This is a genomic window from Phyllobacterium zundukense (genome assembly GCF_002764115.1).
GTDB classification, from domain to species: Bacteria; Pseudomonadota; Alphaproteobacteria; order Rhizobiales; family Rhizobiaceae; genus Phyllobacterium; species Phyllobacterium zundukense.
The window spans coordinates 2,012,444-2,924,825 of record NZ_CP017940.1 but is presented as its reverse complement, the minus strand read 5'-3'; the positions used below and the strand labels follow the sequence as shown (position 1 = coordinate 2,924,825).

At 57.4% G+C, this 912,382-nt stretch carries 883 protein-coding genes, 9 tRNA genes, 13 pseudogenes and 1 riboswitch (2 of these 906 cut by a window edge); of the genes and pseudogenes, 528 read left to right on the top strand and 377 right to left on the bottom strand.

What is annotated here, in order from left to right:
• The 3 genes in view from BLM14_RS14610 to BLM14_RS14600 are tightly spaced (each overlapping or abutting the next) and all read left to right on the top strand, a layout consistent with a single transcriptional unit that may run on beyond the window.
• Window positions 1–938: the 3' portion of a glycosyltransferase gene (locus tag BLM14_RS14610; protein ID WP_100000063.1), read on the top strand. It extends 253 nt beyond the left edge of the window; 938 of the gene's 1,191 nt are visible here — the last part of the coding sequence; its start codon lies beyond the left edge, outside the window; its stop codon occupies window positions 936–938.
• Complete coding sequence (locus BLM14_RS14605) at window positions 935–1,705, top strand: WecB/TagA/CpsF family glycosyltransferase (protein ID WP_100000062.1); 771 nt, start codon at window positions 935–937, stop codon at window positions 1,703–1,705. The genes BLM14_RS14610 and BLM14_RS14605 overlap by 4 nt, the downstream gene beginning before the upstream one ends.
• On the top strand, window positions 1,702–2,562 hold the full coding sequence (locus BLM14_RS14600; RefSeq protein WP_100000061.1) for a DUF6492 family protein: 861 nt from the start codon (window positions 1,702–1,704) through the stop codon (window positions 2,560–2,562). Before BLM14_RS14605 ends, BLM14_RS14600 begins: the two co-directional genes overlap by 4 nt.
• 38 nt (window positions 2,563–2,600) lie before the next feature.
• Here BLM14_RS14600 and BLM14_RS14595 read toward each other — a convergent pair whose 3' ends face one another.
• On the bottom strand, window positions 2,601–3,854 hold the full coding sequence (locus BLM14_RS14595) for a lipopolysaccharide biosynthesis protein (RefSeq protein ID WP_100000060.1): 1,254 nt from the start codon (window positions 3,852–3,854) through the stop codon (window positions 2,601–2,603).
• A gap of 268 nt (window positions 3,855–4,122) precedes the next feature.
• Between BLM14_RS14595 and BLM14_RS14590 the strand changes: the two genes are divergently transcribed.
• On the top strand, window positions 4,123–6,369 hold the full coding sequence (locus tag BLM14_RS14590) for a GumC family protein (RefSeq protein WP_100000059.1): 2,247 nt from the start codon (window positions 4,123–4,125) through the stop codon (window positions 6,367–6,369).
• Between the two features lie 65 nt (window positions 6,370–6,434).
• Here BLM14_RS14590 and BLM14_RS14585 read toward each other — a convergent pair whose 3' ends face one another.
• Window positions 6,435–7,688 (bottom strand): sarcosine oxidase subunit beta family protein, encoded by a 1,254-nt coding sequence (locus tag BLM14_RS14585; protein WP_100000058.1) that lies wholly within the window; start codon window positions 7,686–7,688, stop codon window positions 6,435–6,437.
• A gap of 213 nt (window positions 7,689–7,901) precedes the next feature.
• On the opposite strand from BLM14_RS14585, the gene folD reads away from it, so the two are divergent.
• From folD to BLM14_RS14570, 4 genes are all read left to right on the top strand, one after another.
• On the top strand, window positions 7,902–8,801 hold the full coding sequence (gene folD / locus BLM14_RS14580) for a bifunctional methylenetetrahydrofolate dehydrogenase/methenyltetrahydrofolate cyclohydrolase FolD (RefSeq protein ID WP_100001343.1): 900 nt from the start codon (window positions 7,902–7,904) through the stop codon (window positions 8,799–8,801).
• Window positions 8,802–8,839: 38 nt separating this feature from the next.
• Window positions 8,840–9,802 carry a GlxA family transcriptional regulator gene (locus tag BLM14_RS14575; RefSeq protein WP_100000057.1) on the top strand — a complete coding sequence of 321 codons (963 nt, stop codon included), beginning with the start codon at window positions 8,840–8,842 and terminating at the stop codon, window positions 9,800–9,802.
• Window positions 9,803–10,151: 349 nt separating this feature from the next.
• Window positions 10,152–10,883 carry a hypothetical protein gene (locus BLM14_RS31835; RefSeq protein WP_133123967.1) on the top strand — a complete coding sequence of 244 codons (732 nt, stop codon included), beginning with the start codon at window positions 10,152–10,154 and terminating at the stop codon, window positions 10,881–10,883.
• Complete coding sequence (locus BLM14_RS14570) at window positions 10,771–11,844, top strand: calcium-binding protein (RefSeq protein WP_100000056.1); 1,074 nt, start codon at window positions 10,771–10,773, stop codon at window positions 11,842–11,844. The genes BLM14_RS31835 and BLM14_RS14570 overlap by 113 nt, the downstream gene beginning before the upstream one ends.
• Window positions 11,845–11,950: 106 nt before the next feature.
• Here the strand turns inward: BLM14_RS14570 and edd are convergent, their stop codons facing one another.
• From edd to zwf, 3 genes are all read right to left on the bottom strand, one after another.
• On the bottom strand, window positions 11,951–13,774 hold the full coding sequence (edd, locus tag BLM14_RS14565) for a phosphogluconate dehydratase (protein ID WP_100000055.1): 1,824 nt from the start codon (window positions 13,772–13,774) through the stop codon (window positions 11,951–11,953).
• Window positions 13,775–13,842: 68 nt separating this feature from the next.
• A complete protein-coding gene (gene pgl / locus BLM14_RS14560) occupies window positions 13,843–14,541 on the bottom strand; it encodes a 6-phosphogluconolactonase (protein WP_100000054.1) in 699 nt (232 codons plus the stop codon).
• Between the two features lie 27 nt (window positions 14,542–14,568).
• Window positions 14,569–16,044, bottom strand: a complete 1,476-nt coding sequence (zwf, locus tag BLM14_RS14555) for a glucose-6-phosphate dehydrogenase (protein WP_100000053.1) — start codon at window positions 16,042–16,044, stop codon at window positions 14,569–14,571.
• 156 nt (window positions 16,045–16,200) lie between these two features.
• Between zwf and BLM14_RS14550 the strand changes: the two genes are divergently transcribed.
• The 5 genes from BLM14_RS14550 (at window position 16,201) to BLM14_RS14530 (ending at window position 20,150) form a co-directional block, all read left to right on the top strand.
• Complete coding sequence (locus BLM14_RS14550) at window positions 16,201–17,676, top strand: aldehyde dehydrogenase family protein (RefSeq protein ID WP_100000052.1); 1,476 nt, start codon at window positions 16,201–16,203, stop codon at window positions 17,674–17,676.
• 43 nt (window positions 17,677–17,719) lie between these two features.
• The gene (locus BLM14_RS14545; RefSeq protein WP_100000051.1) at window positions 17,720–18,469 is read left to right on the top strand and encodes an SDR family oxidoreductase; all 750 of its coding nucleotides are present in this window, start codon (window positions 17,720–17,722) and stop codon (window positions 18,467–18,469) included.
• A gap of 125 nt (window positions 18,470–18,594) precedes the next feature.
• Window positions 18,595–19,437: an oxidoreductase gene (locus tag BLM14_RS14540; RefSeq protein ID WP_100000050.1), complete on the top strand. Its 843-nt coding sequence runs from the start codon at window positions 18,595–18,597 to the stop codon at window positions 19,435–19,437.
• A gap of 81 nt (window positions 19,438–19,518) precedes the next feature.
• Window positions 19,519–19,752 carry a type II toxin-antitoxin system Phd/YefM family antitoxin gene (locus BLM14_RS14535; RefSeq protein WP_100000049.1) on the top strand — a complete coding sequence of 78 codons (234 nt, stop codon included), beginning with the start codon at window positions 19,519–19,521 and terminating at the stop codon, window positions 19,750–19,752.
• Between the two features lie 56 nt (window positions 19,753–19,808).
• A complete protein-coding gene (locus tag BLM14_RS14530) occupies window positions 19,809–20,150 on the top strand; it encodes a type II toxin-antitoxin system VapC family toxin (RefSeq protein WP_237143377.1) in 342 nt (113 codons plus the stop codon).
• A 48-nt stretch (window positions 20,151–20,198) separates the two neighbouring features.
• Here the strand turns inward: BLM14_RS14530 and BLM14_RS14525 are convergent.
• Window positions 20,199–20,486 (bottom strand): annotated as a pseudogene (locus BLM14_RS14525) (inorganic phosphate transporter); the annotation flags it as partial.
• A gap of 240 nt (window positions 20,487–20,726) precedes the next feature.
• On the opposite strand from BLM14_RS14525, the gene BLM14_RS14520 reads away from it, so the two are divergent.
• The gene (locus BLM14_RS14520; protein ID WP_100000047.1) at window positions 20,727–21,851 is read left to right on the top strand and encodes a beta-ketoacyl-ACP synthase III; all 1,125 of its coding nucleotides are present in this window, start codon (window positions 20,727–20,729) and stop codon (window positions 21,849–21,851) included.
• Here the strand turns inward: BLM14_RS14520 and BLM14_RS14515 are convergent.
• Complete coding sequence (locus BLM14_RS14515) at window positions 21,838–22,437, bottom strand: TetR/AcrR family transcriptional regulator (RefSeq protein WP_100000046.1); 600 nt, start codon at window positions 22,435–22,437, stop codon at window positions 21,838–21,840. The genes BLM14_RS14520 and BLM14_RS14515 overlap by 14 nt on opposite strands.
• A gap of 89 nt (window positions 22,438–22,526) precedes the next feature.
• On the opposite strand from BLM14_RS14515, the gene BLM14_RS14510 reads away from it, so the two are divergent.
• The gene (locus BLM14_RS14510) at window positions 22,527–23,318 is read left to right on the top strand and encodes a crotonase/enoyl-CoA hydratase family protein (protein WP_100000045.1); all 792 of its coding nucleotides are present in this window, start codon (window positions 22,527–22,529) and stop codon (window positions 23,316–23,318) included.
• Here BLM14_RS14510 and BLM14_RS14505 read toward each other — a convergent pair.
• From BLM14_RS14505 to aceA, 5 genes are all read right to left on the bottom strand, one after another.
• Window positions 23,315–24,601 carry an NAD(P)/FAD-dependent oxidoreductase gene (locus BLM14_RS14505; protein ID WP_100001341.1) on the bottom strand — a complete coding sequence of 429 codons (1,287 nt, stop codon included), beginning with the start codon at window positions 24,599–24,601 and terminating at the stop codon, window positions 23,315–23,317. The genes BLM14_RS14510 and BLM14_RS14505 overlap by 4 nt on opposite strands.
• A gap of 234 nt (window positions 24,602–24,835) precedes the next feature.
• A complete protein-coding gene (locus BLM14_RS14500; RefSeq protein ID WP_100000044.1) occupies window positions 24,836–26,269 on the bottom strand; it encodes a glutamine synthetase family protein in 1,434 nt (477 codons plus the stop codon).
• A 143-nt stretch (window positions 26,270–26,412) separates the two neighbouring features.
• Window positions 26,413–27,135 (bottom strand): Crp/Fnr family transcriptional regulator, encoded by a 723-nt coding sequence (locus BLM14_RS14495; RefSeq protein WP_237143376.1) that lies wholly within the window; start codon window positions 27,133–27,135, stop codon window positions 26,413–26,415.
• A 584-nt stretch (window positions 27,136–27,719) separates the two neighbouring features.
• Window positions 27,720–27,953, bottom strand: a complete 234-nt coding sequence (locus BLM14_RS14490) for an SMc00767 family acetate metabolism repressor (RefSeq protein WP_100000043.1) — start codon at window positions 27,951–27,953, stop codon at window positions 27,720–27,722.
• A 97-nt stretch (window positions 27,954–28,050) separates the two neighbouring features.
• Window positions 28,051–29,340 (bottom strand): isocitrate lyase, encoded by a 1,290-nt coding sequence (gene aceA / locus BLM14_RS14485; protein ID WP_100000042.1) that lies wholly within the window; start codon window positions 29,338–29,340, stop codon window positions 28,051–28,053.
• A gap of 394 nt (window positions 29,341–29,734) precedes the next feature.
• On the opposite strand from aceA, the gene BLM14_RS14480 reads away from it, so the two are divergent.
• Complete coding sequence (locus tag BLM14_RS14480; protein WP_100000041.1) at window positions 29,735–31,177, top strand: helix-turn-helix domain-containing protein; 1,443 nt, start codon at window positions 29,735–29,737, stop codon at window positions 31,175–31,177.
• A 24-nt stretch (window positions 31,178–31,201) separates the two neighbouring features.
• Here BLM14_RS14480 and BLM14_RS14475 read toward each other — a convergent pair whose 3' ends face one another.
• Window positions 31,202–32,071 carry a LysR family transcriptional regulator gene (locus tag BLM14_RS14475; protein ID WP_100000040.1) on the bottom strand — a complete coding sequence of 290 codons (870 nt, stop codon included), beginning with the start codon at window positions 32,069–32,071 and terminating at the stop codon, window positions 31,202–31,204.
• A gap of 96 nt (window positions 32,072–32,167) precedes the next feature.
• Here BLM14_RS14475 and BLM14_RS31080 point away from each other — a divergent pair, with 96 nt between their 5' ends.
• From BLM14_RS31080 to BLM14_RS14445, 7 genes are all read left to right on the top strand, one after another.
• Entirely contained in the window at window positions 32,168–32,323 is a 156-nt protein-coding gene (locus BLM14_RS31080) for a hypothetical protein (protein WP_157929537.1), read from the top strand.
• 81 nt (window positions 32,324–32,404) lie between these two features.
• Window positions 32,405–33,343 (top strand): DMT family transporter, encoded by a 939-nt coding sequence (locus tag BLM14_RS14470; RefSeq protein WP_100000039.1) that lies wholly within the window; start codon window positions 32,405–32,407, stop codon window positions 33,341–33,343.
• A 169-nt stretch (window positions 33,344–33,512) separates the two neighbouring features.
• On the top strand, window positions 33,513–34,604 hold the full coding sequence (locus BLM14_RS14465; RefSeq protein ID WP_100000038.1) for a polyamine ABC transporter substrate-binding protein: 1,092 nt from the start codon (window positions 33,513–33,515) through the stop codon (window positions 34,602–34,604).
• A gap of 68 nt (window positions 34,605–34,672) precedes the next feature.
• On the top strand, window positions 34,673–35,818 hold the full coding sequence (locus BLM14_RS14460; protein WP_100000037.1) for an ABC transporter ATP-binding protein: 1,146 nt from the start codon (window positions 34,673–34,675) through the stop codon (window positions 35,816–35,818).
• 13 nt (window positions 35,819–35,831) lie between these two features.
• Window positions 35,832–36,743 carry an ABC transporter permease subunit gene (locus BLM14_RS14455; RefSeq protein ID WP_100000036.1) on the top strand — a complete coding sequence of 304 codons (912 nt, stop codon included), beginning with the start codon at window positions 35,832–35,834 and terminating at the stop codon, window positions 36,741–36,743.
• 10 nt (window positions 36,744–36,753) lie between these two features.
• Window positions 36,754–37,572, top strand: a complete 819-nt coding sequence (locus tag BLM14_RS14450) for an ABC transporter permease (protein WP_100000035.1) — start codon at window positions 36,754–36,756, stop codon at window positions 37,570–37,572.
• Window positions 37,573–37,812: 240 nt separating this feature from the next.
• Window positions 37,813–38,133: an endonuclease domain-containing protein gene (locus tag BLM14_RS14445; RefSeq protein WP_335672059.1), complete on the top strand. Its 321-nt coding sequence runs from the start codon at window positions 37,813–37,815 to the stop codon at window positions 38,131–38,133.
• A 238-nt stretch (window positions 38,134–38,371) separates the two neighbouring features.
• On the opposite strand, the gene BLM14_RS14440 is transcribed toward BLM14_RS14445, so the two are convergent.
• From BLM14_RS14440 to BLM14_RS14430, 3 genes are all read right to left on the bottom strand, one after another.
• Window positions 38,372–40,249, bottom strand: a complete 1,878-nt coding sequence (locus tag BLM14_RS14440) for an AsmA family protein (RefSeq protein ID WP_100000034.1) — start codon at window positions 40,247–40,249, stop codon at window positions 38,372–38,374.
• Window positions 40,250–40,365: 116 nt separating this feature from the next.
• Window positions 40,366–40,926 (bottom strand): NAD(P)H-dependent oxidoreductase, encoded by a 561-nt coding sequence (locus BLM14_RS14435; protein ID WP_100000033.1) that lies wholly within the window; start codon window positions 40,924–40,926, stop codon window positions 40,366–40,368.
• A gap of 96 nt (window positions 40,927–41,022) precedes the next feature.
• Window positions 41,023–44,313 carry a PAS domain S-box protein gene (locus BLM14_RS14430; protein WP_100000032.1) on the bottom strand — a complete coding sequence of 1,097 codons (3,291 nt, stop codon included), beginning with the start codon at window positions 44,311–44,313 and terminating at the stop codon, window positions 41,023–41,025.
• A gap of 301 nt (window positions 44,314–44,614) precedes the next feature.
• Between BLM14_RS14430 and BLM14_RS14425 the strand changes: the two genes are divergently transcribed.
• The 3 genes from BLM14_RS14425 (at window position 44,615) to BLM14_RS14415 (ending at window position 45,974) form a co-directional block, all read left to right on the top strand.
• Entirely contained in the window at window positions 44,615–45,070 is a 456-nt protein-coding gene (locus BLM14_RS14425) for a phasin (protein ID WP_100000031.1), read from the top strand.
• 226 nt (window positions 45,071–45,296) lie between these two features.
• Window positions 45,297–45,373, top strand: a tRNA-His gene (locus BLM14_RS14420).
• Window positions 45,374–45,512: 139 nt separating this feature from the next.
• On the top strand, window positions 45,513–45,974 hold the full coding sequence (locus BLM14_RS14415; RefSeq protein ID WP_100000030.1) for a GFA family protein: 462 nt from the start codon (window positions 45,513–45,515) through the stop codon (window positions 45,972–45,974).
• 187 nt (window positions 45,975–46,161) lie between these two features.
• On the opposite strand, the gene pepT is transcribed toward BLM14_RS14415, so the two are convergent.
• A complete protein-coding gene (pepT, locus tag BLM14_RS14410) occupies window positions 46,162–47,388 on the bottom strand; it encodes a peptidase T (RefSeq protein WP_100000029.1) in 1,227 nt (408 codons plus the stop codon).
• 316 nt (window positions 47,389–47,704) lie between these two features.
• Between pepT and BLM14_RS14400 the strand changes: the two genes are divergently transcribed.
• From BLM14_RS14400 to BLM14_RS14390, 3 genes are read left to right on the top strand one after another with little or no spacing between them, the layout of a single operon-like run.
• Window positions 47,705–48,382: a response regulator transcription factor gene (locus tag BLM14_RS14400; RefSeq protein ID WP_100000027.1), complete on the top strand. Its 678-nt coding sequence runs from the start codon at window positions 47,705–47,707 to the stop codon at window positions 48,380–48,382.
• Window positions 48,372–49,772, top strand: a complete 1,401-nt coding sequence (locus BLM14_RS14395; RefSeq protein ID WP_100000026.1) for a sensor histidine kinase — start codon at window positions 48,372–48,374, stop codon at window positions 49,770–49,772. The genes BLM14_RS14400 and BLM14_RS14395 overlap by 11 nt, the downstream gene beginning before the upstream one ends.
• Window positions 49,769–50,866: an ABC transporter substrate-binding protein gene (locus BLM14_RS14390; RefSeq protein ID WP_100000025.1), complete on the top strand. Its 1,098-nt coding sequence runs from the start codon at window positions 49,769–49,771 to the stop codon at window positions 50,864–50,866. Before BLM14_RS14395 ends, BLM14_RS14390 begins: the two co-directional genes overlap by 4 nt.
• Window positions 50,867–51,028: 162 nt before the next feature.
• Here the strand turns inward: BLM14_RS14390 and xseA are convergent, their stop codons facing one another.
• Entirely contained in the window at window positions 51,029–52,612 is a 1,584-nt protein-coding gene (gene xseA, locus BLM14_RS14385; RefSeq protein WP_100000024.1) for an exodeoxyribonuclease VII large subunit, read from the bottom strand.
• Window positions 52,613–52,719: 107 nt separating this feature from the next.
• Between xseA and BLM14_RS14380 the strand changes: the two genes are divergently transcribed.
• A complete protein-coding gene (locus tag BLM14_RS14380; protein WP_100000023.1) occupies window positions 52,720–53,310 on the top strand; it encodes a DUF2585 domain-containing protein in 591 nt (196 codons plus the stop codon).
• A 6-nt stretch (window positions 53,311–53,316) separates the two neighbouring features.
• Here the strand turns inward: BLM14_RS14380 and BLM14_RS14375 are convergent, their stop codons facing one another.
• A complete protein-coding gene (locus BLM14_RS14375; protein WP_100000022.1) occupies window positions 53,317–54,273 on the bottom strand; it encodes a LysR substrate-binding domain-containing protein in 957 nt (318 codons plus the stop codon).
• A gap of 215 nt (window positions 54,274–54,488) precedes the next feature.
• Here BLM14_RS14375 and BLM14_RS14370 point away from each other — a divergent pair, with 215 nt between their 5' ends.
• On the top strand, window positions 54,489–54,776 hold the full coding sequence (locus tag BLM14_RS14370; protein ID WP_157929536.1) for a DUF1127 domain-containing protein: 288 nt from the start codon (window positions 54,489–54,491) through the stop codon (window positions 54,774–54,776).
• Between the two features lie 122 nt (window positions 54,777–54,898).
• Here BLM14_RS14370 and BLM14_RS14365 read toward each other — a convergent pair whose 3' ends face one another.
• The 6 genes from BLM14_RS14365 to BLM14_RS14340 all read right to left on the bottom strand — a co-directional run bounded on the left by BLM14_RS14365 (window position 54,899) and on the right by BLM14_RS14340 (window position 60,593).
• A complete protein-coding gene (locus BLM14_RS14365) occupies window positions 54,899–56,053 on the bottom strand; it encodes a DUF937 domain-containing protein (protein WP_100000020.1) in 1,155 nt (384 codons plus the stop codon).
• Between the two features lie 77 nt (window positions 56,054–56,130).
• A complete protein-coding gene (locus tag BLM14_RS14360) occupies window positions 56,131–57,069 on the bottom strand; it encodes a phosphoribosylaminoimidazolesuccinocarboxamide synthase (protein ID WP_100000019.1) in 939 nt (312 codons plus the stop codon).
• A gap of 86 nt (window positions 57,070–57,155) precedes the next feature.
• Entirely contained in the window at window positions 57,156–57,899 is a 744-nt protein-coding gene (locus BLM14_RS14355) for an SDR family oxidoreductase (RefSeq protein WP_100000018.1), read from the bottom strand.
• 20 nt (window positions 57,900–57,919) lie between these two features.
• A complete protein-coding gene (locus BLM14_RS14350; RefSeq protein WP_100000017.1) occupies window positions 57,920–59,293 on the bottom strand; it encodes a glutamate--cysteine ligase in 1,374 nt (457 codons plus the stop codon).
• Window positions 59,294–59,397: 104 nt separating this feature from the next.
• Window positions 59,398–60,132, bottom strand: coding sequence for a 16S rRNA (uracil(1498)-N(3))-methyltransferase (locus BLM14_RS14345; protein WP_100000016.1), 735 nt, complete (start codon window positions 60,130–60,132; stop codon window positions 59,398–59,400).
• Between the two features lie 23 nt (window positions 60,133–60,155).
• The gene (locus BLM14_RS14340) at window positions 60,156–60,593 is read right to left on the bottom strand and encodes an Lrp/AsnC family transcriptional regulator (protein ID WP_100000015.1); all 438 of its coding nucleotides are present in this window, start codon (window positions 60,591–60,593) and stop codon (window positions 60,156–60,158) included.
• A 133-nt stretch (window positions 60,594–60,726) separates the two neighbouring features.
• Here BLM14_RS14340 and BLM14_RS14335 point away from each other — a divergent pair, with 133 nt between their 5' ends.
• On the top strand, window positions 60,727–61,626 hold the full coding sequence (locus BLM14_RS14335) for a DMT family transporter (protein WP_100000014.1): 900 nt from the start codon (window positions 60,727–60,729) through the stop codon (window positions 61,624–61,626).
• Here BLM14_RS14335 and BLM14_RS14330 read toward each other — a convergent pair whose 3' ends face one another.
• Complete coding sequence (locus BLM14_RS14330; protein WP_100000013.1) at window positions 61,627–62,235, bottom strand: hypothetical protein; 609 nt, start codon at window positions 62,233–62,235, stop codon at window positions 61,627–61,629. It lies immediately after the preceding gene.
• Window positions 62,236–62,308: 73 nt separating this feature from the next.
• On the opposite strand from BLM14_RS14330, the gene BLM14_RS14325 reads away from it, so the two are divergent.
• Both BLM14_RS14325 and BLM14_RS31560 read left to right on the top strand, forming a co-directional pair.
• Window positions 62,309–63,007 (top strand): type 1 glutamine amidotransferase, encoded by a 699-nt coding sequence (locus tag BLM14_RS14325; RefSeq protein ID WP_100000012.1) that lies wholly within the window; start codon window positions 62,309–62,311, stop codon window positions 63,005–63,007.
• A 177-nt stretch (window positions 63,008–63,184) separates the two neighbouring features.
• Window positions 63,185–63,325 carry a hypothetical protein gene (locus tag BLM14_RS31560; protein WP_165788435.1) on the top strand — a complete coding sequence of 47 codons (141 nt, stop codon included), beginning with the start codon at window positions 63,185–63,187 and terminating at the stop codon, window positions 63,323–63,325.
• A gap of 9 nt (window positions 63,326–63,334) precedes the next feature.
• On the opposite strand, the gene BLM14_RS14320 is transcribed toward BLM14_RS31560, so the two are convergent.
• Together BLM14_RS14320 and BLM14_RS14315 are read right to left on the bottom strand one after the other, a co-directional pair.
• On the bottom strand, window positions 63,335–64,072 hold the full coding sequence (locus BLM14_RS14320) for a metallophosphoesterase (protein ID WP_100000011.1): 738 nt from the start codon (window positions 64,070–64,072) through the stop codon (window positions 63,335–63,337).
• Window positions 64,069–64,854: an FCD domain-containing protein gene (locus tag BLM14_RS14315; RefSeq protein WP_100000010.1), complete on the bottom strand. Its 786-nt coding sequence runs from the start codon at window positions 64,852–64,854 to the stop codon at window positions 64,069–64,071. The genes BLM14_RS14320 and BLM14_RS14315 overlap by 4 nt, the downstream gene beginning before the upstream one ends.
• A gap of 265 nt (window positions 64,855–65,119) precedes the next feature.
• On the opposite strand from BLM14_RS14315, the gene BLM14_RS14310 reads away from it, so the two are divergent.
• Entirely contained in the window at window positions 65,120–66,364 is a 1,245-nt protein-coding gene (locus tag BLM14_RS14310) for a DUF3422 family protein (protein ID WP_100000009.1), read from the top strand.
• Here the strand turns inward: BLM14_RS14310 and BLM14_RS14305 are convergent, their stop codons facing one another.
• Window positions 66,365–67,264 carry a LysR family transcriptional regulator gene (locus BLM14_RS14305; protein WP_100000008.1) on the bottom strand — a complete coding sequence of 300 codons (900 nt, stop codon included), beginning with the start codon at window positions 67,262–67,264 and terminating at the stop codon, window positions 66,365–66,367.
• Window positions 67,265–67,403: 139 nt separating this feature from the next.
• Between BLM14_RS14305 and BLM14_RS14300 the strand changes: the two genes are divergently transcribed.
• The 3 genes from BLM14_RS14300 to glcF all read left to right on the top strand — a co-directional run bounded on the left by BLM14_RS14300 (window position 67,404) and on the right by glcF (window position 71,720).
• Window positions 67,404–68,900, top strand: a complete 1,497-nt coding sequence (locus tag BLM14_RS14300) for an FAD-linked oxidase C-terminal domain-containing protein (protein ID WP_100000007.1) — start codon at window positions 67,404–67,406, stop codon at window positions 68,898–68,900.
• Between the two features lie 274 nt (window positions 68,901–69,174).
• Complete coding sequence (gene glcE / locus BLM14_RS14295; protein WP_100000006.1) at window positions 69,175–70,386, top strand: glycolate oxidase subunit GlcE; 1,212 nt, start codon at window positions 69,175–69,177, stop codon at window positions 70,384–70,386.
• A 2-nt stretch (window positions 70,387–70,388) separates the two neighbouring features.
• Window positions 70,389–71,720 (top strand): glycolate oxidase subunit GlcF, encoded by a 1,332-nt coding sequence (glcF, locus tag BLM14_RS14290; RefSeq protein ID WP_100000005.1) that lies wholly within the window; start codon window positions 70,389–70,391, stop codon window positions 71,718–71,720.
• 76 nt (window positions 71,721–71,796) lie between these two features.
• On the opposite strand, the gene BLM14_RS14285 is transcribed toward glcF, so the two are convergent.
• Window positions 71,797–72,588: a L,D-transpeptidase gene (locus BLM14_RS14285; RefSeq protein ID WP_100000004.1), complete on the bottom strand. Its 792-nt coding sequence runs from the start codon at window positions 72,586–72,588 to the stop codon at window positions 71,797–71,799.
• 185 nt (window positions 72,589–72,773) lie between these two features.
• Here BLM14_RS14285 and BLM14_RS14280 point away from each other — a divergent pair, with 185 nt between their 5' ends.
• From BLM14_RS14280 to msrA, 6 genes are all read left to right on the top strand, one after another.
• Window positions 72,774–73,421 carry a DNA-3-methyladenine glycosylase I gene (locus BLM14_RS14280; protein ID WP_100000003.1) on the top strand — a complete coding sequence of 216 codons (648 nt, stop codon included), beginning with the start codon at window positions 72,774–72,776 and terminating at the stop codon, window positions 73,419–73,421.
• An 87-nt stretch (window positions 73,422–73,508) separates the two neighbouring features.
• Window positions 73,509–75,110 (top strand): histidine--tRNA ligase, encoded by a 1,602-nt coding sequence (gene hisS, locus BLM14_RS14275; RefSeq protein WP_100000002.1) that lies wholly within the window; start codon window positions 73,509–73,511, stop codon window positions 75,108–75,110.
• Between the two features lie 6 nt (window positions 75,111–75,116).
• The gene (locus BLM14_RS14270) at window positions 75,117–76,259 is read left to right on the top strand and encodes an ATP phosphoribosyltransferase regulatory subunit (protein WP_100000001.1); all 1,143 of its coding nucleotides are present in this window, start codon (window positions 75,117–75,119) and stop codon (window positions 76,257–76,259) included.
• Entirely contained in the window at window positions 76,256–76,954 is a 699-nt protein-coding gene (gene hisG / locus BLM14_RS14265; RefSeq protein ID WP_100000000.1) for an ATP phosphoribosyltransferase, read from the top strand. The genes BLM14_RS14270 and hisG overlap by 4 nt, the downstream gene beginning before the upstream one ends.
• A gap of 114 nt (window positions 76,955–77,068) precedes the next feature.
• Window positions 77,069–77,563 carry a peptide-methionine (R)-S-oxide reductase MsrB gene (msrB, locus tag BLM14_RS14260; RefSeq protein ID WP_099999999.1) on the top strand — a complete coding sequence of 165 codons (495 nt, stop codon included), beginning with the start codon at window positions 77,069–77,071 and terminating at the stop codon, window positions 77,561–77,563.
• 20 nt (window positions 77,564–77,583) lie between these two features.
• Window positions 77,584–78,273, top strand: coding sequence for a peptide-methionine (S)-S-oxide reductase MsrA (gene msrA, locus BLM14_RS14255; protein WP_099999998.1), 690 nt, complete (start codon window positions 77,584–77,586; stop codon window positions 78,271–78,273).
• Window positions 78,274–78,336: 63 nt separating this feature from the next.
• Here msrA and BLM14_RS14250 read toward each other — a convergent pair whose 3' ends face one another.
• On the bottom strand, window positions 78,337–78,723 hold the full coding sequence (locus BLM14_RS14250; protein WP_099999997.1) for a DoxX family protein: 387 nt from the start codon (window positions 78,721–78,723) through the stop codon (window positions 78,337–78,339).
• 110 nt (window positions 78,724–78,833) lie between these two features.
• Window positions 78,834–80,225 (bottom strand): class II fumarate hydratase, encoded by a 1,392-nt coding sequence (fumC, locus tag BLM14_RS14245; RefSeq protein WP_099999996.1) that lies wholly within the window; start codon window positions 80,223–80,225, stop codon window positions 78,834–78,836.
• Window positions 80,226–80,383: 158 nt separating this feature from the next.
• Between fumC and BLM14_RS32525 the strand changes: the two genes are divergently transcribed.
• The 3 genes from BLM14_RS32525 (at window position 80,384) to BLM14_RS14230 (ending at window position 81,994) form a co-directional block, all read left to right on the top strand.
• The gene (locus BLM14_RS32525; protein WP_099999995.1) at window positions 80,384–81,022 is read left to right on the top strand and encodes a DUF6597 domain-containing transcriptional factor; all 639 of its coding nucleotides are present in this window, start codon (window positions 80,384–80,386) and stop codon (window positions 81,020–81,022) included.
• 202 nt (window positions 81,023–81,224) lie between these two features.
• Complete coding sequence (locus BLM14_RS14235) at window positions 81,225–81,635, top strand: SRPBCC family protein (RefSeq protein WP_099999994.1); 411 nt, start codon at window positions 81,225–81,227, stop codon at window positions 81,633–81,635.
• A gap of 5 nt (window positions 81,636–81,640) precedes the next feature.
• A complete protein-coding gene (locus BLM14_RS14230; protein WP_099999993.1) occupies window positions 81,641–81,994 on the top strand; it encodes a VOC family protein in 354 nt (117 codons plus the stop codon).
• A gap of 9 nt (window positions 81,995–82,003) precedes the next feature.
• Here the strand turns inward: BLM14_RS14230 and BLM14_RS14225 are convergent, their stop codons facing one another.
• Together BLM14_RS14225 and BLM14_RS14220 are read right to left on the bottom strand one after the other, a co-directional pair.
• The gene (locus BLM14_RS14225) at window positions 82,004–82,681 is read right to left on the bottom strand and encodes a glutathione S-transferase family protein (RefSeq protein WP_099999992.1); all 678 of its coding nucleotides are present in this window, start codon (window positions 82,679–82,681) and stop codon (window positions 82,004–82,006) included.
• 62 nt (window positions 82,682–82,743) lie between these two features.
• Window positions 82,744–83,304 (bottom strand): NADPH-dependent FMN reductase, encoded by a 561-nt coding sequence (locus BLM14_RS14220; protein ID WP_099999991.1) that lies wholly within the window; start codon window positions 83,302–83,304, stop codon window positions 82,744–82,746.
• A gap of 90 nt (window positions 83,305–83,394) precedes the next feature.
• Between BLM14_RS14220 and BLM14_RS14215 the strand changes: the two genes are divergently transcribed.
• Window positions 83,395–83,802, top strand: a complete 408-nt coding sequence (locus tag BLM14_RS14215; RefSeq protein WP_237143374.1) for a winged helix-turn-helix transcriptional regulator — start codon at window positions 83,395–83,397, stop codon at window positions 83,800–83,802.
• Between the two features lie 97 nt (window positions 83,803–83,899).
• On the opposite strand, the gene groL is transcribed toward BLM14_RS14215, so the two are convergent.
• The 3 genes from groL to BLM14_RS14200 form a co-directional block, all read right to left on the bottom strand.
• Entirely contained in the window at window positions 83,900–85,546 is a 1,647-nt protein-coding gene (gene groL / locus BLM14_RS14210; RefSeq protein WP_099999988.1) for a chaperonin GroEL, read from the bottom strand.
• 63 nt (window positions 85,547–85,609) lie between these two features.
• Window positions 85,610–85,906, bottom strand: a complete 297-nt coding sequence (gene groES / locus BLM14_RS14205) for a co-chaperone GroES (RefSeq protein ID WP_027230208.1) — start codon at window positions 85,904–85,906, stop codon at window positions 85,610–85,612.
• A gap of 244 nt (window positions 85,907–86,150) precedes the next feature.
• Complete coding sequence (locus tag BLM14_RS14200; RefSeq protein WP_099999987.1) at window positions 86,151–86,510, bottom strand: winged helix-turn-helix transcriptional regulator; 360 nt, start codon at window positions 86,508–86,510, stop codon at window positions 86,151–86,153.
• A 103-nt stretch (window positions 86,511–86,613) separates the two neighbouring features.
• On the opposite strand from BLM14_RS14200, the gene BLM14_RS14195 reads away from it, so the two are divergent.
• Window positions 86,614–87,636 (top strand): zinc-binding alcohol dehydrogenase family protein, encoded by a 1,023-nt coding sequence (locus tag BLM14_RS14195; protein ID WP_099999985.1) that lies wholly within the window; start codon window positions 86,614–86,616, stop codon window positions 87,634–87,636.
• Between the two features lie 64 nt (window positions 87,637–87,700).
• Here the strand turns inward: BLM14_RS14195 and BLM14_RS14190 are convergent, their stop codons facing one another.
• The 6 genes from BLM14_RS14190 to BLM14_RS14160 all read right to left on the bottom strand — a co-directional run bounded on the left by BLM14_RS14190 (window position 87,701) and on the right by BLM14_RS14160 (window position 92,303).
• A complete protein-coding gene (locus tag BLM14_RS14190) occupies window positions 87,701–88,228 on the bottom strand; it encodes a hypothetical protein (protein WP_133123964.1) in 528 nt (175 codons plus the stop codon).
• A 122-nt stretch (window positions 88,229–88,350) separates the two neighbouring features.
• Window positions 88,351–88,950 (bottom strand): hypothetical protein, encoded by a 600-nt coding sequence (locus tag BLM14_RS14185; protein ID WP_099999982.1) that lies wholly within the window; start codon window positions 88,948–88,950, stop codon window positions 88,351–88,353.
• Window positions 88,951–89,387: 437 nt separating this feature from the next.
• On the bottom strand, window positions 89,388–89,798 hold the full coding sequence (locus BLM14_RS14175) for a hypothetical protein (protein WP_133123963.1): 411 nt from the start codon (window positions 89,796–89,798) through the stop codon (window positions 89,388–89,390).
• Between the two features lie 356 nt (window positions 89,799–90,154).
• Entirely contained in the window at window positions 90,155–90,460 is a 306-nt protein-coding gene (locus BLM14_RS14170) for an ArsR/SmtB family transcription factor (protein ID WP_472459581.1), read from the bottom strand.
• A 5-nt stretch (window positions 90,461–90,465) separates the two neighbouring features.
• Window positions 90,466–91,482 (bottom strand): cation diffusion facilitator family transporter, encoded by a 1,017-nt coding sequence (locus BLM14_RS14165; RefSeq protein ID WP_099999974.1) that lies wholly within the window; start codon window positions 91,480–91,482, stop codon window positions 90,466–90,468.
• Between the two features lie 116 nt (window positions 91,483–91,598).
• Window positions 91,599–92,303: a glutathione S-transferase family protein gene (locus BLM14_RS14160; RefSeq protein WP_100001336.1), complete on the bottom strand. Its 705-nt coding sequence runs from the start codon at window positions 92,301–92,303 to the stop codon at window positions 91,599–91,601.
• A gap of 136 nt (window positions 92,304–92,439) precedes the next feature.
• Between BLM14_RS14160 and BLM14_RS14155 the strand changes: the two genes are divergently transcribed.
• The 4 genes from BLM14_RS14155 to BLM14_RS14140 all read left to right on the top strand — a co-directional run bounded on the left by BLM14_RS14155 (window position 92,440) and on the right by BLM14_RS14140 (window position 95,670).
• Window positions 92,440–92,769 (top strand): winged helix-turn-helix transcriptional regulator, encoded by a 330-nt coding sequence (locus BLM14_RS14155; protein WP_099999973.1) that lies wholly within the window; start codon window positions 92,440–92,442, stop codon window positions 92,767–92,769.
• A 113-nt stretch (window positions 92,770–92,882) separates the two neighbouring features.
• The gene (locus BLM14_RS14150) at window positions 92,883–93,731 is read left to right on the top strand and encodes a TIGR01459 family HAD-type hydrolase (RefSeq protein ID WP_100001334.1); all 849 of its coding nucleotides are present in this window, start codon (window positions 92,883–92,885) and stop codon (window positions 93,729–93,731) included.
• A gap of 12 nt (window positions 93,732–93,743) precedes the next feature.
• On the top strand, window positions 93,744–94,724 hold the full coding sequence (locus BLM14_RS14145) for a bifunctional riboflavin kinase/FAD synthetase (RefSeq protein ID WP_099999971.1): 981 nt from the start codon (window positions 93,744–93,746) through the stop codon (window positions 94,722–94,724).
• Between the two features lie 103 nt (window positions 94,725–94,827).
• Window positions 94,828–95,670 (top strand): MipA/OmpV family protein, encoded by an 843-nt coding sequence (locus BLM14_RS14140; protein ID WP_099999969.1) that lies wholly within the window; start codon window positions 94,828–94,830, stop codon window positions 95,668–95,670.
• A 3-nt stretch (window positions 95,671–95,673) separates the two neighbouring features.
• Here the strand turns inward: BLM14_RS14140 and BLM14_RS14135 are convergent, their stop codons facing one another.
• On the bottom strand, window positions 95,674–96,066 hold the full coding sequence (locus tag BLM14_RS14135) for a type II toxin-antitoxin system HicB family antitoxin (RefSeq protein WP_099999967.1): 393 nt from the start codon (window positions 96,064–96,066) through the stop codon (window positions 95,674–95,676).
• Between the two features lie 14 nt (window positions 96,067–96,080).
• Window positions 96,081–96,263, bottom strand: coding sequence for a type II toxin-antitoxin system HicA family toxin (locus BLM14_RS14130; protein WP_099999965.1), 183 nt, complete (start codon window positions 96,261–96,263; stop codon window positions 96,081–96,083).
• A gap of 177 nt (window positions 96,264–96,440) precedes the next feature.
• Here BLM14_RS14130 and BLM14_RS14125 point away from each other — a divergent pair, with 177 nt between their 5' ends.
• From BLM14_RS14125 to BLM14_RS14095, 8 genes and pseudogenes are all read left to right on the top strand, one after another.
• Entirely contained in the window at window positions 96,441–96,629 is a 189-nt protein-coding gene (locus BLM14_RS14125) for a hypothetical protein (RefSeq protein ID WP_099999963.1), read from the top strand.
• Window positions 96,626–99,544, top strand: coding sequence for an isoleucine--tRNA ligase (gene ileS / locus BLM14_RS14120; RefSeq protein WP_099999962.1), 2,919 nt, complete (start codon window positions 96,626–96,628; stop codon window positions 99,542–99,544). Before BLM14_RS14125 ends, ileS begins: the two co-directional genes overlap by 4 nt.
• 194 nt (window positions 99,545–99,738) lie before the next feature.
• Complete coding sequence (locus BLM14_RS14115) at window positions 99,739–100,410, top strand: hypothetical protein (RefSeq protein ID WP_099999960.1); 672 nt, start codon at window positions 99,739–99,741, stop codon at window positions 100,408–100,410.
• Window positions 100,411–101,076: 666 nt separating this feature from the next.
• The gene (locus BLM14_RS14110; RefSeq protein WP_133123962.1) at window positions 101,077–102,321 is read left to right on the top strand and encodes a hypothetical protein; all 1,245 of its coding nucleotides are present in this window, start codon (window positions 101,077–101,079) and stop codon (window positions 102,319–102,321) included.
• A pseudogene (locus BLM14_RS32675) lies at window positions 102,290–102,418 on the top strand (hypothetical protein); the annotation flags it as partial. The gene BLM14_RS14110 and the pseudogene BLM14_RS32675, both read left to right, overlap by 32 nt.
• Before the next feature lie 111 nt (window positions 102,419–102,529).
• Complete coding sequence (locus tag BLM14_RS14105; protein WP_237143373.1) at window positions 102,530–104,773, top strand: autotransporter family protein; 2,244 nt, start codon at window positions 102,530–102,532, stop codon at window positions 104,771–104,773.
• Between the two features lie 625 nt (window positions 104,774–105,398).
• A complete protein-coding gene (locus BLM14_RS14100; RefSeq protein ID WP_162293159.1) occupies window positions 105,399–108,161 on the top strand; it encodes an autotransporter outer membrane beta-barrel domain-containing protein in 2,763 nt (920 codons plus the stop codon).
• Between the two features lie 105 nt (window positions 108,162–108,266).
• A complete protein-coding gene (locus tag BLM14_RS14095) occupies window positions 108,267–109,253 on the top strand; it encodes an Lnb N-terminal periplasmic domain-containing protein (protein ID WP_099999953.1) in 987 nt (328 codons plus the stop codon).
• Here the strand turns inward: BLM14_RS14095 and BLM14_RS14090 are convergent.
• Complete coding sequence (locus BLM14_RS14090; protein WP_099999952.1) at window positions 109,250–109,681, bottom strand: nucleoside deaminase; 432 nt, start codon at window positions 109,679–109,681, stop codon at window positions 109,250–109,252. The genes BLM14_RS14095 and BLM14_RS14090 overlap by 4 nt on opposite strands.
• 98 nt (window positions 109,682–109,779) lie before the next feature.
• On the opposite strand from BLM14_RS14090, the gene BLM14_RS14085 reads away from it, so the two are divergent.
• From BLM14_RS14085 to BLM14_RS14065, 5 genes are read left to right on the top strand one after another with little or no spacing between them, the layout of a single operon-like run.
• Complete coding sequence (locus BLM14_RS14085) at window positions 109,780–111,702, top strand: pseudouridine synthase (protein ID WP_099999950.1); 1,923 nt, start codon at window positions 109,780–109,782, stop codon at window positions 111,700–111,702.
• A 12-nt stretch (window positions 111,703–111,714) separates the two neighbouring features.
• A complete protein-coding gene (gene rsmD / locus BLM14_RS14080) occupies window positions 111,715–112,272 on the top strand; it encodes a 16S rRNA (guanine(966)-N(2))-methyltransferase RsmD (protein WP_099999949.1) in 558 nt (185 codons plus the stop codon).
• Between the two features lie 47 nt (window positions 112,273–112,319).
• Window positions 112,320–113,798: a M16 family metallopeptidase gene (locus tag BLM14_RS14075; RefSeq protein WP_099999947.1), complete on the top strand. Its 1,479-nt coding sequence runs from the start codon at window positions 112,320–112,322 to the stop codon at window positions 113,796–113,798.
• A gap of 8 nt (window positions 113,799–113,806) precedes the next feature.
• A complete protein-coding gene (locus BLM14_RS14070) occupies window positions 113,807–115,105 on the top strand; it encodes a M16 family metallopeptidase (protein ID WP_237143552.1) in 1,299 nt (432 codons plus the stop codon).
• A gap of 14 nt (window positions 115,106–115,119) precedes the next feature.
• Window positions 115,120–116,022: a patatin-like phospholipase family protein gene (locus BLM14_RS14065; protein ID WP_099999944.1), complete on the top strand. Its 903-nt coding sequence runs from the start codon at window positions 115,120–115,122 to the stop codon at window positions 116,020–116,022.
• Between the two features lies 1 nt (window position 116,023).
• On the opposite strand, the gene BLM14_RS14060 is transcribed toward BLM14_RS14065, so the two are convergent.
• Entirely contained in the window at window positions 116,024–117,862 is a 1,839-nt protein-coding gene (locus BLM14_RS14060; RefSeq protein WP_100001333.1) for a monovalent cation:proton antiporter-2 (CPA2) family protein, read from the bottom strand.
• A 140-nt stretch (window positions 117,863–118,002) separates the two neighbouring features.
• Here BLM14_RS14060 and BLM14_RS14055 point away from each other — a divergent pair, with 140 nt between their 5' ends.
• From BLM14_RS14055 to lpxK, 6 genes are read left to right on the top strand one after another with little or no spacing between them, the layout of a single operon-like run.
• Window positions 118,003–119,346, top strand: a complete 1,344-nt coding sequence (locus BLM14_RS14055; RefSeq protein WP_100001331.1) for a TldD/PmbA family protein — start codon at window positions 118,003–118,005, stop codon at window positions 119,344–119,346.
• Window positions 119,333–120,142, top strand: a complete 810-nt coding sequence (locus tag BLM14_RS14050) for a 3'(2'),5'-bisphosphate nucleotidase CysQ (RefSeq protein WP_099999942.1) — start codon at window positions 119,333–119,335, stop codon at window positions 120,140–120,142. Before BLM14_RS14055 ends, BLM14_RS14050 begins: the two co-directional genes overlap by 14 nt.
• Window positions 120,143–120,183: 41 nt before the next feature.
• Window positions 120,184–120,432 (top strand): DUF4170 domain-containing protein, encoded by a 249-nt coding sequence (locus BLM14_RS14045; protein ID WP_099999940.1) that lies wholly within the window; start codon window positions 120,184–120,186, stop codon window positions 120,430–120,432.
• Window positions 120,433–120,463: 31 nt separating this feature from the next.
• Window positions 120,464–121,237, top strand: a complete 774-nt coding sequence (locus BLM14_RS14040) for a lysophospholipid acyltransferase family protein (protein ID WP_099999938.1) — start codon at window positions 120,464–120,466, stop codon at window positions 121,235–121,237.
• On the top strand, window positions 121,234–122,556 hold the full coding sequence (gene waaA, locus BLM14_RS14035) for a lipid IV(A) 3-deoxy-D-manno-octulosonic acid transferase (RefSeq protein WP_099999936.1): 1,323 nt from the start codon (window positions 121,234–121,236) through the stop codon (window positions 122,554–122,556). Before BLM14_RS14040 ends, waaA begins: the two co-directional genes overlap by 4 nt.
• Window positions 122,557–122,575: 19 nt before the next feature.
• Window positions 122,576–123,607, top strand: coding sequence for a tetraacyldisaccharide 4'-kinase (lpxK, locus tag BLM14_RS14030; RefSeq protein WP_099999933.1), 1,032 nt, complete (start codon window positions 122,576–122,578; stop codon window positions 123,605–123,607).
• On the opposite strand, the gene BLM14_RS14025 is transcribed toward lpxK, so the two are convergent.
• From BLM14_RS14025 to mutL, 3 genes are all read right to left on the bottom strand, one after another.
• Window positions 123,602–123,991 carry a hypothetical protein gene (locus BLM14_RS14025; RefSeq protein WP_099999931.1) on the bottom strand — a complete coding sequence of 130 codons (390 nt, stop codon included), beginning with the start codon at window positions 123,989–123,991 and terminating at the stop codon, window positions 123,602–123,604. The two genes, lpxK and BLM14_RS14025, sit on opposite strands and share 6 nt — an antisense overlap.
• Before the next feature lie 67 nt (window positions 123,992–124,058).
• Window positions 124,059–124,295, bottom strand: a complete 237-nt coding sequence (locus BLM14_RS14020; RefSeq protein WP_099999930.1) for a DUF2093 domain-containing protein — start codon at window positions 124,293–124,295, stop codon at window positions 124,059–124,061.
• Window positions 124,296–124,359: 64 nt separating this feature from the next.
• Window positions 124,360–126,222 (bottom strand): DNA mismatch repair endonuclease MutL, encoded by a 1,863-nt coding sequence (gene mutL / locus BLM14_RS14015; protein WP_100001329.1) that lies wholly within the window; start codon window positions 126,220–126,222, stop codon window positions 124,360–124,362.
• A gap of 148 nt (window positions 126,223–126,370) precedes the next feature.
• Between mutL and BLM14_RS14010 the strand changes: the two genes are divergently transcribed.
• Window positions 126,371–127,561, top strand: coding sequence for an acyl-CoA dehydrogenase (locus BLM14_RS14010; protein ID WP_099999928.1), 1,191 nt, complete (start codon window positions 126,371–126,373; stop codon window positions 127,559–127,561).
• 55 nt (window positions 127,562–127,616) lie between these two features.
• Here the strand turns inward: BLM14_RS14010 and BLM14_RS14005 are convergent, their stop codons facing one another.
• From BLM14_RS14005 to BLM14_RS13990, 4 genes are all read right to left on the bottom strand, one after another.
• Window positions 127,617–128,915 carry an aspartate aminotransferase type Ic gene (locus BLM14_RS14005; protein WP_099999926.1) on the bottom strand — a complete coding sequence of 433 codons (1,299 nt, stop codon included), beginning with the start codon at window positions 128,913–128,915 and terminating at the stop codon, window positions 127,617–127,619.
• Window positions 128,916–128,921: 6 nt separating this feature from the next.
• Window positions 128,922–129,260: a protein tyrosine phosphatase family protein gene (locus BLM14_RS14000; RefSeq protein ID WP_099999924.1), complete on the bottom strand. Its 339-nt coding sequence runs from the start codon at window positions 129,258–129,260 to the stop codon at window positions 128,922–128,924.
• Between the two features lie 140 nt (window positions 129,261–129,400).
• Complete coding sequence (locus BLM14_RS13995) at window positions 129,401–130,324, bottom strand: response regulator transcription factor (protein ID WP_099999922.1); 924 nt, start codon at window positions 130,322–130,324, stop codon at window positions 129,401–129,403.
• Window positions 130,317–133,709 carry a hybrid sensor histidine kinase/response regulator gene (locus BLM14_RS13990; RefSeq protein ID WP_099999921.1) on the bottom strand — a complete coding sequence of 1,131 codons (3,393 nt, stop codon included), beginning with the start codon at window positions 133,707–133,709 and terminating at the stop codon, window positions 130,317–130,319. The genes BLM14_RS13995 and BLM14_RS13990 overlap by 8 nt, the downstream gene beginning before the upstream one ends.
• 211 nt (window positions 133,710–133,920) lie before the next feature.
• Between BLM14_RS13990 and urtA the strand changes: the two genes are divergently transcribed.
• From urtA to BLM14_RS13925, 13 genes are all read left to right on the top strand, one after another.
• Window positions 133,921–135,213, top strand: coding sequence for an urea ABC transporter substrate-binding protein (gene urtA / locus BLM14_RS13985; protein ID WP_099999919.1), 1,293 nt, complete (start codon window positions 133,921–133,923; stop codon window positions 135,211–135,213).
• A 117-nt stretch (window positions 135,214–135,330) separates the two neighbouring features.
• Window positions 135,331–136,956, top strand: a complete 1,626-nt coding sequence (urtB, locus tag BLM14_RS13980; protein ID WP_099999918.1) for an urea ABC transporter permease subunit UrtB — start codon at window positions 135,331–135,333, stop codon at window positions 136,954–136,956.
• Window positions 136,953–138,140 carry an urea ABC transporter permease subunit UrtC gene (gene urtC, locus BLM14_RS13975; protein ID WP_099999917.1) on the top strand — a complete coding sequence of 396 codons (1,188 nt, stop codon included), beginning with the start codon at window positions 136,953–136,955 and terminating at the stop codon, window positions 138,138–138,140. The genes urtB and urtC overlap by 4 nt, the downstream gene beginning before the upstream one ends.
• Before the next feature lie 3 nt (window positions 138,141–138,143).
• Entirely contained in the window at window positions 138,144–138,890 is a 747-nt protein-coding gene (gene urtD, locus BLM14_RS13970; protein ID WP_099999916.1) for an urea ABC transporter ATP-binding protein UrtD, read from the top strand.
• 15 nt (window positions 138,891–138,905) lie between these two features.
• Window positions 138,906–139,601, top strand: a complete 696-nt coding sequence (gene urtE / locus BLM14_RS13965) for an urea ABC transporter ATP-binding subunit UrtE (RefSeq protein WP_099999915.1) — start codon at window positions 138,906–138,908, stop codon at window positions 139,599–139,601.
• A gap of 60 nt (window positions 139,602–139,661) precedes the next feature.
• On the top strand, window positions 139,662–140,558 hold the full coding sequence (locus BLM14_RS13960) for a LysR family transcriptional regulator (protein ID WP_099999913.1): 897 nt from the start codon (window positions 139,662–139,664) through the stop codon (window positions 140,556–140,558).
• A 103-nt stretch (window positions 140,559–140,661) separates the two neighbouring features.
• Window positions 140,662–141,135 carry a formate dehydrogenase subunit gamma gene (locus BLM14_RS13955; protein WP_099999912.1) on the top strand — a complete coding sequence of 158 codons (474 nt, stop codon included), beginning with the start codon at window positions 140,662–140,664 and terminating at the stop codon, window positions 141,133–141,135.
• Window positions 141,132–142,688: a formate dehydrogenase beta subunit gene (locus tag BLM14_RS13950; RefSeq protein ID WP_099999910.1), complete on the top strand. Its 1,557-nt coding sequence runs from the start codon at window positions 141,132–141,134 to the stop codon at window positions 142,686–142,688. Before BLM14_RS13955 ends, BLM14_RS13950 begins: the two co-directional genes overlap by 4 nt.
• Window positions 142,689–142,700: 12 nt before the next feature.
• Window positions 142,701–145,583: a formate dehydrogenase subunit alpha gene (gene fdhF, locus BLM14_RS13945; RefSeq protein WP_099999909.1), complete on the top strand. Its 2,883-nt coding sequence runs from the start codon at window positions 142,701–142,703 to the stop codon at window positions 145,581–145,583.
• Window positions 145,584–145,585: 2 nt separating this feature from the next.
• Complete coding sequence (gene fdhD / locus BLM14_RS13940) at window positions 145,586–146,530, top strand: formate dehydrogenase accessory sulfurtransferase FdhD (protein ID WP_099999907.1); 945 nt, start codon at window positions 145,586–145,588, stop codon at window positions 146,528–146,530.
• Window positions 146,523–146,771 carry a formate dehydrogenase subunit delta gene (locus BLM14_RS13935; protein ID WP_099999906.1) on the top strand — a complete coding sequence of 83 codons (249 nt, stop codon included), beginning with the start codon at window positions 146,523–146,525 and terminating at the stop codon, window positions 146,769–146,771. Before fdhD ends, BLM14_RS13935 begins: the two co-directional genes overlap by 8 nt.
• 310 nt (window positions 146,772–147,081) lie before the next feature.
• Complete coding sequence (locus BLM14_RS13930; protein WP_157929535.1) at window positions 147,082–148,233, top strand: family 20 glycosylhydrolase; 1,152 nt, start codon at window positions 147,082–147,084, stop codon at window positions 148,231–148,233.
• Complete coding sequence (locus BLM14_RS13925) at window positions 148,178–149,116, top strand: hypothetical protein (RefSeq protein WP_133123960.1); 939 nt, start codon at window positions 148,178–148,180, stop codon at window positions 149,114–149,116. Before BLM14_RS13930 ends, BLM14_RS13925 begins: the two co-directional genes overlap by 56 nt.
• A 76-nt stretch (window positions 149,117–149,192) precedes the next feature.
• Here BLM14_RS13925 and BLM14_RS13920 read toward each other — a convergent pair whose 3' ends face one another.
• On the bottom strand, window positions 149,193–149,375 hold the full coding sequence (locus BLM14_RS13920; protein WP_099999901.1) for a hypothetical protein: 183 nt from the start codon (window positions 149,373–149,375) through the stop codon (window positions 149,193–149,195).
• Between the two features lie 96 nt (window positions 149,376–149,471).
• Between BLM14_RS13920 and BLM14_RS13915 the strand changes: the two genes are divergently transcribed.
• The 3 genes from BLM14_RS13915 (at window position 149,472) to pbpC (ending at window position 158,156) form a co-directional block, all read left to right on the top strand.
• The gene (locus BLM14_RS13915) at window positions 149,472–150,359 is read left to right on the top strand and encodes a LysR substrate-binding domain-containing protein (RefSeq protein ID WP_100001328.1); all 888 of its coding nucleotides are present in this window, start codon (window positions 149,472–149,474) and stop codon (window positions 150,357–150,359) included.
• Window positions 150,360–150,463: 104 nt separating this feature from the next.
• Window positions 150,464–155,911, top strand: coding sequence for an alpha-2-macroglobulin family protein (locus tag BLM14_RS13910; protein WP_099999900.1), 5,448 nt, complete (start codon window positions 150,464–150,466; stop codon window positions 155,909–155,911).
• A gap of 208 nt (window positions 155,912–156,119) precedes the next feature.
• Window positions 156,120–158,156 carry a penicillin-binding protein 1C gene (gene pbpC, locus BLM14_RS13905; protein WP_418314185.1) on the top strand — a complete coding sequence of 679 codons (2,037 nt, stop codon included), beginning with the start codon at window positions 156,120–156,122 and terminating at the stop codon, window positions 158,154–158,156.
• A gap of 52 nt (window positions 158,157–158,208) precedes the next feature.
• Here the strand turns inward: pbpC and BLM14_RS13900 are convergent, their stop codons facing one another.
• The 5 genes from BLM14_RS13900 to BLM14_RS13880 form a co-directional block, all read right to left on the bottom strand.
• Window positions 158,209–158,532, bottom strand: a complete 324-nt coding sequence (locus BLM14_RS13900; RefSeq protein ID WP_099999899.1) for an RcnB family protein — start codon at window positions 158,530–158,532, stop codon at window positions 158,209–158,211.
• A gap of 163 nt (window positions 158,533–158,695) precedes the next feature.
• Entirely contained in the window at window positions 158,696–159,952 is a 1,257-nt protein-coding gene (locus BLM14_RS13895) for a D-amino acid dehydrogenase (RefSeq protein WP_099999898.1), read from the bottom strand.
• 259 nt (window positions 159,953–160,211) lie between these two features.
• A complete protein-coding gene (locus BLM14_RS13890) occupies window positions 160,212–160,421 on the bottom strand; it encodes a cold-shock protein (RefSeq protein ID WP_091881096.1) in 210 nt (69 codons plus the stop codon).
• 349 nt (window positions 160,422–160,770) lie between these two features.
• Complete coding sequence (locus BLM14_RS13885) at window positions 160,771–161,034, bottom strand: hypothetical protein (protein WP_237143372.1); 264 nt, start codon at window positions 161,032–161,034, stop codon at window positions 160,771–160,773.
• Between the two features lie 51 nt (window positions 161,035–161,085).
• Window positions 161,086–161,283 (bottom strand): hypothetical protein, encoded by a 198-nt coding sequence (locus tag BLM14_RS13880; protein ID WP_100001324.1) that lies wholly within the window; start codon window positions 161,281–161,283, stop codon window positions 161,086–161,088.
• A gap of 176 nt (window positions 161,284–161,459) precedes the next feature.
• On the opposite strand from BLM14_RS13880, the gene BLM14_RS13875 reads away from it, so the two are divergent.
• A complete protein-coding gene (locus tag BLM14_RS13875) occupies window positions 161,460–162,029 on the top strand; it encodes a dihydrofolate reductase family protein (protein WP_099999895.1) in 570 nt (189 codons plus the stop codon).
• 49 nt (window positions 162,030–162,078) lie between these two features.
• Here BLM14_RS13875 and BLM14_RS31555 read toward each other — a convergent pair whose 3' ends face one another.
• The 3 genes from BLM14_RS31555 to BLM14_RS13865 all read right to left on the bottom strand — a co-directional run bounded on the left by BLM14_RS31555 (window position 162,079) and on the right by BLM14_RS13865 (window position 163,695).
• On the bottom strand, window positions 162,079–162,219 hold the full coding sequence (locus BLM14_RS31555; RefSeq protein ID WP_165788433.1) for a hypothetical protein: 141 nt from the start codon (window positions 162,217–162,219) through the stop codon (window positions 162,079–162,081).
• Window positions 162,220–162,409: 190 nt separating this feature from the next.
• Window positions 162,410–162,757 (bottom strand): hypothetical protein, encoded by a 348-nt coding sequence (locus BLM14_RS31070; protein WP_133123959.1) that lies wholly within the window; start codon window positions 162,755–162,757, stop codon window positions 162,410–162,412.
• 8 nt (window positions 162,758–162,765) lie between these two features.
• The gene (locus BLM14_RS13865) at window positions 162,766–163,695 is read right to left on the bottom strand and encodes a LysR family transcriptional regulator (protein WP_099999892.1); all 930 of its coding nucleotides are present in this window, start codon (window positions 163,693–163,695) and stop codon (window positions 162,766–162,768) included.
• Window positions 163,696–163,867: 172 nt separating this feature from the next.
• On the opposite strand from BLM14_RS13865, the gene BLM14_RS13860 reads away from it, so the two are divergent.
• A complete protein-coding gene (locus BLM14_RS13860; RefSeq protein WP_165788432.1) occupies window positions 163,868–164,467 on the top strand; it encodes an NADPH-dependent F420 reductase in 600 nt (199 codons plus the stop codon).
• A 155-nt stretch (window positions 164,468–164,622) separates the two neighbouring features.
• Here BLM14_RS13860 and BLM14_RS31065 read toward each other — a convergent pair whose 3' ends face one another.
• Entirely contained in the window at window positions 164,623–164,790 is a 168-nt protein-coding gene (locus BLM14_RS31065; protein ID WP_157929534.1) for a hypothetical protein, read from the bottom strand.
• 482 nt (window positions 164,791–165,272) lie between these two features.
• Here BLM14_RS31065 and BLM14_RS13855 point away from each other — a divergent pair, with 482 nt between their 5' ends.
• The 3 genes from BLM14_RS13855 to BLM14_RS13845 all read left to right on the top strand — a co-directional run bounded on the left by BLM14_RS13855 (window position 165,273) and on the right by BLM14_RS13845 (window position 168,509).
• Window positions 165,273–166,196 carry an NAD-dependent epimerase/dehydratase family protein gene (locus tag BLM14_RS13855; RefSeq protein WP_099999891.1) on the top strand — a complete coding sequence of 308 codons (924 nt, stop codon included), beginning with the start codon at window positions 165,273–165,275 and terminating at the stop codon, window positions 166,194–166,196.
• A 146-nt stretch (window positions 166,197–166,342) separates the two neighbouring features.
• Window positions 166,343–167,794, top strand: coding sequence for a Ppx/GppA phosphatase family protein (locus tag BLM14_RS13850; RefSeq protein WP_099999889.1), 1,452 nt, complete (start codon window positions 166,343–166,345; stop codon window positions 167,792–167,794).
• A 13-nt stretch (window positions 167,795–167,807) separates the two neighbouring features.
• Window positions 167,808–168,509, top strand: coding sequence for an RlmE family RNA methyltransferase (locus tag BLM14_RS13845; RefSeq protein WP_099999887.1), 702 nt, complete (start codon window positions 167,808–167,810; stop codon window positions 168,507–168,509).
• Window positions 168,510–168,851: 342 nt separating this feature from the next.
• Here BLM14_RS13845 and BLM14_RS13840 read toward each other — a convergent pair whose 3' ends face one another.
• On the bottom strand, window positions 168,852–170,255 hold the full coding sequence (locus BLM14_RS13840; RefSeq protein WP_099999886.1) for an MFS transporter: 1,404 nt from the start codon (window positions 170,253–170,255) through the stop codon (window positions 168,852–168,854).
• Between the two features lie 236 nt (window positions 170,256–170,491).
• On the opposite strand from BLM14_RS13840, the gene BLM14_RS13835 reads away from it, so the two are divergent.
• The 3 genes from BLM14_RS13835 (at window position 170,492) to BLM14_RS13825 (ending at window position 173,735) form a co-directional block, all read left to right on the top strand.
• Window positions 170,492–171,475 (top strand): MBL fold metallo-hydrolase, encoded by a 984-nt coding sequence (locus BLM14_RS13835; protein WP_099999885.1) that lies wholly within the window; start codon window positions 170,492–170,494, stop codon window positions 171,473–171,475.
• Window positions 171,476–171,669: 194 nt separating this feature from the next.
• The gene (guaB, locus tag BLM14_RS13830; protein WP_099999884.1) at window positions 171,670–173,175 is read left to right on the top strand and encodes an IMP dehydrogenase; all 1,506 of its coding nucleotides are present in this window, start codon (window positions 171,670–171,672) and stop codon (window positions 173,173–173,175) included.
• A gap of 20 nt (window positions 173,176–173,195) precedes the next feature.
• Window positions 173,196–173,735, top strand: coding sequence for a DinB family protein (locus BLM14_RS13825; protein WP_099999883.1), 540 nt, complete (start codon window positions 173,196–173,198; stop codon window positions 173,733–173,735).
• A gap of 3 nt (window positions 173,736–173,738) precedes the next feature.
• Here BLM14_RS13825 and BLM14_RS13820 read toward each other — a convergent pair.
• Together BLM14_RS13820 and BLM14_RS13815 are read right to left on the bottom strand one after the other, a co-directional pair.
• Window positions 173,739–174,028, bottom strand: a pseudogene (locus tag BLM14_RS13820) (DUF4260 domain-containing protein).
• A 283-nt stretch (window positions 174,029–174,311) separates the two neighbouring features.
• Window positions 174,312–175,361, bottom strand: a complete 1,050-nt coding sequence (locus BLM14_RS13815) for an SDR family oxidoreductase (RefSeq protein ID WP_099999882.1) — start codon at window positions 175,359–175,361, stop codon at window positions 174,312–174,314.
• A gap of 105 nt (window positions 175,362–175,466) precedes the next feature.
• Between BLM14_RS13815 and BLM14_RS13810 the strand changes: the two genes are divergently transcribed.
• Both BLM14_RS13810 and BLM14_RS13805 read left to right on the top strand, forming a co-directional pair.
• Entirely contained in the window at window positions 175,467–176,393 is a 927-nt protein-coding gene (locus BLM14_RS13810; RefSeq protein WP_099999881.1) for a LysR family transcriptional regulator, read from the top strand.
• Window positions 176,394–176,413: 20 nt separating this feature from the next.
• Window positions 176,414–176,839, top strand: a complete 426-nt coding sequence (locus BLM14_RS13805) for an MAPEG family protein (RefSeq protein WP_099999880.1) — start codon at window positions 176,414–176,416, stop codon at window positions 176,837–176,839.
• On the opposite strand, the gene BLM14_RS13800 is transcribed toward BLM14_RS13805, so the two are convergent.
• A complete protein-coding gene (locus BLM14_RS13800) occupies window positions 176,836–177,765 on the bottom strand; it encodes a hydrogen peroxide-inducible genes activator (protein WP_099999879.1) in 930 nt (309 codons plus the stop codon). The two genes, BLM14_RS13805 and BLM14_RS13800, sit on opposite strands and share 4 nt — an antisense overlap.
• 143 nt (window positions 177,766–177,908) lie before the next feature.
• Here BLM14_RS13800 and katA point away from each other — a divergent pair, with 143 nt between their 5' ends.
• The 6 genes from katA to guaA all read left to right on the top strand — a co-directional run bounded on the left by katA (window position 177,909) and on the right by guaA (window position 184,014).
• Window positions 177,909–179,405 (top strand): catalase KatA, encoded by a 1,497-nt coding sequence (katA, locus tag BLM14_RS13795; RefSeq protein ID WP_099999878.1) that lies wholly within the window; start codon window positions 177,909–177,911, stop codon window positions 179,403–179,405.
• Window positions 179,406–179,518: 113 nt separating this feature from the next.
• A complete protein-coding gene (locus BLM14_RS13790) occupies window positions 179,519–180,808 on the top strand; it encodes an RsmB/NOP family class I SAM-dependent RNA methyltransferase (RefSeq protein ID WP_099999877.1) in 1,290 nt (429 codons plus the stop codon).
• A 39-nt stretch (window positions 180,809–180,847) separates the two neighbouring features.
• A complete protein-coding gene (locus BLM14_RS13785; protein ID WP_099999876.1) occupies window positions 180,848–181,303 on the top strand; it encodes a TspO/MBR family protein in 456 nt (151 codons plus the stop codon).
• A gap of 1 nt (window position 181,304) precedes the next feature.
• Window positions 181,305–181,943: a 5'-methylthioadenosine/S-adenosylhomocysteine nucleosidase gene (locus BLM14_RS13780; protein ID WP_099999875.1), complete on the top strand. Its 639-nt coding sequence runs from the start codon at window positions 181,305–181,307 to the stop codon at window positions 181,941–181,943.
• A 30-nt stretch (window positions 181,944–181,973) separates the two neighbouring features.
• Window positions 181,974–182,321 (top strand): type II toxin-antitoxin system HicB family antitoxin, encoded by a 348-nt coding sequence (locus BLM14_RS13775; RefSeq protein ID WP_237143371.1) that lies wholly within the window; start codon window positions 181,974–181,976, stop codon window positions 182,319–182,321.
• Window positions 182,322–182,451: 130 nt separating this feature from the next.
• Window positions 182,452–184,014, top strand: a complete 1,563-nt coding sequence (gene guaA, locus BLM14_RS13770) for a glutamine-hydrolyzing GMP synthase (RefSeq protein ID WP_099999874.1) — start codon at window positions 182,452–182,454, stop codon at window positions 184,012–184,014.
• Window positions 184,015–184,314: 300 nt separating this feature from the next.
• Here guaA and BLM14_RS13765 read toward each other — a convergent pair whose 3' ends face one another.
• Entirely contained in the window at window positions 184,315–184,803 is a 489-nt protein-coding gene (locus tag BLM14_RS13765; protein ID WP_099999873.1) for a RidA family protein, read from the bottom strand.
• A 196-nt stretch (window positions 184,804–184,999) separates the two neighbouring features.
• On the opposite strand from BLM14_RS13765, the gene BLM14_RS13760 reads away from it, so the two are divergent.
• Both BLM14_RS13760 and BLM14_RS13755 read left to right on the top strand, forming a co-directional pair.
• Complete coding sequence (locus BLM14_RS13760) at window positions 185,000–185,698, top strand: TetR/AcrR family transcriptional regulator (protein WP_099999872.1); 699 nt, start codon at window positions 185,000–185,002, stop codon at window positions 185,696–185,698.
• A gap of 254 nt (window positions 185,699–185,952) precedes the next feature.
• Window positions 185,953–186,321, top strand: a complete 369-nt coding sequence (locus BLM14_RS13755; protein WP_099999871.1) for a YciI family protein — start codon at window positions 185,953–185,955, stop codon at window positions 186,319–186,321.
• 102 nt (window positions 186,322–186,423) lie between these two features.
• Here BLM14_RS13755 and BLM14_RS13750 read toward each other — a convergent pair whose 3' ends face one another.
• The 3 genes from BLM14_RS13750 to BLM14_RS13745 are packed head-to-tail and all read right to left on the bottom strand — an operon-like array spanning window position 186,424 to window position 187,815.
• The gene (locus BLM14_RS13750) at window positions 186,424–186,996 is read right to left on the bottom strand and encodes a pirin family protein (RefSeq protein WP_237143370.1); all 573 of its coding nucleotides are present in this window, start codon (window positions 186,994–186,996) and stop codon (window positions 186,424–186,426) included.
• 2 nt (window positions 186,997–186,998) lie between these two features.
• Window positions 186,999–187,184 carry a hypothetical protein gene (locus tag BLM14_RS31830; RefSeq protein WP_237143369.1) on the bottom strand — a complete coding sequence of 62 codons (186 nt, stop codon included), beginning with the start codon at window positions 187,182–187,184 and terminating at the stop codon, window positions 186,999–187,001.
• Between the two features lie 37 nt (window positions 187,185–187,221).
• Window positions 187,222–187,815, bottom strand: coding sequence for an isochorismatase family protein (locus BLM14_RS13745; protein WP_099999870.1), 594 nt, complete (start codon window positions 187,813–187,815; stop codon window positions 187,222–187,224).
• 112 nt (window positions 187,816–187,927) lie between these two features.
• Here BLM14_RS13745 and BLM14_RS13740 point away from each other — a divergent pair, with 112 nt between their 5' ends.
• Entirely contained in the window at window positions 187,928–188,833 is a 906-nt protein-coding gene (locus BLM14_RS13740) for a LysR family transcriptional regulator (protein WP_100001319.1), read from the top strand.
• Window positions 188,834–188,874: 41 nt separating this feature from the next.
• Here BLM14_RS13740 and BLM14_RS13735 read toward each other — a convergent pair whose 3' ends face one another.
• The 5 genes from BLM14_RS13735 to BLM14_RS13715 are packed head-to-tail and all read right to left on the bottom strand — an operon-like array spanning window position 188,875 to window position 190,834.
• Window positions 188,875–189,303, bottom strand: coding sequence for a DUF1801 domain-containing protein (locus tag BLM14_RS13735; protein WP_237143368.1), 429 nt, complete (start codon window positions 189,301–189,303; stop codon window positions 188,875–188,877).
• Between the two features lie 35 nt (window positions 189,304–189,338).
• Window positions 189,339–189,794: a DUF1801 domain-containing protein gene (locus BLM14_RS13730; protein ID WP_099999869.1), complete on the bottom strand. Its 456-nt coding sequence runs from the start codon at window positions 189,792–189,794 to the stop codon at window positions 189,339–189,341.
• 11 nt (window positions 189,795–189,805) lie between these two features.
• Window positions 189,806–190,027 (bottom strand): hypothetical protein, encoded by a 222-nt coding sequence (locus BLM14_RS13725; RefSeq protein WP_099999868.1) that lies wholly within the window; start codon window positions 190,025–190,027, stop codon window positions 189,806–189,808.
• Between the two features lie 55 nt (window positions 190,028–190,082).
• Window positions 190,083–190,514 (bottom strand): SRPBCC family protein, encoded by a 432-nt coding sequence (locus tag BLM14_RS13720; protein ID WP_099999867.1) that lies wholly within the window; start codon window positions 190,512–190,514, stop codon window positions 190,083–190,085.
• Window positions 190,511–190,834 carry an ArsR/SmtB family transcription factor gene (locus BLM14_RS13715; protein WP_100001316.1) on the bottom strand — a complete coding sequence of 108 codons (324 nt, stop codon included), beginning with the start codon at window positions 190,832–190,834 and terminating at the stop codon, window positions 190,511–190,513. The genes BLM14_RS13720 and BLM14_RS13715 overlap by 4 nt, the downstream gene beginning before the upstream one ends.
• Window positions 190,835–190,968: 134 nt before the next feature.
• Here BLM14_RS13715 and BLM14_RS13710 point away from each other — a divergent pair, with 134 nt between their 5' ends.
• The 4 genes from BLM14_RS13710 to BLM14_RS13695 all read left to right on the top strand — a co-directional run bounded on the left by BLM14_RS13710 (window position 190,969) and on the right by BLM14_RS13695 (window position 193,062).
• Window positions 190,969–191,298 carry an ArsR/SmtB family transcription factor gene (locus tag BLM14_RS13710; protein WP_099999866.1) on the top strand — a complete coding sequence of 110 codons (330 nt, stop codon included), beginning with the start codon at window positions 190,969–190,971 and terminating at the stop codon, window positions 191,296–191,298.
• Window positions 191,295–191,777 carry an SRPBCC family protein gene (locus BLM14_RS13705; RefSeq protein ID WP_099999865.1) on the top strand — a complete coding sequence of 161 codons (483 nt, stop codon included), beginning with the start codon at window positions 191,295–191,297 and terminating at the stop codon, window positions 191,775–191,777. Before BLM14_RS13710 ends, BLM14_RS13705 begins: the two co-directional genes overlap by 4 nt.
• 84 nt (window positions 191,778–191,861) lie before the next feature.
• Window positions 191,862–192,611 carry a DUF899 domain-containing protein gene (locus tag BLM14_RS13700; RefSeq protein WP_099999864.1) on the top strand — a complete coding sequence of 250 codons (750 nt, stop codon included), beginning with the start codon at window positions 191,862–191,864 and terminating at the stop codon, window positions 192,609–192,611.
• A 34-nt stretch (window positions 192,612–192,645) separates the two neighbouring features.
• Window positions 192,646–193,062, top strand: a complete 417-nt coding sequence (locus BLM14_RS13695; protein WP_099999863.1) for a GFA family protein — start codon at window positions 192,646–192,648, stop codon at window positions 193,060–193,062.
• Window positions 193,063–193,124: 62 nt separating this feature from the next.
• Here BLM14_RS13695 and BLM14_RS13690 read toward each other — a convergent pair whose 3' ends face one another.
• Window positions 193,125–194,024, bottom strand: coding sequence for a LysR family transcriptional regulator (locus BLM14_RS13690; RefSeq protein ID WP_099999862.1), 900 nt, complete (start codon window positions 194,022–194,024; stop codon window positions 193,125–193,127).
• A 101-nt stretch (window positions 194,025–194,125) separates the two neighbouring features.
• On the opposite strand from BLM14_RS13690, the gene BLM14_RS13685 reads away from it, so the two are divergent.
• A complete protein-coding gene (locus BLM14_RS13685; RefSeq protein WP_099999861.1) occupies window positions 194,126–195,115 on the top strand; it encodes a zinc-dependent alcohol dehydrogenase family protein in 990 nt (329 codons plus the stop codon).
• Between the two features lie 29 nt (window positions 195,116–195,144).
• Here BLM14_RS13685 and BLM14_RS13680 read toward each other — a convergent pair whose 3' ends face one another.
• The 3 genes from BLM14_RS13680 to BLM14_RS13670 all read right to left on the bottom strand — a co-directional run bounded on the left by BLM14_RS13680 (window position 195,145) and on the right by BLM14_RS13670 (window position 197,213).
• Complete coding sequence (locus tag BLM14_RS13680) at window positions 195,145–195,792, bottom strand: hydrolase (RefSeq protein WP_099999860.1); 648 nt, start codon at window positions 195,790–195,792, stop codon at window positions 195,145–195,147.
• Window positions 195,793–195,822: 30 nt separating this feature from the next.
• Window positions 195,823–196,200: a nuclear transport factor 2 family protein gene (locus tag BLM14_RS13675; RefSeq protein WP_099999859.1), complete on the bottom strand. Its 378-nt coding sequence runs from the start codon at window positions 196,198–196,200 to the stop codon at window positions 195,823–195,825.
• Window positions 196,201–196,361: 161 nt separating this feature from the next.
• A complete protein-coding gene (locus tag BLM14_RS13670; RefSeq protein WP_237143367.1) occupies window positions 196,362–197,213 on the bottom strand; it encodes a helix-turn-helix domain-containing protein in 852 nt (283 codons plus the stop codon).
• Between the two features lie 309 nt (window positions 197,214–197,522).
• On the opposite strand from BLM14_RS13670, the gene BLM14_RS13665 reads away from it, so the two are divergent.
• Window positions 197,523–198,530, top strand: coding sequence for a phosphoglycerate dehydrogenase (locus BLM14_RS13665; protein WP_099999858.1), 1,008 nt, complete (start codon window positions 197,523–197,525; stop codon window positions 198,528–198,530).
• Window positions 198,531–198,555: 25 nt separating this feature from the next.
• Here BLM14_RS13665 and BLM14_RS13660 read toward each other — a convergent pair whose 3' ends face one another.
• Complete coding sequence (locus BLM14_RS13660) at window positions 198,556–199,041, bottom strand: SRPBCC family protein (protein WP_099999857.1); 486 nt, start codon at window positions 199,039–199,041, stop codon at window positions 198,556–198,558.
• Entirely contained in the window at window positions 199,038–199,397 is a 360-nt protein-coding gene (locus BLM14_RS13655) for an ArsR/SmtB family transcription factor (protein ID WP_099999856.1), read from the bottom strand. The genes BLM14_RS13660 and BLM14_RS13655 overlap by 4 nt, the downstream gene beginning before the upstream one ends.
• Before the next feature lie 160 nt (window positions 199,398–199,557).
• Here BLM14_RS13655 and BLM14_RS13650 point away from each other — a divergent pair, with 160 nt between their 5' ends.
• The 5 genes from BLM14_RS13650 (at window position 199,558) to sbmA (ending at window position 205,175) form a co-directional block, all read left to right on the top strand.
• The gene (locus BLM14_RS13650) at window positions 199,558–200,232 is read left to right on the top strand and encodes a response regulator transcription factor (protein WP_099999855.1); all 675 of its coding nucleotides are present in this window, start codon (window positions 199,558–199,560) and stop codon (window positions 200,230–200,232) included.
• Window positions 200,229–201,593, top strand: coding sequence for a sensor histidine kinase (locus tag BLM14_RS13645; protein WP_099999854.1), 1,365 nt, complete (start codon window positions 200,229–200,231; stop codon window positions 201,591–201,593). Before BLM14_RS13650 ends, BLM14_RS13645 begins: the two co-directional genes overlap by 4 nt.
• A 103-nt stretch (window positions 201,594–201,696) precedes the next feature.
• Window positions 201,697–202,299, top strand: a complete 603-nt coding sequence (locus BLM14_RS13640; protein WP_099999853.1) for a class I SAM-dependent methyltransferase — start codon at window positions 201,697–201,699, stop codon at window positions 202,297–202,299.
• A gap of 116 nt (window positions 202,300–202,415) precedes the next feature.
• Window positions 202,416–203,570 (top strand): YbfB/YjiJ family MFS transporter, encoded by a 1,155-nt coding sequence (locus BLM14_RS13635; protein ID WP_099999852.1) that lies wholly within the window; start codon window positions 202,416–202,418, stop codon window positions 203,568–203,570.
• 351 nt (window positions 203,571–203,921) lie between these two features.
• Window positions 203,922–205,175 (top strand): peptide antibiotic transporter SbmA, encoded by a 1,254-nt coding sequence (gene sbmA / locus BLM14_RS13630; protein ID WP_099999851.1) that lies wholly within the window; start codon window positions 203,922–203,924, stop codon window positions 205,173–205,175.
• A 24-nt stretch (window positions 205,176–205,199) separates the two neighbouring features.
• On the opposite strand, the gene BLM14_RS13625 is transcribed toward sbmA, so the two are convergent.
• Window positions 205,200–206,237 carry a polysaccharide deacetylase family protein gene (locus BLM14_RS13625; RefSeq protein WP_099999850.1) on the bottom strand — a complete coding sequence of 346 codons (1,038 nt, stop codon included), beginning with the start codon at window positions 206,235–206,237 and terminating at the stop codon, window positions 205,200–205,202.
• 147 nt (window positions 206,238–206,384) lie between these two features.
• On the opposite strand from BLM14_RS13625, the gene BLM14_RS13620 reads away from it, so the two are divergent.
• The 4 genes from BLM14_RS13620 (at window position 206,385) to BLM14_RS13605 (ending at window position 210,804) form a co-directional block, all read left to right on the top strand.
• Window positions 206,385–206,966 (top strand): NnrU family protein, encoded by a 582-nt coding sequence (locus BLM14_RS13620; protein WP_099999849.1) that lies wholly within the window; start codon window positions 206,385–206,387, stop codon window positions 206,964–206,966.
• Window positions 206,967–207,124: 158 nt separating this feature from the next.
• Complete coding sequence (locus tag BLM14_RS13615) at window positions 207,125–207,805, top strand: tetratricopeptide repeat protein (protein ID WP_099999848.1); 681 nt, start codon at window positions 207,125–207,127, stop codon at window positions 207,803–207,805.
• Between the two features lie 21 nt (window positions 207,806–207,826).
• Window positions 207,827–209,296 (top strand): ribosome biogenesis GTPase Der, encoded by a 1,470-nt coding sequence (der, locus tag BLM14_RS13610; RefSeq protein ID WP_099999847.1) that lies wholly within the window; start codon window positions 207,827–207,829, stop codon window positions 209,294–209,296.
• 383 nt (window positions 209,297–209,679) lie between these two features.
• A complete protein-coding gene (locus BLM14_RS13605; RefSeq protein ID WP_237143366.1) occupies window positions 209,680–210,804 on the top strand; it encodes a cell wall hydrolase in 1,125 nt (374 codons plus the stop codon).
• A gap of 349 nt (window positions 210,805–211,153) precedes the next feature.
• Here the strand turns inward: BLM14_RS13605 and BLM14_RS13600 are convergent, their stop codons facing one another.
• A complete protein-coding gene (locus BLM14_RS13600; protein ID WP_099999845.1) occupies window positions 211,154–212,902 on the bottom strand; it encodes a cation:proton antiporter domain-containing protein in 1,749 nt (582 codons plus the stop codon).
• Between the two features lie 143 nt (window positions 212,903–213,045).
• Between BLM14_RS13600 and BLM14_RS13595 the strand changes: the two genes are divergently transcribed.
• The 6 genes from BLM14_RS13595 to BLM14_RS13570 all read left to right on the top strand — a co-directional run bounded on the left by BLM14_RS13595 (window position 213,046) and on the right by BLM14_RS13570 (window position 217,078).
• A complete protein-coding gene (locus BLM14_RS13595) occupies window positions 213,046–213,702 on the top strand; it encodes a carboxymuconolactone decarboxylase family protein (RefSeq protein ID WP_237143365.1) in 657 nt (218 codons plus the stop codon).
• Window positions 213,703–214,348: 646 nt separating this feature from the next.
• Complete coding sequence (locus tag BLM14_RS13590) at window positions 214,349–214,759, top strand: AtpZ/AtpI family protein (RefSeq protein ID WP_418314233.1); 411 nt, start codon at window positions 214,349–214,351, stop codon at window positions 214,757–214,759.
• 50 nt (window positions 214,760–214,809) lie between these two features.
• A complete protein-coding gene (locus tag BLM14_RS13585; RefSeq protein WP_099999843.1) occupies window positions 214,810–215,562 on the top strand; it encodes a F0F1 ATP synthase subunit A in 753 nt (250 codons plus the stop codon).
• Window positions 215,563–215,633: 71 nt separating this feature from the next.
• On the top strand, window positions 215,634–215,861 hold the full coding sequence (locus BLM14_RS13580; protein WP_008125314.1) for a F0F1 ATP synthase subunit C: 228 nt from the start codon (window positions 215,634–215,636) through the stop codon (window positions 215,859–215,861).
• A 75-nt stretch (window positions 215,862–215,936) separates the two neighbouring features.
• Window positions 215,937–216,581 carry a F0F1 ATP synthase subunit B gene (locus tag BLM14_RS13575; RefSeq protein ID WP_099999842.1) on the top strand — a complete coding sequence of 215 codons (645 nt, stop codon included), beginning with the start codon at window positions 215,937–215,939 and terminating at the stop codon, window positions 216,579–216,581.
• A 17-nt stretch (window positions 216,582–216,598) separates the two neighbouring features.
• On the top strand, window positions 216,599–217,078 hold the full coding sequence (locus BLM14_RS13570; RefSeq protein ID WP_162293200.1) for a F0F1 ATP synthase subunit B: 480 nt from the start codon (window positions 216,599–216,601) through the stop codon (window positions 217,076–217,078).
• A gap of 205 nt (window positions 217,079–217,283) precedes the next feature.
• On the opposite strand, the gene BLM14_RS13565 is transcribed toward BLM14_RS13570, so the two are convergent.
• Both BLM14_RS13565 and BLM14_RS13560 read right to left on the bottom strand, forming a co-directional pair.
• Window positions 217,284–217,943 (bottom strand): ribonuclease HII, encoded by a 660-nt coding sequence (locus tag BLM14_RS13565; protein ID WP_099999840.1) that lies wholly within the window; start codon window positions 217,941–217,943, stop codon window positions 217,284–217,286.
• Window positions 217,944–218,061: 118 nt separating this feature from the next.
• Entirely contained in the window at window positions 218,062–219,219 is a 1,158-nt protein-coding gene (locus tag BLM14_RS13560) for a PA0069 family radical SAM protein (RefSeq protein WP_099999839.1), read from the bottom strand.
• 107 nt (window positions 219,220–219,326) lie between these two features.
• Here BLM14_RS13560 and BLM14_RS13555 point away from each other — a divergent pair, with 107 nt between their 5' ends.
• On the top strand, window positions 219,327–219,869 hold the full coding sequence (locus BLM14_RS13555; RefSeq protein WP_099999838.1) for a glycosyltransferase: 543 nt from the start codon (window positions 219,327–219,329) through the stop codon (window positions 219,867–219,869).
• A 4-nt stretch (window positions 219,870–219,873) separates the two neighbouring features.
• On the opposite strand, the gene moaB is transcribed toward BLM14_RS13555, so the two are convergent.
• From moaB to BLM14_RS13525, 6 genes are all read right to left on the bottom strand, one after another.
• Window positions 219,874–220,425, bottom strand: coding sequence for a molybdenum cofactor biosynthesis protein B (moaB, locus tag BLM14_RS13550; RefSeq protein ID WP_099999837.1), 552 nt, complete (start codon window positions 220,423–220,425; stop codon window positions 219,874–219,876).
• A 2-nt stretch (window positions 220,426–220,427) separates the two neighbouring features.
• Complete coding sequence (locus tag BLM14_RS13545; RefSeq protein ID WP_099999836.1) at window positions 220,428–221,315, bottom strand: 4-(cytidine 5'-diphospho)-2-C-methyl-D-erythritol kinase; 888 nt, start codon at window positions 221,313–221,315, stop codon at window positions 220,428–220,430.
• A gap of 5 nt (window positions 221,316–221,320) precedes the next feature.
• Window positions 221,321–221,506 (bottom strand): hypothetical protein, encoded by a 186-nt coding sequence (locus BLM14_RS13540; RefSeq protein ID WP_099999835.1) that lies wholly within the window; start codon window positions 221,504–221,506, stop codon window positions 221,321–221,323.
• 85 nt (window positions 221,507–221,591) lie between these two features.
• On the bottom strand, window positions 221,592–222,449 hold the full coding sequence (locus BLM14_RS13535) for a S49 family peptidase (protein ID WP_099999834.1): 858 nt from the start codon (window positions 222,447–222,449) through the stop codon (window positions 221,592–221,594).
• 72 nt (window positions 222,450–222,521) lie between these two features.
• A complete protein-coding gene (locus tag BLM14_RS13530; RefSeq protein WP_099999833.1) occupies window positions 222,522–223,289 on the bottom strand; it encodes a tRNA1(Val) (adenine(37)-N6)-methyltransferase in 768 nt (255 codons plus the stop codon).
• Window positions 223,290–223,292: 3 nt separating this feature from the next.
• Window positions 223,293–223,514 (bottom strand): putative signal transducing protein, encoded by a 222-nt coding sequence (locus BLM14_RS13525; protein ID WP_100001311.1) that lies wholly within the window; start codon window positions 223,512–223,514, stop codon window positions 223,293–223,295.
• Between the two features lie 163 nt (window positions 223,515–223,677).
• On the opposite strand from BLM14_RS13525, the gene BLM14_RS13520 reads away from it, so the two are divergent.
• From BLM14_RS13520 to glyS, 4 genes are all read left to right on the top strand, one after another.
• Window positions 223,678–224,694, top strand: coding sequence for a polyprenyl synthetase family protein (locus tag BLM14_RS13520; protein WP_099999832.1), 1,017 nt, complete (start codon window positions 223,678–223,680; stop codon window positions 224,692–224,694).
• Window positions 224,695–224,843: 149 nt separating this feature from the next.
• Window positions 224,844–226,646, top strand: coding sequence for a tetratricopeptide repeat protein (locus tag BLM14_RS13515; protein WP_099999831.1), 1,803 nt, complete (start codon window positions 224,844–224,846; stop codon window positions 226,644–226,646).
• 103 nt (window positions 226,647–226,749) lie between these two features.
• Window positions 226,750–227,685 (top strand): glycine--tRNA ligase subunit alpha, encoded by a 936-nt coding sequence (locus tag BLM14_RS13510; protein ID WP_418314232.1) that lies wholly within the window; start codon window positions 226,750–226,752, stop codon window positions 227,683–227,685.
• Entirely contained in the window at window positions 227,685–229,979 is a 2,295-nt protein-coding gene (gene glyS / locus BLM14_RS13505) for a glycine--tRNA ligase subunit beta (protein WP_099999829.1), read from the top strand. The genes BLM14_RS13510 and glyS overlap by 1 nt, the downstream gene beginning before the upstream one ends.
• Window positions 229,980–230,010: 31 nt before the next feature.
• Here the strand turns inward: glyS and BLM14_RS13500 are convergent, their stop codons facing one another.
• Window positions 230,011–230,394, bottom strand: coding sequence for a hypothetical protein (locus BLM14_RS13500; RefSeq protein ID WP_099999828.1), 384 nt, complete (start codon window positions 230,392–230,394; stop codon window positions 230,011–230,013).
• A gap of 170 nt (window positions 230,395–230,564) precedes the next feature.
• On the opposite strand from BLM14_RS13500, the gene BLM14_RS13495 reads away from it, so the two are divergent.
• From BLM14_RS13495 to BLM14_RS13485, 3 genes are all read left to right on the top strand, one after another.
• Window positions 230,565–231,554, top strand: a complete 990-nt coding sequence (locus tag BLM14_RS13495; protein ID WP_099999827.1) for an L-threonylcarbamoyladenylate synthase — start codon at window positions 230,565–230,567, stop codon at window positions 231,552–231,554.
• The gene (locus BLM14_RS13490) at window positions 231,551–232,966 is read left to right on the top strand and encodes an FAD-binding oxidoreductase (protein WP_099999826.1); all 1,416 of its coding nucleotides are present in this window, start codon (window positions 231,551–231,553) and stop codon (window positions 232,964–232,966) included. Before BLM14_RS13495 ends, BLM14_RS13490 begins: the two co-directional genes overlap by 4 nt.
• A gap of 223 nt (window positions 232,967–233,189) precedes the next feature.
• The gene (locus tag BLM14_RS13485) at window positions 233,190–233,762 is read left to right on the top strand and encodes a DUF6101 family protein (RefSeq protein WP_099999825.1); all 573 of its coding nucleotides are present in this window, start codon (window positions 233,190–233,192) and stop codon (window positions 233,760–233,762) included.
• Window positions 233,763–234,556: 794 nt separating this feature from the next.
• Here the strand turns inward: BLM14_RS13485 and ubiA are convergent.
• Window positions 234,557–235,552 carry a 4-hydroxybenzoate octaprenyltransferase gene (gene ubiA, locus BLM14_RS13480; RefSeq protein WP_099999824.1) on the bottom strand — a complete coding sequence of 332 codons (996 nt, stop codon included), beginning with the start codon at window positions 235,550–235,552 and terminating at the stop codon, window positions 234,557–234,559.
• A gap of 142 nt (window positions 235,553–235,694) precedes the next feature.
• On the opposite strand from ubiA, the gene purD reads away from it, so the two are divergent.
• A complete protein-coding gene (gene purD / locus BLM14_RS13475; protein WP_099999823.1) occupies window positions 235,695–236,981 on the top strand; it encodes a phosphoribosylamine--glycine ligase in 1,287 nt (428 codons plus the stop codon).
• Here the strand turns inward: purD and BLM14_RS13470 are convergent.
• Window positions 236,976–238,127, bottom strand: coding sequence for a glycoside hydrolase family 25 protein (locus BLM14_RS13470; protein ID WP_099999822.1), 1,152 nt, complete (start codon window positions 238,125–238,127; stop codon window positions 236,976–236,978). The genes purD and BLM14_RS13470 overlap by 6 nt on opposite strands.
• Window positions 238,128–238,372: 245 nt before the next feature.
• On the opposite strand from BLM14_RS13470, the gene BLM14_RS13465 reads away from it, so the two are divergent.
• Window positions 238,373–240,148, top strand: a complete 1,776-nt coding sequence (locus BLM14_RS13465; protein WP_099999821.1) for an acyl-CoA dehydrogenase family protein — start codon at window positions 238,373–238,375, stop codon at window positions 240,146–240,148.
• 10 nt (window positions 240,149–240,158) lie between these two features.
• A complete protein-coding gene (locus tag BLM14_RS13460; protein WP_099999820.1) occupies window positions 240,159–240,911 on the top strand; it encodes a crotonase/enoyl-CoA hydratase family protein in 753 nt (250 codons plus the stop codon).
• A 6-nt stretch (window positions 240,912–240,917) separates the two neighbouring features.
• On the opposite strand, the gene pdxH is transcribed toward BLM14_RS13460, so the two are convergent.
• The gene (gene pdxH / locus BLM14_RS13455; protein ID WP_099999819.1) at window positions 240,918–241,529 is read right to left on the bottom strand and encodes a pyridoxamine 5'-phosphate oxidase; all 612 of its coding nucleotides are present in this window, start codon (window positions 241,527–241,529) and stop codon (window positions 240,918–240,920) included.
• A gap of 170 nt (window positions 241,530–241,699) precedes the next feature.
• On the opposite strand from pdxH, the gene BLM14_RS13450 reads away from it, so the two are divergent.
• From BLM14_RS13450 to BLM14_RS13435, 4 genes are all read left to right on the top strand, one after another.
• Window positions 241,700–242,050: an RT0821/Lpp0805 family surface protein gene (locus BLM14_RS13450; protein WP_099999818.1), complete on the top strand. Its 351-nt coding sequence runs from the start codon at window positions 241,700–241,702 to the stop codon at window positions 242,048–242,050.
• A 124-nt stretch (window positions 242,051–242,174) separates the two neighbouring features.
• Entirely contained in the window at window positions 242,175–243,101 is a 927-nt protein-coding gene (locus BLM14_RS13445; protein WP_099999817.1) for a DnaJ C-terminal domain-containing protein, read from the top strand.
• Between the two features lie 91 nt (window positions 243,102–243,192).
• Window positions 243,193–244,011 (top strand): enoyl-ACP reductase FabI, encoded by an 819-nt coding sequence (gene fabI / locus BLM14_RS13440; protein WP_099999816.1) that lies wholly within the window; start codon window positions 243,193–243,195, stop codon window positions 244,009–244,011.
• A gap of 14 nt (window positions 244,012–244,025) precedes the next feature.
• Entirely contained in the window at window positions 244,026–244,616 is a 591-nt protein-coding gene (locus BLM14_RS13435; protein ID WP_100001310.1) for a histidine phosphatase family protein, read from the top strand.
• A gap of 15 nt (window positions 244,617–244,631) precedes the next feature.
• Here the strand turns inward: BLM14_RS13435 and BLM14_RS13430 are convergent, their stop codons facing one another.
• The gene (locus BLM14_RS13430; RefSeq protein WP_099999815.1) at window positions 244,632–244,886 is read right to left on the bottom strand and encodes a DUF1344 domain-containing protein; all 255 of its coding nucleotides are present in this window, start codon (window positions 244,884–244,886) and stop codon (window positions 244,632–244,634) included.
• Window positions 244,887–245,054: 168 nt separating this feature from the next.
• On the opposite strand from BLM14_RS13430, the gene aroC reads away from it, so the two are divergent.
• The 10 genes and pseudogenes from aroC to BLM14_RS13385 all read left to right on the top strand — a co-directional run bounded on the left by aroC (window position 245,055) and on the right by BLM14_RS13385 (window position 255,064).
• A complete protein-coding gene (gene aroC / locus BLM14_RS13425) occupies window positions 245,055–246,149 on the top strand; it encodes a chorismate synthase (protein WP_099999814.1) in 1,095 nt (364 codons plus the stop codon).
• A 16-nt stretch (window positions 246,150–246,165) separates the two neighbouring features.
• The gene (gene ribB / locus BLM14_RS13420; protein WP_099999813.1) at window positions 246,166–247,269 is read left to right on the top strand and encodes a 3,4-dihydroxy-2-butanone-4-phosphate synthase; all 1,104 of its coding nucleotides are present in this window, start codon (window positions 246,166–246,168) and stop codon (window positions 247,267–247,269) included.
• 135 nt (window positions 247,270–247,404) lie between these two features.
• A complete protein-coding gene (locus tag BLM14_RS13415) occupies window positions 247,405–248,688 on the top strand; it encodes a cystathionine gamma-synthase family protein (RefSeq protein WP_099999812.1) in 1,284 nt (427 codons plus the stop codon).
• Between the two features lie 128 nt (window positions 248,689–248,816).
• Window positions 248,817–249,743: a histone deacetylase family protein gene (locus BLM14_RS13410; RefSeq protein ID WP_099999811.1), complete on the top strand. Its 927-nt coding sequence runs from the start codon at window positions 248,817–248,819 to the stop codon at window positions 249,741–249,743.
• 2 nt (window positions 249,744–249,745) lie between these two features.
• Complete coding sequence (locus BLM14_RS13405; protein WP_099999810.1) at window positions 249,746–250,000, top strand: exodeoxyribonuclease VII small subunit; 255 nt, start codon at window positions 249,746–249,748, stop codon at window positions 249,998–250,000.
• Between the two features lie 70 nt (window positions 250,001–250,070).
• Window positions 250,071–250,533: pseudogene (locus BLM14_RS32670) on the top strand (pirin family protein); the annotation flags it as partial.
• 68 nt (window positions 250,534–250,601) lie between these two features.
• A pseudogene (locus tag BLM14_RS32665) lies at window positions 250,602–250,994 on the top strand (pirin family protein); the annotation flags it as partial.
• A 105-nt stretch (window positions 250,995–251,099) separates the two neighbouring features.
• Window positions 251,100–253,019, top strand: a complete 1,920-nt coding sequence (gene dxs / locus BLM14_RS13395; RefSeq protein WP_099999808.1) for a 1-deoxy-D-xylulose-5-phosphate synthase — start codon at window positions 251,100–251,102, stop codon at window positions 253,017–253,019.
• Window positions 253,020–253,028: 9 nt separating this feature from the next.
• The gene (locus tag BLM14_RS13390; protein ID WP_099999807.1) at window positions 253,029–253,766 is read left to right on the top strand and encodes a TlyA family RNA methyltransferase; all 738 of its coding nucleotides are present in this window, start codon (window positions 253,029–253,031) and stop codon (window positions 253,764–253,766) included.
• A gap of 68 nt (window positions 253,767–253,834) precedes the next feature.
• On the top strand, window positions 253,835–255,064 hold the full coding sequence (locus tag BLM14_RS13385; protein ID WP_099999806.1) for a class I SAM-dependent RNA methyltransferase: 1,230 nt from the start codon (window positions 253,835–253,837) through the stop codon (window positions 255,062–255,064).
• A gap of 10 nt (window positions 255,065–255,074) precedes the next feature.
• Here the strand turns inward: BLM14_RS13385 and tldD are convergent, their stop codons facing one another.
• Together tldD and BLM14_RS13375 are read right to left on the bottom strand one after the other, a co-directional pair.
• Complete coding sequence (gene tldD / locus BLM14_RS13380) at window positions 255,075–256,487, bottom strand: metalloprotease TldD (RefSeq protein WP_099999805.1); 1,413 nt, start codon at window positions 256,485–256,487, stop codon at window positions 255,075–255,077.
• Window positions 256,488–256,579: 92 nt separating this feature from the next.
• Window positions 256,580–257,047, bottom strand: coding sequence for an invasion associated locus B family protein (locus BLM14_RS13375; RefSeq protein ID WP_237143550.1), 468 nt, complete (start codon window positions 257,045–257,047; stop codon window positions 256,580–256,582).
• Window positions 257,048–257,481: 434 nt separating this feature from the next.
• On the opposite strand from BLM14_RS13375, the gene coxB reads away from it, so the two are divergent.
• The 12 genes from coxB to rnhA all read left to right on the top strand — a co-directional run bounded on the left by coxB (window position 257,482) and on the right by rnhA (window position 267,049).
• Window positions 257,482–258,327, top strand: a complete 846-nt coding sequence (coxB, locus tag BLM14_RS13370) for a cytochrome c oxidase subunit II (RefSeq protein WP_100001308.1) — start codon at window positions 257,482–257,484, stop codon at window positions 258,325–258,327.
• 40 nt (window positions 258,328–258,367) lie between these two features.
• A complete protein-coding gene (gene ctaD, locus BLM14_RS13365; protein WP_099999803.1) occupies window positions 258,368–260,020 on the top strand; it encodes a cytochrome c oxidase subunit I in 1,653 nt (550 codons plus the stop codon).
• An 86-nt stretch (window positions 260,021–260,106) separates the two neighbouring features.
• A complete protein-coding gene (gene cyoE, locus BLM14_RS13360) occupies window positions 260,107–261,051 on the top strand; it encodes a heme o synthase (RefSeq protein ID WP_100001307.1) in 945 nt (314 codons plus the stop codon).
• Between the two features lies 1 nt (window position 261,052).
• Window positions 261,053–261,208, top strand: a complete 156-nt coding sequence (locus BLM14_RS31550; RefSeq protein WP_165788431.1) for a hypothetical protein — start codon at window positions 261,053–261,055, stop codon at window positions 261,206–261,208.
• An 8-nt stretch (window positions 261,209–261,216) separates the two neighbouring features.
• Window positions 261,217–261,843: a cytochrome c oxidase assembly protein gene (locus BLM14_RS13355; protein ID WP_099999802.1), complete on the top strand. Its 627-nt coding sequence runs from the start codon at window positions 261,217–261,219 to the stop codon at window positions 261,841–261,843.
• A 57-nt stretch (window positions 261,844–261,900) separates the two neighbouring features.
• Window positions 261,901–262,779 (top strand): cytochrome c oxidase subunit 3, encoded by an 879-nt coding sequence (locus BLM14_RS13350; RefSeq protein WP_099999801.1) that lies wholly within the window; start codon window positions 261,901–261,903, stop codon window positions 262,777–262,779.
• A 148-nt stretch (window positions 262,780–262,927) separates the two neighbouring features.
• Window positions 262,928–263,371, top strand: coding sequence for a L,D-transpeptidase family protein (locus BLM14_RS13345; RefSeq protein ID WP_237143549.1), 444 nt, complete (start codon window positions 262,928–262,930; stop codon window positions 263,369–263,371).
• 12 nt (window positions 263,372–263,383) lie between these two features.
• Window positions 263,384–263,773 carry a DUF983 domain-containing protein gene (locus BLM14_RS13340; protein WP_099999799.1) on the top strand — a complete coding sequence of 130 codons (390 nt, stop codon included), beginning with the start codon at window positions 263,384–263,386 and terminating at the stop codon, window positions 263,771–263,773.
• On the top strand, window positions 263,766–264,566 hold the full coding sequence (locus BLM14_RS13335; protein WP_099999798.1) for an SURF1 family protein: 801 nt from the start codon (window positions 263,766–263,768) through the stop codon (window positions 264,564–264,566). The genes BLM14_RS13340 and BLM14_RS13335 overlap by 8 nt, the downstream gene beginning before the upstream one ends.
• A gap of 46 nt (window positions 264,567–264,612) precedes the next feature.
• Window positions 264,613–265,614, top strand: coding sequence for a 4-hydroxy-3-methylbut-2-enyl diphosphate reductase (ispH, locus tag BLM14_RS13330; RefSeq protein WP_099999797.1), 1,002 nt, complete (start codon window positions 264,613–264,615; stop codon window positions 265,612–265,614).
• A 2-nt stretch (window positions 265,615–265,616) separates the two neighbouring features.
• Window positions 265,617–266,597: a homoserine kinase gene (locus tag BLM14_RS13325; protein ID WP_099999796.1), complete on the top strand. Its 981-nt coding sequence runs from the start codon at window positions 265,617–265,619 to the stop codon at window positions 266,595–266,597.
• Complete coding sequence (gene rnhA, locus BLM14_RS13320; RefSeq protein WP_099999795.1) at window positions 266,594–267,049, top strand: ribonuclease HI; 456 nt, start codon at window positions 266,594–266,596, stop codon at window positions 267,047–267,049. The genes BLM14_RS13325 and rnhA overlap by 4 nt, the downstream gene beginning before the upstream one ends.
• Before the next feature lie 43 nt (window positions 267,050–267,092).
• Here the strand turns inward: rnhA and BLM14_RS13315 are convergent, their stop codons facing one another.
• On the bottom strand, window positions 267,093–267,578 hold the full coding sequence (locus tag BLM14_RS13315) for a peroxiredoxin (protein ID WP_099999794.1): 486 nt from the start codon (window positions 267,576–267,578) through the stop codon (window positions 267,093–267,095).
• A 269-nt stretch (window positions 267,579–267,847) separates the two neighbouring features.
• Window positions 267,848–268,645: a protein-disulfide reductase DsbD domain-containing protein gene (locus tag BLM14_RS13310; RefSeq protein WP_157929533.1), complete on the bottom strand. Its 798-nt coding sequence runs from the start codon at window positions 268,643–268,645 to the stop codon at window positions 267,848–267,850.
• 173 nt (window positions 268,646–268,818) lie between these two features.
• On the opposite strand from BLM14_RS13310, the gene BLM14_RS13305 reads away from it, so the two are divergent.
• Entirely contained in the window at window positions 268,819–269,421 is a 603-nt protein-coding gene (locus BLM14_RS13305) for a YqgE/AlgH family protein (RefSeq protein ID WP_100001305.1), read from the top strand.
• Between the two features lie 10 nt (window positions 269,422–269,431).
• On the opposite strand, the gene BLM14_RS13300 is transcribed toward BLM14_RS13305, so the two are convergent.
• The 4 genes from BLM14_RS13300 to thrC are packed head-to-tail and all read right to left on the bottom strand — an operon-like array spanning window position 269,432 to window position 275,649.
• Entirely contained in the window at window positions 269,432–272,311 is a 2,880-nt protein-coding gene (locus tag BLM14_RS13300; protein WP_099999792.1) for an EAL domain-containing protein, read from the bottom strand.
• 41 nt (window positions 272,312–272,352) lie between these two features.
• Window positions 272,353–272,934: a GNAT family N-acetyltransferase gene (locus BLM14_RS13295; RefSeq protein WP_099999791.1), complete on the bottom strand. Its 582-nt coding sequence runs from the start codon at window positions 272,932–272,934 to the stop codon at window positions 272,353–272,355.
• Window positions 272,935–272,945: 11 nt separating this feature from the next.
• Window positions 272,946–274,241 carry a M16 family metallopeptidase gene (locus BLM14_RS13290; RefSeq protein WP_099999790.1) on the bottom strand — a complete coding sequence of 432 codons (1,296 nt, stop codon included), beginning with the start codon at window positions 274,239–274,241 and terminating at the stop codon, window positions 272,946–272,948.
• A 10-nt stretch (window positions 274,242–274,251) separates the two neighbouring features.
• Window positions 274,252–275,649 (bottom strand): threonine synthase, encoded by a 1,398-nt coding sequence (gene thrC / locus BLM14_RS13285; protein WP_099999789.1) that lies wholly within the window; start codon window positions 275,647–275,649, stop codon window positions 274,252–274,254.
• A 140-nt stretch (window positions 275,650–275,789) separates the two neighbouring features.
• Here thrC and BLM14_RS13280 point away from each other — a divergent pair, with 140 nt between their 5' ends.
• Window positions 275,790–276,404 (top strand): hypothetical protein, encoded by a 615-nt coding sequence (locus BLM14_RS13280; RefSeq protein WP_099999788.1) that lies wholly within the window; start codon window positions 275,790–275,792, stop codon window positions 276,402–276,404.
• A 44-nt stretch (window positions 276,405–276,448) separates the two neighbouring features.
• On the opposite strand, the gene BLM14_RS13275 is transcribed toward BLM14_RS13280, so the two are convergent.
• Window positions 276,449–277,135, bottom strand: a complete 687-nt coding sequence (locus tag BLM14_RS13275) for an HAD family hydrolase (protein ID WP_099999787.1) — start codon at window positions 277,133–277,135, stop codon at window positions 276,449–276,451.
• Window positions 277,136–277,344: 209 nt separating this feature from the next.
• On the opposite strand from BLM14_RS13275, the gene BLM14_RS13270 reads away from it, so the two are divergent.
• Window positions 277,345–278,481 carry a site-specific DNA-methyltransferase gene (locus tag BLM14_RS13270; RefSeq protein ID WP_099999786.1) on the top strand — a complete coding sequence of 379 codons (1,137 nt, stop codon included), beginning with the start codon at window positions 277,345–277,347 and terminating at the stop codon, window positions 278,479–278,481.
• 96 nt (window positions 278,482–278,577) lie between these two features.
• Here the strand turns inward: BLM14_RS13270 and BLM14_RS13265 are convergent, their stop codons facing one another.
• On the bottom strand, window positions 278,578–279,189 hold the full coding sequence (locus tag BLM14_RS13265; protein WP_099999785.1) for an HAD family hydrolase: 612 nt from the start codon (window positions 279,187–279,189) through the stop codon (window positions 278,578–278,580).
• Entirely contained in the window at window positions 279,186–280,265 is a 1,080-nt protein-coding gene (gene mutY, locus BLM14_RS13260; RefSeq protein ID WP_099999784.1) for an A/G-specific adenine glycosylase, read from the bottom strand. The genes BLM14_RS13265 and mutY overlap by 4 nt, the downstream gene beginning before the upstream one ends.
• A gap of 88 nt (window positions 280,266–280,353) precedes the next feature.
• On the opposite strand from mutY, the gene BLM14_RS13255 reads away from it, so the two are divergent.
• From BLM14_RS13255 to BLM14_RS13205, 11 genes are all read left to right on the top strand, one after another.
• Window positions 280,354–281,664, top strand: a complete 1,311-nt coding sequence (locus tag BLM14_RS13255; protein WP_099999783.1) for an O-antigen ligase family protein — start codon at window positions 280,354–280,356, stop codon at window positions 281,662–281,664.
• A gap of 51 nt (window positions 281,665–281,715) precedes the next feature.
• A complete protein-coding gene (locus BLM14_RS13250) occupies window positions 281,716–282,690 on the top strand; it encodes an SDR family NAD(P)-dependent oxidoreductase (RefSeq protein WP_099999782.1) in 975 nt (324 codons plus the stop codon).
• 30 nt (window positions 282,691–282,720) lie between these two features.
• Complete coding sequence (locus BLM14_RS13245; RefSeq protein WP_099999781.1) at window positions 282,721–283,221, top strand: DUF721 domain-containing protein; 501 nt, start codon at window positions 282,721–282,723, stop codon at window positions 283,219–283,221.
• A gap of 133 nt (window positions 283,222–283,354) precedes the next feature.
• Window positions 283,355–284,068 (top strand): DsbA family protein, encoded by a 714-nt coding sequence (locus BLM14_RS13240; protein ID WP_099999780.1) that lies wholly within the window; start codon window positions 283,355–283,357, stop codon window positions 284,066–284,068.
• Between the two features lie 87 nt (window positions 284,069–284,155).
• Entirely contained in the window at window positions 284,156–287,614 is a 3,459-nt protein-coding gene (gene smc, locus BLM14_RS13235; RefSeq protein WP_099999779.1) for a chromosome segregation protein SMC, read from the top strand.
• A 159-nt stretch (window positions 287,615–287,773) separates the two neighbouring features.
• On the top strand, window positions 287,774–290,437 hold the full coding sequence (gene ppdK / locus BLM14_RS13230) for a pyruvate, phosphate dikinase (protein ID WP_099999778.1): 2,664 nt from the start codon (window positions 287,774–287,776) through the stop codon (window positions 290,435–290,437).
• A 69-nt stretch (window positions 290,438–290,506) separates the two neighbouring features.
• A complete protein-coding gene (locus tag BLM14_RS13225; RefSeq protein ID WP_099999777.1) occupies window positions 290,507–291,268 on the top strand; it encodes a polysaccharide deacetylase family protein in 762 nt (253 codons plus the stop codon).
• 357 nt (window positions 291,269–291,625) lie between these two features.
• Entirely contained in the window at window positions 291,626–292,021 is a 396-nt protein-coding gene (locus BLM14_RS13220; RefSeq protein ID WP_099999776.1) for a hypothetical protein, read from the top strand.
• A complete protein-coding gene (locus BLM14_RS32365) occupies window positions 292,018–293,232 on the top strand; it encodes a TIM-barrel domain-containing protein (protein WP_099999775.1) in 1,215 nt (404 codons plus the stop codon). Before BLM14_RS13220 ends, BLM14_RS32365 begins: the two co-directional genes overlap by 4 nt.
• 91 nt (window positions 293,233–293,323) lie before the next feature.
• Window positions 293,324–294,331, top strand: coding sequence for a TIM-barrel domain-containing protein (locus tag BLM14_RS32360; protein WP_099999774.1), 1,008 nt, complete (start codon window positions 293,324–293,326; stop codon window positions 294,329–294,331).
• Window positions 294,332–294,480: 149 nt separating this feature from the next.
• Window positions 294,481–295,839 (top strand): esterase-like activity of phytase family protein, encoded by a 1,359-nt coding sequence (locus tag BLM14_RS13205; RefSeq protein ID WP_099999773.1) that lies wholly within the window; start codon window positions 294,481–294,483, stop codon window positions 295,837–295,839.
• A gap of 45 nt (window positions 295,840–295,884) precedes the next feature.
• Here BLM14_RS13205 and BLM14_RS13200 read toward each other — a convergent pair whose 3' ends face one another.
• Window positions 295,885–297,282, bottom strand: a complete 1,398-nt coding sequence (locus tag BLM14_RS13200; RefSeq protein WP_099999772.1) for an aminotransferase — start codon at window positions 297,280–297,282, stop codon at window positions 295,885–295,887.
• A gap of 244 nt (window positions 297,283–297,526) precedes the next feature.
• The gene (locus tag BLM14_RS13195; protein WP_237143362.1) at window positions 297,527–297,868 is read right to left on the bottom strand and encodes a hypothetical protein; all 342 of its coding nucleotides are present in this window, start codon (window positions 297,866–297,868) and stop codon (window positions 297,527–297,529) included.
• 404 nt (window positions 297,869–298,272) lie between these two features.
• On the opposite strand from BLM14_RS13195, the gene BLM14_RS13190 reads away from it, so the two are divergent.
• The 5 genes from BLM14_RS13190 (at window position 298,273) to BLM14_RS13170 (ending at window position 302,449) form a co-directional block, all read left to right on the top strand.
• Window positions 298,273–298,557, top strand: coding sequence for a hypothetical protein (locus BLM14_RS13190; protein ID WP_133123956.1), 285 nt, complete (start codon window positions 298,273–298,275; stop codon window positions 298,555–298,557).
• A gap of 149 nt (window positions 298,558–298,706) precedes the next feature.
• A complete protein-coding gene (locus BLM14_RS13185; RefSeq protein WP_162293158.1) occupies window positions 298,707–300,965 on the top strand; it encodes an alkaline phosphatase family protein in 2,259 nt (752 codons plus the stop codon).
• 81 nt (window positions 300,966–301,046) lie between these two features.
• Complete coding sequence (locus BLM14_RS13180) at window positions 301,047–301,259, top strand: AbrB/MazE/SpoVT family DNA-binding domain-containing protein (protein ID WP_099999768.1); 213 nt, start codon at window positions 301,047–301,049, stop codon at window positions 301,257–301,259.
• Window positions 301,259–301,639, top strand: a complete 381-nt coding sequence (locus BLM14_RS13175; protein ID WP_099999767.1) for a type II toxin-antitoxin system VapC family toxin — start codon at window positions 301,259–301,261, stop codon at window positions 301,637–301,639. Before BLM14_RS13180 ends, BLM14_RS13175 begins: the two co-directional genes overlap by 1 nt.
• A gap of 9 nt (window positions 301,640–301,648) precedes the next feature.
• Complete coding sequence (locus tag BLM14_RS13170; protein WP_099999766.1) at window positions 301,649–302,449, top strand: DUF1499 domain-containing protein; 801 nt, start codon at window positions 301,649–301,651, stop codon at window positions 302,447–302,449.
• Between the two features lie 190 nt (window positions 302,450–302,639).
• On the opposite strand, the gene BLM14_RS13165 is transcribed toward BLM14_RS13170, so the two are convergent.
• Window positions 302,640–303,542 carry an MBL fold metallo-hydrolase gene (locus tag BLM14_RS13165; protein ID WP_099999765.1) on the bottom strand — a complete coding sequence of 301 codons (903 nt, stop codon included), beginning with the start codon at window positions 303,540–303,542 and terminating at the stop codon, window positions 302,640–302,642.
• A gap of 137 nt (window positions 303,543–303,679) precedes the next feature.
• Here BLM14_RS13165 and BLM14_RS13160 point away from each other — a divergent pair, with 137 nt between their 5' ends.
• The 5 genes from BLM14_RS13160 (at window position 303,680) to BLM14_RS13145 (ending at window position 306,252) form a co-directional block, all read left to right on the top strand.
• Window positions 303,680–304,267 (top strand): biotin transporter BioY, encoded by a 588-nt coding sequence (locus tag BLM14_RS13160; protein WP_099999764.1) that lies wholly within the window; start codon window positions 303,680–303,682, stop codon window positions 304,265–304,267.
• 75 nt (window positions 304,268–304,342) lie between these two features.
• Window positions 304,343–304,573: an amino acid transporter gene (locus tag BLM14_RS13155; protein WP_204251960.1), complete on the top strand. Its 231-nt coding sequence runs from the start codon at window positions 304,343–304,345 to the stop codon at window positions 304,571–304,573.
• Complete coding sequence (locus tag BLM14_RS32450; RefSeq protein WP_257791398.1) at window positions 304,570–304,692, top strand: hypothetical protein; 123 nt, start codon at window positions 304,570–304,572, stop codon at window positions 304,690–304,692. The genes BLM14_RS13155 and BLM14_RS32450 overlap by 4 nt, the downstream gene beginning before the upstream one ends.
• A gap of 12 nt (window positions 304,693–304,704) precedes the next feature.
• Window positions 304,705–305,631 carry an allantoinase PuuE gene (puuE, locus tag BLM14_RS13150; RefSeq protein ID WP_100001302.1) on the top strand — a complete coding sequence of 309 codons (927 nt, stop codon included), beginning with the start codon at window positions 304,705–304,707 and terminating at the stop codon, window positions 305,629–305,631.
• Window positions 305,632–305,751: 120 nt separating this feature from the next.
• Window positions 305,752–306,252 (top strand): ureidoglycolate lyase, encoded by a 501-nt coding sequence (locus BLM14_RS13145; protein ID WP_099999763.1) that lies wholly within the window; start codon window positions 305,752–305,754, stop codon window positions 306,250–306,252.
• 101 nt (window positions 306,253–306,353) lie between these two features.
• Here the strand turns inward: BLM14_RS13145 and BLM14_RS13140 are convergent, their stop codons facing one another.
• On the bottom strand, window positions 306,354–306,887 hold the full coding sequence (locus BLM14_RS13140; protein ID WP_099999762.1) for an anthrone oxygenase family protein: 534 nt from the start codon (window positions 306,885–306,887) through the stop codon (window positions 306,354–306,356).
• A 213-nt stretch (window positions 306,888–307,100) separates the two neighbouring features.
• On the opposite strand from BLM14_RS13140, the gene xdhA reads away from it, so the two are divergent.
• The 4 genes from xdhA (at window position 307,101) to uraH (ending at window position 311,926) form a co-directional block, all read left to right on the top strand.
• Window positions 307,101–308,549 (top strand): xanthine dehydrogenase small subunit, encoded by a 1,449-nt coding sequence (gene xdhA / locus BLM14_RS13135; protein ID WP_099999761.1) that lies wholly within the window; start codon window positions 307,101–307,103, stop codon window positions 308,547–308,549.
• Between the two features lie 184 nt (window positions 308,550–308,733).
• A complete protein-coding gene (gene xdhB / locus BLM14_RS13125) occupies window positions 308,734–311,046 on the top strand; it encodes a xanthine dehydrogenase molybdopterin binding subunit (RefSeq protein ID WP_099999759.1) in 2,313 nt (770 codons plus the stop codon).
• A 12-nt stretch (window positions 311,047–311,058) separates the two neighbouring features.
• Window positions 311,059–311,562, top strand: a complete 504-nt coding sequence (gene uraD, locus BLM14_RS13120; RefSeq protein ID WP_099999758.1) for a 2-oxo-4-hydroxy-4-carboxy-5-ureidoimidazoline decarboxylase — start codon at window positions 311,059–311,061, stop codon at window positions 311,560–311,562.
• Between the two features lie 10 nt (window positions 311,563–311,572).
• Complete coding sequence (gene uraH, locus BLM14_RS13115) at window positions 311,573–311,926, top strand: hydroxyisourate hydrolase (protein ID WP_099999757.1); 354 nt, start codon at window positions 311,573–311,575, stop codon at window positions 311,924–311,926.
• 228 nt (window positions 311,927–312,154) lie between these two features.
• On the opposite strand, the gene BLM14_RS13110 is transcribed toward uraH, so the two are convergent.
• Window positions 312,155–313,345: a DUF2793 domain-containing protein gene (locus BLM14_RS13110; RefSeq protein ID WP_099999756.1), complete on the bottom strand. Its 1,191-nt coding sequence runs from the start codon at window positions 313,343–313,345 to the stop codon at window positions 312,155–312,157.
• Window positions 313,346–313,964: 619 nt separating this feature from the next.
• On the opposite strand from BLM14_RS13110, the gene BLM14_RS13100 reads away from it, so the two are divergent.
• Both BLM14_RS13100 and BLM14_RS13095 read left to right on the top strand, forming a co-directional pair.
• On the top strand, window positions 313,965–315,833 hold the full coding sequence (locus tag BLM14_RS13100) for a polysaccharide biosynthesis protein (RefSeq protein WP_099999754.1): 1,869 nt from the start codon (window positions 313,965–313,967) through the stop codon (window positions 315,831–315,833).
• A gap of 84 nt (window positions 315,834–315,917) precedes the next feature.
• Complete coding sequence (locus BLM14_RS13095) at window positions 315,918–316,844, top strand: glycosyltransferase (RefSeq protein ID WP_237143361.1); 927 nt, start codon at window positions 315,918–315,920, stop codon at window positions 316,842–316,844.
• 1 nt (window position 316,845) lies between these two features.
• Here the strand turns inward: BLM14_RS13095 and BLM14_RS13090 are convergent, their stop codons facing one another.
• Window positions 316,846–317,838: an MraY family glycosyltransferase gene (locus BLM14_RS13090; RefSeq protein WP_237143360.1), complete on the bottom strand. Its 993-nt coding sequence runs from the start codon at window positions 317,836–317,838 to the stop codon at window positions 316,846–316,848.
• Window positions 317,839–318,371: 533 nt separating this feature from the next.
• On the opposite strand from BLM14_RS13090, the gene BLM14_RS13085 reads away from it, so the two are divergent.
• A tRNA-Gln gene (locus tag BLM14_RS13085) sits at window positions 318,372–318,446 on the top strand.
• A 186-nt stretch (window positions 318,447–318,632) separates the two neighbouring features.
• Window positions 318,633–319,562, top strand: coding sequence for a ribokinase (rbsK, locus tag BLM14_RS13080; RefSeq protein WP_099999753.1), 930 nt, complete (start codon window positions 318,633–318,635; stop codon window positions 319,560–319,562).
• Window positions 319,563–319,580: 18 nt separating this feature from the next.
• Here the strand turns inward: rbsK and BLM14_RS13075 are convergent, their stop codons facing one another.
• Complete coding sequence (locus BLM14_RS13075) at window positions 319,581–321,509, bottom strand: adenylate/guanylate cyclase domain-containing protein (protein ID WP_099999752.1); 1,929 nt, start codon at window positions 321,507–321,509, stop codon at window positions 319,581–319,583.
• 423 nt (window positions 321,510–321,932) lie between these two features.
• Between BLM14_RS13075 and cysD the strand changes: the two genes are divergently transcribed.
• The 3 genes from cysD to cysQ all read left to right on the top strand — a co-directional run bounded on the left by cysD (window position 321,933) and on the right by cysQ (window position 325,840).
• Window positions 321,933–322,838 carry a sulfate adenylyltransferase subunit CysD gene (gene cysD, locus BLM14_RS13070; RefSeq protein ID WP_100001297.1) on the top strand — a complete coding sequence of 302 codons (906 nt, stop codon included), beginning with the start codon at window positions 321,933–321,935 and terminating at the stop codon, window positions 322,836–322,838.
• Window positions 322,838–324,787 carry a bifunctional sulfate adenylyltransferase/adenylyl-sulfate kinase NodQ gene (gene nodQ, locus BLM14_RS13065; RefSeq protein WP_099999751.1) on the top strand — a complete coding sequence of 650 codons (1,950 nt, stop codon included), beginning with the start codon at window positions 322,838–322,840 and terminating at the stop codon, window positions 324,785–324,787. The genes cysD and nodQ overlap by 1 nt, the downstream gene beginning before the upstream one ends.
• Before the next feature lie 243 nt (window positions 324,788–325,030).
• On the top strand, window positions 325,031–325,840 hold the full coding sequence (cysQ, locus tag BLM14_RS13060; protein WP_099999750.1) for a 3'(2'),5'-bisphosphate nucleotidase CysQ: 810 nt from the start codon (window positions 325,031–325,033) through the stop codon (window positions 325,838–325,840).
• Between the two features lie 3 nt (window positions 325,841–325,843).
• On the opposite strand, the gene BLM14_RS13055 is transcribed toward cysQ, so the two are convergent.
• The 4 genes from BLM14_RS13055 to BLM14_RS31425 form a co-directional block, all read right to left on the bottom strand.
• Window positions 325,844–326,866 carry a FecCD family ABC transporter permease gene (locus BLM14_RS13055; RefSeq protein WP_099999749.1) on the bottom strand — a complete coding sequence of 341 codons (1,023 nt, stop codon included), beginning with the start codon at window positions 326,864–326,866 and terminating at the stop codon, window positions 325,844–325,846.
• 280 nt (window positions 326,867–327,146) lie between these two features.
• Window positions 327,147–328,094, bottom strand: coding sequence for an ABC transporter substrate-binding protein (locus BLM14_RS13050; RefSeq protein WP_099999748.1), 948 nt, complete (start codon window positions 328,092–328,094; stop codon window positions 327,147–327,149).
• Complete coding sequence (locus BLM14_RS13045) at window positions 328,094–328,894, bottom strand: ABC transporter ATP-binding protein (protein ID WP_099999747.1); 801 nt, start codon at window positions 328,892–328,894, stop codon at window positions 328,094–328,096. Before BLM14_RS13045 ends, BLM14_RS13050 begins: the two co-directional genes overlap by 1 nt.
• A 283-nt stretch (window positions 328,895–329,177) precedes the next feature.
• A riboswitch (cobalamin riboswitch) is annotated at window positions 329,178–329,390 on the bottom strand.
• A 142-nt stretch (window positions 329,391–329,532) separates the two neighbouring features.
• On the bottom strand, window positions 329,533–329,673 hold the full coding sequence (locus BLM14_RS31425) for a hypothetical protein (RefSeq protein ID WP_162293157.1): 141 nt from the start codon (window positions 329,671–329,673) through the stop codon (window positions 329,533–329,535).
• 282 nt (window positions 329,674–329,955) lie between these two features.
• On the opposite strand from BLM14_RS31425, the gene BLM14_RS13040 reads away from it, so the two are divergent.
• From BLM14_RS13040 to BLM14_RS13020, 5 genes are all read left to right on the top strand, one after another.
• Window positions 329,956–333,297 carry a transglutaminase family protein gene (locus BLM14_RS13040; protein WP_099999746.1) on the top strand — a complete coding sequence of 1,114 codons (3,342 nt, stop codon included), beginning with the start codon at window positions 329,956–329,958 and terminating at the stop codon, window positions 333,295–333,297.
• A 14-nt stretch (window positions 333,298–333,311) separates the two neighbouring features.
• Window positions 333,312–335,732, top strand: coding sequence for a circularly permuted type 2 ATP-grasp protein (locus BLM14_RS13035; protein ID WP_099999745.1), 2,421 nt, complete (start codon window positions 333,312–333,314; stop codon window positions 335,730–335,732).
• A 12-nt stretch (window positions 335,733–335,744) separates the two neighbouring features.
• Window positions 335,745–336,623 carry a transglutaminase family protein gene (locus tag BLM14_RS13030; protein ID WP_099999744.1) on the top strand — a complete coding sequence of 293 codons (879 nt, stop codon included), beginning with the start codon at window positions 335,745–335,747 and terminating at the stop codon, window positions 336,621–336,623.
• A gap of 287 nt (window positions 336,624–336,910) precedes the next feature.
• Window positions 336,911–338,023, top strand: coding sequence for a pyridoxamine--pyruvate transaminase (ppaT, locus tag BLM14_RS13025; RefSeq protein ID WP_237143359.1), 1,113 nt, complete (start codon window positions 336,911–336,913; stop codon window positions 338,021–338,023).
• Window positions 338,024–338,041: 18 nt separating this feature from the next.
• Window positions 338,042–339,658, top strand: coding sequence for an ABC transporter substrate-binding protein (locus BLM14_RS13020; RefSeq protein ID WP_099999743.1), 1,617 nt, complete (start codon window positions 338,042–338,044; stop codon window positions 339,656–339,658).
• A gap of 18 nt (window positions 339,659–339,676) precedes the next feature.
• On the opposite strand, the gene BLM14_RS13015 is transcribed toward BLM14_RS13020, so the two are convergent.
• Entirely contained in the window at window positions 339,677–340,084 is a 408-nt protein-coding gene (locus tag BLM14_RS13015; RefSeq protein ID WP_099999742.1) for a type II toxin-antitoxin system VapC family toxin, read from the bottom strand.
• Window positions 340,081–340,341 (bottom strand): antitoxin, encoded by a 261-nt coding sequence (locus BLM14_RS13010; protein WP_099999741.1) that lies wholly within the window; start codon window positions 340,339–340,341, stop codon window positions 340,081–340,083. Before BLM14_RS13010 ends, BLM14_RS13015 begins: the two co-directional genes overlap by 4 nt.
• A gap of 132 nt (window positions 340,342–340,473) precedes the next feature.
• Here BLM14_RS13010 and BLM14_RS13005 point away from each other — a divergent pair, with 132 nt between their 5' ends.
• From BLM14_RS13005 to BLM14_RS12990, 4 genes are all read left to right on the top strand, one after another.
• Window positions 340,474–341,454 carry an ABC transporter permease gene (locus BLM14_RS13005; protein ID WP_099999740.1) on the top strand — a complete coding sequence of 327 codons (981 nt, stop codon included), beginning with the start codon at window positions 340,474–340,476 and terminating at the stop codon, window positions 341,452–341,454.
• Window positions 341,451–342,278: an ABC transporter permease gene (locus tag BLM14_RS13000; RefSeq protein ID WP_099999739.1), complete on the top strand. Its 828-nt coding sequence runs from the start codon at window positions 341,451–341,453 to the stop codon at window positions 342,276–342,278. Before BLM14_RS13005 ends, BLM14_RS13000 begins: the two co-directional genes overlap by 4 nt.
• Window positions 342,275–343,075 carry an ABC transporter ATP-binding protein gene (locus tag BLM14_RS12995; RefSeq protein WP_099999738.1) on the top strand — a complete coding sequence of 267 codons (801 nt, stop codon included), beginning with the start codon at window positions 342,275–342,277 and terminating at the stop codon, window positions 343,073–343,075. Before BLM14_RS13000 ends, BLM14_RS12995 begins: the two co-directional genes overlap by 4 nt.
• 207 nt (window positions 343,076–343,282) lie before the next feature.
• Window positions 343,283–344,053, top strand: coding sequence for an ABC transporter ATP-binding protein (locus BLM14_RS12990; protein ID WP_099999737.1), 771 nt, complete (start codon window positions 343,283–343,285; stop codon window positions 344,051–344,053).
• Window positions 344,054–344,299: 246 nt separating this feature from the next.
• On the opposite strand, the gene BLM14_RS32445 is transcribed toward BLM14_RS12990, so the two are convergent.
• The 5 genes from BLM14_RS32445 to BLM14_RS12970 form a co-directional block, all read right to left on the bottom strand.
• Window positions 344,300–344,428, bottom strand: coding sequence for a hypothetical protein (locus BLM14_RS32445; protein WP_257791397.1), 129 nt, complete (start codon window positions 344,426–344,428; stop codon window positions 344,300–344,302).
• Window positions 344,429–344,723: 295 nt separating this feature from the next.
• On the bottom strand, window positions 344,724–344,975 hold the full coding sequence (locus BLM14_RS12985; protein ID WP_099999736.1) for a hypothetical protein: 252 nt from the start codon (window positions 344,973–344,975) through the stop codon (window positions 344,724–344,726).
• A gap of 156 nt (window positions 344,976–345,131) precedes the next feature.
• Window positions 345,132–346,793 (bottom strand): hypothetical protein, encoded by a 1,662-nt coding sequence (locus tag BLM14_RS12980; RefSeq protein WP_133123955.1) that lies wholly within the window; start codon window positions 346,791–346,793, stop codon window positions 345,132–345,134.
• A gap of 264 nt (window positions 346,794–347,057) precedes the next feature.
• Window positions 347,058–347,567: a hypothetical protein gene (locus BLM14_RS12975; protein ID WP_162293156.1), complete on the bottom strand. Its 510-nt coding sequence runs from the start codon at window positions 347,565–347,567 to the stop codon at window positions 347,058–347,060.
• Between the two features lie 531 nt (window positions 347,568–348,098).
• A tRNA-Pro gene (locus BLM14_RS12970) sits at window positions 348,099–348,175 on the bottom strand.
• Between the two features lie 197 nt (window positions 348,176–348,372).
• Here BLM14_RS12970 and BLM14_RS12965 point away from each other — a divergent pair.
• The 3 genes from BLM14_RS12965 (at window position 348,373) to BLM14_RS12955 (ending at window position 351,378) form a co-directional block, all read left to right on the top strand.
• Entirely contained in the window at window positions 348,373–350,616 is a 2,244-nt protein-coding gene (locus BLM14_RS12965; RefSeq protein WP_100001293.1) for an AGE family epimerase/isomerase, read from the top strand.
• A gap of 79 nt (window positions 350,617–350,695) precedes the next feature.
• Window positions 350,696–350,941, top strand: a complete 246-nt coding sequence (locus BLM14_RS12960; RefSeq protein WP_099999733.1) for a type II toxin-antitoxin system VapB family antitoxin — start codon at window positions 350,696–350,698, stop codon at window positions 350,939–350,941.
• The gene (locus BLM14_RS12955; RefSeq protein WP_099999732.1) at window positions 350,941–351,378 is read left to right on the top strand and encodes a type II toxin-antitoxin system VapC family toxin; all 438 of its coding nucleotides are present in this window, start codon (window positions 350,941–350,943) and stop codon (window positions 351,376–351,378) included. Before BLM14_RS12960 ends, BLM14_RS12955 begins: the two co-directional genes overlap by 1 nt.
• 12 nt (window positions 351,379–351,390) lie before the next feature.
• On the opposite strand, the gene betB is transcribed toward BLM14_RS12955, so the two are convergent.
• From betB to betI, 4 genes are read right to left on the bottom strand one after another with little or no spacing between them, the layout of a single operon-like run.
• Window positions 351,391–352,854 (bottom strand): betaine-aldehyde dehydrogenase, encoded by a 1,464-nt coding sequence (gene betB, locus BLM14_RS12950; RefSeq protein WP_100001291.1) that lies wholly within the window; start codon window positions 352,852–352,854, stop codon window positions 351,391–351,393.
• Between the two features lie 46 nt (window positions 352,855–352,900).
• The gene (gene betA / locus BLM14_RS12945; protein ID WP_099999731.1) at window positions 352,901–354,550 is read right to left on the bottom strand and encodes a choline dehydrogenase; all 1,650 of its coding nucleotides are present in this window, start codon (window positions 354,548–354,550) and stop codon (window positions 352,901–352,903) included.
• 14 nt (window positions 354,551–354,564) lie between these two features.
• The gene (gene betC, locus BLM14_RS12940; RefSeq protein WP_099999730.1) at window positions 354,565–356,088 is read right to left on the bottom strand and encodes a choline-sulfatase; all 1,524 of its coding nucleotides are present in this window, start codon (window positions 356,086–356,088) and stop codon (window positions 354,565–354,567) included.
• Window positions 356,085–356,678, bottom strand: coding sequence for a transcriptional regulator BetI (gene betI / locus BLM14_RS12935; RefSeq protein ID WP_099999729.1), 594 nt, complete (start codon window positions 356,676–356,678; stop codon window positions 356,085–356,087). The genes betC and betI overlap by 4 nt, the downstream gene beginning before the upstream one ends.
• Window positions 356,679–356,820: 142 nt before the next feature.
• On the opposite strand from betI, the gene BLM14_RS12930 reads away from it, so the two are divergent.
• Window positions 356,821–357,987, top strand: a complete 1,167-nt coding sequence (locus BLM14_RS12930; protein ID WP_099999728.1) for an acetyl-CoA acetyltransferase — start codon at window positions 356,821–356,823, stop codon at window positions 357,985–357,987.
• Window positions 357,988–357,996: 9 nt separating this feature from the next.
• On the opposite strand, the gene BLM14_RS12925 is transcribed toward BLM14_RS12930, so the two are convergent.
• Window positions 357,997–358,734, bottom strand: a complete 738-nt coding sequence (locus tag BLM14_RS12925) for a DUF3750 domain-containing protein (RefSeq protein ID WP_237143546.1) — start codon at window positions 358,732–358,734, stop codon at window positions 357,997–357,999.
• A gap of 95 nt (window positions 358,735–358,829) precedes the next feature.
• Between BLM14_RS12925 and BLM14_RS12920 the strand changes: the two genes are divergently transcribed.
• A complete protein-coding gene (locus BLM14_RS12920) occupies window positions 358,830–359,849 on the top strand; it encodes an asparaginase (protein ID WP_099999726.1) in 1,020 nt (339 codons plus the stop codon).
• Here BLM14_RS12920 and BLM14_RS12915 read toward each other — a convergent pair.
• The gene (locus BLM14_RS12915; RefSeq protein WP_099999725.1) at window positions 359,842–361,185 is read right to left on the bottom strand and encodes a TIGR03808 family TAT-translocated repetitive protein; all 1,344 of its coding nucleotides are present in this window, start codon (window positions 361,183–361,185) and stop codon (window positions 359,842–359,844) included. The genes BLM14_RS12920 and BLM14_RS12915 overlap by 8 nt on opposite strands.
• A 78-nt stretch (window positions 361,186–361,263) precedes the next feature.
• On the opposite strand from BLM14_RS12915, the gene greA reads away from it, so the two are divergent.
• The gene (gene greA / locus BLM14_RS12910) at window positions 361,264–361,737 is read left to right on the top strand and encodes a transcription elongation factor GreA (RefSeq protein ID WP_100001289.1); all 474 of its coding nucleotides are present in this window, start codon (window positions 361,264–361,266) and stop codon (window positions 361,735–361,737) included.
• A gap of 54 nt (window positions 361,738–361,791) precedes the next feature.
• On the opposite strand, the gene BLM14_RS12905 is transcribed toward greA, so the two are convergent.
• From BLM14_RS12905 to BLM14_RS12890, 4 genes are all read right to left on the bottom strand, one after another.
• Window positions 361,792–361,977, bottom strand: coding sequence for an AbrB/MazE/SpoVT family DNA-binding domain-containing protein (locus BLM14_RS12905; protein WP_099999724.1), 186 nt, complete (start codon window positions 361,975–361,977; stop codon window positions 361,792–361,794).
• 74 nt (window positions 361,978–362,051) lie between these two features.
• Window positions 362,052–363,041, bottom strand: coding sequence for a magnesium transporter CorA family protein (locus BLM14_RS12900; RefSeq protein ID WP_099999723.1), 990 nt, complete (start codon window positions 363,039–363,041; stop codon window positions 362,052–362,054).
• Window position 363,042: 1 nt separating this feature from the next.
• Window positions 363,043–365,175 (bottom strand): methylmalonyl-CoA mutase, encoded by a 2,133-nt coding sequence (gene scpA / locus BLM14_RS12895; protein WP_099999722.1) that lies wholly within the window; start codon window positions 365,173–365,175, stop codon window positions 363,043–363,045.
• Window position 365,176: 1 nt separating this feature from the next.
• On the bottom strand, window positions 365,177–366,619 hold the full coding sequence (locus BLM14_RS12890; protein ID WP_099999721.1) for a methylmalonyl-CoA mutase subunit beta: 1,443 nt from the start codon (window positions 366,617–366,619) through the stop codon (window positions 365,177–365,179).
• A gap of 214 nt (window positions 366,620–366,833) precedes the next feature.
• Here BLM14_RS12890 and BLM14_RS12885 point away from each other — a divergent pair, with 214 nt between their 5' ends.
• Window positions 366,834–367,598 (top strand): SDR family oxidoreductase, encoded by a 765-nt coding sequence (locus BLM14_RS12885; protein ID WP_099999720.1) that lies wholly within the window; start codon window positions 366,834–366,836, stop codon window positions 367,596–367,598.
• A 26-nt stretch (window positions 367,599–367,624) separates the two neighbouring features.
• Here the strand turns inward: BLM14_RS12885 and BLM14_RS12880 are convergent, their stop codons facing one another.
• Window positions 367,625–367,891, bottom strand: coding sequence for a hypothetical protein (locus BLM14_RS12880; protein WP_204252033.1), 267 nt, complete (start codon window positions 367,889–367,891; stop codon window positions 367,625–367,627).
• Window positions 367,892–368,014: 123 nt separating this feature from the next.
• Entirely contained in the window at window positions 368,015–368,380 is a 366-nt protein-coding gene (locus tag BLM14_RS12875) for a DUF2267 domain-containing protein (RefSeq protein ID WP_099999718.1), read from the bottom strand.
• A gap of 327 nt (window positions 368,381–368,707) precedes the next feature.
• Between BLM14_RS12875 and BLM14_RS12870 the strand changes: the two genes are divergently transcribed.
• Window positions 368,708–370,234, top strand: coding sequence for a helicase HerA-like C-terminal domain-containing protein (locus BLM14_RS12870; protein WP_099999717.1), 1,527 nt, complete (start codon window positions 368,708–368,710; stop codon window positions 370,232–370,234).
• A 39-nt stretch (window positions 370,235–370,273) separates the two neighbouring features.
• Here the strand turns inward: BLM14_RS12870 and BLM14_RS12865 are convergent, their stop codons facing one another.
• A complete protein-coding gene (locus tag BLM14_RS12865) occupies window positions 370,274–371,278 on the bottom strand; it encodes an HAD family hydrolase (protein WP_099999716.1) in 1,005 nt (334 codons plus the stop codon).
• Between the two features lie 410 nt (window positions 371,279–371,688).
• Between BLM14_RS12865 and BLM14_RS12860 the strand changes: the two genes are divergently transcribed.
• Window positions 371,689–374,172: a family 20 glycosylhydrolase gene (locus tag BLM14_RS12860; RefSeq protein ID WP_099999715.1), complete on the top strand. Its 2,484-nt coding sequence runs from the start codon at window positions 371,689–371,691 to the stop codon at window positions 374,170–374,172.
• A 57-nt stretch (window positions 374,173–374,229) separates the two neighbouring features.
• Here the strand turns inward: BLM14_RS12860 and BLM14_RS12855 are convergent, their stop codons facing one another.
• Entirely contained in the window at window positions 374,230–374,943 is a 714-nt protein-coding gene (locus BLM14_RS12855) for a L,D-transpeptidase (RefSeq protein WP_100001287.1), read from the bottom strand.
• 323 nt (window positions 374,944–375,266) lie between these two features.
• Between BLM14_RS12855 and BLM14_RS12850 the strand changes: the two genes are divergently transcribed.
• From BLM14_RS12850 to BLM14_RS12840, 3 genes are all read left to right on the top strand, one after another.
• Complete coding sequence (locus BLM14_RS12850) at window positions 375,267–376,145, top strand: branched-chain amino acid aminotransferase (RefSeq protein ID WP_162293155.1); 879 nt, start codon at window positions 375,267–375,269, stop codon at window positions 376,143–376,145.
• A gap of 253 nt (window positions 376,146–376,398) precedes the next feature.
• The gene (locus tag BLM14_RS12845; protein WP_099999714.1) at window positions 376,399–376,998 is read left to right on the top strand and encodes a superoxide dismutase; all 600 of its coding nucleotides are present in this window, start codon (window positions 376,399–376,401) and stop codon (window positions 376,996–376,998) included.
• A gap of 78 nt (window positions 376,999–377,076) precedes the next feature.
• The gene (locus tag BLM14_RS12840) at window positions 377,077–377,655 is read left to right on the top strand and encodes a histidine phosphatase family protein (protein WP_099999713.1); all 579 of its coding nucleotides are present in this window, start codon (window positions 377,077–377,079) and stop codon (window positions 377,653–377,655) included.
• Window positions 377,656–377,681: 26 nt separating this feature from the next.
• On the opposite strand, the gene BLM14_RS12835 is transcribed toward BLM14_RS12840, so the two are convergent.
• From BLM14_RS12835 to BLM14_RS12820, 4 genes are all read right to left on the bottom strand, one after another.
• Window positions 377,682–378,923 (bottom strand): ATP-binding protein, encoded by a 1,242-nt coding sequence (locus tag BLM14_RS12835; RefSeq protein WP_157929532.1) that lies wholly within the window; start codon window positions 378,921–378,923, stop codon window positions 377,682–377,684.
• Entirely contained in the window at window positions 378,920–379,462 is a 543-nt protein-coding gene (locus BLM14_RS12830; protein ID WP_099999711.1) for a putative pterin-binding protein, read from the bottom strand. Before BLM14_RS12830 ends, BLM14_RS12835 begins: the two co-directional genes overlap by 4 nt.
• Before the next feature lie 4 nt (window positions 379,463–379,466).
• A complete protein-coding gene (locus tag BLM14_RS12825; RefSeq protein WP_099999710.1) occupies window positions 379,467–380,177 on the bottom strand; it encodes an FkbM family methyltransferase in 711 nt (236 codons plus the stop codon).
• A 172-nt stretch (window positions 380,178–380,349) separates the two neighbouring features.
• Window positions 380,350–380,994, bottom strand: coding sequence for a response regulator (locus tag BLM14_RS12820; protein WP_099999709.1), 645 nt, complete (start codon window positions 380,992–380,994; stop codon window positions 380,350–380,352).
• Between the two features lie 186 nt (window positions 380,995–381,180).
• On the opposite strand from BLM14_RS12820, the gene BLM14_RS12815 reads away from it, so the two are divergent.
• Window positions 381,181–381,465 carry a hypothetical protein gene (locus BLM14_RS12815; RefSeq protein ID WP_133123954.1) on the top strand — a complete coding sequence of 95 codons (285 nt, stop codon included), beginning with the start codon at window positions 381,181–381,183 and terminating at the stop codon, window positions 381,463–381,465.
• A gap of 127 nt (window positions 381,466–381,592) precedes the next feature.
• Here the strand turns inward: BLM14_RS12815 and BLM14_RS12810 are convergent, their stop codons facing one another.
• Window positions 381,593–381,952, bottom strand: a complete 360-nt coding sequence (locus BLM14_RS12810; protein ID WP_335672057.1) for a GNAT family N-acetyltransferase — start codon at window positions 381,950–381,952, stop codon at window positions 381,593–381,595.
• Between the two features lie 318 nt (window positions 381,953–382,270).
• On the opposite strand from BLM14_RS12810, the gene BLM14_RS12805 reads away from it, so the two are divergent.
• The 5 genes from BLM14_RS12805 (at window position 382,271) to BLM14_RS12785 (ending at window position 386,135) form a co-directional block, all read left to right on the top strand.
• Entirely contained in the window at window positions 382,271–382,738 is a 468-nt protein-coding gene (locus tag BLM14_RS12805; RefSeq protein ID WP_099999707.1) for an SRPBCC family protein, read from the top strand.
• Between the two features lie 198 nt (window positions 382,739–382,936).
• A complete protein-coding gene (locus tag BLM14_RS12800; RefSeq protein ID WP_099999706.1) occupies window positions 382,937–383,326 on the top strand; it encodes a hypothetical protein in 390 nt (129 codons plus the stop codon).
• 172 nt (window positions 383,327–383,498) lie between these two features.
• The gene (locus BLM14_RS12795) at window positions 383,499–383,951 is read left to right on the top strand and encodes a c-type cytochrome (protein ID WP_099999705.1); all 453 of its coding nucleotides are present in this window, start codon (window positions 383,499–383,501) and stop codon (window positions 383,949–383,951) included.
• A gap of 135 nt (window positions 383,952–384,086) precedes the next feature.
• On the top strand, window positions 384,087–385,016 hold the full coding sequence (locus BLM14_RS12790; protein WP_099999704.1) for a c-type cytochrome: 930 nt from the start codon (window positions 384,087–384,089) through the stop codon (window positions 385,014–385,016).
• Between the two features lie 150 nt (window positions 385,017–385,166).
• Entirely contained in the window at window positions 385,167–386,135 is a 969-nt protein-coding gene (locus BLM14_RS12785) for an aliphatic sulfonate ABC transporter substrate-binding protein (RefSeq protein ID WP_100001283.1), read from the top strand.
• Between the two features lie 142 nt (window positions 386,136–386,277).
• On the opposite strand, the gene BLM14_RS12780 is transcribed toward BLM14_RS12785, so the two are convergent.
• The 3 genes and pseudogenes from BLM14_RS12780 to BLM14_RS32440 all read right to left on the bottom strand — a co-directional run.
• The gene (locus tag BLM14_RS12780) at window positions 386,278–386,616 is read right to left on the bottom strand and encodes a metallophosphoesterase (RefSeq protein WP_100001282.1); all 339 of its coding nucleotides are present in this window, start codon (window positions 386,614–386,616) and stop codon (window positions 386,278–386,280) included.
• Window positions 386,617–386,735: 119 nt separating this feature from the next.
• Window positions 386,736–388,841: a S9 family peptidase gene (locus BLM14_RS12775; protein ID WP_099999703.1), complete on the bottom strand. Its 2,106-nt coding sequence runs from the start codon at window positions 388,839–388,841 to the stop codon at window positions 386,736–386,738.
• Between the two features lie 100 nt (window positions 388,842–388,941).
• Window positions 388,942–389,044, bottom strand: a pseudogene (locus BLM14_RS32440) (peptide-methionine (R)-S-oxide reductase); the annotation flags it as partial.
• 430 nt (window positions 389,045–389,474) lie between these two features.
• Here BLM14_RS32440 and BLM14_RS12765 point away from each other — a divergent pair.
• Window positions 389,475–389,912, top strand: a complete 438-nt coding sequence (locus BLM14_RS12765; protein WP_099999702.1) for a Ros/MucR family transcriptional regulator — start codon at window positions 389,475–389,477, stop codon at window positions 389,910–389,912.
• 75 nt (window positions 389,913–389,987) lie between these two features.
• Here the strand turns inward: BLM14_RS12765 and BLM14_RS12760 are convergent, their stop codons facing one another.
• Both BLM14_RS12760 and BLM14_RS12755 read right to left on the bottom strand, forming a co-directional pair.
• Complete coding sequence (locus BLM14_RS12760; protein WP_099999701.1) at window positions 389,988–390,794, bottom strand: alpha/beta fold hydrolase; 807 nt, start codon at window positions 390,792–390,794, stop codon at window positions 389,988–389,990.
• Between the two features lie 154 nt (window positions 390,795–390,948).
• Window positions 390,949–391,215, bottom strand: a pseudogene (locus tag BLM14_RS12755) (cytoplasmic protein); the annotation flags it as partial.
• Between the two features lie 198 nt (window positions 391,216–391,413).
• Between BLM14_RS12755 and BLM14_RS12750 the strand changes: the two are divergent.
• The 5 genes and pseudogenes from BLM14_RS12750 (at window position 391,414) to BLM14_RS12730 (ending at window position 393,298) form a co-directional block, all read left to right on the top strand.
• Window positions 391,414–391,872, top strand: coding sequence for a helix-turn-helix domain-containing protein (locus BLM14_RS12750; RefSeq protein ID WP_237143358.1), 459 nt, complete (start codon window positions 391,414–391,416; stop codon window positions 391,870–391,872).
• Between the two features lie 47 nt (window positions 391,873–391,919).
• Complete coding sequence (locus tag BLM14_RS12745) at window positions 391,920–392,228, top strand: hypothetical protein (RefSeq protein ID WP_133123953.1); 309 nt, start codon at window positions 391,920–391,922, stop codon at window positions 392,226–392,228.
• Window positions 392,174–392,574: pseudogene (locus BLM14_RS12740) on the top strand (DUF6456 domain-containing protein); the annotation flags it as partial. The gene BLM14_RS12745 and the pseudogene BLM14_RS12740, both read left to right, overlap by 55 nt.
• A gap of 62 nt (window positions 392,575–392,636) precedes the next feature.
• Window positions 392,637–392,879, top strand: coding sequence for a type II toxin-antitoxin system VapB family antitoxin (locus BLM14_RS12735; protein ID WP_099999698.1), 243 nt, complete (start codon window positions 392,637–392,639; stop codon window positions 392,877–392,879).
• Complete coding sequence (locus BLM14_RS12730; protein WP_237143357.1) at window positions 392,876–393,298, top strand: type II toxin-antitoxin system VapC family toxin; 423 nt, start codon at window positions 392,876–392,878, stop codon at window positions 393,296–393,298. Before BLM14_RS12735 ends, BLM14_RS12730 begins: the two co-directional genes overlap by 4 nt.
• Here the strand turns inward: BLM14_RS12730 and BLM14_RS12725 are convergent.
• Complete coding sequence (locus BLM14_RS12725; protein WP_099999696.1) at window positions 393,295–393,735, bottom strand: SufE family protein; 441 nt, start codon at window positions 393,733–393,735, stop codon at window positions 393,295–393,297. The two genes, BLM14_RS12730 and BLM14_RS12725, sit on opposite strands and share 4 nt — an antisense overlap.
• A gap of 72 nt (window positions 393,736–393,807) precedes the next feature.
• Window positions 393,808–394,305 (bottom strand): DUF5330 domain-containing protein, encoded by a 498-nt coding sequence (locus BLM14_RS12720; protein ID WP_099999695.1) that lies wholly within the window; start codon window positions 394,303–394,305, stop codon window positions 393,808–393,810.
• A gap of 376 nt (window positions 394,306–394,681) precedes the next feature.
• Here BLM14_RS12720 and BLM14_RS12715 point away from each other — a divergent pair, with 376 nt between their 5' ends.
• The 3 genes from BLM14_RS12715 (at window position 394,682) to BLM14_RS12705 (ending at window position 397,757) form a co-directional block, all read left to right on the top strand.
• Entirely contained in the window at window positions 394,682–396,496 is a 1,815-nt protein-coding gene (locus tag BLM14_RS12715; RefSeq protein WP_099999694.1) for a sensor histidine kinase, read from the top strand.
• On the top strand, window positions 396,471–397,337 hold the full coding sequence (locus BLM14_RS12710; protein ID WP_099999693.1) for a peptidoglycan-binding domain-containing protein: 867 nt from the start codon (window positions 396,471–396,473) through the stop codon (window positions 397,335–397,337). The genes BLM14_RS12715 and BLM14_RS12710 overlap by 26 nt, the downstream gene beginning before the upstream one ends.
• A 69-nt stretch (window positions 397,338–397,406) precedes the next feature.
• Window positions 397,407–397,757: a DUF1491 family protein gene (locus tag BLM14_RS12705; protein ID WP_099999692.1), complete on the top strand. Its 351-nt coding sequence runs from the start codon at window positions 397,407–397,409 to the stop codon at window positions 397,755–397,757.
• A gap of 140 nt (window positions 397,758–397,897) precedes the next feature.
• Here the strand turns inward: BLM14_RS12705 and BLM14_RS12700 are convergent, their stop codons facing one another.
• Window positions 397,898–398,857, bottom strand: a complete 960-nt coding sequence (locus BLM14_RS12700; protein WP_099999691.1) for a DUF2336 domain-containing protein — start codon at window positions 398,855–398,857, stop codon at window positions 397,898–397,900.
• 169 nt (window positions 398,858–399,026) lie between these two features.
• On the opposite strand from BLM14_RS12700, the gene BLM14_RS12695 reads away from it, so the two are divergent.
• Both BLM14_RS12695 and BLM14_RS12690 read left to right on the top strand, forming a co-directional pair.
• Complete coding sequence (locus BLM14_RS12695) at window positions 399,027–399,218, top strand: hypothetical protein (RefSeq protein ID WP_133123952.1); 192 nt, start codon at window positions 399,027–399,029, stop codon at window positions 399,216–399,218.
• A 58-nt stretch (window positions 399,219–399,276) separates the two neighbouring features.
• Window positions 399,277–399,564, top strand: a complete 288-nt coding sequence (locus tag BLM14_RS12690) for a YciI family protein (protein WP_099999689.1) — start codon at window positions 399,277–399,279, stop codon at window positions 399,562–399,564.
• Window positions 399,565–399,575: 11 nt separating this feature from the next.
• On the opposite strand, the gene BLM14_RS12685 is transcribed toward BLM14_RS12690, so the two are convergent.
• From BLM14_RS12685 to BLM14_RS12675, 3 genes are read right to left on the bottom strand one after another with little or no spacing between them, the layout of a single operon-like run.
• Entirely contained in the window at window positions 399,576–400,121 is a 546-nt protein-coding gene (locus BLM14_RS12685) for a DUF1254 domain-containing protein (protein ID WP_099999688.1), read from the bottom strand.
• A complete protein-coding gene (locus BLM14_RS12680; protein WP_099999687.1) occupies window positions 400,114–400,698 on the bottom strand; it encodes a DUF1214 domain-containing protein in 585 nt (194 codons plus the stop codon). The genes BLM14_RS12685 and BLM14_RS12680 overlap by 8 nt, the downstream gene beginning before the upstream one ends.
• 36 nt (window positions 400,699–400,734) lie before the next feature.
• Window positions 400,735–402,888 carry a transglycosylase domain-containing protein gene (locus tag BLM14_RS12675; protein ID WP_099999686.1) on the bottom strand — a complete coding sequence of 718 codons (2,154 nt, stop codon included), beginning with the start codon at window positions 402,886–402,888 and terminating at the stop codon, window positions 400,735–400,737.
• Window positions 402,889–403,157: 269 nt separating this feature from the next.
• Here BLM14_RS12675 and BLM14_RS12670 point away from each other — a divergent pair, with 269 nt between their 5' ends.
• The 12 genes and pseudogenes from BLM14_RS12670 to BLM14_RS12610 all read left to right on the top strand — a co-directional run bounded on the left by BLM14_RS12670 (window position 403,158) and on the right by BLM14_RS12610 (window position 416,175).
• Entirely contained in the window at window positions 403,158–403,784 is a 627-nt protein-coding gene (locus tag BLM14_RS12670; protein WP_100001278.1) for a LysE family translocator, read from the top strand.
• A gap of 361 nt (window positions 403,785–404,145) precedes the next feature.
• Entirely contained in the window at window positions 404,146–404,721 is a 576-nt protein-coding gene (locus tag BLM14_RS12660) for a hypothetical protein (RefSeq protein ID WP_133123951.1), read from the top strand.
• A 110-nt stretch (window positions 404,722–404,831) separates the two neighbouring features.
• A pseudogene (locus tag BLM14_RS32660) lies at window positions 404,832–408,677 on the top strand (baseplate multidomain protein megatron).
• A gap of 32 nt (window positions 408,678–408,709) precedes the next feature.
• The gene (locus BLM14_RS12650) at window positions 408,710–408,931 is read left to right on the top strand and encodes a hypothetical protein (RefSeq protein ID WP_237143353.1); all 222 of its coding nucleotides are present in this window, start codon (window positions 408,710–408,712) and stop codon (window positions 408,929–408,931) included.
• 88 nt (window positions 408,932–409,019) lie between these two features.
• On the top strand, window positions 409,020–409,274 hold the full coding sequence (locus BLM14_RS12645) for a hypothetical protein (protein WP_418314184.1): 255 nt from the start codon (window positions 409,020–409,022) through the stop codon (window positions 409,272–409,274).
• A gap of 29 nt (window positions 409,275–409,303) precedes the next feature.
• The gene (locus tag BLM14_RS12640) at window positions 409,304–409,975 is read left to right on the top strand and encodes a response regulator transcription factor (RefSeq protein ID WP_099999683.1); all 672 of its coding nucleotides are present in this window, start codon (window positions 409,304–409,306) and stop codon (window positions 409,973–409,975) included.
• A 177-nt stretch (window positions 409,976–410,152) separates the two neighbouring features.
• A complete protein-coding gene (locus BLM14_RS12635) occupies window positions 410,153–411,454 on the top strand; it encodes a sensor histidine kinase (protein WP_100001272.1) in 1,302 nt (433 codons plus the stop codon).
• A gap of 106 nt (window positions 411,455–411,560) precedes the next feature.
• On the top strand, window positions 411,561–411,992 hold the full coding sequence (locus BLM14_RS12630; protein WP_100001270.1) for an RT0821/Lpp0805 family surface protein: 432 nt from the start codon (window positions 411,561–411,563) through the stop codon (window positions 411,990–411,992).
• Between the two features lie 127 nt (window positions 411,993–412,119).
• Entirely contained in the window at window positions 412,120–413,280 is a 1,161-nt protein-coding gene (ccmI, locus tag BLM14_RS12625) for a c-type cytochrome biogenesis protein CcmI (protein ID WP_099999682.1), read from the top strand.
• A complete protein-coding gene (ccmE, locus tag BLM14_RS12620) occupies window positions 413,280–413,726 on the top strand; it encodes a cytochrome c maturation protein CcmE (protein ID WP_099999681.1) in 447 nt (148 codons plus the stop codon). The genes ccmI and ccmE overlap by 1 nt, the downstream gene beginning before the upstream one ends.
• Complete coding sequence (locus tag BLM14_RS12615; RefSeq protein ID WP_099999680.1) at window positions 413,723–415,702, top strand: heme lyase CcmF/NrfE family subunit; 1,980 nt, start codon at window positions 413,723–413,725, stop codon at window positions 415,700–415,702. Before ccmE ends, BLM14_RS12615 begins: the two co-directional genes overlap by 4 nt.
• Window positions 415,699–416,175 (top strand): cytochrome c-type biogenesis protein, encoded by a 477-nt coding sequence (locus tag BLM14_RS12610; RefSeq protein ID WP_099999679.1) that lies wholly within the window; start codon window positions 415,699–415,701, stop codon window positions 416,173–416,175. The genes BLM14_RS12615 and BLM14_RS12610 overlap by 4 nt, the downstream gene beginning before the upstream one ends.
• Window positions 416,176–416,178: 3 nt before the next feature.
• Here the strand turns inward: BLM14_RS12610 and BLM14_RS12605 are convergent, their stop codons facing one another.
• Window positions 416,179–417,069 carry an MBL fold metallo-hydrolase gene (locus BLM14_RS12605; protein ID WP_099999678.1) on the bottom strand — a complete coding sequence of 297 codons (891 nt, stop codon included), beginning with the start codon at window positions 417,067–417,069 and terminating at the stop codon, window positions 416,179–416,181.
• A 359-nt stretch (window positions 417,070–417,428) separates the two neighbouring features.
• On the opposite strand from BLM14_RS12605, the gene BLM14_RS12600 reads away from it, so the two are divergent.
• From BLM14_RS12600 to BLM14_RS12575, 6 genes are all read left to right on the top strand, one after another.
• Window positions 417,429–419,690, top strand: a complete 2,262-nt coding sequence (locus tag BLM14_RS12600) for a YadA-like family protein (RefSeq protein ID WP_099999677.1) — start codon at window positions 417,429–417,431, stop codon at window positions 419,688–419,690.
• 8 nt (window positions 419,691–419,698) lie between these two features.
• Window positions 419,699–420,274, top strand: a complete 576-nt coding sequence (locus BLM14_RS12595; protein WP_099999676.1) for an invasion associated locus B family protein — start codon at window positions 419,699–419,701, stop codon at window positions 420,272–420,274.
• 140 nt (window positions 420,275–420,414) lie between these two features.
• Entirely contained in the window at window positions 420,415–421,953 is a 1,539-nt protein-coding gene (locus tag BLM14_RS12590; RefSeq protein ID WP_099999675.1) for a Do family serine endopeptidase, read from the top strand.
• Between the two features lie 146 nt (window positions 421,954–422,099).
• Complete coding sequence (locus BLM14_RS12585) at window positions 422,100–422,792, top strand: response regulator transcription factor (RefSeq protein ID WP_099999674.1); 693 nt, start codon at window positions 422,100–422,102, stop codon at window positions 422,790–422,792.
• The gene (locus tag BLM14_RS12580) at window positions 422,789–424,189 is read left to right on the top strand and encodes a sensor histidine kinase (RefSeq protein ID WP_099999673.1); all 1,401 of its coding nucleotides are present in this window, start codon (window positions 422,789–422,791) and stop codon (window positions 424,187–424,189) included. Before BLM14_RS12585 ends, BLM14_RS12580 begins: the two co-directional genes overlap by 4 nt.
• Window positions 424,186–427,167: a bifunctional [glutamine synthetase] adenylyltransferase/[glutamine synthetase]-adenylyl-L-tyrosine phosphorylase gene (locus BLM14_RS12575; protein ID WP_099999672.1), complete on the top strand. Its 2,982-nt coding sequence runs from the start codon at window positions 424,186–424,188 to the stop codon at window positions 427,165–427,167. The genes BLM14_RS12580 and BLM14_RS12575 overlap by 4 nt, the downstream gene beginning before the upstream one ends.
• A gap of 19 nt (window positions 427,168–427,186) precedes the next feature.
• Here the strand turns inward: BLM14_RS12575 and BLM14_RS12570 are convergent, their stop codons facing one another.
• The gene (locus BLM14_RS12570) at window positions 427,187–429,514 is read right to left on the bottom strand and encodes a PAS domain-containing sensor histidine kinase (protein WP_099999671.1); all 2,328 of its coding nucleotides are present in this window, start codon (window positions 429,512–429,514) and stop codon (window positions 427,187–427,189) included.
• Between the two features lie 283 nt (window positions 429,515–429,797).
• On the opposite strand from BLM14_RS12570, the gene BLM14_RS12565 reads away from it, so the two are divergent.
• The 5 genes from BLM14_RS12565 (at window position 429,798) to BLM14_RS12545 (ending at window position 435,269) form a co-directional block, all read left to right on the top strand.
• On the top strand, window positions 429,798–430,577 hold the full coding sequence (locus tag BLM14_RS12565; protein WP_237143352.1) for a GntR family transcriptional regulator: 780 nt from the start codon (window positions 429,798–429,800) through the stop codon (window positions 430,575–430,577).
• A 66-nt stretch (window positions 430,578–430,643) separates the two neighbouring features.
• A complete protein-coding gene (locus BLM14_RS12560; RefSeq protein ID WP_099999669.1) occupies window positions 430,644–432,212 on the top strand; it encodes a putative N-acetylmannosamine-6-phosphate 2-epimerase in 1,569 nt (522 codons plus the stop codon).
• 11 nt (window positions 432,213–432,223) lie between these two features.
• Window positions 432,224–433,546 carry an ABC transporter substrate-binding protein gene (locus BLM14_RS12555; RefSeq protein ID WP_162293154.1) on the top strand — a complete coding sequence of 441 codons (1,323 nt, stop codon included), beginning with the start codon at window positions 432,224–432,226 and terminating at the stop codon, window positions 433,544–433,546.
• A gap of 26 nt (window positions 433,547–433,572) precedes the next feature.
• Window positions 433,573–434,451 carry a carbohydrate ABC transporter permease gene (locus BLM14_RS12550; protein ID WP_099999668.1) on the top strand — a complete coding sequence of 293 codons (879 nt, stop codon included), beginning with the start codon at window positions 433,573–433,575 and terminating at the stop codon, window positions 434,449–434,451.
• Complete coding sequence (locus BLM14_RS12545; RefSeq protein WP_099999667.1) at window positions 434,448–435,269, top strand: carbohydrate ABC transporter permease; 822 nt, start codon at window positions 434,448–434,450, stop codon at window positions 435,267–435,269. Before BLM14_RS12550 ends, BLM14_RS12545 begins: the two co-directional genes overlap by 4 nt.
• 52 nt (window positions 435,270–435,321) lie before the next feature.
• Here the strand turns inward: BLM14_RS12545 and pepN are convergent, their stop codons facing one another.
• Window positions 435,322–437,967, bottom strand: a complete 2,646-nt coding sequence (gene pepN / locus BLM14_RS12540) for an aminopeptidase N (RefSeq protein ID WP_099999666.1) — start codon at window positions 437,965–437,967, stop codon at window positions 435,322–435,324.
• Window positions 437,968–438,238: 271 nt separating this feature from the next.
• On the opposite strand from pepN, the gene BLM14_RS12535 reads away from it, so the two are divergent.
• Complete coding sequence (locus tag BLM14_RS12535) at window positions 438,239–439,153, top strand: DMT family transporter (protein ID WP_100001266.1); 915 nt, start codon at window positions 438,239–438,241, stop codon at window positions 439,151–439,153.
• A 12-nt stretch (window positions 439,154–439,165) separates the two neighbouring features.
• On the opposite strand, the gene BLM14_RS12530 is transcribed toward BLM14_RS12535, so the two are convergent.
• The 3 genes from BLM14_RS12530 to BLM14_RS12520 all read right to left on the bottom strand — a co-directional run bounded on the left by BLM14_RS12530 (window position 439,166) and on the right by BLM14_RS12520 (window position 442,032).
• Window positions 439,166–440,416 carry an MFS transporter gene (locus tag BLM14_RS12530; protein ID WP_099999665.1) on the bottom strand — a complete coding sequence of 417 codons (1,251 nt, stop codon included), beginning with the start codon at window positions 440,414–440,416 and terminating at the stop codon, window positions 439,166–439,168.
• A 114-nt stretch (window positions 440,417–440,530) separates the two neighbouring features.
• Complete coding sequence (locus BLM14_RS12525; RefSeq protein ID WP_099999664.1) at window positions 440,531–441,364, bottom strand: uracil-DNA glycosylase; 834 nt, start codon at window positions 441,362–441,364, stop codon at window positions 440,531–440,533.
• A gap of 56 nt (window positions 441,365–441,420) precedes the next feature.
• Window positions 441,421–442,032: a hypothetical protein gene (locus BLM14_RS12520; RefSeq protein ID WP_237143351.1), complete on the bottom strand. Its 612-nt coding sequence runs from the start codon at window positions 442,030–442,032 to the stop codon at window positions 441,421–441,423.
• A 291-nt stretch (window positions 442,033–442,323) separates the two neighbouring features.
• On the opposite strand from BLM14_RS12520, the gene BLM14_RS12515 reads away from it, so the two are divergent.
• A complete protein-coding gene (locus BLM14_RS12515) occupies window positions 442,324–443,991 on the top strand; it encodes an electron transfer flavoprotein-ubiquinone oxidoreductase (protein ID WP_099999663.1) in 1,668 nt (555 codons plus the stop codon).
• 75 nt (window positions 443,992–444,066) lie between these two features.
• On the top strand, window positions 444,067–444,372 hold the full coding sequence (locus BLM14_RS12510; RefSeq protein ID WP_099999662.1) for an NIPSNAP family protein: 306 nt from the start codon (window positions 444,067–444,069) through the stop codon (window positions 444,370–444,372).
• Window positions 444,373–444,392: 20 nt separating this feature from the next.
• Here the strand turns inward: BLM14_RS12510 and BLM14_RS12505 are convergent, their stop codons facing one another.
• Together BLM14_RS12505 and BLM14_RS12500 are read right to left on the bottom strand one after the other, a co-directional pair.
• Window positions 444,393–445,400: an endonuclease/exonuclease/phosphatase family protein gene (locus BLM14_RS12505; protein ID WP_099999661.1), complete on the bottom strand. Its 1,008-nt coding sequence runs from the start codon at window positions 445,398–445,400 to the stop codon at window positions 444,393–444,395.
• A 463-nt stretch (window positions 445,401–445,863) separates the two neighbouring features.
• Window positions 445,864–446,310: a MarR family winged helix-turn-helix transcriptional regulator gene (locus BLM14_RS12500; RefSeq protein ID WP_099999660.1), complete on the bottom strand. Its 447-nt coding sequence runs from the start codon at window positions 446,308–446,310 to the stop codon at window positions 445,864–445,866.
• Between the two features lie 90 nt (window positions 446,311–446,400).
• On the opposite strand from BLM14_RS12500, the gene BLM14_RS12495 reads away from it, so the two are divergent.
• Window positions 446,401–447,168 (top strand): VOC family protein, encoded by a 768-nt coding sequence (locus BLM14_RS12495; protein ID WP_099999659.1) that lies wholly within the window; start codon window positions 446,401–446,403, stop codon window positions 447,166–447,168.
• A gap of 42 nt (window positions 447,169–447,210) precedes the next feature.
• Here BLM14_RS12495 and BLM14_RS12490 read toward each other — a convergent pair whose 3' ends face one another.
• Complete coding sequence (locus tag BLM14_RS12490) at window positions 447,211–448,719, bottom strand: AMP nucleosidase (protein WP_099999658.1); 1,509 nt, start codon at window positions 448,717–448,719, stop codon at window positions 447,211–447,213.
• 44 nt (window positions 448,720–448,763) lie between these two features.
• Entirely contained in the window at window positions 448,764–448,928 is a 165-nt protein-coding gene (locus BLM14_RS31060; protein ID WP_157929531.1) for a hypothetical protein, read from the bottom strand.
• A 199-nt stretch (window positions 448,929–449,127) separates the two neighbouring features.
• Here BLM14_RS31060 and BLM14_RS12485 point away from each other — a divergent pair, with 199 nt between their 5' ends.
• Window positions 449,128–449,829 carry a glutathione S-transferase N-terminal domain-containing protein gene (locus BLM14_RS12485; RefSeq protein WP_100001263.1) on the top strand — a complete coding sequence of 234 codons (702 nt, stop codon included), beginning with the start codon at window positions 449,128–449,130 and terminating at the stop codon, window positions 449,827–449,829.
• Between the two features lie 50 nt (window positions 449,830–449,879).
• Here BLM14_RS12485 and chrA read toward each other — a convergent pair whose 3' ends face one another.
• From chrA to BLM14_RS12465, 4 genes are all read right to left on the bottom strand, one after another.
• Entirely contained in the window at window positions 449,880–451,280 is a 1,401-nt protein-coding gene (gene chrA / locus BLM14_RS12480) for a chromate efflux transporter (protein WP_418314231.1), read from the bottom strand.
• A gap of 10 nt (window positions 451,281–451,290) precedes the next feature.
• A complete protein-coding gene (locus BLM14_RS12475) occupies window positions 451,291–452,109 on the bottom strand; it encodes a chromate resistance protein ChrB domain-containing protein (RefSeq protein WP_099999656.1) in 819 nt (272 codons plus the stop codon).
• A 732-nt stretch (window positions 452,110–452,841) separates the two neighbouring features.
• The gene (locus tag BLM14_RS12470; RefSeq protein WP_100001261.1) at window positions 452,842–453,243 is read right to left on the bottom strand and encodes a GFA family protein; all 402 of its coding nucleotides are present in this window, start codon (window positions 453,241–453,243) and stop codon (window positions 452,842–452,844) included.
• Between the two features lie 12 nt (window positions 453,244–453,255).
• Window positions 453,256–453,732, bottom strand: coding sequence for an SRPBCC family protein (locus BLM14_RS12465; protein ID WP_099999655.1), 477 nt, complete (start codon window positions 453,730–453,732; stop codon window positions 453,256–453,258).
• A gap of 218 nt (window positions 453,733–453,950) precedes the next feature.
• Here BLM14_RS12465 and bla point away from each other — a divergent pair, with 218 nt between their 5' ends.
• Entirely contained in the window at window positions 453,951–454,841 is an 891-nt protein-coding gene (gene bla / locus BLM14_RS12460) for a class A beta-lactamase (protein WP_099999654.1), read from the top strand.
• A gap of 408 nt (window positions 454,842–455,249) precedes the next feature.
• Here the strand turns inward: bla and BLM14_RS12455 are convergent, their stop codons facing one another.
• Entirely contained in the window at window positions 455,250–455,597 is a 348-nt protein-coding gene (locus BLM14_RS12455; protein WP_099999653.1) for a DUF2147 domain-containing protein, read from the bottom strand.
• Between the two features lie 85 nt (window positions 455,598–455,682).
• Between BLM14_RS12455 and BLM14_RS31055 the strand changes: the two genes are divergently transcribed.
• Window positions 455,683–455,859: a hypothetical protein gene (locus BLM14_RS31055; RefSeq protein WP_157929530.1), complete on the top strand. Its 177-nt coding sequence runs from the start codon at window positions 455,683–455,685 to the stop codon at window positions 455,857–455,859.
• A 197-nt stretch (window positions 455,860–456,056) separates the two neighbouring features.
• Complete coding sequence (locus tag BLM14_RS12450) at window positions 456,057–456,323, top strand: SEL1-like repeat protein (RefSeq protein ID WP_099999652.1); 267 nt, start codon at window positions 456,057–456,059, stop codon at window positions 456,321–456,323.
• A gap of 1 nt (window position 456,324) precedes the next feature.
• On the opposite strand, the gene BLM14_RS12445 is transcribed toward BLM14_RS12450, so the two are convergent.
• Window positions 456,325–457,197: a LysR family transcriptional regulator gene (locus BLM14_RS12445; protein WP_099999651.1), complete on the bottom strand. Its 873-nt coding sequence runs from the start codon at window positions 457,195–457,197 to the stop codon at window positions 456,325–456,327.
• Between the two features lie 107 nt (window positions 457,198–457,304).
• Between BLM14_RS12445 and BLM14_RS12440 the strand changes: the two genes are divergently transcribed.
• Together BLM14_RS12440 and BLM14_RS12435 are read left to right on the top strand one after the other, a co-directional pair.
• Window positions 457,305–457,634, top strand: a complete 330-nt coding sequence (locus BLM14_RS12440; RefSeq protein WP_099999650.1) for a DUF1127 domain-containing protein — start codon at window positions 457,305–457,307, stop codon at window positions 457,632–457,634.
• Between the two features lie 210 nt (window positions 457,635–457,844).
• Complete coding sequence (locus BLM14_RS12435; RefSeq protein WP_099999649.1) at window positions 457,845–458,081, top strand: hypothetical protein; 237 nt, start codon at window positions 457,845–457,847, stop codon at window positions 458,079–458,081.
• 63 nt (window positions 458,082–458,144) lie between these two features.
• Here BLM14_RS12435 and BLM14_RS12430 read toward each other — a convergent pair whose 3' ends face one another.
• The 7 genes from BLM14_RS12430 to BLM14_RS12400 all read right to left on the bottom strand — a co-directional run bounded on the left by BLM14_RS12430 (window position 458,145) and on the right by BLM14_RS12400 (window position 465,363).
• The gene (locus BLM14_RS12430; protein WP_099999648.1) at window positions 458,145–458,672 is read right to left on the bottom strand and encodes a Dps family protein; all 528 of its coding nucleotides are present in this window, start codon (window positions 458,670–458,672) and stop codon (window positions 458,145–458,147) included.
• A gap of 100 nt (window positions 458,673–458,772) precedes the next feature.
• Window positions 458,773–460,791, bottom strand: a complete 2,019-nt coding sequence (locus tag BLM14_RS12425; RefSeq protein ID WP_099999647.1) for an acetyl/propionyl/methylcrotonyl-CoA carboxylase subunit alpha — start codon at window positions 460,789–460,791, stop codon at window positions 458,773–458,775.
• Between the two features lie 301 nt (window positions 460,792–461,092).
• Window positions 461,093–462,700: a carboxyl transferase domain-containing protein gene (locus BLM14_RS12420; protein WP_099999646.1), complete on the bottom strand. Its 1,608-nt coding sequence runs from the start codon at window positions 462,698–462,700 to the stop codon at window positions 461,093–461,095.
• A gap of 8 nt (window positions 462,701–462,708) precedes the next feature.
• Window positions 462,709–463,092, bottom strand: coding sequence for a PIN domain-containing protein (locus tag BLM14_RS12415; RefSeq protein ID WP_099999645.1), 384 nt, complete (start codon window positions 463,090–463,092; stop codon window positions 462,709–462,711).
• Window positions 463,089–463,484 carry an AbrB/MazE/SpoVT family DNA-binding domain-containing protein gene (locus BLM14_RS12410; protein WP_204251959.1) on the bottom strand — a complete coding sequence of 132 codons (396 nt, stop codon included), beginning with the start codon at window positions 463,482–463,484 and terminating at the stop codon, window positions 463,089–463,091. The genes BLM14_RS12415 and BLM14_RS12410 overlap by 4 nt, the downstream gene beginning before the upstream one ends.
• Window positions 463,485–463,577: 93 nt before the next feature.
• Complete coding sequence (locus BLM14_RS12405; protein WP_099999644.1) at window positions 463,578–464,741, bottom strand: isovaleryl-CoA dehydrogenase; 1,164 nt, start codon at window positions 464,739–464,741, stop codon at window positions 463,578–463,580.
• Window positions 464,707–465,363, bottom strand: a complete 657-nt coding sequence (locus tag BLM14_RS12400; protein WP_099999643.1) for a TetR/AcrR family transcriptional regulator — start codon at window positions 465,361–465,363, stop codon at window positions 464,707–464,709. The genes BLM14_RS12405 and BLM14_RS12400 overlap by 35 nt, the downstream gene beginning before the upstream one ends.
• A 140-nt stretch (window positions 465,364–465,503) precedes the next feature.
• Here BLM14_RS12400 and BLM14_RS12395 point away from each other — a divergent pair, with 140 nt between their 5' ends.
• Window positions 465,504–466,007, top strand: coding sequence for a hypothetical protein (locus BLM14_RS12395; protein ID WP_237143349.1), 504 nt, complete (start codon window positions 465,504–465,506; stop codon window positions 466,005–466,007).
• A gap of 14 nt (window positions 466,008–466,021) precedes the next feature.
• Window positions 466,022–466,639, top strand: coding sequence for a CCDC90 family protein (locus tag BLM14_RS12390; RefSeq protein ID WP_099999642.1), 618 nt, complete (start codon window positions 466,022–466,024; stop codon window positions 466,637–466,639).
• Between the two features lie 6 nt (window positions 466,640–466,645).
• Here BLM14_RS12390 and BLM14_RS12385 read toward each other — a convergent pair whose 3' ends face one another.
• The 3 genes from BLM14_RS12385 to BLM14_RS12375 are packed head-to-tail and all read right to left on the bottom strand — an operon-like array spanning window position 466,646 to window position 469,055.
• Window positions 466,646–467,011, bottom strand: coding sequence for a DUF423 domain-containing protein (locus tag BLM14_RS12385; RefSeq protein ID WP_418314183.1), 366 nt, complete (start codon window positions 467,009–467,011; stop codon window positions 466,646–466,648).
• A gap of 39 nt (window positions 467,012–467,050) precedes the next feature.
• Complete coding sequence (locus BLM14_RS12380) at window positions 467,051–468,151, bottom strand: pyridoxal phosphate-dependent aminotransferase (RefSeq protein WP_100001256.1); 1,101 nt, start codon at window positions 468,149–468,151, stop codon at window positions 467,051–467,053.
• A gap of 43 nt (window positions 468,152–468,194) precedes the next feature.
• Window positions 468,195–469,055: a protein-methionine-sulfoxide reductase heme-binding subunit MsrQ gene (locus BLM14_RS12375; protein ID WP_133123950.1), complete on the bottom strand. Its 861-nt coding sequence runs from the start codon at window positions 469,053–469,055 to the stop codon at window positions 468,195–468,197.
• Between the two features lie 195 nt (window positions 469,056–469,250).
• Here BLM14_RS12375 and BLM14_RS12370 point away from each other — a divergent pair, with 195 nt between their 5' ends.
• Window positions 469,251–469,754 carry a DUF1236 domain-containing protein gene (locus tag BLM14_RS12370; protein WP_099999639.1) on the top strand — a complete coding sequence of 168 codons (504 nt, stop codon included), beginning with the start codon at window positions 469,251–469,253 and terminating at the stop codon, window positions 469,752–469,754.
• 53 nt (window positions 469,755–469,807) lie between these two features.
• Here the strand turns inward: BLM14_RS12370 and BLM14_RS12365 are convergent, their stop codons facing one another.
• The 5 genes from BLM14_RS12365 to BLM14_RS12350 all read right to left on the bottom strand — a co-directional run bounded on the left by BLM14_RS12365 (window position 469,808) and on the right by BLM14_RS12350 (window position 475,561).
• Window positions 469,808–470,062: a hypothetical protein gene (locus tag BLM14_RS12365; RefSeq protein ID WP_099999638.1), complete on the bottom strand. Its 255-nt coding sequence runs from the start codon at window positions 470,060–470,062 to the stop codon at window positions 469,808–469,810.
• A gap of 180 nt (window positions 470,063–470,242) precedes the next feature.
• Window positions 470,243–470,503, bottom strand: coding sequence for a hypothetical protein (locus BLM14_RS12360; RefSeq protein WP_099999637.1), 261 nt, complete (start codon window positions 470,501–470,503; stop codon window positions 470,243–470,245).
• Window positions 470,504–470,709: 206 nt separating this feature from the next.
• Window positions 470,710–470,832 (bottom strand): hypothetical protein, encoded by a 123-nt coding sequence (locus tag BLM14_RS32435; protein ID WP_257791394.1) that lies wholly within the window; start codon window positions 470,830–470,832, stop codon window positions 470,710–470,712.
• Window positions 470,833–471,082: 250 nt separating this feature from the next.
• Window positions 471,083–474,304: an efflux RND transporter permease subunit gene (locus BLM14_RS12355; protein WP_099999636.1), complete on the bottom strand. Its 3,222-nt coding sequence runs from the start codon at window positions 474,302–474,304 to the stop codon at window positions 471,083–471,085.
• A gap of 36 nt (window positions 474,305–474,340) precedes the next feature.
• Window positions 474,341–475,561: an efflux RND transporter periplasmic adaptor subunit gene (locus tag BLM14_RS12350; protein WP_099999635.1), complete on the bottom strand. Its 1,221-nt coding sequence runs from the start codon at window positions 475,559–475,561 to the stop codon at window positions 474,341–474,343.
• A 169-nt stretch (window positions 475,562–475,730) separates the two neighbouring features.
• Here BLM14_RS12350 and BLM14_RS12345 point away from each other — a divergent pair, with 169 nt between their 5' ends.
• Window positions 475,731–476,315 (top strand): TetR/AcrR family transcriptional regulator, encoded by a 585-nt coding sequence (locus BLM14_RS12345; RefSeq protein ID WP_099999634.1) that lies wholly within the window; start codon window positions 475,731–475,733, stop codon window positions 476,313–476,315.
• Between the two features lie 141 nt (window positions 476,316–476,456).
• Window positions 476,457–478,190: a SulP family inorganic anion transporter gene (locus BLM14_RS12340; protein WP_237143348.1), complete on the top strand. Its 1,734-nt coding sequence runs from the start codon at window positions 476,457–476,459 to the stop codon at window positions 478,188–478,190.
• Between the two features lie 5 nt (window positions 478,191–478,195).
• On the opposite strand, the gene BLM14_RS12335 is transcribed toward BLM14_RS12340, so the two are convergent.
• The 4 genes from BLM14_RS12335 to BLM14_RS12315 all read right to left on the bottom strand — a co-directional run bounded on the left by BLM14_RS12335 (window position 478,196) and on the right by BLM14_RS12315 (window position 483,464).
• Window positions 478,196–479,317 carry an ABC transporter permease gene (locus BLM14_RS12335; RefSeq protein WP_099999633.1) on the bottom strand — a complete coding sequence of 374 codons (1,122 nt, stop codon included), beginning with the start codon at window positions 479,315–479,317 and terminating at the stop codon, window positions 478,196–478,198.
• A 7-nt stretch (window positions 479,318–479,324) separates the two neighbouring features.
• Window positions 479,325–480,467, bottom strand: coding sequence for an ABC transporter permease (locus BLM14_RS12330; RefSeq protein ID WP_099999632.1), 1,143 nt, complete (start codon window positions 480,465–480,467; stop codon window positions 479,325–479,327).
• Window positions 480,468–480,669: 202 nt separating this feature from the next.
• Window positions 480,670–482,424, bottom strand: coding sequence for an ATP-binding cassette domain-containing protein (locus BLM14_RS12320; protein WP_099999630.1), 1,755 nt, complete (start codon window positions 482,422–482,424; stop codon window positions 480,670–480,672).
• Entirely contained in the window at window positions 482,421–483,464 is a 1,044-nt protein-coding gene (locus BLM14_RS12315) for an HlyD family secretion protein (RefSeq protein WP_165788427.1), read from the bottom strand. Before BLM14_RS12315 ends, BLM14_RS12320 begins: the two co-directional genes overlap by 4 nt.
• A 92-nt stretch (window positions 483,465–483,556) precedes the next feature.
• On the opposite strand from BLM14_RS12315, the gene BLM14_RS12310 reads away from it, so the two are divergent.
• On the top strand, window positions 483,557–484,243 hold the full coding sequence (locus BLM14_RS12310) for a CerR family C-terminal domain-containing protein (RefSeq protein WP_099999628.1): 687 nt from the start codon (window positions 483,557–483,559) through the stop codon (window positions 484,241–484,243).
• On the opposite strand, the gene BLM14_RS31050 is transcribed toward BLM14_RS12310, so the two are convergent.
• Window positions 484,237–484,401 (bottom strand): hypothetical protein, encoded by a 165-nt coding sequence (locus tag BLM14_RS31050; protein ID WP_157929529.1) that lies wholly within the window; start codon window positions 484,399–484,401, stop codon window positions 484,237–484,239. The two genes, BLM14_RS12310 and BLM14_RS31050, sit on opposite strands and share 7 nt — an antisense overlap.
• A gap of 110 nt (window positions 484,402–484,511) precedes the next feature.
• The gene (locus tag BLM14_RS12305) at window positions 484,512–484,877 is read right to left on the bottom strand and encodes a hypothetical protein (RefSeq protein ID WP_133123949.1); all 366 of its coding nucleotides are present in this window, start codon (window positions 484,875–484,877) and stop codon (window positions 484,512–484,514) included.
• 194 nt (window positions 484,878–485,071) lie between these two features.
• Here BLM14_RS12305 and BLM14_RS12300 point away from each other — a divergent pair.
• The 3 genes from BLM14_RS12300 (at window position 485,072) to BLM14_RS12290 (ending at window position 486,707) form a co-directional block, all read left to right on the top strand.
• Window positions 485,072–485,162 (top strand) — tRNA-Ser (locus tag BLM14_RS12300).
• Window positions 485,163–485,424: 262 nt separating this feature from the next.
• Window positions 485,425–485,949, top strand: a complete 525-nt coding sequence (locus BLM14_RS12295; protein ID WP_099999626.1) for a helix-turn-helix domain-containing protein — start codon at window positions 485,425–485,427, stop codon at window positions 485,947–485,949.
• A 125-nt stretch (window positions 485,950–486,074) separates the two neighbouring features.
• Complete coding sequence (locus BLM14_RS12290; protein ID WP_099999625.1) at window positions 486,075–486,707, top strand: sulfotransferase family 2 domain-containing protein; 633 nt, start codon at window positions 486,075–486,077, stop codon at window positions 486,705–486,707.
• An 83-nt stretch (window positions 486,708–486,790) separates the two neighbouring features.
• Here BLM14_RS12290 and BLM14_RS12285 read toward each other — a convergent pair whose 3' ends face one another.
• Entirely contained in the window at window positions 486,791–486,985 is a 195-nt protein-coding gene (locus BLM14_RS12285; RefSeq protein WP_099999624.1) for a hypothetical protein, read from the bottom strand.
• Window positions 486,986–487,192: 207 nt separating this feature from the next.
• Here BLM14_RS12285 and BLM14_RS31045 point away from each other — a divergent pair, with 207 nt between their 5' ends.
• Window positions 487,193–487,351 (top strand): hypothetical protein, encoded by a 159-nt coding sequence (locus BLM14_RS31045; RefSeq protein ID WP_157929528.1) that lies wholly within the window; start codon window positions 487,193–487,195, stop codon window positions 487,349–487,351.
• A 372-nt stretch (window positions 487,352–487,723) separates the two neighbouring features.
• The gene (locus BLM14_RS12270; protein WP_099999621.1) at window positions 487,724–488,017 is read left to right on the top strand and encodes a tyrosine-type recombinase/integrase; all 294 of its coding nucleotides are present in this window, start codon (window positions 487,724–487,726) and stop codon (window positions 488,015–488,017) included.
• Window positions 488,018–488,530: 513 nt separating this feature from the next.
• Here the strand turns inward: BLM14_RS12270 and BLM14_RS12260 are convergent.
• Both BLM14_RS12260 and BLM14_RS12255 read right to left on the bottom strand, forming a co-directional pair.
• A complete protein-coding gene (locus BLM14_RS12260) occupies window positions 488,531–488,755 on the bottom strand; it encodes a hypothetical protein (protein ID WP_133123948.1) in 225 nt (74 codons plus the stop codon).
• Window positions 488,756–488,853: 98 nt separating this feature from the next.
• A complete protein-coding gene (locus tag BLM14_RS12255) occupies window positions 488,854–489,114 on the bottom strand; it encodes a hypothetical protein (protein WP_099999619.1) in 261 nt (86 codons plus the stop codon).
• Between the two features lie 355 nt (window positions 489,115–489,469).
• On the opposite strand from BLM14_RS12255, the gene BLM14_RS12250 reads away from it, so the two are divergent.
• The 6 genes from BLM14_RS12250 (at window position 489,470) to BLM14_RS12225 (ending at window position 496,172) form a co-directional block, all read left to right on the top strand.
• Window positions 489,470–490,561 (top strand): NAD-dependent epimerase/dehydratase family protein, encoded by a 1,092-nt coding sequence (locus BLM14_RS12250; protein WP_099999618.1) that lies wholly within the window; start codon window positions 489,470–489,472, stop codon window positions 490,559–490,561.
• A gap of 153 nt (window positions 490,562–490,714) precedes the next feature.
• Window positions 490,715–491,317, top strand: a complete 603-nt coding sequence (gene rfbC / locus BLM14_RS12245) for a dTDP-4-dehydrorhamnose 3,5-epimerase (RefSeq protein ID WP_099999617.1) — start codon at window positions 490,715–490,717, stop codon at window positions 491,315–491,317.
• Window positions 491,314–492,687, top strand: coding sequence for an NAD(P)H-dependent oxidoreductase (locus tag BLM14_RS12240; RefSeq protein ID WP_099999616.1), 1,374 nt, complete (start codon window positions 491,314–491,316; stop codon window positions 492,685–492,687). Before rfbC ends, BLM14_RS12240 begins: the two co-directional genes overlap by 4 nt.
• A 13-nt stretch (window positions 492,688–492,700) precedes the next feature.
• Complete coding sequence (gene rfbF / locus BLM14_RS12235) at window positions 492,701–493,477, top strand: glucose-1-phosphate cytidylyltransferase (protein WP_099999615.1); 777 nt, start codon at window positions 492,701–492,703, stop codon at window positions 493,475–493,477.
• Between the two features lie 147 nt (window positions 493,478–493,624).
• On the top strand, window positions 493,625–494,608 hold the full coding sequence (locus BLM14_RS12230; RefSeq protein WP_157929527.1) for a glycosyltransferase family 2 protein: 984 nt from the start codon (window positions 493,625–493,627) through the stop codon (window positions 494,606–494,608).
• A 115-nt stretch (window positions 494,609–494,723) separates the two neighbouring features.
• Entirely contained in the window at window positions 494,724–496,172 is a 1,449-nt protein-coding gene (locus BLM14_RS12225) for an oligosaccharide flippase family protein (RefSeq protein WP_099999613.1), read from the top strand.
• A 42-nt stretch (window positions 496,173–496,214) separates the two neighbouring features.
• Here BLM14_RS12225 and BLM14_RS12220 read toward each other — a convergent pair whose 3' ends face one another.
• From BLM14_RS12220 to BLM14_RS12205, 4 genes are all read right to left on the bottom strand, one after another.
• Window positions 496,215–497,087 (bottom strand): glycosyltransferase family 25 protein, encoded by an 873-nt coding sequence (locus BLM14_RS12220; protein ID WP_157929526.1) that lies wholly within the window; start codon window positions 497,085–497,087, stop codon window positions 496,215–496,217.
• A 133-nt stretch (window positions 497,088–497,220) separates the two neighbouring features.
• Window positions 497,221–498,474: an O-antigen ligase family protein gene (locus BLM14_RS12215; RefSeq protein ID WP_099999611.1), complete on the bottom strand. Its 1,254-nt coding sequence runs from the start codon at window positions 498,472–498,474 to the stop codon at window positions 497,221–497,223.
• Window positions 498,475–498,523: 49 nt separating this feature from the next.
• On the bottom strand, window positions 498,524–499,819 hold the full coding sequence (locus tag BLM14_RS12210; RefSeq protein ID WP_099999610.1) for a polysaccharide biosynthesis/export family protein: 1,296 nt from the start codon (window positions 499,817–499,819) through the stop codon (window positions 498,524–498,526).
• 174 nt (window positions 499,820–499,993) lie between these two features.
• Window positions 499,994–500,674 (bottom strand): sugar transferase, encoded by a 681-nt coding sequence (locus BLM14_RS12205; RefSeq protein ID WP_099999609.1) that lies wholly within the window; start codon window positions 500,672–500,674, stop codon window positions 499,994–499,996.
• A 648-nt stretch (window positions 500,675–501,322) separates the two neighbouring features.
• Here BLM14_RS12205 and BLM14_RS12200 point away from each other — a divergent pair.
• The 7 genes from BLM14_RS12200 to BLM14_RS12160 all read left to right on the top strand — a co-directional run bounded on the left by BLM14_RS12200 (window position 501,323) and on the right by BLM14_RS12160 (window position 510,070).
• Window positions 501,323–501,589 carry an exopolysaccharide production repressor protein gene (locus tag BLM14_RS12200; RefSeq protein ID WP_157929525.1) on the top strand — a complete coding sequence of 89 codons (267 nt, stop codon included), beginning with the start codon at window positions 501,323–501,325 and terminating at the stop codon, window positions 501,587–501,589.
• Window positions 501,590–501,654: 65 nt separating this feature from the next.
• Complete coding sequence (locus tag BLM14_RS12195; RefSeq protein WP_237143346.1) at window positions 501,655–502,656, top strand: glycosyltransferase family 2 protein; 1,002 nt, start codon at window positions 501,655–501,657, stop codon at window positions 502,654–502,656.
• A gap of 730 nt (window positions 502,657–503,386) precedes the next feature.
• Window positions 503,387–504,556, top strand: coding sequence for a glycosyltransferase family protein (locus BLM14_RS12180; RefSeq protein WP_099999604.1), 1,170 nt, complete (start codon window positions 503,387–503,389; stop codon window positions 504,554–504,556).
• Between the two features lie 50 nt (window positions 504,557–504,606).
• On the top strand, window positions 504,607–505,608 hold the full coding sequence (locus BLM14_RS12175) for a glycosyltransferase family 2 protein (RefSeq protein WP_162293198.1): 1,002 nt from the start codon (window positions 504,607–504,609) through the stop codon (window positions 505,606–505,608).
• Window positions 505,605–506,585, top strand: a complete 981-nt coding sequence (locus tag BLM14_RS12170; protein WP_099999602.1) for a glycosyltransferase family 2 protein — start codon at window positions 505,605–505,607, stop codon at window positions 506,583–506,585. The genes BLM14_RS12175 and BLM14_RS12170 overlap by 4 nt, the downstream gene beginning before the upstream one ends.
• Window positions 506,551–507,561, top strand: a complete 1,011-nt coding sequence (locus BLM14_RS12165) for a glycosyltransferase family 2 protein (RefSeq protein WP_237143345.1) — start codon at window positions 506,551–506,553, stop codon at window positions 507,559–507,561. Before BLM14_RS12170 ends, BLM14_RS12165 begins: the two co-directional genes overlap by 35 nt.
• A gap of 112 nt (window positions 507,562–507,673) precedes the next feature.
• The gene (locus BLM14_RS12160; protein ID WP_099999600.1) at window positions 507,674–510,070 is read left to right on the top strand and encodes a polysaccharide biosynthesis tyrosine autokinase; all 2,397 of its coding nucleotides are present in this window, start codon (window positions 507,674–507,676) and stop codon (window positions 510,068–510,070) included.
• Here the strand turns inward: BLM14_RS12160 and BLM14_RS12155 are convergent.
• Together BLM14_RS12155 and BLM14_RS12150 are read right to left on the bottom strand one after the other, a co-directional pair.
• Window positions 510,029–510,820, bottom strand: coding sequence for a metallophosphoesterase (locus tag BLM14_RS12155; RefSeq protein ID WP_237143344.1), 792 nt, complete (start codon window positions 510,818–510,820; stop codon window positions 510,029–510,031). The genes BLM14_RS12160 and BLM14_RS12155 overlap by 42 nt on opposite strands.
• A gap of 103 nt (window positions 510,821–510,923) precedes the next feature.
• Window positions 510,924–512,150 (bottom strand): alpha-hydroxy acid oxidase, encoded by a 1,227-nt coding sequence (locus BLM14_RS12150; protein ID WP_099999598.1) that lies wholly within the window; start codon window positions 512,148–512,150, stop codon window positions 510,924–510,926.
• A gap of 541 nt (window positions 512,151–512,691) precedes the next feature.
• Between BLM14_RS12150 and BLM14_RS12140 the strand changes: the two genes are divergently transcribed.
• Window positions 512,692–512,907 carry a hypothetical protein gene (locus tag BLM14_RS12140; protein WP_099999596.1) on the top strand — a complete coding sequence of 72 codons (216 nt, stop codon included), beginning with the start codon at window positions 512,692–512,694 and terminating at the stop codon, window positions 512,905–512,907.
• A gap of 370 nt (window positions 512,908–513,277) precedes the next feature.
• Window positions 513,278–514,906, top strand: coding sequence for an AMP-binding protein (locus tag BLM14_RS12135; RefSeq protein ID WP_133123947.1), 1,629 nt, complete (start codon window positions 513,278–513,280; stop codon window positions 514,904–514,906).
• Between the two features lie 88 nt (window positions 514,907–514,994).
• Here BLM14_RS12135 and BLM14_RS12130 read toward each other — a convergent pair whose 3' ends face one another.
• Window positions 514,995–515,252, bottom strand: coding sequence for an acyl carrier protein (locus tag BLM14_RS12130; RefSeq protein ID WP_099999594.1), 258 nt, complete (start codon window positions 515,250–515,252; stop codon window positions 514,995–514,997).
• A gap of 36 nt (window positions 515,253–515,288) precedes the next feature.
• Complete coding sequence (locus BLM14_RS12125) at window positions 515,289–515,885, bottom strand: serine O-acetyltransferase (protein WP_099999593.1); 597 nt, start codon at window positions 515,883–515,885, stop codon at window positions 515,289–515,291.
• Between the two features lie 418 nt (window positions 515,886–516,303).
• On the opposite strand from BLM14_RS12125, the gene BLM14_RS12120 reads away from it, so the two are divergent.
• Together BLM14_RS12120 and BLM14_RS12115 are read left to right on the top strand one after the other, a co-directional pair.
• Window positions 516,304–517,419 (top strand): glycosyltransferase family 4 protein, encoded by a 1,116-nt coding sequence (locus tag BLM14_RS12120; RefSeq protein ID WP_099999592.1) that lies wholly within the window; start codon window positions 516,304–516,306, stop codon window positions 517,417–517,419.
• 85 nt (window positions 517,420–517,504) lie between these two features.
• A complete protein-coding gene (locus BLM14_RS12115) occupies window positions 517,505–518,296 on the top strand; it encodes a family 16 glycosylhydrolase (protein ID WP_099999591.1) in 792 nt (263 codons plus the stop codon).
• Between the two features lie 86 nt (window positions 518,297–518,382).
• On the opposite strand, the gene BLM14_RS12110 is transcribed toward BLM14_RS12115, so the two are convergent.
• The gene (locus tag BLM14_RS12110) at window positions 518,383–519,999 is read right to left on the bottom strand and encodes a GMC oxidoreductase (RefSeq protein ID WP_099999590.1); all 1,617 of its coding nucleotides are present in this window, start codon (window positions 519,997–519,999) and stop codon (window positions 518,383–518,385) included.
• Window positions 520,000–520,276: 277 nt separating this feature from the next.
• Window positions 520,277–520,987, bottom strand: coding sequence for a 3'-5' exonuclease (locus BLM14_RS12105; protein WP_237143343.1), 711 nt, complete (start codon window positions 520,985–520,987; stop codon window positions 520,277–520,279).
• A gap of 600 nt (window positions 520,988–521,587) precedes the next feature.
• Between BLM14_RS12105 and BLM14_RS31800 the strand changes: the two are divergent.
• Both BLM14_RS31800 and BLM14_RS31795 read left to right on the top strand, forming a co-directional pair.
• A pseudogene (locus BLM14_RS31800) lies at window positions 521,588–521,773 on the top strand (IS256 family transposase); the annotation flags it as partial.
• Window positions 521,774–521,866: 93 nt separating this feature from the next.
• A complete protein-coding gene (locus BLM14_RS31795; protein WP_237143544.1) occupies window positions 521,867–522,547 on the top strand; it encodes a class I SAM-dependent methyltransferase in 681 nt (226 codons plus the stop codon).
• A gap of 229 nt (window positions 522,548–522,776) precedes the next feature.
• On the opposite strand, the gene BLM14_RS12095 is transcribed toward BLM14_RS31795, so the two are convergent.
• A complete protein-coding gene (locus BLM14_RS12095; RefSeq protein ID WP_099999587.1) occupies window positions 522,777–524,003 on the bottom strand; it encodes an MFS transporter in 1,227 nt (408 codons plus the stop codon).
• Window positions 524,004–524,121: 118 nt separating this feature from the next.
• On the opposite strand from BLM14_RS12095, the gene BLM14_RS12090 reads away from it, so the two are divergent.
• On the top strand, window positions 524,122–524,718 hold the full coding sequence (locus BLM14_RS12090; RefSeq protein WP_162293153.1) for a TetR/AcrR family transcriptional regulator: 597 nt from the start codon (window positions 524,122–524,124) through the stop codon (window positions 524,716–524,718).
• Between the two features lie 141 nt (window positions 524,719–524,859).
• Here BLM14_RS12090 and BLM14_RS12085 read toward each other — a convergent pair whose 3' ends face one another.
• The 6 genes from BLM14_RS12085 to BLM14_RS12060 all read right to left on the bottom strand — a co-directional run bounded on the left by BLM14_RS12085 (window position 524,860) and on the right by BLM14_RS12060 (window position 532,547).
• Window positions 524,860–525,297, bottom strand: coding sequence for a hypothetical protein (locus BLM14_RS12085; protein ID WP_099999586.1), 438 nt, complete (start codon window positions 525,295–525,297; stop codon window positions 524,860–524,862).
• A gap of 332 nt (window positions 525,298–525,629) precedes the next feature.
• Window positions 525,630–527,237, bottom strand: a complete 1,608-nt coding sequence (locus BLM14_RS12080) for a S10 family peptidase (protein WP_237143342.1) — start codon at window positions 527,235–527,237, stop codon at window positions 525,630–525,632.
• A gap of 162 nt (window positions 527,238–527,399) precedes the next feature.
• On the bottom strand, window positions 527,400–528,563 hold the full coding sequence (locus tag BLM14_RS12075; RefSeq protein ID WP_204251958.1) for an LCP family protein: 1,164 nt from the start codon (window positions 528,561–528,563) through the stop codon (window positions 527,400–527,402).
• A gap of 279 nt (window positions 528,564–528,842) precedes the next feature.
• On the bottom strand, window positions 528,843–530,045 hold the full coding sequence (locus BLM14_RS12070; protein ID WP_099999584.1) for an NAD-dependent formate dehydrogenase: 1,203 nt from the start codon (window positions 530,043–530,045) through the stop codon (window positions 528,843–528,845).
• Between the two features lie 316 nt (window positions 530,046–530,361).
• The gene (locus BLM14_RS12065; RefSeq protein WP_100001248.1) at window positions 530,362–531,120 is read right to left on the bottom strand and encodes a slipin family protein; all 759 of its coding nucleotides are present in this window, start codon (window positions 531,118–531,120) and stop codon (window positions 530,362–530,364) included.
• A gap of 14 nt (window positions 531,121–531,134) precedes the next feature.
• Window positions 531,135–532,547: an NfeD family protein gene (locus BLM14_RS12060; RefSeq protein WP_100001246.1), complete on the bottom strand. Its 1,413-nt coding sequence runs from the start codon at window positions 532,545–532,547 to the stop codon at window positions 531,135–531,137.
• 301 nt (window positions 532,548–532,848) lie between these two features.
• Here BLM14_RS12060 and BLM14_RS12055 point away from each other — a divergent pair, with 301 nt between their 5' ends.
• On the top strand, window positions 532,849–536,196 hold the full coding sequence (locus BLM14_RS12055; protein WP_099999583.1) for a PAS domain-containing protein: 3,348 nt from the start codon (window positions 532,849–532,851) through the stop codon (window positions 536,194–536,196).
• Window positions 536,197–536,354: 158 nt separating this feature from the next.
• Here BLM14_RS12055 and BLM14_RS12050 read toward each other — a convergent pair.
• A pseudogene (locus BLM14_RS12050) lies at window positions 536,355–537,166 on the bottom strand (SDR family NAD(P)-dependent oxidoreductase).
• Between the two features lie 78 nt (window positions 537,167–537,244).
• The gene (locus BLM14_RS12045) at window positions 537,245–537,748 is read right to left on the bottom strand and encodes a DUF2380 domain-containing protein (protein WP_099999582.1); all 504 of its coding nucleotides are present in this window, start codon (window positions 537,746–537,748) and stop codon (window positions 537,245–537,247) included.
• A gap of 275 nt (window positions 537,749–538,023) precedes the next feature.
• On the opposite strand from BLM14_RS12045, the gene BLM14_RS12040 reads away from it, so the two are divergent.
• Window positions 538,024–538,293 carry a hypothetical protein gene (locus BLM14_RS12040; protein WP_099999581.1) on the top strand — a complete coding sequence of 90 codons (270 nt, stop codon included), beginning with the start codon at window positions 538,024–538,026 and terminating at the stop codon, window positions 538,291–538,293.
• A gap of 82 nt (window positions 538,294–538,375) precedes the next feature.
• Here BLM14_RS12040 and BLM14_RS12035 read toward each other — a convergent pair whose 3' ends face one another.
• Window positions 538,376–539,035, bottom strand: coding sequence for a WD40/YVTN/BNR-like repeat-containing protein (locus BLM14_RS12035; protein WP_157929524.1), 660 nt, complete (start codon window positions 539,033–539,035; stop codon window positions 538,376–538,378).
• A gap of 449 nt (window positions 539,036–539,484) precedes the next feature.
• Here BLM14_RS12035 and BLM14_RS12025 point away from each other — a divergent pair, with 449 nt between their 5' ends.
• On the top strand, window positions 539,485–539,913 hold the full coding sequence (locus BLM14_RS12025) for a hypothetical protein (RefSeq protein ID WP_099999578.1): 429 nt from the start codon (window positions 539,485–539,487) through the stop codon (window positions 539,911–539,913).
• A 299-nt stretch (window positions 539,914–540,212) separates the two neighbouring features.
• Here the strand turns inward: BLM14_RS12025 and rsgA are convergent, their stop codons facing one another.
• From rsgA to BLM14_RS12005, 4 genes are all read right to left on the bottom strand, one after another.
• Window positions 540,213–541,238, bottom strand: a complete 1,026-nt coding sequence (gene rsgA, locus BLM14_RS12020) for a ribosome small subunit-dependent GTPase A (protein WP_237143341.1) — start codon at window positions 541,236–541,238, stop codon at window positions 540,213–540,215.
• A 336-nt stretch (window positions 541,239–541,574) separates the two neighbouring features.
• Entirely contained in the window at window positions 541,575–541,760 is a 186-nt protein-coding gene (locus BLM14_RS12015; RefSeq protein ID WP_099999576.1) for a DUF3606 domain-containing protein, read from the bottom strand.
• Window positions 541,761–542,368: 608 nt separating this feature from the next.
• Window positions 542,369–542,491, bottom strand: a complete 123-nt coding sequence (locus BLM14_RS32430) for a hypothetical protein (protein WP_108724294.1) — start codon at window positions 542,489–542,491, stop codon at window positions 542,369–542,371.
• Window positions 542,492–542,968: 477 nt separating this feature from the next.
• Window positions 542,969–544,048: a helix-turn-helix domain-containing protein gene (locus tag BLM14_RS12005; RefSeq protein ID WP_237143340.1), complete on the bottom strand. Its 1,080-nt coding sequence runs from the start codon at window positions 544,046–544,048 to the stop codon at window positions 542,969–542,971.
• A 733-nt stretch (window positions 544,049–544,781) separates the two neighbouring features.
• Between BLM14_RS12005 and BLM14_RS12000 the strand changes: the two genes are divergently transcribed.
• The gene (locus tag BLM14_RS12000) at window positions 544,782–545,792 is read left to right on the top strand and encodes an efflux RND transporter periplasmic adaptor subunit (protein WP_157929523.1); all 1,011 of its coding nucleotides are present in this window, start codon (window positions 544,782–544,784) and stop codon (window positions 545,790–545,792) included.
• Window positions 545,789–548,935 carry an efflux RND transporter permease subunit gene (locus BLM14_RS11995; protein ID WP_099999572.1) on the top strand — a complete coding sequence of 1,049 codons (3,147 nt, stop codon included), beginning with the start codon at window positions 545,789–545,791 and terminating at the stop codon, window positions 548,933–548,935. The genes BLM14_RS12000 and BLM14_RS11995 overlap by 4 nt, the downstream gene beginning before the upstream one ends.
• A gap of 3 nt (window positions 548,936–548,938) precedes the next feature.
• Here the strand turns inward: BLM14_RS11995 and BLM14_RS11990 are convergent, their stop codons facing one another.
• The 7 genes from BLM14_RS11990 to BLM14_RS11960 form a co-directional block, all read right to left on the bottom strand.
• Complete coding sequence (locus BLM14_RS11990; RefSeq protein WP_237143339.1) at window positions 548,939–549,961, bottom strand: AI-2E family transporter; 1,023 nt, start codon at window positions 549,959–549,961, stop codon at window positions 548,939–548,941.
• Window positions 549,962–550,055: 94 nt separating this feature from the next.
• Window positions 550,056–550,397, bottom strand: coding sequence for a hypothetical protein (locus BLM14_RS11985; RefSeq protein WP_099999570.1), 342 nt, complete (start codon window positions 550,395–550,397; stop codon window positions 550,056–550,058).
• A 55-nt stretch (window positions 550,398–550,452) separates the two neighbouring features.
• The gene (locus tag BLM14_RS11980) at window positions 550,453–550,947 is read right to left on the bottom strand and encodes a DUF1269 domain-containing protein (RefSeq protein WP_099999569.1); all 495 of its coding nucleotides are present in this window, start codon (window positions 550,945–550,947) and stop codon (window positions 550,453–550,455) included.
• A gap of 202 nt (window positions 550,948–551,149) precedes the next feature.
• Window positions 551,150–552,823, bottom strand: a complete 1,674-nt coding sequence (locus BLM14_RS11975) for an alpha/beta hydrolase (protein ID WP_099999568.1) — start codon at window positions 552,821–552,823, stop codon at window positions 551,150–551,152.
• Between the two features lie 171 nt (window positions 552,824–552,994).
• Entirely contained in the window at window positions 552,995–554,251 is a 1,257-nt protein-coding gene (arcA, locus tag BLM14_RS11970; RefSeq protein ID WP_099999567.1) for an arginine deiminase, read from the bottom strand.
• 15 nt (window positions 554,252–554,266) lie between these two features.
• Window positions 554,267–555,700 carry a basic amino acid/polyamine antiporter gene (locus tag BLM14_RS11965; RefSeq protein ID WP_099999566.1) on the bottom strand — a complete coding sequence of 478 codons (1,434 nt, stop codon included), beginning with the start codon at window positions 555,698–555,700 and terminating at the stop codon, window positions 554,267–554,269.
• Between the two features lie 239 nt (window positions 555,701–555,939).
• Window positions 555,940–557,370 carry a basic amino acid/polyamine antiporter gene (locus tag BLM14_RS11960; protein ID WP_099999565.1) on the bottom strand — a complete coding sequence of 477 codons (1,431 nt, stop codon included), beginning with the start codon at window positions 557,368–557,370 and terminating at the stop codon, window positions 555,940–555,942.
• Window positions 557,371–557,705: 335 nt separating this feature from the next.
• Here BLM14_RS11960 and BLM14_RS11955 point away from each other — a divergent pair, with 335 nt between their 5' ends.
• On the top strand, window positions 557,706–559,004 hold the full coding sequence (locus BLM14_RS11955) for an MFS transporter (protein WP_099999564.1): 1,299 nt from the start codon (window positions 557,706–557,708) through the stop codon (window positions 559,002–559,004).
• A gap of 71 nt (window positions 559,005–559,075) precedes the next feature.
• Here BLM14_RS11955 and BLM14_RS11950 read toward each other — a convergent pair whose 3' ends face one another.
• From BLM14_RS11950 to BLM14_RS11925, 5 genes are all read right to left on the bottom strand, one after another.
• Window positions 559,076–559,291, bottom strand: coding sequence for a (2Fe-2S)-binding protein (locus BLM14_RS11950; RefSeq protein WP_099999563.1), 216 nt, complete (start codon window positions 559,289–559,291; stop codon window positions 559,076–559,078).
• Window positions 559,292–559,338: 47 nt separating this feature from the next.
• A complete protein-coding gene (locus tag BLM14_RS11945; RefSeq protein WP_099999562.1) occupies window positions 559,339–560,256 on the bottom strand; it encodes an MBL fold metallo-hydrolase in 918 nt (305 codons plus the stop codon).
• Between the two features lie 289 nt (window positions 560,257–560,545).
• Window positions 560,546–560,953: a cupin domain-containing protein gene (locus BLM14_RS11935; RefSeq protein WP_204251957.1), complete on the bottom strand. Its 408-nt coding sequence runs from the start codon at window positions 560,951–560,953 to the stop codon at window positions 560,546–560,548.
• A 75-nt stretch (window positions 560,954–561,028) separates the two neighbouring features.
• A complete protein-coding gene (locus BLM14_RS11930) occupies window positions 561,029–561,784 on the bottom strand; it encodes an SDR family oxidoreductase (RefSeq protein WP_099999560.1) in 756 nt (251 codons plus the stop codon).
• Window positions 561,781–561,987, bottom strand: a complete 207-nt coding sequence (locus BLM14_RS11925; RefSeq protein ID WP_133123838.1) for a hypothetical protein — start codon at window positions 561,985–561,987, stop codon at window positions 561,781–561,783. The genes BLM14_RS11930 and BLM14_RS11925 overlap by 4 nt, the downstream gene beginning before the upstream one ends.
• A gap of 269 nt (window positions 561,988–562,256) precedes the next feature.
• Between BLM14_RS11925 and BLM14_RS11920 the strand changes: the two genes are divergently transcribed.
• The 4 genes from BLM14_RS11920 to BLM14_RS11905 all read left to right on the top strand — a co-directional run bounded on the left by BLM14_RS11920 (window position 562,257) and on the right by BLM14_RS11905 (window position 565,503).
• A complete protein-coding gene (locus BLM14_RS11920) occupies window positions 562,257–563,045 on the top strand; it encodes a hypothetical protein (RefSeq protein WP_099999558.1) in 789 nt (262 codons plus the stop codon).
• A 317-nt stretch (window positions 563,046–563,362) separates the two neighbouring features.
• The gene (locus BLM14_RS11915) at window positions 563,363–563,881 is read left to right on the top strand and encodes a DUF992 domain-containing protein (protein ID WP_100001243.1); all 519 of its coding nucleotides are present in this window, start codon (window positions 563,363–563,365) and stop codon (window positions 563,879–563,881) included.
• A gap of 136 nt (window positions 563,882–564,017) precedes the next feature.
• On the top strand, window positions 564,018–564,617 hold the full coding sequence (locus BLM14_RS11910; protein WP_100001241.1) for a DUF922 domain-containing Zn-dependent protease: 600 nt from the start codon (window positions 564,018–564,020) through the stop codon (window positions 564,615–564,617).
• Between the two features lie 373 nt (window positions 564,618–564,990).
• The gene (locus tag BLM14_RS11905; RefSeq protein ID WP_099999557.1) at window positions 564,991–565,503 is read left to right on the top strand and encodes a DUF2380 domain-containing protein; all 513 of its coding nucleotides are present in this window, start codon (window positions 564,991–564,993) and stop codon (window positions 565,501–565,503) included.
• 77 nt (window positions 565,504–565,580) lie between these two features.
• Here the strand turns inward: BLM14_RS11905 and BLM14_RS11900 are convergent, their stop codons facing one another.
• The 3 genes from BLM14_RS11900 to BLM14_RS11890 form a co-directional block, all read right to left on the bottom strand.
• Entirely contained in the window at window positions 565,581–566,507 is a 927-nt protein-coding gene (locus tag BLM14_RS11900) for a tyrosine-type recombinase/integrase (protein ID WP_099999556.1), read from the bottom strand.
• Window positions 566,508–566,845: 338 nt separating this feature from the next.
• Complete coding sequence (locus BLM14_RS11895) at window positions 566,846–567,856, bottom strand: porin (protein WP_099999555.1); 1,011 nt, start codon at window positions 567,854–567,856, stop codon at window positions 566,846–566,848.
• A 60-nt stretch (window positions 567,857–567,916) separates the two neighbouring features.
• Complete coding sequence (locus tag BLM14_RS11890; protein ID WP_099999554.1) at window positions 567,917–568,246, bottom strand: DMT family transporter; 330 nt, start codon at window positions 568,244–568,246, stop codon at window positions 567,917–567,919.
• Between the two features lie 400 nt (window positions 568,247–568,646).
• Here BLM14_RS11890 and BLM14_RS11885 point away from each other — a divergent pair, with 400 nt between their 5' ends.
• The 5 genes from BLM14_RS11885 to BLM14_RS11865 all read left to right on the top strand — a co-directional run bounded on the left by BLM14_RS11885 (window position 568,647) and on the right by BLM14_RS11865 (window position 573,262).
• Window positions 568,647–569,717: a porin gene (locus tag BLM14_RS11885; RefSeq protein ID WP_099999553.1), complete on the top strand. Its 1,071-nt coding sequence runs from the start codon at window positions 568,647–568,649 to the stop codon at window positions 569,715–569,717.
• Between the two features lie 144 nt (window positions 569,718–569,861).
• Window positions 569,862–570,527 carry a BON domain-containing protein gene (locus BLM14_RS11880; protein WP_099999552.1) on the top strand — a complete coding sequence of 222 codons (666 nt, stop codon included), beginning with the start codon at window positions 569,862–569,864 and terminating at the stop codon, window positions 570,525–570,527.
• A gap of 146 nt (window positions 570,528–570,673) precedes the next feature.
• Complete coding sequence (locus BLM14_RS11875; protein ID WP_099999551.1) at window positions 570,674–571,408, top strand: endonuclease; 735 nt, start codon at window positions 570,674–570,676, stop codon at window positions 571,406–571,408.
• Window positions 571,409–572,168: 760 nt separating this feature from the next.
• Complete coding sequence (locus BLM14_RS11870; RefSeq protein WP_099999550.1) at window positions 572,169–572,564, top strand: hypothetical protein; 396 nt, start codon at window positions 572,169–572,171, stop codon at window positions 572,562–572,564.
• Window positions 572,516–573,262: a calcium-binding protein gene (locus tag BLM14_RS11865; RefSeq protein ID WP_099999549.1), complete on the top strand. Its 747-nt coding sequence runs from the start codon at window positions 572,516–572,518 to the stop codon at window positions 573,260–573,262. Before BLM14_RS11870 ends, BLM14_RS11865 begins: the two co-directional genes overlap by 49 nt.
• Before the next feature lie 471 nt (window positions 573,263–573,733).
• Here BLM14_RS11865 and BLM14_RS11860 read toward each other — a convergent pair whose 3' ends face one another.
• The gene (locus tag BLM14_RS11860; protein WP_100001239.1) at window positions 573,734–574,639 is read right to left on the bottom strand and encodes an alpha/beta fold hydrolase; all 906 of its coding nucleotides are present in this window, start codon (window positions 574,637–574,639) and stop codon (window positions 573,734–573,736) included.
• Window positions 574,640–574,914: 275 nt separating this feature from the next.
• Window positions 574,915–577,023 carry a lytic transglycosylase domain-containing protein gene (locus tag BLM14_RS11855; protein ID WP_099999548.1) on the bottom strand — a complete coding sequence of 703 codons (2,109 nt, stop codon included), beginning with the start codon at window positions 577,021–577,023 and terminating at the stop codon, window positions 574,915–574,917.
• Window positions 577,024–577,686: 663 nt separating this feature from the next.
• Here BLM14_RS11855 and BLM14_RS11850 point away from each other — a divergent pair.
• The 5 genes from BLM14_RS11850 (at window position 577,687) to smpB (ending at window position 584,423) form a co-directional block, all read left to right on the top strand.
• Window positions 577,687–578,895 carry a calcium-binding protein gene (locus BLM14_RS11850; protein WP_099999547.1) on the top strand — a complete coding sequence of 403 codons (1,209 nt, stop codon included), beginning with the start codon at window positions 577,687–577,689 and terminating at the stop codon, window positions 578,893–578,895.
• A 203-nt stretch (window positions 578,896–579,098) separates the two neighbouring features.
• The gene (locus BLM14_RS31780; RefSeq protein WP_162293152.1) at window positions 579,099–580,985 is read left to right on the top strand and encodes a calcium-binding protein; all 1,887 of its coding nucleotides are present in this window, start codon (window positions 579,099–579,101) and stop codon (window positions 580,983–580,985) included.
• Window positions 580,986–581,604: 619 nt separating this feature from the next.
• A complete protein-coding gene (locus BLM14_RS11840) occupies window positions 581,605–582,414 on the top strand; it encodes a calcium-binding protein (protein ID WP_162293151.1) in 810 nt (269 codons plus the stop codon).
• A gap of 592 nt (window positions 582,415–583,006) precedes the next feature.
• A complete protein-coding gene (gene dapA / locus BLM14_RS11830; RefSeq protein WP_099999543.1) occupies window positions 583,007–583,888 on the top strand; it encodes a 4-hydroxy-tetrahydrodipicolinate synthase in 882 nt (293 codons plus the stop codon).
• A 46-nt stretch (window positions 583,889–583,934) separates the two neighbouring features.
• The gene (gene smpB / locus BLM14_RS11825) at window positions 583,935–584,423 is read left to right on the top strand and encodes an SsrA-binding protein SmpB (RefSeq protein WP_099999542.1); all 489 of its coding nucleotides are present in this window, start codon (window positions 583,935–583,937) and stop codon (window positions 584,421–584,423) included.
• A gap of 93 nt (window positions 584,424–584,516) precedes the next feature.
• On the opposite strand, the gene BLM14_RS11820 is transcribed toward smpB, so the two are convergent.
• Entirely contained in the window at window positions 584,517–585,185 is a 669-nt protein-coding gene (locus tag BLM14_RS11820; RefSeq protein ID WP_418314182.1) for a uracil-DNA glycosylase, read from the bottom strand.
• Complete coding sequence (locus BLM14_RS11815) at window positions 585,182–585,757, bottom strand: LabA-like NYN domain-containing protein (protein WP_099999541.1); 576 nt, start codon at window positions 585,755–585,757, stop codon at window positions 585,182–585,184. The genes BLM14_RS11820 and BLM14_RS11815 overlap by 4 nt, the downstream gene beginning before the upstream one ends.
• A gap of 299 nt (window positions 585,758–586,056) precedes the next feature.
• Here BLM14_RS11815 and rpoZ point away from each other — a divergent pair, with 299 nt between their 5' ends.
• The 11 genes from rpoZ to BLM14_RS11760 all read left to right on the top strand — a co-directional run bounded on the left by rpoZ (window position 586,057) and on the right by BLM14_RS11760 (window position 595,589).
• Window positions 586,057–586,458: a DNA-directed RNA polymerase subunit omega gene (gene rpoZ, locus BLM14_RS11810; RefSeq protein WP_099999540.1), complete on the top strand. Its 402-nt coding sequence runs from the start codon at window positions 586,057–586,059 to the stop codon at window positions 586,456–586,458.
• A 156-nt stretch (window positions 586,459–586,614) separates the two neighbouring features.
• Window positions 586,615–588,834 (top strand): RelA/SpoT family protein, encoded by a 2,220-nt coding sequence (locus BLM14_RS11805; RefSeq protein WP_099999539.1) that lies wholly within the window; start codon window positions 586,615–586,617, stop codon window positions 588,832–588,834.
• A gap of 10 nt (window positions 588,835–588,844) precedes the next feature.
• Window positions 588,845–589,423, top strand: coding sequence for an orotate phosphoribosyltransferase (pyrE, locus tag BLM14_RS11800; protein ID WP_099999538.1), 579 nt, complete (start codon window positions 588,845–588,847; stop codon window positions 589,421–589,423).
• Between the two features lie 80 nt (window positions 589,424–589,503).
• Window positions 589,504–590,064 carry a DUF2062 domain-containing protein gene (locus tag BLM14_RS11795; protein WP_099999537.1) on the top strand — a complete coding sequence of 187 codons (561 nt, stop codon included), beginning with the start codon at window positions 589,504–589,506 and terminating at the stop codon, window positions 590,062–590,064.
• Window positions 590,061–590,465, top strand: a complete 405-nt coding sequence (gene acpS, locus BLM14_RS11790; RefSeq protein ID WP_099999536.1) for a holo-ACP synthase — start codon at window positions 590,061–590,063, stop codon at window positions 590,463–590,465. Before BLM14_RS11795 ends, acpS begins: the two co-directional genes overlap by 4 nt.
• 80 nt (window positions 590,466–590,545) lie before the next feature.
• Window positions 590,546–591,328 carry a signal peptidase I gene (lepB, locus tag BLM14_RS11785; protein WP_099999535.1) on the top strand — a complete coding sequence of 261 codons (783 nt, stop codon included), beginning with the start codon at window positions 590,546–590,548 and terminating at the stop codon, window positions 591,326–591,328.
• A 7-nt stretch (window positions 591,329–591,335) separates the two neighbouring features.
• Entirely contained in the window at window positions 591,336–592,049 is a 714-nt protein-coding gene (gene rnc / locus BLM14_RS11780; RefSeq protein ID WP_099999534.1) for a ribonuclease III, read from the top strand.
• Window positions 592,046–592,984: a GTPase Era gene (gene era / locus BLM14_RS11775; RefSeq protein WP_099999533.1), complete on the top strand. Its 939-nt coding sequence runs from the start codon at window positions 592,046–592,048 to the stop codon at window positions 592,982–592,984. Before rnc ends, era begins: the two co-directional genes overlap by 4 nt.
• Window positions 592,985–593,002: 18 nt before the next feature.
• Window positions 593,003–593,779: a DNA repair protein RecO gene (recO, locus tag BLM14_RS11770; RefSeq protein WP_099999532.1), complete on the top strand. Its 777-nt coding sequence runs from the start codon at window positions 593,003–593,005 to the stop codon at window positions 593,777–593,779.
• On the top strand, window positions 593,776–594,297 hold the full coding sequence (locus BLM14_RS11765; protein WP_099999531.1) for a PaaI family thioesterase: 522 nt from the start codon (window positions 593,776–593,778) through the stop codon (window positions 594,295–594,297). The genes recO and BLM14_RS11765 overlap by 4 nt, the downstream gene beginning before the upstream one ends.
• A gap of 113 nt (window positions 594,298–594,410) precedes the next feature.
• On the top strand, window positions 594,411–595,589 hold the full coding sequence (locus BLM14_RS11760; protein WP_099999530.1) for a glycoside hydrolase family 5 protein: 1,179 nt from the start codon (window positions 594,411–594,413) through the stop codon (window positions 595,587–595,589).
• 5 nt (window positions 595,590–595,594) lie between these two features.
• Here the strand turns inward: BLM14_RS11760 and BLM14_RS11755 are convergent, their stop codons facing one another.
• The gene (locus tag BLM14_RS11755; RefSeq protein WP_099999529.1) at window positions 595,595–596,833 is read right to left on the bottom strand and encodes an MFS transporter; all 1,239 of its coding nucleotides are present in this window, start codon (window positions 596,831–596,833) and stop codon (window positions 595,595–595,597) included.
• A gap of 150 nt (window positions 596,834–596,983) precedes the next feature.
• On the opposite strand from BLM14_RS11755, the gene BLM14_RS11750 reads away from it, so the two are divergent.
• The 6 genes from BLM14_RS11750 to panB all read left to right on the top strand — a co-directional run bounded on the left by BLM14_RS11750 (window position 596,984) and on the right by panB (window position 602,673).
• Entirely contained in the window at window positions 596,984–597,217 is a 234-nt protein-coding gene (locus tag BLM14_RS11750) for a hypothetical protein (protein ID WP_133123839.1), read from the top strand.
• A 228-nt stretch (window positions 597,218–597,445) separates the two neighbouring features.
• Window positions 597,446–598,531: a quinolinate synthase NadA gene (gene nadA, locus BLM14_RS11745; protein ID WP_099999527.1), complete on the top strand. Its 1,086-nt coding sequence runs from the start codon at window positions 597,446–597,448 to the stop codon at window positions 598,529–598,531.
• Between the two features lie 17 nt (window positions 598,532–598,548).
• Window positions 598,549–600,108 carry an L-aspartate oxidase gene (locus BLM14_RS11740; RefSeq protein ID WP_099999526.1) on the top strand — a complete coding sequence of 520 codons (1,560 nt, stop codon included), beginning with the start codon at window positions 598,549–598,551 and terminating at the stop codon, window positions 600,106–600,108.
• Entirely contained in the window at window positions 600,108–600,992 is an 885-nt protein-coding gene (gene nadC / locus BLM14_RS11735) for a carboxylating nicotinate-nucleotide diphosphorylase (RefSeq protein WP_099999525.1), read from the top strand. Before BLM14_RS11740 ends, nadC begins: the two co-directional genes overlap by 1 nt.
• A complete protein-coding gene (panC, locus tag BLM14_RS11730; protein WP_099999524.1) occupies window positions 600,989–601,834 on the top strand; it encodes a pantoate--beta-alanine ligase in 846 nt (281 codons plus the stop codon). Before nadC ends, panC begins: the two co-directional genes overlap by 4 nt.
• Window positions 601,835–601,857: 23 nt before the next feature.
• Window positions 601,858–602,673, top strand: coding sequence for a 3-methyl-2-oxobutanoate hydroxymethyltransferase (gene panB, locus BLM14_RS11725; protein ID WP_099999523.1), 816 nt, complete (start codon window positions 601,858–601,860; stop codon window positions 602,671–602,673).
• Window positions 602,674–602,676: 3 nt separating this feature from the next.
• Here the strand turns inward: panB and BLM14_RS11720 are convergent, their stop codons facing one another.
• Genes BLM14_RS11720 through ygfZ form a run of 7 tightly spaced genes read right to left on the bottom strand, consistent with a single transcriptional unit; the run spans window position 602,677 to window position 606,835 of the window.
• The gene (locus BLM14_RS11720) at window positions 602,677–602,979 is read right to left on the bottom strand and encodes a HigA family addiction module antitoxin (RefSeq protein ID WP_099999522.1); all 303 of its coding nucleotides are present in this window, start codon (window positions 602,977–602,979) and stop codon (window positions 602,677–602,679) included.
• Window positions 602,980–602,987: 8 nt separating this feature from the next.
• On the bottom strand, window positions 602,988–603,260 hold the full coding sequence (locus BLM14_RS11715) for a type II toxin-antitoxin system RelE/ParE family toxin (RefSeq protein ID WP_099999521.1): 273 nt from the start codon (window positions 603,258–603,260) through the stop codon (window positions 602,988–602,990).
• A gap of 60 nt (window positions 603,261–603,320) precedes the next feature.
• Window positions 603,321–603,833 (bottom strand): cupin domain-containing protein, encoded by a 513-nt coding sequence (locus tag BLM14_RS11710; protein ID WP_099999520.1) that lies wholly within the window; start codon window positions 603,831–603,833, stop codon window positions 603,321–603,323.
• Window positions 603,834–603,843: 10 nt separating this feature from the next.
• Complete coding sequence (locus BLM14_RS11705; RefSeq protein ID WP_099999519.1) at window positions 603,844–604,803, bottom strand: NUDIX hydrolase; 960 nt, start codon at window positions 604,801–604,803, stop codon at window positions 603,844–603,846.
• A 2-nt stretch (window positions 604,804–604,805) separates the two neighbouring features.
• The gene (locus tag BLM14_RS11700; RefSeq protein WP_099999518.1) at window positions 604,806–605,321 is read right to left on the bottom strand and encodes a tyrosine phosphatase family protein; all 516 of its coding nucleotides are present in this window, start codon (window positions 605,319–605,321) and stop codon (window positions 604,806–604,808) included.
• A 4-nt stretch (window positions 605,322–605,325) separates the two neighbouring features.
• Window positions 605,326–605,970 carry a YfbR-like 5'-deoxynucleotidase gene (locus tag BLM14_RS11695; RefSeq protein WP_099999517.1) on the bottom strand — a complete coding sequence of 215 codons (645 nt, stop codon included), beginning with the start codon at window positions 605,968–605,970 and terminating at the stop codon, window positions 605,326–605,328.
• A gap of 13 nt (window positions 605,971–605,983) precedes the next feature.
• The gene (gene ygfZ, locus BLM14_RS11690) at window positions 605,984–606,835 is read right to left on the bottom strand and encodes a CAF17-like 4Fe-4S cluster assembly/insertion protein YgfZ (RefSeq protein ID WP_099999516.1); all 852 of its coding nucleotides are present in this window, start codon (window positions 606,833–606,835) and stop codon (window positions 605,984–605,986) included.
• 75 nt (window positions 606,836–606,910) lie between these two features.
• Between ygfZ and BLM14_RS11685 the strand changes: the two genes are divergently transcribed.
• Entirely contained in the window at window positions 606,911–608,248 is a 1,338-nt protein-coding gene (locus BLM14_RS11685; protein ID WP_099999515.1) for a dihydroorotase, read from the top strand.
• Here the strand turns inward: BLM14_RS11685 and BLM14_RS11680 are convergent.
• The 8 genes from BLM14_RS11680 to BLM14_RS11645 form a co-directional block, all read right to left on the bottom strand.
• A complete protein-coding gene (locus BLM14_RS11680; protein WP_237143337.1) occupies window positions 608,236–609,021 on the bottom strand; it encodes a PhzF family phenazine biosynthesis protein in 786 nt (261 codons plus the stop codon). The genes BLM14_RS11685 and BLM14_RS11680 overlap by 13 nt on opposite strands.
• A gap of 26 nt (window positions 609,022–609,047) precedes the next feature.
• On the bottom strand, window positions 609,048–609,938 hold the full coding sequence (locus BLM14_RS11675) for a sigma-70 family RNA polymerase sigma factor (protein ID WP_099999514.1): 891 nt from the start codon (window positions 609,936–609,938) through the stop codon (window positions 609,048–609,050).
• Entirely contained in the window at window positions 609,925–610,383 is a 459-nt protein-coding gene (locus tag BLM14_RS11670) for a carboxymuconolactone decarboxylase family protein (protein ID WP_099999513.1), read from the bottom strand. The genes BLM14_RS11675 and BLM14_RS11670 overlap by 14 nt, the downstream gene beginning before the upstream one ends.
• Before the next feature lie 95 nt (window positions 610,384–610,478).
• Window positions 610,479–611,531: a D-alanine--D-alanine ligase family protein gene (locus tag BLM14_RS11665; protein WP_099999512.1), complete on the bottom strand. Its 1,053-nt coding sequence runs from the start codon at window positions 611,529–611,531 to the stop codon at window positions 610,479–610,481.
• A 70-nt stretch (window positions 611,532–611,601) separates the two neighbouring features.
• Window positions 611,602–612,402 carry a hypothetical protein gene (locus tag BLM14_RS11660; protein ID WP_099999511.1) on the bottom strand — a complete coding sequence of 267 codons (801 nt, stop codon included), beginning with the start codon at window positions 612,400–612,402 and terminating at the stop codon, window positions 611,602–611,604.
• Window positions 612,403–612,424: 22 nt separating this feature from the next.
• Complete coding sequence (locus BLM14_RS11655) at window positions 612,425–612,682, bottom strand: hypothetical protein (RefSeq protein WP_099999510.1); 258 nt, start codon at window positions 612,680–612,682, stop codon at window positions 612,425–612,427.
• Window positions 612,683–612,784: 102 nt separating this feature from the next.
• Window positions 612,785–613,153 (bottom strand): TIGR02301 family protein, encoded by a 369-nt coding sequence (locus BLM14_RS11650; protein WP_100001233.1) that lies wholly within the window; start codon window positions 613,151–613,153, stop codon window positions 612,785–612,787.
• A 358-nt stretch (window positions 613,154–613,511) separates the two neighbouring features.
• Entirely contained in the window at window positions 613,512–613,943 is a 432-nt protein-coding gene (locus BLM14_RS11645; protein WP_099999509.1) for an NUDIX hydrolase, read from the bottom strand.
• Window positions 613,944–614,051: 108 nt separating this feature from the next.
• Between BLM14_RS11645 and BLM14_RS11640 the strand changes: the two genes are divergently transcribed.
• Window positions 614,052–614,816 carry an SOS response-associated peptidase gene (locus tag BLM14_RS11640; protein WP_099999508.1) on the top strand — a complete coding sequence of 255 codons (765 nt, stop codon included), beginning with the start codon at window positions 614,052–614,054 and terminating at the stop codon, window positions 614,814–614,816.
• A gap of 37 nt (window positions 614,817–614,853) precedes the next feature.
• Window positions 614,854–615,468, top strand: coding sequence for a LysE/ArgO family amino acid transporter (locus BLM14_RS11635; RefSeq protein WP_099999507.1), 615 nt, complete (start codon window positions 614,854–614,856; stop codon window positions 615,466–615,468).
• Here the strand turns inward: BLM14_RS11635 and BLM14_RS31525 are convergent.
• Window positions 615,445–615,612, bottom strand: a complete 168-nt coding sequence (locus tag BLM14_RS31525; RefSeq protein ID WP_099999506.1) for a hypothetical protein — start codon at window positions 615,610–615,612, stop codon at window positions 615,445–615,447. The two genes, BLM14_RS11635 and BLM14_RS31525, sit on opposite strands and share 24 nt — an antisense overlap.
• Window positions 615,613–615,996: 384 nt before the next feature.
• On the opposite strand from BLM14_RS31525, the gene cysS reads away from it, so the two are divergent.
• The 5 genes from cysS to rarD all read left to right on the top strand — a co-directional run bounded on the left by cysS (window position 615,997) and on the right by rarD (window position 621,212).
• Window positions 615,997–617,445: a cysteine--tRNA ligase gene (cysS, locus tag BLM14_RS11625; RefSeq protein WP_099999505.1), complete on the top strand. Its 1,449-nt coding sequence runs from the start codon at window positions 615,997–615,999 to the stop codon at window positions 617,443–617,445.
• Window positions 617,446–617,618: 173 nt separating this feature from the next.
• Window positions 617,619–618,008: an endonuclease domain-containing protein gene (locus tag BLM14_RS11615; protein ID WP_418314181.1), complete on the top strand. Its 390-nt coding sequence runs from the start codon at window positions 617,619–617,621 to the stop codon at window positions 618,006–618,008.
• A complete protein-coding gene (locus BLM14_RS11610; RefSeq protein ID WP_099999503.1) occupies window positions 618,005–618,511 on the top strand; it encodes a GFA family protein in 507 nt (168 codons plus the stop codon). Before BLM14_RS11615 ends, BLM14_RS11610 begins: the two co-directional genes overlap by 4 nt.
• The gene (gene cimA, locus BLM14_RS11605; RefSeq protein WP_099999502.1) at window positions 618,508–620,121 is read left to right on the top strand and encodes a citramalate synthase; all 1,614 of its coding nucleotides are present in this window, start codon (window positions 618,508–618,510) and stop codon (window positions 620,119–620,121) included. The genes BLM14_RS11610 and cimA overlap by 4 nt, the downstream gene beginning before the upstream one ends.
• Window positions 620,122–620,246: 125 nt before the next feature.
• Entirely contained in the window at window positions 620,247–621,212 is a 966-nt protein-coding gene (gene rarD / locus BLM14_RS11600) for an EamA family transporter RarD (RefSeq protein ID WP_418314180.1), read from the top strand.
• Here the strand turns inward: rarD and BLM14_RS11595 are convergent.
• Window positions 621,209–622,216 carry a CorA family divalent cation transporter gene (locus BLM14_RS11595; protein WP_157929522.1) on the bottom strand — a complete coding sequence of 336 codons (1,008 nt, stop codon included), beginning with the start codon at window positions 622,214–622,216 and terminating at the stop codon, window positions 621,209–621,211. The genes rarD and BLM14_RS11595 overlap by 4 nt on opposite strands.
• A 20-nt stretch (window positions 622,217–622,236) precedes the next feature.
• Window positions 622,237–622,842: an LOG family protein gene (locus BLM14_RS11590; RefSeq protein ID WP_099999500.1), complete on the bottom strand. Its 606-nt coding sequence runs from the start codon at window positions 622,840–622,842 to the stop codon at window positions 622,237–622,239.
• A gap of 175 nt (window positions 622,843–623,017) precedes the next feature.
• On the opposite strand from BLM14_RS11590, the gene BLM14_RS11585 reads away from it, so the two are divergent.
• The 5 genes from BLM14_RS11585 (at window position 623,018) to pssA (ending at window position 628,374) form a co-directional block, all read left to right on the top strand.
• Entirely contained in the window at window positions 623,018–624,310 is a 1,293-nt protein-coding gene (locus BLM14_RS11585) for a LysM peptidoglycan-binding domain-containing protein (protein ID WP_099999499.1), read from the top strand.
• A 136-nt stretch (window positions 624,311–624,446) separates the two neighbouring features.
• Window positions 624,447–624,773, top strand: a complete 327-nt coding sequence (locus tag BLM14_RS11580; RefSeq protein ID WP_099999498.1) for an ArsR/SmtB family transcription factor — start codon at window positions 624,447–624,449, stop codon at window positions 624,771–624,773.
• 2 nt (window positions 624,774–624,775) lie between these two features.
• Window positions 624,776–626,662, top strand: a complete 1,887-nt coding sequence (locus tag BLM14_RS11575; protein WP_099999497.1) for an ABCB family ABC transporter ATP-binding protein/permease — start codon at window positions 624,776–624,778, stop codon at window positions 626,660–626,662.
• Between the two features lie 157 nt (window positions 626,663–626,819).
• Window positions 626,820–627,518 carry a phosphatidylserine decarboxylase gene (locus BLM14_RS11570; RefSeq protein WP_099999496.1) on the top strand — a complete coding sequence of 233 codons (699 nt, stop codon included), beginning with the start codon at window positions 626,820–626,822 and terminating at the stop codon, window positions 627,516–627,518.
• A gap of 10 nt (window positions 627,519–627,528) precedes the next feature.
• Entirely contained in the window at window positions 627,529–628,374 is an 846-nt protein-coding gene (pssA, locus tag BLM14_RS11565) for a CDP-diacylglycerol--serine O-phosphatidyltransferase (RefSeq protein WP_418314179.1), read from the top strand.
• 17 nt (window positions 628,375–628,391) lie between these two features.
• On the opposite strand, the gene BLM14_RS11560 is transcribed toward pssA, so the two are convergent.
• Window positions 628,392–629,384: an alpha/beta hydrolase family protein gene (locus BLM14_RS11560; protein ID WP_099999495.1), complete on the bottom strand. Its 993-nt coding sequence runs from the start codon at window positions 629,382–629,384 to the stop codon at window positions 628,392–628,394.
• Between the two features lie 49 nt (window positions 629,385–629,433).
• Window positions 629,434–630,144: a hypothetical protein gene (locus BLM14_RS11555; protein WP_099999494.1), complete on the bottom strand. Its 711-nt coding sequence runs from the start codon at window positions 630,142–630,144 to the stop codon at window positions 629,434–629,436.
• Between the two features lie 147 nt (window positions 630,145–630,291).
• Here BLM14_RS11555 and BLM14_RS11550 point away from each other — a divergent pair, with 147 nt between their 5' ends.
• Window positions 630,292–631,395 carry a helix-turn-helix domain-containing protein gene (locus tag BLM14_RS11550; RefSeq protein WP_099999493.1) on the top strand — a complete coding sequence of 368 codons (1,104 nt, stop codon included), beginning with the start codon at window positions 630,292–630,294 and terminating at the stop codon, window positions 631,393–631,395.
• A gap of 25 nt (window positions 631,396–631,420) precedes the next feature.
• On the opposite strand, the gene BLM14_RS11545 is transcribed toward BLM14_RS11550, so the two are convergent.
• The 13 genes from BLM14_RS11545 to BLM14_RS11485 all read right to left on the bottom strand — a co-directional run bounded on the left by BLM14_RS11545 (window position 631,421) and on the right by BLM14_RS11485 (window position 643,373).
• Window positions 631,421–632,173, bottom strand: coding sequence for an SDR family NAD(P)-dependent oxidoreductase (locus tag BLM14_RS11545; RefSeq protein WP_099999492.1), 753 nt, complete (start codon window positions 632,171–632,173; stop codon window positions 631,421–631,423).
• A gap of 12 nt (window positions 632,174–632,185) precedes the next feature.
• A complete protein-coding gene (purF, locus tag BLM14_RS11540; protein ID WP_204252020.1) occupies window positions 632,186–633,646 on the bottom strand; it encodes an amidophosphoribosyltransferase in 1,461 nt (486 codons plus the stop codon).
• A 118-nt stretch (window positions 633,647–633,764) separates the two neighbouring features.
• Window positions 633,765–634,364, bottom strand: a complete 600-nt coding sequence (locus BLM14_RS11535) for a CvpA family protein (protein ID WP_099999490.1) — start codon at window positions 634,362–634,364, stop codon at window positions 633,765–633,767.
• Between the two features lie 40 nt (window positions 634,365–634,404).
• Window positions 634,405–635,805 (bottom strand): DNA repair protein RadA, encoded by a 1,401-nt coding sequence (radA, locus tag BLM14_RS11530; protein ID WP_099999489.1) that lies wholly within the window; start codon window positions 635,803–635,805, stop codon window positions 634,405–634,407.
• Window positions 635,805–636,974 carry an alanine racemase gene (gene alr / locus BLM14_RS11525; protein WP_099999488.1) on the bottom strand — a complete coding sequence of 390 codons (1,170 nt, stop codon included), beginning with the start codon at window positions 636,972–636,974 and terminating at the stop codon, window positions 635,805–635,807. The genes radA and alr overlap by 1 nt, the downstream gene beginning before the upstream one ends.
• Before the next feature lie 4 nt (window positions 636,975–636,978).
• Entirely contained in the window at window positions 636,979–638,472 is a 1,494-nt protein-coding gene (locus BLM14_RS11520) for a replicative DNA helicase (RefSeq protein ID WP_099999487.1), read from the bottom strand.
• Between the two features lie 310 nt (window positions 638,473–638,782).
• Entirely contained in the window at window positions 638,783–640,063 is a 1,281-nt protein-coding gene (locus tag BLM14_RS11515) for an SAM-dependent methyltransferase (protein ID WP_099999486.1), read from the bottom strand.
• A gap of 191 nt (window positions 640,064–640,254) precedes the next feature.
• A complete protein-coding gene (gene rplI, locus BLM14_RS11510) occupies window positions 640,255–640,824 on the bottom strand; it encodes a 50S ribosomal protein L9 (protein ID WP_099999485.1) in 570 nt (189 codons plus the stop codon).
• A 27-nt stretch (window positions 640,825–640,851) separates the two neighbouring features.
• Window positions 640,852–641,823 (bottom strand): DUF2232 domain-containing protein, encoded by a 972-nt coding sequence (locus BLM14_RS11505; RefSeq protein WP_099999484.1) that lies wholly within the window; start codon window positions 641,821–641,823, stop codon window positions 640,852–640,854.
• Window positions 641,824–641,971: 148 nt separating this feature from the next.
• The gene (gene rpsR, locus BLM14_RS11500) at window positions 641,972–642,220 is read right to left on the bottom strand and encodes a 30S ribosomal protein S18 (RefSeq protein WP_027229803.1); all 249 of its coding nucleotides are present in this window, start codon (window positions 642,218–642,220) and stop codon (window positions 641,972–641,974) included.
• Entirely contained in the window at window positions 642,220–642,648 is a 429-nt protein-coding gene (rpsF, locus tag BLM14_RS11495) for a 30S ribosomal protein S6 (protein WP_099999483.1), read from the bottom strand. Before rpsF ends, rpsR begins: the two co-directional genes overlap by 1 nt.
• 265 nt (window positions 642,649–642,913) lie before the next feature.
• The gene (locus tag BLM14_RS11490) at window positions 642,914–643,135 is read right to left on the bottom strand and encodes a type II toxin-antitoxin system HicB family antitoxin (RefSeq protein WP_237143336.1); all 222 of its coding nucleotides are present in this window, start codon (window positions 643,133–643,135) and stop codon (window positions 642,914–642,916) included.
• On the bottom strand, window positions 643,122–643,373 hold the full coding sequence (locus tag BLM14_RS11485) for a hypothetical protein (protein ID WP_099999481.1): 252 nt from the start codon (window positions 643,371–643,373) through the stop codon (window positions 643,122–643,124). Before BLM14_RS11485 ends, BLM14_RS11490 begins: the two co-directional genes overlap by 14 nt.
• A 186-nt stretch (window positions 643,374–643,559) precedes the next feature.
• Between BLM14_RS11485 and fabD the strand changes: the two genes are divergently transcribed.
• From fabD to gmk, 7 genes are all read left to right on the top strand, one after another.
• Window positions 643,560–644,504 (top strand): ACP S-malonyltransferase, encoded by a 945-nt coding sequence (gene fabD / locus BLM14_RS11480; protein ID WP_099999480.1) that lies wholly within the window; start codon window positions 643,560–643,562, stop codon window positions 644,502–644,504.
• 13 nt (window positions 644,505–644,517) lie between these two features.
• Complete coding sequence (gene fabG, locus BLM14_RS11475) at window positions 644,518–645,255, top strand: 3-oxoacyl-[acyl-carrier-protein] reductase (RefSeq protein WP_099999479.1); 738 nt, start codon at window positions 644,518–644,520, stop codon at window positions 645,253–645,255.
• Between the two features lie 282 nt (window positions 645,256–645,537).
• Window positions 645,538–645,774, top strand: a complete 237-nt coding sequence (locus BLM14_RS11470) for an acyl carrier protein (protein WP_091880344.1) — start codon at window positions 645,538–645,540, stop codon at window positions 645,772–645,774.
• A gap of 110 nt (window positions 645,775–645,884) precedes the next feature.
• Window positions 645,885–647,147, top strand: a complete 1,263-nt coding sequence (gene fabF, locus BLM14_RS11465; RefSeq protein WP_100001228.1) for a beta-ketoacyl-ACP synthase II — start codon at window positions 645,885–645,887, stop codon at window positions 647,145–647,147.
• A 79-nt stretch (window positions 647,148–647,226) separates the two neighbouring features.
• Window positions 647,227–648,441 (top strand): endolytic transglycosylase MltG, encoded by a 1,215-nt coding sequence (gene mltG / locus BLM14_RS11460; protein WP_099999478.1) that lies wholly within the window; start codon window positions 647,227–647,229, stop codon window positions 648,439–648,441.
• Between the two features lie 47 nt (window positions 648,442–648,488).
• Entirely contained in the window at window positions 648,489–649,376 is an 888-nt protein-coding gene (locus BLM14_RS11455) for a YicC/YloC family endoribonuclease (RefSeq protein WP_099999477.1), read from the top strand.
• A 32-nt stretch (window positions 649,377–649,408) separates the two neighbouring features.
• Window positions 649,409–650,026 (top strand): guanylate kinase, encoded by a 618-nt coding sequence (gene gmk, locus BLM14_RS11450; protein ID WP_204252019.1) that lies wholly within the window; start codon window positions 649,409–649,411, stop codon window positions 650,024–650,026.
• On the opposite strand, the gene rsmA is transcribed toward gmk, so the two are convergent.
• The 6 genes from rsmA to BLM14_RS11420 form a co-directional block, all read right to left on the bottom strand.
• Complete coding sequence (gene rsmA, locus BLM14_RS11445) at window positions 650,023–650,844, bottom strand: 16S rRNA (adenine(1518)-N(6)/adenine(1519)-N(6))-dimethyltransferase RsmA (protein ID WP_099999475.1); 822 nt, start codon at window positions 650,842–650,844, stop codon at window positions 650,023–650,025. The two genes, gmk and rsmA, sit on opposite strands and share 4 nt — an antisense overlap.
• A complete protein-coding gene (gene pdxA, locus BLM14_RS11440; protein WP_099999474.1) occupies window positions 650,841–651,866 on the bottom strand; it encodes a 4-hydroxythreonine-4-phosphate dehydrogenase PdxA in 1,026 nt (341 codons plus the stop codon). Before pdxA ends, rsmA begins: the two co-directional genes overlap by 4 nt.
• Window positions 651,867–651,890: 24 nt before the next feature.
• On the bottom strand, window positions 651,891–652,844 hold the full coding sequence (locus BLM14_RS11435) for a peptidylprolyl isomerase (protein WP_099999473.1): 954 nt from the start codon (window positions 652,842–652,844) through the stop codon (window positions 651,891–651,893).
• A gap of 138 nt (window positions 652,845–652,982) precedes the next feature.
• Window positions 652,983–655,322, bottom strand: coding sequence for an LPS-assembly protein LptD (locus BLM14_RS11430; RefSeq protein WP_204251955.1), 2,340 nt, complete (start codon window positions 655,320–655,322; stop codon window positions 652,983–652,985).
• A 1-nt stretch (window position 655,323) separates the two neighbouring features.
• On the bottom strand, window positions 655,324–656,412 hold the full coding sequence (gene lptG, locus BLM14_RS11425; RefSeq protein WP_099999471.1) for an LPS export ABC transporter permease LptG: 1,089 nt from the start codon (window positions 656,410–656,412) through the stop codon (window positions 655,324–655,326).
• A complete protein-coding gene (locus BLM14_RS11420; protein WP_099999470.1) occupies window positions 656,409–657,611 on the bottom strand; it encodes an LptF/LptG family permease in 1,203 nt (400 codons plus the stop codon). Before BLM14_RS11420 ends, lptG begins: the two co-directional genes overlap by 4 nt.
• 287 nt (window positions 657,612–657,898) lie before the next feature.
• Between BLM14_RS11420 and BLM14_RS11415 the strand changes: the two genes are divergently transcribed.
• Genes BLM14_RS11415 through BLM14_RS11395 form a run of 5 tightly spaced genes read left to right on the top strand, consistent with a single transcriptional unit; the run spans window position 657,899 to window position 661,640 of the window.
• The gene (locus BLM14_RS11415; protein ID WP_099999469.1) at window positions 657,899–659,395 is read left to right on the top strand and encodes a leucyl aminopeptidase; all 1,497 of its coding nucleotides are present in this window, start codon (window positions 657,899–657,901) and stop codon (window positions 659,393–659,395) included.
• A gap of 4 nt (window positions 659,396–659,399) precedes the next feature.
• A complete protein-coding gene (locus BLM14_RS11410; RefSeq protein WP_157929521.1) occupies window positions 659,400–660,026 on the top strand; it encodes a glutathione S-transferase family protein in 627 nt (208 codons plus the stop codon).
• Between the two features lie 12 nt (window positions 660,027–660,038).
• Window positions 660,039–660,488, top strand: a complete 450-nt coding sequence (locus BLM14_RS11405) for a DNA polymerase III subunit chi (protein WP_099999467.1) — start codon at window positions 660,039–660,041, stop codon at window positions 660,486–660,488.
• A gap of 10 nt (window positions 660,489–660,498) precedes the next feature.
• The gene (locus tag BLM14_RS11400) at window positions 660,499–661,092 is read left to right on the top strand and encodes a hypothetical protein (protein WP_099999466.1); all 594 of its coding nucleotides are present in this window, start codon (window positions 660,499–660,501) and stop codon (window positions 661,090–661,092) included.
• Window positions 661,092–661,640 (top strand): GNAT family N-acetyltransferase, encoded by a 549-nt coding sequence (locus tag BLM14_RS11395; RefSeq protein ID WP_157929520.1) that lies wholly within the window; start codon window positions 661,092–661,094, stop codon window positions 661,638–661,640. Before BLM14_RS11400 ends, BLM14_RS11395 begins: the two co-directional genes overlap by 1 nt.
• Here BLM14_RS11395 and BLM14_RS11390 read toward each other — a convergent pair.
• Complete coding sequence (locus tag BLM14_RS11390) at window positions 661,619–662,254, bottom strand: helix-turn-helix transcriptional regulator (protein ID WP_237143335.1); 636 nt, start codon at window positions 662,252–662,254, stop codon at window positions 661,619–661,621. The genes BLM14_RS11395 and BLM14_RS11390 overlap by 22 nt on opposite strands.
• Before the next feature lie 116 nt (window positions 662,255–662,370).
• Here BLM14_RS11390 and BLM14_RS11385 point away from each other — a divergent pair, with 116 nt between their 5' ends.
• Entirely contained in the window at window positions 662,371–663,804 is a 1,434-nt protein-coding gene (locus tag BLM14_RS11385) for an MFS transporter (RefSeq protein ID WP_099999463.1), read from the top strand.
• Between the two features lie 7 nt (window positions 663,805–663,811).
• Window positions 663,812–664,480, top strand: a complete 669-nt coding sequence (locus BLM14_RS11380; protein WP_099999462.1) for a GNAT family N-acetyltransferase — start codon at window positions 663,812–663,814, stop codon at window positions 664,478–664,480.
• Between the two features lie 6 nt (window positions 664,481–664,486).
• Here BLM14_RS11380 and BLM14_RS11375 read toward each other — a convergent pair whose 3' ends face one another.
• The gene (locus tag BLM14_RS11375) at window positions 664,487–666,391 is read right to left on the bottom strand and encodes an ABC-F family ATP-binding cassette domain-containing protein (protein WP_099999461.1); all 1,905 of its coding nucleotides are present in this window, start codon (window positions 666,389–666,391) and stop codon (window positions 664,487–664,489) included.
• Between the two features lie 202 nt (window positions 666,392–666,593).
• A complete protein-coding gene (locus BLM14_RS11370) occupies window positions 666,594–667,106 on the bottom strand; it encodes a DinB family protein (RefSeq protein WP_099999460.1) in 513 nt (170 codons plus the stop codon).
• A gap of 66 nt (window positions 667,107–667,172) precedes the next feature.
• Here BLM14_RS11370 and BLM14_RS11365 point away from each other — a divergent pair, with 66 nt between their 5' ends.
• Entirely contained in the window at window positions 667,173–667,862 is a 690-nt protein-coding gene (locus tag BLM14_RS11365) for a glutathione S-transferase family protein (protein WP_099999459.1), read from the top strand.
• 169 nt (window positions 667,863–668,031) lie between these two features.
• Window positions 668,032–668,454: a nucleoside-diphosphate kinase gene (ndk, locus tag BLM14_RS11360; RefSeq protein ID WP_099999458.1), complete on the top strand. Its 423-nt coding sequence runs from the start codon at window positions 668,032–668,034 to the stop codon at window positions 668,452–668,454.
• Window positions 668,455–668,522: 68 nt separating this feature from the next.
• Here ndk and BLM14_RS11355 read toward each other — a convergent pair whose 3' ends face one another.
• The 6 genes from BLM14_RS11355 to BLM14_RS11330 form a co-directional block, all read right to left on the bottom strand.
• Window positions 668,523–668,948, bottom strand: a complete 426-nt coding sequence (locus tag BLM14_RS11355; protein ID WP_099999457.1) for an META domain-containing protein — start codon at window positions 668,946–668,948, stop codon at window positions 668,523–668,525.
• Window positions 668,945–669,418: a molybdenum cofactor biosynthesis protein MoaE gene (locus tag BLM14_RS11350; protein WP_099999456.1), complete on the bottom strand. Its 474-nt coding sequence runs from the start codon at window positions 669,416–669,418 to the stop codon at window positions 668,945–668,947. The genes BLM14_RS11355 and BLM14_RS11350 overlap by 4 nt, the downstream gene beginning before the upstream one ends.
• 3 nt (window positions 669,419–669,421) lie before the next feature.
• A complete protein-coding gene (moaD, locus tag BLM14_RS11345) occupies window positions 669,422–669,676 on the bottom strand; it encodes a molybdopterin converting factor subunit 1 (RefSeq protein WP_099999455.1) in 255 nt (84 codons plus the stop codon).
• A gap of 3 nt (window positions 669,677–669,679) precedes the next feature.
• The gene (gene pgsA / locus BLM14_RS11340; protein WP_099999454.1) at window positions 669,680–670,264 is read right to left on the bottom strand and encodes a CDP-diacylglycerol--glycerol-3-phosphate 3-phosphatidyltransferase; all 585 of its coding nucleotides are present in this window, start codon (window positions 670,262–670,264) and stop codon (window positions 669,680–669,682) included.
• A 109-nt stretch (window positions 670,265–670,373) separates the two neighbouring features.
• On the bottom strand, window positions 670,374–672,476 hold the full coding sequence (gene uvrC / locus BLM14_RS11335; RefSeq protein WP_204251954.1) for an excinuclease ABC subunit UvrC: 2,103 nt from the start codon (window positions 672,474–672,476) through the stop codon (window positions 670,374–670,376).
• Complete coding sequence (locus BLM14_RS11330) at window positions 672,473–673,240, bottom strand: SDR family oxidoreductase (protein WP_099999453.1); 768 nt, start codon at window positions 673,238–673,240, stop codon at window positions 672,473–672,475. Before BLM14_RS11330 ends, uvrC begins: the two co-directional genes overlap by 4 nt.
• Before the next feature lie 492 nt (window positions 673,241–673,732).
• Here BLM14_RS11330 and BLM14_RS11325 point away from each other — a divergent pair, with 492 nt between their 5' ends.
• Window positions 673,733–674,374: an outer membrane protein gene (locus tag BLM14_RS11325; protein ID WP_099999452.1), complete on the top strand. Its 642-nt coding sequence runs from the start codon at window positions 673,733–673,735 to the stop codon at window positions 674,372–674,374.
• Between the two features lie 62 nt (window positions 674,375–674,436).
• On the opposite strand, the gene BLM14_RS11320 is transcribed toward BLM14_RS11325, so the two are convergent.
• From BLM14_RS11320 to BLM14_RS11305, 4 genes are all read right to left on the bottom strand, one after another.
• Window positions 674,437–675,033, bottom strand: coding sequence for a glutathione S-transferase (locus tag BLM14_RS11320; RefSeq protein ID WP_100001225.1), 597 nt, complete (start codon window positions 675,031–675,033; stop codon window positions 674,437–674,439).
• 74 nt (window positions 675,034–675,107) lie between these two features.
• Window positions 675,108–675,845: a ribonuclease T2 family protein gene (locus BLM14_RS11315; protein ID WP_099999451.1), complete on the bottom strand. Its 738-nt coding sequence runs from the start codon at window positions 675,843–675,845 to the stop codon at window positions 675,108–675,110.
• A gap of 13 nt (window positions 675,846–675,858) precedes the next feature.
• Window positions 675,859–676,305, bottom strand: coding sequence for a hypothetical protein (locus tag BLM14_RS11310; RefSeq protein ID WP_099999450.1), 447 nt, complete (start codon window positions 676,303–676,305; stop codon window positions 675,859–675,861).
• A gap of 58 nt (window positions 676,306–676,363) precedes the next feature.
• Complete coding sequence (locus tag BLM14_RS11305) at window positions 676,364–677,224, bottom strand: 23S rRNA (adenine(2030)-N(6))-methyltransferase RlmJ (protein WP_099999449.1); 861 nt, start codon at window positions 677,222–677,224, stop codon at window positions 676,364–676,366.
• A 161-nt stretch (window positions 677,225–677,385) separates the two neighbouring features.
• Between BLM14_RS11305 and BLM14_RS11300 the strand changes: the two genes are divergently transcribed.
• Window positions 677,386–678,228, top strand: coding sequence for an EamA family transporter (locus BLM14_RS11300; protein WP_099999448.1), 843 nt, complete (start codon window positions 677,386–677,388; stop codon window positions 678,226–678,228).
• Between the two features lies 1 nt (window position 678,229).
• On the opposite strand, the gene BLM14_RS11295 is transcribed toward BLM14_RS11300, so the two are convergent.
• A complete protein-coding gene (locus tag BLM14_RS11295; protein WP_099999447.1) occupies window positions 678,230–678,877 on the bottom strand; it encodes a glutathione S-transferase family protein in 648 nt (215 codons plus the stop codon).
• A 161-nt stretch (window positions 678,878–679,038) separates the two neighbouring features.
• Between BLM14_RS11295 and BLM14_RS11290 the strand changes: the two genes are divergently transcribed.
• Window positions 679,039–681,198 (top strand): molybdopterin oxidoreductase family protein, encoded by a 2,160-nt coding sequence (locus BLM14_RS11290; RefSeq protein ID WP_099999446.1) that lies wholly within the window; start codon window positions 679,039–679,041, stop codon window positions 681,196–681,198.
• 99 nt (window positions 681,199–681,297) lie between these two features.
• Here the strand turns inward: BLM14_RS11290 and purN are convergent, their stop codons facing one another.
• Together purN and purM are read right to left on the bottom strand one after the other, a co-directional pair.
• Window positions 681,298–681,861, bottom strand: coding sequence for a phosphoribosylglycinamide formyltransferase (purN, locus tag BLM14_RS11285; protein WP_100001223.1), 564 nt, complete (start codon window positions 681,859–681,861; stop codon window positions 681,298–681,300).
• A gap of 56 nt (window positions 681,862–681,917) precedes the next feature.
• Entirely contained in the window at window positions 681,918–683,003 is a 1,086-nt protein-coding gene (gene purM, locus BLM14_RS11280; RefSeq protein WP_099999445.1) for a phosphoribosylformylglycinamidine cyclo-ligase, read from the bottom strand.
• A 179-nt stretch (window positions 683,004–683,182) separates the two neighbouring features.
• Between purM and BLM14_RS11275 the strand changes: the two genes are divergently transcribed.
• From BLM14_RS11275 to BLM14_RS11250, 6 genes are all read left to right on the top strand, one after another.
• Complete coding sequence (locus BLM14_RS11275) at window positions 683,183–683,731, top strand: CDP-alcohol phosphatidyltransferase family protein (protein ID WP_099999444.1); 549 nt, start codon at window positions 683,183–683,185, stop codon at window positions 683,729–683,731.
• Window positions 683,712–684,914: an AI-2E family transporter gene (locus tag BLM14_RS11270; protein WP_162293150.1), complete on the top strand. Its 1,203-nt coding sequence runs from the start codon at window positions 683,712–683,714 to the stop codon at window positions 684,912–684,914. Before BLM14_RS11275 ends, BLM14_RS11270 begins: the two co-directional genes overlap by 20 nt.
• Before the next feature lie 21 nt (window positions 684,915–684,935).
• Window positions 684,936–685,640: a DnaA regulatory inactivator HdaA gene (gene hdaA / locus BLM14_RS11265; protein ID WP_204252018.1), complete on the top strand. Its 705-nt coding sequence runs from the start codon at window positions 684,936–684,938 to the stop codon at window positions 685,638–685,640.
• A gap of 125 nt (window positions 685,641–685,765) precedes the next feature.
• Window positions 685,766–685,842 (top strand) — tRNA-Pro (locus BLM14_RS11260).
• Window positions 685,843–685,916: 74 nt separating this feature from the next.
• Window positions 685,917–686,222 (top strand): ETC complex I subunit, encoded by a 306-nt coding sequence (locus BLM14_RS11255; protein WP_099999442.1) that lies wholly within the window; start codon window positions 685,917–685,919, stop codon window positions 686,220–686,222.
• A 56-nt stretch (window positions 686,223–686,278) separates the two neighbouring features.
• Window positions 686,279–686,355, top strand: a tRNA-Arg gene (locus BLM14_RS11250).
• A 209-nt stretch (window positions 686,356–686,564) separates the two neighbouring features.
• Here BLM14_RS11250 and BLM14_RS11245 read toward each other — a convergent pair.
• A pseudogene (locus BLM14_RS11245) lies at window positions 686,565–688,697 on the bottom strand (adenylate/guanylate cyclase domain-containing protein).
• A 306-nt stretch (window positions 688,698–689,003) separates the two neighbouring features.
• Between BLM14_RS11245 and BLM14_RS11240 the strand changes: the two are divergent.
• Entirely contained in the window at window positions 689,004–689,786 is a 783-nt protein-coding gene (locus BLM14_RS11240; protein ID WP_237143334.1) for an alpha/beta fold hydrolase, read from the top strand.
• A 555-nt stretch (window positions 689,787–690,341) separates the two neighbouring features.
• On the opposite strand, the gene BLM14_RS31775 is transcribed toward BLM14_RS11240, so the two are convergent.
• On the bottom strand, window positions 690,342–690,545 hold the full coding sequence (locus tag BLM14_RS31775) for a hypothetical protein (protein ID WP_099999441.1): 204 nt from the start codon (window positions 690,543–690,545) through the stop codon (window positions 690,342–690,344).
• Window positions 690,546–690,604: 59 nt separating this feature from the next.
• Here BLM14_RS31775 and BLM14_RS11230 point away from each other — a divergent pair, with 59 nt between their 5' ends.
• A complete protein-coding gene (locus BLM14_RS11230; RefSeq protein WP_099999440.1) occupies window positions 690,605–690,793 on the top strand; it encodes a hypothetical protein in 189 nt (62 codons plus the stop codon).
• A 228-nt stretch (window positions 690,794–691,021) separates the two neighbouring features.
• Window positions 691,022–691,306: a hypothetical protein gene (locus tag BLM14_RS11225; protein WP_133123840.1), complete on the top strand. Its 285-nt coding sequence runs from the start codon at window positions 691,022–691,024 to the stop codon at window positions 691,304–691,306.
• A 110-nt stretch (window positions 691,307–691,416) separates the two neighbouring features.
• Here the strand turns inward: BLM14_RS11225 and BLM14_RS31035 are convergent, their stop codons facing one another.
• Complete coding sequence (locus tag BLM14_RS31035; protein ID WP_133123841.1) at window positions 691,417–691,620, bottom strand: hypothetical protein; 204 nt, start codon at window positions 691,618–691,620, stop codon at window positions 691,417–691,419.
• Between the two features lie 315 nt (window positions 691,621–691,935).
• Between BLM14_RS31035 and BLM14_RS11220 the strand changes: the two genes are divergently transcribed.
• Entirely contained in the window at window positions 691,936–692,253 is a 318-nt protein-coding gene (locus BLM14_RS11220) for a PepSY domain-containing protein (RefSeq protein WP_099999438.1), read from the top strand.
• A 66-nt stretch (window positions 692,254–692,319) separates the two neighbouring features.
• On the opposite strand, the gene BLM14_RS11215 is transcribed toward BLM14_RS11220, so the two are convergent.
• Window positions 692,320–692,955: a LysE family translocator gene (locus tag BLM14_RS11215; protein ID WP_099999437.1), complete on the bottom strand. Its 636-nt coding sequence runs from the start codon at window positions 692,953–692,955 to the stop codon at window positions 692,320–692,322.
• A 133-nt stretch (window positions 692,956–693,088) separates the two neighbouring features.
• Window positions 693,089–693,988, bottom strand: coding sequence for a LysR family transcriptional regulator (locus tag BLM14_RS11210; protein ID WP_099999436.1), 900 nt, complete (start codon window positions 693,986–693,988; stop codon window positions 693,089–693,091).
• A 184-nt stretch (window positions 693,989–694,172) separates the two neighbouring features.
• Here BLM14_RS11210 and BLM14_RS11205 point away from each other — a divergent pair, with 184 nt between their 5' ends.
• The gene (locus BLM14_RS11205; RefSeq protein ID WP_099999435.1) at window positions 694,173–695,159 is read left to right on the top strand and encodes an MlaD family protein; all 987 of its coding nucleotides are present in this window, start codon (window positions 694,173–694,175) and stop codon (window positions 695,157–695,159) included.
• 1,195 nt (window positions 695,160–696,354) lie between these two features.
• Here BLM14_RS11205 and BLM14_RS11200 read toward each other — a convergent pair.
• Window positions 696,355–696,840: a hypothetical protein gene (locus tag BLM14_RS11200; RefSeq protein ID WP_204251953.1), complete on the bottom strand. Its 486-nt coding sequence runs from the start codon at window positions 696,838–696,840 to the stop codon at window positions 696,355–696,357.
• A 152-nt stretch (window positions 696,841–696,992) separates the two neighbouring features.
• The gene (locus tag BLM14_RS11195) at window positions 696,993–697,316 is read right to left on the bottom strand and encodes a hypothetical protein (protein ID WP_099999433.1); all 324 of its coding nucleotides are present in this window, start codon (window positions 697,314–697,316) and stop codon (window positions 696,993–696,995) included.
• A 578-nt stretch (window positions 697,317–697,894) separates the two neighbouring features.
• Here BLM14_RS11195 and BLM14_RS11185 point away from each other — a divergent pair.
• On the top strand, window positions 697,895–698,233 hold the full coding sequence (locus tag BLM14_RS11185; RefSeq protein ID WP_099999431.1) for a BRA0787 family protein: 339 nt from the start codon (window positions 697,895–697,897) through the stop codon (window positions 698,231–698,233).
• Window positions 698,234–698,300: 67 nt separating this feature from the next.
• Here the strand turns inward: BLM14_RS11185 and copM are convergent, their stop codons facing one another.
• The 3 genes from copM to BLM14_RS11170 all read right to left on the bottom strand — a co-directional run bounded on the left by copM (window position 698,301) and on the right by BLM14_RS11170 (window position 700,344).
• The gene (gene copM / locus BLM14_RS11180) at window positions 698,301–698,684 is read right to left on the bottom strand and encodes a CopM family metallochaperone (protein ID WP_099999430.1); all 384 of its coding nucleotides are present in this window, start codon (window positions 698,682–698,684) and stop codon (window positions 698,301–698,303) included.
• A gap of 83 nt (window positions 698,685–698,767) precedes the next feature.
• Window positions 698,768–699,121: a hypothetical protein gene (locus BLM14_RS11175; RefSeq protein WP_099999429.1), complete on the bottom strand. Its 354-nt coding sequence runs from the start codon at window positions 699,119–699,121 to the stop codon at window positions 698,768–698,770.
• 47 nt (window positions 699,122–699,168) lie between these two features.
• Window positions 699,169–700,344: a cystathionine beta-lyase gene (locus BLM14_RS11170; RefSeq protein WP_099999428.1), complete on the bottom strand. Its 1,176-nt coding sequence runs from the start codon at window positions 700,342–700,344 to the stop codon at window positions 699,169–699,171.
• A gap of 104 nt (window positions 700,345–700,448) precedes the next feature.
• On the opposite strand from BLM14_RS11170, the gene BLM14_RS11165 reads away from it, so the two are divergent.
• The 5 genes from BLM14_RS11165 to BLM14_RS11145 all read left to right on the top strand — a co-directional run bounded on the left by BLM14_RS11165 (window position 700,449) and on the right by BLM14_RS11145 (window position 705,782).
• A complete protein-coding gene (locus tag BLM14_RS11165) occupies window positions 700,449–701,264 on the top strand; it encodes a phosphatase PAP2 family protein (RefSeq protein WP_157929519.1) in 816 nt (271 codons plus the stop codon).
• A 207-nt stretch (window positions 701,265–701,471) separates the two neighbouring features.
• Window positions 701,472–702,500 carry an amino acid ABC transporter substrate-binding protein gene (locus BLM14_RS11160; RefSeq protein ID WP_099999426.1) on the top strand — a complete coding sequence of 343 codons (1,029 nt, stop codon included), beginning with the start codon at window positions 701,472–701,474 and terminating at the stop codon, window positions 702,498–702,500.
• A gap of 110 nt (window positions 702,501–702,610) precedes the next feature.
• Window positions 702,611–703,807 carry an amino acid ABC transporter permease gene (locus tag BLM14_RS11155; protein WP_099999425.1) on the top strand — a complete coding sequence of 399 codons (1,197 nt, stop codon included), beginning with the start codon at window positions 702,611–702,613 and terminating at the stop codon, window positions 703,805–703,807.
• Between the two features lie 2 nt (window positions 703,808–703,809).
• The gene (locus tag BLM14_RS11150; protein ID WP_099999424.1) at window positions 703,810–704,964 is read left to right on the top strand and encodes an amino acid ABC transporter permease; all 1,155 of its coding nucleotides are present in this window, start codon (window positions 703,810–703,812) and stop codon (window positions 704,962–704,964) included.
• 14 nt (window positions 704,965–704,978) lie between these two features.
• Window positions 704,979–705,782 carry an amino acid ABC transporter ATP-binding protein gene (locus tag BLM14_RS11145; RefSeq protein WP_099999423.1) on the top strand — a complete coding sequence of 268 codons (804 nt, stop codon included), beginning with the start codon at window positions 704,979–704,981 and terminating at the stop codon, window positions 705,780–705,782.
• Between the two features lie 57 nt (window positions 705,783–705,839).
• Here BLM14_RS11145 and BLM14_RS11140 read toward each other — a convergent pair whose 3' ends face one another.
• Together BLM14_RS11140 and BLM14_RS11135 are read right to left on the bottom strand one after the other, a co-directional pair.
• Window positions 705,840–707,117, bottom strand: coding sequence for an FAD-dependent monooxygenase (locus BLM14_RS11140; protein WP_157929518.1), 1,278 nt, complete (start codon window positions 707,115–707,117; stop codon window positions 705,840–705,842).
• Entirely contained in the window at window positions 707,114–707,359 is a 246-nt protein-coding gene (locus tag BLM14_RS11135) for a zinc-finger domain-containing protein (RefSeq protein WP_099999421.1), read from the bottom strand. The genes BLM14_RS11140 and BLM14_RS11135 overlap by 4 nt, the downstream gene beginning before the upstream one ends.
• A gap of 493 nt (window positions 707,360–707,852) precedes the next feature.
• Here BLM14_RS11135 and BLM14_RS11130 point away from each other — a divergent pair.
• Together BLM14_RS11130 and ppx are read left to right on the top strand one after the other, a co-directional pair.
• Window positions 707,853–709,982, top strand: a pseudogene (locus tag BLM14_RS11130) (RNA degradosome polyphosphate kinase); the annotation flags it as partial.
• Entirely contained in the window at window positions 709,979–711,490 is a 1,512-nt protein-coding gene (ppx, locus tag BLM14_RS11125; protein WP_099999420.1) for an exopolyphosphatase, read from the top strand. The pseudogene BLM14_RS11130 and the gene ppx, both read left to right, overlap by 4 nt.
• A 43-nt stretch (window positions 711,491–711,533) precedes the next feature.
• On the opposite strand, the gene BLM14_RS11120 is transcribed toward ppx, so the two are convergent.
• Both BLM14_RS11120 and BLM14_RS31030 read right to left on the bottom strand, forming a co-directional pair.
• Window positions 711,534–712,409 carry an autotransporter-associated beta strand repeat-containing protein gene (locus BLM14_RS11120; RefSeq protein ID WP_157929517.1) on the bottom strand — a complete coding sequence of 292 codons (876 nt, stop codon included), beginning with the start codon at window positions 712,407–712,409 and terminating at the stop codon, window positions 711,534–711,536.
• On the bottom strand, window positions 712,352–713,599 hold the full coding sequence (locus BLM14_RS31030; protein ID WP_133123842.1) for an SGNH/GDSL hydrolase family protein: 1,248 nt from the start codon (window positions 713,597–713,599) through the stop codon (window positions 712,352–712,354). The genes BLM14_RS11120 and BLM14_RS31030 overlap by 58 nt, the downstream gene beginning before the upstream one ends.
• Before the next feature lie 124 nt (window positions 713,600–713,723).
• On the opposite strand from BLM14_RS31030, the gene BLM14_RS11115 reads away from it, so the two are divergent.
• Window positions 713,724–714,740 (top strand): serine hydrolase domain-containing protein, encoded by a 1,017-nt coding sequence (locus tag BLM14_RS11115; RefSeq protein ID WP_237143333.1) that lies wholly within the window; start codon window positions 713,724–713,726, stop codon window positions 714,738–714,740.
• A gap of 53 nt (window positions 714,741–714,793) precedes the next feature.
• Here the strand turns inward: BLM14_RS11115 and BLM14_RS11110 are convergent, their stop codons facing one another.
• Entirely contained in the window at window positions 714,794–715,711 is a 918-nt protein-coding gene (locus tag BLM14_RS11110) for a DMT family transporter (RefSeq protein WP_099999418.1), read from the bottom strand.
• Between the two features lie 236 nt (window positions 715,712–715,947).
• Window positions 715,948–717,108 carry a ribonuclease D gene (gene rnd, locus BLM14_RS11105; protein WP_099999417.1) on the bottom strand — a complete coding sequence of 387 codons (1,161 nt, stop codon included), beginning with the start codon at window positions 717,106–717,108 and terminating at the stop codon, window positions 715,948–715,950.
• 160 nt (window positions 717,109–717,268) lie between these two features.
• On the opposite strand from rnd, the gene aspS reads away from it, so the two are divergent.
• On the top strand, window positions 717,269–719,059 hold the full coding sequence (gene aspS, locus BLM14_RS11100; RefSeq protein WP_099999416.1) for an aspartate--tRNA ligase: 1,791 nt from the start codon (window positions 717,269–717,271) through the stop codon (window positions 719,057–719,059).
• Window positions 719,060–719,135: 76 nt separating this feature from the next.
• Here the strand turns inward: aspS and BLM14_RS11095 are convergent, their stop codons facing one another.
• Complete coding sequence (locus BLM14_RS11095) at window positions 719,136–720,335, bottom strand: hypothetical protein (protein ID WP_133123843.1); 1,200 nt, start codon at window positions 720,333–720,335, stop codon at window positions 719,136–719,138.
• A gap of 226 nt (window positions 720,336–720,561) precedes the next feature.
• On the opposite strand from BLM14_RS11095, the gene parC reads away from it, so the two are divergent.
• The 6 genes from parC to BLM14_RS11065 all read left to right on the top strand — a co-directional run bounded on the left by parC (window position 720,562) and on the right by BLM14_RS11065 (window position 728,732).
• Window positions 720,562–722,841: a DNA topoisomerase IV subunit A gene (gene parC, locus BLM14_RS11090; protein WP_099999414.1), complete on the top strand. Its 2,280-nt coding sequence runs from the start codon at window positions 720,562–720,564 to the stop codon at window positions 722,839–722,841.
• Window positions 722,842–722,936: 95 nt separating this feature from the next.
• Complete coding sequence (locus tag BLM14_RS11085) at window positions 722,937–723,215, top strand: type II toxin-antitoxin system RelE/ParE family toxin (protein WP_099999413.1); 279 nt, start codon at window positions 722,937–722,939, stop codon at window positions 723,213–723,215.
• Between the two features lie 11 nt (window positions 723,216–723,226).
• Entirely contained in the window at window positions 723,227–723,520 is a 294-nt protein-coding gene (locus tag BLM14_RS11080; protein ID WP_099999412.1) for a HigA family addiction module antitoxin, read from the top strand.
• 107 nt (window positions 723,521–723,627) lie between these two features.
• Window positions 723,628–724,347 (top strand): TetR/AcrR family transcriptional regulator, encoded by a 720-nt coding sequence (locus BLM14_RS11075; RefSeq protein ID WP_099999411.1) that lies wholly within the window; start codon window positions 723,628–723,630, stop codon window positions 724,345–724,347.
• Between the two features lie 30 nt (window positions 724,348–724,377).
• The gene (locus BLM14_RS11070) at window positions 724,378–725,586 is read left to right on the top strand and encodes an efflux RND transporter periplasmic adaptor subunit (protein ID WP_099999410.1); all 1,209 of its coding nucleotides are present in this window, start codon (window positions 724,378–724,380) and stop codon (window positions 725,584–725,586) included.
• Window positions 725,583–728,732, top strand: a complete 3,150-nt coding sequence (locus BLM14_RS11065) for an efflux RND transporter permease subunit (RefSeq protein ID WP_099999409.1) — start codon at window positions 725,583–725,585, stop codon at window positions 728,730–728,732. The genes BLM14_RS11070 and BLM14_RS11065 overlap by 4 nt, the downstream gene beginning before the upstream one ends.
• Window positions 728,733–728,738: 6 nt before the next feature.
• On the opposite strand, the gene BLM14_RS11060 is transcribed toward BLM14_RS11065, so the two are convergent.
• From BLM14_RS11060 to hemB, 5 genes are all read right to left on the bottom strand, one after another.
• Entirely contained in the window at window positions 728,739–729,623 is an 885-nt protein-coding gene (locus BLM14_RS11060; protein WP_099999408.1) for a DMT family transporter, read from the bottom strand.
• Between the two features lie 83 nt (window positions 729,624–729,706).
• The gene (locus BLM14_RS11055) at window positions 729,707–730,453 is read right to left on the bottom strand and encodes an arginyltransferase (RefSeq protein ID WP_099999407.1); all 747 of its coding nucleotides are present in this window, start codon (window positions 730,451–730,453) and stop codon (window positions 729,707–729,709) included.
• Between the two features lie 102 nt (window positions 730,454–730,555).
• Window positions 730,556–730,975, bottom strand: coding sequence for a hypothetical protein (locus BLM14_RS11050; protein ID WP_099999406.1), 420 nt, complete (start codon window positions 730,973–730,975; stop codon window positions 730,556–730,558).
• A 46-nt stretch (window positions 730,976–731,021) separates the two neighbouring features.
• On the bottom strand, window positions 731,022–731,438 hold the full coding sequence (locus BLM14_RS11045; protein ID WP_418314230.1) for an RDD family protein: 417 nt from the start codon (window positions 731,436–731,438) through the stop codon (window positions 731,022–731,024).
• 170 nt (window positions 731,439–731,608) lie between these two features.
• Complete coding sequence (gene hemB, locus BLM14_RS11040; protein WP_099999404.1) at window positions 731,609–732,646, bottom strand: porphobilinogen synthase; 1,038 nt, start codon at window positions 732,644–732,646, stop codon at window positions 731,609–731,611.
• 159 nt (window positions 732,647–732,805) lie between these two features.
• On the opposite strand from hemB, the gene BLM14_RS11035 reads away from it, so the two are divergent.
• The 3 genes from BLM14_RS11035 (at window position 732,806) to ldtR (ending at window position 735,009) form a co-directional block, all read left to right on the top strand.
• Window positions 732,806–733,861: an enoyl-CoA hydratase/isomerase family protein gene (locus tag BLM14_RS11035; protein WP_099999403.1), complete on the top strand. Its 1,056-nt coding sequence runs from the start codon at window positions 732,806–732,808 to the stop codon at window positions 733,859–733,861.
• A 10-nt stretch (window positions 733,862–733,871) separates the two neighbouring features.
• The gene (locus BLM14_RS11030) at window positions 733,872–734,300 is read left to right on the top strand and encodes a DUF6163 family protein (RefSeq protein WP_099999402.1); all 429 of its coding nucleotides are present in this window, start codon (window positions 733,872–733,874) and stop codon (window positions 734,298–734,300) included.
• 193 nt (window positions 734,301–734,493) lie between these two features.
• A complete protein-coding gene (gene ldtR, locus BLM14_RS11025; protein WP_099999401.1) occupies window positions 734,494–735,009 on the top strand; it encodes a transcriptional regulator LdtR in 516 nt (171 codons plus the stop codon).
• Window positions 735,010–735,082: 73 nt separating this feature from the next.
• On the opposite strand, the gene BLM14_RS11020 is transcribed toward ldtR, so the two are convergent.
• Both BLM14_RS11020 and BLM14_RS31025 read right to left on the bottom strand, forming a co-directional pair.
• Complete coding sequence (locus tag BLM14_RS11020) at window positions 735,083–735,922, bottom strand: hypothetical protein (RefSeq protein WP_099999400.1); 840 nt, start codon at window positions 735,920–735,922, stop codon at window positions 735,083–735,085.
• Window positions 735,919–736,269 (bottom strand): hypothetical protein, encoded by a 351-nt coding sequence (locus BLM14_RS31025; protein WP_133123844.1) that lies wholly within the window; start codon window positions 736,267–736,269, stop codon window positions 735,919–735,921. The genes BLM14_RS11020 and BLM14_RS31025 overlap by 4 nt, the downstream gene beginning before the upstream one ends.
• Window positions 736,270–736,595: 326 nt before the next feature.
• Here BLM14_RS31025 and BLM14_RS11015 point away from each other — a divergent pair, with 326 nt between their 5' ends.
• From BLM14_RS11015 to BLM14_RS10975, 8 genes are all read left to right on the top strand, one after another.
• Window positions 736,596–737,876: a L,D-transpeptidase family protein gene (locus BLM14_RS11015; protein ID WP_099999399.1), complete on the top strand. Its 1,281-nt coding sequence runs from the start codon at window positions 736,596–736,598 to the stop codon at window positions 737,874–737,876.
• 184 nt (window positions 737,877–738,060) lie between these two features.
• On the top strand, window positions 738,061–739,368 hold the full coding sequence (gene glyA, locus BLM14_RS11010; RefSeq protein WP_099999398.1) for a serine hydroxymethyltransferase: 1,308 nt from the start codon (window positions 738,061–738,063) through the stop codon (window positions 739,366–739,368).
• Window positions 739,369–739,526: 158 nt separating this feature from the next.
• Window positions 739,527–740,009: a transcriptional regulator NrdR gene (gene nrdR, locus BLM14_RS11005; protein ID WP_099999397.1), complete on the top strand. Its 483-nt coding sequence runs from the start codon at window positions 739,527–739,529 to the stop codon at window positions 740,007–740,009.
• Entirely contained in the window at window positions 740,006–741,121 is a 1,116-nt protein-coding gene (gene ribD / locus BLM14_RS11000) for a bifunctional diaminohydroxyphosphoribosylaminopyrimidine deaminase/5-amino-6-(5-phosphoribosylamino)uracil reductase RibD (RefSeq protein WP_418314178.1), read from the top strand. Before nrdR ends, ribD begins: the two co-directional genes overlap by 4 nt.
• 10 nt (window positions 741,122–741,131) lie before the next feature.
• A complete protein-coding gene (locus tag BLM14_RS10995) occupies window positions 741,132–741,746 on the top strand; it encodes a riboflavin synthase (protein ID WP_099999396.1) in 615 nt (204 codons plus the stop codon).
• A 48-nt stretch (window positions 741,747–741,794) separates the two neighbouring features.
• Complete coding sequence (locus tag BLM14_RS10990) at window positions 741,795–742,256, top strand: 6,7-dimethyl-8-ribityllumazine synthase (RefSeq protein WP_099999395.1); 462 nt, start codon at window positions 741,795–741,797, stop codon at window positions 742,254–742,256.
• Between the two features lie 4 nt (window positions 742,257–742,260).
• Window positions 742,261–742,767: a transcription antitermination factor NusB gene (nusB, locus tag BLM14_RS10985; protein ID WP_099999394.1), complete on the top strand. Its 507-nt coding sequence runs from the start codon at window positions 742,261–742,263 to the stop codon at window positions 742,765–742,767.
• A gap of 586 nt (window positions 742,768–743,353) precedes the next feature.
• Window positions 743,354–745,507 carry a sodium-translocating pyrophosphatase gene (locus BLM14_RS10975; protein WP_099999392.1) on the top strand — a complete coding sequence of 718 codons (2,154 nt, stop codon included), beginning with the start codon at window positions 743,354–743,356 and terminating at the stop codon, window positions 745,505–745,507.
• 66 nt (window positions 745,508–745,573) lie between these two features.
• Here BLM14_RS10975 and BLM14_RS10970 read toward each other — a convergent pair whose 3' ends face one another.
• Window positions 745,574–746,080, bottom strand: a complete 507-nt coding sequence (locus BLM14_RS10970; protein WP_100001213.1) for an outer membrane protein assembly factor BamE — start codon at window positions 746,078–746,080, stop codon at window positions 745,574–745,576.
• Window positions 746,081–746,205: 125 nt separating this feature from the next.
• Here BLM14_RS10970 and BLM14_RS10965 point away from each other — a divergent pair, with 125 nt between their 5' ends.
• The 8 genes from BLM14_RS10965 to BLM14_RS10930 all read left to right on the top strand — a co-directional run bounded on the left by BLM14_RS10965 (window position 746,206) and on the right by BLM14_RS10930 (window position 752,059).
• Window positions 746,206–746,766, top strand: coding sequence for a ubiquinol-cytochrome C chaperone family protein (locus BLM14_RS10965; RefSeq protein ID WP_099999391.1), 561 nt, complete (start codon window positions 746,206–746,208; stop codon window positions 746,764–746,766).
• Window positions 746,766–747,335: a YceD family protein gene (locus BLM14_RS10960; RefSeq protein ID WP_099999390.1), complete on the top strand. Its 570-nt coding sequence runs from the start codon at window positions 746,766–746,768 to the stop codon at window positions 747,333–747,335. Before BLM14_RS10965 ends, BLM14_RS10960 begins: the two co-directional genes overlap by 1 nt.
• 219 nt (window positions 747,336–747,554) lie before the next feature.
• Complete coding sequence (gene plsX / locus BLM14_RS10955; protein WP_099999389.1) at window positions 747,555–748,643, top strand: phosphate acyltransferase PlsX; 1,089 nt, start codon at window positions 747,555–747,557, stop codon at window positions 748,641–748,643.
• The gene (locus BLM14_RS10950; protein WP_099999388.1) at window positions 748,640–749,611 is read left to right on the top strand and encodes a beta-ketoacyl-ACP synthase III; all 972 of its coding nucleotides are present in this window, start codon (window positions 748,640–748,642) and stop codon (window positions 749,609–749,611) included. Before plsX ends, BLM14_RS10950 begins: the two co-directional genes overlap by 4 nt.
• A gap of 123 nt (window positions 749,612–749,734) precedes the next feature.
• A complete protein-coding gene (locus tag BLM14_RS10945; RefSeq protein WP_008128366.1) occupies window positions 749,735–750,055 on the top strand; it encodes an integration host factor subunit alpha in 321 nt (106 codons plus the stop codon).
• 136 nt (window positions 750,056–750,191) lie between these two features.
• Entirely contained in the window at window positions 750,192–750,749 is a 558-nt protein-coding gene (locus BLM14_RS10940; protein WP_099999387.1) for a MerR family transcriptional regulator, read from the top strand.
• 252 nt (window positions 750,750–751,001) lie between these two features.
• A complete protein-coding gene (locus tag BLM14_RS10935) occupies window positions 751,002–751,802 on the top strand; it encodes a potassium channel family protein (RefSeq protein WP_099999386.1) in 801 nt (266 codons plus the stop codon).
• Window positions 751,803–751,982: 180 nt separating this feature from the next.
• A tRNA-Pro gene (locus BLM14_RS10930) sits at window positions 751,983–752,059 on the top strand.
• 46 nt (window positions 752,060–752,105) lie between these two features.
• Here the strand turns inward: BLM14_RS10930 and BLM14_RS10925 are convergent.
• The 5 genes from BLM14_RS10925 to BLM14_RS10905 form a co-directional block, all read right to left on the bottom strand.
• On the bottom strand, window positions 752,106–752,357 hold the full coding sequence (locus BLM14_RS10925; protein ID WP_099999385.1) for a hypothetical protein: 252 nt from the start codon (window positions 752,355–752,357) through the stop codon (window positions 752,106–752,108).
• A 265-nt stretch (window positions 752,358–752,622) separates the two neighbouring features.
• Window positions 752,623–753,867, bottom strand: coding sequence for an O-antigen ligase family protein (locus tag BLM14_RS10920; RefSeq protein WP_099999384.1), 1,245 nt, complete (start codon window positions 753,865–753,867; stop codon window positions 752,623–752,625).
• Entirely contained in the window at window positions 753,864–755,405 is a 1,542-nt protein-coding gene (locus BLM14_RS10915; RefSeq protein ID WP_099999383.1) for an undecaprenyl-phosphate glucose phosphotransferase, read from the bottom strand. Before BLM14_RS10915 ends, BLM14_RS10920 begins: the two co-directional genes overlap by 4 nt.
• A 66-nt stretch (window positions 755,406–755,471) precedes the next feature.
• Complete coding sequence (locus BLM14_RS10910) at window positions 755,472–756,608, bottom strand: glycosyltransferase family 4 protein (RefSeq protein WP_099999382.1); 1,137 nt, start codon at window positions 756,606–756,608, stop codon at window positions 755,472–755,474.
• A gap of 9 nt (window positions 756,609–756,617) precedes the next feature.
• The gene (locus tag BLM14_RS10905; protein WP_162293197.1) at window positions 756,618–757,139 is read right to left on the bottom strand and encodes a polysaccharide biosynthesis/export family protein; all 522 of its coding nucleotides are present in this window, start codon (window positions 757,137–757,139) and stop codon (window positions 756,618–756,620) included.
• 230 nt (window positions 757,140–757,369) lie between these two features.
• On the opposite strand from BLM14_RS10905, the gene BLM14_RS10900 reads away from it, so the two are divergent.
• Window positions 757,370–759,583 (top strand): GumC family protein, encoded by a 2,214-nt coding sequence (locus tag BLM14_RS10900; protein WP_099999380.1) that lies wholly within the window; start codon window positions 757,370–757,372, stop codon window positions 759,581–759,583.
• A 9-nt stretch (window positions 759,584–759,592) separates the two neighbouring features.
• Here BLM14_RS10900 and BLM14_RS10895 read toward each other — a convergent pair whose 3' ends face one another.
• Window positions 759,593–760,717 carry a GNAT family N-acetyltransferase gene (locus tag BLM14_RS10895; RefSeq protein WP_099999379.1) on the bottom strand — a complete coding sequence of 375 codons (1,125 nt, stop codon included), beginning with the start codon at window positions 760,715–760,717 and terminating at the stop codon, window positions 759,593–759,595.
• A 127-nt stretch (window positions 760,718–760,844) separates the two neighbouring features.
• Here BLM14_RS10895 and BLM14_RS10890 point away from each other — a divergent pair, with 127 nt between their 5' ends.
• On the top strand, window positions 760,845–761,897 hold the full coding sequence (locus BLM14_RS10890) for a polysaccharide deacetylase family protein (RefSeq protein WP_099999378.1): 1,053 nt from the start codon (window positions 760,845–760,847) through the stop codon (window positions 761,895–761,897).
• A 7-nt stretch (window positions 761,898–761,904) separates the two neighbouring features.
• On the opposite strand, the gene BLM14_RS10885 is transcribed toward BLM14_RS10890, so the two are convergent.
• Entirely contained in the window at window positions 761,905–762,123 is a 219-nt protein-coding gene (locus BLM14_RS10885) for a DUF2842 domain-containing protein (RefSeq protein WP_100001212.1), read from the bottom strand.
• Between the two features lie 170 nt (window positions 762,124–762,293).
• On the opposite strand from BLM14_RS10885, the gene BLM14_RS10880 reads away from it, so the two are divergent.
• Together BLM14_RS10880 and arsK are read left to right on the top strand one after the other, a co-directional pair.
• Entirely contained in the window at window positions 762,294–763,391 is a 1,098-nt protein-coding gene (locus tag BLM14_RS10880; protein WP_099999377.1) for a COX15/CtaA family protein, read from the top strand.
• Between the two features lie 102 nt (window positions 763,392–763,493).
• Entirely contained in the window at window positions 763,494–764,690 is a 1,197-nt protein-coding gene (gene arsK, locus BLM14_RS10875; protein ID WP_237143332.1) for an arsenite efflux MFS transporter ArsK, read from the top strand.
• Here arsK and BLM14_RS10870 read toward each other — a convergent pair.
• The 6 genes from BLM14_RS10870 to BLM14_RS10845 all read right to left on the bottom strand — a co-directional run bounded on the left by BLM14_RS10870 (window position 764,673) and on the right by BLM14_RS10845 (window position 769,733).
• Window positions 764,673–765,527, bottom strand: coding sequence for an aminoglycoside phosphotransferase family protein (locus BLM14_RS10870; RefSeq protein WP_099999375.1), 855 nt, complete (start codon window positions 765,525–765,527; stop codon window positions 764,673–764,675). The two genes, arsK and BLM14_RS10870, sit on opposite strands and share 18 nt — an antisense overlap.
• Window positions 765,520–766,455, bottom strand: coding sequence for an N-acetyl-gamma-glutamyl-phosphate reductase (gene argC, locus BLM14_RS10865; protein WP_099999374.1), 936 nt, complete (start codon window positions 766,453–766,455; stop codon window positions 765,520–765,522). Before argC ends, BLM14_RS10870 begins: the two co-directional genes overlap by 8 nt.
• An 80-nt stretch (window positions 766,456–766,535) precedes the next feature.
• Window positions 766,536–767,492 carry an agmatinase gene (gene speB, locus BLM14_RS10860; RefSeq protein ID WP_099999373.1) on the bottom strand — a complete coding sequence of 319 codons (957 nt, stop codon included), beginning with the start codon at window positions 767,490–767,492 and terminating at the stop codon, window positions 766,536–766,538.
• A gap of 126 nt (window positions 767,493–767,618) precedes the next feature.
• Window positions 767,619–768,095, bottom strand: a complete 477-nt coding sequence (gene rpsI / locus BLM14_RS10855; RefSeq protein WP_099999372.1) for a 30S ribosomal protein S9 — start codon at window positions 768,093–768,095, stop codon at window positions 767,619–767,621.
• Window positions 768,096–768,097: 2 nt separating this feature from the next.
• Window positions 768,098–768,562, bottom strand: coding sequence for a 50S ribosomal protein L13 (gene rplM / locus BLM14_RS10850; RefSeq protein ID WP_099999371.1), 465 nt, complete (start codon window positions 768,560–768,562; stop codon window positions 768,098–768,100).
• A gap of 301 nt (window positions 768,563–768,863) precedes the next feature.
• Entirely contained in the window at window positions 768,864–769,733 is an 870-nt protein-coding gene (locus BLM14_RS10845; protein ID WP_099999370.1) for a sigma-70 family RNA polymerase sigma factor, read from the bottom strand.
• Window positions 769,734–769,895: 162 nt separating this feature from the next.
• On the opposite strand from BLM14_RS10845, the gene BLM14_RS10840 reads away from it, so the two are divergent.
• Together BLM14_RS10840 and BLM14_RS10835 are read left to right on the top strand one after the other, a co-directional pair.
• Window positions 769,896–770,351 (top strand): carboxymuconolactone decarboxylase family protein, encoded by a 456-nt coding sequence (locus tag BLM14_RS10840; RefSeq protein WP_099999369.1) that lies wholly within the window; start codon window positions 769,896–769,898, stop codon window positions 770,349–770,351.
• A gap of 101 nt (window positions 770,352–770,452) precedes the next feature.
• The gene (locus BLM14_RS10835; protein ID WP_099999368.1) at window positions 770,453–772,663 is read left to right on the top strand and encodes an adenylate/guanylate cyclase domain-containing protein; all 2,211 of its coding nucleotides are present in this window, start codon (window positions 770,453–770,455) and stop codon (window positions 772,661–772,663) included.
• 9 nt (window positions 772,664–772,672) lie between these two features.
• On the opposite strand, the gene BLM14_RS10830 is transcribed toward BLM14_RS10835, so the two are convergent.
• The 3 genes from BLM14_RS10830 to BLM14_RS10820 form a co-directional block, all read right to left on the bottom strand.
• Entirely contained in the window at window positions 772,673–773,194 is a 522-nt protein-coding gene (locus BLM14_RS10830; protein ID WP_099999367.1) for a YHS domain-containing (seleno)protein, read from the bottom strand.
• Window positions 773,195–773,229: 35 nt separating this feature from the next.
• Window positions 773,230–773,787 (bottom strand): ankyrin repeat domain-containing protein, encoded by a 558-nt coding sequence (locus BLM14_RS10825; protein WP_100001210.1) that lies wholly within the window; start codon window positions 773,785–773,787, stop codon window positions 773,230–773,232.
• A gap of 163 nt (window positions 773,788–773,950) precedes the next feature.
• Window positions 773,951–774,526: an HdeD family acid-resistance protein gene (locus BLM14_RS10820; protein WP_099999366.1), complete on the bottom strand. Its 576-nt coding sequence runs from the start codon at window positions 774,524–774,526 to the stop codon at window positions 773,951–773,953.
• Between the two features lie 260 nt (window positions 774,527–774,786).
• Here BLM14_RS10820 and BLM14_RS10815 point away from each other — a divergent pair, with 260 nt between their 5' ends.
• Window positions 774,787–775,200: a cupin domain-containing protein gene (locus BLM14_RS10815; protein ID WP_099999365.1), complete on the top strand. Its 414-nt coding sequence runs from the start codon at window positions 774,787–774,789 to the stop codon at window positions 775,198–775,200.
• A gap of 139 nt (window positions 775,201–775,339) precedes the next feature.
• Window positions 775,340–776,143 (top strand): pentapeptide repeat-containing protein, encoded by an 804-nt coding sequence (locus BLM14_RS10810; protein ID WP_099999364.1) that lies wholly within the window; start codon window positions 775,340–775,342, stop codon window positions 776,141–776,143.
• A gap of 13 nt (window positions 776,144–776,156) precedes the next feature.
• Here BLM14_RS10810 and BLM14_RS10805 read toward each other — a convergent pair whose 3' ends face one another.
• The 5 genes from BLM14_RS10805 to BLM14_RS10785 form a co-directional block, all read right to left on the bottom strand.
• A complete protein-coding gene (locus BLM14_RS10805; RefSeq protein WP_099999363.1) occupies window positions 776,157–777,191 on the bottom strand; it encodes a DUF2955 domain-containing protein in 1,035 nt (344 codons plus the stop codon).
• Entirely contained in the window at window positions 777,181–778,284 is a 1,104-nt protein-coding gene (locus BLM14_RS10800; protein ID WP_237143331.1) for an HlyD family secretion protein, read from the bottom strand. The genes BLM14_RS10805 and BLM14_RS10800 overlap by 11 nt, the downstream gene beginning before the upstream one ends.
• Before the next feature lie 284 nt (window positions 778,285–778,568).
• Window positions 778,569–779,438, bottom strand: coding sequence for a hypothetical protein (locus BLM14_RS10795; protein ID WP_157929516.1), 870 nt, complete (start codon window positions 779,436–779,438; stop codon window positions 778,569–778,571).
• A 140-nt stretch (window positions 779,439–779,578) separates the two neighbouring features.
• Window positions 779,579–780,196: a hypothetical protein gene (locus tag BLM14_RS10790; RefSeq protein WP_162293149.1), complete on the bottom strand. Its 618-nt coding sequence runs from the start codon at window positions 780,194–780,196 to the stop codon at window positions 779,579–779,581.
• A 45-nt stretch (window positions 780,197–780,241) separates the two neighbouring features.
• Entirely contained in the window at window positions 780,242–781,636 is a 1,395-nt protein-coding gene (locus tag BLM14_RS10785; protein ID WP_099999360.1) for a selenium-binding family protein, read from the bottom strand.
• 590 nt (window positions 781,637–782,226) lie between these two features.
• Between BLM14_RS10785 and BLM14_RS10775 the strand changes: the two genes are divergently transcribed.
• From BLM14_RS10775 to BLM14_RS10750, 6 genes are all read left to right on the top strand, one after another.
• Complete coding sequence (locus tag BLM14_RS10775) at window positions 782,227–782,823, top strand: L,D-transpeptidase (protein WP_099999358.1); 597 nt, start codon at window positions 782,227–782,229, stop codon at window positions 782,821–782,823.
• A gap of 196 nt (window positions 782,824–783,019) precedes the next feature.
• On the top strand, window positions 783,020–783,157 hold the full coding sequence (locus tag BLM14_RS31770; protein WP_099999357.1) for an ABC transporter: 138 nt from the start codon (window positions 783,020–783,022) through the stop codon (window positions 783,155–783,157).
• Between the two features lie 158 nt (window positions 783,158–783,315).
• Window positions 783,316–783,951 carry a hypothetical protein gene (locus tag BLM14_RS10765; protein WP_099999356.1) on the top strand — a complete coding sequence of 212 codons (636 nt, stop codon included), beginning with the start codon at window positions 783,316–783,318 and terminating at the stop codon, window positions 783,949–783,951.
• Between the two features lie 118 nt (window positions 783,952–784,069).
• Window positions 784,070–784,657: a protein-S-isoprenylcysteine O-methyltransferase gene (locus BLM14_RS10760; RefSeq protein ID WP_100001206.1), complete on the top strand. Its 588-nt coding sequence runs from the start codon at window positions 784,070–784,072 to the stop codon at window positions 784,655–784,657.
• 10 nt (window positions 784,658–784,667) lie between these two features.
• Window positions 784,668–785,450, top strand: a complete 783-nt coding sequence (locus tag BLM14_RS10755) for a hypothetical protein (RefSeq protein ID WP_099999355.1) — start codon at window positions 784,668–784,670, stop codon at window positions 785,448–785,450.
• Between the two features lie 96 nt (window positions 785,451–785,546).
• On the top strand, window positions 785,547–786,410 hold the full coding sequence (locus tag BLM14_RS10750; RefSeq protein WP_100001204.1) for an SDR family NAD(P)-dependent oxidoreductase: 864 nt from the start codon (window positions 785,547–785,549) through the stop codon (window positions 786,408–786,410).
• A gap of 42 nt (window positions 786,411–786,452) precedes the next feature.
• Here the strand turns inward: BLM14_RS10750 and BLM14_RS10745 are convergent, their stop codons facing one another.
• On the bottom strand, window positions 786,453–787,379 hold the full coding sequence (locus BLM14_RS10745; protein ID WP_099999354.1) for a Gfo/Idh/MocA family protein: 927 nt from the start codon (window positions 787,377–787,379) through the stop codon (window positions 786,453–786,455).
• Between the two features lie 199 nt (window positions 787,380–787,578).
• Between BLM14_RS10745 and BLM14_RS10740 the strand changes: the two genes are divergently transcribed.
• A complete protein-coding gene (locus tag BLM14_RS10740) occupies window positions 787,579–788,205 on the top strand; it encodes a hypothetical protein (protein WP_099999353.1) in 627 nt (208 codons plus the stop codon).
• Between the two features lie 127 nt (window positions 788,206–788,332).
• On the opposite strand, the gene BLM14_RS10735 is transcribed toward BLM14_RS10740, so the two are convergent.
• The 4 genes from BLM14_RS10735 to BLM14_RS10720 all read right to left on the bottom strand — a co-directional run bounded on the left by BLM14_RS10735 (window position 788,333) and on the right by BLM14_RS10720 (window position 793,037).
• A complete protein-coding gene (locus tag BLM14_RS10735; RefSeq protein WP_099999352.1) occupies window positions 788,333–788,602 on the bottom strand; it encodes a cyclase in 270 nt (89 codons plus the stop codon).
• Between the two features lie 74 nt (window positions 788,603–788,676).
• On the bottom strand, window positions 788,677–790,419 hold the full coding sequence (locus BLM14_RS10730) for an adenylate/guanylate cyclase domain-containing protein (RefSeq protein ID WP_099999351.1): 1,743 nt from the start codon (window positions 790,417–790,419) through the stop codon (window positions 788,677–788,679).
• Window positions 790,420–790,531: 112 nt separating this feature from the next.
• Entirely contained in the window at window positions 790,532–791,941 is a 1,410-nt protein-coding gene (locus tag BLM14_RS10725) for a DUF1254 domain-containing protein (RefSeq protein WP_100001202.1), read from the bottom strand.
• Between the two features lie 199 nt (window positions 791,942–792,140).
• Window positions 792,141–793,037 (bottom strand): LysR family transcriptional regulator, encoded by an 897-nt coding sequence (locus BLM14_RS10720; protein WP_099999350.1) that lies wholly within the window; start codon window positions 793,035–793,037, stop codon window positions 792,141–792,143.
• 101 nt (window positions 793,038–793,138) lie between these two features.
• Here BLM14_RS10720 and BLM14_RS10715 point away from each other — a divergent pair, with 101 nt between their 5' ends.
• Complete coding sequence (locus BLM14_RS10715; protein ID WP_100001201.1) at window positions 793,139–793,993, top strand: oxidoreductase; 855 nt, start codon at window positions 793,139–793,141, stop codon at window positions 793,991–793,993.
• Between the two features lie 143 nt (window positions 793,994–794,136).
• Here the strand turns inward: BLM14_RS10715 and BLM14_RS10710 are convergent, their stop codons facing one another.
• Window positions 794,137–794,559 (bottom strand): PaaI family thioesterase, encoded by a 423-nt coding sequence (locus tag BLM14_RS10710; RefSeq protein ID WP_099999349.1) that lies wholly within the window; start codon window positions 794,557–794,559, stop codon window positions 794,137–794,139.
• 90 nt (window positions 794,560–794,649) lie between these two features.
• Here BLM14_RS10710 and BLM14_RS10705 point away from each other — a divergent pair, with 90 nt between their 5' ends.
• From BLM14_RS10705 to BLM14_RS10685, 5 genes are all read left to right on the top strand, one after another.
• Complete coding sequence (locus BLM14_RS10705) at window positions 794,650–795,198, top strand: hypothetical protein (RefSeq protein ID WP_099999348.1); 549 nt, start codon at window positions 794,650–794,652, stop codon at window positions 795,196–795,198.
• Between the two features lie 18 nt (window positions 795,199–795,216).
• A complete protein-coding gene (locus tag BLM14_RS10700) occupies window positions 795,217–796,032 on the top strand; it encodes an enoyl-CoA hydratase (RefSeq protein ID WP_099999347.1) in 816 nt (271 codons plus the stop codon).
• A 7-nt stretch (window positions 796,033–796,039) separates the two neighbouring features.
• Window positions 796,040–796,471 carry a CoA-binding protein gene (locus tag BLM14_RS10695; protein ID WP_099999346.1) on the top strand — a complete coding sequence of 144 codons (432 nt, stop codon included), beginning with the start codon at window positions 796,040–796,042 and terminating at the stop codon, window positions 796,469–796,471.
• 250 nt (window positions 796,472–796,721) lie between these two features.
• On the top strand, window positions 796,722–798,008 hold the full coding sequence (locus tag BLM14_RS10690) for an O-acetylhomoserine aminocarboxypropyltransferase (RefSeq protein ID WP_099999345.1): 1,287 nt from the start codon (window positions 796,722–796,724) through the stop codon (window positions 798,006–798,008).
• 4 nt (window positions 798,009–798,012) lie between these two features.
• Entirely contained in the window at window positions 798,013–798,357 is a 345-nt protein-coding gene (locus BLM14_RS10685) for a cupin domain-containing protein (protein ID WP_099999344.1), read from the top strand.
• Here BLM14_RS10685 and BLM14_RS10680 read toward each other — a convergent pair whose 3' ends face one another.
• The gene (locus BLM14_RS10680) at window positions 798,358–799,608 is read right to left on the bottom strand and encodes a cytochrome P450 (RefSeq protein WP_100001199.1); all 1,251 of its coding nucleotides are present in this window, start codon (window positions 799,606–799,608) and stop codon (window positions 798,358–798,360) included.
• A gap of 111 nt (window positions 799,609–799,719) precedes the next feature.
• On the opposite strand from BLM14_RS10680, the gene BLM14_RS10675 reads away from it, so the two are divergent.
• The 4 genes from BLM14_RS10675 to lon all read left to right on the top strand — a co-directional run bounded on the left by BLM14_RS10675 (window position 799,720) and on the right by lon (window position 805,987).
• Window positions 799,720–800,823 carry an NAD(P)/FAD-dependent oxidoreductase gene (locus tag BLM14_RS10675; protein WP_099999343.1) on the top strand — a complete coding sequence of 368 codons (1,104 nt, stop codon included), beginning with the start codon at window positions 799,720–799,722 and terminating at the stop codon, window positions 800,821–800,823.
• 147 nt (window positions 800,824–800,970) lie between these two features.
• Window positions 800,971–801,600: an ATP-dependent Clp protease proteolytic subunit gene (locus BLM14_RS10670; RefSeq protein WP_099999342.1), complete on the top strand. Its 630-nt coding sequence runs from the start codon at window positions 800,971–800,973 to the stop codon at window positions 801,598–801,600.
• A gap of 209 nt (window positions 801,601–801,809) precedes the next feature.
• Window positions 801,810–803,084, top strand: a complete 1,275-nt coding sequence (clpX, locus tag BLM14_RS10665) for an ATP-dependent Clp protease ATP-binding subunit ClpX (protein WP_099999341.1) — start codon at window positions 801,810–801,812, stop codon at window positions 803,082–803,084.
• Window positions 803,085–803,566: 482 nt separating this feature from the next.
• Window positions 803,567–805,987: an endopeptidase La gene (lon, locus tag BLM14_RS10660; RefSeq protein WP_099999340.1), complete on the top strand. Its 2,421-nt coding sequence runs from the start codon at window positions 803,567–803,569 to the stop codon at window positions 805,985–805,987.
• 67 nt (window positions 805,988–806,054) lie between these two features.
• On the opposite strand, the gene BLM14_RS10655 is transcribed toward lon, so the two are convergent.
• Window positions 806,055–806,657 carry a HupE/UreJ family protein gene (locus BLM14_RS10655; RefSeq protein WP_099999339.1) on the bottom strand — a complete coding sequence of 201 codons (603 nt, stop codon included), beginning with the start codon at window positions 806,655–806,657 and terminating at the stop codon, window positions 806,055–806,057.
• Window positions 806,658–807,051: 394 nt separating this feature from the next.
• Here BLM14_RS10655 and BLM14_RS10650 point away from each other — a divergent pair, with 394 nt between their 5' ends.
• From BLM14_RS10650 to BLM14_RS10545, 22 genes are all read left to right on the top strand, one after another.
• Entirely contained in the window at window positions 807,052–808,656 is a 1,605-nt protein-coding gene (locus BLM14_RS10650; RefSeq protein WP_099999338.1) for a DUF6538 domain-containing protein, read from the top strand.
• Window positions 808,657–808,754: 98 nt separating this feature from the next.
• Window positions 808,755–810,002: a phage portal protein gene (locus tag BLM14_RS10645; protein ID WP_237143330.1), complete on the top strand. Its 1,248-nt coding sequence runs from the start codon at window positions 808,755–808,757 to the stop codon at window positions 810,000–810,002.
• Window positions 809,995–810,171, top strand: a complete 177-nt coding sequence (locus BLM14_RS31020; RefSeq protein WP_157929515.1) for a hypothetical protein — start codon at window positions 809,995–809,997, stop codon at window positions 810,169–810,171. Before BLM14_RS10645 ends, BLM14_RS31020 begins: the two co-directional genes overlap by 8 nt.
• Window positions 810,168–810,563 (top strand): gene transfer agent family protein, encoded by a 396-nt coding sequence (locus BLM14_RS10640; protein ID WP_099999337.1) that lies wholly within the window; start codon window positions 810,168–810,170, stop codon window positions 810,561–810,563. The genes BLM14_RS31020 and BLM14_RS10640 overlap by 4 nt, the downstream gene beginning before the upstream one ends.
• Window positions 810,563–812,131 (top strand): phage major capsid protein, encoded by a 1,569-nt coding sequence (locus BLM14_RS10635; protein ID WP_237143329.1) that lies wholly within the window; start codon window positions 810,563–810,565, stop codon window positions 812,129–812,131. The genes BLM14_RS10640 and BLM14_RS10635 overlap by 1 nt, the downstream gene beginning before the upstream one ends.
• A gap of 36 nt (window positions 812,132–812,167) precedes the next feature.
• Entirely contained in the window at window positions 812,168–812,764 is a 597-nt protein-coding gene (locus tag BLM14_RS10630; RefSeq protein ID WP_157929514.1) for a phage tail assembly chaperone, read from the top strand.
• Window positions 812,764–813,102 (top strand): HNH endonuclease, encoded by a 339-nt coding sequence (locus BLM14_RS10625; protein WP_099999334.1) that lies wholly within the window; start codon window positions 812,764–812,766, stop codon window positions 813,100–813,102. Before BLM14_RS10630 ends, BLM14_RS10625 begins: the two co-directional genes overlap by 1 nt.
• Window positions 813,099–813,722, top strand: a complete 624-nt coding sequence (locus tag BLM14_RS10620; RefSeq protein WP_099999333.1) for a hypothetical protein — start codon at window positions 813,099–813,101, stop codon at window positions 813,720–813,722. The genes BLM14_RS10625 and BLM14_RS10620 overlap by 4 nt, the downstream gene beginning before the upstream one ends.
• Entirely contained in the window at window positions 813,719–814,012 is a 294-nt protein-coding gene (locus tag BLM14_RS10615) for a head-tail connector protein (RefSeq protein WP_099999332.1), read from the top strand. Before BLM14_RS10620 ends, BLM14_RS10615 begins: the two co-directional genes overlap by 4 nt.
• 1 nt (window position 814,013) lies before the next feature.
• Complete coding sequence (locus tag BLM14_RS10610; RefSeq protein WP_099999331.1) at window positions 814,014–814,433, top strand: HK97 gp10 family phage protein; 420 nt, start codon at window positions 814,014–814,016, stop codon at window positions 814,431–814,433.
• A complete protein-coding gene (locus BLM14_RS10605; RefSeq protein ID WP_099999330.1) occupies window positions 814,430–814,849 on the top strand; it encodes a DUF3168 domain-containing protein in 420 nt (139 codons plus the stop codon). The genes BLM14_RS10610 and BLM14_RS10605 overlap by 4 nt, the downstream gene beginning before the upstream one ends.
• A 2-nt stretch (window positions 814,850–814,851) precedes the next feature.
• On the top strand, window positions 814,852–815,169 hold the full coding sequence (locus BLM14_RS10600; RefSeq protein WP_099999329.1) for a head-tail adaptor protein: 318 nt from the start codon (window positions 814,852–814,854) through the stop codon (window positions 815,167–815,169).
• The gene (locus BLM14_RS10595; RefSeq protein ID WP_099999328.1) at window positions 815,166–815,555 is read left to right on the top strand and encodes a phage terminase small subunit P27 family; all 390 of its coding nucleotides are present in this window, start codon (window positions 815,166–815,168) and stop codon (window positions 815,553–815,555) included. The genes BLM14_RS10600 and BLM14_RS10595 overlap by 4 nt, the downstream gene beginning before the upstream one ends.
• On the top strand, window positions 815,555–817,186 hold the full coding sequence (locus tag BLM14_RS10590; protein WP_099999327.1) for a terminase large subunit: 1,632 nt from the start codon (window positions 815,555–815,557) through the stop codon (window positions 817,184–817,186). Before BLM14_RS10595 ends, BLM14_RS10590 begins: the two co-directional genes overlap by 1 nt.
• A 10-nt stretch (window positions 817,187–817,196) precedes the next feature.
• Entirely contained in the window at window positions 817,197–819,854 is a 2,658-nt protein-coding gene (locus BLM14_RS10585) for a hypothetical protein (protein ID WP_099999326.1), read from the top strand.
• A 58-nt stretch (window positions 819,855–819,912) separates the two neighbouring features.
• Window positions 819,913–820,890 (top strand): hypothetical protein, encoded by a 978-nt coding sequence (locus tag BLM14_RS31415; protein ID WP_162293148.1) that lies wholly within the window; start codon window positions 819,913–819,915, stop codon window positions 820,888–820,890.
• Between the two features lie 137 nt (window positions 820,891–821,027).
• A complete protein-coding gene (locus tag BLM14_RS10575; protein ID WP_099999324.1) occupies window positions 821,028–821,234 on the top strand; it encodes a hypothetical protein in 207 nt (68 codons plus the stop codon).
• Between the two features lie 101 nt (window positions 821,235–821,335).
• Window positions 821,336–821,512: a hypothetical protein gene (locus BLM14_RS31015; RefSeq protein ID WP_157929513.1), complete on the top strand. Its 177-nt coding sequence runs from the start codon at window positions 821,336–821,338 to the stop codon at window positions 821,510–821,512.
• 586 nt (window positions 821,513–822,098) lie between these two features.
• On the top strand, window positions 822,099–822,854 hold the full coding sequence (locus tag BLM14_RS10565; protein WP_099999322.1) for a reverse transcriptase domain-containing protein: 756 nt from the start codon (window positions 822,099–822,101) through the stop codon (window positions 822,852–822,854).
• 388 nt (window positions 822,855–823,242) lie between these two features.
• Complete coding sequence (locus BLM14_RS10555; RefSeq protein ID WP_099999320.1) at window positions 823,243–823,449, top strand: hypothetical protein; 207 nt, start codon at window positions 823,243–823,245, stop codon at window positions 823,447–823,449.
• Window positions 823,450–823,519: 70 nt separating this feature from the next.
• Complete coding sequence (locus BLM14_RS10550) at window positions 823,520–824,038, top strand: hypothetical protein (RefSeq protein ID WP_099999319.1); 519 nt, start codon at window positions 823,520–823,522, stop codon at window positions 824,036–824,038.
• Window positions 824,039–824,045: 7 nt separating this feature from the next.
• Complete coding sequence (locus BLM14_RS10545) at window positions 824,046–824,771, top strand: AbiU2 domain-containing protein (RefSeq protein ID WP_133123845.1); 726 nt, start codon at window positions 824,046–824,048, stop codon at window positions 824,769–824,771.
• 99 nt (window positions 824,772–824,870) lie between these two features.
• Here BLM14_RS10545 and BLM14_RS10540 read toward each other — a convergent pair.
• Window positions 824,871–824,946 (bottom strand) — tRNA-Val (locus tag BLM14_RS10540).
• Between the two features lie 188 nt (window positions 824,947–825,134).
• Between BLM14_RS10540 and BLM14_RS10535 the strand changes: the two genes are divergently transcribed.
• The 27 genes from BLM14_RS10535 (at window position 825,135) to dnaE (ending at window position 855,267) form a co-directional block, all read left to right on the top strand.
• Window positions 825,135–825,211 (top strand) — tRNA-Asp (locus BLM14_RS10535).
• 364 nt (window positions 825,212–825,575) lie between these two features.
• The gene (locus BLM14_RS10530) at window positions 825,576–826,151 is read left to right on the top strand and encodes a helix-turn-helix domain-containing protein (RefSeq protein ID WP_099999317.1); all 576 of its coding nucleotides are present in this window, start codon (window positions 825,576–825,578) and stop codon (window positions 826,149–826,151) included.
• Between the two features lie 6 nt (window positions 826,152–826,157).
• A complete protein-coding gene (locus BLM14_RS10525; protein WP_099999316.1) occupies window positions 826,158–826,694 on the top strand; it encodes a GNAT family N-acetyltransferase in 537 nt (178 codons plus the stop codon).
• 139 nt (window positions 826,695–826,833) lie between these two features.
• The gene (locus BLM14_RS10520; protein WP_099999315.1) at window positions 826,834–828,045 is read left to right on the top strand and encodes an MFS transporter; all 1,212 of its coding nucleotides are present in this window, start codon (window positions 826,834–826,836) and stop codon (window positions 828,043–828,045) included.
• Window positions 828,046–828,486: 441 nt separating this feature from the next.
• On the top strand, window positions 828,487–828,852 hold the full coding sequence (locus BLM14_RS10515) for an NADH-quinone oxidoreductase subunit A (RefSeq protein ID WP_099999314.1): 366 nt from the start codon (window positions 828,487–828,489) through the stop codon (window positions 828,850–828,852).
• On the top strand, window positions 828,843–829,424 hold the full coding sequence (locus BLM14_RS10510) for a NuoB/complex I 20 kDa subunit family protein (protein WP_099999313.1): 582 nt from the start codon (window positions 828,843–828,845) through the stop codon (window positions 829,422–829,424). Before BLM14_RS10515 ends, BLM14_RS10510 begins: the two co-directional genes overlap by 10 nt.
• A gap of 9 nt (window positions 829,425–829,433) precedes the next feature.
• Window positions 829,434–830,042: an NADH-quinone oxidoreductase subunit C gene (locus BLM14_RS10505; protein ID WP_099999312.1), complete on the top strand. Its 609-nt coding sequence runs from the start codon at window positions 829,434–829,436 to the stop codon at window positions 830,040–830,042.
• Window positions 830,043–830,084: 42 nt separating this feature from the next.
• Window positions 830,085–831,275 (top strand): NADH-quinone oxidoreductase subunit D, encoded by a 1,191-nt coding sequence (locus tag BLM14_RS10500; protein WP_099999311.1) that lies wholly within the window; start codon window positions 830,085–830,087, stop codon window positions 831,273–831,275.
• The gene (locus tag BLM14_RS10495; protein WP_099999310.1) at window positions 831,275–832,456 is read left to right on the top strand and encodes an NADH-quinone oxidoreductase subunit E; all 1,182 of its coding nucleotides are present in this window, start codon (window positions 831,275–831,277) and stop codon (window positions 832,454–832,456) included. Before BLM14_RS10500 ends, BLM14_RS10495 begins: the two co-directional genes overlap by 1 nt.
• 68 nt (window positions 832,457–832,524) lie before the next feature.
• The gene (gene nuoF / locus BLM14_RS10490) at window positions 832,525–833,826 is read left to right on the top strand and encodes an NADH-quinone oxidoreductase subunit NuoF (protein ID WP_099999309.1); all 1,302 of its coding nucleotides are present in this window, start codon (window positions 832,525–832,527) and stop codon (window positions 833,824–833,826) included.
• A gap of 62 nt (window positions 833,827–833,888) precedes the next feature.
• Window positions 833,889–834,440 carry an NADH-ubiquinone dehydrogenase gene (locus BLM14_RS10485; RefSeq protein ID WP_133123846.1) on the top strand — a complete coding sequence of 184 codons (552 nt, stop codon included), beginning with the start codon at window positions 833,889–833,891 and terminating at the stop codon, window positions 834,438–834,440.
• A gap of 103 nt (window positions 834,441–834,543) precedes the next feature.
• Window positions 834,544–836,625 carry an NADH-quinone oxidoreductase subunit NuoG gene (nuoG, locus tag BLM14_RS10480; protein WP_100001195.1) on the top strand — a complete coding sequence of 694 codons (2,082 nt, stop codon included), beginning with the start codon at window positions 834,544–834,546 and terminating at the stop codon, window positions 836,623–836,625.
• Window positions 836,626–836,642: 17 nt separating this feature from the next.
• Window positions 836,643–837,689 (top strand): NADH-quinone oxidoreductase subunit NuoH, encoded by a 1,047-nt coding sequence (gene nuoH / locus BLM14_RS10475; RefSeq protein ID WP_099999307.1) that lies wholly within the window; start codon window positions 836,643–836,645, stop codon window positions 837,687–837,689.
• Window positions 837,690–837,700: 11 nt separating this feature from the next.
• Window positions 837,701–838,192 carry an NADH-quinone oxidoreductase subunit NuoI gene (nuoI, locus tag BLM14_RS10470; protein WP_099999306.1) on the top strand — a complete coding sequence of 164 codons (492 nt, stop codon included), beginning with the start codon at window positions 837,701–837,703 and terminating at the stop codon, window positions 838,190–838,192.
• Window positions 838,193–838,333: 141 nt separating this feature from the next.
• Complete coding sequence (locus BLM14_RS10465; RefSeq protein WP_099999305.1) at window positions 838,334–838,966, top strand: NADH-quinone oxidoreductase subunit J; 633 nt, start codon at window positions 838,334–838,336, stop codon at window positions 838,964–838,966.
• On the top strand, window positions 838,966–839,274 hold the full coding sequence (nuoK, locus tag BLM14_RS10460) for an NADH-quinone oxidoreductase subunit NuoK (RefSeq protein WP_099999304.1): 309 nt from the start codon (window positions 838,966–838,968) through the stop codon (window positions 839,272–839,274). Before BLM14_RS10465 ends, nuoK begins: the two co-directional genes overlap by 1 nt.
• Before the next feature lie 7 nt (window positions 839,275–839,281).
• The gene (nuoL, locus tag BLM14_RS10455) at window positions 839,282–841,273 is read left to right on the top strand and encodes an NADH-quinone oxidoreductase subunit L (RefSeq protein ID WP_162293147.1); all 1,992 of its coding nucleotides are present in this window, start codon (window positions 839,282–839,284) and stop codon (window positions 841,271–841,273) included.
• Window positions 841,273–842,778 (top strand): NADH-quinone oxidoreductase subunit M, encoded by a 1,506-nt coding sequence (locus tag BLM14_RS10450; RefSeq protein ID WP_099999303.1) that lies wholly within the window; start codon window positions 841,273–841,275, stop codon window positions 842,776–842,778. The genes nuoL and BLM14_RS10450 overlap by 1 nt, the downstream gene beginning before the upstream one ends.
• Before the next feature lie 20 nt (window positions 842,779–842,798).
• Window positions 842,799–844,223 (top strand): NADH-quinone oxidoreductase subunit NuoN, encoded by a 1,425-nt coding sequence (gene nuoN / locus BLM14_RS10445; protein ID WP_099999302.1) that lies wholly within the window; start codon window positions 842,799–842,801, stop codon window positions 844,221–844,223.
• Window positions 844,224–844,236: 13 nt separating this feature from the next.
• Window positions 844,237–845,076 carry a biotin--[acetyl-CoA-carboxylase] ligase gene (locus BLM14_RS10440; protein ID WP_099999301.1) on the top strand — a complete coding sequence of 280 codons (840 nt, stop codon included), beginning with the start codon at window positions 844,237–844,239 and terminating at the stop codon, window positions 845,074–845,076.
• Between the two features lie 22 nt (window positions 845,077–845,098).
• The gene (locus tag BLM14_RS10435; RefSeq protein WP_099999300.1) at window positions 845,099–846,772 is read left to right on the top strand and encodes a ribonuclease J; all 1,674 of its coding nucleotides are present in this window, start codon (window positions 845,099–845,101) and stop codon (window positions 846,770–846,772) included.
• A 7-nt stretch (window positions 846,773–846,779) separates the two neighbouring features.
• Window positions 846,780–847,184, top strand: a complete 405-nt coding sequence (gene mce, locus BLM14_RS10430; protein ID WP_099999299.1) for a methylmalonyl-CoA epimerase — start codon at window positions 846,780–846,782, stop codon at window positions 847,182–847,184.
• 1 nt (window position 847,185) lies between these two features.
• Window positions 847,186–847,455, top strand: coding sequence for a DUF1467 family protein (locus BLM14_RS10425; RefSeq protein ID WP_099999298.1), 270 nt, complete (start codon window positions 847,186–847,188; stop codon window positions 847,453–847,455).
• A 601-nt stretch (window positions 847,456–848,056) separates the two neighbouring features.
• Window positions 848,057–849,406, top strand: a complete 1,350-nt coding sequence (proS, locus tag BLM14_RS10420; protein WP_099999297.1) for a proline--tRNA ligase — start codon at window positions 848,057–848,059, stop codon at window positions 849,404–849,406.
• Window positions 849,403–850,689, top strand: a complete 1,287-nt coding sequence (locus BLM14_RS10415; RefSeq protein ID WP_099999296.1) for a lipoprotein-releasing ABC transporter permease subunit — start codon at window positions 849,403–849,405, stop codon at window positions 850,687–850,689. Before proS ends, BLM14_RS10415 begins: the two co-directional genes overlap by 4 nt.
• A gap of 1 nt (window position 850,690) precedes the next feature.
• Entirely contained in the window at window positions 850,691–851,374 is a 684-nt protein-coding gene (locus BLM14_RS10410) for an ABC transporter ATP-binding protein (RefSeq protein ID WP_099999295.1), read from the top strand.
• Window positions 851,375–851,766: 392 nt separating this feature from the next.
• Window positions 851,767–855,267, top strand: coding sequence for a DNA polymerase III subunit alpha (gene dnaE, locus BLM14_RS10405; RefSeq protein ID WP_099999294.1), 3,501 nt, complete (start codon window positions 851,767–851,769; stop codon window positions 855,265–855,267).
• Between the two features lie 123 nt (window positions 855,268–855,390).
• Here dnaE and BLM14_RS10400 read toward each other — a convergent pair whose 3' ends face one another.
• Both BLM14_RS10400 and BLM14_RS10395 read right to left on the bottom strand, forming a co-directional pair.
• Window positions 855,391–856,707, bottom strand: coding sequence for a DNA polymerase IV (locus tag BLM14_RS10400; protein WP_100001191.1), 1,317 nt, complete (start codon window positions 856,705–856,707; stop codon window positions 855,391–855,393).
• An 83-nt stretch (window positions 856,708–856,790) separates the two neighbouring features.
• Window positions 856,791–857,078 carry a DUF3572 domain-containing protein gene (locus BLM14_RS10395; protein ID WP_099999293.1) on the bottom strand — a complete coding sequence of 96 codons (288 nt, stop codon included), beginning with the start codon at window positions 857,076–857,078 and terminating at the stop codon, window positions 856,791–856,793.
• A gap of 310 nt (window positions 857,079–857,388) precedes the next feature.
• Here BLM14_RS10395 and BLM14_RS10390 point away from each other — a divergent pair, with 310 nt between their 5' ends.
• Both BLM14_RS10390 and BLM14_RS10385 read left to right on the top strand, forming a co-directional pair.
• A complete protein-coding gene (locus BLM14_RS10390) occupies window positions 857,389–857,760 on the top strand; it encodes a response regulator (protein ID WP_008122893.1) in 372 nt (123 codons plus the stop codon).
• Window positions 857,761–857,762: 2 nt separating this feature from the next.
• Entirely contained in the window at window positions 857,763–859,142 is a 1,380-nt protein-coding gene (locus BLM14_RS10385) for a PleD family two-component system response regulator (RefSeq protein WP_099999292.1), read from the top strand.
• Window positions 859,143–859,214: 72 nt separating this feature from the next.
• Here BLM14_RS10385 and rpmG read toward each other — a convergent pair whose 3' ends face one another.
• From rpmG to topA, 6 genes are all read right to left on the bottom strand, one after another.
• Window positions 859,215–859,382, bottom strand: a complete 168-nt coding sequence (rpmG, locus tag BLM14_RS10380; protein ID WP_008122896.1) for a 50S ribosomal protein L33 — start codon at window positions 859,380–859,382, stop codon at window positions 859,215–859,217.
• A 391-nt stretch (window positions 859,383–859,773) separates the two neighbouring features.
• Window positions 859,774–860,949 carry an MFS transporter gene (locus tag BLM14_RS10375; RefSeq protein WP_099999291.1) on the bottom strand — a complete coding sequence of 392 codons (1,176 nt, stop codon included), beginning with the start codon at window positions 860,947–860,949 and terminating at the stop codon, window positions 859,774–859,776.
• A 3-nt stretch (window positions 860,950–860,952) separates the two neighbouring features.
• Complete coding sequence (locus BLM14_RS10370) at window positions 860,953–861,696, bottom strand: NUDIX hydrolase (protein WP_099999290.1); 744 nt, start codon at window positions 861,694–861,696, stop codon at window positions 860,953–860,955.
• A gap of 4 nt (window positions 861,697–861,700) precedes the next feature.
• Entirely contained in the window at window positions 861,701–862,132 is a 432-nt protein-coding gene (locus BLM14_RS10365) for a DUF983 domain-containing protein (protein ID WP_099999289.1), read from the bottom strand.
• On the bottom strand, window positions 862,129–864,453 hold the full coding sequence (gene rnr / locus BLM14_RS10360) for a ribonuclease R (RefSeq protein ID WP_099999288.1): 2,325 nt from the start codon (window positions 864,451–864,453) through the stop codon (window positions 862,129–862,131). Before rnr ends, BLM14_RS10365 begins: the two co-directional genes overlap by 4 nt.
• Before the next feature lie 12 nt (window positions 864,454–864,465).
• On the bottom strand, window positions 864,466–867,078 hold the full coding sequence (topA, locus tag BLM14_RS10355) for a type I DNA topoisomerase (RefSeq protein WP_099999287.1): 2,613 nt from the start codon (window positions 867,076–867,078) through the stop codon (window positions 864,466–864,468).
• Window positions 867,079–867,405: 327 nt separating this feature from the next.
• Between topA and BLM14_RS10345 the strand changes: the two genes are divergently transcribed.
• Window positions 867,406–867,606: a hypothetical protein gene (locus BLM14_RS10345; RefSeq protein WP_099999285.1), complete on the top strand. Its 201-nt coding sequence runs from the start codon at window positions 867,406–867,408 to the stop codon at window positions 867,604–867,606.
• On the opposite strand, the gene dprA is transcribed toward BLM14_RS10345, so the two are convergent.
• From dprA to BLM14_RS10325, 4 genes are read right to left on the bottom strand one after another with little or no spacing between them, the layout of a single operon-like run.
• Window positions 867,574–868,707, bottom strand: a complete 1,134-nt coding sequence (gene dprA, locus BLM14_RS10340) for a DNA-processing protein DprA (protein ID WP_099999284.1) — start codon at window positions 868,705–868,707, stop codon at window positions 867,574–867,576. The genes BLM14_RS10345 and dprA overlap by 33 nt on opposite strands.
• Window positions 868,704–869,318: a glycerol-3-phosphate 1-O-acyltransferase PlsY gene (gene plsY / locus BLM14_RS10335; RefSeq protein WP_099999283.1), complete on the bottom strand. Its 615-nt coding sequence runs from the start codon at window positions 869,316–869,318 to the stop codon at window positions 868,704–868,706. Before plsY ends, dprA begins: the two co-directional genes overlap by 4 nt.
• 20 nt (window positions 869,319–869,338) lie before the next feature.
• Window positions 869,339–870,625 (bottom strand): dihydroorotase, encoded by a 1,287-nt coding sequence (locus BLM14_RS10330; protein ID WP_099999282.1) that lies wholly within the window; start codon window positions 870,623–870,625, stop codon window positions 869,339–869,341.
• Window positions 870,622–871,599 (bottom strand): aspartate carbamoyltransferase catalytic subunit, encoded by a 978-nt coding sequence (locus BLM14_RS10325; RefSeq protein ID WP_099999281.1) that lies wholly within the window; start codon window positions 871,597–871,599, stop codon window positions 870,622–870,624. The genes BLM14_RS10330 and BLM14_RS10325 overlap by 4 nt, the downstream gene beginning before the upstream one ends.
• A gap of 257 nt (window positions 871,600–871,856) precedes the next feature.
• On the opposite strand from BLM14_RS10325, the gene BLM14_RS10320 reads away from it, so the two are divergent.
• Both BLM14_RS10320 and BLM14_RS10315 read left to right on the top strand, forming a co-directional pair.
• Complete coding sequence (locus BLM14_RS10320; RefSeq protein ID WP_162293146.1) at window positions 871,857–873,488, top strand: acyl-CoA dehydrogenase family protein; 1,632 nt, start codon at window positions 871,857–871,859, stop codon at window positions 873,486–873,488.
• Between the two features lie 290 nt (window positions 873,489–873,778).
• Window positions 873,779–874,102, top strand: coding sequence for a DUF6105 family protein (locus BLM14_RS10315; protein ID WP_099999279.1), 324 nt, complete (start codon window positions 873,779–873,781; stop codon window positions 874,100–874,102).
• Here BLM14_RS10315 and ruvX read toward each other — a convergent pair.
• Entirely contained in the window at window positions 874,066–874,566 is a 501-nt protein-coding gene (gene ruvX / locus BLM14_RS10310; protein WP_100001189.1) for a Holliday junction resolvase RuvX, read from the bottom strand. The two genes, BLM14_RS10315 and ruvX, sit on opposite strands and share 37 nt — an antisense overlap.
• 120 nt (window positions 874,567–874,686) lie before the next feature.
• Between ruvX and BLM14_RS10305 the strand changes: the two genes are divergently transcribed.
• The 11 genes from BLM14_RS10305 (at window position 874,687) to BLM14_RS31010 (ending at window position 883,354) form a co-directional block, all read left to right on the top strand.
• Window positions 874,687–875,391: a metal-dependent hydrolase gene (locus BLM14_RS10305; RefSeq protein ID WP_099999278.1), complete on the top strand. Its 705-nt coding sequence runs from the start codon at window positions 874,687–874,689 to the stop codon at window positions 875,389–875,391.
• Window positions 875,392–875,452: 61 nt separating this feature from the next.
• On the top strand, window positions 875,453–877,054 hold the full coding sequence (locus BLM14_RS10300; protein WP_099999277.1) for a hypothetical protein: 1,602 nt from the start codon (window positions 875,453–875,455) through the stop codon (window positions 877,052–877,054).
• 88 nt (window positions 877,055–877,142) lie between these two features.
• Window positions 877,143–877,430 (top strand): Asp-tRNA(Asn)/Glu-tRNA(Gln) amidotransferase subunit GatC, encoded by a 288-nt coding sequence (gatC, locus tag BLM14_RS10295; protein WP_099999276.1) that lies wholly within the window; start codon window positions 877,143–877,145, stop codon window positions 877,428–877,430.
• 8 nt (window positions 877,431–877,438) lie between these two features.
• Window positions 877,439–877,921 carry a GNAT family N-acetyltransferase gene (locus BLM14_RS10290; RefSeq protein ID WP_099999275.1) on the top strand — a complete coding sequence of 161 codons (483 nt, stop codon included), beginning with the start codon at window positions 877,439–877,441 and terminating at the stop codon, window positions 877,919–877,921.
• A gap of 9 nt (window positions 877,922–877,930) precedes the next feature.
• Window positions 877,931–879,412, top strand: coding sequence for an Asp-tRNA(Asn)/Glu-tRNA(Gln) amidotransferase subunit GatA (gatA, locus tag BLM14_RS10285; RefSeq protein WP_099999274.1), 1,482 nt, complete (start codon window positions 877,931–877,933; stop codon window positions 879,410–879,412).
• Window positions 879,403–879,882 (top strand): GNAT family N-acetyltransferase, encoded by a 480-nt coding sequence (locus BLM14_RS10280; RefSeq protein ID WP_099999273.1) that lies wholly within the window; start codon window positions 879,403–879,405, stop codon window positions 879,880–879,882. Before gatA ends, BLM14_RS10280 begins: the two co-directional genes overlap by 10 nt.
• Window positions 879,883–879,884: 2 nt before the next feature.
• Entirely contained in the window at window positions 879,885–880,679 is a 795-nt protein-coding gene (locus BLM14_RS10275; protein WP_099999272.1) for a YdcF family protein, read from the top strand.
• On the top strand, window positions 880,679–881,857 hold the full coding sequence (locus tag BLM14_RS10270) for a BaiN/RdsA family NAD(P)/FAD-dependent oxidoreductase (RefSeq protein WP_100001187.1): 1,179 nt from the start codon (window positions 880,679–880,681) through the stop codon (window positions 881,855–881,857). Before BLM14_RS10275 ends, BLM14_RS10270 begins: the two co-directional genes overlap by 1 nt.
• 89 nt (window positions 881,858–881,946) lie before the next feature.
• Window positions 881,947–882,312: a GFA family protein gene (locus BLM14_RS10265; RefSeq protein ID WP_099999271.1), complete on the top strand. Its 366-nt coding sequence runs from the start codon at window positions 881,947–881,949 to the stop codon at window positions 882,310–882,312.
• 70 nt (window positions 882,313–882,382) lie between these two features.
• Window positions 882,383–882,562 carry a hypothetical protein gene (locus BLM14_RS10260; RefSeq protein WP_099999270.1) on the top strand — a complete coding sequence of 60 codons (180 nt, stop codon included), beginning with the start codon at window positions 882,383–882,385 and terminating at the stop codon, window positions 882,560–882,562.
• Window positions 882,563–883,171: 609 nt separating this feature from the next.
• Entirely contained in the window at window positions 883,172–883,354 is a 183-nt protein-coding gene (locus tag BLM14_RS31010) for a hypothetical protein (protein ID WP_133123847.1), read from the top strand.
• Window positions 883,355–883,388: 34 nt separating this feature from the next.
• Here the strand turns inward: BLM14_RS31010 and BLM14_RS10250 are convergent, their stop codons facing one another.
• On the bottom strand, window positions 883,389–884,921 hold the full coding sequence (locus tag BLM14_RS10250) for an acyl-CoA carboxylase subunit beta (RefSeq protein WP_099999268.1): 1,533 nt from the start codon (window positions 884,919–884,921) through the stop codon (window positions 883,389–883,391).
• Window positions 884,922–885,091: 170 nt separating this feature from the next.
• Here BLM14_RS10250 and BLM14_RS10245 point away from each other — a divergent pair, with 170 nt between their 5' ends.
• Together BLM14_RS10245 and BLM14_RS10240 are read left to right on the top strand one after the other, a co-directional pair.
• Window positions 885,092–886,183 (top strand): YjgN family protein, encoded by a 1,092-nt coding sequence (locus tag BLM14_RS10245; protein WP_099999267.1) that lies wholly within the window; start codon window positions 885,092–885,094, stop codon window positions 886,181–886,183.
• A complete protein-coding gene (locus BLM14_RS10240) occupies window positions 886,173–887,228 on the top strand; it encodes a M48 family metallopeptidase (RefSeq protein ID WP_099999266.1) in 1,056 nt (351 codons plus the stop codon). Before BLM14_RS10245 ends, BLM14_RS10240 begins: the two co-directional genes overlap by 11 nt.
• A gap of 5 nt (window positions 887,229–887,233) precedes the next feature.
• On the opposite strand, the gene BLM14_RS10235 is transcribed toward BLM14_RS10240, so the two are convergent.
• Window positions 887,234–887,674 (bottom strand): VOC family protein, encoded by a 441-nt coding sequence (locus tag BLM14_RS10235; RefSeq protein ID WP_099999265.1) that lies wholly within the window; start codon window positions 887,672–887,674, stop codon window positions 887,234–887,236.
• A 270-nt stretch (window positions 887,675–887,944) separates the two neighbouring features.
• On the opposite strand from BLM14_RS10235, the gene BLM14_RS10230 reads away from it, so the two are divergent.
• The 5 genes from BLM14_RS10230 (at window position 887,945) to BLM14_RS10210 (ending at window position 891,175) form a co-directional block, all read left to right on the top strand.
• Window positions 887,945–888,526, top strand: a complete 582-nt coding sequence (locus tag BLM14_RS10230) for a cold-shock protein (RefSeq protein ID WP_099999264.1) — start codon at window positions 887,945–887,947, stop codon at window positions 888,524–888,526.
• A gap of 10 nt (window positions 888,527–888,536) precedes the next feature.
• The gene (locus BLM14_RS10225) at window positions 888,537–889,022 is read left to right on the top strand and encodes a DUF192 domain-containing protein (protein ID WP_237143328.1); all 486 of its coding nucleotides are present in this window, start codon (window positions 888,537–888,539) and stop codon (window positions 889,020–889,022) included.
• Window positions 889,023–889,034: 12 nt separating this feature from the next.
• Window positions 889,035–889,790 carry an alpha/beta fold hydrolase gene (locus BLM14_RS10220; protein WP_099999263.1) on the top strand — a complete coding sequence of 252 codons (756 nt, stop codon included), beginning with the start codon at window positions 889,035–889,037 and terminating at the stop codon, window positions 889,788–889,790.
• A gap of 246 nt (window positions 889,791–890,036) precedes the next feature.
• Complete coding sequence (gene cysE / locus BLM14_RS10215) at window positions 890,037–890,861, top strand: serine O-acetyltransferase (RefSeq protein WP_099999262.1); 825 nt, start codon at window positions 890,037–890,039, stop codon at window positions 890,859–890,861.
• A 107-nt stretch (window positions 890,862–890,968) separates the two neighbouring features.
• A complete protein-coding gene (locus tag BLM14_RS10210; protein WP_099999261.1) occupies window positions 890,969–891,175 on the top strand; it encodes a DUF3126 family protein in 207 nt (68 codons plus the stop codon).
• A gap of 35 nt (window positions 891,176–891,210) precedes the next feature.
• Here the strand turns inward: BLM14_RS10210 and BLM14_RS10205 are convergent, their stop codons facing one another.
• On the bottom strand, window positions 891,211–891,936 hold the full coding sequence (locus BLM14_RS10205; RefSeq protein ID WP_099999260.1) for a hypothetical protein: 726 nt from the start codon (window positions 891,934–891,936) through the stop codon (window positions 891,211–891,213).
• Window positions 891,937–892,091: 155 nt separating this feature from the next.
• Here BLM14_RS10205 and BLM14_RS10200 point away from each other — a divergent pair, with 155 nt between their 5' ends.
• Entirely contained in the window at window positions 892,092–892,619 is a 528-nt protein-coding gene (locus tag BLM14_RS10200; protein ID WP_099999259.1) for a gamma carbonic anhydrase family protein, read from the top strand.
• A 56-nt stretch (window positions 892,620–892,675) separates the two neighbouring features.
• Here the strand turns inward: BLM14_RS10200 and BLM14_RS10195 are convergent, their stop codons facing one another.
• From BLM14_RS10195 to BLM14_RS10180, 4 genes are all read right to left on the bottom strand, one after another.
• Window positions 892,676–893,287, bottom strand: coding sequence for a transglutaminase-like cysteine peptidase (locus BLM14_RS10195; RefSeq protein WP_099999258.1), 612 nt, complete (start codon window positions 893,285–893,287; stop codon window positions 892,676–892,678).
• A 352-nt stretch (window positions 893,288–893,639) separates the two neighbouring features.
• On the bottom strand, window positions 893,640–894,602 hold the full coding sequence (gene pip, locus BLM14_RS10190) for a prolyl aminopeptidase (protein ID WP_099999257.1): 963 nt from the start codon (window positions 894,600–894,602) through the stop codon (window positions 893,640–893,642).
• A gap of 97 nt (window positions 894,603–894,699) precedes the next feature.
• Complete coding sequence (locus tag BLM14_RS10185) at window positions 894,700–895,308, bottom strand: PilZ domain-containing protein (RefSeq protein WP_099999256.1); 609 nt, start codon at window positions 895,306–895,308, stop codon at window positions 894,700–894,702.
• A 107-nt stretch (window positions 895,309–895,415) separates the two neighbouring features.
• Window positions 895,416–896,048 carry a PAS domain-containing protein gene (locus BLM14_RS10180; RefSeq protein ID WP_157929512.1) on the bottom strand — a complete coding sequence of 211 codons (633 nt, stop codon included), beginning with the start codon at window positions 896,046–896,048 and terminating at the stop codon, window positions 895,416–895,418.
• Window positions 896,049–896,395: 347 nt separating this feature from the next.
• Between BLM14_RS10180 and BLM14_RS10175 the strand changes: the two genes are divergently transcribed.
• Window positions 896,396–897,130 (top strand): rhomboid family intramembrane serine protease, encoded by a 735-nt coding sequence (locus BLM14_RS10175; protein ID WP_099999254.1) that lies wholly within the window; start codon window positions 896,396–896,398, stop codon window positions 897,128–897,130.
• A gap of 108 nt (window positions 897,131–897,238) precedes the next feature.
• Window positions 897,239–897,670, top strand: a complete 432-nt coding sequence (locus tag BLM14_RS10170) for a CBS domain-containing protein (protein WP_099999253.1) — start codon at window positions 897,239–897,241, stop codon at window positions 897,668–897,670.
• A 24-nt stretch (window positions 897,671–897,694) separates the two neighbouring features.
• Here the strand turns inward: BLM14_RS10170 and BLM14_RS10165 are convergent, their stop codons facing one another.
• The 3 genes from BLM14_RS10165 to folE all read right to left on the bottom strand — a co-directional run bounded on the left by BLM14_RS10165 (window position 897,695) and on the right by folE (window position 899,872).
• Window positions 897,695–898,669, bottom strand: coding sequence for a patatin family protein (locus BLM14_RS10165; protein WP_099999252.1), 975 nt, complete (start codon window positions 898,667–898,669; stop codon window positions 897,695–897,697).
• Window positions 898,670–898,802: 133 nt separating this feature from the next.
• Window positions 898,803–899,228: a phosphoribosyl-AMP cyclohydrolase gene (gene hisI, locus BLM14_RS10160; protein WP_099999251.1), complete on the bottom strand. Its 426-nt coding sequence runs from the start codon at window positions 899,226–899,228 to the stop codon at window positions 898,803–898,805.
• Between the two features lie 17 nt (window positions 899,229–899,245).
• Entirely contained in the window at window positions 899,246–899,872 is a 627-nt protein-coding gene (folE, locus tag BLM14_RS10155) for a GTP cyclohydrolase I FolE (protein ID WP_099999250.1), read from the bottom strand.
• A 272-nt stretch (window positions 899,873–900,144) separates the two neighbouring features.
• On the opposite strand from folE, the gene BLM14_RS10150 reads away from it, so the two are divergent.
• The 8 genes from BLM14_RS10150 to BLM14_RS10115 all read left to right on the top strand — a co-directional run bounded on the left by BLM14_RS10150 (window position 900,145) and on the right by BLM14_RS10115 (window position 908,839).
• Window positions 900,145–900,591, top strand: coding sequence for an iron-sulfur cluster assembly scaffold protein (locus BLM14_RS10150; protein WP_099999249.1), 447 nt, complete (start codon window positions 900,145–900,147; stop codon window positions 900,589–900,591).
• Between the two features lie 8 nt (window positions 900,592–900,599).
• The gene (gene yidD / locus BLM14_RS10145) at window positions 900,600–900,962 is read left to right on the top strand and encodes a membrane protein insertion efficiency factor YidD (RefSeq protein ID WP_099999248.1); all 363 of its coding nucleotides are present in this window, start codon (window positions 900,600–900,602) and stop codon (window positions 900,960–900,962) included.
• A 114-nt stretch (window positions 900,963–901,076) separates the two neighbouring features.
• Window positions 901,077–902,294, top strand: coding sequence for an LL-diaminopimelate aminotransferase (locus BLM14_RS10140; protein ID WP_099999247.1), 1,218 nt, complete (start codon window positions 901,077–901,079; stop codon window positions 902,292–902,294).
• Between the two features lie 72 nt (window positions 902,295–902,366).
• Complete coding sequence (locus tag BLM14_RS10135; RefSeq protein WP_099999246.1) at window positions 902,367–903,683, top strand: homoserine dehydrogenase; 1,317 nt, start codon at window positions 902,367–902,369, stop codon at window positions 903,681–903,683.
• 178 nt (window positions 903,684–903,861) lie between these two features.
• Entirely contained in the window at window positions 903,862–904,851 is a 990-nt protein-coding gene (gene glpX / locus BLM14_RS10130) for a class II fructose-bisphosphatase (RefSeq protein WP_099999245.1), read from the top strand.
• A 155-nt stretch (window positions 904,852–905,006) separates the two neighbouring features.
• Window positions 905,007–905,615, top strand: coding sequence for a hypothetical protein (locus BLM14_RS10125; protein ID WP_133123848.1), 609 nt, complete (start codon window positions 905,007–905,009; stop codon window positions 905,613–905,615).
• A gap of 76 nt (window positions 905,616–905,691) precedes the next feature.
• On the top strand, window positions 905,692–907,482 hold the full coding sequence (gene recJ, locus BLM14_RS10120) for a single-stranded-DNA-specific exonuclease RecJ (protein WP_099999243.1): 1,791 nt from the start codon (window positions 905,692–905,694) through the stop codon (window positions 907,480–907,482).
• A gap of 112 nt (window positions 907,483–907,594) precedes the next feature.
• Entirely contained in the window at window positions 907,595–908,839 is a 1,245-nt protein-coding gene (locus BLM14_RS10115) for a Y-family DNA polymerase (RefSeq protein WP_099999242.1), read from the top strand.
• 244 nt (window positions 908,840–909,083) lie between these two features.
• On the opposite strand, the gene BLM14_RS10110 is transcribed toward BLM14_RS10115, so the two are convergent.
• Window positions 909,084–909,341, bottom strand: a complete 258-nt coding sequence (locus tag BLM14_RS10110) for a YjhX family toxin (protein ID WP_099999241.1) — start codon at window positions 909,339–909,341, stop codon at window positions 909,084–909,086.
• 255 nt (window positions 909,342–909,596) lie between these two features.
• On the opposite strand from BLM14_RS10110, the gene BLM14_RS10105 reads away from it, so the two are divergent.
• Window positions 909,597–909,968, top strand: a complete 372-nt coding sequence (locus BLM14_RS10105) for a nuclear transport factor 2 family protein (RefSeq protein ID WP_099999240.1) — start codon at window positions 909,597–909,599, stop codon at window positions 909,966–909,968.
• A gap of 20 nt (window positions 909,969–909,988) precedes the next feature.
• Here the strand turns inward: BLM14_RS10105 and BLM14_RS10100 are convergent, their stop codons facing one another.
• Window positions 909,989–910,768: a bestrophin-like domain gene (locus BLM14_RS10100; protein WP_099999239.1), complete on the bottom strand. Its 780-nt coding sequence runs from the start codon at window positions 910,766–910,768 to the stop codon at window positions 909,989–909,991.
• Window positions 910,769–910,950: 182 nt separating this feature from the next.
• Window positions 910,951–912,382 carry the 3' portion of an ATP-binding protein gene (locus BLM14_RS10095; protein WP_099999238.1) on the bottom strand. The gene runs 272 nt beyond the window's last position, so only the last 1,432 of its 1,704 coding nucleotides appear in the window; its start codon lies beyond the right edge, outside the window — the gene reads right to left on this strand; it ends in the stop codon at window positions 910,951–910,953.

Below are 912,382 nucleotides of genomic sequence, written 5' to 3'. Positions count from 1 at the left end.
TCACCGTCTCATCGGTCAAGCTGCGCATCATCTCCAAGGAGAGGTTGCGCGCCGCCATCGCTTCGGTAGGGCCCTTCGATGCCTATGTGCTGAACGGCGTGCCGCTGGCAGGCGCCTTCGAGGATTGTTTCAGCGACAAGCCGCAAATGTTCGTCGCGCATAATGTCGAGCACCGCTCGGCACGCGAGAACGCCGAAGCAGCAACGAGTGCCGTTCAGAAATATCTGTTCAGCCGGGAGTCGAACCTGCTGTCCAGGCTGGAGAAGCGGCTGTGCAGCAAGGCGTCTTTCGTTTTCACGCTGGCTGACGAGGACATCGATGCGCTGGGGCTCGCGGGAACCGGCCGCGCCGCCGCACTTCCCCTTGTGACAAGTGCCGACACGGCGAAAATGACCGGACGCAAGATCGAACGCGATCTCGGCTTGATCGGTACATGGACATGGCAGCCGAACCGCATCGGCCTCGAATGGTTTCTGCGCGAGGTCGCACCGCATCTGGACAAGACCATTGGCATAACCGTTGCCGGTGGCACGCCCGCCGATCTCAAGGCTGCATGGCCGAATGTCACCTTTGCGGGACGGGTGCCCGATGCTGCTGATTTCGTCCGCAGCTGTGCCGTCATTCCGCTGATCAGCCGCGCCGGTACCGGCGTACAGCTCAAGACGATCGAAACCTTCGAAATGGGCTTGCCAAGTGTAGCCACCGCGCTTTCCGTGCGCGGCATTGCCGATGTACCGGAGAATTGTGTCGTTGCGGATGACCCGGTTCGCTTTGCCCATGCGCTCAACGCGATGGTGGCACGCGTGCGTGCCGGGGAGGACCTGACCCGTTCCGGTGAGGTGTTCCGCGCTGCGCAATTGGCTCGCCTCGACCAGCAAATTCTTGTCGGTCTGGGCCGGCTTGAAAACCAGCTTGCAAAGGGGCGCGTTGCGGCATGAGTGCAAAGGAGCTCTTTGCCGAACCGGATTTGCCACGTCGTACCATTCTCGGCGTTCCGGTTGTCGCACTGCCCTGGATTGAGGCTATCGAAACCATGCGCGCCATGATCGCGGGGCAGCGCTTCGCCCTCATAACCTGGCTGAATGCCCATAACGCCAATCTGGCCCATGAGAACACCGATTTCCGCCAGGCGCTTGGACAATTTCTGATCCTGCCCGACGGGCTTGGCGTCGATATCGCTTCGAGACTGCTGCATGGCGAGCCGTTCCCGGCCAATCTCAACGGCACGGATTTTATCCCGGGGCTCTTGGTTATGGAAACCAGTCCCTTGCGCGTCGGCCTGATTGGCGCGCGCCCCGAGGTGGTTGCAAAGGCGACGGCAAGTTTCCGCCAGCTCGCGCCACAGCATGAATTCCGCGTCATCAGTGACGGGTTCTTCAGGGCTGGCGACGAGCCGCGCATCCTCGAGATCCTCAAGAACTATCATCCGCATATTCTGCTGGTGGCCATGGGCGTCCCGCGTCAGGAAATGTTCATGGCTCGTAATCTTACGGCCGAGCATTGCACGCTCGCCTTCGGCGTTGGCGCGCTGTTCGATTTCAGGGCCGGCGTCGTGCCGCGCGCGCCGCTGATCCTGCAAAGGCTCCGGTTCGAATGGCTCTATCGGCTCGCGCAGGAGCCAGCACGCTTGTGGCGCCGCTATATTGTCGGCAATCCGCTTTTTCTGCTACGCGTCATGCGGGAAAAATTCAGAGGGACAAAATGACGACGGCAATTGTTACCGCGAGCTACGCGCCGGATTTCGAGCGTTGCACGCTGCTCTGCGAGACGATCGACCGTTTTGTCACCGGCTTCACCAAGCACTATCTTCTGGTCGAACACCGCGACGTCGCGCTGTTCCGGCAACTCGAAGGCCCACGCCGCGTCGTCATCGATGAAAACGATCTGTTGCCTGGCTGGATCAGGCCATTTCCCGATCCCAGCAATTTTGGCCGCCGGCGTATCTGGCTTTCGCCGCGCACCATGCCTTTACGCGGCTGGCACGTGCAGCAGTTCCGCCGTATCGCCATCGCGGCGCATGCCGGCGAGGATGCATTCTTTTATGTCGATTCCGACGTCGCTTTCCTGAAACCGTTCGATTGCGCCGCCGCCTGGCGAGGGGATGATCTGCGGCTGTTCCGCCGCGCCGGCGATCTTTTGCGGTCCGGACCGAACGATCAGCGCATCTGGTCGGAGCATGCCGGACAGGTGCTCGGCATCGTTCCCGTCAGCCCGAAAGGGCACGATTATATCGGGACCTTGATCGCCTGGCGGCGTGATGCCCTGCTGACCATGTGCGAGCATATCGAAAAGGTGACCGGCCGGCACTGGATCGCGGCCATAGGCCGTTCACGGCGTTTTTCCGAATGCATGATCTATGGCCGTTATGCCGATGAAGTCCTGATGACAAAGGGCCATTACCACGACGGGGATGACTTCTGCCGGGTTTACTGGCTTGCTCCCGCGCCGACGGACGATCAGTTTCACGCCTTCGTTGCGGCCATGACGCCCGAACAGGTGGCAATCGGCATGCAGTCTTTCATTGGCGATGACACCGCCCGTATTCGCAAATTGCTGGCGTAGCACGGAAGATCGCATCAGATGGCCATCAGGCCGAATTTTCAGACGCGGCGTGCGGGCTTCCTGATGGCCCGATAGGTTAGATAAGTCGACAGCAGATAAAGCGCAGCGAACATCGCATTCAGCCAGATCATCCAGTCGTGGGTGTCGAGAAATACCACAAGTATCCACGAGAGAAGCCCCGCTTTGGCCAAGCCGAGAAGCGCAAGGTTCATGGCACGCAGGCCTGACTGGCCCCGGGCATAAAGAATTTCCGCCTGATACTCGATAAGATTGCGCAGTCCCGGAACGAGCAGGACCAGTGGCAACAGCGAAACAACAGAAGCGACGTTCCCGCCGAGGGCTCGCGGGAAAATATGCAGGAACACGGCGAGAGCCGCCAAGCCGAGCGTAGAGACCAGAAATACGCCGACCTCAAGTCCGCCGCGTATCTTCAGCGATTTCAGCATGTCGGGTGTCCGCATCAGCTTCTGCACCAGCATCATGTTGAATGAGCGCACGGGGAGGGCAGTCAGATCGACCAGACGCATGATGATTGCATAGACACCGGCCGTCTGCGGGCCGCCAACAGCCAGCACCAGCAGCTTGTCGAGCTCCGACTGAACATAGAACAGCATTTCTGCGCCGGTGACGGCAAAGGAATCCGCCAGCCTTCTGCGATAGAGCTGCGGGACAAGGCGGAGCCGGACCTTCGGATAGAAGAACACTATGGCAATCACCATAGCGACTCCATTTGCGCCGGCGTACCACCAGCTCCATGCGGCGAGTGTAGTGACGGTCGAGAAGGCAAAGAGCACGGCCGCCGCGGCGCGCAATGCGGTACCGATGATGACGAGCAAGGCCGCGCGGCCAAAGCGGTTGAGGCCGTTATTGACGATGACCACCACTTCCAGCGACCGCCACAAGAGCGCCTCCGCAGCGACGATGATGGCGAAAGTGCCGAGAGCAAGATCGGTGCCGAAGAAAACCAGATGGGCAAGATAGGCCGCGAGCATGAAGATCGGCAGGGACACGACGACAGCCGCCAGAAAGCCGCCCGTATAGGCGCCGATCAATTGTGGCTTGACGGTCGAAATCCGGTAGAGCGGTGACACGAAGCCGAAGGATACGAGACGCGACAGCACGACGCCCGTCGCCGAGGCCGTGGCGAACAGTCCGAATTCGGCGATTGAAAGTGTATTGGCCAGCGCGACGAAATAGGCGAGTGAAATCACGAGCCGGCCAGCTGATCCGCTGATCACGGAGAAATAATCGCGGATGAGCCCTGCATTGGCTTTCAGATGTCGTGCAACCAATTTCATTTCCTGTCGGGACCGGTCTGAAACGGGAAGCGCAAGCGTTTGCTCCAGACGTCAATCCGGCGGATTTCTACATCAAAAGGCTTAACGGCTCGTGTTACCGGTTCCAAGCTGTGCTATGGAGCATATTCAACGAATAGGACGCTTTGGTCGCTGCTGATGCCGACAATTAACCATTTATTTTCCATAGAACTTTAGGTTGAATTAACTGTGGACCTTTCGGTCCGCTATTGAATCGCGTTGATCGGCGGTTTTGGAGTTTAGGATGAGTAATCGTGAAAACGAGATGGCAAAGCGGCCGCGGCGCTCGCTTCTCTCGTTTGCCAGCCAGCCGGACGCGGCGGGAGAGACGCATGTCGATCCCGAGCCCGTTACATCGCCTGTGCGCAACGAAGACAATCTCGATCACTATCATCGCATGCGCGCCCTGCGTCTGGCAGCTGGCAGTGAAATCTCCCAGCCGCCGTTGAGCGACGCTCCCGTGGAGTTGACGCCCGAAGAGGCTGAGCAGGAAGCGATTGACCGTATGCGCGCCGACATGGCTGCGATCAAGGCGGAACTCAATCGCCGCGTCGATGCTGCCGGGCACGTCATGCCGTTGCACGATACGCCCGAGCCGCTGCCTGAGGAGGCTGCTTCGGAACAGGCCGAAGCGCCGCTTCTTCCGGAACCCGCAGAGCCTGAGCCGGTCGTCATGCCAGCCCCCGTTCGCCGCCCCGTGCCGCGCCGGACGGAAGTGCGGCAGACGGACGTTCAAAGCGACGAGTGGAAGCCGCTTGTCGATCCGCGCGTTGTCCTCAATCGCATCGGCCGTTCAAAATCGCTGATCATCGCAACGACGATCCTCGGTACTCTGGTCGGCGCCGGCTATGCCATGACGCTGCCGAAGCTTTATTCATCCACCGTCGAGGTGCTGGTCGATCCGCGTGATCTCAAGATTGTCGACAAGGAAATCTCGTCCAGCCAATTGCCCGTTGATGCTTCGCTCGCCATCGCCGAAAGCCAGTTGCGTGTCATCCAGTCGAGCAGCGTCCTGACCAAGGTTATCGACCGCGCCGGCCTGGCCAAGGATCCGGAATTCAACGGCGATCTGAAGGAGCGTGGTCTGCTCGCCTCCGTGCGGGATCTGTTCTCGACCGACAGCACGCCGGACGCGACGACCCGCGAGACACTTCTTCTGCACAATCTCTACGATCACCTTGACGTCGAGCGCAGCACGAAAAACTTCATCTTCAACATTACGGTCAAATCGCGCGATCCGGAAAAAGCAGCCTTCATCGCCAATACGGTATCGGATGTGTTCCGCGAGGAGCAGGGCAATATCCAGTCCGACACTGCCCGGCAGGCGACGGAATCGCTGACGGCACGCCTCAACGATCTGCGCACGGGCGTCGAGCAGGCCGAAAATGCCGTGCAGAAATACAAGGCCGACAACGATCTTGTCGACGTGCAGGGCCGGCTGATCAGCGATGATGAAATCTCTCGCACGAATGATGAACTCACCACGGCGCGCAACCAGACGATTCGCCTCAACGCCCAGGCCGATTCCATCCGCAGTGCCTCGGTAGAGGGCGTACTCGGCGGTAACACGCTGCCGGAGGAATTCCGCTCCGGCGTCATCGTGGCGCTGCGCTCGCAATACGGCGCGCTAAAGCAGCAGGCCGACGGCCTCGCCACCAAGCTCGGGCCGCGCCATCCGCAGCTTATCCAGGCGCAGTCGCAGGTTGACGGCATCCGCAATGAAATCCGTAACGAGCTGAGCCGTATCGCCTCGTCGGTGCAGGTCGAACTCAAGCGCTCGGTGCAACAGGAACAGGATCTGGCGGCGCGGCTGGCACAGTTGAAGGCGCGTACGGCCAACACCAACGAAGACATGGTCAAGTTGCGAGAGCTCGAACGTGAGGCCACCGCCAAGCGCGAAGTCTACGAAGCCTTCCTGCTGCGTGCCAAGGAGACGGGCGAGCTCGAAGGCATGAACACCACAAATATCCGCGTCATCTCGCCGGCGCGCCCGGCACTTGAAAGCACCGGCGGCTCACGCAAGCTCGTTGCCATTGGCGGCTTGCTGGGCGGGCTTTTGACCGGTCTGGGTATCGCGGTGCTGCTTGGGATGATCGAAAGCTTCCGTGTAGGCAATCGCCCTGCGGCCGTTTATGCCGAAGACGACGCGCCCGTCGATCCGACACCGCCCTCCGGCGGCAAGCCCACCAGGCCCGCCGAAGACAGGGAGCTTGCACCCGCCGCACCGTCGGAATCTCGCCTTGGCGCTGCCATCAGGCGCGCGCAAACCCGGACGATGGCATTGGATGATGCAGAGCTGGAAGCGATCGATGGAGAGAATGCCGTACATTCCGTTGACGACCAGGTCGCGATTGCAGAGTTTCTGTATGAGCATGCCGATCTGATGCTCGCACCGCGTCATCACGACAATTCCAATATCGAGGAAATGCTCGCCGATATCGCCGAAATTCGCGAAGTGCTGCGTCTGCGCGCTGGGCGGCAAGCCAGTTAATCGCCCAAGCTTTCTCTCCCGCAAGGCGAGAGATAGCGCTGCATCGCCTGCGCGCTAATTTTGCCCTAATGCAGCCTCGGCGTTGGGCCTTGACCTTTGTCATCAATGACATAGCCCCGGTAGAACCGGTCGAGCGTAAATGGCGCGGAGAGCGGGTGCGGTTCGTCCTTGGCGATGGTCCAGGCGAAGCATTTGCCTGAAATCGGCGTCGCCTTGAACCCGCCATAGCACCAGCCGGTGTTCAGATACATGCCGGGCAGCGGTCCCGTCGTGATGATGGGGGAGCCGTCCATGGTCATGTCCATGATCCCGCCCCAGGAACGGAGCAGCTTGACACGAGCCAGCGCCGGGATGAGCGCCACGAATTCACTCATTACATCCTCGACGACCGGCAGGTTGCCGCGCTGCGCATAGGAATTATAGCCGTCGATATCGCCGCCAAAGACCAGGCCGCCCTTGTCGGACTGCGCGAAATAGAGGTGTCCGCCGCCAAAGGTCGCGACCGTATCGACGACCGGCTTCAGCGCTTCCGAAACGAAGGCCTGCAGCACATGCGATTCGAGTGGCAGGCGATCGATGCCCGCCCGCCGCATGAGTTCGCTGGTGTGCCCCGCGACCGCACATGCGACCTTCCTTGCGTTGATCGGCCCGCGCGTCGTCATGACGCCGGTGACCGCATCGCCGTCCTTCAGGAAGCTGGTCACTTCGCAATTCTCGATGATATCGACGCCAAGCTGGTCGGCGGCACGGGCATAACCCCACACGACCGCATCATGCCGCGCAGTACCGGCGCTACGCTGCATCAGACCGCCAAGGATGGGAAAGCGCACCGAATTGCTGATATCCAGCCCGGGGATCAGCTTGTTGATCTGCTGCGGGGCCATCAGTTCGCAATCGATGCCATTCAGCCGCATCTGGTTGCCGCGCCGCGCATAGACATCCAGCTGTGGCAGGGTATGGGCAAGATTGACCACGCCGCGCTGTGAGAACATCACATTGTAGTTGAGATCCTGGGACAGGGTCTCCCACATCTTCATCGATGCTTCGTAGAAGTGCTGGTTCTCGGTCAGGAGATAATTCGAGCGGATGGCCGTAGTGTTGCGGCCGATATTGCCGGAGCCGAGCCAGCCCTTTTCGACCACTGCGATATTGCGGATGCCATGTTCCTTGGCGAGGTAGTAGGCGGTGGCGAGACCGTGGCCGCCACCGATGATCACCACATCGTAGGATGGTTTTGGATCGGGTTTGCGCCAGGCTGGCTTCCAGTCCTTGTTGCCGTTGAGGGCGTTTTTGAAAAGGCTGAAGGCTGAATAGCGCATAAGGATTCCGGATTCGAATGAGATTTCATTATCATGCTTGGCTTTTTTGCCGTCGCCAAGCCCTTAAGATCGATCATTGAGGCACATCATCGCATTGCCCTTGAGGACCGCTTTCGCTATTGCGTCAGGGAACGCCGTTTTGACGGTATTATTCGGCCGCAAAATCAACAGTATGTTGACCAATCCACCAAGGTTGATGTCCAGGAGCAGCACATGGCAGTGACGATCAATGGCAAGGAGATTGCCGAGGACGTGGTTTCGAAGGTCAAGGCGTCCGCCGCTGATCTGATCGAGACCAATGGAGTCACTCCCGGCATTGCCGTTGTGATCGTCGGCGAAGATCCCGCGAGCCAGGTCTATGTCGCCTCCAAGGGCAGGAAGGCCCGCGAATGCGGTTTTCACTCGGTTCAGCACACCTTGCCGGAGGAGACTTCCGAGGACGAACTGGTCGCACTCGTTGAAAAGCTTAACGCCGATCCGCTGATCCACGGCATTTTGGTGCAGCTGCCCTTGCCGAAACATATCGATTCCGGCCGCATCATCCAGACAATCTCACCGGACAAGGATGTCGACGGCTTCCATTTCATCAATGTCGGCAAGCTCGGCACCGGCGAAATCGAAACCGCCTTCGTGCCCTGTACACCTGCCGGGTCGATGCTGCTGATCGAACGCATCCTGGGGCGCGATCTTTCCGGCCTCAATGCCGTCGTCATCGGCCGCTCAAACATTGTCGGCAAGCCGATGTTCAACCTGCTGCTTGCACACAATGCAACGGCCACCATCGCGCACAGCAAGACCAAGGACCTCGCCAGCATTTGCCGTAATGCCGATATTCTCGTCGCTGCCGTCGGCAGGCCGCAAATGGTCAAGGCCGATTGGGTCAAGCCCGGCGCGACTGTCATCGATGTCGGCATCAACCGCATTCCGGCGCCCGAAAAAGGCGAAGGCAAGACGCGGCTTGTCGGCGATGTGGATTTTGCCGATGCATCGACCGTCGCGGCAGCCGTGACGCCGGTTCCAGGCGGTGTCGGGCCGATGACGATTGCCATGCTCATGGCCAATACGCTTGTGGCTGCCTATCGTTCGGCAGGAAAGATACCGCCCCGCTTCTGATTCATTTGCTCTCATAGGGAATCCGGTTAGAACAGCGCATGCCCGACGCCCTCAAGGTTGGCAGAACCTTCGCCTTTCTGCTCGTTGACAGATTCCCGATGTTCAGCCTTGCGGCGGCCATCGACACCATGCGCACGGCCAATCGCATGTCGGAGCAGCCGTTCTATTCCTGGGTCATCGTTTCCGCCAATGGTGCAGCGGTGACCGCGTCCAACGGCCTCCAGATCAACGTGCAATATGCGCTGGCGGATCTTCCGCCGTCTGACATCTTCTTTATCTGCGCGGGTCTGACGACAGAATTCGAAGACAAGCCGAAAGTTATCGCGACCCTGCGCAGTCTCGGACGCCGGGGCGCATCGCTGGGCGGTCTCAACATCGGCAGCTATATTTTGGCGGAAGCCGGCCAGCTGGAGGGCCATCGTTGCACGATCCACTGGGAAAACCGGGCCGGATTTCAGGAACGGTTTCCGCAGATCGACTGCACCGGCAATGTCTTCGAGATCGACCGCAAGCGCTATACCTGTGCCGGCGGCACGACATCGATCGACCTGATGCTCGAAATCATCAAGCAGGATTTCAGTCCCGCCCTTGCCAATGAAGTGGCGAACCAGTTCCATCACGAGCGCATCCGCTCGCAGACCGACCGCCAGCGCATCGGGCCGGAGCGGGACCTCACCGGCAAGTCGGAAAAGCTGCGCAAGATCGTCGAGCTCATGGCGGACAATCTCGAACAGCCGAAATCGGCGGTGCGGCTGGCCAAGGCGGTTGGCCTGTCGGTCCGCCAGGTGGAGCGCTTGTTCCTGCGCCATCTCAACATGACGCCGGGCCGCTACTATATGAGCCTGCGTTTGGAGCGTGCGCGTGAACTGCTGCGGCAGACCCATTCGCCCATCCTCGATGTGGCGCTGGCGACGGGCTTCACGTCGCATTCCTATTTCGCCCAGAGCTACCGGGCGCAGTTCGGCCGCTCACCCTCGGATGAGCGCCGCACAACCTACTAAAGACTGAAAGCCGGCCGGCGTTTTCGTCAGTGTTTTTGCTCAGGATTTACGCGAAACACAACTCAATACAATTTTTTTCAACTAAAACGGGTAAAAAATACTAATCGATTCAATGACTTGCCAACATATTAGGCAATGTGCATTGTTCGCTGGCTTTCGGACTCACGACTGGCCTGGAGGGGCTGTGAGGGAAGCAGTAGGAGTGGGGAACGTCCATTTAAGCCTGAACGCTTTTTCTGTTCGCGCAATTTCTGTTGGCAGATGAACGATCCGGTTTGCGTTTTGCAAACCGGAAAAGGCCGGTCGTTGCCCTGATTTTAACAAATGTTATTTTCGAGGAGGAATTTGCATGTCGTTTTTCGCAAGTGACGCGCAGTATGAGAACGTTAATCTAGCATTGAAATTGAATCTCCTTGATTTCCCGGGCTGGCTACGGAGCGTGGCAAATTTGCTATTTCCCGGCGTCACCCCGGATACGCCCAGTAGCTGGTCGCAGCCCGGTTCGCCCGGCGCGTATTACGAGTTTGGTGGGCTATCTCATGGGATCTTTGGCATATTTGACACGATAAGTCCAAAAAAATCGGAAATTCTTCGTGCTTTGGGTCTCGATACTGAAGCGGGCCTAAATGCAGCAGGAATTACCAGAGCGTACATCGACAACGACGCATGTTATGACGCGCTCATCGCCGATCCGACGATATTGATTGACGACTTAGGATGTTTGCGTGGTTTTGATGAAGTCAAAGATGCCTGCGGTAATGTGATCGGCCATCAATTGTCGCCGCTGGGTGGGGCGCAAACCCGGATATTCTTTCAGTATGATGCACAAAACAGGCCCGTCCGCATTGCGATGGTCACGAGCGGATCGAACAGTACTACCGATAACTTGAAGGATGAAGAAGCTGATCTGACTTACTGCAAAAAGTACAATTATTTACTGAAGGCTCTTGAAAAAACTGCTGAAATTAATGGGCTCACCGGTCACGAATTGGGTTGGCTGGATAACCCATGCTCTTGGCCTGCTCAGCAACGCACCGCGACGAATCTTCGAGTCCGTATTTCACAACGATATGAAGCGTGACAGTGTCATCATCTTGTCTAACCTCTCCAATCTGACCCGGGCCTCCACCTGGGTATACGATAAACAGTCCTCGACGAGCGACCATTACGGCGACCCCGCCTTTATTCTGGGCACGGATTACGATGATCGGCTGAAAGACGGCACGAGCGATGACAAACTGGAAGGTCGTGCTGGCAATGATTGGTTCTGGCTGAGCACGGGCAATGATGTTGTTGCTGGTGGTGCTGGTGCGGACAAGGTCACGCTCGAAGGCTACTTTACAGATTATACGATCGAGAAGACCGGCGACCATGAAATCACCCTTACCAATGCAATATATGGCAAGAAGGTGCTTCGTGACGTCGAGGCGCTCAATTTTATGGGAGATATGGGAAACGATCTGTACGCCTTTGACGGCGGCGGTCAATTCTTACTATTTGATGGCGGCGGTGAGATACAGGGATATGGCAACAGAGCCCTGCTTGTTGGCGGCGATGGCATCGACAAACTGAATGGCGCCTCGGGCAATGATATAATTTATGGCGGCAATGATACAGACATAATCAAGGGTCAGTGGGGTGATGACACTATCTACGGTCAGGATGGTGCTGACGCGCTTTGGGGTGATGACGGCAATGACTGGATTAATGGCGGCGACGGTGATGACTCAATTACCGGCGGCCGCGGCAATGACAGGCTGACAGGTGGTGCCGGCAGCGACCGTTTCAAATTCATGGAAAGTTTCCTGTTTTTCGGAACGAACGGTATCGATACCATCACCGATTTCGGGCGTGATGATATTCTGCAATTCACCAACCAGCTCTACGGCGCCGACGTCAGCAATCTATTAAACTACGTCAAGGATACGCGAAACGGTGCTCTGATTTGTGGTATTAGCAGCAGCGTTACATTGACAGGTTGGACCGCTGCCGATTTCAAAGCATTGGTTCTAAGCAACCCGAGTATCATCGAGTTCGTGTGATCCGGGATAAGTTCTTGGTTTCACTTCTCCTATCCAATAACAATACACCGCGCCGGTTTCCCGGCGCGGCGTTTGTTTGAGCCGTCCCAGCAGGCGCTTAAACTGCTCACCCGAAAACCGAGGCGCCATTCTCCGCGCGGCCAACCACATTGCGGAACGCCGCGAAAAGTTCGCGCCCCATGCCATAGCTGTTGTGACTGATATCCACTTCCGGCGTCGGGCGGGCAGCCAGCACGTCCGGATCTTCCAGCACATCGAGCGTGCCGATCTCCGCATCGAGCCTGACAACATCGCCGTCACGGATCTTGCCGATGATGCCGCCATCGAGCGCTTCCGGTGTCACATGGATTGCCGCCGGAACCTTGCCGGAGGCGCCGGACATGCGCCCGTCCGTGACCAGTGCCACCATGTGGCCGCGATCCTGCAGCACGCCGAGCGCAGGCGTCAGCTTGTGCAGTTCGGGCATGCCATTGGCGCGCGGGCCCTGGAACCGTACGATTGCGACGAAGTCACGGTCGAGCTTGCCGGCCTTGAACGCATCCTGCAGCGCCGCCTGGCTGTCGAAGACGATGGCCGGAGCTTCGATAATGTGCCGGTCGGCCTTGACCGCCGACGTCTTGATCACTGCCGTGCCGAGATTGCCTTTTAGCATCTTCAGGCCGCCGGTAACCTGGAACGGCTGCTTGCAGGTCGATAGAACCTTCTTGTCAGCGCTTTCCGCAGCGACCGGTTCGCGCACCACCGTACCGTTCTCGCCAAGCTTCGGCTCGATCGTATAGGCGCGCAGGCCCTCGGATCCGCCCCAGACTGTCTTGACGTCCTCATGCAACAGGCCGCCATCCAGGAGTTCGCGGATGATATAGCCCATGCCGCCAGCGGCGTGGAAATGGTTCACGTCGGCAAGACCGTTCGGATAGACGCGGGCAAGCAGCGGAACCACGTCCGAGAGATCCGAAATGTCCTGCCAGGTCAATTTGATGCCCGCCGCCGCCGCCATGGCGACCAGATGCATGGTGTGGTTGGTCGAGCCGCCCGTCGCGTGCAGGCCGACGACGCCGTTGACGATGCTGCGTTCGTCGATCATTTCGCCGATAGGCGTGTATTCATTGCCGAGCGCCGTAATGGCGAGCGCGCGCTTCGCTGCCTCGCGGGTCAGCGCGTCGCGCAAGGGTGTGCCTGGATTGATGAAGGAGGAGCCCGGCATATGCAGGCCCATGATTTCCATCAGCATCTGGTTGGAATTGGCGGTGCCGTAGAAGGTGCAGGTGCCAGGTCCATGATAGGATTTGGACTCGGATTCGAGCAGTTCGTCGCGGCCGACCTTGCCTTCCGCGTAGAGCTGGCGCGTCTTCGCCTTCTCGTCATTGGGAAGGCCCGTGGTCATCGGACCGGCTGGAATGAAGACCGCCGGCAGGTGACCGAAGGTCAAGGCGCCAATGGTGAGGCCCGGCACGATCTTGTCGCAGACACCGAGATAGACTGCCGCGTCAAACATGTCATGCGACAGGCCGATGGCCGTCGCCATGGCGATCACGTCGCGCGAAAACAGGGAAAGCTCCATGCCCGGCTGACCTTGCGTCACGCCATCGCACATGGCAGGCACGCCGCCCGCAACCTGCGCCACGCCGCCCGCTTCCTTGGCTGCGGCCTTGATCAGTTGGGGATAGGTCTCAAACGGCTGATGCGCCGACAGCATGTCATTATAGGAGGTGATGATGCCGAGATTGGGCACGACGTCGCCGGCCAGCGCCGCCTTGTCGGAAGGGCTGCAGGCGGCAAATCCATGGGCGAGGTTGGCGCAGGCCAGTGCCGAGCGCTTCGGCTTGCGCGACGCCGCCTCGCGCAGATGATCGAGATAGACATCGCGCGTCGGCTTCGACTGTTCGCAGATGCGATGGGTAATGCTTTTCACCCGTTGCAGGACGGTCATCTTGTATCTCCTCTAGGCGTCTATCCGGACGTTGGGAGCCTGTCCGGATGGATCACACGCTCTGGGCTTCAGGGCGCCCAGAAAATTTCAAGCTCGATCGGTTCGTGTCGCAGCACCGCACGGATCGGCATATCTGTCGTCGCACCATCGCCGAGCGCTTTCTCGAGAACAGCTTTCTTGCCGGCGCCTTCAATATGCAGCGCCACGAAGCGCGCCGCGACAATCACCGGCAGCGTCAGCGTCAGTCTTGGCTCGCCAGCGCCATCGGCCTGCATCGGCAGGACAAGCGCCTTCTGTTCCGGCAAAATCGCATCAGCCAGGCGGTCGCCGCCCGGAAAGAACGATGCCGTGTGCCCGTCGCCGCCCATGCCGAGAATGACGGCATCGAATGGCTGACCAAGCTTTGCGATTGCCCCGGCCGCTATTTTAGCACCTTCCTCGGCATCCGGCGCGTCATTGTAGAGACCGACGAAATTCGCCTTGGCAGCTTTGTTCTGCAGAAGCGTCTCGGTGACCAGCTTCTGGTTGGAGCGATCGCTGGAAGGCGGCACGAACCGCTCGTCCACCAGCGTCACCGTGATCCTGTCCCAGGGCAGATCCTTGAGCGACAGGGCCTTGAAGAAGCGGGTAGGGGTCGTGCCACCCGAAACGGCAAGGACAGCCCGGCCGCGCGCTTCGCATGCAGCGGCGAGCCGTTCACCAACTTCCGAGGCAAGGGCCTCCGCCAATAGGTTGCCATCGTCGAAACTATGCAATCTATGAACCATTGTTATGCCAGCTCGCTTCAACGCTTGTTATGCTTCTGCTTCATGCCAGGTGCGGCCGTCGCGCTCGATCAACGCGATCGATGCCGACGGACCCCAGGTGCCTGCCGTATAACCGTAAGGCGGCTGCCCGTCTTCGGCCCAGGCTTTCAGGATAGGATCGATCCAGCGCCAGGCCGCAACAACCTCGTCGCGCCGCATGAACAATGTCTGGTTGCCGCGCACCACATCCATGATCAGACGCTCATAAGCATCGGGGCTGCGGGCCTGGAAGGATTCCGCAAAACTCATGTCGAGCGGAACATGGCGCAGGCGCATGCCGCCCGGACCCGGGTCCTTGATCATCATCCACTGCTTGACGCCTTCATCGGGCTGCAAGCGAATGACAAGCTGATTGGCGACAACGCGGCCGGCGCTTTCGCCAAAAATGGAGTGCGGGATCGGTTTGAACGAGACAACGATTTCGGATGCGCGCGTTGCCAGCCGCTTGCCGGTGCGCAGATAGAACGGTACCCCGGCCCAGCGCCAATTGGCGATTTCGGCCTTGATGGCGACGAAGGTCTCCGTATTGCTCTTGCTCTCAAGTTCGTCGAGGTAGCCCTTGACTGCGCCGCCTGCGGAGGCTCCGGCACGATACTGACCGCGCACAGTCAGTTCCTCGTAGTTTTTCGAGTCGATCGGGCTCAGCGAGCGCAGCACCTTCAACTTCTCGTCACGCACGGCGTCGGCGTCCATCGAGGATGGTGGTTCCATGGCAACGAGGCACAGGAGCTGCAGCATGTGGTTCTGCACCATGTCCCGCAGTGCGCCGGCCTTGTCATAATAACCCGCACGGTTTTCAAGTCCGACAGCCTCGGCCACGGTGATCTGCACATGGTCGATATGGGCCGAGTTCCACAGCGGCTCGTACAGGGCATTGGCAAAGCGCAGTGCCATCAGGTTCTGCACCGTCTCTTTGCCGAGATAGTGATCGATGCGGAAGATCTGCTGTTCGTGGAACACATGGCCAATTGTGTCGTTGAGGGCAATCGCCGATTCAAGATCACGTCCGATCGGCTTCTCCACGATGATGCGCGTATGATCATGAACGAGTTTGTAACTCTTCAGGCGGCTGGTGATGTCGCCGAACAATGAAGGGCTGACGGCCAGATAGAAGGCGCGGATGCGCTTGGTGTCATTGCCGACCTCGGCCTTGAGCTCTTCCCATCCGTTGTCGGAGGTCGCATCGACCGCGACATACGAAAGACGCTCCAGAAACTTGTCGAGCTGCTTTCCATCGATTTCGGTAGCCTTGACGTGTTCCTTGATCGCCGCTTCCGCGAACTTGCGATAATCCTCGGAGGACATGGGCGAGCGGGATGCGCCGATGATGCGGGTCGGCTCGGAAAGCTGGCCATCGCGTTGGCGCTGATAGAGCGCCGGGATCAGCTTTCGCTCGGCGAGGTCGCCGGTGCCACCGAATACGATGCAATCAAAAGGTTCAACCGGGATAATCTGACTGGTCATGGGGAGAGTCTCGCTATGCCTGAACTGCGCGTCCGTAGACGCAAGGTTGTATAATCTAATCGATTTAAAATGACCAGTCCCGAAGCGCGAACTGCGTCAAAATGCATTTCCAATTCGCTCCACTTCTAATACGATTACAACGAACAGGAAGCAGTCATGGTACAGAATCTATCCAAAGTTGTCGCACAGGATAAGAATTTCCTGAACATCATCAATGGCCGGCGAGTTCCAGCACTCTCGCAAGAAACGATCACTGTTTTGTGTCCATCGGATGGTCTGGCTTTTGCCACCATCCCTGCTGGCAATGCCGATGATGTCGATCGTGCCGTCGGCGCAGCGCGGGAGGCCTTTGATCATGGCCCATGGTCGCGCATGCCCGCAGTCGACCGCGGGCGGCTCCTGACGCGTCTTGGCCAACTGATCGAACAGCACGGCGATGAGCTCGCCGCGCTCGAATCGCGCGATACCGGCAAACCGATCCGCCAGGGCCGGGCCGATGTGGTGGCCGCCATGCGCTACTATGAATTCTACGGCGGCGCGGGCGACAAGATCCATGGCGACACCATCCCGTTTCTCGATGGTTATACGGCGCTGACCCTGCGCGAACCGCATGGCGTCGTCGCCGGCATCATTCCCTGGAATTACCCGATGCAGATCATGGCGCGGGTGGTCGGTGCGGCGTTGGCCATGGGCAATACGCTGGTCATCAAGCCCGCCGAAGATGCATCGCTCTCGACGATCCGCATCGGCGAACTCGCCATGGAGGCTGGTTTCCCGGATGGCGTGCTCAACGTCATAACCGGCTACGGCCGCGAGGCGGGCGCCGCGTTGTCGTCGCACCCGGATATCGATTATGTGACCTTCACCGGCTCACCCGCGACGGGCACCGCGATCCAGCAGGCAGCGGCCACCAACAATCGCGGCGTCACCATGGAACTCGGCGGCAAGTCGCCGCAAATCGTCTTTGCCGATGCCGATATCGAAAAGGCACTGCCCGTTCTCGTCAATGCGATCATTCAGAATGGCGGCCAGACCTGCTCGGCCGGCAGCCGCATTCTCATTGAACGCCCCATCTATGAAGAAGTAGCCGCGGCGCTCGGCGAGCGTTTCGACAAACTCGTTGCCGGGCCGCATGATGCCGATCTCGATCTCGGTGCGATGATCAATCCAGCGCAAAAGCGCCGCGTGGAGAATTACGTCGCTGCGGCAGCGGAGACAGGTATCGATGTGGTCGGGCGCGGTTCCATCGATATCAATGCGCCCGTCGCCGGCTTCTACGTCGCACCGGTACTCTTTGGCGCCGTCGACCCCTCGGCAATCATCGCGCAGGAAGAGGTTTTTGGCCCCGTGCTCTCGCTGTTTGCGTTCGACAGCGAGCTGGACGCCATCCGCCTCGCCAACAGCACGGAGTATGGCCTCGTCGCGGGTCTCTGGACCAAGGATGGCGCGCGCCAGCACCGCGTCGCCAAGCGCGTTCGTGCCGGACAGGTCTTCGTCAATGCCTATGGCGCGGGTGGCGGTATCGAATTGCCATTTGGCGGCTTCAAGAAATCCGGACATGGGCGCGAAAAGGGCTTCGAGGCCCTATACGACATGTCCGCGACCAAGACGATTATCTTCCGCCACGACTGATCGCAGAGAATCAAAATCACATGAGCATGTATGAGGAGACGACATGACCCGTTTGGCAGGCAAGACAGCAATCATCACCGGTGCGGCATCGGGCTTCGGGGAGGGGATGGCCAAGCGATTTGCCGAAGAGGGCGCCAGGATTGTCGTCGCCGATCTCAACCTGAAGGGTGCGCAGAAAGTCGCAGCCGACATCGGCAAGGCCGCCATTGCCGTTCATGCCGACGTCTCGCGCAAGGAAGAAGTGGATGCCATGGTAAAGGCTGCCATGGATGCATTTGGCCGCATCGACATCATGGTCAACAATGCCGGTTTCACCCACCGCAATGGTTCGATGCTCGAAGTCGATGAAAGCACTTTCGATCTGATCTCCGGCGTCAACATGAAGGCGATCTACTATTCGGCGCTGGCCGTCGTGCCGATCATGGAAAGGCAGGGCGGCGGTTCGATCATCACCACGGCCTCGACAGCCGGGTTGCGCCCGCGTCCAGGGCTCGCCTGGTACAATGCATCCAAAGGCTGGGCGATCAGCGCGACCAAATCCATGGCGATCGAGCTCGCGCCGAAGAACATCCGGGTCAATTGCCTCTGCCCGGTTGCCGGAGAAACCCCGATGCTCGGCCTGTTCATGGGCGAGGATACGCCGGAAAAACGTGCGCAGTTCAAGGCGACGGTCCCGCTGGGCCGGCTGTCCACGCCGCTCGACGTCGCCAACGCCGCGCTCTGGCTTGCCTCCAGCGAAGCTGACTTCATTACTGGCGTTGCGCTTGAAGTCGATGGCGGCCGCTGCATCTGAGGAAATGCGCTTGGCAAACCTTGAAACATGATCGAGGTGGGCTACATTGTTTGTGTAGCCCAATCCCATAGCGCTGTCCTGGCCCATGCGACCCCGTGGCGCTCCCACCTTTCAAGGACATAATCATGACATCGAAACCTGTCTGGTTCATCACTGGCTGTTCAACCGGTTTTGGCCGCGAACTCGCGCGCCATACGCTGGAACTTGGTTATCCGACCGTCGTTACCGCCCGTAATACGGCGCAGATCGAGGACCTCGCCAAGGAACATGAAGACAACGCCCTTATCCTGAAGCTCGACGTGACGAAGGCCGAAGACATTGAAAGCGCCGTCAAGGCCGCGGTGGAACGCTTCGGGCGTATCGACGTGCTCGTCAACAATGCCGGCATTGGATATTTCGGATCGTTCGAAGAGAGCGAGATGGATGAAGTGCGCAAGATGTTCGAGATCAATGTATGGGGTCTCGCCAACATGTCCCGCGCAGTTCTGCCAACCCTGCGCAAGCAACGCTCGGGCACCGTCGTCAACATTTCCTCGCAAGGCGGGCTCGTGGCGAACCCGGCCGTCAGCTTTTACACGGCTACCAAGTTCGCTGTCGAAGCACTATCGGAAGCCCTGTCAAAGGAGATCGCACCTCTCGGCCTCAAGGTGCTTATTGTCGAGCCGGGTCCCTTTCGTACGGATTGGGCCGGCCGGTCCGCCAACGAAGTTCCGTCCACGATTGAGGATTACCGTTCGACCTCAGGTCAGCGCGCCCAGATGATCCGCGAGATCAGCGGCAATCAGCCGGGGGATCCGGTCCGTGCGGCCAAGGCTATCGTCCAGGCGGTCGAGGCGAAGGATCCGCCGCTGCGTTTGCTGCTTGGCAAGCAGGCACTCCAGAACGCCCGCAACAAAATCGGCGAGCTGCAGCGCGATTTCGACGCCTGGGAGAAAGTTACCGTAGGCGCGGATTTTCCGGAGGCTTAAGGTTCCCATGGCTGCGTGAATTTTTGATGGAAGATATCGAAAATCAATGGTATTAGCTAAGTTAGCTAATGGAGAAGGATAATGCAGGTCACAGTTCACGCAGCCAAGACCAACCTTTCGAAACTGATCGACGCTGCCTTGGCGGGTGAAGAGGTCATCATCGCCAAAGGCAAGAATCCGGTCGTCAAGATCGTTCCCATTCCCAAGAGCCGTTTCAAGATCGGAATACTGGAAGGGCAGCTGCTCGGTGATGGTCCTGATTTCTTTGAGCCCATGTCCGAGGAGGAACTTAAACTTTGGGAAGGCGGCGAGTGAACTCGGTTCTTCTCGATACCCATACGTGGGCATGGACCCTCAATAGAAACCCAAGATTGTCCACAAAATCTGCTTCCATCATCGAACAGGCCGACGTGGTTTTTGTTTCTCCAGTCAGTTTTTTCGAAATCGGTCAGAAAGTCCACCTTGGCAAATGGCCGGAGATGGAACCTTTCTTAGACCGGCTGATAAATTTGCTGGACGAAGTAGGAGCGCAAGTTGCAGCGCTCACGCCGGAAATCAGTCTGGCCGCTGCGATGATGGACTGGGAACATCGCGATCCGTTCGACCGTATGCTTGCTGCAACAGCCATACATCATGATCTGCCATTGGTTTCTGCGGACACGACCTTCGACGCGCTTGCCAATTACAAAGGCTGGGTTGCGCGAATTTGGTAAACAAAAAAAGGCCGGCGAAAGCCGGCCAGTTTATTTCTGCGCATGCTTCTAGATCAGATTCCGCAAGATCACGAACAGCGTGAAGGATAGCGCGATCGAGATGGGCAATGTCAGCACCCACGCCATCAGCAGATTGCGCACCGTCGACATCTGCAGTCCGGAGCCATTGGCGACCATCGAGCCTGCAACGCCGGATGACAATATGTGCGTGGTACTGACCGGCAGCCCGAGTGTATCTGCGGTGAAGATCGTGCCCATGGCCACCAGTTCGGCGGAAGCGCCCTGACCATAGGTGAGGTGGGTCTTGCCGATCTTCTCGCCGACGGCAATCAGGATTGCGATTACGGCATAATTGGGCAGGTTGCCCAGGCTGCTTGGCTTGTTGAGTGGATGATCGCTTTTGATCAGGCTGGCATCAGTTGCGTTGCTTACCGTCATAACCAGATCCCCAGTGGTTAACGAAGTCTGAAGAAAGGCTATGACCGTCCGTGAACCCTTGATGACAGCGCGGGATACCTTGCGTGACACGCAGGGAATCTTTATCGCTTTTCTTGAGTAAGAAATTCTGGAAGCGCCATGCATAAAGTTGTCATCAGCGGTACGGGCGTCTTCACGCCGGAACAGTCCATCAGCAATGCCGAACTCGTCGAGGCATTCAATACCTATGCCACAAGACAGAACGAAATTCATGCTGACGAGATCGCTGCGGGAACCCGCCAGCCGATGACCATGTCTGCGGAGGATTTCATCGTCCGCGCTTCCGGCATCGAAAACCGCTACGTCCTCAACAAGTCGGGCATACTCGACCCGGACATCATGCATCCGGTCCTGCCGGAACGCAGCGATGAGGATTTGTCGGTCATGGCGCAAATGGCGGTCCATGCCGCCACTCTGGCGCTCACCAAGGCCGGCCGCGACGCGTCGGAAATCGACGCCGTGATCTGCGCTGCCTCCAATCACGAGCGCGCCTATCCGGCCATCGCCATCGAAGTACAGGAAGCCATGGGAATTCAAGGTTTCGGTTTCGACATGAATGTCGCCTGTTCCTCGGCTACCTTCGGCATCCAGGCGGCGGCCGATATGATACGCTCGGGTTCGGCCCGTGCCATACTGATGGTCAATCCGGAGATCTGCTCGGCGCATCTCGAATGGCGCGATCGCGACTGCCATTTCATCTTTGGCGATGTCTGCACCGCCGTGCTGCTCGAACGCGATGATCTGGCTTCGGCAAAAGACCGCTTCGAGATCGTTTCGACGCGCTGCCTTACGCAGTTCTCCAACAATATCCGCAACAATAACGGCTTCCTGCGCCGCACGCGGGAGGGGCATATGGCGGACCGGCGCGACATGCTGTTCCGACAGGAAGGCCGCAAGGTGTTCAAGCAGGTGGTGCCGATCGTCTCCGACCTCATCCTCACCCACCTTGCCGATGAAAATATCGCGCCCGCGCACCTGTCACGGCTCTGGCTGCACCAGGCCAACAAGGGCATGAACGACCTGATCGGCGTCAAGGTACTTGGCCGCGAGCCGGAACCCGGCGAACAGCCGAACATCCTGCAGGACTATGCCAATACCTCGTCGGCAGGCTCGATCATCGCTTTCTCCAAATATTCCGACGACCTCGCGCCTGGCAGCCTCGGTGTCATCTGCTCCTTCGGCGCGGGATATTCTGTGGGCAGCGTGATCGTCAGGAAAGTTTAGTTTGTTCGGCAATGCCATTGGCGCTGACAAGCGCCGATGCCGCCTTGCCTGCCGCTTCGATGTAGGTCGGATCACGATGGACCAGCATTACTGAAAATGCCCCGTCCATGAGAAGCACGATCTGCCGCGCGAGCAGATGCGGTTCAGGCAGCAAGGCGTGCTCGAATCTTTCGGCCAACCACGCTTCAAATTTCTTCTTGTGGGCAGAGCCGATCTTCATGGCGGGATGTCCCGGCATATTTGCCAGTTCCGCAGCGGTTCTCAAGAAGCCGCATCCCTTCCACTTCTTGTGCCGCGCTGCCTTCGCCAGGTTGACAAAGATCGCCTCGACCCTGTCGGCAATCAGACCCTCGCCCTCTTCGCCAAACCATTTGGCGAAGAGGGCGAGGTTCGGTTGATCGCGGGATTCGAGATAGGCCGCGATGAGTTCGTCCTTGCTTCTGAAGTGATAGTAAAGTGTCTTCTTCGTCAGCTTGGCCCTTTCCGCCACCGCATCGACGCTGACACTGCGAATGCCTTCCGCATAGAACAGGTGGTTTGCAGCATCGAGAATGCGATCGCGGGTGGGGTCTGAGGTTCTTGCCATCACATCAAAGTATACTAACCAGTGAGTGTACACAATCCAACCCGACCGCTAGCCTTTGATGCATTGAAGACTGTGGAGAGGTAGAACCGATGTCAGATCCAGTTCTTATGGAAGTAAGAGGAGGGATCGCCCTTCTCACCCTGAACCGGCCAGAAAAGCTCAATGCGCTCGACTATGCGGTCAATGATCGTCTGCTGCATTTGCTTGACTATATCGAGGATAACGGCTCGGTCCGCGCGGTCGTCCTCACGGGAGCGGGGGACCGGGCCTTCTCCGCTGGTGGAGACATTCATGAGTTCTCGCAAAGCGTGCGCAAGGGCACCGATCTTGCGGTCAAGGAGTTCGTACGGCGCGGTCAGGCCATGACCGCGCGCATGGAGGCATTCCGCAAACCCATCATCGCCGCGGTCAACGGTATTGCCTTCGGTGGCGGCTGTGAAATCACCGAAGCCGTGCATCTTGCCATAGCTAGCGAACACGCGATCTTTGCCAAGCCCGAAATCAATCTCGGCATGCCGCCTACATTTGGTGGAACACAGCGGTTGCCGCGCCTTGCCGGCCGCAAGCGCGCGCTGGAACTGCTGTTGACCGGCGACACGTTCTCACCGGAACGGGCCTACGAACTGGGCCTGATCAACCGGATCGTCCCGCATGACGATCTCTTGCCGGCGGCGTTTGATATGGCCGGCCGCATCGTGCGCCATTCGTCCGTTGCCGCCGCCAGCATCATTACTGCGGTCACGCGCGGGCTGAACATGACGATCGGCGAAGGTTTAGCCGTTGAGAGCGAACAGTTCGCGCGGGTTGTGCCGACCCATGACCTTCGAGAAGGGCTCGATGCCTGGATCGAAAGACGCGCGCCCGCCTATACTGGCCGCTAAATCCGGTCCACCAGCGCATACCAGCTGAGTGCGAGGAACAGCAGCGGCGCCCGGAAGGTGCGCCCGCCCGGGAAGGCCGGGATTTTCAGGTCCTCCAGCAGCTTCAGCCGGTCGCGATTGCCCGCTACCGTCTCGGCGTAGAGCTTGCCGACGAAGTTCGACAGCATCACGCCATGCCCGGAATAGCCGCCGGCCGAGATCACATTGGGCATGACCTCGCGCACGAAGGGCTGGCGCGGCAGGGTGATGCCCACCGAGCCGCCCCAGGCCTGCGTGATCTCAACATCGGCGAGCGCCGGGTAGATCTCGGCGATCTGGCGGCGGATATGCGTGCTGATGTCGAGCGGATTGTCCGCCGTATAGGCCTCGCGCCCGCCGAACAGCAGCCGCCCATCCTTCGAGCGGCGGAAATACCGCACGACGAAGCGGGAATCGTCGACGCTCTCGCCGCCGGGCAGCACGGGACTGTCTGGTCCCAGCGGCACCGTTGCGCCAATGAACGAGCGGATCGGCATGACATGCGATGCACTGATGGGCTCGAGATTGCCGCCATAGGCATTGACCGCGATCAGGCCTTTCGCCGCCGTCACACTGCCGGTCGGTGTGGTGACAGTAACCCGGCCATTTTCGGATTTTATCCCTGTGACCTTGGTGTTCTCATAAAGATGCGCACCAGCCTGCGCCGCCGCCTTGGCGGTGCCGACCACCAGTTTCATCGGCTGGATATGGCCGGTGCCCTTGTCATAGGTGCCGCCCAGATAGCGCGTGGAGCCAAGCCGCTCAGCGGTCTCCTTCGCATCCATGTAGTGGATATGCGGATAGCCGAAGCGCGTCGCCATCAGTTCCGCGTGAGCCTGATAGTCTTTCAGGTAACGCTTCTTGTGCACCACGGACATCTGTCCCGGAACGAACTCGATGTCGATCCTGTGGGTCTCGGCGAATTCGAGGAGATGTGCCTTGGCTTCCTCGGCAAGGTCGAACAGCGCCTTTGCACGCGTGAAGCCATATTGCCCTTCGAGGTCTTCCGCCCAGGCGCGCTGTCCGGTACCGAGCTGCCCGCCATTGCGCCCCGACGCGCCATCGCCAAAGCGATAAGCTTCGAGCAGCACCACATCGACACCCGCCGATGCGAGGTGCACGGCGGCGGAGAGGCCGGTAAAGCCACCACCGACAATAACGACATCGGCAGAACGCGATCCATCCAGCGCCGGGTATTCGGTGCGGTCGGCAATCGTGGACTCATACCAGGAAATGCCGGGGGAGATGGGGGATTGATAGGGCATATTTTGATGCAATCCGATTTGGTATTCCTCGGGCTCCACTTATCTCTCCCCTTGCGGGAGAGAAAGGATTTTCTTGGATTTAGCCCTGGCTAAATCCTTAGAAAATCCAAGTGAGGGGATATGCCTATATGTGCTGAGAGCACCATCCCCTCTCTTGCGATTTCTAGCACTTAGCCAGAGCTAAGATGCTGAAATCGCGTTCTCCCCCGCAAGGGGGGAGATAAGGCTGCATCATCACACATTCAGCAACAGAAATTCACGCTCCCACGGGCTGATAACCTCCATGAAGGTCTCGAACTCGGCGCGTTTGATGGCGGCGTAGGTGATGGCGAAGGATTCGCCGAGCATGGCAATCAGGTCCTTGTCCTGCTCGAACAGCAGCGTCGCTTCGATCAGGCCGCGCGGCAGTTCGATGAGGTTGTCGTTGACCGTCGTCGAGGCGGGCGCATCGGGCTCGGTCCGGTTGTTCATGCCGAGGAGACCGCAGGCGAGCGAGGCCGCCAGCGCCAGATAGGGATTGGCATCGGAGGAGGGGATGCGGTTTTCCACGCGTCGCGCCGCCGGGTCCGAGCGCGGTACACGGAAGGCCGTGGTGCGGTTATCATAGCCCCATTTGACATTCACAGGCGCGGAGGCGGCCGGCGTCAGCCGCCGGTAGGAATTCACGTATGGCGCAAACATCACCAGCGAAGCCGGGACATGCTTCTGCATGCCGCCGATGAAATGGCGGAAGGCCTCGCTCTCCGTTCCATCCGGATTGGAGAAGATATTGCGCCCGGTCTTCTTGTCGACGATCGACTGATGGATATGCATGGCCGATCCCGGCTGACCCTGGATGGGCTTGGCCATGAAGGTTGCATACATGTCGTGCTTCAGCGCTGCCTCGCGGATGGTGCGCTTGAACAGGAACACCTGATCGGCAAGCTCGATCGGATCGCCGTGACGCAGGTTGATTTCGAGCTGCGCAGCACCTTCCTCGTGGATAAGCGTGTCGATCTCGAGACCCTGGCTTTCGGAGAAATGATAGATGTCGTCGATCAGCTCGTCGAACTCGTTGACGCCGGCGATGGAATAACCCTGGCCGCCGCCAATGGCGCGGCCCGAACGGCCTACGGGCGGGGTAAGGGGGTAGTCCGGGTCCGGGTTCTTTTTCACCAGATAGAATTCGATTTCCGGCGCAACGACCGGCCTCAGGCCTTTCTTGTTATAGGCCGCTACGACGCGCTTCAACACATTGCGCGGGGTAAATTCCACCGCCTGCCCGTCCTTGTTGACGAGGTCGCAGATGACCTGCGCGGTCGGGTCGCTTTCCCACGGCACTTCCGAGAGCGTGGAAAGATCCGGCATCAGCTTCAGGTCGCCGTCATCTTCCGGATAGGAGAAGCCGTGACCGTCTTCTGGGTAGGAGCCGGAGATCGTCGCCATGAACACGGCGGAGGGCAGCGCCAGCGACGTGTTGGAGGTGAATTTCTTCGATGGCATCATCTTGCCGCGCGCCACGCCGGCCTGGTCCGGCGTAATGCACTCGATGTCCTCGATATCCCGCCAGGCCAGCCACTCGGAAGCTTCGCGCCAGTTTTTCACGCCGCGGGTTGCCTTGACATAAGCGGGCGTACGCCGCCGTGTTGTGGTTCGTGCGGGCTTTTTTTCAGGAGTTTCGGAAGGCATCAATCACCAGAATGAGTTGCGGTGACAGGATGATAGAGCAAAAAAACGCCGGATGGGAGGCGGGCTTGAGAAAATTGTCGTCTGGCTCCGCTTGATGCGGGCCGCAGACACCCGGATATCAATCCAGGAATCACAACCGTAGCTCAGCGCGACAGATTTATCCCCAAAAGTCTCTTGTACTCGGCTTCTGCAACCCCGTAAAACCCGTTGGCCTCGCTCACAAGACCTTTCCGGTCGACGATTGTTATCTGCCCTCGCTTCGCCCGGATCAGCCGTTTGTCTTCCAGCAGGTGCAGGATTTCCGTTACCCATGGCCTTCTTACGCCAAGCATGACCGCCAGGAACTCGTGCGTCAGCAGGATGTTTGCGCCATCGATACGGTCATGCACCATCAACAGCCAGCGTGCCATCCGCGCCGGAACATCTGCCTGACCATTGGCCAACGCTGTCGATGCAGTCTGGATGACCATTGTCTGGACATAGAGCAACAGATAGTCGCGAAGGGTCTTGCTCGCCTCCATAACTTCATGCAGGCGAGCGACCGTGATCTTGAACCCATGCCCGGCGATCTGCACATAGGTATCGTGCGGCGATTGCTTTCCGCCAAGGATGACCGCAGGACCGGTCATCCCGTCATTGCCGGATATTCCGACCTCGATATCGCGGCCATCGGGCATTTTGACAACGATGGACGCAAGGCCCGTTTCGAGAAAGAAGACAGCGCTCACAGGTGTCTGTGAAACCTCAATCGAATATCGCAATGGCAAGGTTTGGGGTTCGAGATAAGGAGCCAGCAAATCAAAATCGCCGGCAGGCATGTGCCTGAGAAGCTTGTTCTCAAAGGCGGATTGTGATGATGGCATCATGTTCCCTTTCCGCCGGGAACGGAGAAATCCAGCGTGCCAAAATGGCATCAATAGCGAAATTAAAAATCGACACAATACAATGTCCACCAATGGACAATTGGTCCTCAGCTCTATTCTCCTATAGAAAAGCAAATGTCTTGCTCAGGGATTATTATAACACACAATGAATATTTTATCAGGAATACTTTAAAATATTTTGAATTTATTTATGCATGTAACTAATTGTATACAAAAATAGCGCAAAAACAACTTTTAATATTATAAATGGCAACAGTGTATGTTTTTACTGGCGATACTGTCTACCCATGGTCAATTATTTTTTTCAGTCGTGCAGAGATGCCGCCAGCTTTCAATAGATAAGTACGATGATGTATTTGAGGTAACTTGCGATTTCAAAATATCTGATCAAAGTATAACTTGGCTTATGCACTGATAAGCAAGTAAAATTCCGTTCGTTGCAGGGATTCTATACCAGTCCCGGTTGCCGCCTCCCTAATGCAAGAAACCGCCCGCAATCGCTTGCGGGCGGCTCTCTGCTCTCCGTGCTGGCCCCAGACCGAAGCCAGAGAAGGCCACGGATGAGCTTATTGCCTGGTAACGACGACGGGGATCAGAAGATCGCCCCAGTTGCCGTCTCCGCCATGATGGCGGGCGGAGCGGACCAGTTCCACGGACACGCCGGCGTCAACCGCCTTCATCACGGATTGGTTGAGGCGATGCAGGTCATTGGCGACCATGCGAATGACAGCCTGCTGGTCTGTATTCATGGCCGATGATTGCTCCTCGGCCCGTTCCTTAACGCGTGTCTGCGGTGCCATGATCTTCTCCTTTTTTTGGCGTTGCAGCGAACGATCCTTTGATCGTCCGGGTTGACCGGCGGCAGATATGGGCCGTGCCGCCAGTCCTGATTGGTGGTTACTCTGCAGCCGGGCGGAACTGGTCCGTCTCGGTCGATTCCTTCATCGCCGTCGTCGATGACTGGCCGCCGGTGATTGCCAGCGAAACCGCGTCGAAATAGCCGGTACCGACTTCGCGCTGATGCTTGGTCGCGGTGTAGCCATTGACCTCGGCGGCGAATTCCGCCTCCTGCAGTTCCGAATAGGCCGACATCTGCCGTTCCTTGTAGCCGCGTGCCAGCTCGAACATGCCGAAGTTGAGCTGATGGAACCCGGCCAGCGTGATAAACTGGAACTTGTAGCCCATCGCACCGAGCTCCCGCTGGAACTTGGCGATCGTCGCCTCATCCAGATGCTTCTTCCAGTTGAAGGAAGGCGAGCAATTATAGGCGAGCAGCTTGTCCGGATGCTCTTTACGCACGCCTTCGGCAAAGCGCCTGGCCTGTTCGAGATCCGGCTTCGATGTCTCGCACCAGATCAGATCCGCATGCGGTGCATAGGCGATAGCCCGGGCAATACAGGACTCAAGGCCGTTCTTGACCTGGTAGAAGCCTTCCGTCGTCCGGCCCGCATCGTAATCGACGAAGGGCTGGTCCCGCTCGTCGATATCCGATGTCAGAAGCTTGGCGGCCTCCGCGTCGGTGCGGGCGATGACCAGTGTCGGCGTTCCCATGACGTCGGCGGCAAGCCGCGCGGCATTCAGGTTGCGGATATGCGCCGCCGTCGGGATCAGCACCTTGCCGCCCAGATGGCCGCACTTCTTTTCCGAAGCGAGCTGGTCTTCATAGTGAACGCCGGCAGCGCCTGCTTCGATGAAGGCCTTCATGATCTCGAAGGCGTTGAGCGGTCCGCCAAATCCTGCTTCAGCATCGGCAACGATGGGCGCGAACCAGGTGTCGACCGAAAGGCCCTTGCCCTCCGCCGTCTCGATCTGGTCGGCGCGCTGCAGCGTCTTGTTTATGCGCTTGGCCAGTTCCGGCGCGGCATTGGCCGGGTAGAGCGACTGGTCAGGATACATGGCTGAAGCTGTGTTTGCGTCTGCAGCAACCTGCCATCCGGAAAGATAGATTGCCTTGAGGCCTGCGCGAACCATCTGCATAGCCTGGTTGCCCGAGAGAGCGCCCAGCGCATTGACGAAACCATCTTCGTGGATGAGCTTCCAGAGCCGGTTGGCACCGTTCTCAGCGAGAGTATATTTGATCTGAACCGAGCCTCGCAGTCGCTTGACATCGTCAGGTGTATAGGGGCGTTCGATACCATCATAGCGGCCCTCCGGTGCGTTTGGTACGAGGTTGTAAAAATCAGTCATTGTTGTCTCCACAAAGAGTTTTGTCCCGCAGCAGCCTGCCTGATAGGGAGTTTGACGGCTGCGTTGATATGACGAAATTTACATTGCAGCGCGATATATTCCAGAAATATCGCGGTTTTGTGCGATTTTATCGAGTTATGCTGTCAGGCGTTTGACAAATCGCGATTGTAAAGTTGTAAAGATTGTAATATTAAGATTTTGAGAATTTTGTGTAAATCTTGTCACAGCTGCAATACCGCTGTACGTGGTTCGACAGGCTCACCATGAGGGATGTGGATGGACAGCAATGCCAATAGGGAACATTGCAGAGCGTGGCTCCCTGCAACTCTCGACCACCCTAATGGTGAGCCTGTCGAACCACGCACAGCAGCGACGCCGGCAATAGTGGGGTGCCATGGCTGAAGGAAAGATTTTCGCAGGTCCGCGCATCAGGCGCATCCGCAACGAACGCGGCCTGACCCAGACCGCGATGGCCGAGGCGCTCGGCATTTCGCCATCCTATCTCAACCTGATCGAGCGCAACCAGCGGCCGCTGACCGTACAGCTGCTGCTGAAACTGTCCTCCACCTACAAGATCGAGCTCGACACGCTGCAGATGGAGACCGGCTCTTCCATGGCGGCGCTCAAGGAAGTGTTTTCCGATCCGCTGCTCAATGGCGAATTGCCGGGGGATCAGGAACTCATCGAGATCAGCGATGCCGCACCCAATGCCGCCACCGGCATCATCAAGCTCTATCGCGCCTATCGCGAATCGCTCGAACGGCTTTCCGACCTGTCAGAACTCCTGGCCAAGGATGGAAGGGCGCCATCCCTATCCGCCACGCGCCTGCCGCTGAACGAGGTGCGCGAGGTGCTGGAGCGCCGTGCCAACCATTTCCCCCGCATCGAAGGCGAGGTCGACAGTTTCACCAGCCTGATCAAGCCCGGCGACGATCTGATGGGCGCGCTCAAAGCTTGGCTTAAAGCTGAGCACGGCATATCGGTGCGCATCCTGCCGGTTGCGACCATGCCGAACTGGCGGCGGCGCTATGATCGCCATTCGCAGCGCCTGTTCATCTCCGAGCGGCTGTCGCCCTTCGACCAGCTGCGCGAAGTGGCGATGGAAGCCGCGCTCATGCGCATGCAGGTGGTCATCGCCGCAGAAATCCAGGACCTGAAACTCTCCTCCGACGAGGCGCGGCGCATCGCCCGCTTCGAGCTTGGGCGCTACGCCGCCCACGCGCTGATGATGCCCTGGCAGGCGTTCCAGACGGCCGCGGGGCGCGCGCGCTACGATATCGATGTGTTGCGCTCCCGCTTCAACGTATCCTTCGAACAAGCGGCCAATCGCCTGACCACCCTTACCGGCAAGAATGACATTCCGTTCTTCATGCTGGAGGTCGACCATGCGGGCAATCGTTTCCGCCGGGCAGGGGCGCAGGGCTATCCGCAGTCGCGCTTTGGTGGCGATTGCCCGAAGCTTCCCATTCACGCCGCCTTCGCCCAGCCCGGCCAGATCCTCGTCGAGGCTGTCGAGATGCCGGATGGCGCCGAATTCCTCACCATCGCCCGCACGCTGGAAGGACCGCAGGGCGCCTTCAACGAGCGCCCGCGCCGCACGGCGATCCTTCTTGGCTGCGACATCGAATATGCCGACCAGACGGTCTATGGCAGCGCGCTCGGCAACCGGAGCATCAGCGCCCCGCCGCTCGGCAAGTTCGTCGGCGTAACGCCGGTCGGCCCGGCCTGCCGCCTGTGCGAGCGCTCGGCCTGCCTCTCCCGCGCCGAACCGCCGGTAACGCGTCCGCTGGGGCTGGATGAAATGGTGACGGGGCTGAGCGCGTTCGATTTTCAGTAGTATGCCTGGAACGGCGCAAACTGATCACACCCGCGGCCTCTGTCCGCGAAACAGCGGCTGCTGCTTTTCGATGAGCTGCGCCAGCCGCTCGACCAGCGTCCGGATTTCCGGACGATGCCGGTCGTCATTGTGCATGACCAGCCATTGCCGGTGGTAGAGATCCTTGATCTCGTCCCCGGCGCGCAGCAGTGCCGGATCGGCATCGCCGACAAAGCAGGGCAGCACGCCGCGTCCCGCCCCACTGCGCAAAAGGTCGTGCAGCATGCGCGGCGTGTTGGCCCAGATCGTCACCCACAGATCCTTTTGCGCCAGTAGCCAGCGTGCGGACGGAGTGATGGCGTCATCGGCCCCGATGCCCACCCAGTTGCAATCGCGTACCATGTTGAAGTGGCTGGCGCAGTAGGGTGCGTAGGCGACATCGCCGACGGACCGTGCGGCCAGATTTTCGCTCTCCGGAAAACGGTTGCGAATGCCGATATCGGCTTCGCGATGCACGAGGTCGAGCCGGATTTCCGCCGTCTTGAAGCAGATGCGGAAGCGATCGTCCGGTGTCCACAGCTGGTCCAGATTGGTCGCCATGAAATGCGACATCCAGCTTCCCGCTGAAATCCGCACTGCCGGCAACTCATAAACGTCCTCATTCCAGGCGTCGATCGACTGGGCCACCTCGTTCATCTCGACGACATGCGACAGCAATGACTGGCCATCCTTGGTCAGCGAATAGCCCGTCTGCCGCCGCACGAAGAGATTGCGCCCGATCTGCCGTTCCAGCGCCAGCACGCGCCGGCCGATTGTCGCCGGGCTGATGCCGGTTTTCTCCGACGCGCCAGTCAAGCCGCCTTCGCGCGCGACATGCAGGAAGAATTTCAGATCATCCCAATTATCATTTTTCATTTTTGAAAAACATGTTTCAGCCAAGTCTGTAGAAACTCGTGAAAATTCTGCTCAATTTAACGATCTCCTGCAAGTTGTTTTTCGGTGGAGATAAATATGGATACCTATCTCGTCTGGGCGCTCGCGCATCAGCAGATCGCGGGTCGTCACCCGCGCAAGTTGACCGAGGATGAATTTTACACGCAGTTTGGCTTCGGATCCGGCTCGTTTCGAAAATGGATTGCGCGTATTAAAGGACTGATGCTGTGGTGATCGCCATTCGTGGCGTGAAACCGACAATGTCTGGTCGCGTTCCGGTCTTGACCTTGTATGCAGGCTTGGCATTGTGCGCGCATGAGTGTCTCAGCCGTTCCCCTGCCGCCCGTTACCGGGCCCGATCCCGTCAAAAGTTCTTCGGAGGCCGCGATCGGCTGCCTGCTGGTGGCAGGCGCGGCGATCGCCTGGAGCACCGGCGGCGCCCTGACGCGCTTCCTCGAGGTCAGCGACAACTGGACCGTCGTCTTCTGGCGCTCATTCTTTGCCGCGCTGTTTCTCCTGTGCTTCATGCTGGCGCGTGACGGGCCGCGCGGCACATGGCGTCTCTTCCAGCATATGGGACTGGCTGGTCTCGGCGTCGCCATCTGCTTCGCCACTGCCTCATCATCTTTCATCATCGCGCTGTCCTATACGACCGTCGCCAATGTACTGCTGCTGCAGGCGGGCGTGCCGCTACTCGCGGCTCTGATCTCGTGGGTGCTGTTTCGCGAAAGGGTGAGCGCGGCGACATGGATCGCCATCGCCGTGGTCATCGCCGGTGTGGCCATCATGGTCTCGGATTCGCTCGATGGCGAGGTCTCGCCCATCGGTGACATGCTGGCGCTGCTCATCGCCATCTCCTTCGCCTCGGCGACAGTCATTACCCGCCGCAAGGCGCATCTGCGCATGACGCCGGCGGTCTTCCTTGGCGTGGTCATTGCCGCCTGCGTTGCCTCGCTCATGGCCGGGCAGTTTTCCGCAAGCACGCGCGATTTCGCCCTGCTCTTTGCCCTCGGTGCGATCAATCTCGGCCTTGGTCTCGCGCTCTTCGTCAGCGGCGCCCGGCTCATTCCTTCCGCGCTTGCCGCGTTGATCAGCACGCTCGAGCCGGTGCTTGGACCGGTCTGGGTCTGGCTGCTGCACAACGAGGTTCCGGCGCCGCGCACCATCATCGGCGGCGCCATCATCCTGTGTGCCTTGCTCATCCATCTCGGCTGGGAATACCGCCGCCAGCGCCGGGTTCAGGTCGCGCGATAGTTGCGGCATTGCTGCCGCGTTGCACCCAAAAAATTTTCGCACTTGCGCAATTTTAGACGAAGGTGTTGCTTCAAGCCAGTTGACGAAGTCATCGCAATCTAAAAAGGTAGGCCCACCACGGGAACACGGCATCATCGAGCAACGACGTGCCGGCAGCATGGAGACATAAATGGGTATAAAGTCTGTTCTATTGACGGCCACTCTGGCGCTTGGTCTTGCCACCTCGGCATGGGCTCAGGAGCGTGTCGTCAACGTGTACAACTGGTCGGATTATATCGATCCTTCCATTCTCGCAGATTTCACCAAGGAAACCGGCATCAAGGTCGTCTACGACACCTTTGACTCCAACGAAATCCTTGAAACGAAGCTGCTTGCCGGCGGTACGGGGTATGACGTGGTGGTCCCCACCGCATCCTTCCTGCAACGCCAGATCGCGGCCGGTGTGTTCCAGAAGCTCGACAAGTCGAAGCTGCCGAATCTTTCCAATACATGGGACGTCATCAATGAGCGGATCAGCACATACGATCCCGGCAATCAATATGCTGTCGACTATATGTGGGGAACGACCGGTCTTGGCTACAATGTCGACAAGATGAAGCAAATCACCGGCTCGGATGAAAAGCCGACATGGGATGTGCTGTTCAAGCCGGAAATGGCGGCAAAGTTCAAGGATTGCGGTATTCACATTCTCGATTCCGCTTCCGACGTCATGCCTTCGGCGCTGGCCTATCTCGGCCTCAATCCGGACAGCAAGGATCCGGATGAACTGGCCAAGGCTGGTGCTTTGCTCGAGTCGATCCGTCCCTATGTGCGCAAGTTCCACTCTTCCGAATACATTAATGGCCTGGCCAACGGCGATATCTGTCTCGCTCTGGGCTATTCCGGCGATATCCTCCAGGCGAAGGGACGCGCCGAGGAGGCCAAGGCGGGTGTAAGTGTTGATTACGCGATCCCCGCGCAGGGCGCTCAGATGTGGTTCGATGTGATGGCGATCCCGGCTGACGCACCGCACGTTGCCGAAGCTCATGAATTCATCAACTATTTGTTGAAGCCGGAGGTCGCTGCAAAGGCAACGGACTTTGTTTCCTATGCCAATGGTAACAAGGCATCTCAGGCTTCGATTGACAAGGCGATCCTCGATAATCCCGCAGTCTATCCAACACCGGAGGTGCTGGGCAAGCTTTTCACCGTTACGCCCTATGACACGAAAACGCAGCGCGTGGTCACGCGGCTATGGACGAAAGTGGTCACAGGCCAGTAAAACTTCAAAAGACCCCGGCAGCCAATGCCGGGGTCTTTTAAAATGTACAGAAAAGACCGGGGCAAATCATGAAGTCATTGGGAAGCTTTCGCCGTAAATTCGCACCTTGGAACGATCCTGAAGCAAAGCCCTTCATAGCGATCGAGAACGTCACCAAGAAGTTCGCCGATTTTACCGCCGTCGATGACCTGTCCCTGAATATTTACAACCGCGAATTCTTTGCGCTCTTGGGCGCCTCCGGCTGCGGCAAGTCCACCTTGCTGCGCATGCTCGCCGGGTTCGAGGAGCCGACCGCCGGCCGCATCCTCATCGATGGCCAGGATATGCGGGGCATCCCGCCCTACAAGCGCCCTGTCAACATGATGTTCCAGTCCTATGCGCTGTTCCCGCACATGACCGTCGAGGGCAACATCGCCTTCGGCCTCAAGCAGGATGGCATGGCAAAGGGTGATATCGAGGCGCGCGTTGCCGAAATGCTCAAGCTGGTGAAGCTGGAACGCTTTGCCAAGCGCAAGCCGCACCAGCTCTCCGGCGGCCAGCGCCAGCGCGTGGCACTTGCCCGCGCCGTGGCAAAGCGCCCGAAGGTCCTGCTGCTGGACGAGCCGCTCGGCGCGCTCGACAAGAAGCTGCGCGAGGAAACCCAGTTCGAACTGATGGACTTGCAGATGAAGCTCGGCCTGACATTCGTGGTGGTGACCCACGATCAGGAAGAAGCGATGACCATGGCCGATCGCATTGCCGTCATGGACAAGGGCAAGGTCATGCAGGTGGCAACGCCTGCCGAAGTCTATGAAGCACCCAACTCGAAATTCGTTGCCGACTTCATCGGCAATGTGAACATGTTCGAGGGGACGGCCGCCGCCGTGGCCAATGGCAAGATCGACATCGCCATCGCACCGGAAAACTTCACCATCCGCACCGACGCTTCGAAAAGCTGTGCCGTCGGCCAACCGGTCGGCTTTGCTATCCGTCCGGAGAAAATCCGGGTCAGCCGCAAGCAGCCGGCCGACCCGTCGATCAATTCCGCCCATGGCGAATTGTGGGATATCGCCTATTTCGGCGACATGACGGTTTTCCATGTGAAGCTTGAAAGCGGCCGGATCATCAAGGCGGCGAGCCTGAATGCGGTTCGCACCGTCGAGGACCCGCTCGGCTATGACGACATGGTCTGGGTCAATTTCGATACCGACGCCGGCATCGTTCTGACCGCGTGAGGGGGATTGGCCGATGCAAAAATTGATCTCGTCAATTGCCAGCCGCCTGGTAATCGCTGTTCCCTACCTCTGGCTGCTGATCTTCTTTCTCATTCCCTTCTTTATCGTCTTCAAGATTTCGTTGTCGCAAGTGGAGATGGCGATCCCGCCCTATTCCCCGGCGTTTGATCTGTCGGCTGGCTGGCAGGCCTTCAAGAACAGCTTCTCCCAGTTCGCATGGGACAATTACATTTGGCTCGTCGAAGATCCGCTCTATTATAAGGCCTACCTTTCGAGCCTGCTCATCGCGGGCGTCTCGACCGTCCTGACACTCATCGTCGGCTACCCGATCGCCTATGGCATGGCGCGCGCGCCTGCGACGATCAGGCCAACGCTGCTGATGCTGGTGATCCTGCCGTTCTGGACCAGCTTTCTGATCCGGGTCTATGCCTGGATCGGCATCTTGAAGCCCGAAGGCCTGCTCAACCAGTTCCTGATGTGGGCGCATGTGATCGGCACGCCACTCAACATCCTCAACACCAATACAGCCGTGTTTATCGGCATCGTCTATTCCTACCTCCCATTCTTGGTCCTGCCGATCTATTCGGCGCTGGAAAAGATGGACTATTCGCTGGTCGAGGCCGCCGAGGACCTGGGTTGCCCGCCCATAGCCGCATTCTGGAAGATCACATTTCCGCTATCGCTTCCAGGCGTCATTGCAGGCTGTTTCCTTGTGTTCATCCCGGCGGTGGGCGAGTTCGTCATTCCGGATCTGCTCGGCGGGTCGCAGACGTTGATGATCGGCAAGACGCTGTGGAACGAATTCTTCTCCAACCGCGACTGGCCGGTTTCATCCGCCGTTGCGGTAATCCTGCTGCTGTTGCTGGTCGTTCCCATCGTGCTGTTCCAGCGGGCGGAAGCACGGGCACAGGAAGCCGAGAAGTGAGGAAAAACACATGAACACCACCTGGTCCCGCTTCAACATTGCCTCGCTGGTTTTCGGCTTCGCATTTCTCTATCTGCCGATCGTGCTCCTGATCGTCTATTCGTTCAACGAATCTCGCCTTGTTACAGTCTGGGCCGGCTTCTCCACCAAATGGTATGTGTCGCTGTTCAACAATCAGAGCTTCATCGACGCGGCCTGGGTGACCATCCGCGTCGGCCTCGTGTCGGCGACCGTGGCGACGGTTCTCGGAACGCTTGGGGCGCTGGCAATGACGCGGTATACGCGTTTTCGCGGACGGCTGCTGTTCTCCGCGATGATCTACGCGCCGCTGGTCATGCCGGAAGTCATCACCGGACTTTCGATGCTGCTGCTCTTCGTGGCAATTGGCTTTGACCGCGGCATCTGGACGATGACCCTGGCGCACATCACTTTTTCCATGTGCTTCGTGGCGGTGGTCGTGCAGTCGCGGTTGGTAACGTTTGACCGCTCGCTGGAAGAAGCGGCAATGGATTTGGGTGCAACACCGGTCACCACCTTTTTCAAGGTCACATTACCGGTCATCCTCCCTGCCGTTGTCTCCGGCTGGATGCTGGCCTTCACCCTGTCACTCGACGATCTGGTGATTTCGAGCTTCACCTCGGGGCCTGGTGCAACCACCCTGCCGATGCGCATCTACTCGCAGGTCCGCCTCGGCGTCACGCCGGAGATCAACGCCGCCTGTACCATGCTGATCGCAATTGTCGCGGTTGGGGTGATTATTGCGTCGATCGCCAACAAGCGCCGGGAAGTTCAAAAGGCCCGCGACGAACAGGCTGCGGCGCGGAACTAACGTTTAAAACAACCCACGACGCGCCGGTTGCACGGATTTGCAACTGGGCGTTCGTTGCCGCCCGCATCAAACCCGACAATAATGCATCAAGACCGAGCGCTTATCTCCCCCCTTTGTGGGGGAGAAAGGATTTTCCTGGATTTAGCCTCTTTGCTAAATCCTTGGAAAATCCAAGATATCCGTCAAAACACACCTCCAATCATTCGAACATACGCACGGAAAATGCGCAGGGACGCAACTTTGGCGGAGAACATCCTGTGGCAAGCAATCCGAAACAATCAATTGGGTGGTTTGAAATTCAAACGGCAAGCGCCGCTTCTCGGCTACATAGTGGATTTCGTCTGCTTTAGGTCAAAGCTGATTATAGAACTGGATGGGAGTCATTCAGGATGCAACTCAGATCTGGAACGCGATAAATGTTTGAATGCATCAAGTTTCAAAACGCTGCGCTTCTGGAACGATGAGATCATTCGCAATCTGGACGGGGTATGTTCACAGATCCTACACGAAGCGAACAAGCGACAAAGCTGGGTTCACATTCCCCTCTCTGGCGATTTCTAGCACTTAGCAAGGGCTAAGATGCTGAAATCGCTTTCTCCCCACAAGGGGGGAGATAAGCGGAGCCCGCTGAATATCACCCTGGAATTGAAAAAGACCCGGACGAGCTGGACACTCACCATCCGGGTCCTTTTTCAGTAAACCAGGAAACGGGAGGTGGGCGAAAGCTCATCCTCCTGCTCCAAGCGCAGAATAGCATTTTCGCAAAAGGTTCCAATAGCTATGCAGACTGACTTTTGTTCTATGGGGAAATGATCGGTGAGATAAAGGGGTTGTCCCAGGACCCGCCGATGAAGAAGCGCGTGTGGTTGAATGTCGGTTCGGGCTTCGGCGCATCTGCCGCGGCGCCCGCTGGTGCTGGCACGGCGACAGGCGCAGCGAAATCGCCGGTGAGCGCCAGGCTCTTGCCGATCAGGGTCACGATGCCGGCAAAACTCAGCGTACCGGATTTAGTCTGGATTTGCGCCGTATCGATCGCCGCAACACCATCCATGATGTTGGCCTTGATCTCCAGCCTGTCGAAAGCAAGCCAGGCCTCGGTCTTTTCGTTGAGGCTGAAGAAACGGTCTGTCTTGGCCTTGCTCAGCAGGCTATTGAAATCCAGGCTCCGGATCTGGCCCGAGCCAAAGCGCATGCTTAGCGTTCCCTTGGCGCTGGCCAATGCCGAGGACCAGCGCGATATCGGCCCCTTCAGTACAAGCGACATCGTGCCCTTTCCGAGTTCGAAGCGGTTGCCAAGGCCAAGCAATGAAGCGATCGACGCGCTGTTGACGTCGGTTCCGTTGAGACGAAGTTCTCCCAGCGCTGCACCGTCGCCTTCATCCGCAAGCTGGAAGCTGGCGGCAACGGAACCGTCGAAGGCCGACGCTTCGCCAATATCGAAGATGGCCCGGCCATTGCGGATTTGTGCCGTCGCCGCAACCTTCGAAAGATTGACCGGGCCAATCGTTGCCTTTTGGGCGGAAACGCGCAGGTCCAGTGTGAGCTGGTTCAGGAAATCAGTGCTGATCACGGCGTCCGAACTCGCCGAACTGTCCGGCAAGGGCATGAAGCCCGCGAAAGTGGAATGAAGATCGAGAGTTTCGAAGGCCAGGGTGCCCGTGATGCTGGGCGCTCCCCCGTTGAGCACGACCTCGATGACCCCCTTGGCCGGATTGTCGTTCAGCGTGGCCGTCAGTCCGTCCAGCTTCATCCGGTTGGCGGAACCGTAGACGGATGCGTCCAGCGCGAAACTGCCGATCGGGGCGCTGGGCACGGAGGCCATCCTCGACCATTCGAGCGTCCTGCGCAGCGAGGGGGAGGTCAATGACAGGGTGCCTTCGAAGAACTGGTCCCGGGAAATATTTGCCGATCCGTTGAAAGAGAACGTCAGGGGCGTCGAACTCAAGTTGACCTGGAGCGGACTGGTACCACCGGCCAGAAGCAGCAATGCCCTGGTTGCAGAACTGTCGATTTCCGTTTCTTCCCCATGCCATATTGCCGTACCGCGGAAACTGGCGACACCGGACGTTTGTGGCCAGTCGAAAACGCCGCTGATGCTCGATATCTGTTCTTCCGCGCCGTTGATCGGCCGTTTGAATGTAACCATCGCATCTTCGAGCCTCACACGCCCGAACGGCTGCGACGAGACCGCGCTCATGTCGGGCTTCGCCGGGTTAGCTTCCACCGCAGCGCGCGCCTCCCGTACGACATCACCGATCCGCCCGTCGCTCCTGGCCAGCGCCTCGCCGATCTGCGACAGGCTCTTTATCGGCTCATCAATGACAAATCGCGGCCGGACGATTTTGGTTTCGGTGAATTCGATGTTGCCCATCAGTGCCGAGAATAGCGACAGGTCAACCTCGATCCGCTCCGCCTGCATGAACGGCGCGCCTTCGCTTTGCCACGGATTGCGGATGGTCACGTCACCAAGCGATGCGCCGAAAACGGGAAAAAACGATATCTGCGGTGACTGGTTCGATTCGACCGTATAGCCGGTCCAATTGCTGATCTCCTGGATCAGCCGTGCCCGGATCAGATCCGTGCTGACGAGATAGGGCAGGGCAACAAGGATTCCCCCGGCAACGAGAGCCATCATCAAGATCGTGGCGAGAAGGTTCCTCGGCCTGTACCAGGACATGAGCGTTTCCGATATTTCGTATCCCGCCGGTTAGCCGAACCGGCAGGATCTATGCTTCACCTTCCACCGTTTAGCGATCATCTGCAGCAATTCAAGTCGGTTAGACTCTTTGAGCGTCAAATTGTTGCATATTGTAACAATTGCGTGCTCTCGTGACTAAGCCATTGCGCATAGGCTTGGCCGGCTTGGCGCAGCGTTGCGTCCGGGGCCTTCATCGCCTCGTAGACGATGAAGGGTTCGGTCCATAAAAGGCCACAACGATGGGCCGTAACGCGCAATGGAGTGAGGATTTCCCGCAAGGGAAGCAGGTTGGTACCGCGTGCGGTATAGGCCGATGGCGTGTTGCCGGCGGTGACGGCAACTTGCAGCGGCTTGCCTTCCAGCAAACGGCCTTCGCTCTCGTAGTTCAGATAATACATCCGGGTCAGCACGGCGTTCTGCCAGGCCTGAAGAATTGGCGGCGCCGCATACCACTGGATCGGGAACTGGAAGACGATGCGATCCGCGCCGAGTAGCCGCTGAACCTCCGCATCCACATCGATCCTGTTGTCGGGATAAGCAGATTGCACGTCGAAAATTTCCGTGTTGGCCAGCTGTGAGGCCGCATCGGCCAAAGCGCGGTTGGCGCGCGAGTGCGTGAAGTCCGGGTGGAAAATGAGGATCAGTGTCTTGGGCATGTGTTTCTCCTTTGATGGCAGGAGAATGCCGAAGTCGGATAGATCACTCCAATGGATGATCAATATACTGTATTATTGATTTGGTGGATTTGAGGATTATTCCGCCAGAACCCGTGTCGAAGGGAATGTTATCTCGACCATCGTTCCGCGTCCCGGTGTGGAATCGATGGTGAAATTCGCCCGGTTAGCTTCGGCCATTGCCTTGGTCAGCGGCAGTCCAAGCCCGGTGCCATCGCTGCGTGCATGCTTAGGCGTGGTGATCTGCTTGTAGGGCCGCAGCGCCTGTTCGACTTCCTGCCGCGTCATGCCGATGCCCGTATCGCGTACGCGCAGCAACACCTCGCCGCTCGCCTCATAGCTCGTTGAAACGATCACCTGTCCGCCGGGGCCGGTGAACCGGATCGCATTGGACAAAAGGTTCAGCGCGATCTGGGTGATCGAACGATGGTCGGCCACGATATCCGGCAGACGAGACGTAAGGCTCGAGCGGATGATGACGCGCTCGCGATTGGCCTGCGGCTGCATGATGGCAACGGCTTCCGTCAGCGCGTCATTAAGCGACACGGCTTCGAAATCCATCTCCACCGCCCCAGCTTCGATCTTCGAAATATCGAGAAGATCGTTGACCAGCGACAGCACATGATTGCCGGACCGGCTTATGTCATTGAGATAGTCGCGGTAGCGGTCATTGCCAACCGGGCCGAATTTCTCGTCCGCCATCAGTTCGGAGAAGCCGATGATGGCGTTGAGCGGCGTACGGATCTCGTGGCTGATGCGTGCGAGAAATTCGCTCTTCTGGCTCGACGTGCGTTCCGCCTCGCGTTTGGCGCTGACCAGCTCTTCTTCCGCCCGCTTCCAATGGGTTATGTCGCGCAACACCGCACAATAACCTTTGGACGCATCGAGTTTGCCGATCGTCATGAACAGTGGAATGAAGCGCCCCTGGCTCTCGCGACCGATGACCTCGCGCCCATCATTGAGCAGGCTGGCCACGCCGTTCTCCGACAGGCTGTTGAGATAATCCATCGCGGCGCGCTGGCTCTCGACGGCAAACAGCAGCGAAAATGCTTTGCCTGTCACTTCTTCCGGTTCATAACCGAAGAGCGCGGCGGCGGAATGATTGACCGAACGGATCGTGCCGGCAGAATCGAGCAGGATGACGCCGTCGGTCGCCGTATCGAGAATGGCATTGAGCTCGTCGATGCGCGTCTGCAGCAGCTGTCGTTCGCTCTCGTCGAAATGGTTGCCGGCCGGAACTTTTGGCGACAGCGCCAGCAGCAGCGCCCGCTCGCCATTCTCGCTGCTTTCATCCCAGCGGACTGCCTGAAGGTGCGCCTGGACCCGCGTCGTGGAGCCATCGCGGCGGCGCAGGTTCATACCGCCTTCGTCCTCCTCATCGTCACTATCGTCGGATCCATCGGCAAAGAGCGTGCTCAGGCCGCCTGCCGCGTTGATGGCGTCGGAGGTGTCGTACAATATCGCGTCCAGCAGCGCCGGATTTGCATAGAGGATCTGGCCGTGGCGGTGGATCAGGACCGGTAGCGGCAGGGCTGCGAGAATGGACGTGTCGACGCCCTGACGCGCCTGCACACGAATATTGTCGGCGAAATCCTTGGCAGCCGCAGCTTCAGCCGCGTTCTCGCTGCCGTCCTTGATAGCCGCAGCGGCAAATCCCGGGCCCACGACTTCCGCGTCCGGAACCCTTGCCCCGGAAGCGGATGGCGATGATGCCGCAACAGGCGGCTGCCTTGTCTCATGCGCGGGCTCGGCCGGTGCCGGCGTTGCGTCGACGGAGCTCTTTGGCGTGTCGCTCAGTACTTCCCGGCGCAGGCGTTCGGCAATTTCGCGGAATGCATTGCGCTCGGCATCGTTCAGCCGGCCGTCATCGCGCAGCGGCCGCTGCGCCTTGAGCGGTATGACATTGCCTTCGATGCCCTCGCCGTGAGTTCTGCCAGCGACGCTTTGGTCGGGCGCGCGCGGTGTGATGGCGATCGCTGGCGTTTCGCCGTTGAAAGAGTCGGCCGTATCTGTATCTCCGGCGATGCCCGGCACATCGACCTCGCTTGCATCCGGCGCCAGCTCTTCCTGCAGATCCGGCTTTTCAGCCAATGTCATGCCGATCGCTTGGGGATCGACGGCAACATCGCCCATGCGCGCGACGCCAAATCCGCGGAAGCCCAGGAAAGCGCGATCACGCGAATAGATTGGCAGCGCAGCAAGCTCGATCGGCACGCGCAATTCCGTGCCTTCGATCGGCCACAGCACAGTCCGGCCGGACCACGTATCGCGCCGCTCCAGCAATTCGGCAATGGACTCGTCGGTGTCGAGGCCGTAGCTCGCAGCAATGTCGCGGAAAGGCCTGCCAATGATCGAAGCGGATGCTGGTCCTACTGCAGCCGCGAACTCGGGCGAAATCTCGCTGAAAATCGCCTGCGCATCGACCTTCCAGGCAAAGCGAACCGGTGTTTGCGACGGTGCGTATTGAAATGTTTCCGATGACTTTTCGCCGGAATTCGCGTTTGGCTCTTCGGCGCGGGATGAAGGTGAATTCGAAATCTCGGCGGGGCGTTCGAAGGCGAGCGACGCTTGCGCCTTGTCTCCGTTCGTTGCGGACATCTCTTCGGCATTCGGCGCATTGTTGTCCGCCTGCACTTCTGGCTCAGGCAAAACAACACCGACAGCTGGCGCTTCCTCAGCAATAACAGTCGCAGCCTGTTCGCTCGCAGTCTCCGGCTCGATGGCAAACAGCAGGTGCAGGGCAGGGCTGTCGGTCAGCCTTGCGATGCCGGTCGGTATCGCGCCCTTCGGCGTCTGCACCGGCCGCTTTACCAGCCGGTTCCGCTCAAGCCGCACCTCGCGTACCAGGTCGCCGAGGATCTTGTCCGTAAAGCCGAGCTTGTGGAACTGTTGCGATGCGGCAATGACCGTACCGACGGAGTCGATCATGGCCGCGTGGGATGACTGGTCGCCAAAACCCTGGATCGCCAGCGCGGCGGTCGTCACTTCCGAGCCTGTCCGGTCGGCATTGGCAATGGAAAGAAGGATGGCCTGTTCGCCGCGCGGCAGTGCGAGGTCACTTGCCTGAAACGTCAGGATGCGGCTCGAAAGGCCGAAGGCGACACGCAGCGAAACCGTGCGTCCATGGCCGATGGCCGGAAAGCCATCAAGCGCCATGAGCTGCCGCCGCGCCTGGATACCGAGTACATCGTCGCTGTTCAGAATATCGTCGATGGCGCCGTAGCCAAGCATCGACGCACCGTGGCCATTGGCCCAGATGACCCGCGCGAGATCCGGCGAAATAACCACAAGCGCGTCGCCATTGGCGAAATGCTCGCGGATTTCGTCCAGGACGGCGATGTCGATGAATGGGTAGGTTCCAGACGCCATATGTTGACCAGTACACTCCGCAGGAAAGATCCGCATTCACGCGGCCGTCTTAATACTTTGTTAATAATGATCCAGCCGCCGCTCGTCCACTCGCAGCCCCTTATCTTACATGTCTTTCTCTTGGTTTAGTTAACTTCCGGCACAAGGGGACAACCGTCCACATAATAATTTCGATGTAGAAAGAAGCACTTGATTGTGCAGTGCAAGATAAATGTTGCAACGCACAAAAAAATGCATTATATACGGTTCATCAAATCAGCGCAGAGGCAAACGACCGTCTGCACCAAGGAAGGACACCATCATGAGCAAGACCACCAAACAGACTGCCGATGCTTTCTCGATCCCAGCTTTCGATGCCACCGCTGTAACCGATCAGGTTCGCGAATTCACCGAAAAGGGCGTTGCCCAGTCCAAGGAAGCTTATGCCAAGATCAAGGATCAGGCTGAAGCTGCTCAGAAGACCCTCGAAACCACTTTCGAAACTGCACAGTCCAACACTGCTGCTCTTTCGTTGAAGGCATTGGCCGCGCTGCGCGCCAACACCGAAGCCAGCTTCGCTCACATCGAAGCGCTGATCGGCGTGAAGTCCTTCGGCGAAGTGATCGAACTGCAGAGCGCATTCGTTCGCAAGCAGGCAGAAGCCATCTCCGGCCAGGCCAAGGAATTCCAGGCTGTTGCTACCAAGGCAGTTGAAGAAATCTCCGCACCGGTCAAGTCGGCTGTCGAGAAGGCAATCAAGGACGTCAAGGTCGCCTGATCAAGGCGCCTGACAACAAGGATACTCCAACGGCATTCCTCCTCCCAGCCGTTGGAGACGCGAGACCCGGTACCTCCTCCCTCCGGCTCTCGCACAAATGGAAAAAGGCCGGATCCTCCCCCGGCCTTTTTCTTTTTTTCTGTAAGTTTTTTGTCTTTGTTGCATCAAGCGCTTGCAAAAAGCGTCAATCCTTCGTATGTGACGCCTGTCAAAAATATGACGGTATGCGGTCGTAGCTCAGTTGGTTAGAGCGCAGGATTGTGGCTCCTGAGGTCGGTGGTTCGAGCCCACCCGTCCGTACCATCCAGCTAAATCGGCAAATCACAAAAATCGGATATCTTTATCGGACTGGCACGCAAGCCGTGTCAGTTTGGAAGCCCTGTCCTTTGACAGTCAAAGCCGCTCCCGTTTATCGTTGGCCGAAGCAACTGGGAGAGCGGTCATGAGTGGATTGAAGTTACCTCAGGAAGGCGGATGCCGCTGCGGACGGGTGCGCTTCAAGATCACCGCCGAGCCACTCCTGACCATGGCTTGCCACTGTACCGGCTGCCAGCGGATGACCGCCAGCGCCTACTCGTTGAGCGCGGCCGTCCCGTCTGCCGGTTTTGCCGTCATAGAGGGCGAACCCGTCATTGGTGGTCTTCATGGCGAGCCGCGTCATTACTTCTGCCCGCATTGCATGAGCTGGCTCTTCACCCGGCTCGAGGGCTTCGACTGGTTCGTCAATGTTCGTGCCACCATGCTCGATGACCCGAGCGGCTTCACACCCTATGTTGAAACCTGGACGAGCGAGAAGCTGCCTTGGGCGACCACGCCTGCAGTGCACAGCTTTGAAGCACTGCCGCCGCTCGAACAATACGAAGATTTGACCAGGCAGTATGCGCAATGGTCGAAAGCGCGGTGATCGTGCTGGAGCGATTCTGGGTTTACGGAAGCGGCCCCTCACCCCACCCCGGACCTATGGTCCGACCCTCCCCATCGAGGGGAGGGTAAGACTGTGCTGGCATCCTCACCTCCCCCTCGATGGGGGAGGTCGCAGCGAAGCTGCGGGTGGGGGTGAGGAATCTGCTTCAGTCAAAATCTGAAGCGCCCTAGGCGTGCTCCTCCCAGATTTTCGCAAGTTCAACGATGGTCTGCACAGCTTTCTCCATGTCCTGCCGGCTGACCCATTCGAGTGGCGAGTGAAAGGCGTGACCGCCTGCGAAGAGGTTGGCGCAAGGCAGACCCATGAAAGACAGCCGTGAACCGTCCGTGCCGCCGCGGATGCTGCCACGTACGGGCGCCATCCCGGCACGCCGGATTGCCTCGACGGCGTGATCGACAATCTGCGGATGACGGTCGAGGATAGCCTTCATGTTGCGATATTGCTCCTTGACCTCGAAGGTGTTGGAGGAACCGGGATAGTCAGCCATGACATCCTTTACCAGCTTCTCGAGAAAGGCTTCCTTGGCGGCAAGGCCGTCGTCGTTGAAGTCGCGGACAATAAAGCTGAGGGCGGCCTTCTCCATCGAACCGGTAACGCCCGTTGGGTGAATGAAGCCGTCCCTGCCTGCAGTTGTCTCCGGCGCGACGTCCTTCGGCAATCGGTTGATAATCGCGCCAGCAATCTTGATGGCGTTCTCCATCCTTCCTTTGGCGAAGCCGGGATGGATAGCGACGCCTGCAATGGTGATCTCGACGCCGTCGGCTGAAAAAGTCTCGTCTTCGATATGGCCGGCCGTTTCGCCATCGACGGTGTAGGCAAATTGCGCACCCAGCTTTTTCAGGTCTGCCTTATCCACCCCGCGCCCTATTTCCTCATCCGGCGTGAACAGGATCTTGATTGTGCCGTGCCTGATGCCGGGATTGCCGACCAGGAGTTGCGCCGCCGTCATGATCTCTGCAAGGCCGGCCTTGTCATCGGCCCCGAGCAGCGTCATGCCATCGGTCGTGATGATGTCGTTGCCGATCTGGTCACGCAGTGCCGGATGGTCGCTGACGCGAATGACCTGCTGCGGGGAAAGCTGGATGTCACCGCCGCGGTAGTTATTCACCCTTTGCGGCTTGACGTTTGTCCCGGTGAAATCGGGCGCTGTATCCATGTGCGAACAAAAGCAAATCACGGGAACCGGCTTGTCCACATTTGACGGAATTGTTGCGTAGACGTAGCCGTGCTCGTCAATATGAGCATCGGCGAGACCGATCGCCAGCAACTCCTCAACGAGCAAATGGCCGAGGTTTTTTTGCTTCTCCGTGGAGGGCTGTGTCGATGATTTGGGGTCCGATTGGGTGTCGATGACGACGTAGCGAAGGAAACGATCGATAACGGTGTCGGTCATGGTCATGTTCCAGTATTTGCTTCAGCGATGGATTGCTGTAACGCCTGCCGGCGCCGCCGTGAATAGGCTTTCGCTCTGGCGGCGATTTTTGCGGCGTGGTTCCGGCGGACCGCAATGAGGCTGCATGTCTTGGAGACGATTTGGAAAGTCGCTGCGGTGGGGCATATGGCGCGGTTTTCGAGTACCGGAGCGCAGCGTACTTGAAGGTACGTGAGCACCGGAAGCGCAGAAAATCGCGTCAGATGTCCACCGCAGTAGAGTTTACAACCGTCTCTTACCATTTGCGAGCTTTGCGGTTTCATGCCAATGAAACGCCATGCGTATATTGCTCGTAGAAGACACGCACGATGTGGGGGAAGCCATCTGCAAACGTTTCGAAGCGACAGGCCATGCCGTCGACTGGGAAACCAATGGCCGTGACGCAGCAGAGATCATCGATTTCACCGAATACGCCCTGATCATCCTCGATGTCATGCTGCCGGGCATGGATGGCTTCGAAATTCTCAAACATATCCGCAAGTCCGGCAATGCGGTTCCGGTCCTCATCCTGACGGCGCGCTCCGAGATAGATGACCGCGTCGGTGCGCTCGATCTCGGGGCTGACGACTATCTGGTCAAGCCGTTCGACTTCCGCGAACTCGAAGCGCGGGCTCGCGTCCTGATGCGCCGGCACACCGGCGGCGAGGCCACCAACCTTATCAAATGCGGTGACATCGCTGTCGATCGCGCGGCGCGCTCCGTTCATGTCGGCAAGCGCGAGGTGCAATTGAAGCGCCGTGAACTGACCTTGCTTGAGGTTCTCGTGGCCCGTCCTGGCCGCGTCTTCAGCAAGGACGAACTGCTCGACCAGATTTTCGGCTTCGATGAGGCGGCGAACGCCAATGCCATCGAGCTCTATGTCGGCCGCTTGCGCAAGAAGCTCGAAGGCGCGAAGGCGCGCATCGTGACCGTGCGCGGTCTCGGTTATCAGCTGGTGTCCGACGATGCGCCCTGAGACCAGGAAAAACGAACCTTCACTCTTCGCCCGCCTTGCCCGGCGCATTTCACTGGTGCTCGGCATCGGCGCCGCACTCCTGGTGACCGCCGCGTGGTATTATGCCGAGACCGCTGCCAACAAGGCCTATGACCGCCTGCTCGTCGGCGCGGCGTTGCAGATGGCCGAAAGCCTGTCGGTCGAGGATGGCACGCTCACCGTCCGCCTGCCGACATCGGCCTTCGAATTGCTCGGCCTCGCCGAGCGCGACAGGATTTTCTATCGCGTCATCGATACGCATGGTCAGACCCTGACCGGCTATGACGATCTGCAAAGCCCGACGCCGCTCGATGCGGACAATGATGTTTCGAGCGTGGAAGAGGGCATCTACAAGGGCGAACCGGTGCGTATAGCCCGGGCGACGCGCGTTCTTGCCGATCCGGCTGTCTCGGGTCAGGCCTACGTCATCGTGGCGCAGACCAACGAGGCGCGGTCAGCACTGACCCGCGAACTGACGCTGCGGGCAACGATCCTTGTCTTCATCATGAGCCTGCTCGCTTTCGTCGGCGCCATGTTCGCAATTCGCTACGCATTGCAGCCGGTGGAACGGCTGGGAGCAGCGGTTCGCCGCCGCGATCCGCACGATTTGACGCCGGTTTCCGTCGATGTGCCACGCGAACTCGATCCCTTCGTCGGCTCGATCAACCATTTCATGGGACGGCTCAATGAACGGGTCGATCTGCTGCAACGCTTCATCGCCGATGCTGCTCACCAGATTCGAACCCCATTGACTGCCCTGTCCGCACAGATCGATCTGCTCGGTGCTGACAAGCTCGACAAGGCGGGACGTCAGCATTACGAGCGTGTGCGGGAACGGACCGGTGAACTTGCCCGCCTGACCAATCAGCTCCTGAGCCACGCCATGGTCATCCACCGCGCCGATTCCGTGCAACTGGAGCCGATCAGCCTCGTCGATGTGGCCCGGCGTGCCTATCGCGCCGCCATTCCGGTCACCGTCGATCCGGATATCGTCATCTCATTCGAGGCACCTGGCGATCGCCCCTTCGTGCTCGGCGATGCGGTCAGTCTGCGCGAGGCCATCGTCAACGTGATCGACAATGCCCTGCGCCATGGCGCGGATCAGCGGCTTGAGGTGCGCGTTCGTGCTAACGACACGCATGCGTTCGTCGAGGTCGAGGATGACGGCCCGGGCATCCCGCCCGAAGGCTGGGAGAAGGCGACGCAGCGTTTTGCCACGTCGAAGTCGCACGAGGGAAGCTCAGGTCTCGGCTTCGCCATAGCCCAGGAAGTGGCCAGTGCCCATGGCGGCACCCTGGGCTTCCGGGCCCGCGACGAGAGAGGCTTTACCGTCGTTTTGACCCTGCCGCTTTTCAGGGAGGAGGCGAAATGATCAGGGCGTTTCTTGCGATCACTATTGCTGTTTTGATTGGCTCGCCCGCTCTCGCCGCCGAGGACAACAAAACGCTGTTCCCGGCGCTTCAGGTCGAAGCCGGCAAGCTGACGATCTATTCGACGACGGACCTCGCGGCCATGAAGCCGCTGATCGAGGATTTCCAGAAATCGTCCCCGGACGTCTCGATCGACTATATCGAATATCTGACCAACGAGCTGAATGCCCTTGCCAGCGAGGCCTGCCGCAAGGAGGAGCCGCTCGGCGATCTGCTGTTGTCGTCATCGGTCGATCAATTGCTCAAGCTTGCCAATGATGGCTGTGCCGAGGCGCATACGTCGCCCGAGACGGCCCGCGTCGCCGAATGGGCGAACTGGCGCGATGAGGTCTTCGGCTTCACCTATGAGCCCGCCGTCTTCGTCTACAACACCCGCCTTGTGCCGCCGGCCGAAGTGCCGCGCACCCATGTCGAACTCGCCGACCTCTTGCGCGAACGGCTGGATTATTATCGCGGCCGCGTCGGCACCTATGATATCCGCCTGTCGGGCATTGGCTACCTGCTCGCCTTCAACGATGCGCGGCAGACCACCACCGTGTTCGGCCGTCTGCTGGAAAGCATGGCGCGTGCCTCGGCCGTGGCGCGGTGCTGCACCGGCGAGATTCTGGAGGAGGTCGCCAAGGGCAATCTCTACATCGGCTACAATATGCTCGGCTCCTATGCCTATGAGGCGGCGCTGCGTCATCCGGAACTCCGCGTGGTCGTGCCGCGCGACTATACGCTCGTGCTCAGCCGTGGAGCGCTCATTCCCAAGGGCGCGAAAGAGGCCGATCTCGGAGCGCGGTTCCTCGACTATCTCCTGTCCGAACGCGGTCAGTCGATCGCCCGCACCAATGCCTTCTATTTCTCCGAGACGGGCGGCCTGCCGCCCGATGTCGACGGTCCGCAGAATTTGAAGGAGTCGGGCATCGCCCAGCCGATCCGCATCGGTCCGGCTCTGCTTGCCGTGCAGGATCGGGCACAACGCCAGCGCTTCATCGAGGACTGGTCACAATCCCTGATTGAATTGAACAGCCCGGCCTGGACCCGGGAGTAACGCGTGGCGTTTTTTGAACGCCCCCGCCGCAGTTCTCACACGGTTTTAGGCAGGAACTGTCGAAAATCCTAAAAAATCGGCGATTCTCACACAAGAGTCGGCGATTCTGGCACGAGTTTCTCTACCACTGCGCGAAAAATGGTTGTGCCGACGCGAATGACCCTAAAACAGCGAGCCCTGCGATCCACTCGGAAGCGGAGGTTTCTTGGCTGGCGCAGGGCGTTCGATCTTTGCCCGGGACGGGCGTTCGTCACCCTCTTTCGCCACGGCTTGCACCTCGCCATCCTGGAACTTGAGGGTCAGGTCATCGCCGCTGGCGATAGCCGCCGAACGCTTGATGGGAGTGCCGGAGGGGTCAAGAACAACCGCAAAACCCCGTTCCAGAACCCCCTGATATGACAGGGTTTTCATCAGCCGTTCGAGTTCGCTGCCTCGCCGGTTTGCCCGGTCGAGAATGAGGTCGACAGCCTGGATCTGACGGCGGTCCAGCTGTTGCAGATGCTGGCGTCCGCGCTGGGCCAGCCGGGCAATCGGTTCGATCGACAGACGTTCGGCGCGCCGGACAAAAACCCCGCGCCGCTCTCGCAGGAATACCCTGAGACCGTGCGGCAGACGGTTGGTCAAGACATTGATTTCACGTCGTTTTTCGCGAAAACGCTGTTCGAGGAGGCGCGGTGATAATTGCCTGGCGCAACCGTCGAATTCGCCGCGCTTCTTCTGCGTATTTGCCTGTAACGCCCGGCCAAGGCGTGCCGCCGTTTCGTCGAAATGCCGTCTTGGCAGGGCGAGCAATTGATCAGCCGAAGGCAGGGCTCGGGCCAGCGCCCGTTGCGCCTGGCGGCGGCGGTCGAGGTAACGCGACATGCCGGCTGCGAGCCGGGCGCCAAGCGTCGCGACGGTTGCCTGCAGGTCGGCCTTGACCGGTACAGCCATTTCCGCCGCGCCCGTCGGTGTCGGGGCGCGAACGTCTGCGGCAAGGTCGATCAGCGTCCAGTCGGTCTCGTGGCCGACGGCGGAAATGAGCGGGATTTGCGAGGCGGCAACGGCGCGCACCACCGCCTCGTCGTTGAAGCCCCAGAGGTCCTCGAGGCTGCCGCCACCGCGCGCAACGATCAGCACGTCGGGTCTCGGAAGAGCTCCGCCCCGCTGTAACCCATTGAAACCATTGATGGCGTTGGCGACTTCCGCGCCGGATGTCTCACCTTGCACCCGCACCGGCCAGACGAGAACATGCAGCGGGAAGCGGTCGGTGATGCGGTGAATGATGTCGCGAATAACCGCGCCGGTCGGGGATGTCACCACGCCGATGATGCGCGGCATGAAGGGTAGCAACTGCTTGGCCGCCGGGTCGAACAGGCCCTCGGCGCCGAGCTTGCGCTTGCGTTCTTCCAGCAGCGCCATCAGCGCGCCGGCACCGGCTGGCTCCATCTGCTCGATGACGATCTGGTATTTCGACGAGCCCGGATAGGTCGTCAGCTTGCCGGTCGCGATGACCTCCATGCCTTCTTCAGGCTGGAAACGCAGCTTGCTCATCGAGCCGCGCCAGATCACCGCTTCGATACGTGCCTTGTCGTCCTTCAGCGAGAAATAGGCATGACCGGAGGAATGCGGACCGCGATAGCCGGAAATCTCGCCGCGGATCCGAACATGCCCGAATGTGTCCTCGACGGTGCGCTTCAGCGCCCCGGAAATCTCGGAAACTGTATATTCGGCAACATTGGATGCCGATTCGGGCTTTTCACTCATGTGCTATTCCTAGTCGCGTGGGGGGCAAGGTCAAGTGTGGGCAATCCTCGATTGCAGCATTGCCAGCGCGATGAATATCGCCTTTAACTGGGGAAAAGGGGGCCAACATGTCAGCAACAACTTCTGTCACCGCCAAGCGTCTGAAATTGCGTCACTATCTGCTGATCGGAGCGGTGATGATTGCTGGTGCGGCAGTGATTCTTCTCCTGATGGGGCGCAACCCGATATGCACCTGCGGGACGATAAAGTTGTGGGTAGGCGAGACGAACTCGTCCGACAATTCCCAGCATATCGCCGACTGGTACACGCTTTCGCATATCATCCATGGCTTTCTGTTCTACGGCATTCTCTGGCTGGTCGCCCGCAAGTGGTCCGTCGGTCCCCGCCTGTTGATCGCCATTCTGATCGAAGCGGCCTGGGAGATCTTCGAGAACACCGACATGGTCATCAACCGCTACCGCGAGGCGACCATCGCGCTCGGCTATGTCGGCGACAGCGTACTGAACTCCGTCAGCGATATATTGTTCATGGTCGTCGGCTTTTTCTTCGCCGCTCGTGCTCCGGTCTGGCTGACGGTCATTCTCGCGATATTCTTCGAACTGTTGGCAGGCTGGGTCATTCGCGACAATCTCACCCTCAACATCGTGATGCTTCTCTGTCCACTGGATGCGATCAAGGCGTGGCAAGGCGGGATGTAGTCCGCGTTACCAGCCTGGAACGAGTTCTGTCGCGCGTACCTGCCGGAGCCGCTGGTTCGCTAGAATTGGCGCGGAAGCCTGCGATATGGTGACAGGAGTGGGCATCGACAGATTGTCGAGGCTTTCAACGATGTGCTGTGCCAGCGCATCGACAATGGCCGAAGGCTTCGTATGACCGCGCATGATACCGATGCCGAATTCCGGCAGGCGGCCAAATCCGTCCGCTTCCGTCAGGACCCGCATTCCGGGACGCAAGGCGCATTCCGGTAATATGGAAACGGCAAGGCCAGCCAGCACGGCGGCAGCAAGCACCGTCGCCGACCAACTGGTGAAGAGAATGCGGTAGTCATGATGCTTGGAGTTCAGCGCCTCGATGGCCGCTGCCCGCCAGATGCAAGTCGGGCGGCCGACGGCGAGGGGAAGGACGAGTTCTTCATGCACATTATGATGCGCTGAGGTGACCCAGAGCAGCTGTTCGCTACGCACCACCTCGGAACGCCGATGCTCGTCGCACTGGGTTACCAACGCAAGGTCGAGCTGACCCTTGCGGATCATCTCATCGAGATTGACGGTCGGTTCGCAGACAACGGAGAGTTCCACGCGCGGATTGGAGCGCGAAAACCGCGCCATGATTTCGGGCAGGAACCTGTCGGCATAATCATCGGGCGTGCCGATGCGGATGTGACCCTGCAACTGCGTATCATCAAAAGCTGCGATGGTTTCATTGTTGAGCTGCAGCATTCGTCGCGCATAGGCCAACAGGCGCTCGCCGTCTTCGGTCAGCCGGTTCGTACGGCCGTCCCGTTCGAAAAGTGCCTTTGAAACGCGATCTTCGAGCCTGCGCATCTGCATGGAGACGGCTGACTGCGTCTTGTTCACCTTGTCGGCAGCCTTGGTGAAACTGCCCAGATCGGCGATGGCCGTGAAAGTCTGCAATTGGTCGAGATCAAGCGGTGCGTTCATAGCGGTACTCCCCTATGGTTGATCCATCATTATTATTGAACGTTTACATTAAAAACATTCGTTTGAATAATCAATTTTTATGGATCATTCTGCAGATGTTCAGGAAGCGCCAGTGTCTGACGACCTTGTCAGGAGACGCTAAGCGTGGTGCGTGAGAAATGGTTTTCGCGCGGTTTAACTTTCTTGATCAGCGCCATTCAAAAGGAGTAACGGCGATGACGACGACAACGAAAATGACTGAAGTAACTGGTTTCACTGGCTCGATCGCAGCTTTTGCGTCGCAGGCTGCCAACTTTGTCACCCGAATGATCGTCGCTCGCCGCAATCGCAAAACGATTTTGAGCCTTGGCGAATGGAGTGATGAAATGCTGCATGACATTGGTGTCACGCGCGCTGATCTGCATTCGGCTATTGGCACTTCACTGCTCGATGATCCGAGCGAGAGGCTGGGCGCATTGGCTGATTTTCGCAACCGCGTTCGCGCCGCTCGTTCCATCGTCTAGGCTGACGAGTTGACTGTTTAGCAGGCGCCCATTCACGCCGGAATCCCCTCCCGGCGCCCCGCCTGCCTCCTGCCCGGCCCACATTGCATATGCAAGGTGGCCGGGCTTTTTCTTTTCGCCGTTCAGCGGTTGCGGTCCATGCCCCGCAAATATTGATCGAAGATGGATTCCAAGCCCTTCTGATACTGATCGTTGGCTTGCTTGCCGGTATCAAACATCTGCCCGAGGATATCCTTCAGCGGATTGTCCGAAGGAGCAGGAGGAGGCGCGGTTCTTTGCTGGGCCTTCGGCTGGGGTGCCTGCGGAGCCGGAGCCTGCTGCGCGCCACCACCAAATATCTCCCCGAAAATCTGACCGAGAGGGTTATCCCCAAACGGATTTTGCCCTTGTGCGGTGTCTTGAGGTGTATCGTCCTGTGGAGCTCTGCTGCGTGGCGTTGGCGCTTGCGGTGTAGCGGCGCCGGGAATACCACCGCGCATCATTTCCTCGAAAATCTTGCCAAGCGGATTGTCGCCAAAGGGATTTTGCCCTTGTGCGGTGTCTTGAGGTGCATCGTCCTGAGGCACCCTGCTGCGCGGTGTCGGAGCTTGTGATGTCGCGCCACCGGGAGTGGCGCCCTTCATCATTTCTTCAAATATCTTGCCAAGCGGATTGTTACCTAGTGGATTGGTTTGACCTTGCGGCTGCTGGCCGGCGGCACCTCCGCCAAACATTCCTTCGAGAATTTGACCCCACGGATTGGCACCCGCTCCGGGTGCACTTTGCTGGGGCGCGGATGGCTGCCCACCACCTTGCCGCATCATTTGCTCGATGAGGTCGCCAATGACATTGCCACCACCAAGACCGGCGGCCGCAAACTGGCCGGTCGATTTCTTGTACAATCCTCCCATCATCATCGAGGCGACCACTGGCAGCATCTGCTTCAACGTGGCGGCGCCGACACCTGCTGTCGTTGCGGCATGATCCGCTACGGCGCGCGACAGGTCCTTCGAACCGAAGAGCTGGCCAAGGATATAATTGCCATCGGCAATACCCGATGGATTGAAGGCGGCTTGCGGATTATCAAAATAATTGACGTTCTGGCCGGACGACAGAGCCTGGACGAACGCGCCAAAGCCCATCGGATCGGCGGCATTGCGCTGCAGGCCCTGCGAAAAGGCCGGCATCAGCGCTTCGAGGGCGGCAACTGTCTGCTGCTGGGAGAGATTGAATTGGCGGGAGAGGGCGTCGATGTTCTGGCCCCCTTGTCCCTTCAGAAACATATCTACGAGATTCATGGCACCGATCCTCCATCGCGCTGAGCACGATGGAAGATTAGCGCCGCAGTGGCGCAGACTTCAATCTTTTTATGGGCTTAGAAATACTCGGCCAGATTCTTGCGGATTCGCTGCAAGGGGTCGATTGCCGCATCGCCCGGTTCGAATTTCCGGTTCGTGATCGTCTCATAGGCGTGGATATAGACCTTGGTCGTGGCATCGATCACGTCTTCCGGGATCTCCGGGATATCATCCTTGTAGGGATCGCAGCGTTCGACGACCCAGTTGCGGACGAAATCCTTGTCGAAACTGACCGGGCGCTTGCCGGGCGCATAGCTGTCGGCAAACCAGTATCGGCTCGAATCCGGCGTGTGGATCTCGTCCGCCAAGACGATGTTGCCGTCGCTGTCCGTACCGAATTCATATTTCGTATCGGCGAGGATCAGACCACGGCTAGCAGCAATTTCCTGGCCGCGGGCAAAGAGTTTCAATGCATGGCTCGAGACTGTTTCCCACTGCTCCTTGGTCAGCAGATTCTGAGCCAAAATGGCATCCGCCGTGAGGGGTTCGTCATGGCCGCCGTCGAATGCCTTGGAGGTCGGGGTGATGATCGGCTCGGGCAGCTTTTCATTGTCCTGCATGCCATCAGGCAGGGTGAAGCCATACATCTCGCGCTTTCCGGCCCTGTAGAGCGTCAGGATCGACGTTCCGGTGGTACCGGCAAGATAGCCGCGCACGACGATCTCGACGGGCAAAATGGTCAGCTTGCGGCACACAAGGACATTGGGGTCGGGATATTCGATCACGTGGTTGGGGCAGATATCCTGCGTCTGCTCGAACTGGAAACGCGCAGTCTGGGTCAGGACCTGCCCCTTCAGCGGAATTGACGCGAGAATCCGGTCGAAAGCGCTGATGCGGTCCGTGGCGATAATGATGCGCCGGCCATCCGGCAGATCGTAGTTCTCGCGCACCTTGCCTTTATAGTAGTTGGGCAACTCGGGAATATAGGCTTCGGACAGTGCTTTGTGTTTCGGCATGGCTCAGGAATCCGCGTGAAATGATGTGGACCCCGCATAACACATATGGCGGACAACGGGAGTCAAAATTGTCGAGGAATGGGGGGTCAGCGCCCGCCTGTCACGTCAAGGATCGCACCGGTCACATAGGATGAAGCATCGCTAAGCAGCCAGATGATGGATTCGCCAACTTCATCAGCAGTGCCTGGCCTGCCGAGCGGTGCGGTAACGCCGAGACGCTGCGCCCGGTCGGGCTGACCGCCACTGGCATGGATGTCAGTCTCGATCAGCCCCGGTCGAATGGCATTGACGCGGATGCCTTCCCGGCCGACTTCCTTGGAAAGACCTATTGTCAATGTGTCCATGGCACCCTTCGATCCGGCATAGTCGACATATTCGTTGGGGCCGCCAAGCCGTGCAGCTGCGGAGGACAAAAGGACGATCGAGCCGCCGTTGCCGCCACGCGAACGGGCAAGTTGGCGCACGCCTTCACGCGCGCAGAGGTAGGCGCCGAGAATGTTTACATCGAACATGCGGCGCATGCGCTCGATATCCATGTCCATCAGCTTCGATGCGGGAGCGACGATACCGGCGTTGACCACCACGCCGTCCAATTTGCCAAGCTCCGCAGTCTGTTCGAAAACCGAAATGACATCAGCCTCAACCGCTACATCGCCTTGAATGGCTTTCGCCTTGCCACCCGCGGCAATAACGGCGCTGACAACTTCATCGGCCGCGGCTTTATTGCCAACATAATTGACGCCAACCGACCAGCCCCTTTTACCGGCAAGGATCGCCGCTGAGCGGCCAATACCGCGGCTGGCACCGGTAATCAGAACCGTCTTGCTCATCGAGTGTCCTCCCGGATCGGTCAGTAGGCGTATTCGAGAAAGGCGGGTTCGACCGAACTGCCCCAGGCCGTATTATACTGCGACAGCATCTGCTCGGCCGATGTCGTGCCGCGCGCGACAACTTCCTCCAGCGAGGAAAGATAATGCGTCTCGTCAAAGCCTTCGCTGTTGAGCCGTGCGCGGTTCTTCAGGCCAAGACGCGAAATAGCCAGCACATCGCGAGCAATCTCGTGTACAGAGCGATTGCGCAACGTCGCCTGCAAGCCCTTTGCCGGCACCTCGTCGCGCAAGGCCTGGACTTCGGGATAGGTCCAGTCACGGGTCATTGCTTCCGCCGCATTCAAAGCCTCGGCATCATAGAGCAGCCCGACCCAGAAGGCGGGGAGGGCGCAAATACGCCGCCATGGGCCGCCATCGGCGCCGCGCATTTCGAGGAAGCGCTTCAGGCGCACTTCCGGAAACAGCGTCGACAGGTGATTTGCCCAGTCACCCATATTGGGCGTGCCCTCGGGAATCTCGTCCTTGAGCGCTCCGTCCATGAACTGCCGGAATGTCACATGCGTGCAGTCGTGATAACGGCCATGGCGCATGACGAAATACATCGGCACGTCGAGTGCCCATTCGACATAGTCGGCAAAGCCGAAATTTTCGTTGAAAATGAAGGGCAGAACGCCGGAGCGGTTGTTGTCCGTATCGCGCCAGATATTCGACCGCCAGGACAGGAGACCATTCGGCTTGCCTTCGGTGAAGGGCGACATGGCAAAGAGCGCCGTTGCGATGGACTGCAGCTTGACCGAGACCTGCATCTTGCGGCGCATGTCGGTTTCAGAGGAGAAATCGAGATTCACCTGGATCGTGCAGGTGCGATACATCATGTTCAGCCCATCCTTGCCGACCTTGGGCATGTAGTTGGACATGATGTTGTAACGCGATTTCGGCATCCGCGGCGTTTCCGCAAGCGTCCATTTCGGACTGCCGCCGAGGCCGAGAAAGCGAATGCCGAGCGGTTCGGCGATTTCCCGCACTTGCGCCAGGTGCGCATTGGATTCGCGGCAGGTTTGGTGAATCGACAGAAGGGGTGCGCCGGAAAGCTCGAACTGGCCGCCGGGTTCGAGCGAGATGGCGCCCTGACCGGTTGGCTCGACAAGGCCGATGATATTGCCCTCATCGATGATCGGCTCCCAGCCGAGCTTCGACTGCATGCCTTCGAGAATGGCGCGAATTCCGCGCGGGCCGTCATAGGGAACCGGGCTGTTGTCTTCCGTGTAGAACGGGAATTTTTCATGCTCGGTGCCAATGCGCCAGGCCGATTCCGGCTTGGATCCCTGCGCAAGATAGGCAGCCAGTTCTTCGGTACCGGAGATGGGTGTTTCGTCTGTCGTGTCGCGCGCCATGGATGGTGCTTTCCGATAAGATGAGATTGTTGCGCGTGATTGGCGGTTTTCGGTCAGGAGCGCAAGCAAATTTCGCTTATGCTCTTATCAAGAGAATTTGTAACTCACCAATCGCCGATTGTCGCCTGAATCAAAGCGAGCGCTGCAACCGCTGCCGTGTCTGCGCGCAGAATCCGCTGGCCGAGCGGGATTGCAGTGACAAAGGGCAGTTTGTGCAGGGTCTGGCGCTCCTGCTCGGAAAAGCCGCCTTCCGGTCCGATGAGGACGCCAAGCGGCCCGCGCGACAGTGATTGCAACATTGGCAGGGGATTGTGCGTCTCGTGCCCCTCATCGCAAAAGATGAGGCGGCGATCGTGGTCCCAGCCTTCGAGCAATTTTTCCAGCTTCACTGGCTCACGCGTCTGCGGGATCGCCAGCACCCCGCATTGTTCTGCTGCCTCGATTGCATTGGCTTCGATGCGCTCGATCCCGATACGTGCAACCTGTGTGTGCTGGGTAATGACCGGCTGCAGGATACCGGCGCCCATTTCCACCGCCTTCTGCACCAGATAGTCGAGCCGGCCCTGTTTCAGCGGGGCAAAACAATAGATGAGATCTGGAACAACAGGCTGTTCGCGCGTCAGTTCCAGTGGCTCCAGAAACAGTTTCTTCTTGCTTTCAAAGCGCAGCGCAGCGCGCCATTCGCCGTCGCGTCCGTTGAAGGCAAGGATTTCATCGCCATCCTTCATCCGCAGCACGTTGGCGAGATAGTTGATGGCTTCAGGACCGGTTTCGGCGCGTTTTCCCGCTGCGAGATCCGCGCTGATGTAGAGCCTCTGCATTTTGTAATTTGCACGCATTATGTATCCGGAGAAGGAGCGGTTCAGGAAAGTGGCGGCAGGCGGCGTTTGACCGGCGAGGACTTGACGATCGACGTGTTGGTCTCGGCCTTTTCCGCCAGGCGGTCAAGAATCGTATCGAGCTGTTCCATCGTTCGAAACTGCAGTTTTCCGATAAAGCAGTCATCACCGGTGACCTTGTCGCATTCGGTGATTTCCGGCGTCTCCTTGATCAGCCGTTCGACGATATGCAGCATGCCGGGCAAGGGACGAACGCGCACGATTGCCGTCAGGCTGTAGCCGAGAGCCACCGGATCGATGTCGACGGTGAACGAGCGGATCACCTTCTTTTCTTCCAGCCGTCGCAAGCGCTCCGATACGCTCGGCGAAGACAACCCCACCTTCTGGCTGAGCTCCTTTAGCGATATGCGTGCGTCGTCGATGAGAATCTCGAGGATCGTTCGGTCAAGTTCGTCGAGCATGGCTTCCTCGTAAGGTGGTTCGCCCCGTTTACCTGCAATATAAAGGTGAAGTGCGAATTTCGCCTTTCACAACATATATCAAATCCGGTGTCCGCCGCATAGTCTTCAGTCATTGTTGAAAGGGAGCGGTGACATGGAAAAGGATCTGTTCAGAGGCAGCGTCGAAATGACCGCCGCCATGATCATTTCAGGGACAATCGGGTGGTTCGTGCTGATGTCCGGTCAGCCAGTTCTGTCCGTCGTCTTCTGGCGCTGCGCCATTGGCGCGGTGACGCTGCTCGCCGTCTGTGCGGCATTGGGCCTGCTGCGCCCAGATGTGATTTCGCTAAAGCTGTTCGGCCTTGCCGTCATTGGCGGCGTCGCAATCGTGCTGAATTGGGTCTTGCTCTTCGCTGCCTATCCCCGCGCATCCATCGCCATTGCCACGACAGTCTACAATGTCCAGCCGTTCATGCTCGTCGGTTTGGGCGCCCTGATCTTCAAGGAGAAGCTCACGGTCACCAAGCTGTTCTGGCTGGGTTTTGCCTTTGCCGGCATGCTGCTGATCGTGCAGGCCAAGCCTGGCGGGACCTATAGCGGCTCGGACTATATGACCGGCATCGCTTTGTCCCTGGGCGCAGCCTTTCTCTACGCGATCGCTTCCATTGTGGCGAAGCAGCTCAAGGGTACGCCACCGCACCTCATCGCGCTCATCCAGGTGTCCGTTGGCATTGTCATGCTTGCGCCGCTTGCCGACTTCACCACCCTGCCGCAAGGCGCCGGAGAATGGATGAGTATCGTAACGATTGGCGTGGTCCATACCGGTCTGATGTATATCCTGCTCTACAGCGCGATCCAGAGGCTGCCGACGCACATTACCGGCTCGCTGTCCTTCATCTATCCAATCGCTGCCATTCTGGTGGACTACATTGCCTTCGGACATGCGTTGCAGCCGAGCCAGTTGATCGGATCCGCTGTCATCCTGATCGCCGCTGCCGGCACCAGCCTCGGCTGGACATTTCGCCGATCAGTTCCCGCGAGCATCAAGGCCTGACTACAAGCGGATGAGCGGGCCATAGCCCGCTCGCAGCGCCCGCACGGTCGCAGGCGGAGTAAGCAGCGAGACATTATTGGCGGGTGTCGGCGATGGCGCATAGCCTTCCCATGACCAGAGATGCATCTCGCCAGCCTTGACCAAGTAGGCGTTGTCGCCGCTGGCAATCATGGTGCCATCCGGTAAATCAGCGATCGAACCTTCGATACGATGACGCCGTTTGCCGCCTTTGGCGTCGAGCCTTTCGCCATGCAGGATCATATCCATTGCAGGGGCGCTCGGGAGGATGGTTTCATTGCCGGTCGCCCAAGCCGCCTGAAAGGTCTTTGCCCGTTGCCGCTGGCAATAGAAGCAGGGCCGGTGCCCCGCCGCCAGCGCCGCCGCCTCGTCAAAGAAGAACAGCTCGGTCCAGCTGCGGCGCGCCATCACCTCCCGCCGCACACCTTTGAATTCACAGACGCAGATGATCCAGGCTCTGGTCGTCCAGCGCCTTTTCAGCAAAGTCCGGGTTGTCGGGTCATGGATGATGCCGCGATTTCCCATCAACATGCCGCGGTGGGGGGATGCAACAATCTCGCCAAAGGGTGTGACACGGTTTTGCAGGGGCATTTGACGGCTTCCGACTCTCGAAGCCCCATGCTATCCGAGATTCCCAGTCATTGCGATCAGTCAGGCAGGCTTCATGCGCGTTCTCGTCGTTCAGAATTATCAGGATACCGGGTTAGGACAGGTCGGCCGGGCACTGGATGAAGCGGGTGCTACAATTGATCTGCGTCAAGCCTATCGTGGCGAAGTTCTGCCCGCCGATGATTCGGATCATGATGCGCTGGTCGTGCTCGGTGGCGATCAGAACGCTCTTGCTGATGACGATTATCCCTACCTTCCCGCCTTGGCGCGGCTCATCAAGCGCTTCGGCGACTCCGACAAGGCTGTTCTCGGCATTTGTCTCGGCAGCCAGCTGGTCGCGCGCGGCTACGGTGCAGAGAACCTTCTCGGACGTCCGACCGAATTCGGTTGGCATGAAGTGACTCGCACAGCCGAGGCGGCGTCTGATCCAGTTATGTCTGCGGTTTCCCACCGATTCCCGATTTTCCACTGGCACAGCGATACGTTTTGGTTGCCAGAGGGCGCCCTACATCTTGCTTCAAGCGCAATGACGGCAAACCAGGCCTTTCGTATCGGCCGCGCCGTCTACGGCATCCAGTTTCACTTTGAGGCCGACACTGGACTTGTCGAGGAGTGGACGGAGGTTTTCCACGATCAGATTGCGCGAAATCAAGCCGAATGGCTGAGCAACTACAAAGCTCATGTTGAACGCGATGGGGCGGCAGCGGATAGCGCCGGTCTCGCGCTTGCACGCGCCTGGGTTGCGCTGATCTAGGGCGCCGTCGACGATTCAGTTGCAACTCTGCAACAGCCCAGTTCTGAATCGGATTCCCGATCCGGATTCATGGGGAGCGTGTCTTTGATTCACTAGTTGGTAAGCATTGTGTCCTGTAGTGGCCCCACTGGTTAACTGGCAAGAAGCCAGACCAATATGAACAATGGAAACGCCCAAATGACCACCAAGAGTGCCGCTCTTTTGACCGCCGTAATGCTCTCCGCCATCCTCTTCATGGGCGCAGGGCTGTTTTCGGTCGATGCCGGTGGACATACGGTTTCCAGCGATGGCTACGGCATCAGCACAGCCTCGCGCTGAGATCAGTTTCTATACGCTTGCTTCCAGGAAAAATTTGTTTTCCGCGTCGATTGCAATCGCGCTGAGCCTGCCGCTGGCATAGGCGCCGGTGTCGAGATTGACCCGGTTTGCCCTGACTTCCACGTCGCTGACAGGCGTATGGCCATGGACGATGATTTTGGGGTGCGGATGCGTATTCTCCAGGAATTCCCACCTGATCCAGATCAGATCGTCGGGATCCTGCCGGTCGAGGTCGACGCCCGGCCGGATGCCGGCGTGACAAAAGAAGAAATCACCAAAGACCATTGAACGTCGCAGGCCGCGCAGAAATTGGATGTGAGACGGAGGAATGGCGTCGGCGAGCGCTTTCCGTCCGGCATAGACAGAGCCCGGATCGTTAAAATTGATATTAATGCCGTATGAGAGCGCAGTCTGTCGTCCGCCATTGCGTGCGAAAAGCCCATAAGCGTCGCCTGTGTCGAGAAATTCCAGCAGACCGATATCGTGATTTCCGGCCAGTGCCAGCATTCGGTGCGTCTTCTTCTGCAAATTCACCAATAGATCGAGCACACCTTTGGATTGGAGTCCTCGATCGATATAGTCGCCAAGATGCACGACAACCCAGTCAAATGGCGGTGATTTCTCATTCTCCGCCTGGATACGCCGGTGCATCTCCTGCAACAGATCCAGCCGGCCATGCACATCGCCGATGGCGTAGACACGCAATTTGTCCGGACCGCGCGCGTGCTTGAAATCAACGGTCTTCATTTTATATCCGACTCCCGCTGATTGCGCCGCAGGCGGGAGACATCTTGCCAGGCGTTGCTGCGCGCCGCTTCCCGTTGCGCTTGCTCGATGAAATCGATGTGCTGGCGGACGGCCGTGCGTGCTCCTGCCGGGTCCGACGCCATGATCGCGTCGAATATCGCCCGGTGTTGTGCAAGCAGCTTCGCCCGTGCACCGGGAAATCCATAAATCACCGTACGGTTGTAGAACACGTCATCGGCCAGTAGCCGATAGCAGGAGCGCAGCGTATGCAGGAGGATGATGTTGTGCGCGCACTCGCCAATGGCATTGTGCAACTCGACATCGAGTTCGGCTTCCCTCTTGAAGTCGTCTGTCTCGTAGGCTTCTTCCATGGCCGTCATGATGCGGCGGAGCAAAAGCCGGTCATCCTCGGTGGCACGCTGGGCCGCATAATCGGCGGCGATGCTTTCGATTTCGCGGCGATATTCGAGATAGTCCGCGGCCGCCTTGCGGTGGCTGGAGATGAGTTCCATCATGGGCTTGGAAAACACCTCGCCAATGACATCGGCGACAAACGTTCCGCCGCCATGCCGCGTCGTGAGCAGGCCCTTGGCTTCCAGTGTTTTAAGCGCGCTGCGCAGGATAGGCCGCGATACATCGAACTGTACTGAAAGGTCGCGTTCACCCGGGAGCCGGTCACCGACCCGCAAGACTCCTTCCAAAATCAGCGTCTCGATCTGGCGGACAATGTCACTGGCCGTGCGTGTAGACTGGATGCGGGCGAAGATGGGGGTGCTGCTCATGGATGAATCGATCCGCAGAAAACACTTGCAGCCATATCGTACCGGGAAAGAACGAAACTGGTCAATTAAATGATCCAATTTCTGAAGGGATCGTGGTCCTATTTGCCGCAGCCTTTGGTATGAGAAACGGTTGAAAGCGCAGCTCAATCCGTTCACGATCCTGTGACAGCCGATCAGCGAAGAAAAGACCGGTCAGGGGACGATGGGGAAGAGATTGAAGCCAGTAACAGCGCTTGCGAGCGCTGCACCGAGTCCAGGCGGTGTCATGGGATTTCCGGCACATGCGGAGCGCGCCATTGCGCTTGGCGAAGTGCATGCGCGGCCTTATCCTCTCGTCGACACACCCCGCCTGCTGATCCAGCTTGCCTTCATGACGGAAGGCGGCTCAACCGTCGATCACGCTGTCCTGGCCGAACTCAGCCGCAGTATCGGTATCGCGCCGCCGGCCCGCGATGCGCGTCACCACATCATGCCGTGGGGCAATGGCACGCTGCGCTGGGAGCGCCATACGGAGTTCTCCACCTATCTGTGGGAAGGTCCTGTGCCACGCAACGGCAGTATCGCCCAGCATCCTTTCGGCCATGGTTTCAACCCGCCCGGTACGGTGATTGACGGCGTGCGACTGGAAATCATCAAGAAGGACCGCAACGCTTCTGCTTTGATTTCGGAATTCGACCCGGCAAGCCTTTGCTACAGCGATGTCGAAAACGGCCTTGCCTCGATCGTCACCGATTTCCGGCAGGACGGCGATGGCATGACGCGGATACTCATTCTCGACAATGGCCTGTCGCCTGCCCGCGCGGGAGCGCTGTCACAGCGGGTCATCGAGATCGAGACCTATCGCACGCTGGCGATGCTGGGCCTGCCATTGGCGCATTCGCTTTCGCCGCGCATTCGGCGCATCGAGGACCGGCTCGCCGGTTTGACCAATGAAATGCGCGATTCGACGTCTGACAGCCACAAACTGCTCGATGAATTGACGTCGCTTGCGGCGGAACTGGAAGCCGACGCGGCGTCCAGTCTTTATCGTTTTGCCGCAAGTCGCGCCTATAACGGTATCGTGCTGGAGCGGCTGGCGGCGCTGCAGGAAGAGCCGGTTACCGGATATGAGACCTGGGGCGCCTTTATCCAGCGGCGCATGGCGCCGGCCATGCGTACCTGCCGATCGGTCAGCGGACGGCAGGAAAGCCTGTCCGAAAAGCTTTCCCGCGCAGCGACCTTGCTGCGCACATCGGTGGACGTTGAGCTTGAGCGCCAGAACCGTGACTTGCTCAGTTCAATGGACAAGCGTGCGCAATTGCAATTGCGCCTGCAGCGGACCGTCGAAGGGCTCTCGGTTGCAGCGATCTCCTATTACGTCGTCGGCCTTTTCTATTATCTCGCCAAGGGCGCGGAAACGTATATCCCCGAGCTACATGCCTCTGTGCTGACGGCGATCTTTGTTCCCATCGCGATTCTGGCCATGTGGTACGTCGTCAAGGCCATCCGCAAATCCCATGCAGAGGATTGATCAGTTTCGATCCCAGGGCGCGACCGGTCCGTATAGGGCGGCGAGGTAATCGATGAACAGCCGCACCTTGGCTGGCAGAAACTGCCGCGAGGGATAAACGGCATAGATAGCGATGTTGCGCGAGGCCGCATAATCTTCGAGGACGCGCACGAGAAGGCCAGCCGCAAGTTCCGGCCCGATATCCCAGGTCGAACGCAGCGCAATTCCAAGGCCACCGAGCACAGCCTCACGCACCACCTCGCTTGAGTTCGTGAGCAGCGGACCCGATGGGCGCCAGCTCACCGCGCCATAGGGCCCGACGAGGCGCCAAGGATCGCCATTGTGGGCAGCAAGGCAAATGTGGTTCTCGAGATCGGAAAAGGACTTTGGCGTCCCATGCTCTGCGACATAGCGTGGTGCAGCAACCAGAAAGCGCTCCACCGGAGCCAGCTTGCGCGCGACAAGGCTTGAGTCGGAGAGTTCGGCGATGCGGACGGCAAGGTCATAACCCTCGCCAACGATGTCGACGAATTCGTCGGCGAGGACGAGATTGACCGAAAGGTCCGGGTTGGCTCGCATGAATGGTTCCATATGCGGCGCGATATGCATACGTCCGAAAGTGGTCGGCACAGCGACCTTGAGCATCCCGTGCGCCTGTTCAGAACGGCGCGACACGAAGGCTTCCGCTTCTTCGACGCCTGACAGGATCGCCAGCACCCGTTCATAATAGCCTTGGCCGGTTTCCGTCAGGGCAATCTGCCTCGTCGTTCGCTGCAGAAGCCGCGTACCTAGCCGCTCCTCCAGACGGCGCAGCCGTTTGGAAACGACAGCGGGAGACAGGCCAAGCTCGCGTCCTGCCGCCGACATGCTTCCGGCAGAAACCACGCGCGCAAAAATTTCCATATCATTGAACTCGCTCATGCGCGCACTCTTTCCGGCGTGAGATGCCAAGGTCAAGTGCAAATGCTACGGTGTGAACTGCCGCATCTTTACAAGGCGGAAGCACAAGAGGTAAAGATAGTTTACCAGTGATGCAGGATCGCGCTGGCAGGGAGATTTCATGTCCGGATTGCTGATGCCAAAGGCCGATGACGCAACCATGTCGCGCCGTACAAGCATCGTTGCCGCTCTGCAGGCGATTGTCCCGGGCGAAGGCGTTGTCGATGCAACCAATGAAATGCGCGTCTTTGAATCCGATGCCTTGACCGCTTATCGCCAGCTGCCTCTGGTCGTCGTCCTGCCGCAAACGGTGCGCCAAGTCTCACTTGTCCTCAAATATTGCCATGAAAACAATGTGAAGGTGGTTCCTCGCGGCTCGGGAACGTCGCTTTCGGGCGGGGCCTTGCCACTTGAAGACGCGGTCCTGCTGGTTATGTCGCGCTTCAACCGTATTCTGGAGATCGATTATCCGAACCGGGTTGCCGTGGTGCAGCCGGGCGTGACCAATCTCGGCATCACCAAGGCCGTCGAGCATGAAGGCTTTTACTATGCGCCCGATCCGTCGTCGCAGATCGCCTGCTCGATCGGCGGCAATGTCGCAGAAAATTCCGGCGGCGTGCATTGCCTGAAATATGGCCTCACCGCCAACAATGTACTGGGGCTCGAAATGGTGCTGATCACCGGTGAAGTGGTGCGGCTCGGCGGCAAGCATCTGGATTCGGAGGGCTATGATCTTCTCGGATTGATGACAGGTTCGGAAGGGCTGCTCGGCGTCGTCACCGAAGTCACCGTACGTATCCTGCAGAAGCCGGCGACGGCGCGCGCGCTGATGGTAGGTTTTCCGACGAGCGAGGAGGCAGGCCAGTGCGTCGCAGATATCATCGCGGCAGGTATCATTCCGGGTGGCATGGAAATGATGGACCGCCCTGCGATTCACGCGGCCGAGGATTTCGTTCATGCCGGTTATCCGCTTGATGTCGAAGCACTGCTGATCATCGAACTCGACGGCCCGGTGGTTGAAGTTGATCATTTGATCAGCATGGTCGAGGCTATAGCCCGGAACAATGGTGCGACGACCTGCGTGGTCTCGCAAAGCGAGGAGGAACGCATGGCGTTCTGGGCGGGCCGCAAGGCGGCCTTTCCCGCCGTCGGGCGTATCTCGCCGGATTATCTGTGCATGGACGGCACTATTCCGCGCAAGGAACTGCCGAAAGTGCTGGCAGGCATGCGCGAACTGTCGGAGAAATATGGTCTTCGCGTTGCCAATGTCTTTCATGCGGGCGACGGCAATCTGCATCCGCTCATACTCTACGACGCAAACATTCCGGAAGAGTTGCATAAGGCCGAGGATTTTGGCGCCGACATATTGCGCCTTTGCGTCAAGGTCGGCGGCGTATTGACGGGAGAACACGGCGTAGGCGTGGAAAAGCGCGACCTGATGCCGGAAATGTTCAACGAAATCGATCTCAACCAGCAGATCCGGGTCAAATGCGCTTTCGATGACAAGCATTTGCTCAATCCTGGCAAGGTCTTTCCGCAGTTGCACCGCTGTGCCGAGCTTGGCCGCATGCATGTGCATCACGGTCAGGTGCCGTTTCCTGACATACCGAGATTCTAGAGCCCTTTGCGACCATATTGACCTATTCTGACGGAGGTATGTTGTGACAAGATCAAGCAAAGACGCGAAGACCCGCACTTTGCGTGCGGGCGAGTGGCTTTGCGCCGGAATTGGCGCAACAGGCCCCGTCCCTTCGGGTTTCCGGCTGGCGGCCACCCACTTTGTCAGGTGGCTTCGTCCGATGAACCACATCGACCTCGCCACCTTCCGCGTGGATTGTCTCGCCAGCCGAGAAACAGAATACGGCCAATCTGGCCGCAAAGGGCTCTAGGCCGTGACCATTTTTACTCCGCAGACCGAAGATGAAATCGTGGATGCCGTACAGTGGGCGCTCGCCGAGCAGGCGCCTGTCGAAGTTGTTGGTCATGGTTCCAAGCGCGATCTCGGCCGGCCGCTGCAGACCGAGCATACCATCGCCTTGTCTAACTACTCGGGCGTGACACTCTATGAACCTGAAGAATTGGTCCTCAGCGCCAAGGCGGGTACGCCCATAGCCGAACTGGAAGCATTGCTCGCCGCCAATGACCAGGCATTCCAGTTCGAGCCGATGGATTATGGCCCACTCCTCGGACAGCCTGCAGGGCAGGGCAGTTTCGGCGGGCTGCTTGCCACCAACCTTTGCGGACCTCGCCGCCTGAAATCTGGCTCCGCCCGCGATCATGTGCTGGGTGTACGCGTCGTTTCGGGTCGGGGCGAACTGTTCAAATCCGGTGGCAGAGTCGTCAAGAACGTCACCGGCTATGATCTGTCGAAAGGCATGGCAAATTCCTGGGGTACGCTCGGCATCGCCACGGAAATAACCTTCAAGGTCCTGCCTGCTCCGGAAACCGAAACCACGCTTGTCATTCGTGGTCTTGCCGACGACGAAGCTGCCCGCGCCATGGCGATTGCCATGGGCTCAAGCGGCGAGGTGGCTTCTGCCGCGCATTTACCGGGCAATGTTGCCGGGCGTGTCATCGACGGTGCGCTGAGTGGCGAGGCCTCGACGCTGTTGCGTCTTGAAGGTTTCGCACCGTCCGTCGCTGATCGCGCGACAATGTTGAAAGGTCTTCTGGCATCCGCCGGGACGATTGACGATATTTCCGGCGAGAGCTCCCGCAAGCTCTGGCGGGAAATCCGCGATGTCATACCGTTTGCCGATGGCACGGAGCGTCCGGTCTGGCGGGTGTCGATGGCGCCGATGGAGGCCTACAAGCTTGTCGCTTCCTTGCGCATGGGTGCAGCAGTCGATGCCTTTTATGACTGGCAAGGCGGTCTTGTCTGGCTGCGCATGGAAGGCGAGCCGGAAGCGGAAGCAGTGCGAGCGCTGATCCAAAAATATGGCGGAGGTCATGCGACCCTGGTTCGAGCGCCGATAACCGTGCGTGCCGCGCTGCCTGTGTTCGAACCGCAGCCGGCGCCGCTTGCTGCCTTGTCGAAGCGCCTCAAACAGCAGTTCGATCCGAGCGGAATATTGAACCCGGGCCGCATGGTCGCAGGAGTATAGACGTGCAGACAAATTTCACCCCCGAGCAGTTGCTGGATCCCGGTGTCGCCGAGTCGGAAAAGATCCTGCGCAAATGCGTCCATTGCGGTTTCTGCACCGCCACTTGCCCGACCTATGTCACGCTTGGCAATGAACTCGACAGTCCGCGCGGGCGCATCTACCTGATCAAGGACATGCTGGAAAATGGTCGAGCGGCGGATGAGCAGATCGTCAGGCATGTTGATCGCTGCCTGTCCTGCCTCGCCTGCATGACGACCTGCCCCTCGGGCGTCAATTACATGCATCTGGTGGACAATGCCCGTGCTCACATTGAGAAGACCTACAAGCGCCCGGTGATGAACCGCCTCACGCGCGCTTTGCTGGCTCTTGTCCTGCCCTATCCCGGCCGTTTTCGCTTTGCACTCAACGCTGCAAGGCTTGGCCGTCCTTTCGTACCGCTGTTCAGATCCGTGTCGGCGTTGAAGCCGGTGGCTGCAATGCTCGAGCTTGCACCCAAGTCCGTTCCCGCGAAATCGCGCTTTGCCGAGCCCGGCTCGCATGCACCTCAGATAACGAAAAAGGCCAGGGTTGCAATTCTTACCGGCTGCGCCCAGCCGGTGCTGAAGCCTGGCATCAATGAAGCGACGATCCGGCTGTTGACACGGCTTGGCATCGAAGTGGTCGTGCCAAAGGGCGAGGGGTGCTGCGGCTCACTGGTGCATCATATGGGCCGTGAGGACGAAGCGCTCGGCGACGCCCGCCGCAATGTGGATGTCTGGACGCGCGAGCTTGATGCGGGCGGTCTCGACGCGATCGTGGTAACGGCGTCGGGTTGCGGCACGACGATCAAGGATTACGGCTACATGCTGCGGCTCGACCCGAACTACAAGGACAAGGCGGCGCGTGTTTCTGCGCTGGCCAAGGATATCACCGAATATCTGACGACACTCGACCTGCCTGCACCAAAGCAACCGGCAGGCTTGACTGTTGCCTATCACTCGGCCTGTTCGATGCAGCACGGACAGAAGATCACGCGCCAGCCCAAGGATTTGCTTAAAGCGGCAGGTTTCATCGTCAAGGAGCCAGCTGAAGGGCATCTGTGCTGCGGCTCGGCCGGCACCTACAATATCATGCAGGCAGAGATTGCCCGTACCCTGCGCGATCGGACGGTGAAGAACATCGAGGCAACGGGCGCGAGCCTCATCGCCACCGGCAATATTGGCTGCATCACCCAGATCGCCAGCGGTTCCAAACTGCCGATCGTGCACACGGTGGAACTGCTGGATTGGGTCTATGGCGGCCCGAAGCCGGAAGGCGTTCCTTCACCCAAACCATTCCTGCACGCGGCCGAATAAATAAAAAGGGCAGCGATTCCGGTGAACCGCTGCCCAGTTTCCCGGCACCGCCCCCGGTGCCGGCCCCCATTAACTCTCACATCACGACGACTCTCGTGCCGACATTGACCCGCTCATAAAGGTCGGTAACGTCTTCATTGCGCATGCGGATACAGCCGCTGGATACGGCATGTCCAATTGTCCATGGGGCATTGGTGCCGTGAATGCGATACAGCGTCGAACCGAGATAGAGCGCGCGCGCACCAAGAGGATTGGCGACACCGCCTTCCATATGTGCCGGGATGTAGTGGCCCTTGCGTCTCTCGCGCTCGATCATAGATGCAGGTGGATTCCAGTCAGGCCACTCGGCCTTGCGGCTGATCGTATTGGTCCCGGACCAGCCGAAGCCTTCCTTGCCGACGCCGACGCCATAGCGCTGTGCCGTACCGCCCGCTTCGACGAGGTACAGGAAACGTTGCGATGTATCGATGACGATGGTTCCGGGCTTCTCCGGACCATCATAAGCCACGGACTGCGGCAGGAATCTCGGATCCATGCCCCGCTTTTTCGGCGGCTGATCGCCCGCCGGTGTATCGGGGTGTTGGAACGACACCTCCCGGACAGCCGGATTTGCGACGGACTCCCTGCGCACGATGCGGCGGTCGCGCTGCTTGATCGTGCCGCGCGCAGGCGGCTCGCTCAGGACCAGGCGGTCGCGAATATTCGCGGACGTTCCGACTGGCCTTTGGCGCAATTGCATCACCCAGGGTGCCGACAGATCCGGGCTCATGACCACCGGCGGTCTTGTTGCGTAGCGCTCGCTGGCCATCGCGCTGCTGGTAAAGGTAACGGCCAGGCATGATACCAGAAGCAGATATGCAGATTTCATCGGGTCTATTCTCAAGGCAACAAACACTGCTGACAGGATTTGTCAGTTTTCGGATTGAGTTTGCCTGCGCTGAGGTAGAAAAAAGTGAATCGAGATCAATAAAATGCGATTCTTTGTCGAAACCATTTGGTGTGGTTACCGGCGGGTTTGCAAATCTGGTTAATGTTTGGAAAAAGGCAGGCGATATGCAAGACGATACTCCGGTCAAGACTGGCCTGATTACCGGCGAGGACGGCGATACCCGCTGTTTCTGGCCGGGCACACTGCCGGAATACGTGCATTACCACGACCATGAGTGGGGCAGGCCGGTGACGGACGATACGCGGCTGTTCGAAAAGATCTGCCTCGAAGGCTTTCAATCGGGCCTGTCCTGGCTGACCATTCTGCGCAAGCGCCAGAATTTCCGCGAAGCCTTTGATCGCTTCGATTATCACCGTATCGCCCGTTATGGCGAGAAGGATGTGGAGCGGCTGCTCGGCAATGCAGGCATTATCCGCCACCGTGGCAAGATCAATTCCGCGATCAACAACGCCAAGCGCGCCATTGAACTCGTCAAGGAAACAGGCTCGCTCGCTGCTTATTTCTGGCAGTTTGAGCCACCGTCAGATGAGCGTCCCAAGATTGTCGACTATCCCACACTCATTGCAAACCCGACATCCCCAACTTCGATCCGCCTGTCCAATGACCTGAAGAAGCGCGGCTGGAGTTTTGTTGGTCCAACGACGATGTATGCGCATATGCAGGCGATGGGCCTCGTCAATGACCATATCGAAGGCTGCAAGTGCCGCCAGGAAATCGAAAAGCTGCGCGCGAGCTTCAAACGTCCCAAATGACGTTCAATCCTTGCCCTTGAAGCCTTGATAGTCTAGAGCAAACCCGCTCCGGCAATCGCTAGAATTTCAAAGGTTTGGATCATCATCATGGCAACAAAGGCAGACAGGGTAAAAGCGCGACTGCCGCGCGGTTTCGTGGACCGTGTGCCGGATGATCTGCGCGCTGCCGAAAAGATGATGGCGGAAATCCGCAAGGTCTATGAGCTTTATGGCTTCGAGCCCGTCGAAACGCCGCTGATCGAATATACCGATGCGCTCGGCAAATTCCTCCCCGATCAGGACCGCCCCAATGAAGGCGTGTTCTCGTTTCAGGACGATGACGAGCAATGGCTGTCGTTGCGCTACGATCTGACAGCGCCCTTGGCGCGCTATGTCGCCGAAAATTACGAGAGCATTCCAAAACCCTATCGCAGCTATCGCTCCGGCTGGGTGTTCCGCAATGAGAAGCCGGGCCCGGGCCGGTTCCGCCAGTTCATGCAGTTCGACGCCGATACGGTCGGCGCGCCCTCCGTCTCGGCGGATGCGGAAATGTGCATGATGATGGCCGATGTCATGGAAGCACTGGGCATCAAGCGCGGTGACTATGTCATCCGTGTCAACAACCGCAAGGTTCTGGACGGCGTGCTGGATGCGATCGGCCTTGCCGGCGATGAAAATGCAGGAAAGCGCCTCACCGTGCTGCGGGCGATCGATAAGCTTGACAAGTTCGGCGTGGATGGCGTGCGCCTGCTGCTTGGCGCCGGCCGGTGGGACGGCGGCAAGGAAGGTGAGGGCGATTTCACAAAGGGCGCCGGGTTGGATGAGGATGGCATATCCAAGGTTCTAGCCTACCTTGGAACCGCCTTTCGAGAGGGTAGGCCCGATCTTATACAAAGTGGAGCAAAATCGCCCGTAGACCCATTTGGAGAGGGTACTTTTAGATCAAGTTCAATGTCGTTTGATGCTTGGCGGCAGGTGGTCGGTGAATCGACAACAGGCCAACAAGGAGTATCCGAGCTAGAGGAGCTTTCAGCTCTTTGTGTATCAGCAGGCTATGATGCCGACCGAGTGATGGTCGATTCTTCGGTCGTTCGAGGCCTTGAATACTACACTGGACCGGTTTTTGAAGCAGAACTTCTGGCGGAAATCCCCAATGAAGATGGCCAGATCGTTCGTTTCGGCTCGGTCGGTGGCGGCGGGCGTTATGACGGCCTGGTCTCGCGTTTCCGCGGCGAACCGGTGCCAGCGACGGGCTTTTCCATCGGCGTCTCGCGCCTGATGACCGCCTTGAAGAATCTGGGCAAGCTGGACACTTCCGATAATATCGGTCCCGTCGTCGTTCTGGTGATGGACAGGGATACAGTCAGCCTTGGCCGCTATCAGAAGATGGTTTCGGAGCTGCGGCAGGCCGGGATCCGCGCCGAAATGTATCTCGGCGGTTCCGGCATGAAGCCGCAGATGAAATATGCCGATCGCCGCGGCGCGCCTTGCGTCATCATCCAGGGCTCGCAGGAACGCGACAATGGCGAAGTGCAGATCAAGGACCTGATCGAAGGTGCGCGCCTCTCGGCGGAAATCGAGGACAATGTCACGTGGCGTGAAAGCCGCCCCGCGCAGATCACTGCCAAGGAAAGCGACCTCGTTGCCGAGGTTCGCAAGATACGCGAAGCGCAGGCCGAGGATCGCGCCAACGCATCGAAGGCGCAATAACCCCGGATGACCGCCTCCCGCGCCCCAGCCTTTTCCGGTGAGCTTGCCGCGCTGATCTCGGGGCGCGATGCCGAGCTCGTCGATATTCCGGTCATCCAGCCGGCCGACCAGTTTCTGGACATGGCCGGCGAGGACCTGCGCCGCCGGATTTTCCTGACCGAGAACGAAAACGGCCAGAGCCTTTGCCTGCGACCCGAATTCACCATTCCCGTTTGCCGCAATCATATCGAACGCAACGCGGCAACACCAAAACGCTATGCCTATCTTGGCGAAGTGTTTCGCCAGCGCCGCGAGGGCGGCAATGAATTCTTCCAGGCTGGCATCGAGGATCTTGGCGATGCCAACCGGGCCCGCGCCGATGCGCGTTCCCTCGCTGATGCATTGGCTGCGATCCGGCTGGTTGCTCCGCACGCGGAACTGGAAACCTTGCTCGGCGATCAGGCAATCTTCGAGGCGGTGCTGGCGGCGCTCGGTCTGCCCCGCGGCTGGCAGAAGAAGCTCGCGCGCGCCTTCGGCAATCCGGGGCAATTGAAAGGCTTGCTCGAAGACCTTTCCTCCGACCGGCAAAATGACACGCTGCCGGATCGTCTCGCCGCGCTTGTGGCAAAGGGCGACGAGGCTGGACTTGCTGCCGAACTGGAACAGGACATGCAGGCAGCCGGTATTTCGCCTGGCGCCGGGCGTGCGCCAATCGAGATTGCGCGCCGCATGATCGAGAAAACGACCCTCGCTTCGGTCAAGCTGCCTGCCAAGACAATTTCTGCCCTGGAAAGCTTCCTTGCGATCCGCGTTCCGCTGCAGTCTGCGGCCGGCCAATTGCTCACCTTCGCCCGCTCCAACGAGTTCGACCTCGGCCCTGCGCTGGAACAGTTCGAGGCGCGCGCCGCGTCGGTTGTAGAGGCAGGAATCGGACACGAGAATATCATCTATGATGCCGCTTTTGGCCGCCCGCTCGATTACTATACCGGGCTGGTCTACGAAACCCGCGCGTTGAAAAATACCGAACTTGGCGCGATTGTTGGCGGCGGACGCTACGACCGGCTATTGACCATGCTGGGCGCTGTCGGCTCCATTCCGGGTGTCGGCTTTTCGATCTGGCTCGACCGGCTCGAGCATATTGCCGAGAGTGCTCCAGGAGATGCGCAATGACCGTCACCTTGGCGCTTCCCTCCAAAGGCCGTCTGAAGGAACAGGCGCTCGAAGTGCTCGAGAGTGCTGGACTGAGCGTGATCCTGCCGAAGGACCAGCGCAATTACCGGGCGCAGGTCAAGGGCGAGAGCCAGATCGACATCCTGTTTCTCTCCGCATCGGAAATCGCTCGTGAACTTGGCTATGGCAGCGTCGATCTGGGTGTAACGGGGGAAGATCTGATCCGCGAAACCTTGTCCTCAACGGATGAACGGGTTCAGATCGAGGCGCGGCTTGGCTTCGGCCATGCGGATGTCGTCGTTGCGGTGCCGGAGGTCTGGTACGATGTATCGACCATGGCGGACCTCGATGACGTTGCTGCCGATTTCCGCCAGCGCCATGGCCGCCGGCTGCGTATCGCCACGAAGTACTGGCGGTTGACCCAGCAGTTCTTCTCACAGATGCATGGCATCCAGGTCTATCGTATCGTCGAAAGCCTCGGCGCTACCGAGGGCGCTCCTGCTTCGGGTTCCGCTGATATCATCGTCGATATCACCTCGACCGGATCGACTTTGCACGCCAATCATCTCAAGGTTCTCGAAGATGGCGTGATCCTGAAGTCGCAGGCCTGTCTGATTTCATCGCTTGATACTGCCGAAACCAAGGCGGTTGCAGAATTGTCGCAACGCATCAAGGCCGCACTGGCCAAGCGCTGATCGCTATCAACTCTCCGTGATTCGGCGCCTGTTATGTAACCTTTCCGGCGATCCAGACGTATTTCCCTGCAGAAGACCGAATATGATCGGTATAATGACCCTGGGAGTTTAGTCATGATGACACGTCGAACGCTTTTTGGCGGTGCGATAGCGGGGCTTGGCGCATTCGTGGCGACACGATTTGCGAGCACGCCGACAGCCCATGCGGCTGGTACTTTCGAAGTCGAGCATACGGATGCGGAATGGAGGAAGCTACTGACGCCCGAGCAGTATGATGTCTTGCGCCAGGAAGGAACCGAAGCGCCCTTCACCAGCCCGCTCAACCATGAAAAACGCAAGGGTATTTTTGCCTGCGCCGGCTGCGATCTGCCGCTCTTTGATTCAGATACCAAATTTGACAGTGGCACTGGCTGGCCGAGTTTCTGGTTGCCGATGAAGGGTGCCGTCAACGAGATATCCGACAGCTCTTTCGGCATGACGCGCACGGCGGTCGAATGCCATCGCTGCGGTGGCCACCTCGGCCATGTCTTCGATGACGGGCCAAAGCCGACCGGCCTGCGCTACTGCATGAACGGTGTCGCCTTGACATTCAAACCGGCCGCTGCCTGAGAACTCAAAGGATCAGATCCATGAAATTCCATCATTTCTTGCTCGCTGCAACGATCTTGCTTTCTCCCGGATGCGCCCTTGCCGGCGAGACCGTCACCATGGTTCCACCACCCGCGATCGATCAAACCGCCTCGGCAAAACCTGAGACGATCGTCCTTGCCGGCGGGTGCTTTTGGGGCGTGCAGGGTGTCTACCAGCACATGAAGGGCGTGACCAATGCCGTGTCCGGCTATTCGGGCGGCAAGAAGGAAACCGCGAGCTACGAGATCGTCAGCGGCGGCGATACCGGCCATGCGGAGTCGGTTGAAGTGACATTCGATCCGAAAGTCGTCAGCCTCGGAAAGATCCTGCAGGTCTATTTCTCGGTCGTTCACAATCCAACCGAACTGAACCGCCAGGGTCCGGATTCCGGGACGCAATATCGCTCGGCCATCTTCACAACCAGCGCCGACCAGGAAAAGATCGCAAAGGCCTATATCACTCAGCTCGACAAGGCGAAGGTCTATTCCCGTCCGATAGTCACGAAGGTTTCATCGCTGGATAAATTCTACCCGGCCGAAGCCTATCACCAGGACTATGCGACGATCCATCCATCGCAGCCCTACATCGCCTATTACGATCTGCCCAAGATCGAAAACCTGAGCAAATTGTTCCCGCAGGATTACCGCGACAAGCCTGTGCTTGTCAGCGAGGCCAAAGCGTCTAACTGAGATTGAGGCATCATCAAAAAAGGCCGCTCGAAGCGGCCTTTTTCTTGGTCGATATTGGATCGATCAGCCGCGCTTGGCGTCGACCGAAAGCGCACCCGCGCCATACTGGGCGAGTACGAAGAAACCACCGGCAATTGCGAGGTTCTTGAAGAAGTTTATCTGGTTCGCCTGATCCCAGGGAACCAGATGACCGACGAACGCAGCGGCAATGGTGAATAAACCGAGCAGGATTGCGGCGTAACGGGTCTGGAAGCCGATGAGGACGGCAAGACCGCCAAGAAATTCAACCAGGCCTACAATAACCGCCGTGACCGTTGGCAGCGGCAGGCCTTTGGAAGCAAAATATCCCGCAGTGCCTGCAATGGCAGTCAGCTTGCCGAAGCCGGCGGGAATGAACAATATCGAAAGCAGGATGCGGCTTATCAGCGTAACAATTGCATTGTTGGACATAAGGAAACTTCTCCGGGTTTTTGTCGTGACAGCCAAATAGCTAAATTTGATTGTCAAACAAAGCCACTATTTTCTCGACAGATTGTTCACATTAAAATGATTTTCTAATCTTACTCCGGGGCAATCATGCGCTCTGCACGAACAAGGCGATCATAGTCTTCGGCCGACACATGACCGCTGGCGAGTGCTTCTTCGCGCAAGGTCGTGCCGTTCTTATGGGCCGTCTTGGCGATCTTCGCCGCATTGTCATAGCCAATCGCCGGAGCAAGGGCCGTGACGAGCATCAGCGACCGCTCGAGCAGATCCTTGATGCGGACTTCGTCAGCCTCGATGCCTTCAACGCAATTGTCTGCGAAGGAGACCATGGAATCCGAGAGCAGACGGATCGACTGCAGAACATTCAGTGCAATCACAGGCTTGAACACATTGAGTTCGAAGTGGCCCTGGCTGGCAGCGACTGTCACTGTCGTTTGATTGCCAAACACCTGCGTGGCGACCATGGTCAGCGCCTCGGCCTGCGTTGGGTTGACCTTGCCCGGCATGATCGATGAGCCCGGCTCGTTTTCCGGCAGTTTCAACTCTCCAAGGCCGGAACGCGGGCCAGAACCGAGGAAGCGGATGTCATTGGCGATCTTGAACAGATCAGTGGCAAGCGCGTTGAGGCTGCCATGGAAGTTGGCGAGCGCGCCGTGGCTTGCCAGTGCCTCGAACTTGTTCGGGGCGGTCTTGAAGGGCAGGCCGGTGATGTCAGAGACCGCCTCGGCAAAACCTGTTTCAAAGCCGATCGGCGCATTGAGGCCGGTACCCACGGCGGTACCGCCCTGGGCCAGCAGGAACACGTCGGCAAGGCTCTGCTCGATGCGCTTGCGGCCGTATTCCAGCGCCGCGCGATAGCCCGAGAATTCCTGGCCCAGCGTTACCGGCGTTGCATCCTGCGTGTGAGTGCGGCCGATCTTGATGATATCGGCAAATGCCTTTTCCTTCTTCGCCAAGGCGGCTGTCAAATGGCCGAGCGCGGGATAGAGGCGTTCGGTTGCTTCGACTGCCGTGGCGATGTGGATCGCGGTCGGGAACGTGTCGTTCGACGACTGACTCATATTGACATGGTCGTTTGGATGAACCGGCTTCTTTGAGCCCTTGGTGCCGCCCAGCATTTCGATGGCGCGGTTGGAAATGACCTCATTCGCATTCATGTTCGACTGGGTGCCGGAGCCTGTCTGCCAGACGACCAGCGGGAAGTGATCGTCGAGCTTGCCCTCGATAACTTCTTCCGCAGCCACCGTGATGGCGCGGCCGATCACTTCGTCGAGCTTGCCCAGTGCCATGTTGGTTTCGGCCGCAGCACGTTTGACAATACCAAGAGCACGTACCAGCGGGATCGGCATTCTCTCGCTGCCGATCTTGAAATTGTGCAGTGAGCGTTCGGTCTGCGCGCCCCAATATTTGTCCGCGGCGACTTCGATGGGACCAAAAGTATCTGTTTCGGTACGGGTAGAGCTCATCGTGTAATTTTCCTGGTGGGAGTTGCGAGATCACTACTGCGAAGCTCTGCGAGAGGCAAGGTTTGAGCAGTGCATGTTAATCTGGAATTCGCCCGGCTTTGGGATAAAATCGATTATAAGCTGTTCCGATCAATCGATTTTTTACGACGGTGCACATCATGCGGCCTGACAACAAACCCGTCCTTGCGAATTGCTCCGGACATTACTGCGAATCCTTGCCCATTGTTGATCTGCGGTCGCATTTTCTGTGCGCATGGAGCCGCAATGGTCTTGGATCGAGGCCGGTAACCGTCGTTCCCGACGGATGTGTCGATCTCTTATGGGCGCAAGGCAGAGTGACCGTCGCAGGCCCGGACATCGGACCGCAGCTGGTGGATCCTGCCATGACAAGTATCATTGGCATGCGTTTCGCGCCCGGCGCCGCTGCCCATTGGCTCGGCCTTCCAATGTCTGAACTTGTCAATCGCCGGATCGATCTACGCGAACTCTGGGGCACGCGTGCAGATGCACTCGCTGACAGCCTGAGCGCCACGCGATCGGATGAGGAGGCCGCCTCAAGCTTTGAAGCATGCCTTGCCCGCATTGCACGCACAGTTGCAAGTCCGGACACCGCGATGGCCCTGGCTTTTCGCAGGCTTGCAAATGTGAACCAGGATTCTGGCGTCGCGAGCCTCTCGGATGAACTCAACATTAGCGAACGCACATTGCGCCGGAGGTGCCATTATTACTACGGATATGGGCCGAAGGTGCTGGAGCGAATTCTCCGCTTCCAGAAATTCCTGACGCTGGTCCGGTAAGTCCCCCAGATAGGTCTTGGCGTCTTGGCGTTTGAAGCGGAGTATGCCGATCAGGCGCATCTAAGCCGCGAGGTCAAAGCGCTTTCCGGCATATCGCCAAGCATGCTGATGCACCAATTGGCGGCCTGACTGGCCGTTTTGTTCAAGACAGGAACTGTTTAGGCGCATAAACTTGTAGCGAGTAGCGTGAGGAGGACAGGCTGTGGCAACACATGAAGCGCGAACCCTTCAAATTTCCATCGGGCGCAACTGGCGCGACGTTTATGATTTTGTCAGCGTTCCGGAAAACTTGCCGCAATGGGCCTCCGGTCTGACGTCCGGCTTGCAAAAGTCCGGCGGCGAATGGCTTGCGGACGGTCCCGCCGGCAAACTGCGATTGCGGTTCGCACCCGAGAACAAATTGGGCGTCCTCGATCACTGGGTGGTCTTGGAAACAGGCGAAGAGGTCTACATCCCGCTGCGGGTGGTGGCCAATGGCGAAAACTGCGAGGTGATATTCACCCTGTTCCGTTTGCCTGGCATGGATGACGAGAAATTCACTGCCGATGCTGCATGGGTGATGCGTGACCTGCAGGCGCTCAAGGACCTCCTCGAAGCACAACTGATAGGATGAAAACGATGGCCAGTTCAGGCAAAGACAAGCGTATCGACTACATCGAATTCAACGTGAGCGATATCGGGCGCGCACGTAAATTCTATGGCAATGCCTTCGGCTGGACCTTCACTGACTACGGCTCCGGCTATTGCGAGTTTTCCGACGGCAATCTCAAGGGCGGCTTTACGACCGAAGGCGAAGTTCGATCAGGCGGTGCGCTGATCATCCTCTTCGCCGAAGATCTCGCGGATACGTTGAAGCAGGTCGAAAAGGCGGGTGGAAAGATTGTCAAACCTGTCTTCAGTTTCCCCGGTGGCCGGCGCTTCCACTTCGCCGACCCGGATGGATACGAACTTGCAGTCTGGTCGGATAAATAGAATCTCCGATCAGGCCATGCGCGTCAGCATATAAGCGTCGTACTTCTTCAGAAACTCGCGCAGCAGTTGCGAATATTCGGGTGTGACGGCATCTTGTACACTCGGCCGCGCGGCGAGCGCTTTGCGCCATGCGCGAACCTTGGGATAGTTGGCGAATACGCCGAGATCCGCAATTTCATCGAAAGTGTCGAAGTAGCGGAACACAGGTGCGAAGACAGCGTCAACGAGACTGAACTTCGAGCCAGCAAAAAACGGGCCATCGTTGAGTACCTCTTCAAGTCGGCCGAACTTCTCAGTAAGCGCATTCCGCTTCTCTTCGAAAACGCCCGCATCCTTGGTCGTTTCCAGCCCCCAGATATCAGAGAGGATAGAGGAACCATATTCCATCCAGCCGCGATGCCTGGCGCGGGTGAGGGCATCTTCCGGATGCAAACGTGGCCCGGCCTGGCTCTCGTCGACATATTCGGCGATGACGGAGCTTTCGAACAGGATTGCCTCGCTGCCGTCCGCTTGTGGCACCTTCAACAGTGGCACCTTTCCAAGCGGCGAGATTTTCAGGAACCAGTCGGGTTTCGCCGCCAGGTCTATATAGATTTTCTCGAACGCTACCCCCTTTTCGGCAAGCGCAATGGCTGCGCGTTGCACATAGGGGCAAAGCAGATGACTGATCAGGGTAAGTGACGACATGGAATGGTTCTCCTCAACGATAGTCGCTGAGCGGCTGCCGAAACAGCCGCTCGATCGATGAATCAGGCTGCGCGGGCAGTCTTCAAGGCGTTCGCCCACCAGACCAGCTGATCAAGCTGATTGTTGGCTGCTTCATTGAGATGCTCGTAATCGCCGAGCTTCTTCTCGCCTTTGACCACGGTCAGATATTCCGGGAAGGAGATGTGAACTCCGGTCTTTACGGAGGCGGCGCTCATTTCCACGAAGACCAGACGCAGATTTTCGATCGCACGTGCGCCACCGACACCGCCATAACCGACAAAACCGATAGGCTTCTGTATGAATTCACCAAGGTCGATCGCGTTCTTCAGAACGGCTGTCGGACCGTGATTGTATTCGGCTACAGTGACGACATAGCCATCAAATTCACGCAGCTTTTTTTTCCAGCGCTCTGCCGTCTCGGTCTGGGTTGTCGTGGTGCGCTCTTCGCCGAAGAAATGCATCGGATAGTCAAGCAGATCGAGGATTTCCACCTCGACATCGTCACGCTTGCCGGCAACCTCAGCGATCCATTTGGCAGGAAATTCGGCAAAGCGACCGATGCGCGTACTGCCAACAATGATGCCGATTTTAGCTTTAGCCATTTCAGGAATCCTTCATCTTGGGGGATGGTAACTATTTGTGACCGGCGCTATATAAGTGACTGTTCGAAACGGCCGCAAGGAGGCACTTTTTTGAAACCAGATCACTTTCAGGTAACCTCTGCCTGCACGGCGGTTAATCACATTCTGGCGCGTGTCGGCGACAAATGGACGGTGCTGGTCGTCAACTACCTTGGCAACCGATCCATGCGGTTCAATGAGCTGAAACGGACGATCAATGGCATTTCGCAAAAGATGCTGACGAGCACGTTGCGTGGTCTTGAGCGCGACGGTTTTGTCACACGAACGGTCTACCCGACCATTCCGCCGCGCGTGGATTATGAGCTGACCGATCTTGGGCGCGACCTGCTGGTGCCCGTACGGGCGCTCGGCGATTGGGCGATCAAGAACGAGCAACGCGTCGGCGAGGCCCGTGCCCGCTTCGATGCGGCTCACGGCGGCAAGGAGGCGCAACCCCCATTTGCGCATGCTGCGGAATAGGCGCGTTGACGCGAGGAATAGTGAGCCGTGAATATCAACGGCAATAAAAAAGGCGGGTCGAAACCCGCCTTTTCGTATTCGTCTGGATGAGGACTTCTTAGAAGTCCATACCGCCCATGCCGCCCATTCCGCCGCCTGGCATCTGGGGAGCGCCGCCGTTGTCCTTCTTCGGAGCTTCGGCGATCATGGCTTCAGTGGTGACGAGCAGGCCAGCAACCGATGCAGCGTCCTGCAGAGCAGTACGAACAACCTTGACCGGATCGACGATGCCGAGTGCGATCAGATCGCCGTACTCGCCATTGGCCGCATTGTAGCCGTAGGTGTCCTTCTTGTTCTCAAGGATCTTGCCGATAACGATAGAGGCTTCATCGCCTGCATTCGTTGCGATCTGGCGAGCCGGAGCCTGCAGAGCGCGGCGAACGATGTTGATACCAGCATCCTGATCGGCATTGGCACCCTTGACAGTAAGAGCAGCCGAAGCGCGCAGAAGAGCAACACCACCGCCAGGAACGATACCTTCTTCGACAGCCGCGCGGGTTGCGTTGAGGGCGTCGTCGACGCGGTCCTTCTTTTCCTTCACTTCAACTTCCGTTGCACCGCCAACGCGGATAACGGCAACGCCGCCAGCGAGCTTGGCAAGACGTTCCTGCAGCTTCTCGCGGTCGTAGTCGGAAGTGGTTTCTTCGATCTGCTGCTTGATCTGGCCAACGCGGGCGTTGATTTCGGCCTTTTTGCCATTACCATCAACGATCGTGGTGTTTTCCTTGGTGATCGACACCTTCTTGGCGCGGCCGAGCATGTCGAGCGTAACGCTTTCGAGCTTGATGCCGAGATCTTCGGAAATAACCTGACCACCAGTGAGGATGGCGATGTCTTCCAGCATGGCCTTGCGGCGATCGCCGAAGCCAGGAGCCTTGACAGCAGCAATCTTCAGGCCGCCGCGCAGCTTGTTGACAACGAGCGTGGCAAGAGCTTCGCCTTCTACGTCTTCAGAGATGATGACGAGCGGCTTGGAGGTCTGAACGACAGCTTCGAGAACCGGCAGAAGGGCCTGGAGGTTCGAAAGCTTCTTCTCGTGGAGAAGGATATAGGCGTCTTCGAGGTCAGCAACCATCTTTTCAGGGTTGGTGACGAAGTATGGCGACAGGTAGCCGCGGTCGAACTGCATGCCTTCGACGACTTCGAGTTCGGTGTCAGCGGTCTTGGCTTCTTCAACGGTGATAACACCTTCGTTGCCGACCTTCTGCATCGCCTTGGCGATCATTTCACCGATTTCGGTCTCGCCATTGGCAGAGATCGTGCCAACCTGGGCAACTTCTTCCGAAGTCTTGATCTTCTTGGCCTTCTTGACGAGGTCCTTGACGACTTCAGCAACAGCCAGATCGATGCCGCGCTTCAGATCCATTGGGTTCATGCCAGCAGCAACAGCCTTGCCGCCTTCCTGAACGATAGCCTGGGCCAGAACGGTGGCAGTCGTGGTGCCGTCGCCGGCAATGTCGTTCGTCTTCGAAGCGACTTCACGCACCATCTGTGCGCCCATGTTTTCGAACTTGTCTTCAAGTTCGATTTCCTTGGCAACGGTCACGCCGTCCTTGGTGATGCGCGGGGCGCCGAAGGACTTGTCGATGACAACGTTACGGCCTTTCGGGCCGAGCGTTACCTTGACAGCGTCTGCAAGGATATTGACACCGCGCAGCATGCGCTCACGCGCGTCGCGGCCGAACTTTACTTCTTTGGAAGCCATTGTATCTCTCCTGGGGTTGAACCCGGTTTGATCTATATGCGTTGATTAAGGGACAGTTGGCGATTAGCCGAGAATGCCCAGAATGTCGGATTCCTTCATGATCAGCAGGTCTTCGCCGCCGATCTTGACTTCCGTACCGGACCACTTGCCGAACAGGATCAGATCGCCTGCCTTGACATCGAGCGGTACGAGCTTGCCGGCTTCGTCACGAGCGCCGGTGCCTACAGCGATTACTTCGCCTTCCTGTGGCTTTTCCTTGGCAGTATCCGGAATGATGATGCCGCCTGCAGTCTTTGCTTCGGATTCGACGCGGCGTACAACGACGCGGTCATGAAGCGGGCGGAACTTGGTCTTGGCCATGGTTAGAACCCTTGATGTTGGTGTCAAAACGATGTCGCGAACAGCTGCGCCATCCGCGTTATTAGCACTCGGTAGTGGTGAGTGCTAACTGCGGCCGGAGATAGTGGGATGACACCGAAGAGTCAAGGGAAAGCTATCAGGAATTTTTCTGCAATGGGCCTGAAGTCCGCACTTGCAAAGCGTGCTTCCGCTAACCATCAAGTAACATATTCGATGAATGTGATAGCTTGATGAAACGAGCAATCTACGCAGCCTCTACGTCGATTTTGTCGATAGTGAGATTGGCGTCACCCCATGCCTTCAAGGCGTTGATAACGGGCTCCAGGCTACGGCCGCGCTCCGAAAGTGAGTACTCGACCTTCGGTGGCACTTCGGCATAGACCTTCCGTATAATGAGCCCATCGGCCTCCAATTCGCGCAACTGGTTGGTCAACATGCGCTGCGTAACGTGTATTAACTTGCGGCGGATTTCGTTAAAGCGCAGCGTTCCTGACATGAGATGGTAGAGGATCACGCCTTTCCACTTGCCATCGATCAGGTTGAGAACGCCTTCCACAGGGCAGCCGGCAGAACAATCAAACGTCTTGTGGCGCACGCGTGGCATGACGGTATCCTTTTTGACACTATATGCAATATATGTGCATTCTTGCACTTGTGTAGCATAGGGCGCATCTGAGCCGGGTTCAACTTATCCTGGAGTAACGATCATGCGCGCCGTCGCCTATTTCGAACCACAGCCCATCACCGCTGAAACGTCGCTGGTCGATATCGACCTGCCAAAGCCTGAGGCAAGGGGCAGGGACCTGTTGGTCGACGTGAAGGCCATATCCGTCAATCCGGTTGATACCAAGATCCGCGCAGGGGTGAAGCCCGAACCAGGAACTTCCAAGGTGCTCGGCTGGGATGCGGCGGGTATCGTGGCTGCAGTGGGTCCAGAGGCAAAATTCTTCAAGCCGGGCGATGAAGTGTTCTATGCCGGTGCAGTCGATCGTCCTGGCACCAACTCGGAATTCCATCTCGTCGATGAGCGGATCGTCGGGAAGAAACCATCATCGCTGGATTTCGGCGCTGCAGCCGCCTTGCCGTTGACATCGATAACGGCGTGGGAAGCATTGTTCGACCGGCTTCACGTCGAAACGCCGGTAGTCGGCGCCGCCAATGCCATTGTCATCATTGGCGGCGCTGGTGGCGTTGGCTCGATCGCTATCCAGCTCGCGCGAAAATTGACAAACCTGACTGTTATCGCCACGGCGTCGCGTCCGGAAACACAGGCTTGGGCTCGCGATCTCGGTGCTCACTACGTCATGGATCATTCGCATCCCATCGCAGCACAGGTCGAAGCGCTCGGCATAGGCGCTCCGGGCCTTGTATTCTCAACCACCAACTCCGACGCGCATCTGGCGGAGATCGCTGCACTGCTGGCGCCACAGGGCCGCTTTGCGCTCATCGACGATCCGAAGGCGCTTGATGTCATGTTGCTGAAGCGCAAAAGCATTTCACTGCATTGGGAATTGATGTTTACGCGGGCGCTGTTCAAGACCGCTGACATGGAAGCTCAACATCGGATTTTGAACAAAGTGTCGGAACTCGTAGACGAAGGCACAATCAAAACGACGCTCGCCGATGATTTCGGCCCGATCAACGCCGCCAATCTCAAGAGGGCACATGCGCTCATCGAAAGTGGCCGGGCCAAGGGGAAGATTGTTCTTTCCGGGTTTTGCGGTGGATAGGACTTGCCGGCAGGCGTCTCGTTTGCCGGCGGTAGTGGACTAGGAGGCTACGGAGCAATCCCATTTATTTCCGCACCTCCAGTGGAAAAGGTTCCTGTTGCCAATAGTCTGTCAGGCCAAGGGTTTCGATCGAGCCCGCCTGCTGTTTGCGCAGAAAATTGACCAGGGCTACCCGGTCCCGTTTCTTCAAGGGTTCGTAATATTTCGGCAAATGTTCCACCCAGCCCTTGGCGATGGCAGCGTCCACCAAGCCAATGGCCTCGTCGAGATTTCCCGTGGCGATGGCAATTTGGGCCATGAGTTTAAAATCGAAGGAAAAGGAATGCGGCGGTGGCTCGTTCGACCGATAGGCCACAAAGTCGTCGATCGTGTTGACACGGCGCAGTTCAGGTAATGTCTCTTCAATTGTATGGCGTAAGCGCTCAACCTCTTCGGGATCAAAAATGTTCCAAGGCCCCCACCCATTATTGTACAGCGAACGTTTGCCATTGGTCGCCCAACTAGAATAACGCAGGAATGTCAGATCGACGACTGCCGCGACGTTGAAGAGATCATCAAATATCGAGTGGCCAAGGCGGATGAAGCGCAGCACGTGCCGTACCGGCCTGACGACCAGGTGGCGACCAATGAGCGTCAGGTCCTTATGACGATCGAGGATTGGCTTAACCAATCGTTCGACATCATCCTGAGTAACAACAGGCAGCAGACTTGCCCTCATCCCTTCTCCACTCCAAAAGGTTCGGGTTCGAAATGTTTGGCCAGTTTGAGCGCCCCGATGGTGCGCGCCTGCTGTTCGCGCAGCAGATAGAGAAAAGCAGTACAATCCCGTTGCTTCAAGGCGTTGTAATATTTGCGTGTCCAGTCCATCTCGCGGCTGGCGATAGCTGGCTCGACGATCGAAAGGGCTTTCTCAAGATCGCCATTGGCAATTGCGATGAGGGCAAGACCGTTTGGACGAAGAGACGAACGATACAGCGATTTCATGCTATTGTTTTGGTAGGTCACGAATTCGTCGATTGTGTTGACACGACGCATTTCCGGAAGTGCTTCTTCAATCATTTGGCGCAGCACCTCAAGCGACGTGGGGTAACGGATATCCCAACTTCCTCGATCTGCAGCAAGCCGCCAGCCACCACTTAGTGGCCAGTGGCCAATATCGAAGAAGGTGAGATTCATGCAGGTGCGAACATCAAAGGCGTATACGTCCGACTCGCGATCAATGCAGATGAAGCGCAGGACATTGCGCACCGGGGTTAACACCAGCATACGTCCGACGAGCGCCAGATCATCATGGCGCTCAAGCAAGGGCATCATTGCCCGTTTCACATCTGGGATTGTTGTCAATAGCCTAACCATGGTTGGATCGGAATGATAAGAATACGATTCACTATTCCGAAATTTTTATGAACAGACTGGCCGATTTCCCTTATCCTGGCTGGGGAAAGCCCGCTTTTTCCGGTTTTCAAATCGTAAACGCAGATGACCCCGTTTCCTACTTTTTCAAGGACGTCCAAGCGGAGTGAATCCTTCAAGCCATATCTTACTCCACCCTCGCGATACCGCTCGTCACCCTCCAATTCCTCAAAATACTTCAAATAAGATCGCTCTGGTATTAGACGTCCGGAGTAATTGTGAAGAATATTCTCCTTCATGATCGTGTGCGCGCGGGTGCCAAAATCGGTGGACGACCGATAATCGGATACTTTCCCTGCCACTCTAACAGCCAGGTTTGCTTCTGTTTGGACTGCTCCTTATAACGGACAGGCAGCCTCCACCTGCTCGCGCAGCAGAGGCACCACGACCACCTTCAGCCTCGGACCCTGTCCGGGCTCTGAACGCAACTGGAATTCATGAGGTGTGAAGTGCAGCGCCGGAACGACATTGCGTGGCTTCTTCTCCAGCAACCAATTGTAGCGATCACTGGCTTCGTCCGCGGTTCCACTGAACGAAGAATTGAGCGGATCGCTTTGAAGCAGTTGGCGGAGCGTTTCGGCTCCGGCGAGGAGACCGGATTGTGCCCTGCCCATACCGGAATTAGGTGCGGAGGAGATCGCCGGTCCCGTTGCAGCGGCAACCGATCTGGTGGCATTGGCAACTCGTTGCCTGGTGTGGATGTGGCTGGTGTGGCGAGTGCGTATGAGCGCCCACCCGTATTCGTCCATTGCCCGCCGTCGTCATTTCCGGCTGGCACGCGTGGCTGGTTAGGATCGAAATTGTACTTGCGGGTGAAGGCCTGCTCCATCAGCCGCAACCGGGAACGGTCACAATCGAGCCCAAGTTCGGCCTTGCGGATTTCTATCCGGGGATGCGTGTTGGCGGGTGCTGCACGCATGCGATCCAGGCGCAGTTTCTGTGCGGCGATCCTTGCTTTGAGGCTGAGAACTTCGGCGAGATGTTCGAAAAAAAGGTCCATGAAATAATTCCTTTAAAAAAGGAAATTATTCCTATTAAATCTCGCGCCGGTCAATTAGCAATTGGTCGTATAAAGGCTCTGATCGTCACCGCTTCCTACCTGGGGTTAGGCCTCGTCAGCTTCCTCGCAGACATGGTGTGCCATATCGACAAGCATGTCGCTGACGTGTTTGTCGGCAAGCTCATAGAAAATCTGCTTGGCCAGCCGGTTGCCGCGCACCAGGCGTGCGCCGCGCAACAACCGCAGGTGATGGCTGACCAGCGATTGCGACAGGTCAAGGCTTGCTGCGATGTCGCCCACGGATCTTGGCGCCTCCAGGCAAAAGAACAGGATGCGCAAACGGGTCGAATCGCCAAGCAGCCGGAATGTCTCGGCGAGGATCGTCGTCTCCGGCTGCGAGGGAAGGGCCACCTTGCTCAATGCTTGTGGCCCTCGTGATTGTGGGCGTGAACACCGTGATCGTGGTCGCTGTGATCATGGTCCCCGTGGTCGTGGCTGTGCTCATGCTCGCCGTTGGAGTTCGTACCAAGACAGCAGTCGTCAGTGGCCATATCGGGCCAATCGATGGCGATCGTCGAATGCTCGATGTCGAATTTTTTCGCAAGTTCGGCCTGGACCGCCTTAACCAGAAGACGGGGGTCGGCATCGGCCTGTGGCAGCACATGCAATGTGGCGAGCGCCCTGCCTGACGTGATCATCCAGACGTGTACATGCCGCACATTGGCGATGCCAGGAATGGTCGTCTGCAAATGCTGTTCAATTTCTTCCGGCGAAGCATTTGCCGGTGCGCCTTCGAGAAGGATGTGCATCGAATTTCGCAGAAGAGCCCAGGCACTGCGCAGGATCAGCAGGCAAACGAACACCGACAGGATCGGATCGATGGGCGTCCAGCCGGTGTAGTAGATGACGATCGCGGCTATGATCGTGCCAACCGAACCGAGCAGGTCGCCCAGAACATGCAGCACGGCGCCCTTGATGTTGACATGCTCGCTATCGCCTCGCGTCAGGATCCAGAACACCGCTACGTTGACGATCAATCCGATGGTCGCCACGATGAGCATGGGACCGGCCAGAACTTCGCCCGGATTGCGGAAACGATCGATGGCTTCGATGGTGATCCAGACAAGTATGGCAAAGAGCGCGATCGCATTCATCAGTCCGGCGATGACTTCAAACCGCAAATAACCGAAGGTGCGCCGCTCGTCGGCCGCCCGCTTGCCAAAATGGAAGGCAGCGTAGGCAAGGGCCAGGGCAGCCGCATCGGTTACCATGTGCCCGGCATCGGCAATCAGCGCGAGCGAACCTGACAGAAGTCCGCCGATGACCTCGACGATCATGAAGGCAAAGGTAATGAAGAAGGCGATCAACACCTTGCGCTGGTTGTCCGACGTGATCTTCGGCGCGTGATCGTGACCTTCATGCGAATGCGACATGGCTTGCCCCTATTGCTAACAAACATATCAATACTTGTTCATATGTTGTGTGTCAACGGAGGGCAGGGCATTTGATCCACCGGCGCCGGAACCGGTGGATCATGATCGGGATGTGTCTATGCGGCGAGACGTGGCTCGATCTCGGCGAGATCCACATGGCCGAGGAACTGGCCGCTTGTGGCGGCTGGCTGACCATCCTCGATGGCGTGGGCAAACATCACAGCCCTGTCTGCCTCGAGCTTCTGCAGGTAGCGATAAAACTCTGGATATTCGCGCTTCAGATCGAAAAGCTGCAGGTCTTCGCCCCAGCGTGCAATGCCGATGAGATAGGCATCGGCGATTGTCTTGCTGTCGCCGACAAGCCACTCGCGACCCTTCATATGCCTTTGCAGGTAGGCGTACCCTTCGGCGGCCTTTTCTCGCGCCAATTCACGCAATATTTCGATCGCCGGATCACCATCCTTCAACTTGAACGCTGTCCAGGCAGACGCAAAGGCCGAGTGAAAACTCGTATGCAGATAGGCAAGCATCTGGTTGAGCCTGTCGTGGGCTTCCGTTCCCTGGGCAAACCCAAGTTTGCGGCTCAGGTCGCGTGCCGCGATGTTTTGCAGGATGGCGAAGCTTTCGCTGAGCGGCTGGCCGTCCTCCAGAAGCAGGGTCGGCGTCTGCTGCTGGCTGTTGACGCGCCCATAAATATTGCTCTTCGTCTTTGCCAGCATGTCGATCCGGCTCAGGCGATAGGGCTGTCCCAGCCATTCCAGTGCAACGATCGATCCGAAAGAGCAGCCATGCGGCACGCCATAAAACAGTACAGGTTCCATTTCCAATTCCTTGATTTTGAGTTCACGAACCGCGGTGAAATGGAACATGGCGACAGCGGTCACTATTGTAAAGAAGGCACAAAAATGTCATGATAGTACAAATTTTATACCAACATTCCAAATGGTTGGACAAAAAATGAAAGACACGGTTTCACACTGCCCCGTTGAAAACGCCATGCTCGTCCTTGCCGGGCGCTGGCGCATTCTGTTGATCTATTATCTCCTGGAGGGGACGAAACGGTTCAGTGACCTTCGCCGCGACATGCCAAAGATATCCCAGCGCATGCTGACGCTGGATTTGCGCGCGCTGGAGGCTGCCGGCTACGTCCGCCGTACCGTCTACCCTGAGGTTCCGGTGCGTGTTGAATACAGCCTCACCGAAGAAGGGCAGCATTTGCGCTCGCTGGTCGATGTGCTCGGTGAATGCGGCGAGCGTCTGACCAGGCATCGCGACGCAAAAGCTTGATCGTCCTTTTAGAACACAATCCTGCGTGACACGATTGGCCTGATCGGCTAAGCGATGGCATCTTCCGGATGGCCAGACGCCACCCGTCTTCTGAAAGGTTCGGCATGAGCGACATGGTACATTTGCAGCGTCTCGACGCATTGATGGATCGTTATGACGTGCTTCTGTGCGATGTCTGGGGCGTCCTGCATAACGGCGTGGATTCGTTCGCTTCAGCCTCCAATGCCTTGTCGCGTGCGCGGCAGGCCGGTCTGACGGTGGTTCTCATCACCAATGCGCCACGTCCCTTTGCAGGGGTTGCGCAGCAGATACACTCGCTCGGCGTGCCGGAAACGTCCTACGATCGCATCGTCACATCGGGTGACGTGACGCGTGAACTGATCCGCAACGCGCCGCGCCATATCTTCCACCTTGGACCGGAGCGCGACGAAACGCTGTATGATGGTCTTGATATCGAACTCGTCGAAGAACGCGAGGCGGACGTCGTTGTCTGCACCGGCTTTTTCGACGATGAGACGGAGACGCCCGAAGACTATGCCGAAATGCTGACGCGCTTGCGTTCACGCAACCTGCCTTTCATCTGCGCCAACCCCGATATCGTCGTCGAGCGTGGCGATCGACTTATCTGGTGTGCCGGCGCACTTGCCCGCGACTACGGTCAGCTCGGCGGCCGCACGCTGATTGCCGGCAAACCGCACCGCCCGATCTACGAGGAGGCCATTGCCGCCGCCGAAGCGGTGCGCGGCAAGCCCGTCGATCACTCCCGCGTTCTCGCTATCGGCGATGGCATGCTGACTGATATCAAAGGTGCCGACCTTTTCGGCATCGATGCGCTCTATATTTCCGGTGGTATTCATGCGGGCGACTATGTGATGGGCGGCGTCCAGGATCTTGAGAAACTGTTGGCCTTTCTTGCAAAACATGGCAGCAATCCAGTGGCCACCATGCCCGCCTTGGCCTGAGGTTAAGAGTCCATGTCTATCCTGCGTCTGAATGATCCGTCCCATTTGCCAGAGCACCTCAAGGGCGCAGTTGTGGCAATCGGCAATTTTGACGGTGTGCATCGTGGTCATCAGGCCGTGCTCGAGCGCGCGCTGGAAGCTGCTCATGCGGCAGGAAAACCCTCGCTCGTACTGACATTCGAGCCGCATCCGCGAAGTGTGTTCGTGCCTGACCAACCCGTTGACCGGCTGACACCTGCCGCCGAAAAGGCCTCAATTCTGGAAGCTCTCGGCTTCGATGCGGTGGTTGAGTGTCATTTCACCCGGGAATTTTCGCAGCTGACCGCCGATGTCTTCGTTGACCGGATTCTGGTTGATGGCTTGGCAGCCAGCCGGATCGTCACCGGCTTTGACTTTCATTTCGGCAAGGGCCGTCAGGGAGGGCCCGCCTTCCTGATGGATGCCGGCGAGAAACGCGGCTTTCACGTTACCCTGGTTGACGCCTTTCGCGACGAAGGCGGGCAGGCGATATCGTCGAGCCGTATCCGTGAGCTGTTCGGCGAAGGGGAAGTGGTCGAAGCTGCCGGCCTCCTCGGTTACCGCCATCGGATCAGGGCTGAAGTCATTGCCGGCAAGCAGCTTGGCCGGACCATCGGTTTTCCGACGGCCAATATGGTACTACCGCCCGAGACCCATTTGAAGCATGGCATATACGCTGTACGTTTCCGCCGTGCGGACGGCACGCTCTATGATGGGGTGGCAAGCTTTGGCCGCAGACCGACTGTCGATACGGATGGCGAGCCGCTGCTCGAAACCTATGTCTTCGACTTTACCGGCGATCTCTACGGCGAGATATGCGCAGTTTCATTCTTTGGTTATCTGCGCGGCGAAGAAAAATTCGACGGTCTTGAGCCAATGATGCAGCAGATCAAGCGTGACGAGGAAGAAGCGCGAGCACTGCTGCAGGGCGTGAAGCCGCTTTCCGCTCTCGACCAGACGATCAACTTCGACTGAATTGGTAAATCGTTTACCAAAAGAATAAATCTAATTTTATCTATCTTTCAGTAGCTTCGCGCCAAAGCTTGCCACCTCCCAGGCAGGATTCCGGAGTAATTTCATGTCCATTCGTTTTATTGCCGCTCTTTCGAGCGCATTGATCTTTGCGGGTTCAACAGTAGTTTTTGCCGATGAGTATTACACTGACAATCAGACGACCAGCAGCCCGCGCGGCGAGCATTGGTGGTCAGGTGACTGGTATCTGACGCTGGGCGCAAAAGGCTTCGTCGCGCCGCGTTATGAGGGCGCCAAGGATTTTCTTTTGAGAGCGGCCCCGGTCATTTCCCTCGGTCGTGCCGGCAGCTCGGTCCGTTTCTCGTCACTCAATGATAACGCGTCATTGGGCTTCGTCGATACCGGCGTTTTCCGTGCCGGTCTGACCGGCAAATTGATCACCGGCCGTGATGATGGTGATTCCGATGATCTCAAGGGCCTGAACGATGTCGACTGGGGTGTCGAGCTGGGTGGTTTTGCCGAGTTCTACCCGACGGACAATATTCGCGGTCGCGTGGAGGTGCGCCGCGGCATTGGTGCACATGACGGTGTCGTTGCCGACGTGGCGATCGACGCCTTCCAGGATTTGACGCAGACCGTCCGTGTGTCTGCCGGGCCCCGTGCAACCTTCGCCACAAAGGACTATTTCAAGGAATATTACGGCGTGAATGCCAGCGAGTCCGCAGCCTCCGGCCTTGCGCAATATTCGCCAGGTGGCGGTCTTAAATCGCTCGGCGTCGGCGGCCAGATCACATGGCAGACGACCGAAAAGATCACTACAAGCGCCTATGCCGAATACAGCCGCTTGATGGGTTCGGCAGCGGACTCCAGCCTGGTGAAAGAACGCGGCTCCGCCAATCAGGCCACTTTCGGCGTCCAGGCGACCTATCGTTTCGATTTCTCTCTTTAAGGGTTACGCTTCGATAGCCTGCTTGGCAGCACTGGCAAGGAACGCAGCGCGGGTAAGCCCGCGTTTTCCTGCTGTGTCGTCGATTGCGCGCAGGACGCCGCGCTCGAAACTGACATTGACCCGGACAGTCGCCGTATCATTGTCGATCAGTGGCACTGAGACCAGATAAGCGCCCGCGGCCAATTGCTCGCGCACACCGTTCTGCTCAAGCACGGTCTCCAGCTCCAAGGGCGCGCTCAATTCGCTGTCTTCGGCATAAAGGCGTAGCGCTTCAATGGCGTTGAATATGATCTCATCCTGACTATCGGCCGCTGAATAAACGCCGGGAAAATCAGGAAACTGCATGCCATAGGCGCTGTCGTCGTCCTTGTGCACCAAGGCAAAGTAGTGCCGCATCTAATTCTCCCTTATCATAGCCAACCGGCGTCTTTCGCAATAGCTCGCGCCGTCCCTAGCGGAAGGTCCCTTTTCGGGTGAGGGAGGATCAATGTCTTTTCACCCTTGCGGAATTTGTGGTGAGAACCGCGTACCGAAATAAGTTCATATCCTTCATCCTTTAGCCGCTTTATTATCTTCCGGCTGTCGCGTTCCATCTACGGCTCCGCTCCGTGTGTATATATATACACACTCAACAGAGTTGTTAAGGGAAGATGGAAATTGGTCTAATACCGAACCCGCAAAATCCGCAAAAAAGGCGCACACGAAGTTTATTGCGGCTGCCCCTTTATTCTCGCAAGCGTCATTGCTAAAAGCGCGGTCATGAAAACCGTTTGCTGGACTTGCGTGCAGTCCATACCTATTCAGGCGATACGAATTACTGGCCCGGCCTTGCCGCGTTCCTGAAGCTTCGGCTTTGCGGTGCGGAAGGTCCGGGGCGGCGCTTTGGCGTCTATTGTGATTTCTCTAAATCCTTGCCTGCTGCGATCACGCGCGGGCCTTTATACAAGCTGGAAAAATGACCGATACGTCCACGACACTCGATTATTCGAAGACACTTTATCTGCCACAGACGGATTTCCCGATGCGCGCCGGTCTGCCCGCCAAGGAGCCGGAATTCGTTGCGCGCTGGCAGGAGATGAACCTCTACAAGAAGCTGCGCGAGGATGCCAGGGAGCGCCCGCTCTACGTCCTGCATGACGGCCCGCCCTATGCCAACGGCAACATCCATATCGGCCACGCGCTGAACAAAATCCTCAAGGATGTCATCACCCGCTCGTTCCAGATGCGCGGCTACAACTCCAACTACGTGCCGGGCTGGGATTGCCATGGCCTGCCGATCGAATGGAAGATCGAGGAACAGTACCGTGCCAAGGGCAAGGACAAGGACGACGTTCCGATCAACGAGTTCCGCAAGGAATGCCGCGAGTTCGCCACCAACTGGATCAAGATCCAGTCAGGTGAGTTCAAGCGGCTCGGCATCGAGGGTGATTTCGAAAATCCCTATACGACCATGGCCTTCCATGCGGAAAGCCGCATCGCCGGCGAACTCTTGAAATTCGCTATGTCCGGCCAGCTCTATCGCGGCTCCAAGCCGGTGATGTGGTCGGTGGTCGAGCGCACTGCCTTGGCCGAGGCCGAGGTCGAGTATCAGGATGTCGAGAGCGACACGATCTGGGTGAAGTTCCCGGTGGTGAAAGGGCCGTCTGATTTATCATCGGCGCAGGTCGTCATCTGGACGACGACGCCTTGGACCATCCCAGGCAACCGCGCTGTTAGCTACTCGCCGCGAGTCGCTTATGGTCTTTACGAAGTGGAGTCGGTCGAGAATGATTTCGGGCCGCGTCCAGGCGAGAAACTGATCTTTGCTGATGCGCTTGCCGAGGAATCGGCGATAAAGGCCAAGCTGACATTCAAGCGTATCCGGACTGTCTCGGCTGACGAGCTTGCGGCGATCGCTCTCGCCCATCCGTTTGAAGGCTTTGGCGGGGGGTACGAATTCGTCGTGCCCATGCTGGACGGCGATCACGTCACCGACGACGCGGGTACAGGTTTCGTCCATACTGCACCTGGCCATGGCCGCGAGGACTTTGAAGCCTGGATGAACGCAGCGCGCGACCTCGAAGCACGTGGCATCTCTCCTGCAATCCCTTTCGCGGTTGACGATGCAGGCTACTACACCAAGGACGCGCCGGGCTTTGGACCGGACCGCGAAGGTGGAGCTGCACGTGTCATCGATGATAATGGCAAGAAGGGCGATGCCAACAAGGCTGTCATCGACGAACTCATCGCCCGCAATGCGCTCTTCGCGCGCGGCCGCCTGAAGCACAGCTACCCGCATTCCTGGCGCTCGAAGAAGCCGGTCATCTTCCGCAACACGCCGCAATGGTTCGTCTATATGGACAAGGATCTCGGCGATCAGACCACGCTGCGTTCCCGCGCGCTTGCTGCCATCGACGAAACTCGTTTCGTACCAGCTGGCGGCCAAAACCGCCTGCGCGCCATGATCGAAGACCGGCCGGATTGGGTGCTTTCGCGTCAAAGGGCATGGGGCGTGCCGATCTGTGTCTTTGCCGATGAGAACGGTAATATCCTCAAGGATGACGCCGTCAACGGGCGCATTCTCGAAGCCTTCGAACGGGAAGGTGCCGATGCCTGGTTTGCCGAAGGTGCCCGCGAGCGGTTCCTTGGCGAAAAGGCCAACGAGCCGTGGACGCAGGTTCGCGACATTCTCGATGTCTGGTTCGACTCAGGCTCGACCCATGTCTTCACATTGGAAGACCGCCCGGACCTGAAGTGGCCCGCCGACGTCTATCTTGAAGGTTCGGACCAGCATCGCGGCTGGTTCCATTCCTCACTGCTGGAAAGCTGCGGCACGCGCGGCCGTGCGCCCTACAACACCCTCGTTACCCATGGCTTCACCATGGACGAGGAAGGGCGCAAGATGTCGAAGTCGCTCGGCAATACGGTCACACCGCAGGACGTGATCAAGGATTCCGGCGCGGATATTCTCCGCCTCTGGGTCATGACGACGGATTACTGGGAAGACCAGCGCCTCGGCAAGAACATCATCCAGACCAATATCGATGCCTATCGCAAGCTGCGCAACACGATCCGCTGGATGCTCGGCACGCTAGCCCATGATGAGGGCGACGAGATTGCCTATGCGGACATGCCAGAACTTGAAAAGCTGATGCTGCATCGTCTGGCCGAGCTCGATGAACTCGTGCGGTCAGGTTACGATACGTTCGAGTTCAAGCGCATCACCCGCGCACTGATCGACTTCATGAATGTCGAACTCTCGGCTTTCTATTTCGACATTCGCAAGGACGCGCTCTATTGCGACGCGCCCTCGAGCATCAAGCGCAAGGCAGCGCTGCAGGTCGTGCGCCATCTCTTCGATCGCATCGTCACATGGCTGGCGCCGATGCTGCCATTCACCACAGAGGAAGCATGGCTCGACCTGCACAAGAGTGCCGTATCGGTGCATCTTGAGCAGTTTCGGGATACGCCGAAGGAGTGGAAGAACGATGAGCTCGCCGCCAAATGGCGCAAGGTGCGCGACGTGCGGCGTGTTGTTACGGGAGCGCTTGAACTCGAACGCGCAAAGAAGACCATAGGCTCGTCGCTGGAAGCGGCCCCAGTCGTCTTCATCACCGATCCGGAACTGCTTGGCGCCGTGAAGGATCTCGACATGGCCGAGATCTGCATCACCAGCGCCATCACGATCAAGGGTGAGGCGGCCCCTGCGGAAGCATTCGTGGCGGATGACGTCAAAGGCGTTGCGATTCTATCGGAACGAGCCTCAGGTACGAAATGCGCCCGTTCATGGCGTTATACCCATGATGTCGGCTTGGACTCGGTCTACCCGGACGTCTCGGCCCGTGACGCTGCCGCCCTGCACGAGCTTGCAAAACTCGGAAAGCTCGCCGTTTAAACTCGGAAAGGCGGGTCGCGATTTTTCGTGATCCGCTCTAATTCTTAACAATAACTGCCATCGGCTTGCTTAATATGGTTTGCCTCATGTAAAAGGCTTGCCATTGAACTGCCTGATTTTGGAGGCAGGGCATAGATCAAGCAAATTTGATCAGCAGCGTAATCTGCTCAAGGCTCTCGTTGGAAGTGGCAAGTATGGATTTGAACGGACGTATTACGGTTCTGGGTGCATTGGTCGCCTCGCTGGCGCTTGGTGGCTGCGTTTCCTCGCCGACCTATGGCACGGACAAGACCTCCGGTAGTCAATTGCTGGACGATATGTCGAACCTCGCGTCGTTCGGACCGAAGAAGCGAAACGAGATTGCCTACAATCCCCGCCCGGAACTTGTCCGCCCTGCCCAGGGCAAGGCAGCGCAATTGCCGGCGCCGCAAAACAATGTTGTAGCGGAAAACAGTTCTGCCTGGCCGGAATCGCCTGAGGCGCGGCGCAAGCGTATTCGCGATACCGCAACAGCCAATCAGAACAATCCGAACTTCACGCCTGAGGTCGAGAACGATATGCCTCTTGCCAAGCAGGACACGAACGCGTCCGATTACGGCTTCTTCGGCGACAAGACCCCAAAGGTTGTGCCGCACGGGCAGACCGATCAGAGCGCTGACTTTCGTGCGCGTAAGCTCGCGGCAACAGCGGGATCACCGACGACACGCCGCTATCTGAGCGAGCCGCCGCTGGAGTACCGTGCTCCAGCGTCAACAGCTGCCACCAATGAACTCGGCGAGGACGAAGCCAAGAAAGAGCGCGAGCGCAAGGCCGCAGCCCGCAAGGACAAGGGCTTCAGCTGGCGCAACCTCATTCCCTGGGAATAAGGCGCTAATTTTCCATTAAATCCGTTTCTGGCACATCACTGGACCGCGCGGGGCGCCGGTGCGACCAAGCATTTATGCCCGCAATCTTGTTGAAGCGGAGCCGGATGTCGGCCGACTCGCCGTACTTGATTGTTCACTAGGGCATTCGGCGTCTTTCAAGCGTTCAAATATAAATTTACATGCGTAAAGTATAAAATGGCTACACGTGTATAATTGTATTTGAAACTAAATCCCCAAGTCTCGAATCGTACTTCGATCAGTAAATACAGGTGCTCCATTCAACCTGACACGACCTGACAAACCAGCTATCCAGATGCGGTTTGTTTGCCACGGTGATGTCCATTTCATCTTTTCTGGTGTAGTGGCCGAACAAAGTTCGGTGGCTTTTTTAGCACTCAATCAGGTCGTTTGGCGCCTGCCGCCGAAACTGGTCTCGATCCCATCAAACCATTTGATTTCAAACCGGTTTTAGACGGTTAATGCCGGTTGATTTCGGCCTGGTTTCGCAATAATAATACAACCTATGATAGTTAATTGATGTTTCTGCAACGCTACCAAGGTCTAATTGACTAAGCTTTTTTGATCGGCCTACACGGATCATACTCGACAAATTGGTCCCTATTTTTCAGTCCCAATAAGTTGGATATATTTTCCCAATAAAGTAATTTGGGCATTTTTTCTGGCGATTTTTCACCACGACGACGCGGGTGTCCTGGACAACCTGACGTTGCCGGGGCCCAGGGTTCGCACGTTCAAAATGCCGATTTTGATAAGGTGATTTTGAAAATGAAAAGCCATAATTCGCTCATCCGGCGCTCCAGCATCAATACAAAGCGCAAACTCCTCCTGATCACAGTTTCCGGCCTTGCGCTCGCCGCCATGGGGAATGCGGCCTTTGCGGCGGATGAGATCATCGACGGTGGGGCGACAGTGATCATTTCCACGCAGCCGACAAGCGATCATCCGAGCCCATGGCATATCAACGAAGATTTAGTGGTTGGCGATAACGGGTCTGGAACCCTGGTGATCAAGGACGGTGGTGTTGTCGATAATGTTCAAACTGCAACGATCAGTTCAAGTGGAGGGGGCATCGGAACAGTACACGTTATAGGTCCGGATTCGGCTTGGTCTGTCGACAGCTGGATGATGATCGGCAATACCAAAAATGGTGGAGTGTTAACGGTTGAAAATGGCGCACGAGTAAGCACAAAAAATTGGATAACGATAGGCCATTCATCGGGAACTCAAGGTGAGGTGAATGTAGCCGGCAAGAATTCTGTCTTGGAAACTCCTGAGTTCATCGTAGCGAACGAGGGGAAAGGAACGTTGACTATCAGCGACGAGGGCCTTGTTAATATCGGCTCTCTTTTCATTGTTGGTGATACGGGCAGCGGCACGCTGATAGTCAAGGATGGCGGTGCGGTGACCAGTCAATCGATGATAATCGGACTCGATAATATTGGCTCGTCGATTGGCAATGGCACCGCGACGATTACTGCGGATGGCACTTTGAACAGCAACGTTCTCACTGTGGGGCTATTCGGCAATGGCACGCTGAATATCAGTGATGGTGGGTCGGTAACCAGCGAATCGACAGTGATCGCGGAGCGGGAAGGCTCGACCGGTACGGTTATTGTCGGCGCGGGCGGCTCGTTGAAGACGGATGGAGCTCTCACAGTCGGAGGCGCTGGCAACGGCACGCTGACGATCCAGGGTGGTGGCTCTCTTACTCACGCGCAAGAGGCGATTATCGGCCAAGAGGCCGGTGGCAGTGGTACGGTGCGCGTGACCGGTCCGGGCTCACAATGGTCTGAGGTCGAGGCGGGCATTACTGGTCTGATAATTGGCGGCGGGGGCAGGGGAAATCTGTTCATTGAAAATGGCGGTGTGGGGCCGCGCGACAATCGGTGATGCGGTGAGCAGCATAGGAACAGTTGTAGTCACGGGCACAAATTCATCCTGGATTTCGGGCGGCGCACCACACGAAGGGTCAAATAATGTCGGGTTGACTATTGGAAACTTTGGCATCGGAGATTTGACTGTTGAAAACGGTGGCACGGTCCGGAATGCAGGAACAGGACAAATAGCCGCCAGGCCGGGAAGTATCGGAACTGTGCGCGTGACAGGTCCGGGTTCATCCTGGACCTCAGACTACGGGATCGCAATCGGCGATTTCGGGTTTGGTACTTTGATCATTGAAAAGGGTGGAAAGGTCAACGCACCAACGGGAACTTTCCTTGCCGTACGGGATGGAAGTTCAGGCGTTGCAGAGGTGACGGGCATGAATTCTGTATTGGAGACAAGCGACATCCTGCTTGTCGGCCAGTACGGGACTGCCAGTTTGGCCATTACCCACGGCGGCGCCGTCAACAATACCGGGATGACAAAAGTGAGCGCACTAGGTACCGTCCAGGTAGATGGGGTAGGGTCAAAATTATCTACCGGCACGGATATGACCCTTGACGGCTCACTCGACATCACGAATGGCGGTGTTGTCAGCGTCGGCGCATCATCTTCCATTGGAAATAGCACCAACTTTGCTGGTGGTGTCAACGTCAGCGGAGCAGGTTCGCAATGGACTACAACAGGCGTTCTGACTGTCGGTGACGCGGGCAGCGGGACGCTCAATATCAGCAATGGTGGCGTGGTAAATAGCCAAGCAACGATACTTGCGGTCACAGACGATGTCGCCAGCACCATCAATATCAACGAGGGCGGTACATTCAACACTGACCTTCTGACCTTCAGCGATGGCGATGGCACGCTCAATTTTGATTCGAAAGCCGATTATGCCTTCGCAACGGCCATGGAAGGCTATGGCAATCTGAATGTCCTTTCCGGCCATGTCATTCTGAGCGGCGACAGCGGCGCTTTTAACGGCAAGACGCAGGTCTTCGATAAAAGCATTCTTTCCGTCAATGGCGTCCTTGGCGGTACGCTCGATGTGCTGGGCGGCGGCGTGCTTGGCGGTATTGGCACTGTGGGTTCAACGACGATCGAGGATCTGGCGATATTGGCGCCCGGCAATTCCATGGGGACGATCCATGTCAATGGCGATCTCACCTTCAGCCCCGGATCGACCTATCTGGTCGAAACCAGTGCCGATGGCACCAGTGACAAGAGTGAGGTTTCGGGTACCGCATCGCTGAATGGTGCACGTGTGCAGGTTGAGGCGGATAGCGGCAATGGGCAGCCGACGACCACCTATACGATCCTGACCTCAACCGGCGGCGTTTCGGGGCTTTTCAGCGGCGTCACCGCGAATTTGGCCTTTCTCAAACCGGTCATCGGTTATCCGGATGCCAATACCGTCATCCTCTCCCTCGAAGTGCCGGTGGACGAGAAGAACCCGGACCGCACCATCGCCCAGCTTCAAGGCAAGATCTACCCCTCGCTGGCGGGTGTGCTGCTCGAGGACAGCCGCTTCATCAACGAGGCCGTCAACAACAGGATGCGTTCGGCCTTTGGCGTATCGTCCGTGCCCGTGCCGGTGCTGGCCTTCGGCCCGGAAGGCGCCGAACTGCAGGCCGCCACGACCGATCGGTTCGCGCTATGGGCTCAGGGCTTTGGCTCGTGGGAAGACAAGAAGAGCGATGAGGCCTTCGCCGGTCTTGACCGCTCCATCGGCGGTGTCTTTGCCGGCGGCGATGCGGCGATTGGCGATCATGTCCGCCTCGGCCTCGTTGGCGGCTACGGCCACACGAAGCTTGATGAACCGGACCTTGCCGCATCAGCCTCGGTGGACAGTTACTATCTTGATGTCTATGGCGGCGCAGAACTCGGCGCGGTGAAGCTGCGCTCCGGTGCCAGCTATACCAGGCACGATATCGGCATCGAGCGCCAGGTGCAGTTCACCGACACGCGGGAATATCTCGGCGCCGACTATCATGCGGGAACCGCACAAGCCTTTGGTGAGATCGGCTACAATATCAGAGCCGCAAGTGTCGACCTCGAACCCTTTGCAAATCTCGCTTATGCCAATCTGCGCTCCGCCAGTTTCGCCGAGACTGGCGGAACGGCGGCGCTCTCCGGTGGCGCATCGACCAATGACGTCACCTACAGCACGCTCGGCCTGCGCGCATCGACCGAGCTGTCATTGGGTTTTGCCGATGCGACGCTGCGGGGAACAGCTGCATGGCGTCATGCCTATGGAGATATCACCCCGGTTTCAAGCAATGCCTTCGCGGGAGCGGGCACCTTCGATGTTTCGGGTCTGCCAATCGCGCGCGATACGGCATTGCTGGAAGCAGGATTTGACATGGATGTAGCGAAAAACACGACAATCGGCCTTGTCTACCAGGGGCAGATCGCCAGCAAGGTTCAGGATCACGGCTTCAAGGCCAACCTCAATGTGAGGTTCTGACCGAATGAAATTCCATAGTTTTGGTCGGTAGCAGGCGGGTGCCTCACATTTCGCAGGCAATAATAAATACAGTCAATGCTACTAAGGTAGTATTGACTGTCACCAGATCCGTTAACTATAAGGCGGCGCAATACAACAAATTGGGTACAATATATTTGGAAATTGTTGGATTGGTGACAACGAAACAACACTCAAAGCGCCGGCTTGGCGCACACCACGTGTAGCATTCATCTACCACAGATCACAGGTTGAGCGCTCTCCTGCTCGCGGGAGAGTGTACGTTTTGGGGACGATGTGCAACCGCCGCGACCTGATCTGCGCGTCCAGGTTGAGCTCTTACTATGCTAATTGTTCTACTACTATAGTATGGTATACTGCAATTTCCTGATTTAAGTAACGGCAAGTCTACTGCGGTAGGCTCCTTTTGAACGCTCGTTTCGGGTGTTGGTTTGGCTTTTTATACTTTGCCATGATGCAAGGCCGCCTGAGGCAGCCGCACGATCAGCATGAATGCTGTACGCCAATCCCGCGATGCCATTTTGACAAGGTTATTATGATGATGCGGTGCTTGGCCGTCAGGCTTGATAAAGCTGCTCGAAGAAAGCTCCTCGCGGGGAGCTTGACCATGCTGGTCATCGTGGGTCTGGCGGACAGCAGCTGGGCTCAGGAGATTGTGGTGAGCGGCGACGTGCTTACCGACCCTGATACGGGCGTGGGTACCAAGCCAAACCCCTGGAATGCAGGATATGTGATTTATGTTGGCGCCTCCGGACAAGGCGCGTTGTCTATCAGCGGTGGTGCGATTGTCACTCTAGGGACCGATAATCCTACCGGGTCCTTCAAGCATTCCCGTATTGGATTATTCCCCGGAAGCGTCGGCGATGTCATCGTGACCGGACCAGGTTCTACATTCAATTTTGGCAATCTCCTCACAATCGGCGAGGAGGGAACAGGTTCGTTGACCATTGAGGACGGTGCCAGGGTCATCAACGATGGCATTGCGCTTGATGGCTCCGCTCCCCGGTCAGCAATCGGATTCGGCACAGACGCCATAGGCGTCGTTCGTGTTTCCGATCCAGGATCTCTCTGGGACACCGGCCAGCGATTGAGCGTCGGGCAGAACGGAACGGCCACATTGGAGATCTCCGATGGCGGTACGGTCCAAAGCTCCGTGGCAATTGCGATCGGAAGGCTGCCGGACGGTGATGGGACAGTCACGGTCCACGGAACCAATGCCGTATTGGATGCAGGCCAGAACCTTTTCGTCGGGCTGGGCGGCACCGGTTCTCTGACCATCGCGGATGGCGGTTCTGTGTTCAGTTCCGGACTCACGGAAATCGGTGGGGGAGAGGGTGTTGCCTCACAGGGCATCCTTCCGGGTGCGGGAACCGGCACGGTCAACGTAACCGGATCGACCCTGGCGGCCGGCAATGTGCTTAATGTGGGGTCGCGGGGCAATGGGACGTTGGCAGTCGGCGACGGCGCTGTGGTGAGCAGCGGATCAATCGGTATCGCCGTACAACCGGCAGCAATCGGCACCATCAATCTTGAAGTCGGCGGCGCCCTGCAGACCAATAGCATCGCATTCGGGCAGGGCACCGGCACGATCAATCTCAATGGCGGCACCTTGCAGGGCGATAGCATCGCTTTCGGGCAGGGCACAGGTACGATCAATTTCGATCACATACAGAACGCTTACGTATTCTCGCCAAGTATGAGCGGTGCGGGAAGTTTGAATATGGTATCCGGCACGACAATCCTGACGGGCGACAGCAGCGCCTTTACCGGTAACACCCATGCCATCGGGGGCGATCTTATCGTTAACGGTACGCTCGGCGGGGTGATCGATGTTGGCTCTGGCAGATTGCTCGGCGGCATCGGTACTGTGGGGTCCACTACTGTTAGCAATGGCGGCGTGCTTTCACCGGGTAACTCCATCGGCACAATCACCGTGGATGGCGATCTTACCTTCAATCCGGGATCCATCTATCTCCTAGAGGTTGATCCGGCGGGCAACAATGACAAGACACTCGTCTCCGGTGTTGCCACGCTGGACGGACGTGTTGAAGTAATCGCGTCAGCAGGCACGTGGCGGGTGCAGACTGACTACACCATTCTTTCCGCTGCAGGCGGATTGAATGGCACTCAATTCCTGGATGTCGCGTCCAATCTGCAGTTCCTTGATGAGTTCCTCACTTATGACCCGAACAATGTCATATTGACCTTGCGCCGCAATGATATTGTCATTTCGGATCTGGCAAAAACGCCCAATCAGCTGAGCGCTGCGTGGTCCATTGACGATTTCATGGCGAAGGATCCAGACGGTGATCATCCTCTGGTCGGAAATCTGCTAGGGCTCGACACTGCAACCGCGCCTGTGACCATTGCCCAACTTCCGGGGGAAATCCATGTCTCCGTGGCTAGTGTGCTGCTCGATGACAGCAGGTTCATTAGGGATGCCGAGAATAACCGGCTGCGCGCCGCTTTCGGCAATGTTGCCGCGGTGCCAATGCCCGTTCTGGCCTACGGCCCAGACGGCGCCGAACCTGGAACTGCAGCGACCGATCGCTTTGCGTTATGGGGACAGGGCTTCGGTTCATGGGCAGACTGGAACAGCAATGATAGCGTACCCGGCGTGGACCGCTCCCTGGGTGGCTTCCTTATCGGCGGTGATGCTCCGATCGGGGATCATACCCGTTTTGGCATTCTTGCAGGCTATAGTCACACCAGCATCGATGAATCCGGCCTTGGGGCCTCGGCCTCCGTCGATAACATCCATCTTGGCATTTACGGTGGAGCACAGTTCGGAGCTCTCAGTCTGCGGTCCGGCGCAAGCTATACGTGGCACGATATCAGCACCGACCGCTTGGTCCAGTTCACGGGATCGCAGGAACGTCTGACCGCAGATTACGATGGCGGGACGGCCCAGGTCTTCGGCGAGCTCGGCTACCGGATCAAGGCCGGAAGTGTCGAACTGGAACCCTTCGCCAATCTCGCCTATGCCAATCTGCATCTCGACGGGTTCAGCGAAACAGGCGGCACGGCGGCGCTTTCGGGCAGTTCGTCGAACACAGACATGACATTCTCCACCCTTGGGCTCCGCGCTTCGACGCCGTTGTCATTTGGCTCCGCCGAAGCGACCCTCCACGGAATGTTGGGCTGGCGACATGCCTTCGGCGATGTCACGCCAATGTCGCGCCTGTCATTTACGGGAATGGATGTTTTCGAGATTTCGGGACTTCCGATAGCGCGTGATGCGGCGCTGCTGGAGGTGGGGTTCGATGTCGATCTCGCTCCGGCCACAACTTTCAGCCTGTCTTACCAGGGGCAGATTGCCAGCGAGGTTCAGGATCACGGCTTCCGGGCGGATTTGACCGTGCGGTTCTAATCCACCTCGTGCAAAAATTTGGAACGGATGGATGCCTCGGCCCATTGTTTTCCTCTATAAGGAAAACGCGTCGCTTCCATCCTTCCAATCGAGGACCGCAAACAATTGTTCATCCTGCGCTTTCTTGGACTGATCCTGCTTGTCCTGTTCACGTTGCTTGCCTTTGTCTGGGGCGGATTTGCGCTCTGGTATCAGCTGCCATTTGGCGTTGCAGGAAACATTGGCTGTCTTATCCTTTGGGCAGGTGCCGCCTTCGCAGTTCTGTGGCTTGAGTTCAGGGGCCGCCCCCGCCGTGCCTTGATCGTGCTTGTGCCGGTCATGATCGGTCTTGGATACTGGTGGAACACGATCACGCCATCCCTGAACCGGATCTGGGCTGAAGATGTGGCGCAAACCGTCACAGGCACGCTCAATGGCAGCCACGTGACGCTGGCCAATGTGCGCAATTTCGAATGGCGTACGCCAACGGATTTCTCCCCGCGTTGGGAAGTCCGTTCCTATGATCTTCAGGATCTGGCGTCCGTCGATATATTTCTGTCCTATTGGTCTAATCCTGCCATCGCCCATACATTGGTCAGCTTCGGCTTCAACAACGGCGACCACGTTGTCTTTTCGGCCGAAATCCGCAAGGAACGTCACGAACAGTTCTCGGAAATTGGCGGCTTCTTCAAGGAGTTCGAATTGGCCATGATCGCCGCCGACGAGCGCGATATCATTCGCCTGCGCACCAATATCCGCAAGGAAGACGTCTATCGCTACCGCATCAACCTCAAGCCGGAGATGCGCCAGGCGCTGTTCTTGTCCTATCTTAACAATGCCAACCAACTGGCAACGACTGCAAAGTTCTACAATACGATAACGGCCAACTGCACGACCGTAATTTTCGACATGGTGCGTGCGATAACGCCGGATATTCCCCTCGATTATCGTATTGTCCTCTCGGGCTATCTGCCGGGCTATCTTTACGACCTTGGCGCAATCGACCGGCAAAAGCCGCTGGATGAGGTGGTGAAATCAGCCCTGATCAACCAGCGCGCCCTGGATGCCGATAATGATCCGGATTTCTCCACGAAAATCCGTGTTGAAAACTAGAACCTTTTGGTGCGGAAGAATTCCTTGAGTATGACTTCCGCCTCCTGTTCCTTGAACCCGGAGTAGACTTCCGGCACATGGAGGCAGGTGGGCTGCGCATAAAACCGGGCTCCGTTTTCCACTCCGCCGCCTTTGATGTCCTGAGCACCGTAATAGAGCCGCCTGATGCGGGCGAACGAGATCGCGGCGGCGCACATGGTGCACGGCTCGAGCGTTACATAGAGATCGCAACCCGAGAGGCGTTCATTGTCGAGAACGCGGCAGGCTTCGCGAATAACGAGAATTTCCGCGTGGGCGGTGGGATCGTTCAACTCACGCGTGCGGTTCCCCGCGCTGGCGAGTATGGTTCCATCCTTGACCAGAACGGCACCGATGGGCACCTCGCCGCGCGCCGCCGCGCGATGCGCCTCAGTCAAAGCCACACTCATTGGGTCAGTTTTTTGTTTCACGCCGTCTCATCGTCCAGAATTTACTCGCAAGAGCACCTCATAGCTGGTAGTGAGCCCTGCTGAAAGGCAAACATTCCATGACAAGTTCAAATGACGACAAAAAGGGCGGCAAACGCCCCTTTGAAAAGCGCAGCTTCGACAAGAAGGACGGCGGTGGTGGCCGCTTTGGTTCCAAGGGGCCCCACAAGTTCGATGATGCCGCTCCCGCAAAGCGCGGTTTTGAAGCACGCAAATCATCGCATGACGAAGCTCCCGTAGAAGACGGCGAGCGTATCGCCAAGCGTCTGGCCCGTGCTGGCATAGCCTCGCGCCGCGAAGCCGAAACCATGATTGCCGCCGGCCGCGTTTCCGTCAATGGCAAGCGGCTGGAAAGCCCGGCCATCAACGTTCTGCGCACCGATCGTATCGAAGTGGACGGCAAGCCGCTGCCGGAAAAGGAGCGCACGCGCCTGTGGCTCTATCACAAGCCCGCCGGCCTGGTGACGACCAATCGCGACCCGGAAGGGCGCCAGACGGTCTTTGAATCGCTGCCGAAGGATATGCCGCGTGTTCTTTCCGTTGGCCGGCTCGATATCAATACCGAGGGCCTTTTGCTTCTGACCAATGATGGCGGACTTTCCCGCGCGCTGGAATTGCCTTCCACCGGCTGGTTGCGCCGTTACCGCGTTCGCGCCCATGGCAGCGTCACCCAGGAAAAGCTCGATACACTGAAAGACGGCATCGCTGTCGATGGCGTTTTCTATGGTGCAATCGAAGCGACGCTGGAGCGCGAACAGGGCTCGAATGTCTGGATCATGGTTGGGCTGCGCGAAGGCAAGAACCGCGAGGTCAAGAATGTGCTCGGCGCGCTCGGACTTTCGGTCAATCGCCTGATCCGCATTTCCTATGGGCCGTTCCAGCTGGGCGACCTGCCGGAAGGATCGGTACGGGAAATGAACGGCCGCACCTTGCGCGACCAGCTCGGCGAACGGCTGATCGAAGAGTCGGGTGCGGATTTTGATGCACCGATCATAAATGTGTTTTCAAATGACGCTGTGAAGGGCGAAGCCGTGCAGCAGCCATCTGCCGAGGCACGCGAACGTCCTGTGCGCCGCTCATCCGAATGGATTTCGAGCGCTCCGGTGGCCAAGAAACGCCCGCCGCGTAAATCCAAAGATGAACAGCGGGAAGAGAATCTTTCCCGCTGGACGACGGCCCCTACGGATCGACCGGCTGCGCCGCGCGCGAGCCGCGATGAGCGGCCAGCACGAGGACCTCGCGATGAGCGGCCAGCCCGGCCGCCCCGCGACGGTGAGCAAAAGCCACGCGGCGGCGTCGCATCGAAAGCGGATCGCGAGCGCAAGGAAGACGAGGCACTTGCTCCACGAAAATCCCGCTCGGCCAATGTTTGGATGGCGCCGGGTGCCCGTCCCATGGGTGCGGCGCGAGCCAAAGCCGTGGAATCGCGCAACCAGCGCAACCGTGCCGAAGGCGCGAGCACCGACAAGCCAAAGCGTTTCGGTGAAGGTGCGGCTCGCCCGGCCCGTTCTCCCAGTGAACGCTCCGCCGGGGATCGGGAAGATCGCGACAGGTCCAGAACGGACCGTCCTGCCGGTGGGTTTGCCGGCGGCGACAAGCCGCGCAGCTATTCTCCGCGCCCGCCGCGCGGTGATGATGACAGGGCAGAGCGTCCGAAGCGGGCTTTCGGATCGGATCGCCCGCAAGGTGCACGCGAAGACGCGCGTCCCGCTCGCCCGCCACGCGTAGGCAAGCGCGAACGTGCCGAATTGAAAGAGCGCGAAGCTCGGGGCGACAAACCAGTCCAGTCGGAGCGGCCAACCCGTTCCGAACGTCCCTACGGCGCCAGCGGCAAGCCGACACGTGCGCCTGGCCGTCAGGACGGTAAGAGCGGCGACCGGCCTTATGGCGGCCCGAAAGGTGCACCTCGTGGGGGCGCGCCACGTGGTGGCCCCGGTGGTGGTGCAGGTCGCCCGCCGCGTGGCAACAAGCCTAAATCTTAAGGGCATGCTCTGATGCGGATTGTCGGCGGGAAATTTCGCGGGCGCGCTCTGGCGACGCCCGGCTCCAATGCGATCCGGCCGACGACCGACCGGACACGCGAGAGCCTTTTCAACATTCTGGTGCACAATTATCCGGAAAAGTTTCAATCGACACGCGTTCTCGATCTCTTCGCCGGGACGGGTGCGCTGGGCCTCGAAGCCCTGTCACGCGGTGCACGCTATGGCGTTTTCATCGAGGAGTCGACAGAAGGGCGCGGGCTGATCCGCACCAATGTCGAGGCATTCGGTCTTCTCGGCAATACCAAGATTTTCCGCCGCGATGCGACCAAGCTCGGGGATGCGGGAACCATCGAACCGTTCGATCTGGTTTTCGCCGATCCGCCCTATGGCAAGGGCCTTGGCGAAATGGCATTCAAGTCCGCGCTTGACGGCGGCTGGCTCAATCCCGACACACTTCTGGTGCTTGAAGAAGAAGCCGAGGCGATGATCGATCTCGATCCACGTTTCTCGGTTGTTGAAGAACGCCCCTACGGCGGAACGATCATAAGGCTTGTCACATTACGGACGTAAAAGCCGGATCGTATCGCCACTCGTGAAACAGAACTGGATCGATCTGAATGTCCTTCGCCCTGAGCCGCAACGTTGCGGCATTTCTCTTGATCGGCACGCTTGTCGCGCCGGGTTCGGTTTTACCGGCAAGGGCCGAAACTTCACTACAAGCACCCGTGGTAGCTGAGAAGGCCGACAAGGACGACGTTTCGTCATTTCATCTGGAAAATGGTCTCGAAGTTGTGGTTATCCCCGACCATCGCGCCCCCGTGGTCACGCACATGCTCTGGTATCACGTCGGGTCCGCCGATGAGGAACCGGGTAAATCCGGCATAGCGCATTTTTTTGAACATCTGATGTTCAAGGCGACGAAGACTTATCCGGCCGGTGAGTTCTCTCGCAAGGTTGCCGAGATCGGCGGCCAGGAAAATGCCTTCACTTCCTATGACTACACTGCCTTCTACCAGCAGGTTGCGCCGCAAGCGCTTGAAATGGTGATGACCTACGAGGCGGACCGCATGGAAAACCTCATCCTCAATGAGGACGTGGTCAAGACCGAGCGCGATGTTGTCCTGGAAGAGCGGCGCTCACGTACCGACAGCGATCCTGCGGCCTTGCTCGCGGAAGAGGTCAATGCGACGCTCTATCAGAACCACCCTTACAGGATGCCCGTGATTGGCTGGTTGCATGAGATGCAACAGCTCAATCTCAAGGATGCTCTCGCCTTTTACCAAAAATACTATACGCCCAATAATGCCACGCTTGTCGTTTCGGGCGATGTCGATCTTGCAACGGTCAAGGCGCTGACCGAAAAGACCTATGGCAAGGTGCCGCGCCGGGCTGAACCGGGAAACCGTCAGCGCCCGCAGGAGCCTGAGCAGAATACGAAGCGGACGGTCTCCATGGCCGACCCGCGTGTCTCGCAACCGAGTTTCCAGAAGATGTGGCTCGTGCCGTCCTATACGAGTGCAAAGCCAGGCGAAGCGGAAGCACTCGATCTTTTGAGTGAAATTCTTGGTGGCTCAAGCCGCAGCCGTATCTATCAGGCGCTGGTCGTGCAGGATGGATCCGCCGCCAATGCCGGTGCCTATTATCAGGGCGGATCGCTCGATGCCGGTAGCTTCGGTATCTATGGTTCCCCGCGCGGCTCCGCCACGCTAACCGACGTCGAGGCCGGCATCGACGCGCAGATCGCCAGGATCATCAAGGACGGAGTGACGGCCGATGAACTTGAAAAAGCGCGCAACCGCTTCCTCAAAAGCATGATCTTCGCCCGTGACAGTCAGTCGAGCATGGCCCGCATCTATGGTTCCACGCTTTCCACCGGCCAGACTATAAAGGACATCCAGGAATGGCCGGATCGCATCCGCGCGGTGAAGGTTCAGGACATTCAGGATGTGGCGAAACGCTACCTTGTCGATAGTCGCTCGGTGACGAGTTACCTGATGCCGGAAGACGGCAAGCCGGATCAGAAGATCGAGGGAGAAACGCCTGCTTCCGGGGAAACACAACAGCCGGAACCGCCGGCGCAGGGAGTCATTCAATGACCGGACCAATGTCTAAGCGAATTGCTGCCACGCTGTTATTGATGCTTTTTGCAGTCGCCCCTGGCTATGCGGTCGAGATCAAGGAAGTCGTCTCGCCAAAGGGCATACGTGCCTGGCTGGTGCAGGATGATTTCGTGCCCCTGATTTCCATGCGCTTTTCGTTCAAGGGTGGTTCGACCCAGGATCCGAAAGGCAAGGAAGGTCTCGCCAACCTGATGACCGGGCTCTTCGATGAAGGTGCAGGGGACATCGACTCCGACGCATTTCAGGAAAAGCTCGATGATGTCGGGGCCGAAATGGGTTTTAACGCCGATGATGACCGCATCACCGGTTCCATGCGCATGCTGGCGGACAAGCGGGATACTGCGATCGACCTGCTGGCCCTTGCTGTCAACAAGCCTCGTTTCGATCAAGCGCCCATCGACCGTATTCGCCAGCAGGTTGTTGCCGGGATAAAGGCGTCCGAACGTGATCCGAATACGATTGCTGGCCGCAAATTCTCCGAAGCCCTCTATGGCGATCATCCCTATGCGCGCCAATCCGACGGCACGGAGCAGAGCCTGACCGCAATAACCCATGACGATCTGGTTACCTTCCACAAACGCAATTTCGCCCGGGACAATCTGATTGTTGGCGTGGTCGGTTCGATCAGTCCAGAGGATTTGGCGCCGCTTCTCGACAAGGTTTTTGGCGATCTGCCTGCGAAAGCCGAGCTCGAGCCGATCTCTGACGCCAAACTCGGTTTTGGCCAGACGACGCGCGTCGACTATGCCCTGCCGCAGACATCAATTTCCATGGTCTATCCCGGTGTACGCCGCCAGGCTCCGGATTTCTTCCCTGCCTACATCATGAATCATATTCTGGGTGGCGGCACATTCTCCTCGCGCATCTACAATGAGGTGCGGGAAAAGCGTGGCCTTGCCTATTCGGCAGGTTCGAACCTGGTCAATCGCGACCACATGGCAGCCCTGATGGTATCGACTGCAACACGGGCAGACCGTGCCAATGAGACCCTGCAGATACTTAAGACCGAAATCGCCAAGATGGCCAAGGATGGTCCGACGGAAGAGGAACTGGTCGAGGCCAAGAAATATCTGGTTGGTTCTTACGCCGTGAACAACCTGGACTCATCGTCGGCCGTCGCCAGCACGCTGCTCGGCCTGCAGGATGAAAACCTGGGGCGCGACTACATAGACAAGCGCGCGGACCTGATCAATGCTGTAACACTGGATCAGGTAAAGGCAGTGGCTGGGAAACTGCTCGAAACCGATCCCGCGGTTCTGATTGTCGGACCACCGCAATCCTGATTGAGGGAAACGTCATGGTCGCACGCGATCTGGCAGAGGGAAATGGATCGGCCGGCGCAGCGAGTGCAGCCGGCGGTCCGACCTTTGCCATCGCGTTCGGCGGTGGCGGGGCGAGGGGCCTCGCCCATATCAATGTCATCGAGGCACTGGATGAGCTCGGCATCACCCCGACAGCAATTTCCGGTTCCTCCATTGGCGCGATCATGGGTGCGGGCATGGCGGCGGGCATGTCCGGGCGCGATATCCGCGAGTATGCTGTTGCCACCCTGTCGCGGCGCGCGGAAATTGCCGCACGCCTGTGGCGCTTGCGCCCGGCAAGCTTCGGCGAAATGTTTGGTGGAGGCATTCGCCTCAGCCAGTTCAATATCGAAAGGGTCTTGAGAAACTTCCTTCCTGACAGGATACCCGACTCTTTCGAGGAATTGCGCATCCCCTTGAGTGTTACCGCCACCGACTTCTACGGGCAGCAGGAGGTGCCGATCGCCGACGGCGACCTTTTCAGTGCCATCGCTGCCTCCGCAGCCATACCCGCACTATTCCGCCCGGTCCGCCGTGACGACCGTATCCTGATCGATGGCGGCATCTATAACCCCGTTCCCTTTGACCATCTGAAGAACAAGGCGCAGTTCGTCATCGCCATCGACGTGGTTGGTGGCCCGGAAGGTGATATTGGCAAGTTTCCGTCGTCGATCGATGCCATGTTCGGTGCCAGTCAGTTGATGATGCAGTCGATTATTGCGACGCGGTTGCGCACGGACCCGCCGGCGATCTTCCTGCGCCCGAGCGTTGCCCGGTTTGGTGTGCTCGATTTTCTCCGGGTCGAACAGGTTCTGCGCGAGTCGGCTGGCATCAAGGACGAACTAAAGCGCGCTGTTGACGCAGCCATCACCTATGTCGAGCACCGCGAACTGGAGTGATCTACTCTGCTGGCGTTGCATCGGGTTCGACAGCGACATCCATCTCCCCGTCCGCGATTGTATCGATTCGCTTGGCTTCGCGTGTTGGCTTGATCAATGGCTCAGGCGTGACAGGTCGCGTCAGCAGCAGATCATTGCCGGCGGTCAGCCCTTCCGATGCCTGAATGTGCAGGCGGTCCTCGTCGCGACGCCTTATGTCCTGCATGATTTCGTAAGCAAGTTCTTCGCTGACACCCAGCTCTTCCAGCGTCCGGCGGCCAAAGACCAGACCGGATTCGAACGTCTCACGCAACTCATAGTGAACGCCGCGTGCCCGCAACTTCAGCGTGTGCACGCGGTCATAGGAACGCACGAACAGCTTGATGTCCGGATATTCGGCCTGGATCATTTCAACGATCTGATCCGTGGTTTCCTTCTTGTGCGTACAGACAGCGACGATCTTCGCCTGCCTGATGCCCGCCGCTTCCAGCACTTCCTTGCGCGTACCGTCGCCGAAATAGATGCGGAACCCGAACCGGCCTGCAGCCCGGATACGATCTGCGGAAGCATCGATCACGGTTACGTCGCTGCCGCCTGCCAGAAGGATTTGCGCGGCGATCTGCCCGTAACGCGAGAAACCGATCATCATCACATCGGCACCGGCACCTTCGAAATCCTCGTCGATCTCATCATGTGCATCGTGGCTGACCAGGAACTTGTTTCCAAGCGCAACGGATAGCGGCATGACGGCCATCGAAAGCGTGACAACCGCAATCAATTCTGAGGCAACCGAACCGGTCATCAATCCCGCCGCCGCAGCTGTCGAAAACAGCACGAAGCCGAACTCACCGCCTTGTGGCAGGAAGAAAGCAATCCGTATCGCATCATTGTGATTGGAGCGGAACAGCCGCGCCAGAACATAGACAACGAGCGCCTTGATGGCCATGAATACCGGCACGGCGAGAAGAATGGCCATCCAGTTGTTGAGGATAACTTCCAGATCAAGCGAAAGGCCGACCGCCATGAAGAACAGGCCAAGAAAAACGCCGCGGAATGGCTCGATATCCGCTTCGAGTTCGTGCCGGTATGACGATTCCGCCAGCAGTACGCCGGCAATGAAAGCGCCCATGGCCATCGACAATCCGGCAAATTGCATCAGCACTGCAGCACCGATCACGACGAACAGCGCTGCCGCGATCATCACCTCTCGGGCACCGGTATTGGCGATGAATCGGAACAGCGGGTTGAGCAGATATCGGCCGACAGCGACAATCGCGCCAATGCAGATCACTGCAATGAGAAATTGACCGAGCGGATCGGCCTGATGCTGCGCCGAGCCAGGTGCAAGGACCGGAATCATTGCCAGCAAGGGCACGATGGCGAGGTCCTGGAACAGCAGGATCGCGAACGAAGTCTGGCCGTGCTGCGTAGCCGTTTCGCCGCGCTCTTCCAAAATCTGCATGGCGAAGGCCGTCGAGGAAAGAGCGAGACCAAAGCCAGTCACGACAGCCGCTTGCCACATCATGAGATCGAATGCCAGGATCAGGCCCGTCAAGGCAGCGCCTGTCACGATGACTTGTGCAGCGCCCAGGCCGAAAATCGCATGGCGTAACGTCCACAGGCGGGAGGGCTTCAACTCCAGGCCAATCACGAAAAGCAGGAAGACAACGCCAAGCTCGGAGAAATGCAGGACTTGTTCGCCATCAGTGATGAGGTTGGCCAGAGGCCCGATCAACAGACCCGCGGCGAGATAGCCGAGAACCGTGCCGAGCCCGAGGCGCTTGAAAAGCGGAGCGGCGATGATCGCCCCAGCCAGCAGCGCCAATGCCTGAAAGTAGAGGTTTCCGCTTTGTGAGAGCATATATTTGTGACCCGAGCCTTGCGATTGTTGCGTCCGGTTGCCTTGATAGGCCCCAATTTGCACCATATAGGAGTAAGTGCGTCTGACCCTCGTCAGATATGTCCTTGCATCGTATCATGCAATCAACCTTAGAGACGAATATGACAGAGCCGGTAAATTCGCGCGAATTCGTAGACAATGCCATTGCGCTTGTCGAAGCAGCAAGACGCGCGGGGGCGGATGCAGCTGATGCGGTCGTCGTGCGATCGCGTTCTACCGGCGTCAGTGTCAGGCTGGGCAAGGTCGAGTCGACCGAATCGTCGGAGAGCGACGAATTTTCTCTGCGCGTTTTCGTCGGCCGCAAGGTGGCAAGCATATCGGCGAATGCCGGTGCCGACCCGAACGTTCTCGCAGAACGCGCCGTCGCCATGGCGAAAGTCTCACCCGACGACGCCTATGAGGGGCTGGCAGCGCCGGAAAATCTGGTGCGTAATATACGTGATCTCGACCTCTATGACCCGACGGTCGTCGATGCCGCGCAATTGACCGAGGCAGCCCTGGCCGCCGAAGCAGCGGCGCTCGCCGTTGAAGGTGTCACCAATTCCGGTGGCGGATCCGCATCGGCGGGAATGGGAGGCCTCGTTCTTGTCACGTCAGGCGGTTTCGCCGGGCAATATATGGGCTCGCGCTTCTCTCGTTCTGTCAGCGCCATTGCCGGAAGCGGTACCGCGATGGAACGCGATTATGATTTTTCATCGCGCATTTATTTCGATGCGCTGGAAGATGCCGCTACCATTGGCCGTTCGGCCGGGGAACGTGCGGTGAAGCGCCTCGGCGCACGCCAGGCCAAGACGGGCCGCGTGAACGTTGTCTACGATCCGCGTGTTGCGCGTGGCATAGCCGGGCATCTCGCCAGCGCCATTAATGGCGCATCGGTGGCACGCAAGACCAGCTTCCTGAAAGATCGGATGGGCGAAAAGATATTGAGCGACGCGATCAATGTTACGGATGATCCATTGCGTGTTCAGGGCTCGTCGTCGCGTCCATTCGACGGTGAGGGTCTGGAAGGCATACCGCTGAAGATGATTGAGGATGGTGTTCTCAAGCACTGGTTTCTCTCAACCTCGACAGCGAAGGAGCTGGGCCTCATCACCAATGGCCGCGGCGTCCGTTCAGGTTCCACCGTGGTGCCGTCATCGACGAATTTTGCGATTGAGCCAGGTGAAGAAAGCCCTGAGGAACTTATACGCTCTGTTGGTACGGGTTTTTACGTGACCGAGCTTTTTGGCCATGGTGTCGATATGATCACCGGGGAATATAGCCGCGGCGCGTCGGGGTTCTGGATCGAGAATGGCGAATTGGCTTATCCGGTGAGCGAAGTGACTATCGCCTCCAACCTGAAAGAGATGTTCCTCAATCTCACAGCGGCAAATGATATAGACCGCAATTTCGGCGTGGCCAGCCCGACGCTCGTAATCGAAGGCATGACACTTGCCGGCAAATAGACAAAATCGCGAAGATCTCGAACTGATACGTGAGGCTGCGGAAGGGGCAGGGCGGATAGCGCTGTCCTATTTCAAACAAGCGCCACAGATCTGGATGAAGACAGGCAACTCACCGGTCACGGAAGCCGACCTTGCCGCCGACAAGTATCTGAAGGATATGCTGCTGACAGCCCGGCCTGACTATGGCTGGATATCGGAAGAAACCCTCGATGAACGTGTAGCTTCACCACGGCAACGTTTCTTCGTCGTTGATCCGATCGATGGCACACGGGCCTTTATAGAGGGTGCGGATGTCTGGTGTGTCAGCGTCGCCGTCATTGAAAATGGCAGACCCGTTGCGGGCGTCCTGGAATGTCCGGCGCGCAACGAAATCATTAGTGCACTGCCCGGTGGCGGTGCCGAACAGAACGGCAATGTCCTTCGTGTCCAGGCGGAGACCACGCCATACAAGGTTGCAGGGCCCAGCGCCTTTCTGAAGCGCCTTCCCGAGCATTTCCTTGCGTCGATGGAACATGTTCCCTATGTCGCCTCGCTCGCCTACCGCATCGCCATGGTTGCACGCGGCGATATTGCCGGGACTTTCGTGCGCCCCAACTCGCATGACTGGGATTTGGCTGCGGCCGACCTGATCCTGTCGGAAGCGGGTGGCCATGTCTTGACAGCCGAAGGCAAGGCGCTCACTTACGGTTTGCGCAACACCACCACCGGCGATTACAGGCATACGGCGCTTGTCGCAGCCAGTGGGCTACTATTGGATAATATGTTGGACGTTGTCGCCGAAACCGCCTTCGGATAAACAAGCTACAATCTTCATCGATCATTTCTGGACGGGCAAACATGAGCGAAAACACATCAGAGCCAAAACAGCTGCTTCATCTGGTTTTTGGCGGCGAACTGAAGAAACTGGGCGGCGTTGAGTTCCGCGATCTCGACAAGCTCGATATCGTGGGTATCTATCCGAATTTCGAAACCGCACAGCGTGCCTGGAAGTCCAAGGCCCAGGCGACCGTCGACAATGCCCATATGCGGTATTTTATCGTCCACATGCACAAATTGCTGGACCCCAACACGGGCAAGGCAGGTTGATCGCGTACCGCAGTCATGAATTGACAATGGCATGATTGAAAACAGCTCAGTATCGGCCAAGGCGCCCCAGCGAAAACTCGGAGTGCTGAAACGTTTTTGGCGTTCGGTACGCGGACCTCTCGCGAATTCTCCGATGGTCCGGTCCCTGATCGTCTGGCTGATCACCCAGTTTTTCCGGCTCGTTCATGTTACCAATCCCCGGCTTCCCGGTTCCTCGGATCTTGAAGATATGAAGCGGGGCGGCGAACCCTTCATCGCCGTTGCCTGGCATGGCCAGCATCTCATGGCGCCGTTTCTCATGCCGCGCGGCGTCCGTTTCGTCGCCATGTTTTCCAAGAGCAAGGATGCCGAACTCAACGCGCGTGTAGCCGAGCGTTTTGGCGTTGAGATCGTGCGAGGCTCCGGGGGAAGGGAACGTGCGAGGGGAACGGAGAAGGGTGGTGCGAGAGCGCTGCTTGTGCTGAAAAAGGCCTTGAAGGAGGGCAAAACTGCCGCAATGATTGCTGATATTCCCCATGGGACGCCGCGTGACTCCGGATTTGGTGTCATCCTTCTGGCAAAGTTGTCAGGCCGTCCGATTGTTCCGATCTGCTACCTGACATCGCGTAGAAAAGTACTGGAGAAGAGCTGGGACAAGACCACCATTCCCTTGCCATTCGGCAAATCGGGGTTGATTGTCGGCGACCCTATTTTCGTCCCCGAGGATGCGGACGATGCAATGCTGGAAGCCAAGCGTGTCGAATTGACCAATAGCTTGAATGAGAACACCAAGCGGGTGCATCAGCTCGTGGATGGCGCGGCATGAGCGAGAGGTGGGCGCGTCTGGTCCTCAGCACCTATAGATGGGTGGGTGCTGCAGCCTTCCCGATCGTCGGCGCCTATGTGGCGTTTCGCGCCAGCAAGGGCAAGGAAGAGCGCGGCAGGCATGGGGAGCGTTACGGCGCCGCCAGTGTGGCACGGCCTTCGGGTCCGCTGGTCTGGGTCCATGCAGCCAGCGTCGGTGAGACTTCCGCGGTCACGCCGCTGGTTGAATCGATCGTCGACACCGGCATTCACGTGGTCCTGACAACGGGGACTGTTACTTCGGCAAAAATGGTTCAGGAGCGGCTGGGTGACCGCGTCATCCATCAATATGTACCGCTTGACCTGAAGCCTGCCGTTGATCGTTTCCTTACCCATTGGCAGCCGGACCTTGCTGTCATCTGCGAATCCGAAATCTGGCCGATGACGATCCTCGAACTGGGGACGCGGCGCGTCCCGCAAGTCTTGGTCAATGGCCGCCTGTCGGACCGCTCCTTTGCCAACTGGCACAAGCGACCGTCCATCGCCGAGGCCTTGTTTGAAAATCTCGCGCATGTTGTTGCGCAATCCGAAGTCGACGGTGAGCGATTCCGCACACTGGGCGCTAGACCCGTAACGGTTTCGGGCAATCTCAAGGTCGATACAGCGGTTCCGCCGGTGAACAACGCAGACCTTGCTGCCTTGCAGCACATGATTGGGTCACGCAAGACCTGGGCCGCGATCTCCACCCATCAGGGCGAGGAAGAGATCGTTGCGCAGGTCCATCATATGCTCAAAGCCAGGCACCGCGATCTCCTGACAATCATCGTGCCGCGCCATCCGGATCGCGCGGCCGAAATTGCCGTTGAAATCGAGAAGATGGGCATGAAGGTCGCGCTGCGCAGCCGCGGTGATCAGATTGCACCGGATACGGATATCTATCTCGGTGATACGATCGGCGACATGGGACTCTATCTGCGGCTGACGGAAATCGCCTTTGTCGGCCGTTCCCTGACGGCGCAAGGCGGACAAAACCCGCTGGAACCAGCCATGCTCAAATCGGCCATTCTTTCCGGGCGCAACGTGCAGAATTTCCGCGACTCTTACCAGCGTCTCATCAAGAATGGCGGTGCCAAACTTGTCCGCGACAAGGACATGCTGGCGGGCGCGGTCAACTACCTCTTCAACAATCCCGCCGAGCGCCAGATCATGATCGATGCCGGGCTGAAGACGGTTGAAGACATGCGGGGCTCCCTGACCCGCACCATGACGGCGCTGGAGCCTTTCATCCAGCCGCTGGTGTTGAAAGCACGTTTGAGCAGTCGTGAGGGCGGTTGGAAATGAGCTGCAGGCTCGGTGGGGAATGACCAGCGAAGCGCCTCCATTCTGGTGGGAGAAGCCGGATTGGCGCGCACGAGCCTTGAGTCCACTGTCGAAGATTTACGGTGCCGTAGCCGGCCGACGCATTCGCCGTGCCAAGCCTCCAGCAGTGCAGCTGCCGGTTCTCTGCATCGGTAATTTCACCCTCGGCGGTGCGGGGAAAACCCCGACGTCGATCGCATTTGCCCAAGCCGCGGTTGCGGCCGGTCTTAAGCCGGGCATCGTTTCTCGCGGGTATGGCGGGGCATTTTCCGGGCTGCACCGTGTCGACCCCGATCATGACAGTGCCCGTCATGTCGGTGATGAGCCGATGCTGCTGGCTCGGCATGCCCCGGTGGTGGTGTCGGCAAATCGTCTGGCCGGCGCAGTGGCCTTGCAGGAAGCGGGTTGTGATTTCATCATCATGGATGATGGTTTTCAGAGCGCGCGTCTTCACTTCGATTATGCATTGTTGGTCGTCGATGCAGGGCGTGGCATCGGCAATGGTCACGTCTTTCCGGGGGGGCCGCTGCGAGCGCCCTTGACCGACCAGCTTGTACGCACCGACGCGCTGTTGAAGATCGGCACAGCTGCCGGAGCTGACCACGTCGTCAGACGCGCGGCGCGTGCCGCAAAGCCCATCTATGAGGCCGTGCTGAAACCCAAGGCCGTTGGAGAATTGGCCGGCAAGCGGCTGCTTGCCTTTGCTGGAATTGGCGACCCGGCCAAATTCTTCAGGACACTGGAGGAAGCGGGCGGCAATGTTGTGCAAACGAGGCCCTTTCCCGATCATCACCCCTATACGGACGACGACCTGGGTGATCTTGCCAAGACCGCTGATGAGCAAGGTCTCACGCTGATTACTACGGCGAAGGATCAGGTACGATTGCTGGACGGCAGTTCAAGCGCGAAGGAATTTGCCGCGCGCGCATTGGTTCTCGAGATAGAGCTTGTCTTCAGCCATCAGCAAACGGCTTCACGCATCATTCGGGAAACGCGCGAGCGTGCCCGAGCGCGCGCGATCAAACGCTCATAATCTTCCGCGCAGCTTCAATTTCGGTGGGGCCTCACGCATCGGAATGTCGAGATTGCGCTCCGTCGTCTGGCTATACCGGCGATCATTGGAGAAGATGACGGCACCTGCCCGGCGAATCTCGACGGCAAGCGCAACGCGCGGTGCCGATCCATTCGCGGGAATCTCGATTTCATAGGCTACCGGAAAATAGCCGTTACGGTTGAGGGTGAAGCTGGTCGTCCCGATCTTCGGCATGGGGGCAGAATTGCCGCCCGTGGCGTCATATGCCGTCACGAACACGACAGAGCTGGCGGTCAATTGGGCGTAGGGCGGCCCCCGCAGATAGCCGCGAATGGTTTTTGTCGGCCCGCTATAGGCAGGCGCATGGCTCGCACTATCTGTCATACACCCGCTGGCAAGCACTCCGGCGACAAGAAGTGAAAGCAAGGTTATGCGCCGGGTGATCAATGATTCAAGCCTTGTTGCGCTGGCGCAGGTCCGGGTTCAGTTGAAGCTCGCGCTCCAGGGATATGCGGGCGTCGGCATAGGCTTCCTGCCGCGCGACGCTCCAGTATTTGAGCTCGTCGAGCGGGATCTTTTCCGAGGTCACGGCGCAGAGCACGTATGAACCCGGCGACAGGACCTGAAAGTCGCCGTCAAGATAGCGAATTTTGGCTTCGCGTGAGCCCGGGCCCTCAAATCTGTTCATTAAGTTTGTTCCAGTTCAATCAATTCAGGTCATTTACGCGCCAGCTGCCGCGCCGGTCAAGACGTCACCTTCTGCCGAAGAGACGCTCGATATCGCTGAGCTTGAGCTCGATATAGGTTGGACGGCCATGGTTGCATGTGCCGGAGCCGGGCGTTTCTTCCATCTGGCGCAGCAGCGCGTTCATCTCATCCGGCTTCAACCGCCTGCCGGAGCGGACCGACCCATGGCAGGCCATGGTTGCAGCGACATGGTCGAGAATGGCTTTCAGGCCATCCGACGTGTCATGTTCGGCAATCTCGTCCGCAAGATCGCGAATGAGCTGCTGTGTGTCGATTTCGCCCAGCATGGACGGCGTCTCGCGCACGGCGACAGCACCGGGCCCGAAGGATTCGATGCCGAGACCGAAGCGCGCCAGCGTCTCGGCATGGGCAACGAGTCGCTCCACATCTTCTTCGGGAAGATCGACGATCTCCGGAATGAGCAGCATCTGCGCGGGCAGGGGCCTGGAATGCAGGGCGTTCTTCAGCGCTTCATAGACGAGACGCTCATGCGCGGCGTGCTGATCAACAATGACGAGGCTGTCTTCGGTCTGCGAGACGATGTAGTTGGCGTGAATTTGCGCCCGCGCCGCGCCGAGCGGGTTCGACAGCAGCTCCGGCGAAACCTCTATTGTACCCGCGCGCGTATCCGCAGCAAGCGCTTCGGCGCCATCGTAGAGGAACGCTTGAACCGTTTCCGTAAAGCCATTGCCGCCATGCGTGGAGGCCGGTTCTGTCTCGAATGGACGGTAGGGCGACTGCTGGACATTGTAGTTCTGATTGACAGCGCTTGCACCCTGCCAGCGCTGCTGGGCTGCTGCGGGCCGGATCGGTTCGACACCACCAGGACGGAATGAATTCAGCATCGCCTCGGCACCGCTGGTTGCCGCGCGGATACCGGATTGGCCAAGGGCCTCGCGGATGGCGCCGACGATCAAGCCGCGTACCAGGCCCGGATCGCGGAAGCGCACATCGGCTTTTGCCGGATGTACATTGACGTCGACCAATGAGGGATCGAGGTTGAGGAAAAGCACGACGACGGGATGCCGGTCACGCGAGATCACGTCGGCGTAGGCGCCGCGGATCGCACCCCAGATCTGCTTGTCCCGAACGGGACGGCCATTCACATAGGCGAACTGGTACAGGCTGTTGGCACGGTTATATGCAGGAATACCGGCAAAACCGGTCAGGCGTACACCATCGCGCATTGCGTCTATGGCAATGGCGTTCTCCGGAAAAACCTTGCCGAGCACCTGCGAAATGCGCTCCAGCATGCCAGCCGAGCCGACGCCCGTCGCCGCAAGCTCCAGCGGCGTGCGATCACTGCCTGCGATGGAAAAACGGATATGCGGGAAGGCGATGGCGACACGTTTCACCACATCGCTGATGGCGGAAGCTTCCGCCCGATCCGTCTTCATGAATTTCAATCGTGCGGGCGTGGCAAAGAACAGATCGCGCACTTCGGCAATTGTTCCGCCATTCATCGGCGTGGGGCGTGGACCGTCCGTCCGCCCGCCATGGACGCTGATCTCGAAACCGGAATCGGCATCTGTCGTGCGGGATTTGAGCGAAAGGCGCGATATCGAGCCTATCGACGGCAGCGCTTCGCCGCGAAACCCCAGCGCCCTGATGTCATGCACATCGTCGGTGAGCTTGGATGTGCAATGGCGAGAAACCGCGAGGGGCAATTCGTCCGAGGGAATGCCTGATCCGTTGTCGGTAATACGGATCAGGTTCTTGCCGCCACCCGCCGTGACAATCTCGATGCGTGTCGCACCTGCATCGATGGCGTTCTCGACAAGTTCCTTCACCACGCTGGCAGGTCGTTCGATGACTTCACCAGCGGCGATCTGGTTTATGATTGTTTCGGTGAGCTGCCTGATTGCCATGATAAACATATAGTGGATTCGTGATTGACCCGAAATCCGCAAATCATGTCTATCCCGCATCATCCCAGCAAATATTAGCAATGCCGATCATCTGGTCACCGGCACGGCTTTGATGATAGGTCTTGGCCATACACCGAGGAGAATCCACATGGCAAATTCCAAGCCGTCCTTTGTCTGGACCGACCCTTTTCTGCTGGAAGATCAATTGACAGAAGATGAAAGGATGATTCGCGACAGCGCCCGGGCTTTTGCGCAAGGTGAACTCCTGCCGCGCATTGAAGAGGCCTATCTCGAAGAAAAGACCGATCCCAAACTCTTCAGGTTGATGGGTGAATCCGGGCTTCTCGGTGTCACGCTGCCTGAAGAATATGGAACAGCAGGCGCATCCTATGTCGCCTACGGCCTTGTCGCGCGTGAGGTAGAACGCGTGGACAGCGGCTATCGCTCGATGATGAGCGTGCAGTCGTCGCTGGTAATGTATCCGATCTACGCCTATGGCTCCGAGGAACAGCGCAAGAAGTATCTGCCGAAACTCGCATCCGGTGAATGGATCGGCTGCTTTGGCCTGACCGAACCCGATGCCGGTTCTGATCCCGCTGGTATGAAGACCCGCGCCGAAAAGGTGTCGGATGGCTATCGCCTCTCCGGTTCGAAAATGTGGATTTCCAATTCCCCGATCGCCGATGTTTTCGTCGTCTGGGCGAAATCCGATGCGCATGATGGCCAGATCAGGGGCTTCGTTTTGGAGAAAGGCATGAAAGGCCTCTCCGCTCCGAAAATCGGCGGCAAGCTTTCGCTGCGAGCCTCGATAACCGGCGAAATCGTCATGGACGGCGTTGTCGTTGGCGAAGAGCATCTGTTGCCGAACGTCTCTGGATTGAAGGGGCCGTTCGGTTGTCTCAATCGTGCCCGCTACGGTATTTCCTGGGGTGTCATGGGTGCTGCCGAGGATTGTTGGCAGCGTACCGTTCAATACGGACTCGACCGCAAGCAGTTTGGCAGACCGCTGGCTGCCACGCAGCTGTTCCAGAAGAAGTTTGCCGATATGCAAACAGAGATCGCGCTCGGCCTGCAGGCATCATTGCGTGTCGGCCGCCTCATGGATGAAGGCAAGGAAGCTCCGGAGATGATCAGCCTGATCAAGCGCAACAATTGCGGCAAGGCGCTTGATATTGCCCGGGTCGCCCGTGACATGCACGGCGGCAACGGCATCCAGATCGGCTATCACGTGATGCGCCACGCGCAGAACCTCGAGACGGTCAATACCTATGAGGGCACGCATGACGTGCACGCCCTGATCCTCGGCCGCGCACAGACCGGCATTCAGGCCTTCTTCTGAGCATGGGCGGATGACAGACCATCGGTCTCGACGGTTTTGTCATCCCACTAGACTGTCAGGCATTGTGAGCAAGGCGCGCTGCATGCTGCTTCTCGATCGCCGCCAGAAGAATGCACAGGGCAATGCCTTCTGACGCGAGCCGGACTTCCTGAAGCGACGGATATGTCGGAGCAAGGCGCAGCGTGCGATCATGCTGGTCGCGGCCGTAGGGCGAGGTTGCCCCAGCTGGCGTAAGAACCACACCACCCTGCCGTGCGAGATCAACGACATGTCGGGCTGTGCCTTCCATTGCGTCTACGCAAATGAAGTAACCGCCCTCCGGCTTCGTCCAGTTGGCGATCCCGGTCCCTGATAGCCGCTTTTCCAGCGCTTCAATAACCGTATCGAATTTCGGGGCGATCAAGGCGCGATGCGCCTCCATATGCCGGTGCAGGCCGTCGATGTTCTTCAGGAAACGCACGTGCCGGAGTTGGTTCAGCTTGTCCGGCCCGATCGTTCGCTTGCCAGCGCGGGCGAGATACCACTTCACGTTGGCGGCGGATGATGCGAACAGCGCAAGTCCGGCACCGGCGAGCGTCACTTTCGATGTCGAAGCGAAGACGAAGGCGCGGTCGGGGTTGCCGGCCTGCTCGCACAATTCAAGAATGTTGGCGATCTCATGCCGCTGTGACGTCAAATGATGCACGGCATAGGCATTGTCCCAGAACAGCCGGAAATCAAGCGCCCCGGTTCGCATGGATGCAAGCCGTTCGAGCGTTTCTGTCGAATAGACTTCGCCCGAAGGATTCGAATATTTGGGAACACACCACATGCCTTTTACATCAGGATCGGCGGCGAGCTCCTCGACCATATCCATGTCGGGGCCGTGACCAGTCAGTGGAACAGGCAGCATGCGAATGTCATATTCTTCACAAATGGCGAAATGCCGGTCATAGCCAGGCACGGGGCAGATAAAGGCCGGCGTGCCCGATTGCTCAGACCAAGGTTCCATCTCGTTTGAAACGCCCTTGAACAGCGACCAGACGAGGCAATCATGCATGAGTGCGAGACTGGAATTGTCGCCAACGACGATCCTGTCGGCCGGTGCCCCCATCATCGGCGAAAACAGGGCTCGAACCTCAGACAGGCCTTGCAATCCGCCATAATTGCGCGCGTCTTCGCCGGCTTCGCTGAAATGATCGCCGTTTCCTGGCAGCACCAGCATGCCATTGGCGAGATCGAGCTGCTCAGGGCTCGGTTTGCCCCTGGTCATGTCGATTTGCAGCCCGCGAGCGCGAAAGGCTTCATACTCACCAAGGACCCGATTGCGCAATGCCTGGAGGTCTTCGGTGCTCAAGTCAGCGATTGAAGTCATGTCCGGTCAGCCCTTTTGCTGCTGAACAATGCCATAAATATTGGTCGAGCGTGCGCCCGAGCGGCAATAGGCGAGAACCGGCCCCTCGGCTGCTTCAAGCGCTTGAGCCATGGCGTCGACATCGTCCTGGGTCAACTGACCGGAGACAACGGGAACGTAATAGATCGGAATGCCTGCTTTTTCGGCAACCTGGGCGATCTCGGCAAATTCAGGCTGATCTGGCGACTCGCCGTCCGGCCGGTTGCAGATCAGCGCCTGATAACCTGCAGCAACAATATCACGCACATCATCTGGTGAAATCTGACCGGTCACGGCAAAGCCTTCGTCAATCTGACGGATATCCATTTTTATGTCCTTGGAGAGTGTGAATTCTCCCAACACCATACATCATACGGCAGCTAATGCCACATTTTCGTAAGGTGAGAATGCCTGACTTTCAAAATGAGAAAGGATTTTATCGGGAAATTTCGGCACTCAACGGCCGCTTATATCTCATGCAGAACATGGGCTGCCTTGACCGCAGCCGAGGCGCGATTCTCGACGCCCAGTTTGACATATATCTGTTCGAGATGCTTGTTCACGGTGCGGGATGACAGTCCCAAAATCTCGCCGATGTCGCGGTTGGATTTGCCCTTCGCAATCCACAGCAGGACCTCGGACTCGCGGTGTGTGAGTGAGAAATGCTGTCGCAAAACTCCGTCATCGCTGCGCTGATTGGCAGCAGTCAGCCGAAAAAGGTATTCGTCCGCTCCGATCGCGCCGAGCAATGAAAGTTGCAACGCCGGTTGACCGCCGTGGCTGATCGAGAGGACGTTGTCGCGACCAGGGTTCGCTTTGTCACCGTCTGCCATCCAGGCTGCGATGTGCTTCACGACAATATCGAGGCCATCATCGTTACCCGTCGCCGCATTCACCAGACGCGTCGCCTGCGGGGTTGACCAATGGATTGTGCCGTCCTTCTTGACCGCTAGAAGATGGCGTCCTGCGGCATCGAGTGCCACGCGCGCACTTTGCGCGGAGCGCGCATTGCGTAGATGAACACGGATGCGGGCACGCAGTTCATCGATGTTGATCGGCTTGGACAAATAATCAACACCACCGGATTCCAGTGCGTGAACGACATGCTCCGTCTCGGTGAGGCCGGTCATGAAGATCACTGGCACCTGGCTGACCGCTACGTTCGCCTTCATGCGGCGACAGGTCTCGAAGCCGTCCATGCTGGGCATGACTGCATCGAGAAGGATGAGGTCCGGTGTGATACGATCGGCGATATTCAACGCTGCCTGTCCGGATGTGGCGATCAGGACCGAGAATCCAGATTGTTCGAGCGCGTCTGTCAAAAATCCCAGCGCTTCGGGTGAATCGTCCACGAGCAGAACGATATCGCGTGGAAGAGGTGCTTCACCCAATGGAATCAACCTTCTCGTTATCGAAGTTGCGCAGGAAATTCAGGAAACCGGCGAGGTCGAAGGCCTTGACGTAGACACCAAGTGCATCGGTGAACGGTCGGTTTTCATCGATCTTCGCAAGATCGGCCAGCTTGGCCTCTATGCCGCGAACATAGCCGATTTCTCCGAGTTGCAGCAACTCCTCGACATGCACGGTGCCTGGACTTTTCAGCGGTTGTATCTGCTTTGGTGATGCATGAACCGGGCCTTCGCCATATACCCATTCCAGCCCGAGATGCAGGGCAAGCTTGTCGCGCAGCTGCCGGATATCAACGGGTTTGGCGATGGCGTCGTTGTGGCTTCCATCGCTGCTGCCAGTTATTGAGCCGTCGCCGATATTGGCAGAGAGCATGAGAATTGGCGCGGTCTGGCCGCTTTCCCGCAGGCGTGAAACGAGCTGCCAGCCGTTCATGCCCGGCATGAAGATGTCGACAAGGAAGAGATCCGGCTGGATTCCTTCGATCAGGTTCAGGCATTCCGGACCGCTCACCGCCGTCAAAATCACAAAATCCAGCGGTGCCAGTACTTCACGCATCAATTCGCGGTGGTCCTCGTTATCGTCGACCACGACGAGCGTCCGTCGCGGGCCGGCATATGTGACGACCTTTTGCTCCGGCAGTTGCGGAGGTGTCGTCGGGCGAACGACTGCGAAAAGCATGAGGCGGACTTTGAATGTGGATCCTTTGTCCTTCTCGCTTGTAACGGATATTTCTCCACCGAGAGTATTTGTCAGCAGCCGGGTAATGGTCAATCCTAGCCCGAGGCCTGGCATTGGCCTGACATTTTCCGCTTCGCCGCGCTGGAAAGGTTCGTAAATGCGCCCGATGTCCTTTTCCGCAATGCCCCGCCCCGTGTCGGAGATGGTAAAAGTCGCGACCTGGCTGCGATAGGCAACATCGAAGGCAATGTGGCCTTCATCGGTAAACTTGATGGCATTGGACAAGAGATTAACCAGAATTTGCCGCAGCCGCTTTTCATCGGTCCGCACATATTGCGGCAGTATCGGAGCGCGATCATGGATGAAGACCAGTCCCTTTGCCTGCGCTTGTGGACGGAATATGTCGATAATTTGATCCAGAAAGTCATGGATATTGATCTCGTTGGAATAAACCTGCAGCCGGCCCGCCTCGATCTTCGATATGTCCAGCAAGCCGTCGATGAGGCCGGATAGATGTTCGGCGCTGCGGCGGATCACCTTGATCGAGAGTTGGCGTGGTGCCGGGATCGTCTCGTCGCGTTCCAGGATCTGTGCATAGCCGAGCACGGCGTTGAGCGGTGTGCGCAATTCATGGCTGAGGCCCACGACATAGCGGCTTTTGGCCCGGTTGGCGGCTTCGGCCGTTTCCTTGGCATTTTGCAGGGCGGTATCAGTCTTCTTGTGGGCGGCGATTTCCTTGAGCAGCAACGTGTTCTGGCGGGAAGATTCCTCTTCGGCGACGACGCGACTGTCATGGGCGAGGACGTAGAACCAGCAGACGACGCCAGCGATGATGGAGAAAACAAAGAAGACGATCAGGATCGTGCGGTTGACGACTTCTGCCGTTTCCGGCGAGGCGGAGGCAACCTGATGCGCGATCATGGCAAGGATCACGCTGATGGCACCAAGCGCCAGCACAACGGCGATTGCGTAGCGGCCGAGGCGTGTCTTCAGTCTTGTAATGACCGTTCCGGGGAGAATGGATCGTGCGACCGTCCCGATCTGTGCATTGAACCGGGCTTTCGGCTTGCACATGTCATGGCAGCGGCTGTCGAGCGAACAGCAGAGCGAGCAGATCGGCGCCGCATAGGCAGGGCACCAGGCCATGTCTTCCGGCTCGAAGGGGTGCTCGCAGATCGAACATGTGATCGTGGCGCTTTCTTGCCATTGCTGCCGTGGCTTGCGGGCAAGATAGTACTTGCCTTTCGTCGCCCAGGCGATCGCAGGCGTTGCAGTCAGGGCCACCACGAGCGTTATATAGGGGGCAAGGGAGGCTGCAACCTCGCCGAATGTGCCGAAGTGCGCGATCAGGGCAATGGTGGCCGAAAGTGTCATAGCGCCGAGACCGACCGGGTTGATGTCGTAGAGGTGCGCGCGCTTGAACTCGATGCCGGGCGGGGCAAGGCCAAGTGGCTTGTTGATGAAGAGATCGGCAGAAATCGTACAAAGCCAGGCCATGGCGATAATGGAGAATATGCCGAGCGTTTCCTCGAGCAGCCGGTAGATACCGAGCTCCATCAGCAAAAGGGCGATGGCGACGTTGAAAATAAGCCAGATAACGCGTCCCGGATGGCTATGGGTGAGGCGAGAGAAGAAATTCGACCAGGCCAGTGAACCGGCATAGGCGTTCATTACGTTGATTTTCAACTGGGAGATAACAACGAAGGCAGCCATGAGAAGCAGCGCGGCATTGTGCGACGGAATCATGTAGCCGAAGGCGGTCAGATACATCTGCGCCGGGTCGGACGCACGGTCGACCGGTATACCTGCGTTCAACGTCAGGACGACAAGGAAAGAGCCTGCCAACAATTTCGGGGCGCCGAGGACTACCCAACCCGGTCCCGCAAGGAAGATTGCGAGGCGATGGCGCAGCTTGCGATTGTTCTCAGGCGGCAGGAAGCGCAGAAAATCCACCTGTTCGCCGATCTGTGACATCAGGGCCAAAACGACTGCGGAAGCTGCACCAAACTCAACGAGGTTGAACGGCGCCGTGGTTCCGGGCAAACCCGAAACATGCTGGATGCCGGAAAAGGCGAGCCAGAGATCAAATTTCTGCCAATCGGAGAATGCAATGAAAATGAACGGCAGGATGTTGAGAACGATCCAGAATGGCTGGGTGATGAGCTGGAATTTGCTGATCAGCCGCACGCCATGCGTTACCAGCGGGATTACCATCACGGCGCTGATGATGTAGCCGATCCAGAGCGGGATGCCGAGTGTCAGCTCCAGCGCGCCGGACATTATCGAGGCCTCGATGGCAAAGAGCATGAAGGTGAAGCTGGCATAGATCAACGATGTGACCGTCGATCCGATATAGCCGAAACCCGCACCGCGCGTCAGAAGGTCGATGTCGACGCCATGGCGAATGGCATAGCGGCTTATGGGCAGTCCGATTGCCAGCATGGCGATGCTGGCGATGATGATCGCGAAGATGGCGTTGGTGGTTCCGTAGGAGAGGGTGATCGCGCCACCGATTGCCTCCAGAGCCAGGAACGAGATAGCGCCGATCGCCGTCTGCGCGATGCTCTGCGAAGAAAACTGCCGCGCACTCTTCGCGGTGAAGCGCAGGGCGTAGTCTTCCAGCGTCTGGTTTGCCACCCAGCGATTATACTCGCGCCTGACTGGGATGATGCGTTGCCGCGCTGCCATTGTCCCCGACTATCGTTCTTTGCTGTTTCTGGTTGGTAACACAGATTGGAAAGGTCCTTAAGTCAAGGAAAGCATATTCTGCACATTTCGCCCCCGTATCTACGTCATTCTACGTATGTGGAATCCTTCGCCCCTGTCCGATAGTCGATTAAGCAATGGTTAAACTTTGTATACGGCCGATTGCCTAGAACAAGAAGAGGGGTTCAACCAGATGAAACTGAAGGCCTACATCACCGGCGCGCTACTCGCCGCCACTTTGTCAATAACTTCGGTCCAGGGTGTTTTCGCGGCAGATGACACGATCAAGGTCGGCATTCTGCATTCGCTGTCCGGGACGATGGCGATTTCCGAAACCACGCTCAAGGACACGATGCTGTTCCTGATTGATGAACAGAACAAGAAGGGCGGCGTTCTCGGCAAGAAACTGGAAGCCGTGGTAGTCGATCCGGCATCCGACTGGCCGCTCTTTGCCGAAAAGGCGCGTCAGCTGATTGAACAGGACAAGGTCGCGGCCGTCTTCGGCTGCTGGACATCTTCCTCGCGCAAATCCGTTCTGCCAGTTTTCGAAGAGCTGAATTCGCTGCTGTTCTACCCCGTCCAGTATGAGGGCGAAGAAAGCTCGCGCAACGTCTTCTATACCGGCGCGGCTCCGAACCAGCAGGCCATTCCTGCCGTCGATTACCTCGCCAAGGAAGAGGGCGTCGAGCGCTGGGTTCTCGCGGGTACGGACTATGTCTATCCGCAGACCACCAACAAGATCCTGAAAGCCTATCTCAACGCCAAGGGCGTCAAGGATGAGGACATCATGATCAACTACACGCCGTTTGGTCATTCCGACTGGCAGACGATCGTCTCCGACATCAAGAAATTTGGCTCTGCCGGCAAGAAGACCGCCGTCGTCTCGACCATCAATGGCGACGCCAACGTGCCCTTCTACAAGGAACTCGCCAATCAGGGCATCAAGGCCGAAGACATCCCGGTCGTCGCCTTCTCTGTCGGTGAAGAAGAGCTTGCCGGTCTCGATACCAAGCCTCTGGTCGGCCATCTCGCCGCCTGGAACTACTTCCAGTCGGTCGACGCCGATGCCAATGCCGAGTTCATCAAGGAATGGCATGCCTACACCAAGAACGACAAGCGCGTGACCAACGATCCTATGGAAGCGACCTATATCGGTTTCAACATGTGGGTGAAAGCCGTCGAAGCTGCTGGCAGCACGGACTCCAATGCCGTCATCGACTCCATCGTCGGCGTTTCGGTTCCGAACCTTTCCGGTGGTTCTTCCACCATGATGCCGAACCATCATATCACCAAGCCGGTGCTCATCGGCGAGGTGCAGGATGATGGCCAGTTCGACATCGTCTATCAGACGCCGGGTCTCGTCGTTGGTGACGAATGGTCTGATTACCTTCCGGGCTCCAAGGACCTGATCTCCGATTGGCGCAAGCCGATGTCGTGCGGCAACTTCAACGTTGCCAGCGGCAAGTGCGGCGGGGTGACAAACTAAGGTTCGAACTCTGGCTCCCAGGCTTTGGGTCAGGGGCACCATCCGAAGCCGACTCCATCCCCGCCATCTGTGCGGGGATGGGGTTTCCCGCAGAGAATTTCAACGCAGGATTGATCGATGCAATTCACCAAGCTGTTGTCCGCACTTGTTTTGATGTTCGGCGTCTGCTTTCACGCAATCGAAGCAAATGCGCAGACCGTCGATGACGCAACTTTGCGGCCGCTCGTTCAGGCCCTTGCGGGAGACAATTTTGACGATACGACCAAGGCTATTTCAGACCTGGTCAAGACTGGTGATCCGCGCGTATCTTCTATCCTGAATGCGCTCAGTGCCGGCGATCTCTATATCGCCAAGGCCGACAAGACCGTGTTTTTCGGCAAACGTGACGGTTCGGATTATGCCGCGACCGATCCTCTGACGGGTGCGAAACTCGACCCGGTATCACGCTCGGCTGCCGAAAAGATCAAGGTGAACAACCGGTTGCGCCGCGATATCGCCGCTGCGATTGGCGGTCTGACGCTGATGAGCGACAAGGCCGATGAACGCCGCTCGGCCGCAGAAGCCATATTGAAGACCAGAGATCCGGAATCGATCCCGCTGCTGGATCAGGCTATTGCCGCGGAAAAGGATGCGAGCATCAAGTTACTGATGAGGCAGGCCAAGGCGGCCGCCATACTCAATTCAGGTGCTGCGGATGAAGCAAAGATTGCTGCTATTGCCGAAGTCAGTGCCGGCAACAGCCGCGGCGCGCTGGGCCTGCTCACACCGCTTGAAGGGACGGAAGGTCCTGTTGGAGATGCTGCCCGGTCGGCGATGAGCAGTATCAATTCGGAACTTGCGCTATGGAACGGTGTCCAGAACATCATCTATGGCCTGTCGCTGGGTTCTGTTCTGTTGCTTGCCGCCATCGGCCTCGCCATCACCTTCGGCGTCATGGGCGTCATCAACATGGCTCATGGCGAGATGGTGATGATCGGCGCCTATACGACATTCGTTGTGCAGCAGATCATCCGTACATCGGCGCCAGGGCTCTTCGATTATTCACTCCTCATTGCGCTGCCCGCTGCCTTTTTGGTCTCCGGCGCTGTTGGGGTTGTTATCGAGCGCAGCGTCATCCGCTTTCTCTACGGCCGTCCGCTTGAAACATTGCTTGCCACATGGGGCATATCGCTGGTTCTCCAACAGGCGATCCGCTCCTGGTTCGGCGCATCCAACGTGCAGGTCGGTAATCCATCCTGGATGGCCGGGTCGTTTGACCTCGGCATGCTGACGCTGACCTGGTCGCGTCTGTGGATCATCGTCTTTGCCCTCTCGGTGTTTGCGATCCTGCAACTGGTCCTGAAGAAAACCATGCTCGGCTTGCGCATGCGCGCCGTCACGCAGAACCGTCGCATGGCCTCGTCCATGGGCATCAGAACGCCATGGGTCGATGCGCTGACCTTCGGCCTCGGATCCGGCATTGCCGGCATTGCCGGCGTGGCACTCAGCCAGATCGACAATGTCAGTCCCAATCTCGGCCAGGGCTATATCATCGACAGTTTCATGGTCGTGGTCTTTGGTGGCGTCGGCAATCTCTGGGGTACGCTGGTCGGTGCCATGTCGCTCGGCATCGCCAACAAGTTCCTCGAGCCCTTTGCCGGGGCGGTACTCGGCAAGATCCTTGTGCTCGTACTTATCATCCTGTTCATCCAGAAGCGCCCGCGCGGTCTCTTCGCACTCAAGGGAAGGGCCATAGAGGCATGATAACCCAGTGGTTTTTCACGCATACGGACCGGCGCGGCGCGATCGTCATCGTTCTGCTCATCGCGATTGCCTTACTGGTGCCACTGTCCAACCTGCTGCTGCCGGTCACCTCGCCCTTTCACATTCCGACCTATCTCGTTTCGCTGATCGGCAAATACCTGACCTATGCCATGCTGGCGGTCGCGCTCGATCTGGTCTGGGGTTTTTGCGGCATTCTCTCACTCGGCCACGGCGCCTTCTTCGCACTCGGCGGCTATGCAATGGGCATGTACCTGATGCGCCAGATCGGCCCGCGCGGCGTCTACGCCGATCCGGTTCTTCCGGATTTCATGGTCTTCCTGAACTGGAAGGAACTGCCGTGGTTCTGGCACGGCTTCGATAATTTCTGGTTTGCCGCCTTGATGGTCGTTCTGGTTCCGGGCGTCCTGGCTTTTGGTTTTGGCTGGCTGGCGTTCCGCTCGCGCGTCACCGGCGTTTATCTTTCCATCATCACTCAGGCGCTCACCTATGCGCTGCTGCTTGCCTTCTTCCGCAACGATATGGGCTTTGGCGGCAATAACGGGCTGACGGATTTCAAGGATATTCTTGGCTTCAATATTCAGGCAGACAGCACGCGCTCGATGCTCTTTGCCGCAACGGCCCTGTTTCTCGCGCTGGCGGTTTTCGTGACCAGCTTCATCGTCCGCTCCAAGCTTGGCAAGGTGCTTGTCGGCGTGCGGGATGCCGAAAGCCGCATGCGCTTCCTCGGTTATCGCGTCGATCGTTACAAGCTGTTCGTCTGGACGATCTCGGCGATGATGGCGGGGATTGCCGGGGCGCTCTACGTGCCACAGGTCGGCATCATCAATCCATCGGAATTCGAACCTGCCAATTCCATCGAGGCAGTCATCTGGGTGGCCGTAGGGGGGCGTGGCACGATTGTCGGGCCGATCATCGGCGCAGTACTGGTCAATTTCGGCAAGACCTATTTTACCGCGGCCTTCCCGGAAATCTGGCTGTTTGCCCTCGGCGCTCTCTTCATCGTGGTCACGCTGTTCCTCCCGAAGGGCATCCTCGGGCTTTATGGTACGTGGAAGGGCAAGTGGGCCGATCGCGCGGCCAGGAAACGGGATGGTGTTCCGCCACCGATTGCCAGTGCGAACCCGGTTCACACACCAACTCCCGAACCTCAAGCGGCGGAATAGATCATGAAAGCCCAGGATACACTGCTCTATCTCGATGGCGTTTCGGTCTCCTTCGACGGGTTCCGAGCCATCAACAATCTCTCGCTCGTGCTGCAGGCAGGGGAAATGCGCGCGATCATCGGCCCAAACGGCGCAGGCAAGACGACGATGATGGACATCATCACCGGCAAGACCCGGCCGGACGCAGGTGAAGTCTATTTCAATGGCGATGTGGACCTCACGAAACATGACGAGGCGGAAATCGCGCTGCTCGGTATCGGCCGCAAGTTTCAGAAGCCGACTGTGTTCGAGAGCCACACGGTCGAGGACAATCTGGTACTGGCGCTTTCCGGGCCAAGATCTGCCTTTTCGACGCTGTTCCATCGTCAAAGCCGGGATGAAGCCGACCGGATTGCCGAGATTCTCTATACGATCCGCCTCTACGAAAAACGTGGCTGGCTTGCCGCAAATCTTTCGCACGGGCAGAAGCAGTGGCTGGAGATCGGCATGCTTCTCGCACAGGACCCGAAATTGCTGCTGGTCGATGAACCGGTCGCCGGAATGACCGATGCTGAAACCGCTGAGACTGCCAGGCTTCTGCGCGATATCGCCAAGACACGCTCGGTGCTCGTCGTCGAGCACGATATGCATTTCGTGCGTGAACTCGACGTGAAGGTAACGTGCCTGCATGAAGGTACGGTGCTGGCCGAAGGCTCGCTCGATTTTGTCAGCAGCGACCAGCGCGTGATCGAGGTCTATCTTGGCCGATGAAAAAGGAAGTCTCCCATGCTGACCGTTGAAAATGCCTCCCTTCATTATGGCGCCGCACAGGCCCTGCGCGGTGTGTCGATGCAAGTGAAGTCGAAGTCGATCACCTGCGTTCTCGGGCGCAATGGCGTCGGCAAAACCAGCATGCTCAGGGCGATCGTCGGCCAGCACCCGTTGTCGTCCGGCTCGATCAGTTTCGAGGGATCATCACTCGGCAAGAAACCGCCCTATGATCGTGCACGCGCCGGTATCGCCTTCGTGCCGCAGGGGCGCGAGATTTTCCCCTTACTCACCGTCCGCGAAAACCTGGCGACCGGATTTGCTGCCGCCAGGCGCGGCAATCGCAATGTGCCGCCGGAAGTCTTCGAACTGTTCCCGGTGTTGAAAACCATGCTCGGACGGCGCGGCGGTGATCTTTCCGGCGGACAGCAGCAGCAGCTCGCCATTGGCCGCGCGCTGGTGACACGGCCGAAACTGCTCGTTCTTGACGAGCCGACCGAAGGCATCCAGCCATCGATTATCAAGGATATCGGCAGGGCGATCCAGTTCCTGCGCGATCAGGCCGGTCTTGCGATCCTTCTGGTCGAGCAATATCTCGATTTCTGCCGTGAACTCGCCGATCATGTCTACATCATGGACCGCGGCGAGATCGTCCATTCCGGCGACGCCGCCAGTCTTGACAAGCCGGAAGTGCGCAAGTTCCTGACTGTTTGAAAACTTGCCTTGCTGACACGATATAATCATCGTTAGGGTCGCTCCGGAGGATGGACCCCTATGATAGACAAGCTGGAATTTTTCATCGCCTTGGCGCGCCATCGGCATTTTGGCAGGGCTGCGGAAGAATGCGGTGTCACCCAGCCCACGCTCTCCGCCGCGATCCGCCAGCTTGAAGACACACTTGGGGTCGTCCTGGTTCAGCGCGGCTCGCGCTTCAAGGGGCTGACATCCGAAGGTCAGCGCGTGCTTGAATGGTCGCGGCGCATCGTCGGCGACACGCGGACCATGCGTGAGGAAATCCGCGCCGCCCGCTTCGGCCTTGCCGGACACGTGAAGATTGCCGCAATACCGACGGCGCTTGCCATGGTCTCGCGGTTGACCACGCCGTTCCGGGAAAAACACCCGGATGTTACATTTTCAGTGACGTCGCGCACCTCGCTGGAGGTGCTGACGCTGCTCAGCAATTTCGAGATCGATGTCGGTATCAGCTATCTCGACAATGAGCCGCTTGGCCGGGTGACATCGGTACCGCTGTATTCTGAGCGCTATCAGTTGATTACTTCGGCGGGAAATACCTATTCCGACCGGGAGTCTGTGACCTGGACCGAAGTCGGGCAATTGCCGCTCTGTCTCTTGACCATGGATATGCAGAACCGCCGCCTCATCAATAAACATCTGCAGGAAGCGGGTATCGAAGTTAACCCGACACTCGAATCAAATTCCATGATCGTGCTGTTCTCGCATATTCGCACGGGGAAATGGGCGAGTATCATGCCGCTCAATCTCGCTGAAACACTGGGATTTGCCGAGCCGATCCGCTCCATTCCGATCGTCGAACCCGATGCACGCCACCTTGTCGGGCTTGTCGCGGCGGATCGTGAACCCCATACGCCGCTGGTTTCGGCACTATTGCATGAGGCGCGCGCCTTGGCCCTCAGCTTGAATATGGTTTGATAGGAATCTTCTATCGTTCAACGAGTCTGCTATATTGATATTGGGTGGTAATTTTGATCTGTTCTAAGGAACGGGGAGAAAACAAGGGAGGGCCCTGCACGATATGCAGAGCGCAAGTACCGATATCGCTGCAAGAGCGATAGGCATTATCGATCAACTGAAGGGCAAAGAAGGCCCTCTGCTTCCTATCCTGCATGAGTTGCAGGAGGAGTTCGGCTATGTGCCGCACGAAACGCTGCCGTTAATTGCCCAAGCCCTCAATATCTCCCGCGCCGAGGTGTACGGGGTTGTCACGTTCTATCATGACTATCGCGATCATCCTGCCGGGCGGCATGTGCTGAAGCTTTGCCGCGCTGAAGCCTGCCAGTCCATGGGCGGTGATGCTCTTGCCGACAAGGCACGCCAGCTGCTCGGGATTGATTGGCATGGCACGACCGCTGATGGCGCCGTGACGCTAGAACCAGTCTATTGCCTCGGCCTTTGTGCTTGTGCACCTTCGGCCATGCTCGATGGCGAGGTCATTGGTCGTCTCAATGCCGAAACGCTTGAGGAAATCGCAGCGGAGGTGCGGCTATGACAGTCACCTTCTTCGTGCCGCGCGACTCTGGTGCTCTCGCACTTGGCGCCGAAAAAGTCGCCAGGAAACTCCAGGCTGAAATTGAAACCCGCAAACTCGATGCGCGGATCGTGCGCAATGGTTCGCGTGGGCTTTACTGGCTCGAACCCATGGTCGAGGTCGAAACCCCGAACGGTCGTGTTGCCTATGGCCCGGTCAAGGCTTCCGACGTCGTTGCGTTGCTCGATAATGGCATGGGTGAGGGCAGGGTGCACCCGCTCTGGCTGGGCCTGACCGACCAATTGCCCTTCCTTGCGAAGCAGACGCGCCTGACCTTTGCCCGCTGCGGCATTACCGACCCCGTCTCCCTTGAAGACTACCGCGCCTATGATGGTCTGAAGGGCTTGGAGAACGCACTTAAACTGACACCTGCCGAGATCGTGGCGCAGGTCACGGAATCCGGACTGCGCGGTCGCGGCGGCGCGGGTTTCCCCACCGGGATCAAATGGAAGACCGTCCGCGATACGGCGGGCGAGCAGAAATATATCGTTTGCAACGCCGATGAGGGCGACAGCGGCACCTTCGCCGATCGCATGATCATGGAAGGCGATCCCTTTGTCCTGATCGAGGGCATGGCTATTGCCGGCATCGCCGTTGGCGCAACGAGGGGCTACATCTACACGCGCTCCGAATATCCCCACGCCATTGCTGTCATGAATGAAGCGCTCGAAGTCGCCCGCAAGGCGGGTGTTCTTGGCCGGTCAGTCCTTGGCTCCTCTTATGCCTTCGATATCGAAGTGCGCGTAGGAGCAGGCGCCTATGTTTGCGGCGAGGAAACCGCCCTGCTCGAAAGCCTCGAGGGACGTCGTGGCATCGTCCGCGCCAAGCCGCCGCTCCCGGCACATAAGGGGCTCTTCGGCAAGCCGACGGTCATCAACAATGTGATCTCACTGGCTTCCGTTCCGGTGATCCTCGACAAGGGCTCAGCTTTCTACAAGGATTTCGGCATGGGCCGCTCGCGCGGCACGATCCCGCTGCAGATTGCCGGCAACGTCAAACATGCCGGTCTGTACGAAACGGCTTTCGGCCTGACGCTCGGCGAAATCGTCGACGATATTGGCGGCGGCACGGCCACGGGCCGTCCTGTCAAGGCCGTGCAGGTCGGCGGCCCGCTTGGTGCCTATTTCCCGCGCGAGCTGTTTGATACGCCTTTCGACTATGAGGCCTTCGCCGCAAAGGATGGGCTGATCGGCCATGCCGGCCTCGTGGTGTTCGACGATACGGTTGATATGTTGAAGCAGGCGCGTTTCGCCATGGAATTCTGCGCAGTTGAGTCCTGCGGCAAGTGCACGCCCTGCCGTATAGGCTCGACCCGCGGCGTCGAGGTTGTCGATCGCATCTCGGCCAATATCGAGCCCGAGAAGCAAATCGAAGTTCTGACCGATTTGTGCAATACAATGAAGTTCGGCTCGCTCTGTGCCCTGGGCGGCTTCACGCCCTATCCCGTCATGAGTGCGCTGACGCATTTTCCCGAAGATTTCCGCCCGGCCCCCATCGCCCACGCTGCGGAATAGTAGGAGCTTGAAATGTCTCTGATCCAAGAAATCGACTACGGTACCCCCGCCAGTACCTCCGAGAAGATGATTACGCTGACCATCGACGGAAATGAGGTTACCGTGCCTGAAGGCACGTCGATCATGCGCGCCTCGATGGAAGCGGGCATCCAGGTACCAAAGCTCTGCGCCTCCGACATGGTCGATGCATTTGGCTCCTGCCGGCTTTGCCTTGTCGAGATTGAAGGCCGCAACGGCACACCTGCCTCCTGCACGACCCCAGCAATGGAAGGGCTCGTCGTCCGCACCCAGACCCAGCGGCTGAAGGATATCCGCAAGGGCGTTATGGAGCTTTACATCTCCGACCATCCGCTCGATTGCCTGACCTGCGCGGCCAATGGCGATTGCGAATTGCAGGACATGGCTGGCGCGGTCGGCCTTCGCGATGTTCGCTATGGTTATGAGGGTGAGAATCATGTTTTCGCCAAGGCCGGCATGGTTGCCAATGACCGCTGGTTGCCGAAGGATGAATCCAATCCTTATTTCACCTATGATCCATCGAAATGCATCGTCTGCTCGCTATGCGTGCGTGCCTGCGAGGAAGTGCAGGGCACGTTCGCGCTGACCATCGAAGGCCGCGGCTTCAACAGTCGCGTCTCTTCCGGTGCCGCCCATGACAATTTCATCGACAGTGAGTGCGTGTCCTGCGGCGCCTGTGTCCAGGCTTGCCCGACGGCGACGCTGACGGAAAAATCGGTCATTGCGATCGGTCAGCCAGAACATTCCAAGGTCACGACCTGCGCCTATTGCGGCGTCGGCTGCTCGTTCAAGGCCGAGATGCGCGGCGAAGAACTGGTGCGCATGGTGCCCTGGAAGGATGGGAAGGCCAATCGGGGCCATTCCTGCGTCAAGGGCCGCTTCGCCTATGGCTACTCGACCCACAAGGATCGCATTCTCAATCCTATGATCCGCGAGAAGATCTCCGATCCCTGGCGCGAAGTCACCTGGGATGAGGCATACAAGCACGTTGCGAACGAGTTCCGCCGCATCCAGTACCAGTATGGACGCAATTCCATTGGTGGCATCACATCCTCCCGCTGCACCAACGAAGAGACATTTCTCGTCCAGAAGCTGGTTCGCGCCGGCTTCGGCAACAACAATGTCGACACATGCGCCCGTGTCTGCCATTCGCCCACGGGCTATGGCCTGAAGCAGACCTTTGGCACCTCGGCAGGCACACAGGATTTCGACAGCGTCGAGCATACCGATGTGGTTATGATCATCGGTGCCAATCCGACCGATGGCCACCCGGTCTTCGCCTCGCGTCTCAAGAAGCGCCTGCGCAAGGGTGCAAAGCTGATCATCGTCGATCCGCGCCGCATCGACCTCGTGCGCTCGCCGCATGTGGAAGCCTCATATCATCTGCCGCTGCGTCCCGGCACCAACGTCGCTGTCGTCACGTCCATGGCACATGTGATCGTCACCGAAGGTCTCTTCGACGAGAAGTTTATTCGCGAGCGTTGCGATTGGGCCGAATTCCAGGACTGGGCAGCTTTTGTTTCCTCTCCGGAACACAGCCCTGAAGCCATCGAACAGATTTCCGGCGTTTCCCCGCAGTTGTTGCGCGAGGCCGCCCGCCTGTTCGCGACCGGCGGCAATGGCTCCATCTACTACGGCCTCGGCGTCACCGAACACAGCCAGGGCTCGACGACGGTCATGGCCATCGCCAATCTCGCCATGGCGACCGGCAATATCGGGCGCAAGGGCGTCGGCGTGAACCCGCTGCGCGGCCAGAACAATGTACAGGGTTCCTGCGACATGGGTTCGTTCCCGCATGAACTGCCGGGCTATCGCCATATCTCTGATGAATCGACGCGCGATATTTTCGACAAGCTCTGGGGCGTCAAGTTGCAGGATGAACCGGGGCTGCGCATTCCCAACATGCTCGATGCCGCCGTCGACGGCACGTTCAAGGGCATCTACATCCAGGGCGAAGACATTCTCCAGTCCGATCCGGACACGAAGCATGTCGCCGCCGGTCTCGCCGCAATGGAATGTGTCGTCGTTCACGACCTCTTCCTCAACGAGACTGCCAATTATGCGCATGTCTTCCTCCCCGGCTCGACCTTCCTCGAAAAGGACGGCACCTTCACCAATGCCGAACGGCGTATCAATCGCGTGCGCAAGGTAATGAGCCCGCTCAACGGCTATGCCGATTGGGAAGTGACGCAGAATCTTGCCAAGGCCATGGGTCTCAGCTGGAACTACCAGCATCCCTCCGAGATCATGGATGAAGTCGCGCTGACGACACCGAGCTTTGCCGGTGTGTCTTTCGATCTTCTCGACCGGGAGGGTTCGGTGCAGTGGCCATGCAATGAAAAGGCGCCGTTGGGCACACCGATCATGCATATCGAGAGCTTTGCGCGTGGCAGGGGCAAGTTCATCCGCACCGAATATGTTGCAACGGACGAGCGTACCGGACCGAGGTTCCCGCTGCTGCTTACAACCGGGCGTATTCTCTCGCAGTATAATGTCGGCGCGCAGACACGCCGCACGGACAATGTCATCTGGCATGAAGAGGACCGGCTTGAGATTCACCCGCACGATGCCGAGCAGCGCGGTATTCGCAACGGCGACTGGGTAAAGGTAACGAGCCGTTCGGGTGAAACCACCCTCCGGGCGCTTATCACCGACCGGGTATCGACGGGCGTGGTCTATACGACCTTCCACCATCCGACGACGCAGGCCAACGTCATCACTACCGACTTCTCCGACTGGGCCACCAACTGTCCCGAATACAAGGTCACGGCAGTCCAGGTCGGCGCCTCGAACGGCCCGAGCGACTGGCAGGTCAAGTACGACGAACAGGCCCGCCAGAGCAGGCGGATCGCGCCCGTCCTGGATGCGGCCGAGTAGCCATGGCCGAGCGCTTCACACGACTATCCGTTCCGCGCATCACCCGCCGCCGCAAGGGCGGCGGTGACGTTTATGCGACAGACAGTCGAATGGTGCCTGAAGAAACGCCGATCGCCTTCAGCTACAACGGTACGACCCACGCGGTCATGATGGCAACTCCAGCCGATATGGAGGATTTCGCCGTCGGCTTCAGCCTGTCGGAAGGCATCATCTCGCGGATCGACGAGATCAGCGAGATTGCTGTCGAGGAACATGACGAGGGCGTTGATATCCAGATACGCCTCGCCAGCGATGCGGGTCAGGAACTTAACGACCGCCGCCGCCGCATGGCTGGACCAGTGGGCTGCGGCCTGTGCGGTATCGAGTCGATCGAGCAGGCGCTGAAGCCGGTCGCTTCAGTCGACAAAGCAGGGCTCAAATTGACGCCGCACGATATCGCTCACGCGGTCAAGCTCCTGTCAGCGGTCCAGCCGCTGCACAGCGAGACCGGTGCCGTCCATGCCGCCGGGTTCTATATTCCGGGAAAAGGCATCGTTGCAGCGCGTGAGGATGTCGGTCGCCACAATGCGCTGGACAAGCTTGCCGGGGCGCTCTGCCGTGCCGGCGTCAAAGGTGAAACCGGTGCAGTCGTCATCACCAGCCGCGTCTCCATCGAGATGGTGCAGAAGACAGCCATTATCGGCGCGCCCATCCTGGTAGCCGTTTCCGCGCCAACTGCCTTGGCAATCCGGACGGCGCATGCCGCCGGAATGACCCTCGTCGCGCTGGTACGCGGGGATGAGTTCGATGTGTTCACGCGTCATGAACGCATCCCGGTCGTCACAGCCCAAGCCGGGACAAAGCCGGATGAGCTCGTTGCAGGCAATGCGACTGTGAAGCCGAATCCTGACCCTGCCACATCGACCCTTGTTCAATCTCCATCCGTTCGAATGGTGCAATATGGATAGCAAGAGCCACAAGACAACCGCCGACAAGCTGGTCTATATGGCCAACCAGATCGCCACGTTCTTCCACACGCAGCCGAAGGACGAAGCCGTGGCAGGCGTCGCCGACCACATCAATCACTTCTGGGAGCCGCGCATGCGCACCCAGCTGTTCGATATTCTCGAACAGGAGGACAATGGTCTCGATGCACTGGTCATCGAAGCCGCAAAACATATCCGCAAGCCAGGGCCGGTTCCGGCCTGATCTTCAGCATATCTCCAGGTTTCAACTGTCCGTTATGCCCTGAACGGCTGCGCGAAATTGGTATGATGTTGGTAGATCTTGCCATTTGCCGGCTGTTCAAATTATTTCAATATGCAACTTGATAATTTACTTCGGTTGCGTCTACCATGAATGAGATTGGATTATTTTAGAACCAATCTAATACCATACTGACGAACCAATTGAATACTGCGCTGTTTTTAATCAAATCAATTTGGAGAATGATTTCATGGGGAATAACCCATTCAGATTTATATCCCGGACATGTCTCAGTCTGTGTCTTGCAACGGCCATGCTGGCCGCTGCGCCGTCATCGTCGTTGGCTGCGCAGGCGAATAACCAAGAGTTCTTTTTGCAGACAGGTAATACGCTCGATACGGATTTCGTGCTGACCAACGGGAGCAAGGTCGTCTTGGTAGATAAGAATGACGAGCTCTTCAAGATGTTGAATGCACCGCGTGGCTGGGCGCAGAAGCTGCGTTATGCCACCGGCTTTCCGTTAGAAATAGTCAACGGTGGAACCGCAACGAAAAACGATATCGCTCTTTCGAAGGTCGTTGTTAGTGAATCTGATCTGGCATACCAAACACTCAATAAGCAGTTTTTGGAAGCCAAGGTGAAAACTGGCTTCGCCTCGTACAAACCGGTCCAAACTAATATCCAACGCGAAGGCTATTGGTTTTCGGCCAGCCATGATGGTCTCAAGATTGTCTATATCCAGGCAATGGGTGGGTTACGCGGCTTTCAGACAGCGACGCTGATGGCCATGAGTGATGGAAAAGCTGTTGGAGCCCACACGACAATCAAAGGCGTGCAAGGTACTGACTATCCGCAATATGAAAACCGCCGCATCATGCTGGATGTTGCGCGGAAATTCATTCCAGTCGATCAGCTCATCGGTTATATGGACAAGATGAGTATGCACAAGCTCAACGAGCTGCATCTGCATCTGAATGACAGTACCAGTACAACTGTTGGTGGCGCACCAAGCGAGGGCTATTTTCGGCTGTACAACGAGGCCAAGCCGCGTAGACTTTTGATACCGTCTGAACAGATGTTTAATACGATAGCCGACGGAATAATAGAACTAACTGGCGATAAAAAAGTCTACGATTCCAAAGACTGGGCCCGGCTCGAAGACGCAGCCTACCGCTATGGCATCAAGCTCATTCCTGAATTCGATGCCCCTGGTCATGCTGGGGCTTTCATGAAAGACGGTAAAAATATTCTAATATATTCTTTGCCGCCATATCCAACTGACGATACATACTCTGATAATATCTTGGCTAATGATATGTATAATATTTGGGGTGGGAATCTTACTAGCGCCGATCCCGCAAATTTTCCTAATAATAAGACTAATACGGTCAGATACTTTGCCGAGTTGATTGGGGAATTCAGAGACTGGTTCAAATCCGATACGATCCATATTTGGCGGCGATGAAACTTTTCCGAATCGTCCTGTCGATGTGGTTGCCTATCTCAACGCACTAAATCAAAAGCTGATCAGACCTGACAATGCCAGTATGAAACCGTTCTCGAGTGTCTGGATGTGGTATGATGGGCCTGATGAGGCTATTAAGAACGTCGATACTAATATTGGAATCGCTGTTTGGCAGGGCGCGGACAAAAATACGTGGACATTGCCTTACATTCAAAGCCGCGCGCAATCCAAATGGGTCGATGCCGAAGGTACTGCGTTTTATTTCGTCCCAAGAGTAACAATTTCATCGCTTGCTTACGATAGCGTTAGTAAAAATTCGGAACAAATATACAACGCATATCAGGAAAGGCTTAGTCTCTATCAAAGGTTTCAAACTATTCCAGATGGCATTCAATATTCTGAGTGGAGCCATTACGCTAAAATCGATCCTTTCCGCATCGACGTAGATTATATCAACGCCGGTCTGTCGAAGACATTCCCTGGCATGGGATATGTCACCTGGCATGGAGCCGACGATATCCCACACCCAGGACCGCAAATTATTGGACTAACACCGCCACGCGTGTACAGATCCTATGCGGATATCAACCTTGAGCGACTGATACCTGCTTCACAGGAAATGTCGGCCTTCTGGGTCCGGGATCGCTTCCCCTCGTTCACTACGGCAAAGGCAGTGGAGGAACTGGAAAAGGTATCCCGGCATCGCAAACTTGTTCAAAACCCATGGGGCCCAGGAGGGAACTTACTGATAAATTGGGATTATATCGCAAATGGTTCTCTGGCAGAAGATTGGATGGGTTGGGATATGACCGATATGACCAAAGCATTGGGTGGCCCGGTCATATATCCTGACGCTACGACAAGCCAGGCCCAATCAAATTGATAGGGTGGTCCTGCAATACCGGATCACCCTCCTCAACCAACAGCAGGCCCCTTCGGGGCCTGTTCTCTTATCTGCCTTATTGTCTGCAGACCGCACGGGGATCGAAAGGCAGGTCGGCCAGTTCATCGAGCCCCATGGCCTCCAGAGCCGGATGTGAAAGCGGATCCCTGTACCAGTCATGCGCAGGGTCGCGGTCAGACTGGGTTAGATCATTGCAAAGCCACATCGCCAGGGCCCGTATCAACAAGAAAATCTTCATCTGACATATCCATGATCACTGAAACATGTGCTATTTTGTTCGCAATCGGTGTCAGGAACAATCAAGATTGCCGAAACAAGCATAAAGAAAATCTTCATGAAGAACTTGAACAGATTCCATCTCAACGGTTTGAAGGCAGTGGAGGCGATCGGTCGTCTCGGGTCACTGCCAAGAGCCGCGGAGGAACTCGGTGTCTCGGTGAGTGCGGTCAGCCAGCAGCTGATACGCACCGAGGGGCAGATTGGCCAGGCGATCTTCGAGCGGACGCGAGCCGGCCTGGTTCCAACCTCCTTTGGCAAGGTTCTCCTCGCCAGGCTGGAAGAGGGCTTCCAGCAGCTTTCGAAGGCGGTGGCGCTTGCGGACGGCGTTGACCAGACATTGCTGCTTTCCGTTGCCCCGACATTCGCATCGAAATGGCTCGTGCCGCGCCTCGGGCGATTGCGCGCTGCGCACCCGGATCTGAAAATCCGCATCGATCCTTCTCCCGGCGTGCTCGACCTGAAAAGTTCGGATATCGATCTGGCGATTAGACTCGGTAGCGGCGATTGGCAGGATGGCACTCCGGAATGTCTTCTGCCGCAGAAAATGTTCCCCGTTTGCACCCGCGCCTTTGCCGAACGTTTGCGCGGACCCGCCGATATCTTCAGCCAGCCGATCATTTGCTACGAGAACCCTATGTTCAGCTGGGACGATTGGCAGGCGGCGACCGGGCTTGCAGGTCCTTTGCCATTCGATGGGCCAACATTCTCCGACCCATGGCTCGGTCTCGAAGCGACCATCAGCGGTCAGGGCATTATGCTGGCCTGGGATCTCTTTGTCGAAGACGCGCTGGCCGATGGTAGGCTGGTCGCACCATTTCCAACACGCGTGCCGTCCTCGATCGCCTATTGGCTGGTCTCGCCGAAAAATCGCAAACCAACGCCGCAAATGCTTCACTTCCAGAATTGGATACGGAGCGAAATTGCGCAGGGCAACGCGACCTAGAGCGTCGTCGGATGCTCTAAACTGTTTGATCTGTTGACAAATTATACTGAAGTTTGAAGAGTGCCGCTCATCTGGATTAGCAGCGGTGGGAGGACTCTATGTCTATGCGCGCGGTTATCGGGCTTTCGGCGTTTCTTCTCTCCGTTTTCGTTGCCTCCGTTCCGGCTGGCGCGGCAGAAACCAATCGCGATGTCGTCACGGCAAAGGATGGCGATTACTTCGGCTTTGACCTGCGCACGGAACAGGATGTCACCCTCGATCAGTGCGAACTGGTCTGTCTTGCCGACCGCTCCTGCAAGGCCTTCACCTACAACCCAAAGGTGAAATGGTGTTTCCTGAAGTCTGATTTCAATCAGCTGAAAAGTTCTCCGGGAGCAATCGCCGGCAAGGTCGTTGAGACGGCCGTTGAACCGGATATCGGCGCTCCGCCGAAGCTTCAGTTTGTCTCCGACCAGTTGGTTCAAGACGCGCGACAGGTTAAGGCAAGCCTGGCTCTGACCGACGAGCAGAAGGCGCAGGGTGTTGATGGGCTCGTTGCCACAGCGCGGCGGGAGCTTGGCGCTGGCAATGTGGCCAATGCACTCAACGCCTTCAAGGGCGCACTGGCCATCACGCCGGACGATGGCGCGTTGTGGATCGAGACGGCTCGCGCTGCCAATCACGACAGCAAGAACACCTATGTCGCCGGGCAGGCATCGCTTGCGGCCTTGAATGGCTATCAATTGACGCGCACCACCCAGAGCCGGGCCGATGCCCTCGCAGCACTGGCGGCAGCGCTGCAGAACGTCGAAAGCTATCGGGCTTCGCTCAGCGCATACAAGGCCAGCCTCGCGCTGGTCAATGACCCGACCGTCGAGGCCGCCTATCTGGACCTGAAAGCCCGGCAGGGTTTCCGCGTTGTCAATCACACGATCGATGCGGACAGCGCAACGCCGCGTGCCTGTGTGCAGTTTTCTGATCCGCTGGTGAAAATGGGCACCGACTATGCTCCCTTCGTGACGCTGAATGGCGCGGCGCCAAAGGCCGTCGAAGCCAAGGACAGCGAGATTTGCGTCGAAGGTCTCGAGCATGGCCAGCGCTACAAGCTGGCCTTCCGGCCGGGCCTGCCATCCTCCGTTGGCGAATCGCTGGAAGCGCCAGTCGATCTCGACATTTACATCAAGGATCGCTCGGCTATGGTGCGCTTTACCGGCGACAGTTTTGTCCTGCCCAGCACCGCACGCCGCGGAATTCCGATTGTTTCCGTCAATACGACGAGTGCCAATCTCAAGCTGTATCGCATTGGCGATCGCGGCCTTGCACCGCTCCTGACCAGTTCGCAATTCCTGACGCAGATCGATGGTTTCAATGCCCAGCGCCTTCAGGACGAAGCAGGCGAGCTGGTGTGGCAAGGTGCTATCGATATCCAGTCCGAGCTCAACAAGGATGTCGTCACCAGTTTCCCCGTCGATGAAGCCTTGCCGCAGCGTAAGCCCGGCGTCTATGTCCTCACCGCAGTCTCTCCCGACGCGAAGACCGAGGAATGGGACGCGCAGGCGACACAATGGTTCGTGGTGTCGGATATCGGTCTTTCCACCTATGCTGGTACCGACGGCCTCAACGTCTTTGCCCGCTCGCTCGCTACAGCGCAGCCGCTCATCGGCGTCGAACTGCAATTACTCGCCAAGAACAATGAAATTCTCGGCACAGCGGTTACCGACACCGAAGGCAGGGCGACCTTTACTGCCGGCCTGATGCGCGGTACGGCGGCAATGGGACCGGCGGTCATCACCGCCAAGAATGGTGATGCGGATTATGTCTTCCTTGACATGACCCGTGCTGGTTTCGACCTTTCGGATCGCGGCGTCACCGGCCGTGCGGCGCCCGGCGCCATAGACATCCTCGCCTGGACGGAACGCGGCATCTATCGCGCCGGTGAGACCGTGCATGCCTCGGCTCTGGCGCGTGACAACGCGGCCAACGCTATCGAGAAATTGCCGCTGACCTTCGTGTTCAAGCGGCCGGACGGCGTCGAAGACCGCCGCATGGTCAGCGACGGCGCCAATCTCGGCGGTCATACGCTTGATCTGGAGCTGCAGGCCAGTTCGATGCGCGGCACCTGGACCATGCAGATATTTACCGATCCAAAGGGGGCGCCGATTGCCGAGAAGCAATTTTTGGTTGAAGATTTTGTGCCGGATCGCGTTGAATTCGATTTGACCAGCGATGCCAAGGCGCTGGAAATCGGCAAACCCACACCGGTGAAGGTGGACGGGCGCTATCTCTATGGCGCGCCTGCCGCCGGGCTCAATCTCGAAGGTGAGATCGCCCTCAAGCCAACCCGCGAAAGCGCCGATTCTAAAGGCTATTTCTTCGGTCTTGCCGATGAACAGGCCAGCGAGGACACCCGCATTCCCCTGGAAGATTTGCAACCACTGGACGAGGACGGCAAGGCGACTTTCGATGTGTCGCTGAGCGATGTTCCCTCGACGACGCAATTACTCAATGCCGATGTGGTGGTGCGCATGCAGGAGGCCGGTGGCCGTGCCGTCGAGCGCATCCTGACGCTACCGGTCAAATCGCAGGGCTCGATGATCGGCATCAAGCCGGAATTCTCTGGCGATCTTCCGGAAAATTCCGTCGCAAAGTTCCACGTTATCGCCGTCGACCAGAATGGCCAGAAGCAGGCCATGCAGCGGCTCGATTGGAAGCTGCTTGGCGTCGAGCGCAATTACCAGTGGTACCGCGATGGCAATTCCTGGAAATACGAACCGATCCTGTCGACCAAGCAGATCGCCAATGGCGAGGTGAATGCAACACCTGATGGCGTAGATATCTCGGTACCGGTTACCTGGGGCCGTTTCCGCCTTGAGGTCGAGAGCGCCGAAGCAGACGGTCCAGCGTCGAGTGTCGAGTTTGACGCCGGCTACTATGTGGCTGCCACGTCGACTGAGACACCGGATGGCCTCGAAATTGCACTCGACAAGGACAGTTATGTTGCTGGAGATACGGCAAAGCTGAAAGTCTCGCCGCGCTTTGCCGGTGAACTTCTCGTTACAGTCGGTGCCGAGAATCTCCTTGCCACCAAGCGGGCAAGCATTCCCGCCGAAGGTGGCGAAGTCGATATTCCCGTTACCGCCGATTGGGGCGCCGGTGCCTATGTCACTGCTACGCTGTTCCGTCCGGGCGATGCGCAGGAGACCCACATGCCGATGCGCGCCATCGGCATCAAATGGCTGAACGTCAGCCCGGGCGACCGCAACCTCGCGGTAAAGCTGGACATGCCGCAAAAGACCGAGCCGCGCAAGCCGCTGAACATTGCGCTGCAGGTGACTGGCGCCGGTGCCAATGAACACGCTTTTGTCACGGTTGCCGCGGTCGATGTCGGCATTCTCAATCTGACCCGCTACGAAGCACCCAATCCCGATGGCTGGTATTTCGGCCAGCGGCAATTGGGTCTTGAGATTCGCGATCTCTATGGCCGTCTGATCGACGGTTCTTTGGGAGCTATGGGAAAGCTGCGAACCGGCGGCGATGGTGCGCAAATGCCGATGCAGGGCAGTCCGCCGACCGAAAAGCTCATCGCCTTTTTCTCGGGGCCTGTAAAACTCGACCCGCAGGGCAAGGCCAATGTCAGCTTCGACATTCCGCAGTTCAATGGAACGGCTCGCGTCATGGCTGTCGCCTGGTCGAAATCGGGTGTCGGTCATGCCACGTCCGACGTGGTCATTCGCGATCCTGTGGTGGTGACTGCGAGCATGCCGAAATTCCTGGCGCCAGGCGACAAGTCTTCGTTGCGGCTCGATGTGGCCAATACCGATGCACCGGCCGGCGATTACCAGCTGCAGGTGACCAGCAATCCGGTCGTGAGCGTCGATCAGCCCGGAGCCTCGCAGACGATCAGTCTCGCGGCTGGCGGCAAGTTTGATCTCACCCTGCCGCTGACCGGTGACCATCCGGGCGATGGTGTTGTCTCGGTCAAAATATCCAATGCCTCCGGTCTTTCGCTTGAGCAGACCCTGAATGTCCCCGTCCGTCCGGCAACGCTGCCGGTCACGGTGCGCAGGCCAATCAAGATCGCGCCAAACAGCAGCCTCAAGGTGGACGGCGAATTGTTGGCGGGCAGTATCCTGCAAGGTGCTTCAGTCAGCCTGAATGTCACCCGTTCGGCGGCCTTCGACATTCCGGCCTTACTGATGACGCTTGACCGCTACCCCTATGGTTGCGCCGAGCAGACCACCAGCCGCGCCTTGCCCTTGCTCTACATGAGCGAACTCGCCAAGCAATCCGGCATCGCCGAAGACGGCGAGGTGCAGAAGCGTGTGCAGGAAGCGATCTATCGCGTTCTGTCGTACCAGTCTTCGTCCGGCAGCTTCGGCCTCTGGAGCCCTGGCTCGGGCGATCTGTGGCTCGATGCCTATGTGACGGATTTTCTTACTCGTGCCCGCGAGCAGAAATATGAAGTGCCGGAACAGGCGCTGGTGCAGGCATTGGAAAACCTGCAAAACTCGCTGAGCTACGACGTCAACGTCAAGGATCAGGGCAACGAGATTGCCTATGCCCTCTACGTGCTGGCGCGCAACCGCAAAGCGGCGATCAGTGACTTGCGCTATTACGCCGACACCAAGCTTGCCGAATTCCCGACGCCGCTGGCGCGGGCTCACTTGGCGGCTGCTTTGTCACTCTATGGTGATGCGCAGCGCTCGCAGAGCATCTTCACGGATGCCCTGCAGCAGTCGACGCTGGTGACCAATGTCAGCCTGGTCCGCTCCGATTACGGCTCGTCGCTGCGCGATGATGCAGCGGTTCTGGCGCTTGCCGCCGAGAGTCGCCCGGTCCCGCCGATCATTCCGCAACTGTCCAGGATCGTCGCCAACGCATGGGAGCGCAAGACGTATACGAGCACGCAGGAACAGACCTGGATGCTCCTGGCAGCGCGCGCCATCCAGGGCGGTGACCAGGACCTCAAGCTTGACATCAATGGGACTGCCCGCACGGGTGGTTACGTCGCGCGAATGACGGGCGATGAACTGCTTGCCCAGCCCGTGTCCATCACCAATGCTTCGACTGAACCCGTGTCCGCAGTCGTCACCACCGTTGCGTCCCCAACGCAGCCTCTGCCGGCTGGCGGCGATGGCTTCAGCATCGAACGCACCTACTACACGCTCGACGGCCAGGAAGCCAATGTCAGCGAGGCAAAACAGAACGAACGCTATGTGGTTGTTTTGAAGGTGACAGAGACCAACAACTGGCCGTCGCGGGTATTGATAAGTGATCTTCTGCCTGCCGGGTTCGAAATCGATAATCCCGGCCTCGTCAACAGCGCGAGCCTGTCGAATTTCGACTGGATCGGCGAAGTGGAAGCCGCCCATACAGAGTTCCGCAGTGATCGGTTCGTCGCCGCCTTCGATCGCACATCCGGCGACAATGGCGAAATCGCGCTGGCCTATGTGGTCCGTGCGGTAACGCCCGGCACCTATGATCATCCGGCCGCCAGCGTCGAGGACATGTACCGTCCCCAGTTCTCGGCACGCACGGCGACCGGCCGTATGGAGGTCGTCGCAGCACAGTGATGTGGAAAGATATGCACCCAGGGTCCCGCTGTTACCCTCCCCCTTGTGGGGAGGGAGGCTGCGCAGCAGCAGGGAGGGGTCTTTGACCCGCTCATCTTGGATTAGATGCACTATCACTGGAACTCGGGAGGAAACCCCTCCCCGTCGCTTCGCTCCGTCCCTCCCCACAAGGGGGAGGGTAATAGCAGCGCTTCTCGTCAATCTTCTCGTGGCCGCGACGCTTTCCTTTGGCCTTGAAGCAGCCGATCGTGCCTTCCCACCGCCATTGGAAAAGGCGCGGGAGGTCTCGACGGAAGTGCTCGATGCCGAGGGCCAGCTGCTGCGCGCCTTTGCAACGTCCGAGGGGCGCTGGCGCCTTGGCACCACTGCCAAGGATGTCGATCCGCAATTCGTCCGCATGCTCATCGCCTACGAGGATCAGCGTTTCTGGCAGCATCGGGGCGTCGATCCCATTGCCTTGGCCCGTGCGGCTGTCCAGCTCGTCAGTAATGGCCGCATCGTTTCGGGTGCATCGACCCTGTCCATGCAGGTTGCCAGGCTGATCGAACCGCGTGAGGGCCGCTCGCTCACCGCAAAATTCCAGCAACTCGTGCGGGCCCTGCAGATCGAGCGGCGTCTGAGCAAGGCGGAAATCCTTGATCTTTATCTGACGCTAGCGCCCTATGGCGGTAATCTCGAAGGCATTCGCGCTGCAAGCCTCGCTTATTTCGGCAAGGAACCCCGCCGTCTCACCGTTTCCCAATCGGCGCTGCTCGTGGCTTTGCCGCAGCTCCCAGAGCGGCGCAGGCCCGATCGCAATCTCGCTCTTGCCGAAGCGGCAAGGGGCCGCGTGCTGCATCGGATGGCGGTCGAGAAGGTCGTAGGTGAGGGGGAGGCGGAGCGGGCAGGCCGCGCACCGATCCCGTCGCTCCGATTGCAGTTGCCGGCCTATGCCGCGCATTTGGCAGAAGCAGCACAGCGCAGGGAACCGAACGTCAGGCGCCACCGGACCACATTGCACCGGCCTATCCAGCAGGGACTTGAAACGGTCGCGAAAGATGCAGCAGGCAAGCTGGGACCGAAAGTCTCCGTTGCCATGGTCATGGCCGATGTGCGCACCGGCGAGATCGTCGGCGAGGTGGGATCAGCCGATTATTTCGACGCCAGCCGATCGGGCTGGATCGACATGACCCGGATCACCCGCTCGCCTGGCTCGACGCTGAAGCCCTTCATATATGGTCTGGCCTTCGAGGATGGGCTGGTCAGCCAGGAAACCATCATCGAGGACCGGCCGTCCGATTTCTTCGGCTATCGGCCGCGCAATTTCGACATGAGCTATCAGGGCGACGTGAGTATCAGGCAGGCGTTGCAATTGTCGCTCAATGTGCCCACTGTGCGCCTGCTCGATGCTGTCGGCCCGACGCGGCTGATGGTGCGGTTTCGCCGCGCGGAGGTCCGGCCGATCCTGCCGCCTAACGAGCCACCGGGTCTTGCCATCGGCCTTGGTGGTGTCGGCATTACGCTAAAGGATCTGGTGCAGCTCTATGCCGGCCTCGCCAACCGGGGCCGTCCATTGCAGCTGGGCGATGGCATTCAGGACAAGCCCGAGACCATCGAGGGTGAGCCGCTGCTCGAGCCTGTGGCCGCATGGCACGTTGCCGATATTCTTTCCGGCGTTCTGCCACCAATGGGCGCCGGGCAGCGCGGCATCGCCTACAAGACCGGTACCAGCTATGGTTACCGGGACGCCTGGTCGGTCGGATTTGACGGCAACTATGTCCTCGGTGTCTGGGTCGGCAGGCCGGATAATGGCGCTGTACCCGGCCTGACCGGCTATGGGGCCGCGGCGCCGATCCTGTTCGAAGGCTTTGCCAAGTCCGGTATCGCGATCACGCCGCTGTGGTCGGCACCTCCCGGCGCAGTGCGTATCGCACAGGCACAATTGCCAATCAGTCAGCGGCGTTTCTCCATGAACTCGAGCGGCTTGCTGGCCTCGTCGACGCGGGAACCCGCGCCGCAGATCGTCTATCCGCCGGAAGGCGCACGTATTGAACTTGGAGCAGCGGCCGGCGGCGAGATCATGCCGCTTGCACTCAAACTGCAGGGCGGGCGTGCGCCATTCCGATGGCTGGCCAATGGCAAGCCCTTGCCGGAAATCTCGCGTCGGCGTGTCAATCAATGGGTGCCGGACGGTGGTGGTTATTCGACCCTGACCGTGATCGATTCAGTCGGCCGTGCAGCCAGTGTCCGGGTGTTCGTCGATTGAAATGGAAAGGCGGCGCGCCCAACGGGCACCGCCTTGTTGATGTGTTCTGTTGTCAGCGTGCCTGAACCAGCGCCGAGATAACACCAGAGGCTATGCTGATCATCACGTAGTTATTGTCAGCTCTTACCCACTGGTAACCGCGTGGGGGCGTGCGCAAGTGGTAACGGTGATAGTCGCGCACGACATTGTGGCGGTAGCTCGAAGGAAGCGCGTGACCGCGTGACCAGCGGCCATGCTTTACCACGACCTTCTTCTTGACGATGACCTGCTTCTGCTGGTGGCCATATTGATGACCCTTGTAGTTCTGCTGCTGCGCGAAAGCAGCAGGTGTTGCGATCAGGGAGATGGCAAGTGCTACCAGAGTGATCTTTTTCATTTTCGTTTCCTCGTCAGTTGCGTGGGGATTAAAACCACGAGTTGTCTTGGGGGCACGCTCTGGTTTTAGGCCTGACGAGATGAATGAAAACTGAACACTAATCTAAACAATTTGTAATGTTTCAAAGGGGTTAGCATTAATTTCTGAGCTAATTTCCTCAATATCAGCCATACCGGCTGATATTGAGGGGAGAAGCATCGACATCCGGCGATTTTCCGGACACCAGATCGGCCAAAACCCGGCCGGACCCACAGGACATCGTCCAGCCGAGCGTGCCGTGACCGGTATTGAGGTAGAGATTGGAATATTTGGTACCGCCCCCAATGATCGGAGGACCGTCTGGCGTCATCGGTCGCAATCCCGTCCAGAACGTTGCCTTGCTGAGGTCGCCGCCCCCAGGGAACAGATCGCCAACCGAGTGGTGCAGCGTCGCCCGCCGCGCATCGCGGAGGTTGAGATCATAGCCCGAAATTTCTGCCGTGCCGCCCGCCCGGATGCGGTCTCCGAGGCGGGTGATTGCAACCTTGTAGGTTTCATCCATCACGGTTGAAACAGGCGCGGCATCCTTGTCGGCAATTGGAGCGGTGATGGAGTAACCCTTTACCGGGTAGACCGGAATATGCACGCCGATGCGCCGCAGCAAGAAGGGTGAATAGCTGCCGAACGCGATGACATAGGCATCGGCCGTCAGCTCTTCCGTCTCGGTTGAAACGCTGGCGATGCGATTGGCGCTGGTATTTATGGATGTAATCGTCGTGTTGAACCGGAACGTAACACCGGCGTCTGTGCATAGCGCGGCGAGCTTTTCGGTGAACATCTGGCAGTCGCCCGTCTCATCGCCGGGAAGCCGCAGACCGCCGACGAACTTGCCTTTGACATTGGCCAAGGCCGGCTCCGCCCCGGTGCATCCGGCGGCATCGAGAAGTTCGTAAGGAACGCCGAATTGCTTCAATACTTCAATGTCACCCGCCGTGCCATCATACTGGCTCTGCGTGCGAAAGAGTTGCAGTGTTCCTTGCGTGCGTTCGTCATAGGCAATGCCCACTTCGGAACGAAGCGCCTTCAGGCAATCGCGGCTATATTCGGCAATCGGCACCATGCGTGCCTTGTTGCGGGCGTAGCGTGCCGACGTGCAGTTGCGCAGCATGCGCAGGAGCCAGAGCGCCATGTATGGATCGAATTTCGGTCGTACGACCAGCGGGCCAAAATGCATCAGCATCCATTTGATGGCCTTGATCGGCACACCGGGTCCGGCCCATGGCGAAGAATAGCCAGGCGATATTTCTCCGGCATTGGCAAAGCTTGTTTCCAATGCTGGTCCAGGCTGCCGATCGACCACCACAACTTCATGCCCCGCCTGCGCCAGATACCAGGCTGATGTGACGCCAACAACGCCACTGCCAAGGACAAGAACTTTCATGGCCGCAACACTCCTTCAAACAATGCGGATTTGCCGATCAACTCACTCGAGATATGGCATCAAAGATGACTCGCACTGTGTGATGGCGAAATATTTCTTTCCAGACTTTTCTTGGCTATGCGGTGAAATGTCTTGGTTTTTTGCCATTCATCCAGAATTTGGACAAAATAAAAGGCCGGGAAAACCCGACCTTCTCAAATTCATCTCTGCAATCAGTGCCAGTACATCCGTGGTCAAAAACCGCGAAGACGAATTATTTTTAGCCAGCCTGAAGCTGATCAGCAGTCATCTTGCCGGACTTGTTGTCACGAACCAGCTCGAAGCTGATTTTCTGACCGTCATTGAGGCTGCGCATACCAGCGCGCTCAACGGCAGAGATGTGTACGAACACATCTGCTGAACCATCATCTGGTTGAATGAAGCCGAAGCCTTTTGTGGAATTGAACCACTTAACTGTTCCAGTGCTCATGATGAACCCTTTCAATGGAAATATTGTAATACAGGGCACGACGCGCCATGCAGTTTTTAGCTCGATTTTTGAAGAAGGATCTTTCAGAGCGCCTGAAGCGCAATAAAGTAAGTAACAAACTACCAAATACCGATAGTTGTTACATAGGGCTAAGCGGTTGTTTCGTCAATGCCAAGGACCAAGAAATAATTTGGAAAACAGGAATAACGCCTGTCCGTCGGCATTTTTTATTTTGAATTATTTTCCTGCCGTCCCGTTCCGGCGCTGTGAAACGCTTCAAATTTACTCACGGGCAATCGCTTCGACGAAAGGCTCGAACAGTAAAACGTTTGGTATGTAGTCCGGAACTCTATTTGGCTTTGACGGTACGGGTCATCTTTGCCTTCGTCTTGGGTGCTGAGGGCGGCCGGGAGGCAAGCTCTGCCTGCTCTTCAGCTTCCTTAGCAAGACGCAGTGCCTTCAGGCGTGCTGTCTTGTTCTCCCACTTCGCAGTTTCATCATTGATGATGGCGGCTGCGGCGGTAGTGGTTGCCAGGCTCTTCTGTTCCGAAGGACTGAGAACCCGTTTCGGGCGGATACCAACTTCAGGCATCTGTTTTGGACTATGTTTCATTGCATCTCGCATTGCTGGATACGCAACCATCGCACGTGGAGCCCTCCAAGTCTATCGTGCAAACTTTTGCTGACCTGGCTTCCAGCCCCGAGCGAAACCATAGGACATGGCAAGCGAGGCGTACTCAATCTCGCGCAGCAGGAACTCCCGTTCGGCCAGAAGGGCGGCAATCGTCGCCCGCACATCACCCTGATGATAGGCCAGCGCCTGATCGATTTCGTCTTCCGGTTGTATGGATATGGCGTTCATCAGAATCTCCTTTTCAGAAAGATTGCCACAACCCGGCATATATGAAAAGGAATTTGTTCCTGTTTTGTTCACATTTATGCAGGCGCGAGGTGAGCGCAAATTCCAGCGATTATTGTCCAACCTGGAACCAAACCAGCATAGTTAGCCTCGGCTTAGGATATCGGAAGGAGAGGCTCATGGGGAAAGTGGTTGTATCGTTTACAATGTCACTCGATGGTTTCATCGCAGCCCCGAATGTCAGCCACGAGCACGCAATCGGCGAGGGCGGTGAGCGCTTGCACCAATGGCTGTTCGAGAGCAAATCCGAAGTTGACGGTGAGATGGTACGGGAGGTCTTCGAACGCGTCGGCGCGGTGGTCCTTGGCAAGCGAACCTTTGCCGTGGGGTTGCACCATTGGCAGGACACACCGTTCCCCGCCCCGGCTTTCGTGCTCACGCACGAGAAACGCGACCCGCTGCAAATGAAGAGCGCTGCGTTTACATTCGTCAATGACGGGATTGAAAGCGCCGTGAGACAGGCGAAAGTGGCAGCAGGTGGCAAGGATGTCATCGTCATGGGGGCAGATGTTGCCCAGCAAGTGCTGAACGCGCGCCTCGTAGACGAGATCGTTCTTCAGCTCGCGCCCGTTCTGCTCGGGCAGGGCAGCCGGCTGTTCGACAATATTGGCAATGAACAGATCGAATTGAAAAGTACGAGAGTAGTCGAGTCGCCGCTCGTCACCCATCTTCGCTTCGAGGTTGTATAGAACAAGAGCCCCGGATGTTGCCGGGGCCATTGACTATCGAAAAGGACGATTAGCCTTTCGGCTTTGCCTTTGGCGTGGTGCTCTCTGCCTTCTTCAGCATCGAGCTGAAAGGAACCTCGGCCTTGGGGGCGGCCTTCTCCTTCTTCGGTTTTCGTACTTCACGATTGCTGCGCTGTTGACCTTTGGCCATGGTGTCCTCCTGCGGCTTGAAACAGATTTTAGTGCGGACGGGGAATCGGCAATTTGGAATGAGATTGGCGGGTCGAGAACCTCTGACGCCGCGAAGAGCCAAGCCTGGCCAAAAGACGATCCGGTATTGTTCGCCGTCATTTGCGGTTTAATTGCGGCCCGATCATAGAGTCTAGGGCACATGCTTACCCCTATCGCACCAGATTGAACGGTGGTAAAATGATCCCACTTGCCAGAAAACCGAAGACTATCCGCTGGGTCACCGATCCAACGCGGTTTGATGGCATTTGGAGGACCCCCGCCATGATTTTGAACCGCGCATTGAACTTCCTGAGAAATATCAAGAAACCAGCAGCCACATCACATGAAACACCCGTCAAAGTCGTGATGCCCCCGGTCAAGAAACCTGCCCGGCGCGATGTCGCCGACAGCGATGGAAAACAACGGCGCCTGCGCCAGCTCGTCGAGCATAACCGGCTGATCTGATCGGCCTGTACATCAAAACCGGTGCTGTTTTCAAACTGCGTCGGTTTTTTCATGCCTCCGCCTAACCAAGACTTCCCGCGAAACGCTCTGCCAACCTGTCGCGCTTGACGGCCTCCACGACAAAATCAACGAAGACGCGCGTTTTGGCAGGCAGCAGTGTTCGGCTGGCGTAGTAGATGGAAATTGGTCCGGCATCCCCGTACCATTGCGGTACCAGGCGCACCAAAGCACCGCTTTCCAGATGGGGCAGGGCGTCTGGTACGGCGATCAGTGCCACACCAAGACCGAGCAGCGCTGCCTTGCACATCGCTGCGGGATCGTTGAGCACGATCGTCTCCGTCGGCATCGCCAGCATCTCTGCGCCTTGCACGTTACGCATTGTCCAACGCCTCACCCGGCCAGTGCGTGAAGCACGCATGACAATCCCGTCCAGTGCGGCAAGACCTTCCGGGTCGGCAGGCGGCGTTCGCGCTTGCATATACGTAGGTGACGCGACGGCGATGATGTGCGCCGGTGCCAGCGCACGCGCGACTATCCCCTGCGCCAGTTCGAAACCGCCGCCAATTGCCGCGTCAAACCCCTCCGCGATCAGATCGACTGGACGATTGTCGAATTGCCAGTCGGGGCGGATCTGCGGATAGCGCTCAAGGAAGGCTGGCAGAAGCGGCAGTATGTAATTGGTCCCGAAGGTAATGCTTGCGCTTATCTTGAGCACACCGGCCGGTTCGCCGCGATCGGTGGAGATGTTGGCTATGGCTGACTGCAATCCCTCAAGATTTCCCTCTACAGCAAGCAGAAAACGCTCTCCTTCCTCGGTCAACGTCAGCTTTCGCGTGCTGCGATGAAACAACCGCACCCCGAGGTTGCGTTCCAGCATGGCAACGTTGCGGCTGACCGCTGCCGGAGTGAGCGCAAGACGCCGCGCTGCCGCCGAGAACCCACCGGTTTCGGCGCTGCGTACAAACGATTCCAGGTTGGCCAGCGTTTCCATGATCAGATCTTCAATGAACAGTTGAAAGTAATAAAAGCCATTACTCGCTTATCGTCAATGAATGAATGGGCCATTTTCACCAGGACATCAAATCCCTGGCCGGGAAGCCGGTCCTCGTCACAGGCGGGTTCACGGCCCGATCGTTCTCGTAGAAACTGAAAGGAATATGATCATGACTATTGGTATTATCGGATCCGGAGCAATCGGGTCATCGTTCGCGCGGGCGCTCGCTGGCGCCGGGATCGAAGCGACCATCGCCAACAGCCGCGGCCCTCAATCACTGCAGGACCTGGTCGATGAACTTGGCCCGTCGATCAAGGCGGGTACGCGTGAAGAGGCGGCAAGCGCCGATATTGTGCTTGTCGCTGTCAACTGGACCAAACTGCCGAAGGCGCTCGCCGGTCTGCCCGCCTGGAACGGCCGCATTGTCATCGATGCAAACAATCCTATCGAGGCCCCGCTTTTCAAGCCGGTCGATCTTGGTGGCCGCGCGTCCAGCGAGGTTTTTGCGGAGCTGGTGCCGGGAGCACGCATCGTGAAGGCATTCAACCATTTGCAGGCACATTTGCTCTCATCGGATCCCAAGGCCGAGGGCGGACGCCGCGTCCTCTTCTATTCCGGTGACGACAGTGCCGCCAAAGCTGAGGTCGCGGCGCTTATCGATCGTCTTGGCTTCTTCGGCCTGGATCTTGGTGCTCTTTCCGTCGGCGCTCGCCTCGTTCAATTCCCCGGGGGCCCGTTGCCGGTACACAATCTCGTCAAGTTTGGTTGAGCTGACTACTCAAAAAAACACCCGCTTCCAAATTTGGAGGCGGGTTTTCCTTATCCTCTTCGATGCCTGTTCGGTTGCCTTGGTGAGGCTTGGCACCGCCCGGGGAGGGCATAAATAAGCAAAGTCGATGCCAAGCCCCCGCTGACGGCAACGTGTCAGCTCATAACAACGCTGAAATCCGCAAATTGTTCCGTGTTGTATGCAATTCCTGTCCGGGCGAATGCGGCTCCAATCAGCCATATGATGGCGAGAAATATCAGCGCAACTACGGTCAGGGATAAAATCCCGGCAAGAGTGACCGGCTTGCGATCAGGCTCAGACATTTTTTGCATCTCAAAATTGTGTTGGCGCCTTAATACAACTTGTGCGTGAATTATCAACGAGAACATGTGTCAATGTGTAAGACCAAAAGAAAAGGGCAGGCGCGGGTGGATGAGCTCGATCAGACGTCCGAGCTCGATGAAAGAGTAAGTGACTCATGGCTGCTGTGATCGGGTCTTGCCAGCATTGATCCAGCAAGCCAGCAGCACCAGAGCAAGGCACCCATGATCGTAGCGAGTATGAGGAAGTCTCTTGTTCCGAGAGGTTGAAAACCGGACTGACGCATACGCAAATTACCCCATGATATTCGTGCTTTGCGGTACTTCTCCCGAGTCACTTCGATTGGCTCGGCTTTGCAAGCTAACATGACGGCGGCGTATGCCCTACCGCACGAAACTAATCCTTTCGATTTATGCCGCAACGTTGCATTGATACCAAAACATTGATTTTGCTATGAGTGGCAATTGAAAAAGGGGCAAATCACATGGCAGCGGGCGTCGTTCTCGTAACAGGAGCTTCGGGCTTCGTCGGGCGGGAACTCGTCTCACAGTTGCATGCCGCTGGCTATCGCGTCGTTGCCACCACGCGAAACCCTGACAGCCTTGATGGCGTCGAAGCAGTTCGCCTGCCGTCGCCGGCAGAGTCGGTCGAGGCCTTCCAGCGCATTCTGGAGAACGTCGATCATGTGGTGCATCTGGCCGCCATCGCCCATACGCAGCTTGCTGGTGCTACCGACGTCTACCATGCCGTCAACTGTGTCCTTGCAGCGAAGCTCGCCGAGGCAGCGCACAGGACCATCACCGGCAAGTTCGTCTTTGTGTCATCGATACGGGCACAGTCGGGCAGCGTCCACGACGGCGTTGCGGTTGAAACGGATCCGCCGCAACCGACGGATGATTACGGACGGGCAAAGCTTGCTGCCGAAATCGAAATTGCGGGGATCATGACCGGGGGCAACTATACGATCTTGCGCCCGGTGCTCGTCTACGGCCCCGGCGTCAAAGGCAATATGGCGGCCCTTGTCAAACTCGCTGCGCTTCCTGTTCCATTGCCCATGGAATCACTGGACGGGCAGCGGTCCCTGCTCGACCGTGCAGCCCTCTGCACGGCGATCATGCATAGTCTTCACGAGGCCAGCACGGACCGGGGCACGTTTATTGTCGCCGATAAAACCCCCATGACAGTGCCGCAGATACTTGCCGCGATTCGCCGCGGGCTTGCGCGCGAACCGGGATTGTTTTCTTGCCCAGCCTGGCTCCTGGGCCTGGCGGCGCGGATGACCGGCCAGGGCGACCGCTGGCGAACACTGAACGGTGATCTCATTGCGAGCTCGGCATTATTGCAGTCGACGGGCTGGAGTGCGGTGGAAAATTCGGCGCTCCGAATTGAAGAATTGTCGCGGCGCTGACGCTGGTGAGTGCCTCTGCCGGAAGCGTCTAATTTGCGCCGAGCACTTGGATATTCGGCAAAGCATGTTACATTGTACCCAACGTTAATTACAAAGCGTCCTGCTTGCGTCCTTGATGGTTCGCGCGGCGCTCGAAGGATAAGATTTTGAAAGACCCCGAATCGGGCGCGTCAAACGCGTCGAATGGAGGGGCGTCTGACGGTGGCAAGGTGCTGAATGGCACCGCAGATACTGTCAAGAACGGACCCGGGCCGCATGGGGTTCCTGCACACCATAGGCAGGAAAGCCAGCCCGATTCCCAAGAAGGACGCTTCGACAAGAACCCGAAGAAACGTGCGCGCCGCCGCAGGCGTGGCAAGTCCAAGCAGACGCCTGTTTCGACGGAGCAGACGCTCGCCGCAACTTCTCCTGTCGCTACACCAGCGGATGCCAGCAACACGCCCGCCAAGAGCGGCAAGAAGCGCCGGCCCAACCGGTTTCGCCGTCGTGGCCGCTCGGGCGTCAAGCCAGCGGATGCCGTTGCACCTGCCGCCTTCGCGCTGCCTGCACCACCTCTGCGGGAAACGCCACGGCAGGAACCCAGGTACCCAGCCGGACCGCTTTATGCAGCCCTCGATCTTGGCACCAACAATTGCCGTCTTCTGGTTGCCTCGCCCACGCGTCCGGGACAGTTTCGCGTTGTCGATGCTTTCTCGCGTATCGTTCGCCTTGGAGAAGGTCTGGGCGCTACCGGGCGTCTGAGTGCCAACGCCATGAACCGCGCGATCGAAGCACTGAAGATTTGCCGCGACAAGCTCGATAATCATGACGTGCGCAGGGCGCGTCTTATCGCCACCGAGGCCTGCCGCCAGGCGGAAAATGGCGAGGAATTTCTGGGCCGGGTGAAAGAAGAGACCGGGCTGGAGCTAGAGATCATCAATCGCCAGACCGAAGCGCGCCTTGCAGTCTCGGGCTGCGGCACGCTGGTCGAACGCGAGACCGACGCCGTTGTTTTGTTCGACATTGGCGGCGGATCGTCCGAAATCGCCCTGATCGATGTTTCCGAACGCCGGTCGCCGCGCCTCGCCGAGCATATCATTGCCTGGACGTCGCTGCCGGTTGGCGTGGTCACGCTGGCCGAACGCTTCGGCGGTCGCGATGTAACCACGGACAATTTCGCCGTCATGGTCAATCATGTCGCCGATCTGCTCAATGACTTTTCCGAGCGTCACAAGCTCGGCGATCTCGTCAAGAGCCAGAACTTCCATCTGCTCGGCACGTCAGGCACGGTGACGACGCTTGCCGGCATTCACCTCGGGCTTGAGCGCTATGACCGCCGCCGCATCGATGGCATCTGGATGCAGAATGACGACGTCACGGAAATGACCAGCAGGCTGCTGTCCTGGAGCTTCGACGAGCGTGTGGCAAATCCATGCATCGGCGCCGACCGTGCCGATCTTGTCCTCGCCGGTTGCGCTATTCTCGATGCCATACGCAACGTCTGGCCGAGCCAGAAACTGCGAGTGGCCGATCGTGGTCTGCGCGAAGGCATTTTAACTGAACTCATGTCGCGCGATGGTGCGTGGCGTAATCGCTGGCACCGCGCCCAAGGGGCGTAAAATCGGAGTGCACATGGCTAAGACAACAACAGGCGGTCGCGGGGGCACCGGTACACGCGGCTTGCACACCAAGATCAAGAAGAAGGCTGGTACGATCAAGGAATCGTCACGCCGCTGGCTGGAGCGCCACATCAACGATCCCTATGTCCAGCGCTCCAAGCAGGATGGCTATCGCTCGCGCGCAGCCTACAAGCTTATCGAGATCAATGATCGCTACAAGATCCTGAAAAAGGGTCAGCGCATTATCGATCTTGGAGCAGCTCCGGGCGGCTGGAGCCAGATTGCGGCCTCGATCGTCGGTTCTCCGGATGATCTTCCGACGGTGGTCGGCATCGACTATCTGCATGTCGATCCGTTGCCGGGCGTCACCTTGCTTGAAATGGATTTTCTCGACGATGCGGCGCCTGACAGGTTGATGGAAGCGCTTGGCGGCGCGCCCGATATTGTACTTTCGGATATGGCAGCGCCGACAACCGGCCATCGCCGCACCGATCACATCCGCACGACGCATCTGTGCGAAGTCGCCGCGGATTTCGCCGTTTCCGTCCTCAGTCCCGGTGGACATTTCCTCACCAAGACGTTTCAGGGGGGAACCGAAAACGAGGTGCTTACCCTGTTGAAGAAGCACTTCAAGTCCGTGCATCACGTCAAACCGCCCGCATCCCGGACGGAATCAGTCGAGCTCTATTTGTTGGCGCGCGACTTCAAAGGTTGAATTCTAGGCACCTCCACCTTGGATATGTCGCTAGAGCTGCTATATTGAATTTGGAGTGGGAACGAGCTTTCGCCCGTTCCCTTCCTTATTTTGCGAATTGAACCCGGAACGTGACCTGCCAGCCCGTCCGGGTTCTTTTCATAATAAGGGTGATGCTAAACGGAAATTTCCGCATAGTTCACCTCCAATTTGAAGGCAAGGCTGATGCCGCAGTTGGAGGAGCCAATCCCCTCCAATGCACTGGCTGGCTCAGTGCTCGCTGCTTCTGCCCTCAAACTTAGAGTGAACTTAGTATTTGCGCCGTTGCGCCCGTACACAAGAAACGCAAGGTTGTATTGCGTCTTACTCGGCTGGCGCTGCAACCTTGATCAGTGGCCGGTGCCCCGAGACCTCTGCACCTGCGTCCGGATTTAAGCCTCTGAACGACAGGCAGGCTAGACTAGACAGTGCCGCCACGATGAAGAAGGCGATGTGGAAATCCGAGAGCTGCAGCGGTCCGCCGTGGATCTTGGTGGAAACCTCGAGAATGCCGCCCGCCACTGCAACCCCAAGCGCGATGGAAATCTGCTGAGCCACAGAACTGATGGGGGTTGCCTGGCTGGTCTGCTCGTTCGGAATATCCGCATAGGCGAGGGCATTCGTGCCGGTGAAGAACAGCGAACGGAAGAATCCTCCAGCCAGAAGCAGCAGGATCATCAGCAAATAGGGCGTCTCCGGTGTGAAGAACCCGTTGACGGCGATGAAGCCGGCGGCCACCAGCGATCCGTACATCAGCGAATTGCGGAAACCGGTCTTGCGATAGAACCATTTGGTCACAAGCTTCATGCTCATGGCGCCGAGCGCCGACACAAAGGTGATCATGCCCGACTGGAAAGGCGTCATGCCGAAGCCGATTTGAAACATCAGGGGCAGCAGGAATGGCACGGCGCCCACGCCGATGCGGAACAGGCTGCCACCGACGATCGACGCCCTGAACACCTGATTGTTGAACAGATCGAGAGCCAGCAGCGGCTCCGCCGTCTTGCGAGCGTGCAGGAGGTAGAGGATTGCCGATACGATGCCGACGGCGAGCGTCGAGAAACCCACCCATGAGGGCAAGGCCGGAAGGCTGACGACGGACAACCCGAAGACGACACCAGAGGCCGCGATGCCGCTGAGGAAAAAGCCGGCCACATCGAGCGGTCGCTGGATCAGAGTTTCGACCGCGGGGAGATAGCGCGTAGCAAACCAGATTCCGATGATGCCGATCGGCACATTGATCAGGAAGATCCAGTGCCAGCTGAAATAGGTAGTCAAGAAGCCGCCAACGGGTGGCCCCAACAGCGGTCCGATAAGGGCAGGCATGGTTAGCCAGGCCATCGCTCCGACCAATTCGCTGCGCGGCGTTGATCGCACCAGAACGAGGCGGCCCACCGGTGTCATCATCGCCCCGCCAACGCCCTGAAAGAACCGCGACACCACGAAAGCCAACAATGAGTCGGAAACGGCACAGGCGATGGATCCAAGGACGAACACGACGATCGCCGCCCGGAACACGTTTTTCGCGCCGAACCTGTCGGCCATCCAGCCGCTGACCGGAATAAAGACCGCGAGAGAAACGAGATAGGCAGTCAGCGCCAGTTTCAAAGCGATCGGGCTCGTACCGATATCCGCAGCGATCGCCGGCAGCGATGTCGAGATAACAGTTGAGTCCATTTGCTCCATGAACAGAGCTACGGCAAGCACGAGGGGAACGATGCGATTCACAATGGATTCCAGTTCTCACAGATCGAGAAAACAGGAGGCAGGTCCAGAAGGAGGGACTTGAGTCTGTTGGTGCGAGTTCCGATAGCACCGCGGGTGCCTGTGCTCAAGCGTCGATCAAACAGAAGTGATCCAGCCACTGGTTCTTGTGATCGATTTGGAAGGGGGAGACGGGCGACGCCCACGCCGCGCGGTGTAGACTGCCGCAACATCAATGGCTGCCCCAAGGAGATAAATTCATGTCGACATTCGAGATTTCCCGCCGCGACCTTTTCCTTGCTTCCAGTGCCATGGCAGGAGGATTGGCAATGCCGCAATTAATGACCACGACTGCCGATGCAGCCGTGCCGCAATCAGATGCCAAGACTCCGGGCTTCAAGCGCTTCAAGCTCGGAGATTTTGAGATCACCACATTGCTTGACGGATTGCGGCCAGGCGATGGTCCGCATCCGACCTTCGGCGCAAACCAGACGCCCGAGACGGTCGCCCAACTGATGAAGGCAAACTTTCTGCCAGAAACAAAAACCGTCAACGGTTTTGCGCCAGTTCTGGTCAATACAGGATCCGAACTGGTCCTTTTTGATACCGGGTTTGGCGCCGGTGGCCGGGAAAATGGTCTGGGACAACTGGAAGCCAATATGAAGGCCGCCGGATATACGCCAGACCAGGTCAGCATTGTCGTAATCACCCACATGCATGGCGATCACATCGGCGGTCTCATGAATGGCGAAACGCCAGGCTTTGCCAATGCGCGCTATGTCGCCGGCCAAGTCGAATATGATTACTGGACCGATCCTGCCCGCACGGGCACACCGGCGGAAAATGGCGCGAAAAGTGTCAGCGCCAAGGTCAAGCCGCTCGGAGAAAAAACCACCTTCATCAAGGCAGGTGATTCTGTCGTTTCCGGCATTACCAGCGAGGCTGCTTATGGTCATACGCCGGGACACATGATTTTCCATATTGAATCGGCTGGGAAACATCTTGTGCTGACGGCTGACACTGCCAACCACTATGTCGCTTCGTTGCAGCGTCCCGATTGGGAGGTCGCTTTCGACACCGACAAGGCAATGGGTGCGGCTACACGCAAAAAAGTCTTTGACATGATCGCGACCGACAAGGTGCCTTTCATCGGCTATCACATGCCGTTCCCGGCAGTTGGCTATGCCGAAAAGCAGGAGATGGGTTATCGTTTTGTGCCGGTCACTTACCAGTTCGACGTTTGACAGATAGACCGGATGATGCGGCTCGGCGTGTTCCCGTCGAACCGCTCGGTTTGGACAAATCTTGTCTGGGGTCTTTCCAAACCGACATATCCATGTTACCAGCCCGTGCCAATTCACTTGAACACAACTGACTCGGCGCTCCACCACCGTGGTGCGCCCTTTAGTCGTATCAGCCGTATTGTAAGGAATTGGTCATGGCAAAAATCGTTGAATCCGCAACAGGCGCACTGGCACTGACATTTGACGATGTCCTGCTGCAACCTGGTCATTCCGAGGTCATGCCCGGCCAGACCGATATTCGCACCCGCATTGCACCCGATATCGAACTCAACCTTCCATTGCTTTCAGCCGCCATGGACACGGTCACCGAATCGCGTCTCGCCATCGCCATGGCGCAGGCCGGCGGCATGGGCGTCATCCACCGCAACCTCACGCCCGAGCTACAGGCCGAAGAGGTCCGCCAGGTCAAGAAGTTCGAATCGGGCATGGTCGTCAATCCCGTCACCATTGGGCCGGATGCGACACTGGCCGATGCACAGGCGCTGATGCGCGCCCATGGCATTTCCGGCATTCCCGTCGTTGAGAACGCGGGCGAGGGCAGCCGCAAGCCGGGGCGCCTCGTCGGCATCCTCACCAATCGCGACGTGCGTTTCGCTTCCGATCCTGCCCAGAAGATCTACGAGCTGATGACGCGCGAAAACCTGATCACGGTGCGCGAAAATAATGTTGAACATGAAGAAGCCAAGCGCCTCTTGCATCAGCATCGCATCGAAAAGCTGCTGGTTGTCGACGACAAAGGCTATTGCGTCGGCCTGATCACCGTCAAGGACATGGAGAAGTCGCAGCTCAACCCGAATGCCGCCAAGGATTCGCAGGGCCGGCTTCGCGTTGCCGCTGCATCCAGCGTCGGCGAGGATGGTTTCGAACGCGCAGAGCGGCTCATCGCCGCTGGCGTCGACGTGCTTGTCATTGACACGGCCCACGGTCATTCACAGCGCGTGCTGGACGCGGTTACCCGCGCCAAGAAGATGTCCAATGCTGTTCGCATCATTGCCGGCAATGTTGCGACGGCTGCCGGGACGCAGGCGCTCATCGATGCGGGCGCCGATGCGGTCAAGGTCGGCATTGGACCCGGCTCGATCTGCACCACACGTATCGTCGCCGGTGTCGGCGTCCCGCAGCTCTCCGCCATCATGTCTGCTGTCGAAGCCGCACATAAATCCAATGTTCCGGTGATCGCCGATGGCGGCATCAAATATTCCGGCGATTTCGCCAAGGCTCTGGCCGCTGGCGCTTCCGCTGCCATGGCCGGTTCCGCATTGGCTGGCACCGAAGAAAGCCCAGGCGAGGTCTATCTGTACCAGGGCCGCTCCTTCAAGGCCTATCGAGGCATGGGCTCGGTCGGCGCCATGGCACGCGGTTCGGCAGACCGTTATTTCCAGGCCGAAGTGCGCGATGAACTGAAACTGGTACCCGAAGGCATTGAAGGTCAGGTTGCCTACAAGGGCCCGGTTTCCGGCGTTCTGCATCAGCTGGCAGGCGGCCTGCGCGCTTCCATGGGTTATGTGGGTGCAAAAAATCTGCAAGAATTCCGCGAAAAGGCTACATTCGTCCGTATCACCAATGCGGGGCTGCGCGAAAGCCATACCCATGACGTCACGATCACTCGCGAAAGCCCGAACTACCCGGGCGGCAACTAACATCCAAAGCGGAGAGGGCGATGTCTGACACCGCCCTCCGCGATCATTTCTCGGCCATGGCGCGCAACAGCGCCTGGTCGAACCACCGGCTCCTCAGTGCCTGTGAACAATTGACGGATGAAGAGTTTGCGCAGGAGCGTACCAGCTTCTTTCCGTCGATCCAGATGACGCTCAACCACAATCTCATTGTCGATCACATTTACATGGCCGATATGATCGGCAAGGGGCGCAAGAACATCAGCCTCGTCGGCGATATACCGTTTCCGAAAGCTGCGGAACTCAAGCTTGCCCAGATCAAGTTCGACAACAGCCTCATCGGCTTTTGCGATGATCTGGTACCGGAAGACCTCGACAGGATCATCTCGATCACATGGGGCACCGGCGAGACTTCGCAGGAACCTATCTACCTGGTGCTGTCGCATCTCTTCGTTCACCAGATCCATCATCGCGGCCAGGCACATGCCATGCTGGCGGGGACCAATGTTCCGCCGCCACAACTCGACGAGTTCTTTCTGAACTATGACAGGCCGCGGCGGCAGGGTGAGCCATTCACGGCATAGGGATCAGTTCCGGCCTATGCGCCCGAGATGCGTATCCTGGAACGAGGTCGGATATTTCAGGCCGTAGCCGAGCGTTCTATCCATGGCGATGTGGAAAACCCAGATGATGCCGTCGAGAGGACAAGCTGTGATCCAGACCACCAGCCCAGAATGGTGATCGCCAGGGCGACGAAATAAACGTGGAACGCGTTGTAACACGCGGCGCCGATCCGGGGACCTCTCAGATAACCAAGCATCGAGATATCCGGCGCAAGCACCAGCACTGCAAACAGCCACCAGCTTAGGTCCCACATGCTGTAGCTGACCAATGCGAGCAATGCGATCAGGGTGGCCTCAAGCCGAAGTAGAATAGTTGTACTCACGGCAAGGCACTCCCCGGATGGCTCGAATCGAGACATCCTAGAGCAAATTTTGTCTATTTAGAGCCAGTTCTGTTTCTCGGATGGCGAGACAATCCACGAGGAAGGTGGCGAGGCCGATGTTTACCCATCGGACGAAGCCAAATCCCTTGACCTTGAAACCAAATTCCCTCCGGCAGAACGGCTCTAAATAGACAAAACTTGCTCTAGCATCCATTCAGGGAATGATCTTCCGTACCCGCAGATCGCTGAACACGCGCATGAACATCTCTTGCGTATCGACATATTCATGGAATCCGGCACGCCGCAGCTTTGTGCCATCGGCGAAGAAATCATAGTTCCAGCTGAAGACGGCATCGCCAAATCCCCAGGATGACACATCGCTATAAGGCGTATGCGCAAGACCGTGCTTCTCGATCATCCTCTTCCACAGGACCTCCTTATCGGACATGACGACGTTGAGTGACATGGGCAGAGGGGGCGCGACTTCCAGATCGAAGAACTTTGCGATCTTCGGCCACATCTCGCTCCAGCGGAAGAGGTCGCCATTATTGATGTTGAATGCCTGGTTGCCGCATTGCGGGTTCGTCGCGATGAAGACCGTCGCCCGTGCCAGCAGCCCGGCATCGGTCATTTCAAGCAGGCTGTCATAGGCGCCGGGTTTCCCGGGAAAGCGCAGCGGAATGCCGAGTTCCTTCGACATGGAGGCATAGACGGCGATGACCGAGGCCAGATTCATCGGATTGCCGAGCGAAAAGCCGACAACGACGGACGGGCGCAGGGCCGACCACGTCCAGGTCTTGCCCTTCTGCAAAGCCTCCAGAAAGTCCTGCTGATCGATGTTGAACTCCGGCGGCATGTGGTTGGCATCTGATTCGAGCGCCGGTGTCTTGAACGGACCGAGATGCGCGCCATAGACCTTGTAGCCCTGCATCAGGCTGATGTGCTCCAGCCCTGGCGCAATCGGTTCGATCGCATTGACCACATTGACCAGCATGGCGAGGTTCGGCGGTACCAGCTCAGCCCAGTTCGGCCGGTCCTGATAGGCTGCGTAGAAGATGTGCGTCACGTCCGTGAGATGCACGAGTTTTGCCTTTGCATCCGCCGCATCCAGCAGATCGACAGCAATATGGCTGACCTTGCCTGCTGTTTCGCCGCCGCGACGCGACAGGCCGATGATTTCCCAGTCACCCAGCTCCACGAGATGTGTGATGAGATTTCCGCCGATGATGCCGTTGGCGCCTACAACAACTGCTTTTTTGGTCATTTCAAAATCTCCAGTTCAATTCCTGAACCAGATATGATCCATTTGTGTATCTTTGCGTAGCGGTAAAGAATTGATATCATTCATAAGAAATTCTTTGGAGTGATCATGGACCGATTCGCTGCGATGAAGACCTTCGTCCGCGTCGCGGAACTTGGCACCTTGTCAGCTGCGGCCCGCGAGTTCGGCTTGACCCAGCCCGCCGTCAGCCAGCAGATCGCGGCGCTGGAGCGGCATCTCGACACGCGCCTGTTCCACCGCTCGACCCGCCAGCTTGCACTGACAGAGGGCGGCGAGACCTATTACCAGCATGCACGGCAGATCCTGCAGGCGGTGGACGAGGCGGAAGAAAGCACCGGTGAATTGTCCGCCGGCCTGCGCGGCAATCTGCGGTTGCATGGGCCGGTCGGTTTTGGCCAGATGCACCTTTCGCCTATTGTCATTGAATTCCAGCATCTGCATCCGGAACTGACAATCGAACTTGTCCTCGATGACCGTTTCGCCGACTTGATCGCCGAAGGTGTCGACGTCGCGATCCGCTTCGGCGACCTGAAATCCTCCGATCTCGTCGCTAGGAAACTGGCTACATTCGAGCGCATTCTCGTTGCTTCGCCGAACTATCTTGTCGCGCATGGCAATCCCGAAAAGCCGCAAGATCTCTTGCAGCACCGGCACATCCGGTTTGCCTGGTCGCCGCAGGGCGAGGCGATTCCGCTTGTCGGACCGGACGGACCCGTCACTGTCCCGGTTCGCTCGACCTTCCTCGCCAACAATGCCTTCGTTCTCAATGAAGCACTTTGCGCTGGCCTTGGCATTGGCGGAGCGCAGGTGCCATTGATTCAATCCCTGCTCGACGAGGGCAAGCTGGTGCGGGTGTTGCCAGACTATTCCTATGCACCCATGGATATTCACGTGGTCTATGCGACCGCTCGCTTCATGCCGCGCAAGGTGCGCGCCTTCATCGATCATCTGGCGTCAAGCCTCAAACGGGTCCCGGGCTTGCGCACGATCCGTATCCCTGAAAAGAACGTATAGACAGACAACAGGAGGGCACCATGTCGCAAACTGCTATTTTCTGGCCGATGATCGCGCTGACACTACTGATCTACGTGGTTTATGCCCTTCTTATGCTGCGGCGCAGAGAGGCAGTGACAAGCGGGCAAGCAAGCTCACGCGACTTCAAACTGCCTCTGAAGGAACCTGAAGCCAGTGCCGCGACGATCCGCAATTTGATCAATCTTTATGAATTGCCGATGCTGTTTTATGTCGTCTGTCTCGCGCTCTATGCGGTCAACGGCAGCTCATTCCTGGCAGTCCTCCTCGCCTGGCTCTTTGTCGCAGCGCGCATCGCTCACACGTTCGTTCATGTGACGTCAAACCGCCTCAGTCTGCGCCAGCCGCTTTTTGTCATTGGTTTCATATTGAACGGCGCGCTCTGGGTCATATTGGCTCTCCATCTCGCCGTGCCGCCAATTGCCTAAGCAGCGAGCCCGCCCAGCTCATCCGGGGTAATCATCAGCCTGCGGCTGCAGTTGATGATCGTGGCCGCCAGCGCTTCGAAATCGTCGCGCCGCTCGCTCTGCTTGCGCCAGATCAGGCCGATCTCGCGTGACGGTTCCGGATCGGCGAAGGCGATGATCCGCACATTGTTGCGGCCGGCTTCTGTCCGCACGGCAATCTCGGGGATCAAGGTCAGCCCCATGCCATGGCTGACCATCTGCAACAGCGTCGCCATGCTAGTCGCACCGTAATTGACCAATTGGCGCTGCTTGACGCTGGTGCACACCGCAAGTGCCTGGTCGCGCAGACAATGGCCTTCCTCCAGCAACAAGAGACGTTCAAGCGCGACGTCTTCCTGCGACATCGGTGAGGTAAGAATGTCGATATCATTGCTCGATGTGGCAATCAGGAAGCGGTCGCGAAACAGCGGCTTGGCAATGGTGCCGTCGCCATCGATCGGCAGGGCGGCGATCAGCGCGTCGAGATCGCCGAGGCGTAAATCCTCGACGAGTTTCGATGTGACCGCCTCGCGCAGTTCGATCGTCAGGTCCGGATAGGCATCGCGCAGTTCCGGAATAAGCAGCGGCAGCAGATAGGGCGCGATCGTCGGAATGATACCAAGCCGCAGCCGTCCCCTCAGGATGCCGCGTTTTTGCGCTGCCAGTTCTTCCAGCGAGCGAATTTCATCCAGAATACTGCGTATGCGCGGAAGCAAGCGCTTGCCCATATCCGTTAGCACCACCGTCCTGCGTGTCCGTTCAAACAGCGTGGCACCAAGCCGCAGTTCCATTTCGGATATCTGAGCGGAGAGCGCAGGTTGCGAAATGCGCGCCAGCTCGGCCGCTTTGCGGAAATGCAGCGTGGTGGCGAGAACATCGAAATAGCGCATTTGGCGAACGGAAAACATGATAAGTAAATCCTATCAATAATTATTCTAAATTCAATTGGAAACTATGATTAGAAAGGTTCTATGGTGGCGGCGAGGATGCAGCTGCCCATGTGTGCCTGCAATTCCGACTGTCAAAACGAGAGATTCAAGGGGAGAAGCCAATGGCTGACCGTCCGACATTGACGACCACTGCCGGTGCACCGGTATCAGACAACCAGAACAGCATCACCGCCGGCGAGCGCGGCCCTGTCTTGATGCAGGACTATCAGCTCCTTGAAAAGCTTGCCCATCAGAACCGGGAGCGCATTCCGGAGCGTGTTGTCCATGCCAAGGGCTGGGGCGCATTCGGTACGCTGAAGATCACCGGCGATATTTCCCGTTACACCAAGGCGAAAGCCCTGCAGCCTGGCGCCGAAACGCCGCTGCTTCTGCGTTTTTCCACCGTTGCCGGTGAACTCGGCGCCGCCGATGCCGAGCGCGACGTGCGCGGTTTCGCCCTCAAGTTCTACACCAGCGAAGGCAACTGGGATCTCGTCGGCAACAATACGCCGGTCTTCTTCGTCCGCGACCCGCTGAAGTTCCCCGACTTCATTCACACGCAGAAGCGCCATCCGCGCACCAACATGCGCTCCGCAACTGCCATGTGGGATTTCTGGTCATTGTCGCCGGAAAGCCTGCATCAGGTAACGATCCTCATGTCGGATCGCGGCCTGCCGGTCGCGCCGATGTACATGAACGGCTACGGCTCCCACACCTATTCCTTCTGGAACGACGCCGGCGAGCGCGTCTGGGTGAAGTTCCACTTCAAGACCCAGCAGGGCCATAAGTTCTACACCAACGCCGAAGCCGAAAGCCTCATCGGCAAGACACGCGAATCTTATCAGGAAGAGCTGTTCGGCGGCATTGAGCGCGGCGCTTTCCCGAAATGGACCGTCCAGGTCCAGATCATGACCGAAGCCCAGGCCGACCAGACTTCGTTCAATCCGTTCGACCTGACCAAGGTCTGGCCGCATGGTGAATTCCCGCCGATCGAAATCGGTGTCATGGAGCTTAACCGCAACGCCGACAACTACTTTGCCGAGATCGAGCAGGCTGCTTTCTCGCCGTCCAACGTCGTGCCGGGCATCGGCCATTCGCCGGACAAGATGCTGCAGGCCCGCGTCTTCTCCTATGCGGATGCCCATCGCTATCGCCTTGGCACCCACTACGAGGCGCTGCCGGTTAACCAGCCAAAGTGCCCGGTTCATCATTACCACAAGGATGGCCAGATGAATTTCTTCGGCCAGAAGACCGGTAATGTCGATGCCTATTACGAGCCGAACAGCTTCGCTGGCGCTGTCGAGCAGCCGTCTGCAAAAGAGCCGCCGCTGCCGCTTTCCGGCGCCGCGGACCGCTACAACCACCGTGTCGGCAATGATGACTATGGTCAGGTGACGGCGCTGTTCAACCTGTTCGACGCCGGTCAGCGGTCGCGCCTCTTCTCCAACATCGCTGCGGCGATGGACGGCGTGCCAGGCGTAATCATCGAGCGTCAGCTCGCACACTTCAATCGCGTTCACCCTGCCTATGAGGCTGGTGTGCGTGCAGCCTTGAAGGAAGCGCATGGCTACGAGGCGAGCGCTATTTCGCAGGAAGAAAAGAACGCAGCGGCCGAGTAATCATCGCTCGAACCATCTGTGACGGAAATCAGAAAGCCGGGGCATCACGCTCCGGCTTTCTTTTATGCCTAAGGCCATGTATGCGACACTCTTGATAAAAAGAAGGAACGCACATGCGACTTGGTGGACGCCTGCAGGCGGCAATCGAAGTTCTCGACGATATTGAAAACCGCAAGCGGCCGGCTTCCGACGCCCTGAAGGATTGGGGCCTGTCGCACCGTTTTGCCGGTGCCGGGGACCGCGCGGTCATTGGCAATATTGTCTATGACGCCCTCAGGCGGAAACTGTCGCTTGGCTGGCGCATGGACAGCGACGCCGCGCGACATATCGCTTTTGGCGTCCTGCTTTCCGATGCGGAACTTAACATCGAGGATATCAACACTGCACTCGATGGCGACAAGTTCGCACCCGAACCGCTGGAAGCCGAGCGCATGGCCGTGTGGGAATCCCGCAACCTCGCTGATGCGCCCGATTTCATCCGTGCTGACGTGCCGGAATGGTGCGTCCCGCATTTCCGGGCTATTTTCGGCGACAAATGGGTGGAAGAAGCCGCTGGCCTCAGTGACCGCCCGCCCGTCGACCTTCGCGTCAACACGCTGAAAGCTGATCGGGAGAAAGTGCTGAAGGAACTCGCCCGTGCGGGCGCCAATCCCGCGCCATTGCTCGAAACGGCGGTGCGCGTGCCGCCTCTGCGCGCCATGGGCCGCCATCCCAACGTGCAGGCAGAGCCCGCTTTTCAGCGTGGTCTGTTCGAAGTGCAGGATCTGGGCTCGCAGCTTGCGGCAAAGCTGAGCAATGCCAAGGCTGGCGAACAGGTGCTGGACTATTGCGCCGGGGCTGGCGGCAAGACCCTGGCCCTCGCGGCCGAGATGGGCAACAAAGGCCAGATCCACGCCTACGATGCCGAGCGTGCCCGCCTGGCGCCGATCTTCGATCGCCTGAAGCGGGCAGGGGTGCGCAATGCCCAGGCTCACGCCAATATCGGCGATCTTGCTCCGCTCGAGGGCCAGATGGATCTCGTTCTCGTCGATGCACCCTGCACCGGTTCCGGCACATGGCGGCGCAGGCCCGATGCCAAGTGGCGTCTCAGCGACCAGCAGCTCGAGCGCCGCGAACTGGAGCAGCGCGAAGTCCTGGATGCGGCCAAGGTCTACGTAAAGCCCGGCGGCCGGCTGGTCTATATCACCTGTTCGTTGTTCGCGCCGGAAAACGGCAACCAGGTTGCTGCCTTCCTGCAGGCAAACGACGAGTACAGCGCTGTTGACACACAGCCATTGTGGGATCAGGCCGTTTCGTCGAAGACGGAATTGAAGCCGCTCTTCAAGGACGGAACAGCCATCCTGTCGCCGCTGGCCACATCCACAGACGGCTTCTTCATTTCAGTTCTCAGACGGGAAAAATAACGCTACAAACGTGACTGTATCCTTCGCGTGAGAGGTCAAATGTCCCGTTCCCAGGCGCTTCTATTGTTTCTCGTATTGGTTGTGGGCGGCGGTCTCGCCATAGGTTACATCACTCTTCCGGGCGAATGGTATGCCGGCCTCGTCAAACCCTCGTTCAACCCGCCCAACTGGATCTTTGCACCGGTCTGGACAGTGCTCTATATCCTTATCGCCATCGCCGGATGGCGGGTCTGGGATTATGGTCTGACCAGGCCCCAGCAATTCTGGTGGGCACAGCTGGCGCTGAATTTTCTCTGGTCGCCGACCTTCTTCGGCTTCCAGCAGATGGGCCTTGCGCTCATCGTCATCGTTCTCCTGCTCATCGCTATTATCGGTTTTATCAAGACGACCTGGGATTCCGAGCGGATCTCGGCGCTGCTTTTCATGCCCTACCTTCTATGGGTGGCTTTCGCCACGCTTCTCAACGCATCGCTCTGGATGCTTAATGCAGGATAATATGTACGCTTATCTGACACCGGTTGCCGGTAAAAAAGTCCTTTTTGCCATGGCCGTCGACGCGGAATATGGCCCGCATCTGCAGCGCCTGTTCACGCCGCTGATCACGGGCGTTGGCCCCGTGGAGGCTGCCGTCAGTTTGTCGGCCACGCTGGCCAGTCTGGCGGCGAACCATTCCCTTCCGGATCTCGTCGTGTCGCTCGGCTCGGCTGGGTCGCGCACGCTGGAACAGGCGGAAATCTATCAGGCAACGAGCGTCTCCTACCGCGACATGGATGCCTCGCCGCTTGGCTTCAGGAAAGGGGCAACTCCTTTCCTCGATCTGCCGGTTATCGTACCGCTGCGTTTGCGTGTACCGGGTGTGAAGGAAGCGTCGCTGTCGACCGGCGCCAATATCGTCTCCGGCAGCGCCTATGACGCGATCGATGCCGACATGGTGGAGATGGAGACCTTTGCCGTACTGCGTGCCTGCCAGCGCTTCGCGCTGCCGCTCATTGGTCTGCGCGGCATTTCCGACGGATCGGCCGAACTGCGTCACATCGGCGACTGGACCGAATATCTCCACGTCATCGATGAAAAGCTGGCGCTGGCGGTGGAAACAATGGCCTCGGCGATGCAAACCGGCACCATCGTTCTGTGATCCTTTTGGGCTATTTCTCGATACCGAAAAATGATGCATGATTTCACCATGACCACGATGCACTATAAAGGCTATGAAGCCGTCATAGAGTTCGATGAACACGCCAATATTTTCAATGGCGAGGTGGTCAATTTGCGCGACGTCATTACCTTTCAGGGATCATCGGCGGCGCAACTGAAGCAGGCATTTGCCGAGTCCATCAAGGACTACCAGGCATTTTGCGCCGAGCGGGGCGAACAACCGGAAAAGCCATACTCCGGACAGTTCGTCGTGCGCACTGAACCCATCCTGCACAAGGCCATTTCCAGCGCAGCACGTCGCGCCGGGGTCAGCCTCAACAAATGGGTCGTCACAACTCTCGAACGTTCGATCCGCTGAGGGCCTTTAGCGCCATTGCCTGAATCAGAATTGCAACGGCTTCACCCATGCTGTGAACAAACGGAATCAGTTTTTCAGTCACCTGCGGTAACCCATTGCGCCGACTCGACATTTGCTTTAAAGGCCCGCCATGAACACACCCACTCATCCCGATACAGTCCTCATCGTCGATTTCGGCAGCCAGGTAACGCAGCTGATTGCGCGCCGTGTGCGCGAAGCCGGTGTCTATTCCGAGATCGTTCCGTTTCAATCCGCTGATGAAGCTTTCCGCCGCATCAACCCCAAGGCGGTTATCCTTTCCGGCAGCCCGCATTCCACGGTCGATATCGGCAGCCCGCGCGCACCGCAGCAAATCTTCGAAGCCAACATTCCGGTTCTCGGCATCTGCTACGGCGAACAGACCATGTGCGCGCAGCTCGGCGGCAAGGTCGAGGGCGGGCATCACCGCGAATTTGGCCGCGCCTTCCTCGACATTCAGGAGGAATGCGCGCTGTTCGAGGGTGTCTGGGCCAAGGGCACACGCCATCAGGTCTGGATGAGCCACGGCGACCGCGTTGTGGAAATACCCGATGGCTTCAAGGTTGTCGGCACATCGACAGGCGCGCCCTTTGCGGCGATCGCCAACGAAGCCAGAAAATACTACGCCGTCCAATTCCACCCGGAAGTGGTGCACACGCCAGACGGCGCGAAACTCCTTGAAAATTTTGTCCACCGCATCACCGGCATCAAGGGCGACTGGACCATGCATGCGTACCGCGAACATGCGGTCGACGCCATCCGTAAGCAGGTCGGCGACAAGAAGGTGATCTGCGCGCTGTCCGGCGGCGTCGATTCCTCCGTCGCAGCCCTGCTCATCCACGAGGCGGTTGGCGACCAGCTGACCTGCATCCTCGTTGACCATGGCCTGATGCGCAAGAACGAGGCGGCGGACGTCGTCGCCATGTTCCGCGAACATTACAACCTGCCACTCATTCTTGTGGATGCGTCCGAGCGCTTCATCAGCGCGCTCGAAGGCGAATCCGACCCGGAAAAGAAGCGCAAGACAATTGGCAGGCTCTTCATCGAAGTCTTTGAAGAAGAAGCCAAAAAGCTTGGCGGCGCCGACTTCCTCGCGCAAGGGACCCTTTATCCCGACGTCATCGAAAGCGTGTCCTTCACGGGCGGCCCGTCGGTGACGATCAAGTCGCATCACAATGTCGGCGGCCTGCCGGACCGCATGAACATGAAGCTGGTCGAACCGCTGCGCGAACTCTTCAAGGATGAGGTTCGTGTGCTCGGCAAGGAGCTTGGCCTGCCGGATCATTTCATCGGCCGCCATCCTTTCCCGGGACCAGGTCTCGCCATTCGCTGCCCCGGCGGCATCACCCGCGAGAAGCTGGAAATCCTGCGCGAAGCCGATGCGGTCTATCTCGACGAGATCCGCAAGGCCGGCCTCTACGATGTCATCTGGCAGGCTTTTGCCGTGCTCTTGCCGGTACAGACCGTTGGCGTCATGGGCGACGGCCGCACCTATGAATTCGTCTGCGCCCTGCGCGCTGTAACTTCTGTAGACGGCATGACCGCCGATTTCTACCATTACGACATGAGCTTCCTCGGCCAGGCGGCAACGCGTATCATCAACGAGGTCAAGGGCATCAACCGCGTCGTCTACGACGTGACGTCAAAGCCGCCAGGCACAATCGAGTGGGAGTGACGGACACAAACGGCGGCAATAGCATAGTTTCGGCGGCGATTTCGCCGCCGTTCCTGCTTGTCCCTAACTCCGCTGAGTGGCATTGGTCTCTCGAAATTGGCAGATTCGATCTGCGCCCAATCCCCGGGCGGCGTAAAGCGACTACCGGACGAGAGCGCTCTAGCGTATGACAGCGCACCAATAGGCGGGTCAGCTTTTGCGCCACGAGCGGACATTGCTTGCTGGCCCGACGACATTCCCCATATGTACGCATCGGTACCGCCATCACCGTTGGCAACCGCGCCCGATCCGTCGCCGCCACTATTCCAGAATGACGACGGCCTCTACCTCGAAAAGCATCGGGTCAATTGCAAGCTTGGGAACGGGAATCAGAGTCTGCGCCGGCAGCGCCTCGCCGAACATTTCCTTCACGTTCCTGGTCAACACCTCAAGCTTGGACATATCGTGATCGACCACGAAGACCGTGAGCTTGGCTACCTGATCCGGTTTCGCACCGATCCCCTCAAGCGCGGTGCGTAAATTTGCGTAGGCCTGCTTAACCTGCACAGCGAAGTCGGGCGATAAGGCTCCGGTGCTGTCCTGGCCGCCCTGTCCGGAGATGTAGGCCACTCGGGCTTCGCGGGGCACAATCACTGCCGTGCTGTAGCCATTCGGCGTCGGGTCGTAGAGGTTTCGTGGATTGACGATGGTCAGCTTGAGATCATTCTCATTCGCTGTCGTCGCAGTGGGAACTCCCATGGTCATGATGATTAGCCCTCCGATAAGCAGATGCTTGATTGCGCGTGACATGATTTTCCCTTGGCTCTGAGGACTGCGAGCAACAATACCTCGCGGCCTGCAGGATCGAACGTTAACCCGTCGCGCATATGATTAACTCGTACGTTGTACGATTCGATTGCATCGTACGCCGTACGAGTCAAGCGTTCCGGATCGACATTTGTCGCATGTCGGCTTAAATCGACGTTCTGATCAGCAAGGAAGACGGATGGCAGCCAAACGTAGCGGCGCTCAGGGCAAACGGTCTCAACGGATAGGTGTGTCACTCCAGTCCGGGCAGGAGCCGCGCAGTGAACCGCCTCTCTCTCTGGAACGTATCGTGGCAACAGCGATAGAACTGCTGGACACCGAAGGGGTCGACGGATTGAAGATGCGTCGGCTTGCCGATCGCCTCGGCTCGGGCGCGATGAGCCTATATTGGCACGTCGACAACAAAGAGGAGGTCTTTGATCTGGCACTCGATTCGGTGCTCGAATATCGCGGGCCGCCGCAAATAGTTGAGTCTCAAGACTGGCGCGGGGAAGTCGTTCATATGCTCGAAGACTGGCGCGCCAGCATGCTGCGCCATCCTTGGTCGGCATCGCTGTTACCGCGCCGGGCGCTCGGCCCGAACATCCTCAGTCGCCTGGAACTGCTGAGCAAGGCCTTGTCCACAGCCGGTGTCGCGGACGCAGATTTGAACGTCGCGATATGGTCGCTCTGGAACTTTGTGATAGGCGCTACCATCACCCGGGCGAACTTCGACCTCTCGGACGACGACAGGGCCGCCGCGCAGCAACGCCTTACACGTCTCAGCGAACACTACCCGACAATCGAACGCTCTCGTCTGCTGTTGGACAGCGATTGGGACGGTGCTTTCAGGAAAGGCCTCGACTTCCTGCTTGATGGCCTCGCTCCGAGACAATGAATGCTCGTCGTTCCTGACCAGACGGTGCCGCATTACCTCGACATTCTGCGCTAGTGCCGTGGGTATCGGGGGTACTGCCGGGTGTGCGCCCAATCTCGGTCATCGCGCCATCGCGATCCCTGACCTGGAAGCGGCCATTCGCGTCCTGTGCGTCAATCGTCGAAAAAAATTGCAGCACGCTGTCGATTTCCGGCAACCCCGTTCGTCGTTCCGATGCCAGGTCAGTGAGGCCGGCTTAAACAAGGAGACAGATGATGCGTGTAATGGTGTTGGTGAAGGCGACCGAAGACAGCGAAAAGGGCTTTTTCCCCACGCCCGAGACGAACGAGATGATGGAAGCGATGGGCAGATTTAATGACGAGCTTCGCAGTGCCGGCATCTTGCTCGACGCCGACGGCCTCAAACCCTCCTCGCTGGGCAAGCGTGTTGCCTTCGATGGGCCCGGCCGTACGGTCATCGACGGGCCTTTCGCCGAAACCCGCGAGCTGGTCGCCGGCTTCTGGCTTTGGGACGTCAAGGACATGGACGAGGCGGTCGCTTGGGTGAAGCGCTGCCCCAATCCCATGCCGGGACCGAGCGAGATCGAAATCCGTCCGCTGTACGAGATGGCTGATTTGCAATGAGAATCTGACGCCGGAAGTCACGGAAATCCATGACCGGACGCGCCAGAAGCTGAGCGGCAACTGAATCTCCGGCAGATCGGCGCGGCGGCCGTTGGCCGACGATCACCCGCTCATCGTGCCTGCGCGGGAAAAAGGGGCCTGCCGGTCGACCAAAAAGAGGACCAAGTCCGCCTCCTGGCTCGCCGTCACTTCAAACGTGATTTGGTCGGCGCTGATCGTTAATGCAGTATGCGTTTCGGCTTGTTTGTCTCCGACCGATACCGCGCCTCGGAAAACATACAGCCAGCGATCGAACCCCGGGATCGTCGGCAGGTCGATGCTTCCACCCGCCGACAGGTGGGTATCGTAGAGATAAATGGCCTGGCGGACGAAGCTCGGTGCCGCCGAGCCCGCCGGACCCGCCAGAAGCCGCCAGTGATCGATGCTCTCGGTTTTGTCGAGAGTGACGAACTGGACGCCTGGCTCAAGATTGGCGGCTTCAGGCCGCACGAAGATCTGAAGCATCTCGATTGGATCGTCCCCGAGCACCGCTTCTTCATGTGAGAAACCTGCCCCGGCGTTCATCACCATCAAACGATCGGGCGAGATGACCTCGCTCCGACCGGCTGAGTCCGTGTGCTGCATGCGGCCCGAGCGCAGATAACTGATGATCTCATCGTTACGATGCTCGTGCATCTTTACGACGAGGCCGGGCTGCAGCCGGGCATGATCAATGAGGCCGAGCCCGCCGAAACCAGCATCGTCCGTCCCAATGTGGCACCGGGGCGGATGCGACGGAGTTGGAATGGGCCATGATCCCTTACCAGATGGGTGTCGGGCGAGACGAATTTCACCGTTTCTTTGGTCATTGCTTCCATGGTCATGGTCTGTACTCCTGGCTTCGTGCGGACTGGATATCGGTTACGACTGGATGGGCGGAAGAACCTCGGTGAACAGCAGCTGGATAAGCTGTTGGCCCTGAGGCGTGCCCCAGTTCTGGGCGAGTTCCGCGATCATGGTGTTGGTTGCGGTCAGAATGACGCCGGCGTCCTGCATGCGGCGGCGCGACATGTCCTCGGAAAGCTCGAACGGCGATCCCGAAGCGTCCATGACGGCCTGCACGTTATAGCCTTCGCCAACCGCGTCGATCGCCGGGAAGACGAGGCAGACGTCGGTCGTCACGCCGGCCATGATCAGGTTCTTCCGCCCCGTCGCCTCGACGGCCGCCTTGAAATTAGCGTCAGTCCAGGCGTTCACGATACCTTCGCGCTTGACGCGCTTTTCGAAAGCCTCCGGCAGAATGTCCTTCAACTCCGGCAGCAGCGGGCCTTGCAGACGATCTTCCTGGCTGGAGGTCAGCACGGTCGGGATGCCAAGGATGCTGGCGGTCTTTGCCAGCGCAAGCGACATGCGCTTGGCCTGCTCGACGTCGATGTTCTTGATGAGCTGCATCGTACCGATCTGATGGTCGATCAGCAGAAGCGCCGAGTTCTCTGGGGTGAATGTGGTGGTCATGGCTAATCTCCTGTGCTCGCTGTGAGCGTCATTGCTCGTTCTGGAAGGTACAGTTGGAACTAATGCTTGAGGAGACTTGATATTTGTTGTCATGATGTTCCATAAATGGAACATGAAAACGTTTGGCGACTTTGACGGCCTCGCGCTGTTTATCCGCATCGTTCAGGCTGGCGGGCTGGCTTCGGCCGAGCGTGCGACGGGCATCCCCAAAGCCACGCTCTCGCGCCGGCTATCAGCGCTGGAAGAGACCCTGAACGTCCGGCTTGCGCGCCGGACAAAGAAGGGAGTGGTGCTGACCGAACAGGGGCAACAACTCTTCGAGCGCGGCCAGACCGCTTTCATGCTGGCCGAGCAGGCTGTTGCCGAGGTTCAGGATGACCGCGTCGCACTGTCGGGCACAGTTCGCTTGTCGCTTCCCCCAGACATGGCGACCGCGGTTCTTGCCCCCGCTCTTATCGGCTTCAAGACCAGATATCCCGACGTCACAATAGAGATGACGCTTGCGGATCGCGGGGTCTCACTCATCGAAGAAGGATACGATCTCGTCGTTCGCATGGGACCGGTTGCGAACTCCGAACTGATGTTCAGGAAAATCGCCAATTTGCCGCGCGCGCTGGTCGCGAGCCCCGCGTTTCTCTCTCAACATTCCGATCTGAGCACTCCACAGGACCTGGAAATGCTGCCGGCTCTCGCGATCCGCCGCGATCTGATCGAATGGGATCTGAAAAGTGTTCATGGGACACGCGCAATCGTCCGTCCGAGGATTGGCTTCGCCGCAAACCGCCAGACCATTCTTGTCGACGCTGTCCGTGCCGGTCTTGGCATCGCCAATCTGCCCAAGTTCCTGATCGAGGACGCCATAGCAACCGGCGCACTCGTTCCCGTCCTGCCTGATTGGCAGCCGTCTCCCGTCGAGATGACCGCATTGTGGCAAAGGGACAGGATCACGGAACGCCTGATCAAGGCCATCGTCAGTGCATTTGAGGAAGCGTTGCGTGCCAAACCTACCGAGGTCTAGCTTCCAGGGGGAGGGCTCCTGAACGAGCCCTGACCGGCTCCTCAAGCGCTCTTTGGTTTCTTCCGGGTGCGGGCCGTTTGCACCGAAATATTCAGTGCCACGGCGGCCCGAATGAGCGCCTTCAACGCCTTTTCATCAATCTTGTCACCCTCGTGGAAATCGATGGCGCGCCTGGTATTGCCTTCGAGGCTGGAGTTGAAGAGGCCCGAAGGGTCCTCCAATGAGGCGCCCTTGGCGAAGGTCAGTTTCACGGCACTCTTGTACGTCTCGCCGGTGCAGATTATTCCGGCATGCGACCACACCGGAACCCCTCGCCATTTCCATTCCTCGACCACGTCAGGCTCGGCCTGCTTCATGAGGCTCCGGACCCGCGCGAGCATCTCGCCCCGCCAATCGCTCAGCTCCTGGATTCTCGCATCTATCAACTGAGAGGGAGAGGCTCCTCCGTCTCCTTGCTTCGGGTCGCTCATGCTCTTCTCCATGGTGGTTGTCGCCCGTCCGCCGCTCACATTCGTTCGCCGGGCAATTGGCTGGCCTGCTTCACCCAGTCGGCGAGCTGAGCTTCGTCGAACGGGTCGTCCTCATGGATGTTGAGATAGCGCACTTCTTTCTGCTTTGACTCGCCGGGTGGAACGGGACGCAGCGACATGCCGCGGAAGAAGGCCACTTTGACATAGTTCGTGAAGACATGGACGCCGAGGAACCAGCCCTGACCCTCGATTCCATACAGCGGCGAGTTCCATTTGACTGCCTTGCTCACGCCGGGGACGGTGCGCACGATGAGCGCGTCGAGTCGGCGCCCGACATCGCTTTTCCAGCCCGGCATGGCCGCGATGTAAGCCTGCACGGGGGCGTCGCCGTAGCCCTTCGCGATCTGGGGGTTGCCGCCCGAGAGGAGGGGCGGTTTCGCGGTGGCGTTCTTTGCGGCCTCCGCCGAGATCTTGGGCGTCTTGCCAGCCATTGCGTTCACTCCTATCCGCCGGTGTTTTGCGCGCTGCGCCACTTGGCAGCATACGGCAATACGAACATGTAAAGGCCGGTAAACAGCAGCAGGAAGAGCGGGACCAGTGGCGAGTAGACCACCCAGGCGGGAGGCGCGCCCAGCCCCATGGCGACGAAGTTGGCGATGACGGTCACTGTAAAGGCAATGGACAGCCAGCGGTGGATCTGCCGAATATACTTGTTCCAATTCATTGGGACCTCCTTTGAAGATGTGTCGAAGCGGATGGGACAAACCCGCCTGGCGGCCTTATTCCATCCGCGCCAAGACCTGCTCCAGGTTTGCAACGAACTGCTGCCATCCGACCTTGGCGCCTCCGTAAGCCTGCTTCTGATCCGGGCGGAACCCCGACTGCTCCATGCGCAGGTGAGTGCCCGTGCTCGTCGGGGTGAGAGTAAAGGTCACCACACTTCTCAGATTGTAGGCCGCATCGTCGTGCGTAAAATTCCAGGTATAGGACAACGTTTTGTTAGGCTCGACGGCGAGGACCTCGCAGTCCAATACGCCGCCCCAGTCTCCGGTAAGATTGAAACTGTGGCCCACGACCGGTTTGAAGTCGTTCTTCATAAGCCACTCCGCGATCAGGTGTGGTTGCGTGAGCGCGCGCCAGAGCTTTTCCGGCGGGAAAGGCACCTCCCGTTCGACCACGACGGAGCGCATTTCGGTCGCAATACTGGTCATTGGTCCATCCTTTTGAGCAGGTCTTCGAGGTCGTCGAACCGGGTTTCCCAGAACCCGGCCATCTGGCTTGTCCAGTCGATCAGCGGGGCTAGGGCGCCGAGCTGCGCGCTATAGTGCGTCTGGCGGCCTTCGTGGCGGTCGCGCACCAGCCCGGCCTGCTTGAGGACCCCAAGATGCTTTGAGACGGCGGGTTGCGAAACCCCGGCCCGAGCCGTCAGAGCCCCGACCGTCTGTTCTCCTTCGCGGCACAGTCGTTCGAAGAGAGCCCGCCGGGTCGGATCGGCGAGCGTTCTGAAAAGCACGTCGTGACCATTCGGCATCATGACACATAACTCGTTGGCTATTGATCTGATCTATAACTGACGGGATATGTGTTAGTCAAGCGGGAGCGTGGCTGGCTCGCGAAAACAAATTAGCATTGACTAATTAATTAGCATAAACTAATGTATCTGACATGATTGAAGCCGCCACCATCAACGCTGTCATGCGCACGCTTGCCGATCCCACCCGGCGAGCCATATTCGAGCGTGTCGTCATCTCTGATGAGATTACCGTGGTCGAGCTGACGCGGGGGAGTGGAGTGACGCAGGGCGCCATCTCCCAGCACCTCAAGTCGTTGAAGCAGGCCGGCTTGGTCGCCGAGCGACCCGAGGGCCGGAACGTCTATTACCGCGCAAAGCCTGAAGGCCTCGAACCGCTCGTCGATTGGATGAACCACTACGGCGTCTTCTGGCGCGAGCGGTTCGCCGACCTCCGAACCCTCCTGAAGGAGATTGATCCATGAATGACGTCGCATTGAAGTCTGGCACGCAAGATATTGTTGTCGACGAGATCTTCGCCCATGCGCCGGAGACGATCTGGAAAGCGCTGACGACCGGCGACTTGATCGCACGCTGGATGATGGCGCCGACCGGGTTCGAGCCCGTGGAGGGCAAGCAGTTCACGTTCCAGACGACGCCGGCTGGCGAATGGGACGGCGTAATTCGCTGCCAGGTACTGGAGGTGAAGCCGAACGAGCGCCTTGTCTATGCGTGGAAAGGCGGCCACGAGGGAAACGTCGGGTACGGTTCAAAGCTGGACACTGTCGTCACCTGGATCCTCTCCAGGGCTGAAAACGGAACACGCGTTCGCCTTGTTCATTCCGGTTTCGTGCTCCCGAAGAACGATACTGCTTTCAACAGTATGAGCGAAGGCTGGAAGAAAGTTGTCCCGCGCCTCGGCGCTATCGTCGACGAGCAGATGTCTTCGAAAAAACTGCACTAAGCCCGTTGAAGCGCTGATCGCGTCGAATGTTGGCGCGAGCCAGCACTCGAAAGAGGCAGGCATCTCAGCAAAGAGGAGGTAGTTATGCAGAATCAAGTCGTTTCGCGGGATGAGTGGCTACGAGCTCGGCTTACGCTGCTCAAGGAGGAAAAGGAGCTAACGCGCCGCAGCGACGCGCTGGCGCGTCGCCGGCAGGAGTTGCCGTGGGTCAGGATCGACAAGGAATATCGCTTCGAGACCGACGCAGGGAGTGCCTCGCTGGCGGACCTCTTCAAGGGGCGCTCGCAGCTCCTTGTCTACCATTTCATGTTCGGCCCCGACTACGCGGCGGGATGTCCTTCCTGCTCGGCGATCGCAGATGGGTTTAACGGCATCGTCGACCATCTGGAGAACCACGATGTCGCGTTTTCGGCGGTGTCGCGTGCGCCGCTGGCCAAGCTGCAGGCTTACAAGCAGCGATTGGACTGGACCTTCCCCTGGGCGTCGTCATACGGCGGTGACTTCAATTTCGACTTCAATGTCTCGTTTACGCCCGAGCAGCAGCGCGAGGGCATAGAATACAACTATGTGCGCGAAGCGAAACTGGAAGCCGCCTCCGGGGGAGATGACCCCTTCGCGGCCATGTCCGGGACCGATGCGGCGACCTACACGCGTGAGAGGCCGGGGATGAGCGCCTTTGTGCTCGAGGACGGCGTTATCTACCATACCTATTCCGCCTATTCGCGCGGAGTGGACGGGCTCTGGGGGATGTACCAGTGGCTCGACCGCGCACCTAGGGGGCGTAATGAGACGGACGTCTGGTGGCGCCGCCACGACGAATACGGCAAGAGCTAAATAACTCACAACACTTCATAAGTAGGAAAACACAATGAGCGAGCTTTATACCGGCGGATGCGCCTGCGGCGCGATCCGTTATGAAATTTCTGCTGAACCGATCTTTATGAACGACTGCCAGTGCCGCGATTGTCAGCGGAAAAGTGGCACCGGGCACGGATCTTATCTGACCTTCCCGGGCAAGGAGGACGTGAAACTCGAAGGCGATGCGAAGCATTGGGACATCGTTGGCGATAGCGGCAACGTGAAAACTCACTCCTTCTGCCCCGCCTGCGGATCGCCGGTCTATTTGACGTTTGCCGCCATGCCTGATCTGTTTACAGTGCATGCCGCAAGCCTTGACGATCCAAGCCAATACAAGCCGCAAGTGGTGACGTATGGTGTGCGCGGTTATGCTTGGGACCATGTCGATCCAACCCTGCCTAAATTCGAGAAGATGCCGCCGATGTGAGGATTCAGCCCGGCTAAGCTTCACATGAAGCGTTGCCCACGTCCCCCAACGCTCAAGCGCATTCACATCATGAACTTGGGCAATCCAGCTATCAGGGCATCGACAGCAAGCCGGACCTTCCGCGGCAGATGAGGTGTTTGCAGCCATAGCGCGTAACAGTCGTAAAGAAATTCCGGCTGATCCGGCAATAACGGGACAAGTCCCCCCGCCTCGATGCGCTCCTTGATGAGCCAGCGTGGAAGCCAGGCGAGCCCCATGCCGGCTGTCGCGGCATCGGCGATCGTATCCATGTCGTCGAGTCGTAGGCGGCTGACCGGTACGACCTCCACCGGAGGCTGATCATTGCGCGGAAACAGCCATGGGCCGGTCCGGCCGGACCGGCTGTAGATGATGGCACGGTGCTTGCTGAGGTCCTCTATCTGCAGCGGGCGGCCATGCATCTCGACATAGGATGGCGACGCGCAGACGACCATGCGCTGGCGCGCGACGCGGCGCGCCATCAACCCGGGCTTGGCCTCCAGATTGCCGGTCCGGATGGCAAGATCGTAGCCAATCTCCGCAAGGTCAACGATGCGGTCGCTGAACGACAGATCAAGTTCCAGCATGGGATATTGCTGTGCAAGCTCCAGCAGGATGGGGGCAACGCAGCGCCGGCCGAATAATGCCGGCATGGTGACACGCAGCCTTCCGCAGGGTTCGGAAAGATGATCGGCCGCGAGCGCATCCGCGGCTTCAGCTTCAGCTAGCACAACCTGGCACCGTTCATAGTAGGCACGCCCGAACTCTGTCAGGCTCTGACGGCGCGTGGTCCGGTTGATGAGGCGCACGCCGAGACGCTGTTCAAGAAACTGGACATGCTTGCCCACCATTGGTCCGGATAGATCGAGTGCGGCCGCGGCGGCCGCAAAGGAGCCCAGGTCCACGGCTTTGACGAACACGGCCATGCTCATAAGACGATCCATTTAAAACTCTCCGTTTCGACTGTTGTTCATACGGAGCTATTTATTGGCTCTGTGTCCACTGTCATAGCTTATTATGTTCAAATATTTTGGAGTAACGGCATATGGCACGAGTTGTGCGCTTTCATGAGCATGGTGGTCCCGAGGTTCTGCGCATTGAGGACGTCGATGTTGCGATGCCCGGTCGCGGCGAGATTCAAATCCGTGTCAAGGCACTGGGCCTTAACCGGGCCGAGGCCTTGATACGTTCGGGCTCTTATATCGAGACGCCGCCATTGCCCTCCGGTCTTGGCCTCGAGGCAGCGGGCGTTGTCGAAACGGTTGGCGAAGGCGTGGACGGTTTTGCGCCAGGCGACGCCGTTAGCGTCGTCCCGCCATTGTCGATGGTTCGCTGGCCGGCCTATGGGGAGCTCGCCACATATCCTGCTGAACTCGTCGTCAAGCACCCGTCATCGCTAAGCTGGGACCGGGCGGCAGCCGTTTGGATGCAATATATCACCGCCTACGGCGCACTGATCGACATTGCCAAACTCCGCAGTGAAGACTTTGTTGTCATTACCGCCGCCTCAAGCAGTGTCGGACTTGCCGCGATCCAGATCGCCAACATGGTTGGTGCGACTACGATCGCCGTCACACGGACGTTTGGCAAGAAGCAGGACCTGCTCGCGTACGGCGCAGGGCATGTCATTGCTTCAGCGGAGGAAGATCTGGGAGCGCGGCTGAAGGAAATCGCCGGCCCGGAGGGCGTAAGGGTTGTGTTCGACGCGGTTGGCGGCCCATCATTCGAGCCGCTGACGGCCGCAATGTCACGAGGTGGCATTCTCATCGAATATGGCGGCCTGAGCCCCGAGCCGACACCCTTCCCCCTATTCGCCGTGCTGAGCAAGAGCCTCACCCTGCGCGGTTACCTCATCCACGAAATCGTCAGGGATCCTGCACGGCTGGAAGCCGCCAAGACGTTCATCCTTGACGGGCTGACGTCGGGTTCGCTCCAGCCGGTAATCGCCAGAACATTTCCGTTCGACCAGATCGTCGAGGCGCATCGCTTTCTGGAGTCGAACGAACAATTCGGCAAGATTGTCGTGACGGTCTGACCGATCATCCGATCGGAGCGCGGGACCTGCTATACGCCCGCGCCGGCGCGCCCGGCGAGAAGCTGCAGTTCCCACGCCAGAGCTACGGCGCTGGCTCCGCCATGTTCGAGAACGACGCCTGCAACGCCCGCAGCGGTCTCCTCGCGCGCCCAATCACGCTGCCATTCGCCCAGCACTGCAAGCCAGGTGATCGGCACCGCACCGGCGGCGACCATGCGGCGCACGGCCATGTCGTGGGCTTCCGCCGTGACGCCGCCGGAGGCGTCGGTCACGATAAAGACGTCATATCCCTCATCGAGTGCCTGGATCGCCGGCATGGCGAGGCAGATCTCGGTGTAGAGTGCGGCCAGCACGAGCTGCTTGCGCCCGCTCTTCTTGACGATGTCGGTGACTTTCGGATCTTCCCAGGTGTTGATGAAGGTGCGGTCGATCGGCTTCTGCTCCGGAAAGACGTCCTGAAGACCCTTGATCAGGTAACCGCCGCGTTCCTCGATCACCGTGGTCAGGATCGTCGGCACGTTGAAGACTTTCGCCGTCTTGGCGAGGCCGATGACGTTGTTGATGATCAGCGTCGGCTCGTGGCTGTTCAGATTGGTGAACTGATAGGGCTGATGGTCAATCAGTACGAGGATGCTGTCTTCAGGACGAAGCAGTGCGTCGAGGCCGGTCTTAGGCATGGGAACTCCTTGGGATATGCAGGTGGCGACTCAGGCGCCGGTGGGGTCGAGAAACACGTGGAGGGTTTGGATGAGGCCGCCTTCAATCCGGGCGACATCGGTTCCGGTCACGGCTGCGGGACCGTTGGGCGGACCGGACTGCCAGCGCAGTCGCCCGACGCCATGGTGGCCGACGGCGGGGCCAATCGCAGTAAAGACGAAGTTTGGCGGCAGGCTAGACAATAGCGCATCCACCGCCCGACTGATGGCGGCATGGCCGGCCGCCGAGGCATGGGGTTCATGCAGCACCGCGTCGTCGGCGTAGATCTCTGCGATGGCGTTCGTCCGGCGGGAGGCGTCGCGCTCGCCGAACACCTGCGCAAGGTTCGCCTGCATCGGGCTGTCATAGTCGATAAATTCTGGGATCATCTTCCGCCTTCTGGATCAGGGTTTCCGAAGGACGAATGTCATCAAACGCTGAATACGGTTTTTCGCTCGCCTGTCCGGTCGAGCGAATATTGCCCTGCCGCTTTGCGGAAGACACTGTTCGATTCTGCGATTGCCAGTCCGAATCGGCTACGGAATCGTGATCAGTTTTTCCGGTCGCGCCGCCACGCCGCTGGCGTTGCTCCGGTAAGTTTCCGGAACGTCCGGCCGAAATGTACCGCGTCGGCAAACCCGGTGGCCTCGGCCACTTGATCGAGCGAGGCATGGCTATCGATCAGCAGGGCCTGTGCGCGCCGGACGCGCGCGTCGAGTTGCCAGCGATAGGGTGCCATCCCCGTCGAGGCTTTGAATGCCCGGCTGAAATGTGACTGCGACAGGTCCGCCAGTGCCGCGAGATGGGCGAGGTCGACGCGCTCAGGCAGGTGTGCGTCCAGATACTCGACGATACGCCGAAGCTGCCAGGGAGCCAGGCCCGAACCATCCTCTCCAGGCTCCGGACGATCGGCGAAGAGCCGCGCCACGATCGCGGCGGTCAGCCCGTCGCCATAGAGTTGCGTCGACGGATCTCGGTCGTTCACCGCATCGGAGAGCAGCTTGACCAGCGTCCAGATGCGATCGTCGCAAAAGCGCAGCCGCGGCGCGGCGGTCGTATCGGCGTTGAATTTGGTGGCCAGCCGGTCGCCCAGCACCGCAAGATCGAAGGTCAACGTGGCGTCCTTGACGAAGCGGGCGTCGGCGCTGTAGCCCCACATCTCCATGCCGGCCGGCGCGAAGTGCATGTGCCTCGGCATATAGCCGATCGGGCAGGGTTGGTCTTCGCGCAGGCGCGGCTCACAGTGGCTTCCAACCTCTTCCAGCAGAACGCTGAGGCGGGTTTCGTTCTCGTAGCACAGGTGATGAGCCACCCGGCCCCCGCAATGAAATTCGGCGATGTCGACGCTCACGCCATTCCATGCGCGCCGCGACACCGACAGGCTCAGCACGTTTTCAGGCAACGGGGTCAGGCGGTTGATCCGGGTAGGCAGGACGGGTTGCTCCTAGGCTTGAGGGCAGATTACGTGTTGTGATTTGTAGTCCAGCAAGCCAAAATCTTAAACGCTGTTTCCGGCGACAGACCGTTTGCAAAAAGGGGTGAATTTCTCCAATGAAGACGACAGCTGAAATTTTGCGATGGTACAGGTGACGGCAGCTCTTGTGGCAAAGATTTACCTTCCGTTAGAATCAATCGCTTGCCGGTGGCGGGAACTATCGAGTGAGAAAAAGCCTGTAACGTCCATAGCATCACCTGGATAGGTCCTGACCCTATGAATAGAACGCCAAGACGGGTTGTCGTCACCGCGCCGTTTTTCGATGAAGCAGCGATCGGCTACCTGAGGCACCATGGGTGCGAGGTTGAAATTGCAAAGGGACCACCCGACAGCAGTTTGACAGGGGAGCAACTGATCAATCTGTTACAGGGAGCCGCTGGCTGGATCGTTGGCCAGGCATATGCCACGCGCGACCTGTTGACGGCTCTGCCCGATCTCCAGGTCCTGGCGCGGCGCGGCGTAGGTTACGAGCGTATCGACGTCGATGCCGTGAGAGACCTTGGCCGCGTCCTTACCATCGGTGCGGGCGGCAATGATGCGTCGGTTGCCGACCACACGATTGGCTTGATGCTGGCCGTTGCAAGGCGCCTGCGCGAATCGCAAAACCGGATGCTCGCCGGCAACTGGTCGATCCTGATGAGCTCCGATCTATTCGGAAAGACAGTGGGCATTGTTGGCCTTGGGCGCATCGGGAAAAGTCTGGTGCAGCGGCTGAAGGGTTTCGAGGTGCGTATTCTAGTCTGCCATCCACGCCCGGATGACGACTATGGCAAGGCAAATGACATCGCCTATGTCGAGATGGAAACGCTGCTTCGGCAGAGCGATTATGTAACAGTGCACGCGCCTTTAACGCCGCAAACGCGTTTCCTGATAGGTCGCGATGCACTTGCGCTCATGAAGCCCACGGGCATTCTGGTCAACACCGCGCGTGGCGGCCTCGTCGACGACGAGGCCCTCCTGCACGCATTGAAGGCAGGCCGGCTCGCCGGCGCTGGGCTTGATGTTTATCTCAGCGAAAGCGATCCGGCGTACAAGCCTGTTTCGGAAGAACTCATAGCGCTCCCAAATGTGATCGCAACGCCGCATTCCGCCGCCTCCTCCGTCGAAGGGCTCGCCCGGACCAACATGGTCGTCGCAGAATCCGTTGTCGCTGTCCTCGACGGCCAATCACCGCCCGAGGCTTGTATCATCACTGACGGACGGCGCATCACAGCCGGCCGCTGAGGCATGATTTCGATCAGATCCCAGCTCACATCGTCGTCGTGATATAATCCTTGAGCTGGTCGAGAACCGTTCCCCAGCCGTCGTGGAAGCCCATCTCCTCGTGCTTCTGTCTGATCGCTTCATCGCGGTGCATCGCCATCGCGGTGTATTTTGTCCCGCTTCCATGCGGCTCAAGCGTGATGACTGCAGTCAGGAATGGTTCCTTTGAGGGGCGGTATCCGGGCAAGAGGGCGTCGGTCCACACCAGCCGCTCATTCGGGACGATCTCCAGATAGCAGAAGTGGTTGATCGATTGTTCGCCATCGGGCCCGTGCATAACCGTCCGGAATATGCCGCCGGGACACAGGTCGATCTCGCAGTCCGAAATATACCAGGGCTTCGGCGTGAACCATTTGGCGACATGCTCGGGCGTCGTCCAGGCTTTCCACACGAGCTCGCACGGCACATCGACAACGCGCTCGAGAACGAGGTCGAGCTTCGGATCCGGTTTCACGATTGAAGGACGGGTCATGTGTTCTGCTCCTTGAGTTCAATGAGATAATCGTCGAGTTGATCGAGGCGGCGCTCCCATAGTGTGCGCTGCGTTGCCAGCCAGTCCTCCGCCAGCCGCATGGACTCGGGAGCAAGCCGGTAGGTTCTCACGCGCCCTGCCTTTCTGGAGCTCACCAGTCCGCAGACTTCGAGGACCTTCAAATGCTCGACGAAGGAGGGCAGCGCCATGTCGAAGGGTTCGGCGAGCTCACTGACGGATGCCGGGCTACGGGTGAGGCGCTCCAGCACTTGGCGGCGTGTCGGGTCGGACAGCGCGCGGAAGATACCATCGATGGGGGGAACGCGGGGCGCTGTGCCCACAGAAAGCCCGTTCATGCTGGATCCTCCATTTGGTCTCTTAATACTTAGGATATTTCCTAAGTATATGCAACCCACCAAAAATCCTGCAATTGGCAACCGCCGCAGTTGCGCAACCTTTCCACAATGTGCATGACCTAGCGTTAGCCGGTTACAAGTTCACATCGGGGTTGAAGCATTGCGGATCTTGCTGGTCGAAGACGAGCCTGAAATGGCGGCTGCGCTGGCAGACGCGTTGAAGCACTATGACATGGTGGTCGACCATGTCGCGACGCTTGCCGATGCCGAAGAGGCGGTGGCCGTCAACGTCTATGATGCCATTCTGCTCGATCGGCAATTGCCCGACGGCGATGGACTCACCATGGTTCCGGGATTGCGCGCCAAGGGTGCCGGCGTGCCGGTAATTGTATTGACGGCGCGCGGCGATCTGGCGGACCGCATTGCAGGGCTGGACCATGGCGCCGACGACTATCTTGGCAAGCCGTTTGCCATTGATGAACTGCTCGCGCGGCTGCGTGCGGTGCTTCGCCGCCCGCCAAACATGCCCGCGGAAGTCCTGAAGCTCGGCCAGCTCTCCCTTGATCTCATGCATCGCGAAGCCAGCGTCAGTGGCAAAAGGTTTGAACTGCCGCGCCGTGAACTGCTCGTGCTGGAGGCATTGTTGCGGCGCATGGGGCGCACAGTGCTGCGCTCGACCCTGGAAGAAATGGTCTACAGCATGGATGACGAAATCCAGTCGAATGCCCTCGACACCCATGTATCACGGCTGCGCCGCAAGCTCACCGACGCGGATGCAGGCGTTGAAATTCATGCGGTTCGCGGTGTGGGCTACCTGTTGAAGCGTTCGGCATGATGGACCTCTCCAAGCCCCATTCGCTGAAATGGAAGCTGGTTAAGAGCATCGTCATTCTTCAGGCGGCCTTGCTGGCACTCGTCGTCATTCTGATCATCACGATCATGTGGTGGAATGGGTACCTCATTTCGCTCGACGCCGAAGACGAGACCATCGAAGCGTTGCAATCGGCAATAGTACGCGACGCCGGCGGCGGGTTGGCAGTGACCGACACCCCCTCGATCCAGCGACAGCGCGCTGAGGTTCCCGACTTCTGGTTTGTCGTCAGAGACGCAGAAGGTCATGCCATCTCGGAAGGTGCTGTCCCGCCCGAATATCAGAAAATCGGAGCTACGCACTTCGACGTCGGGCAGGCACGCTTCGGCTGGAATTTGGGCCAGCCGGTACGCCAGACAGCCCGGTTGAAATGGCTGGATACAGCAGCGGGACGCGTGCAGGTTCTCGCCGGATCGGGCGGCGCCGTCCATATTGGCCGGGTGTTCATTGCGCTCGGCACGATTTTCCTCGGCTTTGTCCTGCCCCTGACCGTCCTGATGGGTTTGGTGACGTTTTTCGTGACACCGCTCGTGGTTCGCAAGGCGCATAGCGGTCTGGGCGAAGTCGCTGCCCAAGCCGAGAAGATCAATATTGATGAACGGGGCGCCCGCCTGCCGCTGGCAGGCGTGCCGATGGAAGTGACGCCGCTGGTTACTGCCGTCAACAATGCGCTGGGGCGGCTTGACGAGGGATACGAACGGCACAAACGCTTTCTCCTTGACGCTGCCCATGAACTTCGCACGCCGATAGCCATCCTGCAGACCCGGCTCGAAACCTTGCCTGCCAGCCCTGATACCGTGCGTCTTCTCGAAGATGTTGCCCGTCTCTCCATCCTCGCGGAACAGCTTCTGGATCTGCAGCGGATGAATCGCTACGCCAGCGATTTTGTGCCGGTCGATCTGGTGACGATCGGCCAGCGGGTTGCTGCTGATATTGCGCCACTCGCCATCGCTGCCGGCTATAGCCTGTCTTTCGAAGCGGTGACCGATCAGGCGATGGTTATTGGCGACCAGGCCTCGCTCGAACGTGCATTGAGCAACCTCGTCCAGAACGCTATCCAGCATGGCGGGCGGAAGGGCAGCATCACCATCAACGTGGAAAAACCGGCGACGATCTCGGTCACGGATGAGGGTCCGGGTGTACCATTGGAACAGCGTGAACGGGTGTTTGAGCCTTTTCACCGGCTTCAAGCCCGCGACAGAGGCGTTGGGCTCGGGCTCAATCTCGTTCGCGAGATTGTTCGCCTGCACCGGGGGCAGGTTATGATCGTCGACGCGGCAACAGGCGGTGCCTGCTTCAGCATAAAACTTCCCGCCGCATCTTGAGAACCGCAACTGAAATTTTCCCGCTCTCCGTGAAAACCGCAATGTTCCCTCAATCCAGGCGCTTCATACGAATGCTCTCCGGAACAGGACGGGATCGAAGTTAATGACGACAGGCGGAATTTGGACATTCATTCGGGCATTGCTGAAAGACCCGTCTCGGGTAAGCGCGATCGCGCCATCCGGTGCGGCGTTGGCAAGATTGATCACGAGCGAGATAAGCGCCACCACCGGCGGCGTTCTGGAACTCGGGCCTGGCACCGGTGTCTTCACCAATGCCTTGCTTCAACGCGGCGTCAATCCAAACAATCTGACGCTGGTCGAATATGGCGCAGAGTTCGCAAGGTTGCTTCAGGCGCGGTTTCCCGGGCTGCGCATCCTGCAGATGGATGCATGCCAATTGGGAATGCACGATCTGTTCGAAGCTGAACCGGCCGGTGCCGTCGTCAGCGGGCTGCCTTTCCTGAGCATGCCGCCGGAAAACGTTGCAGCAATCGTCGGCGGTGCCTTTGACAATCTGCGCTCCGACGGTGCTTTCTACCAGTTCACGTACGGCCTCCGCTGCCCGGTGCCGAAAGCCCTCCTTGAGCAGCTTGATCTCGACGCGACTTGCATTGGCCGCGCCTTTTGCAATCTGCCGCCGGCAGCAGTCTACCGCATCACACGTCGGGGGAGTGAGGCTGATCGGATGGTTGAATTTTCCTTGTGAGTTGGGAATATTTCGAAGAGAGCTGGCACCGCAACGCCACAACCGATCACTCAAAATAATCAGACGATCAAATTAATTGGTTTGTCACGGCATGGCGCGGCGATAATGTCCCGCGCATGAATCCACCCGCATCCTCTCCGGTCCGCTTAGCCCTTGGCGGTCTCGTGGCAATGGCTATAGGCATGGGCATCGGCCGCTTTATCTTCACCCCGATTCTGCCTGGCATGATGAGCGATCTGGGTCTCACGCCGGGCGATGCGGGCATCATCGCCTCGGCCAATTATGTCGGTTATCTCCTGGGCGCGGTCATCGCAGGTTTTGGCTGGGCCTCCGGAATCGAGCGTCCACTGGTGTATCTGTCGCTGGCGCTGAGCGCCGCGCTGTGCTTTGCCATGAGTGTCAGCGACGGCGTCATAATGTTCTCGGTGGTCAGGTTTTTCGCCGGCATGGCCAGTGCCTTCATGCTCGTGTTCACCGCGACGATTGTCTTCAGCCATCTTGCCGCGACCAATCGTCAGGACCTGCAAGCTCTGCATTTCGGCGGCGTTGGCACCGGCATTGCGTTTTCCTCGTTGCTGGTCGCATTCTGTTCGGCCTATGGCCTTGGCTGGCGCGAAGACTGGATTGGCGCTGCGATCCTTTCCACACTCGGGCTTCTCGCAGTCCTGGCGCTGATCCGGCAGGGCCCGGTACGCAATGGTTCGGCGGTGGAGGAGGAGCCCATCACCTGGACGCCGGCATTCATCAAGATCAACATCGCCTATGGCATTTTTGGCTTTGGTTACATCATCACCGCAACATTCATCATCGCCATTGTCCGGACCAGCCATGGCGGCGCCTGGATGGAAGCGCTGGTGTGGCTACTGACGGGCGCCACCGGCGCCGTCTCCGTATGGTTGTGGACGCCGCTCTTGCGGCGGGTCGGTCCCTTTGTCGCTCTGGCACTGGGCTGCGCGGTTCAGGCTATCGGCGTTGCTGCCAGCGTTGTGCTTCCTTCACCCGTTGGTCCCTTGCTGGGCGGCGTTCTGCTGGGCCTCACCTTCATCGTCATCACGGCCTTCGGGTTTCAGGCTGGACGTGTCCTCCTGCCAAACGCACCGCGCCGGGTCATGGCGGTGATGACGGCAGCTTTTGGCATCGGCCAGATCATTGGGCCGCTGATCGCCGGCTACCTCGCCAACATTACCGGCAACTTCACTTCCGCCACGCTGGTTGCTGCGGCGGGCCTCGTCGTGGCGGCACTTTTCGCGTTTTCGGCAAGAACTCAATAGGCGGATTACTTCTTACCCTCCCCCTTGGGAGGGACGGAGCGAAGCGACGGGGAGGGGTCTTCTAAAGACTAAAATCCCAATACCCCTCCCTGCTGCTACGCAGCCTCCCTCCCCACGAGGGGGAGGGTAAGGGATGGCGCAGGCTTATCGGTCTTCGACCACTTGACGCGCTCGTTCTCGGCCTCCTCCAAAGATTGCTGCAATCACATGTCCGTCCGGATGGATTGGCAAAGGGTCTCTGATCATTACAGCAATTTAATTGCTGCCGTTCATGGTTTGCCCTATTCGTGCTGTTAAGTGCAGCTCAGAGCAATTCTGAATCGCGACTTTTCACTCGAGGAACCTGCCACCGTGTTTGTCTCATTCTTTCCAAAACCAAAGCTTTTCTTCATTTCGGCCGCACTTTGGTCGATAGCGGCTGTGCTGTTCTGGTTTTATGCAGGGCGAAATTTGGGAGCTTCATTCGGAATGCCGCCTGCTGCGCCGGATGCACCGCCAATCATTGGCATCTCCAGCTTCTGGTCCAGACCGTTCATCTGGTTCTATATCTATTTTGCGCTCGTATCGGTGATTTTCGCAGGATTTTGGTTCGTCTACTCGCCGCATCGCTGGCAGGTATGGTCGATCTTGGGATCGGCTCTTATTCTGTTCATCACCTATTTTCAGGTTCAGGTGAGCGTGGCCATCAATGACTGGTACGGTCCATTCTGGGATTTGATTCAAGGCATTCTATCCAAACAGAATGTATCGAGCACTGGTGCGCTATATGCTGAAATTGCCACTTTTCTTGGTATTGCCCTGGTGGCGGTGACAGTGAGTGCTTTGACGGTTTTCCTGGTCAGTCACTATGTCTTCCGATGGCGAACGGCCATGAACGAATACTACATGGCGAACTGGCCCAAGCTGCGACATATCGAGGGTGCTTCGCAGCGTGTTCAAGAAGACACAATGCGGTTCTCGACGATCGTTGAGGGGCTCGGAACCGCATTCATCGATTCGATCATGACATTGATCGCCTTCATGCCGCTTTTGATCCGTCTCTCAACGCATATTACTGAGTTGCCGGTCCTCGGCCCTGTTTCACAACCGCTTGTCATAGCTGCTATCTGCTGGGCGGTGTTCGGTACTGTTGTTCTTGCCATTGTGGGTATGAAGCTGCCGGGTCTTCAGTTCCGCAACCAGCGCGTTGAAGCAGCCTATCGTAAGGAACTTGTGTATGGCGAAGATCACGAGGACCGTGCACAGCCACCGACGGTAAAAGAGCTTTTCAATAATGTTCGCCGCAACTATTTCCGGCTCTATTTCCACTATGTCTATTTCAATGTGGTCCGCTATCTCTACCTGCAGACGAATAATATTTTTGCTCTGGTGTTGATGGTTCCCTCGATCATTGCGGGGACAATCACATTGGGTCTGCTTAACCAGATTTCCAATGCATTCTCGCAGGTGACATCGTCATTCCAGTTTCTTGTGAACTCGTGGCCGACCATCGTCGAGCTGATGTCTATCTACAAGCGTCTCCGGGCGTTCGAGGCGGTGATCTACGACGAACCGCTGCCGGAGATCGACCAGCGCTATCTGCAGACGCAATCCGAAGAGGTTTGATATTGGCGATGTGACGGGCGGCGGTCACATGCCGCCGCTCGTTACCGGCAACTTCAGGTCGGTGCCTGCAACAGGCGTCACGGCGCCCGTTTCCTTCAGATACTCGCTATAGGTCGTGCAGCGCACGTCCGGCTTGGTGCAGACCTCGCTGGTGAATCGCTCCAGTGCCCGCCAATAGGCATCGCCATTCATCAGGGTGAAATGCAGGCCGATCTGGAACGGAATGCGTGAGCCCCGATATTGCCGGTCAAAAGCGCCCTTGAATGCATCATAGGCGCGGTTCTCGAATTCATTGAGATGATCGGTGCGCTCGAAGCCGCCGGAATGGCGAACGAAGAGATTGTAGTCCATGGCGATGACCGGCCGGTTTTGCGGACCTTCATTGATGGTCGGCAATCCGAATTGATAGACGCCGTTGGCGTAGACGGGCAGGGCAGGGCCTCTGGAAACGCCGCTCCCGTCAAAGACATAGCCCATGTCCCTGAGAGCGGAGATCAGCGCCGGGCTCTCTGAAAGGTATGGCGCCCGGAAGCCGCGTATTTCCCTGTCCACGAAGGTTTTCCAGCCTTCAGGCTCGGGATCGCTGCCATATTTGCTCCAGGCGTCCCGCAATACCTGTTTGTAGGTGGCCAGTTCGCGTTTCCATTCTGCCTTGGACCAGGTCTTGCCGTCGAAATGGCCGCAGGCATGGCTGGCGATCTCATTGCCTTCGTTGCGGGCGCGCCAGATATTGTCCAGGCGCTTGGCGATATCCTCTTTCGACAGGGCAAAGCCGATATTCGAGCGGCCCGGCGCCTCGCCCGGCGCCTGATAGGATTTGCGATCGCCATGGTCGATCAGGAACACGCATGACAGAAAATAGGTGAACTTCGCATTGGAGCGCTCGGCCAGCGCCCGGCTGCGATCCCACAGCGCGTTGCTGCCGGAATTGTCGAACGAGATCAGCACATATTGCGGCTTGGCGCCGATCGAGCCGCGCAGCTCAGCGCCGCTATTGGCCAGGGCGGGCATGGATAGCGAGAACGCCAGGGACGTAGCGAGAACGGTGCAAATCGAACGCATGATAATTGAGACAGGGCTCCGAGAGGGAAGCGAAGTCGCTACAGCTCAATTGTGGCGATGATCGGACGCGGCGATCCACCGCAAGGGATCAGCTTGGAACTATTCCAGTCTCGCTATAGTCTGCGCCATCATTCGGGGAGAGCGGTCATGCTGGTACTGGTAGTTGGGATCATCGTTTTTCTTGGAATACACTCGGTGCGCATCGTCGCACCGGAGTGGCGCCTCGCCAAGATTGCCGAGTGGGGCGAGATGAAGTGGAAGGGCCTCTACTCGGTGATTTCGCTCATCGGTTTCGTGCTCCTCGTCTGGGGCTACGGCATGGCCCGGCCCGAAGCACCCATCATCTACGAACCACCGGCGTGGATGAAACACATCACCGAACTGCTGATGCTCTTCGCCTTCATCTTCCTTGGCGTCTTCATTGCAAGGCCCGGAAAGATGAAACCGGCGCTGAAGCATCCGATGCTCATCGCCATCAAGACCTGGGCGCTGGCGCATCTGCTCGCCAATGGCGATCTTGCCTCGCTCATCCTGTTTCTTTCGTTCCTGGCGTGGGCCGTCTTCGACCGCATCGCCATCAAGCGGCAGGAGCGGGCAGGTCTCGCAGCGCCCTATATCGTTGCCGGCCCTGTCTCCAATGACATCATCGCGATTGTCGTCGGCCTTGTGCTCTACGCACTCTTCGTGTGGAAATTGCACGTACTTTTGATCGGCGTCCCACCGATGTAAGCGAGAAATCGAGTGGTCTGCGGGTGCTAATTTTCACTTAGGGCTACCATCCTGCAAGTTTTCCGACTAAAAGCGCCTGAACTCCATGCGCGGGGCGGCTCCGGCTGCGCCGCGTTTTATCAATTGATCCGACGGCGCGAGCCGATCCAAGAGGCACCATGACTGACGACGGCTTTTTCCGCGAGGTAAATGAGGAACTGCGTTCCGACAAGGTGAAGGCGATCTGGACCCGTTATGGCTCGCTGCTCATCGGTGCTGTGGTCGCCATCGTCGTCGGCACCGGCGTCTTTGCCTTCTACGAATACTGGACGGAAAAGCAGGCTTCGCAGTCGGGCGATCAGTTTCTTGCCGCGCTCAACTTTGTCCGCGACGGCAAGAATGATGAAGCGCTGAAGGCACTCGACCAGCTGGAAAAGGATGGCTACGGTGCCTATCCGGTGCTGGCTCGCATGCGGGCAGCGGGTGTCATCGCCCAGAAGGGTGATTTCGCCGGTGCTGTCGCAGCCTTCGACAAGGTTTCCGCCGACACCTCGATTCCGCAGGCCATTCGCGATCTTGCCAAGCTCCGTGCTGCGTTTATCCTTGTCGATACCGGCTCCTATGACGACGTGGCGAGCCGCGTCGAGGCACTGTCCTCCGACAGCAACCCGATGCGCCATTCTGCCCGCGAAGCGCTCGGCCTCGCCGCCTGGAAAGCTGGCCGAGGTGCCGATGCATCCAAGCTGTTCCAGCAGATCTCCGATGATCAGACTGCGCCTGCCAATGTGCGCCAGTTTGCCGACACCATGCTCGATATGCTGAAGAGCACCGGCGCCGCAACCGCTGCTGCTGCCGGCTAAGTTAGATAGGAATTTGAGCCGATGAGCTTCACTCTCGCTATTGTCGGCCGTCCGAATGTCGGTAAGTCCACGCTGTTCAACCGGCTCGTTGGCCGCAAGATCGCCCTTGTGGACGACCTTCCGGGCGTGACCCGCGACCGCCGCGTCCACGCCGCCAAGCTTTACGACCTCAAGTTCGATGTCATCGACACCGCGGGTCTCGAAGAAGTCGACAGCGAATCGCTTGAGGGCCGCATGCGTGCCCAGACGGAACTCGCTATCGGCGAAGCCGATCTCATCGTCTTCCTTGTCGACGCCAAGGCAGGCATTACCCCGACCGACGTGACCTTCGCGGATCTCGTCCGCCGCTCCGGCAAGCCGGTCATCCTGGTGGCGAACAAGGCCGAGGCGCGCGGCGCCGAATCCGGCATGTATGATTCCTATGCGCTTGGTCTTGGTGAACCCACTCCGATCTCGGCGGAACACGGTCAGGGCTTTCCCGATCTGCGCGACGCGATCGTCGAGATCATGGGCGAGGAACGCGTCTTCCCCGATGAACACGTCAAACCTGACGCGGACGATACCGTCGCCGTCACCATTCCGGCAACGCCACGTTCAATGGACGATCTGATCGGCGACGATATCGACGATCCGGACGCCGACGAAGTTCCGGCCTATGATTCGTCGAAGCCCCTGCGCATCGCCATCGTTGGCCGGCCGAACGCCGGCAAGTCGACGCTGGTCAACACGATGCTCGGCGAGGACCGCCTGCTGACCGGTCCGGAAGCCGGCATCACCCGCGATTCCATTTCCGTCGATTGGGAATGGAACGGCCGCAAGATCAAGCTCTTCGACACGGCCGGCCTGCGGCGCAAATCCCGCGTGCAGGGTAAGCTGGAAAAGCTTTCCGTTGGCGACGCACTGCGCGCCATCCGCTTCGCCGAGGTGGTCATCATCGTGCTCGACGCCACAATCCCCTTTGAGAAGCAGGATCTGCAGATCGCCGATCTGATCATCCGCGAAGGCCGTGCGCCGATCATCGCCTTCAATAAATGGGACCTCGTCGAGAACCGCCAGATGGTGCTCGCAGACCTGCGTGAAAAGACCGAGCGGCTTCTGCCGCAGATCCGCGGCATCAGAGCCGTGCCGATTTCCGGCGAAAGAAACCAGGGCATCGACAAGCTGATGGCCGCCGTTGCCAGTACCGATGAGATCTGGAACCGCCGCATTTCCACCGGCCGCCTCAACCGCTGGATGGAAGGCGTGACGACGCATCATCCACCGCCCGCTGTTGCCGGCCGCCGCCTCAAGATCAAGTACATCACGCAGGTCAAGACCCGTCCGCCGGGCTTTGTCATCTCCTGCTCGCGTCCCGAAGCCTTCCCGACATCCTATGTGCGCTATCTTTCCAACGGCCTGCGCGAGACATTCGACATGCCGGGCGTGCCGATCCGTCTGGTGCTGCGCACCTCCGACAACCCGTTTGCCGGACGCGCCAAGAAGAAACGTTAGCGCGTCCCCCTTATCTCCCCTTGTGGGGGAGAAAGCGATTTCAGCATCTTAGCTCTTGCTAAGTGCTAGAAATCGCCAGAGAGGGGATTTGCCCCGCGGAATTATCCCCTCACTTGGATTTTCTAAAGATTTAGCAACGAGGCTAAATCCAAGAAAATCCTTTCTCTCCCGCGAGGGGAGAGATAATCGGCATGACCGTTGAGCCTTCAAGCTGAACTGTTGCGTCGATCGAATTCTCCCGACCTCGTTAACTCTCCATCAAGGTTAATGCTTCATTTTTACGACCAGAATTGTTCGGTTGTGAGTGGGGTATCGGCGTGCGTTTCTCTGGGTTTTTACGGGCATCGAGCTCCCGGCTGAAGAATCGGACAAATCGGCATTACATGGGTCCGTTGATCATTGGTGCGGCGATCTATCTGTTTTCGCCCACGGTCACCGCCTACCAGGATATGGCCAGTCTTTTGTCGGGCTCCGAATCCGGCCAGGGCCGCTGGACCTCCTATCTCGAAAAATCACCGGCCGGATCGATCCAGAAAGCCAATATGTCTTTCGTCGACGAGAAGGCCATCACGTCGGGCGTGCCGGCCAGTGGCGTCGACGCCCCCGGCATAGGCTCCATCGCCATCAACGGTTCACAAAAGTCGCCGGACGCAACGCCCGATGAAGACCGTATCAACCGTAGCGAAAAGCAGGGCCGCATCGTTTCAGTCAGCAGGAAAGCACCGCCGAAAGCCTTCAGCGCCGGCTCGATCCTGCAGCGCTCCAGCTTGCTCATCCGCCCGACCCATGGCGTCGAGGTCGAGATGGCGTTTGCCAAGCCGAAGATCGCCGGCCAGGAAATTCAGATCGCGCTCGCCTTCCACAACCGTGCCCCGGATAAGCCAGCTGACGACGTCCCGCCAATGCTGGCGAGCCTGATCAACAACGATCAGCCTGACATTCTGGCACTCGGCTATGCGCCCGCTGCGCCGGATTATTCCAAGACATCGCCCTTCGACACGATCCTGAACGAACCCAAACAACCGGGCCGGTTCATCCCTCAGCTCGGCAAGGGCGATCACGACTGGCTGGCTACACCGCTGCCACCGGTTGTCTTTACCAAGGAAGAACAGAAATGCCTGGCGACAGGCATTTATTTTGAGGCGAGAAGCGAGAGCGTCAAAGGCCAGGCCGCGGTCGCACAGGTCATTCTCAATCGTGTCCGCAACCCCGCCTATCCGAAGACCATTTGCAAGGTTGTCTATCAGAACAATGACTGGATCAACCGCTGCCAGTTCTCCTTTGCCTGCGAAGGGCGCAAGCTGAACGTAACCGAGCCAAAGCAATGGAAAGTCGCGCAAGAGGTCGCCATGGCCGTCACGTCGGGACGAATTTTCCTGCCCGAGATCGGCTCGGCCACGCATTACCATGCAGTCTATGTGCGGGCGAACTGGGCGCATACCATGAAGCGCATCGACAAGATCGGCCAGCACATCTTCTACCGCACCTATGGCGGCGGCTGGATTTGATATCCGGCAACTTGGAAACCGCCTGAAAGCTGCTATATTATTCCTGGAGTGGGGAACGAGCTTTCGCCCGTCCCCCGTTCCTCATAAATGGAATTGAACCCGGATAGACATTGTCCAGCCCGTCCGGGTTCTTTTCATTATGAGGGTGATGCTCAGTGGCTTGTACCACATTCGCTTCACCTCCAGGTTTGAGGGCAAGGCCTTTGCCCCAAGGTCGAACTGGCCATCCCTTCGATGCACCCGGCTGGCTCGGTACTTTCTGCTTGCACCCTCAAACCGCTATCGCGCTCATTTATTGTTTGGTTTGAAGGAACCCGCAAGAAACGCTGGGTTGAGTGAGCTCATTCGATCAGGTGGCATCCAACGACTGGTCGCGTTTTCGGCGCGACACATTCATTTCTGTTCGCTCCCTTGCCATGTTACTGACGGCAGCGCGCAATGCCGGATGCCGTGACATGAATACATGGAAGTCCCGGCGTTCAAGGACCAGGAATTCGCAAAAGTCGACTGCGACAACATCAGCGGTGCGGCGCCCGCCGCTCAAGAGCGCCATCTCTCCGAAAAAGGCACCTGCTTCGAGAGGAATGTTTTCGTCATCCAGTTGAACCTCCACAGCACCGGACGAAATGAAATACATGCCGTCACCCCGGTCCCCGACCCGAACGACACGTTGACCCGGTAGTGCCGACTTTGGCCTGAACAGCAAGAGCAGCTCTTCCTGGGAATCCTCCCCGACCTGCGAAAACATCGGAAATGTCTCGATCAGCTGCTGCATTTCCAGTTGATGTTGTCGGTTTCGTTCGTCGGTTCGCGTCTTGATGATCGCCAGTTCACGGCAAAGGGTTTCATGTTTTCGTTTGCCATAGCTTTCAAAAAATGCTGGCCAAGCGGAGCGGATGCTTTTTTGCAGCCCTTCACCCGCCAGCAGAACGAGCGGATTCACCGTGATCGACAGGATGGCGCCGGCAAGGATCAGGTCTTGTCCTTCACGCGGCAAAAGACCGAGCGAAACGCCAAGGCCGGCCAGTATGAAGGAGAATTCACCGATCTGAGCGAGACCTGCCGCTACGGAAAGGCCCATTCCGACGGGATAGCGCAGCAGAAGAACGATGCCGAATGCTATCGCCGACCGAGCGAAGACGATGAGAGCCAGTACGGCGATCACCGCAATCGGATCGCGGATGAGGATTGATGGATCGAAGAGCATTCCCACGGAAACGAAGAACAAAACCGAGAACGCGTTCTGCAACGGTAGCGAATCGGCGGCCGCCCGGTGGCTGAGGTGCGATTCGCTCATCACCACGCCGGCAAAAAATGCGCCAAGCGCAAAAGACACCCCGAATATCTCGGCCGACCCGAAGGCAATACCGAGGGCGATCGCGAGAACGGAAAGTGTGAACAGCTCGCGTGAGCCGGTGCGCGCAACCAAAGTGAGTATCCATGGTACGACTTTGGGCCCGAAGAATACCGCCATGCCGGCAAATGCCGCGACCTGGAGCAATGTCAAGGCTATCGTTAGCGCGATGTCGCCCCCAGCTGCGGTTTGTCCGGCAGTCGCGTCCGCGTGACCGCCGAGAGGCCCGGCGAAGGCAGGAAGTAGCACGAGTGCGAGCACCATTGCCAGGTCCTCTACGATCAGCCAGCCAACGGCCACCCGGCCATTCACCGAGTCCACCATATTCTGCTCTTCGAGCGCCTTGAGGAGCACCACGGTGCTGGCGACGGAAAGGCTGAGGCCGAACACCAATCCGGCTCCAAGGCTCCACCCCCACCACGAGCTCAAACCGACACCGAGCAGTGTCGCGAACAGTATCCGGCCGAGTGCTCCGGGGATGGCGATTCCGCGCACAGCCAACAGATCGGAAGTCGAAAAATGCAGGCCGACGCCAAACATGAGAAGGATCACGCCCATCTCGGCGAGTTGGGCAGCAAGCTGGCTGTCAGCGACAAAACCCGGTGTGTAGGATCCTATCAGGATGCCTGCGACGAGATATCCGACGAGCGGAGGCAAACGCAGGCGATCTGCGATATAGCCTAATACGGCTGCAAACACGAAGCCGATGGCAACGGTCGCTATTAATCCGACTTCCTGATGCACGTCCGTCCTTCGCCGTTCTAACGCTCGTTCCCCTGTTGACGACCATCACTTTAAAGCGAACGTCCGCTCCGGGCTTGAATTATTGAACAGCACTATGAACGTTTCATCATTGGAGTAAATACGCGAAGATATAGACCGATAGATTGATTGCGCCGCGGGCCATGCCTGCGATTTATTGGACAGTTGATGGCGAACGCTTTGTTGGAGGGTGGGAAATGTTCTTGCGGACGATTGGTGAAGAAGAAGCGACCGGCAGGGTTGCTGAAATATACGATGCACAGAAATCGCAACTCGGTTTCATCATGGCGGCAACAAGGTGTTTTACCTCACGCGCTGATCTTCTCCCGGTTTACACCGATTTCTCCAGCAAGATCCGCTCGGGTTTCTCGCTGGGTCTGAGAGAGTGGCGTTTGATTACATTAGTCGCTGCCAAGCACGTACCGTCCACCTACTGCTCGCACGTCTATAGCCAACAACTGATCGGTGACCTCGGGTCGAAAGTGGCGGTACTGGCTGTCCAGCGGGACTTTCGCACTGCTGGCCTGTCGGACAGGGACGTCGAGATGCTGGCTTATGCCGAGCAGATCACAAAAGACGCCACGCAGATTTCCCAGCATGACATCGATCGATTGCGCTCCGTCGGTTTCAGCGATCCTGAAATCTGCGATATCGCCCTTTGCGCCGCATTTCGGAGCTTTGTCAGCCGGTTCTTCGATGCGGTCGGCGCCAGTGCCGAGACCACCTTCCTCGACCCCGACGAAGACTTCCGGGCAGCCATGACCGTGGGTAAACAGAATTGAACAGGCGGTTGTGACAGATCGGCCGTGAGCAAGCCCAAGCTTAGCTCGAAGACACTTGGAAGCTGGGCGGAAACTGCTAAATTGTTCATGGAGTGGGGAACGAGCTTTCAGCCGTCCCCCGTTCCTGACTATATGAATTGGACCCGGAACACGACTTGCCAGCCTGTTCGGGTCCTTTTCATTGTCAGGGGGATGCTCAGTGGCTTATACCACATTGCTCCACCTCCAGGTTTGAGGGCAGGGCCTTTGCCCAAGGTCGAAGCGGCCATCTCTTCGATGCACTGGCTGGCTCGGTGCTTTCTGCTTTAACCCTCAAACTCCGATCGCGACCATTTATCGATTGGATTGGTAGGCTCCGCAAGAAACGCAGGGTTGAGTTAGATAGTGTGGGCAGCTTCGAAATTGTCCCCGTACAGCGGTAGATCAAACGTCCATTGCTCACCTGAACAGCAAGGATTTCGACACGAATCTTGCTTCGAGAGGTGAGACATATAGTCATATTTGGCTAACATATTGAATTTCAGCGCGAAAATTACCTTGGAGAGTCTAAGGTCAGCGCCTTGACTAGCGCGGATCGTAACAATATGTTGCGCGCGACTTCGAAGCGGGGGTGAAGCCTCGCATTCAGCGTGAAAAGGACATGCCATTGGCCACGGGGAAAGATCCCGATAAGTCAGGTTCTGTCGGTCACACGCCGGATGCCGGGAAGATACTGACTTCGGATGAGCTGGATAGACGCCGCCGTTCTCTGGAAGCAAAACTTGTTTCCAAGGGCGCTGGAGCGAAAACCGGTTCGCAAGGCATGGGGACGGAAACCGCCTCCGGTGTCGCGCAGGCCATGAAACTGTCGAGCGAGTTTATCGCGGGCGTTCTGGTAGGTGCGGGGTTGGGCTGGTTAGCTGACCGATTTTTGGGTACTTCACCTTGGGGGCTGATCATTCTGCTCCTCCTGGGTTTTTGTGCTGGAACGCTGAATATCCTGCGCTCTGCAGGACGTGTGGCGGAAAACCGTGGTGTGACATCTATTAAAGATGTCGATCACGACAAACCGGAATAAGTCTTGGCGGTAGATGCCGTCAGGAATGGTACGAGATAGACGAGGTTAGAGTGTCCAACGATCCGATTCATCAATTCCACATCACGCAATGGATACCCTTGCATGTGGGCGGTGTTGATCTGTCCTTCACCAATTCGTCGGCCTTTATGGTCGCCACGGTTGGTGTGGCCTCGGCATTTCTTTATCTGACTTCTTCCAATCGCGGCCTTATCCCGACCCGTCTGCAGTCGGTTTCCGAGATGGCCTATGAATTCGTGGCGTCGACATTGCGCGAATCAGCGGGCAGCGCGGGGATGAAGTTCTTCCCGTTCGTCTTCTCGCTGTTCATGTTCGTTCTCGTCGCCAACATGCTCGGCATGTTCCCCTATTTCTTCACCGTAACCAGCCAGATCATCGTCACCTTCGCGCTTGCCGTTCTCGTGATCGGCACGGTTCTCGCCTACGGCTTCGCCAAGCATGGCTTCAAGTTCCTCGGCGTCTTCGTGCCATCCGGCGTACCCGTGCCGCTGCTGCTGCTTGTGGTGCCGATTGAAATCATCTCGTTCCTTTCCCGTCCGATCAGCCTTTCAGTTCGTCTTTTCGCCAACATGCTTGCTGGCCATATCACGCTGAAAGTCTTCGCAGGTTTCGTTGCTTCGCTGAGCGCTCTTGGAGCTCTCGGTATTGGCGGCTCGATCCTGCCGCTCGCCATGACGGTCGCGCTGACCGGTCTCGAATTCCTGGTGGCTTTCCTTCAGGCCTACGTCTTCACGGTACTCACTTGCATGTACCTGAACGATGCAGTGCATCCTGGCGGTCACTAAGAAAAACTTCACCGGCGGGTTTCCGCCAAACGTAAATCTATCAATGAGCATTCTATCCAAAGGAGTTTAATATGGATCCGGTAGCAGCAAAGTACATCGGTGCAGGTCTCGCCTGTTTTGGTATGGCCGGAACGGCCCTCGGCCTCGGCAATATTTTCGGCAGCTATCTCTCCGGTGCATTGCGCAACCCTTCAGCAGCTGATGGCCAGTTCGGCCGCCTGGTATTCGGCTTCGCCGTTACCGAAGCTTTGGGCATCTTCTCGCTGCTCATCGCTCTTCTGCTTCTCTTCGCTGTTTAATTCAAAGAACAGCTAATACTGGCTGCGCCTGGCGCGGCCAGTATATCGTTTGAAGACTACTCAAGGGGACAACGCATGTTTGTGTCATCGGCCTATGCCGCCGCATCCACAACGGAAACAATCGTCGCTCAGGGCGAAACGCCGGCGCATACCGAAACGGTAGCACCGGGAACGACGCCTGACGCCCATGCCACTGAGACACATTCGGAAACCGGTGTGGCTCATGAAAAAGCTGTTTTCCCGCCCTTTGATTCCAGCCATTTTGCATCGCAGATCCTTTGGCTGGCTCTGACATTCGCAGTCTTTTACCTGTTCCTGTCGCGCGTGGTTCTGCCGCGCATCGGCGGTATCATCGAGACACGCCGCGATCGCATCGCCACCGATCTCGATCAGGCTGCCCGCATGAAACAGGACTCGGACGACGCACTTGCTGCCTACGAGCAGGAACTCGCCGACGCCAAGAAGAAGGCCGGCGGCATCGCCCAGACAGCCCACGACGAGGCCAAGGCCAAGTCCGATGCCGAGCAGTCAAAGATTTCGGCTGAGCTGGAAAAGAAACTGAGCGACGCCGAGGCCAGCATTGCCGCCATCAAGGACAAGGCGATGAAGGAAGTCGGTACGATCGCCGAAGACACGGCCGCAGAGATCGTCAAGAAGATCGTTGGCGGAACTGTCGACAAGGCAAGCATTTCCGCCGCGGTCAAAGCCGTGCGGGGCTGAGGAGAACTACTATGGAATTGGACGCAACATTCTACGCCCTGGTCGGTCTCGTTATCTTTCTCGCACTGATCGTCTATCTCAAGGTTCCCGGCGTTGTCGGCAAATCGCTTGATGCCCGTGCGGATCGCATCCGCGACGAGCTGGAAGAAGCCCGCCGCCTGCGTGAGGAAGCACAGTCGCTGCTCGCCGAATATCAGCGCAAGCGCAAGGAAGCCGAGAAAGAGGCAGTCGAGATCGTTGCCATCGCGCAGCGTGAAGCCCACGGCCTTTTTGAGGAAGCCAAGAAGAAGACCGAGGATTATGTTACCCGCCGCAAGAAGCTCGCCGAGCAGAAGATCGCCCAGGCCGAGGTCGAGGCCGTCAACGAAGTTCGCGCCTCGGCAGTCGATATCGCAGTTGCCGCCGCTAGCCGCATCCTGGCCGACAAGGTCGATGCCAAGACATCGGCTGACTTCTTCAAGTCGTCATTGACTGAAGTGAAATCCCGCCTCAACTAAGAACGGGCAGAATCGAACTTGAACGAAGCCGCCGCAAGGCGGCTTTCCTTTTGGATGTTTGTAAGCCGGGCTGAATTTCGTGGAGGTTTGGTACGGAAACTGCCGAAACTCGTACAAGGATCGGCGATTCCTGCACGACAAATCCCGATTCTCATACAGGAAATTCAACCATCGATTGATTTTTGATGGTGGAGAGTTGCGTCGGCTAGAACTGGCGGTCTTTCAGCGGTGAAAAGCTGAAGCGATGCAAGCCAGTGACAGGTCCATGCGTCTCCATGGCATTGCGATGAAACTCGGTACCATAGCCGGCATGCGACTCAAGGCCGTAAAGCGGAAAATATTTTCCGGTCTGAGCCATCATCCGGTCGCGTGTCACCTTGGCGAGAATCGAAGCAGCGGCAATCGATACGGAGCGCTGGTCGCCCTTGACAAGGGCCGTTGCCGGGCAGGGCAGGCCAGGCGCCACATCGCGCCCATCAATCAAGGCGTGACCCGGCAAGATGGAGAGTCCGCATACAGCCCGGCGCATCGCCTCGAGGGCAGCTTTCAAAATATCGGTTGCATCGATGGCGGGCGCCGAAATGCTCGCCACAGCACAGGCTAGCGCTGTATCTGTAATAATATCAAAGAGTTCTTCGCGGCGTTGTGCGGTCAACCGCTTCGAATCGTCGAGCCCGTCCGGGATTTTCTTCGGGTTCAGAATGACCGCTGCAGCCACCACCGGACCCGCCAGCGGCCCGCGCCCGGCCTCATCGATGCCGACGATAAATTCTATTCCACTGCGCATGAGTTTGCGCTCGCTGGCAAAATCCGGTTTGCCAGGTTCGAGGGGAAGAAGCAGAGAATCAGAACGCGATCGAGCCATGTTGCGACGAGACTCGCATTCGTTCTGATTCTCTGCAAGTCCTTAGGTAGCTGATGGGGCGGGGCTACCCAAGGTCACGTCAGGCCGGATGGGGATCTGCCTGACGGATTTCAGAAGGTTAGAACAGCGACAGCTGCTCGTTTCCCGGCGTTGATGAAAACAGATCCGTCCGCAGCCGCCGCTTCGAAAGGTTGATGCCGAGGCGCCTTGCGGCTATCTCGAAACGCCTACCGATCTGCCAGGCATAGGGACCTTCGCCGCGCATGCGTTTGCCCCATTCCGCATCGTAATCCTTGCCGCCACGCATCGACCGCACCAGCGACAGAACATGGCGATAGCGGTCCGGGTAGTTGCGAAGCAGCCACTCCTTGAAGATCGGACTGACTTCGAGCGGCAGGCGGAGAAGCACGTAGCCGGCCTCCAGGGCGCCCATGGCGCGGGCGCTGTCGAGTACGCGTTCGATCTCGTGATCGTTGAGACCGGGAATGACCGGCGCCACCATGACGCTGACCGGAATACCGGCGTTGGAAAGGCTGCGGAGCGCCTGCAGTCGCCGCGTCGGAGTTGACGCGCGTGGCTCCATGGTGCGCGCCAGCTTGCCGTCAAGCGTCGTCACGGACAGAGCAACCTTGGCGAGACCCTTCTCGGCCATGCGCGCAAGAATGTCTTGATCGCGCATCACAAGCGCAGATTTCGTAACGATCCCAACGGGATGCTGGTGTGCTTCCAGCACCTGCAAGATATCGCGCATGATGCGCCATTTCTTCTCGATCGGCTGATAGGGGTCGGTATTGGTGCCGATTGCGATCGTCTTTGCCGTATAACCGGGCCTCGACAATTCCTTGTCCAGCATCTTTGCCGCGTCGGGCTTGGCAAAAAGCTTGGACTCGAAATCCAGTCCGGCAGACAAGCCCATATAGCTATGGGACGGCCGTGCAAAACAATAGATGCACCCATGTTCACAACCGCGATAAGGATTGATCGAACGGTCAAAGCTGATATCGGGTGAGTCATTGCGGGTGATGATCGTGCGTGGTTTCTCGATCTGAACTTCGGTCTTGAACGGCGGCAGATTCTCGATGGTTTCCCAGCCATCGTCGTAGACATGGCGGCTTTCCGCTTCGAAGCGCCCGGTCGGATTCATGCCGGCTCCACGCCCGCGGCGGCGTTCCTGGTCGACCCGAAGTCCGGCTTCCTCGATCAGTGCATTGGCATGTTGTGCGCGGCCTTGCCCGAAGGCGGCCTTGTCCGCTTGCACCACGATGTTCATTTGCATTCTCCTTGCCACCCGAGCGAATCTGGTCGCTCATCACAGCCGCAACATGAATACATTCCTAACAAATCTTGAGAACAAAGCAAGAACAATCTGCGCCAAAAGGAGTGATGGAAATTCGTTTAATAATACTATATTGGCTCCTGATGATCTCCGTCCTGATTGAAACCCAAAATTCGGATGAACTCCTGGCCAGAACGCTCAGCGGTCTGGTGGGCGGCGCCGTCGAGGGCCTGCTGAGCGATGTGATCATCATCGATCATGGCTCCGTTGACCAAACGCACCGGGTCGCGGATCAGGCAGGTTGTATTTTTTTGCAGGACCAGCCTTTGATTGACGGGTTCAGGCGGGCGCGCAGTGACTGGTTCCTGTTTCTCGAACCTGGGGCACGATTGCTTGATGGATGGATCGAACCGGTGGCCGTACATGTGGAGCGCATGCAGGGTCCGGCATGCTTTACGCGGTCGCATACGCATCGCCGGCCGTTTCTCAGCCGCGTTTTCTCACCCGGCAATCCTCTGGCGGATGGACTGCTGATTTCCAAGCGCCAGTCGATGGCGCTGTTCAATCCTGGGAAGAAGGCGGTTGATCTGGCGCGCGGACTTGCAATGAAGCGGCTCAGGGCGGAAATTATCCCCGCAGCACTGAAGTAAGGCCTCAGCTCTTTCCGCTGCGCTTCAGATGCTCGTCGAGGCGCGGCATGATCTCTACGAAATTGCACGGCATGTGCCGGTAATCCAGCTGGTATTGCAGAATATTATCCCAGGCATCCTTGCAGGCGCCGGGCGAGCCCGGAATCACAAAAACGAAAGTCGCATTGACCACGCCGCCCGTCGCCCGTGACTGAATCGTCGATGTACCGATCTTGTCATAGGAAACGCGATGAAAGACCTCGGAAAAGCCGTCCATGCGCTTCTCGAAGATCGGTTCCAGCGCTTCGGGCGTGACATCGCGTCCGGTAAAGCCAGTGCCGCCGGTGGTGATGATCACGTCGATCTGCGGATCCTTCGACCACGAGAGAACGCGATTGCGAATTTTCTCCTGATCATCGGTAACGATGGAGCGTTCTGCCAAGGTGTGGCCAGCGGCAAGAATCCGGTCGGCCAGCGTGCTGCCCGACTTGTCGTCTTCCAGCGTCCTGGTATCGGAAACCGTCAGGACGGCGATCTTGACCGGTACAAACGGGCGTGTCTCATCGAAGCGAGCCAAGATCAGTTTCCTTCCGTGATGCTGTGAGTGGCAACGACGAACCAGTCCGGCTTGCTCTGTTTAAGCGTCGCTGCCGCGGTCTCCGCCTCGCTGTCGCTGTCATAAATCGCAAAGCAGGTGCCGCCCGAGCCGGACATGCGAACCAGCCGCGGAGCCGTGTTTTGCAGCGCTTTCATAGTATCGCCGATTGCTGGTGTCAGCTTTTCAGTTGCCGAAAACAGGTGATTGTCGGTCTCGGCCAGATAGACACAGACATCGTCAACCGAGGATAGGGCAGGCATTGCGGGCAGGGGAGGATTGTCACGTCTTTCCAGCGCTGCGAACACCTGCGGTGTCGAGATTGATACGCCGTTATTGGCGAGAACCATCGGCAAATGTGGAAAGGAGCCCAGGCGCTCGATATCTTCGCCGATGCCCCGTGCGACGAGCGGCTGGCCGTGAAGGCACATGGGGACGTCAGCGCCGAGGAGCAGGCCGATTTCGGCCAACTGCGCCGGTTCTGCTTCAATGCCCCAAAGTGCTGTCAAGGCGCGCAGCGTTGCAGCAGCATCGCTCGACCCGCCGCCGATGCCGGAGGCGATCGGAAGATACTTTTCAAGATGTATGGCCACCGGAGTGGCTTGCTCGGGAAAATATTGGCGCAGCGCATCCCTTGCCTTGAGGACAAGGTTGCTGCCGTCGTCCGGCAGATGGCGCCCGAACGGACCAGACATCTCGAAGGAATCGGCGGATGCACGCTTCACGCTGAGCTTGTCGCCAAAGTGAGCGAACACCACCAGGCTATCCAGCAGATGATAGCCGTCGCTGCGCCGTCCGGTCACATGCAGTGCCAGATTGATCTTCGCCGGTGCGATCAGGCTGAATGTATTCCGCTCTAGGCTGTCAAGCATTGCGGTCAGTCTTTGCGCAGATGGTATTCACCGGTCTCCGGATCTTTCACCAGCGTACCCTGTGCACGGTTCTGCACTTCCTTCTCCGCCTCGCGCACGCGCTGCGAAACCCGCTGTGCCTCTCTCTTGAAGGAGCGATAACCGTAGTAGGCCGCGGCACCGACAAGAGCAAAAAAGATCAATTGTGCCATCGTCTGAAAACCCCGATTACCGATGTCATTCCAATAGTGACCATATCACGGACCGGGCTTGGGGCCCAAATACTCTATAGCCGAATTACAATCCGAAGCGCGACCAAAGCGCGCGTTCCTCGGCGGCATCAATCAGCCCGTTGGCAAAACCAGAGCCGATCCCATCAAATTTGATGTCGACTGACGGGACCTTGCGCCCAAACAGACCACGCGGCGCAGAAATCAGCCTTAGCTGGGTTTTCGGGCCATATTGCGACCGAAGATAGGAGCGCATGTCGCCAAGGCCATCGACAAGTCCAAGTTCCACACCCCGCGTTCCTGTCCAGAACAGGCCGGTGAAGAGATCGGGATTGTCGCTGAGCTTTTCGCCGCGCCTTTCCTTGACGAGATCAATAAAGGTTCCGTGGATTTCGAGCTGCAGCGCCTTCAGGTGTTCTACGTCTTCCTTGTTTTCGGGCCGGAAGGGATCGAGCGTCGCCTTGTTTTTGCCGGCCGTATGCACCCGGCGTTCGACGCCGATTTTCTTGATAAGATCGGTGAAACCGAAACTGGCCGAAACCACGCCGATGGAACCGACGATGGAAGAGGGATCTGCGATGATTTCATCGCCGGCAACGGCAATCATGTAACCGCCGGATGCCGCGACATCCTCGACGAACACATAGACCTTCTTGTTCTTCTCTTCCGCCAGATCGCGAATGCGCCGGTAGATCAGCCGCGATTGCACGGGCGAGCCACCTGGAGAATTGACGGAAATAGCCACAGCCGGTGCATCCTTTTCGGCGAATGCCTTCTCCAGGACGGCAGCTGTCGATGCGAGCGAGAGGTTTTGCCGGAATGGACCGCCACCGCTCATGATCACGCCCTGGAGGCGGACAACCGGTATTTCCAGATAGTCGGGACGCCAGCGGCGGGGCAGTAATTTCCGGATGAATCGGGCCAAACGTGTCTCCTCTCGAGATGTTCCGTCACGAGCATGTAGGCTGCGCGCAGGAATTCGCAATGGTACCAAGGACTAAAACAGCGATGCCAGCCCATTGTTGATTGAAGTTGCCCGTGCAGTGAAGCCATTTCCGGTCTCGTGATGCATGACGAGGGCTGGATACAAAGACAGGCCCGCACGGCTGCCCCTGATGCCTTTTATGACAATGCGGATGGCGGCGTCCTGTGGCCTTGGTTGTACGGGAACGATGATCAAGCCGCCGAACCGCCCCTGCAACGCGTCAAGCAGGTCGATGATCGATGTGGGCCGGGCGATGATGCCGATCGCCCCGCCGGGCTTGACGATAGCCGCTGCCGTCCTGATCCAGCGCTCCATCATGTCTTGTGTCATGACATGGGCCTCCGCCTTGACCGGGTCGGGTGTTGCCCGGTCGGTCGGGAGGTTGAAGGGTGGATTCATGATGGCGAAATCGAAGCTGTTGTCGCTGAGGCCCGCCGCAACGCGTGCCTTGCCTGTCAATGTTACATCCGCCTCGATCACGTCCGCACGCTCGGCAAATGCTTTGTTTTGCTCCAATGCCAGCGAACGTCGGGCGAAATCGGCCATGAAGTCCGAGCGTTCGATCAGCGATGCCCGTGCACCGGGGCACCGGGAGAGAACCGCGAGGCCCGCAGCTCCGGCACCGGCGCCGAGGTCGGCGATACGGCCGGAGAATTCATTCGGCACGACACTTGCGAGGATCATTGCATCGACGCCCGAGCGATGTCCTTTGGCGGCGGGCTGCAGCAGATGAAACCGGCCGCGATGAAATGCATCGATCGTATGCGGAGCATCGAGCATAGGTCAGTCGCGAAGCTCCTGTTCGATTCCGGCATCCTTGAGAAGCTGTCGAACTTCGTTTTCGCAGTCCTCGTCGACCATGACGCGCCGCGCGAGAACGCCGAGTGACCCTTCCAGGATGCTCATGTTCGAATCTGCAACGAAGTAATTGATCCTGGCTTCCTTCAGTAAGGATTCGACAAATGAAATCAGGACAAGGTCATTGGTACGCATTATTTCGATCATGTCATTACCGATATGGGATAGAGCAAAACGCCTTGGCTTGGTCATGGGCCTTATCACGAATTTGTAAGCCTTGCTATTTTTGCGCGCCAATTCGCCGCTTGCGGGTTATAGGCTGTCAAAATAAGGTGTCGCCGCATCATGCCAGAACCGTAGGAGTTTCGTTTTGGGCGTCGTTGTCAGTCTTGACGATAAGAAAAACAATACCGGATCGGTTCAACCACTGATCGATCTGACGAAGGCGGATATGGGCCGTGTCAACGAGCTGATCCTGTCGAAAGCCGGATCTGACGTCGAGATGATTCCGGAAGTTGCCAACCATCTGATCTCGTCAGGTGGCAAGCGGTTGCGCCCGATGATTACCCTCGCAGCGGCTCGCATGTTCGGTTACCGGGGCGATGGGCACGTCAAGCTCGCAACCAGCGTCGAGTTCATGCACACGGCTACATTGCTGCACGATGATGTGGTCGACGAGAGCGATCTGCGCCGCGGAAAGAGCACTGCACGCATGATCTGGGGCAATCAGGCCAGCGTTCTTGTCGGGGACTTCCTCCTCGGTCAGGCCTTCAAGATGATGGTGGATGTCGGTTCTCTCGAAGCTCTCGATGTGCTTGCGACATCGGCGTCGGTCATTGCCGAAGGCGAGGTCATGCAGCTTGCTGCCGCGAAGAATCTCGAAACCACCGAGGATGAATATCTTGCCGTGATCAAGGCCAAGACGGCGGCGCTTTTCTCTGCAGCAGCCGAAGTCGGCCCCATTATCGCATCCGCGTCGCGGACGGACCGCCAGGCACTGCGCTCCTATGGACTCAATCTCGGTCTCGCCTTCCAGCTTGTTGACGATGCCCTGGATTATGGCGGCAATGCCAAGGATCTGGGCAAGAACACCGGCGATGATTTCCGCGAGGGAAAAATCACCCTCCCGGTCGTATTGACCTACCGGCGCGGCACGTCGGAAGAGCGGCTTTTCTGGCGCGATGCGCTGGAAAACGGCGCGAACGACGACAAGGGATTGGAAAAAGCCAAAGGATTGATGACGCGTTATGGCGCACTTGGTGATACAATACAGCGCGCGCGGCATTTTGGCGGTATCGCCAGGGACGCATTGGCACCGCTCGATAAATCACCGCAAAAGGACGCACTTCTCGAAGTGATCGATTTTTGCATCAGCCGCGTCAATTGATGCGCACTCGCGTGAGCGCGCTTGCAGGCGTAGCGTAGCCGGCATCCGAATCTTTCAATGATCTTGAGAGAAAACCGTAAAAAGGCCATGGTTTCCCTGAGGATTCGGACGATCATTTCAAATTGGGACAGTGAAGAAGGGTTTTTGACATGCAGCGCAGTAAATTGCTTGGCTCCGTTATGGGCGCAACACTCGCTGCCTTTGTCGTCGGCGCAGGTCCGGTATCCGCCGCAACCGGCAATACGCCTGCCTTGAATGCCGGTACCTTATCCGGAGCCTTTTTATCCGCGCGCACCGCTGAGCGCAGCAATGATTTTGCCAGCGCCATCTCCTTTTACCGGCAAGCGCTGGCTTATGATCCGAAAAACACCGAGCTGCGTCAAAGCCTGCTTCTGGTTCTCTTGACCGACGGTCAGTTCAAGCAGGCACTGCCGATCGCGGAAGAACTCAAGGCTGTTCCGGAAATCGAACGGTTTTCGCGCCTGGCGCTCGGTATCGATGCGCTCAACAGGAAGCAATATCAGAAGGTCAACACCCTGATGATGCTGTCGCTCCAGTCCGACCTGGATCGCATGATCACTGGATTGATTTCCGCCTGGGCCAAGGCCGGAGCTGGCAAGCCGAATGAAGCCTTGTCCATGATTGACAAGTTGCAGGGGCCTGAAGGCTTTACGCTGTTCAAGGTCTATAATTCCGCATTGATCGCGGATATGGCAGGGCAGAGGGACAAGGCTGCGGCTTTCTACCAAAGTGCGCTCGATGACAAGGCCAATGTGGCTGCCGCTCCCGATACCTATGAACGCCTCGTTGAAGCCTATGCGTCGTTCAAGGTCCGGTCAGGCGACCGCGAAGGGGCGCAGGCACTGGTCAAGGAGGCAACCGACGTGCTTTCGGGCCGCATGGTCCTTGTCGAGTTCGGCAAGCAGATCGCGAATGCCAAGACCGTCAAGCCCTTGATACAGACGTCGCAACAGGGCGCTGCCGAAGTACTCTACACGCTTGCCACGGCCATCAATCGCAATGGCGGTGAGGCATTCTCCAAACTCTATCTGCAGATGTCCTTGCCGCTTCGTCCCGATCACGATGCGACTCTCTATCAGCTCGGCGATATCAGCGCGAAACTGGAGCAGCCGGACAAGGCCATCGACTTTTTCGGCCGTATCTCCGACGATTCCGCCTATCGCCGCGACGCCGAAACGCAGCTCGCAATCAATTTGGCGATCCTGAAGCGCAATGATGAGGCAATCCAGCACCTCGACGGCCTGCTCGCGAGTGATCCTGAGGATATGCGTACCTATCTGGCGATTGGCAGCATCTACTCTCAGGATAAGGACTACAGGAAAGCGGCCGATACCTATGACAAGGCTGTCGCTTCCCTCGAGGCACCGACCCGCAACGACTGGACGATCTTCTATCAGCGCGGGATTTCCTATGAACGTCTGAAGGAATGGGACAAGGCCGAGCCGAATTTCCTCAAGGCGCTCGAGCTCTACCCGAACCAGCCTCAGGTGTTGAACTATCTCGGCTATTCCTGGATCGACATGAACATCAAGCTCGAACAGGGTCTTGATCTGATCAAGAAGGCCGTCGAAGCGCGACCGCAGGACGGTTATATCGTCGATTCCCTCGGCTGGGCCTATTATCGCCTCGGCCGCTATGACGAGGCTGTCACCCAGCTTGAGCAGGCCGTGAAGCTGCGGGCGGAGGATGCCACGATCAACGATCATCTTGGCGATGCGTACTGGCGGGCTGGCCGCAAGCTGGAAGCAACGTTCCAGTGGGCGCATGCGCGCGATTCGAAGCCCGAGCCGGAAGACCTGATCAAGATCGAAGCCAAGTTGAAAAACGGGCTTCCCGATGAAAAGGAGCCGGGTGTCGCCAAGAATGGCGTCGATGCGCCGAAGCCGCCCGTCGAACCTGCACCTGTACCAGCTCCTGACAAGAAGGGCTGATTTCCTCCTTTTGCTTGACCGGCCAGATTGCACGTCTTAGGACGTGCACTCCATTCCTTCTCGTCAAAAAGGCCGTCCGGTGTCCGTTCCACTCCCCGATCATATGCAGCCGACCCGCTCGTTTCAGGGTCTCATTCTGACGCTTCATAATTATTGGGCCCAGCATGGCTGCGTGATCCTGCAGCCCTACGACATGGAAGTTGGCGCCGGTACGTTCCATCCAGCAACCACATTGCGCTCGCTCGGACCAAAGCCCTGGAAGGCGGCCTATGTGCAGCCATCACGCCGCCCGAAGGACGGGCGCTACGGCGAGAACCCGAACCGGCTGCAGCATTACTACCAGTACCAGGTGATCATGAAGCCATCGCCAGCCAATCTGCAGGAGCTCTATCTTGGCTCGCTGCGCGCGATCGGTCTCGACCCGCTGATGCACGATATCCGCTTTGTCGAGGATGACTGGGAAAGCCCGACGCTGGGTGCCTGGGGCCTCGGCTGGGAGTGCTGGTGCGACGGCATGGAAGTCTCGCAGTTCACCTATTTCCAGCAGGTCTGCGGCATCGAATGTGCCCCGGTTTCCGGCGAGCTTACCTATGGCCTGGAACGCCTCGCCATGTATGTGCAGGGCGTCGACAATGTCTATGATCTGAACTTCAACGGTCTCGAAGGCGACGAAAAAGTCACTTATGGCGACGTGTTCCTGCAGGCTGAGCAGGAATATTCGCGCCATAATTTCGAACACGCCAATACCGCCACCTTGCTGCGGCATTTCGAGGACGCAGAGGCCGAATGCGAGGCACTCTTGCGCGCCGGCGCACCGAAGGAAGGTGACAACAGCCCGCTGCACAAGATGGTGCTGCCTGCCTACGACCAATGCATCAAGGCTTCGCACGCTTTCAATCTTCTCGATGCGCGCGGCGTTATCTCGGTGACCGAACGGCAGAGCTATATCCTGCGGGTTCGCAATCTTGCCCGGCAATGCGGTGAGGCCTTCCTGTTGACGGAAGCCGGTGGTGCAAACTTCAGAAGCGAGTCCGTATAATGCCTGATCTTTTGCTCGAACTCCGCTCGGAGGAAATTCCCGCACGCATGCAGCGCAAGGCTGCGGGCGACTTGAAGAAGCTCGTGACCGATGGTCTTGTTGAGGCCGGCCTGACCTATGAGGCCGCAGGCGATTACTGGACGCCGCGCCGCCTTACTCTCGATATTCGTGGACTGACGGCCCGCTCCAAGGACGTGCACGAGGATCGCAAGGGCCCAAGCGTGAACGCGCCCGAACAGGCCATTGCAGGCTTTCTACGTTCCGCGGGCCTCGCTGATATCTCCGAGGCGCATGTTCATACTGATCCGAAGAAGGGTGATTTCTATGTCGCCCACCTGACCAAGCCCGGCCGCGGCGCCGAGGAAATCATCGCCGAACTGATGCCGAAGATTATCCGCGAATTTCCCTGGCCGAAATCCATGCGCTGGGGCGCTGCGTCCTCGAAGCCCGGCAGCCTGCGCTGGGTGCGGCCGCTGCAATCGATTGTCTGCACGTTCGGTCCCGAAACCGAAGAGCCGGTTGTCATCGATTTCGAGATCGACGGTTTGCGCGCAGGCAATGTCACCTATGGCCATCGCTTCTTGAGCGACGGTCAGCCGATCACGGTTCGCCGCTTTGACGACTATGTGGCGAAGCTTGAAAAGGCCAAGGTTGTTCTCGACGCGGATCGCCGCAAGGAAATGATCCTCTCCGACGCCCAGAATATTGCCTTCGCATCCGGTCTTGAGCTGGTCGAAGACGAAGGGCTCCTGGAAGAGGTATCAGGACTGGTCGAGTGGCCTGTGGTGCTGATGGGTGAGTTCGAGGAGGAATTCCTCGCGATCCCGCCGGAAGTCGTTCGCCTTACCATCAAGACCAACCAGAAATGCTTCGTCACGCGCAATGCGGGCGAGAGCGACAGGCTGTCGAACAAGTTTATTCTCGTATCCAATATCCAGGCGACCGATGGCGGCCGCGAGATCGCCTATGGCAATGGCAAGGTGGTTCGCGCACGCTTGTCCGATGCGCTCTACTTCTGGAACACTGACCAGCACGACCTGCCGGATATGCACACGCTTGCGCCGGCCGCGATCAAGTTTGACCTCGACCTGAAAAAGCCGCTGGACCAGCGCATGGCACGGCTCGATGCGTTGAATGTCACCTTCCATGCCAAGCTTGGGACACAGGGCGAACGCGTGACCCGTATCAGGGCGCTCGCTCGTGACATTGCCCCATTTGTGGGCGCCGATCCTGCATTGGCTATGCGGGCTGCTGTATTGGCCAAGGCGGATCTCACGACGGAAATCGTCGGCGAGTTTCCGGAATTGCAAGGCGGCATGGGGCGCAAATATGCACTGCTGCAGAAGGAAAATCCTTCCGTAGCTGCTGCCATAGAGGAACATTACAAGCCGCAGGGTCCGTCCGACTTCGTGCCAAGCGATCCGGTTTCCGTTGCCGTTGCGCTTGCAGACAAGCTCGATACGCTTGTCGGCTTCTGGTCCATCGATGAAAAGCCGACAGGCTCGAAGGATCCCTTTGCCCTGCGGCGCGCCGCCCTTGGCGTCATTCGCCTGCTGCTGTCCAGTGATTGGAAAATCGAACTGCTGCCATTGTTTCAATCAGCGTTCATTCAGATGCGCGAAGAAAAGATCGAGCAACGCATCGAACATTTCGAGGAAGACCAGAAGGCACAGGATTCTGGCGATGTGGATGGCGAGGAGGACGTCACTAACGCTATCGCGGGCTTCGAGAAACGCATTCGTGGCCAGCTCTCCGAACGGTCCCAGCCCATTCTCCTCGACCTGCTCGGCTTCTTCCATGAGCGTATGAAAGTGCACCTGCGCGAACTCGGTGCGCGCCATGATCTCATCGACGCGGTCCTCACGGAAGGCGCCGACAATCTGCTGCTGATCGCGCGCCGCGTGGAAGCGCTGGTCGTGTTCCTCAATACGGAAGACGGCAAGAACCTTCTGGCCGGCACCAAGCGTGCCGCCAATATCCTGAGCGCTGAAGAGAAGAAGGGCACGGTTGTCACTGAGACGGTCGATGCCGGGCTTTTCAGTCTGGATGAGGAAAAGCAGTTGCACGCTGCGATGAATCAAGCTGAGAGCCAGGCCGCGCAAGCGATTCAAAAGGAAGACTTTTCCGGCGCCATGGTCGCACTTAGCGTGTTGCGTGAACCAGTTGATTCATTCTTTGAGAAAGTGCTGGTTAACGACGAGAACACGGACATCCGCGCCAATCGGCTGGCACTGCTTTCGCGCATTCGCACGGCGACAAGCACTGTTGCGGACTTTTCGAAAATCGTTGGATAATAAGCGGATAGGCGCGTCTCTTCGCGCCTGTCTATTGCACGCCTGCTCGAAGCGGCGTTGCGGCTACATCGGCAATGGCCTTTTCGGGCGTGGGTTCGACAGCAGGGACCAGTGGTGCGGCGTTGGCGGCGATCAGCGAGTTGGAACCCGGGGTCTCATTGCCCTGCAGACGCGCCATATATTGGCGTGAACGTTCGCGCCGCGCCGCATAGGCCGCAAGACGTGCGGCCTCTTCGGCGCGTTGAACGAGACAGGGTGTGCAGATCGGATTGCCGTTCGCATCGAAACTGTCATAGCCGACATAGGAGACCGAATTCGGCTTTGCCGATGATCCCATCATCACGATGGAATCCCCCGCATAAGCGGATGCTGTGAGCAGCGCTATGGCAGTCGCGGCAATGATCTGGCGAAGCATGACAATCAATCCCCGTTCGTTTCTTGCCTCACTCCTAACAGCGATTCATTGCCAAGCCTTATTCCGGAACGATTCAATTTTAATCATGACCTCATTCGGTGTGTTCATCAGCCGATGCTTGCAGCAGACCGTTCCCATCGTGTAGGCAGTGCGCATTACTGGAGATTTCCTTGGCCCGGATCATAGGAACAGATGAGCAGGCAATTCGGACGGCAGCCACTGCGCTCGCCGGGGGAAAGCTTGTCGCCATCCCCACCGAGACAGTCTATGGACTTGCCGCCGACGCCACCAATGGAGATGCCGTCGCCGGCATTTTCGAGGCGAAGGGCCGGCCGCATTTCAATCCACTGATCTGCCATGTCTGCGACATCGCCATGGCGGAACGCTATGCCGTCATCGATCTTCTCTCGCGGAGGCTGATGGATGCCTTCTGGCCGGGGCCTCTCACACTCGTACTGCCTTTGAAACCGGACACGGCTATTCATCCTCTGGTCGCGGCGGGTCTTGATACGATAGCGCTGCGCATGCCGCGCGGCGTTGCGGGAAAGATCATCGCCGCGCTGGACCGGCCGCTGGCCGCCCCCAGCGCCAACACATCCGGCAAGATCAGTGGAACGAGCGCCGAAGCGGTTGCCGATGATCTTGGCTCGAAGATTGCGCTGATCCTCGACGCGGGTCCATCCGAGGTCGGGCTGGAATCAACAATCGTCAAAGTCGATAGTGCTGAAGTGCTGCTGCTCCGGCCCGGCGGGCTCGCCGCGGAAGAAATAGAAGCCCTCATCGGTGACAAGCTCAAACGCATCGACCAGCGCTCTGCCATCGAAGCGCCTGGCATGATGGCTTCGCACTATGCGCCGGCGGCGGGCGTGCGGCTCAATGTGCATGAGGTGCGGGAAGGGGAGGCACTGCTTGCCTTCGGCCCTGTGCGCGCCAGTGGTGCCCATCTGGCCGCGGCAAGTCTCAATCTCAGCGAGGCCGGTAATCTGCGCGAAGCCGCCGCCAACCTCTTCGATTATATGAAACGCCTCGACCGCCTCGGCAGTGCGGTGATCGCGGTAGAGCCGATCCCCTTCAACGGACTTGGCGAAGCCATCAATGACCGGCTTGTCCGTGCTGCCGCGCCGCGGATACCCTCGATGACTGTGGAACAGATAAAATGACCCTGACGCCAGAACTTGTAGAGCGTTTTGTTGCGATTGTCGGTGACAGACACGCGCTGCGCGATCCGAACGACATCGAACCCTATCTGATCGAGCCGCGTGAGAAATTCGGCGGCAGGACATCACTGGTCCTGCGGCCTGCAGAAGTCGAAGAAGTATCGGCCATACTCAAATTGGCGACGCAAACCGGCACGGCAATCGTCCCGCAAGGTGGAAATACAGGTCTTGTTGGTGGTCAGATGCCGGATGAAAGCGGTCAGCAGGTCATTCTGTCCCTGTCGCGCCTGAACAGGATCCGCTCCATCGACCCGGCTGGCAATCTCGCCATCGTCGAGGCAGGCGTTGTGTTGAAGACGCTGCAGGAAGCCGCCGAGAAAGAAGGCAGGTTGTTTCCGCTGTCCCTCGGCTCGGAAGGCTCCTGCCAGATTGGCGGCAATCTCTCCTCCAACGCGGGTGGAACGGCGGTTCTTGCCTATGGCAACACCCGTGAGCTCTGTCTTGGTGTCGAGGTCGTCCTGCCCACGGGTGAAGTGCTCAACGATCTGCGTTATGTCAAGAAAGACAATACCGGTTACGACCTGAAGGATCTGTTCGTCGGCGCGGAAGGCACGCTGGGGGTCATCACCGCCGCGGTGATGAAGCTTTTCCCTCTGCCGAAGGGCAAAGGCGTTGCCTATGCCGGGCTCGCCAGTCCGGAAGATGCACTGAAACTCCTCGGCCTTGCCCAGAGCCATGCCGGCCCGTCGCTCACCGGTTTCGAGCTCATGCCGCGCATCGGCGTGGAATTTTCCGTCGCCCATACCGACGGCGTGCGCGATCCGCTGCAGGAACGGCACAATTGGTATGTCCTCATCGATATTTCCTCGTCGCGGTCCGCCGAAGATGCCCGGGAAACCATCGAGGCAATCCTGACCGAGGCCTTCGAGGCAGGTCTCGTTGAAGATGCGACCATTGCGGAAAGCACGGCCCAGGAGCAATCCTTCTGGCATATGCGCGAGGCCATGTCGCATGCGCAACGGCCGGAAGGCGGTTCGATCAAGCACGATATTTCCGTGCCGGTCGCGCGAATACCGGAATTCATCGCGGAGGCCGACGCGGCCGTGTTGGACCTCATCCCCGGCGCACGCATCGTTTCCTTCGGCCACATGGGCGACGGCAATTTGCACTACAACATTTCCCAGCCTGTCGGTGCCGACAAGGAGGCTTTTCTTGCCCGCTGGGTCGAGGTCAACAAGCGGGTTCATGACATTGTCCGCTCTTATAAGGGCTCGATCTCGGCCGAGCACGGTATAGGCCAGTTGAAGCGCAAGGAGCTTTCGGAAACGAAATCGCCCGTGGCACTGGATCTGATGCGCCGGATCAAGACATCGTTCGATCCCGCAGGCATCATGAATCCGGGAAAAGTGATCTGAAATTCTCAATCCTTTGTTCATGCCTCTTACCAAAAGCTTGGGGCCGGTGGGGTTTCGATAACCATTCCATCTAATCAGAAAGAGTTAACCCAGTTCGTTAAGCGGGATTGGGAAAGTTGGCGCCTATTGTTTCCCCATACGAGACCAGAAAATGGTCCGCTCTACAGGGAAATACAAAGAGAAGACCGGAAAACCGGCTCTCAGGATCGACAGAAGGCGTCACATGAAGAAAACCGGAGCCAAGCCGGTTTGGGCAGGTCGGGAATTCCGGCTTGACCCATTCCATCTACCCCAGACGGTCACCTATGCCACGCGCGACGACCGTGCCGACATCACCTTCACGCTGCACGAACGGGGTGCAGTGGTGAAGCGGTTGCTGCCGGCAAGCCATTTGCCTGTCTCGCTCGCATTGCCTGCCTGCGCCTTCCTCGGCGTAACAGCACGTGCGACGGAAGACGAGATCGGTGACATTACGGTAACGCTGGAACTCATGCATACGGATCCGCATCTGTCGGTGCCGTTGCTGGTCGCACACGACCTTAATGATATTGCTGCCGATTGGCGCGCCTGGTCATCGCTGTTCAAACTGCCGATGATGCTCGTCGAGGAAGACGGTGTCGCGCGGCAGCTCGATCAGAGCGTGGGGCCGGTTGCTGTTTCAACACCAAAGGAGCGCCGTCAGGGCCACGAACCGCGTCGCCGCCGTCCGCGCTTCCTTGCCCGCCGCAAGATGGGCGATCTTGGCCTGCGGCTGGTGATCGGCGGCGAGGAGATTATTGCGCAGGGCGCGAAGTAGGGTCGCTCTTATCTCGGGGTCACGCCCGTCCCGCGGACCCAGACTGGCGCGATTTTCCCGACCCTCCCCCTTGTGGGGAGGGAGGCTGCGTAGCAGCAGGGAGGGGTATTCCTTAGAAGTTTGGCGCGCGCCTAAGTTGCAAGACCCCGCCCCGGACCTGCGGGTCCGACCCTCCCCACAAGGGGGAGGGTAAAGACCTCGGCGCGTGTCTTCGCTGGTATGTCTGGCTGGAAATGTCCCAGGCTGGTTGCGACGTTGCCACCTCCCACCTCCCCCTTTGATGGGGGAGGTTGCAGCGGAGCTGCGGGTGGGGGTGGGACAGTCATTCCGAAAAAAATCCCGCCAACTTATCCACCCCCTTCAAACCTCGTTTATCCTATTCCCGTCCTTTCCATGGGGAGCTGCTTCCGGAGCCGTTCGAAAGTGGGGGAGGACGGCGTGTCGATGTGCGGGCAACGGACCCGGGCATTGGCCGACCTGTTCGTCTTCGGAGGTCAATCTGCCTGACACACAGATATTGCCTGCGTTGTTGATGCCGACGCCAATTGTGCGGACACTGCACCGACGGCGACGATGGGCCCGGACTCCAGGCGCTCATCCACTCGCCCCGCGGAACAGGCAGAAGCCGGCCGGCAGGGGGAAAACGTCAGCGGGCGGTCTTCGGATCGCATTATACTTCTACAAAGACGCGCTTCGATGACCGCCCGTCTTTCCCACCACCATTCAATGGCCAGACGCAAAAGCGGGCGTGGCAAGGGCAAGCCACACCCTGTTCTTTGACATGGGTTATGGGTCTAGAAGAGTGGCTTGACGACGGTCCACAGCCCGCCAAACACCAGGCCAAGGAAGATCAGCCAGCCGACGATGGTATTCGACTTGAACAGGCGCAGGCATTCGGTCGGGTTGTCAATGTCGAGCGTCATGATCTGGCGGTACATATGCGCGCCTGCAGCCAGCAGCCCCGCCACGGCTGGCATCGGCACTTCGGCAACGGCAAATGCCCCGAGGAACAGGCCCAGCGCGCCGCCGTAGAGAACCATCAGCGCTTCGCGTGTGCGGCTGCCAAACAGCCTGGCTGTGGAATGTACGCCAACCAGCGCGTCATCCTCCTTGTCCTGATGGGCATAGATCGTGTCATAGCCGATCACCCACAGGATCGATCCCGCATAAAGCAGGACAGCTGGCCAGTCGAGCGAGCCGAAATGTGCCGACCAACCGACAAGCGCACCCCAGGAAAAGGCAAGGCCAAGAACGAGTTGCGGCCAATTGGTGATTCGCTTCATGAAGGGATAAATGGCAACAATGACCAGCGATCCGATGGCAAGGACGATGGTGAAGAGGTTGAACTGGACGACAACCGCCAGCCCTACCAGTGCTTGCAGGACCAGAAAGATCTTCGCTTGTTTGCGGGTCACCTGACCGGAGGGAAGCGGACGCGAGCGGGTACGGGCAACCTTGTTGTCGATGTCCTCATCGGCAAGATCATTATAGGTGCAGCCCGCGCCGCGCATGGCGATGGCGCCAATCAGAAACAGGATCAGGTGATAGGGTGAGGGCAGCACCGACCAAAGTGGTGTGCCGACCTTTGCACCTGCACTCGCCGCAAGCGCAGTCGCCCACCAGCACGGCCACAGCAGGAGCCACCAGCCGATGGGCCGGTCCCAGCGTGCCAGCTGTGCATAAGGCCAGAGCCAGTTCGGCAAGGTGCGATAGACCCAATGGCCCGACGGCGCATCGAAAACGCGGCCACGGGCTTCCGTTGACTGGATGATGTCTTTTTCTGATGTCATGGTTTGACCTTGGTCAGCGGTCTACGCCGCAGTCAAGGACTATACGCCGTTTTTCAGGGCAAATTTGCGATTGCGTGCTTGACCCTTGCGCGTCAAGGCCATACCGACACGGCAAATCTTCTAGAATAGCGGAGCAATCTCGATGAATGTCTTGCTGATAGGTTCCGGTGGCCGTGAACACGCGCTGGCATGGAAGATCGCAGCTTCGCCGGTGCTGGCCAAACTCTATTGCGCGCCCGGTAATCCGGGTATCGCCAGCGTTGCCGAATGTGTCGCACTCGATCCCGCCAAGCATGGGGAGATCGTTGCGTTCTGCAAGGAGAATGCCATCGACTTCGTGGTCGTTGGCCCGGAGGCGCCGCTGGTTGCCGGGATCGCCGATGATCTGCGGGCCGCGGGCATCTCGGTATTTGGACCATCCAAGGCGGCAGCACGGCTGGAGGGTTCCAAGGGCTTCACCAAGGATCTGTGCGCCCGCTTCAACATTCCGACCGGTGCTTACCAGCGCTTCACCCAGGCCGAAGCGGCCAAGGCCTATATCCGGCAACAGGGTGCGCCGATCGTGGTCAAGGCCGATGGACTTGCGGCCGGCAAGGGTGTCGTCGTTGCGTTTAAGGTTCAGGAAGCGCTCGACGCTGTGGACGCTTGTTTCGACGGAGCATTCGGTGGTGCCGGCGCCGAGGTTGTGGTGGAAGAATATCTGGATGGTGAAGAGGCCAGCTTCTTCTGCCTGTGCGATGGCAAGACGGCACTGCCATTCGGTACTGCGCAGGATCACAAGCGCGTCGGCGATGGCGATACGGGAGCGAACACCGGCGGCATGGGCGCCTATTCGCCCGCTCCTGTGATGACGCAGGACATCATCGACTGCACCATGCGGGAACTGATCGAGCCGACCATGCGCGGCATGGCGGAAATCGGTGCGCCCTTCAGTGGCGTGCTGTTTGCAGGTCTGATGATCACCAAGGATGGTCCCAAGCTCATCGAGTACAACACGCGATTTGGCGATCCGGAGACGCAAGTGCTGATGCTGCGCTTGAAGGACGACGTCCTGTTGTTGCTGAAGGCCGCTGCCGATGGGGCGCTGGACCAGATGTCCGTCAGGTGGAATGACGATCCTGCGCTCACGGTGGTCATGGCCGCCAGAGGTTATCCGGCGGCGCCGGAAAAAGGCAGCGTGATCAGAGGCGTCGACGCGGCCGCTGAAAATGAAGCAGTCGAGATATTTCACGCCGGGACAGCAACAAAGAATGGCGAGCTTGTCGCCAATGGCGGCCGGGTGTTGAATGTGACGGCGAGCGGCAAGACCGTTCAGGAAGCGCAAGATGCCGCCTATGCCGCAATAGCCAGGATCGATTGGCCGGAAGGCTTTTACCGGCACGATATTGGCTGGCGGGCGATTGCCCGTGAAAAGGGCGATGCCCTATAGGAACGGCGTCAGGGCCGGGTAGCGGATGTGGTCTGTTGCATCCGCAGCAAGACCAACCTTGTCCAAACATGCCGTAGACATGCCAAGAAACAGATGGTCATTGAAATGATCGGTCTGGCGAGCAATGGATTCGCTCAACGCAGCCGACAGCGCATCAATAGTCAGTGTCCTGACGCGGAATCGGCCCATCGGCTGTAGCAACACGGAAGCCGTCATCGTCCCGTCGACCGCTGGCTTGCCTGAGGGACTGCCAGCGCGCAAAGGCTCAGCCGACGCTACCAGTACATTGGGCTGGTTGACTGGTTTTGTGTCGGGTTTTGGCAGATCATCGGGCGGTATGGCTTTGACAAGCTCACCGAAAGGCCAAGCTCTCCTCAGTTCTGGTACCGTCATGTCGGCGATATTGACGTCGATGTCGCGGTTCGTCCCGGGCGGGCGATAGGGACAGCGCTGCCTGCTGCAATTGCTCTGGGATGTGAATTGCCAGAGCGCATAGTCCTGCCAGTTGCCCTTGGGGAAATGCGGCGCAATGTCCGATTCATAACGCGCATACCAGAGCGGCAAGCGCGAGAGGATCGGAAACTCCAGCCGGTGATCGGCAATGTATTTGGCTGTGATGCCATTCGTATAGAGCACCGGATAACGCCCGGCGCGGAATTTGACGTGTTCGGCAAAAATCTCCGCGTCACGGAGCGACATGAATTTATCGGGGTCGTTGTTCTCGATGTCGATCGCGATCAGTTCATCAGCGGTCGGCTCGGTATAGTCGATGAAGTGATTGGCCTGCTCGATCGGATTGCCCGGGCGTCCGAGGTGATAGGCGCCCCATTTCAGGCCGAGTGCTTTGGCGAGGGCTCGGCGCGTCTGGTATAGCTCGCGGGAGACGGAATAGTTGCGCCATATGCGCTTGCACAATTCCTGCTGCATCGCATCCCTGATGCGCGTGCAGTGATAATTGGCGGGCATTCCATCCGAGCCTTTGTGGATAAAGCCGGCGACCCGCCCGTCCTTGACGATTTCCGCGAGATTGAAGGAGTTGTGCTCATATCCATCCAGAACGATTGCGCGTTCCTTGTTTGACCAGGGTGTCTGGAACTCCGAGTCCGCATACGTCGGCCCGCCAGAAAGCAGGGCGGCAATGATCATAGCAAAAGCACGTACTCGGCTCGTCAAATAGGATGTCCCCTCGCGATCAAGTCTCCAAACCCCACATTACGGGAAGATGGTCGCTGCATCGCGGTTAATATACCGTTAGTCACCGTTAAATGCGCTTGTTTTTGTCGGAAGGGTGAATATCTTACGTTTACGTAAAAATCCACTTGCCTTGAACGCCCTCGCGGTTGCAATGTGCCGCCCGCAACAAGCATCACCGGATGAGGAGACCGTGATCCATGTACCGCGCGCCCGTAGAAGAAATCGCCCACACTCTGAAGAAAGTCGCCGGACTGGATAATGCCATTGCGCAAGGCCGTTTTGGAGATCTATCGGACGATCTCGTGGACGCAATTCTTGAAGAAGCCGGAAAGTTTGCTTCGACACATGTCGCACCACTGCTGGAAATTGGCGACAAACATGGCACGCCTCTCAAGGACGCCGAGGTTACGATGCCGCCCGGCTGGAAAGACGTTTACCAGGAATGGATTTCCAGCGGCTGGAATGCCTTGACCGGGAAAGAGGAATTTGGCGGGCAGGGCCTGCCGATGATGCTGGCCATTGCAACCTTCGAGATGTGGAACTCGGGTTCGATGGCGTTCGGCATTGGTCCGACACTGACACTCGGCGCCATCGAGGCGCTCGAAGCCCACGCAACCGATGACCTGAAGCAAACCTATCTGCCAAAGCTTGTTTCAGGCGAGTGGATGGGAACGATGAACCTGACCGAACCGCAGGCGGGCTCCGATGTCGGTGCCTTGCGGACCAGGGCAGAGCGGGCCGAGGACGGTACGTACCGGATTTTCGGCAGCAAGATATTCATCACTTACGGCGAGCATGACCTGACGGAGAATATCATTCACATGGTCCTGGCGAGGTTGCCCGACGCTCCGGCCGGTACCAAGGGCATCTCGCTGTTTTTGGTGCCGAAGTTCCTCGTTAATGCAGATGGCTCTCTCGGCGCGCGCAATGACGTCTTCTGCAGCGGCGTCGAGCACAAGATGGGCATCCATGGCTCGCCCACCTGCACGATGATCTATGGCGATGGTTTCGCCAAGGGCCGGGACCCCGGCGCCCTCGGTTGGTTGATTGGTGAGGAAAATCGGGGTCTCGCCTGCATGTTTACGATGATGAACAATGCACGTCTTGCGGTCGGTATTCAGGGCGTGGCCGTGGCCGAAGCTGCCTATCAGAAGTCCCTTGCCTATGCGAAGGAGCGCCGTCAGATGCGCGCGCCAGGCTGGACGGGTGAGGGGATGAGCCCGATCGTCGAGCATCCGGATGTGCAGCGCAATCTGCTGACGATGAAGGGGCTGACCGGAGCTGCCCGTTCCATCGCCTACGCCTGCGCCCATGCGCTTGACATGGCAAAGACCGGCACAGGCGATGATGCCCGTCATTGGGCCGATCGCGCCAATCTGCTGACGCCCGTCGCCAAGGCGTTCTCGACCGATATTGGCGTCGATGTCGCCTCGATCGGCATCCAGGTCCATGGCGGTATGGGATTCATAGAGGAAACGGGCGCAGCGCAGTTTCTCCGCGATGCACGCATTGCGCCGATCTATGAGGGCACCAACGGCATCCAGGCAATTGATCTCGTCCAGCGCAAATTGCCACTGGACGGTGGTGAGCATATCAAGGCGTATATCGCTGAACTGCGCGCCGTGGCGGAGGCCGTCACTGCCTCGAACAGCGCCGACTTCGGAGATACGGGCGAACGCCTTCAGGCCGGGCTGGATGATCTGGAGTCAACCAGCGTGTGGCTGCAGCAGGCACTTGCCAAGGGTGAAATCAGCGAGGCCTATGCGGGCGCCACGCCCTATCTGCGCCTCTTTGGTCTTGCCTCCGGCGCAACGTATCTCGCGAAGGGCGCGCTGGGCGGAGAAAACGCCGGGCGCACGGCTCTGGCTCGGTTCTTTGCCGAAAACCTCCTGTCGGAAACCAGTGCCTTGAAAGATCGTGTCATTCATGGCGCGGCCAGCTTGCTTGGCGCTCGTTCGGCCCTCGCTTCATAAAGGGAAACCCATGTCAGACCATATTCAAATCGAGCGCCAAGGTGCTGTTCAGACCATTCGCATAAACCGGCCGGACAAGAAGAACGCTCTTACCCGCGCCATGTATGCGGCGATGACCAAGGCGATTGTCGATGGTGATTCCGACGCGTCTGTTCGCGCTCATGTTTTCTTCGGCGTGCCGGGAGCGTTTTCATCCGGCAATGATCTGCAGGATTTCATGGCTTTCGCCACAACCGGCACTATGGGCAGCGAAGTCATTGATTTCCTGATCGCTCTGGTCAACGCGAAAAAGCCGCTTCTCGCTGGCGTGGACGGCCTTGCGATCGGCGTCGGCACAACGATCCATTTCCACTGCGATCTGACGTTTGCAACGCCGCAATCGTTCTTCAAGACACCTTTCGTCGATCTTGGCTTGGTGCCAGAAGCTGGATCGAGCCTGCTCGGGCCAGCTCTGATGGGCCATCAAAGGGCCTTTGCATTCCTGGCGATGGGCGATGGCTTGAACGCAGTCGAGGCCAAGGAAGCCGGTCTCGTTTACAAGCTGGTCGAAACCGAAGAGCTCGAAAGCACCGTGTTGAGAGTGGCTAGCGAAATCGCTGCAAAGCCGCCCGAAGCCATGCGAATATCGCGCGATCTTCTGCGCATGCCGCGAGAAGAGGTCGTCGAGCGTATCAAACTGGAAGCGAAGCATTTTGCCGAACGCCTCCAGTCGGAAGAGGCGCGCAACGCCTTGATGGCTTTTCTCACGCGCAAGAAAGGCTGATTGGGTTCAAGGATAGAGCCGCGTCTTGTCCCAATCGCCTTCGGGCGTGTCGCGACTGAAAACCATCCGGTCATGCAGGCGGAATGGCCGGTCGTGCCAGAATTCAATCGAGGTCGGACGAATACGAAATCCTGACCAATACGCCGGACGCGGGATTTCGCCAATCGCATAGCGAGCGGTATATTCGGCCACGGCCTTCTCCAGGGCAAAGCGGCTTTCAAGAGGACGCGATTGTTTAGAAGCCCAGGCACCGATGCGGCTTCCACGAGGACGCGTTGCATAGTAGGCATCGGCTTCTTCGTTGCTGACGACCTCTACGGGTCCACGGATGCGCACTTGACGGCGAAGTGTTTTCCAGTGAAAGCACATGGCAGCCTTCATCGAACCAAGAATTTCGCGGCCCTTTTGGCTTTCGAAATTTGTATAGAAAACAAAGCCTTGGCTATCAAATCCCTTGAGAAGAACCATGCGAACATCCGGCAAGCCATCTTCATCGACCGTTGCCAGCGCGACAGCGTTGGGATCATTTGGCTCGGTTTTCGTTGCGTCAGCCAGCCATTCATCGAAGAGCGCAAACGGTTCGGATTTTTCCGTGAAGTCATCTGTTGTTAACTTCATTTAATCCATAGTCCCATAGTCATTTCGGATTGACCTTGTTAAAGAGAGATATGTGTTTGGCGTTTCCACAATCTGATAGCAAGAAATTTGGTGCAAAAAAACAGGATAGGTGCGGGCCTTGTCTGGGCTTCGCCGCCGCCGTTTCCCTATGCTTGTTGTCCGGCTGCGCCATGAAGGGTTTCAGCATTGAGAGAGCGGTTCCCGATCAAGCAACTGTTACGGGATCGGTCGCCCCGGCACAACCTGTTGACAGCAAGGGTTCGTCGGATCAAACGACGGTGCGCAACATCGTTTCAGCGCTGAATTTCACGCAATGGGGCAACAAGCCGGTTCCGTGGTCAAATCCTGAAACTGGCAGCCAGGGAACGATCACGACCATTGCCGAGAAGAAAGATGACGCTGGTCTTTGCCGTGAATTCCAGACTTCGCGCGAATCATTCGATGGCGTCATGCTCTACAAGGGCGAGACCTGCATGCAGAATGGCGGGCAATGGACATTGAAATCCTTCGCGCCAATGTAAGCGAGCAAAATCTGTGCCATTCTTCTGTTTTTTGCTTCAAATCTCTGGAATTTCTTCCTATTCATAAACATATAGCTGCGGAACAATCCCAAGTTGTCTCGCTCTTGCGAGGAAAGGCAGACACATGCGCGATCCCTATACCGTGCTGGGCGTCGCCAAGACGGCGAAGCCTGAAGAAATAAAATCGGCGTTTCGCAAGCTCGCCAAAAAATATCATCCGGATCAGAATCAGGATGACCCGAAGGCGCAGGCAAATTTTTCCGAGATCAATCAGGCCTACGAAATCGTCGGTGACAAGGAACGCCGTGGCCAGTTTGACCGCGGCGAGATCGACGCTGAAGGCAAGCAGCGCGCGCCGCACGGCTTTGAAGGTTTTTCGGGAGCAGGGGGCGATCCTTTTGCCGGGTTTGGCGGCGGGCGCCAACGTGCCGGTGGTTTTGAGTTCCGTACTGCCGGTAACCAGGGCTTCGGTGCCGACGACATATTGAGCAGCCTGTTTGGAGAGACTGCCGGAATGGGGGGCGGCTTTGGCGGCGCGCGCCGTGCCGGACCTCGGAAAGGCACTGATCTGCAGGCAACGATAGACATTACTCTCGAACAGGCAGCTGGGGCTGAAAAGGTCGAAGCTGTCTTCCCGAATGGCAAGAGGCTGGCAATCAAATTGCCGACGCATGTCGAAAATGGTCAAACGATTCGGTTGAAGGGGCAGGGAGAAGCGATTCCCGGCGGCACTCCGGGCGACGCATTGGTCACGATCCGCTTCAAACCGCATCCCAAATTTCGCGTCGAGGGAAGGGATCTTCATATCGAACTTCCGGTTTCGCTGCATGATGCCGCTCTCGGATCACGCCAGGAAGTCGAGACGCTCCGCGGCCGTGTTGCGGTTAAAGTACCGCCCTGGACCAGCTCTGACCGCGTTTTAAGGCTGAAAGGCAAAGGTTTACCCAAGAAACCGGATGGCCACGGCGATCTGTTCGCGCACGTTCGCATCATGTTGCCGGAAAACGGCGATCCTGCGCTGGAAGCATTCTTACGCGACACCAGCCACTGAAAATCCAAAACGACATTGACAGTGTGCTTGAAGCCCGGCGCGGGCTGTGCGATACCGCACATCAATCATAAGTCTCATGAAGGGTTGGTATATGACCGCCAAAACTGGTTTGATGCAAGGTAAACGCGGCCTCATTATGGGCGTTGCCAATAATCGGTCGATCGCCTGGGGTATTGCCAAGGCAGCGCACGATGCCGGTGCCGAACTTGCATTCACCTATCAGGGCGATGCATTGAAAAAGCGTGTCGAGCCGCTTGCGCAGGAACTCGGCGCATTTTTGTGCGGCCACTGCGATGTTTCGGATGCGTCGACCATCGACGCTTGCTTTGCCGCACTCGAAAAGGAATGGGGCAAGCTCGATTTTCTCGTACATGCCATCGGTTTTTCCGACAAGGATGAACTGACCGGTCGCTATGTCGATACGTCGGAAGCCAATTTCAGCAAGACCATGCTGATCTCGGTGTTCTCCCTCACCGCCGTGGCCAAGCGAGCCGAAAAACTCATGACGAACGGCGGTTCTATTCTGACACTGACCTATTATGGCGCGGAAAAGGTCATGCCGAATTACAACGTCATGGGTGTTGCCAAGGCCGCGCTTGAGGCAAGCGTGAAATATCTTGCTGTGGATCTTGGCCCGGATAATATCCGTGTCAACGCAATATCGGCCGGACCGATCAAAACCCTTGCGGCTTCCGGTATCGGTGATTTCCGCTACATTCTCAAATGGAATGAGTACAATGCGCCGTTGCGCCGTACCGTCACCATCGAGGAAGTCGGCGATGCGGGTCTCTATTTCCTCTCTGACCTGTCGCGTTCTGTCACCGGCGAGATACATCACGCTGATAGTGGTTATCATGTCGTTGGCATGAAGGCCGTGGACGCACCGGACATTTCTGTCGTCAAGGATTGAACTCCAAAGTGACCGTGCCTGACTCGTTGATCTACTTCTCGCGTCACGGCGAGACGGACTGGAACGTGACGGAACGGATCCAGGGCCAGGAAGATATTGATATCAATGCACGCGGCCGTGCCCAAGCCGACCGCAACGGCGATCTGATGAAATCATTGATCGGCGATGGCGCCGGCTTCGACTTCGTAGCCAGTCCTTTGCGCCGCACACGCGATACCATGGAGCGGATCAGGACGCGCATGGGTGTCGACCCAAAGGCCTATCACACCGATCCGCGGCTGATGGAGGTGAATTTCGGCGATTGGCAGGGATTCATGATTGAGGACATTGCCGCCAAGACGCCGGAACTGGTCGACGAACGGGCGAGGGACAAGTGGAACTTCGTACCTCCCGGGCCTACGGGCGAAAGCTATGCAATGCTGGGAGTGCGGGTGGCGAGCTGGCTGTCCGAGGTCAAGGGCCCTACCGTGTGTGTGACCCATGGCGGTTGTCTGCGAACGATATTCCAGCTCGTGAACGGGCTGGATGGCCATGACGCAGCGAACCTCGCTATAACCCAGGATCACATACTGCGCCTTGAAAACGGTCAGCTTACCTGGCTGTAGCGAGACTGAACGAGATCATTCCTGCGTTTCTTCAATATCAGTGATGAAACGCTCTTTGTTGACGACATCGAACATCAGCGTCACCTTCATACCCTCTTCGATAACGCTCAGATCAAATTCGCCCGGCAATTTGTAGACCTTGCCATCATCGAGCGTGATCGTCGAATTATCCGCATCGATGTTGGTAATCTTTCCCTGCGCATCGTCCGCAAGTGCTCCAACCGGGAAAAGGGAAGCGACGAACATGAATGTTGCTACGATAAAGCGCATTTGATTTCCTCTTTATATCAAATCTGTGTTCCGGTTAGCGCTGCAGTTAGAACGTTCATTTGTGGCAAAACAATTGCTTTTTTCGTCAGGGATGAAGGAATTTCAGCGGCGGGTTTGACCACAGGAGTAAACGCTCATAAAACCCCCTGACAAAAGTCGGATAGGTACATGTCGCACAATACTTTCGGTCATCTTTTTCGCGTCACCACCTGGGGTGAAAGCCACGGAATTGCGCTTGGATGCGTGGTGGACGGTTGCCCCCCGGGCATCTCCTTTACGGAAGCTGAAATCCAGGCCTATCTCGACAAGCGCAAGCCCGGCCAATCCAAATATACGACGCAGCGGCGCGAGCCCGATCAGGTGCGGGTCCTCTCCGGTGTGATGTTGCAAGATGATGGAGTCACGATGATCTCCACCGGAACGCCGATCTCTATGATGATAGAGAACACCGACCAGCGTTCGAAGGATTACGGCGACATAGCTCGCCAGTACCGTCCGGGTCACGCCGACTACACCTATGACGTCAAATATGGCATCCGCGACTATCGCGGTGGCGGCCGTTCGTCGGCACGCGAAACGGCTGCTCGCGTTGCCGCCGGTGCCATCGCCCGCAAGGTTGTACCCGGCCTTATCGTGCGAGGTGCTTTGGTCGGAATGGGAATTCACTCGATTGATCGCAGCCGATGGGATTGGGACGAGGTCAACAACAACCCGTTCTTTACCCCTGACGCGGGCTCGGTCGATACATTCGCCGCTTATTTGGATGGCATCCGCAAGGCGGGCTCGTCTATCGGCGCCATCATCGAAGTCGTTGCGGAAAACGTCCCCGCAGGCCTCGGTGCTCCAGTCTACGGAAAGCTCGACCAGGACATAGCCAGCTATCTCATGTCGATCAACGCCGTGAAGGGCGTGGAGATCGGGGACGGGTTTGAGACGGCCAAGCTTACCGGCGAGGAAAACGCCGATGAAATGCGCATGGGCAATGATGGCAAGCCGATCTTCCTGTCCAACCATGCTGGCGGTATACTGGGCGGCATTTCCAGCGGCGCGCCGGTGGTAGCACGCTTTGCCGTCAAACCGACATCGTCGATCCTGACGCCGCGCCGCAGCATCGATGCCGATGGCAACCAGGTGGATGTGATGACCAAGGGCAGACATGATCCCTGTGTCGGCATTCGCGCCGTACCGATCGGCGAAGCCATGGTTGCTTGTGCCATTGCGGACCATTATCTCAGACATCGCGGCCAGACAGGCCGTATTTAAACAAGGGGCGGCTTCCATGGCTTATAATCAAAAACGGGTCGTCGATGCGCTGCGCGCCTTCGAACGTGGCGAGATCGTTGTCGTTATGGACGATGACGGCCGCGAGAATGAAGGCGACCTGATCGTCGCCGCGGTTCATTGCACGCCGGAAAAGATGGCGTTCATCGTGCGCCACACCTCAGGTATCGTCTGCACACCGATGCCGCGCGATCACGCGCGCCGGCTCAATCTTGCGCCGATGGTAGCGGACAATGACGCCCCGCATTCGACGGCCTTCACCGTGACTGTCGATTACAAGCACGGAACAACCACTGGCATTTCCGCCGATGACCGCACGCTGACGGTTCGTAATCTCGCCAACCCCAATTCGGGCGCCGCGGATTTCGTTCGGCCCGGTCATATTTTCCCGCTGGTTGCCCGAGAGGGCGGCGTTTTGATGCGTTCCGGCCATACGGAAGCGGCGGTTGACCTTTGCAAACTTGCAGGGCTGCCGCCCGTTGGTGTCATCTGCGAACTGGTCAACGACGATGGCTCGGTCATGCGTGGCCCGCAGGTAGCGAGCTTCGCAGAAACCCACAATCTGCAGCAGGTAACGGTGGCCGATCTTATCGCTTATCGTCAGCGCAAGGAGACGCTTATCGAACGTACCGGCGAGTATGAAATTGACACCTGTGCCGGTAAGGCCAAGGCGATTACCTACGCTCTCCCCTGGGAGCCAATGCATCACGCCGCTATTGTCTATGGCGATATTCGCGACGGCGAGGATGTGCCGGTACGTCTGCAGCGCGAGGACATCTTGAGCGACGTCTTCGGTGCCCGTAACACGCTCGACAGCATCATGAAACGCATCGCCGAAGAAAAGCGCGGCGTGATCGTTTACCTGCGCGAAGGCTCAGTGGGTGTTGGCCGTGACGATGACCGCAACCGCACAAACTTGCAGGATCGTGAAGCCCATGCGGAAGCCCGGGTGCGGGAAGAAGAGTGGCGGCAGATTGGTCTCGGCGCGCAAATACTGAAGGACCTCGGCATCACGTCGATCCGGCTGCTGTCGTCACGCGAGCGGCACTATGTCGGCCTGGAGGGCTTCGGCATCCAGATCACCAAGACCGATATTATCTGAGCACAGTGGCGCAGGCGCAATTTGCTGGCGCTGGTTGTCACATTCCGTCCATTTGCTCATCGAAATAGCAAGGAATGGTCGTTGTATTTGCTATAATCTCGCTGGTTGAAGCTTCATACCAGCGAGGAGACTGCCATGACCGCTCCCCATCCCTCCAAGACTCATATCGGCAATCACGAACTGCATCCTGAAACATTGATGCTCAATTACGGGTATGATCCGGAATTGTCGGAGGGCGCGGTTAAGCCGCCGGTGTTCCTGACTTCGACGTTTGTGTTCAAATCGGCGGAAGAAGGGCGGGATTTCTTCGACTTCGTTTCCGGCCGCCGCGAACCGCCGGCCGGCACAGGAGCGGGGCTGGTTTACTCACGTTTCAACCACCCCAACAGCGAGATCGTCGAGGATCGGCTTGCGGTCTATGAACGAACGGAAAGCTGTGCGGTATTTTCCTCGGGTATGTCCGCAATCGCCACGACCTTGTTCGCTTTCGTGCGTCCGGGCGATTCGATCCTGCATTCGCAGCCGCTCTATGGCGGTACGGAGACGCTTCTCGCCCGAACGTTCCTCAATATGGGCGTCGCTGCGGTGGGATTTGCCGATGGAGTGAACGAAGAGTCCGTGCAGGCTGCAGCCGAAGAGGCGATGCAAAAGGGCCGTGTCTCGGTGATTCTCATCGAAACGCCGGCCAATCCGACAAACAGCCTCGTCGATGTTGCCATGATCCGGCGGATTGCCGAAGCAATCGGCGAGAAACAGGGGCATCGCCCGGTGATTGCCTGCGACAACACTTTGCTCGGACCGGTCTTCCAGAGGCCAATTGAGCACGGCGCAGATATATCGCTCTATTCGCTGACCAAATATGTCGGTGGCCATTCCGATCTCATCGCCGGTGCCGCGCTCGGGTCAAAGGCAGTGATGAAACAAGTCAAGGCGCTGCGCGGCGCGATTGGCACGCAGCTTGATCCGCACTCCTGCTGGATGCTCGGACGATCGCTCGAAACCCTCAGCATCCGCATGGAGAAGGCCAACAATAATGCCCTGGTGATTGCCAACTTCCTGCGCGAACACCCGAAGTGCGACAAAATCCATTATCTGCCGTATCACGACGCGTCATCACCGCTCGGGCGCACCTTTGCGGCCCAATGCACCGGAGCCGGTTCGACCTTCTCCTTCGACATTCACGGTGGCCAGCCGGCAGCATTCAAATTCCTCAACGCTCTGCAGATATTGAAACTGGCGGTGAGCCTTGGCGGTACGGAATCGCTCGCCAGCCATCCTGCGACGATGACCCATTCCGGCGTGCCGGTGGATGTGCGCCAGCGCATCGGCGTGCTTGATTCGACGATCCGGCTGTCGATCGGCATCGAGCATCCTGACGATCTGATCGCCGATCTGACGCAGGCCTTGAGCGTGGCCTGAGCGGGTGATTCTGCAGCGTTGATATACGCTTCTCACTTCGCTCTTGTATAACCGCAAGGCGCTGGTGCAAATTTGGGCGTGGCCGTGTAGGCCATGTTGATGCCAATTTGCCGCTGCAGAAAGCTCCCATGGTTACTCGCCTCTATTCGCATCCGATATACCTCGAACATTTGACGCCTGTTGGCCATCCGGAGCGGCCTGACCGGCTGCGGGCGCTAAACAAGGTGCTGGAAGACAGCGCTTTCGATGCGCTGGATCGTGTCCAGTCGCCGATGGGTGACGAGGCAACGATCCTTTATGTGCATCCCGAGACGTTTCTTGAGCGGGTGCGTAATACGATCCCGGAGGAGGGACTGACCCGCGTTGATGCCGACACAACCGTCAGCCCCAAGAGCTGGGAGGCAGCATTGGCCGCTATCGGTGCGGCTAATGCCGCCGTCGATGATGTTTTCGCGGGCAGGGCCGACAATGTCTTTGTCGCCTCGCGGCCACCTGGTCACCATGCGGAGCGTGACAAGGCAATGGGCTTCTGCCTGTTTAACAATGCCGCTATTGCGGCCCGCCATGCGCAGAAGGCTCATGGCATAGAGCGCGTTGCGATCGTTGACTGGGATGTGCATCACGGCAATGGCACGCAGGATATCTTCTGGGATGACCCGTCCGTTCTCTATTGCTCGACTCACCAGATGCCGCTTTATCCTGGAACCGGCGCCAAAAGTGAAACCGGCGTCGGCAATATCGTCAATGCACCGCTTAGCCCACAGACCGGCAGCGATCATTTTCGCGAGGCTTTCAACACGCGCATTCTCCCGGCCATCGATGAATTTCAGCCGGAATTGATCATCATTTCGGCCGGATTCGATGCGCACCACCGCGATCCGCTGGCAGAAATCAATCTGAACGAGGACGATTTCGACTGGGCAACCGGTGCTCTTATGGAAAGAGCTGGGAGCTATGCGTCAAACCGCCTTGTCAGCCTTCTGGAAGGCGGGTACGACCTCAAGGGGATGTCGCTCTCAGCGGGCGCACATATCAGACGCCTGATGGGAGGATGAACATGGCCGACGTACAGAACAATTCCGATATCGCCGCCATGAGCTTCGAACAGGCGCTCGAGCAGCTGGAAAAGATCGTCGACGATCTGGAACGTGGCGATGTGCCACTGGAACAGTCGATTCGTATTTACGAGCGTGGTGAAGCGCTGAAGAAGCATTGCGATACGCTGCTGCGCGCCGCCGAAGACAAGGTCGAGAAAATTCGTCTCGGCCGCAATGGCGAACCCGTCGGTACCGAACCACTCGACCCGGAGTGACACCAAACCACGCTGTTCAGCCGTGTTCTGAAACGCTATGGTGGGGCTCCGACAATCCGGAGTAGCGTCCATGAGTTTTTTCCCCTGCCCAGACCCAAAGCCAGGCGACGCAACAGCCGTCGACGCCATCGAGACGCTGATCATTCCACGCACGAGCGACATTGGCGGATTGGAAGTGCGCCGCGCCTTGCCGAGTGCCAAGCGCCGTCTCGTCGGACCTTTCATTTTCTTCGACCGCATGGGCCCGGCTATCCTTCGCCCAACCGATGCGTTGGATGTGCGCCCACATCCACATATCGGCCTTTCGACCGTAACCTATCTTTTTGACGGAAACATACGTCATCGCGACAGCCTCGGGACCGAAATGGTCATCAGGCCCGGCGACGTCAATCTGATGACGGCAGGGCGTGGCATCGTGCACTCGGAGCGTTCACCGGAAGAACTCCGGACGGAGCCATTGCCGATTTCGGGATTGCAGACCTGGCTGGCGCTGCCGGATCATCTGGAAGAGATCGACCCCGCTTTTGCCAATACCGCAGCGGGTGAACTGCCCATGTTGCGCGAAAACGGCATGGAAGCGCGCATCGTCATGGGCAAGTTCCATAGCGCCAGTTCCGCAGTGAAGCAGCACGCGGAAACGCTTTATGTTGATATTCGGCTGCAGCCCGGAAGTCACATTCAAATACCGGGCGATGCAGCTGAAGAACGCGCCATCTATACGCTGGATGGATCGGTGCAAGTTGCTGGCGAAACGTTTCCCGCAGACCGCCTTTTGGCGTTCCGCACCGGCGATGAAATCGTCATCCACGCACCGGAGGGGGCGCATTTCATGCTGTTTGGCGGTGCTGCTCTGCCCTCGAAGCGTTATATCTGGTGGAATTTCGTTTCCTCGTCCAAAGAGCGGATCGAACAGGCGAAAGAGGAATGGCGTTCCGGCCGATTTGATATCGTGCCTGGCGACGCGGAAGAATTCATACCCTTGCCCGAAAATTGACTTGGGAGCGAACGAACTTCCGCTTCTTGCTGGTTTGCTGGATTTCCTTTAGGGAACGGCGCCAGCCCTCTGCCAAGAGTTGAGCTTGAAACTGGAACCTGCGCTTTGGCCAAGAATTTTGAAACACCACTGCTTGATCGCGTCAAAATCCCGTCGGATCTGCGCCAATTGCCGGAATCCGACCTGCCGCAGCTGGCGCAGGACTTGCGAACGGAATTGATCGACGCGGTGTCGACGACTGGCGGTCATCTCGGCGCCGGACTTGGTGTTGTCGAACTGACCGTTGCACTTCATCACGTCTTCGACACGCCGCATGACCGCATCATCTGGGATGTCGGCCACCAGGCCTATCCCCACAAGATACTGACCGGACGGCGTGATCGCATCCGCACATTGCGGCAGGAAGGCGGGCTCTCCGGTTTCACCAAGCGCAGCGAGAGCGAATACGATCCCTTCGGCGCCGCCCATTCATCCACATCGATCTCCGCTGGTCTGGGCATGGCCGTCGCCAGCGACCTTTCCGGCACGAAGCGCAATGTCATCTCGGTGATCGGCGACGGCGCGATGTCGGCGGGCATGGCCTATGAGGCGATGAACAATGCCGGAGCACTTGATGCACGCTTGATTGTCATTCTCAACGACAACGACATGTCGATTGCACCACCAACCGGAGCGATGAGTGCCTATCTGGCCCGCCTTGTTTCCGGACGCGCCTATCGCTCCTTCCGCGAGACCGCCAAGCAGCTTGCAAAGAAATTGCCGAAATTCCTGCAGGAGAAGGCGCGGCTCTCGGAAGAATATGCGCGCGGCTTCTGGACCGGCGGCACGATGTTCGAGGAGCTTGGCTTCTATTACGTCGGACCGATTGACGGGCATAATCTCGATCACCTGCTGCCCGTGCTGAAGAACGTCCGGGATACCTTGGACGGTCCGGTTTTGATCCATGTCGTGACGCAGAAGGGCAAGGGTTACGCACCTGCCGAAGCGGCGGCGGACAAATATCACGGCGTCAACAAATTCGATGTGATTACAGGCGCGCAGGCGAAGCCGCCCGCCAATGCGCCGAGCTATACGAAGGTCTTCGCCACCAGCCTGATTGAGGAAGCACGTCACGACGACAGGATCGTTGCGGTCACCGCGGCGATGCCGGGCGGCACTGGCCTTGATCTTTTTGGCGAGGTTTTCCCCGAACGTACTTTCGATGTCGGCATCGCCGAGCAGCATGCAGTGACGTTTGCGGCGGGCTTGGCGAGCGAAGGCTTCAAGCCGTTCGCCGCTATCTATTCGACATTCCTGCAACGCGGCTATGACCAAGTGGTGCACGACGTGTCGCTGCAGAATCTGCCCGTACGCTTTCCGATTGACAGGGCAGGGCTGGTGGGCGCCGATGGCGCGACCCATGCGGGATCGTTCGATACGGGTTTCCTAGCTGCATTGCCAGGGTTCGTGGTCATGGCAGCATCCGACGAGGCAGAGTTGCGCCATATGGTGCGCACGGCGGCGGAATATGATGAAGGCCCGATCTCCTTCCGTTACCCCCGCGGCGATGGGGTTGGCATTGACCTGCCGGAACGTGGGGAGATTCTGCAGATCGGCAAGGGCCGGATCATCCGCGAGGGGTCGAAAGTGGCGTTGTTGTCGTTCGGCACGCGCCTGCAGGAATGCCTTGCAGCCGCGGATGAACTCGATGCTGCGGGCCTCTCCACGACGGTTGCCGATGCGCGGTTTGCCAAGCCTCTGGATGAAGATCTGATCCGCGGTTTGGCGCGAGAGCATGAAGTGCTTGTCACTGTTGAGGAGGGTGCGATCGGTGGGTTCGCCTCGCATGTCCTGCATTTCCTCAGCCGGGATGGGCTTCTGGACAACGGTCTTCGTGTTCGCGTGCTGACATTGCCCGATCTTTATCTGGACCATGCCAAGCCGGAAACCATGTATGCGCGTTCTGGACTCGACAGTGCAGGTATCGTGCAGGCGGTGTTTGGTGCGCTCGGCCGCGACCACATGGTTGCACCCGCCCGTGCGTAAGACGGTTTGATGCGGCTCGATCAGCTTCTGGTTGAACGAGGCATGTTTGCCAGCCGGTCACGGGCACGCGACGCCATTGTGCGCGGGACGGTGCAAATAGATGGAGCTGTCGTCACCAAACCGGGTGCAACGATCCCGGAGACCGCGGGCATCAGCGTCGATGACCCGGCAAGCCCCTACGTCTCCCGCGCTGCGCTAAAGCTCATTGCAGGCCTCGACCATTTCGCAATCGAAGTCAAAGGACACACCGCTCTCGATATTGGCGCATCAACCGGTGGCTTCACACAAGTTCTGCTCGAACGCGGCGTGGACCATGTCATCGCTGTCGACGTCGGGCATGGTCAGTTGCACGACAGCCTGCGAACTGATTCTCGCGTCAGCAATCTTGAAACACTGAACGCCCGAGAGCTGAAGCGCGACCATCTGGACGGGAAGAGAGTCGGCTTGGTCGTCTCCGATGTCAGCTTCATTTCGCTCAGACTTGCCCTGCCGCCGGCGCTGGATCTGGCAGAACCGGGGAGCCATTGCGTACTTCTGGTCAAGCCGCAATTCGAGGCTGGCCGTGAGGCAATCGGCAAGGGCGGCATTTTGCGCGATCCCAAGGATGGTGAACGCGTCGCAAATGATCTAAGGAACTGGCTGGATGGATTGCCGGGCTGGAAAGCCCTCGGGCTTTGCCCTTCGCCCATTGAGGGTGGCGATGGCAATCGCGAATTTCTTCTGGCCGGCCTGAAAAGCAAAGCCTGAAAGCGAAGCTTGAAAAAGCAAAGCCTGAAAGCGAAGCTTGAAAAGAAAAGATTGAAAAGAAAAGATTGATGAGTACGCGCGTAACGATTGAACGAATGGGCGCCGGTGGCGATGGCATTGCCGCGACCTCGGCCGGCAGCGCCTATGTGCCGTTTTCGTTGCCGGGTGAAGTTGCCAATGTCGCGCTCGAACATGGCCGCGCCACGCTCATGGCCTTGCTCGAGCCTTCGCCCGAGCGCATCGCGCCCGCTTGCCGGCATTTTGAGGAATGCGGCGGCTGCGCACTGCAACATTGGCAGAACAGCGCCTACCAGAATTGGAAACGGTCACTTGTTCAGGATGCGCTGGCGGGCAGGGGACTTGCGTTCACGCTCGATCCTCTCGTGCCGTGCGTGCCACATACACGGCGGCGTGCGGTGTTTGCGGTACGCACCAGCGAGCATGGGGCGGTTCTCGGTTTCAACCGGCATTTGAGCCACGAACTCATCGACATCTCGGAATGTCCTGTGACCGTTCCGGAAATCGTTTCGCGCCTTGATGACCTCCGCGATCTCGTCGCTGTGCTCGGCGGCGGCATGAAGCCATTCAAACTGACTGTAACGTCGACAGCCTCTGGTCTCGACATTACTGCATCCGGATGCGCTGCGCCGGACGCCGCCAAGCGCCAGGCACTGACCGGGCTGGTTCTCAAGAAGGATTTTGCCCGCCTGAGTTTCGAAGGTGAAATCATTGTCGAGCCGAGAAAACCCATCATTCACTTCGGCAAAGTGCCGGTGTTTCTGCCAGCGGGCGGATTTCTTCAGGCAACTGTTGATGCTGAAGAAGCCATGTCTGCACTGGTTACAGGCCATCTTGCCAAGGCCAAGAAGACGATCGACCTCTTTTGCGGTTCAGGTACATTCGCCTTGAGGATCGCGGAAAAATCTGCTGTTCACGCGGTCGAAGGTGATCAGGCTGCAGTCGCAGCACTTGATCGCAGCGTGCGTTACGTGCAGGGCCTGAAGCCCGTCACCGTCGAGCGGCGCGATCTGTTCCGCCGGCCGTTTCTGGCGAGGGAACTGGCCCCGTTCGCTGGTCTGGTGTTCGATCCGCCGCGTGCGGGTGCGGAAGCACAGGCAATCGAAATCGCCAAATCATCCGTATCGAAGGTCGTGGCAGTCTCGTGCAACCCGGTCACGCTGGGGCGCGATCTGAGCATTCTCGTCAAGGGTGGCTACAAGATCGACCGCGTCGTGCCGATCGACCAGTTTCTCTGGTCGTCGCATGTCGAAGCGGTGGCTTTGTTGTCGAAGAAATAGGCCGAGGCGGTTATACCGCCGTCCCGCCAACGGTCATTTGATCCATGCGCAGATGCGGCTGGCCAACGCCCACAGGCACCCACTGGCCTCCCTTGCCGCAATTGCCAATACCCGTATCGAGCTGCAGATCATTGCCGACCATGGAAATGCGTTGCATCGCATCAGGTCCATTGCCGATCAGCATCGCACCCTTCACCGGCGCACCGAGCTTGCCGTTCTCGATCATATAGGCTTCGGTGCATCCGAAGACGAACTTGCCGGACGTGATATCCACCTGACCGCCGCCGAAGGAAACAGCATAGATGCCGTTCTTGACGGATGCGATGATTTCCTCGGGCGTCTTGTCACCACCCAGCATATAGGTGTTGGTCATGCGCGGCATCGGAGCATGCGCGTAGGATTCGCGCCGTCCGTTGCCGGTAGGCTCCATTCCCATCAGGCGGGCATTCTGACGGTCCTGCATGTATCCGACCAGGATGCCGTCGTCGATCAGCACCGTCTTGTTGGTTGGCATGCCCTCATCATCGACAGTGAGCGAACCGCGCCGTTCCGAGATCGTGCCATCATCAACGACGGTAACGCCTTTTGATGCTACCTTCTGGCCGAGCAGCCCGGCAAAGGCGGATGTCTTTTTGCGATTGAAATCGCCTTCGAGCCCGTGGCCGACGGCTTCGTGCAACATGACTCCAGGCCAGCCGCTGGAGAGCACGATGTCGAATGTTCCGGCTGGTGCTGGAATCGCTTCCAGATTGACCAAAGCCTGGCGCAGTGCTTCGTCGGCAGCATATTGCCATTTATCGGCGGCGATGAATTCGCCAAATCCCTTGCGACCACCAGCACCGTACGTGCCGCTTTCCTGCCTATCGCCGTCACCAACTACGACAGATACGTTGAGTCGAACCATCGGGCGAACATCGCGAACGAAATGACCATCGGCACGCAGGATTTCCACCTGCTGCCAGGATGCAGCAAGGGAAACGGATACTTGCCGAACTTTCGGATCCTTGCCGCGCAGGTAGGCATCGATCTCCTGCAAGAGCTTCACCTTCGCCTCGAAACTTGGCGAGCCAAGCGGATTCTCGTCGCTGTAAAGGCTGCGATTTGTTCCGGGTGGTGCTGCAGTGTAGGTTCCGGCATATCCGGTCCGGACAGCTGAAGCAGCATCTGAAGCGCGCTTGAGTGCGCCAAGTGACAATTCACCGGCGTGGGCATAGCCAACCGCTTCGCCAGCGACGGCGCGCAGACCGAAACCCTGATCCTGATTGAAAGAGCCGTTCTTCAGCCGGCCATTGTCAAAGGCCAAACCTTCCGATTCCCGGTACTCGATGAAAAGCTCGCCATCATCGGCTCCATCGAGACTCTGCTTGACGGTTTCGAGGATTTTTTCGCGTGGCGCGTCAAAACTGTCGATCAGGCTTTTCATGATAAATGATCCGGTTCAATTTGCATGAACCGGATGTAAGCCTTCGATGGGCTCACGACAACCGCAATCTTGAAGGCAAATTTGAAAGATGTTCAGGGGAGAGCGTCGAAACCTTCGCCAAATCCGTTGAGCTCGACAGGAATGCCGATACCTTCTTCCGGGGTCTGGAAGACGATGAAGGTTGCGGCCTTGCCGGTCTTGAAGGTCTGGACGAGCTGATCTTCCAGGATGACTTCCGCATAGCAGCCATCCTCGAAGCAACGAACGAAATAGGCCCGGCCGATATCCTTGCCATCCACATTCAAACCAAGGCCGTTCGGCAAGAGCACCCCGAGTGGTGCGAGCACGCGCAGGATTTTGGCTTTGTTGTCGGCGGTTTTCAGGACAACGACCGACAGGCCCATTTCGGGTCGGTCTGCTGCAACCACGTTCTGGATCAATGCGCATTGTTCCGACTTGGCGCCTGCAGGCGTGTCGCAAAGGATAGACCATGCGCCATGGGTGGATTTGACCGTACCGCTTTGTTGAGCCGCCATTGCGGTACCCGCAAGGGCAGTCATTGACAGAGCGAGCAGACCAGCGGCGATGCTACGTAGCGCGAAAGAGAACATGTAGGCTCCAAAACGAATCATCCAGACGTTAAACCTCCACGTCGCAGATGAAAAGAATGCCGCTCAAACACTCCCCAGCATATGGCGGCACAGTAGTGTGTGGTGTGATGCAAAAATGGCCGGATTGTGGGCCAACCCACGCCTCACGCTGCAAAATCACCGCGAATGCGAAAAAACGTGCACCATGTGTATACCTATCGTCGACGCGAGAGAAGCTGCGCGCAAAAATGCCGCATGAGATCACGTTCGCCTTCCTTGCGATGTAAGCTAATGTGTGGTTTGAACGCGGCATATATCCGGGCCTTGTCTAGGTCGGGCCTTAACGTATGGAATCAAAGCTTCATTCGGGAGATTTCTAGGTGAAGAAGAATATTGTCACGCTGATGGGTGTCCTGAGTGGCCTGTTGAGTGCCGGATCTGCCTATGCTGCACAGCCGGAACCTTGGCAGATGACGTTCCAGCCCGCTGCCTCCGCTATCATGGAGCAGATCATCTGGTTTGAACGCTACACATTGTGGTTCATCATCCCGATTACGCTTTTCGTCATGGTCCTCCTGGCCTGGGTCATGATTCGCTATCGCGCCAGTGCCAACCCGGTCCCTTCAAAGACCAGCCATAATACGGCAGTGGAAATCGTCTGGACCGTTGGTCCGGTTGTCATTCTTCTTTTCCTGGCAATTCCGTCCTTTCAGCTTCTGACGGCGCAGTATTCGCCCGAAGAGCCCAAGATGACCATCAAGGCCACCGGCTTTCAGTGGTATTGGGGATATGAATATCAGGCAGGAGACGCGCCTGTTTCATTCGATTCCGTTCTGCTGAAAGATGCGGACCGCGCTGCGGCTGGCAAAGAGGATCGCAAAGCCTTTCCTCGGCTGTTGGCGGTTGACAACGAAATGGTTGTACCGGTGAACACGACGGTACGTCTCCTGGTTACCGGAGCCGACGTCATTCATTCCTTCTCGATGCCAGCATTCGGTGTGAAGATGGATGCCATCACCGGGCGCAGCAATGAGACCTGGTTCAAGGCAAACAAGGAAGGCATGTACTATGGTCAGTGTTCGCAGATTTGCGGCAAGGATCATGCCTACATGCCAATCGCGATCCACGTTGTTTCGCAAGAGCAGTACGATACGTGGTTCGCCGCGGCCGGAAAGGATCTTCCGGGCGCATACAAGGCGTTGACCGCAAAAATCGACACAGACAAGAACGTAAACGTAGCCGGCAACTAAGCTGGTTGACGCGCATTATTTGAGGAACGGGAGCACTTTGATGGCAGGTTCTGCAGCTCACGAAGCCCATGACGCTCATAAGCCGACAGGCTGGACGCGCTGGGTGTATTCGACCAACCACAAGGATATCGGCACGCTTTATCTGATCTTCGCGATCACGGCTGGTATCATTGGTGGTTGTCTTTCGATCGCCATGCGTGCCGAGCTGCAGCAGCCCGGCATCCAGATTTTCCATGGTCTCGCATCCATGGTCTACGGCTTCGAAGGGGATTCGGCGATTGACGCCGCCAAACACATGTACAATGTGTTCTCGACAGCCCACGGCCTCATCATGATCTTCTTCATGGTCATGCCCGCGCTCATCGGCGGCTTTGCCAACTGGATGGTGCCGATCATGATCGGTGCGCCGGATATGGCCTTCCCGCGCATGAACAACATTTCGTTCTGGTTGCTCCCCCCAGCACTTCTCCTGCTGATCCTGTCCATGTTCGTCCCCGGCCCAGCCGGCGGTTTCGGTACAGGTGGCGGCTGGACGATTTATCCGCCGCTCGCAACGTCCGGTCAGCCCGGTCCGGCGATGGATTTTGCCATCCTGTCGCTGCACATTGCGGGCGCATCATCCATTCTCGGTGCAATCAACTTCATTACGACGATCTTCAACATGCGCGCTCCCGGTATGACGCTGCACAAGATGCCGTTGTTCGCCTGGTCGGTTCTGATCACCGCGTTCCTGCTGCTGCTGGCTCTGCCGGTGCTGGCTGGCGGTATCACGATGCTTCTGACGGATCGTAACTTCGGAACGACCTTCTTTGCGCCGGAAGGTGGCGGCGACCCGCTGCTGTTCCAGCATCTGTTCTGGTTCTTCGGTCACCCTGAAGTGTACATCATGATCCTGCCGGCGTTCGGCATCATCAGCCACATTGTCTCGACCTTCTCCAGAAAGCCGATTTTCGGTTACCTCGGAATGGCCTACGCCATGGTTGCTATCGGTGTTGTCGGGTTCATCGTCTGGGCTCACCACATGTACACTGTTGGTCTCTCGCTCGACACGCAGCGCTACTTCGTCTTCGCGACGATGGTCATTGCTGTTCCGACAGGCGTGAAGATTTTCTCCTGGATCGCCACGATGTGGGGCGGATCCATTGAGTTCAAGCCGCCAATGGTCTGGGCGATCGGGTTCATCTTCCTGTTTACTGTTGGTGGCGTGACCGGTGTTCAGCTCGCCAATGCCGGTCTCGACCGCGCAATGCACGACACCTACTACGTTATCGCGCACTTCCACTACGTGCTGTCGCTTGGCGCCGTATTCGGTATTTTCGCGGGCTGGTATTACTGGTTCCCGAAAATGACCGGCTACATGTACAACCACACGATCGCGCACACGCATTTTTGGGTCATGTTCATCGGCGTAAACCTGGTGTTCTTCCCGCAGCACTTCCTTGGTCTTGCCGGCATGCCGCGCCGTTACATCGACTATCCGGATGCTTTCGCAGGCTGGAACGAAGTATCGTCCATCGGTTCCTATATTTCCGGTGTTGCGGTCCTGATCTTCCTCTTCGGCGTCTTCGAAGCATTTGCCAAGAAGCGTGAAGCTGGCGCCAATCCGTGGGGTGCAGGTGCAACAACCCTCGAATGGCAGCTGTCATCACCGCCGCCCTTCCATCAGTGGGAACAGCTCCCACGTATCAAGTAGGAAACGTGATGTCCGGGCCATTGAAACCAGCGGCCCGGACATCTTCTGGAACAAAGTTGCTGCCTGAAAACGACAAGATTGAACGAATGCCACTGGTTGAGAAAAACGCGAGCCTGGATACGAGCATTGGCCTCTCTGAAGCCAATGCGTCGGATTATATCGCGCTGCTCAAGCCTCGTGTGATGTCGCTGGTCGTGTTTACCGGTTTTGTCGGCTTGATGGCTGCACCAGGCCAGATCAATCCAGTGCTGGCCGCCATTGCCATCCTCTGCATCGCGGTTGGGGCAGGCGCGTCGGGCGCGCTTAACATGTGGTACGATGCAGACATCGACGCCATCATGAAGCGCACCGCCAAACGCCCTATCCCTGCAGGACGTATTTCGCGTGAAGAGGTTTTGACGTTCGGCCTTTTGCTCTCTGTCTTTTCGGTCGTGACGCTTGGCCTCTTCGTCAACCTCCTGTCAGCTTTCCTGCTGGCCTTTACCATTTTCTTCTATGCTGTCGTCTACACGATGTGGCTGAAGCGTTCGACACCGCAGAACATCGTGATCGGTGGTGCCGCTGGTGCGTTTCCCCCGATGATCGGCTGGGCTGCTGTGACCAATTCGATCAGCATGGAAAGCATTGTTCTTTTTCTGATTATCTTTCTGTGGACGCCGCCGCACTTCTGGGCTCTGTCGCTCTTCATGTCGGATGATTACGAGAAGGCCAAGATCCCGATGATGCCCAATGTCATGGGCGAGGCATCGACGAAATTCCAGATTTTTCTGTATACACTCCTGGTTGCTCCCGTTGCTGTTCTGCCGTGGATCATGGGATTTGCCGGACCCGTATATGGCGTGTTCTCGGTAGCAATGGGTGCTGCGTTTCTTGCATCGGCCTGGACTGTGTGGCGCTCTCCCGTTGGCGAAGCGATGATGAGGCCGGCGAAGAAGATGTTCGCCTTCTCGATCTTCTACCTTTTCAGCCTCTATGCCGTGCTTCTCGGCGAAATTCTCGTGCGTAAAGCACTTTTGTTAGCAGGTGCTTGATATGAGCAATGACCGCGTGACTCTCACGGACAAGCAAAGGAAAGCGCAGCGCAGCCGTTCGATCGCGCTTGCGCTAGCCTTGGCTGCCTTCGTTATCATCGTTTATGTGGGCACCTGGGCGAAGCTCGGTGCCAATATTCTCAGCCGGTCGATGTGAGCAGCGAAATGACCGAGGAAAGCAATCAGAGCCCAGGAACTTCTGCCACGCCGAAGCGTAAAGTCTCGGATCGTACAATCGCGGTTTCTTGCCTGGCGTTCTTTTTCGGTATGGTCGGAATGGCGTTTGCAGCGGTTCCGCTCTATGCGATGTTCTGTCAGGTTACTGGCTATGGCGGAACGACCCAGCGGGTCGAACAGATGTCTGATACAATTCTCGACAAGAAGATCACGGTTCGCTTCGACGCCAATACATCCGGTGGCTTGCCTTGGCATTTCGAGCCTGTTCAGCGCGACGTGACCATGAATATTGGCGAGACCAAGCTGATCAAATACGAAGCCAGGAACATTACGGATAAACCCACTGCGGGCCGTGCTGCATTCAACGTGACGCCGATGGCAGCGGGTGCCTATTTCAACAAGGTCGAGTGCTTCTGCTTCACGGATACAGTCCTGAAGCCGGGCGAAGACCTTGAGATGCCCGTCGTATTCTTCGTTGATCCGGATATCGTCAACGCGCCCGAGTTGAAGGGCGTCAACACAATCACCCTGTCCTACACTTTCTTCCCAATCCCGATGCCGGCACCTGTTGCTGCCAATGCGGATGTGAAGAAGAACGCGTCAGGACAGCTTTGAACTGCACTGGCCAATGGCCAGTGCCCAAACAGATGAATAGAACTTGCGGGGGTTAGAATGGCCGAAGCGCACCAGAAGCACCACGACTACCACATTATTGATCCAAGCCCATGGCCGTTTCTCGGCTCGGTCGGAGCATTCGTTCTAGCCATCGGGGCAATCGCCTTTATGCGCTATAACAGCGGCGGCGAGCTTGTGCTTTTTAGAGCCAACCTCACCAATCCATGGATTCTCTACATCGGCTTGGCGATCATTCTTTACACCATGTATGGCTGGTGGTCGGATACGATCAAGGAAAGCAAGGAAGGCCACCACACGCGGGTAGTTTCCCTGCATCTGCGCTATGGCATGATCATGTTCATCGCCTCCGAGGTGATGTTCTTCGTTGCCTGGTTCTGGGCCTTCTTCGATGCCAGCCTGTTTCCAGGTGAAGCCGAGCAAGTCGCACGTACCGCGTTTACAGGCGGCGTATGGCCTCCCAAGGGCATTGAGGTTCTCGATCCCCTGCACCTGCCGCTGTACAACACGATCATCCTGCTGCTTTCCGGCACGACGGTGACCTGGGCGCATCACGCGTTGATTCACAATGATCGCAAGGGCCTCATCACAGGTCTGACGCTGACCGTCCTGCTTGGCATATTGTTCTCGTTCGTGCAGGGCTACGAGTACGTTCACGCGCCATTCGCATTCAAGGACTCGATTTACGGCGCAACCTTCTTCATGGCGACCGGCTTCCACGGTTTCCATGTCATCATCGGCACCATCTTTCTGGCGGTTTGCCTGCTTCGCTCATTGCGTGGTGATTTTACGCCCCAGAAGCATTTTGGTTTCGAAGCCGCCGCATGGTACTGGCACTTCGTTGACGTTGTCTGGCTGTTCCTGTTCTTCTCGATCTACGTATGGGCGTCTTGGGGCGCCGCGATTGCTGTCGAGTAATTGAAGCCAATCGAAATCGGTGGGGCGGCCGCGGAAACGTGGCCGCCCTCTTTTTTTGAGCACAATCCTGCGTATGCATTACGCCATGCCCAAGCTGAAGCTCGCCAGCTCACTCCTTCCTGTCCTGTTCACATCGCTATTTGCGACGATGACTCACGCTGCCGATGGCAAGGTTGATCTTGTTCGTGTGGAGAAGTCGGGACGCCGCATGCAGCTTCTGTCCGGCGAAGCGGTGGTCAAGGAATACAAGATCGCGCTGGGCGCACGACCCGTTGGCCATAAGCGATGGGAAGGTGATGAACGTACGCCAGAGGGCCGCTACGTTCTCGATTGGCGAAACCCCAAGAGCATGGCCTATAAATCCATTCACATTTCCTACCCGAACATGCAGGACATGGCGGCAGCGAAGTCCGTGGGTGTCTCACCCGGCGGTGCAATCATGATTCATGGTGCCGCCAACGGCTACGGCTGGTGGGGATGGGTGCTTCAACTTATCGACTGGACAGACGGTTGCATTGCCGTCACTAATCAGGAGATGGATGAAATCTGGACGCTGGTCCAGGATGGAACGCCAATCGTAATCAATCCTTGAGTATGCAGACCTATGACTGAAGACAGTGCCCTATATCCGCCAGTTGACCCATTCACTGCGGGCGTCAAGGCACGTTGCCCCCGTTGCGGGCAGGGGAAGTTGTTCGACGGCTTCCTGGCACCTGCAAGGCAATGCTCGAGCTGCGGGCTCGATTATTCCTTTATCGATACAGGTGAAGGTCCCGCTGTGTTGGTCATGCTCTTGATTGGCTTCATCGTCGTCGGCCTCGCGCTCTGGATGGAGGTCACGCTCGATCCACCATTATGGCTGCATTTCATCCTGTGGATTCCGTTGGCGCTTGTGCTCTGCCTGTTGGCACTGCGCTGGATGAAGGGCGTGCTTATCGCCCTCCAGTACAAACACAAAGCTTCCGAAGGACAGCTTGATCTTCCAAATGAATGATATAGCCATGCCAGCAAGGCGCCAGAGATTTCCATGGATCACGCTCATCCTTGGCACGATTGTCTTTACCATCCTGATCGCACTCGGGACATGGCAGGTCGAGCGCTTGTATTGGAAAGAAGGTCTGCTGGCGGAGATTGAAGCCCGAACCCATGCGGCACCGGCTTCCCTCGCTGAGACGGAAGAGATCTGGGCCAATCAGAAGGATGTCGATTACCGAACCGTGACGGCCACCGGCCGTCTGCTCAATGACAGGGAGCGGCATTTCTTTGCGACCTATGACGGTTTTTCGGGATATTACATCTATACGCCGCTGCTGCTGGACGATGGCCGTGCAGTCTTCGTCAATCGTGGCTTCGTTCCCTACGACAAGAAAAATTCAGTAACGCGTCCCGAAGGTCAGGTTGAGGGGCAAGTGACCATTGCGGGGCTTGCCCGTAATCCGCTCACCGCCAAACCATCATCGATCGTGCCCAACAATGATCTCGTAACGAATACCTACTACTGGAAGGATCTGCCGACGATGGCGGGTCAATCCGGTATCGAAGAAGACAAACTGGTGCCCTTCTTCATCGATGCGGACAAGACGCCCAATCCCGGCGGCCTGCCGATCGGTGGCGTGACGATCATCGATCTGCCGAACAGCCATCTTCAATACGCCGTCACCTGGTATGGTCTGGCTGCAACCTTGGTCGCAATTATGGGAGTGTCGCTATGGCGGCGATATAAGCTGCCCACGTCAAATGAACCGGAAGTCGGTGAATACGGGCGTTCGGACTTGACTTCCCGCTGATTGCCGCCCAATTCCAAGAAGCACATTTACTGCGAGACACGACACGATGGCTGAAAAGAAACCACTGACAATCCGCTTGTGCGGACCGCGCGGATTTTGCGCCGGTGTGGATCGCGCCATCCAGATCGTCGTTCTGGCGCTCAAGAAATACGGTGCGCCGGTCTATGTCCGCCATGAGATCGTGCATAATCGCTATGTGGTCGAGGGGCTGCAGGCACGGGGCGCCGTTTTTGTCGAAGAGTTGGAAGAAATCCCGGCGGAGCATCGCGACCAGCCCGTCGTTTTTTCTGCCCATGGCGTACCGAAATCCGTTCCCGCCGATGCCGAGAACAAGAACCTGTTCTATCTCGACGCGACATGCCCTCTGGTGTCCAAAGTGCACAAGCAGGCGATGCGCCACCAACGGCTTGGCCGTCATGTCATCCTCGTCGGCCATTCAGGCCACCCGGAGGTGATCGGCACCATGGGCCAACTTCCGGAAGGCGCGGTCACACTTGTTGAAACCATCGAGGACGCCGAGGCTTATGCGCCGCAGGATCCGGATAATCTCGGCTTCGTAACGCAGACGACGCTATCGGTGGATGACACGGCGGGGATCATTGCGACCCTTCAACGGCGCTTTCCCGCACTCACGGCTCCTGCTGCCGAATCCATCTGCTATGCAACAACAAACCGCCAGGACGCAGTGAAAGCGGCAGCGCCGGGCTGCGATCTTTTCCTCGTGGTGGGAGCGCCGAATTCATCCAACTCCAAGCGATTGGTGGAAGTCGCGGAACGGTCCGGTGCAGCGCAATCGCTGTTGGTACAGCGCGCTTCGGATATCGACTGGGATTTGATTGGCGACATCTCGGTTGTGGGGCTGTCGGCGGGTGCCTCTGCCCCGGAAATCATTGTCGACGAAATTATCCAGTTCTTTTCGGAGCGCTATTCCGTGGCCATCGAACTTGCTGAAACGACCATCGAAACCGAGAACTTCCACGTGATGCGTGACCTTCGTGATGTCGAACTGACAACTGGCGACATGGCCTTTGTCAATGGAAGCCGATAATCATGGCTGTTTACACGGACATCAATGAGATCGATCTCGCACACTTCCTCAAGGACTATGATATCGGCGAATTGCTTTCCTACAAGGGCATCGCCGAAGGCGTCGAGAATTCCAATTATTTGCTTCACACGAGCACCGGATCGTACATCCTGACTCTCTATGAGAAGCGGGTGAACAGCAATGATCTGCCGTTCTTTCTTGGTCTTATGCGTCATCTTGCGGGGAAGGGGATAAGTTGCCCTCTGCCGGTCAACCAGAAATCTGGTTCCAGTATTGGTGAGCTTGCCGGGCGCCCCGCAGCAATCGTGACGTTCCTTGAAGGCATGTGGATGCGGCGCCCGACGGTCCAGCATTGCTATGCCTTGGGCGAGGCCCTGGCGGGGATGCACGTCGCGGGCGGGGATTTCCCCATGCGCCGTCGCAATGCGCTCTCAGTCGAAGGCTGGCGACCGCTGTGGGATAATTCCAAGGCTGGTGCGGATCGGGTCGAACCGGGCCTGGGCAAGGAGACCGAAGAGGATCTGGCTTTCTTTGAAGCCAATTGGCCGTCGCATCTGCCACACGGCGTCATCCATGCCGATCTGTTTCCCGACAATGTCTTCTTTCTCGGGAGCAAGCTTTCAGGGTTGATCGATTTCTACTTCGCCTGCACCGATCTGCTTGCCTATGATGTGGCTGTTTGCCTGAACGCCTGGTGCTTTGAGAAAGACCACTCCTTCAACCTTACCAAAGGCACGGCTTTGCTTCGTGGCTATAACTCAATCCGTCCGTTGTCGGCAGACGAAGCAGCGAGCTTGCCGATCCTCTCGCGCGGTTCTGCCCTGCGATTCATGCTGACGCGTCTCTATGACTGGCTGAACACCCCGGAAGGCAGTCTTGTCGTCAAAAAGGACCCCATGGAATATGTCCGCCGCATGCGGTTTCATCGTCAGATCAAATCAGCAGAAGAATACGGTCTCGCCTTGGAAGGGCAGAAAGCGTGAAGGAACTTCAGGCTTTCACCGATGGCGCGTGCTCAGGCAATCCGGGTCCCGGAGGCTGGGGCGCTGTGTTACGCTGGAATGGCAATGAAAAAGAGCTCTCGGGTGGCGAGGCGGACACGACCAACAATCGCATGGAGCTGATGGCGGCAATCTCGGCCCTGAATGCCCTCAAGGAACCTTGCAAGGTCGATCTCTATACGGACTCTGTCTATGTCCGCGATGGCATTTCGAGCTGGATCGACGGCTGGAAGCGTAATGGCTGGAAGACAGCTGCGAAGCAACCGGTGAAGAATGCCGAGCTCTGGCAAGCCCTGGACGAAGCCCGCAAACGCCACAAGGTAGAATGGCACTGGGTCAAGGGTCACGCCGGTCACCCGGAGAATGAGCGTGCCGATGAACTGGCGCGTGCAGGGATGGCGCCGTTCAAGCGAAAATCGCTGCCACAGGATTGAAAAAGGGCCGGTTACCGGCCCTTTTGTTTTGCGGTTTGGGTGCTTAGAGCTGTTCAAGAATAGTGGCAGCGCTCGATGTCACCGCCTGACCAGGCGACTCTTCAATATTGAGCTGCTTCACGACGCCGTCCTCAACCAGCATTGAATAACGTTTCGAGCGCACACCCATCGTTCCGGCCGAAAGGTCGATGTCGAGACCGACAGCTTTGGTAAATGTAGCATTGCCGTCCGAAAGATACTGGATCTTGCCTTCGCCGTTGGTGGCCTTGGCCCATGCGCCCATCACATGCGGGTCATTGACCGCAACAACAACAATGGAGTCGACACCCTTTGCCAGGATGGCATCACGGTTTTCCAGGTAACCGGGCAGGTGGTTCATGCTGCATGTCGGAGTAAATGCGCCTGGAACAGCGAAGAGGACGATCTTCTTGCCCTTGAACAAAGCGTCGGAGCGCACTTCGCTGACGCCGTCATCGGATTTGGTCTTGAAAGTAGCATCCGGCAAACGCTCGCCTACCTTGATTGTCATGAATTGGCTCCTTGAGGGAAATGAAGATTTTCGACCTATCGCAGATAGGATGGGCTCTCCGAAAAGTCGAGCATTTTGATACCTAGAGCGGTTTTAACAGCTTGTTGGTTTGCTTTGCCAACGCAAACCAAAGGCTGGGTTTCCGGCAGGCGGCCACCCACTTTGTCAGGCGGCTTCGTCCGATGGGTAAACATGGGCCTCGCCACCATCCGCGTGGTTTGTCTCGCCATCCGAGAAACAGAACTGGTTCAATATGGTCGAAAACCGCTCTAATCCTGCATGTCAACTACACCGGATACCGCCTTGTCTCCTTGGACAAGGGTGTAGTTCAGCGGGATATTCTTCTTGTCCTTTCCAGCAACGATGGGGACCGAAAAGACTGCGCTGTTTGCTTCGCGATATTTCAGCTTGGACATGCCGAGTACAATGACTCCATCTCCGGCGACGAAAATATCGGGCTCAGGTTCATTGGCAGGAAGATCCACGGTCACCCTGACGCGATCATCCTTGCGCACGGCTGTGCGTGCTCTGAACGTGGCAGATGCTTCGCCAGGCAATTGCTCGAATGCCGTCGCGACCTGCGTCTTGGTGAGCGCATCGGACGGCGTGTTGTCTATGGAAATGTCGAATTCCACCGTAACGGGAATGCAGATCGTCTCGCAGATGCCGAGGAAAGCATGACCTTTCAGATGCGCGGGTTTTGCAGGGTCGGTGAGGGTCAGGGTAACAGGCAATGCCACTGGCTTCTTGTACCCGGCCCAATGGGTGTTGCCGTCGTCGAAACGATGCGGTGTCGGAAATGAAAGCGCATAGCCTTTGATATTGCTGCTTTTGGCAAGGTCCAGTTCCGGCGGTACACCTGCATCGCCAGGTTCCCTCCAATAGGTTTTCCAACCCGGATCGAGATTGATTTGAATGGCGCCCCGAACTTCAGCCGTTGGCTGTGTTGGGTTGTCGATGATCAATCGTACGCTACCACCGGGGGTTTTCGTCCAATCGGAATTAGCTGCATTGGCCGGAGTGGCAAATGCAATCACGGCAACGAGGAGAAGTAGTTTTGTTTTCATTTTTTGACCATTGCAAGCCTTTTGGGCTCTAGCAAGGATGACCCTTGCCTGGCTCATCATTTCTGTGTGAGACCGCCCAATTGATGGGTTATCTCGCCCAAGATTCGACCATTATTTACAATTCGTTACCAGAAGACGTTGTCATTTTCGCAATCCTTGATACCTTTATTCTCATGGAAATTTTCAGAGACGCCAACAAAGAGACTGGTTTTCTGAATGGACAGTTCCTTCTCGCCATGCCGGGAATGGAAGACAGCCGGTTTGCGCGTTCGGTTATTTATGTCTGTGCGCACTCTGAGAAGGGTGCCATGGGTTTGATCATAAACCGCGTCCAGGATATGGAATTTGCGGACATTCTCGTGCAGCTCGGCGTTCTTGATGAGCAGCAGGCGATCATGATGCCGGAGCGAACCCGTGATTTTCTGGTGCGCAATGGCGGGCCAGTTGAAGTACGGCGCGGTTTCGTTCTGCATTCCGATGACTATCTCACCGATTCAACCATGCCGGTCGCCGAGGAAATTTGTCTGACGGGCACGGTCGATATTTTGCGCGCCATTTCGGGAGGTCGCGGACCGCGCAAGGCTTTGATGACCTTGGGCTATTCGGGCTGGGCCTCCGGCCAGCTTGAAAACGAGATCGCCAATAATGGCTGGCTCACCTGCCAGGCGCCGCATGAAATGCTTTTCGATACGGATATCGACAGCAAGTACGATCGTATCCTCGCCTACATGGGTGTCGACCCATCGCGGCTGGCGAGTGTCGCCGGCCACGCCTGATCTTAAATACCTACGACGCTTTTGATTGCTGGAATTGTTCCCGCAGCAGTTTTGTTGCGACGTCCAGACTGAGTGGCGGGCTGAACATGAAGCTCTGCGCATATTCGCAGCCCATCTGCCGAAGCTGCAGTGCATCGCTCTCATTCTCGATGCCTTCCGTCACGACTGAAAGCCCAAGGTCGTGTGCCATGCTGATCATGGATCGAAGCAGCGTAACCTTTTGCGGTTGATCGGCCCTGAGGAACGATCTGTCGATCTTGATCATGTCAAACGGGAAGCTGGTCAGATACGACAGCGAAGAATAGCCCGTGCCAAAATCATCCAGAGAAACACCGACACCCATCGCCTTGATGCTCGACAGCACATAGGCCGAGCGTTCTGGATTCTCCATCATCAGCGACTCTGTCAACTCGAGCTTCAGGCTGGCCGGTTCGATCTGTGTCTGCAGCAGAACAGACCGTACATCATCAATCAGATCCTGGCGGATGAGCTGGCTTGAGGAAATATTGACCGAGACGAAGAGGGGGGTGGCACCAAGATTGCGTTGCCAATTTACCAGATCTTCCGCGGCCCTTTGCATGGCGAACAGTCCGAGCTGGACAATGAGGCCCGAACTTTCCGCGATAGGTATGAATTCCGATGGTGGAATTGAGCCGCGGCGCGGGTGATCCCAGCGCATCAAAGCTTCAAAGCCCGCTATGCTGTTATCTTCAAGCCGCACGATCGGCTGATAGGCGATATGAATTTCTCGCCGCTCAAGCGCACGGCGCAAATCGGATTCGAGTTGCAGCCTGTCGCTGCCCACCGCGCGGAAGGCCGGGCGGAACGGCTCGATGCGATCACCGCCAAACCGCTTGGCCTGGAACATGGCAAGCTCTGCATCCTTCATCAGGTCTTCCGGCGAAGCTGCACTGCCGCTCGTCCAGGTGATAAGGCCGAGCGAGGCGGTCAGGACGATTTCGCGCTTGGCGAAGGCAATAGGCGCACGGATCGCCTGTTTAACGGCTTCGGCAAAGGCCGCGATCTTGGCCGGTTCGCTTTCTGACACAAGGATAAGCCCAAACTGGTCGGCGGCAAGCCGGCTGAGCGTATCCTGTGGCCGCAACAGGCGGTGCAGGCGCCGCGAAATCGTGAGAAGGAATGTATCACCAGCGGAAATACCAAGACCGTCATTGACCTGCTTGAACCGGTCGATGTCGATGATGAACACGGTCGGGCGTATCTTGCTTTCGGTCTGGGCCATGGTGATGACGGAGCCCAGCCGGTCGAGGAACAGTTCCCGATTGGGCAAGCCTGTCAGATTGTCATGGACAGCGTCATGCAGCAGGCGCTCTTCCGCTTTTTTCTGCTCGGTCACATCGATGAGGGTACCGACGCAGCGCACAATCTCACCATCCGAACCGATGACGGGGCGGGCTTTCAAAGAATACCAATAGTAGTGGCCGTCATTGGCGCGCAGACGGAAGGTCTGCGAAATTCGGCCGCGGCGGTTTTCAAGAATGACGTCGAGCGTCGTGCGGAAACGATCGCGGTCGTCTGCATGCAGCGTCGGCAGCCAATTGCGTACGGCGCCGTGCAGGGAGCTCGCGGATGCGCCAAGAAAATTGGTGAGATCCGGCGTCGTAACGACGCTGTCGCGCGGCACATCCCAGTCCCAGACGATGTCACCGGACCCTATGATGGCAAGGGCTTGCCGTTCCACGTCGGAGAACAGTCCCTGTTGCAGCGCGCCGCCGGAGAATGCGTGCTGCATGACTGTGAAGCCGATCAACAGAACGATGAGGACCAGGCCGCCGGCCAGGGCAGGCTGAATGATGTCATTGGCTAGAATTCCGGAGACTGTGAGCCAGCTGCCCATCAGCCAGACGAGCAACAGAATCCAGGTCGGTATGAGCATGATTGCGCGGTCATAGCTGCGGAACGAGAAGAAGCCGATCAGCACGGTGCCGGAAATAATGGTAAGCGCAAAGGAAAAGCGAGCGATACCGGCGGCGATCGGGGGGTCAAAAATGGCGACGCCCGAGACGATGCCAAGGCCGAGAATCCATGTCAGCGCGCCATAGCTGAAGTTGTCATGCCATCGGTTGAGATTGAGATAGGTGAAGAGAAAGATCACCAGCGTTGCAGCAAGGGCGACCTCGGTACCCGCTCGCCACATCTGCTCATTGCCCGGTGTTATTTCTATGAGCTTGTTCCAGAAGCCGAAATCAACGCAGATATAAGCGAGCACAGCCCATGCCAGAGCCGCTGTCGCCGGGAAAAGCGACGTTCCCTTGACGACGAAAAGGATAGTCAGGAACAGGGCAAGCAGACCGGCAATACCCAGGAGAATACCGCGATAGAGCGTATAGGAGTTGACCGTGTCCTTGTAGGCGTTCGGCTCCCACACATAGACCTGCGGCAGGTTGGGCGAGGCGAGTTCCGCAACGAGTGTGATCACCGACCCGGGATTGAGCGTGATCAGAAAAATATCCGCGTCTTCGCTTGCCTGCCGATCGAGCGCAAAACCCTCACTGGGCGTAATGGAGGTGATACGGGTCGAACCCAGATCCGGCCAGATAAAACCCGAGCCGACAAGACGGAAATGCGGCGCAACGATCAGCCGGTCGATTTGTTCATCTGTGGGATTTGCAAGTGAAAAAGCTGCCCAATCTCCGGTCGAGCGCTTGTCGTTGGCCTGCACTTCGATACGCCGGACGATACCGTCGGTGCCTGGCGCAGTTGAAATCTGGAAGGTTTCACCCTGATTCTTGTAGACTTCTACAGCCTTTGACAGATCGAGCGCGGTGCTTTCCTTTGTGATCTTGATCGTTTCGAAGGCGTTTGCCGCCGATTGCGCGGATAACACCATAATGACGAGGACAAAAATCCACGATAAGCCTTTCAGCATATGTCCAGTCAATGATGCCACGGATAGAACCTTTATTTTATTTAGCGCCGCACATCGTCTTCAATCAGAGCGAAGAGCAGATGGTCTTGCCACATACCGTTTATTTTGAGGTAGGAGCGTAGCAGTCCTTCCCTCTGAAATCCGGCTTTTTCGAGAAGGCGGATCGATCTTTCATTGCTTGGAATACAGGCCGCTTCCAATCGGTGCAACCGTACCTTGGTGAAAGCGTAGGGTATAAGCAGGCCGAGCGCCTCGTGCATATAACCCTGTCCCGCAAAAGGCTCACCGATCCAGTAGCCGATCATGCCATTCTGGCCGACACCTCGGCGAATGTTGCCGAGCGTGATTCCACCGAGAAGGCGCGAATCCGCATTGCGAAACAGAAAGAACGGGTGCGCCGTGCCGGCTGCCGCTTCTTCGTCATAGTGTCGAACCCGGTGCCGGAATGCACCGCGTTCCAGATCATCCACTGCCCAAAGTGGCTCCCAGGGCGCCAGAAATTCACGGCTTTGAGCGCGAAGTGTCGCCCACGCCCGGTAGTCGGAAAGTTGAGGCGGACGCATGTAGAGCCGCTCGCCCTGCAGGGGCGGCGACGCGCTTCTCAGGAAGGGCAGGGCGATCATTGTGTTCGCCGTCAGACAGCGATTTTTCGCGGACTGGACGTTGGAGCTATCAACCCATGACGGACATCGGCGAATTTCATCAACGAACCGATCGGACCAACGGCAGCAATGGTCGGTGTCGTGTCGAGGAAAAGGCGCCCGGCAAGATCGGTTAAACGCTCAGTCGTGATTTTTGACAGTCGTTCGACAAGCTCTTCAGTGGATACAGAATGACCGTAGAGGAGCATCTGGCGAGCGATTTGTCCCGCTCTGCTGGCCGCGCTTTCATGCGACATCAACAGGCTCGCGCGATATTGCGCCCGCGCCCGGTTCAATTCTTCCTGGCTGATTTTCCGAGCAGCTTCATGCAGCTCGTGGATGATAACGGGAACAAGCTTTTTCAGATGGTTGCGTCCGGTTGCGGCATGGATGCCGAAAATGCCGGTGTCAGAAAAACCCCAATGGAACGCATAGACGGAATAGCAAAGCCCGCGCTTTTCACGCACCTCCTGGAAAAGCCGGGATGACATGCCGCCGCCAAGGATCATGGCCAGCAATTGCGAAGCGTAGAAGTCACGAACATGGTAGGCGCGCCCTTCAAAGCCGATGACGACCTGGGCATCCATCAATTCGCGTTGTTCTCGGAAATCACCGCCGACATAATGCGATACATCCGGCTCGGGTGCCGTTGATTTCGAACGGAACGAGCCGAGACGCTTTTCGACCTCCCGCACGAATTCATCGTGCTTCACACCGCCTGCCGCAACGACGACCATCCGCTCAGCGCTGTATTGCTCGTCCATATACCGGCGAAGGTCCGCGGATGAGAACGACTGGACAGTTTCGGGCGTTCCGAGAATGGTCCGGCCGATCGTCTGTTGCTGGAAGGCTGCTTCGGTGAACCGGTCGAAAACCACGTCGTCGGGCGTGTCGTGTGCGGCACCGATTTCCTGCATGACAACGTTTTTTTCACGTTCCAGCTCTTCGGCATCAAATTTTGAGCTTGTCATGATATCGGCGAGAATATCGATCGCCAAGGGCATGTCATCGCGCAAGACGCGGGCATAGTAGGACGTGGTTTCGACACTGGTGGCCGCATTGATTTCGCCGCCTACGTCTTCGATATCAGCCGCGATTTGCCAAGCAGAACGATTCTCGGTCCCTTTGAAAGCCATATGTTCAAGAAGATGGGCTATACCGTGCTGGTTACTCGCCTCATTCCGTGACCCCGCCTTGACCCAGATGCCAAGGGCTACACTCTCCACATGCGGCATTGTCTCTGTCGCAATCGTCAGACCGTTGGAGAGGCGACTGATTTCAACGCCCATTCAATGCTCCTTACCTTGCCGCTCTTGAATGTCGGCTGACATACTCTTCCACATTTTTAAGGTCGTTGGGAAGTACCGTGTATTGTTCTTTTCTTTCCATGAGGTCGCCAAGCCAAAGCGGAAGGTCCGGATGAATGCCACTTGCCGTCCTGACGGCATCCGGGAATTTGGCCGGATGAGCCGTCGCAAGCACGACGCTTGCCGCTCCGGCGGAAATCTTTTCCCGGGCAACCTTCAGCCCGATGGCCGAATGCGGATCAAGCAAATAGCCCGATTGTTTCAGGACATCTTTAATTGCCTCGGCCGTTTCCACCCTCGTTGAGCGCCCGGCGTCAAATTCAGCGCGAATTTTGGCGAGTGGCGCGTCAGAGATGGTAAAACTTCCAGATTGTTTCAGGCCGTCCATAAGACGTCGCACCGATGCGGCGTCTCGTCCGTGCGCCTCAAACAACAAGCGCTCGAAATTCGATGACACCTGAATATCCATGGACGGCGATGTCGTGTGCAATACACCGCGGGTCTCGTAATTCCCCGTCTCGATGGTGCGGGTCAAAATATCGTTATCATTGGTTGCAATGACCAGACGATCGATTGGAAGGCCCATGCGCTTTGCAACGTAACCCGCAAAAATATCACCGAAATTGCCCGTGGGAACGGTGAAGGATACAGGTCGATCAGGACTGCCGAGAGCCACAGCGGCAGTGAAATAATAAACGATCTGCGGCATGATCCGTGCCCAATTGATCGAATTGACCCCGGAAAGTGAAAGTGAATCGCGGAAATTCAAATCGTTGAACATGCCTTTGACCAGCGACTGGCAGTCGTCGAAATTGCCTTCAATGGCCAGCGCATGGACATTCGGGGCTGCCGAGGTGGTCATCTGCCGCTGTTGCACGGGCGATACGCGATTGTGCGGAAACAGGATGAAAATGTCGGTGCGGTCGCGATTTGCGAATGCTTCGATGGCAGCGCCGCCCGTATCGCCGGATGTTGCCCCAACAATTGTCGCGCGCTCGTTTCGCTTTGTCAGGATGTAATCCATCAGTCGCGCCAGAAGCTGCATCGCCACGTCTTTGAAGGCGAGTGTCGGGCCATGGAAGAGCTCGAGAATGAACTCATTGTGCTTTGTCTGAACGAGCGGGCAGACAGCTTCGTGGCGGAATGTGCCGTACGCCTCATGCACCATGCGCTCGAAATCGGCCTGATCAATGTCGCCCGCAACAAAAGGCGTCAGAACATGAATGGCAACTTCCGCGTAGGTCTTGCCGCGCAAGGAGCGGATCTCGCTGGCGGAAAACTGTGGAAATTCCTGTGGCAGATAAAGGCCGCCGTCACGGGCCAGGCCGGCCAGAAGCGCATCGGAAAATCCCAAAACAGGGGCTTCACCCCGGGTACTCACATATTTCATCTCGTTCGCCTTTGTACCTTACCCAAGAATGCAATCGCGACCCTGGCAAAAAGCTGCAAAGCCCCGTCGCATTATTTCCCTACCGTTGGTATAGATCACGTTCGTTCGTCAAGGTTAGTTCTTCGAGGAAAGTTCAGTTCATGAAGTCAGAAACACAAAAAACTCTGCCCTTCTATCAACTTTGCGCCCCGTTTTGTGCAATGGTTTTTGCCGTGGGACTTAGTGGATGCTCCACCAGTGGCAATACAACGGAGGATCCGAACAGTCCAAAAGCCCAAGCGACCGCAGAAGCACAAAAGCGTATCACGGAATCCGAATTGCGTGCTTTCTGTCCGCCAGTCACGATCCGCGAAGGCACTGCAGTCTTGACGAATTACGGAAAGTCAGCCGACAAGACGCCAGATAATCTGATTTATCAGGCGTCTATCGCCAATGAAACGCGATCTTGCCAGCCCGGCGACGGCACATTGACAATGAATGTGGCGATCGCCGGTAAGATTGTGCCTGGTGCCAAGTTTTCACCCGGTACGGTCACGGTACCAATCCGTGTGGCAGTCGTTCAGGGAACGGATGTTCTCTACTCAAAATTGCACAAACAGGCAGTTTCGGCGACCGATAGTTCTGCAGCGACGCAGTTCGTTTTCAACGATCCGAATGTGACGTTTCCCAAACCGACCTCGCAGAACGTGCAGGTGTTCATTGGGTTTGACGAAGGTCCAGACACCACCGCGAAGACAAAACAGAAGAAGCAGTAAGAGAGAGCTGGCGCCATGCCAGCCTTTCCTCATTGCAAGCTCCGTTAAACAGCTTCCGACCACACCGCCATAGCTTCAAGAACGGCCGGCAGATCGCGATGCCGGCTGATCACGGTTTCCGCGCCGGCATCGGTCAGCTTGTCGGCGTGGCCGGGATAGGTATGGGCACCACCGGTAAAACCGATGACCCGCATGCCGGCAGTCCTTGCCGCATGAACCCCATGGCTTGAATCTTCGATGACGATGGCGCGCGCCGGATCGACATTGAACTGCTTCGCCGCAAACAGGAAAACATTCGGATCCGGCTTCGGCTTCTGTGTCCCGACTTCGCGGGCGGAGAAAATATGCGGTGCGAAGAGGTCGTAGAGGGTGCTCTGCTCGAGCATCATCTTGAGCGAAGAGCTGATCGAGTTGGACGCGATGCATTTGGGATACTTCAACGCTGCGATGACCTGTTCCGCGCCCTCGATGACGTTGAGTTCATTGCGCAACTTGTGATCCATCTGCCGCGCCGATTCTTCAATCAGCGAGGCCGAAATCGGAACTCCCGATTCCTTTTCGACCTGAAGGAGAATATCGGTCCAGGTCAGTCCGGCAAAGCGCTCGGCAATGGCCTCTGGCTCAATCGGATAGCCGGACTGCGTCAACAGCTGTGACTCAACTTCGGCCGCCAGAATTTCTGAATCGACGAGCACGCCATCGCAGTCGAAGATAATGAGCTGTGGTTCCATTACACATACCTGTTCGTGAAAAATTGCTGCAATCGCCGCAGCTTTGGGTCAATTGGGGGGATTACCGGCATCGACTACACTCTTATTGCCATTGCGTCAAAGAAAAGCGGACCACGCATGACGATCGATTTCATTCGCTCTTAACGCGATATTTACCCTGCGCAGTAACCATAAGGATCAGTAAAGCGTCTCCAGTAATCGAGTATCACATGTCTGTTGTCCGTCTCGTGAATGAACTGCCCCAGGCAGCGCCGCAAGCCTCCTGGCTCGACACCATTCTCAAAGGCGACTGCGTCGCCGCCCTCAACCGTCTGCCCGATCATTCGATCGATATTATTTTCGCTGACCCTCCCTACAATCTTCAGCTCGACGGTGACTTGCACCGTCCGGATCAGTCGAAAGTAGATGCAGTCGACGATCATTGGGATCAGTTCGAAAGCTTCTCTGCTTATGATGCCTTTACGCGGGCATGGCTTCTGGCTTGCCGCCGTGTGCTTAAGCCGAATGGCACGATCTGGGTCATCGGCTCCTATCACAACATTTTCCGCGTTGGTGCCACCATGCAGGATCTGGGATTCTGGATGCTCAACGACATCATCTGGCGCAAGAACAATCCGATGCCGAATTTTCGGGGCCGACGCTTCCAGAATGCCCATGAGACAATGATATGGGCATCACGTGATCAAAAATCAAAAGGCTACACATTCAACTATGAGGCGATGAAGGCCGCCAATGACGACCTGCAGATGCGGTCGGACTGGCTCTTTCCTATTTGCACCGGTGCGGAGCGTCTTAAAGATGAGAATGGCGACAAGATACACCCAACCCAAAAGCCGGAAGCCCTGCTGGCCCGCATTCTTATGGCTTCATCGAAACCAGGCGATATCATTCTCGATCCCTTCTTCGGATCAGGAACCACGGGTGCGGTCGCAAAACGGCTCGGGCGCCACTTTGTCGGCATCGAGCGGGAGCAAAAATACATCGATGCTGCGACGGCTCGCATCGCTTCGGTGGAACCACTAGCCGGAGCCGAACTCACAGTCATGACCGGCAAGCGTGCGGAACCGCGTGTTGCCTTCGGCAGCATCGTTGAATCCGGCATGTTGAAGCCCGGAGCAATCCTGAGCGATGCGCGGCAACGTCATGCAGCGATTGTCCGGGCCGACGGGACCGTGACAACGGGTGGCGATGCTGGATCGATCCATCGCATGGGCGCAAAAGTCCAGGGGCTGGACGCCTGCAACGGCTGGACATTCTGGCATTTCGAAGATGACGCGGGTGTGCTTAAGCCGATCGACGAACTGCGCCAGCAAGTCCGCAGCGGCATGGTTTCCGCCGGCGGCTGAGAGATCCGATCGGACGAGGACCTCCAGTGCCGTTCTGATCCCGAAACGCCCAGGGCATGCCTTGGGCGTTTCGCCGTTATATGGCTTTCAAAACAGTCAGACGCGAATTCCGAGGCCATTCAGGTCTGCCCTGAGCGTCTCGGGATCGATGAATTGCACCGACTGCCAGCCTGCCGTCTTGGCTCCCGCAACATTCTTTGCGCTGTCATCTATGAACAGCGTCGCCGAGGGCTCCAGTTCGAATGCCGCGACATGGTGGTCGTAGATGGCTTTGTCCGGTTTGATCAGGCCAATATCCCCTGAAACCGTAACGCCGCGGCTCTCCGTCAAAAAGGGAAAGCGTTCCCAGGCTTCGCGCAATGTATCCGACGCGAAATTGGTGAGCATCGTCACATCATGGCCATCGGCGATCAGTTTGCGCATGATATCAACGCTGCCGTCGATCGAATGCGTGATCATTTGATGCCAATTCTCACGGAAGGCGCGAATATGGTGTTCGCGGTCGGGAAAGTCCGCAATCAAGAGCGCTTCGGCTTCATGCCACTTCCGCCCGCGATCCTGCTCGATATTCCAGGCGCTCGTGCAGACATTGTCGAAGAACCATTTGCGCTCCTCCGCGTCGGGAATGACGTCCCGGAATGCTGCATCCGGGTCGTAGTGAATAAGCACCTGCCCAATGTCGAAAACGATATGCTTGACGGATGTCATTCCTCTTTCCTTCTCTTTGCGAACGCGTCCGGGATGGCCGCAGCAATGGCCTTTTTCATGACGGTGGGCAACGCCTCACCCGTTAATTTTTCGACTTTGACCCACCAGCCATCGGCAGCGATATCCTTTTGGACTTCACCTGCCCTGTAGATCGCAAGGCGCAGTTCAAAATGAGTGAAAACATGGGTAATGCTGCCAGCGGAAATCCAGTTTGCTGGAAAGGGTGCTGCATCCACGTCCGTGTCTCCGTCCAGACGAGCGGTCCAGCCGGTCGTCGGGACTTCGGCCATCCCACCGAGCAGGCCAGTTTCGATGCGGCTGCGCAGAAACACCTCGCCGTCTGTTGAGGCGGCAACAAAGGCGGCGCCGACACGCACAGGTTTTTCCTTTTTCGGAGCCTTTACCGGAAAGAACTCTGGATCCGTTGTTCGCAACGCCTCGCAGTTGTCGTTAAGGGGGCAAATGACACAAGCCGGTCGCCTCGGCGTGCAGATGGTTGCCCCCAGATCCATCATGGCTTGCGCGAAATCCCCGGGGCGCTCATCGGGTGTGATCGCCTGCATCCGTAACCGAATTTCCGGTTTGGCGAAGGGCATGGGTGTTGCCAGCGCATAGAGCCGGGTGATCACACGCTCGACATTGCCATCAACCACGGCGGTGGGCAGATCGAACGCGATCGACGCAATTGCCGCTGCTGTGTAGTCGCCAATGCCTGGCAACGACTTTAAGCCAGCCACATCAATGGGGAAACGTCCGCCAAATTCCGCGCAGACGATGTCGGCGCATTTCTTGAGGTTGCGAGCGCGTGAATAATAGCCGAGTCCCGCCCAGGCGCGCAGCACATCATCCTGACTGGCGGAGGCTAGATGGGTAACCGTCGGCCACTTTTCGGTGAATGCGCGGAAATATGGCTTCACTGCTTCGACGGTCGTCTGTTGCAGCATGATTTCTGAAAGCCAGACTCGGTAAGGATCCGCAACCACTCCCGCGAGGCGGTCGCGCGGCGAAATGCGCCATGGTAGAATCCGATGATGAGAATCATACCAGTGGAGTAGTTTGACGGTTATCGGTTGCATCAATTCTAAACTGCGCTACACGGAAGTGAAGCGACTTGTTTGACAAAACGGCTGCCAAAGTGAAATTCAGAAATATTCGGAATCATAGATGTTTCCAGATCAGTTGACCAAGGCATTTATGCTCCCGACCAGGGGGCATTTTGTTGGAATCGATCGCAATAATCGCCTCTTTACACTTTTGTTTGCGCTGTTTCCTGGTTTATTGGCAAGCGGAACTTCGGTGACGCTGGTGTTCGCCTTTCTCTGGGCGTTGATTTCGCTGGTTACAAAGCGATTTGCGTTCAATTTGACCCGATCGGACAAAATTGTCGCCTGGTGTGTAACCTTCTATGTTTTGGTGACGATTCTCTCTGTCGTGATTCATCCCAATCCGGAAAAGGGCTGGGCATACCTTCTCAAGATGATCCCCTTTCTTGCAATCTGGGCGATCCTGCCGCGCCTTCGCGCCGGCATCTCGGGCCGACTGGTACCGTTTTTGATCACAGGCGCCGGCATCGGCATGATCGGTTCACTCGTTTTCAGCATCGTGCAAATCGCGTTCTTGTCCTCTAGAGCCGAAGGAGGCGCCGGCAATGCCGCCGTTTTCGGGCTGTTCGCTGTGCTATTCGGCAGCATCTCGTTGCTGAACGCACACTCCGACAGCAGGACTGAACGCGCCATTGCAATTGCCGGTTTCGCGTGCGGGATGGTCTGCGCTTTCCTGTCGGGTACGCGGTCGGCCTGGCTGGTGATGCCGTTCCACTTCATCATTCTGTACTGGTATTTGCGCGGACAATCGCTGCCGACACTTACAAATGCGGCGAAAGTGGTCGGAACGGTTTTGATTGTTGCTGTCCTTGCCGTGGGGGCAATGAAAGTAGCCGAACGCTACCATGCGTTGGAGAACGATATTGTTCAACTGGATCAGCAACCTGACAATATCAGCTCGCTGAAAGCACGATTGCTGCTCTGGTCGGCAGCCAGACAAGCATTTCTGGAATCCCCATTGATCGGCCAGGGTCCGCAGAACCGTATGTCCCTTGTCTATGAGACGTTGCATCTGCCGGTCGACAAGCAAATGACGTTCACCCATGTCCACAATGGGTTCTTGAATGCTGCCGTTGACGCCGGAATTCTCGGAATTCTTGGGGTGCTTTCACTCCTGGCAGCCCCGATAATCGCTGCTCGCAGCAAAGCACCGGGCCCGGGACGCGATCTGGCAACGGCTCTTTCGCTTCTGCTTGTCACCAGCTATGTAATCACCGGCATGTTCGGGATCATGTTCGGCCACGATGCGACCGACGCTGTTTTCACCTATCTCACGATCATGATCTGCTGGATCGAGGGAAATTCGCCCTATCTGTCGGTGCAAAAAGTGGCTCATCTGGCAGATGCCGACGCGATTGCCTTGAGAGCTTGAAGATAGAAGACTGCAGCCACCAAAATAAACTCGAATGAAATCAGGTATTACATGAAGGCCATCGTTACAGGAGCAGCAGGCTTTATCGGGTTTCATGTCGCAAAGAGGCTCGCCAGCGAAGGGTTTGACATTGTCGCAATCGACAATCTCAACGATTATTATCCAGTTGCGCTGAAGGAAACTCGCCTCTCAGCGCTGGACGGTCAGTCCAATATTCGTTTTGTTCGCGCCAACATTGCAAACCCCAGAGAATTTGCCGAGGCAATAGCCGGCGACACGGATGCCGATATTATCGTCCACCTGGCCGCTCAAGCTGGAGTGCGCTATTCGGTCGAGAACCCGGCCGCCTATGTCGATGCCAATGTCCACGGTCAGGTAACGGTTTTCGAACAGGCGCGCCAAATGCCGAAGCGCCCGCCAGTGGTCTATGCCAGTTCGTCGTCCGTTTATGGTGCCAATACGAAGGTGCCGTTTTCGGAAGGCGATCCTGTCGATCATCCGGTGTCGGTTTACGCCGCGACCAAGCGTTCAGGGGAGCTTCTTGCCCACTCCTATCGACATGTTCACAAGGTTGCTTCGACCGGTTTGCGGTTCTTCACCGTGTACGGCCCTTATGGTCGACCGGACATGGCTCCCTGGCTCTTCACAGACGCCATCCTGAAAGGCGAGCCGATCAAGGTTTACAATCATGGCCGTATGGAGCGAGACTTCACGTTCATCGATGATATCGTCAATGGTGTATTTGGCGCGGTAAGTCGCATATTGGCGAATCCGGATGAAACCGCGCCGATATATAATCTTGGCAACAACAAGCCGGTTGCTTTGATGCGTTTCATTGAAATTATCGAGAAGGCCTGCGGTCGCGAAGCCATCAAACAATTCGCGCCGATGCCGCCTGCTGATGTAGAACGCACTTACGCGGACATCGATTTGGCCGCCCGCGATCTTGGTTTTTCGCCTACCACGTCGCTGGAAGAAGGCATACCTTTGTTCGTTGAGTGGTTTCGCGGCTATAATGGCCGCTGATGTTTCCTCTGGAACGGGCGGACTGGTCCAATGAATGACGACCGCAGCAAAAAGGGCTTCCGGCCGCTTGCCGATCCTGCCGCCGGCATTCTGGATCCCGTACTGCGCAAGCGGGCAGGGATCACCATCGAACTTGTTCAAGCCTGGGAAGAGGTTGTCGGATCCGCCTTGGGAGAACAGTCCCGGCCACTTAAGCTTCTCTGGCCGCGCCGGGCGCATGAGGACGACCCGTTTCAGCCGGCCACGCTGGTGATCGCCTGCCAGGGCTTCACGGCGATGCGCATTCAGCACGAAACGGGTGAAATCATCAGCCGCGTCAATTCCTTTCTTGGATTTGCCGCAGTCGGGCGCATCAGGATCGAGCAGAAGCCTGTATCCCAACCTGTCGCAAAGCGTCGTACCCTGCCGCCCGTCGATGCCGCCACGGCTGCCAAGATCAGCCGATCGGTCGAGCCAATCGAGGATGAAAGTCTTCGCGAAGCGCTGCAGCGGCTCGGCCAAAGCATCCACGCTGAGAAGATCAAACGCTGATCCTTCTATGAATTCGCGGACATTGGATCACGAAAAATTCAAAGACAGAATGCATGGTCTGCCTTAAAGAGACTGGCATGAGGCTCTAACGAGTCACTCGAAACATAATCAACACCGGAGACAGGTGATCCTTATGACTGAATTGCTGACCCGCAGAAAAATTCTGACACTTGCCGCCGTTTCTACGGCTGCCATCGCCATGGCCGGCAGTCAGGCTTGGTCAGAAGATGCCGCAAAGCCGGCGGAAAATGCGACCCAGGTCCCGAATGCATCAGGGGTACAAGCACCGCCACCCGCCGGTAAAGTCGATGAAGCGAAACTCATGGCTGCCGGCTCACTGAAAGATATGGTGATGGGCAAGCCCGAGGCCCCGGTGACGATCGTCGAATATGCTTCGATGACCTGCCCGCACTGCGCGCATTTCGCTACAACGACGCTGCCAGCCATCAAGGAAAAATACATCGATACCGGCAAGGCGAAGCTGATCCTGCGTGAGTTCCCATTCGACCCGCGCGCTGCCGCCGCCTTCATGCTGGCGCGCTGCGCACCCGAAGAGCGCTATTATCCGTTGGTTGAAGTTCTGTTCAAACAGCAGGAACAGTGGGCCGGAGCGGCAAATGCCGAGGAACCTTTGCTGCAAATCTCCAAATTGGCAGGTTTTACACAGGAGTCCTTCAAGGCTTGCTTGACGAACCAAAAACTTCTGGATGATGTGAATGCAGTGCGTGAGCGCGGTGCCAGCGAATTCGGAGTAAACGCAACCCCGACATTCTTCATCAACGGCACCAAATACTCGGGAGCCTTATCGGTTGACGAAATGTCAGCAGTTATCGACGGTCTGCTCTAGTACCTGCTGCTCAAGTTTCGGCGGGCGCCTCGCTGCGCCCGTCATCGGACTATTTGCTTCTGCGATGTTTGGGCGAAAGGGCACCTGATGCGCTTCACCAAACTCCGCCTTCTCGGCTTCAAATCCTTCGTAGAACCGGCTGAATTTGTCATCGAAAGCGGTCTGACCGGTGTCGTAGGCCCCAACGGCTGCGGCAAGTCCAATCTTGTCGAGGCGTTGCGCTGGGTCATGGGCGAGAACTCCTACAAGAATATGCGCGCGTCCGGCATGGACGACGTGATCTTCTCGGGCTCCGGCACGCGCCCATCGCGCAATACGGCAGAAGTAACGCTTTTCCTCGACAACCAGGACCGCAGCGCTCCTTCCGCCTTCAACAATGCGGACGAACTTCAGGTTTCGCGCCGTATCGAACGCGAGGCAGGCTCAGTCTACCGCATCAACGGCAAGGATGCCCGCGCCAAGGACGTGCAACTGCTTTTCGCCGATCAGTCGACTGGTGCGCGTTCGCCGTCGATGGTTGGACAAGGGCGCATCGGCGAATTGATCCAGGCCAAACCGCAAGCGCGCCGCGCATTGCTGGAAGAGGCCGCAGGAATTTCCGGGCTGCACACCCGCCGCCACGAAGCTGAACTGCGACTGCGGGCTGCTGAACAAAATCTTGAACGTCTTGAGGATGTCGTTGGCGAGCTTGAAACGCAGATCGAGAGCCTGAAGCGCCAGTCGCGTCAGGCAAACCGTTTCAAGAGCCTGTCCGCCGATATCCGCCGGTCTGAGGCGATTCTGCTGCATTTGAAATGGTCGGTCGCCAAGGCGCATGAAGGCGAAGCGCAGTCGGCACTGTCGGTCGCGACTTCCGGCGTCGGCGATCAGGCCCAATTCCAGATGAATGCTGCCAAGGAGCAGGCTATCGGCGCACACAAGCTGCCGGATTTGCGTGACGCGGAAGCCAGGGCCGCCGCCGTTTTGCAGCGCCTGACTATCGCCCGTTCGCAGCTCAATGAGGAAGCGGAACGCATACGTGCTAGGCAAACCGAGCTGGAAAAGCGCCTGATACAGTTTACGGCCGATATTGCGCGCGAAGAACAGATGGTACGCGACAATGCCGATGTGCTTGCGCGTCTCGGCGCTGAGGAGCGGTCGCTTAACGAAGAAAACGCCAATGCTGGCGAGCGCGAGATCGAGACCCGCGCTGAATTTGAACGTGCTGACGCCAAGCTGAAGGAAAGCGAAGCCGCGCTTGCCAAGGTTACCGCCGAGCGTGCGGAAGGCTCGGCCGAACGGGCGCAGATTGAACGGAATTTGCGCGAAAGCGCTGAGCGGCGTGATCGGCTCGTCCGTCAGATGAGCGATGTCGAGCGTGATCTGTCGGCTGTCGCGGCGCAGATCGCCTCTTTGGCAGATCCCGTGGAAAAGCAGGGGCTTGTGGAAGCAGCGGAAGCTGCTCTCGAACATGCCGAAGAATCTGCCCTTGCGGCTGAGGTGGCCGTTGAGACAGCCCGCCGGCGGGAGACGGAACTTCGGCAGCCTGTGCAGGATGCACGCAGCAATCTCGGTCGAGCCGAGACGGAAGCGCGTACGCTCGCCAAGATGATCAATGTGGGCGGCTCAGACCTTTTCCCGGCAGTGGTGGAATCCGTCAAGGTCGAGAAGGGTTATGAAATCGCCCTTGGAGCAGCCCTGGGTGAGGATCTCGATGCGCCGATCGACAGAAGCGCTCCGGTTTTCTGGGGTGAAGTCGATGACTCAAGTCAAGATCCCGCATTGCCCGCAGGTCTTCAATCCCTGGCCGAGGTTGTCCGCGCCCCGCGTCAACTGGCGCGCCGCCTTGCCCAGATCGGCATTGTCGATGAAGCGGATGGATCGCGCCTGCAATCTGCGTTGAAGCCAGGCCAGCGCCTTGTGAGCCGTTCAGGCGCGCTCTGGCGCTGGGATGGTTATACCGCGAGCGCCGATGCGCCTACTCCCGCCGCGCAGCGCCTTGCCCAGAAAAACCGCCTGGCGGAACTTGATCTCGAAGTGGTCGAGGCAACAAAACGCTTGCGCGAGGCGGAGGCCGGGATTGCCGCAGCGGAAACGGAAGTGCGTCAGGCCGTCGAAACGGAGCGGACCGCGCGGGATCACTGGCGCGGCATGCAGCGGGCCGTCAGCGATGCTCGCGAGGCGCTGGCTGCTGCGGAACGAGCATCCGGGCAACTATCCAGCCGCCGTGCTGCTCTCGACGAGGGCAAGGCCCGGCTCGCCGAAAGCCTCGAGGAAACGCAGGAACAGTTCGTTGAAGCAGAAACACGGCTTTCAAACGCTGTTGATCTGCAGGAAGTCAATATCAGGCTTGCAAACCTGACGAGCGAAGTCACGCTGGATCGCGCAGCACTGGCAGAAGCGCGGGCGATCCATGACGGACTGCGCCGCGACGCCGATAATCGCATGCGCCGGCTCGAATCGATCGGCTACGAGCGCAGAAGCTGGATCGACCGCGCCGACAATGCCGACCGGCAGATCAAATCGCTTGCCGAACGTCGCCTGGAGGCCGAGCGCGAGGCGGAAAACCTTGCGGATGCGCCAGACGAACTCGCCGAGCGTAACCGCACGCTGCTTTCGCAATTGTCGGAGGCGGAGACTTTGCGCAAGGACGCCGCCGACAGGCTTGCCGTCGCCGAAGCCCGGCAACAGGAACTGGACAAAGCCGCCACTGACGCCATTCAGGCTCTCGCGACAGCGCGCGAGGGCAGGGCACGCGCCGAAGAACGCCTGGCTGCGGCGCAGGAGCGGCGCAAGGACGCTGAAACCCGTATTGTCGAAGCATTGAACTGTGCGCCGCATGAGGCGATGAAACTGACCGGGCTTGGCGCCGATGATCCTGTGCCCGATGTCGATGCCACCGAACGCAACCTTGAGCGTCTCCGGATCGAGCGTGAGCGTCTCGGCGCCGTGAACCTGCGGGCTGAAGAAGAGCAGGAAGAATTGTCAGCGCGGCTTGAAGCCATTGTCAGCGAGCGTGAAGACATTATCGAGGCTGTCAAGAAACTGCGTCAGGCAATCCAGAGTCTGAACCGTGAGGGCCGCGAACGTCTGCTGGCCGCATTCGAAGTGGTCAATGTCCAGTTCCAGCGCCTGTTCACTCACCTTTTTGGCGGCGGTACTGCAGAACTGCAGCTGATCGAATCGGACGATCCGCTGGAAGCCGGCCTTGAAATTCTGGCTCGCCCGCCCGGCAAGAAACCGCAGACAATGACGCTTTTGTCCGGCGGCGAGCAGGCCTTGACGGCAATGGCTTTGATATTTGCGGTGTTCCTGACCAATCCTGCGCCGATCTGTGTGCTCGATGAGGTGGATGCACCGCTTGATGACCATAATGTCGAGCGTTTCTGCAATCTCATGGACGAAATGGCCTCATCAACCGATACGCGATTTGTGGTGATCACCCACAATCCGATCACCATGGCGCGTATGAACCGCCTCTTCGGCGTAACCATGGCCGAGCAGGGCGTCAGCCAGCTGGTTTCCGTCGATCTTCAGACCGCCGAGCAGCTGCGCGAAGCGAGCTGATGCGATGTCCTGGGCCTTTCAAATGACGAAGGATTTCAAAGCTTAACGCGGATTTACTCTGCTAATCGATTTGAATGGTGCAATGCAGCATTTTTTGATGGTGCTTGACGGATTGATCGCGTAGACCTCTCTTGTGCTCTGGCGGCATGGGAGGCTGCGATGGTGAAATGGGTCTACACGTTCGGCGATGGCAAGGCAGAAGGTTCTGCTGGTGATCGCAATCTTTTGGGTGGAAAAGGCGCAAATCTTGCCGAAATGTGCGCCCTCGGGCTGCCTGTTCCACCAGGGTTCACCATCACGTCCGAAGTTTGCAACCGGTTCTACGACGACGGCCGCCAATACCCCGAGACGCTTGAAACGGACGTAACAAAGGCCCTGGTACATATAGCCAGGATCACGGGCCGCACCTTCGGCGACAGGGAAAGGCCTCTGCTCGTCTCCGTGCGCTCGGGTTCTCGTGCGTCCATGCCTGGCATGATGGATACAGTTCTCAATCTTGGTCTTAATGATGAGACAGTGGAAGCGATTGCACGCGAAACCGGCGATGCTCGCTTTGCCTATGACAGTTACCGTCGCTTTATCCAGATGTATTCCGACGTCGTGATGGGCCTGGACCATTCGGTATTCGAGGAGATCCTCGAGGATACCAAGGCCAATCTCGGCCATGAAGTCGATACGGCCCTCACGGCCGAAGACTGGAAGAACGTCATTTCCCTTTACAAGGCGAAGATCGAGGAAGAACTCGAAGAGTCCTTCCCGCAGGATCCGGAAAAGCAGCTGTGGGGCGCCATTGGCGCAGTGTTCTCCAGCTGGATGAATACGCGCGCGATCACCTATCGCCGCCTGCACAATATTCCCGAAAGCTGGGGGACTGCCGTCAATATCCAGGCGATGGTCTTTGGCAATATGGGGGATCGGTCGGCGACCGGCGTCGCCTTCACCCGCAACCCTTCCACGGGCGAGAAGAAGCTCTATGGCGAGTTTCTGGTCAACGCTCAGGGCGAGGACGTGGTGGCTGGCATTCGCACGCCGCAAAATATTACGGAAGAAGCGCGCATAGCAGCAGGATCGGACAAGCCATCGCTCGAGAAGGTCATGCCGGATGCGTTTGCCGAGTTCTGCGCCGTGTCAGAACGGCTTGAGCAACATTATACCGACATGCAGGACCTCGAGTTCACCATCGAGAACGGCAAGCTCTGGATGTTGCAGACACGCTCTGGCAAGCGGACAGCGAAAGCTGCGTTGAAGATTGCCGTGGAAATGGCCGAGGAAGGCCTGATTTCACGCGAGGAAGCCGTCTTGCGCATCGACCCCGCTTCGCTGGACCAGCTACTCCACCCGACCATTGACCCAAAGGCGAAGCGTGATGTCATCGGCAGCGGCCTTCCGGCATCGCCGGGCGCCGCTACCGGCGAAATTGTTTTCTCTTCGGAAGATGCCGAACAGCTGAAATCGGAAGGGCGCAAGGCCATTCTCGTCCGCATCGAGACGAGCCCCGAAGACATTCACGGCATGCACGCTGCTGAAGCCATCCTGACCACCCGGGGCGGTATGACCAGTCATGCCGCCGTGGTGGCGCGCGGCATGGGCAAGCCCTGTGTTTCAGGCGCAGGTGCGCTGCGTGTTGACTATCGCAACGAAACCCTGCTCGCCATGGGCGTCGTGCTCAAGAAGGGCGACATCATCACGATCGATGGCGGTATCGGTCAGGTATTGAAGGGCGCTGTGCCCATGTTGCAGCCAGAGCTTTCTGGAGATTTCGGTAAGATCATGGAATGGGCCGACGGGGCACGGCGCATGAGGGTGCGCGCCAATGCAGAGACACCTGCCGATGCTCGAATGGCTCGCTCATTCGGTGCCGAAGGTATCGGCCTTTGCCGTACAGAACATATGTTCTTCGAGGGCGAGCGCATTATCGCCATGCGCGAGATGATCTTGGCTGACAACGAGAATGGCCGCCGCGCTGCACTCGACAAGCTGTTGCCGATGCAGAGGTCCGATTTTGTCGAATTGTTCGAAATCATGAACGGTTTGCCGGTCACGATTCGCCTGCTTGACCCGCCTTTGCATGAATTCCTGCCGAAGACGGAAGAGGAAATCGCCGAAGTTGCCGCTGCCATGAATGTCAGTGTGGACAAGCTGCGTGAGCGAACTGAAAGCCTGCACGAATTCAATCCCATGCTGGGTCATCGCGGTTGTCGGCTTGCCATTTCCTATCCGGAAATTGCCGAGATGCAGGCGCGGGCGATTTTCGAAGCGGCGGTCGAAGCGGCCAAATCGACCGGCGCACCAGTCGAACCGGAAATCATGGTGCCGCTCGTCGGACTTCGTGCCGAACTGGATTTCGTCAAGGCGCGCATCGACGCTGTTGCTGCCGATGTGATGAAGGAAGCGGACATCAAGATCAACTATCTGGTCGGTACAATGATCGAACTGCCGCGCGCTGCGGTGCGTGCGCACTCGATTGCCGAAGTTGCCGAATTTTTCTCCTTTGGCACCAACGATTTGACCCAAACGACATTTGGTATCTCGCGTGATGACGCTTCGTCCTTTTTGATGACCTATCAGATGAAAGGCATTATCGAGGAGGATCCGTTCGTGTCGATCGATGTGGATGGCGTGGGCGAACTGGTGCGACTCGCCGTGGAAAAAGGCAGGGCAACGCGTCCCGGCATCAAGCTGGGCATCTGCGGCGAACACGGCGGAGACCCGGCCTCGATCCATTTTTGCGAGGAAACCGGGCTGGACTACGTCTCCTGCTCGCCGTTCCGGGTCCCGATTGCTCGCCTGGCTGCTGCTCAGGCATCGGCCAAATCAAAGTAAACCCAAAGGCGATCCTGCCACAAATCCGCTTGTTTCCGCGCGTCTATCTCTGCGCGGATTCCCTCGGACATGGCTCGCATCGTGCATAAAACTTCCGCTCTTTTTCCAGTTCTCTTTCTCATCCTATCGGTCAGTGGTGTGTCGGCCAGCGAACATCCGCACTTTGTCGAACCCAAGCTCTATATAGACAAGGGTGGCAAAGCCGCGCCGCAGGTTGCCTTGACGCTCGATGCGTGCGCCGGCCAGACCGATCTGCGCATCGTGAACATGCTGGTGGAGAACCATATCCCGGCAACCATCTTTGTCACGGGCCGCTGGCTGAAGCGCAACGCCGCTGCGCTTGGCATATTGAAAGCGCATCCAGACCTGTTCGAGCTCGAAAATCATGGCCTGAACCATGTTCCGGCTATCGACGACCAGCCGACAATGTTCGGCTTGAAGACCGCCGGCTCTCAGGCTGCCATCCGTGCCGAGATTCAGGGTGGCGTCGATGCCATGCAAACTGCGACGGTAACAAAACCGGCCTGGTATCGCGATGCGACGGCCCGCTATAGCGACGATGCGATTACGCTGATCCACCAGATGGGATATCGCGTGGCAGGCTATTCGCTCAATGCGGATATGGGGGCATCGCTGCTGGCCGGCCAGGTGGAAAAGCGCATCGCAGCCGCCAAGGACGGTGACGTCATCATCGCCCATGTCAACCAGCCGTCCCGTGTCGCAGGGGAAGGGGTGGTCAAGGGCATTCTGGCGCTGAAGCAGAAAGGCTTCCGTTTCGTTCGTCTGGAGGACGTTCAGGAGACGGAACGTTCGGCACAACCTGGGGTTTGAATTCCTCCAAGAGCAGCTTCCAAGGTTTTTTATGCGACTATCGAATAATTGACGGAATTTCGTATTCGTGTTTTTTCCTTGCTGCGCTCGTCTGCGCGGCACCTTGGGAGGGGGCTACCTGTATGAAAATTCGATAGTTTAAACGATGGTGCGGGCTACAACCTCGCACAATTTGATTTTTTGACGAACAATTCTTTTTTGAGCAAGAACCAGGTCCCGATAATGCAGGATTGGTGAACGTACAGTGATGGCAACCCGCCAACTGTGCGACGATCTCGCATGCCCGATGGCACGCAGATCCTTCCGGCTGCTTTGTCGATTTGTTTTTACTGATCCGATTTTGAGGGAGGAATTATTTTGAACCGCGTTCAATTTTCCATTTTAAGTTTGATGTTATTGCCTGGATTGGGAGGCTGCAATGACAGCAATTCTTCGCAGGACACAGGCGGCGGAACCTTTATTGCAGGGTCACCCGGGGAGAAGGGCCCGACCGGAGACAAGGGATTCTCAGGCGGAGGCGTTGCCGACGTCATATCGTTGGCCAGTGGCACGATCACGCCAAGGTCCGGCGGCTTCGATATCCAGCTGGGAGAAGATGTTCTTGAGGTCCGTGCAGCCGCCCCGAATGCTTTGCGGCTTCATTACATGCTAGAGGGTGAGTCGGACCAGCCGACCCAGGTCGTCGATCCCGATCTCAAGTTTGACGTTGCATTTCAATTGATTCCGGACCCGGCTGGCAAGGGAGTGGCTTGAAGACGGAAGCTTTCACCGCGGCGTGGGACGGTACGTTGCGGCGGCTCATCGTTACAAACGTCGACGGACAACAACTCATGGCGGTTCGGGCCAGTGATTTGCGCAGGGGGAGGGTCATCGTGCAGCACAATCCAGCCGATACGTTGTACGGCATCAATGGAAGCGGCAGGCTGCTGAGGGACTATAACACCGATCAATATGACGAGGAATCTGCAGCAGGACTTGTCCGCGACCAACAGGAAGGGCTGGAAGCCGGCGCGCACGGGCATGCTGGAGCGCCACTTGTCTGGAGTACGGCTGGCTATGGCGTTCTCGTCGATACGATGGGATCCATCACGCGGGCAGTCGATCTGCGCACCAAGGGTAGCATAGCGTTTGCCACTGTATCGAAGGATGATCCTGACGCTTATCTGATCGTTGGCAACCCGAAGGAAGTATTTGGCGCCGTGGCAAAAATCAGTGGGAGGACCCCGCTCTTTCCACGATGGGCCATGGGCTTCATGAACAGCGCATGGGGCGCCGACACTCAATGGAGCGGAACCAACAACGGCGACGGCATGACCGAAGCGAAGCTGAAAAACATCATCGAGGGCTATCGCGGGGTTTACCCTACCGGAAGTCCCGTTCCCCCTGAAGTGCGCGCTCCGGCCGGAACTCCACCAACCAGGATTCCGCTTGACGCCTTTATCTTCGACCTCGACTGGATGAACTGGGCGCGACAAGACATTTCCTACAGCCAGTTCACTTGGAACACGGCAAAATTTCCAAGTGCAACGATCGTTTCACCCCCAGATCAGCCCAATCTGAAGAAGTGGATGAATGATCGCGGCGTCAAGATGGCTGGTATTCTCAAGCCGAGATTGCCAACATCTTCACCGGAAGCAGCCGAGATAAGCCGTCTTGGTTTCTGGATGCCCAATGCCCCTTCTGTACCCGATTATTTCAGATCGGAAACGGAGATGCGGCATTTTGATTTCTCCAATCCCGATGCCCGCAAGTGGTACTTCGACCACCTCGAGGATGCGTTCGACGCAGGCATTGCCGGCTGGTGGAACGATGAGGCGGATTCGAGCAGGGGCCCCAACGGGGACAATGAAACCGAAGGAACGGACATGCAGCGCGCGGTCTATGAAGGGCAGCGCGCCTATTGGAACCAGCGTGTATTTTCCATCAACCGCAATTTCTACTTGGGTGCCCAGCGTTATGCCTAGGCCTTTGGTCGGGCGATATCAACAATGGTTTTGACAGCATGGCAATCCAGCGCCAGAGAATGCTGAGTTCGATCAATGCCGGTGCCATGCAATGACCATGGATACGGGCGGATTCTTCAATGGCAACGGTCTCGGTCCGGATGGAGGCACTGGAAATGAGGACTATGCGCGCTGGATGCAATTTGCCGCTTTCACGCCCATCATGCGGGTCCATGCGACGAACGGCAATCAACGCCAGCCATGGTTTTATGTGCCGCAAGGGCAGCGGGTTGGCGAAACGGCTGCCGTGGAGGCGATCAGGCTGCGTTATCGGCTCGTTCCCTATATCTACAGCTATGAGCACCAGCGCAGGAAAACCGGCGTCGGTATTGTCCGGCCGCTGATCTTCGACTGGCCGCAAGACCAGAACGTAAGAAACACCATCGATTCCTGGCTCTTCGGTGAATGGCTTCTCGCTTCGCCTGTCGTTGAGGAGGGTCAGCAAAACAAGAATGTCTATCTGCCAGATGGCAACTGGACTCGCTGGAGCTCGGGCGCGACCGATCAGGGCAGACAAACGGTCAGCTTCAATACCCGGACATGGGAAAGAAATTTTCCGTTGTTCATCCGCGCGGGGGCGATCATCCCCATGATGAGCGATGCGGATGCAAATCCTGCGTCGGAGACGTATGTTACGTCGGTCGGCGGGTGGCATCCAACTGAACTCAACGTCGAAGTGTTCCCAGATGCGAAGCTGACTTCATTCGACTATTACGATGATGACGGCGATAGCTATGATTACGAGAAAGGGGAGTATTTCCTGCAGACGCTATCGGTGCAGAGGTCTGGCACTCAGGTGACATTCGAAACCGCTTCTCCCGATCCCGTCGGCAGCTTCAAGCCGCAGTTGCAGTACTACACCGTGAAGATTCACGGCAACGTTGCCAGCAGCGTCAGCATCAACGGTACCGCAATAAACCCTGTGGCAAACCTCACCTCGCTGACCGGTGCAACCGAAGGCTGGGTCGCCGGCGCCGACCCGGATCGTGGCAATATTCCAGTCACATATGTCCGCATAAAAGCTGGTGAGAAACAATCCGTCGTGCTCACGACGCGGTAATAAAACCAGCACAACAACGGTAGCGGGGATTTTCCCCGCTACCGCACCCAGGCGGTGCGTCATCAAATCTTCACGGAACGGTCAAACCGCAGAAACCAGGTCGACCTATTGGTGGAATGTTTCAGCACTCCAGCCAATTGGTGATCCCTATGCGTTTTACACTCGCTGTCTTACTTTGCGCCTCTGCACTGATCCCCGCGTCGGCTTTTGCCGCGGAACAGGAATTCAAGGCAAAGCTCGTCTCCCAGGCAATTCTCCCCGCCAACACACTGGTCAAGGCGCCGGATAACGCCCCCGAACATTTGAAAACATCGGGCAAATTCACAACAGCCGATCGCAAGCGTGCCGATGGGCTTGGCACCGTGCCGGGCAAGGATGGCGCGCGCCTGACAAATCTGTCAGTCCCGTTTGACGGCCAGCCGGTTCAGGGCTTCTCCGGCATCAAGGCAGCCGGTGACGGTACCTATTGGTCGCTTTCGGATAATGGATTCGGCTCGAAGCTCAATTCTCCCGACGCCATGCTGATGTTGCATCACCTGGCTTTCGATTGGGAAAAGGGCACCGTAACACGCAAGGAAACGATATTTCTGACCGATCCCGACAAGAAGGTGCCATTCCCGATTGTCATGGAAGGCAGCGATTCCCGCTATCTGACAGGGAGCGATCTTGACGTTGAATCGATCCAGCCCGTCGCTGACGGTTTCTGGATCGGCGATGAATTCGGCCCCTATCTCGTCAAGGTCACACGTGACGGCAAGGTGACGGATGTCGTTGCGACCAAGGTCGGCGACAAGCCGGTGCGCTCGCCGGACAATCCCGCGATCACCTTGCCGGCAAACCCGACATTGAAGAATCCTGTGTTCAATCTCAAGCGCTCCGGTGGATTTGAAGGCCTCGCCCAGTCGAAGGACGGCAGCAAGCTCTATGGTCTTCTGGAAGGGCCGCTCTTCGGCGAGGATGGTTCCGTCGAGAAAGTCGATGGCGCGCCAGCGCTGCGTATCATCGAGTTCGATATCGCATCGAAGAGCTGGACCGGACGCAGCTGGCTTTATCCGCTTGCCACCGGCGGTGAGGCAATCGGTGATTTCAACATGATCGATGACACCACCGCACTTGTCATTGAACGGGACAACGGCGCCGGCGTCGCAAGCAAGGCATGTGCCGATCCGAAGGCGCCGAAGCCGGACTGTTTTGACACGCCGGCCAAGCTCAAACGCATCTACAAGATCGAGATGACCGAGGCGAATGCCGGCGGTGCCGTGCGCAAGATCGGCTATGTCGATCTTCTCAGGATTGCCGATCCGGACAACAAGGCACGTCAGGGCGGCGGTGAAGGCTTCTACGACATTCCTTTCGTAACGATTGAGAACGTCGATATTGTTGATGACAGCCATATCATCGTGGGCAATGACAACAACCTGCCATTCTCGGCTGGTCGCGCCGTCGACAAGGCGGATGACGATGAATTCGTGATCCTGGAAGTTGGTGATTTTCTCAAGGCCCGATAAACGAAAAGGGGGCGATAAAACCGCCCCCTTTTTTCATCATGGTAGTTACTGTTGCGCGCGAAGTCCGTTCTTCGAGACATAGGCCTCGGTGTCTGCCAGTGCCTTCTCGAAGCGGTTGAACAACTCGTTGAGTTCGTCTTCGGTGATGATCATTGGCGGGCAGAATGCGATGGTATCGCCCAAGGCGCGGAGCACCGCGCCATGTCCTTCCAGGAACTTTGCAAGATTTGCTCCAACACCATGCGCCGGATCGAAAGGCCGCTTCGTCGATTTGTCAGCAACCATCTCAACAGCCCCAACAAGTCCGCAGGAACGAACTTCGCCCACAAGCGGGTGATCTTTGACTTTGTTCAACCTGGCCTCGAAGGTCGGCGTCAGGCCGCGGACATATTCGAGAATATTGCGGCGCTGGTAGATCTCGATCGCCTTGATGCCAAGGGCACAGCCCACCGGATGGCCTCCATAGGTGAAGCCATGGCCGAAAGTGCCGATCTGCGAACTCTGGTCGATATAGGCCTGATAGAGGTCTTCCGGCACCAGCACCGCGCCGAGCGGCGCATAGGCGGCGGTCAGCTGCTTGGCGGCGGAAATGGTCGTCGGCGTCATGCCAACCGACTGGCTGCCCCACCAGTTGCCGGTACGGCCGAACCCATTGATCACCTCATCGGCGATGATGAGAATATCATGCTCGCGCAGGATCGGCTCGATCGCGGCGAAATAGCCGGAAGGCGGAATGATCACGCCGCCCGCGCCCATGACGGGCTCGGCGATGAAGGCGGCAATCGTCTCCGGCCCCTCGCGTTCGATCATATCTTTCAATGACTTGGCAAGGCGTGTGACGAATTCCGCTTCGCTTTCGCCTTCCAGGCCAAAGCGGTAATGGTGCGGGCAATCCGTATGCAGGATACCTTCGACCGGCAGATCCCAGCCCTTGTGATTGCCAGGCAGGCCGGTCAGCGAGGCCGCCATGACGGTGACACCGTGATAGGCCTTGATGCGGGAGATGATCTTCTTCTTTTTAGGCCGGCCAAGCGCATTGTTGTAATACCAGGCGAGCTTCACCTGCGTGTCGTTGGCCTCGGAACCGGACGAGGTATAGAACACCTTCGAAATCGGCACGGGCGCAATTTCCTTAAGCTTTTCAGCAAGTTCGATGGCCGGTTCCATGCCCTTGCCGCCGAAGAGATGGTAGTAGGGCAGGGTGCGCATCTGCTCGTTGGCAGCCTCGATCATTTCTTCGTCGCCGAAGCCGAGGCCTGCACACCACAGCCCCGACATGCCCTCGATATATTCCTTGCCCTGGGTGTCGTAGAGATAGACACCCTTGCCGTGACCCATCACGAGCGGTCCCGTTTCCGGCAGCTTGTGGAGAGCGGTGTATGGATGCAGGACTGCGTTGATATCGCGCTGCTGGACATTGGTAAGGGGGTGGCTGTTCGCCATTTTATGACTCCGGCTTTGAAGGATGGGTAACCTTAGCCAGACTTGGCAGTAAGAGCAAAGCCCGGGTGTAAGAAATCACGCCGACAGGCGCGAAAACGGGAGGCTGCAACCGAGCTAACCAAAATCTCAACTCAGGGTGCAGAATCTCGTGCCAAAATCGGACTTTCTTGTATGAGATTCGCCAGAAATTTTCGAAATCTGACAGTTCTTGCAGATTCCTGTGCGAGAACCGGCCAAAAGCGTTTTACGGCCGCTGGCCTTTCATGACCGCCGCAAAGTCCTTGCCGAGTTTGCTGAGCAGCGTGTTTTCACCCTGTTCCGTCGTCACGGTCAGGCTCGTTCCGTCATTGCCAAGCATGACGAAGACCGTCTGGTCGGTGGAGCCGTCGGAGACGGAAACTGCGGCGATCCGCTGCTGGTCGCTATCCTCCGGCGCTCTGATATTGAAGATCACTTCGCCGCCGACAAGATCGGCGGCTTTGCGCAACGCACCGTCAAAACCGTCGGCAACGATATCCTGAGCGCCAAGCGCCAGTTCGACCTCTACAACTTCCAGCGAAACCGCTTTGCCAGCGTCAGGCATCATCTTCGGCCTCGTCATTCTTTTTTTGTGAAAAGCGGTTTGCGGTCCGCTCTCTGTTTCCTACCCTTGGGGTTCATACCCAAATCACTTCTGCGATGATGTCAGCTATGTGACAGCCGATCCACTCATAAAGTGTAAACGGCTTAAATGTCGTGCTGCGGTTGCGTCATCCAGTTTTCACATGCGGCAGGTATGTCGAGCATAGAGGTCCGCACCACCTTTTTAAGCGGGGCTAGATCGAATATTGCGCACGGCGTTTTGTCGTCAGATGAGTCTTTGATTTATTCCATTGGAGCAAGATTTTGAAACATCGTTTTTGCTTGTTACTTCCCTTGATTTTGATTTCTGCCTGTAATGGATCGGACTCCAAGACGGACGATAGTGTTTCCAGGTCTACTTTCGATGCGGTGAGTGCAGAACTCGGCAGAACCAAGGATGAATTGGCACGGGCGCTCAATGACAAGGCCGCACTAGAGGCGGATCAGGCCGAGCTTCGGGCAATCATTGAAAAGCTCAACCAGACCATTGCCAGCAACATAGACGAGCTGGATCGCCTAAGGGCCATCATCGACGGCAACCCCATTGTCCAAAAGCAGATCGAAGACCTGACAAAGGCAAATTCGCAATTGATCAGAGCACGCGATGAAGCAATCGAAAAGCTTTACCAGCTCGCGAAAAACGTCTGCGAGTAAATTGCATCTCGCCTACCAGCTTTAGCAGTTCCCGCGACTGGTAAGCAGGGACATCCCTAATGGATCTTACCGAATTACCACGCTCAGAATATTCATTTCATTTTCAGGAAGTACCATGGACAGACGCGATTTCATCAAGATGCTGGGTCTTGCCGGCACCAGTGCTGCCGCCTACACCGCCTGCGGCCTATATGCAGGAAGCGCTGGCCCAATCCGCAATGACAATCGACGAACTTTTGACGGACGATCAATTGCACTGCGAAGGCAAACTCGCGGATATCGAACATGTGGTGATCCTGATGCAGGAAAACCGTTCCTTCGACCATTATTTCGGCACTTTGCGCGGGGTGCGCGGCTTTGGGGATCCACGGCCATTGCGGCTCAGGAACGGCAAGCCGGTCTGGGAACAATCGAAAGGAGGAAGGCCCTATCGCCTGCCCAAGAAGCCAGCCTACGAATCGGGAATTATCGGGGAAACAATCGATGCGAACAGCTGTGTTTTCTTGCAGGACCCGGCTCATGGCTATGACACCGGTCTCTTGGCGTGGAATGGAGGTCTGAGCGACCAGTGGATCGAACAGAAAGATTTCGTAGCGCTGGCGCATTATGCGGAAGAGGACATCCCGCTCTATTTCAAGCTGGCGAAGGCGTTCACACTCTGCGATGCCTATTTCTGTTCACATAACGGTGCCACCGATCCGAATCGCAGTTTTTATTATACGGGCACCTGTAATGGTTTGGCCTCCAATGATTTTTTCAGCGGTTGGTCCGGCGATAGACCCGCTTGGAAGTCGTATCCTGAGAAGCTGGAAGATCTGGGGATCGACTGGAAATTCTATCAGGATGGGCTGACCTGGACCTCAGACGCTTTCGCCGGAAACTATGGTGATAATACACTGGAATATTTCGGACGGTATCAAGACAAGACGACCTCGATTTACAAGAAAAACCAGACAATAAATTCAATTCTGCGCACCGACCCGAATAGGCCATCGCAATTCGAACAGGATATATTGGACAATAAACTGCCGGAAGTTTCGTGGATCGTTGCGCCCGAAGCCTTCACCGAGCACCCGAAATATCCGCCGCATTTCGGCGAATATTACGTACATGAAATTCTGCGGGCATTTGCGGCGAACAAAGCGGTTTGGCACAAGACCCTATTCTTGATCACCTATGACGAAAACGGCGGATTCTTCGATCATGTCCTGCCGCCAGCACCGCCATTGAATGAAGGCCAGGGCCAGGTTTCGCCGGGAATCACATTGACGCCGCCCGGAGTGTCCCGCGATCTCAATTCGGAATATCCGGATAAAGTGTCTAAAGATCCGGATGTAGAAGCATTCTACGCCAAAGATAAACCGAATGTTCCGATTGGTATGGGGCCGCGTGTGCCGATGCTGGTCATTTCCCCGTGGAGCGCCGGCGGGCGGGTCTGTTCGGAGACCTTCGACCACACGTCGGTCATTCGCTTTCTCGATACCTGGCTCAGTGCCAAAGGCAAGCAGGCGAAGGATGCTCCGTTCTTCCCCAATATCTCCTCCTGGCGGCAGGCCGTTGCCGGCGACCTCACCAGCACGCTGGATTTCAACCGGCTCGGAACGACCGAGCTCGACAATCTGGTCGCTTCCACGCGGAAGGCAGTAATCCTGACCGGGACCGATCAGTCGAAAGCGCGCACTGTAGCTACATTCCACCCAGGAATTGCTGACGTCAACGCCGATCCGGATGCCAACAAGCCTGTTGCGGTCAAACAGGATAAGACGCGCTGCGAGATATTGCCGGTCGGCTATGATTTCCAGGTGTTTTTCAAATATGGAAAACACGGTGATGGCAAGACAAGGGTGGAGTGGGTCATCAGAAATTCCGGCCCGCTTGGCGCATCGTTCTATGTCATTCCCTATTCCCGGACTGATCGACCCTGGCGCTACAGCGTAGAAGGTGTGAAGCCAGGAGGGACGCCGGTCACTGTATCGGACTATGCCCAGATTGCCAGTGGCGATTATGCCTACGCCATCCATGGCCCCAATGGCTATCTGTTCGAGTTCGCAGGTTATTCCCTGGATACAGTCCAGATGCAGCTTCCAAATATCACCGACATAAAGTCGCAGGACGAAGGAAAGACGATCCAGTTCACCTTCGACAAATGGCCGACAGCCAATGGCAGGCTGAAGTTGGTCAGCGCCTATACGGGCTATGAGGCCGTCATCGAGAACGGGACCGCAAGCGTCGGCATTACTACAACGGACGGTTGGTACGATGTTTCCTTCGTCGATGCGGCCAATACCAATCGCTTCCTGCGCCGCTATGCCGGGCATATCGAGAACGGCAAGATCGGCAAGAGCGACCCGGCCATCGGCCTTCAATATGACGAGACGAAGCGGATATATGTTGCGGTGACAGCATAGCGATTGCACGCTGGGCTTTGAGAAAGTGTCGAGGTGTGCTATTTTCTTACCGGATTGTTATCGATCGGAGAAAAGTACGACATGCCTGACACTGCAACACTTTCGACGAAGTTCCAGATTTCGATTCCGAAAGCTGTTCGTACTGCGCGTAAATGGAAGGCCGGGCAGGAGTTTGTCTTCATTCCGAAGGAAACAGGGGTGTTGCTTATCCCTGTTCCCGAACAGGCTGACCTCGCGGGGATTGCCAAGGGCGCCACGTCGAAGAACTATCGCGACCGCAAAGACCGGTTCTGATGCGCCTCGTCGATACGTCAGCCTGGATCGAATGGCTGATTGCATCTCCCACCGGGAAAATAATAGCACCTCTCATGCCGGCGCGGGACGATTGGCTGGTTCCGGCGATTGTACAGCTCGAACTTGCGAAATGGCTTACCCGGGAGCTAAGTGAGGACAAGGCGGATCAGGTCATTGCTTTCACCCAAATGTGCCGTGTTGCACCGCTCGAGACGAAGATCGCTCTGGCGGCTGCAGCGATTTGCGTCCAGCATAAACTTGCGACTGCCGACGCAATTGTTTACGCGACTGCATTGGAATATGACGCAGAACTTTTGACGTGCGACGCACATTTCGACGGACTGCCCGGCGTCACGTTCATTGCGAAGATCAGCGCCTGAAAGGAACCCATGCGAACGCATTTCCGACGCCGCCAATCGATTTCAGCCAAGTGGTCGGTGCGCTTCGCTTTTCTTTCCGCGATCCTGCTTGTGCTCTCAAGCCTCGGGCATCGATTCGAGCAAATCGAAACGCCGGAATTTCTCTGGCTGCTCGCCATTGTCGCCGGCCTGGCGTTGCTGGCGCTTTTGCTCAGCCTCAAGGGTTTTACCAGCGTATGGCGCCGTGGCGATCGCGGTTTTCCGAGTGCCTTCTGGGGCGCGGTTATTGCGCTGGTTGTGCTGGCGCCCTTTGCCAGCACGCTCTATCAGGCGCTCGCTCTGCCAACGATATACGACGTCTCGACGGATATTACAGACCCGCCGGATCTCTTTGCCGCCGCAGGTCAGCGGACGGAGCGCATGAACCCGCTCGTCAATGACGAGGAAAGCCGCGGACTTCAGTCGAGTGCCTATCCGCAGGTGACGGGCCGCCGCTATGATGGGTCGCCAGACCGGATACTGACTGCGGTCAATACGGTCATCGCCAATAATGGCTGGACGATTGTCGAGCAGAAGGGCGAACCGGGCGTAGATGAGGAAATCCTGCTCGAAATCGTCGCGCGTACCTGGCTCATGGGCTTCACCAGCGATGTTGTCATCCGCCTCTCCGACGAAGGCGAAACCACCTATGTCGACATGCGCTCGGTCTCTCGCTACGGCATCCATGACCTTGGCGAGAATGCCGACCGCATCACCGCCTTCATGGCTGCGCTCGATGCGGAAGTCCAAAGTGCCCAGCCGGAAGAGGAAACCACTCAGCCGGCGCAGTGAATGCTCGTCGGCTTTGGATGGACGGCGCCGCTGCTTTCTCCCCTTTGTGGGGGAGAAAGCGCAAGAGGGGATTTGCTATACCAACTCCCCCTCACTTGGATTTTCCAAGGATTTAGCGAAGAGGCTAATCCAGGAAAATCCTTTCTCTCCCACAAGGGGAGAGATAATCGGCATCGACTGCCGGGATATCTCAAACCCAATAAACCCCATCGATGGCAGGGTTTGCCTCGGTCTTTACACGGCCGCGGGCGACCAGGTCCTCCAGATGCGCGAGCACCGAAAGGCCCGCTGCGCCGTACAGGCGCGGATCGGTTTCGCGGTAGATCGCCTTGACCATGGCGGGAATGGTGCGGTCTCCGGATTTCACCCGCTCCAGAATGGCGCGCTCGCGCATCTTCCTGTGCGCTTTCAGGCCCCGCACGAATGTCTTCGGCCTGGTCACCGGACCACCATGGCCGGGAAAATACACACGGCTCTCCAGCTCCAGCAGGCGGTCGAGCGACGCCATGTAGTCCGACATGGAACCATCGGGTGGCGCGACGATGGAGGTGGCCCAGGCCATGACATGATCGGCGGAAAACAGGATGCCCGTTCCCTCCAGCGCGAACACCACATGGTTTGCCGTGTGCCCGGGCGTATGGATCGTCCGCACCGCCCAACCGTCGCCGTCGATCAGCGAATTATCGGGTGCAATCATATCGGGGACGAATTCGATATCGCCGCTGGCGTCGAGCAGGTTGATCTCGCCGATGTGCAGGGCGCGGGCCGGCCGGTGCGGGCCCTCGGCCACGAGAATGGCGCCGAGTTCATTCTTCATCACCGTTGCCAGCGGCGAGTGATCGCGATGGGTGTGGCTGACGAAAATATGGCTGACCGGCCGGCCGGCGATGGCTTTGAGCAGCGCTGCATGATGCGCGTCGTCGATGGGTCCAGGATCGATCAGCGCCAGTGTGTCCTGCCCGACCAGATAGGAGTTTGTGCCGTGGAATGTGAAAGGGCTGGGATTATTGACCGTGATTCGTTGCACATTCGGCGCAATATCGACGGCTTCGCCATAGTGTGGCGCAAAACTACTGTCGAAAACGAGAGACATTAATGGATACTACCTTTGTAGGGCTTTCGACGTATTGCGGTGCGACATAAACCCCAATATACCGTTTTCATGACGTGGCGAAAGCCGACTTGGGGCGAAAGCCGACTTGGGCGAAAGCCGATCTGGAGGTTAATCAAATGATAGCAGTTCAAACCCGTTCCCTTGCCGAAGAATTCCAGCCGGAAGGCCAGCTTGCCAAGGCTGTCTGGTACGTTTCTCTCGCCCTCGCCGGAACGGCGCTGATGACCCTGGCCGCCAAGACCAAGGTCGACATGGTGTTCGTCAACGTAACGATGCAGACCTTCGCTGTTTTTGCTATCTCCGCGGCCTATGGCTCACGCCTCGCCGTTGCCACCATGGCGCTCTACCTGTTTGAAGGTGCGCTCGGCATGCCGGTATTCACCGGAACGCCAGAAAAGGGCATTGGCCTTGCCTATATGGTCGGCCCAACGGGCGGCTATCTTCTGTCCTACCTCGCAGCCGCATGGATTGTTGGTCGTGCCGCCGACAAGGGCTTCGCCCGCAATCTGGTCTTGCTCGGCGTGGCCATGTTTGCTGCTGAAGTGGTCATTCTCGGCATGGGCTTCCTTTGGATGGCCTATCTGCTTGGCTTCGAGAAGGCCTTTACCTTTGGTGTAGGACCTTTCATCGTTGCCGACATCCTCAAGCTGGCCCTGGCAGCTGCCATTGTCCCGGCGGTGGGTTCGGTGTTCAAGCGCCGGTGATACCGGCGCTTCATTTTTGACCGCGCGATTTTATTGAAGTTTTTCCGTAATTTATTGCTTCCACCCGGTGTAATATTGGATATTTTTACCACGGTCTTTAATGAGCAGAAAAAGCTCACGGCGACATGGCTGAATGGATTATCCGTTGCCTTGTGGGCCGTGGGCGGATTAGCGCCGCTGGCGTCAAGCATCTATAATGCAAATGGGCCAAGTGCTTTGATCGCAATCGGCGCAGCTATTTGTATTATGGTTGCGACTGCATTACATTTGTATGCAAGACGAACATTGAGAGGGTTAAAACCGTGACGTTTGAACAGTTTATGCTCTTCATGATCATGCCGGTAAGCGGGTTGCTCATGGCAGCCTTCGTGATGTTCGTTACACGCAATGACCATCGCGACGACAAGCCAAAGCATTCGAAGTAACCGCGTTTGGCCTTGTCCGACTATCCCCGCAATCTGATTGGCTATGGCCGCGACACGCCCGACCCGAAATGGCCGGGCGGCGCCAAGATTGCCGTGCAGTTCGTGGTCAACTACGAGGAGGGCGGCGAGAGCTCGATCCTCGACAATGATCCGGCGTCGGAGAGCCTTTTGTCGGAAATCGTCGGGGCGCAAGCCTGGCCCGGCCAGCGCAATCTCAACATGGAATCGATCTACGAATATGGTTCGCGCGCCGGTTTCTGGCGGCTGTGGCGCATGTTCACCCGCCGCAAGCTGCCGGTTACCGTCTATGGCGTGACGCTTGCCATGGCGCGCAATCCGGAAGCGGTTGCTGCCATGAAGGAAGCGGACTGGGAGATCGCCAGTCACGGCCTGCGCTGGCTGGAATACAAGGACTTTCCCGAAGAGATCGAGCGCCAGCATATTCTCGAGGCGGTGCGGCTGCACACGGAAATCACCGGCTCGCGGCCGCTCGGTATCTATCAGGGCAAGCCTTCGGACAATACGCTGAAGCTCGTCATGGAGGAGGGCGGATTTGTCTATTCCGCCGACAGCTATGCCGACGAACTGCCCTATTGGGTCGCGGGACCAAAGGGGCCGCATCTGATCGTACCCTATACGCTCGACGCCAATGACATGCGCTTTGCGACGCCGCAGGGTTTCAATTCCGGCGACCAGTTTTTCACCTATCTGAAGGACACGTTCGATGTCCTTTACCGCGAGGGACAGGAAGGCGCGCCGAAGATGATGTCGATCGGGCTGCATTGCCGGCTTGTCGGGCGTCCGGGCCGCGCCGCCGCACTGGAGCGGTTCCTCGACTATGTTCAACACCATGAAGAAGCCTGGATCACACGCCGCATCGATATTGCAAGGCACTGGCATGAAAATCACCGGCCGGAGCCCCCTGCCAATTCACCCTGATGGACATCTGATGCGATTTTCTCCGCTTCCGGTGCTCACGGACCAGTACGTCCGCTGCGCTCCGGTTCTCGAAAACCACACCAGCTGCCTCATCAGGCCGAATTCTCAGAGGTCTCCGATATGACGATTGCAAGCATTGACGTCCGGCCGCTGACGAAGGCGGCGTTCGCGCCATTCGGCGATGTGATCGAGACCGAGGGTGCCGAACTGCGCATCATCAACAACGGCACGACAGAACGTTTTCACGACCTCGCCACTATCGATGTGGCGGGCGACAAAGCGCGGGTGCTGGTCAATATCTTCCGGGGCATGGCTTTTACGCCGCCCATCGATATCCGCATGCTGGAGCGCCACCCGCTCGGCAGCCAGGCCTTCATGCCGCTGCAGAACCGGCCGTTTCTGGTTGTTGTGGCGGAGGATGCGGGAGGACGGCCGGGACACCCCGTCGCCTTTCTGTGCAAGGCAAATCAGGGCGTCAATTATGGCCGTAATGTCTGGCACCACCCGCTGATTTCACTTGAGGAAGCGTCGGATTTTCTCGTGATCGATCGCGGCGGCGAGGGTGATAATCTCGAAGAGTTTTTCTTTGACGATGTGGTTTACAGGATCGAAGAATTCTAGAGCACTTCCGCTAGAGAGTCGCGGAAGTGCTCTATCTCTTTTTCTTAGGCATTTCCGGACGGGAAAACCGCTTCACACTTTTCCTGGAAATGCTTATCGCATTACGCGGTTCGACTGTCCCGGCCGGCAAAGAAGATTGCAGCTCCAACCAAAGCCAGACTCAACGCGCTGAACAGGGTCCGCAAAGTGTTCCACCACGTCCAAGGATCAGAATAATCGCCCCAAATTTTCTCCGGCTGCGAGGCAGTTGAGAGATCTACTCCGGCAAGCTCATTGTTCATGGGAACATTAATTGCAAACGTGGGCACGAATGCGCCAAGGATATAGATGACCGCGGCCGCCAGCATGGCGAGGCCGGCACGTTTGCGCCCGATGACCAGAAAGGCCGCACCAGCGGCAATCGCAGCCAAGGGCGTGCCGAAGAACGCTGGAGCAAACATTGCATTGCGAACAGTGGCATTGATTCCCTGCATGGCGGTGATTGCATTTTGCGGCGCAACGGCATCGAGACCCCGCATCACTGAAACGGAATAGGCGTAAAAAAAGCCGGTGATCGCGCCGGTCAGCACGAGTGTCGTGGCGGACAGCAGGGCGGCGATGCATATCCAGAATGCGTTGTACTTGGGTTGTGTCATGAGCTGCTCGCGGGTGCTTAAGACAATCAAGGATCGTGAACTGGACGGCTGAAAATCAGGTCGAATATGATCGAATTTATGCGGTTAGCATAAGCGAAATACCGGCAAAATTACAATTGGAAAAGTTGCTGACCAAGACGAGCGGATGACATCGCCGCTCTCCTGTTCGTCCTGCCTCTTGACGCCCGAGCGTAGCCGGTTGAAGCTGGCATCATGTCACAAACGATACGTTTTTTTCTCAATGGTCAAACGCAGGAAGCCTCGGTCCGGCCGGATATGACAGTGCTGGACTGGCTGCGCAGTGCGCCGCGGCTGACCGGCACCAAGGAAGGTTGCGCCGAGGGCGACTGCGGGGCTTGCTCGGTTCTGATCGGCGATCCGGCAGGCGATGGCGTGCACTACCATGCCGCCAATAGCTGCATTCTCGCCATGGGCCAGATCGACGGCCGTGCCATGGTGACCGTCGAGGGTCTGAAGGGCGAGCAGCTGCACCCGGTCCAGGAGGCAATGGCGGAAAACGGTTCGTCGCAATGCGGCTTCTGCACGCCGGGTATCGTGATTTCGCTGGCCGGTCTTGCAGCGCAAAAAAGCGCTGCGGGAGCAGGACTTGCCGCAAGCAACGCCCAGGCGGACGATCAGGACATCCACGATGCACTGGCAGGCAATCTTTGCCGCTGCACCGGCTACCGGCCCATCGTCGAAGCCGCGCGCAAGGTGATTGGCGCCGGCGGTGCGACGATCGCCGGGCCGCAGGTAGCCGCCTTTGCAAAAATTGAGCCGCACGCAACGATCTCAGCTTCGGGCTCGACATTCCACCAGCCGGCTTCGCTCAATGTGCTCCTGCAACTGCGCAAGGAAAAGCCGGAGGCGATCCTGCTCGGCGGCGGCACCGATCTCGGCGTTGCCTTGGCCGATTATCATTCCGACTGGGACGAGGTGATCTCGCTCGCCCATGTGCATGAACTGCGTGCCATCCGGGAAACCGAAAATCATCTGAGTTTCGGCGCTGCGGTGACGTGGGAAGAGGTGCTGGACCGCGTCGCGGGCTTCTACCCGTCTTTCGCCACGCTCATCCGCCGCTTCGGCTCGACACAGATACGCTCCATGGGAACGATCGGCGGCAATATCGGCACAGCGAGCCCGATTGGCGATGGTCCGCCGGCGCTGATGGCGCTGGGAGCCGAGGTCGAGCTTGCCTCGCTGAGCGGTCATCGCTTCCTGCCGCTCGAGGACTTCTTCCTCGATTATCGCAAGACAGAATTGCGCCCTGACGAGGTGATCGCATCGGTGTCGATCCCCAAGCCAGGCGAGGGACAGGAGTTCCGCGTTTACAAGATCTCCAAGCGCTACGATCAGGATATTTCCACCGTCTGCGCGGCGTTTTCGATCGTCCGCGAAGAGGGGCAGGTGCGCAGCGCCCGCATCGCCTTTGGCGGCATGGCGGCAACGCCGCAGCGCGCCGGCAATGCCGAACAGGCACTGGTCGGCAGCAGCTTCGACCGGAAAGCAATCGACGCCTGCGCTGCCGCCATCGCGGCGCAATTCAAGCCGCTCACCGACTGGCGCGGCAGTGCCGATTACCGGCTTAATGTGGCGGCAAATCTCGCCGAACGCTTCTGGCGCGATGTGGCTGGCGAGACCGTGGAGGTGATGGCGCTGTGATGAGAGATTTGTGCGCTTCAGTTCACCCCCCTCTGTCCTGCCGGACATCTCCCCCACAAGGGGGGAGATCAGTCTTCATACACGGGGATGCCAATATTGAACGTCGAAATTTGATCAGAGCGGGTCACCCTGGTCTAATCTCCCCCCTTGTGGGGGAGATGCCCGGCAGGCCAGAGGGGGGTAGATGACCGTCGTCACGCCCCACATCGTCCACCGCAGCATCGTCGGCAAAGGAATTGCCCATGATTCCGCCGCGCGCCATGTCTCGGGCGAGGCGAATTACATCGATGACATGCCGGAACTGCCGGGCACGCTGCATGCGGCCTTCGTCCTGTCGCCGGTAGCGCATGGCAGGTTGAAGGGTTTTGATGCATCCGAAGCGCTGGCGATGGACGGGGTTGCCGGCGTCTGGTCGGCGAAGGACGTGCCCGGTCACAATGAAGTCGGGCCGATCCTCCATGGCGAGACGCTGTTCGCCGAAGACATTGTCGATCATGAGGGCCGGGTGATTGCCGTCGTCGCGGCGCGGGATTTTGAAACGGCCTACCGTGCAGCAAAGCGCGTCAAGCTGGACATCGAACCACTGGAACCGGTGCTCGACGTAGAAGAAGCGCATCGGCGCAAGAGCTATGTCCTGCCGCCACAGGAGGTGATCGACGGCGACGTCGATACGGCGTTAGCGAGTGCGCCACATGTGTTTTCCGGCAAGCTGCACATGGGTGGGCAGGATCATTTCTATCTGGAAACCCACATTGCCTATGCCATTCCCGGCGAAAACGGCGAAATGCTGGTGCATTCCTCGACGCAGCATCCGACAGAGGTGCAGCATCATGTGGCCGGTATCCTTGGCCTTCACGCCAATGCGGTCGAATGCCAGGTGCGCCGCATGGGCGGCGGCTTTGGCGGCAAGGAAAGCCAGCCGACGATCATTGCCGGCGCCGCGGCGCTGGTTGCTGCCAAGACCGGCAAGCCCTGCAAGATGCGGCTGAAGCGCCGCGATGACATGGTGGGCACCGGCAAGCGTCATGACTACGTCGTTAACTGGAGGGTGGGCGTGGACAATAGGGGCCGCATTCGTGGCCTCGATGTCGAATATCTGGCGCGGGCTGGTAACTTGCCGGACCTGACTGGACCGGTCATCACGCGCACGCTGACCCACACGGACAACTCCTACTTCATTCCGCATGCGCGCTTCATCGGCCATGCCTGCAAGACCAATACCGTGTCCAACACGGCGTTTCGCGGTTTTGGCGGGCCGCAGGGCATTATCACCATCGAATGCATCATGGATACGATCGCCCGCGAGCTGGAGCTCGATCCCAACAATGTCCGTGCCATCAATTATTATGGCGACGATACTGGGGACATGACGCCCTATGGCCAAAAGGTAGAGGACAACCGCCTCGTCGAGGTGACCGAGGCAGTGCTCGCTTCGGCGGACTGGCAGCATCGCCGTGCCGAGATCGATACGTACAATGCGCAAAACCCGGTTATCCGGCGCGGACTGGCCATGATGCCCGTCAAGTTCGGCATCTCGTTCAATTTGACATCGCTCAATCAGGCCGGTGCACTGGTTCACGTCTATCTGGACGGGTCGATCTTCCTCAACCATGGCGGCACGGAAATGGGGCAGGGCCTTTTCGTCAAGGTTGCACAGGTTGTCGCCGAGGTGTTTCAGGTCGAACTCGACATGGTACGCATCTCGTCGACCGCGACTGGCAAGGTGCCCAACACCAGCGCGACAGCCGCTTCGACCGGTTCGGATCTGAACGGCATGGCCGCCTTCAAGGCGGCGACGGCAATCAAGGGACGCATGACCAAGGTGGCCGCCGAGCATTTCGGCGTCGAAGAGGATGTCATCGTCTATCGCGAGGGCCGCGTCCACGCCGACAATGAATCGATTTCCTTCGGCGAGCTGGCGAAGATGGCCTGGGCCAAGCGCGTTCAGCTTTCGGAAGCCGGGCACTATGCGACACCGAAAATTCACTGGGACGGCAAGACGATGAAGGGCCGGCCCTTCTTCTATTTCAGCTACGGCGCTGCGGTAGCGGAGGTCGCCGTCGACACGCTCACTGGCGAAACGCGCTGCCTGCGCGCCGATATTCTGCAGGATGTCGGCTCGCCGCTCAATCCCGCCATCGATCTTGGCCAGATCGAAGGGGCTTTCGTGCAGGGCATGGGCTGGGTAACCTGCGAGGAACTCTGGTGGGACAAGACAGGACGTTTGCGCACCGTCGGACCATCGACCTACAAGATACCGGGGTCGCGCGATGTGCCGCCGGAATTCAATGTCCGTATTCTCGACAATATGCCGAACCGCGAGGAGACTGTGTTTCGTTCCAAGGCGATCGGCGAGCCGCCGCTGATGCTCGGCATATCGGTCTGGCTTGCCATTCGCGACGCCATCGCTTCGATCAGTGGTGACGTTCCGCAACTGGATTCTCCGGCAACGCCGGAAAATGTACTGCGCTCGATAAGGGGAAGCAGTACAAACTAGGACGGAGGGACTATGACGCTTGAACAATTGAACAATTCAAGCACAGAGGATTTTGTCACGGCGCTCGGCGGGATTTTCGAGCATTCACCGTGGGTGCCTGAAGCTGTGGCGGGAATGCGTCCGTTTTCCAGTATTGAACGCTTGCATGAAGCAATGGTGGTTGCTGTGGAAAAGGCTGGTCAGGTTGCCCAGCTCGGGCTCATTCGCGCTCACCCGGATCTGGCCGGAAAAGCAGCACGGCAAGGCAGCCTGACGGCGGAATCGACCAGCGAGCAGAAGGGCGCCGGTCTTGACCGGCTGACCGATGACGAATTCCAGGAATTTCATCGCCTCAACAATGCCTATCAAAGCCGTTTCGGCTTTCCGTTCATTCTTAGCGTGCGCAGCCATGACAAGCACTCGATCATGGCGGCGTTCCGGCAGCGCCTGAACCACAATGCCGGCGAGGAGGTCGCCGAAGCCTTGCGGCAGATCGCTCTGATCGCGCGTTTTCGCCTTCACGATTTGATTTCATGAGAGGCATTTGATGGGAAAGTTATCCACGCATGTCCTGGATACAGCTGCAGGACGCCCTGCATCCGGCATGGCCCTCACCCTGCACCGGATCAACGAGAACGGCCGGGAACTGCTCAAGACAGTCGTAACCAATGCGGACGGTCGCACTGACAACCCCTTGCTGTCACCGGATGAAATGAAGGTGGGCCGGTACGAGCTGACCTTCTTCGTCGAAGAGTACTTCAAGCACAAGCTTGTTGCATTGGATAAACCAGCCTTTCTCGACGAGGTTCCAATTCGCTTTGCCATTTCCGATGTCGAGGCGAACTACCATGTGCCGCTGCTGGTGACGCCGTGGTCGTATTCGACTTACAGGGGCAGCTAGCTTGAGGGATGCAGAATTGAGCACCGATTATCTCCCCCTTGTGGGGGAGAAAGCGATTTCAGCACCTTAGCCACTTGGCTAAGTGCTAGAAATCGCAAGAGAGGGGATTTGGAACGCCCCATCAAGATCCCCTCTCTTGGATTTTCTAAGGATTTAACAAAGAGGTTAAATCCAAGAAAATCCTTGCTCTCCCACAAGGGGGAGAGATAATCGGCACCGTCTATTTCTTTACCCATAAAGCCCGATCATAGTGAAACTGCGGTCCTCATCCGCATTGAAAATGATGAGATTGCATGCGGAAACGGGTGAGCGGTCGGTGCAGCGGATGGTTGACTCTCCATTGGCACCGGCGCTTAGCAACACGCCGTCTTGCGCGAACACCACGCCAAACAATTTTTGCATGAGCGGCGAAATATCGACGGCGATATTCTTTCTGGCTGGATCGACGATCTGGATCGTATCGGCGACGGACCACTGCCTGACGTGTTCGGCATTCGACACCTGCAATCCATTCAGGGCCGTATCCCATTTGGCCCAGGCCGATTGTGCCGGGGATCTGGTAGTATTCCAGATGCGCACCATCGCCATGCCGCGCATGCTTGACCCGAAAAACATCGCTGCGGCGTTGGTTATAAAGGTCAGGATATCCGAGGTAACCGAGGCAAGCTTGGCGCTTGGCGGATTCTGGCTGCCTGCCATTTGATAAATGGTGGCTTCCGGCTCTGCGGCGGGCAGGAAGATCAGGCCGGATTGCTTCTTGCCGGTGGCCGCATGGGCGATGCCACCGGGAAAACTGGCGATACCGGTTGCGCTGTCGGCGACCATGGCGTCGTGCCACTGATTGCCGTCGGCACTGGTCTTGATACGGAAATCGCGGCCCCACATCGTGCCCATTTCGGCGCGGCCCTGATAATTTGATTGGAAAAGCAAGGATGCGGCCTGGGTGTCATCCGCCCTGTTGATTTTCAGTTGGTGTCCTCCACCCGCGTGGTCGAACAGGGAGGCGGAACTTTTCAGCGACAGCCGGTTGGTTTCATCTGCAATCGTATTGATGCCGACGCTCGGAACAGGGTTCGTCCCGGTCTTCACTTCGGTCCAGATCGTCTCATCGAAAACCACAAATTTGCGCTCAGTCATTATCCAGGCATACCAGCCGTCTTGCGGCGGGAAGAAGGTCCAGGCTCCGTCCTGCCAGGCAGCAACCTGGTTGTCCTTGCCGGACCAGAAGCCTGATGCGGCAGGTCCCGCGATATGGCGGTCGCCTTCCTCAGGCTCGAGCGGCGGCTCGGTGAGGGCCCGGTCTATCACGACAAGCTGTACCAGGGCATCGAGCGCCCGGATGGCCTCGTTATGGGTAACATGCTTCTGCGCCTGCGAAGGCGCGATATAGGGCAATCTAAGGTTGGGAGTCTGGTCCATGGGGCTGTCCTTTCAGCTTTTCGCCAAGTGGACAGATTCTAAGGCCATTCGAAATCTGTTGGATAAACAGCCAACTGCGGGGACAACCTGGAAGGTCGCGTAGCGGAATGGATGCAACCCTGCATTCGTTGTCGTCTGCAGAAAATCAAACCATGGTTTGCAGGTTTACAGGCGCAAGCAGCAGCACTACTGCGCCACGCGTCCGCGGGACGCGTAAAGGACGCAGTAGCACCCTTTAGTGGCGCATAATCCTTTCCAAAAATCGAAGATGATTTTTGGGGTTATGCGCAGCCAGCCGGTGTATTCGGAGAGGATGGGCCGCTCCGACCGAGGCGAGGGCCTCGCTGTAAACTCGGAGGTGAACACTATGTGGTATCTGCCATTTAGCGTCACCCTTACAATGAAAAAGACCCGAAGCAGCTGGTTACTGTCTCTTCGGGTCAATTTCATAAAGTAAGGAAGGAGGGGCGGGCGAAAGTCTGCCCCTCTCTCCGATCCGCAATATAACGAGTTTCCTGTTGATTTCCAAGCACGCCGTGGTTGATCACCAAACGAGCATTGCATTTTGGTTGCCCTATGTTACTGGTCTGGGCGTTTTATTCCTGAACACCGAGGATCAATGAAATTGGAAAATTTTCGGCAAAGCATCTCGATGATGCCGCGTCGTTACAAGCAACTGATCCTTGTCGCTTTCGACGTGGTCACGCTGACATTTGCGGTTTGGCTCAGCTATTTGCTGAGGTTCGGTTCATTCTTCATTCCGAACAGCGAGCAGTCCCTGTTGATGATTGCCGCACCGTTGATCGGAGTGCCGGTGTTCATTCGTTTCGGCCTCTATCGCGCTGTCATCCGCTATCTGCCCGACAGGGCGATCTGGACGATGATGCAGGCTGTGACAATCTCGGTCATTCTCTGGGTTTGCCTGGCGTTCCTCACGCTCATGACGGGCGCTGCAGGTGTGCCGCGCGCCATTCCATTCCTTTACTGGGTACTGAGCATCGCATTGATTTGCGGCAGCCGGTTTGCCGCCAAATGGCTTCTTTGGAGTCCGCTACGCGAAAAGATCATGGCGAGGCAGTGCCTCATATTCGGGGCTGGTGATGCCGGCCGGCAATTGGCCAACGCTTTAAGGGCACAGAACGAGGTCTTCGTCGCCGGTTTCATTGACGACGACAAGAGCCTGCAGGGAATGGATATTCTCGGTATCCGCGTCTACAATTCCTCGCAGATCGAAACGGTGATCGACAATTTCGGCATCAACGAAATGATCGTGACCACATCGTCCCTGAGCGGGATCCAGCGCCGCAGGCTGATTGGCAGGTTGAAATCCCTCGACGTCAAGGTGCGCATCCTTCCGGCGATTTCCGATCTGACCGCCGGCAAATATCTGGTCAGCCACCTGCGCGATATCGATATCGACGATCTGCTCGGCCGTTCGCCGGTGCCCGCGGACCCTATCCTGCTCGACAAGACGGTGGAGAACCGGGTCATTCTCGTCACCGGCGCCGGTGGCTCGATCGGCTCGGAGCTTTGCCGCACCATCGTCAAGCTTGCGCCGGCCAAGCTGGTGATCTTCGATCTCAACGAGCACAGTATCTATCAGCTCCAGCGTGAATTGATGTCGGTCAGCGATTGCCTGATCGTCCCTGTCCTCGGTTCCATCAGCGATGCGCCATTGATCAGGACGGTCCTTGCCGAGCACAAGGTGGAAAACGTCTATCATTGCGCCGCCTACAAGCACGTTCCCCTCGTCGAGGAGAATGTTGTCGAAGGCGCCCGCAACAATGTGATCGGCACCGATGTGCTGGCTGGACTGTCCCGCGAGGCCGGTGTGAGAAACTTCGTTCTCATCTCGTCCGACAAGGCGGTACGACCGTCGAATGTCATGGGCGCCACCAAGCGCTGGGCCGAGCTCATCGTCCGCCATAACGGCAATGAGGCGAGCAAGCATGGCACCGGACAGGTCTTCGCATCAGTGCGTTTCGGCAATGTGATCGGGTCGAGCGGTTCGGTCGTGCCGCTGTTTCGCGAACAGATCGCCAGTGGCGGTCCGCTGACCGTCACGCATGACGACATGACACGCTACTTCATGTCGGTGCGCGAAGCGGCAGAACTGATCATTCAGGCGGGTGCGCTTTCGGAGGGCGGCGATATTCTGCTGCTCGAAATGGGCGAGGCCGTGCGCATCCGCGACCTGGCGGAAAACATGGTTCTGCTGGCCGGCCTTTCGGTCAAGGACATCTCCAATCCGGAAGGCGATATCGAAATCATCACGGTTGGCATCCGGGACGGCGAAAAGCTGCACGAGGAGCTGTTCTATGACCCTACCGGTGTCTCGCCGACGAAACATTCGAAGATTCTCCGCGCCAAACGCAGCATCAATTCCGTGGATCATCTGCCGGGCGCCGTCGCCGAATTGCGCCAGCTGATCGCGCAGCAGGACGCGGATGCGGTTCGCAAGCTGTTGTTCGAGGGCGCGAGCGCGTAGCACTGTCCGTTCAGGCATGACCTCAATCTTGGCAATTTTGATGTGCAAGAGCAGGGGCACTGAGTCGGAAGACAGGGTTGAACAGTGTTGAAACGCACACCATCATCTGGAAGGGTTGCCGTCCTGCTTGCAACCCGCAATGGCGCGGCGTTTCTGGACGGTCACCTGGCCTCGATCGCGGCGCAAACCTATCCCGACATCGATCTGTGGGTGTCGGATGAGGGAGCGGCCAGCGAGACAATCGCAGTCCTGCAAGCCTGGGCCAGACGGTGGACCAAGGGGCGGATGCGAATCTTGCACGGGCCGGTCGAGGGCACGGCGGAAAACTTCCGTTCGCTGATCATCAATCCTGACATCCAGGCGGACTATTTCGCCTTTGCGGACCAGAGTGATCTCTGGGAGCCGGACAAGGTGGCCAATTCCGTTCGCTGGATCGAGCATCATGCCTTTGCCGTTCCCTCGGTGTTCTGTTCGAGCAAACAGCTGATTTCAACCGGCGGCGCGGTGTTGGCTTCCTCGCCCGCATTCATGCGTGATCCTGATTTTCGCAATGCGCTGGTGCAGAACATCGCGCCGGGAAATACGATGCTTTTCAACCGGATGGCACGCGATCTTCTCGCCGAATCCTGCCGGAAGGCCGAGTTCTCCAGCCATGGCTGGTGGCTCTATCTGATCGTCTCCGGGGCAGGCGGCGTCGTTCATTGCGACCCGCAGCCTCTCGTGCGGGAGCGGCAATTAGACGGCGGTACAGGTTGGGGTGCCTGGGTTTCGCGCGCACGGCAACGGCTTGCCGGCCGCTTCGCCGAACAGGCCGACCTCAATGTGCAGGGGCTGGTCCGCAACCGTGATCTGTTGAGTGATGAAGCCCGGGCAACCTGCGACCTGTACTGGAAGGTCAGGTCCGACAATTTCATCAAACGGCTGTATTACCTGCACAAATCCGGCGTGTACCGGCAGACTGCATGGGGCCAGGCAGGGCTTTATCTTGCCGCGCTCTTGCGCCGCCTTTGAGTCACGCCGCCCGCCGAAAACGGTACAGGAGCAGCGCAACGCCAATCAGAGCTGCGAGAATGCCGGCAATACGCATAGGGCCATGCTGCGAAGCTGCCAGAGCGCAGACGCCGAGGACAAGATTGAGTGCGCCGACGCTCAGGACCACCTGCCACACTGACCAGCCGGCGCGTTTCGCCACCTGATAGGCATGCTTGGAATGGGCGGCAAAAATATTCTCGCCTGCTGCCAGCCGCATCAACAGGGTCGATGTGGCATCGGCGATGAAAAACAGCGGCAGGACCAGCCCTGCCCAGATCGATATGTCGCGGGCAACCATGAAGAAGGCGAGGCCGCTCATCAGGCCAATGGGCAGGCTGCCGGAATCGCCGAGAAAGACTTTTGCCTTTGGCCGGTTGAAGACAGCGAAGCCTGCAAAGCCACCCGCAATCGACGCGGCGAGATGGCCCGTACCAAGTGCTGCCAGCCCGAAAGCCGAAAAGCCTGCCAGCAGCGCCAGAGGAATGCCGAGACCCGAGACGACCATCAGGTCGAGACCGTCCATGAAGTTCGTCAGGTTGATGAAATAGACGAGTGCGATAACGAGAAGGCCGCGTTCGACAAAGTATGGCAAAAATTCCGACAGCAGGCGGAAATCCGGGCCAAGGCCATAGACGGCAATGGCGGAAGCAAGGAGTTGCGATACTAGCCGGATGCTCTCCGGCAGATGGTGCCGGTCATCGAAGAAACCGGTGACCCACAAGAGGGCTGCTGCAGTGGTCGTCGCAACAAGAAACTGCAGATCAAGGCCGTTGTCCGGCCCAAAGATCCAGAGCGAGGCGATCATCGCCGGAACGATGGCCAGACCACCAAGCTGCCTCGCGGCCTGGGTGTGATTGGAGCGCTCCGTCACGGCGGCGCCCAGAAAATCCGTCGGCAGCGCGCGCATGATGACCGCCAGTAACACGGCGCTTGCAATGGCGGTGACGAGAAAAGAAGAAATGATAGTAGCCAATGCTGAATCCACGTACTTATTCCCAGGGCCTGTCCCTTGCTCAGAGATGGCACTTAGCACTCTTGGAAAATATCTGAAAAGTGTTATTGTCAGCTTGGTCAGGAGGCAGGCCGAAGCCCACCTCCCAAACCTAGGACAATGCAAATGAGACCCGTACCTTGAGTGTCCAGCTCGTACGGGTTTTTTTGCAATTCCAGGGTGATGCTTAGTGGTAGAGACCACATTCGCTTCACTCCAAGTTTTGACAGCATATTGGCCGTATGCCTCAGCCAGGGAGGCCCATCCCCCTGATTGCACCGGCTGGCACGGTGCTGCTGCTTCGCCGCCAAAACTCAACTTTGGCCCAGCCTATCCATATGCGTCTGTGAATGGCATCCCGACTTAGGTCCAATGTCCGGTCCCGGCATCATGAAATTATGGGGAAACAGTTGTGAAGAGCGACAAACTGGCCAATCATTCACATTGCGCAAGCTGGAACCAGAGGTTATAAGGCCGCGCTGTCACGCGGATTATTCAGATCGGCGTTGACGTTTTGGGGCGTAGCCAAGTGGTAAGGCAGCGGTTTTTGGTACCGCCATTCGGAGGTTCGAACCCTCCCGCCCCAGCCAATCTTTTTCTTCTATCCAGCTGAAATGATTTGCATTTCTTGCAATCGCTGCAACTCTTCCAACGTCACATCTGCCAAAACATTCCACAATCAGTGACCGGGGCAGGCATTTCTTTCCCGCAAATCATTGATATAGATCATTTCCCAAAAGCCCGAGCGGGCCCATCAACCAAGGAGGAAGACCAGCATGGCACGTCGTATCGCCGTCGTCGGCAGCAACATGACCGATCTCGTTACATCGATCATCCGTATGCCTGCGCCGGGCGAAACGCTGGAAGCGCCATCGTTCTTCATGGGCTTTGGCGGCAAGGGTGCCAATCAGGCGGTGGCTGCTGCAAGACTTGGCGCGGACGTGATGATGCTCACCAAGGTCGGTGACGATGTTTTCGGTCAAAGCACGATCAAGAACCTCAAAGACAATGGCGTCGACATCTCCCATGTCGGCATTGTTGCCGGCAAGTCGAGCGGCGTTGCGCCGATCTTTGTCGACGAGAGCGGCGAGAATTCCATCCTCATCATCAAGGGCGCGAACAATGAACTCAAGCCGGCCGATATCGACGCGGCCGCGGAAGATCTGAAGGGCTGCGATCTTATCCTGATGCAATTGGAAGTGCCGCTCGAGACGGTCTACCACACCATTGCCTTTGCCGATCGCCACGGCATCGAGACGATCCTCAATCCCGCGCCGGCCGCGCCCGATCTCGACGCGAAGCAGGTCGTCAAGGCAACGTTCCTCGTGCCCAACGAAACGGAGCTTGCCCTTCTGACCGGCATGCCGACGGGTACCGATGCCGAGATTGAAAAAGCAGCGCGCTCCCTGATCGACAAGGGCATCCGCACAGTCATTGTCACGCTCGGTTCGCGCGGTGCACGGCTGATTACTGCCAGTTCCTCCACATTGATCGAACCGCTCAAGGTCAAGCCGAAAGACACGACAGGGGCAGGCGATGCATTCATCGGCAGCTTCGCGCGGTATTATGTGGAGAGCCGCGAACTGGAACCTTCGCTCAAGAAAGCGGCCCTATATGCGGCCGACTCCATTACCCGCGAGGGCACGCAGAAGTCCTATGCAACGGCCGAGGAGTTTGACGGATTCGTTGCGCGCCTTCAGCAATAGAACAGCGCTCAGCTTGTTCTATGGCGTCTTCGGCGACTTTTCCTGGTCCGCACTGCATTCTTCCAGCCGCACAGGCTTGGTGAGTTTCGCCAGCGCTTCCGGCGTGGCGCAGGGCGGGAAACCAGCGAGCCGCATGGTCTCGATATGTCGCTGGTGCTCGGCAGCACTGAAGGCCTGGTCATTGGAAATCGCTTCGATGGTAAGGTCCGGGTAACGCTGGAGGGCTTCCTTGACGGTTGCCTCCGCCTCCGCCTTCCGGCCGAGAACCGCAAGGCTGCCGGCGCGTTCGACCCAAGCGTATTTGCTGTAATTGTCGGAGGTCTGGCGCTCCATCACCTTCAGCGCGTCTTCGTAGCGGCCGACCATGAAATAAGCATAGCGCAGGCCGGCGCTGGCCCAAGGCTTGTAGTTGGGGTTGAGCCGAACTGCGCGATCAGCCAGTTCAGCCCCGAGCTCCGGCTCACCGAAGGCGCTCGCCCAGCTAAGATAGTAGGTGAGAACCGCAAAAGAACCGGGGTTTAGCCGCAGCGCGATGTCGAACTCGGTCTTGGCCCGGGCGAACTCCCCGTTGCGGGCTAGTATCTCACCCAGCGCCGCATGCGTGGCATCATCGTTCGGATCCAGCGCCACGGCGCGCTCGGCGGCTTCCATGGCTGCCCGGTTCGAGTCTTCCCAGTCGGCACCAAAATTTGTGGCCATGCTATACGCCTCGGCGAGACTGGACCAAGCCCGGGCGTAACCTGGATCGATAGTGACCGCCTTCTTCAGTATTTCCGTCGACTCTGCGATGCTCTCACGCGTCGGACTAATCTGTTTCTCGACTCCCAGGAGCGTGAGTTCGTAGGCTGTCAAACTCTGTGGCTTTTTTCGCCTTGCGGCGCCGATTTCGGCATTCTTGATCGGACCCGTGGTCATTTCGAGCTGGCTGGTAATATGATCGGCGATTTCGGTTTGAACCGCGAAAAAATCCTGCGCAGGTCTATCCCAACTCTCCGTCCAAACGTGCGCGCCAGTCGTCGTATCGATGAGCTGTGCCGTGGCCCGGATGCGGTCGTCCTGACGCTGGATCGAGCCTTCCAACACATACCGAACGTTCAGATCGCGTCCGATCTGCCGCACGTCTGCCGATTTGCCCTTGTAGAGTTCAGTCGAATTGCGGGCGATTACGTCGAACTCGCGCATACGGGAGAGGTCGGTGATGACGTCTTCGGTCAGTCCGTCGGCGAGTCGTGCGGTCGCAGCATCGCCGCCGTAGTCGTCGAAAGGCAGGACCGCGATCGATGGCTTGACGCTGACGATCGCAGCCGGCCAGAATTGCCAAGCGCCCGCTGCGAGCAGCAGGACAATGAGCGCGGCCAATGCACCCATCATCGCTCGGCGGGGGACCATTTTGGCGCGGAGGCGGGGCGGTTTCTTGCCATCGAGCCTTGCGCGATAGACGCGCACTGGCCGTGCGATATTTTTCACATGCTGCTCGCCGACGAAATCAAGTGCGCAATCGAGTTTGCCCTGGAGATGGTCGAAGGCTGTGCCCGATATCATTACCCCTCCCGGCTCAGACAACTGCTCAAGCCGCGCGGCCACGTTGACGCCGTCGCCATACACATCGCCTTCCAGTAGCACCACATCGCCGAGGTTGACCCCGATGCGCAGCACCAAGCGCTCCGGCTCGGGCAATTCCGCATTGCGGCGTGCCAAGGCTTTCTGGATTTCGGCGGCGCAGGCAACCGCGTCAACGACGCTGTCGAAGACGACAAGCATCCCGTCGCCCATCAGCTTGACGATGCGGCCATGGTGCCGGGCGATGGCGGGATCGATCAAATCGGCGCGGATGTTTCTTAGTCGTGCGATGGTGCCGGCCTCGTCGGCCTCCATCGCCCTCGAATAGCTGACAATGTCTGCTGCCAGGATCGCCAGCAGCTTCCGATCAAGCGGGGGAACCTCCATGTCGCACCCCTTCAGAATAAGAGCGTGAGTCTATACCTGTCGAAGTGTCGTGGCCAGCAGAGGCGCAAGCATCACGGAGGAAGCGTTCTTGCTCTTGCCAGACAGCGTCCATTGACAAGACGGTCGATCCTGCTAATCTCTACTAATCGAGTAGTGATAAAAGCTGGATGAATTTTCCACGGACGGCGGGTTTTAAAAAAGCCCGACGCCGGCTTCGTCGTTCAGTGGAATAGCGTTCTGATATTTTGTCTTTCGCGGCAATAAATTGGCGCGGATTTCGTTCGCCTTGTGAAACCATCCTTTTCTTAATGCTCACCCTTCCACTATGTTGGCCGCAAGTGCCGGCACGTCGTATGATGCCGAAAATTTGGATCGATGTTTGTGCGCAGGCAATGCCTGCGCACACAGTGGATAGTGATTTTCATGACCAAGAACCTGACGCATCTGCAGCGTCTTGAAGCCGAAGCAATTCATATTTTCCGTGAGGTTGCGGCGACATTCTCCAATCCGGTGATGCTCTATTCCATCGGCAAGGATTCGTCCGTCATGCTGCATCTGGCGATGAAGGCATTTTATCCGGCCAAGCCGCCATTTCCGTTTCTGCACGTCGATAGTAAGTGGAAATTCAAGGAGATGATCACGTTTCGTGATTCAGAAGCTCAGCGTCTCGGCTTCGATCTTCTCGTCCACAGCAATCAGGAAGGCATCGAGCAGGGCATCAGCCCGTTCGAGCATGGTTCCAACACGCATACCCATATCATGAAGACGGTGGCCCTGCGGCAGGCACTGGACAAATACGGTTTCGATGCAGCCTTCGGCGGTGCGCGGCGCGACGAGGAGAAGTCCCGGGCCAAGGAGCGTATTTTTTCGTTCCGCAACGCCCAGCACTCCTGGGATCCGAAAAACCAGCGGCCGGAAATGTGGAAGATCTATAATACCCGCGTCGCCAAGGGCGAATCCATCCGCGTGTTTCCGATCTCCAACTGGACCGAACTCGACATCTGGCAGTACATCATGCAGGAGGAAATCCCGATCGTTCCCCTGTATTTTTCCGCCAAACGTCCGGTGGTCGAACGTGACGGCATGCTGATCATGCGCGACGATGAGCGGATGAAACTGCTGCCGGGCGAAGTGCTGCAGGAGAAGATGGTACGCTTCCGTACGCTTGGCTGCTATCCTCTCACGGGTGCTGTTGAATCCGATGCGGCGACATTGCCCGAGATTGTCAGCGAAATGCTGGTCTCCCGCACCTCCGAGCGCCAGGGCCGCATGATCGACAAGGACGAGGCCGGATCGATGGAGAAGAAGAAGCGTGAGGGCTATTTCTGATGTCTAAGTTAGCCCAGATCGAGGTTTTACCCGCAGTGTCAGCCGCCGAAGAGATCAGCGCCTATATGGCCGAACAAGAGAAGAAATCGCTGCTGCGCTTTCTCACTTGCGGGTCTGTCGATGACGGCAAGTCCACGCTGATCGGCCGTTTGCTCTATGACACCAAGCTGATCTTCGAGGACCAGTTGGCGGCGCTCACCAATGACAGCCGCAAGCACGGTACCAATGGCGAGGATATCGACTTCGCCTTGCTCGTCGACGGCCTGGAGGCCGAGCGCGAGCAGGGCATCACCATCGATGTCGCCTATCGTTTCTTCTCGACGCCGAAACGCAAATTCATCGTCGCCGACACACCGGGGCACGAGCAATATACCCGCAACATGGCCACGGGTGCATCCACCGCAGATCTGGCGATCGTTCTCGTTGATGCGCGCCAGGGCATCTTGCGCCAGACGCGGCGCCACAGTTTCATCGCTTCGCTGCTCGGCATTCGCAACATCGTTCTTGCCGTCAACAAGATCGATCTGGTCGATTATTCGCAAGATATCTTCGAGGCGATTGTCACGGATTATCAGGCCTTTGCGAGCAAGCTTGGATTCAACACAATACAGGCGATCCCGCTCTCGGCGCGCTTTGGCGACAATGTGATCGGGGCATCTGCCAACCTTCCCTGGTACAAGGGACCGGCGCTGCTGCAGCACCTGGAAAACGTGCCGCTGGATAGCGCGGATTCCACACGTCCCTTCCGCTTCCCTGTCCAGTTCGTCAACCGGCCCAACCTCGATTTCCGTGGTTTTGCCGGCACCATCGCCTCAGGCACGGTCTCGCCCGGCGACGAGGTTGTAGTTGCAAAATCCGGCAAGTCTTCCCGCGTCAAGCGCATCGTCACATGGGACGGCGACCTTGAAAAAGCCAGCGAGGGGCAGGCGGTCACGATTGTCCTCGATGACGAGATCGAGGTCTCGCGCGGTAACATGCTGGTGGCGCCCGATGCGCGGCCGGAAGTGGCGGACCAGTTTGCCGCCCATCTGGTATGGTTTGCCGAACACGCGCTGATTCCGGGCCGGTCCTATATCCTGCGGACCGAAACCGACCAGGTCACCGCGACCGTCACCGACCTCAAACATCGAATCGATATCAATACCTTCGCCGAGGTTGCGGCCAAATCGCTTGACCTGAATGAAGTCGGCGTCTGCAATATCTCGACGCAGGAACCCATCGCGTTTGATCCCTACAAATCGAACCGCTCGACGGGCTCGTTCATCCTGATCGATCGCCTGACCAATGCAACGGTCGGCGCCGGCATGATCGATTTCGCGCTGCGCCGTGCCTCCAATGTGCATTGGCAGGCGCTGGACGTCGACAAGGCATCGCGCGCCGCGCAGAAGGACCAGAAGCCGGCCGTGCTGTGGTTCACCGGGCTTTCCGGATCGGGCAAATCGACCATTGCCAATCTCGTCGAGAAGCGGTTGTCCTCACTGGGCAAGCATACCTACATCCTCGATGGCGACAATGTGCGCCACGGGCTCAACCGCGATCTCGGCTTCACCGAAGAAGACCGCGTGGAAAATATCCGCCGTGTCGGCGAAGTGGCGAAGCTGATGGTGGATGCGGGCCTGATCGTGCTGGTCTCGTTCATATCGCCCTTCATCACCGAGCGCCGGATGGTACGCGAACTGCTCAGCGATGGTGAGTTCATGGAAATCTTCGTCGACACGCCGTTCGAGGAATGCGCCCGGCGCGATCCGAAGGGACTCTATGCCAAGGCACTGCGCGGCGAGATCAAGAACTTCACCGGCGTGGATTCGCCCTATGAGCCACCCGAAAATCCGGAACTGCACCTGAAGACTGTCGGCCGGACGACGGAAGAGCTTGCTTCGGAAGTTGAAAAGCTGCTCACTGAACACGGGATAATTTTCAACTACGATCAGAGTTCGTGGTCGATTTGAGTGCTGGTTATCTCTCCCCTTGTGGGAGAGAAAGCGATTTCAGCACTTAGCAGAGCGAGCATGGCGACGCGAAGCTCAAGTGCTAGAAATCGCAAGAGAGGGGATATTGCATATATGTCTTAATCCCCTCTCTTGGATTTTCTAAGGATTTAGCAAAGGGGCTAAATCCAAGAAAATCCTTTCTCCCCCACAAGGGGGGAGATAAAGCAGCGCCATTAATTCCGCCGAACAATTGGAATCCCAGTGACAGTACTCCCTTCCATCAACCACACATCCCTCCTCGCCACTTTTGAAACCACGGCCATCGCCGCCGGTGTCGAAATCCTGCGCATCTATGGGGAAGGCTGCGACGTTGCGTTGAAAGACGACAAGTCGCCGGTGACAGCTGCAGATCATGCTGCCGAAGCCATCATTCTCGAAGCGCTGCGCCGGGTAACTCCGGAAATTCCGGTCGTCGCGGAAGAGGAGATCTCAGGCGGCCATGTGCCCGGCGATCTCGGCGACCGCTTCTATCTGGTCGATCCGCTCGACGGCACGCGCGAATTCGTCAATCGCAACGGCGATTTTACCGTCAACATCGCCCTGATCGAAAATGGCGCGCCGGTGCTCGGTATCGTCTATGCGCCGGTGCGCGGCTGGCTGTTCACCGGCGGTCCCGGCGGTGCTGAAGAAGTGACTGTCGATCACAAGGGGATCGTCGTGTCGCGCAAGGCTATCTCCTGCCGTGCAGCGCCCGAAGCGTTGATTGCCGTTGCGAGCCGCTCGCACCGCACGCCGGAAACGGACGACTATCTGAAGGATTTCAATATCGCCGACTGCGTGTCGGTCGGCTCGTCCATCAAGTTCGGCCTGCTGGCACGGGGCGAGGCGGATATCTATCCGCGGCTCAGCCGGACGATGGAATGGGATACGGCTGCGGGCGATGCGGTGCTGCGCGCCGCGGGCGGGATCACGCTAACGCTCGACGGCAAACCGCTGACCTATGGCCGCCGCAACCAGGCGGACGATGCCGATTTCGCCAATCCGGATTTTGTCGCGCGGGGGAAGCTATAGACGCTACTGCGTCCGCTTGCGCAGCAAGGTCGTCACCACGAAGAACGCTCCGATGGAGCTCGTGACGATGCCGATCGGCAGTTCCTGCGGTGCAAGCAGAAGCCGTGCAGCAAGATCGCTGAGTAGGATCAGCATGGCACCCAGCAGCGCGCAGGTGACGACGAGACCTGCATGCAGCTGGCCGGTGAAGCGGCGGGCGATGTGCGGGATCATCAGACCGACAAAGCTGATCACGCCCGCAACCGAAACGAAAATCGCGGTTGAGAATGCGCAGACGATGAACACCGTGTTGCGGGTACGTGTGACGCGCACGCCGAGACTTTCCGCCGTGTTCTCGCCGGCAAGAAAAGCATCGAGATTGCGGTGGTTGGTGAGGGCGTAGACGAGGATGGCGAAGAGGCCGACCATCGCCAGCGGCAGATTATCCCAGCGCGCCAGACCAAGGCCGCCGAGTGTCCAGAACAGCACGGAATGGGCGGCGCGCTGGTCGCCGGAAAACACCATGTAGTTGGTGAGCGCAGCAAACAGGAACGAGACGGCGAGACCGGCAAGGATCAGGCGCTCCGGCCCCTGGCCCTGCACACGGCGCACCAGCAACAGCACGCTCATGGCGGCGAGCATGCCACCGCTGAAGGCAGCCATCGGCAGGGTCCAGATGCCGAAGCGGTCACCGAAAATGCTGATTACCGAGACGGCACCGGCGGCGGCTCCCGAGGAAAGCCCGAACAGGAAGGGATCGGCGAGATCGTTGCGCGTGACCGTCTGCAGCATCGCACCGATAATGCCGAGCCCGGCACCGACGCAAATCGCCAGCACCACCCGAGGCAGGCGCAGGTCGACGATGATACGCTCGACCGGTCCGCTGGTGGTCCGGTCGCTGAGGCCAGCCGCGTGGGCAAGCGCGTTCAGGACGTCCGGGAGGGGAATGACCGTCGATCCATAGGCAATGGAGGAGAGGGCGAGGGCGATGACAAGTATCACCCCTGCAGCAAGCATTATGCGTTGGTTGATTCGAGCGGGAAACATTGGGAAGCATTCTCATAATGTAATGGCGTCAGATGCCGATTATCTCCCTTGGGGAAGCACGCTGCCCTTATCTCCCCCTTGTGGGGGAGAAGGCGATTTCAACATCTTAGCGTCAGCTAAGTGTTAGAAATCGCAAGAGAGGGGATTTCGATGGTAGGCTTCAAATCCCCTCTCTTGAGTTTTCCAAGGATTTAGCGAAGAGGCTAAATCCAGGAAAACTCTTTCTCTCCCGCAAGGGGAGAGATAAGGCCCACCTTCGGCCCACAGGGGAGATAACCACTCAGAAAGCTTCCGGATGCATGGCCCTGGCGATTTTCTCGATCGCTTCGATATTGGCGGGGCCGGGGGTCAGCTCGGCATAGCGCAGCGCAACGAAGCGCTCATTCTTCACCGCGTCTGTTTCCTTCATGGCAGGATGTGATTTGAGGAAATCGAGCAGCTTCCGGTATCCCGCATCATCCTGGTAGTCGAGCAGAACCAAAAACTGCGGATTGCGGGCGGCGACGGTTTCCCATGAGGTGGTGCCCCAGCTCGTCTCCATGTCGGACATGATGTTGGTACCGCCAGCCTCGCCGATCAGCGCTGTCGGCATGGCGAACTTGCCGGCGGTGAACGGCTTGTCCTCGCCCGAATCGTAGAGGAACACGCGGGTGTCGCCGTTGTTGCCGATCCGCTTCTTGATATCGGCGAGCTGTGCCTTCCAGCCGGAAACCAGTTTCTCGGCTTCGGCATCCTTGCCGAAAATCTTGCCAAGCTTTGTCATGTCGCCGTAGAGCAGGTCCATCGAGGCGGCAGGGCGGTTCTTGTCGAGATGCACGCAGCTTTCGGTCAGGACCAGCGTCTTGATGCCATAGGGCGCCAGCGTATCGGGCGTGACATCGCCGCCCGGCTTCATGCCGTAATACCAGCCGGCGAAGAAGAAATCGGGGTTGGCCGCAACAAGATTTTCGACGGTCGCATATTTGGGGGCGAGCTCCGGAATGGAGCCTTGCTGCTGCTTGAATGCATCGTCCAGCTTGTACCAGCCGGTAATGCCGGTAACGCCGACGATCGACGGCTGAAGTCCGAGCGCAAATGCCATCTCGCTCATGTTGATGTCGTGAATGACGGCGCGTTTCGGTGCTGCTTCGAAGGTCAGCGGCTTGCCGCAGCTGTCGACGGTAACGGGAAAGGCCCAGGAGGGCGCGGACAGAAGCGCGAAGGCGAGGGCGAGAACAGCTTTTTTCATCAGATACTCCGTGAATGGGCAGATGCAGATTTTTCGGGTGTTTCGAACACCATCAGCTCGCGATCCTGCGAGGGATGGCGCAGGCGAAGGACGTCGAGGTCGAAGACGTCGCTGACGATGCGCGGCGTCAGGGTTTCGTCGGGGGTGCCCGCCGCCACCAGCTGCGCGCTGTGCATGACCGCGATATGGGTGGCGAAGGGCGCAACCAGCGGTAGATCGTGCAGGACCGCGATTGTCGTCACGTCCAGCCCGGCCACCAGGGACAGGAGTTCGCTGCGCGCCTTGGGATCGAGATGGTTGGTGGGCTCGTCGAGGAACAGCACGGCGGGCGCTTGCGCAATTGCCCGCGCCAGTTGCACGCGCTGACGCTCACCGCCCGAAAGCGATCCAATCGAACGGTGGGAAAACTGCGCAATCCCGGCGCGATGCAGCGCTTCCGCAACGATTTCGCGGTCCCTTGCCCTGGTAAAGGTGCCGATATGGGGAATGCGGCCGAGCGAGACATAGTCCTCGACCAGCAGCTGCAGGTCGGGCGTGTCAGTCTGGCCGACGAAGGCGAACTGCCGCGCACGTTCAAGCGGCGCCAGCCGGCTAATGCTGCTGCCGTTAACATATACGTCGCCTGATGTGGGCTGCAGAAGACCGGCAAGCATGCGTAGAAAGGTCGACTTGCCGGCACCGTTCGGCCCGATGATTGCAAGCCGGGAACCGCATTCCACTGTCAGGAATGCCGCGTCGACGAGAGTCTGGCCAGCGGTCCGATACGTCACAGCGTCGGCGTTGAGGACAACATGGCTCATGGACAGAATTCCCCGGAGATTGAAACGCAGCAGGATTCAACTGGCGCCTTGACCTCGTATCGTAACGTTATAACGTTTGTAAAGAGCTTCTGTTTGCCGGTGATCGAGAAATCAGTGGTTGGGATTGGCGGATGAGCGAGCGTTTGGATGTTCATGCCTGTCCACTTGTTAGGACAGGAATCAGGAACGCACGCGAAATATAGCCGCCTATTCGGCAGGCCCACATGTCAGGGCCCACATCCGCGGGAAACATCGCATCGCTCCCGGCACACCCCGTCCGGTTCGAATTTCAGTATTGATGGCAGGTCTCCTGGCTCGCGGATCTCAGCTTCGCCTTGCCTTCCCGGCTTATCACCAGTGGCATACTCAGGCGTCGCTCACTGCTTACAGTTGCGGGGGCAGCCGCGGTTTCGGTCCCTATTGGGTACGCCTCACCGTGTTCCCTTTTCATCTTCGGCGTTGTCTTGCCGAAGAAACCATCGAGGGCAATCATTAGAGGAAAAAGTGCTCAAAGCAACCAGTTTCGTTTGCCTCGGGGACGATTGGCCAAAGCAGATAATGCTTGGAAAAATGCTGGGAAATGCTATGTTTTGTCGTGGAGTGGGAGGCGGGCTTTCGCCCACCTCCCGTTTCCTGGTTTACTGAAAAAGGACCCGGATGGTGAGTGTCCAGCTCGTCCGGGTCTTTTTCAATTCCAGGGTGATGCGCAGTGGCAGGTACCACATGGCGTCACCTCCTGTCTCATGAGCAAGGCCACTGCCCTGGTCGGAGAGGCCCATCTTCTCCGATACACCGGCTGGCTCGGTGCCTTCTGCTTCACTCAGGAAACTTTTGAAAAGTGACGTTGTTTGCCACCCTCGGCAACGAATGCAGGGTTGCAATATTGTGAACAGCATGACGTTGCGGGTTGTGGGTCGACTGGCTGCTGCGCGCTTGTTAATGCGGCAAATTCGGGCGGTGCTAAAATAATTGGCAGAGGCACATTTAAAGACGTGAACTGCACAATAGAGTAGGCTACCTTTCCGCTTACCGCGCATTTCAGAAGAACAATTTGAGGCGACATGGCAATTCACGCTGCAGTCTATCACCTGACCCACTACAAATATGACCGTCCCATCATGCTGGGGCCGCAGGTCATCCGCCTTCAGCCCGCGCCGCATTCCCGCACGAAAGTGTTGAGCCACTCGCTGAAGGTCAGCCCGGCTAATCATTTCGTCAATCTGCAACAGGATCCCTACGGCAATTTCCTTGCCCGGTTTGTCTTTCCGGAACCTGTGACGGAGCTGAAGATCGAGGTCGATCTTGTCGCCGACATGACTGTCTACAATCCGTTTGACTTCTTCGTCGAACCAGTCGCCGAGACCTGGCCCTTCGCCTATCCGCAAGACATCAGCGAAGACCTGTCTATCTATCTGAAGCCGGAGCCTGCCGGACCACTGCTGCAAGCCTTTCTCGATACGGTGGACCGCACGCCGACCAATACCGTCAATTTCGTCGTTGACCTCAATGCACGCATCCAGCGCGAGGTTGGCTATGTCATCCGTATGGAAACCGGTGTGCAGGAGCCCGAGACGACGCTAAACGTGCGCACCGGTTCCTGCCGCGATTCCAGCTGGCTGCTCGTGCAGGCCCTGCGCCATCTCGGGCTCGCCGCGCGATTTGTTTCGGGCTACCTGATCCAGTTGAAGCCTGATCTGGTTTCGCTAGATGGGCCTGCCGGAACCGACAAGGATTTCACCGACCTTCACGCCTGGTGCGAGGTCTATCTGCCGGGCGCCGGCTGGATCGGTCTCGATCCGACATCGGGCCTTCTGACAGGCGAAAGCCATGTGCCGCTTGCCGCGACACCGCATTATCGCAATGCCGCTCCGATTTCCGGCATGGCGGAGCCCGCCAATGTCGAATTCGCCTTCGACATGCATGTCACCCGCGTCTCCGAGCACCCTCGCATCACCAAACCCTTCTCGGATGAATCCTGGTCTGCGCTGGATGCGCTCGGCGAAAAGGTGGACGGCATCCTGAAAGAGCGCGACGTGCGGCTGACCATGGGCGGCGAGCCGACCTTCGTCTCCATCGATGATTTCGAGTCCGGCGAGTGGAACACGGACGCTGTCGGGCCGACCAAGCGCGACAAGGCCGACAAGCTTATCCGCCGCCTGCGCGAGCGTTTCGCGCCGGGTGGTTTCCTGCATTACGGGCAGGGCAAGTGGTATCCGGGCGAAAGCCTGCCGCGCTGGACCTTTTCGCTCTATTGGCGCAAGGACGGCAAGCCGATCTGGGTCAATCCGGACCTGATTGCGCCGGAAAACAGCAAGGCCAATGTCAAGCCGGACGATGCCGGCAAGCTTCTCAGCGGGATTGCCAGCGTGCTTGGCGTCGAGGACGAAATGGTCACGCCTGCCTATGAGGACCCGGCCGAATGGATCGTCAAGGAAGGCAATCTTCCGGCAAATGTCGATCCGTCCAATTCCAAGCTCAAGGACCCCGAAGAGCGCAGCCGCATTGCCCGCGTCTTCGAGCGCGGACTGACCGAGCCGACAGGCTTTGTCCTGCCCGTTCAGCGCTGGAACAGCCAGGCCGTCGCTGGTCCGCGCTGGCGCAGTGAAAAGTGGAAGACGCGCCGGGGCAAGCTGTTCCTCGTGCCGGGGGATTCGCCCGTTGGCTATCGTCTGCCGCTTGGCTCTCTCCCGCATGTGCCGCCTTCGGAATATCCTTTTATCGTCCCGGTCGATCCATCGGTCGACCGCGGTCCTTTGCCGGATTCGGTAGCGCAACCGGGAGCCCCGGCCACGCGGGATGCGCCGCAGGCGGTGGCTTCGTTCACCGCGGCCGAAGGCGCTCAACAGGAGCGCGTCGAACAGGAACTCGGCGAAATCGGCGGCGCAGTGCGCACGGCCATCTCGGTCGAGCCGCGCGATGGCCGCCTGAGCGTCTTCATGCCGCCGGTGGAGGCGCTGGAGGATTATCTGGAACTGGTTGGCGCCGCTGAAGCCGCCGCAGCAAAGCTTGGCCTGCCCGTCCATATCGAAGGCTATGGGCCGCCACAGGATCATCGCATCAATGTCATCCGCGTCGCGCCCGACCCGGGCGTCATCGAGGTGAATATCCATCCCGCCGCCAACTGGCGCGAATGCGTCGAGACGACGACAGCGATCTATGAGGAAGCGCGGCAGACGCGGCTTGGCGCCGACAAGTTCATGATCGACGGCCGTCATACCGGCACCGGCGGCGGCAATCATGTGGTCGTCGGCGGTGAAACCCCGAACAACAGTCCCTTCCTGCGGCGTCCTGATCTCCTGAAAAGCCTCGTGCTGCACTGGCAGCGCCATCCCTCGCTGTCCTATCTGTTTTCGGGCATGTTCATCGGCCCCACCAGCCAGGCGCCGCGTTTTGACGAGGCGCGCCACGACAGTCTCTATGAGCTCGAGATCGCCATGGCGCAGGTACCGATGCCAGGCAGGGGCACGCCACCGCTACCCTGGCTCGTCGACCGGCTGTTCCGCAATCTTCTGGTCGACGTCACCGGCAATACGCATCGCTCGGAGATTTGCATCGACAAGCTGTTCTCGCCCGATGGTCCGACAGGGCGGCTGGGATTGGTCGAGTTCCGTGGTTTCGAGATGCCGCCCAATGCGCGCATGAGCCTTGCACAGCAGCTGCTCGTTCGCGCATTGATCGCCCGGTTCTGGAACAGCCCTATCGAGGGCAGTTTTGTCCGCTGGGGCACCTCCTTGCACGACCGTTTCATGCTGCCGGCCTTCGTCTGGCAGGACTTTCTCGATGTTTTGGCGGACCTGCGCCAGCACGGCTTCGATTTCCGTCCCGAATGGTTCGAGGCGCAGCTCGAGTTCCGCTTTCCGTTCTGCGGCGAAATCGAGAATGAGGGCGTCAAACTCGAACTGCGGCAGGCGCTGGAGCCGTGGCATGTCATGGGTGAACAGGGCGCCATCGGCGGCACTGTGCGTTTCGTCGACAGTTCGGTCGAGCGGCTGCAGGTCAAGGTCGAAGGCTTCAATGCCGCGCGGCACAGTGTTGCCTGCAATGGCCGCGAAGTGCCGCTTAAAATGACGGACATCAATGGCACGGCCGTTGCCGGCGTGCGCTACAAGGCCTGGCAGCCGCGCTCGGGCCTGCATCCGATGATCCCGGTCAACACGCCTCTGGTCTTCGATATTTACGACCAGTGGTCGGGCCGCGCGATTGGCGGGTGCGTCTATCATGTCGCACATCCCGGTGGCCGCAGCTATGATACGTTCCCTGTCAATTCGAACGAGGCCGAGGCGCGCCGCCTGACCCGGTTTGAGCCACGCGGACATACAGCCGGTGCGTACGAGCTCAGGAAAGAAACGCCAGCAGCGGAATTTCCGATGACTCTCGATCTGAGAAGGCCGCGCCAGAATTGAGACCGAAAGGAAGCATGACTGCAAGCAAAACCGCACAATCGCTGCCCGAAGCCGGATTAGAAACCCGGCCCGGCCTGCTTGCGAGCTACAGGCCTCTGCCCAATGTCGCCGACGAGATGATCGATCCGTCAGGCGCAGTCCGTCCCGGTTGGGAAACGCTGCTTCATACACTCGACCAGATCGGCCCGGAAAAACTGGCGACACGTTTTGCCCGTGCCAACCAGTATTTGCTCGACGCAGGCGTGTTTTACCGTGTCTATGACGAGAACGGCACGCAGGAACGCGAATGGCCGCTCGCCCACATTCCGATTTTGATCAATGAGGACGAATGGCGGTCGATCACCCTTGGCCTGACGCAGCGGGCAGACCTGCTCGAGGACATCGTTGCCGATATCTACGGCGAGAACAGGCTGATACGGGATGGCTTGCTTCCCCCTGACTTGATTACTTCAAATCCGGAGTTCCTGCATCCCGTGGCCGGGGTTAGGCCGGCGAGCGGCCATTTCCTGCATTTCTGTGCCTTTGAGCTAGGGCGCGGTCCGAATGGTCAGTGGTGGGTGCTCGGCGACAGGACACAAGCGCCGTCCGGCGCAGGTTTTGCCCTGGAGAATCGCGTTGCGACGACCCGCGCGCTGTCGGACATTTCCGGCGCCATGAATGTTCACCGGCTGGCGGGGTTCTTCAAGGATTTCCGCGATAATTTGCAAGGGCTGGTCAATAATCCGCAAGGGCGCGCGGCGATCCTGACGCCCGGTCCGAACAACGAAACCTATTTCGAACACGCCTATATCGCCCGCTACCTCGGCATCATGCTGCTGGAAGGCGATGACCTGACGGTCAGCAAGGGCAAGGTGATGGTACGGACCGTTTCCGGTCTCAAGCCGGTCGATGTCCTTTGGCGGCGCATGGATGCCGCCTATATGGACCCGCTGGAACTGAAGACGGATTCGTGGATCGGCACGCCGGGCATGGTCAGTGCGCTACGCCAGCGGTCGGTCTCGCTGGTCAACGCGCTGGGGTCGGGGATACTCGAGACCCGTGCATTGCTGGCTTTCCTGCCGGCCATTTCGCAGGCGCTGCACAATCGCGATCTCGCATTGCCGAGTATCGCCACCTGGTGGTGCGGACAGGACAAGGAACGCAAGCATGTGATCGACCGGCTCGACCAGATGATGGTCGGTCCTGCGATGTCGACGCGGCTGCCCTTCGAGGATGGCAATGTAACGGTACTTGGTTCCGCACTCGACGATGTAGCGCGCCAGGGGCTGCATGACAGATTGCAGAAGGACGGGCGCGGGTTGGTCGGCCAGGAGGCTGTCAAGCTCTCGACCACGCCGGTCTATGTCGACGGCAAGCTCGAGCCGCGGCCATTCGTGCTGCGCGTCTTTGCGGCACGGCACAAGGATGGCTGGAGCTTCATGCCAGGCGGGTTTGCCCGGGTCGGTTTCACGCTCGACACCGCCGCGATCGCCATGCAGAGGGGCGGACAGGCCGCCGACGTCTGGATCACCTCGAGCGGTCCGGTCGCCAAGGATACGCTGCTGCCGCGCGAGGGCGATACGTTCCGGCGCAATGTGCCGGGAACGCTGCCAAGCCGCGCTGCCGAAAACCTGATGTGGATGGGCCGCTACATAGAGCGCGCGGAAGGTACGGCGCGTATCCTGCGCGCCTGTCATGCGCGTTATGCCGAGGCGGCCAATATGGAACTGCCGCTGCTGACGGAAATGCGCGATTACCTGAAGCCGCTGGGTGTCGATCTCGATACCGCCATTCCAAAAGGACTGCAGCGCTCCATCGATGGCGCGATGCTGAGCGCCGGACGCATTCGCGACCGGTTCTCGCCCGATGGCTGGCTGGCATTGCGCGATCTTTCCAAGACCATCCACCGTTTCTCCGATGTGGTTTCGCCCGGCGACGACACGACACGCGCCATGACGATCATCCTGCGCAAGCTTGCCGGGTTCTCCGGCCTGGTGCATGAAAACATGTATCGCTTTACCGGCTGGCGCTTTCTCGAAATCGGCCGCCGGCTCGAGCGCGGCATTCAGATGGCGCGGATCCTCGCAACGTTGTCGCGCCATGATGCGGCGGATGGCGCGCTGGAAATGCTGCTGGAAATCGGCGACAGCGTCATGACGCACCGGCGGCAGTACAGCGTCTATTCCGGCCGGATCAGTGTGCTCGATCTGCTGGCGCTCGATCCGCTCAACCCGCGCTCGATCATCTTCCAGCTCGATGCGCTGAAGACGGAGTTCAGTTTGCTGCCGTCGCGAGAGGCGGGCGCCAATATGCCGTCATTTTCCAAGAAGGTGCTGCGGCTGCATACGGATCTCGCGATCATGGAGGCAATCGACCTGACGCCGGAGAAACTCGGCACGCTCGCCTTCGAGATCGGCACGCTGTCCGATGCGATCTCCGATACCTATTTCGCGTGAGGGCCGCGACACATGCTTTATAATATCCGCCTTCACCTCCATTATGATTACGAGCGGTCAGCAGCGGGCGGGCGGCATCATATCCGCGTCATGCCGCAGACGATGACGGGCATCCAGCGCGTGATCGCGTCCAGCCTGTCTTTCGATCCGGTCTCGACAGAGCGGTCGGAATTCACGGATTTCTTTTCGAACACTGTCACGTCGATTGTCTATCGCAACCCGCATGAGACGCTGGACGTGACGATGACCGCCCGTGTCAATGTCACCCGGCCGCCGAACATGCTCGATGTCTCGCCAGACCTTGCCGGTCTGCAAAAGGAAATCCGCAGCGTCTGGTCAATTTCAGCCGATGCGCCACATCACTTCCTGACCAGCAGCGCCCATGCGACGATCGATCCGGTTATCACAGCCTATGCCGCAAAGAGCCTTGCCGGTACAAGCACCGTGATGGAAGCGGTCAAACATCTGAACAATCGGATCCATGCCGACTTCACCTATGAATCCGACGTGACAGACGTGCGCACCAATGCGCGCCAGGCCTTCGATCTCAAAGCAGGGGTGTGTCAGGATTTCAGCCACGTCATGATCGCCGGCCTGCGCGGCATCGGCATCCCGGCGGGCTATGTCAGCGGCTTCCTGCGCACTATTCCGCCACCCGGCGAGGAGCGGCTGGAGGGCGCCGATGCGATGCATGCCTGGGTCCGCGTATGGTGCGGACGCGAGGCCGGCTGGCAGGAGTTCGACCCGACCAACGCCATGATTGCCGGTAACGACCACATTACCATCGGCTATGGCCGCGATTACGCGGATGTCTCGCCCATTGTCGGCGTGCTCAAGACCAGCGGCTCGCAGGAGGGGAAGCAGTCGGTCGACGTCATTCCGCTGGAGTAGGGTCTCACCAGATTTCCATGCGGTAGTTATAATGTTTCGCGAAAACATTATAACCTGGATTACCATTTCACCACCGGCCCTACAGAAGGAATGACACAGATCGGTGTGGACATAACGAGTTACAGAATCTGATTGGCGAGATCATAAGGTCAACCGTGCACTGCAGATTTGCAACCGTGACAAGATTATTGGAATGGTTTTTCTTGGTTTCCGGCAAACCGGAGAATATGGTCTGCATCCTGAGCAGTTATTCATCAAAAATGGGATGAAATTCCGAAGTGCGATCCATGCTTCCCATCCCGCCGCTCATGCTCACCACCGGGCCTGTACCGGCCTATCCCGAAGTGCTCGCCGCGCTTGGCAAGCCGGTGCTCTATGACTATCACCCGGCGTTCCAGACCTATTATGCCGGCGTCGTCGAGAAGCTGCGGCAGGCGCTGAGGACCGACAATAACCCTGTGATCATGCAGGGAGAGGCTATCCTTGGCATCGAGGCTGCCGCGGCGGCCCTCATCGCCAGGAACGACGTGGTTCTCAACCTTGTCTCGGGCGTCTATGGCAAGGGCTTCGCCAGTTGGGCGGCGCGGTACGGCAGGGAAGTCGTTGAACTCGCCGTACCCTATGACGAAATCATTGACCCTCAGGCGGTGCGCGAAGCCTTGCGCAGCCGTCCGGACATTTCCATCGTGTCGCTATGCCATCACGATACGCCGTCCGGCACGCTCAATCCCTTGCATGAAATCGGGGCAGTCGTTGCCGGGCACGGCGCCTATCTCATCGTCGATGCCGTCTCGTCATTCGCCGGCATGGACGCGCATCCGCAGGATGCCCACGCGGATATCTTCATAACCTCGCCGTCGAAATGTCTGGGTAGCACGCCGGGCCTCAGTCTCATCGCTGTCAGCGAACGCGCCTGGAACAAGATCGAAGCCAATCCCGATGCCCCGCTTGGCTCTTTCCTCAGTCTTCTTGCATGGAAGGGTGCTTCGGAGCCCGGCAGGCCTTTCCCGGTAACGCCATCCATCGCCGAAATATACGCGCTGGATGCTGCGCTCGATCGCTACACGAGGGAAGGTCCGGAAAATGTATGGACCCGTCACGCACAAACGGCTTCCGTTGCGCGGGAAGGGCTGCTTGGCCTGGGGCTTTCTCTTTGGCCCAAGCAGGAAGCCTGGTGCGCACCGACGGCGACTGCCTTCAAAGTGCCCGACAGCATCAGTGACGTTGCACTCCGCGACAGCCTGCTGCACGACCACGGCATCCTGGTCTCGCTTGGACGCGGCGAGACCGCGGGGAAGATCCTGCGCATCGGCCATATGGGCGCTTCGGCCGAACCGGGCTTTGCCCGTACCATCGTTTCCGCGCTGAGCGGCATTCTATCCAGGCCCCTTCACCCTTGACATAAGAGGATTGCAACAATGTCCCGTATCCTGTTGAACCGACGCGCTTTTCTCACCACGACCGCCAGCATCGGAGCGATGACGATCCTGCCTGATCTCAGCTGGGCGCAAACGGCAACACCCGTCAAAGGTGGACGGCTGATTGTGGCCGGTGATAGCGAACCCGCCAACCTCAATCCCGCCATCGTCGCGTCGAACGGCGTGTTCTTCGTCGCCAGCAAGGTCATCGAGCCGCTGGCCGAGCAATCCTATGAGGGCAAGGACGGGCTGTCGCCGCGCCTTGCCACATCCTGGGAAGGGTCCGCTGATGGTTTGACGGCGACGTTCAAACTGCGCGAGGGCGTGACCTGGCATGACGGCAAGCCGTTCACCTCGGCAGACGTGGCGTTTTCCGCACTGGAAGTCTGGAAGAAACTGCAAAACCTTGGCCGCGTGGTGTTCAAGAACCTCGAAAGCGTCGAGACACCGGACGAGCACACCGCGATCTTCAAATTCTCGCAACCGACACCGTTCCAGCTCATCCGCAACGCTCTGCCGGTGGTAACCTCCGTCGTGCCGAAGCATGTCTATGAGGGAACGGACATCGCCAAGAATCCGGCCAATCAGCAGCTCGTTGGAACCGGTCCATTCAAGTTCGGCGAGCACAAGCCCGGCGAATATTATCTGCTCAAGCGCAATGACGCCTATTGGCAGAAGGACGAGCCCCTGCTGGATGAGATCGTCTACCAGTTCCTGCCGGACCGCGCAGCGGCGGGCAATGCGCTGGAGGCCGAGCAGATACAGCTTGCGGCTTTCTCCGCAGTACCGCTCGCCGATCTGGACCGTATCTCCAAGGTGCCAGGCCTGAAGGTCTATTCCAATGGTTATGAAGGGCTGACCTATCAGCTGATCGTCGAGATCAATCATCGCCGCAAGGAGCTTGCCGACGTCAAGGTGCGGCAGGCGCTTGCCCATGCGATCGATCATGATTTCGTCGTCAAGACGATCTTCCTCGGCTATGCCAAGTCGTCGACGGGACCAGTACCCGCCTATGACAACACTTTCTATGAGCCGGATGTGACGAAATATGCCTTCGACCCCGCCAAGGCGGAAGCGCTGCTCGATGAAGCCGGCTACAAGCGCGGTGCAGATGGCAACCGCTTCAAGCTAAAACTGCTTCCCGCGCCATTCTTCAACGAAACCAAGCAGTTCGGCGATTATCTTCGTCAGGCCCTGGCCAAGGTCGGGATCGACGCACAGGTGGTCAGCAATGATACGCCCGCGCACCTGAAAGCGGTCTACACCGACCATGATTTCGACATCACGGTCGCGACGCCGGTCTACCGCTCCGACCCGGCGATTTCCACCACGATCCTGTTCGAAAGCGGCTTGCCCGCCGGTGTGCCGTTCTCCAACCAATACGGCTATGCCAATGGGGAAGTGGACAAGCTGATCAAGGAGGCCGCGTCAACCGTCGATGCGGAAAAGCGCGCCGCACTCTACAAGGAGCTGCAGAAGAAGGCCGCCGCCGACCTGCCGCTGATCAATGTCGCCGAGTTTTCCTTCATCACCGTGGCGCGCGACGCTGTGCAGAACGTCTCCGACAACCCGCGCTGGGCTGTGTCCAACTGGGCGAATGTGTGGGTGAAGGGGTAGGGGGATATTGTTAGATGGTTAGATGGTGGTCCAGTCTTCGACCTTCAGGCCCTCCACCCTTTGAAACTCGCGAACATTGTTGGTTATGACAATCAGGTCGCGGGCTTTTGCCTGGCCCGCGATGAGCACATCGTAAGGCCCTATGGGCAGGCCGGCCTGTGCCAGCGTGCTGCGCAGCTCTCCCGATACACGCGCGTCTTCCTGATCGAACTCCAAAATGGGAAAATCGAGAAGAAGCAGGCGGAGAGCTTCCAAGTTGAAGGAAATCTTTTGGCTCTTATAGACACCGAAGTAGAGCTCATGCGCGACGACCGAAGAGATACCAATCTCCCCCTCGCGCTTCTCAAGGATGAGGCGAACCAGGCCGTCCGATTTCCGCGAGACCAATTGAATTACAGCATTGGTATCAAGCACATAGCGCATCATTTGAACAAAGCGTCCAATTCCGGCCGCTCCTGCGCTGCGGGTTGATCTCGACCGCCGTTCAGAAAGTCTGGGCTGAAGCCATGATCGAGGGCCGCTTTGAGCGAACTCCATGGCTGCTTTTCGACCTTGTGGGGACGCAGGATGAGAGCATCGCCCTCGCGCGAAATTTCAACTTCCTCGACATTCAAACGGAATTCCTTCGGCAGGCGTACAGCCTGCGAATTCCCGGAGTTAAATACTTTTGCAATCTGCGGCATGTTCGTATTCCTCGACAAAAAGTATATACGAGTGTGTATATACCTTTTTGGCCGCCTAGTACAAACCCGTTTGTTTTCCAGAGCCAATCCTTCTAGTCTCCAAACCTATTCGCCTGACAGCCGGAGCATTTCTTGCCGCCTCTCGTTTCCTTTTTCCTGAGACGCCTTCTCGGTGCGCTTCCGGTTCTTATCGTGGTGCTGGTTGGCAGCTTCCTGCTGCTCGAGGCGGCGTCCGGCGATGCGGTCGATTCCTATGTGGCGCGGTCCGGCGCCATGGATGCCGAGCAAATGGCGAAGCTGCGGCAGGAATGGGGTCTTGACCAGGGGCCGCTCTACCGTTTCAGGGCCTATGCGTCGGCATTGGCGCGAGGCGATCTCGGCTGGTCCACCGCTTTTGAACGGCCCGTTGGCTCGGTGATTGCCGAGCGTCTGCCGGTCACGCTGCTGCTCATGGGCATTGCCACGGCGCTGGCTTTCTTCCTCGGTTCCCTGCTCGGTGTGCTCGCCGGCGCAAGACCTGGATCGTTTCGCGACCGCTTCCTCTCCATGACATCGCTGGCGCTCTATGCGGTGCCGGGATTCTGGCTTGGTCTGGTGCTGATCGTCATCTTTGCCGTGGACCTGCGCTGGTTGCCCATCGGCGGTATCGAGACCGTCGCTTCGGGCAAATCCGGGCTGGCGCGCATCGGCGATATTGCCTCCCATCTGGTCTTGCCCGTCGCCTCGCTCGCCATGGTCTATCTCGCGCTCTATCTGCGGCTCATGCGTGACCGCATGAGCGAGGTCTGGCGCGATCCTTTCGTCAAGGCGCTGGAGGCGCGAGGCCTCAGCCGCGGGCGTATTGTCTGGCAGCATGTTGCCCGCAACGCCGTGCTGCCGGTTGTGACCATGCTGGGATTGCAGGCCGCCGCCATGCTGGGCGGCAGTGTCGTGGTGGAAAGCGTTTTCGCCATTCCGGGCTTCGGCCGCCTGGCGGCCGAGGCGGTGGCACGCCGCGATACACCGCTGCTGCTCGGCGTGATCCTGTGCAGCGCCGTCACCGTGATCATCGCCAATCTTCTGGTCGATCTCGCCTATGGCAAGCTTGACCCGCGGGTGAGGGTCGGGCGATGAGCATGATGGCCCGTTACTGGCGGCAATTGAACCTCGAAGGCCGTATCGGCGCGGTTCTGCTTGCAATGCTTGTCCTGATGGCGCTGCTGGCGCCGTTGCTTGCACCGGGTGATCCGCTGGCCATTACCGGAGAGCCGATGCTGCGGCCGTTCGCATCTGAAGCGCACCTGCTGGGAACTGACAGGCTGGGCCGGGATGTACTGGCCGGTCTATTGCATGGAACGCGCACGACGCTGCTCGTCGCCTTCTTCTCGGCAGCGGTCGCGCTGATCGTCGGCAGCATCGTCGGCACGCTGGCGGGTTTCCTCGGCGGCATGGCCGACATGGTTCTCATGCGCATCACCGAAGCTTTTCAGACCGTTCCCGGGTTCCTTCTGGCGCTTGCGGCGATCAGCGTCACCGGACCGAGCGTGCCGACGCTGATTTTCGCCATCAGCCTCGGCAACTGGACCCAGGCTGCCCGCGTGACGCGCGCCGAGGTCCTTTCCCTGCGCGAGCGTGATTTTGTCGCCGCCGCGCGAACGCTCGGCATGCGGCCATTGGAAATCGCCTTTCGCGAGATATTGCCCAATGCCTTCGGGCCGACAGCTTCGCTTGCCGCCATATCCGTCGCCGCCGCCATTCTGATCGAGGCGGCGCTGTCGTTCCTCGGCTTTGGCGATCCGAACCGCGTCACCTGGGGCAGTATGATCGCGGAAGGCCGCACTGTCCTGCGCGCCGCGCCCTATCTCTCGATCGTCCCGGGACTGGCCCTGGTTATCACGGTTCTCAGTGTCCACCTGATCGGACGGGGGCTCTCGCGAACGGAGAGGCTGCAGCCATGACCGAGCCATATCTGCGCGTCCGGAATTTGACGGTGGATTATGGCGGGGGCGCCGCCCTGCAGGACGTATCGTTGCAGCTCGCCAAGGGCGGAAGGCTGGCGCTCATTGGCGAGAGCGGCTCCGGCAAATCGACTTTTGCCATGGCAATCGCCGGCCTCTTGCCAAGGCGGGCGCGTTCCAGCGGGGCGATCGAGTTTCCCGGCCTGTCGCACCGGCCAAGGCTTGGCAAGGACATCGGCGTGCTGTTTCAGGACCCGAGCGGCAGCCTCGATCCGGTGATGAAGATCGGCGACCAGATTGCCGAAGTGGCGATGACGCACCAGGGCTTGGGCTGGATATCAGCGCGCGTGCGGGCAGCCGAATTGCTGGACCGTGTCCGCATCCCCAGGCCGCTCGCAAGGCTCAACAGCTATCCGCATGAATTCTCCGGCGGACAGAAACAGCGCATTGCCCTTGCTGCTGCCCTGGCTGGCAATCCGTCGCTGCTCATCGCGGACGAGCCGACCAGCGCGCTCGATACGGTGGTGCAAAGGCACATCGTCAATCTCCTCGACGAACTGGTGCGGGACAATGGCCTGACGCTGCTGTTCGTCACGCACGACATTGCCCTGGCCTCGGAACGTGCTGACAAGATTGCGGTGCTCTACAAGGGAAAGCTGGTCGAAAGCGGCCCTGTTGCCAAGGTGCTTGGCAAGCCGGAGCATCCCTATACGAAGGCGCTGATCGGCACGCATATTTCGCTGGATACGCCGCGCGCCAAGCGGCTTGCCGAAATCAATACGGATGATCTGCGATGATGCCCAAAATATATCTGCATTACAGTTGTGCGTGGTTCGACAGGCTCACCATGAGGGAGGTTTATGCTTTGCAGGGTGTCAGGAACCCCAACCTTGGCGGTTATCGTTGCAGCCCACAAATTCCCCTCATGGTGAGCCTGTCGAACCACGCACATTGGTGATGCGATCTGGTCTGGTTGCTCAAATGCGATTGCTCAAAGGATATCGATGAATTCCATCCCCGTATTAGAGGTCAAGAACCTCTCCAAGCGCTTCGGCGATCGCGGCGCCGCCGGGCTGAAGAACATCAGTTTCTCGATCTCAGACGGGGAAACGCTGGCGGCGGTCGGCGCCTCGGGGTCAGGAAAGACCACGCTGGCGCGGCTGATCATGCGGCTTGCGGAGTCCGACGAAGGTTCGATCCGTCTCCAGGGGCAGGATATCACGGTACTGCACAGTGAGCTCTTGCGGCCGCTACGTCCGCGTTTCCAGATGGTGTTTCAGGATCCGCTGGCGGCGTTCAATCCGCGTGCCAGCGTCAGGCGCATACTGGAAGACCCGCTGCGCCTGCACGGTCTTGCGGCCAAGGAGGAGTACGATGCCGTCATCGGCGCGACACTGGAGCGCGTCGGCTTGAGCGCGGACCTGATGGCGCGGTTTCCACTGGAATTGTCCGGCGGACAGCGGCAGCGCGTCGCGATTGCGCGGGCAATTCTGACCAAGCCGGCTCTCATCGTGCTCGACGAACCGGTATCGGCGCTCGATGTCTCGGTGCGGGCGCAAATCCTCAATCTGCTGCTCGACCTGCAAGAAGAGACAGGCGTCGCCTACCTGTTCATTTCGCATGATCTTGCTGTCGTGCGGGCTTTTGCAGATCGAATGATTGTGCTGGAAGAGGGGCGGATCGTCGAAAGCGGGATAACGGATGAGGTGCTTGCCAACCCGTTGGCGGATGCCACCCGGGTGCTGATCGATGCCGTGCCGCGACTATCGGCTTAAAGGCCGTTCATTTTGCAACGACGGGTGCAACCACAAAATTCTGCCGGCCTTTGACGATGGCGGAGGCCGTTCCCCCCAAGACCACCAATACTCCCGCCATGACGGCGATCAAAATCAAGAAGTCCCGCAACTCCAAAGGCTCTATATCCCGATCTCGCATCGCAACAGCTCCACTCGACGGCAATCTGCATCAGCCGGCGAAGTGCATCAATAAATCGCGAGATCGTTAATATTCATTACACGGGGTCAAATGGAAGCTGCGTAGCCGACAAGTGCCGCCAGGACGACGCCAGCGAGAAATATGCCGAAGTACCACCTGGAGGAATTGTGCACTGCCCAGGCGCATTCGTCGTCTTCGTCAAAGTCATCGATCATGGTGCGAACCCTTTCAGGTTGGGAATTGGTCCGCCATTGAGAGACAGACCAGATTTCCGATGCGTCCATGGGGTATCCGGATGGCTTGATACCTCGCAGAAGTGGGGCCCAGATTGCCCACGATTTTGGTCGTGAACGATACTGAGCCCCTGTCGAGATTGCTTGTGAACTCGCCCAGTGCTCTCCCGACGATGATAAAACTCGTCAAGGCGCAATTCGTTCCAACATTGTGAGATCAGACAGACGCCGGCGCGATGGGGTAGATTGGTACAGTTTGGTTCAGGGCAGGGGATTTTCAGATGTCGAGGGCCCGTTTTATCTCGAACAAGGCCCGGCCGATCGCAATATCAGCCTCAGACTCCGCGCTCTCGGCCGGTGTCTGCAGGAACTGTTCGCCAAGATCGGACAGGGCAAGGGCGACCTCATACCTGTGCCAGCCGGCTTCCAGGGCTTGATCGGCCAGTTGCAGAACCTCCGTCCTCAGGGCGTTCTTGCAATCCTGCGTTCGGTCCAATGGATCATCGGAGCTTTTGGGTGGCTCTATCATGCCTGGAATTCTAGCCCCGAAAGGCAGGCTCACAAGGCGCCAATTGGAACTAAGGCGGCTACCGAAGTAACCAACCATTCGTGTAATTTATAATCCCTCGTGGTTACGGGGAGGCGGGATAGAGCGGGCGGCATCAAGCCACCCGCTCTATCCGGATCACTTGATAATCTGGATTTCGGACTTTTTCGTCATAGTCGCTGGGGGATTGCTGGCGACGAGGGCATCGGCGGCGCCTGTTGCATCTTGAGCGTCGATATCCAAGGACCAGATGCGAACATTGCCAGGGTTCATCTTGTCCAGGATCTTCGGGATTCCCGGCGTTTCCACAAAGGCATCGGTTTGATCAACAGGAATGAAACCCTTTTCAACGTCGAACGCGGATTTGGCATCGAGCGGCGTTGCATTCTTACTGCTCATCGTTTTCTTGTTCTCGTCATAGGTTAATTTCCAGACCTCGGTCTGTCCGGTAGTGCCTGAATAACCCTCGTTGCGTATCGCATATTGTATGTACGGAGTATTTGCGTAGTTTTTGACATTTAGGAACATACCCGCAGCAATGAGGAAATCCAGTTTGAATTCCCGCTCATCGAGTTGAGCAATGCGGAATTCATCGTTCTGGACACTGGCCTCGGAATAATCCAGACAAATATCGATACCGAACGGCAATCCGTCGATGATGTCATTCTGAAAGCTGTTGGAGAGCAGTTTGCCTTGCGAGTCGAACGACTGCGCGACTGATGAGGATACGTATTCGATACGAACAGTCAGGCCATTCTTGGTGTTGAGGATACATTCTTTCAACACGTTGTTCACACCGGGATTGATCGGGTTTTTATCCAGGTCGGCGATACTCCGCTTGCAGGATCCACCATTTGCCTCATCGATATAGTCAATTGAGGAGACGACGCGTTTGGGCCAGATCATATAAGCCGGGCGCGGATAGTTTTTGTCATTTACCGGCAGATTATGCGTGCAAACCAGATGATTTGCAGCGTTGTAGATGGTGCCGGTTGTTCCATCGGGCTTGAGGACGTTAAAGCTGGGCTCCAACGCCGCAACTGTCCCGGGCAGCAAGACAATATGGCCGTATTGGCTCGCCGGAAACTTCGATATGAGCGTTCGGGCGTTGCGTGTCACCGTTTCCAGATACAGGTCCGTGGACGCTTGCAGCTCAGCCTCGGTCCAGAAATCCCCAAAGGGCACGTTCCAGAAGAATTCCGGAACGGTGAAAAAGCTGACATCGAATTCCTTCGGGGAATGTTTTTCAAAGGCTGTCACCATCGCCCGGTAGACAAGCGCGAGCCGGTTGTCCAATGCCCGCTTCAGATAGTCTTCGATGCTTTCATAGGTAATGAGCTTGGTCGTGCCATTTTGATCGGGAGCTATAACCGAAATAGAGCGATGGGTTCCAGCTTTCACTGTCTTGCGCGTGGAAACCTGAGTGAACGAGTTGTATTGCAGGCTGTAGATACCGACCTTCTTCGGCTTGGATGGTGCCGGCGGTTGCTCCGGAATATGCGTGACCTCGACGGTCGTCTGTGCATCGGTTTTCTGGTTCGGCGGAGGCGGCAGAATGTCTGTCGTCTTGTACGGAGGCAATCCAATATTCAACGACTGGTTCGCCGGCGGGACTTCCGGGCCGGACCTAAAAGTGGATGTACCAGCATCAGGGGTGTCGCCCTCATTGCATCCGCCCAGCATCGCCAGGAGCGGTGCGGCCGGCAACCAGGCGCATCCCATCAGGAGCTTGCGGCGCAATTGCGAGATTTGATCGGTGTTCGAAGAGGGCTTGCGGCCCGTTCCAAAATTTATCTTCATGAAAATACCCCGGTGAAAATTGTTGCTGACGGTAAAAAACATCCCGCCACACCCACGAAAGCAGGTTTCATGCCAAGTGATACGCCAAGGGGTAAAAAACGCGCTATGATGTGGTTCGGGGAGAATTGTTGCCGCTGCATCGCGTCTGGGGGTGATACCGCTGCGATGCTGTTCATTCACCAAGGGTTGAATCGGATTGACATGCGACGGTTCAGGGGGCGCAGTTTAAATTTTGTGCACAAAAAGGCGCCGATTATGATCCAATTATCGATAAGCCAACTCGGTAAGCCAGCAAGCTCCGACGAAGAGAGAGACCGTCACGACCACCATCAAAAAGTTTGCCGACTTGCTACGGATGGCAGCGCTGGGCTGCTGATAACAGATCGCCCCGGCGATAAACAGCAGCGCCAGGTAGCTCAAGCATTCGAAGATCTCTTCCTTTATCTGATTTGAAACCGATCCGTGAAGTATGTCGAAGATTGCGCCGGCCAAAAGGAGAATGCTTGCAACATAAAATGGCCATGCCGATTTACTGAATACAAAACGCATCACGCTGCCAACCAGGCTCCAGCGAAAAACCATGTAGCCGATGGCCACTGCCGCAACCACGAGCGCCTCATGAATCCGGTGTGATTTGCTTTCCAGATAAGTGGTGATTGGGCCGACCTTGTCGACCTCCAGCTCACGAAAGAAAAAGACGAGGCCAAGCATGGCCATTGCAATGCAAAACATTCGCTCCGCGCCCGACAGTGTCGCTGCCGCGGCAAAGAACAACAGTGCTCCGCCTGCAAGGTAAACAAGTTGCACGGTCTCGATGGGCCCGGACTCGTCCAGCGAAACAGAGACATGGGCAGGGTCTATCGAAAGCCAGAAATAAAGCGCGTTTGTTGCCAGAACGACGAACAGAAACAGAGCAAACGTCGACGTGAAACCAATCCTGGTCATGTGTATTCCAATGCTAGCCAACTAAATAAATAACATTAATGAAACACGTCCCAAATCGCAACCAGTGCGTGCGGTTAAGCGAACGCCGATTGCGGTAAAATCACGTAAGTTGTCCAGCAAGGTAGGGGGGAAAGGCAATGCCAGGCTCGACGCCTTGTCGAACTGCATAGGATCATATGCCAACGCAAAGCAGCTCGTCGTCAGCGTGGCGGTGGGGGTTTAGGGGGAGGGGGCATCGGGGGGCGGCGAGCTTCCGTGGCCTGGTGGTAATATCCACATCGAGTGGAGGGACTAGCTGACCGTCCTCGTGACGTGCACGGTCTGTGTCTTCGCTCGCTGATATAAAAGCCTTGAAAACACTGGTCGGAGTGAGAGGATTCGAACCTCCGACCCCGTCGTCCCGAACGACGTGCGCTACCAGGCTGCGCTACACTCCGTGACCAGTGACGCGCGTATATAACGTCCGGTTTCGGTGGCTGCAAGTCGTTTCCTGTGCTTTTTGAATTATCGTGGCTGGAACGCACTCCCGGCAATAAACAGCTGAATAGCCCTTGTGATCCCCGCTGAAAGTCTTGTATCGATTCGGATGGAAACGCTCTGGCCAGACCATGATGGAAAGACGAGGCTGCATAACATGACCACAGGCAAACAACGCATTATCAGCTTCGTCATGAGCGGTGGCGTCGGCTCGCGGCTGTGGCCCCTGTCGCGCGAGGATTTCCCCAAGCAGTTCCACAATCTCTCGGGCCAGGGATCGATGCTGCTGCGTACCATCAAGCGCATGGGCGCACGCACGAAAGCGGCTGTTCCGGTCTATCTGCTGGCCTCGGAACGCCACGCAGATCGCATCAACCAGGATATTGCCGGCGTCGACCTTGCCGGTGGCAGACCCATTCTCGAGCCGATGGGCCGCAATACGGCCTCGGCTGTTGTGCTGGCAACCGAGATCACCCTGCGCGAACATGGCGACGAGCTTATGCTTGTCGTGCCTTCGGATCACGAGATCACGACCGACCGCGATTTCTGGAATACGATCGAGGCCGGCATCGAAGCCGCAAATGCGGGCCGCATTGTTGTCTTCGGTATCCAGCCGGACCGGCCCGAAACGGGATATGGCTATATCGAAGTGGGGCCGGAAGTTTCGGCAACGCGCGATGTGGTGCGTTTCGTTGAAAAGCCGAACGAAGAAACCGCCAAGGGATATCTTGAATCCGGGCATTTCCTCTGGAATGCCGGGATTTTCCTTTTCCGGGCCAGCGTCATGCGCGATGCCTTCAAGGCGCATGCGGCGGAGATCTGGGACAAGGCCCTTACTGCCCTCGATCAGGCCGATACGAATATATCGGGCACCTATCTGCCGCATGATCTCTATGCGGCAGTGCCTTCCATCTCAGTCGACTACGCGATCATGGAACGCGCTTCGGATATCGCCCTTGTACCGGCGACATTCCGCTGGAACGATCTCGGTTCCTGGCAATCCCTGCTCGAGGTTGGTTCTGTCGACGGCAGCGGCAATGTGATCGTCGGGGATGTCGTCGCGATCGATTGCGAGCACAGCTATCTGCGCAGCGAAGGGCGCCTGCTTTCCGCTGTGGGCTTGCGCGATACCGCGGTGGTCGCAACAGCGGATGCCACTTTTGTCGCGCCGGTCAGCGAAAGCCAGAATGTCCGCAAGGTCGTCGAGCAACTGGAAAAGACCGGACGGCTCGAGACGAAATTCACGCCCGCGCAGGATCGCCTGCCGCATGTTGGCGCGTATGGCAATCGGGTCCGGCATTGGCTGTTCGACGAAACCTTGCCGCTATGGTCCACCGCCGGCGTCGACGAGCGGCACGGCGGTTTCCATGAGGCACTTTCCTTTGACGCGATTCCCATCAACAGGACCAAACGCATGCGTACTATGGGGCGGCAAATCTATGCATTCGCCGTGGCCAATGAAATGGGCTGGGATGGACCCGCAGAGGAACTGATCGATCACGGCATCCGCTTCATAAGCAATGGTCGCACGGAACGGGGCGGCTGGGTAAAGACGTTCAATCCCGATGGCAGCGTTCTGGATGCCACAGAGGATGCATATGACCAATCATGTGTATTGCTTGCGTTGGCTCACGCGCACAAGGTCGGACACAAGGATGCTCTTGCGCTCGGCACCGAGACCTTTGCGTTCATCGACGAGCACCTGGCGGACGCCAGGCTGACCGGCTTTCTCGAAACGCCGGGCGATATGGGCATGCGGCGATCAAACCCGCACATGCACCTTCTGGAGGCATTCCTTGCCTGGTACGACGCAACGGGCAATCGTGACTATCTGCAAAGAGCGGCGAGGATCGTCGATCTGTTCCGGCATCACATGTTTGATTCCGAGACCTGGACGCTCGGCGAATATTTCAGCAATGACTGGGCACGTGCACCGGGAGAGCCGGGTGAGTGGACCGAACCCGGCCACCACTTTGAATGGGCTTCGCTATTGTCGGATTTCGCTGCCGCATCCGGCCAGAAAGATGTCGTTCGCTATGGGCGCAAACTCTATGCGTCGGCAATCGCCAATGGGCTCAATCGTTCAACAGAACTGGCCTACAATGCCGTCTCGCGCCACGGCCTGCCGCTCGACAGGAATTCACGCAGCTGGCCGCAGACCGAAGCCGTCAAGGCGGCGATTGCGCTCGACGGCAATGGCGGGCCTGACCTCAAGCCGGAAGTGGAGGCTCGCGTTGGCCGGCTCTTCCGCTGGCATATCGAGCCGGCGCCGAAGGGGCTGTGGATCGACCTGATCGACGAAACCGGGCGGGCCAAGGCCGAAGATGTTCCAGCCTCGATCTTCTATCACCTCGTCTGTGCTCTTACCCAATATGTGGATTATGTAAGTAAAGGGAGATGATCAAAGCTCGCCTTGCTTTTATGAGAATATACGTCTATGTATATTCGCATATGCATAAAATGAATATGCGAGGCGCGAAATGTCCCTTTATATCAGAGACGATGAAGTCGATTCTCTCGCCAAGCAGGTGCAGCAGGCGATAGCAGCGCCCACCAAGACAGAAGCTGTGCGGATTGCCTTGCAGCATGAACTTGAAAATGCTCGAAAAAGCATACCGCTGCGAGAACGTATCAGGAAAATCCAGGAGGATGTTCGAGCCATGGGACCGGACGACCCTAACTTCGACATGAAGGCATTCATGGATGAAGGGTGGGATGGTCTTTAATGTTTCTGGATGCTTCGGCAATTGTTGCCATTCTAGCCGATGAGGACGATGCGGAATATCTGCTATCCAAAATCCAGCAATGGAAAAAGCCGATTCACTATTCATCGTTGTCGATATATGAGGCCGTGATCAGCTTGGCGCGGAAGAAATCACTGGTTGTTGAAGGGAATAAGCTTCCCACTCACCCGACCTTGATTGATCAGGCACAACGGCACGTAGAGACGTTTATCGAGACGATTGGCGCTACCGAAATTGCAATTGACTCGGCCACGCATCGCGTAGCGATCAAGGCAAGCCGGAATTACGGACGTGCGGTGGCACACCCGGCGCGATTGAATTTCGGCGATTGCTTCGCCTATGCATGCGCCAAGGTCCACAATATCCCGCTGCTATATAAGGGAGATGACTTCCCATTGACGGATATTGAATCCGCTTGAAGCCATCAAACCTCAGTAAGGGCTGTCGACCTTGCCCGTTTCCACATAGACCGACTTGATCTGGCTGTAGTGATAGAGCGCAGCCAGACCGTTCTCGCGGCCGACGCCGGACTGCTTGAAGCCGCCGAACGGCATTTCGACCGGCGCGAGATTATAGGTGTTGATCCAGCAGGTGCCGGCCTTGAGCTGGCTGATCACGCGGTGGGCGCGTGACAGGTCCTTGGTGAAGACACCGGCTGACAGGCCGAATTCCGTATCGTTGGCGCGGGCGACGACCTCTTCCTCGTCCTTGAAATCGAGGACGGCCATGACCGGCCCGAAGATCTCCTCGCGGGCGATGACCATGTCATCGGTCACATTGGTGAAGATCGTCGGCTCGACGAAGCAACCGCCCTCAAAGCCCTGCATCTGCGGCACACCGCCACCGAAATGCAGCGTTGCCCCTTCGGCCTTGCCCTTTTCAATGTAGGACACGACCTTGTCGCGCTGGGATGCATTGACCAGCGGTCCGAGATGGATTTCCGGGTCGAGCGGATCGCCGAGACGAATGGCCTTGGTGCGCGTGGTCAGACGGTCGAGGAACTGGTCCTTGATGCCGCTCTGCACGAAAACGCGCGTGCCATTCGAGCAGACCTGGCCGGTTGAGTAGAAATTGCCGAGCAGCGCGCCGCCGACGGCGTTTTCCACATCGGCATCGTCGAAGATGATCAATGGCGACTTGCCGCCGAGCTCCATGGTGGCATGTTTCATATGCGAACCGGCCTGCGCGAGGACGCGTTTACCGGTTGGGACAGACCCGGTGAGCGACACCTTGGCGACCAGCGGGTGATCGACGAGTTGCGAACCCACATCGCCAAAGCCCTGCAGCACGTTGAACAGCCCGTCAGGAAGCCCGGCTTCCTTGTAGACTTCGGCAAGGGCGAGGGCGGAGAGCGGGGTGTTTTCCGAAGGCTTGAAGATCATGGCATTGCCGGCGGCAAGCGCCGGGGCGGATTTCCAGCCAGCGCCCTGGATCGGGTAGTTCCATGCGCCGATGCCGACGCAGACGCCGAGCGCCTCGCGCCTTGTATAGGCGTAGGAGCCGCCAAGCTCGATCATCTCGCCATTGAACCCGGCGATGATGCCGCCATAGAATTCCAGCGCATCGGCAGCGGAGGCGGGGTCGGCGACCAGCGTTTCCTGAATGGCCTTGCCGGTGTCGAGCGTTTCGAGTTCGGCGATTTCGGCATTGCGGGCGCGCAGGATATCGGCTGCACGGCGCAGGATACGACCGCGCTCGACCGGCTTGAGTGCCGCCCACGCCGGTTGTGCGGCTGCTGCTGCCTGCACCGCCTGATCGATCAGCGCAGGGGTTGCACCAAAGAGTTTGGCGATGATCTCTCCGGTCGCCGGATAGATCACATCAAGCGGCTTGCCTGCCTTGTCCTCGACGAAGCGGCCATTGATGAAATGCGATGCCTTTGGCTGCGCGCGCATGGTGTTCTCCTGAAGTTTGTTCATTTGTATCGTATTTTGCCGCCGCTTATCTATCACTTACCTGCCAGCGCGGATTGATCCAAGGTTCCTGGTTGGAGCGTGGCAGAGGATCGCGGCCAAGGATATGGTCGGCAGCCTTCTCACCGGTCATGATCGACGGCGCATTGAGATTGCCATTGGTAACCCGCGGGAAGATCGAGCTGTCGGCAACACGAAGCCCTTCGATGCCGATGACGCGGCATTGCGGATCGACCACTGCTGTTCGATCATTCGCCGCGCCCATTTTGCAGGTGCCGCAGGGATGGAAGGCGCTTTCCGCATGTTCGCGCAGGAAGTCATCGATCTCCTCGTCCGACTGCACGTGGCTACCCGGCGAAATCTCGCGGCCGCGATAGGGATCAAGCGCCGCTTGGGCAAAAATCTCACGCGTCAGGCGTACGGCATGGCGGAAATCCGTCCAGTCATCGGGATGCGACATGTAGTTGAAAAGGATCTTCGGCTTCTCGAGAGGATCGGAGGAGCGGAGCGTGACACTGCCACGCGACTTCGAACGCATCGGCCCGACATGCGCCTGGAAGCCATGACCCTTCGCCGCCGCCTTGCCATCGTAGCGAATGGCGGCTGGCAGGAAATGGTATTGGATATCCGGATAGTCGATGCCGGGCTTCGAGCGCACGAAAGCGGCGGATTCGAAATGGTTGGTGGCGCCATGGCCGCTCTTGAAGAACAGCCACTCGGCGCCGATCATTGCCTTGGAGAAAAGTCCAAGCTTCGAATTCAGCGTGATCGGCTTCAGGCTCTCCTGCTGGATATAGACCTCCATATGGTCCTGCAGGTTCTGGCCGACACCGGGCCGGTCCGCGACGACCTGGATGCCATTCTCCTGCAGATGCGCGGCAGGGCCAATGCCCGACAGCATCAGCAGCTTGGGTGAATTGATTGAGGAAGCGGCGATGATGACTTCACGGCGGGCACGGATGATTTCAGTCTTGCCACGCCGGGTGATTTCAACACCGACTGCGCGTTGATTCTCGATGATCACACGCCGGGCGAAGCCGTTGACGAGATTCACATTTTTCCGCTTGAGCGCGGGGCGAAGATAGGCGTTAGCCGTCGACCAGCGGCGCCCCTGATAGATTGTCTGCTCCATGGCGCCGAAGCCTTCCTGCTTCGAGCCGTTGTAATCATCGGTGACTTCAAATCCGGCCTCTCGTCCCGCTTCGACGAAAGCGTGGAAAAGGGGGTTGTCGCGCTGGCCGCGCTGTACATTCAATGGACCGTCTGTACCGCGCCATCCTGCCTCGCCGCCGTGCGAATTCTCCATGCGCTTGAAATAGGGCAGCACGTCCGCGTAGGACCAGCCGGTCGCACCGCTTTCCGCCCAATGGTCGAAATCATGCGCATGGCCGCGCACATAGACCATGCCGTTGATCGAGGACGACCCGCCGATCACCTTGCCGCGTGGCGTCACCAGCCTGCGCCCGCCAAGATGCGGTTCCGGCTCTGAAGCAAAGCCCCAGTCATAGGTGCTCATGTTCATCGGGAACGACAGGGCTGCCGGCATCTGGATGAAGGGGCCAATATCGGTGCCGCCAAATTCAATGACTGCAACCGAATATTTGCCGTCTTCCGACAGGCGGTAAGCCATGGCGGAACCGGCTGAGCCTGAACCCACTATTACAAAATCTGCTTCCATTGCCAGGCCCTTACTCACTCGCCGCGCGGATAGCGGGCATTCTCTTCCAGAACGTTCAAATCCATATGATTGCGCATGTAGCGCTCCGAAGCCTTCTGCAACGGCTGATAGTCCCACGGATAGTAGGAGCCGTTGCGCAGTGCGTCGTAGACGACCCAGCGCCGTGCCTGGCTTTCGCGCACGGCGGCGTCGAAGGCTGCCATGTCCCAACGCGCGTGCGCCTTGGCCGTGAAATCGGCGAGCAGTTTGGCATGCGCAGGTTCGCTGGCGAGATTGGTCAACTCGTGCGGATCCGATTCAAGATCAAAGAGTTGCGGCGGGTCGATCTCGCAGTGCACGAACTTGTATTTGCCTTCCCGGATGCACACGAGCGGCGCATTCGAGCCTTCCGCGGCATATTCCATCAGGACCGGCCCGACGCGATCCTTGCCTTGCATGACAGGAGTGAGGTCTTCACCATCCGTCCACGGCAGGACTTCGGCAATATCGATGCCGCCCAGCGCAGCGAGCGTCGGGTTGATGTCGAGCGTGGAGACTGGCTGATGGATCAATTGCGGTGCGATGCCTTTGCCGGCGATCATCAGCGGCACGCGTGCCGAGCCTTCGAAGAAGTTCATCTTGAACCACAGGCCGCGCTCGCCCAGCATGTCGCCATGGTCTGAGGTGAAGACGATGATCGTGTCTTCCAGCATGCGCGTCGTGCGCAACACCTCGAGGATTTCGCCGACCTTGTCGTCGATATAGGAGATGTTGGCGAGATAGCCCTGCCGTGCTCGCCGCACCTGTTCCGGGGTGATATCGAACTCCCGGTGTTCGCAGGCCTCCATCAGCCGCTGTGAATGCGGGTCCTGTTGTTCGAAAGAAATGCCCCCCACGACCGGATCGAGCGCGGGTGAGCCTTCATAGAGGTCCCAATATTTGCGCCGCGCCACATAAGGGTCATGCGGGTGTGTGAACGAGACCGTCAGGCACCAGGGGCGCCGCGATGCTTCATCGGACTCACGCGACAGCTGATAGAGTTTCTGCCGTGCGTGGAACGCGACCTCATCGTCATATTCCATCTGGTTGGTGATTTCGGCAACGCCAGCGCCGGTGACGGAACCGAGATTGTGATACCACCAGTCGATGCGCTCGCCCGGCTTGCGATAATCCGGTGTCCAGCCGAAGTCGGCCGGATAGATATCCGTGGTCAGGCGCTCTTCGAGACCATGCAACTGGTCCGGACCGACGAAATGCATCTTGCCGGAAAGCCCGGTGTAGTAGCCCGCGCGGCGCAGATGATGCGCGTAGGTCGGGATGTCGGAAACGAACTCGGCGGCATTGTCATAGACCCGGGTCCGCGACGGCAGCTGGCCGGACATAAGCGAAGCGCGGGCAGGGGCGCAGAGCGGCGAGGCCGTATAGGTATTGGCAAAGCGGGCCGAACGCTTGGCAAGCGCCTTCAGATGCGGTGCATGGATGAATTCCGCCGGACCATCTGGAAACAGCGTTCCATTCAGCTGGTCAACCATCAGGATGAGTATATTCGGCCTTGTCATTGCGATACTCCGGCGGCGGCAAGTTTCGTCGTTACATAATCTTCCACGAGCGCTATGGCGTTCGCTGCTTCAGGCGCGCCATTGCGCAGCGCATGGCGGATATACAGCCCGTCAATCATGGCGCCGGCGCCCTCGGCGATCTGCACGGCCGTGTCCCGCTTCGTCAGCTGCTGCAGCGCATGCGCGAGGTTGGAATGCATACGCCGCGCATAGACCCGCAACAAGCGGCGCGTATCTTCCGACTTTTGCGCGTGGACGTAGAAAGTCAGCCAGGCGGCAACGGTCTGCGGAGCAAACTGCGAAGCGGAGAAATTGACGGCAATGATCGCCGCGATGCGTGCGGCGGGCGTTGTCGCGGTTTGCAGCGCGGCCAACAGGTCGTGGCCGAGTTCCTTCAGAAGGTGCCGCATGGTGGCGAGGATCAGCTGTTCCTTGCCGCCAAAGTAATGATGCGCGAGGGCAGGCGAAACGCCGGCTTCATGGGCAATCTCGGCGACCGTTACATCAAGCGAGCCGCGCTGGCCGATGGTGCGGATAGCAGCATCGATCAACTCCCGCTTGCGCAGTGGTTCCATTCCAACTTTGGGCATGTTGATAGACCTCGTTTGATCGGCATATTATTCTTGATTGACTGATCAATCAATAAAATTTCGTCGCGATATTGCGGGCTTTACCTTGAATGACTGGCGGTTCATGGTTAGGTCAAAGACAAGACATTTGTGGAGGAATGAGATGACAGCCTGTATCGTTGGATGGTCGCACCTGCCGTTCGGAAAACTCGAAGGCGAAACTGTCGAAAGCCTGATCGTCAAGGCCGCGCTTGGGGCGCTTGACCATGCCGGCATTGGCCCTGACGACGTTGACGAGATCGTGCTTGGTCATTTCAATGCCGGGTTCTCGCCGCAGGATTTCACCGCCAGCCTCGTCCTGCAGGCAAGCGACGCCTTCCGCTTCAAGCCAGCGACGCGCGTCGAAAATGCGTGCGCGACCGGCTCAGCCGCGGTGCACCAAGGCATCAAGACCATCCGTGCCGGCGCTGCAAAGGTTGTTCTTGTGGTGGGTGTCGAGAAGATGACATCGACGCCCGGGCCGGAAATCGGAAAGAACCTGCTTAAAGCTTCTTACTTGCCGGAAGAGGGCGAAGTCCCGGCCGGTTTTGCCGGCGTGTTCGGCCAGATTGCCGCCGCCTATTTCCAGAAATATGGCGATCAGTCCGATGCGCTGGCGACGATAGCCGCCAAGAACCACAAGAATGGCGTGGGCAATCCCTATGCGCAGATGCGCAAGGATCTGGGTTACGAATTCTGCCGTCAGGAGAGCGAGAAGAACCCCTTCGTCGCCGGACCTCTGAAACGCACGGACTGCTCGCTGGTGTCCGATGGCGCTGCTGCTCTGGTGCTGACCGACACGCAGACGGCGCTGAAAATGAAGCGCGCGGTGGCATTCCGCGCAGCAAGCCACGTTCAGGATTTCCTGCCGATCTCCAAGCGCGATATCCTGCTGTTCGAAGGTTGCGCCGAGGGCTGGAAGCGTGCGCTGAACCAGGCCGGCGTGACCATCGACGACCTTTCATTCGTCGAGACCCATGACTGCTTCACCATTGCCGAACTGATCGAATACGAAGCGATGGGATTGGCGAAGCCGGGCGAGGGCGCCAAGATTGCGCTCGAGGGCCAGACCGCCATGGGCGGCCGCCTGCCGGTCAATCCTTCCGGTGGTCTCAAGGCCAAGGGTCACCCGATCGGCGCCAGCGGCGTCTCGATGCACGTTCTGTCGTCAATGCAGCTGACAGGGGAAGCAGGCGGCATTCAGGTGCCTGATGCCAAGCTTGCGGGCATCTTCAACATGGGTGGCGCTGCCGTTGCCAACTACGTGTCGGTGCTGGAAAGGATCAAGTAAGCGTCACCGCTAAATGCCGACCCTGCCGAATCCGGGCACCTTAAGTCCCGGATTCAGAATATCAAATCCGGCAACCAAACCCATGAAATTAATTTCGAATCCGCTGCGTGCACCAGCGGCAAAGCCGATATATCCGAAGAGCGTTGCACGGAAATTCCGCCAGTCATCATCGATGGCAAACAACCTGCCATCGGTCGGGAAATCACGGCCAACCGCGTTGGATGGCAATACGACGCCGATTTCCGGAACCAAGCGCAGGACGTGTGCGACGAAACTGTTTGAGTTCGGGCCCGGCCATAGCACGTAACTACCGGGCCTCGCATAGGGATATTGCTTGATGGCAGCTTCGATCTTCGGGATCAGCCCTCGCGCCTCGGTGCCATGGATCTCATGCACGATGGAAGGCGTATTGGAGTACCATCGCCCATCGGCATCGTAAGCGTTCTTGCGCACCGGCGTACCCCAGCCGACGACGTCATAGCGGTCGTAGCTGGTTGTTCCGGGACGTTTTACCACCAGCCAGGAATGCAACGACAGTGCCCCCTTCAAGCCGCCTGTACGGGCGGCCAGAATATAGATTGACGCGTCGCTGGCCTCCGGCTTGGAAGGTAACACGCCGCTGGAGCTCCAATCGGCTGCACGCCAGTTGTCAGCATGATGTTGGGTCATCCACCATCCGGCTGCAGCCAACGAAGGGACAATGAAAAGCACGAGGATTGCCAGTGCCAGTCGGGTGAACAAACTGATCAAGAAGTTTCTCCATTGGAAAGGCAGGCAGACCATCCTATAAGAGCAGCAATTCCGGCTGATTTCAGCCAAATTCGTGGGAAAAGTTGGGTCTTATGAGCAATCCGGTTCTGGTTGAAGTTTTTAGAGGCGAAACGGTCGAAAGCCGCCATCGCGGTTCGGTGATCATAACCGATGGCGACGGCAAGATCGTCTTCTCGCTTGGCGATATTGAACGCCCGACCTTTCCGCGTTCCGCGATCAAGGCCATCCAGGCGCTGCCCCTGGTCGAAAGCGGTGCGGCGGATGCCTATGGCTTCGGCAATGAGGAACTGGCGATGGCCTGCGCCTCGCATTCCGGCGAGCCGGAGCATGTGCGCAGGGCGGCTGACATGCTGGGCCGCGCCGGGCTCGATGTTTCGGCGCTGGAGTGCGGAGCGCACTGGCCATACCAGCAGCCGGTTCTCATAGCGCTTGCACAGAGCGGCGAGACACCGACAGCGCTGCACAATAATTGCTCCGGCAAGCATGCCGGGTTCCTGTGCACGTGCCGGCATCTTGGCATTGAAACGCGTGGCTATTCTGCGCTCGGTTCGCCCGAGCAGGATATGGTACGCGATGCGATGGAAGCGGTGACGGGCGCGGCCCATACTCTGGATCATTGCGGTACGGATGGCTGCTCCATCCCGACCTACGCCATTCCCCTGAAGAACCTGGCCCATGGCTTTGCCCGTATGGCAACAGGCACCGGGTTCGAACCGGTAAGGGCCAAAGCGGCCCGGCGTCTGCTCGATGCGACGATGGCAGCGCCGTTTTATGTGGCAGGCACACACCGGGCATGCACGGAACTGATGGAGATGGCGCCGGGCCGGATATTCGTGAAGACGGGTGCGGAGGGCGTCTTTGTGGGGGCTCTGCCGAAGCTGGGCCTTGGTATTGCCGTCAAATGCGATGATGGCACGACGCGCGCTTCCGAGGCGATCATCGCAACGGTGCTGGCACGGATCTTCCGCAACGAACCGGAACTGGAGTCGAAGCTGGACCGCTTTGCCGATCGCGAAATGCGCAACTGGAATGGCATTACCTACGGTGTCGTCAGTCCAACCGAAGCGCTGACAGACGCAGATATCAACTGATGACATTCCGCTCGACCAGCAAGTTCGGATAGTCTGTAGCGCTTTTGCGGGTGAGATCCTTGACAGTGACGTCGGTCCAGTTGTGACCGACAATTCCGCCATTCTTGGCCCCCTGGATGATATTGTTGGTGACGACGGCAGAGCCAACACCTTTGACCACGCTGACATAGATACCTTCGCCTGACGTGCGGACGATATTGCCGGTGGCAATGACATTGCGCATGTAAGGGCCCCATCCAAGCTGAATACCATAAAGCGGTGCGTTTTCGACGACATTGCCGCTCACGGCTATGTCAGCCTCGACGGCGATACCAACGCCGAACGTACCGGGGTAGGGTCCTTTGCTGGAGAGGTTCCTGACGACATTGCCGCTGCAGGTGCCCATGCGCCCGCCGCCGTCGAAATTTACCATCGAAATGCCATTGCTGGCGCCATCCACCAAATTGTTGGCGATCACCGCGCCTACGAAGCCAAATTCAGAGTAAATCGCGGTTTCGCCGCTCGCAGTACAATTGTTGCCGGTGATCTGGAGGTTGCCTGCCGTATTGCCGCGGATCGCGGTGAACGCGCTGCCATTCAACACGTTGTTGGAAACGACGACATTGTCCGCTCGAAAAACATTGATGGCATTGCCATTCTGACCTGTGCCACCGGTGTCCGCCCTGATCCTCTCAACGCGGTTCCCTGTTATGATCGTGCCGTCGCGGCCTTGCTCATAACGTTGAACGAGAATGCCGCCATTGCCGCAATCGCTGATTGTGTTGCCGGTGATCTGCAATCCGCTGGAGTCAGCGGCGAAGATGGCGGCATCGCTGGCATTTGAGATACGGGTCTTCTCGACCCGCCCGCCGCATTTGAACAGGTCGACGGCATTCTTGTGCGCACCGACAATGTCACAATCATCCAGCACAAGGTGGGCAACATTGCTGGCCTCGATCAGTCCTCCTGTTGCTTCGCCAAGTGGCCTGCCATCGCCATCGATTACGAGGCCGGAGAGCTGAACATGATCGGCTCCGCTGGCCTTGATCAGGCTCGTGTAACCGCCGAACAGCAGCCGCGACTTTCCAGCGATGCCGCGAAGATTGACGTAGACCGGAAACGTGAGGCCTGAAACCACGTAGGTTCCGGGCGGCAGGAAAATTTGTTCACCCGCCGCGCTCGCTTTCGCCAGCAGAGCATTGAACTTCACGGACTGATCATCCGGCGATCCCGGCTGCAGGCCGAATTCCGCTGCGTTGATCGATCCGGACGCCGCTTGCGCTCGTGCGACACATGGCAGGGCGCTGCCGCTGGCAAGCCCGGCCAGTCCTGTGAGGACAAGACGTCGGTTTATCATTTCGCTAATCCGCAGCTGGAGCGCCTAAATCGAAGGATTACACTTGCTGTCCGGGCTCGCAAGACCTACGTTGGTATGATGAGCAGAGCTTTCACCAAGGAAGACGATACCAATTCGGCCACCGATTTCGGCGAGCGCCCGATAAGCCCTCACCGCAACCTGGTGACGGAGCAGGGGCTGGCGTTGATTGACGCAGAAATAGCTGCCGCGCACGAAGCGCTGGCCAAGGGCAATGCCGAGGCAGATCGCGACCTGATCAGCCGTGCCGCGCGCGATTTGCGCTACTGGACGGCGCGGCGGGAAACTGCCGAAATCTCCCACCCGGATCCGCACAGCGATGTGGTGAGGTTCGGCATGACCGTCACAATCGTCGACGAACACGACAGGACGCAGAGCTGGGCGATCGTCGGTGAGGACGAGGTGGATGCCAGCCACGGCATGATCTCCCATGTCTCGCCGATGGCGATGTTGATGTTCGGCAAATCCGTCGGCGATACGTTCGAGCTGAACGGCCACGAGTGGGAAATCACTGCGATCAAAGCGGCACCTTGAGGTTGAATCCCTCTGTGAGCGCCTGCGCGTAACCGATTCATATAAAAGACATTTTCAGATCGGTTTGATGATGACCTTCGGCCCGTCCCCTATGGGGTTATGAACAGGTTTGAGTGCGATGCCACTTTCGGTTTCGACTACTTCCAATTCATCACCAACCTTGAGTTGATGTCGCTCGATAATTTCGTTCGGGAAGATCAACCAGTCGTCGTCGTCAATCCGTTGAATCTGGATTTTCACAGCCAACTCTCACTATTATTTCGCTAGCCCGTAACGTACCCGCTTGTCCACTTGGCTGCTATTGGACCTTAGTCTTACAGCCAGCCCTTCTTGCGGAAGATCAGCAGCGGGATGACTGCCGAAGCGATCATCAGGGCGATTGCCATCGGATAGCCCCAGATCTCATCGAGTTCAGGCATGAAGTGGAAATTCATACCGTAGATCGATGCAACCAGCGTCGGCGGCATGAAGGCAACGGCTGCAACCGAGAAAATCTTGATGATGGCATTCTGTTCGATCGAGATCAGGCCGACGACTGTATCCAGCAGGAATGTGACCTTGTTGGAAAGGAAGTCCACATAGGTGCTGAGCGACTGCGTATCGCGCTCCAGCGACTTGATCCAAGCCCGCGCATCTTTCTTGACGTTCTCGTCGGGAATAGCTGCCGTATAGACGAGCAGGCGACTGACTCCGGCGATACTTTCACGAATCTTGGATAGAAAAGCCCCCTGGATACCGATGTTGTTGAGACTGTCCCTAAAGTTTTTTGTGGTCATCGGCTTGTCGTTCTCGGACCGCCGGAAGATCGCATGGGAATTCACATCGATTTCACCGGCGACGCCCTCAAGAATATCAGCAATGCGATCGGTCACGGCTTCGATAAGGCCGAGCAAGATGGTGATTCCGCTGCACTTGGGTGAAATCAGCCCGTTCCCCGGCTTGGTCGCGCGGCTGATGAACACGCTGAACGCCTTTGGTTCAGTATAACGGACGGTCACGAGCAGCTTTCCAACAAGAATGAACGATACCGGAGCGATGCCGTGATGTTTCGTTTCTGTGGAGTGCAGGATCGAGGCCGTCAGATATTGCGCGCCATTCTCCGCATAGAAGCGACTCGATTCCTCGATCTCGATCATGTCCTCGTGGGTCGGTATGGCTGCCTTGGTCCAGTTTTCGGTCTGGAGGTCTTCCTCGTGCGTCGGATTGATAAGATCGATCCAGACCGCATTTGGAGGCAGCTCCGCGCCGGCCAGGGCCGCGCTTGGCATCAGGTAATCGTCTTCCAGGGTATAGACATAAATCATTTCAAAGCGAATCCAGCAAGGTATCGATCAATTTCTCGGCCGCCTCGCCAATTACCGTGCCGGGCGGGAAGATCGCCGTGGCGCCAGCCTTGAGAACTGCATCGAAATCCTGGGGCGGGATGACGCCGCCAACGATGATGAGGATATCGTCCCGCTCGCGCCGTTTCAGCGCTTCCTTCAGTTCCGGCACAAGCGTCAGATGTCCCGCCGCCAGCGAGGAGACGCCGACAATGCGCACATTGCTGTCTGCAGCAAGTTCCGCGACCTCGTCGGGCGTCTGGAACATGGCGCCGACGATGACTTCGAACCCGAGGTCGCCAAAGGCGGAGGCGATGACCTTCTGGCCGCGATCATGGCCATCCTGGCCCATCTTGGCGACGAGTATGCGTGGCTTTTCCCCGGTACGCTTTTCAAAAGCCGCCGCCTTTGCCTGCACCCGGTCGACGATCTCGCTCTTGCCGACTTCCTTGCGATAGACGCCGGAAATCGTGTGGATTTCCGCTACGTGACGCCCATAGGCCTTTTCCAGTGCCAGCGAGATTTCGCCAACCGTTGCCCGTGCCCGCGCCGCCTTGATGGCGAAGTCGAGCAGATTGCCCTTTCCCGTCTTCGCTACCGTGGTGAGTGCGGAAAGCGCCGTATCGACGGCGGCGACATCGCGCGTGCCCTTCAGCTGCTGCAGCTTGGAAAGCTGGCGCGCCCGCACTTCCGCATTGGCGACTTGCCGCACATCGATTTCCATGTGTTCGGTCGGGCGATAGGAATTGACGCCGATGACCGGCTGCTGGCCGCTGTCGATACGGGCCTGCGTGCGGGCTGCAGCGGCTTCGATGCGCATCTTCGGGATGCCCTGCTCGATGGCCTTGGCCATACCGCCCAGCGCTTCGATCTCCTCGATATGGGCGAGGGCGCGCGCTGCAAGGTCGTGGGTCAGGCGCTCGACATAGGCCGAACCACCCCACGGATCGATGATACGCGTCGTGCCGGATTCCTTTTGCAGGATCAACTGCGTGTTGCGGGCGATGCGCGCCGAATGGTCGGTCGGCAGGGCCAGCGCCTCGTCGAAGGAGTTGGTGTGCAGCGATTGGGTATGGCCCTGCGTCGAAGCCATGGCTTCGATCATGGTGCGCATGATGTTGTTATAGGGATCCTGTGCCGTCAGTGACCAGCCCGAGGTCTGCGAGTGGGTGCGCAGCGACAGCGAACGTTCATCCTTCGGATTGAAGTTCTTCTTCATCAGAGCAGCCCAGAGCAGGCGCGCGGCACGCAACTTGGCAACTTCCATGAAGAAATTCATGCCGATCGCCCAGAAGAAGGAGAGGCGTGGCGCAAATGTATCGATGTCCTGCCCGGCAGCGACACCCGCGCGCGCATATTCGATGCCATCGGCGATCGTATAGGCGAGTTCGAGGTCAGCGGTCGCGCCCGCTTCCTGCATATGATAGCCGGAAATCGAGATCGAATTGAATTTCGGCATGTTTTCGGATGTGTAGGAAAAGATGTCCGAGACAATCCGCATGGAGGGCTGTGGCGGGTAGATATAGGTGTTGCGCACCATGAATTCTTTCAGAATGTCATTCTGGATGGTGCCTGCGAGCTGCTTTTGGGCAACGCCCTGTTCTTCCGCTGCAACGATATAGAGCGCGAGGATCGGCAGCACGGCGCCGTTCATGGTCATCGACACGGTCATTTCGCCGAGTGGAATGCCATCGAACAGCTGCTGCATGTCGAGAATCGAATCGATGGCGACGCCTGCCATACCGACGTCGCCGGCGACACGTGGATGGTCGCTGTCATAACCCCGGTGCGTGGCGAGATCGAAGGCCACCGACAGGCCCTTCTGGCCCCCGCCAAGATTGCGCCGGTAAAACGCGTTGGATTCCTCGGCCGTCGAAAAACCGGCATATTGCCGGATCGTCCACGGCTGCTGCACGTACATGGTGGGGTAGGGACCTCTGATGAACGGCGCTGCACCCGGAAATGTATCGAGATTCGACAAGCCGCGAAGCGCCGGCTCACCATAGGCGCGCTTGACCTTGATGCCTTCAGGCGTCTTCCAGCTGGCTGCCTCCGGCTTGGGGGCCAGCGTCTTCGGCTCTTGCCAACCGATCTTGGTGAAATCCGGAATTCTCATTTTATTCAGAGGCCTGCAATGTTTCGTCGATGCGCGGGAACGTCAGCGGTTCGCAATGAACCACCCCGTCGGTCGGCAAGGGCATGTGGGGGGCGTCGAGCACAGTGACCGGCCGCTCCTGTTTGGCGGGAAAAAGTGTGGTGCCGATAATGGCCCGTTTGCCCGAACGATACTCCTTTGAGCGGGCATTGCGCGCTTCGACAATCCGCGCCTGGAACTTGCCATCGACGAGGCTCTGCAAAATGCCGCCATCGCGCTCAAGTGCCTGGAATTCCTTCCATGCTGTCTCACAAAGCCCTTCCGTCAGGCTTTCGACGGCGCCGGAGCCACAGGCAGGGTCGGCCACGAAGGCAACGTTGCTTTCATCGGCAAGGACCAGCTGGGTGTTGCGGGCAAGGCGCCGCGCAAAGGCGTCGGGCAGGCCATGGGCAATCGTATGCGGCAGGATCGCGATCGAATCTGCGCCGCCAATGGCTGCCGCGAAAGCCGCAATTGTCGTGCGCAATATATTCGTCTCCGGATCCAGCTTCGTCATCATCCGGTACGACGTTTCGGTGTGGATGGTCGCCGGCGCTGGGCGCATGCTGCCGCAGGACTCCTGCAACCGCGCCCACAGGCGCCGCATTGCCCTGATCTTGGCGATGGAAACAAACTGGTCCTGATCGACGGAAAGTGCAAAACCGAGGTGCGGGGCGGCGTAGACGATGGGCTGGCGCGCCTCCTCGAACAGCCGGAAATGGCCGGTGGCGATGGACAGCATGGCGCCGAGTTCCTGCGCTTCTGTCGCGCCGGCATTGTGATAGACGCGGCCATCCGCCTCGAGCACGATACCTGGCAGATCCGGTGAGAAAAAGCCGGATAGCGATTGCGGCAGCGAGGCTTTAAGCGCCGCAAGGGTCATGCGCAGTCGGCCGGTTCCGGCCAATGTCGCCGCCGGATCGATGCCGAGCGAAAAGCTCAGCGTCTTCGGATTGACGTCGCGCGGCCGCATGTAATCCACGAACCAGTCGGCGCAGGCGCGGCTCTTCGGATGCACGTCCATGCGCAGGTGAATCATGTCGAGATGCACGCCTTGGAGTACCTTGTCGACGGCCTCGCGCGTCGAGGGCAGGCCATAGCCGAAGGCATTTGGCGCACCTTCGAACACCAGCGCGATGCCGGTCGCGCCATTTTCCAGATCTTCCAGCAACTGCCTGTTGGCGCGAACCGGATCCGGATCATCGATTCGCTGAACCATATGCCAGGCTTCGGCTGGATTCTTGCGGGGAGTCAGCTTGGCCTTGCGGCGGCGCTGATAAAGCGGCTCGATCGCGATATTGTCATCGGTCCTTGAGATCAGCGTTTCGTCGAAATCCGCGCCTTTAAGGGCTTTTTGCGCGAGTTTGACCCAGGTCTCCCGGTCAATCGTCGCAAATTCAGTTTCCTTGAGCAGTGACGCGTCCATGCTTTCTCCCGGTCGCCCGTATTTTTGCGTCCGACTTTAGGGGGAACAATGCTGCTTCGCAACAAAGCAAAGTGCCGCTGACGCAACATCCTCATAACACCTATGTTTCTCCGATGTTCCTCGCGGCTCATTCCAGGGTGCACGTTTCGGGTGGCCGGGCCCGATCAGGTGTGAAATGTCTGTTGTCCAACGGGAAATCTGAAAGGCAAGAAAAATGGACATTCTCAAGGGAAAGACCGCGATCGTCACCGGCGCGAGTTCCGGCATCGGTTACGAAACCGCACGGCTCTTCGCCAGCGAAGGCGCAAATGTGATTGTCGGCGCACGGCGTCAAAGCGAGCTTGAAAAGCTCGTGGCGCTGATCGAGGCGGATGGTGGAAAAGCAGCGGCACTGGCTGGCGACGTCAGGGATGAGGCCTATGCCAAATCCCTGGTGGAACTGGCCGAGAGCCGGTTCGGCGGGCTGGATATCGCCTTCAACAATGCGGGCGCCAATGGCGAGATGGGCCCGACCGCCGGGATATCACTTGAAGGCTGGCGCGAGGCTCTGGACATCAATCTGACGGGCGCCTTCCTGGGCGCGAAACACCAGATCCCGGCGCTGCTGAGACGAGGGGGCGGGTCGCTGATCTTCACCTCGACCTTTGTTGGCCATACGGTGGGAATGCCGGGCACCGCAGCCTACGCCGCGAGCAAGGCAGGGGTGATCGGCCTGATGAAGACACTTGCCGCAGAGCTTGGCCCGCAAGGTATCAGGGTCAATGCGATCCTGCCGGGCGGCACGGCCACGAGCATGGCAGAGGCCTGGGTCGATACCCCTGAAAAGCTCGCCTTTGTTGAGGGATTGCATGCACTTAAGCGGAGGGCGATGCCTGAGGAGATTGCGCGTTCCGTGCTCTATCTTGCTTCCGATGCCGCAAGCTTCACGACCGGATCGGCAATGCTGGTCGATGGCGGCGTCTCGATCAACCGGACCTGAGCTGGCCTAGAGCAAGTTTTGTCGATTTAGAGCCAATGAAATCCCTTGGCCATCAATCCTGCCAGGCCGAGGGCTACGACGATCAATGCACCAAACAAAAGGCGGAAATCCATCTTGGCATCGCGGCGCAACTCCCGGATATCAATCTTGATGTCGGTGACAGCAATCTTGATATTTTCCATATCGGCCGAGAGTTTTGCGACTTGTGCTTCCATGTCGTTGAATGTGCCATCTCCGCCGCCACGTTTCAAGGGTTCGACGTGGGGCGATCGGGTAGATCTCGCCTTGCTCATGTAATGTCTCTCGTGCTCAAATCTCGTAAATATAATCGTCTGGATAGCATATCCTGGTAAAGCCGCACAAAGCAAAACGCGCGCCGTGAGGCGCGCGTTTTCAATCGTGGCGATGTGGTTCGATCAGACGAACTGGCTAAGGCCGGGAATGGAATTCACCACCTCGTCGACCGGGCCGGCGCCGGCCTTTTCACGAGCAAAAGCAATGGTTTCCTTGGAAATCCCGGTGATCTCGCCCATGCCGAGGCCAATGCCCATCAGCTTGGAGCCGAGGCCCATGACGCCTGGCATCAGGCCGGAGAGAAGGCCTCCACTACCTTTTGCCTCGGCGATGGCAGCTTCCGCACCGGGGAAGGCGGCGATGAGCTGTTCAACCTTGTCTGCCGGTGCTTCCTTCTGCAGGAAAGCCAGAATCAGGCCAACGGCCTTGGCGGCAGTTGCCGGATCGGTGCCGACATTAGCGGAAATGCGCGCGATAAGTTCGTCCATGAGCCTAATCTCCCGTCTATCATGAATTACGTTTACGTAATATGCGGGAATTCTTTCCCGCACAAGGGTCTGCGTCAATCTGGACCAGCCTCTCAATCGCGTACAATCAAAATGCAATTGGACGATGAAAATTTCGTACCGGATTCGCACTTTCTTGTGCCGGAATCGCCCCAACCCGTCTGAAAACCCCACGGTTCTGTTCGAGTTGTGTTTGAGAAAGCTGCTTTCGTTGCCAATTTTCCGGATGCGATAAAAGCTAGGCCATTGTCGGTTCCGGATTGGCTGTTTATACCGTGGATAGAGTGACACCGACGAGGGTAGGACGACATGGCCGCGATGAGTATTTTCCTTGGTGCAAGCCGCAAGCCCGACGACAGCTACCAGCAGGCTGAATCGCTCCTCCTGAAATTCGGCAACCGGCACGGCCTGATCACCGGTGCAACCGGTACGGGTAAGACGGTCTCGCTGCAGGTTCTGGCCGAAGGGTTTTCGGAAGCCGGCGTTCCCGTGTTCTGCGCCGACATCAAGGGCGACCTCTCCGGTATCGGCGCCAAGGGCGAGGAGAAGGATTTCCTCGTCAAGCGCGCTGCCGATGTGAGGCTCGACCCCTATAAGCTCGGCGCATCGCCGGTGATCTTCTGGGACATTTTCGGTGAGCAGGGTCATCCGATCCGCGCGACCATTTCCGAGATGGGTCCGCTGCTGCTGTCGCGGCTGATGAACCTGACCGAAGCGCAGGAAGGCGTCCTCAACATCGCCTTCAAGATCGCCGACGAGGAGGGGCTCTTGCTCCTCGACATGAAGGACCTGCAATCGCTGCTCGTCAACATCGCGGAACGTGCCGAGGAAATTTCCGCCCGCTATGGCAATGTCACCAAACCTTCGGTCGGCGCGATCCAGCGCTCGCTGCTGGTGCTCGAACAGCAGGGCGGCACGAAGTTCTTTGGCGAACCGGCATTGAAGATCGCCGATATCATGCGCACGGATACGAATGGCCGCGGTCTGGTCAGCATCCTTGCCGCCGACAAGCTGATGATGAACCCGCGCCTCTATTCGACGTTCCTGCTGTGGCTCTTGTCGGAACTCTTCGAGGAACTGCCGGAAATCGGCGATCCGGAAAAGCCGCGCCTGGTCTTCTTCTTCGACGAGGCGCATCTGCTGTTCAACGAAGCGCCGAAGGCGCTGCTCACCCGCGTCGAGCAGGTGGTGCGACTGATCCGTTCCAAGGGCGTTGGTGTCTTCTTCATCTCGCAAAACCCGCTGGATGTACCGGAAACGGTTCTGGCACAGCTCGGCAACCGCGTGCAGCATGCGCTGCGCGCCTATACGCCGCGCGAGCAGAATGCGGTGAAGACGGCTGCCGATACGTTCCGCGCCAATCCGGATTTCAACACCTTCGAGGCGATCACCAACCTTGCCACCGGCGAGGCGCTGGTCTCGACCCTTGCCGACAAGGGCGTGCCGTCCATAGTGCAGCGAACATTGATGCGCCCGCCAGCAGGACGCATCGGCCCGCTCACCAGCGACGAACGCCAGACGCTGATCAATGCGAGCCCCGTTGCCGGGCAGTATGACGAGATGGTCGACCGTGAGTCCGCCTATGAACTGCTCCAGAAGAAGGCCGAGCAGGCGAAAGTCGAAACCGACGCCACGCAGCCTCAGGAGGCGGACAGCACCAGCGGCTGGAGCCTCCCGGATATTCTCGGCGGCAGCAAGCCGGGGCCGCGTGGCGGCCAACCGCGAGGCCGCCAGACCGTGGCGGAAGCAGCGATGAAATCCGTGGTCCGGTCCGTCGGCAGTTCCCTTGGCCGCGCGCTGGTGCGCGGGATTCTGGGTAGTTTGACGCGGCGGTGACCCGCTGCCAGCGTTGAATGCCGGCCTGTCGCGGTCGCCTCAGTTGGCGCCCGGAAAGATCTGCTTCCAGTCGTCCTTCATGCTGACGAGGATCCAGCCCTTGGCCACGGCCTCATCAAGTCCCTTGTCCAGCGCGGCGAGCTTGTCGCCGCGGTCGTAGGCGTATTCACGCTCCGCGTCGTCATGATGAATATAGACCGCGAGGCGAGGCCCATCCCCGGCCGCCGTATATTCAAGCATCTGACGGTCGCCATCGGAGTTGCCGACGGCGATCACCGGGCGGCGCCCGATGAAACGGTTGATACCGACGGGCTTGCCCGCACCGTCATCGATGAACTCGACTTTCGGTTCCTTGAACAGGAACGGCTTGCCGTCGCTGCCGACCTCGTATTTGACAACACCGGACGAACCGATGACCTGCTCCGGCGGGATGCCATAGATTTTCTCGGCGAAGACGCGCATGAACTCCACACCGCCCCCCGAGACGATGAAGGTCCTGAAGCCGTTGGCGCGCAGATAGCTCAACAGCTCGAGTTGCGGCTGGTAGACGAGCTCGGAATAGGGCTTTTGCCTGATTGGATGCTTGGCTGTCGCAAACCAGTCGGCGACACGTGCTGAGAACGCTTCGGTGGTCATGCCGGTGTGGGTGGCGGCCATGATCTCGCCGATGCCCTTCATGCCGCTCGCCTCGACGCCCTTCTGGTCGCCCGCGAGCACCGACTTGTAGGGCTCGGTCGTCTGCCATTCCGGATATTGCGGCGCCAGCCGCTTGATCTCATCGAGCGCAAAGAAGAGCTGGAACGGTACCGGCTTTTCCGCCCACAGCGTGCCGTCATTGTCGAAGACCGCGATTCGATCGGCGGGCGCGATGAAATCGGCCGAGCCATCCGCCGTCACGCGTTTGACGAAATCGGTGATGGCGGTTTTATTCGCACTATCGTTCCATGACGAAAGCGGATCGGACTGCGCCAGCGCCGAAACGCTGGCGGCAAGGACGATGCTGATTGCCAGCGTGCAGTGACGCAGAATTGCTGCCAGACGCATAACGGCCTCCCTCCGTAAAACGGTTGCAGCGAGGAAAGCGCACGCCCCTGTGCTCCACAAGTACGTAACCGTTACGAGGCGGTGCTCAAGGGCCGACATGTGCACGCAAATTGAAGACCGGTGCAGCGTTCCACCAGCCATCTCTAATTGACCTGCCTGGCGGACCAGCTGCCTCCCAATAAATTGGTATCAATCTGGCCCTGATTGGTCTGTTGTTAGAATGCATCTTTGCCAATCATTTTTATAAATTCTTCACATAGCACCGGCCAGTCGCGACTTTCGTCGAATTGCATCCGGTTGTTTTCAAAGTCCAATTTAATACCACTCCGCCGCCGACGACCAGCGCTGCGGCCGTCCGACAATTTTGAACAAATTCGATTTGAGAACGAAACAATAAAAAGGGATTCATTGTGAAGAAAGCACTTTTGGCGACAGTCGCCTTGTCAATCCTCCTTGCCGGCTGCAACGGTTCCGATGACAAGACCAGCGAGCAGACATCATCGACATTCACGGAGCTGAACAACCGCATCGGCGCACTCGATGCAGCGCAGAAACAAAGCCAGGCAACGATCGACGAGCAAAACAGGAAGATCGTGGTGCTCACGCAGTCGCAGGAGGCGCTCGCCTCGCTGCAAGCAAGGTTTGATGCGCTGCAGAAAGCCTATGATGAAAGTCCGAAATTCGATCCGGAGACCCTGAAAAAGGTCGAGGATGGCCTTGCCGACCTGACGAAACAATTCAACGATAGCGCGAAATTCGATCCGGAGGCGCTGAAGGAATCTCTCAAAAAGCTGCAGGATCAGATCGACAAGGGCCCAACGTCGCAAGCGGTCACCGACCTTGATACTGCCATCGATGACCTTGAGAAAAAGCTCGTCGATGCAACATCGTTCGAAACCGTCAAGACGGAAGTAGAACGGCTCACCAAACTGCTCGCAGGCATCGATACAGACACACCAACCACGCTGAAGGAAACCCTTGCTGCTCTGCGCAAGGACCTCGACGGCAAGACAACGCTCGACCCGGCAGAGATCAAGAACATCGGCGACCGGCTCGCGGAGCTGGAAACGTTTGTCGCCGCCTTGGCGGCACCCCTTTTGCCGGGTCCTGCTCCAACAGTCGACGTGCGCACATTGCGTCCGACATTTCAGTCGTTCACAGCGGCCCCGGAAAGCTTCCAGCTGAGGGAGACGAGCCGCATCGTCATCGACAGCGACGATGAGGGTTTCAAGACAGCATTGAATGCGCCGATGGGCTGGGCGCAGAAGCTGCGTTTTGCCACCGGGCTCAAACTGGAGGTCGTCAACGGGGTCAAAGCCGTCCCCGGCGATATCATCTTGAGCGGCAAGCCCGACCAGTTGCTGCTCGATACGGCCGAGACAGCAAAAGTCACCTGGGACAAGGAAGTCGAGGATGTCTGGCGCGGAAGAACAGCTCCATGGGTCGTTGATTCTGTATCGATAAAGGATGTACTGAAGGAGGGCTATACCTATACTGCCGACGCAAATAATGTCACGCTGACCTACAATCAAAACTTCGGCGCTATTCACGCACTACAGACGCTCTATCAGCTCTTGGCGAGCGATCGACGAACACCAGGCGAGCATCGCTGGCTTCTAGGCGGCAAAGGCGTTGATTATCCGCAGAGCGAGTATCGCGGCGTGATGATCGATGTCGGACGCAAGTTCGTCTCGGTAGACGATCTTATTGGTCTCATGGACAAGATGAGCTTGCACAAGCTCAATATCCTGCATTTGCATGTGAGTGACAATGTAGGTGACCGGTTTGGCAATTATACCGGATTTTTCAGGCTCTATGATGAAAGTCTGAGCGAAGAGTACAAGAAGCTGAGGCCGTCGGACGGAAAATATTACACCAAGGCCGATATCACTCGTTTGGAAGATGCGGCGTTGGCCTATGGCATCGAAGTATTGCCTGAGATTGATCTGCCGGGGCATGCGCAAGCATTCATATCCGTTAATCCGACATTTGTCAGCAAAGACCATCACTTGAGCCTTGATGTCAAAAAACCTGAAGTAATAGACTATATCAAGCGGCTGGTTCCAGAGTTTGCAACATGGTTCCGCAGTGGAAAGTATCATTTTGGCGCCGATGAAGTGTTTGACACTTCAAAACCGGACGTTACCAAGTTCGTGAATGACATGGCAGCAAGTCTGAGGCCGAAAGTTGGCCCCAATTTGTTCGGCATTTGGTCAGGAGCGGCTGACCTGACCACAGTGAACTCGGACATTACCGTATTTAACTGGACCAGGGAAAGCAGAGATCAGTTGGCAGGCAAAAAATGGGTCGATTATGAATGGACCTACTTTGTCCCCTTTATAGACTACTGGCAGCCGAATAAAGGGGAAATGACCCTGGCAAGCCAATATGATACTTATTACGAGTCAGCAGGTCGCAATACGGGAATTCCCATTGGCCGCGAGATCGCCGTCTGGAACGATTCAGCTCTCAATCACACCTACGGATTCGAGTTGATGAATGCCGGAATACGGCTCGGCGTTCCGGGGCATGGTCTGGTGCTGTGGAATGGGCTTTCGTTTGATGAGGACAATAATTTCGTATCCTACGACAAACTGCCGGGTTTCCAGACGTCGCTGTCACATGAGCAGTCCTCTTACTGGATAAGGAACAAATATCCCTCGTTGAGCGGCCAGCAGGCGATGGAAATTCTGCTCGATACCGCCACCTTCCGCCATATTGATTGGAAGCAAAGCACTGGAATTCGCATTCCTGCGGCAAGTGACCGGCCCAACGAGATTGCCACGGACCCGCTTGGCTGGGACCCGCTCGATATGGCCGCCGCATTCAAGAAGGCGGAGGATCTGGTCAAGCAGCAGAGTTTTACCAAGACCGGGGTAATGAAGCTCCAGTAAGGACGGGTATTGGCATGACCAAGGGCGGCCACGGTGGCCGCCTTCGATCTGCCCTATCTAGATAACCAGCACCGGCGACTTGTTCGGAACGCGGTCGTAGAGGTCGATAATGTCCTGGTTGATCAGGCGCACGCAGCCGGACGAAACCGCCTTGCCGATGGACCACCATTCCGGCGAGCCATGCAGGCGGTAGAGCGTATCGACGCCATTCTGGAAGATATAAAGGGCGCGGGCGCCGAGCGGGTTCTTGAGCCCCGGCTCCATGCCGCCGTTCCTGGCGCTGAATTTGACCAGTTCCGGCTGGCGGGCGACCATCTCGTCCGGCGGCGTCCACTTGGGCCAATGGCGCTTCCATTGGATGACCGCGCGCCCGGACCAGGCAAAACCTTCCTTGCCGATGCCGACGCCGTAGCGGATGGCCTGGCCACCCTCGCGCACCAGATAGAGAAACTTGTCGTTGGTATCGACGACGATCGTGCCCGGCTGTTCGCCGGTCGGATCCTGGACGATCTGGCGCAGATAGCGCTTGTCCATCTTCTCGATCGGGATGGCAGGCAACTGGAAGCCGTCATCCTCCCGTGCCGAATACATTGCCGCATAGGAGGCGAAGGCCGGATCGACATCCATTTGCGGCTGCATCAGTGGATTGCCGTAATCATCGACCTGGATGACGGGCAAATCGCCGGGGATCTGGGCGCAGCCTGCGAGGCCGGCTGCTGCTGTAGCAGTCAATGCAGCAAAAAAGCCGCGGCGGGAAATTGTGTTTTGCATCATTGAACCAAATTCGTGGCGGGGGAGGATGGGAGAAACTTGCTCTACCGCTCCTAAACGCACAATGAATATGGCGGCTAACCGTTGACAATAGGGCTCAAACAAGGCGGAGCGGTGACTGTTGCGCCGCGGCAACAAAAACCTGTCGCGCAAGGGATTTTGCCCGTTCAACTGCGGATAAACACTCCGTGAGGGCGTCAAGAGTGGATCAAGCTGGCTCGGCCAAGGCAGAATCAGCAGCATGTTGAAGAACACGGCCATTGACCTCGCCGCCGAATGGTCCTTCGATAGGAACAACGGCAAGCAGGAACGGAATCAACATCATGGCGGTCAATGCAGCAGCCCAGACAGTGACTTGGACCTATGTCGATGGCGACTGGTATGAGGGGAACGTGCCCCTCATCGGTCCGCGCAGCCATGCGATGTGGCTGGCCTCAACGGTTTTCGATGGTGCACGCTGGTTCGAAGGTGTCGCGCCCGATCTCGACCGGCATTGCGCCCGCGTCAATGCATCGGCGATCGCGCTTGGCCTCAACCCGACCATGAGCGCCGAGGAAATCGTCGGCCTGACCCATGACGGATTGAAGAAGTTCGATGGCAAGACAGCGGTCTATATAAGGCCGATGTATTGGGCCGAACATGGCGGCTATATGGGCGTGCCGGCCGATCCGGACTCGACGCGGTTCTGCCTGTGCCTCTACGAAGCGCCGATGATTGCACCGAGCGGCTTTTCCGTTACCGTCTCGCCGTTCCGCCGCCCGACCTTCGAGACCATGCCGACCAATGCCAAGGCGGGCTGCCTCTATCCCAATAATGGCCGGGCGATCCTCGAAGCGAAATCGCGCGGTTTCGACAATGCGCTGGTCCTCGACATGCTCGGCAATGTGGCGGAAACGGGAACGTCCAACATCTTTCTGGTCAAGGACGGGCATATTTTCACGCCCGCACCGAACGGGACGTTCCTTTCCGGCATCACCCGCAAGCGCACCATCGACGTGCTCGCCGACTATGGTTTCCGCACCACGCAGACGACCTTGAGCGTGCAGGATTTCCTTGGCGCCGACGAGATTTTCTCCACTGGGAACCATTCCAAGGTCGTTCCCGTTACCCGTATTGAAGATCGTGATCTTCAGCCGGGGCCGATCGCCAAGAAAGCGCGGGAGCTTTATTGGGAGTTTGCGCACTCGACGCCGAAAATTTAACCCTTAAACCGGATGGGCCGGAAATATTGATCCGTTTCGCATTGCTCGAAAAGCAATACGGACCTATGTAACCAACGCAGGTTTTGTCAGGATGACGTTTACGCCATGGCGGCCTGCAAATGGCGTTTTTCTGCGGTCCGGTGCTCATGAACCCAAACGTTCACTGCGCTCCGGTCCTCGAAATCCACCATTTTCGGCTCGCCCTGACCTAAACGCGTTCTCGCTACTGAGTTAAATCGAAGAGGAGACTTCCATGGCTTTCGAATTGCCCGCACTGCCGTATGATTACGATGCGCTCGCCCCCTTTATGTCGCGCGAAACGCTCGAATATCATCACGACAAGCACCACAAGGCTTACGTTGACAACGGCAACAAACTGGCTGCCGAAGCCGGTCTCGAGAATCTTTCGCTCGAAGAAATCGTCAAGCAGTCCTACGGCAAGAATGCCGGCCTCTTCAACAATGCCGGCCAGCATTACAACCATCTGCATTTCTGGCATTGGCTGAAGAAGGGCGGCGGCGGCAAGAAGCTTCCGGGCGCGCTTGAAAAGGCGGTTGAATCCGACCTCGGCGGGTATGACAAGTTCCGCACCGATTTCATCGCTGCCGGCACCACGCAGTTCGGCTCCGGCTGGGCATGGCTCTCCGTCAAGGACGGCAAGCTCGAAATCTCCAAGACACCGAACGGCGAAAACCCGCTGGTACATGGCGCAACGCCGATCCTCGGCGTGGATGTCTGGGAACATTCCTATTACATCGATTATCGCAATGCCCGTCCGAAATATCTGGAAGCGTTCGTCGATAACCTGATCAACTGGGATTACGTTCTCGAACTCTACGAAAAAGCCAAGTAAGCGGCTTCTGGTAAAACGGCCCTGTCAAAAAACGGGGCCGTTTTTGTACGTCCCGACTGCATCCAACCTGGAGAGATCATGGCGGTAGTCTATTTCGTGACCCATCCGGAAGTCGTCATTGATCCCGCTGTGCCGGTACCCGATTGGGGCTTGTCGGAAAAAGGCAAGGCACGCCTGGAGGCCTTCTGCACCCGGCCAGAACTGGCGCGTGTTACCGATGTCTTTGTTAGCGATGAGCGCAAGGCGAAGGACTGTGCCATGCTGCTACAGGCCGTTCGCGGCCTGTCTTTCACTGTCGATCATCGCTTGGGCGAGAATGACCGCTCGTCTACCGGCTACGTTGCGCCGCCCCGTTTCTGGGAGATCGTCGATGAATTTTTTGCCAAGCCGACCGAAAGCACGAGCGGCTGGGAGCGGGCTATCGATGCTCAAATGCGCATCAGGTCGGCCGTGGCCGACTGCATTGCAGCACGTACCGGCAGCGGCGATCTCATCATATTTGCACATGGCGGGGTGGGAGCGCTCCTGTTGTCCAGCCTGACCAGCCAACCGATTTCCAGGGGAACCGACCAGCCGATCAACGGTGGCGGATGCTATTTCACCTTCGATAGCGATTCGATGGCTCTCCTGTCGGGCTGGAGCGACATTGTCCCGTAAAGGGACGGACGCACGGCAGACATCGCTCAGATCGAATAGGTGATGCGCACAGAGGTGCCGGCGCCCGGCGCGGATATTATATCCAGCGTTCCAGCCATCGTCTTGATCAGTTCCACACAATTGGTCAGGCCGAGGCCGACATGAACACCCGCTTTGGTCGAGAAAAACGGTTCTCGCGCCTTCGCCAGGACGGACGGGCTCATTCCGGTCCCATTGTCGCTGACGATCAGGACCAGTTGAGCGCCGCGCAGGAAACGTCTCCGGACATAGGCCCTGATCGAAATCGCCGGATCGGTTCGTGCGGCAACGGCATTGATCGAATTGCGGACAAGTTCGTCGATCAACAGATGGAACTGTGACGCAGGCACACGGACTGCACCTGCTTCGCCATCGGCATCGATCCGCAAGTCATATTTGCAGTTCCGCACGATGTCCTCAAGCAGCGTGGCAAGCGGTGCGGGCTGTAGCTCGGCGCGGGCATGCCCGATGGTCATGAGCCCTTCATTGATCGACTCAAGCTCAACGATGGTGCGCAGGGCAGCATCCGCCATTTCGCGCGGGGGATGAGACTTTCCGTCGAGATAGCCGAGAAACAGTCGCAAGGCAGTGATGCGTGTCCGGGTCATGTGGGCGAAGAGCAGCGAAAACGACCGGATGTGCTGGTCTTTCTTACGGTTGATCCTGGAGTATTGATGGATGGAAATGATGCTCAGGATAAGGGCTGAAAGTGCGCCGAAGAATACGAGTCTGTTGCGCGCGGCATCGGTCGCGATATGCGATGTTGCGCTCAACGCCTGGCTGTGATCGACGGCTGCGCTGGCCAGACCAGCGAGATATTCGTCGATGACCAGCATCGGTCCGAGTGCCTGCTCATAATGTTTGCCGATGGCGGCAACAGGCAGGACCACGGTATCGACGGCCTTGATCGCCTTGTGGAGGCCGGCGATGTTCTGGGGGGTGATGAACGTCGCCGCGTAATCGAGATGGACCAGCGATTTCAGGTTGAAGCTCAACAATTGTATTTCCAGCAGCAGCCTGGGCGGCTTCTCGCCAGACCTCACAGCGACGTTCAGATAACCGATGATTCTGGCAACTTTCTCCTTCGATTGGGAAGCACGCCATTGAATCTCCGAAGCCTGGCCGAGGATGAGTTCGGTTTGTTGCCGATAGATGTCGGTGCGAAGCAGCGACCAGACGCTAAGGCAAATTGAAACAATCAAGCCTGCATAGAGTATCAGCGATGTGGAATGGCGGAGAATGCTCTTCATTGCGCCGGACGTATCGCCACGACAAACCAGACCCATATGGAGTTGCGGCCGGGAATGTAAGATGGCGGCAAATCCTTCAGGGGCCAGATGAGATAAAAGGGGCCGCCATCATCGTCCGATAAAGGCCGGTATGACTGTCCGGCCGCGCAAAGACCGTCGGTTCTGTCTTCCTCCACACATTGCTGCTCGATCGCCAATATGGGTGAATAGGCATCGATCTCGCTGTCGCTGATGCTCGACACAAAATCATTATAGGCAAGAATTTCAAATTCCTTTGCGCCCGCAATACCATTTTTGGCCAGGATGTCTTTGAGAAGCGGACCGCGAAAACTTGTTGTCTGGCCCCCTTTGCTCCAGGGGGTTGCCGTCGTGCGCCCCTGCAGGACGAATTCCTTGCGCAATCCTTCGCTCGCATAAGTGGCCACCACCTTTCCTGTTTCCCGCTCGATCGCCAGGATATCAGGGTTGGGAGACTGGGCGCGGGCCACGCCGATGCCAAGCGTGAAAACGATTGCCAGGGTGGCGGTCGAGGTTTTCATGAAATCAAGCCGAGACAGCGTAGGCCTCCTCTTCATATTCGCGGATGTCCAGATTGCGGGAGAAGAGCACGCATGCGCCGCTCGAGCCGCGCGGGTCGTATGCAAAACCTTTCGCTGCCATCGCGGTGGTAATTTGTCTGACGCCCGCCAGGCCGTAAAGGTGATCGTGCAGTTCCAGAAACACACGTTCGACGCCGGGCAGTTCGGCGCCCTGCAATAGTTCGCATTCGCCGCCCTCAATATCCATGATCAGCAGGGTGATCCTGGCGTTGACGATGAATTCGTCTATGTCGATTGATCTTATGGTAATGATGCGCTCATAGGGCCCCTGATCCTCGAAGACCGACGACATCCAGAAATCCTTGCGCAGGTAGAAGAGGAAGTCCCTGGGCGAACCGGCCGTCATAAGACCCTGAGCGACGGAAATATTGTGCCGGCCATTCGCTTTGACCACATTTTCCGCCAGCCGAACGATTTCCGGGTTGGCATCGAAGGCTGAAACCTGAACGTCGATTTCGGTGGCCAGAATGGTGGCGATGATGCCAAGCCCGGTACCGAGTTCAAGGACCCGGTCACCCGTGCGAACCGCCTTCCTCACCCAATAGGCTTCCTTGGCTTCATAGGTCCCGTTGCGAAGCGCCGACCAGATGGTGTCGGAAACGTCGCCCGGGAGGATGGGAAGATTTATCTCACTGGAGCCCAAAACAATTTTCATAATCTTCATGCACCAAAAATGGTCCGCATGTTTGGCTATGACGCTGGAAATGGCCGGTTGGTGTGCTGCAGGCGCAGACCCAGTGACCCAGCCCTGAATGCGGTCACTTCCCGTTTGCGGAAATAAATTTTTCAAAATTCGAAATCAAAATATCAAACGCGAGTAAGCCATATCACAGCGAGTTCGGCAACTGGCCAAACTTCAAAAGTTTGGCCCTTGCGCGCTTGTAGTAGCGCTCGGCTGAACCCGCATCGATATTCATCTGCTCGCCCAGCCGGTCATATATTTCCTTGCGGCTGACGCCTGCCGGCCGCTGCCTCATCCAGCCAAGCACCTCCTGCTCCCGTGGTGTCAGGGCAGAATGGTAGACTTCCGGCGCGGCGCTTGTCTCATGCATGAGACCGACGCAATAACCGTGATCTGCGATCCTCCCGAGGATCGTGGACATTGTTCCCGGTTTCAGGCTGTTCTTGGCGATATAGCCAGCGACTCCCATGTTCCGGCAGGTTTCCCACTCCTCACTGCTGTCGGAACCGGTGACCACGATATGGATCGCCGCCGGCGATTGCTCCACGATAGTCCTGACGGCGGTCAAACGATCATCTTCGGATCTCTGATCGTACCCCGGCAGTCCGGGATCGATGAGGACAAGGGCAAACGGGATGGACTGAATGAGATCCAGCGCTATTTCCAAAGTTGCTGCGGCGTGGACGATCGAGTCTGGCAGGGCCGCCTGCAGTTCATGCGCGAGAGCCAGGCGCATCAGATGCTGATCTTCTACGATCAACACATCCTGCAGTGAATTGGAGTTCGTCATCAAAAATGCTTTCAATAAACGCGATCATCAAAAACATCATTCTAGACCAATCCTGAATTTCGAGAATAGGGACAGCACTGTCACTTTCGCCGTTTTCGAATCCGGCTAAACCCGAGTCATTGCAAGCCAATCACTTTTCGCAGGTCCAGACCTATTGCCATGAACGATAATGCCACGGAGGCCAAAATGGAGAGCATTCTTCTGATGATCGCCATCGATTTTCATGAGCAGGCCCGGCGTGAGGTCGAGCGGCTCGCAACAGCCCGTACGAAGCTCAAGGCAGCAGGTGTTGAATGTCGCCTCATCGACCGACGTTTGACGACTGCCAGGGAAATCGAGTGGCGTCTACGGGAAGAGTTGTTGCGTTGTCCCGTAAGGACAACCCAGGATGCTGCCACCAAGGCTGTGCATTTACGCCAAGCCTTAAAACATGACGAAACGACAAGCGAAGCGAGTGAGCGCTCCCTATAGCTGCAGTTCTCATACCTATCAAGAATACCTGTCGCTATTCTCACAACTATCCAGGTGGCACAATCGCTAGTCGTGCACACGGCCCCGTCATTGACGGGGCCGTTTTGTATTCATTGCAAATGCTGTTCTACGGCCGCTGCGCTCTTTTGCGATCTATCAGTGGCTTGACCAGGAACAGGCAGGGATGGCTTTCGGTCCACAGGGTAGGGAACGTTTCCGCCGGCAAAAATCCATTGCTCCGATAAAATGCCCGTGTCCGGTCAAGATGAGGCTCCTCCACGTCCCTGGGCGCTAGCGTTTTCGCTGTCAGCAGTTGGCAACCATTCCTGAGGGCATAGTCCTCAGCAGCCTGCACCAGACGGCGTCCAATCCCCCGGCCATGAGTGGCCTTGCGCGTGGCAATGACAAAGACCTCGATGGACACAGGCGAATGGCGTTTGAGCGCAATGAAGCCGCTGATCTGTCCATTGTCCGACGCTGCAAACACGGGCATTTCCTTTATGGCTTCGGCACAGGCAGCTATCCGGCGCCTCGAACCACTCCGTCAGTTCGCCCATGATCTCCTTGCAGGCATTGCTTTTTTCCTGCGCTGTCCGGATCTCGCTTATCACTTCCACCTTCTGCGTCCTTTGTTAGAGTGAAGGGACGCTTCTGCCAGAATTCGACAGGTAAAGCGTCCTGGCAATAAGACGAATACCAGTCGCAAAAAATTACTTAAGTAATCGCTAAACCATAGCTTGCGCGATTTGTGGTCGCGTGATACTTAAGTAATCGCTTAATGAATGATCAAGCACAGGAGGAGATCATGACCGAACGTTCCGTTCAACATTCGACCATTGTCATCGAGCGCACCTATGACGCTTCGCCGGCGCGCGTCTTCTACGCATGGTCCGACAAGGACGCTTTGCTGCGCTGGATCAATCCGGGCGGGACCTGGGACATGGCCTATGACCATTTCGAGTTCCGCGTCGGCGGCCAGGATATCAGCCGTTTCGGCCGGCGCGGCGGTGAGACCTATACCAACCGGACCTACTACCAGGACATCGTCCAGGATGAGCGGATCGTCTCTGCGGGAACGATGGACCGCGATGGCACCCGCATTTTCAGCGGCCTGACGACCGTGGAGTTCAAGCCGTCGGGCAAGGGCTGCCGTATGGTCATGACCGAGCAAGGGGTTTTTCTCGATGGCGGCGACGTGCCTGAAAATCATCAGGCCGGCTGGGACAGCATGCTCGACAGTCTGGGCAACGAGTTGCAGCGGGAAAACGTCTAACCATTTTCACCGCTGGAAGTGCCATTCTCACGCATTCCAGCGGCCTGATTCGATAAGTGATCGGGGCAAGTGCATGCCATTGCCCTGCCATATTGATTGTTCATCTCTCGTTCATTGGATTAGACTTAAGTCTAATGTCCTAGGGACGTTAACGTGTTGAATGCCCTTCCGAAGAGGGGGCGTTTCACTGGAGGAACAATGAGAAAGTTGATTTCTGCAATATGCGCCGTCTTGATTTCAGTTGGAACCTTCGGAACGGTCGAAGTTGCAAGCGCAGCGCCGCTTACCGTTCAGAAGCCGATTGAAGCGGCCACGAACAATCCAAATGTCGAAAACGTGCGCCATCGCGACCGCTGGGATCGCCGATGGGACCGGCGGCATTACCGCCGGCACCATGGCTGGGATCGCCGGCACTACGGATGGGAACGCCGTTACCACAATCGCCGCTGGGACCGCAGGTGGGATCGCCGCTGGGACCGTCGCCACTATCGCCGGTGGGACCGCCCGCGCTACTATCGCAGTGATTACGACTCATGGCACCGCCCTTACTACCGCAGGAGCGGTGTCAGCGTCATAATGACTTTCTGAAAACATGATGAACCCCGGCAGGAAAAGCCGGGGTTTTTCTTATCCTAAACACGGCGAACATACGAAAATGTGATCATCGCGTGCGGGTGCTTTTCGCGATCTTTAATCTAGAGTGCCAGCCGGAAACCCTTGAAGCCACACCACTTTAGCCACAAGAGTTGGGAGACACTCCATGAACAGACTGGTTTCTTTTGCCGCGGCGCCGTTGCTTGCCATTGCGGTCTTTTCGGCGCCAGCGAATGCCGATCCGATCAAGGACAGGCAGGCGATCATGAAGGATCAGGGCAAGACCATCGGCAGCATCACACCCATTATCAAGGGTGAAAAGCCGTTCGACGCGGCAGCGGTCATTGCTGCGCTCAAGCACCTCAATGAGGACGCAAAGAAGATCGATCCGGCCACATTATTCCCCGCTGGCTCGGACAAGGGTGCCGAGACAACCGCTTCGCCAAAGATATGGGAAGACAATGCCGGCTTTACGGCTGCATTGGCCAAATACAAAAAGGACGCAGCCGAAGTAGCTGCCGCCGAGCCGAAAGATCTCGACAGCTTCAAGGTCGCCTTCAACCAGGTGACGGAGAATTGCGCTGCCTGTCACAAGGCCTTCCGCATCAAGAAAGAGTAGCGACCTTTGATAACCTCACCCCGATGGTCATCTGATGCGATTTTCTGCGCTTCCGGTGCTCATGGACTTGATGTCCACTGCGCTCCGGTTCTCGAAAATCGGGCTGGCTTCTCAAAAGATCGCTGAGCTTCCGAGATGATGCGCAAGCTCGGATTGCTTATCATCCTGCTGGCGCTCATTGGCGGGGCCGGGTTCTGGTTCCTGACGGCTCCGTCCCATGTCGATCCGGCGCGCCTCGCGGCGGTTGCCCCAGGTGACCCGCAGCGGGGCATGAGCATCTTCTGGCAGGGAGGCTGTGCCGCCTGCCATGCCGCACCAAAGGCCAAGGGCGATGCAAGGCTCGTGCTGGCCGGCGGCCTCAATCTCGTCACGCCGTTCGGCACGTTCGTGGCCCCGAATATTTCTCCGTCCAAACAGGGTATTGGCGACTGGTCATTCGAGGACCTCGCCAATGCCATGATGGAAGGTGTCTCGCCGGGCGGCAGGCACTATTATCCGGCCTTTCCCTACACGTCCTACGCGCGCATGCAGGTACAGGATATCGCCGACCTCTATGCTTTCCTGAAAACCTTGCCACCGTCGGACAATGTCGCCGGGCCGCACAGGCTCGGTTTCCCGTTCAATATCAGGCGCGGGCTTGGTCTGTGGAAACAGCTCTATTTGTCTCCCGAACCGGTGCTGACGATTGCCGATGCGAGCGATGCGATCAAGCGCGGGCAATATCTCGTTGAAGGGCCCGGCCATTGCGGCGAATGCCATACGCCGCGCAATGCCATTGGCGGGATGAACAAGGCCCAGTGGCTGGCGGGCGCCAGGGCGCCAGAAGGCAAGGGCGTGGTTCCGAATATTACCGGCGGCGAAGGCGGTATCGACTCATGGTCGGAGAAAGACATCGCCTATGCGTTGGAGAGCGGCTTCACGCCGGATTTCGATTCGCTCGGCAACTCGATGGCCGATGTGGTTCTTAACACGGCGCATCTCGAATCCGCCGACCGCGATGCGATTGCCGCCTACCTGAAAGCGGTGCCTGCGCATCCCAATGGTTATCCCGCACCCGCCAAGTGATTTCGCGCCATTCGTCAAAGCAGGCATGATTTTCCTTTTACCGGCCATTGTTCGGCAATTCTGACGTCGATGGCGCCGATCGTTTGCGCCATGCTTTCCGGCAAGGTGCCCCTTGGGGGTGGCGCCATGGTCATGGAAAGGGAAGCTCCAATGTTGAACCGCAGACAAACACTCGCTCTCCTGGGCGGCGTTGCCGCCGCCACAGCGCTGCCATTCGCGGCTCGCGCGGCTTCGGAGCCGCTGAAGACGTTGCGCATCGGTTGGCAGAAGAATGGTGTGCTGGCGCTGGCCAAGGGGCAGGGCGCGCTGGAGAAACGCTTCGAACAGCGCGGTATTAGCGTGAGCTGGGCGGAGTTTTCCTCCGGCCCGCCGCTCCTTGAAGCGCTTGGGGCAGGCGCTATCGACTTCGGGCCGACCGGCGACGTACCGCCGCTTTTCGCGCAGGCCGCAGGTGGAAACCTCCTCTATGCCGGAACCTACAAGGGCTCACCCGCGGGATCGGCCATACTGGTCCGCAAGGATTCACCCATCCAGTCGATCACCGACCTCAAGGGCAAGCGCGTCGCCTTCAAGCGGGGATCGAGCGCCCATAATTTCACGGTGAAGGCGTTGCGTTCGGCCGGGCTCACAGTCGCGGATGTCAACGCCTCCGACCTTTCGCCATCCGATGCGGCTGCGGCCTTCACTGCCGGCCAGATCGATGCCTGGGCGATCTGGGATCCCTATTTTGCCGTTGCCGAAAAGCGGCCGGAAACGCGGGTACTGGCAACTGCCGAAGGTATCGTCGATTCATGGTCGTTTTTTCTCAGCAATGGCGACTTCACCGCGGCGCATGGCGATGTGCTGACGGAGGTCTTCGATGAACTGACCATCGTTGGCAAGGGAGCGCAGGAGAATCTCGACGAGACGATCAAGACGCTCTCGAAGATTGCCGGCGTGCCGGAGGATATCCAGCGCGTTGCCCTGACGCGCAAGGGCGCGGATCTTGGCAGCGTCACCGCGATCTCTCCCGACGCCGTTGCCTATCAGCAAGCGCTTGCGGACGAGTTCTTCGATCTCAAGATCCTGCCGAAGAAGCTCAATGTCAGCGATGTAGTCTGGAAGGGCCGCCCCGCTTAAGAGACCTTTCGATTACTCCATCCTTATGGACGTCATACGATTTTCCGCGCTTCCTACCGGGGCGAGCCACGGGTCTCGCCCGCCTTCGGCCCCCCACAAGGGGAGAGATAAACGGCGAGCGATTTTCTTGGTAAGCGCTTTTTCAGCGCCGTTCGCAGGCGATCGTATTGGATGTCGAGGCGGTATATTTGCTCTGCATCGTGTAGAGCCAGCCCCGGCATTCGTCGAATGAACGGAAGCAGCGATAGGCCGAGACCGGCCAGCGTGCATCACTGTCGGAAATGAACGGGGAGTCCGTATAGCCCTGGAACCGCCCGATGATCACACCGCTGCCACGTGGCGGCGGGCTGCAGCGCTGGCCGGCATATTCGCTGACATTCTTGCGAACTGCGGCCTGCACGTCGCCGACATCCACGAGTGACAGAGCAGGTTGTGCCAGGAAACCAAGACCAAGCATCAGGACAAATGCGCTTCGTTTCATCTCAAATTCCTCCGGTCCATCGGAACCAATCATACTGAAATTGCCGCGCAATTGCGCCTTAATTTCTGCGTTCGGACCCAGGAACGGAGCGGAAAACCTTTAAGTTTCGCTCCAGACGATCACATTTGCGTTTTTCCGACGAGTTTCAGCGCATAGGAATAGACATAGGCGATTTCTTCCAGCCTTGAGAAGCGGCCGGATGCGCCGGCATGACCGGCGTCCATGTTGATGCGGAAGAGCACGGGATTGTCGTCCGTCTTGATCTCGCGCAATTTCGCCACCCATTTTGCCGGTTCCCAATAGGTCACGCGCGGATCGGTGAGGCCGGCAACAGCGAGGATCGGCGGATAGTCCTGGGCCGCGACGTTGTCATAGGGCGAATAGGAAGCCATGTAGGCATAGTCGGTCGCCGAAGTGATCGGATTGCCCCATTCGGTCCATTCGGGCGGGGTGAGGGGCAGCGTGTCGTCAAGCATCGTATTGATGACATCGACGAAGGGAACTTCCGCGATGATGCCGCCAAAATTTCCAGGCGCCATATTGGCGACAGCGCCCATCAGCATGCCGCCGGCGGAGCCACCCTGGGCGATAATGCGGTCATGGCTGGTGAAGCTTGCTGCGACGAGATGGCGCGACGCGGCAATGAAGTCGGTGAAGGTATTCAGCTTGTGCAGGCGCTTGCCGTTCTCGTACCAGTCATATCCCTTGTCCTTGCCGCCGCGAATATGGGCGATGGCGTAGATGAAGCCGCGATCGGCCAGCGACAGGCAATTGGTATTGAAGCTCGCGGGGATGGTCATGCCATAGGAGCCATAGCCGTAGAGCAGGCAGGGCGCGGAACCATCGATCTTCGTGTCACGGTGATAAACAATGGAAATAGGCACGATCTCGCCGTCCGGAGCAGGCGCAAGCAGGCGGCGCGTCACATAATCGTCCGGGTTGTGGCCGGAGGGAACCTCCTGGGTCTTCAGGAGAGTGCGTTCACGCGTGCGCATGTTGTAGTCGTAGAGTTGCGTCGGCGTGGTCATCGACGAATAGGAGAAGCGGATGACTTCGGTGTCATACTCCGCGCTGCCCTGCAGGCCGAGCGCATAGGCCTCCTCATCGAAAGCGATGGAGTGCTCCTCGCCGGTCTGGCGATCGCGAATGAAAATGCGCGGCAGGCCGTTTTCACGCTCCAGCCAGACGAGATGATTCGTATAAGCCGAATGTCCAAGCAGCAGCCGTCCGGGCTTGTGGGCGACAACCTCCGTCCAGTTGGCCTTTTCAGGCGCTGTGACCGGCGCGCTCATGATCTTGAAATCCTTGGCGCCGTCGGCATTCGTCAGGATATAGAACACATCGCCGCCTTCGGTCAGGCTGTATTCGATACCAGTCTGCCGTGCCGCCACCAGTTTCGGTTCGGCACTGGCATCATTTGCGGGCAGGAGCCAGATTTCCGACGTTTCGTGGTCGTGCATGTCGATGAAGATAAAGTCGTTCAGGGTGCTGCCGCCGACACCAAGGAAGAAGCCAGGATCTGTTTCCTCGTGGATCAGACGGTCTTCGCTCTCGGGCTGGCCAAGCTGGTGATAGAACAGGCGGGACGGCCGATGGTTGGCATCGACACGCGTGTAGTAAAAACCGTTGGACTGGGCATTCCAGATACCGCCGCCGGAGGTATCGCTGACCGCCTCGGTCGTATCCTGCAATGTTGCAAGATCACGTACCCTGAGTGTGAAGAACTCCGACCCCTTGTCATCGAAACCCCAGATCATCTTCGTGTGATCAGGGCTGTGGTCAGCGGACGCCAGGCGGAAATAGGCTTTGCCTTCTCCCTCAAAGTCGCCGTCGAGCAGCATGGTCTCCGGCCCGCCGTCGCGCGGCGTGCGGAAGAAGCGCGGCTGCTGGCCGCCGGTCTTGAACGACGTGCCATAGGCATAGGGGCCATCCTTGGAGGGTACCGATGAATCGTCCTCCTTGATTCGGCCCTTCATTTCATCGAAGAGCTTGCCCTGGAGGGCTTTCGTGTCGGCCATGAGCGCCGACTGATAGGTATTCTCCGCTTCGAGGTGCGTACGGATCGCCGGATCGAGCGTGGAGGGATCGCGGAAGACATCCTGCCAATTTTCCGCGCGCATCCAGGCATAGTTGTCGACACGGGTTATGCCGTGGCGGGTATCGGAAACCGGCCTCTTCTCGGACTGCGGGGCAGGGATGCTTGAAAAACGCGGCGTGCTGGTCATGGAAAAACTTTCAACGATTGTGCCGGTGGACAAGCTATGCCCTCGCGGCAATCAATTTGATGTGTGCTCAAAATCACGTGTAGGGAAAGTTATCGCCCCGTCAATCCCGATCAAAGACCAAGGCGTTGCCATTCATGCAATAGCGCAGGCCGGTCGGGAGCGGACACCGGGAAAACATGGCCGGGATGCGCGTCGCAATCGGCGTCGATTTTCATGACTTTGAATGTTTTTGTGTCCATTGCACTGTCCTTTTTTGCAGATCTAGGCACGAACACTGCTCACCACAATATCTGTTATTATAGAATGCTTGGAGTTTGCGGATTGGTTCCTCATTTTTGCCATTTTTTGTCTTAGTGGTATGCCGCTCCTGCTCAGGTGTGCAGTACATGTTATCGTATATGCAGCAGAGCTACGACTTTCTTGCGTCTATCTCTGGGTGCCAACCGATAAGCTCTGTTCTTGGGGATTTTCAAATCATTTCTTATGTAAACGAAGTATTGATTTGACAAATTCAATCTGTTCCGCAATAGAGTAGTATCAAAGGCGTTGGAGACTCCGCGTGTTTTCGACTTTATATTGCTGATTTTTCACTCGCTACCCGGATTTCAAATTAGACGAAGGAATTGGACTTAGATGACCACATTCGAGAATTCAAACACAACTGCCAGTGACGTTCTGCTTGAACTCACGGCTGAATTGGTTGCTGCCTATGTAAGCAACAATTCGGTGCCTGCTGGCGATTTGCCGACGCTCATTGCTGATGTCCATGCTGCCCTTGGCCGCGTTGGTGGTGCAGCAGAAGCTGTCGTTGCAGTTCAGGAGAAGCCGAAACCGGCAATCAATCCGAAGAAGTCTGTCGCGGACGACTATATTGTCTGCCTTGAAGACGGCAAAAAGTTCAAGTCATTGAAGCGCCATCTGATGACACACTATAGCCTGACCCCGGAACAGTATCGTGAGAAGTGGGATCTTGATCCCAGCTATCCGATGGTCGCTCCGAACTATGCCGCCGCCCGTTCGCGCCTGGCGAAGAACATGGGCCTTGGCCGCAAGCGCAAGAAGGCCGCATAACACCACTGCGATATTTCGACAAGACGGCGCCGAAAGGCGCCGTTTTGCTATTTGGATGCGGCAAGGCATTATCCCTCAAGACAGAACCTTGTCGAGGAAGGCACGCATCACGCTGTTGAATTGCTGCGGCCTTTGCAGCGGTGCGAAATGGCTCACGCCGGGCAGGGCGATCAGTTCCGCGCCGGGAATAGTGCTTGCAAGATATTCGGCATGTTCAGATTTGATAAATTCGTCATGCTCGCTTTGCGCGATCGCGACGGGCACATGGATATCTGCCAGATCGCGCGCGGAATAGTTGGGCTCAGTCTTCATCATATGGCCGATCGCTTCGGCAAAAGCCTGGAACTGGTCCGGCGTGGCCGATAGCTGGGCATAGTCCCGGGCGTGCCGGCGGAAGCATCGATCAATGATCGGACTTGGCTCGAACTCCTTTGTCCCGCTGGGATCCATGTTGCAGCCAAAGAAGAATACACCCGCGATACGTGCAGGGGCTTTCATGGCAAGGATCAAAGCGGTACACGCACCGTCGCTCCAGCCCACAACCACTGCTTTTTCAATCTGCAGTGCGTCCATCACGGCCAGAACGTCGGAAGCCATCAGCTCATAGGTAAAAGGCCGCAGATCACGCGTACTGCGGCCGTGGCCACGGCTATCGACAAGCACCACGCGATGGCCGGAACTGATCAGCATTGGAACCTGATAACCCCAGTTACCACTATGGCCGAGACCGCCATGCAGCAGGATCACAGGAGGACCGGCGCCGTATGTCGCATACCAGATCCGTGCGCCGTCGTGTTCCACGTAGCCTTGATCGCCTGTGGCAGGCAGGGGCGCCGCACCATGCGCCGCGAACTTGCTGAGGTCGTCGTCGTAGGATTCCATATTGATCTTACTCGCAGGGAGGATCGCCCATTGTCGCCAGACACTATAACCTCGAAAGATCAGCTGATTCAACGTCCGGCTCTGATACGCCCTGAGCAAACCCTCCTCCAGGAGCGCGGGCGAGCCTGTCTTGCTTGGTTGACATCGAGGCCCTCAGGCTTTCGAGCGCCTGCTTCAATCCGATGTGGCGGTTGAGATCGTAACTCCAATGTCCCTTGACGCCCTTGAGCCGCTCGCGCTCGATCAGGCGCTTGAGGCGTCTGCACAGTTGTGCCTTGCCTTCCTCACCCCTCGTCATGACGGCGTCGAGATCCTCGCCGCAGAGGATCTGCAGGGCAGCTCGCTGCCTTGCCTGGTCTCGCTGCTCTTCCTTGGCCGCGAGAAACGCCGTTCTCTGGTTCTTCCAATCAATTGCTGACATGCATCCATTCCCTGCTTGTGAATGGATGCAGTATGACGATCAACAGGCTTGGTAGGATAAAAGTCCTTAAAATAAAGCTGAAAATAAGAAAAATTTGATATGAAATCAATTTGTTAGTGTTGATGTGGCGGAAAACTTATCCACGGTCTTGATGCAAGAAATATAAGAAGATATTCCTATCACTGAAGTGGAGTGAGAATGTCTTCGAGTTTCCCCCGTCTGATGCGATCCGCCACTGGTGCGCAGGCGATGATCGATGCGCTCCGGCCGAGACGGGGCAGATTCAAGGTGCCACTGGCGCCTGTGATGTTCGATGAGGAGGCGCCGATGGATGAGCGCCTTTTTCAGGTTTGCGATGGGGTTGTCGATATCCTGTCGGCGTTCTTCAATGTCAGCGGCCGCGAGCTGCGGTCGCACTCGCGCTGTGAGCGTCCGGTGGCGCGCGTGCGGCAGATCGGCATGTATGTCGCGCACGTAACGCTCGCATTGACCATGAGCGAGGTTGGGCGCGCTTTCGGTCGCGACAGGAGCACGGTCAACCATGCCTGCCATTTGATCGAGGACATGCGGGAGGAATTGGAATTCGACCGGATCATGCAGACGATCGAAAACATCGTCAAAACTGCCTTCATGCGCAATGGGACGGTACGCCGATGAGCGTTTTAGCCAAGGGAAACGCCAGCAGTCCGGTGGTTCAAAGGCTGTTGCGCTTTATCGCCAAGGGCCCGGTCAAAATCGTGGAGCAGGCGAACCGCGAAAAACTGCTGCTGGAGAGCGGATCCCACGGTGCGATCTCCATCGACCGGCATGCGATGAAGTTCGCATTGAGCCAGGGCCTTGCAACGCACATGAATAAAAGGCTCTCGATCAACGATGCGGGCCGGGCCTGGCTGCGCCGTCGCGAATGCCCGAACGATCCCTTTGCAAGGATGCGTCCGGCGAACCGCTGCTTGGCGACGATGCATTCAAGGCGGGCGAGCGGCTGCGGACCGATTTCACAATGGGCAACTTGATGCCGTCGATGGGCGTCAATTGGGATGTCACCGGTTCCGGCTCGCGTGCCAATGGCGTGCTCGAGATCACCGACGCCGCCCTTGCCGCACGCCAGAGGGTCGAGCGGGCGCTGGAAGCGGTCGGGCCGGAACTTTCCGGCGTCCTCATTGACGTCTGCTGTTTCCTGAAAGGGCTGGAGGTGGTCGAACGCGAGCGGCAATGGCCGGTGCGCTCGGCGAAGCTTATCCTGAAAACGGCCTTGGCTGTGCTCGACCGGCACTATCATCCGGCGCCCCCGACACGCCGACGGCCCCGCATCATTCATTGGAAACCGAGGACTACCGGCCTAGTATCAATGGCGGCTAGGACTAACGTAGCATTGGAATGGATATACTTCTGTGATATATAGATATACAAAGGAGATATCTATGGCCCTCTATGTCCGCGACAGTGAAGTTGATGCCTTGGCGACTGAAATTCAAAGGCTGACAAAGGCGAAGACCAAGACGGAAGTCGTACGCAACGCATTGAAGCACGAACTCAAGCTCGTACGCCAGGCAATGCCTGCCAAAGACAGATTTGCCAAGTCCAAAGCCATGGCTGCCGCAATTGGAGAAGATGACCCCGATTTCGACATGAAAACATATCTCGATGAAATGTGGGAAATGTGATGTTTGTAGACGCCTCGGTAATTGTCGCAATCATTCGCGAGGAGCCTGGATTTGAAGAACTGGAGAAAAGGATTGCATCTGCCGACGGAGCGTTTTTCGTTTCGCCGCTAGTCAAGTTTGAAGCGTCAAACGCACTTGCGCGCGCCAGATCGGGCGCAACAAAAAGACCGTCGTCCAATATGTTGAGGCAAGCTCAAGCTGCCGTTGACGAATTCATTGAAGCACTCGGGGCAGAAGAAATCTCTATATCTCCCGAAATCGGCAATGGTGCGATCGAAGCCAGCTGTCTTTATGGAAAGGCCGTCGGCCATCCTGCCGGATTGAACTTGGGCGATTGTTTTGCCTATGCCTGTGCCAAGGCTTGTCAGGTCGATCTGTTCTACAAAGGCAATGATTTTGCCGCGACCGATCTGGCCTAATGCTGCGTGACCTCGGCAGTGGCAAGCGCGCCTTGGGCCTCGTTACGAATGCGGCCGATCATGGCGCGCAGGCCATTGGACCGCTGCGGGGTGAGGTGTTCATCGAGACCGAGAGTCTTCAGGATGGCTTCGGGGTTGATCGCCAGAATCTCGGAAGCCTTTTTGCCCGAATAAAGCACCATCATGATTGCAACGAGACCGCGCACGATATGCGCGTCGGAATCACCGACAAATTCGATGACCGGATCGGCATCACCGTTGAGCGTGCTTTTCAACCATACCTGGCTGACGCAACCCCTGACCTTGTGGGCGGCATCGCGGGCAGATTCCGGATAGGGCCTCAGGTCGCGTCCAAGGTCGATGACATAGCGATAGCGATCTTCCCAATCATCGAGAAAATCGAAATCAGCAACAATGTCGTCAATTGTCTGTGCCATGCAAAATTTCCTGTTCATGGCATATATAGTGACCCGAACCTCAAACGTCACCGTTTTAATCGAAGAAACGGGTTACTTCTTCGCGACTGTCCCGGTCTGGGTCTTGTCGTCCACGTCGTTGGCCTGTTCGCGCTGTCGAGTCGCCGCTTCCAGGATTTCGCGCAGCGCCATTTCACGCAGTTTCGCCTTGATGGCATCGCCCTGGCTGGTTTCCGTGACGGCCTTTAAGCCGCTATGGGCGGCTGCTACCGCTGCGTCGGCGCTGTCCGCATCAAATTTCTTCGCATTCTGCCCGAACTGGGTATCGAGATATTCATAGCCAACCTTGGCGACTTCGCTTGCGCGCACGCCAGCGGTGGAAAGCGCTGCCTTGCCGGTTTCGCAGGCCTGCGGCTTGCGTGTGCAGAAATCGCCGAGGTCGGTGATCGTCTCGCGCGCGGCGATAAAGGCTTCGATCGGGCCAGGCTGCGCGGCACCCTGCTGATGATCCTTCGAGTCCACGGGAATGAACAACGAGATCAGCATCATCCAGAAGCAGAACTTGATCGCAAACCTGATCAAAAAGAACATTTTCCCATTCCTCTGTCGCACCGCATTTCCAGAGCGGTTCATGAGGGAATATTGACATAGATCCGGCAAAAACCCGTTGAAACGCATTTCTGCATTTGAGCGATCATAGAAACGAAGGATTAAGAATTTTTGAGGCGGGAAACGGCGTTTTGCGATTCGAGCGGCAAAGTACTGCAGAAGGGAAACCCTTCATTTACCATGCCTGTCACAATCGCTTGAAACAGGAGCCGCGCGGTCGTGGCGGCCCCGGTTTTATCCTTTCCTTAAAGCCTCGTCTGCAAAAGTTAACGGCGACAGGGGTGTTGTGAAAACACTCTGGAAATGACCGCGAAAAATCTGGCGATTGCCGGCTTTCGCGGAAAGCAGGAAAATATTTGTGCCGATTCAGTCCGTCACACGATCCAAGATTGCCGGGGCCTACGAGCGCCTCTGCAAGCGTTGGGTAAGCTCATCCGTCGCCGGCGCTGCCGAGCGCGACCGCGATGCACGCATGGCCGGCACCATCTTTGCCATGCCGATCATGCTCGCCGTTGCAATGGTCACCAGCAACTTCATGCTGGGTGAGCTCGCCGGCATCGTCAGCCTTGTTGTCGGCGTCCTGGCTCTTCCGATGATTTTCTGCGGTGCGCTTTCGCTCTCCAAAGACAGTACTGCGGTCGGCATGAGCGCGCTTGGCGCCTACGGCCTGTCCATCGCGTCGATCAGCGCCGCCGCATCGTCCGCCAACCTGTTGCTGTGGATCATGGCCGCCGCCATTCCGCTCGAGGCCTGGTTCATCTACCGGTCCGAAAGGTCGCTTCGCGTTTCAGGCGGCGTTGCCGCCATTGTGCTGGCAGCGCTCCTCATCGTTTCATTGCGTGCGGATGGCAGCGTCGCGCTGTCGCCGCTGTCGCTTCTGACCTCGTTCGGCTATCTGGCAACGCTGGTCACAAGGACCGCGAGCGCCCTTGCTGCCCGCGCCATGGCAGCGCGCCGCGATGACCGTGTGGCCGATCTCGAAAGCGCCATTGAGGGTGTCATATTCAGCCTCGGAACCGGCGGTCTTATCGTCTCCCTGTCATCCAAGGCGCAGGATCAATTCGGCATTGCCCGCAATCTCCTGATCGGCACGCCGCTGCTCGACCGTGTACACGTGTCTGACCGGGTGCAATTTCTCGGCTTTCTGGCCGACATGAAGAATGGTGCGCCGAGCGCGGCTGTCGAGGTGAAACTGCGCTGCGTAGCGCCGGGCGAGGTTGCGAAACAAGCGCATAGCGTGCGCTTCGCCACTTATCGCCTGCGCGCCGTGCCGCACAGCCAGGGTGAGGGTTTCGTTGTCGTCGCAACCGATATTTCGCAGGCCGTTGCCGACCGCAATGCACTGGCAATCGCGCGCCGCGAAGTCGAAACCGCGGAAATCGCCAAGGGCAGGTTCCTCGCTTCCGTCAGCCATGAACTGCGCACGCCGCTCAATTCGATCATCGGTTTTTCCGACGTGCTGCTGCAGGAGATTTGCGGCAAGCTGCCTGACGGCCGCCAGCGCGAATATGTCGAACTGGTGCATCGCTCCGGGAACCATCTTCTGTCTGTCGTCAATGCGATCCTCGACGTGTCGAAAATCGAGGCAGGCACCTATCCGATCTTTGCCGAAAGCTTCGCCTTCAAGGAAGCCGTGACGATGGTGCACGACATGATGGCGCATCAGGCCTCGCAGAAGGGCGTGACGCTTTGCGACCGCGTCAGCACGCGCATCGGCAATGTCGTTGCCGACAGCCGCGCGATCCACCAGGTGTTGATCAATCTCGTCTCGAACGCCGTCAAGTTCACCGAAAGCGGCGGTGTCGTGACCATCGACGCATTGATCGAGGATGACATGCTGGCCTTCTCCGTCAGCGATACCGGCATCGGCATCGCCGAAGCCGACCTGAAGACACTCGGTCAGCCTTTCCGCCAGGTGCAGAACGACTACACGCGCAACCACGAGGGCACGGGCCTTGGCCTTGCCACGGTCAAGGGGCTTGTCGGGCTGCATGGCGGAGATCTCAGGATCAAGAGCGTCCCGGGGCAGGGCACGGTGGTGGATGTTCGCATCCCGCTCAATGGCCCTGTCTTTGAATACGTTCACGAAGAAGAACCCGCGAATATTGTCGAATTCAACGCGGCAAGCGATATGAAGGGAGGTTCCCATGCGGAAGCCCGTAAATCGGCCTAGCAAGCGCCGTGCTCCCAAAAGGGGACGGATTGCTACGGCTTTTCTGGCGGCGGGCGGTTTGATCGCCAGCAATCCGGCCATTGCAGGTGGCTCGACGGCTTTTCTTGTGACGCTGGGCTTCATCTCCGCCAACGCACTCTGGTATCAGCCGGAGGGGCATGACGGGGTGTTCTTCCGCACGCGTCCGGATCTTGTTTTCAAACCGATCAAGCGCGAGAGCGGCATGCCCGGTTCCTCCTCGCAGAACCAGCCCGCGGATGCACCCATTCGCAAGGTAAAGTCGGTGCCGATTCCGCAAAGCCCGGATCCCATTGCCGCCGCCATCAATGGCGAGCCGGTCCTGGCGCCCGGCGGCGATCCGGAAGTGGCCAAGCTGCAGCAGAAGCTGCTGGCGCTCGGTTTCTACAGCGGAACCGTCGACGGTATTTCCGGCAAGGGCACACGCGCCGCCATTGACGCCTATCGCAAGGCGACAGCCGAAATGGGCATCGAGGTCGAGCAAACGGTCGATAATGCCAGCGAAACCACGGCCAGCATTGCAGTTCCGGCGAAGAAACCGGGGCAGACCGAGGAAAAAGCCACGGTACAGAAGGTTTCAACCAACCCGGCGCCAGATGCTGCAGGCAATGCGGCTCCCGGCGGTTTGGCACCTGCTGAAATCGTCCGTGTCCAGGCAGGTCTGCGCGCCTTCGGCAATGATATGGTCGAGATCGACGGCAAGGTGGGCGCGTCCACCAAGACTGCCGTGAGTGAGTTTCAAAAGCTGTTCCGCCTGCCGGTCACCGGCGAGCCGGACAAAAAGCTGTTGGCGAAAATGCAGGAAATCGGGTTGGTGAATTAAGTTCTGACTATCTCCCACAAGGGGAGAGATAATCGGCCGGTGCAGAGCCTAATCGAAAGCGGAATCCCCATGCGCCTGACATCTGAATTCTGGGTTTCCGCGCTGGTGCGCCGGATAAACGGCAGCGGTGCATTTGCCGCGCTCAGCAACAAGGGCGCCGTGGAAGCTGGCGCCATCTTCATCAAATTCCGCAATGCCGACGGGAGCTACGATCTGTTCGGCCCCGCGCCGCAAATGGTCTATGACCAGACCAAGCCGGACGAGCGCCTGTTTACAGCGCTGAAAGCCGGCGTCGCAGAAATGGAAATCAACGACGATCTGGAAAAGCAGAAGCGCTGGGATCGCGATCTGTGGATTGTCGAGATCGAGGATTATCGCGGCGACCGGTCGGAATTGTTTCCCGTCGCGAAGGAAATTTAGCCGGAAGACCGGCTCATCTCGCCGAAGCTTTGCATGGTTCTGGCGGCGTAAAAGGAGCTGTGGTGCGCATAAGGTCATTGAAGACAGCAACTGTGCGGCTCGGCCATAACCGGCAAGCAAGCCCATGCGCCATGTATCTGTCAGGAAACCCTGCGGCTACCGCTTTCGTAATCCTGCGCCATCTCGCGCAGTTTCTGCCGCAATTTTTGCGAGTTCTCTTCGGTCTTCCAGCGTTCGATGGTCATCTGCGCCTTGTCGCGATCGATCTGGCGATAGGATTGGACGAACAGCCGCAGGGAATGCAGGTCCTTGTGGACGAGCCCGAAGAGCCCGGTGAGGATCAGATGCGCGGCTTCGGCGGAAAGGCCAAGCGAGGCAAGGGCGATCGTCAACTCCGCATTGAGGCCATGGCCGATGATGCGTGCGGCACTGCCTTGATCGAGGCCGATCGCCTTGGCGAATTCCTGTTCGAAGAATGCTGTCTGGTCGAGAAGTGCTGCGTCGATCAGATGATTGGCGAGCGCCTGATCGCTGGAGAAACCCGCATCGCTGTCGCGCATCAGGGCTTTCAGGGCTTCGCGGGTTTCGCGCAGGCGCGGCGATTCTTCGGCGGGCGGCGTATCGGATAATTCGGCCCCGTCGCCATTGTCGAAATGCGCCTGGATTTCCAGGGCACGCTCGATCGCCGGATCGTTGAAACCCTCGAGGACGCGCAGGAGTTCGGGATCGGCGATCCGCCGCCGCGCGATAGCGCGCGCATGGCCGATGCCCTTATGCGTGATGATATCGATGAGATCGGACGGCTGCAACAGCGGCGAGCGCAGGAGCAGCGGTGCGGAAATATCCACCTCGTCCTCAGCGAGCGCGAGGATGAGGCGTTTGGGGGCATGCGGAAGCTCGGACAGGGCGGCAGCCGCATGGCGGCGCACCCGCGGAGAGGCGAGGGCAAGAAGCGGAACCGCGAGATCCTCGAGCTGCTGCGCGTCGCTCTTTGCCGGTCGGGAGACACAGCAGAAGGCGGTAATCGATGCGGTCAGGAGATCGTCAGCCTTGCTGCCGCCGCTGCGGTCTTCAAGTGCCCGAAACTCAGGATACTTCACGAACACACTCCACTCGACGCACGACGCAGTTAAACAATGGCTAAAATTAGCCGCGAAGCGTTAGCAAGCCGTTAACCATCGGTGTGTCTAATCAAATTATGGCGCAAATCATGCGCGCGTACGCATCTGAGTAGTTAAGGAGATTCAACGAACCGAACGGATGGGCGATATGGGGTTTGTCATCACATTTCCAGGCAGCGCAATGAAACGCCGCCCCAAAGCAGATACGCAACGATCGGCAACGGCCGAAATCATGATCTTTCCCGGCGTGCGCTATGAGCGCTACACGCCCGAAGCGCCAAGGCGCACCAAAGCAAAACCCGCACGCAGATTTTTCGATACGATGCCCCAGCCGGGTTGAGAATTCCGGCCATCGTCACAACATATAGGCTTGGATTTCCGCATCTGGAGCAGAGCCGATGTTTATCGTTTCCTTGACCTATGTCGCGCCGCTGGACGAGGTTGATGCGGCTATCCCGGCGCATGTTGCGTTTCTCGAGAAACATTACGCGACCGGCACATTTCTCGCGTCGGGTGCCAAAGTGCCGCGAACGGGCGGGATCATCCTCGCCAACGCCAGCAGCGAAGAAGCGTTGCGGGAGATTCTGTCCGCAGACCCGTTCCACCAAAAGAAACTTGCCTATTACGATGTGCAGGAATTCGTGCCGTCGAGAACGCAAGCCGGTCTGGAAGGTCTGCTTGGCTGAGAGCCGGCCGTTCAAAGCAATGGCGTGCAGCTGGTACTTTTCAAAAAGGCATCGACCTGCGATTTCCAGGATTCGTCCGGCACAAAGCTGCGCACGACGACGAAGCCCTCATCCATATCCGCTTCGATCAGAATCGAATTCTCTGCCGCGGCGGGCTTGGTCTTGTTGAGTTCGATCATCTGCAGGGGCGTCGCGACGACCAGATCGAGCTGGTCGGCGATCGCCGTCCGGTCATTGATGGAATAGATGTTTTCACCCTGGCGATTGTAGACGGAGATCGACCAGTAGGGCGTCGTCCCGACACCCGTGATGTGGGCGGGCAGATCCGTTATGTCGAAGCGGCAGGCAGCGGCCTGGAACAGTGGATCGAAGGCGAGGGGCACCGCACCGGCTGCGCCGCCGCGTGTCACCGCATGGAATTTCCAGTCATAGCCATAGGCGGAAATGCGCGACCATGCATTGCGGTCCGAATAGTAGGGTACGAGCAGCACGACCGCGATATGGACGAGGCCGGCGCCGACGAGACCAAACAGCAATGTGCGAAGGATCCTACCCATCACAGCTGGTCCTCCTGATGGCGGGGAATTTCATGTCGACCAGTCCGGAATTGCTGCCGACCGGTGTGTCGTAGAGCGTCATGACAAGTACCATGCGCCCACTGCCGGCGGTCGCAAGCCAGTTGCCGGGCTGTGCCTTTGGCGAGACATTGACGATGAAACGGCCATCCTCCTGGCGGAAAACCTGGCGGGAATGGATTGCGGGCAACCTGTCGGCGCCGGGCTCGAGCGCGGTCAGCGCACGATCAGCCGCATAGAGCGTCCAGAAGCGCGAATTGGGACTGTTGCCTTCGATCTTGTAGGTGCATCGCCGGTCGAGCGTCTTTCCCTGATCGTCGCTATAGGCATAGAAGGCGAGACCCTCGGCACTGCCAAGCGGAAAAGCGCCCTCGCGTGCGGCGCGCGCTTTAGCATAGGGGTCGGAAAGCGAGGTGCCGGCATCCGGATGTCCGGTCCACTGGCCGATGGAGAGGGCGCCGAAACCGTCGAAACGATTGACCGCATACCATGCGCTCAGCGTGCCGCCGCCGACAGCAATCACAAGCGCAATGAGGGCAAGGAAGACATTTCGAAGCATGAAACGATGACTACACGGGAGAGACCATGCACGCAATCAAAGCGCGGAGACTTTTGCGGGCAGGACTGGCGGTTTGAGCTTCGGCGCTTCTTTCAACGACTGGCCGATTTCCCGCACTGCCGTTGCCGTGGCGTTGGAGAGCACCCGTGGACGCTCTTCCTGCTTCAACGCGTCGGTGTCCTCTTCGGTCGGCTGTCCCTTGGATGCAGCAAGCTCCTCCCGCTTCGGCATGGTCGGGTCGATGCCGGGAATGGCCTTCAGATCGATGTTCTGATGGGCGTAATTCATGAATCGCTGCCATGTCATCGCCGGAAGAATACCGCCCGTCAGTTCCTTGGTCGGCGTGAAATTGTCATTGCCGAACCAGACGGCCGCCGTGTAATTGCCGGTGAATCCGGCGAACCAGGCGTCACGATAGCTCTGCGTTGTCCCGGTCTTGCCCGCCACACGCGTCATTGGCAGGGCGGCCCGCCGGCCTGTACCCCATTCGGGCACCTGCGACAGCATGATGTTCATGTTGTAGGCCGCGGTTTCGGAAAGCACCCGATGCGGCTTGGCGCCATCCTTTTTCCAGTCCCAGAGAACATCGCCGTTCTGGCTGAGAATCTGCGTGAAGGGATGCCGCATGCCGGCAATGCCCCCCGTGGCAAAGACATTGTAGCCCGTCGCCTGATCCATGACCGTCATGCCTGACGTGCCAAGCACCATGGTCTTATGCGAACTGATCGGCGATTCAACGCCAAAGGCCTTGGTCAATGCAACAATGGGCGCTGTGGTCAGATAGTCTTTGGCAAGCCGGACCGGCACAGTATTGATGGATTTGACCAGTGCCGTGGTGAGGTCGATCTTCCCCAGATATTGGCGCGAGTAGTTCTGCGGTGACCAGTTGCCCCAGGACACCGCGCCGCCGGAGACCAGCGTCTTCGGGGTCATGCCCTTTTCCATGGCAGCAGCATAGACATAGGGTTTGAACGACGAGCCAGCCTGGCGCAGCGCGGCCGTGGCGCGGTTGAACTGGCTTTCGCCATAGTCACGCCCGCCGACGATCGCCCGCACGGCGCCATTGTTTTCCATGACGACGATGGCCGCCTGGGTCACATGATATTCCTTGCCATATTGGCGCAGGTGATATTCGGCCGATTCTTCCACCGCCTTCTGGATGCCCGTATCGAGGGTGGTGCGCACGACGAGTGTATGGGTCGGCAGTTTCTGCGCCACCTTGCGCACTTCGTCGAACGTCCAGTCGAGGAAGTAGTCCGGGCTTTCCGAGCGGCCGCGATCGACCACCGTGGCGGGATTGCGGCGGGCGCCGACGACCTGGCCCTCGGTCATTAACCCACCCTGGACAAGATTGGAGAGCACCACATTGGCGCGGGCACGGGCAGCAGGCAGATTGACGTGCGGCGCATATTTGGCCGGAGCCTTGAACAGGCCAGCAAGCATGGCGGCTTCCGCCAGGTTCACGTCCTTGACGCTCTTACCGAAATAGAACTGCGAAGCGGCCGCAATGCCGAACGTGCCGCCGCCCATATAAGCGCGGTCGAGATAGGTCTGCAGAATTTCCTTCTTGCTCAGGTTGGATTCGAGCCAGATAGCGAGGAAAGCCTCCTTGATCTTGCGATCGATGCTGCGCTCATTGGTGAGGAACAGGTTTTTCGCCAGCTGCTGGGTGATGGTCGAGCCGCCCTGAACCACCGAATTGGCGCGCAGGTTTTCTGTCATGGCGCGCGAAAGTCCGAGGAAATCGATGCCGAAATGGTCGAAGAAACGCCTGTCTTCGGTGGCGAGGACAGCCTTGATGACATGATCGGGCAGTTCGTCGATCGGGACGGCGCTGCGATGCAGAATGCCGCGCTGGCCGATTTCGTTGCCATAGCGATCGAGGAAGGTCACCGCGAAATCGTCGCGCGTGCGCCAGTTTTTTTCGGTCTCGTGAAAGGCCGGGATCGCCAGCGTCAGCATGACCACGGAGCCGACCGTACCCCAGGTGAATCCTTCGCTCAAGACTTCGATTATCGCGCGCCGCCAGCCGCTGACGTGAAAGCGGCGGAAGAAAATCGTGGTATCTTCCCAGAATTCCGCCAGACGGAAGCGCAGCTCGTAAAGGGTCGAATCGATCCAGGCATCAAGTCCGAGTAGCGGCGAGACCTTGAATCGCTTGCGTTCCCTGTCTGGCCTGGGCTCTTCCATCAAAAATCTTTGCCTGCCCTGTGCTCAGTCATACCTTCCAGCGAAGAATATGGTGTAGCCGATGACGCTTAACAGCTTCTTAGGATGGCTGTTGAAGCTCGTATATGGTCGTTTCATCCCGAAAGAGAGAATACCGCCTTTTTACGGTGGGGGACAGGGGTTGGCGGTACCACATCATCATTTTATGCGGGCTGTTGCGCAAATGTTTCCTCTTGCAATTGATCGATTCCGATGGATTGCTGCCGATATTCAATCGTGGGAGCAAAAGCATGTCCATTGAACATTGGATAGCCTTCGTTGCGGCATCGGCGGTTCTTCTCGCCATCCCGGGCCCCACCATTCTTCTCGTCATTTCCTATGCGCTCGGGCATGGCCGACGTTTTGCGGCCGCGACGGTGGCGGGTGTGGCGCTCGGCGATTTTACCGCAATGACCGCTTCCATGCTTGGCCTCGGCGCCCTGCTTGCAACGTCCGCAGCAATTTTCACGGTGCTGAAATGGGTTGGTGCCGCCTACTTGATCTATCTCGGCATCAAGCTGTGGCGCGCGCCGATCGCCAATCCCGAGACGGGGGAAATGCCGGCAAAGAATGAAAAGGCCATGCGCATTTTCCTCCACGCCTATGTGGTGACGGCGCTCAATCCCAAGAGCATCATCTTCTTCGTGGCCTTCCTGCCGCAGTTTCTCGACACCACGCGTCCCGTCTTCATGCAGATGGCGATCTTCGAAACGACGTTCCTTGTACTTGCGACGTTGAACGCAGGCACTTACGCCTTGATGGCCGCGATGGCGCGCCAGACCATCCGCAAGCCGAAGGTCCAGCGGGTCGTCAATCGTACCGGGGGATCACTGATGATCGGGGCAGGGTTGTTGGCGCTTGGATGGAAGAAAGCATAGAGAACTTTGATAACTTCACCCTGATGGGCATCTGATGCGATTTTCTGCGCTTCCAGTGCTCACGGACCAAAACGTCCGCTGCGCTCCGGTTCTCGAAAACCACACCACCTGCCTCATCAGGTTGAATTCTCAAAGTTCTCTTCTCGTGTCACTAGGAAGAGGGCGCGGCGCAATGCGTCGTAGCGGCACTTCTCGACTATTTTGTCATGTCGTATACAACTAGGAAATTTTTCCCTGCTAGGAAAATAATCCTTGACTGCGTTACGGTGATCCTGTAGGTTTTGGTCATCGTCGGAAATGTGCCATTAACACCTCGCGGGCCCGGTCTGGCTTTTGCGACACTCCTTCTCAAGGACAATCCATGTTACCCCGTCTTGTTATGTCCATGCGCCGGCGCAGCGCATTCGCGCTATGCCGCGAGCATGGCTTGTCGGCATTCGAGATTGCACCGGTACTGGGTCTGAATGAGCAGCAGTTCTTGCGTGCACTGGAGCGCGACGGCCTCTCATTCAGCGAGATGCAGCAGGGGAGCCGGCAGCTGCGCATTGCCCAGCGGATCATGGACCTCCTGCGCAAGGAACTGGATACGCTGTCGGCGCTTGAGGCAGAGACGCCGAGCAAGGTGCGGCTCGATGCCCTGGCGCTGCTTGCCCGCACCATAGAGCGGGTCAGCGACCTGCAGGACCGTTTTGCAGCGGAACGCGCAGGAACAGCGGGCGGATTGAGCGCCGGCGAACTGCGCGCCGTTTTGAAACGCATTGACGAAAGGATCGACGAACTTGCTGAGTGCCGTGCAAGAGAATTGGTCCATGAAGAACTTGAACGAAAGGGAATTGCGGGCGGTCGAGCCGGAGTGGATGTTCAAGGGAAGGATAACGCAGCAATCCAAGAGAGGGGATTCTCCATATCCAAGTGTCCCCTCTCTTGCGATTTCTAGCACTTAGCAAGAGCTAAGATGCTGAAATCGCTTTCTCTCCCACAAGGGGAGAGATAAAGCGGCGCCGCCTTCGCGAACACTTCATCATTTTTCAGAAAGAATTCAATCGCATGGCGACGCTTGTTCTCACATCCCTGGCGGGCGCGATTTTCGCAAACAGTACTGCTGCTGTTGCTGCGGTCGCCACAGCTGCGGCATCGGTTGGCGGTTACCTGATCGACCAGGCGCTCTTCGGGCAGCGCATCGAAGGCGCGCGCATGTCCTCGATGCGGCTGACGGTGGCCGAAGAGGGAGCCGCCTTGCCGCGCGTCTATGGAGCTGCACGGTTACCAGGCACGCTGATCTGGGCAACACGTTTCGAAGAAGTGAAGTCGACGAAGCGCCAGGGTGCAAAGGGCGGGCCCAAGGTGACCAGTTACACCTACTTCGCCAATTTCGCGATCGCAGTCGCCGAGGGTGAAATAAGCCTGATCCGGCGCATCTGGGCCGATGGAAAGGAACTGGACCAGACACGTAGCCCTGTCCGGGTGTACAGGGGAAGCGAGCACCAACCGGCGGATCCGCTGATCGAGGCGAAGCAGGGAGGCGGCAACGTGCCTGCCTACCGCGGGACGGCTTATGTTGTCTTCGAGCGCTTTCCGCTGGACGACTACGGCAATCGCATTCCGCAGTTCCAGTTCGAGGTCATACGCGCGGTGGGCAGCGTGGCGCGCGATCTGAAGGCGGTTGCACTCATCCCCGGGGCAACAGAGTTCGGGCTTTCGCCGCAACTCGTCACCGATGAGCCGTCCAAAGGCGAGACAAGGGGACTTAATCGCAATTGCCTGCGCGATCAAACCGATTGGCAGGCATCTCTGGACGAGCTTCAGGCGCTGTGTCCGTCGCTGAAACATGTGGCGATTGTTGTTCCCTGGTTCGGCGCAGATCTGCGGGCCGCGCAATGCGCGATCAAGCCCGGCGTCATGGACCGGGCAGATCACAAAGAAAGCAGCGATTGGCGGGCGGGCGGCATTTCGCGTGCGGAGGCACATCTCGTTACCCGCGCCGGCAACGGCGCGGCCTATGGCGGAACACCCTCGGATCAGAGTGTCATGGCGGCCATCCGCGATGCCAGGGCCAGGGGCCTGAGCGTCATGCTCTATCCTTTCGTGATGATGGATATTCGGGCGGACAATGACCTGCCAGATCCCCATGGCGGCGCCAGGCAGGCCGCCTATCCGTGGCGCGGACGGATCACCTGTCACCCGGCGCCCTACCGCCCGGGCAGTGTGAATGGGTCTGCGGTTGCGGCCGGGCAGGTGGCGGCATTTCTCGGCGGTGTGAACGCCAGCGCCTTCCAGATCAAAAAGGATCAAATTGCCTACCGGGGCGCCAAGAATGACTGGGGTTATCGCCGCCTGGTGCTGCATTTGGCGCATCTGGCGGTTTGCGCCGGAGGCGTTCAATCCTTTCTTATGGGTTCCGAGCTGTGTGGCCTGACGATGATACGGGACCAGTCCAACGGCTTTCCCTTCGTCAATGCGCTCTGCGATCTGGCGTCCGAATTGCGCGACGTTCTTGGTGGGGCATGCAAACTGACCTATGGCGCCGACTGGACGGAATATTTCGGGCACCATCCGCAAGACGGATCGGGCGATGTCTATTTCCATCTCGATCCGCTGTGGGCGCATCCGGCAATCGACGCGGTTGGCATCGACAATTACATGCCGCTCAGCGACTGGCGCGACGAGGATTACAGCGTTCCCAATCCCGATGCTTTTGCCGCTCCGTATGATCTGAACGGTCTGCAAAGACAGATCGTGTCGGGTGAGGGCTTCGACTGGCATTATGCCTCCGCAAACGATCGTTCGTCGCGCGCCTGCACGCCGATCACAGACGGAAAAGGCAAGCCCTGGGTCTATCGATACAAGGACCTCGCCAGCTGGTGGAGAAATGCCCATTACAATCGCACGGGCGGTGTCGAAAACGCGGTCCCGACCGCCTGGCAGCCCAAGGGAAAGCAAATATGGCTGACGGAGCTTGGCTGCCCGGCTGTCGACAAGGGACCGAACCAGCCGAATGTCTTCCCCGACATGAAATCATCGGAGGGTGCCTTTCCCTATTTCTCCGATCATGGCCGTTGCGATCTTTCGCAGAACCGCTTCCTGCGCGCGCATTTTGGCTATTGGGGGCGCGGGCCACGGCGGGCCAATGCTCGACATGGACCGCCTTTATATTTGGGCCTGGGATACGCGGCCCTTTCCGGAATTTCCCTTGAAGAGGTCATTGTGGTCGGACGGCGACAACTGGACGTCGGGTCATTGGTTGAACGGCAGGCTGTCAGGGGTTGCGCTTGACGAATTGATATCGGCAATCCTTGCGGATTTCGGCGTGACAAACATCGATACGAGCCAGGTGGACGGCTTCGTCAGCGGCTATGTCGTCGAAGAGCCGACGAGCGCGCGCTCCGCTGTCGAACCTCTCCTTGCGCTGTTCGGCGTCAATGCTTTTGAGAGCGGCAACAGCCTGATCTTTCAAAGCGCCATGCGCATGAACGCGAAAGCGCCACGCATCGAGGAATTCGTGGAACCGGAGGAAGGCGGTCCGGTGACACGGCGGATCCAGGAAATGACGGATCAGCCGGCGCGCGTCGAACTGGCCTATCGCGATCCGATGCTGGACTACCAGGCGGCGATGAGCTTTGCCGAGCGAACTGAGGGCAAAGGCACGGAAAACATTGCCATTCCGGGCATGATCGATACGGGACAGGCGAAATCGCTTGCCGAGGAATGGCTGCAGGCGCGCTGCGCGGCGCGGCGCACCGCCGTCTTTGAACTGCCCTGGAAACAGGCCGGGTTGAAAGTGGGAGACCGGATCAGACTTGCCGATACAAACTCGCCTCCGGATTTCGTCATCACCTCAATCGAGGATGGAGCCACGCGCCGTATCGAAGCTCGTGCCCTGCCGCAGCATGTGCGCTATCCCGATCGCGCCAAGCTTCCGGTGCAGGCGGACGGCGGCAAGTCTGCGGTTCGAGGAAGGCCATATTTCCAGCTTCTGGACCTGCCGATGTGGCCGGGCGTGGAAAAGCCGGTCGAGCAGTTTCGTGTCGCCGCATTTGCCAAGCCATGGGGTGGGGTGAGCGTCTACGCCTCGCCCGAAGCCGCGGGATTTGAGCCAAGGGCAATTCTGCCCACTCGCGCGGTCATGGGCGAACTCGTAGCCCCGCTGGCAGGAGGAGTAAGTGGCCGCCTGTTGAATGATAAGGGCCTTGAAGTGAAGCTCTACTACGAGAGCTGAGCTCGGTAACCTTGCCGCAGATGCTCAATGGCGTCAATTCGCCCCTGCTGGGCACGCCAGATGGCAGTTGGGAAGTACTGCAATTCCTCAATGCGGAGGAGACCCAGTCCGACCAATGGCGGCTGACCGGCCTCTTGCGCGGGCAAAGCGGAACGGAACGGGAAGCAATGCAGACAAGGCCAAAGGGGATGCCGTTCATTCTGCTGGATGAGGCGGTGAGTCCGGCAGGCCTGAAAGCGCAGGAAGCCGGCCTGGAACTGACCTGGCGTATCGGCGCCTCGGGTGAGGATTTTAGCGACCAGTTTTTCAGCACAACCACAAGAGCCGGTGGTCTGCGTGCCTTGCAGCCGCTTGAACCTGTTCACCTCAGATCGCGAACCGATTCGAATGGCGATATCCACATTGACTGGATGCGGCGCGGGCGAATCGATGCGGATAGCTGGCTTGCAGCCGATATTCCTGTCGGGGAGGAGCGTGAAACCTACCGCATCGAAATACGAAAGGATGAAAAACTGCTTCGGTTCGCTGAGGTCGACGAGCCGAGCTGGATTTACAAGGCCTCCGACCGATTGGCTGACCTCGGCAATCTCGATACCGAAATCGATCTCAGCATTGCAATGATTTCAGCTGCTGTGGGGCCAGGGCGGGCGATGCGCCGCAAATTGTCTCCCAAATAATTTCCAAAACAACCAATTTGAGAAGGATATTGATGATGACGATTGAGAAATCCTGGTTTCTGTCGAAGACCATCTGGGCCTCGATCGTGACAATCCTGCTTTCATGCTCAAGCTTCTTCAACATATCGCTGGATCACGTCGATGAGGCAGCGCTTACAGATACAATTCTGCAATTTCTGACGGCCCTTAGCGGCATTGTTGCACTTTTTGGTCGCATCAGTGCGACGACGCTCATTTCACGTAAAGAATTATGATGTTAAAAGGCGTGACCTGTGGCAATTCTCCCTGCCACATCCCAACTGTTCATGCATCGTTCAGACAGCAATTGATAAACATGACGCCATGATGAAACGCTCATATCTTTCTCTGCCCCTTGCGGGCCTGATCTCAGCATCTGGCGTATTCTACGCCGGGGCGGCCGTCGCGGCTGACTGCACGTCGGTCGGACAACAAGTGGCGGAATCGCAGGGCGGTACGCTTGCCCGCGCCACATCCGTCACGCAGAACGGACGGGAAGTGTGCGTGGTGGTTGTTCTGATCCCCGGCAAGGATGGCGAACGCCCGCGTCGTGTCGAAGTGGCTGTACCCGCTAACTGATCCACATACGACCGGCAAGGGACCCCTGTATGAGAATACTCGTCGTCGAAGATGATCGTGACCTCAACCGCCAGCTGGTCGATGCGTTGACCGATGCCGGCTATGTGGTCGACAAGGCATTCGATGGCGAGGAGGGGCACTTCCTTGGCGACACCGAACCCTACGACGCAGTGATCCTCGATATCGGCCTGCCGCAGATGGATGGCTTGACCATCCTTGAAAAATGGCGCCGGGACGCACGCATCATGCCTGTGCTGCTGCTTACGGCGCGCGACCGGTGGAGCGATAAGGTCGCCGGAATTGACGCGGGTGCCGATGATTATGTCGCCAAACCGTTCCATATCGAGGAAGTGCTGGCGCGGCTGCGGGCTCTCATTCGGCGGGCGGCGGGTCATGCCTCTTCGGAAATCAGCTGCGGACCACTGCGTCTCGACACCAAGACCTCCAAAGCTACCGTCGATGGCACTGCTTTGAAGCTGACATCGCATGAGTTCCGACTGCTGTCCTACCTTATGCATCACATGGACGAGGTCGTTTCGCGCACGGAACTCGTTGAACATCTGTACGATCAGGATTTCGACCGGGATTCCAATACAATCGAGGTTTTTGTCGGCCGTCTGCGCAAGAAGATGGGCATGGACCTGATCGAGACCATCCGCGGCATGGGGTACAGGATCAAATCGCAGGACAAAAAGGCATAGACCTTTTGACTGCGCTCCGTTTCTCGAAAACCGCGCCAGCTGCCTCATCAGGCAGGCTTCTGAAAAGGTCACTAGAAAAGGGCAGGGCAACGCGTGAAATTCCGGCCGACCGGCTATCTTCCCAGTTTACGTTCCCTGTCCTTGCGCGTCATCATGTTGTCGACGCTCTGGACCATCATTTCCTTCTTTGCCATCGCCACGATCATCTCGGCCCTCTATGGCGATGCACGCCTGCAGAGCTTCCGGCAGCTGCTTTCCGCCCATCTCTTCAGCGTTATCGCCTCGGTCAGCGTCAATGACGGCACGCTTGCCGGCCGGCCGGACCCGGGCGAAGTGCGCTATTCCAGCCCGGTTTCCGGGTGGTACTGGTCGGTCGAGCCTGTTGCCGACAATCTGAAGGGCTCGCTGCGGTCAGCGTCGCTCGGCGACAAGACCATTGATTCCCCCTCGACGCTGAACGTCCCGTTCGATACGTCGTTTCAACGTACCTATACCGAGCCCGGTCTCAACGGCGAGCAACTCACGGTCGTCGAAACGGAAGTTGTGCTCGATGCGGAAAATCGCGTTGCCCGGTTCAGGGTGATGGGGAATTTGAGCGAGGTCGAGCGTGAGATCGCCGGCTTCCGCAATACGCTTTACTTTTATCTCGGAATCTTCGCACTGGGCGGCACGCTGATCAACGCCGCCGTCATTCTGTTTGGCCTGCGCCCGCTCGACCGCGTACGCCGCTCTCTCGCCGAAATTCGGGAGGGCAAGGTTTCGCGTCTGAATGAAAATCTCCCGGACGAAATCGCGCCGCTCGCGCGCGAGATGAATGCTCTGATTGAGAATAACCGCCGCATCATGGAGCGTTCGCGCACACAGGTCGGCAATCTCGCCCATTCACTGAAGACGCCGTTGTCGGTGCTGGTCAATGAAAGCCGGACCATCGGCGGAACCGAGGGCCGCATCATCGCCGAGCAGAGTGCGGCCATGCAGGTGCAGGTACAGCACTACCTGCAGCGCGCCCGCGTTGCGGCGCAGCGCGACAGCGTCGTGTTCCGGGCCCCCGTGACGCCGATCCTTGCCCGGCTCGTGCGGGTAACGGCAAAGCTCAATCCCGACGTGGACGTTCAATTCCTCAACCACATGGACGATGCCATTTTTGCCGGTGAGCAGGAAGATCTTGAGGAAGTCGTCGGAAATCTCCTGGAAAATGCCGGAAAATGGGGCCGCAGTGCCATCAGGCTCACTCTCGCCAGGGTCGATAGCGGATTCGAGATCAGCGTCGAGGATGATGGTCCGGGTCTTGCCCCGGATCAGATCAAGGATGCGCTCACCCGTGGTACGCGGCTGGATGAAAGCAAGCCGGGCACAGGGCTTGGCCTGTCCATCGTGCACGACACGGTGCGCGAATATGGCGGAACGCTGCGGCTGGAACGCAGTGCGGATCTTGGTGGCCTGAATGCTCGCCTGACTCTTCCGATTGCGGGAAACTAGAGCAAAGACAAAACTTGCTCTAGAGCTTGCAAGCCAATGGCCAATCAGTTCATAAAAGACCGGTACAGCTGCCTGATTGTGAAAAGCATTGTAAAACGGGTAAATGATGAAATTCCATATTGCCATTCCCCTTCTTGCTATCGCCGTTCTTTCCGGCTGTTCGACGACGTCCGGTTCCAAAGCCGGCGGCGCCCTGAGCAGCCTGACCGGCGGTTCAAAGCAGGCGGCGCCGACAGGCGTGCTCGCCGCGCTAGGAAATGGTTTGATCGGAAACAACGCCTCTCTGGATGCATCCGATCGCAAGCGCGCCCTGCAGGCCGAATATCAGGCACTGGAATATTCGCCTGCCGGAAAGACCGTCGAATGGAAAAACAGTAGCGGCAGCCGATCCGGTGAAGTCGTTGCGGCGCAGCCCTACCAGGTGGGCTCGCAAAACTGCCGCCAATATACCCATACGGTGCGGGTCGACGGCACGCCGCAATCGGCCCGCGGCACGGCCTGCCGTAATGAAGACGGCAGCTGGACTCCACTCACCTAAAGCCTATTGACGTTCACGCCAGAACTGAACTTCAACAGACTCAAGCCATTTCCAACCTTTGCGGCGAATTGCCCTATCAATTTAAATCCATTTGGATTTTACGCGGGGGTGGGGGTATGTCTCTGGCATGGTTTTCTGGATTATTGCTGCTTGTCTGACCGTTGGCGCGACGCTGCTGGTGCTCTTGCCGTTGACGCGGCGTGCCAAGGCGCCCGTGTCCGACAACCAATATGACGTCGAGGTCTATCGCGATCAGTTGCGTGAGCTCGACGCCGACGAGCAGCGCGGGCTCATCGATAGTGTCAACAGCGAGCAGGCGCGCGCGGAAATCGGCCGCCGCCTGCTGAAATCCGCCAAGGCGGCACAAGCCGATGAAGCGATTGTCCGTCCGCAAAAAAGTGCGACACGCGAATGGCTAACGCTCGCAACAGTTCTTGCCATCCCACTGATTTCGTGGGGTATCTATACGAAGGTCGGTTCGCCTGATCTTCCAGCACAACCGTTGGGGGAGCGTCTTGCCAAGCCTGCGGACCAGAGCACGCCCGCAGAATTGATTGCGCGTGCTGAGGCCCATCTGACGCTTAATCCCGATGACGGTCAGGGCTGGGAAGTGCTGGCGCCAATCTACCTGCGGCTCGGCCGTCCGGCTGACGCCGTCACAGCCTACCAGAATGCTATTCGTCTCAATGGTGACAGCGCCGCGCGCCAGCTCGGGCTGGGCGAGGCATTGGTCGCGGCTGCCAATGGCAAGATCACGCCCGAAGCCGAAGCTGTGTTCAGGCACGCGCTTGAGCTCGATCCGAAGGATATGCGCCCGCAATTCTACATTATTGACAGCTGGATGCAGCAGGGCCGTCTGGGCAAAGCTCGGGACCTGATCCGCAAGCTTCTGGTGGAGGCGCCTGCCGATGTACCCTGGCGCGAACAGGCGCAGGCAGCCTTGACCAGGCTCGATCAGGAGATCGCGGGTGATGCGCCGGACGTGAGCGATGTCGAAAAGACCGGCCCGGATGCCTCGCAGGTGGAAGCCGCAGCAGGCATGAGCAGCCAGGACCGGGCAGAGATGATCGAAGGCATGGTTGCCAGCCTTGCCGAAAAATTGAAACAATCACCTGATGACGTAGACGGCTGGGAGCGGCTTGTTCGCTCCTACGTCGTCCTGAACCGGCCCAATGATGCGATTGAAGCGCTGGGCCGGGCAAAGAAGGTGCTGAGTGCTGACAAGATCGCGAAGCTCGATACCGTGGCCGAGGATCTCGGCCTCGCAGACGAGCCGGAGAAAGACTGATGACGCGCAAACAGAAGCGGCTTTCGGTGATTTGTGGCGGACTGCTTGTTCTGGCAGTCGCGGCGGCGCTCGTGCTGTTTGCACTCCAGCAGAAGATCGCCTTTTTCCGCATGCCGTCCGACATTCAGGCATCCGATGTGGAATCGGAGTCGCGTTTCCGCCTCGGCGGCCTCGTCGAGAAGGGCACTGTGATCCGGGGCGAGGGGACCAAGATCAGCTTTTCCGTCACCGACCATGTCAAAAGTGTAGCCGTCACCTATGATGGCATCTTGCCGGACCTTTTCCGCGAGGATCAGGGGGTGGTCATCGAGGGCAAGTTCATGCCCGGCGGCGCCTTCGTTGCGGATAGCGTTCTTGCCAAGCATGACGAGAACTATATGCCGAAGGAAGTTGCCGACAGTCTGAAGGCCAAGGGCGTCTGGCAGGGAGAGAGCAAACAGCCATGACCGTAGAACTCGGACATTTCGCACTGGTACTCGCATTAGCCCTTTCGATCGTTCAGGCCGTGCTTCCCGTGCTCGGCGCCCGTCGTAATGATGACCGGATGATGGCCGTTGCCGTTCCTGCCGCATTCACAGTCTTTGCCTTGATCGCCCTGTCTTTTACCGCACTGACGGCGGCCTACGTTCTTTCCGATTTCTCCGTACAGAACGTCTTTGAGAATTCGCATTCGCAAAAGCCGCTGCTCTACAAATTTACCGGCGTCTGGGGCAATCACGAAGGCTCGATGCTGCTGTGGGTGCTGATCCTCAGCTTCTTCACGGCGCTGGTCGCCTTCTTTGGCAATAATCTGCCGCCAGCGCTGAAGGCCAATGTGCTTGGTGTACAGGCCTGGATCGGCACGGCGTTTCTTCTCTTCATTGTCGCGACGTCCAATCCGTTTGCCCGCATCAATCCGGCGCCGATCGAGGGGCAGGATCTCAACCCGATCCTGCAGGACATCGGCCTCGCCATCCATCCGCCCATGCTCTACCTCGGCTATGTCGGGTTCTCCGTATGCTTTTCCTTTGCGGTGGCAGCGCTGATCGATGGCCGCATCGACGCCGCCTGGGCACGCTGGGTGCGTCCATGGACGCTGACGGCCTGGCTGTTTCTGACCGGCGGCATCGCCATGGGCTCCTACTGGGCCTATTATGAACTCGGCTGGGGCGGCTGGTGGTTCTGGGATCCGGTCGAGAACGCATCGTTCATGCCATGGCTCGCCGGAACGGCGCTGCTCCACTCGGCGCTGGTCATGGAAAAGCGCTCGGCGCTCAAAATCTGGACCATTCTCCTCGCGATTCTGACGTTCTCATTGTCGCTGCTCGGTACATTCCTGGTGCGTTCAGGCGTACTGACCTCGGTTCATACATTTGCCACCGATCCGGGACGTGGCCTGTTCATCCTGGCAATTCTTGTGCTTTTCATCGGCGGGTCGCTGGCACTCTTCGCCTGGCGGGCGCAGACATTGGCGCCGGGCGGTCTGTTCCAGCCGATTTCGCGCGAAGGGGCGCTGGTCTTCAATAATCTGTTCCTGACCACAGCCGCGGCGACCGTATTGATCGGCACGCTCTATCCGCTGTTGCTGGAATCCCTGACCGGGACGAAGATTTCCGTCGGCGCGCCGTTCTTCAACCTGACCTTTGGCCCGTTGATGATCCCGCTGCTTGCCGCCGTTCCCTTCGGGCCGCTGCTGGCGTGGAAGCGCGGCGACATCCTGGCGGTGGCGCAGCGCCTTATGACAGCGTTCTTCATCGCGCTGCTGGTGGTGGCGATCGTGCTTTATCGCACTTCGGCTTCGGGCGTGCTTGCAGCCTTCGGCATCGGGCTGGCTGTCTGGCTGATGCTTGGCGCATTGACCGATCTTGCACTCAAGGCCGGCATCGGCAAGGCGCCCGTCAATGTCCTGATGCAGCGCGTCACGGGCCTGCCGCGCTCGGTCTTCGGAACGGCATTCGCGCATTTCGGCCTCGGCGTGACGCTGCTTGGCATCGTCGCCACGTCAACCTTTGCCACCGAAAATGTGCTGGTGATGAAGCCGGGCGACACGATGAACGCAGGTGGCTACACATTGCGGTTCGACCGTATCGACCCTGTCAAAAGCGCGAACTTCACCGAGGACCAGGGCCAGTTCACGATCCTCGACAGTGCCGGCCGGGAAGTGACTGACCTCATGTCGGCGAAGCGCTTCTTCCCCGTCCGCAAGATGCAGACGACAGAGGCTGGCATAAAAACATTCATGTTCAGCCAGCTCTATGTTTCGCTCGGCGATCCGGTCAAGGACGGCGTCGTCGTCCGGGTCTGGTGGAAGCCACTCGTCACACTGATCTGGCTTGGCGCCGTCATTATGATGGCGGGCGGCGGCATGTCGCTGCTCGACCGGCGTCTGCGGATTGGCGCGCCGGCCAAGGCAAAGCCGCGACCGGCGCGAGCCACGGCATGAGACGCTATTTCTCAGCGGCAGTCCTTGGCCTGGCACTCTGCTTTGCCGCGAGTGGCGCACGAGCTGTGGCCCCGGATGAAATGCTTGCCAACCCCGCATTAGAGAAGCGCGCGCGGACAATCTCCGCAGAATTGCGCTGCATGGTGTGCCAGAACGAGTCGATTGATGATTCGAACGCCGATCTCGCCAAGGATTTGCGACTGCTGGTGCGAGAGCGGCTGGTTGCGGGCGATACGGACGAGCAGGTTCTAGACTTTCTCGTCGCTCGCTATGGCGAATTCGTGCTTCTCAAGCCACGGTTGCAAATGAGCACGATACTGCTGTGGGGCTTTCCCATCGGAGCGTTGGTCATTGGCGGTACGGCGATTGTGATCGCGATCAGGCGCCGCCGTGTGACGTCTGTCGAGACGGCGCCACTTTCCGAGAGCGAGAAGAACCAGCTGAAGAAGCTTTTCACGGCATCCGGAGATTGAAGTCTATTCTTCTGCGTAACCTTTAAGCACGGCCCTCACATTCTGCGCGTGAACCGGTTCATATGGCGCGTAGTAGCCGATCGCGCCTGAACGGAAATCCTCGGTGGCGAAGGTCCGCAGATCCTGTTCGGCCAGTTCCGGCTCATCGCGCAGGCGCAGCAGTTTCGTGACATAGTTGCGCGTAGCAGTAATGAATTCCGGTCCATAGCCACCAGCCACGATTACGTCCTCGGCGCCGTGATTGGGCAGAATCTTTTCGATATCCCAGGTCGCCATGCGCTCCAGATCGCGCAAATGATATTCGAGCCGTGCCGGTTCATCGACATAGGTGACCGGATCTTCCAGCGCATCGCCCGCCAGCATCAGTTTCAGCTGCGGCAGGACCAGCATGGTCCCGTCATGGCTGTGAATATCGACATGGCGCAATTCCACATCGATCCTGCCAACTTTCAACTGCAGTTGGTCATGGAAGATACGGTTCGGCATGATCAATGGCCGGATCGGCGGGTCTCGGTTCTCCAACCGGTCGCGATTGTCGATCAGGGCCTGCGCGGTCAGATCATTGGCAATGATCTTGCAATCGGCGAAAACCTCGTTGCCGGCCACATGGTCGACATGCCAATGGCTGAGCACCACGCGGATATGGCGCACGCCGGCATCTTCCAGCGTCTTGCGGATGATCTGCGCGTGGGGGAGGGAAATGCTCGTATCATAGACCAGTGCCTCTTCGCCGGAGACGACGGCATAGGAACAGAGCCCCAGCGAGTAGGCGCCGTCATCGAGCCAGTTCGGCGCTTCCGAATAGGCGCGCACGCCATCAATCCTGCCATCATAAAACGCGTAGACGCTTTCATAGGGACGGTGAATGCGCATGGTTGATCCGAGCGGGGGCATGGATGGTCTCCGATTTCAGGGCAGTTGCTAGACTTAAACCAGCTTTGTGCCATTTCGTCCAATCTCAAGTATAATTCAACTACGAATACGTATAAAGTTGCATTCCACAAGAAATAAAAAAATTACGCGCGTAAAAATGAATTTTATCATTGCGTCATATTTCAGATTAGGATATTGCCGTCTCACCAAATAAATTTTAACATTCAAATTGTAACTTGCGTTATTAAGTCAATCTTGCATCATTCATGTTAAACTAAAGAATCAAGCTATTTTAATACTTCACGCTTTGGTTGTAACTACAATTGCCACAAGTTGTACGTCAAGAATTGTTTCAAACTACATCAGAAGTGAGAACTGCAATGAAAAGAATTGCGGTCGCAGGACCAGATACAAAAGATTCATCGCAAGCCAAATCGCCTCGACATGCGCAGTCCTGGCTTGCCGCACTCCACGCCAGCCGTTCGTTGCGCCGCCGCCTGACGGCGATCTTGCGCATGGCCTGCCGCATGCTTGGCCTCAAGCGCGGCCGCGGTCTTGGAATGCTCGGCATTGGCGGCCGGGTCGCCGTCACGGCTGGTATGATTGCCGGTGTTGCGCCGGATGCACTTGCCAGCGGTATATTTGTCAATGATGGCGGCGACAGTACCTGTACTCATGTCCTTGATGGCGGTTCTGGTGGGCCAATCTCAACCATAAACGATGCACGTCTTTGTGATTCCACCACCAAGGCCACACAGACTGACCATGTGTTGTTTTACAGCGTCCAAGGCCCCCATGCCAGATCGCTTTCGCTGGGCAATGAACTTTACGTTAATGGCGGTTTTATCGGGTTGAACAACAATACGGGCGCGAACCCAACGCTCTCCATGTGCATCGGCAACCTGAACACGAGCGCTAATGGCGTGAATTCTGTTTCTATCGGCAACAATGCAAAAGCCGATAGCGATCGCTCGATAGCGCTCGGCTTCAATTCGATTACGGCGGCGGCGACGAACGTTGGCAACAGCATTATCATCAATGGCGCCTCCTACACCATCACCGGCGGCACGCCCGACAGTGTCTTGAGCATCGGATCGGACACGCTCAAGCGGCAGATTACCAATGTAGCTGCCGGGCAGTTGAACAAGGACAGCACTGATGCCGTCAATGGTTCGCAGCTTTTCGCCACCAATTCCGCCTTGGGTGCGTTGGGCGGCAGAGTGGGGACAATCGATACGAGTGTTTCCAACATCAATGCGGGCAAGGCCGGTCTTGTGCAGCAGGCCGATGCGACCTCCAACCTGACGGTCGGCAAGGACACCGATGGCGCGGCGATCGATCTGAGGGGAAAGACCGCTGCGCGCAAACTGCTCAGCCTGACGGCAGGCGCGGTCAGTATCAATTCGACCGAAGCCGTGAATGGCTCCCAGCTTTTCAGCACCGGCAAATCCGTTGCCGATGCGCTTGGCGGCGGTGCCAGTATCGATGCCACCGGCAAGTGGACGGCCCCGGCATTCAGTATGAGCATGATCGGCGCGGACGGGAAAATCGCCACTACCCCCAGTGAGAAATCGCTTGAAGCGATCAACGGCTCGCAGCTTTGGGGCGTATCGAACAAGATCGCCGGATTCCTTGGCGGCGATGCCAGCGTCGATGCCAATGGTGTGTTCACAGGGCCTTCCTATAAGGTCACCAATATCAACGCCAACGGAACTACAAGTTCCACCTCGTACAACAATGTCGGCAGTGCGCTTGGCGGGTTGAACGACAACACAACCAATATCAACAACCGGATCAATGAGATAACCAAGGAAGTCACCACATTGGACAAAGATTCCCTGCGCTGGGACGAGCAGAAGGGCGTCTTTACGGCACTGCGCGATCAACCCATCAGCGTAGACGGAGTCACTAAGATGGTTCCTGGCACCAGCAAGATTACGAACATCACGGATGGTGAAGTGAATGCCACCTCTACGGATGCCGTCACTGGCGCCCAATTATTCGAGCGAGACGAAAGAATTACAAATATCGACCATCGCGTCACGAAGATCGAAACGACGGTGAATACGGACATCACGGCGGCAATGGACAAGACAGCGGTGAAATACGCGCCTGATGCCAGCGGCAACAAGACCAACGAGGTCGCGCTCGTCGGCGGTGATCCGAACGCGCCGGTACTCATCAGCAATGTCAAGGCCGGAGCTGCCGACAATGATGCGGTGAACGTCAAGCAGCTCAAGGAAACGATCACCCAGGAAACCACCAGGGTCAACAACCAGGTCAACCAGTATCTCGACGAATCGAAGACCTATACCAACAATCAGATCGCCAGTCTGAGAAGCGATACGGATGAGAAGTTCGGTATCGTCGATCAGAAGCTGGATCAGCTGAGCTCGGATATCGGTGCGGTTCGCAATGAAGCGCGCCAGGCGGCGGCGATCGGGCTGGCGGCTTCATCCCTGCGGTTTGACAATACGCCAGGCAAGATCAGCGTCGCCATGGGCGGCGGCGTCTGGAGGGACCAAGGTGCCGTGGCATTCGGTGCGGGCTATACCAGCGAGAGCGGCGCAATACGCGCCAATCTTTCGGGCGTGGCAAGTGGTGGCGAGGTCGGTGTCGGCGCGGGCTTCACGCTCAATTGAGACCGAACGTGATCAGGCAAGCCTTGAAGTTCCCCACGGCTGTCGCTTGCCTGCTCCTGTCCGGCTGGTACCCCACCGCCGGACAGGAGATACCCGGTCCTCTCTACAGCATCAAGCCATCCGAGGTCACGGTTCCTGAAGGTGCAGAGCTTGGCCGCTACCGCCGCATTATTCAGCCATTCGAGAATTGGGTTCTCATATGCGACGAGAACCTGAAATCGATGAAGAAGATCTGCAATGTCACGCAATCGATTGTCGATCAGAATGGCCAGTTTGCCTTCTCGTGGTCGCTCGCCGCCACCGAGGGCGGCAAGCCGCTGATGATCCTGCGGACACGACCGGGCCTTGGTGTGAAAAAGCCGGTGATGCTGACTTTTTCCAGCCGGAGGGAACCCGTCTCCGTCGAGACCTATGCCTGTGATCCGGGCGTGTGCATTGCGCTGCTTCCCGTTGGACCAATCCTGCGCGAACAGATTGCCAAGGGAGCTACGGTCGGCATCTCATATGAAGCCGCACCAGCCGAACCCCTTGCCTTCGACGCACCATTGAAGGGGGTGTCGGCAGCGCTCGCGGCGATAAAGTAATTGTATACTGACACGTCGTTCTTCCCGCTAACCTTACAAATTTGTCATGTTACGGAAATGGCGGGGTAACGTTCTTATCTGTATCACTGATGGTATAAAGCAATCGGCATTTCGACCGAACGCCTCAAGGAGATACATTCATGTCGAACAAAGTTAAGTCCTCCACCTACTGCGCGGGCATCGCCGCCGCCCTGCTGTCCTCGGCGCTTGTCGGGGGCTTGCTGGCGACCGGCCCACTCAGCGCCATCGCCCCGGCGCAAGCTGAGGCTGTGCGCGTCGATTCTGTTCAGCAGCCCGGCTTTGCCGATGTCGTCGAAAAGGTCAGTCCCGCCGTTGTCAGTGTTCGCGTCAAGAGCGCTATCAACCAGACTGCCGATGACGGCTCGGGTTTCCCCGGCATGGACCAATTGCCAGACGATCATCCGCTCAAGCGCTTCTTCCACGAATTCGGCGGCCCCGACCAGCGTCCTGATCAGCGCGGCATGGAGCCACGCAAATCGCCTCGCGACCAGCACCGGCCAGACCGCGTTCGCCCCACCGCCCAGGGTTCCGGCTTCTTCATTTCCGAAGACGGCTATCTGGTGACCAACAACCACGTCGTCGAGGACGGCAGCGCCTATACGGTTGTGCTGAATGACGGCACGGAACTCGATGCCAAACTGATCGGCAAGGACAAGCGTACCGACCTCGCCGTGCTCAAGGTCGATGACAAGCGCAAGTTCACCTATGTTTCGTTCGGCGATGACAACCAGATCCGCGTCGGACAGTGGGTCGTTGCCGTCGGCAATCCGTTCGGTCTTGGCGGCACAGTGACAGCCGGTATCGTCTCCGCCCGCGGCCGCGACATTGGCGCCGGCCCGTATGATGACTTCCTTCAGATCGACGCAGCTGTCAATCGCGGCAATTCCGGTGGTCCAGCCTTCAATCTGAATGGTGAGGTTGTCGGCATCAATACCGCGATCTTCTCGCCATCGGGTGGCAGCGTCGGTATCGCCTTTGCCATCCCTGCCACGACTGCCAAGAATGTTGTCGACCAGTTGATGAAGACAGGCTCGGTTTCCCGCGGCTGGATCGGTGTGCAGATTCAGCCTGTGAGCAAGGAAATCGCTGAATCGCTCGGTCTCTCCGAGGAAAAAGGCGCCCTTGTTGCCGAGCCGCAGGCCGATGGTCCCGCAGCCAAGGCTGGTGTCGTCGCCGGTGATGTGATCACGGCCGTCAATGGCGAGACAGTGATCGATCCACGCGATCTCGCCAAAAAGATTGCGGCGATCAGTGCGGGCAAGGATGCAGAGCTGACTGTGTGGCACAAGGGTGAGGCGAAATCGCTCAATGTCGCGATCAAGCCGTATCCCCAAGACGACCAGCAGGCCGCGAACGCACCGCAACAGGATGATCCTTCAAAGGCTTCCCCACTCGATGACTATGGTTTGACGGTCATGCCGTCCGACGATGGCAAGGGCGTCGTGGTGACGGATGTCGATCGTCAGGGCGATGCCGCTGACAAGGGCATCACGACGGGTGACATCATCGTCTCGGTCAACAACAAGCCCGTGAAGAGCGGTGGCGATATCGATGCGGCGATTGCGGAAGCAACAAAGACCGGCCGTAAGGCGGTGCTGCTGCAGGTTCAGACAAACGACCAGTCACGGTTCGTCGCACTGCCCATCAACCAGGGCTAACCGCAACGAGTTGCCGCGGCGCTGCACACCCCACCCCCGCACGCGCCAGAGCAAAAGGGCGGCAGATCCTTCGATAATCTGCCGCCCACTTTTCTTTCCAGGTGACGCCCTTAACTCATTCGGCAAAAACGGCTTAGTATTGCGCCATGAAGATTCTCGTTATTGAAGACGACCGCGAAGCGGCCCGCTATCTGGAGAAGGCCTTTGCTGAGGCAGGCCATTCGGCCGATGTCGCCGGCGATGGCGAAACCGGCTATGCGCTGGCGGAGCAGGGAACTTACGACGCTCTCATCGTCGATCGCATGCTGCCGCGCCGGGACGGGCTTTCGGTGGTGGCTGCGCTTCGCGCGCAAGGCAATGATACACCCGCTTTGATCCTATCCGCTTTGGGCCAGGTCGATGATCGTGTCACGGGCCTGCGTGCCGGCGGCGACGATTATCTGACCAAGCCCTATGCCTTTTCCGAACTGCTCGCGCGGATCGAGGTCCTGCAAAGGCGCTCAAGCCCGAAAGAGGCCGAGACGGTCTACCGCGTTGGCGATCTCGAACTGGACCGCCTGTCGCATACGGCCAAACGAGCCGGGCAGGTCATCATTCTGCAGCCGCGTGAATTTCGCCTGCTCGAATATCTGATGCGCCATTCGGGGCAGGTCGTCACCCGCACAATGCTGCTCGAACACGTCTGGGACTATCATTTCGATCCCCAGACCAACGTCATCGATGTGCATGTCTCGCGCCTGCGCGGCAAGATCGAGAAGGGTTTTGATACGCCTTTGCTGCACACGGTGCGCGGAGCCGGCTATATGCTCAAAGCGGCGGCTGCCGGTACCGATGCATGAGCCGCTTCCGTGCCATGATGAAAATGACAGCCGTCCGGCTGTCAGCGCTCTACCTGCTACTTTTCACGGTTTGCGCGCTCGTCCTGGTTTTCTATATGACCAGCCTTTCGGTGCGGCTTCTGACCACGCAGACCGAGGCTGCGGTCAATGAGGAAATCGAGAGCATCGGCCAGGCTTACGAGCGCGGCGGCATTGCCGGTCTCGTCCGCTCGATCGACCGGCGCGGACGCCAGCCGGGTGCCTATCTCTATCTCGTAGCCGACCCTGCCGGCCGCATTGTTGCCGGCAATGTGCAAAGCATCGAAATCGGCGTCTTGCAGAGTGAAGGCTGGATTGAACGGCCAATCACCTATGAACGCTACGGTGAGGGCACCGATCCGCAGGTGCATACAGCCATTGCGCGGGTGATTGTCATGCCCAATGGCATCCGCGTCATGGTTGGGCGTGACCTCGGCGAGCCGGAACAGGTTCGCCTTGTCGTGAGACGCGCCCTCATGGCGGCGCTCGGCATTATGGGCGTCGGTGCTTTTCTGATCTGGTTCTTTGTCGGGCGCCGCGCCTTGCAGCGCATCGATGAGGTCTCTGTCGCCTCGCAGCGCATCATGGGCGGCGATCTGGCCGGGCGACTTCCGGTCAGCGGGTCGGGCGATGAGTTCGACCGCCTGGCGGAAAACCTCAACGGCATGCTTGCGCGGATTCAGGAACTGAACGAGGGCGTAAGACACGTCTCCGACAATATTGCGCACGATCTGAAGACACCGCTGACCCGCATGCACAATCGCGCCGAGTCCGCGCTTTCCAACGCGAAGACAATGAAGGCCTGGCGTGCCGCCATGGAAGGCATGATCGGCGACTCCGACCAGCTCATCCGCACCTTCAATGCGATCCTGATGATCTCCCGGCTTGAATCCGGCTATTCGAGCGAGGGGATGGAGCAGATGCCGCTATCGACCATCGCAGAAGATGTGTTCGAGCTTTATGAACCTTCAGCCGAAGAGGCCGGGGTCAAGCTGACCTTGGGAACGATCGACGCAACGCCAGTCAAGGCGAATCGCGAGCTGGTAGGCCAGACCATCTCCAATCTCGTCGACAACGCCATCAAATATGCCAGCGCCAGCGAGAAACCCGTCGAGGTCACCCTCTCCGTCGAGAGAGCGGACGGCAAGGTCAAGGTCATCGTTGCAGACAATGGACCCGGCATACCGCCAGATCAGGTGGACCGGGCGACGGAGCGGTTCGTACGGCTGGAGGAGAGCCGTTCGCAGCCGGGATCCGGCTTGGGGCTTAGCCTTGCCAAGGCCGTGATGAAATTGCACGGTGGCACACTGGAGTTGATGGACAATGCGCCGGGCCTGCGGGCTGTGCTCGTTTTTCCGGTGGGGGAGGAAAATGCATGAATGGCAAAGCCACGGCGGCAAGCGCAGGCGACAAACCCTTCTTTGCGCGAACTTTGCGTGATCTGGCGCCTCTGGACAAGAAAAATGCCGAGGCCCTGCTGCGTGAACTTCTCAAGAAAGCTGCGGAGAAGGAATGTTCCGGCATCAGCGCGCTGAAAGACAAGCCTGCCGCTGCCTTCCTTTCGGCTGTGCTCGATCTCTCGCCCTATTTGCGCACCGTTCTGCTGCGCCGCCCCATGATTGTCGAGCCGCTGCTCGAAATGCCACTGCCAAAGCGTCTCGAAGCGCTGATGCTGGAGATCGCGGAGAGTACCGAAGGCGACAGCGTCACCGAAGCTGGCTTGATGACCGCGCTTCGGCAATTGAAGCTGGAAGGGCACGCCCTCATAGCACTGGGCGACCTTTCCGGCCTTTTTGTGACCAAGGACACCACATTCTGGCTGTCGCGGCTCGCCGAAGAATGTGTTGGCGCAGCTGTACGGTTCCTGCTGCGGGATGCGCATGAGGCTGGCAAGCTCAAGCTTCCAGATCCAAAGCATCCAGCGAGGGACTCCGGCTGGATCATTCTCGCCATGGGAAAATTCGGCGCCTTCGAGCTGAATTATTCTTCCGATATCGATCTGATCGTCTTCATTGACGAGCACAGCCCCGCGATCACCGATCCCTATGAATGCGTCGAGACCTTTTCACGGCTGACACGCCGTCTTGTGCGTATCCTGCAGGACCGTACAGCCGATGGCTATGTCTTCCGCACGGACCTGCGGTTGCGGCCCGATCCGGGCTCGACGCCGCTGGCCATCCCGGTTGGAGCCGCTCTCAACTACTATGAAGGGCGCGGGCAGAATTGGGAACGCGCCGCCATGATCAAGGCGCGGCCCGTGGCTGGCGATATCGACGCCGGAAAGCGCGTTATCGCCGAGCTCGCACCCTATGTCTGGCGCAAATATCTCGACTATGCTGCGATTGCCGATGTTCACTCGATCAAGCGGCAGATCCATGCGCATAAGGGGCACGGCGAGATTGCCGTGCGTGGCCACAATGTGAAGCTTGGCCGTGGCGGCATTCGCGAGATCGAATTCTTCGTGCAGACCCAGCAATTGATCGCCGGCGGGCGTTTCCCGCAACTGCGCGGCTCCAGGACCGTCGACATGCTGGCGGCACTTCATGGTCTTGGCTGGATCAGTGAGGAAGCGCGCGACACGCTTGCGCAACAATATGGCTTCCTGCGTGATGTCGAACACCGCATCCAGATGATTGCCGATGAGCAGACGCATATGCTGCCGGAAGACGACGAGAACTTCCTGCGTGTGGCATATATGATGGGCTACAATGATGGCGAGGTCTTTGCCACGGATTTCCGCAACGCGCTGAAGACTGTCGAGAACCATTACGCTGCCTTGTTCGAACAGGCGCAGGACCTGACGGGCGAGGCGGGCAATCTGGTGTTCACTGGCGACGTCGATGATCCGGATACGCTCAAGACGCTGCAGAATTTCGGTTTCGAGCGCCCCAGCGATATTTGCCGGGTGATCCGCACCTGGCATTTCGGCCGCTATCGCGCGACGCAATCGGCCGAAGCACGCGAACGTCTGACCGAGCTGACACCGGTCCTGCTGAAGGCATTCGGCGCGACCGCACGCGCGGATGAAGCGCTGATGCGTTTCGACGGCATGATCAAGGGGCTCCCGGCCGGCATTCAGCTGTTCAGCTTGCTCCAGTCCAATCCCCGCCTTCTCGACCTTCTGGTGCTGATCATGGGCGCCGCGCCGCGGCTTGCCGACATCATCACCCGCAAACCGCATATTTTCGACGGCATGCTCGATCCTGCGATCTTTGCCGATGTGCCAACGCGCGCCTATCTCGCCGAGCGGCTGGAAGGCTTTCTTGGTCCCTCGAAAGTTTATGAGGACATCCTCGACCGGCTGCGTATCTTTGCCGCTGAGCACCGCTTCCTCATCGGTATCCGCCTGTTGACCGGCGCAATCGATGGGATGCGGGCGGGCAAGGCTTTCGCCGATCTGGCCGATCTTGTCATCGATCGTGCGCTGCAGGCGGTCATTGACGAGTTCGCTGCCAAACACGGAAAGGTCAAGGGCGGGCGCATTGCCATCCTCGGCATGGGCAAGCTCGGCAGCCGCGAACTCACCGCCGGCTCCGATATCGATCTCATTCTGCTCTACGACCATGACGAACGAGAAGAAGAGTCGGACGGCGACAAGCCACTGCCGCCATCGCAATATTACATGCGGCTCACGCAGCGGCTGATCGCGGCGCTGTCAGCCCCAACCGCTGAAGGCGTTCTCTACGATGTGGATTTCCGCCTGCGCCCCTCCGGCAACAAGGGGCCAGTGGCTACGCATATCGATGCGTTTCGCAAATATCAGCGCACGGAAGCCTGGACCTGGGAGCATATGGCATTGACCCGCGCCCGGCCCGTTGCCGGTGACGCGACCTTCTTTGCCGAGATCGAAGCGGACGTCAGCGAAATCCTGGGGATGCCACGCGATACGGCAAAGATAGCCAAGGATGTCGCCGAAATGCGGGCGATGATCGAAAGCGAAAAGCCGCCAAGCGATGCATGGGACCTCAAGCTGGTTGCGGGCGGCATCATCGATCTGGAATTCATCGCGCAGTTCGCCGTGCTGACCGGGAATGTTGACGGACCGATCATCGCGCAATCGACTGCGGAAGTGCTGACAAAGCTGAAGCCGGATTTTATCGACGCAGCCACGACGGACAGTCTGGTCGAAGCTGCGCATCTCTATACGAGCATCACCCAGATTATTCGCCTCTGCCTGAACGGCGATGTGAAGCGCGAGGATTTTCCGCCCGGACTTGACGAATTGCTCTGCCGCGCCTGCGATCTGCCTGATCTCGAGCGCGTGGAGGCCCAACTCGGAGAGACTGCGAAGTCGGTGCGAAACACCTTTGACGATTTACTGCGCGACGCACGCAAGCAAGGGAAATCGCCGAAATAAGAACGTCCGGTAGCGGATCTTAGACGTTCTCTGTTGCCCGCGTCGGTATGCGCACGGAAACGATGGTGCCGACACCTTCATGCGAGCGTATCTTGAGCGCTCCGCCATGCAGCTCGGTCAGCGAGCGTGAGATGGCGAGGCCAAGGCCGGATCCCGCATGGGATTTGGTGAACTGGTTGGCCACCTGCTCGAAAGGCTGGCCGATCTTCTTCAGTGCCGATTTCGGAATGCCGCAGCCCGTGTCTTCGATGGTGAAGACAAGCGCGCCAGACACCTTGCGAGCCCGGACAGAAATCCGTCCGCCCGTGTCGGTGAATTTCACTGCATTCGACAGGAGGTTGATCAGGATCTGCTTGATCGCGCGCCGGTCGGCATTGAGCGTAACGCTCTCCGCGATCCTTGTTTCGACCTTCACAGCCTTTTCCTGCGCTTGCAGCGAGACGACACGCACTGTCTCGTGGATCAACGGGCAAAGGTCGATTTCTTCGCGGTCCAGCGAAAAATGTCCGGCTTCGATCTTCGACATGTCGAGGATGTCGTTGATGACGTTGAGGAGATAGTTGCCGCTGGTATGGATGTCGTGGACATATTCCACGTAGCGGTCGGAGCCGAGGGTGCCGAAGGTGCCGGAATGCATAATCTCCGAAAAGCCGATAATGGCGTTGAGCGGTGTGCGCAGCTCATGTGACATGTTGGCGAGGAATTCGGATTTTGCCCGGTTGGCTGCTTCCGCGCGTTCCTTCTCGACGGCATATTTGCTGTTGAGCTCCGTAAGCTCAAGCGTACGCTCGACCTCGGATTTGCGGGCGAGGCTCAAATCATGAATTGTCGCCATCAGGCGGCGCTCGCTGTCGACCAGCCGTTCCTCGTGCACTTTCAACTGGGTAATGTCGGTACCGACGGAAACGAGCCCGCCATCTTGCGTGCGCCGCTCGTTGACCTGCAGCCAGCGGCCATCAGCCAACTGCCGTTCGAAGGTAACAGCGCCATTGCGGCCATTCTCATTGGCCATGCGCTTTTCGAATGCGACGGCGCGGATACGTGGTTCGAGTTCTTCGCGGTTGATGCCGGGCAGCAGGCACTCATTCGCCAGCCCCGAATATTCATTGAACTTGCCGTTCGACATGACGAGACGGTTATCGGCATCCCACAGGACGAAGGTTTCGGAAATGCTCTCGATGGCCTCGCGGATGCGCTGGTCGGCCTGCGCGGTCGCCTGGGCAAAACGGTGCTGTTCGCTGACATCGACGGCGACGCCGACGAGGTGCAAATCGCCGACACTTGCGTCCGCTACCTGTGCACGCACCCGCATCCACACCCAATGGCCTTCCGCATGACGCATGCGGAAAACGCGGTCCATCTGACTGATTTCGCCGGCGGCGACCTGGGCAGCCACGCTGTAGAGCTTGTCGTCATCGGGGTGGATAACGGAGGAGATATCGCCAAGCGAAAGAATCGCGTCATAGGCCTCATAGCCGAGCATTTCATACATGGAGCGCGACCAGTAGACCCGTCCGCGCGCCATGTCCCAATCCCAGAGGCCACAACGGCCACGAGCCAGGGCCGTATCGACCCGCGCCTGAGTATGCTGGTAAAGCGCGTCCGCATCCTGCGCCCGTGCCGCCTGGCTGAAATAGGCATAGAGCACGATCAGCATGATCGTGGCCGTTCCGGCAAACATCGTGACGTTGACGGAGACGACCCTGCGCCAATCGGCGAAAATCGCTTCGACCGGATGCATGACGAAGACCGAGTAGGCATTGTTGCCGGTACGGCTGAAGGCGGCGAGGGCAGGCGTGCCCTCCACCTTCACCGGCATTGCGCCGGCCCGCTCACCAAAGAGAAACAGCGGCTGGCCCTCGGTTACGAAGGTTTCGAGGTTTCTGTCGCGCCAGTGATCATTGCCGTCCGACGAGGCAATGATGTTTGCGTCCTGATTGGCGATGGCAAACCACATCCCGTCGGGGATCAGCTCGTTCGAGCGTATTTCGCTGATGATATTCTGCAGATCGCCGCCGTCGAGTTTCTGGCCGCCATTCATGCGGTTGTCGATGACACTCGCCACATGGCTGGCCGCCATCGACAGCGTTGCGCGGGCGGTGCTTTCCGTATCGTCGCGCCAGGTGAGCAATGACATGGAGCGGACGACGGCAAGGACGAGCAGGAACATGATGATGAGCGGCGGGATTGCCCGGCGCAGATAGGGCTCCGCGGCAAGCAGCTTGCCATAGGCAGGGTCGGCAAGAAGTTTGACGTGGCCGGAAAGCCGGGTGCGCCCCCGCGCAGTGCCCCGATTCTTGGCATACGTCTTCCCAGTCGGCGCGCGATACGCGTCCGCATTTGCCATCGAATGGCCCCCTCATTTGCCTGTATAATCAGTGATTTGCCTCGGCACGCCGCACATCCGAAGCACCTGTAGTGAATCAAAAGTGATTCTGCGTGTCTAGTCCCTTTGTTAAATATTTATCAATACTTGTGGCAGGGCCGATTTGGACGGGATTCATGCCAGCGATTGGAGCCTGAAATGAAAGGGTTCGGTTGCTTTCTGGCATTGAGAATTCGATATAGCGGGCAAAAATATAATACCAGTGTAGATTCTCGAAAAAAAATAAGCGAACGTGATTCCGGGCATGTTTAATGAGAAAGAGACTGGTAACGCCATGGAGCAGGAACGGTTCATCGCGCAGATCAAATCTGGTGTCGATCGTCTCGACAGCGAGATCCCGCAGCACAAGCGGCTCAAGACAAGTCTCCAACGTTTGATTACGGACGAGTCGGTGGAGTGCAGCCCGTTTCTTCCTGCCGAGCGTGTTCTGGCGGACGCACTTTCCCTGTCTCGTGTCACGGTCAGAAAGGCCATCGACCTGCTTGCCGAGGACGGGCTTGTACGACGCCGGCACGGTGCCAAGACCGAGATCAACCGGCCGGTCCAGAAGTCGCTTTCGACACTGGCAAGCTTTTCGGAAGATATGGTGGCACGCGGAATGGAGCCAGGATGTATCTGGATTTCCAAAGAGATAGGCCGTCCATCGCCGGCAGAGGCGATGGCGTTGGGGTTGCCTCCGCATGCGGAAATTGTCCGATTGAAACGTATCCGTACGGCCGATGGCAAACCCGTTGCCTATGAAACTGCAGCCGTGCCAGCGAAGTTTCTGCCGAGCCCGCTTCTTGTCGATCAATCGCTCTACGAAGCGCTGGCGAAACGGCACGCACTGCCGCAGCGCGCCATGCAGCGGCTGCGCTCGCGCCCCGCAACGGCGAAGGACAGCACGCTGCTCGAATGCGCTGTCGGTGCGCCGCTGCTGATTATTGAACGGCTGTGTTTTCTCGCCGACGAGCAGGCGGTCGAATTCACCGAGACGCGCTACCGGGGTGACCTCTATGACTTTGTGGTGGAGCTGAGCAGGTAATACCAGTTTTTAACTGGTTGTATTCTGGTATGGATTGAATATCGTTTGAGCAGAATGAGGAATTCCATGCTGCTCGAAAGTCTGAAGCATAGTCTGATCGTCTCCTGTCAGCCCGTTCCCGGCGGCGCGATGGACGATGCGCAAATCGTTGCAGGCTTTGCGCTTGCGGCGCTGGAGGGTGGCGCTTCGGCGCTGCGCATAGAATCCGTGCCTTATGTCGCTGCCGTAAGGAAAGTGACGGACGCGCCCATCATCGGCATCGTCAAGCGCGACCTCGCGGATTCCCCGGTGCGCATAACGCCATTCGTGGCGGATGCCGAGGCGCTGATTGAAGCTGGAGCTGATATCGTCGCTTTCGACGCGACAGGCCGCACACGTCCGCAAAGCGTTGCCGATATTGTCGCCGCCATTCATGCGCGCGGTGCACTGGCGATGGCGGATTGTGCTCGCCTCGAAGATGCACGCATGGCGCTTTCTGCCGGGGCGGACTGCGTTGGCTCGACGCTATCGGGCTACACAGGAGGGGCTGTTCCGAAAGAGCCGGATTTTGCCCTTGTCGCAGCGATGCGCAAGCTGACGCCATTCGTCATTGCCGAAGGGCGTATCCATTCTCCGCAACAGGCGGCTGAAGCAATCCGGCGTGGGGCGTTCAGTGTCGTGGCCGGATCGGCCATCACCCGTACCGAACATGTTACGTCCTGGTTCAGGCAGGAGATCGAGAAGGCCATAGCAGAAATGACCACTGCTCCGGAGCCAGCGCCGGATCTCAGCCGGACCGTGCTTTCAATCGATATCGGGGGCACCAAGATACTGGCGACCCTGATCAAAAATGGCTGGATTTTGCGAGAGGCGGAGTTTCCGACCGAGCCCGGCATGGGCCCGGACTGCTGGATAGCGGCGATTGCCGATCGGGTGGCGGACTGGCGCGGCAGCTATGGTCAAATCGCCGTTGCCGCCACCGGATTGATCCATCAGGGTCACTGGTCGGCACTCAATCCGGCAACGCTGGCCATTCCCGATGCCTATCCGCTGGAAGCTCGTCTGCGCGACACTTTCGGCGTTGCCGCGCTCGCCATCAATGATGCCCAGGCTGCCGCCTGGGGTGAATATCGGCGTGGAGCAGGTAATGGCAAGGACATGGTGTTCCTGACGATTTCAACCGGGATCGGCGGTGGGGTCATCGTCAATGGCCAGCTGCTGCAGGGGATGGCCGGTCATTTCGGTCAATGGCGCGGTCCGTCCGGAAATTCTCATGAGCCGCTTGAGGATCGGGTTTCCGGGCACTTCATGGCGTCGGAAGCCGCCAAGGCGGGGCACGCGGTCCATGCGCCGGATATTTTTGCGGCGGCACGGGAAGGAGAGGCCTGGGCTTCGGCGATTATCGCCGCCTCCGCCAAGCGGGTGGCCTTGCTCTGTCAGGATATCCAGTTTGCGCTTGACCCTGCCACCATCGTCATCGGCGGCGGCATCGGCCTTGCCGATGGCTTTATCGATCACGTTCAAAGCGAGCTCTCTGTTTTGAACGACACGCTGCTCCCGGTAATCGCCCGCGCAAAGCTCGGACGCTATGCGGGGGTCATCGGAGCGGCGGACCTTGCAATCACCAGATCTGTAATACTTGGCAACAATAAATAGGGGAACATAAAATGCTGAAATTTTTGAAGATCATGTCCTCCGCCCTCGCTTTGCTGGCCATGACCGCAGGCGCAAATGCAACGGTCACCGTACTGGGCTGGCCCGGCGGATCCGAGGAGACAGCGCTTCGTGCGGTCGCGGAGGCTTACAATGCGCGTGAGGGAGTCAGTGCCGAAGACAAGGTCGAACTTCTGTTTTTCAGCCGCGACGGCTTCTACGACAAGTTGCAGGCGGATATGGCGGCCGGCTCCGACGCCTTCGACATCAATCTCCTGGCGACCTATACGATCGGCCGCTATGCCCCCTATATGGAGCCGGTCGAGCTTGGACCGGAGGCAGTCAAGGTATTTGGCGAATCCGTCCTGAAGACGATGCAATTCGATGGCAAGCAGTATGGCGTGCCGACCGATCTTTCACTGCACTTCATGTATTATCGCAAGGATCTCATCGATGCGCTGATGGCCGACGAAGCGGCAAAGGCGACCTATGGCGAGATAAGCCAGAAATATCTCGGCAAGACGCTGGCGCCCAAGGCGCCGGAAGAGTGGACCTGGGAAGACTGGGCCGCAACGGCGCTCTATTTCACCAAAGCGGTCAATCCGGATAGTCCGGTCCGTTATGGTACTGTTCTGCAGCTGAAAAACCTGCTTTTCAACATCATGGTGTGGCAATCCGTGGCTCGCGCCTATGGTGGTGACTGGATGGACGCATCGGGCAACGTCACGGTCGATTCTCCCGCCTACCGCAGTGCGCTCGAACTCTACAACACGCTCTATCAGGCGGGCGCCTCGCCCAAGGATTCCCTGTCCTACGAATATGCCGAAACCAACGCCGCCTTCGCCTCCGGTCAGGCGGCGACCGCTTTGCAATGGAACGCTGCAGCGAGTGAATTGACGGATCCCGGCAAGTCGCCGGTCATAGCTGAATCCGTAGGAATTGTTCCGCCACCATCAGGTCCGGCGGGAAGGGCCGATCATATCCACGGGCTCGGCCTTGGCATCAACAAGAATGCCAAGAACAAGCCTGGAGCGGTCAAGTTCCTGCAATGGCTGGGCAGCGAAGACGCGGCTCTGCTTTACGCCCGCAAGGGCGGCTCGCCTGCTTTGGCGCCGGATGTTGTTGCAAAGGTTTCCGCAGACCGGCCAGATCTCGTGAAGCTCGGCGAATATGCCGGTGCCTATGGCTATGTCATGAATGGCGGAACGTCCGCCAATGCGTTCGCCATCTATGAACTGCAGGCAAAGGAATTCACCGGATACTGGTCGGGGCAACAGACCCTGGATCAGGCGCTGAGCAACACGAAGGCGGCAATGGAAAAGCTTTTGAAGCAGTAGCGGTAGCGGTATCGAGGGGCGAAATAATGGTCGGGGGCTCCAGCAACATCGGATGGAAACTCTTTTTGACGCCCCTCGTGGGTTTCCTCCTGCTGTTTCTGGGTTTCCCCGTCATCATCGACCTCGTCTACAGCATTTCGAAGGTCAATTTCGAAAGCCTCCGCAATCCCGTTCCAAACGGGTTTGAGAATTATGGGGAAGTTCTGGGAGACCGGCAGTTCTGGCGCGCTTCGTGGTTTTCCCTGCGCTTCGGCATCATAACCGCATTGGCGCAATGCCTTCTCGGCCTGTGCCTTGCGGTGTTCCTGTCGCCGCTCATCGAGAAGCGCGCCTGGCTCATGGCGCCGCTGATGCTGCCGTTGATGGTAGCGCCAGCAATGGTCGGATTGATGTACAGGCTTGTCCTGCACGAATTTGTCGGGCCGGTTCCGTACTATCTCTATATGTGGTTTGGCGACAGTCCGGCCTTCCTCAATGCGGATAACAGTTTCTGGACCCTGGTCGTGGTCGAGACCTTGCAGTGGACGCCTTTTGCCTTCCTGCTTTTCTATACCGCCTATCAGGCGATCTCCCCGGAGATACGCAAGGCAGCCTCGATGGATGGAGCCTCGGCGTTCCAGATATTGAGATTCATCGAGTTGCCGTTGATGCGGCCAACCTTGCTTGTCGGCTTTTTCATCCGCTTCATCGACGGATTCCGTGTCTTCGACAATGTCTATACGTTGACCGGCAGTGGGCCCGGCGGCTCCACCGCTTCGCTCCCAATCTATATTTACGAAACCTTTTTCAAGCAGGGCGCGATAGGCAAGGCCATCGCTGCCTCGATTATCCTCTTCCTCGTTTCGTTCGCCGTTCTCTACGGCCTAAACTGGCTCGGAAGCCGGGAAAAGGCGGTGGCTCGATGATGAATTTCCTGCGATGGATCGTGTTTTGCGCTGCGGCAATCGTTCTGAATTTTCCGGTGATTGTCACCCTGATCACGTCTTTCAAGAGCGCCAGGGAAATATCCAGCAATCCCGGGTTCTGGATCAAGGCGCCGACGCTCGACAATTATGCGCAGGTGCTGCAAGTGACGGATCGGCTGAACATATTCGCCTATCTGTTCAACAGCCTGGCGGTATCGTTGATCGGCACAGTTCTGGCACTGGTCCTGACATTTCCCGCAGCCTACGCGATTGCCAGAAGCGGATATGGGCGCAAGACGCTTCTGCCTGTCATCATCAACTTGCGTGCCGTGCCGCTGATCATCTTCGCCATACCGATCTACATGATGTTTCAGTTCGTCGGCCTTCTGGACACGAGGCTTGGCCTCGGGCTGATCCTTGCAATCGTCAATTTGCCCCTGTCATTGATCATTCTCGTCAATGCTCTTTCCGAAGTTCCCGGGGAAATCGATGCGGCCGCGGCCATGGACGGCGCCAATAGCTGGCAGATCATGCGCAGGATCATGCTGCCGATCTGCAGGCCGGCTTTGATAACCGCCTTCATATTCGGCTTCATCACCGCGTGGAACGAGTTTCTCTTCGGCTTGATGCTGACAACGAACAAGGCCGTGCCAATGACCGTGGGCGCATCCTTTTTCTTCGCCGCCAGCGGCGGTGGCGTGCAGTGGGGCGCGGCGTCTGCCGTGATGATTGTCGGCGCGTTACCGCCCATGCTGATCGGACTGATGATGTACCGCCAGATCAGCGGCTCCATGACAGCCGGCGCGGTCAAGGGCTGACAGTCTGCTCAATTACCCCCGGGTGATGCCCGAGGGTAGGCGTGATAAGGCTCTAAGCCAACGTCCTCTCGACGATATCCCGCACATCCGTCGACAGGCCGGTGACGGTCGCGATGGTTGCCAGCGCTTCGCGGGCATGTTCGCGGCGTACCGGTTCGAAGGACCGCCAGGAACGCATCGCGGTCAAAAGCCGCGCGGCGAGCTGCGGGTTCTTCTTGTCGATCGTCAGGACAGTCTCGGCAAAGAACCTGTACCCATGGCCGTCGGCACGGTTGAAACCGGTCTGATTGCCGCTGGAAAACGCACCGATCAGCGCGCGGGTACGGTTTGGATTGTCGAGCGAGAACAGCTTGTGGGTCATCAGGCCGCGCACCTTGCCCAGCGCTTCGCTTCCGGGTTGCATTGCCTGCACGACGAACCACTTGTCCATGACCAGCGGATCGTTGCCGAAGCGCTCTTCGAAGGCACGAAGCGCCTCGCAGGTCGCATCGGTGCCGCCGAAGCGCTGGACGAGCACGCCGAGCGCGGCCGCCCTGTCGGTCATGTTGTCCGCATGCTTGAACTGCGCGGCGGCCAGCTTCGGCGTACCCTGGGCGACGCTGCGATAGTCGAGCAGCACATTGCGCAATGCCCGGCGCCCGGCACTGGCCGCATCTGGCTGGAAGGGACCAGTCTGGTCGAGGTCGTCATAGAGCTCCGCAAATCGTTCCGCATGGGCTTTGGCCACTGCGCTGACGAGTGCGTCGCGGCTGCCAAGGATCGCATCCGGATCGATATTAGCGCCCAGTTCGCGCGCAATGTCGCTCTCTGAGGGGATGCTCAGGCTTAGCGCCCGGAACGCTTCGTCCAGAGCTGGATTGAAGGCGATCTCCCCGAGCAATTTGATCGATGAGTTTTCGATGGTTGCCGGTTTGCCGCCGCGAACCCGTTTCGAATTGCTGGTCAGCTTGGCGTTCAGAAGCTGGGTGAGGGCCTGCCACCGTGTAACCTCATCGCCATCATTGCGGGCGAGGAAGACGAGGTCTGACCTTGTCAATTCGCTGGTCAGCGTCACAGGCGCGGAAAAGCCGCGTAGCAGCGACGGCACCGGGCGCTCGGAAATGCCGGAAAAGCTGAAGCGCTCCTTGCGTTTGCGCAAGTGGATCACATCGTCCTTGACCAGCCCGCCCTTGGCCGATCGCGGCTTGAGCTCACGGCCCTTGGCGCCGAGCAGCGCAAACTGCACCGGAATATGCATCGGCTTCTTCGAAGGCTGGCCCGGCGTCGGCTTGATGGACTGCTCGATCTCGATCTCGAAGGTCTTGGTCGCAGGATCGTAATCATAGGTGATGGCCAGGTTGGGCGTGCCGGCCTGGTCGTACCAGAATGCAAACTGGCTCAGGTCCTCGCCGGACGCATCCTCGAATACCTTGATGAAGTCCTCGATGGTCGCCGCATCGCCGTCATGGCGCTCAAAATAGAGATCCATGCCCTTGCGGAAGAGCTCCGGTCCCAGAATGGTACGGATCATGCGTACGACCTCGGAGCCCTTCTCGTAGACGGTCGAGGTGTAGAAATTGTTGATCTCGCGGAACTGGCGCGGGCGGACCGGATGGGCGAGGGGACCCGCATCCTCCGGGAACTGATGCGCCTTGAGCCCTTTCACTTCAGCGATGCGCTTGACCGGACGCGAGCGCATGTCGGCCGAAAACTCATGATCGCGGTAAACGGTCAGCCCTTCCTTCAGGCAAAGCTGGAACCAGTCGCGGCAAGTGATTCTGTTTCCTGTCCAATTGTGGAAATATTCATGGGCGATGACGGCTTCAATCCCGGCGTAATCGGTGTCGGTCGCAGTGTCGGGATCGGCCAGCACATATTTGTCATTGAAGACGTTGAGACCCTTGTTCTCCATCGCGCCCATGTTGAAATCGGAAACCGCCACGACGTTGAACACGTCGAGATCATATTCGCGGCCGAAGACCTCCTCGTCCCACTTCATCGAACGCTTCAGCGCATCCATGGCATAGAGCGCCCGCGGTTCCTTGCCATGTTCGACATAGATGCCGAGATCGACATGGCGGCCGGAAGCTGTGGTGAATGTGTCCTTGATCAAGCCGAGATCGCCAGCGACAAGCGCGAACAGATAGGCGGGTTTTGGATGCGGATCGTGCCAGACGGCAAAGTGGCGGCCATTGGTAAGCGTACCCTTATCTTTTGGGTTGCCGTTCGACAGAAGCAAAGGCGCTTCGCTGCGCTCGGCTTCGATGCGCACCGTATAGACGGAGAGCAGGTCGGGCCTGTCGAGGAAATAGGTGATACGGCGAAAGCCTTCGGCCTCGCACTGCGTGCAGTAGACGTTGCTCGACCGGTAGAGGCCGGTCAGCTGCCGGTTGGTGGACGGGTTGATCTCAGTGGTGAGTTCGAGCGTGAAGGCGCCGCTTTCGGGCAGGCCGCGAATCTCCAGGCGGTCCGGTGTCGCTACATAGGTATTGTCGCCGAGAGGGGCGCCATCGATACGGATGTCGACGAGGTTGAGTTCATCCCCGTCCAGGACGAGAGGCGCGTCTGCGGCAGTGCCCTGCCTGCGCTCGATACGCAATGTGGATTTGACGATGCTGCGCTCGGGATGGAGTGCAAAATCCAGATGGGTTTCAGGGATGAGGAAATCGGTTGGCTTGTAATCTTCCAGATGAAAAACCTGGCCGGTATCGGTACGCATCGTCTAACTGTCCTTTATGTGGTGCCGGAACCTACCCGCCTTTTTGATCCTGCACAACAAATCCCATTTGTTCACCCGATTGTTTGTCCGAAAAATGCAACGTGATCGATTACTGTCTGGCGCGGCTGTTTAAACCAGCCTAAAGATATATCAGTTTACAATTCCGTACTGAATCGTCTCTTTCCTCAAGGATTTTCCAACCGTGGCTTCCATTGTTCACCAGCGTGACGGTGAACCGCCTGTCGCAGACGGCGTGCGTACTTCCAACACCATGCTTGGAATTGGTCTGAAGATCGCTTCAGTCTGCGTGTTCGTCTGCATGTCCAGCCTGCTGAAAGCCTCGGATGGAATTCCGGCCGGTCAGCTGGTGTTCTTCCGTTCCTTTTTCGCGATCTTCCCGGTCGTCGCCTTCATTGCCTGGCAAGGCAAGATGGCGGTGGCGTTCAAGACCTCCGAGCCCTTCAGTCATCTCTGGCGCGGCTTTGTCGGCGTAAGCGCCATGAGTCTGACATTCTATGGCCTGACCAAGCTGCCGCTGCCGGAGTCGATCGCGATCAGCTATGCGACCCCGCTGCTGACTGTCGTGTGCAGCGCCATCTTTCTGCATGAGACGGTGCGGCTCTACCGCTGGTCTGCCGTGTGTTTCGGCCTGATCGGCGTCCTGATCATTCTCTGGCCGCGCATGTCGTTTTTCACCGGCGAAACCGAATTTGGCGGCGATCAGGCCATTGGCGCGCTCGCCACATTAGGCGGTTCGGCGTTCGCCGCCGTCGCCATGCTGCTGGTGCGCAAACTGGTGCAGACCGAGCGCACGCCAACCATCGTCGTCTATTTTTCCATTTCATCGAGTTTGATTGCCCTGGTCAGTCTTCCGTTCGGCTGGGCCTGGCCGACTCCCTTTCAGGCAACCTGCCTGGTCATGGCGGGAATCGCCGGCGGTGTGGCGCAGATCCTTCTGACGGAAAGCTATCGCCACGCCGACATGTCGGCGATCGCGCCGTTTGAATATACGTCCATGCTCCTCGGCATCGTTATTGGCTATCTGCTGTTCGGCGACGTACCGACCGCCGAAATGATTACGGGTGCAATCATCGTCATCAGCGCCGGGATTTTCATCATCTACCGCGAACACAGGCTGGGCCTTGCCCGGGCAAGAGCGCGCAAGGCATCGACACCGCAAGGCTGACTATTCTTCCTACTACTCCTCCTGGGCGGCGGCTTCGCTCAAGGGATGCAGCTGGAATGTCTCCGGCGTTTGCGGTCTGTCATGCGGACGGATGGCGAAATCGGGCCGCTCCGAGGGCGCTTGCGATGCACGGCGCAGGCTGCGCCAGAACGCATAGGAGGCGTAAGCCGCATAGCTGCCGGCCATGGTAACGAAGAATCCGGATGGGCCGTTCAGGTCCATCAGTCGCCCGGCGATCTGGGGCCCGATCATGCTGCCAATGCCATAGACAATCAGCAAGCCACTCGAAATCTTCACGAACTCGCTTGGCTCGGCGAAATCGTTGGCATGGGCGACATTGAGCGAATAGATCGGAAACAGGACGGTCCCGAAGGTAAACATCAGCGTATAGATTACCCATGGCGTAGTGGGTTGGATCATGATCATCGTCAGTGAGATCGCGACGCCGCCGATGCCCGCAACGACCATCACGTAGCGCCGGTCGACGAAATCCGAAATGCGGCCGATCGGATACTGGAAAATCGCTCCGCCGATCATCGAGCTCGCGATCATTGTGGCGATACCGAAGGTCGACAGGCCTATGTCGCGTCCGTAGACGGCGGACAGGAAGTTCCAAGCACCAGCGATAATCCCTGCAAGCAGAGAGCCGATCAGCGCGGCGGGCGATTTGCGATAAAGTCCGGGAAGGTCGAGTGACACCTGCGTCAGCGGGCGGGGTGACTGCGCGTTGGAGAGACCTGTCGGCACCAGCGCCCCCGCATAGATCAGTGCCCCGATCATGAACAACGCCTGCGTCGCAGGATCGCCAAAGGGCAGGATGTATTGGCCGACAAGAAGCCCGATCATCGAAACGATCATGTAGATCGAGAACACCATACCGCGGGTCGAGTTGGTGACGCGCTCGTTCAGCCAGCTCTCGATGACCATGTAGCTGCCTGCGAGCGAAAAGCCGGCCAATGCGCGAAACAGGGTCCAGGCCCAGGGGTTGATGATCAGCCCGTGCAACAGCATCGACATGCTCAAAAGGGTCAGCAGAACGGCGAAGACGCGTACATGGCCGACACGCCGCACCAGACGCGGGACGACGATGCAGCCAGCAGTGAAGGCCAGGGCGTAACCGGTGCCAAGCCAGCCGATCGTGGTCGGCGACCAGCCTTCCATGCCGGCGCGCAAAGGCAGCAGAATTCCTGCCAGGCCTCCTGCCGTCAGCATCAGGAACGTGCTGGTCAATAGTGCCGTAATCGGCAAGAGCTGGCGAAACATATGCGTATCCTGTGTTTCAGTATCTGAAACTACAGGTTTCGATTGGCTCGCAAGCCAGAGATTACGACACTGCCATTCCAGTTTTGCGCCAAGAGTTGGCGGAAGGCCTATGGATTATTCCGCCAGCGCACGCAACCGCATTTTGACGCTGACGAAATCGCGCCAGGCAAAGCGTTTCTGCGCCGCATTGCGCAGGAGATAGGCGGGATGCAGCGTCGGCATGACGGGGATCTCGATTCCCGAGGCAGTCACGTGGGTTTTCCAGTTGCCGCGCAGGCGCAAAATGCCTTCCGTCGCGTTGGTCAATGCTTTGGCCGCCGGACCACCGAGTGCAACCAGCAGTTTCGGGTTGGCGAGTTCAATCTGACGCTCGAAGAATGGGCGGCAAATCTCGGTTTCGAGCGGTGTCGGTGTGCGGTTGCCCGGCGGGCGCCAGGGGATAGTGTTGGCAATGTAGACGCTGGTGCGGTCGAGACCGATGGCGGTGAACATGCGGTCGAGCAATTGTCCCGAGCGGCCTATGAAGGGCACGCCCTCAAGATCCTCCTCGCGTCCCGGCGCCTCGCCGACGAACATGATCGAGGCGTTCGGATTGCCATCGGCGAAGACAAGGTTCTTGGCGGTGAATTTGAGATTGCAGCCGTCAAAGGCGCCAAGCTGCTCGCGCAGTTCGTCCAGCGTCGCAGCGCCTGAAGCAAGCTGCCGCGCCATGGCGATCTTGGCATCGTCCGGAACCGAAGCCTTTGTCAGGGGCGCTGGAGCGGGCTGGCTTGGCTGTGGCCTTTCGGGCTGCTGCTGCGGGGCAGGGGCTCTTTGCGCTGGGGCCGCGGGCGGCGTCGCCACGCGTTTTGCTTCAACCTGCGAAAAGCGGTTGACCGGCACGTCTTCGAGCGGCGTATCAACGCCGGCCTCGGCATAGAAGTGCAGCAGTTCGCGCAGGTCAGACAATGGGCAATCCTTTGGGCTCGCAACTGAAGTCGCAAATTGCACGAGCTAATGCAAGGTCAGGAGGACGGAATGCGCGGATCCTGCACCAGATAAAAGGTGCGCTTGGGGGTAAAGTCGGCAACAGGGAACTCAAATGTCGCGTTCGCACCGGGATCAACCTGGCCGCCACGGAAAACCATGCGGTCATAGGGTTCGAAATCATCGTTGAATTCGCGAAAGCCAGTGGAATGGATCATACCCGTCTTGTCGCCGGGCTGATAGAAAGACAGGCCGTCACCGTAGTCGCTTGGTACGTGCAATTGTTCCTGCAGCTCGAATTCGAACTCGATCCACGGGTGGCCGCTGCCATTGATCGCCTGAACCCGCAAATAGAACAGGATGCCGACGTCCTCGCTCGGATTCGCCAGCGCGATCCTTTCCGTGCGAATGACGAGGGTCGTGGGCGTGGCGGAATCGAATTCTTCGGTAATGACGATCGGGTCGTCGATTGTGCCTTTGCCGCTGATCGCGCGAATGGTGAAGCCACCGAGTTCATCGGAAAAGGAGTAGGGGCCAGCCGTCCAAAGCTCGGGCTCCTCGCCTGCTATCCCCTCTGACGCAAAATCAGTGAAAAGCACGCAGATGGCAAAGAAGCCATAGAGCATCCAGATCACCCGGGGCAGTTTCATCCGGTCTCCAATCGGTTTGCGATGGACCAGCAGTCGGTCGTATAAGCATCAAATTCAATAACCGGAGTATGAACCAATTGTGCAAAGGCGCAACTATCAGGCGCGCAACTGTAGGGGTGAAATTATTGACGTTTACGTTAAGGTAAATTATGAAAATCGACGATCGTCGTAGGATGAGGGCAATTGGCCGCATCTGGAATGCGTACTACCCACTGTCATACGGCTATTGTTGCGCTACAAATCGGAAAAACGCGGGCTCAATCGTGTTTGCGGGGCATTCAGGAGGACATTATGAGCGAAACAATCGAACTTCCAGAGCGGGAGAGCATGGAGTTTGATGTTGTGATTGTTGGAGGAGGGCCGTCCGGCCTCTCCGCAGCTATCAGGCTCAAGCAGATCAATCCTGAACTCTCCGTTGTTGTCCTGGAAAAGGGCAGCGAAATCGGTGCGCATATTCTTTCCGGCGCCGTGGTCGATCCGATTGGCGTCGACAAGCTTCTGCCGGGCTGGCGCGACGAGGAGGGGCATCCTTTCAAGACGCCGGTGACTGCAGATCATTTCCTCGTGCTTGGTCACTCCGGTTCAATACGATTGCCCAATTTCGCCATGCCGCCGCTGATGAACAATCATGGCAATTTCATCGTCTCGCTGGGCAATGTCTGCCGCTGGCTCGGCACCAAGGCGGAGGAACTCGGCGTCGAAATCTATCCGGGCTTTGCCGGTTCCGACGTGCTCTACGACGAACAGGGTGCGGTCATCGGCGTGGCCACGGGCGACATGGGCATCGAGAAGGACGGAACGCATGGTCCTGCCTATACGCGCGGCATGGCGCTCCTCGGCAAATATGTGCTGATCGCGGAAGGCGCTCGCGGCTCGCTCGCCAAGCAGCTGATCAACACCTTCAAGCTCGATGAGGGCAAGGAGCCTGCGAAGTACGGTATCGGACTGAAGGAACTCTGGCAGATCGATCCGGCCAAGCACAAGCTCGGTCTGGTGCAGCACTCGTTCGGCTGGCCCCTGGATATGAAGACCGGCGGTGGATCGTTCCTCTATCATCTCGAGGACAACACGGTGGCCGTCGGCTTCGTCATGCACCTCAACTACAAGAATCCTTACCTGTCGCCGTTCGAGGAATTCCAGCGCTTCAAAACCCACCCCGCTATTCGCGGCGTCTTCGAGGGCGGCAAGCGCCTGGGTTACGGTGCGCGTGCGATTACCGAAGGCGGCTGGCAGTCAGTGCCGAAACTGTCCTTCCCGGGCGGAGCGCTGCTCGGCTGCTCGGCCGGTTTTGTCAACGTGCCGCGCATCAAGGGCTCGCACAACGCCATGCTCTCGGGCATGCTGGCAGCCGAACATGTGGCGGAAGCGATTGCCGCCGGTCGCGCCAATGACGAGTTGATCTCGTACGAGAATGCCTGGCGCTCAAGCGAAATCGGCAAGGACCTGAAGCGGGTCCGCAACGTCAAGCCCATGTGGTCGAAACTCGGCACAGTCGGGGGCGTCGTTCTTGGCGGCCTCGACATGTGGCTCAACACGATTTTCGGCGGCTGGTCACCTTTCGGCACGTGGAAACATGGCAAAACGGATGCGGCGTCGCTCGAACCTGCGAGCAAACATTCCCCCATTGCCTATCCGAAACCGGATGGTGTCCTGACCTTCGACCGCCTGTCCTCCGTGTTCCTGTCGAACACCAACCACGAGGAAAACGAGCCGGTCCATCTGATCGTCAAGGATCCGGCGCTGCAGAAATCCTCCGAGCTCGAAATCTATGAGGGGCCGTCGACACGCTATTGCCCGGCAGGCGTCTACGAGTGGGTCGAGGAGGCGACCGGGCCGAAATTCGTGATCAACGCGCAGAACTGCGTCCACTGCAAGACCTGCGATATCAAGGATCCCAACCAGAATATCAACTGGGTGCCGCCGCAGGGCGGCGAGGGACCCGTCTATACCAATATGTGATTGAAAAGCCCGGCATTGTGTCGGGCTTTTTAATCTTGATCCCATGCGCCGCCCGAAACCTCGTAGGAGTTCCTTATGATCACCTGCTATCTGAAATATGTCATCGATCCCTACAAGATCGCCGAATTCGAGGAATATGGCCGTCGCTGGATTGGCCTCGTCAACCGGCTGGGCGGTACCCATCATGGCTATTTTCTGCCGAGCGAGGGTGCGAGCAACATCGCCTACGCCATGTTCAGTTTCCCAAGCCTTGCCGCCTATGAAGATTACCGCCAGCGCATGGCGAACGACCCGGAGTGCCAGGAAGTATTCGAAATCGAAAAGCGCAATCGCAGCATTGTCAGCTATGAGCGCAGCTTCCTGCGCCCGGTATTCGAATAGGCGATCGATACCACGCCTGTTCAGCGGGCGAGCATGACCGTCTGCTGATCCGGCCCGGCATCGTCTATTCCCCCGATTGAGAAACGCAGGAGCATCGGCAGGTGATCGGAGCCCACCGGATCGAGGGTTTCGACCTGCGGGTTGATGATCCGTTCCGAGACCAGGATGTGATCGAGTGGCAAGCCGATCCACCGTGTAATGAACCCAGGCGCACCTTTGGCGAACCAGCTCGGCTGTAAGCCCTCTGCCGCATGAGCCTTGCTTGCGTTCGCAATGTTCCTGACTGTCTGGCTCCACGGAGCGGCATTGAAGTCGCCAGCGATAATCATCGGTCCCTGCAGCCGCTCGAAATAGGGGACGATCGTGGCAACGTTCCTGGGCTGCGAGAAAGGCCAGGGCCAGTCGAGATGGATAGCGGTGATGATGGCGCTGCGCCCGCCGAAATCAATACGCGCAAGGCCGATCAGACTGCCGACACACTGCGCTGTGGTACCGAGCGCAAAGGGCCGGCGCGACAGAATGGCCACGCCGCCGATACGGCTGCGATTGGGGCAATAAAGATTATAGGGATAGCGCGCTTCGATGGCCTTGAGCTTTGGCCGCCAGTCCTTCGACACTTCCTGCAAGGTGAGCACATCCGGAGATTCGCGTGCGATCAGCCGGAGGACCTCGTCTGGATAGCTATTGTCATAGCGCAGGTTCAACTGCAGCAGCTTGTATTCGGGCTGGCCACCAACCGATTGTGCCGGCGTTTCGGCGTCGGCAGCGGGCGCTGGAGCGGAAGGAAGGACCGTGGCAAGTGCGGTCAGAGCCAGCACGATTGCCATCAGCCCCTCGCGCCAGAGGCCGAAAAACAGGGCAGGAACGGCCGACACGGCCATCATCACGGCAAGGTGCATGCGGAAATGCGCGAACGAATCGAATACCGGGTGGATTGTACCAAAGAATCCGAGCACGAGCGGGACCGAAAACAGGATCGGCAGCAGCACGGCGGCAAGTGTCAGCCAGGAGCGATTTTTGGTGGTCATGGCCTTGCATTAAACCTGCAATTGCGCCGCAATCAAGATGGCGGATTTGCAGAATAATCCAGCTGCAGAAAGACAACCCGCGGAGCGTTTCGCCAGGCAAGAATACAACCCAGCATTCGTTGTCGCCTTCAACAATTTAAGCCAAGTTTTGTGTGGTTTTGTAGGCAGAAGCAGCAGGCACCGAGCGAACAGGTGCATCAGGGAGATGGCCTCCCCCGACCCGGCAAAGGCCTTGCGTATAAAACTGGAGGTGAACTTTGCGGTATTTGCCGTTTAGCATCACTCTGACAATGAAAAGAACCCGGACGAGTTGGTCGCTCAGCTTCCGGGTTCAATTCAACTAGTCAGAAAACGAGGGGCGGGCGGAAGCCCGCTCCTCACTCCAAGAACCAATATAGCATTTTTCGTTTCGTTTCCAAGCGGCCTTCAATTCGACTTTTGGGTGAAGAGCGAACGCTGACGATCACAAAACCTTCTTGAGGCTATTCAAGAGACGCTCGTGCTCGCCGTCACCCAGCATCTGTTCGAGCTCGCCATGCGTGCTCTGCCATATCGGGGTAACGTCCGAAAGCAGGCGCATTCCTTCGGGCGTCAGGGCCAGCAGCCGGCCGCGCTTATCCGCCGGGTCGATCGTAACCATCACCAGGCCACGGCGCTCCAACGGCTTGAGTGCGGCCGTGAGGGTCGTGCGATCCATTGCCAGCAAGGACGCGACGGAGCTAAGGTTGGGGGGCTTTGGCCGGTTCAGCGACATCAGGAGTGAAAACTGGCCGTTGGTCAGGTCGAAGGGCCGCATGGCTTCATCGAAGCGCCGCGCCAGGGCACGCGCAGCCCGCTGGACGGCAAGGCACATACAGCTGTCGCGTACATGTATGGTAGTTTCGAAGGGTACAGAGATCGGCTTTGACATGGTTTATATATGTTGATATCAACGTAATTGTCAACATTCAATCACGCGCATTCGGTATAGTCCGGGTAATCATGAAAAGGAGGAGCCATCATGACCAATCGCGGTAATTTCGTATGGTATGAACTGATGACCAGTGACGCGCAAGCGGCGGAAAGCTTCTATTCAAACGTGGTCGGCTGGGGCGCGCAGGACGCTGGCGTTCCGAACATGAAATATACCTTGTTGACGGTGGACAGTAAGCCAGTCGCCGGGATGATGACCACACCCGAAGGCTGCAATACCGGTGTGGAGTCAATGTGGGCCGGCTATATCACGGTCGATGATGTTGATCAGTTTGCGTCGCGCGTCAAAGACGCTGGAGGCAAAGTATCGGTTGAACCGCAGGATATTCCCAATGTTGGCCGGTTTGCCGTCGTCGCCGACCCTCAAGGCGCGCCTTTCACCCTGTTCAAGCCTTCTATGGACGAGCGCGGTGATTTCCCCACCCCTCCGACCGCCGGCACAATTGGCTGGCACGAATTGATGACCAGTAATTGGAAGGACGCGTTCGGATTCTACTCCGGCCTGTTTGGCTGGACCAAAGGCGAGGCGATGGACATGGGGCCCATGGGCACCTATCAGATTGTCGAGCGTCACGGCCAGATGTTCGGCGCGATGATGAACGATCCGGAGCCGGGGGCCTCACCAGTCTGGCGCTATTATATCTGCGTGGATGATATCACTTCCGCTGAAAGCCGTTTGAAGGCCAAGGGCGGGCAAGTGCTCTTTGGTCCACAGGAAGTACCGGGTGGCCAGTGGATATTGCACGGCCGGGATCCGCAGGGCGTCTTTTTCGCGCTGGTTGGCAATCGCGCATGATCCGGATCTGTTAAAGAGACAGTTACAGCCTGGGGCTGCAACTCATTGGAATGCCATCTCGAAAAAGCTGCGCAACTTGCGTGAGTGCAGCTTTTCGGGTGGCATTTCAGCCAGCTTCTCCAGCGCCCGGATACCGATCTGCAGATGCTGCGCAACCTGGCGCTTGTAGAATTCCGTCGCCATTCCCGGCAGTTTCAATTCGCCGTGCAGCGGCTTATCGGAGACGCAAAGCAGCGTTCCATAGGGCACGCGGAAGCGGAAACCATTTGCCGCGATCGTCGCCGATTCCATATCCAGCGCGATGGCGCGCGACTGTGAGAGCCGCTTTACGGGACCACGCTGGTCACGCAGTTCCCAGTTGCGGTTGTCGATTGTCGCGACAGTGCCCGTGCGCATGATGCGCTTCAGGTCATAGCCTTCAAGTCCGGTAATCTCCGCCACCGCCTGTTCGAGCGCCACCTGCACTTCGGCCAGCGCCGGTATCGGCACCCAGACCGGCAGGTCATCGTCCAGCACGTGGTCCTCGCGCACATAGGCATGGGCGAGCACGTAGTCGCCAAGCGCCTGCGTGTTGCGCAGACCGGCGCAGTGGCCGAGCATCAACCACGCATGCGGCCGCAGCACGGCGATATGATCGGTGATCGTCTTCGCATTGGAGGGGCCTACGCCGATATTGACCATGGTGATGCCGGAACCATCGTTGCGCGCGAGGTGGTAGGCCGGCATTTGCGGCAGTCGCCCCAGCGGCAGGCCGGAGGAGGGGGCGTCGTCGCCTGCCTCCGTCACCAGGTTGCCGGGTTCGATGAAACGTTCATAGCCACCGCCGCCTTCCGCCATCAGCCTGCGCGCCAGCGCGCAGAACTCATCGATGTAGAACTGATAGTTGGTGAACAGCACGTAGTTCTGGAAATGCACCGGCCGCGTCGCTGTATAGTGCGACAGCCTGTGCAACGAATAATCGACGCGCTGCGCGGTAAAGGGCGACAATGGCATGATGCTGTCGATATCGTCGGTCTCGTACTCGCCATTGACGATACGGTCGTCGGTGGCGGCGAGATCCGGCACATCGAACAGATCGCGCAAGGGACGTGTAAACGCGTCGGCGACGGAGGATTCCACATAGGTACCTTCGAGGAAGGCGAAGTGGATGGGGATCGGCGTCGTTGATTCCTGCACAGTCACGGGGTGACCATGGTTGCGGATCAGCAGCCTTATCTGCTCTTCGAGATAATTGCCGAAGAGGTCTGGCCGGGTGATGGTCGCTGAGTATTGGCCGGGCGCCGACACGTGGCCGAAGGCCAGACGGGAGTCGATCTGCGCATAGCTGGATGTGGAAAGCCGCACTTCCGGGTAGAAGGAACGGAAATGCATGGTGTCCCGGGCTTCGCCCTTGGCAACCTTGTCGAAGGCGTCGCGCAAGAACTGCGTATTGCGTTCGTACAGCGCACTCAATGCCTCGACGGCAGCTTTCGCATCCGTAAATTCTTCGGGCTCAACATGGCGTGGCATGCTGATGGTGACAGGTTTCCTGGTTCCGATTCGTTTGTCCATGCTCCAATATAGTGACTTCATATGACAGTTGAAAAGGAGACAAGCTAAACTCTTTGCAGAGCGACGAGGAGAACCAGGCCAACGCCCCCGTTGGATGGTGAGCGGCCTTCATAGCTTGCGGCAAACGCCACGACCGGACCCACAAGAATGGCCGAGAAAATCAGCGCCCGCAGGAAAAGCAGTGATAGATTTGTTGCCGACTGTACCATGATCCCCTCGCTTTCCTTGCCTGTTCAGGCTCTGCATTGCTGATGTGAGGACATTATGCGAGGCGGCCTGAACGAAAGCTGAGATGCCTGTTCATCCAGCGTTTATCCAAGGAATGGATTTCCGGAATCGCACCTTGTGATCTTCATCCGGAGACCTATGTTCATCCGTGATATCCCCCAAGATTTCATGGAGACCCTCATGACCACCCAGACGAAGCCGATCGAACTTCACTACTGGCCAACTCCCAATGGCTGGAAAATTTCCATCATGCTGGAGGAACTAGGCGTTCCCTATGACCTGAAACTGGTCAATATCGGCAGGGGCGAACAGTTTGCGCCTTCCTTCCTGAAGATTGCTCCCAATAATCGCATGCCCGCCATCGTCGATCCGGAAGGTCCGGACGGCGAGCCGATTTCCGTGTTCGAATCCGGTGCGATCCTGCAATATCTCGGCCGGAAATTCGGCAAGTTCTATCCGCAGGATGAACGCACGCGCGTTCAGGTCGAGGAATGGCTGTTCTGGCAGGTCGGTGGCCTTGGGCCGATGGCCGGTCAGGCCCATCATTTCCGCCAATATGCGCCGGAGAAGATCGAATATGGCATCAACCGCTATACCAATGAGGTCAATCGTCTCTATGGTGTGATGAACCGCCGCCTCGAGGGTCTTGAATATCTGGCCGGTCGTTATTCCATCGCTGACATGGCGTCCTATGGCTGGGTGATTTCCCATGCCAATCAGGGCCAGGATCTGAATGATTTCCCCAATTTGAAGCGCTGGTTTGAAGCCATCGGCGCCCGCCCTGCCGTTCAGCGCGGCGTGGAGGTAGGTAAGGCGGAACGCATCAATCTCGCCAATGACGAAGAAGCCCAGAAGATTCTGTTCGGCCAGCGGGCGCGCTGAGACAAAGAATGCTTAAAACTCGTGCGCAAAGTTACTGCGCACGAGCTCCTTTAAGTTAATCCCGTCCCCATGTGCCAGGCGATACCGGCCACGGATGCGGCCACTAGCGTCTGGATCATTCCGGCCTTGAACCGGAAAATGGCGATGACGGCGGCAAGCGTCAGCAAGAACGATGGCAGGTTGATCGAGGACAGGACGGGGATATCCAGTGTAATCCCGTACGCTTGCCAACGGATGACCTCGCTGAAAATTACGTGGAGGGCGAACCATACCGCCAGGTTCATGATCACGCCGACAACAGCCGCGGTGATTGCCGACATTGCACCCGTCAGCGCCCGGTTGTTGCGAAGACCCTCGATGAACGGCGCGCCGAGGAATATCCAGAGGAAACATGGCATGAAGGTTACCCATGTCGTCAGGATGGAGGCCAGTGTCGCCGCCATCAGCGGTGACAGCGTTCCAGGATCGCGGAATGCACCCATGAAACCGACGAACTGCACCACCATGATCAAGGGGCCGGGTGTCGTTTCCGCCATGCCAAGCCCGTCGAGCATTTCGCCGGGCTGCAACCATCCGTAGTTCTGGACGGCTTGCTGTGCCACGTACGAAAGCACGGCATAGGCACCGCCGAACGTCACCATCGCCATCTTGCTGAAGAAGATACCGATCTGACTGAACACGCTGTCCGGTCCCATGGTGAGCACGATCGCTGCAACCGGTGCCAGCCAGAGAAACAGAAAGATCGCCGATATCTTCAGCGACCAGGGGAGGTTCGGTCGGGCATGGTCAGGCGTTGCTTCCCCGAGGGCCGAATCCCGGTCGGCCAGCCCTGGGCCCGCATTGCCATGGCCGCCGCCCACCTGAAACAGGGGCGAACCGGCTTTCCCGCCCGCATAACCGATGAGGGCCGCCGTCAGGATGATCAACGGAAACGGCACATGGAAGGCGAAGATGGCAAGGAAAGCTGCAACGGCGATGAACACCATGACGCTGTTCTTGAGTGCCCGCTTGCCGATCCTCGCAACCGCCTGCAGGACAACCGCAAGAACGGCAGCTTTCAGCCCGAAAAACAGCCCCTCCACGACCCCGACATTTCCGAAAAGCACGTAGATTGTACTGAGCGCTAGGATCGACAGGAAACCAGGAAGCACGAACAGGGTTCCGGCAACGAGGCCGCCCTTCGTCTTGTGCAGGAGCCATCCGATATAGATGGCGAGTTGCTGTGCCTCCGGCCCCGGGAGCAGCATGCAATAGTTCAGCGCATGCAAGAACCTGTTTTCGCCGATCCAGCGTTTCTCGTCGACAAGGATGCGGTGCATGACCGCAATCTGTCCCGCGGGGCCGCCGAAACTCAGCGAGGCGATGCGCACCCAGACACGCACGGCCTCGCCAAAGGAAATCCCGTGGCCATCGCGGACTACAGGCGACTCTCCGACTTCGTTGCTCGCAATATCGGACACGTTACGCTCCGGGCTTTCGATTGGGCCAGTTGTGTGTCTCGTCCGTAGCATCGCGGCACCATCGATAGAATGCGTCATACAGCGTCATGCCCGCTTCGAGTTGTTCGAGATCGTCCGCGAACATGCGTGACAGGCCGAGAGACGCTGCCAGCAATCCGGGCGCTTCGGGGGCAAGGTCGGGCCGGGCCGTATCCGCGCCGCGCACGATGGTGGCAAGCCTCGAGAGCGGATCGCTGGTCAGGCCGAACTCTTCGATCATCACGTCGAATGTGCAAAGTTCGTCCCGGTGGCTCCAGAACACATTCTCGATATCGAAAGGCGCGGCATTGAACCGTTCTGCCACTGCTTCCACCTCGGCAGGTGTCACGAACAGGAAGACCGCATCCGGATCGACGAAGCGGCGGATGAGCCACGGACAGGCAATCCTGTCGATCTTCGGTCGTGCGCGTGTCACCCAGACGGTCCGTCCCTTCTGGTCGAGGGCCGGCAAGCGTGACACGGGAACAGCGGGAAGACCTGCAGTAACCCAGGCCTCATAGCCACCATCGAGCGTTTCCGCAGGCACGCCATTGTAACGCAACAGGGCCGCCGTCCCTTCGCTCAGTTTCTTGCCTTGCTGGCAGATGACAATCGCCCGCTCGCCAGCAAGGTCATGAACCCAGGATTCAACGTCCCTGTGTGAACGCCTGCGCGAGCCGGGGATCAAGCGCGGATCCAGGGCAAAATCCTCGTCGATGCGAACATCGATGAGCAGGGGGCTGGCGGGTGTACCAATCAGCCGCACCAATTTTTCGTGTGAAATAGTCGTGGTCGAAGACATTTCGCGTCCCTCCGTTGAAGTCGGTTTTCTGGACGCGATACTTGGGCATGACGCCTCGTGGGGAGATCGCAATCCCCATAACCATAAGAGTGGCACGAAAAGGAATTATGTCAAGCAAACTATCCGCGCGGATTTTCCGGGCTTCACCCCGAAATGCCGGAGGTAATTCCGTCCTTGTCGATCGAATGGCGGCATTTGCCGTGCGGACATCCGGCCGACCACCACGCAAGCCGGGTCAACTCGCCCCTCGGAACCGCAACTGCCAATTGCGTGCCGCAACGTGTCTGAAAGTCAATTTGCAATCGCCTTGAGGATAAAAAGGCAGCCATGGTGGGACTTCCATGACTGCCTGTTCTTTTGCCCATAACCAGCGAAGGATCTGTTCGGGCCGTTTGGTCCTGCGTTTGCCTGGCCCAGGCGATAGAGGTCTGGGCCAATTCTCAGGAAGAAAAACAATTGGTGGCGTTTTCCTTTCCTGACCTCCCGGGAACGACATGTCAGGCTTTGCGTGCAGGGAGGGTACGCACACAAACGACTGGTTTACCTCAAGTACTCAGCAACAGCAGGATAAAAGCTTTCAATAATTGGCATTTCGAAAAGGACTTCACGCTGAAAGCCAAAACATACGGGAAGGCCTCAATTCTCGCAATTAGACCTTAGTCTAATCGATTGAATTTACCGTTTTGCGCAACCTGTGACGTTTGCAGGGTTGAGTCAGATTTGCCTGGGATCCTATAGATGCCGCACTTCAGCCGGTTGGTTCTCCCAATGATCGTGCCTGCCGTCCTGATACTCGACCGGAGCCGCCAGCAAGGCCTCCGGTGTCAAGTCATCGAGGCAGGCCAGATTGATCGCGTAGAACGCGCCCATGTTTGCCGTTTCGCCGCGGCCAAACGGCTTGACACCGCAGGTTCGGCAGAAAAAATGTGCGATTGTTTTGCCACCGAAGCGGTATTCGGTCAGGTGATCGCTTCCTGCAGTCATGCGCAGGGCGCTTGCGTCAATGAAGGCCTTCCAGAAGCGGCCCTTTGCACAGGACGAGCAGTTGCATTTGCTCGTCCCCTGATCAAGATCGATATCCGCTTCGAAGCGGACTGCGCCGCAATGACAACTGCCGTGAAAGGTCTGCTCCACCTTGTCCTCCACTTACTGCGCTGTTTGCTGCAGCGGCTCCACATAGGCCTCGAGACGTTCCAGACATTCGGTCCAGCCGCCGCGGTGTGAATCGCGTTCCGCAAGGGAATCGAACGGTGCCTGATGAAAGACCAGCCTTGTCTGATCGCCTTGCGCGGTGAAGGTCACGGTTACCAGGGTTTCGAGCCCGCGTTTGCCGTCGGCGTCTTCCCACGCAAAGGTGAAGGTGATGCGTTCAGGCTCGACAATCTCCCTGTAGCGGCCAACCATCCAGGCGTCTTCGCCGGCGGGCGATCGTATCGAGGTGCGATAGGCGCCGCCCGGCCTGAAATCCATCTCGCAGCTTGGGCAGGTGAAATCCCTCGGTCCCCACCAGCGCATGAGCAGTTCCGGCTTCGTCCAGACATTGAATACGAGGCTTTGCGGAGCATTCACGAGGCGCGTGATCGTTAGTTCACTGTCGGAATCCGGACGGTTTGCGGCATTCATGCTGGGCTCCTCCTGCAAAACTGAAATTGTTACGCAATCGGTTGTTGTATAACTATTCAGTTAAATAACCTTTTGGTTTAATACATACTCCGGCGGATGCCGTCAAGTTGTCGTGAGGCTCTTTTCGGTCACAAATTTTCCTTGGAAATCGCCACTTCGGACATCAGCCTGCACCGGCGAGATTCCTCGCAGTTCGATCCTGGAGATGGAGATGAGAAATGGGTGGTCATATCACGCGCCGCGCGGCACTGATTGGATCGGTGCTGGCTATACCGGCGCTATCATTGCGGTTCAAATCCACGGAGGCCGCACCAGCCAGCCGGGTGGATCTCGCTGCCGCCTTCAAGACATTGGAAGAGAAAACCGGTGCGCGCCTTGGAGTCTCGGCACGCGATACCGGCAGCGATAACCGCATCGACTATCGTGAGAATGAGCGCTTTGCCATGTGCAGCACGTTCAAGTTTCTAGCTGCCGCGGCGGTCTTGGCACGCGTCGATCAGAAGCAGGAACAATTGGAGCGGATGATCCTGATCAAGAAGAGCGATCTTGTTACCTATTCGCCGGTGACGGAAAAATACGTCGGGAAGGGGATGTCGATCGAGGCGATTTGCGAGGCGGCCGTCACCTTGAGCGATAACACTGCCGGCAATCTCATGCTCGATACGCTTGGCGGGCCAAAGGCGCTGACCAAATATGCGCGCAGTCTTGGCGATGCAACGTTCCGTCTCGACAGGTGGGAAACCGAGCTCAATGAAGCCAAGCCTGGCGACCCGCGCGATACGATTACGCCAGCGGCAATTCTGAAGGATTTGCAAAAGACCATGCTCGAAGACGCCCTGTCCAGATCATCCCGTGATCAGCTCGTCGAATGGATGCTTGGCAGCAAGACTGGAGACAAGCGGCTGCGTGCAGGGCTGCCAAAGGATTGGAACGTTGGCGACAAGACGGGCACCAGCGATAGCGGCATGGCCAATGATCTCGCAGTGATATGGCCACCGGATCGCAAGCCCATTCTCCTGGCAGTCTATCTCTATGACCCGAAGGGCACGGCCGACAGCCGTAATGAAATCCACAAGAAGGTCGCAAGCCTGGTGGCTGAGAACATCTGACCACAGCCTGTAACAACCTCGCACACCTTGCGGCTGGTTTTATTCAACGCTGCGTTAGTTGCCCGCCTCGACAAAGCCAGCCATCTATTGAGCATTTCGCGGGAGAAGCAGTGGGCACCGAGCCAGCCGTGCATTGAGGAGGATGGGCCGCCTCAACCAGGGCGAAGGCCTTGCCCCGAAACTTGGAGGTGAACTATGCGGTATAGGCCGTTTAGAGTCACCCTGGAATTGAAGAGAGCCCGGACAGGCTGGCATGTCTTGTTCCGGGTTCAATTCATCTTCTAGGAAAGAGGGACGGACGAAAGCCCGTTCCTCGCTCCAGAAATATAACAGCTTTCGATCCAATTCCAAATGCGTTGTGCCTTAGCCTTTAGGCCTGGGCAACTTCTCAATCGAAGCTGAAATCCTTTACTGCCGTACCAGACTCTCGCTCTTGCAGATCAGTCCGCCCATCACGCAGCCGGACAATGATAGTGTGCCGCCACTGACGCTTGCCTTGCCGTTATAGGTCTTGCCCTCGTCGAGCTTGTTGACCTTGCCCTTGTAGGATCCGTCCTTGCCGGACATGGAGCCGATGGATTTTCCCTTGTATTCGCCGGTTAGCACGGTACCGCAATACATATCGCTGCCGCACGACGAATATTGAATGATTGTGCCGTTCGGCCGCTTCCATGAACCGACGATCGGTTCCTCCGCCAGGGCAGGGCCAGCCAAAAGGACAAAGCCAGCGCAGGCCAGCAGCAATTTGCGTTTCATACTTTCCTCCCGAATATGCAGCGATCTCTCCTCGATCATCGCCCTAATCTTACGCAAACGTAAACGTAATTCAAAAAAATCTGGATTGAAAGAGGGTATCAACGCTGGAATCGATGGCATGCACAGCGCTGTTGCAGGCGATGTCCAGGCCGCAATGCCCGGCACAAACCTGTTCTTTGGTTATCAAAGGCTTGCAATGTTCAAGCTGCATTTTATGAGAATTTTCGCCAAATGCCCGCAATTGCTGGGGCATTATATTTAATGAATTCCGAAGTTTACGAGTTGTTTTTGTTTTGTTTGGTTCCAATTAATCATGCCCCTTAACTGCAATTTCAAGCCCTTGGGTCATTCTCGAAAGCATCGAAAGAGCACGCCAAAACAAACAATCAGGCGGTTCTCAGAAGTCTAACAGGGCTTTTCGTTGGTAACGGAATTTGGTTCAACAAGGGGTTAGGTACAATGGCACGCTTTGATCTTCAGCATATCGATTCTGGTCATGTCGGCGGCTCGGCGCAGACTGACATACTCTTCGAAATGGGCATCATGTACGCAACCGGCCGCGATTGTGCCGTCGATCTCGTGGCGGCGCACAAGTGGTTCAATATCGCTGCAATCAAGGGTAGCGACCGGGCGGCAGAGCTGCGGGCCGAACTCGCGCAATCAATGTCCAAGTCTGATCTTGCAACCGCTTTGCGCGAAGCACGCGAGTGGATGACGTCCCACTGATTCAGATCATTTCCGCGCCGGTGGGTTGAAATGCGTCGCGGATCACTTTGGCCATGCCGTCGATTGCGGCGCTCTTCAAGCGCGGATTGCGCCTCAGCACGACGTTCGATGAATCGATCAGCGGAAATCCATCTGCCTCCGTCAAAGCACGGCAACCCGGCGGAATATTGCTGCGGGCAAGTGGGGCTATCGCCAGGCCCGAAACAGCTGCGATCTTGAGTCCGCCACTCGTATCGCAGCTATAGGCGACACGGTAATCGATTCTGCTGTTTTCCAGCGACCCGATCGCAAATTTCTTGCACCAGTTGGACCGCTCGTAGATCGCAATGGGAATGGGCGTGTTTTCATGCACGCAATGGACTTCTGATGTCACCCAGACCGTGGGATCGACAAACAGGACTTCACCGTTTGTCGGCTGCTCCCAATCAAAGATCACGGCGAGGTCGAGCTCGTCGGCGTCGAGGGCGGCAAGCTGCGCTGCCGAATAGCCGCATTTCACGGTCACTTCAACTTGCGGATGCTGATTGGCAAAGGCCGCCAGCGCGCGCGGCAAGACCGTATAGCCATATTCTTCCGGTATGCCGATGCGAACGGGTCCGCCCAGCGGTTTGGCCCTGATCGCCGCAGCGGTTTCGTCCAGCAGGCCGACGATCCTGTTGGCATTGACAAGCAGCACCTTGCCCTGCGCGGTTAGCGTGACGCCTCGAGATCCGCGCTCGAACAGGCTCTCTCCCAAGGTTTCCTCAAGTCGCTTGATTTGAATACTGACGGCCGATTGCGTACGGCCAACCTTTTCCGCAGCCCGTGTGACGTTACCCGTAGCTGCCACGGCCAGAAAGGTTCGAAGCAGGTCACTGTCGAGCGGGATGTTCATAGCAGCCTTCAATAAAAATTTCGAATGATAGGCATAATTTCTATTTGTTTGATCTATGTCAATATTTGGCAAAACATCGAGGGCGCATCCATTCTGGAGTTGCCATCATGTCTACCGCTCCCCGTTTTCTGATGAAACTTTTCCAACGCTGGCGTGCCGCCGGGCAGGAGCGGGAGGTCCTGCTGACCCTCCTGAACAAACCCGATGATCATCTGCTGCGGGACGCTGGCATGACAAGGGAAGAGGTCACCAATATTGTTTGCCGGTATCGCTTGGAGGATGATGCTGTCCCGGACACATCCCGTTGGCAGCCAGTCAAGTCCGGCATTGTCAATACAACCAACGGTAATGAAACGACGGGGGTCGTTAGAACGCCGGCGAGCATGATGGATGGATCCATTTCGCCGATCTTTGATGACGTATCAATACGCCATTGATGGTTTCCCCGGCAGGCAATTGTAATTTAATTCAAATTTTATCGAATTTGCGGGGATGAGCCAGGCTTGCCCTTGGGATGTTTGGGCCGACACCAAACCTGTGATCTATCGGATGAATAAAACCGTGGGTTGTAACATTGCTGTGCTTTGTCGATTTTCTGGGTTTGCGGGCAGGGGGATATCCGTTAAGTAACGAACTAATGAAATCGCATGATTCTTGATGAAAACGGGAAAACGATGCTGGACGATCTTGAAGAATTGTTGTCGAGATTAACGGACGCTCAAAAGCAGCTGGTACTATTGTCTGCCAGGACAAAAGCATTCCCGGACAATAATACATTGAAGAAAATTGCCACTTTATCGCTCAATATTTCCGCTGTCGAAGCGGTGATCACAGACGCGCAAAGCATCACGCAGAAAACCAGGATCGCCAAGGACAACGACTGAACGGTTGAACTCCAGCGGATTCAGCTGGAGTTCAGTTCGCGTCGACGGCAGGTTCTTGATGGCTCAGACGCTGGCGGGCCCTGTACGGGTCGCTTCGAAGAGAAACCAGTGGCGGCGCTCCGACTCGTCGATGTAGTTCTCGATAATACTGGTCGTCGCGCTGTCGCGATATTCATTGCACAACTCATGCACCTGGCGCAGATAGCCGATAAACCTCTTCGTGTCGTCGCGAAGCTCATCCAGCATGTCTTCCGGCGTGACTAAGTTGGCGTCATTGTCCGGAATGCGCTGCTGTGCCGAGATTTGGCCGACTGACTTCAATGTCGTCCCGCCAATCTTGCGAACCCGCTCCGCCAGGACGTCGGTCATGGCAAAGATCTCGGCTGCCTGCTCGTCGAGCAGCAGGTGGAAATCGCGGAAGTGCGGTCCGCTCATATGCCAGTGGAAATTCTTCGTCTTCATGTACAGCGCGAAAGTGTCGGCAAGCAGCGCATTGACTGCCGCCGCGATATCGCGTGTTGCTTTTTCCCCGAGGTCGGTGGGGGTAGCAGTCGGGGCACGTTTGATTGTCTGCAGGGATTTTGAGGCCATGGGTCGATCTCCTCGATTGTGAACGGGAAACTCTTCGACTTCGGCGCTCGGGAGGGCGAGCGCCTGCTACTCCTAGCACGACCTGTCCGGCATTTCCGCTTCAATTCTTCGTTGAGTCGACCGATGCGGCTTCCTCGAACCGCACCAGCGAGGATTTCTCCTTCACCTGTGAGCCCTCCGACGCGATTTCGACGATTGTGCCGTCATGCGGCGCGCTGATGGTATGTTCCATTTTCATCGCCTCCAGTACCAGCAAAATCTGGCCTTTCTTGACATGATCGCCCACAGTCACGCGCACCGATTTCACCAGCCCCGGCATCGGCGCTGTCAGCCGGTCGCCCCCGCTGCCAGCGGCTTCTGCAAGCAGGAAGGGATCGGCGATGTTGAATGTCGCTGCCGCTCCCCTGGAAAGCACCGCCACGCCGTGCGGTATCGCGACGGTCTTGGCGCGCAGATTGATCCCCTTGCCGGTAACGTGCCAGCACGCCGGCTCGTGCCGCACGCGCAAGAGGGTTGTCGTGTCCGCACCGCTGATCGCGTACCGCTCGTCCCCGTGAACGGAAACGCCGTAGCGGACGGTATTATTGCCGTTTGCGAGAACGACGGGATAGGCGAGCGCGCTATTGTGGCTGTAACCGCGCAAGGCGGTCCACGGATCGCCCAAGACCGGTCTTTTCAAAAGGCCGCTGGCGTAGAGGATGGCCAATTCCTTGGAGCCGGCTTCAATTGCAACCGGAACGATCAGTCCTGCAAGATCGCGGTCTATCAGCCCGGTATCGACGTCACCCGCCGCAAATCCCTCATGACGGATCAGCGCCGTCAGGAAAGGTGCGTTGGTGGTCGTTCCAGCGATTTCCGTCTGGGTGAGGGCACTTTCCATCGCGGCAAGCGCAGCAGTGCGGTCAGCGCCATGCACCACCAGCTTGGCGATCATCGGATCGTAGAACGGCGATATGGTATCGCCAGCCCGCACGCCGGTCTCGACGCGAACCGCACCGTCTTGCACCGAAGCTGGAAACGCCAGGTGATGCAGCGTACCGGTGGCAGGCAGGAAGCTTTTCGCGGGGTCTTCCGCATAAAGCCGCGCCTCGATCGCATGGCCGTTCAGGGCAATCTGCTTCTGGGTCAGCGGCAGTTTTTCGCCTGCAGCGACGCGCAATTGCCATTCGACCAGGTCAAGCCCGGTAATCATCTCGGTCACGGGGTGCTCGACCTGCAGCCGCGTGTTCATTTCCATGAACCAGAAGCGGTCCGGCTTCAGCCCCTCCGTGGCATCGACGATGAATTCGATCGTGCCTGCGCCGGAATAGTTGATCGCCTGCGCTGCCTTGACGGCTGCATTGGTCATCGCGGCGCGCACCTCTGCGGTGATGCCCGGGGCAGGAGCTTCCTCGATGACTTTCTGGTGGCGCCGCTGCAGCGAGCAATCGCGTTCGTAGAGGTGGACCACATTGCCGTGATTGTCACCGAACACCTGCACCTCGATGTGGCGCGGCTTGGCGATGTATTTTTCCACCAGCACCCGGTCGTCGCCAAAGGCGCTCTTGGCTTCGCGGCGCGCGCTGCCCAGGCTTTCCGCAAAGTCATTCGGATCGTCGACTTTACGCATTCCTTTGCCACCGCCGCCAGCCCGCGCCTTGATGAGTACCGGATAACCGATCTCGCGCGCCTTGGAGGCAAGCACCACCAGTTCCTGCGCCTCGCCATGATAACCGGGCACGACGGGCACGCCTGCCTTCTCCATGAGCCGCTTCGCCGCGTCCTTCAGACCCATCGCCCGGATCGAATCCGCCGATGGTCCGATGAAGACCAGGCCCGCTTTCACCACCGCGTCGACAAAACCCGGATTTTCCGAAAGGAAGCCATAGCCGGGATGAATGGCCTCGGCCCCGGTCTTCAGCGCAGCCGCGATGATGTGGTCGGCGCGCAGATAGCTGTCGGTGACGGGCGCGGGGCCGATATTGACCGCTTCATCGGCCATGGCCACGTGCAGCGCGTGTGCATCCGCGTCGGAATAGACCGCGACGGTACCGATGCCCATGCGCTGGGCGGTACGTATGACCCGGCAGGCGATTTCACCACGATTGGCGATGAGGATTCTGGAGAAGGTTTTGGTCATGGGTTTCGCTCCTCATTCGCGGGGTAATATTCATCACGCTTAAGCGAAAACAGTCGATGTCGATTATCTCTCCCCTTGTGGGAGAGAAAGGATTTTCCTGGATTTAGCCTCTTTGCTAAATCCTTGGAAAATCCAAGTGAGGGGGGAGCTGGTGTAACAAATCCCCGCTCTTGCGATTTCTGGCACTTGAGCGAAGGGCTCAAGATGCCGAAATCGCTTTCTCCCCCACAAGGGGGGAGATAATCGGCATCAACATTGGCCCAAATCTTTGTATGATTAGCGAGTGGCATGATCATCCCCATTACATCCTGAACACGCCGAATTTCGTTTCCTCCGCCGGCGCATTCAGCGCGGCGGAGAGCGAAAGTGCGAGAACTTCACGGGTCTTGGCCGGGTCGATGATGCCGTCATCCCAAAGCCGCGCCGAGGAGTAGAGCGGGTGACCCTCACGCTCGTATTTTTCAAGGATAGGCGCTCGGAAAGCCGCTTCCTCGGTAGCGGACCATTCACCGCCCTTGCGCTCAATACCTTCGCGCTTGACCAGTGCCAGTACGGTCGCCGCCTGTTCGCCGCCCATCACCGAAATGCGGGCATTCGGCCACATCCACAGGAAACGCGGCGAGAAGGCGCGCCCGCACATGCCGTAATTGCCGGCGCCAAATGATCCGCCGACGATCATCGTGACCTTCGGCACCCGCGTCGTGGCAACGGCGGTGACGAGCTTTGCGCCATCCTTGGCGATGCCGCGTGCCTCATAGGAGCGCCCGACCATGAAGCCGGTGATGTTCTGCAGGAAGACCAGCGGGATGCCGCGTTGGGTGCACAGCTCGATGAAGTGCGTACCCTTTAGTGCACTCTCGGAAAACAGCACGCCATTATTGGCGATGATGCCGACCGGCATGCCATAGAGATGAGCGAAGCCCGTCACCAGTGTCGTGCCGTAATTCTGCTTGAACTCATCGAACTCCGAACCGTCGACGATACGGGCGATAAGCTCGCGCACATCGTAGGGCTGGCGAAGGTCGGTCGGCACGATGCCGTAAAGTTCATGTGGATCATAAAGCGGCGGAATCACTTTGCGAAGGTCGAGCCCTATCTCTTTCTTTCGATTCAGGTTTGCGACGATGCGCCGGGCGATGGCCAGTGCATGGGCATCGTCGATCGCATAGTGATCGGCAACGCCGGATTCGCGCGTGTGCACTTCCGCGCCGCCCAGATCCTCCGCCGTTACCTCCTCGCCGGTCGCTGCTTTTACCAGGGGAGGCCCGGCGAGAAAGATCGTCGCCTGGCCCTTCACCATGATCGTTTCTTCCGACATGGCCGGCACATAGGCGCCGCCCGCCGTACACGATCCCATGACGACCGCAATTTGCGGGATGCCCGCCGCCGACATGTTCGCCTGATTGTAGAAGATGCGGCCAAAATGCTCGCGATCCGGGAAAACCTCGTCCTGGTTGGGCAGGTTCGCACCACCGGAATCCACGAGGTAGAGGCAGGGCAGGTTGTTCTGCAGCGCAATCTCCTGCGCCCGCAGATGCTTCTTCACCGTGAGCGGATAATAGGTGCCGCCTTTCACCGTCGCATCGTTGACGACGATCATCACTTCCTTGCCGGATACGCGCCCGATCCCGGCGATCAGCCCTGCGGAGGAAATATTGTCGTCATACATGCCCCAGGCGGCGAATTGCCCGATTTCGAGGAACGGCGACCCCGCATCGAGCAATTGTGCCAGCCGGTCGCGGGGGAGGAGCTTGCCGCGCGACGTATGGCGCTCGCGCGCCTCATCAGTACCGCCTTTGATCACCAGCGCTGCCTTTGCCTCGATGTCGCTGACAAGCGAACGCATACGCTCCGTGTTCGCGGTGAAGGTCTCGGACGTGGTGCTGATCTGGGACGTGAGGATGGTCATGCGGTCTCCTATCGGATGAGTTCAACAGGACAGCCGAGATCAAGTGTAGACCAAATGCGGTCGGCAGTAACAGCGGTACCCTGATGATGAAGAGCTGTCGCGATGCAGGCGCGATCACCTAGAGAAAGCACGCCCCGAGGCGCCTTGCGTTGTAATTCTCCAGCTGCAACAGCAAGCGTATGATTGAAGTCGAGAACGGTTATATTGCTGGCGTGGAAGTAGCTCAGCGCCACGTCTTCGCTAAAAGCGAACTCAATACACTTTGTCATGACCTCGGCAAGATTGACACTGCTCATCAAACCGCCTTCTGCCAGGGCCGATGCCCGTTCCTGACCCAGCTCCCCAAGCAGGATTGCCATCAAAACGGAAGAATCCAAAATGCGCGCGCTCACTCGCCACCGTCCAATAACGGCAGACCGTGCTTTTTGCGCCAGGCATTGGCTTCTTGGGTGTCGCGTGCGGCTTCTGCACGACGTTCTGCGATAAGTTCATCAACCACGCTCACGCCGGGATTCCTTGCCTTGAATTTCTCAGCTTCGGCCTGAACGCGTTTCATAACCATCTTTCCAGAAATGACATGGAGCACACCATCGACAACACGCAGTACCGCCGCGTCTCCGGGTGAAAATTCCATCAGTGCGCGCAATTCCGCAGGTATGACCAACCGTCCCCCCGCACCCAAAGTTGCACGGACGCCCATTTGTGAAGATGAAGGAAAGAGGGGCTGTTCATATTCAAACTTTTTCGGCTCCTCGGCAAAACGCTCGCTTTTCGTTCTCGCCATTCCACAATCCTCTTGCCATAAAGCCAAATAATGCCATTATTTTCATTTTATGGCAATTATGCCAAAGTATGGCATAATATCACTTTTGTGCCATCAAACACTCTCCGCAAACATCTCCCGTCCGATCAGCATGCGCCGTATTTCGCTTGTCCCAGCACCGATTTCATACAGCTTGGCATCACGCAGAAGCCGCCCGGTCGGATAGTCGTTGATGTAACCATTGCCGCCCAGCGCCTGGATGGCTTCCAGCGCACACCATGTCGCCTTTTCAGCGGCATAGAGGATGCAGCCGGCGGCGTCCTTGCGTGTGGTCTCGCCGCGATCGCACGCAGAGGCCACGGCATAGACATAGGCGCGCGAGGCATTCATCGTCGTGTACATATCGGCCAGCTTACCCTGCATCAGCTGGAATTCGCCGATCGGCTGGCCGAATTGCTTGCGCTCGTGCACGTAGGGAACGACCACGTCGAGGCAGGCAGCCATGATCCCGATTGGCCCGGCAGCGAGCACGACGCGCTCATAATCCAGCCCTGACATCAGGATCTTGACGCCCTTGCCTTCTTCGCCAAGGACGTTCTCGAACGGCACTTCGCAGTCGTCGAACACGAGTTCGCAGGTGTTGGAACCGCGCATGCCGAGCTTGTCGAGCTTCTGCGCCGTGGAAAAGCCCTTGAACTCCTTCTCGATCAGAAACGCCGTCATGCCGCGCGAGCCTAGCGCCAGATCGGTCTTGGCATAGACAACCAGTGTGCTGGCGTCTGGACCATTGGTGATCCACATCTTGTTGCCGTTAAGAACATAACGGTCGTTCTTCTTGTCGGCGCGCAGTTTCATTGACACGACGTCGGAGCCTGCACCCGGCTCGGACATGGCGAGTGCGCCGACATGTTCGCCCGAGCACAGCTTCGGCAGATATCGTGCCTTCTGCTCATCCGTGCCCCAGCGGTTGATCTGGTTGACACAGAGATTGGAGTGCGCACCGTAGGAGAGACCGATCGAGGCAGAAGCACGGGAGATTTCCTCCATTGCCACCGCATGGGCGAGGTAGCCAAGTCCCGAGCCGCCGAAATCCGGGTCTGCGGTCATGCCGAGAAGGCCAAGCGCACCCATCTCCTGCCACAAATGCATCGGGAATTGATTGTTCTGATCGGTTTCCGCGGCAAGCGGTGCAATCCGATCCTGCGCGAACCGTTGCACGGTATCGCGGAGCGCTTCGATCTCTTCAGAAAGTCCGAATTTTAGGCCCGACTGATACATTCCGTCCTCCCGTTTTAGTTGTCGCGATGTTCTTGGCGCCAACAAGGCGCAGTCCCATCTGCACGTATTTTTCTGCAATTTCTGCGACAGTAAGCCTGTCGTCCGCGCGGAACCAGAGATTTACGCCGGTGGTCATCGCGATGATGGCACGCGTCGTCAGGGCGATGTCGTCGATGACGAATTCGCGCGCATCGAGGCCGTCATCCAGGATCTCGCGCAGCCCGTTTTCATAGCGCGAGCGCAGTTCGACGATAAAAGCCCGATTTTCCGGGCTAAGGCTGCGCAGTTCCATATTGCCGATATGGACGTCATCGCGCCTTTCCACATGGTATCGGATGTGAAACCGGATAAAGGCGGACAGCCTTTCCAGCGGCGCATGGGCTTTACGGCTTTCATATTCCCATGCACCGAGCAGGCGATCCATGTGATCATGCATGAGGGAAAACAATAGTTCCTGCTTGTTCGGGTAGTAGCGGTAGAACGCGGCAGACTGCACGCCAACTTCATCGGCAAGCTGGCGCATTGTCATCGCCTCATAGCCGATTCTTGCAATCAAGCGCTTTGCCGCCGCGTCGATTGCGCTGCGTGTCTTCTCACCATCTGATCCGGTCGTACGTGCCATGGCGGGTTAATAAAACGAACGTTCAATTAATTCAAGATGTGTTCGATCATAGACGAAGGTATGCATGGAAGAGCAGTTTCAATGAATGTAGGCTAAGGGAATTAGAACCGTTTTCATCATTCATTTTCAGAGTTGATTTCATGTTCGATAGACGAATTATCCGCCAGGCAATTGCCATCCTCGCAGCGGCCCTGTTGCCACAGATCCTGATCTACCCTGCAAGCGCACTCACCATGAAAGAGTGCAGTGTGAAGTACAAGGCGGCGCAGGATGCCGGCCAGGCGGAAGGCGTCTCGTGGAGCGAGTTCCGCAAGACGCAATGCGCCAAGCCTGCCGACGCGGTTGCGACCGAAGCTTCCCGTAAATCTGAAGTGAAGGAAAAGCCCCAAGCCTCGGAAAAGAAGCCGGAAAAAACAGCGAAGAAAGCCGAACCGGCGACCACATCAGCATCAGGAAAAACGACTTTTCCTTCATCTATCGCCGCCAAGTTTGCCGCCGAAAAGCCTGCCAGGGCACGCATGCACACGTGCCTCGAACAGTATCGTGCAAACAAGGATGGTGGCACGCTCGATGGCATGCGCTGGATCGAGAAGGGCGGCGGTTACTACAAGCTTTGCAATGCCAGGTTGAAAGGCGATGGCTGAGGAATTTCAGTCTTATGGCTCAAAAGCTTACGCGGGTAGCAAGCTTGAAATCGGGTGATGGCGGTGGCACATTTGATGCCATGGAACACAGGGTCGCATTCCTGGAAAAATCGTTTGAGAAGATGGATGGCAAGCTTGACATCCTCGTCAGCGAATTCTCGCGATTCAGAGAAGATGTTTCAAAGGAATTTTCTCAGTCGCGCTTGGAGTTTGCGCAGTTAAGGGCAGACGTTTCCAGCGAGTTTTCACAAGTAAGAGCGGAAACATCCAAGCTCAGAACTGACGTCTCCAACGACATCTCGAAGTTCAGAACTGACGTCTCCAATGACATCTCGAAGCTTAGAACAGACGTTTCCAAGGACATCGCTCAATTGAGGACTGACGTTTCCTCGGATATTACACAACTGAGGCAAGCTGTTTCCGAGGATATTACGAAACTGCGCGATGATGTTTCTTACCTGAAAGGCAAGATAGAGACACTGCCCTCGGGCGAATCATTTGGTGAACTTCGGGGGCGCGTACAGAGCCTGCCCACGACAGCAAAGCTTGCCAGCCTTCTGGCTATCGCCGTCGGGGTGATTGCGATCATCAACAAATGGCCCGGTGTCGTCGATGCCATCTTCGGATGGTAGTGCTCGTCAGAGCGATTTCTTGAAATCGAACGCCCGAAACGCTGTCGCAGCCACGACGACCCATCCGAGAATAAGCAGTGAACCGCCAAGTGGCGCGGCGAAGGCGAACAGCCGGTCGCCGGCGTAATCGCGCGACGCCAGATCGCCGATGAAGAACAGCAATCCGAGCACCAGCACCAGCCCGCCAAAATAGGCAGCCCGGTTGATCCTGGCCAGGATCGACAGCACCAGAAAAGCCGGGGCGTGGATAAAGAGGATCGGCGCAATCGTGGCCATATGACCATCCGTGCTATGGGCAGCTGCCGCATAGGCCGCGATGCCAGCCGCCCCAAACAGGCCGCCAAGGCCGGCGAAAACGCGATTGATATCCAAGTTGATCTCCATAGGGTCAGGCACCCCGAAACGTAGTGCCTATTTCACTGCAGCGAGGGCTTCGGGAAGCTGCTGTGCAAAATAATCGAGTTCTTCATCCAGACCGACGCTGACCCGGATACAGCGATCCAGCACCGGTGCCATTGGTTTGCGCACGAAGACATCCCGGTCAATCAGGGCGTTGAGCACGGCCAGGGCGTATGGCCCGTCGCGTCCGCAATCGATGGTGACGAAATTGGTGGCTGAGGCTATAGCCTGCAGACCATTCTGTGCCGCAATCTGCGCGATACGCTCGCGCCCGGCGATGATCCTGGCAATGACGTTCTTGAGGTAAGGCTGATCCTTCAGCGCTGCCAGCGCAGCAATCTGGGTCAGTTTGTTCATGCCGAAATGGTTGCGGATCTTGTCGAAGGCACCAATCTGCTTTTCTGCGCCGATAGCATAGCCGCAGCGCATTCCGGCAAGCCCGTAGGCCTTGGAAAAAGTGCGCATGCGCAAGACATTCGGCCGTGAAATATCCACCGGCGGCAGAGCCGTTGCTGGCGCCGTTTCACCATAGGCCTCATCGAGCACCAGCATTGTCTCTTTTGGCAATGCATTGATAAAGCGCTCGATTTCCGCTGCCTCCCACCATGTTCCCATCGGATTGTCCGGGTTAGAGAAATAGACAAGCGGCGCCTGTTCCCGCTTCACTGCCGCAAGGAGGCCGTCGAGATCTTCGCGGTCATCGCGGTAGGGCACCGTTGCCAGCCGCCCACCGAACCCTGCCACGTGAAAATTGAAAGTGGGGTAAGCGCCCAGTGAGGTGACGACCGGCGTGCCCTCGCGCACATATTGGCGCACAGCGAGCCCGAGCAGCATGTCGACACCTTCGCCAACGACGACATTGCCGGGTGCAACGCCGAGATGCACGGCAAGGGCCCGTTTCAGATCGAAATTTTCCGGATCGGCATATTTCCAGGCCTCGGCAGCGTTTTCCTGCATGGCGGCGATAACCGAGGGCGCCGGCCCGAAGCCGTTTTCATTGGCGCCAAGCCTTGCGCGGAAAGGCCGGTTTCGCTTGCGCTCCAGCGCCTCGGGTCCGACAAAGGGTACGGTCGAGGGGAGGGAGTCGATCAGGGGAGTAAATTGCGGTTCCATGTGCCCAGCGATATCAGTTTTTGTGCCAGTGAAAAGCAAAACTTCACCTCTGTTTGGCCGATACGGGATTGAATTTCCCGCTTTCCCTGTTTGTCGCGGATTTTATGCCAATCCACAATGCCGGAGCCAAAGCGGCGCCCAGAACCCACCACATTGGCCGTATCGAATAGCTGAATGAAAGATTGGCGAAAAGCACGCGCGTCGGTGGAATCCTGGTTGCCAGCGCAAACCATGCATATTCGATGAGCGCCGTGCCCAACGCCGCAAGGATGGCAATGCCGATCAGCGTCCAGACGGATGTGAGCTTGAAATCGCGCGCATGCGCCGAACGGTAGAGCAGTAGCGTCAGAAGGAACCCTGCCATCAGCGTCGCCTCGGTCACGTCCGCCTTGGACTGCATGAAGAAGTGCAGAACGCCGAGCGCAGCCAGCGGATAGGTGAGCCTGTGCAGCCTGTTCCAGTTCTTGCCCATGCGGCGGATCATGGCGTCTGTCGACGTCACGCCGAGTGCCGTCAGGCCCAGCAAGGTGATGAAGCCGATTAACAGATAGATGCGCAGCCAGATTTCGCTGACGACACGCCACAGGTTGAAATTCTGGTCAACGATATAGAGCGAGAAATGCAGCGCGGCATAGGCAAGGGCTGTCAGGCCGAGAATGCGTCGGATCAGGACAAGCTTTGACCAGCGTGTGATGTTACGAAGTGGTGTCACCGCCAACGAAATCAGGAAAAAGCGGATCGCCCAGTCGCCCGTTTCGTGGATGGCCTGGGTGATCGGGCGCGGTCCGAGAATATTGGCTTTGTAACCGGTAACGATCAGGATCAGCGGTATGAAGGCTGCGACGAGCGCCGCAATCTTGACGGCTGACAATTGACCGGCGCGGTCGTTCCACGGAAATTTCATCGTGTTGGCAATCTCCTGATCCTGCTGCACTTTACCGCCACAGCTCTCCGCCGCTTTCAACACAACAAGATGTGAATTCCGTGGCTCTCATGTTTCAGCCTGTCGCATGAAGTGTGCCTGGAATGGGTTTTACCCGGAACCAAATCGTCTGCCGCGGGGTTTCCCTTCATAACAGAACAATAGAGAGGCATAACGATGAATAAGATTCTTGTACTGACGGCAGCGGCATTCTTCGCCACGTCCGGTCTCGCGATCGCTCAGGATAGCGTCATCGTCGAAGTACCGCAAAGAGCCCGTGATTATGTAATCGCGCATCCGTCCGATCCGGTTGTCATTGAGGGTGATTTGTCACAGGGCTACGTGATTCCGGAGAGCGTGGTGGTACGCCCAATCCCCGAAAACCCAGGCTACGGCTACATCTATGTGGATGGCCGTCCGGTAATCGTTGCATTGGAAAATCGTCAGGTCGTTTATCTTGCCGATGATTCCGGCAGGGTTCCTGACGAGGTGATTACCTATATCGAGAGAAACCCTCTGGACACCGTGATGATCGACGGACCTGTTGACACCGGAACGGTCATTCCCGACGATATTCCCCTGATGGAAATTCCCGATCAGCCGCGTTACTCCTACGTCTATGTGGATCAGAGACCGGCACTGGTTGAAACCGGAACACGCCGCGTCGTGTGGGTGCGTTAAGCTGATACCCAATCTTGGACCGAGTGCTGGTCGCCTTTCGGGGCGGTCGGCGATTACCAGCGGCGATAGCGATTATCGTAGATGATCAGCGGCGTGTTGAACTGCATCTGCTCGAATTGCGCCCGGCTCGCAGCGCGGCGGTCAAGTTCCAGATTAAGCAGGCAGGATGAGAAAGCGTCCGTTCCGCGCCTGAAGCCGTAGGAGGCACAGGTCTGGCCATCGATCGCCCGCCGTTCCTCCGGAGTCATCGTTTTGCACCCGGCAACAAACAAGATCAGCATGAGCGCCGAAAGGGTCACTCGTCTCATCGGTTTCTCCTGCCAGTGCCCGGCATCATTGGGCTGGCTTCAACTGCTTTCGCTTGCGCTCTTTGCGTTCACGCTCATGACGTTCCACAGTGGCGATATGCCTGTTTACCGCGAAATGGCTATAAATAAGAACTATGGCGCCCATGGCCACGGACATAAGCAGATAAATCCATTCGTCCATTATCTGATACCTCTTAGCAACGCCCGCTTTCCATATCTATGGAGACCGTATGATACGGCAATCCAGGAAACACTGACAAGGCCGATGGCCAACCAGCGATGATGATCGAATTCCAGGGTTGTCACTGGATCGTTCATGAGGGTCGCCATGGGACCGACAAAACCGACGATAATGGAGCCAGTCGATAACCGGTCGAGGGCTGCGGCGATATACTTGGTCACCTCGTTATCCCGTGCTTTGAGATCGGTTTCTCCAGTCATGTCGCGTTCCCAACTGAGCCAAACATCCGCACTATCCCAATTGCTCGGGATACTTAAAAGCCAGACTTTGGTTGAACGGGACTGATCAGGAAAGGAGGGTCGATGACCGTCAGGTCACACGAGAAACGGGCCGAGAATCATTAATAATATAACGGCTCCCGCCAGAAACGGCAGGATTGAAAAACCCGAAGTGGTGGGTTGAGGTCTCAATACCAATTTGGCAAAGTCAGCAGCACGGTGGCTGCGATTTCGGTGAATATAACGAAGACGACGAACGGAATAAACCCGTCGCTGATCTTCCGGTTGTCATTGGCTGCTGCAAAGCTCATTAAAGGCTGCTCCCGATTTAACGACCCTCGCAAAGCGCGAAACGGGTCATGATCGTCAGTGCCGAATTTCGGCTTGGTCACGCAACTGTAACAGTTTGAAACCTTTTGTCACCCAAAAAGTTCTCGTTGCTGTTCACGTTTGGCGTGACGGTCTGTCCGGCGTTAATGCAATGCACGAAAAATATTGTTATTTCAGTGGTTTGCTCCCGGCGGCAGGCGGTTGAAAAACCGCGCGCCGCCGGGATTTTTGTCATTCTGCCGGTGTTGCAGCAGGGAGAATCGCGCCCGAATTGTGGCCGGATTCGCCTTCGAAATGACTGCCATGGCTGGAATGCCTGAGCGGACGGTTGCCCGATAGCGCACGCACCAGCACATAGAAGACCGGTGTCATGAACAGGCCGAACAGCGTCACGCCGATCATGCCGGCAAACACCGCTATACCCATGGCACTGCGCATTTCCGCGCCGGCGCCGGTCGACGTGACGAGCGGTACCACGCCCATGATGAAGGCCAGCGACGTCATCAGGATCGGTCGCAACCGCAGCCGGCTTGCCTCGATCACCGCGTTGAACGGCGTTGCTCCGGTGAACTCCAGCTCCCGCGCAAACTCGACGATCAGGATGGCGTTCTTGGCGGAAAGGCCGACAAGCACGATCAGCCCGATCTGCGTGAAGACATTGTTGTCTCCCGCCGTCAGCCAGACGCCGGTGAGGGCGGCCAGCAACCCGAGCGGCACGATCATGATGATCGACAGCGGCAGGGCGAGGCTTTCATACTGGGCAGACAGGACCAGGAAGACCAGCAGGATCGACAGCGGGAAGATCAGGTAGGCGGAGTTGCCCGCGATGATCTCCTGATAGGTCAGTTCCGTCCATTCGAACCCGATCCCGGCGGGAAGCGTCTCGGCGGCAATCTTCTCCACCGCCGCACGCGCCTGGCCGGAAGAGTAACCCGGCGCCGCATTGCCGTTCACATCGGCTGCAAGGAAGCCGTTGTAACGCATGACGCGATCCGGTCCGGCGCTCGACGAGACCTTGAGCAGCGCCGAGAGCGGGATCATTTCTCCCGAGCCGGAACGCACCTTCAGGTCGCCAATATCCTCGGCCTTGGCCCGGAAACTCGACTCCGCCTGCATGCGGACGGAATAGGTCCGGCCGAACTTGTTGAAGTCATTGACGTAGACGGAGCCGAGATAGATCTGCAGCGTATTGAAGATTTCCGGCAGCGACACGTCGAGCTGACGTGCCTTGGCACGGTCCACGTCGGCATAAAGCTGCGGAACATTGATCTGGTAGCTGGAGAACAGGCCCGTCAGCTCCGGCGCGGTTGCCGCCTTGCCGAGGAAGGCCTTGGTCGCGTCGTCGAGAGCCTGATAGCCAAGGCCATTGCGATCCTCGATCTGCAGCTTGAACCCGCCGATCGCGCCAAGACCCTGGACGGGAGGAGGCGGGAACACGGCGCTGAACGATTCCTGGATGCCGAACAATTGCTGGTTGAGCTGCATCGCGATCGCACCGGCACTGAGTTCCGGCGTCTTGCGTTCTTCGAATGGCTTGAGCGACACGAAGACAATACCGGCATTCGCACTATTGGTGAAACCATTGATCGAAAGGCCCGGGAAAGCGATGGTGCTTTGGACACCCGGGATCTTGAGCGCAATGTCACCGATACGGCGGACAACTGCTTCTGTCCGATCGAGCGTTGCGCCATCCGGCAGCTGGGTAAAGCCGACCAGATATTGCTTGTCCTGCGGCGGCACGAAACCGCCCGGCACGCTCTTGAACATGAACGCGGTCGCGCCGATGAGCAGGAGATAGATGCCCATCATCACGGTCTTGCGTGAGATGACCCCGCGCACGCCCTTGCTGTAACCGTTGGCGCCGCGCGTGAACACGGCATTGAACCCGCGGAACAGCCAGCCCAGCGTCTTGTCCATGAACCGCGTCAGGGCATCTTTCGGCTCGTCGTGGCCCTTCAGGAGAAGGGCGGCGAGGGCCGGTGACAGGGTCAGCGAGTTGAATGCGGAGATAACGGTGGAGATAGCAATCGTCAGCGCGAACTGGCGATAGAACTGTCCCGTTAGGCCGGTGATGAAGGCGAGCGGCACGAACACCGCCACCAGCACCAGCGCAATGGCGATGATTGGTCCCGAAACCTCGCGCATGGCCTGTATCGTGGCCTGACGCGGCGCAAGTCCGTTCTCGATATTGCGTTCGACGTTTTCCACCACCACGATGGCGTCATCCACCACGATACCGATGGCGAGGACGAGGCCAAACAGACTGAGCGCGTTGACGGAGAATCCGAAGAGATGCATCACCGCGAACGTACCGATGATCGAGATCGGCACCGCGATCAACGGGATGATCGACGCGCGCCACGTCTGCAGGAACAGGATGACCACGAGAACGACCAGCACAACCGCTTCGAGCAGCGTATGCACCACGGCCTCGATCGAGGCACGAACGAACTGCGTCGTGTCATAGACGATTTCGTAGTCCACGCCCTCCGGCATGGTCAGCTTCATCTCGTCCATCACGGCACGGACCTGATCCGCGATCTGGATGGCGTTCGAACCCGGGGCCTGGAACACGGGAATGGCCACGGCAGGCTTGTTGTCGAGCAGTGAGCGCAGCGAATACTGGGCGGCGCCAAGTTCGATCCGCGCAATATCGCGCAAATGGGTAATCGCCCCGTTTGGAGCGGTCTTGACGATGATCTGGCCGAATTCTTCCTCGGTCTGCAACCGTCCTTGCGCATTTACCGACAATTGCAGGTTGACGTCGTTCGGGCTGGGCGAAGCGCCAATGACACCTGCCGCTGCCTGTACGTTCTGCGCACGGATTTCGCTGAGAACATCCGTTGCCGAAAGGCCAAGCTCCGCCGTCTTCTGCGGGTCGAGCCAGACACGCATGGAGTAATCGCCAGAACCGAACAGCTGCACATCGCCAACGCCATCGATGCGGGCCAGCCGGTCCTTGATGTTGATCAGGGCGTAGTTGCGCAGATAGGTGATGTCGTAGCGATTGTTCGGTGAGATCAGGTTGACCACCAGCATCAGGTCCGGCGAGCTCTTTACCGTGGTGATGCCGAGGCTGCGTACCTCTTCCGGCAGGCGGGGTTCAGCCTGCGAGACGCGGTTCTGTACCAGCTGCTGTGCCTTGTCGGGATCGGTCCCGAGGGCGAAGGTGACGGTCAGCGTCATCTGGCCGTCGGCGGTTGCCTGGCTGCCCATGTAGAGCATGTCTTCGACGCCGTTGATCGATTCCTCGATCGGCGTCGCCACTGTTTCGGCAATGACCTTCGGATTGGCACCCGGATATTGCGCCCGCACCACGATGGATGGCGGCACAACGTCAGGATATTCCGAAACCGGCATTGCCGTCAGGGCGATCAGGCCGCCAAGGAAGATCACAAAAGAAAGAACGCCCGCGAAAATCGGGCGATCAATGAAGAAATTGGAGATATTCATTTCAGGTTCCAAACCTGCCCCTTGCGGGGCTCTCAATTATTGCTTTGCCTTGGCCTGGTCCGCCAGCGCCTGCTGGTTGGGAGCCTGGCCACCCATCGCCACCGTTTCAGGTGCGACGAGTGAGCCAGGACGGACACGCTGCAGGCCATTGACCACGATCTTCTCGTCCGCCTGGAGGCCGGCCGTGACGATGCGCAGCCCATCGGCCCGGGCGCCAAGCGTGATTTCGCGGTATTCGACGATGTTCTGCGGGTTGACGACCATGACGAACTTCTTGCTCTGGTCGGTTCCGACAGCCTTTTCATCGACCAGCAGTTCCTGCCGTTCGTTGGCCTGGCCCATGCGGACCTTGGCGAACTGGCCCGGCATGAGCTTGCCGTTCGCATTGTCGAAAACCGCGCGAACCTTGACGGTGCCGCTGGCCACATCGACGCTGTTGTTGATCAGCTGCAGCTTGCCTGCAACGCCGCTCGAGCCCTGCACATCCATTTGTACCGGGATACGATCGACGAAATCGCGGCTGTTCAGGCCTTCGGGAAGGTCGGCAAGGGCATTGGCAACGACGTTTTCATCGGCCTCGAAGCTTGCATAGATCGGGCTGATGGAAACGAGCGATGTCAAAAGCGGCGCGCTTGGGCCCGCGGCAATCAGATTGCCTGGGGTGATTTCGATGCGACCGACACGGCCGGTGATCGGCGCGCGAATGTCGGTGTAATCGAGGTTGAGCGTTGCCGTTTGAAGAACCGCCTGCGCGGCCTGAAGGTCAGCCTCAGCGCTTGTCTGGACATTGAGACGTTGATCATAGTCGCTCTGCGAAGCAAAGCGTGAATTCACGAGCTGCTTGCCGCGTTGAAGTTCGTTCTTTGCAAAGTCGAGTTTCGACTGGGCGGAGCTGACCTGGGCACGGGCTCGCGCAACTTCCGCCTCATAGGGCGCCGGATCGATCTTGACCAGCAGGTCGCCCTGCTTGACGATCGCGCCTTCCTTGAAGGCAATCGACTGGATGGCGCCGGCAACGCGCGAACGCACCTCGACTGCATCGATCGCCTCGAGGCGGCCAGAGAATTCGCTCCACTGGGTCACAAGCTTCGACTGGACGACGGCCACGGAGACGGGCATGGCTTGCGCGGCGGCTGGCTGCTTCTCGCCTTCCGCATGGCTTTTCGGGAGTTCGAAGAACTGTGTGCCACCGACCGTTGCAAGCGTCAGAACAATACCGCTGACATAAAGACTTTTCTTGAAAGTGCTGATTGACATCGTGGTCATCCTGCTTTGAAAGTGTGTGCCATTGGGAGGATGGCAAATCGGGAATCCATTATTGACGTTCCATACCGATCGGTATAGAACGGCTGATATAAGGCTGCGGCACAGCAGCTGTCAACCGATTTTATACCGAGCGGTATAATTCTTCTAGGGAGTCTTGTCCATGGGACGGCCGAGGGAATTTGATGCGGACGATGCCTTGCAGACGGCTTTGGAGCTATTCTGGCGAAAGGGCTATGAGGGCACGTCCATCACTGACCTGACCGACGGCATGGGCATCACCAAGCCCAGCCTCTACGGAACTTTCGGCAACAAGGAAGAACTCTTCCGCATGGCACTTCAGCGTTACGAGGAGAACTACATGGCGTTCTTCTGGAGCGCCCTCGAACAGCCGGATGCCCGCACCGTGGCTTTCGATATCCTGCGCGGTTTCGTCAATGCCCAGACCGAAGAGTGCAATCCAGGCGGCTGTCTTGTCGTCAATGCGGCCAGGGCTTGCAGCGATGCAGCGCTCGAAATCCACAAGACCATCGTCGAGCGCATTCAGGTGGGGCAGAAGGCGCTCGCCAGGCGTTTCGAACGCGCCAGGAAAGAAGGCGATCTGCCCGCCGACAGCAATCCCGAAGATCTCGCCCGCTTCATCATGACGGTTGCGCAAGGCACGGCCGTCCAGGCCTCGAGTGGCGCGGGCCGCGACGAGGTCTACCGGCTCGTCGATATCGCCATGAAATCCTTTCCGCGCTCATAAAACGAACTTGCAGCAACTGTTGATTAAGGCCGAAGGCTGTATACTTGCAGCGGGACGATCATCGTTTACGTCCATGTCGCGACGGCGACCGCCGATGCTGGATGCCGACGATCCCGCCGCTCTTACGCGAGGGCCTTTTAATTGGACGCAGCCAACCGGTCGCAGCAGCCTCAGACAACGCCGAGCTTTGCCGAACTTTTCACCCCCAAGCTGATTACCGTCCTGCGCGAAGGTTATGGCCGCACGAAATTTCAGGCGGATATGATTGCGGGGCTGACAGTCGCGATCGTTGCGCTACCGCTGTCCATGGCCATTGCGATTGCGTCCGGCGTCACACCGGACAAGGGTCTGTTCACCGCCATCATTGGCGGGTTCATCGTATCGGCGCTGGGTGGAAGCCGTTTCCAGATTGGTGGTCCGGCCGGAGCTTTCATCGTGCTTGTCGCGGCGACCGTGGACCGCCACGGCGTCGATGGCCTGATCCTGGCGACATTGATGTCCGGTGCCTTCCTGATCGTCACCGGTTATCTGAGGCTCGGCACCTATATCAAATTCATTCCCTATCCGGTCACGGTCGGCTTTACCGCCGGCATTGCCGTCATCATCTTTGCCAGCCAGTTGAAAGAGCTGTTCGGCCTCAATCTCGCAGGCAAGGAGCCGGGCGACCTGTTGCCGAAACTTGTCGCGCTGGGCGAGGCTGCCGGCACCGTCAATTTCGCCGCCGGTGCAATTTCGCTTCTGACCATTGGCGTGATTACCGCGCTCAAGCGCTGGCGCCCCTCATGGCCGGGCATGCTGATTGCAGTGTGCCTTGCTTCGGTCGCAGCAGCCTTGTTCGGTCTTCCGGTGGAAACGCTCGGCACGCGCTTTGGCGGCATACCCCGTTCTTTGCCCGTTCCCGCTCTGCCTGCATTCACGCCGGAACTGGCATTGGCCGTCCTGCCCAATGCCATCAGTTTCGCGCTGCTTGGGGCGATTGAGTCACTGTTGTCGGCGGTTGTGGCAGACGGGATGACCGGCCGGCGGCATCGCTCGAATTGTGAACTGGTTGCCCAGGGCTTTGCCAATATCGGATCGGCGCTCTTCGGTGGCATTTGCGTCACTGGTACCATCGCGCGAACTGCGACCAATGTCCGGGCGGGCGCCTATAGTCCGATTTCGGGCATGCTGCATTCGGCATTCCTGCTGGTGTTCATGCTCGTTGCAGCGCCGCTCGCCAGCTATATCCCGCTCGCCGCGCTCGCTGGCGTCCTTGCCATCGTCGCCTGGAACATGATCGAGAAGGAAGCGTTCCGCGCACTCATTCGTTCGTCCCGCGGCGATGCCGTGGTACTCCTCGTCACCTTCGCGCTGGTCATCTTTCGCGACCTCACCGAAGGTATCGTCGTCGGTTTTGCGCTGGGTGCGATTCTGTTTATCGATCGCATGGCCAAGAGCGTGGCGCTGGAAGCGCATGAGCCGTTTGCGGTGGATGACGTGGCCGATGCAGCCAATGGAGATCACACGGACTACAACGTCCGGACCGCAACTGATCCCGACACAGTTGTCTATCGTCTGACAGGCGCCTTCTTTTTCGGTGCAGCTTCGACGGTCGGCACGATCCTTGATCGCATCGCCGATCAACGGCGCAATTTCATTCTCGACTGTTCCGCGGTGCCCTTGCTTGATTCCACCGCTGCCAACGTCATCGAAGCCTCGGCACGCAAGGCAGAGCGAGCCGGTGTCCGTTTCTTCATCACCGGCACGTCGCCCAGCGTCCGTCGCATGCTGCGGGCCCATGGCGTGCGCCCGCCGCATGTCGCCTATGCCGCGACAATCGAGGACGCAAAGGCACTGCTTCGCTCTTCGGCTCCCGGAAAATCCCGGCAAAAATAGTCAACTTACGTCAGACGATTCCTGAACAGCCAGGCCGAGAAGGGCAGGGTAATGGCGGCGATAGCGACCAGCGCCAGCATCTCCGGCAGAAGCTGCCTTACCCCGGCATCCTCCAGATAGACCTGATGTGTGATGCTGATGGCATAGCGCAGCGGATTGATCATCGTGAAATATTGCAGGATGTCCGGCATGTTGCCTATCGGCGCGGTCAGGCCCGACAGCAGCATGAACGGCATCAGCAGCACGAATGAATAGATCATGGCCTGCTGCATATTGGCCGCCAGCGACGAGATGAACAGGCCGATACCGACCGCTGCAGACAGGAACAACACCAGTCCGAGATAAAGGATGAAATAGGAGCCGGTAAAGGGGATCTGGAACCACAACTGGGCGACGAGCAGGATCGTCGTCGACTGGCTGAGCCCGACCAGCATCGAGGGCAAGGCCTTGCCGACCATGATCTCCGAAGGCCGGAATGGCGTAACCAGCAGCTGGTCGAAGGTCCCGGCTTCGCGCTCGCGCGCAACCGACATGGCAGTCAGCATCAGTGTCATCATCATGGTGATGGTGCCGATCAGCGACGGGATCATGTACCAGCGTGTTTCAAGGCTCGGATTATACCAGGCGCGCGTCGTGACCTTGACGCCGCTGCTCGCCTCCTGGCCGTTCTCGGCGCGCCACCTTGTGGTGAAGTCCGCTGCAATGGCGTTGACGTAGCCCTGCGCAGTACCGGCCGTATTGGAATTGCGACCGTCGGCGATGATCTGCAATTTGGCGGGCATTCCGGCCATCATCCGCTTTTCGAAATCCTGGTCGATGACCACCACAAGTAAAACGCGGGCTTCATTGATGAATTGGGCGATGTCCGATGTCCGCTGCAGCGTTGCCACCCGGGTGAATGTGCCGGAGCCGTCGAGCTTGGAGACCAGCGCAATCGAGGCGGCGCTGTGGTCATGGTCGAGGACCGCATAGGGCACATTGTTGAGATCATAGCTCGCCGCATAACCGAAAATCAGGCATTGCAGGATCGGCGGCAGCACCAGCACGACACGGCTTTTCGGATCCTTGAACATCGCCAGCAATTCCTTGCGTATCAGCGCGATTATCCGGAAAAAGGATTCTTTCATGACTGCGTCATCCTAATTTCTTGCGTGTTGCGAACACTGACGCCGTCATCAGCACGGTGGCCATGACGGCAAGCACGGCCGCATTGGGCAGGATCACCGGCCAGATATCGCCGGCAAGGAACAGTGTTTGCAGGACGCTGACGAAATAGCGTGCCGGAAAGATGTGGGTGATGACCTGGATCGCCAGTGGCATGCTCCTGATATCGAACATGAAGCCCGACAGCATCATTGCCGGCAGGAAGGTGACGACGAGCGTGATCTGGCTGGCAACGAACTGGCTTTTGGTCACCGAGGAAATCAGCAGGCCGATCCCCAGCGCCACCAGCAGATAGAGCATCGATACCACAATCAGGATCCACAGCGACCCGCGCAGCGGTACGCCGAACAGCACCTGACTGCCGATAACCGACAATGCCAGCCCCAGCATGCCCAGCACGAAATAGGGCACGGTCTTGCCAAGCAGGATTTCGCCGGGCCGGGCAGGGGTGACAAACAGCGCCTCGAACGTGCCGCGCTCCCACTCGCGCGCCATCACCAGCGCCGTCAGCAGCGCCCCGATCAGTGTCATGACGAGTACGATCAACCCCGGCACCAGAAAATAGGTGCTGTCGTTGGCTTCGTTGAACCACAGCCTCATTTGCATATCGACCGAGGCGCCGGCGTTCAATATCTTGCCCTCCGCCGCCTGCCGCGCCACCCAGGTTCCGACCGCACCCTGCGCATAGCCAAGCGCGATGCGCGCCGTATTGGCATCCGAGCCGTTGACGAGGACCTGGATTTCCGCGTTGCCGGCCTGAACGTCGCGGGCAAACTGCGTCGGAATGCGCACAATGCCGTTGACGGTCTTGTCCATCAGCAGCCGCTCCGCCTCGGCCATCGTCTTGACCTGATGCGTCTGGAAATAGTCCGACAGCTCGAAGCCCGAGACGGCACCGCTTGCTTCCGCCGATGATTCCTCCATCACCAGCGCGACGGGAAGGTTTTTCAAATCGAACGACAGGCCATAGCCGAACAATATCAGCAGGATCATCGGCATGACGATCCCGACGGCGATGCTGCTTGGGTCGCGCACCACCTGCCATGATTCCTTGCGCACCAGCGCCATGATGCGGCGGAAACTGCCCTGACCGAGCCGGGAGGAGGAGGTCATGCTAGCCTCCACAACGGGCTTCGGATTACACCCCCCTCTGGGCTGCCGCCCATCTCCCCCACAAGGGGGGAGATCAATATCGCGCTGTTGTATCCGCTTAACCGCCAGCGATATTGATTTGCAGAAACGTCAATGAAGGCTGATCTCCCCCCTTGTGGGGGAGATGCCCGGCAGGGCAGAGGGGGGTAAAGGTAGCCAAAAATCATGCCGCCTTCCTCCTCTCCGTGCGCGATTCCTCGACAATGGCGATGAAGGCATCTTCCATGTTCGGCTCCTCGCCGTTCTTCGGCTTGGCATGGGCGCGAATTTCAGCGGGTGTGCCTTCGGCGAGATTGCGCCCGGCATCGAGAATGATGATGCGGTCGCAATATTCCGCCTCTTCCATGAAATGCGTGGTGACGATTACGGTCACGCCCTGTTCGGAGAGGGCAGTGATGCGCCCCCAGAACTCGCGCCGCGCCAGCGGGTCGGCTCCGCTGGTCGCCTCGTCGAGAAAGAGAATGTCCGGCTCGTGCAGCAGGGCGGCCGCCATGGCGAGGCGCTGCTTGAAGCCGCCGGGCAATTGACCGCTCGGCAGTGTTGCGAGTGCCCCGAGTTCGAACTGGTCCTTTGACCAGGCGATCCGCTCGCGCTTTTTCGCCCCGCGCAACCCGTAGGCGCTGGCGAAGAAGTCGAGGTTCTCATCGACCGACAGATCGCCATAGAGCGAGAATTTCTGCGCCACATAGCCGAGGTTCTGCCGCGCTTCCGCCCGGGAGGTGCGCAAATCCGCACCCGCCACGCGCAACGTGCCGCTGGTCGCGGGCATCAGCCCGCACAGCATGCGGAATGTCGTGCTCTTGCCTGCGCCATTCGGCCCGAGCAGCCCATAGATTTCGCCGCGCTTCACCTGAAAACTGACATGATTGACGGCGGTGAAATCGCCGAAGGTGCGCACGAGATCATGAACTTCCACCGAAATTTCATCCCCGCCCGCTGCTTTGGGCCGGTCCAGAGCCACATTGCTCGACTGGCTCTTGCTCGCCACCGCGCTGAACAGCACCATGAAACCATCCTCGAACCGCGCCGTGACCGGCTGCAGCTTGACCGGCTTGCCGTCGATCCTGATCTCTCCCGCATGGTCCGGCTGTTTCACGACACGCACCTTGCCGGCTTCCGGTACGGCGTCGGCGACGCCCTCCTGGCGGAACAGCCGCGCCTGCAGCGACCGGGCAGTCATGCCCTTGTCGGGTGTCGCGATGAACACATTGCCATTCGCCCTGGCTGTGATCTCGTCGGGCTTGCCCTGCGCCAGAACCTTGCCGAGATGCATGACCACGGCATGGTCGCACAGTTCCGCCTCGTCGAGATAGGAGGTGCTGACGACGACTGTCAGCCCGTCCTCATGTACCAGCTTGGTGACGATCTCCCAGAGCTCGCGCCGCGACAGCGGATCAACGCCCACGGTCGGCTCGTCCAGCAGCAGCAGTTCCGGTGCGCGAACGAGGGTGCAGGCAAGGCCGAGCTTCTGCTTCATGCCGCCGGAGAGCTTGCCCGCGAGCCGCTCGGTAAAGCGGCCGAGATCGGTCATTTCCATCAGACGCGGATAGATCTCCCGGCGCTGGTCCTTGGTAATGCCGTGCAGGTCCGCATAGAGGTCGAGGTTCTGCTGGACGCTCAAATCCTCATAGAGCCCGAATTTCTGCGGCATGTAGCCGATGCGGTTCTGGATGGTTTGCGGATCGGCGGCGACATCGATGCCGAGCACGGAAAGTTCACCGCTATCGGCCGTCATCAAGCCGGCGATCAGGCGCAGAAGCGTGGTTTTCCCGGCGCCATCCGGTCCGACCAGCGCGGTGAGCGTGCCTTGCCGCGCCTCGAAGGAAACGCCTTCCAGCGCCTTGACGGTTTCGCCAGTCTCGCGGCGGAAACTCTTGTGGATCGTCCGCGCCGCAACGGGGGTGGCGGCGGCGGTCATGGCTTTGCCTTGGGATCCGTGCTGTTGGCGTCCTGGGGCAGGGGCTTCGGCGCCTCATCGGGCAGCAGTTTTACCGTGGCGGGCATGCCGAGCCGGAACAGATCGTCCTTGTCCTCGACGAAGACCCGTACCTCGTAGACGAGGCTCGAGCGCAGATCTTCCGTCTCCACCGTCTTGGGCGTGAATTCCGCCACCGGCGAGATGAACCCGACCCAGCCATCCTGCGGGCGATCCGGGAAACTGTCGGTCGTTATCCTGGCGCGCATGCCCGAGCGGACATGTCCAAGGTTGGGCTCGGAGACATAGGCCCGCACCCATTTGATGCCCGTGGTCGCCAGCGAGAAGACCGGCTTCGTCGGCGCTGCCATTTCACCCGGCTCCATCAGCCGCGAGCGGACGACCGCATCGAACGGTGCCACCAGTTCGGCATCGTCCAGTTCCTGGCGTATCAGCGCCAGTTGCGCCTCGTTGGCGCGCAGCTGCGCCTCGGCTTGCAGCAATTCTTCGGCGCGCGGACCGGCAATGGCAAGGTCGAGCGCACTTTGCGCCACTTCAACCTTGGCACCGGCAACGCCGGCCGCTGCTTTCGCCGTATCGAGGTCCTGCTTGCTGATTGTGGCAGTGGCCGTCAGCGCAGCGCGCCGTTCATATTGTATGTTGGCATTGGCGGCATCGGCCTTGGCGGAGGCGAGGTTGGCACGCGCCTGGGCGATTTCTTCCGGCCGGCTGCCATTGCGCAACTTCATCACCATGGCACGTTGCGCGGCGACGGTCGCATCGGCTTCCCTTACCTGCGGCGACAGCCGGTTGGTATCGAGACGGGCCAGCACCTGGCCCTTTTTCACCATATCGCCTTCCTCGACCAGAACGCCCGCGATGCGTTCCGAACCATTGAAGGCGAGGGAGGCCTGCCTGAGGTCGACATTGCCGTAAAGCGTCAGCGCGTCATTGGCGGCGGGGTGGTGCAAATACCACCACGCGCCGCTGCCAATCCCGGCGAGGACAAGAAGGAGAACGATTATTCGAAGGGGCTTGCTCATGGCGGCAATCATAGCCAAAGAACTCATATATGTCAAATTAGAATTTCAATTTCAACTTCCAAACGCTATCGATTTCGTGTAGTGTGATTCGCATGGCACGAAAAACACCGCGAAAACTCCCCGGCCGCCGCGAGGACGGCGCCACGACAAAGGCTCAGATTCTGGAGGCTGCCGGCGCAGTTTTCGCCGAAAAGGGATTTGACCGCGCCACCGGCAAGGAGATTGCCGAGCGGGCAGGCAGCAACTCGGCTGCGGTCAATTATTACTATGGCGGGATTGAAGGGCTCTATGCCGAGGTGCTGGTGGAGGCACATCGCCGGCTGCTGACCTATGATCGGCTTGTCGCTCTCGCGGAAGGGCCGGGAGACCCGACGGAAAAGCTGAAGACGCTCATCGGCCTGATTGCCCGCACGATTACCGGCCCGGCTACGGCATCATGGGCGCTGGGCGTTCTTGGCCGTGAAATCCTCTCGCCGTCCCCGGCCTTCGCCGTTCTGCTCAAGCAGGAGATTCTACCGAAGAAGCTGGTTATCACTCGCATTGTCGGCCAGATTCTCGGGCTGTCGCATGATGATCCGGTTGTCACCCGCTGTGCCCTCAGCATTATCTCGCCCTTCGCCATGCTGGTCGTCGGCAACAAGCAGATATTCACGCAGGTACTGCCGGGCCTCAACCCGGCGGAACCCGGCGCGCAGGATGCGATCGTCGAGCATTTTCAGCGCTTTGCCCTTGCCGGACTGGCGGCAACGGCCGAGGCCCTGAAATCAGCTGCTCACTGACGCGTGTGCTGAAAATTCCACTGGGGTTCTTCCTGCGGAACAGGAAATTTGTGCTGTTCGTCCCCGGCCTTCTGGTTCTTGGCAATCGCTTCCCGCAGCAGCTGCCATTCTCTTTCGTGGCGCTGATAGACATCCTGCGGAACGGTTGGTGCTGGCATTTGCGTTCTCCGTATTGGGGTTTGTAGACCCGATAACGGTCAAATAGGGCGCCAGTTCCGGCGTTTCCATTCAAGAATTGCAACCGTCATTTACAGATGCGAGAAACCGCCTAGTTGCGTGCTTTCAACGCCTCGTAACCGCGGCGAACCTTCTCCGCCAAAGTCAGCAGTCTGTCCTTGCAGGTTTTCGCGTCGAGATCCGAGGGTTGTTTCGGTCCGGCGATCACATCCTTCAGCCAGCCGCGCACGATCCGGTCCGCATCGTCGCTGGATTTGCCAAGCGTCTTGAGGATGGTTTCGCTGCTGTCGATCGCCGAATAATGCGGCTCGCGCCCGAGTGCGTCCTGACATTGATAGGAGATTGTGACGAGGCCCCTGGCGTCCGAAATCACCTGGCTCTCGCTGGCGCCGCCTGTTGTCGTACAGGCCGACAAAGCTGCGGCCATCAGCACACACACCACACCTGAAAATCGCATCGCATCCCCCAATCCCTCGGCGCAGGCTATTCAACCCGTGCCGCAGTGTCGAGAGGGGAGTTTTCGACCCCGATTGGAGCTATTGGCCGCGCCGGCACATGTTTGCCGGGTACCATCCGGCGATATTGCATTTTTTCCGGGAAGCCCAACAAAATCCTTGCAAACGAGGGGTTTCATCTTTAGTCAGCGTCCTCGGAGAGGTGGCCGAGTGGTCGAAGGCGCTCCCCTGCTAAGGGAGTAGGGCTCAAAAGGCTCTCGAGGGTTCGAATCCCTTCTTCTCCGCCATCCACTTGGAATCGTTGCATGATTTGGAATGGCCATTTAATGGTTACTCCCTTATCCCCAACGTGACTGCACGGAACAAAACGGGCATTCCCCCACCAAATCGGGGGATATTACGGGAAGGTTGTTCCCCCGCTGTTCTTTCCATCAAAAAATATATGATGTGTGGCTGCCCTTGGGTGGCCTTTAACCGCTGGCGCGCAAAAAAACCGCGCCCCGACTGCAATCAGAACGCGGCAATAGTACCTGAAGGATAACATATCGAATGGCAAATCCATTGTCAACTAAAAAGATACAATCGAAGAAGATCGTTCACAACAAGAAGCCAGGCGGCTTGCTTGATCAGTGGAATCTGGTGCGAGCCGCTACACAGGACGATAGATTGAGCCGTGGAGACATAGCGGTTCTCGTCGCCATCCTTCGGAGGTACTGGCCGAAGTTTGGTAATGGATGGGCTTCTATAGACATGCTTGTCGAGATGAGCGGTATGAGCCGTCGCCAGATCGTCCGCGTTCTCCCATCGCTCCAAGACGCTGGTTATGTGGAGGTCCTGACCAAGGGGCGCTGCGGCAGAGCTACGGTATTCCTTCCAAACTTTTCTTTAGGATACCGTTTCAGTGACATACATGGCACCGAAACAAACGATAACAGTTTAGGTGACACAGATGGCACCGAATTGACCGTATTGGGTGACATAGATGGAAGCTATCAGCCAGCCCGCGTAGATAGTCAGCCGGTAGGATTGCCATGCTTACCGGTCGTCTCTGGCCTTGCCGTAGCGTCAACGTAGATACCAGCTTCCCTCGCAGCCTCTACGAGTGCCACGCGCGCAACGGCAGGGGAGCACTTGCTGACTTCATAGCTGCAATAGTACAACAAACTTCAAGACATTCTTCGATCTATGAGGGGTAGTGAATGTTTGTGTCGGTCGAGAAAAACTTCATTTTCGTCCATGTCGCCAAGACCGGTGGCCAGGCGTTGAAGCGGGCTTTGCGCCCCTACGCCGTGCAGAAAGCCTCCGGCCAATGGCGGAGGCTCCTTTCGCATCTGCCGGTCCCAGAAGGCCCGGACATTCAGTTCGGCCCGCATGCCTCGATTCGCTGGGCAAAGCTAAAGCTGCCGCGCAGCTTCTTCGACGGGGCTTTCAAATTCGGGCTGGTGCGCAACCCTTACGACCTCGCCGTCTCCCGATACGCTTTCGTTCGCGGAAAGGGCGACCACCACCGCCACGAGCATGCCCAGACGCAGAGTTTCGCCGATTTCCTGCGCCAGGAGCGCCGTCGCGCCTTGTGGCGCCCGCGCGATCAAAGCTCAATGCTGTGCGATTTCGGCGGTAAGCTGCTGGTTGACCAGGTCTACCGCTTCGAACGGATTGAAGAGGCGTTCGCCGATATCATCACCCGACTGGATCTGCCCAAGTCCCCAGAACTGACCCACAAGAATGCCAGCCAGCGCGGTGCCTATCAGGATTATTACACCCCGGTTGAGCGCCAGCTGGTCGAGCAGATATGGCGCCGGGATCTCGAAAAATTTGGATACGGGTTTTAACGTGTTCTGAATTGGAAAGCCGCGTTGCTTTTTGCTGTCCGCTCTACAGGTAGGACATTTGCGGTGGCAGCCGAATTGGTTCGTCATTCATCTCGACTGAGCTTTGCCCTGAGTTCGGCAATTTTTTGTTTGATGGCACTGATGGTTTGAGGATCGATCGGATCTTCATTGTCCATCGTGCCGATTGAAAACACTCCACGGTCTTCGTAGATGCCCAGATCTTCTTCCAGTTGCGAAAGCTTGGCGCGCAATTCCTCGTCTGTCGGTTTTTTGGTCATGGCTCGTCCAGCGTTTTTTCACTTTGACTTCGACATGATAGGCATTGACGATTGGCAAACAAGCTAAAATCAATTTGAACAAATTCCAATTTTGTTCGCATTTCGTTCTCATGACCAAGGATACTTAGCCTCACCACAATCGGCGCTTTGATAGACAACGCGCACAATCTCCGTGCCTATTGTAACAACCCGAAATGCCACAATTGCGTGAAGCTTGACCTGGAGGCATTGGCTGCCAAGCTGGGCCGCGATCACGGCACTCTGCTCGCGGATCTGGTTCCCAACCTCAAATGCTCGAAATGCAAGTCAAAGAATATCAGTCTCATCCTGTCGACCAACGAGACAGAGGGGCGCGGTCATGTGTGACGGCAGACTTTTATTCTATCTCGGCAGGCTATTTGATTTGTAAAGAGCTTCGCGAACCCTATTGCCCTCATCAGTGAGTTTGTACGTAGGCTGGCCGTGTCTGTGTTGGCCGTCCTGAACTATGATTCCCCATAAGACCAACTGGTCTAATGTTGATTGGCCGACGCCAGGCATACTGCAAAGCGGCTCCGATATCACGAGCCTCGAAATTGCTTTGCGTTGCGCGTGATTGAATTCCGAAGCCTGAATCTTATCTGCCATATCTTCCCCCTTATTTTTGTTGGGATAACAGCTTAACGCCGGTACCGTTGAAGAACTCAATGCCGGCAGCCTCTAGGGCACTACGAATCGCGTCAACGGTCCTCTCCTTCAATTCCTCGCCAGCCTCGAATCGAGACACAGTGCCGGGCGCACCATGGTGCGTGCGACCGTGCAGGCATAACGAACTTCACCCCGCACGATTGCCGACACACTTGGGCAACATGGCACTACAAGGCCAACCGCGACCTCGGCGCATTGCAGAAGCTTGGCGGGTGGAAGACGATGGCAATGGTCATGCGCTACGCTCACACGAACGTTTCTGAGCACGTTCATACGATTGACGCCCTTCCAGACGGTGGGGCAAAAAGTGGGAAGGTAATAAAGATGAAACGAAAAAAGACTTGAATATCAACGCACTAGATAGCGCAAATGGCTCCCGTCTAAGGGAGTAGGGCTCAAAAGGCTCTCGAGGGTTCGAATCCTTCTTCTCCGCCATTACCTCAAAATTACCTATAATTATCAAGGTGTTAATTGTGCAGCGCAGAAGGAAGGCCCTTCCGACGTTTTCTGCCCCCTCCGGTGGATGGTCTCATAGGAGACAGCGATCCCGCGCTCAAGCAGCATTTCTTCAACGTGGCGCAGGCTGAGCGGAAACCGGTAATAGAGCCAAACAGCGCGGGCGATAATGCGTTGTACATTATTCGAGAAGGTTAACGTGCAGGCCTTACATGGAGCGAGTATTTGCTTATTTGCTGCAGCTTCGAATATGCGCTTATCCGCGCTGGAATGGCTACGGAGGTGTTCGAAGCTCTAAACGGTTCACTAGTTGGCTTCAATGACTTGCCTCCTGACAATGAAGAACGCGCTATCGCGATAGAAGGATATCGCCACCCGTTCGGGGGTTAAGGCCGAGGTCACTCATGCGCTCGCCGCCCTTCTCGTTTCGCCTGAGCTCGTGCCAATCAGATTGCTCATGGCGATAAATTGATCAACGGGAATGGATGAGCCATTTCCGATTCTTGCCACGTCATATTGTTGATGTTCTAATGCCCTGAGTGCTTCCTCGACAGAGTCGAATATGTCCCACTGCGCTCCACGCTGTGAAGATTCAATCGCGATCAGGATGATTGGTTGCTTACCCATGGTTGCCCTCGTTTTCTTGTTCTCATTGGATTTGTCGTGTGGCATCAATTGGTGAATTGCTATCGGACGCTGTGAGTTGGCTGTCATATTCCGCTGGCTTAACGAGCGAACGTTGTAACTTCAGATCTGACCGCAGCTAATCGATTGGCGAAAAGCGTGGCAAACGACTTGCTATGGGTAGTCTGTTCGAGATTTGGAATAATCTCGAAATCAATATCGTGGATCAATCCTCTCACCGCTATCATCATCAATACTGCCGACAACACCGTCCGCTCGACCGCATAATCTATATGCAACTGCTTGATGACAGCAGACTGATCATTGAGCAGCGCCACTATCGGGTTTGACCTATCTTTCACAACGGTTCCTGATACTTACGACGATTCCCACCTGCATATTCCAACATAGACACGAAGTTGGGTCGATCTAATAATTGGTATTACGACGCCTTCGTGTATGTGTCCTCGTGCAATATCTCCAGAAGTCAGGATGGAGATGTGCAAGAAGCCAATCAGGTCGAGAGCCGGATAGCTTCATCAAGGTATTGGCTTACGTCTAACGATGTACTGACTACATCCATGTATTGAATGTTTTACGCGTCCAAATCATCGTACGTTTTTTTCACGAAGGCTTATTTTTATTGTGATCTGCAGGCGGCCTGTTGCGTTGTTGCTGCGCAATATTTTCACTTGCGTCATAATTTGGGGAACAAAAATGAAAATTATGATTACAGGTAACATGGGTTATGTCGGGCCTGTGGTCACCAGCCATCTTCGCAAGGTCTTTCCACAAGCAACGCTCGTTGGCGTCGACAGCGGGCTCTTTGCTCATTGCCTTACCAACAGCCATTTGCCGGAAACCATAGTTGACAGCCAGATCTTTCGCGATGTGAGAGATCTTACGGCCGATATGTTTGAAGGTGTCGATGCGGTCGTTCATCTCGCAGCTGTTTCGAACGATCCAATGGGTTCGCGTTTTGAGATTGTAACCGAAGAGATCAACCAGTTGGCGACCATTCGCGTTGCTGCTCTGGCCGCCGGGCAGAACGTCAGCCGCTTCATTTTTGCGTCGAGCTGTTCGATGTATGGCTATGCGGAAGGTGGGGCTCGAACGGAAGGCGATGACCTTAACCCCCTGACAGCCTATGCGCGATCGAAAGTTGGTGCCGAAAATGGACTGGAGCAAGTCAGCGCGGATAGCCATATGGTGGTGACTGCCTTGCGTTTTGCAACGGCATGCGGGTTTTCTAGCCGGACTAGGCTCGATCTCGTTCTCAACGATTTTGTTGCATCAGCACTTTCAACCGGCCGCATATCGGTGCAAAGCGACGGAACCCCGTGGAGGCCTCTCATCCATGTCAGCGACATGGCGCGGGCGATTGAATGGGCTATCGTCCGACCTGTGTCCCATGGTAAGTTTCTCGCTGTTAACGCCGGCTCAGAGGCTTGGAATTATCAGGTGGCCGAACTGGCCGAAGCTGTACAGTCGGCCATGCCGGGCGTCGAAGTGGATATCAACAAAAATGCACAGCCCGACAAGCGGTCTTACCGGGTGGACTTTTCGCTTTTCAAATCGCTCGCGCCCAACCATCAACCGCGGGTCATGCTCAAGGAAGCTATCGAAAACCTACGGGACGGCCTGACGGCGGTCAAATTCAATAGCCCCGCGGATCGTCCCTCGTCACTGATCCGGTTCAATGTACTTGATAAGCTTCTGGAAGAGGGAAAGTTGCAGCCAGATCTTCGTTGGGCAACCGAAAACCGACACCTGGAAAACTGCGAGAGAATTGCAGTCAACGCGGCCTAGCATCGTCAGCTCGTTCTGCCCAGGCCGGTTTGAATATTCTCCTTCTGGTTTGCGCTCGATGAAGAAAGATTCCGGACCACTTTGAAGTTCGCCTGACGGTGTTCACAGACCCGCTTGCGAAACTCGCGTCAATCAGTTGCTTGGGGAACATGTATGATATTTCATGAGACAGAGTTGCCAGGAGCATGGCTTATCGATCTCGATAAGAAAGGGGACGAACGCGGCTTTTTTGCGCGGGTCTTCTGTGATCAGGAATTTGCCGAAAGGAACCTCGAAACCGGGTTTGTTCAAATCAATACGTCACTGAGCGCCGTTGCGGGCACCTTGCGCGGGATGCACTATCAGCTGTCTCCCTCAGCCGAGGTCAAGGTTGTTCGCTGCATCCGCGGCTCACTTTGGGATTGTATCGTCGACCTGCGTCCCGACTCGCCAACGTTCGGCAAATGGTTTGGCGCGAAATTGTCGGCGGAAAATCGAACCATGATGTATGTCCCGCGTGGCTTTGCGCACGGTTTCATTACGCTGAGCGACGACGCTGAAGCACTCTATCTGGTCAGCGATCGCTATGCGCCCGAATCCGAGCGCGGCCTGCGCTGGGATGATCCCCGATTTAACATTGAATGGCCGAGACAGCCCGTAGAAATTTCCGCAAAGGACAGGTCCTGGCCAAGCTTTGATCCGGAATATCACGGCATTGAGAAGTTTCGCTTTCCCGACATTTCGCGCCGCCTGACAAATATTGGAGCCCCATCATGATTATTGTCGATCGCGCTATATCGGCACGCCTGCAAACAGGACGGCCAATTGTCGTTGGCATGTATGGCATTGGCTTCATGGGCCGAGGCATGTTGATCAATGTTGAGCGCTATACCAAGGTTCTGCATATAGCTGCGATATGCAACCGTAATATCGAAAGAGCGATCAGCGCTTTCGCCGCTGCAGGAATTGACCGGGACGATATCCAAGTGGTCACCACAGCTTCAGAAATGTCCCGCGCGCTGGACCTCGGAAAGCGGGTCGTCACAGACGATCCCTCATTGATTGCCCGGTCAGCCCAAATTGAAGTCGTGCTGGAGACGACCGGTCACGTGGAATACGGTGCGAAGGTCACCCTTGAGTGCATCGCAAATGGCAAGGATATCGTATCGCTCAACGTTGAGCTTGACGCCACTGTGGGGCAACTGCTGCGCGTAAAGGCCGAACAGGCGAATGTCATATTTTCCGGCGCAGATGGTGATCAGCCCGGCGTTACCATGAATCTGGTCCGCCATATTGAAGCCATGGGACTGCGGCCACTTGTCTGCGGCAATATCAAGGGCCTTCAGGATCGATACCGCAATCCAACTACACAGGAATCTTTCGCCAGACAATGGAACCAGACGCCAAGCATGGTCGCAAGCTTTGCCGATGGGACAAAAATGACAGCTGAGCAGGCTATCGTTGCAAATGCCGTTGGCCTGAAGGTTTCGCAGCGCGGCATGGTTGGGCGCGAGCACAACGGCCATGTCGATGACCTGGTCGACTTCTACGACATCGACCAATTGCGCGAGCTTGGCGGTATTGTCGACTACGTCGTCGGCACGCGCCCAAGCCCCGGTGTATACGTTCTGGCCGAAGCACAGGATGAAAATCAGACGTTCTTCCTGAACCTCGGCAAACTCGGCAAGGGGCCGCTTTATAGCTTCTATACAGCCTGGCATCTTACAACGCTTGAATTCGGCATATCCATCGCCCGCGTCGCACTTTGCCGGGACGTCGTAATCGGAACTACAAAAGCCCCCTCGGTTGACGTTATCGCTGCGGCCAAGCGCTCCTTGAAAAAAGGCGAGATCATCGACGGCATCGGGGGGTACATGACCTATGGCGTCGGCGAAAACTATGACATTTCGCGCCAGCAAAATCTGCTTCCCATGGGCCTTGCTGAAAACTGCCGCTTGAAACGCGATATAGCGATCGATGAAGCGCTCACCTACGACGATGTCGAACCTCCCGCCGGCAGCGTGGTACATGCTCTCAGACACGAACAGGACCTGCTTTTTCCAGTTGCCCCCCGCCCTACGGTCTCGCCCGCTGCGTCCAAAGCAAATGAACAGAATCCCGGTTTGGCATTTCAAACTTTTGTGTAAGGGGTGTGGATCGATGAAAGTAGTCATTTTCGCCGGCGGTTACGGTACCCGGCTCACTGAAGAGACCACGGCACGGCCCAAGCCTATGGTGGAAATCGGTGGTCGGCCCATAATATGGCATATTATGAAAACCTATGCTCACTATGGCTTTACCGAATTCATTGTTCTTGCCGGTTATAAGGCCGAGGTCATCAAGTCGTATTTTTTGAACTACTTCATGATCAACAGTGATTTCACAATTGATCTCGGATCGGGTGAAATTGCCTGGAAACAAAAGAGCTCGGAGAATTGGAAAGTTACAGTGCTCGACACCGGCCTCGACACCATGACAGGCGGCCGTTTGAAGCGTGCTCGAGACACGATCGGCGAGGAGAGGTTCCTTCTGACGTATGGCGATGGTGTTTCTGACACAAACATTCTCGAGTCCATCCGGACGCATGAGAAAGGCGATAACTGGGTTACCTTGACCGCTGTCACCCAACCCGGGCGCTATGGTGCCTTGGGCCTCTCGGACGATGCGCGCAAGGTTCGGGCGTTCCGCGAAAAAGTAGCCGGCGATGGCGGTCTCATAAATGGCGGTTTCTTCGTTTGTGAGCCGCAGGTATTCGACCTGATTGATGGGGACGAGACGGTCTGGGAAGAACAACCCATGGAGCGCGTTATCGAGCGCGGAAAGCTCGGCTCGCATTGGCACCACGGATATTGGCAAAGCATGGATTCATTGCGGGATAAAGCTGTACTGGAAAAAGCCTGGTCGAGCGGCAGTGCCCCCTGGAAAGTCTGGAGCTGACGCGATGACAAGCATTCGTAGAAACTCCGGGTATTCCTTCATAAGTACCAAAATGTCGCCCCCTCGACGCAATAACCAAGTGTTTGTTACCTCCGTTGCGGGCGTCGACGCATGCAATCCGTAGGCACCAGCCCTGGAGTTCTCAAAATGTCGGTACCGCTCGTTGCTGTGATTACCCCGACGTACAACGGTGCAAAATATCTGGCTGAGACGATGGAATCCGTACAGCAGCAAACATGGCCGAACCTGGTCCATGTCGTGCTCGACAACAACAGCCGGGACGAGACACCCGAAATCGTAAGACGATGCTCCAACGGTCGCATACCGGTGGTTTACTTCCGCAACGACACGGTGCTGTCACAGCGCGATAACTGGAATAAAGCTTTTTCCCTAGCGCCCGCGGAAGCCGTATATGTCCGACTTCTGTGCGATGACGATACGATTTATCCGCAATCAATCGAGAAAATGGTGCAACTCGCCGAGACAGACCCTGGCATCGGCGTCGTTGGCTCTCGCGATGATGGGCATCTTAGGGACTTTCGCTGGCCCGAGTCGCGGCAGATCTTTGACGGCCCGCAGGCCCTGGCGAAGGCGCTTCTCGGGGAAGGGGTCATCATGCCAATCCAGATGATGTGGAGAAAGGAAGTCGTCGATCAACGTCAACCGTTGTTTGACGACTACATTGAAGGGGGTGCTTTCGATATGGATACCGTGTTCGACCTTTTAACCCGGTCGAAATTCGGATTTATCCATGAAACCCTCGGCTTTACCCGAGCACATCCCAATTCTGTTTCGAACATGGTCTACGGCGAAAAGACCCATTCGAACACTCGTGACCACTTTGACCTTTTTCTGAAATATGGACCCAGCGCGCTTGGTCCCGATTATAACGAGCAACTCAGCCGCTTTCGGCGAATATATGTTCGACAAATCCTTGTCTGGTGGCGTAAGGATCGGCGGGCCGTGCAACTGGAAAGCCATTTTCGGGCGCTTGAGCGGGCCGGATGGCCCTTTGGGGTGTCGCTGGTTGCGGACGCGATCACCGACTGGTTTCTTCGCAAGATTCATATCAGAAGCTATTCAAGCGCATTTACACCGCCGCAAGCAGTCAGAAATCCGTTGCCACGATAGATATCCGTCGCAGTCTCAGTGATCAGTACCTGCCTGGAGCAGGCAACTTAAATAGAATAACGCTGATAACCAGCATAAAAAGATCCGGTACCTGGTCCAAAAGGAAAGACGGACAATGACGGAAATGACAATCGGCAAATCATTGCATAACAGCATGGTCTGGAATGCCTTGAATTTGCTGACAACGCAGCTGTCCGGATTTGTGATTTTTATCATCATTGCCGGAAGGATTTCACCAGAAGTCTTTGGTCTTGTCGCGCTCGCTGCCGTTTTTGCGGATGTGCTGACCAACGAGGGTCGTACCGCTGGAATGGATGCAATCATCCAGGAGAGCGCCTTTGACAGCAAAAGCCTCAACTCCGCTTTTTATAGTCTCATGGTTGTCGCAACAATCTTTTCTGCGGCTATGATTGTCACGGCGCCTTGGTTCGCGGAGTTGCAAGGCAAGCCTCTCATCGGACAGTTCATGCCAGTGTTCGGCGTTCTCATTCTCTTCATTCCATGGCTGTCTGTCATGGACGCGCTTATCATGAGGAATCTTGACTTCAAGATCATGACGCAGCGTAACATGATCAGTACTCTGATAGCGGGGTTGGCAGGGATAGCCTGCGCGTTTTCCTCTTGGGCAATCTGGGCGCTGATTGTCCAACGCTGTGTGTCAATCGCTGTGACTGTCATCTTTGAATACTGGCACACACGCTGGCGTCCCGGTCTTCATGCCGACCGCCATCAATCCGCGAATATCCTAAGACGTTTCTTCCCGCTCTGGACCATCGGTGCGTTTAATCTTTTGCTGCACCGCGTTGCCACATTTGTGTTCGGATTGCGCTATAGCGCCAACGTTCTCGGACTGCTGCGCGCGGCAGACCGAATTAATGAGTCAGTTCAAGCCCCGCTTATAAGCCCGCTTTACGCCTTGTGGCTCCCGCTCATGACGCGCGTGCGCGGCGAAATCGACAAGGAAAGAGAAATCTATCTCGCCATCATCCGCACTGCCGCATTTTTATCAATGCCCGCTTTTGCTGGCCTGATCATCGTCGCCGACGATATCGTAACGCTCGTGTTGCCGGAGCGTTATGCGGGAGTTGCGTCACTCATGCGGGTCCTGTCCATCGTCTCTCTTACTATTCCCTTCGTATGGTTCAACACTTTGGCGATGAATGCATTGAACATGAACAAGACATCGCTGAAGTTCAGCATCTTCTCGGTCTCCGGATGTGTCGTTGCACTGCTGCTTGCCCGAAATGCCTCACCGGAAGCCGCCATCCTGTGGATGTCAGCGCCAGCTCTCGTCATTGGCATTCTGGGAAATATGATTATTCACAAGCGTCTGGAATTATCACATTGGGAAAGCTATCGCGGCCTGATGCCGGCCATTATAGGAGCTGCCGTTATGGGGTGTGCTACGGGATGGCTCCGCGGCTCGATGCTCGGCTGGAGTTCAGGAGCCAGACTGGCGATGTGCGTACTCGTTGGTGCCACGATCTATTTTGGATGGCTTGCAGTGTTTCATCGCAGCTGGCTTCTGGAACGCATCCAACTCCTCAGAGGCCATTCGAACTGAGGATTCCAGAAACTCTGCCATGACAGTGGTCTGGCCGTCGTATCAGACCGCAGGGGGCGCCGCCGTATCTGCGCGAATGAGAAAATCGGAAATCTGCTTTTCATGGCCGTTAATTCTCGCCGATAGCGCGTCATCGAACGCGCAGAATCTCCTGTCCCACTTTCTTCTTTCATACTTTTCCACAATCTTTGCCATCAAGCTGCGTGCGGTGTTGGCTGCGCCGGTGAGTTCCTGAAATTTTCGATTTTCAGCTGCGATCGCATCTCGGTTAGCGGCGCCATGGATTGTAGTATTGTAGCCGAGTTCCATGATGGGAAAAGGGTAGATAAAAGTGATCGGCAGTTCGGTATCCCAAAATCGGTCCATCAGATCATCGATGGGCCGCTCAAGTGCGGCCTGCGACAGCAAATGCTTTAGGAATTGATTGGCGCCGTTTCTTGATACAACATAGGCCTGCGTTCCAAGAAGAGGCCATGATCCTCTGTAAAACGTCCACCTCCCCACGCTCGCGACGTAGCGTGAGGGGACGAAGTAGCGGGCATAAAGTTTCAGATAATGTAGTTCCAGTTTTGCTAGGACATCCGGCAATCCGCCAACATTGAAAAATGGATCAAAATGAACATCATCTTCCATAATCAGCGCATATTTGTCTTCACTGCCAAGGAAATCCTGAAGCATACCGATGTGACTTGCCGCGCAGCTTATTTCGCCGGTTGAAAGTACTGATTGTCGGGTCTGGAAAGCAGCCTGCGCGCTGTAGGGCACCTGAACGCGCTCTGCCGGAAGCGGGGTGAAAAATTCCCAATTGGTGATCCCCATTTCCGAAAACATATTTGCCAGTCTTTCGCGCCGTTCGGTCGAGCTTTTGAGGGAGAGCACATAGATTCTGAACTTCTCATTGTCACGGTTCGGCATAAGGTTCACTTTCCACACTGACGGGGTCATTCGACCAGTTTTCGAACCGCTACCGTTCATGGTGTCAAGCGCTCCGGCTAAAGATAATCTCATCTCGGATTTGGTCTGGTCGTTGTGCGATGCATGATGAGATTTACGGTTGTCGACCAATACTGGCCTGATGCAACTTCGTTGACACACGTTGGGGGATTGCTAACTGGCCGGCTGAATAATACAGCAGAAACGAGCCGATCGTGTAAGGCTGGATAAAATCAATCTCAAAAAAGGAGCGGATAAGCAGGAGGAGGGCGACGCCGAACATCAGATGCGCCTGCGGGGTATATTTTTCAATCAGCAACAGGCGCAAGTTTCCGAATACTACGGCTGCAATAAACAGGCATATTAGTATCAGGCCCGAATATCCGAGCTCAACAAGGACTTCGATATATGTGTTGTGGAAATGAAATCCGCTGCGTCCGTCGATATAGAACTCGTCCCACAATCGTTCGGCTTCCGAAAACCCCTGAACCCAATAGGCCTGGTAACCTATGCCGAATATCGGCGACCCTTGGTAGGCTTTGAGACCTTCCTGCCATAAATATGTCCGGCCGGTCAGCGTTATATCCTTCCCGAACGCTCCCAGAAGGAATTCCACGGCGCCAGCCTTTACCGCTATTGCCGCAGCTGCTGCGAACAGGACCAAACCGATAGTAAAGAAAATCCTGCGGTTCCTTGGAGAGAACATCAAGGCAGCACCGAGGCTAAGGCTAATCACAATCGTTGCGATCGTCGCGACAATCGAGGTGGCTGAATTGGAAACAATCAGGCAGTAGACGGCAAGAGACCCAAACAGTAATGACGTAACGCGCCAGAGCTTGCTTGTTCGCAAAATGAAAAAGCTGCTGAACGCAGAATAAATTCCGAGGGAAGCAAAAAATCCGAGCTGGTTTTTGGAGGAAAAGGCTCCCGTGAAGCTGTACGAACCGTCGAGTTCATCATATTGAAACTGACCGAAGGCCAGTGAATAGAGCAATACGACGGCCACACCGATGCTTAGGCCAGTGGCGAAGGTTCGGGTGTCGACAATGCGCGACGCTATCAAGGCACATATGATCGTTGTGGCGTACTGAATGCTAGCCCGCAAGGTCACTGAAGGCGCTGCAGACCATGCAAACGACATGCAGGCCAGAAGTGCAAACGCAAAGATCCAATAGAACCGGGCATAGTTCCCAAGGACCTTGCGGTAGCCCAGCAATATGAGAGGAAGCCAGAGAACATAGAATATCAGGATCGACACGAACCCGTAGATTATGGAATAGGCGAACACAAATACCGACATTGCAACGGCAATTGTGGCGAACCCAAAGTTCCTGCCAGGTTCCACGAAGGAAGATCTTTGTATCTTCATGGAGATAAGGTCGGCTCCACCATGCGTTGACGGACTACAGCGTAGGCTCTCACGAAGGATTTCTCGCCACGGCAACTTTTACCACATCGCCTGGGACGAGCACGGTATTTTCCTGTGCAGTGATTTCCTGCGTTGTTCCTTTTATCGTGCGTACGATGCTGTAGCGCAACACTGGAGCAGCGACACTGGCGGCCAGCCCTGCAGCCTCAGGGGCACTTACGAGCGCTTCGGCCATAAGCTTCTTGTACATGGCCAGTTTAAGATTGTTCTCGTCCAGCGCCGCCTGAGTTGTCCGCTTTTCAAGGGCAAGCTCTGCCTTTCTGTCATTCTCGAGGTCAGTGGCGTCCCGCGCTGCCTTATTCACTTCCTGTTTGGCCCGCAGCGCGGCCGTATCGAGATCCAGGAGTTTGCCCTCCATGTCCGCCACAGTTGTTTTGAGGTCCATTAGCCGGGAATTTACCACCAAGCCTCTGTCAGCAAGACTGCCAATGCTGGCCAGGTCGGTCTTGACCAGTTCCATCTGGCGGTTCTGCACTACCATTTTCTTCTCCAGCGAGACTATTTCAGCCTCGTAAAGAGTCTTGAGTTCGTCTAGCGCGCTTAGCTGAAGTTTGACGGAGTTTGTCTTGGACGACATGATTTCTTCTTCAGCCGACATCAATGCATCAGCTTGCGGATCGCCGGCAAGTTCCGACGGAGTCTTTATCGTTTTGGCATTCTCGAGCTCTGCCTGTATGCGAGCGAGTGTCGCCAACAGCCTGTTCCGTTCTGCGACCAGCACCACGTAGCTGCCTTCTGCGTTAAAGAAATCCCGTTCGAAGCGTTGTCCCTCGTCGGTGGACCTGCGCATGCCACCGGCCAGACTTACAGCTTTAAGAACGGTCATTTCGGGATCGAACGGATATTTTCCGGGAAGCTGCACGACGCCGGATACAAAAATCGGACGGAATTCCAGAACTTCTACCGAGGCTTCGGGCAAATCGATCAAGCCAAGTTTTTGTTGGACACTGTGCGCAATTTCGGTGGCAACTTCCTGAGTTGTCTTTCCGGCCGCCTGCAATTCGCCAGCGAATGGAAGCGAGAGACTTCCCGACGAGCTGATCATATAGGTATTGGTAATTGCCGGCCACTCTCTGAATGCACCCTCGGCCGTTTGCCACTGCACAACCTTGATGCTTACCTTGTCCATCGGACCCAGTTTGTAGTCTGCCGCACTCGCGTAAGGTGAAGTAAGCAACAGCTGAAGCGTGGCGATGCCAATGGCAAAACGCGCAAACGGGCGCAGCAGGTGGCGCCGCTCCAAAAGCGACAAAGCAATTTCACGGAATGCGTAGTAGGTACTCAACAAAGTTCCTCCGGGTAGTCTTCAAATCACAAGTACCCTTGTGCACGCTCAATGTGCGCCAATGGCCTGGAGAATGCAGCATCAATATTACACAAAGTCTGTGAGATCGACCGATAACATTGGGCTACATCGTTGCATTTAAACAGCGAAATTTGTCCGACCCCATGCCGATAACTAATACGAGCCCCGCGCTGCGCAAACCGCCGGGATCGTTTTGAGAATGATTGCTACGTCCCCGCGAAATGACCAGTTTTCAACATAGCGCTGATCGAATGCAACACGTTTGTCGTAGGACACGTTGTTGCGTCCACTTATTTGCCAGACGCCGGTCAGGCCAGGTCGTGATCGCAGGTAGTAGGCCGCAGCCGGGCCGTACAGCTCAAGCTCTTCCAGCACGACAGGGCGCGGTCCGACAATGCTCATCTCTCCGCGAAGAATATTAAGAAGCTGCGGTAGTTCGTCCAGGCTTAACTTCCTGATGACGGCACCCACATCAGTAACTCGTGGATCCGACTGCAACTTGCGCGCAGTTTGCCACTCCTGTCGCGCCTGGGGATTTTCGCGAAGGAACGACTCCAATATGGCATCCCCGTCTGTTTTCATTGTTCGAAACTTAAGACAGTAAAACGGCTGCCCGCCACAACCTATTCTCCGGTGGCCATAGAAAACAGGGCCACCGTCCGACATTTTTATTAGAAATCCTAACATGATGAACAACGGACTAAGGATAAATAACCCCAAGGTCGCCACCACAATATCGAACGACCGCTTCAGCGGTCCTCCGACTGCAGCATTATCCAGTCTCTTTGTCTCTCGGAAGAAAGGAAAGGCGGCTAACTTCACCGAAGGCTTCATCTTTTGCGCTCCAAATCAGTCATGCCAAATGCTCACAAAACGTTAATCAGAAAAGGCGTGCGACGCAACATAATGTCTGGACCCGCATGTTGTTTGTTCAACGGACAAATCGTGCTTGATGGGGAGCTTTTAGTGTAAAATAATGAATTCACATACTAATCAATCCGATATAGCGGGAGTTTCTTTAGTTGTTGAAAAGCAACATGCTACTAATTTCTATTTATATGGTATATATCTATGGAGGCAAGACGATGGTCACTTGATAGACATATTGTTTTACAAAAGTTAGTTGGTTGTAGCGCGATCGACACGTTGTAAATATTATGGTGATGATGTTTTTAATTGATGAATGGCAATCTGTCTGGCATTGTGCAACCGCTAAGCAATTCGATCTAATCCCGCGGCAGAGGGATTAGATTGGTGATCCTAGGGTGAAAATGTGGGTGCGAATCGGCGGCCGACTCCCCGCCAGATCAGTTTCGTGTTTCCGCTTGTATAACCAACATCGCATCAATAATATCACAGCGTGTTGTTAACACGATGTTTATGCATTCGATGTTTGCATGTGTTCTCGAGTTTAACGTTTCAGCTCAGTTAGCAGCGAGCACAGCGTCAAATGTGTCGGTCGCAAAGCGGAGGAATTTACGCATGAGATTTCCGCGATTTCTGATCGGGCTTCTTGCTGCGTTGCTTGTCTTTGGGGTTACGACCTATCTGATCACTAACAATTTCTGGCTCACCCTTGGCCAGACCTTAATTTGTGCGTTTCTGATCCAGCTTGGTTATTTTGCGGTGATTTTGTGGCTCGTAAGGCGTCGCAAGTCGCTGTTATCCGACGAGGGGCATCCCGATGATGCGGGCTTTTCGAAGGAACGCCGCTCCATTTTGGCCTCCCGGCTGCGGCAAACTCGTTAGGGCAACACAATCATGCGAAGATCGGGCGTGGTAGCAGCATACATTGCAGGATTAGCGGTGAATTCGTGAGCAGCGTGTGCACCATCATTGCCGCCCGCAACGCATCTTCTACCATTGCTGCTGCTATATCTTCTGCATTGAACGATCCCCATGTATCAGAAGTTATTGTAGTCGATGATGCTTCCACAGATGCAACCGCCGACACCGCCCGGGCGTCGGACGATGGAAGTGGACGCCTTAAGGTTATCCGCTTCGACATAAACAAGGGGCCCGCAGCCGCCCGCAATTACGCTATCGAATGCTCGTCAGCTCCGATCATAAGCGTACTTGATGCCGATGATTTTTTTATAGAAGGCCGTTTTGCACAGCTCTTGTCCGTTACGAACTGGGATATTATCGCCGACAATATCGTTTTCATCCGCGAGCAATCACTCCCAGATTTTGACCGTCGCTGCGTTCCGCGTTTTGGCGGGGCCCCCTGGGCTCTGGATCTGGCGACATTTGCAGAACGGAATATTTCGAGTCGTCATCGACAGCGCGGGGAGCTTGGCTTCTTAAAACCTCTCATTCGCCGCGAATTTCTAACGCGGCATAACTTGCGTTATAATGAAAACCTGCGGCTTGGCGAAGATTATGATCTTTATGCGTGGGCACTCGCTTTCGGCGCCAGATTTCTCGTGATTAGCAACTGCGGGTACGGTGCCGTTGTCCGGTCAGACTCGTTGAGCGGGAGGCATTCCACCGGGGACCTTAAAAATCTTGCAGAAGCAGCGCAATTGCTTCTCAAGAGTGGAATACTGTCACGTCAAGCGGCGAGAGCGGTTGGGGCCCATGCACGGCATGTACGCTCGAAATATGATCATCGCCGATTTCTTGACGTAAAAGCCCGCCAGGGTCTTGCCGCGGCCGTTGTTATGTCCGTGCGCGATCCAGCAACAATACTGCCAATTGCACACGCAATCCTTCTTGACAAATATGGGGGGCTCGCTCGCCTGTGGCATAGCGAACGAGCGCTGTCGGGCAACGACGGCAAACCACGTTACCTGTTTGATCACCCGACGATCTGACAACGATACAGGTCAGCGAAGACCATTCTGTCCACCGCCCCCTTGGGTCGGAACGACCACCTTTTGCGACCTTACGCAGTTGTGAGATCGAAGGATCGCACACCTGTGCGAATTTCGATCGCATAGTACCGCCAACACCCTGCTTAGGGTGCAAAAATCGGTTTGATTGCAAAGATATAAGTCGAATTGTTCAGCTTGAACCAAATCAATGTGATTAGTCCATCAGCTAGCACAAAGTTTGCGGCATCGGATACATTGACTGGATTCGTATCTATATCAAAACCCCGCAGATGACGTGTCGAATGAACTATTCCAGCCAAAGAATAAAGGAAGATCATACGAATGGCGGCCAACCGGGTGGGTTATCAAATTTTGCCGGCTAGCGCTTGCGCAATATTGGCGACAGACTTTGCCAGGGCCGAGGAAACCCGCGGCTCCTTTGCCGAAGAATTCGCGAATCGGGACAATGACCGTTGGCGCGTATCTGATGGGTGGTCTAACGGCGATCATCAGAATTGTGTCTGGTATATCAGCCTTTGGGCTAGCGACACACTTACCTCGTGGCTCGCTACTTTCCCCAACCCTTCAACTCCAGTCTTTGCCAGGATCAGCTGGGTAATCTTCACAGCAGAGGGAACCGCCTGCCAGTTTCCAGAATCCGTCGCTCGCTCATTGCAGTAGTCCCGCCGGGACGTAAGACCATTATTGGCTTTAGAATAGGAAAAACCGGGTGCTGCATATCTTATACCTCGTGCATGATCTGACTGATCCAGCGGTCCGCCGCAGGATCAGTATGTTGCATGCCGGCGGCGCGCTTGTGACACTGGCCGGTTTCACGCGGGGTCAGGTAAAAGTGGCCAGGATCGATAATATTGAGCCCGTGAATCTTGGTCACACAAGCGATGGCAAATTCGCGCAACGGTTATTGGCAGTTGGACGCGCTTTGTGCAAACTTTCTTCCACGTTGAGGAATGTCGCCAAACCCGACGTGATCATTGCGCGAAATCTTGAAATGCTTGCTCTGGCAAACCGCGCATCCACGCTTGGTGATTGGAATGCACCCATTGTCTACGAATGCCTCGATATCCACCGCATGCTTCTTCGGCAGGATATCATCGGGAGATGTTTGCGCTTTGCGGAGCGTTTATTGGCGCGCAGAGCCAGACTTCTGATCACGTCGTCACCAGCATTTGTCGACAATTATTTCACGCCGTTCAATGTCCTCGATATGCCAGTCATGCTCTTGGAGAACAAGGTCTTTCGGCCAACTGCCTCACCGGATCAAATGTCCCAGCCGATAGCGACGACAACTCCCTGGAAGATTGGCTGGTTCGGCGCTTTACGCTGTCGCCGGTCACTGGAATTACTGGCAGATTTCACACGACGATCGAAAGGGCAGGTCGAGGTCATCCTCCGCGGACGTCCAGCTTATTCGGAGTTTGACAATTTCGACAGATTTGTTGCGGAAGAACCTTATTTGCATTTTTATGGCCCCTATAAGAATCCCGAAGAACTCGCCGCAATTTACAGCGAAGTGCATTTTTCCTGGACTATCGATTTTTTCGAGGCCGGTCAGAATTCTGACTGGCTATTGCCGAACAGGCTTTACGAAGGCTGCCTCTATGGGGCGGTTCCCATTGGACTAGCCGGGACGCAGACTTCCCGTTTTCTGCAGGAACGCAATATCGGCTTTTCGTTGCACGAACCAACTGTCGATGCTCTCGTAAGTCTGTTCGGCCAGCTTGATGAGAAAAGCTTTCTCCAGGCCCAATCAAACGTAACGGCGCAACCGCGTGAGGGTTGGGAATGTACCGAAAAAGACTGTCGCAGCTTTGTTGACCACCTCCGCCAGCTGGCAGGGTCAACAGACAAACGTGCAATTCGCAAAATAGCGGCCTGACTCCCAAGCGGGGCGCTATAGAGAGTAGGAACAATTACACGATGTCGAAAATGGTAGACATGGATTTCTTTGGTCGCGCCATCATTGTCGTGCCGTGTCTGGATGAAGCTGACTATATCCAGGATCTCGTAACCAAACTGGATGTCGAGGCTGAGCGGTATGGTTTGAAAATCATTGTCGTGGATGGGGGAAGCAGCGACGGGTCCCAAGACATCGTCGCAGGAATGGCGCAATACAATCCAAGGCTTGTACTGCTGCACAACGCAAAGACAATACAAAGTGCTGCGTTAAATCTCGCCGTAGCAGAGTTTGGCGGTGGTTATGACTACCTTATTCGGGTCGATGCTCATGGTCATTATCCGGACGATTATTGCGCCGTACTCCTTCGCGAAATGGAGGAAACCGGTGCTGATTCTATTGTCGTGGCAATGGCAACTGAGGGGGTAGGCGTGTTCCAAAAGGCAACAGCTTTGGCTCAGAATTCCAAGCTCGGCAACGGTGGAGCAAAGCACCGAAAAGGAGCCCAGGGACACTGGACCGATCACGGTCACCACGCAGCGATGCGTATTGGCGCATTCAAGGAAGTCGGCGGTTACGACGAAAGCTTTACGCACAACGAGGATGCCGAACTCGATTGCCGGCTTACAGCTGCAGGTTTTCGGATTTGGATGACTGACCAAACTTTTATGGTCTATTTCCCGCGCTCTTCGGCCTGGCCCCTGTTTCAGCAATATCTAGGATATGGGCGCGGCAGGGCGAAAAATCTGCTAAAACATCGTATGATACCCAAAGCTCGCCAAGCCATTCCACTGATGGTCCTGCCGGTTGTAGCAGTCGCATTGCTTGCCAGCGTTCATTGGTATGCGGTGGTGCCCGCTGTGCTCTGGATAACGGTTTGCCTTGGCTATGGTTTCTGGTTAGCCCTCAAGGAGGGAAATCGCTACGGTCCACTGGCCTCGGTCGCGGCAATGATTATGCATTTCGCCTGGTCTACCGGTTTCTGGCTGCAATTGCTTGGCCTGGGCGGCGCAAGGCAGGATTTCCCATCATGACTGTTCATGCCGGAGAATTGGAAATTGGCTTGCCGCGGATCTCAGTCGAGGTCTGTGTTTGCACGTTTCGCCGCCGGGAGCTTGCCGAGACGCTACGCTCATTGGGCGCCATGGATATAGCGAGTAAATACAGTGTCCGGATCATAGTGGCAGACAATGACCTTGAACCAACAGCGCGCGATCTGGTGGCAGTTATCGCAAATGAATTGCCTTTCGATGTTTGCTACGTCCACGCGCCCGCCGCCAATATATCGCTTGCCCGCAACGCTTGTCTTGATGCCGCTAACGGTGATTACGTCGCATTTATCGACGACGATGAAACTGCGTCGCGAAACTGGCTCAGTAGTCTTTTGGATACTGCTAGTACGACTTCTGCGGCCGTCGTGCTTGGACCGGTGCGAGCGTTATACGGTGCTGATGCTCCTACGTGGATGAGAAAGGGGAATTTCCACTCGACGCACCCGGTTTGGGTCAAAGGAGAAATTCGGACGGGCTACACGTGCAACGTATTGCTTGCATGCGCTTCCCCTTCTGTAAACGCGCGCCGATTTGATCTTTTGCTCGGACGCAGTGGCGGTGAAGACACCAAGTTTTTCACCGACGTTTACAGGGCCGGGGGGCAGATTGCATTCGCAGAGCAGGCATATGTTAGTGAGATCGTGCCCGACAAGCGCGCCACACTGTTGTGGCTTTGCAGGAGGCGCTTTCGTTTTGGCCAGACACACGGGCATCTGCTTGGAAAAAATGCCAGCTTCCTCGATCTTTGCTGGCACACGTTCCTGGCTTTTGCCAAGGCAGTTTACTGTTTCTGCACTGCCATCATCTTTGGCCTTTCGGCTCTTCACCGCAATCGGTCATTCTTGCGGGGCGTCATGCATGTGGGTGTGGTCTGCGGCCTGATGGGAATGCGAGAAATTCAACAGTATGGTCAGGACATTTTGGTTGCAACCGGCGGAGATAATCGACGTGCATCCTGATATTAGCGTCATCATAGCTGCATACAACGCGGAGAGTACCATTAGCCGAGCAATCCGCAGTGCGCTCGAACAGGATGGCGTGAGCGTGGAGATCATTGTCGTCGACGACAAATCGTCAGATAACACGGTTGATGTCGTCAGATCCTTTTCTCAAACAAATATCCGGGTTTTGCAGTTGGATGTAAACGGAGGTCCCGCTCGTGCCCGCAATGTCGCAATCGATGCGGCACGGGGCCGGTGGATCGCTGTTCTCGATGCCGATGATGAAATGTTCCCCGGCAGACTATTGGCCCTGACGAGCCGCGCCGAAAGTACCGGCGCGATGTTAGTAGTCGACAATATCGAGGTTATCGATAACAGAGATGGCAACACCTATCAGATGTTTCCCGCCGCCAGGCTGAAACAGGTCGAAAAGCTGACGCTACCTATTTTTATTGCCTCAAACCTCGTTTTCAGTTCGACATTCAACTACGGCTATATGAAGCCCGTCTTTAGCCGGGAATTTGTTCTAAGGCACGGTCTGCGCTACAGTGAGAATTTGAGGATCGGTGAGGACTATCTCTTCTTTGCCTCGATGCTGGCTAGCGGTGGTGAATGCGTGGTCGAGCCTACCACCGGCTACTCGTACCACGTCAACGATGGTTCAATCTCCCGCACACTGAAGTTTCACCACGTCGCGTCGATGATCGAGGCTGACGCCGTTTTTCTCGCTCGATTTGAACTCGATTTAGAGGCAAAGGCTGCCCAAGCGCGCCGAACCCGCAATCTTGAGGAAGTCCAGAACTTTCTTTCCCTCGTCGAGTACATAAAGTGCGGCTCGGTTCGCAACATCATCAGGATGGCGCTTGTCGATCCAATGGCATTTCGTTTTCTGCACATGCCGGTTGCTGTACGCATCAAACGGCTCATGCCAAATTTCATGTCACGGAACCCATTTCCAAAGCATGGCCGAACAAAGCAGCATTCCCGTGTTTGAACCAATTATCGAAAGACTTGCGCATGCCACCACTCTTCGATCTAAATACTAAGCAAACACGAAGTGTGCCGGCAAAACTGTCAACATTCTAACCTATTGAAGCGGCGGTAACATGCACCAGGCCAATATTCCCTTTAGCAGCCGAATTGGGGTGAGTTCGGACACCGAGCACGATGCCGACGATTTTATAGATATCGAGCGTCTCATCACAATCGCCCGGCGGCAGGCCAAAGTCCTCGCTGTGGGGGCCGGGATCGGTCTTTTGCTTGGAATAATCTACATCATCGTCGCCACGCCCAATTACACCGCTTCCACCAGCATCCTGCTCGATGACAGCTTGGGCAAATTTGCCGATGACGTGTCGCCGGCGCCCTCGAACATGCAGTCCGATACCACTATCCTTAGCCAGATCGCTATCTTGAAGTCAGCCGAGCTTGCAACGAAAGTTGTCATCCGGGAAAAACTCGATGAGAATGAAGTCTTTATGAACCCGCCACGTTCATTGGCCTCCCGTGTCAAATCTGTCTTGAGAACTATCATCGGACTCTTTGGTGGAGGGCGCGTGTCTGACGTAGATTTGACGAACAGAGACGCCCGAATTGGTTACGCAGCGTCGCTGCTTGAAAATGGTCTCTATGTTGAGCGCCAGGGGCGCAGCTTTGTAATCGACCTCACTTACACTTCAAATGATGATATTCTGGCTGGTAAAATAGCCAAAGCCTATGCCGACGCTTACTTGTCGGATCAATTGGACGCGAATTTTGATGCAACGGAACGGGCGACTATCTGGCTTCAGGCTAGGCTGAAGGACCTGCAAGAAAGCTCGCAGGCAGCTGCATTGGAGGTAGAGCGTTTTCGTGCCGCCAATGGCCTGACAGCTGCAAAAGGAGCTCTGGTTTCCGAGCAGCAACTTTCTGATATCAACAGTCAATTAATATTGGCTCAAGCAGATACAGCTCGTGCACTTGCCTTGTACAACCAGTTCAAAACAATTGTCAGCGCAGGACCGGATGAGGCAGTTAAAAATGCTTCTGTGGTGACCGACCAAAACGGAACCTCCGTTATCGAAACGCTTCGAACGCGATATCTGTCCGTTAGTAAACGGGAACAGGAGATTGTGGCGCGTTTCGGACAAGACCACCCCCAGGCTGTGAGTCTTCGAAGCGAAAAACAGGACCTCGGCAAGCAGATTTTCCAGGAACTGAAACAAATGACCGAAAGCTATCGCAACCAGTACGAGGTTGCCCAGTCGAGGGAGACGTCACTGCGCCAGGGCCTTGGTAAAGTCACCGGAGAAACTTCTTCTGCAAATGAAGCACTTGTACATTTGAAGGAGCTTGAGCAGAATTCCGAGGCACTGAGCAATCTCTATAAGACCTTTTTGACCCGTTACCAGGAAGCTTCACAGCAGCAGTCGTTTCCCATAGCCAAGGCGCGGGTTATCTCTATTGCTTCCACGCCCAGCAGCCCGTCCAGTCCAAACAGAACGATGGTTCTAGTTTTATCTGTGCTGCTTGGAACCTTCGCCGGAATGGGTGTCGGCGCGTGGCGTGAATTTCGTGAGCGATTTTTCCGCGTGGGCGATGATGTCAGAGCCGTGCTTGGGCTCAAGTTCCTCGGCTATGTTCCGGCCTTTCATGGTCCAGCCGATCACAGGTCGCCACGGGGAATGGGTCCTGTGCAAGCACCAGCTGCGGCCAGCTTGAGGATCACACGGATGGCAGTCGAAAATCCTTCATCCTTGTTTGCTGAAACGCTGCGTAATGCGCAGATTGCCGCCGACGTGGTTTTGCATGGCCAACGAAGCAAGGTTTTGGGAGTGATTTCCGTCCTCCCCAATGAAGGCAAGTCAACCGTCGCGGCAAATTTCGCCAATCTGTTAGCCGTCAGGGGTTCCAGAACGCTTCTTATAGACGCCGACCTGCGCAATCCAGGCTTGACCCGATCGCTTTCTCTATCACCTCAGCGCGGCCTGGTTCAGGCAGTGCTGGGCAAGCAGCCTTGGCAAAATTCAGTCAAAATTGACAAGAGAACCAAACTTGAACTTCTTCCAGCAGTCCTTCACAAGCATTTTCAGTATACAAGCGAGTTACTGTCGAGTGAGGCGATGCGGAAACTTCTGGAGGAGGCCCGCAGTATTTATGACTATATAGTTGTAGACTTGCCGCCGTTGGGTCCGGTCGTCGATGCAAAGGCATTCGCACCATTGGCAGATGGGTTTATCATGGTCGCAGAATGGGGAGCAACGCCGCGCGCGCTGGTTAGATCCGTGCTGCAATCCGAAACTCACATCACGCCAAAGGTGTTGGGTCTTATTCTCAACAAAACAGATATGAAGGAGCTGGCCAAATACACCTCCTATGGAAGTTCCGAGCACTTCATGGAGCGGTATACGAGCTATTACCTTAATCACACCCAGTCGACAACACCGAAGCCGAAGACAGACGGCGAGGCGGCTAATGAACAATCAGGTAGTGAAAATGCGGCCCCGGTGGTTCCACAATCTTAGGGCGCTGAGTTTTCCGGTGTAAAATGCACCAGTATCCAGATTAAACCGTTTGCCATCTCGAACCGGCTTGTCGATGGGCGTGTGGCCGTGAATGACCCAGTGCTTTAACAAGTGGCTGTTGTTGAAAAACTCACTTCGGATAAAGACGAGGTCTTCGTCTTTTTGTTCCTGGATGGGGATGGACGGCCTTATTCCCGCATGCACAAAAAGAAATTTGCCGGCAGTAATTAAAATCGGCAAAGTTCGCAGAAATTCTGCGTGTCGCACGGGAACCGCACGCCGAATGATCTCATCCAGCTTTGCCTGGGATTTATAGATCTGTTTTAGATGCTCGACGTCGATGCCGTACGAAAGTAACGTTGCGTCGCCTCCCATTTGAAGCCACGTCGAAAGTGCAAGTCTGCCGTCTAGATATTCGAGCATCGCCATATCATGATTGCCGGTGAGGCAAAGGCGTTCAAACCCCTCGGGACAGACATCGATCAGGTGGTCAATCACCTGTGCTGACGCGGGACCCCGATCAACATAATCTCCAAGCATGATGATGAGCTTTTTGGCTGGCAGGGACGCGGCATCGTCACTAATTGTGCGTTCCAATGCCAGCAGCTCTTTCAGGCAACCGTGGACATCTCCAATGATGTAGACGGCCCTTTCAGAGATGTCTATCGACGTGCGTTGTCTTGATTTTCGAGCGGTCAGTTTCGTTCCGCACAAGCGGATCACGGGGCCGATCATATTCTGAATTTTCATCTACTGGCCCTGACGCTCCGAAGTTGATTGGTTAAGCGCTATTGAATACGAGAATTGACGCTGTTGGTCAGAATATCTCCGTCAGTGTTGTTATGAGAACACGTCAAATACGAGTAAGCAGATCTGGCGTAATATCGTCCAAAGTATTGGCACCCAGAAGCGCCATATCCTGATGGATTTCCCTGGACAAAAGGTCAATCGCTTTGGCGACGCCAACCTTGCCACCGACCCCGGCTGCGTAAAGGAAAGGACGTCCGACAAAGACAAATTTTGCGCCCAAAGCCCATGCCTTCAGAACGTCGGTACCTCGACGGATTCCTCCATCCATCATGACCGTTGTAGAATGACCGACCGCTTCCGCTACGCCGGATAGCACTCGCAATGGCGAGACCGTATAGTCGAGCTGCCGTCCGCCGTGATTGGAAATGATAATTCCGTCGACACCGGCTGCGGTCGCTTGCTTGGCGTCGTCAACTCGCATGATACCTTTGACTATAAGACGACCGTTCCAGCGGCGCCGAATCTGGTCGAGATGACGCCAGTTCAAGTGATCGCGTTTGCCAAAATCACGCGTAAGGGAGCGAGATAAAATTGGTGCACCACGTGTGGCATAGGAATTCTCGAAATGCGGAACGCCGTGCCTTACCAGCGTTCTGACAAATGTTCCCAGTGACCAAGAAGGATGAGACAAGCCCTCCCACAAGAGCCGCGCGCTCGGGCGGAGCGGCGTCGAAAAACCTGCACGAACATTGTTTTCCCTGCTAGGCAATGTTGCCACGTCCACTGTCAGGACCAACGTCCTGAAGCCCGCAGCCTCCACCCTGTCCAGCAAAGCGTCGATGCGCTCTGGTTCGCCGGGGAGATAGGCCTGGAACCAACTGTTTGGTGCAACTGCTGATACATCTTCAAGTGGAATCAACGAAGATCCGCTCATGATCATCGGTATATTGGCTGCGCGTGCGGCCGAGGCAAGCACGATATCGCCCCGATATGCCATAAGCGCGCTGATACCCATCGGTGCAATGCCAAACGGGCTCGCATATTCAGTTCCAAAGAGATTGGCAGATTGGTTTCGCGTGGAGACATCCGTAAGAATATGCGGGCGAAAGCCATATTCGGAGAAAGCACGCCGGTTGTCGGAAAGAGACGAATTTGTCTCGCTAGCGCCCGCAATGTAGCCAAAAAGCGGGCGAGGCAAATGCCTCCTGGCCAAGGGTTCGAAATCATCGAGGCACAACACTTTTTTAAGCTGACGGCTTTGACGCCAGGAGGCAGCTCGCTCTCTCGCAACTATAATCGGCAGTGGAACAGTAGAGATGGTGTCGGTCATTTCAATTACCTGTTCGTATCACCACAAGTCGGCGTTAATCTGGAGAGTAGTCTTTGTTCTCAACGTATTTCTATTTGAAAACCTTCCAAAGGTTTAAGCAAACCCAACGCTTTCGACGGGCATCTTGGTACGATCGCGTGGTGCATGTTTGCAATTCCGTTTGAGTCATAAAGCTACATTGAAGATTTTAGAAACGTAATAAACACTGCGATTTAATTGCGAGGCAATCGCTAATTACAATGATTAGGTTGAGCACACCGCCCCACTCCTCCACGATATCGTTGTATCCGGATGCGAGCGTGTTCTGACTTTCAGTTTTCTGGTCGTCGTTGGATTTCAAAGGGAATTCAATGCCGTCGCAACAGAATCAAACGGTCTTTGTCTCTTTCCAAATGTCACCGATGATGGATTCGTACATTGGAAAGGCGATAATCGGATCGTCCGTCACCGCATCAAGTTATCGCATCGCACAGATCAAAGCTAAACTCGCCAGGCCCGTCCAAATGATCGCAGCTTGCATCCTTTCCGGGGGATTGCCGACATGAACACAATTTCGACTTATAGCCGTGTCGACCGTCTCGTCGCCCTTATCGTGGCTGAAAAGCCAAGGGCAGCAAGGCTGGTTGATCTGGTGGAACTGGCTGCGCGGATTGATCCTGCAATGCCGATGGTTGAGCTGCGTAAAGCATGGACGCTGTTCAACAATTATCACCGGCAACCGCGACTCGGCCGCGCGCCCGAAAAATCGAAATTCTGACGCCCTGGTTGGCTCGCCGTGTTCCTGATGGCAGCTATTTGGCTCTGCCGTTTTCGCGTAGCCTGCTCAGGAAGTCGGAGAGGTCAGGTGCGACCCTGCACGACCTGTACAAGCCGTTCCGGCGAACAGCGTGTACATCCATCGCAAGTAACTCCTATTATTGATATCGCAGCAGCCGAAAATGACATACGCTCAGCATAAAAATAGAAAAATGAAAATTAAATGCTGGGGCAAGTATCGGGTTGGATTTGAAGGTTGTGTATTATCTATGTTGATGAATAATCCGTATCTATGAAAATAAGCTATTTGAATTGTAAGATTATTATTGCACATTTTGTTAAAGTAAGTTGTGTTGTCATAACTATAAATATTGCGCTCTTGTGTCTCCTGCATTTGCCCGCAAAGAAATTATCAAGCGTTTTATAGCAAGCCAGAGAGACACACGATGACCGCTAATCTTGCTCAATCAGTAGCTGAGCACGCTGCAAGAAACCCGCACCATATCGCAATATCCACGGTAAGCCGCGATTGGACATATTTGGAAGTGGCAACAGCAGCGAGTGCTATTGCGCAGACAGTTCTGGCCTCGAAAAGAAGTGGCCGCGTTGGTATCCTTGCGTCGAGAAGCGCTGCTGCCTGCCTTGGTATTTTGGGTGTGGCCTGGTCCGGAACAACGTATGTTCCCCTAAGCCTAAAACTTCCCGAAGAACGTCTGCTTCAGCTATTGCAGACACTTGATCTGGACGCTCTTGTGGTCGATCAGCGTGGCGCCGCGTTGCTGTCCAGGCAGGTCCTGAACTTTGCACCGAGCCTGATTATCCTTTCAGATGATGCTGCCTGCATCGCAGGGACAAGCAAACATTCCATCGTGCGGGTGTCGCTCATTGGCCACACAGGCCCCGTCGAACCGTTACCGGTCTCAGATACCGCTATCGCCTATATTGAGTTTACTTCCGGAACAACGGGAACGCCAAAGGGTGTCATGGTCCCGATTGCAGCTGTAAACAACTACCTCGATGTCATGCAGGAATGGTTCGCTCTCACGCCGGATGATCGCGCCGCCGAAACCTGCGACATTACCTTTGATCTTTCCGTTCACAATATGTTTCTTACCTGGCGGGCAGGGGCTTCGCTCCACATTATGACGCCTATGCAGATGTTGGCCCCGGCACGCTTCATCCGTGACCGGAAGATAACCAGCTGGCTATCTGTGCCCTCGATTATCGCTCTGATGCGCAAGGCAAAGGCATTGGAACCTGGCGCGCTGCCAAGTCTGCGGCTCTCTTTCTTTTGCGGCGAGCCGCTGCCGCTTCGCGCTGCGCAGTCCTGGGCAGAAGCCGCACCGAACAGCATTGTTGAAAACATTTACGGACCAACGGAGGCAACAATCGCATGCCTCAGGCAGCCGATAAAAAGCCCCGTCATTGTGACCCCAAACCGCGATGTCGTGGCTATTGGAAAACCCTATCCCGGTATGCAGGCCGCTATTGTCGATCACAATGGCCAAGTGCTGCCGGCCGGAACACCGGGGGAAATTGCGCTGTCGGGTATACAGCTTGCATGTGGATATTTCCAGCAACCCGAATTGACAGAAAGTCGCTTCCCGACAATTGACGGCCGGCGCTGGTATCTCACAGGAGATATGGGTGTGGAGGATGAATATGGAGTTTTCCATCATCTGGGCCGGCTCGATAATCAAATCAAAATTCTGGGCAACCGGGTAGAGCTCGAAGAGGTTGAGATGCATTTACGCGCGGTCAGCGGTTCTGACGATGTTGCCGCTATTGCCTGGCCCATATCGCATGGCTCGGCTGATGGCCTGGTTACTTTTGTTGTCGGTGCTCAGTCAACCGCCGAAAATATTCGTGCAATGATGAAGACCAAGGTCGCCGCCTATATGGTGCCGAATGAGGTCTACATCACCGATGCACTGCCTCTCAATGGGAATGGCAAGGTCGACCGCAACGCGCTCAGCCGGATGCTTGCTCGGGATTCCTGACGCCGCCAAAAGTGCTGCCATACGCAACCAGAAAGCTGCTATGCTCGATTCCGAGCACAGGTCTTCTTCGCAGGTGAGGGCAGCTTAATTAAGGCTGATTGTCTGCATAAAATGCTACGAAATCACCAAATGTTTCGGGCTCAAACGGCGCTTCCGTCAATGAGAATGGATCCCACCCCAAATCATCGTGCAGCTTTGCAAACAGGATGGCAAACCCCAATGAATCGAGACCGCTTTCGAAAAGCTTTGTATCGTCTGTAAGGTCCACCTTGGCGAGCGATTTTGATGTTGATATCACCTCTTGGTACGCCTCAATGATCTTTTCCCGTACTTGCTGCCTGTTCATTCCGGCTCCATTGCAACAAAATTAGAAACGATCAGTTTATTTTTCCAAGTTCAGCTTTTCATCGTCGATATTTGGTCTGGCTAACGTCATCCTGCTCATCATTCGCGGTGGCGGGGCCATCACAGTCATATTGGCCCGCACATCGGTTAGTACGACGGCATTAGGGCCGATATTAACGTCATCACCGATATTCACCCTGCCAATGATGACAGCGCCAACACCGATGTCAACGCGATCGCCAAGTATAGGTGCATGTTCGCTTCCCGTTTCGCCGCGCTCGATGCCTGCAATGCCGAGGGTGACTCCTTGACGAACGACGCAATCGTCTCCAATCGTTGCATATTGATGGATCACGATGCATCCCTGATGGCCAATATGCAGCCGACGACCAATCTTGGCCGTATGGTAGATTTCGATACCGTAAATATTTCTGACGAACCGATTGAGAAAAATATAAATGATCGAGAAGAATGCGCGTGCAAGATAAAAGCGCCGGGTGCGCGCCCATGTTCCGTAGCGATATATCGCAAGCGCGCGAAATCCAGGCAGCGTCCAGTCCCGCCGGTGATTATTGAAATCCTCCTTGATGAGAGCAATCAGGCCCACACTTTCCATCAATTCATTTCTAAACATTCGGGACCTTTTGTAACATTCTCGCAGGACAGAGCTCATCCATTCCAACCATGGCCCGTGTAACACAGCGTCACATGCAGGCCCCATTACATTATGTAAACGTAGTCGCGGGGGCAACAAACTCCTTAATTATAATTAAGTAATCTTAGCTGTTGGTGAACAAAATCACGCCGGATACTTCAACAAGCCATCCATACGCAAGCTATCAGAAGAATTGGCACATGGCCAAAGCCTAAATACGAATGGACGAGCGCCTTCCAACCTTGATCGATTCGCCACGGACAATTGTTCAGTTCATCCTCCGCCAGTCCGCCTAATTAACAAAAATTAGTGGGTTGATCTAAATCGTTTTTGGAACAATCCTTTTGGGCCAGCAAACATTCGCAAGATACTCGTGCACAGGAAAGGCCATTCTCTCATGCACGTCGTACGACCAATCGGCTATCCTTCTGTTTTTAACACCCCGCGCCATTCCCGACATAAGATCACCACGCGCTGGTTTGTACCAGCTCACAAGCTTTGGCGGCCACTTGAGGTCGCGTTGATGATGCCTACAAACGGGGCTGACCTAATTGCGACATTCAACCGTATACCCCTTGGAACGAAACCGTTTGTCATCTCTTTTGAAAGCCATTTGCCCCGCCTTTTCAATTACGAGAAAACGGCCGCATTCCGGTATTTCTCGTCAAAGTTGCAGGACGACAGGTGCCGCAAAATCATTCCGATCTCACATTTCTCGCGCAGGATTTTCCTGCGACAGCATGATGCCAGCCCTCATCGTCGCGAGCTCGAGGAGCGGCTGTCCGAAGTGATTTACCCTGCTGTGGAGGTGCCGATTGAAATTGACACAGTCAATCGAACCGATGAGCAACTAAACGTTTTCTTCGTCGGAGCGCACTTTTCACGCAAAGGCGGACCAGCATTGCTTCTTACAGCCAAGCGCTTGAACGATATGCGGCTGCCTGTCCAATTCCACGTTGTATCAGATTTGATCGTTGGGGGGCAGAACGGAGTTTGGACCGACCCACCGGAAGCAGCGTTCTTTGACGAGTATAGGCCGTTACTTTTGCTTCCCAACGTGAAACTGCACGGCAAGATGCCGAACAACGAGCTTTTGCAACTACTGCAGATATGCGATGTCAGCGTCCTACCAACGCTCTGTGATACCTTCGGATATAGTGTGCTGGAGTCACTCGCAGCAGGAGTTCCGGTCATTGCAACCAAAGTGTCAGCACTTCCAGAGCTAATTGAGCCCGGAAAAACGGGGCTTTTACTTGATCTGGAAACTGACGAAATGGGTGAATGGCGTCATCTTTTTAAGTTCGATCAGTCGAGCGATGCCTATCGCAATATTTATCGCCGTACTATGGAGGATATTGCGGATCAACTTGTAGACGCTTTGACCCTACTACTTGAGCGGCCGCAGCACTTATCTACAATGAAGACGATCTCGCACCAGACTGCTGGTCGTCGCTTTAATGCCTACAAACAGTCATCCGTGCTTGATACTCTCTACGAAAATTCTATCCACTAGAAAATAGGGTCTGCGATAGGTTAAACGACAAGAGAGAACTTGGGGATAGCTTCTATAACTCTTCGATATGTAAGGAATTCTGACAATGAATTACATTTGCGCAACGATCGCGTTGATAGCAATTGGAGTTGTTTTACCCGCCCGCGCAGACGAAGTTGGTGTAGATGCCTTTCGGGATAGCTTCGATTTGTTGAGCTCGGATCGATGGTTCACGTCAGACGGGTGGACCAATGGAGATCATCAAAACTGCCTGTGGCTCGCCGAGAGACTGTCGATCGCGGATGGGATTTTGCATTTATCGCTTGCGGACAAGCCCGGCAAAAATCTCTCATATAGTTGTGCCGAAATCCAAACGAGACAGCGGTTTGGTTATGGCACATATGAAGCCAGCATGAAAATTCCTTTCGCTTCAGGCACGAATTCCAATTTTTTCAGTCATGTCGGCGCTCCACAGGGGAGCCCGCACAATGAGATAGACTTTGAATTCATTGGCAAGCATGACGGCGCCCTACAGACAAATTATTTTGTGAATGGTGTCGGTGGGCACGAGGCGGTAGTTGAGGTTCCCGATGCCAACAGCCGTTTTCGAACCTATGCATTTGTATGGGAACCGGACAGCATTCGCTGGTACATTGATGGCAAGATGGTCCGAGAAGTCAGGGAGGGCGTTCCCACAGAGCCGCAAAAGATCTACCTGAGCATTTGGTCAACCAGCACGCTGAGCGACTGGCTTGGCAAATTCGAATACCCGGGCAAGCCCTTGGACCTGGAAGTCGACTGGCTAGCTTTTACGCCGCAAAATACTGTCTGCCAGTTTCCCGAATCCACGGTCTGCCTGATTGGAGATGCATCCACCCCTCTCACGAAAAATCCCTAAATCGCTCGATGAAAGGGCGCCGGCAGGGATGTGACGGAACGACTAGCCTTTTGTTATCGGCACTAAAGGGGCGGTCGGCAACTGCTTTATGTTTCGCCTGCGAGGTGATGTGCGAGCCGAAGCGCGAGCGCGACTGCTGGAAGCGTGGGGTTGGCTTGACCTCCGGCCGGGAAAACGCTGCTGCCGGCTAGATAGAGGTTGGATACGTCGTGTACGCGGCAGTTTATATCTACAATGCCATTATGCTCACTATCGGACATACGCGTTAGGCCGATCTGATGATAGCCGTCAAATGCTTGGTCTAGTACTCTCCGTGCGCGCTCCGACGCGTCGTTCAGGTATTCCAGCCGCCCGATGGCTTGGTCGCGGAGCCATTGGTCGAGGAGCGCATGAGAGCGCACGACCGAGTCTACGTCCTGCTCATTGATCCTATAATCCACCAAAAGCACAGGCAGAAGAGTGTCGGCCTGTCGTTCGCGCAAAAATACGCGGCTCTCCCGACTTGGTATTTGTTCGGCGTGATATCGCAAGAGGTATCTTCCTGCGGGATTCGACAATGTCCCCCACCTCTTGAAGCGGCGATGGAAAAGGCTGGCGGTCGCTCTGATAAATTCTTTTAGCACCACTCGATTTTGCCGGATGTTGTGCCAATGGCGGATATTGTCGATGCGTTCTGATTTTGTTTTTGGTGCCAAACCATTTGAAAAGATTCGATAGAGCCCTGAAAAGGTGAGCATCAAATAAAGTGCGGAAAGTGAGCCGGAGCCATGGGCTGGATCGGCAATGGAAATAGCGTCCAACCAGAAGGCAGAGTTGAGCAATGCGTTCTTGCATTGAGTTTCCGGGCTTATCTGTAGCCTGCGTCGGAAGTAATATCCTTGGGCATCCTTCTGGAACGTGAGAGCTTTTTCGGCCTGCCGATCGTCAAAATGGATAAGTGCGATATAGCCCGTCAGATGGCCCTGATAAAAGCGGCCTAAGGGACCATCCGTTCCACCAAACTTTTCCGGCCAGTCACGTTGGGCTGCCAAAAGGAGGCGAGTATTCTCCAGGCCGCCGCCAGCCAGCACGTAGGTTTTCGCGCGAACCTGAGAGATGCGTCCACCGGAAAGAACCCGCAAATGGTCAGTGTGCGTTCCGGTTGGATCGAGCATGATGTCGGTAACTGTTACACCAGCAATCGCCGTTACATCCTTCGAGGCGCGTAGACGATCCCTATAAAAGGGCCCGACAGCAGGGTGTGCACTCCAGCGTTCGATCGATGAAGTGAGCACATCTTGATCCCCGGAGGTTGGACCGCTGAACTGCAAGTCGTTCCCACCGCAGTTGAGAAATGCGAGGGCTTCACGATAGTGTCCGTGCAGTTCGGAGTGGGCAATAGGCCAGCCGGAAAACGGCACGTGTTCTCGTCGATCGAAGTCAAGGTCATCGAAGGTAACGCATCGCCCGCCCCACAATGCAGTCGATCCGCCTAAACCGCGGCTTGTGGCTGCAGTGGCCGCAGCATGATGTCCGTTGGTATACTCTACTTCGCCGAACGTCTGGCTGGCATCCGAGAAACTTTCTGACGAACCTGCCTCTAGGAGCGCGACTTTGAGTCCGAGTTCTTCACATTTCAAAGCAAGGGCGAGACCTACCGGTCCAGCACCGACGATACATACATCTAACACAGGCAGGTTGGCTTCGGCGCTGCCAAAGATCATGTTATGCCCCCATTACTTTGCCCAAAGTATCGCAATGCAGCAAATGAGCCAACCAGAAACAGCTCGCAACGGGCACTGGCCGACACGATTTGTCTGAGAAGCGTTCCGCCTGCGGAGTTGCTAGCCATTCCGTACGATCTGGCAGTAGAGGTGATGCCGATGGACTTGCCATCACGCGAGGAACGCAATGTGAAGGAGGTGCAGCGGCAAGGAGAGTGGCATCGTGCGTGAATTACTGGTGCGCGAGGGCTAACGCGTTAAGGCAGGCGACGTCGTTCTACGTCTCGATGAGCAAGCCGGATGCCCTTGCTGGCCCCTGGGAAAGTATCAAGTGAGCATCTTCGATTGTCCCAAGCCGCTTCTTCTCAGTCCGGCGTGGCAGTTTTCCCGGCGGACGCGGTGGATGAGGCTTGAGATTTTTTGGCGGCGACCACGAATTAACGCGGGCAATGGGCCGTTTCGATCCGATCTGGTGAAGATACAATGCAGCGGTCAGATAGGCGTCTTCCAGCGCACCATGAATCCGATAGATCCGTGATTTGCCTATGCGCTTCAGGCATTCATCCAGATCTGCTGACTCTCTGCCCCACAGTTCAACGGCTCGCTCCATCGTACAGAAGGTGGGTTGTGTGAGCTCTGCCACTGACGCCTGGCACAGCTCACGCTGCAGATATTGCATGTCGAATATGCAACCGTGCATAACAATTTCATCTGCCCACGACAGCCATGCATGTATTCGGGGTGCGAGATCGGAAAACAGATCCTGGAAACGTGTCATCCAATCATCATATCCGTGACTTTGGATGGCCGCCGGATGGCTGTCCCTGCGCGGATCAAATATAAGATAGAGTGATTGTCTATCCAGTTCGTCGCCCTCCAGGCGTACGGCGCCAAGAGTTACGATGCGATCCCAAGGCAATGCCCCCGTCGTCTCCGTATCCAAAACAATCACGCGTTTTTTGCGTGTATGAACCGCTGGAATGCTCATATTGAAAGCCCTCCTCATAGCGCGAATACTCTGCCGTTTTTGGATTGGATTCGCCAGCACGATTGGTGCTCCGGAGAGTCCCGAAATGTAGCTAGAAAATCAATCAAACTATTGATGTGGGGAAAGGCTCAAGACTTTGAACTGCACACGTGAAGAACTGATGGAAGTTGGCCCAACATCATGGTGCAGTCCAGAGGTCGGTGCGATCGGGCGCAAAGCGGCTCTCCAAACTTCGCCGACAAGGCAGTCTGTTGACTGCCCGCGCTGTCGGCAGGCTCGTTTGTCTCGAAGTATGAACTGACGAAATCCATCGGACGTAGATCAAGCGTTTGACAGAAATGGACGAGCGTTGCGACCGCTATACGGTTCGCGCGCCTCCAAATCACCGGGCCGGCACCGCCGATTGGCATCGTAGACTTTCAGGAACCAATGAGAATCCGCTATTATCGGCATTTTCAAAGGAACGATTATTCACCAGAATTGATTTTGAACAAACGGCCAGATTCAACCTACGTTGAGGGCCTCTCGGTAGGTACGAGTGGTGATCGCCACCCAAAGGCCTTGCTTGCCTTCATAACCGCCGCCGATGTATTCGATGATCGGGTGGTTGTAGTTGGCGATGAGCTTTTGCCGGGAGAGAAAGTTGAAATAGCGGCACTGGTCGGAGCGCTCCTGCTCGAGCAGAACGATGAATGGGCCGAGCAGCGCGCCAGACACATGCACATGACACTGGAAACCATCGGTCAAATGAGCGATGATCCTTTTATCAACCTGCCAACCGTGGCGCGCTATCCTCCGGCCTATGCCGGAAAACCACGGCGACCAAGCCGTCAGATACACCCCCCAGGGACACGATCCCTGACATCCGAGGTAACAAAAATGCCTGAGGAAACTGCTGTAAATCGAACGCTTTCTTCTCTCGATAAGGCGGCCCAGCATGTAGGGCGCGACTGGCGGCATGCCGCCTATTACGACGATGCCGAAACCGGAATGGACAAGCATTGGAGCGGCATCATCTGGCCTTTTATCGGCCCTCATAAGAAGTACATCGATTTTTCGAGAACAATGGACCTCGCGGCCGGGCATGGCCGCAATTCGGCAAAATTGCTTCCGCTCGTCGAGGAACTGCATATCGTCGATATCAATCAGGAAAATATTGATTTTTGCCGGAAGCGGTTCGGTGACAATACGGCCGTCCATTACCATCTGACCAACGGCTATTCCCTCGATTTTTTCGAAACCGGAGAATTGACCTTCGCTTATTGCTTCGATGCGATGGTCCATTTCGACAGCGACGTGGTGCGGGAATACCTCAAGGAACTGCGTCGCGTGCTGCGTCCGGGCACAGGACGGGCATTCCTGCACCATTCGAACCTGGTCGACAATCCAAAGGGCAGCCACAAGGCGAGCCCCGGCTGGCGCAACTTCATGTCGAAGGAACTGTTCGAGCATTACGCAGCGAAAGAGGGGCTGCGCGTGCTCAAGCAACAGGTCGTGGATTGGAAATTCGACGGCTCCGACATCGATTGCCTGACATTGCTGGAGCGCCCCTCGAACTGAGCGGGCTGAAACAGCAGACGAGGGCTGGTATGATTCAACGGTTTTTCAAGCAGCCTTGCACAATGGCTCATCCGGAACAGCAGGTTGTGGACGCCACGACGCACGCACTGCTGGGTTGATGATAGCACAATGGCGAGGCGGGATCGGCGCGGGCGGGTGGAGCGAGTGTCCGAAAGCAGATAAGCATGCCGCGTCCGCGACGCGGCATGCCATTTCAACCTCGGCCATGCTACCCCGCCGGCTGCAGCGCCGCGCAAGCCTGTCCGTCGTCGCAATCGCCGGCAAGGCTCTTCTGGCCAAGCGCCACGATCGCCACCGCAATAGTGCCCGCCGCCGCCGAGGCCCAGAAGCCATTCTGCGAACCATAGTTGTCGACCACCCAACCCGAGACGAAGGCGCCCAGCGCCATGCCGATGCCGATGCCGGTCATCACCCAGGTCACGCCCTCCGTCAGCATCGATTCCGGCACGCGACGTTCAATTAGCCCGAAGGCAGTTATGAAGGTCGGTGAGATAGCGATGCCGCTAACGAAGACGGCGATGGCAAGCAGGGTCACCGAGCTGCCGGCGACGAGCAGCGGCAACGAGGTCAGCGCGATTGCCACGACCGCTATCAGTAGCTGACGGTGCAGGGCCATGCGCGGGTTAAGCGCTCCGAGGATCAGGCCTACCGCGAAGGAACCGACGGCATAGACGCCGATCACCAGGCTCGCGGCATTCGGCTGCCCGAGCTCCTTGGTGATCGCAACAGCACTCACTTCAGCCGTTGCAAAGATCGAGCCGACGAAGATCAGTGCGAGCGTGATGATCTGCACCGGACGCTGCCGAATCGCCGAGCCAACCGAAACGGCATTGGCGACATGACGCACCTTCGGCTCGGTGCCGCGCTGCACAATGAAGGCGGCCGTCCCGAGCGCTAGGAAAGCTGTGCTCACCATCATGCCAGCTTCAGGAAATAGTGCCACAGCGAGCCCCACCGACAGCGAGGCCCCGGCGATATAAACCAGCTCATCCGCCGCGCTTTCAAACGCGAAGGCCGTGTTGAGCTCGGGCCGATTGCGGAAAAGCTCCGTCCAGCGCGCCCGCATCAGCGCCGGAATGCTTGGCATGGCGGCGGCGAGGAAGGCCGAAACGAACAGCGTCCAGACCGGCCAGTTCTGGTTGGTCGCCGCAATCAGCGCGATGAACGCCACCACCGACACGACAGTGGTCGGCACGACCACCGCCGTCTGGCCGACCCGGTCGACCGCCCGCGAAATCTGTGGCGAAATCAGCGCATTGGTTAGCGCGTAGGTCGCCGAAACCGCGCCGGCGAGCCAGTATTCGCCATGCGCCTGGGAGAGCATTGCGACAATGCCGATCGGCGCCATGGCGATGGGAAGGCGCGCGAAAAAGCCGGCTGCGGAGAAGCCCTTGGCCCCAGGTGCCGCGAATATCTCTTTATACGGATTTGACATGGGACAATCCTTTCAGGTATCTAATGGACAGAATACATACGCAGCGTATGTGAAGTAGTAGTTGCATACGTCGCGTATGTCAAACGAAAATACGCCGCGTATGTCAAAAGGAGACAAGATGGCCAGGCCGCGACAGGAGATGATCGCTGAGACCCGCGCAAAGCTCATCGCAGCCGGCCGGAATGCCTTCGGCACAATTGGCTATGCGGAAGCATCCATGGATGATTTCACCGGCGAGGCCGGTCTCACTCGCGGAGCCCTCTACCACCATTTCGGCGACAAGAAGGGTCTGCTCCAAGCCGTCATCATGGAAATCGACGCGGAAATGACCGAACGCCTCAACAAGGTCTCGGCATCAGCCCCCACCCGCTGGCAGGGTTTCGTCGACGAATGCGCCGCCTATATCGAAATGGCGCTCGAGCCCGAGATCCAGCGCATCATGTTCCGCGATGGCCCCGCGGTGCTGGGCGACATCTCGCAATGGCAAAACACCCCCGGCTGCATCGCCGCCCTCTCCCGCAGCATTGACTGCCTCAAGGCTGACGGCGAGATGATCGACATTGACACCGAAACCGCCGCCCGTCTCATCAATGGCGCCAGCAGCCACATGGCTCTTTGGATCGCCAATGCAGAGAAGCCCGAGGCGGTGTCGAAGGTGGCGGTGACGGGGTTTAGGGCAATGCTGGAAGGGCTTCGCAAACAGCTGACGCCTTAGCAGTCGGGAGAACCTCAAGCCTTGGCAGAGCTTCGGCACAGTCGCTAAGGCGGAAATACTTCGGGATCAACCATGGCTCTCTCATTTACCACAGCAGGGTCTCGACCCGGCCATCGCCGCATCCATTCTACGTATTGAAATTCAGGGCCAGGGGTTGATAACCGGCTCGCCCGATGGGGCAGACCGTCGTAGCGCGGCGACAGCATCTAGAATTCGCTCGATTTTGGGCCGCGTATACGCCTCAACCGGGTGCTCATCTCTATTGCCATCGTGATAATATTCCCCGGAATCAAAGGCGAGATAGATTTCCCAGAAGAACCGCGGGCGTTGCTCGTTCTTAAATATTATTACTGAATGAATTTCATTGACGACGGCATCGCAAAATTCAAACGACAGTTCCGAGGCATAGAAGCCACGGGCGAGTTCAATTGCCAATTGATCGTAGAGGTCTTGCCTGGGTATGCCCGCGGAGGCTGTCCATTTCAGAATATCGAAGTTGGTGAGAATAACACGCTCACGCCACGTGGCACCGTCGGGATATCTGACGTGCAGCTCGGCGAGTAACTCATCAATCGTCATATCGTCCAACTCCTTTCGTCTTCGAGAGTTACGTGATCCCCCCAATAAAGCCGCCCATTCCATCCGGCCGTACCATAGCAAGGCGGACGCGACCGTGACTCCTCTCGCGCCCGGCCCACCGTCTCTCGCTCCAGCTCGTCGATGTAGTTCCGGCGATACGCAGATCATGGATTTCGTGAGCTAATGGACGTGGTCGCGTCTGCGGCCCACCGCTTCGCACTTGGGAACGCCTTCGTGGAATACGCCGCCACGTATCTCCCGATGCGCCGACCCCATCGAACGGCGCACTTCTCAACGCTGCTCGGCAAACCAGCGCTGCATCACGTCCTCCACTATTCCCCTTGAACCTTTCCGATCTGTCCAGAAAAGAAGGCCCTTGCGTCCGCGGTCAGGTCATGCCGGGAGCTTGGCCGCGTATAGAACATATGACCACCGCGATAAAGCTTGAGGCCAACCCGGCCCGCTGCAAGCGACGAGGGCAGATGGTCAATGACATATTTGCTGATCCCATAGGGGGTTATCGCATCGCTATAGCCCTGCGCCACCAGCACGCGGAAAGACGGTGTGACCGAAAGCAGGTCGCGAATATCGCCGGTCGCGCTCGCCTGGGCCCGCGTACCGCCATTTGGGCCGCGGCGACCCCATTCCCAACGATCGTTCACGTCCTTGGCGAGCAGCGTGTAGGTCATTTCCGTGCGGAAACCAAGTTCATTGCGGGCGTAGCTGGCAAAGGCCGCCCCATATGCGCGCGTGAACCCGTCAAGGATGGGATCGTTGCTTCGGTCGGCATCGGACTCAGGGTAGGGGTCTGAAACGGCAAAGGATGCATCATAAGGACTGACCACTTCGAATTCGTCGCCCTTCGAGTGTTTGACATAGGTGTCTGCGAGAAAGCCGCGCGTCCGGCTGACGACCGCTTCGGGTATACCAGTCAGTTGTGAAATCCGCGCATAGAAGTCTCTTGCCTTGTTTCCCGAAGGTTCGGGCCCCGCAAGGGTCACGAGATAGTCGGTCATGGCGAATTGTTCCGCCTCCCGGATCGCCTTTGGGCTGAAGGCGTTTCGGCGTTCCATCTCCGCGGCCGCAAGCGAAGGAAGTTGAAGGGCAGCCCCCAGCGGATATTGGCTCGCCCCAAACAAAAGCTGCCCCTCGATCAATGGCGACAGCATAATAATTCCCGAGACAAGAATGCCTTGGCCGTCCTTGAGTGCAGAAGCGACTTTCGCAGCACGAAAACCGCCATAGCTCTCGCCAAGGAGATATTTCGGCGAGGCCATGCTTTCATTGTGATTGACGTAGAGCGCGACTGCCTTGGCAATGCTCTCCGCATCCTGGTTCACCCCATAGAAATTCGAAGCAACGTTGTCGCTCGCCCCACGACTCCAGCCCGTGCCGACAGGATCGATTAGCACAAGGTCGGTGAACTCCAGCCAGCTATCCGGATTGTCCACGAGCGTTGGACTGGTGCCATCCTGTCCGTTCGGGCCGAAATCGAGAATGCGTGGCCCAACCAGCCCAAGGTGGAGATAGGCCGAGGCGGCTCCGGGTCCTCCGTTGAAGACAAAGGTGAGGGGACGGCCCGGTTGTCTGTTCCGGGCGACATAGGCTGTATAGAAAATCTTGGCGGATCGCGCCCCATCTTGACCGAAGAGGCTGAGTGTGCCCGCCGTTGCGGTATAGGCAAGTTCCTGTGTTCCGATCTTTAACACGTGATCGGTAACCGAATCCGCGGGCAGGAGGCTAAGAATGCCCGTCGAAGCGTCACCTTCCGTCCTCGGCGGATTTGTCGTCTCTTCGCCCTTGGAAGAAGGCCGAGCTTCCGAGGTCGTCGCATTGTGATTATCTACGTCATTGTTCTGCCGCGCGTCCTGCGGGAGGGCTGGTGAAGCCAGAAGCGCGAAGGCGACTGCAAGACACGGAATGGTGTGATGGAAACACAAGCTCTTCCCTCCTTCAATACTAGCCGGAAGCCACAAAGAGTGTATTGCGTTTTGCTGGGGAGAGGGAACTCAACACATATTGATCCGCTGCTAGCCTCTCATGATCGGCCTGCCGGCCGCGGGTGGCCGGGGAAAGGGAGGACGGAACGGGCGGTCCCGCGCCTAGCTCGCCGGGACTAGTGCGCAGGGCGCGGACGAGGGGGGCGTCGGCTCGGGGGAGTAGGGCACGGTGGTCGTGGTGGCCGGGCCGGCGTGGTGGGCGCTCGGCTTGGTGTCCGTCTTGGCGCGGCGCGGCGCGGCGGGCTGGGTGTGCCTGACCTTGGAGCCGGTGAGGGGCTGGTCGGCGGCGATCAACCGGAACAGCTTCTTGGCCGGTCCTTCGAGCCACTCGACCCGGCCGGGGTAGGCAGTGGAGTAGCGCCAGGGCGTGGTGACGAAGTGGACCTTGTCAGACGACAGGCTGCGGGCGGTGAGTGCGAGGTCGCTCATCACGCGGGGGGTGAGGCCGGGGTCGGTGGTGACGGACTTGGTAGCCGCGTGCAGGAAGCCGAGCAGCCGGGCCGGGTTGGTCAAGGTCTCGCTGCTCATCGCCTTCTTTGCCATGGCGGCGACGAAGTCCTGCTGGCGCTGGATGCGCCCGATGTCTGACCCGTCGCCGAGGCTGTAGCGGGCCCGGACATACCCCAGCGCCTGTTCCCCCAGCAGCGTCTGCCACCCTGCGGGCAGGTTGAGCTGGACGTACTTGTCGCGGATCGGCTCGGGGATGCAGAGATCCACCCCACCGATTGAGTCCACCATGCCCTTGAAGCCAGTGAAATCAACCTTGACGAAGTGGTCGATATGGATGCCGGTGAGCGTCTCGATGGTCTTCCAGGTGCAGCCGATGCCCCCGAAGTTGAACGAGGAGTTGATCATGCCGAGGTGCCTCTGCTGGCCCGGCAGACCTTCCCGGGAGCGGCAGGCGGGAAGCTGCACCAGCGAGTCGCGCGGGAAGCTGATCACGGCTGCGTTGTTCCGCTTGGTGGACAGGTGCACGAGCATGATAGTGTCCGTCCGCTCCCCGGCGTACTTGGCGGTGTTGCCGTCTCGCTGGTCCGACCCGACCACCAGGATGTTCAGCGCGGCGGTCGGCGCCTTGGCCGGGCGGGCGTCGCCCAGGTCCTCCCGGGTGACCTCGATGTGCCTGATGTTGCCGGTCAGCTTCGCGTACACGGTGGCGGCCACGGCCAACATGATGACGGTGACGATGGCGAGCGACCACAACAGCCAGCTGCGGCGCCGCCGGGACAGGGCATTGTCCTCGGGTGCCGGCGGTTCATCGATCAACCCACTGCTCACGTGACTCTCCAGGGGAGGGCCGACACCCGCACCTGGCAGGGCTTGCCCGAACCCAACGTATCGTGCCAGGATTCTAGTCACACGCATCTGAAACGCAAGGGACAACGCAGCCTTGGCGGATCTGTTGCAACGTTTTGGTTACCGGCAGCATGGCAAGAAATCCGTTGATCATTTTAGGGGGCATCGTCACCCGTCAGTCCATCAAGCCAGCATCACGCAGATTGGGGAAGATCGATAAATTTGCGATAGAGCAATAGCCATTGAAAATCATTTGTTCTTGAAGCGCGCTGCTTCTTGGGATCCGCCTGTCGCATCGCCGGCACTGTAGGAATGTGCACCAGCACCCGCGAGTTTCCCGCCATCAACGATCAGATATTCCTCACGGATGGGCCGCCCTTCGAACCAGCATTCAAGGATTTCTCGTGTTCCCGCCGCGTAACGCGCCTGAGCGGACAAGGATGTTCCAGAAATGTGCGGCGTCATTCCGTGATGGGGCATGGTCCGCCACGGATGATCTCTCGGCGCCGGTTGCGGGAACCAGACATCGCCCGCGTACCCCGCCAACTGGCCGCTTTCCAATGCCCTGGCGACGGCGTCGCGATCGCAAATCTTGCCGCGGGCGGTGTTCACCAGATAAGCGCCGCGTTTCATCTTCGAGAGCATTTTCTCGTTGAACAGGTTTTCCGTCTCCGGATGAAGCGGGCAGTTGATGGTCACGACATCGCAAACCTTGACCATGTCCTCTACAGTGGCATGCCATGTGACGTTGAGCTCCCTTTCGACAGCTTCCGGAAGCCGGTGCCGGTCGTGATAGTGAAGGTGCATGTCAAAGGGCTTGAGACGGCGCAGTACGGCAAGGCCGATGCGCCCGGCGGCAACTGTTCCAACGTGCATCCCCTCGACATCGTAGGAGCGGGCGACACAGTCGGCGATATTCCAACCGCCCTTGATCACCCATTGATAGGAAGGAATGTAATTTCTCACCAATCCCAGGATCACCATGACAACGTGTTCGGAGACGCTGATGGAGTTGCAATAAGTGACTTCCGCAACCGTGATGCCGCGGTCGATCGCGGCCTGGAGATCGACGTGATCCGATCCTATTCCCGCCGTCAGCGCCAATTTGAGCTTCGGTGCCTTGGCGATGCGCTCTGCAGTCAAATATGCAGGCCAGAATGGCTGTGAGATTACGATTTCAGCGTCGGGCAGTTCCCTCTCGAACACTGAGTCCGGGCCATCCTTGTCTGAAGTGACCACAAAGGTGTGGCCAAGTGATTCAAGATATTTTCGCAGACCCAGTTCGCCCGAAACGCTTCCGAGCAACATGCCGGGTTGAAAGTCGATCGTCTTGGGCGAGGGGAGCGTTTGGTCGCCGGGATAGAGATCTATTTTAGGCAGATCGTCGCGTGCATAAGATCTCGGATATCCGTCAATCGGATCGTCGTAGAGAACACAGACTATTTTGGCCATGATCGTTTCCTTTCCGATGCTGGACAATGGAAAACACATCTGACAAAGCCCGAAGCAAACCAGGGACATGGGATCGTCGCGTGGTTTCGCCGCTGAAACCCTGGGGCCATCCTGACAGCAGTGAGGCCTGACGATGTGCCCGTCACGGCGGTGACCAAACGCCGAGCCTCTGCTCCCACTGAAAGGGCATAACTCAGCGTGATCTTCGCTTCGCAGCGTGTCAAATCACATTCCGGAGCGACTGGGCCCCGCCAAACCGGATCGGTTCTCACTCGCGCCGCCGTCGTTCGCTTTGCCGCGGTTCACTTATACACCGCTATCTGGATTTGGTTGCCGCAGCCTTGAAGAGTTCGCCGAGTTCCATTGGGAATGGAAACACAATCGTTGAATTCTTCTCATTGGCGATGACATTCAGCGTGCTGAGGTAACGCAGTTGCATGGCTTCCGGCCGTTGCCCCAGGATGTGGGCGGCCTCCAACAATTTCTGGGCAGCTTGTTGTTCGCCTTCGGCGTTAATGACTTTGGCGCGTCGTTCACGTTCGGCCTCGGCCTGCCGGGCGATGGCGCGCACCATGGTTTCGTTGAGATCGACATGTTTGATCTCAACATTTGCGACCTTGATGCCCCACGCGTCGGTCTGCGCGTCGAGAATTTCCTGAATATCATTGTTGAGCTTGTCGCGCTCGGCTAGCATCTCGTCGAGATCATGCTTGCCAAGAACGGACCGCAACGTCGTCTGGGCAAGCTGGCTCGTTGCCATCAAGAAGTCCTCTACCTGAATCATTGCCCGCTCGGGGTTGATAACACGGAAATAGAGAACCGCGTTGACACGCACCGAGACATTATCCTTCGAGATTACGTCCTGGCTTGGCACATCGTGCACCACTGTCCGCAGATCGACACGCAGCATCTGCTGGACAAAGGGGATAAGGATGATCAGACCCGGTCCTTTAACGCCGGTGAAGCGGCCGAGCGTAAACACCACGCCACGCTGATATTCCCGCAATATCTTGATCGCGGCAGCCAAGAGCATCAGCAGGATGACGATAATCGGAATAAAGATAGTGATAAGCATTGAAAAATCCTCCACTAGTTGCTCTCCGGCTGATCGGGTTCGACCTTGAGGATAATGCCCTCGATGCCTGCTACACGGACCTGTTGTCCCTTTTTCAGCGGCGTCTCGGATATTGCCGCCCACCGTTCGCCATGGGCAAGGACATGCCCCTGGCGTCCACGCCACTCCAGGACCTCGCCATGGGCTCTCACCATCTCCTCGCTGCCCGTCACCACCGGGCGATTGTGCGAGGAAAAGACCAAGCGGATTATGATCAAGGAAAGCGCCAAACTGGTCAGGGCGATGCCAGCGGTGAGCGGCCAGGAAATGCGGAAGGCTGGAACATCGGTGTCGATCAATATCGTGGCGCCGAATATGAAAGCGATGACGCCGCCAATGCCCAGAACGCCGAAAGATGTCACGAACGCTTCGGAAGCCATCATCGCAAGGCCGAGGATAATGAGACCAAGACCGGCAAAATTCACGGGAAGCACAGCGAGTGCGTATAGACCAATCAGGAGGCAAATCGCGCCAATGGTTCCCGGAAAAAACGAACCCGGAGCCATGAATTCGAAGATAAGTCCGTAGATACCTATCATCATTAGGATCAGCGCGACATTCGGATTCGTGATCACCATGAGCAGCTCCGTGCGCCAGTCCTGGTTGATCTGCTCAAGAGGAAGACCTCTGGTATCGAGCGTAATCTCATTTCCTCCCGCGCTGACTTTGCGACCATTGGCCTGCGCCAGAAGGTCATCCACGCTCGTTGCGAGGATATCGATCACATTTTCTTTGAGCGCCGCGCTGGAGGAAAGGCTTGCCGCTTCACGCACCGCTTTTTCAGCCCAGTCGACGTTCCGGCCGCGCAGTTCGGCCAGCGAGCGGATATAGGCAGTCGCGTCGTTGATTGCTTTCGCTTCCATCGGACTATGCGGCGTAGGGGAGGTAACCGCGTCATCCCCATCCTTTTTTGGCTTGGCGTCCTGATCCTTGTCCTCGCCGGCCCCTGGAAATGGTAAATCGCCGATCTGGATGGGCGTCGCTGCGCCAAGATTGGTCCCGGGCGCCATCGCCGCGATGTGACTGGCATAGAGAATGTAGGTGCCGGCGCTGGCTGCGCGTGCGCCGCTTGGACTGACATAAGTGGCCACGGGCACCGGGGAGCCGAGGATGCCACGAATGATGTCGCGCATGGACGTGTCCAGACCGCCGGGCGTGTCCATTTGCAGAATAATGAGAGGCGCGTTGCGCTCTGCCGCCGTTCGCATGCCACGCAATATATAGTCGGATAAGGCTGGGCCAACGATCCCTTCGAGTTGTAGTACCAGCGCCGTACGCGCCGTCTGTGCATCGTTCGGCGAAACACCCAAAAAGCTACCGAGTAACACCACGGCAACGGAAAGGGCGGCACGATTACGTCCGAACCAATCTCCGATGAATTTTCTCATCAGGCCCATGATCCAGCTTACATCAGAGCGTTTGCTTCTGCCATATGCGGATTAAAGTTCGCGCACCCAACACACATCATGGTCGCGGGTGCCTGCCATCTGGCAGGCCGAACCTTGACTCGGTTATTTGAAAAAGAAGGGGTCGGCTGCGTTGGCGCAGCTGGTGCGGAGCGTCCATCTCTGAGTATATTATTTAGAGTACATCCGTGGGGACCGGTGCTAACCACTTCGCACTAAAGACTAAGACGAACCGCGTGTGCTAGAATTAGGCCCAACGCCTCATTAGAGGGGGGTCCATACCATGATGACCGCGAGGGAATACGCCAAGAACGCGACGGCCGTTCTGCATCATATCCTACACATCCCGGCGGACGAGTTCGATAACGACGGCACCGCCGCCGTTATCGAGCAGGCCATAAGGGACGCCACGCGAGACCGCGACAGCAGGGTCGGCGAAATATTGAAGGAAGCCCAGGCGGCTGCGCAGCAGCGTTTGACGTGGCTGCTGAGTTCGTCGCCTGCAGTAATCTACAGCTTCAAGGCGACCGGTGATTTCGCGCCCACGTTCGTAAGCGAAAACATCAGAACCGTGTTCGGCTATGCGCCGGGCGAGTATCTCGAGCACCCGTCATTCTGGCGCGACCGGGTCCACCCCGACGATCTTGTCCGCGTCGAGGAGACGATTTCCCAATTCTTTCAGAACGGAACCCACGCGGTGGAGTATCGCTTTCGCCGCAAGGATGACTCCTATTGCTGGGTGAATGACGAGCAGCAACTGATCCGTGACAAGCAGGGCCAGCCGCTGGAGATCGTCGGATCATGGAGCGATATAACGGCGCGCAAGGCGGCGGAGGAAGCACAGGCGGCTGCGCAGCAACGTTTGGCGCGGCTGCTGAGTTCGTCCCCTGCCGTGATCTACAGCTTCAAGGCGACCGGTGATTTTGCCCCCACGTTCGTAAGCGAGAACATCAGAACCGTGTTCGGCTATGCGCCGGGCGAGTACCTGGAGGACCCGTCATTCTGGCGCGACCGAGTCCACCCCGACGACCTGAACCGTGTCGAGGAGGCGATTTCCAAATTCTTCCAGAACGGAATCCACACGGTAGAGTATCGCTTTCGCCGCAAGGATGGCTCCTACTGCTGGGTGAATGACGAGCAGCAACTGATCCGTGACAGGGAGGGCCAGCCGCTGGAGATCGTCGGATCATGGAGCGATATAACGGCACGCAAGGCGGCGGAGGAAGCGAAGGCGGCTGCGCATGCCCGCCTGTCCCAGTTGCTGATCAGCTCACCGGCTGTGATCTACAGCTACAAGGCGACAGGAGATTTTGCGCCGACCTTTGTCAGTCAGAACATAAGGGACTTGTTGGGCTATGAGCCCCAGGAATACCTGGAGAACGCGGATTTTTGGCGGCGCTGCGTGCACCCCGATGAGCTTGCTGCGGTGGAGGCCGAGTCCGTCCACTTGTACAAGAAGGGCCGCCATACGGTCGAGTATCGATTTCGCAAGAAGGACGGCAGCTTTTCCTGGGTGAATGACGAACAGCAATTGGTTCGCGATAAGGACGGCCAGCCGCTTGAAGTCATCGGCTCGTGGAGCGACATCACCGATCGCAAGCGGGCGGAAGAAGCGGCGGCGGCGGCCCAGGATCGCGTCTCATATCTACTCACCTGCGTGCCGGCGGTGATCTACAGCTTCAAAGCAACGGGCGATTTTTGGCCGACGTTCATCAGCCCGAACGTAAAGGACCTGCTCGGATATGAGCGTGAGGAATATCTCGAGAGTCCGGATTTCTGGCGCAGCCGCGTGCATCCCGGGGACCTGCCGCGCATTGAGCAAGATTATGCGAGGCTTTTCGAGGAGGGTCGTATCGCCAACGAGTACCGGTTCCGCAAGAAGGACGGCAACTATTGCTGGATCAGTGACGATCTGCAACTGCAGCGCAACGCTGCAGGCGATCCGATCGAGGTGGTCGGAGCGTGGAACGACATTACAGCCCGCAAGCAAATTAGCGAAGCTTTGGTTGCCTCTCAGGACCGCCTCGTGCGTGTGTTGTCGTCTGCCCCTGCGGTTATCTACAGCTTCAAGGCGACCGGCGACTACGCGCCCATCATCATCAGCGAGAATATCAAGAGCTTGCTAGGATATGAGCCGAGTGAGTACCTGGAGAACGCCGATTTCTGGCGCAACCGGGTGCACCGCGACGACTTGGCTGCAGTGGAAGCCGAGTCCGTCCACTTGTACAAGAAAGGCCGCCACACGGTCGAGTATCGATTTCGCAAGAAGGACGGCAGCTTTTGCTGGGTGAATGACGAACAGCAATTGGTTCGCGATAAGGACGGCCAGCCGCTTGAAGTCATCGGCTCGTGGAGTGACGTGACCGCGCGCAAGCGTGCAGAGATCGATTCCCAGCGCAGCGAGCAGCGTTTGACGGACGCGATCGAATCAATCTCGGAGGGGTTTTCGCTGTACGACGCGGAGGACCGGCTGATCGTCTGCAACAGCGCCTATGGCGAACTCCTCTACCCAGGACTGGGCACGCCAGCGCCGGGTACGCCGTACGAAATGCTCATCCGCAACGCGGCGGAACAAGGCCTTGTCGAGGATGCGAAAGGACGGGTTGACGAGTGGATCAGTGAGCGGCTGGCGAGACACAGGCAACCGGGCGCACCCCATGTACAACAGCGGGCCAATGGCCGCTGGATTCAAATCAACGAGCGCAAGACGACAGAGGGCGGAACCGTTGCGGTGTACACGAACATCACCGCAATCAAGCAGGCCGAAGAAAATATCCGTAAGGCCAAGTCCAAGGTTGAGCTGGCGAATGCGCTCGTGACCGAAAAGAACGAGACGCTTGAGGCTTTGTCGAACAAGCTGTCGAAATATCTGTCACCCCAAGTCTATTCATCGATATTCGCGGGTACACAGGAGGTAAGGATAGCCTCGAGCCGCAAGAAGCTCACCATATTCTTTTCTGACATCGCTGATTTCACCGAGACGACAGATGATCTGGAATCCGAGGAACTGACGGCTCTGCTCAACCACTACCTGACGGAGATGACGAAGATCGCCCTGGCGCACGGCGCGACCGTTGATAAGTACATCGGCGATGCGATCCTGGCGTTCTTTGGCGATCCTGAGACGAGGGGCGTCAAAGAGGATGCAATGGCCTGCGTCAACATGGCGATCGCGATGCAGCGGCGGATGCGGAACTTGCAGACAGAATGGCGTGACAGGGGACTGCAGAAGCCGTTCCAGCTGCGGATCGGCATCAACACGGGCTATTGCACGGTCGGCAATTTCGGCAGCGAAGACCGCATGGAGTACACCATCATCGGCGGTGAAGTGAACCTGGCCGCCAGGCTGCAGTCCCATGCCGAGCTTGGCGGCATTCTTTTGAGCCACGCGGCCTATTCGTTGGTCAAGGACAGGGTTCTGGCCGAGGAGCGGGAACCCATAAGGGCCAAAGGCATCGCCAAGCCGGTGCCCAACTACAGGGTGCTCGAGCGGATCGACGATATGGTTGAACATGGCAAGGCCATACGGGAAGAGCAAGACGGGCTGAGAATCCTGCTAGACTTGCAGAAACTCGACAAGGCAAGCGCCGTCAAGACGTTGGAAGGCATCCTTTCGCGCCTCAAGACCTGATTTTAATCGGGACGCAGTCGTTCGAATATTGGATGGTCACCAGCGAATGTCCGGTTCGGGCCAAAAGCCGCCATCCAGCAACGTCCGCTTCGCGCCAGAAGCGGTCGTTAGCGTTCCTGAATTTCGATAGTGCTTGCTGTGAAGTTTTGCTGACGTTCCTATGATACCGACCATCCACCATCGACCAGCAAATTCAGTCCCGTAATGAGGGAGGCTGCCGGCGACGCCAGAAATACAACAGCACCCACAACATCATCCGTTTCCCCGATCCGGCCCAGGGGAATATGTCCGAGCTCCTGTCATTAAATTCTTTGTCAGCCAGCGCAGGTTTCGTTCCATCGGTCCATATGAATGTTGGGGCAATGGTGTTGACGGTGATGCCGTACTGCGCCCACTCAGCTGCAAGACAGCGCATCAGGTGATTGATGGCGGCCTTGCTCATGCAATAGATCGCCTCACCGCGAAGCGTCACCGTACCAGCTTGTGAGCTAATGCTTATGATGCGGCCCGCCTTTTGTGCAATCATTTGCCGGGCGACGGTCTGGGTCACGAGGAACGCGCCCTTGATGTTGACCTGCAGAATCTCGTCGACGTCTGCCTCAGCGACAAGCTCGGCAAGATCACCGGGCGCGACGCCGACATTGTTCACCAGAACATCAATCCGTCCAAAGGTCTCAATCGCCTTGGCGACGGAGGTCTCGATCTCACCGCGGTTCGAAATATCCAGTCGGACGGGAAGGACTTTTCTTCCCATGCCTTCTATTTCTTTGATCAGTTCCATGGACTTGGTAACGTCACGCAAGCCAAGAACAATATCAGAACCTGCGGCAGCGCACGCGAGGGCGCATGCTCGGCCTATTCCGCGTGACGCACCTGTCACCATCGTCACTTTTCCCGCAAGGCTGAAATCAGGTGCGTGTTTGAGCTGGTTTTCCACGATACTCCTCCGATAGTTGTCCGGCGACCCCATGTTTCTGCTGTCCTCCGTTTGTGGAGCGAAGGGCGCACAATGCCCGCAATGGGCCGGAAGCGGACCTCGTGCCAAGACCTAACGCAGAATTTTGTTGGTCATTACCCATTTGGCGGACCGAGGCCACGCATAGTTCGCGCCCATTCGCAGATCGGTGAAACCCTGAGCAACGGTTTTCCCGGTTTCAGCATCGAGAATCCGAATGAATATGGTATGCTCTGTGCGGTTCACACGCGTCACTACGCCGAGTAGAGCAAGAGACGCACCGTGTTCTTGGGCAATTTTGCCCTCGCAGCCACCGCAGTAGCGAAGTCCGTGCGGAGCTACCGCTTGCAGCTTTTCGGTGGGCGCGTCAATTATCGCATAGCCGCCAGACTTTGAGAGCATGTCTCTTGCAACTTGTGCAGATTCAGCAAGATATCGTTTATCGTGTTCGTCAGGAGGAATGATTCCTGCTCCAGCACTCTTGTCTTCCAATTCGAAGGGAAAGACTTCGATCGTCATCGATTGGGTTTGCTGACCATGCGCAAAACTGCAAGCATTGAACATAATTGTGAGGACAATTATTATGCGGATTGGCATGGCAATCCTCCCATCAAAGGACCGGTGTTGTAATCGTATCTATAACACAAATGACGATTAATCGCGGTCTGGAGCCTTGGGAAAATTCGGCCGCATCGGCTGAGTAAGCGGGGTCGTACGGCAATCGCCCTGAACGTTTGGGCACCGCCTGCGCTATAATTTGAATCACAATTTGCATCGTCGTTTCAGAGCATAGAGGTGGATTTTGGTGGCTCGTGCTACCTAAACAGGCAAAGCAGAAACAAAAATCATGGTTCGAAGTGTGGAGAGCCCGGATGAAGATTGATTTAGGCGAAGTGCTCGATCCCTTTCGCAGGCACGTCATCGACATCAAAGATGCACTTGCTCACGCCCGTTATCGCTACGATGGGCTCGATTTGATCTTGGAGACGGTCTCGGACTCCAAGATCCGCGGTGCCTCACAGGAGATTTTTGCCGTCGCCGGTGAAAAGATGAATGTCGTTGATGATATGCTAGATGAACTCTATCGGCAGCTATCTGACGTCGATCGTATGCTAGAAGCTTACGAGTCAAAACGAGAGTGACAGCGACAACATTAATCCCGTCGATGTCGCGGCCAACAATCATCAGGAAAAGAGGGCGGCCTTTTCATTTGTCGGTCTTTGCCTAGCCGCCTAGCACGGTCCACTTGATGCCACCGTCGGCGCTGACGAGAATGTCGCCTTTATGGGTGGCAACGAACATGCGCTTTGCATTCGTCGGATCGACGGCAAGATGCAGGGGAATACGGTTGCCCCAGTCGTTTGAGACGGTATCCGGCGTCGGTTGATCCTCCCGGAACCGCACAAACCCGCGCCCGAGAACAAATGCATAAGCGGTCCCGTCACCCGTCACCTCGACGAAACTGACGGGAGCACCATCAAGAATCGTCTCCCAGGTTCGACCCTCGTCCTTGCTGACGGCAAGTCCCATTTCCGTCGCCGCATAAATTGTCTTGGCATCGTTGGCAGATGCGGCCATGTCGATAAGATTGTCAGGCAAGGGACCGACCTCGGACCACGATTTCCCAGCATCGCGGCTCATCTGCAGCACACCATATGCACCGTAGACAACTTTCGGATCGGCAAGGCTGACGGTCATCTGGTGAAAGTCGACAGGGCCACCAACGCCGGGTGAGAGCTGCTGCCAGGTTTCGCCATTATCCGTGGAGGTGAAACCCGAGATTGCCGCCGCCAGCAGGATGGCCGCTGGCGAAAAGGCTGTTGGGGTCAGACGGGTCTGGGGTGAATCCCATAAAGTCCTGGACGACAGAAATGAGCTTGGCATTCCCGTCGCCCGTAACGCGAAACAGTCCGTGATGCGTCGCAACCAAAAGTTGGCTTGGGTCGTTCCGGTCCACTGCAAGCCCATGGATATGGGTATGCACCTTGAGGTCGGCTACGCGCATGTCTTTCGCCGACGCGCCATAACCGTATACAAATAAGGTGAGTGCCACACCAACGAATATCCGTGCCAGCTGTCGTAAACCCATCAAACGCATTCGTCTGCCCCATACAGTCAGTGCTGCTGAAGCCTTTATATCATGGGTAGACGGCAATTGAATTGAAGATGAGTCCTCCCGAAAATCGAGCCGATCGCAAGCGGAACGACAAAGCTACCCTCATACCGCGGATACCGCGGAACCCGCCATGCTGATTTGTTTTGACAGGTCGCTTTGCGGGGTGTGCACTACTCCTGTGCGGGTGCATCCCGCATGCGAAATATGGGAGGAAGCCATGAAAGACATGAATCGTCGGTCGGCATTGGCACTGGGTCTGGCGGCGACGGCCGCGGCACCTCTGCTCACATTCGCAAGTCCAGCGTTGGCCAAGACTAAGGAGTACGGCCCAAACGACGGCAAGGAACTTGCCCCTGGTGTTCGAATAGTTGAGTCAGGCACGTTCAAGTCAGATATCCCCGCCTACAAGAGCATCAACATGGTCGACATCGTGTTTCAACCCGGCGCGGTGATCCCGGAAACCATGATGGACAATGACATGTTGTGTTACATCACGGCGGGTGAGTTCACGATCAAAAAGCCAGATCGGGAATTCAAAATAAAAGAAGGCGAGATGTACGCTTGCGCCAAAGGCAAGACGGACATGGCGACAAACACCAGCAGCGTGGTTGGGATACATACGATAGGCATTCTGATCCCCGCCTGAGCGGGTTAGAGTTACTTCGGCTGGACTCCTTCGGCTAGTGCTTTCGGTCCCGAGTCCAGCCTGAGCAGCATCACGGCGGCGACAAGCCTTCATTGACGGCGAGTCTTCGGATGGCTCGCCATTGGCGGTTGAACACGCCGGCGTGCCTGGGTGGAGCCTTGTTTCAGTCAGGCACTGTGCCGGATCTAGAGTGACGAACGCGTCCCTACGTTTCTGCTGTCGTCCGTTTGTGGAGCGAAGGCGCCCAATGTCCGCAATGGGCCAAAAGCAGCGATCTGGTCGGCTTATCCTCAACGCGTTCAGCGTCTATTTCTGCGACCGGGCATCGAATTGCTGCCTCGCGGTCGGCCTTGCTCGGGTGTATTGTCGCGGTTTTCCTCCCGCAGTTTTCGCCAACGGGTCAGACGCTCAGGATCCAGCGTTCCTTCTGCCACTGCCGCATGAACCGCGCAGCCCGGTTCATGAGCGTGGGTACAATCGCGAAACCTGCAAAGGGGAGCAAGCTCGGTTATTTCGGCGAACAGAGTGTCGATACCAAAATCCACATCGCTGACATGCAACGTTCGTATTCCCGGCGTATCGATCACCCAGCCACCCCCGGCAATGGCATGCAGCGACCGCGAGGTGGTCGTGTGGCGGCCCTTTGCATCATGTTCGCGAATGCCTCCGGTCTGCTGGGGCAGTTCTTGTTCCGCGCCTGCCAGTGTGTTTACCAGCGTCGATTTGCCTACACCGGAGGAACCGACCAGCGCCACTGTCTGCCCCACTCCGCACCAAGGGGCTAACGCGGTGATAGCATCAGCGGAACGGGCGTTCAGCGCCACGACAATCAGCCCGCGTTGCAGAGCGGCGGCCCGGTGTTCGTATTCCCGGACATCTGACACGGTGTCAGCTTTGGTCAAGACGATAACCGGGTTGATTTGGGCTTCGTTTGCCAAGGCCAGATAGCGCTCCAGCCGGGCAGAATTGAAATCGGCATTGCATGAAGTCACGATGAACAGCGTATCGATATTGGCAGCACCAAGCTGCCGGGCTCGATTGCCTGCTGTGCGACGCTCCAGCAGTGTTTTTCGCGCCAGACGGCGTTGCAGCAGGTGCGTTTGAGGATGGACAAGCACCCAGTCCCCCACGGCAAAATCGGCCGTGGTGCTGGCGGCAGTCGGAAGGGTCAGTTTGACTTGCCCGGTTTGAGAAATTGCGGTCAGACGCGCGCGGTGAACCGTAGAGACGCGCATTGGGACGAGGTCCGTCTCCAGGGACTCAAGCTGATCACTGAAAAACTTGGACCATCCCAGACTTGCAAGAGAGACGGAATGATCCGTCACGTTTCTGTCCGGTGGTACGGCGTCATATGCATGACAGTATCCTTCAAACCTGGGGGCGCTGACGACAATTCAACCGAGACATGTCGTGACCACACGCCTGATCGGAGGTGGCAAGATCCCTGTGACCTCAAACTCTCGAGACATTCTATAAGGCGACGTGGTCGGATTTAGCAAGCTGGGACAGTTCGCCCAGCCGAACGGGGGGCTCGGCGCACCAGCATATACGCGCAGCAGGTGATTTGCGGCTGACTGGCGGACCTAGGGGCAGGGAATACTCGCCGAGTGCATGGGAAAGAGGTTCACGGCTTCCCGCAATGGACAACTATTCCAAAAATTCTAGATGTTAACGGCGTCCAATTCGCTTTCAATTTTCTTTCGGTTACCTCCATGTTTGGCGATCAGCTCAAGCGCACGGTTCTTGCTGAGATCGTATTTGGTCATGAGATATTGGACCTCATAGTCCTCACTGGACGAGACCTTCGAGCGATCCCGATTATCCCTTTTTATTTTGTCATCTGCCATTTGAGTAATCCTCAATTTGCGGGCTAACCTGCAAAACTGTGCTCAGGCATTTTCGTTCCATGCGAAGTGGAGATGTGGTCAGAGCCTGGAGCTGCGGCCAAGCTAATCGTAGATCATCACTAGGAGGTTTGTTACGATTATCAAGCCGATGGTTGTAAGCGACATAATGGCAATGAGGTCATTCATTGACTGCACCCTCCGTGGATGCGGATACGTTTCCATACTACGGCTTTAGCCTAATTTTGGAGAGATGGTTTTTTGTCGCTGAGACCGAGTTGTACATGAAATTCAGCCATCATGTTCCGCGCCTGAAAAGCTCAACAGCTAGGCGGCAGGATCAATGGGCTGCTCCTGGAAGGGCTGCCTAATCAACAACGCCTCTGACGAACGATAAGCGCAGTCGGCTCGGCGCGAAAAATGGTTTTGCATAATTTTGATGACACTCAATTTATTTGAATTGCTGAGAATAGCGGCTCAGAACCAGTCACGCCCATCACGACGATTTGTCCATGCCGAACATTTTCGCAATCCATGTTTCTACGACTTTGTACCTGAGGCATTGGCCCGAGCGAACGAGCCGCATCACGCCAACAAGTTCAGCCTTCAGTTCAGTACAGATGCCAGGCAATGACGACGGCCACGACGACCCCAATCAGGAATACCGTGCTGAAGGTTATGGGACCGGCATTGACGCCAAGTTTCTTCAGTCGTTCGTCAAGCTTGTGCGACATGACTATTGTCTCCTCGCGTCTCTTGCTGGCCTATTTCGCGCGCGTGATCAGATTACGAATCCACGACAATAGGGAGAACGAGCCGGCCCCGGCAACAGCTCCTCCGAGAAGGTCTATTACGTAACCGGCCATAGGCACGTTGCGTGCTCTCCCCGTAAAGATAATCACCGCAGCCATACATACAAATCCAACGACGAAACCCCACAATGCAGCGTTTGTGATGCTGAACTTTCTCATGATACTCCCCACGGTTACCGTCTGACGCGCCTCATATCCACAACACGGCCATTACTCTGGCGCACTGCGATTTCGAACCAGGAGGGGCCCAGCTAGGCTTACCAAACCATCGACACCGCGAAATAGATGATCGCAGCTGCTATAAAAATTGCGCCAAAGATAACCAACGATCTAACGTTATTTTGCATGTGAATTCCCCGAACGTTGATTGCTCCGTCCAAAAGCGATGTTGTCCCATCCTCAGCCATGAAGCCGGCGCAGCAGCACGCCGAACCGCTCTGCGGGCGCGTACGCCTTAAGGTCGGCAGCGGGCCTGTACGGCAGACCGGCACTTTGCCCGCTCCTGACATCGGTAGGGCTACAACCGAACTCGCGCCTGAAGGCGCGGCTGAATTCCGTGCCATCGTTGAAACAGCGTTGCTCGGCGATCTCGATGATACGGCGTTGATCGTTCGGGTCAGCCAGGGCCGAATGGGCGTCGAGCAGACGTCGATGCTGGATGTAATGCGTGACGCCGCCAAACGGCTCGAACAAGCGATAGAGCCGCGAGCGCGAAACGCCAAGCTCGCGCCGCAGGGTCTCGGCTCGAAGCGTCGGATCGAACAATCTGGCCTGGATGATCCGGTGCGCTTTTTCGATCAGGGCAGTCGCAATCGGCTCCCGCGCCTCGTCTAAATGGTCTGCGGTTGGTGACACGCAAGCAAGTATCATCGCGCGCGTAGCAGCCACCAACGCAGGAAGATCAGCTTCTTCGACCGTCGGCAGCCGTTTGGCGAGGCCGATCATGAAATCGGAGAATAGCCGGCCTATTCCGGTGTCGAGCGTCGAGAATTCCGCGGCACTTAACGCGTTGGTCACCTCGTAGGAAAAATCGCGTGGGACGAACAGCATGAGCATTTCACTATCGGTGACACTCCCCTCGAAGGTCCGGCCGAGTGAGTGGACCTGCACCACACCCGCGCCACCCTCAAACGTCCTGGCCGGAGCGATCGTGTTCACGTTCCCATATAGTAACATCGTCAATGTCCAGTGATCGAGGGGATCGCGCCGTGTATGTCCGGGCAGGCTGGAAAATCCCAAGGCATCAGTCTTGATGCGGGAGAAGGCGAGGCAGCCGAGGTCCCAAATCACTTGCTTGCCGCCAAAGCCGACGGTCACGTCGTCGGGCTCATCGAATTCGAGCATGGATGCGAAATTGTTACGCCATGCTTCAAACTGATGGCCTGGAGGAAGGTCGTGCGTTGTGAGCTCGTAGGCGGGCAGGTGCAATGGCCCGCTCACTTTTCGTCCCGGTGCAGGCATGGGGCGTTCTGATGCCATTGCTATTGCATCGGAGCTTGTGCCAGGCAACCTGTCTTCGCCCACCGTACCTTCGGCTCTCATAGCATCCTCACAGGAGTGACTGAAGACCACGACGGAACATTCGACCTGGCGTCGCGCGCCATGATCAAGATGGCCCTGCTTTTCCGAAGATGTTGTTTCGACATCGCTCCTCCCCCGGGAGCTCAGATAGCCACATCAATTTGAATCTGTGCAGTAAAAGAGCGTATAGCACAGTTAAGCAGAATTGTTTAGCCGGTGATTCTACCGATTGCAGATGCAGTTCAGTGGTATAGCTACAAATTCACGGCTCAGTCAGACTCGTACGAGCGCCCGGTTACTACATGCACTAAGATGTCATTCGGTACGGCTGTGCTTTCCCAACTGTGCCAAGCAGATCTCTATGCGCGTTCATGATCAACGAAGAGGAACATTTCGGCCCTTGTTCAAGGGCGACATCCGTTTGTATTGCTCTGCGTCCCAAATCTTGGCAGTGGGTCCAAATCTGGTAGGCAAGGCAGGGAATTTCTTGTCCGTATAATGGCTTCCGATATATATTTCGGCGGTGCGATGATGCGATCGCCTTGGAGATCCAGTATGAATAAAATCTCCTGGACTATCCTAGCCGTCTCTTTTTGCCTCGCCATTTTTTCACCATTGCCCGGACACCTGGCGGCACAAAACGCTGCTCCTGGGGGGCCGGCCAGCTCCCACTGTCGTTGTTCAACCGGTTGTGGATGCGCCGACTGAAACACCCGCTGAGAACATCGGCCGCGTAGAGGCCATGGAAGCGGTCGATGTTCGTGCACGCGTATCGGGATTCATCGAGGAAATTGCGTTCAGGCCGGGCGCCGCTGTAAAAGAGGGCGATGTTCTGTTTGTCATTGAGCCGGCGGGCTACCAGGCTGCTGTTGCCACTGCCAAAGCGCAGGTCGGCCGCGCGGAAGCAGCCCGCCGACAGGCCACGGACAACCGGGACAGAAATGCGGAACTCGTCCGGCGCAGTGCCGTGGCGCGCGCTGCATACGACGAATCCCAGACGGCCCTCGATATCGCGATCGCGGATCTTGCCGCAGCTCAGGCCGGTCTCACCAAGGCCGAGCTCGATCTGTCTTACACACGCATAGCAGCGCCGATCGCCGGCCGTATCGGTCAGCCGCTTTTTACCAGGGGAAATTTTGTCGGGCCGGATGTCGGTGCAATTGCCCGATTGGTGCAGGTCGATCCGGTGCGTGTTGTCTTCTCGGTCACCGAAGGGGACATCACGACATTTCGTCAAAGAGAAGTTGCCGAGATGAAATCCAAGGTCGACGCCATGAAATTGAACCTCAGATTGCCGAATGGCAGCGTTTACAGCCCGCAAGGCACTCTGGAATTCCTGGCGCCAGAAGTTGATTCAAGAACGGGAACAGCAACTGTCGGCGTGGTATTCCCAAATTCCGATGGCTTGCTGATGCCGGGCCAGTTCGTCAAGCTCGTTGTCGGCAGTGTTCAACAGTCTAAGGGGCCATCCGTCCCCCAAACCGCAGTTCTACAGGATCGCGATGGACGGTTCGTGTACGTGATGGGCGAGAACAACATCGTTCATCAACGCCGCATCGACACCGGGGCGAAGGTCGGTGATCTCTGGGCGGTCCGTCAGGGTGTGAAGTCGGGTGAAAAGGTGGTTGTGCAAGGGACGCAACGGCTCTCCGACGGCATCGCCGTCCAGCCGGTCGAGCAAGCTAGCGGGCAACAGCCATGATTTCGGGCTTCTTCATCTCCCGTCCACGGTTCGCAATCGTGGTCGCCATTGTCTTGTGCCTTGCAGGCACCTTGTCAATTTTCGGGCTTCCCATCGCCCAATATCCCAACATCACGCCGCCAAGCATCACGGTTACGGCTCTCTATCCCGGTGCCAATGCAGAGGTCATCGCCAAGGTGGTCGGCGACCCTCTGGAAACGGCGATCAATGGCGTTGATGACATGATATACATGTCGTCAAACAGCTCCGATGCGGGCTCCTACACGCTGACAGTGACCTTTGCCGTCGGCACAGATCCTAATCTTGCTCAGATCAACGTTCAAAATCGTGCCCAGCTCGCTACGGCGCAGTTGCCGGCCGCGGTCTCTCAACAGGGGATTACCGTGCGGGCACGCTCGCCCGATTTCCTGCTGGCTTTTGGTTTCTATTCTCCGGAGCAGGCGCTAAGCGAACTGGACATTGCCAATTACCTTTCCATGAATGTCACAGACGCCCTATCCCGCGTGGAGGGTGTCGGCGAAGCTTCGGTCATGGGATCCTCCCAATACAGCATGCGCGTCTGGATGGATCCCGTGCGCATGGCGGCACTCGAGATAACACCGGACGATGTCGCTGCTGCAATTCAATCGCAGAATATTCAGGCGTCGATCGGGCAGGTCGGTGGCCCGCCTTCGCAAGATAATGCGCAGATTCAGTATACGCTGATCGCCCAAGGGCGACTTGAGGACGCTGAAGCGTTTGGCGACATCGTCGTGAAAACAGGTGATGCGGGTGCTCTGGTACACATTCGCGATATCGGCCGGGTTGAGCTCGGGGCGCAAAGCTATGCGTCCAGCGTTCGAGTGATCGGGGCTCCTGGCGCAATGCTGGTCGTAAATCAGGCGCCGCGCGCTAACGCCCTCGGTACGGCGGATGCGGTGACCAAGGAACTTGAAAATCTCTCGCGACAGTTTCCGCACGGTCTGACCTATGAGCCGGTCTATGATTCGACACTGTTCGTGCGCGCGTCTATCCGCGAAATCATCATCACGCTTGCAATCACCTTCACAATTGTGGTGGCGGTTACCTTCCTGTTTCTTGGCGATTGGCGCGCGACCATTATTCCTGCACTGGCCATTCCCGCATCGCTGATCGCCACGTTCGCCGTTCTTTATGTCGCGGGCTTCTCAATCAATCTCATCACGTTGCTTGCGCTTATACTGGCGACGGGACTCGTCGTTGACGACGCCATTCTCGTCGTTGAAAATGTCCAGCGGCTAATGAAAGAACAGGGATTTGACGCGAAAACCGCCAGCGAAAGGGCCATGCTGCAGGTAACCGGCCCGATCATCTCGACGATGGTATTGTTGGGAGTATTTGTTCCGACGGCATTTCTACAAGGCATTAACGGCCAGCTTTATCAGCAGTTCGCCGTTACAATTTCTGCATCTCTCGTTTTGTCGTCGTTCATGGGTTTGACACTTAGTCCGGCGCTTTGCGCGACTCTTCTGCGCAAGCCCACCGATCTCAGCGGGCCGCTGGCACGGTTCGAGTCCCTGCTCGAAAGGACACGCAATGGGTACGCCCGTGTTGTCAGTGGTCTCGCCCGGCGTATCGTCATTGTTCTTTGCGTCCTCGCTGCCACGATCGTCGCTGCGGCGCTTCTTTTCCTGAATGTGCCGTCGTCGTTCTTGCCCGACGAGGATCAAGGCTTCCTTTTTGTCGATGTTCAGCTGCCCAACGCATCGGCACTTTCGACGACGGAAAGAACGATGCAACAGGTTGAAACGGCGCTGCGGGAAACCGAAGGCGTGGCGAAGGTCGTGACGATATCAGGTTTCAGCCTTCTGCAGAACGGCACTGTCCCGAATGGTGGTTTTGCCATTATCATGTTGGACCCTTGGGAAAAAAGACACGCGCCAACCCTGTCGACGACAGCTATGCTGGCATCGCTGAATGCGCGTTTCTCGAATCTTCCGCAGGCCAGTGTTGCAGTGTTCTCTCCTCCACCCATCCCCGGCATCGGACAGGTGGGGGGATTGGACTTCCGGCTTCAGGCGCGCTTGGGCCAGTCACCCGAAGACATTAATCAGGTGACGCGGGCGCTGATAGCAGCGGTCATCCAGACCTCGGAAGTTGCGATTGCATCCAGTCCATTCTCGGCGGACGTTCCCCGGGTGTTCGTGAATGTCAATCGTGTACGCGCTGAAAGCCTGGGCGTCAGTGTCGACCAAATCTATTCAACGCTTGGCGCTCAATTCGGCGGAAGATATGTCAATGATTTCACACATGACGGCAGAACATTCCAGGTTAACCTTCAGGCGGACCGCCAGTTCCGGGTAATCCCGGATGACGTTCTCAACCTGCATGTCAGAAGCCGCGACGGCGCAATGGTTCCGCTGCGCGCGCTCGTAACGCTCGAACCTGATCTCGGACCGTTTTCGCTGTCGCGGTACAATCTTTTTCCAGCTGCTCCGGTGAACGGAATTCCGGCGGCGGGGACGAGTTCGGCTCGAGCCACGGCGGCATTCGAGAGTGCGGCCTCGCAGGTGCTGCCCGAAGGATACGGCTACGAATGGTCGGGACTGTCCCTGCAAGAACGGCAATCTGCGGCCCAGACTCCCATGATCTTGGCGCTGGCGCTTATCTTCGCGTTCTTGTTTCTTGTTGCTCAATACGAAAGCTGGGCGCTGCCGGTTTCCATTATCCTGTCGCTTTCCTTCGCCGCTCTCGGCGCAATCATCGCCCTCGCGGCCACCGGACTCGAAAACTCGCTGTACGCCCAGATTGGCATCGTTCTGCTGATTGGACTAGCTTCAAAAAATGCCATCCTGATAGTCGAGGTTGCGCGGGTCGAAAGGGAAAGAGGGCTCTCGATTATCGATTCCGCGATTTCAGCGGCGGCCCAGCGTTTCAGGGCGGTCATGATGACCGCGGTTTCCTTTATCTTGGGGATGATCCCTTTGGTAATCGCAACGGGCGCTGGTGCCAACGCCCGTCAAGCCCTTGGCGTCACCATCCTCGGAGGCATGTTGGCGGCGACGACTGTGGGAATCTTGTTCATCCCCGGATTGTTCGTTGTTGTGGAACGATTTGTAGAATGGTTTTCCGGCCGCTTCGCTCGCTCGACCGACGATGCTCGGAAGGGCGACGAGCCGGGATAGCGGTCAAATCGGCTTCCCCGAAGCCAGTATAGCGACCCACCTGGAGGATGGATTGCGTGCGCAATAGACAATGAAGGCGATCAGGATGGGCACGCCGATGAAGGCGCCGGGAACACCCCACATAAAACTCCAAAAAAACACTGCGAAAATTACCGCAAAGGGTGAAATCGAAAGAGAGGTGCCGATCAACAAAGGCTCAAGGTAGCTGCCAATAACGAATTGGATCAGATTGAGTCCCACGAAGACGCCGACCGCCATCGGCCAAGATTCGAATTGGGCAATGGCAAACAAGGTTGGCAATACCGTTGCAACAAACGGACCCAGGAACGGTATATAATTAAGCGTAAAGGCGATCGCACCCCAAGCGGCGGCGAGTTCCAGCCCTGCAACGAGGGCGAACATCCAGACGACGAGACCTGTCAACACACTGGCGAATGTGCGCACGATCATGAAGCGGCGCAACTTGATTCCAATCTCGCGGTTTGCAAGCAGTATCTGCCCTCCATGGGGCTGAGCCGCAGGGGTGCCCAGTCTCTCGTTGAAATCGTCGACCTCGAGCAGACCAAGCATGGTGAAGACAAGGACCAGCAGCGCGAAGCCAGCGAAACTATTGAGCCGCCCAGCCATTCCTTGCGTGAAGCCGACCAGCCACCTCACATCGAAACGGTCGGCGAGTACACCGGCGATCGCGACCCCGTGCCCCTCCAGCCAATCGGTCCAGTTTACATAGATTAGCTGGAATCGACCCGCATTGGCGAACAGCCATTGACCGAGTTTGCTGAAGCCCCAAGCTACCGACGAACTGATGGCAACGATGACCGCGAGCGTTACGACAATGGTGATAAGTAGCGCAATGAGCCGCGGCAACCGCCGCTGCAGCGCGGATTGGATTGGACAGACCAATGCAATGACAAATAGCGAGAATGCGAGCGGAACGAAGATTGCCTGAGCAAAATGGAGGAGGGCAAGGACAAGAATGCCGGTTGCAACAGGTCCAATCATCTGGCTTCCACTTTGTCTTGCCATGTTGACTCTCTGCCGCCATGGGCCTGAGGGAAAATGCGATAGGATCACTGCGCAAGCTGCGGGGCAGCCCGGATTACTCGGCTACGTCAAAGTTTCAATTTTTTCGAGCCGCACCGCTTTTTCGCGTCAACCCGATAAGCAAGCTCAGAAGAATTCCCCCTAAAAGACCGGCGATGCCAACGCCGACGAGAACAATTGGGGTTAACCCGCCTGCACTTTGGGTGACAGCATCGGCGGCATATTCGACGCGGCCGACGAAGCGACCTACATAAGGAATCCGTGCTGCCACCCAGGTCAGGATCAATCCACCGATCGCGCCCGTGAGGGCATTTCCACCTGCGCCGAGACTGAGGCCAGGTGCCCACGCGCCGATGGCAATTCCGCCCGCGGCTCCGCAAAGGATTTCGATTGAGATCGGAACGATTGTCTCCCCCATGAGCACTAATTCTCCTCGTTCCTGCCGAGCCGTGTTCTGGCGGATTGCAAAACGATTACGTTGCCGAAGCTTTCTGCAACGCGTCGCGTAGAATCTGCTCCTTGGTTTCATCAAGGGAAGTTTTGAGCACCACGCCGCCGAAGCCAGATATTTCCTTCAGCACCTTATCGGCGGTCATTTCCTGCACCAGCACGAACAACGCCGCATTTCCCGGTTGAAGGTTGCTCGCCAGGTCTTTCATGAAAGCGTCGTTTATGCCGACATCGGTCAGGGCACCGCCGATAGCACCGGATGCCGCGCCCACAGCCGCGCCGATGAGCGGATTGAGGAAAAGGACACCTATTAGAAGCCCCCAAAAACTGCCCGATATAGCCCCAGCCGCTGTCGTACTTACAAGCTGGTTTAGTTTGATTTTGCCAGCGTCGGTCTTGGTCGCGATGACGGCGTCACCGAGCGTGATCAAATACTCCTTCTGCAGTTCGATGAGGCGACGGCGCACCTCTTCAGCCTTGGTTTCCGTTGGATATACGATGACGATGAGACTAGACATGACCCCTCCAGGTTGCGAGTGCTTGGACGTAAGTAACAAAGTCACATCAAATCATATCGCGCCGACGCAACGAGGAAATTGGCACAGAATCCCGGAATGATGCATTGCGTCTCTTTTTAAGGGGTCTGGTGGCATTTGCTCATGCGCATTCAACAAAGCAGATAAACGCAAAAGATCACCAGCGCCGCGACTGACCAATATCTTATCCGCCCGTGGACGGCTCGGCGTCACTGCGAAACTCGGTTGCGAAAAATGTCTTGAGGCGCGTGACATCATTCGGCCGAAGGCCTTGCGGATCAGTGACAGCGATCCAGGCATCGATGTAGTGTTCCGGTGCGTAAACATGCCCATACCCAATCGGAGATGTCGTGGCTATTGCCATGTCCAGCAAAAGTTGCACCATCGTGACTACAGGGAACCAGCGCAAATCAGGGGAGACGTCGGGACCGCGTGGAGTCTTCATCCAGTCAGGTTCCCGGTAGAGCGAATGAAAATCGAAAAATGTCACTGGGTCGCTGGCATATTGAAGGTAGACGATCCGGATCGGTCCCCAGGTGGCACTCGGAATATTCAGAGCGTTGTTCTGATTGGTGAATCGGATGATCGAGCCGTCACGGAAACGCGGCAACCAGGCGGGTGATCCCGGATTGCGGTTGGCGGTCACTGATTTCCAGGTGCCGCTCTGAAAGGGCGGTCCACTCCACAGTGCGCCTTCAAACGGGTCGGCGACTATATCGAAGAGATCGGCCGAAAGCTCCGAATTCATTGCGCCAAGGCTCAGCCCATGCAGGTACAGTTTGGGGCGGCGATCGCGAGGGAGAGTGATCCAGTAGCGATAGACTTCCCGGAAAAGAGCGTGCCCGGCTTCGGCGCCGTATGCTGGCTCGACCAGTAGCGAGAGCCAACTGCTCAGGTAGGAATACTGGAGGGCAACGCTCGCAACGTCGCCCTTATGAAGATATTCGACAGTGTCCATTGCCGCAGGGTCGACCCAGCCGGTCCCGGTTGGAACAATGACGACCAGGATGGACCTCTCGAATGCGCCGTCGCGCTTGAGCTCCGCCAAAGCCAGCCGAGCTCTTTCCTCAACATTATCTGCGCTATTGAGTCCGACATAAACGCGGATGGGATTGGGGGCGTTTTCCTGAAAGAATTTACCAATTTCAGCGCCTGTCGGGCTGGAAGAAATGAATTGGCGGCCCTGCCGGCCCAATTCCTTCCAGTTAATCAGCGAAGCCACGCTGCCGGTTTTGGCAGGATCGGCCGGCATCGCCAGATTATCGTCAATGATGGCGTCGAGCTGCTGGAATGAGCTATCTGCAATCCGCAACGCTGTTCTGAAAAGAAGGCCTTCCGCGATCGACCAAAACAGTCCGACCGCGAGCAATCCCCCGACTACATTGGACACCCGTCTTGGAAGAAATCGTTCGAACGAGCCCGAGAGAACCATGTAGGTCAGCCTGAAGAGCCGCGCAAGCAGAACCAGCAAACCAAACACCACCAGCGCAATGGCAGCAAGCTCGAAAGGCTCGGCCCTTTGTACTGGATCGAGCCCCATCAGTTTCCGGATGGAGTTCTGCCATTCCGTGGTTTTCCAAAGGAAGAAAGCCGCAATTGCGACGCAGATGGCGATAGTCGCGATCTTCGCTATTTTCCGAGTGCGTGCCCGCGGCAACGGAAGCTCCAGATAGAACCAAAGCCAACGCATCAGTACGCCGACACCATAGCCGAGCGCCGCACAGCATCCGGAAACAACGCCTTGAACAAGATAAGTTCGAGGCATCAGGCTCGGAGTTAAGGATGCAGCGAAGAAGAGAATGCCGACAACCACGCCGATAATTGATGGTGACTTCGCCAATGCGGTTTTCGCCTGCAACTACCCCTCCGCACAGTGTTCGAGTTTTTACTCCCATGCATAAGCGTGCAGCGATGCCTGGCACAAATGCAGTTGTTGGGCTACCAAGTAATCTCCGCCGTGGCTCAGTCGCAGTTTGTATCTATACAGCCGTCTGCGCGGTATTCGCGAGGCTATCGCAGGATGCCAGGATCAGTAATCCACCGGATCACGGCTGATTGGACAGGTCATGCAATGACCGCCACCACGACCGCGGCCGAGTTCGGCGCCTGTGATGGTGATGACCTCGATGCCCTCCTTGCGCAGCAGCGTGTTGGTGTAGGTGTTGCGGTCGTAGGCGAAGACAACGCCCGGGGAAGCGCAAACGAGATTGGCGCCGCTGTCCCACTGGGTGCGTTCACGCATATAATCATTACCACCTGTCTCGACCACGCGCATCTTCTTGAAACCGAGAGCGTCGCGAACAGTCTCGACGAATGTCCCCTTATCCTTATGCAGCTCGACCGTTCCCGGTTTTTCACCAGGCCGGTAGGAAAAGGCATCGATGCTGTTGACGATATCCGGATAGAGCAGCACGCAATCGCGGTCTGCGAACGTGAACACCGTATCAAGATGCATTGCGGCACGCAGCTTGGGCATGGCAGCAACGATCACGCGCTCCGCCGCCCCCCTCTCGAAGAGCGTCGCCGCAAGCTGGCTGATTGCCTGGCGCGAGGTGCGCTCGCTCATGCCGATAAGCACGTTGCCCTTGCCGATCGGCATCACGTCGCCGCCCTCCAGAGTGGAGAGGCCCCAGTCTTGCGTCGGATCGCCCCACCAGACGTTGACCTTTCCGGCAAAGCTGGGGTGGAACTTGTAGATTGCGGTGGTGAGGATTGTCTCCTCATGGCGTGCCGGCCAATATAGCGGGTTCAGTGTAACGCCCCCATAGATCCAGCACGTCGTATCTCGTGTGTAAAGCGTATTGGGAAGCGGCGGCAACAGATACTCGTTTACACCGGCCGCGTCCCTGACCAATTTCAGCATTTCTCCGCCATGCGTTTCGGGGAACTCATAGGTTGAAAGGCCGCCGATCAGGGTCTCTGCAAGCTCCCGATTGGGCAAGCCCTCCAGATAACTGCGTATCTCATCGACCAGGCCCAGTCCGACCTGGTTCGCAACCACCTGGTTGTCGAGAATCCACTTCTTTCCTTCGGGGATCGCGACTGTATCGGTGAGCAGATTGTGCATCTCCAGCACCTCCGTGCCACGGTCGCGCATTTTGGTCATGAAGTCGAAATGGTCACGTTTGGCATTGTCGACCCAAAGCACGTCGTCAAAGAGCAACGCATCGCAATTGCTCGGCGTCAGCCGCTGATGCGCACGGCCTGGTGCGCACACCAGAACCTTGCGCAACTGGCCCACCTCGGAATAAACGCCAAAACCGGTAGTATCGGGAGAAGCTGACATGTTGGACCTCCTGAATTAAATGGCGATGTAGCCGGTCGCGAGTCCGATCAGCGCCGCGATGCAGCCGATTGCTGCGACGGCAAAGATGGCCCAGTCGGCTGTGGTGTTGAACACCTGCTTGCCCTGCTCGCGGCGGGCCCAGAAATAGAGCAGTGTGCCAGGTGCATAAAGAAGCGCGGAGAGCAGAACGAATTTCGGCCCGCCTGCCAAAATCATGAAGACTGTGTAGATGGCGGCGACAGAGGCTATGATGAGGTCGCGAGAGCGCTCCTGCGGACGTGTCTCGTAGGTTTCCCCACGCCGGGCGAGCAATAAACCGAAAGCCGCCACGAAGAGGTACGGAATCAATGACATGGCGCTCGTCAAATTCAACATCAGCGCGAAGGCATCCCGCGACCAGTAGGTACTGATGACGAAGATCTGCACCACGATATTCGTCAGCCACAGGGCGGCCGCGGGAACCTTGTTCCGGTTCTCTCTTGCAAAGAGCCTCGGCATATCATTGGTTCTTGCAGCAATGAACAGCACCTCAGCACATACCAGCGACCAGGCAAGATAAGCACCGAGCACCGAGACGATCACCCCGACGCTGATGAAAACCGCCCCCCAGTGGCCGGCAACGGCCTCGAGCACCCCGGCCATCGAAGGTTGGCCCATGGCGGCGATTTCTGCGCGGGGCAGGGCGGCATAGGGCAGGAGCGTCACCAGCACCATCAGGGTCGACACGCCGATGAAACCGAGGATCGTTGCCGTCCCGACATCGGAGCGTTTGGATGCATAGCGTGAGTAGTTGCTCGCACCCTCGATGCCGATGAAGACGAATACCGTTGCCAGCATGGTCGCGCGCACCTGGTCGAAAAGACTTGCATCCGGCATCCCCACCCCGCCCCAGAAATTGGCGCTGAACATTTCCGCTTTGAAGAACAGGAAAAGTATCAGGATGAAGAGCAGAATCGGGACGATCTTGGCAATGGTCACCACGGTATTGATAAAAGCTGCCTGCTGGACGCCCCTCAGGATCATGAAGTGAAAAAGCCAGATGCCGATTGAGGCGACGACGATCGCGACCACCGTATTGCCGTCTCCGAACACAGGGAAGAACAGCCCGAGGGTCGACTTGATCAGAACCCAATAGGAGACGTTACCGATGCAACTACCGATCCAGTAGCCGAAAGCTGACAGAAAGCCTGGATAGTCGCCAAAGCCTTCCTTGGCATATGCGAACACGCCCGCGTCGAGATCGGGTTTTCGCTCGGCGAGTGCCTGGAAAACGCGGGCAAGCATGTACATGCCACCCCCGGCGATACACCAGGCTATGATCGCGCCAAACGGGCCGGTGGCATTGCCGAAGGTGCGTGGGAGAGAAAAAATGCCGGCGCCGACCATAGACCCGACGACCATGGCGGTGAGTGCGAACAATGAGAATTTCTGAGTAGAGTCTGAAGCCATGGTGTCCTCTACAAAACTTTATCAAGTGTTCCCGGGCGTCGACCGCTGGGAGTTCTCATTTTGAGATTATAGTGTTGTTGGGGTCTCCAGGGGATCAGCACAGAATCCCACGACTATTCCTAGCGTCCCGATTTTCTGAACAACGTCCGAAAGAACAACGCTATTGCGAGCCCGGCTAGTCGAGGCGTAACGTTTTGGTCCAAGCTCGTTATTCCGGCATACACCATCGCGACGCTTGGCTAGACGGGAGTGAGACCTGCGGCGATGGCATAGATCGCTACCGCGGCGCCAAAAACTGCAACTGCGAACATGGCCAGTTCGATTGGCGAGAACAGCGCTTTGCTCCGTTCGCGGCGCGCAATAATATACAGAATTGAACCAGGACCATAAATCACGGCCGACAGCAGCAGGTGGTTCGCTCCGGCTGCATAAATCAAGCCCGCAGTGTAAATCAGGGCGATGCCTGCCCGCGCCAAATCCGTCCTGTGGCCAGATGGATCCCTGTCATAGGTTTCGCCGGTCCAGGCAAGTTTAAATCCGTAGGCAGCAACGAGAAGGTAGGGGATGAGGATCATGGAGCTCGTTAGCTCGAGCGCAAGCCTGAACGCATATTGCGTAAACAGCGTCAGGATCAAAAACGTCTGGACGACGATATTGGTAAGCCACAGGGCATTGGATGGTACCCCGTTCCTGTTCTCGTGCGACAAAAACTGCGGCATGGTTTCGTATCTGGATGCCGAAAACAGAATTTCTGCGGCGAGAAGCACCCACGACAGATAGGCGCCCAAAACGGAAATCAACAAACCCAAGCTGACAAATATTGCCCCCCAGGGTCCGACGACCGCTTCGAGAACACCGGCCATGGATGGGTTGCGCAGCGCCGCAAGATCTGGACGCAGCATGACGCCATAGGACAGGATTGTAACAAGAGCAAGCAGGCACAACACACCGAGGAAACCCACAAGCGTCGCCACACCGACATCGTTGCGGTTTCGCGCGTAACGGGAATACACACTGGCCCCTTCGATTCCGACGAACACGAAGACTGTCACAAGCATGGTCGCGCGGACCTGGTTGGCGACATTGTTGAAGCTCACGTCCTCACCGCCCCAGAAATTGGTGGCGAAAATATCGGCGTGGAAGCCCCCGACCACAAAGACGATGAAAAGGAGAATTGGAATAATCTTGGCGAAAGTCACGACGGTGTTGACAGCGGCCGCGCCCCTGACCCCGCGTAGTATGAGCGTATGGAAGATCCAGAGAAGGACCGACGAAAAAAAGATCGCTATAATCGTGTTGCCGTCTCCAAAGACGGGAAAAAACAAGCCAAGTGTCGACTTGATCAGCACGAAATACGAAACATTGCCGAGACAGGCAGCCGACCAATAGCCAAGTGCGGACAGAAACCCGAGATAGTTGCCGAATCCGGCTTTGGCGTAAGCATATATGCCTGTGTCCAGGTCGGGCTTTCGTCGTGACAGCGTCTGGAATACGAAGGCCAGCATGAGCATACCCGTACCGGCGATCGACCATGCGATCAGTGCGCCAAATGGTCCAGTTACCCGCCCGAAGGCCTGTGGCAAAGAAAAAATCCCAGCCCCGACCATCGAGCCCACGACCATCGCCATCAATGTCCAAACGGAAAAATACGGTTTTGAAGCTGAAGCCATGTTGCTCACACGCTCGTGCCGAGATTGTCGTGTCAACCGGCTGGGGCCGGCTAGGTCACTCTAGCGCTGCCCTGGCGGCTCCGTAATCAGCATGGAATCCCAAAACTATGCTCCACGTCTATTTCAGCCTGGAATGATTCCGAGGCAATAGCGAGGCCGACCGGTCCGGGCTATGCTTCGGTACGCAATATCTGAATAGGCCGAACGATTAGCCACAGATCCATCCCTTGGGATTCCGATCCAAGAGTAATCAACGTTCCGGAAACGCTCTAGGGCAAGGATATGCCGATCAACGATTGTCAGACATACCGAGCACTGCAGCAGCAGGATTGCCAATGCTTTCCGTTCTTGAGAACCGGACATATCGCCACCTGTTCTCGGCCCAGGTCATCGCCCTCCTCGGTACGGGGCTGGCGACAGTGGCGCTGGGACTGCTGGCCTATGACATGGCAGGAAAGAACGCTGGCGAGGTCCTTGGCACGGCCTTTACTATCAAGATGATCGCGTATGTTGGCATCGCTCCGATTGCGGCAGCCTTTGTCGAGCGATTGCAGCGTCGTTTCATGCTTGTCAGCCTTGATCTCGTACGCGCGCTTGTAGCGCTGGCTTTGCCTTTCGTGAAAGAAATATGGCAAATCTATTTGCTAATTTTCGTGCTCCAATCGGCTTCGGCCGCGTTCACGCCGACTTTCCAGGCGACGATCCCAATAATACTGCGTGATGAAGATGATTACACGCGGGCGCTCTCGCTCTCCCGGTTGGCCTATGAACTTGAGAGCCTTGTCAGTCCTATATTGGCGGCGGCTTTGCTGAGCGTAGTGAATTTTCATAGTTTGTTCGCCGGCACCGTCATCGGGTTTCTCGTTTCGGCTGCGTTGGTGATGTCGGTTATCGTACCAAGTCCGAGACCGCCCGAACGCCGCGGCATTTATCACCGAATAACGCAGGGAGTTCGCATTTTTGCAGCAACGCCGCGCTTACGGGGATTGTTCACACTGAACGTCGGCGTGGCAGCAGCAGGCGCGATGGTAATGGATAATACGGTCGTGATGGTGCAATCTGATTTCAGCCTGTCACAAAGCTCGGTGGCTTTGGCTTTGGCTGCCTATGGTGGCGGCTCAATATTGGCGTCGATCGTTTTACCTGACCTGCTTGAGACTATCTCCGACCGTTTGGCCATGCTGATCGGCATGTTATTGCTTTCGTTGGCGCTTTTGGCGGGAGCGGTGATCTCTTCCTACGGTTCTCTAGTGGTGCTCTGGTTCGTACTCGGCGTCGGATATTCCATAGTGCAAACGCCATCGAGTCGACTTTTGCGAAGGTCCGTGCGTCCGGAGGATAAACCTGCGGTATACGCCGCCCAATTCGCACTATCCCATGGGTGTTGGCTGGTTGCCTATCTTCTGGCCGGATGGCTGGGCGCGACATTCGGTCTAACAATCACCTTCGTCGGACTGGCAGGCATTGCTGGACTGTCTCTTCTGCTGGCTGCCCTGGTTTGGCCCGTCGACGATCCGCTTGTCGCGGCGCTGGATTATTCACATGTGAAGGCGGGAAATGACGAGGTCGGCAAGCGGAGCGCCAGTTCGATTGCTGGCGCGCACCATCATGATGTTTGGCCACCAGATCATTGATACGCTCGCAATCCATATCAGAAATTCCGCCTGAGATTGGGGTCTGCTCCGGCAGCGGCTCGGCGGCCAAGTCAGGGTTGCAAGGACCGCGCGCAGCCGTTGCAGGACGCCGCATGGGTGCTGCCAAGCGACTCGTCCATGATGCGGCGGATGGTGCGCGCGCAGCGGCCGCACTGTGCGCTGCAACCGAGACAGCCATAGACCTGGCTAATCGAGTGCGTCCGCTCCGCCTCGACGGCGGAGCGGACATCCTGATCGCTCAACACATTGCACGAACAGACAATCATGGGATGGTCCTCGACGGCTACCTCTTCACCCCTGACCCAGAAAGCGGTCAGTAGTCCCAGAATATCGGTACCCAACGAAAGGTATCGCCGTCGACCGCCACATGGCCGACGGAGGGGAACGGCAGGTGAGTGGCCACCAGCAACTCGCCGCTCGCCGCCAGCTCCCGCAAAAGACGGACCCGGACGCGGGCCGCCTCCTCGGGGTCGTGTTCGAAGCCGTTGTACCAGTCGGGGTGCTCGAACCCGACCGCGAACACAGCATCGCCTGCGAACATCAGCCGGTCGCCGCCGGACGCGAGGCGCACCACGCTGTGCCCGGGCGTGTGGCCGCCAGTGCGGGTGACGACCACCCCCGGCGCAACCTCGTACTCCTCCTCGAACGTCCGCAGCTGGCTGCGGTACTCTTCCGCGAACCGCTTGGCGGCCGCCCGAAGCGCGTCCGGGAACCCCTGCGGCATGGAGACGTGGGAGAAATCGGGGTGCGTCCAGAACTTGACCTCGGCGTCTGCCACATGGATTCGCAGGTCCGGACGCAGCTGCTCCTTCACCCCGTCGACCAGCAGCATGCCAATGTGGTCCATGTGCATGTGGGTAAGCACCACGTCGGTCACGGACGCAAGATCGATGCCGGCGGCCTCCAGTCGATGGGCCAGTTGCCCGGCCTTCGGCAAGTTCAAGTCCGGGTCATCCCCCAGGCCAGCATCGATGAGTATGGTCTGGCTGCCGCTACGCACGACCACCACGTTGAGCCCCCAATCGAGCATGTCCGTCGGCAGGAAATTGTAGTCTGACCAGGCCGCCCGCGCGGCCGGGTCGGCGTTGTGACCCAACATCGCGCCTGGCAGCGTCAGCACCCCGTCGCTGATCACCATTACGTCAATCTCGCCGATCTTCAGCGCGTAGCGCGACGGAACCAACTCGTCAGGTCCCGGTCTACCGGAATGTGAAGTGTTATCCAAGCTCATGTTAACCTCCTGTGACGTACCTTTTCTGACTGTATTTCATTACTTCCGTTGGCAATGGAGTTGGAATCACGCTGTGGTATAGGCTGCATATAGCCAACGCATAGGAATCTATGAGTCCGAAGCGCACGTAAGGCGAAGCACTGCGGAATTCCCGCGCCATTCGCCCGGTCGCCCCCACGACCGTGATTTTCATCGACGTGCTCCTCCCTCTATAATGCCGTGAACAGCGGTCTGATTTCGCCCCTGCCAGGCAGCTGGCAAACCATCGGACCTTCGCCTGCTTGGGGAGTCACTCCACCGGCAGGACGACCGGAGCGTCCTTGTTCTTGAGCAACACAACGATGAATTTCGCTGGTTCGGTCGTGCTCGCGTTGCGGCTGACCAGGTGGATGTCGGAAGGACCTTCGTAGAAGGTCTCCCCCGGCGACAAGGTGACTTCCTTTTCTCCCTTGACCTGCATCACGATCGAGCCCTCGAGAACGTAGACGAATGCATTTGCGTCGTGTTTGTGGATGGGATCGGAACCTCCTGGCCCATACTCGACGGAAATCATCAGGCCCTCCTTGCCCGGATAGTTGGGAAGGTCCTTGCTCATGAGCGACGTGACCTTTGCAGTGTTTTCGGCGGCGGCAACCGGCAAAGTGCCAAGCAGGCAAACTGAAGCCGACACGAACAGTGTTAACAAAGCTGACTTCATTGTCGTTATCCCTTTGGTTGTTGAATGCATATGTGCGTTCGAAAAGACCAGCCCACAGGTGGTTCGACGCTTGGCTTACTTCGGCTGTTGGGACGAACGGAACCAGTCCTCGAAGCCGACCTTGCCGAGCCGCGCACCTTCGCTGGGCACGAGCGACTGATCGTTGAGTTCAGATCCGAAATAGCGCGCGTGGACGTCTGCCTCGACCGCTCGCGGGTCGTTGGCCGCTTTCAGATACCGGGCAATGATCTCGTTCATGGGAGCGCGTTCGGGACCCGCAATCTCGATCGTGCCGTTGAGCGGCTTTCTGAGGGCGACATCCGCCACCGCATCGGCAACGTCGTCCGAGGCGATAGGCTGGAAAGCGGCGGGCGAAAGACGCGCGACGGTACCGACGGTTCCTCCATCGGCGATGCCCTTCAGGAATTCCATGAACTGGGTGGAATGGACGATCGTGTAGGGAATCGGCGATTCCTTGATGAGCCTCTCCTGGGCAAGTTTGGCCCTCATATACCCGCTTTCCGGCAACCGCTCTGTTCCGACGATCGACAGGGCAATGTGGTGCTTTACGCCAGCCTTGGCTTCGGCGGCGAGCAGATTGCGCCCGGCCGTTTCAAAGAACTCCAGCACGGCCTTGTCGTCCCATGATGGCGCGTTTGCAAGGTCAATGACGACCTCGGCACCGACCAGCGCTTCGGCTAGGCCTTCGCCGGTGACGGTGTTGACGCCAGTGTTTGGCGACACGGCAAGAACCTCGTGGCCTTTGTTGCGCAAACGTACTGCGGTCTTGGAGCCGATGAGCCCGGTTCCACCGATAATAACAATTTTCATAACCTATCTCCCTTGTTGTGGACCTTTCGGGCGATCGTCGGGTACGCCATTGACGTGCACGTGCAGCCGTAGAGCTGTGCACGAACGGCAACAAGATCGCGGATTGGGTCTTCGATAGAACTTTCACGGCTGGCAGCTAGAAACTCGGTGAACTTCTGGAATAGATCGGCCGACTGTTCTGCAGAGTTGACACGCTGAGTCATTCTCGTCTCCTCGATCTGGTCGATCGCTTCCGACAATAGTTGGAGAGACGAAACCATTCTATCACGTATGGGGCATAACGCTTTAGTCATCGGGTTTAGTCGACCCATACTCAAGTTTAGAAGGGGCCGATAGAAGTGTGTTGCCGACTCGTAGCTTTAGCTCGATGCCGTGCCGCTCTCCGACCTCACGATGCCCAAGCCCTTGACCAAACCGCCCCGAAGGCTACGTTCGTTATTTCGAATATTTGACTGGGGTGTTATGTTGAGGCATGACCCGCGAAAAAGCCGTAGCTAGTGCACAGGCTTATTTTGATTCCGGCGCTTTTCGGGAGGATTTGGCGCGTCGAGTACGCATGCCGACCGAGAGTCAGAACCCTGACCGCGCGCCAGTGCTCGTCGATTATATCGAGACGGAGATCAAGCCGGCCCTTGTGGCAATTGGCTTTACCTGCCGCACATTGTTCGAGCGCGATTGGCCATTCCTTTTTGCCGAGCGCATCGAGGACCCAAAACAGACCACGGTACTAGGCTACGGCCACGGTGACGTGATCCGCGGGCTGGATGACGGCTGGGAGGAAGGGCTGTCGCCTTGGCAACTGATCGAGCGTCACGGGCTGCCAATTGCGTTTCGTCGTCGGGGTGATGTAGCGGACGTGCTACCCGCCCTTCGCCGGCATCTCGACCGCAATGGCTTCCAGGGTGTGCAGATCGCACAAGCGGGCGATGAAGTTTTCTATGCAACACGGCTCGACCCGGAGCATCCCTGGGTCCGTTGGGCTGTGGACTCGATTTCTCGCACCACGGGCAAGAAACCGGCGATCCTTCCGAATCTTGGTGGCTCTCTGCCGAACGATGTCTTCTCCGACATTCTGCAGCTTCCGACGATATGGGTGCCGCATTCCTATCCGGGGTGCTCGCAGCATGCACCGAATGAGCATCTTCCGCTCAGCATAGCTCGGGAGGGTCTTGAACTGATGGCGGGGCTTTACTGGGACCTCGGCGAGCCGGGTGTCCCGGCAAGTCAAAGCGCCGGAAAGGAACGACTGAGTGTCGATTAATATTCTCCACATGAGGCGAAGCTGCCGGTGGTTGGGCATTTTTCTCAACGAGGGCTGGTGGCGTTTGCCGCATAATTCCGCATATCCGGACATTCGATCACGCTTTCGCAAGCAGTCGGCACGATGCCTTCAAAATGTCCCATTGGGGGTCGAACTGAGAGTCGTCTGTAACTTCCGCCTTCCACCACGCTTCGACACATGCAGCTTCAATGATGCGATTGGAATCGCTCTGCGATAACATCTATAATTCATCGCTGGATGTGCTGGCAGGTGGAGCGATTGCGGTACACGGGTTACAATTTGAGAAGGAGAGTATCATGACGAAAAAGACTCTTGCGATGGCGCTTGGCGCAGCGTCGCTGGCTCTCGTCAGCGCCACGGCCGCCAATGCAGCCGATACCCGGACCTACAGGGATCAGGGACCACGCGGCGGCGTTCGCATCGGCTACCTCGACTGCATCGTCGGCGCCGGCGGTGGCTACCTTCTCGGCTCAGCCAAGGAAGTCGACTGCGGCTTCCATACGGCAGTCGGCAGCGAACCTCTGGATCATTATAGCGGAGCGATCAGGAAGCTCGGTGTCGATATTGGCTTCACGACGCGCAGCCGGATCATCTGGGCCGTATTCGCACCGACAGCCGGCTATCACCATGGCTCGTTGAGCGGTATCTATAGTGGCGCGACCGCTGAGGCGACGCTCGGCGCCGGTATCGGTACCAACGTCCTGTTTGGCGGTACATCGGGCTCGGTCCACCTTCAGGCGATAAGCGTGACAGGTCAGATCGGCCTCAACATTGCCGCTACCGGCACATCGCTGACACTCGCCTCGGTGAACTGAGACCTATCATTCGCCCCTTCCGCCGCGGCGGAAGGGGCTCTATCCTGGCTTTTCATCCGTGACGCCGAGATGGTTGTCATGATGCGTGAGATGCCGCCATTTCCGGATCATCAAGAAACTGTCAGCGGGGATTCGCGTGAAATCAGTCGTCCGACTTTCGCTGCTGGCGGCCTGTTTCGCCTCATCGCCGGTGACGGCGCGCGCGGAATGGCAGGCCGCCGAGAAGGTGCAGACCTACGCCATTGCAGGACAAACCGGCGCCGAGCTCTATGCATCTATCGGCGAGAAGGGCCCGCAGCTTGGCGGCACGTCACGCGCCATCGCGCATACCAATTTCAAGCTGTTATGGTCGAGGAAATACGAGGCGCAGGGCGATGCTTGCACTCTGATTTCGGCGCGGCCCAACCTCACAATCACCTACACGCTGCCCAAGCCCGCCGGGCAATTGCCGGTCGCCGCTCGCAAGAATTGGGAGACGTTCATCGCTGGTGTCCGCGACCATGAAGTGGTGCATGGCGATATCATCAAGGATATGGTGAAGGCGATCGAGGCGACAAGCGTGGGCATGTCCGTGCCGGGCGATCCGAAGTGCCAAAAAATCAGGACCGAGCTGACGAAACGCCTTTCCGAACTTTCTCTCGCACAGCGGCAGCGAAGCCGGGACTTCGACCAGACGGAGCTCAGCGAAGGCGGCAATATCCATCAGCTCATCCTGAAGCTGGTGAACGGTCCGTAGACGGCTCCAATTGCAGTCGCGCTGCAATTGTCAGAGCCGGGGACATCAGGAAATGCTCAGGGAAGATCTGGCCCGAAAAGGGATTATTGGGTGCAAACCTGGCAGATTAATACGGCGATCGAAACTACAAAACCGAAGACCAGCAGATGGCACCACATTGGTGTGGTGTAGTGCATGATCTCATTGTCTTCATCTTCATACATGGACGGCCTCTCGCTGTTGAGCCGTCCCTATCAGGGACAAATGACACGTGGATGTCAAGCCGCCCCTTGCTGGCGGCCGTCGCCGGATCGGGCACGGGCCCCGGATCCGGGAACATTTTGCCAGCCGCAGATTTGGCCATTATGGTCGATCGGGAAGAGGATCTGCAGCGATGAAAATGCTTGCTCCATGTGCGGCAATCGTGTTGGGCACGGTTCTGGCAACATCCCCGGCGCTGTCTGAACCACGGAACGCTGTGGCGGTGGCGAACTTTGATTTCCTTGATACATCCGGCGAGGTGAGGGACCAGAAAGCGGAGCACGACCGAAGACTGAAGGAACTTTTAGACTATCTTCGCCAGCAGCTTTCCGGCAGCGGCAAGCTCGATATTGTCGACCTGCCGTGCCAATCGTCTCAATGTACGGCAACAGACCCAGGCTTCGAAAAACTATCGGAACAGGCCAAACAGGCGGGCGCACATTTTGTCATTATTGGCATTGTCAAAAAAACCAGCACGCTGATCGGCTGGATTGAATACTCCGTGCTCAATGTTGTCGACCAGCGCGCCGTTTGCGGCGAATTGATCAGCTATCGAGACGATACGGACGAATCTTGGCGCCGCGCCGCAAAGTTCTCAGCCGGGCAGATATTGAATCGGTGCAAACTCGCCGCTCAGGGGCGGTGAGGGGAGGCGTGGCGGGTTAGCCATCATTCATGACCACCACGGATTCTGGCGCCAGAACCGGTCCGATACGCCTCGCGTCAACCGCGCTCGAGCACGGCGACACAGGAATCAAGATCGTTGGTCGCGAGATGTGCGTAGCGCATGGTCATCGACAGCGTCTGGTGGCCGAGCCATATTTGCACGCGCCTTATATCGATGCCGCCGCGCACCAGACGCGAGGCGCAGGTATGGCGCAGAATGTGCGGAACAACCTGATCGTCCTTTCCCAGGCCGACTTCCGCCTTGGCATCGTTCCAGATCGCGCGAAAGCGCACCTGGTTGTGCATGGAGAAGGGACCCTTCAGCCGCCCATGCGGAATCTGGATGAGTTCCCGCGCCCGCGCGGTGAGGGGGGCTGTCCGGCTGCGTCCTGACTTTGTCAGCCAGAAGGTCGACCGCGAATCCTGCAGGTCATTCCAGTTCAGGCCGATCGCTTCGCCAAGCCGGCAGCCCGTATCGACCAGGAACACGCTCAACCGGTAACTGTCGTCGCAGCGCGCACGAATAGCGGAGAACAGCCGTTGTTCTTCCTCGGCCTCGAGGAATCGAATTCGTCCCTGCCGCTCCTTCTGACGGCGGAACTCCGGCAAATTGTAGATGTCGCCCATCTTGCACGCCTTCCGCAGCAGTTTGCTCAAGGCAGCCATCTTGCGATTGATGGTTGCATTGCTGTTGCCGCGTTCGCGTAGCGTGCCGATCACAGAATCGAGCATTTCCTGCGTGAAAACGCTGAAACGCTCTCCGCTCAAAATTTCGCTGATCTCCCCAAGGAAGGACCGGACATTGGTCTTGTGCGAGCCTTCATCCCAGAGAATGCTGATATATTGCGCGGTCAAATTGCTGAGAGAGTGTTCCTTGACCAGTCGTTTGCTGCCGTGATCCGCCGATGCATAGGTGAGATCGTACTCGAACCGGACAGGAAAGCTGGGGGAAGGCTGCGAGTTGCCCAAGGGTGAAGTCAGCATGATGATTGCGCTCTAATTGATAAAATATGCATCGGATAAATATGCGACGAGTTGTACCCGTCTTTCCGAAAAGCGCAATCCGGGAACCTATGCCTCTTTAGGCTAATAGCCTCCCGTTTGATGAATCCGTTGCGGGTCTCATCAACGTCCAACCTCGAGGGTCGTTGTCCAAACATTTCACTGTCTCCTCGGTCCGCGACCGTTCCAGGAATCCTTTCTCCGCTTAAATGTCTGTGCGCCGCCTATGCGAACGCTGAAAATTGATTGTTCAAAATGAATTTGGGGAAAAGCCAACGCCGGAGAAAATCCGGCGCTGGTAGATATGTCAGATCAGGGGATCAGAAGTTGCGCTGGAAGCGAACGATGCCGCCGAAAGCGTCGTCGTGATCGTCATCGAACGTGACATACTCAATTTCTGGCGTGATGACGAAGCCTGGAACAAGGGTGTAGTTGACGTTCAGTACAGCAGCCAGTTTGCCTGCCTCTTCATAGGAGAGCGCGCCATTGATCGTGGCCTGTTCGGTGACCTTGAAGGAAGCACCACCCCATACGGCCCAGTCGCCATTCCATGCGCCGTAATAATCATCCACTTCGCCGCCAGTCTGGTAACCACCCATAACGAAAGCGGAAATCGTGTCGGTGAACTTCACGTCCAAACGGACCTTACCGGCGAATTCTTCTTGATTCGAGTCATAACCGCCAACGGCCGAAACCGAACCCCAACCCTGTTCAATCTTCGCACCTGCCACAATGTGAGGCAGGTAATCCTCGATCTGGTGGGCGGTATCACCCTGTTCCAGAGCAACGATGGCCGAGAAACCATTGCCGCCCGTGAAGGTGTAGCTGGCCTGATTGGTGCGTCCACCAGCGTAAGATACGAGGCCATCTTCGATGACAGCGCCCGCACCGTCGGTCCACGCATCAAAACGCGAATCAGTCACACCGAGGCGGAAACCGCCAAGCTCGATGTATGCGTGCGGGATAATGCCGGCAGAGTTCACGCCATCGACGAAGTCGAACCTGGATGCGATGTAGGAGCGCAATGTGCCAAGTTCGGTTTCCGAACGGGCATCGAAACGTACTTCACCGCGAGTCAGCCCTTTATAGGTATCGAGTGCAGTGCCATCGCCCAGGTCGTCGCCGGCCCGGACATCAACTCGAACGAGGCCATCGATCTTCAGGCAGGTCTCTGTTCCCGGAATATAATAGAATCCCGCGCCGTATGCGTCGCAAACTTTGACGTATTCGACGGGTTCTGGTTCGGCGACGACGACTGCGTCTGCAGCGCGGGCGCCGGTTACTGCAACGAGGGCTGCAGCGGAGCCGAGTAGAAGGCTCTTGATGTTCATTTCTGACCTCCAGTCAAGATTCGCTGGAGGCCAGACGGGAAACGGGACGTCAGGCCAGCTTTAATGGCCGACGGAGCTGGAGAACAGATTGACGATGAGAACCCCGGCGACAATCATCGTGAGGCCGATGATTGCAGCCAAATCAAGCGTTTGCCTGAACCAGAACCAGCCAATGGCCGCAATCAGCACGATGCCGGCGCCCGACCAGATCGCATAGACAACGCCGACGGGGATCGTCTTGATGGGAATGGACAGGAAATAGAATGAGGCGGCATAGCCGACAGTGCAGACTACCGAGGGCCAGAGCCTGGTGAAACCATCGGCCTGCTTGAGGGCCGATGTCGCTACCACTTCGCAGACTATGGCGATAACGAGGTAAAGATATGTCATGTCAAATCACCATTGAGAGAGGCGGCAAATCTATGATTCGATTCGACGATCGGCCGTGAATGGCGGTTTATTGGCCGATTCTGCGGGCAATTGCCGTTCCAATACCGCCATGCCGTGAAGAATTTTATTAAAAACCGGGTTACCTATATTAAGGAGTGGTAAAGATATTGCAGGCCCCGAGGCGATTTCGTGTCATTTGTGCAACAGCGCTCTGCCATAGAGCCGCCACAAGTCGCTTCACCCGACATTCGTGGTTGAAACCCCGACGCTGGCGAGTATGGTCTGTCGGGAGGAAGGGCGTTCATCGCATTTCTTCTTGGACTTAGGGGATGGGGACAGGTTGTCCTTCAGCCAAATTGGAATGCCCAGACCCATTTTTAACTTTGACTGGAGGTCAGAAATGAACATCAAGAGCCTTCTACTCGGCTCCGCTGCAGCCCTCGTTGCAGTAACCGGCGCACGTGCTGCAGACGCAGTCGTTGTTGCTGAACCAGAGCCCGTCGAATACGTTCGCGTTTGCGACGCATACGGCGCAGGCTTCTTCTATATTCCGGGGACCGAAACCTGCCTGAAGATCAGCGGCTATCTTCGTTACGACGCACAGGGCGGCGATGATCCGTATACTGGCATCGACACCGAAACATGGACCAAGCATACTCGTGCAACGCTGCGCTTCGATGCCCGTTCGGAAACCGAACTCGGCACACTGCGTTCGTACATCGAAACCCGTTTCGACTACACTGCTGGTCGTGAAGGTGACGACGAAGATGGCTTCAATCCATCTTATGCTGAGCAGACCGAAACTCTGGCCCATGGCTACATCGAACTCGGCGGCTTCCGCGTTGGTGTGACGGACTCGCAGTTCGACACATGGACCGGTTCTGCTGGTAACGTGATCTTCGACGATGTCATCGATTACGGTGGCGGACGTACAAACCAGATCAGCTACACTTTTGCTGGTGGCAATGGTTTCTCGGCCACGGTCGGCCTGGAACAGGGTGATTCAGCTCACATCATCGACGACTACATGCCGCACGTTGTTGCTGGTGTGAAGTTCGAGCAGGGTTGGGGCGCAATCTCCGGTGTTGCTGGTTACGATGCACTTGCCGAAGAATTCGCTGGCAAGCTGCGTTTGGACGTGAAGTTCACCGACACCATTTCTGCCTTCATCATGGGCGGCTATCAGTCTGACTTCGATGGCGCACCAACTCAGTTCTATGGTGCTTGGTACGGCGATTGGGCTCTTTGGGGTGGCGCTTCCTTCAAGGTTAGCGAAAAGGCCACGATCAACGGCCAGGTTGCTTACGAAGACGAAGGCACGGTTGCTGCTGCTTTGAACGTAGCTTACGAGATCGTTCCTGGCTTCGTGATCACACCTGAAATCGCCTACACTTCGTTCGACGGCGATACTCGCCCACATGATGGCGATGACGCATTTGCTGGTATCATCCGCTTCCAGCGTAACTTCTAATCCTTTACTGGATTGGTTGATTGAGACCCGGCAGCGCAAGCTGCCGGGTTTTCTTTTGTTCACAACATGCTGACGACATATCGCCGTGTTGAAATGGCGGTGAACATGCGGCAGAAAACTGCTTCGAAGAGAAAGACTTGATATATGCGCACCATCAAGAGCTGGTTCTGGCCAGGCGTCATCACCACAGCGCTGCTCACGGCTCTGGCCGGGTGGTTTCTCGCCGGACCGGTCGACCAGAAACTCACCGATGAGGTCAATGCCGCGCTGGAATCGCAAAACCCATGGGCGAGCGCCGATGTCGATGGGCGGGATCTCATCCTGAAGGGTATCGCGCCCTCGGAAGAGGCACAGGCTGCCGCGCTGAAGATCGCCGGGGAGACGCCCGGTGTCCGTGTCGTTGAAAATGATACCACGCTTCTGCCGCTTGCCGATCCGTTCTCCTTCGTCATCACCAAATCGGACGATGGAATCCTGCTGTCCGGCAATGTTCCCTATGGCGATTCGCGCGCCCGGATCCTCGCTGCTGCGGAAAGCGCCATGCCCGGCATCGAAATTCTCGACGAAATGGCCGTGGCGCGCGGCGCTCCGCAGGGGTTTTTCGATCTCGCCAGTTTCGCCCTGGCCCAGGCGGCGCAACTCACCAATGGCGAGGTGGAAATTGCCGGCGAAACCTATAGTATCAGCGGCACCGCCGCGAACTCCGCCGATTACGAAGCCATCAATGCCGCCTTGCGCCTCGCTCTTCCTGGCAATGGTAAGCCGGGGGAAGTGAAGCTGGCGGCGCCCGCCAGTACGAGCAGCAACTAAAGGCCCTAAGGAGAAAAAGCATGTGGTACCTGATCACTCAGCTCTGGCTCTTTCTGCTGATAGCTGCTCTTGTTGGTTTCTATGTCGGCTGGTCGACCCATGATGGCGCACACAGCTGAAGTCCGCTCGATGTGGGATAGGGAACGATGGTTGCATTCATTCTTCAGTCGCTGTTTCTCATCGCCGCCGCCTTTATCGTCGGTGCGATTTTAGGCAATCTTTTCAAACGGTTCTCGCCAAAAAGCGATTCTATTGCTGAAAGCTCCACCAAAGCGGCCGACGCGCGGCTGGCCTTGGGCATTCCTGCCAATGACGATGTGCGGAAATCGGCGCGCGAGGCGGCCGCGATGATTCCGCCGGCCGAGCCCATCCCGCCGCTTGCCCCTTCCGCACCCCAGCCATCCGCCCGGTCCGCGCGCAAGACGGCCGCGAAGAAAGTGCCCGCCAGGACGCTGGCGAAGCCTGTGCCAAATCCCCGGCAGGACGACAAGAACCGCCCCGCGACTCTTAAAGCGGCGCGCCGTGGCAAGCCCGACGCCCTGACGGCCATCGAAGGCATCGGCACCGGCATCCAGACAAAGCTCTTCGCGCTCGGCATTTTCCATTATGACCAGATCGCCGGCTGGAGCGTCGACCAGGCCAAATGGGTCAGCGAGGAAATCGGCTTTCCCGGCCGCGCCCTGCGCGAAAACTGGGGCAAGCAGGCAGCCGCGCTGGTGAAGCCGCCAGCGAAGCCGAAGGTTGCGGCGAAGCCTGTGAAGACCACGGCTGCGCCCAAGGTTGCGAAGACGACGGCTGCGCCCAAGGCGCCCGCAAGGCCTGCGATTCACACTGCGCCGAAGCCTCCCGCAAGGACTTCAAAAACCGGCAAGAGCGGCTAAGCGCTTAGCTCTCCTCTTGCGATGCCGGTTATCTCTCCCCCTGTGGGTGTGCTGCGACAGCCGATGCCGGTTATCTCCCCCCTCTGTGGGTGTGCTGCGACATTCGATGCCGATTATCTCTCCCCTTGTGGGAGAGAAAGCGATTTCAGCATCTTAGCCCTTGCTAAGTGCTAGAAATCGCCAGAGAGGGGATTTGCCTCACCGAGCTACCCCCTCACTTGGATTTTCCAAGGATTTAGCGAAGAGGCTAAATCCAGGAAAATCCTACCCGGGGCGAGCCACGGGTCTCGCCCGCCCTTCGGGCCCCGCAAGGGGAGAGATAATCGGCATCGGCTGTCGAGCGCGAGCCGCAAGGGGAGGGATAATCATCGCGCCAGCCGCCATCCACCTTCCTCATCGTGACATCCTCATCGTGAGCTTCGTCATCGTGAGCTCGTCGAACGACGAACGACGAACGACGATCCACGCAAAGCTTATGCGGCAGCTGACCACCGGCTGAACCTGTCCACCATGCGACAAAACTCTGCAATCGCCCAAGTATTTGTTTCTGTTGATGAATCATTCATCTGGCGAAATACGCTATAATGCTTTTGGGCTATGCTTAACATTCAGTAATAAATACTCATGACTATAGGTGGTTTAATATAAAGTTACTACTTTGTTTGCCGGACAAGGCGTATCCTGTCCCTGCAGTTGCAGGGGTAACAGGCCCTGGGGAGGATACCGGCCCTTTGCAGCCCTTTTAATGGGAGGGCGGGTTATGCCTGCATTACCTATATTACCTGACGACGTAAGGCAGCTTCTCGGCATCGCGGGCATTACGGTGGATTTTGGCGACGACAGGATCAATGTCAAGGCCTATGCAGATAATCCGCACTATTATCAGGGCCAGGGCAATGTCGATACCATTACCGGCGGGTTAGGCGTTGATTATATCGAAGGCGGGAAGGGCGCCGACAATATTCTCGCCGATCTTGGCGGCAGCAACAACACGCTCGGCTATTTCAACTCAGAGCTTGCAGTGGCTGTAACACTCAACGCGCTCGGCGGCTTCGACCTGCTCGGCGCCGGCGCCCCTCTGGCGGCGATGCACAGGGCGATAAGGTCGTGGGTGGTTTCGAAAACCTCGTCGGTTCGAATTCCCATGATACGCTGACCGGCAACAACGCCGCCAACAAGCTCCTCGGCATGGGCGGCAATGACACGCTCAACGGCAATGGCGGCAATGACAGCCTCTACGGCGGCGATGGCAATGACACGCTCAACGGTGGCGATGGCAATGACACGCTTGTCGGTGGTCTGGGCGGAGATATGCTCAACGGTGGAGATGGCATTGATACGGCAGATTATTCTTCGACGGCTACTCCAATACGGGTGAATCTCAGTTCAGGAACGGGAATCGGGGGCGACGCGGAACGCGACACGCTGACCTTGATCGAAAATATAATAGGTAGTGGTAGCTTCGATATTCTTATTGGTGACAATGGTAACAATGTGCTGGTGGGTGGTGGTCAGGGAGATAAACTAACAGGTGGCCTTGGAAACGATACGTTCATGTATCGTGATATTTTGGATGCAGAGTTAGATGAGGACGAAACTATAGAAGACTTTACAAGTGGAGATATAATCGACCTGTATGCCATCGACGCCAATGCCAACACAGCGAACATTAATGATCAATTTGTGATCGTAACGAATTTTACCGGCCAAGCTGGTCAACTTAGTTTTGAGGAGTTCGAATTCCAAACTGTTGTCAGAGGGGATGTAAATGGTGACAGTATTGCCGATTTCCGGTTCTATGTGGAATTCTCAGGAGAGGCTCGGAATTTAACGGCCAGTGATTTCATCCTCTAGCCCCCAAAACTCCCCGGCATTCACCCGCCGGGGAGCCTTCGCAATCCTGGCGTGATGACCGGTCGCGCTGGGATTGCGATCCGACCATCTTGGCGATCGAAGCGAAGCTTTCGCCGGAATTCGCCAGAAGAGGGGATTTTTCAGCCCACAATCCCCTGGAAAATCCTTTGTTTGTGGCGGGTGGGGGATGCCGATGCCCTCTGCGGGTGTGCTGCGGCAGCCGATGCCGCGTTATCTCTCCCCTCTGTGGGAGAGAAAGCGATTTCAGCATCTTAGCCCTTGCTAAGTGCTAGAAATCGCCAGAGAGGGGATTTGCCTCACTGAGCTAACCCCTCACTTGGATTTTCCAAGGATTTAGCGAAGAGGCTAAATCCAGGAAAATCCTTTCTCTCCCGCAAGGGGAGAGATAAGCCGGCATCGGCTGTCGCAAGCCGTTCATTGTGCGGCAGGGACAGAGGACGACCTCAAAACTCACACCGCCCTTAGATCGATCCCCGCCGTAAACGCGGCGATCAGCTCCGGCAATTGCCCGGTTTCAAGCAGCGGTGCGTGGCCCTGACCGGCGACATTGATCACCTGCAGGGCGGGGTGACGGCGGGTCATTTCCGCGACGATTTCGCTCGACAGCAGCTTGGTATTTTCGCCGCGGATGAGCAGCAGCGGCAATTCGGCGAAGAGGTCGAACTGCGCCCAGAGGTCCGGCAGTTTCTGGCTGAAATCGATGCCTTCCAGCGTCCTTAAAAGATTGAGGTCATGATCGGGACGCACCCCGTTACCACTCTCCACGTAGCTCGCCCGGGTCCCGCGCTCCCAGTCCGCATTGGTCAGCGCCGGAAACGCCTCGCCCAGCGCCGCGCGCTGCAGCGCTTCCGCTTCGGCAAAATTCCTTGGGTTCGGCGGTTCGTCGCCCAAGCGTTTGCCGAGATTCTCGCTGATCTCCATCAGGCCTTCCGGCGCGAGCTCCGGGCCGATATCGTTGAGGATCACCCCGGCCAGCAGCTGCGGTGCGATGGCCGCGAGGATATGGGTGACCATTCCGCCGCGCGAGGTGCCGAGAAACACCGCCCGCGCGATGCCGAGATGGGCGAGCCCGGCAATCACATCGCCCGCCTCGGTGCCGATATTGTAATGCGACCAGTCCGGGTCATAGGCCGAGCGCCCGCGTCCGCGGAAATCGAAGCAGATCACCCGGCGCGGCGTTATCGCGTGGCCGGCGAGGGTGAGCGCCAGTTCGTGAAAATCTCTGGCGTTGCGGGTCAGTCCTGGCAGGCAGACGATTGGCAGGGTGTCGACCGTTTGCTCCGGCTCATAGACCCGCGCGTAAAGCTTCAGGCCGTCCGGCGCATTGTAGAAAATCTCGTTAAAAGAATCGCTCAATAGTATGACTCCAATGAATATGAAAATGATGAAATTAAAGAGCACGACGATGCAGTGTTATCTCTCCCCCTGTGGGAGAGAAAGCGATTTCAGCATCTTAGCTCTTGCTAAGTGCTAGAAATCGCAAGAGAGGGGATTTAGAGCCACTACAATACCCCCTCACTTGGATTTTCCAAGGATTTAGCAAGGAGGCTAAATCCAGGAAAATCCTACCCGGGGCGAGCCACGGGTCTTGCCCGCCCTTCGGACCCCACAAGGGGGAGATAAACGCGGCATCAACCCCGCCGTCCGGCGGTCAGATCGCTTTCGATCTGCGCCTTGCCGGTCAATCGCGCCTTATAGACCTCGTAATTTTCCATCACCCGCTGCACGTAATTGCGCGTCTCGGTGTAGGGAATGCGCTCGATCCAGTCGACGACCTCGTCGACGGACTTGCCGCGCGGGTCGCCATATTTCACGATCCACTCATTGGCGCGCGTCGGCCCGGCATTGTAACCGGCAAAGGTAAGCACATACGAACCATCGAATTTCGAGATCTGCTCGCCGAGGAATTTCGCGCCGAGCGTCGCATTATAGGCGGCGTCCGTGGTCAGCCGGTCCTTCGAATAGCTCATGCCGGCGCGGGTGGCGACGCCCTTGGCCGTTCCCGGCAAGAGCTGCAGCAGGCCGCGCGCCCCGGCGCTGGAAACGGCGGCAGGGTTGAATTCGCTCTCCTGCCGGGCAATGGCATAGGCCAGCGCCGTGCCGGAGCCGGAAATATTGGCGTTGGCGGGAATGGCGCCGATCGGATGCGACAGGGCGCCGACGTCGATGCCGCGCTGTGCCGCCGCCTTGCCGACGCGCAGGGCGACATAATGGTTTTTCTTGCGCTCCGCCATCACGGCCAGCAGCGCCAGTTCGCCGGGGCTGTCGAGCTCCTGCGCCAGACTCGTATACAGCATCGCCGCGCGTGAATCATAGCCGGTGTCCTCCAGCCGCTGGATCGCCCGCACGGCCTCGCGCCCAGCAAAGCGTGCCCGCTCGGCGTCCGTCGGCTTGGGGTAGGGCAACTGCAAGGCGGACTGGCCCAGCTTCGCCGCTGCCAGCTGGCCGTAGAATGTGGTGCCGTAGCGTGAGGAGCGGCCGTAATAGTCGCGCGCACTTCCGGCGCTACCGGCTTCCGCCGCGCGTCCGAGCCAGTAATAGGCGCGCGAGGCCGACATCGGCTTCGACGAAATTTCGGCGATACGGGCAAAGTGCCGCTGCGCCGTGTTCGGATCGTTCAGCGCCCGTAGCGCCACCCAGCCGGCGTGGAATTCCGCATCGGCGGCCACGGTTGGGGTCTCGGCGCTGTGCATCGCCGCCACGCGGTAGGCGCGCTTGGCGTCGCCAATGTCGAGCAGTTCGCGCGACAGCACGCGCCGCTCGGTCCACCACGCATCGGGATCGACCAGCGCCGCCGCATCGCGCGGGGCCGTAGCCATCACATCCGCCGCTTCGCGGAACTTCTCCTGGCGGCGCAAATATTGCGCCTTGGCGAAGATATAGGCGGCGTTTTTCGCCCAGGAGCCATCCACCTGCGCCAGCTTCTTGCCCGCATCGGGCGATTTCTGCAGAACGGCGGCAAAGGCCTGGAACAGCGAATCCGCATTGGCGAGCTTGGCGACACGCCCGGCGGACTTGACCTTGCCCTCATAGAGCATGGTCAGCATGCGCGTCAGATGGTCGTCGCGGGCGATCACCTGCGAGAACTCCTTGAGGATCATGGCTTCCTGGCCGTCATCCAGCTTCTTCGTGCGCCAGAACGGCGCGAGGATCTGGCGGGCGCGTGCCGGGTTGCCGCTGGCCACATAGGCGCGGGCGAGGATGACCACGCCCTCCGTTGTCTGCGGCGGGGTATTGCCGAAAGCATTGATGACAATCGACGGCGCCGGACTTTCCTTGTACAGCGCCCGCTCCGAATTGTTGCGGAAGGTGGCCATGCCCGGCCAGCCCGGCAGTTCGGCGGCCGCATGGGCGATCTCCGAGCTCGGCACGCCCGGCGCGTTGGAAAGGCCGATCGCCCAGGTCAGGATATGCCGGTCGAGTGCATTGATTGGCAGGCCGTTGCGGATGCCGAGCGCGCGGTTCACGTCGCCGGAGGCGATCGCGTCGAGGCCGCTCTTCAGGCTCCCGGCAATCGCCGATGGCCTCGAAGGCTGGGTAATGCCCGCCGTCGTCACCGGGTCCGGCCGCGTGACGGCCTGCATCGCCGGGTTCACCCTTGTTCCAGTCGAGGCGAAAGGCTTCAGCCCCGGCACGGGGACGGCGGCGGAAGGCGCAGGATTCTGGGCATGGGAAGCCGTAGCCGTCAGCGCAAGCGTGAGGCCAAGAAGAACATGATGCAAAACAGGAGTTCTCAGCATTCGGATACCAGTTATTTGAAAGCGGGTGCCCCCGGAACCAGGGACATGATCATCAGATAATAATGGCGGACGTATGAAAGCACTCTTAACAAAAGGTTAGCTGATTGAGCGGCATTTGAAAGGACGGCGTCTACGGCCGATGCCGATTATCTCCCCCCTTGTGGGGCCCGAAGGCGGGCGAGACCCGTGGCTCGGCCCCGGGTAGCGATTTCAGCATCTTAGCCTCTTGGCTAAGTGCTAGAAATCGCCAGAGAGGGGATTTGCTTCACTGAACTACCCCCTCTCTTGGATTTTCCAAGGATTTAGCGAAGAGGCTAAATCCAGGAAAATCCTTTCTCTCCCGCAAGAGGCGAGATAAGCCGGCATCGGCTGTTGCAGCACACCCGTCAGCGACGATCCTTACAACCAACCCACTTCCCCACCGAGAGCTTCGTCGAACGACGAACCACGCAACTCTCTGTTCCACAACGCAAATTCTTCTTCTTGCCGCGCAAGTATAATACTTTTGGGCTATACACTTTACGTAAGATGTAGCTCAGATTTAACATAAGTTGCTTTGATTTAATCCGAAGGAGGTATAGAATAGAACCTGCAGTTGCAGGGGTGGCAGGCCCTGGGGAGGATACCGGCCCTTTGCAGCCCTTTTAAAGGGAGGGCATGGTTATGGCTATTCCAGCTCAAATTTCCGCACTTTTTCCGCTTCTCGGCATCACGGGCGTGGTGAGAGAATTTACCGGCACTGCGGGCAATGATTTGCCTCCGCAGGGCGGCGCCGGCAGCGACTACATGAACGGCCTTGGCGGGCTCGATACTCTCAACGGTGGCGGCGGCAATGATTATCTCGAAGGCGGTCCTGGCCTGCTCGGCTTGGTTGGCGACGTCATTACAGGCGGAACTGGCAGTGATACCGCCGGTTATGCTACCGCCACAGCGGGCGTAACCGTGGCACTCACGCTCAATGGGGCAGGGACCGGGCTTGCAGGAGATGCCCTCGGCGATGTTCTGACGGGTATCGAGAATCTGGTCGGTTCAAATTTCGCCGACAACCTGACCGGTGACAATCTCGCCAACATTCTCATCGGCCTCGACGGCAACGACACGCTGAATGGCGCCGCTGGCAACGACACCCTCTACGGCGGCGGCGGAAACGATACGCTGCTAGGAGGCGCTGGCATCGACACGCTCATTGGCGGTGCCGGGGCGGATGTGCTGAATGGCGGGGCCAATCTCAACATTGTCGACTATTCGACTTCCCCAAGCGCAGTCACCGTTGATCTGACCGTGGGGGTATTGGGCATTGGCGGCGATGCCCAGGGGGATACCCTGATTTCCAATGAAAACGTCATCGGTAGCGCGTTCAATGACCACATTATGGGTGGTGGCTCGACGGACAATGCATTCTTTGGCCGGCTTGGGAATGACACCCTCGAAGGACGCGATGGCGAGGACGTCCTCGAAGGAAACGAAGGTAACGACACGCTCATTGGCGGAAACGGCAATGACGCCCTGGACGGAGGCTCCGGCAATGACATCCTGAATGGCGGGGTTGGAGCCGACAATCTGGTTGGATCAGGAGGCGACGATAGATTCGTCTATACGAGCGTGGCGGATTCTCCCCTGTTTGGCCTGACTGATATGGTCGTGGGATTCAACCAGGCGTCATTAGATGCAATTGATCTGTCGGCGCTGATTCCGGGGGAATTTGTCTGGGTGGGATTCCAACCAGGCGGCGCCTTACCTGGTCAAGTTGCCCAGGTTTTTGGGCAAGGCCTCAACAATTATATTCATGTCAACACCGGAAACGGTACGCTGGAGATTAATATTTTCGCACCTGACCAAAGCGGCTTTTCGGCCAGTGATTTCATCCTTTGATGGATGCGTAACTGGTGCAAATGCCGTGTTGCTCACCTGCATTTGCACACTAGCCTGAACCGCCGCGCGGGCTATATCCACCCGCGCGGCCGCATCGCACTATCTTCCATCGCGCCATGACGCGCGCAATATTACCGAGAGTTGCAAGGGGTTTCCGGCCCCGTGATGGAGCCGCCCCCGTGCGTAAACATGGGAGGACTATCATGGCTATCAATCTACCAAACGGTCTGCTCCAGCTTCTGGGCATTTTGCCGAGCACCGTCGAGATTTCGCTCAGCGATCAAGGCAATTCCTTCACCGGCACCAATGCCAATGAACATATACAGGGCAATGGCGGCGGCGACTCGATCAATGCCGGCGGCGGCTCTGATGTTGTCGAAGGCGGCGCGGGCGGTGACTCGCTGCGCGGCGGCACCGGCAATGACTATGTCGAAGGCGGCACCGGCGGCGATTCCATGGATGGCGATGCCGGCAATGATACGGTGGGCTATTCGCAGTCCGCCTCAGGCGTCACCCTAACCCTCAGCAACAATGCCAACGCAAACGGCGGCGGCAGCGGCGGGGCCCAGGGCGACTCCTTCAGAAACTTCGAAAACGTCGTCGGCTCGAATTTTGCCGACATCATCACCGCCAACAATTCCGTCAATATCCTCGCCGGGCTTGGCGGCAATGATCATCTGAAAGGCATGGGCGGCAACGATATTCTCGTTGGCGGCCTTGGCGCCGATATTCTTGACGGCGGCACCGGCATCGACACGGCCAATTATTCCACCAGCGCCGCGCCGGTCAACCTCGTGCTCGGCGGCGTCAGCAGCGGCGGCGATGCGGCGGGCGATACCTTTATCTCCATCGAGAAATTCGTCGGAACGGCGGGCGCCGACCAGTTGAGCCTTGGCAGCAGCGCCGCGCTGGCGCTCGCAGGGTTCCAGGCCGAGGAGGGCGGCGAGGTTAACGCCGGTGCTGGCAATGACAGCGTCGCAGGCTCCGGGGGAGACGACCGTATTCTTCTTGGGTCCGGCCAGGATGGCGTAAATGGCCATGATGGCGACGACGGTATCAGCGGTGAGGCCGGTGCTGACCGCATATCTGGCGGTGGGGGTAACGACGTTATTTATGGTGAGGATGGCGAAGGTTTCCAAAGCCTCTCCGCGCTCGCTGCCGAAGACGAAAGCGACACCCTCAACGGCGATGAGGGCGACGACCAGCTCAATGGCGGCATTGGCAACGACACGCTTAACGGCGGCGAGGGCAATGACATCCTGGACGACGGCCCTGGCGATGACATTGTTGACGGTGGCGATGGCAACGACACGTTCAGGCTCGGCGTCGGCCGTAACACAGTGACGGGCGGCGCGGGCGACGATACATTCGTATTCTCCGACGGCACCTTTGCAGGTGGCTCGACTGACCCCGACGATCGAACCGATCTTGGCTCGATTGATGGCGGCGAGGGGGAGGATGTGTTCAACTTCGCCAATGTTTCGCAGGGCATAGCGCTAAATATCGGTGACGATGGCACCATCGATATAACGCTGCCGGATGCCCCGACGCTTGCAGCAATGTCGGGCTCGCAGGCGGCTGCGCTCGCCAGTGAAAGATACTACCGTTTTCACGACCACAATAGTTGCATTCATGGATCCGATCACGACGACCATGTTAACGGTAGCGTGCAAGACGATGCCGTCGAAGGCGGTGCAGGCAACGACACGCTCAATGGCAACGGGGGAGTTGACACGCTCAATGGCGGCGAGGGTGATGACACGCTTAACGGCGGCGAGGGCAATGACATCATCGACGGCGGCCCCGGCAAAGATACGTTGAGCGGCGGTACCGGCGCCGATACTTTCAGGTTCCAATTCGAGGCAGATGCGCAAGACACAATCACCGATGGGGATGCCGGCGATATCATCGATCTGAGAGCCATTGACGGCGATTTGGAAGAGGAGGGGCCTCAGCCCCTGACGGTCGGCGAGGGCCAGCAGGTCGAAATCGTCAACGATCAAATCTTCGTACGCCCGAATGGAGCGCCAGAATTCGTCATCAATACCAATACCTATCAGTTCGACTACGCGCAGATCCAGGCGATCTGACGAAAATCGGGTGGGAGGAGCCAGTGAGGCGGGAGAGCTTTCTCCCGCCCTTTTTCATGAACGTCCCGAGGCGCCAGCCTTCCTCGTGCTGAGCTCAACTTCCTTTGTTAAGCACAACCTCCCGCCGAGCCTCTTCATCGTGAGCTTCTTCATCGTGAGCTTGTCGAACGACGAACGACGAACGACGGCCGACAAACGACGATCCTCGCAAAGCTTATGCGGCAGCTGTCACGAGCTTAATTTGTCATCCACGCGACAAAACTTCTCGATCGCGCAAGTATTTGTTTCTGTTGATGAATTGTTCATCGGGAGAAATACGGCATAATGCTTTTGGGCTATATTCGGATTTCAGTAATAAATACTCGCAGCTATAGGTGGTTTAATACAACGTTACTATCCTGTCTGGCGGATAAGGCGTATGGTGTACCCTGCAGTTGCAGGGGTAACAGGCCCTTGGGAGGATACCGGCCCTTTGCAGCCCTTTTAAAGGGAGGGCATGGGTATGCCATCACAACTTTCGCAAGCAATGTTCGATCTTCTTCAGGTTTCCAACGGCAATTGGCTGCCGCAGGTGACTGTCAACTTGTCCAATCTCGGTGGCACGTCAGGCAATGACGATATGATCATTCCGAGCGGCCTTGGCGGTGGCGCGGCTGTGATCGTCGGCGGCGGGCAAGGCAATGACCGGATTGACGCAAGCGCCGCCACCCTGAACGTGGTCAGCACGATTAATGGAGGCGCCGGCGATGATCAGATCTTCGGCAGCACGGGTAACAACATCATCAATGGCGGCGCCGGCGATGACTTTATCGAAGGCGGCGGCGGCCTCGCTGATGTGCTGAATGGCGGCCCCGGCATTGACACATTGAGCTATGAGCATTCCAGAGGTGCTGTGACCGTCGATATGAGTACGCTTACCGCCCTTGGCGGAATCACCGTAAGCGGTGGGGATGCGGTGGGCGACCAAGTAGCCAATAATTTCGAAAATGCGGTCGGCTCGGCAGGGGCCGATTCCATCACTGGCAATGCCGGTAACAATGTTCTCGTTGGCCTGGCTGGCGATGACACGCTATTGGGCGGCGATGGCAACGATATAATTATCGGCGGTGAAGGAAAAGACACAGTGGAGGGCGGCGCCGGAAACGACACATATAAGTTCATGGCTTTCAGCGATTTTCATATTACCAGCGAAAAAGTCCCGTTTACCCCAGGTGACAAACTGGATTTTCAGGCAATTGATACAAATTCCTTTAGGCCGAACGATCAACCATTCGAGCTCGTGGACTATGACCCTCAGAATGGGCAGATAGCGGTAGGTGAGCCGGGTGGGGGAATCACTGAACTCTCGATTAACCTCGGTGGCCAGATCCGGTATATTTATGTCTTTCACGAGTCTGACTTCATAGGACAAGACGACTTTATCCTTTGATGTGACCACGAACGTGACGGTCGAGGTGTCGATCGGCCATCAACGAAAAACTCCCCGGCATTCACCCGCCGGGGAGCCTTCGCAATCCTGGCGCGATGACCGGTCACGCTGGGATTGCGATCCATTTCGCATTCGTTTCAGTGCCGCGACGATATACTTCGCTACTCATGCTCAAAAACCGGCGTTTTACGGATGCATTTTCCGGAGAACACCTGCCGTACCAGCCGGTACGGAAAGCGGCGAGCTTAACCGCCCTCATATGAATGGAAATTTAATTGAACGACTGTTAAATTAATGTCGGCCGCAGAGTCCACTAAAACGGCTGTTTCGGCAGTTTTTGCGTCGTCCGCGCCCGGATTTCGCACGTGAAATTTCCGTTCTTGTTCGATTCTTCGCGAGAGTGCACGATTCTCGCACATGAAATGTCGAATCTGGTACGAGAAAATCAACCGGGGCGGGAAGTTTACATGTACCGGGTTGATGAATTTCATCAGGGAAATGAACTTGCCCCGCACGCCTGCGATGATTATGGTGCGCCACCTCATGACCGGAAATGGTTCTGGGGAGGATCATTTATTCTTTGGAGTTTCCCATGCTGAAAGGCTCAATCACCGCTCTCGTCACGCCCTTCGATCAGGACGGCGCCTTTGACGAGAAAGCCTTTCGCGCCTTTGTCGGCTGGCAGATCGCCGAGGGAACCAATGGTCTGGTGCCGGTCGGCACCACGGGCGAATCGCCGACGCTGTCCCATGCCGAGCACAGGCGCGTGGTCGAGGTCTGCATCGAGGAAGCGGCCGGAAAAGTGCCGGTGATTGCCGGTGCGGGTTCGAACAATACGCGTGAAGCCATTGAACTTGCTGAGTTTTCCGAAAGGGCGGGGGCGGATGCCATCCTCGTCGTCACGCCCTATTACAACAAGCCGAACCAGCGCGGCCTCTACGCTCACTACAAGGCGATTGCCGAAGCCGTGTCGCTGCCGATCATCATCTACAATATTCCGGGCCGCTCGATCATCGACATGACGCCGGAGACGATGGGCCAGCTCGCCAATGATTTCAAGAACATAGCTGGCGTCAAGGATGCGACGGGCAAGATCGAGCGCGTCTCGGAACAGCGCATCACCTGCGGCAAGGACTTCATCCAGCTTTCCGGCGAGGATGCGACGGCGCTGGGCTTCAACGCCCATGGCGGCCATGGCTGCATCTCGGTGACGTCGAATGTCGCGCCGCGCCTTTGCGCCGAATTCCAGGCGGCGACCTTGAATGGCGATTATAACAAGGCATTGAAAATACAGGATATTTTGATGCCACTGCACAAGGCGCTGTTCCTGGAGCCCAATCCGACGGGTCCGAAATATGCGCTGGCGAAGCTCGGCAAGATGCACAATGCGCTGCGTTCGCCCATGGTCCCGGTCGAGTCCGCCACGGCGGAACGCATCGACCAGGCGATGCGGCATGCCGGTCTGATCAACTGACGTCTGATCAACTGATAATTTTGCCCGAAAGCACTATATAGACTGCATGAACAAGCCAAAAGCTGCCTCAAAACCCATCACGGTTCGCAAGATCATTGCGGAAAACCGTAAAGCGCGCTTCAATTTCGAGATTCTCGACACGCTGGAGGCTGGCATCGTGTTGCAGGGCACCGAGGTGAAGTCGCTGCGCCGCAACCAGTCGAATATTGCCGAGAGCTATGCCAGTTTCGAGCGTGGCGAGTTCTGGCTGATCAACTCCTATATTCCGGAATATCTGCAGGCCAACCGCTTCAACCATGAGCCGCGCCGCCACCGCAAGCTGTTGATTTCAAAGCGGGAAATGTCGCGGCTGGCGCAATCTGTCGACCGCGAGGGCATGACCGTGGTGCCGCTGAAACTCTATTTCAACGACCAGGGCAGGGCCAAGCTCGAGATCGCCGTCGCACGCGGCAAGAAGCTGCACGACAAGCGTGAGACGGAAAAGCAGCGCGACTGGAATCGCGAGAAATCACGGCTGCTCAGGGATCGCGGGTAGGCTCCGCTCTATCTCTCCCCTTTGTGGGAGAGAAAGTGATTTCAGCATCTTAGCCCTTGCCAAGTGCTAGAAATCACAAGAGAGGGGATGAAATTACCCAGCGATTCCATTGAGATAGCTGCTCACTTCACCGAACACTCCCTTGAACATTTCCGTTGTCAGCCGTCCGGTATTGGTATTGTAGCGCGAGCAGTGATAGCTGGAAAAGATCCGCACATTGCCGATATCCGACTGGCCGCCATGGCTGAACGGGTGTTTTGCCACCGGCTGCCCAAATGCGCGCACTGTCGATTGATGCGCGATGGTGCCGAGGGTGACTATGGCGCGGAGATTAGCGAATTGTGCGATGGTTGGCGTCAGGAAACGCCGGCAATTGCTGATTTCGCCGCCAACCGGCTTGTTTTCCGGCGGAACGCAGCGCACGGCATTGGTGATGGCGGTATCGATCAGTTCCAGCCCGTCATCGGGCCGGGCGGCGAATGTGCCGCGCGAAAAGCCGAATTCATTCAGTGTGTTATAGAGCAGGTCGCCGGCATAGTCGCCCGTAAAGGGCCGCCCGGTACGGTTGGCGCCGCGCAGGCCGGGCGCAAGGCCGACCACCAGCAATTGCACGGATGCGACACCGCCTGCCGGCAGGAACGTCGGCACGGGTGCATTGTGCCAGCCGGGTTCCTTCACGCGCCACGCGGCAATGAAATCGTGCAGGCGCGTGCAGATGGAGCAGTCCGGAGAAGGTTCCGGACCGGTCGGGGCTGCGATCAATAATCGACCTGTTCTTCTTCGACCCGCTGGCGCGGCGCGCGCTCGGATGCCTCGCGGCCGATCTCGGCCCGCAGCGAGGTCAGATCAATGAAGTGATCGGCCTGGCGGCGCAACTCATCGGAGATCATCGGCGGCTGCGTCGACAGCGTCGAAACGACGCTGACCTTGCGGCCCTTTCGCTGCAGCGCCTCGACCAGGGAACGGAAGTCGCCGTCGCCGGAAAAAATCACGAAATGATCCACCGTATCGGTCAGTTGCATGGCATCGACGGCAAGTTCGATGTCCATATTGCCCTTGATCTTGCGGCGACCGGCAGAATCCGTGAATTCCTTCGCAGGCTTGGTAACAACCTTGTAGCCATTATAGTCGAGCCAATCGATCAAGGGTCGAATAGAGGAGTATTCCTGATCTTCAACTAAAGCAGTATAGTAGTAAGCGCGTAGCAAATAGCCGCGCTTCTGGAAAGCAGAAAGCAGTTTCCGGTAATCTATATCAAATCCGAGTACCTTGGAGGCCGCATAGAGATTTGCACCGTCGATAAACAAGACGATTTTTTCTCGTGGATCAAACATAATAAGGTTCCATTTCAAAAATCTGAGCTTCAATTTCAAATCAGCTTGAAGGTAATAAAGCCCGATCTGAACTTATACGAAAGTAGGATATTTAGTACGTCGGGTTGGAGCAAAAGCCAATACCTTCCTTGAAATTTTGTATATGTTTCTGGACAGAAGTGCTCAACATTGCGTGACTTCTGCGGCCAAATCGGTTCAGGGCGTCAAAAAGCGTCGAGCGCTTTTGCTTGTCTTTTATACGCAACCGCGTTATGTCCGCATTAATCCGCTAATTCAGTAAAAAATGAAAGGGGCAGTTCATGGCCCGCGTAACTGTTGAAGATTGCGTTGACAAGGTTGAGAACCGTTTTGAACTGGTTCTGCTTGCCAGTCATCGCGCCCGTCTTATTTCGCAAGGCGCAGCGATTACCATCGATCGCGACAATGACAAGAATCCGGTTGTAGCTCTGCGCGAGATCGCAGAGGAGACCCTGTCTCCCGGTGATCTGAAGGAAGATCTGATCCATTCGCTGCAGAAGCATGTGGAAGTGGATGAGCCGGAAGCAGTCGCAGTACCGCAGGTTACCGCTGGTGACAGCGAGGCGACCGAAGCCGCCGAGATGGATGCTGATGACAATGTCTCCTTCGACTCGATGTCGGAAGAGGAATTGTTGGCCGGTATCGAAGGCCTTGTGGCCCCGGAAAAAAGCGACGACTACTAAGAGGCTGTTTCAAGGTCTCTACATCAAATGTCTTTTGATGCGTCGCAGTCTCTGCGGCGCATTATTTTTGCGTCTTGGTAACGCAATTACCATATAGGCGGCATAACAATTCTATCTTCGACCAAATTCTGTGTGTGACTCCGGAGGCCCCCGTCCATGATGCGTCAGTATGAGCTTGTCGAGCGTGTGCAGCGTTACAAGCCTGACGTTAATGAGGCACTGCTCAACAAAGCCTATGTCTACGCCATGCAGAAACATGGCCACCAAAAGCGCGCATCGGGCGATCCCTATTTCTCGCATCCCCTGGAAGTCGCCGCTATCCTGACAGACATGCATCTGGACGAGGCGACCATCGCCATCGCCTTGCTGCACGATACCATCGAGGACACCTCGGCCACGCGCCAGGAAATCGATACGCTCTTTGGTCCCGATATTGGCAAGCTGGTCGAGGGCCTGACCAAGCTCAAGAAGCTTGATCTCGTGTCGAAGAAGGCCGTTCAGGCAGAAAATCTGCGCAAGCTGCTGCTGGCGATTTCTGACGACGTGCGCGTCCTCCTGGTCAAGCTCGCCGACCGCCTGCACAATATGCGTACGCTCCATCATGTGCCGGAAGACAAGCGCCTGCGCATCTCCGAAGAGACGATGGACATCTATGCGCCGCTCGCCGGCCGCATGGGCATGCAGGACATGCGCGAAGAACTGGAGCAACTCGCCTTCCGCTATATCAATCCCGAAGCCTTCAATGCCGTCACCAACCGGCTGGCGGAATTGATGGAGAAGAACCGGGCGACGCTCAAGCAGATCGAAACCGATCTGTCAAGCCTGTTCGAAAAACACGGCATCAAGGCCAATGTCAAAAGCCGGCAGAAGAAAGCCTGGTCGGTTTTCCGCAAGATGGAAAGCAAGGGGCTTTCGTTTGAACAGCTATCGGACATTTTCGGCTTCCGGGTTGTCGTCGATTCAGTCGCCGATTGCTACAATGCGCTCGGTATCATTCACACTACATGGTCGATGGTCCCCGGTCGTTTCAAAGACTATATCTCGACGCCGAAGCAGAATGACTACCGGTCGATCCATACGACCATCGTCGGTCCGTCGCGCCAGCGCGTCGAGCTGCAGATCCGCACCCGCGAAATGAACGACATTGCCGAATATGGCGTGGCCGCCCATTCGATCTACAAGGATCGCGGCAGCGCACAGAATCCCCATATCATCTCGACCGAAACCAATGCCTATGCATGGTTGCGGCAGACGATCGAGGCGTTGGCTGAGGGAGATAACCCGGAAGAGTTTCTCGAGCATACCAAGCTCGAACTGTTTCAGGACCAGGTCTTCTGCTTCACGCCCAAGGGCCGCCTCATCGCACTGCCGCGCGGCGCAACGCCAATCGACTTCGCTTATGCGGTGCATACCAACATCGGCGACAGCTGCGTGGGCGCCAAGGTCAATGGCCGTATCATGCCGCTGATGACCGAGCTGCATAATGGCGATGAAGTGGAAATCATTCGCTCCAAGGCGCAGACGCCCCCCGCCGCCTGGGAATCGATTGTCGTCACAGGGAAGGCGCGCGCCGCCATTCGCCGCGCCACCCGCATCGCCGTACGCAAGCAGTATTCCGGGCTTGGCATGCAGATCCTGGAGCGGGCTTTCGAACGGGCCGGGAAAGTTTATTCCCGTGACGAACTGAAAAAGGGCCTGCCACGCCTGGCACGGAAAGAACTTGACGATGTTCTGGCGGCGGTTGGCCGTGGTGAATTGCCGTCATCGGATGTGATGAAAGCAGTCTATCCGGAATATCAGGACGCCAAGCCAAAACCCAGCGCCAGCGAGCGCGAGGAAGGCTGGGTGAATTTCCGCAACACGTCAGGCATGATCTTCAAGATGCCAGAGGGTGGGGAAAGCGCGGGTTTTGAGCCCGGCGGACCGAATGCCCTGCCGATCCGCGGCGCGAGCCCCGACATGCCGGTGCACTTCTCTCCGGAGGGGGCAGTACCGGGCGACCGTATCGTCGGCATTCTCCAGCCGGGCGCAGGCATGACGATCTATCCTATCCAGTCTTCGGCGCTGATGGCCTATGACGACCAGCCCGAACGCTGGATCGACGTGCGCTGGGACATCGATGAAAGCCGGCGTGACCGCTTCCCGGCCCGCATCAACATTTCGGCAATCAATGCACCGGGATCCCTGGCGGAGATCGCGCAGATCATCGCCGAGAATGAGACGAATATTCACAATCTTTCGATGGTCCGCACAGCACCGGATTTCACCCAGATGATCGTTGATCTTGAGGTGTGGAACCTAAAACATCTCAATCGGATATTGTCGAAACTTAAAGAAAGCAAATGCGTCAGCGATGCGCAGCGCGTCAACGGATAGAGGGGCGAAGATGAACACAAGTGAAGTTCTGGATGTATTTCGCGAGGCAGGCGCGGTGCTTGAAGGGCACTTTATCCTGACGTCAGGTCTGCGCAGCCCGATCTTCCTGCAAAAGGCGCGTGTTTTCATGCATGCGGACAAGACGGAGCGTGTCTGCCGTGGCCTTGCCGACAAGATCAAGGATGCCGGTCTTGGCCAGATTGATTATGTGGTTGGCCCGGCAATCGGCGGTATCATTCCGGCCTATGAGACATCACGGCACCTTGGCGTGCCTGCGATCTGGGTCGAGCGTGAAAATGGCATATTCAAGCTTCGCCGGTTCGAAATTGCCAAGGGCGCGCGCGTTGTTATCGTTGAAGACATTGTAACGACAGGGCTTTCGATCCGCGAAACGGTCACGTGCCTGCAGGAATTGGGTGCCAATGTACTGGCAGCAGCATGTATCATCGACCGATCTGCAGGAAAAAGCGACGTTGGCGTGCCTTTGATTGCACTGGCGGAATACGAGGTGCCGGCTTATCCTGCTGATCAACTTCCGCCGGAACTTGCCGCAATTCCGCCTGTTAAGCCGGGTAGTCGCAACATCTGATCACATTGGGCATGCCAGAGCAGGATTGACACATTCACCATGCACGAGTGGTGTTTTGGCGTAGAGGGACTTGAATAGAGATGCTTTTCAAACGGCGTAAAGTGCCAGGCTATCGCGAGCGGCTGCGTGTTGCGCTTTGGCCGCGCCGCTCGATCGGCCGCTCATTGCGCTATTTTGGCAAGCGTGTCTTGCGCCTGAGGGCGACGCCGCACGCGATTGCCGCAGGTTTCGCCTGCGGGATTTTTGCCGCGTTCATTCCCATTCTCGGCGTGCACATTGCCGTCGCTCTGGCGATAGCCTGGGTTATTGGCGGAAACATTGCTGCTGCTGTTATCGGCACGACGCTTGGCAACCCCCTGGTTCTGCCTTTCATATGGGCGGCAACCTTGGAAGCAGGGCGTTTTGTTCTGACCGGCCATCTCGCCGGTGACCCTCTGCCGCATCATCTCGGCTCCATGCTCCGGCATCTGGATTTTGCTGTTTTGTGGGAACCGTTGATCAAGCCCATGCTGATTGGCGCTGCCCCGCTTGGCTTTGCCGCCGCGCTGCTCGTCTATTTTCCGGTTCGCTGGGCCGTTGGCAGCTTTCAGAACCGCCGCAGGTCGGGCTTTCGGCTCGAGAAAGTCGCCGAGCCAACATGATCATTGGAATCGGCAGCGATTTGATTGATATCAGGCGCATCGAAAAGACGCTTGAAAGGCATGGCCAGCGTTTCATCGACCGGGTCTATACACCTGTAGAACAAGCGAAATCCGAACGCCGCAAGGAGCGTGCGGCTTCCTACGCCAAGCGCTTCGCTGCGAAGGAAGCTTGCGCCAAGGCGCTCGGCACCGGGTTGTCTCAGGGCGTGTTCTGGCGCGACATGGGTGTGGTCAACCTGCCGAGCGGCGCGCCGACAATGCAACTCACCAATGGTGCGGCGAAGCGCCTGAGCGCGATTGTACCTTCCGGCTACACATCCCGAATCCATCTGACGATCACTGATGATTTTCCCCTTGCACAAGCATTCGTGATTATCGAGGCTTTGAAAATCGAAGAATAGCCGTATTCAAACGGCAATGAGCGCATTGCTCCCCGGGCCCTCAGCGGTTATGAGGGGGCACATTTTTTGTTTTTGGAGATATGAGACACGTGAGCGACAAAGCTGTTGTGAAGAATTCTGGTGGTCTTGGCGAGACGATCAGCGTTATCGTGCAGGCGCTGCTGCTCGCACTGGTTATTCGGACATTGCTGTTTCAGCCCTTCAATATTCCCTCGGGTTCCATGCGGCCAACGCTGCTGGAGGGCGATTATCTCTTTGTCTCCAAGTTCTCCTACGGCTATTCGAAATATTCGATCCCGTTTGCACCGGACCTTTTTTCAGGTCGCATCTGGGCCGGTGAGCCGAAGCGCGGCGATATTGCCGTATTCCGCAAGCCGAATGACACATCGCTGGATTTCATCAAACGCGTGATTGGCCTGCCTGGCGACAAGATTCAGATGCGTGCTGGCGTGCTCTATATCAATGACGTGGCCGTACCGCGCGAGAAGGTCGGTCAGATCGACAATTCGGACGTTACAGAAGTTAACCGCCCGGTCGATGTCTACCGCGAAACTTTGCCGAACGGCATTGCCTATGACACGCTCGACCTGACACCGAATGGCCTTGGCGATGACACGCGGGAATTCGTCGTACCGGCTGGCCATTATTTCATGATGGGTGACAATCGTGACAACTCCAGCGATAGCCGCTTCGACGTTGGCTACGTGCCGCTCGAGAACTTCATCGGTCGCGCTAACATCATTTTCTTCTCGATTGCCGGCAAGGCAAGCCCGCTTGAAATCTGGCGTTGGCCTTCGGAACTGCGGTTCGATCGTCTGCTGCACAGCGTCAACGGTGCTCCTGACTCAGTAAAAAGCAATTGATGAGCCGATGAGCCTGTCCGCCGACGCCGTTCGCAGACTGGAAGAAAAGACGAGGCACACTTTCCGCGATCTCGGCCGTCTGGAACGCGCGCTTACCCATGCAAGCGCACGGCCCTCGGCCGGATCCGATTATGAGCGTCTCGAATTTCTCGGTGACCGCGTGCTCGGACTGGTCATCGCTGAACTCTTGTTTCGAGCCTACCCGACAGCGAGTGAAGGCGAATTGTCATTGCGCCTGAACTCTCTCGTGAACGCCGATACCTGTGCCGCTGTCGCGGACGAAATCGGTCTGCATGAGTTCATCCGCACGGGCTCGGATGTAAAGGGCCTGGCGGACAAACGCCTCAAGAGCCTGCGCGCGGATGTGGTTGAATCGTTGATCGCCACGATTTATCTGGACGGCGGACTGGAAGCGGCGCAACCTTTCATCGAGCGTTACTGGGATGCCCGCTCGCGCGAGATCAATTCGGCGCAGCGCGATCCGAAGACAGAATTGCAGGAATGGGCGCACCAGCAGAATGGCGCGCAGCCTCTATATACCGTTGTCGGCCGCACCGGACCGGACCATGATCCGCAGTTTACGGTGAAGGTCGATGTCAAAGGCTTCGAACCTGCCACAGGTATGGGCCGTTCGAAGCGCATCGCGGAGCAGGAAGCTGCGGTCGCATTGCTTTATCGTGAAGGCGTCCGTCAGAAGGCGCAGGAAGAAGATACGAAATGACTGATCAGGAACAGACACCCGAGGTCGAAACAAAGTCCGATGTTCCAACGCGCTCGGGCTTTATCGCCTTGATTGGTGCGCCGAATGCCGGCAAATCGACCCTGGTCAACCAGTTGGTCGGCAGCAAGGTATCCATCGTCACCCACAAGGTACAGACGACGCGTGCCCTTGTTCGCGGCATCGTCATTCATGAGCAGACGCAGATGGTCCTGGTTGATACCCCCGGTATCTTCAAGCCGAAGCGCCGTCTTGACCGCGCCATGGTGACGACCGCCTGGGGCGGGGCGAAGGACGCCGACCTTATTCTGGTGCTGATCGATGTCGAGCAAGGGATCGATGAGGAGGCGGAAGCTATCCTCGGTAGCCTGCACGAGAAGAAGCGCAAAGTGATCCTCGTTCTCAACAAGGTTGACCGCATCGAAGCGCCGAAGCTTCTGGAATTGGCCCAGAAAGCCAATGAAAAGGTCAATTTCGACAAGACCTTCATGATTTCGGCGCTGAAGGGTTATGGCTGCAAGGATTTGTTGAAGTACCTTGCCGACAATTTGCCGGAAGGGCCTTGGTATTATCCGGAGGACCAGATTTCCGATATGCCCATGCGCATGCTTGCGGCGGAAATCACCCGGGAGAAGCTCTATCTGCGCCTGCACAACGAATTGCCCTATTCCTCGACCATCGAGACGGAAAGCTGGGAAGAAAAGCCGGACGGTTCTGTCCGCATCCAGCAGGTCATCTATGTCGAGCGCGACAGCCAGAAGAAGATCGTGCTCGGCCATGAGGGCCAGGCGATCAAATCCATCGGCCAGGCGGCGCGCAAGGAACTGATGGAAATCCTGGAGCAGAAGGTCCACCTGTTCCTTTTCGTCAAGGTTCGTGACAATTGGGGCAATGATCCCGAGCGTTACCGCGAAATGGGCCTTGAATTCCCGCACTGATAGCGCGACGTTCCATCAATGGAATGGCGAGACGAAGGTATCATCCTTGGAACGAGGCGGCACGGGGAAACCAGCGCCATCCTTGAACTGATGACGCGCGAACACGGCCGTCATCTGGGCCTGGTGCGCGGCGGACGCTCCCGCCGCATGCAGCCGCTGCTCCAGCCTGGCAACCGCATCGACGTGGTCTGGCGCGCGCGCATGGACGAGCATCTCGGCATGATGCAGGTCGAGCCTGTCAGCTTTGCGGCAGCCCGGCTTATCGAACAGCCAGTCGCACTCTATGGGCTGCAGCTTGCAGCCGCGCATCTGCGCCTTCTGCCGGAGCGTGATCCCCATCAAAACCTCTTTGAAATCCTGGCCGTCATTCTTGAGCATTGCGAAGACACGCTGATCGCCGGTGAACTGCTGTTGCGGTTCGAGGTGTTGATGCTGGAAGAGCTGGGGTTCGGCCTTGATCTGAAGCGCTGTGCGGCGACGGGCAGCGATCAGGACCTTGCCTATGTGTCGCCGAAATCGGGGCGCGCAGTCTCGCGTGAGGCCGGGGCGCCGTGGGCTGACAAGCTTCTGGAAATGCCGCCCTTCATGGTCAGTTCAAGCGTGCGCGCTGCGTCGCTCGCCGAAATCATGGCAGCCTTCCGCCTGACCAGTTTCTTCTTCAACCGCCACGTCTGGGAGCCGCGGGCACAAAAGGCGCCGGAAGCGCGTGATGGCTTTCTGAGCGCTGTTTCAAGATCGTTGTCAAATGCACCGGGGCAGGGACGCGTCGTGCAGGAAAGGACTGTTCTTCCATGAGCTTTGATGATGCGACTGCTGCCATCGCGTTTCCGGGCGGCATTGGCCTGCTGCCGCTTGGCGATCTCGCAACCCGCGGCGGTCTCGACATTCTGCAGGCAATGCTGCGCGGAGATTATCCTGCCCCACCAATGGCCAAGACACTCTCCTTTACATTGCACGAGGTCGAGCAGGACCGTGTCGTCTTCAAAGGCCTGCCGAGACCTGAACATCTCAATCCACTGGGCGGGATTCATGGCGGCTGGGTTGCCACTTTGATGGATTCCGCGCTGGCCTGCTGCGTCATGACCACGCTGAAGCCGGGCGAGGCCTATACGACGGCTGAATTCAAGGTAAATCTGGTACGCCCGTTAACTCCGGATACGGGCGTTGTCTTCTGCGAAGGACGGCTCATTCATCGCGGCCGTACGCTGGCGACATCCGAAGCCTTTCTGAAAGACAGGAATGGCAAGCTTCTCGCCCATGGCACCGAAACCTGCGCGATCTTTCCGCTCGAAAGCTTCGTTCGCGGCAAATAACTGCAGTTTCGGTTTTCAATCGAAATTCGCACTGCGCGCTGCGCCGAATTGGACCAAATAACGCCTTACTGTTCAAGCAATCGACAAGCTCTGTAAGAGCGGGGCGATTCCTGATGCGCATTTTGACGGCACTTCTTCTTTCTCTGGGTTTGACATGCGGCGCGCATGCCGCCGATCTCGCCAGTTTCTGGGACACTCCCCAGCATGGCGGCAATAGTTTTAATCGCCTACCGCCCGATCAAGCCTATTTCGACGCACTGAAAAAATATGGCGCAAGCTGGGTACGGCTTTCCTACGATAAATGGAAACCGGCCAAACGCGACTTCCTTATTGGGGATGCAGATCATTATGAGGGCATTCCAACGAGCGATCTTGCGACGCTCAAAGCCACGCTGGATCGTGCCGACAAGGCGGGTCTCAAAGTCGTCATCACACCGCTATCCTTGCCCTCGATGCGCTGGGCTCAGAACAATGGCGGCAAGTTCGATGACCGGCTGTGGCAGGACAAGGCCAGGTGGCAGGATGCCGCCCGCTTCTGGAACGATCTGGCCGCCGCCCTGAAGGATCATCCTTCTATCGTCGCCTACAATCTGATCAATGAAACGGCACCGGAAAAGAAGGGCGGGCTGCAGGAACACGCGAGCACTGCGGACATGCAGTCCTGGTATAAGACGCAGAAAGGCGGCTCGCGCGATTTGCTGGCCTTCTACGACATGGTCATTGCGGAAATCCGCAAGGTGGACGCTGTAACGCCGATCATGGCTGATGCGGGCTGGTATGCGGCGGCGGACGCCTTCACCTATTGGCCGTCGGCCCTTGGCGACAAGAATGTGCTCTACAGCTTTCACATGTATGAACCCTATGACGCGACCAGTGCCCCCAACATGAAACGGGAAAAACCCTATGCCTATCCGGGCGAGGTGCCTTATGCCGGCACAAACGTCGTGTGGAATGCGCAGAAAGTTTCGGAATATCTGGCGGAGCCGGTCAAATGGGCCAAGTCGCATGGGGTGCCGCTCAATCGTCTGGTTGCCGGCGAATTCGGCTGCATGCGCAGGCTCGCCGGGTGCAAGACACATCTCGACGACGTGCTGACGGCGCTTGATAGCAACAAGCTGCACTGGGCCTTCTACAGCTTCCGCGAAGATAGCTGGGACGGCATGGATTACGAACTCGGTGCCGGAAAAGTGCACTGGAAATACTGGGAGGCGATTGACGCCAACGCGCCGGACCCGGCGAAGCGCAATGCTACACCGGAGTTCGAGCCGATCCGCAACCGTCTCCAGCCCTGACGGAGCTATTCCGCAGGCTGGAGAGCAGGGCGATACGCTGCTGTTTCCTGGATCGGCCAATGAACGATGGCCGCGAAGATGCCAAGGACGACGCCAAGCCACCAGACTGGATTGTAGCTGCCAAAATGGTCGTAGAGATAGCCGCCGAGCCAGACCCCGAGGAATGAACCGATCTGGTGCGAGAAAAAGACGATGCCACCGAGCAGGCCGAGGTGGCGTGTGCCGAACATGATGGCGACAAGTGAATTCGTTGGCGGCACTGTCGAGAGCCACATCAGACCCATCAGGATCGAGAAGACGATTACCGAGGTTCCTGTCTGCGGCAACAGCAGGAAGGCGGTGACCAATACGGATCGGCCAAGATAGAGATAGGCAAGGAATTTCGGCTTGGAGTAGCGTTGGCTGATGACGCCAGACGCCAGGGAGCCGATGATATTGAAGAAGCCGATCAGGGCCAAAGCAAGCACCGCATAGGTCGCATCGATGCCGATATCGCCGATATAGGCAGGAAAATGCGCGGTGATAAAAGCCACCTGGAAACCGCAGACGAAGAAGCCGGTCGTCAGCAACAGGTAGCTCTTGTGCCCGAAGGCTTCCCTCAGGGCTTCGCCAATCGACTGTTTGTATTGCGTTTCACTGACCCTGCCGCTGGAAGAATTGCCCCGGAGCGGTATGGCAAGAATCGGGATGATCAGCATGGCAATCCCGAGATAGACCAAGCCGTCAGACCAGCCAAATCGATCGATCAGTCCCTGGCTGATAGGTGCAAAAACGAACATCCCGGCTGAACCGGCGGCGGTGCCGATACCGAAAACGAAGGTTCGGTTGGCCGCGGAAACATTGCGGGCAAAGGCCGACAGGATGATGCCGAAGGAGCCTGATGCAACGCCAAGTCCCACCAGCACGCCGCCACCCAGATAGAGCAAGCCTGGCGAAGTGGCCCACGCCATTAACAAAAGACCACCGCAATAGAGGATCGCTGAAATGAACAGCACACGCCAAGTGCCAAACTTGTCGGCGATCGCGCCGAAGAAGGGCTGTCCTGCTCCCCAGCAGAGATTCTGCAGCGCCATTGCCATGCCGAAGGTCGTGCGATCCCAGCCTTTCTCGGCGAGCAGCGGTAGCTGGAAGAAGCCCATGGCAGAGCGCGGACCAAACGTCATCAGCGCAATAAGGCAACCGGCGATGATAATCAGCCACGGTATACCAGTTTGCTTGACGGCTGTTGTTTGGCTCTGCGACATGGCTTTCCCTTTTTTCTGAGAACGCAGGTTTAGCTCATTTACCATCCCAATCAATTGAATTGAGTTGATTGGTACTTAAATGAGTTTGATGAGTACAAGCACCGGGATGTTGCGCGCCAGCGCCGATGCAGAGAATGAAGGATCGATTATATGCGACTATTACTGCCTATTTTGGCGCTGGGTGCTATTGCTCTCAGCGGTTGCGCGAACTCGGGCAATGTCAGCCCGCTGGTCTTCTGCGACCGGCCGAGTGATTTCGGCGCCAAGGTTTTCACCGATTGCACCCCTCGCGTCGGCGGTGATAGCCCCTACAGGAACGAGCGGGACAGCCGCCGCTATGGTGATGACCGCAAGATTATCATTGGCGGCGTTTATGGCGGCTGAGCCGGGAGATCAATCTGAAAGGAAGGCCGCTGGTTCCGGTGGCCTTTCCTTTTCCCGTTGATTGCCCCTTGAAGCCATCTAAATATTCCCCTATGTAGATCGTGACGGCCCTGCCGTTTTTCTTTTGATCATAAATATGCTCAAAGTGAGTATAAATGATCTTCGGCAAGCAACCGGCCAGGGAAGGGCCAAGGTTGATCCGTGAAGAGTGTCCAGGAGGAATTGGATATGACCAGCACCCGCCCGACCAGTGACCGCATTGCCAATGATCGCAATGAGGGGCAAACCGCAGCGGATCGTTTTGGTATTCTTGAAATGCCGGATCTTTCATATACGCCCGAGGTCGCGGCGGAGACCGAGAATCTCTACCAGCGTGTCGCCCATCATATCCCGCGCATCGAATGGCCTGTCTACGCGCCCTATGTGGCAGCAATCAACCGGCTGAAAAAGCAGCGCAATGCGGTTATCCTCGCGCACAACTACCAGACACCGGAGATTTTTCACTGCGTCGCCGACATCGTCGGCGATTCCCTGCAGCTCGCCAAGGAAGCCACCAAGGTCGATGCCGACATCATCGTTCAGTGCGGCGTCCACTTTATGGCGGAGACATCGAAGCTGCTCAATCCGCAGAAGACGGTTTTGATTCCGGACATGAGGGCAGGCTGTTCGCTCGCCGAGTCGATCACTGGGGCCGACGTGCGTCTGCTCCGCGAAACCTATCCGGGCGTGCCGATCGTCACCTATGTGAACACTTCCGCAGAAGTGAAGGCGGAAAGCGATATTTGCTGCACGTCGGCCAATGCGGTTCAGGTGGTCGAGAGCTTCGGCGTCGATCGTGTATTGTGCATTCCTGATGAATTCCTTGCCCAGAATGTTGCCGCACAGACCAAGGTCAAGATTCTCACCTGGAAGGGCCATTGCGAAGTGCATGAGCGCTTTACCGCCGACGAATTGCTTGCGTACAGGGCGGCCGATCCGGATATCCAGATTATTGCCCATCCGGAATGCCCGCCGGAAGTCGTTGCCATCGCTGATTTCACCGGTTCCACGAGCGGTATGATCAATTATGTGAAGGACCACCGTCCGGCCAAGGTCCTTCTGGTGACCGAATGCTCGATGGCTTCCAATATCGAATCGGAAGTGCCGGATGTGAAATTCATCAAACCGTGCAATCTCTGCCCGCATATGAAACGCATCACCTTGCCGAACATTCTCGAGAGCCTCGTCTATATGCGCGAGGAGATCCATGTCGACCCGTTGGTTGGCGAACGCGCGCGGCTTGCCGTTGAACGCATGGTCAATCTGAAGAATTGACACGGGAGGCGATGTCCATGTCCACCCAATCCGAACCCGTCATCATCATTGGTGGCGGTCTTGCTGGACTTTTCTGCGCCCTGAAACTCGCTCCACGGCCTGTCACGGTGCTTGCAGCTGCGCCGATCGGACGCGGTGCCTCCTCTGCCTGGGCGCAGGCAGGTATCGCCGCTGCCGTATCGGAAGGCGATACGATGGAAAAGCACGTGGCCGACACGGTCGCAGCGGGCGATGGCATCGTCGATGAAGGTATTGCCCGCCTGATGGCCGGGGAGGCTGCTTCCCGCGTCCACGATCTTCTCGGCTACGGCGTTCCCTTCGACCGCGATCTGGAGGGCCGCCTCCAGGTTTCGCGTGAAGCGGCGCACTCGGAAAGCCGCATCGTTCGCGTTCGCGGCGACATGGCCGGCCGCGCCATCATGCAGGCACTGGTCAAGACGGTCGAGGACACGCCGTCCATCCGGGTGATGGAGGGATATGTCGTCGAAGACATCATGACCGAAAAGGGCGCGGTGACTGGCGTCATCGCGCGAACCGAAGCGGGACGCGGCAGCCAGGTCAAACTGGCATCGCGAACAGTCGTCATAGCCACAGGTGGCATCGGCCATCTCTATGCTGTGACCACGAATCCGTCGGAAGCGCGCGGTGAGGGGATTGGCATGGCGGCTCGTGCCGGCGCAATGATGGCCGACATGGAATTCGTGCAGTTTCATCCGACGGCTTTGGACGTCAACAAGGACCCAGCACCACTGGCAACTGAAGCCCTGCGCGGGCATGGCGCAACGCTGATCAATCGCGCGGGCGAACGTTTCATGCTGAAGATCGATCCCGACGCAGAACTCGCACCGCGCGATGTCGTGGCACGTGGCATCTATGCCGAGGTCATGAGCGGGCGCGGCGCCTGGCTCGATTGCACCAAGGCCGTGGGCGCGACGTTTGCCGAAGAATTCCCCACCGTCTACAAATATTGCCGCGATGCCGGCATCGATCCCGTCATCGAACCCATCCCCGTTGTCCCCGCCGCACATTATTTCATGGGCGGAATCCTGACGGACAAGGACGGACGCACGTCGATCGATGGCCTTTGGGCCTGCGGTGAATGCACATCGACAGGCGCACATGGCGCCAACAGGCTGGCGTCGAATTCGCTGCTCGAAGCGGTGGTGTTTTCTGCCCGCATCGCCGCCAAGATTGGCAAGGGTAACGCGAAACACGCGGAAGACTGGTCTAAGGGCTCAGTCGACAGGGACGATCTGGTTGCCGAGGCCGATACGGCCGCGATGACCAGGCTGCGTAAGACGATGAGCGCCAGTTTTGGCGTCATCCGTGATCGCAAAGGTATGCTGGAAGGGCTGAAGGTCATCCTCGAATTGCAAAAAACCAATCGCGACGCGGCTTTCCGCAATGTGCTGGCGACCGCAAAAATGGTCGCTGTCAGCGCTTTGCGTCGCGAGGAAAGCCGTGGAGGCCATTTCCGCACGGACTTTCCCGAGAAGCGGCCCGAATGGCGGCACAGGACATTTTTGACCCTGGCCGATGCCGAAACCGCAGTGGACGAGATAATGGAGCTGGCTTGATGGCGTACACACCTGAGGGCGCACAAAAGGCCTTTCCTCCATCCTTGCCACAACTGCTGATCGACGATGCTGTGCGTGCCGCCTTGCTCGAAGATCTCGGCCGGGCAGGGGATATCACGACCAACGCAACTTTGCCGGAAGATGCCGTCGCTACGGCGGTTCTCTCCAGCCGCGAAACGGGTACGATCTGCGGCATGGGTTTTGCGCGGACAGCTTTTGCGCTCATCGAGCCTTCGCTGAAGTTCACCGCTCTGGTGAAAGACGGCGCGCGGGTCAAGACGGGCGATGGTATTGCGCGGATCGAAGGCAATGCGCGCGCCATTCTGTCTGCCGAACGGGTCGCTTTGAATTTCCTCATGCATTTGAGCGGCATCGCCAGCTATACGGCGAAATTCGCGGATCTGATCGCCCATACCAATGCCAAGGTCTGCGACACCCGCAAGACCATTCCTGGACTTCGCGCCTTCGCCAAATATGCGGTGAAATGCGGCGGCGGTTCCAACCATCGTTTCGGCCTCGACGATGCCATCCTGATCAAGGACAATCATATTGCTGTCGCTGGCGGCGTGGCAAAAGCCATTCTCGCGGCGCGTGCCTATGCCGGCCATCTGGTCAAGATCGAGGTGGAAGTGGATGGGATCAAGCAGTTCGAGGAAGCGTTGTCAGTCCATGCGGATGTGATTCTTCTTGATAATATGGGGCCGGAACTGCTTGAAAAGGCGGTGAAAATCAATGCTGGCCGCGCCAAACTCGAAGCATCGGGCGGCATTGCCTTTGACACGATCAAAGCGATCGCGGAAACCGGCGTCGACTACATTTCGACATCGAAGATCACCATGGCAGCGCCAACGCTGGATATCGGACTGGACATTGAAATCGCATGAAGGTCATCACCACCATTGCTGAACTGCGCGCCGCCCTCAAAGCTGAGCGGCTTAAAGGCAAATCCATCGGTCTCGTGCCGACCATGGGTTATCTGCACATAGGCCATATGGAACTGGTCCGCCGGTCGAAAAGCGTCAGCGCCATCACCGTGGTCTCAATCTTCGTCAACCCGACGCAGTTCGGGCCGAACGAGGACCTTTCAACCTATCCGCGCGACATGGAAGGCGACCTCGCCAAGCTCAAGGCCGAGGGTGTCGATTATGTCTTCACACCGGAAGTCGCCGAAATCTACCGGCCCGGCGCCAATACGATCGTCGACAATCCGGTCTTGTCGCGCGTATTGATTGGCAAGATCCGTCCCGGCCATTTTCGTGGCGTCACGACTGTCGTTACCAAACTGTTCAATATCGTGCAGCCGGACCATGCATTTTTCGGTGAGAAGGACTATCAGCAGCTGACGATCATCCGCCGCATGGTGGCCGATCTCGATATGCCGATTGAAATCACCGGTGTTGCGACGGTACGCGAGCCCGACGGCGTCGCCTGCTCGTCGCGCAATGCCATGTTGACGCCTGCCGATCGCAAGGCTGCTGTCGTTCTGGCGAAATCTCTGGCTCAGGCGGAGCGAATGGTTGCGAAGGGCCAACGCTCTGTCTCGGCCATTCGCCATGCGGTTCGCGCGGTTCTGGAAACCGAGAAGCGCGGCGAGATTGAGTCAGTTGACATTCGCGATGCTCAGACGCTCGACCCGGTTTCGGGAAAATTCAAACAGCCAGTCGTCATTCTCTTGACCGTGCGCTTCGGCAAGGTACGCCTGATCGACCAGCGGGTCGTAGGTTGAACAGGGCGAGGGAGGGAAGAACCATGAGCCAGGAAGTCATTACTCGCCGGATCACTGCGCCGGAAATCCGTGGGCGCAAGGGCGGCGAACCGATCGTTGCGCTGACCTCCTACCATGCCAATACCGCCCGTATCGTCGACAACCATGCAGACATCCTGCTCGTCGGCGACAGTCTCGGCATGGTCCTTTATGCCATGGATTCAACGCTCGGCGTGTCGCTCGATCTGATGATCGCCCATGGCCGCGCGGTGGTTCGCGGCTCGAAACGGGCGATGGTTGTCGTCGATATGCCCTTCGGTTCCTACGAGGAAAGTCCGGCAATGGCCTTCCGCAATGCTGCCCGTGTCATGCAGGAAACCGGCTGCGGCGCGATCAAGCTCGAGGGTGGCGTGCGCATGGCCGATACCATCCGCTTTTTGACGGAACGCGGTATTCCGGTGATGGCCCATATCGGGCTGACCCCGCAATCGATCAACACGCTCGGCGGCTTCAAGACGCAAGGTCGCGACACGGCGTTGTGGCCGCTCATCAAGGCCGATGCGCAGGCCGTGAGCGCGGCGGGCGCCTTTTCCGTTGTGCTTGAAGGCATTGTCGAACCGCTCGCTGCGGAGATTTCCCGCGAAATCGCCATTCCGACCATCGGCATTGGCGGGTCGAAGGAATGCGATGGCCAGATCCTCGTCCTTGAAGACATGCTCGGCTACAACCCGAAGCCGCCCAAATTCGTCAAGGTCTATGGTGCCGTCGGCACCGCCATTGACGAGGCAGTCAAAGCCTACGCCGACGATGTGCGCTCGCGGGCCTTCCCCGGTGACGAAAACGTTTATCCGCTGAAATAAAAACTATGCAGCCCGGATCGTGGGGATTTTGCTTACGTCAACCTCACGCTCCGCATGCCAGGCATCGTGGGCGGCTTGCATTTGCAGCCAAATCTCCGCGCCATCGCCGAAGGCTTTACCGAGACGCGCTGCAACATCCGGCGAAACCGGCTTTCGTTCACCCAGGATGTCGTAGAGATGCTGTCGCGAGATGCCGAGAAGTTTGGCGATTTCCACTTTTGTTTTGCCCGTTGCGGGAATGATATCATCAAGCACGGCACCGGGATGTGAAGGGCAGCGATTTGGGTCGCGGATTGCTTTATACATGACAGTTCCTAATGATATTGTTCAAAGTCTACTGCGTAAGCATGACCGCCTTCGAATGTGAATGTGATACACCATGGGCCATCGTGCACGGTATACCGTGTTGGGTCAAAACCCTTTAGCGCGTGAAAATCAAAGCCAGGCAGGTTCATCTTTTCAACCATTGGTACAGAATCCAACCGATCAAGTCGCACAAGAATTCGCTTGTGCATTCTCGCGTCTATCGTCGATTTGCCATTGCGCCAGAGATTTGCAAGCGCCTTATTCCTGAAACTCTTGATGATGTAAGCAATTTGCTTACAGTTTGCAACTCGGTCAATTCGACATTAGTAGCGTTTCATGCGCTATTTTGGATTTTTCCGTTCAGTATCAGCGCCTTGCCAGTATTCCATGACAGCTGATCTGTCATAACCTTCGCCCATCAGCCGAACGCCGACACGCCCCGTCTCCGGATAGAACACGACTTCGTTCGGGTTTTTCTCGCCAATCATGATGAAGCGGCAAGGCGCATCGCTGTGATTGTAGAAGGAATGGCCCACCTTCTGCCCGGCAGGAAAGACGACATGGTCGCCGGCTTTCATCGGATAGGTCTTGTCGCCTAGCCGCAGTGTCATCTCGCCTTCCAGGATAAAGGCCTGCTCTTCTTCAAGCATGTGATAGTGGTTCAAGCTCGACTGCATGCCCGGCGCCAGTTCCTCCAATTGTACACCGACGTGATTGGCGCCGCCAAAGCCGGAAAGATAGCGAAATTTGCTTCCGTAGCGGCTGCCTTCCGACCATTCTTCCCAAGGCACGCTGTCCGACGAGAATGGTTCGGAAATGCCGTCGGCGTTAAGTGATGTCGGTTTGTCGTTCATTGCTTTCTCCCTAACCCCTGCCGCCCACGCGAAGTCCCGCCACACTGCGCTCCTCCAACACATTGTGACGGAAGCGATAAAGCGCTGCCGGCCTGCCGCGCGCCTGTGTCTGTTCGGCGCCCGTCGGCTCGACCAGCTCGGTTGTCTCGACCAGCCTGCGGAAATTCTGTTTGTGCAGGTGCCGGCCAGAAATCGCCTCGACTGTCTCCTGCAACGCTGTCAGCGTAAAGGTCGGCGGCATCAGTTCGAAGACAACTGGGCGGTATTTGAGCTTGGCGCGCAGCCGCGAAATCGCCGTCGCAAGGATGCGCCGGTGATCGAAACTCATTGGCAATCCCAGCATGCGTGAAAGATCAGTGCGCTCGGCGCGTCCATCCCGCGCCGCTTCTTCGATCAGGCCTGCTTCATACAGGAGCTCATAGCGTTCGAGCACGCGCTCCTCGTCCCAGACAATGCCGTCATCGCCAAATGCCAGCCGAAACCGGCTGAGCCGCGCCGGAACGCCGCTTTTTTCCGCCCAGGCATGCAATGCAGGCCGGATCGTCTCGTCAATCATTACAGGTTTGCCACCGCGCCAATCTTCCCAGGGCAGGAACGAATACCAGCTGCGCCAGCGCGCGCCGGATTTGCGCAGAGCCTCCTTGTTGTCGTCGGTAATGCGCGTAAGCGCGAGATAACCCACGGAGACAATATGCAGGTCACGATCTTCAGCTGTCTTGTGCCGCCCGCGATCGCCGAACGTATAGAGCTGTTCGACATATCCGAGCCGCAAGGGCGTCTGTTCCGCCACCCATTCGCGCAGGCCCGTCTCGAAGGTTCTATGCTGCAACGGGTTGAAAGGGCCGAAAGGCAGCTCGTCGCGCTCAGCATCGTCGCCTGAAGGCGTGGTCAGGATCAGCGGATCATTGTTGGTCACGGCGACAATGGCGGCGCTCAGGTTTATCTCGACCGCATTGGGCGTACCAGTCATGGCTACACCACGATTGGAAGAATGAAGGGCGTACCCTCAAAGGCCTCTTCGCCGCGTCCGATTGCCTTGATCGCATCGACCATCCGGCCCTTGCGCCCAAGCATATCGTCGGCGAGTGCCACGAGCCGGCTGTTGGGTGTGGCAGACGGCGCATTGCGACGCAGAACTTGCGCCAGCTGCACCTCGTCAATCTCCGGATTGAGCGCCAATGCCGTGATGTAGGCACCCGCGGTCGAGCGCGAGATGCCGGCATAGCAGTGAATGAGGAGAGGTGCCTCGCGATCCCAGCGCCGGCCGAATGCTATCAAGTCGCTGACGTGGTCGGCGACCGGATGTGTCATGCCTTCCATAGGCTCGACGATATCGTTGAATCCGAGAAACAAATGCCGCTCCTCGACTATTTCGACAGGGCGCAGGACGGACGTACCGATGTTGATCAGCGTTATCATGTCGCGAGCGCCAAAACGGGTCGCTGACTCGGCGAGGCGGGAAAGGGGAGACACAACGATATGCGGCATGATGTTATCCTTGGCTCTGCCGACGTTGCTTGTCGAGATATGCAAAACGCTGCAGAAAAGCATTTTGTACATTCTGGGTCGCCATGGCGGTCAAGTCGAGGCCTTGCGGATCAACACCACGCGGCCGCCCGAAAAATTGTACCGCTTCCTTCTCGGCAAAGCCGGCAAGGCGCGTCGCTTCATGATAGGCGGCAATCGCGTCTGCCCGTTTTATGAGCGTACGCAGATCTTGCTTTACCACTGGTGCCAGTGAAAAGCGCAAATGGATCGCGTGCTGCAGACGCAGCTCGACGCTCTTGTAATCTCCACCCACAACGGCCTTGAACGGCGAAATCATGTCGCCGATCACATATTCCGGCGCATCGTGCAGCAGGGCGATCAGGCGCTGTTCCGTGGTCGCTTCCGGAACGATCTTGCCAAAGATTTCTTCGACCAGCAGTGAATGCTGCGCCACTGAAAAAGCGTGCTCGCCGACGGTCTGGCCATTCCAGCGCGCGACACGTGCCAGACCCTGGGCGATGTCCTCGATTTCAATATCCAGCGGCGAGGGGTCAAGCAGATCGAGCCGTCGCCCGGACAACATACGCTGCCAGGCTCGCAACTCTGTTTTCTTCAATGGACTGGTTTGCGGCTTTGCCGATCGCAGCATCAATATTCCCCAATCAGGCCTCTTGCGTAGCCTCCGGGAATGTAAACCGGTGTTCGGGCGGAATGGCAAGATGAATGGCAATCTCTCCTGCCAGAATCGGTGTGTCGCTATCCATGGCGTCTTTCACCCGGTCGATGCGCACAAGCGCGAGCCCGCTTTTTCCGGCGATACTGCCGAGCGTGCCGATCTCGCGGCCATTGGCGGTGATTGGGGTGTCAGTTGCTGGCAAGTCCGATGTACCAGTCGCAACCAGGATACGCCGCCGCGCCGTGCCGCGATGCTGCATGCGTGAGACCACTTCCTGACCGACAAAGCAGCCCTTCTTGAACGAGACACCACCTGTTTGATCCAAATTGGTGTCATGCGGGAAGGCGTCGCCAAGCGCGTAATCGTTCGGGGCTTCTGCCACGCCATGGGCGATGCGAAGGGCAGTCCACGCCAGCTCGTTTCCCTCTGTCACCCGCTCCCCCCCGTATTGACGTCTGACATCCAACGCATCGGGAAACCGCCGGTCGTGCACCGTTGATTCAGTTTCCGAAAGCTCTGACTCACTTTCCCAGGCAACCTCAACAAACGATTCAGAATCCACGGCAATTTGCACCTTGGCGCGCAGTTTGTAGAGCGTCAATCGCTTCAAAAGGTCGTCCGCGGAAGTCTGTAAGGCATCGAGTCGCAATCCATCGCCTTGGCGCGAAACGAGGAATTCGAAGAGGATCTTGCCTTGCGGACTGAGCAAGGCGCCGGGTTTCAGATCGCCGCGTTCAAGTGTGTCGAGATCGGTCGTAATCAGGTTCTGGAGGAAATCTTCAGCATCCTCGCCGGTCACGTTGAGGACGGCTCTTCCGTTTAAACTTGCCGATGGCATTGCATCACCCTTGCCTTTCGCGTCCCTGTTACGTAATCCGCTGGAGACGGGTTCGCAAGGCTGGAGGACAAGCAAATGGCTCAGACGTTCGACACGATTTATCGAAGCGGCATTGTCGTCAACCAGGATGGCGTCGGGTTGCGCGATATCGGCATCACGAACGGCCGCATCGCTGCCATAGGCAATCTTGGCGGCGCTTCAGCGGGCGAGATCATCGATGCCACCGGCCTGCATATACTGCCCGGTGTCGTAGACAGCCAGGTGCATTTCCGCGAGCCGGGCCATGAACACAAGGAAGATTTGGAAAGTGGTTCGCGCTCTGCTGTTCTCGGCGGCGTCACCGCAGTCTTTGAAATGCCCAACACGAAGCCGCTGACCACCTCCGCCGAAACGCTTGAAGACAAGGTACGGCGCGGCCAACATCGCATGCATTGCGATTTCGCCTTCTGGGTAGGCGGTACGCGTGACAATGCCAATGATGTTGCCGAGCTTGAGCGATTGCCCGGCGCCGCCGGCATCAAGGTGTTCATGGGCTCCTCCACTGGCGATCTTCTCGTCGAGGATGATGAGGGCGTGCGTTCGATCCTCAAAAATACGCGCCGTCGTGCTGCCTTCCATTCGGAAGATGAATTCCGCCTGCGCGAACGCGAAGGGTTGCGCGTACCGGGGGATCCCTCGTCTCATCCGGTATGGCGTGACGAGATCGCTGCACTCAAATGCACCGAACGGCTGGTGCGGATCGCGCGCGAGACTCGTGCGCGCATTCACGTCCTGCATATCTCGACGGCCGAAGAGATCGATTTCCTGAAAGATCACAAGGACGTCGCGAGCTGCGAGGCGACGCCGCATCACCTGACGCTTGATGCCAGCCAGTATGCGACGCTTGGAACGCTGCTGCAGATGAACCCGCCGGTGCGCGATGCGCGCCATCGCGACGGCGTCTGGAAGGGTATCGGGCAGGGGATTGTTGACGTACTTGGCTCCGACCACGCACCGCATACGCTTGAAGAAAAATCAAAACCCTATCCGGCCTCGCCCTCGGGGATGACCGGCGTACAGACGCTGGTGCCGATCATGCTCGACCATGTGAATGCAGGCCGCATGTCAATCGAGCGCTTTGTCGATCTGAGTTCGCACGGCCCGAACCGGCTGTTCGGCATGGCGCGCAAGGGTCGCATCGCGGTCGGCTATGATGCCGATTTGACGATCGTCGATATGAAGCGCCGCGAAACCATCACCAATGCGCAGGTAGGCTCGAAGGCTGGCTGGACGCCCTATGACGGCAAGACGGTCACCGGTTGGCCCGTCGGCACCATCATCCGCGGCCACAAAATCATGTGGGAAGGTGAGATCGTCACGCCTTCGCAGGGCGAACCCGTGTTGTTTGGAGAGGCGTTGCCTCAGGCCAGATAAATCTCGGCCTTCATGAAGGTGACTGCCGATCCGGTTATAAGCACGCGGTCACCGGCAAGTTTGCAAAGGAGGTGCCCGCCGCGCTTCGAGCGCTGAAAGGCTGACAGGCTGGTTTTGCCGAGCTTTTCCGCCCAGTAGGGCACCAATGTGGAATGGGTCGATCCCGTCACCGGGTCCTCCGGGATACCAGCATAAGGCACAAAATAGCGCGAGACGAAATCATGTTCGTTTCCTTTGGCCGTGACGACAAGACCAAAGGGACCAAGGTCCGTGATCTTCGGCAGATCCGGGATGAAATCGCATACAGCCTGCTCGTCTTCCAGTTCGACGAACAGATTTTCGAAGTTCTTGAATGCCGGTGCGTTTTCGCCGACGATTTCCCTCAATAGTGGCGACATCTCGCTAATTGGTTCTGGTGAAAAACTCGGAAAATCAAGCTGATAAGCTGAATTCTTTCCATTGACCCGCAGTGTTCCAACGCGCGTTTCAAAAGCCAGTTCACCCTCAACGCCAAGCTCGTGCGCCAGAACATGCGACGTGGCGAGTGTAGCGTGACCGCAGAAATTGGCCTCGTTTAAAGGCGTGAACCAGCGCAAATCCCAGCCACTGGAATTACGTTTCACAAAAGCCGTCTCGGTCAAATTGTTCTCGGCTGCGATCGCCTGCATCTTCGCGTCGGGAAGCCAGTCATCCAGAACGAGTACAGCGGCAGGATTGCCGCTGAAGAGTTCAGTTGTGAAGGCGTCGACTTGATACATCGTCAGCTTGGTCATGGGCACCGTCCATTGAGTGAAATTCGTCAAGCTGTACCCTGAGGCGATGATTTCGCAAATGCCAGATGGCCGAGTTTTTGCGGATTACGCACGATATAGATCGTCTTGATCTTGCCGTTCTCGATTTCGAGCGCAGTTGTCTGCGGGATGCCATCGAACTCGGTTGTGACGAAACCGGGCAGCCCGTCGATCATCCCCTCATGCAGGAGGGGCGGGAACTTGTACTCAACGTGGCGGGCAATTCCATCGAAGAAGCGCGCAACCTTGGCCATCGTATAGATGGGGTTGATCGTGGAAGGACGAATGCCACCGCCATCGGCATACATGACCACATCATCCGCCAGGAGAGATTGCAGCGCTTGCATGTCGCCGCTGCGTGAGGCGTTGAAGAAGGCCTTTGCAATATTCTGACCCTGTTCATCCGACACCGGAAAACGCGGCTTGGCCTGCTGGACATGATTTCGCGCCCGGCTCGCAAGTTGGCGGCACGTCGCCGGATCGCGGCCAATTGCTTCGGAGATCTGGTTGAAGTGCTGCCCGAAGACGTCGTGCAGCAAGAACGCCGCGCGCTCAAGCGGCGAAAGCCGCTCCAGGGCCATCATCAGCGTCAGGGTGATGTCGCTGTCCGACTCCTCTTCGCTTGGGTCGAATATCGGCTCCGGCAGCCAGTTTCCCACATAGGTTTCCCTTCGAACGCGTGCGGATTTCAAATGATCAAGGCAAAGCCGCGTGATGGTGCGCACCAGAAAGGCTTCTTCGCTGCGCACCTCGGACCGGTCGGCCTGGTGCCAGCGAATGAAACCTTCCTGAACGATATCTTCCGCCTCCGCGACCGATCCGAGCATGCGGTAGGCAATGCGGATCAGCCGCGGCCTGAGGCGGTTGAACGTCTCAGCCGAATTGTCAGGCTGCGGCACGGTCTTTTGCTACCGGATGGATCGAGCGGAAACCGATGGCCAGGCGGTTCCACCCGTTGATGGTTACGATCAGCATGGACAGTTTGACGATCTCCTCTTCGGTGAAATGTTCCTTCAGCGTCTCGTAGTCGCTGTCCGGCGCATGGGTTTTGGCGACCAGCGTCAATGCCTCCGTCCAGGCGAGGGCAGCGCGTTCGCGCTCGCTGTAGAGCGGAGATTCCCGCCAGGCGTTGAGCAGATAGAGGCGCTGTTCAGTCTCGCCCTTGTTGCGCGCATCTTTCGAATGCATGTCCAGGCAGAAGGCGCAGCCGTTGATCTGCGAAGCCCGCATCTTGACGAGCTCGATGAGGCTCATTTCCAGCCCGCTATTGACGACGCTCTCCTCCATCTTGAGCATCGGCTTGATGGTGGCTTCGTGGTTGTAGGGGTTCAGTCTTGCCTTCATGATATCTCTCCTTGTCTGGCATTCAGTTGCCTGAACACAAGACGAGACAGCGTTACCGAACGTGACATCGAAGCGGATTATTCGCAAAAATCTTTTTAGGCAGCCCGCTTCAGGGCATGGCGGATCAGCCGATCGATCAATTCCGGATAGGGCACGTCGCTTGCTGCGAATATCTTTGGATACATGCTGATATCAGTAAACCCAGGTATCGTATTGATTTCATTGATAAACGCCTGCCCATCGGCGCGCAGGAAGAAATCGATACGCGCCATTCCCTCACAACCCAGCGCAATGAACGCTCTTTTCGTCATGTCCTGAAGGGCGGTTGCGGTGCTTTCCCCGATATGGGCCGGCACGAACAGCGCAGCGCCGTCGGCGTCGATATATTTCGCCTCATAAGAGTAGAAACCATGTGCCGCAGCGGGGGCGATTTCGCCCGGAACTGATACGCGCAAAGTGCCGTCCTCACCTTCGAGGACACCCAATTCGAATTCGCGTGCCTCGATGAATTCTTCGATCAGAACACGGCTGTCATACTGCAAGGCATTATCGATGGCCGATCGGAGCTCCTCGGTTGTCCTGGCCTTGCTGACCCCGACGGAGGAGCCCTGTCGCACAGGTTTGACAAAGACTGGCCAACCCAAATCGCGTGAAATCGCTTCGATATCCGGCGAATCTTGCCGGTTGATAGTTACGCCGCGTGCCACCGGCAAACCTGCCTGGGCCAGCAAGCATTTGGCTTGGTGCTTGTCCATGGCTGCCGCCGAACCGAAAATGCCACATCCGACATAGGCTATGCCTGCGACTTCCGCCAAACCCTGAACAGAGCCGTCTTCACCGAACTGGCCATGCAGGACCGGCATCAGCACATCCACAGGCGCTATTTCATAGGCGGAGCCGGATTGCGGAAGAACAAGGGTTCGCCCCTTGCCGCCGGGCAGAAAGCTGATCTGTGCACCGTCCTCGGGAACAGATTGCGGAAATTCGCCATTAATAAGCAACCATCGGCCCTGGCGCGTAATCCCGATCAGGACGACATCATATCTTTCTTGATCGATAGCTTGGGCGACGTTTCTGGCCGACATAACCGAAACATCGTGCTCGGCTGATTTGCCACCAAACAGAACTGCAACGCGTAACCTGGACATGCTGAAACGTCTCACCACGAAAGAGCCAAAAGACAGTTTGAAATTGAAAGAAGGGTTTTTGGAAGGCGTCTCAATCGCCCGTAACGAAAAACCGCCACCGGCCCTTCGGGGTGATCCCGAGGCGATAGAACACATAGGTTCCAAACTGCTTCATCTCGTCATAATCGCCGGCGGTGACAATCTGGAAGAGCTCCACCTTCTGCCTCGCGTCGAGCTTGTCGAGCGGATAGGCGAAGAAATATGGCCAGACATAGAGCTCGTCTGCTGTACCCGCATCAAGATGGACGTAGCCCGACTCCAGCACGTCGACGAGAATGGCCAATATTTCCTGGCCGTCCGGGTCACCCGCAAGGCTCTTCAGAAAGGCAAGCGGATCGCCGTCTATATCAGTCAGCGACAGCATGGTGACGTCATCGCCGGAACCGATCAGTGGACGAAGCGCCTCGATCGAACCGGACTTGGCGGCGGTGAGTATGAGCTCGCGCATTTTCTGCACGGGGAAGGGCAGCTTGCTGACGTCGTATTCGACCTGGGGAACAGGCGCGCCATCCTTGGCATTCGGCATGGCTGGATTGGTCGCGGCTGTGCCGGCATCATCCGTTGGCGCAGGATTTTCCGGCGCGGCGGCAGGCTTTTCGGGGGCAGCGGCTGGCGGGGTTTGCGCCTCTCCTGCAGGCTTTTGCTCGGCGCCCGGCTTGGCTGGCGCTGGTTCAGCAGCTTTGGGAAGATCTTCTTTCTTGATCTCGCTCAGGGCGAGCTGAACCGGTACATCGGCACCCGCCGAAAAAGCGGGAATGCTGAAAGCACAGACCGCCGCCGCTAAAAAACTGGTTCTGGCGATCGCAGAAGCGGAAAAGTGCTTTTCAAGCATGCAGGATCACCCGGGTGTTGAACTATTGCAGAACGCGATTCGATGAAAACTCACCCGCAGAAATACGTTCACGCAGCACTTCAAGCAAGGCCAGTGCAGACACTTCCCCGTTATCGCGGATCAATTCGGTCAACGCGGTTGCGAAAGCGGCTTCGGCCATAATTTCGGGTTCGATACCTTCAAGCGTGCCATCTGCCCAGACTTCGTTCTGATATTCGATCGCAACCAGTTTTTTTTCTTCTGCAACCAACCTATCAAGGTCCGTCGATGTCATGTTCATGATATACCATCCTTGGCCGAGGCCAATTCTTAAACTACCGCTAAACAATACCATACGTTTTGTTTAAAATGCGGTTCATTGGCTCCAACAGTTAAAGCCTGGTTAATTTCCATAGCCCGATACGATCTCAGAAGAAAGTCTCATTCCTTCGCTCTGGTAGCGGTCAATCGCCGCAATCGCCTGGCTCGTACAGGTCGAGTACGTCTCGTTGAATGTGCGGTATCCACGGTTGAAGCTTGCGATCAGCCGCGCCTTGCGCGCAGGGTCAGGATTTTCCGCCAGAAGCAGTGAATCCATGCGATCGCGCCACTGACTGCTCTTCTCACCACAAAGATTACGCAATGAGTGGATTGACCCAAGCACTTCCGCGAGGCGAACGAGCTTCGCTTCATACAGGGGATCGACCGCATGAGCCGGCGCCGCTGCGACAATGACTGCCAAAAACGCTGTGATCAATCCTATGCGACGCACGAAATAACCTTGAGCCTTAGAGCGGAGAACATTCAAATGGAACCAGTTCTGTTTCTCGGATGGCGAGACAATCCACGCGGAAGGTGGCGAGGCCGATGTTTGTGCATCGGACGAAGCCGCCTGACAAAGTGGGTGTCCGCCAGCCGGAAACCCGAAGGGGCCGGGTGAATTCGGCCAAATCCGTCGGGCTTCGGCGTCGTCCGATGGAAAGACATCGGCCTCGCCAAACCCCTTGACCTTGTCCACGAATTCCCTCCGGCAGAACGATTCCATTTGGATGTGCTCCGCTCTCGATTCCCCTCAAGAAGGCATGTTGCTTGAAAGCAAGGCGCCTTCAAGGCGTTGATGGTTAATACCCTCAACTTTCGAACGAGCTCGCAAGATCGTATGCAACTTCCAATACGCTCTCCGTCACATCGAAAGCCGCCATCTCATCAACCCGCAACCAGTGGACGGCTGCTGCATCGTCGGCGGCGACGGCCTCGCCCGTTGGATCGTGAGCCAGGAAAACGGCGAGGCGGAACGGTTTGGGCGACGGGAATTCCGGCGTGGAATAGTCGAATGTCACCGTGGTGAGGTAAGAGACCCCGGTCGCGACAATGCCGGTTTCCTCGTAAAGCTCGCGGATGGCCGCGTCTTGCGGCGTCTCGTCTTCCTCGCGTCGCCCACCCGGAAATGCCAGCCAGCCCTTCGATGGTTCGCGTCCGCGTTCGACGAGCAGGAAAGCTCCATCGCGAATACAGACGGCCGAAACACCATCGACAGTTGCGGAAAGGGGAATCTGGTCCATATCTCAGGGGTAAGTCGTGACAGCGATTTTGACAAGGGTAACGATACTTGACCCGGCACCGCAAATGCGGATGATCGCCAGTCCCAAATCTAATCAGGCCTCAATTGCATGTGTGGACGTTTTTCCCTCCTCGGAACCCCGGAAGAAATCGAAGCTTGGTTCGACCTAATGGAACTAGAGGCATTTCCCCCACGCTATAACATTGCCCCAACGCAGCCGATCCTCATGGTGGTCAGCGGTGAAACACCGCCACCCGGCAGCAATCGTCCGAACCGCCGGGCGCTGCTCGTACGTTGGGGCTTCATTCCGGGCTGGGTGAAGGATACGGCAAACTATCCGCTGATGATTAATGCCCGCTCGGAAACGGCCATCGAAAAAGCCTCGTTCAAGGCCGCGATGCGCCATCGCCGTGCTCTGATCCCGGCCTCGGGCTTTTACGAATGGCGCCGGACTGGCGACAAGAAAGCCCAGGCCTATTGGATCAGGCCGCGAGATGGCGGGATTGTCGCCTTCGCCGGTCTCTATGAGCCATGGGCCAATGCGGAAGGCTCGGAAATAGATACAGGGGCGATCCTGACAACGGGCGCCAACGCGAATCTGCGCTTTATCCATGACCGCATGCCTGTGGTGATCGAGCAGAAGGATTTCACCCGCTGGCTCGATTGCAAGACGCAGGAGCCCCGCCACGTCGCCGATCTCATGAAGCCGGCACAGGCGGATTTCTTCGAGGCTATCCCCGTCTCGGACAAGGTCAACAATTTTGCCAACACCGGGCCGGAGATTCAGGAGCGGGTTGCTGAAACTCTGGAAGAGCGCAAGAAACCGGCGCGGGCCAAACCTCCAGAGCCTGACGACCAGATGAAATTGTTCTAGGTTTCCAACCCCAACTATTTTCCAGGATACCCACCCGATGTTTTCAGCCGCACTCTCCGGTTTCCTTCTTGGCGCGTCCCTCATTATCGCCATCGGCGCGCAAAATGCCTTCATCTTGCGGCAGGGGCTGCTGCGCGAGCACGTCTTTACCCTGAGCCTGATCTGCGCACTTTCCGATGCCTTGTTGATTGCCGCTGGCGTTGCCGGGCTCGGCACATTGATTGCGCAATCGCCAAAGCTGATCTCCTTCGTGACGCTTGGCGGCGCCGCATTTCTGTTCTGTTATGCTTTTATTGCTTTCCGGCGCGCATTCCACCCGGAAGTGCTGCGAGCGGCGACCTCGGGCAACGGCAATTTGAAGGTGGCCATCGGCACCGTTCTGGCGCTGACCTTCCTCAACCCGCATGTCTATCTGGATACGGTGGTCTTGCTTGGGGGCCTGTCGGCGCGCTTCGAAGGTGTCAACCGCGCGGCTTACGGCGCAGGCGCGGCGCTTGCATCCTTCATCTGGTTCTTTGGTCTCGGTTATGGTGCGAGACTGCTGCAGCCGGTATTTGCGAGGCCGGCTGCCTGGCGTGTGCTTGACGTTCTGATTGGCCTCGTCATGGCCGGCATTGCGTTAAGCCTGTTAGTCCGTTTCCTGCACAATTGAGGCGAGCTTCAGCTGTGGACGCTGGCGTACTGTGCTGAGAACGGCAGCCAGAATCGCGGCAGGGCCAATCGCTCGGTATTGTGAGGCAAGATTGTCGGCGCGGGCGCTTTCGCGCGGCTTCGCCGTTTGTTGGTTGTTTGTCATGGTCTGGTCCTTTTGGCGGGGCCTATTCCCCTTAGTTCAAGTCACAGGATTCCCGGTCAAATTGGCCGGAAAAAAGGCACTTTCCGGGAGGATTTTAGGCTATTCGGTTAATTTGGATTAACCATCGCCGAGGCGACAAAATTGCAACACCGAGGTTGTGGTGATCGACTCTTGACGATTGGCGCGCTCTCGACCATAAATGCCCGCATGAAAACGTTGCCCGTCACGATTATTATTACCTGTCGGATCATTATCAGCTAGCGCTCTGCTGGCCCGGCCGTTTTCGTCTCAAAATTCAAGTACAAAGATGCGAAACACTCCGGTCAGCAGACCAGCGCGTTGGTATGAATCTGAATATCTGAACCCGAGTTTGAGACAACCGCCATGCCGCAACAACTGAGCCTTTACAACACGCTCACCCGCACGAAGGAAATCTTCGAGCCGATCGATCCGGAAAACGTGCGCATGTATGTCTGCGGCCCGACGGTCTATGATTACGCCCATATCGGCAATGCCCGGCCAGTGATCGTCTTCGACGTGCTGTTCCGTCTGTTGCGCCATATCTATGGGACAAACCAGGTCACCTATGTGCGCAACATCACCGACATCGATGACAAGATCAATGCGCGGGCTGCCCGTGATTATCCGGATCTGCCGTTGAACGAGGCTATCCGAAAAGTCACCGAGACCACCAACCGGCAATTCCAGACCGATGTTGCCGCACTCGGCAATCTGCAGCCATCGGACCAGCCGCGTGCAACGGAATACATCGCCGAAATGGTCGCAATGATCGACCGTCTCGTCGAGCGCGGTGTTGCCTATGTGGCCGATAGGCATGTGCTGTTCTCGCCCTCGGCAATGAATGCTGCCAAGGGGCCGCGTTACGGTCTGCTCGCCCGCCGTTCATTTGACGATATGCTGGCGGGCGCACGTGTTGATGTTGCCTCTTACAAGCGCGACGAGATGGATTTCGTCTTGTGGAAGCCGTCCAAGCAGGATGAGCCGGGCTGGCCTTCGCCCGCCGGCATCGATGGTCTTGGGCGCCCGGGTTGGCATATCGAGTGCTCGGCCATGGCGATGGCCAAACTGCTGGAGCCGTTCGGCGGCGGTCTGCAATGCGATGATCCGATGAAGAATATCTTCGACATCCATGCCGGCGGTATCGATCTGGTCTTTCCGCACCATGAGAATGAGATAGCCCAGTCTTGCTGCGCGCTTGGCACGGACCGCATGGCCAATGTCTGGATGCATAACGGTTTTCTTCAGGTCGAAGGTCAGAAAATGGCAAAGAGCGTCGGCAATTTCGTGACGATCCACGAATTGCTCGAGACGACGGTATTTGGCGACCGGAAATGGCAGGGCGAGGTGCTGCGCCTTGCGATGTTGATGACCAACTATCGCGAGCCGATCGACTTCAGCGTGCGGAAGCTGGAAGAGGCGGAAAACATCCTCGCTAAAGCCCGCGAATATGTGGGCGATGCCGGCGTCGGTGTGATTCCGGATGAGGCGATTGACATCCTGTCAGACGATCTGGCAACACCAAGCCTGATCAACTGGCTGGCATCGATCAGGAAGTCACGCGTCCTCGATCCAGCGGACTATCGTGCAGTGTTTGGATTGCTGGGTATTGACCTGAGTGCGGAAGCAATTTCGACAGAGCTTGAGAATGAAATCGAAGTCAAGATCCGTAATCGCCTTTCCTTGCTCGCAGCCAAGAGCTTCACTGAAGCCGACCGCATCCGCGATGAACTGCTGGAGAAAGGTATTCAGCTGAAGGACGGCAAGGATCCGGCAACGGGCGAACGCATCACGACCTGGGAGGTGAGGCGATGAATGTTTGTGCTTCTCACCCCCCTCTGTCCTGCCGGACATCTCCCCCACAAGGGGGGAGATCAGATGGCATAGGTGCTTTCGCCAATTTCCAACGTTGGAGATTGGCATCAATATTGGTGCAAGCCGATCTCCCCCCTTGTGGGGGAGATGTCCGGCAGGACAGAGGGGGGTGAATGAACATGCCGTCTCATACGCCTGTTCCTTCAAGAATACGCAAAAATGCCAAATCTATGCGTCACGCATTGACAGATGCAGAGTTGAAACTTTGGAATTCGCTTCGCGCGCATCGCCTGATGGGGCTGTCATTCAAGCGCCAAATGCCGATTGCTGGATATATAGTCGATTTTGCATGTCCCTCGGTCCGTCTAATTATCGAGCTAGACGGATCCCAGCATGCTGATGATCATAATTTGATATACGACCAAGAGAGAACCCAGCGCTTGGAACGCGACGGCTGGAACGTCTTGCGATTTTGGAACGATGATGTGCTGCGTGATATCGAAGGGGCATGCCAGCACATAGTTGCGACAGTTGATCAGATCCGAAAGGGACATCCATCATGAGTCTCGACAACAAGCCGATCTATACCGGCGGGTGTCAGTGCGGTGCGATCCGTTTTCGCGTCGAAGGCAAGCTCGGTGATGCATCGATCTGCCATTGCCGCATGTGCCAGAAAGCATTCGGCAACTTTTTTGCGCCGTTGACATCGGTTCGCGGCACAGATTTTCAATGGACCAGGGGCGAGCCCAGGCGGTTTCAATCCTCCAACCACGTCAAGCGCGGCTTCTGCGCGAACTGCGGAACCCCGCTGACTTATGAGGCGCCCGACGGCATGGCGCTTGCGATTGCTGCTTTTGATCATCCGGAGGAACTAGCCCCGACCATTCAATGGGGCCTCGAAGGCAAGCTGCCTTATGTCGATGGTTTGTCGACACTACCGGGATATACTTCCGAGGGAGACCCGGAATCGGCAGAATTCCTGAAAACAATGATATCCTATCAGCACCCCGACCACGACACGGATCAATGGCCGCCATCGGGGCCGCAAGGGGAGGCGGACAAGTGACCAAGGAACGGATCTATCTCTTCGACACGACATTGCGTGATGGCCAGCAGACGCCGGGCATCGACTTTTCGGTCGAGGACAAAAAGGTCATTGCCGATTTGCTGGACGAGTTCGGTTTCGACTATGTCGAGGGCGGCTACCCTGGTGCCAACCCCACCGACACCGCATTTTTTGCTGAGAAACGTACGAAACGCGCGAAATTTGCGGCTTTCGGCATGACCAAGCGCGCAGGCGTATCTGCTGCCAATGATCCAGGCCTCGGCGCACTCATTCGCTCGGCGGCCGATACGGTGTGTTTCGTCGGCAAGAGCTGGGACTACCACGTCCGTGTGGCGCTCGGATGTACCAATGAGGAAAACCTCGAATCCATAGATGCTTCCGTCAGAGCTGCTGTCGAAGCGGGCAAGGAAGCCATTGTCGATTGCGAGCACTTCTTCGATGGCTACAAGGCCAATGCGGATTATGCGCTTGCCTGTGCGAAAACTGCCTACAACGCCGGAGCCCGCTGGGTCGTTCTCTGCGACACCAATGGCGGCACGCAGCCAGCGGAAGTGGCAGAAATCGTCCGCACGGTAACCAAGTTCATTCCCGGCGATCATCTCGGCATTCATGCCCATAATGATACGGAGCAGGCGGTTGCCAATTCGCTAGCCGCGATCGATGCCGGCGTTCGCCACGTACAGGGCACGCTGAATGGCATCGGCGAGCGCTGCGGCAATGCCAATCTGGTGACGATCATCCCGACGCTGATGCTGAAGCCTGCCTGGGTGGATCGCTTCGAAACCGGCATCAGCCTGGAGAAATTGCAGGGGCTTACCCGCCTCTCGCGCAGCTTTGACGAGTTGCTCAACCGGGCTCCCAATTCGCAAGGCGCGTTCGTCGGCAGCTCCGCCTTTGCCACCAAGGCCGGCATTCATGCGTCGGCTCTGGTCAAGGAACCGGCGACCTATGAACATGTGCCGCCGGAAACCGTTGGCAATCGCCGCAAGGTGATGGTCTCCGACCAGGGCGGCAAATCCAATTTCATCAATGAGCTGGAGCGCCGCGGCATACCTGTAGCCAAGTCAGACCCGCGCCTCGACACGCTGATTGCGCTGGTCAAGGAACACGAGGCCGAAGGCTATGCCTATGAGGGCGCCGATGCGAGCTTCGAACTTCTGGCGCGGCGCACGCTGGGCACCGTGCCGGAGTTCTTCAAGGTCGAATCCTTCCGTTGCATGGTCGAACGGCGCTTCGATGCCAATGGCAATATCAAGACTGTCTCGGAGGCGGTGGTCCGTGTGGAAGTCGATGGCGAGACGCGCATGTCTGTCGCCGAGGGACATGGTCCGGTCAATGCACTCGATCTTGCGCTGCGCAAGGATATGGGCCGCTATCAGCACGAGATCGACGATTTGGTATTGGCGGATTTCAAGGTGCGCATCCTCAATGGCGGCACGGAAGCCATCACGCGCGTCCTCATCGAGTCGACCGATTCCAGCAATGTGCGCTGGTGGACGGTGGGTGTCTCCGACAATATCATCGATGCGTCCTTCCAGGCACTGATGGACTCGATTGTCTATAAACTGATGAAAAATCGCGACTTGGCGGGCAAAATCGCTGCGGAATAGCGATATTCTCTCTGGTAACTGCACAAATAATGCCCGGAATGACGAAAAAAACATCAACTGTCTTGATGGATTGATCAGCCGAATTCAATGGACGTCAGGGGACGCGAAGAATACGACTTCGCGTCATGACCGAGCAGATCAACCATAGTCCAGCTGTAAGCGCGACACTTGTGACACACGAAACTACCGCTGGCATGTCGGATGGAAAGAAGGGCTTCATTTTCGCGCTCGCAGCCTATCTGCTGTGGGGCATTCTGCCGTTTTACCTGAAATCCGTTGCCCATATGCCGGCAATGGAAGTGGTCGCCCATCGTATCATCTGGTCCGTTCCGATTGCCGGTGCACTACTCTGGTGGCTTGGCCTGTTCGGCGACCTGAAAATCGCGCTGACCACCCCGCGCATGCTCGCAATGGCGACGCTGACGGCCTCGCTCATCACCCTTAACTGGGGAACCTATGTTTGGGCAATTGGCAGCGGCCATGCGATCGATACGGCACTCGGCTATTATATCAACCCGCTGGTGAATGTCGTTCTTGGCGGCATTTTTCTGGGCGAACGCCTGTCAAAACCACAGATGGTGGCGGTTGCGCTGGCAGCCTGCGCTGTCATCCTGCTGACGGTGTATTCCGGCGGTCTGCCGTGGATTTCGCTGGTGCTCGCCTTCAGCTTCGGTTTTTACGGTTTCTTCCGCAAGACTTTGCCGATAGGTCCTACACAGGGCTTCATGCTGGAGGTTCTGCTCCTGTCGATCCCGTCGCTCGGCTTCATATTCTGGACGGTATCGCAGGGCACGAGCCATTTCTTCAATGGCAATGCGCATGACATCGGTCTTCTGTTGTTCGCAGGACCGGCAACGGCCGTGCCGCTCATTCTCTATGCTTTTGGCGCAAAGCTCCTGCGCTACACAACGATTGGTTTGATGCAGTATATCGCGCCGACGATCGTTTTCTTGAGCGCAATCTTTATTTTCGGTGAGCCATTCTCGCACATCCAGTTCATTGCTTTCGCCCTGATCTGGTCTGCCCTCGCGATCTATACCTGGTCCATGCTGCACGACGCACGCAAGGTACGACTGGCTGCAACAGCCTAATTCCGCGATCCGCCGATCTTTCGAACCAGAAGATACACCATTGCGGAAATCGCCAGCGCCACGAGGGCGACAATCCAGAATCCGTGCTCGCTGCTTGCCAGCGGCAGACCTCCGGTGTTCATCCCGAAAAGACCACTGATAACGGTACTTGGCAAAAGCACCGCGGTCATCACTGACAGGACATAGAGGAACTGGTTCGACTGGTCGGTCAACTTCGCCATGAGTTCATCCTGCAGCAACCGCGCACGCTGTTGCAACTGGTCGCCTTCAGCATGCAGCGTCTCTGCGCGGCGTGATAGCCCTTCGATCAGATCGTCCAGATCCTCGGGAAGGGCCCGGCGATCCGCATGATCGATATGCCGGAACAGACTTGTCGCCGCCGTCAGATAGCGGTGAAAGACAACGATCTGGCGCCTGACCGGCACAAGCCGTTCGCGTTCGCCCTGCCAACTCTCGCCAACGATGTGATCCTCGATTGAATCGAGCGTTTCGGAAAGCTTGGCGATTTCCGCCTTCAGAAGCTCGAGAAAGCGGCGGAAGATCGCGTTGAACAGGGCGATGGGTGTTGCCGGCTTGACCTTACCGCGACCGATGGACTGACGCACATCATCGACGGACTGGAGAGGATGGCGGCGGCCGCTAATGAAAAGCCTGTCGTTGAAGGCAAAACGGAAATAGCCGAGTTCGCGCGGGTCGCCATAATGCTCATGCTGCAAATCGGGCAATTCACCAAAGAGCCAGCCATCTTCAAAGCTGATCTGGTATTGATCGCCTGACGAGAGAAATGCCTCGCGGACCATCTCTGGCAAACTCTCGTCTGTCTCAAGGGAGCGCCGTGCCCGCGCATCGGCGAGAGCATAACTCTTCCATGTCCAGACAGTGTTCGAAGGGGTTGCGGCCTGCTGCAGAAGCGTGCCGTCTGCGTCAAAACCATGAGTTATGACGAAATCATCATTGTGGAGCTTCTTGATGCTGGATAAGGGATCGGAGGGTAAAGTGTCCACCATGAGATCCCTTTTTGTCTCTATAGCCGCTCGATAATCGCTTCGTTGCCTTCCCGATCGCCCCTTGATGCGGCGTTCAGGATCGCTGGCACAATGTCTTCCGGCCCGTCTACCACAATCGGATTGACCAAATGTGACGTATGCACGAAACCTTCCGCCTTCATGTGATCGATCAGCGCCAGCATGGGATTCCAAAAACCGTTGATGTTGGCGAAAACCATCGGCTTCCTGTGACGTCCAAGCTGCGCCCAGGTCATGATCTCGACGATTTCTTCGACAGTACCGATACCACCGGGCAAGGTGACGAAAGCATCTGAACGCTCGAACATCTTATGCTTGCGCTCGTGCATGTCTTCGGTGACAATCAGCTCGGTAAGCTGGCCAAGCGCGTGTTCCGTGGCTTCCTTGTTCATCAGGAATTTCGGGATAATTCCGGTGACCTTGCCGCCCGCAGACATGACGCCGTCTGCGACCGCGCCCATAATGCCCTTGGTGCCGCCGCCATAGACAAGCTCAAGCTTGTGCTCAGCGATAGACTTGCCGAGCAGCCTGCCGCTTTGCTTGTAAACCGGATCGCGGCCCGGTGAGGAACCGCAATAGACACAAATGGATCGAATCTGGCTCATTCGATGAGTGGTGCCTTGTGCATCGCAAAACGTCAAGCCCGATACAAAGGCGACAAAATGTTCAGGTCGCAGCTTTCCGTTAGTAAGTCTAAAGAATAGGGCTGAATCTAAAGGGTTTTCTTGTAGCGTAGGACAAAAGGCGCTAGAGCAAAAAGAACAAGAGGATCGGGGAACAATGATCAACAATAAATTTGCGGTTTTGGGGTTTGGTGCTGTCGTTGCTGTGGGCCTCGCTGCTGCCTATATGGGATATCTTCCAGGTAAGCCAACTCTGGACAAACCGGTCGCGCCAGTAAGCGGAACTGCGCAGACACCGCCTGCCGAACCTGCTCCTCAGCAGCAGGCGGCAATTTCTCCGACGACGCCCGCACCAGACGCGAGCGCTCCAGCAGCGCAAACTGCTCCCGCGCAGACTGCTCCGGCAACGGCCGAGCCCCAAGGTGAGGCGGCAGAGGTCCAACCCGGCGCCCCTACCTTTGACGTTTTGCGTGTTGAACCCTCCGGCGCAATAGTCATCGCTGGCAAAGCCGGCAAGAATGCAACGGTCGATCTTCTTTCCCGCTCCAATGTGATCGGCTCGACAAAATCATCAGAGGCCGGCGACTTCGTCATCGTGCTGGACGATCCGCTAAAGCCCGGCGACTATCAGCTTGTGTTGCGTTCAACGACGCCTGATGGCACCGCCATGACATCGCTTGAAACGGCGATCGTATCAATTCCCGAGACAAAGACTGGCCAGGTATTGGCCCTTGTGGAGCAATCCGGGCAGCCAAGCCGTATGATTACCAAGCCGCAAGCAATCGAACCTCCAGCCACAGCGCCGGCCGAGACGGCGATGGCCGCTGCTCCAAAGGGTGACAAACCCGCGGTCGCACCCGCTGAAAAGGCGCGTATTGCGGTTGAGGCTGTGGAAATCGAGGGCAACAAGTTATTCATTGCCGGGACAGCCGAGGCAGGCTCGACAGTCAAGGTCTATGCCAATGACGATTTGCTCGGTATCACGAAGACAACGCCCGACGGCCGTTTCCTTGTACAGACGGTCCGCGAACTGGCCGTTGGCGACTATATTGTCCGGGCTGATATGATCGGCAAAGACGGCGTGACCGTCGCCGCCCGGGCAGCGGTTCCGTTCAAACGCGAAGCCGGCGAGCGCGTATCGGCGGTGGCATCTGCAACCCCGGCGCCTTCGGTCGACGGTACGCAGACCGCGACAGGGGCAGTTGCGCCGCAAACGGATGCACAGGCGCCGCAATCGGCCAGTCCCGAAGCGCCGCTCAAGAGTGTTGATGGCTCGGTGATCATCCGCCGCGGCGACAATCTCTGGCGGATTTCCCGGCGCACCTATGGCGAGGGAATGCGTTATACGACGATCTACCTGGCCAACAAGGAACAGATCCGCAATCCGGATATGATTTACCCAGGACAGGTTTTCGCCTTGCCGGAGAAGGACAAGCCGGCGGCTCAATAGCAAAATCGAGCAGCAAACATTCGCTTTGCAGAAAAGCCGTTTGCGTTTTCTGCTTGCACTGGAAAATTATATCGTTTATCGCCGATGAACGATGAAGTGCAGCAATCGATCTGACCCATCTGTAACAGACGCAGAAATGGCGCGTGTCCTTGCCGCGCTGGCCCATCCAGCGCGGTTACGCATTGTCCGCCAGCTTGCTTGCTTTGATGCGTCCTGCTGCAAGGACATTGTCGCGCAGCTCGATCTGGCGCAATCGACCGTGTCGCAACATCTGAAGATACTTGTCGACGCGGGTCTTGTTCTGTACCGGCCGTCGGGCCAGAGCTCGCATTACAGCATCAATCCGGAAGCCTTTGCCGATGTCGCATCGCTAGTGGGCGACTTGGCCAATCTTTGCTGTCCGCCAGCTACAATTGTTCAGGAAGCGGCGCTGCCGCAGCCCGAAGCCAGCCTCAAGGATTAACAGTGGCCAATAAAACTGTCTCAGCCGAGTCTGGAAAAACGCTCCAGACAATTCGCAATCTCTGGCCCTATATGTGGCCAACGGAACGTCCCGACCTGCGGATGCGCGTTGTCTGGGCAACCGTCTTCCTGATCGTCTCTAAAGTCGTCCTGATCCTCGTTCCGTATTTCTTCAAATGGGCAACGGACGCGCTGAATGGAAAATTCGAGGGCTCGGAACTCGTGCCCGTTCTGCTGATCGGGCCGCTGATGCTGGTGGCTGCCTATAATCTGGCTCGTGTCGTCCAGGCGGGACTTAACCAGCTTCGCGATGCGCTTTTTGCCAGCGTCGGCCAATACGCCGTGCGAAAACTCGCCTACAGAACTTTCGTGCATATGCACGATCTGTCGCTGCGCTTCCATGTGGAGCGGCGTACCGGCGGGCTCTCCCGTATCATTGAGCGCGGCACGAAGGGCATTGAAACGATTGTCCGGTTTACCATCCTGAACACGGCGCCGACGATCATCGAGTTCCTGATGACCGCCGTCATTTTCGCCGTTACCTATGGCCTGTCCTATCTCGCCGTGGTGGTTGCGACAGTCTGGCTCTATACCTGGTTTACAGTTCGCGCCAGCGATTGGCGCATCAATATCCGCCGCGACATGAATGCCTCCGACACGGACGCCAATTCCAAGGCGATAGACTCGCTCCTGAACTTCGAGACCGTCAAATATTTTGGCAATGAGGCGATGGAAGCGAGCCGCTTCGATGCGGCGATGGCGCGTTATGAAGTTTCCGCAACACGCATCTGGACCTCGCTTGGCTGGCTCAACTTTGGTCAGGCAGTCATTTTTGGCGCCGGCATGGCCGTCATGATGATCATGTCGGGCAGGGAAGTCTTGGCCGGAACGCAGACCCTTGGCGACTTCGTCTTTATCAACGCCATGCTGATGCAACTGTCCATTCCGCTCAATTTCATTGGTTTCATTTACCGCGAAGTGCGCCAGGGCCTGACCGATATCGAGCAGATGTTCGACCTTCTCGACGTCCCGCAGGAAGTGATGGACAAACCGCATGCCAAGCCGCTCTCGATCGATCGCGGTTCTGTGCATTTCGACAATGTCGAGTTCGCCTATGATCCGAAGCGTCCGATCCTGAAGGGCGTCAGCTTCGATGTGCCTGCGGGCAAGACCGTTGCCATTGTCGGGCCCTCCGGTGCGGGGAAGTCCACCCTGTCGCGCCTGCTGTTCCGCTTCTATGACATCCAGAGCGGATCAATCAGCATCGATGGACAGGATATTCGCGATGTGACGCAAGAAAGCTTGCGGTCGGCCATCGGCATGGTGCCGCAGGATACAGTCCTGTTCAACGACACGATCGCCTATAATATCCGCTACGGCCGCATCAGCGCCACAGAAGCCGAAATGCGCAACGCTGCAGAATTGGCGCAGATTGGCCCGTTCATCGAAAGCCTGCCTGAGGGCTATAATGCGATGGTCGGCGAACGCGGCCTCAAATTGTCCGGTGGCGAGAAGCAACGTGTGGCGATTGCCAGAACCATTCTGAAAGCCCCGCCGATTCTGATCCTGGATGAGGCGACATCTGCGCTGGACAGCGCGACCGAGCATGAAATCCAGTCGGCGCTTGATGTTGTCAGCCGTAACCGCACGACGCTGGTTATCGCCCATCGCTTGTCCACAATCATTGGTGCCGACGAGATCATTGTCCTGAAGGACGGTGTGATTGCCGAGCGGGGCACGCATTTGATGCTTCTGACAAAGAACGGTCTTTACGCTTCCATGTGGAATCGCCAGCGCGAAGCAACCGAGGCCGAGGAGCGGCTGCGCAAGGTTCGGGAAGAGGACGATCTCGGCATCGTCCTGCGTGGCAAACCTGCACTGCCGGCATAAATCTAATTCATTATTGAAAGAAACTTGCTGACGATGCGGAGCCGTTCGGGTGAAGAGTTTGCTCAAGCTTCAAATCTCCGATAAGTAACGCGCGAATTCCATTGGAACGCTTGCCGTTTCATGGAACATGAGATGCTGGCCAATCAGGAACCCACGAATGAGCCTTGTCGATTCCATCCGCAACACCCTGGTGCCGATTCATCGGGAAGGTTATCCGTTCATCGCTGCCTTTGCCGGAGCCACCATCATCGTGGGTTATTTCTGGGAACCGCTGTTCTGGATCGGCCTTATCCTCACCGCCTGGTGCATCTATTTCTACCGTGATCCGCAACGCGTAACACCTATCGACGACAAGCTGGTCATCAGCCCGGCCGACGGCATTGTATCGGCAGTCGGCCCCGCTGTACCGCCGCGTGAGCTCGGGCTTGGCGACAAGGAAATGACCCGTATCTCGGTGTTCATGAATGTCTTCTCCTGCCACATCAATCGCGCGCCGGTGCGTGGCCGCATAACAACGATCGTGCACAAGCCAGGCAAGTTCCTGAATGCTGAGCTCGACAAGGCGAGTGCCGAAAACGAGCGTAACAGCCTCCTGATCGAAAGCCCGAACGGCGACGTTGCGGTGGTCCAGATCGCCGGCCTCGTTGCGCGCCGCATCGTTTGCTGGGCAGACGAGAACAATGCGATTTCGATTGGCGAGCGTTTTGGACTGATCCGTTTTGGCTCGCGCGTCGATGTCTACCTGCCGGAAGGTTTCACCCCGCGCGTTGCGATCGGCCAGATCGCTGTCGGCGGCGAATCCGTGATTGCGGAATTCGGCGGTGCAGCCAGCGCTCCGCTCGTCCGCATCAATTGAGGCATCCCGAATGAGCGAGCAAGAAGCCGATCCACTCTTTGATGAGAAACCGCAGGTACGGGGGCTGACAAGCTCTCGCATACCCATGCGCTATCTTGCTCCCAATGTGATTACCGTTCTGGCGATCTGCGCCGGGCTGACCGGTATCCGGCTCGCTTTCGAGAACCGCTTTGAGCTGGCCGTCTCCATGGTGCTGTTGGCGGCGTTTCTCGATGGTATCGACGGTCGTATCGCTCGCATGATGAAGGGATCGACCAAGTTCGGTGCCCAGATGGACTCGCTTGCGGACATCGTCAATTTCGGTGTTGCTCCCGCGCTCGTGCTCTATGCCTATATGCTCGATCAGGCGCGCTCCTTCGGCTGGATCGCCGCGCTGCTGTATTGCATCGCCTGCTGCCTGCGTCTCGCACGCTTCAACGTCATGCTGGATGTGGTGGACAAGCCGTTGTGGCAGAACAATTTCTTCACCGGCGTTCCGGCTCCCGCAGGGGCCATGCTGGTCATGCTGCCGGTCTATCTCGGCTTTCTCGGTCTTGCTCCGACAAGGACGCTGGCTTTTGCCGCCGCCGCCTATACGGTTGGCGTGGCTATCCTGATGATCAGCCGTCTGCCGGTTTACAGCGGCAAGGCTGCGGGCACCAAGCTGCGTTCCGACTGGGTCATGCCGACCTTCCTGTTCATCGTCGTCTATGTAGCGTTCCTGATGAGCTATACGTGGCAGACGCTGACGCTCACGACCATCGCCTTCTTCACCACACTGCCCTTCAGCGCAAGGGCATGGAAGCGCTTCGAGGCGGCGGATGCAAGCGCTGCTCTCGCCAGCGCCGAAAAGGATGGTTCCGAAGCCGTCTCGTGAGCCCGGAACCGATCCATTCACTGGTTAGCTTCGACCAGATGTTTGCGGAAGAAGGTCAGGATATCTGCATTGAACTGTTTGTGAAAAGCGGCCCGGTCAAAGCCCGTTTTATCAGTACAGAGTTCAGGTTCATCCTCGGCGGTACGTTTTGCAAATTCCAGGGTGCACGGGGGAAGGAAATCGAAATGGCCGGAATTGGGGACAACCCGAAAATCCGCCTTAACGGGAAGGTTTTGTACAATCATTGCTGCATCTTCGGGCGATACGCCGTCGCCGCCGCGCTCCGATGCCCAATACTGCACCGGCACTGATACATTGCTCAATCCTTCGCGGGTGAAAAGCGGCCCGCCGGGTGAGTCAGCAATGACAGCGGCCTTGATTCTTGCATCGTGAGACATGGGAGCGATTGGACCGGACCGGATCTGTTCGCAAAAACGGTTTCCGGGATAAACAGGGCAATTGTCGAGTAGAAAATTCCAATCGGGATCAGCGCCAATCAATCCAAGCCCAGTGAAAGCGCCTCTGGAGAAACCGATAAAACCAAGGTGTGCTGCGTCAATTCTTGCTCGGTCCGGCCAATTATAGAACATGAAATCAATTAATCGGGATATATCCATCGGCCGCTGCACCATGGAGGCGATATCGCCGGGGTTTCTCACCTTGGATTGGCCACTGTCCAAAGGGTGATTGATGGCGGCAACGATGAAACCTTTATCAGCTAGCATTTCGGCAAGTGCATGGTAATTACCGAAGGTACCACCCGCACCATGCGAGATAACCACAAGCGGATGTTTGGTCCCGATTATCGGGCAGTCTCGTACGGCCATCATATCAAATGAGGCAATTTTTATTTCAATTGGTGTAGCGGCACATGGGTACCAGACAACGCCGTCGATTGCGGGTCCATGGCTGTCTTGGGGTACGTCGACAAGCTGTAGTCCAGCAGACCAAGAGGGCAGAATACTCAAGGTAAGAAACGCAAGAAGAGCGGAGAGTTTGAGTACTTTCATCGAAATAATTCCTTGTTTGGCATGGGGTGAGAAAAATAGATCGCGTGCCTTACCGGATCGTCGCGCGGACAAATTCGCTCTTGATGTCGATCGATGGCTTTGCGCCGGGCGTATTCGCGAGTTTGCTGTCGATGAAGGATGCCTTGGCGTTCACGGCATAGCTGATCACTGCATCCTTGCCGAAGCTGAGGGATGCATCGAGCGCATGCGAATTGAGCCGGATCGTCTCGTTGTTGTTCGTCCGCTCGAAGCGTATATCGGCTCTGACCGCATCGCCCATAACATCAAGGCTCGAGGCATATCCATCCAATGCAAAGTCCGCCGCATTGCCATCGATGCGGATGCCACGATAATCGCCGGAGAGGCGGGCATAGAGCGCGTGCTGCTCAATGCTGACATCGCTGTTCTTCGGCACGTTGGCGCGGATGCGCACCTCGCAATCGGAAAGGCTGAGCAGCGGTGCGTTGACGACATGGATGAGCAGAACCTGATCCTTCACCACCATTGTCGAGGCCGTTTCGCACGCGTTGGAGAACCAGCTCGAAGTCCAGTTTGAAAACCAGCCGGATCGAATGCTGGTCATGGCCACTGACCAGGGCAGGGTGTCTGTGGTGGTGAATTCGACACTGCTCGCTTCGCCGGTGATGCTGACCTTTTTGACCTGCGCGATATCGAGCGGGGCTTTGAATGCTTCAGCGCTTGCCGCGGTCGGCGTCAGGGTTTGGAAAAGCAGTAATATTGAAACGTACAGGTTGAGCATGATGTATTCCCATGGCTTGCCGCCTTGATTGGCGCTGGAACCACGGGGCTCGTTTTCTTCGGCAATTTCGACCTCGATCGCATTTCAGGTCGTCCGCGAACGCGATTCAGGACATAGTGGCGTCCATAGTTTCAATGGTTGTTGCCCATGCTCTTTGTCCCATTGCCCTTTGTCGTTGCTTTCCTGCTCCTCATCCTGCTGGTCCAGATGATCAGGCGGAATGACGGCAATGCGCCAAATCCGTTCTTTACGGCCCTGATCGCAGTCTATGTGCTGCAATCTGTGGTGATCGGCGTGCGATGGGGCTATGGCGTCCTACAGATACTGCCGATTCAGGCGGTTCTTGCCGCAATCATTCCCTCGCTCGCCTGGTTGAGTTTCGAAGGACTGAGAGAGGGGCGGTCACCCCTGAAACGGCCGTTGCTGTTGTTGCACGCACTTCCGGCGCTGCTGATCGTGGGGTTCGTCGCTTTCTGGCCCGCACCGATTTCCCTTGCCCTCATTCTGATATTCCTCGGCTATGGTATCGCGCTCACATGGCTGGCATGGGCGGGACCGAATGCGCTCGGTTCATCGAGGCTTGATGGGGTCATCAGCACCTACCGGGCCTTGCAGGTCACGGCCTTCTCCATATTGGCTTCGGGCTTGATCGATATTGTCATCAGCCTCGATTTTGCCGAAACCGGCGGCGTCTATTCGGGGGGCATCGTGGCCTTTGGCAATGTTTTGGCCTTGTTCATCTTGGGAACTGCCGCGACGGTCGCGGGGACCAGCCAGCCACCATCAGAGGCAGCGGAAGAGGGTGCAGAGGCCACCTCGGTGATTGTTGCCAGCGAAGAGGACGCGCAAATTGCTGCCTCGCTCGATACATTGATGCAATCCCGCACGCTCTACCGCGATGCCGATCTCAACCTGAACCGGCTCGCCCGGAAAATGGGTCTGTCAATCCGGCAGGTCTCGACCGCTATCAATCGCGTCAAAGCGATGAGCGTCTCGCAGTATGTCAATGATTTCAGGGTGAGGGAGGCTTGCCGCCTTCTGGCCGACACGGACGAACCAATCACCCGGATCATGTTCGACGCGGGTTTTCAGACGAAATCCAACTTCAATCGCGAGTTCCTGCGCGTCACCGGCATGAGTCCGAAGGCATGGCGCAGCGCTAATCTCCCCCCTAGTGGGGGAGAAAGGATTTTCTTGGATTTAGCCCTTGCTAAATCCTTGGAAAATCCAAGAGAGGGGATTCTGCAATGAGTTTGACAATCCCCTCACGACGGTACTAGCTCGGGTCGTTATAGCTCAAAAATTTGCCGGCGCGCACATCGTAAAGCTTGCCGGTTGCGTCCAGCGCAGGATCGCACAGGAGAGCGATCTTGGCGGCAACCTCGGCCGGTGTTGGCAGCGTTTCTGGATCTTCGCCGGGCATGGCCTGCGCCCGCATGGCAGTGCGGGTGGCGCCGGGATTGACCGAGTTGACCCGCAGGTGGGTCTGACGCGATTCTTCGGCCCAAGTGCGGGCCATGACCTCGACCGCTGCCTTGGATGCCGCATAGGGGCCCCAGTAAGCGCGTGCCGTGTGTGCAACACTCGACGACAGCAGGATTGCACGACCGCTGTCAGAAAGCTTCAAAAGCGGGTCGGTGGTCCGGATCAGGCGCCAGACGCTGGAAACATTGATCGCCATCAGCTTGTCGAAGACCTTTGCCTCGACATGGCCAATCGGTGAAATGGTGCCGAGTACAGCGGCATTGGCAACCATGACGTCCAGCTTGCCCCAGCGTTCGTGGATCGAGCCGCCAAGCCGGTCGATGGCTGGCATATCGGTCAGATCGAGCGGGACCAGCGTGGCTGATCCGCCTGCCGCCGTGATTTCGTCGTCGAGTTCTTCAAGTCCGCCGACCGTGCGGGCAACGGCAATCACATGGGCACCACGGCCGGCGAGTTCTTTGGAAAGGGAATAGCCAATGCCACGGGATGCGCCGGTGACAAGCGCAAGCTTGCCGTCCAGCCGAAAACTGCCGTCAGAAATCATCGTGAAAAAAACTCAACCGTTGTTTGCGAGAAGCGAAAGCTTGTGGACGTTGCTGGGACCGTCTTTGTCGAGAAGCCGCGTCGGATAATCGCCAGTGAAATAGTGATCGGTGAACAATGGCGCGCGCGGATCGCGTGGGTTACCGCTGACAGCCTTGTACAACCCGTCGATCGACAGGAATGCCAGCGAATCCGCGCCGATATAATCGCACATCGCAGCAAGGCTCGCATATTGGTTGGCGAGCAGCTTGTCCGCATCCGGCGTATCGATGCCATAGAAGTCCGGATGGAAGATCATCGGGCTGGCGACGCGGATATGCACTTCGCGCGCACCGGCATCGCGGATCATCTGCACGATCTTGACGGAAGTCGTGCCGCGCACGATGGAGTCGTCCACCAGGACAACGCGCTTGCCTTCGATCACGGCGCGATTGGCCGAATGCTTCAGCTTCACGCCAAATGCTCTGATCGACTGGGTCGGCTCGATGAAGGTGCGTCCGACGTAATGGTTGCGGATGATACCGAGTTCAAAGGGGATGCCGCTTTGCTGGGCAAAACCGATGGCTGCAGGCGTGCCGCCGTCGGGTACCGGAACGACCACATCGGCCTCAAGCGGTGCTTCCTTGGCAAGATTGATGCCCATATTCTTGCGAGCGTTGTAAACGTTGCGGCCGCCGACGACCGAATCCGGACGCGCGAAATAGACGTATTCGAACAGGCAAAGGCGTTCCTGTTTCGGATGTTGCGGCTTGTAGGTTTCGATACTGATCGAGCCATCCGGCTGGATTTCGCAAACCACCACTTCGCCATTTTCAATGTCGCGGACAAATTTTGCGCCAATAATGTCGAGTGCACAGGTTTCTGAAGCAAAGATCGGCTTGCCATCGAGGTCACCCATGACCAGCGGGCGGATGCCGATCGGATCGCGCGCTGCAATCAGCTTGGTGCGGGTGAGGGCAAGCATCGCATAGCCGCCTTCCATCTGGCGGATCGCGTCGATGAAACGGTCGCTGGATGAAGCGCTGCGCGAGCGGGCGATGAGATGCAGCACAACTTCCGTATCGGAATTGGACTGGCAGATAGCGCCATCGGCAATGAGCTGGCGGCGCAGCGTCAGGCCGTTGGTGAAGTTGCCGTTATGGGCAATGGCGATTCCGCCAACTTCAAGCTCGGCCAATAGCGGCTGTACATTGCGCAGGATGGTATCGCCGGTGGTCGAATAGCGCACGTGGCCGATTGCCCGGTCGCCGGGCAACTGGGCGAGGGTGACCGGGTTGGTGTAGTGGTCACCGACCAGGCCCATTCGGCGTTCCGAACAGAACTGGCGGCCATCATAGGAGACGATACCTGCTGCTTCCTGTCCGCGGTGCTGCAGGGCATGCAGCCCGAGCGCAGTCAGGGTCGCGGCGTCGGGATGCCCCAAAATGCCAAACACACCGCATTCTTCATGCAGTGTGTCGTCATCCAGGGACATCAATTGATTATCGTCACGAGAAATGTCGGTCATTACCGCCAGCCTTTCGCCGCAGATTCAATTGTGCCTATGTTGCATTATGCCACACTATATGGGGCATTACCAAGCAAACGCCAAGTTACTGGTTTGTCGCACCTTCCGGTGGGATATCTTCCTTCGGTTCCGGTGCAGCCGTTCCATCGGGGGCAGCATCCGGAGCCGGAGTTGTGCCGGGTTTCAGCCGGTTGAGAATGGTCGATTCCGGATCTTCGGGCAATAGCCCGATCAATTTTGCCCCCAGCGAGTCGATCATCGGCTTGGACTTCGCCTGGGCGATCCATTCCGGCTGGCGGTCCGTGACCAGCCAATTGAAGAACAGCATGGCGACAACCACAAGCAGAACACCGCGTGCTGCACCAAAAAGGAAACCGAGTGTGCGATCCAGCGCACCGATACGGCTGTCGATGATGAAATCAGCAATCTTCATGGTGATGATGGACACAACAATCAGCGTAACGACGAAGACCAGACCCGCCGCGGCAATCTGCGCGATCGTGTCGTTGCTGATATACGGCGTGAGGAAGGGTACGACTGGTTTGTAGAAGAGGTAGGCAGCGGCTGCCGCAGCTGCCCAGGACACAACCGAAAGCACTTCACGGGAGAAGCCGCGTACCATGGCGAGGACCGCCGAAACGAGGGTGATGCCCAATAGAATTCCGTCAAGCAACGTAATCGGCATTTATTTTCATCCCCATATTCTGACCAACAGGCCAATCTGGTCAGTCTTCGCGTTGTCTCTTCCCGGGTCCTGACGCCGCGATCCGGGCCACTAGGTCCGGCAGCGAAGCCGTCTCGGTCAGACGAGCATTGCCGTTCTTTGCCACGTCGTTGCTTCCCTTGGGAAGAACAGCCTGCTTGAACCCAAGCTTATCTGCTTCCTTCAGTCTCTGCACCGCGTGCGCCACCGGGCGAACCGCGCCAGACAAACTGACTTCGCCGAAATAGACGCAATCTGCGGGAAGGGCAATACCGGCAATGGAGGAAACCAGTGCAGATGCAACCGCAAGGTCAGCGGCGGGCTCCGTTATGCGATATCCGCCCGCCACATTCAGGTAAACATCATGTTGACCAAAGCGCACGCCGCAATGCGCTTCGAGCACGGCGAGAATCATCGACAACCGGTTGCCGTCCCATCCTACAACGGCGCGGCGGGGTGTGCCGAGGGTCGATGGCGCGACCAGTGCCTGGATTTCGACGAGAATTGGTCGCGTCCCCTCCATACCGGCAAAAACCGCAGCTCCCGGCGACTTTTCATTGCGTTCGCCGAGAAAAAGCTCGGACGGATTGGCAACTTCGCGCAATCCCCGATCCGACATTTCGAACACGCCGATCTCGTCCGTTGGTCCGAAACGGTTTTTGACCGTGCGCAGAATGCGGTAATGGTGGCCGCCTTCGCCCTCGAAATACAAGACTGCATCGACCATGTGCTCGACGACGCGCGGGCCGGCGATCTGACCTTCCTTGGTCACATGGCCGACGAGAACGACAGCGGCGCCAGTCTGCTTGGCATAGCGGATCATCGCTTGCGCGCCGGCGCGCACCTGCGTCACCGTGCCGGGAGCCGAATCGGCCGCATCGGTCCACAGCGTCTGAATCGAATCGATGATGATCAAATCCGGCCGTTTCGAATCGGAGATTGTCGCCAGGATGTCTTCGACATTGGTTTCAGCCGCGAGCAGCACATCCGTATCCGCCGCATGCAGCCGCTGGGCCCGCAGCCTGATCTGCGCCACCGCCTCTTCGCCGGAAACATAGACAACACGGTGGCCCTGGCGCGCCAGCGCAGCCGCGGCCTGGGTAAGCAGCGTGGATTTGCCAATACCTGGGTCGCCACCGACAAGAATCGCCGAACCGCGAACGAACCCGCCGCCGGTAACGCGGTCGAGTTCGCCGATCCCCGATTTGATCCGCGGCGCATCCTCAATTTCACCGGAAAGCGAGGTGAGCGCGACTGCGCGGCCCTTGCGGCCCGACAATTTGCCCGGCCCGCTGCCGATACCTCCGGATGTGCCCTCCTCGACGAGTGTGTTCCACTCGCCGCATTCGTCGCACTTGCCCGCCCAGCGTGTGTGCACGGCGCCGCAATTCTGGCAGATGAATTGGATTCTCGGCTTGGCCATCAGTCAGCTGTTTTCGTATGGAGGTAGCGGCGGTGATACCGGTTTCCAAGGCTGGTGAGCAATTCGTAACCTATCGTCCCCGCGGAACGAGCAGCATCGTCAAGGGCGATGTTCGGACCGAAGAGCTCAATGTAATCCCCGGGCTTCACCGCACGTTCTGCAAGGTTGGTAATGTCGAACGAGGTGAGATCCATTGTGACCCGGCCGATGATCGGCACTTTCTTGCCTGCCACAAAGCCTTCGCCGCCGCCCGGAACCGCATTGCGCAGGGGAACTCCGCTGCCGGAGGACGAACGAAGATAGCCGTCCGCATAGCCGACCGAGCAGATCGCGATGCGCGTATCGCGTTTGAGCGTCGTTGTAGCACCATAGCCTACGGTTTCGCCCATCAATCCGGTGCGGATTTGAACGATGCGCGCTTCGAGCGTCACGACGGCGCGCATCGGATTGGCAGCGTCTGAGAGCGGCTCGCCGCCATACATGGCAACACCGGGACGGCTGAGATCAAATTCGCCCTTCTCCGTATGAAAAATGCCGGGCGAATTGGCGATGCTTGATTCAATTCCTGCAAAAGCGGTGCGAAGCTTTTGAAATGATTCAAATTGCTGTTGGTTCAGCGCATGAGCCGGATTATCGCCTGTCGCAAGATGCGTGATCAGAAGAACCGGCTTTTGGTTTCGCCCGTCGTCGGCAAAAGTCAGAGCTTCTTCGACGCTGAGGCCGAGACGGTTCATGCCAGTGTCGACATGCAGCACGTAAGGCAGTTTCTCCTTGCGGCTCTTATTCAGCTTCTTCCAGAGAGCGAGTTCATGCAACGAGCCCAGAACCGGGATCAGGTCGGACTCTTCGTAGATTGGAAATGCTTCGGCAAAGAAGCCATTGAGGACGAATACCCGGGCATCTGGCGCAACGGCCTTGACGCGCAGACCCTCCTCAGCCAGCGCGACAAAGAACGTGCGGCATCCTGCCTGCCACAACACCGGCACGACGTGCACGATGCCAAGCCCGTAGGCGTCGGCCTTGACCACGGCGGCTGTGTTCGATGGCTTGGATTTTTCCGCGAGGAAACGCCAGTTCGCGACGAGCGCGTCGAGATCGATCGTGAGCCGCCCGCCCGCAAGCCGGGGATCGGCGCCGGCAGTAGTGATGTGAGGTTTCCTGGCAGTCAAATGATCACTCAAACCGTTCTGGCAGATGCGAGTCTTCGGCCAGGTCGGTAAAGCGCGTATATTCCGCCTGGAACGCAAGCCTCACGGTGCCCGTCGGGCCGTGACGCTGCTTGGCAACGATGACCTCCGCCTTGCCCGTGGCTTCGTTGAGGTCGGCCTGCCATTTGAAATGCTCTTCCGTGCCGGCCTTCGGTTCCTTGTTCTTGATGTAATACTCATCGCGATAGACGAAAAGCACCACGTCGGCGTCCTGCTCGATCGAACCCGATTCACGCAAGTCGGACAGCTGCGGATGCTTGTCCTCGCGGCTTTCAACCTGACGGGAAAGCTGGGAAAGCGCGATAATCGGCGTGTTCAGTTCCTTGCCGAGCGCTTTCAGGCCAGTCGTGATTTCTGTGATTTCCTGCACGCGGTTTTCCGAGGCGCGCTTGGAGGACCCCTGCATCAGCTGGATATAGTCGATGACCAGGACATCGAGGCCGCGCTGGCGCTTCAGGCGGCGCGCACGCGCCGCAAGCTGGGCGATGGAGATACCACCGGTCTGGTCGATGTAGAGGGGCACTTTCTGCATGTGCTGCGAGCAGGCCACCAGCTTCTCGAAATCGGCTTCGCTGATCTCGCCGCGGCGGATTTTCGACGAACTGATTTCCGATTGCTCGGAAATGATACGCGTCGCCAGCTGTTCGGACGACATTTCGAGGGAGAAGAACCCGACAACGCCGCCATTCTTCGCCTTGAAAGTGCCATCCGCCAGCTGTTCGGGCTCGTAGGCTGCAGCGATGTTGAAGGCAATGTTCGTGGCAAGCGAGGTTTTGCCCATGCCGGGGCGCCCGGCCAGAACGATCAAATCCGATGGCTGCAGGCCGCCCATGCGCGCATCGAGCGCGCGTATGCCAGTCGAGATGCCGGACAAATGTCCGTCACGCATGAAGGCGGCATTGGCCATGTCCACGGCGGTCTTGACCGCGTCGGTAAAGCTCTGGAAGCCGCCATCGTAGCGGCCGGTCTCCGCGAGTTCGAACAGCCGCCGTTCTGCATCCTCGATCTGGCCCTGCGGCGCGACATCGACCGGCGCATCATAGGCGATGTTGACCATGTCCTCGCCGATGGTGATCAGCGCACGGCGCGTGGCGAGATCGTAAATTGCCCTGCCGTAATCTTCCGCATTGATGACCGTCACGGCTTCTGCAGCGAGGCGCGCAAGGTATTGCATGACCGTCATTTCGCCAATTTTTGCATCGGCGGGGAGGAAGGTCTTGAGCGTCACCGGATTCGCCATCTTGCCCATGCGAATCATGTCGGAAGCGACTTCGAAAATCTTGCGATGCAGCGGTTCGTTGAAATGGGTTGGCTTCAGGAAGTCGGAAACACGATAGAACGCGTCATTGTTGACGAGGATAGCACCCAGCAAGGCCTGCTCGGCCTCGATGTTGTTCGGGGCTTCCCGATAGAGGGTGTCTCGCGCCTCGTTGATCTTGCGTACCGTAGCTTCAGCCATTTCGCTTTTTCCTGTTCCCCTTCATTATGGCCCATCGCGGAAAATTATAGCGTGGCAGATTTGTCCTTATCACCGCAATTCACACAGATGCGGATAAGAAAACCTGTGGCTTGACTCTGATGGGTGACTATAGCGTGAGTCGTGCTGAAAAAGCGATGTTCTGAGCGGGCGGGTGCGCAGGATTATCCCACTCCTTCTCCGTCATCGTCGGGTCATCCTCGGGTTTAACCCGAGGACGAGGATCACGGAGAAGAGATGCTTAGCAGAACCCGGGGGCGGACGGCTCCACGCCCTGCGAACGACTGGAACGTTACCTCCCGGCGATCGATTCCTTTCGGTTGACCTGGCTGTTGGCCGAGCTGCGTTCGCATTCCAGCCGCTTCAGCCGCTTTTCTTCCTTTTCGATGTAATTGCGCGTCAACGGCACAGCCTCCTGGCGATGCGCCAGCTGGATCTGGAACACCACAAGATTCTGCCAGCGAAATGCGGCCTCGGAGGCTGCGAGATAGAATTCCCACATCCTGCAGAAGCGTTCATCGTAGATCGCCTTGGCCTTTTCGCGGTTGGCCATGAAGCGTTCCCGCCAGATCCGCAACGTATCGGCATAGTGCAGGCGCAGGATTTCGATATCCGTGATCACCAGACCGGCCTTTTCGATATGCGGAATGACCTCTGACAGTGCGGGAATATAGCCGCCCGGGAAGATGTACTTCTGGATAAAGGCATTGGTATAGGATGGGCCGTCCGAGCGGCCGATCGAATGCAGGAGGAAAACGCCATCCTTCTTGAGCAAGCGCGCTGTATGCTGGAAGTATTCCGGGAAATGACCGATACCGACATGTTCGAACATGCCGACGGACACGATGCGGTCAAAACTTTCTTCGAGCGTCCGGTAGTCACGCAAGTCAAACCGGGCCTGCGCCGTCAGGCCTTCCTCGAAGGCACGTTTGTTGGCGATGCCGTGTTGCTCTTGGGATAGCGTCACACCGGTAACATCGGCTTCAAGATGCTTGGCGAGATAAATTCCGAGCCCACCCCAGCCGCAGCCGATATCGAGGGTCTTGTGACCCTTTTCAACCAGCAGCTTGGCTGCGATATGGCGCTTTTTCGCCATCTGCGCCTCTTCCAGCGCTGCGTCCGGCCGCTCGAAATAGGCGCATGAATATTGCATGTCCGTATCGAGGAATAGACGGTAGAGGTCTTCAGACAGATCGTAGTGCCGCTGCACATTGCTGGAGGCACGCGTCAGGGTGTTCATCTGGTGCAGGCGTCGCGTGGCGCGGCGGATGCCTTCGATCGCCAGCATCCAGGGTTCCTTGGCGACGGTCGCACCGGTGTTTTCGAAGATGATTTTCAAGACATCATAGATGTCACCGTCGAGAACATCGATTTCACCGTTCATGTAGGCTTCGGCGAAATGCAGTGACGGATCGAAAGCGATTTTTCGCTCCGCTGCAGCGCTATTGATACGGAAATGTATGGGCTCGCCGGTTCCGTCGCCAAAGGTTCGGGGTTTGCCGGATGAGTCGGTTATAATCAAAGTGCCAGTATGAACCATCCGCGAGAGTGCGGCCTTTAGAATGGCATTCATGAACAATCTCCATCATTGACGACAGAGCTCGGCCATTGAGAGACTCAGGAACGAGTCTACGGTCGGGCATGGGAAGAACAAATAAATCTAATCGTTTTTTTGTTCCTGAAAAGAAAAAAACACCCGGCAGCGATGCCGGGTGTTTCAAAATATTGATGGGATCATTCTTTCGAATGATCTACTGAGTAAAATCAGGCGTTTTCTTCGCCTTCTTCGTCTTCATCGAAGAATTCGTCAGACAGCGGTGCGTCTTCAATGCCATAGATCGCCTCAGCGGAGGTGAGGTCTTCACCCTTTACCTGACGCTCGGCTTCATCGGCCGTACGGGCAATATTGATAGTGACCGTTGCTTCTACTTCAGGATGAAGCGCCAGAACGATGCTGTGCAGGCCGATCGTCTTGATTGGCGTGTTCAGTTCAACCTGGTTGCGATTGATCGAGAAACCTTCAGCCGTGATCAGGTCGGCAATATCGCGCGTCGAAACTGAACCATACAGCTGGCCGGTTTCGCCAGCCGAGCGAACGGCGACGAATGACTTGCCGTCGAGCTTCTCGGCAACCGACTGGGCTTCAGTCTTGCGCTCGAGGTTACGGGCTTCGAGCTGTGCGCGCTGGCCTTCGAACTTCTTCTTGTTGGCTTCGTTGGCACGAAGAGCCTTGCCCTGCGGCAGGAGGAAGTTCCGGGCAAAGCCGTCCTTTACCTTGACGGTTTCGCCCATCTGGCCGAGGCGGCTGATACGTTCGAGAAGAATGACTTCCATTTGAGTTTTCCTTTTAAGTTCTGATGTTCAATTGTCGTTATTGGGTGGTGTTGTATGCGCAGCCTTCGAAACCGGTGCGTTGCGCGACGTGTCGAACAAACCGGCCAGAAGGAAGAGGAAGAGCACGAAGGCAAAGAGCAGAACGGCGAGATATGCAAACCATAGCGCGACCGGGCGCCATGGTGCACCGCGTGTCCTTGCATGCAGCATGGCGAAGCCCGCCATCATGAAGCCGGCGCCAAGCGCACCGGCAATCGCAGTTGCCGCATAGCCGATCCCGCCGGGCAGAAAACAGGCAGCGCAGGCGACGGCAAAGATGATGAGTGCAGGACGCGGCATGCGCAGCGCGCGCGGCCAGTCGTCCTTCGGGCGGCGCAGTTTGCCCGACGCAGCCGTGAGCCGCAGTGCCAGATAGAGATTGGCGACGATGATCATCACCCACACCGCAGGCTGCAGCGCAGGCAGGATCCGTACGACGAAGAGCGCCATGTTCTGTGCGACGTCGGCGTTCCCGGCAAGCTCCGGGTTGCTGGCGGCAAGTTGCTGGCCCAGCGATTTCGCAAGTTCACCGGCAAGGTCGTCGCTGAATCCGATCATGACACCGATGACGATGAAGCTGGCGCCGACGATCAGGGCGAGTCGCAGCAGCGTATCGGCAAGCGGATACCAAACGGTAACGTCCTTTGGACCGCCGATTTCTTCCGCGGGACGCGCCAGGCCGGTGAAATAAGCGGCTGCGGCTGCGGGGAGGGCGGTGATCAGAACGACGATAAGGGCAGCTGTCGGTGCGGCTAGGACGGAAACGGCGACTGCCATCGACAGGGCTGCGATGAAGCCTGCGGCAGTACCCCAACCGAGTGCCGCCACAAAGATCGGCAGCGGAGAAAACAGGAGCAGCGCCATGGCGAGGGTCGACTGCGTGATAACGCCAATCGAGAGCAGCGCGGCCGCGAGGCCCGCCAATACTCCAACGCCAATATCTTTTGCAGTCGGTTTCATTTCGCTCGCTGTCCTGCTTACCGAAGCAGTTAGAGGCGGTTTTTCAACCAGTTCCTCAACTCGGGTTTTCTAGTTCACCAGACCCGCGCCCATCGCGGATGGAGAAAACGAAGGCGGCGGAACGTATTCCGCCGCCTTCGATAGTGTCTTACTTCACAACGTAAGGCAGCAGGCCGAGGAAACGGGCGCGCTTGATCGCCTGGGCGAGTTCGCGCTGCTTCTTCTGGCTGACAGCCGTAATACGGGAAGGAACGATCTTGCCACGCTCGGAAATGTAGCGCGACAGGAGCTTGATGTCCTTGTAGTCGATCTTCGGCGCATTCGCACCCGAGAACGGGCAGGTCTTGCGACGGCGATGGAACGGACGGCGGGTCGGGATCTGATTGATATCAACCATTATTCTGCTCCTTCACCGGCTTCGTTGTCACGCGGGCGGCGCGGACGGCGCGGACGGTCGTCATCGCGGCCACCGAACTTGTTGTCGTCGCGGTCGCGGCGATCGTCGCGGCGTGCGAGCATGGCCGACTGGCCTTCCTCGTGCTCTTCAACGCGGATCGTCATGAAACGCAGGACGTCTTCGTTGATGCGCTGCTGGCGCTCAAGCTCGGCAACAGCTGCTGCAGGAGCATTGATGTTGAGCAGGGAGTAATACGCCTTGCGGTTCTTGTTGATACGATAGGTGAGGGCACGGAGTCCCCAGCTTTCAATACGCCCGACTGAGCCGCCATTGGTCTCGATGATACCCTTGTACTGTTCTACAAGCGCATCGACCTGCTGCTGCGAAATGTCCTGTCGAGCAAGGAACACATGTTCATAAAGAGCCATTGTCTTTGCCTTTCTTCGTTAATATTGCCCGGTATCAACGGTAAACCTCTGCGAATCTCTCTGCCGGGTGACCGGGGAAGAAAGGACGCTGATGGAGACGATCGAGAGCGGAGACACGGGAGGCTGAAGCTTTACGCTTCGACGGATTGTAATCCGGCCCTCCGTTCAGCCCCCAGCTGACGCCGAGCAATGAACGGGCGGCTTATACGGGCAAATGTTCCAAGAAGCAACCCGGCCGAGGGATTTTCTCAGGATGCCGCTTTTATCAGGCAAATGTCAGCTTGTGCGATGGCGCCGGGATTTCCCGCCCTAGTTCACTGGCAGCCTCAATCCAAGCTTCGATGGCGTCATATGCATTATGCACGGCTTCTTCAGGCGTATCGCCATCGCTCATGCAGCCAGGAAGATCAGGTACATAGGCGCCGAAGCCGCCGCCATCTTCATCAGCGAGGGGAGAAACAACGACCGGATATTTATGATAGGTCACGCGCATTCCTCACAGCTTCGACAAACTCTAAAAGTTTTCTGATATATACAGGCTTGATAGGTCTTTTAAAAGGGATGGTGAGAATCTCAATTTGTGGAGCGTGCGTGATCTTATAGTGCGAGCTACCGGCGCGAGACCTCTCGCAAGAAATATCAAACTCTTTACAAACCGCCTGTACATCTTCAATGCGCCAGTCTGCCTTCGGATTCCAGCGCATCTGTTCAAGGCGTTTGCTCATCGAATACCGCAACAAATAGATTTGGACAACTAAGAGAAGGGTATTCGACCACAGTCAATCTATCACTTAGGCCAACGCTGGGTAGTCTGGTGTCGGGCCATCCTAGCATGAAAGCTTGACTTCGCGCTTGCTGATAGGCACATCGCGCGGCAGATTGGCACTATAGTATCACTGGAGGCATCGCACATGTCCATTGCATTCACCTTTCCGGGTCAGGGAAGCCAGGCCGTAGGTATGGGCAAGGCGCTGGCGGAGAATTTTGCCGAGGCACGTGCGGTTTTCGACGAGGTGGATGATGCGCTTGGCGAAAAGTTGTCTTCGATCATCTGGGACGGCCCGGAGGAAACGTTGACGCTGACTGCCAATGCCCAGCCCGCGCTGATGGCGGTATCCATCGCGGTTCTTCGGGTGCTTGAGTCGAAAGGTGTTTCCTTGAAGGACAAGGTTTCCTTTGTCGCGGGTCACTCGCTCGGCGAATATTCGGCCCTCTGCGCGGCCGGTACGTTCTCGCTTTCCGATACGGCAAGGCTCCTGCGTATTCGTGGTAATGCCATGCAGAAGGCTGTACCCGCAGGCGAGGGTGCAATGGCCGCCATCATCGGCCTCGAGCATGAAGATGTCGAAGCCATTTGCGCCGAAGCATCGAAGCAGGGACCGGTTCAGATCGCCAATGACAATGGCGGTGGCCAGCTGGTTATTTCCGGAGCAAAGGCACCCGTGGAGGCTGCTGCTGCACTCGCAACGGCGAAGGGTGCAAAGCGCGCCCTCATGCTCCCCGTCTCCGCCCCCTTCCATTCCGCCCTGATGGAGCCCGCGGCAGAAGCCATGCGTGAGGCCTTGGCAAATGTTGCAAAGAAGGATCCCATTATCCCGCTCATCGCCAATGTGCGCGCAGCTCCGGTGACGTCCGCCGACGAGATCGCCGCTTTGCTGGTCGAACAGGTGACAGGACAAGTGCGCTGGCGTGAGACTGTGCAATGGTTTGGCGAGAATGGCGTGACGACACTTTATGAGATTGGCGCAGGCAAGGTGCTGACCGGTCTCGCGCGCCGTATTAACAAGGACATTTCCGGCGTCGCCGTGGGCACTCCGGAAGACATCGATGCGGCTGTGGCTGCCCTGAACGCTTAAAAAGGAACGCGCAATGTTTGACCTTACTGGCCGCAAGGCTCTCATCACAGGTGCGACAGGTGGTATTGGCGAGGCGATTGCCCGCGCACTTCATGCGCAGGGCGCAATCGTCGGCTTGCACGGCACGCGCGTTGAAAAACTCGAAGCGCTGGCGACCGAGCTCGGCGACCGGGTCAAGATTTTTCCGGCTAACCTTTCCAGCAGGGATGAGGTCAAGGCACTTGGCGAAAAGGCCGAAGCCGATCTGGAAGGCGTCGAAATCCTCGTCAACAATGCCGGGATCACCAAGGATGGGCTGTTTGTCCGCATGAGTGATGCGGATTGGGACAATGTGCTTGAAGTCAACCTGACAGCCGTATTCCGCCTGACCCGCGAACTTACCCACCCGATGATGCGCCGCCGTTATGGCCGTATCATCAACATCACCTCGGTGGTGGGCGTGACCGGCAACCCGGGTCAGACCAACTATGTGGCTTCGAAGGCCGGACTGATCGGCTTTTCCAAGTCGCTCGCTCAGGAAATTGCCAGCCGCAATGTCACGGTCAACTGCGTTGCGCCGGGCTTCATCGAATCGGCCATGACTGACAAGCTCAACGACAAGCAGAAGGAAGCCATCATGTCGGCCATTCCGATGCGCCGCATGGGCACGGGCGCCGAGGTTGCTTCGTCGGTTGTCTATCTTGCCAGCAGCGAGGCCGCCTACGTCACCGGCCAGACAGTTCACGTCAACGGCGGCATGGCAATGATCTGACGCCGCTTGGCGCCGGATTGCATCATCGTACCCTGTAGTATCGGTGGGTATCGGCCTCAATCACATTTATGAGATTGAGGCCAGCAATAAAGCGTGATAAGTCGCGCACCAGTCTGGGCAAATCAAACCGATTTGATGCCCTTTCAATTCCGCAAGGAAAGAGCCGCAAGGATGGGTGTTTTAGCTGCTGAACAGGGTGAAACAACCATCTTATTGCTTGATTAGAGTCATCCGTGCCGCTAACCAAGGCATAGGGAAAAACAAACAGGTTGAGGTTTCCACATGAGTGATACTGCAGAACGCGTCAAGAAAATCGTTATTGAACATCTGGGCGTTGATGCCGAGAAAGTCACCGATGGTGCGAGCTTCATCGACGATCTCGGCGCCGACAGCCTTGATACTGTCGAGCTCGTGATGGCTTTCGAAGAAGAGTTCGGCGTTGAAATCCCGGACGATGCTGCTGAGACGATTCTGACAGTCGGCGATGCCGTCAAGTTCATCGACAAGGCATCTGCCTGATTTTCGTTCGGCTCGCCATCGCATGGATCGTGATATAAGGTGTTCTACCTTGCTCGTTCATGCATGGGGCCGGAAACAATCATGTTGCAAATGACATTGAAGGATCGGCCATGAGGCGCGTTGTCATAACCGGCCTTGGGCTGGTGTCTCCTCTTGCATCCGGTGTTGAGGCCACCTGGTCGCGGCTTCTCGCCGGCCAGAGCGGCGCCCGGCGTGTAACAGAATTTGAAGTTGAAGATCTGCCTTGCAAGATTGCTTGCCGTATTCCGGTAGGCGATGGCACCGATGGCACATTCAATCCGGACGATTGGATGGAGCCAAAGGAGCAGCGCAAGGTTGATCCATTCATCATTTACGCTGTTGCAGCCGCCGATCAGGCGCTTGCGGATGCCAAATGGGCACCGGAAAGCAATGAGGACCAAATCCGCACCGGTGTTTTGATCGGCTCGGGCATAGGCGGTCTCGAAGGTATTGTCGAAGCTGGTTATACGCTGCGCGACAAGGGCCCTCGGCGTATCTCCCCGTTCTTCATCCCCGGCCGTCTGATCAATCTGGCTTCCGGCCACGTTTCCATCAAGCACAAGCTGCGCGGCCCGAACCATTCGGTCGTTACCGCTTGCTCGACCGGTGCGCATGCCATTGGCGACGCATCGCGATTGATCGCCTTCGGTGATGCCGATGTGATGGTGGCTGGTGGTACGGAATCGCCGGTCAGCCGCATCTCGCTTGCCGGCTTTGCCGCCTGCAAGGCTCTGTCCACGGCCCGCAATGACGATCCGACTGCTGCATCCCGCCCTTACGACGATGACCGCGACGGTTTTGTCATGGGTGAGGGCGCCGGTGTCGTCGTGCTGGAAGAGTTGGAGCACGCTCTTGCACGCGGGGCCAAGATTTACGCTGAAGTGATCGGCTATGGCCTTTCCGGGGACGCTTTCCACATCACAGCACCATCCGAGGATGGTGAAGGTGCGCAGCGCTGCATGGAAATGGCCCTGAAGCGCGCCGGCATAACCCCGGACGATATCGACTACATCAATTCGCACGGCACCTCGACGATGGCTGATACCATCGAACTTGGAGCGGTCGAACGCGTTGTCGGTGATGCGGCCTCGAAAATCTCGATGTCGTCCACCAAGTCTTCTATCGGCCACCTCCTTGGTGCTGCCGGTTCGACTGAGGCGGTTTTCTGTGCTCTGGCAATCCGTGACAATATTGCTCCGGCGACCATCAATCTGGATAAGCCATCCAAGGAAACCAAGATCGATCTGGTTCCGCACAAGCCGCGGGAACGCAAGATCGATATCGCGCTGTCCAATTCCTTCGGATTTGGCGGCACCAACGCTTCGCTGGTTTTGCGGCGTTATCAACAGTGATTGATCCTGTGGCGAGAGCGCGTTCGCGCTTTCGCCATATTCACAATCGATTCTACCGGGCCTAGAGCGAGGTGCTTGCGTGAGCTCAGATCAGCAGTCTGAAGAGACAAACGGTTCAGCCGCTGCCAGCGTGCCGGATCGCAAGCCGATTGTGCCGCAATCGGCCTCTGAAGCGCTGCGCCCGGAACCAGGCACGCCGCCACCGGCACCCAAAAAGCGTTCTCGCCGTGCACGCAGCCAGATCGTCGTCTTTGCCAATTTCATGTTGTCGCTTGTCGTGCTGGTGGTTCTCGCCGCCGCTGCAGCGGTCTATTTCGGCAAGGTTGCGTTCAATGAGCCTGGGCCCACCGATGTCGCGACCAATTATGTCGTCAAGAGTGGCACCGGCATCACCGAGATTGCCGACGGGCTTGAACGGCGCGGTATCATTTCCGACGCCCGCGTCTTCATGTACGGCGTGCAGGCCTATGGCCATCAGCGCGACATGAAGGCGGGCGAGTATGAGATCAAGGCGGGCGCTTCCATGCGCGATATCATGGACCTTTTGCGCAGCGGCAAGTCTGTTCTCCATTCGCTGACTATTCCTGAGGGCCTGACTGTCGAACAGATTTTCCAGCGCGTTCGCGAGGACGACGTGCTGACGGGCGATCTGCCGGCAACTATGCCGAGTGAGGGCTCACTCTTCGCCAATACCCTGCGTTTCTCCCGCGGTACAACGCGCGAAGAGCTTGTGAAGAAAATGCAGGCAGACCAGAAGAAGCTCGTCGAGGACATTTGGGAGCGTCGTGATCCCAGTATTCCGCTGAAGACCATCGACGAGTTTGTGACGTTGGCTTCCATTGTCGAGAAGGAAACCGGGAAGGCCGATGAGCGTCCGCGTGTCGCCGCCGTTTTCATCAATCGCTTGAACAACAAAATGCGCCTGCAGTCGGATCCCACGATCATTTATGGTCTGTTTGGAGGCAAGGGCAAACCTTCTGACCGGCCAATCCTCAAATCCGACCTCGAAAAGCCAACCCCCTATAACACGTACACTGTAAACGGCCTGCCGCCTGGTCCGATCGCAAATCCCGGCCGCGACGCACTGGAGGCTGTTGCACATCCCTCGCAGACCAAAGATCTTTACTTCGTCGCTGACGGCACTGGCGGGCATGTATTTGCCGAGACGCTTGAAGAGCACAATGATAATGTGAAGCGTTGGCGTGAGGTCGAGAAGAACCGTCTGGACGAAGCAGCCAAGGCGGCCACCGGGGACAAGAACGCCTCGCCGCCGGACGCGGATAGCGGTAATTAGCACTGGAATGGCCTGATTGCGATCGGGCCTTTGTCCTAGGGGGATACATGTCATTGCAGAGCATGACGGGATTTGCCCGTCACCTCCGGAACAGCGCCGGGGCGCAGATCTCGTGGGAAATCAAATCCGTCAACGGCAAGGGTCTCGACGTGCGGTTTCGCTTGCCTGCTGGATTCGAGGCGGTGGAGCAGAAAGCGCGCGCCTTGTTCAGTGAACATTTCAAGCGCGGTAATTTTCAGGCGGCTTTGTCAGTTGAACTGAGCGCTGGTTCCGCCAAGGCGACTATCAATCAGCCCCTCTTGAAAGAATTGGCTGCGATAGCGGCGCATTTGCGTGAGGAATATGGGCTTGCGGCCTCGACGCCGGAAGGTCTGATGGCACTTCGCGGTGTTCTGGAGATCCCGCAGGAGGTAACAGCACCTGAGCATCAAGTCGAGCTTGAACGTGCCGTCCTCGGCGTTCTGGATGAGACGCTCATTCAGTTGGGGCACAATCGCCAGGCGGAGGGTAAGGCGCTTGGCGAGATTCTGACGGTGCAGATCGCCACTATCGAGATGCTGGTCGAACAGGCGAAGCTTGATCCCAACCGCTCGATCGATGCGGTTCGCGCCCGTCTCGCGGCCCAGGTTGCACTGTTGCTCGATGCCGCTCCGGCCCTTGATGAGGCCCGGTTGCACATGGAAGCGGCATTTCTGGCGACGAAGGCTGATATCCAGGAAGAGCTCGACCGGTTGGAAATGCATATTGCCTCCGCCAGGAACCTCATCAGGGAAGGAAATGGCGTTGGCCGCAAGCTCGACTTCTTGACACAGGAATTTAACCGCGAGGCCAATACGCTCTGTTCCAAAGCCAATGCGGCATCCATTACAACGATCGGGCTTGACCTGAAGGCTGTTGTGGATCAATTGCGCGAGCAAATACAGAATCTGGAGTAATTATGCCGAACAGCATCAAAAGACGCGGCCTCATGCTCGTCCTGTCGTCGCCATCGGGCGCCGGGAAATCGACAATTGCCCGGCTGCTGCTCAACGACAAAGAGAAGCTTGAGCTAGCGCTTTCGATCAGCGTGACCACGCGTCCGCGCCGGCCCAGCGAGATCGATGGGGTTCATTACCATTTCATCTCAACGCGCGAGTTTGAACGGCTGCGTGATAGCGATGAACTGATTGAATGGGCTGAGGTGCATGGCAATTTTTATGGCACGCCGCGCGAAGCTGCGGAAAATGCGCTCGCCGATGGTCAGGACATGCTTTTCGACATTGATTGGCAGGGCGCATTGCAGTTGCAGGACAAGATGAAGGGCGATGTCGTCAGCATCTTCATTCTGCCTCCGTCCATGGCCGACCTCAAACTGCGGCTGCATAGGCGCGCCGAAGATACGGAAGAAGTCATCGACATGCGCCTGCGTAATGCGCGCAACGAGATCGAGCGCTGGCGCTCCTATGATTATGTCATCGTCAATGAAGATCTGAACCGGGCTTACCATCAGGTTCAGTCCATCGTCACAGCCGAGCGGCTGCGGCGCGATCGTTGCCCCGGCCTGTTCGATTTCGTCAGCAATCTGCTGGACGAAAAGCTCGATTAGAGCGCGTTAGCCAAGGCTACGAACTCGTCAATCGAGAGCGTTTCCGCGCGGCGCGTTGGATCGATACCTACCTTCATGAGCAGTGTTTCGCCGCCCAAGGGCTTGATGCTCTGACGCAGCATCTTGCGCCTCTGGCCAAAGGCTGCCTGGGTTACCCGCCCAAGCGTGGCGGCATCACAGGCCAGTGGTTCGGCGCGCGGTACGAGATGCACCACGGAGGAGGTAACTTTTGGCGGTGGCGTAAAAGCCTGTGGCGGAACATCGAATGTAATCTTCGCCTCTGTCCGCCAGCAAGCCAGCACACCCAGACGGCCATAGGCGTCCGAGCCGGGCCGGGCGACGATGCGCTCGGCCACTTCGCGCTGGAACATCAGCGTCAGCGACGCGTAGAAAGGCGGCCATGGCTCGGCCAGCAGCCAGCCTATCAGCAATTGCGTGCCGACATTATAGGGAAGATTGGCGACGATCTTGACCTTGTCGCCGCCTGCCAGCGCAGCAAAATCTGTTTCCAAAGCATCACCGGCCACCACGCGAAGCCGGCCGGGATAATGGTCGGAAACCTCCTGCAGGGCAGCCAGGCAGCGCTCGTCACGCTCGATGGCGATGACATTGGCACCTTGAGCCAACAGAGGGCGCGTAAGGCCGCCAGGTCCAGGCCCAACTTCGATAACCGTTTGTCCATGCAAATCGCCCGCCTGCCGCGCGATCTTGGCCGTGAGGTTGAGATCGAACAGGAAATTCTGGCCGAGCGATTTCTTCGCCATCAGCTCATGACGATCGATAACCTCGCGCAACGGGGGAAGGGTGTCGATACTCATGCAGCAGGGCGCTTTTGCTGCGCACGATGCGATGCAAGTTCGCCAGCAAGGCGCAAGGCGGCAATCAGGCTATCGGGCTTGGCTTTGCCGGTTCCTGCAATGTCGAATGCCGTGCCATGGTCCGGCGAGGTGCGTACGAACGGTAAGCCGAGCGTGACATTGACGCTGTCGTCGAAACCGAGGGTCTTTACCGGGATCAGCGCCTGATCGTGATACATGCAGATGGCGGCATCGTAGGTGGCCCGTGCAGCAGCATGGAACATCGTATCGGCCGGGAGGGGCCCCCGCGCATCGATACCCTCCGCACGCAGAGTCTCCACAGCCGGGCGGACGATCGTTTCGTCCTCCATGCCCATGCTGCCGCCTTCGCCGGCATGGGGGTTGAGGCCGGCAATGGCGAGCCTTGGATTGGCGATGCCGAACTCGTTCTTCAGCGCGATGGCAGTAATGCGGGAGACTGCCAGGATCTTCGCAGTGTCGAGAACAACCGGTACCTTGCTCAAGGCGATATGGATCGTCACTGGAACCGCCCGCAGCAGCGGTCCTGCCAGCATCATGACCGGTTTCACTTCATAGCCGAGGTGTTCGCTTGAAAGATGTGCCAGGAATTCTGTGTGCCCCGGAAAATCGAAACCCGCCTCATAAAGCGGTTTCTTGGCGATAGGGCAGGTGACAACGGCACGAGACCGCCCGGAAAGCGTAAGCGCAACTGCTTGTTCGACAGCTTCGATTGTTGCGGCTGCACTGTCCACGAGAGGTACGCCGGGCCGATCTGATTGCCGGTTCTGGAGTGGCACCACAGGCAAGGCACGGCCAAATACATTGCTCGCATTTTCGGGCGTTGTAATTTCAATCGGACATTGTTGGCCAAGCAACGCCGCGCGCGAGGCTATTAATTCCGGGTCTGCGAGGAGAAAAAATGGCGGAACATGCATTTTCTCGCGCAAGGTCCACGCGGATATGGCGATGTCTGGTCCTATGCCGGAAGGATCACCAGAACTGACGGCGAGTGCGGAGTTCATGCGCAGGCGATCCCATCATTGGCATTATTGATTGACGATGGTCGCCTTCTTGCGCAATTCATCGAGATACTTCTTGTCGACAGCTTCAACCGTTGCGTCTTTCTTGCCATCGCCTGAAGCCGCAGCCTGCTCCTGGGAGAAGACCATGCGGGCGACACGGTCGTCGGATACCTGGCGGGTGGCGCAAACGCCAAGAAATTCAACGCCCTTGTCCGTATCCTGGATTGCAGTCGCCTGACCGACAGGCGTGGATGTAACCTGCTTCGTCCATTCCGGGGGTAATTCCTGCTCGATGAATTTACCCAGATCGCGCACGGTGACGTCCAGTGTCCCCTTGGCAATATCGCGTGTTGATTCGCAGCCACTGAACTTTGCGCGCATGGCGCTGGCTTCGCCGCGCCGCTTTGCCAAAATGCCCTTATTGTTGGCAGGAACGACGAAGATAACCTGCTGCAACTGATACTCGGTGGACACCGGCTTCTTGCCGCCGTCCTTGAGCATGCGCTGCACGGCATCCTGTTCACTCACCCGGGCACCGCCCTGTGAGCGGTTGCGACTCGAAAGGGCACGGCCCCAGCTCATTTGAAGGCGGATATATTCCTTGAAGTGCCCCGGTGTGACGCCGGACTTTTCCAGAACTCCGGTCAGTTGATCGAGGGTCATCTTGTTGTTGGTGGCAAAGCGCGCAAAGGCGTCATTCACTTCGCCATCCGAAACGAGCATGTTGAGTCGCTTGAGTTCCTGACGTTTCAATGCCTCGTCCGTGAGCTCTTCGCGCGCCTGCTGCGTAAGATTGCCCTTCTTGCGCTGCAGCTTCATAAACGCTGCGCGCCGGGCAATGTCGTAATCGGTGATCGGAGCGCCATTGACGACAATCTTGATCTCGCTCGCCGCAGCCGGCAAAGTTACGCCAACTGTCAGGGCAGAACTCAATGCGGTGGCAATAGCCGCTGCAAGAATATGCTTCCTCACCATCATTTCTCACTATTTCCGATCGTATAGTATTCGCGCCGAATGGATTTCAGCTTTGTTGTTGGGATGCTCAATCCTCTTATTGTCGCTTTACTAAGGCAAAAGCATGACTGGCCGCAAGTGCGGCCAGTTCAGACAAAGTGATTAGATGCCGCCAATATCGACCGGCTTGCCAAATTCCCACAGGGTCCGGAACGAAATATTGAAGCCCCATGTTGTCGTCTTGTCGCCCTGGTTGCCATCGGCGGTAACCGGCTGTTCCTGTGTATACGACATCATGTAGGTAAAGCATTCATCGTCATAGGCGAGGGCGGCGGTGCGTTTTACGAGTGTATCGGAAATAATATCATAGGTTCCGGAACCCAGAACGCGCCAATTGGGAGTCAGCTTGGCCGAACCGCCAAGTGTAACCTCATGCCTGTCGTCCTCGAAACCATAGGTCGGTTGCGCAGCGATGAACGCATATTTGAGAAACATCGTGCCATATTGACCCGCAGTCGTGCTTGCAACTTCAGCCCGGCGGACCTCAAAACTATCCTTGTCGAAGCGACCGCCTGTCGTAAGGTTGAAAGCACCACGGCTTGCGCCGATCATGGCGACATAGTCGGATCGCGACGATTCCAGTCCCGATTCAGCGCCTGCGTTGACGAAATCATCCGTTGCGAATGAATTCAGGCCGCCAAGCTGGAATGATTGACCGGCAATACCATTGAGCGACCAGCCATTGTTGAACGTTCCGGAATAGCGAATGCCAAGATTGGCACGCGTGCCGCCTTCAACACGGTCATAGCCGGAGAACTTGTCGCGATCAAACAGGCTTGATGCATCGAACACAAAGCTCTGCGCGTCTTCGTTCGGCATATCGCCGGCGTAGGGTTCGTTGTTACGCACAAAGAGCTGGGCAGTCGGCTCCAGCACATGGGTCGAACTGGTGCTTGAAAACAGAATTGGCCATCTCGCTTCGAGGCCGGCCGTTGCCATGGCACGGAAAGCTTCGGAGCGTGTCACGCCGATCGAGTCCGAGTCGACATACATCCCGTCGCCGCGCAGTGCGAGGAGCGGCGTAATGACGAGGCCATTGTCGGAGATGAAACTACGCTTCCATTCCGCCTCGGCGGTTATGCGGCCATTATTGCCCTCGGCGCCTGAGAGGTAGCCGCTGCGGGTCAGTCCTATCGGGGTCGTGCCATCTTCCCTGTCACGATGCAACGCCTGAAGATTCACATCGAAATTCAGCTCACCGCCCGCTACAGATTGCGTCGGCGTATAGGCATAATCCAGACTCGGCAGAACCCATGGTTGCTTTGGCTCGGATGCGCTTGTGTTGGAATCCGGAATACTTTCCTGCACAAGGAATTGATAGAACCGAAGGTCGAAGTAATTCCGGTCGTGCAGGCCGGTCAAATAGATCTGGTTGGTGATATTATAGTCGTCGTAGCCCTCAATCCCGTAACGATAGGCAAATGCCTTGTCCGTTTGGGCCATGACATTCCAACCGTATGACCAGCGCGGATTGATCTGAAATGCGCCACTCGTACCGATCATTCCGCGGTTCTTGGATTGGTCCTCCGGCTCGCTATCGTTAAACTCGTCGGGGTTCATCTGACTGATACCAGCAAGCTTGATGCTATACGCGCCATTGGCCAGTCGGTGGCGCCACTCGGCCTCGCCGAGAAAGCCCTGCTTGGTATAGCCGGTGCCGGTGAGCGTCAGATCGTAATTGGGCGCGAGCGCCCAGAAATAGGGAACGCTGACACCATAACCAAGATCGGTTTCGTAGCGGTAGCTCGGCATCAGGAAGCCGCTCTTGCGCTTCACCGTTGGGTCGGCGATTTCGAATGCCGGCAGGAACGCCAGAGGCATGCCGAACATTTCAAAGCGGCCGCGCTCGAAGCGAATGGTTTTCTTCTTGCCGTTCCAGACGATCTTCTGCGCGCGTACCTGCCACAGCGGCGCCTTGTCCGGCTTGGCACGGCAGGGCTCGCAGGCGGTATAGATACCATTATTGAACGTCGTCAGCTCGCCGCCGATACGTTCGGCACTTTCGGCCGCAAAGCGCGTATTGTCAGCGGCCTCGACCCGCAAGGCGTTGACGAAGCCTTCCCGGAAATCGTCGGTAATGTCGAGATTATCGGCGTAGATGCGATTGCCGTCTTTTTCGACAATCTCGACCTTGCCCATGGCTTTGAGTCGGCCGGTATTCTGATCATAGGTAACCTGGCGCGCTACAAGCCGGTTTCCGTCATAGTCGATCTGCACGCCGCCCACTGCAGAGATGGTCTTGGCGTTGATGTCATAGACGAGCTCATCCGACTCCAGCAGCAATTGTGCGTTTGGATCCGTCTGAATATTGCCGACAAGCGCGTCGCCTGTCTGGGCATAGGCTGGGAGCGAAATCCCGCCCGCTAGGCATAGCACCGCCGTCCCGCACGCAAGCCGTGCGAACCACGTCGGCAACACCGAGCGCGTTACATTCAATCCCACTCTAACCATCCTCCTTGTGCAGTAGAAAGGAGACCCCAAAAAACGTTGCAATCAACACGGGTGTCCATGCGGCAATGAAAGGCGGAACGAATCCCGCATTACCAAATGCCTTGACCACAACAGTGACGACATAAAGCACGAAGCCTGCGAGGACGCCACCCAGAATCATCGTCCCTGATTGTCCAAAACGTACAAATTTCAGCGAAACGGTTGCAGCGATTAAAGTCATTGCCATCAGGAGAGCCGGCAAAGCCAATAAAGACTGGAAATGCATGTCAAAAGCGTTGGCTGGATAGCCAAAAGAGCGAGCTGCGGCAATTTTGTTACGCAGCTCAAAAAAAGGAATCGTCTCGGGCCTGGCGAGGCTTTCTTCAACGAATTCAGGACGAAGGTGGGTTGGCACCCGCACCTCATCCAGCGAAACAGGGGTCTCGGCCAGCACGAATTTCGTCACATTGCTCAACCGCCAGAAACCATCGTCAAGATCGGCGCTCTTGGCATCCAGCCGCTCGAGAATGTCCTGATTCTTGTCCAGGCGAATGAACGTCGCATCGATGAGACGCAATCCCCGGTTGACGATCGACTTGGCGCCGATAATCGTCTCGCCGTCTTCCGTTTTCTGCCGCAGCCAGGGTACGCGATCGGCGGATACCTCATTGGCTTTTCCGGCGCGCCAGTTCGCTGTTATCTGCTCGCTTCTCTCAAAGCCCCAGGCGGCCAGCGGATTGACCAGCAACACCGCGGCAAGACCGAACAGAAAGGCGCCCGTGCAGGCAGGCAGGAGAAATTGCCAGGCGGATACGCCAACGGAACGGGCCACGACCAGTTCGTATTTCCGGTTGAGCGATATAAGTGTCGCCATGGCCGCAAACAGGGCAATGAATGGGAACACCTGCTGCATGATATAGGGGATGCGCATTGCCGAGAGGCCAAATGCCTGGATCGCGGAATAATCCGGCAAGGAAGACAGTTTGCCCGACAACTCTGTAAAGTCGAGGATCAGGGCAAGCGCAAAGCTGCCGAGCAGGAAATATGCCGTGATCTTCACGTAGCGGAGGAAGAAGTAACGTCCGAGCGTCCAGCCGATCATTTTCTATACCCCCGCTTGCGGCCGAACAATCTTGCTCCGGCGCTGGCGAATGCTGCCTGTTGTGACGTGAAAGTTCGCTTGAACCAATTGGTCCATGTTACCGGCACGCCAACCTGGCGATTGGTTGCGAGGGCGTAAATTGCCGAGAGAGCCGCGAGGATCGGGAACGCAAAAAGCAGGGGCAGCAGTGAAGCATCTTTGTCCGTGCTCTGCCCGGTTGAATATCCCAGCCAGAAGACGATGAGGCACAAGGTGATAGCGGTGAACGAAGCGGATATGCGCGCTTCGCGATGCGAACGCGAGTCTGCAGCGGCCGCCAGCGAAATCAACGCAAAGACAATCGGATACATCCAGTCCGTCAGCCGCTTGTAGAGCTCTGACGTATATCGGAGCGGCCTCTGCTGGTACTGTTTGTCATTGGGATCCGGGTTCCATAGGTAATCGATCGGCCGGTCCTTCGGGAAAATACTCACTTCGTTGTCGTCTGCCGACAAAAATGCCGCCATATCAAGGGCATAGGTATTGAATTTGATAATGGACACGTTGCCGGTCTGGACATCGCGGCGGTCAACTTCACCGTCCTTCATGATCAACAAGCTCTGATTCCCCGTTTCGAGGACGAGACCGTCCTTGGCGTAATAAATCAGGTCCGTCGTCTTGTCGCGCGAATCCGAAACAAACAGGCCCTTGATCGCTCCATTGGCATCACGACTTTCTATCTGAAGGTAGAGATCGGTGTCGATTTCCTTGAAGGTGCCCTGCTGGACGACGAGGTTGATGACGTCCGCGCGCGCATCGGCGACCATCTGGCGCATGTTCATCTGGGAGTAGGGAACAACAAAATTGGCGATCAAGAAGGAAGCAATGGCGATTACCGTTGCAAAGAGCATGACGGGACGAATCACGGCCGAACGCGGAGCGCCCGCTGCATTGATCACGACGAGTTCCGAATCCTGGTTCATCGTCGAGAGCGTCTGCGTCACCGCAATGACCAGTGCGAAGGGCATCACGATCGGGAAAGCGTTGGGAAGCAGGTTGGAGCTGAATTTGAGGATATAGAAAAAGCTCTGTCCGCTGGTGGTGAGGAAGTTGATACGTCCAAGCACCTGGACAATCCATGTGATTCCCACTGCTGAAAGCAGCACGGCGAAAAACATGACGACGATCCGTCGCAAGATGTATATCTCAATCAGGCGCATGTCATGTTTCGCAAAGAGAGTTCCATCACCTTGTTCGACTAGCCGTTCACGAATGCCCGACCGTTCAATCTATGCCATGGGATCCAAGGCATTATTTTGCCGCACTATGGGACGAACCCGTTACATGTTCAACAAACCCGACATATGTTCACTCTAGTCAGGCTTGGCTAAAAATAGGCGAAGAAAGCTGGTTAACAAGGTGTTAGCCAATGTCTTTGCGAATACCCCCTTCATTCATCAACTCTGATGAATAGGAAAGTCACATTTTTGTTCAATCTGGAGATATCATGTCCAAACGCCCATCCATCAGTTTCGCCAAATTTGCAGCCGTCGAAAGTGGCACTGCAATCTTGCTCGTTGCCGCTGAAGGCAAGACCGCTGCAGAAGCCGAATCTGTTGTCGGACCGGCATTGCTGTCGCGTATCATCGATGTCTCGGAATTCAAGGGAAAACTGGCTGCCAGCCTCTCGACCATCGCGCCAGCCGGTACGGAGCTGGAACGGCTGGTGCTTGTCGGTAGCGGCGATCCGGCCAAGCTGAAGGCCGACGACTGGCTGAAAATCGGTGGCGCTGCCCTTTCGAAAATTGGCACGGCCAAAAACGCTACGGTGATTCTCGCTTTGTCCGGTGCGGAGGTTTCAGCTGAAAATGCTGCCGATTTCGCGCTTGGCATGCTGCTGCGCGCCTACACATTCGACAAATACAAGACCAAGAAGGGCAAGGACGAGGACGAAAAGGAACAAAAGACCGCGGCCAATATCACCATTCAGGTCGCCGACCCTCACGCTGCGAAAAAGGCATTCACGAACGCCGAAGCAGTGGCGGACGGTGTCGTTCTTGCCCGTGATCTCGTCAACGAACCCGCCAATATCCTCGGTCCTGTCGAATTTGCCGAACGAGTCGAGGAATTGAAGAAACTCGACGTGAAGGTCGAGATACTCACTGAAAAAGATATGAAGAAGCTCGGCATGGGCTCATTGCTTGGCGTTGCGCAGGGGTCTGCGCGTCCGGCACGTCTCGCCATCATGGAATGGCATGGCGGCAAGGGCAAGGACAAGCCAATTGCCTTTGTCGGCAAGGGCGTCACTTTCGATTCGGGCGGTGTCTCGATCAAGCCTGCTGCCGGCATGGACGAAATGAAGGGCGACATGGGCGGTGCCGCAGCGGTTACCGGTCTGATGCATGCGCTTGCTTCGCGCAAGGCCAAGGTCAACGTGGTTGGTATCATCGGCATCGTTGAAAACATGATCAATGGCGAAGCCCAGCGTCCCGGTGATATTGTCACCTCCATGTCGGGCCAGACGATTGAGGTACTCAATACCGACGCGGAAGGGCGCCTCGTTCTCGCCGACGCACTTTATTATTGCAATGATCGCTTCAAGCCGAAGTTCATGGTCAACCTTGCAACGCTGACCGGTGCGATCATGGTGGCACTCGGCGTCTATCGCGCCGGCCTGTTTTCCAATGACGACACGCTTGCCGGACAACTCTTCGACGCCGGCGAGGGCTCGGGCGAAAAACTGTGGCGCATGCCGCTGGGCGATGAGTATGACAAGCTTATCGACACCAAGAACGCCGACATGAAGAATATCGGTGGCCGCCATGGCGGCGCGATCATTGCCGCACAGTTCCTGCAGCGTTTTGTCGGTGACACGCCCTGGGCGCATCTCGATGTTGCGGGCACGGCGATGGGCTCGCCGGCCACGGAATACAGCCAGTCCTGGGCGTCAGGCTTCGGTGTACGACTTCTCGACAGGCTGGTTCGCGACAATTTCGAAGGATAGTCCTGTGGAGGTCAGGCTCTACGGGACCGAAGAAAGTGTTTATACCCGCATCGTGCGGCTCGTCCTCCTGGCCAAGGAAGTCGATTTCGCATTGATCGAGGCGGACCCGTTTGACGGCGGAAAACTGCCGGGAGATTATGATCTCCGGCACCCCTTCAAGCGGATTCCGGCAATAGAAGTGGATGGCATGCGTCTTTATGAGACGGATGCCATCGTGCAATACATCGATGCGCTCATCGAACATCCGAAACTGACGCCGCCAAATGCTGAAGACGCCGCCCGCATGCGCCAGATCATGCGGATCGTCGACAATTACGCCTACCGGCCTTTGGTCTGGGGCCTCTATGTTCCGGTGTGGTGGCGTGAGGGGCTCGAACCCGCCGGCGAGGCGATCGAGCAGTCACGGCATGTCCTCGGTGTCCTGGATAGCTTCTTTGACTCGTCGCCCGATGCCTGTTTCAACGGGTGGACGCTGGCGACATTCCATCTCGCGGGCGTACTTGGCGCCGCCGACAGTGTTGCGCAGGGTTCGGCACTGATTGACGAACGGCCCCGCTTGCGCGAATGGTGGAATGGCCTTCGAATGGAACCGATAATGGTAAAGACCAGATCTACGCACACGCAATTCTGACCCCGGGCGCAAATGACCGAAATCCTCTTCTATCACCTGACTGAATCGACGCTGGAAAACGCGCTGCCCGGTCTGGTTGAACGCTCGCTGGCCCGTCAATGGAAAGTGGTCATTCAGACTGGTTCGGAGGAGCGGCGAGACAGTCTCGACAACCATCTGTGGACCTGGTCCGATGCCTCCTTTCTGGCTCACGCCACCGATCAGGAGCCTCACCCCGAAGAACAGCCCATCATCCTGACAACCGGTGACGGCAATCCGAATGGTGCGACTGTGCGCTTCCTCGTCGATGGCGCGGAACCGCAAAATGTCGAGGCCTATGAGCGGCTCGTACTTATGTTCGACGGTCATGACCAGCAACAGCTGGAGCAGGCGAGGGCACAGTGGAAACTGTTGAAAGCGCAGGGCCATACGCTAACCTACTGGCAGCAAAATGCCGAAGGGCGGTGGGAAAAGAAGGCTTGAGGGACTGTTGATGCGGCCGATTCTATTGCTTCTCCTGGTTGTTGGTGTCGTGCTCGGGGTGGGATATCCTTGGGTTGCTACCAATTTTTCCGGCGAGGAAATTGGCTCCTGGCGTGTCTACGATCGGCCCGGTCCCTACAAGCCTGTCACCGTCAACCTGAAGAAGGGTGACGCGCCGGTGCGCGCCTTCATCGATATGCAGCCGTTGCGCAATTTTGTTCCTTCAGAGGGACGCACGGCCTTGACGGCCGTCGTGACACGCCAGGGCAAGGACGCTCTCGTCACGACGTTGACCTATGTCAGCTCCAAGGCAACCAACAAGGGTTCGCCGCAAGGTCCGCAGGTCTACCGCGACAGTATCGGTGACATCGATCCGGTCGAAGACGGCGATTATGTTTTCACCATCGGTCCCGGCGACTATGATGGCCTCGAAGTGGCGCAAGTCGATCTTGTCTTGCGTAAAGGCGCGATAGCCGTCGACCGACGCGCCATGCCTGCGGGCATCGCCCTGATAGCCATCAGTATTTTTGGCCTTATTCGTCTGCGCCGTAGTCGCAGGGCAGCGGAAAACACTGTGCCTCCACCGCCGAAATGGGGACGATAATGGCAGATCAAGCAGCCCCTTTTCCGACGATTCTCACTGCGCGATTGCGTCTGCGCCAGTTCGAGCCCCAGGATGATATCGGTCTGCATGCCTGCCTCGGCGATCAAAATCTGATGCGCTACTGGGATTTCACCGCTTGCGAGACCATTCAGGAAACCCGGCGCTGGGTGCGGATTCTTGCCAAGACGACGGCGACCCATGAATCGGTCGCCTGGGCCGTTGCTGACAGCAAATCCGATGAATGCATTGGCATGGTCAACTATCACCATCGCGAGGCACGCAAACGCAGGCTGGAAATCGGCTACATCCTCAACACGAAATGGCACGGGCGCGGCCTGATGAGCGAAGCAGTCCAGGGGTTGATGATGCACTGCGTCGATAATCTGAAAACACACCGCATCACTGCGATCATCCATCCAGACAATGCGCCCTCGATAAGGCTCGTGACACGACTCGGATTCGAATGTGAGGGCGGGCCGCTGCGCGACTATTGGCGTGTCGGAAACAATTATATGAGCCCGATGCTCTACAGTTTCATCGCCAGCTGAGAACTACCCGGTTGCTTTTCGGTGATGCGATAGGCGCAGCGCCGTGCGCCTTTCAGAATATGCTCGAACCGCTTGATCTCGACATCCGGTCCGAGCGCCGCCTGAAATACATCGAGCTCCGAGCGGCATAGCTTCTGGCAGGCCTTTGCCGCAACGCAGATCGGGCAATGATTCTCGATCAGAATGAGATCACCGTTCGCTTCGCGCCTGGTTTCAGCCATGTAGCCTTCCGCCGAGCGAATTTCCGCAAGATGCTCGACTTTCGCCTCGATGGAGTCGATGGGCTCAAGTGCTGCGCGGTATTGATTGAGCGTTGCGGTTTCACGATGCGAGATAAGACGATCCAACCCTGCATCACCAAAAACTGCCGAAACGGATGCCAGTATGTCCGCTGTCAGTCCAGCATGATTGTCGGGAAATTGTCCATTTCCAGCGTCGGTCAAATGCCAGAAACGCTTTGGCCGTCCAACGCTCTCGCGGCTGTCTTCAAAGCCAACGAGACCATCTTCGTTGAGGCGAGCCAGCATTTGCCGCACAGCCACAGGCGTAACACCCAGGCGGTCAGCAAGGGCTGCCGCTGTCTGCGACCCGGCAACCTTGAGCGAATAGAGCATGCGATTTGTCGTGCGATCCTGCATGGTCGTAAGATAGCAAGAAAAATTTAAAAAGCTATTGCTTGTTTTATTAAGAGGAATATAAAAATAAAAAACTTTTAAATTGAGGAAATGCCATGCATGACGCGCCTGAAATCGGCAGTACCAGCTGGTCGGAACTCTTGAGTCCTCGCTATTCGGCGGCAACAATGACGCTTTGCCTTGGTGTGGCGCTGTTTGCCTTCAACGGCTTCCTCGTTTCTACCTCGCTGCCCACAGCGGTCCGGGAGATAGGCGGACTTGAACTCATTTCCTGGGCTTTTACGCTTTACCTCGTCCTCTCGATTGTCGGCGGTGCCAGCGGTGCGTTGTTGAAAGCCCGGCTCGGCGCGAGAACGGCGCTGGTCGGGTCAGCTCTGGTGTTCCTTGCCGGAACCCTCATCGCCGCGTATGCCTCGTCGATGACGGAAGTCCTGATCGGCCGCGCACTCCAGGGTCTGGGCGAGGGCATCATCGCCGCCACCTGTTATGCGCTTATTCCTGAGCTCTTTCCCTCGCGTCTCGTAGCCAAGGTATTCGGCGCGGAGGCCGTCGTCTGGGCGGTTGCCGCCTTTGGCGGGCCACTGGTTTCGGGATTGCTGACCGAGCACCTGTCATGGCGTGCAGCGTTCCTGGTCAACGTGCCGCTTGCACTGATCTTCATTGCCCTGGTGTTCCGCATTGTGCCGAAATTTTCCGGTGAGGTCGCGCGGCTTTCTGTTCCGTTCCTGCGGCTTGCCGCAATCGGTTGCGGCATCATGCTCGTGGCGCTCGCCAGCATCATGCACACGCTTGCGATGGAAGTCCTGTTCGTTGTCGGTGCGGCTGTGGTCCTTGCCTCGGTCATTGCTGTTGACCGGCGCAGCCGCATACCGCTCTTTCCATCCGATGCCTTCGCGCTGAATTCCACGGTCGGCATTGGCCTTTGGATCGTCCTGCTCATGCCGGTAGCGCAGGCCTCCACCTCGGTCTATCTGGTCATGACACTGCAGGATCTGTGGGGTTATGGTCCCACCAAGGCAGGGGCCTTCAACGCCACCTTTGCCATTGCATGGAGCATATGTGCGATCTTCGTCGCCAATATTCAGGATCCGCGCCGCCGCGCCTGGCTGATCCGTCTTGGACCGACCCTGCTTGTTACAGGTCTTGCCATCATCGTCTTTGGTTTCTCGCTCGATATTCCGCTGGTGGTGATGCTGGGACAAATCTTTATCGGCACCGGCTTCGGTGTCAGCTGGGGCTTCCTTAGCCAGACGGTGATGGAATCGGCGCGCAGTGGCGAGCGGGATCGCGCTTCGGCTCTCCTGCCGACACTGCAGTCGGCCGGTTATGCAATCGGCGCTGCCGTTGCCGGGCTTGCAGCCAACGCCGCCGGCTATCCGGAGGCTACGACTCCAGACGCCCTGCGGGACGCAACGATCACGATATTTTTCGTATCGACGGTCATCGGTGTTGGTGCACTGGTCGCAGGCTATGCCTTGCCGCTTCGCAAGCAAAATCTGCTGGCGATCGAAATGCAGAAGCAGCTATAGATTGCCGATGGCAATTGATGAACGCGATTTGAAGGCCGATCCTGAGATTGTCGGGATTTGGGTCGAGGGATGGGCGCTGACACGGCAGGTGGCAGCGCCCGTTTTCGAGAATGGTGGCTATCGCATCGAAGTCGGTTTGCCGGACCAGAAGCGGCGGCATGTGTTTCCGGCCTATTCCGATCACGTCCGTCAACATGCGGATTCTATCGCCGAGCCGTCCATTTTCCTGAAAGTCTGCGCGCCACCGGAAATTGTCCGGGCCAATCTGCCGCCACCTTGGCGTATTGAATCGCCGGGCTTCATGATGCTGCTCTCCGGGCCGATGCAGGGTGGTCCTGCTTCCCTGCCGGATGGATATGTCTTCGATCATCAGCAGCACGCCGGCGTCACCATCGTGAATATACTCGATGGGGGCGGGGAGATTGCAGCGACGGGACGGATCGCTTTTCCGGGTGAGCTTGCCGTCTATGACCGGATTCGTACGCACGATAACCATCGCCGCAAGGGGCTTGGACGAGCGCTCATGAAGCAGCTTGAAACGCTTTCACATGAAAAAGGCATACGTCGTGCGGCGCTGGTGGCAACCCCAGATGGCCGGGCACTGTATGAGACGCTTGGCTGGCAGTTGCACTCGCTTTACACCACGGCCGTCATTCCAGCGGTGTCCGAGGGTTGACTGGCGCTACTGCGCCAGTTCCGTCATCGCTTCTTCATACTCGCCCGAAAGCGTCAGCCACTCTTCTTCAGCGCGGGCGAGGGAAGACTTGGCATAGCCGATTTCCTTGCCGATCTGCGTCGCCTTGGCTGGTTCGCGCGTGTAAATGACCGGGTCAGCGAGCTGTTTCTGCAGCGTATCGATCTTCTTCTGGAAGCGGTGCACTTGCGCCTCGGCTTCCTGGATCTTCTTCTGCAGGGGCTTCAGGGCTTCGCGCTTCTGTGCTGCCAGCTTGCGCTGCTCGGCCTTTGTCAGCCTCGGACCTTCGTCAGCAATAGCCTTGCCGCTGCCAGCCCGTTCGGCCTTGGCGTCGGCCAGAACCAGTGAGCGATAGGCATCGAGATCGCCATCATAAGGCGCAACGCCGCCATCACGCACCAGCCACAGCCGGTCCATGGTCGCTTCGATCAGATGCCTGTCGTGAGCGATGAGGATGACCGCGCCATCGAAATCGTTCAGCGCATGCATCAGCGCTTCACGGCTGTCGATGTCGAGATGGTTGGTCGGCTCGTCGAGGATCAGCAGGTTTGGGCCCTGGAAGGTTGCGAGGCCCATCAGCAGCCGCGCCTTTTCACCGCCGGAAAGATCTTTCGCGGCCGTGTTCATCTTGACGGTCGCCAGCCCCATTTTCGCAACGCGGGCACGAACTTTGGCTTCCGGCGCGTCCGGCATCAATTTACGCACGTGTTCGATCGCATTGTCTTCGGGAATCAGGTCGTCGAGCTGGTGCTGGGCGAAAAACGAAATCTTCAGGTTCGGCGCCACGGTCAACCGGCCACTTTGCAAAGGCAGGCGACCGCCGATCAACTTGGCCAGCGTCGACTTACCATTGCCGTTCGAGCCAAGCAGCGCGATGCGATCATCCGCATCGATGCGCAGATTGAGATGTCTGAGCACCGGCTTGCCAGGCGTATAACCGACTTCACCGCTTTCAACAGCGATGATCGGCGATGCCACGACCTTTTCCGGCTCCGGAAAATGGAAGGGTTGAACGTGATCTTCGATCACCGCGGAAATCGGCTTGAGCTTCTGCAGGGCCTTCAGGCGCGACTGTGCTTGCTTGGCCTTGGACGCCTTGGCGCGGAAGCGCTCGACGAACGCCTCCATATGCTTGCGATGCGCTTCCTGCTTGGTGCGCTGCTTCTGCTGCAATTCCAGCGCTTCGCTGCGCAACCGCTCGAACTGGTCGTAATTGCCCTGCCAGAGCGTCAGCTTTGTCTGATCCAGATGAATGATCGAATTGACGGCCGAGTTCAGAAGGTCGCGGTCATGGCTGATGAGGATGACCGTGTGCGGATAGCGCCGCACATAATCTTCCAGCCACAGCGTCCCTTCGAGATCGAGATAATTGGTAGGCTCGTCGAGGAGCAAAAGATCGGGTTCGGCAAAGAGAACCGCAGCCAGGGCGACGCGCATGCGCCAGCCGCCCGAAAAGGATGAGGCAGGGCGCTTTTGCGCCTCCGCGTCGAAGCCAAGACCGGAAAGGATCGAGCCAGCGCGTGCTTCTGCCGAATGCGCATCGATATCGGCGAGGCGGATATGGATGTCGGCAATGCGGTGCGGGTCCGTCGCTGTCTCGGCCTCGGCCAGAAGCGCCGTGCGTTCCTGATCCGCGGCAAGCACGATTTCCATCAGCGAGTCTTCGGTACCCGGCGCTTCCTGTGCCACCTGGCCGATGCGGATATTCTTCGGCAGGAAGAAATCGCCGGTTTCCGCGTGAAGCTCGCCGGTGATCACCTTGAACAGCGTCGATTTGCCCGCGCCGTTGCGCCCGACCAGGCCGGCCTTCGTGCCGGATGGCAGGTTCAGGCTGGCGTGATCGATCAGCAGGCGGCCGGCCATACGCACGGATATGTCGTCGAGAATAAGCATGGTCGCGCTTTTGCACGGGAAATGGCTTTTCCGCAAGGTATTCGTGTTGCATATCTGATGTGCGTGGTTCGACGGGGCTCACCATGAGGGATGTTTGTCGGTTGCAAGAGACAATCACCAACATCGCCTTCTTAGTTACCCTGCAACCAACCCATTCCCTCATCCTGAGCTTGTCGAAGGGCGCACAATGGTGATGCAACCCTTATGAATAAGGTCGCCCCTCTTCGGTCCGTTGAAACTGGATGAGATCGAAGGATGGCGCTGCCTTTCCAAGCGCAGTCAAAATAGCGTGAGCCTGGCCGCGATGGTGCGTCTGGTGGTTGAAGAGATGAGCGAGCGCCGGCGCCAGCCGCTGGCTGATCGTGCGCATATCGCTGATCGTCGTGTAGGTGAACCGCCCGGCAATCGCCGCGCTGTCCAGCCCGTTGATCCAGGTGAGGATGCGGGCATCCTCTTTCTCCCGCGCTGCCTTCAACTCTTCCAGCTTGTGAAAAAGGATTGCGTCGAGCGCCTTCGGAGCATCGCCCTCACCGGTGAAGCGATGCAGCCAGATGCGATCGGTCACAAGCAGATGGTTCAGCGTTCCGTGCAGGGATGAAAAGAATGCGTGCATGTCACGCCGGTATTCTTCGTCGTCGAGGCTGGCTGCTGCTGCATAAAGCCGTTCGTTGGCCCAGCGATTGTAGGCAGCAAACATACGAAAATGCTGTTCCATCAAATTGACTTTCTGCCGAAAAGAGTCAGTCTTGCTGCCATATTATCCAAAGAGAGGCGGCTTTCCATGGGAATCATTCTGCACGAACTCGTCGGCGCCGACAAAAACCGTCCATTCAGCCCGCATTGCTGGAAAACGGTCATGTCATTGGCCCACAAGGGGCTCCCCTTTGACCGCAATACGATTTCCTTCAAGGATATTCCGCAGCTCGAGAACGGCTATTCCGCCAAGGTCCCGATCATACGAGACGGAGAAAAGGTCGTGGCGGATTCCTTTGAAATTGCGCTCTATCTGGAGGACCACTATCCGGACCGCCCGTCGCTGTTCAAGGGCGCGGGCGGCCGCGCCATGGCCCGCTTTGTCGAGGGCTGGTCGCAGATGACCATCCATCCCTATATGAATGTGGTGATCCTCATGCCGGTGCACGACCTGCTTGATGCGCCGAACCAGGCCTATTTCCGCGAGAGCCGCGAGAAGATCTTTGGCCGCAAACTGGAGGATGTCGCTGCCGAGCGCGATGCAAAGCGCGAAGCCTTCACCAAAAGCCTCGAGCCCATGCGCAAGATGCTCGTGTCGCAGCCGTTTATCGGCGGGGAAGGGCCGCTATTTAGCGACTACATCGTTTTCGGCGCCTTTCAGTGGGCTCGGGTTCTGACACCATATAAATTGCTGGATGGAAGCGATCCGGTGCATGACTGGTTCGAGCGCTGTCTCGATCTGCATGGTGGCATCGCGCGCCAGATCGGCGCTGCTTAGACTTGGGCTTATAACGGTGCCGCGCCTTATCCTCCCTCCTACAAGGGGAGGGTAAGAAGAGGTGCAGCCATGTGCCCATCGGGATGGATTGGCAAAAGGTCTATTGGCAAATGGGCTGCCTGCCGCTATAGAGCCGCCACCATTCCCCCTAATGACAAGGTTTCATTTCATGGCAATTGAACGCACTTTTTCGATGATCAAGCCCGACGCTACCCGTCGTAACCTCACCGGCGCCATCACCCAGAAGTTCGAAGAGTCTGGCCTTCGCGTCGTTGCTTCCAAGCGCGTCTGGATGAGCCGCCGCGAGGCTGAAGGCTTCTACGCAGTGCACAAAGAACGTCCGTTCTTCGGCGAGCTGGTTGACTCCATGTCCTCGGGCCCGACGATCGTTCAGGTCCTCGAAGGCGAGAACGCCATTGCCCGCAACCGTGAAATCATGGGCGCGACCAACCCGGCCAATGCCGACGAAGGCACGATCCGCAAGACTTTTGCTCTCTCCATCGGCGAGAACTCGGTTCACGGCTCCGATGCCCCTGAGACTGCTGCGGAAGAAATCGCCTACTGGTTCTCCGGCACCGAAATCGTTGGCTGATCCGACGTCCATTGAAATAAAAAGGCCGGGCAAACGCCCGGCTTTTTTATTGCTAGAGGATTTTCTTTCTATTTCTCTCGAGCCAGGCGGGCGATGATTTTCCCGGCTTCATCGTGCAGGAACAGCTTTCCAGTGGCAGCTTCGATTGTGTAGGAACGTGTCTGCTCCAGCGCCGAGAAGAATTTCTGTTCCTGGTCCATCACTGCCGCCGCGCACATCATGCGTGTTCCAGCTGCGGGCTTGAAAGTGAGCTGCGATCCAGAAATCGTCGCGCTTGTCATGAAACGATTGCATCCGCCAGAGCCGCTCGCCGATCCGTCGGCCTTGATGAGCAGCGTCGTCTGCGCATAGTCGATCACGCCTGCGCCATTGATATCCTCGGCCAGCCAGGTCACATCCCTGAGCTCGTCGCCCCGGGCGGAAAAAGACAGGACCAGCAATACGAGCACTGCGACAAAGCCGATGACGAGTGATCCAATGGCAATACGATTCATTTGATCTTCTGCCAGCGCTTGAGTGCTTCCTTGTCTTTCGGCTTTACCTCAACCCAGCAGCTTTCCCCGCCGCTGACGAGGTGCTGTTTCTTCCAGAAGGGTGCGGCGTCTTTCAGGTAATCCATCAGGAATGACGCCGCCTCGAAGGCGGCCTGGCGATGCGCGGATGCGGCGACAACGAGGACGATGTTCTCGCCAGGTTTGATGAAGCCATAACGATGGACGACGGTAAGACCAGTCAAGGTCCAGCGGCCCAAAGCCTCTTCGGCAATGCGGCCGATTTCAACCTCGGCCATGCCGGGATAATGTTCGATTTCCAGTGCCGCCAGCATGCCCGCTTCGTCGCGGCACAGACCGCTGAATGTCACCACCGCGCCAATGCCGCGGCGATCCTTGGTCATGCGGGCAATTTCGGCAGCAGTATCAAAATCCCCGCTCTGGATAAGGATGAGCGGTTTGACCGTGCTCATGCTTCATCCCCCGGTCATCGGCGGGAAGAGCGCGATTTCATGGGCACCCTTGATCGGTGCATCGTGATCCACATGTTCCTGATTGATCGCAACGCGGATCACATCCTGATATTCAAACGCCGCTTCATATTCTTCGCCGCGCGTCTTCAGATGCGCCAGCAGGTCGCCGACGGTCACGATCGATGGCTCCAGATCGAGATATTCCTCGCCCTTGCCGATCCGCTCTCGCACCCATGCGAAATAGACGAGTTTGGTCATCTTTCAGTCCACCACGTGTTTCAGCCCGGCCCGGAAATAATCCCAACCAGTGTACAGCGTAATCAAGGCGGCGATCCACAACAGAATGATGCCGGATATCGTAATAATCGGAATGATCTCGTCGCCGGCAGGGCCCGCCAGCAGAAATGCAACGGCAATCATCTGAATTGTGGTCTTCCACTTGGCAAGCCGGCTCACCGGTACGCTAACCTTGAGTTCCGCCAGATATTCGCGCAGGCCCGAAACCAGGATTTCCCGGCAAAGAATGATGATCGCTGCCCAAAGCGTCCAGCCGGCGATCGTTCCATCCGCCGCCAGGAGCAACAGGCAGGCCGAGACCAGCAATTTGTCGGCTATCGGGTCCAGCATGCGGCCAATTGTCGACGTCTGTTGCCAGATTCGCGCCAGATAGCCGTCAAAGAAATCCGTGATGCTTGCGATGAGGAATATCGCAAGAGCACTCCAGCGGGCCGCATCGCTCGATTGCAGGCGGCCTTCCAGGAAAAAGCACAGGACCACAAGCGGTACCGCGATAATACGTGCATAAGTCAGGATATTCGGCAGCGAATAGGCGTTGTTTCTGGGCATGTTTCCAACCAATCAAATCAGTGCCGATCAAAGGGGTTCGACCGCGTTCCGTCAAGCTCATCAATGGGGAGTCGGGCGCATTTATGTCCCGATATCAATAAGAAAGACTCTATGTACGGAAATGGTCGCGAATTGTAATCGCCATCGCTTCAGATATACCGTCGACCTTCATCAAATCTTCGACAGCAGCCCGTGAAACCGCCTTGGCCGTGCCAAATTGATGCAGGAGGGCACGTTTGCGCGAAGGACCGATCCCGGCGATTTCATCGAGCGGGTTCTTGACCATTTCCTTCTTGCGCTTCGCGCGGTGCGTGCCGATGGCAAAGCGGTGCGCCTCGTCGCGCAAGCGCTGCAGGAAATACAGGACCGGATCGCGTGGCGGCAGCGTGAATGACGGCTTGCCCTCCATGAAGAAGCGCTCGCGTCCCGCATCGCGGTCAACGCCTTTGGCGACGCCGATGGCCGTTACCTTGTCGGCAATGCCCATCTCCTGCAGGATACCGCGCACCGCGCTCATCTGTCCCTGGCCCCCGTCGATCAGGATAATGTCGGGCCACGCCGGAAAAGCGTCAGAATCGTCGTCGAATTCGTCGATCTCGATATCCTCTGCCGGCGCGTCCTTGGTCTCCGGCGTGCCATGTTCCTTGACGAGCCGGCTGAAGCGCCGCTCGATGATCTCTCGCATCATGCCGAAATCGTCGCCCGGCGTGATCTCTGTCGAGCGGATATTGAACTTGCGATACTGGTTTTTGACGAAACCTTCGGGTCCGGCAACGATCATCGCGCCAATGGCGTTGGTGCCCATGATGTGGGAGTTGTCGTAGACCTCGATGCGCCGCGGCGTCTTTTCGAGACCGAAAGTCTCCGCCACGCCCTTGAGCAGCCGTGATTGCGATGAGGTTTCCGCGAGCTGGCGCCCCAGGGCCTCGCGCGCATTGCTCAGCGCATGCTCGACCAGATCCTTTTTCTCGCCGCGCTGCGGAACGCTGATTGTGACCTTGCGATCGGATTTAGCTGTCAGCGCCACGCCGAGCAGTTCCTGGTCTTCGACTGTCTCGGAAAGCAGGATCAGGGCCGGGCAGGGCTTGTCATCATAGAACTGCGACAGGAACGCGCCGAGAACCTCCGCACCGGACAAGGACGAATCCGCCTTCGGATAATAGGCGCGGTTGCCCCAGTTCTGACCGGTACGGAAGAAAAACACCTGAATGCAGGTAACGCCGCCGTCCTGATAGATGGCGAAGACATCGGCTTCCTCCACCGATTGCGGATTGATGCCGGAGTGCGCTTGCACATGCGACAGCGCCGAGAGCCTGTCGCGGTATACGGCAGCCCGTTCGAAATCCAGTTCCGCCGATGCCTCGCGCATCGCATCGGACAGATGCGTCTTCACTGCCTGGCTCTTGCCGGAAAGAAAGGCCTTGGTTTCGCTGACGAGCTCGTCATAATCCGCATCGCTGATTTCGCCGGTGCACGGCCCGGAGCAGCGCTTGATCTGGTAGAGCAGGCAGGGTCGTGTACGGTTCTCGTAGAACGAATCCGTGCAGGTGCGCAGTAGGAATGCCCGCTGCAGCGCGTTGATCGTCCGCCCGACTGCTCCGGCCGAGGCGAAAGGCCCGAAATAATCGCCCTTGCTCGAACGCGCGCCGCGATGCTTGAAAATCCCGGGCGCCAGCCTCCTGTCTGTCTGTTTCGGAGCGGTCAGCAGGATATATGGGAAGGATTTGTCATCCCGCATCAACACATTAAAACGTGGCCGCAAGCGCTTGATCAGATTCGCTTCCAGGAGCAGCGCTTCCGTCTCGGTACGGGTGACGACGAACTCCATCTTCATGGTTTCGCGGATCATGCGGGCGATACGGTTGTTGTGGCCCTGACCGCGCGCATAGTTGGAAACGCGCTTCTTCAAGCTGTGCGCCTTGCCGACATAAAGCACGTCACCGGCCTCGTTGAACATGCGATAGACGCCGGGCTTGTTTGGCAGGCGCTTGACCAGCTCGGCAATCACATCGGCGCCACTGGTGCCATCGCTGACGACGGTAGAATCCCACTCGATCGCACTGATCAGCGCGGCAACATCGCGCAGCGGCTCGCCGCTCTCGTCAGGCGTCTCGTCCTCTTCCTTTGCCACACCAACGTCGATATCGTCCTCCTTCACGTCGTCAGGAAGAATCTGCTTCGGATTGGGGGATGGGTTTGCCGGGTCGTTCATTCTGTAATTCCTGTTACATCCGGCGTTTCCCAAGCCAGATGCTGCCCGCCATCGAGCGCAATCATTTGCCCCGTTATCGAGCGTGTCTCCCAGAGATAGCGGATTGTACGGCCGAATTCTGACAGATCGGGCCCGTGTTTCAACAGGAGCCCACTGACCTGGCGGTTGAAATCCGTTTGACTCTGCCTGGGGCTCGGCAGGGTTGGCCCTGGGCCAATAGCATTCACGCGGATACGTGGCGCCAACGCCTGTGCAAGCGTCTGTGTCGCTGTCCCGAGCGCCGATTTCGACAACGTATAGGACATGAATTTGGGCGTGAGCTTCCACACGCGGTAGTCGATGAGATTGACAACCAGACCATCCTTGCCGGCGGGCAGGGCTGAAGCCATCGCATCGGCGAGCAGTACCGGCGCCTTGACGTGCACGGCAAAATGCCTGTCCCAGATCGCGTCGTCGGTCAGATTGCCGATTCCGTCTTCCTGAAAAGTCGAAGCATTGTTGACCAGCAATTGGACCGGTCCGAGCTGATCCTTCGCGTCACCGACAAGCCGGCGCACGGCATTGCTGTCCGCAAGATCGGCCTGGACGACACACGCCGTGCCACCCGCGGCATAAATATCTGTCAAAAGTTCTTCGCCCTCATCGCGCGAATGATTGCAATGAATCGCAACGGCAAAGCCATGTGCAACGAGATCTTCGACAATTGCCTTGCCGATTCGCTTTGCGCCACCGGTTACAAGAACAACGGTTTGGTCAGACTTCAAGTTGGCTCTTCCTTATGCTGCGATTCAGCCACGAATATAAGGATGGCGGATTGAAAGCGCGAGGGCGAAAGGTCAGCAATGAACAGCTGCAGTGGATCGCGCATGTCCAATGCCTTTTCAGTCAGCTGACGCCGTATAGCACGAGAATTTCAAAGCGCGGCTCAAGACGAATGCAGAAATTAAGTATCCATTAAGTATATTATATTGCGCTGCAATATCGAGTGACGTCCGAGTAGATTTTACTCAAATATCCATAAACTTTTATTTTATGGGAGTATTTTTAGATAATTGAAATCATTGACGAATTCTGATTGTTGCATAAAAAACACATCGCATTTCTGCCATCTTCTCGTCGGCTTCTTTTCACACTCCGGAGCAAGTGCCGCCACAATGCGGAGCGAATGTCCGTCTCGTTAAGCGGACGCAGATCAATGGTTTTCCCCCCGACCAGTGCCCGCTCCGTGTGAAAGAGTTCTAAAAAGGGAGATTGCCATGCGCACTCTTAAAACAATGATCCTCGCTTCGGCAGCTGTGCTGACGCTCTCCGCCCCGGTTCTTGCTGCCGACGCCGTTGTAGAACAGGCTCCGGCTCCGGAAGCCGTCGTTGAAGCACCCGTCTCCGATTGGTCCGGCGCCTACCTTGGTGCCTATGGCGGCTACGGTTGGAACAAGCACAAGACCGAGGAAGGCAACATCGACGCCGACGGTTTCAAGGGCGGCGCCTATGGTGGTTATAACTTCCAGAACGGCCAGTTCGTCTATGGTGGTGAAGCCGATCTCGGCTATTCCGGTGGTGACGATACCAGCAATGGCATCAAGGCCAAGCAGGGCGTAGAAGGTTCGGTCCGTGCTCGCGCCGGTATCGATCTCAACCCGGTTCTGCTTTACGGCACCGGCGGTCTTGCCGTGACGAACAGCAAGCTCGAGTCCGCTACCGGTAGCGATTCCAACACCCACATCGGCTGGACGGCCGGTGCCGGTGCAGAAGCCAAGATCACTCAGAACATCGTCGGACGTCTTGAGTATCGCTACAGCGATTATGGCCGCAAGGACTATGACCTCGGTGGTGTTGACGACGTTTCGAGCAAGCTCACCACGAACGAAGTTCGTGTTGGTGTTGGCTACAAGTTCTAAAACCAGCGTATTTCAGCAAAAAGCCGGGCAGGAAACTGCCCGGCTTTTTTCTTGCCTGGGGTTTATTTCGGCAGCAGCGCGGCCAACTCCGGATGCAATTCCTCGAAGCGCTTCTGCCAGCGCTTCAGCTTGGAGCGGCCCTTTTCCCATTTGCCTTCGAAACGCAGGCTCGCATAGGCGAGGGCGGCGGCCAGCGCGATATGACCGCCATGGATTTTCTTGTTGAGGCGAGGCGGCGCGGCATTCAACTGATCAAGCACGCGGAGCGCCTTGCCCCATTGGCGATCGAGCCACGGCTGATGGATCTTTTCCTCCGGGTGAAAGCGGCGCTCATAGACATGCGCCAGCAGGACATCGCAGAGACCATCGGCGATCGATTCCAGCTGTTCGGCTTCCAGGCGTTTTTCCGCATTGCGCGGGAAAATCTTGTTGCCGGACAAACGGTTCAGATATTGCGTGATGACCCGGCTGTCGAAGATGGCCTTGCCATCGTCGAGAATAAGCGTCGGGATCTTGCCCAGCGGGTTGGCATTGATCAGTTCCGCGGGTTCGGCATTGCTGTCGACCAGCACGGATTCAACAGGGACACCCGCATAGAGCGCAGCCATGCGGACTTTGGTGCTGTAGGGGGAGGCAGGAGAATAAAGTACTTTCGTCACGATGACGCTCCAGTGTTTTGGCGATTCGGTGCCGAACCGTAAACCGGTCACGGGGATTAGCAAAGCGCGGCATTTTACTGCGCGGCCGGCATTGCCGCAGATCGCCGCCGGCAGGACGAGCGCTCGACCTCGGGACACGAGCGGAAGCTGAGATCCTTTGTCAGGCAGACGCGCACCTCGCGCAAATAGTCGCTGTCACAGGTAATGGCAATTCCATCCTTTGTCAGACCCGGATTGGCGGAGATAAAAGCCTGTTCGAGAACGAGCGGATTGACCGGCGCGCGTGGCGTTGGCTGGCGGTACGCCGAGGGTATCGAAACGCGCTCTACCGCCTGGCGTATCACCGCAAAATAGTCCTTCTGGGTCAAGCCGGTACAGGTACCGTGCTTGCGCCACTCGTGGATAACGAGGCCGGTCGACGGCATGATATCGGATAGCTGCTTGGCCTTGGCAAAAGGCACGTCGCGTGGCTGCGATGTATCGCAATCCTGCGGGTAGCCGCGCTCATATTGCGGCCATAATCCGTGCACGACGAAGCCGTAGGGGCGGCCGGAAGCGCATTGCTGCCGGTTGGCGTTTGGACCTTCCGCCGCGCAATAACTCGGCGACCAGGAGAGGGCAAGGACGTAATAGTCGAACCCGGATCCTGCCGGAACAACTGCGGCCGGCAAACGATTCGGTTGCCGTTCGGAGGCCGCGATTGGTTCAGGGCTGCTGTCCTGCGGCTGATTCTGCTCCCTCAGATAGGTGAGGATGGTTATGCCGATCAGGGCCGCAAACAGGGCGTAGCGGGCCAGCTTTCCGATCGGCATACTCTATTTAAAATCAATACAAGGTGCGGCAATTGCCATTGTAGACGTGCCAGCGATCAAATCCTGCGACGCAGAACTCGACATTGTTACCGACCCCGACAAACCCCTGTCCCTCTTCGACCAGATACCAGACCGGACGCTGATCGCCATCGGACAGGTGGGCTGTAGCACGGCAATAGTGACGGGCCACTGCAGCCAGTTCAGGATCGCGGCTCGGTTCATAGCGACTTAGGCGCACGTCGCTGAAATCCTGGATCGCCACCTGCGGCAGGCCGGGTACGTGGTGCACCTGGTAGGAGAATCTGTTGACGATGCGGTTCAACACGTGTGCCCGACCGCATGTATCGTCATAGCCCGGCCCGCTCTCGGTGTAGTCCGCAGCCCTTGCCGGGGCGGCGATGGAGGATAGTGCCACACCGACTGCGAAGCTTGCAGCAAGAAGGGACGATACGCGTGCCATGGATCACTCTCCGTGAAATGTCTTCGTAACGCCAATCTCGACCAGCAGTTGCGTCCGGTCAAGTGGCAACTTGCTCGCCACGGATCCAATCGAGTGTGAAACCTGCATTCTGTCCCTCACTGAGGATTTTCGACAACGCCGGGAGGATGGTGCGTAATTCATCATCCAGCGTATAGGGAGGATTGACGATAATCATGCCGGTGCCATCCAGCCTCGGTTCCGCTGAGGGCGCACGAATCATCAATTCCGCACGCAAGATCTTGGGAATTCCGGTTTCCTGCAGCGCCGTGACGAACCGCCGGACCTCCTGCCGGTCCTTCACGGGATACCACAGCGCAAAGATCCCGCCGGAAAAACGCTTGTGCGCCCGCACAAGCCCATCGACGAGCCGGTCGAATTCCCCACCCACTTCGAACGGCGGATCGACCAGCACAAGGCCGCGCTTTTCCTTCGGCGGCAGATGGGCGCCAAGCGCCAGCCAGCCATCGAGCTTGGTCACGCGGACCTGAATGTCGCCCTCGAAGACGTCGGCCAGCAATTCGGCATCCTGCGGGTGCAGTTCGAGCGCCGAAAGCCGGTCCTGACGCCGCAGAAGATGTCGCACGATCAACGGCGAACCCGGATAATGGCGCATCGTGCCGTCAGCGTTTTCAGCGCGAACGATGTCGAGATAGGGCTGGATCAGCTCCGCAACCTTTGCATCGACCTTGGCGTCCAGCAGCCGCCCGACGCCGCTTTGCCACTCATTGGTCTTGCCCGCCTCGATGCCTTGCAGATCATAGCGGCCGATACCCGCATGGGTATCGATGACGCGAAAGGCCTGGTCCTTGCGTTGCAGATAAAGGACAATTCGCATCAGTATGATGTGTTTGACCACATCGGCGAAATTGCCGGCATGATAGGCGTGACGATAGTTCATGGCTGCTTGTTTCACGATGTTCGTTCGGTCGCAAGCGTACGAACGATCGTCCCATTAGAATCGTTGATGTTAAGCTTCCAATTAACGAATTTGCCCACAGACACAAATCTGTCATAGAGCAAGCTGGTCACGCGCAACTGGCTGGCGTGTTGGGGTTATAAATGTCCGGAACCGTCGTCCTCGTTGTGCTGTTTGCTGCGCTCATGCATGCAAGCTGGAATGCCGTCGTCAAATCCGAGGGCGACAAGTTCCTCAACACCGTGGTGGTGGTGACCTCTGCCGGGCTGATTGCTGCGATTTGCCTGCCCTTCCTTGCGCCGCCGGCACGCGAAAGCTGGCCGTTCCTTGCAGCGTCCGGCGTCGCCCAGGTCATCTATCTTGTGCTCGTGGCTGCTGCCTATCGCAGTGGCGACATGAGCCAGGCATATCCGATCATGCGCGGCACGGCGCCACTGATCGTGGCCATTGCGAGCGGACCTTTGATCGGCGAAGTGCTTTCCTTGCAGAAATGGGCGGGAATTGCATTGATATGCGGAGGTGTCCTCGCGCTGGCGCTGGAATCGCGCCGCCGGGCGGCATCAAATCGAGCCGCTACAATGTTCGCCCTGATCAATGCTGTCGTGATTGCCTCCTACACGCTCATCGACGGCGTTGGCGTGCGCCATTCCGGCGCGCCCGCTGCTTATACAATGTGGGTTTTCGTACTGAATGCCGTGCCGCTGTTTGTCTGGACAATGGTGATGCGCAGGGGCGAGCTTTGGCCGCATTTCGTCAAACGCACCCGCCTCGCGACGATCGGCGGCGTCGGTACGCTTGGTTCCTACGGTCTGGCACTATGGGCAATGACCATGGCGCCGGTCGCTGCCGTGGCGGCCTTGCGCGAAACGTCCATCCTCTTTGCCGTCGCCATTTCGGCCTTCATCCTCAATGAAAGCGTTGGTCCGAAGCGTCTGGCTGCCGTGGGTTTGATCGCGGCCGGTGCGGCGGTCATGCGGCTGGCGTGATCTATTCTGGCCGCAAGTGAAAATACGGCTGCGCTTCTTCGATAGCGCGAGCGAAAGAGGGGCGGTTCATCAGCCGGTCCAGATAACGTGACACATTGGAATGTTCGGCTCCGAGCGGTACCGACAAATTGGCATAGAACAGCGCAGGTGAGGCTGCACAGTCCGCCATCGTGTAATGATCGCCTGTCGCCCAAGTCCTGTTCACAATTTCTTTTTCCAGGATGCCGTAGGCAACCCCCAGCTTCTTCTTGCACTCTTCGACGCCAAAAGTGTCATTCTGGCCTTCCGGGCGGAAATTGTCGGTGACGATCTTCTGCATCGGTACCTGCACGTGCAGGTCGAAGAAGCGGTCGAGCTGACGTGCCCGAAACGCCAATTCGGGATCCGCGGGCAGCAACTGCACTTTTCCCGGATAATGCTGGTCCAGATACTCGATGATCAGGCTTGATTCAGGAATGGTCTTGCCGCGCGCTTCGTCGCGAAGCACCGGAAATTGCCGGATCGGCCATATTTCGGTGAAGCTGGCGCTCGCGGCCGGATCCATGAAATCGACGACGCTTTTCTCGAAGGGCAGGTCTTTCTCATAGAGCGCAGTCAGCACCTTTTGGCAGAAGGAGGACAGCGGGTGAAAATACAGTTTGAGTGACATGGCGGCTCCTCCGATTCTTTTGCAACGTTTGTCAGTACGATACTAAAGTAATCACTTAACTATCAAGATGCGAAGGCTACGTCAAGAGCTGCGGGCACAAGCTTGTCACCAAGACAAAAAGCAGCATTTGTGGCTGCCAGAATTTGCGCTATGGATAGACGATGAACAAAGCTGTCCTTCTCCACACCGGCCATTCGGCCTGTCCCCACGATTGCCCGTCCACCTGCGCGCTCGACGTGGAAGTCCTCGATACGAGCCATATCGGGCGTGTGCGCGGCGCCAAGGAAAACAGCTACACGGCTGGCGTCATTTGCGCCAAGGTCGCCCGCTATGCCGAGCGCATTCACCATCCGGAACGGCTGCTGAAGCCGGTCATTCGCGGCGGTGCAAAAGGCGAAGGCATCTGGAAAGACGCGAGCTGGGAAGCAGCCCTTGACCTGATCGCCGAGCGGTTCCTGAGGGCGGAGGCCGAATACGGCTCCGAGAGTATTTGGCCCTATTACTATGCGGGCACAATGGGCCTTGTGCAGCGCGATTCCATTCATCGGCTGCGCCACGCCAAGAAATATTCAAACCAGTTCGACAGCATTTGCACGAACCTCGCCTGGTCCGGTTTCTTCGCAGGCACCGGCAAGCTCGGCGGCGTCGATCCGCGTGAAATGGCCAAGTCCGACTGCGTCGTCATCTGGGGCACCAATGCCGCGGCGACACAGGTCAACGTCATGACCCATGCGGTGCGCGCCCGCAAGGATCGTGGCGCCAAGATCGTCGCCATCGATATCTACGAGACTGCCACTGTCCGGCAGGCGGATCTTGGGCTGGTGCTCAAGCCCGGTACCGATGGCGCGTTTGCCTGCGCGGTCATGCATGTCCTGTTCCGCGATGGCCTTGCCGATTGGGATTATCTGAACAGCCATACCGACGATCCGAAGGGACTGGAACAGCATCTGAAGGATCGCACGCCGGAATGGGCTGCGGCGATCACCGGCCTGTCCGTTGCAGAAATCGAAGAATTTGCCCGCCTGGTCGGCACGACCAAGAAGACATTTTTCCGTCTCGGCTATGGTTTCGCGCGCCAGCGCAATGGCGCGGTGAATATGCATGCCGCCCTGTGCATTCCTGCTGTCACAGGCGCCTGGAAATATGAGGGTGGCGGCGGGTTTCATTCGAATTCCGGCATTTTCCGTATGGACAAGCGGGAGATCGAGGGCCGGGCATTCGCCGATCCATCTGTCCGCCATATCGACCAGTGCAAGATTGGTGCGGCACTCACAGGCGATCCGGCTGCGCTGTATGGCGGCCCACCGGTCATGGCCATGCTGGTGCAGAACACCAATCCCGCCAACGTTGCGCCGGAACAACGCCTGGTGAAACAGGGCATGCTGCGCGAAGACCTGTTCATGGCCGTGCACGAGCAGTTCATGACCGATACCGCGAAGCTCGCCGATGTCGTCCTGCCGGCCACCATGTTCATGGAGCATGACGATATTTATCGTGGCGGCGGCCAGCAGCATATCGTCCTCGGACCGAAGTTGATCGATGGTCCCGGCGAAACGCAGCCGAACCTCTACGTCATCAATGAATTGGCGAAACGCCTCGGCGTCGACGATCTTCCTGGCTTCGACCTCGATGCCAGGACGCTGATCGACAACATGATGGCCGCCAGCAATCTGCCCGGTTTCGATGCGCTGAAAGAAGCGCGCTGGCTCGATATCCAGCCCGACTTTGAAACCGCGCATTATGAAAAGGGCTTCAGCTGGCCCGACGGCAAGTTCCGCTTCAAGCCGGACTGGACGGGCGGACCCTCGCCGAACCGTCCGCCGCAATCCATGGGTTTACAGGGACCATACGAGGCCCTGCCACAATGGCCGGACTACTGGCAGGCGATCGAGGTTGCGGATGAGAAGCATCCATTCCGCCTTGCGACATCGCCTGCGCACAACTTCCTCAACTCGACCTTCTCCGAGACCCCTACATCGGTAGTCAAGGAACGGCGCCCCGAACTGCTGATCCATCCGGATGATGCGGCCGAGCTTGGTATTGAAGACGGCGCGCGCGTCGAGATAGGCAATGATCGCGGCGAGGTCGTGGTGCATGCACGTGTGCAGGCTGTGACCAAGCGCGCCGTGGTCATTTCCGAAGGCATCTTTGCAAATTCAGCCTTCGAGCGCGGCGAGGGCATCAATGTCTTGACCGGTGCCGATTCTCCCGCACCCAATGGCGGCGCCGCCTTCCATGACAACAAGGTCTGGGTGAGGCTGGCGGCGGATCCCGCACTTATCTCCCCCCTTGTGGGGGAGAAAGCGATTTCAGCATCTTAGCCTCTTGGCTAAGTGCTAGAAATCGCAAGAGAGGGGATTTGCTTCACTGAACTACCCCCTTTTGGAGTTTCCAGACGCGGCTTAGGCACGGCCAACGCATCAATCGCTGAAAACCGTCCGACCATCCTTCATCGCCGCCTGGCCGGTTGCCACCATTGCCAGCGCGCGGGCATAGGTCTCGTGCTCAACCGACAAAACCCGTTCGGCAAGCGTGTCGGGGGTATCGCCGGTCCTCACTGGTACGGCCGTCTGCGCGATGATAGGGCCTTCATCCATGCCGGCGGTCACGAAATGCACCGTGCAGCCATGCACGCGCACGCCGGCCTCGAGCGCCTGTTCATGTGTGTGAAGGCCCCTGAACAGTGGCAGCAGGGAAGGGTGGATATTGATCATCCGGCCTTCCCATTCACGCACGAATTCCGGCGAGATGATGCGCATATAGCCTGCAAGGCAGATGATGTCGGCTTTTGCCGCCTGCAGTGCCGCGGAAACCGCCGCTTCATGCGCCTGTTTGGAGGGATAGTCGCGATGCGCAATGGCATGGGCCGTAATGCCCTGCGCCCGCGCCGTATCAAGTCCACCGGCATCCGCCTTGTTGGCGATGACCGCAACGATCTCTGCCGGATAGTCGGCCGCTTTCGCCGCTTCGATCAGCGCGCTCATATTGGAGCCGCGCCCAGATATGAGGACGGCGACGCGCTTCTTCGGCGTTCCGCTGCTCACAGCGCCAGCGTGCCCTGATAGGCGACACCCGCATCACTGCGCCCAACCATCGTGCCGAGGCGCACGGCCTCTTCACCCTGTGCTTTCAACGCTTCGAGCACTGCATCGACATTTTCCGGTGCAACCACGGCAATCATGCCGATGCCGCAGTTGAACGTCCGCAGCATTTCATCCCGTTCGACACCGCCGGTTTTTGCCAGCCAGGAAAACACCGGCGGAACCTTGATGGCCGAAAGATCGATGCTCGCCGTCAAGTCCTTCGGCAGCACGCGGGGAATATTGTCGGGGAAACCGCCGCCGGTAATGTGCGCAAGCGCCTTGATCGCCTTGGTTGCGCGGATTGCGGCAAGCAGCGGCTTCACATAGATGCGTGTCGGCGTCAGCAGGGCCTGCCCGAGTGTCGTGCCGGATTTGAACGGCGCATCTGCATCCCAGCCAAGGCCGGAGAGTTCGACAATACGCCGTACCAGGGAAAAGCCGTTGGAATGAACGCCGGAGGAGGCGAGGCCGAGAATGACGTCGCCCTCGGCGATATCGCCGGAGGGGAGCAGCTGGTTGCGCTCGGCCGCGCCCACCGCAAATCCGGCGAGGTCATAATCGCCATCGCGGTACATGCCGGGCATTTCCGCCGTTTCGCCGCCGATCAGTGCGCAACCGGCCTGCAGGCAGCCTTCGGCGATACCGCTGACGATGGCCGCGCCCTGATCAGGGTCCAATTTGCCGATGGCAAAATAGTCGAGGAAGAACAGCGGCTCAGCGCCCTGCACGACCAGGTCGTTGACGCACATGGCGACGAGATCGATACCGACCGTATCGTGCACGCCGGCATCGATGGCGATTTTAAGTTTGGTACCGACGCCGTCATTGGCGGCGACGAGCACCGGATCGGTAAAGCCTGCAGCCTTCAGATCGAACAGGCCGCCGAAACCGCCAATCTCGCCATCGGCGCCCGGACGGCGCGTCGAGCGCACGATCGGCTTGATCTTTTCGACAAGCAGATTGCCGGCATCGATATCGACGCCAGCCTGTGCATAGGTGAGGCCATTCTTGCCACCTTTGGTGGGCTCGCTTTTCACGCTCATGATCTGCTCCGGGATTGTTGACCGCGAAATGGCACGACTCTGGCGCTGCTGCAAGGTCTGAGTCCCTGAAGGGCCGAGAAAACGCCACTTATCGACACTTTGCCGGCCGTTTGGGCTTGAGCAACGCATTCATTCTCTCCATTTAGGAAGGAGAGGCATGCACGAGGAAGCAGGAACGAGTGACCATTCCCAATTACATCACGATCTTTCGCTTCATTCTCGTCCCTTTCATCGTAATGGCCCTGTTATCCGGTTATGTCGGAGCCGCGCTGATCGGCTTTGTCGTCGCCGGCGTCTCGGATGGCGTCGATGGTTTCATCGCGCGGCGCTACGATCAGAGGTCCAAACTCGGCGCCTATCTCGATCCGATTGCAGACAAGCTCCTGCTCGTTTCGCTGTTCGTGGTCCTGGGCTTCCTCGAGCAATTGCCGGTCTGGCTGGTTGTCATCGTTGTTTCGCGCGATATCTTTATCATCGGTGCGGTCATCCTCGGAGCGGTGATGGGCAAACCGGTGGAGATGCGCCCGCTTATGGTGTCCAAGGCAAATACGGCGCTCCAGATCGTCCTCGTCGCCATTACCCTGGCGGATTTCGCCTTCGAATTTTCTCTCCCCGGCATCCGGACCATGCTCGTATGGGTGGTTGCCCTCTTGACCGCAGCTTCCGCGACTGCCTATCTCGTGGCGTGGACAAAACACATGGCAGGATATGAGCAAGAGCGAAAATAAGAGCGTGGGCACGGCCAAGCCTCAACCCGTACCGGTGGAGGTGATCCCGGAGCGGGACATCCATCTCGACGTGCAGGTCAGCACGCTCGCCACCAGCGTGCGCCGTCAGGCCGTATTCTGGACCGGGGCGATGGTGTTTCTTGCACTGTTTCTCTATATTTTTTCCTCGATCCTTCTGCCATTTGTGGCAGGACTCGTCCTCGCCTATTTCCTTGATCCGGTCGCCGACCGGCTTGAACGTCTTGGCCTGTCGCGGCTGCTGTCGACCGTTGTTATCCTGGTGCTGTTCATCGTAACCTTCGCACTGCTGCTGATCATCCTCGTGCCCGTACTCGCGTCGCAAATGAGCGATCTCATCGCGCGCCTGCCGACCTATGTGACCATGCTCCAGGAACTGATCGCCAATCGTGACTCGCAATGGCTGAAGGATTTCATCGGTGTCGATGCCTCGGTGATCCGCAACAGCCTGGATTCGCTGCTTCAGCAGGGGGCGGGCTTTCTCACCACCTTGCTGCAATCGATCTGGAGTTCGGGCAAGACCCTGATCAATGTGGCGGCGCTCTTTGTCGTCACACCTGTCGTTGCCTTCTACATGTTGCTCGATTGGGACCGCATGGTTGCCAAGATCGACAATCTGGTTCCGCGCGAACATGTTGAAACCGTTCGTGTTATCGGCCGCGATATGAACAAGGCCATTGCCGGTTTCGTACGCGGGCAGGGTACTGTCTGCCTGTTGCTCGGCATCATCTATGCGGTCGGTCTGACCGTCGTTGGCCTCAACTTCGGATTGTTGATCGGGCTCTTCGCTGGTCTGATCAGCTTCATTCCCTATGTTGGTTCGCTGGTCGGCCTGGTTCTGGCGCTTGCCGTGGCGATCGTGCAGTTCTGGCCGGAATGGGGTCACATTGTCGGTGTGGCTATTGCCTTCGGTATCGGCCAGTTCATCGAAGGCAATATTCTCCAGCCGAAACTCGTGGGCTCCTCCGTCGGCCTGCACCCGGTCTGGCTGATGTTTGCGCTGTTCGCCTTCGGCTCGCTCCTCGGCTTCACCGGCATGCTCATCGCCGTGCCGACGGCCGCCGCAGTCGGCGTACTCGTCCGCTTTGTCATCGGCCGTTACCAGCAATCCCCGCTCTACACAGGCGAGTACCGCAAAAGCGAGAAGACCAAAGAAATCAGATGACAGTCCGGCGTTGCTGGCTGTATCTCATCGCGCATGACCGACGCTTTTACACCGCGACAGCTGCCGCTCGATCTTGGCCACGAGCCGGGTTATTCCCGCGACGACCTGATCGTGTCCGCATCCAACATGGCGGCGGTTGATATTGTCGATCGCTGGCCGGGCTGGATATCTCCGGTCGTCGTGCTGGCCGGGCCGACAGGCTCCGGAAAAACCCATCTCGCCGCGGTCTGGAAGGCCGAATCCGACGCCATCGTCATCGGTGCGCAGAATATCGGCGCCGTATCGGGCGAAACGGGTCCGTTCCTGATCGACGATATCGGCAGCGGGCAGCTCGACGAGGCCGGCCTGTTCCATCTGATCAACAGCGTGCGGCAGAGCGGGTCCAGCCTGCTGATGACCTCGCGCAAGTGGCCGGCAAACTGGCCGGTCACCCTGCCGGATCTCGCCTCTCGCCTGAAGGCTGCAACGACGGTGGAAATCGGCGAGCCGGACGACATGCTGCTGTCGGGCGTGCTCTACAAGCTTTTTGCCGACCGGCAGATCGCCGTGGACCCTAACGTCATCAGCTTTCTGGTTAGCCATATCGAGCGCTCGCTTTCGACCGCCAACCGCATCGTCGAACGATTGGACCGGGCGGCGCTCGAAAGGAAATCGAAGATCACGCGCGCGCTTGCTGCCAGCGTTGTTACTGCAATCGACGAAGGGCAGGCGGCGTTTGATCTGTGAAGCGCATCGGAAACGGGAAGGTTCGCCTGCGACGTTCTGTCTCCACCGACTTTTTATTGGTGTACGGTGATTTATAGCTTGCTTCTCGGCGCCGGAAACACTAGTCAGGCAACCGTTGAAGAACACGGAGCGTAGCGCAGCCTGGTAGCGCATCTGGTTTGGGACCAGAGGGTCGCAGGTTCGAATCCTGCCGCTCCGACCACTTCAAGCAAGATGCTGCTGGAGTTCGTCAAAAGCCTGTAATATATCGGAATTGCAGACAAAGGGATTTCTTCGATGGCAGCACGTATCTACCGCCCAGCAAAAACCGCAATGCAGTCCGGCAAGGCCAAGACCGATACCTGGACGCTCGAATTCGAGCCGGAACAGCCGCGCAAGGTTGAACCGCTGATGGGCTATACCTCGTCGCGCGACATGAAGAGCCAGATTCGCCTGACTTTCGAGACGAAGGAAGAGGCGATCGCCTATGCGCTGAAAAACGGCATTGCCTATAGCGTGCAGGAGCCCAAGGAAACGCGCCGGCGCGTGGTGTCCTATTCGGAAAACTTCCGTTTCGACCGCAAGCAGCCCTGGACGCATTGATTTTTACTGAATTTTGCGATTTTCCGGCGAGGATTGGTTCCGCCGGAACACAAATTGGTCCCGTAGCTCAGCTGGATAGAGCACCGGCCTTCTAAGCCGACGGTCGCTGGTTCGAATCCAGCCGGGATCGCCACCTTTTCAATAACTTAGCGCTGGTGGAATCGAGAAGTTTAGGCAAGCCTACGAGCGGAGTTTAGACTTTTCGGCCTCATTGTTCTGGTCGCGCATCCTGCGATGGCCAATTTTGCGGGCCTCGTCGGCTTGACGCACACTCTCCAAATCGACCGGCTGATACGCCTTGTGAATGGCATTGGCACTGGAAATGGTCGATCGATTTTCGTTCTACAATCTCAAGAGCCAAGCCTCCACTTTCCCCTTGCCTTTGACTTCGATAGCGCCGCGCGTCTCGAAGACGAACTGGCCCTTAAGCTGGTCGTAGACCGGGCGCGTCACCTGAATGGAGTCGGGGATTCCACCTGATTCCATCCGACTCGCGAGGTTCACCGTGTCGCCCCATAGATCGTAGATGTACTTGCTCTTGCCGATGACGCCGGCCACCACCGGCCCGCTGTTGATGCCCACCCTGAGCTTCATCGAGACGTTATGCTCCATGGCGTGCTCGCGGGTAATGTGGACCATGCGTATTGCCATGCGGACCATGCGCTCGGCGTGGTTGGCCACCGGCTCGGGCAGGCCACACACTGCCATATAGGCGTCGCCCACCGTCTTGATCTTTTCGATCCCGAGATCGTTGGCGGCGATATCGAAGCGCGTGAACAGTCCGTTCAGAAACGTCACGACCTCGTGCGGCGGCATCTCCGATGTCAGCGCCGTGAAGCCGACCAGGTCTGCGAAGGCGACCGTTACTTCGGCAAAGCCGTCGGCGATTGCTTCCTCGCCACCGCGCAGCCGGTTAGCGATAGGTGCCGGCAGGACGTTGAGCAGTAGCTCTTCGTTCTCCCGGTTTTTGTTCTCGATCACGGCATTCTTCTGACTGAGATCCTCGACCATGCCGTTGAAAGCTAAGCAGAGCTGGCCAATCTCGTCGCGCGTGCGGACCGGCACGCTGGTCCCGTAATCGCCGGCAGCGAAGCGTTTTACTCCTGCAGTGAGCTCGCGCAGCGGTCCGAGCAGCGCGCGCGAAAGCCACGCGGCGGTGGCGGCGACTACCAGCAGCGCCAAGCCGCCAACGAGCAGCAGATCCCGGCGAAGCCGGTCGATCGGCGCGAGGGCCTCGGCGCTGTCGATCTTGGCGACGAGGGCCCACTTGACGCCCGGAATCGCCAGCGGTCCCCACGAAGCGAGCGTCGGGACGCCACGGTAGCCGATGATCTCGCCCGTGCCCTCGACACCGGCAAGCGCAGCCCGGGTGGCCTTGGTGTCGATTCGCTGATGCAGCACAGGCGTCCCGTAACGGCCGATGGCGGCGATCTCCTCGTTCGAGGCACCGACGGATTTGAGCTCAGCGAAGTAGTCGTCCCGATTCTCGTAGAACGCCCGCGGACCCGAGCGCACCAGATAATCGGGACCAACGAGATAGGCTTCACCAGTGTCGCCAAACCCTTCCTGTCGCCAGCGGCGACCGCCGGTGACGACGTTGTCGATCTCCTCGTTCGACAATTGCGCGATCAGCACGCCGATGACGACGCCCGCGTCAATCACCGGTGCTCCCATGAAGGCAATTGGTGCGCCGCCCGATGGCGCGTAAGAGGCGAAATCCTCCAGGCACACGGCCGACCGGTCGGGGGATGGGGCGCAGCGGGCAACGGCGGCGGCGACATTGGAGCGGCGGTAGGGACCGACTTGGAGGGAAGTCGTGAAATCGACTTCCTTCTCGACCGTGTAGATCAGGCGACCTGAGTTGGCGTCGGCCAGCATGAAATCGAAGAACCCGACCGTTGCGGCTGCAGCGCGCATCAGGGGATGATACACGGCGTGCAGCCTGCTGTAGTCGCTTCCGTCGCCCGCGTCGTCGAGAAGCTTGCGCCGCTCGGCCGGATGCGGATTGGCGACGATGTAGTGGTACTGCAGATAGTAGGGGGCGGCACCGACTGGCAGGTAATCTGCCAGTGCCGGCTCCTTACCAAGAATACGCGTCATTCCGGGGATAAAGTTCTCAGCATACTAGTTGCTGACCTTCTGCCGCAATTCGGGTGACGTGCCTCCCCGGTCGATCTGGTCGACTGCGATCCGGAACTCTCGCGTTGCATCGACCACCATCTTGGAGGTGGCAAGGAGGCGTAACTCGGCATGGATCGTGCGGAAGTAGGTTTCAACCTGACGCGCCTTGGCCTGGCGGGCGGCCGTGAGCTGGTCGAATACCGCTTTTTCGAGGGCGTCGCGGGCGCGGAAGTAACCGAGCACCCCGGTCACCAGGACCGCGATCGCGCCAAGCAGGACGAGGGTTGTAAACAGCTTGGCGGCTAAGCCCCACCGCCCGGGTCGGGATGAGCCGCTCACATCGGTCGAAGACATGAATCAACTCTAACCGACAGCGCGAAGTGCCTGGCAGATATCGCCGATGATGATGATCCGAACGTCGACACAACCCCCGCTGTTGAAGACCGTCCAATCCAGAACGTGTGATGGATGCTACTGCATTCGCAACCTGAGGGGTAGCGCAATCTTCGGGCCGGCGCAGGGGCCATTTTGACATCAGTTGGCCGCCAAAAGGCATCGACCGTCGTATGGTTACAGCTTCGGACCATTCTTGCTATTATTTCCCCACCGAATGTCGCGGCCACGAATTTATCTCAGTCGAAATCCAGAAAGGCAAACGTCATGAAACCAATGACCCGCCGAATGTTTACCGGAGCCCTTGCATGGAGTGCCGCCCTCAGCCTCCTTCCAAAGGGAGTGCTGGCAAATGATATCGTCAAGGCAACGAACGTCGTGCTTGTGCATGGCCTTTTCGCTGATGGTTCATGCTGGTCTGACGTGATTGGCCGCCTTCAGGCAACGGGGTTAAACGTGACCTCGGTACAGAACCCGCTGACGACGCTTCCGGAAGCGGTCGCCGCCGCCAAGCGCGTTCTTGACCGCCAGGAGGGGCCAACGGTTCTTGTCGGGCATTCTTTCTCCGGGATGATCGTCACGGAAGTTGGTGTGCATCCGAACGTCTCCTCGCTTGTCTACATTGCCGCCCGCGCTCCGGATGCCGGAGAAGACTACACTGCCCTCGCCAAGACCTATCCGACACCTCCAGCTACCGCCGGCATCGTATTCGACGGCGATGAGGGTCGACTGACCGAGCAAGCCTTCCTTCATGACTTCGCGGGCGACGTGGCTGAGAAGCAAGCCAAAATTCTCTATGCCGTACAGGCACCTTTCAACAAGGCGTTGCTGGCTGGCAAGACGACACAGGCCGCCTGGCGATCAAAGCCGAGCTTTTACGCAGTCTCCAAGAACGATCGTACCATCAATCCAGACCTTGAACGCTTCATGGCAAAACGCATGGGCGCTAAAACGATCGAGCTGGAGTCCAGCCACGTGTCGATGATCTCGCAACCAGAGGCCGTGGCGGCGCTCATCCTCGAGGCGGCGGGTATGGGCACGAAAGGTTGAGAGGGCCCCCACCCGCGGCCTAGACCGACTTAATTTCGGCTTCGCGGCCACAAGCAGCCATCATGATAAACTTGGCACAACGCATTCTGCCGGTCTCCACCGTGTTTGCCAGCGTTGCGTTGGCCATGATCTGTTAACGTCGCAAGCGCATCGCGGAGCGTTTGTTGGGCAAGCGATGGGACTCGCTCCGCTTCCAATTCCCCGTCATCAATTGCCGGTGTCAGATTGACCCGATGGTTGAACGAGTCCGGGGCGGTTCTGTCTAGTCTCGTCCCGCGATAAAAAGGCCAGTGCCGCTAGTAGAGCAAACATCACAACTAGGGCGGGGAGCATAACGGATTGCTGTGTCATCGAACACCTCCCGTGACTGTGCCAAGAACAGTCAAAACAGCGAATTGTTCCGCACAGAGATGGCCATCGCGTCGCTTTTTTAATGGGCTGTTTAAATGCGCTGCGTTCACATCATCGGCTTCAAGGGTGAGGGTTATTATTCAGCGGTAAAAGCTTCGGTCCACCGCATTTCGTCGATTGCGGTCGGGACTTGAGTCTAGTTGATTAAGCCGGTGAGGCGATGGCTAGAATGATAGCGATTGCCAGCAATAGCGGTCCCATCCATTTGAAATGAGTCACGAGGCTCGCAAGCCACGCATTCTTGTCACCTTGGTTGGGAGTTGGAAAAGATAGGTAGCGGAAGCCTACAGCTGTCATCCATAATCCGGCGCAAAACATAATGAATTCGTCGATGTAAGCCGCAAGCATGGTCGTTTTTCCCCCGTGTCAAAAGGTGATCCAACAGTGCCCCTAACAGGAAAGCAAGAGTGGCCTCCGGTCATTCACCCAACGGTGATATTTTTGCGATCAAACCTGCCGGCGTGAATGTCCTCGATGCGTTGCCAGAAGCAGAAGTTACTGCAATCGGAACCACGCGAGACAGCATCGCGTATTCGCAAAAGTGCAAGGGATCTTTAGGATTTGATCATTGGAAGCTGCTTCCACAAGGTCACTGAACCCACCCGCACATTTGTGCTATTTAGGATGGCTTTAACAACCCCGGAAACACCTGACGTTCCCTTGATGCTATCTGGCTTCCCCGTCAAATATCACAATCGGGGTTGTGCCGGCCCCCAAATGCAATGTAGTTTCCGCATTGGTATAGGCTGGCTTTTCATTGGAGCATTCGGAACAGATTTATGCCTGACTTTGGTATTAGGCTAATTAAATAGGGGATTCTCACCATGTCCGACGCGGTTTCAGGTTCATCCAATACTTCCAAAAATCTCTCCCGAGGCCGGATTTTACTATTTGTCATTCCGATGATGGTCCTCGCGGCATGCGCTTCTTCTGAGAAGAAGTGGGTCCATAGCGAAGATCCTGTCACACCTGCGGACAAGGATATGGCGCAATGTAAGTATCAAGCCGCCGGTTCAACCGCCGCCTTAGCCACTAACGCCTCTGCCAGAAGCAAGGAAGAGGCCAATCTTGTCAATGCATGCATGCAGGCAAAGGGCTATAAGCAATAACACGCAAGGCATGTGACGTTCTTCTAAGCGACGTGGAACCCGGAGCGATATCCAGCCGGGATCGCCACCTTCTCAATGGTTTGGATGGTTTGGCTCGGCGCAGCTGACGGCTATTCGACGACCGATTTGGTCGCGGCATGTTTTGCAGCCAAGAGCTCCACGCCACTCGGCTTGAATCGACCTTGAATGTCCAGGTAGGTCGAATAGACAACACCGGTCAGCAGCATAATCGCAACGCCGTAATCGCAGATCTTCACTAGGAATGAGCGAGAACGTCTCGCTTCATAATCGTAGTAGTCTCGAGTTCTTTTCATGGCCCCCACCACATTTTTTTGTTTTTACCCGATGGTCTAAATTACACTTGCGGGGAGTGGGCGGCAATTAATCGAAAGCTAATCCGTTAGAGTCGCTTGCCAGCGGTGAATCAGCGTTTCCGGGCTACGCAGACCGGCCGGATTGAAAACACATATGTATAGGCCGGATTGCACCTTTAAACGTCGCGGGCGTGCTTTCGCCACTTTTTGGATAAGTTTATATCCCATGCAGGGACGGGAACGCTATCGGGAATCAAACGTTGGTTCAGGAGCGTGGGGTATTTTGCGTACGATTTTGATCTTAAGGAGAATGTTATGTTGAAGAGATTGGTAGTTGTTGGAGCAGCGGCGCTGATGACCGTTGCGGCAGTGCCGCAAGGCTTCGCTCAATCGATCGTGATTGGCCCCGACGGCGTGCGGCTGCGTGAAGCAGCGCCAGAACGGGTAGAGCGCCGGTACTACGAAATTGGCGAACGGCAAGCCGTTCGCATCGCCAGAAGCGAAGGTGTTAGGGACGTCGACAACGTAAGGCGCACCCGGTCCAGATATGTCGTTGAAGGCATTGACCGCCGGGGTGATGACATCCGGGTCGATATCGACCGCCAGACAGGCGACGTGATTTCTGTCGATTGACCTTCGATCAACGATCCAGGATAGCCCGTCATTGCAAAATGGCGGGCTATTCTGTTTACAATCGCCTCATGAACTTGCACGCCGGTAAAATGCTAGGGAACCGGCAAGGGCGAGCAAGGCGCCGCCGCAACACCGGTCCAGCCAGAGTGCCCCTGTCTTCTTGAGCAGGCGCACAGCGCGTGAACCCAAAATGGCGTAGCCAAACATCACGGCAAAGTCGATCAGCGCAAAAGTGACGGCGAGGGCCAGGTACTGGGGAAACTGCGGCAGAGCCGGCACGACGAATTGCGGCAGAAACGCCGAGAAAAACAGGTATCCCTTCGGATTGGTAATGGCGACAAGAAAACTCTTGAGAAATGCCAGCCGTGCCGAAGGTGATGTGATGGCGCTTGCGTCTGGATGCACGACGTCGAGCGTGCCCTTGGACCGCAACAGCATAATACCCAGGAACGTCAGATAGCCGACGCCTATCCACTTGACGACGGAGAACCAGAATTCCGACGCCGCGAGAAGAGCACCAAGTCCCACCGCCACAGCGCCGATCAGCACAAAGTCTGAAAGAACCGCGCCGGCCATGCCGAAGCTAGCCGTTTTGATACCAAATCTCGAGCCATTCGTCAGCGCGAGCAGTACTGTCGGGCCGGGCGTGGCAATGCCAATGAACGAAACCAGTGCGAATGCGAGAATAGTCAGATGTGTCATGACTCGCTCCAAAGATCGGATAGGACAGCGCCAGAACCGCGCGGAAATCGGCTTGACCGGCGATAACTACCAATCTCTGTTTTTGGCCGCCAAGTCAAAGCTTCTCCACGTTCCGCGGCACCGAGCTTTCTGGTCAACTGTCCCAGTAGGCCGGACTGCCGAAGGCTTTCCGCAGATGGTCGGCAAGCGCCCGAAGCTTGGCCGAGGGCATGCGGCCTTCCGGATGGGCGATGAAGATATGCTCGACCTCCGCCTTGACGCCCACGTTTATAGCCTGCAACTGGCCCGATTTGAGTGCCATTCCAGCGATAAAGGTCGGCAAAAGGGCAATGCCGATGCCCGCAATGGCCGCATCCCGCATCATGTCGCCATTGTTGACCCGCAAGCCGATCCGTCCGCGCACCACGGCGGCTCCGGTTTCAGTGGCAAAACTCCAGTCCGCGGCGCCACGGTTGGCGTAGAATATGCCTTTGTGCCGGTCGAGTTCCTCAATCGTGGCCGGGATTCCGTGCCGGTCGAGATAGGCTGGCGAGGCCACCAGAACACGCTGGCTGGTGGCAAGGCGCCAGGTCATCAGCCGCGAATCGACAATGGAGCCATGCCGCACCACGGCGTCATAGCCGCCTGCGGCGACATCGACGCGGCGATCATCGAGATCGAGCGATAGTTCGATATCGGGGTGGGCCAGAAGAAACGGGTAGAGGGCAGGGCCGAGATGCATGCGCCCGAAGGTGACGGGCACCGAGATCCGCAATGGCCCGACCAGCATGCCGCGACGCTGCGCCATATCGGCGGCAGCTTCCTCGACATCACGCGTGATGCGCGAAGCACGTTCGAGAAATGCCGCGCCATCCTCCGTCAGACTAAGCTTGCGTGTCGTACGATGCAGGAGAACGGCGCCAATTTGCCGCTCAAGTTCTGCCAGCCGCTCGCTCACGATGGATTTCGACAGGCGCAAACGGCGGGCAGCTTCGCTGATGGACCCGGCTTCCGCCACTGCCACAAATGTAGAAATACCTTCAAGTTTCATCATTGTTCGATAATTCCGTATGCGACTTCACCCATTCCCAGACTAATCCGAACAACGTGCGAGCGCCATGCTCCGCTCTCATGTCCTGCGCGCTCCATGTGAACGGCGTTCGCCATTGATTTGCCGTGTCCTAAGGCGGTAATGAAGGGATTGTTGAACCCAGCCGCGGAGTCGCTCCAGAAAATCGATGGAAACCAAAGCCAATTATCTTCTTGTTGCGGTTTTCAGCCTGGTGGTGGGTCTCCTTGCGTTCGGTTTCTTTTACTGGATCGGCCGCTACGGAGATACCCGTGAGACCACGACGCTTGAGATCCGCGTTCCCGGTTCCGTCACTGGCCTGGCGGCCAAAAGTCCGGTTTTCTTCAACGGACTGAAGGTTGGCGAGGTCCGCCGGCTGTTCGTTGATTCGACCAACCCCGACGCCGTCATCGTCCAGACGGAGATCGACTTGACCACCCCCATCACGCGCTCGACAGTGGCGACACTGGCGTTCGAGCTGCTTGCGGGACAGGCGCGAATCGAGCTGACGGGCGGCAAGGCCTATGAGCCGAAATTGCTCGAGGAAGCCGAAAAGGAAGATACCATCGCGCGAATGGATATCGATCCGTCATCCTTGAAAACACTGGTACAGACCGCCCAGGACTGGATCGAGCGCGTCGACAAGGCGACAGCCGCCACGGAAAAATATCTGGAGGAAACGAGAGGGCCGTTCATCGACAGCATAAAGCAGGCCAAGACCTTCACCGATGGACTAGCGGACAGTACCGAACTGATCGACAAATATGGCCAGCAGGCGCAGAACGTCGAAGAGATCATGCATGATGCACGCGATGTCATATCGCGTGTGAATTCAGCGTCGGTAAAGGTCGACGAGACTCTTGCCAATGTCGACAAGCAGCTTTCTGACGCCAAGGACAGTACCGTAAGCGAGGTGCGCGCAAAACTGCAGTCCTATCAGCAACAGGCAAAGGAGCTGGATGTCCGGCTGGCTTCCATCATGAGCAATCTGAGCAGCCTGACCGGCGACAAGCTTCGCAATGTACAGAGAATCGTATCCCAGAGCCGTCGCACGGTTCAACGCATCGAACGCGGTGTCTCCGCAATCCAGGACGATCCGCGAAAGCTCATTTTTGGCGATGAGAACAACGTCCCGGAATATGACGGAAAACACTAGACCACGTTTTGTCTACAGAGCCTTGCTTGTGCTCGGCAATCCGTCCACATTATTCGGGACCCACCCTGCCGTCAGGAAGCGAAATACATTCCGACCAGATAACCTGCGGTGGACAGGACAATCATCACGATTGCCGGAGGCCAGTACAGATACGGCCTGAATTCGTTGTCGAATGCGAATGTACTTTCGTCACTCGATAGTGGAAACGATACTGCGACGGGGGTCTTCGCCCTCTTATTCAAGACAGTAAACGACACAACAAATCACCTTCCGAACTGACGGCCCAGGTATAGGACAACCGGTATGATGATGAGAAAGAGTATAAGATAACCCCATATCGAAGTTAGGTACGGCGTATAGTCATCTTTGTCTTTCTTGTCATCCTCCTCTTCCATTGGTGCCTCCCGCTTCTGCCAATGAAAACAGTGGTCAAGAGGACTTTGAGCCCAGTAAAGCAACGCGGCTCAGGTCGCATGAGGCCACAGGGATACATCTAAAACAACTCAACAATTCGAGCTATTTAGATAGCTCATCGTAACATAAATACATTATATCGAGGCGCGTCTCGACCGCAGGGGAGGATTATGGTTAGCGGGGCAGCCCGCCACCACTATCAGTGCGATGTTTTCGCTTGGTACACGAGGAGTACAATCGCGATGACGGCGAGAAGGATATCAAGATCACGCATAGCCGTAACCTCGTTTCCACTTCAATAGTTGGGCACGCAAACCGCTGGCATCCAGTGATGCGGCAATCCACGTCGCATTGCCTTGCCGGGGCTTTTCTTCATGGCAGACACGGGAGATCGATGCGATCGGCCCTTTGCCGATTACTTTGCATGCTCCTTGAATCTTCGATGCGTAAATCCGCCTTTGGCGCGCCTCAGAATATCCGAAAGCTTATTCGGGCTGGTTGTCTTCTTTGGCATTTCCGAGCGTACTTTTTGTAGTGTTTGCGTCGATGCGCAGCTTGCATTGTGGGGTGTATGCAGCGTCACCTCTTCCATTTTGCTTGTCACTCCCTTGAGAAGAACAAAGTACCGGTTAAAAGCCACCCAAACCGGCAAAATACGCCTGATTTTTTGCTTATTCAATAAGGACCAGCATCAACGCATCGAAATCAGCGTCTACCACGGTCAAGATGCCGTGAGATGGCGCAGATATTTGTTCCGGTCGCGTTCGCTGCTGGCTTCGTTTCAAGCAGCGAGGGGATAAAATCGCCGCAGGGAAAGAAACCCGGCGATGATGAACAGCACCAGGACAATGCTCTGTACGATGGCAAATGGCGGCTCCGACCCTGTTGGTGCCAGTGCGTTGAGCGCAGGTATTTTCTGGAACGACTGCACAACCAGCACGAACACGTTCAGGTGGAGCGACACGACGGCGCTCACCACATAGATCCAGCGCCAGGCTCCGGCGAGGCGGCAGACGTAAAGCGCTACAATTGCCGCGATAAGGAAGATCATTGATATGATGCCGACGCCGATGGCCGGTGTGAAGCCGGCGAACGGGAACAGAAAGCCGGTCACACTTGTACCAACGGTCGTTATCAGAAAGACCAGTGTCCAGCCTTCCTTCCGGTCTGACCCCAGTAGACCGGACAGAACAATCAGGCCAGAAACGATGCCGATAAGGCTTAAAATCACATGGAACAAGGTAAACGGCGTCATACCTAAGATCATGAACGTGCCCCCATTTGCATTCCGTCCAATTCTATTTGGAGTCGGAGCAACAACACGTAACAATCTTTGCATCGAGTTGTAAATCTGTCAGTGCAATGAGAAAATATGACTGTTCAAGTCAAAATTCTCGCCAAGAGCCAAGCTGAAATGCCCTAGGCGCACTTGCGGCGATCGATGGACCGGCTCATCGAATCAACCTGGCCTTGCAAGGCGCCGGCCTTCTTCTGATTGGCCGTGCGGTAGTCGGGCAGGAAAGGGCCGAAGCCGGTGATGACGTTCGGTTCCTGATACCCCTCGCCATTGGTAAGGCGGCTGATTTCCGCCATGGCCTGGTTGCGCTGCGCCACAAGTGTTGGGCACGCGACCGGGTCGTAGTTCAGGGAAGAGATCTTTTCGCTATCGAGCTGACCTTGAATATTACCGCAGCCTGCGAGCAGTGCGGAGAGTATGATCACCTGAAGGTGCCTTGTCGTCATGTGCCAATGTCCTCGATCGCGTCACGCATGAGACCGAGAATCGGAACCGATTTTCGGAAAGGATATGCATCAATTCAAAGTGTTGCTACTCCACTGCGCTTTCGTTTGGACGCGCGGCACTGCAACGGCACATGAATGGGCCAACGGCGCCGTTTTGGCAAGATGGACGGGAAAAATGTCGGTGGCGTCAGACATTGAAATGCGGTCCGGTTCAAAATATCGCAACAATACACCTGAGACCAGCTTGGCGGACACCGCATGTCAAATCAGTTAGGTGCAGAGTAATCCCTGCCATCGTCCGCCAGACTGCGTAGAAGTGATTGTTCGGCCGCATTTTTGATGTGCACCGTCAGCCTCTCAAATACCAAAAATATAGTATATTCAATATATTATTCAATTTTACGCAGTTATCGGTTGAACAATGAGGGGTAAATCCGGCGCGATAGCTCGATTTAATCAAATATCTCTAGTAAATTGGTATGGTATGGCAGTTAGGGCTTGCTGAAACTGCCTTTCCGCCCTTATGATTCTATTTCCGGGAGCCCCCGGCAGTGCAACACGAGAGTGAGGAGACAGGAATGCCTGGTTTGCTGCACCCACTTCATGACGGCCACGCGCCCATCATATTGCATAACGCCTTTCAGGATGCGATCGACGCCTTGGAGGACTGGGAACTCGGTAACGACGAACCTGTGATCGACGTCAATGAAAGGCAAGTCGCCATCAGCACCGTGTTCCGGCGGCTGTGGACCTGCACGGACATTCTCCCGTCGCGCACACTCGACGTTGTCGAGGATTTGTTGCCACTGCGTTCAGCCGAGTTCAAGGCTGGGACTTCGACCTATGCCGATGCTGCCTATAGTCTTTGGCAACTATGCCTGCAAAAGCGGGCAGCCAGCTACGAAATGCGTCAATAGGGCCTGAGTTCACGAGTTTTAACGATCACCCGCCGGCGCAAACCGGCGGGTGATTTTTTGCGCGGTATCAACCGCCGTTCTTGGCGAGCCAGGCTTTCATCTGTTTGATTTCGCCCTCCTGCGCCGCAATGATTCCCTCGGCCAGTTTGCGGATTTCCGCATCCTTGCCGTATTCGAGCTCGACCTTCGCCATATCGATCGCGCCTTGGTGATGAGCGATCATACCAAGCACAAAATCCTTGTCGGCCTTGCCCGTGAAGGCGATCGACATGTCCTTGTGCATCTTCGCATTGGCGGCGGCGAACGCCTTCGACGAAGCACTCTGGTCACCGGCCGGCATCGCCATCATGTCATGCTGCATGGTTTTGTGGGTGCTTTGGTCCTGTGCCAGTGCCGGTGAGGCGAGGACAATGGCGCAGATCAATGCTGCACTGTGAAATATTGCCTTCATTGGTGTGATCTTTCCATGGGCCAGTCAAAAGCGCACAGGCTGCGGCCCGCTCACCTGTGCGTCAGGACGATGGGAACATTCACTCAATGACGCGGAGGCCGGGGAAGCGGGGCATCGGCCCGTGCGACCAGCGGCAGTTCCTCGCCGCGTGGAACGATGATTTTGGGCTGTCCGATGACCAGTGCCGGAAGCGTCACTGCCGGAACGCCGATACAGGCTGCACATATCGCCGGATGCTGTTGCTTTTGCGGACAATGGTGCTGCCCGCCGGTGCAGCCGTTGGAACGATGAACATGCACTGGCCCCGACGAGGTGTCGGCCAGGGAAATGCTGTGCGAACCCATTTCCTCTGCCAGACGGCCGGGCGCTGCAAACACAGGTACCCAGCCGATACTGAGCGCAGTCAGAAGCACGAGGATTGCAGCGAGCCTGTTCATTCGGCTTTCATAGCAAGCGCAATGTCTGAAACGAAATCACTTTCTATTCAGGCGGCTTTCATAGCTGCCAGGGCATTTTCAATATCGGCGATGAGATCCGCCGTGTCCTCGAGGCCGATCTGCAGCCGGATGACAGGGCCTGCATAATCCTTGCCGGTAATGACCCGGCCACCGAGGTGAACATGCAATGCCAGGCTTTCATACCCGCCCCAGGAGTATCCAAGGCCGAAAATCCTGAGTGCGTTCAGAAAAGCGTGCGCCTGTTTCGTCCCGCCATTGATAACGATGGAGAACACGCCGCCTGCACCGCAGAAATCGCGTTTCCACAAGGCGTGACCGGCATGACTTTCCAGCGCGGGGTGCAACACCTCGATCACGCCCTCCTGGCTCTCCAGCCATTTGGCAATCTCGATCGCGTTCTGGGCGTGCCGCTCCATCCGCAATCCCATCGTGCGCAGTCCGCGCAGGATCTGGTAGGCATCGTCGCCGCCCACGCAAAGGCCGAGCGCGGTATAGGCCGCATCGAGCTTCTTGAAGCATTTATCATTGGCCGAAACCGTGCCCATCAGGATGTCCGAATGTCCGGAGGGATATTTCGTTGCCGCGTGGATCGAGATATCGACGCCGTAATCCAGCGCCTTGAAGTAGATCGGCGTCGCCCAGGTATTGTCCATCATGACGATTGCACCCGCTGCATGTGCCTTTTCGACAATGGCCGGAATGTCCTGAACCTCGAATGTGTTCGATCCTGGCGATTCGGTGAAGACAACACGCGTGTTGGGCTTGATCAGGCTCTCGATACCCGCTCCGATGAGTGGATCGTAGTATTCCACCTCGATACCGTACTGCTTCAGCATCGTGTTGCAGAAGTGCCGGGTGTTTCCATAGCAGCAGTCCACCATCAACAGGTGATCTCCTGGCGCAAGAAAGGCGAGGAGGGGAAGCGTCACCGCCACGAGGCCGGAGGGAACGAGTAGCGTCCCGACGGACCCTTCAAGTTCGTCGATCGCGCGGCAAAGCGCGTCCGTCGTCGGCGTCCCGTGCGTGGCATAGGTGTATTTCTGCTTGTTGCTGGCCATGGTTTCGGCATCAGGAAACAGCACGGTCGAAGCATGGACGACGGGTGGATTGACGAACCCATGATAGTCGCGTGGATCGTATCCGCCGTGAGCAAGCCTGGTATTGATGCCCAGTTTCGTGGCCTTGCTCGGTTGCTTATCCATAAGGTGATCTCCACATGCTCTATTGAATGACTTTGAAGAAGTCGATAATGCCACCGCGTGCCCGTTGCAACAGGAGAGCAGGCTTGGTGACTCGGAATGGGAAGATGACCGAGGAAATTCAACACCGGCAATCCGCCCTGCAGCGAGCAGGTCGATCCATCGTCCGCTTTCTGCGCCGTATCAATGCTCCCGCCTATCCCGGCTCGCCGCCGGCGTGGACGAATGCCATGTCCATGGCCGTGGTTCTGATCTTCTTTCTTATCCTGCTTTTGCATCCCTACGACGAATATCTGTCGCGCACCCTATGGTCCTATGGCTCGTTGGGGCAGGTGCGCCACCTGACCGATATCGGCCTGTCGCAATGGTATCTCATTCCGGCCTTTGCCATTGGCGTCTGTCTCATTGGCATCGATTGGGCGAATATTGCGCGGCACAGGCGTGTACGATTCGGTTTGGTCTATGCGCAGGCGACCTTTGCCTTCTGGGCCATCGCCCTTGCGGGAATCCTGACGAACATCGCGAAATTTCTCATAGGCCGCGCCCGGCCGAAATTCATCGACACACTGGGAGCAAACAGTTTTTCGCCCTTTGAGGCAGGCTATAACTTTGCCAGTTTCCCCTCTGGCCACTCCACGACGATGGGGGCGGTAGGCGCCGTTCTCGCCCTGTGGTTTCCGCGCTGGCGGCTGCCCATCGTCCTGGCAACGATGTTCATAGCTTTCACCCGCATCGTCGCGCGCGCCCACTACCCGACCGACGTCGTGGCCGGGTACAGCGTCGGATTTCTATTTACGATTGCACTTGCCAGATTCCTCGCAGGGCGTCGTACGGCGTTTGTTTTCGACGGGGCCCGATTCTGGCCAGTTTTGCGTTTTCGCGAGCGTTTTTGGCGCCCTGAGGTCAATCTGAGTAAGAAATAATCGAAAATTGAGCCTCAGTGCAGCCGCTTGGCCCTCCTTGCTGCATTATTGAGCAAAGATTATCCCTTGACCAAAGAAGCAGAATGGCCTTCGATGCAACGGTGAAATGGGAGATGTATTGGGCCCTTTTTTGGGGTTGGGGTTACCTGCCAATATGCAATTTTTTCTCTCTGGGAACACGGGCAACAACCAAAGGGTACATTTGTGATGAAAAATATCGTTTTGAAGGGCACGTTGGCTGCCTCGGCGCTGGTTCTCCTGGCGACCGCAGCCTCGGCTGCTACACTTGACGACGTCAAGAAGAAGGGCTTCCTCCAGTGCGGCGTCAATACCGGTCTTCCGGGCTTTGCCTCGCCGAACGACAAGGGCGAATGGTCGGGGTTTGATGTGGATTACTGCCGCGCCGTTGCTGCTGCCATTTTTGGCGACGCAACGAAAGTGAAGTACACCCCATTGTCGGCGAAGGATCGCCTTCCGGCTCTGCAGTCCGGCGAAATCGACGTGCTGATCCGTAACACGACATGGACACTCAGCCGCGACACGCAAGGGTTTGATTTCACTGGCGTCAACTACTATGACGGCCAGGGTTTCATGATCAATGCCAAGAAGCTCTCGGGCATCAATTCTGCGCTGCAGCTGTCGGGTGCGTCGGTTTGCGTGCAGGCTGGCACGACAACGGAACTCAACCTCGCCGATTATTTCAAGTCGAACAAGATGGAGTACAATCCAGTCGTGTTCGAGAAGGTGGAAGAGGTCAATGCGGCCTATGATTCGGGGCGCTGCGATGTTTACACGACCGATCAGTCGGGCCTTTATGCCTACCGGTTGGCACTATCGGCGCCAGACGATCACGTCGTTCTGCCTGAGATCATCTCGAAGGAGCCGCTGGGACCCGTCGTTCGTCAGGGTGACCCACAATGGGCCGACATTATCCGCTGGACGCATTATGCCATGTTGACGGCAGAGGAACTTGGCATCACCCAAGGCAATGTCGAAGAACTGAAGAGCAGCGAGAACCAGGAGATCAAGCGCGTTCTTGGCCAGGAGGCTAATACCAAGCTTGGAACGGACCTCGGCCTGACCAATGATTGGGTCATCAACATCATCAAGGCCGTTGGCAATTACAGCGAAGTGTTCGAGCGTAATATCGGCTCGGGCAGCCCGCTCAAGATTGCGCGCGGCATCAATGCCCAATGGAGCAAAGGCGGTCTGCAGTACGCAATGCCGATCCGCTGATCGCTCTCGAGTGATCATACGAAATCGGGAGAGGGGGCTCTGGCCTCCTCTTCCAAAACAAAAATAATAAAAAATAATAATAACAAACGTTTGAAAGAAACGAGGGGTCAATGGCATCGCAGGAAATTACGCCTGTCGGTAGAGACAGTGCAAAAGCATCACTTTTATACGATCCAAAGTTCCGCGGTTATATTTTTCAGGCCGTAACCGTTCTTGTGCTCGCAGGTCTGGTCTATTGGATCGTCAATAACACCATTGCCAATCTGCAGCGTGCGAATCTCGCATCCGGGTTCGGCTTCCTGGACGGGCGCGCCGGGTTCGATATCAGCAGCAGTCCATACTTGAGTTACACGAGCGATTCGACCTTTTTAAAGGCTTTGACGGTCGGCATTCTCAACACCCTGACGGTTGCTGTCGTCGGCATCATCACGGCAACGTTCATCGGCTTCATTATCGGGATAGGTCGCCTTTCGCACAATTGGCTCATCCGTAAGCTTTGCACCGTCTATGTCGAGGTATTCCGTAATATCCCGCCTTTGCTGGTCATTTTCTTCTGGTATCTGGGAGTTTTGTCGGTTCTGCCGCAAGCGCGGGAAAGCATCAAACTGCCATTCAGCACGTTCCTCAACAATCGAGGTTTGTTTTTCCCGGCACCCGTGTTCGGTGAAGGCGCTTGGCTGGCAGGTGCAGGTCTCATTGCCGGCATTATCGGAGCTTTGCTCGTTCGGCGCTGGGCTTACAAGCGGCAGATGGCGACCGGTCAGCAATTTCCGGTTGGCTTGACGGCGCTCGGCCTCATTGTCGGGCTTCCGCTCCTTGCTTTGATTATCAAGGGTTTCCCGATTTCATTCGATTATCCGGTTCTCGGCGCATTCAATTTGAGGGGCGGCACGCTGATTGGTCCGGAGTTCATGTCGCTCTATCTGGCTTTGTCCTTCTATACCGCATCCTTCATTGCCGAGATCGTCCGTGCCGGCATTCGCGGTGTCGGCAAGGGACAGAGTGAGGCATCGCACGCACTTGGATTGCGGGCGGGACCGACAACGCGGCTGGTCGTGGTGCCGCAGGCGATGCGCATCATCATCCCGCCGCTAACGAGCCAATACCTCAACCTCACCAAGAACTCCTCCCTGGCTGTAGCGATCGGCTATCCCGATCTCGTTGCGGTCGGCGGGACGATCCTCAACCAGACCGGCCGCTCAATCGAAGTGGTGGCCATCTGGATGGTCGTTTATCTGAGCATCAGCCTGCTCACATCTATCTTCATGAATTGGGTAAACGCCCGAATGGCATTGGTGGAGCGCTGATCATGGATAACAATCTTAGCTTCGTCCGCACCGAAATGCTTCAGGGCCAGACCCCGCCACTTGGAGAAAGGGGTGCGGTCCGGTGGATGCGCACGAATCTCTTCGCCACGCCGCTCGATTCGGCCCTGACTCTCCTGGCCATCCTCCTGCTGGCCTGGTTTCTGCCGGGTATGATCAACTGGCTTTTCGTCAATGCCGTCTGGTCTGGGCCAGACAGATCCGTCTGTTCCACGGTGGCGCAGGGCGGCATCCAGCCCGAAGGGTGGTCCGGTGCCTGCTGGGCCTATGTGAACGCCAACTTCAATCAGTTCATGTACGGTCCCTATCCGTTGGACCAGCACTGGCGCGTCAACCTCGTCGCGATCATATTCGTTTTGCTGCTGGTGCCGCTGCTCGTACCCAAGGCCCCCTACAAGGTACTGAATGCGATCGTGTTCTTCTTCATTTTCCCGATCGTGGCGTTCATACTCCTGGTCGGTGGCTGGTTCGGCCTGCCCTATGTCGAGACTTCCTCGTGGGGTGGGTTGCTCGTCACCCTTACGCTTTCCTTTGTCGGCATCTCGGTATCGCTTCCGTTTGGCATTGTGCTGGCACTCGGGCGGCGATCAAAGATGCCGGTCATCAAGATGCTCTGCGTCATCTTCATCGAAACGATCCGCGGTATTCCGCTGATCACGGTACTGTTCATGGCCAGCTACATGCTGCCCTTGTTCCTTCCGCCGGGCGTATCGTTCGACAGGTTCCTGCGCGCACTGATCGGTGTGGCGCTCTTCGCGTCTGCCTACATGGCAGAAGTGGTGCGTGGTGGTTTGCAGGCCATTCCGAAAGGGCAATATGAAGGTGCTGATTCGCTCGGACTCGGCTACTGGCAGAAAACCGGACTGATCGTCCTGCCACAGGCGCTGAAGCTGGTTATTCCAGGCATTGTCAATACGTTCATCGGCCTGTTCAAGGATACGAGCCTCGTGACCGTGATCAGCATGTTCGATCTGCTTGGAACCGTGAAACAGCACTTTTCGGACGCCAACTGGATTTCACCGCAAACACCTATTTCCGGCCTGATCTTTGCCGGTTTCGTCTTCTGGATTTTCTGTTTCGGCATGTCGCGTTATTCCATCTTCATGGAAAACAGGCTCGATACAGGACATAAACGCTAAGGAGTATTCCTACTATGACAACCGAAAACGTTGTTGATCCCAATGAAATCCATGTCGACCGCTCGCTCTTGCATGTCTCCAAGACAGACGTAGCCGTCGAAATCATCAACATGAACAAGTGGTATGGTGACTTTCATGTCCTGAAGGACATCAACCTGAAGGTGATGCGCGGCGAGCGTATCGTCATTGCCGGGCCGTCCGGTTCGGGCAAGTCCACCATGATCCGCTGCATCAATCGGCTGGAAGAGCACCAGAGCGGCAAGATCCTGGTTGATGGCATCGAGCTCACCAACGATCTGAAGAAAATCGACGAAGTGCGGCGCGAAGTCGGCATGGTGTTCCAGCACTTCAATCTTTTCCCGCACCTGACCATTCTGGAAAATTGCACGCTGGCACCGATCTGGGTACGCAAGATGCCGAAGAAGAAGGCCGACGAGATTGCGATGCATTATCTCGAGCGCGTCAAGATTCCCGAGCAGGCCAATAAATATCCGGGCCAGCTGTCCGGCGGCCAGCAGCAGCGCGTGGCGATTGCCCGCTCGCTATGCATGAATCCGCGCATCATGCTGTTCGACGAACCGACCTCTGCCCTCGATCCGGAAATGATCAAGGAAGTTCTCGATACGATGGTTCAGCTCGCCGAAGAAGGCATGACCATGGTCTGCGTCACCCACGAGATGGGCTTTGCCCGACAGGTCGCAAATCGCGTGATCTTTATGGATCAGGGCCAGATCGTCGAGCAGAACGCACCGGCGGAATTCTTCGACAATCCGCAGCACGAGCGCACAAAACTGTTCCTCAGCCAGATTTTGCATTAATCGGCGGCATCTGCGTTTCCGGCATAAAACAGCGGCCCTCGTGGCCGCTGTTTTCATTTAAGTATCGGGTTTTCGCTCTTCCGCATCGAATCCATAGAGCCAATCGAATCCCTTGACGAATTTCTCCACCGGCCGGTTGCGCAGGAGAATGTTGCGTGCAAGCGCTAGCGGCCCCTTGGCGTGGTAGGCGAGCTGGTTGAGCGCACCGCGCCTGACGACAGCCGTAATGCGCTGTGTCCGGGCGCTGCTGAATGCAGCAAGGGCTGAACTCCATGTTGTGCTATCGGTGCCAAGCGCGCAGGCAAGGGCGCAGGCGTCCTCGATGGCCATGGCCGCGCCCTGCGCTGCATAGGGTGTCATCGCATGGGCGGCATCGCCGATGAGCAGCAGGCGATCCCCGAGCTGGAACCGGCATTTCTTCATTTCCAGCAGCCGCCAGGGTGTCCATGGCCGGCCAACCCGCATCACATCGCGGATACCTTGATGCCAGCCGGCGAATTCCCGGATGAAATTCTGGCTGACGCCCTCCGGATTGATCTGGATATCCCAGCGGCGGCCATTTTGCCGTTCGGGCGCCACGGCGACAAAATTGATCATCTGACCGGAGCGGATCGGATAGGCGATCAGATGGGCATTTGTACCTGTCCAGGCAACGACATTGGTTCCCGCTGGCAGCAGCGTTTTGAACGATTCAGGCAACTGCTCGACAGCGACAGAAGACCGCCACGCGATGGTGCCCGTATAGCGGGCGCGATCGGTGTCGAACATGGCGGTGCGCATGTCGGACCACACACCATCTGCACCCACCAGCAGTGCTGCCCGGTGCTCCTCTATGCGGTCATGATACTGCACGCGGATCATAACGCTCTGGCGATCAGCCTTGTGATGGGTTACCGCGGATTGCAGCTGAATGGCGATGTTCGGGCGGCTGCGCGCTTCGGTGAGCAGGGCGTTTTGCAGGTCGGCACGGTGACAGACGATATAGGGGGCGCTCCAGCGCTCCTTAGCTGCTTTGCCAATCGGCAGGTGCAGCAGCTTTTCCCCGCTGGTGCCATCCTGCAGGCAAATGGCTTGCGGTTCGACAGAGGAATATTTCAGCCGTTCAAGCACGCCCAGCCGGTCCAGAAGGCGCGTCGCATTGGGCGAAAGCTGCAATCCTGCACCGATCTCGGCAAGCGTTGCACTTTTCTCGAATATCTGGACCTGAAATCCCCTGTTGGCCAGCGCCAGAGCAAGGGTGAGGCCGGCAATGCCGGCACCGGCAATAATGACCTGATCAGGATTGGGAATGCGCCTGTTTCGTTCTGTCTTCAGATCGATAAGTGCTGCTTTCAAGCGGCCTCGTCCACATAGGCGCAGCCTTCCGGAACGGTTGTATCGGCAGCAAGGGAAGCATCATAGCGATAGAGCGTCGAGCAATAGGGGCAGACCTTCTCGTTATCATCGCCCAGATCGAGGAACACATGGGGATGGTCGAAGGGTGGATTTGCGCCGACACACATGAATTCCTTTACACCGATATTGATCGTTGCATGACCAGCGCTGTTCTGGAAATGAGGGATGCTGTGTCCAGCCATTATTCGCTCCTGAAGCTTTTACTGCGCCGTGCGTCCGATTGGACGCACAAAGACGCAGTAACACTTTTAAATCTGCACATAACCTTTTCCAAAAATCGATGTCGATTTTTGGAAAAGGTTATGTGCGGCTCAACGCGCCTGTCGCGCAATTGACTTCTCTTTCGTTCCGGTTTGTATCATCTTGATTACGATTTCAAGACGATTGCTATCAAACTGTCAAAAGACTTCTCTATGGTGCGATTTTAGGTCCGTATATGACGGGTGTTTTTTTAAGATGTTTTGGGAATTCGGCCTGATTGGGCAGGTGATGTGATTTTCGAGAACCGGAGCAGGGCGGACACCGCCCATGACCACCGGAAACGCAGAAAACCGCTTCACATGACCGTCAGGATGGATTGGCAAAGGGTCTATAATCGGAGAATGGACAATGAACGAACAATCGCCTGCAATTCCGGAAGCAATCGAAAAAGTCGATCTGCCGGATATGTCCACCAGTGTCGACCGGTTCGTCAATCGCGAATTTTCCTGGTTGCAGTTCAACCGGCGCGTGCTTGAGGAAGCACAAAACACGCACCAGCCGCTGCTTGAACGCCTGCGTTTCCTGTCGATTTCCGCGGCAAACCTCGATGAATTCTTCATGGTACGCATTGCCGGCCTCGCCGGTCAGGTTCGCGCTGGCGTTTCCGATCGCAGCGACGATGGGCGCACCCCTCAGGAGCAGCTCGAATTCGTTCTTGAAGAAGTCGGCAGGCTTCAGGAGGCGCAGCAGATGCGGCTCAATGAACTGCGTGCTGAAATGCTGGGTGAGCACATCGAGATCGTCCGCCCCGACAGACTGACGAAGACCGAACAGGCCTGGCTCGAAGATCACTTCCTCGAGACGATTTACCCGGTTCTCACGCCGCTCGCCATCGATCCGGCCCACCCGTTTCCGTTCATCCCCAATCTCGGCTTTACCATTGCCATGCTCCTCAACCGGAGCACCGACAACCGTCCGATGACCGCCTTGCTGCGTCTGCCGCAGGCGTTGAAGCGCTTCATCCAGATTCCGGACGAGGGTGGCCGATTCCGCTTCCTCACCCTCGAGGATGCAATCAGCCTTTTCACCGGGCGGCTGTTTCCGGGCTATGAGGTCAAGGGCGCCGGTACGTTCCGTATCATCCGCGACAGTGATATCGAAGTCGAGGAAGAGGCCGAAGATCTGGTGCGCCTGTTTGAGAGCGCGCTGAAGCGCCGCCGCCGCGGCCAGGTGATCCGCATCGAGTTCGACGATGAAATGCCGGAATCGCTGCGCAGCTTCGTTGCAACAGAACTCGGTGTTCCGGACAACCGTATCAGCGTCCTCGACGGCCTGCTGGCGCTGAACATGATTTCCGAGATCGTCAGCATCCCGCGCCCCGATCTGAAATTCGTGCCCTACAATCCGCGCTTCCCCGAGCGTGTGCGTGAACACGGCGGCGACTGCTTCGCCGCCATTCGCGAAAAGGACATCGTCGTTCACCACCCGTACGAATCCTTCGATGTGGTGGTGCAGTTCCTGCGCCAGGCGGCTGCCGATCCGGACGTGGTGGCCATCAAGCAGACGCTTTACCGCACCTCGAACGACAGCCCCATCGTGCGTGCCTTGATCGACGCGGCCGAGGCCGGCAAGTCGGTGACGGCACTGATCGAATTGAAAGCCCGGTTTGACGAAGAAGCCAATATCCGCTGGGCACGCGATCTGGAACGGGCCGGCGTTCAGGTGGTCTTCGGCTTCATCGAGCTGAAAACCCATGCCAAGATGTCGCTGGTCGTGCGGCGCGAGGAAAGCAAGCTGCGCAGCTATGTGCATCTGGGGACGGGCAATTACCACCCGATCACCGCCAAGATTTATACCGACCTGTCATTCTTCACCTGCGAGCCTGCGATCGGCCGCGATGTGGCGCAGATCTTCAACTACATCACCGGCTATACGCCGCCTTCCGGCGAGATGCAGATTGCCGTTTCGCCGCTTTCGCTGCGTCCGCGCATTCTCCAGCATATCGCGGAGGAAATCGCGCATGCCAAGTCCGGGCGTCCGGCTTCGATCTGGATGAAGATGAATTCGCTGGTCGACGCGGAAATCATCGACGCGCTCTACGATGCCAGCAAGAATGGCGTGGAGATTGATCTGGTCGTTCGCGGCATTTGCTGCCTGCGTCCGCAGGTGCCGGGCCTTTCCGAAAATATCCGGGCAAAATCCATCGTCGGACGCTTCCTCGAGCACAGCCGGATTTTCTGCTTCGGCAATGGCCAAGGATTGCCATCGGAAAAGGCGCTGGTCTATTTCGGTTCCGCCGACATGATGACGCGTAACCTCGACCGCCGTGTCGAGACTTTGGTGCCCATCACCAATCCAACTGTGCATCAACAGGTTCTTTCACAGATTATGCTAGCCAACCTTCTCGACAACCAGCAGAGTTACGAGTTACTAGCAGACGGAACGTCGCGCCGTATCACACCGGCTGACGGGGAAGAGTCGTTTAACGCACAGGAATATTTCATGACAAATCCCAGCCTTTCAGGCCGTGGCAAGTCGCTGAAGTCCTCAGCCCCCCGTTTGATCGCTCATCGCAAGCGGTCAAAAAGAAATAAGGCCGCATGATCTCGGCTGCACAAGGACGCGTACAGGGACGTCAACCGGCTGCTGTAATTGATATCGGTTCGAACTCTGTACGTTTGGTGGTTTATGAAGGCGTGAACCGGTCACCGACGGTTCTTTTCAATGAGAAGATTCTGTGCGGCCTCGGCAAGGGGCTGGTAAAGACCAAAAAGCTGAATGCGAAGGCGGTGCAGAGTGCGCTTCGCGCCCTGCGCCGTTTCCGTGCGCTGGCCGATCAGGCTGGGGCGGTTTCGCTCGATGTGCTGGCGACAGCCGCTGCGCGCGAGGCGGAAAACGGCTCGCAATTCATCAAGGAAGCCGAGGCACTGCTCAAGGAGCCGATCAAGGTCCTGTCGGGCAGGGAGGAAGCCTATTATTCGGCGCTCGGCATTATTTCCGGCTTTCACGATCCCGATGGCATCGCCGGCGACCTTGGTGGCGGCAGTCTCGAACTGGTCGATGTGAAGGGCCGCAAGATCGGCGACGGCATCACGCTGCCTTTGGGCGGCCTGCGCCTGCAGGATATGTCGGATGGCGATCTGACCGAAGCGGTGAGTATCGCCAAGAAACATTTGTCGTCGGCAAAGCTTCTAGCCAATGGCAGGGGCAGGACTTTCTATGCGGTTGGCGGCACCTGGCGAAATCTCGCCAAGCTGCATATGAGCGCGACGCACTACCCGCTCCATGTCATGCACCACTACGAAATCCCCTTCGACGAAGCCCAGCGCTTCCTGAAGCTCGTTGCCGCCGGTGATCTCGATTATATGCGCGGCATTGAGGATGTCTCGAAAAACCGCCGTGCGCTCTTGTCCTATGGTGCTATCGCGCTCCTTGAAACCATCAGGCTGATGCGACCCTCGAACGTCGTATTTTCGGCGCTTGGCGTGCGTGAAGGCTTTCTCTACTCACTCCTGCCGGAACGCGAACAGCTGGAAGATCCGCTGATCTCGGCAGCCGACGAGCTGGCCGTGCTTCGTGCCCGCTCTCCGGCCTATGCGCGCGAGCTGGCCGATTGGACAGGCGAAGCTTTTGCAGCGCTGGGCTATGATGAAACCGAGGATGAAAAGCGTTATCGCCGTGCAGCCTGTCTTGTGGCCGATATCAGTTGGCGCGCCCACCCGGATTATCGCGGTTCCCAGGCGCTGAATATGATCTCCAACGCCGCCTTTGTCGGCATCGATCATCCTGGCCGCGCCTATATCGCGCTCGCCAATTTCTTCCGGCACGAAGGCATTACCAATAGCGTGGCCGATCCCGAACTTTCGGCCATCGCCAGTCCGCGATTGCTCGAATATTCCAGGATCCTGGCGGCGGTTATGCGCATCACCTATCCGTTCTCTGCCTCAATGGCCGGGGTTGTTCCCAGCCTCTCCTGGAAGCCAACTTCGGACGGCATCGATCTGGTCGTCAACAAGACGAAGGCCGATCTGATCGGCGACGTTCCCGAAGGCCGTCTGCAGCAGCTGGCAAGGCTGACGGGCAAGACTTTAAGAATGACTGTCGGCCAATAGGCCAGCCGCTGCGCGGGGCTGCGGCTGGCCGCAGGTTCTCGAATTAATTATTCTTTTTCATAGTAATGACGAGGCTTCCATCCGAAGGATAAGCATAAGCCAGGGTTCTCAGGTAGGGTTTGGAGTTGATAGGCATCACGAGGAAGGGACCACTTATTCTCGCCTCATTAACGACGGCAGAATTGAAAAGACGCCAGCCTTTTGATGCCCTTATAATTGTATGATCTTGAGTGAAAAGAGCGATCTGCCCCTCCCGTGTGGGAATGGTTTCATCTGCGGCGTGAATATGGAACAAAGTGGATCCGGTAATTGCGAGCTTGCCGTTAATTTTCAGCGGATTCAATGTGCCGTCTGGTTTGGCTATTATTTGGAGCTGGCTGCCAGGGATGAAAGTCGCGTCCCCCCGCACATTCCATCCGCCATCTGCCTGAGTTTGTACAATCGCACTGTCTTTATCGACGGTGAGATTCTGGACGGAACCCCTGACAGCAAGCTGACCTTGGGCGATATGAGTGTCGCCCGTATAGTCATTGTCTCCACTCAAAATCAGTCCGCCCAGCCCGGTTTTGACGAGTGAGACATTGCCGGAAATTTTCTTATCAAAAGTATACTTTCCATCTTCATAAACAACGACAGTACCCGGTTTCGGGGTCTGCACGGTTGCGACTGGCTTATCCAGGTTAAGTGTGATCGCTCCATCAGAAGTTACGGGTGTGCTGCTAGCCGCGGGGGCGATCTTGTTCTCCTCCGCATTGGTAATCACGTCATTGCCATATGTCGTGGCAATTTCAGCCAGACCCTGGCTATTGGTGATCAGCGTGCTTGATGGTCCGAGTTTTGACGGGTCTTTCAAGAACTCGGCTATATATTGAGACAGAACCGTGAAGCCACCTGTTGAGGGGTGAAGTTTTTCAGCCAAGACGCGACTTCGTTCCCATTCGTCATCCAGTGCGCTCGTGGCGGTGACCCCGCACGCCATAGGATAACCTTTGCTGCAGCTAGGCTCATAGTGTTCAAACTTCGTCGTCTTACCATCGATATAAGTGTACCCTTGGCGCCTTGGGACAATTTGTCCCGTATCGATAAGAAGAACTCATTCATATCGATCAGATAAATTTTTGTTCCGCTGGCCGTAGCTGACGCCAATTCTGTCTTGAGCGCGGCGAAATAGGTTTGGGCGAACTGATTGGCGCGTGGCACAAAACTTCGACCATTTACATCCACGAAAGTAGCCCCGACGAAATCAACGCCGCTGAATGCATCAAAAATAATTGTTTTGGCGCCCGCATCAGCAAGCTTCTTGACCTGTATGCCAGCTTCCTTGGCTAATTCCATTCCATCAAGGTATGGCTGTGCGGTGTCAGCTGCGGGAAAGAAGAGGTTGTCATAATTCCTGGCTATCTGATACACGTCGGAAAGACCGAAATTGACCAGCACAACATCCTTGTCGGTGAAGTTGACCTTCGGCGATGCGGGTAAACGAGGTATGGAAAAGGCGCCAGGATAGCCATTTAAAGCCCAGTTCACCTGTTCCGACAGTGTCGGTTTGAATACAGCCAGAAAAGCGTTCGACACCTTACGGGCCTTGTCCGTCATGGTCGCGCCGCTCCAGCCATATACGCTCAGGTTGGATAGGTTCCAGGGGTCGGTCCATGGATTCCATGGATTTATTGGTTTCACCTCTGGCTTTTCGTCCATTCCAAGGGTTCTAAAAAGTATCCAGGGCAGCGCGACAAAAGGACCGTTGAACTCCTCAGGCTTTACCCACTGGGATGGATAATAATAACCTTGAATATCTCCAAAAGCAGGCAAGGGTTGGCCATTATTCGTATAGCTGTCGCCGAAGGCGTAGAGCTTGTTGAACGTGCGCGACGCTGACGGTGTGTCGGCGGCCGAAGCAGCCGAGGCTGCAAGCACAAGCGGCACGGTCAAAGCGGCAAGGATTTTTCGTAGTTTGGGTGTGGTCTTTCGAAAAAGCATAATATTCCCTAGTTCATCATTAAAGTGGGGAATATGAAGATCAAAATTATGAAAAGGATATTGGCAATTAGTCTGAGTAGTAAAAAGTGCAAGCAATTCTTGGAATTCAATCTTGCGTTGTTGACCCATCCATTATTCGTACTGCGAGGGTCAGCCGCAGTGGCGGGCCCGATAATTGACGGCGGTAACTCGATCACACGCATGTGAGACGTTGTGTGTTGATGTGGCTCGCAGCCATCGTCAATCTCGGCTGATGAAAAACAGTCTTTTGACGATCGATCGCCGCGCATTCCTGCTGACCTCCGTTGCCGGCGCAGCTTATGCCCTCGCGCCACAACGGGCCCTGTCACAGTCAGTCCCGGCTGCGTCGTTCGATCCGGCTGCAGCCAGCGATATTGTGCAGCTGGCATCGCTGCTCCCCGCCTTGCATACCATGATCGTTTCCCGGCAAGGGACGGTCCAGATCGAGCGTACTTTTCGCGGGCCGCCTGCCGACCGTCCCGTCAATGTGAAGTCTGTGTCCAAGACGATCATTGCAACTCTGGTCGGCATCGCCATCGATCGCAAGATTTTCGATGGACTCGATCAGCCGATTGCGCCGCTTCTGCAGGACAGGATCCCACGCAATGCTGATCCGCGATTGCAGCGCGTGACCATTGGCAACCTTCTGTCGATGCAGTCTGGTCTCGATCGAACCTCGGGACAAAACTATGGGCGCTGGGTCGAAAGCAATGACTGGGTGCGCTATGCGCTATCGCGTGAGTTTGTCGACGAGCCGGGCGGCAGGATGCTCTATTCGACCGGTAACTCTCACCTTCTATCCGCATTGTTGACCGCCAAAACCAGACGGTCGACGCTTCAGAACGCACGGGATTGGTTGGGAAAACCCCTCGACATCAGCATTCCTCCTTGGCCACGTGATCCACAGGGCATCTATTTTGGTGGCAACGACATGTTGCTGTCGCCCCGCGCAATGCAGGCTTTCGGTGAAATGTTCCTGAATTCGGGTCAAAGCGATGGTAGGCAGATCGTGCCGAAGGCCTGGATCACGGAATCCTGGAAGCCGAGGACCAGCTCGCCGTTTACCGGCGATTCCTATGGTCTCGGATGGTTCGTTTCCAGCGCCCGCCGACGGCCAACCAATTTATTACGCCTGGGGCTATGGCGGGCAGATGATCTATGTGGTGCCCCACGCTTCTCTTGTTGTTGTCATGACATCGGATCCCGGCGCGCCTTCCGGACGCTCCGGTTATGTGCGCCAGCTGCATGATCTGGTCAGCCAGCGCATCGTCCCCGCTGCCGAAGCCCGTGACGGTTAGAAACTCAGGCCGTGACAGCTGCCTTCTTGCGGGACGGAAACGTCATGGCTGCAACGCCCGCGATCACGCAGATCAGACCGAGCCATGCTGTCGATGTCAGGCTCTCGCCAAGGAAGAGCACGCCGATGCCGACGCCGATCGGTACCCGCAGGTAGGCTTGCGATGTGGTGCTGACCGAACCCAATGTGTGGATAAGCCGGAAATAGATCACGAAGGCGAGGGCCGTCGAAAAGACCGACAAGCCGATCAAAGCCAGGATCGAATGGGCAGAGGGCGCGAGCGTCCAGGGCTGGTCGACGACGAGGCTGACCGGAATGAGCAGCACCGCGCCACAGATGAGCGAGCCCGCCGCTGGCATCATTGGATCGAGCCCCTTGAAGCCGCGCCCGAAAATCGCGGCGCAGGCATAGGAGATCGTCGCGACCACAATCGCCAGTTGCGAAACCAGTCCCTTGCCCAGGCCATTGAACGCTTCAAGACCGATGATCAGGCTGATGCCGATGACCCCGGCGACAACGCCGAAAAGTTTCCGCGTTGTTACCGCTTCATGCCGCGTGATCAGCACCGTCAGCAGGAAGGCGAAGATCGGCGTCGTCGAATTGAGAATGGTCGCGAGCCCGGCGTCGACGGTCAGCTCGGCCCAGGCAATCAGCGTGAACGGGATGACGCTGTTGATGCAGGCCTGAATCAGGAACCGCTTCCAGATGTCCGGGTCCCTAGGCAGCGACAGTCCGCGCATTCCGATGATCGCCATAAGCAGCCCGCCGGCGATCAGGGTCCGTGCCGCGATGAAGGTAATCGGCGGGATGGTTTCGACGCCGATCTTGATGAACGTATAAGAGGCACCCCACAGCGTGGCGAGGACGGCGAGAAGGGCGATTTCTTTGGCGAGTGCCGGTGTTGGTGCTGCGGGAGCGGACATGATTGTTTTCCATCGAGAGAGGATCAATGCGACAATGGTAGCGGCGAGAAGGCCACCAAAGCTTCGATCCCGGCCGAACCATAATTTGCGAACGGGGTGACGGCCAACTCGCACACGAATTGCACGAAGTCATACGATTCCCGGCGAAAATCGGCGATTCTCACACATAAATCCGCGAATCCGGGACGAGATTCTCAATCCGGAGCTGCAATTTGGTTGCGCCTGGTTGAAAATCGTTATTCAGCGGGCCAAGCTACTGCGCGGATTTTCTTGTTTTCGAATTTGAGGCAAAGTGCGCCATTGATGAGCTGCAGCGCCTTTTCGCCGAAGACCTCGCGCCGCCAGCCCTGCAGCGCCGGAATGTCCTCCACATCGCCTTCCGCCGCGATTCTGTCGATTTCGTCGGAGGTCGCGACCACCTTGGCGGCAACGCCGTGCTCCTCGGTGACCAGCCGCAACAGCACTTTCAGCAGTTCCGCCGCAGCGCCTGCGCCTTCGGGCGACTGTACGGATTTCGGCAGGCGCGGCATGTCCTCCTTGGGCAGGTCGAGTGCCAGATTGACGGCATTGAGCAGACCGGTTGCCATGCTGGAGCGCTCCCAACCCTTTGGAATCGTTCGCAAACGCGACATGGCTTCCGCATCGCGCGGCTGCTGCTGTGCGATCTCGTAGATCGCGTCGTCCTTCAGGACACGGCCGCGCGGCACATTGCGTTCGCGCGCTTCCCGTTCCCGCCAGGCGGCAACGCTGCGCAATACGGCAAGTTCAACCGGCTTGCGCAGGCGCATCTTCAGCCGCTTCCACGCATCGTCCGGGTGCATGTCATAGGTCTCCCGGGCGGTGAGGATCTTCATCTCGTCGAGAACCCAGTCCGTCCGGCCTTCCTCTTCAAGACTGGCTTTCAGGTGGAGATAGATGTCGCGCAAATGGGTCACGTCCGCCAGCGCGTAGTCCAGCTGCTTCTCGGAGAGGGGGCGGCGGCGCCAGTCGGTAAAACGCGAGGATTTGTCGATCTGCGCTCCAACCACCCGCTGCACCAGCTGGTCGTAGGCGATTGCATCGCCAAAACCGCAAACCATCGCTGCAACCTGTGTGTCGAATACCGGATGCGGGATCAAATTGCCGAGATGGAAGATGATTTCGATGTCTTGGCGGGCGGCATGGAACACCTTGACGATCTTTTCATCGGCCATCAGCTTGAAAAACGCTGCAAGATCAAGGCCAGGCGCCAGCGCATCGACAATCGCCGTGTGATCCGGAGAGGCCAATTGGATGACGCAGAGCTCCGGCCAGAACGTGGTCTCCCGGATGAATTCCGTATCGACGGTCACGAAATCGGATTGCGAAAGGGCGGCAACAGCCTGTTCAAGCTGATCTGTGGTTGTAATCATGGTCATGAAATTTCTATAGCGAATGGATTGGCGTTTGTCTTGGCCCTCAATCCTGATCTTGACAAATCACCGTCAAAATGCGCTTGTCCGCCCAAATTCCTGCTCAGTTCGGGGCTTCTCCCATGCCTTCCGGCAACTAGCACCATACATATCAGAGGCACATATCATGCACCGTTACCGCAGCCATACCTGCGCCGCCTTGCGTAAATCGGACGTTGGTTCGACAGTTCGTCTTTCCGGCTGGGTTCACCGCGTCCGCGACCATGGCGGCATTCTCTTTATCGATATCCGCGACCATTATGGTCTGACGCAGATCGTCGCCAGCCCGGATTCCCCCGCATTCAAACTGGCGGAAACCCTGCGCGGTGAATGGGTTATCCGTGTTGACGGTGAGGTCAAGGCCCGCACTGACGATACGGTCAACCCCAATATGCCGACTGGCGAAATCGAAGTCTTTGCCCGCGAGATCGAAGTATTGTCCGCTGCCAAGGAACTGCCTTTGCCGGTGTTCGGCGAGCTCGACTATCCGGAAGACATCCGCCTGAAATACCGCTTCCTCGATCTGCGGCGCGATACACTGCACAAGAACATCATGTCGCGCACCAAGATCATTGCCGCGATGCGCCGCCGCATGAGCGATATCGGTTTCACCGAGTTCTCGACGCCCATTCTTACCGCGTCGTCGCCCGAAGGTGCGCGCGACTTCCTCGTGCCAAGCCGCATCCACCCCGGCAAGTTCTACGCGCTGCCGCAGGCACCGCAGCAGTACAAGCAGCTGATCATGATGTCCGGCTTCGACCGATATTTCCAGATCGCGCCGTGCTTCCGCGATGAGGACCCGCGTGCTGATCGTCTGCCGGGCGAATTCTACCAGCTCGATATCGAAATGAGCTTCGTCGAGCAGAATGACGTTCTGTCGACGATGGAACCGGTTCTGCGTGGCGTTTTCGAGGAATTCGCCGACGGCAAGCCGGTCACGCAGGAATTCCCGCGCATCGCCTATGACGACGCCATGCGCAAATATGGTTCGGACAAGCCCGATCTGCGCAACCCGATCGAGATGCAGGCTGTGACCGAGCATTTTGCCGGGTCGGGCTTCAAGGTTTTCGCCAACATGATCGCCAACGATCCGAAGGTGGAAGTCTGGGCGATCCCGGCCAAGACCGGCGGCTCGCGCGCCTTCTGCGACCGCATGAATTCCTGGGCGCAGGGCGAAGGCCAGCCGGGCCTCGGCTATATTTTCTGGCGCAAGGAAGGTGAAAACCTTGAAGGGGCAGGGCCTCTTGCCAAGAACATCGGTCCGGAACGCACGGAAGCGCTGCGCATCCAGCTCGGCCTCGACGAGGGTGACGCCGTTTTCTTCGTTGCTGGTGATCCGAAGAAGTTCGTGTCCTTTGCGGGTGCTGCCCGTACGCGCGCCGGCGAAGAATTGAACCTCGTTGACCGCGATCAGTTCAAGCTGTGCTGGATCGTCGATTTCCCGTTCTTCGAATGGCTCGAAGACGAAAAGAAGATCGATTTTGCCCACAATCCGTTCTCCATGCCGCAGGGTGGCATGGATGCGCTGGAAAACCAGGACCCACTGACCATCAAGGCGTTCCAGTACGATATGGTCTGTAACGGCTTCGAGATTGCCTCGGGCGGTATCCGCAACCATCTGCCGGAAACCATGGTCAAGGCGTTCGAGGCTGTCGGCCACTCGCGGGAAACCGTGGAAGAGGACTTCGGTGCCCTCTACCGAGCATTCCAGTATGGCGCGCCGCCGCATGGCGGCATGGCGGCCGGTATCGATCGTATCGTGATGCTGCTGGTTGGCGCGAAGAACCTGCGCGAAATCACCATGTTCCCGATGAACCAGCAGGCTCATGATCTCTTGATGAACGCGCCGTCGGAAGTATCGCAGGCTCAATTGCGCGATCTGAACATTCGGCTCAATCCGGTGAAGAAAGAGGTTTAAAAACCTTTCGTAACCGATTCCGAACAAACAAAAAGCCCGGCATCTCTGCCGGGCTTTTTGTTTGGTTTCACGCCGGTCACTGGTTGGCGTTGACCGTTACACCAAGTGTCTTGATCAGCGACTTCGGATCGGCCATGCCGCCGGCGGCGATGATGGCGAAGGGAACCGGCTTTGCTGGCGCAGCCTTGATCTCGATGGTTTTCGGATTGTCGAGATAGGTGTTGACGGCCTCGCCAAGTGACTGCGCGAATTCGGCATTGCCGAGTTGTGCTGCCGCCATCGGCAGGATCGCCTTGGCCTGGTTGATCAGATCGCCACGTTTGGCGCCCTGCTGCTTGGCAACATAGTCCAATGCTTTATAGGTGACCGACGCGTCGTCGAAGCGGATGGACGCTCCGGTGAAGCTCAATTGCTGCATCAGCCCCAGCATCGCCATGCCCTGCGCGTCGTCAGGCTTGCCTTCCATGTTCTTGGTGGCTTCCTGCAGGCCCTTGATGAAATCGAGCGTATAGCCCGAAATATCGAACGTCAGACCGAGCGTGCCGGCGTTATCGGCGATAAAGTCCATTTTCTCGAGATTGAGACGCCCGTCGGAAACGTTCCATGTGCCGTTCATCTCGATTTTTCCGGAAATGGTCTCATAGCCAAGGGCCTTGAGCGCATCCTTGGTCTTTGGATCCTCCACGTCGGACAGATCGGCCTTGAAGCGCTCGACGTTGGATGTGAACGCGACGGGGCTCGTATCGGTGAGCGGCGCGATTGTCGCCGTCATATTGTCGGCGGTGAACACGTCCTTGCCCTTGGCATTGACGTTGAGATGCTTCACTTCGGCCTTCTCGTATTGCAGAACTTTTGCGAGAGGCTCGGTTGCACCCTCAGGGGGAAGGGTAATGCCTTCGAGGCTGATGCCATCGATGCTTATCTTGTTGTCCGGTTCGCCTTCCGGGCTGAAATCGATATCGGGCATCGTCAACGACCCGATCTTGAAGCCGCCGCCCGAAACATCGCTGACGTCGTTCAATGTCACATCGCCGGCGTCGAAGCTTTCCTTGATCCCGGCCGTGGAGACTTTCGTACCTTTGAGTACAACCGTCGAACCATTGGTTTCAACAGAGCTGTAGTCGATGGTGCCGCCCTGTTCGGCGTAGATTGCCTTCAATCGAGCGGCCACCGCATTGCCATCGACCGCGTAGGCAGAACCGGCAAATACGATGACGAGAGCGGAGCTTGCTGCGAGAACGCGCAAACCGGACTTCAGAGGGTGGACTGGAGGCATGATTTGATCCCTATTGCTTTCAACATTCGAACCTATTGCATGGGGCGCGGCAAAACTATGACAGGCGCCAGTCAACGGGCAATAATTGCAACTTTGGCGCTAGAAAGTCAGATTTGAGGTTTGAACGCAAGTTTCAAGCGATCCAGCGATCCAAATGCGGGTAACTGCCTGTGATCTCGGCGAATCATCGCTTGCCCGGGAATCAGCGAATTGATAACCCATTGACATGGGAAAAAGCCTGATTCCGCCAGACAATGGCGATGATAATGTAGAACCGGTTGATCTGAAGGCGGCGCTGGAAGAGCGCTATCTTGCCTATGCGCTTTCAACGATCATGCACCGCGCCTTGCCGGACGTGCGCGACGGATTGAAGCCGGTACACCGCCGCATCATGCACGCCATGCGCCTGCTTCGGCTTTCGCCTGACCAATCCTATGCAAAATGCGCGCGTATCGTCGGTGAAGTGATGGGTAAATTCCATCCGCACGGAGACCAGTCGATCTATGATGCGCTGGTGCGCCTATCGCAGGATTTCGCCGTCCGCTATCCCGTCGTCGACGGGCAGGGGAACTTCGGCAATATCGATGGCGATAACCCGGCAGCGATGCGTTACACCGAAGCGCGGATGACCGATGTTGCCATGCTGCTTCTGGAAGGCATCACCGAGGATGCGGTTGATTTCCGGCCGACCTATAATGAGGAAGACGAAGAGCCGATCGTTCTTCCGGGTGCGTTTCCAAATCTTCTTGCCAACGGTTCGTCCGGCATTGCCGTCGGCATGGCGACATCTATCCCGCCGCACAATGTTTCGGAGCTCTGCGCCGCAGCCCTGCACCTGATCAAGCATCCCGATGCAACCGTCGAAGAGCTGATGTCGCAGGTCGAGGACGAGGATCCGCTGAAGACCAAGGTTCGCGGTCCGGATTTTCCGACGGGTGGCATCATGGTCGAAACTCCGGATGCTATTCTTGACGCCTACAAGACCGGTCGCGGTGGTTTTCGCCTGCGCGCACGCTGGCATGTTGAGGATCAGGGGCGCGGCACGTGGAATATCATCGTCACCGAAATTCCCTATCAGGTACAGAAATCCCGGCTGATCGAGAAGATCGCCGAGCTGTTGATCGCCAAGAAACTGCCGCTGCTCGACGATGTACGCGACGAATCCACCGAGGATGTGCGCCTCGTGCTGGAACCCAAGAGCCGCAGCGTCAATCCCGACATTCTCATGGAATCCCTGTTCAAGCTCACCGAGCTTGAGACGCGCTTCCCCTTGAACATGAATGTGCTTTCCGCCGGCAAGGTGCCGAATGTCCTGTCGTTGCGCGATGTTCTGAAGCAATGGTTGGAGCACCGCAAGGATGTGCTCATCCGGCGCTCGCGCCACCGTCTTGGCGAGATCGAACGCCGTCTCGAAATCCTCGGCGGCATGCTGATCGCCTATCTGAATATCGATGAGGTCATCCGCATCATTCGCGAGGAAGACGAGCCGAAACAGGAGATGATCCGCCGGTTCGAACTGACCGACAATCAGGCCGAAGCGATCCTCAACATGCGGCTGCGCTCCTTGCGCAAGCTCGAGGAATTCGAGATCCGCAAGGAATTCGAAGGCCTTACCTCAGAAAAGCACGAAATCGAGCAGCTCCTTGGATCCGAGCCCAAGCAATGGCAGACGATCTCCTGGCAGATTTCGGAAATGCAGAAGAAATATGCGCCGGATACGCTGCTCGGCAAACGCCGCACGACCTTTGCCGATCCGCCGCAGCACGATCTGACGGATATCCATCACGCCATGATCGAGAAAGAGCCGGTCACGGTCGTCGTATCGGAAAAAGGCTGGCTGCGGGCCATGAAGGGTCACCTGGCGGATTTCTCGGCGCTGACCTTCAAGGAAGGTGACAAGCTCAAGCTTGCCTTCCATGCGGAGACAACGGATCGCATTCTTGTTCTGACCACAGGCGGCAAGTTCTATACGATCGGCGCTAACAGTCTGCCGGGCGGACGCGGCCATGGCGAGCCGATCCGTATCATCGTCGACATGGAGAACGATCAGGATATCGTCACTGCTTTCGTGCATAATCCGGAACGCAAGCTGCTTCTGTCATCGCATGTCGGTAACGGCTTCATCGTGCCCGAGGCGGACGTCATCGCCAACACCCGCAAGGGCAAGCAGGTGATGAACGTCAAGGCGCCGGACGAGGCGCGCCATTGTATTCCGGTCAATGGTGACAGCGTTGCGATCATCGGCGAGAACCGCAAGATGCTGGTGTTTCCTCTCACCGAAGTACCTGAACTTGGCCGGGGCAAGGGCGTCCGCTTGCAGCGCTACAAGGATGGTGGCGTTTCCGACATTCGCATCTTTGCTATGGAGCAGGGCCTGACCTGGCAGGATGCATCGGGCCGCAGCTTTACCCGCGGCAAACTGGAACTGCTCGAATGGGTCGGTCCGCGAGCCACCGCAGGTCGCATGGTGCCGAAAGGATTCCCGCGTTCCGGCAAGTTTTCCTGAAGTTGCTCCAAGCTTGATTGCGCGACCTACGACTTAAGTTGTCTGGATTGAACGAATTTTGGATTGTATCTTGTCGCGCGACATGGGACAATCTAATGATAAAATCGTTTGGTCATCGCGCATTGAAACGCCTTTATGAGCAGGACGATGGAAGTCGACTGCCCCAGGATATGGTCCCAAGGATTGCGGCGATACTAGCGGCACTGGATTCTGCCGGAAGTCCTCAAGATCTGGACCGGCCATCCTTGCGACTGCACCCTCTGAAGGGTAAGCGCCAAGGAAAATGGGCTGTAACCGTGCGGGCTAACTGGCGCATCACTTTCTCGATGTCGGATGGAAATGCCTTCGACGTTGATTTTGAAGACTACCACTAGGGGTCGCAAATATGGCTATGAAAAATCCGCCTCATCCGGGCGCACTCCTAAAAGATGACATCGAAGCGCTCAATCTTCCTGTTAGCGCTGTCGCTCAGGCATTGGGTGTCACGAGATCGCAACTTTATCGCGTTCTATCTGGCCAAAGTGCCGTTTCAGCGGAAATGGCCCTTCGCTTGGAGTATGTCATCGGCGGCTCGGCTGATCACTGGTTAAGCATGCAGTCCGCCTATGACGTTGCACAAGTGCGTAAGAAGGCCGATGAAATTACGCGCGGCCTATCCCGTCTCGCATCGCCTGCATAGTCAAGCTTTCCGCCAGATGAAACGAGAATGATCATTCTCGTATTGACTGCGTTTGAGCTTTGCCGTAAATGAGAGAGAACGTTCTCTCTTTTTTAATTTGGGCCCTTATGGTTGATCATGTGCTTCCGAAACAGGCAGCGAACCTCTCCGACGATGAATCGGATGGTGCGTCGCATTGTTTCGTCGCAAAACTGTTCGGAAAACGCGCACGCAATCGCGAAGCGCAGGAAGAGCGCATCCTCAATGCGGCGATGACCTGCTTCATCCGTTCTGGATTTCGCGGCGCTTCGATGAATGAGATCTGCTCCGAAGCTGGCATGAGTCCTGGTGCGCTCTATCGCTATTTCCCGTCTAAAGAGGCGATCATCGAGAAGATTTCAGCGGCGCACCGCCAGGAAAGCGCTGAAATCCTTGACCGGATGTTGACCTCCAGGAATATCATCGACGCCGTAACGCAGGTCGGTATCGACCATGTGCGGAAAATGTCGCTGAACACGACCGGGCCGGGCCCGCGGGATTCCAGCGCCCGCCTTTTCGTTGAAGTCCGCGCCGAAGCCATGCGCAACGAGGGCGTTGCCGCTATCTGCGAGCTTCATGAAGGTCTGATGCGCGAGAAGCTTCTGACAGCGTTCACCGCAGCCAAGGAGCGCGGCGAGATCGATCCCGTCACTGATATGGAACTGCTCGTGGCAACGCTGGCGGCGATGGGCGAGGGGATCATCATGCGGAATTTCCCGTCTCTCGGCGTCCCGGTCGAAGCGCTGGAACCGGTGTTCCGGGCGCTCGCCGTGGCCATGCTGCGCCCGACGAACAACCAAGACAAATGAATGATACTGCTCTCACCCCCGGATTATCCAATGACGCACTATAGCAAGAAAATACTGCTTCCTCTGGCTCTCGCCTTGGGTTTCTCGTCGTCCATGAGTGCCAGTGGATTTGCCGAGGAGAAAGCGGTGGCGGCAATCCAGGAAGCCAAGGCGCCGGTCATCAACGTCACGCCTGCGAGCAAGACCGAAATGGTGGCGACGATCACCGTCACCGGCACCATCGTGCCCCGCCAGGAGGTTGCTGTCGGCACCGATGTCGCGGGCTTGCTTGTTCTGGAGCTCAATGCCGATCAGGGCGACGTGGTCAAGGAGGGCGATATCCTCGCCCGGCTCGACAAATCATCGCTGGAAATCCAGCTGGCCCAGATCGAAGCGCAGCGCGCTCAGGCGGATGCGTCCATCGCCCAGTCCGAGGCGCAGATCGTCGATGCGGAAATTGCTGTCCGCCAGGCGCAGGAAGCGCTCGACCGGGCGCGGGCACTGTCGGCCAAGGGCATCAATTCAAAAATGGAACTCGACAACGCCACCAACGCGCATGACAGCGCCAATGCCCGGCTCAATACGGCCCGGCAGGCGCTGGTCGCCACCAAGTCGCAATTGCAGCTCGTTGCCGCGCAAAAGCGCGATGTGCTGCTACGCCTGGAAAAAGCCGACGTGAAGGCACCGGCCAGCGGTGTTGTCCTGAGCCGCAACGCGCTTCTGGGCGGTATCGTCTCGTTCAATGCCGGTCCGCTGTTCCGTATCGCGCGTGATCAGGATTTTGAACTCGCCGCCAACATCCCGGAAATCGATCTGCCCCGGCTGAAAGAAAACATGCCCGTGGCCGTTCGGGTTTCCGGTATGGATGAACCCGTTGCCGGTCGCGTTCGGCTCATATCGCCAGAGATCACCGCGAGCTCGCGTCTCGGCTCGGTCAAGATCGCGCTCGACAGGAATCCCGCGATCCGGCCCGGCAATTTTGCCCGCGCAGTCATTGAACTCACGCGCCGCGACGGGATCAGTGTTCCGCTTTCCGCCGTTGTCTACCATGGCCGTTCTGCACTGGTGCAGGTGGTAAAGGATGGCGTCGTCGAGAGCCGCAAAATTGAACTCGGCATCCGCAACGACCGTGCAGTGGAAGTGCTGAAAGGATTGGCCGAAGGCGAGGATGTCGTCGCCCGCGCCGGAACCTTCGTTGCCAATGGCGACCGCGTCACGCCGGTTCGCGTGACCGATGAGACGACAGGGGCGGTCCAATGAACTGGAACATTTCTGCCTGGTCGATCCGCAACCCGGTTCCGTCGATCCTGCTTTTTGTCGTGCTGGTCGTACTCGGCCTCATGGCCTTTGCCAAGCTGCCAATCACGCGCTTTCCCAATATCGACGTGCCGCTGATCTCTGTCTCGGTTACCGATCCCGGCGTCGCGCCGACCGAGCTCGAAACGCAGATCGCCAAGCGCGTCGAGGACTCGGTGGCCAATATCACCGGCGTCAAGAACGTCACCACCAATCTGACTGAAGGCAACTCGACAACGCTGGTGGAATTCCGCCTGGAGGTGGATACGCAAAAGGCGCTTAACGACGTCAAGGACGCAGTGTCGCGTATCCGCGACGATCTTCCGGCGACGATCAAGGAGCCGATCATCAATTCGGTCGACGTCGAAGGTTCGGCGATCCTGACCTATGGCGTTTCGGCGCCGACCATGACGTCAGAAGAGCTTTCCTGGTTCGTAGACGACAAGATCCTGCGCGATATTCAGGGCCTGAAGGGCGTTGGCCGCGTCGAGCGCTATGGGGGCGTCACGCGTGAAATCCGCGTCTCGCTGGATCCGGACCGCTTGACCGCGCTCGGCGTGACGGCTGCCGATGTCAATCGCGCGCTGAAGTCGATGAATGCCGACCTGACCGGTGGACGCGGCGATCTCGGCAGCACCCAGCAGACAATCCGCACGCTCGGCGCATCGCGCACGCTCGACGATCTGCGGGCGGTGGAAATACCCCTGGCCGGGGGGCGCTCGGTGCGGCTTGATGCGCTTGGAACGATCAGCGATGCCTATGAAGAGCCAAAATCCTTTGCCCGCGTGAACAACCAGACCGTCGTATCGCTCGGCGTGTTTCGTGCCAAAGGTGCCAGCGACGCCGATGTCTACGCGCTGGTGCAGGCGCGCATGGACCAGCTGCAGCAGAAATATCCCGATGCACGCTTCAATATCATCGATAATTCAGTGAATTACACCTATGGCAATTACGAGTCCGCCATGAGTTCGCTTGTTGAAGGCGCGCTGCTGTCGATCGTCGTGGTCTTCCTGTTCCTGCGCAATATTCGCGCTACCCTCATCGCGGCGGTCGCATTGCCGCTCTCGGCTATCCCGACTTTCTGGGCGATCGATATGCTGGGTTTCTCGCTTAATCTGATCAGCCTGCTCGGTATCACACTGGTGACCGGTATCCTGGTGGATGACGCGATTGTGGAGATCGAGAACATTGTCCGGCATATGCGGTCGGGCAAATCGCCATACCGGGCTTCATTGGAGGCCGCCGACGAAATTGGCCTTGCCGTCATCGCCATCTCCGTGACCATCATCGCGGTATTCGCACCGGTCAGCTTCATGAGCGGTATCGCCGGGCAATATTTCAAGCAATTCGGCCTGACGGTGGCCGTGGCTGTCTTCTTCTCATTGCTCGTCGCCCGCCTGATAACGCCGATGATGACGGCCTACCTCCTGCGCGATGGCAAAAGCTTGCATCATGGCGAGGAAGAGATGGGCTGGATCAAAGCCTATACGCGTTTCCTCACTGTTACCTTACGTTATCGCTGGCTGACGCTGATCAGCGGCGTGGCCATATTTGCCATCGCCATCTGGGCGATGGGTTTCCTCCCCTCCGGTTTCGTGCCGCCGCAGGATGAGGCACGCGTTGCCGTCAGCCTCGAGCTGCCGCCAGGCGCACCGATCGAGGAAACACGACGTGTGACCGATCAGGCTGCATCGCTGGTTCGCGAAATTCCGGAAGTGCAGCAGACCTACATTACTGGCGGCGCTTCGCCGACTGGTTCGCTCGACACGCGTCGTGCAACTATGATTGTCAAGCTCAGTCACAAGAGCGAGCGCGATCGGACGCAAAAGCAGGTCGAGGTCGATATCTTCAACAAGCTCTCCGAAGTGCCTGATTTGCGTGCGAATTTCGTCAATGATCGGGGTGAGCGCGAGTTCGCCGTCGGCGTCATTGGCAGCAATGGCGAGAAGGTGAACGAACAGGCGCGCTTGCTCCAGAGCGCCATGACGGCAACCGGCAGCTTCCAGGCGGTTTCCTCGACCGCCGCACTTGACCGGCCCGAAATCATTGTAACGCCGCGCATGGACAAGCTGGCGGAACTGGGTATTTCTACCACAGCACTGTCGGACGCGCTGCGTGTTGCGACGCAGGGCGATCTCGACCCGAACCTTGCCAAATACACGGTCGGCGATCGCCAGATACCGATCCGCGTTCAATTGACCGAAGAATCTCGCCGCGATCTGTCAATTCTCAGCACGCTGACCGTAACGACGCCGTCGGGTGTCGTGGTGCCGCTGGAATCAATTGCCGAGATCAGTTTCGGGCAGGGACCATCCTCGATCGAGCGCTTCAATCGCGAACGCCGCATCGTTGTCGGTGCCAATATGGCGGGCGGCAAGGAGATCGGCGAGGGGCTCTCGATCGTCAAGAACCTGCCGCAGGCGACATCCATGCCGGATGGCGTGCGCATCCAGGAAACAGGCGATGCGGAAGTCATGGGCGAAGTCTTTGCCGGCTTCCGTGACGCCATGATCATGGGGCTCATGCTGGTTTTTGTCGTTCTGATCCTGTTGTTCGGCAGCATCTTCCACGCCTTCACGATCCTGATGTCGCTGCCGCTTTCGATTGCCGGTGTTGCGGTTGCGCTTCTGCTGACCAACAATTCCGTCTCGATGGCGGTGGTCATTGGTATTTTGATGCTGATGGGCATTGTTACGAAGAACGCCATCATGCTCGTCGATTTTGCCCTTGAAGAAGTGAAACATGGCATACCGCGCAACGAGGCCATTATCGATGCGGGCCGCAAGCGTGTCCGCCCGATCGTCATGACGACCATCGCCATGTCGGCCGGCATGTTGCCTGCGGCCATGGCTTTCGGCGATGGCGGCGAATTCCGCGCACCAATGGCCATTGCAGTGATTGGCGGCCTGCTGATCTCGACCGTCCTGTCGCTGGTTTTCGTTCCGTCCTTCTATACGATTATGGACGACGTCAGCCACTGGATGGCCCGCGCATTTCGCTGGTCATTCCGGCCGAATATTCCGGACGAGGCAGAAGCAACGCCAAGGCCCGGCACGCGGTCGGTTCCGGTTCATCCTTCGGGTCGTGTTATCGCAGAAGCGGCTGAATAGGGGGCGTTAGATCGGATGGCGGAGTAATGCCGCCGTTCGCGCCTGTTTGCGCACATGATACATTTGCCAGAGCGAGTGGCAGACCAGTGCGGTGATGATGATCACGCCGCCAACCAGAGTTGGGTTGCTTGGCCGTTCTGAAAAGACCAGCCATACGGTCTCCAGCAGGTAGAACATCGCCACCTCCGGTCCGGAAATGAACTTCGGACCAGTTGCCAGGCAGAGGAACGCAAGGGTTGTAACAACCGCGCCATTAAAAATGATCCACCCGGGCACCGCAACGGCATAGCCGTTCTGCGATACCATGAAAGCCGCCACCAGCATTGGCAGCGCTGTGCCGATGATCGCGGCAAACCCCATGTCCTTGCCTGACGAACGGCTGACCGTGATCGCCAACGAGAGAATGAAGGTGGAGAGCAGTGCCACCAGATCTCCGAATATATGGCCGGAGGCGAGCCCTTCGCGCACTATGATCCCGACGCCAATCAGCATGAAAAACATGGCGACGAAAGTGACAGTCTTTGGCCGTTCCTTCAGGAAAATCCATGAAAGCAGCGCCGAGAACACCGTGTTGAACGCCAGGATGAATACGAGGTTGGCTGTTTTCGTGTTGTAGACTGCGATCATGAAGGTAATCGAGGTGAGGCCGTAGAGCGCGGCAACAACGAGGCCGACACGGCCCGGAACGACGGGACGCAACTTGCCTGTCACAAGGCTCCAGACCGCCCATATGATCAAGGCCGCGACAAAGGTGGTGACGCTGCGCAACAGCAAGGTCGACCAGGTTTCTCCCTGGCCAAGCCGGAGCAGTGGAATGTCTGCGGTAAGCACAAGCCCGCCAATCCCGGTGATGAGCAGGCCCTTGTGGTGGTCGAGCTGTAATTGCGACATGCGGCGTTTCCGGCGTTTTTTTGATTATGCCGCGTGGTCTAGCGGGAGTTTATATCTTCGTCCAGGGACCTGAAGCCGGGATTTTAATCCTGTCGTTCCCAGCCTTTAGGGCCGAGATGTTCCTGTGGCTTGTAGCGGATCTTGTATTGCATCTTGCGCGAGCCTTCGACCCAATAGCCGAGATAGACATGCGGCAGGCCGGCGGCGGCGGCACGCTGGATATGGTCCAGGATCATGAAGGTACCGAGCGAGCGGCTCGCATGCTCCGGATTGAAGAACGAATAGACCATCGACAGCCCATCCCCCATCATATCCGTCAATGCTACGGCGATGAGTTCCCCTTCGCCTTTCTTGGTGATGAAGGAATCCGGTCCGCGCCGCCGGTATTCGATGATCTGGGTTGGCACATGGGTGTCCTCGACCATCATGGCATAGTCGAGCACCGTCATTTCCGACATGCCGCCTTTGTTATGGCGGGCATCGAGATAGTGCCGGAACAGGGAATATTGTTCGGTCGAAGGTTCAGCGTGATGGATATTGCCGATCAGGTCCCTGTTCCGGTTCCAGACGCGGCGCATGGATTTATCCTGCTTGAATTCGCCGGCAAGGATACGCACCGATACGCAGGCCCTGCAGTTTTCACAGGCCGGACGGTAGGCAATGTTCTGCGAACGGCGAAAGCCGCCCTGTGTCAGGAGGTCATTGAGTTCACTGGCACGGCCACCAACCAGATGCGTGAAGACCTTGCGCTCAAGCTGGCCCTCCAGATAGGGACAGGGCGAAGGTGCTGTCAGGAAAAACTGCGGTGACTGCTGCGGTTGATGCGTCATTCATTGTCCTGGAACGGTCTGCAATGCCTATAGAATCGTACGACCGTCTCAAACGTCAATTCAATTATATTGTATTCAGCTGTGAATGTCTCCGGTGAGATATTATCTGTCTGAAAGACCAGTGCAGATGGACCCATTCCAGGAATGGCTGGGAGCTTCGAACCGGCCATTGTTCGAACCACCCCAGCGGCCCTTGAATCCTTTATAATCATCCGAGAATTTAAGTTCGAGCAGTCCGGTGCCATACTTATCCGTCCACACCAGTGTTCTCGATGTTCCGGCGCTGTCCTTCTCTGTCAGCGTCCCCTCCACACGGCCATCCGGCTCATCGAGCTCATAGCGTCCGGCTATCCGGCCGTCCCTATCCACGTTGAGAAGGGTCTCGACGTCCTGGTAATCGCCACTGGAGATCATCTCGCCGCAAAAGCGACCGGCTGGCGATGCGGCGATCCCGTTCGCAACACCAAATCCATAGAATGCAAGCGCCGCGAGAACGAGCGCAAAGGATCGTAAATTCATCATGATGATAGCCGAATGAAGGAGGGCTCCAGATCAGGAGCCCTTGGGATTAATTGGTGTAGGCACGGACCACCACGGTGCCCAGAAGCAGGTCATGGACAGTCCGTTTGCGATCGAGAAACAGTGTTGCCAGCAGGATGAGTGGTGTCAGCACGACATTCAGGCCCCAGAAGAGGATCGTGTGAACGACAGCAAGCAGGCCGTCAACCTTCTGACCGTCGAGCCGCTCCAGTTTCAGGCCCATCATCTGCATGCCCTTGGTCGCCTGGCGCGGGCCGCCTAAAGTCGTCGCGACATAGGCAAGAGCAACCACGGGAAACATAATGCCGTAGAGCATCCAGCCGAGACCGAGCGTTGCCACGCCGAGGATCGCAATCAGGACCGCGACCGGAATGCACAGGAAAAACACGATCACATAGTCGATCAGGAACGCGAAGATACGGCTCGTCCGCACGCCCTGATACATCCGCCAGTCATCCAGGCGGTTGGTGATGATTTCGCCATCAAGGGTCTTCGCGTTCATTTCATTTCCTGTTTCAAAGCGGCGGACACATTGCCGTTCTGCTGAAATTGGGAATTGGAGAACAATAAATCAAGACTAGAGCGGTTTGTGCTCCAATATGAGCGCAATTCTAATCAGGAGCCGGCTTTCAAACGCTCTGCTACAATCGGAGCAAAATAAGTCAGAATGCCGTCGCATCCAGCCCGCTTGAAGGCGAGGAGGGTCTCCATCATGACCCGTTCTTCATCGATCCAGCCGTTGGCGCCGGCAGCCTTGATCATGCTGTACTCGCCCGACACCTGATAGGCGAAGGTCGGCATGGCGAAGGTGTCCTTCAGCCGGCGGATGATGTCGAGATAGGGCAGGCCAGGCTTGACCATGAGCGAATCCGCACCCTCAGCCAGATCCTGTTCGGCCTCACGTACTGCTTCATCGGTATTCGCCGGATCGATGTAATAGGTCTTCTTGTCACCCTTCAGACGCCCGGACGTACCAATTGCCTCTCGATAGGGGCCGTAGAAAGCCGAGGCGAATTTCGTCGCATAGGCCATGATCGCGACATCCTGAAAGCCGTTGTGGTCCAGCGCGTCGCGGATTGCGCCAATACGCCCGTCCATCATGTCCGACGGCGCAATGATGTCCGCGCCTGCAGCCGCCTGGAGTACCGCGCCCTTGGTGATCTGCTCGACCGTCTCGTCATTGACGATAATGCCATCACGCAGGATACCGTCATGGCCATGGCTGGTGAACGGATCAAGCGCAACGTCGGTGATCATGCCGATCTCCGGCACCGCGTCCTTGATTGCCCGCGTTGCACGATTGATGAGGTTGTCCGGATCGAGGATACCTGAGCCGGACTCGTCGCGCAGGTCGGCGGCGATATTGGCAAAGGTGGCAATGGCAGGAATGCCAAGCTTTGCCGCACGCTCGGCTTCGCGCACCGCCATATCCACAGAAAAGCGCTGGACGCCCGGCATGGCGCTAATGTCTTCACGCCGGTTCGTGCCCTCGCACAGGAAAATCGGCCAGATCAGATCATTGACCGTCAGCTGGTTTTCCTGGACCAGGCGCCGCGACCAGTCAGCCTTGCGCATACGCCGCAACCGACGGCTTTGCGTGATTTCATCGACGGTTCGGGGCGCACGGGCCTGAAATGCGGGATGTTTGTTCATGTTTGCTGCCTTGTCTGCCGATCGCAGACATTTTTCTGTTGTTTGGAATGGTTTTAACAGGGATCGCGCTATTGACCAAGGTGCTGGTCCGTATCTGTGATCCATTGACGCGGTGCGCCGGAGTTTCCTAACGTCAGCGAAGAAAATCTGGAGGGGTGCATGGAAATCGATTTTGGCGGGCAAGGCGAAATCGTGTTCGAAAGGCGGGGCAAGGCAGGTCTGGTGCGTCTGACACGGCCCAAGGCCCTGAACGCATTGACCCGGACCATGGTCAACGCCTTCCATCGTGCACTCATCGCCTGGTCCACCGATCCGGACGTCCATTGCGTTATCGTCGAAGGTGAGGGGCGGGCCTTTTGTGCTGGGGGTGATATCCTTGCCGTCTATCATGCTGGTCGTTCCGGTCAGCCTCTCTATGAATTCTTTGCCGATGAATATCGCCTCAACGCCTTTATCAGGCACTTTCCCAAGCCATACATTTCCCTCATCGATGGCATCGTCATGGGCGGCGGTGTCGGTATTTCAGTCCACGGCTCGCATCGCGTTGTGACGGAAAACGTCATGTTCGCCATGCCCGAAGTGGGCATCGGGTTCTTTCCGGACGTCGGTGGCAGCGCCTTCCTGCCGCATCTGCCGGAACATTTCGGCACCTATCTCGCCCTGACCGGCACCCGCGTCCGCCAGGGGGATTGTCTGCAAAGCGGTATCGCCACGCATGCGATCAAGGCGGAAGACAAGGAGAGGGTGCGGCGGAGCCTGATAAGAACTGGCAATCCCGACATCGCTTTGCGGGGTAAAACGATCAATCCGGACTATGAAACGCCCGAGAAAACCCGCGATATGATAGGTGTTCTGTTCGATTCGCAAACGCTTGGCGGTTGTCTCATCCGCCTTGCCGCTGCCGGAGTGAACGGAAACGATTGGGCGCAGCAGATTCTGGATCTTATCAAGACACGCTCTCCGACAAGCCTGCACGTGACGTTCAGGCAGATCGAGGAGGGGCGTGATCTGGAGATGGATCAATGCATGCAAATGGAGTACCGGATTTTGTCGCGCATGCTTGAGAATCACGATTTTTATGAAGGCGTTCGCGCACTTCTTGTGGACAAGGACAATACGCCTGTGTGGCAGCCCGCCAATATAGATGACGTAACGCCGGAGATGGTCGATGCCTATTTCGCGCCTCTGGGCGAGCGGGAACTGCAATTGACATGAATGGCGTGACATGAACGAACGGCCTACCCATTTGCCATTCGACCCGACAATGGCCCAGCTGGGCTTCGTCTGGTTTCTGCGGCTCGTTTCGATCTACTGCCTGGTGGCGGGCGTCGGCTACTGGGCGCAGCTGAGCGGATATTATGAGGGACTGCTCTGGCGCTTCGACCTGATGCCCTGGCAGTGGAAAGTCGCTTCGGTATCTCTGGCCATGCTCTATCCCGTGGCTTCGACCGGGCTCTGGATGATGGTTTCCTGGGGGCCGGTCATCTGGTTTGTCGCCGCACTTGGCGAAACGCTGATGTTCACGGTCTTCTCCAATTACTTCTTCTACAGGCCGCAGATCGCCGTGGTGCATGGGTGTGTGGCACTTCTCTATATCTGTTTCCGCGCCGTGCTTTTCCTGCAGAAGCGCCAGCAGGCGAAGCCGGTGAGATAAGGCGAGGCCAGGAAAAATGGCACCGGTTTTCCGTCCGGCTTTAGGTGCCGGGTAAGTCTTCATTAAGATTGAAATTGATTCATTCGCGGTAACGCACTGTTAAGTCTGTGTTTTAAGTCGAATTTTATGCGTATTGGATAGTGTTGCCTCAACGGTGAGAAAAATACACCGAAACAACAGTGAGGCAGGTATTATGAACAACACACAGAGAAAGTCTGGCGCAAGCTCGCATTCAACACCAAGTGACACAGCATTGCGGACACTTTATCTTGAAGCACTTCAATTGGTCGAACGGTTACATCGTCGTCTGCTTGATGTTGTCAAAGATGAATTCGACCGCAATGGCCGCAGCGACATCAATGCCATCCAGGCATTGCTTCTGTTCAACATCGGCAATGCAGAACTCACCGCCGGTGAATTGCGCAGCCGGGGCTATTATCTGGGTTCGAATGTTTCCTACAATCTGAAGAAACTGGTCGAACTCGGCTTCATCTCCCACGAACGTTCACGCACCGACCGCCGCTCGGTCCGGGTCAGCTTGACGGAAAAGGGAACGGAAGTCGCGGAACTGGTTGCAGGTCTCTATGAGCGCCATGTTGCCTCGATCGAACATGTCGGTGGCATCAAGGCGGAAGAATTCCAGTCCATGAACAAGGCTCTTCAGCGCCTCGATCGTTTCTGGAACGACTCCATCGCTTATCGGATGTAAACAGCGCGACAACCCATAATAACAAAAGCCCGGCTTCGTGCATCGCGAAGGCGGGCTTTGTCATATCGACGGTTCAAAGCTCAAGCGGGAAAGGGGTGCGTTCCCAGTACTTTTCGATCTCGTAGGTTTTTACCGATTGTTCTTCCCAATCATGGAAAATCTTGGCCAGGGCGGCGCGATCCCCTGCAAGCAGGGCGGGATGGAAGTTTGGCATTCTGGCCATAAAATTTTCGAGCTCTTTTGTTTGGAAATAGTCGGGGTCCTGTTCATTGGAATCCCATAATGCGCGCGCTTTTTCGAAATCACCTTCCGCAGTAGCGACGAACATGCGCTCAAATGCACTGGTTCTATAGGGGAAATGATCAGCCCAGCCGAGCGTATCGGCAAACGTTACGAAATCATCGAATGATACTATTTTTCGTAAGTCAGGGAGAACTTCATCCTCGATCATTTCGCACATGAGGCGAATACTTGCAGGATCGGCGATATCCCAACGGACCCATTCCATTCGGACGCAGTTATCCCAATGTTCGGGGCTCCTGTAATCTTTGTTGAAACTGTAAACTGCTTTTCGGATTTCGGACGTAACACGCACTTTTTCAGCGGCATCAGGATGGTCATTATGATTGATGACTCTATCCGAAGCGGCAAAAAAAATTAACTTTTCGAGTTCTTTCTGTGTGATAAAAAATCCGTGGAATCGCTCGCCGCGCATGCTCGTCCACGGCCCCGCGAAAAGCCTGACGCTTGTGCTTGTCACGAACTGATTTTTAATACTGCTGCGGTCAAGGAATATGCCCTTCAGCATGTGGTGCACCGGCTTGATGATAAGAAATCGTCCCATTAAAACCAGATCTGGGTTATGGGCGAGGACAGGCTGAAGCGCCTTGCGGGCTTGTGAAATCGTTGTCATCGGCCTGGGTTCACTTCCACAATGCGTACTTCAGGCATGGTTTTGAAACGTCGTCTGACGGATTCGTATATTTCTACGGCCCTTGGAACGGTGATACCTCTGTTTCCAGTTTTGAGATCGTAAACACAGACTGTATTGTCATGGAGGACTTTGCCCCGTGTATCTATGCGCATCGCAAATCGAGCTGCTCCTGCAGCATTTTCTGCTCGTGCCGGACATGGTCCGGTGTGCGGTAGGGCAGACCCGAAGCGCGGAGCCAGCCTCTCCAAAGCGAAAATGACATTATTTGCGGCGATCTGGGCCTTTAGGCGGATAATTGGATATTCGGGCGTGTCGGCAATACTCATGAATTGTCTCCTAAAAAGGATAAAATTCCTATAATTCGAAATGGTTGTCAATTAGACCTTGGTCTTAAGAGGTGGTGGAACATCATCGGCCGCATGCCGCCCGACAGTCATTAATCCGCCATAATGGAATGAAATTGCACATCCAATACTTCATGTCAGCGTAGCATCGACGACAGTCCTCACTGGTCTTCACCATCACAATCACGCTATTCAGTGTAAAGGTTGGTGTTTGTTAAGGATGTTCCTGATATTTTTGGAAACCATATCTGCTCTTGCACATTGCGGTGAGCAGCTTGACTGCAGAACTTCCAAGGGTTGGACAAAATATGAAGAAATTCGGATCATCAGCGCTTGATCGCCGCGCATTTCTGAGAGGCGTGGCAACGGCTGGTTTCGCTGCAGCGACGTCAGCGGCTTTCGCGCAGCAGTCTGATATCGGTGAAATTCTTGCTGCTCCCCGCCGCGGCAACTGGGACGATCAGTTCGATGCCCGTTCGAGCAACAAGGGCAAGGTCGCAAGTTTCCAGCCGATCGCAAGTCCAGAAACAGCTTCCTTCATCGAAAGCGCCATCAATACCTACAGCCAGATCGTCAGCAATGGTGGCTGGCCAAGAGTAGATGCAACTGTGAAGTTGCAGCTTGGTGTCATTGATCCGTCCGTCGCTGCCATGCGCAAGCGCCTGATGATCGCCGGCGATCTTTCTGAGAGTGCAGGCCTGTCGAATTCGTTCGATACCTACGTCGATGCCGCCGTAAAGCGTTTCCAGGCGCGTCACGGCCTTCCGGCAGACGGTGTCATGGGCGAGTATTCCCTCGCTGCGATGAATGTTCCGGCCGACATTCGCCTTAACCAGTTGCAGACCAATCTCGAGCGTGTCCGTACTCTTGCCACTACTGATCAGGGCGGGCGCTACGTCATGGTCAATATTCCAGCTGCACAGCTGGAGGCTGTGGAAGGTGCCCGCGTTGTCCAGCGCCACACCGCTATCGTCGGCAAGATTGATCGCCAGACGCCGATCCTCGATTCGAAGATTCACGAAGTCATCCTCAATCCTTACTGGACCGCACCGAAGTCGATCATCCAGAAAGATATCATTCCGCTGATGCGCAAGGATCCGACTTACCTCGAGCGCAACAAGATCCGTCTGTTCGATGAGCGGACCCGCGAGGAAATCGCTCCGGAAACGGTTGACTGGAGCACCGAAGACGCGATGAAGCTGATGTTCCGTCAGGATCCGGGCAAGATCAACGCCATGTCGTCGACGAAGATCAACTTCCCGAATGCTTTCGCGGTTTACATGCACGACACACCGCAGCAGGGCGTATTCAACAAGCTGATGCGCTTCGAGTCTTCCGGGTGCGTTCGTGTGCAGAACGTCCGCGATCTCAATGTCTGGCTCCTGCGCGATACGGCCGGCTGGGACCGCCAGACGATGGAGGCAACCATCAAGACCGGCGTCAATACGCCGATCCAGGTGACCGATCCCGTTCCGCTGCATTTTGTGTATGTCACAGCATGGTCGACGGGCGATGGCGTTGTCCATCTGCGCGACGATATCTACGAGCGCGATGGTCAGGCTGCTCTGTCGATCGGTACGAATACCTGATCGCATGCACTGGACGATATGCTGATACAGACCGCCTTCGGGCGGTCTTTTCATATTTGAATCCCGAAAGGCGGTTTCGGGCTAATGCTTTTCGCGTACCGGCCATTGGCCTTGCCGGTTTAAGTATGATAATGCGCCGCAATTACCTTTGAATTACCCACCGGCAAATGAGGGTCCAGGCACCATGTCGAATGCAAGCGCTTCTGTTGCAGATACCTTTTTCAACGCATCGCTCGAAGAGATCGATCCGGAAATCTTCGGCGCCATCCGCAAGGAGCTGGGCCGCCAGCGTCATGAGATCGAACTGATCGCATCGGAAAACATCGTGTCGCGTGCCGTGCTCGAAGCGCAGGGCTCGATCATGACCAATAAATATGCCGAAGGTTATCCGGGCAAGCGCTACTATGGCGGCTGCCAGTTCGTTGATATCGCAGAAGAATTGGCAATCGAGCGCGCGAAACAGCTTTTCGGCTGCGAGTTTGCCAATGTCCAGCCGAACTCGGGTAGCCAGATGAACCAGGCGGTTTTCCTGGCGCTGCTGCAGCCGGGCGATACGTTCATGGGCCTCGACCTCAATTCCGGTGGTCACCTCACGCATGGCTCTCCGGTCAACATGTCCGGCAAGTGGTTCAAGGTCGTCTCCTATGGCGTGCGCCAGGACGATCATCTGCTTGATATGGATGCGATCGAGAAACAGGCACACGAGACCAAACCCAAACTGATCCTGGCCGGTGGAACTGCCTATTCGCGTATCTGGGATTGGAAGCGTTTCCGCGAAATCGCCGATGCTGTTGGCGCCTATCTGATGGTCGATATGGCGCATATCGCCGGTCTCGTCGCTGCCGGTGTGCACCCGTCGCCGCTTCCGCACGCGCATGTTGTCACCACGACGACCCACAAATCTCTGCGTGGACCGCGTGGTGGCATGATCCTCAGCAATGACCCGGAAATCGCCAAGAAGATGAATTCGGCCGTGTTCCCGGGCCTCCAGGGTGGCCCCCTGATGCACGTCATCGCCGCAAAGGCTGTTGCGTTCGGTGAAGCGCTGAAGCCGGAGTTCAAGACCTACGCCCAGAACGTTGCCGCCAACGCGAAAACGCTGGCCGAAACCTTGAAGAAGAACGGCCTCGACATCGTTTCAGGCGGAACCGACAACCATCTGATGCTGGTCGATCTTCGCCCGAAGAATGCAACCGGCAAGCGCGCTGAAGCGGCGCTCGGCCGCGCCAACATCACCTGCAACAAGAACGGCATTCCCTTCGATCCAGAGAAGCCTTTCGTCACCTCCGGTGTTCGGCTTGGGACGCCTGCGGGAACGACCCGCGGTTTTGGTGCCGCGGAGTTCACCGAAATCGGTGATCTGATTTCTGAAGTGCTCGACGGCTTGAAGGTGGCAAACTCCGATGAGGGCAACGCCGCAGTTGAAAAGGCTGTCCACCAGAAAGTCATTACCCTGACGGATCGCTTCCCGCTTTATCCATATCTGGGGTAAAGTCTGAATACCGACTGATACGGCTTGATTTTACTCGGGCGGAGAAGATTGCGGTGGATCGAACGGTCCGTTCACAATCCTCTCCGCCTGAACGCTTTTATATCTTCGAGAAAGACACTATCTTCGCTCAGATTTGATTACGTTCAGAAAGCCACTCGATGCGTTGCCCCTACTGCCAGTCTGAAGACACTCAGGTGAAAGACTCCCGCCCGGCCGAAGACGGCGCGGTGATCCGGAGGCGGCGTGTCTGTCCGGATTGCGGCGGACGCTTTACTACATTTGAGCGCGTGCAACTGCGCGATCTGCTGGTGATCAAGAAAAGCGGCCGCAAGGTTGCGTTCGATCGCGACAAGCTGATGCGCTCCGTTGAAGTGGCGCTGCGTAAACGCCAGGTTGATCCCGAACGGGTCGAACGCGCCGTTTCGGGCATTGTTCGCCAGCTGGAAAGCTCCGGTGAACCCGAGGTTTCGTCGGATGAAATCGGCCGGTTGGTCATGGATGCCTTGAAGGTCATCGATGACATTGCCTATATTCGCTTCGCTTCCGTCTATCGCAATTTCCGCGAGGCCAAGGACTTCCACGATGTCATCGACGAGATCACCTCCGGTGATATTGTCCCGGATCCGGTCGAGAACCAATGAGCCAAATGACCGGGTCGGAACAGAATGCGCTTGATCGCCGCTTCATGGCCGCGGCTATTCGCCTGTCACGCAGCCATCAGGGGCTGACCGGGACAAACCCCTCCGTCGCCACGTTGATCGTCAAGCACGGCGTGATCGTCGGGCGCGGAGTCACGGCAATTGGCGGACGGCCCCATGCCGAAACGCAGGCCCTGGCTGAAGCGGGTGAACAGGCGCGCGGCGCAACGGCTTACGTTACGCTTGAGCCCTGTGCTCATCATGGCAAGACTCCACCCTGCGCGGATGCCCTGATTACTGCCGGAGTTGCCCGTGTCATCTCTGCCACCAATGATCCCGATGATCGCGTGTCAGGCAAGGGCTATGCCATCTTGCGTGCTGGAGGCATCGAGGTTGAGGAGAACATACTTGGTGCGGTGGCCGCCGATAATCTCGCCGGCTATTTGATTCGTTCTGCGAAGAAACGGCCGGAAGTGACTCTGAAGCTTGCACTTTCCAGCGATGGATTCATCGGCCGGCGAGGCGATGGACAAGTTTCCATCACGGGACCGGTTTCCCGGTCGCAGGTTCATCTGATGCGGGCTGAATCCGATGCGATCTTGGTCGGCATCGGTACAGTACTTGCAGACGATCCGCAGCTGACGTGCCGTTTACCGGGGCTGGAATCCCGTTCGCCGATCCGCGTTGTTCTGGACAGCCGGCTTCGCCTGCCGCTCGATAGCACATTGGTCAGGAGTGCAAGGTCCGTTCCAGTCTGGGTTGCAGGCAGTGCAGCTGCCGAACCCGCAAAACGACAGGCACTCGTGGCAGCGGGTTGCCGGATCCTGGCGACGGAAACCGATTGCGGGGCAACTGCGCTGCCTGAATTGCTCGACGACCTCGCGGCACAGGGCATATCGACCTTGATGGTGGAGGGTGGCGCAACGGTCGCAAGCTCCTTCTTGCAGGAGGGGCTGGTCGATCGCCTTGCACTTTTCGAGGGTCCGATTGCAATTGGCGATAGCGACGGGGTTGCAGTGCCTGAACTCCACTCCCATATCGCCCGTGAATTCAAACTCTTGCGCGAATATCGCTTCGGTGAAGACCGGTACGGCGAATATATCAGGCCTCGCTAAGGAACCACGGATGTTTACGGGAATTGTCACGGATATCGGCAAAATCGGTCAGGTCAAGCCGCTCAATGAAGGCGTGTTGCTGCGCGTTGAAACCAATTACGATCCGGAAACGATCGAGATTGGTGCGTCCATCGCCTGTTCTGGTGTCTGCCTGACGGTTACGACGCTTCCCGAAAAAGGATCGAATGCTCGCTGGTTCGAAGTTGAAGCCTGGGAAGAAGCCCTGCGGCTTACCAGTATTGCGGGTTGGAAATCCGGGACACGCATCAATCTTGAGCGCTCATTGAAGCTGGGCGACGAGATGGGCGGTCATCTCGTCTCCGGGCATATCGACGCCCTGGCGGAAATCATCAAACGTGAGGACGAGGGTGACGCCGTGCGCTTCACCCTGCGTGTGCCGGAGCAGCTTGCACGGTTTATCGCGCAGAAGGGTTCTGTCGCGCTGGACGGCACGTCGCTGACGGTCAACGCCGTCAATGGCAACGAATTCGATGTCCTGCTCATTCGTCATTCGCTTGAGGTGACGACCTGGGGCGACCGCAAGGTCGGCGACAAGGTCAATATCGAAATTGATCAGATGGCGAGATACGCTGCGCGGCTTGCAGAATATCCGAAATCAGCCTAGGACGACAGCCAACGGCGGCGACGCCACCCCATTTCCCTTGGAGCTATCATGTCCAATAATAAGGCGCGTGCGCCACATCTGTTGATCGTGGAAGCGCGATTTTATGAAGATCTGTCGGATGCTTTGTTGAATGGCGCCAAATCGGCGCTTGATGAAGCGAACGCCACCTACGATGTCTTTACGGTTCCCGGAGCCCTGGAGGTTCCGGCGGTTATTTCTTTTGCCCTCGATGCTGCGGTCGAAGGCGGAAAGGAATATGATGGCTATGTGGCGCTCGGTACCGTTATTCGCGGCGAAACCTATCATTTCGACATCGTGGCCAATGAGTCCTGCCGTGCTCTGATGGACCTTGCCGTCAATGAGAGCATTGCGATCGGTAACGGCATCCTGACCGTCGAGAATGAAGAGCAGGCGTGGGTACGTGCGCGTCGCGAAGATAAGGACAAGGGTGGCTTTGCTGCGCGCGCTGCATTGACCATGATCGCCCTTAAGGAAAAGCTTGGAGCCTGAACGAATGCCTTCTCCAAAAGACGGGCAAAGCCCAACCGGGAAAACAGCTAACAAGCGTGGCGTAGCCCGCCTGGCCGCGGTTCAGGCCCTCTATCAGATGGACGTTGCAGGCACAGGCGTTCTGGAGGTCGTGGCAGAATACGAAGCGCATCGCCTCGGCAAGGAAGTCGATGGCAATCAGTATCTGGACGCCGATCCGCAGTGGTTTCGGGCCATCGTTTCCGGCGTTGTAGCTGAGCAAACCCTGCTCGATCCGATGATTCGTCAGGCCTTGACCGAGGACTGGCCACTGTCACGTCTCGATTCGACGCTGCGTGCCATCCTGCGGGCCGGAATCTGGGAATTGAAGGATCGGGCCGACGTGCCGACAGCGGTTATCGTTTCGGAATATGTCGATATCGCCAAAGCCTTTTATTCCGAGGATGAGCCGAAACTGGTCAATGCTGTGCTCGATCGTCTGGCCTTTGAAATTCGCGGCGAAAGCAAGGGCGTCAAAAGCCCACAGCGTTAGCAGTTTTGGTTTCTATTTTGGGTCGCGAGGGCGGTGATGCGTAGGTGGGAATTTCCAGTCGTAAAGCAAAACGGCGCCAGCTATGATGAAGCCAACTACAGGCATATATAGAAGAGAAATGATCTGTAACGTGGTCATTGTCTCATCCTTCTGAGAAAACGGCTTGCAGTAAAATGTAGTGCAAATGCACCTAGAAAACAAACGGTGCTGATAAACAATAACGGCTTTGTAGGACCGAACGGACCGTTTAAGCTGGAAATTAGTGGCGCCAACCCGCCCACAGCAAAAATCGCAATACCGATACTATTGATGAAGGTGGCGAGCAATTTGATCCGCTCGTTGTAAATCAAGTCCACGCGTTGCCTTTCGTGCTCGAATTAGCCCACAATGCTGAGCTATTCCGGTCCAAGCAAGCCCTACTTTCGTCTCGCATTTCACCAAGATGCGAAAGACCTTGACGTTTTCGCATTTGCTTCGCTACTCCTTACACATACGGTCGCATTTCTGCCGGCCTGGCGGATTTCAGTGTGCCGTACCGAACCTGACCCGGGGAGGGGTTTTTCCGGTCAAAATCTGAGGGAGTGGCATGACAATACTGTTTCTGGTCATTGCCTGCGGTCTGCTGTCTATCGTTTACGCCATCTGGGCCACCAAATCGGTGCTCGCGGCGGACCAGGGCAATGCGCGCATGCAAGAAATCGCCGGTGCAATCCGCGAGGGCGCACAGGCTTATCTTACACGGCAGTACACCACGATCGCCATGGTCGGCGTTGTGGTATTCATCGCCGTCTGGTTCCTTCTGACGGGAACGGCGGCGATAGGCTTTATGATCGGTGCCGTTCTTTCGGGGCTAGCCGGTTTTATCGGCATGCATGTTTCCGTGCGAGCGAATGTCCGCACGGCGCAGGCCGCTTCCCGAAGTCTTGCCGCCGGCCTTGAAATTGCTTTCAAATCAGGCGCCATCACCGGCATGCTGGTCGCCGGCCTCGCACTGCTTGGCGTGTCGGTCTACTACGGGGTTCTGACCGGCCCGATGGGCTATGGGCCCGCTGATCGTACGGTGATCGACGCTCTGGTCTCCCTTGGCTTTGGTGCTTCCCTCATTTCCATTTTCGCGCGCCTTGGCGGCGGCATCTTTACCAAGGGCGCCGACGTTGGCGGCGATCTCGTTGGCAAAGTCGAGGCCGGAATTCCGGAGGACGATCCACGCAATCCTGCAACGATTGCAGACAATGTCGGCGACAATGTCGGCGACTGCGCTGGTATGGCCGCCGACTTGTTTGAAACCTATGCGGTCACGATCGTTGCCACAATGGTTCTCGCCGGCATCTTCTTTGCTGCGGCGCCAAACCTTGCCACAGTCATGCTCTATCCGCTGGCTATCTGCGGCGCCTGCATCATCACCTCGATTGCCGGCACATTCTTCGTCAAGCTTGGCGCTAATAACTCGATCATGGGAGCGCTCTACAAAGGCCTGATCGTGACAGGGCTCCTGTCGATCCTTGGCCTTGGTGCGGCAACATCGATGACAATCGGATGGGGCGAGATTGGAACCGTGGCGGGTCAGTCCATTACCGGAAGCAACCTCTTCCTCTGCGGTCTCATCGGCCTCGTCGTGACCGGCTTGATTGTGGTGATCACCGAATATTATACCGGCACCAACAAACGCCCGGTCAATTCGATCGCCCAGGCATCGATTACCGGTCATGGTACCAACGTGATCCAGGGCCTCGCGGTATCACTTGAATCGACTGCGCTTCCGGCACTGGTCATTGTTGGTGGGATTATCTCGACCTACCAGCTTGCCGGACTGTTCGGCACAGGCATTGCCGTTACAGCCATGCTCGGCATCGCCGGCATGATCGTTGCGCTTGATGCCTTCGGACCGGTCACCGACAATGCCGGCGGCATTGCCGAAATGGCGGGTCTCGATCCGGAAGTACGCAAGTCCACCGATGCGCTTGACGCAGTGGGTAACACCACCAAAGCTGTCACAAAGGGCTACGCGATCGGTTCTGCCGGTCTCGGCGCGCTGGTGCTGTTTGCAGCTTACGCCAACGATCTGCAGTTCTTCATCAGCGAAGCCAACAAGGAGGGCGCGACCGCATTCTCCTATTTCAAGGGGATCGGTGCCGTTTCCTTTGAACTGTCCAACCCCTATGTCGTGGCAGGCCTGATCTTCGGCGGTCTCATTCCTTACCTCTTCGGCGGTATCGCGATGACTGCCGTTGGCCGCGCGGCGGGTTCCGTGGTCGAAGAAGTAAGGCGGCAGTTCCGTGAAAAACCCGGCATCATGCTGGGTACTGAGCGGCCGGACTACGCGCGGGCGGTTGATATCCTGACCCGTGCAGCGATCAAGGAAATGGTTGTTCCATCGCTGCTGCCGGTTCTGGCGCCTATCGTCGTGTATTTTGGCGTTCTGCTGATTTCCGGATCCAAGGCTTCCGCCTTTGCGGCACTCGGTGCTTCGCTGCTCGGTGTCATCATCAATGGCATCTTCGTTGCCATTTCGATGACGTCGGGAGGCGGTGCCTGGGACAACGCGAAGAAGTCCTTCGAGGATGGCTTTGTCGGCAAGGATGGAACGCGTCACATGAAGGGCTCGGAAGCGCACAAGGCCTCCGTCACCGGTGACACAGTGGGTGATCCCTACAAGGATACGGCAGGACCGGCTGTCAATCCAGCGATCAAGATCACCAACATTGTGGCCTTGCTCTTGCTAGCCGTGCTTGCGCACTGACTGCAGTCAGCATTGCAACAAAAAACCCACGAACCAGGTTCGTGGGTTTTTTGTATTGGAAGCCTGTTATTGCTGTGGAGCGCCACCGCCGCCAAGCGAAGAAGGTGCCTTGCCGACACCGGCCAGCAACTGACCGAGGAAGGAAAGATCCTTGCCGCCCGTCGGTGTGGTACGCGAGATGAAGTCGAATACCTTGCCGTCCTGCAATCCATAGTTGGAAATGCTGGAGACCTTGCTGTCCTTGTCAAAATAGACTGCCAGGATACGGCGTTCCGTCACTTTCGGCTGCATGAAGGCGACGGTACGGTGCCGCTTCTGTGAAATGTAATAGAAAACTTCATTGTCGAAGGTCGCGGTCGTCGATGGACTGCCCAGCGACAGCATGACCTGTTCGCGGCTGGAGCCCACCGGGACGAACTCAAGTGCCTTCTCGTCAAGCACATAACCTTGTGTGAGCGTCTCTGATGGATTGAGGTTGGCGGTATTACAGCCAGCAAGCCCTGCGGCCAAAAGAAGGGTTCCAGCGAGAAGGTATTCCCGGGAACGAACGGTCTTGAAAATCCGCTGCAGCAACGACATCTCCATTTCAAACTGGGCGCAAGTCTTTCGCTGCCCGCAGAACTTCGGTAAACCACCTTGAAGTCCGATGCAACACGCGACATGTGTTGCGTGCCAGACCCAAGTGAAAGCTCAACTCTATGATTCTCAGTCTATTTAGCCGCAAGGCCAAAGCAAATGAGGCGATTACAATTGCCCTCTACGATGCGATCGTGGCAGCGGCGCGGCAGCCGTACTTTTATTCTGACCTTGATGTGCCGGATTCGCCATTGGGCCGCTATGAAATGCTCTCGCTGCACGTTTTCCTGTTCATGCGCCGTATCAAGGGCCGGACCCCGGCGTTGAAATCGATCGGACAGGAAGTGACGGACGAATTCTTCCGGGATGTCGATCATTCCCTGCGTGAACTTGGCATTGGAGACTCGGGCGTTCCGAAACGCATGAAGAAGCTGGCGCGCATGTTTTACGGGCGGATCGAATCCTATGACAAGGCACTTGCTAGCAATGATTATTCGGCACTGGTTGCGGCGCTCGCCCGCAATGTGCGTCCCGACAGCGAAAACTGGCCCGGGGCATCTGCCCTTGGAAATTATGTTCTGCAGGCGAGCCGGCACCTTGAAGACCAATCAGATGATATGATTGCGAGCGGCAAGGTGACGTTTCCCGAAGCCGGCGCTGCAGCTTTGGAGGAGGAGGTCTGATGACAAGGAATTTGGATGGAGCGTTGAGCTTTCCCGTTTCGATTCAGCGACTCCCGCAAAAGGGTCTCACCATCAAGATTGACGCAGACAACAAGGAGCGCGTGGCACTGCGCGACTTTCACCAACTGCAGGACGTCAAGTCCTTCAAGGCTGACCTGCAGATTGTCCCGTGGAAGAAGGATGGCATTCGTGTTCGCGGCGTGGTCAAGGCAGAGATCGTCCAGTCGTGTATTGTGACGCTGGAACCGATCGATGCAAAAGTCGAGGCGGAGATCGATACGCTCTTTGTTCCGGAAAATTCGCGGCTTGCACGCTTGCCTCTCGATGAGAATGGCGAACTGATCATCAGCGCTGAAGGTCCAGACATACCGGAGACATTTTCCGGCGATACGCTGGATGCCGGCGCGATTGCCGAGGAATTCTTCGAGCTTGCGATTGATCCCTATCCACGCAAGGAGGGGGTAGAGGCGGTTCCTCCGGTCGTCGTGACCTATGGAAACGCCGATGAGGATGCCGAGAAACCTGCAAACCCCTTCGCTGCTCTGAAGGATTGGAAACAGAAAACTTGATCGGATGCACATCCTGCGAGTAGATGCATGAAAGATGGTCGGCAGACCCCGTGGATAATTGTTAGAGGGACGAGGTTTTCACGACAATTCAGCTCAGCGATCGGACAGGCGGGCAGAATTCAGTTGTGCGCCTATGCAAAATGACTATTTTCGCCGAGTCTTTTCAAAGAACATCTTTTGCTCTACCCACAAGCACTGAACAGGACAGGACAATCGAGAGTGATCAGAATTTCCATTGATGCCATGGGCGGTGATTTCGGTCCTGCGATCGTGATACCCGGCATGGCAACGGCGCTGGAGCGTCATCCTGATATCAGGTTTGTGATCTTTGGGCGCGAGGAAGAGGTCAAACCGATCCTTGCCCGCCATCAGGCGCTGTCCGACGCTTCGACGTTTCATCATTGCGACGTTGCCGTGCGTATGGACGAGAAGCCCAGCCAGGCCCTGCGCAGCGGCCGCTGGAAGTCATCCATGTGGCGCGCCATCGAGGCGGTCAAGACCGGTGAAGCCGATGCCTGTGTTTCCGCAGGGAACACCGGCGCGCTGATGGCGATGTCAAAATTCTGCCTGCGTACGATGGCAAATGTCGAACGGCCGGCCATTGCCGGGATCTGGCCGACGTTGCGCGGCGAAAGCATCGTCCTCGATATTGGTGCGACGATCGGGGCCGATGCGCAGCAGCTTGTCGACTACGCGGTGATGGGCGCGGCCATGGCGCGCTCCCTGTTCGAGATCGAGCGGCCGACCATCGGCTTGCTCAACGTCGGCGTCGAAGAGATCAAGGGACAGGATGACGTTAAGGATGCAGCACGAATCCTGCGCGAGATTCCGCTGCCGAGCCTTGAATATTTCGGTTTCGTCGAGGGCAACGACATCGGCAAGGGTACGGTCGACGTTGTGGTGACCGAAGGATTTGCCGGAAATATCGCGCTGAAGGCCGCCGAGGGCACCGCAAAACAGTTTGCGCAATATCTGCGCGAAGCGATGGGCCGTACGCTGATGGCCAAGATAGGCTATATTTTTGCCAAGGGCGCGTTTGACCGCCTTCGTGAAAAGATGGATCCGCGTAAAACCAATGGCGGTGTCTTTCTCGGATTGAATGGCGTTGTAATCAAAAGCCACGGCGGGACCGATGCATTCGGTTTTGCCGCGGCCATCGATGTGGGATACGACATGGCCCACAACAAGTTGTTGGAGAAGATCGCTGCGGATCTGAGCCATTTCCACAAGAGCCCGGTCGGTGCCGCTTTCCAGGGCGAGACCGAGAGCGACGCAGAAGCTGAAATAGAACAACAGGAAAGTAAATGATCCGATCCGTTGTCAAAGGTATAGGGGCAGCCAAACCGGCGCGCCTGGTAAAGAACGCTGATCTTGAAGGCATTGTTGAAACATCCGATGAATGGATCGTTCAGCGGACAGGTATCCGGCAGCGCTACATCGCGGGCGAGGGCGAGACAACGGCTTCTCTCGGCGAAGCAGCTGCACGGGCAGCGCTGGACAATGCAGGCCTCACGCCGGACGATATCGATCTGATCATTCTGGCCACTTCGACGCCTGACAATACGTTTCCGGCATCAGCGGTCGATATTCAAGCGCGTCTCGGCATGACCCATGGTTTTGCATTCGACATGCAGGCCGTCTGTTCGGGCTTTGTCTACGCCGTTACCACTGCAGATCTCTACATTCGCGGCGGCATGGCCAAGCGTGTTCTGGTGATAGGGTCGGAAACCTTCTCCCGCATCCTCGACTGGAATGACCGCACCACCTGCGTGCTCTTTGGTGATGGCGCAGGTGCAATAGTACTGGAAGCCAGCGAAGGGCGGGGTTTGACCTCGGATCGCGGCGTTCTGACTGCCAATCTGCGTTCTGATGGCTCGCACAAGCAGAAGCTATATGTAGATGGCGGACCATCCACAACACAGACTGTCGGCCACCTCCGGATGGAGGGCCGCGAGGTTTTCAAGCATGCTGTCGGCATGATCACTGACGTCATTGAGGCGTCGTTTTCGGAAGCCGGAATTACCGCCGAAGACATCGATTGGTTCGTCCCGCACCAAGCCAACAAGCGCATAATCGACGCCTCGGCGAAGAAGCTGAATCTGGCCGAAGAAAAGGTCGTGATCACCGTCGACCAACACGGAAATACTTCAGCCGCTTCAGTACCCTTAGCTCTTGCGACCGCTGTTGGGGACGGCCGTATCAAGGAAGGCGATTTGGTGCTCCTTGAAGCCATGGGTGGGGGCTTTACGTGGGGTGCAGTTCTGCTACGGTGGTAGTGCAAGCTGGTTGGGCATTGAATTCGTTAACGAACTTTCCCAACCTGCTTGCCCGATCGGTTTTCATTCTGTAACTTCCGCTTCACCTGCTAGTTTTGCAACAAACGAGAGCTTTGAGATCGTATGGGGGGTAAGACCATTACGCGCGCTGATCTGGCTGAGGCAGTCTATCGTAAGGTAGGGCTTTCGCGCACAGAGTCGGCTTCACTGGTCGAGACAATTCTCGATGAAGTGTGTGATGCAATCGTCCGTGGCGAGACAGTCAAATTGTCATCGTTCGCCACGTTCCAGGTAAGGGACAAGAACGAGCGGATCGGCCGGAATCCCAAGACGGGAGAGGAAGTTCCCATTCTGCCGCGGCGGGTCATGACGTTTAAGGCGTCCAATGTGCTCAAGCAGCGTATTTTGCGTTCACACCAGACGCGCAAGAAGAAATCGGCGTAATACCAAGACGGATTCGCGTCTTTGTCAGCCGAACAAGCGAGATTACTGTGGGGTAGTCTCGCGCTACACTTGAAAAATTTCCTATAAACCGCTGAAATAGACGTCGAATCAGATTTTCTCCTGAAAGGGCGAAATCATGGACAAGAGTCCCGACGCATTTAGAACCATCAGCGAAGTCGCAGAAGACCTTGATCTGCCTCAGCATGTCTTGCGGTTCTGGGAAACGCGGTTCACCCACATCAAGCCAATGAAGCGTGGCGGCGGTCGACGGTATTACCGTCCGCTGGATGTCGATCTGCTGAAGGGCATTCGTCATCTCCTTTACGATCAGGGTTACACGATCAAGGGGGTGCAGCGGCTCCTGCGGGAAAACGGCACGCAGTTCATCATTGCTCTGGGCAGTGGCGATACGGCTGCAGCCGAAGCCATTAGCCAGCAGAAGCAGGCGACGGCACGTCAGGAAGAAGCGCTTGCCGCCGAGCAGAGCAGGGCCGACGACGCCGAAGAAGCGGCAGTCATGGGGACACCAAAATCCGCGCCGCATGGCCGGCGCCTTTTTGGATTGATCAAGGGCGATGATGAAGGTCCGGTCGCCGCCGATGGCAAACGGCTTTCGAAGGACAATCGCGCTCTCCTGCAGGAAACGCTCTTCGATCTGCTTGAATGCAAGCGCCTGCTTGATCAGGTTCGTTGAGTGTTCGAACGCAACTTCGCACCTCCTGGTTTGACAGGGCTACAAATAAAAAGCCCAGCTTTCACATAAAATGAAAGCTGGGACTTAGGGGTTGGCTGTGGGGTTCAGCCTAACTGGTTGGGGACCAGTACTCCTATAACTCTACCACTGAATAATGGTTCCAACAAATGTTGAAAATTTTTTGCGTTACCGTGGCGGTTTGCCAGCACGCCTCCAGCTTGAAACTTCACACTGTTGGGCTATAGCAGGGAAATGCAGGATAAAGTTGCCACGGAACGCGGCGGGCCGCAGATCGAAAAGCTGAGGCGCACGTTAAGGCGACTCCAAAGCGGTCGCGATAGACGGTCCTTGTGGCTGCAGGCGGCCTTTACTGTCATAGATATCGCCATTCTCGCCTTCTTCATTATGGGGCCATATCTTCGCGCCGGTCCGTCCTACCTGATCGTCGATTACCTGATTGCGGTCTGGATCGGCTGCGAACTGGTTGCAGGCGCGGTGTTGGCAAAGGACATGCGTACCTGGATCCTGCGGCCCTTGACCTGGGTGGATTTGTTCATTCTGGCTACGCTGCTTTTCCCGGATCTGCTGTTCAACTTCGCGTTCCTGCGCGCAATGCGGATCTGGGCAATCGGGCAGAGCACATTCCTCAAGGAACTGTTGCGCTTCTGTGGTGGCAGTCATCTTCTTGACGTTGTTCGGGCCTGCATCAACCTCATTGTGTTTCTCTTCATCGTGACCGGCTTCGTCTACACGAGCTTTTTCTACCAGCTGGAAGGTGGCGAAGGCTTTGTCGATGCGCTCTATTTCACAGTCGCGACCGTGACCACCACGGGCTTTGGCGACATAACCTTGCCTGGTACGCTCGGCAAGCTCACGTCGGTTGTCACCATGATCGTCGGGATTTCCCTGTTCGTACGCCTCGCGCAGGCAGTGGTGAGGCCCCACAAGGTAACTTACCCATGCCCGCAATGCGGATTGCAACGGCATGACGCGGATGCCGTTCATTGCAAGGCCTGTGGCCACCTTCTGAATATTCCGGACGAGGGATCGTAGGGCAGGCAACCGGCTTCTGTAGCAGGCGTCATTCCGCCTTATGGGTCAGCAGAAATTGGCCTTGTCCAGCGGCCCACATCAACAAAAACGCATCGTGAGGTGCATTTATGTGCAGTTTGCTGTTTTTCCGGATTTTACCCTTGCACAAAAAACCTTAGTAATTTAGGGCTTTCCCCGGTTCGGAGTGTAGCGCAGCCCGGTAGCGCACTTGACTGGGGGTCAAGGGGTCGTGGGTTCGAATCCCGCCACTCCGACCAGCCTCTCCACAACAGGAAGCGGCATATTGATCCGGGAAGGTCTATTTCAAGCTTCAGGCTGGATTTTCGGCCTGCGCCGGCGCCGGTTAAGCACCGCATTCACCGCAAATTTTGCCATCGCTTCAGAATTGCGGTTGCCAATGATGAAGGCAGCGCGGATAAACCGCGCCAGCATGCCGTGCTCCGGATCCGTTTCGTCGGTAATATTCAGCGCAGCCGCCGCTTCATCCAGCGCCCGCTGCATGAGTTCACCATCCGTTTTCGAATAATTTGGATTGTCATCGTCCAGGAATGTCAATTAGTTCATCCATCTATCCAGTATGGCACGTTGATTATATCAGACGCCTACAATTAAATTATAATCCAAATTAATTAGTTGCGCGAAGTAATCATCGATATGCGCTCTGCAAAGCAATAAGCACGCATAAGTGAAGTCTAAATGATGAAGTTTCAACTTGGTGTATATTATACATGCGGTTTTGCCATCTGTGGTTGAATACTTCACTCGCAGGAAGGGATAAACCAGACAATGGATATGTGAAGAAAGATTTCTTGGCGGTTAATCACGGCAACCGGCTGGTTTTATGGCGGGATTCCAGGGCAGCGCATCCCCAGATAATGCCGATCAGCAGATAGAAATGCCGCCAGTGATCGGTGTCGATGACATTGCCAATGGCAACATGGGCCACATACACGATATAGGCGCAGAGCAGAAATGGTTGCCATGGCCGCTCGCGAAACAGAATGCGCAATCCGAGGCCTAGCGTCAGCATCGTCAGGATCAGATAGCTGACAAATCCCAGCCAGCCGTAGTCCAACGCGGCCTTCAGCCAGATATTGTGGGTGTCCTCGCCGTAAATTGGGCCGAATTCCAGCGGGCCGATGCCAAGGGGGTGATCGATGGATAGAAGCATGCCGTACCAATGGCGCGCGAAGCGTCCAAATTGCGCATCGTCATAATCCTGCACCAGCTGCGCGCGAGCGGTGAAAAGTTCAGCCACGCTGGGAATTTGCAAGGCGACGATGACGGCCAGCAGCACCACCACGACTGCAAGCCCTGCGAGGAGCATGATTCTAAGGCGAAACAGCCGATTGGGGTTCCTGATGAACAAAAGCACGGCGAGACCAGCGATGATCAGGAGCGCCATGCCCCATGCCGCACGCGAGAAAGACAGGAATATGCCAAGCGTGAGGATGAGGATCGGGACCAGCCGAATGGGGAGGGCGCGCAGGTCGCCCACAAGCACTCCATGTACCAGCCAGGCTAGAGGCAGCATCAGGAAGGGGCCGAAAACATTCGGATCCTGGAAAGCACCCATTGCGCGGCCATAGCGCGTAAACAGCTCTGCGCCGGGAAAGGCATCGAAATAGCCGAGGATTCCCAGCAAAGACGTACAAATGGCGGCGAGGATATAGGCCTTGAAAATCACAGCCAAAATACGCTCGTCATTGTCGATGACCGCCGCGAAGAACACCGAGGTGATGGCGAGGAACAAGGAGACGGCGATATACATCGGCGCCGTCTTCAGATCTGCCATCTGGCCCATGGATATGAGGCCGCCAAGGTTGAAAACGACGAGGATGGCAAGAAGAGCAGCAACGGCGCGCGAGAGTCTCAGGCCGAAGAGGGCCCAGACGCCGATCAGGCCGGCCATGTAGAGTTCGTAGGGCGCCGGTTCATCGATGACAAAACCGCTGAGAAACACGCCGAAGCCAATGGCAAAACTCGAAATCAGCCGGATCAGGGCACGATTCTTCGCGGCGTGATCGACGCTGACGCTATGGGTCTGGTCGGTCGAAGCGCTCAATAGGCATTGTCCGTGTTGAGGAGGCGCACGGGTGTCAGGAACAGGATCTTCAGGTCGAACCACAATGACCAGTTCTCGATGTAGTAGAGGTCGAATTCCGTGCGCATCTTGATCTTGTCGTCCGAATCGATCTCGCCGCGCCAGCCATTGATCTGCGCCCAGCCCGTCACGCCAGGCTTGACACGGTGGCGGGCAAAGTAACCATCGACAACCTCGTTGTAGAGGACATTGCGCGTGTGCGCGGCGATCGCGTGTGGCCGCGGGCCGACGAGGGAGAGCGTTCCCATCAGCGAATTGAAGAACTGCGGCAATTCATCAATCGAAGTCTTGCGGATAAAGCGCCCGACGCGGGTAACGCGCGGATCATTCTTGACAACGGCATTGCGTGCCGTCGGATCGCACATCTCCGTATACATGGAGCGGAATTTCCAGACTTCGATGATCTCGTTGTTGAAGCCATGCCGCTGCTGCTTGAAGATGACCGTGCCCTTGCTCTCGAGTTTGATGGCAATGGCGGTCGCGATCATGATCGGACTGAAGACAAGGATGCCGAAAAGGCTGAAGAAGATATCGAAGGCTCGCTTGGCCACTGAATCCCAGTCGTTGATCGGCTTGTCGAACAGGTCGATCATGGCGACGGAGCCAATGTAGGAATAGGCGCGCGGGCGGAACTGCAGGTGGTTGTTATGCGCGGAAAGCCTTATGTCGACCGGCAGCACCCAGAGCTTTTTCAGAAGCGACAGCACGCGTTCCTCTGCGGTAATCGGCAGCGACACGATCAGCATGTCGATCTGCGCGATACGCGCAAATTCGATCAGTTCGGATATGTTGCCGAGTTTCGGATAGCCGGCGACGACGGGCGGTGACCGTTTGGCATCGCGGTCATCGAAGACGCCGCAAATGCGAATATCATTGTAGGGCTGCTGTTCGATCGACCGGATCAGGTCTTCGGCCGGTTTACCGCCGCCGACGATGACAGCGCGCCGTTCCATCCGGCCATTGCGTGCCCAGCGCCGGATGAGGCGCGACATGATCACGCGAAAAGCGATGAAGAGGATCAGCCCCGATATGTACCATGCGCCAAACCAGACGCGTGAATAGTCCTCGGATATCTTCAGGAAAAAGGCTGCAAGCGACATCAGCGCGAAGGCGCCGGTCCAGATCAGCAGCAGCTTTCCGAACTTGCTGAAGGGGTCGCGCATGACAGCCAGCTGGAAACTGTCGGTCAGTTCAAGCATGAGGACGGTGACCGTCGCAGTCGCCAGGATCGCCAGCGAATAATGAAGAAGCGCGCTTGCCGACGGGCCGACATAGAAGACGAAGACCGCAATTCCGGCGATTGTGACAATCAGGAACTCGATAATGCGCATGATGCCGCTGATCATCACCGGCGAATTGGTGTCCCGCGCATATTGGGATGCGATCGTGTAGGCGACCGGGCTCAGCGTCACTTTCTTGCCGGACGAATGCTCGAAATCAGGCGTGAGGCTGCGAACAACGTCACGCGAAAACTTCGGTTCCGCTTTTCTGTCTTTCATAATGCACCCCGACCATCCGAACTGGCTGTCAATAGCACATATGAGCTAAAAAAGGCTTAGAGAAAACTATCCGTCGAGCGCGGAGAAATACTCGGTTTCCAGGCGGGCAGCCATGGCTTCGCTGCTGAACTTCTGTTTCAGCGCTTCTATGCCCGGCAGCGTTTGTTTGTAGGCCGCGACATCCCTGATGGCGGTCGCCATCCTGGCAGCGAGTTCACCGGCTTCCGGCTGCACGAGGGCTGGCGAGGATTCGCCGAGAATTTCAGGGATTCCTCCGACGCGGCTGGCAATAACCGGTTGACCGGCGGCAAGCGCCTCGAGAACGATATAGGGCAGGGCTTCGGCCCGGGAAGGAATGACCACCACCTTGGCAAGCCGAAAGGCTTCCCGCGCTTTCATCGGCATGAGGAAACTGATCTCCGAATCTTCTTGCACCTTGGCGCTCTGCTCGATCAGAGTGGCGCGATCCTTGCCGTCGCCGACCATCACCCCCGTCAGCTTGCGCCCACTTGCCGTACCCGCCTTCGCGAGTGCATTGATGAAGATATCGGGTCCTTTGAGAGCGCGCATCTCGCCGATGAACAGAAAATCCGCGGCGCCCCCTTTGGGCACAACGGGTTCGAAATCGCTTTCCGCCAATCCATTGTAGATGAGCGCGAATTCGCAGCGTGGCTCGCCGACCTTCCGCGCATAGATGCCTTGTTCGAATGCCGAAACGAAAATGATCCGGTCGGTCATTCGCTCCATCATGCGCTCGACCCGAAAGATGATCCGTCCCTGAAGTGTGGCGGGATCAAAGTGGAGGCTGCCGCCATGAGGGGAATAAAAGCGGGCTACGCGAGACCCAAATACCCGCAACAGTGAGCCGAAGAGACGTGCATAGGTGCCACCCTTGGCACCATGCCCGTGCAAGACATCCGGCTGCAATTTCTTGATAATCTTGTATGTACGGAACGCTGCAACCGCATCGCCGGGACCGATCTGCCGCTGCATGGCGATCCGCTCCAGTCCGAGAGCCAGCTTGTCCCGCAAATTGGCAAGCATGGCTTCCTCGAACTCTCCGCCCGTCGACGCGTCGCAGATGATGCCGACTTGATGGCCGGCTCTAACCTGCAGTTCGATAAGATCGCGGACATGGCGAAAAATCCCGCCAACCGGAGCGCGGAAGCAGTGAACGATCCGGAGTGGTTTTCTATCGATCATTTCCGCAGGTCAGAAGAAGCGTTCGCGCACATAAATTGTGTCGCCGGGCAGCACCTGATCGGAAATGATAACGCGGCCGGTAAGGTTCTCGCCATTGAACTGCCGCGTGATGTCGACGTCGCTTTGGTTGGCGCGCGGCGTGAATCCACCAGCCGCCGCAATCGCCTTTTGCGCTGTCATGCCCGGCACGTAGGAATACTGGCCCGCAGCCCCGACTTCGCCCATGACGAATATCGGCCGGTAGCGATCGATCTCGGCAGCCACGTCCGGATCACGCAAATAACCCTTGCGCAACTTGGCAGCCACTTCCGCCTCGATCTGCTGGAGGGTCTTTCCGCGTGCAGGGACGCTGCCGATGAGCGGAACCGAGATATAGCCGGCCTGATCGACACTGTAGGTATTGGTGATGCCCTCCTGCTCGAACACTGTCAGGCGAATGCGATCACCCGCATCAAGCATGTAGGGCTTGTTGATGGCTTCGTTGAACGCTGCCGGAGCGGGCCGGTAACTGGCACAGCCGCCAAGCGTCATGCACAGGACGCCGATGGTCACCAGAAGGATCTGCTTGCTGAACACGTCTTGAACCCTAACAACAGTTGCGGAGAGTCTTCTCGATTCTGGTTGGGATTATCGGTTCATTAGGGTTAATGGCTGGTAAAGTCTCGGGAAATTAGGCAGTTTGCAGTTCGTGGTATGCTCCGTCTTAACCCGCTGGTTACCATACGCCTTTACCATGACGCCGTTCGAATTGGAGTGAATGAATGCCTCGGGCCAACTCTGTCGGTAACGATGTCGACATCGATGTCGGCGCTCTCTTTGCCAGTTTGTGGCAAAACAGGGTGCGGATCATTCTCGGTTCGGTCTTTCTGACACTTCTGGCATTTATGGTTTTGTCGCTCGTATCGCCGAAATACCGGGCCGAAACCCGCATTCTCATCGAAACACGCGAATCCGTTTTCACGCGTCCGGCAAACCAGCAGCAGGGGGATGACCGGCCGATCCTCGATCAGGAAGGCATCAAGAGCCAGGTGGAACTCATCGGTTCTTCAGACCTGCTGAAACGCGTGATTGCCAAGCTCGATCTGGGCAAGAATGAAGAGCTTGCTGCGGGTGCGCAGCCATCGATTCTTTCCCGGCTTTTTGCCGCCGTTGGCCTCGGCAAGAATACAGACGAGGAAACCAGGGACGATTATATTCTGCAGGCATTGCGTGAGCGTTTGCTCGTCTACAGCGTGCAGAACTCCCGCGTCATCGTGATTCAGTTTTCTTCGAAGGATCCCGCGTTATCAGCCTCCGTGGCCAACGCTGTTGCAGATGAATACCTCGCGACGCAGCAGGCGTCGAAATCCCAGTCGAATGCCGATGCAACAGATTGGCTGCAGCCGGAAATTGCCGACCTGAGCAAGCGGGTCAAGGATGCGGAGGCAAAAGTCGCCGCCTATCGCAGTTCATCCGACCTCTTGATCGGACAGAACAATGCCGTTCTGGCGACGCAGCAGCTTTCGGAACTCTCATCGGAACTGTCACGCGTGCGGGCCAACAAGGCAGCGAGTGAAGCCAAGGCAGAAAGCGTCCGTACGGCCTTGGCCAAGGGTGCAGCGGTGGAAACGCTGCCGGACGTCATGGCATCACCCCTGATCCAGCGCCTGCGTGAGCGTCAGGTGCAGCTCAACAACGATATCGCCGACCAGTCGGCGGCATTGCTTAGCGGTCATCCGCGCATCAAGGCCCTGCGTTCGCAGCTCGCCGATCTGAACCAGCAAATCAGACTGGAGGCTCGCAAGGTTCTCGGCAGTCTGGAAAACGAGGCGCAGACGGCGCGTCTGCGCGAGACCGAATTGACGCGTTCCCTCAACCAGCTCAAGGCACAATCTTCCAAGGCGGGTGAAGAAGAGGTTGAGTTGCGCGCGCTGGAACGGGAAGCCACGGCGCAGCGCCAACTGCTCGAATCCTATCTGACCCGTTACCGGGAAGCTTCATCCCGCACCGATCGTGACTACCTGCCGGCCGACGCGCGCATTTTCTCCCGTGCCGACAAGCCGATCGAACCCTATTTCCCCAAGATAATCCCCATGACGGCGGCCGCCTTTGTTGCTTCGCTTCTGCTGTTGAGCATCGGCACGCTACTGAGCGCATTGTTCAGTGGTCGGGCGCTGCGGCCTGCCTACATACAGCCCCTGCCAGTTGACGAGGTGCGAGACGAGCTTCCAATCGAGAAACCAGTCGAACCGGTCGCTCCGCTCGTCCCCGAACCACAAACGAGCCATGAAGAACTGGCGTCAACGGAAGCGCATACACCTGCCGCGAGCTTTGCTGCACCGGTGCTTGATGAGCCTATCGAATCGCCAGTTGCTGCTGCCGACCACTCCGGCATTGCAAATGTTGCCGATCGATTGATGGCGAGCGGTGCATCTCGTGCCGTCGTAGTCTCGCCGGAAGGCGATGAGGCGTCAGCGTTGACGATCCTGCTGGTACGCGAACTGGCCGATCGCGGGGTGCGGGTTATCCTGGTCGACATGACGGGTACCGGTGAAATCGGCCGTTCGATGCTGGACGACCAGAATCTCGACGGAATTACTGACCTCCTGGTGTCCGAAAAACATTTCAGCGACGTCATCCACGCCGATCATTATTCGGAAGCCGAGATCATTCCGATCGGCAATCACGACCCGGTAAAGGCAATGCAATCGGTTGGCCGGCTGCCGATGATCCTCAATGCCTTGCAGTCCGCCTATGATCTTGTGGTGATCGACAGCGGCCCGGCAACAGCCACGGAATTGAAGCATCTGCTTGCCGATGGCACAGAGCTGGTTCTTGCGCTGGTTGATCCCGATGACCGGGATGTTGCTGCTACAGCGAAATCTGTCTTTGAAGCAAGGATGATTGAGCCGGAACTGTTGACGCCTTTCAGTCCGAACCTGCTGCGGGTGGATGCCGGCAAGATCGTCCGGTCCAAAGTAATGGCGGGTGCCTGATCGACCGGCTCAACGTTTCCCGAACATTCTCGAGCGGGCCTTCTTCACATAGCCCCAGACCACCTCATTGTGCTTGATCGTGCGCACTAGACCGCCGCGCGCTGTGAGAAAGGCTGCGTATATCCGGCCTTTGGCTGTAAGGCTGACATTCGTATCGTAGGTGGGCATTTCGATGTCGCTCCAGCTGCGTTTATACGGCTCGTCACCAATGCCGAAACTATAGACTGAAAGATCAGTCTTGCAGCTGTCCTGAATGTCCTCGAAAAACAGGAATTCGCCGGGGCTGGCGCTGGCGAGCTCATCTTCGGCTATACCGATAAAGTCGATAAAGGTCTGACCCTTCGCGTAGGATTTTCCGAGGACCGCCCGATATTGTCCTGCCACCTCAAGTGCCTTCAGCTGGAACCGCGGCGATACTGTACCTGCTTCATATGCGAGCAGTTGATGGAAGAACTCCTTGATTCCTGCGGGTTCATAGGTGTTCTTGATCCCGGCCTTGGCCAAGCGGTCGGCTTTCCACTCGAAATATTTCTTGAGCATCGCTTCTGTCTCGGATGCGGTGGTTGCAGTGACCGTGCGATGTCCCCCGGCCTGCTCGAAACGGCGCGTGTTCTGCCGGTGCTTCTTCCTTTTCCGCTTGGCATTGTTGCGGCCAAGTACCGTATCGAATTTCCGGTCCAATGTAATCGCCAGGCTGACATTGGCGTTTTCCCGGCTCGGGAGCTGGAGAAGGGGGTTGGCGGCACCGTCGAGCTCCCCCAATTGCCTTACCAGCGACACAAGATCGATATCCGGCCGTGCTTTGTGCAACTCTTCGAAGAGCTTGGCGAGATCGCTGCCGCGAATTTGCGTGCGTGACAGTGCGGGAAAATTGCAATTGGCATGCGGCCCGCCGGCAAAGATAGCGACGCGAACCGGACCTTTTTGCACGATCTCGAGTGGCAGGATGAAAACGGGCTTGTCTGCCGCGCACAATATGGCGGCCAGGCAATCCGCATTGGCTGACGACTGCCAGAACGCGAACCAGTCTGCGGTTTGCGACGGACCTGCAACAAAATCTTCCCCAAGCCCCGCCCACATTGCCTTGGCGTCAGCTGCGCTGATGATCTTTGCTTTTAGGGGAGGGAGCGACATTGCTTGGTTCCAATGGAGGGGGCGAAAAGCAGCGGGTGTCGTTGATCAACCATATATAAACAATTACGTTGCATGACTTGATGAACAGAAACTCCGATTATCTTTATTAGTGCAAATTGGTGAAGGAATGGTCCACGCGGCTGACTTGATGCGAAAAGCCGTGATGCGACTGGCTTGGCACAGTGGTTTCGCGTCGCGCACGCGCGACCGTTTCGGCGGACTTGGTTCGATCATCATGCTGCACCGGGTGCGCCCGGATTGTATCAGTCCGCTCGGCGTGACGCGTTCACTCTCGATCACCCCGGATTTTCTCGATCAGATTCTGACCTCGCTAAAGTCTGAGGGCACACAGCTCGTGTCCATGGACGAGATGATCGAGCGGGTCAAAACCGGAGCGCAAGATGGCCACCGTTTTGCTGCGGTCACGCTCGACGACGGTTACAATGACAATTTGAACCACGCCTGGCCGGTCTTTCAAAAGCATAATGTTCCGTTCACCATCTATGCAGCCCCGGGTCTTATCGAGGGGGCGGCGGTACTCTGGTGGGAGGTCGTGGAGAAGCTGGTCACCAAAGCGAGCTTCATCAAGATACCGGGTGGCCCCGAATGGCGCTGCGGAACGCTGTTCCAGAAACGCGCGGCCTTCCATTCGCTGATGCGCTATTTTTCCTATACGCTGACGGAACTGGAACAGCTCCCAGTCCTGCGCGAAATGTGCGCCGCCGAAGGCATGATCTGCAGCGTCCCGGCTGACCAGGACGTCATGAACTGGAAGGAGTTGCGCCAGATCGCCAGCGATCCGCTTTGCACGATCGGCGCGCATACCGTCCATCACTACAATCTGAAGAAGCTGACTGCCGATATGGTGGCCCGGGAAATGCGCCTGTCCGCGGACATGCTGGAGGAGAAACTCGGCAAGCGCCCGGCGCATTTCGCCTATCCCTATGGCTCGGCCAAGGCTGCCGGAAAACGCGAAGCTGAAATTGCTGCGGAGGAGGGGTTTCTCTCTGCCGTCACCACGCGCCACGGCACGATCCATCCCGAACACCGCGCCAATCTGCACGCGCTGCCGCGCATCTCCATCAATGGCCGTTTCCAGAAGCTGGTCTATGCGCAGACGATGATGAGCGGCGTCACCACGCCGATTGCCAATGCCGGCCGGCGGGTCGTTCAGGCTTGAAAAAGGCTTATGGCGTTTTCTTCTTGGGGGCCCTTTCCATCCAACTGATGATGAACATGGCGGGTACGACCCAAAGAATGCCTGTGCCGAAGAAATAGAGCAGGTGGATCCAAGGGCTGGCATTTCCCAGCAGTGCCACGGCAAAGATAGTCGCGACGATTGCGTAAACGCAGACGAGTGCCACGAGCAGAAATGTTCCGATGAGTTTCTTCAGCCTTACGGGCATTGCGCCATCCATTCTCTAGCTTCAGCGCCACCATCTATCCGTTAACGTCTCCAGCGGAAAGCAAAAAAGGTCCGTTTCACGCTATAAACGCGACGGCGTGTCGCGTGAGCTCTCCTTGTCAGGAGCCGCCTTATGCTGCACCTATCCGGGACCCGACAGGAGTATTCTGCATGGCCGCCCAGACAATATCCGAAGGCACGATCGCCTCGGTTCAAGACAGCGAAGCGCGAAACCGCCAGTATATCCGCATCTGGCTTTATCTGGTGCTGATCGTGCTTGCGACTATCGTGATTGTCGGCGGCGCAACACGCATGACAGGGTCCGGTCTTTCGATCACCGAGTGGAAGCCCATCCACGGCATTATTCCGCCGCTCGGCCATGAGCAGTGGATGGAAGAATTCGACAAATACCGGCAAATCCCGCAATACCAGCAGCTGAACAAGGGCATGAGCCTTGCTGAGTTCCAGCAGATTTTCTGGTGGGAATGGGCTCACCGCTTCCTTGCACGCGGTGTCGGCTTTCTGGTGGCGCTGCCACTCGCCTACTTCTGGCTGACCGGACGGCTCGAGCGCCGCTTGAAGCCGCGCATGGTCGGCATTCTGGCGCTGGGCGGCCTTCAGGGCGCCGTCGGCTGGTGGATGGTTGCATCGGGCCTCGTTGACCGCGTGGATGTCAGCCAATACCGGCTCGCCACCCATTTGACGCTGGCCTGCATCATCTTCGCCGCGGTCATGTATGTGGCGCGCGGTCTCGCCGTCTATTCCGAAGCGCCGGCCTCGCGGTCCATCCAGCGCCTTGCCGGCTGGTTCGTCGTTTTCGTCTTCATCCAGATCTACCTTGGCGCGCTGGTTGCCGGCCTTGACGCCGGGCTTTCCTATAATACATGGCCGCTGATGGACGGATCGGTCATCCCCGGCGATCTCTTCCCCATTCAGCCCATCTGGCACAATTTCTTCGAGAACCCGAAGACCGTACAGTTCGTGCACCGCTTCTTTGCCTATTTCGTGTTTGTCGTAGCGATATGGCAGGCCGTATCGACGATGCGCCACGCGCCGGGCACCACCCATGCGCGCCGCGCCGTGCTTCTCGCGGTACTGGTGGCACTCCAGGCGGCAATCGGCATTACGACGCTGTTGATGCAGGTGCCGATCAGCCTCGGGCTGCTGCACCAGGGCTTTGCCATCATTATCCTCGGCTTCTCCGTGGCTCACTGGCGCGCCACCAAGGGAGCCTATCCGCTTGAAACAGAGGTTGTGACCGGGCGGTAATTGTTCTTGTACCGAGACTCGGTGTAGTGCTGATTCTAACCGCTCAGAGGGGCGGATGGATCACCGGAAACGTACAAGATGATGCTTAGCGCGAGACGCTCTTTGGCCGCAGTTACCGGTCTGGGTATCACGCAGATCATCAGCTATGGCACACTCTATTACAGCTTTAGCATCCTTGCGCCCGCCATGGGCGAAGAGTTCGGCCGGTCGCGTGAATGGCTGTTCGCGGCGTTTTCTGGAACCCTTCTGATCGGCGGTCTGGTTTCGCCCTGGTCTGGCCGTTGGGCCGACCGTTTCGGCGCAGGCCGCGTCATGACACTTGGCTCGCTGGCGGCCGCATTGTCATTGATCCTGTGCGCCTGTTCGCCCAGCTGGGCGACGTTCGCACCTGCATTCGTGACGACGGGCATCGCTACGCCTTTCATCCTCTACAACACCGCCTTTGCTGTTCTCGTCCAGATAGACCCGCAATCGGCGCCGCGCCGGATCACCTATCTCACGCTGATTGCCGGCTTTTCCTCGACATTGTTCTGGCCGCTGGCAACCCGGCTGCTGATGTCATTCACCTGGCGCGATATCTTCCTGTTTTATGCCGCGCTGCAGGTGTTCATCTGTTTTCCGATCCATTTCTGGCTGTCGCAGATGACCCGGCGCTCGCCGGTGATCAGACCGGAAACAACCCAGGAGCCGGTCGCCGCCAACGGCGGCACGCTCACGCAATCCAGCCGCAGGACGGCCCTCATCCTCATCGCGACGGGGTTTGCGTTCGCGAGCTTCGCGCTCTCGGCTATGCTTGCCCATCTTGTGCCGGTCCTTGGCGCCGTTGGCCTCGGCACATCGGCCGTTGTGGTCGGCACGATCTTCGGCCCCTCGCAATTCGCCAGCCGCCTGATCAATATGGTCATCGGCAGCAGGTTGTCGGCAATGGCCGTGGCAATTCTGTCTACAGCCTTGATACCGTTGGCGTTCATGATGCTTCTGCTGCCCCCGCCTGTGCCGCTCATCGCGGGAGCAATCCTCTTTGCCATGCTCTTCGGCATGGGCTCCGGACTCAATAGTATCGTGCAGGGGACATTGCCGCTGGCGCTCTTCGGCCATCAGGGTTACGGCGAAATTCTTGGCAAGATCACCTCGGCGCGCCTGACCGTTTCATCGGCCGCGCCCTTCATTTTCGCCTATATTCTGGAACGGTTCGGCCCGCATATCGCGCTGACGATAGCCGCTTTTGTCGGCATCCTCGGCGTGATCACTTTCATCATGGTCGCGGGCCTGGTGAAGCGTTCAACCGAGGGCGCCTAGGACTCGCCGGATCGCCGCGGCAACGCCGAGGCTGCGCGCCGCCTCGTCGCAATTCTCGTCCTCATCGTGCCATGATGCTGAAAGGCAGGCATGCGCCATGCCGAAGCCGAGTATGGTCCTGTTATCGCGGCTGAACGCCTGCGAGAATGCCTGCGCCATCGAAGTGATACGGCTCTCGCTGGCGCGCAGATCGTCCCGGTCCAGCGGATTGTAGAACATGTTCGCGGCGTCATACATCGGATCGCCGATCAGGCCCTTTGGATCCAGCACCAGCCAGCCGCGCTTCCCGTGCAGTACATTCTCGTGGTGCAGGTCGCCATGCAGCGGCTGAACGTCCTGCTGATCGTTCAATAACCGGTCAGCAAGTCCCGCCGCTTCGACAAATTGGCTTTGTACGCCGCGATTCCGGTCCGCCTCGGCCTTCTTGAACAGACTGGCGAACATCGTTCGCAACGGTATGAGGTCCGTCGGCACCGGGCGACTAGAGCCTTTGGTCTTTGACAACCTCAGGAATACATCGACAAAGATGTGCGTCGCCGCGTCGTCGCCATATTCATTGAGGTGATCGAGCAGCGTACGCGCTCCTGCATATTCAAGCAGCAGATTGTTGCCCGATTGCGCGAGGAGGCGGATACAACCGTCTCCGTCGTGCCATTCGAGATAGTGGGTGCCGCCCAGTTCTTCGCGCATGCCGAGCGGTGTCAGATGCTTGACCACCGCGGCTTCACCGCTTTCGAGCCGCACCTTGATGATCCGGCTGGTGACGGTCTCGGCAATCAGTTCGGGCGAAGAGACTTTCCACTCGGGCGGGAAAGTCTCCGCAATCGCATCAAGCATTGCCCAACATCAAATCCAGGTTCTGCACGGCAGCCCCCGACGCACCCTTGCCGAGATTGTCGAGGAGGGCAACCAGATTGACCTGACCCTGACCCTCGGTACCGAAGACGTAGAGCTTCATGATATCTGTGTCGCGCAGCTCTTCCGGATCGAGGCGCGGCAACATGGCACTTTCCGCCAGCGGCACCACCTGCACGATGCTCTGGCCCTCATAATGGGCGCTCAATGCCGCCTGGATATCCTGCATCGACACGTTGCCATTGAGGTCATCGGTAAACAACGGCACCTGCACGATCATGCCTTGCGGGAAGCGGCCAACGCTTGGGGAAAAGATCGGCTTGCGTTCGAGATGTCCATGCGTCTGCAGCTCCGGCACATGCTTGTGCTTCAGCGGCATCGCGTAGAGGAAATGGTTGGCAGCGATATGGTCCGGACTGTCCGGGTTTTCCATCTGCGCGATCATCTGCTTGCCCCCCCCGGTATAGCCGGAAACCGCATTGACTGTGACCGGGTAATCGCCGGGCAGGATACCCGCATCGCGCAGTGGCCGGACCAGCGAAATCGCGCCCGTCGGATAGCAGCCGGGATTGGCGACGAGCCGCGCATCGACGGTCTTCTGGCGCTGGGCGCGGTCGAGTTCGGCGAAGCCATAGACCCAGTCCGGGTGCACGCGGTGCGCCGTCGAGGTGTCGATGATCTTCGTCGAGTTATGGCCCTCGAGGATCGACACGGCTTCCTTCGACGCATCGTCCGGCAGGCAGAGAATGGCAACGTCTGCTTCCTTCAGGAAGTCGGCGCGCAGATCCTTGTTGCGCCGCTCGGCTTCCGGAATGGAGAGGACTTCGAGATCGCCGCGTCCCGCAAGCCGCGTGCGGATCTGCAGACCGGTGGTGCCGTGTTCGCCGTCGATGAAGATTTTAGGTTTCATGGGAATGCCCTTGGAAGCTTGAATTTCAAATGGTTAGCGCGAGAACCGGATTCAACATGTAAGAACGTTGAATCAAAATACTAGCTTCGTCGCTTCGCCTTCTGCTCGGAAAGTATACCCAGGTAATACATCGCGATTGTGGCACCTGCGATCGCCGTCACATCCGCATGATCATAGGCGGGCGCCACTTCCACGACATCTGCGCCGACAATGTTGAGTTCGGTCAGATGCCGCAGTACGGAAAGGATTTTTGCTGAGGAAGGGCCACCTGCGACGGGCGTTCCCGTTCCCGGTGCGAATGCCGGATCGAGACAATCGATATCGAACGTCAGATAGACCTTTCTGCCGGCCGTCCGTGCGATGATCTGCGTGGCGATCTCTGCCGCGGATAGTTCCTCGACCTCGTAGCCATAGACGATCTTCAACCCGCAATCGTCCGGCGCATGGGTGCGGATGCCGACCTGGATTGAATGGGCAGGATCGATGACGCCATCGCGTGCCGCACGCCCGACGAAGGAGCCGTGGTCAATGCGCCTGCTGTCATCGTACCAGGTGTCCTGATGCGCATCGAACTGCACGAGTGCCAATGGCCCATGCTTGGCGGCATGCGCCTTGAGGATCGGCCAGGTGACGAAATGGTCACCGCCAAGTGACAGCAGAAACGCGCCCGACTTGATGATCTTCACGGCTTCCCGCTCGATCGTCGCCGGCGTCTTCTGATGATTGCCGTAGTCGAGCAGGCAATCGCCATAGTCGGTCACTGCGAGATCGGCAAAAAGATCGCGCTGGAACGGATATTGCGGGTCATTGTCGAAAATCGCCGAAGCTCGGCGTATCGCCTGCGGGCCAAAGCGCGCGCCAGGCCGGTTGGAAACTGCAGCATCGAACGGAATGCCCCAGACCACTGCCTCGGCACCGTTCAGATTTTTCGTATAGCGCCTGCGCATGAAGGAGAGGGTACCCGCATGGGTCGGATCAGTCGCCGCACTGGTCAAGTTGCGCGCTGTGAAGGCGTGGTCGATGGACTTCGATGGCATTGGATTTTTACTCCAGGACTTTGCATCTTCAGCTGTGCGGCGAAGCTACCGTAAACTCTCCGCAGCGCAACAAAAAAGCGGACCCGAAGGCCCGCTTTGTGTTCTTGTCCAATTGAAACGCTTGTATTAGCGCTTCGAGAACTGGAACGAACGACGGGCCTTGGCCTTGCCGTACTTCTTGCGTTCGACAACGCGGCTGTCGCGTGTCAGGAAGCCGCCCTTTTTCAGAACGCCCCGCAGTGCAGGTTCGAAATAGGTGAGGGCCTTCGAGATGCCGTGACGAACAGCACCAGCCTGACCGGACAGACCACCACCGGCAACGGTAGCGATGACGTCGTACTGGCCGGCGCGGTTGGCAGCAACGATCGGCTGCTGCAGGATCATCTGCAGAACCGGACGGGCGAAATACTGACCGTATTCCTTGTCGTTGACGACGATCTTGCCGGAACCTGGCTTGATCCAGACGCGGGCGACCGCATCCTTGCGCTTGCCGGTTGCGTAGGCACGGCCTTTGGCATCGAGCTTCTGGACATGAACCGGTGCAGCGGCCTGCGTGCTTGCGGCTACTGCGCCGAGATCTGCGAGCGAGTTGAGCTCAGCCATTCTTATGCGCTCCTTTTGTTCTTGGAATTCAGCGCGCCAACGTCGAGGACTTCTGGTGCCTGAGCTTCGTGTGGGTGGTTGGAACCGGCGTAAACGCGCAGGTTCTTCATCTGGCGACGGCCGAGCGGTCCACGGGGAACCATGCGCTCTACAGCCTTTTCAACGACGCGTTCCGGGAAACGGCCTTCGAGCAGCTGACGAGCAGTGCGTTCCTTGATGCCGCCGGGATGGCCGGTGTGCCAGTAATAAACCTTGTCGGTAAATTTCTTACCGGTGAACGCAACCTTGTCGGCGTTGATGATGATGACATTGTCGCCATCGTCCACGTGCGGGGTGAAGGTTGCTTTGTGCTTGCCGCGCAGGATGTTGGCAACGATGGAGGCGAGACGACCGACGACGAGACCTTCGGCGTCAATCAGGATCCACTTTTTCGTCACATCTGCCGGCTTCTGAGAGAAGGTAGCCATTGTGTTCGTCCTTGAGATCATCCTTCACAAAGGAAGGCTTTTCTTGTTGCTTGGGTTATGCGGGTCGATGAAATCCGCATAACAATGAAAAACGGCGGGAAAACCCACCGCAGTCGAGGGTTTCAATAAAGACGTAGGCCGCGCACGTCAAGTGGCGATTTTTTAGCAGTATCAAAAATAATATAACAAATACAAAGGATTGCAGAAAAGGTATTATATTACCACATTGTTTTGATTGGTTTTCGGCCCAAAACCACCAAACCGGAACTATCCGGTATAGCGAAGACGGCCGTGCGACCTTTCAATTCCTGAATAACTCCAGGTTGAGGGCACGAAGCCGTTCGGGTTCGGCGATCGCTTCGATCCCGGTGATTTTCCCGCCAACGATCGTGAGGTTGAGCACCACCCGCAGTTGCCCACCTATCTCCACGACAAGCCCCATGCCGCCATCGACGAGTGCTGGCTGTGCGCCCTGGGCACGGCCCGAGAAGGCGCCGGCCACTGCGGCCGCACCGCGGACTTCCGCCGATGCACCCATATTGACTGCTGTGGGATCGGCGCGGAATACGACGTCCGGATCGAGCACAGCGAGCAGTGCTTCGAAGTTGCCGCCACGCGAGGCAGCCAGAAAGGCATCGACAACCTGTCTCTGGCGGGTCCTGTCGCTGTCGGCAACCGCGTTCGCTCCCTGCACCCGCCGGCGTGCCCGGCTCGCCAGCTGCCTCGTTGCAATGGCTGAACGCCCGACGATCGGTGCAATCTCGTCGAATGGCAGGTCGAACATGTCGTGCAGCACGAATGCGATCCGCTCCGCAGGCGCCAGTGTCTCCAGTACCACGAGCAGTGCAAGACGGACCTCGTCAGCGAGCAGCTTTTCATGTTCTGGACCACACTCGGGCGCGGCGATCTGTTCGGAACCCTCCACGTCCAGCGGGTCCTCGCGCCGCGACTTGCGCGAACGCAGCATGTCCAGGCAGACGCGCGAGACGACTGTCGTCAGCCATCCGCCCAGGTTTTCGACGCCGCTCGTGTCGGTGCGGCTGAGCCGGAGCCAGGCCTCCTGCACAGCATCTTCCGCCTCGGTGAATGAGCCAAGCATGCGGTAGGCCACACTGCGAAGGCGGGGCCGGCTGGCCTCGAATTTCTCCGCCAGTAATTTTTTTTCGTCCATCGGTCACATTTCCCCGCCGCGTTGCGTCATAGCGATGACGAATGAAACCGAGCCGATGTGACAAAGAGATCGGCTTGGAAACAGCACCGTCAAGTTTGAAACCCGGATGCTCGGCATCCCGATTCAGCAAAGATGGCTGAGTCCCCCAGAAGGAGACTAAGAATGCAAGCACGAATGAGCAACCCGGCAATCGTCCTTCCCGAAGCCCTGCAGGCGCTGCACGCTTTGAACGCCGCCACGGAAGACGGCGTTCCGGCGAAAACGCGTGAACTTTGCCATCTGCGGGCCAGCCAGATCAATGGCTGCAGCGTCTGCGTTGACATGCATCCCAAGCTCGCCAGGAAGGCAGGGGAGACGGACCAGCGGCTCTTCGCAGTCGGAGCGTGGCGGGATGCGCCGTTCTTCACCGACGCCGAACGTGCGGCTCTGGCGCTTACCGAGGCCGTTACCCGTCTCAGCGACCGGGCGGACCCCGTGCCGGACGATATTTGGCAGGACGCCACGCGGCACTATGACGAAAAGGCGCTTGCGTCCCTGATCCTGTCGATCGCACTCATCAACGTCTGGAACCGCCTCAACGTCACCGTCAAGCAGGTGGCTGGCGCGGACTGGAGCTGAGCTGCACGACAGCGGTCGCCACAATGTGGCGGCCGCAATGGCATCGCCAATAGTCCTGCTGTAAGGTGCGCGCCTGAGTATAACACTCCGGGGAAGAGCGCATGGAGCGCCGTCTTGCAGCCATCCTGATCGCTGATGTCGCCGGTTACAGCCGCTTGAGCCAGATCGACGAGGAGGGGACGCGTGCCCATTTCCAGTCCGATCTGTCCGGTATCTTTGAACCGAGTATCGCCGAACACCATGGTCGGCTGGTCAAGACCATGGGCGATGGCCTGCTGGTCGAATTCCACAGCGTTGTCGATGCACTGCGCTGCGCGGTCCAGGTGCAGCGGCAGAAGGCGAAACGGAACGCTGTTGTGCCACCCGAACAACGGCTTGATTTCCGCATTGGCGTCAATCTCGGCGATATCATCGTCGAGGGCGAGGATATCCATGGCGACGGCGTCAACATCGCGCACCGGATCCAGGCACTGGCCGAGCCTTGCGGCATCGCGATCTCAGGAACGGCCTATGATCAAGTGAAATCGAAGCTTCCGGTCGGCTTCGTCGCGCTTGGCGAGCAGAAGGTGAAGAGCATCGCCGAGCCGATCCGGGTATATCGCGTGGTGCTTGATCCGTCAGCGGCAGGAAAAACGATTGGCGCAGGAAGAGACCTTCGTCGCTGGCGCATTCCGGCATTGGCGGCGGTCGTTGCTCTCCTGTTGGCGGGTGCAGCGCTCTGGTGGCAACCGTGGACGTTTTTCCAGCCTGCGCCGGTCGAACGGTTCGCTTATCCGCTGCCGGACAAGCCGTCGGTCGCGGTGCTACCCTTCATCAATGTGAGCGGCGATACGGAGCATGACCATCTTGCGGCGGGGTTGACGGACGATCTCATCACCGAGCTGTCAAAGGTCTCCGGCCTTGTTGTTATCGCGCGCCATTCCGTGTTCGCGGTCCGCGATACGTCCGGCAAGATTCAGGATGTCGCGGCGGAACTCGGTGTTCACTACGTCCTGGAGGGGACGCTGCAGCGGGCGGACACAAGACTTCGGATCAACGTCAAGCTGATCGACGCGGTCACAGGCCTCTCCCTCTGGGCCGAGCGTTATGATCGTCAATATGCCGATCTCTTCGCAGTTCAGGACGATGTCATCGGCAAGATCATTTCGGCTCTCGAAGTCAAGCTGAGCCAAGGCGAGAGAGACCAGCTGGCGCGGATACCCACCGATAATCTGGAAGCTTACGACTATTACATGAGGGCCGAGCAGGAAGGGTTCTATTACAACGATGTCGAAACCTATCGCCGAACCCTGGCCTTCTACCAGAAGGCAATCGATCTCGATCCGAATTTCGCCAATGCGCATGCGGGAATTGCGCGCGTCGCTGTCGATGTCTGGCGCAATGATTACAATTATCTCTGGTCGGCAGCGGTAGCACGAAAAATTGCCTATGACGCGGCGGGGCAGGCGCTGAAGCTCGACCCCAACAATGCGCGGGCACACACCGTGCTGGCACTGCTGCAGCTGGTTGACGGCCGCGAAGTGGAGGCAAGGGAGTCCGCCAACAGGGCAGTGGCGGCCCAGCCCAACGACGCGGAGATCGTTGGCAACCTGGCCCTGATTCTGGCCCAGACCGGCAGCCGTGGACAGGCGGTCACGGAAATGGACAAGGCCCTGCGGCTGGATCCAACGCCTCCACCCAGCTTTCAGCTGCTTGCAGGCATAGTTTTTTACACGGCGCGTGAGAATGAGCGGGCAATACCCTTGATGGAAGCAGCACGCAACGCCTTGCCCAAGGCCGAACCCGCACGCGAATACTTGACGGCAGCCTATATCAATCAGGGCAATCAGACGAACGGAACGCAAGAAAAGACAAGATTGCTGGAGCTTTTTCCCGATACCAATCTGACCTATTACAGCTATCTCTACGACTATTGGCGGGAAGATGATCTCCGCTATCACCTGGACGGACTAAAATCGGCAGGCGTCCCTGAATGGCCATTCGGTTTTGAAGGGAAGCAGGCAGACCAGCTCGGTGAGGCGGACCTGCGCAATCTTGTCAACGACAAGACATGGAAGGGCAGGCACAAGAACGGCACGGAGTTCATTCAATATTTCGACACGGCCGGAAACACTGCCTATCGCAGCACCAATACGAACATCACCGGGGTCGCGCAAATTCAGGGCAATCGCCTCTGCGAGCAGTTTGTCGGCTATTTCCTCGATCGTATGGTGTGCGGCTATGTCTACCGCAACGGCAACGAAGAGCAGCGCGACGCGGCATATGTCCACGTCACGCCGCGCGCCGTCATGTTCTTTTCCCTGGCCAAATGACGTTGAGCGTCAATTGGCGGGGGCCTGCCAGTTTTTATCCAGCTTTTCCGAGACGAGCGTCTGCTGAACGTCGGACCAGTGCTTCTTGGAGTCGGTGAGCTTGGTCGGGTTCTTTTCGAAGCCGTCCGCTGCACCCGGGTCATAGCTTATATAGAGCTTGCCATCGATGATCCGCCAGGCTTTGGGGTCTACATTGGTGGTGACCGTCCCGAACGAGACACCGTCGGCGCAGTAACCGCCATACTGCGGTGCGTATTTGGCCGGTTCACGGATAAAGAGGTCACGATTTTCTGCGCTGGCGAAATGCCAGGTCGCTCCCAGCCAGTGGTAGGAATATTGTTCGGATCCTTCCACGGCCTGGTTCTGGGTGAAATAGGCGACCGGGTCGTAACCCTTGATTGCGACGTCACCGAAATACCCGGTATTGACGAATTCTTCGGCGACAGCAGGCTGAACGAACGAGACAAGGAACGCAGTAGCACCAACTGCCACGGCGATCCGCAACCCGCGTTTCAGTTTATGATAAGACATTATTATCCTCCGTTTTCCGGACGCTGCAGCAAGCGTCATTTTCGCTTGGTGCATTCGGTGAAAAGCCACTGGCCGACAAGATCGGCTGGCTGGCAAACCGCGCCCGCTTTCATCAGCAAGTCTGCTGCATCCCAATGCTCACGCCATCCGGCTTGAGTCAGTGGCGAATAGCCGTTTCTTTCCTTCGCTTCGACGTCTGCCTTGCTGACCAACAGGAAGGCGACCACATCCGCATGGCCTTCTTCGGCAGCCGCATGCAGCGGTGCCATCTTGTAGAAATTCTTGCTGTCATTGACTGCGGCGCCCTTCTCGACGAGCAGCTTCACGACCTCGAGATTCCCGTTATAGGCCGCTGCGTGCAATGCCGTCAGTCCGCCCTTGTTGCGTATTTCGATGTCGGTGCCGCGGTCCAACAGAACGGCAACAACGTCGGCATGTCCAGCAAGCGATGCGGTAATCAAAGCCGGTTCGCCGGCGCTATCGGGCTCGGCCACGTTAGCACCTTGATCCAGCAGTTGTTTAACGCGTTCGACATCTCCGTTCTTTGCCGCGTCGTGCAAAGGACCGGCCCCTGCGGCCGAAATCCCGAACATGATGCAGACAATGAAAGTGCAAAGAAACTTCACCACACATCCTCCGCTCTATCTGGTTTCTCTTGAGCGGAATTGGAGGAAAATATCACAGACGCGTTACACGAACAAGAAATGAGGCCGTCCTGCCTGGATCGGCGGAATAATGCCGAGAATCCTTCGCGGTCTATTGGCTTTTACGTACCTGCCAGGCAAGGTGTGTCAGCGCCCCGCCGACACTGATCAGCTGAAGCCCCAGCAGCAGCCCCACCAACCAAAGCGCCGTCACCGGAAGGCTGATCAACAGCACCAGGGAAAGCACAATTCCGACCAGTCCACTGGCCAGCAGCCAGCCCCAGTTCGGGAAGGGGCGTATGGTCAGCGAGAAGACGATCTTCGAGATGCCCTCGATCATGAAGAAGACAATCAGCAGAAGCGTGACCGTCAGCAAGCCTTGCGCCGGATCACGCAGGAAGAGAAATCCGATAAGCAAGGCGAGGATAACGGAGACGAGCTGGAGCCAGTAGTGTGGCACATGCCGCGCTCCGAGGAGACTGATGCCCTGCGCCAGACCACTGATGATCAATAGCCAGCCCAAAAGGAAGACCACTGCGACAGACGACAGAACAGGGTAGATGATTGCTAGGATTCCCGCGACGACCAGCACGATCCCCTGAATGAGATACCATAACGAGTACCGCTTGACCGTTTCCCGCATTGCTTGGCGGAAGACCTCCGCAGCCGCATCCAATGACATCGCCATGATACTTCTCCACTTTTTCGCCAGCAATGAGCATGGCCGCCACGCCTCGAAGAATTTGTTCCCTGATCATGAATTCTGGTACCTGCAACCTGCAAGTACGTAACGGTAACAAATATTTATACGAAAAGATTGCCACATATCTGTTCCCGTCAGCCATCTTTTTGCATGACAGGCCTGGCACGTTGCGTGGTATTCTTCCCGTTGCGGTTACGAAGAGGGATGGGCGGGAAGCCTGGCCGCGATTTCGATGGAGTAGAACGATGGATGCAAAATCGAAGCCCACCTGTCATGTCGTCAAACCCCATCACACTTATGGCGGTAAGCAAGGGCTGAACTATTTCGAAGGTATCGCGGCGGAGACGGTCGGATCCACGGGCATCTGCATGCACATTTTGACGATTCCGCCGGGGATACGCGCCAAGGCGCATCTGCACGAGTCTCACGAGACGGCGATCTATGTACTGTCTGGCGAGGCGCATACCTGGTACGGCGACCGGCTCGAGGAGCATGTCGTGGTGCATGCGGGCGAGCTTTTCTACATCCCGGCCGGCGTTCCGCATCTGCCGGCCAATCTCAGCAACACGCCTTGCACCGCGATCATCGCCCGCACCGATCCGAACGAGCAGGAAAGCGTTATGCTGTTGCCGGAACTGGATGCATTGGTTCCCCGTTAGCACTTACGATCAGGATATTTTTTACTTGCCAAATTAATTGGAGGAAGCGTTCCAACACACTATGTACGCTGTATAATACTGCTGGAAGCGGTCGGCTTCATGCGAGACAGGGCTTACCAGCGGAGAATTGGAGCACAGGATGGGTATCGTCGTTGAAAAACTGGTTGGATTGACCAGAACGGTATGCCGGCAAGCCCGGTGCGTTGGCCCCGTCGGATCGGGTTGTGTAACAGGACAGAAGCGATCGCCCGCTGCCTTTTTCGCCTTGGCATGCATCCTTGCGATTGGAGTCTCGACCCTCGCATATAGCCCAGCGCGGGCGGCCGATTGCTCTAATTTGCCTTCGTCCGGTGTGGATTGGCGCGATTGTAGCAAGCGCAGCATTCTTATTCCTGGCAGCGAGCTACAAGGCGCTGATCTGTTCAGCACCGATTTTACCATGACCGATCTCAGCAATTCCAATCTGGCCGCCGCAAATCTGGAAAAGGCCACTCTGGTGCGCGCGTCGCTCGCCGGCGCAAAGGCTGAAAAGGCCAACTTCGCCAGGATCGAGGCCTACCGGTCCAATTTCGCCGGCATCTCTGCTGATGGCGCATCCTTTGCCGCTGCGGAACTGCAGCGCGCCGACTTCAGCGGAGCACGGCTCACCGGGGGCAATTTTGAGAAGGCCGAACTCGGGCGCGCCAATTTCGACAAGGCCGTATTGACGGGCGCCAGGTTTACACTCGCCAACCTGTCACGCGCCGATCTGAGCAGTGCTACCTTTGAGGGCCCGCTCGTATTTGATCGTGCCTTCATGTTCCTGACCAGAATTGAAGGGCTGGATTTGTCAGCTGCGACGGGGCTGGAACAGAAGCAGGTCGATCTTGCCTGCGGCAATGCCGAGACGAAGCTACCGGCGGGACTTTCCGCTCCTGATAGCTGGCCCTGCGCATCCGATTGAGAGAGCGGTTGTATCAGCCGTAATTTTGCTTCGGCAGTCTCGCTCCAGACCGGGGCCAAAGCAAGGCAGCCATGACAAGTGTGTAGAGGATTGCCGCCGCGACGTAGAGTATTCGCGTTGCAAAGGATTCAGCTGCGCTTCCCGGTAGCGGCGACACGCCGAGCCCGAACAGGATCAGAAACGTCGTCAGCGCACCTGCAAACATTTTCGCCTCGCGCGACGGAGCGGCCGCCCGGCCGCCAAGCAACAATGCGACAACCAGCACAATCACGAACATGAAGAACAGGTTGGGCCGGAGACTGAGAATGGCGTAGGCGATCGATGCGATGACGCCTCCCAGCAGGTTTATGATTGCGAGACCGAGCGCCGCGCGTCCGCTTGCGGCGATATCGAGCTGACCCAACAGCGATGCCACCGTTATCGGGATGACAAGTGCAGCAGCCAATTGATCATTCGTCAGGCAGATCGCAACCGTGGATAACAATATCGCGGTGTTAGCGAGTGCTCGCCAATAGGGATGCAGTGGTAAGGGCGCCTGTTCCGGTTGGCTTGGTGCAAGCGCGGTTTCAGGAACGAGTGCATGAGAGAGCCACATGAGAATCGTGCCGCTCAAGACGCCTGTGATCAGGATGGAGAGGATGGAATCGGCCAGATCGCGATTTAGAACGCCAAGGAGCGGCACCATGATCGCGACGACCAGCACGAGGAAGATCGCAGGGCCTCCCTTGCCGCTGGCCTGCGTGAAAAAGCAGCAGAAATAGATCAATCCCAGCAGCATGAGAAACGTGGCTGGATGGTCGCCAAACAGGGCTGTCAGGAACATCATGAAGGTTCCGACCGCCAGAATTATCACAGCCATTCCCAGCGTCTTGGCCATCGGCATGGGGCTGGAGCTCGACAAGAGGAACTGTGCTGCGAAAAGTGGGCCTAGAAATGGTACGACTGCGCCAAACGCTACCGATAAAGTGAAGCCAGCCGAAACCGCAATCGCCACCCGCAATCCTTTGCGCCGCTGCTCGGCCAGTGCTTGGTCTGCCTCAACTGACATAGGTCAGGACCGATAGAATGCGGATCCACAGCCAACCCCAGGCGTTTGTTACAGGATTTTGACCGGTATATATGACGACCGTTGCTTGCGAACCATAACGCACGCCCTTCGGCCGTCCCTCATCCAGGATCAGCCGTACCGGAAAGAGTTGCGGCTCCCTGATCCAGCCGGTGTCGCTGCGGATCGTGGGCAAGCCGGTGCTGGGATCAGTCCCGCTCTGCGACACGCCAAGACCCACGCTCTCGACCTTTGCGGAAAACAATCGGCCAGGCAAGGCGTCAAATAGCACTTCCGCGCTATTGTCCACGGCTACCTTCTCCAGGCTGTTTTCCTTGAAGGCAGCGGCGATCCAGATGGTGCCGACATCGATGAACGTCATCGCTGCCTGTCCGGCACTAACGACCTTGCCAATGGAAAGCTGGAGATTGGTGACGACACCGGCCGAGGGTGCGCGGACAGTGGTCCGCAACAGATCGAGCTGCGCAAGCTCGAGCGCGGCGAGGGCTTCCCGGAGCTGCGGATTGTCACTGCCCGCCGGACCAAGCTCTTCCTGCGCCTTTACAAGCTCCGCCTCGGCCGCCGTAACTGATGCCTCCGACTGATCGAGCGCCGATTTTGCCTCGTCATATTTTGCCTTGGCATAAACACCTCGCTTCACAAGCTCCATGGCGCGCGCGGCCTGTTCCCGCACGTTGTCCCGGTTTGCTTTCGCCTCCACAAGCTGCGCCTGAACGGCGTCAACGGTCGCAGTTGACGATCCGATCGATTGGCCGACACGGGCAAGCGTTGCCTCTGCTTCGGCCACCGCTATCTGGTAGCGGCTTGGATCGATGCGGAAGAGCACCTGATCGGGTTCGACGGCTGAATTATCGGTAACATTGACGTCGATAACCCGCCCCGTGACTTCGGGCGCTATGCCAACGACATAGGCCTGAACCTGAGCCTGCGACGACGATGGTGTTCGCCGTTCCATAAAAATTGACAGGATAAAGAAAAAGGCGGCCAGCGCCACGATGATCAATGCGACCTTGCGCAAAGGATTGGCGGCTGCTTTGGCTACTTGCGGTTCGCTCAACTTTTCGTCTGAGACCACGTTGTTTTTCCTTTGAACGAAAGACCAGTCACCAGTGCAGCGCCACTCATTTGTGTCTCCGAGGAGAACTTTGCTCTATCGGCAGTATAAACGACGCGGGTACCCCGGATAAACAATGTGCGAACCTCCTTCCAAAATGCTTGCCAAATTTTCAAACGTCAATTGCTGCTCGCTTGTATTTTCAGACATTTACGCCTTTGAGCAGCCGTTCGTCGTCCTCGAACCGCACTACTGCTTCAACGGAACTGTTTGTGCTCAAATTGCAGTTCTTGCGGCGTTGGTTACTATTGCAGTGGCTGTTGCGGCAGTTGTTGTTGCTGTTGCTGCTGTTGTTGTTGCTGCTGGACAGGAGCCTGCGAGATGTCCGCCAATTCCTGTCGCGATAGTGAGACAAGCTCATCGGCCAAGCGCTTTAGTTCTGCATCGGGTGGCGCGTTCGAGGCAACCAGTGCCTTCAAAGCGTAACCTGTCGCAATCATGACCCTTGCAAAATCGGGGCTTTCGACGCCGATCAGGTCCTTCCGGTAGAGGTTCCAAAATCGCGCCAGATCGTCAGGAAATTCAACGAGCGGTCTGCTTGCTGCGGCAAGCCTTTGGACGAGATCGGTGGTTTCCTTGTAGAGCCGCATTTTCTTGCCGATCGGACTGCTGTCGGCCAATGCGATGACAGCGCTGCGCTCGGTTGGAACGTAACCTATTTCCGCATTCGCCCAAGCCAGTTCGCGGTTGATCCGGTCGAACTCGGCATTGTCTATCTGGTCCGGCGGGATCTTCTTGAAGTTTACAAGAAGCTCCTCCAACTCATTGATCTTCTTTCTGTTTACGTCGCGCAGATCAGTGAGGTCCTTGAGGTAGTTCTTCCACAACTGTTCTTGTCCCGGGCCGGACAGGTTTGCAAAGTAGTCTGCAAAACGGATTCGCAGCTCGATGTCCTGATTAATGGCCGTGGCAAAAAAATCCTTGATATATTGCTGGTGGGCGGCTTGTTGGGAGAGCCTGAATTCGGTCTCCTTGCGCGCATCCTCCAAATGCGTTGTGTAGAATTGGATGGCGCCAGGTATCAGGATGCCGGCCAGTCCGACGATGAATGTCCCCAGGACAATTTTCCAGACCCCGAGCCTTGCTTCATAACGGCGAAACTCGAGTTCGGCCATGTTGGGGATCGCCGCTGACTCTGTGGTCGTACCGTCCTTTTCCATAGCCCGTCCGCTTGTGTTGCCCGCTGGATTGACCTGGCGATATTCTACAGATGAACTGTTGGCGAAGTCAAAGATTGGCCGGTGGTGGACCAGCGTCAGACAATCAGGACAAAGCCGGTGATCGCAAGCGCCACAACCCAGATGAGATCAAAATTGATCCAGCCGCGGCGCAGGAATGAAAGGCCCAGCCATTCATAGACCGAAACCGCGATGGCCAGGATCACGACGAGCATGGCGGCCATATGCGTTCCGATCGCGGCCAGAGCTATGGAGAGGGATCCGGCGGCTGTCAGTTCCTTTGCCGGGCTGGCCGCGAGGCATAGCGGTATCACCACTGGCACCAGCATAAGACCGGCTCCGTGGGCAGTCGCCATCAGGAAAGACCAGAACCCGAGCCCCACCATGCCTGTTGTCATGCCGATCCGAACACGGTGGCGATGGCCGTATGCGGCATGATACGTGGCCCAGCCTATGAGCACCATGGCAGCGGCCACTTCCAGCACGCGCTGGTCGACAATGAGGCCAAGCAGCACCACCGCCATCGCAACAACAGCAATTGAAACCGCATGCCCGATTGCGATGGGGATCAGCGATAACAACACGATCCTTCGGCTGTTTCTGTGCAGGCCGAGCGCAACCGAAAACAGCCAGCCCATGGCGGGGTTGAGGCCGTGAAAGGCCCCAAGGCCGGCAAGCACCAGCCAGGGTGACATGGAAATCATCCTAGGCGGCTATGCGTTTTGCACGCGCTGGTTTCATCAGGGATAGCAGTAGGAATCGGACGAACAATCGCCTCCCTCCAGTCGCACCTGATGCGGCCGATGGCCTTTCGGCCAGTCGACGAAGAATTTCTCGTCGAATTCGATCCCCCCATCCGCCGCGGCGTCCAGTTTCACCATCCATCCGTCGATGCCTTCGGGATAGAATTGCGGGTCGATAGCGCCGTAGAGCGAATTGGTAAAGTAGACGCGCTTGCCATCCCGGCTGATTTCGACCATTTGCGGGCCGCCATTGAGCGCGCCATTCTTCGCCCCGGCATGGGTTGCTCTGGATACGATACCGCCGATGCGGACTCTGCCCGTCTCCTTTGGGGTGAACGGGTCTGACACGTCGTACTGGATCATGTCTCCGGTGCCCCAGCAGGAAACGTAGAGGAAGCGGTCATCCATCGACAGATCGATATCGGTCACGAGCGGCGGGACGGCCTTGAAGCCCTTGAGCAGCGGCGGCAGCAGGTCAGGCTCGGCGGGCTCTGCTGGTATCTCTATGATCTTTTTCACCGCCCATTTGTCGCCGTCGCGGTACCATGTCCAGATAGATGCCGAAAGATCCTTGAGGCTGATGACGCAGCCGACGAAGCCATAGGCCATGGTCGGATTGTGTGCCGGACGCAATTCGAACACGAGCTGGTGCTCCTCGCCGAAGTCGATTTCCTGCAGATGCTTGCGCTTGTGGAGGTCCCAGAAGTGCAATCTGCGTCCGTATTTGCTGCCCAGCAGAATCTCCGGAACAAGTCCATCCTCAAACGTATCGGGAGTTCCCCATTCGCTCGTTACCATCGTGTCGTGGCCGAGATGCCACCAGAAATCATAGGCGAGCTTCTGCGGCCCCCGATCCATCTCCCACTGGCCGAGGACATTGAAGCTTTCGGAATCGAGCAGGAATACGCCGCCGGGCGCCTTGCCCTCGGCATTTCCGAGTGCGTTCACATAAATCCCCTCGGGACCGCAGTGAATGGTGTGCAAGCGCGAATAGCCGGCCTTCTCGGCGATCTCTGCCGGCTCGATGACCTTGACGATCCTTGGGTTCCTGGGATCTGGCTTGGTGTCAATGATGTGCAGCCTCGATGACCGCAGGCCGGGCACGACGAGGTAGCGCCGTTCCATATGCGGGTGCGGCGCATTGGGGCAAAGGCAGGACGAGCACGCATTCCAGCCGAAATGGTGCAACTCGTCCCCCGCATTGGGCATGTCGACCTGGCCGACGATCCGGGAATAGGAAGGGGAGTTGGGGTCCACGTCGACCACCGCTATCGCGTCGGGTTTTATGCGATCCGGATCGAAGGCCGCCACATAGGCGAGCTTCTCTTGCGGTGCCTTGGCGGCCATTCGTGGTGATGGATAGAATGAAGGATCGGGTTGCCAGGTTGCCATAATGGAACTCTCCTCTTGATCAAAACGGAGTCTTGCGCAGTGGTTCCCAGAATGAATGTGACGCACGATCTTCGCACTTGGGACAAGCTGTGTCCAATCAAGTCATTCCATCGCGGCTGGAGCTCACGGTTGCAGCGCTGCCGGATGCTTTGCAAAATTCACAGGTGAAGGCAGAGACAGAACGACCGCGCCTGCCACAGCCAAACGCAAGTTTGTTCGATGCGAAGCATTATGACCGCCCTTGGGTTGGGCGAGGAGTACGTAACAGTTACAGGGCAGCTGTCTGAAACGGCCGCATCAACGAACCTTGCCCTCGATGCGCAATGCTCATTCACGAGAAAGGGCGCTCAACCCACGAGTGGGGAGCGCCCTTTTTTCCCGGAGAAAGCAAGCGTCATTGCTGTCAACTCGAATTCTCGTTTACGGGTAGAGGCGACAATTAAGTACTCGGCCGATGGATTTCAAGAGAGGTGGCAACAGAGATTCGGTCATTTGGTCTGGCGATGAAGAGCGACTCGCGAGGCTTGGCCGACGGGCGCTCCGATGTTAGGGTGCCACAAAATGGGTTGACTACCGTTGGGCAGGTACAAATGAACAATGATAATATTACGCGCCGCGGGCTTGTGCTGGGCGGCGTGGCGCTGATGACTTCTGGATGCACGCCGGCGGTAAGACAGACATTGGGGCCCATTTCATCTGCCTTCGCAGCGCCACCAGGCATGGATCCTCGTTTGAGGCGTCAGCAGGTTCCATACAGTGGCGGCGAGGCGGCAGGAACGCTCGTCGTCAACACATCGGAACGATTCCTCTATGCGGTCGAGGGTGATGGATGGGCGACACGCTATGGCATCGCAGTCGGCGAGGAGGGACTGACCCTAAAGGGTAGGGCGTCGATCGAGCGCAAAGAGGAATGGCCGTCGTGGATGCCCACCGCAAGTATGATGAAGCGCAAGCCGCGTCTGTTGCAATATGCAAACGGGGTCCCCGGTGGACCGAACAACCCGCTCGGTGCGCGTGCTCTTTACCTTTACCGCGATGGGCGCGACACCCTGTTCCGGCTGCACGGCACAAATGAGCCGTGGTTGATAGGGCAAGCTGTTTCGAACGGGTGCATTCGTTTGACGAATGAGGACATCCTTTATCTTTATGACAACACCCCTTTGGGAACGCCGGTGTTGATCATCTGATGATCCTTGCGGTGCGCTTAATTCGTGCACCGGATTGTCCAACTATGCCTGTTGCTCCACCATCGGCAAAATCACTGATTGTGGCAAACATGACACTAGTCCTGCCTTTCCTGTATGGGCCCCTAGCCTTCACTACTATTTGTGGTAGTGTTGATTCGGTAGCCTACTCACCTTTGGGGAAGGAAAGGATTGTCACATGAGCAGAATTCTAGTCGCATTCGTTGCCGTGTTAGCCGTTACGAGTCTTAGTGGCTGCGAGTCTATCGGCAAAGGCAAGGGGAAAGCCCCGCCGCCCGTCGCTGAAGAGCCGGCAGCAGCGCCAGTTTATAAGTAACACCAACCTTCGCTGAAGGGGAAGGGCCGCTCGGCCCTTCCATCATCGCGCCGGGACCAAGCCGGCTTTACAACCCATAGCGCGGTCGCCCGGTCATCAGTAGCGGGCAGGGACGGGCTTGGGTCTGTGCTTCTGAAATTCTGGAATGGGAGACGCTCATGAGTGGTCGCCTATTGTTTCTAGTCTTGCTCGCGGTCGCGCTGGCGGCATGCCAGACACGCGACGAGATCAAGCCGGGCTATCTGTCCGGTGCCGGTGATGACGGGGTGGCCGTCATGACAACTTCGGCAACGGCAAAGCCAAAACCATCTCAACAAAAAGAATCGCGCTACTTCATCGAGTTTCGCTCCCGCTATGCTCTTACCTACGGCCACTCCTACGTGGTTTTTGGGCGTTTGGATCAGAAGGGACAGATGATCGATCCAGAAGTCGCCGGCCTCGCACCGGCTTCGAAGAGCGCCGTTCCCTATGTTCTGGGCCACTACGTGCCGGTGCCATCCGAAACCGGGTGGAGCGACGGTGACCTGGAAGACAAGTACAGGTCGGCGAGCTGGCGCGTTATGCTGAGCGAAGCCGAATACAGAAAAGTCGTTGCATACATACGCAAGCTGAAGGCCAGTTCCCCTGTCTGGCACGCGGCTCTCTATAACTGCAATGCCTTCGTGGCGGACATCGCGCGCTCGATGGGCTATAAAGCCCCCGGCATCTGGCTCCGTCCGCAACAATTCATAGTCAAGCTCCGACAGATGAACGGCGGACCGAATCCGATCGGGTACACTGGGCCTCCAGGTTAGATTTTGAGAGGCGTGCTGTGTCTGAACACCGTCGGCCGACAAAGCCGGTCGTGCATCTTGAGCACGTGGCATAGATGATTCTAGATTGCAGAAAAGACGCTGGTGACCTTAAGTGAGTATATCTGTGGCTTCAGTTGGCGAGATCGTATGGGTGCTCGGCATCGTTGCTTGGTATGTCATCAGGTATCCGTTCGAGCGCCGCGCCAAGCGCGTGCAGGTTGTAAGCAACGCTCGCACGCCTTCTGAAACCATTGGGCTCGCCGCCGCTCTGTTTGGCCTCGCGATCTTGCCCGGCTTTTACGTCGCCACCGGCTTCCCGCAATCGGCAGATTATCCGGCCAGGGCATGGTCCGTCGCTCTAGGAACGATCATCTTCGCCCTTGCGCTATGGGTTTTTCGCAGATCCCACAAGGAACTTGGCCGGAACTGGTCGATCACACTTGAGATACGCGAGAAGCACAAGCTGGTCTGCACTGGGCCTTACGCGCTGGTCCGCCATCCGATGTACACGTCATTTCTGCTCATGGGGCTTGGCCAGGCCTTTCTGTTATCGAACTGGGTCGCAAGTCTGGCAGGCCTGATTGGCTTCGCAATCCTATTTTTTCTGCGGGTAAACAAGGAAGAGCGTATGATGCTGGAGAATTTCGGCCCGCAATATCGTACTTATATGGAGAGGACCAAGAGAATCATCCCTTATCTCTATTAGAGGTCACACGATGCGAGGCCGAGCTCTCAAGCTTTCAGCGCCCCGGCGCCTGGTCAACGACCTGATGAGGTTTTCGATTGGGGTACCGCGGGTCACCGTGCAGCGTCAGATGAACCTCGACTCGCTCGTGAGGGCAAGAAAGGCGCTGCGTTCCAAGCCCTCCTGGACGGTACTGTTCCTGAAAGGGTATGCGCTTCTCGCGGAAGAGACGCCAGAACTGAGGCGCGCCTACGTAAAGTTTCCCTGGCCGCAACTTTATGAATATCCCCTCAGCGTTGCCTCAATTGCTCATGAGCGCGAGTATGAGGGCGAGCGGGCTGTACTTCTCAGCCTCATCAAGGACCCGGAACACCGATCCCTTACGGAACTTGAGAAGTTGATCCAGGCGGCGCGATCGCGTCCGGTCCTTGAGGTGAAGGAGTTTCGCCGAGCCTTGAGCATTGCCCGAATCCCCACGCCAATCAGGCGGCTGATAATGTGGCTTGGACTGAACATCGGTCGGCAGAGAGCAAACCGTTTCGGCACGTTCCAACTGTCCGTATATTCGGGCCTTGGGGCAGAATCACTCAATCCGCTTACCCCATTGACCACACTCCTCAATTACGGCCTGATCGGCGAAGACGGATCGGTGAGTGTTCGCATCCACTACGACCACCGGGTCATGGACGGTGCCAATGTTGCGCGAGCACTGGAGAGATTCGAAAGCATATTGAACGGTCCTGTCGCCGATGAAGTGAAACGGCTCGCGCAAGGTGCTGCCGTTAACGCAACGCAGGAGGATTCCAACCGGTGATATTTCGCCGAGTTGCATTTTTATGATGAAGACATATTTCAAGTTGACCGGGGGAAGCTTGCTGATATCACCAGCATGTGGGCTTCAGGGACAGTTATGATTTCGCAGGGTGAGCTTCGACCAGCCGTCGTCGTTATAGGCGCGTCAAGTGGTATTGGACGGGCAATCGCCAGAGTCGTTGCCCGGGATCGCGGCAGCGCTGTTGTGCTCGCTGCGCGCTCGCCGGGCGGGTTGAGCGCTGCTGCGGCTGAGGTGGTAGAGGCAGGCGGCGAGGCGTTCACGCTTGAGTTGGATCTCTTGGGACACGATGCGGCAACGCAGCTGGAGAGTTTTCTGTCCACGCACGGCCTGATCTGCGATGTCCTGGTCAACAGCGCCGGCTATGGTCTGCGCGGTGCGGCGACGGCACTCCCGATCGATGATCAACTTGGAATCATTGATCTCAACATACGTGCCCTCACGGAAATGACGCTGCATTTTCTGCCGGAAATGGTGGTGCGCGGGCGAGGCGGGGTGATCAATCTCAGCTCGGTGGCAGGTTTCGTTCCCGGGCCTTACATGGCTTTGTACTATTCCAGCAAAAGTTTCGTGCGATCCTTCTCGTATGCGCTTCATCAGGAACTACGCCGTACTGGCGTCACCATCACATGCTTGGCACCCGGGCCCGTATCGACGGAATTTCATGCGAGGGCCGGCGCCAAACATGCATCGCTCTTCAACCTCTTGCCCATGCTGGAGCCGGACGAAGTCGCCGAACGCGCATGGCGAGGGTTCAAATCCCGTCGTCGTCTGGTTGTGCCGGGCATTTCAGCAAAGCTGGCAATCCTTGCGGCGAAGTTCTTGCCTGCTGCCGTGATGCTGCCCCTGATCGGCCGGCTGCAACGCAGCGGCAATGATCCGTGCCCATGCGGGTCAGGCAAGAAATTCAAGAAATGCTGCAAGCACCGCCGCCACGCCTAGACCCGTTTTCGGCATGTCGTCACAAGCAGACCAATAATCCAATCAATCGTGGAAGGCCGCCACAGACTTCCGCTTGCCGAGCAAGAAGGCATCGGCCACGTGGCGGAGCGGCGCTATGTCGACATCCGAAGTGCCCGATTTTATGATTTGGGCAAAACGACTATAGAGCGCAGAATATTCCTGCTCCGGCTCCGCGAATTTTAGATCGCCGTTGATCGAGAGCTTCGCGCCGCCTTCTGCGAGGACCATCGTGCCTGCGTTGGTCTCGGCGACGATATCCCAGGTCTGCTTCCCGGTTTGCCGCCAGTCGAATACGGCGTGGATTGTCAGATTGTCGGCATCCTTGAAATGTAGCTCCGCTGCAATGGGGGCGTCGCAATTCTCCGGGAACTCGAGCGTCGCGGCTGTGATGAAGGCGGCCTTCGGTAATATATGCGTGATGATCGAAAGCGCGTTGATACCCGGATCAAAAACGCCAAGCCCGCCAGCTTGCCAGATCCAGGCCTGGTTCGGGTGCCAGTGACGCACGTCTTCCTTCCAGATGACTTCCACACTCTTGATGTGCGTGGATGCGAGGAAAGCTTTGGCAGGCTCGACGGCCGGAGCATAGCGCGAATGCCAGCTTGCAAAGAGTGATACACCCCTGGCCGCAGCAATCGCTTCCAGATCAGCGACTTCGGAAAGCGTGGCTCCCGGTGGTTTTTCCAGAAAAACATGTTTGCCGGCAGAGAGCGCCTTATGGGCGGCTTCGTAACGATATTGCGGTGGCATGCACAGAGACACGGCATCTATCGAAGGGACTGCATCCAGCATTTCGTCGATGGTCTTGTAGGCCGGAACCCCATCGATCGTGCCGTGGCGGCTTGCTGTCGCGACGAGATTGAAATCCGCGCTCCTGGCGACCGAGGGGAGATGCTGGTCGCGGACGATTTTGCCGACGCCAACGATGGCAAGATTGATAGGTGGCATGTTGTGAACTCGCTTTGATGTTTCGCCTTAAAGTATGACTTATCACGGCCGGTATTAGAAGAAGACTAATGGTGGTGTGTTTGCGTCATTGGCGCGCAGGAGAATTGGCTTGCGTTTCATCACGAGATTTCGATTTTACTCTGATCTTTGTCCGCCATACGCTCGTCTCAGGTCTAAAGATCAATCAGGGAGGGACGCTATGAGACGCCGGCTCGCATTTGTCGCGGCCATTTTGGCCTGTTCGGTCGTGGGGACCTATGCCCAGGACACCACCATGAGTTTCTTCGTCACCAGCGCAAATCCCGGGAAGGGCGGCGACCTCGGCGGCCTTGCGGGCGCTGACGCCTACTGCAACACGCTTGCCACGGGCAGCGGATCGACGGGCAAGACCTGGAAAGCTTATCTTTCCACCGATGCCGAAAACGCCAAAGACCGCATCGGCCAAGGCCCGTGGTACAACGCCAAGGGCGAAAAGATAGCCGATGACGTCGCCTCGCTTCATGGCGACAAGAACAACCTGACCAAGCAGACGGCGCTCAACGAAAAGGGCGAAGTCATCAACGGCCGCGGTGACACACCGAACCGCCACGACATTCTGACCGGGTCGAAGGCCGATGGCACCGCTGCACCGGAAACGTGCGGCAACTGGACGATGGGAGGTGCGGAGGGGGCCGCGATTGTCGGTCACAGCGACCGCACGGGCTTGAACGATTCCGCCGAAGCCAAATCGTGGAATTCCTCACATCCGACGCGCGGCGGCTGCACGCAGGAGGCTTTCAAAGGCACCGGGGGCGACGGTCTCTTTTATTGCTTTGCCGCAAACTGATCGGAAGGCGTCGTCCGTTTGAACGACCTTCACGCTTGCCAGAGGGATTCTTCGCGCCGGGAAGGCCGCACATTGATGCATTGTTTCCCGCGATCTCTTAAGCAGCTTCTCCGTCGTTCCCGCAGGATCATACCTTTTGGGTGAACCAGACTGTCGGTGTCCCGACCACGCCACCGCTCTGCATCGCCTTGCTTAACTCTTCGAGCTTGATGAAGGCCTGAGCCGCTTCCAGCGTCGCGAACTCGTGGGTAACAGTAACGTCATTGGGGTTATCGGTAGCTTGATACACTGCCTCTGCCGTAACACCGTTTGCCCTCTGGACCGACGAAAACGCATCATAGGCCTTCCGCCAGTTCTTGTAGTCGGAAACCATATGCCTCACGAACAATGTCGTCATTTCACCCTCCTTGGTTGTATTCCCGTTGTCACTCTGACGTTCATTATTGCTTGGATTGACGGTAGGCGAACGCGTCAGACGATCAGCCCCGCCTTGCGGATTCCTTCAACGCGGCGCTGAAAGTCCTCGGGGTTCCGGAACGGAAGGACGCGGCGGCGGCGTTCGATAGAAAAGGCCGGATTCAGCTGGAGCGCTTGTTCCCAGGCGCGCCGGCTTTCCTCAGCTCGTCCGAGGTGGCCATAGCAGGACGCGAGCAGGGCATAGGCGGTCTCAGACTGGGGGTTTCGTGCGAGCCGCTGCTCGAGCGCGGTCATCGCTTGCTCATAATCGCCGAGGGAAAAGCGTGCATCGGCGAGAAATTGGAGAAGGACTTCCGGGTAATGCGGGTCCAACAGCATTGCAGCATCAAGCGTCTGGAGCGCGCCTGCAGGCTCACCCGAGAATATCTGGATATGGGCCTTCAACATGAGGAGGTCGATTGAGTTGGGCGAAAGCGCAAGGCCCCGTTGCACCTCCGCCCGAGCGCGGTCCAGGTCACGGCTCCACATGCAAGCCATGCCCAGCGCGAAGTGACCGTCGGGCCGTTCCTCGTCCATCCCCACCGCTTGATGTGCGAGCTCCAGCCCGGTCCGCAGTGAGCGCTCGGGATCGGCGCTCCAGGCGTTGATGTAGTCGAGCACATGGGTGAAGGCGATGAGTGCGTGCGCCGCCTCATATCCTGGATCGACGGCGATGGCGGCTTCTGCCAGGTTGCGCGCCGCGATGTTTCCAGTTCGGGTGCACGTCAAACTCTGTTCCCGGCCGCGCAAGAAGAACTCGTACGCCTCGACGTTCACCGCGCGCTCACGGGCAAGCTGACCCTTTTCGCTCACTGTCAGCTTGAGCTTGAGCGCAGCCACGATCTCTTGCGTAATTTCGTCCTGAACCGCGAAAATATCCGTGAGGTCACGATCGAACCGGTTGGCCCAGACGTGTCCGCCGCTGCACGAATCGATCAACTGTGCTGTGACCCGCACCCGGTTACCAGCCTTGCGGACGCTGCCCTCGAGCACGTAGCGGACGCCTAGTGCCTTGGCCACATCCGGCACGGAGACCGCTGCTTTCTTGTAAACGAAAGACGAATTGCGGGCGATCACGTGCAATTCGGAGAGCCTCGAGAGGTCAGTAATGATGTCTTCGCTGATTCCGTCAGAGAAATACTCCTGTTCGGCATCGCCGCTCATATTGTTGAACGCGAGCACGGCGATGGAGGGCTTATCGGGGACGGGTGGCGCTGCAGATTCCGTTGCAACGGCCCCGACCTGAAGCGAATACACCCGGATCGGTTCAGCGATGTTCTTGAGTTGCGTCGCCCCGAGATCGGTTGCAAGGATATCGAGTCTCGCTTTCACCTGGCGGTAGGCATCTTCGGACAGACAGATCGCGCCGGGCTTGGCAATTGCTTCCAATCGAGCGGCGATATTGACGCCGTCTCCCATGAGATCACCATCGCTCTCTTCGACCACATCGCCCAGATGGATGCCGACACGAAACTCGATGCGGCGCTCGGGCGGCAGGCCGGCGTTGCGCTCGACCATGCTGTTCTGCACTTCAATGGCGCAGCGCACGGCATCGACGACACTGCGGAATTCGATGAGGCTCCCGTCTCCTGTGCGCTTCACTATGCGGCCATTGTGCACGGCGATGGTCGGATCAATCAGATCGCTGCGCAGCGCCCGAAGCCGCGCCAGGATGCGATCCTCGTCTGCGCCTGCGAGACGGCTGTAGCCGACCACATCCGCGACCAGGATCGCCGCGATTTTCCGCTTGTCGCTCATAGCGCCTGTTCCACCCTCGGCTCAGACTAGCATAAACGCCCCGCCAACGCTTCCCTGCTGTGAACTTGCGACAAGCGATCTGGCAGCGCATCTGTTTGGGCAACAAGGTCTTCTATGCCGTCCGCTTCATCGGCGGCGCGGTCCATTTCCCATCCAGCGCTTCATCTTTTGGCCAGTAGAGGCGCATCGCAATGACGAACGCGCCCTTGGGGGCGGGAAGCCAGTTCGGCTCCTTGTCCTTGCCCGGCGACTCATTCTGGATATAGAACGTCAGGCCGCCATCGGCGTCCTTCACGAATTGGGGCAGCATCGGCGAGTTGAGCAAATAGCGGTTGATCGGATTGGCCACGAGCAGGCTCGCCGGCAGATCATACATCGTCAGCGACCAGAAGGCGTTGACAGGTGGCAGCTGGCCGGGCGCGAACTGCACGGTATATTGATGGGAGCCGTCGAGCTTCCGACCGTCGGAATCGATCGCATAGACGGGATACATCGCCTCCTGCTTGGAGTTGCCATAGATGCCAAGCACGGCTGCGGCCATGCGGTAGAGATAGTTGTTCTTCAAATATTCTCGCGTACCGAACAGATCGCCGGAGGTCACTTCCTTCGAATCTATCCGTTTGCGCAAGTTCTCAAGATCGACCCAGGCGTCGGCTATTCCCTGCTCGATAGCAGTTTTCATTTCGGACGAAAGCGTGCTCGCGTCGAAGGCTTTGCCGGCACCAACCCCGATCTTGGCAAAACGCGCCATCAGTTCGGTTTCTGAGGGATCGGTCGGGCAGTATTGCAGGATGAAATTCAGGATGTTGAAAAACTTGAGCGATGTCTTCTCTTCGTCCGATGTCAGCGGCTGGATAAAATCGACGGCCGGCGGGGCTGTCGGTGCCGGCTGGCCGAGAAACGCCGAGAGCGGCTCGGCCTTGTAACCGGCCTGGACTTTCTTCACGTTGTCGAGGTCTTCCGGGTTGAAAAGCTGTGTGCGATAGCCGCCGAGCACAAACTCGGTCTCCGAGCGAATCACTTTCTTCACGCCTTTCGGGGTCTCGCCTTTCCAGCCCGGCCCAGCGATCAGGAAGGTGCCGCCATCGTTTCCGGTGGCGCGGCTGCCAATGTAATCGAAGTTGAATGTATAGGCATCGATGAGCTGGACGCTGAAGTAGCGGTCCTTTTCGATCGTTGGCACCGTAAGCACAACGGGTTCGGCGCGCAGATCTAGGCCAATGAACGAATATGGCGTATCGGAATTGGGTGTCTGGATCGCCGTGTCGGCCGGCGTATAGACGCGCGGAATGTTGACGATCTGGTTCCAGGGTCCCTTGTATTCGGGATTATTGGCGTCGACGAAATAAGCGTGCTGGATACGATAGTTGTCCACCATGGGGAAGCCGTAAATATAGGCCTCTTTGGCAATGGCGCGAGCCTCGGCGGGGGTAACGCTGGTTTGGCCGTATGCCGCTCTGAGGCGAAAGGCCGGGATCAGGGCGATCCCGCCGACGAAGCCTCTGCGTGTTATGGTTGTCATGATCACTATGTCCTTCCCCGGGTTCGAGTGAGGCCTCCATGAACAGCAATCCTGATGCTTGCCTGTTCGTTTCTGCCTCGTTTCCAACCAGTGAGTTCGCGTCGGGAGAAAAGAACAAGTACGTAACTGTTAATCCGCAGGCACGGCCTATGCCGATGGAGGGTCAAATGTCCGCAGACCGGGCCTAGGCGCGTCCTGGTTAGTTTCTGCGCTCGACCTTGAGAAAATCGATGAACGCACGCATTGCGGTCGGAAGTTGTCGGCGGCTTGTATAATAGAGGAAGAAGCCGGGGTAATAGGGGCACCATTGATCCAACACCCGTTGCAGCCGCCCTTCGGATATGTGCATCTGCACTTGCTCCTCGAAAAGATACGCCAGGCCGGCACCATTTATGGCGGCTTCAACCATAAGGTCTTGATCGCCCAGCGTGAGCGATCCGGTTACCTCGATTTCCAGTTCAATCCCGCCTTTCTCGAACTCCCATCGATAGAAGGCCCCGCTTGCGAAGCGGTAGCGTATACACGGGTGGTGGCTCAGATCCTGTGGCGTGATCGGCTCGGGATAGCGCTCAAAATGCTGGGGTGAACCGACCACTGCAAATCGATGTCGCGGTCCGATCGGCACCGCGACCATGTCGCCGGCGATCATTTCACCAAAGCGCACGCCGGCATCGAAACCTGCAGACACCATATCGATCAAAGCGTCGTCCACCACCAGTTCGACTTCGACCGCAGGATGGACCTGCAGGAACCGGGATATGATTGGCAAGAGCACCAGCTTTGCAGCCGCGCGGGGGGCATTGATGCGAAGCTTGCCGGACGGCCGCCCGCGAAATGCGTTTAGATCCTCAAGCGCGTCCTCAATATCGAGGAAGGCGGGATTGATGCGGGTGAAAAGCTGTTGACCCGCCTCCGTCAGCGCTACGCTTCGTGTGGTCCGGTTGACGAGACGTATATCGAGGCGCTCCTCAATCGACCGCAGGGAGTGACTGAGCGCAGACGGCGTAACCCCAAGTTCGACGGCAGCTTTTCGGAAGCTTCTGTGCTGCGCGATCGTCAGGAATGTGGCGAGGTCAGCTGGCCCTATTTTTCGCATTGATGAGTTCTCCTCACTGCCTCATGGAGAATAAAGGCGATTATTTCATCTTAATCCATGCGGTAACTTTCGTCAGCATTCAATCACGAAAGGAAAAGATCATGCGTGTTTGGTTTATCACAGGGGCGTCGCGCGGATTTGGCGCTTTGATCGCTCAAGAGGCTTTGGATGCGGGGGATGCCGTCGTGGCGACCGCCCGCAACCCGGAAACTGTCAGCGCAAAATTTGGAAATCATCCGAATTTGCTCGCAGTCGCCCTAGACGTTACCAGCGAGGTTCAGGCCAACGCTGCTGCCGAGCAAGCCATCAAGCGTTTCGGCAAGATTGACGTCCTCTTGAACAACGCCGGATTCGGCCTGCTCGGGGCTGTCGAGGAAGCAACGTCTGCGGAGATCGAGAAGCTGTATGCGACCAACGTCTTCGGCCTTTTGAAGGTGACACGCGCCGTTCTGCCCCACATGCGCCGGCAGCGTTCCGGGCACGTCATCAACATATCGTCGATTGGCGGTTATATGAGCTACCCGGGCTGGGGTGTCTACTGCTCGACCAAGTTCGCAGTCGAAGCGCTTTCCGAAGCATTTTCGGCCGAGTTGCAGCCGCTTGGCGTAAAGGTCACAGTGGTTGAGCCCGGCTTCTTCCGGACCGACTTTCTTGACGAAAGTTCCCTTGTCGTCAGCCCCAGCGTGATCCCGGACTATAACGATACGCCCGCTGGCGCAATGCGAGCCTTTGCTGGCGATCACAATCATGCTCAGCCCGGTGATCCAGCCCGGCTGGCCAAGGCTATGATAACGCTGGCAAATGCTCCCAACCCGCCGCTGCGCATGCCGTTTGGTTCGGACACCGTCGCCGCGATCGAATCGAAGAATGCCAGCGTTGCTGAAGAACTTGCTGCATGGCGGGATCTGGCGATCTCGACGGACTTCCCTGAGGATGCGGGTGCTCATTCGGCCTAACCTGTTTGAGGTCGGGGTTTCCGGACGCCGACCTCATATCGTGATCGTCAAAGCTTCAGCGTTCTTCGACAGTATCGCCTTTGATGACTTCTGGCAGCGCGTTACCCCCGCGCCCTGACGCGCCGATCGGCGCGCAACAGCGCCTAGTCGCTCACTCGCGGAGGAATCGAATAGGTGGAGGTCGCATGGGCCACGAGCTCGCCATTGACGCCGCTGGTCATTGCGATTTCCACCACTGCGAGCCGCTTTCCCAACTTCAGAAGGTTTGCCACCGCATCGATGGGGCCAAGCTCGGGTTTGCGCAGGAAATTGATGTTGAGGTTCGTCGTCACGGCCAGCGCGACCGGGCCGATCTGCGCGAGGATCGCGACATAGGCGGTGATATCGGCCAGCGCAAACAGCGTTGGGCCGGATACGGTCCCGCCGGGGCGCAAATGCCGTTCCAGCGGATCAAGCCGCATGGAAGCAAAGCCGGGACCGGCATCGATGACCGTAAAGGCCAATCCATCGGCATTTACCTGCGGAAATTCACGCTCCAGAAAGGATGACAGCGCTTCGACGTCCATCAATATCCCCACAGGCTTGTCCTCCGACTGTTTTCTTAAAGAATTCGCTGCTATTTCTAGTAATCCGCATCGTCTTGCAAGGATGAGGCCATGAAACCGCCAGGATTAGTTATTGCAACCTGTTTTGCCGCGCTTGCTTATGCGGGGTTCCTCGCCTCGCAAAGTCCGGTGCCGCCGGTGCAAACCGTTGAAGCCTTCGTTCTGCCTGACCGCCCCATCGCGTTGACCGAAGATATGGTCACGCGCTTTCTCTATGGCTTTGCCCCCGTTGCCGCCACAGTGAAGGAACTGGACGGGAAGGGCGAAGCGGAGCAGCGGACGGCGATACTGGACAAGAAGGCCGCAGAGTTTGGTTTTGCCAACTTTGCCGACTGGGTCGACACCACAAATACGATCATGGTCACCTATCATTGGCTGACCCACCCCGATCCCCGCCAGGAAGTGGAAAAGGCGATCAGTTCCATTCCTGCCATGGCCAATCTTTCCGACAAGGAAAAGACCGACATGATCGAGGGATTGAAGGCTGGACTTGCCCGGGTGGAGAATGCAAAACCAACACCGGCGAACATGGCGATTGTCCAGCGCCATTTGCGCACGTTGAAACCATTCTATGAACTTTGGGCGCCGCCCAGCCAATAGTCGCCAAAGAGGAACGACATGGGAGAAATCCACGCCATCCGCCCGGAAGAGCCGATCGTCGGGCATGAATTGGCGGGCGGAGTCCTGCGGCTGACACTGCAAAATCCCCCAGCCAATGCACTTTCCATGGCAATGATGCAATTGCTGCTCGATCATCTGGTCGCGGCACGGGATGACAGGGCAATCCGCGTCGTCATCATCGATTCGGCGCAAAAACTGTTTTCCGCCGGGCATGATCTGAAGGAGTTGACGGCTCATCGCAACGATGCGGATCGGGGCCGCGATTTCTTCGAGAAGACCATGCGCCTCTGCGCCGAACTGATGCAGGCGATAGTCCATCATCCGAAGCCCGTCATCGCTGCTGTCGATGGCCTGGCGACTGCCGCTGGTTGCCAGCTCGTCGCCTCCTGCGATCTTGCGATCTGCACGGATAAATCCACCTTCTGCACGCCGGGCGTCAATATCGGTCTGTTCTGCTCAACGCCCATGGTGGCGCTGTCGCGTAACGTCTCCCGTAAGCAGGCGATGGAAATGCTGCTGACCGGCGAGGTCATCGATGCGTCGACGGCACGCGAGTTCGGGTTGGTCAACCGCGTGGTGCCGCAGGAATATCTGAATCCGATTGTCAGGAAATACGCGCAAACCATTGCTGCCAAATCACCTTTGACCGTGAAGATCGGCAAGGAAGCCTTCTACCGGCAGGCAGAGATGAGCCTGACAGATGCCTATGATTATGCAGCGCAGGTGATGGTCGAGAACATGCTGGCGCGTGACGCCGAAGAAGGGATTAACGCTTTTATCGAGAAGCGTCAGCCCGAGTGGAAGGGTGAGTAGATCGTCAATGCAGGACCGTGAAAATTACTCCGACGATTTCATTCGCGGCATCCTCACCTCGGTCAGGACCATTGCCCTGGTTGGTGCGTCGCCAAACGAGGCGCGGCCGAGTCATTCCGTCATGAGGTTTCTGCTGGCCAAGGGCTATCACGTCATTCCGGTCAATCCGGGGCAGGCGGGCAAGCAGATACTCGGACAGACCGTCTATGCCCATCTCGCGGATATTCCCGGACCGGTAGATATGGTCGATGTCTTCCGCAACTCCCTTGCCGTTCGCGGCCTCGTCGACGAGGTGCTGGCACTGAAGGTCCTGCCGCGGGTCATCTGGATGCAGCTTGGCGTTGAGCATGAAGAGGCGGCGCGCCGTGCGGAAGCCGCCGGAATCAGCGTCGTCATGAATCGCTGCCCTGCGATCGAATATCCCCGCCTCGGGATATAGCCGGCTTGGCGATTGAAGCCTTCCACCATGAAAATTCAACGCCCCCTTGCCAAATCCGGACAGCAAGTTGAACGTTCTCGTCGATTTTCTTCAAAAGTTGCTGTTTCTTGCACGAGAATCTTCGAAAATGGGACAGGATTCTCAACCGAGAGCTGAATTTAGTTTGTGCGAGGTTGCGGAATTGCCCGCTTGGCGCCAACGTCGCAATCCCATAGCCTGACCACACCAATCGCATGACAGGGAGAGATACATGGCGCATCGCGCACCGGGAATTGAAACGCTTGCCGTCCATGCGGGTGCCCAGCCCGACCCCACAACCGGAGCGCGGGCCACGCCGATCTACCAGACGACAGCCTTCGTTTTCGACGACGCGGATCATGCAGCTTCGCTGTTCGGATTGAAGGCTTTCGGCAACGTCTATACGCGAATCACCAATCCAACCAATGCGGTACTGGAAGAACGTGTAGCGGCACTTGAAGGCGGCACGGCGGCACTCAGCGTTGCATCCGGCCATGCGGCGCAACTCTTGGTATTTCATACGCTGATGCAGCCGGGTGACAATTTCATTGCGTCGAACAAGCTCTACGGCGGTTCGATCAATCAATTCGGCCAGTCGTTCAAATCCTTCGACTGGCGCGTGCGTTGGGCAGAGCCGGACGATCTTCCTTCGTTCGAAGCCCAGATCGATGAGCGGACCCGCGCCATCTTCATCGAGAGCATCGCCAACCCAGGCGGCATCATCACCGACATCGCCGCCATCGCCGAAATCGCCCACAGGCATGGTCTCCCGCTGATCGTCGACAACACCCTGGCGTCGCCTTATCTTATTCGACCGATCGAGCATGGTGCTGATATCATTGTACATTCCGCGACGAAGTTCCTCGGGGGCCATGGCAATTCCATGGGCGGTGTCATCGTCGACTGCGGCACTTTCGACTGGTCGAAATCCGGCGACTACCCGCTGCTGTCGCAGCCGCGCCCCGAATATAACGGCATCGTCCTGCATGACACATTCGGAAATTTCGCCTTTGCCATTGCCTGCCGCGTGCTTGGCTTGCGGGACCTCGGACCAGCGCTGTCGCCTTTCAATGCATTCCAGATATTGACCGGTATCGAGACTCTGCCGCTGCGCATGCAGCGCCATGCCGACAATGCGTTGGTGGTTGCTAAGTGGCTGACAAGACACGAGAAAGTGGCATGGGTCAGCTATGCCGGACTCCCCGAAGACCCCTATAATGAACTGCAGCGAAAGTACGCGCCGAAAGGTGCTGGATCCGTTTTCACCTTCGGGCTGAGGGGCGGTTACGACGCCGGCGTAAAACTCGTCGAAAGTCTCCAGCTTTTCTCGCATCTTGCCAATATCGGCGATACCAAATCACTGATCATCCATCCGGCTTCGACAACACATAGGCAACTTGGCGACGAGCAAAAAATCGTGGCGGGCGCAGGACCGGATGTCGTGCGCCTTTCCATTGGCATCGAAAGCGTTGAGGATATAATCGCCGACCTTGAACAATCTCTTGCAAAGGCTGGTTAGGCCCATGAAAAAGTTAGTCAAAATCGATTTCGACGGCCTCGACCCGGAACATGGTGCGCCAAAACCAGAGCGTGTCATTTCAGGTGATCCGCAGTTCCGCACGTGGAATTGCGACGAGGCCGAAGGCGGCATCTATGCAGGGATCTGGGAGGCAACACCCGGCAAATGGCGTATCGCCTACGACGAATGGGAGTTCTGCCACATCCTGTCCGGACGCTCGGTCATTACCGAAGATGGCGGGATCGAACACCACGTCGGAGCTGGCGATAGCTTCGTGTTGCGCCCGGGCTTTCGCGGAACATGGGAGGTGCTTGAGACGACGCGGAAGGAGTATGTGATCAGGCTTTGATCACCATTCCACATCCAACCGCTCCAACCCGTGGAAATGGTATGTGTCGCGATAAATCGGCTTTTTCTTAAACCCCAGGTTGGGAAGGCGCTCGAAAAGCACGCTCAATGCAACCTGCAGTTCAAGCCGTGCCAGCGGTGCACCGATGCAGAAATGAATGCCCGCGCCAAATGACAGGTTCTTCTGTTCGCTGCGATCCGGCAGGAACGTATCCGGCGCAGCGAAGGCGCGCGGATCGCGGTTGCCGGCGCCCAGCATCAGGCCGATCTGGTTGCCGGGTTTGAGCAGAATGCCGTCGCCAAGGTCAATCTGCTCATAGGCATAGCGCGTAAACATGTGCAGGGGGGCATCGAACCTCAGGCACTCCTCCACTGTTTTGGCTGTGCTTTCCGCGTCGGCGAACAATATCGCTGGATCGGAACCGCTTTCGAGGATCGTCTTCACCGCATTGCCGGTCTGATGCACAGTTGCCTCATGCCCTGCGTTGAGCAGGAGGATCGCAGTGGTTATGAGTTCGTCTTCCGAAAGTTTTGAACCATCGGCTTCGGCCGCCAGCAGCAGACTGAGAAGGTCATCCGCCGGCTCCGCGCGCCGCTGTCCGGCATAATCGCGCAAGAAGCTGGCGAATTCCGCGGATGCGGTATTGGCGCTCTCTTCCGACTGGCGGTTGCGGCCATGCATGTACATGGCGACGATGCGATGTGACCAGTCGAGCAACTGCGGCGCGGTTTCAGTGGGGACGCCCAGCATTTCCGCAATGATTGTTACTGGAATCGGCGTTGCGAAGTCGGCGATGAGATCAGCTTCGCCCCTCGGCTCGAACCGGTCGATCAGGTCGTGCGCCAGCGCTTGAATACGCGGGCGCAGGCGCTCGACCTGACGCGACACGAATGCCCGATTGACCAGCGTGCGCAGCCGCGTGTGGTTCGGTGGCTCAAGCTCCAGCATCGAGAATTTTTCGACATGGTCGAAATCTTTCAGATGCGAGCGGTCGCCGATATTGCCTTGCGAATCCGCCGCACTGTTACGCTTTTCCCGGCCGAAGCGGCGGTCTCGCAGCAATTTGTTGACGGCGTCATAGCCGATGAAACACCAGAAGCCGTAATTCTCCCAGAAGAACGATGGCGTCTCGGCATGCAGCTGTGCATAGGCCTGATAGGGATCCTGGAAAAATGTCTGGTCGTGCGGATCGAGGCGCAGGCGCCGATGTTTGGGCTCAAAACGAAACGATGAAGGACGGGACAGGGACATCAGCGGAGTTCCATCTATGCCAAAATTGGCCAAAGCCATTGAGCATTCGGCACAAAACGTTTCATATTCATCCGAATCTCGCTTTCTCCCAAGACATAGCAGGACCAAATCATGAAAATCACCATCGTCGGCGCAGGAATCGCCGGTCTGTCGACTGCGTGGTCATTGACCAAGGCGGGGCACGACGTAACACTGATCGAGCAGGGACCGATCCCCAATCCGCTTGCCGCTTCGGGCGACCACCACCGCATCATCCGCCGGGCCTATGGCAATGCAGGCGGCTATGCCGACGCAATTTCGGAAGCATACGAAGCCTGGGATGAACTTTGGCACGACATCGGAAGCAGTCATCTCGATCCCCGCGGATTTATTTGCGTATCGCGTGAAGCGGGTGACGAGGCCGAAGAATACCGCCAGGGCCTCGAGCATGGCGGCTATCCGCTGGAACTCTATGAGTCGCGGGAGGCTGTGAAGCGCTACGCCTATCTGGAAGAGGGGACATTCCGTTACGCCTTCTTCTGTCCGGAGGGCGGTGCTCTCCATTGCAAGAAGATAGCAATCGACATTGCGAGGTGGTTGCGTGCTCGCGGGGCCACCGTCCTGGAGAACACCAGGGTATCAGCGGTGGACAGTGCTGCCGGTACGGTTACTATGGCGGATGGCACGGTCATTTTCGCCGACAAGGTCGTCGTGACAGCCGGCGCATGGGTATTGAAGCTGTTCCCCAAGCTGGCGACGACGCTCACCACCTATCGCACGGCCGTTGTCTATCTCGAACCGCCAGCGGATCTCAAAGCTGCTTGGGAAAGCTCACCCGTTGTGCTTGATGTTGGCGGTCGCACCGATGGTTACATCATTCCGGCAAGCGGCGGCGGTGGTCTGAAGTTCGGTTCCGGTCTGCACAAACGCAAGACGCCTGACGCCAATCTCGATCGTATTCCGGCGCAAGGCGAGGGTGAGGCTATTCGGGATCTCTTCGCACCACCGATAAAGCGGCTGTCCGAATACAAGGTAACCGACGTTGTCACCTGTGCCTACACCTTCACATCCGACGAGCGGTTCTTTGCGACAGAAATGGACAAATGCCTTGTTGTTTCAGCCTGTTCGGGTCACGGCTACAAATTTGGCGCGGCTGTGGGACGGCGCGTCGCCAGGTCTATCGGTGATGGTGATGTGCCTTTGCTTCAGCGCTGGCTGAGGGCGGAGGCTGCGTGATATTAGTCGAGCGCGTTCACCTTGAGGTGAGGATCGCGCCTTGAACATCTTGCGGAACCGGGTGGCAACGCCCTATGTATCGAATGTGTAATCCACGAATCTGGGGTGTTTGAACCCCATATTCTCCAAAAAAGCTGAGGCCCACCGATGAGAGATCCAATCGAAACAGCTATGAACCTCGTGCCCATGGTCGTCGAACAGACCAATCGGGGCGAGCGGGCCTATGATATTTTCTCGCGCCTGCTGAAAGAACGCATTATTTTCATTACCGGACCGATCGAGGACGGCATGGCGACGCTCATCTGCGCGCAGTTGCTTTTCCTTGAATCGGAAAATCCGAAAAAAGAAATCAACATGTATATCAACTCGCCAGGTGGTGTCGTGACCTCCGGCATGGCGATTTATGACACTATGCAGTTCATCCGCCCGGCGGTATCGACGCTTTGCTTCGGCCAGGCAGCATCCATGGGTTCCTTGCTTCTGACCGCTGGCGAAAAGGACATGCGTTTTGTCCTTCCGAATGCTCGCATCATGTTGCATCAGCCGTCTGGCGGTTTCCAGGGACAGGCCTCCGATATCGAGCGCCACGCCCAGGACATCATCAAGATGAAGCGCCGTTTGAACGAGATTTACGTCAAGCACTCAGGTCGTGATTACGAGACGATCGAACGTACTCTGGACCGCGATCACTTCATGACTGCACAGGAATCACTCGAGTTCGGCCTGATCGACAAGGTACTTGAATCGCGTGCGATCATTGAAGGCGACGGAAAGTAACCGGCTAAATCGTCCCGCCGGGTCGAAAATGAACATTTTTTGACTCGGTTGCGGACTTTCTGCCACATATCCGGCTTGCATAGAGGCCAACAGACGTTACGTTAAGCCATTGGTGAGCTAGGAAGCCTATTCTACGAATGACTATTCACTTCCACCTGGAGGAAGTGGCGGTCCCGGGAGAGCGGGTCCGATACTGAAAGGAAACTGCAATGAGCAAAGTCAGCAACGGCGGCGGCGATTCCAAGAATACGCTTTATTGCTCGTTTTGCGGGAAGAGCCAGCACGAAGTCCGCAAGTTGATCGCGGGTCCGACTGTATTCATCTGTGATGAATGCGTTGAGCTGTGCATGGACATCATCCGCGAGGAAAATAAATCCTCGATGGTGAAATCTCGTGAAGGCGTCCCGACGCCGCAGGAAATCATGGCTGTTCTCGATGATTATGTCATCGGTCAGAACCATGCCAAGCGTGTTCTCTCTGTCGCGGTCCATAACCACTACAAGCGGTTGGCCCACGCATCGAAAAACAATGAAGTCGAACTGGCGAAGTCCAACATCCTTCTCGTTGGTCCAACCGGTTGCGGCAAAACTTATCTGGCGCAATCGCTCGCCCGCATCATCGACGTGCCGTTCACAATGGCAGACGCGACGACGCTGACGGAAGCCGGTTATGTCGGTGAGGACGTCGAAAATATCATTCTGAAGCTGCTCCAGTCTGCCGACTACAATGTCGAACGGGCGCAGCGCGGGATCGTTTACATCGACGAAGTCGACAAGATTAGCCGCAAGTCGGACAATCCTTCGATTACCCGCGACGTATCGGGCGAGGGTGTCCAGCAGGCACTGTTGAAGATCATGGAAGGCACTGTTGCTTCCGTACCGCCGCAAGGCGGTCGCAAGCACCCGCAGCAGGAATTCCTGCAAGTGGATACGACGAACATTCTGTTCATTTGCGGTGGTGCATTTGCTGGCCTTGACAAGATCATCTCGGCGCGCGGCGAAAAGACCTCCATCGGTTTCAGTGCCGCGGTCAAGGGGCCGGATGATCGCCGGGTCGGCGCAATCTTCCGCGAACTGGAGCCCGAGGATCTGCTGAAATTCGGTTTGATCCCCGAATTCGTTGGTCGTCTGCCTGTCATCGCTACGCTGGAAGATCTCGACGAAGTCGCATTGGTGCAGATATTGTCAGAGCCGAAGAATGCCTTGGTCAAGCAGTATCAGCGTTTGTTCGACATGGAAAATGTCGAGCTGACTTTCCATGAGGATGCTCTGAAGGCCATCGCCAAGAAGGCGATTGCCCGCAAGACAGGAGCACGCGGCCTTCGGTCAATCATGGAGAAAATCCTTCTCGACACGATGTACGAGCTGCCGACGCTCGATGGCGTCCAGGAGGTCGTAATCTCTGGTGATGTGGTCGAAGGCAATTCCAGGCCTCTCTACATCTATGCGGAGCGCAAGGAAGAAAAGGGTAATGTTTCCGCCTGATGCATTGGAAACATTATCAATGAACGGAAGGCTCCGCATTGCGCGGAGCTTTTCTGTTTTATACGCTTCGCAATTACGCTAAGAAGAATTGTTTACGTTTGGTTTACCATACGGGCGCAGGATTTCGCGTGGCAGCGTGGGGTCTCGATACGGCAAGGCCGCAAACCGGCAGCATCGATGATTTCCACCAAAATCACCTGCTCGATAGGTGTGTTGCGTTGCAAAAGATTGCGCTCGGGCTCTGGCAGGAGCAGGATAGATTACGATTCTGTGAATGCACTTGAAGCCGGGATGCTTGAAACAAGCAGGCCGTCACTCCAAGTAAGGGTTAAGCTGCACAACTGGTAGTACGCCGCTCAGTGCATGGTTCCAAAGATTGGGGTATAGTCCTTAAAAGTGGATTCCGATTTTTGGATTGATCATGCAGCCAAAGGGTACCCGGATGTGGCGATCTGGCCAAATGGCCTGAGAAAGGACATGAAATGACGGTTGCAAGCAAGAAGACACTGGCGGGTGGCGAGAGCGGGCTTTATGCCGTTCTGCCGTTGCGCGATATCGTTGTCTTCCCTCACATGATCGTTCCACTCTTCGTCGGGCGCGAAAAATCCATTCGTGCGCTTGAGGAAGTTATGGGCGTCGACAAGCAAATCCTGCTTGCCACACAGAAGAACGCTGCGGACGACGATCCGCAGGCTGACGCGATTTACACGGTTGGCACTGTTGCCAACGTCCTGCAATTGCTGAAATTGCCCGACGGCACGGTGAAGGTTTTGGTCGAGGGTATTGCCCGGGCTGAAATCACCAGCTTCAGCGATCGCGAAGATTACCACGAAGCCAACGCGGTCACGCTCGCCGAGCCGGAAGAAGATCCGGTTGAAATGGAAGCGCTCGCGCGTTCGGTCGTGTCTGATTTCGAAAATTACGTAAAACTGAACAAGAAGATTTCGCCTGAAGTCGTTGGCGCTGCCGGACAGATCGAGGATTACTCGAAGCTGGCCGATACGGTCGCCTCGCATCTCGCAATCAAAATTCCTGAAAAGCAGGACATGCTGTCGATCCTCTCCGTGCGTGCGCGGCTGGAGAAGGCCATGTCGTTCATGGAGTCGGAAATTTCCGTGCTTCAGGTGGAAAAGCGCATCCGCTCGCGCGTCAAGCGCCAGATGGAGAAGACCCAGCGCGAGTACTATCTGAATGAGCAGATGAAGGCGATCCAGAAGGAACTCGGGGACGGCGAAGATGGCCGTGACGAGGCTGCCGAGCTGGAAGACCGCATCAAGAAGACCAAGCTGTCGAAGGAAGCCCGCGAAAAGGCCAATGCCGAGCTGAAAAAGCTGCGTCAGATGAGCCCGATGTCCGCCGAGGCGACCGTGGTTCGTAATTATCTCGACTGGCTGCTGTCTATTCCGTGGGGCAAGAAGTCGAAGATCAAGAACGATCTAAATCTCGCCGACGAGGTTCTCGACACCGAGCATTATGGCTTGGACAAGGTCAAGGATCGCATTGTCGAGTATCTGGCGGTGCAGGCGCGGTCGACCAAGATCAAGGGTCCGATCCTTTGCCTTGTTGGTCCTCCCGGTGTCGGCAAGACATCGCTGGCCCGCTCGATCGCCAAGGCGACAGGCCGCGAATATATCCGCATGTCGCTCGGCGGCGTGCGCGATGAGGCCGAGATCCGTGGTCACCGCCGCACCTATATTGGCTCGATGCCCGGCAAGGTCATCCAGTCGATGAAGAAGGCGAAGAAGTCCAATCCGCTCTTCCTGCTCGATGAAATCGACAAGATGGGCCAGGATTTCCGCGGCGATCCATCGTCGGCCTTGCTCGAGGTGCTTGATCCGGAACAGAACTCGACCTTCATGGATCACTATCTCGAGGTCGAATATGACCTTTCGAATGTGATGTTCGTGACAACTGCCAATACGCTGAATATCCCGGGTCCGTTGATGGATCGCATGGAGATCATCCGTATCGCCGGTTACACGGAAGATGAGAAGCTGGAAATCGCCAAGCGGCACCTGTTGCCCAAGGCCATCCGCGATCATGCATTGCAGCCGAAGGAGTTCTCGGTCGCCGAAGACGCGATCCGCGCGATCATCCGCAATTATACGCGGGAGGCCGGTGTCCGTAATCTTGAGCGTGAACTGATGAAATTGGCGCGCAAGGCTGTCACCGAAATCATGAAGACCAAGAAGAAGTCGGTGAAGGTTACGGAATCGAACATCGATGAATATCTTGGTGTCGAGAAGTTCCGCTTCGGTCAGATCGACGGCGAAGATCAGGTCGGTGTTGTCACAGGCCTCGCCTGGACGGAAGTGGGCGGCGAATTGCTGACCATTGAAGGTGTGATGATGCCCGGTAAGGGTCGCATGACCGTGACGGGCAATCTGCGTGACGTGATGAAGGAATCGATTTCCGCGGCGGCATCCTATGTTCGCTCACGGGCCATCGATTTCGGCGTTGAGCCGCCGCTGTTCGATCGTCGTGATATCCACGTCCACGTGCCGGAAGGCGCAACCCCGAAGGACGGTCCATCGGCTGGTGTCGCGATGGTTACAGCCATCGTCTCGATACTGACAGGCATCCCGGTTCGCAAGGATATCGCCATGACTGGCGAGATCACCTTGCGGGGTAGAGTGCTGCCAATCGGCGGTCTGAAGGAAAAGCTGCTTGCCGCATTGCGCGGCGGCATCAAGACGGTTCTGATCCCGGAAGAAAACGCCAAGGATCTGGTGGAGATTCCGGACAATGTGAAGAACGGCCTTGAGATCATTCCGGTTTCGCATGCCAATGAAGTGCTCAAGCACGCATTGATACGCCAGCCGGAGCCGATCGAATGGACCGAACCGGCTCATGTGCCAGCTGCGGCTGTCGAGGACGACGCGGGCGCACAGATCGCTCATTAAATTGCGCTAAAAAGAAAAGGCCGGGCAAGAAATTGCCCGGCCTTTTCGATTCGTCGATTTGTGTCCCTCAGAGCGTACCGGTGAGGATGCCAAGGCCGGCAAGCGCTGCAACGCCGCCAATAACGCGAACAATGCCTGGGCCTACGTGCCGGCCGATCTTGCCGATAACCAGTCCGAGGCTGAGGCCGACAATATGGAGCAGGGCGGTCGCAATTATGAAACCGCTGGCATAAGCGAGGCCGCCGGCGCTATTCGGCATTTCTGCGCCGTGTGCATGGCCGTGGAAAACGGCGAAGAGCCCGACCAGGCCAGCGGCGATTGCCACGGGTGGCTTTACCTCGAACGCGACCGCTGCGCCAAGCACGACGACGGACAGGGCAATGCCGAGTTCGACGAACGGTACATTGATGCCGGCAATGCCGAACATGCCGCCAACCGCCATCATGCCGACAAAGGTGAGGGGAACGAGCCACAAGGCACGCCCGCCAAGCTGAAAGGCGAGGACGCCGACCAGCATCATTGCCAGCACGTGGTCAAGGCCGGAAATGGGATGGGTGAAGCCCTGGGCAAATCCGCTGGTCTCGCCAACACCGACATGGGCGTAGGCAAGCGCAGGATAGAGCGTGGCGGCAAGCGATAGGGCGATTCGTGACGTGCGGCTGGATGACATTTTACGTTCCCGTTTTCAGCGTTCTTGGAAGGAGTGCTGGGAATTATTGTTGCAGCAGAAATGCGCCGACGAAAGAGCAAAATGCTGCGTCTGCTCAATATTTCGACCGGAACAGAATCAGACGCATGGGTCAGGATGTCCAGAATCAATCATCTCGATCTGCAACAAAGTGGCACTGGCCATATTGTCTGCTAAAGCCGGGTTTCGCGCCGATGGTACTTATGATTACCGAATTCAGGGAAGGGAATGGTGGGCGATGAGAGACTCGAACAGAATTTTGGGAAAAATCGAATACAATATTCGCTCTAGGTTATTGATATTGCTTTGAATCTCTCATCGGAAACTGCTACACAACGCTGCTACACAGACATGCTACACATGGAGCAGTTTCCGAATGGCTATTACCGGCAACATTTCCCGCCGAAAAGGCACCGTGAATTATCAGGCAAGGTTGCGCGTTCCCGCTGACTTGGTGGACGTAGTGAGGCGCTCCGAACTAACCAAATCGCTCGGTACGAGCGATTATCGGGAAGCCAAGAAGAAAGCTCGCGCCGTAATCGATGCTTGGGAACGCGAGTTTGAAGACCTTCGCGAGCGCCGCACCTTCACGGAAACTGACATGCGGGCAGCAGTAAGCGAGCATTACCGGCGGGAATTGGAACGCGACCATGATGAACGAATGCGCCGACCAAGCCCCGAGCAAATCGAGACGGCGAAACAGGCGATGATATCGGACGCACAACGAACCGGCCTCGATATCAACGATCCGTTCGCAGTTATGGACGCTTCGCTTGATTTCATGGTGTTGAAAGACCGCGCCAAAACCGATGCATACAATCGAAGCGTGAGAGTCGACGTGCTTCAGCAACATCTGACAACCGGCGAAACTGCACTCATACAGTATGCAGCCGACGAGTTCATTGCTCGCCACAAGCTGATTATCGAAAGGGATAGTCCGGCCTACAAGGAAATGTGTCACCGGCTGCTTAGAGGCGAGATCGAATTCTTGAAGCGGACCTTCGAACGGGACAGGGGAGATTACTCCGGCGTTCCATCTGACCCGATCCTGTCCGATACAAACCTTGCGCCGCTCGATAACACAAGCTTTGAAGCCATCATCAAAGAGCAAGAGCGGCTATCGGAGAACGGTCTAGGGGGAGGTCGCAAGTCACCCCGAACATTCACAAAATACCGGACACAGGTGGAAGGTTTTGCAAAATGGCGTGGAAGCAGCCGCGCCGCAACCGTCACGAAAGAGGAAGTCGAGCAATGGCGTGATCATCTGCTTACGACCGACCAGCGCAAGACCGTGCGTGACAAGGTAGCAACCGTTAGGGCGGTCCTGAATTGGGGCTTGAAGCAGTCGAACGGCAAGCTGTTTCCGAAGGGCTTTCCACTGGAACACTTAGACCTACCAATTGCAGAAGCGACTGATAGCGCGAAAAAGACCTATACAATTGCTCAAGCGCAGAAGGTTTTGAAAGCCGCCCGCGCACAAACGTTGCCGCATTTCCGGTGGCTTCCTTGGCTAGCGGCTTATTCCGGCGCGCGCATCGGCGAGCTTATTCAGCTTGAGAAGGACGATATTTTCAACATCGGTGACGACTGGTACTTTCAAATTCGCGTCGGCGGAGATCGCACCACTAAAACGATGAAGGGGAGGAAGGTTCCGATTCATCCAGCTATCGTCAAAGAGGGTTTCCTGCTTTTCGTCAACGCCGCGCCGAAAGGTCGATTGTTCACCCATGTTCGCGTTGAACAGAACACCCGTGACTGGATACGTGAGAAGGTTATGACCGGCAGGAAGGAAAACAGTCCGGCACCTAATCACGGCTTCCGGCATCTCTTCGAAGATTTGCGCTTTGGCAAGCTGAGCCAAGAGGCTGCATATTACATCACTGGTCGCGCAATGGCCGGCTCTGGCGCTCTATATGGAAAGTCAGATGCTATGCTACCAGCATTGGCAGAAGAAATGCGGAAATTTCCAGTAATTCTGTAAAGTTACCAAGATTTCTTAATAACTTTACACACTTTCTGGTTGAATAGATTCCTAGCGCATGAGACAATATTCTTATGTGATGCGCTAAGGAATGTTTTGTGTCAGTAAAGTCTAGATTAAGCGGCCTCTTTGGCCTTGGTTCGCAGCCCTCGTTTGAACAGAAAGCTTTTCCCCTCAATAGTGCTGAAGCCTTCGCTCTATTTGGTTCCGGCCCTACCACAGCCGGACCTTCAGTCGGACCCATTTCAGCGTTGCATGTTCCAGCAGTTCTTCAGGCCGTCCGCATTATCTCAGAAAATACTGGTTCGCTTCCCTGCAAGGTCTATCGCAAGACCGATGACGGTAAGGAAGAAGCGAACGATCATCCGGCCTATAAGCTGGTTCACCGTTTCGCGAATGACTGGACCTCAGCCGGGAAGCTCCGCGAGCAGCTAACAGCCGACGCGCTCACCTACGGCTATGGCTTTGCCTATGTGAACCGCGTCAATGGCAACGCCTTTGAACTAACCCGTTTCTTGCCGGGAACACTTCAAATCGTCATCGATCAGGATACCGGCGAGCCTTATTTCCATTCCGGCAAGGTGAAGGGTAAAACCCAAACCCGTTATCACTATTCCGATATTCTGCACATTCCGGCCTTCGGTGACATTGCCCCGGTTAGAAGTGCTCGCGAAGCTATTGCTCTTGCAATTGTCCTAGAGAAGCACGCCGCGCAATTGTTCGCAGGTGGCGCACGTCCTGCGGCGATGCTCTACAAGGAAACCACGACGCCCGCTAATGAAGCCGGCACCAATGCAATCCGCAACATTCTTTCCGGGTGGCGCAAAGCGTTCGCGAACGGTCACAACGGCGATCCGCTCATTTTGGACGGCGGCTATAAATATCAGCAATTGGCCTTGAGTTCGACAGACGCGCAATTCGCTGAAATGCGCACCGAACAAATCCGCGAGATTGCCCGCGCTTTTGGCATTCCGCCGCACATGCTTTTCGAACTATCCCGCGCCACATGGTCAAACGCCGAACAGATGGGAGCAAGCTTCCTTCAACTGTGTCTCCGACCTTGGTTAGACCGATGGCAGGACGCGTACAATCTCGTTCTGTTCAATGATGAAGAGCGGGACGAATATTTTTGCGAGTTCGTCATTGACGATCTTATGCGGGCCGACAGCGCCGCACGCGCCGACAACTTTAGCAAGTTGATCGCCGCTCGCGTCATGACGCCGAACGAAGCCCGCGCCGCAATGAACCTTCCGGCCATGGAAGGCGGCGACGAACTGGCAAATCCGCACATCAACCCTACGCCGGCCCTTCCGGCCCCTATCAAGGAATCGACCCCTAATGCGTGACCGCGAAACCATTGTCCTGAAGTTCGATCAAGCCGCCTTCGAAAAGACGCTCGCAGACGCGCTTGAGGCCTTCAAGCCGAAGCTTCGCAAAGTGCTAATAGACGCCGTTGAGGAATTCTTTGACGACATTCCGGAGGAAGCTTTTCTAGTTGAGGAAGCCGCGAAATGAATAAGCATGTCGCTTTCTTCGGTGACGCTGAACATGCGTTCACACTCACGCCTGAAATGGTTTTCGAACTTGAGCGAAAGACCGGCGTAGGCATTGGCGCATTCTACAAGCGCGTTTTCGCCTTCGAATTTCATTTCGCTGATCTTCTCGAAACGATCCGGCTAGGCCTGATCGGCGGCGGCACTTCCCCTAGTGAAGCGCATAGCCTTATCGAGACCTACGCCAAGCCGACGCCGATTGAAGAGCTAATTCCTCTCGCCTTCACGTTGCTCGAAAACGTTTGGACCGGTCGCAAGGAAGCTCCGGCAACAATCCCCCAGGACGAAATTGGACAAACCGAAGTGAGCGCCGAAAGCGCCATCGATGACGCATTAGTACAGGTTCCCGCATAATGGATTTTCTCGAAACCAAAGCCGCCATTACCATTGACGACGCCGGAGAAGTTACCGGCACCGCATGGATTTTTGATCAAGCCGACCGCGTAGGCGACATGATCACCAAAGGTGCAATCACCACGCCGGCAAATCTGCCAATGCTATTTGCACATGATCATTCTCAGGTGATCGGCACTTGGAACAGCATCACCGAAACGGCGCAAGGCCTTATCGTCAAAGGTCGCCTTCTGATCGATCAGGTAGTCCGCGCCAATGAAGTGCGCGCCATGATCAAGGCCAATGCCGCAACCGGCCTTTCAATCGGCTTCATGACCAAGAAAGCAACATCGCGCAAAGGCGGCGGACGCACGATCACCGCCGCCGAACTTCACGAAATTTCAGTTGTCGCGGTTCCGTGCCATCCGGCCGCACAAATCACTTCTGTCAAAGCCGCCGATGGCACGGCAACCCCAAACAATGAAAGTAACCTGAATATGGAAAACGAAATGAAAGTTGAGACTGAAGACAAGGCCGCTCCGGTCATCGATCTGAAGGCGTTCGACGCAATGAAGGCGCGTCTGGACAAGCTGGAGGCCAAGAGTAACCGCCCGAAGGCTGACAATAACAATCATCCGACCGCAGAAAATGACAACTCCGAACGCAAGGCGTTTGTGTCGTATCTCCGGCGCGGCATTGAACGCGCATCGCCTGAAGAGGTGAAGGCGCTCACCGTATCGACCGATGCAAACGGCGGCTATCTGGCACCGGAAGAATTCGGCAGCGAGCTTATCAAGCTCTTGAACGAATATTCTCCGATCCGCAGCTATGCTCGCGTTATCAGCATTTCGTCAGAGTCGATTAAGTATCCTCGCCGCGTCAGCGGCACCGCGGCAACGTGGGTAGGTGAAACCGAAGATCGCACCGAAAGCGGCATGACCTTTGAACAGGTTTCGCTCACGCCTTTCGAACTGGCAACATTCACCGACGTTTCCAATCAGTTGCTTGAAGATAACGCTTACGGCCTTGAAGGCGAACTTCTGGCTGACTACGCGGAATCTTTCGGCAAGACCGAAGGCCTCGCGTTCGTCAAAGGCTCCGGCGTTGGCCAGCCAAAAGGCATCATGTCTGCTACTGGCCTAAAGGAAATTAAGACCGGCGTTGCCGCGTCATTTCCAACAAGCAATCCGGCTGACGTGATTATTGCGATGTATCACCAGATCGCCACGACACACGCGCAGAACGGTGTTTGGCTGATGAACCGCAACACGCTTGGCACAATCCGCCAGTGGAAAGACGGAACAGGCCGCTACCTTGTACTTGATCCGATCACCGCAGGCGGCGTTTCTACCCTGCTTGGCCGTCCTATCGTTGAAATGCCGGATATGGATGATATCGGCGCTGGCAAGTATCCGATCCTGTTCGGTGACTTGTCCGGCTATCGCATTGTTGACCGCGTAGGTCTTTCGACACTTCGCGACCCTTATACGCTCGCTGGTAAGGGACAGGTTCGTTTCCACGCCCGCAAGCGCGTGGGTGCAGACGTGACGCATCCTGACCGGTTCATCAAATTGAAGATCGCCGCGTAAGTAACCACGAATATGCGGCTCGTATCAGAAGCTATCATGCTCGCACATGACGACCGGCGCATTGAATTGCGCCCTTCGTTGCGAGCCGCATATATTCTTGAACAGAAGCACGGTTATGACAAACTCGCGCGCGGCGTTTTCGACTGCAATTTAGGGATTGTCTATGATATCGCCGCGCTTGGTTCGACAGATGAAATTGCAGTACGCGAATTTCTCAATGACATGATCGAACGCGACGGCGCTCAGGTAATCGAGAACCTGGCCCCTGCACTTTACGAGTTTCTGATCCTGTCATTCGGCCTCAATCATGAACCCAAACCCATGAAATCCAAATCGACCGTAACCACGTCCGGCCCTGAATTGTCGCTTGAAGAGCGCTTTAACCAGCTTTTTGCACATGCAACCGGCTGGCTTCATTGGACGCCTGAAACAGTGTGGAACAGCACGCCGGCTGAAATCATGCTTGCTCGTGATGCACACATCGAATTGCTTCACAATATCCACAGTGGCAGCGACACAGCCGACAAGCCGTCGGCGCCTTACGATCCGCTTGAGGAAATCTCTCCGGAGGAAGTGAGCGCCGGGATTGCAAAGCTTCGCGCCAAGCACGGCAGCGTTGCGAGGGTCAAATAATGGCCCGACCGCCCCATCTTTGCTCATGCGGTAAGATCGTCGCGCACGGCGTTCGCTGCACCTGCCAAGCCAAGCAGGATCGCGAGCGTAAAGCCCGTTTCGATCTAACGCGCCCGAGCGCACGCGAACGCGGCTATAATAATGAGTGGCAGAAAGCCCGCGCCGAATATCTCCGGCATCACCCCATTTGCAGGTGCGGCGCGCCCGCGCAATGCGTCGATCATATCCAGCCGCATAAGGGCAATCAGCGCCTTTTCTGGAACCGCGCCAACTGGCAACCGCTCTGCCTGCCTTGTCACAACCGGCACAAGCAGCGGGAAGAGAGGGCCAAGGCATGACACCCGCCCAACGTATCGACCGGGAAGAATTCGAACGTGACAGTGCAGATGCACTTCAACGCGCACTTGCATATGCAAAGGCAAAGCGCGAGGCCGAACGCAACCGCGTTCTAAAATTCATTCATGGCAAAGCGCCTGCCGGGAACTTCAGTTCCAACATTAAGAACTCGCTTGGGGTCTTTGGGAGGCCCGCGAGACAATACACTGTCAATGGTCTCACCATGTCCATTGATATGTGGGCTCGGCATTTGGGACTAACGTCTTCCGCGTTGCTCGCTCGAAAGAAGAGACTTGGATCATACGAAGCAGCAATTAAAGCTGGTAGCGAACGTTTACCGAACCGTGTGGCTCAAAGGATCACCTACAACGGTCAATCACTCACCATCCGTGAGTGGGCGGAACAGCTAGGTGTTCAAACCGCGACGATCTATCGTCGAATGAACAGCGGTCATTCGCCAGTCGAAGCAATCGCTATGGGCGTTCGCAAACCAGCAAATGCGAACGATAACACCGCACCGGGGGTAGTCTCCAATTTTCCGGCCTCTCAGGGGACCGGCGCGGGGAGCACTTTACAAGAGACTCCCGAAATAACTTTTTCTGAAAAGGCAAAATCACAATGAGCATTACACCTGTTTCCCTGCTTGCGGCGCAGCTTGATTTGATGGGAATTGACGCCGATCCGGACTTGCTTCAGCACAAGTTGAACGCCGCCGAAGCTTGGATTGAGAATTTTCTGGGTAAGCCTCTCTCCAGCTTCGAACCTATGCCGGCAGACCTTACGGAAGGCGTCTTGCAGCTTGCAGCACACCTTCATGAGAACCGTTTCGCTGTACTTATTGGCGATAGCGCCAACGAATTGCCCTTCGGCTTGCTGGATATGATCCGGCCCTATCGTGAATGGGTATTCTAGAATGGCGAAATCAGCACAATTCAACCGGCTGGAAGCCAAGATCATGCGTATGCCGGAGGCCTATGTGAAGGCCGTAGTGCCTGCAAATGAGAAGTCCGCGACTGAATTAGCGAACCTTCAGAAGCGAATTGCGCCTGAGGATACTGGCGCGTTGAAGGAATCGATTGCTGTAACCGGCCCGAACCAAGCAACCCCGGCATATTCCCAGCCGGGAGGTTCACGCGTTGCCGGCCCCTTGGAAGTGCTTGTCACCGCCGGAGATAGCGGCGTTCGTTACGCCCACCTTGTCGAATACGGCACCAAAGAAGCCGAAGCACAGCCGTTTTTCTGGATTGCCTTGAAGCTTCTCCGGAAGCGCATGGAAAACCGCCGTAGTCGCGCCGGTCGCAAGGCCATCAAAGACGTTTGGAAACAGCCATGATTGAGCCTTCTCTAGCTTTCCGCACTGCCATCCGCACGCGTCTAATCAACGACATCAACGTGACGGCCCTTGTTTCCGCGTCATCGATCTTAGCCGGATCGACACGACCCGCTAACTTCCCTTGCATCATGCTTGCGGACGTTCAAACGCAATTCCTGGGATATGCCGCCGGCAGTCAATATCAGGCTCGCGTGTTCGTTGACGCTCATATCTGGGCTATCGAAAACGGCGAGGATACGGCTAAATCTATCGGATTTGCCGTCATGAATGCGTTGCGCGATATCCCAAATCCGGAGGCCTTCGCTATCGATGAACTACAAAAATCGTCTGTTCGCTGGATGAAAGACCCGGACCCGACGAAGGATTACACGCACGGCGTTCTGAGCCTTGAAGCCGTCATTCGGTGGAAGGAATAATCATGACCCGTCCCGGCAATTTCGACCGCGTTATCATTCTCGAACGCCTTACCAAAGTGGTGCAACCATCCGGTTCGGTCAAAGAGCAATGGCAACCCCTCGCCACGGTTCGCGCCGCCCTTATTCAGAAGTCCGCGACGGAGCTTTTGACCGGCTTCGGTGAAGAGGAAAGCGGCACGACCCTTTTCCATATGCACTACTTTGCCGGCCTCACGACAGCCGACCGCGTTTCCTATTCCGGAACGCCCTACGACCTGAAAGAGATTACGGAGATTGGCAGACGGCGCGGCCTTATCCTGAAAGCAACGGCCTCGACATGACGCACTTACGCGGCGTGAAGCCGGCGCTTACACGCGACCGCGATCCGCTCACCAAAGCACCACCGGCACCGAAGTATTTCACCACTTACGCAAAGTCGGAATGGAAGCGCGTAATGCCGCGCCTGATCGAAGACCGGATCATTACGAAAGCCGATCTTGGCGGCATCGAAGATTTTTGCGTTGCGCGTGGTCATATCCGCGAAATTGAAGACCTGTTTCGGGCAACCGGCGGCCCACCTGACAAAGTTCTCTTCGGAATGCAGAACCGCGCAATGCAGACCGCCCGACAGCTTGCAGCGGAATATGGCTTGTCGCCAACGTCACGCGCACGCGTACAGGGACAGACCGAAGATGAAGACGACGATAACCCCTTGGAAGTCGCGTAATGACCAGAAACAGCTATCCGGAATGGCTTTTTGACGGCACACCAATCGCCGACCCTTTGGGGTATGGCGAGCGCGCTGTTGAATTTCTGCGCCGCCTGAAGCATCCGAATAGCACCGCATCGAAGTCCGCTTTCCAGCTTTACCCATGGCAGGAACGGATTGTCAGAGCGATCTATGGTCCGCGTCATCCGGATGGCCGGCGCATCGTCACCAAAGTTTTCTTCATGATTCCGCGTGGCAATCGCAAAACCAGTCTTGCCGCCGCCTTGTCGCTTTTGCACACCATTGGCCCCGAGCATATCCCGGCTGGACAGGTGATCTTTGCTGCAAACGATCGCGAGCAAGCTGGCGTAGGTTTCAACGAGGCCGCTAATATCGTCCGAATGGATAAGCGATTGATCGACGCAACGCGGATCAATGACGCCACGAACGGCGCGAAGCGGATCACCTACAAGAAGCAGCGCGTAGTTTTGCAGGCCGTCTCCAGCGACGGCGCGGCTCAGCACGGTAGGACGCCCTCATTCGTACTCATTGATGAAATTCACAACTGGAAAAAGCGCGACCTATACGAAGCACTTAGTTCCGGCATGGCAAAGATCAGCAACACGCTAATGGTGATCGCCACGACCGCCGGACGCGGACAAGGCACGCTTGGTTTTGAAGAATACGAATATGCCCGGAAGGTTGCGACCGGCGAAGTTGAAGACGAGAGTTACCTTCCGATCATCTTTGAAGCCGCTGAAAAGGACGATTGGCGGGATGAGGTCCTTTGGCACCGCGTCAATCCCGGCCTCGCTTACGGCTTCCCTGATATTAACGGAATGCGTGAGGCGGCGCGGCAATCCGAACACCGGCCTAAAGCCCGCTACGAATTCAAACAGTTTAAATTGAACGTTTGGCAGGCTAGTAGCCGTGATCCGCTCTTCGACATGAACGTCTACGATCAAGGAAAGATCGATCTAGACCTTGACGAATTTCCAACGGAACTTGGCGAATTGCCTTGCTATCTTGGCGTCGATCTTTCGAGGAACGGCGATTTGACCGCCGTAGTTGCGGCTTGGCGGTATGACGATGGCCGGATCATGGTGCACCCTTGGTTTTTCGTTCCCGGCGATGACCTAGAGGCGCGCGCGGCGAAGGATAACGTGCCGTATGTCGCTTGGAAGGATGGCGAATTGATCACCGCCATTGATGGCCCGATCATTGAGCCGGAAATCGTTGAAGATAAAATTCGCGAGCTTTGTGCGGACTTTAATGTGCAGGAAATCGCATTCGATCCGCACCTAGCGCAGCGCGTTATGCAGCACCTTGTTGATGAAGGCTTGCCGGCATTCGCAATGCGTCAAGGCCCGCTCACCATGGCCCCGGCTATCGGTGATCTTGAACGTACTGTGAACGGTTTCAAGATCCGGCATAACGGCCATCCGGTTCTACGACATCACTTCGATAGCGTAGTCGCGTCGCGCGGAGATACCGGCTTAGTCCGGATGCACAAGGCCGCGAACAATAATCGCATTGATGGCGCTGTTGCCGCCGCTATGGCCGTGAGCCGCGCTTGCAACGCCGAAACAACTGGATCGATCCACGATCTAGACCCCGAAGAGTTTGACCGCCTGATGAGCGCGGCGTGAAGGAATAGCTATGGCTGATGAAGAAAGACTAATTGTTTCCCTAGAGGCAAGCCCGAAGAAATTCGAGCGCGACATGGCGCAAGCCCTGAAGGCCGGCGGTCAATCGTTTGACAAGTTGGAAGCTCGAGCGAAACAGAACGCGCAACGCATCGAAAAGACCATGGCTGATGCCGGTAACGGCATTAACAAGCGACTGGAAAACCTGTTCAAGCCGTTCATGGCTGGAGGAATTGCAACGGCAGCTATCGCCGCAACCGCAACCGCTGTAACCCAGATTGCCGGCAGCATCGCGGAAGTGGACCGCGAGGCCCGAAAAGCTGGCGTGCCGTCGCAGGTCTGGCAGCAATGGTCATACGTCGCCAAGGCGACCGGCGCGACCATTGACGGCGTTACCGACGCCTTGAAGGAACTCAATATTCGCGGCGATGAATTTGCCAAGACCGGCAAGGGTTCGGCGGAAGACGCATTTAAGCGCCTTGGCTATTCCGCCGCTGACGTTGCCGAGCGGTTGCGTGATCCTAACCGCTTCCTTGATGAGATTATCGGCAAGCTTCAGCAATTGGATAGCGCCGGACAAACGCGCGTATTGGATGAAGTGTTCGGAGGAACCGGCGCGGAACAGCTTGCCAAGGTGCTAGGACTTTCTGTTGAGCAGATTCGGAAGCTTCGTAGTGAGGCCGCGACATTTAGCAATGAGCAGATCGAAGCGGCCAAGAAGATCGATGCAGAATTCGAGACGCTTTGGCAGAACGTTCGCGTCTATGCGAAAAAGGCCGCTATTGATTCCGTGAGCTATGCCGAAAAGATCATCCTCACGATCAGCAAATTGAAAGGCGATGGCTATGTCGCATCCGCCCGGGACAATTTCTTGTCCGACGAAGCGACGCTTGAGCGTGCTTTGGAGCGACGGAGGAAGCTGCTTGAGTCCATCGCAACTATTGAAGCAACCGGCGAAAAAGGCCGCATGCTTCAATTGCCGAAGCTTCGGCAGGACGTGGAAGCGCTCGACCGCGAAATCAGGCAGCTTCAGAATGGCACCGTTGATATGGAAACGGCAATGCGTTCGCTATCGGATGCATCCCGTTCGCTCTCCAGCGGTTTCAATGGCAATGTAACAGCGGCAACCAATTTCAAAACTGCCCTTGCCGACCTCAAGAAATTCATTCCGGAATTGAAAGCCGAGCTCGATACGCTTGCACAGAATGATGCGATCGATACCGCTTATCGGGAGGCCGTCAAGAACGCGCGCACAATGTCGGAAGTTCGCGCGGCAACCGACACCGCGAACCGCGCCAAGACCGCCGCGACGTTCGGCAGTCATAAGGATATGCTTTCCCTTATCGGCGCGGCGGAAGGCACTGATAAAGGTCGCGGATATAATGAGACTCTCGATTATGGCCGGTGGACAGGCGGCGCACGCAATCTCACCAGCATGACGCTTACTGAAATCCTCGCCTTGCAAGACAGTATGCGGACGCCTGAGAACCGTGCGCTTTACGGCAATGGGAAAGGATCATCCGCGCTAGGTCGCTACCAGATCACCAGCGGCACGCTACGAGACATGATGAGTCAGCTTGGTTTGACCGGCGACCGCATGTTTGATGAGAACACCCAGGACGAAATTGCGCGCGCGCTGATGCGCCGTCGCGGCAACGATCCCGATGCACTCCGGAACGAATGGGAGGGCTTGCGCCGCGTTGATGATTCCACGATCCGTGAAGCCTATTCCGGCACGCCTACAGCGCCACAGAAGCTTGAGAACACGCCTGCACAGCAGAAGCAAATCGACTTGCTCAAGCAGCAGAATGACGCTCGTAAGAGCCTTAATCTGTCAGTACAAGAGGGCTTGGACCTCGCGAAGTTCGAGCAATCCATCTCCGGCATGACGCAATCGCAGCAGCAAATCGAATTGGCCGTGTATCAGCGCCAACTAGAAGCGCGCCGCGCCGGTATCACCCTGACCCCGCAAGAACTGGCTGGCATTCGTGCCAAGATCACCGAAACGCAGCGCTTGGACGATGCGACCGGCAAATCTCAAGAGCGCATGGAACAGATGAAGGATGCGCAGCAATTTATCGCGCAAGGCTTCACTGATGTCCTGACCGGCGTTCTTACCGGCGCGACGACAGCAGAACAGGCCGTGCAGCAGTTGCTATCCTCTTTGATCAGCGCTCTCGCTCAAGCCGCTTTGCTTGGCGAGGGACCGCTTGGCGGTTTGTTCGGAGGTGGCACCGGCATCCTTGGCGCGATCTTTGGATTTGCCGATGGCGGTTATACCGGCCCCGGCGGCAAGTATGAACCGGCTGGCGTGGTGCATCGCGGCGAATATGTCATGAGCCAAAAAGCCGTGAGCCGGATTGGCCTTGCGAACCTTGAGCGCCTGCACCGTGGCTACGCGGATGGCGGCTTGGTAGCGCCGAACTTCGCGCCGCCTTCGTTGCCACGTCCGCAGCTTTCCGGCGTGAACAACAATCATCCTCGCGCATCCAACGACAATCCCGGTATCAGCCTGACAACTAATGTCACAGTCAACGCGAGCGGCGGCACACCCCAGCAAAACGCCGATCTAGCGAACCAAACGGCTCGTGAAGTCCGGACTACGGTCAAGGCTATTTTGGCGGAAGAGCTTCAAAATCAGCGCCGCCCCGGCGGCATGTTGCGAAGATAATTCGAAATTGGCGAAGCACGCCGACTTCCAAACGCTATAACCAAAGAAAACCCCGTACGTGCTGGTTGAAGGACACATACGGGGTCATTGGCTTACTATTTCATCACGTGGAGTGACTAGAGTGTATTATAGCAAGACTTCGATGGGGTGCCTCGATATTCCGCACAAATCGCGGAAAAAAAGCGCATCTGGCCCGCTGCCGCGCTACCCTAATTCACCGCTGCTAGACGGTCGCATTCTTGAGATTATCGCAGAGCGAAACGGCGATGCTCGATCGGCCAATATTGTGTCAAAATCGAAGGCCGCGAAACAGCCGATTGGCGAGTCTGATCAATCTGTTACGCGGCTTTCCGGCGGACCTTGTGTAGTAGTACCAACCACCCCTCTACACACACTACCTCTCTCACCCTTCTATTCGCCCTCTACCAGACGCATTCATTCGCCCGTCACGCGATCACCCAAGCGTACCAAAGCTCTGGAACAAGCCGTCGTCGGAATGCCGGACCCTTACGTCAAGCAGTGGCGTCACCTCTGGCAGCATGAAAAGCTCGCGGCCAGTTTCGAAGCTCTTGGACGGCGTGAGGGTTTGGCTTTCACACTGAAGCTTTCGCCGGCCCGAGAGAGGATGCTCTTGAACCACGTCGATCCCGCGAACCAGATTGCGCGCTACATTGGCAAGGAAATGACGAACGCCTTTAACGAGGTGCTTCCCTACAGCTTCACCTTGGAATTCTCACCCTCCGGCGTATTGCATCTTCACGGTGCTATTCAGCCGCAAGATCGGTCAAAGACTCATATCGAGTCACTGAAAGGCGTTCTTATGCGCGCGGGTGGAAAGTGCTCCGGAAAGGCTGCATCGCGCCAGTGCGTCTTTAGGAGTCTTACCGACGGCTTAGGATGGGCGGCATATCTGAACAAGGCCGGTAACGATGCAGCCGAACGGCTCATGACGAACAAGGTCACATTCATATCGAACAACCTCCGGAAGATTGCAGAGCGTGATCACAAGCAGTTTCGACAGAATGTCGCACCTTAAATCGAGTCCGGCCAATGGGTTAGCAAAAATAGTAAATCAAAGTTGATTTAACTGATTGATTTCATTGAATTATCCGCTTTACAGCGATTCCGCGATGACTCATAAAAGCACCGTTCAACATCAACGGAGCTACTCAAATGAGCCACTACATACCCCGCGAAGCCTACGAGCGCCTTGTCGCAGCCCTTCAGTCATCACCGTCCGGAATGCTGGACGCTCGCAGCCATATCGTCGTTGCCCTCGGCGAGATTGCGGACATTTGGCCGGACGATATCAAGGAAGAGTGCGAAGCGCCGATCATTCCACGCGCGAACCTGAAACTCAGTACGGCGCGCGAACTTTGAATGTCAAAATGTCGCACAATATCGCGGAGCACGCCGGCCCGTCATCGCTATAAACTTGAAGGTAGGACAATCCAGCTCCTACAGACACTTTAGGAGGCAATATGTCTGATAGAACCCCACCCCAAGACTTCCCATACAATGAGGCTAAAAGCTTCGATGATCTCTCTTGGGAGGAGAAAGAAATTGTTCGCGACGAATTGAGACAATTCGGCGCTGAAGCGCCTGACGGTGATGATATGACGGCGCTCATGGGCGAATTGAACGAGGCGCTCGCATGATGTGCGGGGAGCCTGATATCAAGTTCGCTGTGAACGGTAAGGAACTGACTCCGGAGGAGTTTTCGCGCTTGCCGAAGTCTGAAAACATCCTTGGGTCGATCCGGAAGATGAACCGCGCCTACATGGCTTCACTCACGCCGGCTAACCTCAAAGCCCCAGCTGTTCTTTCAATGATCACCCCATGGCCGGCGAAGGACTAGAACGTCGCTGATTAGATCGCTACGACAATGAAAGACCGCTCCGGCGGTCTTTCCCGTATGGGAGAACCGCAACAGGCTTCAACTGCCATTGTAATTATTCAAAGTTGTCCCTATGTATTTCGCGACTTTGGCGATAACCGCGCTCGCGGGCTGACCTTGAGTATTCCTACGGGAACACCTCATGTGCAGCTTCGGGAATACCAGTTTCCTTCAGTTGACTGCTCTTTGTGATTAGAGCTGCTGGTTGCCGAAGTCTAGCATGGAGGGTGTCTCGATGAAGAAAAAGTCGAATCACTTGCGCCTTGCTGAGCGGGTCTTGAAGCTCTGCCTCCTTCTTCTGAAGGTTGTCAGTGTTGCATATGATCTGTTCAGCAAGGTCGTCAACTATGGTGCATCAATTCGAGAACTTCGAGTATTCTTATTGGAAGAACGGCAAGCCCTATTACGCGCCTAACGATTTCGGACGTAAATTAGGCAAGAAGCTGAAAACCAAGATCGAAGACACGTATCAATTTGCTGACTTCAACTATCACTTTCGGGAAGGCGCTCATATCCAGGCCCTTCACGACCATCGAGCCAACAAGTTCTTCTGCCGAGTAGATATCGAGCGATTTTTTTACAGTGTCAAAAGAAATCGCGTCAAACGTGCTTTGAAGGAAATTGGCATCAACAAACCCGAGTACTACGCTAAATGGTCAACGGTCAAAAATCCCTATGATGATGGCGGATACGTTGTGCCATATGGATTTGTGCAATCGCCGATAGTTGCTACTCTGGTGGTGGCGCTATCACCGATCGGCATCTTTCTGCGCAATCTCGATCCTCAAATCACCCGGTCTATCTATATGGACGACATCTGCCTTTCTGGTGCCGACAAGGCATTGCTGGAAACCTCGTTCGCGGGACTTTGTGAAGCGGTGGCAGATTCGGGCTTTTTATTGAACACGGACAAAACCCGCGAACCTGCCCCGATGATTGATATCTTTAACTGCGACCTTGAACACGCGCGTTCCGAAGTTCTTCAGACGCGGAAGGATGAATATTACTCAGTGGAACATACTGACCAAAGCATATCCTCCTTCGAACAATATTGCTCCATCGTTGAGTCGGCCGATTGGCGCAGCGCCGTTGCGGCCAAGTAGCCTCAACGATTAATCGCTTCAAAAGAATCGCAAACAACTTTTTAAATTGCTTGCCAACCCGCAAATATCGTGATTCCCGCTATCGATCATTTCGCAGGCTTTCTGTGTCTAGCGTGGGATAACACTTGATAAGCACTAGCAAAATGCCGGTTTCAGTCGTTAGATTGATTGAAGCGTGATTCGTCACGTGAACTACTGAAGCCGGCATGCGTTCCCGCGCAAACCGGCTTCAGAATGGAAATGACCTGCAATCGCAACTTTGGCAGTCGTCAGCGGGTCACTCGGAAAGAAGGAAGCGTCTATTCGTTTCCCCGTAACACCAGCGACGGTAACGCGTTCTTTCTTTTCGAGCAAGACGGTCTGCCGCAAGAGAAGGAGAAGTAGGCCCATGGAGCCACTTCGTCCACAGCCTCGTCGTCATTCTCCCAAGATGACCGACAAAATTGCTGCGCGCATCAAGGCATTACTCGCGCAGAACGTAATGCAGCATGACATAGCAGCCCGACTCGAAATCAATCAGGGTCGTGTAAGCGAAGTCAAAACCGGCAAGCGGTTCCCCGACACACCACCGGAACAGTTTGAACTGGGTCTCTAGCAGTCTTCTCCGGCCCATGCATCTTGGGCCGGAGAATCCGTTTCTCAAAATCGTGAGCTAGGAGACTTCAATGCAACTGCCACCATCTCAACATGAACTACAGCAAGCCTTCGAGTGGAAGGCGCGCGAGTTGCGATATCAACAATACCAAGAGGCAAAGAAGGTAACCTTTCAACTTCAAGGTGATTATGGCAAGTGGTTGATCGCAACATTGATCTTAATACACGGTGGAGCTTTAGCGTTCATTGCTAGTAATGAACGACTTTCCATGTTGCTACTGCCGTCCACCTTTTGGTGCTCGATTGGTGGTGTACTGACTGCGCTCTTGTGTGGCTTTGTCACTTGGATCAATTGGTCTTTGCATTATGCGTTTTATGAGCGCGTCGATCCGGCTATGTTGCACTCGGGGAATGGATGGCCAGACTATGATCACCCCAGCAACAAATGGATCACTATCACATTCTGGGCCGGAATTGGGTTTGGCCTGATATCCGCGTTTTGCCTATTGGGTGGTTCCTATCTAGCCTACAGCAAGTTCATGGCTGAAATCCCGTTGTTCAATCAATTATTGCACCGTGTATTCGGTTAGGATGGTCATGTGCAAGAAGCAGAAGAAGAAGCCCGTCCGGATCACCAAAGGCGAAGCCCTTGGCCGCGTGAACGACATGACCACACGACTTGAGGAAGACGTGAAGTCGGCGCTCTGGATCGAGGCGTCGATGGAAGCTGCAAACGCCTTTGTCATCAGTGACAAAGACAGACCGTATCATGGCGCTGAGACGTACAATGCCGTTGCTCAAAGCATGATGCTGACCCTCGCAGTCACTGTGTCGCGAATGTTCGATAAAGGCAGGAAGCTCACTCATCCAAATAAGAGGGACGTTGCCTCTATCCCATTGCTTATTCGTCTCTTGCGCCAAAAGCGATGTAAGGATGCCTTAATCGAACGTGCTCGCGTTTGGACGCCCGCAAGTATGGAGCTGGAATCAATGCATGTTCGAGATTGTGAGAAAGCGATCGATCGCGCGATTAGGGCATACCATTCGTTATCAACTACTGGACGTGGCCGACACGCCATCGCGAAATTGAAGCAATTGCGTGATTACCGAATAGCGCATCACCTTATGAAAGTGCCGGATCGAAAGCTTCCCACCTATGACAATCTTTTTGTGCTGGTTGATACCGCGCGCGACGTTATGAACGCAGCGATTCTGGCAGTGAAGGGGGTGGATACTTCACTTAAAGAGTTCGAAAAAATGCATCGAAAAGAGGCTGATCGCTTCTGGGAGGCGGCTTTGCAGGGTGCAACTGATAAGAGATGACGCTTGTTGCTCTCATCATGCTACACATGGAACACACACAAAACTGCTACACAGCAGGGTAGGGCGTTCACCATAAGTAGTTGATTTTATTGAGAAAAATGGTGGGCGATGAGAGACTCGAACTCCCGACATCTTCGGTGTAAACGAAGCGCTCTACCAACTGAGCTAATCGCCCTTCGCAAGGGTGCGTGGGGAGCGTTTATGCGTTTAGAACGATAATGGCAAGAGGGGATGCGACACTTTTATGATTTGTTTGAAGAGTTTTTCACAATCGCATTTTTCATGTTCGGTTGTGCTTGACACTCCCCCTCGAACCCCTTAAACGACCGCTCACGCCGGACAAATAGTTCGGTACGAAAGTGCGCGGGTGTAGCTCAGTTGGTTAGAGTGCCGGCCTGTCACGCCGGAGGTCGCGGGTTCGAGCCCCGTCACTCGCGCCACTTTTCTCTCAAGTAACTATATTAAGTGCTTGATATAGCGAATAGTGGTGCCCAGCGCACTTGCCGCCATTTCCAGAATACATCTGATGCCTTTTGCTATGCGCCGCCCTTGACGTGCAGATGCAGTCGCAACCGATTTTTGATCCGGCTCAATGAAATCTCCTCACTGGCCCGCATGCCAAATTCATGAAACTCCGCTGTCGGCGGGGCACAACTATCCAGTTCAACTTCAGAGTGACGTTGATCGTTGGCCTGGCAAGCGTAACTGCCAATGATTTTACCTGCTCGTAAGCCGTGTTAATCCGGCCCCTTCCACTTCTTTGATCTCTTGACTCATTTCCATATATGAGACAATTTCTCGTATATGGAAAACACTTGCTCAGATGATACCGCCGCCATTGATCGGCTGATTGCCCAACGTCTCAAGTCCCTACGCAACGAACGGGGCTGGTCGTTGGACGAACTTGCACGGCGCAGCAATGTCAGCCGCGCCACGCTGTCCCGGCTCGAGAACGCTGAGGTAAGCCCGACGGCTAGCGTGCTAGGCAAGCTGTGCGCATCCTATGGTCTGACCATGTCGCGGCTGATGCGCATGGTCGAAGACGATTTTGCTCCGCTTGTCCGCCGAAAGGCGCAACCGGTCTGGGTTGATGCGGAAATTGGCTTCCGGCGGCGCTCTGTGTCCCCGCCTGCCAAGACACTGGGTGCCGAGGTTCTTGAGTGCGACCTGGAAGCCGGCACGCGTATTGCATATGACCATCCGCCAAGGCATGGCCTGGAACACCATCTGCTCCTGATCGAGGGGCAGTTGCAAGTCACTGTCGACGAGCAAACCTTTGATCTGCAGCCGGGTGACTGCCTGCGTTACCAGCTTTTTGGTCCCAGCGCTTTTGCTACTCCTGAACAATCCAAAGCCAGATATGTGCTCTTTATCCTGTGAGGCAGCATGAGCAACGATACACAAACCACCATTTCGATTTTCTCGGCAGACGACATCGCAAGCCACCTGTCCGAACTTGGCGCACTCCTGCGTGCCTGCGTCGATGACGGAGCCAGCATTGGCTTTGTGCTGCCGTTCTCGGTGGACGACAGTCGCGCGTTCTTTAGCAATAATGTGCTTCCGGCGGTCCGGCTCGGCAAGCGTGTGCTGTTGGTCGCGTACAAAAACGACAGGATCGCAGGATCGGGCCAATTGGACTTCGACACACCGCCCAATCAGCCCCATAGGGCGGAGGTGCGCAAGTTGCTGGTGCACCCCGACTTCCGGCGACAGGGTATTGCCAAGGTGATAATGGCCGAACTTGAACGCGTTGCGGGTCAATTGGGCCGGAGCCTGATCACGCTGGATACGCGCACTGGTGACAAGGCCGAACCGCTTTATGCATCTTTGGGTTACAACACTGCAGGCATTATCCCTGGATATTGCCGCGACCCGTTCGAAGATCGTCTCGATTCGACCACGGTCATGTACAAGTCCCTTTGAGCTTACAAAGCCGAACACTTGTCGTCGTCGCAGCCGTCTTTCCCATCATAAATGCATTGCTGCATTGCACAAAAATCATTTGTGAAACTCTGCAACCGTATGCAGCATCGTTTTTTCTCAAGACTCGCGGTTGCCTCCCATGCCCTTACCGATTCTCGCTCTCGCCATAGCTTCCTTCTGCATCGGTACAACCGAGTTCGTGATCATGGGCCTGTTGCCGGAGGTGGCGGCCGATCTGGGTGTCTCCATTCCAAACGCAGGCTTGCTGGTGACGGGGTACGCGCTGGGCGTGGTTATCGGTGCGCCGATCATAGCAATTGCCACCGCATCGCTGCCACGCAAGCCCGTGCTGATCGGGCTGGCCATGCTGTTCGTTGTCGGCAATCTCTTTTGCGCCATTGCACCCAATTACTGGATGTTGATGATCGCGCGCATTGTCACCGCATTTGGCCATGGCGCCTTTTTTGGGATCGGTTCAGTCGTGGCGGCGGGCCTTGTTCCTCGTCACAAGCGCGCCAGTGCGATCGCCTTGATGTTTGCCGGCCTGACGCTTGCCAATATTCTGGGGGTGCCAGCCGGAACAGCGCTCGGCGAGGCATATGGCTGGCGCGCCACTTTCTTCGCGGTGGTGGCGATTGGTGTTGCGGCGGTCGTTGCAATCATCCTGCTTGTTCCGGCAGCGAAGGACGAAGCAAAGGGCGGGGGGATCCTCCGCGAAATAAAGGTGCTGGGCAAATTACAGGTCTGGCTCGCCATGCTGATATCGGCGCTGGCCTCGGCCAGCCTCTTTGCCGTGTTCACCTATATAAAACCTATCCTTACCGATGTGTCCGGCATTTCCACATCGGCGGTCACGTGGGTTTTGTTGCTGTTTGGCGCGGGCATGACAGTGGGCAACGTCATTGGCGGTAAACTTGCCGACTGGAAGCTGATGCCAACAGTTCTCGGCACCCTTGTTGCCGTCGCGCTAACTCACGCGCTTTTCGCTGCAGTCACCGGCGTCCCCGTCGCAGCCATCACCGTCATATTCCTCTGGGGCATGCTGACCTTTGTCATCGTGCCGCCACTGCAGATGCGCGTGGTCGAAACGGCCGATGAAGCGCCAAACCTGGCGGCAACGCTCAATCAGGGCGCCTTCAACGTTGGCAATGCGTCCGGTGCCTGGATTGGCGGCGCAGCACTTACCTGGGGTGTGTCCTATCAGAACCTGCCATACGTCGGCTCAGCGCTCGCTGTGGCGGGGCTTTTGATAGCGCTGTGGTCATTGATGCTGGACCGCAAGGCTTATCAGGATAGGCTGGTTTCTGAAGAGGGCCAGCGGCTCAGCCTCGAGCCTCTTGCTGGTCTTTGAATACCTCTGGTTTGATGGGGCGGATGGCGCGGAGCGGAGCTGAGACGCGGGTGCCGTCCCCCACGATGCGGGCGTCCATCTTTTCCCGCTTAAATCGTTTATAGGACCGAATGTCGCAGTCAGATATTCGCAACTACAGCCCATCGGAAGCCCAACGCAGATTAATATCATTCTAAAAAGCAATTCAGGGCCATTTTGTCGTGAAAACGGGATAAAAATGCAGATTTTGGCGGTTTTTGCGCAAGGTCGCTTGGGAATGGCGGCAGAATATGAGTATTTTTACGGCGATTGTTGCACTTGCGCGCATGGCGCTAACGCGCTAACCCTCGCCCCATCGGACCAACTTCCAAGATGGTGCGATCTGTCGCGTATTGGTGGCAGTCATGTGCATAACATGGCATTCTTGTCAGCCTGAGTTCACAAGGCGGAAAAAGACGGATCATGAACGAGCTATTAAGTTCCTACCTGCCCATCGTTATCTTTGTCGGGGTAGCGCTGGTAATCGGTCTGGCACTGTTGGTTGCGCCTTTTTTGGTCGCATACAGTGCGCCGGACCCGGAAAAATTGTCGGCCTATGAGTGCGGCTTCAACGCCTTCGACGATGCCCGTATGAAGTTCGATGTTCGCTTCTATCTCGTTTCGATCCTGTTTATCATCTTCGATCTTGAAGTGGCCTTCCTGTTCCCGTGGGCAATCTCCTTCGGCAAGATCGGCTGGTTCGGTTTCTGGTCGATGATGGCCTTCCTCGGCGTTCTGACAATCGGCTTTATCTATGAGTGGAAAAAGGGAGCGCTGGAATGGGATTGACCGCTAGCCAAACCACCCTCGTTGCACCGAAACCCAAGGGCATTCTTGATCCGAATACGGGCAAGCCTATTGGTTCCGACGATGCATTTTTTGGCGAGATCAACAACGAGCTCGCTGACAAGGGATTTCTCGTCACCTCGGCTGATGCGCTGGTTACCTGGGCGCGCACCGGGTCGCTGATGTGGATGACGTTCGGTCTCGCCTGCTGCGCTGTCGAGATGATGCATACGTCCATGCCGCGTTATGACGGCGAGCGCTTTGGTTTTGCACCGCGCGCTTCACCGCGACAGTCGGACGTCATGATCGTGGCTGGCACGCTCACCAACAAGATGGCACCGGCTCTGCGCAAGGTCTATGACCAGATGCCGGAACCGCGCTATGTGATCTCGATGGGCTCCTGTGCCAATGGCGGTGGCTACTACCATTATTCCTATTCGGTGGTGCGCGGCTGCGATCGTGTTGTTCCAGTCGATATCTATGTGCCGGGCTGCCCGCCTACCGCAGAAGCGCTTTTGTATGGCGTGTTGATGTTGCAGAAGAAAATCCGCCGCACCGGCACGATTGAGCGATAGGACAGGGCGATGTTTGAAGAAGCATTGAGCGAACTCTCCAGTTACCTCAAAGAAAAGCCCGGCCTGACCTTCAAGTCCGTCGAGATTGCCTATGGCGAACTGACCGTTGAAGTGGCGGCAGGCGAGCTCATCAATACGCTGACATTCCTGCGCAACGATGCGCGGTGCCAGTTCATCTCGCTGATTGATATCAGCGGCGTGGATTATCCGTCGCGTGTTTATCGTTTTGACGTTGTCTATCATCTTCTGTCACCCCGTCAGAATTTGCGTATCTGCGTCAAGGTTGCGACGGACGAGGATACGCCGGTGCCGTCGGCAACGCCGGTCTATCCCGGCGCCGATTGGTACGAGCGCGAAACCTACGATCTTTACGGTGTGCTTTTCTCGGGTCATCCGGACCTTCGCCGTATCCTCACCGACTACGGTTTCGAAGGTCATCCGCTGCGCAAGGACTTTCCGCTTACCGGTTTCGTTGAGGTTCGCTATGACGATGAGGTCAAGCGGGTTGTCTACGAGCCGGTTGAATTGAGACAGGAATTCCGCAACTTCGACTTCCAGTCCCCCTGGGAAGGCACGGATTATGTGCTGCCGGGCGATGAGAAGGCCAAGGCGAATTGAGAGCGCTGATGACACTTTACGCACCCTGCCGGGAAGCCAGCCATGACTGAACACAGCGTCCGCAACTTCAACATTAACTTCGGCCCGCAACATCCGGCGGCGCATGGCGTTTTGCGCCTTGTGCTGGAGCTGGATGGTGAGGTGGTCGAGCGCGTTGATCCGCATATCGGCCTGCTGCATCGCGGCACCGAGAAGTTGATGGAGGCCAAGACCTATCTACAGGCGGTGCCCTATCTCGACCGTCTCGACTACGTCGCGCCGATGAATCAGGAGCACGCCTACGCGCTTGCCGTTGAGCGGCTGCTCGGCATCGAAGTGCCGAAGCGCGGCCAGCTCATCCGTGTCCTGTTCTCCGAAATTGGCCGTATCCTCTCGCATCTGCTGAACGTGACCACGCAGGCCATGGACGTCGGTGCGCTGACGCCGCCGCTCTGGGGTTTTGAAGAGCGCGAAAAGCTGATGGTGTTCTATGAGCGCGCCTGCGGCGCCCGCATGCACGCAGCCTATTTCCGCCCGGGCGGTGTACATCAGGATTTGCCGGACCAGCTGATCGAGGACATCGGCAAATGGTGCGATCCGTTCCTGCAAACGGTCAAGAATCTTGACGATCTGATTACCCCCAACCGCATTTTCAAGCAGCGCAATGTCGATATCGGCGTCGTGAAGCTGGAAGATGCCTGGGCCTGGGGTTTCTCCGGCGTCATGGTTCGCGGTTCAGGTGCCGCATGGGATCTGCGCAAGTCGCAGCCCTATGAATGCTATTCGGAAATGGAATTCGACATTCCGATCGGCAAGAACGGCGATTGCTACGATCGGTATCTGATCCGCATGGAAGAAATGCGCCAGTCCGTTCGTATCATGCGCCAGTGCATCGACCAGTTGCTTGGCAAGGAGCGGATAGGGCCCGTTTCCAACACCTCCGCCAAGATCGTGCCGCCAAAGCGTGGCGAGATGAAGCGATCTATGGAAGCGCTGATCCATCACTTCAAACTCTATACCGAAGGCTATCACGTGCCGGCGGGTGAAGTGTATGCAGCCGTTGAAGCGCCGAAAGGTGAATTCGGCGTGTTTCTTGTTTCCGACGGGTCGAACAAGCCTTATCGCGTCAAACTGCGCGCGCCGGGGTTTGCCCATCTTCAGGCCATGGACTTCATGTGCCGTGGTCACATGCTAGCCGACGTCTCCGCCGTCCTCGGCTCGCTCGATATCGTTTTTGGTGAGGTTGATCGTTAATGTCCGTCCGCCGTCTCGCAGAAGATAACGTCCAGCCAGCAGCGTTTGCGTTCAATCGCGAAAACAGCGCTTGGGCGAAACTTGCTATCAAGAAATATCCCAAGGGCCGCGAGCAGTCGGCCGTCATTCCGTTGTTGATGCGCGCCCAGGAGCAGGACGGCTGGGTCACCAGGGCTGCAATCGAACATGTGGCGACCATGCTCGATATGCCAATGATCCGCGTACTGGAAGTTGCGACTTTCTATACACAGTTCCAGCTAAAGCCCGTCGGTACCCGCGCCCACATCCAGGTTTGCGGCACGACGCCTTGTATGCTGCGCGGTGCGGAAGATCTGAAGAAGGTCTGCCAGCACAAGATCCATCACGATCCGTTTCATACCAACGAGGCGGGTACGCTGTCGTGGGAAGAGGTCGAGTGCCTTGGCGCCTGCGTTAATGCTCCGATGGTCATGGTGTTCAAGGACACCTACGAGGATCTGACGCCGGAGCGCCTCGAAGAAATCATCGATGCATTCGAGGCCGGAAACGGGGCTTCTGTTCCTGTCGGACCACAGATAGATCGTCATTTCTCCGCGCCTCAGGGCGAGCTCACGTCGCTGAACGAGGGCAATGGCGCAGCCAAACCGAAACGCGCTGCCAAGACCGGCGCGTCGGCGATCGCAAGCGTCCCGCCGTCGAATGCCGCCAAGCCGGTGACGCATGATGAGGCGACCAATGCCGCGATCAAATCGCCGTCCACGGTAAAGGCAACCAAAGCCGCTGAGGACGCCACGTCGAAGCCAGCTCCCAAGGCGCCAGCAGCTGCGCGGGCCATCAAGAACCCGCCGATTGCAGAAGGTTCGCTTTCCGAAAAGCCGGCGGTGCAGTCCGTCAAGGCACCGGCCGAGGCCGTATCACTTGAGGACAAGAACCGCCCTGCCGCGATCGAGAGGCCAGCTGTCACCGATGATCTCAAATTGATTGCCGGCGTTGGCCCGAAGATTGAAATCATTTTGCATGAGCTTGGCATCTATACCTATGCGCAGGTTGCGACCTGGAAGAAGGCCGAGCGTGAGTGGGTCGATAGCTACCTGAACTTCAAGGGCCGCATCGAACGCGACGACTGGGTCAAGCAAGCCAAGGCCTTGGCCAAAGGCGGCGAAGCAGAATACATCAAGGTTTTCGGCAAGAAGCCGAGATAAAAATGAATTAGCGGATGCAGATCGTGCATCCGCTGAAGAATGGACGAAGAGAGTAGGACCGGTGCGAAATGCTCGCTGACAAAGACCGCATCTTCACCAATATTTACGGCCTCAAGGACAAGTCCTTGAAGGGCGCGATGAGCCGTGGCCAATGGGATGGCACCAAGCAGATCCTTGAAAAGGGTCGCGATTGGATCATCAACGAGATGAAGGCATCGGGCCTGCGCGGACGCGGTGGCGCCGGCTTCCCGACGGGCCTCAAATGGTCGTTCATGCCCAAGGAAAGCGACGGCCGTCCGCATTATCTCGTCATCAACGCCGACGAATCGGAGCCGGGCACCTGCAAGGACCGCGATATCATGCGCCACGATCCGCACACGCTGATCGAAGGCTGCCTGATTGCGGGTTTCGCCATGGGTGCCAACACCTGCTACATCTATGTGCGTGGCGAGTATATTCGTGAACGTGAAGCGCTGCAGGCTGCGATTGACGAGTGCTATGATGCCGGTCTGCTCGGCAAGAACAACAAGAACGGTTGGGACTACGACATCTTCGTCCATCACGGCGCCGGAGCATACATTTGCGGCGAGGAAACAGCGCTGCTCGAAAGCCTTGAGGGCAAGAAGGGCCAGCCGCGTCTGAAGCCGCCGTTCCCAGCCAATATGGGCCTTTATGGCTGCCCAACGACCGTGAACAATGTTGAGTCCGTTGCCGTTGCACCAACGATCCTGCGCCGTGGCGCGGCTTGGTTCTCGGGTATTGGTCGCCCGAACAATGTCGGCACCAAGCTGTTCATGATTTCCGGACACGTCAACCGTCCATGCACGGTTGAGGACGCTATGGGCATTCCGTTCCGTGAATTGATCGAGAGACATGCCGGCGGTATTCGCGGCGGTTGGGACAACCTTCTGGCTGTTATTCCGGGCGGCGCGTCTTGCCCGGTCTTGACTGCTGCGGACATCATGGATTGCCCGATGGATTTTGACGGGCTGCGTGGCGTCAAGTCGTCCTTCGGAACTGCAGCCGTTATCGTCATGGACAAGTCAACCGATATTGTCCGGGCGATCGCGCGTCTCTCCTATTTCTTCAAGCATGAGAGCTGCGGCCAGTGCACGCCGTGCCGCGAGGGCACGGGCTGGATGTGGCGCGTCATGGAGCGCATGGCGACGGGTAACGCCCAGAAGCGCGAAATCGACATGCTGCTGGATGTGACCAAGCAAATCGAGGGTCACACGATCTGCGCTCTTGGGGATGCCGCTGCCTGGCCGGTTCAGGGTCTCATCCGCAATTTCCGCCCGGAGATCGAACGCCGGATCGATGAATTTTCACGCAACGCCGCATCAAGCCCTGTGCTTGTAGCTGCGGAATAAGGGTTGAAGGGCCGATGCCGGACACCGGAAACAAACGATTGGGCGCGGACTGGGCGGCTTTGATGCCGAAACAGGTAATTCCGGCTGCCAACCTGCTGGCGCCCCAATGGGGTGCGGCAGCTGCTGTTTCCGTGCTCGGTCTCGGTGTCGCCAGCCAGATGTGGGGCCTTTGGGCCGGCGCAATCGCAGGTGCTCTCGATGCAAACACCAGGCTCAAGCCTGCGACGAAAGACGAGAACGTTGCCGTTCCGCCGGTTGCTGTCGATGTGGATGCTTTGAGGACAATCATTCGCAAGAAGGCAGAGCATATTTCGCCGAAGGTTGTCGATGTTCCGGTCGTGCAGGTCAAAGCACCCGTTGCATCAAAGGCGCCGGTTCAGTCCGTGGCAGTCAAAACGGTGACGGTGCGCGACGATCTGAAGCTTATTTCCGGTGTTGGTCCCAAGCTCGAACAAGTGCTGAACGGTATGGGCATCCAGACCTACGCGCAGATCGCGGCCTGGACGGTCGAGGAAATTGCCAGGGTCGATGATCATCTGAAATTCGGCGGACGTATCTTGCGCGATGACTGGGTGGGGCAGGCAGCGGCTCTTGCTGGGGCAAGTACAAATTAGGTAGCGCGCCGGTTACTCTGGCGCGAGTGAATTGAAGGTGTTTCGGCCGCAAAGCTGAAATGCCAGATGAAAATGCGGAATGCTCCGCGAGGTTGGACGGACGATGGCAAAGATCAAAGTCGACGGTAAGGAAATCGAGGTACCGGATCACTACACGCTTCTGCAGGCTGCAGAAACGGCGGGTGCGGAAGTGCCGCGGTTCTGTTTCCATGAGCGTTTGTCGATCGCCGGCAATTGCCGCATGTGCCTCATTGAAGTGAAGGGTGGACCACCAAAGCCGGCTGCATCCTGCGCGATGGGCGTTCGTGATCTGCGTCCCGGCCCAAATGGCGAAACACCAGAGATTTTCACCAACACGCCGATGGTCAAGAAGGCCCGTGAAGGTGTGATGGAATTCCTTTTGATCAACCATCCGCTCGATTGCCCGATCTGCGATCAGGGCGGCGAGTGCGATCTGCAGGATCAGGCGATGGCGTTCGGTATGGATTCGTCGCGCTACAAGGAAAACAAGCGCGCCGTTGAAGACAAATATATCGGGCCACTCGTCAAGACGATCATGACGCGCTGCATCCACTGTACGCGTTGCGTCCGCTTTACGACGGAAGTCGCGGGTATTTCCGAGCTCGGTCTTATCGGCCGCGGCGAAGATGCCGAGATCACCACCTATCTTGAACATGCGATGACGTCGGAGCTGCAGGGTAATGTGATCGACCTTTGCCCGGTTGGCGCATTGACCTCGAAGCCCTATGCATTCCAGGCGCGTCCGTGGGAGCTGAATAAGACCGAATCCATAGACGTGATGGATGCTGTCGGATCGGCGATCCGCGTTGATACGCGCGGCCGCGAAGTGATGCGCATCCTGCCGCGCGTCAACGAGCAGGTGAACGAGGAATGGATTTCCGACAAAACCCGCTTCATCTGGGACGGTCTGCGTACGCAGCGTCTCGACCGGCCTTACATCCGCAAGGACGGACGGCTTGTCGCTGCAAGCTGGCCTGAAGCTTTTGAAGCGATCAAGGCCGCTGTTGCCAAGACCAAGGGCGACAAGATCGGTGCGATTGCCGGCGATCTAGCCAGCGTTGAGGAAATGTATGCACTGAAGGCACTGATGACATCGCTTGGCTCTGCCAATGTCGATGCGCGTCAGGACGGCTCGGCGCTGAATACGGCCAATGGTCGTGCGTCCTACATATTCAATCCGACCATCGACGGCATCGAACAGGCTGATGCAATCCTGATCGTAGGTTCCAACCCGCGCTTTGAGGCTTCGTTGCTCAATTCCCGTATCCGCAAGCGCTGGCGCGCTGCCGGAACGCCAATTGCCGTGATCGGCGAGCAGGCAGATCTGCGGTACAAGTATGAATATCTTGGTTCAGGAGCTGAGACATTGGTTGAACTCGCCAATGGTTCAGTGAAATTCCTGTCGGTTCTGAAAAAGGCCAAGAACCCGATGATCGTCATCGGGCAGGGCGCCTTGGCCCGCGCGGATAGCGCGGCGGTTTTGGGTCTTGTGGCAAAGATTGCCGCCGTTTCGGGCGCGTTGACGGACGAATGGAACGGTTTCGGTGTCGTTCACACGGCGGCGAGCCGTGTCGGTGCACTCGACATCGGCTTCGTGCCGGGGGCAGGCGGCAAGACAGTTGCCGAAATGAGGGGCAAGCTTGACGTATTGTTTCTGCTCGGCGCCGACGAACTGGATTGGCCGAAGAAGGACAAGGCCTTCACCGTCTATATCGGTACCCATGGCGATCAGGGCGCGCACAACGCCGACGTGATCTTGCCGGGTGCGACCTATACGGAAAAATCCGGTACCTTCGTCAACACGGAAGGCCGTGTGCAGATGACCAACCGTGCCGGTTTTGCGCCGGGTAACGCCAAGGAAGATTGGGCGATCCTGCGCGCCCTGTCGGATGTTCTCGGCAAGAAATTGCCATTCGACTCCCTGACGGCCTTGCGCTGGGCCCTCTATGAGGAGTATCCGCATCTCGCCGCGATCGACTCGATCGAGGCTGGCAATCCTGCCGACATCGAGAAGCTGGCAAATGCATCTGGCGTCGTTGAAAAAACGGCCTTTGTTTCGCCGGTCAAGGATTTCTATTTGACCAACCCGATCGCGCGCGCCTCGGCCGTCATGGCTGAATGTTCAGCGCTCGCCAAGGGCGGCTTCAAGCAGGCGGCCGAGTAGGCGGGGAAGAGACTGATATGGAAGAAATTTTCGCAACCTACATCCTGCCGCTGCTGATTATCCTCGGAAAATCGGTGCTGATGCTGGTGGCAATGTTGCTCATCATCGCCTACCTGCTTCTGGCGGATCGCAAGATCTGGGCGGCCGTTCAGTTGCGTCGCGGACCGAACGTGGTCGGTCCCTTCGGATTGCTGCAGTCCTTCGCCGATCTTCTCAAATTCGTCGTCAAGGAACCGATCATTCCGTCCGGCGCCAATAAGGGCATTTTCCTGCTTGCTCCTCTGGTTTCATCGGTTCTCGCGATGGCGGCATGGGCGGTTATCCCGGTCAATGAGGGCTGGGCGGTTGCCAACGTCAATGTCGGCATTCTCTACGTGCTCGCCATTTCCTCGCTGGAAGTCTACGGCGTGATCATGGCCGGCTGGGCTTCCAATTCCAAATATCCATTCCTCGGAGCACTGCGTTCCGCTGCGCAGATGGTTTCCTACGAAGTCTCCATCGGTTTCGTCATCGTCACCGTTCTGCTTTGCGTCGGATCCTTGAACTTGACCGATATCGTCATGTCGCAAAAGGATGGTCTTGGCACTATGCTGGGCCTGCCGAACTCGTTCCTCGACTGGCACTGGCTCGGCCTTTTCCCGATGTTCATCATCTTCTTCATTTCGGCACTGGCGGAAACCAACCGTCCGCCTTTCGATCTGGTCGAAGCGGAATCGGAACTTGTCGCCGGTCACATGATCGAATATTCGTCGACCGCGTTCCTGCTGTTCTTCCTTGGTGAGTACGTTGCCATCACGCTGATGTGCGCGCTGACCACCATCCTTTTCCTGGGTGGCTGGTTGCCTCCGGTGGATGTCTGGTTCCTGAATTGGGTGCCCGGGGTGATCTGGTTCCTGCTCAAGCTCTTCCTGTGCTTTTTCATGTTCGCCATGGTGAAGGCATTCGTTCCGCGCTACCGCTATGACCAGTTGATGCGTCTGGGCTGGAAGGTGTTCCTGCCGATTTCGATCTTCATGGTCATCGCGACCGCGGCCTTCCTCAAAATCACCGGCCTGACGCCGTAAGGAGAACCAGCATGGCACAACTCGCACAAGCTGCTAAGTCGCTCCTGCTTCTGGAATTCGTCGGCGCATTCTTCTTGTCGATGCGTCAGTTCTTTGCGCCGAAGGCGACCTTGAACTATCCGTTTGAGAAGGGCCCGATCAGCCCACGCTTCCGCGGTGAACATGCATTGCGCCGCTATCCCAATGGCGAAGAGCGTTGCATCGCCTGCAAGCTCTGCGAAGCGATCTGCCCGGCGCAGGCCATTACCATCGAGGCAGGACCGCGCCGCAATGACGGAACGCGCCGCACGGTGCGTTATGACATCGATATGGTGAAGTGCATCTATTGCGGCTTTTGCCAGGAAGCTTGCCCGGTCGATGCGATCGTTGAAGGGCCGAATTTCGAGTTCGCGACGGAAACTCGTGAAGAACTCTACTATGACAAGGACCGGCTGCTTGCCAACGGCGATCGCTGGGAACGGGAACTGGCGCGCAACATCGCGATGGATGCGCCGTACCGGTAAGATTGAGTGCGCGCTTGTGTCCTTGGTTCGGTTCTTCTACCGGACGGGAACATGCGCTAAGAGGCTGCGAATGCGCGGAAATGCCGCTCATCGCTCTAGAAATGGCAGGAAGACCTGCCGGAATGGAAATCGGGGGAACCCATGCTGACAGGTATCGCGGCGGCGTTTTTTTATCTCTTCGCCTTCATAACCGTCGCCAGTGCGTTCATGGTGATTGCGGCGCGCAATCCCGTGCATTCTGTGCTGTTCTTGATCCTCGCATTTTTTAATGCGGCGGGATTGTTCCTTCTAACTGGCGCTGAATTCCTGGCGATGATCCTTCTCGTCGTCTATGTCGGCGCGGTTGCGGTTCTCTTCCTTTTCGTCGTCATGATGCTGGACGTTGATTTTGCTGAACTGAAAAGCGGTGCCTTGCAATATGCGCCCATCGGCGCGCTTGTCGGGCTCATCCTTGCTGCCGAGTTGATCATCGTTCTGGGCGGATCGGTATTTGCGCCAAAACTCGGCACTGTGGCTTTCCAGCCAACGCCTGATGTGGCCACGCGCACCAATACGGCGGCGCTCGGCGATATTCTCTATACGGACTACATCTACTTCTTCCAGATTGCCGGTCTCGTGCTCCTGGTTGCAATGATCGGCGCGATCGTTCTTACGCTTCGCCACAAGCCGAATATCAAACGCCAGAACGTTTCGGAGCAGGTGGCACGCACGCCTGCAACGGCTATCGAGGTCAAACAGGTTGAAACAGGCAAGGGCCTGACAGAGGTGTCATGATGGAAATCGGTATCGCACATTATCTCACTGTTTCGGCCTTGCTGTTTACCCTCGGGATCTTCGGTATCTTCCTCAACCGGAAGAATGTGATCGTCATTTTGATGTCGGTCGAATTGATCCTGCTTGCAGTCAACTTGAACTTCGTGGCGTTCTCCGCCGCTCTCGGTGATCTGGTTGGCCAGATCTTCGCGTTGTTTGTCCTGACCGTTGCCGCCGCAGAGGCAGCGATCGGTCTTGCTATTCTCGTCGTGTTCTACCGCAATCGTGGGTCGATTGCCGTGGAAGACGTCAACATGATGAAAGGTTGACGGGGGCATGCTGTATCTGGCGATTGTCTTCCTTCCGTTGCTCGGTTTTCTGATCGCGGGCCTGTTTGGCTCGTCGATCGGGGCGAAGGCGAGCGAGTATGTCACGACTGGACTGCTGATCGTCTGTGCGGTCCTTTCCTGGATCGCATTCGGGACCGTGGCGCTGGGCCACGGCGAAGCGTTCAAGGTGCCGGTCATGCACTGGGTCGAGTCGGGTTCGCTGAGCTTCGACTGGGCGCTGCGCATCGACACGCTGACAGCGGTAATGCTGGTCGTCGTCAACACCGTCTCGGCACTGGTCCATACCTATTCGATCGGCTACATGCATCACGATCCGGATCGGCCGCGCTTTTTCGCCTATCTGTCGCTCTTCACTTTCGCCATGCTGATGCTGGTGACCGGCGACAATCTGGTACAGATGTTCTTCGGCTGGGAAGGCGTGGGCCTTGCGTCGTATCTGCTGATTGGCTTCTGGTTCAAGAAGCCTTCCGCCAATGCCGCCGCCATCAAGGCCTTCGTTGTCAACCGCGTCGGCGATTTCGGCTTCCTGCTTGGCATTTTCGCACTGTTCGTACTTTTCGACACTGTCCAGTTCGACACGCTATTTACTTCCGCTGCGCAGTATCTTCCGGCTGAAGGTGCGACTGAGGGCAGTCAGACTGTTCTGAATTTCCTGGGCTATGCGCTCGACAAGCAGGGTGCGATCACTATTGCCTGCCTGCTGCTCTTCATGGGCGCGATGGGCAAGTCGGCACAGTTCCTGCTGCACACCTGGCTGCCAGACGCCATGGAAGGCCCGACACCGGTTTCGGCACTGATCCATGCTGCCACGATGGTGACCGCTGGTGTATTCATGGTTGCGCGTTTGTCCCCGATCTTCGAACTGTCGCATACCGCCTTGATTTTCGTCACCTTTATCGGTGCGACCACGGCATTCTTTGCTGCAACAGTTGGCCTCGTCCAGAACGACATCAAGCGCGTCATCGCATATTCGACCTGTTCGCAGCTTGGCTACATGTTTGTTGCGCTCGGGCTCGGTGCTTACGGTGCCGGCATTTTCCACCTGTTCACGCACGCCTTCTTCAAGGCCCTGCTGTTCCTTGGAGCGGGCTCCGTCATTCACGCCGTATCCGATGAACAGGACATGCGCCACATGGGTGGTCTGCGCAAATTGATCCCTCAGACCTACTGGCTGATGGTCGTCGGTACGGTTGCGCTGACGGGCCTTGGCATTCCCGGCACACTTATCGGTACTGCCGGGTTCTTCTCCAAGGACATGATCATCGAGTCGGCCTACGCATCGCATAGCCCGGTTGCCGGCTATGCGTTCATCCTTCTCGTTATCGCCGCCATCTTCACCAGCTTCTATTCGTGGCGCCTGATTTTCATGACGTTCCATGGCAAGCCGCGTGCAAGCCATGATGTCATGCATCACGTGCATGAATCGCCCTATGTCATGCTGGTTCCGCTGTTCATTCTGGCATTCGGCGCGCTGTTTGCCGGTGTTGGCTTCCATGAGTATTTCTTCGGGCATGAGTATGCCGAGTTCTGGAAGGGTGCGATCTTTACCGGTCCGGAAAACGAGATCCTCGAAGAGCATCATCACGTACCGTTCCTGGTTGCTATGTCGCCATTCCTCGCAATGGCGGCCGGGTTCCTCGTGTCCTGGTATTTCTACATCCGCTCCCCGGAGACGCCGAAGCGGCTTGCTGCACAGCATCCTGGCCTCTACCAGTTCCTGCTCAACAAGTGGTATTTCGACGAGCTCTACGACTTCCTGTTCGTTCGTCCGGCCAAGGCTCTCGGCCGGTTCCTGTGGAAGCAGGGCGACGGCTGGCTGATCGACGGTCATGGCCCGGACGGAATTTCCGCACGTGTCGTTGATGTCACCAACCGGGTGGTGCGCCTGCAGACCGGTTACCTTTATCACTATGCGTTCGCGATGCTCATTGGGGTCGCCGCACTCGTCACGTGGATGATGCTCGGGAGCAACTTCTGATGACCGACTGGCCAATTCTCTCGACTGTTACCTTCCTGCCATTGGTCGGTGCCTTTCTCCTTCTGATGATCCGGGATGACAGTGAATCTGCACGGCGTAACATCCGCAATGTGACGCTGTGGACGACGATCATCACGTTCCTGCTGTCATTGCTGATCTGGTATTATTTCGACAATGGCCAGGCTGGCTTCCAGTTTGTCGAAAAGGCCGCTTGGCTTGATTCCGGCATCTCCTATCATATGGGTGTGGACGGCATTTCGATGCTGTTCGTCATCCTCACCACCTTCCTGATGCCGCTGTGCATCCTGGCAAGCTGGGAAGCGATCCAGACCAGGGTCAAGGAGTACATGATTGCGTTCCTGGTGTTGGAAACGCTGATGATCGGTGTCTTCTGCGCGCTCGATATCGTTCTGTTCTATGTGTTCTTTGAAGCAGTTCTGGTCCCGATGTTCATCATCATCGGTGTCTGGGGTGGCAAGCGCCGCGTCTACGCAAGCTTCAAGTTCTTCCTCTACACATTGCTCGGCTCGGTGCTGATGCTGCTGGCCATCATGGCGATGTACTGGCAGGCAGGTACGACCGACATTCCGACCTTGCTTGCCTATAAATTCCCGGCGTCGCTGCAGACTTGGCTTTGGCTGGCATTCTTCGCCTCTTTTGCGGTCAAGATGCCGATGTGGCCGGTACACACCTGGTTGCCGGATGCGCATGTGGAAGCTCCAACTGCAGCCTCCGCAATTCTGGCTGGCATCCTGTTGAAGCTCGGTGGATATGGTTTCATCCGCTTCTCGATACCGATGTTCCCCATCGCTTCGGCTGATTTCGCGCCGCTGATCTACACGCTGTCCATCGTCGCTATCATCTACACATCGCTCGTCGCGCTGATGCAGCAAGACATCAAGAAGCTGATCGCCTATTCGTCCGTGGCCCACATGGGCTATGTCACAATGGGTATCTTCGCGGCCAACGAGCAGGGTATCCAGGGGGCAATTTTTCAGATGCTCTCGCACGGGCTAGTCTCGAGCGCGCTGTTCCTCTGTGTCGGTATCGTCTACGACCGCACCCATACACGTGAGATTGCGGCCTATGGCGGTCTCGTCAACAACATGCCGAAATATGCTGTGGTGTTCATGATCTTCACCATGGCCAATGTTGGCCTGCCTGGAACCTCAGGCTTTGTTGGTGAGTTCCTTACTTTGCTGGGCGTCTTCCGCGTCAACACATGGGTTGCGCTGTTTGCCGCCAGCGGCGTCATTTTCTCCGCAGCCTATGCACTCTGGCTCTATCGCCGTGTCATATTCGGTTCGCTCGACAAGGAGAGCCTGAAATCGCTTCTGGATATGTCGCCGCGTGAAAAAGCCGTGATCTATCCGCTGGCAATCCTGACAATCTTCTACGGCGTTTATCCGATGCCTGTCTTCGATGCGACGGCAAGCTCTGTCCACGCCCTGATCAATCAATACAATAACGCGCTGTCTTCAGCTGCCACCCTGGCGCTGAAATAGCAGGAAGAGGCCAAACCGACATGATTCCCAACTTGACGCTTATGGCTCCTGAACTGCTGATTACAGTGGGCGCACTGGCTCTGCTGATGATCGGGGCGTTTTCCGGTGAAAGGGCAAACGCGCTGGTCCATGGCCTCGCAGTTGCGTTGCTGCTCGCGGCGCTGGCGCTGGTCGTTCTTTTTCCCGAGGATGGCCATGTGTTCGGGCGCGCTTTCGTCAGCGATCCATTCTCGCGCTTCATGAAGGTGCTGACCCTGGTTGGATCGGTTGTCACGCTCGTCATGTCCGCAGGTTTCGCCAAGGCAGAAAAATTCGACAAGTTCGAATTTCCGATCCTGATCCTGCTGTCCACTCTCGGCATGCTGCTCATGATCTCGGCAAACGACACATTGTCGCTTTATCTCGGCCTGGAATTGCAGTCGCTTGCGCTCTACGTCGTCGCTGCCATCAATCGTGACAATGTGCGTTCGACGGAAGCCGGGTTGAAGTATTTCGTGCTTGGCGCCTTGTCGTCAGGAATGCTGCTCTACGGCATTTCACTGGTCTACGGATTTACGGGACACACGGGCTTCGAGGCGATCGCTCAGGCGCTGGGCGGCTCCGAACGGCAGCTTGGCGTCGTGTTCGGTCTCGTATTCATCTTCGCTGGACTTGCCTTCAAGATTTCTGCAGTGCCGTTCCACATGTGGACGCCTGACGTTTATGAAGGCGCGCCCACACCGGTTACGGCCTTTTTCGCCAGTGCACCAAAAATGGCTGCCATGGCATTGCTGACCCGCGTCGCGGTCGAGACGTTCCAGCCTATCACCCATGACTGGCAGCAGATCATCGTCTTCATTGCTATCGCATCGATGGTCCTGGGCGCCTTTGCGGCGATTGGCCAGCGCAACATCAAGCGGCTGATGGCTTATTCTTCCATCAGCCACATGGGCTACGCACTGGTTGGGCTCTCCGCTGGCACTCTGGTCGGTGTGCGCGGCGTTGCGATCTACATGCTGATCTATCTGGTCACCACGCTCGGGACATTTGCATTCATTCTCGCGATGCGGCGCAAGGAAGGCAATGTTGAGCAGATTGGCGATCTTGCAGGCTTGTCGCGCACCAATCCGGTTATGGCGACAATTCTGACAATCCTGATGTTCTCGCTTGCCGGTATCCCGCCGCTCGCCGGATTCTGGGGCAAATGGTACACCTTTCTCGCTGCGATGCAGGCCAACCTTTATGCTTTGGCAATCATTGGCATCGTGGCGTCGGTCGTGGGGGCTTTCTACTACCTGCGCATCATCAAAATCATGTGGTTCGATGAACCGGTAGGCGCCTTCGTACCAGTGGCCGGTGAACTGCGCCTCGTGCTCGGCGTGTCCGGCCTGCTGGTGCTCTTCTATGTTCTGATCGGTGGACCGGTCAGCACGTATGCGGAAGCCGCCGCCAAGACGTTCTTCTAAGGCCGGGAGCCCAATGGGATTCTCACTTTCGCCCCTGGCACAGCAAAACGGTTTTCGGCTGGAGGCGTTTGAGACGGTCGGCTCGACCAACGCTGTTGCGCTGGAGCGGGCGCAGGCTGGCGATCCGGGAAAATTATGGATCGTCTCCAAAAGCCAGCAAAGCGGCCGTGGCCGACGCGGCCGCGCCTGGGCAACATCGCAGGGGAACCTTGCCGCTTCACTGTTGCTGACCGGGAATTTTGAACTGAAAACTGCCGCCACGCTGGGCTTCGTTGCCGGGCTTTCGCTTGCGGATGCTTTGGACGCCGTCTGTCCGGCTGCGACTTTTTCAGTTGGTCTCGACGGAGCAGGAAATGCCGGAGCCGGCAAATCGCCACTGCGCGTCGAACTCAAATGGCCAAACGATCTTTTGGCCGGTGGCGCAAAGCTCGCGGGTATTTTGCTCGAATCGACGCAATTGCCGGATAACCGCTTTGCGATCGTCATTGGCATTGGTGTCAATGTCGTTGCATATCCCGACGACGTTCCCTACCCGGCGACGTCGCTAGCCCGTCTTGGCGCTGATTGTGATGCGGAAACCTTGTTTCTGGCGCTCTCCGACGCCTGGGAAGAGAACAGCCGCATCTGGGGCGAGGGACGCGGACTGGCCGAAATTCGCAAGCGCTGGCTCGCACGCGCTGCCGGGCTTGGCGGCGAAGTTGCCGTGCGAGTCGACGGAACGGTGCTGCGTGGTATATTCGAAACGATTGACGAGGACTGCCGCTTCGTTATTCGCGACAATGATGGAGAGCGGGTGAAAATTGCCGCCGGTGATGTCCATTTTGGTGCAGTTGCGTCGGCAAGTGCTGAATAGAATTCAGTTTTTAGGAGTATAAATGGCAAATTCCGATCAAGCGGAACTTGTTTTCCTTCCCTTGGGTGGTGTCGGTGAGATCGGGATGAACCTGGCCATGTACGGCTATGGTCCCGCGCACAAGCGTGAGTGGGTCGTGGTTGACATGGGCGTGAGTTTCGCCGGTCCTGACCTTCCGGGTGCCGATCTCGTGCTGCCCGATATTCGCTTCCTGCAGGCCGAGCGCAATAATCTGAAGGGCATTGTGATCACGCATGCTCATGAAGATCATTATGGCGCCTTGCTTGATCTGTGGCCGATGCTGAATGTTCCCGTCTATGCGACACCCTTCACGGCCGGCTTGCTCGAAGCAAAGCGCCAGTCGGAACCGGGCGCCCCAAACATTCCGGTGACCATCTACCGCGCCAGTGAAACCTTCAATGTTGGTCCGTTCGAATTCGAGGCGCTCGCTGTTACGCACTCGATCCCGGAGCCTGTTTCGCTGGCGATCAAGACGCCGCTCGGCACGGTCATTCACACCGGCGACTGGAAGATGGATCCCGAGCCGTCGCTGGGGCCACTCATCAATGAAGCGCGTTTCCGCGCACTTGGTGACGAAGGCGTGCTCGCCTTGATGTGCGATTCGACCAATGCCCTGCGCGATGGCGAATCCCCGTCCGAACGGGAAGTCGGCGAGAGCCTGCGCGAGATCATCGAAAAGGCCCGCGGCCGCGTGGCTATCACCACCTTCTCGTCCAATGTCGGGCGTATCCGGTCCATCGCCTTGGCGGCTCGCGACGCAGGTCGCCAGGTTCTGGTACTTGGCCGCTCGATGAAGCGCATGATCGATGTGGCAAGTGAGCTCGGTTATCTTGATGGCGTTCCGGAATTCCTTGCCGAGGACGATTATGGCTTCATTCCTCGCGAGAATATGGTCATCATTCTGACCGGCAGCCAGGGTGAACCGCGCGCCGCATTGGCAAAACTGGCCCGAGACGAAATGCGCAGTGTTGCACTGTCTGCTGGCGACACGGTGATCTATTCCTCGCGTCCTATCCCGGGTAATGAAAAGGCAATTATCGATACGAAGAACCTCCTGATCGAACAGGGCGTTCACGTCATTTCCGACGGCGATCAATTGGTGCACGTTTCGGGCCATCCTCGGCGCAACGAATTGAAGCGCATGTATGCATGGGTGCGTCCGCGCATCCTTGTACCGGTCCATGGTGAGGCGGCGCATCTCGTAGGGCAGGGATCTCTTGCCGCAATGGCCGGGATTCCGGAAGTGCCGCAGGTGCGCAACGGCGACGTGCTGCGGTTGGCACCGGGCAGAGCTGAAATCATCGATCAGGCTCCATTCGGACGTTTGTACAAGGATGGAAAGCTCATCGGCGACGAGGAAGAGGTCGGCATCGTTGACCGGCGCAAACTTTCATATGTCGGACATGTTGCCGTCTCGATGCTGCTCGACGAGAGATACAATATCCTTGAGGATCCGGAGATCGTCCCGATTGGCCTTCCCGAAAACGACGATGAGGGGGAGCTTCTCGAAGATTTGCTCTATGACGCGGCGGTTGGTGCAGTACAAAGCATTCCACGTGAAAAACGCAAGGATATAGCCATGGTCCGTGAGGCCGTGCGCCGGGCGGTACGCGCTGCGACCAATGAAGTTTGGGGCAAAAAGCCGATCGTCACAGTCTTTGTGACCAGGCCCTGAGGTAACAATGCTTGGCCGTCTCAACCATGTCGCGATTGCCGTGCCGGATCTGGCTGCCGCGTCCGCGATTTATCGCAATACGCTCGGCGCGAAACTGACCGAACCCCAGATGCTGCCGGAGCATGGCGTAACGGTCGTCTTCATCGATGTCGGCAATACGAAGATCGAATTGCTGGAACCGCTGGGTGTGGATTCACCAATCGCTGCATTTCTGGCAAAGAACCCTTCAGGCGGCATGCATCATGTCTGCTACGAAGTGCCCGATATCGTGGCAGCGCGCGACAGGCTAAAAGAGCAGGGCGCCCGCATCCTTGGAGACGGCGAGCCAAAGATCGGCGCACACGGCAAACCCGTTCTGTTTCTTCATCCGAAGGATTTCAACGGGACGCTGATTGAACTGGAGCAAGAGTAAAATGCCAATCGCAACTGCAATGGCAGTCTATTTCATCCTCTGGTGGCTGACGCTCTTCACCATGCTGCCGATTGGCCTGCGTACCCAAGCTGAAGAAGACGATGTCACGCTGGGCACAACTCCCAGCGCTCCGCACAAACATCGCATGGGCAGGGTTTTCCTGCTTACGACAATTATCTCGGCCGTTATCTTCGCCATTTTCTATGTGGTAAATCAAAAGCTTGGCTACGGCGTCGACGATATACCGGTATTCTTCCCTCAGCTTAATTGAATTGGGCAATCAAGGCCCGGTTCGTTAGCCAGCAAATCGGTCGGAAACGCCAAACTGGATCCCTTCTTAAACAATTTTTTTAATAGCAATCAGTAGATGTAAACAACCGGAACCGAAAAACCGTGCGCGGGACGATTCTGACAATGCTCGATCTCAGTTTATTGGCCAGTCGATAAATCACTTTAAAAAACAACTGCAGCATATTGAATCCAGGAATAAAAACAAAAAAAATGCAAGGCTTTCACCTTGCATTTGAAGATCGCGTCCGACCTATTCCACTTGCGTGGCGGCTGCGGAAAACCGCGCCAAAGGTCACATCCTCCCAAGACTTTGACCGCGTAGGAAAGCAGAAATATTCTCACTTTCTCCTTATGATTAAAAAAATAGCGGAGTGCCTTCGAAATGTCACGAAAAATATTCGTTCAAGTCATTTTTTGCTTACAAATCTGGCAGCGAGGTGAATCCTCCTTAAATTCCACGCTCTTTCATTTGCAGTTGCGGGTTCCCAATCCGCTGTGAAGCCGGTAAGAAACATCGACTTTGCACTTGGTTTTGCCTGATTCTTAAAGCACTCAGGCAGTGTTCAATTTGGTGATTCTCAATGCGCCTTTCCCGCTATTTTCTGCCCATCCTTAAAGAAAACCCCAAGGAGGCGGAAATCGTCTCCCATCGGCTGATGTTGCGCGCCGGTCTGATTCGCCAGGAATCGGCCGGTATCTATGCCTGGCTGCCGGCTGGCTTGCGCATTCTCAACAAGGTGAGTGACATTATCCGCGAGGAACAGAACCGCTCCGGTGCGATCGAATTGCTCATGCCGACGATCCAGTCTGCCGATCTGTGGCGCGAAAGCGGTCGCTATGATGCCTATGGCGACGAAATGTTGCGTATCAAGGATCGCGGCGAGCGCGAAATGCTGTACGGCCCGACAAATGAGGAAATGATCACCGAGATTTTCCGTGCTTATGTGAAGTCCTACAAGGATCTGCCGCTCAATCTCTACCACATCCAGTGGAAATTCCGCGACGAGCGCCGCCCGCGCTTTGGCGTGATGCGCTCACGTGAATTCCTGATGAAGGACGCCTATTCCTTCGATCTCGATTTTGAGGGCGCCAAGGCAGCATACAACCGCATGTTCGTCGCCTATTTGCGTACTTTCTCGCGCCTGGGGATCAAGGTGATTCCGATGCGTGCCGATACGGGGCCCATTGGTGGTGAACTCAGTCATGAATTCATCATTCTCGCTGAAACGGGTGAAAGCCAGGTCTTCTGCGACCGCGCCTACCTCGATTTGCCGGTGCCGGGACCCGACACGAACTTCGATGACGATGCACAGATCGCTGAAATCGTGACGCGGTGGACCGCGCCCTACGCGGCGACCGACGAAATGCATGATGAGGCAGCGTGGGGCGAGGTCGGTGCATCCGACCAGCTCGCCGCGCGCGGCATCGAAGTCGGCCACATTTTCCACTTTGGTACGAAATATTCCGAACCTATGGGTGCAAAGGTAAGCGGCCCCGATGGCAAGGACCATCTGGTGTCGATGGGTTCCTACGGCATCGGGCCGTCGCGTGTCATTGCGGCGATTATCGAGGCATCGCATGATGAGAATGGCATCATCTGGCCGAAAGCCGTTGCGCCGTTTGGCGCCGGCATTGTTAATATGAAACCAGGCGATGAAGGCTGCGATGCGGTTTCGACGAAGCTTTACGAAGCGCTGACAAATGCAGGCCTTGAGCCATTGCTGGATGACACGGATGACCGCCCTGGCGCAAAATTCGCGAAGATGGATTTGATCGGACTGCCAACGCAGGTGATTGTCGGTCCGCGCAGCGTTGCCGCGGGCGAGGTCGAGATCAAGGATCGTGCGACTGGTGCGCGTGAGACCTTGAGCATTGAAGCTGCAATCAACAAGCTCGCGGGACCTGCGAACTTTCAGGCGGGAATTCTATGAGCGAACAGGCCGTCACCGCGACATCCGGTTCCAAGCCGTTCTCAGCCTATGAACGGATGATTGCGTGGCGCTATCTGCGCGCTCGGCGCAAGGAAACGTTTATTTCGGTGATTGCCGGCTTCTCATTTACCGGGATCATGCTGGGCGTCGCGACGCTGATCATTGTCATGGCTGTCATGAATGGCTTCCGCAGCGAATTGCTGACTCGCATTCTCGGTATCAACGGCCATGTTATCATGCAGCCAATGGATCGGCCGCTCGATGACTATGATGCGGTGATCAAGCGTATCGACGCTATTCCAGGCGTTTCCTTTGCCATTCCTGTAGTGGAGGGGCAGGTGCTGGCCAAGGGTAACGTCGGAGCGGGCTCTGGCGCTTTGGTGCGCGGTTTGCGTGAAGAAGATATCGCCAAGCTCAAGCTCGTTTCGAAAAATGTCCGTCAGGGCACGTTCGAGGAGTTCAACACTGCAGGCGGCGTCGCCATTGGTACGCGAATGGCGGAGAATATGGGGCTGGGTCTTGGCGACCGGCTGACCTTGATTTCTCCGGACGGAGACGTGACACCGATCGGCATGGCACCGCGCGTAAAATCCTATCCGGTGACAGCGATCTTCGAGATTGGCATGTCCGAATATGATGCTTCGATTGTGCTGATGCCGCTCGAAGAATCGCAGCTCTATTTCAACCAGGAGAACAAGGTTCAGTCGATCGAGATATTCGCTGACAACCCGGACAATGTGGATGCACTGAAGAAGCCGATCGAGGATGCAGCGCAGCGGGCGCTCATGCTCACCGATTGGCGCCAGCGCAACCAGACCTTTTTCTCGGCACTGCAGGTCGAGCGTAATGTCATGTTCATGATCCTGACGCTGATCGTCCTGGTTGCGGCGCTTAATATCATCTCCGGTCTGATCATGCTGGTGAAGGACAAGGGGCATGACATCGCCATCCTGCGAACGATGGGCGCGACGCGAAACTCGATCCTGCGTATCTTCCTGATGACCGGTGCGGCTATCGGCGTAACCGGGACAATTGCCGGCGTGTTGCTTGGCGTGCTGGTCTGCCTGAATGTGGAGCGTATACGGGAGTTCTTCTCCTGGCTGTCAGGCACCACGCTTTTCAATCCGGAACTGTATTTCCTCAGCACGCTGCCCGCCAAGATGGATTTCAATGAAACCTTTTCGGTCATTCTCATGGCGCTAGTCCTGTCATTTCTGGCAACGCTGTTTCCCGCGTGGCGCGCAGCTAAGCTCGATCCCGTCGAAGCATTGAGGTACGAATAGAATGGCAGGCGGGGCAATTCTTCAACTGACGAGTGTTGGCCGTCGGTACAGCGAGATCGGCCGGGAAATCATCATCCTCGACGATGCAAACTTTTCACTTGGCAAGGGTGAAATGGTTGCGCTTGTGGCACCCTCGGGTGCCGGCAAGTCGACATTGTTGCATACCGCCGGATTGCTTGAACGTCCCGATAGCGGTGACGTGATCCTTGACGGTCGATCCTGCGGTACGCTGTCGGACGAGGACCGCACGGCCATTCGTCGCAATGATATCGGCTTCGTTTATCAGTTTCATCATCTGCTACCTGAATTCTCCGCACTGGAGAACGTGATGATGCCGCAGATGATTCGCGGCATGAAACCGGGCGTCGCGTCCGAGCGAGCACAGCAATTGCTCGACTACATGAAGGTTGGCGCGCGTGCTTCGCACCGGCCAAGCGAACTCTCCGGTGGCGAACAGCAACGTGTGGCAATTGCCCGTGCCGTGGCGAACGCTCCATTGGTTCTGCTGGCAGACGAGCCAACAGGCAACCTTGATCCGGTGACGTCGTCCTATGTGTTCGAGGCGCTGGAAGCCCTGGTTCGCCAGTCCGGTCTCTCTGCGATGATCGCAACCCACAATTTCGAACTCGCGCGCCGCATGGACCGGCGCGTGACGCTCAAGGACGGCAAGATCACCAGCCTCTGATCGATTCGCGCCCTTTTCATTTTCCTTCCATTAATATTTCAAAAACCATAGCGCCGATAGGCGCTTTGGTACGCTTGACTTTAGAACAAAAATAGAACAAAACATAGACATAGAGACAACGACGAAGGGTTTTACCGATGAGCGAACTTTTCCAGGACGTTATGTCATTCGTTACAGTCAGCCTGTTCATTGCGACTTTCGCAATGTGGGTCAGCGCAATCTGAAAGAATATCGGGATCGTCGGCTTCAGAGTTTCAGGGCTGACGATCCCGGCTTCTGTCCACTGTTGAAGCCGGCCAAATCTTCAAATCAGGTGGACACATCATCGCGCATGTCGGACTATGACGGCGCGGTGAATCGGTTTCTCCGTTCAAGTCTTCGGAGATGAAAAATTGGCAGACGGGCAGAGCAACGGCGGCGAAAGCAACGCGACAAAACAGGCGCTGCGCTTCGTTCACCTGAGGGTTCATTCCGCATACTCGCTGCTTGAAGGCGCCTTGCAGGTCGCAAAGGTGATTGATCTCGCGGTGTCGAACAAGGCGCCGGCGATCGCGATTACCGATACCAACAATCTTTTCGGTGCCCTTGAATTCGCGCAAAAGGGATCGAAGGCGGGGCTGCAGCCTATTATTGGTTGCCAACTCGATATCGCCTTCCACGATCAGGCAGAGGAAAGCCGTAGTGCTAACCGGCGCGAGGCGCTTGGTCTGGCGCCGCTTGTGTTGCTTGCGGCGACCGAGGAGGGCTATGCCAATCTCGTTCGCCTTGTCAGCCGTGCCTATCTGGAAACGCCCGCCGGCGATCCGGTCCACATCACATCGAATTGGTTGCCTGGCCGAACTGACGGCATCATTGCCCTGTCGGGCGGTCCGGAAGGTGCCATCGCCAAGGCGATCAAGGATGATCGCATCGACCGCGCGCGGCAGCGACTGATCGGTTTGAAAGCGCTGTTTGGTGACCGGCTCTATGTCGAGTTGCAGCGCCATCGAGGCTATGATCGCGCTCTCGAGGCAACGCAGGTTGAACTCGCCTATGAGCTTGAACTGCCGCTCGTTGCCACCAATGATGTATTTTTCTCCAAGAGCGCCGATTACGAGGCTCACGATGCCTTGCTGGCAATTGCCGCCGGTTCGCTCCTTTCGATCGACGACCGGCGGCGTCTGACGCCGGATCACTATCTCAAGAGCGAAGATGAGATGGTGGACCTGTTTGCCGATCTGCCGGAGGCGGTGGAGAACACCGTCGAGATTGCGCTGCGCTGCTCCTACTATCCAAAGAATCGCGCGCCGATCCTGCCGCGCTTTACCGGTGAGAGTGGCGATCCAGAGGCGGCGTTGCAGGCCGAAGCGGACGAATTGGCACGGCAGGCGAGGGAAGGTCTCGCGCAGCGCATTGAGACCCTAGGGCTCGCTGGCGCCCACACCCGCGAGGAATATGCGACACGTCTCGAATACGAGATTTCCATCATTACCCGAATGAAATATCCGGGATACTTCCTCATCGTTTCCGACTTCATCAAATGGGCGAAAGCCCATGATATTCCTGTGGGTCCTGGTCGTGGTTCCGGCGCGGGTTCGCTCGTTGCCTATGCGTTGACCATTACCGACGTCGATCCCCTCCGGTTCTCGCTGCTGTTCGAGCGCTTCCTCAATCCAGATCGCGTTTCGATGCCTGACTTTGACATCGACTTCTGTCAGGAGCGGCGTGATGAGGTCATACGTTACGTTCAGGGCAAGTATGGCCGCGATCAGGTGGCACAGATCATTACGTTCGGTACCCTGCAGGCGCGAGCCGTCCTGCGCGACGTCGGACGCGTGCTGGAAATGCCCTATGGCCAGGTCGACCGCCTGACCAAGATGGTCCCGGCCAATCCCGCCAACCCGGTAACACTGTCCAAGGCGATCGAGGACGAGCCACGCCTGCGCGAGGAGCGCGACAAGGAGCCGGTGGTCGAACGGCTGCTCGATATCTCGCTCAAGCTGGAAGGGCTGTATCGCCACGCCTCGACCCATGCGGCGGGCATCGTGATCGGCGACCGGCCCTTGTCGGAACTGGTGCCGATGTACCGCGATCCGCGTTCGGATATGCCGGTTACGCAGTTCAACATGAAAATGGTGGAAGAGGCGGGGCTGGTTAAGTTCGACTTCCTCGGACTCAAGACGCTTACCGTCCTTCAGACCGCCGTCAATCTTGTCAAGCGGCGCGGCATTACCGTGGACCTTTCCAATCTGCCATTCGATGACAAGCCTACCTACGAGATGCTTTCGCGCGGCGAAACGGTCGGCGTGTTCCAGGTGGAAAGCACCGGCATGCGCAAAGCCCTGATTGGCATGCGACCGGACCGCATCGAGGACATCATCGCGCTCGTCGCGCTCTATCGGCCGGGTCCGATGGAGAATATCCCGACCTACAATGCGCGCAAGAATGGCGATGAGGAGATGGCGTCGATCCATCCGAAGATCGACCATCTTGTCAAGGAAACCCAGGGCGTCATCATCTATCAGGAACAGGTGATGCAGATCGCGCAGGAAATGTCCGGCTATACGCTGGGTGAAGCCGATCTGCTGCGCCGCGCCATGGGCAAGAAGATCCGCGCCGAAATGGACATGCAGCGGGTGCGTTTTGTCGACGGTGCCGTCGAACGCGGCGTGACCAAGCCGCAAGCCAACTTCATTTTCGACCTTCTTGCGAAATTCGCCGACTACGGCTTCAACAAATCGCACGCCGCGGCCTATGCAATCGTGTCGTTTCAGACCGCCTATATGAAGGCGCACTACCCGGTTGAATTCCTTGCTGCATCAATGACATACGACATGTCAAACACGGACAAGCTGAATGATTTCCGCCGCGAAGCGGTGCGGCTTGGTATCGAGGTGGTCACGCCATCGGTGAATACGTCCTATCGTCTCTTCGAGGTTGGCGAGAACCGGATCTTCTATTCGCTGGCAGCCATCAAGGGCGTCGGTGAGGCCGCAGTCGACCATATAGTCGAGAAGCGCGGCGCGACGCCCTATGCCAGTCTGGAAGATTTTTGTGAGCGGATCGACCCGCGAGTCGTCAACCGGCGCGTCTTCGAAAGCCTGATAAATGCTGGCGCCTTCGATTGTTTCGGACGCGAGCGTCCGGCGCTGATTGCCGGTCTCGATCGTATCATCGGTCATGCACAGCGCACGCAGGAAGACAGCGTCAGCGGTCAAGCCGATATTTTTGGTGGCATGGCCGCAGGCGGGACGCAGACGCTGCAACTGCCAGCAGCGGCCCCTTGGCTCTCGGCGGAAAAGCTGCGGCGCGAGTTTGAAGCAGCCGGCTTTTATCTTTCGGCACATCCGCTCGATGAGTACCGGCCGATCCTGGAAAAGATGCGCGTGCAAACCTGGGCCGAGTTTCAGGCGGCGGTCAAACGTGGCGCCAATGCCGGGCGCCTGGCCGGTACCATCACGGCGAAGCAGGAGCGCAAGACCAAGACTGGCAACAAGATGGGAATCATCCAATTCTCTGATTCTTCAGGGCAATTTGAAGCAGTGCTCTTCTCGGAAGCCCTGGCGCAGTTCCGCGATTTGCTGGAGCCGGGCAGGTCAGTGGTTGTTACGGTCGGTGCCGAAGACCGGCCGGAAGGCATCAGTCTGCGCATCCAGACGGCCCAGTCGCTTGAAGATGAGGCGACACGCATGCAGAAGGCATTGCGGCTCTATATGCGCTCCAGCGAGCCCCTGAGCGCCATTACGCCCTATCTGGCGCCGCAGAACGATGGCCAGGTGGTGAGCCTCATCCTGATCAAGGAGAATGGCGCGACCGAGGTCGAAATCGAGTTGCCGAACCGTTATCGCGTCGGACCGCAGGTCGCCAGCGCAATGAAAGCCATTCCCGGAATTGTCGAAGTCGAAATGGGGTGAGAAGGCAGCGGCGATCAACCTGTTACATCTAAATTGCAATCCAAAATTGAGATTCTCATACCAAATTGACGAATTCTCGTGCTGTTTTTGACCGAATTCGGCTGAAACTGTTCCAATTCCATTTCATTCGATTTCATCCGGCACATTCTTGGTTCGGGATTGTATCTTCCCGAACGTGTAACCAGTTTCCACAGCGTGGTTACCGAATTTCCCGCGGAGTTTGTCAATTGCCGTCTCCGCAACCGCGCGTTTAGTTGCCTGTACGTCGACCAGATCTAGCGGGTCGGCCCGGCCATCATCGCTGAGGTCACTGACGCCGATGCCCAACAGGCGGAAGCGCGTCCCATCGATCTCCTTTTCGAGGAGTGAGAAACCAGTACGGAAAATGCGATCCGCAAGCTGCGTCGGATCGGCCAGCTGGCGGTTCCTCGTGCGGAGTTTGAAATCGCGCGATTTCAACTTGAGCACAACCGTTCGACCGGCAATATCGGCAGTCTTGAGGCGGTGCGAGACCTTTTCCGACAAAGACCGCAGTATCGGCACGAGATCATCCAGCGATGCGATATCTTCATTGAAGGTGGTTTCAGCCGAAACGCTCTTGCTCTCGCTTTCGGGTTCGACGCGGCGCGTATCGAGGCCGCGAGACAAGCGGTAGAGTCGCTGGCCCATCGTGCCGTAGGCGGCCATCAACGGTCCTTGCTCCATAGTCTGCAACTGACCAATGGTGCGGATGCCATCCCTCTCGAGCGTCGCGGCAAAAGCCTTGCCGACGCCCCAGATCAGGGTGACGGGTTTGTCAGCCAGAAAGGTGACGGCCTCTTCTGCGCCAATGATGGAAAATCCACGTGGCTTTTCGAAGTCTGACGCGATCTTGGCCAGGAATTTGCAATAGGAAATCCCGACAGAAACGGAAAGTCCCATTTCCCTTTCGACACGATTCGAAAATTGCGCCATCACGCGGGCTGGCGGATCATGGTGCAGGCGCTCCGTTCCGGAGAGATCGAGGAAGGCTTCGTCGATAGACAAAGGTTCGACCAGCGGGGTCAAATCACGCATCATCTGCCGGATTTCCCGGCCCACCCGGGCATATTTCTCCATGTCGGGCTTGATGACGACGGCATGCGGACAGGCTTCCAGCGCCTTGAACATCGGCATTGCGGACTTCACACCATGGATGCGCGCGACATAACAAGCCGTTGAAACAACGCCGCGTTTGCCCCCGCCGATAATAACCGGCTTGTTACGCAGTTCCGGATTGTCCCGCTTTTCGACTGAAGCATAGAAGGCATCGCAATCCACATGGGCGATGCTGAGCCGATACAGTTCTGGGTGACGCAGCAGCCTTGGGCTGCCGCACACGTGGCAGCGACGGCCTTCTGACGTCTGCGCTGCCAGACAGTCACGGCAAAAACCAAATCTCGGATCGTTGACAGGCGCCATGATGCTCGGAACATAAAAGGAACAAGCGGACATTAGCGAAGGCGCTTACGCCCTGCAATATGCGTTCTCAGTCTATGAACTGTTCAGTACGCCTCTTGGGGGCCTCCGGGAAGAACCCGAAGCGCTTCCTGGAAGAGGGCAGGATCCGTATTGGTAGCCTCGCAATAGCGCATCAATGTCGGTTCATGCGCGAGATAGAACTGAAGAACTCCCGCCAGAAAACCCGGTTCACTGGCCGCGGTGCGGATCTGGTCTGCACTGATGCCGGTCAACGCAAGAAAGCGGGAAAGCAATTCGCTGTCTTCCGCCAGAAACACCAGAGAATTGATTGCCAACGCCTGCGCGCCGTCGAGATCGATTCGATTTTTCACCTTTGCCGTCCAATCCTGATCCGTGCTGATTGCCGCAATTACGCAACAACAATTCAATTTGATGGCGTTACACGCCTTTTCGCAGGCAAAAGAGCTGCAGCCGGTTGAATATGATCAAAAGAAGATGTTCAATAAATCCTTGGTTAAACATGATCAGCGGCATTTCTGGATTGACCTGAAGAGTTTCCTTTTCATCAATCATAACAGGTTATCAAATGCATCCATACCTTTGGGGCTGCTACCTGACCTTTCTCACATAGAATTCGACAGGTGGCATGTGCCTTCGAGCATGATCAACAGGATATTGCCAATGGTGAAGAAAGTGATGATCGTCGAGGACAATGAGCTGAACATGAAGCTCTTCCGCGATCTTATTGAAGCCAGCGGCTATGAAACCATCCGGACTCGCAACGGGCTGGAAGCGCTTGATCTTGCAAGGGAACATCGACCGGACCTGATCCTCATGGATATTCAGCTGCCGGAAGTTTCTGGTCTGGAGGTCACCAAGTGGCTGAAGGCGGACGACGATCTCCACGTCATACCGATCATCGCGGTCACGGCCTTTGCGATGAAGGGCGACGAGGAACGAATTCGGCAGGGTGGTTGCGAGGCCTATATCTCGAAACCGATCTCCGTACCGAAGTTCATCGAAACGATCAAATCTTACCTTGGCGACGCTTGACCATGACTGCCCGTATCCTTGTTGTTGATGATGTCCCCGCGAATGTGAAGCTGCTGGAAGCGCGGTTAAGCGCGGAATATTATGAAGTCGTCACCGCATCGGACGGCTACGAGGCGCTCGAGATTTGTGAAAACAGCAATGTCGATGTGATCCTGCTCGATGTGATGATGCCAGGCATGGACGGTTTCGAAGTCTGCCGCAGGCTGAAAACAAGGCCGTCTACGGCCCACATTCCGGTTATTCTCGTCACTGCGCTCGATCAGGACTCCGACCGGATCACCGGATTGAACTTCGGGGCAGACGATTTCCTGACGAAACCTGTGAACGACTTGCAACTTCTTGCACGCGTGAAGAGCCTAGTCCGGTTGAAAAACCTGACTGATGAGCTGCGGCTGCGCGTCGCCACCACTCGCGATGTCGGGCTCGAATCCATCCTGCGGTTTCCAACAGGCGGCGAGGGGATTGCAAAGAACGCCCGCATCCTGCTGATTGACGAACGGCCGGAGAGTGTCGATCGCATCCAGCGCATATTGGGCGATGAAGGTGTCGTCGATGTCCAGACTGATCCGCAGACGGGCTTTTTCGACGCTATCCAGGGAAATCATGATTGCCTGATCATTGCCTCAAGTTTTGCGGCCTTTGATCCATTGCGAATCTGCGCGCAATTGCGGTCGCTCGACAATACACGTTCCTTGCCCATCATTCTGGTGGCGGACCAGGGCGAAGAAACGCTGATCAGACGCGCTTTGGAACTGGGCGTAAATGATTACCTGATACGGCCACTCAATCCGAACGAGTTGCTGGCGAGGTTGCGCACGCAATTGCGGCGCAAGGCCTATCACGACGGCCTGCGCGCGAGTGTGGTCAAAACCTATGAAATGGCCGTGACCGATAGCCTGACCGGCCTGCACAACCGTCTTTACCTTGAAACGCATCTCGCGACGCTATTCAAACGTGCCGTGGACCGACGGCGCCCTCTGTCGATTCTCATGACGGATATTGACCGTTTCAAACTCATCAATGACACCCATGGTCATGATGGTGGAGACGAGGTGCTGCGCGAGTTCGCCCGGCGTCTGCGCCGTAATGTGCGCGGCAGCGATCTGGCCAGTCGCTATGGTGGCGAAGAGTTTTTCATAGTGATGCCGGACACCGACGCGGCGCTTGCCGCTATTGTCGCGGAACGGATCAGACGGGAAGTTGCCTCGACACCGTTCGTGGTCAACCAAGGCGGCACAAGTGTCCCGGTGACGATCAGCATCGGCATTGCCAGCGTCGCGCCCAAGGAAGACACTGTGCAAAATCTTCTCAAACGCGCTGATGAAGCCCTCTACGGAGCCAAGGCGTCGGGCCGCAATAAAGTCGTTTCGGCAGCAGCCTGACGACAGCGTTTGAGCTCCATACAAACAAAAATGCCGCCCGGAGGCGGCATTTTTGTTTCAGGAGTACCAGGATTACTTGATCTTGGTTTCCTTGAATTCAACGTGCTTGCGTGCGACCGGGTCGTACTTGCGGAAAGACATCTTCTCCGTCTTGGTACGGCTGTTCTTGCTCGTAACGTAGAAGAAACCGGTGTCAGCGGTCGACAGAAGCTTGATCTTGATATTCGCAGCCTTAGCCATTTTCAGTTTACCTGTTCTGATTATTGAGGACCGCTATTCAAGTCCAGCAACGTGGCCATAAGCGGAAATTCGGCCGGACATTTAACCGAACGGGGCCAAAAGTCAAGCTTAGGTCAGTTATCTGATAAATATAATCGGCCAAAACGATTCAGCCAGCGATCTTGAGGGTGAAGACAACCTCACGAGAGTTTGTAGAGATTCGATTCAACCCTGCGTTCGTTGCTGATCAGCTCAAATCGCTATGAAAAGAACCCGGACCAGCTGGACAATGGCAATCCGGGTTCACTTTCATTAGCAAAGGAAGGGAGAGGTGGGCGTGAGCTCGCCTCTCACTCCAGGGCCAATATAACACTGTCCTGATTAATTCCAAGCGCGCTGTGGTTGCACCGCTCTAACCTCTACGACTCACCAGCCGGGAGCCAACCAGAAGCGCGTAAGCCGCGAAGAATACCGCGAGGGCAACGGAAAAGCCTTTTGGACCCATCAGATCCATGCCAACTCCCACTGCCTGTGGGCCGACGAGCATGCCGATTGAATAACAGAAGACGAATGCGGCGTTGGCCGATGCGAGCTCACGCCCGGTGAGCTGCGAGCCGAGATGCGCAAGGCCAACCGTGTAGAGGCCGGCGACGACACCGCCCCAGACGAAGAGCAGGGCTGCGACAAGGTACCAGTTGGAGGAAATGAAGGGCAGAATGCACATGCCGGCAAGGCCGATTATGGCGCAGGCGAGCAGAATCTTGCGCCGATCGTTGACGTGGTCGCTGAGCAGCCCAATCGGAATCTGCAATAGAACATTGCCAAGGCCAATCGTGGTGAGCAGCAGTGCTGCATTAGCCTCACTGTAACCGATGCGTGAACCAAAGATTGGAAAGAGGGCAAAGCCTCCCGTTTCAACCGCGCCAAAGACGAATACCGCTGCTGTCGCCGTGGGAACGGCCCATATGAACGGAGCGAATGGGACGTGCTCCTCCTCGTGGAAGTCGGGGCTTTCGTTCCAGGCAAAAAGCACGGGGAGCATGGCAAAGAGGATAATGCCAAAGCCGACGGCAAAGGGCATGATACCGGCGCTGCCGATGCGCGAGAACAGCCAGGGTCCGAGTGCGAAACCCATGGAAAGTACGGTTGCATAGATGCCGAGCACCAGTCCGCGCTTTTCCGGTGGCGCTGCCGCATTGATCCAATATTCCGACAGGATGAAGAGCATGGTCAGCGCAAAATGGAGAAAGACGCGCAGCACGACCCACACCCAGAAATCGGTGAAGAAATGAAATCCGACGAAGGAAAAACCGCCGATGAGCAGCATGACGAGCAGTGTCGGCACGACACCGAATCGCGCTGCGATGGGAGCAGCGAACGGCGCAGCGACAACGGAAGCAATGCCGGCCACGGCAGCATTCAGACCAATCATGGTGGCCGAATGGCCGCGGCTCTCGAGAATCACGCTCAGAAGCGGAATGCCCAAACCAATGGCAACACCAACGGAACTGATGGTGGCTATGGCTGCGACAAGCGCACGCCAGGAAGACCGGACGGTTGCCTGGTCAGACGTCTGCATTGCATCCATAAATCAAAAAACCTCTCGGACGAATCGTCCATATTTCATGCTGTATTGAATGACGGCATTGCCTGGCTCAAGGGAGGGGTTTGCGGCAAGGACCGTCTCGGCTTCCCTTATGATCAAGCGGGTGATCTCGGGAATATCGAGCTGCGTGGCCTCCGGAAACGGGAGCCAGCATAATTCTTCGAGCTCCTGCGAGGGACCGGTCGCCTCGGGCAGAGCGTCGGCGACGGCATCGCGAAAGGCCAGGAAGAACCGCGTATCGAAACGGCGGGAACCGCCGGGCGGCGTCGTCGCTCTGGCAAAATAGCGCAGCACGGAGAGGTCAGGCAGGATGTTGCGTTCGACAAAGGCGGCCCAATCCGGGTGAGCGATCGAGGCCCGCTCCGGATGCCGCCGCCCAAGAATAAGCCCAGCCTCTTCATAGGTCTCGCGGATTGCCGAGAGCGCAAGAGCGCGGCAACGCTGAACGCTGGAGCGGCTGCCCATCCCCGTCAGCAACTTTGTCTGGTCGGTTTCAGAGAGCTCGGCGATCGCGGATATGCGTCCGTCCGCGGCTTCGGTCCGTCCTCCCGGAAAGACGAATTTTCCCGGCATGAACACATGACGCATATGCCGCTTGCCCATGAGAATGCGCAATTCTCCGCCGGAGCGATCAACCAGCAACAGCGACGCCGCATCGCGCGGCCTGATGCGGGCTGAGGTTCTGGCGGTTTCAGTAAGCGCTGATTTTTTCAGTCCATTTACTGCCATGAGATCACTGGTCCGATGGCTCCACTTCGTCGGTCTCGCCACCGAAACCATGCATGTAATTTGCCCATTGCAGGCCGATAATCGCACCTTTGACCGGTTGCAACAGGGCTATCGACATAAGAATCGTCAAGGGCACCCAGATTGCCAGATGCGCCCAATTGGATAGCAAAAACAGCGTCTCAACTGCCAGAAAGCCGCCAAGGACAATATGACCGACGATTGTGATGGTTATATAAGCGGGAAAATCATCGGCTTGCTGATGGGTATAATCCTCGCCGCAGACGGTGCAATGATCGACAGATTTTACAAAGGCGCGAAACAGCTTGCCTTCGCCGCAGTGCGGGCACCGGCAGCGAAAACCCCGCCACATGGCCTGTCCGACCGGACGGGCCGGCCTTGCCGGTGCGGTGTCTGCGCCAAAGAGCTGTACTGTCATCCTCTGCCTCTTCGCCCACCGCGCGATACGCTTGATGGACGCTTCTGGTTTCCGCGTATGAAACGCTTTGCCTTGTGGTGCGAACGCACACCGCTCGGAACCGGGTGAGGTTCGGTGAGCATTTCGAATCGCAATGCGCCTGCTACAGGCAAGGCCTCGACCAGACGAACCTCGACGATATCGCCAAGCCGGAAGCCTTTTCCGCTGCGTTCACCGGAAAGCACGTGGTTGGTTTCGTCGTAAAGATAATAATCATCACCCAAAGTTGAAATGGGAATAAACCCGTCGGCACCATATGTCGCAAGCGAGACGAAGAGCCCGGCCTTGGTGACGCCCTGCACACGGCCATCAAAACTGGCTCCGACTTTGTCCGCAAGATAGTGGGCGATGAGGCGATCGACAGTGTCACGCTCGGCCGCCATGGCGCGGCGTTCGGAAGTCGAAATCAGCGCGGCGATTTCAGGAAGGGCTGCTTCTTCCTTCGGGGTAATGCCATCCGGACCAAGCCCCAGCGCGGAGATGAGCGCCCGATGCACGATCAGGTCGGCATAGCGGCGGATCGGCGAGGTGAAATGCGCATAGCGATGGAGATTGAGGCCGAAATGGCCGATGTTCTCCGGATTATACTCAGCCTGTGACTGTGATCGCAGCACGACCTGGTTGACCAGATCCTGCTGTTCGCTGCCCTCGACCCGCTTCAGGATATGGTTGAACTGGTTGGGGCGCAGCTCCGCGCCGCGCGCCAGGGAGATATCCAGCGTCCGCAGGAATTCGCGCAGCGTTTCCTGCTTGGCCAATGACGGCGCATCGTGAATGCGGAAGATCAGCGGCTGCTTCTTGCGCTCCAGCGTTTCCGCAGCGGCGACATTGGCCTGGATCATGAACTCTTCGATGAGCTTGTGCGCATCGAGCCGCGGCGGAATAACCACCTTGTCGACCTTGCCTTCCGGTGTCAGCAATATCTTCTTTTCGGGAAGGTCGAGCTCCAGCGGCTCACGCGCATCGCGGCCGCGCTTCAGTGCTGCATAGGCCGCCCACAGCGGCTTGAGGATCGTATCGAGGATCGGCGCGGTCTTCTCGTCCGTCGTGCCATCGATCGCCGCCTGCGCCTGCGGATAGGCGAGACGTGCATGCGAACGCATCATGATGCGGTGGAACGTATGCGAAATCTTGCGGCCCTCGGCGTTGAAAACCATGCGGACGGCAAGGGCAGGGCGATCCACCAGCTCCTTCAACGAGCAAAGATCGTTGGAAATACGCTCGGGAAGCATCGGCACGACCCGGTCCGGGAAGTAGACCGAATTGCCGCGCTTCAATGCCTCGCGATCAAGCTGAGAATCCGGCGTCACATAGGCGGCAACGTCGGCAATGGCGACGGTGGCGATGAACCCGCCGGGATTCTTCTCGTCAGGATCTGGCTCGGCATAAACGGCGTCGTCATGATCCTTGGCATCGGCTGGATCGATGGTCACCAAGGGAACATGCCGCCAATCCTCGCGGTGGGCCATGGTTGCGGGCTTGGCCTTTTCGGCTTCCGCAATCACGCTGTCCGGGAAGACATGCGGTATCTCATGCTCGTGGATGGCGATCATCGACAGTGCTTTTTCGCTCGCCACCGAGCCTACGACCTGGGTGATCCGTCCCAGCGCGAGCCCGTAGCGGCTGACTTTCGAGACCTCGACCTCAACGAGATCATTGGCCTTCGCGTTATTGAGCTGGGTGGGGTCGATGGCAAGCTCCACCTGCCGGCGCTCGACCGGTTCCAAACGCCATTCGCCATTGTCGAGCTTGCGCAATACGCCAAGCACCGCATCCTTGCGATGCTCGATCCGCTTGATGATCCGGGCTGTGTAGGCGGGGCCGGTCGGATCGGCGCCATGGAAGAGGCGCGCCAGAACGCGGTCGCCGACGCCAGGCGTCGGACCCTTCTGGTTGCGCGAGGCGCGAATGAAAACAACAGGGGGGCGCTCCTGGTGATTGGCGTCCCATTCTGCGGGTTTTGCGATCAGACCGCCATCGCCCTCGCGCCCCGTTATGTCGAGGACCGCAACACTCGGAAGGCTGCCCGGAACCGCCAGGCGCTTGGCGCGCTTTTCGACAAGCCCATCACCGGCGAGATCCCGCAGGATATCCTTGAGCGCAATGCGTGCATCGCCCTTCAGGTTGAATGCCTTGGCTATGTCGCGCTTGCCGGCGAGGTCCGGATTCTCCTTAATGAACTGGAGAATCTCTTCCCGGCTTGGCACATGGGCCTCTCGTTTCGGGGCCGCAGAATTGGCAAGCCGTTTTTTTCCGCTGGGTGGAGAGATACGGCGTGCCAATCGATTTTGTCCTTAACTTGCTTTTTTGGTTGCAGCTTTTTTCGCCGCCGGTTTCTTGGCGGCTGGCTTTTTGGCTGCTGCCGCCTTTTTGGCCGGCGCTCTTTTCGTGCCTTTGGAGCCCGCCTTTTCAGCGATCATAGCAAGAGCTTCCTCGACGGTCACCACCGCCGGGTCCTTGCCCTTCGGCAGCGTGGCATTCACCTTGCCCCAATTGACGTAGGGGCCGTATTTGCCGTCGCGCACCGTGATAACGCCACCATCGGGATGCTCGCCAAGGTCTTTGAGAGCCGCAGGCGTACCCCGGCCACGTCCCGGTCCCTTTGCCTGCTTCTCGGCAAGGACTGTAACAGCCCGGTTGAGACCGATCGAAAAGACATCTTCCGCGCTTTCCAGATTGGCATAGGTGCCATCATGCGAGATGTAGGGGCCATAGCGCCCGATCCCGGCGGAGATCATTTTGGTGGTTTCCGGGTGCTGGCCGACATCACGCGGCAAGGACAGCAGTGCCAATGCCTTCTCATGATCGATCGTGTCGAGCGTCCAGCCCTTTGGCAGGCTGGCGCGCTTGGCTTCCTTGCCTTCGCCGCGCTGGATATAAGGACCAAACCGGCCATTGCGTGCGGTAATGTCCTCGTCGGTGTAGGGGTCCTTGCCGAGCAGCTTCGGTTCGTCCCCGCCATTGCCGTTTTCATTGGCCGCTTCACTTCCACCGAGCTGGCGCGTGAACTTGCATTCGGGATAGTTCGAGCAACCGACGAAGGCGCCGTATTTGCCGAGCTTCAGCGAAAGATTTCCGGTACCGCAGAGCTGACAGATACGGGGATCGCTGCCGTCTTCGCGTGGCGGGAAGACGAGCGGTCCAAGCTGGTCATTCAGCGCATCCAGTACATTGGTGACGCGCAGTTCCTTGATACCATCGACGGATCCGAAGAAATCCGTCCAGAAATCGCGCAGGACATCCTTCCACTTGAGCTTGCCATCGGAAATCTCGTCGAGCTTTTCTTCAAGATCAGCGGTGAAATCATATTCCACGTAACGCTTGAAGAAACTTTCCAGGAACGCGATGACCAGCCGGCCCTTGGCTTCGGGGATCAGCTTGCGCTTGTCGATCGTTATGTATTCACGGTCGCGCAAGGTGGCGAGCGTCGATGCGTAGGTGGAAGGGCGGCCAATGCCGAGCTCTTCCATCTTCTTGATAAGTGTGGCTTCCGAATAGCGCGGCGGCGGTTCGGTCGAATGCTGGGTCGCATTGATCTTTTCGCGGGCGAGGGCCTCGCCGGCACGGATTTCCGGAAGACGGGCACTGTCTTCATCGACATCCTCTTCCTCGCGGTGATCCATATAGGCTCCGAGGAAGCCATCGAATCTGACGACTGAACCCGTGGCACGCAATTGTGCCAGACGCGAACCATTCTGTGCGTCAATTTCCACGGTCGTCCGTTCGATATCTGCCGACTGCATCTGGCTGGCGATGGCGCGCTTCCAGATCAGCTCGTAGAGTCTTGCCTGATCTGCATCGAGGAATTGCCGTACATCCTTCGGATGCCGGTTGAAATCCGTCGGACGGATCGCTTCGTGAGCTTCCTGGGCATTCTTGGCCTTGGTCGCATAATAGCGTGGCTTTTCCGGCACGTATTTTTCGCCGAATACCTTGGCGATCGTCTGGCGTGCAGCCTGAACAGCCTCCGGCGCCATCTGAACGCCATCCGTACGCATGTAGGTGATCAGACCTGCGGTCTCGGTGCCGAGATCCATGCCTTCATACAACTTTTGTGCGATCTGCATGGTGCGTGATGCAGAAAAGCCGAGCTGGCCGGAGGCGGCCTGCTGCAAGCTCGATGTGGTGAAGGGAGGGCCAGGGCTGCGCTTGATCGGCTTTGCTTCGACGGAAGCCGCCTTGAAAGAAGCACCTTCCAGCATGGTGCGGATTTCGCCAGCCTGTTCACCATTCTTGATGTCGAGCTTGCCGAGCTTCTTGCCATCGACGGAAACCAGGCGCGCTTCGAAACCGTCATTGCGCGGCGTCTTCAAGAGCGCGGCGATATTCCAGTATTCCTCGCGAACGAAACGCTCGATCTCGGCTTCGCGGTCAGCAACGAGACGCAATGCCACCGACTGAACGCGGCCTGCGGAGCGTGCTCCGGGCAATTTGCGCCAGAGTACCGGCGACAGCGTGAAACCGAACAGATAGTCCAGCGCACGGCGGGCCAGGTAGGCATCGACCAGCGGCATATCGATGTCGCGTGGATTGGCCATGGCATCCAGCACTGCGCCTTTGGTGATCGCGTTGAAGACGACCCGCTTGACCGGCTTCTTGCCGATAGCCTTTTTCTGCTGCAGGACCTCGAGTACATGCCAGGAAATAGCCTCACCCTCGCGATCCGGGTCGGTTGCGAGAATGAGTCCGTCGCTCTCCTTGAGGGCTTTGACAATATCACTCAGTCGCTTCGCCGATGCCGAGTCGACTTCCCAGGACATCGAGAAATCATCATCAGGGCGGACGGATCCGTCTTTGGCAGGCAGATCCCGCACATGGCCGAACGACGCCAGGACCTTGTAGCCCGAACCCAGATATTTGTTGATTGTTTTGGCCTTGGCAGGCGATTCAACGACGACAACGTTCATTACAGAATTAAGCTTTCCTGCCCTTGTCAGATTGCAAAAGCACTAATTTCATATCGGAATAGGCCTGTGAAATGAACAGGCTTCGGCACCACGTCAAGGCCTGCACGCCAAAAATCGTGAATTGCAACCTTAAGTTGCTCAACGGACTAATGCAATTAATGGTATTTTTCTCCGGGGTTCAAGGTTATAGTGGAATCATGGCGAGTCACTTCTCGTTTACGTATATAGAGTATAAAAAACAGGACCTTAAGTAGGCATAAATTAAGCAATTTACGATCAAAGTATAGCGCATATTTTCGATATAAATTTATATTTGAGGATGAAATTATGAGCGATCGTCAAATCAATCGGACTGAGAATGCAAGGTTTATTCAGCAGATGCTGGGTGAATTACGGGCGATGGCCAAAACGAACCGGTTGGAGATGTTGGCCTATCTTATAGAGATTGCATATATTGAAAGCAGTGATCAGCTGCGCAAGGACATTGGGGTCGGCTCAGGGGTAAATCAGCGAAACATGTCCGCCTGAGTGGCGTTGCAAACGTCCGGCAAGATCCAGTTCAAGCAGAATTAACATTACCACTGAGGGATGTAGTTCGCTGGTGCGTATCAGTTCGTCGATTTCGACCGGAACGGGGCCGAGCAGGTTGACGAAGCGGTCCCGCTCGGACTCATCGGGAGGATTTATTGCCGGAAAGTCGGACTCCGGCGCCAAGAACGCTGGATCATCGATGTCGGGCCGTTCAACAAGCGGCCGCAGTGCGGTCACGATGTCTTCGGTACACGTGGTCACAATCGCTCCGTTCTTCAACAATCCGTTCGTGCCCTTCGCTCTTGGATCAAGGGGAGAGCCGGGCACGGCAAAGACCAATCGGCCTAGCTCTCCGGCAAGTCGCGCGCTGATCAATGAGCCTGAACGCTCTGCCGCCTCGACCACAACCAAACCAAGTGACAGCGCCGCTATGATTCGGTTGCGACGCGGAAAGTCCCTGGCACGCGGTTCCCATCCAAAGGGCATTTCGCTGATGACGGCACCATTGCGCTCGCAGATCGCCCGATAAAGATCGAGGTTTTCCGGAGGATATGGCTGGTCCAACCCGCCAGCCATGACTGCTACGGTTCCGTAATCAAGGCTTGACTCGTGGGCCGCTGCATCGATCCCTCGCGCGAGTCCCGAAATGATGGCAAAGCCGGCTTCGCCAAGTTGCCGCGCGATGGTGCGGGCAAATTTTATCCCGACCAGCGAGGCATTGCGGGCGCCGACGATGGCGACGGGTGGAAGCTGGAAGACCTCGGGATTCCCCTTGACTGCGACCAAGGGTGGGGGATTGTCGGACTGCCGGAGATACCGCGGATAGTCCGGTTCGCCGATGCCAATGAAGACTGCGCCCATGCGCGCAGCTGCCCGCATCTCGCGTTCGGCGTCTTCGATACTTGCAATGCGGATCGGACGCCCGGCACCGCCACGTCGGACAAGCTCGGGCAGCATTTCCAAAGCATCAGCGGCGGAACCGCAATGAGCGATCAGATCGCGGAAAGTGGCAGGTCCGACATTCTCGCTCCGGATCAATCTCAGCCAGTTCAGCCGCTGGCTGTCAGAAAGGCGTATGCCCTTCTTTTCGTCGCTCATCCCTTGGCGCCGATCTTGCCTTCCGTTCCGGAAACAAGACGTTGGATATTCGCTCTATGCTTGATGAAGACGATGATCGTCAGCACGAAGAAAAGTACTGCGATCTGATGGAACCCGATAATATAAAGAGCAACGGGAACAATGACGGCCGCGACGAGGGCGGCGAGCGAAGAGTAGCGGGTCGTGTAGGCGATGATCAGCCAGACAGCAGCAAAGATGAGAGCCCCCTGCCAAAACAGGCCAAGCAGGACACCAAGATAAGTCGCAACACCCTTGCCGCCCTTGAATTTGAGCCAGACCGGGAAGATGTGTCCGAGAAAAGCACCAAAGCCTGCTACGATTGCCGCCTCCGGGCTGACGATCCCGGCGATCAGAACCGCCGCAGTACCCTTCAGCATATCAAGCAGCAGCGTGGCAGCCGCCAGCTTCTTGTTGCCTGTGCGCAGGACATTGGTTGCACCGATATTGCCGGAGCCGATGCTACGTACGTCGCCGAGCCCGGCCATGCGCGTCAGGATCAGGCCGAAGGGAAACGAGCCGAGCAGATAGCCGAAGACGAGTGCGAACAGGAGAAGCGGAAATCCTGCTTGCCCGTTGAAGAAATCCGACATGCATCGTCCCCTTGATGTCTTTAGATGCTGAAAACTGACTTTCCTGCAACAAATGTCTGAACAACGCGGCCTTGAAAACGCGCGCCCTCAAAACAACTGTTCTTGGAACGCGACCGTAAGTCTTCTTCCTTCACAACCCACGGTTCGTCAAGATCGACTATGGTCACATCTGCCCTGGAACCGGGCCGCAAGGAACCGGCATCCAGCCCGAAAATTCTGGCGGGTGCGCTGGACAGGGCCTCGACGATCCGCAGCAGCGGAACGTCACCATTATGATGCAGTCGGAGAGCCGCACCGAGTAGTGTTTCGAGGCCGATTGCGCCCGCTGCCGCATCAGCGAAAGGTAGGCGCTTCGTGTCGACATCCTGCGGATCGTGCGCGGACACGATAATGTCGATTGTGCCATCGCGCAGCGCTTCAACCATTGCGAGCCGGTCTTCCTCGAGCCGCAGCGGTGGCTGCAGGCGGAAGAAGGTGCGGAACTCGCCAATATCGTTCTCGTTGAGGGAGAGGTGATTGATCGATACCGCAGACGTGACGTTCAACCCGTTCTGCTTTGCGCGCGAAATCACTTCAGCCGACATGGCTGTCGAAATCTGGGCCGCGTGGTAGGCACCCTGGGTCAGCGCAGCAAGGCGCATGTCGCGCTCGAGCGGAATGACTTCGGCCTCGCGCGGTGTGCCGGAAAGGCCAAGCCAGCTGGCGTAGAGGCCTTCGTTCATCACGCCTGTGATGCCGAGATGAGGATCCTGTGCCTCATGCGCCAGAACCACGCCAAAATCGCGGGCGTAGGTGAGGGCACGTCGCATGAGCTGCGTGTTGGCAATGGAGTGCCGGCCTTCCGTAATCGCAACCGCGCCAGCCTCGCGCAGCAGACCGATCTCGGTCATTTCCTCGCCGAGCAGGCCCTTGGTGACGGCGGCAGCGGGGTAGACATTGACCACAGCCGTATCGCGCGCCGTCCGCATGACGAATTCGACGAGGGCCACGTTGTCGATGACCGGATCCGTATCCGGCATCATGATCATCGAGGTTACACCGCCTGCGGCTGCCGCGTGGCTGGCGGAGGCGATGGTTTCGCGATGTTCGGCGCCGGGTTCGCCAATGAATACGCGCGCATCAACCAGACCGGGCAGGACCGCCTTGCCCAGGCAATCAATGACGGTTGACCCTTCGGGCACGCCCTGATTACGGGCACCGGCGCCGCCCGCAACGATCTTGTCGTTCTTGATGATCAACGTGCCGAGTTCATCGAGGTCACGCGAGGGATCGACAATACGGGCATTCTGCAGAACGGTGGTGCTCATCCAGCCACATCTCCCGTAGTCGAGGCCGCATTGCGGCGCGGATCGAGCAGCGCCTCCATCACTGCCATACGCACGGCAACACCCATCTCGACCTGTTCCTGAATGACACTCTGGACACCATCCGCCACGTCCGAGGCGATCTCGACGCCGCGGTTCATCGGCCCCGGGTGCATTACGATTGCGTCGGGCTTGGCGTATTTGAGCTTTTCGCGGTCAAGACCGTGATAGCGGAAATATTCGCGTACCGAGGGGACGAAGGAGCCTGCCATGCGCTCGCGCTGCAGGCGCAGCATCATCACCACATCAGCGTCTTTCAAGCCGTCTTCCATCGTGTGGAAGACTTCGGCTCCCATGTGCGAAATGCCTGCCGGGAGGAGGGTCGAGGGCGCAACCACGCGGACGCGTGCACCGAGAGCGTTGAGAAGCAGGATATTCGACCGCGCCACCCGCGAATGCAGCACGTCACCGCAGATCGCGACGGTCAGCCGCTCGACCTTGCCCTTGGCGCGGCGAATGGTGAGTGCGTCGAGCAGCGCCTGCGTTGGATGTTCATGCGCTCCATCGCCCGCATTGACTACGGAGCAGCCGACCTTTTGTGCGAGGAGGGCAGCGGCTCCCGCCGAAGCGTGGCGGATGATCAGGATATCGGGCCGCATGGCGTTGAGCGTCATGGCCGTATCGATCAGCGTTTCGCCCTTCTTCACCGAGGAATTGCCGACCGACATGTTCATTACATCGGCGCCGAGCCGTTTGCCGGCGAGCTCGAAGGACGATTGCGTTCGGGTCGAAGCCTCGAAGAAAAGATTGATCTGGGTGCGGCCGCGCAAGGTGGCTTTTTTCTTCTCCGACTGGCGCGAAACCGCAATCTCGCTTTCGGCGAGGTCAAGCAGTTGAACGATGTCTTGAGGAGAAAGACCCTTGATGCCAAGCAAGTGGCGGTGGGGAAACAGGAGGGGGAGTGTTTCTGATGTCATATCAAGTCCCCCCTATAGGCTTGAACCCGCCGCCTCGCAAGCGCCCGCGACCCCATATCGCCCCTCGGTCCCCAAAATATTGATCCTGAAAACACCAAACTGCAAAACGATTGCAATGATGAATATCGACTATCGCATGAGAGTCCATATACTGGGTAAATTAACCGCTTGTCAGAATCTTCACCCCATAAAGAGTTGAATGCGTGGCCGGACCCGTGATGCCGCACGAAGATTGAAATTTGAATCAGGACAGTTTCTTGAAAACTCATGACGTTCTCAACCAGACGCCTCCGATGATTGGCCTCAATGCCTTTCTGGGCGATCCGTTGTTGATGCAGATCACCAAACGGTTCCCGCAAGCCATTCGCACGGAACTGGAGCAGAGCGGGCGCTTTGTCCTTTCCGGCGATGCGCAGGAACTGGCGCGCCTGGCCAATACCGAAGTGCCGAGGTTGCGGACCCATGACCGTCAGGGCCACCGGATCGATGTCGTTGACTATCATCCGGCGTATCATGCGCTCATGCGCCGTTCCGTGGCGCAGGGCCTGCATTCGTCGATCTGGGAAGATGGCAAGGCGGAAGCCGGGCTGCGTCATCAATCTCGGGCGGCACGATTCTATCTGACATCGCAGCTGGAATGCGGGCATCTCTGTCCCCTGACCATGACAAGCGCGTCGCTGGCCGCGCTCATGGCGGCCCCCACTCTCTATCGTGAGTGGTCGCCGCTGATCCTGCCGCGCAAATATGATTCAAGCAATAAATCGCCGGCCAAGAAAGCAAGTCTCACCTTGGGCATGGGGATGACGGAAAAGCAGGGTGGCACAGACGTTCACACCAACACGACGCGCGCGGAACCTGCCGGAAGCGGTTTCTATCGCATTACCGGCCATAAGTGGTTCATGTCGGCACCGATGTCCGATGCGTTCCTCGTCCTGGCTCAGGTGCGCGAAGGCCTGTCGTGTTTCCTCGTTCCGCGTATTCTGCCGGACGGCTCGTCGAATGGTTTCCGCTTCCAGCGCCTGAAGGACAAGCTCGGCAATCGCTCGAATGCCTCGTCGGAGGTCGAATTCGACAATGCACTCGGTCAGATGGTTGGAAACCCGGGCGACGGCGTCAAGACGATCATCGACATGGTGACGCTGACCCGCCTCGATTGCGCCATCGCGTCGGCCGGATTGATGCGTGCGGGCCTTGCCGAAGCCGTGCACCACGCCCGGCACCGCATCGTTTTCGAAAGCCCTTTGATCGACAAGCCGCTGATGCTGCGGGTTCTGGCCGATATGGCGCTCGATGTGGCCGGCGCAACCGCGCTGACCCTTCGTCTGGCGCGCGCGTTCGACAATGCAGCGAAGGACCGCGGTGAAGCGGCTTTCGCCCGCGTCATGACGCCTGTAGTCAAGTATTGGGTCGCAAAGATTGCGCCTGCCATGCTCTACGAGGCCATGGAGTGTCTCGGCGGCAATGGCTACATAGAAGAAGGAAATCTCGCCCGTTTCTATCGTGAAGCGCCGGTCAATGCGATCTGGGAGGGCTCGGGCAATGTCATGGCACTCGATGTGCTGCGTGTCCTGAAGCGCGGCCCGCAGCTTTTCGAAGAAGTATTGAACTGGATCGGCGCGCAGCTTGGACGCGGCGGGCAGGGCACTGTGGAAGTGCTGCGTGCGGCCATGCGCGTTGCCGAAAACGATGAAGGCGCGGCGCGGATCCTGACGGAGCAACTGGCCCTGGCAGCGGCCGGTGCGGAACTGCGGTATCTCCAGTCGGAGGATATCGCCGATGCTTTCATCGAAACCCGCCTGGGCGGCCAATGGCGGACGACCTATGGAATGCTTGACGCGCGTCACAATGCCAAAAGCATCATCGGCTCGCTCTATCCAGCGCCGGGCTGATCCGAAAAAAACCCAGCAAGCACAAATTTGAATGACATGCGGTGCACGCACCGCGTGTATCTCGTCGTTTTGTCAAAAAATCCCGATGACGCACCAAAAAAATGCATCCGAGGCGCGAAAGGGGGCTCGCTAATACCTTCAATTTGAATTAAATTTTCGTAAATTAACCTTAACAAAGGGTTTACGTTGCGATTACCTTCTTAAACGATATCACTTCGATACGAAAATGCACTGCAAAAACGCAGGGTTAAGAAAAAATGATGATGACCTTCCAAACGAGGAGAAACTGAATGCGCAGCTTCCTGATTTTTTGGGCTGGGCCGCTGGGCTTCTTGTGGGGATGGTATTTTCTTTCCTATTACGACCTGAGCATGGGCATGTATTTTTTCAGCCGCGACATGCATGACCTGGTTTTCAGGATTTACGGCAATGCGCTGGGCATCGCGCCCGAAAGCATTCCACCGCTGGTTGCGCGAGCATGCATCGTCGATACGGGGCTGGTCCTGTGTCTGATAGCGTTTCGGCGCCGCAAGCAAATCATTGCCTGGGTCCAGGCGTGGCGTGCTGCCCGTGCGGGCTATGTGAAGGAATTGCCGTCGGTATCCGTATCCTGACGCAGACTTTGCAGGCGGTCCAATGCGCCTTGCAGAATGAAAGCGGCCGCCGCTGAATCGATACGCTCGGCGCGTTTTTGTCTCGATACATCCATGCCGATCAAAACGCGTTCCGCTGCAACGGTCGACAGTCGCTCATCCCAATAGATGAAAGGGAGATCGGTCAGCTTCTCCATATTGCGGACGAAAGCGCGCGTTGCCTGTACACGCGGCCCCTCGCTGCCATCCATGTTCACCGGCAATCCGATGACGATGGCGCCGACATTGTCGGCGTTCAATGCTTTCAACAAATCTTGCGCGTCATGGGTGAATTTGCGACGCTTCAACACTGGGCGGGGATTGGCAAAGGAAAATCCGCGATCCGAAATGGCAATGCCGATCGTTTTCGTGCCGAGGTCGAGACCGGCCACGGTCTTGCCCTCCGCAACGTGATCTTCCAACTGTTCAATCGTCAGTACCGTCAATTTGATTGCTTCCTGCACTTGAAATGCCGGTTGATGGATCGCTTTAATCCACAACATCTGTCACATAGCTGCTCTAAACGCCTGTGGCGAGCATTCACTTGTAAATGAAGGGATAAGGACATGAATATCACATGGCTCGGCCATTCGGCCTTCCGGATCGAAACGGCGAAAAGCACGATCCTGATCGACCCTTTTCTCAAAGGAAATCCCGGCGCAAAAGGCGTGGACTTCAAGGAAGCAGCCAAGGGCGTCAGCCATATCGTCTTGACCCATGGCCATGGCGATCATGTCGGCGATACGGTGGAGCTCTCCAAGGATACCGGTGCGCTGGTTACGGGCAACGCGGATCTGGTCACATGGCTGGGGAACCGCGGCGTTGCCCGTGTCGACCCCACCAACACCGGTGGCACCGTTGCATATGACGGTTTCACTGTGACTTATGTCAATGCGCTGCATTCATCGGCGTTCATGACAGTGGACGGCGTTTCCCACTCGCTGGGCAGTGCCAATGGGCTCGTATTCCATTTCGACGATGAGCCAACGCTCTATCACATGGGCGACACGGACATTTTCTCGGACATGGCGCTTATCAACGAGTTGCACCAGCCGGAAATCGGCATCGTGCCAATCGGTGACCGCTTTACCATGGGCGGCGCAGTCGCAGCTCTCGCCGCGCGCCGCTACTTCAAGTTCGCGAAAGCCATACCGTGCCATTACGGCTCGTTCCCGATCATCGACCAGACAGCGGACAAGTTCGTCGCCGGAATGGAGGGCGGCGAGAGTCAGGTTATTGTTCCCACGACAAATGAGCATTTTACGGTTTGATCCAAAGCCGCTAAAGCGGTTTCAAGGTAACGCTTACGGCAACGACATCTTGGAGAATAATGTGCGCAGACTGGTTCTGATTTCCTGCATGATGATCGCAACGACGCCAGTCTTTGCGCAAACGATCGATGCGGAAGGCGCCAAGAAACTGGCGGAAACACTGTCGAAATATGTGGGAAAGACGGCGATAGAGAAAAATATCGTCAATGTCGTTCCAGAACGAGACAGTTATCGCGTAACGTTCAGCACGGGCAAGCTGCTCGAATCATTGCCGAAGCAGGACTATTTCAAGGGTGATTTTGGCGAATATAGCCTGCTGGCGAAGCCGCTCGCCGACGGAACATGGAATGTTTCATCAACGATGATGCCCGCCGGCTCGGTCGAAGTAACGGCTCCGACAGGACCTGAATCGATCCAGTGGTCCGTCGACAACGCCAACATGAACGGAATCTTCGATCCGAAGATCGGCGCGCTCTCCAAGGCGTCGTTCTCTTACGGCTCGTTCAAGATGAAGTCGACCAGTCCGACTCAGGACGTCGAAGCCAGTGCGAATTCGGCCAAGGGAGAGATGATCGGAAGCCCGGCTGCGACAGGCGGAATTGATTTCAGCAATATCCAGACCGCAGCCGATTTCCAGGAGACAATGGTCATCAAGTCTCCACCATCCGCTGACGACACTGCGACAGACGGTAGTTCTGTTGCATCTGCTCCCGCCGATCCGCTGAAGGTGGTCGTTCGAGGCAAAGAACTCGGAGTAAATACCGAGGGCAAGGGGTTCCGCAATCTTGAGCTCCTGGATCTGTGGGCGTTCTTCATTGCTCACTCAGAAGAAAAGACGCTGAAAGATCCTGATCAGGCTGAGCTGAAGACGAAACTTCTCGCGGCGCTGCCGTTGTGGAACAAGCTCTCCGGCGCCTATCGCTTTACTGATATGGATGTTGAAACGCCTCTCGGACCTTTCACTGCAAAGAACATTTCGCAGGAACTCAACTTTGACGGCATAAGCAAGAGTGGCGGATACCATTATGCGTTGCGTAGCAATGGCTTGAAATATCCTGTTCTTCCGATACCTGAATGGAGCGTGGCGTTTCTGCCGACGGACGTGGAGCTGGCATTCGGAGCTACGGGGATCGATCTCGACACGGTGGCCAAGGCGGCGATCGCTGACATGGATTTGAATCGGGAAAAGCCCTTCTCCGATGAGTTCGAAGCCAGCACTGCTGCCGCATTCATGATGAACCCGCCAAAGGTGGTCATCAACAAGAGCTTGATCAGGACGGCGGATACTGAACTGACGGTCGAGGGTGAGGTATCATTCACCGCGCTGAAGCCGGAAAGCCGCACGACGTGGGAAATGACAGGTTTCGATGCAGCGCTTGACCGCCTGACAAAGGCTTCCGAACAGGAACCGGAGATCAAGGACTATATCGTCTTCGCCAAGCTCGCCAAGGATTTCGGTACGCAATTGCCGAACGGACATATCCAGTGGATTGTCGATCAGAAGGCCGACGGCTCGGTGAATATCAATGGCAATCCGGTCAAAGGGCCCGATCCGGTTGTCGAACCCGGCAGCGATGGCGCGCTGGATGGTGGCGCGACGCTGGATAACAATGTCATTGTGCCCGATGACGAGGAAGACAACCAGACCGCCCCGGCTCAGTAAGGCCCGTTTCACGCCCTCTTGTCCGTTGCGCTTGGCTGCAACGGACACTATAGGTCTGTAATCAAAACTTGAATTCCAGGAATCCCGAATGTCTGTCGATATTTCCACCGTCAAACGTGTTGCGCACCTCGCCCGAATTGCCGTGAGCGAGGATGATGCGACACGCATGACCGGCCAGTTGAATGCCATTCTTGGCTTTGTCGAACAGTTGAACGAAGTCAATGTGGACGGGGTCGAACCGATGACCTCGGTTACGCCCATGGCGATGAAGAAGCGCGAAGACGTGGTCAATGATGGCAGCAAGGCCGCTGACATCGTTGCCAATGCGCCCATCCACGAAGAAAACTTCTTCGTTGTCCCGAAAGTGGTGGAGTAAGCGCAGCGATGGCTATCTCCGTTGCCGTTGAAACGCCGCTTCAGGACGATGTCCGCGCGCTGGTTGATGATCTCAACGACCATCTCCTGCCGCTTTCTCCCATCGAGTGCCAGTTCAAGATGACTGTTGAGCAGATGGCGGGCGACGACACCACGGTTTTCGTGGCGCGCGATGAAAATGGGCATGCTGTCGGCTGCGGGGCTCTCAAGGAACACGGTGACGGCGTAGGCGAGGTCAAGCGCATGTTCACGCGGCCGACGATACGCGGCCAGCGTGTAGGCTCGACGTTGCTTGATGCGATTACCAATCTCGCGAAAGACAAGGGCGTCACGCGGCTCGTTCTCGAAACCGGCACTGGGCCCGGTTTCGCGGATGCGTACCGCCTATATGAGCGTTCCGGCTTTACCCGTTGCGGCGTGGTCCTCGACTACCCGGATTCCGAACATAGTGCATTTTACGAAAAGCAGCTTGCCCTTGCGCCAGCTCAATAAGGACTTGATATGACCGATCTAACCGCTCTCACCATTGCCGAGGCGCGCGACCAGCTGAAAGCGAAGGCGATCACCGCCACCGAGCTGACCGGCGCCTATATCCAGGCGATCGAGAACGCCAACGAGGCGCTGAACGCCTATATCGTCACCACGCCGGAAAAGGCGCTGCAGATGGCGGAAGCCTCCGATGCTCGCCTTGCCGCTGGCAATGCCGGAGCGCTGGAAGGTATTCCGCTCGGCATCAAGGACCTTTTCGGTACAGAAGGCGTCCATACCCAGGCCGCCTCGCATATTCTCGACGGCTTCAAGCCGCACTACGAATCCACCGTCACTGCCAATCTCTGGGCGGATGGCGCGGTCATGCTCGGCAAGCTCAATATGGATGAGTTCGCCATGGGCTCGTCCAATGAAAGCTCCTACTACGGTCCGGTGAAGAATCCCTGGCGCGCCAAGGGTTCCAATGCCGATCTGGTGCCCGGCGGTTCGTCCGGCGGCTCGGCTGCTGCCGTCGCCGCACGGCTTTGTGCCGGTGCGACCGCCACGGATACCGGCGGTTCGATTCGCCAGCCTGCGGCCTTCACCGGCACGGTCGGCATCAAGCCGACCTATGGCCGCTGCTCGCGCTGGGGCATTGTTGCCTTCGCGTCGTCGCTGGATCAGGCAGGGCCGATCGCTCGCGATGTACGCGATGCGGCGATCCTGTTGAAATCGATGGCTTCGGTCGATGCGAAAGACACGACATCCGTCAACATCGCCGTTCCCGATTACGAAACTGCCATCGGCAAGCCGCTCGCCGGGCTCAAGATCGGCATCCCGAAGGAATACCGCGTCGATGGCATGCCGGAAGAGATCGAAAAGCTCTGGCAGCAGGGTATTGCCTGGCTGAAGGATGCCGGTGCTTCGATCGTCGATATCTCGCTGCCGCATACAACGTATGCGCTGCCTGCCTACTATATCGTGGCTCCGGCGGAAGCTTCGTCCAATCTCGCCCGCTATGACGGCGTTCGCTACGGCCTGCGTGTCCCGGGCAGGGATATCGTCGACATGTACGAGAAGACCCGCGCCACCGGATTTGGCGACGAGGTCAAGCGCCGTATCATGATCGGCACCTACGTCCTTTCCGCCGGTTACTACGACGCCTACTACCTCCAGGCGCAAAAGGTACGTACGCTGATCAAGAAGGATTTCGAGGACGTCTTCCATGCGGGCGTCGATGCAATTCTGACCCCGGCGACGCCTTCCGCGGCGTTCGGCATTGCAGACCAGGATATGGCGGCCGACCCGGTCAAAATGTACCTCAACGACATTTTCACCGTGACGGTCAACATGGCGGGACTTCCGGGCATTGCAGTGCCGGCTGGTCTCGACGCCAGGGGCCTGCCGCTCGGCCTGCAGCTCATTGGCCGGCCGTTCGACGAGGAAACGCTATTCCAGACCGCCTATGTGATCGAACAGGCCGCAGGCAAGTTCAACGCGCCGAAATGGTGGTAATCAGGCGCGCAACAGAAGCCGACATCGCAGCGATCGCTGCGATCGGCTCCCGCGCCTGGGCGTCCAACGTCTTTTCGTTTGAGCCGGAATTGCCGGGCATGCGGGCGCATGTCGAGCAGGCGTTTCGCGAATTTGCCGAGGCGTCGTACCGCGATGTCCTTGTCGCCGTAGCTGACGAGACCGTGCTTGGCTGGGGTGCCCGGGAAGAAGACAATGACTATATCTCGGACCTGTGGGTGGAGCCCGTTGTTCAGGGGCAGGGCATCGGCTCCTCACTCCTGCGCGCATTGATGTCCGCCATCGCGGAAGCTGGTTATACGAAAGCCCGTATCGGTACCCATGCCCGCAATGTGGGAGCCATCCGGCTTTATCAGCGCGAGGGTTTCGATATTGTCGAGCAGGGTCCGGAGTGGTCGACCAGCCTCGAGCGGGAGATCGACAAGGTGAAGATGCTGGCGGAGCTCGGGTAAGGATGTTTTTCTACCTCTCGAAAATCTTCTGGTTCTTCGCCCAGCCACTCAACTTTTCCATTCTGCTGGTGGGCATATCATTGATTGCGTTGTTGCTTGCCTGGCGTCGCACGGCGATGCTTGCGGCGTCTTGCGCATTTCTGGTGCTGGCGCTTGGTGCGTGGACGTCGCTTGGTGCGCTGATGATGCACCCGCTTGAAGACCGCTTCCAGCGCCCGGCTGCGTTGCCGGACAAGGTGGACGGCATCGTGGTTCTTGGCGGGGGCCTTGAGGGCGGCGTCAATCTCGTGCGCGGCGGCTACGAAATGAATTCGAGTGGCGACCGCTTTGTCGAGGCCGCAATTCTTGCAGCGCGCCATCCAGAGGCGAAGGTCGTGGTCACTGGCGGAACCGGCAACATGATCCTCGAGGGCGAGGGGGATGGTGTAACAGCACCGCGGCTGCTGACAGCGCTCGGCATTGCCCCGAATCGGCTCATCATGGAAAGCCAGTCGCGCAATACCTATGAGAATGCGGTTTTTACCAAGGAAATGGTGGACGCCAAGCCGGGCGAGACCTGGGTTCTCATCACATCTGCATTTCACATGCCCCGCTCCGTCGGCCTTTTCCGCAAGGCCGGGTTCGACGTCGTGCCATGGCCATCGGATTACCGCACATCCGGGAATGAGACCATTGGTCTTGCGCAGGATAATCCTCAGGACTCCCTGCAGAACATGTCCCTGGCGCTGAAAGAATGGGTTGGCCTTCTTGCCTATTGGATGACCGGGCGCATCGACCAGCTGTTGCCATCGCCATGATGAGGCAGGTGGACGTTCTCATTATCGGCGCAGGCGCCGCGGGCATGATGTGCGCCATCGAAGCCGGCAAGCGCGGGCGCTCCGTGCTCATCATCGATCATGCAGCCGCACCCGGAGAAAAGATTCGCATATCCGGTGGAGGCCGCTGCAATTTCACCAATCTCAATGCGGCGCCGCAAAACTATATCAGCAAGAATCCGCATTTCTGCATCTCTGCCTTGCGGCGCTACACGCAGCGCGATTTTATAGGCCTGGTTGATCGCTACGGCATCGCGTGGCACGAAAAGACGCTAGGCCAGCTTTTCTGCAATGGATCGGCAAAGCAGATCATCGAGCTCCTGGTCACGGAGATGAACCGGGCAGGGGTGGAACTTCGATTACGCACAAGCGCGGACTCTATCGAAAAATCCGGCGATGGCTATGTCGTCGATTTGGCGGGTGAGCGCGTGAGATGCGCGTCGCTGGTAATCGCTTGCGGCGGCAAATCCATTCCGAAGATGGGTGCGACCGGCTTTGGCTATGATATTGCCCGGCAGTTCGGGCTCGATCTTACCGAGATACGGCCGGCGCTGGTGCCTCTCACCTTTGACGAGAACACGCTCGCTCCGCTCAAACCGCTTTCCGGCATCTCGGTCGATGCGGTGGTGAGCCACGGCAAGACAAAGTTCACGGAAGCCATGCTGTTCACGCATCGCGGTCTCAGCGGCCCGTCCATCCTGCAGATTTCATCCTATTGGCGGGAAGGCGACACAATCTCAGTCGCCATGCTTCCAGGCACAAAGGTTTTCGATGCCCTGCGTGCCGCACGCGCCCGCAATGGCCGGCAAGCGCTTCAAACGGCGCTTGCAGAGTTGCTGCCCAAGCGGCTCGCACAATTGATCGCGGAAAACAGCAAGATCGAAGCCCATCTGGCGGACCTTTCCGACAAGCAATTGCTCGCCGTCGAGAAGGCAGTCAATGAATGGCAGGTGAAGCCAGCCGGTTCCGAAGGCTATCGCACCGCCGAAGTTACGCTTGGCGGCGTCGACACCAACGGGCTCGATCAAAAAACCATGGAAGCCAAATCCAATAAAGGGCTGTATTTTATCGGTGAAGTTGTGGATGTAACCGGTTGGCTCGGCGGCTATAATTTCCAGTGGGCCTGGTCGTCGGGCTGGGTTGCCGGTCAGGCTGTATGATGGTTCGGTTCTGAATAGCTCCTGACACCAAGTTGTCAGGAGGTGTCATGTATGAAAGCCGTCACTGGAACCAATAGGGGGAGGAACTCATGACAATTCTGGCAAGCTGCCATTGCGGCGCAATCAAGTTTGAAGTGAGCGAAGCGTCTGCAAGCGTTACTGTCTGCACATGCACGTTTTGCACCAAGCGCGGCGCGCTCTGGGCCTACTATACGCCTGCACAGGTGAAGCTGTCGGTGACGCCGGAAGCTGATGCGGTCTATACGCGCAACGGCATGAACAAGCACCACCATTGCAATGTCTGCGGCTGCGGTACGTTTTCCCAGGTTCCGACCTGGACTGATTACAAGCCGGATTTCGATAACCCACGCATCAGCGTGAACGTGCGGCTCTTCGACGATTTCGACATCGCCACCCTGCCGGTGGAAACCATAGATGGAAGGAATCTCTGGTAACGACCGGTAAGTGATTGCTTGATTGGAGGAATCCTGCTTCCCTGACAATGTCAAACAGGGAGGTACGGGAATGTGGATCAATCTGACCGACGTCAACGGCGATCACATCACGCTCAATTTCACTCACGTTGTCTCGTTCAACCCCTACGGAACCGGCACGCACATCGTCACGGCCACACCCGGTCTTACCTTTTTTGTCAAGGAAACCAGCGAAGAGATCCAGAAAAAAGTCGGGATCACAACAAGCTAGGGCAGGGACAGTTCCGGGTGCTTGTTCACCCGTAGAGGTTAACCCATGATGATGTGCATCCAACCGCGCATCGACTTGCTAGAATGGCAAGATCGATAACAGCGGGCTCATTGCTATGAGGGACGAAGCTATTATTATCGCGATTGCGATGGCTACGGTTATTGGCGCCTATATTTTTTACGGCGTTTCCGTAGCGCAACTTTCTGATGTTCAGATCGCGTTGACCATGCCGCCATCATAATCGGTGCTGGTAGCCCTGCCGGCCATCGACCAATCACACCGGTTGTAACATTGCTTCAGCGATTTCAGCCGAAGGACGCCGCTATTATCAGCGTCCGAACGAAATATTCGAAAAATTTTGGACCAGGTAGCGAAAGTTTATTACGTTTCAGCTCGACGCTTTGAAACGATGGCAGTTTTTATTCATTGGTGAGGAACCTATTCGCAGTCTATTGGTTTTATTCAAATATAGGTCAAAATTCGATACAAATAGTGATTTGTTAAATCGGTTTAGTTTTCATACAAGAGTGCAGTGCACACGGAATATAAACGTCTGCAGGACAAGGATTACTCTTCTGGAGAGTGGTTTTAGAGTGGAGGTATCAAAGAATGATAACAATAAATAAAGATACATCGTCATCAAATGAAACAAATGTATTGAAAATTGCACAAGTGGCCAAGGCAAAAGCAGCCCTGATCAAGGCCACGGCAAAATTAAGCGAGCCCTGCGACAAGCGGACAATTTCCCAGATTTTGCGGGAATCCAATGGCGGATTCAGCTTCCGCCGCTGAACCATCAGTTCTTCTTTTCAATAGAGTTGCTCTTCTAGAGCGGTATATTGTCGTGTTTCTTCCACGGGTTTTCGAGATCCTTGTTGCGCAACATGCGCAGGGCTCTCGAGACCCGTTTGCGCGTTGAATGCGGCATGATCACCTCGTCGACGTAGCCACGCTCCGCTGCCACAAACGGTGACAGGAAGCGGTCTTCGTAGCGCTTGGTGTGTTCGGCGATCTTCTCGGCGTCGCCAATATCCTTGCGATAGATGATTTCAACTGCGCCCTTGGCACCCATCACCGCGATCTGTGCCGAGGGCCAGGCGTAATTGAGGTCGCCGCGCAGATGTTTTGACGCCATCACGTCATAGGCACCGCCGTAGGCTTTGCGGGTAATTACTGTGATCTTCGGTACCGTTGCCTCCGCATAGGCGAAGAGCAGCTTGGCGCCGTGCTTGATCAGCCCGCCATATTCCTGCGCCGTGCCGGGAAGGAAACCCGGAACGTCGACAAAGGTGACGATCGGAATATTGAAACAATCGCAGAAGCGGACAAACCGCGCGGCCTTGCGCGACGCATCGCTATCGAGGACACCTGCAAGCACCATGGGTTGATTGCCGACGATCCCCACGGTCCGGCCTTCGACGCGGCCGAAGCCGACCACGATATTCTTGGCGAAACTCTCCTGAATTTCGAAGAAATCGCCTTCGTCGACGGTCTTCCTGATCAGTTCCTTGATGTCATAGGGCTTGTTGGCGTTGTCAGGCACCAGCCGGTCAAGCGAATAGTCGAGCTCGTCGGTGGCCTGGTAGCATTCGATTTCCGGAAGATCGGCTGTGTTGGATGCTGGCAGGAAATCGATCAGGCGGCGCATCTGCAAGAGCGCGGCGACATCATTGTCATAGGCGCCGTCTGCGATCGATGACTTGGTGGTATGGATCGAGGCGCCGCCCAGCTGCTCGGCGGTCACCGTTTCATTGGTCACGGTTTTGACCACGTCCGGGCCTGTGACGAACATGTAGGACGTATCACGCACCATGAAGATGAAATCGGTCATCGCAGGGGAATAGACGTCACCCCCAGCGCAGGGGCCCATGATCACCGAGATCTGCGGAATAACACCGGAAGCCAGGACATTGCGCTGGAAGATCTCGGCATAACCGCCGAGCGCGGCAACGCCTTCCTGAATGCGGGCGCCGCCTGCGTCGTAGAGGCCGACGACGGGCGCACGGTTGCGCAGCGCCATATCCTGAATCTTCTGCACCTTTTCCGCGTGGGCTTCAGACAGCGATCCACCGAAAACCGTAAAATCCTTGGCGAAGACGAAGACCGTGCGGCCATTGATCGTGCCCCAGCCGGTGACGACGCCGTCGCCGGCAAATTTTGTCTCTTCCATGCCGAAATCGGTCGAGCGATGTTCAACGAACGTGTCGAATTCCTCGAATGAACCCTCGTCGAGGAAGATGTCGATACGTTCGCGCGCCGTCAGCTTGCCGCGCTTGTGCTGCGCCTCGATCCGCACCTTGCCGCCGCCTTCGCGGGCAATGGTTCTGCGGCGTTCAAGCTCGATGAGCACATCCTTCATGGCATCCTCCTCATTTTGTCATTTCTGATATCAGGAGAGGGAGACGCTTGGAAGCAGCTTTATCCACCATCAAGAAAGCGACTCGTCCAGAAGTAGCATTGCAAGTTCAAAGCAACTCGCGCTAAGCAGATTCTGGGGTTTTACAGCGCAACATTTGTTTCGGGGGAAACATGGCATATTCAGACCAAGTTCAATTTGGCCGTGATGATAGGTACAGCAGGCACCGTTTCACGTTCTCTGGAACGGCAAAAGAATATTTCGGCATCTGGATCGTCAATGTCCTTCTGACGATCATCACCTTGGGCATTTATTACGCTTGGGCAAAAGTTCGGCGCAACAGATACATGTATGGCAATACAGCACTGGCGGACGGACGATTTGATTACCATGCGCGGCCAAAACAAATTCTCATTGGCCAGATCATCGTTATTGGTTTCATCATTCTCTACAATGTGCTTCTGACCTTTGCGCCGGCGCTCGGGATCATTCTCGCGGTGATTTTTGTCATCGCCATGCCGTGGCTCATTGCACGTGGCTTGCGCTTCAATGCACGCGTCACGAGCTATCGCAATGTCCGGTTCGATTTCACAGGCCGCTATTGGGGCGCTGCAAAGGCGTTTTTCCTTGGTCCTGTCATCGCGGCAATTACGTTGGGAATTTGTGCTCCCATCGCAAGCCGGTGGATGCTGCGTTATACGTTCCGAAATTTGCTCTACGGAGGGCGGCCGGTCAAAACGGAGCCGACGCTGGGTGACCTCTATGGTATCTGGTGGCTGCCAGCGCTTCTCACCATAGGCGGTTGGGTACTTATCGCCGTCCTCATTTTCCCGATGCTGACCTCGCAGATCCAAACGCTGACGGAAAATGCCAGTGGTGCCGAAAGCATTTTCGGGAATATGGCAACTGTCGTTCTGCTGTATTTTTCGCTCTTTGTTGTTGGGAGCATTGTACAGGGCCTCTACTCCGCAGGTGTGCGAAATGTCGGATTCAGCGCAACGACGTTCGACGGACGCCACTACTTGTTGTCTGACATGCCGCGCTGGCAATTTGTCTGGATTGTCATTTCCAATCTGATCGTCACGATTGCAACGCTGGGCCTGATGCGACCCTGGGCGACTGTACGCTTGGCGCGGTTTCAGGCAGCGCATACGGAAATGGGTTTCGACGGTGAAATCGGTGAAATCCTCTCGACGATCAAGGATACTGGGTCTGCTGTAGGAGCAGAGTTTATGGATATCGAGGGAATAGCTGTTGCCTTCTGATCCCCAGCCAATCGCGGGCATTTGGTATCCGGAGCAGTCAAACCGTTTCGTCAGGGCATCTCTGGTTGCTGAAGGGGCAAACCTGTCGGTGTTGGCGGAAGACGGTGCATTGCTGACTTCCGGGGTCGTTTCGAACACGACTGTGACTGAGCGGGTCGGTAACGTGCTTCGGCGGCTGACCCTCGCAAATGGCAGCGTGTTCGAAACGCCAGACAATGATGCGATCGACGCGCTCGTGGCCGTCGCGAAGGGCGGTCGCGCGGGCTGGATCCACCGGGCGGAGCGATTTCATCCGCGTTTGGTTATGTTTGCCGTGTTGGCGATCCTCTTTATCATTGGCATATATCGCTTTGCGCTACCGGCTCTCGTCGAATTGGCCGTTGCTGTAACCCCGCCGGTGGTGCCGGAAATCATGGCAAGAGGTACGCTGCAAACACTGGATGCCACCACGTTTGACACCACGGCGCTGTCCCCTGACGAGCGATCGAAACTTCGGGAGGGCTTTGAACGCTTGAAAGCCCGGTCCGGATTGGATTCCGGCAGGTTCAGGCTGGAATTCCGGCAGGGCGGGTTGATCGGGCCGAACGCTTTCGCTTTGCCGGATGGCACGGTCGTCATAACCGACGAGCTGGTGAAATTCGCTGATGGCGATACGGAGTTGCTGCTTGGGGTTCTGGCACATGAGATTGGCCACGTTGAACTGGAGCATAGTCTCAGGCAGTTTTATCGCTCGGTTGGCGCTGCGGGCCTGATCATGCTGATTGGCGGCGACATTGGCAGCGGCATGGAGGATATTCTCGTGCAGGGCGGCGGGTTGTTGGCTCTTTCTTACTCACGCGCCCAGGAGGCTGACGCCGACCGGCATAGTGTTCGACTGATGGCCAAGGCCGGGTACGATCCCGAAGCGATCGGCCGGTTCTTTACGCTGCTGGAATCAAAACTTCACGACGACAGCGGAACAAATATCCTCGCTACGCATCCTGGCACACCCGAGCGCCGCAAAGCGGTGCACGAGTACGCGCAGGAGTTGCAATCAGCGAACTGAATTTTCTACCAGCTGCCGGTATTCGGCATCGAGAGCCAGGGCTCCTGTGGCGGCAGTGGCGATCCCTTCTGCAGAATCTCGATCGAAATGCCGTCGGGTGAGCGGACGAAGGCCATGTTGCCATCACGCGGCGGGCGGTTGATGACAACGCCCTTATCCTGCAGCGTCTGGCAGGTCTCGTAGATATTGTCGACGACATAGGCGAGGTGACCGAAATTGCGCCCGCCGGTGTATTCCTCCGGGTCCCAATTATAGGTCAATTCGAGTTCCGGAGCCCGTTCTGCGGCCGATCTGCCCTTGTCTTCCGAGGCTGCGAGGAAGATGAGCGTGAACCGGCCTTTTTCGTTTTCCGTGCGGCGGACTTCTTCCAGACCGAACTTGTTGCAATAGAAATCCAGCGATTCATCGATGTCGCGGATACGGACCATTGTGTGAAGATAGCGCATCTTTTGCCCTTGGTTTCTTTTCACGGGAATTGAAAGGTGGTGGCGTTCGACCCTGCCGATGGGTTACGAACCACCCCGCATTTCGTAGCACTTAATATTTAGCTTCACAAACTTGTGGTTTAAGCCAACAAACGCCGTTGAGGATAAACACCAGTTTTGCGTGTAGTTTTCAACAAAACCAACAGATGATACTTGCTCTATGGCCTTGGTCAGGTGTTATTCTTCGGCAAGAGAATCAGTGTTTCCTGCAGGAGAGGAGGGGCTAGCTTCATGTCGGACAGACCAGTATCAGCCCAGCGTTCCCCCGATGACGAAGGTCTAAGAGACGATTTGGACCTCATCGAGGTTGCGGGCGCGATAAAATGGTTTGACGTGGCCAAGGGTTACGGCTTCATCGTGCCTGACAACACTGATCTTCCTGACATCCTTCTCCACGTTACCTGTCTGCGGCGCGATGGTTTCCAAACCGCACTTGAAGGCGCGCGCGTCGTCTGCGAAGTCAAGCAGGGCGAACGCGGTATGCAGTGTTTCCACGTCAAGTCCATGGACAACTCGACCGCGGTTCATCCGACGGAAATGCCGCCGGTGCGCACCCACGTCACGGTGACGCCGTCGAGCGGGCTCGAGCGCGTTCTGGTCAAGTGGTTCAACCGCACCAAGGGTTTCGGTTTCCTCACGCGCGGCGAGGGTACCGAGGATATTTTCATCCATATGGAAACACTCCGCCATTTCGGCCTGACCGAGCTGCGTCCGGGACAGGTCGTGCTGATCCGCTTCGGCCATGGCGACAAGGGCCTGATGGCTTCCGAAATTCATCCGGATATCGGCACGCAGCTGCCGTCTTCGCACTGAAGACCCAACGATGTCCCGCCTGAAATCAGTTCTGGCCGGTATGGTTTTTCTCCTATTTTCGATAATTCCGGCATTAGCGCTCGATCAGGCGCCCATGCACCTTGCCATCGACCCTGCGCCGCTGACCGTCAATACGGCCAAGGGCGATGTGCCGTTTCGCGTTGAGATTGCCGACACGAATGAGGAGCGCGAGCGCGGCCTGATGTTCCGCAAGGATTTGAAGGACAACAGCGCGATGCTGTTCATCTTCGATGACACCCGCCTGGTCACCATGTGGATGGAGAATACGCCGTCAGCCCTCGATATGCTCTTCCTCGATGAAAAGGGCCGCACATCCGCCATTCGCGAAAATGCGGTCCCGTTTTCCCGCTCCACCATCTCTTCGGGCGGTCCCGTTCGTTTTGTTGTGGAGGTAAAAGCGGGAACGGCAAAACGCCTCGGCTTGACAATTGGTGACAAGGTGCGGCATCCCGCTATTGAAGCCATCGGGCACTAGCAAGGCCAGGACATGCAGTTTTTCGACAATGACGGATTGAAGCTCGCTTATCTCGACGAAGGCGAGGGCGAACCCGTCCTGCTCATCCATGGCTTTGCATCATCGGCGTTCTACAATTGGGTGCAGCCCGGCTGGATACCGACGCTGACTGCGGCGGGGTACCGGACCATTGCGATCGACAATCGCGGCCATGGCCAATCAGACAAGCCGCACGATAAGTCGGTCTACACGCCAACCCTGATGGCGGGTGATGCCGCTGCTCTGCTCGACCACCTTGGCATCCAGACCGCCCATGTCATGGGCTATTCCATGGGCGCCCGCATCAGTGCATTCCTGGCGCTGCAACATCCCCAACGGGTTCACGACCTGGTTTTTGGTGGCCTCGGCATCGGCATGGTCGAAGGCGCCGGCGACTGGTCGCCGATCGCCGAAGCGCTCATGGCGGATGATCCGGAGGCAATCTCTCACCCGCGTGGCAAGATGTTCCGCATGTTTGCTGACAAGACCAAGAGCGACAAGATTGCGCTGGCCGCCTGCGTGATCACGTCCAAGGAAGAGATCAGCGCCGAAAACATGGCGCGGATAACCCAGCCCGCGCTCGTCGCCGTGGGCACGAAGGACGATATTGGCGGAAGTCCGCACCGGCTTGCGGAATTGATGCCGCAGGGCGAGGCAATCGATATCCCCAATCGCGATCATATGCTTGCCGTTGGCGACAAGGTGTTCAAGCAGGCTGTCCTGGACTTCCTCAAGCGCCATCCGCTGTGAGCAAATAATCAGCCAATTGCGATCTGACACGGGCAAGGGAACATGGTCGTCCACCTGTTCGTTCCTTGCACGACAGTGCTGCATGAGCTATGGCAACTCTTCAATGAGACCGTGATATTCAGGCAAATCGATCATTGCTTCAAAATTTCTTGCCTGAGGGCTCTGGAAATTGGAGTGTCAAGCAATCATTTTTGCCGTATGCTGAATTCTAGAGCACGAATTTTGGCCAAATGCCCGGAGTAGGAAATGTCCGCTAGCAGTCCGATAAAAATGACCGGATCGGTCAAGCAGATGGATCCGATTTGGCTTTCCATTCGTGCGGAAGCCGAAGAGACGATCCGTAACGAACCGCTCCTGGCGACGTTCCTCTACACGACGATCCTCAATCATCAGTCACTGGAAGAGGCGGTGATCCACCGGATTTCCCAGCGTCTCGATCACCCGGATATGGAGTCGGAACTGTTGCGGCAAACCTTTACGGCGATGCTGGAAGCAAACCCGTCCTGGTCGCAAATCCTGCGGGTTGATATCCAGGCCGTCTACGACCGCGATCCGGCCTGCACCCGGTTCATCGAGCCTATCCTTTATTTCAAGGGCTTCCAGGCAATCCAGACCCATCGCCTTGCTCACTGGCTGTGGAACGAAGGCCGCAAGGATTTTGCGCTCTATCTGCAAAGCCGTTCGTCCTCTGTTTTCCAGACGGATATTCATCCGCAGGTGCCAATGGGCCAGGGCGTGTTCTTTGACCATGCGACCGGCATTGTCGTCGGTATGACCGCCGTCATCGAAGACAATGTTTCTATCCTGCAGGGCGTTACACTTGGCGGCACCGGCAAAGAATCCGGCGATCGTCATCCGAAGATCCGTCATGGCGTGCTGATCGGAGCCGGGGCAAAGATTCTTGGCAATATCGAAATCGGTCATTGCTCGAAAGTCGCTGCCGGGTCGGTCGTTCTTAAGCCGGTCCCGCACAATATCACCGTCGCTGGGGTTCCCGCCCGGATTGTCGGTGAGACAGGCTGCGCTGAACCCTCCCGCGCCATGGACCAGCTCGTCACCAACTTCGATTAAAGGCGGCCGCAGAGGTCTCCACGCGGCAGCACGGTTGCAATCTGCCCTTTACAGGGCGGACTTTCGCATGCCAAAAGCCGCTAGCCAATTACGACAGGAGACCTCAAGTGAAACCCGAAGAACTGAAAAAACTCGACAGCTATTTCAAGCGCACATTCAGAAACACGGAACTCACTGTGAAGGCTCGGCCGCGCAAGGACGATTCAGCCGAACTTTATCTCGGCGATGAATTCCTCGGCCTGATCTACAAGGATGAAGACGAGGGCGAGCTCTCCTACAATTTCTCCATGGCCATCCTCGAGATGGATCTCTGATCAGCTCGACCGTTTTGAGTGACGCCGTACCGGCGTCACTTCAGCCCCTTGATATGGGCTTGGGCAAACGCCTGCATTTGCAGGTCGATCTGCTGCCAATCGTTCAGCATTTCCCTTGGAAAGCGATAGGTTAGTTGAAGATCTTCACCGACAAAAATATCCCGCTGACATGATGCAAGGTTGTTCCTGGATGTTTCGATATCGAGGCAGCGCGCCACGAATGGCGCTTTTCCTGCGCGCTGCGGCGAGACAATCAGCTCCTCATTGACAAATCCACTCTCGGTTTGAAGCGTCTGAATGGTCAAACCGGCCGGACCCTTGACGCCGGGCCCATCCGTCAACGTGCTGTAGATCGGACCATAGCGGTCTGACATGTCCTGGGAGATGGCACGTGGCTCGAAGGTCACGAACAACAGCCGTTTTTCCGGGCCGGAACCATTGAAATCCTGAATGAACTCTGGTCGGTAGCCTTGCATGTCAGGCCAGTGCAAATAGATATCGACACGCTCTGCGACACCGCCTCGCCGCTGTCTGTCGAAACGTATCATATTGGCAGGGAGCGCCAGCACAGTGTTGCCAATGACAATTTCCTGAAGGGTCGTGTCTTCCGTATGCCCGCCCAGCGAAATGCCGTGGCCAAGGAAGCGGCCGGCAGCAGCAAGGCCCAGCGACAGAACTGCGAGCGCTGCCACACAATAGAAGATGCGCTGCAGGGATGAGCTGCCTGCAATCGGCTCTATCCTGTGTGTCGAAGACTGCATGAACCTTCCGAACGCCGATGGGTGATCGATTCAATCTAACGCGCAGAGTGCTGATTTATGGTTAATTGAACCTGAAGATGCCGTGGGTGAGGTGATCTCGCCAACCTTCCAGCAGTTCGCTAAGGTTCGGCGGATACAGAATCTGGGGAGATGCAATGCCGATATTTACGCTGGATGGACATGCACCGCAATTCGAGGACCGTGAGTCGAACTGGATCGCGCCGGATGCGACGTTGATTGGCAAAGTCTTCCTTGGAGAAAATGCCGGTATCTGGTTCGGCGCTGTGCTGCGCGGCGACAACGAGCTGATCCATGTCGGCCGCAATACGAATGTCCAGGAGCATACGGTGATGCACACCGATATGGGCTATCCGCTCACCATCGGCGAGGGATGTACCATCGGTCACCGGGCTATGCTCCATGGCTGCACGATCGGTGAGAATTCGCTGATCGGCATCGGCGCCATCGTTCTCAACGGCGCAAGGATCGGCAAAAACTCGCTGGTCGGCGCCGGGGCGCTCGTGACAGAGCGCAAGGAATTTCCGGATAATTCATTGATCGTAGGCTCGCCGGCAAGGGTCGTGCGGACGCTCGACGACGTGGCCATTGAGCAACTGAGACTGTCCGCCGTGCATTATGTCGAAAACGGCCGGCGCTTCCTGCGCGGCATGGAGATCGACTGATAGACAAAAGCCGGCCCTGTTTCCAGGACCGGCTTCTGCATTCCTCGTATGACGGCTTATTGCGCTTCGATACTGCCAACCAGAACCTGACGGTCATCATTGATCGAGACCCATGCGCCGGTATTGTTTGTCGCCTGACGCTTCAGGTAATCGTAATTGGTCTCATTCCACGGCTTGATGCGTGGTTCCAGATTGTCGAGCACATAGTCGCCGCGATCCGTGCGGACGGTGAGGACTGCATGTCCTTCGCCATTCATCTGTCGCACGACTGTGATCAACAAATCGCTGAGCGGTATCCCGCTCTCGTTGAGCATTTTCCGCTTGAGCAGAACATAATCCTCGCAATCGCCGACAGTCGTCGGATAGGACCAGACTTCCGCCTTGCCCCAGATATCCATGTCGGTCGCCGGCTGAATCTTGCTGTTGACGCTGCTGTTGACCTGAACCAGGAGGCTCCAGGTCTTTGATGTCAGCGAAGCCGCCTTGTTGTCGGTGCTCTTTACATTGCATTCGTTCTTATAGGTCTGGCAGAATTCATAATGTCCGATCGGCTGCGACGTGCGTCGGCCTGTCTTCATGAATGTTCCGCTCGACGCACTTGGATCGGCCTGTGCGGTCATGCACATGAAAAGAAGGGCCGCCCCAAGCAAAATTGTCTTTTTTATCATCCCGTCGTCTCCCCGGTTGAGGCGACAATGACAGAGAGAGTTTGATCGAGCGGAAATGTCGATCAGTAAATATGAATCAAATCAGTAGCAAAAAATAAACTAATTAGAATATAACTATGTATTAATAACTATTACTATTTTATTTAAATGCAGTTATTATTGAAGTTGTTGAAGAAAAAGAGACTTAAGCATTCGTTTCTCGGAATATTATGTGATTTATGATGCCTTAATGCCTGTCAGTGCATTGCGACTGCCTCGCCAGAATTTCGTGGCTTTTTGGTCAAAAAATATCCGCGATATGAAATGGCTGCCTAAAATTTATCGAAAACAGAACCAAAATTGGTCCTATGCGCTAGTCATGTCTCGCAAAACGATCCGTTGCAGCGATGATTGCCTCGCTCATACCCGGGTCTGAAGGGGAATGGCCGGCATTGTTCACAACAACAAGCTCACCATCTTTCCAGACCTGCGAGAGTTCCCACGCTGTCACCAGCGGCGCCTCGAGATCAAGCCGCCCTTGCACCATAACGCCGGGAATTCCATTGAGACTACTGGCTTGCTTCAAGAGAATTCCGTCTTCCAGCCACGCATTGTGATGAAAGTAGTGTGTGACGATGCGCGCCCGCGCCATCCGGTATGTAGCATCTGACCACTTCGGCGACGGCTTGGCGTTTGGATCAATGGAAATCGATGCTGCTTCCCAATCGTGCCAGTCTTCAGCTGCCTTGGCGCATATGGTGGGATCGGGATGTTTCAAAAGGTGGTAGTAAGCGGCAACAAGATCGCCGTCACGTTCGTGCTCCGGTACGCCACTTCGAAATCGCTTCCATTGCTCGGGGAAGAGCGGAGCCAGTTGCCGGTATAACCAATCGATCTCCGAGCGGCGGGTTGTCGTCACACCGGCGAGGACAAGCGCTGCCACCCGGTCACGATTTTGCATGGCATAGGCAAGTCCTAACGTGCATCCCCAGGAGACGCCGAACACGAGCCATCGATCGACACCGAGATATTGGCGCAGGCATTCCAGGTCACCCAACAGATGAGCAGTTGTGTTGACTGAGAGATCGATAGCTGGATCGCTGGCATGTGGCGTGCTTCGACCACATCCTCGCTGATCGAAGACAATAATCCGGTATGCCGCAGGGTCGAAAAGGCGCGTCGATCTGACGGAATGGCCAGATCCCGGTCCGCCATGAAGGACGACGGCTGGCATTCCATCCGGATCGCCGAAAACTGCCCAGTACATACGGTTGCCGTCACCCACATCAAGCAGGCCGCTGTCGGAAGGTGCGATCTCGGGATAAAGCTGTTTCATGTCCGGGCCGATGATGCTGAGCCAAAGCTGAGGCGTTCATCGGCGTTCTGTGTGAATACCTCATGACATTCGAGCCGGAATCATTGGATTGAACAGGTCAGTGTTCGAACGCGATGTCGATGGCTTCGCGGCTCTGAACGGTCGCAAATTCGATTGCGATGCCTTCCTCGAAGTGCCGGACGACGCGTCCGCGCATGGAACCGAGAATAACCTGGCTGTTCAGGGCAGGGCGCATGCGAATTTCCACGGCCGCACCGGAAATGGACAGATCGATGATCCGGCACGGATATTGGCGCCCGTCGGCCATCGACAAGGTGGTGATGGGATTGCGAGGCGCAATGCGCTGGTGGCGCCGGTCTTCCGGCATATCCAGCTCATGCTTGTTCGCAAGCCATGTCAGCTGCGCGGCAATCTTGTTCTTCTTGCGATCTGAAGCGGTCAGGGAAAGAAGAAATCCGCCGCGGACAAGGCGCTCTATAATGCCTTCGACCCGGCCGATATGATCGATATAGGCGATGACCCGCTCGCCATTGTTCGCCATCACATCCGTGGTAATCACAACATCGCCCGGCGACATTTCCTCGATCTGGCAGACATGTTCGGTGCGGTCTTCCAGCATGAAGCGGCCATAAAGCTGCACCTTCACACTATAGTACTTGCCCGTGGCGGCGGGGTTCGAGCTCGAATCGTCACGGTGTAATTGCATGAAAGCTGTCCAGATGGCGGAATCGACAGAGTTTGATGTGTTCAGACTAGGTCACAAGTCTTAACGCCAAGGTAACGGCAACCACAGGTTGATCATAAATTGCTAACCTAATCGATGATTTTTCCGCCATCGAACACGCGCAAATGTCGGACCTTGCGGCTGATGATTGTTCGCGCCAGGGGTAGGGCGGTTGAATTGGCGCTCTCCGATCCTGTGTGTACCGGATCTCCAAGGGGAGCGCGCGCTGGATGGCGCGGGTCGATGACCGAGACCGACTGGATCCGGTTTTCGACAATCGCATCTGATTCCAGCCAGAACGGCCTGCCAAGCGCCACGATCATCCCCATGAGATGCCGTTCATTGGCCTCACTGGCGAGTGGCACAAGAATCAAATTAAACAGTGCCTTGCGACCGCGTGTGCTTTTGCCTTCGTAGTTGAGCTGAACCACCGTCTTGCTCGTCATGCAATTCTTGACGAGGCGGGAGATGTTGCTTCTGTCCTTTATATGCCAGAGCGAGGCAAAGGACAGGCCCTTCAGCTCCGCACCATAGACGGAGCAGATACGGGTACCTGCGAGACGAAATCGTGGTTCACCCAACCCGGTCGCCTGCAGGATAAAGGTATCGGAGAGGTGAGGACCGATCGCAGCGGGGGCGATTTCCCTCCGCTCCGGCGCTGCACGGGTTCCGCGCAGCCTGTTCCAATAGGCGAAAAACTCGCTTGTTGCATCATGCCGCATAGGATTCATCTGCTTTCGGACACTTGGCAGGACTGGCCATGCTCTGGGACTCGTCGTGCGGACAGGACTCTGGCACCGACGAAACGCTGGCGCCACAGATGATGCGGGCGCGTCCACCGCGGCACCCGATTAAGGTTAATAATTGGTTTCGATTGAGGTGGGGCGTCGAGTGTGAGACAACACTCCCGAAAGTTCACATGTCCAAATATCCCTGAATTCAGGCCGTTCAGCATCACTGAACGGCCTTCTTTCTGTTTGACGATTTTTCGGCGCGTTCGGCCTTTGCTTGCGGCTCGATAACCGGCTAGCGTGCCGCATCGGCAAGTGCGAAGGCTGCGAAAGAACGAATGAACAACCCAGTGGACGTCCGCAATCATTCCTCCGGCAACGAGCCGGTCTTCAATATTCCGGGTGTCATCCTGGCCATCATGGCCATATGCGGGATACTCTTTGTTCTCGAAGCCTACGTGTTGAATGATGAGCAGGGCAGCGTTTTTCTGTGGAATTTCGCCTTCATTCCTGCCCGGTTCTCGCAATATGGCGGGTTTTATTCGCCCGCCGCCTTGCTGACGACCGTCACCTATTCGCTCCTGCATGGCAGCGTCGCCCATATCGCGCTCAACATGATCTGGCTCGCCGCCTTCGGCTCACCGCTTGCCGCGCGCATTGGCCCGCTTCGCATGGCGTTGTTCTGGATCGTGACATCCGTAGCTGCGGTGATGACGCATTTCGCAGTCTATCCGGACAGTACAGCGCCTTTGGTCGGCGCATCGGGCGCTGTTTCAGGCATGATGGGTGCAGCAGCGCGCTTCGGCTTCCGCCGCTCGACATTGCGCAATTCCGCAGCATTTGTCGGTGACATCCTGCCCATCGGTGTAGCGCTGCGGATGCGGACGGTTCTGGTGTTTCTGGGGGTCTGGTTCGTCACCAACATCCTCACCGGACTTCTGTCTGTCGGCGTCGACAGTTCGGCAACAATCGCCTGGGAAGCCCATATTGGTGGCTTTTTTGTTGGCTTTTTCGGTATTTCCTTGTTCGACCGGCGTGATGACAGTCGAATAGATCCTGAACTGCTGGTATAATTGCAAAGCGGTTGCAATAAGCGCAACATACGCGCACCATGAATTGGACCATCGGATGTAGTTTGGGGATGCCGAAGGTCTGGAGGCCAATGTGCAAGGAGGATGTACATGACAGTCAAATTGATTCTGGAACGTAAAGGCTACGACGTATTCAGCACGAATCCGGAAACGACGCTGGGCGATGCCATCACGATGCTGGCAAAGCACAAGATCGGTGCAATTGTCATTTGCGATCAGAACAAGGCCATCAAAGGCATCTTGTCCGAGCGTGACGTGGTCAGGGCGCTTGCCGCCGACGGCAGCGACGTACTCTGGAAGCCGATTTCGGAAATTATGACGATCAAGGTGAGCGTCTGCAGTGAAAGGCATACGGTCAACCAGGTCATGGAAATGATGACACGCGGCCGGTTCCGCCATTTGCCGGTCGAAAAGGACGGGCGTTTGCACGGCATCGTATCGATCGGCGACGTCGTCAAGCTTCGCATCGAGGAAGTGGAACGCGAATCCGAGGAGATTCGAAGCTATATCGCAACTGCCTGAGTTGATTGCCTCGGTCGGAGGCTTCTAGAAGACGAGCTTCTGCATGCGCTCGAGTTCACCGACGCGCGCCATCGTTTCTTCATAGCCGAGTTTGATCGCTTCGTCGGCGCGGTGAAACTCGGCGAGTCCCACATGGCCGATTTTCGGCATCAGCATGATATCTGGCGGATCACCCGCCATGCGGGCGCGCGAAATCCGGTCCTGGATGATGTTGAACGATTCCATCATGACGCCGGTAATGCCCAGGCGTTTGGAATATCCGGATCCGAAGCGCGAAGCCACCGCCTCGCCATCACTTGTCTGCGCATGGGGAGCTTCCGCTGCATGCTTGATGACGGCAGCGCGGCCAAACTGGTCATAGTGCAGATTGACGGCGACAACCAAAGGCTGTTCGTAGGAACGGCAGACCGAAACCGGAACCGGATTGACCAGGGCCCCATCCACAAGCGTGCGGCCATTGCATTCGACAGGCTCGAACACGCCGGGCAGGGCATAGGAAGCCCGCATCGCGGTGATCAGGCTGCCGCGCGTCAGCCAGATCTCATGGCCCGTATTGATCTCGGTACAGACCGCAATGAACCGTTTGGATAGATTATCAATCGACAGTTCTTCCAGATGCTCGCGCAGGCGGCGATCGAGCTTCATGCCGCCAAACAGGCCATTGCCGCCGAATCGCAGGTCAAGCAGGCTGAAGATGCCGCGTTTGGTCAGGCTGCGTGCGAATTCTTCCAGCTGATCGAGCTTGCCGCCAAGATAACAGCCGCCAACGAGGGCGCCGATCGATGTGCCGGCAATCATGGAAATCTCGATGCCTGCTTCGTCCAATGCGCGTAGGACACCGATGTGTGCCCATCCGCGTGCGGCACCGCCGCCAAGCGCCAGGGCAATAGGCGTCTTGCTGTCACGCGGCTTCTCCGGCGTGGTTACTGGCACGTCCAGATTATCACTGATCCCGATCGGTTCTGCCGCGCGCAATCGGCGCGATGCCCATTCGAGCATGGCCTACACTCCTGAACTCGTACTGTTTCAATATCCCCTGCATGACTTACGATACTAGTGTTCAAGGATGAATATTGCGTAATTGTGGCCGCTTAGCCAACCAACGAAATAGGATTAAGAGATCGCTAATGACTTATGAGGTGCTAGTCATTTCAGAAGTCATGACGAGCGAAGATGTTCCGTCGGTTGTCACGATCTGTCGATAAAAGCATGACCGGCGGCCCGTGTGGCATGTAGGACCGTCATCGGCGACTGTTACTTTAAGCCACAACGCATCCTGATCGCAGTCGGTGCGCATTTCGACAACCGTCTGCAGATTTCCGGAGGTTTCGCCCTTCTTCCACAGCGATTTGCGCGAGCGCGACCAGTAATGCGCGATCCCGGTCGCAAGCGTCAGGCGCAGTGCTTCGGCATTCATGTGTGCGACCATGAGCAAGTGTCCATCCCTTGCATCGGTGACAACTGTCGTCACCAGCCCGGACGCGTCAAAGCGCGGTGCGAACACCGCGCCTTCTTCGTTTTCATGCTTGTCGCTAAGCGAATCGGAAAAGGAACTCATCAATACCAATTCTGGAATTACCGGCCTTTGACGAGGGTCATGAACCGTACTTGCTCGTTGACATCGATCTTGTAGGCACCGGTGAAGGTCGTCGTCGTTGTCGTCGAACCCGATTTGCGGATACCGCGCATGGACATGCACATATGCTCCGCCTCGATCATCACCGCGACACCACGCGGCTGCAGCGAGTCCTGGATGGCATTGGCGATCTGCGCCGTCATGGCCTCCTGCGTTTGCAGGCGATGTGCATAGATATCGACAACGCGGGCAATTTTCGACAAGCCGACAACCTTCTCGCCATCCGGCAGATAGGCAACATGCGCCTTGCCGATGATCGGCACCATATGGTGCTCGCAATGCGAGAAGAACGGAATATCCTGGATGAGGACAATGTCCTCATATCCGGCGATTTCCTCGAACGTACGGCCAAGGACATCGGCCGGGTTCTGCGAATAGCCGGAGAACAGTTCCTTATAGGCCTTTACCACCCGCTCAGGGGTGTCGAGAAGGCCTTCGCGCTCCGGATCGTCGCCCGCCCAGAGTAACAGCGTGCGTACCGCTGCTTCTGCTTCTTCCTGAGTTGGGCGCCGAGTGTTGTTCTGCTTAACAGCCGCTGACTGCAAGTTCTTGATTACCGCATCCATCGCGATCTCCCGTAGCCGCCCTCAAAGGAGCGACGAGTTAAACGGCAATACACGATAGTCGTTCCCTAAGGACGGACGGTGTATTGATGCTGACGTGAGTTACTCGTCCACGCCTGACCAACACATTAACTCATCGCATAATTTAGTTCTATGCGACTTTGTGCTTGGTCACTCCCATACTATATAGAGATTGAATTCGGGATTCATAGGGTCAAAGCGATGCACAATGACGCGTTTGCGATGAACACTGTGTCGAACAACGGACATCCGTCATGATCAACGACGTTTACAACGCGCGCATTCTGGAATTTGCCGGGAATATCCAGCGGCTTGGCCGTCTGCAAGATCCGGATGCCACGGCAACCGCCCATTCAAAACTCTGTGGTTCGACCGTTACCGTCGACCTCAAGATGCAAGATGGCGTTGTGTCCGATTTCGCCCATGACGTCAAAGCCTGTGCACTGGGCCAGGCTTCATCCTCGATCATGGCCCGGCAGGTGATCGGCGCCACGGCGAAGGAACTGCGGGACGTACGTGAAACCATGTTCAGGATGCTGAAGGAAAACGGCGCACCGCCGGAAGGCCGCTTCGAGGATCTGAAATTTCTTGAGCCCGTGCGTGATTATAAAGCCCGCCACAATTCCACGATGCTCACCTTCGACGCCGTGGTCGATTGCCTGAACCAGATTGAGAAGAAAACCGCCGAAGCGGCGGCTTGAAATCCATTATGTGCGATCAGACAGCACACGATCATTCGCCGAAAACGCCTGGCAAATACTCGCGCAACTGGCGCGGACCATGGCCTAAGACGCCGGGCCGTCTTTTGGGAACAGGGCTGGTGCGTTTCTATCAGCTCACCTTGTCCGGCTTCATCGGCAATTCCTGCCGCCACCTGCCAACTTGTTCGGAATATGCCTACGAGTCGATAGCCCGTTATGGCCTGTGGACTGGCGGATGGATGGGCCTGTTCCGCTTCGTGCGTTGTGGGCCGGGGGGAACGCAGGGGCTCGACCCCGTGCCGACGGTGCTGGATGCGCGGTTTGTCTGGTACAAGCCGTGGCGTTATTGGCGTATTGCTTCGAAGGGTTGACGGTACTCGACACGAACCTAACGACCGGATGCGCGCAATGATTGCTCGACCACCGTGTTGTTTGGGTGTATAGCGCACGCGCACATTCAACCCATTTTAACCGGACCCAACCCTATGGAAGAATTTCATAAAGTTCGCCGCCTGCCACCTTACGTTTTTGAACAGGTGAATCGCCTGAAGGCGAGCGCGCGAGCGGCGGGTGCGGACATTATCGACCTTGGCATGGGCAATCCGGATCTGCCGACGCCTCAGAGCATTGTCGACAAGCTGTGCGAAGCGGTCCAGGACCCGCGCACGCATCGCTACTCTTCTTCCAAGGGTATTCCTGGCCTGCGCCGCGCGCAGGCTGCCTATTACGATCGCCGTTTTGGCGTCAAGCTCAACCCCGACACGCAGGTCGTGGCGACGCTGGGTTCCAAGGAAGGCTTCGCCAATATGGCGCAGGCCATCACGGCGCCTGGCGATGTGGTGCTTTGCCCGGATCCGACCTATCCGATCCACGCCTTCGGCTTCATCATGTCCGGCGGCGTCATCCGCTCGATTCCGGCAAAGCCTGATGATCACTTCATTCCGGCGCTGGAACGCGGCATTCGCCATTCAATTCCGAAGCCGCTGGCGCTGATTCTCAACTACCCGTCCAATCCGACCGCCCATGTCGCGTCGCTGGATTTCTACAAGGACGTCGTGGCTTTCGCCCGCAAGAATGAAATCATCATTCTGTCGGATCTGGCCTATTCGGAAATCTATTTCGACGACACGCCGCCACCATCTGTTCTGCAGGTACCTGGCGCGATCGATGTCGCGGTCGAATTCACCTCCATGTCGAAGACATTCTCCATGCCAGGCTGGCGCATGGGCTTTGCGGTCGGCAATGAGCGGCTGATCTCGGCGCTGACGCGGGTCAAGTCCTATCTGGACTATGGTGCATTCACGCCGATCCAGGTTGCAGCGGCGGCGGCGCTGAACGGCGACGGTTCTGATATTGCCGAAGTGCGCAATATCTACAAGCATCGCCGTGACGTGCTGGTGGAGAGCTTTGGCCGTGCCGGCTGGGAAATTCCGGCGCCCGTCGCTACCATGTTCGCCTGGGCGCCTATTCCGGAGAAGTTCCGCAGCCTCGGTTCGCTGGAGTTCTCCAAGCTGCTGATCGAACATGCGGATGTTGCGGTCGCGCCCGGCATTGGCTTTGGCGAACACGGCGACGATTATATCCGCGTCGCTCTGGTGGAGAACGAACACCGGATCCGTCAGGCCGCCCGCAGTCTCAAGCGGTTTCTTGCAACCGCCGACGAAAAACTGCACAACGTCATTCCGTTGAACGTGCGCGGTTGATCTGACGCGCGTTGCACCGGAATCCGCGGCGCCATTCGGCGCCGCTTCAGCGAAATTTCAGGGAATTGAACGATGAGTGAAGCGCTGCGCGTGGGAATCGCCGGACTGGGCACCGTTGGTGCCTCGGTCCTGAAAATATTGCGTGACAAGGGCGAAATGCTCACCCGTCAGTGCGGCAAGGAAATCATTGTCACCGCCGTCTCGGCGCGTGATCCGAAGCGGGATCGCGGCGTCGATTTCTCCTCTGCCACCTGGTTCGACGATCCGGTAGCGATGGCCAAGTCCAACAATATCGATGTTTTCATCGAACTGATCGGCGGAGATGAAGGTCCGGCGCGCACTGCCGTCGAGGCCGCTCTGAGGTCAGGCCGTCACGTCGTCACCGCCAACAAGGCGCTGCTGGCCAAGCACGGCGTTTCGCTTGCCAAGATCGCCGAAGACAAGGGCGTGCTGTTGAACTTCGAAGCGGCGGTTGCCGGTGGCATTCCCGTCATCAAGGCACTGCGCGAGTCGCTGACCGGCAACACGGTTTCGCGCGTCTACGGCATCATGAACGGCACCTGCAACTACATCCTGACGCGCATGTGGGACGAGGGCATTTCCTTCGAGGATTGCCTCGCCGACGCGCAGCGCCTTGGCTATGCCGAGGCCGATCCAACCTTCGACATCGAGGGCAATGACACGGCGCACAAGCTGGCAATCCTGACGAGCCTTGCATTCGGCACGCAGATCTCGGCGGACGATATCTATCTCGAAGGCATCAGCAATATCTCGCTCGCCGACATCAGGGCAGCCGACGACCTCGGCTACCGCATCAAGCTTCTGGGCGTGGCCCTGAAGACCGACAGCGGCATCGAACAGCGCGTGCATCCGACCATGGTGCCGGTCGAATCCGTCATCGCGCAGGTGCATGGCGTGACGAATGCCGTGGCGATCGAGACAGATCTGCTTGGCGAATTGCTGCTGTCCGGCCCCGGTGCCGGTGGTGCGGCCACAGCCTCGGCCGTCATTGGCGATCTTGCCGATATCGCAAAGAGCCGTCCTGGCTTCCAGCATGGCCCTGTTTTCGGGACGCCCGCCAAGGCGCTTGCTCCTTACAAACGCGCCAGGATGCGCGCGCATGAGGGCGGCTACTTCATACGGTTGACCGTGCATGACCGTGCCGGTGTGTTCGCCGCCATCGCCAAGCGCATGGCCGACAATGACATTTCGCTGGAATCGATCGTGCAGCGGCAGAGCGCTGACAACCAGCCTGAAGCGACCAAGACGGTGATCCTCGTGACGCACGAAACGACCGAAGCGGCCGTCAAGAAGGCGCTTGAAGGCATCGTCAAGGACGGTCACGCGACCGACAAGCCGCAGATGATCCGAATAGAACGGGCAGGCTGACGACTGGAGTTTTGTGGGATTTTTCTCGTGCAAAACTCCGGCTACACCGTTTAATCGATTAGCTTTTTTGCGGGCTCTTGCCGCATGGGTGCGACTTTGACAAAAGGTTTGCATACCGATGCTAAGGAGCGCTGTAGCGATCCACCTACGGCATCGCCACACAAACGCAGGAAACACTATGCTGAAAACTTCCGACCAGAATGACGTGGGCCTCGATCGTATTTTGACGCTGGAACTCGTTCGTGTAACGGAACGCGCTGCGGTGGCTGCCGCGCGTCTACGCGGCCGCGGCGACGAGATGGCAGCCGATCAGGCGGCCGTTGACGCGATGCGCCAGGAGCTCAACCGCCTGCCGATTGCCGGTACCGTCGTGATTGGCGAGGGCGAGCGCGACGAAGCGCCGATGCTCTACATTGGCGAGGAAGTTGGAACACGCAACGGACCCGCCGTCGATATCGCGCTCGATCCGCTGGAAGGCACGACCATCTGCGCCAAGAACCTGCCGAACTCGCTCGCTGTCATCGCAATTGCAGAAAAGGGCAATCTTCTCTATGCGCCCGACGTCTACATGGAAAAGATTGCGGTTGGACCGGGTTACCCTGCCGGCATCATCAACCTCGAAGCGCCTGCCATCGAGAACATCATGGCTGTGGCCAAGGCGAAGGGCGTTCCGCTCAATGAAATCACTGCCTGCATCATGGACCGTCCGCGCCATGCCCGACTCATCGAGGAAGTGCGTGCGACTGGTGCTGCTATTCGCCTGATCGGCGATGGCGACGTGGCCGGCGTCATCCATACGACCGATCCGGACGAAACCGGCATCGACATCTATATCGGCATTGGCGGTGCACCCGAGGGCGTACTGGCGGCTGCAGCGCTGCGCTGCATTGGCGGTCAGATGCAGGGACGCCTTCAGCTCAACAGCGACGACAAGATCGCCCGAGCAGCCAAGATGGGCATCAGCGATCCGAAGAAGATCTATACGTTGGAAGAAATGGCCAAGGGCGACGTGCTCTTTGCGGCGACGGGCGTTACCGATGGCAATATGCTATCCGGCGTCAAGTTCGCTCGCGACTACATCCAGACCCATACGGTCGTCATGCGCTCGCATTCGCAAACCGTGCGCGAAATCAAGGCGAAGCACCAGGATATGACCAAGTTCCAGTAAGAATACTTTGGCCAAGGATATGGACTGCCGGTCCCGAAAGGGGCCGGCAGTTTTGTATTTAACCGCGTTTCATGATCAAGTGTGACTGTACCCTATTGGGATCAAATGATTTTTGCTATTTTGATTTCAAAGGAATTCATTCCGATAGGACAGCCATGAATATCCGGTACGGAATAGCCTGTGGTTTATTGTCGACGGTCCTTGTCTCGACCGCAGTTTCTTCGCTGCGGGCGCAGGAGGCGGATCTCGATCTCATCCAGGGCTATCGCTCCAGTGACATTCTGGTCGGACTACCGGAGACCTCAGGACCTTTCACTATAATCAGCCGTAACAGTGACCCGCAAAATTTCAGCGCGTCGGCCGAATATGCAGGGCTGGATGCACGCGCGATCGTGTCGATCACGGGTGTCCGGGCCAGCAATGTTGCGGGCATGTATCCCGTCAGGGACGGGCCGGACGATCCTGTGGTGCGCAGCCTTCTCGACCAGGCCTTTCAGTATCACAGCACGCAGCCCAATCAGGTGGCGCTGCGAACCAATGTGAGTTACGGCAACCGGGCCATGGCCTGCGTCAGTTCGGATGATCCGCTGAAGAAGGATGATTTTCTGGTCTGCGCCACGGGCGTGCTTGGCCGCTACATGCTCATCCAGCCGGTCATGAACTACAGGCTCAGTTCGAAAGGGGTGGTTGACCGGCAACTCGCCGATTTCGCCTCGTCCATGGCTCAGGCCGTAAGCGAACTGGCGCTGCCCCCTGGAAATTGAGCTACCGTCCGCGATTGCCGTTGGATAGGTCTTTCGAAGCATTGCATTCATCGCTGGCGGATGATTGAACCTTCAGATGAATTCGGAACGGCTTTTCCTTGGCGTTGAACAATCGGCGACTGGTCTCAAATGGATAGACCGGCTGGGGCAACGCGAGGCCAATATCGCGCTTGCCATGGCGCAGAACCATGGTTTTCCCGATCTGGTGACCCGCGTTCTTGCGGGCAGGGGCGTTGGCCTCGATGAGGCGGCTGCCTTCATGGAGCCGACGATCAAGAGCCTGATGCCTGATCCGGCTTCGCTGACTGACATGACACAAGCGGCGGAGCGCATCGCCAGAGCTATCGCCGGGCACGAGAAGATTGCGATTTTCGGCGATTATGATGTCGATGGTGCCTGTTCTTCAGCGATCCTGTCGCGCTTCCTGACCCATTACGGCGTTGCCAACCGGATCTACATTCCAGACCGGATATTTGAGGGCTACGGCCCCAATCCGGCGGCGATGCAGGAGTTGGCAGGGCAGGCGTCGCTCATTGTCACGGTGGATTGCGGCACTAATAGTGCGGCGGCGATCGAGGCGGCGAAGGCTGCCGGCGCCGATGTGGTGGTGCTCGACCACCACCAGGTGGGCGGCGAACTGCCGGCCGCGGCGCATGCGGTGGTCAATCCGAACCGCGAGGACGATCTCTCCGGGCAGGGCCATCTCTGCGCTGCCGGGGTGGTCTTCCTTACACTGGTGCAGACGTTGCGGGTCATACGCGAAAAGCGCACCACCACCGGCACGCTTGCGCCTGACCTTCTGTCGCTGCTCGATCTGGTGGCGCTGGCGACCGTGTGCGATGTCGTGCCATTGAAGGAGTTGAACCGGGCCTTCGTCGTCAAGGGCATTCTGGTGGCGCGGGCCCAGCAGAACGTCGGACTGGCCGCGCTGGCGCGTGTCTCGCGCATCGGCGAACCGCTGAATGCCTTTCATTTCGCATATTTGGTGGGGCCGAGGATCAATGCGGGCGGGCGGATCGGCGATGCCGGGCTCGGCGCAAGATTGCTGACGCTGGATGATCCGAACGAAGCGATGCGCATTGCCGAGGAGCTCGATCGGCTGAACCAGGAACGCCAGGCGATGGAAACCATCATGCTCGAGCAGGCCGAGACGGAAGCGATGGTGGAACTTTCCGCCGGATCGGGACCGGCGGTTCTGGTTACCGCCAGCGATGACTGGCACCCGGGGATCGTCGGGCTGATCGCGGCTCGGCTGAAGGAACGGACGCGGCGCCCGGCCTTCGCCATCGCCTTCAACGCCCATGGCACAGGCAGCGGTTCCGGCCGGTCGATCAATGGTTTCGACCTCGGAAGACTGGTGCGAAATGCCGTCGAACAGGGGCTTCTGGTCAAGGGTGGCGGTCATGCCATGGCGGCCGGAATTACGGTAGAGCGGGCGAAACTGGGGGCTTTAAGGGCGTTCTTCGAGGAGAACGCCAGCGAAATGGTCGGGCAGTTGCGCGGCAATGCATCCCTTGCCATCGACGGCGCGCTGAGCGCTGCGGGGGCGACTGTGCCGCTTTACGACACACTGGAGAAGGCCGGTCCCTATGGTTCCGGACACCCGCAACCGGTGCTGGTTTTGCCGCATCACCGGTTGGTCGATGCCCGAATGGTTGGCACGGCCCATGTCAAGGCGACACTGGCCGGGGCGGACGGCAAGCGCATCAACGCCATCGCCTTCCGGGCCGTCGGCAGTCCGCTCGGCGACTTTCTTTTCAATCAGTTAGGCCAGTCGATGCATGTGGCGGGCAACCTTGCGCTCAACCACTGGAACGGCTCGACCACCACGCAATTCCGCATCCTCGACGCGGCAAAAGCCATCTGAATCGTCAGATTTTTTGTCAGGATTCGACGTTTCTCATATGGTTTTCGCAGATTCTTGTTCCATTTTTTTGTCACATATGTTCTAGTTTTGTTCTCAGTTGAGAACTTTGAACATGCGTAAACCGACCCATCCTGAAAAGCTGTATCTGGATTTCGACAGCTTCTTTGCCAGCGCCGAGCAGCAGCTCAATCCGGCGCTGCAGGGACGCGCGGTTGCGGTGGTGCCGCTCGACTCGCCCCATACGAGTGTCATCGCCGCGAGCCGCCAGGCCAAGCCCTTCGGCATCAAGACCGGGACGTCGGTGCGTGAGGCGAGGGAGAAATGCCCGGACATCGTCTTCATCGAGGCACGACCGGACATATACGTAAAGTTGCATAATCGCATTCTCGAAACGATCGAGCGCTGCGTGCCGATTGCCTCGGTCCGCTCGATCGACGAGGTCTCCTGCAGCCTGCTGGCGTCGGAGGCGCGCGAGGCCGAGGCGCTGGTGGCAAGGATCAAGCGCGCGCTGCGCGACGAGATCGGGCCGATCCTCACCTGTTCCATCGGCATTTCCGTCAATGAGCTTTTGGCCAAGATCGCGGCGGAAATGGACAAGCCGGACGGTTTTGTGCTGCTGGACCATGCCGACCTGCCGGGAAGGCTGTTCGACCTCGAACTGCGCGACCTGCCGGGCATTTCCAAGGGCATGGAGGCGCGCCTGGGCGAGGCGGGAGTCACCGATATCAAAGGCCTGTGGGATCTGGCGCCAAAACACGCCCGCGCCATCTGGAACAGCGTGGAGGGTGAACGCTTCGTCTCGGCGCTGCATGGCTATGCGGTGGAAAAGCCGGAGACGGTCAAGCGCATGTTCGGCCATGGCCGCAACCTGCCGCCGGACTGGCGCGCGCCGGAAAAGGTGCTGCAATGCGCAAGGCTGCTGACGCTCAGCGCCGCACGCCGCCTGCGCCGCTCGCATTTCCGCGCCGGCGCCATGAGCTATACGATCGGGGTCAGGCGCGACAGCCGCGTGACGCTGGAAGGCCAGTTCCGCCCGGCGCGCGACGACCACACTTTCCTGAACTGCCTCAATGAGTTGCACGGAAAACTGCTGAAATCGGGCGAGATGCGAAATATCAGCAATGTCACGGTGGTGCTGCACGATCTTTCCGGCGAGGAGGAGGCTAGCCGCGACCTGTTCGACACCGGCGCGAGCATGAAGCAGCGCGGCCAGTGGGAGCGCGTGTCCGATATGCTCGACAAGGTGCGCGTGCGCCATGGCTCGAAGGCGCTCAATCTCGGGCCGGTCAATGGCCCCGGCAATTATATCGGCTCAAAGATCGCGTTTGGACGGATACCCGAGGCGGAGGATTTTTGAGGGGGGCGATTATCTCTCCCCTTGCGGGAGAGAAAGGATTTTCCTGGATTTAGCCCTTGCTAAATCCTTGGAAAATCCAAGTGAGGGGATACTTTTCCACTGAAGTTAAAAATCCCCTCCCTTGGGATTTCTAGCACTTAGCAAGAGCTAAGGTGCTGAAATCGCTACCGGGGCGAGCCACGGGTCTCGCCCGCCCTTCGGGCCCCCCTCAATGGGGAGAGATAACCGGTCGGACCCCACGGCGCTACCGGTTATCCAGCTCGGCCCGCACCAGTTGCAGGCCGCGGCGGGTGACCCGGTAGGGCCCGCCACCGGCGGACGCGATAGCCCTTTTCTGTTTCAGCTTGCGAAACAGCCGCAGATCGCAGGCCATGTAGCGTGAGCCATCGCGGGTGAGGCAGATGATCTCGATAATGGTCTTGCGTTCGTCTTTTTCGAGCAGAATTTTGCCGCCCTGGGCGAGCAGGTGAAGAATGCGCTGTTCGTCGCGCGAAATGTCCATGTCTGTAGTCCTGAGGAAAACGGGCAAAACGCCCATGAGAACGTGTCCGCAGCCAAGCAATGCCGGCACGGGGCTCCTGTTTTCACGCCCCAAGCTTCAAGGAAGCTGGGGCTTCAGCGGGACTCAGACTGAGAAGACATAAGGACTCCATCGGGTGGATGGCCGATATATAACGCGGACAATCCGGATGTCAAAGGGTGGCGGAACCTTCGCGGCCCCGCCGGGGTTATGGATCATCACACAAAGGAGGATAGCATGGCGAAAGATTTGGTGGAGGTCGTCCGTGCGATCTATGAAGCCTTTGTTGCCAAGGACCGCGCCGCGATCGAGCCGCTGATTGCCGAGGATTTCCATTTCACCAGCCCGCTCGACAACCGCATTGATCGCACGATCTTTTTCGAACGCTGCTGGCCGAACAGCGAAAGCATTGCGGGTTTCGAATTCATCCATCTCGTCCCGGCGGGCGACAAGGTGTTTGTCACCTATGAGGGCAGCAGCACAGACGGCAACAGGTTCCGCAACACGGAAATCCTGACCGTTCGCGAGGGCAAGGTCACCGACGCGGAGGTCTATTTCGGCTGGTCGATCCCGCACAAGGCAGAGCCGGGCGGTTTCGTCGACAGCTAGGCCGGTCCGGTCGCGCTTGATCAGTTTGCCGCCGGCGGCGCGGCGTTGGCGATCTGCTCCTGCAGCCGCAGCATCGGGCCCGGACTGAGCTCGGCCGGCGGGCTGTAGGGGTTGGAAAAGGCGTAGATGAGAAACAGGATGATGCCCGTATAGGCGCCGAATATCGAAATCAGCAGGATATTGCGGCGGCGCGGCGGATAGGAATAATAGGCGAGCGAAATGAAGAACACGCCCGAAAGCGCGGCGAACCAGAATATCGCGCTCATGGAATCGGCAGCGGTGCTCTCGCGCCTGGTGCGGCTGTCGGAGACGACATAGATCTTATCGAGCATGTGGCCGCGCAGGCTTTGCTGGCGCGGATTTGCCGGCACGAGATCGAGAATCGCGCGATAGGCCTCGTCCCACTGCGCCCAGGCTTCCGGCGCCAGCCGGTCAGTCTCGCCAAGTTCCTGCCATTCCTTGTCGACGACGACGCGGATATAATCGTTGAGTTCCTTCTGGATCGCGCCCTTCTCGGCGTCGCCATAGCGCCCGGCATCGAAATAGATGTCGGCGAGGGCATTGGCCTCCGTGGCGGTCTGGTAGCGGAGCTGCTGGTAATCGATCATTTCCTGCGCAAAAACCAGCGCCAGGATCAGCCCGTGCAGGGCGGAAATGCGGAAGATGACCGAGCTCGCCAGGTCTTTTTCGTGGGTCTCGGCCTCGCCGCCGGTGATCCAACGCATCAGGAAATAGGAAGCGAGCGTCAGCGCAATCGTCCCGCCGACGAAAATGGCACCGACAAAAACCTCGAAAAGCATGCGGCATCTCCCCCGGGCGGTATTTCTTGGCTGCTCATCACGCACGTTGGACGCGCAACCGCAGCGGCATTTATGCAACCGATGGTATCCCCAAGGGGTAATTTACGTGGATTTGGCGGGAATGCTACTGGGGGGATGGTGGGGGCGACGGATGTCGGCGACCGGTAAGATGCCAAGCCAACTCACATCACTCTATGATTTTTATTTAGCCTATAAGTTTTAATTGTCGATTCTGTCATATTTCTGCAAAAATACTTCGCCCTTTCTTGATAATCGTTCCCATTTTTGTCTCTTCCAAAAATTGTCTTTGCATCGTACAAGTACTCACCATCAACAATAGACATGTACTTGTTGAGTAATTTGTTATTTATTTGAAATTCTTGCGCAATTTCTTTGACAATGAGGTCGCCAATTGAACCATCATCGACAGGCAAATCATATCGACCAGAAGGAAACAATGCAGGCGTTCCCATTGAGCAAAATATGACATTCTCTGACAGTACAAATTTCTCGAAACGTCGTCTAATAATTGAAAGTGCAGCATCATGGGCCAACCATACGTGATCGACCGATTTGAGGTAATTCTGTAACTCTGGAAAGGAGAGATAGCCGATGGATGTCTCACAAACTTTGAGATCCCGGGAGTTGCCTCCGCAAGCGACTACATACTCTGCACAGCTCAATTGGTGATTTACGTTTTTCTCCATTGCCGCAATAATCTGCGCCTGTTCGCTCGCCCAATCGGCGATAGATCGAGCCGACCAAATTGGACTTGCAGTATCGCGAGATGCCCTCTGGACCTGTCCTTCGACCACCCCGCGAAAGTTAATGTCAGTAACTTTGGCACCGTTTGATACCACCGAACCGGTTATGGTGTTTCTTCTGAAACCCAGCACAAAATCACGGGGTACCACGCACATTCTGCCGATTAACTCGTTGTCTGAATTCCACAGCGGTCGCAAATTGGCCGCGTATTTCGATATCTCCTTGTCGCGAAAGTCCTGTCCCTCAACTCTTCTCAGGAGGTCTTGTCCGGGTTCTTCCTTCCAGCGGCGGCCATCTATCACGCTTTTGACGCCCGGCAATTCCAGCGAAATTGGAACGTTGCTCGTGGGAAATGTAACGGCCAATTTCGCTTGGAAGCCTAGTTCGTGAACATTCCCGGGCGCAAGCAATTCATTGAACAGAGGGGCATCTAATTCAATCTCTATTGTAGTGCCGCCGTTAACTTTTCTTTCAGAACCTTCAGCGGCGAAAAGTATCGGACGCTCATCCAGACCATTCCTAAATTCCAAAACAATGGTGTCGTCGACACTCTTATCAAAACGTCTGGTCTTGACCCATACTCGTTTGCCGAGCATAAAAATAGAAAAGAAGCCAATCCCGTATTTTCCTGAGATATCAGATTTATCGGGGAGGTTCTCACTAAATTCGCCAATCGCTGGGTCGTTCAGCCATCCGCTTGAACCAAAGGAAAGTAAACTCTCGACAATCGTGCTAGCCGACATTCCTACACCGTTGTCCGAGACTATCAATTTGTTAACTGATCCCGTCGAGGAGAGGTGAACAGTAACACCTCCTTCAGGAGCTTCAGGGTCAACCAGGCGCCGCAGG

Excerpts from the sequence above, each read along its gene's own strand:
- BLM14_RS14605 (WP_100000062.1), top strand. The coding sequence starts at position 935 with ATGAGTGCAAAGGAGCTCTTTGCCGAACCGGATTTGCCACGTCGTACC.
- BLM14_RS14600 (WP_100000061.1), top strand. The coding sequence starts at position 1,702 with ATGACGACGGCAATTGTTACCGCGAGCTACGCGCCGGATTTCGAGCGT.
- BLM14_RS14590 (WP_100000059.1), top strand. The coding sequence starts at position 4,123 with ATGAGTAATCGTGAAAACGAGATGGCAAAGCGGCCGCGGCGCTCGCTT.
- BLM14_RS14585 (WP_100000058.1), bottom strand. The coding sequence starts at position 7,688 with ATGCGCTATTCAGCCTTCAGCCTTTTCAAAAACGCCCTCAACGGCAAC.
- folD (WP_100001343.1), top strand. The coding sequence starts at position 7,902 with ATGGCAGTGACGATCAATGGCAAGGAGATTGCCGAGGACGTGGTTTCG.
- BLM14_RS14575 (WP_100000057.1), top strand. The coding sequence starts at position 8,840 with ATGCCCGACGCCCTCAAGGTTGGCAGAACCTTCGCCTTTCTGCTCGTT.
- BLM14_RS31835 (WP_133123967.1), top strand. The coding sequence starts at position 10,152 with ATGTCGTTTTTCGCAAGTGACGCGCAGTATGAGAACGTTAATCTAGCA.
- BLM14_RS14570 (WP_100000056.1), top strand. The coding sequence starts at position 10,771 with ATGGGCTCACCGGTCACGAATTGGGTTGGCTGGATAACCCATGCTCTT.
- edd (WP_100000055.1), bottom strand. The coding sequence starts at position 13,774 with ATGACCGTCCTGCAACGGGTGAAAAGCATTACCCATCGCATCTGCGAA.
- pgl (WP_100000054.1), bottom strand. The coding sequence starts at position 14,541 with ATGGTTCATAGATTGCATAGTTTCGACGATGGCAACCTATTGGCGGAG.
- zwf (WP_100000053.1), bottom strand. The coding sequence starts at position 16,044 with ATGACCAGTCAGATTATCCCGGTTGAACCTTTTGATTGCATCGTATTC.
- BLM14_RS14550 (WP_100000052.1), top strand. The coding sequence starts at position 16,201 with ATGGTACAGAATCTATCCAAAGTTGTCGCACAGGATAAGAATTTCCTG.
- BLM14_RS14545 (WP_100000051.1), top strand. The coding sequence starts at position 17,720 with ATGACCCGTTTGGCAGGCAAGACAGCAATCATCACCGGTGCGGCATCG.
- BLM14_RS14540 (WP_100000050.1), top strand. The coding sequence starts at position 18,595 with ATGACATCGAAACCTGTCTGGTTCATCACTGGCTGTTCAACCGGTTTT.
- BLM14_RS14535 (WP_100000049.1), top strand. The coding sequence starts at position 19,519 with ATGCAGGTCACAGTTCACGCAGCCAAGACCAACCTTTCGAAACTGATC.
- BLM14_RS14520 (WP_100000047.1), top strand. The coding sequence starts at position 20,727 with ATGCATAAAGTTGTCATCAGCGGTACGGGCGTCTTCACGCCGGAACAG.
- BLM14_RS14515 (WP_100000046.1), bottom strand. The coding sequence starts at position 22,437 with ATGGCAAGAACCTCAGACCCCACCCGCGATCGCATTCTCGATGCTGCA.
- BLM14_RS14510 (WP_100000045.1), top strand. The coding sequence starts at position 22,527 with ATGTCAGATCCAGTTCTTATGGAAGTAAGAGGAGGGATCGCCCTTCTC.
- BLM14_RS14505 (WP_100001341.1), bottom strand. The coding sequence starts at position 24,601 with ATGCCCTATCAATCCCCCATCTCCCCCGGCATTTCCTGGTATGAGTCC.
- BLM14_RS14500 (WP_100000044.1), bottom strand. The coding sequence starts at position 26,269 with ATGCCTTCCGAAACTCCTGAAAAAAAGCCCGCACGAACCACAACACGG.
- BLM14_RS14495 (WP_237143376.1), bottom strand. The coding sequence starts at position 27,135 with ATGATGCCATCATCACAATCCGCCTTTGAGAACAAGCTTCTCAGGCAC.
- BLM14_RS14490 (WP_100000043.1), bottom strand. The coding sequence starts at position 27,953 with ATGGCACCGCAGACACGCGTTAAGGAACGGGCCGAGGAGCAATCATCG.
- aceA (WP_100000042.1), bottom strand. The coding sequence starts at position 29,340 with ATGACTGATTTTTACAACCTCGTACCAAACGCACCGGAGGGCCGCTAT.
- BLM14_RS14480 (WP_100000041.1), top strand. The coding sequence starts at position 29,735 with ATGGCTGAAGGAAAGATTTTCGCAGGTCCGCGCATCAGGCGCATCCGC.
- BLM14_RS14475 (WP_100000040.1), bottom strand. The coding sequence starts at position 32,071 with ATGAAAAATGATAATTGGGATGATCTGAAATTCTTCCTGCATGTCGCG.
- BLM14_RS31080 (WP_157929537.1), top strand. The coding sequence starts at position 32,168 with ATGGATACCTATCTCGTCTGGGCGCTCGCGCATCAGCAGATCGCGGGT.
- BLM14_RS14470 (WP_100000039.1), top strand. The coding sequence starts at position 32,405 with ATGAGTGTCTCAGCCGTTCCCCTGCCGCCCGTTACCGGGCCCGATCCC.
- BLM14_RS14465 (WP_100000038.1), top strand. The coding sequence starts at position 33,513 with ATGGGTATAAAGTCTGTTCTATTGACGGCCACTCTGGCGCTTGGTCTT.
- BLM14_RS14460 (WP_100000037.1), top strand. The coding sequence starts at position 34,673 with ATGAAGTCATTGGGAAGCTTTCGCCGTAAATTCGCACCTTGGAACGAT.
- BLM14_RS14455 (WP_100000036.1), top strand. The coding sequence starts at position 35,832 with ATGCAAAAATTGATCTCGTCAATTGCCAGCCGCCTGGTAATCGCTGTT.
- BLM14_RS14450 (WP_100000035.1), top strand. The coding sequence starts at position 36,754 with ATGAACACCACCTGGTCCCGCTTCAACATTGCCTCGCTGGTTTTCGGC.
- BLM14_RS14440 (WP_100000034.1), bottom strand. The coding sequence starts at position 40,249 with ATGTCCTGGTACAGGCCGAGGAACCTTCTCGCCACGATCTTGATGATG.
- BLM14_RS14435 (WP_100000033.1), bottom strand. The coding sequence starts at position 40,926 with ATGCCCAAGACACTGATCCTCATTTTCCACCCGGACTTCACGCACTCG.
- BLM14_RS14430 (WP_100000032.1), bottom strand. The coding sequence starts at position 44,313 with ATGGCGTCTGGAACCTACCCATTCATCGACATCGCCGTCCTGGACGAA.
- BLM14_RS14425 (WP_100000031.1), top strand. The coding sequence starts at position 44,615 with ATGAGCAAGACCACCAAACAGACTGCCGATGCTTTCTCGATCCCAGCT.
- BLM14_RS14415 (WP_100000030.1), top strand. The coding sequence starts at position 45,513 with ATGAGTGGATTGAAGTTACCTCAGGAAGGCGGATGCCGCTGCGGACGG.
- pepT (WP_100000029.1), bottom strand. The coding sequence starts at position 47,388 with ATGACCGACACCGTTATCGATCGTTTCCTTCGCTACGTCGTCATCGAC.
- BLM14_RS14400 (WP_100000027.1), top strand. The coding sequence starts at position 47,705 with ATGCGTATATTGCTCGTAGAAGACACGCACGATGTGGGGGAAGCCATC.
- BLM14_RS14395 (WP_100000026.1), top strand. The coding sequence starts at position 48,372 with ATGCGCCCTGAGACCAGGAAAAACGAACCTTCACTCTTCGCCCGCCTT.
- BLM14_RS14390 (WP_100000025.1), top strand. The coding sequence starts at position 49,769 with ATGATCAGGGCGTTTCTTGCGATCACTATTGCTGTTTTGATTGGCTCG.
- xseA (WP_100000024.1), bottom strand. The coding sequence starts at position 52,612 with ATGAGTGAAAAGCCCGAATCGGCATCCAATGTTGCCGAATATACAGTT.
- BLM14_RS14380 (WP_100000023.1), top strand. The coding sequence starts at position 52,720 with ATGTCAGCAACAACTTCTGTCACCGCCAAGCGTCTGAAATTGCGTCAC.
- BLM14_RS14375 (WP_100000022.1), bottom strand. The coding sequence starts at position 54,273 with ATGAACGCACCGCTTGATCTCGACCAATTGCAGACTTTCACGGCCATC.
- BLM14_RS14370 (WP_157929536.1), top strand. The coding sequence starts at position 54,489 with ATGACGACGACAACGAAAATGACTGAAGTAACTGGTTTCACTGGCTCG.
- BLM14_RS14365 (WP_100000020.1), bottom strand. The coding sequence starts at position 56,053 with ATGAATCTCGTAGATATGTTTCTGAAGGGACAAGGGGGCCAGAACATC.
- BLM14_RS14360 (WP_100000019.1), bottom strand. The coding sequence starts at position 57,069 with ATGCCGAAACACAAAGCACTGTCCGAAGCCTATATTCCCGAGTTGCCC.
- BLM14_RS14355 (WP_100000018.1), bottom strand. The coding sequence starts at position 57,899 with ATGAGCAAGACGGTTCTGATTACCGGTGCCAGCCGCGGTATTGGCCGC.
- BLM14_RS14350 (WP_100000017.1), bottom strand. The coding sequence starts at position 59,293 with ATGGCGCGCGACACGACAGACGAAACACCCATCTCCGGTACCGAAGAA.
- BLM14_RS14345 (WP_100000016.1), bottom strand. The coding sequence starts at position 60,132 with ATGCGTGCAAATTACAAAATGCAGAGGCTCTACATCAGCGCGGATCTC.
- BLM14_RS14340 (WP_100000015.1), bottom strand. The coding sequence starts at position 60,593 with ATGCTCGACGAACTTGACCGAACGATCCTCGAGATTCTCATCGACGAC.
- BLM14_RS14335 (WP_100000014.1), top strand. The coding sequence starts at position 60,727 with ATGGAAAAGGATCTGTTCAGAGGCAGCGTCGAAATGACCGCCGCCATG.
- BLM14_RS14330 (WP_100000013.1), bottom strand. The coding sequence starts at position 62,235 with ATGCCCCTGCAAAACCGTGTCACACCCTTTGGCGAGATTGTTGCATCC.
- BLM14_RS14325 (WP_100000012.1), top strand. The coding sequence starts at position 62,309 with ATGCGCGTTCTCGTCGTTCAGAATTATCAGGATACCGGGTTAGGACAG.
- BLM14_RS31560 (WP_165788435.1), top strand. The coding sequence starts at position 63,185 with ATGACCACCAAGAGTGCCGCTCTTTTGACCGCCGTAATGCTCTCCGCC.
- BLM14_RS14320 (WP_100000011.1), bottom strand. The coding sequence starts at position 64,072 with ATGAAGACCGTTGATTTCAAGCACGCGCGCGGTCCGGACAAATTGCGT.
- BLM14_RS14315 (WP_100000010.1), bottom strand. The coding sequence starts at position 64,854 with ATGAGCAGCACCCCCATCTTCGCCCGCATCCAGTCTACACGCACGGCC.
- BLM14_RS14310 (WP_100000009.1), top strand. The coding sequence starts at position 65,120 with ATGGGATTTCCGGCACATGCGGAGCGCGCCATTGCGCTTGGCGAAGTG.
- BLM14_RS14305 (WP_100000008.1), bottom strand. The coding sequence starts at position 67,264 with ATGAGCGAGTTCAATGATATGGAAATTTTTGCGCGCGTGGTTTCTGCC.
- BLM14_RS14300 (WP_100000007.1), top strand. The coding sequence starts at position 67,404 with ATGTCCGGATTGCTGATGCCAAAGGCCGATGACGCAACCATGTCGCGC.
- BLM14_RS14285 (WP_100000004.1), bottom strand. The coding sequence starts at position 72,588 with ATGAAATCTGCATATCTGCTTCTGGTATCATGCCTGGCCGTTACCTTT.
- BLM14_RS14280 (WP_100000003.1), top strand. The coding sequence starts at position 72,774 with ATGCAAGACGATACTCCGGTCAAGACTGGCCTGATTACCGGCGAGGAC.
- hisS (WP_100000002.1), top strand. The coding sequence starts at position 73,509 with ATGGCAACAAAGGCAGACAGGGTAAAAGCGCGACTGCCGCGCGGTTTC.
- BLM14_RS14270 (WP_100000001.1), top strand. The coding sequence starts at position 75,117 with ATGACCGCCTCCCGCGCCCCAGCCTTTTCCGGTGAGCTTGCCGCGCTG.
- hisG (WP_100000000.1), top strand. The coding sequence starts at position 76,256 with ATGACCGTCACCTTGGCGCTTCCCTCCAAAGGCCGTCTGAAGGAACAG.
- msrB (WP_099999999.1), top strand. The coding sequence starts at position 77,069 with ATGATGACACGTCGAACGCTTTTTGGCGGTGCGATAGCGGGGCTTGGC.
- msrA (WP_099999998.1), top strand. The coding sequence starts at position 77,584 with ATGAAATTCCATCATTTCTTGCTCGCTGCAACGATCTTGCTTTCTCCC.
- BLM14_RS14250 (WP_099999997.1), bottom strand. The coding sequence starts at position 78,723 with ATGTCCAACAATGCAATTGTTACGCTGATAAGCCGCATCCTGCTTTCG.
- fumC (WP_099999996.1), bottom strand. The coding sequence starts at position 80,225 with ATGAGCTCTACCCGTACCGAAACAGATACTTTTGGTCCCATCGAAGTC.
- BLM14_RS32525 (WP_099999995.1), top strand. The coding sequence starts at position 80,384 with ATGCGGCCTGACAACAAACCCGTCCTTGCGAATTGCTCCGGACATTAC.
- BLM14_RS14230 (WP_099999993.1), top strand. The coding sequence starts at position 81,641 with ATGGCCAGTTCAGGCAAAGACAAGCGTATCGACTACATCGAATTCAAC.
- BLM14_RS14225 (WP_099999992.1), bottom strand. The coding sequence starts at position 82,681 with ATGTCGTCACTTACCCTGATCAGTCATCTGCTTTGCCCCTATGTGCAA.
- BLM14_RS14220 (WP_099999991.1), bottom strand. The coding sequence starts at position 83,304 with ATGGCTAAAGCTAAAATCGGCATCATTGTTGGCAGTACGCGCATCGGT.
- groL (WP_099999988.1), bottom strand. The coding sequence starts at position 85,546 with ATGGCTTCCAAAGAAGTAAAGTTCGGCCGCGACGCGCGTGAGCGCATG.
- groES (WP_027230208.1), bottom strand. The coding sequence starts at position 85,906 with ATGGCCAAGACCAAGTTCCGCCCGCTTCATGACCGCGTCGTTGTACGC.
- BLM14_RS14200 (WP_099999987.1), bottom strand. The coding sequence starts at position 86,510 with ATGCCACGCGTGCGCCACAAGACGTTTGATTGTTCTGCCGGCTGCCCT.
- BLM14_RS14195 (WP_099999985.1), top strand. The coding sequence starts at position 86,614 with ATGCGCGCCGTCGCCTATTTCGAACCACAGCCCATCACCGCTGAAACG.
- BLM14_RS14185 (WP_099999982.1), bottom strand. The coding sequence starts at position 88,950 with ATGATGCCCTTGCTTGAGCGCCATGATGATCTGGCGCTCGTCGGACGT.
- BLM14_RS14175 (WP_133123963.1), bottom strand. The coding sequence starts at position 89,798 with ATGGACGAATACGGGTGGGCGCTCATACGCACTCGCCACACCAGCCAC.
- BLM14_RS14165 (WP_099999974.1), bottom strand. The coding sequence starts at position 91,482 with ATGTCGCATTCGCATGAAGGTCACGATCACGCGCCGAAGATCACGTCG.
- BLM14_RS14160 (WP_100001336.1), bottom strand. The coding sequence starts at position 92,303 with ATGGAACCTGTACTGTTTTATGGCGTGCCGCATGGCTGCTCTTTCGGA.
- BLM14_RS14155 (WP_099999973.1), top strand. The coding sequence starts at position 92,440 with ATGAAAGACACGGTTTCACACTGCCCCGTTGAAAACGCCATGCTCGTC.
- BLM14_RS14150 (WP_100001334.1), top strand. The coding sequence starts at position 92,883 with ATGGTACATTTGCAGCGTCTCGACGCATTGATGGATCGTTATGACGTG.
- BLM14_RS14145 (WP_099999971.1), top strand. The coding sequence starts at position 93,744 with ATGTCTATCCTGCGTCTGAATGATCCGTCCCATTTGCCAGAGCACCTC.
- BLM14_RS14140 (WP_099999969.1), top strand. The coding sequence starts at position 94,828 with ATGTCCATTCGTTTTATTGCCGCTCTTTCGAGCGCATTGATCTTTGCG.
- BLM14_RS14135 (WP_099999967.1), bottom strand. The coding sequence starts at position 96,066 with ATGCGGCACTACTTTGCCTTGGTGCACAAGGACGACGACAGCGCCTAT.
- BLM14_RS14130 (WP_099999965.1), bottom strand. The coding sequence starts at position 96,263 with ATGGAACGCGACAGCCGGAAGATAATAAAGCGGCTAAAGGATGAAGGA.
- ileS (WP_099999962.1), top strand. The coding sequence starts at position 96,626 with ATGACCGATACGTCCACGACACTCGATTATTCGAAGACACTTTATCTG.
- BLM14_RS14115 (WP_099999960.1), top strand. The coding sequence starts at position 99,739 with ATGGATTTGAACGGACGTATTACGGTTCTGGGTGCATTGGTCGCCTCG.
- BLM14_RS14100 (WP_162293159.1), top strand. The coding sequence starts at position 105,399 with ATGCTGGTCATCGTGGGTCTGGCGGACAGCAGCTGGGCTCAGGAGATT.
- BLM14_RS14090 (WP_099999952.1), bottom strand. The coding sequence starts at position 109,681 with ATGAGTGTGGCTTTGACTGAGGCGCATCGCGCGGCGGCGCGCGGCGAG.
- BLM14_RS14085 (WP_099999950.1), top strand. The coding sequence starts at position 109,780 with ATGACAAGTTCAAATGACGACAAAAAGGGCGGCAAACGCCCCTTTGAA.
- rsmD (WP_099999949.1), top strand. The coding sequence starts at position 111,715 with ATGCGGATTGTCGGCGGGAAATTTCGCGGGCGCGCTCTGGCGACGCCC.
- BLM14_RS14075 (WP_099999947.1), top strand. The coding sequence starts at position 112,320 with ATGTCCTTCGCCCTGAGCCGCAACGTTGCGGCATTTCTCTTGATCGGC.
- BLM14_RS14070 (WP_237143552.1), top strand. The coding sequence starts at position 113,807 with ATGTCTAAGCGAATTGCTGCCACGCTGTTATTGATGCTTTTTGCAGTC.
- BLM14_RS14065 (WP_099999944.1), top strand. The coding sequence starts at position 115,120 with ATGGTCGCACGCGATCTGGCAGAGGGAAATGGATCGGCCGGCGCAGCG.
- BLM14_RS14060 (WP_100001333.1), bottom strand. The coding sequence starts at position 117,862 with ATGCTCTCACAAAGCGGAAACCTCTACTTTCAGGCATTGGCGCTGCTG.
- BLM14_RS14055 (WP_100001331.1), top strand. The coding sequence starts at position 118,003 with ATGACAGAGCCGGTAAATTCGCGCGAATTCGTAGACAATGCCATTGCG.
- BLM14_RS14045 (WP_099999940.1), top strand. The coding sequence starts at position 120,184 with ATGAGCGAAAACACATCAGAGCCAAAACAGCTGCTTCATCTGGTTTTT.
- BLM14_RS14040 (WP_099999938.1), top strand. The coding sequence starts at position 120,464 with ATGATTGAAAACAGCTCAGTATCGGCCAAGGCGCCCCAGCGAAAACTC.
- waaA (WP_099999936.1), top strand. The coding sequence starts at position 121,234 with ATGAGCGAGAGGTGGGCGCGTCTGGTCCTCAGCACCTATAGATGGGTG.
- lpxK (WP_099999933.1), top strand. The coding sequence starts at position 122,576 with ATGACCAGCGAAGCGCCTCCATTCTGGTGGGAGAAGCCGGATTGGCGC.
- BLM14_RS14025 (WP_099999931.1), bottom strand. The coding sequence starts at position 123,991 with ATGACAGATAGTGCGAGCCATGCGCCTGCCTATAGCGGGCCGACAAAA.
- BLM14_RS14020 (WP_099999930.1), bottom strand. The coding sequence starts at position 124,295 with ATGAACAGATTTGAGGGCCCGGGCTCACGCGAAGCCAAAATTCGCTAT.
- mutL (WP_100001329.1), bottom strand. The coding sequence starts at position 126,222 with ATGGCAATCAGGCAGCTCACCGAAACAATCATAAACCAGATCGCCGCT.
- BLM14_RS14010 (WP_099999928.1), top strand. The coding sequence starts at position 126,371 with ATGGCAAATTCCAAGCCGTCCTTTGTCTGGACCGACCCTTTTCTGCTG.
- BLM14_RS14005 (WP_099999926.1), bottom strand. The coding sequence starts at position 128,915 with ATGACTTCAATCGCTGACTTGAGCACCGAAGACCTCCAGGCATTGCGC.
- BLM14_RS14000 (WP_099999924.1), bottom strand. The coding sequence starts at position 129,260 with ATGGATATCCGTCAGATTGACGAAGGCTTTGCCGTGACCGGTCAGATT.
- BLM14_RS13990 (WP_099999921.1), bottom strand. The coding sequence starts at position 133,709 with ATGGCAGCGCGGCAACGCATCATCCCAGTCAGGCGCGAGTATAATCGC.
- urtA (WP_099999919.1), top strand. The coding sequence starts at position 133,921 with ATGAAACTGAAGGCCTACATCACCGGCGCGCTACTCGCCGCCACTTTG.
- urtB (WP_099999918.1), top strand. The coding sequence starts at position 135,331 with ATGCAATTCACCAAGCTGTTGTCCGCACTTGTTTTGATGTTCGGCGTC.
- urtC (WP_099999917.1), top strand. The coding sequence starts at position 136,953 with ATGATAACCCAGTGGTTTTTCACGCATACGGACCGGCGCGGCGCGATC.
- urtD (WP_099999916.1), top strand. The coding sequence starts at position 138,144 with ATGAAAGCCCAGGATACACTGCTCTATCTCGATGGCGTTTCGGTCTCC.
- urtE (WP_099999915.1), top strand. The coding sequence starts at position 138,906 with ATGCTGACCGTTGAAAATGCCTCCCTTCATTATGGCGCCGCACAGGCC.
- BLM14_RS13960 (WP_099999913.1), top strand. The coding sequence starts at position 139,662 with ATGATAGACAAGCTGGAATTTTTCATCGCCTTGGCGCGCCATCGGCAT.
- BLM14_RS13955 (WP_099999912.1), top strand. The coding sequence starts at position 140,662 with ATGCAGAGCGCAAGTACCGATATCGCTGCAAGAGCGATAGGCATTATC.
- BLM14_RS13950 (WP_099999910.1), top strand. The coding sequence starts at position 141,132 with ATGACAGTCACCTTCTTCGTGCCGCGCGACTCTGGTGCTCTCGCACTT.
- fdhF (WP_099999909.1), top strand. The coding sequence starts at position 142,701 with ATGTCTCTGATCCAAGAAATCGACTACGGTACCCCCGCCAGTACCTCC.
- fdhD (WP_099999907.1), top strand. The coding sequence starts at position 145,586 with ATGGCCGAGCGCTTCACACGACTATCCGTTCCGCGCATCACCCGCCGC.
- BLM14_RS13935 (WP_099999906.1), top strand. The coding sequence starts at position 146,523 with ATGGATAGCAAGAGCCACAAGACAACCGCCGACAAGCTGGTCTATATG.
- BLM14_RS13930 (WP_157929535.1), top strand. The coding sequence starts at position 147,082 with ATGCTGGCCGCTGCGCCGTCATCGTCGTTGGCTGCGCAGGCGAATAAC.
- BLM14_RS13920 (WP_099999901.1), bottom strand. The coding sequence starts at position 149,375 with ATGAAGATTTTCTTGTTGATACGGGCCCTGGCGATGTGGCTTTGCAAT.
- BLM14_RS13915 (WP_100001328.1), top strand. The coding sequence starts at position 149,472 with ATGAAGAACTTGAACAGATTCCATCTCAACGGTTTGAAGGCAGTGGAG.
- BLM14_RS13910 (WP_099999900.1), top strand. The coding sequence starts at position 150,464 with ATGCGCGCGGTTATCGGGCTTTCGGCGTTTCTTCTCTCCGTTTTCGTT.
- BLM14_RS13900 (WP_099999899.1), bottom strand. The coding sequence starts at position 158,532 with ATGAAAAAGATCACTCTGGTAGCACTTGCCATCTCCCTGATCGCAACA.
- BLM14_RS13895 (WP_099999898.1), bottom strand. The coding sequence starts at position 159,952 with ATGAAAGTTCTTGTCCTTGGCAGTGGCGTTGTTGGCGTCACATCAGCC.
- BLM14_RS13890 (WP_091881096.1), bottom strand. The coding sequence starts at position 160,421 with ATGAGCACTGGAACAGTTAAGTGGTTCAATTCCACAAAAGGCTTCGGC.
- BLM14_RS13885 (WP_237143372.1), bottom strand. The coding sequence starts at position 161,034 with ATGAAACATAGTCCAAAACAGATGCCTGAAGTTGGTATCCGCCCGAAA.
- BLM14_RS13880 (WP_100001324.1), bottom strand. The coding sequence starts at position 161,283 with ATGAACGCCATATCCATACAACCGGAAGACGAAATCGATCAGGCGCTG.
- BLM14_RS13875 (WP_099999895.1), top strand. The coding sequence starts at position 161,460 with ATGGGGAAAGTGGTTGTATCGTTTACAATGTCACTCGATGGTTTCATC.
- BLM14_RS31555 (WP_165788433.1), bottom strand. The coding sequence starts at position 162,219 with ATGGCCAAAGGTCAACAGCGCAGCAATCGTGAAGTACGAAAACCGAAG.
- BLM14_RS31070 (WP_133123959.1), bottom strand. The coding sequence starts at position 162,757 with ATGAAAAAACCGACGCAGTTTGAAAACAGCACCGGTTTTGATGTACAG.
- BLM14_RS13865 (WP_099999892.1), bottom strand. The coding sequence starts at position 163,695 with ATGGAAACGCTGGCCAACCTGGAATCGTTTGTACGCAGCGCCGAAACC.
- BLM14_RS13860 (WP_165788432.1), top strand. The coding sequence starts at position 163,868 with ATGACTATTGGTATTATCGGATCCGGAGCAATCGGGTCATCGTTCGCG.
- BLM14_RS31065 (WP_157929534.1), bottom strand. The coding sequence starts at position 164,790 with ATGTCTGAGCCTGATCGCAAGCCGGTCACTCTTGCCGGGATTTTATCC.
- BLM14_RS13855 (WP_099999891.1), top strand. The coding sequence starts at position 165,273 with ATGGCAGCGGGCGTCGTTCTCGTAACAGGAGCTTCGGGCTTCGTCGGG.
- BLM14_RS13845 (WP_099999887.1), top strand. The coding sequence starts at position 167,808 with ATGGCTAAGACAACAACAGGCGGTCGCGGGGGCACCGGTACACGCGGC.
- BLM14_RS13835 (WP_099999885.1), top strand. The coding sequence starts at position 170,492 with ATGTCGACATTCGAGATTTCCCGCCGCGACCTTTTCCTTGCTTCCAGT.
- guaB (WP_099999884.1), top strand. The coding sequence starts at position 171,670 with ATGGCAAAAATCGTTGAATCCGCAACAGGCGCACTGGCACTGACATTT.
- BLM14_RS13825 (WP_099999883.1), top strand. The coding sequence starts at position 173,196 with ATGTCTGACACCGCCCTCCGCGATCATTTCTCGGCCATGGCGCGCAAC.
- BLM14_RS13815 (WP_099999882.1), bottom strand. The coding sequence starts at position 175,361 with ATGACCAAAAAAGCAGTTGTTGTAGGCGCCAACGGCATCATCGGCGGA.
- BLM14_RS13810 (WP_099999881.1), top strand. The coding sequence starts at position 175,467 with ATGGACCGATTCGCTGCGATGAAGACCTTCGTCCGCGTCGCGGAACTT.
- BLM14_RS13805 (WP_099999880.1), top strand. The coding sequence starts at position 176,414 with ATGTCGCAAACTGCTATTTTCTGGCCGATGATCGCGCTGACACTACTG.
- BLM14_RS13800 (WP_099999879.1), bottom strand. The coding sequence starts at position 177,765 with ATGTTTTCCGTTCGCCAAATGCGCTATTTCGATGTTCTCGCCACCACG.
- katA (WP_099999878.1), top strand. The coding sequence starts at position 177,909 with ATGGCTGACCGTCCGACATTGACGACCACTGCCGGTGCACCGGTATCA.
- BLM14_RS13790 (WP_099999877.1), top strand. The coding sequence starts at position 179,519 with ATGCGACTTGGTGGACGCCTGCAGGCGGCAATCGAAGTTCTCGACGAT.
- BLM14_RS13785 (WP_099999876.1), top strand. The coding sequence starts at position 180,848 with ATGTCCCGTTCCCAGGCGCTTCTATTGTTTCTCGTATTGGTTGTGGGC.
- BLM14_RS13780 (WP_099999875.1), top strand. The coding sequence starts at position 181,305 with ATGTACGCTTATCTGACACCGGTTGCCGGTAAAAAAGTCCTTTTTGCC.
- BLM14_RS13775 (WP_237143371.1), top strand. The coding sequence starts at position 181,974 with ATGATGCATGATTTCACCATGACCACGATGCACTATAAAGGCTATGAA.
- guaA (WP_099999874.1), top strand. The coding sequence starts at position 182,452 with ATGAACACACCCACTCATCCCGATACAGTCCTCATCGTCGATTTCGGC.
- BLM14_RS13765 (WP_099999873.1), bottom strand. The coding sequence starts at position 184,803 with ATGTCACGCGCAATCAAGCATCTGCTTATCGGAGGGCTAATCATCATG.
- BLM14_RS13760 (WP_099999872.1), top strand. The coding sequence starts at position 185,000 with ATGGCAGCCAAACGTAGCGGCGCTCAGGGCAAACGGTCTCAACGGATA.
- BLM14_RS13755 (WP_099999871.1), top strand. The coding sequence starts at position 185,953 with ATGCGTGTAATGGTGTTGGTGAAGGCGACCGAAGACAGCGAAAAGGGC.
- BLM14_RS13750 (WP_237143370.1), bottom strand. The coding sequence starts at position 186,996 with ATGCACGAGCATCGTAACGATGAGATCATCAGTTATCTGCGCTCGGGC.
- BLM14_RS31830 (WP_237143369.1), bottom strand. The coding sequence starts at position 187,184 with ATGACCATGGAAGCAATGACCAAAGAAACGGTGAAATTCGTCTCGCCC.
- BLM14_RS13745 (WP_099999870.1), bottom strand. The coding sequence starts at position 187,815 with ATGACCACCACATTCACCCCAGAGAACTCGGCGCTTCTGCTGATCGAC.
- BLM14_RS13740 (WP_100001319.1), top strand. The coding sequence starts at position 187,928 with ATGAAAACGTTTGGCGACTTTGACGGCCTCGCGCTGTTTATCCGCATC.
- BLM14_RS13735 (WP_237143368.1), bottom strand. The coding sequence starts at position 189,303 with ATGAGCGACCCGAAGCAAGGAGACGGAGGAGCCTCTCCCTCTCAGTTG.
- BLM14_RS13730 (WP_099999869.1), bottom strand. The coding sequence starts at position 189,794 with ATGGCTGGCAAGACGCCCAAGATCTCGGCGGAGGCCGCAAAGAACGCC.
- BLM14_RS13725 (WP_099999868.1), bottom strand. The coding sequence starts at position 190,027 with ATGAATTGGAACAAGTATATTCGGCAGATCCACCGCTGGCTGTCCATT.
- BLM14_RS13720 (WP_099999867.1), bottom strand. The coding sequence starts at position 190,514 with ATGACCAGTATTGCGACCGAAATGCGCTCCGTCGTGGTCGAACGGGAG.
- BLM14_RS13715 (WP_100001316.1), bottom strand. The coding sequence starts at position 190,834 with ATGCCGAATGGTCACGACGTGCTTTTCAGAACGCTCGCCGATCCGACC.
- BLM14_RS13710 (WP_099999866.1), top strand. The coding sequence starts at position 190,969 with ATGATTGAAGCCGCCACCATCAACGCTGTCATGCGCACGCTTGCCGAT.
- BLM14_RS13705 (WP_099999865.1), top strand. The coding sequence starts at position 191,295 with ATGAATGACGTCGCATTGAAGTCTGGCACGCAAGATATTGTTGTCGAC.
- BLM14_RS13700 (WP_099999864.1), top strand. The coding sequence starts at position 191,862 with ATGCAGAATCAAGTCGTTTCGCGGGATGAGTGGCTACGAGCTCGGCTT.
- BLM14_RS13695 (WP_099999863.1), top strand. The coding sequence starts at position 192,646 with ATGAGCGAGCTTTATACCGGCGGATGCGCCTGCGGCGCGATCCGTTAT.
- BLM14_RS13690 (WP_099999862.1), bottom strand. The coding sequence starts at position 194,024 with ATGGATCGTCTTATGAGCATGGCCGTGTTCGTCAAAGCCGTGGACCTG.
- BLM14_RS13685 (WP_099999861.1), top strand. The coding sequence starts at position 194,126 with ATGGCACGAGTTGTGCGCTTTCATGAGCATGGTGGTCCCGAGGTTCTG.
- BLM14_RS13680 (WP_099999860.1), bottom strand. The coding sequence starts at position 195,792 with ATGCCTAAGACCGGCCTCGACGCACTGCTTCGTCCTGAAGACAGCATC.
- BLM14_RS13675 (WP_099999859.1), bottom strand. The coding sequence starts at position 196,200 with ATGATCCCAGAATTTATCGACTATGACAGCCCGATGCAGGCGAACCTT.
- BLM14_RS13665 (WP_099999858.1), top strand. The coding sequence starts at position 197,523 with ATGAATAGAACGCCAAGACGGGTTGTCGTCACCGCGCCGTTTTTCGAT.
- BLM14_RS13660 (WP_099999857.1), bottom strand. The coding sequence starts at position 199,041 with ATGACCCGTCCTTCAATCGTGAAACCGGATCCGAAGCTCGACCTCGTT.
- BLM14_RS13655 (WP_099999856.1), bottom strand. The coding sequence starts at position 199,397 with ATGAACGGGCTTTCTGTGGGCACAGCGCCCCGCGTTCCCCCCATCGAT.
- BLM14_RS13645 (WP_099999854.1), top strand. The coding sequence starts at position 200,229 with ATGATGGACCTCTCCAAGCCCCATTCGCTGAAATGGAAGCTGGTTAAG.
- BLM14_RS13640 (WP_099999853.1), top strand. The coding sequence starts at position 201,697 with ATGACGACAGGCGGAATTTGGACATTCATTCGGGCATTGCTGAAAGAC.
- BLM14_RS13635 (WP_099999852.1), top strand. The coding sequence starts at position 202,416 with ATGAATCCACCCGCATCCTCTCCGGTCCGCTTAGCCCTTGGCGGTCTC.
- BLM14_RS13625 (WP_099999850.1), bottom strand. The coding sequence starts at position 206,237 with ATGCGTTCGATTTGCACCGTTCTCGCTACGTCCCTGGCGTTCTCGCTA.
- BLM14_RS13620 (WP_099999849.1), top strand. The coding sequence starts at position 206,385 with ATGCTGGTACTGGTAGTTGGGATCATCGTTTTTCTTGGAATACACTCG.
- BLM14_RS13615 (WP_099999848.1), top strand. The coding sequence starts at position 207,125 with ATGACTGACGACGGCTTTTTCCGCGAGGTAAATGAGGAACTGCGTTCC.
- der (WP_099999847.1), top strand. The coding sequence starts at position 207,827 with ATGAGCTTCACTCTCGCTATTGTCGGCCGTCCGAATGTCGGTAAGTCC.
- BLM14_RS13605 (WP_237143366.1), top strand. The coding sequence starts at position 209,680 with ATGGGTCCGTTGATCATTGGTGCGGCGATCTATCTGTTTTCGCCCACG.
- BLM14_RS13580 (WP_008125314.1), top strand. The coding sequence starts at position 215,634 with ATGGATCCGGTAGCAGCAAAGTACATCGGTGCAGGTCTCGCCTGTTTT.
- BLM14_RS13575 (WP_099999842.1), top strand. The coding sequence starts at position 215,937 with ATGTTTGTGTCATCGGCCTATGCCGCCGCATCCACAACGGAAACAATC.
- BLM14_RS13565 (WP_099999840.1), bottom strand. The coding sequence starts at position 217,943 with ATGGCTCGATCGCGTTCTGATTCTCTGCTTCTTCCCCTCGAACCTGGC.
- BLM14_RS13560 (WP_099999839.1), bottom strand. The coding sequence starts at position 219,219 with ATGCAAATGAACATCGTGGTGCAAGCGGACAAGGCCGCCTTCGGGCAA.
- BLM14_RS13555 (WP_099999838.1), top strand. The coding sequence starts at position 219,327 with ATGGAAATTCGTTTAATAATACTATATTGGCTCCTGATGATCTCCGTC.
- BLM14_RS13545 (WP_099999836.1), bottom strand. The coding sequence starts at position 221,315 with ATGCTTGACAGCCTAGAGCGGAATACATTCAGCCTGATCGCACCGGCG.
- BLM14_RS13540 (WP_099999835.1), bottom strand. The coding sequence starts at position 221,506 with ATGGCACAATTGATCTTTTTTGCTCTTGTCGGTGCCGCGGCCTACTAC.
- BLM14_RS13530 (WP_099999833.1), bottom strand. The coding sequence starts at position 223,289 with ATGCTCGATGCTCCGCATACGATCGATGCATTTCATCGCGGCCGGTTT.
- BLM14_RS13525 (WP_100001311.1), bottom strand. The coding sequence starts at position 223,514 with ATGATCGAAATAATGCGTACCAATGACCTTGTCCTGATTTCATTTGTC.
- BLM14_RS13515 (WP_099999831.1), top strand. The coding sequence starts at position 224,844 with ATGCAGCGCAGTAAATTGCTTGGCTCCGTTATGGGCGCAACACTCGCT.
- BLM14_RS13510 (WP_418314232.1), top strand. The coding sequence starts at position 226,750 with ATGCAGCCGACCCGCTCGTTTCAGGGTCTCATTCTGACGCTTCATAAT.
- glyS (WP_099999829.1), top strand. The coding sequence starts at position 227,685 with ATGCCTGATCTTTTGCTCGAACTCCGCTCGGAGGAAATTCCCGCACGC.
- BLM14_RS13500 (WP_099999828.1), bottom strand. The coding sequence starts at position 230,394 with ATGCTTCGCCAGATCATTGCCGCGACTGCCATAGCGCTGCTCACAGCA.
- BLM14_RS13490 (WP_099999826.1), top strand. The coding sequence starts at position 231,551 with ATGACCCTGACGCCAGAACTTGTAGAGCGTTTTGTTGCGATTGTCGGT.
- BLM14_RS13485 (WP_099999825.1), top strand. The coding sequence starts at position 233,190 with ATGAAGAAAACCGGAGCCAAGCCGGTTTGGGCAGGTCGGGAATTCCGG.
- ubiA (WP_099999824.1), bottom strand. The coding sequence starts at position 235,552 with ATGACATCAGAAAAAGACATCATCCAGTCAACGGAAGCCCGTGGCCGC.
- purD (WP_099999823.1), top strand. The coding sequence starts at position 235,695 with ATGAATGTCTTGCTGATAGGTTCCGGTGGCCGTGAACACGCGCTGGCA.
- BLM14_RS13470 (WP_099999822.1), bottom strand. The coding sequence starts at position 238,127 with ATGATCATTGCCGCCCTGCTTTCTGGCGGGCCGACGTATGCGGACTCG.
- BLM14_RS13465 (WP_099999821.1), top strand. The coding sequence starts at position 238,373 with ATGTACCGCGCGCCCGTAGAAGAAATCGCCCACACTCTGAAGAAAGTC.
- BLM14_RS13460 (WP_099999820.1), top strand. The coding sequence starts at position 240,159 with ATGTCAGACCATATTCAAATCGAGCGCCAAGGTGCTGTTCAGACCATT.
- pdxH (WP_099999819.1), bottom strand. The coding sequence starts at position 241,529 with ATGAAGTTAACAACAGATGACTTCACGGAAAAATCCGAACCGTTTGCG.
- BLM14_RS13450 (WP_099999818.1), top strand. The coding sequence starts at position 241,700 with ATGAAGGGTTTCAGCATTGAGAGAGCGGTTCCCGATCAAGCAACTGTT.
- BLM14_RS13445 (WP_099999817.1), top strand. The coding sequence starts at position 242,175 with ATGCGCGATCCCTATACCGTGCTGGGCGTCGCCAAGACGGCGAAGCCT.
- fabI (WP_099999816.1), top strand. The coding sequence starts at position 243,193 with ATGACCGCCAAAACTGGTTTGATGCAAGGTAAACGCGGCCTCATTATG.
- BLM14_RS13430 (WP_099999815.1), bottom strand. The coding sequence starts at position 244,886 with ATGCGCTTTATCGTAGCAACATTCATGTTCGTCGCTTCCCTTTTCCCG.
- aroC (WP_099999814.1), top strand. The coding sequence starts at position 245,055 with ATGTCGCACAATACTTTCGGTCATCTTTTTCGCGTCACCACCTGGGGT.
- ribB (WP_099999813.1), top strand. The coding sequence starts at position 246,166 with ATGGCTTATAATCAAAAACGGGTCGTCGATGCGCTGCGCGCCTTCGAA.
- BLM14_RS13415 (WP_099999812.1), top strand. The coding sequence starts at position 247,405 with ATGACCGCTCCCCATCCCTCCAAGACTCATATCGGCAATCACGAACTG.
- BLM14_RS13410 (WP_099999811.1), top strand. The coding sequence starts at position 248,817 with ATGGTTACTCGCCTCTATTCGCATCCGATATACCTCGAACATTTGACG.
- BLM14_RS13405 (WP_099999810.1), top strand. The coding sequence starts at position 249,746 with ATGGCCGACGTACAGAACAATTCCGATATCGCCGCCATGAGCTTCGAA.
- BLM14_RS13390 (WP_099999807.1), top strand. The coding sequence starts at position 253,029 with ATGCGGCTCGATCAGCTTCTGGTTGAACGAGGCATGTTTGCCAGCCGG.
- BLM14_RS13385 (WP_099999806.1), top strand. The coding sequence starts at position 253,835 with ATGAGTACGCGCGTAACGATTGAACGAATGGGCGCCGGTGGCGATGGC.
- tldD (WP_099999805.1), bottom strand. The coding sequence starts at position 256,487 with ATGAAAAGCCTGATCGACAGTTTTGACGCGCCACGCGAAAAAATCCTC.
- BLM14_RS13375 (WP_237143550.1), bottom strand. The coding sequence starts at position 257,047 with ATGACTGCCCTTGCGGGTACCGCAATGGCGGCTCAACAAAGCGGTACG.
- coxB (WP_100001308.1), top strand. The coding sequence starts at position 257,482 with ATGGGTGTCCTGAGTGGCCTGTTGAGTGCCGGATCTGCCTATGCTGCA.
- ctaD (WP_099999803.1), top strand. The coding sequence starts at position 258,368 with ATGGCAGGTTCTGCAGCTCACGAAGCCCATGACGCTCATAAGCCGACA.
- cyoE (WP_100001307.1), top strand. The coding sequence starts at position 260,107 with ATGCCACTGGTTGAGAAAAACGCGAGCCTGGATACGAGCATTGGCCTC.
- BLM14_RS31550 (WP_165788431.1), top strand. The coding sequence starts at position 261,053 with ATGAGCAATGACCGCGTGACTCTCACGGACAAGCAAAGGAAAGCGCAG.
- BLM14_RS13355 (WP_099999802.1), top strand. The coding sequence starts at position 261,217 with ATGACCGAGGAAAGCAATCAGAGCCCAGGAACTTCTGCCACGCCGAAG.
- BLM14_RS13350 (WP_099999801.1), top strand. The coding sequence starts at position 261,901 with ATGGCCGAAGCGCACCAGAAGCACCACGACTACCACATTATTGATCCA.
- BLM14_RS13345 (WP_237143549.1), top strand. The coding sequence starts at position 262,928 with ATGACTCACGCTGCCGATGGCAAGGTTGATCTTGTTCGTGTGGAGAAG.
- BLM14_RS13340 (WP_099999799.1), top strand. The coding sequence starts at position 263,384 with ATGACTGAAGACAGTGCCCTATATCCGCCAGTTGACCCATTCACTGCG.
- BLM14_RS13335 (WP_099999798.1), top strand. The coding sequence starts at position 263,766 with ATGAATGATATAGCCATGCCAGCAAGGCGCCAGAGATTTCCATGGATC.
- ispH (WP_099999797.1), top strand. The coding sequence starts at position 264,613 with ATGGCTGAAAAGAAACCACTGACAATCCGCTTGTGCGGACCGCGCGGA.
- BLM14_RS13325 (WP_099999796.1), top strand. The coding sequence starts at position 265,617 with ATGGCTGTTTACACGGACATCAATGAGATCGATCTCGCACACTTCCTC.
- BLM14_RS13315 (WP_099999794.1), bottom strand. The coding sequence starts at position 267,578 with ATGACAATCAAGGTAGGCGAGCGTTTGCCGGATGCTACTTTCAAGACC.
- BLM14_RS13310 (WP_157929533.1), bottom strand. The coding sequence starts at position 268,645 with ATGAAAACAAAACTACTTCTCCTCGTTGCCGTGATTGCATTTGCCACT.
- BLM14_RS13305 (WP_100001305.1), top strand. The coding sequence starts at position 268,819 with ATGGAAATTTTCAGAGACGCCAACAAAGAGACTGGTTTTCTGAATGGA.
- BLM14_RS13300 (WP_099999792.1), bottom strand. The coding sequence starts at position 272,311 with ATGCTGAAAGGCTTATCGTGGATTTTTGTCCTCGTCATTATGGTGTTA.
- BLM14_RS13295 (WP_099999791.1), bottom strand. The coding sequence starts at position 272,934 with ATGATCGCCCTGCCCTTCCTGAGAAGCGCGTCGCCGCCCCTGCAGGGC.
- BLM14_RS13290 (WP_099999790.1), bottom strand. The coding sequence starts at position 274,241 with ATGGGCGTTGAAATCAGTCGCCTCTCCAACGGTCTGACGATTGCGACA.
- thrC (WP_099999789.1), bottom strand. The coding sequence starts at position 275,649 with ATGAAATATGTGAGTACCCGGGGTGAAGCCCCTGTTTTGGGATTTTCC.
- BLM14_RS13280 (WP_099999788.1), top strand. The coding sequence starts at position 275,790 with ATGAAGTCAGAAACACAAAAAACTCTGCCCTTCTATCAACTTTGCGCC.
- BLM14_RS13275 (WP_099999787.1), bottom strand. The coding sequence starts at position 277,135 with ATGGAACCACAGCTCATTATCTTCGACTGCGATGGCGTGCTCGTCGAT.
- BLM14_RS13270 (WP_099999786.1), top strand. The coding sequence starts at position 277,345 with ATGTCTGTTGTCCGTCTCGTGAATGAACTGCCCCAGGCAGCGCCGCAA.
- BLM14_RS13265 (WP_099999785.1), bottom strand. The coding sequence starts at position 279,189 with ATGACATCCGTCAAGCATATCGTTTTCGACATTGGGCAGGTGCTTATT.
- mutY (WP_099999784.1), bottom strand. The coding sequence starts at position 280,265 with ATGCAACCGATAACCGTCAAACTACTCCACTGGTATGATTCTCATCAT.
- BLM14_RS13255 (WP_099999783.1), top strand. The coding sequence starts at position 280,354 with ATGTTTCCAGATCAGTTGACCAAGGCATTTATGCTCCCGACCAGGGGG.
- BLM14_RS13250 (WP_099999782.1), top strand. The coding sequence starts at position 281,716 with ATGAAGGCCATCGTTACAGGAGCAGCAGGCTTTATCGGGTTTCATGTC.
- BLM14_RS13245 (WP_099999781.1), top strand. The coding sequence starts at position 282,721 with ATGAATGACGACCGCAGCAAAAAGGGCTTCCGGCCGCTTGCCGATCCT.
- BLM14_RS13240 (WP_099999780.1), top strand. The coding sequence starts at position 283,355 with ATGACTGAATTGCTGACCCGCAGAAAAATTCTGACACTTGCCGCCGTT.
- smc (WP_099999779.1), top strand. The coding sequence starts at position 284,156 with ATGCGCTTCACCAAACTCCGCCTTCTCGGCTTCAAATCCTTCGTAGAA.
- ppdK (WP_099999778.1), top strand. The coding sequence starts at position 287,774 with ATGGTGAAATGGGTCTACACGTTCGGCGATGGCAAGGCAGAAGGTTCT.
- BLM14_RS13225 (WP_099999777.1), top strand. The coding sequence starts at position 290,507 with ATGGCTCGCATCGTGCATAAAACTTCCGCTCTTTTTCCAGTTCTCTTT.
- BLM14_RS32360 (WP_099999774.1), top strand. The coding sequence starts at position 293,324 with ATGACCATGGATACGGGCGGATTCTTCAATGGCAACGGTCTCGGTCCG.
- BLM14_RS13205 (WP_099999773.1), top strand. The coding sequence starts at position 294,481 with ATGCGTTTTACACTCGCTGTCTTACTTTGCGCCTCTGCACTGATCCCC.
- BLM14_RS13200 (WP_099999772.1), bottom strand. The coding sequence starts at position 297,282 with ATGGCGAACAGCCACCCCCTTACCAATGTCCAGCAGCGCGATATCAAC.
- BLM14_RS13195 (WP_237143362.1), bottom strand. The coding sequence starts at position 297,868 with ATGATGCCTGACGCTGGCAAAGCGGTTTCGCTGGAAGTTGTAGAGGTC.
- BLM14_RS13180 (WP_099999768.1), top strand. The coding sequence starts at position 301,047 with ATGCCTGACACTGCAACACTTTCGACGAAGTTCCAGATTTCGATTCCG.
- BLM14_RS13175 (WP_099999767.1), top strand. The coding sequence starts at position 301,259 with ATGCGCCTCGTCGATACGTCAGCCTGGATCGAATGGCTGATTGCATCT.
- BLM14_RS13170 (WP_099999766.1), top strand. The coding sequence starts at position 301,649 with ATGCGAACGCATTTCCGACGCCGCCAATCGATTTCAGCCAAGTGGTCG.
- BLM14_RS13165 (WP_099999765.1), bottom strand. The coding sequence starts at position 303,542 with ATGTCTCTCGTTTTCGACAGTAGTTTTGCGCCACACTATGGCGAAGCC.
- BLM14_RS13160 (WP_099999764.1), top strand. The coding sequence starts at position 303,680 with ATGATAGCAGTTCAAACCCGTTCCCTTGCCGAAGAATTCCAGCCGGAA.
- BLM14_RS13145 (WP_099999763.1), top strand. The coding sequence starts at position 305,752 with ATGACGATTGCAAGCATTGACGTCCGGCCGCTGACGAAGGCGGCGTTC.
- BLM14_RS13140 (WP_099999762.1), bottom strand. The coding sequence starts at position 306,887 with ATGACACAACCCAAGTACAACGCATTCTGGATATGCATCGCCGCCCTG.
- xdhA (WP_099999761.1), top strand. The coding sequence starts at position 307,101 with ATGTCACAAACGATACGTTTTTTTCTCAATGGTCAAACGCAGGAAGCC.
- xdhB (WP_099999759.1), top strand. The coding sequence starts at position 308,734 with ATGACCGTCGTCACGCCCCACATCGTCCACCGCAGCATCGTCGGCAAA.
- uraD (WP_099999758.1), top strand. The coding sequence starts at position 311,059 with ATGACGCTTGAACAATTGAACAATTCAAGCACAGAGGATTTTGTCACG.
- uraH (WP_099999757.1), top strand. The coding sequence starts at position 311,573 with ATGGGAAAGTTATCCACGCATGTCCTGGATACAGCTGCAGGACGCCCT.
- BLM14_RS13110 (WP_099999756.1), bottom strand. The coding sequence starts at position 313,345 with ATGGACCAGACTCCCAACCTTAGATTGCCCTATATCGCGCCTTCGCAG.
- BLM14_RS13100 (WP_099999754.1), top strand. The coding sequence starts at position 313,965 with ATGAAATTGGAAAATTTTCGGCAAAGCATCTCGATGATGCCGCGTCGT.
- rbsK (WP_099999753.1), top strand. The coding sequence starts at position 318,633 with ATGGCACGTCGTATCGCCGTCGTCGGCAGCAACATGACCGATCTCGTT.
- BLM14_RS13075 (WP_099999752.1), bottom strand. The coding sequence starts at position 321,509 with ATGGAGGTTCCCCCGCTTGATCGGAAGCTGCTGGCGATCCTGGCAGCA.
- cysD (WP_100001297.1), top strand. The coding sequence starts at position 321,933 with ATGACCAAGAACCTGACGCATCTGCAGCGTCTTGAAGCCGAAGCAATT.
- nodQ (WP_099999751.1), top strand. The coding sequence starts at position 322,838 with ATGTCTAAGTTAGCCCAGATCGAGGTTTTACCCGCAGTGTCAGCCGCC.
- BLM14_RS13055 (WP_099999749.1), bottom strand. The coding sequence starts at position 326,866 with ATGTTTCCCGCTCGAATCAACCAACGCATAATGCTTGCTGCAGGGGTG.
- BLM14_RS13050 (WP_099999748.1), bottom strand. The coding sequence starts at position 328,094 with ATGAAAAAAGCTGTTCTCGCCCTCGCCTTCGCGCTTCTGTCCGCGCCC.
- BLM14_RS13045 (WP_099999747.1), bottom strand. The coding sequence starts at position 328,894 with ATGAGCCATGTTGTCCTCAACGCCGACGCTGTGACGTATCGGACCGCT.
- BLM14_RS31425 (WP_162293157.1), bottom strand. The coding sequence starts at position 329,673 with ATGGGCCTCTCCGACCAGGGCAGTGGCCTTGCTCATGAGACAGGAGGT.
- BLM14_RS13040 (WP_099999746.1), top strand. The coding sequence starts at position 329,956 with ATGGCAATTCACGCTGCAGTCTATCACCTGACCCACTACAAATATGAC.
- BLM14_RS13035 (WP_099999745.1), top strand. The coding sequence starts at position 333,312 with ATGACTGCAAGCAAAACCGCACAATCGCTGCCCGAAGCCGGATTAGAA.
- BLM14_RS13030 (WP_099999744.1), top strand. The coding sequence starts at position 335,745 with ATGCTTTATAATATCCGCCTTCACCTCCATTATGATTACGAGCGGTCA.
- ppaT (WP_237143359.1), top strand. The coding sequence starts at position 336,911 with ATGCTTCCCATCCCGCCGCTCATGCTCACCACCGGGCCTGTACCGGCC.
- BLM14_RS13020 (WP_099999743.1), top strand. The coding sequence starts at position 338,042 with ATGTCCCGTATCCTGTTGAACCGACGCGCTTTTCTCACCACGACCGCC.
- BLM14_RS13015 (WP_099999742.1), bottom strand. The coding sequence starts at position 340,084 with ATGATGCGCTATGTGCTTGATACCAATGCTGTAATTCAATTGGTCTCG.
- BLM14_RS13010 (WP_099999741.1), bottom strand. The coding sequence starts at position 340,341 with ATGCCGCAGATTGCAAAAGTATTTAACTCCGGGAATTCGCAGGCTGTA.
- BLM14_RS13000 (WP_099999739.1), top strand. The coding sequence starts at position 341,451 with ATGAGCATGATGGCCCGTTACTGGCGGCAATTGAACCTCGAAGGCCGT.
- BLM14_RS12995 (WP_099999738.1), top strand. The coding sequence starts at position 342,275 with ATGACCGAGCCATATCTGCGCGTCCGGAATTTGACGGTGGATTATGGC.
- BLM14_RS12990 (WP_099999737.1), top strand. The coding sequence starts at position 343,283 with ATGAATTCCATCCCCGTATTAGAGGTCAAGAACCTCTCCAAGCGCTTC.
- BLM14_RS32445 (WP_257791397.1), bottom strand. The coding sequence starts at position 344,428 with ATGATCGATGACTTTGACGAAGACGACGAATGCGCCTGGGCAGTGCAC.
- BLM14_RS12985 (WP_099999736.1), bottom strand. The coding sequence starts at position 344,975 with ATGATAGAGCCACCCAAAAGCTCCGATGATCCATTGGACCGAACGCAG.
- BLM14_RS12980 (WP_133123955.1), bottom strand. The coding sequence starts at position 346,793 with ATGAAGATAAATTTTGGAACGGGCCGCAAGCCCTCTTCGAACACCGAT.
- BLM14_RS12965 (WP_100001293.1), top strand. The coding sequence starts at position 348,373 with ATGACCACAGGCAAACAACGCATTATCAGCTTCGTCATGAGCGGTGGC.
- BLM14_RS12960 (WP_099999733.1), top strand. The coding sequence starts at position 350,696 with ATGTCCCTTTATATCAGAGACGATGAAGTCGATTCTCTCGCCAAGCAG.
- BLM14_RS12955 (WP_099999732.1), top strand. The coding sequence starts at position 350,941 with ATGTTTCTGGATGCTTCGGCAATTGTTGCCATTCTAGCCGATGAGGAC.
- betB (WP_100001291.1), bottom strand. The coding sequence starts at position 352,854 with ATGCGCGCGCAGCCAAAGGCATCGCATTTCATCAATGGCCGCTTCGTC.
- betA (WP_099999731.1), bottom strand. The coding sequence starts at position 354,550 with ATGGAAGCAGATTTTGTAATAGTGGGTTCAGGCTCAGCCGGTTCCGCC.
- betC (WP_099999730.1), bottom strand. The coding sequence starts at position 356,088 with ATGACAAGGCCGAATATACTCATCCTGATGGTTGACCAGCTGAATGGA.
- betI (WP_099999729.1), bottom strand. The coding sequence starts at position 356,678 with ATGCCCAAAGTTGGAATGGAACCACTGCGCAAGCGGGAGTTGATCGAT.
- BLM14_RS12930 (WP_099999728.1), top strand. The coding sequence starts at position 356,821 with ATGACAGCCTGTATCGTTGGATGGTCGCACCTGCCGTTCGGAAAACTC.
- BLM14_RS12920 (WP_099999726.1), top strand. The coding sequence starts at position 358,830 with ATGAGCAATCCGGTTCTGGTTGAAGTTTTTAGAGGCGAAACGGTCGAA.
- BLM14_RS12915 (WP_099999725.1), bottom strand. The coding sequence starts at position 361,185 with ATGATAAACCGACGTCTTGTCCTCACAGGACTGGCCGGGCTTGCCAGC.
- greA (WP_100001289.1), top strand. The coding sequence starts at position 361,264 with ATGAGCAGAGCTTTCACCAAGGAAGACGATACCAATTCGGCCACCGAT.
- BLM14_RS12900 (WP_099999723.1), bottom strand. The coding sequence starts at position 363,041 with ATGATTTATGTCTATACCCTGGAAGACGATTACCTGATGCCAAGCGCG.
- scpA (WP_099999722.1), bottom strand. The coding sequence starts at position 365,175 with ATGAGAATTCCGGATTTCACCAAGATCGGTTGGCAAGAGCCGAAGACG.
- BLM14_RS12890 (WP_099999721.1), bottom strand. The coding sequence starts at position 366,619 with ATGGACGCGTCACTGCTCAAGGAAACTGAATTTGCGACGATTGACCGG.
- BLM14_RS12885 (WP_099999720.1), top strand. The coding sequence starts at position 366,834 with ATGGACATTCTCAAGGGAAAGACCGCGATCGTCACCGGCGCGAGTTCC.
- BLM14_RS12880 (WP_204252033.1), bottom strand. The coding sequence starts at position 367,891 with ATGAGCAAGGCGAGATCTACCCGATCGCCCCACGTCGAACCCTTGAAA.
- BLM14_RS12875 (WP_099999718.1), bottom strand. The coding sequence starts at position 368,380 with ATGGACGAACTTATCGCGCGCATTTCCGCTAATGTCGGCACCGATCCG.
- BLM14_RS12870 (WP_099999717.1), top strand. The coding sequence starts at position 368,708 with ATGGCCGCGATGAGTATTTTCCTTGGTGCAAGCCGCAAGCCCGACGAC.
- BLM14_RS12865 (WP_099999716.1), bottom strand. The coding sequence starts at position 371,278 with ATGCGTCTGGCAGCAATTCTGCGTCACTGCACGCTGGCAATCAGCATC.
- BLM14_RS12855 (WP_100001287.1), bottom strand. The coding sequence starts at position 374,943 with ATGCAAAACACAATTTCCCGCCGCGGCTTTTTTGCTGCATTGACTGCT.
- BLM14_RS12850 (WP_162293155.1), top strand. The coding sequence starts at position 375,267 with ATGGCGGTCAATGCAGCAGCCCAGACAGTGACTTGGACCTATGTCGAT.
- BLM14_RS12845 (WP_099999714.1), top strand. The coding sequence starts at position 376,399 with ATGGCTTTCGAATTGCCCGCACTGCCGTATGATTACGATGCGCTCGCC.
- BLM14_RS12840 (WP_099999713.1), top strand. The coding sequence starts at position 377,077 with ATGGCGGTAGTCTATTTCGTGACCCATCCGGAAGTCGTCATTGATCCC.
- BLM14_RS12835 (WP_157929532.1), bottom strand. The coding sequence starts at position 378,923 with ATGAAGAGCATTCTCCGCCATTCCACATCGCTGATACTCTATGCAGGC.
- BLM14_RS12830 (WP_099999711.1), bottom strand. The coding sequence starts at position 379,462 with ATGAAAACCTCGACCGCCACCCTGGCAATCGTTTTCACGCTTGGCATC.
- BLM14_RS12825 (WP_099999710.1), bottom strand. The coding sequence starts at position 380,177 with ATGAAAATTGTTTTGGGCTCCAGTGAGATAAATCTTCCCATCCTCCCG.
- BLM14_RS12820 (WP_099999709.1), bottom strand. The coding sequence starts at position 380,994 with ATGACGAACTCCAATTCACTGCAGGATGTGTTGATCGTAGAAGATCAG.
- BLM14_RS12815 (WP_133123954.1), top strand. The coding sequence starts at position 381,181 with ATGGAGAGCATTCTTCTGATGATCGCCATCGATTTTCATGAGCAGGCC.
- BLM14_RS12805 (WP_099999707.1), top strand. The coding sequence starts at position 382,271 with ATGACCGAACGTTCCGTTCAACATTCGACCATTGTCATCGAGCGCACC.
- BLM14_RS12800 (WP_099999706.1), top strand. The coding sequence starts at position 382,937 with ATGAGAAAGTTGATTTCTGCAATATGCGCCGTCTTGATTTCAGTTGGA.
- BLM14_RS12795 (WP_099999705.1), top strand. The coding sequence starts at position 383,499 with ATGAACAGACTGGTTTCTTTTGCCGCGGCGCCGTTGCTTGCCATTGCG.
- BLM14_RS12790 (WP_099999704.1), top strand. The coding sequence starts at position 384,087 with ATGATGCGCAAGCTCGGATTGCTTATCATCCTGCTGGCGCTCATTGGC.
- BLM14_RS12785 (WP_100001283.1), top strand. The coding sequence starts at position 385,167 with ATGTTGAACCGCAGACAAACACTCGCTCTCCTGGGCGGCGTTGCCGCC.
- BLM14_RS12780 (WP_100001282.1), bottom strand. The coding sequence starts at position 386,616 with ATGAAACGAAGCGCATTTGTCCTGATGCTTGGTCTTGGTTTCCTGGCA.
- BLM14_RS12775 (WP_099999703.1), bottom strand. The coding sequence starts at position 388,841 with ATGACCAGCACGCCGCGTTTTTCAAGCATCCCTGCCCCGCAGTCCGAG.
- BLM14_RS12765 (WP_099999702.1), top strand. The coding sequence starts at position 389,475 with ATGACCACATTCGAGAATTCAAACACAACTGCCAGTGACGTTCTGCTT.
- BLM14_RS12760 (WP_099999701.1), bottom strand. The coding sequence starts at position 390,794 with ATGGAATCCTACGACGACGACCTCAGCAAGTTCGCGGCGCATGGTGCG.
- BLM14_RS12750 (WP_237143358.1), top strand. The coding sequence starts at position 391,414 with ATGTCTTCGAGTTTCCCCCGTCTGATGCGATCCGCCACTGGTGCGCAG.
- BLM14_RS12735 (WP_099999698.1), top strand. The coding sequence starts at position 392,637 with ATGGCCCTCTATGTCCGCGACAGTGAAGTTGATGCCTTGGCGACTGAA.
- BLM14_RS12725 (WP_099999696.1), bottom strand. The coding sequence starts at position 393,735 with ATGGCACAGACAATTGACGACATTGTTGCTGATTTCGATTTTCTCGAT.
- BLM14_RS12720 (WP_099999695.1), bottom strand. The coding sequence starts at position 394,305 with ATGTTCTTTTTGATCAGGTTTGCGATCAAGTTCTGCTTCTGGATGATG.
- BLM14_RS12710 (WP_099999693.1), top strand. The coding sequence starts at position 396,471 with ATGCGGAAGCCCGTAAATCGGCCTAGCAAGCGCCGTGCTCCCAAAAGG.
- BLM14_RS12705 (WP_099999692.1), top strand. The coding sequence starts at position 397,407 with ATGCGCCTGACATCTGAATTCTGGGTTTCCGCGCTGGTGCGCCGGATA.
- BLM14_RS12695 (WP_133123952.1), top strand. The coding sequence starts at position 399,027 with ATGGGGTTTGTCATCACATTTCCAGGCAGCGCAATGAAACGCCGCCCC.
- BLM14_RS12690 (WP_099999689.1), top strand. The coding sequence starts at position 399,277 with ATGTTTATCGTTTCCTTGACCTATGTCGCGCCGCTGGACGAGGTTGAT.
- BLM14_RS12685 (WP_099999688.1), bottom strand. The coding sequence starts at position 400,121 with ATGGGTAGGATCCTTCGCACATTGCTGTTTGGTCTCGTCGGCGCCGGC.
- BLM14_RS12680 (WP_099999687.1), bottom strand. The coding sequence starts at position 400,698 with ATGCTTCGAAATGTCTTCCTTGCCCTCATTGCGCTTGTGATTGCTGTC.
- BLM14_RS12675 (WP_099999686.1), bottom strand. The coding sequence starts at position 402,888 with ATGGAAGAGCCCAGGCCAGACAGGGAACGCAAGCGATTCAAGGTCTCG.
- BLM14_RS12670 (WP_100001278.1), top strand. The coding sequence starts at position 403,158 with ATGTCCATTGAACATTGGATAGCCTTCGTTGCGGCATCGGCGGTTCTT.
- BLM14_RS12660 (WP_133123951.1), top strand. The coding sequence starts at position 404,146 with ATGTTACCCCGTCTTGTTATGTCCATGCGCCGGCGCAGCGCATTCGCG.
- BLM14_RS12650 (WP_237143353.1), top strand. The coding sequence starts at position 408,710 with ATGATGACGATTGAGAAATCCTGGTTTCTGTCGAAGACCATCTGGGCC.
- BLM14_RS12645 (WP_418314184.1), top strand. The coding sequence starts at position 409,020 with ATGATGAAACGCTCATATCTTTCTCTGCCCCTTGCGGGCCTGATCTCA.
- BLM14_RS12640 (WP_099999683.1), top strand. The coding sequence starts at position 409,304 with ATGAGAATACTCGTCGTCGAAGATGATCGTGACCTCAACCGCCAGCTG.
- BLM14_RS12630 (WP_100001270.1), top strand. The coding sequence starts at position 411,561 with ATGAAATTCCATATTGCCATTCCCCTTCTTGCTATCGCCGTTCTTTCC.
- ccmI (WP_099999682.1), top strand. The coding sequence starts at position 412,120 with ATGGTTTTCTGGATTATTGCTGCTTGTCTGACCGTTGGCGCGACGCTG.
- ccmE (WP_099999681.1), top strand. The coding sequence starts at position 413,280 with ATGACGCGCAAACAGAAGCGGCTTTCGGTGATTTGTGGCGGACTGCTT.
- BLM14_RS12615 (WP_099999680.1), top strand. The coding sequence starts at position 413,723 with ATGACCGTAGAACTCGGACATTTCGCACTGGTACTCGCATTAGCCCTT.
- BLM14_RS12610 (WP_099999679.1), top strand. The coding sequence starts at position 415,699 with ATGAGACGCTATTTCTCAGCGGCAGTCCTTGGCCTGGCACTCTGCTTT.
- BLM14_RS12605 (WP_099999678.1), bottom strand. The coding sequence starts at position 417,069 with ATGCCCCCGCTCGGATCAACCATGCGCATTCACCGTCCCTATGAAAGC.
- BLM14_RS12600 (WP_099999677.1), top strand. The coding sequence starts at position 417,429 with ATGAAAAGAATTGCGGTCGCAGGACCAGATACAAAAGATTCATCGCAA.
- BLM14_RS12590 (WP_099999675.1), top strand. The coding sequence starts at position 420,415 with ATGTCGAACAAAGTTAAGTCCTCCACCTACTGCGCGGGCATCGCCGCC.
- BLM14_RS12585 (WP_099999674.1), top strand. The coding sequence starts at position 422,100 with ATGAAGATTCTCGTTATTGAAGACGACCGCGAAGCGGCCCGCTATCTG.
- BLM14_RS12580 (WP_099999673.1), top strand. The coding sequence starts at position 422,789 with ATGAGCCGCTTCCGTGCCATGATGAAAATGACAGCCGTCCGGCTGTCA.
- BLM14_RS12575 (WP_099999672.1), top strand. The coding sequence starts at position 424,186 with ATGAATGGCAAAGCCACGGCGGCAAGCGCAGGCGACAAACCCTTCTTT.
- BLM14_RS12570 (WP_099999671.1), bottom strand. The coding sequence starts at position 429,514 with ATGGCAAATGCGGACGCGTATCGCGCGCCGACTGGGAAGACGTATGCC.
- BLM14_RS12565 (WP_237143352.1), top strand. The coding sequence starts at position 429,798 with ATGTTTAATGAGAAAGAGACTGGTAACGCCATGGAGCAGGAACGGTTC.
- BLM14_RS12560 (WP_099999669.1), top strand. The coding sequence starts at position 430,644 with ATGCTGCTCGAAAGTCTGAAGCATAGTCTGATCGTCTCCTGTCAGCCC.
- BLM14_RS12555 (WP_162293154.1), top strand. The coding sequence starts at position 432,224 with ATGCTGAAATTTTTGAAGATCATGTCCTCCGCCCTCGCTTTGCTGGCC.
- BLM14_RS12550 (WP_099999668.1), top strand. The coding sequence starts at position 433,573 with ATGGTCGGGGGCTCCAGCAACATCGGATGGAAACTCTTTTTGACGCCC.
- BLM14_RS12545 (WP_099999667.1), top strand. The coding sequence starts at position 434,448 with ATGATGAATTTCCTGCGATGGATCGTGTTTTGCGCTGCGGCAATCGTT.
- pepN (WP_099999666.1), bottom strand. The coding sequence starts at position 437,967 with ATGCGTACCGATACCGGCCAGGTTTTTCATCTGGAAGATTACAAGCCA.
- BLM14_RS12535 (WP_100001266.1), top strand. The coding sequence starts at position 438,239 with ATGCTTGGAATTGGTCTGAAGATCGCTTCAGTCTGCGTGTTCGTCTGC.
- BLM14_RS12530 (WP_099999665.1), bottom strand. The coding sequence starts at position 440,416 with ATGTTTCGCCAGCTCTTGCCGATTACGGCACTATTGACCAGCACGTTC.
- BLM14_RS12520 (WP_237143351.1), bottom strand. The coding sequence starts at position 442,032 with ATGAAACTGCCCCGGGTGATCTGGATGCTCTATGGCTTCTTTGCCATC.
- BLM14_RS12515 (WP_099999663.1), top strand. The coding sequence starts at position 442,324 with ATGAGCGAAACAATCGAACTTCCAGAGCGGGAGAGCATGGAGTTTGAT.
- BLM14_RS12510 (WP_099999662.1), top strand. The coding sequence starts at position 444,067 with ATGATCACCTGCTATCTGAAATATGTCATCGATCCCTACAAGATCGCC.
- BLM14_RS12505 (WP_099999661.1), bottom strand. The coding sequence starts at position 445,400 with ATGACCACCAAAAATCGCTCCTGGCTGACACTTGCCGCCGTGCTGCTG.
- BLM14_RS12500 (WP_099999660.1), bottom strand. The coding sequence starts at position 446,310 with ATGTCAAAGCCGATCTCTGTACCCTTCGAAACTACCATACATGTACGC.
- BLM14_RS12495 (WP_099999659.1), top strand. The coding sequence starts at position 446,401 with ATGACCAATCGCGGTAATTTCGTATGGTATGAACTGATGACCAGTGAC.
- BLM14_RS12490 (WP_099999658.1), bottom strand. The coding sequence starts at position 448,719 with ATGGACAAACGAATCGGAACCAGGAAACCTGTCACCATCAGCATGCCA.
- BLM14_RS31060 (WP_157929531.1), bottom strand. The coding sequence starts at position 448,928 with ATGGTACAGTCGGCAACAAATCTATCACTGCTTTTCCTGCGGGCGCTG.
- BLM14_RS12485 (WP_100001263.1), top strand. The coding sequence starts at position 449,128 with ATGACCACCCAGACGAAGCCGATCGAACTTCACTACTGGCCAACTCCC.
- BLM14_RS12475 (WP_099999656.1), bottom strand. The coding sequence starts at position 452,109 with ATGTCTTCGACCACGACTATTTCACACGAAAAATTGGTGCGGCTGATT.
- BLM14_RS12465 (WP_099999655.1), bottom strand. The coding sequence starts at position 453,732 with ATGAATGCCGCAAACCGTCCGGATTCCGACAGTGAACTAACGATCACG.
- bla (WP_099999654.1), top strand. The coding sequence starts at position 453,951 with ATGGGTGGTCATATCACGCGCCGCGCGGCACTGATTGGATCGGTGCTG.
- BLM14_RS12455 (WP_099999653.1), bottom strand. The coding sequence starts at position 455,597 with ATGAAACGCAAATTGCTGCTGGCCTGCGCTGGCTTTGTCCTTTTGGCT.
- BLM14_RS12450 (WP_099999652.1), top strand. The coding sequence starts at position 456,057 with ATGGCACGCTTTGATCTTCAGCATATCGATTCTGGTCATGTCGGCGGC.
- BLM14_RS12445 (WP_099999651.1), bottom strand. The coding sequence starts at position 457,197 with ATGAACATCCCGCTCGACAGTGACCTGCTTCGAACCTTTCTGGCCGTG.
- BLM14_RS12440 (WP_099999650.1), top strand. The coding sequence starts at position 457,305 with ATGTCTACCGCTCCCCGTTTTCTGATGAAACTTTTCCAACGCTGGCGT.
- BLM14_RS12435 (WP_099999649.1), top strand. The coding sequence starts at position 457,845 with ATGATTCTTGATGAAAACGGGAAAACGATGCTGGACGATCTTGAAGAA.
- BLM14_RS12430 (WP_099999648.1), bottom strand. The coding sequence starts at position 458,672 with ATGGCCTCAAAATCCCTGCAGACAATCAAACGTGCCCCGACTGCTACC.
- BLM14_RS12425 (WP_099999647.1), bottom strand. The coding sequence starts at position 460,791 with ATGACCAAAACCTTCTCCAGAATCCTCATCGCCAATCGTGGTGAAATC.
- BLM14_RS12420 (WP_099999646.1), bottom strand. The coding sequence starts at position 462,700 with ATGACCATCCTCACGTCCCAGATCAGCACCACGTCCGAGACCTTCACC.
- BLM14_RS12410 (WP_204251959.1), bottom strand. The coding sequence starts at position 463,484 with ATGGCGAGAACGAAAAGCGAGCGTTTTGCCGAGGAGCCGAAAAAGTTT.
- BLM14_RS12405 (WP_099999644.1), bottom strand. The coding sequence starts at position 464,741 with ATGTATCAGTCGGGCCTAAAATTCGGACTTTCTGAAGAGATCGAAGCG.
- BLM14_RS12400 (WP_099999643.1), bottom strand. The coding sequence starts at position 465,363 with ATGGCACGTACGACCGGATCAGATGGTGAGAAGACACGCAGCGCAATC.
- BLM14_RS12395 (WP_237143349.1), top strand. The coding sequence starts at position 465,504 with ATGTTCGATAGACGAATTATCCGCCAGGCAATTGCCATCCTCGCAGCG.
- BLM14_RS12390 (WP_099999642.1), top strand. The coding sequence starts at position 466,022 with ATGGCTCAAAAGCTTACGCGGGTAGCAAGCTTGAAATCGGGTGATGGC.
- BLM14_RS12380 (WP_100001256.1), bottom strand. The coding sequence starts at position 468,151 with ATGGAACCGCAATTTACTCCCCTGATCGACTCCCTCCCCTCGACCGTA.
- BLM14_RS12375 (WP_133123950.1), bottom strand. The coding sequence starts at position 469,055 with ATGAAATTTCCGTGGAACGACCGCGCCGGTCAATTGTCAGCCGTCAAG.
- BLM14_RS12370 (WP_099999639.1), top strand. The coding sequence starts at position 469,251 with ATGAATAAGATTCTTGTACTGACGGCAGCGGCATTCTTCGCCACGTCC.
- BLM14_RS12365 (WP_099999638.1), bottom strand. The coding sequence starts at position 470,062 with ATGAGACGAGTGACCCTTTCGGCGCTCATGCTGATCTTGTTTGTTGCC.
- BLM14_RS12360 (WP_099999637.1), bottom strand. The coding sequence starts at position 470,503 with ATGACTGGAGAAACCGATCTCAAAGCACGGGATAACGAGGTGACCAAG.
- BLM14_RS32435 (WP_257791394.1), bottom strand. The coding sequence starts at position 470,832 with ATGAGCTTTGCAGCAGCCAATGACAACCGGAAGATCAGCGACGGGTTT.
- BLM14_RS12355 (WP_099999636.1), bottom strand. The coding sequence starts at position 474,304 with ATGAATATCTCCAATTTCTTCATTGATCGCCCGATTTTCGCGGGCGTT.
- BLM14_RS12350 (WP_099999635.1), bottom strand. The coding sequence starts at position 475,561 with ATGTCAATCAGCACTTTCAAGAAAAGTCTTTATGTCAGCGGTATTGTT.
- BLM14_RS12345 (WP_099999634.1), top strand. The coding sequence starts at position 475,731 with ATGGGACGGCCGAGGGAATTTGATGCGGACGATGCCTTGCAGACGGCT.
- BLM14_RS12335 (WP_099999633.1), bottom strand. The coding sequence starts at position 479,317 with ATGAAAGAATCCTTTTTCCGGATAATCGCGCTGATACGCAAGGAATTG.
- BLM14_RS12330 (WP_099999632.1), bottom strand. The coding sequence starts at position 480,467 with ATGACCTCCTCCTCCCGGCTCGGTCAGGGCAGTTTCCGCCGCATCATG.
- BLM14_RS12320 (WP_099999630.1), bottom strand. The coding sequence starts at position 482,424 with ATGACCGCCGCCGCCACCCCCGTTGCGGCGCGGACGATCCACAAGAGT.
- BLM14_RS12315 (WP_165788427.1), bottom strand. The coding sequence starts at position 483,464 with ATGAGCAAGCCCCTTCGAATAATCGTTCTCCTTCTTGTCCTCGCCGGG.
- BLM14_RS12310 (WP_099999628.1), top strand. The coding sequence starts at position 483,557 with ATGGCACGAAAAACACCGCGAAAACTCCCCGGCCGCCGCGAGGACGGC.
- BLM14_RS31050 (WP_157929529.1), bottom strand. The coding sequence starts at position 484,401 with ATGCCAGCACCAACCGTTCCGCAGGATGTCTATCAGCGCCACGAAAGA.
- BLM14_RS12305 (WP_133123949.1), bottom strand. The coding sequence starts at position 484,877 with ATGCGATTTTCAGGTGTGGTGTGTGTGCTGATGGCCGCAGCTTTGTCG.
- BLM14_RS12295 (WP_099999626.1), top strand. The coding sequence starts at position 485,425 with ATGGCAAATCCATTGTCAACTAAAAAGATACAATCGAAGAAGATCGTT.
- BLM14_RS12290 (WP_099999625.1), top strand. The coding sequence starts at position 486,075 with ATGTTTGTGTCGGTCGAGAAAAACTTCATTTTCGTCCATGTCGCCAAG.
- BLM14_RS12285 (WP_099999624.1), bottom strand. The coding sequence starts at position 486,985 with ATGACCAAAAAACCGACAGACGAGGAATTGCGCGCCAAGCTTTCGCAA.
- BLM14_RS12260 (WP_133123948.1), bottom strand. The coding sequence starts at position 488,755 with ATGGGTAAGCAACCAATCATCCTGATCGCGATTGAATCTTCACAGCGT.
- BLM14_RS12250 (WP_099999618.1), top strand. The coding sequence starts at position 489,470 with ATGAAAATTATGATTACAGGTAACATGGGTTATGTCGGGCCTGTGGTC.
- rfbC (WP_099999617.1), top strand. The coding sequence starts at position 490,715 with ATGATATTTCATGAGACAGAGTTGCCAGGAGCATGGCTTATCGATCTC.
- BLM14_RS12240 (WP_099999616.1), top strand. The coding sequence starts at position 491,314 with ATGATTATTGTCGATCGCGCTATATCGGCACGCCTGCAAACAGGACGG.
- rfbF (WP_099999615.1), top strand. The coding sequence starts at position 492,701 with ATGAAAGTAGTCATTTTCGCCGGCGGTTACGGTACCCGGCTCACTGAA.
- BLM14_RS12230 (WP_157929527.1), top strand. The coding sequence starts at position 493,625 with ATGTCGGTACCGCTCGTTGCTGTGATTACCCCGACGTACAACGGTGCA.
- BLM14_RS12225 (WP_099999613.1), top strand. The coding sequence starts at position 494,724 with ATGACGGAAATGACAATCGGCAAATCATTGCATAACAGCATGGTCTGG.
- BLM14_RS12220 (WP_157929526.1), bottom strand. The coding sequence starts at position 497,087 with ATGCCGAACCGTGACAATGAGAAGTTCAGAATCTATGTGCTCTCCCTC.
- BLM14_RS12215 (WP_099999611.1), bottom strand. The coding sequence starts at position 498,474 with ATGAAGATACAAAGATCTTCCTTCGTGGAACCTGGCAGGAACTTTGGG.
- BLM14_RS12205 (WP_099999609.1), bottom strand. The coding sequence starts at position 500,674 with ATGAAGCCTTCGGTGAAGTTAGCCGCCTTTCCTTTCTTCCGAGAGACA.
- BLM14_RS12200 (WP_157929525.1), top strand. The coding sequence starts at position 501,323 with ATGAGATTTCCGCGATTTCTGATCGGGCTTCTTGCTGCGTTGCTTGTC.
- BLM14_RS12175 (WP_162293198.1), top strand. The coding sequence starts at position 504,607 with ATGGTAGACATGGATTTCTTTGGTCGCGCCATCATTGTCGTGCCGTGT.
- BLM14_RS12170 (WP_099999602.1), top strand. The coding sequence starts at position 505,605 with ATGACTGTTCATGCCGGAGAATTGGAAATTGGCTTGCCGCGGATCTCA.
- BLM14_RS12160 (WP_099999600.1), top strand. The coding sequence starts at position 507,674 with ATGCACCAGGCCAATATTCCCTTTAGCAGCCGAATTGGGGTGAGTTCG.
- BLM14_RS12155 (WP_237143344.1), bottom strand. The coding sequence starts at position 510,820 with ATGAAAATTCAGAATATGATCGGCCCCGTGATCCGCTTGTGCGGAACG.
- BLM14_RS12150 (WP_099999598.1), bottom strand. The coding sequence starts at position 512,150 with ATGACCGACACCATCTCTACTGTTCCACTGCCGATTATAGTTGCGAGA.
- BLM14_RS12140 (WP_099999596.1), top strand. The coding sequence starts at position 512,692 with ATGAACACAATTTCGACTTATAGCCGTGTCGACCGTCTCGTCGCCCTT.
- BLM14_RS12130 (WP_099999594.1), bottom strand. The coding sequence starts at position 515,252 with ATGAACAGGCAGCAAGTACGGGAAAAGATCATTGAGGCGTACCAAGAG.
- BLM14_RS12125 (WP_099999593.1), bottom strand. The coding sequence starts at position 515,885 with ATGTTTAGAAATGAATTGATGGAAAGTGTGGGCCTGATTGCTCTCATC.
- BLM14_RS12120 (WP_099999592.1), top strand. The coding sequence starts at position 516,304 with ATGCACGTCGTACGACCAATCGGCTATCCTTCTGTTTTTAACACCCCG.
- BLM14_RS12115 (WP_099999591.1), top strand. The coding sequence starts at position 517,505 with ATGAATTACATTTGCGCAACGATCGCGTTGATAGCAATTGGAGTTGTT.
- BLM14_RS12110 (WP_099999590.1), bottom strand. The coding sequence starts at position 519,999 with ATGATCTTTGGCAGCGCCGAAGCCAACCTGCCTGTGTTAGATGTATGT.
- BLM14_RS12105 (WP_237143343.1), bottom strand. The coding sequence starts at position 520,987 with ATGAGCATTCCAGCGGTTCATACACGCAAAAAACGCGTGATTGTTTTG.
- BLM14_RS31795 (WP_237143544.1), top strand. The coding sequence starts at position 521,867 with ATGCCTGAGGAAACTGCTGTAAATCGAACGCTTTCTTCTCTCGATAAG.
- BLM14_RS12095 (WP_099999587.1), bottom strand. The coding sequence starts at position 524,003 with ATGTCAAATCCGTATAAAGAGATATTCGCGGCACCTGGGGCCAAGGGC.
- BLM14_RS12090 (WP_162293153.1), top strand. The coding sequence starts at position 524,122 with ATGGCCAGGCCGCGACAGGAGATGATCGCTGAGACCCGCGCAAAGCTC.
- BLM14_RS12085 (WP_099999586.1), bottom strand. The coding sequence starts at position 525,297 with ATGACGATTGATGAGTTACTCGCCGAGCTGCACGTCAGATATCCCGAC.
- BLM14_RS12070 (WP_099999584.1), bottom strand. The coding sequence starts at position 530,045 with ATGGCCAAAATAGTCTGTGTTCTCTACGACGATCCGATTGACGGATAT.
- BLM14_RS12065 (WP_100001248.1), bottom strand. The coding sequence starts at position 531,120 with ATGCTTATCACTATCTTTATTCCGATTATCGTCATCCTGCTGATGCTC.
- BLM14_RS12060 (WP_100001246.1), bottom strand. The coding sequence starts at position 532,547 with ATGAGAAAATTCATCGGAGATTGGTTCGGACGTAATCGTGCCGCCCTT.
- BLM14_RS12055 (WP_099999583.1), top strand. The coding sequence starts at position 532,849 with ATGATGACCGCGAGGGAATACGCCAAGAACGCGACGGCCGTTCTGCAT.
- BLM14_RS12045 (WP_099999582.1), bottom strand. The coding sequence starts at position 537,748 with ATGCCAATCCGCATAATAATTGTCCTCACAATTATGTTCAATGCTTGC.
- BLM14_RS12040 (WP_099999581.1), top strand. The coding sequence starts at position 538,024 with ATGAAGATTGATTTAGGCGAAGTGCTCGATCCCTTTCGCAGGCACGTC.
- BLM14_RS12035 (WP_157929524.1), bottom strand. The coding sequence starts at position 539,035 with ATGCCAAGCTCATTTCTGTCGTCCAGGACTTTATGGGATTCACCCCAG.
- BLM14_RS12025 (WP_099999578.1), top strand. The coding sequence starts at position 539,485 with ATGAAAGACATGAATCGTCGGTCGGCATTGGCACTGGGTCTGGCGGCG.
- BLM14_RS12015 (WP_099999576.1), bottom strand. The coding sequence starts at position 541,760 with ATGGCAGATGACAAAATAAAAAGGGATAATCGGGATCGCTCGAAGGTC.
- BLM14_RS32430 (WP_108724294.1), bottom strand. The coding sequence starts at position 542,491 with ATGTCGCACAAGCTTGACGAACGACTGAAGAAACTTGGCGTCAATGCC.
- BLM14_RS12005 (WP_237143340.1), bottom strand. The coding sequence starts at position 544,048 with ATGGCATCAGAACGCCCCATGCCTGCACCGGGACGAAAAGTGAGCGGG.
- BLM14_RS11995 (WP_099999572.1), top strand. The coding sequence starts at position 545,789 with ATGATTTCGGGCTTCTTCATCTCCCGTCCACGGTTCGCAATCGTGGTC.
- BLM14_RS11990 (WP_237143339.1), bottom strand. The coding sequence starts at position 549,961 with ATGGCAAGACAAAGTGGAAGCCAGATGATTGGACCTGTTGCAACCGGC.
- BLM14_RS11985 (WP_099999570.1), bottom strand. The coding sequence starts at position 550,397 with ATGGGGGAGACAATCGTTCCGATCTCAATCGAAATCCTTTGCGGAGCC.
- BLM14_RS11980 (WP_099999569.1), bottom strand. The coding sequence starts at position 550,947 with ATGTCTAGTCTCATCGTCATCGTATATCCAACGGAAACCAAGGCTGAA.
- arcA (WP_099999567.1), bottom strand. The coding sequence starts at position 554,251 with ATGTCAGCTTCTCCCGATACTACCGGTTTTGGCGTTTATTCCGAGGTG.
- BLM14_RS11965 (WP_099999566.1), bottom strand. The coding sequence starts at position 555,700 with ATGGCTTCAGACTCTACTCAGAAATTCTCATTGTTCGCACTCACCGCC.
- BLM14_RS11960 (WP_099999565.1), bottom strand. The coding sequence starts at position 557,370 with ATGGCTTCAGCTTCAAAACCGTATTTTTCCGTTTGGACATTGATGGCG.
- BLM14_RS11955 (WP_099999564.1), top strand. The coding sequence starts at position 557,706 with ATGCTTTCCGTTCTTGAGAACCGGACATATCGCCACCTGTTCTCGGCC.
- BLM14_RS11950 (WP_099999563.1), bottom strand. The coding sequence starts at position 559,291 with ATGATTGTCTGTTCGTGCAATGTGTTGAGCGATCAGGATGTCCGCTCC.
- BLM14_RS11945 (WP_099999562.1), bottom strand. The coding sequence starts at position 560,256 with ATGAGCTTGGATAACACTTCACATTCCGGTAGACCGGGACCTGACGAG.
- BLM14_RS11935 (WP_204251957.1), bottom strand. The coding sequence starts at position 560,953 with ATGAAGTCAGCTTTGTTAACACTGTTCGTGTCGGCTTCAGTTTGCCTG.
- BLM14_RS11930 (WP_099999560.1), bottom strand. The coding sequence starts at position 561,784 with ATGAAAATTGTTATTATCGGTGGAACCGGGCTCATCGGCTCCAAGACC.
- BLM14_RS11925 (WP_133123838.1), bottom strand. The coding sequence starts at position 561,987 with ATGACTCAGCGTGTCAACTCTGCAGAACAGTCGGCCGATCTATTCCAG.
- BLM14_RS11920 (WP_099999558.1), top strand. The coding sequence starts at position 562,257 with ATGACCCGCGAAAAAGCCGTAGCTAGTGCACAGGCTTATTTTGATTCC.
- BLM14_RS11915 (WP_100001243.1), top strand. The coding sequence starts at position 563,363 with ATGACGAAAAAGACTCTTGCGATGGCGCTTGGCGCAGCGTCGCTGGCT.
- BLM14_RS11905 (WP_099999557.1), top strand. The coding sequence starts at position 564,991 with ATGAAAATGCTTGCTCCATGTGCGGCAATCGTGTTGGGCACGGTTCTG.
- BLM14_RS11900 (WP_099999556.1), bottom strand. The coding sequence starts at position 566,507 with ATGCTGACTTCACCCTTGGGCAACTCGCAGCCTTCCCCCAGCTTTCCT.
- BLM14_RS11895 (WP_099999555.1), bottom strand. The coding sequence starts at position 567,856 with ATGAACATCAAGAGCCTTCTACTCGGCTCCGCTGCAGCCCTCGTTGCA.
- BLM14_RS11890 (WP_099999554.1), bottom strand. The coding sequence starts at position 568,246 with ATGACATATCTTTACCTCGTTATCGCCATAGTCTGCGAAGTGGTAGCG.
- BLM14_RS11885 (WP_099999553.1), top strand. The coding sequence starts at position 568,647 with ATGAACATCAAGAGCCTTCTACTCGGCTCCGCTGCAGCCCTCGTTGCA.
- BLM14_RS11880 (WP_099999552.1), top strand. The coding sequence starts at position 569,862 with ATGCGCACCATCAAGAGCTGGTTCTGGCCAGGCGTCATCACCACAGCG.
- BLM14_RS11875 (WP_099999551.1), top strand. The coding sequence starts at position 570,674 with ATGGTTGCATTCATTCTTCAGTCGCTGTTTCTCATCGCCGCCGCCTTT.
- BLM14_RS11870 (WP_099999550.1), top strand. The coding sequence starts at position 572,169 with ATGCCTGCATTACCTATATTACCTGACGACGTAAGGCAGCTTCTCGGC.
- BLM14_RS11855 (WP_099999548.1), bottom strand. The coding sequence starts at position 577,023 with ATGCTGAGAACTCCTGTTTTGCATCATGTTCTTCTTGGCCTCACGCTT.
- BLM14_RS11850 (WP_099999547.1), top strand. The coding sequence starts at position 577,687 with ATGGCTATTCCAGCTCAAATTTCCGCACTTTTTCCGCTTCTCGGCATC.
- BLM14_RS31780 (WP_162293152.1), top strand. The coding sequence starts at position 579,099 with ATGGCTATCAATCTACCAAACGGTCTGCTCCAGCTTCTGGGCATTTTG.
- BLM14_RS11840 (WP_162293151.1), top strand. The coding sequence starts at position 581,605 with ATGATCATTCCGAGCGGCCTTGGCGGTGGCGCGGCTGTGATCGTCGGC.
- dapA (WP_099999543.1), top strand. The coding sequence starts at position 583,007 with ATGCTGAAAGGCTCAATCACCGCTCTCGTCACGCCCTTCGATCAGGAC.
- smpB (WP_099999542.1), top strand. The coding sequence starts at position 583,935 with ATGAACAAGCCAAAAGCTGCCTCAAAACCCATCACGGTTCGCAAGATC.
- BLM14_RS11815 (WP_099999541.1), bottom strand. The coding sequence starts at position 585,757 with ATGTTTGATCCACGAGAAAAAATCGTCTTGTTTATCGACGGTGCAAAT.
- rpoZ (WP_099999540.1), top strand. The coding sequence starts at position 586,057 with ATGGCCCGCGTAACTGTTGAAGATTGCGTTGACAAGGTTGAGAACCGT.
- BLM14_RS11805 (WP_099999539.1), top strand. The coding sequence starts at position 586,615 with ATGATGCGTCAGTATGAGCTTGTCGAGCGTGTGCAGCGTTACAAGCCT.
- pyrE (WP_099999538.1), top strand. The coding sequence starts at position 588,845 with ATGAACACAAGTGAAGTTCTGGATGTATTTCGCGAGGCAGGCGCGGTG.
- BLM14_RS11795 (WP_099999537.1), top strand. The coding sequence starts at position 589,504 with ATGCTTTTCAAACGGCGTAAAGTGCCAGGCTATCGCGAGCGGCTGCGT.
- acpS (WP_099999536.1), top strand. The coding sequence starts at position 590,061 with ATGATCATTGGAATCGGCAGCGATTTGATTGATATCAGGCGCATCGAA.
- lepB (WP_099999535.1), top strand. The coding sequence starts at position 590,546 with ATGAGACACGTGAGCGACAAAGCTGTTGTGAAGAATTCTGGTGGTCTT.
- rnc (WP_099999534.1), top strand. The coding sequence starts at position 591,336 with ATGAGCCTGTCCGCCGACGCCGTTCGCAGACTGGAAGAAAAGACGAGG.
- era (WP_099999533.1), top strand. The coding sequence starts at position 592,046 with ATGACTGATCAGGAACAGACACCCGAGGTCGAAACAAAGTCCGATGTT.
- recO (WP_099999532.1), top strand. The coding sequence starts at position 593,003 with ATGGAATGGCGAGACGAAGGTATCATCCTTGGAACGAGGCGGCACGGG.
- BLM14_RS11765 (WP_099999531.1), top strand. The coding sequence starts at position 593,776 with ATGAGCTTTGATGATGCGACTGCTGCCATCGCGTTTCCGGGCGGCATT.
- BLM14_RS11760 (WP_099999530.1), top strand. The coding sequence starts at position 594,411 with ATGCGCATTTTGACGGCACTTCTTCTTTCTCTGGGTTTGACATGCGGC.
- BLM14_RS11755 (WP_099999529.1), bottom strand. The coding sequence starts at position 596,833 with ATGTCGCAGAGCCAAACAACAGCCGTCAAGCAAACTGGTATACCGTGG.
- BLM14_RS11750 (WP_133123839.1), top strand. The coding sequence starts at position 596,984 with ATGCGACTATTACTGCCTATTTTGGCGCTGGGTGCTATTGCTCTCAGC.
- nadA (WP_099999527.1), top strand. The coding sequence starts at position 597,446 with ATGACCAGCACCCGCCCGACCAGTGACCGCATTGCCAATGATCGCAAT.
- BLM14_RS11740 (WP_099999526.1), top strand. The coding sequence starts at position 598,549 with ATGTCCACCCAATCCGAACCCGTCATCATCATTGGTGGCGGTCTTGCT.
- nadC (WP_099999525.1), top strand. The coding sequence starts at position 600,108 with ATGGCGTACACACCTGAGGGCGCACAAAAGGCCTTTCCTCCATCCTTG.
- panC (WP_099999524.1), top strand. The coding sequence starts at position 600,989 with ATGAAGGTCATCACCACCATTGCTGAACTGCGCGCCGCCCTCAAAGCT.
- panB (WP_099999523.1), top strand. The coding sequence starts at position 601,858 with ATGAGCCAGGAAGTCATTACTCGCCGGATCACTGCGCCGGAAATCCGT.
- BLM14_RS11720 (WP_099999522.1), bottom strand. The coding sequence starts at position 602,979 with ATGTATAAAGCAATCCGCGACCCAAATCGCTGCCCTTCACATCCCGGT.
- BLM14_RS11710 (WP_099999520.1), bottom strand. The coding sequence starts at position 603,833 with ATGAACGACAAACCGACATCACTTAACGCCGACGGCATTTCCGAACCA.
- BLM14_RS11705 (WP_099999519.1), bottom strand. The coding sequence starts at position 604,803 with ATGACTGGTACGCCCAATGCGGTCGAGATAAACCTGAGCGCCGCCATT.
- BLM14_RS11700 (WP_099999518.1), bottom strand. The coding sequence starts at position 605,321 with ATGCCGCATATCGTTGTGTCTCCCCTTTCCCGCCTCGCCGAGTCAGCG.
- BLM14_RS11695 (WP_099999517.1), bottom strand. The coding sequence starts at position 605,970 with ATGCTGCGATCGGCAAAGCCGCAAACCAGTCCATTGAAGAAAACAGAG.
- ygfZ (WP_099999516.1), bottom strand. The coding sequence starts at position 606,835 with ATGCCATCGGCAAGTTTAAACGGAAGAGCCGTCCTCAACGTGACCGGC.
- BLM14_RS11685 (WP_099999515.1), top strand. The coding sequence starts at position 606,911 with ATGGCTCAGACGTTCGACACGATTTATCGAAGCGGCATTGTCGTCAAC.
- BLM14_RS11680 (WP_237143337.1), bottom strand. The coding sequence starts at position 609,021 with ATGACCAAGCTGACGATGTATCAAGTCGACGCCTTCACAACTGAACTC.
- BLM14_RS11670 (WP_099999513.1), bottom strand. The coding sequence starts at position 610,383 with ATGAAGGCAAGACTGAACCCCTACAACCACGAAGCCACCATCAAGCCG.
- BLM14_RS11665 (WP_099999512.1), bottom strand. The coding sequence starts at position 611,531 with ATGTCCAGGTTACGCGTTGCAGTTCTGTTTGGTGGCAAATCAGCCGAG.
- BLM14_RS11660 (WP_099999511.1), bottom strand. The coding sequence starts at position 612,402 with ATGCTTGAAAAGCACTTTTCCGCTTCTGCGATCGCCAGAACCAGTTTT.
- BLM14_RS11655 (WP_099999510.1), bottom strand. The coding sequence starts at position 612,682 with ATGAACATGACATCGACGGACCTTGATAGGTTGGTTGCAGAAGAAAAA.
- BLM14_RS11645 (WP_099999509.1), bottom strand. The coding sequence starts at position 613,943 with ATGGACCAGATTCCCCTTTCCGCAACTGTCGATGGTGTTTCGGCCGTC.
- BLM14_RS11640 (WP_099999508.1), top strand. The coding sequence starts at position 614,052 with ATGTGTGGACGTTTTTCCCTCCTCGGAACCCCGGAAGAAATCGAAGCT.
- BLM14_RS11635 (WP_099999507.1), top strand. The coding sequence starts at position 614,854 with ATGTTTTCAGCCGCACTCTCCGGTTTCCTTCTTGGCGCGTCCCTCATT.
- BLM14_RS31525 (WP_099999506.1), bottom strand. The coding sequence starts at position 615,612 with ATGACAAACAACCAACAAACGGCGAAGCCGCGCGAAAGCGCCCGCGCC.
- cysS (WP_099999505.1), top strand. The coding sequence starts at position 615,997 with ATGCCGCAACAACTGAGCCTTTACAACACGCTCACCCGCACGAAGGAA.
- BLM14_RS11615 (WP_418314181.1), top strand. The coding sequence starts at position 617,619 with ATGAACATGCCGTCTCATACGCCTGTTCCTTCAAGAATACGCAAAAAT.
- BLM14_RS11610 (WP_099999503.1), top strand. The coding sequence starts at position 618,005 with ATGAGTCTCGACAACAAGCCGATCTATACCGGCGGGTGTCAGTGCGGT.
- rarD (WP_418314180.1), top strand. The coding sequence starts at position 620,247 with ATGACCGAGCAGATCAACCATAGTCCAGCTGTAAGCGCGACACTTGTG.
- BLM14_RS11590 (WP_099999500.1), bottom strand. The coding sequence starts at position 622,842 with ATGAGCCAGATTCGATCCATTTGTGTCTATTGCGGTTCCTCACCGGGC.
- BLM14_RS11585 (WP_099999499.1), top strand. The coding sequence starts at position 623,018 with ATGATCAACAATAAATTTGCGGTTTTGGGGTTTGGTGCTGTCGTTGCT.
- BLM14_RS11580 (WP_099999498.1), top strand. The coding sequence starts at position 624,447 with ATGGCGCGTGTCCTTGCCGCGCTGGCCCATCCAGCGCGGTTACGCATT.
- BLM14_RS11570 (WP_099999496.1), top strand. The coding sequence starts at position 626,820 with ATGAGCCTTGTCGATTCCATCCGCAACACCCTGGTGCCGATTCATCGG.
- pssA (WP_418314179.1), top strand. The coding sequence starts at position 627,529 with ATGAGCGAGCAAGAAGCCGATCCACTCTTTGATGAGAAACCGCAGGTA.
- BLM14_RS11560 (WP_099999495.1), bottom strand. The coding sequence starts at position 629,384 with ATGAAAGTACTCAAACTCTCCGCTCTTCTTGCGTTTCTTACCTTGAGT.
- BLM14_RS11555 (WP_099999494.1), bottom strand. The coding sequence starts at position 630,144 with ATGCTCAACCTGTACGTTTCAATATTACTGCTTTTCCAAACCCTGACG.
- BLM14_RS11550 (WP_099999493.1), top strand. The coding sequence starts at position 630,292 with ATGCTCTTTGTCCCATTGCCCTTTGTCGTTGCTTTCCTGCTCCTCATC.
- BLM14_RS11545 (WP_099999492.1), bottom strand. The coding sequence starts at position 632,173 with ATGATTTCTGACGGCAGTTTTCGGCTGGACGGCAAGCTTGCGCTTGTC.
- purF (WP_204252020.1), bottom strand. The coding sequence starts at position 633,646 with ATGTCCCTGGATGACGACACACTGCATGAAGAATGCGGTGTGTTTGGC.
- BLM14_RS11535 (WP_099999490.1), bottom strand. The coding sequence starts at position 634,364 with ATGCCGATTACGTTGCTTGACGGAATTCTATTGGGCATCACCCTCGTT.
- radA (WP_099999489.1), bottom strand. The coding sequence starts at position 635,805 with ATGGCCAAGCCGAGAATCCAATTCATCTGCCAGAATTGCGGCGCCGTG.
- BLM14_RS11520 (WP_099999487.1), bottom strand. The coding sequence starts at position 638,472 with ATGGCTGAAGCTACGGTACGCAAGATCAACGAGGCGCGAGACACCCTC.
- BLM14_RS11515 (WP_099999486.1), bottom strand. The coding sequence starts at position 640,063 with ATGAATGCCATTCTAAAGGCCGCACTCTCGCGGATGGTTCATACTGGC.
- rplI (WP_099999485.1), bottom strand. The coding sequence starts at position 640,824 with ATGGAAGTCATTCTTCTCGAACGTATCAGCCGCCTCGGCCAGATGGGC.
- BLM14_RS11505 (WP_099999484.1), bottom strand. The coding sequence starts at position 641,823 with ATGAAACCGACTGCAAAAGATATTGGCGTTGGAGTATTGGCGGGCCTC.
- rpsR (WP_027229803.1), bottom strand. The coding sequence starts at position 642,220 with ATGGTTGATATCAATCAGATCCCGACCCGCCGTCCGTTCCATCGCCGT.
- rpsF (WP_099999483.1), bottom strand. The coding sequence starts at position 642,648 with ATGGCTCTTTATGAACATGTGTTCCTTGCTCGACAGGACATTTCGCAG.
- BLM14_RS11485 (WP_099999481.1), bottom strand. The coding sequence starts at position 643,373 with ATGAGCAAACGCCTTGAACAGATGCGCTGGAATCCGAAGGCAGACTGG.
- fabD (WP_099999480.1), top strand. The coding sequence starts at position 643,560 with ATGTCCATTGCATTCACCTTTCCGGGTCAGGGAAGCCAGGCCGTAGGT.
- fabG (WP_099999479.1), top strand. The coding sequence starts at position 644,518 with ATGTTTGACCTTACTGGCCGCAAGGCTCTCATCACAGGTGCGACAGGT.
- BLM14_RS11470 (WP_091880344.1), top strand. The coding sequence starts at position 645,538 with ATGAGTGATACTGCAGAACGCGTCAAGAAAATCGTTATTGAACATCTG.
- fabF (WP_100001228.1), top strand. The coding sequence starts at position 645,885 with ATGAGGCGCGTTGTCATAACCGGCCTTGGGCTGGTGTCTCCTCTTGCA.
- BLM14_RS11455 (WP_099999477.1), top strand. The coding sequence starts at position 648,489 with ATGTCATTGCAGAGCATGACGGGATTTGCCCGTCACCTCCGGAACAGC.
- gmk (WP_204252019.1), top strand. The coding sequence starts at position 649,409 with ATGCTCGTCCTGTCGTCGCCATCGGGCGCCGGGAAATCGACAATTGCC.
- rsmA (WP_099999475.1), bottom strand. The coding sequence starts at position 650,844 with ATGAGTATCGACACCCTTCCCCCGTTGCGCGAGGTTATCGATCGTCAT.
- pdxA (WP_099999474.1), bottom strand. The coding sequence starts at position 651,866 with ATGAACTCCGCACTCGCCGTCAGTTCTGGTGATCCTTCCGGCATAGGA.
- BLM14_RS11435 (WP_099999473.1), bottom strand. The coding sequence starts at position 652,844 with ATGATGGTGAGGAAGCATATTCTTGCAGCGGCTATTGCCACCGCATTG.
- lptG (WP_099999471.1), bottom strand. The coding sequence starts at position 656,412 with ATGATCGGCTGGACGCTCGGACGTTACTTCTTCCTCCGCTACGTGAAG.
- BLM14_RS11420 (WP_099999470.1), bottom strand. The coding sequence starts at position 657,611 with ATGCGCCTGATTGAGATATACATCTTGCGACGGATCGTCGTCATGTTT.
- BLM14_RS11415 (WP_099999469.1), top strand. The coding sequence starts at position 657,899 with ATGTCCAAACGCCCATCCATCAGTTTCGCCAAATTTGCAGCCGTCGAA.
- BLM14_RS11405 (WP_099999467.1), top strand. The coding sequence starts at position 660,039 with ATGACCGAAATCCTCTTCTATCACCTGACTGAATCGACGCTGGAAAAC.
- BLM14_RS11400 (WP_099999466.1), top strand. The coding sequence starts at position 660,499 with ATGCGGCCGATTCTATTGCTTCTCCTGGTTGTTGGTGTCGTGCTCGGG.
- BLM14_RS11395 (WP_157929520.1), top strand. The coding sequence starts at position 661,092 with ATGGCAGATCAAGCAGCCCCTTTTCCGACGATTCTCACTGCGCGATTG.
- BLM14_RS11390 (WP_237143335.1), bottom strand. The coding sequence starts at position 662,254 with ATGCTCTATTCGCTCAAGGTTGCCGGGTCGCAGACAGCGGCAGCCCTT.
- BLM14_RS11385 (WP_099999463.1), top strand. The coding sequence starts at position 662,371 with ATGCATGACGCGCCTGAAATCGGCAGTACCAGCTGGTCGGAACTCTTG.
- BLM14_RS11380 (WP_099999462.1), top strand. The coding sequence starts at position 663,812 with ATGGCAATTGATGAACGCGATTTGAAGGCCGATCCTGAGATTGTCGGG.
- BLM14_RS11375 (WP_099999461.1), bottom strand. The coding sequence starts at position 666,391 with ATGCTTATTCTCGACGACATATCCGTGCGTATGGCCGGCCGCCTGCTG.
- BLM14_RS11370 (WP_099999460.1), bottom strand. The coding sequence starts at position 667,106 with ATGGAACAGCATTTTCGTATGTTTGCTGCCTACAATCGCTGGGCCAAC.
- BLM14_RS11365 (WP_099999459.1), top strand. The coding sequence starts at position 667,173 with ATGGGAATCATTCTGCACGAACTCGTCGGCGCCGACAAAAACCGTCCA.
- ndk (WP_099999458.1), top strand. The coding sequence starts at position 668,032 with ATGGCAATTGAACGCACTTTTTCGATGATCAAGCCCGACGCTACCCGT.
- BLM14_RS11355 (WP_099999457.1), bottom strand. The coding sequence starts at position 668,948 with ATGAATCGTATTGCCATTGGATCACTCGTCATCGGCTTTGTCGCAGTG.
- BLM14_RS11350 (WP_099999456.1), bottom strand. The coding sequence starts at position 669,418 with ATGAGCACGGTCAAACCGCTCATCCTTATCCAGAGCGGGGATTTTGAT.
- moaD (WP_099999455.1), bottom strand. The coding sequence starts at position 669,676 with ATGACCAAACTCGTCTATTTCGCATGGGTGCGAGAGCGGATCGGCAAG.
- pgsA (WP_099999454.1), bottom strand. The coding sequence starts at position 670,264 with ATGCCCAGAAACAACGCCTATTCGCTGCCGAATATCCTGACTTATGCA.
- uvrC (WP_204251954.1), bottom strand. The coding sequence starts at position 672,476 with ATGAACGACCCGGCAAACCCATCCCCCAATCCGAAGCAGATTCTTCCT.
- BLM14_RS11325 (WP_099999452.1), top strand. The coding sequence starts at position 673,733 with ATGCGCACTCTTAAAACAATGATCCTCGCTTCGGCAGCTGTGCTGACG.
- BLM14_RS11315 (WP_099999451.1), bottom strand. The coding sequence starts at position 675,845 with ATGCCGATCGGAAAGCTGGCCCGCTACGCCCTGTTTGCGGCCCTGATC.
- BLM14_RS11310 (WP_099999450.1), bottom strand. The coding sequence starts at position 676,305 with ATGGCACGCGTATCGTCCCTTCTTGCTGCAAGCTTCGCAGTCGGTGTG.
- BLM14_RS11305 (WP_099999449.1), bottom strand. The coding sequence starts at position 677,224 with ATGAACTATCGTCACGCCTATCATGCCGGCAATTTCGCCGATGTGGTC.
- BLM14_RS11300 (WP_099999448.1), top strand. The coding sequence starts at position 677,386 with ATGTCCGGAACCGTCGTCCTCGTTGTGCTGTTTGCTGCGCTCATGCAT.
- BLM14_RS11295 (WP_099999447.1), bottom strand. The coding sequence starts at position 678,877 with ATGTCACTCAAACTGTATTTTCACCCGCTGTCCTCCTTCTGCCAAAAG.
- BLM14_RS11290 (WP_099999446.1), top strand. The coding sequence starts at position 679,039 with ATGAACAAAGCTGTCCTTCTCCACACCGGCCATTCGGCCTGTCCCCAC.
- purN (WP_100001223.1), bottom strand. The coding sequence starts at position 681,861 with ATGAGCGCGCTGATCGAAGCGGCGAAAGCGGCCGACTATCCGGCAGAG.
- purM (WP_099999445.1), bottom strand. The coding sequence starts at position 683,003 with ATGAGCGTGAAAAGCGAGCCCACCAAAGGTGGCAAGAATGGCCTCACC.
- BLM14_RS11270 (WP_162293150.1), top strand. The coding sequence starts at position 683,712 with ATGAGCAAGAGCGAAAATAAGAGCGTGGGCACGGCCAAGCCTCAACCC.
- BLM14_RS11255 (WP_099999442.1), top strand. The coding sequence starts at position 685,917 with ATGGCAGCACGTATCTACCGCCCAGCAAAAACCGCAATGCAGTCCGGC.
- BLM14_RS11240 (WP_237143334.1), top strand. The coding sequence starts at position 689,004 with ATGAAACCAATGACCCGCCGAATGTTTACCGGAGCCCTTGCATGGAGT.
- BLM14_RS31775 (WP_099999441.1), bottom strand. The coding sequence starts at position 690,545 with ATGCTTGCGGCTTACATCGACGAATTCATTATGTTTTGCGCCGGATTA.
- BLM14_RS11225 (WP_133123840.1), top strand. The coding sequence starts at position 691,022 with ATGTCCGACGCGGTTTCAGGTTCATCCAATACTTCCAAAAATCTCTCC.
- BLM14_RS31035 (WP_133123841.1), bottom strand. The coding sequence starts at position 691,620 with ATGAAAAGAACTCGAGACTACTACGATTATGAAGCGAGACGTTCTCGC.
- BLM14_RS11220 (WP_099999438.1), top strand. The coding sequence starts at position 691,936 with ATGTTGAAGAGATTGGTAGTTGTTGGAGCAGCGGCGCTGATGACCGTT.
- BLM14_RS11215 (WP_099999437.1), bottom strand. The coding sequence starts at position 692,955 with ATGACACATCTGACTATTCTCGCATTCGCACTGGTTTCGTTCATTGGC.
- BLM14_RS11210 (WP_099999436.1), bottom strand. The coding sequence starts at position 693,988 with ATGATGAAACTTGAAGGTATTTCTACATTTGTGGCAGTGGCGGAAGCC.
- BLM14_RS11205 (WP_099999435.1), top strand. The coding sequence starts at position 694,173 with ATGGAAACCAAAGCCAATTATCTTCTTGTTGCGGTTTTCAGCCTGGTG.
- BLM14_RS11200 (WP_204251953.1), bottom strand. The coding sequence starts at position 696,840 with ATGATCTTAGGTATGACGCCGTTTACCTTGTTCCATGTGATTTTAAGC.
- BLM14_RS11195 (WP_099999433.1), bottom strand. The coding sequence starts at position 697,316 with ATGACGACAAGGCACCTTCAGGTGATCATACTCTCCGCACTGCTCGCA.
- BLM14_RS11185 (WP_099999431.1), top strand. The coding sequence starts at position 697,895 with ATGCCTGGTTTGCTGCACCCACTTCATGACGGCCACGCGCCCATCATA.
- copM (WP_099999430.1), bottom strand. The coding sequence starts at position 698,684 with ATGAAGGCAATATTTCACAGTGCAGCATTGATCTGCGCCATTGTCCTC.
- BLM14_RS11175 (WP_099999429.1), bottom strand. The coding sequence starts at position 699,121 with ATGAACAGGCTCGCTGCAATCCTCGTGCTTCTGACTGCGCTCAGTATC.
- BLM14_RS11170 (WP_099999428.1), bottom strand. The coding sequence starts at position 700,344 with ATGGATAAGCAACCGAGCAAGGCCACGAAACTGGGCATCAATACCAGG.
- BLM14_RS11165 (WP_157929519.1), top strand. The coding sequence starts at position 700,449 with ATGACCGAGGAAATTCAACACCGGCAATCCGCCCTGCAGCGAGCAGGT.
- BLM14_RS11160 (WP_099999426.1), top strand. The coding sequence starts at position 701,472 with ATGAAAAATATCGTTTTGAAGGGCACGTTGGCTGCCTCGGCGCTGGTT.
- BLM14_RS11155 (WP_099999425.1), top strand. The coding sequence starts at position 702,611 with ATGGCATCGCAGGAAATTACGCCTGTCGGTAGAGACAGTGCAAAAGCA.
- BLM14_RS11150 (WP_099999424.1), top strand. The coding sequence starts at position 703,810 with ATGGATAACAATCTTAGCTTCGTCCGCACCGAAATGCTTCAGGGCCAG.
- BLM14_RS11145 (WP_099999423.1), top strand. The coding sequence starts at position 704,979 with ATGACAACCGAAAACGTTGTTGATCCCAATGAAATCCATGTCGACCGC.
- BLM14_RS11135 (WP_099999421.1), bottom strand. The coding sequence starts at position 707,359 with ATGGCTGGACACAGCATCCCTCATTTCCAGAACAGCGCTGGTCATGCA.
- ppx (WP_099999420.1), top strand. The coding sequence starts at position 709,979 with ATGATCTCGGCTGCACAAGGACGCGTACAGGGACGTCAACCGGCTGCT.
- BLM14_RS31030 (WP_133123842.1), bottom strand. The coding sequence starts at position 713,599 with ATGGGTCAACAACGCAAGATTGAATTCCAAGAATTGCTTGCACTTTTT.
- BLM14_RS11115 (WP_237143333.1), top strand. The coding sequence starts at position 713,724 with ATGAAAAACAGTCTTTTGACGATCGATCGCCGCGCATTCCTGCTGACC.
- BLM14_RS11110 (WP_099999418.1), bottom strand. The coding sequence starts at position 715,711 with ATGTCCGCTCCCGCAGCACCAACACCGGCACTCGCCAAAGAAATCGCC.
- rnd (WP_099999417.1), bottom strand. The coding sequence starts at position 717,108 with ATGACCATGATTACAACCACAGATCAGCTTGAACAGGCTGTTGCCGCC.
- aspS (WP_099999416.1), top strand. The coding sequence starts at position 717,269 with ATGCACCGTTACCGCAGCCATACCTGCGCCGCCTTGCGTAAATCGGAC.
- BLM14_RS11095 (WP_133123843.1), bottom strand. The coding sequence starts at position 720,335 with ATGCCTCCAGTCCACCCTCTGAAGTCCGGTTTGCGCGTTCTCGCAGCA.
- parC (WP_099999414.1), top strand. The coding sequence starts at position 720,562 with ATGGGAAAAAGCCTGATTCCGCCAGACAATGGCGATGATAATGTAGAA.
- BLM14_RS11085 (WP_099999413.1), top strand. The coding sequence starts at position 722,937 with ATGATAAAATCGTTTGGTCATCGCGCATTGAAACGCCTTTATGAGCAG.
- BLM14_RS11080 (WP_099999412.1), top strand. The coding sequence starts at position 723,227 with ATGGCTATGAAAAATCCGCCTCATCCGGGCGCACTCCTAAAAGATGAC.
- BLM14_RS11075 (WP_099999411.1), top strand. The coding sequence starts at position 723,628 with ATGGTTGATCATGTGCTTCCGAAACAGGCAGCGAACCTCTCCGACGAT.
- BLM14_RS11070 (WP_099999410.1), top strand. The coding sequence starts at position 724,378 with ATGACGCACTATAGCAAGAAAATACTGCTTCCTCTGGCTCTCGCCTTG.
- BLM14_RS11065 (WP_099999409.1), top strand. The coding sequence starts at position 725,583 with ATGAACTGGAACATTTCTGCCTGGTCGATCCGCAACCCGGTTCCGTCG.
- BLM14_RS11060 (WP_099999408.1), bottom strand. The coding sequence starts at position 729,623 with ATGTCGCAATTACAGCTCGACCACCACAAGGGCCTGCTCATCACCGGG.
- BLM14_RS11055 (WP_099999407.1), bottom strand. The coding sequence starts at position 730,453 with ATGACGCATCAACCGCAGCAGTCACCGCAGTTTTTCCTGACAGCACCT.
- BLM14_RS11050 (WP_099999406.1), bottom strand. The coding sequence starts at position 730,975 with ATGATGAATTTACGATCCTTTGCGCTCGTTCTCGCGGCGCTTGCATTC.
- BLM14_RS11045 (WP_418314230.1), bottom strand. The coding sequence starts at position 731,438 with ATGTATCAGGGCGTGCGGACGAGCCGTATCTTCGCGTTCCTGATCGAC.
- hemB (WP_099999404.1), bottom strand. The coding sequence starts at position 732,646 with ATGAACAAACATCCCGCATTTCAGGCCCGTGCGCCCCGAACCGTCGAT.
- BLM14_RS11035 (WP_099999403.1), top strand. The coding sequence starts at position 732,806 with ATGGAAATCGATTTTGGCGGGCAAGGCGAAATCGTGTTCGAAAGGCGG.
- BLM14_RS11030 (WP_099999402.1), top strand. The coding sequence starts at position 733,872 with ATGAACGAACGGCCTACCCATTTGCCATTCGACCCGACAATGGCCCAG.
- ldtR (WP_099999401.1), top strand. The coding sequence starts at position 734,494 with ATGAACAACACACAGAGAAAGTCTGGCGCAAGCTCGCATTCAACACCA.
- BLM14_RS11020 (WP_099999400.1), bottom strand. The coding sequence starts at position 735,922 with ATGACAACGATTTCACAAGCCCGCAAGGCGCTTCAGCCTGTCCTCGCC.
- BLM14_RS31025 (WP_133123844.1), bottom strand. The coding sequence starts at position 736,269 with ATGAGTATTGCCGACACGCCCGAATATCCAATTATCCGCCTAAAGGCC.
- BLM14_RS11015 (WP_099999399.1), top strand. The coding sequence starts at position 736,596 with ATGAAGAAATTCGGATCATCAGCGCTTGATCGCCGCGCATTTCTGAGA.
- glyA (WP_099999398.1), top strand. The coding sequence starts at position 738,061 with ATGTCGAATGCAAGCGCTTCTGTTGCAGATACCTTTTTCAACGCATCG.
- nrdR (WP_099999397.1), top strand. The coding sequence starts at position 739,527 with ATGCGTTGCCCCTACTGCCAGTCTGAAGACACTCAGGTGAAAGACTCC.
- ribD (WP_418314178.1), top strand. The coding sequence starts at position 740,006 with ATGAGCCAAATGACCGGGTCGGAACAGAATGCGCTTGATCGCCGCTTC.
- BLM14_RS10995 (WP_099999396.1), top strand. The coding sequence starts at position 741,132 with ATGTTTACGGGAATTGTCACGGATATCGGCAAAATCGGTCAGGTCAAG.
- BLM14_RS10990 (WP_099999395.1), top strand. The coding sequence starts at position 741,795 with ATGTCCAATAATAAGGCGCGTGCGCCACATCTGTTGATCGTGGAAGCG.
- nusB (WP_099999394.1), top strand. The coding sequence starts at position 742,261 with ATGCCTTCTCCAAAAGACGGGCAAAGCCCAACCGGGAAAACAGCTAAC.
- BLM14_RS10975 (WP_099999392.1), top strand. The coding sequence starts at position 743,354 with ATGACAATACTGTTTCTGGTCATTGCCTGCGGTCTGCTGTCTATCGTT.
- BLM14_RS10965 (WP_099999391.1), top strand. The coding sequence starts at position 746,206 with ATGATTCTCAGTCTATTTAGCCGCAAGGCCAAAGCAAATGAGGCGATT.
- BLM14_RS10960 (WP_099999390.1), top strand. The coding sequence starts at position 746,766 with ATGACAAGGAATTTGGATGGAGCGTTGAGCTTTCCCGTTTCGATTCAG.
- BLM14_RS10950 (WP_099999388.1), top strand. The coding sequence starts at position 748,640 with ATGATCCGATCCGTTGTCAAAGGTATAGGGGCAGCCAAACCGGCGCGC.
- BLM14_RS10945 (WP_008128366.1), top strand. The coding sequence starts at position 749,735 with ATGGGGGGTAAGACCATTACGCGCGCTGATCTGGCTGAGGCAGTCTAT.
- BLM14_RS10940 (WP_099999387.1), top strand. The coding sequence starts at position 750,192 with ATGGACAAGAGTCCCGACGCATTTAGAACCATCAGCGAAGTCGCAGAA.
- BLM14_RS10935 (WP_099999386.1), top strand. The coding sequence starts at position 751,002 with ATGCAGGATAAAGTTGCCACGGAACGCGGCGGGCCGCAGATCGAAAAG.
- BLM14_RS10915 (WP_099999383.1), bottom strand. The coding sequence starts at position 755,405 with ATGAAAGACAGAAAAGCGGAACCGAAGTTTTCGCGTGACGTTGTTCGC.
- BLM14_RS10910 (WP_099999382.1), bottom strand. The coding sequence starts at position 756,608 with ATGATCGATAGAAAACCACTCCGGATCGTTCACTGCTTCCGCGCTCCG.
- BLM14_RS10905 (WP_162293197.1), bottom strand. The coding sequence starts at position 757,139 with ATGACGCTTGGCGGCTGTGCCAGTTACCGGCCCGCTCCGGCAGCGTTC.
- BLM14_RS10900 (WP_099999380.1), top strand. The coding sequence starts at position 757,370 with ATGCCTCGGGCCAACTCTGTCGGTAACGATGTCGACATCGATGTCGGC.
- BLM14_RS10895 (WP_099999379.1), bottom strand. The coding sequence starts at position 760,717 with ATGTCGCTCCCTCCCCTAAAAGCAAAGATCATCAGCGCAGCTGACGCC.
- BLM14_RS10890 (WP_099999378.1), top strand. The coding sequence starts at position 760,845 with ATGGTCCACGCGGCTGACTTGATGCGAAAAGCCGTGATGCGACTGGCT.
- BLM14_RS10885 (WP_100001212.1), bottom strand. The coding sequence starts at position 762,123 with ATGCCCGTAAGGCTGAAGAAACTCATCGGAACATTTCTGCTCGTGGCA.
- BLM14_RS10880 (WP_099999377.1), top strand. The coding sequence starts at position 762,294 with ATGGCCGCCCAGACAATATCCGAAGGCACGATCGCCTCGGTTCAAGAC.
- BLM14_RS10870 (WP_099999375.1), bottom strand. The coding sequence starts at position 765,527 with ATGCTTGATGCGATTGCGGAGACTTTCCCGCCCGAGTGGAAAGTCTCT.
- argC (WP_099999374.1), bottom strand. The coding sequence starts at position 766,455 with ATGAAACCTAAAATCTTCATCGACGGCGAACACGGCACCACCGGTCTG.
- speB (WP_099999373.1), bottom strand. The coding sequence starts at position 767,492 with ATGCCATCGAAGTCCATCGACCACGCCTTCACAGCGCGCAACTTGACC.
- rpsI (WP_099999372.1), bottom strand. The coding sequence starts at position 768,095 with ATGGCTGAGCTCAACTCGCTCGCAGATCTCGGCGCAGTAGCCGCAAGC.
- rplM (WP_099999371.1), bottom strand. The coding sequence starts at position 768,562 with ATGGCTACCTTCTCTCAGAAGCCGGCAGATGTGACGAAAAAGTGGATC.
- BLM14_RS10845 (WP_099999370.1), bottom strand. The coding sequence starts at position 769,733 with ATGGACGAAAAAAAATTACTGGCGGAGAAATTCGAGGCCAGCCGGCCC.
- BLM14_RS10840 (WP_099999369.1), top strand. The coding sequence starts at position 769,896 with ATGCAAGCACGAATGAGCAACCCGGCAATCGTCCTTCCCGAAGCCCTG.
- BLM14_RS10835 (WP_099999368.1), top strand. The coding sequence starts at position 770,453 with ATGGAGCGCCGTCTTGCAGCCATCCTGATCGCTGATGTCGCCGGTTAC.
- BLM14_RS10830 (WP_099999367.1), bottom strand. The coding sequence starts at position 773,194 with ATGTCTTATCATAAACTGAAACGCGGGTTGCGGATCGCCGTGGCAGTT.
- BLM14_RS10825 (WP_100001210.1), bottom strand. The coding sequence starts at position 773,787 with ATGTTCGGGATTTCGGCCGCAGGGGCCGGTCCTTTGCACGACGCGGCA.
- BLM14_RS10820 (WP_099999366.1), bottom strand. The coding sequence starts at position 774,526 with ATGGCGATGTCATTGGATGCGGCTGCGGAGGTCTTCCGCCAAGCAATG.
- BLM14_RS10815 (WP_099999365.1), top strand. The coding sequence starts at position 774,787 with ATGGATGCAAAATCGAAGCCCACCTGTCATGTCGTCAAACCCCATCAC.
- BLM14_RS10810 (WP_099999364.1), top strand. The coding sequence starts at position 775,340 with ATGGGTATCGTCGTTGAAAAACTGGTTGGATTGACCAGAACGGTATGC.
- BLM14_RS10805 (WP_099999363.1), bottom strand. The coding sequence starts at position 777,191 with ATGTCAGTTGAGGCAGACCAAGCACTGGCCGAGCAGCGGCGCAAAGGA.
- BLM14_RS10795 (WP_157929516.1), bottom strand. The coding sequence starts at position 779,438 with ATGGCCGAACTCGAGTTTCGCCGTTATGAAGCAAGGCTCGGGGTCTGG.
- BLM14_RS10790 (WP_162293149.1), bottom strand. The coding sequence starts at position 780,196 with ATGTCACCCTGGCTGGTGCTTGCCGGCCTTGGGGCCTTTCACGGCCTC.
- BLM14_RS10785 (WP_099999360.1), bottom strand. The coding sequence starts at position 781,636 with ATGGCAACCTGGCAACCCGATCCTTCATTCTATCCATCACCACGAATG.
- BLM14_RS10775 (WP_099999358.1), top strand. The coding sequence starts at position 782,227 with ATGAACAATGATAATATTACGCGCCGCGGGCTTGTGCTGGGCGGCGTG.
- BLM14_RS31770 (WP_099999357.1), top strand. The coding sequence starts at position 783,020 with ATGAGCAGAATTCTAGTCGCATTCGTTGCCGTGTTAGCCGTTACGAGT.
- BLM14_RS10765 (WP_099999356.1), top strand. The coding sequence starts at position 783,316 with ATGAGTGGTCGCCTATTGTTTCTAGTCTTGCTCGCGGTCGCGCTGGCG.
- BLM14_RS10755 (WP_099999355.1), top strand. The coding sequence starts at position 784,668 with ATGCGAGGCCGAGCTCTCAAGCTTTCAGCGCCCCGGCGCCTGGTCAAC.
- BLM14_RS10750 (WP_100001204.1), top strand. The coding sequence starts at position 785,547 with ATGATTTCGCAGGGTGAGCTTCGACCAGCCGTCGTCGTTATAGGCGCG.
- BLM14_RS10745 (WP_099999354.1), bottom strand. The coding sequence starts at position 787,379 with ATGCCACCTATCAATCTTGCCATCGTTGGCGTCGGCAAAATCGTCCGC.
- BLM14_RS10740 (WP_099999353.1), top strand. The coding sequence starts at position 787,579 with ATGAGACGCCGGCTCGCATTTGTCGCGGCCATTTTGGCCTGTTCGGTC.
- BLM14_RS10735 (WP_099999352.1), bottom strand. The coding sequence starts at position 788,602 with ATGACGACATTGTTCGTGAGGCATATGGTTTCCGACTACAAGAACTGG.
- BLM14_RS10730 (WP_099999351.1), bottom strand. The coding sequence starts at position 790,419 with ATGAGCGACAAGCGGAAAATCGCGGCGATCCTGGTCGCGGATGTGGTC.
- BLM14_RS10725 (WP_100001202.1), bottom strand. The coding sequence starts at position 791,941 with ATGACAACCATAACACGCAGAGGCTTCGTCGGCGGGATCGCCCTGATC.
- BLM14_RS10720 (WP_099999350.1), bottom strand. The coding sequence starts at position 793,037 with ATGCGAAAAATAGGGCCAGCTGACCTCGCCACATTCCTGACGATCGCG.
- BLM14_RS10715 (WP_100001201.1), top strand. The coding sequence starts at position 793,139 with ATGCGTGTTTGGTTTATCACAGGGGCGTCGCGCGGATTTGGCGCTTTG.
- BLM14_RS10710 (WP_099999349.1), bottom strand. The coding sequence starts at position 794,559 with ATGGACGTCGAAGCGCTGTCATCCTTTCTGGAGCGTGAATTTCCGCAG.
- BLM14_RS10705 (WP_099999348.1), top strand. The coding sequence starts at position 794,650 with ATGAAACCGCCAGGATTAGTTATTGCAACCTGTTTTGCCGCGCTTGCT.
- BLM14_RS10700 (WP_099999347.1), top strand. The coding sequence starts at position 795,217 with ATGGGAGAAATCCACGCCATCCGCCCGGAAGAGCCGATCGTCGGGCAT.
- BLM14_RS10695 (WP_099999346.1), top strand. The coding sequence starts at position 796,040 with ATGCAGGACCGTGAAAATTACTCCGACGATTTCATTCGCGGCATCCTC.
- BLM14_RS10690 (WP_099999345.1), top strand. The coding sequence starts at position 796,722 with ATGGCGCATCGCGCACCGGGAATTGAAACGCTTGCCGTCCATGCGGGT.
- BLM14_RS10685 (WP_099999344.1), top strand. The coding sequence starts at position 798,013 with ATGAAAAAGTTAGTCAAAATCGATTTCGACGGCCTCGACCCGGAACAT.
- BLM14_RS10680 (WP_100001199.1), bottom strand. The coding sequence starts at position 799,608 with ATGTCCCTGTCCCGTCCTTCATCGTTTCGTTTTGAGCCCAAACATCGG.
- BLM14_RS10675 (WP_099999343.1), top strand. The coding sequence starts at position 799,720 with ATGAAAATCACCATCGTCGGCGCAGGAATCGCCGGTCTGTCGACTGCG.
- BLM14_RS10670 (WP_099999342.1), top strand. The coding sequence starts at position 800,971 with ATGAGAGATCCAATCGAAACAGCTATGAACCTCGTGCCCATGGTCGTC.
- clpX (WP_099999341.1), top strand. The coding sequence starts at position 801,810 with ATGAGCAAAGTCAGCAACGGCGGCGGCGATTCCAAGAATACGCTTTAT.
- lon (WP_099999340.1), top strand. The coding sequence starts at position 803,567 with ATGACGGTTGCAAGCAAGAAGACACTGGCGGGTGGCGAGAGCGGGCTT.
- BLM14_RS10655 (WP_099999339.1), bottom strand. The coding sequence starts at position 806,657 with ATGTCATCCAGCCGCACGTCACGAATCGCCCTATCGCTTGCCGCCACG.
- BLM14_RS10650 (WP_099999338.1), top strand. The coding sequence starts at position 807,052 with ATGGCTATTACCGGCAACATTTCCCGCCGAAAAGGCACCGTGAATTAT.
- BLM14_RS31020 (WP_157929515.1), top strand. The coding sequence starts at position 809,995 with ATGCGTGACCGCGAAACCATTGTCCTGAAGTTCGATCAAGCCGCCTTC.
- BLM14_RS10640 (WP_099999337.1), top strand. The coding sequence starts at position 810,168 with ATGAATAAGCATGTCGCTTTCTTCGGTGACGCTGAACATGCGTTCACA.
- BLM14_RS10635 (WP_237143329.1), top strand. The coding sequence starts at position 810,563 with ATGGATTTTCTCGAAACCAAAGCCGCCATTACCATTGACGACGCCGGA.
- BLM14_RS10630 (WP_157929514.1), top strand. The coding sequence starts at position 812,168 with ATGCTCGCACATGACGACCGGCGCATTGAATTGCGCCCTTCGTTGCGA.
- BLM14_RS10625 (WP_099999334.1), top strand. The coding sequence starts at position 812,764 with ATGGCCCGACCGCCCCATCTTTGCTCATGCGGTAAGATCGTCGCGCAC.
- BLM14_RS10620 (WP_099999333.1), top strand. The coding sequence starts at position 813,099 with ATGACACCCGCCCAACGTATCGACCGGGAAGAATTCGAACGTGACAGT.
- BLM14_RS10615 (WP_099999332.1), top strand. The coding sequence starts at position 813,719 with ATGAGCATTACACCTGTTTCCCTGCTTGCGGCGCAGCTTGATTTGATG.
- BLM14_RS10610 (WP_099999331.1), top strand. The coding sequence starts at position 814,014 with ATGGCGAAATCAGCACAATTCAACCGGCTGGAAGCCAAGATCATGCGT.
- BLM14_RS10605 (WP_099999330.1), top strand. The coding sequence starts at position 814,430 with ATGATTGAGCCTTCTCTAGCTTTCCGCACTGCCATCCGCACGCGTCTA.
- BLM14_RS10600 (WP_099999329.1), top strand. The coding sequence starts at position 814,852 with ATGACCCGTCCCGGCAATTTCGACCGCGTTATCATTCTCGAACGCCTT.
- BLM14_RS10595 (WP_099999328.1), top strand. The coding sequence starts at position 815,166 with ATGACGCACTTACGCGGCGTGAAGCCGGCGCTTACACGCGACCGCGAT.
- BLM14_RS10590 (WP_099999327.1), top strand. The coding sequence starts at position 815,555 with ATGACCAGAAACAGCTATCCGGAATGGCTTTTTGACGGCACACCAATC.
- BLM14_RS10585 (WP_099999326.1), top strand. The coding sequence starts at position 817,197 with ATGGCTGATGAAGAAAGACTAATTGTTTCCCTAGAGGCAAGCCCGAAG.
- BLM14_RS10575 (WP_099999324.1), top strand. The coding sequence starts at position 821,028 with ATGAGCCACTACATACCCCGCGAAGCCTACGAGCGCCTTGTCGCAGCC.
- BLM14_RS31015 (WP_157929513.1), top strand. The coding sequence starts at position 821,336 with ATGTCTGATAGAACCCCACCCCAAGACTTCCCATACAATGAGGCTAAA.
- BLM14_RS10565 (WP_099999322.1), top strand. The coding sequence starts at position 822,099 with ATGGTGCATCAATTCGAGAACTTCGAGTATTCTTATTGGAAGAACGGC.
- BLM14_RS10555 (WP_099999320.1), top strand. The coding sequence starts at position 823,243 with ATGGAGCCACTTCGTCCACAGCCTCGTCGTCATTCTCCCAAGATGACC.
- BLM14_RS10550 (WP_099999319.1), top strand. The coding sequence starts at position 823,520 with ATGCAACTGCCACCATCTCAACATGAACTACAGCAAGCCTTCGAGTGG.
- BLM14_RS10545 (WP_133123845.1), top strand. The coding sequence starts at position 824,046 with ATGTGCAAGAAGCAGAAGAAGAAGCCCGTCCGGATCACCAAAGGCGAA.
- BLM14_RS10530 (WP_099999317.1), top strand. The coding sequence starts at position 825,576 with ATGGAAAACACTTGCTCAGATGATACCGCCGCCATTGATCGGCTGATT.
- BLM14_RS10525 (WP_099999316.1), top strand. The coding sequence starts at position 826,158 with ATGAGCAACGATACACAAACCACCATTTCGATTTTCTCGGCAGACGAC.
- BLM14_RS10520 (WP_099999315.1), top strand. The coding sequence starts at position 826,834 with ATGCCCTTACCGATTCTCGCTCTCGCCATAGCTTCCTTCTGCATCGGT.
- BLM14_RS10515 (WP_099999314.1), top strand. The coding sequence starts at position 828,487 with ATGAACGAGCTATTAAGTTCCTACCTGCCCATCGTTATCTTTGTCGGG.
- BLM14_RS10510 (WP_099999313.1), top strand. The coding sequence starts at position 828,843 with ATGGGATTGACCGCTAGCCAAACCACCCTCGTTGCACCGAAACCCAAG.
- BLM14_RS10505 (WP_099999312.1), top strand. The coding sequence starts at position 829,434 with ATGTTTGAAGAAGCATTGAGCGAACTCTCCAGTTACCTCAAAGAAAAG.
- BLM14_RS10500 (WP_099999311.1), top strand. The coding sequence starts at position 830,085 with ATGACTGAACACAGCGTCCGCAACTTCAACATTAACTTCGGCCCGCAA.
- BLM14_RS10495 (WP_099999310.1), top strand. The coding sequence starts at position 831,275 with ATGTCCGTCCGCCGTCTCGCAGAAGATAACGTCCAGCCAGCAGCGTTT.
- nuoF (WP_099999309.1), top strand. The coding sequence starts at position 832,525 with ATGCTCGCTGACAAAGACCGCATCTTCACCAATATTTACGGCCTCAAG.
- BLM14_RS10485 (WP_133123846.1), top strand. The coding sequence starts at position 833,889 with ATGCCGAAACAGGTAATTCCGGCTGCCAACCTGCTGGCGCCCCAATGG.
- nuoG (WP_100001195.1), top strand. The coding sequence starts at position 834,544 with ATGGCAAAGATCAAAGTCGACGGTAAGGAAATCGAGGTACCGGATCAC.
- nuoH (WP_099999307.1), top strand. The coding sequence starts at position 836,643 with ATGGAAGAAATTTTCGCAACCTACATCCTGCCGCTGCTGATTATCCTC.
- nuoI (WP_099999306.1), top strand. The coding sequence starts at position 837,701 with ATGGCACAACTCGCACAAGCTGCTAAGTCGCTCCTGCTTCTGGAATTC.
- BLM14_RS10465 (WP_099999305.1), top strand. The coding sequence starts at position 838,334 with ATGCTGACAGGTATCGCGGCGGCGTTTTTTTATCTCTTCGCCTTCATA.
- nuoK (WP_099999304.1), top strand. The coding sequence starts at position 838,966 with ATGGAAATCGGTATCGCACATTATCTCACTGTTTCGGCCTTGCTGTTT.
- nuoL (WP_162293147.1), top strand. The coding sequence starts at position 839,282 with ATGCTGTATCTGGCGATTGTCTTCCTTCCGTTGCTCGGTTTTCTGATC.
- BLM14_RS10450 (WP_099999303.1), top strand. The coding sequence starts at position 841,273 with ATGACCGACTGGCCAATTCTCTCGACTGTTACCTTCCTGCCATTGGTC.
- nuoN (WP_099999302.1), top strand. The coding sequence starts at position 842,799 with ATGATTCCCAACTTGACGCTTATGGCTCCTGAACTGCTGATTACAGTG.
- BLM14_RS10440 (WP_099999301.1), top strand. The coding sequence starts at position 844,237 with ATGGGATTCTCACTTTCGCCCCTGGCACAGCAAAACGGTTTTCGGCTG.
- BLM14_RS10435 (WP_099999300.1), top strand. The coding sequence starts at position 845,099 with ATGGCAAATTCCGATCAAGCGGAACTTGTTTTCCTTCCCTTGGGTGGT.
- mce (WP_099999299.1), top strand. The coding sequence starts at position 846,780 with ATGCTTGGCCGTCTCAACCATGTCGCGATTGCCGTGCCGGATCTGGCT.
- BLM14_RS10425 (WP_099999298.1), top strand. The coding sequence starts at position 847,186 with ATGCCAATCGCAACTGCAATGGCAGTCTATTTCATCCTCTGGTGGCTG.
- proS (WP_099999297.1), top strand. The coding sequence starts at position 848,057 with ATGCGCCTTTCCCGCTATTTTCTGCCCATCCTTAAAGAAAACCCCAAG.
- BLM14_RS10415 (WP_099999296.1), top strand. The coding sequence starts at position 849,403 with ATGAGCGAACAGGCCGTCACCGCGACATCCGGTTCCAAGCCGTTCTCA.
- BLM14_RS10410 (WP_099999295.1), top strand. The coding sequence starts at position 850,691 with ATGGCAGGCGGGGCAATTCTTCAACTGACGAGTGTTGGCCGTCGGTAC.
- BLM14_RS10400 (WP_100001191.1), bottom strand. The coding sequence starts at position 856,707 with ATGGCGCCTGTCAACGATCCGAGATTTGGTTTTTGCCGTGACTGTCTG.
- BLM14_RS10390 (WP_008122893.1), top strand. The coding sequence starts at position 857,389 with ATGGTGAAGAAAGTGATGATCGTCGAGGACAATGAGCTGAACATGAAG.
- BLM14_RS10385 (WP_099999292.1), top strand. The coding sequence starts at position 857,763 with ATGACTGCCCGTATCCTTGTTGTTGATGATGTCCCCGCGAATGTGAAG.
- rpmG (WP_008122896.1), bottom strand. The coding sequence starts at position 859,382 with ATGGCTAAGGCTGCGAATATCAAGATCAAGCTTCTGTCGACCGCTGAC.
- BLM14_RS10375 (WP_099999291.1), bottom strand. The coding sequence starts at position 860,949 with ATGGATGCAATGCAGACGTCTGACCAGGCAACCGTCCGGTCTTCCTGG.
- BLM14_RS10370 (WP_099999290.1), bottom strand. The coding sequence starts at position 861,696 with ATGGCAGTAAATGGACTGAAAAAATCAGCGCTTACTGAAACCGCCAGA.
- BLM14_RS10365 (WP_099999289.1), bottom strand. The coding sequence starts at position 862,132 with ATGACAGTACAGCTCTTTGGCGCAGACACCGCACCGGCAAGGCCGGCC.
- topA (WP_099999287.1), bottom strand. The coding sequence starts at position 867,078 with ATGAACGTTGTCGTCGTTGAATCGCCTGCCAAGGCCAAAACAATCAAC.
- BLM14_RS10345 (WP_099999285.1), top strand. The coding sequence starts at position 867,406 with ATGAGCGATCGTCAAATCAATCGGACTGAGAATGCAAGGTTTATTCAG.
- dprA (WP_099999284.1), bottom strand. The coding sequence starts at position 868,707 with ATGAGCGACGAAAAGAAGGGCATACGCCTTTCTGACAGCCAGCGGCTG.
- plsY (WP_099999283.1), bottom strand. The coding sequence starts at position 869,318 with ATGTCGGATTTCTTCAACGGGCAAGCAGGATTTCCGCTTCTCCTGTTC.
- BLM14_RS10330 (WP_099999282.1), bottom strand. The coding sequence starts at position 870,625 with ATGAGCACCACCGTTCTGCAGAATGCCCGTATTGTCGATCCCTCGCGT.
- BLM14_RS10325 (WP_099999281.1), bottom strand. The coding sequence starts at position 871,599 with ATGACATCAGAAACACTCCCCCTCCTGTTTCCCCACCGCCACTTGCTT.
- BLM14_RS10315 (WP_099999279.1), top strand. The coding sequence starts at position 873,779 with ATGCGCAGCTTCCTGATTTTTTGGGCTGGGCCGCTGGGCTTCTTGTGG.
- BLM14_RS10305 (WP_099999278.1), top strand. The coding sequence starts at position 874,687 with ATGAATATCACATGGCTCGGCCATTCGGCCTTCCGGATCGAAACGGCG.
- gatC (WP_099999276.1), top strand. The coding sequence starts at position 877,143 with ATGTCTGTCGATATTTCCACCGTCAAACGTGTTGCGCACCTCGCCCGA.
- BLM14_RS10290 (WP_099999275.1), top strand. The coding sequence starts at position 877,439 with ATGGCTATCTCCGTTGCCGTTGAAACGCCGCTTCAGGACGATGTCCGC.
- gatA (WP_099999274.1), top strand. The coding sequence starts at position 877,931 with ATGACCGATCTAACCGCTCTCACCATTGCCGAGGCGCGCGACCAGCTG.
- BLM14_RS10280 (WP_099999273.1), top strand. The coding sequence starts at position 879,403 with ATGGTGGTAATCAGGCGCGCAACAGAAGCCGACATCGCAGCGATCGCT.
- BLM14_RS10275 (WP_099999272.1), top strand. The coding sequence starts at position 879,885 with ATGTTTTTCTACCTCTCGAAAATCTTCTGGTTCTTCGCCCAGCCACTC.
- BLM14_RS10270 (WP_100001187.1), top strand. The coding sequence starts at position 880,679 with ATGAGGCAGGTGGACGTTCTCATTATCGGCGCAGGCGCCGCGGGCATG.
- BLM14_RS10265 (WP_099999271.1), top strand. The coding sequence starts at position 881,947 with ATGACAATTCTGGCAAGCTGCCATTGCGGCGCAATCAAGTTTGAAGTG.
- BLM14_RS10260 (WP_099999270.1), top strand. The coding sequence starts at position 882,383 with ATGTGGATCAATCTGACCGACGTCAACGGCGATCACATCACGCTCAAT.
- BLM14_RS31010 (WP_133123847.1), top strand. The coding sequence starts at position 883,172 with ATGATAACAATAAATAAAGATACATCGTCATCAAATGAAACAAATGTA.
- BLM14_RS10250 (WP_099999268.1), bottom strand. The coding sequence starts at position 884,921 with ATGAAGGATGTGCTCATCGAGCTTGAACGCCGCAGAACCATTGCCCGC.
- BLM14_RS10245 (WP_099999267.1), top strand. The coding sequence starts at position 885,092 with ATGGCATATTCAGACCAAGTTCAATTTGGCCGTGATGATAGGTACAGC.
- BLM14_RS10235 (WP_099999265.1), bottom strand. The coding sequence starts at position 887,674 with ATGCGCTATCTTCACACAATGGTCCGTATCCGCGACATCGATGAATCG.
- BLM14_RS10230 (WP_099999264.1), top strand. The coding sequence starts at position 887,945 with ATGTCGGACAGACCAGTATCAGCCCAGCGTTCCCCCGATGACGAAGGT.
- BLM14_RS10225 (WP_237143328.1), top strand. The coding sequence starts at position 888,537 with ATGTCCCGCCTGAAATCAGTTCTGGCCGGTATGGTTTTTCTCCTATTT.
- BLM14_RS10220 (WP_099999263.1), top strand. The coding sequence starts at position 889,035 with ATGCAGTTTTTCGACAATGACGGATTGAAGCTCGCTTATCTCGACGAA.
- cysE (WP_099999262.1), top strand. The coding sequence starts at position 890,037 with ATGTCCGCTAGCAGTCCGATAAAAATGACCGGATCGGTCAAGCAGATG.
- BLM14_RS10205 (WP_099999260.1), bottom strand. The coding sequence starts at position 891,936 with ATGCAGTCTTCGACACACAGGATAGAGCCGATTGCAGGCAGCTCATCC.
- BLM14_RS10200 (WP_099999259.1), top strand. The coding sequence starts at position 892,092 with ATGCCGATATTTACGCTGGATGGACATGCACCGCAATTCGAGGACCGT.
- BLM14_RS10195 (WP_099999258.1), bottom strand. The coding sequence starts at position 893,287 with ATGATAAAAAAGACAATTTTGCTTGGGGCGGCCCTTCTTTTCATGTGC.
- pip (WP_099999257.1), bottom strand. The coding sequence starts at position 894,602 with ATGAAACAGCTTTATCCCGAGATCGCACCTTCCGACAGCGGCCTGCTT.
- BLM14_RS10185 (WP_099999256.1), bottom strand. The coding sequence starts at position 895,308 with ATGCAATTACACCGTGACGATTCGAGCTCGAACCCCGCCGCCACGGGC.
- BLM14_RS10180 (WP_157929512.1), bottom strand. The coding sequence starts at position 896,048 with ATGCGGCATGATGCAACAAGCGAGTTTTTCGCCTATTGGAACAGGCTG.
- BLM14_RS10175 (WP_099999254.1), top strand. The coding sequence starts at position 896,396 with ATGAACAACCCAGTGGACGTCCGCAATCATTCCTCCGGCAACGAGCCG.
- BLM14_RS10170 (WP_099999253.1), top strand. The coding sequence starts at position 897,239 with ATGACAGTCAAATTGATTCTGGAACGTAAAGGCTACGACGTATTCAGC.
- BLM14_RS10165 (WP_099999252.1), bottom strand. The coding sequence starts at position 898,669 with ATGCTCGAATGGGCATCGCGCCGATTGCGCGCGGCAGAACCGATCGGG.
- hisI (WP_099999251.1), bottom strand. The coding sequence starts at position 899,228 with ATGAGTTCCTTTTCCGATTCGCTTAGCGACAAGCATGAAAACGAAGAA.
- folE (WP_099999250.1), bottom strand. The coding sequence starts at position 899,872 with ATGGATGCGGTAATCAAGAACTTGCAGTCAGCGGCTGTTAAGCAGAAC.
- BLM14_RS10150 (WP_099999249.1), top strand. The coding sequence starts at position 900,145 with ATGATCAACGACGTTTACAACGCGCGCATTCTGGAATTTGCCGGGAAT.
- yidD (WP_099999248.1), top strand. The coding sequence starts at position 900,600 with ATGTGCGATCAGACAGCACACGATCATTCGCCGAAAACGCCTGGCAAA.
- BLM14_RS10140 (WP_099999247.1), top strand. The coding sequence starts at position 901,077 with ATGGAAGAATTTCATAAAGTTCGCCGCCTGCCACCTTACGTTTTTGAA.
- BLM14_RS10135 (WP_099999246.1), top strand. The coding sequence starts at position 902,367 with ATGAGTGAAGCGCTGCGCGTGGGAATCGCCGGACTGGGCACCGTTGGT.
- glpX (WP_099999245.1), top strand. The coding sequence starts at position 903,862 with ATGCTGAAAACTTCCGACCAGAATGACGTGGGCCTCGATCGTATTTTG.
- BLM14_RS10125 (WP_133123848.1), top strand. The coding sequence starts at position 905,007 with ATGAATATCCGGTACGGAATAGCCTGTGGTTTATTGTCGACGGTCCTT.
- recJ (WP_099999243.1), top strand. The coding sequence starts at position 905,692 with ATGAATTCGGAACGGCTTTTCCTTGGCGTTGAACAATCGGCGACTGGT.
- BLM14_RS10115 (WP_099999242.1), top strand. The coding sequence starts at position 907,595 with ATGCGTAAACCGACCCATCCTGAAAAGCTGTATCTGGATTTCGACAGC.
- BLM14_RS10110 (WP_099999241.1), bottom strand. The coding sequence starts at position 909,341 with ATGGACATTTCGCGCGACGAACAGCGCATTCTTCACCTGCTCGCCCAG.
- BLM14_RS10105 (WP_099999240.1), top strand. The coding sequence starts at position 909,597 with ATGGCGAAAGATTTGGTGGAGGTCGTCCGTGCGATCTATGAAGCCTTT.
- BLM14_RS10100 (WP_099999239.1), bottom strand. The coding sequence starts at position 910,768 with ATGCTTTTCGAGGTTTTTGTCGGTGCCATTTTCGTCGGCGGGACGATT.